General features: G+C 64.9%; 661 protein-coding genes, 13 tRNA genes, 1 other RNA gene and 3 pseudogenes. 384 read left to right on the forward strand and 294 right to left on the reverse strand.

All coding sequences use genetic code 11. The features are described 5' to 3' along the window. Nucleotides 1–55 precede the first annotated feature (55 nt). Entirely contained in the window at nucleotides 56–544 is a 489-nt protein-coding gene (locus tag AC1C2M_RS03360) for a Dps family protein (protein WP_483404373.1), read from the reverse strand. Between the two features lie 228 nt (nucleotides 545–772). Here AC1C2M_RS03360 and AC1C2M_RS03365 point away from each other — a divergent pair, with 228 nt between their 5' ends. From AC1C2M_RS03365 to AC1C2M_RS03375, 3 genes are read left to right on the forward strand one after another with little or no spacing between them, the layout of a single operon-like run. Beyond that, entirely contained in the window at nucleotides 773–2494 is a 1722-nt protein-coding gene (locus AC1C2M_RS03365; RefSeq protein WP_495435245.1) for a multicopper oxidase family protein, read from the forward strand. Continuing rightward, nucleotides 2484–3905 carry a sensor histidine kinase gene (locus AC1C2M_RS03370; protein ID WP_495435247.1) on the forward strand — a complete coding sequence of 474 codons (1422 nt, stop codon included), beginning with the start codon at nucleotides 2484–2486 and terminating at the stop codon, nucleotides 3903–3905. The genes AC1C2M_RS03365 and AC1C2M_RS03370 overlap by 11 nt, the downstream gene beginning before the upstream one ends. 21 nt (nucleotides 3906–3926) lie before the next feature. Then, the gene (locus tag AC1C2M_RS03375) at nucleotides 3927–4595 is read left to right on the forward strand and encodes a response regulator transcription factor (protein ID WP_495435248.1); all 669 of its coding nucleotides are present in this window, start codon (nucleotides 3927–3929) and stop codon (nucleotides 4593–4595) included. Nucleotides 4596–4629: 34 nt separating this feature from the next. Here AC1C2M_RS03375 and AC1C2M_RS03380 read toward each other — a convergent pair whose 3' ends face one another. After that, nucleotides 4630–8676, reverse strand: coding sequence for an SCO7613 C-terminal domain-containing membrane protein (locus AC1C2M_RS03380; RefSeq protein WP_495435249.1), 4047 nt, complete (start codon nucleotides 8674–8676; stop codon nucleotides 4630–4632). 100 nt (nucleotides 8677–8776) lie between these two features. On the opposite strand from AC1C2M_RS03380, the gene AC1C2M_RS03385 reads away from it, so the two are divergent. Further along, nucleotides 8777–9322: a gamma carbonic anhydrase family protein gene (locus tag AC1C2M_RS03385; protein ID WP_495435251.1), complete on the forward strand. Its 546-nt coding sequence runs from the start codon at nucleotides 8777–8779 to the stop codon at nucleotides 9320–9322. Nucleotides 9323–9329: 7 nt separating this feature from the next. Here AC1C2M_RS03385 and AC1C2M_RS03390 read toward each other — a convergent pair whose 3' ends face one another. Together AC1C2M_RS03390 and AC1C2M_RS03395 are read right to left on the reverse strand one after the other, a co-directional pair. Next, the gene (locus AC1C2M_RS03390; RefSeq protein ID WP_495435252.1) at nucleotides 9330–9521 is read right to left on the reverse strand and encodes a hypothetical protein; all 192 of its coding nucleotides are present in this window, start codon (nucleotides 9519–9521) and stop codon (nucleotides 9330–9332) included. Between the two features lie 35 nt (nucleotides 9522–9556). Next, nucleotides 9557–9630: transfer RNA gene (locus AC1C2M_RS03395), tRNA-Gly, on the reverse strand. 207 nt (nucleotides 9631–9837) lie between these two features. Here AC1C2M_RS03395 and AC1C2M_RS03400 point away from each other — a divergent pair. From AC1C2M_RS03400 to clpX, 5 genes are all read left to right on the forward strand, one after another. Next, nucleotides 9838–9911: transfer RNA gene (locus AC1C2M_RS03400), tRNA-Pro, on the forward strand. A gap of 56 nt (nucleotides 9912–9967) precedes the next feature. Further along, a complete protein-coding gene (tig, locus tag AC1C2M_RS03405) occupies nucleotides 9968–11380 on the forward strand; it encodes a trigger factor (protein WP_495435254.1) in 1413 nt (470 codons plus the stop codon). 181 nt (nucleotides 11381–11561) lie between these two features. Next, a complete protein-coding gene (locus AC1C2M_RS03410; RefSeq protein WP_495435255.1) occupies nucleotides 11562–12149 on the forward strand; it encodes an ATP-dependent Clp protease proteolytic subunit in 588 nt (195 codons plus the stop codon). A 24-nt stretch (nucleotides 12150–12173) separates the two neighbouring features. Further along, nucleotides 12174–12857, forward strand: coding sequence for an ATP-dependent Clp protease proteolytic subunit (locus AC1C2M_RS03415; RefSeq protein WP_108391260.1), 684 nt, complete (start codon nucleotides 12174–12176; stop codon nucleotides 12855–12857). A 163-nt stretch (nucleotides 12858–13020) separates the two neighbouring features. Then, on the forward strand, nucleotides 13021–14298 hold the full coding sequence (gene clpX, locus AC1C2M_RS03420) for an ATP-dependent Clp protease ATP-binding subunit ClpX (protein WP_108391259.1): 1278 nt from the start codon (nucleotides 13021–13023) through the stop codon (nucleotides 14296–14298). A gap of 171 nt (nucleotides 14299–14469) precedes the next feature. On the opposite strand, the gene AC1C2M_RS03425 is transcribed toward clpX, so the two are convergent. Continuing rightward, a complete protein-coding gene (locus tag AC1C2M_RS03425) occupies nucleotides 14470–16515 on the reverse strand; it encodes a M3 family metallopeptidase (protein WP_495435257.1) in 2046 nt (681 codons plus the stop codon). Nucleotides 16516–16578: 63 nt separating this feature from the next. On the opposite strand from AC1C2M_RS03425, the gene AC1C2M_RS03430 reads away from it, so the two are divergent. The 4 genes from AC1C2M_RS03430 (at nucleotide 16579) to AC1C2M_RS03445 (ending at nucleotide 22080) form a co-directional block, all read left to right on the forward strand. Beyond that, nucleotides 16579–17385 (forward strand): class I SAM-dependent methyltransferase, encoded by an 807-nt coding sequence (locus AC1C2M_RS03430; protein ID WP_495435259.1) that lies wholly within the window; start codon nucleotides 16579–16581, stop codon nucleotides 17383–17385. Between the two features lie 81 nt (nucleotides 17386–17466). Continuing rightward, nucleotides 17467–19176, forward strand: coding sequence for a DHA2 family efflux MFS transporter permease subunit (locus AC1C2M_RS03435; RefSeq protein WP_495435260.1), 1710 nt, complete (start codon nucleotides 17467–17469; stop codon nucleotides 19174–19176). A 122-nt stretch (nucleotides 19177–19298) separates the two neighbouring features. Further along, on the forward strand, nucleotides 19299–19895 hold the full coding sequence (locus tag AC1C2M_RS03440; protein WP_495435263.1) for an isochorismatase family protein: 597 nt from the start codon (nucleotides 19299–19301) through the stop codon (nucleotides 19893–19895). A 475-nt stretch (nucleotides 19896–20370) separates the two neighbouring features. Next, nucleotides 20371–22080, forward strand: a complete 1710-nt coding sequence (locus AC1C2M_RS03445; protein WP_495435264.1) for a DUF222 domain-containing protein — start codon at nucleotides 20371–20373, stop codon at nucleotides 22078–22080. A gap of 176 nt (nucleotides 22081–22256) precedes the next feature. On the opposite strand, the gene AC1C2M_RS03450 is transcribed toward AC1C2M_RS03445, so the two are convergent. The 8 genes from AC1C2M_RS03450 to AC1C2M_RS03485 all read right to left on the reverse strand — a co-directional run bounded on the left by AC1C2M_RS03450 (nucleotide 22257) and on the right by AC1C2M_RS03485 (nucleotide 31353). Beyond that, nucleotides 22257–22526, reverse strand: coding sequence for a hypothetical protein (locus tag AC1C2M_RS03450; RefSeq protein ID WP_108391254.1), 270 nt, complete (start codon nucleotides 22524–22526; stop codon nucleotides 22257–22259). 4 nt (nucleotides 22527–22530) lie between these two features. Further along, complete coding sequence (locus AC1C2M_RS03455; protein WP_483404359.1) at nucleotides 22531–22983, reverse strand: GNAT family N-acetyltransferase; 453 nt, start codon at nucleotides 22981–22983, stop codon at nucleotides 22531–22533. A gap of 10 nt (nucleotides 22984–22993) precedes the next feature. Next, the gene (valS, locus tag AC1C2M_RS03460) at nucleotides 22994–25591 is read right to left on the reverse strand and encodes a valine--tRNA ligase (RefSeq protein ID WP_495435266.1); all 2598 of its coding nucleotides are present in this window, start codon (nucleotides 25589–25591) and stop codon (nucleotides 22994–22996) included. 189 nt (nucleotides 25592–25780) lie between these two features. Then, on the reverse strand, nucleotides 25781–26131 hold the full coding sequence (locus AC1C2M_RS03465; RefSeq protein ID WP_495435268.1) for a VOC family protein: 351 nt from the start codon (nucleotides 26129–26131) through the stop codon (nucleotides 25781–25783). A 48-nt stretch (nucleotides 26132–26179) separates the two neighbouring features. Beyond that, nucleotides 26180–27859, reverse strand: coding sequence for a dipeptide ABC transporter ATP-binding protein (locus AC1C2M_RS03470; protein WP_495435270.1), 1680 nt, complete (start codon nucleotides 27857–27859; stop codon nucleotides 26180–26182). Between the two features lie 14 nt (nucleotides 27860–27873). Then, complete coding sequence (locus tag AC1C2M_RS03475) at nucleotides 27874–28731, reverse strand: ABC transporter permease (RefSeq protein ID WP_495435272.1); 858 nt, start codon at nucleotides 28729–28731, stop codon at nucleotides 27874–27876. Then, complete coding sequence (locus AC1C2M_RS03480; protein ID WP_495435274.1) at nucleotides 28728–29720, reverse strand: ABC transporter permease; 993 nt, start codon at nucleotides 29718–29720, stop codon at nucleotides 28728–28730. The genes AC1C2M_RS03475 and AC1C2M_RS03480 overlap by 4 nt, the downstream gene beginning before the upstream one ends. Continuing rightward, a complete protein-coding gene (locus AC1C2M_RS03485) occupies nucleotides 29695–31353 on the reverse strand; it encodes an ABC transporter substrate-binding protein (protein ID WP_495435276.1) in 1659 nt (552 codons plus the stop codon). Before AC1C2M_RS03485 ends, AC1C2M_RS03480 begins: the two co-directional genes overlap by 26 nt. A gap of 218 nt (nucleotides 31354–31571) precedes the next feature. Between AC1C2M_RS03485 and AC1C2M_RS03490 the strand changes: the two genes are divergently transcribed. Then, nucleotides 31572–32177: an acyl-CoA-like ligand-binding transcription factor gene (locus AC1C2M_RS03490; RefSeq protein ID WP_483404352.1), complete on the forward strand. Its 606-nt coding sequence runs from the start codon at nucleotides 31572–31574 to the stop codon at nucleotides 32175–32177. A gap of 13 nt (nucleotides 32178–32190) precedes the next feature. Here AC1C2M_RS03490 and AC1C2M_RS03495 read toward each other — a convergent pair whose 3' ends face one another. Then, on the reverse strand, nucleotides 32191–32922 hold the full coding sequence (locus tag AC1C2M_RS03495; protein ID WP_495435278.1) for an AAA family ATPase: 732 nt from the start codon (nucleotides 32920–32922) through the stop codon (nucleotides 32191–32193). Nucleotides 32923–33002: 80 nt separating this feature from the next. Here AC1C2M_RS03495 and AC1C2M_RS03500 point away from each other — a divergent pair, with 80 nt between their 5' ends. From AC1C2M_RS03500 to ndk, 6 genes are all read left to right on the forward strand, one after another. Next, a complete protein-coding gene (locus tag AC1C2M_RS03500) occupies nucleotides 33003–33353 on the forward strand; it encodes a GntR family transcriptional regulator (protein ID WP_495435281.1) in 351 nt (116 codons plus the stop codon). Beyond that, entirely contained in the window at nucleotides 33350–34351 is a 1002-nt protein-coding gene (locus AC1C2M_RS03505; RefSeq protein ID WP_495435283.1) for a DUF1648 domain-containing protein, read from the forward strand. The genes AC1C2M_RS03500 and AC1C2M_RS03505 overlap by 4 nt, the downstream gene beginning before the upstream one ends. A 263-nt stretch (nucleotides 34352–34614) precedes the next feature. Next, nucleotides 34615–38028: an isoleucine--tRNA ligase gene (ileS, locus tag AC1C2M_RS03510; protein ID WP_495435285.1), complete on the forward strand. Its 3414-nt coding sequence runs from the start codon at nucleotides 34615–34617 to the stop codon at nucleotides 38026–38028. After that, nucleotides 38021–39385, forward strand: a complete 1365-nt coding sequence (locus AC1C2M_RS03515; protein WP_495435287.1) for a bifunctional folylpolyglutamate synthase/dihydrofolate synthase — start codon at nucleotides 38021–38023, stop codon at nucleotides 39383–39385. The genes ileS and AC1C2M_RS03515 overlap by 8 nt, the downstream gene beginning before the upstream one ends. A 17-nt stretch (nucleotides 39386–39402) precedes the next feature. Further along, on the forward strand, nucleotides 39403–39756 hold the full coding sequence (locus AC1C2M_RS03520) for a DUF4233 domain-containing protein (RefSeq protein WP_158270246.1): 354 nt from the start codon (nucleotides 39403–39405) through the stop codon (nucleotides 39754–39756). After that, nucleotides 39746–40162, forward strand: coding sequence for a nucleoside-diphosphate kinase (gene ndk, locus AC1C2M_RS03525; protein WP_108391240.1), 417 nt, complete (start codon nucleotides 39746–39748; stop codon nucleotides 40160–40162). Before AC1C2M_RS03520 ends, ndk begins: the two co-directional genes overlap by 11 nt. Before the next feature lie 113 nt (nucleotides 40163–40275). On the opposite strand, the gene AC1C2M_RS03530 is transcribed toward ndk, so the two are convergent. Next, nucleotides 40276–40875 carry a vitamin K epoxide reductase family protein gene (locus AC1C2M_RS03530; protein WP_495435289.1) on the reverse strand — a complete coding sequence of 200 codons (600 nt, stop codon included), beginning with the start codon at nucleotides 40873–40875 and terminating at the stop codon, nucleotides 40276–40278. 538 nt (nucleotides 40876–41413) lie between these two features. Here AC1C2M_RS03530 and AC1C2M_RS03535 point away from each other — a divergent pair. Then, nucleotides 41414–44170: an Rne/Rng family ribonuclease gene (locus AC1C2M_RS03535; protein WP_495435291.1), complete on the forward strand. Its 2757-nt coding sequence runs from the start codon at nucleotides 41414–41416 to the stop codon at nucleotides 44168–44170. Between the two features lie 27 nt (nucleotides 44171–44197). Here the strand turns inward: AC1C2M_RS03535 and AC1C2M_RS03540 are convergent, their stop codons facing one another. Further along, nucleotides 44198–44482 (reverse strand): DUF4031 domain-containing protein, encoded by a 285-nt coding sequence (locus AC1C2M_RS03540; protein ID WP_483404345.1) that lies wholly within the window; start codon nucleotides 44480–44482, stop codon nucleotides 44198–44200. 219 nt (nucleotides 44483–44701) lie between these two features. Here AC1C2M_RS03540 and rplU point away from each other — a divergent pair, with 219 nt between their 5' ends. The 10 genes from rplU (at nucleotide 44702) to AC1C2M_RS03590 (ending at nucleotide 51783) form a co-directional block, all read left to right on the forward strand. Continuing rightward, a complete protein-coding gene (gene rplU / locus AC1C2M_RS03545) occupies nucleotides 44702–45010 on the forward strand; it encodes a 50S ribosomal protein L21 (protein ID WP_108391236.1) in 309 nt (102 codons plus the stop codon). Nucleotides 45011–45028: 18 nt separating this feature from the next. Continuing rightward, entirely contained in the window at nucleotides 45029–45289 is a 261-nt protein-coding gene (gene rpmA / locus AC1C2M_RS03550) for a 50S ribosomal protein L27 (RefSeq protein WP_108391235.1), read from the forward strand. An 86-nt stretch (nucleotides 45290–45375) separates the two neighbouring features. Beyond that, the gene (obgE, locus tag AC1C2M_RS03555; protein ID WP_483404344.1) at nucleotides 45376–46932 is read left to right on the forward strand and encodes a GTPase ObgE; all 1557 of its coding nucleotides are present in this window, start codon (nucleotides 45376–45378) and stop codon (nucleotides 46930–46932) included. Nucleotides 46933–46935: 3 nt separating this feature from the next. After that, entirely contained in the window at nucleotides 46936–47745 is an 810-nt protein-coding gene (gene proB, locus AC1C2M_RS03560) for a glutamate 5-kinase (protein WP_495435293.1), read from the forward strand. 10 nt (nucleotides 47746–47755) lie between these two features. Beyond that, nucleotides 47756–49069: a glutamate-5-semialdehyde dehydrogenase gene (locus tag AC1C2M_RS03565; protein ID WP_495435295.1), complete on the forward strand. Its 1314-nt coding sequence runs from the start codon at nucleotides 47756–47758 to the stop codon at nucleotides 49067–49069. Between the two features lie 53 nt (nucleotides 49070–49122). After that, nucleotides 49123–49320 (forward strand): hypothetical protein, encoded by a 198-nt coding sequence (locus AC1C2M_RS03570; RefSeq protein WP_108391231.1) that lies wholly within the window; start codon nucleotides 49123–49125, stop codon nucleotides 49318–49320. Between the two features lie 7 nt (nucleotides 49321–49327). Then, the gene (gene nadD, locus AC1C2M_RS03575) at nucleotides 49328–49927 is read left to right on the forward strand and encodes a nicotinate-nucleotide adenylyltransferase (protein ID WP_483404341.1); all 600 of its coding nucleotides are present in this window, start codon (nucleotides 49328–49330) and stop codon (nucleotides 49925–49927) included. Continuing rightward, complete coding sequence (locus tag AC1C2M_RS03580) at nucleotides 49924–51222, forward strand: hypothetical protein (protein ID WP_495435296.1); 1299 nt, start codon at nucleotides 49924–49926, stop codon at nucleotides 51220–51222. The genes nadD and AC1C2M_RS03580 overlap by 4 nt, the downstream gene beginning before the upstream one ends. 22 nt (nucleotides 51223–51244) lie before the next feature. Then, complete coding sequence (gene rsfS, locus AC1C2M_RS03585; protein WP_483404339.1) at nucleotides 51245–51622, forward strand: ribosome silencing factor; 378 nt, start codon at nucleotides 51245–51247, stop codon at nucleotides 51620–51622. A gap of 85 nt (nucleotides 51623–51707) precedes the next feature. Then, nucleotides 51708–51783 (forward strand) — tRNA-Ala (locus tag AC1C2M_RS03590). Nucleotides 51784–51850: 67 nt separating this feature from the next. Here AC1C2M_RS03590 and AC1C2M_RS03595 read toward each other — a convergent pair. Then, the gene (locus AC1C2M_RS03595) at nucleotides 51851–55012 is read right to left on the reverse strand and encodes a M14 family metallopeptidase (protein ID WP_495434111.1); all 3162 of its coding nucleotides are present in this window, start codon (nucleotides 55010–55012) and stop codon (nucleotides 51851–51853) included. Between the two features lie 236 nt (nucleotides 55013–55248). On the opposite strand from AC1C2M_RS03595, the gene AC1C2M_RS03600 reads away from it, so the two are divergent. From AC1C2M_RS03600 to AC1C2M_RS03610, 3 genes are all read left to right on the forward strand, one after another. Further along, nucleotides 55249–55407, forward strand: coding sequence for a hypothetical protein (locus AC1C2M_RS03600; protein ID WP_483404337.1), 159 nt, complete (start codon nucleotides 55249–55251; stop codon nucleotides 55405–55407). Between the two features lie 2 nt (nucleotides 55408–55409). Next, complete coding sequence (locus tag AC1C2M_RS03605) at nucleotides 55410–56396, forward strand: aldo/keto reductase (RefSeq protein WP_495434110.1); 987 nt, start codon at nucleotides 55410–55412, stop codon at nucleotides 56394–56396. A 309-nt stretch (nucleotides 56397–56705) separates the two neighbouring features. Then, complete coding sequence (locus AC1C2M_RS03610; protein WP_495435298.1) at nucleotides 56706–57113, forward strand: YchJ family protein; 408 nt, start codon at nucleotides 56706–56708, stop codon at nucleotides 57111–57113. 7 nt (nucleotides 57114–57120) lie between these two features. Here AC1C2M_RS03610 and AC1C2M_RS03615 read toward each other — a convergent pair whose 3' ends face one another. Continuing rightward, nucleotides 57121–57711: an NADPH-dependent FMN reductase gene (locus tag AC1C2M_RS03615; protein WP_495435300.1), complete on the reverse strand. Its 591-nt coding sequence runs from the start codon at nucleotides 57709–57711 to the stop codon at nucleotides 57121–57123. Between the two features lie 65 nt (nucleotides 57712–57776). After that, nucleotides 57777–58547 (reverse strand): trimeric intracellular cation channel family protein, encoded by a 771-nt coding sequence (locus AC1C2M_RS03620; protein WP_483404333.1) that lies wholly within the window; start codon nucleotides 58545–58547, stop codon nucleotides 57777–57779. A gap of 85 nt (nucleotides 58548–58632) precedes the next feature. Between AC1C2M_RS03620 and AC1C2M_RS03625 the strand changes: the two genes are divergently transcribed. Next, nucleotides 58633–59679: a zinc-binding dehydrogenase gene (locus tag AC1C2M_RS03625; protein WP_495435301.1), complete on the forward strand. Its 1047-nt coding sequence runs from the start codon at nucleotides 58633–58635 to the stop codon at nucleotides 59677–59679. Beyond that, complete coding sequence (locus AC1C2M_RS03630) at nucleotides 59676–60731, forward strand: glycoside hydrolase family 3 N-terminal domain-containing protein (RefSeq protein ID WP_495435303.1); 1056 nt, start codon at nucleotides 59676–59678, stop codon at nucleotides 60729–60731. The genes AC1C2M_RS03625 and AC1C2M_RS03630 overlap by 4 nt, the downstream gene beginning before the upstream one ends. Nucleotides 60732–60744: 13 nt before the next feature. Here the strand turns inward: AC1C2M_RS03630 and AC1C2M_RS03635 are convergent, their stop codons facing one another. Then, nucleotides 60745–61803 (reverse strand): FUSC family protein, encoded by a 1059-nt coding sequence (locus AC1C2M_RS03635; RefSeq protein ID WP_495435305.1) that lies wholly within the window; start codon nucleotides 61801–61803, stop codon nucleotides 60745–60747. Continuing rightward, entirely contained in the window at nucleotides 61803–62930 is a 1128-nt protein-coding gene (locus AC1C2M_RS03640; protein WP_495435306.1) for a winged helix DNA-binding domain-containing protein, read from the reverse strand. Before AC1C2M_RS03640 ends, AC1C2M_RS03635 begins: the two co-directional genes overlap by 1 nt. A 90-nt stretch (nucleotides 62931–63020) precedes the next feature. Here AC1C2M_RS03640 and AC1C2M_RS03645 point away from each other — a divergent pair, with 90 nt between their 5' ends. Further along, nucleotides 63021–63734 carry an SOS response-associated peptidase gene (locus AC1C2M_RS03645; protein WP_495434103.1) on the forward strand — a complete coding sequence of 238 codons (714 nt, stop codon included), beginning with the start codon at nucleotides 63021–63023 and terminating at the stop codon, nucleotides 63732–63734. A gap of 36 nt (nucleotides 63735–63770) precedes the next feature. On the opposite strand, the gene AC1C2M_RS03650 is transcribed toward AC1C2M_RS03645, so the two are convergent. The 4 genes from AC1C2M_RS03650 to AC1C2M_RS03665 form a co-directional block, all read right to left on the reverse strand. Further along, nucleotides 63771–64778, reverse strand: coding sequence for an App1 family protein phosphatidate phosphatase (locus AC1C2M_RS03650; protein WP_495435688.1), 1008 nt, complete (start codon nucleotides 64776–64778; stop codon nucleotides 63771–63773). A gap of 84 nt (nucleotides 64779–64862) precedes the next feature. Then, nucleotides 64863–65537 (reverse strand): DedA family protein, encoded by a 675-nt coding sequence (locus AC1C2M_RS03655; protein ID WP_483404327.1) that lies wholly within the window; start codon nucleotides 65535–65537, stop codon nucleotides 64863–64865. A 19-nt stretch (nucleotides 65538–65556) separates the two neighbouring features. Then, on the reverse strand, nucleotides 65557–66495 hold the full coding sequence (locus AC1C2M_RS03660; protein ID WP_495435689.1) for a M56 family metallopeptidase: 939 nt from the start codon (nucleotides 66493–66495) through the stop codon (nucleotides 65557–65559). Nucleotides 66496–66515: 20 nt separating this feature from the next. Beyond that, on the reverse strand, nucleotides 66516–66884 hold the full coding sequence (locus AC1C2M_RS03665; protein WP_495435307.1) for a BlaI/MecI/CopY family transcriptional regulator: 369 nt from the start codon (nucleotides 66882–66884) through the stop codon (nucleotides 66516–66518). Nucleotides 66885–67013: 129 nt separating this feature from the next. Between AC1C2M_RS03665 and AC1C2M_RS03670 the strand changes: the two genes are divergently transcribed. From AC1C2M_RS03670 to AC1C2M_RS03690, 5 genes are read left to right on the forward strand one after another with little or no spacing between them, the layout of a single operon-like run. Further along, complete coding sequence (locus tag AC1C2M_RS03670) at nucleotides 67014–68426, forward strand: cytochrome ubiquinol oxidase subunit I (RefSeq protein WP_483404325.1); 1413 nt, start codon at nucleotides 67014–67016, stop codon at nucleotides 68424–68426. Nucleotides 68427–68434: 8 nt separating this feature from the next. Beyond that, nucleotides 68435–69460, forward strand: a complete 1026-nt coding sequence (cydB, locus tag AC1C2M_RS03675) for a cytochrome d ubiquinol oxidase subunit II (protein ID WP_495435308.1) — start codon at nucleotides 68435–68437, stop codon at nucleotides 69458–69460. Nucleotides 69461–69469: 9 nt separating this feature from the next. Continuing rightward, the gene (gene cydD, locus AC1C2M_RS03680) at nucleotides 69470–71110 is read left to right on the forward strand and encodes a thiol reductant ABC exporter subunit CydD (RefSeq protein WP_495435309.1); all 1641 of its coding nucleotides are present in this window, start codon (nucleotides 69470–69472) and stop codon (nucleotides 71108–71110) included. Further along, a complete protein-coding gene (gene cydC / locus AC1C2M_RS03685) occupies nucleotides 71107–72819 on the forward strand; it encodes a thiol reductant ABC exporter subunit CydC (RefSeq protein ID WP_495434101.1) in 1713 nt (570 codons plus the stop codon). The genes cydD and cydC overlap by 4 nt, the downstream gene beginning before the upstream one ends. A 12-nt stretch (nucleotides 72820–72831) precedes the next feature. Further along, nucleotides 72832–73449 (forward strand): TetR/AcrR family transcriptional regulator, encoded by a 618-nt coding sequence (locus AC1C2M_RS03690; RefSeq protein WP_495434100.1) that lies wholly within the window; start codon nucleotides 72832–72834, stop codon nucleotides 73447–73449. A gap of 10 nt (nucleotides 73450–73459) precedes the next feature. Here the strand turns inward: AC1C2M_RS03690 and AC1C2M_RS03695 are convergent, their stop codons facing one another. Next, a complete protein-coding gene (locus AC1C2M_RS03695) occupies nucleotides 73460–73909 on the reverse strand; it encodes a nitroreductase family deazaflavin-dependent oxidoreductase (protein ID WP_495434099.1) in 450 nt (149 codons plus the stop codon). Nucleotides 73910–74043: 134 nt separating this feature from the next. On the opposite strand from AC1C2M_RS03695, the gene AC1C2M_RS03700 reads away from it, so the two are divergent. The 6 genes from AC1C2M_RS03700 (at nucleotide 74044) to holA (ending at nucleotide 84150) form a co-directional block, all read left to right on the forward strand. Beyond that, a complete protein-coding gene (locus AC1C2M_RS03700; RefSeq protein ID WP_495434098.1) occupies nucleotides 74044–75474 on the forward strand; it encodes an anthranilate synthase component I family protein in 1431 nt (476 codons plus the stop codon). Nucleotides 75475–75543: 69 nt separating this feature from the next. Beyond that, entirely contained in the window at nucleotides 75544–78096 is a 2553-nt protein-coding gene (leuS, locus tag AC1C2M_RS03705; RefSeq protein ID WP_495435310.1) for a leucine--tRNA ligase, read from the forward strand. 113 nt (nucleotides 78097–78209) lie between these two features. After that, nucleotides 78210–78878 carry a helix-hairpin-helix domain-containing protein gene (locus tag AC1C2M_RS03710; protein WP_495435311.1) on the forward strand — a complete coding sequence of 223 codons (669 nt, stop codon included), beginning with the start codon at nucleotides 78210–78212 and terminating at the stop codon, nucleotides 78876–78878. A 172-nt stretch (nucleotides 78879–79050) separates the two neighbouring features. Further along, entirely contained in the window at nucleotides 79051–80061 is a 1011-nt protein-coding gene (gene adhP, locus AC1C2M_RS03715; RefSeq protein WP_495435312.1) for an alcohol dehydrogenase AdhP, read from the forward strand. Nucleotides 80062–80864: 803 nt separating this feature from the next. Beyond that, the gene (locus AC1C2M_RS03720) at nucleotides 80865–83063 is read left to right on the forward strand and encodes a ComEC/Rec2 family competence protein (protein WP_495435313.1); all 2199 of its coding nucleotides are present in this window, start codon (nucleotides 80865–80867) and stop codon (nucleotides 83061–83063) included. A gap of 46 nt (nucleotides 83064–83109) precedes the next feature. After that, nucleotides 83110–84150 carry a DNA polymerase III subunit delta gene (gene holA / locus AC1C2M_RS03725; RefSeq protein ID WP_495434226.1) on the forward strand — a complete coding sequence of 347 codons (1041 nt, stop codon included), beginning with the start codon at nucleotides 83110–83112 and terminating at the stop codon, nucleotides 84148–84150. A gap of 151 nt (nucleotides 84151–84301) precedes the next feature. Here holA and rpsT read toward each other — a convergent pair whose 3' ends face one another. Beyond that, on the reverse strand, nucleotides 84302–84562 hold the full coding sequence (gene rpsT / locus AC1C2M_RS03730; RefSeq protein ID WP_108391200.1) for a 30S ribosomal protein S20: 261 nt from the start codon (nucleotides 84560–84562) through the stop codon (nucleotides 84302–84304). Between the two features lie 117 nt (nucleotides 84563–84679). Then, complete coding sequence (locus tag AC1C2M_RS03735) at nucleotides 84680–85420, reverse strand: alpha/beta fold hydrolase (protein ID WP_495435314.1); 741 nt, start codon at nucleotides 85418–85420, stop codon at nucleotides 84680–84682. A gap of 145 nt (nucleotides 85421–85565) precedes the next feature. Here AC1C2M_RS03735 and lepA point away from each other — a divergent pair, with 145 nt between their 5' ends. From lepA to hemW, 3 genes are read left to right on the forward strand one after another with little or no spacing between them, the layout of a single operon-like run. Beyond that, nucleotides 85566–87419, forward strand: coding sequence for a translation elongation factor 4 (lepA, locus tag AC1C2M_RS03740; protein ID WP_495435315.1), 1854 nt, complete (start codon nucleotides 85566–85568; stop codon nucleotides 87417–87419). Next, entirely contained in the window at nucleotides 87420–88073 is a 654-nt protein-coding gene (locus tag AC1C2M_RS03745) for a DUF1990 domain-containing protein (RefSeq protein ID WP_495435316.1), read from the forward strand. A 29-nt stretch (nucleotides 88074–88102) separates the two neighbouring features. Beyond that, complete coding sequence (hemW, locus tag AC1C2M_RS03750) at nucleotides 88103–89326, forward strand: radical SAM family heme chaperone HemW (protein WP_483404312.1); 1224 nt, start codon at nucleotides 88103–88105, stop codon at nucleotides 89324–89326. Nucleotides 89327–89338: 12 nt separating this feature from the next. Here hemW and AC1C2M_RS03755 read toward each other — a convergent pair whose 3' ends face one another. After that, nucleotides 89339–89950, reverse strand: a complete 612-nt coding sequence (locus tag AC1C2M_RS03755) for a DUF4870 domain-containing protein (protein WP_483404311.1) — start codon at nucleotides 89948–89950, stop codon at nucleotides 89339–89341. Nucleotides 89951–90218: 268 nt separating this feature from the next. Here AC1C2M_RS03755 and hrcA point away from each other — a divergent pair, with 268 nt between their 5' ends. The 15 genes from hrcA to AC1C2M_RS03830 all read left to right on the forward strand — a co-directional run bounded on the left by hrcA (nucleotide 90219) and on the right by AC1C2M_RS03830 (nucleotide 104838). Then, nucleotides 90219–91241: a heat-inducible transcriptional repressor HrcA gene (hrcA, locus tag AC1C2M_RS03760; protein WP_483404310.1), complete on the forward strand. Its 1023-nt coding sequence runs from the start codon at nucleotides 90219–90221 to the stop codon at nucleotides 91239–91241. Nucleotides 91242–91322: 81 nt separating this feature from the next. Beyond that, the gene (dnaJ, locus tag AC1C2M_RS03765) at nucleotides 91323–92420 is read left to right on the forward strand and encodes a molecular chaperone DnaJ (protein WP_483404309.1); all 1098 of its coding nucleotides are present in this window, start codon (nucleotides 91323–91325) and stop codon (nucleotides 92418–92420) included. Between the two features lie 3 nt (nucleotides 92421–92423). Beyond that, nucleotides 92424–93164 (forward strand): 16S rRNA (uracil(1498)-N(3))-methyltransferase, encoded by a 741-nt coding sequence (locus AC1C2M_RS03770; RefSeq protein WP_495435317.1) that lies wholly within the window; start codon nucleotides 92424–92426, stop codon nucleotides 93162–93164. Nucleotides 93165–93211: 47 nt separating this feature from the next. Next, the gene (locus AC1C2M_RS03775; protein WP_483404307.1) at nucleotides 93212–93562 is read left to right on the forward strand and encodes a histidine triad nucleotide-binding protein; all 351 of its coding nucleotides are present in this window, start codon (nucleotides 93212–93214) and stop codon (nucleotides 93560–93562) included. Nucleotides 93563–93686: 124 nt separating this feature from the next. Next, nucleotides 93687–94703, forward strand: coding sequence for a PhoH family protein (locus AC1C2M_RS03780; RefSeq protein WP_483404964.1), 1017 nt, complete (start codon nucleotides 93687–93689; stop codon nucleotides 94701–94703). After that, the gene (ybeY, locus tag AC1C2M_RS03785) at nucleotides 94700–95161 is read left to right on the forward strand and encodes an rRNA maturation RNase YbeY (RefSeq protein ID WP_483404306.1); all 462 of its coding nucleotides are present in this window, start codon (nucleotides 94700–94702) and stop codon (nucleotides 95159–95161) included. Before AC1C2M_RS03780 ends, ybeY begins: the two co-directional genes overlap by 4 nt. Before the next feature lie 3 nt (nucleotides 95162–95164). After that, the gene (locus AC1C2M_RS03790; protein ID WP_483404305.1) at nucleotides 95165–96463 is read left to right on the forward strand and encodes a hemolysin family protein; all 1299 of its coding nucleotides are present in this window, start codon (nucleotides 95165–95167) and stop codon (nucleotides 96461–96463) included. 2 nt (nucleotides 96464–96465) lie between these two features. Further along, a complete protein-coding gene (gene era, locus AC1C2M_RS03795; protein ID WP_495435318.1) occupies nucleotides 96466–97473 on the forward strand; it encodes a GTPase Era in 1008 nt (335 codons plus the stop codon). Nucleotides 97474–97558: 85 nt separating this feature from the next. After that, nucleotides 97559–98761, forward strand: coding sequence for a sensor histidine kinase (locus tag AC1C2M_RS03800; protein ID WP_495435319.1), 1203 nt, complete (start codon nucleotides 97559–97561; stop codon nucleotides 98759–98761). After that, nucleotides 98758–99447, forward strand: coding sequence for a response regulator (locus AC1C2M_RS03805; RefSeq protein ID WP_483404302.1), 690 nt, complete (start codon nucleotides 98758–98760; stop codon nucleotides 99445–99447). Before AC1C2M_RS03800 ends, AC1C2M_RS03805 begins: the two co-directional genes overlap by 4 nt. Before the next feature lie 255 nt (nucleotides 99448–99702). Beyond that, nucleotides 99703–101463, forward strand: coding sequence for a 2-isopropylmalate synthase (leuA, locus tag AC1C2M_RS03810; protein WP_483404301.1), 1761 nt, complete (start codon nucleotides 99703–99705; stop codon nucleotides 101461–101463). Between the two features lie 212 nt (nucleotides 101464–101675). Continuing rightward, complete coding sequence (gene recO, locus AC1C2M_RS03815) at nucleotides 101676–102410, forward strand: DNA repair protein RecO (protein ID WP_483404300.1); 735 nt, start codon at nucleotides 101676–101678, stop codon at nucleotides 102408–102410. Between the two features lie 2 nt (nucleotides 102411–102412). Further along, complete coding sequence (locus AC1C2M_RS03820; RefSeq protein ID WP_495435320.1) at nucleotides 102413–103213, forward strand: isoprenyl transferase; 801 nt, start codon at nucleotides 102413–102415, stop codon at nucleotides 103211–103213. Nucleotides 103214–104011: 798 nt separating this feature from the next. Next, entirely contained in the window at nucleotides 104012–104701 is a 690-nt protein-coding gene (locus AC1C2M_RS03825) for a DsbA family oxidoreductase (protein ID WP_495435321.1), read from the forward strand. Further along, entirely contained in the window at nucleotides 104698–104838 is a 141-nt protein-coding gene (locus AC1C2M_RS03830) for a hypothetical protein (RefSeq protein ID WP_483404297.1), read from the forward strand. Before AC1C2M_RS03825 ends, AC1C2M_RS03830 begins: the two co-directional genes overlap by 4 nt. Nucleotides 104839–104865: 27 nt before the next feature. Here the strand turns inward: AC1C2M_RS03830 and AC1C2M_RS03835 are convergent, their stop codons facing one another. Continuing rightward, nucleotides 104866–105351 carry an aminoacyl-tRNA deacylase gene (locus tag AC1C2M_RS03835; protein ID WP_495435322.1) on the reverse strand — a complete coding sequence of 162 codons (486 nt, stop codon included), beginning with the start codon at nucleotides 105349–105351 and terminating at the stop codon, nucleotides 104866–104868. 33 nt (nucleotides 105352–105384) lie between these two features. On the opposite strand from AC1C2M_RS03835, the gene dusB reads away from it, so the two are divergent. From dusB to AC1C2M_RS03860, 5 genes are all read left to right on the forward strand, one after another. Beyond that, a complete protein-coding gene (gene dusB, locus AC1C2M_RS03840) occupies nucleotides 105385–106545 on the forward strand; it encodes a tRNA dihydrouridine synthase DusB (protein WP_495435323.1) in 1161 nt (386 codons plus the stop codon). Beyond that, nucleotides 106535–107803, forward strand: coding sequence for a deoxyguanosinetriphosphate triphosphohydrolase (locus AC1C2M_RS03845; RefSeq protein ID WP_495435324.1), 1269 nt, complete (start codon nucleotides 106535–106537; stop codon nucleotides 107801–107803). Before dusB ends, AC1C2M_RS03845 begins: the two co-directional genes overlap by 11 nt. 52 nt (nucleotides 107804–107855) lie before the next feature. Beyond that, nucleotides 107856–109715, forward strand: a complete 1860-nt coding sequence (dnaG, locus tag AC1C2M_RS03850) for a DNA primase (RefSeq protein WP_483404293.1) — start codon at nucleotides 107856–107858, stop codon at nucleotides 109713–109715. A gap of 39 nt (nucleotides 109716–109754) precedes the next feature. Then, nucleotides 109755–110603, forward strand: coding sequence for an ATP-binding cassette domain-containing protein (locus tag AC1C2M_RS03855; protein WP_495435325.1), 849 nt, complete (start codon nucleotides 109755–109757; stop codon nucleotides 110601–110603). Between the two features lie 56 nt (nucleotides 110604–110659). Further along, nucleotides 110660–110732: transfer RNA gene (locus tag AC1C2M_RS03860), tRNA-Asn, on the forward strand. Between the two features lie 195 nt (nucleotides 110733–110927). On the opposite strand, the gene def (AC1C2M_RS03865) is transcribed toward AC1C2M_RS03860, so the two are convergent. Beyond that, nucleotides 110928–111494, reverse strand: coding sequence for a peptide deformylase (gene def / locus AC1C2M_RS03865; protein WP_495434077.1), 567 nt, complete (start codon nucleotides 111492–111494; stop codon nucleotides 110928–110930). A gap of 45 nt (nucleotides 111495–111539) precedes the next feature. Between def (AC1C2M_RS03865) and AC1C2M_RS03870 the strand changes: the two genes are divergently transcribed. Continuing rightward, on the forward strand, nucleotides 111540–112463 hold the full coding sequence (locus AC1C2M_RS03870) for a DMT family transporter (protein ID WP_483404963.1): 924 nt from the start codon (nucleotides 111540–111542) through the stop codon (nucleotides 112461–112463). Between the two features lie 3 nt (nucleotides 112464–112466). Here the strand turns inward: AC1C2M_RS03870 and AC1C2M_RS03875 are convergent, their stop codons facing one another. After that, complete coding sequence (locus AC1C2M_RS03875; RefSeq protein ID WP_495435326.1) at nucleotides 112467–113768, reverse strand: RNA polymerase sigma factor; 1302 nt, start codon at nucleotides 113766–113768, stop codon at nucleotides 112467–112469. Continuing rightward, nucleotides 113750–114127, reverse strand: a complete 378-nt coding sequence (locus AC1C2M_RS03880) for a YciI family protein (protein WP_495435327.1) — start codon at nucleotides 114125–114127, stop codon at nucleotides 113750–113752. Before AC1C2M_RS03880 ends, AC1C2M_RS03875 begins: the two co-directional genes overlap by 19 nt. A gap of 252 nt (nucleotides 114128–114379) precedes the next feature. Between AC1C2M_RS03880 and AC1C2M_RS03885 the strand changes: the two genes are divergently transcribed. From AC1C2M_RS03885 to AC1C2M_RS03895, 3 genes are all read left to right on the forward strand, one after another. Further along, a complete protein-coding gene (locus AC1C2M_RS03885) occupies nucleotides 114380–115642 on the forward strand; it encodes a glycosyltransferase (RefSeq protein ID WP_495435328.1) in 1263 nt (420 codons plus the stop codon). A gap of 9 nt (nucleotides 115643–115651) precedes the next feature. Next, nucleotides 115652–115725, forward strand: a tRNA-Ile gene (locus tag AC1C2M_RS03890). 500 nt (nucleotides 115726–116225) lie between these two features. Continuing rightward, nucleotides 116226–117485 (forward strand): low temperature requirement protein A, encoded by a 1260-nt coding sequence (locus AC1C2M_RS03895; protein WP_495435329.1) that lies wholly within the window; start codon nucleotides 116226–116228, stop codon nucleotides 117483–117485. 26 nt (nucleotides 117486–117511) lie between these two features. On the opposite strand, the gene AC1C2M_RS03900 is transcribed toward AC1C2M_RS03895, so the two are convergent. Continuing rightward, the gene (locus AC1C2M_RS03900; protein ID WP_495434071.1) at nucleotides 117512–118384 is read right to left on the reverse strand and encodes a MerR family transcriptional regulator; all 873 of its coding nucleotides are present in this window, start codon (nucleotides 118382–118384) and stop codon (nucleotides 117512–117514) included. A gap of 853 nt (nucleotides 118385–119237) precedes the next feature. Between AC1C2M_RS03900 and AC1C2M_RS03905 the strand changes: the two genes are divergently transcribed. Beyond that, a complete protein-coding gene (locus AC1C2M_RS03905) occupies nucleotides 119238–119831 on the forward strand; it encodes a hypothetical protein (protein WP_495435330.1) in 594 nt (197 codons plus the stop codon). Nucleotides 119832–119894: 63 nt separating this feature from the next. On the opposite strand, the gene AC1C2M_RS03910 is transcribed toward AC1C2M_RS03905, so the two are convergent. The 3 genes from AC1C2M_RS03910 to AC1C2M_RS03920 all read right to left on the reverse strand — a co-directional run bounded on the left by AC1C2M_RS03910 (nucleotide 119895) and on the right by AC1C2M_RS03920 (nucleotide 122979). Further along, entirely contained in the window at nucleotides 119895–120722 is an 828-nt protein-coding gene (locus tag AC1C2M_RS03910; RefSeq protein ID WP_495435331.1) for a hypothetical protein, read from the reverse strand. 217 nt (nucleotides 120723–120939) lie between these two features. Then, entirely contained in the window at nucleotides 120940–122004 is a 1065-nt protein-coding gene (locus AC1C2M_RS03915; protein WP_483404274.1) for a DUF2776 family protein, read from the reverse strand. A 252-nt stretch (nucleotides 122005–122256) separates the two neighbouring features. Then, on the reverse strand, nucleotides 122257–122979 hold the full coding sequence (locus tag AC1C2M_RS03920) for an alpha/beta fold hydrolase (RefSeq protein WP_495435332.1): 723 nt from the start codon (nucleotides 122977–122979) through the stop codon (nucleotides 122257–122259). A gap of 139 nt (nucleotides 122980–123118) precedes the next feature. Here AC1C2M_RS03920 and AC1C2M_RS03925 point away from each other — a divergent pair, with 139 nt between their 5' ends. Then, entirely contained in the window at nucleotides 123119–124039 is a 921-nt protein-coding gene (locus tag AC1C2M_RS03925) for a LysR family transcriptional regulator (RefSeq protein ID WP_495435333.1), read from the forward strand. Between the two features lie 34 nt (nucleotides 124040–124073). On the opposite strand, the gene AC1C2M_RS03930 is transcribed toward AC1C2M_RS03925, so the two are convergent. Beyond that, on the reverse strand, nucleotides 124074–125024 hold the full coding sequence (locus AC1C2M_RS03930) for a DMT family transporter (RefSeq protein WP_495435334.1): 951 nt from the start codon (nucleotides 125022–125024) through the stop codon (nucleotides 124074–124076). 108 nt (nucleotides 125025–125132) lie between these two features. Here AC1C2M_RS03930 and AC1C2M_RS03935 point away from each other — a divergent pair, with 108 nt between their 5' ends. The 7 genes from AC1C2M_RS03935 to AC1C2M_RS03965 all read left to right on the forward strand — a co-directional run bounded on the left by AC1C2M_RS03935 (nucleotide 125133) and on the right by AC1C2M_RS03965 (nucleotide 130519). Then, a complete protein-coding gene (locus AC1C2M_RS03935) occupies nucleotides 125133–125324 on the forward strand; it encodes a hypothetical protein (protein WP_483404270.1) in 192 nt (63 codons plus the stop codon). Between the two features lie 241 nt (nucleotides 125325–125565). Then, nucleotides 125566–126189 carry a hypothetical protein gene (locus tag AC1C2M_RS03940; RefSeq protein WP_495435335.1) on the forward strand — a complete coding sequence of 208 codons (624 nt, stop codon included), beginning with the start codon at nucleotides 125566–125568 and terminating at the stop codon, nucleotides 126187–126189. Beyond that, nucleotides 126186–126965: a PspA/IM30 family protein gene (locus AC1C2M_RS03945; RefSeq protein WP_495435336.1), complete on the forward strand. Its 780-nt coding sequence runs from the start codon at nucleotides 126186–126188 to the stop codon at nucleotides 126963–126965. Before AC1C2M_RS03940 ends, AC1C2M_RS03945 begins: the two co-directional genes overlap by 4 nt. 25 nt (nucleotides 126966–126990) lie before the next feature. Then, complete coding sequence (locus AC1C2M_RS03950) at nucleotides 126991–128070, forward strand: DNA polymerase IV (protein ID WP_495435337.1); 1080 nt, start codon at nucleotides 126991–126993, stop codon at nucleotides 128068–128070. Between the two features lie 74 nt (nucleotides 128071–128144). Continuing rightward, nucleotides 128145–128858, forward strand: a complete 714-nt coding sequence (locus tag AC1C2M_RS03955) for a VOC family protein (RefSeq protein ID WP_495435338.1) — start codon at nucleotides 128145–128147, stop codon at nucleotides 128856–128858. 58 nt (nucleotides 128859–128916) lie between these two features. Then, nucleotides 128917–129522 carry a hypothetical protein gene (locus AC1C2M_RS03960; RefSeq protein ID WP_495435339.1) on the forward strand — a complete coding sequence of 202 codons (606 nt, stop codon included), beginning with the start codon at nucleotides 128917–128919 and terminating at the stop codon, nucleotides 129520–129522. Between the two features lie 94 nt (nucleotides 129523–129616). Then, a complete protein-coding gene (locus tag AC1C2M_RS03965; protein WP_495435340.1) occupies nucleotides 129617–130519 on the forward strand; it encodes an alpha/beta fold hydrolase in 903 nt (300 codons plus the stop codon). Nucleotides 130520–130573: 54 nt separating this feature from the next. Here the strand turns inward: AC1C2M_RS03965 and AC1C2M_RS03970 are convergent, their stop codons facing one another. After that, entirely contained in the window at nucleotides 130574–131119 is a 546-nt protein-coding gene (locus AC1C2M_RS03970; RefSeq protein ID WP_495435690.1) for a TetR/AcrR family transcriptional regulator, read from the reverse strand. 64 nt (nucleotides 131120–131183) lie between these two features. Here AC1C2M_RS03970 and AC1C2M_RS03975 point away from each other — a divergent pair, with 64 nt between their 5' ends. Beyond that, the gene (locus AC1C2M_RS03975) at nucleotides 131184–131606 is read left to right on the forward strand and encodes a hypothetical protein (RefSeq protein ID WP_495435341.1); all 423 of its coding nucleotides are present in this window, start codon (nucleotides 131184–131186) and stop codon (nucleotides 131604–131606) included. A 68-nt stretch (nucleotides 131607–131674) separates the two neighbouring features. Here the strand turns inward: AC1C2M_RS03975 and AC1C2M_RS03980 are convergent, their stop codons facing one another. Next, nucleotides 131675–132712 carry a LacI family DNA-binding transcriptional regulator gene (locus tag AC1C2M_RS03980; protein ID WP_495435342.1) on the reverse strand — a complete coding sequence of 346 codons (1038 nt, stop codon included), beginning with the start codon at nucleotides 132710–132712 and terminating at the stop codon, nucleotides 131675–131677. Nucleotides 132713–132923: 211 nt separating this feature from the next. Here AC1C2M_RS03980 and AC1C2M_RS03985 point away from each other — a divergent pair, with 211 nt between their 5' ends. The 6 genes from AC1C2M_RS03985 (at nucleotide 132924) to AC1C2M_RS04010 (ending at nucleotide 138423) form a co-directional block, all read left to right on the forward strand. Next, nucleotides 132924–134252: an extracellular solute-binding protein gene (locus AC1C2M_RS03985; protein WP_495435343.1), complete on the forward strand. Its 1329-nt coding sequence runs from the start codon at nucleotides 132924–132926 to the stop codon at nucleotides 134250–134252. Then, nucleotides 134249–135178, forward strand: coding sequence for a carbohydrate ABC transporter permease (locus AC1C2M_RS03990; protein WP_495435344.1), 930 nt, complete (start codon nucleotides 134249–134251; stop codon nucleotides 135176–135178). Before AC1C2M_RS03985 ends, AC1C2M_RS03990 begins: the two co-directional genes overlap by 4 nt. Nucleotides 135179–135182: 4 nt before the next feature. Continuing rightward, nucleotides 135183–136070, forward strand: coding sequence for a carbohydrate ABC transporter permease (locus AC1C2M_RS03995; protein WP_495435345.1), 888 nt, complete (start codon nucleotides 135183–135185; stop codon nucleotides 136068–136070). A gap of 22 nt (nucleotides 136071–136092) precedes the next feature. Then, nucleotides 136093–136791 (forward strand): ThuA domain-containing protein, encoded by a 699-nt coding sequence (locus AC1C2M_RS04000; RefSeq protein ID WP_483404261.1) that lies wholly within the window; start codon nucleotides 136093–136095, stop codon nucleotides 136789–136791. After that, nucleotides 136776–137882, forward strand: coding sequence for a Gfo/Idh/MocA family protein (locus tag AC1C2M_RS04005; RefSeq protein ID WP_495435346.1), 1107 nt, complete (start codon nucleotides 136776–136778; stop codon nucleotides 137880–137882). Before AC1C2M_RS04000 ends, AC1C2M_RS04005 begins: the two co-directional genes overlap by 16 nt. A 139-nt stretch (nucleotides 137883–138021) precedes the next feature. Then, on the forward strand, nucleotides 138022–138423 hold the full coding sequence (locus AC1C2M_RS04010) for a four-helix bundle copper-binding protein (RefSeq protein ID WP_483404259.1): 402 nt from the start codon (nucleotides 138022–138024) through the stop codon (nucleotides 138421–138423). A gap of 46 nt (nucleotides 138424–138469) precedes the next feature. Here AC1C2M_RS04010 and AC1C2M_RS04015 read toward each other — a convergent pair whose 3' ends face one another. After that, entirely contained in the window at nucleotides 138470–141010 is a 2541-nt protein-coding gene (locus tag AC1C2M_RS04015; protein ID WP_495435347.1) for an ATP-dependent DNA ligase, read from the reverse strand. Between the two features lie 25 nt (nucleotides 141011–141035). Next, nucleotides 141036–141617: a PadR family transcriptional regulator gene (locus AC1C2M_RS04020; protein WP_483404257.1), complete on the reverse strand. Its 582-nt coding sequence runs from the start codon at nucleotides 141615–141617 to the stop codon at nucleotides 141036–141038. A 224-nt stretch (nucleotides 141618–141841) separates the two neighbouring features. Here AC1C2M_RS04020 and AC1C2M_RS04025 point away from each other — a divergent pair, with 224 nt between their 5' ends. After that, the gene (locus AC1C2M_RS04025; RefSeq protein ID WP_495434053.1) at nucleotides 141842–142345 is read left to right on the forward strand and encodes a DUF3145 domain-containing protein; all 504 of its coding nucleotides are present in this window, start codon (nucleotides 141842–141844) and stop codon (nucleotides 142343–142345) included. Between the two features lie 156 nt (nucleotides 142346–142501). Here AC1C2M_RS04025 and AC1C2M_RS04030 read toward each other — a convergent pair whose 3' ends face one another. The 6 genes from AC1C2M_RS04030 to aceE form a co-directional block, all read right to left on the reverse strand. After that, on the reverse strand, nucleotides 142502–143737 hold the full coding sequence (locus AC1C2M_RS04030) for a beta-ketoacyl-[acyl-carrier-protein] synthase family protein (RefSeq protein WP_495434052.1): 1236 nt from the start codon (nucleotides 143735–143737) through the stop codon (nucleotides 142502–142504). A gap of 120 nt (nucleotides 143738–143857) precedes the next feature. After that, nucleotides 143858–144106, reverse strand: coding sequence for an acyl carrier protein (locus AC1C2M_RS04035; RefSeq protein WP_108391126.1), 249 nt, complete (start codon nucleotides 144104–144106; stop codon nucleotides 143858–143860). Between the two features lie 83 nt (nucleotides 144107–144189). Next, on the reverse strand, nucleotides 144190–145194 hold the full coding sequence (locus tag AC1C2M_RS04040) for a beta-ketoacyl-ACP synthase III (RefSeq protein ID WP_495435348.1): 1005 nt from the start codon (nucleotides 145192–145194) through the stop codon (nucleotides 144190–144192). Nucleotides 145195–145221: 27 nt separating this feature from the next. Continuing rightward, entirely contained in the window at nucleotides 145222–146136 is a 915-nt protein-coding gene (locus AC1C2M_RS04045; RefSeq protein ID WP_495435349.1) for an ACP S-malonyltransferase, read from the reverse strand. A 100-nt stretch (nucleotides 146137–146236) separates the two neighbouring features. Continuing rightward, on the reverse strand, nucleotides 146237–147433 hold the full coding sequence (locus tag AC1C2M_RS04050) for a PucR family transcriptional regulator (RefSeq protein WP_483404252.1): 1197 nt from the start codon (nucleotides 147431–147433) through the stop codon (nucleotides 146237–146239). A gap of 18 nt (nucleotides 147434–147451) precedes the next feature. Further along, a complete protein-coding gene (gene aceE, locus AC1C2M_RS04055; RefSeq protein ID WP_495435350.1) occupies nucleotides 147452–150178 on the reverse strand; it encodes a pyruvate dehydrogenase (acetyl-transferring), homodimeric type in 2727 nt (908 codons plus the stop codon). Between the two features lie 279 nt (nucleotides 150179–150457). On the opposite strand from aceE, the gene AC1C2M_RS04060 reads away from it, so the two are divergent. The 3 genes from AC1C2M_RS04060 (at nucleotide 150458) to AC1C2M_RS04070 (ending at nucleotide 151926) form a co-directional block, all read left to right on the forward strand. Beyond that, nucleotides 150458–150931, forward strand: a complete 474-nt coding sequence (locus tag AC1C2M_RS04060) for a peroxiredoxin (RefSeq protein WP_495435351.1) — start codon at nucleotides 150458–150460, stop codon at nucleotides 150929–150931. Nucleotides 150932–150998: 67 nt separating this feature from the next. Next, nucleotides 150999–151071, forward strand: a tRNA-Val gene (locus AC1C2M_RS04065). 216 nt (nucleotides 151072–151287) lie between these two features. Beyond that, the gene (locus tag AC1C2M_RS04070; RefSeq protein WP_495435352.1) at nucleotides 151288–151926 is read left to right on the forward strand and encodes a dihydrofolate reductase family protein; all 639 of its coding nucleotides are present in this window, start codon (nucleotides 151288–151290) and stop codon (nucleotides 151924–151926) included. Between the two features lie 8 nt (nucleotides 151927–151934). Here the strand turns inward: AC1C2M_RS04070 and AC1C2M_RS04075 are convergent, their stop codons facing one another. After that, the gene (locus AC1C2M_RS04075) at nucleotides 151935–154688 is read right to left on the reverse strand and encodes an ATP-binding protein (RefSeq protein WP_495435691.1); all 2754 of its coding nucleotides are present in this window, start codon (nucleotides 154686–154688) and stop codon (nucleotides 151935–151937) included. A 417-nt stretch (nucleotides 154689–155105) separates the two neighbouring features. On the opposite strand from AC1C2M_RS04075, the gene AC1C2M_RS04080 reads away from it, so the two are divergent. Both AC1C2M_RS04080 and AC1C2M_RS04085 read left to right on the forward strand, forming a co-directional pair. Next, on the forward strand, nucleotides 155106–155930 hold the full coding sequence (locus AC1C2M_RS04080) for a MerR family transcriptional regulator (RefSeq protein WP_495435353.1): 825 nt from the start codon (nucleotides 155106–155108) through the stop codon (nucleotides 155928–155930). A 78-nt stretch (nucleotides 155931–156008) separates the two neighbouring features. Further along, a complete protein-coding gene (locus tag AC1C2M_RS04085; protein WP_495435354.1) occupies nucleotides 156009–156590 on the forward strand; it encodes a small multidrug efflux protein in 582 nt (193 codons plus the stop codon). 128 nt (nucleotides 156591–156718) lie between these two features. Here the strand turns inward: AC1C2M_RS04085 and AC1C2M_RS04090 are convergent, their stop codons facing one another. Further along, a complete protein-coding gene (locus tag AC1C2M_RS04090) occupies nucleotides 156719–157678 on the reverse strand; it encodes a manganese catalase family protein (RefSeq protein WP_483404246.1) in 960 nt (319 codons plus the stop codon). 389 nt (nucleotides 157679–158067) lie between these two features. Between AC1C2M_RS04090 and AC1C2M_RS04095 the strand changes: the two genes are divergently transcribed. From AC1C2M_RS04095 to rnpB, 4 genes are all read left to right on the forward strand, one after another. Further along, nucleotides 158068–158850, forward strand: coding sequence for an aggregation-promoting factor C-terminal-like domain-containing protein (locus AC1C2M_RS04095; protein WP_483404245.1), 783 nt, complete (start codon nucleotides 158068–158070; stop codon nucleotides 158848–158850). Nucleotides 158851–158919: 69 nt separating this feature from the next. Continuing rightward, entirely contained in the window at nucleotides 158920–159738 is an 819-nt protein-coding gene (locus tag AC1C2M_RS04100; protein ID WP_483404244.1) for a Nif3-like dinuclear metal center hexameric protein, read from the forward strand. A gap of 47 nt (nucleotides 159739–159785) precedes the next feature. Further along, on the forward strand, nucleotides 159786–160523 hold the full coding sequence (locus AC1C2M_RS04105) for a zinc ribbon domain-containing protein (RefSeq protein ID WP_495435355.1): 738 nt from the start codon (nucleotides 159786–159788) through the stop codon (nucleotides 160521–160523). Nucleotides 160524–160563: 40 nt separating this feature from the next. After that, an RNA gene (gene rnpB / locus AC1C2M_RS04110) (RNase P RNA component class A) lies at nucleotides 160564–160927 on the forward strand. A 46-nt stretch (nucleotides 160928–160973) separates the two neighbouring features. On the opposite strand, the gene ppgK is transcribed toward rnpB, so the two are convergent. Beyond that, the gene (gene ppgK, locus AC1C2M_RS04115; protein WP_483404242.1) at nucleotides 160974–161744 is read right to left on the reverse strand and encodes a polyphosphate--glucose phosphotransferase; all 771 of its coding nucleotides are present in this window, start codon (nucleotides 161742–161744) and stop codon (nucleotides 160974–160976) included. Continuing rightward, nucleotides 161741–162622, reverse strand: coding sequence for a type I methionyl aminopeptidase (gene map / locus AC1C2M_RS04120; protein ID WP_495435356.1), 882 nt, complete (start codon nucleotides 162620–162622; stop codon nucleotides 161741–161743). The genes ppgK and map overlap by 4 nt, the downstream gene beginning before the upstream one ends. Before the next feature lie 35 nt (nucleotides 162623–162657). On the opposite strand from map, the gene AC1C2M_RS04125 reads away from it, so the two are divergent. Then, nucleotides 162658–162846: an SPOR domain-containing protein gene (locus AC1C2M_RS04125; RefSeq protein ID WP_483404240.1), complete on the forward strand. Its 189-nt coding sequence runs from the start codon at nucleotides 162658–162660 to the stop codon at nucleotides 162844–162846. A gap of 35 nt (nucleotides 162847–162881) precedes the next feature. Here the strand turns inward: AC1C2M_RS04125 and panB are convergent, their stop codons facing one another. Continuing rightward, complete coding sequence (gene panB / locus AC1C2M_RS04130) at nucleotides 162882–163715, reverse strand: 3-methyl-2-oxobutanoate hydroxymethyltransferase (RefSeq protein WP_495435357.1); 834 nt, start codon at nucleotides 163713–163715, stop codon at nucleotides 162882–162884. Between the two features lie 112 nt (nucleotides 163716–163827). Here panB and AC1C2M_RS04135 point away from each other — a divergent pair, with 112 nt between their 5' ends. Continuing rightward, nucleotides 163828–165183, forward strand: coding sequence for a glutamine synthetase family protein (locus tag AC1C2M_RS04135; protein WP_108391109.1), 1356 nt, complete (start codon nucleotides 163828–163830; stop codon nucleotides 165181–165183). 24 nt (nucleotides 165184–165207) lie between these two features. Continuing rightward, a complete protein-coding gene (locus AC1C2M_RS04140) occupies nucleotides 165208–168201 on the forward strand; it encodes a bifunctional [glutamine synthetase] adenylyltransferase/[glutamine synthetase]-adenylyl-L-tyrosine phosphorylase (RefSeq protein ID WP_495435358.1) in 2994 nt (997 codons plus the stop codon). Nucleotides 168202–168414: 213 nt separating this feature from the next. On the opposite strand, the gene glnA is transcribed toward AC1C2M_RS04140, so the two are convergent. Beyond that, nucleotides 168415–169839, reverse strand: coding sequence for a type I glutamate--ammonia ligase (glnA, locus tag AC1C2M_RS04145; RefSeq protein ID WP_108391105.1), 1425 nt, complete (start codon nucleotides 169837–169839; stop codon nucleotides 168415–168417). Between the two features lie 138 nt (nucleotides 169840–169977). On the opposite strand from glnA, the gene AC1C2M_RS04150 reads away from it, so the two are divergent. Next, nucleotides 169978–170406, forward strand: coding sequence for an RDD family protein (locus tag AC1C2M_RS04150; RefSeq protein ID WP_483404236.1), 429 nt, complete (start codon nucleotides 169978–169980; stop codon nucleotides 170404–170406). Nucleotides 170407–170427: 21 nt separating this feature from the next. On the opposite strand, the gene AC1C2M_RS04155 is transcribed toward AC1C2M_RS04150, so the two are convergent. Then, a complete protein-coding gene (locus tag AC1C2M_RS04155) occupies nucleotides 170428–171138 on the reverse strand; it encodes a DUF4191 domain-containing protein (RefSeq protein WP_483404235.1) in 711 nt (236 codons plus the stop codon). A gap of 185 nt (nucleotides 171139–171323) precedes the next feature. Here AC1C2M_RS04155 and AC1C2M_RS04160 point away from each other — a divergent pair, with 185 nt between their 5' ends. Beyond that, nucleotides 171324–172895, forward strand: coding sequence for a protein kinase family protein (locus tag AC1C2M_RS04160; RefSeq protein ID WP_495435359.1), 1572 nt, complete (start codon nucleotides 171324–171326; stop codon nucleotides 172893–172895). Here the strand turns inward: AC1C2M_RS04160 and sucB are convergent, their stop codons facing one another. The 3 genes from sucB to AC1C2M_RS04175 all read right to left on the reverse strand — a co-directional run bounded on the left by sucB (nucleotide 172896) and on the right by AC1C2M_RS04175 (nucleotide 177433). After that, nucleotides 172896–174392, reverse strand: coding sequence for a 2-oxoglutarate dehydrogenase, E2 component, dihydrolipoamide succinyltransferase (gene sucB / locus AC1C2M_RS04165; RefSeq protein ID WP_495435360.1), 1497 nt, complete (start codon nucleotides 174390–174392; stop codon nucleotides 172896–172898). A gap of 71 nt (nucleotides 174393–174463) precedes the next feature. After that, nucleotides 174464–175837 (reverse strand): dihydrolipoyl dehydrogenase, encoded by a 1374-nt coding sequence (gene lpdA, locus AC1C2M_RS04170; protein ID WP_483404232.1) that lies wholly within the window; start codon nucleotides 175835–175837, stop codon nucleotides 174464–174466. A 96-nt stretch (nucleotides 175838–175933) separates the two neighbouring features. Continuing rightward, on the reverse strand, nucleotides 175934–177433 hold the full coding sequence (locus tag AC1C2M_RS04175; RefSeq protein WP_495435361.1) for a leucyl aminopeptidase: 1500 nt from the start codon (nucleotides 177431–177433) through the stop codon (nucleotides 175934–175936). A 115-nt stretch (nucleotides 177434–177548) separates the two neighbouring features. On the opposite strand from AC1C2M_RS04175, the gene AC1C2M_RS04180 reads away from it, so the two are divergent. The 5 genes from AC1C2M_RS04180 to AC1C2M_RS04200 all read left to right on the forward strand — a co-directional run bounded on the left by AC1C2M_RS04180 (nucleotide 177549) and on the right by AC1C2M_RS04200 (nucleotide 183351). Then, entirely contained in the window at nucleotides 177549–178490 is a 942-nt protein-coding gene (locus AC1C2M_RS04180; RefSeq protein WP_483404230.1) for a proteasome assembly chaperone family protein, read from the forward strand. A 25-nt stretch (nucleotides 178491–178515) separates the two neighbouring features. Then, nucleotides 178516–179832 carry an MFS transporter gene (locus AC1C2M_RS04185; protein ID WP_495435362.1) on the forward strand — a complete coding sequence of 439 codons (1317 nt, stop codon included), beginning with the start codon at nucleotides 178516–178518 and terminating at the stop codon, nucleotides 179830–179832. A 225-nt stretch (nucleotides 179833–180057) separates the two neighbouring features. Then, nucleotides 180058–181329 (forward strand): RNA polymerase sigma factor, encoded by a 1272-nt coding sequence (locus AC1C2M_RS04190; RefSeq protein ID WP_495435363.1) that lies wholly within the window; start codon nucleotides 180058–180060, stop codon nucleotides 181327–181329. Then, nucleotides 181322–182617 (forward strand): Mur ligase family protein, encoded by a 1296-nt coding sequence (locus tag AC1C2M_RS04195; protein WP_495435364.1) that lies wholly within the window; start codon nucleotides 181322–181324, stop codon nucleotides 182615–182617. Before AC1C2M_RS04190 ends, AC1C2M_RS04195 begins: the two co-directional genes overlap by 8 nt. Further along, nucleotides 182614–183351 (forward strand): type 1 glutamine amidotransferase, encoded by a 738-nt coding sequence (locus AC1C2M_RS04200; protein ID WP_495435365.1) that lies wholly within the window; start codon nucleotides 182614–182616, stop codon nucleotides 183349–183351. Before AC1C2M_RS04195 ends, AC1C2M_RS04200 begins: the two co-directional genes overlap by 4 nt. 99 nt (nucleotides 183352–183450) lie before the next feature. Here AC1C2M_RS04200 and AC1C2M_RS04205 read toward each other — a convergent pair whose 3' ends face one another. Beyond that, nucleotides 183451–183696, reverse strand: coding sequence for a DUF7455 domain-containing protein (locus tag AC1C2M_RS04205; RefSeq protein ID WP_108961943.1), 246 nt, complete (start codon nucleotides 183694–183696; stop codon nucleotides 183451–183453). Between the two features lie 179 nt (nucleotides 183697–183875). Between AC1C2M_RS04205 and AC1C2M_RS04210 the strand changes: the two genes are divergently transcribed. Then, the gene (locus AC1C2M_RS04210) at nucleotides 183876–185957 is read left to right on the forward strand and encodes a DNA gyrase/topoisomerase IV subunit B (RefSeq protein ID WP_495434030.1); all 2082 of its coding nucleotides are present in this window, start codon (nucleotides 183876–183878) and stop codon (nucleotides 185955–185957) included. 104 nt (nucleotides 185958–186061) lie between these two features. Here AC1C2M_RS04210 and AC1C2M_RS04215 read toward each other — a convergent pair whose 3' ends face one another. Then, a complete protein-coding gene (locus AC1C2M_RS04215; RefSeq protein ID WP_495435366.1) occupies nucleotides 186062–188539 on the reverse strand; it encodes a DNA gyrase/topoisomerase IV subunit A in 2478 nt (825 codons plus the stop codon). 89 nt (nucleotides 188540–188628) lie between these two features. Between AC1C2M_RS04215 and AC1C2M_RS04220 the strand changes: the two genes are divergently transcribed. After that, a complete protein-coding gene (locus tag AC1C2M_RS04220) occupies nucleotides 188629–189768 on the forward strand; it encodes an alkaline phosphatase family protein (RefSeq protein WP_495435367.1) in 1140 nt (379 codons plus the stop codon). Between the two features lie 17 nt (nucleotides 189769–189785). On the opposite strand, the gene sepH is transcribed toward AC1C2M_RS04220, so the two are convergent. Beyond that, nucleotides 189786–190820 (reverse strand): septation protein SepH, encoded by a 1035-nt coding sequence (gene sepH / locus AC1C2M_RS04225; protein WP_495435368.1) that lies wholly within the window; start codon nucleotides 190818–190820, stop codon nucleotides 189786–189788. A 198-nt stretch (nucleotides 190821–191018) separates the two neighbouring features. On the opposite strand from sepH, the gene AC1C2M_RS04230 reads away from it, so the two are divergent. Further along, nucleotides 191019–191312 carry a DUF4193 domain-containing protein gene (locus AC1C2M_RS04230; protein WP_121658897.1) on the forward strand — a complete coding sequence of 98 codons (294 nt, stop codon included), beginning with the start codon at nucleotides 191019–191021 and terminating at the stop codon, nucleotides 191310–191312. Here AC1C2M_RS04230 and AC1C2M_RS04235 read toward each other — a convergent pair. Beyond that, the gene (locus tag AC1C2M_RS04235) at nucleotides 191309–191770 is read right to left on the reverse strand and encodes a DUF3093 domain-containing protein (protein WP_495435369.1); all 462 of its coding nucleotides are present in this window, start codon (nucleotides 191768–191770) and stop codon (nucleotides 191309–191311) included. The two genes, AC1C2M_RS04230 and AC1C2M_RS04235, sit on opposite strands and share 4 nt — an antisense overlap. 38 nt (nucleotides 191771–191808) lie before the next feature. Here AC1C2M_RS04235 and dut point away from each other — a divergent pair, with 38 nt between their 5' ends. The 5 genes from dut to dxs all read left to right on the forward strand — a co-directional run bounded on the left by dut (nucleotide 191809) and on the right by dxs (nucleotide 198826). After that, a complete protein-coding gene (dut, locus tag AC1C2M_RS04240; protein WP_483404220.1) occupies nucleotides 191809–192267 on the forward strand; it encodes a dUTP diphosphatase in 459 nt (152 codons plus the stop codon). After that, the gene (locus tag AC1C2M_RS04245) at nucleotides 192264–193001 is read left to right on the forward strand and encodes a DUF3710 domain-containing protein (RefSeq protein WP_483404219.1); all 738 of its coding nucleotides are present in this window, start codon (nucleotides 192264–192266) and stop codon (nucleotides 192999–193001) included. Before dut ends, AC1C2M_RS04245 begins: the two co-directional genes overlap by 4 nt. Next, a complete protein-coding gene (locus AC1C2M_RS04250) occupies nucleotides 193001–193783 on the forward strand; it encodes a DUF3159 domain-containing protein (protein WP_495435370.1) in 783 nt (260 codons plus the stop codon). Before AC1C2M_RS04245 ends, AC1C2M_RS04250 begins: the two co-directional genes overlap by 1 nt. A 159-nt stretch (nucleotides 193784–193942) precedes the next feature. After that, nucleotides 193943–196753, forward strand: a complete 2811-nt coding sequence (gene acnA, locus AC1C2M_RS04255) for an aconitate hydratase AcnA (RefSeq protein ID WP_495435371.1) — start codon at nucleotides 193943–193945, stop codon at nucleotides 196751–196753. Between the two features lie 126 nt (nucleotides 196754–196879). Further along, on the forward strand, nucleotides 196880–198826 hold the full coding sequence (dxs, locus tag AC1C2M_RS04260) for a 1-deoxy-D-xylulose-5-phosphate synthase (protein ID WP_495435372.1): 1947 nt from the start codon (nucleotides 196880–196882) through the stop codon (nucleotides 198824–198826). 425 nt (nucleotides 198827–199251) lie between these two features. On the opposite strand, the gene AC1C2M_RS04265 is transcribed toward dxs, so the two are convergent. From AC1C2M_RS04265 to AC1C2M_RS04280, 4 genes are all read right to left on the reverse strand, one after another. Continuing rightward, complete coding sequence (locus AC1C2M_RS04265; protein ID WP_495435373.1) at nucleotides 199252–201387, reverse strand: 3-hydroxyacyl-CoA dehydrogenase NAD-binding domain-containing protein; 2136 nt, start codon at nucleotides 201385–201387, stop codon at nucleotides 199252–199254. A 5-nt stretch (nucleotides 201388–201392) separates the two neighbouring features. Then, nucleotides 201393–202589, reverse strand: a complete 1197-nt coding sequence (locus AC1C2M_RS04270; protein ID WP_108391082.1) for a thiolase family protein — start codon at nucleotides 202587–202589, stop codon at nucleotides 201393–201395. A 74-nt stretch (nucleotides 202590–202663) separates the two neighbouring features. After that, nucleotides 202664–203863 carry a ribonuclease D gene (locus AC1C2M_RS04275; protein WP_495435374.1) on the reverse strand — a complete coding sequence of 400 codons (1200 nt, stop codon included), beginning with the start codon at nucleotides 203861–203863 and terminating at the stop codon, nucleotides 202664–202666. Beyond that, nucleotides 203856–204452 (reverse strand): DUF3000 domain-containing protein, encoded by a 597-nt coding sequence (locus AC1C2M_RS04280; RefSeq protein ID WP_483404213.1) that lies wholly within the window; start codon nucleotides 204450–204452, stop codon nucleotides 203856–203858. Before AC1C2M_RS04280 ends, AC1C2M_RS04275 begins: the two co-directional genes overlap by 8 nt. A gap of 25 nt (nucleotides 204453–204477) precedes the next feature. Here AC1C2M_RS04280 and AC1C2M_RS04285 point away from each other — a divergent pair, with 25 nt between their 5' ends. Beyond that, a complete protein-coding gene (locus AC1C2M_RS04285) occupies nucleotides 204478–205671 on the forward strand; it encodes an alpha/beta hydrolase family protein (RefSeq protein ID WP_495435375.1) in 1194 nt (397 codons plus the stop codon). Between the two features lie 28 nt (nucleotides 205672–205699). On the opposite strand, the gene AC1C2M_RS04290 is transcribed toward AC1C2M_RS04285, so the two are convergent. Together AC1C2M_RS04290 and AC1C2M_RS04295 are read right to left on the reverse strand one after the other, a co-directional pair. Beyond that, nucleotides 205700–206137: a SufE family protein gene (locus tag AC1C2M_RS04290; protein ID WP_495435376.1), complete on the reverse strand. Its 438-nt coding sequence runs from the start codon at nucleotides 206135–206137 to the stop codon at nucleotides 205700–205702. 16 nt (nucleotides 206138–206153) lie between these two features. Then, on the reverse strand, nucleotides 206154–207050 hold the full coding sequence (locus tag AC1C2M_RS04295; RefSeq protein WP_495435377.1) for a sulfurtransferase: 897 nt from the start codon (nucleotides 207048–207050) through the stop codon (nucleotides 206154–206156). A 150-nt stretch (nucleotides 207051–207200) separates the two neighbouring features. On the opposite strand from AC1C2M_RS04295, the gene zapE reads away from it, so the two are divergent. The 6 genes from zapE (at nucleotide 207201) to AC1C2M_RS04325 (ending at nucleotide 213003) form a co-directional block, all read left to right on the forward strand. Further along, complete coding sequence (gene zapE / locus AC1C2M_RS04300) at nucleotides 207201–208241, forward strand: cell division protein ZapE (RefSeq protein WP_483404209.1); 1041 nt, start codon at nucleotides 207201–207203, stop codon at nucleotides 208239–208241. A 166-nt stretch (nucleotides 208242–208407) separates the two neighbouring features. After that, nucleotides 208408–209640, forward strand: coding sequence for an ammonium transporter (locus AC1C2M_RS04305; RefSeq protein WP_483404208.1), 1233 nt, complete (start codon nucleotides 208408–208410; stop codon nucleotides 209638–209640). Between the two features lie 222 nt (nucleotides 209641–209862). After that, nucleotides 209863–210405, forward strand: a complete 543-nt coding sequence (locus AC1C2M_RS04310; RefSeq protein WP_495435378.1) for a type II toxin-antitoxin system PemK/MazF family toxin — start codon at nucleotides 209863–209865, stop codon at nucleotides 210403–210405. A gap of 62 nt (nucleotides 210406–210467) precedes the next feature. Further along, nucleotides 210468–211172, forward strand: a complete 705-nt coding sequence (locus AC1C2M_RS04315; RefSeq protein WP_495435692.1) for an endonuclease/exonuclease/phosphatase family protein — start codon at nucleotides 210468–210470, stop codon at nucleotides 211170–211172. Between the two features lie 172 nt (nucleotides 211173–211344). Further along, a complete protein-coding gene (locus tag AC1C2M_RS04320) occupies nucleotides 211345–212487 on the forward strand; it encodes a ScyD/ScyE family protein (RefSeq protein ID WP_495434017.1) in 1143 nt (380 codons plus the stop codon). 84 nt (nucleotides 212488–212571) lie between these two features. Continuing rightward, nucleotides 212572–213003, forward strand: a complete 432-nt coding sequence (locus AC1C2M_RS04325) for a PPOX class F420-dependent oxidoreductase (RefSeq protein WP_495435379.1) — start codon at nucleotides 212572–212574, stop codon at nucleotides 213001–213003. Here the strand turns inward: AC1C2M_RS04325 and AC1C2M_RS04330 are convergent. The 3 genes and pseudogenes from AC1C2M_RS04330 to AC1C2M_RS04340 form a co-directional block, all read right to left on the reverse strand. Further along, nucleotides 213000–213350, reverse strand: a complete 351-nt coding sequence (locus AC1C2M_RS04330; RefSeq protein WP_495435380.1) for a phosphotransferase — start codon at nucleotides 213348–213350, stop codon at nucleotides 213000–213002. The two genes, AC1C2M_RS04325 and AC1C2M_RS04330, sit on opposite strands and share 4 nt — an antisense overlap. A 41-nt stretch (nucleotides 213351–213391) precedes the next feature. Further along, nucleotides 213392–213676: pseudogene (locus tag AC1C2M_RS04335) on the reverse strand (phosphotransferase); the annotation flags it as partial. A 62-nt stretch (nucleotides 213677–213738) separates the two neighbouring features. Continuing rightward, nucleotides 213739–213814 (reverse strand) — tRNA-Val (locus AC1C2M_RS04340). 204 nt (nucleotides 213815–214018) lie between these two features. On the opposite strand from AC1C2M_RS04340, the gene AC1C2M_RS04345 reads away from it, so the two are divergent. The 3 genes from AC1C2M_RS04345 to AC1C2M_RS04355 all read left to right on the forward strand — a co-directional run bounded on the left by AC1C2M_RS04345 (nucleotide 214019) and on the right by AC1C2M_RS04355 (nucleotide 214322). Beyond that, nucleotides 214019–214090 (forward strand) — tRNA-Gly (locus tag AC1C2M_RS04345). 56 nt (nucleotides 214091–214146) lie between these two features. Next, nucleotides 214147–214217 (forward strand) — tRNA-Cys (locus tag AC1C2M_RS04350). Between the two features lie 33 nt (nucleotides 214218–214250). Continuing rightward, a tRNA-Val gene (locus AC1C2M_RS04355) sits at nucleotides 214251–214322 on the forward strand. 167 nt (nucleotides 214323–214489) lie between these two features. On the opposite strand, the gene AC1C2M_RS04360 is transcribed toward AC1C2M_RS04355, so the two are convergent. Next, nucleotides 214490–215554, reverse strand: a complete 1065-nt coding sequence (locus AC1C2M_RS04360) for a helix-turn-helix transcriptional regulator (protein ID WP_495435381.1) — start codon at nucleotides 215552–215554, stop codon at nucleotides 214490–214492. 86 nt (nucleotides 215555–215640) lie between these two features. Between AC1C2M_RS04360 and AC1C2M_RS04365 the strand changes: the two genes are divergently transcribed. Both AC1C2M_RS04365 and AC1C2M_RS04370 read left to right on the forward strand, forming a co-directional pair. Next, nucleotides 215641–216126 carry a cupin domain-containing protein gene (locus AC1C2M_RS04365; RefSeq protein ID WP_495435382.1) on the forward strand — a complete coding sequence of 162 codons (486 nt, stop codon included), beginning with the start codon at nucleotides 215641–215643 and terminating at the stop codon, nucleotides 216124–216126. After that, nucleotides 216123–216524 (forward strand): DUF1304 domain-containing protein, encoded by a 402-nt coding sequence (locus tag AC1C2M_RS04370; RefSeq protein ID WP_495435383.1) that lies wholly within the window; start codon nucleotides 216123–216125, stop codon nucleotides 216522–216524. Before AC1C2M_RS04365 ends, AC1C2M_RS04370 begins: the two co-directional genes overlap by 4 nt. Nucleotides 216525–216707: 183 nt before the next feature. Here the strand turns inward: AC1C2M_RS04370 and AC1C2M_RS04375 are convergent, their stop codons facing one another. Then, entirely contained in the window at nucleotides 216708–217883 is a 1176-nt protein-coding gene (locus tag AC1C2M_RS04375; protein ID WP_495434012.1) for a zinc-dependent alcohol dehydrogenase, read from the reverse strand. Between the two features lie 101 nt (nucleotides 217884–217984). On the opposite strand from AC1C2M_RS04375, the gene AC1C2M_RS04380 reads away from it, so the two are divergent. After that, entirely contained in the window at nucleotides 217985–219124 is a 1140-nt protein-coding gene (locus tag AC1C2M_RS04380; protein WP_495435384.1) for an AI-2E family transporter, read from the forward strand. Here AC1C2M_RS04380 and AC1C2M_RS04385 read toward each other — a convergent pair. Both AC1C2M_RS04385 and AC1C2M_RS04390 read right to left on the reverse strand, forming a co-directional pair. Then, nucleotides 219060–219887, reverse strand: a complete 828-nt coding sequence (locus tag AC1C2M_RS04385; RefSeq protein ID WP_495435385.1) for an alpha/beta fold hydrolase — start codon at nucleotides 219885–219887, stop codon at nucleotides 219060–219062. The two genes, AC1C2M_RS04380 and AC1C2M_RS04385, sit on opposite strands and share 65 nt — an antisense overlap. Then, nucleotides 219884–220588 carry a lysoplasmalogenase gene (locus AC1C2M_RS04390; protein ID WP_495435386.1) on the reverse strand — a complete coding sequence of 235 codons (705 nt, stop codon included), beginning with the start codon at nucleotides 220586–220588 and terminating at the stop codon, nucleotides 219884–219886. Before AC1C2M_RS04390 ends, AC1C2M_RS04385 begins: the two co-directional genes overlap by 4 nt. A 166-nt stretch (nucleotides 220589–220754) precedes the next feature. Here AC1C2M_RS04390 and thrS point away from each other — a divergent pair, with 166 nt between their 5' ends. The 12 genes from thrS to AC1C2M_RS04450 all read left to right on the forward strand — a co-directional run bounded on the left by thrS (nucleotide 220755) and on the right by AC1C2M_RS04450 (nucleotide 233548). Then, entirely contained in the window at nucleotides 220755–222677 is a 1923-nt protein-coding gene (thrS, locus tag AC1C2M_RS04395) for a threonine--tRNA ligase (protein WP_483404960.1), read from the forward strand. Further along, the gene (locus tag AC1C2M_RS04400; protein ID WP_483404197.1) at nucleotides 222665–223279 is read left to right on the forward strand and encodes an HIT family protein; all 615 of its coding nucleotides are present in this window, start codon (nucleotides 222665–222667) and stop codon (nucleotides 223277–223279) included. Before thrS ends, AC1C2M_RS04400 begins: the two co-directional genes overlap by 13 nt. Nucleotides 223280–223337: 58 nt before the next feature. Next, complete coding sequence (gene pdxS / locus AC1C2M_RS04405) at nucleotides 223338–224240, forward strand: pyridoxal 5'-phosphate synthase lyase subunit PdxS (RefSeq protein WP_483404196.1); 903 nt, start codon at nucleotides 223338–223340, stop codon at nucleotides 224238–224240. Next, on the forward strand, nucleotides 224230–224829 hold the full coding sequence (gene pdxT / locus AC1C2M_RS04410; RefSeq protein WP_495435387.1) for a pyridoxal 5'-phosphate synthase glutaminase subunit PdxT: 600 nt from the start codon (nucleotides 224230–224232) through the stop codon (nucleotides 224827–224829). The genes pdxS and pdxT overlap by 11 nt, the downstream gene beginning before the upstream one ends. Before the next feature lie 67 nt (nucleotides 224830–224896). Then, a complete protein-coding gene (locus AC1C2M_RS04415; RefSeq protein WP_483404194.1) occupies nucleotides 224897–225658 on the forward strand; it encodes a YebC/PmpR family DNA-binding transcriptional regulator in 762 nt (253 codons plus the stop codon). Nucleotides 225659–225663: 5 nt separating this feature from the next. Next, entirely contained in the window at nucleotides 225664–226245 is a 582-nt protein-coding gene (gene ruvC, locus AC1C2M_RS04420; protein WP_483404193.1) for a crossover junction endodeoxyribonuclease RuvC, read from the forward strand. A gap of 57 nt (nucleotides 226246–226302) precedes the next feature. Beyond that, entirely contained in the window at nucleotides 226303–226935 is a 633-nt protein-coding gene (gene ruvA / locus AC1C2M_RS04425; RefSeq protein WP_495435388.1) for a Holliday junction branch migration protein RuvA, read from the forward strand. Continuing rightward, nucleotides 226932–227957: a Holliday junction branch migration DNA helicase RuvB gene (ruvB, locus tag AC1C2M_RS04430; protein WP_495435389.1), complete on the forward strand. Its 1026-nt coding sequence runs from the start codon at nucleotides 226932–226934 to the stop codon at nucleotides 227955–227957. Before ruvA ends, ruvB begins: the two co-directional genes overlap by 4 nt. A 69-nt stretch (nucleotides 227958–228026) precedes the next feature. Then, nucleotides 228027–228431: a preprotein translocase subunit YajC gene (gene yajC / locus AC1C2M_RS04435; RefSeq protein WP_483404190.1), complete on the forward strand. Its 405-nt coding sequence runs from the start codon at nucleotides 228027–228029 to the stop codon at nucleotides 228429–228431. A gap of 97 nt (nucleotides 228432–228528) precedes the next feature. Further along, nucleotides 228529–230250 carry a protein translocase subunit SecD gene (gene secD, locus AC1C2M_RS04440; protein WP_495435390.1) on the forward strand — a complete coding sequence of 574 codons (1722 nt, stop codon included), beginning with the start codon at nucleotides 228529–228531 and terminating at the stop codon, nucleotides 230248–230250. After that, complete coding sequence (gene secF / locus AC1C2M_RS04445; protein ID WP_495434005.1) at nucleotides 230250–231260, forward strand: protein translocase subunit SecF; 1011 nt, start codon at nucleotides 230250–230252, stop codon at nucleotides 231258–231260. The genes secD and secF overlap by 1 nt, the downstream gene beginning before the upstream one ends. 41 nt (nucleotides 231261–231301) lie before the next feature. Next, nucleotides 231302–233548, forward strand: coding sequence for a RelA/SpoT family protein (locus tag AC1C2M_RS04450; protein WP_483404187.1), 2247 nt, complete (start codon nucleotides 231302–231304; stop codon nucleotides 233546–233548). Here AC1C2M_RS04450 and AC1C2M_RS04455 read toward each other — a convergent pair. The 3 genes from AC1C2M_RS04455 to AC1C2M_RS04465 form a co-directional block, all read right to left on the reverse strand. After that, entirely contained in the window at nucleotides 233527–234030 is a 504-nt protein-coding gene (locus AC1C2M_RS04455) for a type IV toxin-antitoxin system AbiEi family antitoxin (RefSeq protein WP_495435391.1), read from the reverse strand. The two genes, AC1C2M_RS04450 and AC1C2M_RS04455, sit on opposite strands and share 22 nt — an antisense overlap. 93 nt (nucleotides 234031–234123) lie before the next feature. Continuing rightward, nucleotides 234124–235356, reverse strand: coding sequence for a DUF349 domain-containing protein (locus AC1C2M_RS04460; RefSeq protein WP_483404185.1), 1233 nt, complete (start codon nucleotides 235354–235356; stop codon nucleotides 234124–234126). A 101-nt stretch (nucleotides 235357–235457) separates the two neighbouring features. Further along, a complete protein-coding gene (locus tag AC1C2M_RS04465) occupies nucleotides 235458–236261 on the reverse strand; it encodes a peptidylprolyl isomerase (protein ID WP_483404184.1) in 804 nt (267 codons plus the stop codon). Between the two features lie 202 nt (nucleotides 236262–236463). Between AC1C2M_RS04465 and AC1C2M_RS04470 the strand changes: the two genes are divergently transcribed. The 14 genes from AC1C2M_RS04470 (at nucleotide 236464) to AC1C2M_RS04535 (ending at nucleotide 250915) form a co-directional block, all read left to right on the forward strand. Next, nucleotides 236464–237966, forward strand: a complete 1503-nt coding sequence (locus AC1C2M_RS04470; RefSeq protein WP_495435392.1) for a replication-associated recombination protein A — start codon at nucleotides 236464–236466, stop codon at nucleotides 237964–237966. Between the two features lie 177 nt (nucleotides 237967–238143). Next, nucleotides 238144–238773 (forward strand): 30S ribosomal protein S4, encoded by a 630-nt coding sequence (rpsD, locus tag AC1C2M_RS04475; RefSeq protein ID WP_108391049.1) that lies wholly within the window; start codon nucleotides 238144–238146, stop codon nucleotides 238771–238773. Nucleotides 238774–238915: 142 nt separating this feature from the next. Beyond that, nucleotides 238916–239161, forward strand: coding sequence for a hypothetical protein (locus AC1C2M_RS04480; protein WP_108391048.1), 246 nt, complete (start codon nucleotides 238916–238918; stop codon nucleotides 239159–239161). A 43-nt stretch (nucleotides 239162–239204) separates the two neighbouring features. Next, nucleotides 239205–241862 (forward strand): alanine--tRNA ligase, encoded by a 2658-nt coding sequence (alaS, locus tag AC1C2M_RS04485; RefSeq protein ID WP_495435393.1) that lies wholly within the window; start codon nucleotides 239205–239207, stop codon nucleotides 241860–241862. A gap of 15 nt (nucleotides 241863–241877) precedes the next feature. Then, on the forward strand, nucleotides 241878–242348 hold the full coding sequence (ruvX, locus tag AC1C2M_RS04490) for a Holliday junction resolvase RuvX (RefSeq protein WP_483404181.1): 471 nt from the start codon (nucleotides 241878–241880) through the stop codon (nucleotides 242346–242348). Between the two features lie 3 nt (nucleotides 242349–242351). Beyond that, nucleotides 242352–243617 (forward strand): endolytic transglycosylase MltG, encoded by a 1266-nt coding sequence (gene mltG, locus AC1C2M_RS04495; RefSeq protein WP_495435394.1) that lies wholly within the window; start codon nucleotides 242352–242354, stop codon nucleotides 243615–243617. Next, nucleotides 243617–244483: a shikimate dehydrogenase family protein gene (locus tag AC1C2M_RS04500; protein WP_495435395.1), complete on the forward strand. Its 867-nt coding sequence runs from the start codon at nucleotides 243617–243619 to the stop codon at nucleotides 244481–244483. The genes mltG and AC1C2M_RS04500 overlap by 1 nt, the downstream gene beginning before the upstream one ends. A gap of 107 nt (nucleotides 244484–244590) precedes the next feature. Beyond that, on the forward strand, nucleotides 244591–245805 hold the full coding sequence (gene aroC, locus AC1C2M_RS04505) for a chorismate synthase (RefSeq protein ID WP_483404178.1): 1215 nt from the start codon (nucleotides 244591–244593) through the stop codon (nucleotides 245803–245805). After that, nucleotides 245802–246317, forward strand: a complete 516-nt coding sequence (locus tag AC1C2M_RS04510) for a shikimate kinase (RefSeq protein ID WP_495435396.1) — start codon at nucleotides 245802–245804, stop codon at nucleotides 246315–246317. The genes aroC and AC1C2M_RS04510 overlap by 4 nt, the downstream gene beginning before the upstream one ends. After that, nucleotides 246314–247438, forward strand: a complete 1125-nt coding sequence (aroB, locus tag AC1C2M_RS04515) for a 3-dehydroquinate synthase (protein WP_495435397.1) — start codon at nucleotides 246314–246316, stop codon at nucleotides 247436–247438. Before AC1C2M_RS04510 ends, aroB begins: the two co-directional genes overlap by 4 nt. A gap of 2 nt (nucleotides 247439–247440) precedes the next feature. Next, the gene (locus AC1C2M_RS04520) at nucleotides 247441–247893 is read left to right on the forward strand and encodes a type II 3-dehydroquinate dehydratase (RefSeq protein ID WP_495433993.1); all 453 of its coding nucleotides are present in this window, start codon (nucleotides 247441–247443) and stop codon (nucleotides 247891–247893) included. Nucleotides 247894–247970: 77 nt separating this feature from the next. Next, the gene (efp, locus tag AC1C2M_RS04525) at nucleotides 247971–248534 is read left to right on the forward strand and encodes an elongation factor P (protein WP_108391041.1); all 564 of its coding nucleotides are present in this window, start codon (nucleotides 247971–247973) and stop codon (nucleotides 248532–248534) included. Further along, complete coding sequence (gene nusB, locus AC1C2M_RS04530; RefSeq protein ID WP_108961906.1) at nucleotides 248534–248947, forward strand: transcription antitermination factor NusB; 414 nt, start codon at nucleotides 248534–248536, stop codon at nucleotides 248945–248947. Before efp ends, nusB begins: the two co-directional genes overlap by 1 nt. Before the next feature lie 447 nt (nucleotides 248948–249394). Beyond that, complete coding sequence (locus AC1C2M_RS04535) at nucleotides 249395–250915, forward strand: HNH endonuclease signature motif containing protein (RefSeq protein ID WP_495435398.1); 1521 nt, start codon at nucleotides 249395–249397, stop codon at nucleotides 250913–250915. 319 nt (nucleotides 250916–251234) lie between these two features. Here AC1C2M_RS04535 and AC1C2M_RS04540 read toward each other — a convergent pair whose 3' ends face one another. Further along, nucleotides 251235–252293 (reverse strand): glycosyltransferase, encoded by a 1059-nt coding sequence (locus AC1C2M_RS04540; protein ID WP_495435693.1) that lies wholly within the window; start codon nucleotides 252291–252293, stop codon nucleotides 251235–251237. Continuing rightward, entirely contained in the window at nucleotides 252206–252574 is a 369-nt protein-coding gene (locus AC1C2M_RS04545) for a glycosyltransferase (protein ID WP_495435399.1), read from the reverse strand. Before AC1C2M_RS04545 ends, AC1C2M_RS04540 begins: the two co-directional genes overlap by 88 nt. A gap of 333 nt (nucleotides 252575–252907) precedes the next feature. Here AC1C2M_RS04545 and pyrR point away from each other — a divergent pair, with 333 nt between their 5' ends. From pyrR to pyk, 29 genes are all read left to right on the forward strand, one after another. Next, nucleotides 252908–253447 carry a bifunctional pyr operon transcriptional regulator/uracil phosphoribosyltransferase PyrR gene (gene pyrR / locus AC1C2M_RS04550; protein ID WP_495435400.1) on the forward strand — a complete coding sequence of 180 codons (540 nt, stop codon included), beginning with the start codon at nucleotides 252908–252910 and terminating at the stop codon, nucleotides 253445–253447. Continuing rightward, entirely contained in the window at nucleotides 253447–254397 is a 951-nt protein-coding gene (locus AC1C2M_RS04555; RefSeq protein WP_495435401.1) for an aspartate carbamoyltransferase catalytic subunit, read from the forward strand. Before pyrR ends, AC1C2M_RS04555 begins: the two co-directional genes overlap by 1 nt. Nucleotides 254398–254399: 2 nt before the next feature. Further along, entirely contained in the window at nucleotides 254400–255746 is a 1347-nt protein-coding gene (locus AC1C2M_RS04560) for a dihydroorotase (protein WP_495435402.1), read from the forward strand. Beyond that, nucleotides 255739–256278, forward strand: coding sequence for a PH-like domain-containing protein (locus tag AC1C2M_RS04565; RefSeq protein ID WP_495435403.1), 540 nt, complete (start codon nucleotides 255739–255741; stop codon nucleotides 256276–256278). The genes AC1C2M_RS04560 and AC1C2M_RS04565 overlap by 8 nt, the downstream gene beginning before the upstream one ends. Next, a complete protein-coding gene (carA, locus tag AC1C2M_RS04570; protein ID WP_483404168.1) occupies nucleotides 256275–257444 on the forward strand; it encodes a glutamine-hydrolyzing carbamoyl-phosphate synthase small subunit in 1170 nt (389 codons plus the stop codon). The genes AC1C2M_RS04565 and carA overlap by 4 nt, the downstream gene beginning before the upstream one ends. Beyond that, nucleotides 257444–260737: a carbamoyl-phosphate synthase large subunit gene (gene carB, locus AC1C2M_RS04575; protein WP_495435404.1), complete on the forward strand. Its 3294-nt coding sequence runs from the start codon at nucleotides 257444–257446 to the stop codon at nucleotides 260735–260737. Before carA ends, carB begins: the two co-directional genes overlap by 1 nt. Continuing rightward, nucleotides 260734–261576, forward strand: a complete 843-nt coding sequence (gene pyrF / locus AC1C2M_RS04580) for an orotidine-5'-phosphate decarboxylase (protein WP_495435405.1) — start codon at nucleotides 260734–260736, stop codon at nucleotides 261574–261576. Before carB ends, pyrF begins: the two co-directional genes overlap by 4 nt. Then, nucleotides 261569–262498, forward strand: coding sequence for a guanylate kinase (gmk, locus tag AC1C2M_RS04585; protein ID WP_483404165.1), 930 nt, complete (start codon nucleotides 261569–261571; stop codon nucleotides 262496–262498). Before pyrF ends, gmk begins: the two co-directional genes overlap by 8 nt. A gap of 120 nt (nucleotides 262499–262618) precedes the next feature. Continuing rightward, nucleotides 262619–262876 (forward strand): DNA-directed RNA polymerase subunit omega, encoded by a 258-nt coding sequence (gene rpoZ / locus AC1C2M_RS04590; protein ID WP_108391030.1) that lies wholly within the window; start codon nucleotides 262619–262621, stop codon nucleotides 262874–262876. Nucleotides 262877–262891: 15 nt separating this feature from the next. Next, nucleotides 262892–264085, forward strand: a complete 1194-nt coding sequence (gene coaBC / locus AC1C2M_RS04595; protein WP_495435406.1) for a bifunctional phosphopantothenoylcysteine decarboxylase/phosphopantothenate--cysteine ligase CoaBC — start codon at nucleotides 262892–262894, stop codon at nucleotides 264083–264085. A gap of 33 nt (nucleotides 264086–264118) precedes the next feature. Next, a complete protein-coding gene (metK, locus tag AC1C2M_RS04600; protein ID WP_495435407.1) occupies nucleotides 264119–265312 on the forward strand; it encodes a methionine adenosyltransferase in 1194 nt (397 codons plus the stop codon). A 2-nt stretch (nucleotides 265313–265314) separates the two neighbouring features. Beyond that, nucleotides 265315–267411: a primosomal protein N' family DNA-binding protein gene (locus tag AC1C2M_RS04605; RefSeq protein WP_495435408.1), complete on the forward strand. Its 2097-nt coding sequence runs from the start codon at nucleotides 265315–265317 to the stop codon at nucleotides 267409–267411. Nucleotides 267412–267448: 37 nt separating this feature from the next. After that, on the forward strand, nucleotides 267449–268366 hold the full coding sequence (gene fmt, locus AC1C2M_RS04610) for a methionyl-tRNA formyltransferase (protein ID WP_495435409.1): 918 nt from the start codon (nucleotides 267449–267451) through the stop codon (nucleotides 268364–268366). A 9-nt stretch (nucleotides 268367–268375) separates the two neighbouring features. Next, on the forward strand, nucleotides 268376–269773 hold the full coding sequence (locus tag AC1C2M_RS04615) for an RsmB/NOP family class I SAM-dependent RNA methyltransferase (RefSeq protein ID WP_495435410.1): 1398 nt from the start codon (nucleotides 268376–268378) through the stop codon (nucleotides 269771–269773). A gap of 22 nt (nucleotides 269774–269795) precedes the next feature. Then, nucleotides 269796–270476, forward strand: coding sequence for a ribulose-phosphate 3-epimerase (gene rpe / locus AC1C2M_RS04620; protein WP_483404159.1), 681 nt, complete (start codon nucleotides 269796–269798; stop codon nucleotides 270474–270476). A 13-nt stretch (nucleotides 270477–270489) separates the two neighbouring features. Then, nucleotides 270490–270753: a phosphoribosyl-ATP diphosphatase gene (locus tag AC1C2M_RS04625; protein WP_483404158.1), complete on the forward strand. Its 264-nt coding sequence runs from the start codon at nucleotides 270490–270492 to the stop codon at nucleotides 270751–270753. Nucleotides 270754–270813: 60 nt separating this feature from the next. Next, on the forward strand, nucleotides 270814–271653 hold the full coding sequence (hisG, locus tag AC1C2M_RS04630; RefSeq protein WP_483404157.1) for an ATP phosphoribosyltransferase: 840 nt from the start codon (nucleotides 270814–270816) through the stop codon (nucleotides 271651–271653). Nucleotides 271654–271665: 12 nt separating this feature from the next. Beyond that, nucleotides 271666–272430, forward strand: coding sequence for an imidazole glycerol phosphate synthase subunit HisF (hisF, locus tag AC1C2M_RS04635; RefSeq protein ID WP_483404156.1), 765 nt, complete (start codon nucleotides 271666–271668; stop codon nucleotides 272428–272430). Further along, nucleotides 272427–272816, forward strand: coding sequence for a phosphoribosyl-AMP cyclohydrolase (gene hisI, locus AC1C2M_RS04640; protein WP_483404155.1), 390 nt, complete (start codon nucleotides 272427–272429; stop codon nucleotides 272814–272816). Before hisF ends, hisI begins: the two co-directional genes overlap by 4 nt. Beyond that, nucleotides 272809–274347 (forward strand): anthranilate synthase component I, encoded by a 1539-nt coding sequence (locus tag AC1C2M_RS04645; protein ID WP_495435411.1) that lies wholly within the window; start codon nucleotides 272809–272811, stop codon nucleotides 274345–274347. Before hisI ends, AC1C2M_RS04645 begins: the two co-directional genes overlap by 8 nt. Beyond that, nucleotides 274344–274958, forward strand: a complete 615-nt coding sequence (locus tag AC1C2M_RS04650; RefSeq protein WP_483404153.1) for a Trp biosynthesis-associated membrane protein — start codon at nucleotides 274344–274346, stop codon at nucleotides 274956–274958. The genes AC1C2M_RS04645 and AC1C2M_RS04650 overlap by 4 nt, the downstream gene beginning before the upstream one ends. Before the next feature lie 128 nt (nucleotides 274959–275086). Continuing rightward, nucleotides 275087–275317: a DUF6704 family protein gene (locus tag AC1C2M_RS04655; protein ID WP_483404152.1), complete on the forward strand. Its 231-nt coding sequence runs from the start codon at nucleotides 275087–275089 to the stop codon at nucleotides 275315–275317. Nucleotides 275318–275321: 4 nt separating this feature from the next. Then, complete coding sequence (gene trpC / locus AC1C2M_RS04660) at nucleotides 275322–276092, forward strand: indole-3-glycerol phosphate synthase TrpC (RefSeq protein WP_495435412.1); 771 nt, start codon at nucleotides 275322–275324, stop codon at nucleotides 276090–276092. A gap of 2 nt (nucleotides 276093–276094) precedes the next feature. Further along, on the forward strand, nucleotides 276095–277306 hold the full coding sequence (gene trpB, locus AC1C2M_RS04665) for a tryptophan synthase subunit beta (RefSeq protein WP_108391017.1): 1212 nt from the start codon (nucleotides 276095–276097) through the stop codon (nucleotides 277304–277306). Continuing rightward, nucleotides 277303–278091 carry a tryptophan synthase subunit alpha gene (trpA, locus tag AC1C2M_RS04670; RefSeq protein WP_495433977.1) on the forward strand — a complete coding sequence of 263 codons (789 nt, stop codon included), beginning with the start codon at nucleotides 277303–277305 and terminating at the stop codon, nucleotides 278089–278091. The genes trpB and trpA overlap by 4 nt, the downstream gene beginning before the upstream one ends. Nucleotides 278092–278141: 50 nt before the next feature. Next, complete coding sequence (lgt, locus tag AC1C2M_RS04675; RefSeq protein ID WP_483404148.1) at nucleotides 278142–279113, forward strand: prolipoprotein diacylglyceryl transferase; 972 nt, start codon at nucleotides 278142–278144, stop codon at nucleotides 279111–279113. Nucleotides 279114–279255: 142 nt separating this feature from the next. Then, nucleotides 279256–283833 (forward strand): glutamate synthase large subunit, encoded by a 4578-nt coding sequence (gene gltB, locus AC1C2M_RS04680; protein ID WP_495435413.1) that lies wholly within the window; start codon nucleotides 279256–279258, stop codon nucleotides 283831–283833. Next, the gene (locus AC1C2M_RS04685; protein WP_483404146.1) at nucleotides 283826–285283 is read left to right on the forward strand and encodes a glutamate synthase subunit beta; all 1458 of its coding nucleotides are present in this window, start codon (nucleotides 283826–283828) and stop codon (nucleotides 285281–285283) included. Before gltB ends, AC1C2M_RS04685 begins: the two co-directional genes overlap by 8 nt. Before the next feature lie 90 nt (nucleotides 285284–285373). Then, nucleotides 285374–286813, forward strand: a complete 1440-nt coding sequence (gene pyk / locus AC1C2M_RS04690) for a pyruvate kinase (protein ID WP_483404145.1) — start codon at nucleotides 285374–285376, stop codon at nucleotides 286811–286813. Nucleotides 286814–286892: 79 nt separating this feature from the next. Here pyk and AC1C2M_RS04695 read toward each other — a convergent pair whose 3' ends face one another. After that, nucleotides 286893–287069 carry a hypothetical protein gene (locus AC1C2M_RS04695; protein ID WP_483404144.1) on the reverse strand — a complete coding sequence of 59 codons (177 nt, stop codon included), beginning with the start codon at nucleotides 287067–287069 and terminating at the stop codon, nucleotides 286893–286895. A gap of 103 nt (nucleotides 287070–287172) precedes the next feature. Between AC1C2M_RS04695 and AC1C2M_RS04700 the strand changes: the two genes are divergently transcribed. Further along, nucleotides 287173–287700, forward strand: a complete 528-nt coding sequence (locus AC1C2M_RS04700; RefSeq protein WP_483404143.1) for a DUF6328 family protein — start codon at nucleotides 287173–287175, stop codon at nucleotides 287698–287700. A gap of 70 nt (nucleotides 287701–287770) precedes the next feature. Then, the gene (gene ku / locus AC1C2M_RS04705) at nucleotides 287771–288607 is read left to right on the forward strand and encodes a non-homologous end joining protein Ku (RefSeq protein ID WP_483404142.1); all 837 of its coding nucleotides are present in this window, start codon (nucleotides 287771–287773) and stop codon (nucleotides 288605–288607) included. 34 nt (nucleotides 288608–288641) lie between these two features. Here the strand turns inward: ku and AC1C2M_RS04710 are convergent, their stop codons facing one another. Continuing rightward, complete coding sequence (locus AC1C2M_RS04710; protein WP_495435414.1) at nucleotides 288642–290141, reverse strand: FAD-dependent oxidoreductase; 1500 nt, start codon at nucleotides 290139–290141, stop codon at nucleotides 288642–288644. A 231-nt stretch (nucleotides 290142–290372) separates the two neighbouring features. Here AC1C2M_RS04710 and AC1C2M_RS04715 point away from each other — a divergent pair, with 231 nt between their 5' ends. Next, nucleotides 290373–291260 carry an SDR family oxidoreductase gene (locus AC1C2M_RS04715; RefSeq protein ID WP_483404140.1) on the forward strand — a complete coding sequence of 296 codons (888 nt, stop codon included), beginning with the start codon at nucleotides 290373–290375 and terminating at the stop codon, nucleotides 291258–291260. Then, nucleotides 291257–292234 carry a DNA topoisomerase IB gene (locus AC1C2M_RS04720; RefSeq protein ID WP_495435415.1) on the forward strand — a complete coding sequence of 326 codons (978 nt, stop codon included), beginning with the start codon at nucleotides 291257–291259 and terminating at the stop codon, nucleotides 292232–292234. Before AC1C2M_RS04715 ends, AC1C2M_RS04720 begins: the two co-directional genes overlap by 4 nt. 27 nt (nucleotides 292235–292261) lie before the next feature. On the opposite strand, the gene idi is transcribed toward AC1C2M_RS04720, so the two are convergent. Next, complete coding sequence (gene idi / locus AC1C2M_RS04725; protein ID WP_495435416.1) at nucleotides 292262–292828, reverse strand: isopentenyl-diphosphate Delta-isomerase; 567 nt, start codon at nucleotides 292826–292828, stop codon at nucleotides 292262–292264. A 75-nt stretch (nucleotides 292829–292903) separates the two neighbouring features. Here idi and AC1C2M_RS04730 point away from each other — a divergent pair, with 75 nt between their 5' ends. From AC1C2M_RS04730 to AC1C2M_RS04760, 7 genes are read left to right on the forward strand one after another with little or no spacing between them, the layout of a single operon-like run. Continuing rightward, complete coding sequence (locus AC1C2M_RS04730; protein ID WP_495435417.1) at nucleotides 292904–294010, forward strand: polyprenyl synthetase family protein; 1107 nt, start codon at nucleotides 292904–292906, stop codon at nucleotides 294008–294010. Further along, a complete protein-coding gene (locus AC1C2M_RS04735; RefSeq protein ID WP_495435418.1) occupies nucleotides 294007–294906 on the forward strand; it encodes a phytoene/squalene synthase family protein in 900 nt (299 codons plus the stop codon). Before AC1C2M_RS04730 ends, AC1C2M_RS04735 begins: the two co-directional genes overlap by 4 nt. Next, nucleotides 294903–296510: a phytoene desaturase family protein gene (gene crtI / locus AC1C2M_RS04740; RefSeq protein WP_495435419.1), complete on the forward strand. Its 1608-nt coding sequence runs from the start codon at nucleotides 294903–294905 to the stop codon at nucleotides 296508–296510. The genes AC1C2M_RS04735 and crtI overlap by 4 nt, the downstream gene beginning before the upstream one ends. Continuing rightward, nucleotides 296510–296845, forward strand: a complete 336-nt coding sequence (locus AC1C2M_RS04745; protein ID WP_495435420.1) for a lycopene cyclase domain-containing protein — start codon at nucleotides 296510–296512, stop codon at nucleotides 296843–296845. The genes crtI and AC1C2M_RS04745 overlap by 1 nt, the downstream gene beginning before the upstream one ends. Then, on the forward strand, nucleotides 296842–297168 hold the full coding sequence (locus AC1C2M_RS04750; RefSeq protein ID WP_495435421.1) for a lycopene cyclase domain-containing protein: 327 nt from the start codon (nucleotides 296842–296844) through the stop codon (nucleotides 297166–297168). Before AC1C2M_RS04745 ends, AC1C2M_RS04750 begins: the two co-directional genes overlap by 4 nt. Continuing rightward, nucleotides 297165–298028, forward strand: coding sequence for a prenyltransferase (locus AC1C2M_RS04755; RefSeq protein WP_495435422.1), 864 nt, complete (start codon nucleotides 297165–297167; stop codon nucleotides 298026–298028). Before AC1C2M_RS04750 ends, AC1C2M_RS04755 begins: the two co-directional genes overlap by 4 nt. A 51-nt stretch (nucleotides 298029–298079) precedes the next feature. Continuing rightward, nucleotides 298080–298256 (forward strand): multidrug transporter, encoded by a 177-nt coding sequence (locus AC1C2M_RS04760; RefSeq protein ID WP_483404131.1) that lies wholly within the window; start codon nucleotides 298080–298082, stop codon nucleotides 298254–298256. On the opposite strand, the gene AC1C2M_RS04765 is transcribed toward AC1C2M_RS04760, so the two are convergent. Next, nucleotides 298198–298665: a ribosomal maturation YjgA family protein gene (locus AC1C2M_RS04765; protein ID WP_495435423.1), complete on the reverse strand. Its 468-nt coding sequence runs from the start codon at nucleotides 298663–298665 to the stop codon at nucleotides 298198–298200. The two genes, AC1C2M_RS04760 and AC1C2M_RS04765, sit on opposite strands and share 59 nt — an antisense overlap. A 231-nt stretch (nucleotides 298666–298896) precedes the next feature. Between AC1C2M_RS04765 and AC1C2M_RS04770 the strand changes: the two genes are divergently transcribed. Further along, nucleotides 298897–299787, forward strand: coding sequence for a hypothetical protein (locus AC1C2M_RS04770; protein WP_495435424.1), 891 nt, complete (start codon nucleotides 298897–298899; stop codon nucleotides 299785–299787). Between the two features lie 3 nt (nucleotides 299788–299790). Here the strand turns inward: AC1C2M_RS04770 and AC1C2M_RS04775 are convergent, their stop codons facing one another. The 3 genes from AC1C2M_RS04775 to AC1C2M_RS04785 form a co-directional block, all read right to left on the reverse strand. Then, a complete protein-coding gene (locus AC1C2M_RS04775; protein WP_495435425.1) occupies nucleotides 299791–300135 on the reverse strand; it encodes a hypothetical protein in 345 nt (114 codons plus the stop codon). Between the two features lie 108 nt (nucleotides 300136–300243). Further along, nucleotides 300244–301233, reverse strand: a complete 990-nt coding sequence (locus AC1C2M_RS04780) for an MFS transporter (protein ID WP_495435694.1) — start codon at nucleotides 301231–301233, stop codon at nucleotides 300244–300246. A gap of 322 nt (nucleotides 301234–301555) precedes the next feature. Next, nucleotides 301556–301638, reverse strand: a tRNA-Leu gene (locus tag AC1C2M_RS04785). Between the two features lie 38 nt (nucleotides 301639–301676). Here AC1C2M_RS04785 and AC1C2M_RS04790 point away from each other — a divergent pair. Further along, nucleotides 301677–302282: an ANTAR domain-containing response regulator gene (locus AC1C2M_RS04790; RefSeq protein WP_253375195.1), complete on the forward strand. Its 606-nt coding sequence runs from the start codon at nucleotides 301677–301679 to the stop codon at nucleotides 302280–302282. Between the two features lie 338 nt (nucleotides 302283–302620). On the opposite strand, the gene AC1C2M_RS04795 is transcribed toward AC1C2M_RS04790, so the two are convergent. Continuing rightward, nucleotides 302621–303043, reverse strand: a complete 423-nt coding sequence (locus AC1C2M_RS04795; protein WP_495435426.1) for a hotdog fold thioesterase — start codon at nucleotides 303041–303043, stop codon at nucleotides 302621–302623. Nucleotides 303044–303112: 69 nt separating this feature from the next. Between AC1C2M_RS04795 and polA the strand changes: the two genes are divergently transcribed. The 8 genes from polA (at nucleotide 303113) to uvrB (ending at nucleotide 314387) form a co-directional block, all read left to right on the forward strand. Further along, nucleotides 303113–305776, forward strand: a complete 2664-nt coding sequence (gene polA, locus AC1C2M_RS04800) for a DNA polymerase I (protein ID WP_495435427.1) — start codon at nucleotides 303113–303115, stop codon at nucleotides 305774–305776. A gap of 90 nt (nucleotides 305777–305866) precedes the next feature. Next, nucleotides 305867–307543 (forward strand): DUF885 domain-containing protein, encoded by a 1677-nt coding sequence (locus AC1C2M_RS04805; protein WP_495435428.1) that lies wholly within the window; start codon nucleotides 305867–305869, stop codon nucleotides 307541–307543. Between the two features lie 3 nt (nucleotides 307544–307546). Then, nucleotides 307547–308209 carry a DUF4166 domain-containing protein gene (locus AC1C2M_RS04810; RefSeq protein ID WP_495435429.1) on the forward strand — a complete coding sequence of 221 codons (663 nt, stop codon included), beginning with the start codon at nucleotides 307547–307549 and terminating at the stop codon, nucleotides 308207–308209. Further along, complete coding sequence (locus AC1C2M_RS04815) at nucleotides 308202–309173, forward strand: epimerase (RefSeq protein ID WP_495435430.1); 972 nt, start codon at nucleotides 308202–308204, stop codon at nucleotides 309171–309173. Before AC1C2M_RS04810 ends, AC1C2M_RS04815 begins: the two co-directional genes overlap by 8 nt. A 160-nt stretch (nucleotides 309174–309333) precedes the next feature. Continuing rightward, the gene (gene rpsA, locus AC1C2M_RS04820) at nucleotides 309334–310779 is read left to right on the forward strand and encodes a 30S ribosomal protein S1 (protein WP_483404121.1); all 1446 of its coding nucleotides are present in this window, start codon (nucleotides 309334–309336) and stop codon (nucleotides 310777–310779) included. A gap of 206 nt (nucleotides 310780–310985) precedes the next feature. Then, nucleotides 310986–311645, forward strand: coding sequence for a TetR/AcrR family transcriptional regulator (locus AC1C2M_RS04825; RefSeq protein ID WP_495435431.1), 660 nt, complete (start codon nucleotides 310986–310988; stop codon nucleotides 311643–311645). A gap of 24 nt (nucleotides 311646–311669) precedes the next feature. Continuing rightward, complete coding sequence (coaE, locus tag AC1C2M_RS04830) at nucleotides 311670–312311, forward strand: dephospho-CoA kinase (protein ID WP_495435695.1); 642 nt, start codon at nucleotides 311670–311672, stop codon at nucleotides 312309–312311. 9 nt (nucleotides 312312–312320) lie between these two features. Beyond that, nucleotides 312321–314387: an excinuclease ABC subunit UvrB gene (gene uvrB / locus AC1C2M_RS04835; RefSeq protein ID WP_495435432.1), complete on the forward strand. Its 2067-nt coding sequence runs from the start codon at nucleotides 312321–312323 to the stop codon at nucleotides 314385–314387. A gap of 48 nt (nucleotides 314388–314435) precedes the next feature. Here the strand turns inward: uvrB and AC1C2M_RS04840 are convergent, their stop codons facing one another. Continuing rightward, nucleotides 314436–315104 (reverse strand): protein-L-isoaspartate(D-aspartate) O-methyltransferase, encoded by a 669-nt coding sequence (locus AC1C2M_RS04840; protein ID WP_495435433.1) that lies wholly within the window; start codon nucleotides 315102–315104, stop codon nucleotides 314436–314438. 58 nt (nucleotides 315105–315162) lie between these two features. Between AC1C2M_RS04840 and uvrA the strand changes: the two genes are divergently transcribed. From uvrA to AC1C2M_RS04890, 10 genes are all read left to right on the forward strand, one after another. Continuing rightward, a complete protein-coding gene (gene uvrA / locus AC1C2M_RS04845; protein ID WP_483404117.1) occupies nucleotides 315163–318054 on the forward strand; it encodes an excinuclease ABC subunit UvrA in 2892 nt (963 codons plus the stop codon). After that, nucleotides 318055–319968 carry an excinuclease ABC subunit UvrC gene (uvrC, locus tag AC1C2M_RS04850; RefSeq protein ID WP_483404116.1) on the forward strand — a complete coding sequence of 638 codons (1914 nt, stop codon included), beginning with the start codon at nucleotides 318055–318057 and terminating at the stop codon, nucleotides 319966–319968. A 54-nt stretch (nucleotides 319969–320022) separates the two neighbouring features. Then, nucleotides 320023–320901 carry an RNase adapter RapZ gene (gene rapZ, locus AC1C2M_RS04855; RefSeq protein ID WP_483404115.1) on the forward strand — a complete coding sequence of 293 codons (879 nt, stop codon included), beginning with the start codon at nucleotides 320023–320025 and terminating at the stop codon, nucleotides 320899–320901. 65 nt (nucleotides 320902–320966) lie between these two features. Continuing rightward, on the forward strand, nucleotides 320967–321947 hold the full coding sequence (gene whiA, locus AC1C2M_RS04860; RefSeq protein WP_108390983.1) for a DNA-binding protein WhiA: 981 nt from the start codon (nucleotides 320967–320969) through the stop codon (nucleotides 321945–321947). Between the two features lie 115 nt (nucleotides 321948–322062). After that, nucleotides 322063–322689 carry a superoxide dismutase gene (locus tag AC1C2M_RS04865; RefSeq protein WP_108390982.1) on the forward strand — a complete coding sequence of 209 codons (627 nt, stop codon included), beginning with the start codon at nucleotides 322063–322065 and terminating at the stop codon, nucleotides 322687–322689. Nucleotides 322690–322798: 109 nt separating this feature from the next. Further along, nucleotides 322799–323803 carry a type I glyceraldehyde-3-phosphate dehydrogenase gene (gene gap / locus AC1C2M_RS04870; protein ID WP_108390981.1) on the forward strand — a complete coding sequence of 335 codons (1005 nt, stop codon included), beginning with the start codon at nucleotides 322799–322801 and terminating at the stop codon, nucleotides 323801–323803. Between the two features lie 15 nt (nucleotides 323804–323818). After that, a complete protein-coding gene (locus AC1C2M_RS04875; RefSeq protein ID WP_483404114.1) occupies nucleotides 323819–325033 on the forward strand; it encodes a phosphoglycerate kinase in 1215 nt (404 codons plus the stop codon). Continuing rightward, nucleotides 325024–325812, forward strand: coding sequence for a triose-phosphate isomerase (gene tpiA / locus AC1C2M_RS04880; RefSeq protein WP_483404113.1), 789 nt, complete (start codon nucleotides 325024–325026; stop codon nucleotides 325810–325812). Before AC1C2M_RS04875 ends, tpiA begins: the two co-directional genes overlap by 10 nt. Before the next feature lie 69 nt (nucleotides 325813–325881). Further along, the gene (secG, locus tag AC1C2M_RS04885; protein WP_483404112.1) at nucleotides 325882–326133 is read left to right on the forward strand and encodes a preprotein translocase subunit SecG; all 252 of its coding nucleotides are present in this window, start codon (nucleotides 325882–325884) and stop codon (nucleotides 326131–326133) included. A gap of 8 nt (nucleotides 326134–326141) precedes the next feature. After that, nucleotides 326142–326504, forward strand: a complete 363-nt coding sequence (locus AC1C2M_RS04890; protein ID WP_121658565.1) for an RNA polymerase-binding protein RbpA — start codon at nucleotides 326142–326144, stop codon at nucleotides 326502–326504. 68 nt (nucleotides 326505–326572) lie between these two features. Here the strand turns inward: AC1C2M_RS04890 and pgl are convergent, their stop codons facing one another. The 6 genes from pgl to tkt are packed head-to-tail and all read right to left on the reverse strand — an operon-like array spanning nucleotide 326573 to nucleotide 334738. Continuing rightward, nucleotides 326573–327343, reverse strand: a complete 771-nt coding sequence (gene pgl / locus AC1C2M_RS04895) for a 6-phosphogluconolactonase (RefSeq protein WP_483404111.1) — start codon at nucleotides 327341–327343, stop codon at nucleotides 326573–326575. Further along, a complete protein-coding gene (locus AC1C2M_RS04900; protein ID WP_483404110.1) occupies nucleotides 327344–328312 on the reverse strand; it encodes a glucose-6-phosphate dehydrogenase assembly protein OpcA in 969 nt (322 codons plus the stop codon). It lies immediately after the preceding gene. After that, nucleotides 328309–329853: a glucose-6-phosphate dehydrogenase gene (gene zwf, locus AC1C2M_RS04905; protein ID WP_483404109.1), complete on the reverse strand. Its 1545-nt coding sequence runs from the start codon at nucleotides 329851–329853 to the stop codon at nucleotides 328309–328311. The genes AC1C2M_RS04900 and zwf overlap by 4 nt, the downstream gene beginning before the upstream one ends. Nucleotides 329854–329903: 50 nt before the next feature. Continuing rightward, nucleotides 329904–331514, reverse strand: coding sequence for a phosphoglucose isomerase-related protein (locus tag AC1C2M_RS04910; protein ID WP_483404108.1), 1611 nt, complete (start codon nucleotides 331512–331514; stop codon nucleotides 329904–329906). Continuing rightward, the gene (gene tal / locus AC1C2M_RS04915; RefSeq protein WP_483404107.1) at nucleotides 331511–332623 is read right to left on the reverse strand and encodes a transaldolase; all 1113 of its coding nucleotides are present in this window, start codon (nucleotides 332621–332623) and stop codon (nucleotides 331511–331513) included. Before tal ends, AC1C2M_RS04910 begins: the two co-directional genes overlap by 4 nt. A 24-nt stretch (nucleotides 332624–332647) precedes the next feature. Continuing rightward, nucleotides 332648–334738: a transketolase gene (gene tkt / locus AC1C2M_RS04920; protein ID WP_495435434.1), complete on the reverse strand. Its 2091-nt coding sequence runs from the start codon at nucleotides 334736–334738 to the stop codon at nucleotides 332648–332650. 252 nt (nucleotides 334739–334990) lie between these two features. Here tkt and AC1C2M_RS04925 point away from each other — a divergent pair, with 252 nt between their 5' ends. Further along, a complete protein-coding gene (locus AC1C2M_RS04925; RefSeq protein ID WP_483404105.1) occupies nucleotides 334991–335911 on the forward strand; it encodes a heme o synthase in 921 nt (306 codons plus the stop codon). A 1063-nt stretch (nucleotides 335912–336974) separates the two neighbouring features. Here AC1C2M_RS04925 and AC1C2M_RS04930 read toward each other — a convergent pair. After that, complete coding sequence (locus AC1C2M_RS04930; RefSeq protein WP_495435435.1) at nucleotides 336975–337934, reverse strand: COX15/CtaA family protein; 960 nt, start codon at nucleotides 337932–337934, stop codon at nucleotides 336975–336977. A 354-nt stretch (nucleotides 337935–338288) separates the two neighbouring features. On the opposite strand from AC1C2M_RS04930, the gene sufB reads away from it, so the two are divergent. The 7 genes from sufB to AC1C2M_RS04965 all read left to right on the forward strand — a co-directional run bounded on the left by sufB (nucleotide 338289) and on the right by AC1C2M_RS04965 (nucleotide 345367). Further along, nucleotides 338289–339707 (forward strand): Fe-S cluster assembly protein SufB, encoded by a 1419-nt coding sequence (gene sufB / locus AC1C2M_RS04935; RefSeq protein WP_483404102.1) that lies wholly within the window; start codon nucleotides 338289–338291, stop codon nucleotides 339705–339707. Further along, entirely contained in the window at nucleotides 339708–340925 is a 1218-nt protein-coding gene (sufD, locus tag AC1C2M_RS04940; protein ID WP_495435436.1) for a Fe-S cluster assembly protein SufD, read from the forward strand. A gap of 2 nt (nucleotides 340926–340927) precedes the next feature. Next, entirely contained in the window at nucleotides 340928–341254 is a 327-nt protein-coding gene (locus AC1C2M_RS04945) for a non-heme iron oxygenase ferredoxin subunit (RefSeq protein ID WP_483404100.1), read from the forward strand. Nucleotides 341255–341256: 2 nt separating this feature from the next. Further along, nucleotides 341257–342021 carry a Fe-S cluster assembly ATPase SufC gene (sufC, locus tag AC1C2M_RS04950; RefSeq protein WP_483404099.1) on the forward strand — a complete coding sequence of 255 codons (765 nt, stop codon included), beginning with the start codon at nucleotides 341257–341259 and terminating at the stop codon, nucleotides 342019–342021. Nucleotides 342022–342030: 9 nt separating this feature from the next. Next, nucleotides 342031–342360, forward strand: a complete 330-nt coding sequence (locus tag AC1C2M_RS04955) for a metal-sulfur cluster assembly factor (protein ID WP_108390965.1) — start codon at nucleotides 342031–342033, stop codon at nucleotides 342358–342360. An 85-nt stretch (nucleotides 342361–342445) separates the two neighbouring features. Then, on the forward strand, nucleotides 342446–343621 hold the full coding sequence (locus AC1C2M_RS04960; RefSeq protein WP_495433950.1) for a MalY/PatB family protein: 1176 nt from the start codon (nucleotides 342446–342448) through the stop codon (nucleotides 343619–343621). A gap of 147 nt (nucleotides 343622–343768) precedes the next feature. Further along, complete coding sequence (locus AC1C2M_RS04965; RefSeq protein ID WP_483404096.1) at nucleotides 343769–345367, forward strand: ABC-F family ATP-binding cassette domain-containing protein; 1599 nt, start codon at nucleotides 343769–343771, stop codon at nucleotides 345365–345367. 47 nt (nucleotides 345368–345414) lie between these two features. Here AC1C2M_RS04965 and AC1C2M_RS04970 read toward each other — a convergent pair whose 3' ends face one another. Genes AC1C2M_RS04970 through AC1C2M_RS04980 form a run of 3 tightly spaced genes read right to left on the reverse strand, consistent with a single transcriptional unit; the run spans nucleotide 345415 to nucleotide 346897 of the window. Then, nucleotides 345415–346278: an SURF1 family cytochrome oxidase biogenesis protein gene (locus tag AC1C2M_RS04970; RefSeq protein WP_495435437.1), complete on the reverse strand. Its 864-nt coding sequence runs from the start codon at nucleotides 346276–346278 to the stop codon at nucleotides 345415–345417. Next, nucleotides 346275–346499: a hypothetical protein gene (locus tag AC1C2M_RS04975; RefSeq protein WP_495435438.1), complete on the reverse strand. Its 225-nt coding sequence runs from the start codon at nucleotides 346497–346499 to the stop codon at nucleotides 346275–346277. The genes AC1C2M_RS04970 and AC1C2M_RS04975 overlap by 4 nt, the downstream gene beginning before the upstream one ends. Next, nucleotides 346496–346897: a DUF3099 domain-containing protein gene (locus tag AC1C2M_RS04980; protein ID WP_483404094.1), complete on the reverse strand. Its 402-nt coding sequence runs from the start codon at nucleotides 346895–346897 to the stop codon at nucleotides 346496–346498. The genes AC1C2M_RS04975 and AC1C2M_RS04980 overlap by 4 nt, the downstream gene beginning before the upstream one ends. 122 nt (nucleotides 346898–347019) lie before the next feature. Here AC1C2M_RS04980 and fabG (AC1C2M_RS04985) point away from each other — a divergent pair, with 122 nt between their 5' ends. Further along, nucleotides 347020–347742 carry a 3-oxoacyl-ACP reductase FabG gene (fabG, locus tag AC1C2M_RS04985; protein ID WP_483404093.1) on the forward strand — a complete coding sequence of 241 codons (723 nt, stop codon included), beginning with the start codon at nucleotides 347020–347022 and terminating at the stop codon, nucleotides 347740–347742. A 27-nt stretch (nucleotides 347743–347769) separates the two neighbouring features. Here the strand turns inward: fabG (AC1C2M_RS04985) and serB are convergent, their stop codons facing one another. Next, nucleotides 347770–348441 carry a phosphoserine phosphatase SerB gene (gene serB / locus AC1C2M_RS04990; protein ID WP_483404092.1) on the reverse strand — a complete coding sequence of 224 codons (672 nt, stop codon included), beginning with the start codon at nucleotides 348439–348441 and terminating at the stop codon, nucleotides 347770–347772. Beyond that, nucleotides 348438–349682, reverse strand: coding sequence for a glucose-1-phosphate adenylyltransferase (locus AC1C2M_RS04995; RefSeq protein WP_483404091.1), 1245 nt, complete (start codon nucleotides 349680–349682; stop codon nucleotides 348438–348440). Before AC1C2M_RS04995 ends, serB begins: the two co-directional genes overlap by 4 nt. Before the next feature lie 43 nt (nucleotides 349683–349725). On the opposite strand from AC1C2M_RS04995, the gene glgA reads away from it, so the two are divergent. The 3 genes from glgA to AC1C2M_RS05010 all read left to right on the forward strand — a co-directional run bounded on the left by glgA (nucleotide 349726) and on the right by AC1C2M_RS05010 (nucleotide 352174). After that, nucleotides 349726–350916: a glycogen synthase gene (glgA, locus tag AC1C2M_RS05000; RefSeq protein WP_483404090.1), complete on the forward strand. Its 1191-nt coding sequence runs from the start codon at nucleotides 349726–349728 to the stop codon at nucleotides 350914–350916. A 98-nt stretch (nucleotides 350917–351014) separates the two neighbouring features. Then, the gene (locus tag AC1C2M_RS05005; RefSeq protein ID WP_483404089.1) at nucleotides 351015–351797 is read left to right on the forward strand and encodes an ABC transporter ATP-binding protein; all 783 of its coding nucleotides are present in this window, start codon (nucleotides 351015–351017) and stop codon (nucleotides 351795–351797) included. 125 nt (nucleotides 351798–351922) lie between these two features. Next, entirely contained in the window at nucleotides 351923–352174 is a 252-nt protein-coding gene (locus AC1C2M_RS05010; protein ID WP_108390953.1) for a type B 50S ribosomal protein L31, read from the forward strand. A gap of 103 nt (nucleotides 352175–352277) precedes the next feature. Here the strand turns inward: AC1C2M_RS05010 and AC1C2M_RS05015 are convergent, their stop codons facing one another. Further along, nucleotides 352278–352979 (reverse strand): exonuclease domain-containing protein, encoded by a 702-nt coding sequence (locus tag AC1C2M_RS05015; protein WP_483404088.1) that lies wholly within the window; start codon nucleotides 352977–352979, stop codon nucleotides 352278–352280. A 36-nt stretch (nucleotides 352980–353015) separates the two neighbouring features. Then, nucleotides 353016–354752: a maltose alpha-D-glucosyltransferase gene (gene treS / locus AC1C2M_RS05020; protein ID WP_495435439.1), complete on the reverse strand. Its 1737-nt coding sequence runs from the start codon at nucleotides 354750–354752 to the stop codon at nucleotides 353016–353018. A 104-nt stretch (nucleotides 354753–354856) separates the two neighbouring features. On the opposite strand from treS, the gene AC1C2M_RS05025 reads away from it, so the two are divergent. From AC1C2M_RS05025 to AC1C2M_RS05035, 3 genes are all read left to right on the forward strand, one after another. Next, on the forward strand, nucleotides 354857–355792 hold the full coding sequence (locus tag AC1C2M_RS05025) for an alpha/beta fold hydrolase (protein WP_495435440.1): 936 nt from the start codon (nucleotides 354857–354859) through the stop codon (nucleotides 355790–355792). Beyond that, nucleotides 355789–356379: a hypothetical protein gene (locus AC1C2M_RS05030; protein WP_495435441.1), complete on the forward strand. Its 591-nt coding sequence runs from the start codon at nucleotides 355789–355791 to the stop codon at nucleotides 356377–356379. Before AC1C2M_RS05025 ends, AC1C2M_RS05030 begins: the two co-directional genes overlap by 4 nt. A 68-nt stretch (nucleotides 356380–356447) precedes the next feature. Next, the gene (locus AC1C2M_RS05035) at nucleotides 356448–356666 is read left to right on the forward strand and encodes a hypothetical protein (RefSeq protein ID WP_495435442.1); all 219 of its coding nucleotides are present in this window, start codon (nucleotides 356448–356450) and stop codon (nucleotides 356664–356666) included. A gap of 53 nt (nucleotides 356667–356719) precedes the next feature. Here the strand turns inward: AC1C2M_RS05035 and AC1C2M_RS05040 are convergent, their stop codons facing one another. Further along, nucleotides 356720–357277: a DUF2247 family protein gene (locus AC1C2M_RS05040; protein ID WP_495435443.1), complete on the reverse strand. Its 558-nt coding sequence runs from the start codon at nucleotides 357275–357277 to the stop codon at nucleotides 356720–356722. A 171-nt stretch (nucleotides 357278–357448) separates the two neighbouring features. Here AC1C2M_RS05040 and AC1C2M_RS05045 point away from each other — a divergent pair, with 171 nt between their 5' ends. Further along, a complete protein-coding gene (locus AC1C2M_RS05045; RefSeq protein WP_495435444.1) occupies nucleotides 357449–358465 on the forward strand; it encodes an NAD-dependent epimerase/dehydratase family protein in 1017 nt (338 codons plus the stop codon). A gap of 28 nt (nucleotides 358466–358493) precedes the next feature. On the opposite strand, the gene AC1C2M_RS05050 is transcribed toward AC1C2M_RS05045, so the two are convergent. Next, nucleotides 358494–359342 carry a Sir2 family NAD-dependent protein deacetylase gene (locus tag AC1C2M_RS05050; protein ID WP_495435445.1) on the reverse strand — a complete coding sequence of 283 codons (849 nt, stop codon included), beginning with the start codon at nucleotides 359340–359342 and terminating at the stop codon, nucleotides 358494–358496. Between the two features lie 123 nt (nucleotides 359343–359465). Here AC1C2M_RS05050 and AC1C2M_RS05055 point away from each other — a divergent pair, with 123 nt between their 5' ends. Both AC1C2M_RS05055 and AC1C2M_RS05060 read left to right on the forward strand, forming a co-directional pair. Further along, nucleotides 359466–360305: a TrmH family RNA methyltransferase gene (locus AC1C2M_RS05055; protein ID WP_495435446.1), complete on the forward strand. Its 840-nt coding sequence runs from the start codon at nucleotides 359466–359468 to the stop codon at nucleotides 360303–360305. Between the two features lie 11 nt (nucleotides 360306–360316). Further along, the gene (locus AC1C2M_RS05060) at nucleotides 360317–361552 is read left to right on the forward strand and encodes a D-alanyl-D-alanine carboxypeptidase family protein (protein WP_483404079.1); all 1236 of its coding nucleotides are present in this window, start codon (nucleotides 360317–360319) and stop codon (nucleotides 361550–361552) included. A 26-nt stretch (nucleotides 361553–361578) separates the two neighbouring features. On the opposite strand, the gene AC1C2M_RS05065 is transcribed toward AC1C2M_RS05060, so the two are convergent. Further along, nucleotides 361579–362415: an SGNH/GDSL hydrolase family protein gene (locus AC1C2M_RS05065; protein ID WP_483404078.1), complete on the reverse strand. Its 837-nt coding sequence runs from the start codon at nucleotides 362413–362415 to the stop codon at nucleotides 361579–361581. Nucleotides 362416–362490: 75 nt separating this feature from the next. On the opposite strand from AC1C2M_RS05065, the gene AC1C2M_RS05070 reads away from it, so the two are divergent. Beyond that, entirely contained in the window at nucleotides 362491–364338 is a 1848-nt protein-coding gene (locus tag AC1C2M_RS05070; RefSeq protein ID WP_495435447.1) for a DEAD/DEAH box helicase, read from the forward strand. 89 nt (nucleotides 364339–364427) lie between these two features. Here the strand turns inward: AC1C2M_RS05070 and AC1C2M_RS05075 are convergent, their stop codons facing one another. Continuing rightward, nucleotides 364428–366419, reverse strand: a complete 1992-nt coding sequence (locus tag AC1C2M_RS05075) for a sensor histidine kinase (RefSeq protein WP_495435448.1) — start codon at nucleotides 366417–366419, stop codon at nucleotides 364428–364430. Nucleotides 366420–366447: 28 nt separating this feature from the next. Continuing rightward, the gene (locus tag AC1C2M_RS05080) at nucleotides 366448–367113 is read right to left on the reverse strand and encodes a response regulator transcription factor (RefSeq protein WP_495435449.1); all 666 of its coding nucleotides are present in this window, start codon (nucleotides 367111–367113) and stop codon (nucleotides 366448–366450) included. A gap of 221 nt (nucleotides 367114–367334) precedes the next feature. Between AC1C2M_RS05080 and AC1C2M_RS05085 the strand changes: the two genes are divergently transcribed. After that, the gene (locus tag AC1C2M_RS05085) at nucleotides 367335–368045 is read left to right on the forward strand and encodes a DUF4386 family protein (RefSeq protein WP_495435450.1); all 711 of its coding nucleotides are present in this window, start codon (nucleotides 367335–367337) and stop codon (nucleotides 368043–368045) included. A gap of 86 nt (nucleotides 368046–368131) precedes the next feature. Here the strand turns inward: AC1C2M_RS05085 and AC1C2M_RS05090 are convergent. Further along, a tRNA-Leu gene (locus tag AC1C2M_RS05090) sits at nucleotides 368132–368215 on the reverse strand. Between the two features lie 119 nt (nucleotides 368216–368334). Between AC1C2M_RS05090 and AC1C2M_RS05095 the strand changes: the two genes are divergently transcribed. From AC1C2M_RS05095 to mshC, 3 genes are read left to right on the forward strand one after another with little or no spacing between them, the layout of a single operon-like run. Then, nucleotides 368335–369675: a M20/M25/M40 family metallo-hydrolase gene (locus AC1C2M_RS05095; RefSeq protein WP_495435451.1), complete on the forward strand. Its 1341-nt coding sequence runs from the start codon at nucleotides 368335–368337 to the stop codon at nucleotides 369673–369675. 17 nt (nucleotides 369676–369692) lie between these two features. Continuing rightward, entirely contained in the window at nucleotides 369693–370547 is an 855-nt protein-coding gene (locus tag AC1C2M_RS05100) for an undecaprenyl-diphosphate phosphatase (RefSeq protein ID WP_483404072.1), read from the forward strand. 22 nt (nucleotides 370548–370569) lie between these two features. After that, nucleotides 370570–371838: a cysteine--1-D-myo-inosityl 2-amino-2-deoxy-alpha-D-glucopyranoside ligase gene (gene mshC, locus AC1C2M_RS05105; protein ID WP_495435452.1), complete on the forward strand. Its 1269-nt coding sequence runs from the start codon at nucleotides 370570–370572 to the stop codon at nucleotides 371836–371838. Nucleotides 371839–371884: 46 nt separating this feature from the next. On the opposite strand, the gene AC1C2M_RS05110 is transcribed toward mshC, so the two are convergent. Further along, the gene (locus tag AC1C2M_RS05110) at nucleotides 371885–372802 is read right to left on the reverse strand and encodes a proteasome assembly chaperone family protein (protein ID WP_234031325.1); all 918 of its coding nucleotides are present in this window, start codon (nucleotides 372800–372802) and stop codon (nucleotides 371885–371887) included. Between the two features lie 102 nt (nucleotides 372803–372904). On the opposite strand from AC1C2M_RS05110, the gene AC1C2M_RS05115 reads away from it, so the two are divergent. The 9 genes from AC1C2M_RS05115 (at nucleotide 372905) to lnt (ending at nucleotide 383103) form a co-directional block, all read left to right on the forward strand. Continuing rightward, nucleotides 372905–373588, forward strand: coding sequence for an HAD family hydrolase (locus AC1C2M_RS05115; protein WP_483404070.1), 684 nt, complete (start codon nucleotides 372905–372907; stop codon nucleotides 373586–373588). Next, on the forward strand, nucleotides 373585–374754 hold the full coding sequence (locus AC1C2M_RS05120) for a tRNA (adenine-N1)-methyltransferase (RefSeq protein ID WP_483404069.1): 1170 nt from the start codon (nucleotides 373585–373587) through the stop codon (nucleotides 374752–374754). Before AC1C2M_RS05115 ends, AC1C2M_RS05120 begins: the two co-directional genes overlap by 4 nt. Before the next feature lie 94 nt (nucleotides 374755–374848). Beyond that, a complete protein-coding gene (locus tag AC1C2M_RS05125) occupies nucleotides 374849–375784 on the forward strand; it encodes an FKBP-type peptidyl-prolyl cis-trans isomerase (protein ID WP_483404068.1) in 936 nt (311 codons plus the stop codon). Between the two features lie 80 nt (nucleotides 375785–375864). Then, on the forward strand, nucleotides 375865–376896 hold the full coding sequence (locus tag AC1C2M_RS05130) for a helix-turn-helix transcriptional regulator (RefSeq protein WP_483404067.1): 1032 nt from the start codon (nucleotides 375865–375867) through the stop codon (nucleotides 376894–376896). Continuing rightward, nucleotides 376889–377896: a helix-turn-helix transcriptional regulator gene (locus tag AC1C2M_RS05135; protein ID WP_495435453.1), complete on the forward strand. Its 1008-nt coding sequence runs from the start codon at nucleotides 376889–376891 to the stop codon at nucleotides 377894–377896. Before AC1C2M_RS05130 ends, AC1C2M_RS05135 begins: the two co-directional genes overlap by 8 nt. 51 nt (nucleotides 377897–377947) lie before the next feature. Then, a complete protein-coding gene (gene tatA, locus AC1C2M_RS05140; protein WP_483404065.1) occupies nucleotides 377948–378247 on the forward strand; it encodes a twin-arginine translocase TatA/TatE family subunit in 300 nt (99 codons plus the stop codon). Nucleotides 378248–378318: 71 nt separating this feature from the next. Beyond that, nucleotides 378319–379068, forward strand: a complete 750-nt coding sequence (tatC, locus tag AC1C2M_RS05145) for a twin-arginine translocase subunit TatC (protein ID WP_108961850.1) — start codon at nucleotides 378319–378321, stop codon at nucleotides 379066–379068. Next, nucleotides 379065–381491 carry a DEAD/DEAH box helicase gene (locus AC1C2M_RS05150; protein WP_495435454.1) on the forward strand — a complete coding sequence of 809 codons (2427 nt, stop codon included), beginning with the start codon at nucleotides 379065–379067 and terminating at the stop codon, nucleotides 381489–381491. Before tatC ends, AC1C2M_RS05150 begins: the two co-directional genes overlap by 4 nt. Nucleotides 381492–381525: 34 nt before the next feature. Then, entirely contained in the window at nucleotides 381526–383103 is a 1578-nt protein-coding gene (lnt, locus tag AC1C2M_RS05155) for an apolipoprotein N-acyltransferase (RefSeq protein ID WP_483404063.1), read from the forward strand. Nucleotides 383104–383204: 101 nt separating this feature from the next. Here the strand turns inward: lnt and AC1C2M_RS05160 are convergent, their stop codons facing one another. The 4 genes from AC1C2M_RS05160 to AC1C2M_RS05175 form a co-directional block, all read right to left on the reverse strand. Beyond that, nucleotides 383205–383573: an RNA polymerase-binding protein RbpA gene (locus AC1C2M_RS05160; protein WP_108390926.1), complete on the reverse strand. Its 369-nt coding sequence runs from the start codon at nucleotides 383571–383573 to the stop codon at nucleotides 383205–383207. 81 nt (nucleotides 383574–383654) lie between these two features. After that, nucleotides 383655–384452, reverse strand: a complete 798-nt coding sequence (locus AC1C2M_RS05165; protein WP_495435455.1) for a glycerophosphodiester phosphodiesterase family protein — start codon at nucleotides 384450–384452, stop codon at nucleotides 383655–383657. A gap of 4 nt (nucleotides 384453–384456) precedes the next feature. Then, a complete protein-coding gene (locus AC1C2M_RS05170; RefSeq protein WP_495435456.1) occupies nucleotides 384457–385488 on the reverse strand; it encodes an SPFH domain-containing protein in 1032 nt (343 codons plus the stop codon). After that, nucleotides 385485–385955 carry an NfeD family protein gene (locus AC1C2M_RS05175; protein WP_483404060.1) on the reverse strand — a complete coding sequence of 157 codons (471 nt, stop codon included), beginning with the start codon at nucleotides 385953–385955 and terminating at the stop codon, nucleotides 385485–385487. The genes AC1C2M_RS05170 and AC1C2M_RS05175 overlap by 4 nt, the downstream gene beginning before the upstream one ends. A gap of 162 nt (nucleotides 385956–386117) precedes the next feature. Here AC1C2M_RS05175 and AC1C2M_RS05180 point away from each other — a divergent pair, with 162 nt between their 5' ends. Then, nucleotides 386118–386885 (forward strand): SDR family oxidoreductase, encoded by a 768-nt coding sequence (locus AC1C2M_RS05180; RefSeq protein ID WP_495435457.1) that lies wholly within the window; start codon nucleotides 386118–386120, stop codon nucleotides 386883–386885. Between the two features lie 82 nt (nucleotides 386886–386967). On the opposite strand, the gene AC1C2M_RS05185 is transcribed toward AC1C2M_RS05180, so the two are convergent. The 4 genes from AC1C2M_RS05185 to AC1C2M_RS05200 form a co-directional block, all read right to left on the reverse strand. After that, nucleotides 386968–388116, reverse strand: a complete 1149-nt coding sequence (locus tag AC1C2M_RS05185) for an epoxide hydrolase family protein (RefSeq protein WP_495435458.1) — start codon at nucleotides 388114–388116, stop codon at nucleotides 386968–386970. Nucleotides 388117–388181: 65 nt separating this feature from the next. Further along, nucleotides 388182–388748 carry an HdeD family acid-resistance protein gene (locus tag AC1C2M_RS05190; protein WP_495435459.1) on the reverse strand — a complete coding sequence of 189 codons (567 nt, stop codon included), beginning with the start codon at nucleotides 388746–388748 and terminating at the stop codon, nucleotides 388182–388184. 257 nt (nucleotides 388749–389005) lie between these two features. Beyond that, nucleotides 389006–390667: a GMC oxidoreductase gene (locus tag AC1C2M_RS05195; RefSeq protein WP_495435460.1), complete on the reverse strand. Its 1662-nt coding sequence runs from the start codon at nucleotides 390665–390667 to the stop codon at nucleotides 389006–389008. Nucleotides 390668–390690: 23 nt separating this feature from the next. Beyond that, nucleotides 390691–391557, reverse strand: a complete 867-nt coding sequence (locus AC1C2M_RS05200) for a glycosyltransferase (protein WP_495435461.1) — start codon at nucleotides 391555–391557, stop codon at nucleotides 390691–390693. A gap of 396 nt (nucleotides 391558–391953) precedes the next feature. On the opposite strand from AC1C2M_RS05200, the gene AC1C2M_RS05205 reads away from it, so the two are divergent. Genes AC1C2M_RS05205 through AC1C2M_RS05215 form a run of 3 tightly spaced genes read left to right on the forward strand, consistent with a single transcriptional unit; the run spans nucleotide 391954 to nucleotide 394905 of the window. Continuing rightward, nucleotides 391954–393048 (forward strand): FecCD family ABC transporter permease, encoded by a 1095-nt coding sequence (locus AC1C2M_RS05205; RefSeq protein WP_495435462.1) that lies wholly within the window; start codon nucleotides 391954–391956, stop codon nucleotides 393046–393048. Nucleotides 393049–393064: 16 nt separating this feature from the next. After that, the gene (locus AC1C2M_RS05210; RefSeq protein WP_495435463.1) at nucleotides 393065–394066 is read left to right on the forward strand and encodes an ABC transporter substrate-binding protein; all 1002 of its coding nucleotides are present in this window, start codon (nucleotides 393065–393067) and stop codon (nucleotides 394064–394066) included. Continuing rightward, the gene (locus tag AC1C2M_RS05215) at nucleotides 394063–394905 is read left to right on the forward strand and encodes an ABC transporter ATP-binding protein (RefSeq protein ID WP_495435464.1); all 843 of its coding nucleotides are present in this window, start codon (nucleotides 394063–394065) and stop codon (nucleotides 394903–394905) included. Before AC1C2M_RS05210 ends, AC1C2M_RS05215 begins: the two co-directional genes overlap by 4 nt. A 69-nt stretch (nucleotides 394906–394974) precedes the next feature. Here the strand turns inward: AC1C2M_RS05215 and AC1C2M_RS05220 are convergent, their stop codons facing one another. Then, on the reverse strand, nucleotides 394975–395703 hold the full coding sequence (locus tag AC1C2M_RS05220; RefSeq protein ID WP_495435465.1) for an SDR family oxidoreductase: 729 nt from the start codon (nucleotides 395701–395703) through the stop codon (nucleotides 394975–394977). A gap of 56 nt (nucleotides 395704–395759) precedes the next feature. Here AC1C2M_RS05220 and AC1C2M_RS05225 point away from each other — a divergent pair, with 56 nt between their 5' ends. After that, the gene (locus AC1C2M_RS05225; RefSeq protein WP_483404050.1) at nucleotides 395760–396110 is read left to right on the forward strand and encodes a MerR family transcriptional regulator; all 351 of its coding nucleotides are present in this window, start codon (nucleotides 395760–395762) and stop codon (nucleotides 396108–396110) included. 63 nt (nucleotides 396111–396173) lie between these two features. Further along, complete coding sequence (locus tag AC1C2M_RS05230) at nucleotides 396174–396653, forward strand: Fur family transcriptional regulator (protein ID WP_483404045.1); 480 nt, start codon at nucleotides 396174–396176, stop codon at nucleotides 396651–396653. Nucleotides 396654–396771: 118 nt separating this feature from the next. Here AC1C2M_RS05230 and AC1C2M_RS05235 read toward each other — a convergent pair whose 3' ends face one another. Both AC1C2M_RS05235 and AC1C2M_RS05240 read right to left on the reverse strand, forming a co-directional pair. Continuing rightward, nucleotides 396772–397410 carry a response regulator gene (locus AC1C2M_RS05235; RefSeq protein ID WP_483404044.1) on the reverse strand — a complete coding sequence of 213 codons (639 nt, stop codon included), beginning with the start codon at nucleotides 397408–397410 and terminating at the stop codon, nucleotides 396772–396774. Between the two features lie 11 nt (nucleotides 397411–397421). Then, entirely contained in the window at nucleotides 397422–398984 is a 1563-nt protein-coding gene (locus AC1C2M_RS05240) for a GAF domain-containing sensor histidine kinase (RefSeq protein WP_495435466.1), read from the reverse strand. Between the two features lie 700 nt (nucleotides 398985–399684). Here AC1C2M_RS05240 and AC1C2M_RS05245 point away from each other — a divergent pair. The 4 genes from AC1C2M_RS05245 (at nucleotide 399685) to AC1C2M_RS05260 (ending at nucleotide 402057) form a co-directional block, all read left to right on the forward strand. Continuing rightward, nucleotides 399685–400134 carry an Hsp20/alpha crystallin family protein gene (locus AC1C2M_RS05245; RefSeq protein WP_495435467.1) on the forward strand — a complete coding sequence of 150 codons (450 nt, stop codon included), beginning with the start codon at nucleotides 399685–399687 and terminating at the stop codon, nucleotides 400132–400134. Between the two features lie 173 nt (nucleotides 400135–400307). Continuing rightward, complete coding sequence (locus AC1C2M_RS05250) at nucleotides 400308–400457, forward strand: hypothetical protein (RefSeq protein WP_483404041.1); 150 nt, start codon at nucleotides 400308–400310, stop codon at nucleotides 400455–400457. Between the two features lie 398 nt (nucleotides 400458–400855). Next, a complete protein-coding gene (locus AC1C2M_RS05255; RefSeq protein WP_495435468.1) occupies nucleotides 400856–401344 on the forward strand; it encodes a thioester domain-containing protein in 489 nt (162 codons plus the stop codon). Beyond that, nucleotides 401341–402057: a DUF5979 domain-containing protein gene (locus AC1C2M_RS05260; protein WP_495435469.1), complete on the forward strand. Its 717-nt coding sequence runs from the start codon at nucleotides 401341–401343 to the stop codon at nucleotides 402055–402057. The genes AC1C2M_RS05255 and AC1C2M_RS05260 overlap by 4 nt, the downstream gene beginning before the upstream one ends. Nucleotides 402058–402185: 128 nt before the next feature. On the opposite strand, the gene AC1C2M_RS05265 is transcribed toward AC1C2M_RS05260, so the two are convergent. The 5 genes from AC1C2M_RS05265 to trpD all read right to left on the reverse strand — a co-directional run bounded on the left by AC1C2M_RS05265 (nucleotide 402186) and on the right by trpD (nucleotide 406161). Beyond that, nucleotides 402186–402476 carry a hypothetical protein gene (locus tag AC1C2M_RS05265; RefSeq protein WP_495435470.1) on the reverse strand — a complete coding sequence of 97 codons (291 nt, stop codon included), beginning with the start codon at nucleotides 402474–402476 and terminating at the stop codon, nucleotides 402186–402188. A 65-nt stretch (nucleotides 402477–402541) separates the two neighbouring features. Then, the gene (dhaM, locus tag AC1C2M_RS05270; RefSeq protein ID WP_495435471.1) at nucleotides 402542–403267 is read right to left on the reverse strand and encodes a dihydroxyacetone kinase phosphoryl donor subunit DhaM; all 726 of its coding nucleotides are present in this window, start codon (nucleotides 403265–403267) and stop codon (nucleotides 402542–402544) included. After that, on the reverse strand, nucleotides 403264–403917 hold the full coding sequence (gene dhaL, locus AC1C2M_RS05275) for a dihydroxyacetone kinase subunit DhaL (RefSeq protein ID WP_495435472.1): 654 nt from the start codon (nucleotides 403915–403917) through the stop codon (nucleotides 403264–403266). The genes dhaM and dhaL overlap by 4 nt, the downstream gene beginning before the upstream one ends. Nucleotides 403918–403976: 59 nt before the next feature. Beyond that, nucleotides 403977–404978 (reverse strand): dihydroxyacetone kinase subunit DhaK, encoded by a 1002-nt coding sequence (dhaK, locus tag AC1C2M_RS05280; protein WP_495435473.1) that lies wholly within the window; start codon nucleotides 404976–404978, stop codon nucleotides 403977–403979. Nucleotides 404979–405093: 115 nt separating this feature from the next. Next, nucleotides 405094–406161 carry an anthranilate phosphoribosyltransferase gene (gene trpD / locus AC1C2M_RS05285; protein ID WP_495433916.1) on the reverse strand — a complete coding sequence of 356 codons (1068 nt, stop codon included), beginning with the start codon at nucleotides 406159–406161 and terminating at the stop codon, nucleotides 405094–405096. A 103-nt stretch (nucleotides 406162–406264) separates the two neighbouring features. On the opposite strand from trpD, the gene ctaE reads away from it, so the two are divergent. The 5 genes from ctaE to AC1C2M_RS05310 all read left to right on the forward strand — a co-directional run bounded on the left by ctaE (nucleotide 406265) and on the right by AC1C2M_RS05310 (nucleotide 411527). After that, the gene (gene ctaE / locus AC1C2M_RS05290; RefSeq protein WP_108390899.1) at nucleotides 406265–406933 is read left to right on the forward strand and encodes an aa3-type cytochrome oxidase subunit III; all 669 of its coding nucleotides are present in this window, start codon (nucleotides 406265–406267) and stop codon (nucleotides 406931–406933) included. Between the two features lie 20 nt (nucleotides 406934–406953). Next, nucleotides 406954–407769 carry a cytochrome bc1 complex diheme cytochrome c subunit gene (gene qcrC / locus AC1C2M_RS05295; RefSeq protein ID WP_483404034.1) on the forward strand — a complete coding sequence of 272 codons (816 nt, stop codon included), beginning with the start codon at nucleotides 406954–406956 and terminating at the stop codon, nucleotides 407767–407769. Between the two features lie 42 nt (nucleotides 407770–407811). Further along, entirely contained in the window at nucleotides 407812–408894 is a 1083-nt protein-coding gene (gene qcrA / locus AC1C2M_RS05300) for a cytochrome bc1 complex Rieske iron-sulfur subunit (RefSeq protein ID WP_483404033.1), read from the forward strand. Further along, the gene (gene qcrB / locus AC1C2M_RS05305; protein WP_483404032.1) at nucleotides 408891–410516 is read left to right on the forward strand and encodes a cytochrome bc1 complex cytochrome b subunit; all 1626 of its coding nucleotides are present in this window, start codon (nucleotides 408891–408893) and stop codon (nucleotides 410514–410516) included. The genes qcrA and qcrB overlap by 4 nt, the downstream gene beginning before the upstream one ends. A gap of 117 nt (nucleotides 410517–410633) precedes the next feature. Then, the gene (locus AC1C2M_RS05310) at nucleotides 410634–411527 is read left to right on the forward strand and encodes a class I SAM-dependent methyltransferase (protein WP_495435474.1); all 894 of its coding nucleotides are present in this window, start codon (nucleotides 410634–410636) and stop codon (nucleotides 411525–411527) included. Nucleotides 411528–411602: 75 nt separating this feature from the next. Here AC1C2M_RS05310 and AC1C2M_RS05315 read toward each other — a convergent pair whose 3' ends face one another. The 5 genes from AC1C2M_RS05315 to AC1C2M_RS05335 all read right to left on the reverse strand — a co-directional run bounded on the left by AC1C2M_RS05315 (nucleotide 411603) and on the right by AC1C2M_RS05335 (nucleotide 416754). Beyond that, a complete protein-coding gene (locus AC1C2M_RS05315) occupies nucleotides 411603–412025 on the reverse strand; it encodes a cytochrome c oxidase subunit 4 (protein WP_483404030.1) in 423 nt (140 codons plus the stop codon). Then, on the reverse strand, nucleotides 412025–413755 hold the full coding sequence (gene ctaD, locus AC1C2M_RS05320; RefSeq protein ID WP_108390893.1) for an aa3-type cytochrome oxidase subunit I: 1731 nt from the start codon (nucleotides 413753–413755) through the stop codon (nucleotides 412025–412027). Before ctaD ends, AC1C2M_RS05315 begins: the two co-directional genes overlap by 1 nt. 2 nt (nucleotides 413756–413757) lie before the next feature. After that, on the reverse strand, nucleotides 413758–414660 hold the full coding sequence (ctaC, locus tag AC1C2M_RS05325; RefSeq protein ID WP_108390892.1) for an aa3-type cytochrome oxidase subunit II: 903 nt from the start codon (nucleotides 414658–414660) through the stop codon (nucleotides 413758–413760). Between the two features lie 173 nt (nucleotides 414661–414833). Beyond that, complete coding sequence (locus tag AC1C2M_RS05330) at nucleotides 414834–415202, reverse strand: HesB/IscA family protein (RefSeq protein ID WP_483404029.1); 369 nt, start codon at nucleotides 415200–415202, stop codon at nucleotides 414834–414836. A gap of 121 nt (nucleotides 415203–415323) precedes the next feature. After that, nucleotides 415324–416754 carry a dipeptidase gene (locus AC1C2M_RS05335; RefSeq protein ID WP_495435475.1) on the reverse strand — a complete coding sequence of 477 codons (1431 nt, stop codon included), beginning with the start codon at nucleotides 416752–416754 and terminating at the stop codon, nucleotides 415324–415326. Nucleotides 416755–416793: 39 nt separating this feature from the next. Between AC1C2M_RS05335 and AC1C2M_RS05340 the strand changes: the two genes are divergently transcribed. Then, nucleotides 416794–417387: a DUF3043 domain-containing protein gene (locus tag AC1C2M_RS05340; RefSeq protein ID WP_495433913.1), complete on the forward strand. Its 594-nt coding sequence runs from the start codon at nucleotides 416794–416796 to the stop codon at nucleotides 417385–417387. 43 nt (nucleotides 417388–417430) lie between these two features. Here AC1C2M_RS05340 and AC1C2M_RS05345 read toward each other — a convergent pair whose 3' ends face one another. Genes AC1C2M_RS05345 through hisD form a run of 3 tightly spaced genes read right to left on the reverse strand, consistent with a single transcriptional unit; the run spans nucleotide 417431 to nucleotide 420319 of the window. Further along, a complete protein-coding gene (locus AC1C2M_RS05345) occupies nucleotides 417431–418459 on the reverse strand; it encodes a quinone-dependent dihydroorotate dehydrogenase (protein WP_495435476.1) in 1029 nt (342 codons plus the stop codon). Between the two features lie 11 nt (nucleotides 418460–418470). Continuing rightward, nucleotides 418471–418959, reverse strand: coding sequence for a transcriptional regulator NrdR (nrdR, locus tag AC1C2M_RS05350; RefSeq protein WP_495435477.1), 489 nt, complete (start codon nucleotides 418957–418959; stop codon nucleotides 418471–418473). Nucleotides 418960–419002: 43 nt separating this feature from the next. Continuing rightward, nucleotides 419003–420319: a histidinol dehydrogenase gene (gene hisD / locus AC1C2M_RS05355; protein ID WP_495435478.1), complete on the reverse strand. Its 1317-nt coding sequence runs from the start codon at nucleotides 420317–420319 to the stop codon at nucleotides 419003–419005. A gap of 70 nt (nucleotides 420320–420389) precedes the next feature. On the opposite strand from hisD, the gene AC1C2M_RS05360 reads away from it, so the two are divergent. Continuing rightward, the gene (locus AC1C2M_RS05360) at nucleotides 420390–420884 is read left to right on the forward strand and encodes a flavin reductase family protein (protein ID WP_483404026.1); all 495 of its coding nucleotides are present in this window, start codon (nucleotides 420390–420392) and stop codon (nucleotides 420882–420884) included. Here AC1C2M_RS05360 and AC1C2M_RS05365 read toward each other — a convergent pair. The 21 genes from AC1C2M_RS05365 to AC1C2M_RS05465 form a co-directional block, all read right to left on the reverse strand. Continuing rightward, nucleotides 420881–423145, reverse strand: coding sequence for a hypothetical protein (locus tag AC1C2M_RS05365; RefSeq protein WP_495435479.1), 2265 nt, complete (start codon nucleotides 423143–423145; stop codon nucleotides 420881–420883). The genes AC1C2M_RS05360 and AC1C2M_RS05365 overlap by 4 nt on opposite strands. Before the next feature lie 79 nt (nucleotides 423146–423224). Continuing rightward, nucleotides 423225–426743, reverse strand: a complete 3519-nt coding sequence (dnaE, locus tag AC1C2M_RS05370; protein WP_495433910.1) for a DNA polymerase III subunit alpha — start codon at nucleotides 426741–426743, stop codon at nucleotides 423225–423227. A gap of 36 nt (nucleotides 426744–426779) precedes the next feature. Then, nucleotides 426780–427700 (reverse strand): RluA family pseudouridine synthase, encoded by a 921-nt coding sequence (locus AC1C2M_RS05375; RefSeq protein WP_495435480.1) that lies wholly within the window; start codon nucleotides 427698–427700, stop codon nucleotides 426780–426782. Further along, nucleotides 427700–428326, reverse strand: a complete 627-nt coding sequence (gene lspA, locus AC1C2M_RS05380) for a signal peptidase II (RefSeq protein WP_483404022.1) — start codon at nucleotides 428324–428326, stop codon at nucleotides 427700–427702. Before lspA ends, AC1C2M_RS05375 begins: the two co-directional genes overlap by 1 nt. A 4-nt stretch (nucleotides 428327–428330) precedes the next feature. Continuing rightward, nucleotides 428331–428936, reverse strand: coding sequence for a DivIVA domain-containing protein (locus AC1C2M_RS05385; RefSeq protein WP_483404021.1), 606 nt, complete (start codon nucleotides 428934–428936; stop codon nucleotides 428331–428333). A 261-nt stretch (nucleotides 428937–429197) separates the two neighbouring features. Continuing rightward, complete coding sequence (locus AC1C2M_RS05390; protein ID WP_483404020.1) at nucleotides 429198–429500, reverse strand: YggT family protein; 303 nt, start codon at nucleotides 429498–429500, stop codon at nucleotides 429198–429200. 7 nt (nucleotides 429501–429507) lie between these two features. Beyond that, a complete protein-coding gene (locus AC1C2M_RS05395; protein ID WP_483404019.1) occupies nucleotides 429508–430014 on the reverse strand; it encodes a cell division protein SepF in 507 nt (168 codons plus the stop codon). Between the two features lie 37 nt (nucleotides 430015–430051). Continuing rightward, the gene (locus tag AC1C2M_RS05400) at nucleotides 430052–430762 is read right to left on the reverse strand and encodes a YggS family pyridoxal phosphate-dependent enzyme (protein WP_495435481.1); all 711 of its coding nucleotides are present in this window, start codon (nucleotides 430760–430762) and stop codon (nucleotides 430052–430054) included. A 3-nt stretch (nucleotides 430763–430765) separates the two neighbouring features. Beyond that, nucleotides 430766–431965 (reverse strand): cell division protein FtsZ, encoded by a 1200-nt coding sequence (ftsZ, locus tag AC1C2M_RS05405; RefSeq protein WP_483404017.1) that lies wholly within the window; start codon nucleotides 431963–431965, stop codon nucleotides 430766–430768. A 156-nt stretch (nucleotides 431966–432121) separates the two neighbouring features. Beyond that, nucleotides 432122–433147: a cell division protein FtsQ/DivIB gene (locus tag AC1C2M_RS05410; protein WP_495435482.1), complete on the reverse strand. Its 1026-nt coding sequence runs from the start codon at nucleotides 433145–433147 to the stop codon at nucleotides 432122–432124. 4 nt (nucleotides 433148–433151) lie between these two features. Next, the gene (gene murC, locus AC1C2M_RS05415; protein WP_495433905.1) at nucleotides 433152–434549 is read right to left on the reverse strand and encodes a UDP-N-acetylmuramate--L-alanine ligase; all 1398 of its coding nucleotides are present in this window, start codon (nucleotides 434547–434549) and stop codon (nucleotides 433152–433154) included. Nucleotides 434550–434615: 66 nt separating this feature from the next. Next, nucleotides 434616–435692, reverse strand: a complete 1077-nt coding sequence (locus AC1C2M_RS05420; RefSeq protein WP_495435483.1) for a UDP-N-acetylglucosamine--N-acetylmuramyl-(pentapeptide) pyrophosphoryl-undecaprenol N-acetylglucosamine transferase — start codon at nucleotides 435690–435692, stop codon at nucleotides 434616–434618. Further along, nucleotides 435689–436903, reverse strand: coding sequence for a putative lipid II flippase FtsW (ftsW, locus tag AC1C2M_RS05425; RefSeq protein ID WP_483404013.1), 1215 nt, complete (start codon nucleotides 436901–436903; stop codon nucleotides 435689–435691). Before ftsW ends, AC1C2M_RS05420 begins: the two co-directional genes overlap by 4 nt. Then, nucleotides 436872–438389: a UDP-N-acetylmuramoyl-L-alanine--D-glutamate ligase gene (murD, locus tag AC1C2M_RS05430; RefSeq protein WP_495433903.1), complete on the reverse strand. Its 1518-nt coding sequence runs from the start codon at nucleotides 438387–438389 to the stop codon at nucleotides 436872–436874. Before murD ends, ftsW begins: the two co-directional genes overlap by 32 nt. Before the next feature lie 2 nt (nucleotides 438390–438391). Next, a complete protein-coding gene (mraY, locus tag AC1C2M_RS05435) occupies nucleotides 438392–439486 on the reverse strand; it encodes a phospho-N-acetylmuramoyl-pentapeptide-transferase (RefSeq protein ID WP_483404011.1) in 1095 nt (364 codons plus the stop codon). After that, nucleotides 439480–440895: a UDP-N-acetylmuramoyl-tripeptide--D-alanyl-D-alanine ligase gene (locus tag AC1C2M_RS05440; protein ID WP_495435484.1), complete on the reverse strand. Its 1416-nt coding sequence runs from the start codon at nucleotides 440893–440895 to the stop codon at nucleotides 439480–439482. The genes mraY and AC1C2M_RS05440 overlap by 7 nt, the downstream gene beginning before the upstream one ends. Nucleotides 440896–440974: 79 nt before the next feature. After that, on the reverse strand, nucleotides 440975–442759 hold the full coding sequence (locus tag AC1C2M_RS05445; protein ID WP_495433901.1) for a peptidoglycan D,D-transpeptidase FtsI family protein: 1785 nt from the start codon (nucleotides 442757–442759) through the stop codon (nucleotides 440975–440977). A gap of 31 nt (nucleotides 442760–442790) precedes the next feature. After that, nucleotides 442791–443378 carry a cell division protein FtsL gene (ftsL, locus tag AC1C2M_RS05450; RefSeq protein ID WP_483404008.1) on the reverse strand — a complete coding sequence of 196 codons (588 nt, stop codon included), beginning with the start codon at nucleotides 443376–443378 and terminating at the stop codon, nucleotides 442791–442793. Beyond that, the gene (rsmH, locus tag AC1C2M_RS05455; RefSeq protein WP_495435485.1) at nucleotides 443375–444331 is read right to left on the reverse strand and encodes a 16S rRNA (cytosine(1402)-N(4))-methyltransferase RsmH; all 957 of its coding nucleotides are present in this window, start codon (nucleotides 444329–444331) and stop codon (nucleotides 443375–443377) included. The genes ftsL and rsmH overlap by 4 nt, the downstream gene beginning before the upstream one ends. Nucleotides 444332–444434: 103 nt before the next feature. Beyond that, the gene (gene mraZ, locus AC1C2M_RS05460; protein ID WP_108393140.1) at nucleotides 444435–444866 is read right to left on the reverse strand and encodes a division/cell wall cluster transcriptional repressor MraZ; all 432 of its coding nucleotides are present in this window, start codon (nucleotides 444864–444866) and stop codon (nucleotides 444435–444437) included. A gap of 414 nt (nucleotides 444867–445280) precedes the next feature. Then, on the reverse strand, nucleotides 445281–445664 hold the full coding sequence (locus AC1C2M_RS05465; protein WP_495433899.1) for an SCO2097 family morphological protein: 384 nt from the start codon (nucleotides 445662–445664) through the stop codon (nucleotides 445281–445283). An 80-nt stretch (nucleotides 445665–445744) separates the two neighbouring features. Between AC1C2M_RS05465 and AC1C2M_RS05470 the strand changes: the two genes are divergently transcribed. Continuing rightward, nucleotides 445745–446851, forward strand: a complete 1107-nt coding sequence (locus AC1C2M_RS05470; protein WP_495433898.1) for a polyprenyl synthetase family protein — start codon at nucleotides 445745–445747, stop codon at nucleotides 446849–446851. A gap of 25 nt (nucleotides 446852–446876) precedes the next feature. Here the strand turns inward: AC1C2M_RS05470 and AC1C2M_RS05475 are convergent, their stop codons facing one another. Then, nucleotides 446877–447209, reverse strand: a complete 333-nt coding sequence (locus AC1C2M_RS05475) for an Rv2175c family DNA-binding protein (protein ID WP_483404957.1) — start codon at nucleotides 447207–447209, stop codon at nucleotides 446877–446879. A 158-nt stretch (nucleotides 447210–447367) separates the two neighbouring features. Here AC1C2M_RS05475 and AC1C2M_RS05480 point away from each other — a divergent pair, with 158 nt between their 5' ends. Together AC1C2M_RS05480 and pknB are read left to right on the forward strand one after the other, a co-directional pair. Further along, nucleotides 447368–448483: a LysM peptidoglycan-binding domain-containing protein gene (locus AC1C2M_RS05480; protein WP_483404004.1), complete on the forward strand. Its 1116-nt coding sequence runs from the start codon at nucleotides 447368–447370 to the stop codon at nucleotides 448481–448483. 109 nt (nucleotides 448484–448592) lie between these two features. After that, the gene (gene pknB, locus AC1C2M_RS05485) at nucleotides 448593–450527 is read left to right on the forward strand and encodes a Stk1 family PASTA domain-containing Ser/Thr kinase (RefSeq protein WP_483404003.1); all 1935 of its coding nucleotides are present in this window, start codon (nucleotides 448593–448595) and stop codon (nucleotides 450525–450527) included. A 100-nt stretch (nucleotides 450528–450627) separates the two neighbouring features. Here pknB and AC1C2M_RS05490 read toward each other — a convergent pair whose 3' ends face one another. The 3 genes from AC1C2M_RS05490 to AC1C2M_RS05500 all read right to left on the reverse strand — a co-directional run bounded on the left by AC1C2M_RS05490 (nucleotide 450628) and on the right by AC1C2M_RS05500 (nucleotide 453722). Further along, entirely contained in the window at nucleotides 450628–451953 is a 1326-nt protein-coding gene (locus tag AC1C2M_RS05490; RefSeq protein WP_483404956.1) for a class II 3-deoxy-7-phosphoheptulonate synthase, read from the reverse strand. A gap of 102 nt (nucleotides 451954–452055) precedes the next feature. Next, entirely contained in the window at nucleotides 452056–452745 is a 690-nt protein-coding gene (locus AC1C2M_RS05495; protein ID WP_108390864.1) for a lysophospholipid acyltransferase family protein, read from the reverse strand. A 17-nt stretch (nucleotides 452746–452762) separates the two neighbouring features. Then, nucleotides 452763–453722 carry an ROK family glucokinase gene (locus tag AC1C2M_RS05500; protein ID WP_483404002.1) on the reverse strand — a complete coding sequence of 320 codons (960 nt, stop codon included), beginning with the start codon at nucleotides 453720–453722 and terminating at the stop codon, nucleotides 452763–452765. 173 nt (nucleotides 453723–453895) lie between these two features. Here AC1C2M_RS05500 and AC1C2M_RS05505 point away from each other — a divergent pair, with 173 nt between their 5' ends. Then, a complete protein-coding gene (locus tag AC1C2M_RS05505) occupies nucleotides 453896–455719 on the forward strand; it encodes an AMP-dependent synthetase/ligase (RefSeq protein WP_483404001.1) in 1824 nt (607 codons plus the stop codon). A 125-nt stretch (nucleotides 455720–455844) separates the two neighbouring features. Here the strand turns inward: AC1C2M_RS05505 and def (AC1C2M_RS05510) are convergent, their stop codons facing one another. The 3 genes from def (AC1C2M_RS05510) to AC1C2M_RS05520 form a co-directional block, all read right to left on the reverse strand. After that, a complete protein-coding gene (gene def / locus AC1C2M_RS05510) occupies nucleotides 455845–456336 on the reverse strand; it encodes a peptide deformylase (protein ID WP_483404000.1) in 492 nt (163 codons plus the stop codon). Beyond that, nucleotides 456333–457721, reverse strand: a complete 1389-nt coding sequence (locus AC1C2M_RS05515; RefSeq protein WP_483403999.1) for a MinD/ParA family ATP-binding protein — start codon at nucleotides 457719–457721, stop codon at nucleotides 456333–456335. The genes def (AC1C2M_RS05510) and AC1C2M_RS05515 overlap by 4 nt, the downstream gene beginning before the upstream one ends. Nucleotides 457722–457794: 73 nt before the next feature. Continuing rightward, the gene (locus AC1C2M_RS05520; RefSeq protein WP_483403998.1) at nucleotides 457795–461202 is read right to left on the reverse strand and encodes a pyruvate carboxylase; all 3408 of its coding nucleotides are present in this window, start codon (nucleotides 461200–461202) and stop codon (nucleotides 457795–457797) included. A 75-nt stretch (nucleotides 461203–461277) separates the two neighbouring features. Here AC1C2M_RS05520 and AC1C2M_RS05525 point away from each other — a divergent pair, with 75 nt between their 5' ends. Next, a complete protein-coding gene (locus AC1C2M_RS05525; protein WP_108390858.1) occupies nucleotides 461278–462096 on the forward strand; it encodes a ParA family protein in 819 nt (272 codons plus the stop codon). A gap of 461 nt (nucleotides 462097–462557) precedes the next feature. Here AC1C2M_RS05525 and AC1C2M_RS05530 read toward each other — a convergent pair whose 3' ends face one another. From AC1C2M_RS05530 to AC1C2M_RS05545, 4 genes are all read right to left on the reverse strand, one after another. After that, nucleotides 462558–463103, reverse strand: a complete 546-nt coding sequence (locus tag AC1C2M_RS05530) for a MerR family transcriptional regulator (RefSeq protein ID WP_108390857.1) — start codon at nucleotides 463101–463103, stop codon at nucleotides 462558–462560. Nucleotides 463104–463251: 148 nt separating this feature from the next. Beyond that, on the reverse strand, nucleotides 463252–463992 hold the full coding sequence (gene ftsR / locus AC1C2M_RS05535; RefSeq protein ID WP_483403997.1) for a transcriptional regulator FtsR: 741 nt from the start codon (nucleotides 463990–463992) through the stop codon (nucleotides 463252–463254). A gap of 3 nt (nucleotides 463993–463995) precedes the next feature. Next, entirely contained in the window at nucleotides 463996–464409 is a 414-nt protein-coding gene (locus tag AC1C2M_RS05540) for an FHA domain-containing protein (protein ID WP_483403996.1), read from the reverse strand. Between the two features lie 106 nt (nucleotides 464410–464515). Continuing rightward, entirely contained in the window at nucleotides 464516–465148 is a 633-nt protein-coding gene (locus tag AC1C2M_RS05545) for a CDP-alcohol phosphatidyltransferase family protein (RefSeq protein WP_495435486.1), read from the reverse strand. Between the two features lie 490 nt (nucleotides 465149–465638). Between AC1C2M_RS05545 and AC1C2M_RS05550 the strand changes: the two genes are divergently transcribed. Continuing rightward, nucleotides 465639–466139 (forward strand): SGNH/GDSL hydrolase family protein, encoded by a 501-nt coding sequence (locus tag AC1C2M_RS05550; protein WP_495435487.1) that lies wholly within the window; start codon nucleotides 465639–465641, stop codon nucleotides 466137–466139. A gap of 11 nt (nucleotides 466140–466150) precedes the next feature. Here AC1C2M_RS05550 and AC1C2M_RS05555 read toward each other — a convergent pair whose 3' ends face one another. After that, complete coding sequence (locus tag AC1C2M_RS05555) at nucleotides 466151–466876, reverse strand: methyltransferase domain-containing protein (protein WP_495435488.1); 726 nt, start codon at nucleotides 466874–466876, stop codon at nucleotides 466151–466153. Next, nucleotides 466873–468075: a type III polyketide synthase gene (locus tag AC1C2M_RS05560; RefSeq protein ID WP_495435489.1), complete on the reverse strand. Its 1203-nt coding sequence runs from the start codon at nucleotides 468073–468075 to the stop codon at nucleotides 466873–466875. The genes AC1C2M_RS05555 and AC1C2M_RS05560 overlap by 4 nt, the downstream gene beginning before the upstream one ends. 199 nt (nucleotides 468076–468274) lie before the next feature. On the opposite strand from AC1C2M_RS05560, the gene AC1C2M_RS05565 reads away from it, so the two are divergent. Continuing rightward, nucleotides 468275–468820, forward strand: a complete 546-nt coding sequence (locus AC1C2M_RS05565; protein ID WP_495435490.1) for a Dps family protein — start codon at nucleotides 468275–468277, stop codon at nucleotides 468818–468820. Here AC1C2M_RS05565 and AC1C2M_RS05570 read toward each other — a convergent pair. Together AC1C2M_RS05570 and AC1C2M_RS05575 are read right to left on the reverse strand one after the other, a co-directional pair. Next, nucleotides 468817–469047, reverse strand: coding sequence for a hypothetical protein (locus tag AC1C2M_RS05570; protein ID WP_108390852.1), 231 nt, complete (start codon nucleotides 469045–469047; stop codon nucleotides 468817–468819). The genes AC1C2M_RS05565 and AC1C2M_RS05570 overlap by 4 nt on opposite strands. Continuing rightward, on the reverse strand, nucleotides 469044–469376 hold the full coding sequence (locus AC1C2M_RS05575; RefSeq protein ID WP_483403990.1) for a DUF7882 family protein: 333 nt from the start codon (nucleotides 469374–469376) through the stop codon (nucleotides 469044–469046). The genes AC1C2M_RS05570 and AC1C2M_RS05575 overlap by 4 nt, the downstream gene beginning before the upstream one ends. Nucleotides 469377–469605: 229 nt before the next feature. Between AC1C2M_RS05575 and AC1C2M_RS05580 the strand changes: the two genes are divergently transcribed. The 3 genes from AC1C2M_RS05580 to AC1C2M_RS05590 are packed head-to-tail and all read left to right on the forward strand — an operon-like array spanning nucleotide 469606 to nucleotide 471966. Beyond that, on the forward strand, nucleotides 469606–470442 hold the full coding sequence (locus tag AC1C2M_RS05580; RefSeq protein WP_495435491.1) for an MBL fold metallo-hydrolase: 837 nt from the start codon (nucleotides 469606–469608) through the stop codon (nucleotides 470440–470442). After that, on the forward strand, nucleotides 470439–470819 hold the full coding sequence (locus AC1C2M_RS05585; protein WP_495435492.1) for an RNA-binding S4 domain-containing protein: 381 nt from the start codon (nucleotides 470439–470441) through the stop codon (nucleotides 470817–470819). Before AC1C2M_RS05580 ends, AC1C2M_RS05585 begins: the two co-directional genes overlap by 4 nt. A 28-nt stretch (nucleotides 470820–470847) precedes the next feature. Then, a complete protein-coding gene (locus AC1C2M_RS05590) occupies nucleotides 470848–471966 on the forward strand; it encodes an acyl-CoA dehydrogenase family protein (RefSeq protein WP_495435696.1) in 1119 nt (372 codons plus the stop codon). A 52-nt stretch (nucleotides 471967–472018) separates the two neighbouring features. Here the strand turns inward: AC1C2M_RS05590 and AC1C2M_RS05595 are convergent, their stop codons facing one another. Then, nucleotides 472019–473521, reverse strand: coding sequence for an SDR family oxidoreductase (locus AC1C2M_RS05595; protein WP_495435493.1), 1503 nt, complete (start codon nucleotides 473519–473521; stop codon nucleotides 472019–472021). Nucleotides 473522–473572: 51 nt separating this feature from the next. Beyond that, the gene (locus tag AC1C2M_RS05600; protein WP_495435494.1) at nucleotides 473573–473950 is read right to left on the reverse strand and encodes a VOC family protein; all 378 of its coding nucleotides are present in this window, start codon (nucleotides 473948–473950) and stop codon (nucleotides 473573–473575) included. Between the two features lie 209 nt (nucleotides 473951–474159). Here AC1C2M_RS05600 and AC1C2M_RS05605 point away from each other — a divergent pair, with 209 nt between their 5' ends. The 3 genes from AC1C2M_RS05605 to AC1C2M_RS05615 are packed head-to-tail and all read left to right on the forward strand — an operon-like array spanning nucleotide 474160 to nucleotide 476443. Then, nucleotides 474160–475134 (forward strand): TIGR03557 family F420-dependent LLM class oxidoreductase, encoded by a 975-nt coding sequence (locus AC1C2M_RS05605; protein WP_495435495.1) that lies wholly within the window; start codon nucleotides 474160–474162, stop codon nucleotides 475132–475134. A 26-nt stretch (nucleotides 475135–475160) separates the two neighbouring features. Next, on the forward strand, nucleotides 475161–475937 hold the full coding sequence (locus AC1C2M_RS05610; RefSeq protein WP_495435496.1) for an MBL fold metallo-hydrolase: 777 nt from the start codon (nucleotides 475161–475163) through the stop codon (nucleotides 475935–475937). A gap of 8 nt (nucleotides 475938–475945) precedes the next feature. Next, a complete protein-coding gene (locus tag AC1C2M_RS05615) occupies nucleotides 475946–476443 on the forward strand; it encodes an O-acetyl-ADP-ribose deacetylase (RefSeq protein ID WP_495435497.1) in 498 nt (165 codons plus the stop codon). A gap of 9 nt (nucleotides 476444–476452) precedes the next feature. On the opposite strand, the gene treZ is transcribed toward AC1C2M_RS05615, so the two are convergent. From treZ to glgX, 3 genes are read right to left on the reverse strand one after another with little or no spacing between them, the layout of a single operon-like run. Continuing rightward, the gene (gene treZ, locus AC1C2M_RS05620) at nucleotides 476453–478216 is read right to left on the reverse strand and encodes a malto-oligosyltrehalose trehalohydrolase (RefSeq protein WP_495435498.1); all 1764 of its coding nucleotides are present in this window, start codon (nucleotides 478214–478216) and stop codon (nucleotides 476453–476455) included. Then, nucleotides 478213–480546: a malto-oligosyltrehalose synthase gene (gene treY, locus AC1C2M_RS05625; RefSeq protein WP_495435499.1), complete on the reverse strand. Its 2334-nt coding sequence runs from the start codon at nucleotides 480544–480546 to the stop codon at nucleotides 478213–478215. Before treY ends, treZ begins: the two co-directional genes overlap by 4 nt. Next, nucleotides 480543–482750: a glycogen debranching protein GlgX gene (gene glgX, locus AC1C2M_RS05630; protein ID WP_483403980.1), complete on the reverse strand. Its 2208-nt coding sequence runs from the start codon at nucleotides 482748–482750 to the stop codon at nucleotides 480543–480545. Before glgX ends, treY begins: the two co-directional genes overlap by 4 nt. Nucleotides 482751–483047: 297 nt before the next feature. Between glgX and AC1C2M_RS05635 the strand changes: the two genes are divergently transcribed. The 5 genes from AC1C2M_RS05635 (at nucleotide 483048) to AC1C2M_RS05655 (ending at nucleotide 486243) form a co-directional block, all read left to right on the forward strand. Next, nucleotides 483048–484211: a baeRF2 domain-containing protein gene (locus tag AC1C2M_RS05635; RefSeq protein ID WP_495435500.1), complete on the forward strand. Its 1164-nt coding sequence runs from the start codon at nucleotides 483048–483050 to the stop codon at nucleotides 484209–484211. An 81-nt stretch (nucleotides 484212–484292) separates the two neighbouring features. Continuing rightward, entirely contained in the window at nucleotides 484293–484541 is a 249-nt protein-coding gene (locus tag AC1C2M_RS05640; RefSeq protein ID WP_495435501.1) for a hypothetical protein, read from the forward strand. Between the two features lie 119 nt (nucleotides 484542–484660). Further along, nucleotides 484661–484996 carry a DoxX family protein gene (locus AC1C2M_RS05645; protein ID WP_495435502.1) on the forward strand — a complete coding sequence of 112 codons (336 nt, stop codon included), beginning with the start codon at nucleotides 484661–484663 and terminating at the stop codon, nucleotides 484994–484996. Beyond that, on the forward strand, nucleotides 484993–485688 hold the full coding sequence (locus AC1C2M_RS05650) for a hypothetical protein (RefSeq protein ID WP_495435503.1): 696 nt from the start codon (nucleotides 484993–484995) through the stop codon (nucleotides 485686–485688). Before AC1C2M_RS05645 ends, AC1C2M_RS05650 begins: the two co-directional genes overlap by 4 nt. Nucleotides 485689–485727: 39 nt before the next feature. Then, complete coding sequence (locus AC1C2M_RS05655; protein WP_495435504.1) at nucleotides 485728–486243, forward strand: mycothiol transferase; 516 nt, start codon at nucleotides 485728–485730, stop codon at nucleotides 486241–486243. A 12-nt stretch (nucleotides 486244–486255) separates the two neighbouring features. On the opposite strand, the gene AC1C2M_RS05660 is transcribed toward AC1C2M_RS05655, so the two are convergent. The 3 genes from AC1C2M_RS05660 to AC1C2M_RS05670 all read right to left on the reverse strand — a co-directional run bounded on the left by AC1C2M_RS05660 (nucleotide 486256) and on the right by AC1C2M_RS05670 (nucleotide 491207). Then, nucleotides 486256–487638: a maltokinase N-terminal cap-like domain-containing protein gene (locus tag AC1C2M_RS05660; RefSeq protein ID WP_483403974.1), complete on the reverse strand. Its 1383-nt coding sequence runs from the start codon at nucleotides 487636–487638 to the stop codon at nucleotides 486256–486258. Between the two features lie 66 nt (nucleotides 487639–487704). Beyond that, a complete protein-coding gene (locus AC1C2M_RS05665; RefSeq protein WP_495435505.1) occupies nucleotides 487705–488571 on the reverse strand; it encodes a hypothetical protein in 867 nt (288 codons plus the stop codon). Continuing rightward, nucleotides 488568–491207, reverse strand: a complete 2640-nt coding sequence (locus AC1C2M_RS05670) for an ATP-binding protein (RefSeq protein WP_495435506.1) — start codon at nucleotides 491205–491207, stop codon at nucleotides 488568–488570. Before AC1C2M_RS05670 ends, AC1C2M_RS05665 begins: the two co-directional genes overlap by 4 nt. Before the next feature lie 130 nt (nucleotides 491208–491337). Between AC1C2M_RS05670 and AC1C2M_RS05675 the strand changes: the two genes are divergently transcribed. After that, on the forward strand, nucleotides 491338–493029 hold the full coding sequence (locus tag AC1C2M_RS05675; RefSeq protein ID WP_495435507.1) for an NAD(P)/FAD-dependent oxidoreductase: 1692 nt from the start codon (nucleotides 491338–491340) through the stop codon (nucleotides 493027–493029). 46 nt (nucleotides 493030–493075) lie between these two features. Here AC1C2M_RS05675 and AC1C2M_RS05680 read toward each other — a convergent pair whose 3' ends face one another. Then, nucleotides 493076–493966: a DUF72 domain-containing protein gene (locus AC1C2M_RS05680; protein ID WP_495435508.1), complete on the reverse strand. Its 891-nt coding sequence runs from the start codon at nucleotides 493964–493966 to the stop codon at nucleotides 493076–493078. Next, nucleotides 493956–494405, reverse strand: coding sequence for an MSMEG_6728 family protein (locus AC1C2M_RS05685; protein WP_483403969.1), 450 nt, complete (start codon nucleotides 494403–494405; stop codon nucleotides 493956–493958). The genes AC1C2M_RS05680 and AC1C2M_RS05685 overlap by 11 nt, the downstream gene beginning before the upstream one ends. Before the next feature lie 129 nt (nucleotides 494406–494534). Here AC1C2M_RS05685 and AC1C2M_RS05690 point away from each other — a divergent pair, with 129 nt between their 5' ends. Next, nucleotides 494535–495587, forward strand: coding sequence for an ATP-dependent DNA ligase (locus AC1C2M_RS05690; RefSeq protein ID WP_495435509.1), 1053 nt, complete (start codon nucleotides 494535–494537; stop codon nucleotides 495585–495587). Here the strand turns inward: AC1C2M_RS05690 and ligD are convergent. Continuing rightward, complete coding sequence (ligD, locus tag AC1C2M_RS05695; RefSeq protein WP_495435510.1) at nucleotides 495584–496627, reverse strand: non-homologous end-joining DNA ligase; 1044 nt, start codon at nucleotides 496625–496627, stop codon at nucleotides 495584–495586. The genes AC1C2M_RS05690 and ligD overlap by 4 nt on opposite strands. A 203-nt stretch (nucleotides 496628–496830) precedes the next feature. Between ligD and AC1C2M_RS05700 the strand changes: the two genes are divergently transcribed. Then, a complete protein-coding gene (locus AC1C2M_RS05700; RefSeq protein WP_495435511.1) occupies nucleotides 496831–497646 on the forward strand; it encodes a ribonuclease H family protein in 816 nt (271 codons plus the stop codon). 17 nt (nucleotides 497647–497663) lie between these two features. Further along, nucleotides 497664–498239: a TetR/AcrR family transcriptional regulator gene (locus tag AC1C2M_RS05705; protein ID WP_495435512.1), complete on the forward strand. Its 576-nt coding sequence runs from the start codon at nucleotides 497664–497666 to the stop codon at nucleotides 498237–498239. 167 nt (nucleotides 498240–498406) lie between these two features. Here AC1C2M_RS05705 and AC1C2M_RS05710 read toward each other — a convergent pair whose 3' ends face one another. Beyond that, nucleotides 498407–500050 (reverse strand): DUF222 domain-containing protein, encoded by a 1644-nt coding sequence (locus AC1C2M_RS05710; protein WP_495435513.1) that lies wholly within the window; start codon nucleotides 500048–500050, stop codon nucleotides 498407–498409. Between the two features lie 756 nt (nucleotides 500051–500806). Here AC1C2M_RS05710 and AC1C2M_RS05715 point away from each other — a divergent pair. From AC1C2M_RS05715 to AC1C2M_RS05725, 3 genes are all read left to right on the forward strand, one after another. Beyond that, nucleotides 500807–501157, forward strand: a complete 351-nt coding sequence (locus tag AC1C2M_RS05715) for an ArsR/SmtB family transcription factor (RefSeq protein ID WP_483403963.1) — start codon at nucleotides 500807–500809, stop codon at nucleotides 501155–501157. Further along, on the forward strand, nucleotides 501154–501654 hold the full coding sequence (locus AC1C2M_RS05720) for an SRPBCC family protein (protein ID WP_495435514.1): 501 nt from the start codon (nucleotides 501154–501156) through the stop codon (nucleotides 501652–501654). Before AC1C2M_RS05715 ends, AC1C2M_RS05720 begins: the two co-directional genes overlap by 4 nt. Nucleotides 501655–501788: 134 nt before the next feature. Next, a complete protein-coding gene (locus tag AC1C2M_RS05725; protein ID WP_495435515.1) occupies nucleotides 501789–502514 on the forward strand; it encodes a DUF72 domain-containing protein in 726 nt (241 codons plus the stop codon). An 89-nt stretch (nucleotides 502515–502603) separates the two neighbouring features. Here the strand turns inward: AC1C2M_RS05725 and msrA are convergent, their stop codons facing one another. After that, entirely contained in the window at nucleotides 502604–503125 is a 522-nt protein-coding gene (gene msrA / locus AC1C2M_RS05730) for a peptide-methionine (S)-S-oxide reductase MsrA (RefSeq protein WP_495435516.1), read from the reverse strand. A 228-nt stretch (nucleotides 503126–503353) separates the two neighbouring features. On the opposite strand from msrA, the gene AC1C2M_RS05735 reads away from it, so the two are divergent. Beyond that, nucleotides 503354–503782, forward strand: a complete 429-nt coding sequence (locus tag AC1C2M_RS05735; protein ID WP_495435517.1) for a YybH family protein — start codon at nucleotides 503354–503356, stop codon at nucleotides 503780–503782. On the opposite strand, the gene AC1C2M_RS05740 is transcribed toward AC1C2M_RS05735, so the two are convergent. Next, the gene (locus AC1C2M_RS05740) at nucleotides 503779–504342 is read right to left on the reverse strand and encodes a nitroreductase family deazaflavin-dependent oxidoreductase (protein ID WP_495435518.1); all 564 of its coding nucleotides are present in this window, start codon (nucleotides 504340–504342) and stop codon (nucleotides 503779–503781) included. The two genes, AC1C2M_RS05735 and AC1C2M_RS05740, sit on opposite strands and share 4 nt — an antisense overlap. 201 nt (nucleotides 504343–504543) lie before the next feature. Between AC1C2M_RS05740 and AC1C2M_RS05745 the strand changes: the two genes are divergently transcribed. The 6 genes from AC1C2M_RS05745 to AC1C2M_RS05770 all read left to right on the forward strand — a co-directional run bounded on the left by AC1C2M_RS05745 (nucleotide 504544) and on the right by AC1C2M_RS05770 (nucleotide 510819). Continuing rightward, nucleotides 504544–506343: a DEAD/DEAH box helicase gene (locus tag AC1C2M_RS05745; protein WP_495435519.1), complete on the forward strand. Its 1800-nt coding sequence runs from the start codon at nucleotides 504544–504546 to the stop codon at nucleotides 506341–506343. 144 nt (nucleotides 506344–506487) lie between these two features. Then, a complete protein-coding gene (locus AC1C2M_RS05750; RefSeq protein WP_495435520.1) occupies nucleotides 506488–507318 on the forward strand; it encodes a VOC family protein in 831 nt (276 codons plus the stop codon). A 28-nt stretch (nucleotides 507319–507346) separates the two neighbouring features. Beyond that, nucleotides 507347–508105 (forward strand): GH25 family lysozyme, encoded by a 759-nt coding sequence (locus AC1C2M_RS05755; RefSeq protein WP_495435521.1) that lies wholly within the window; start codon nucleotides 507347–507349, stop codon nucleotides 508103–508105. A gap of 124 nt (nucleotides 508106–508229) precedes the next feature. After that, the gene (locus tag AC1C2M_RS05760) at nucleotides 508230–509300 is read left to right on the forward strand and encodes an NYN domain-containing protein (RefSeq protein WP_495435522.1); all 1071 of its coding nucleotides are present in this window, start codon (nucleotides 508230–508232) and stop codon (nucleotides 509298–509300) included. 74 nt (nucleotides 509301–509374) lie between these two features. Continuing rightward, nucleotides 509375–509929 (forward strand): hypothetical protein, encoded by a 555-nt coding sequence (locus AC1C2M_RS05765; protein WP_495435523.1) that lies wholly within the window; start codon nucleotides 509375–509377, stop codon nucleotides 509927–509929. 56 nt (nucleotides 509930–509985) lie between these two features. After that, the gene (locus tag AC1C2M_RS05770; protein ID WP_495435524.1) at nucleotides 509986–510819 is read left to right on the forward strand and encodes a class II glutamine amidotransferase; all 834 of its coding nucleotides are present in this window, start codon (nucleotides 509986–509988) and stop codon (nucleotides 510817–510819) included. Here AC1C2M_RS05770 and AC1C2M_RS05775 read toward each other — a convergent pair. Continuing rightward, complete coding sequence (locus AC1C2M_RS05775; protein ID WP_495435525.1) at nucleotides 510816–511286, reverse strand: MarR family winged helix-turn-helix transcriptional regulator; 471 nt, start codon at nucleotides 511284–511286, stop codon at nucleotides 510816–510818. The two genes, AC1C2M_RS05770 and AC1C2M_RS05775, sit on opposite strands and share 4 nt — an antisense overlap. A gap of 165 nt (nucleotides 511287–511451) precedes the next feature. On the opposite strand from AC1C2M_RS05775, the gene AC1C2M_RS05780 reads away from it, so the two are divergent. Then, nucleotides 511452–512483 (forward strand): S66 family peptidase, encoded by a 1032-nt coding sequence (locus tag AC1C2M_RS05780; protein ID WP_495435526.1) that lies wholly within the window; start codon nucleotides 511452–511454, stop codon nucleotides 512481–512483. Between the two features lie 10 nt (nucleotides 512484–512493). On the opposite strand, the gene AC1C2M_RS05785 is transcribed toward AC1C2M_RS05780, so the two are convergent. Next, on the reverse strand, nucleotides 512494–513207 hold the full coding sequence (locus AC1C2M_RS05785) for a M23 family metallopeptidase (protein ID WP_495435527.1): 714 nt from the start codon (nucleotides 513205–513207) through the stop codon (nucleotides 512494–512496). 154 nt (nucleotides 513208–513361) lie between these two features. On the opposite strand from AC1C2M_RS05785, the gene AC1C2M_RS05790 reads away from it, so the two are divergent. Next, a complete protein-coding gene (locus AC1C2M_RS05790) occupies nucleotides 513362–514126 on the forward strand; it encodes an SDR family oxidoreductase (RefSeq protein ID WP_495435528.1) in 765 nt (254 codons plus the stop codon). A 2-nt stretch (nucleotides 514127–514128) separates the two neighbouring features. Here the strand turns inward: AC1C2M_RS05790 and AC1C2M_RS05795 are convergent, their stop codons facing one another. Beyond that, the gene (locus AC1C2M_RS05795) at nucleotides 514129–515064 is read right to left on the reverse strand and encodes a pseudouridine synthase (RefSeq protein WP_495435529.1); all 936 of its coding nucleotides are present in this window, start codon (nucleotides 515062–515064) and stop codon (nucleotides 514129–514131) included. A gap of 185 nt (nucleotides 515065–515249) precedes the next feature. Here AC1C2M_RS05795 and AC1C2M_RS05800 point away from each other — a divergent pair, with 185 nt between their 5' ends. From AC1C2M_RS05800 to AC1C2M_RS05810, 3 genes are all read left to right on the forward strand, one after another. Continuing rightward, the gene (locus AC1C2M_RS05800) at nucleotides 515250–516245 is read left to right on the forward strand and encodes a helix-turn-helix transcriptional regulator (protein WP_495435530.1); all 996 of its coding nucleotides are present in this window, start codon (nucleotides 515250–515252) and stop codon (nucleotides 516243–516245) included. 128 nt (nucleotides 516246–516373) lie between these two features. Next, nucleotides 516374–517228 (forward strand): alpha/beta hydrolase, encoded by an 855-nt coding sequence (locus AC1C2M_RS05805; protein WP_495435531.1) that lies wholly within the window; start codon nucleotides 516374–516376, stop codon nucleotides 517226–517228. 48 nt (nucleotides 517229–517276) lie between these two features. Beyond that, a complete protein-coding gene (locus tag AC1C2M_RS05810; protein WP_495435532.1) occupies nucleotides 517277–518710 on the forward strand; it encodes a serine hydrolase domain-containing protein in 1434 nt (477 codons plus the stop codon). 8 nt (nucleotides 518711–518718) lie between these two features. On the opposite strand, the gene AC1C2M_RS05815 is transcribed toward AC1C2M_RS05810, so the two are convergent. Beyond that, nucleotides 518719–519990 (reverse strand): glycosyltransferase, encoded by a 1272-nt coding sequence (locus tag AC1C2M_RS05815; protein WP_495435533.1) that lies wholly within the window; start codon nucleotides 519988–519990, stop codon nucleotides 518719–518721. 214 nt (nucleotides 519991–520204) lie between these two features. Here AC1C2M_RS05815 and AC1C2M_RS05820 point away from each other — a divergent pair, with 214 nt between their 5' ends. The 9 genes from AC1C2M_RS05820 to AC1C2M_RS05860 all read left to right on the forward strand — a co-directional run bounded on the left by AC1C2M_RS05820 (nucleotide 520205) and on the right by AC1C2M_RS05860 (nucleotide 528487). Next, complete coding sequence (locus AC1C2M_RS05820; protein WP_495435534.1) at nucleotides 520205–520942, forward strand: SDR family oxidoreductase; 738 nt, start codon at nucleotides 520205–520207, stop codon at nucleotides 520940–520942. Nucleotides 520943–520974: 32 nt separating this feature from the next. After that, the gene (locus AC1C2M_RS05825; RefSeq protein ID WP_495435535.1) at nucleotides 520975–521565 is read left to right on the forward strand and encodes a TetR/AcrR family transcriptional regulator; all 591 of its coding nucleotides are present in this window, start codon (nucleotides 520975–520977) and stop codon (nucleotides 521563–521565) included. After that, nucleotides 521552–522562 carry an NADPH:quinone oxidoreductase family protein gene (locus tag AC1C2M_RS05830; RefSeq protein WP_495435536.1) on the forward strand — a complete coding sequence of 337 codons (1011 nt, stop codon included), beginning with the start codon at nucleotides 521552–521554 and terminating at the stop codon, nucleotides 522560–522562. Before AC1C2M_RS05825 ends, AC1C2M_RS05830 begins: the two co-directional genes overlap by 14 nt. Nucleotides 522563–522603: 41 nt before the next feature. After that, a complete protein-coding gene (locus tag AC1C2M_RS05835) occupies nucleotides 522604–523338 on the forward strand; it encodes a glucose 1-dehydrogenase (RefSeq protein ID WP_495435537.1) in 735 nt (244 codons plus the stop codon). Between the two features lie 121 nt (nucleotides 523339–523459). After that, the gene (locus AC1C2M_RS05840; protein ID WP_495435538.1) at nucleotides 523460–524251 is read left to right on the forward strand and encodes an ABC transporter ATP-binding protein; all 792 of its coding nucleotides are present in this window, start codon (nucleotides 523460–523462) and stop codon (nucleotides 524249–524251) included. After that, on the forward strand, nucleotides 524248–524964 hold the full coding sequence (locus tag AC1C2M_RS05845) for an ABC transporter ATP-binding protein (RefSeq protein WP_495435539.1): 717 nt from the start codon (nucleotides 524248–524250) through the stop codon (nucleotides 524962–524964). The genes AC1C2M_RS05840 and AC1C2M_RS05845 overlap by 4 nt, the downstream gene beginning before the upstream one ends. Next, nucleotides 524964–525842: a branched-chain amino acid ABC transporter permease gene (locus AC1C2M_RS05850; protein WP_495435540.1), complete on the forward strand. Its 879-nt coding sequence runs from the start codon at nucleotides 524964–524966 to the stop codon at nucleotides 525840–525842. The genes AC1C2M_RS05845 and AC1C2M_RS05850 overlap by 1 nt, the downstream gene beginning before the upstream one ends. Further along, on the forward strand, nucleotides 525839–527173 hold the full coding sequence (locus AC1C2M_RS05855) for a branched-chain amino acid ABC transporter permease (protein ID WP_495435541.1): 1335 nt from the start codon (nucleotides 525839–525841) through the stop codon (nucleotides 527171–527173). Before AC1C2M_RS05850 ends, AC1C2M_RS05855 begins: the two co-directional genes overlap by 4 nt. 3 nt (nucleotides 527174–527176) lie before the next feature. Continuing rightward, nucleotides 527177–528487: an ABC transporter substrate-binding protein gene (locus AC1C2M_RS05860; protein WP_495435542.1), complete on the forward strand. Its 1311-nt coding sequence runs from the start codon at nucleotides 527177–527179 to the stop codon at nucleotides 528485–528487. Nucleotides 528488–529316: 829 nt separating this feature from the next. Here the strand turns inward: AC1C2M_RS05860 and AC1C2M_RS05865 are convergent. The 5 genes from AC1C2M_RS05865 to AC1C2M_RS05885 all read right to left on the reverse strand — a co-directional run bounded on the left by AC1C2M_RS05865 (nucleotide 529317) and on the right by AC1C2M_RS05885 (nucleotide 534401). Beyond that, nucleotides 529317–530903, reverse strand: coding sequence for an AMP-binding protein (locus AC1C2M_RS05865; protein ID WP_495435543.1), 1587 nt, complete (start codon nucleotides 530901–530903; stop codon nucleotides 529317–529319). 44 nt (nucleotides 530904–530947) lie between these two features. Next, on the reverse strand, nucleotides 530948–532150 hold the full coding sequence (locus AC1C2M_RS05870) for an acyl-CoA dehydrogenase family protein (RefSeq protein ID WP_495435544.1): 1203 nt from the start codon (nucleotides 532148–532150) through the stop codon (nucleotides 530948–530950). Nucleotides 532151–532155: 5 nt separating this feature from the next. Beyond that, on the reverse strand, nucleotides 532156–533214 hold the full coding sequence (locus tag AC1C2M_RS05875; protein ID WP_495435545.1) for a phosphotransferase family protein: 1059 nt from the start codon (nucleotides 533212–533214) through the stop codon (nucleotides 532156–532158). A 105-nt stretch (nucleotides 533215–533319) separates the two neighbouring features. Next, nucleotides 533320–533727, reverse strand: a complete 408-nt coding sequence (locus AC1C2M_RS05880; RefSeq protein ID WP_495435546.1) for an acyl-CoA thioesterase — start codon at nucleotides 533725–533727, stop codon at nucleotides 533320–533322. Continuing rightward, the gene (locus AC1C2M_RS05885) at nucleotides 533727–534401 is read right to left on the reverse strand and encodes a QsdR family transcriptional regulator (protein WP_495435547.1); all 675 of its coding nucleotides are present in this window, start codon (nucleotides 534399–534401) and stop codon (nucleotides 533727–533729) included. Before AC1C2M_RS05885 ends, AC1C2M_RS05880 begins: the two co-directional genes overlap by 1 nt. 116 nt (nucleotides 534402–534517) lie before the next feature. Between AC1C2M_RS05885 and AC1C2M_RS05890 the strand changes: the two genes are divergently transcribed. Then, complete coding sequence (locus AC1C2M_RS05890; RefSeq protein ID WP_495435548.1) at nucleotides 534518–535720, forward strand: acyl-CoA dehydrogenase family protein; 1203 nt, start codon at nucleotides 534518–534520, stop codon at nucleotides 535718–535720. A gap of 11 nt (nucleotides 535721–535731) precedes the next feature. After that, the gene (locus tag AC1C2M_RS05895) at nucleotides 535732–536955 is read left to right on the forward strand and encodes an acetyl-CoA C-acetyltransferase (RefSeq protein WP_495435549.1); all 1224 of its coding nucleotides are present in this window, start codon (nucleotides 535732–535734) and stop codon (nucleotides 536953–536955) included. 104 nt (nucleotides 536956–537059) lie between these two features. Here the strand turns inward: AC1C2M_RS05895 and AC1C2M_RS05900 are convergent, their stop codons facing one another. The 5 genes from AC1C2M_RS05900 to AC1C2M_RS05920 form a co-directional block, all read right to left on the reverse strand. Continuing rightward, nucleotides 537060–537518: a MaoC family dehydratase gene (locus AC1C2M_RS05900; protein WP_495435550.1), complete on the reverse strand. Its 459-nt coding sequence runs from the start codon at nucleotides 537516–537518 to the stop codon at nucleotides 537060–537062. Next, entirely contained in the window at nucleotides 537515–538264 is a 750-nt protein-coding gene (gene fabG / locus AC1C2M_RS05905) for a 3-oxoacyl-ACP reductase FabG (RefSeq protein ID WP_495435551.1), read from the reverse strand. Before fabG (AC1C2M_RS05905) ends, AC1C2M_RS05900 begins: the two co-directional genes overlap by 4 nt. Next, complete coding sequence (locus tag AC1C2M_RS05910) at nucleotides 538261–539388, reverse strand: alcohol dehydrogenase catalytic domain-containing protein (RefSeq protein ID WP_495435552.1); 1128 nt, start codon at nucleotides 539386–539388, stop codon at nucleotides 538261–538263. The genes fabG (AC1C2M_RS05905) and AC1C2M_RS05910 overlap by 4 nt, the downstream gene beginning before the upstream one ends. 132 nt (nucleotides 539389–539520) lie before the next feature. Further along, the gene (locus AC1C2M_RS05915) at nucleotides 539521–540213 is read right to left on the reverse strand and encodes a glutamine amidotransferase (RefSeq protein ID WP_495435553.1); all 693 of its coding nucleotides are present in this window, start codon (nucleotides 540211–540213) and stop codon (nucleotides 539521–539523) included. A gap of 22 nt (nucleotides 540214–540235) precedes the next feature. Beyond that, nucleotides 540236–541024: an SDR family NAD(P)-dependent oxidoreductase gene (locus tag AC1C2M_RS05920; protein WP_495435554.1), complete on the reverse strand. Its 789-nt coding sequence runs from the start codon at nucleotides 541022–541024 to the stop codon at nucleotides 540236–540238. Nucleotides 541025–541171: 147 nt separating this feature from the next. Between AC1C2M_RS05920 and AC1C2M_RS05925 the strand changes: the two genes are divergently transcribed. Further along, a complete protein-coding gene (locus AC1C2M_RS05925) occupies nucleotides 541172–541840 on the forward strand; it encodes an ion channel (RefSeq protein WP_495433838.1) in 669 nt (222 codons plus the stop codon). Between the two features lie 83 nt (nucleotides 541841–541923). Beyond that, nucleotides 541924–542660 (forward strand): annotated as a pseudogene (locus AC1C2M_RS05930) (SDR family oxidoreductase). A gap of 42 nt (nucleotides 542661–542702) precedes the next feature. Here the strand turns inward: AC1C2M_RS05930 and AC1C2M_RS05935 are convergent. Next, nucleotides 542703–543602 (reverse strand): LysR family transcriptional regulator ArgP, encoded by a 900-nt coding sequence (locus AC1C2M_RS05935; protein WP_495435555.1) that lies wholly within the window; start codon nucleotides 543600–543602, stop codon nucleotides 542703–542705. A gap of 72 nt (nucleotides 543603–543674) precedes the next feature. On the opposite strand from AC1C2M_RS05935, the gene AC1C2M_RS05940 reads away from it, so the two are divergent. Beyond that, a complete protein-coding gene (locus AC1C2M_RS05940) occupies nucleotides 543675–544292 on the forward strand; it encodes a LysE/ArgO family amino acid transporter (protein ID WP_483403918.1) in 618 nt (205 codons plus the stop codon). Beyond that, nucleotides 544289–545884: an alpha-amylase family glycosyl hydrolase gene (locus AC1C2M_RS05945; protein WP_495435556.1), complete on the forward strand. Its 1596-nt coding sequence runs from the start codon at nucleotides 544289–544291 to the stop codon at nucleotides 545882–545884. The genes AC1C2M_RS05940 and AC1C2M_RS05945 overlap by 4 nt, the downstream gene beginning before the upstream one ends. A 27-nt stretch (nucleotides 545885–545911) precedes the next feature. Here AC1C2M_RS05945 and arfB read toward each other — a convergent pair whose 3' ends face one another. The 3 genes from arfB to AC1C2M_RS05960 all read right to left on the reverse strand — a co-directional run bounded on the left by arfB (nucleotide 545912) and on the right by AC1C2M_RS05960 (nucleotide 547132). Next, a complete protein-coding gene (arfB, locus tag AC1C2M_RS05950) occupies nucleotides 545912–546334 on the reverse strand; it encodes an alternative ribosome rescue aminoacyl-tRNA hydrolase ArfB (RefSeq protein ID WP_483403916.1) in 423 nt (140 codons plus the stop codon). A gap of 23 nt (nucleotides 546335–546357) precedes the next feature. Further along, complete coding sequence (locus tag AC1C2M_RS05955) at nucleotides 546358–546639, reverse strand: hypothetical protein (RefSeq protein ID WP_483403915.1); 282 nt, start codon at nucleotides 546637–546639, stop codon at nucleotides 546358–546360. Between the two features lie 100 nt (nucleotides 546640–546739). After that, nucleotides 546740–547132, reverse strand: a complete 393-nt coding sequence (locus AC1C2M_RS05960) for a hypothetical protein (protein ID WP_483403914.1) — start codon at nucleotides 547130–547132, stop codon at nucleotides 546740–546742. A gap of 171 nt (nucleotides 547133–547303) precedes the next feature. On the opposite strand from AC1C2M_RS05960, the gene AC1C2M_RS05965 reads away from it, so the two are divergent. Further along, nucleotides 547304–548089: an alpha/beta fold hydrolase gene (locus AC1C2M_RS05965; protein WP_495435557.1), complete on the forward strand. Its 786-nt coding sequence runs from the start codon at nucleotides 547304–547306 to the stop codon at nucleotides 548087–548089. A 13-nt stretch (nucleotides 548090–548102) separates the two neighbouring features. Here AC1C2M_RS05965 and AC1C2M_RS05970 read toward each other — a convergent pair whose 3' ends face one another. From AC1C2M_RS05970 to AC1C2M_RS05980, 3 genes are all read right to left on the reverse strand, one after another. Next, on the reverse strand, nucleotides 548103–549353 hold the full coding sequence (locus AC1C2M_RS05970; protein ID WP_495435558.1) for an amidohydrolase: 1251 nt from the start codon (nucleotides 549351–549353) through the stop codon (nucleotides 548103–548105). Nucleotides 549354–549468: 115 nt separating this feature from the next. Beyond that, on the reverse strand, nucleotides 549469–550029 hold the full coding sequence (locus AC1C2M_RS05975; RefSeq protein ID WP_495435559.1) for a hypothetical protein: 561 nt from the start codon (nucleotides 550027–550029) through the stop codon (nucleotides 549469–549471). Continuing rightward, nucleotides 550026–550265 carry a PLD nuclease N-terminal domain-containing protein gene (locus AC1C2M_RS05980; protein ID WP_495433830.1) on the reverse strand — a complete coding sequence of 80 codons (240 nt, stop codon included), beginning with the start codon at nucleotides 550263–550265 and terminating at the stop codon, nucleotides 550026–550028. Before AC1C2M_RS05980 ends, AC1C2M_RS05975 begins: the two co-directional genes overlap by 4 nt. Nucleotides 550266–550494: 229 nt before the next feature. Here AC1C2M_RS05980 and AC1C2M_RS05985 point away from each other — a divergent pair, with 229 nt between their 5' ends. Further along, nucleotides 550495–550977, forward strand: coding sequence for a DUF1269 domain-containing protein (locus tag AC1C2M_RS05985; RefSeq protein WP_483403909.1), 483 nt, complete (start codon nucleotides 550495–550497; stop codon nucleotides 550975–550977). 74 nt (nucleotides 550978–551051) lie between these two features. On the opposite strand, the gene AC1C2M_RS05990 is transcribed toward AC1C2M_RS05985, so the two are convergent. Continuing rightward, a complete protein-coding gene (locus tag AC1C2M_RS05990; protein WP_495435560.1) occupies nucleotides 551052–551795 on the reverse strand; it encodes an SDR family NAD(P)-dependent oxidoreductase in 744 nt (247 codons plus the stop codon). A 286-nt stretch (nucleotides 551796–552081) separates the two neighbouring features. On the opposite strand from AC1C2M_RS05990, the gene AC1C2M_RS05995 reads away from it, so the two are divergent. Continuing rightward, on the forward strand, nucleotides 552082–552591 hold the full coding sequence (locus tag AC1C2M_RS05995; protein WP_483403907.1) for a DUF1269 domain-containing protein: 510 nt from the start codon (nucleotides 552082–552084) through the stop codon (nucleotides 552589–552591). Nucleotides 552592–552706: 115 nt separating this feature from the next. Here the strand turns inward: AC1C2M_RS05995 and AC1C2M_RS06000 are convergent, their stop codons facing one another. From AC1C2M_RS06000 to arsB, 3 genes are read right to left on the reverse strand one after another with little or no spacing between them, the layout of a single operon-like run. Next, nucleotides 552707–554056 carry an FAD-dependent oxidoreductase gene (locus AC1C2M_RS06000; protein ID WP_495435561.1) on the reverse strand — a complete coding sequence of 450 codons (1350 nt, stop codon included), beginning with the start codon at nucleotides 554054–554056 and terminating at the stop codon, nucleotides 552707–552709. Between the two features lie 45 nt (nucleotides 554057–554101). Continuing rightward, the gene (locus tag AC1C2M_RS06005) at nucleotides 554102–554512 is read right to left on the reverse strand and encodes an arsenate reductase ArsC (RefSeq protein WP_483403905.1); all 411 of its coding nucleotides are present in this window, start codon (nucleotides 554510–554512) and stop codon (nucleotides 554102–554104) included. 27 nt (nucleotides 554513–554539) lie between these two features. Next, nucleotides 554540–555646 carry an ACR3 family arsenite efflux transporter gene (arsB, locus tag AC1C2M_RS06010; RefSeq protein ID WP_495435562.1) on the reverse strand — a complete coding sequence of 369 codons (1107 nt, stop codon included), beginning with the start codon at nucleotides 555644–555646 and terminating at the stop codon, nucleotides 554540–554542. A gap of 88 nt (nucleotides 555647–555734) precedes the next feature. Between arsB and AC1C2M_RS06015 the strand changes: the two genes are divergently transcribed. Both AC1C2M_RS06015 and AC1C2M_RS06020 read left to right on the forward strand, forming a co-directional pair. Continuing rightward, complete coding sequence (locus AC1C2M_RS06015; protein ID WP_495435563.1) at nucleotides 555735–556085, forward strand: ArsR/SmtB family transcription factor; 351 nt, start codon at nucleotides 555735–555737, stop codon at nucleotides 556083–556085. A 2-nt stretch (nucleotides 556086–556087) separates the two neighbouring features. Further along, complete coding sequence (locus tag AC1C2M_RS06020) at nucleotides 556088–556756, forward strand: cation efflux transmembrane domain-containing protein (protein ID WP_495435564.1); 669 nt, start codon at nucleotides 556088–556090, stop codon at nucleotides 556754–556756. Between the two features lie 16 nt (nucleotides 556757–556772). On the opposite strand, the gene AC1C2M_RS06025 is transcribed toward AC1C2M_RS06020, so the two are convergent. Then, complete coding sequence (locus AC1C2M_RS06025) at nucleotides 556773–557294, reverse strand: SRPBCC family protein (protein ID WP_495435565.1); 522 nt, start codon at nucleotides 557292–557294, stop codon at nucleotides 556773–556775. A 74-nt stretch (nucleotides 557295–557368) separates the two neighbouring features. Between AC1C2M_RS06025 and AC1C2M_RS06030 the strand changes: the two genes are divergently transcribed. After that, the gene (locus AC1C2M_RS06030) at nucleotides 557369–557839 is read left to right on the forward strand and encodes a winged helix-turn-helix transcriptional regulator (protein ID WP_495435566.1); all 471 of its coding nucleotides are present in this window, start codon (nucleotides 557369–557371) and stop codon (nucleotides 557837–557839) included. Between the two features lie 60 nt (nucleotides 557840–557899). Here the strand turns inward: AC1C2M_RS06030 and AC1C2M_RS06035 are convergent, their stop codons facing one another. Beyond that, nucleotides 557900–558715, reverse strand: a complete 816-nt coding sequence (locus AC1C2M_RS06035) for a hypothetical protein (protein WP_495435567.1) — start codon at nucleotides 558713–558715, stop codon at nucleotides 557900–557902. A 266-nt stretch (nucleotides 558716–558981) separates the two neighbouring features. Here AC1C2M_RS06035 and AC1C2M_RS06040 point away from each other — a divergent pair, with 266 nt between their 5' ends. After that, nucleotides 558982–561669: an outer membrane protein assembly factor BamB family protein gene (locus AC1C2M_RS06040; RefSeq protein ID WP_495435568.1), complete on the forward strand. Its 2688-nt coding sequence runs from the start codon at nucleotides 558982–558984 to the stop codon at nucleotides 561667–561669. 105 nt (nucleotides 561670–561774) lie between these two features. Here the strand turns inward: AC1C2M_RS06040 and AC1C2M_RS06045 are convergent, their stop codons facing one another. The 3 genes from AC1C2M_RS06045 to AC1C2M_RS06055 all read right to left on the reverse strand — a co-directional run bounded on the left by AC1C2M_RS06045 (nucleotide 561775) and on the right by AC1C2M_RS06055 (nucleotide 564330). Beyond that, nucleotides 561775–562440 (reverse strand): IclR family transcriptional regulator, encoded by a 666-nt coding sequence (locus AC1C2M_RS06045; RefSeq protein WP_495433819.1) that lies wholly within the window; start codon nucleotides 562438–562440, stop codon nucleotides 561775–561777. Nucleotides 562441–562444: 4 nt separating this feature from the next. After that, nucleotides 562445–563176 carry an IclR family transcriptional regulator gene (locus tag AC1C2M_RS06050; RefSeq protein WP_483403896.1) on the reverse strand — a complete coding sequence of 244 codons (732 nt, stop codon included), beginning with the start codon at nucleotides 563174–563176 and terminating at the stop codon, nucleotides 562445–562447. Nucleotides 563177–563328: 152 nt separating this feature from the next. After that, nucleotides 563329–564330 (reverse strand): ThuA domain-containing protein, encoded by a 1002-nt coding sequence (locus AC1C2M_RS06055; RefSeq protein ID WP_495433818.1) that lies wholly within the window; start codon nucleotides 564328–564330, stop codon nucleotides 563329–563331. Between the two features lie 359 nt (nucleotides 564331–564689). Here AC1C2M_RS06055 and AC1C2M_RS06060 point away from each other — a divergent pair, with 359 nt between their 5' ends. Then, nucleotides 564690–566090 (forward strand): glucose-6-phosphate dehydrogenase, encoded by a 1401-nt coding sequence (locus AC1C2M_RS06060; RefSeq protein WP_495435569.1) that lies wholly within the window; start codon nucleotides 564690–564692, stop codon nucleotides 566088–566090. 783 nt (nucleotides 566091–566873) lie between these two features. Here AC1C2M_RS06060 and AC1C2M_RS06065 read toward each other — a convergent pair. The 5 genes from AC1C2M_RS06065 to AC1C2M_RS06085 form a co-directional block, all read right to left on the reverse strand. Then, complete coding sequence (locus AC1C2M_RS06065; protein ID WP_495435570.1) at nucleotides 566874–568052, reverse strand: ROK family protein; 1179 nt, start codon at nucleotides 568050–568052, stop codon at nucleotides 566874–566876. A 36-nt stretch (nucleotides 568053–568088) separates the two neighbouring features. After that, entirely contained in the window at nucleotides 568089–569732 is a 1644-nt protein-coding gene (locus AC1C2M_RS06070; protein WP_495435571.1) for a beta-N-acetylhexosaminidase, read from the reverse strand. After that, nucleotides 569732–569866, reverse strand: a complete 135-nt coding sequence (locus AC1C2M_RS06075; protein ID WP_483403891.1) for a hypothetical protein — start codon at nucleotides 569864–569866, stop codon at nucleotides 569732–569734. Before AC1C2M_RS06075 ends, AC1C2M_RS06070 begins: the two co-directional genes overlap by 1 nt. Nucleotides 569867–570033: 167 nt before the next feature. Beyond that, nucleotides 570034–572703 carry a family 78 glycoside hydrolase catalytic domain gene (locus AC1C2M_RS06080; protein ID WP_495435572.1) on the reverse strand — a complete coding sequence of 890 codons (2670 nt, stop codon included), beginning with the start codon at nucleotides 572701–572703 and terminating at the stop codon, nucleotides 570034–570036. Between the two features lie 40 nt (nucleotides 572704–572743). After that, nucleotides 572744–573778 carry a LacI family DNA-binding transcriptional regulator gene (locus AC1C2M_RS06085; protein WP_495435573.1) on the reverse strand — a complete coding sequence of 345 codons (1035 nt, stop codon included), beginning with the start codon at nucleotides 573776–573778 and terminating at the stop codon, nucleotides 572744–572746. A 203-nt stretch (nucleotides 573779–573981) separates the two neighbouring features. Here AC1C2M_RS06085 and AC1C2M_RS06090 point away from each other — a divergent pair, with 203 nt between their 5' ends. The 4 genes from AC1C2M_RS06090 to AC1C2M_RS06105 all read left to right on the forward strand — a co-directional run bounded on the left by AC1C2M_RS06090 (nucleotide 573982) and on the right by AC1C2M_RS06105 (nucleotide 579264). Then, nucleotides 573982–575298, forward strand: coding sequence for an ABC transporter substrate-binding protein (locus AC1C2M_RS06090; RefSeq protein ID WP_495435574.1), 1317 nt, complete (start codon nucleotides 573982–573984; stop codon nucleotides 575296–575298). A 140-nt stretch (nucleotides 575299–575438) separates the two neighbouring features. Further along, the gene (locus AC1C2M_RS06095) at nucleotides 575439–576293 is read left to right on the forward strand and encodes a carbohydrate ABC transporter permease (RefSeq protein WP_495435575.1); all 855 of its coding nucleotides are present in this window, start codon (nucleotides 575439–575441) and stop codon (nucleotides 576291–576293) included. Next, nucleotides 576290–577120, forward strand: coding sequence for a carbohydrate ABC transporter permease (locus AC1C2M_RS06100; protein WP_495435576.1), 831 nt, complete (start codon nucleotides 576290–576292; stop codon nucleotides 577118–577120). Before AC1C2M_RS06095 ends, AC1C2M_RS06100 begins: the two co-directional genes overlap by 4 nt. Then, nucleotides 577117–579264, forward strand: coding sequence for an alpha-L-rhamnosidase-related protein (locus AC1C2M_RS06105; RefSeq protein WP_495435577.1), 2148 nt, complete (start codon nucleotides 577117–577119; stop codon nucleotides 579262–579264). The genes AC1C2M_RS06100 and AC1C2M_RS06105 overlap by 4 nt, the downstream gene beginning before the upstream one ends. On the opposite strand, the gene AC1C2M_RS06110 is transcribed toward AC1C2M_RS06105, so the two are convergent. The 4 genes from AC1C2M_RS06110 to pdxR all read right to left on the reverse strand — a co-directional run bounded on the left by AC1C2M_RS06110 (nucleotide 579261) and on the right by pdxR (nucleotide 584862). Continuing rightward, complete coding sequence (locus tag AC1C2M_RS06110) at nucleotides 579261–580967, reverse strand: ABC1 kinase family protein (protein ID WP_495435578.1); 1707 nt, start codon at nucleotides 580965–580967, stop codon at nucleotides 579261–579263. The genes AC1C2M_RS06105 and AC1C2M_RS06110 overlap by 4 nt on opposite strands. A 5-nt stretch (nucleotides 580968–580972) precedes the next feature. Continuing rightward, nucleotides 580973–581518 carry a PadR family transcriptional regulator gene (locus AC1C2M_RS06115; RefSeq protein ID WP_495435579.1) on the reverse strand — a complete coding sequence of 182 codons (546 nt, stop codon included), beginning with the start codon at nucleotides 581516–581518 and terminating at the stop codon, nucleotides 580973–580975. 109 nt (nucleotides 581519–581627) lie between these two features. Continuing rightward, nucleotides 581628–583256, reverse strand: a complete 1629-nt coding sequence (locus AC1C2M_RS06120; RefSeq protein ID WP_495435580.1) for an FAD-dependent oxidoreductase — start codon at nucleotides 583254–583256, stop codon at nucleotides 581628–581630. Between the two features lie 157 nt (nucleotides 583257–583413). Further along, nucleotides 583414–584862, reverse strand: coding sequence for a MocR-like pyridoxine biosynthesis transcription factor PdxR (pdxR, locus tag AC1C2M_RS06125; RefSeq protein ID WP_495435581.1), 1449 nt, complete (start codon nucleotides 584860–584862; stop codon nucleotides 583414–583416). 77 nt (nucleotides 584863–584939) lie between these two features. Here pdxR and AC1C2M_RS06130 point away from each other — a divergent pair, with 77 nt between their 5' ends. Together AC1C2M_RS06130 and AC1C2M_RS06135 are read left to right on the forward strand one after the other, a co-directional pair. Next, nucleotides 584940–585779 carry a DMT family transporter gene (locus AC1C2M_RS06130; RefSeq protein ID WP_495435582.1) on the forward strand — a complete coding sequence of 280 codons (840 nt, stop codon included), beginning with the start codon at nucleotides 584940–584942 and terminating at the stop codon, nucleotides 585777–585779. A gap of 38 nt (nucleotides 585780–585817) precedes the next feature. Next, complete coding sequence (locus AC1C2M_RS06135) at nucleotides 585818–586642, forward strand: MBL fold metallo-hydrolase (protein WP_495435583.1); 825 nt, start codon at nucleotides 585818–585820, stop codon at nucleotides 586640–586642. Here AC1C2M_RS06135 and AC1C2M_RS06140 read toward each other — a convergent pair. After that, entirely contained in the window at nucleotides 586615–588198 is a 1584-nt protein-coding gene (locus AC1C2M_RS06140; protein ID WP_483403878.1) for an SLC13 family permease, read from the reverse strand. The genes AC1C2M_RS06135 and AC1C2M_RS06140 overlap by 28 nt on opposite strands. Before the next feature lie 179 nt (nucleotides 588199–588377). Here AC1C2M_RS06140 and AC1C2M_RS06145 point away from each other — a divergent pair, with 179 nt between their 5' ends. Next, complete coding sequence (locus tag AC1C2M_RS06145; RefSeq protein ID WP_495435584.1) at nucleotides 588378–589022, forward strand: hypothetical protein; 645 nt, start codon at nucleotides 588378–588380, stop codon at nucleotides 589020–589022. A 266-nt stretch (nucleotides 589023–589288) separates the two neighbouring features. Here the strand turns inward: AC1C2M_RS06145 and AC1C2M_RS06150 are convergent, their stop codons facing one another. Beyond that, a complete protein-coding gene (locus tag AC1C2M_RS06150; protein WP_495435585.1) occupies nucleotides 589289–589516 on the reverse strand; it encodes an RNA-binding S4 domain-containing protein in 228 nt (75 codons plus the stop codon). A 51-nt stretch (nucleotides 589517–589567) separates the two neighbouring features. Between AC1C2M_RS06150 and AC1C2M_RS06155 the strand changes: the two genes are divergently transcribed. After that, on the forward strand, nucleotides 589568–590302 hold the full coding sequence (locus tag AC1C2M_RS06155) for an SDR family NAD(P)-dependent oxidoreductase (RefSeq protein WP_495435586.1): 735 nt from the start codon (nucleotides 589568–589570) through the stop codon (nucleotides 590300–590302). 95 nt (nucleotides 590303–590397) lie between these two features. Further along, nucleotides 590398–591249 (forward strand): pyridoxal kinase PdxY, encoded by an 852-nt coding sequence (pdxY, locus tag AC1C2M_RS06160; protein WP_495433795.1) that lies wholly within the window; start codon nucleotides 590398–590400, stop codon nucleotides 591247–591249. Between the two features lie 137 nt (nucleotides 591250–591386). Here pdxY and AC1C2M_RS06165 read toward each other — a convergent pair whose 3' ends face one another. The 4 genes from AC1C2M_RS06165 to AC1C2M_RS06180 all read right to left on the reverse strand — a co-directional run bounded on the left by AC1C2M_RS06165 (nucleotide 591387) and on the right by AC1C2M_RS06180 (nucleotide 595856). Further along, nucleotides 591387–592979, reverse strand: a complete 1593-nt coding sequence (locus AC1C2M_RS06165; protein WP_495435587.1) for an HD domain-containing phosphohydrolase — start codon at nucleotides 592977–592979, stop codon at nucleotides 591387–591389. A 17-nt stretch (nucleotides 592980–592996) separates the two neighbouring features. Continuing rightward, the gene (locus AC1C2M_RS06170; protein ID WP_495435588.1) at nucleotides 592997–593746 is read right to left on the reverse strand and encodes a hypothetical protein; all 750 of its coding nucleotides are present in this window, start codon (nucleotides 593744–593746) and stop codon (nucleotides 592997–592999) included. Between the two features lie 425 nt (nucleotides 593747–594171). After that, entirely contained in the window at nucleotides 594172–595224 is a 1053-nt protein-coding gene (locus AC1C2M_RS06175; protein WP_495435589.1) for an ABC transporter permease, read from the reverse strand. Nucleotides 595225–595226: 2 nt separating this feature from the next. Continuing rightward, nucleotides 595227–595856 carry an ATP-binding cassette domain-containing protein gene (locus AC1C2M_RS06180; protein ID WP_495435697.1) on the reverse strand — a complete coding sequence of 210 codons (630 nt, stop codon included), beginning with the start codon at nucleotides 595854–595856 and terminating at the stop codon, nucleotides 595227–595229. Here AC1C2M_RS06180 and AC1C2M_RS06185 point away from each other — a divergent pair. After that, nucleotides 595755–596177 (forward strand): hypothetical protein, encoded by a 423-nt coding sequence (locus AC1C2M_RS06185; protein WP_483404990.1) that lies wholly within the window; start codon nucleotides 595755–595757, stop codon nucleotides 596175–596177. The two genes, AC1C2M_RS06180 and AC1C2M_RS06185, sit on opposite strands and share 102 nt — an antisense overlap. A gap of 39 nt (nucleotides 596178–596216) precedes the next feature. Here AC1C2M_RS06185 and AC1C2M_RS06190 read toward each other — a convergent pair. From AC1C2M_RS06190 to AC1C2M_RS06205, 4 genes and pseudogenes are all read right to left on the reverse strand, one after another. Next, a pseudogene (locus AC1C2M_RS06190) lies at nucleotides 596217–596753 on the reverse strand (ATP-binding cassette domain-containing protein); the annotation flags it as partial. Nucleotides 596754–596802: 49 nt separating this feature from the next. Further along, entirely contained in the window at nucleotides 596803–597846 is a 1044-nt protein-coding gene (locus AC1C2M_RS06195; RefSeq protein ID WP_483403868.1) for a substrate-binding domain-containing protein, read from the reverse strand. A gap of 231 nt (nucleotides 597847–598077) precedes the next feature. After that, on the reverse strand, nucleotides 598078–599028 hold the full coding sequence (locus AC1C2M_RS06200) for an aldose 1-epimerase family protein (protein ID WP_495435590.1): 951 nt from the start codon (nucleotides 599026–599028) through the stop codon (nucleotides 598078–598080). After that, nucleotides 599025–601880, reverse strand: coding sequence for a DUF5107 domain-containing protein (locus AC1C2M_RS06205; protein ID WP_495435591.1), 2856 nt, complete (start codon nucleotides 601878–601880; stop codon nucleotides 599025–599027). The genes AC1C2M_RS06200 and AC1C2M_RS06205 overlap by 4 nt, the downstream gene beginning before the upstream one ends. 314 nt (nucleotides 601881–602194) lie before the next feature. On the opposite strand from AC1C2M_RS06205, the gene AC1C2M_RS06210 reads away from it, so the two are divergent. The 3 genes from AC1C2M_RS06210 to AC1C2M_RS06220 all read left to right on the forward strand — a co-directional run bounded on the left by AC1C2M_RS06210 (nucleotide 602195) and on the right by AC1C2M_RS06220 (nucleotide 604597). After that, the gene (locus AC1C2M_RS06210; RefSeq protein WP_495435698.1) at nucleotides 602195–603046 is read left to right on the forward strand and encodes an AraC family transcriptional regulator; all 852 of its coding nucleotides are present in this window, start codon (nucleotides 602195–602197) and stop codon (nucleotides 603044–603046) included. Between the two features lie 353 nt (nucleotides 603047–603399). Then, a complete protein-coding gene (locus tag AC1C2M_RS06215; RefSeq protein WP_495435592.1) occupies nucleotides 603400–603600 on the forward strand; it encodes a hypothetical protein in 201 nt (66 codons plus the stop codon). 364 nt (nucleotides 603601–603964) lie between these two features. Then, complete coding sequence (locus tag AC1C2M_RS06220; protein WP_483403863.1) at nucleotides 603965–604597, forward strand: hypothetical protein; 633 nt, start codon at nucleotides 603965–603967, stop codon at nucleotides 604595–604597. A 1242-nt stretch (nucleotides 604598–605839) separates the two neighbouring features. On the opposite strand, the gene AC1C2M_RS06225 is transcribed toward AC1C2M_RS06220, so the two are convergent. The 3 genes from AC1C2M_RS06225 to AC1C2M_RS06235 form a co-directional block, all read right to left on the reverse strand. Next, entirely contained in the window at nucleotides 605840–606274 is a 435-nt protein-coding gene (locus tag AC1C2M_RS06225; RefSeq protein WP_495435593.1) for a hypothetical protein, read from the reverse strand. 3 nt (nucleotides 606275–606277) lie between these two features. Beyond that, nucleotides 606278–606772, reverse strand: coding sequence for a hypothetical protein (locus AC1C2M_RS06230; protein WP_495435594.1), 495 nt, complete (start codon nucleotides 606770–606772; stop codon nucleotides 606278–606280). A 95-nt stretch (nucleotides 606773–606867) separates the two neighbouring features. Continuing rightward, nucleotides 606868–608220 carry a LuxR C-terminal-related transcriptional regulator gene (locus tag AC1C2M_RS06235; RefSeq protein ID WP_495435595.1) on the reverse strand — a complete coding sequence of 451 codons (1353 nt, stop codon included), beginning with the start codon at nucleotides 608218–608220 and terminating at the stop codon, nucleotides 606868–606870. A gap of 1006 nt (nucleotides 608221–609226) precedes the next feature. Between AC1C2M_RS06235 and AC1C2M_RS06240 the strand changes: the two genes are divergently transcribed. Beyond that, entirely contained in the window at nucleotides 609227–609934 is a 708-nt protein-coding gene (locus tag AC1C2M_RS06240; protein WP_495435596.1) for an alpha/beta hydrolase, read from the forward strand. A 664-nt stretch (nucleotides 609935–610598) separates the two neighbouring features. Here AC1C2M_RS06240 and AC1C2M_RS06245 read toward each other — a convergent pair. The 14 genes from AC1C2M_RS06245 to AC1C2M_RS06310 all read right to left on the reverse strand — a co-directional run bounded on the left by AC1C2M_RS06245 (nucleotide 610599) and on the right by AC1C2M_RS06310 (nucleotide 626848). Continuing rightward, the gene (locus AC1C2M_RS06245; RefSeq protein WP_495435597.1) at nucleotides 610599–611252 is read right to left on the reverse strand and encodes a cupin domain-containing protein; all 654 of its coding nucleotides are present in this window, start codon (nucleotides 611250–611252) and stop codon (nucleotides 610599–610601) included. Nucleotides 611253–611341: 89 nt separating this feature from the next. Continuing rightward, nucleotides 611342–612745 carry an NAD-dependent succinate-semialdehyde dehydrogenase gene (locus AC1C2M_RS06250; RefSeq protein ID WP_495435699.1) on the reverse strand — a complete coding sequence of 468 codons (1404 nt, stop codon included), beginning with the start codon at nucleotides 612743–612745 and terminating at the stop codon, nucleotides 611342–611344. Continuing rightward, nucleotides 612742–613371 (reverse strand): 3-oxo-tetronate 4-phosphate decarboxylase, encoded by a 630-nt coding sequence (gene otnC / locus AC1C2M_RS06255; RefSeq protein ID WP_495435598.1) that lies wholly within the window; start codon nucleotides 613369–613371, stop codon nucleotides 612742–612744. The genes AC1C2M_RS06250 and otnC overlap by 4 nt, the downstream gene beginning before the upstream one ends. Next, nucleotides 613361–614647 carry a 3-oxo-tetronate kinase gene (gene otnK, locus AC1C2M_RS06260; protein WP_495435599.1) on the reverse strand — a complete coding sequence of 429 codons (1287 nt, stop codon included), beginning with the start codon at nucleotides 614645–614647 and terminating at the stop codon, nucleotides 613361–613363. The genes otnC and otnK overlap by 11 nt, the downstream gene beginning before the upstream one ends. Then, complete coding sequence (locus AC1C2M_RS06265) at nucleotides 614644–615318, reverse strand: hypothetical protein (RefSeq protein ID WP_495435600.1); 675 nt, start codon at nucleotides 615316–615318, stop codon at nucleotides 614644–614646. The genes otnK and AC1C2M_RS06265 overlap by 4 nt, the downstream gene beginning before the upstream one ends. Before the next feature lie 63 nt (nucleotides 615319–615381). After that, complete coding sequence (locus AC1C2M_RS06270) at nucleotides 615382–616464, reverse strand: isocitrate/isopropylmalate dehydrogenase family protein (RefSeq protein ID WP_495435601.1); 1083 nt, start codon at nucleotides 616462–616464, stop codon at nucleotides 615382–615384. Between the two features lie 111 nt (nucleotides 616465–616575). Further along, a complete protein-coding gene (locus AC1C2M_RS06275; protein WP_495435602.1) occupies nucleotides 616576–617748 on the reverse strand; it encodes an MFS transporter in 1173 nt (390 codons plus the stop codon). Beyond that, nucleotides 617745–620354, reverse strand: a complete 2610-nt coding sequence (gene acnA / locus AC1C2M_RS06280) for an aconitate hydratase AcnA (protein ID WP_495435603.1) — start codon at nucleotides 620352–620354, stop codon at nucleotides 617745–617747. Before acnA (AC1C2M_RS06280) ends, AC1C2M_RS06275 begins: the two co-directional genes overlap by 4 nt. 17 nt (nucleotides 620355–620371) lie before the next feature. Continuing rightward, nucleotides 620372–620704, reverse strand: a complete 333-nt coding sequence (locus AC1C2M_RS06285; protein WP_495435604.1) for a putative quinol monooxygenase — start codon at nucleotides 620702–620704, stop codon at nucleotides 620372–620374. Further along, on the reverse strand, nucleotides 620704–621765 hold the full coding sequence (locus AC1C2M_RS06290; RefSeq protein WP_495435605.1) for an Ldh family oxidoreductase: 1062 nt from the start codon (nucleotides 621763–621765) through the stop codon (nucleotides 620704–620706). Before AC1C2M_RS06290 ends, AC1C2M_RS06285 begins: the two co-directional genes overlap by 1 nt. 74 nt (nucleotides 621766–621839) lie before the next feature. Then, nucleotides 621840–623012, reverse strand: coding sequence for an ABC transporter substrate-binding protein (locus tag AC1C2M_RS06295; RefSeq protein ID WP_495435606.1), 1173 nt, complete (start codon nucleotides 623010–623012; stop codon nucleotides 621840–621842). Between the two features lie 115 nt (nucleotides 623013–623127). Further along, nucleotides 623128–624255 carry an ABC transporter ATP-binding protein gene (locus AC1C2M_RS06300; protein WP_495435607.1) on the reverse strand — a complete coding sequence of 376 codons (1128 nt, stop codon included), beginning with the start codon at nucleotides 624253–624255 and terminating at the stop codon, nucleotides 623128–623130. A 3-nt stretch (nucleotides 624256–624258) separates the two neighbouring features. Further along, nucleotides 624259–626022, reverse strand: coding sequence for an ABC transporter permease (locus AC1C2M_RS06305; protein ID WP_495435608.1), 1764 nt, complete (start codon nucleotides 626020–626022; stop codon nucleotides 624259–624261). 142 nt (nucleotides 626023–626164) lie between these two features. After that, on the reverse strand, nucleotides 626165–626848 hold the full coding sequence (locus tag AC1C2M_RS06310) for a GntR family transcriptional regulator (RefSeq protein ID WP_495435609.1): 684 nt from the start codon (nucleotides 626846–626848) through the stop codon (nucleotides 626165–626167). A gap of 181 nt (nucleotides 626849–627029) precedes the next feature. Here AC1C2M_RS06310 and rraA point away from each other — a divergent pair, with 181 nt between their 5' ends. After that, nucleotides 627030–627497 (forward strand): ribonuclease E activity regulator RraA, encoded by a 468-nt coding sequence (gene rraA, locus AC1C2M_RS06315; RefSeq protein WP_495435610.1) that lies wholly within the window; start codon nucleotides 627030–627032, stop codon nucleotides 627495–627497. A 450-nt stretch (nucleotides 627498–627947) separates the two neighbouring features. Here rraA and AC1C2M_RS06320 read toward each other — a convergent pair whose 3' ends face one another. After that, nucleotides 627948–628076, reverse strand: coding sequence for a hypothetical protein (locus AC1C2M_RS06320; RefSeq protein WP_495435611.1), 129 nt, complete (start codon nucleotides 628074–628076; stop codon nucleotides 627948–627950). A gap of 198 nt (nucleotides 628077–628274) precedes the next feature. Between AC1C2M_RS06320 and AC1C2M_RS06325 the strand changes: the two genes are divergently transcribed. Both AC1C2M_RS06325 and AC1C2M_RS06330 read left to right on the forward strand, forming a co-directional pair. Continuing rightward, complete coding sequence (locus tag AC1C2M_RS06325) at nucleotides 628275–629324, forward strand: hypothetical protein (protein WP_495435612.1); 1050 nt, start codon at nucleotides 628275–628277, stop codon at nucleotides 629322–629324. Between the two features lie 165 nt (nucleotides 629325–629489). Further along, entirely contained in the window at nucleotides 629490–630533 is a 1044-nt protein-coding gene (locus AC1C2M_RS06330) for a DUF3800 domain-containing protein (protein ID WP_495435613.1), read from the forward strand. Between the two features lie 453 nt (nucleotides 630534–630986). On the opposite strand, the gene AC1C2M_RS06335 is transcribed toward AC1C2M_RS06330, so the two are convergent. From AC1C2M_RS06335 to AC1C2M_RS06350, 4 genes are all read right to left on the reverse strand, one after another. Next, complete coding sequence (locus AC1C2M_RS06335; protein ID WP_495435614.1) at nucleotides 630987–633365, reverse strand: S8 family peptidase; 2379 nt, start codon at nucleotides 633363–633365, stop codon at nucleotides 630987–630989. Further along, complete coding sequence (locus AC1C2M_RS06340) at nucleotides 633334–634476, reverse strand: AAA family ATPase (protein ID WP_495435615.1); 1143 nt, start codon at nucleotides 634474–634476, stop codon at nucleotides 633334–633336. Before AC1C2M_RS06340 ends, AC1C2M_RS06335 begins: the two co-directional genes overlap by 32 nt. A 588-nt stretch (nucleotides 634477–635064) precedes the next feature. Next, the gene (mobF, locus tag AC1C2M_RS06345; protein WP_495435700.1) at nucleotides 635065–638550 is read right to left on the reverse strand and encodes a MobF family relaxase; all 3486 of its coding nucleotides are present in this window, start codon (nucleotides 638548–638550) and stop codon (nucleotides 635065–635067) included. 705 nt (nucleotides 638551–639255) lie between these two features. Continuing rightward, complete coding sequence (locus AC1C2M_RS06350; RefSeq protein WP_495435616.1) at nucleotides 639256–639906, reverse strand: hypothetical protein; 651 nt, start codon at nucleotides 639904–639906, stop codon at nucleotides 639256–639258. 1389 nt (nucleotides 639907–641295) lie between these two features. Between AC1C2M_RS06350 and AC1C2M_RS06355 the strand changes: the two genes are divergently transcribed. Further along, nucleotides 641296–642126: a hypothetical protein gene (locus tag AC1C2M_RS06355; RefSeq protein ID WP_495435617.1), complete on the forward strand. Its 831-nt coding sequence runs from the start codon at nucleotides 641296–641298 to the stop codon at nucleotides 642124–642126. Between the two features lie 581 nt (nucleotides 642127–642707). Here the strand turns inward: AC1C2M_RS06355 and AC1C2M_RS06360 are convergent. Both AC1C2M_RS06360 and AC1C2M_RS06365 read right to left on the reverse strand, forming a co-directional pair. Continuing rightward, complete coding sequence (locus tag AC1C2M_RS06360) at nucleotides 642708–643880, reverse strand: tyrosine-type recombinase/integrase (protein ID WP_495435618.1); 1173 nt, start codon at nucleotides 643878–643880, stop codon at nucleotides 642708–642710. A 21-nt stretch (nucleotides 643881–643901) separates the two neighbouring features. Then, the gene (locus AC1C2M_RS06365) at nucleotides 643902–644156 is read right to left on the reverse strand and encodes a helix-turn-helix domain-containing protein (protein ID WP_495435619.1); all 255 of its coding nucleotides are present in this window, start codon (nucleotides 644154–644156) and stop codon (nucleotides 643902–643904) included. A 422-nt stretch (nucleotides 644157–644578) separates the two neighbouring features. Here AC1C2M_RS06365 and AC1C2M_RS06370 point away from each other — a divergent pair, with 422 nt between their 5' ends. Continuing rightward, the gene (locus tag AC1C2M_RS06370; RefSeq protein ID WP_495435620.1) at nucleotides 644579–645184 is read left to right on the forward strand and encodes a hypothetical protein; all 606 of its coding nucleotides are present in this window, start codon (nucleotides 644579–644581) and stop codon (nucleotides 645182–645184) included. A gap of 181 nt (nucleotides 645185–645365) precedes the next feature. Here the strand turns inward: AC1C2M_RS06370 and AC1C2M_RS06375 are convergent, their stop codons facing one another. From AC1C2M_RS06375 to AC1C2M_RS06415, 9 genes are all read right to left on the reverse strand, one after another. Next, entirely contained in the window at nucleotides 645366–646433 is a 1068-nt protein-coding gene (locus AC1C2M_RS06375; RefSeq protein WP_495435621.1) for a hypothetical protein, read from the reverse strand. Beyond that, nucleotides 646423–647430 (reverse strand): ParB N-terminal domain-containing protein, encoded by a 1008-nt coding sequence (locus AC1C2M_RS06380; RefSeq protein WP_495435622.1) that lies wholly within the window; start codon nucleotides 647428–647430, stop codon nucleotides 646423–646425. The genes AC1C2M_RS06375 and AC1C2M_RS06380 overlap by 11 nt, the downstream gene beginning before the upstream one ends. A gap of 59 nt (nucleotides 647431–647489) precedes the next feature. Then, nucleotides 647490–648410 (reverse strand): DNA adenine methylase, encoded by a 921-nt coding sequence (locus AC1C2M_RS06385; protein ID WP_495435623.1) that lies wholly within the window; start codon nucleotides 648408–648410, stop codon nucleotides 647490–647492. Then, nucleotides 648407–649909, reverse strand: coding sequence for a hypothetical protein (locus AC1C2M_RS06390; protein ID WP_495435701.1), 1503 nt, complete (start codon nucleotides 649907–649909; stop codon nucleotides 648407–648409). The genes AC1C2M_RS06385 and AC1C2M_RS06390 overlap by 4 nt, the downstream gene beginning before the upstream one ends. Before the next feature lie 70 nt (nucleotides 649910–649979). Continuing rightward, a complete protein-coding gene (locus AC1C2M_RS06395) occupies nucleotides 649980–650300 on the reverse strand; it encodes a helix-turn-helix domain-containing protein (protein WP_495435702.1) in 321 nt (106 codons plus the stop codon). 192 nt (nucleotides 650301–650492) lie between these two features. Beyond that, nucleotides 650493–650870, reverse strand: coding sequence for a sulfate permease (locus tag AC1C2M_RS06400; RefSeq protein ID WP_495435624.1), 378 nt, complete (start codon nucleotides 650868–650870; stop codon nucleotides 650493–650495). A gap of 153 nt (nucleotides 650871–651023) precedes the next feature. Further along, the gene (gene mobF, locus AC1C2M_RS06405) at nucleotides 651024–654563 is read right to left on the reverse strand and encodes a MobF family relaxase (protein WP_495435625.1); all 3540 of its coding nucleotides are present in this window, start codon (nucleotides 654561–654563) and stop codon (nucleotides 651024–651026) included. Between the two features lie 55 nt (nucleotides 654564–654618). After that, complete coding sequence (locus AC1C2M_RS06410; RefSeq protein ID WP_495435626.1) at nucleotides 654619–655050, reverse strand: hypothetical protein; 432 nt, start codon at nucleotides 655048–655050, stop codon at nucleotides 654619–654621. 968 nt (nucleotides 655051–656018) lie between these two features. Beyond that, a complete protein-coding gene (locus tag AC1C2M_RS06415) occupies nucleotides 656019–656669 on the reverse strand; it encodes a transcriptional regulator (protein ID WP_495435627.1) in 651 nt (216 codons plus the stop codon). Nucleotides 656670–657107: 438 nt separating this feature from the next. Between AC1C2M_RS06415 and AC1C2M_RS06420 the strand changes: the two genes are divergently transcribed. The 19 genes from AC1C2M_RS06420 to AC1C2M_RS06510 all read left to right on the forward strand — a co-directional run bounded on the left by AC1C2M_RS06420 (nucleotide 657108) and on the right by AC1C2M_RS06510 (nucleotide 676916). Continuing rightward, the gene (locus AC1C2M_RS06420; protein WP_495435628.1) at nucleotides 657108–658292 is read left to right on the forward strand and encodes a PEP/pyruvate-binding domain-containing protein; all 1185 of its coding nucleotides are present in this window, start codon (nucleotides 657108–657110) and stop codon (nucleotides 658290–658292) included. Nucleotides 658293–658367: 75 nt separating this feature from the next. Next, entirely contained in the window at nucleotides 658368–658970 is a 603-nt protein-coding gene (locus AC1C2M_RS06425; protein ID WP_495435629.1) for a histidine phosphatase family protein, read from the forward strand. A 334-nt stretch (nucleotides 658971–659304) separates the two neighbouring features. Continuing rightward, on the forward strand, nucleotides 659305–660960 hold the full coding sequence (locus tag AC1C2M_RS06430) for an ABC-F family ATP-binding cassette domain-containing protein (protein ID WP_495435630.1): 1656 nt from the start codon (nucleotides 659305–659307) through the stop codon (nucleotides 660958–660960). Next, complete coding sequence (locus AC1C2M_RS06435; RefSeq protein WP_495435631.1) at nucleotides 660957–662225, forward strand: MFS transporter; 1269 nt, start codon at nucleotides 660957–660959, stop codon at nucleotides 662223–662225. The genes AC1C2M_RS06430 and AC1C2M_RS06435 overlap by 4 nt, the downstream gene beginning before the upstream one ends. 381 nt (nucleotides 662226–662606) lie before the next feature. Next, nucleotides 662607–663134: a GNAT family N-acetyltransferase gene (locus AC1C2M_RS06440; protein WP_495435632.1), complete on the forward strand. Its 528-nt coding sequence runs from the start codon at nucleotides 662607–662609 to the stop codon at nucleotides 663132–663134. 111 nt (nucleotides 663135–663245) lie between these two features. Continuing rightward, nucleotides 663246–664124 (forward strand): helix-turn-helix transcriptional regulator, encoded by an 879-nt coding sequence (locus tag AC1C2M_RS06445; RefSeq protein ID WP_495435633.1) that lies wholly within the window; start codon nucleotides 663246–663248, stop codon nucleotides 664122–664124. A 227-nt stretch (nucleotides 664125–664351) separates the two neighbouring features. Continuing rightward, a complete protein-coding gene (locus AC1C2M_RS06450) occupies nucleotides 664352–665458 on the forward strand; it encodes an ArdC-like ssDNA-binding domain-containing protein (protein WP_495435634.1) in 1107 nt (368 codons plus the stop codon). Then, the gene (locus tag AC1C2M_RS06455; RefSeq protein WP_495435703.1) at nucleotides 665458–666414 is read left to right on the forward strand and encodes a bifunctional DNA primase/polymerase; all 957 of its coding nucleotides are present in this window, start codon (nucleotides 665458–665460) and stop codon (nucleotides 666412–666414) included. Before AC1C2M_RS06450 ends, AC1C2M_RS06455 begins: the two co-directional genes overlap by 1 nt. Then, nucleotides 666414–667154 (forward strand): DUF2637 domain-containing protein, encoded by a 741-nt coding sequence (locus AC1C2M_RS06460; protein WP_495435635.1) that lies wholly within the window; start codon nucleotides 666414–666416, stop codon nucleotides 667152–667154. The genes AC1C2M_RS06455 and AC1C2M_RS06460 overlap by 1 nt, the downstream gene beginning before the upstream one ends. Before the next feature lie 527 nt (nucleotides 667155–667681). After that, nucleotides 667682–668572 carry a hypothetical protein gene (locus tag AC1C2M_RS06465; RefSeq protein WP_495435636.1) on the forward strand — a complete coding sequence of 297 codons (891 nt, stop codon included), beginning with the start codon at nucleotides 667682–667684 and terminating at the stop codon, nucleotides 668570–668572. Then, nucleotides 668569–669582 carry a ParB N-terminal domain-containing protein gene (locus AC1C2M_RS06470; protein ID WP_495435637.1) on the forward strand — a complete coding sequence of 338 codons (1014 nt, stop codon included), beginning with the start codon at nucleotides 668569–668571 and terminating at the stop codon, nucleotides 669580–669582. The genes AC1C2M_RS06465 and AC1C2M_RS06470 overlap by 4 nt, the downstream gene beginning before the upstream one ends. A 53-nt stretch (nucleotides 669583–669635) precedes the next feature. After that, the gene (locus AC1C2M_RS06475) at nucleotides 669636–670328 is read left to right on the forward strand and encodes a hypothetical protein (protein WP_495435638.1); all 693 of its coding nucleotides are present in this window, start codon (nucleotides 669636–669638) and stop codon (nucleotides 670326–670328) included. Nucleotides 670329–670346: 18 nt separating this feature from the next. After that, the gene (locus tag AC1C2M_RS06480) at nucleotides 670347–671975 is read left to right on the forward strand and encodes a M23 family metallopeptidase (protein ID WP_495435639.1); all 1629 of its coding nucleotides are present in this window, start codon (nucleotides 670347–670349) and stop codon (nucleotides 671973–671975) included. 5 nt (nucleotides 671976–671980) lie between these two features. Further along, a complete protein-coding gene (locus tag AC1C2M_RS06485) occupies nucleotides 671981–672247 on the forward strand; it encodes a DUF6112 family protein (protein WP_077685425.1) in 267 nt (88 codons plus the stop codon). 129 nt (nucleotides 672248–672376) lie between these two features. After that, nucleotides 672377–672688 carry a DUF6112 family protein gene (locus AC1C2M_RS06490; RefSeq protein ID WP_077685426.1) on the forward strand — a complete coding sequence of 104 codons (312 nt, stop codon included), beginning with the start codon at nucleotides 672377–672379 and terminating at the stop codon, nucleotides 672686–672688. 42 nt (nucleotides 672689–672730) lie between these two features. Beyond that, a complete protein-coding gene (locus tag AC1C2M_RS06495; RefSeq protein WP_495435640.1) occupies nucleotides 672731–674083 on the forward strand; it encodes a conjugal transfer protein TrbL in 1353 nt (450 codons plus the stop codon). Nucleotides 674084–674088: 5 nt separating this feature from the next. Beyond that, nucleotides 674089–675555 carry an SCO6880 family protein gene (locus tag AC1C2M_RS06500; RefSeq protein WP_495435641.1) on the forward strand — a complete coding sequence of 489 codons (1467 nt, stop codon included), beginning with the start codon at nucleotides 674089–674091 and terminating at the stop codon, nucleotides 675553–675555. Between the two features lie 93 nt (nucleotides 675556–675648). Further along, nucleotides 675649–676479 carry an alpha/beta fold hydrolase gene (locus AC1C2M_RS06505; protein ID WP_495435642.1) on the forward strand — a complete coding sequence of 277 codons (831 nt, stop codon included), beginning with the start codon at nucleotides 675649–675651 and terminating at the stop codon, nucleotides 676477–676479. After that, nucleotides 676476–676916 carry a GbsR/MarR family transcriptional regulator gene (locus AC1C2M_RS06510; protein WP_495435643.1) on the forward strand — a complete coding sequence of 147 codons (441 nt, stop codon included), beginning with the start codon at nucleotides 676476–676478 and terminating at the stop codon, nucleotides 676914–676916. The genes AC1C2M_RS06505 and AC1C2M_RS06510 overlap by 4 nt, the downstream gene beginning before the upstream one ends. Before the next feature lie 105 nt (nucleotides 676917–677021). On the opposite strand, the gene AC1C2M_RS06515 is transcribed toward AC1C2M_RS06510, so the two are convergent. Next, complete coding sequence (locus tag AC1C2M_RS06515; protein ID WP_495435644.1) at nucleotides 677022–678089, reverse strand: CHAT domain-containing protein; 1068 nt, start codon at nucleotides 678087–678089, stop codon at nucleotides 677022–677024. A gap of 115 nt (nucleotides 678090–678204) precedes the next feature. Between AC1C2M_RS06515 and AC1C2M_RS06520 the strand changes: the two genes are divergently transcribed. Genes AC1C2M_RS06520 through AC1C2M_RS06535 form a run of 4 tightly spaced genes read left to right on the forward strand, consistent with a single transcriptional unit; the run spans nucleotide 678205 to nucleotide 682818 of the window. Beyond that, nucleotides 678205–678996: a hypothetical protein gene (locus tag AC1C2M_RS06520; RefSeq protein ID WP_495435645.1), complete on the forward strand. Its 792-nt coding sequence runs from the start codon at nucleotides 678205–678207 to the stop codon at nucleotides 678994–678996. Next, nucleotides 678993–680474, forward strand: a complete 1482-nt coding sequence (locus AC1C2M_RS06525; protein ID WP_495435646.1) for a putative type IV secretion/conjugal transfer ATPase — start codon at nucleotides 678993–678995, stop codon at nucleotides 680472–680474. The genes AC1C2M_RS06520 and AC1C2M_RS06525 overlap by 4 nt, the downstream gene beginning before the upstream one ends. Then, nucleotides 680474–681034 carry a hypothetical protein gene (locus AC1C2M_RS06530; protein ID WP_495435647.1) on the forward strand — a complete coding sequence of 187 codons (561 nt, stop codon included), beginning with the start codon at nucleotides 680474–680476 and terminating at the stop codon, nucleotides 681032–681034. Before AC1C2M_RS06525 ends, AC1C2M_RS06530 begins: the two co-directional genes overlap by 1 nt. Further along, entirely contained in the window at nucleotides 681031–682818 is a 1788-nt protein-coding gene (locus AC1C2M_RS06535; RefSeq protein ID WP_495435648.1) for a type IV secretory system conjugative DNA transfer family protein, read from the forward strand. The genes AC1C2M_RS06530 and AC1C2M_RS06535 overlap by 4 nt, the downstream gene beginning before the upstream one ends. A gap of 302 nt (nucleotides 682819–683120) precedes the next feature. On the opposite strand, the gene AC1C2M_RS06540 is transcribed toward AC1C2M_RS06535, so the two are convergent. Genes AC1C2M_RS06540 through AC1C2M_RS06550 form a run of 3 tightly spaced genes read right to left on the reverse strand, consistent with a single transcriptional unit; the run spans nucleotide 683121 to nucleotide 686148 of the window. Next, nucleotides 683121–684743 (reverse strand): hypothetical protein, encoded by a 1623-nt coding sequence (locus tag AC1C2M_RS06540; RefSeq protein ID WP_495435649.1) that lies wholly within the window; start codon nucleotides 684741–684743, stop codon nucleotides 683121–683123. 38 nt (nucleotides 684744–684781) lie between these two features. Next, entirely contained in the window at nucleotides 684782–685537 is a 756-nt protein-coding gene (locus AC1C2M_RS06545) for an ABC transporter ATP-binding protein (RefSeq protein WP_495435650.1), read from the reverse strand. After that, on the reverse strand, nucleotides 685534–686148 hold the full coding sequence (locus AC1C2M_RS06550) for a TetR/AcrR family transcriptional regulator (RefSeq protein ID WP_495435651.1): 615 nt from the start codon (nucleotides 686146–686148) through the stop codon (nucleotides 685534–685536). Before AC1C2M_RS06550 ends, AC1C2M_RS06545 begins: the two co-directional genes overlap by 4 nt. A 211-nt stretch (nucleotides 686149–686359) precedes the next feature. Between AC1C2M_RS06550 and AC1C2M_RS06555 the strand changes: the two genes are divergently transcribed. The 4 genes from AC1C2M_RS06555 to AC1C2M_RS06570 are packed head-to-tail and all read left to right on the forward strand — an operon-like array spanning nucleotide 686360 to nucleotide 688820. Continuing rightward, nucleotides 686360–686836, forward strand: coding sequence for a single-stranded DNA-binding protein (locus AC1C2M_RS06555; protein WP_495435652.1), 477 nt, complete (start codon nucleotides 686360–686362; stop codon nucleotides 686834–686836). Nucleotides 686837–686847: 11 nt separating this feature from the next. After that, nucleotides 686848–687441, forward strand: coding sequence for a hypothetical protein (locus tag AC1C2M_RS06560; RefSeq protein ID WP_495435653.1), 594 nt, complete (start codon nucleotides 686848–686850; stop codon nucleotides 687439–687441). After that, nucleotides 687419–687637 carry a helix-turn-helix domain-containing protein gene (locus AC1C2M_RS06565; RefSeq protein WP_019310973.1) on the forward strand — a complete coding sequence of 73 codons (219 nt, stop codon included), beginning with the start codon at nucleotides 687419–687421 and terminating at the stop codon, nucleotides 687635–687637. The genes AC1C2M_RS06560 and AC1C2M_RS06565 overlap by 23 nt, the downstream gene beginning before the upstream one ends. Next, a complete protein-coding gene (locus AC1C2M_RS06570; protein WP_495435654.1) occupies nucleotides 687630–688820 on the forward strand; it encodes a tyrosine-type recombinase/integrase in 1191 nt (396 codons plus the stop codon). The genes AC1C2M_RS06565 and AC1C2M_RS06570 overlap by 8 nt, the downstream gene beginning before the upstream one ends. A 234-nt stretch (nucleotides 688821–689054) precedes the next feature. On the opposite strand, the gene AC1C2M_RS06575 is transcribed toward AC1C2M_RS06570, so the two are convergent. After that, nucleotides 689055–689128: transfer RNA gene (locus AC1C2M_RS06575), tRNA-Pro, on the reverse strand. A 348-nt stretch (nucleotides 689129–689476) separates the two neighbouring features. Between AC1C2M_RS06575 and AC1C2M_RS06580 the strand changes: the two genes are divergently transcribed. Together AC1C2M_RS06580 and AC1C2M_RS06585 are read left to right on the forward strand one after the other, a co-directional pair. Further along, a complete protein-coding gene (locus AC1C2M_RS06580; protein WP_495435655.1) occupies nucleotides 689477–689968 on the forward strand; it encodes a fluoride efflux transporter FluC in 492 nt (163 codons plus the stop codon). Beyond that, nucleotides 689965–690342 carry a fluoride efflux transporter FluC gene (locus AC1C2M_RS06585; protein ID WP_495435656.1) on the forward strand — a complete coding sequence of 126 codons (378 nt, stop codon included), beginning with the start codon at nucleotides 689965–689967 and terminating at the stop codon, nucleotides 690340–690342. Before AC1C2M_RS06580 ends, AC1C2M_RS06585 begins: the two co-directional genes overlap by 4 nt. A 47-nt stretch (nucleotides 690343–690389) precedes the next feature. Here the strand turns inward: AC1C2M_RS06585 and AC1C2M_RS06590 are convergent, their stop codons facing one another. Genes AC1C2M_RS06590 through AC1C2M_RS06600 form a run of 3 tightly spaced genes read right to left on the reverse strand, consistent with a single transcriptional unit; the run spans nucleotide 690390 to nucleotide 696314 of the window. Further along, complete coding sequence (locus AC1C2M_RS06590; protein ID WP_495435657.1) at nucleotides 690390–693884, reverse strand: FUSC family protein; 3495 nt, start codon at nucleotides 693882–693884, stop codon at nucleotides 690390–690392. A gap of 46 nt (nucleotides 693885–693930) precedes the next feature. Then, nucleotides 693931–694629, reverse strand: coding sequence for a response regulator (locus tag AC1C2M_RS06595; RefSeq protein WP_495435658.1), 699 nt, complete (start codon nucleotides 694627–694629; stop codon nucleotides 693931–693933). Next, nucleotides 694626–696314 carry an ATP-binding protein gene (locus AC1C2M_RS06600; RefSeq protein WP_495435659.1) on the reverse strand — a complete coding sequence of 563 codons (1689 nt, stop codon included), beginning with the start codon at nucleotides 696312–696314 and terminating at the stop codon, nucleotides 694626–694628. Before AC1C2M_RS06600 ends, AC1C2M_RS06595 begins: the two co-directional genes overlap by 4 nt. A 185-nt stretch (nucleotides 696315–696499) precedes the next feature. Here AC1C2M_RS06600 and AC1C2M_RS06605 point away from each other — a divergent pair, with 185 nt between their 5' ends. Genes AC1C2M_RS06605 through AC1C2M_RS06615 form a run of 3 tightly spaced genes read left to right on the forward strand, consistent with a single transcriptional unit; the run spans nucleotide 696500 to nucleotide 699778 of the window. Continuing rightward, on the forward strand, nucleotides 696500–697510 hold the full coding sequence (locus tag AC1C2M_RS06605) for a Bug family tripartite tricarboxylate transporter substrate binding protein (protein WP_495435660.1): 1011 nt from the start codon (nucleotides 696500–696502) through the stop codon (nucleotides 697508–697510). Between the two features lie 2 nt (nucleotides 697511–697512). Beyond that, nucleotides 697513–698103 (forward strand): tripartite tricarboxylate transporter TctB family protein, encoded by a 591-nt coding sequence (locus tag AC1C2M_RS06610; protein ID WP_495435661.1) that lies wholly within the window; start codon nucleotides 697513–697515, stop codon nucleotides 698101–698103. A 1-nt stretch (nucleotide 698104) separates the two neighbouring features. Next, nucleotides 698105–699778, forward strand: a complete 1674-nt coding sequence (locus AC1C2M_RS06615) for a tripartite tricarboxylate transporter permease (protein ID WP_495435662.1) — start codon at nucleotides 698105–698107, stop codon at nucleotides 699776–699778. A 47-nt stretch (nucleotides 699779–699825) separates the two neighbouring features. On the opposite strand, the gene AC1C2M_RS06620 is transcribed toward AC1C2M_RS06615, so the two are convergent. Continuing rightward, nucleotides 699826–701085, reverse strand: coding sequence for an ROK family protein (locus tag AC1C2M_RS06620; RefSeq protein WP_495435663.1), 1260 nt, complete (start codon nucleotides 701083–701085; stop codon nucleotides 699826–699828). 186 nt (nucleotides 701086–701271) lie between these two features. On the opposite strand from AC1C2M_RS06620, the gene AC1C2M_RS06625 reads away from it, so the two are divergent. From AC1C2M_RS06625 to glsA, 5 genes are all read left to right on the forward strand, one after another. Continuing rightward, entirely contained in the window at nucleotides 701272–702489 is a 1218-nt protein-coding gene (locus AC1C2M_RS06625; RefSeq protein WP_495435704.1) for an ABC transporter substrate-binding protein, read from the forward strand. 17 nt (nucleotides 702490–702506) lie between these two features. Beyond that, nucleotides 702507–703472, forward strand: coding sequence for a carbohydrate ABC transporter permease (locus AC1C2M_RS06630; protein WP_495435664.1), 966 nt, complete (start codon nucleotides 702507–702509; stop codon nucleotides 703470–703472). Continuing rightward, nucleotides 703469–704377, forward strand: coding sequence for a carbohydrate ABC transporter permease (locus AC1C2M_RS06635; protein ID WP_495435665.1), 909 nt, complete (start codon nucleotides 703469–703471; stop codon nucleotides 704375–704377). Before AC1C2M_RS06630 ends, AC1C2M_RS06635 begins: the two co-directional genes overlap by 4 nt. Beyond that, a complete protein-coding gene (locus tag AC1C2M_RS06640) occupies nucleotides 704361–706016 on the forward strand; it encodes a glycoside hydrolase family 13 protein (RefSeq protein WP_495435666.1) in 1656 nt (551 codons plus the stop codon). The genes AC1C2M_RS06635 and AC1C2M_RS06640 overlap by 17 nt, the downstream gene beginning before the upstream one ends. 87 nt (nucleotides 706017–706103) lie before the next feature. After that, on the forward strand, nucleotides 706104–707117 hold the full coding sequence (gene glsA, locus AC1C2M_RS06645; protein ID WP_495435667.1) for a glutaminase A: 1014 nt from the start codon (nucleotides 706104–706106) through the stop codon (nucleotides 707115–707117). A 54-nt stretch (nucleotides 707118–707171) separates the two neighbouring features. Here the strand turns inward: glsA and AC1C2M_RS06650 are convergent, their stop codons facing one another. Then, nucleotides 707172–707615 carry a sigma-70 family RNA polymerase sigma factor family protein gene (locus AC1C2M_RS06650; protein WP_495435668.1) on the reverse strand — a complete coding sequence of 148 codons (444 nt, stop codon included), beginning with the start codon at nucleotides 707613–707615 and terminating at the stop codon, nucleotides 707172–707174. Nucleotides 707616–707797: 182 nt separating this feature from the next. Between AC1C2M_RS06650 and AC1C2M_RS06655 the strand changes: the two genes are divergently transcribed. Beyond that, on the forward strand, nucleotides 707798–708394 hold the full coding sequence (locus AC1C2M_RS06655) for a GNAT family N-acetyltransferase (RefSeq protein WP_495435669.1): 597 nt from the start codon (nucleotides 707798–707800) through the stop codon (nucleotides 708392–708394). Between the two features lie 5 nt (nucleotides 708395–708399). Here the strand turns inward: AC1C2M_RS06655 and AC1C2M_RS06660 are convergent, their stop codons facing one another. The 18 genes from AC1C2M_RS06660 to AC1C2M_RS06745 all read right to left on the reverse strand — a co-directional run bounded on the left by AC1C2M_RS06660 (nucleotide 708400) and on the right by AC1C2M_RS06745 (nucleotide 726733). After that, entirely contained in the window at nucleotides 708400–709359 is a 960-nt protein-coding gene (locus AC1C2M_RS06660) for a nucleoside hydrolase (RefSeq protein WP_495435670.1), read from the reverse strand. Nucleotides 709360–709970: 611 nt separating this feature from the next. Next, nucleotides 709971–710867, reverse strand: coding sequence for an NUDIX domain-containing protein (locus AC1C2M_RS06665; protein ID WP_495435671.1), 897 nt, complete (start codon nucleotides 710865–710867; stop codon nucleotides 709971–709973). A gap of 37 nt (nucleotides 710868–710904) precedes the next feature. After that, nucleotides 710905–712419, reverse strand: coding sequence for a ribosome biogenesis GTPase Der (gene der, locus AC1C2M_RS06670; RefSeq protein ID WP_483403812.1), 1515 nt, complete (start codon nucleotides 712417–712419; stop codon nucleotides 710905–710907). 45 nt (nucleotides 712420–712464) lie between these two features. Continuing rightward, the gene (gene cmk, locus AC1C2M_RS06675) at nucleotides 712465–713133 is read right to left on the reverse strand and encodes a (d)CMP kinase (protein WP_495433754.1); all 669 of its coding nucleotides are present in this window, start codon (nucleotides 713131–713133) and stop codon (nucleotides 712465–712467) included. Nucleotides 713134–713135: 2 nt separating this feature from the next. Continuing rightward, nucleotides 713136–714221: a prephenate dehydrogenase gene (locus AC1C2M_RS06680; RefSeq protein ID WP_483403810.1), complete on the reverse strand. Its 1086-nt coding sequence runs from the start codon at nucleotides 714219–714221 to the stop codon at nucleotides 713136–713138. A 14-nt stretch (nucleotides 714222–714235) separates the two neighbouring features. Beyond that, a complete protein-coding gene (locus AC1C2M_RS06685; RefSeq protein WP_483404951.1) occupies nucleotides 714236–715030 on the reverse strand; it encodes a pseudouridine synthase in 795 nt (264 codons plus the stop codon). 88 nt (nucleotides 715031–715118) lie between these two features. Next, the gene (scpB, locus tag AC1C2M_RS06690) at nucleotides 715119–715781 is read right to left on the reverse strand and encodes an SMC-Scp complex subunit ScpB (protein WP_483403809.1); all 663 of its coding nucleotides are present in this window, start codon (nucleotides 715779–715781) and stop codon (nucleotides 715119–715121) included. Beyond that, nucleotides 715771–716613 (reverse strand): segregation and condensation protein A, encoded by an 843-nt coding sequence (locus AC1C2M_RS06695; RefSeq protein ID WP_483403808.1) that lies wholly within the window; start codon nucleotides 716611–716613, stop codon nucleotides 715771–715773. The genes scpB and AC1C2M_RS06695 overlap by 11 nt, the downstream gene beginning before the upstream one ends. Further along, nucleotides 716597–717481, reverse strand: a complete 885-nt coding sequence (locus AC1C2M_RS06700) for a ParA family protein (RefSeq protein WP_495433752.1) — start codon at nucleotides 717479–717481, stop codon at nucleotides 716597–716599. Before AC1C2M_RS06700 ends, AC1C2M_RS06695 begins: the two co-directional genes overlap by 17 nt. Before the next feature lie 234 nt (nucleotides 717482–717715). After that, nucleotides 717716–718621: a site-specific tyrosine recombinase XerD gene (xerD, locus tag AC1C2M_RS06705; protein ID WP_483403806.1), complete on the reverse strand. Its 906-nt coding sequence runs from the start codon at nucleotides 718619–718621 to the stop codon at nucleotides 717716–717718. Between the two features lies 1 nt (nucleotide 718622). After that, the gene (locus tag AC1C2M_RS06710) at nucleotides 718623–719192 is read right to left on the reverse strand and encodes an NUDIX domain-containing protein (RefSeq protein WP_495434216.1); all 570 of its coding nucleotides are present in this window, start codon (nucleotides 719190–719192) and stop codon (nucleotides 718623–718625) included. Nucleotides 719193–719325: 133 nt separating this feature from the next. Further along, nucleotides 719326–721011 (reverse strand): CTP synthase, encoded by a 1686-nt coding sequence (pyrG, locus tag AC1C2M_RS06715; RefSeq protein WP_483404949.1) that lies wholly within the window; start codon nucleotides 721009–721011, stop codon nucleotides 719326–719328. A 9-nt stretch (nucleotides 721012–721020) separates the two neighbouring features. Continuing rightward, complete coding sequence (gene recN / locus AC1C2M_RS06720) at nucleotides 721021–722739, reverse strand: DNA repair protein RecN (protein ID WP_495435672.1); 1719 nt, start codon at nucleotides 722737–722739, stop codon at nucleotides 721021–721023. Next, nucleotides 722732–723649, reverse strand: a complete 918-nt coding sequence (locus AC1C2M_RS06725) for an NAD kinase (protein ID WP_483403804.1) — start codon at nucleotides 723647–723649, stop codon at nucleotides 722732–722734. The genes recN and AC1C2M_RS06725 overlap by 8 nt, the downstream gene beginning before the upstream one ends. Before the next feature lie 5 nt (nucleotides 723650–723654). After that, nucleotides 723655–724503 (reverse strand): TlyA family RNA methyltransferase, encoded by an 849-nt coding sequence (locus tag AC1C2M_RS06730; RefSeq protein ID WP_495435673.1) that lies wholly within the window; start codon nucleotides 724501–724503, stop codon nucleotides 723655–723657. Beyond that, nucleotides 724500–724664: a hypothetical protein gene (locus AC1C2M_RS06735; RefSeq protein ID WP_162924917.1), complete on the reverse strand. Its 165-nt coding sequence runs from the start codon at nucleotides 724662–724664 to the stop codon at nucleotides 724500–724502. Before AC1C2M_RS06735 ends, AC1C2M_RS06730 begins: the two co-directional genes overlap by 4 nt. Nucleotides 724665–724686: 22 nt before the next feature. Further along, nucleotides 724687–725715, reverse strand: coding sequence for an HAD-IIA family hydrolase (locus AC1C2M_RS06740; RefSeq protein ID WP_495435674.1), 1029 nt, complete (start codon nucleotides 725713–725715; stop codon nucleotides 724687–724689). Next, entirely contained in the window at nucleotides 725687–726733 is a 1047-nt protein-coding gene (locus tag AC1C2M_RS06745) for a hypothetical protein (protein WP_495435675.1), read from the reverse strand. Before AC1C2M_RS06745 ends, AC1C2M_RS06740 begins: the two co-directional genes overlap by 29 nt. Between the last annotated feature and the right edge of the window lie 934 nt (nucleotides 726734–727667).

Raw genomic sequence — 727667 nt, forward strand, 5'->3', positions numbered from 1 at the left:
AAAAAAGAGGGCCGCCCGAAGGCGACCCTCTTTCGAAGAGAGCGGGGAACCGGTGCTACTTGGCGACGTGGGCGACGAGGAACCAGCGGTCCTTTTCAAGGCCGCGGGACACCTCGACGGCGATGTCCTGGCTGGTGAGGTCGATCGCGTCGAGCTCGTCAACCGCTGTCTTCACCGTGGTGAGCGTTGCGTCGATCTGCGCGACGAATTCGGCGATGGTGGTCTCTGACTGCTGGAAACCAGCGGTCAGTTCACCGGTCGTGGTCTTGGCAGCGACGGTGGACAGGCGTGCGTCGACCGGAAGGCCGAGTGCGACGATGCGCTCTGCTGCGCTGTCTGCCCAGTCCTGCGCGTGCGCGACGATGGTGTCGAGGAGTTCGTGGACTCCGATGAAGTTCGCTCCCCGAACGTGCCAGTGCGCCTGCTTGCCGTTGACGACGAGGGCGGTGAGGTCGATAACGACCGGGGTCAGGAACTGGGCGACGCCTGCGGCGACGTCGGGGCTGACGGAGGTCTGTGAGACGGTTGCGGTGGTTTCTGCCATGGGGTTCCCCTTTGCTTGTGCGCTGAAAGTGGTGCGCTCTGGATGCAACGGTACTCAGGCTCAGGCATTCCGCAAGCAAGACAAGGCTCTGCTTACCTGGGCAAGGGCTGGGTTCTCGAAGGCCCCGACGGTCCTCCAGCGGAGAGCGCCGGTGCGGGGGTTTTCCCCCTGACGGATCCGGGTGGTTCCCTGATATCGGGCGTTCGTTGTGCTCGCGAGGCTTGATTCATGCTTTCACCGTCTTCTGCCTCCACTCAGTCCGCCGCCTTCACAGCGGCCTCGGATCCGGTCGTCCTGGCTGGCGGGCGGGGCCGACGCCGCAGGCGCCCTCTCGTTGTCATTGCGATCCTCGTGCCCGTTCTCCTCGTCGGGGGGTGCGGGGCGCTGGTCGGTGTCGGTGCCCTCATGAACGGCCTGGGTTCGGCGAGTCCGGTCGACACCGTTGGCGCCGTCGAATTCGAGAACCCTCTCGCCATCCCTGCCCCTGCGCCGTCGACGGTCGACCCCGATGGCACGCGCGTGTTCACCCTCAACCCGCAGCGAGGAGCCAGCGAGTTTCGTGCGGGAGTCAATACCGAGACCCTCGGCTACAACGGCGCGTACCTCGGGCCCACCCTGATGGCCGACCGGGGTGAGCGGGTCAGGGTCGACGTCAGCAACTCGCTGCCGGAGGCGACAACCGTGCACTGGCACGGAATGCACGTGCCTCCGGGAGTTGACGGTGGGCCGCACCAGCTGATCGCCCCTGGCGCCCGGACGTCGCCCGGCTGGACGATCGACCAGCCCGCTGCGACGCTCTGGTACCACCCGCACCCCCACGGCGAGACCGAAGGCCAGGTGGCGAGGGGCCTCGCTGGACTGTTCCTGGTTAACGACGATGAACAGCGCCGACTTTCCCTGCCGAGCCGATACGGGGTCGACGACGTTCCCGTGATCGTCCAGGACGCGACGCTTGGCGGCGATGATGCCGCGAGCGGCGGAGGCGACGCGTTCGTCGGTGCGCTGGGACCAGACCTGCTCGTGAACGGAACCCTCGCACCATACCTCGACGTGTCCACGACACAGGTGCGCCTTCGGCTCGTCAACGCGTCGACGGCCCGCACCTATAACTTCGGTCTCAGCGACGAACGCGAGTTCGCGATGATCGCCTCCGATGGCGGCCTCCTCGGCGAACCGTTCGTGACCGACGGCATCCGCCTCTCACCGGGTGAGCGTGCAGAAATTGTCGTGACGATGACCCCTGGCGAGAGAGTGATCCTGCGCTCGAGGGCGCCGGATCTCGGCATGCCTGCGGTAACCGCGTCGGGGAACGGCGGCGTCGACAAGTTCGACGTCCTGGAACTGCGAGCGGGCACATCGCTCGAGCCGTTGCCCGCCGTGCCGGACACTCTCGCGGCAATCGAAGAACTGAGACCGACGGATGCCCGGGCAACGCGCACCTTCGAACTCAACGGTTTCTCGATCAACAACCAGCCGATGGACATGGGTCGCATCGACGAGGTCGTCACGCTCGGCACCACCGAGTCCTGGCTGGTCACGAATGGCATGGGCATGCCGCACAACTTCCACATTCACGACGTGCAGTTCCAGGTGGAGTCGGTTGGCGGTGAGCCACCGGGCCAGGAGCTGGGCGGGTGGAAGGACACGATCTACCTCGAACCGGAGGTGGAATACCGGCTCACCCTCCGGTTCGAGGACTATTCGGATCCTGACCTGCCGTACATGTATCACTGCCACCTGCTCGCGCATGAGGACAGCGGGATGATGGGCCAGTTCGTCGTTGTGAAGCCGGGAGAGCGGGCAGGAACCCCGCCGCGTCATGACGACGGCTCGGGGGCATCCGGAGTTGACAGGACCGACGGGGAGACCTCTCGCGGGGACACTCCCCGCGAGAGAGCACGGGACGGCTTCGGGCCGCGCGAAACGGAAGGGACGCAGCATGTCCATTGAGCAAACCTCGCCAGGGAACATCCGCCAGGGCGATCGGAATTCTGGCACCCTTGATCCCATGGCGGGCGACGCGGGCCAGGCCAAAGTCCCGGCGAAGGGCTACGGGGCGCTCTGGCGGGGCGTTCCCCGGGAGCTCGGCTTCCTTCTGCCAACGCTCCCCGTCGTCGTGGTCGGGTTCGTGGCCGTTACCGTGCTTTTCTCCGCGGGGCTGGGACTGCTCGCGGTGGTGATCGGACTGTTTCTCGTCGTTGGTGCGCTCTACGTTGCGCGTGCGTTCGGCACCCTGGAACTGGTCAGGCTTGAAGCGGCGGGAAGGAAGCCGATCCAGCGTCCGGCGTGGCGAGCACCCGGCGAGCGCCCCGGTTTGTGGCGCAGGGCTCTCGGCCCACTCGCCGACGGGCACTACTGGATGTACCTGCTGCATACCGGGTTCGTCGGCTTCGTGGTCGGGGTGTTCTCCTGGTCGCTGGCTTTCAGCTGGCTCGCGTCAGGGCTCGGCGGGATCTCGTACTGGTTCTGGAACTCGTTCATTCCTGAGGGGGATTCGCAGTTCTGGCTGAGCGGTGTCATCTACCGGTTCGTCACGGGAGGCCGGGAACTTCCCGTCGATGCCGACGTCGCTGACGGCATCCTCGTCTTCATCGCCGGCCTGCTGTTTCTCGCGACGCTGCCCTTCGTCACCAGGGGAATGGTGAGCCTTCACGACGTCATTGCCCGGGGGATGCTGTCTCGGTGGCCGAGCGACGACCTCAGAACCGAGGTAGCGGCGCTCGCCGCCTCACGGGGTGCCGCCGTCTCGGCGGAGGACCAGTCCGTACGGCGTCTCGAACGCGACATCCACGACGGGCCGCAACAACGGCTGGTTCGACTCCAGATGGACCTCGCTGCGGCCGAACGGAGGCTGGAGGACGACCCGGCGGCGGCGCGGGCGCTGATCGCCGAAGCGCGTGAGCAGGCTCAATCCTCGCTCGAAGAACTCCGCGCGCTGTCCAGGGGGTTTGCCCCGCCGATCCTCGCCGATCGTGGGCTCGTGAGCGCCGTCGAGTCGTTCGCCGCGGTGAGCCCCATCCCGGTCAGGGTGAGGAGCACCCTCGAGGCCGGTACCCGCCTGCCCGCAGAGATTGAAAGGAACGCCTACTTCGTGATCGCGGAACTGGTGACCAACGCGTCCAAGCACTCCGGGGCGACGGCGATCAGCGTCGAGATCGGCACGACCGGCACGCCGCACGCCGGTTACCGGCTGCAGCTTGTCGTCGCCGACGACGGGGTGGGAGGTGCCAGGTTCGACGACGGTCACGGGCTGAGCGGACTCCGCGATCGCCTCACCGGGTTGCGGGGGACGCTGTGGATCGACAGCACAGCGGGTAATGGCACGCGCGTGAGCGCATCCGTCCCCATTATCGATGGATGACCGCGGTCGTATGCTTCTCTCGTGACCGAGAACAGCGCCCCGTCGTCATCGATTCGCGTGGCCCTGGCGGATGATTCGGTGTTACTCCGCGAGGGACTCGTTCGGCTCTTCGACGAGGCCGGCTTCGCGACCGTCGGTTCATACAGCGATGCTGGCAGCCTGCTGGCCGACGTCGGGACTCTCGAGGTGGATGTCATTGTCCTTGATGTGCGGATGCCGCCCACCTACCGCGATGAGGGAGTTCGGGCTGCGATCGAGATCCGTGCGTCGCGACCGGGGGTCGGGATCCTCCTGCTGAGCCAGTACGTCGAGGCCACCTACGCGGAAGAACTCCTCGGTGCGTCCGCGGGCGGGGTCGGGTACCTCCTCAAGGACCGGGTGGCGTCGCTCGACGAACTCAAGGACGCGGTCCTGCGCATCGCTTCGGGCGGAACCGTGCTTGATCCGGAGGTGGTGCGTGAGCTCCTCGCTCATCGCAGGGATCCGCTCGCCTCGCTGACGCCGCGGGAGACCGAAGTGCTCCAGCTCATGGCTGAAGGCCTCACCAACCAGGGCATCGCGACCCGGCTGGTCATCGGCCTCGGCGCTGTCGAGAAGAACGTCACCGCGATCTTCTCGAAGCTCGAACTCGATGCGACAGGCTCAGACCATCGCCGGGTTCTCGCCGTACTCCGCTACCTGCGTTCCTGACACCAGCCGGGCGGTTGAACGAGACGGCAGCGCACTACCGCAGGGAGGTGATGCTCCGGGCAACGGCCCGAAGGTCACGAATCCGTTTCTCGTATGTTGCCGCAAGGACGATGAGGATTGTGCCACCGATGCCCGCCCACAGCCACCAGGGGATGGCGCCATAGAGTCCCGAAATCCACGGCCAGAGCTGGGCGAGGCCGTGGACGACCAGTACGGCGGCCCCGATCAATGTCGGTGCACTGAGCTTCAGAGCGAGGCCGATTCCGAACACGACGAGCGCCGCAACCCCGAGGGCAACAACGCGCCACAGTTCGTTGCTCGCGAAATCGGCGAACAGCGACGGAACCAGGAGAAGGATCAAGCCGGCACCGAGGTGCGGCCACGAGCGGGCCGCCGGGTCGGCGGTCAGGCGCACAGCGCCAACGGCAATCAGGGCGATCGCGATCGGCACCGTCGCGGTTTCGAACGGGTCGGCGAGGCCGACGGTGATAGCCGATGCTGCGACGACCACCGCGGCTCCCAGCGCCGTCCACCGCACGATCTCTGAGCGCGCGGTACCGAGAGACGCGGCAACGAAGAGGGCGCTGGCGAGCAGCAGCGTGAGGAGGAACCGCCAGAGCTCGGCCTCTCCGGCCAGGATCGATTCCGCGAGTGGGAGGGCGATGGCGACAGGGGCTGCCGCGACGGCGAGGGTGCCCAGGATGTGGGGAACCTGGCGGCGGTACAGCCAGAGCGCCCCTCCGGCCAGCAGGCCGGCTGCGGCAACCTCGTTCTCCCATCCGGCAACGGTGCGTGTCGAGTCGAAGATCGGGAGAACGAGGGTGAGGAGCAGCATCGTAACCACGCCGGTGAGCCACACCACGATTGCAACGCGGGTCGCGTGCCAGACAGGCGGCAGGAATGGACCGGCGAGAAGCAACACGATGGCTGCGCCAAGGGTGATGGTCATGCGGACGGGCTCATCGCTGCCAGAGGCTGCGGCGCTCGGGAGCAGTGCAACGGCGAGGGCCGCACCGAGAAGGACAGTCCTGGGTGAGCTGACGCGGTCGGTGGGCGGCTCTCGACGGATAACGATGAGGGCCAGGATCGCGAGCAGGAGACCCGAGACCGGCAGGGTGTAGAACTCGACGACGTCCACGTCGTTTCGCGCGAGGCCGAGCCACAGCGATCCGACAGCGAGCGGGAGGCCGGCCCACGCCACGTGGCGGCGGAGCGAACGACCGGCGAAGACGCCACCTTCGCCACTCGCGACGATCACTGCAGCGACCGCGAGCAGAAGGAGCGCGAGCCAGCCGAGCCTCTCGCTGCCGACGGCGAGTGCGACGACAGGTACCGCGGTGAGGATGAGCGTGACATCCCAACACAGCCGGGCGATCTGCGGCGGGTCTGTCAGTACACCGGCGAGATGTGGTCCCCATGAGTTATGCGTCGGGCGGAAGATCGCGAGTGCGCCAGCGGCGAGGATGACGATGGCCGCGGACACGGCCACCGGTATCACCGTGTCATCGATTCGGTCCCACAGGACAGAAACGAACCACAGGCTGACGAGGGGGGCCGCGGCGGCGGTCATATACCGCTCCGGCCAGGTGGCGACGCCACGCGGGAACTGCCAGAGAATGGTGACGGCAGCGGCGATCCCTGAAGCGATGAGGAAGCCGGTCGAGTCGACGGACACGCGCGAGGCGAGGAAGAAGAGTCCGCCAAGCACGCCGAATGCGCTGATGGTCACGGCCACGGCAGACTCTGCGCGGGTGAAGAATCCGCGGGTGAATGGCACCATCAGCAGGATCACAGCGGAGCACACGGCCAGGGCCAGGGCGGGAGCGGCCTGCCCGCTGGTGACTCCCGTTACCGCTTGATACCAGGAGGGAGCGAGCAGGACGCTGCCGAGCAGGACCACCAGCGCGCTGGCGACGATGGTCGGCGTTGTGGCGTTGGCCAGGGTCTGCGGGGCTGTGTGCTGAACGATCCGGTGGAGCACAACGAGGACAGCCAGCGTCACGAGCACAGCGAAGGGGAACGAAACGGTACTCGTGAGGCCGACAGCGAACACCCCGAAGGCGCCGAGAGCCGAGGTGATTGCCGCGACGAGCCGGTATGGCCAGGCGAGTCGCCGTGACGCCGTCGCGACAAGCGCCGCCGCGGTGACGACGAGGAGACCCGGCCCGCTGAGCGCCGGTGTGGCCAGGGTGACGCACACAGACAGCAGGCCGATGGCGCCGAGGGCCGCGGATGCCCAGCCGATACTGGACAGGCGGCCAATGAGGGCGAGAGCGGATGCCGTGAGCAGCGATACCGCGATGAGTGCGACCGGTACCGCCCAGTCGGTCCCGGACAGGAAGCGCGCGATGGGGTCGAGAACGTCGAGGCTGAACGGCCGGACGGCGAGGACAGAGACGAGCTGGATGAGCGCACTGAGAGCGGCGGGTGCAGCCGCGAGAGCTGTCGTGGCCAGGGGGACAGCCGTTGCGAGCCGCATGAGCTGTGCGCCGTCTGATGCGCGACCGAGGCGGGCGGCAATGGCGAGAACGACGGCACCGAGCGCTGTCGCGGTCGCGGGAAGCCAGAACAGGTCGGTGGGGGTGTTCGCGTCGAACAGGAGAGCAGGACCAACTGCCGCGACGCTCACGCCGAGTCCGATCGCTGCGATGACCTGCCACGGGGTGCTGCGGAGCGAGGTGGTGACGCCCGTACGCGGCGGGGAAGACGGCTGCTCTGAACCGGGTGCGTCCCCGGGCGGTTCCTGGCCGACCGGTGCTCCGGTTGCCGAGTTGACGCCGATCGCGTCAGCACCGGCCGGGTCAGCGCCAGGCGGCGGCGCCGTGACGACCCGGAACTCGGACAGTGCGAGATGTCCGAACCAGATGATCGCGATGACAGCGAGGGCGATGACGGCGCCACCCCGAAGGTCGGGGAACGCGATCGACGCAGGGAGGATCGCCAGCCCGGCCGCCAGGAAGCCGAGCGCCCGCACCAGGCCGCGCTCGAGCTGGCCGAGTGGAACCCAGCGCCAGGCGAGGGCGGCAGCGCCCACGGCCGCAAACGCCGCCCAGCTGTGCTCGAGGGCGTCGACCGTGTTGAGAATGCCGATGGTGAGCGCGAAGACGGCGACCGGCCCGAGCAGCGCCGCGGAGATGCTCAGCGATCGGAGCGGCAGCATCCGGAATCCCGCGGTGAGTGCAACAGCCAGCAGGCCGGTTGCGATGCCCGTGTATAACCAACCGTCGAGCGTTGCCGAGCCGAACAGGTCGTTGGCGCGGACGATCCAGATGTCGAGCAGGAGGAGCACGATGGCGAGCACGGCGATGCCCTGCGCTGTACCCGAGAGCCTCCGCCGGTGCAGCAGCCAGGCAATGCCGAAGACGGCAATGCTTGCCGCTCCGGTCAGTACCGACCGGACCTCGAGGCTCGCGACCAGGTAGGCGAGAAGGACGAAGAAGATCGCCATGATCGAGACGAGGATGACGCCAACCGTCAGCATGAGGATCTGGATGCCCGAACGCCGCGGTCGGTCATCGGCCGCTGCCCCTCCCGCTGCCGGTGGGAAACCCTGTGGCGGCAGTTGCGCGTGCAGCGCGCTCAGGGAAGCTGGTTCTGTCGCGGGTGCGGACGGAACCGACGCGGCGGGGGAGGACTGCGCTCCCAGGAAGTGCTCACCGGGGTATCGCCCGACGGTAACTGGCTGCTGCTGTGCCACCTGTGCCACCTGTGCCACCCGCGGCAGGGGCGCGCTCGCCGCGAGCCGAAGCGCCTCGCGCTCAGTCTGGGAGGCACGCATGCGATCGAGAAGGCGCTGCCGCTTCGACTCAGCGGCCCGAACAGCTGTGCCGGCTTCGAGCACGCCAGCGGCGTCAGTGCCCGAGAGATCCAGACCGCACAGGTGGCACACAGGACCGGCGGAACCTGCCGGCACCGGGGTGGATGCCGAGAGAGCGGTGAAGCAGGACGGGCACCGAGAGCTGTCCGTCAGGTATTCCGCGCGCTGCGGCCACACCGGTGGTCGGCCGTTCGGTCCTCCACCCGGGACAGTGGGCTCAGTCGAAGCGTGCGGCTGGGGCACATGGCCCTGAGTCGAAGACATGGCCCGATTGTGGCAGAGGCTGTCGTGATGAGTGGGTACATTTGCGATCGGTGGACAGAACTGCCCATGTGGAGGAAATCCGGAGCGATAGGGTGACCCCATGACGAGTGACAGCAGCGCAACAGTCCTCCGGCTCACCGGTATCGAGGGTCCGACGATCGACGACACGGCCTTCATCGCGCCCGGTGCGCGCATCGTCGGTAACGTCACGCTCGGGAGGGCGTCGAGCGTCTGGTACAACGCGGTTCTCCGCGGGGACTCAGCGTCGATCGAGGTCGGCGAGGGAAGCAACATCCAGGACGGGGTCGCCGTGCACGTGGACTCAGCATCGCCCGTCTCGATCGGAAAGGGTGTTTCGGTCGGTCACAATGCCGTCGTGCACGGCTGCACGATCGGAGACACGGTGCTCATTGGAATGGGTGCCGTCGTGCTCAGTGGAGCGGTGATCGGCGACGAGTGTCTGATCGCCGGGGGAGCGGTCGTGCTGTCAGGGGCGGTTATTCCACCCCGTTCCCTCGTTGCAGGGGTGCCGGGAAAGGTTCGACGCGAGCTGACCGATGACGAGGTCGATGGCATCCGAAAGAATGCGGAGATTTATCTCGAACACTCTCGTCACCACGCGGAATCGCTCGACGCACTGGCGTGAATCTCGCTCAGCGCTGGCGTGCGGGGTTTTTCTTCGTCCAGCGCTTCTGCGAGGCCATTCCCGTGCCGAGGCAGAGCGCCGACGCGGCCATCAAAAGAACTCCGGAGCCGAAGCGGCCGGTGGCGAGTGCAAGACCGGCAATCACGAAGAGCACGACGCCGGCTGCTGTCCACAGCGCGTATGGGCGGAGCATCTTCATGGCTTCGCCTTTGTCTTGCGGGCGGAACTGATAATTGGAGGGGCTGACGAGAATCGAACTCGCATCATCTGTTTGGAAGACAGAGGCTTTACCACTAAGCTACAGCCCCGAATCCGGCGGATTGCTGCCGGAATTACGGTATTCAGTTTGGAGAACCGAGCCGACGAACCGGCACTCGAATATCGTAGTACACGTTTGGGGGTGGTGTGTGCACACCCACGGTGGACAGGATTGCCCGCCGTCCGTGCATTAGACTGTCCGAGGCCTTGCAACCGAGTTTGTTCTCGATTGGCTTGTCCATCACCGGTAGTAATACCGGGGCGTAGCTCAGCTTGGTAGAGCGCCCGGTTTGGGACCGGGAGGTCGCAGGTTCGAATCCTGTCGCCCCGACAATCCGAAACTCCTCAGATCGAGGAAAAATCCACAACACAGGAGAACACACCAACGTGAAATCCACGGTCGAACAGCTCAGCCCCACTCGCGTCAAGGTTGCCATCTCGGTGACACCCGAAGACCTGAAGCCGAGCATCACCCACGCCTACGGCCACATCGCCGAACAGGTCAACATCCCCGGATTCCGCAAGGGCAAGGTTCCCCCGGCAATCATCGACCAGCGCATGGGCAAGGGCGCTGTGCTCGAGCACGCCGTCAACGAAGGCCTCGACGGGTTCTACCGCGCCGCTATCGAAGAGCACGGCATCCGCACTCTTGGTCGCCCAGAGGCAGACATCGTCGAGTGGCCGAGCGACAAGGACTTCTCCGGAGACCTGAAGCTCGCCATCGAGGTTGACGTTCGTCCCGAGATCACCCTCCCGGCATACGACGACATCACCATCGAGGTCGACGAGGCCGAGGTCACCGACAAGGACGTTGAGGAAGAACTCGACAAGCTCCGCACCCGGTTCGGCACGCTCGTCACCGTTGACCGCCCAGCGGCAACCGGCGACTTCGTGCAGATCGACCTCGTTGCAACGATCAACGGCGAAGAGGTCGACACCGCTTCAGGCATCTCATACGAGGTCGGTTCTGGTGACCTCATCGAGGGCATCGACGAGGTTCTCGAGTCACTCACCGCCGGCGAGGTCACCACGTTCAGCGCTCCGCTGCTCGGCGGAGACCACGAGGGCGAGACCGCTGAGATCACCGTCACCGTTGGAGCCGTCAAGGAGCGCGAGCTTCCTGCAGCCGACGACGACTTCGCACAGATCGCGAGCGAGTTCGACACCATCGCAGAGCTGACCGAGAGCCTCAAGGAGCAGGCGGCTCGCCAGAAGGCGTTCGGCCAGGGCACCGAGGCACGCACCAAGCTGCTCGAGAAGCTCGTCGAAATGGTTGAGATCCCCGTTCCGGAGAAGCTCGTCGAAGACGAGGTTCACCGTCACCTCGAGGGCGAAGGCCGACTCGAAGACGACGAGCACCGCGCAGAGGTCAAGACCTCGAGCGAGGCAACGTTCAAGCAGCAGATGCTCCTCGACACCATCGCAGAGGCCGAGAAGGTCCAGGTCAGCCAGGACGAGCTCACCCAGTACCTCATCCAGGGTGCCGCTCAGTACGGCATGGAGCCTGGCGAGTTCATCAAGGTCCTCGACGAGAACAACCAGATCCCGGCCATGGTCGGAGAGGTCGCCCGTAACAAGGCCCTCGCTGTTGTCCTCGGCAAGACCAAGGTCGTCGACACCGCTGGAAAGCCCGTTGACCTCACCGGGTTCATCCCGACCGATGGAGACGACGCTCCCGCTGACGAGACCGACGCCGACGACGCTGTTGAGGCAGACGCTGTCGAAGCTGACGCTGACGCTGACGCAGCCGCTGAGACCGAAGAGGCTCCGGCCAAGAAGGCGAAGAAGGCCAAGAAGTAGTATCGCCGTGCGATAACGACGGATGCCCCGGAACTTTTTCCGGGGCATCCGTCGTTTTGTCGTAAGTGCGCTGTGCGCGGGGCCGGGCCCCGCGGGATATCTGCCCACGGCGAACAGGGCAGAAGTGGCTTTGCACCTCCGATAGATTCGATTACACGCAACAACTGAAATGGAGCGCGACATGGCCGAACTGGCACTGCCGAACAGTGTTTTTGACCGACTGCTGAAGGATCGCATCATCTGGCTCGGCGCAGAAGTACGCGATGAGAACGCCAATGAGATCGCTGCGAAGCTGTTGCTGCTCGCGGCTGAAGACTCCAAGCGTGACATTTACCTCTACATCAACTCACCCGGTGGTTCCATCACCGCAGGCATGGCGATCTACGACACCATGCAGTTCGTCCCCAATGACATCGTCACTGTCGGTATCGGCATGGCGGCATCGATGGGACAGCTTCTCCTGACGGCCGGAACCAAGGGCAAGCGCTACATCACACCGAACGCCCGCGTGCTCCTGCACCAGCCGCACGGTGGCTTCGGTGGAACCGCGAGCGACATCCAGACGCAGGCTCAGCTCATCCTCGACATGAAGAAGCGCCTCGCTGAAATCACCGCGGCGCAGACCGGCAAGACCGTCGACCAGATCAATGCCGACGGTGACCGTGACCGCTGGTTCACGGCACAGGAAGCCCTCGAGTACGGTTTCGTCGATCACATCCGCGAATCAGCAACGGACGTCGCCGGCGGCGGCGGCACCGAGGCGAGCTAAGCGCAGAGAGACAAAGGAAAAACTATGGACACCCCTACATTCCGCGCAGCGGGCAACCTTCCGCAGCAGGCGGCAGCGATGCCGAACTCGCGCTACATCCTCCCCAGCTTCGAGGAGCGCACGGCATACGGCTACAAGCGCCAGGACCCGTACGCGAAGCTCTTCGAGGACCGCATCATCTTCCTCGGCGTCCAGATCGACGACGCATCGGCGGATGACGTCATGGCCCAGCTGCTCGTGCTCGAGAGCATGGACCCTGACCGCGACATCGTCATGTACATCAACTCACCCGGTGGTTCCTTCACCGCGATGACGGCGATCTACGACACCATGCAGTACATCCGCCCGCACGTGCAGACTGTCGTGCTCGGCCAGGCCGCGTCAGCTGCCGCCGTGCTCACCGCTGCCGGTACGCCGGGCAAGCGACTCGCGCTGCCGAACGCCCGCATCCTCATCCACCAGCCGGCTGTCGGCCAGGCGGGCCAGGGGCAGGCATCCGACATCGAGATCCAGGCCGCGGAAATCCTCCGTATGCGGGTCTGGCTCGAGGAGACGCTGTCGCAGCTCTCGAACCGCTCGGTCGAGCAGGTCAACAAGGACATCGACCGCGACAAGATCCTCTCGGCCGCCGAGGCGCTCGAGTACGGTCTCATCGACCAGGTGCTCACGAGCCGCAAGAGCCTGCCGGCTCTCGTCAAGGGCGCGTAACACCGATCAACCACGAAGGTGGGATCCATGGAACACCATTGGATCCCACCTTCTTCGGTCTGCGGGGAGTCACGATTGTGACCCACCGCGCGCCGGATACACCCCGATGTCATATGTTCGGGTTAGGCTCGAGTACCGGATAGCCAGAAGAGGAGAAAAGCTGATGGCACGAATCGGTGAGAGCGCCGACCTGCTCAAGTGCTCCTTCTGTGGCAAGAGCCAGAAGCAGGTACAGCAGCTCATTGCTGGGCCAGGCGTCTACATCTGCGACGAGTGTGTCGAGCTCTGCAACGAGATCATCGAAGAGCGTCTCGCGGAGGCAGGCGAGGTCGCGGCGACGGAGTTCGAACTCCCGAAGCCCCGCGAGATCTTCAACTTCCTCGAGGAGTACGTCATCGGGCAGGAGCCGGCCAAGAAGGCGCTGAGTGTCGCGGTGTACAACCACTACAAGCGCACACGGGCTCGGTCCACGCTCACCAGCGCCGACTCGATCAACGACGACATCGAGATCGCGAAGAGCAACATCCTGCTCATCGGCCCGACCGGCTGCGGCAAGACGTACCTCGCGCAGACCCTGGCAAAGCGGCTCAACGTGCCGTTCGCCGTCGCCGATGCCACAGCGCTGACCGAGGCTGGCTACGTCGGTGAAGATGTCGAGAACATCCTCCTGAAGCTCATCCAGGCCGCCGACTACGACGTCAAGCGCGCCGAGACCGGCATCATCTACATCGATGAGGTCGACAAGATCGCCCGCAAGGCCGAGAACCCGTCGATCACCCGCGACGTATCGGGCGAGGGCGTTCAGCAGGCCCTGCTGAAGATCCTCGAGGGTACCGTCGCTTCGGTTCCGCCGCAGGGCGGCCGCAAGCACCCGCACCAGGAGTTCATCCAGATCGACACCACGAACGTGTTGTTCATCGTCGCTGGAGCGTTCGCCGGACTCGAGGAGATCATCTCGTCACGAGCAGGGAAGAAGGGCATCGGTTTCGGCGCCCCCCTGCACTCCAAGGGCGACGACATGAACCTGTTCAGCGAGGTTCTCCCCGAAGACCTGCACAAGTTCGGGCTCATTCCTGAGTTCATCGGCCGTCTGCCGGTCGTCACGACCGTCACGCCGCTCGATCAGGACGCGCTGATGCAGATCCTGACAGTGCCCAAGAACGCTCTCGTTCGGCAGTACCAGCGCATGTTCGAGATCGATGGCGTCGAGCTCGAGTTCGAGCGAAGCGCCCTCGAGGCAATCGCTGACCTCGCCGTGCTGCGCAAGACCGGTGCCAGAGGGCTCCGAGCGATTCTCGAAGAGGTGCTTGGCCCCGTCATGTTCGAGGTTCCGTCCACCGAGGAGGTGGCGCGGGTGATCATCACTCGCGAGTCCGTTCTCGAGAACGCGGCGCCGACGATTGTGCCTCACAAGCAGCGTCGCCAGGAGAAGTCGGCCTGATCCTCGTCGGCGTTCTCGCGAGCGTCAACCGCAACATCCGTTTGCCACAAGTGGCTCGCTAACCCCGCCGAGACCGGGTTGGGGGAGCCACTTTTGGCAATCCGGGGAGCCCGGTCGGCGGGCGCCGCCCCGCCCCGGTGACCTCAGGACGGCGCCCTGGCGCTAGCGAGCTCAGGCCAGTGCGCGCCGGACAAGCAGCGGCTCTATCGCGGCGTCGCGACCGCGGAATGCGCGGTACGCCGCCAGCGGGTCCATGCGACCGCCGACGCCGAGCAGCGTGCTGCGGAAGTGATCGCCGTTGGCGCGCGTGAGCCCTCCGTTCTCGGTGAACCAGCCGACGGCATCCGCGTCGAGAACTTCGCTCCAGATGTAGGAGTAGTAGCCGGCGTCATACCCGCCCGAGAACGTGTGCGCGAAGTAGGTACTTGAGTATCGGGGTGGTACCGCCGGGTTGTCGAGCCCGGCCGCCTCGAGCGCTGCCTTCTCGAAGACCGCGACATCGGCAATACTGTCGGTCGCGGCGATGCGGTGCCAGGCCTGGTCGAGCATCGCGGCAGCGAGGTATTCGCTCGTGAGGAACCCCTCGTTGAAAGCTGCAGCCTCGGTGAGCTGCGAAACGAGCGCTGATGGCATCCGCTCGCCGGTTTCGGCGTGGACCGCATAGTTCTCCAGCACCTCGGGCCAGAGCATCCACATCTCGTTGACCTGACTCGGGAACTCGACGAAGTCGCGGAAGACGTTGGTGCCTGCGAACCTGGGATAGGTCACCGTCGCGAAAAGGCCGTGGAGTGCGTGACCGAACTCGTGGAAGAACGTGGTCACCTCGTCGAGGCTCAGGAACGTGGGTTCGCCCGCAGCGGGTTTGGGGACGTTGAGGTTGTTGACGACGACCGTCGGTGAGCCGAGGAGGGTGCTCTGCGAGATGAGCGGGTTCATCCAGGCGCCGCCTCGCTTGGAATCCCTGGTGTAGAGGTCGAGGAGGTACAGGCCGACGGCGGTGCCGTCTTCGTCGGTCACCTCGAAGATCCTGACGTCGGGGTGGTAGGCGACGAGATCGTGACGTTCGGTGAACCGCACCCCGTAGAGCTTTTCGGCCGCGAAGAAGATGCCGTGAATGAGCACGCGATCCGCCTCGAAGTAGTGGCGGAGAGCGGCGGTATCGATGGCGAAGCGGTCGGCGCGCACGCGCTCGGTGTAGAACGCCCAGTCCCAGCTCTCGACAGGGTGCGCGTCGCCATCGGAGCGGATGAGCGCCTCCAGGTCGGCCTGTTCAGCCCTTGCGTTCCGCGCGGCGGCGGGAGCGAGTGACTCCAGCAGGGAGGCGACGTTCTCCGGCGTTTTCGCCGTCTCGTCCGCGGTGACGAATGCGGCGTGTGAGTCGAAGCCAAGGAGTGCCGCGCGTTCGGCGCGCAGCCGCGTGATGTCGAGCACCAGTGACCGGTTGTCGTGATCGCCACCCCGGATGCCGCGGGCCCTGGAGGCGCGCATGATGCGCTCTCGAACGTCACGGCGGGTAAGGCTCGCCAGGGCAGGGTGACCCGTTGGCAGCACGAGCGTGAGTAGGTAGCTGTCCGTCAGGCCGCGTTCACGGCCTGCTTCAGCCGCTGCGGAGATCTGCCCGTCGCTGAGGCCGTCGAGTTCGGCAACGTCGGTGATGACAACGGCGAGTTCGTTGGTGTCGGCGAGAAGTTTCTTCTCGAACCTGGTGGTGAGAGTCGACAGAGTGGTGTTGAGCGCTCGGAGACGCTCCTTGTCGGCGTCGCTCAGGGCAGCCCCTGCCAGGGTGAACTCCGTGTGGTATCGCTCGAGGAGGTAGCGGGACTCGTCGTCCAGGCCGAGATCATGGATGCTGGCGTACAGGGCGCTGATCCTGCCGTAGAGCCCGGCGTTCAGGCGAATCGCGTCTGAATGTGCGGCGAGCCGGGGAGCCATGTGCTCTTCGAGCGCGGTTGTCTCAGCGCTGGAATCCGCCGAACTCTTGTTGAAGAAGACGTTGCTGACGCGGGCGAGGGTCTGGCCGGATCGTTCCAGCGGAAGCATGGTGTTCTCGAACGTCGGAGCATCCGTTTCTGTCACAATCGCGTCGATCTCAGCGAGCTGCTCGGCCATGCCGGCTTCGAACGCCGGCAGGAAATGCTCGTCCCTGATATCCGCGAACGGCGGCAATTGGTACGGGAGAGTGCTCGGGGCGAGGAACGGATTGTTCGAGTCAGACATGAACCAACCCTAGGGCCCGTCATGTGGGCGAGGACGCCCGTGAACCGGTCATAGGCTTGGGCTATGGCAATTTCCGAGCGCTACACGCTGGGGCACCACGAAAGCGTGCTCCGCACGCACAGCTGGCGCACCGTTGACAATTCCGCTTCATATCTTGTGCCCTACCTCGTCCCCGGGGTCAGGGTGCTCGACGTTGGCAGCGGACCCGGCACGATCACCCTCGATATCGCCGAGAGGATCACGCCAGGATCCGTTATCGGTATGGATGCATCCGCTGAGGTGTGTATTCAGGCCTCAACGCTCGCTCGGGACAGCGGCGTGATGAACGTCGACTTCGTGGTCGGTGACGCATACTCCCTGGATTTCCCCGACGACAGCTTCGATATTGTTCACGCCCACCAGGTGCTGCAGCACGTCGGGGACCCGGTTGCCGTGCTGCGCGAGATGCGTCGGGTTGTGAAGCCCGGCGGCATCGTCGCCGCCCGCGACGTTGTCTATGGAGCGGCATCCTGGTATCCGCTTCTGCCCGGTCTCGATACCTGGATGCGGGTGTATCAGGCACTGGCCAGGTCGAACGCGGGAGAGCCGAACGCCGGACGTTCACTCAAGGCATGGGCGATGGAGGCCGGTTTCACCGAGGTGGAGAGCACCGCGTCGATCTGGTGCTTCTCGACGGATGCCGACCGCGATTGGTGGGGGAGTGCATGGGCGGATCGTGCGGTCGAGTCGAGCTTCGCCGCGCAGTCGATCGAAACCGGTGCTGCAACCGAAGCCGAGCTCGAGCAGATCTCGGCCGCTTGGAGAGAATGGGTTGCCGACGATCGCGGCTGGTACGCGATGCCTCACGGGGAGATACTCGCGCGGAAGTAGCAGGGGGATGCCCGGGGCGCCAGCCCTCCGCGCTTTGAGCTGGCGGGTCTAGGGTGGCCCCCTGTGCCGAAGGGGTTATCCATGAGTCAGAAATCGACGGGTTCGACTGCCGACCGCTACGTGCGGTACCGCTGGTGGGGCTTGCTTGCCATCAGCCTCGGCGTCGCCATCATCATCATGGACGCGACAATTGTCTCGGTCGCGATCCCGTCGATCGTCGATGACCTCGGTATTTCCAGTACGGAGATCCAGTGGGTGCAGGAGATCTACACGCTGCTGTTCGCCGCGCTGCTCCTGACCTGGGGCCGCATTGCAGACCGGGTCGGGCGACGTCGGATCATGCTGATCGGTGTCGTGATCTTCGTTGCGGCCAGTGTGCTCTGTGCCCTCGCAGACAACGGGGCTGTGCTCATCGCCGGGCGCGCCCTGCAGGGGCTCGGCGGATCGATGATCCTGCCAACGACGCTTGCGCTGCTCAACGCCAACTTCCAGGGCAGGGAGCGCGGTATCGCCTTCGCAGTCTGGGGGTCGACCATCGGTGGAATGGCCGCCATCGGTCCGCTGCTGGGCGGCTGGCTCACCGAGAACGCGAGCTGGCGCTGGGCGTTCGGCATCAACGTGCCCGTTGGTGCGTTGATCATCGCTGGGTTGATCCTCTTCGTGGCCGAGTCATCCGAGGCGGTGACCGGGGCGCTGCAGCGGCTCGATATCGGGGGAGCGCTGCTCTCCATTCTCGGTTTCGGTGCGCTCGTCTTCGGTCTGATCGAGGGGCGCAACTATGGCTGGTGGACGGCCACAGACGATGCGCCATTCGCCGTCGGTGATATCTCGCCGGTGCCATTCGCGTTCCTGCTTGCCGTGGTCGCCCTGACCGCCTTCGTGCTCTGGGAGCGCGCCAGGACCAACGCAGGGAAGGGAGTCATCCTCGATTTGTCGCTGTTCAGCATCCCGTCATTCGCCAACGGCAATGTGACAGCGCTGATCGTCAGTTTCGGTGAATTCGGGCTCATCCTTTCGCTGCCCCTCTGGTTCCAGAACGTGCTGGGGTACACGGCGTTTGAGGCCGGACTTGCTCTCGTGCCCCTCGCGGCGGGGTCTTTCCTCGCGAGCGGTGCGGTGGCGGGGTTGTCGAAGCGTCTCTCGCCGATTGTCGTGGTGCGAATCGGTCTTGGCCTTGAGATCCTCGCGATCGCGGTGCTTGCGCTCCTGATCCGACCGGACAGCACGGCCTGGCTGACCTCCCCGATCCTCCTGGTTTATGGGATGGGCGTCGGCCTTGCGACGGCTCAGCTGACCAGTGTGGTGCTGGCCGATGTTCCCGTAGCGAGGAGCGGCCAGGGATCCGCGACCCAGAGCACCGCGCGGCAGACCGGGTCTGCGCTCGGGATCGCCGTGCTTGGTACAGCGTTCTTTACGACGCTCAAGACGGGTACGGAGAATCGGGTGGCGGATGCCGTTGCGGGTAACCCGATGCTGCAGTCTCTCGTTGACTCGGTGAATGCGAGTTCAGGGGGAAGTATCGCATCACTCGCTGCAAACGAGCAGACGGCGTTCATTGCGGATGCCGCGCGTGCGGCGATGACGGACGGTGCGTCACTCGCTGGCTGGATCGCCGCGGGTGCTCTGGTGGTCGGGCTGATCACGAGCCTGCGGATCAGGCCGGCAGCAGGTGACAGCTCCGCTGGGGCATTCACCGCGGGTTCGTCCTCTGCCGGTCCCACCTCTGCCGGTCCCACCTCTGCACACCGTGCCAGCGGCACGGAGACCGCCCAGGCGGGTGAGTCGAACTGACCGTCTGGCACACCGCGCGGTCTGCGTAGTGAGCGCGTTGACAACTGGACGTGTCCGGAATCCGTCATATGTTGACCGATGAGCGGTTTCGCGTTGGCACTCCGGGCACGCAGGATGGGTCCATGAATCGAGAAACCCCCACCGCACTGCTCGTCATCGACGCTCAGGAGTCTTTTCGCCAACGGCCGGACGACTGGGCAAGGATGGCAAACCCATTCGTGTTCGACAACATCGCCCGGCTTGTGGCGCACGCACGCTCCGCCGGTCAGCTCGTTGTATGGGTAACCCATGCCGAGCCGGGCACAGGGGGCGTGTTTGATCCTGAGCTTGGGTTCGTTCGGGTCGTGGCGGAACTCGATCCGCTCGACAGCGAATTACGCGTGACCAAGACCTCGGTTAACGCGTTCACGACGTCGAACCTGCATCAGCAATTGGTGCAGCACGACGTTCGCAGGGTAGTCATCTGCGGGATCAGGACTGAACAGTGCTGCGAGACCACGGCACGCGTGGCAAGCGACCTGGGCTTCGAGGTGGATTTCGTGACCGACGCCACCACGACCAGCGACATCGAGCCGGGCCCCGGTTATGCGGGGGTCTCCGCTGACGATCTCATCAGCCGGACCGCGAGCATCCTCGGCAGTCGCGGATTCGCCTCGATAGTCACGACGGAACAACTGGTGCACCCCACTGAGCACCTGACCGCATCTGCAGCGCGGTGAGGCTCGGCGTAGCTTCAGATACGCACTCGAAGATATCTACGAAAAACCTAGAGAAGAGCCTTCTCTAATATCGAATGTCTTGGTATCATGAAGTATGGCAAAGGTGTCCGAGCAGATTCGAGAGGTCGCCCTTCGGGTGTGCGACCAGATCGCCCGGTATGAGGACGCCATCGAGGCGGTTGGTCGTGCGGCGGGGGATGCCGCGGGGCCGGAGCCAGCGTCTGGTCCCGAACCTGCGTCAGGATCTCTCAGGGGTTCTGGCAGGGGCAGGTCTTCGTCTGCTGAGGTTTCGACCGGCATCACCGAGTTCGGTGGTGCCGGTTCGTCGTTTAAGCGGCCGCGGTTCGTGCCGGTGGAGCCGGAGCCGGAGCCGTTGAGCACTGGGCGTGGTGTTGGTGACGATGGTGCGGCCGCTGGTACGGGCGTGAGTACGCGTATGAGTACGGGCGCGGGCGCAGCACCTGCAGGTTCTGCCGTGGACGCGGCGCTCCCGTTGTCGATGGTGTTGGAGCGGGCGGCGAACGCCGAGCTGGAGGAATTGCTCCGCAACGCGGCGCGAGCGAAGTCCGAGCTGGACGCGGTGATCGCGGCCGGGGCTGGGGTGGCTGCGAAACGGTCGAGCCGTGATCTCGGTTACTCGGGGTGGGCTCAGTCGACGGGGGATCGCACGGCGGTGAACCTGGTGCAGCGGTTGACCGGGTCGACGAAGTCCGAGGCGTTCCGGCAGGTGCGTTTGGGTGAAGCGATGGGTGAGGCGGATGCCGCCACCCACCCGACAGCGTTCGCACCCGGTGCCGGCGGTCCTGATGGTTCTGCTGGGCCGGGTGGCGATGGTGCTGACGATCCGCTGGTCGATGTGGATGGCAACCTGCTGGTTGATCCCGACGCCGACCCTGACCCTGATGCGCGGGTGTCGGTGTTGCGGCCGGTGCCGGTCGTGCCCTGGCATGAACCGATCTCGCGGGCAGCGCGGGAAGGTGTGATCCGGTCCGAGGCGGTGACGATCATCATGCGCGGACTCGGGCAACCGAACGACCGGGTGGATGTGGAGATGTTGCGGGCCGCGGCGATGGAGATCATCGCCGATGCTGCCGGGGTGAACGCTGACGAGTTGGGTGTTAGGGCGCGGCATTTGCGGGACCGGATTGATCCGGCCGGGGTGCAGTTGCGGTGGGATGAGCGGTACGCGAACCGGAAGTGGCGGTTCGGCCGCAACGAAGACGGCACGAAAACCGCGTATGTGGCCTTCGATGAGGAAGGCGCAGCGTGGGTGGAATCCATCGTCGGGGCGGCGTTGCGACCGCGCCGGGGTGGGCCGCGGATGGTGGACCCGGTTGAGGCGGAACGGGCCGAGAAACTCCGGGTGGATGAGCGCAGTAACGATCAGATCGTGTATGACATTCTGATGGGTTCGATGCGGACCGGGGTGCAGGCCGACCCGACCACAACGTACGGGTCTCGGCAACCCGGGATCCGGGTGGTGATGACCGAAACCAACCTCGACAACCGCGCCACCGACGGTGAGGGTGCGGAACACCTGGTCGGTACCGGGTATCTCGAAGACAGCAAGGACGCGGTTCCCGGCAGTGTGATCGAGAAGCAGATCTGTATCTCCGGGATCTCCCCGATCCTGATGGACACCTCCGGAACGATCCTCGACGTGGGCCGGGAACAACGCTTGCACACCCGGAAACAGCGGGTGGCGATGGCGGTTCGTGACGGTGGCTGTCGGATCGAGGGGTGTGAGTGTCCGCCGTCGATGACCGAGGCTCACCACATCAACGAATGGGCCGCACACGAGGGCTGCACCGACCTCGCGGACGGGATCCTGTTGTGTCCGTATCACCACACTCTGGTGCACACCTTCGGGTATCGGGTGGTCCGGATCGAGGGCGAGTACTACCTGATCCCACCACCGGGGGAGAACGGGGAACGGATCCCGATCCGGATGCCATCGAAGTCACCGTTGGAGAAGGAACGCCTCCGCCTGGCCGGGATCAAGGCCGCGACTGACGCCGCAGACGCCGCAGCACGAGCAGCAGCCGGAAACGATGGTGGTGGCCGCGTGCATGGCCCGGCCGGTGCCGATGGTGGCGGTGGCGGTGACGGGGAGAGCAGACCGGGTGGCCAGGGCTCAGGGGAGAAGTCCGCCCTCCCGCCGACTCAGCAGACCCGCACCGCGTAGTCGGGGCCAGGAGAGAATTCCGCCCACCCGCCGATGCGACACACCCGCACCGCATAGGTGGCGGTACCGTCTACGTCCAGCCTGGCGACGGGGATGCACCTGTCGTACAGGCACCCCACTGGCCGTGCGGCCAGTGCAGGACGCACAGAGTCGAGGAGCGGGAGCCTGGTCGGGCCCTAGGCGTCATCCTCGTCGTCGTCGAGGGTCGGCTCGTCATACTGCCGGATCGTTGCTGAGTCGGTTGTCGAGTTGTACGTGATCACCGTTCCATCATCGAGTTCGACAACCGGCTTTCGCTCAAGCCACGTTAGAGTCCATCTCCACCCGGTGGTGGTGACATCCTCCGCACGGAGCTCGTCCTCAACCGTCCTGACCGCGGCGACAATCACCTCGGGAAGCCCCGCGGGCGGGGTATCACCGATCGACCAGCGTGTCCCGAGCTGCATGACGCTAGCCGTTGACGTTGCGGTCGTACGTGATCCAGTCGGTGCGGTTCGCAACCTTGCCGCCGAGGCTCTGAGCCGCGTCGTTGTCGGGAGCTGTTGTCCACCGCACGATACCGGCGCGCTCAGAACGGGCGATCTCAGTGACCCGGTCGAGCAGCGCCGTCCCAATGCCGTTGCCGCGCGACTCGGGAGCGACGAACAGGTCATCGATAAAGATGCCGGTTCCACCCTCGAGCGGCCTTGGGAACGGCCGGTAGTGGGCAAGGCCAACGAGCTTGCCGTCGTCATCCTGCGCCACGAGGGCAGAAACGCCGTGCACTTTCTCCGAGATCCAGCTCCAGACAAGGAGGGCCTTCTCGTCAGGCACCTGGGTGCCATAAAACTCGCCATAGCTTGCAAACAGTGGCAGCCAGTCAAAGAAGTCGCGGTCGCGGACCGGACGGATTTCGATCGTCATTGTTTCTCCTCTAACTGTGGTTCGACGTCGGGGCGTCGACCGGGGCAAACTCCACCCCGGTCACCGACAACTCGTCGGCCGGGGTGAATGTGAGTCTAACGATACGTCCTACCGCTTTAAGGTCGCCCTCCGCACCAGCCAAAAGGCCTATCTGGTCCGGTGTGCCGGTGATGGTGGCTTCGTTCAACGTCGCCTTCTGCGAGGCCTTGGCGTCCGTTTTAGCACGACGGATGCTCGTGAGCGCCTGTCCCGCAAGCGCCAGCAGTTCAGGCTCACCGGTCGCTGTCAGCTCATCGGCGGTCGGCCAGGAAGCGGAGTGCACCGAGCCCTCATTCCACCAGGACCATGCCTCATCGACGGCAAACGGGATGAACGGGGCGAACAGACGAAGCAAAACGCTCAGTGCTTCACGGAGCGCCGCCACAGCAGAGGCCTGGCCCGGGTGCTCAGCGTCGTACGCACGCTCCTTGACCAGCTCGAGGTAGTCGTCGCAGAACGTCCAGAAGAACGACTCGGCGGTCTCAAGCGCACGGGCGTGGTCGTAGGACTCGAACGCCGTGGTCGCGTCAGCGACAACCGTACGCAGAGTCGCGAGCATGCTCAGGTCCAGAGGCTCGGTCACGGCCGCATCGGCCGCTGATTCGAAGCTCAGGATGAACTTGGACGCATTGAGCACCTTGATCGCGAGACGACGACCGATTTTGATCTGGGTCGGGTTCTGCGGGTCGAAGCCGGCATCCGTACCGAGGCGAGACGATGCTGCCCAGTACCGCACAGCATCCGAACCGTGCTTCTCCAGAATGTCGGCGGGCGTCACGACGTTGCCCTTCGACTTCGACATCTTCTTGCGGTCGGGGTCGAGGATCCAGCCGGACAGGGCAGCGTGCTCCCAGGGCTTTTCGCCGTACTCGAGAACCGAACGGAGCATGGTCGAGAACAACCAGGTCCGGATGATGTCCTGGCCCTGCGGGCGCACCGAATACGGGAAGACGAGGTTCCAGAGCTCCGGGTCACGCTCCCAGCCACCGGCGAGCTGCGGGGTGAGCGAGGAGGTCGCCCAGGTGTCCATCACGTCGAGCTCGCCGATGAAGCCACCGGGAGCATTGCGCTGTGATTCGTCGTAGCCGGGGGCGGTGTCGCTCGACGGGTCGACGGGCAGCGACTCTTCCGATGCAACGATCGGGGAGTCGTAGACCGGGTTGCCGTCGGCGTCCAGCGGGTACCAGATCGGGATGGAGACACCGAAGAAACGCTGGCGCGAGATCAGCCAGTCGCCGGTGAGTCCACCGACCCAGTTCTCGTAGCGCACGCGCATGAAGTCGGGGTGCCACTCGAGCTCGTTGCCGAGTTCGATCAGGCGGGCACGAAGCTCCTCATCGCGGGCACCGTTCTTGATGTACCACTGACGGGTGGAGACGATCTCGAGCGGCTTGTCGCCCTTCTCGAAGAACTTCACCTGGTGCGTGATCGGCTTCGGGTCTCCGATGAGCTCACCGGACTCCTTGAGCAGGGCAACAACGGCCTGCTTGGCGCTGAAGACCGTCTTGCCGGCCAGTTCGCGATACGCGGCCTGTCCTTCTTCGCTCGTGATGACATCCGGTGCTTCGCTGATGATGCGACCGTCGCGACCCATGATGGTGCGGTTCGGCAGGTCGAGTTCACGCCACCAGACCACGTCGGTGACGTCACCGAACGTACAGATCATCGCGATACCCGCACCCTTGTCCGGCTGGGCAAGGTGGTGCGCGAGCACGGGGACGTCGACGCCGAACAACGGCGTCTTCACCGTCGTTCCGAAGTACTGCTGGTAGCGCTCGTCATCGGGGTGCGCGACGAGGGCGACACACGCGGGGAGCAGTTCGGGCCTCGTGGTCTCGATCTCGATTGTTCCGCCGTCGGGCTTGGCGAAGGCGAGGCGGTGGTACGCCGCAGGCTGCTCTTTGTCTTCGAGCTCGGCCTGGGCGACCGCGGTACGGAAGGTGACATCCCACAGTGTGGGCGCCATGGCCTGGTACGCCTCGCCGCGCGCAACGTTGCGCACAAACGCGAGCTGGCTGGAACGGATCGAGTCCGCGCCGATCGTGCGGTACGACTGGGTCCAGTCCACCGAAAGGCCGAGCGTGCGCCAGAGGGCCTCGAACTGCTTCTCGTCCTCGATCGTCAGCGTCTCGCACAGCTCAATGAAGTTACGGCGCGAGATCGGCTTCTGGTCGGCGGCCTTGGAGCTCTTGTTGTCGCCACCCTCGAAGGGCGGCACGAAGTCGGCGTCGTAGGGGAGCGTCGGGTCACAGCGCACACCGTAGTAGTTCTGCACGCGGCGCTCGGTGGGGAGACCGTTGTCGTCCCAGCCCATCGGGTAGAAGACCTGCTTGCCGCGCATGCGCTGGAACCGGGCCACAACGTCGGTGTGGGTGTAGCTGAACACGTGCCCGATGTGCAGTGAACCGGACGCCGTCGGCGGGGGCGTGTCGATCGAGTACACGCACTCGCGGCCACCGTCGAGAGCAGCTGAACGGTTGAAGCTGTAGGTTCCGCGGGACTCCCACTCCGGACCCCATTTCGCTTCGAGGCCCTCGAGTGCGGGCTTGTCTGGAACGTGCGAGGTCATGGGTAACTCCGGTTCAATATGGGCGGCACCGTGTGTACGTGCCTGAGTGTCGGGGACTATCCATGGTAGCGGAGCCGGGGCAGCGCGAACCGCGACGCCACCCCGAGGGTGACCCGATGGCCACCCCGCCAGCGAGGGAAACGGGCGGTCGTCAGAGCGAAGCGGCGGCGCTGCGAGCGGTACGGAACCTCAGGCGAGCTCGGTGACAAACCCAATCTTGTTGCCGTCGAGGTCTGTCAGTTCAAAGAAATCAACGACGCCCTCAATGTGCTGCAGCGGGGTCACCTCAAGCCCCCGGGAGACGAACGATTCTCGCTGTGCCGAGGCGTCAGCGACGCTGATGTTGACCGAGATGCCCTCGTTCCCGGCGAGCTCAGCCGACAGCGCGAGTTGCAGCCAGAAGGCGTCGAGGTCGAACTCGACGAGCCCATCCATTGGTTCGAGGTCGGGCTCACCCAACTCAAACGCCGTCTGGTACCAGGCGGTAGCCGCCCGGAGATCGCGGACGGGGATGCCGATGGTGACTGCCTGAGGTTTCATACCGACACCGTAGCGGCCGGGAGAGCCGGCCGGAATGCAATGCGCGACTCAGTGCGACGGCAGAAGCCGGGGCACATCGGCGACGAGGCGTGCCGTGTACGGATGCTGCGGGTCGGCAAACACGGTCGCCGCGTCGCCGGTCTCGACAATCTGCCCATCCTTCATCACGGCGACCCGGTCGCTCATGTGCCGGACAACGCCAAGGTCGTGGGAGATGAACAGGTAGCTGAGCCCGCGTTCGACCTGCAGCCGGTCGAGAAGGTCAAGCACCTGGGCCTGAACCGTGACATCAAGCGCAGAAACCGGTTCATCACAGACGATGACGTCAGGCCGGGCCGCGAGTGCTCGGGCGATTGACACCCGCTGCCGCTGACCACCCGAGAGCAGCAACGGTCGCACGTCGGCGACGCCCCTCGACAGACCGACGGCGTCGAGCAGTTCATCGACGGTCGACCGGTCGGTGGCAGGCGCCGTGCCGATGGCGTCGTCGAGAATGCGTCTCACCGAGAGTCGGGGATCGAACGAGCTGAGGCTGTCCTGGTAGATAGCACCGATGCGGGGCCGGAGTGGACGCCGATCCCGCTCCCTCAGCGTGGAGAACGGAGCACCGTCGAGCAGCACCTCGCCCTCGTCCGCCGGGGTGAGCGCGAGAACCAACCTGGCCACCGTCGTCTTGCCGGACCCGGATTCGCCGACGAGGCCGAGCGTCTCGCCCCTGCCCAGGCTGAACGACACCCCGTCGACGGCGCGGAACCGGCCCGCCGGCGATCGATAGGTCTTCACGAGCGACCGTGCCTCGAGAACAGCGGGAGCGGCATCCGGTGTCTCAGGTGTTGTGGGTCCAGGGACAGAGACCGTGGCGTCGATGCGATCCCGGAACATGCCGACAACGGTCGCGCCCGGCTCCTGAACCGGGACGAGCGGGGTGTGGCGCGGCTTATCGGTGGGCACCGCGGCGATGAGTCGTCGGGTGTAGTCCTCCCGCGGCCGGGTCAGCAGCTCCCTGGTCGTTCCCGACTCCACAACGCTGCCGTCCTTCAGCACGAGCACGCGATCAGCGATTGCACTCACGACGGCGAGGTCGTGACTGATCAGCAGGATGCCGGTTCCCCGTGACCGCAGTTCGGCGAGCAGATCGAGAATGCGCGCCTGGATGGTGACGTCGAGAGCGGTCGTCGGCTCGTCGGCGATCACGAACGGCGGATCCAAAGCGATAGCCGCGGCGATCAGTGCGCGCTGGCGGAGACCACCGCTCAGTTCACCCGCACGCTGGGAGACCGCCCGCTCGGGATCCGGCATTCCGACCCGGGCGAGGACCTCGATCACGCGACTGCGGGCATCCGTTGCGGACAGGTTCGAGTGCAGCCGGAGCGCATCGCCGATCTCGCGACCGATCGGACGCAACGGGTCGAGGGAGACCAGCGCGTCCTGCAGGACGAGCCCGACCTGTGACCCGCGGATGCCACGCCAGTCCCGTTCGCTCGCCGCGGTGAGGTCACGCCCGGCGAGGGTGAGCGTCGACGCCGTGACTTCGGAGCCGCGACCGGCGAGGCCGAGCAGAGCCCTCGCGGTGACGCTCTTGCCCGACCCGGATTCGCCGACGATGGCAACGCACTCGCCCCGGCCGATGCTGAGGGAGATGTCCCTGACCACCGGGACGCCGCCGAAGGAGACGGAGAGACCCTCTACCTCGAGGAGTTGTGACGCGGAGCCTGTCGAAGCGTTCATCGGTTGCCTGTCGTTCATCGGTTGTCCGCCGTTCGTCGGGTGAGGCTCCGGCCGAGCACCGTTGTCGCGATGGTGGTGAGCACGATCATGAGGCCGGGGAACACGGTCAGCCACCACGCGGTACCGATGTAGGTGCGCCCGGCGGACAGCATGGCGCCCCATTCCGGCTCCGGCGGTTGTGCGCCGAGGCCCAGGTAGCTGAGGGCGGCGGCCCACACCACAGCCTGCCCGACACCGAGGGTGGCGAGCACCGCGAGGGGAGCAAGGGCGTTCGGCAGGATGTGCCTGGTGAGGATTCGCCATGGCCCGTGACCGAGCACCCGTGCCGATTCGACGTACGCAGACGAACGGATGCTGACGAGCTGGCCGCGGATGATCCTCGCGTAGCCGGGCGCGGTGGAGAGGCCGACCGCGATGGTCGCGGTCACCGGGCCGGGCCCGGCGATCACAATGACGAGGAGAGCGAGGAGGAGTCCGGGGAACGCGAAGAGAACCTCGATCGTGCGGTTCACCGTGAAGTCGAGTACGCGACCGCCGAACCCGGCGAGTACACCGAGGACCAGCCCCAGAATGAGACCGATCGCTGTCGCTGATACGCCGATCAACAGGGAGGTCGCCGTTCCGGTCACGACCCGGCTGTAGATGTCGCGACCGGACTCGTCGGTGCCGAACCAGTGAGTCAGTGACGGGCCCTGGAACGCGTCGCGTGCCGAGATGGCGTTGGGGTCGAATGACGAGAGCAGCCCGGGCGCGACGGTGGCCACGATGAGGAAGAGAACGAAGAGACAGGCGAGTACTTCGCCGACACTCGGGCGGGCGCGACGGGCGGGTGCCACGCTCGCCGCAGCGGTCCGCAGGTCGAGCTCGCTCATCGCGTTGCCTCCGTACTGGCCAGGCGTGGATCTGCCAGCCGGGAGGCGGCATCCGTCAGAATCGTCATGAGGATGTAGACCAGGGCGACGAGCAGGACCACACCGGTGACCACCGGCACATCACGGAGCGTCACCGCCTGCAGCAGGGTGCGGCCGAGCCCCGGCCTGGCAAAGATGGTCTCGACCACCACGGCGCCCGAGATGAGGTAGCCGAGCGCCCAGCCGGAGAGGCTGATCGCCGGCAGGCTCGCGTGGCGGAGTGCATGGCGTAGACGGATGCCCCGCTCCGATTCGCCCCTGGCCCTTGCCGAAACGATGAAGGGTGCGTCGAGGGTGTCGAGCAGCGTCTCGCGCATCACCTGGGCGAGGAACCCGGCGAGGGGAATGGCGAGCGTCACGGTCGGGAGGACGAGTCCCGTCGCCCCTCCCGTCGATACCGGTGGGAGCCAGCCGAGGCTCGTGCTGAACACGGCGATGAGGACAGTGGCGAGCCAGAAGTGGGGGAGAGCAGCGCTCGTGAGTTCGATGCCCTGCCCGAGGGATGCCGCAACGCGGCCGCCACCGGTTGACCAGAGCGAGAGGCCGAGTGCGGCGAACCAGGCGAGGGCGAGGGCCGCGAGAGCGAGGAGGAGCGTACCGCCGAGCTGGGCGCCGAGAAGTTCGGTGACGGGGACCTTAAGGGCGTAGGAGGTGCCGAGGTCGCCCCTGAGCAAGCGGCCCAGTGCGTTGAGGTACTGGATGCCGAGGGGGAGATCGAGACCGTAGTCGCGTCGAACCTGGTCGAGGGTCTCCTGTGATGCCTGTGACCCGGGCCCGCCGAGGACCGCCTCCGCCGGGTCTCCCGGAATCAGGCGGATCGCGAAGAAGGTCAGCGTCGCGACCGCCCAGAGCACGAACGCAGCACCGCCGAGTCGGACGAGGAGCCAGCGCACTGAGCGCCGGCTCCTCGATCGCTCAGCCGGGTTACTGTCCGGCAAGCCAGGCGTCATAGAACGTGGGTGTCGACACCGTCGGCATGGCGCGGGCATCCTTCACCTGTGTGCCGAGCAGGAAGTGGTTCTGCTGGTCGTAGAGAGGGAGGATATGGAAGCCACCGAGGATGATCTCCTGCGCCTGGTCGTAGAGCGCGGCGCGCTCGCCGTCATCGGAGGTCTCACTCGCTGTGGTCAGCAGATCGTCCAGCTCAGGGTTGCTGACCTGCGAGAGATTCGCGAAGTATCCGCTCGGCGCCGGGACGATTCCGTCGGAGTGGTACAGGATCCGCAGCACGTCAGGGCCGACCTTCGTGTACGGGGCGCTCACGAGGTCGTAGTTGTTCTCGGCGAGGACGCCGTACCAGCTCGACAGATCGAGGAGCGAGAGCTTGACCTCGAACCCTGCGTCCTTCGCCGTTGCCTGGATCTGCTCGAAGAGCGACTGCTCGGCGGGGATCGACTGGTTCGTTGAGACGGGGAAGTCGAGAGTGAGGCGCTCGCCGCCTTTGACCCGGTAGCCGTCGGCATCCCTTTCAGTCCAGCCAGCGGAGTCGAGCAATTCGTTGGCCTCGTCGAGGTCGGTGTCGAACAGTGACTCGTCGGAGAAGCCTTCGGGCTCAGCGCTCGACAGCGGCGAGTATGAGCGTTCCGCCGAGCCGAAGAACAGTGACTCGATGCCGTCATTGACGTCAACCGCGCGGATGAATGCCTCACGGACAGCGGGTTCGCTGAATGGTGCAGCACCGGCGTTCAGCTCGATGCGGTTGGCGGCACCGGGGCGGGGCGCGTCGATGTGCGCGAGCGTCGTGGTCTTCTCGGCTGCGGAGATCGTGTCCGGCTGCGCATTGTCGAGAACATCGACCTGTCCGGCCTGCAGAGCGGCGTAGCGCGATGCGGAGTCGGGGATGAAGCGCCATTCGATCGCCTCGAGGTATGCCTTGCCCTCGTGCTTCGCGTCGGCCGGCGGTGAGTTGTAGTCGTCGTTGCGAACGAGCGAGATGTGGTCCTGCTTGACCCACTCGTCGACGATGAACGGCCCAGTGCCGATCGGCGCCTGGCAGTTCTCCTCCATGCCGCGGGCGATTCCCGCGGGCGACTCGATGGCGAGCCACGGCATCGAGAGGGACTCGAGCAGTGCGCTGTCCGGCGCGCTCAAGGTGAATCGCGCGACGGTGTCGGAGACCGCTTCGACGCTCTCCACCTTGCCGAGGGCGAGGTAGCCCGTCGACGACTCAGTGGCCGGATCCTTGAGGTGCTCGACGTTGACCTTGACGGCCTCGGCGTTGAACGGGGTGCCGTCGGTGAAGCTGACGTCATCACGAAGAGTGAAGTCCCAGCTGAGGCCGTCGTCTGAGGCCGACCATTCGGTGGCCAGCCAGGGGATGACGGTTCCATCCGAGTCGCGCGAGACGAGCGAGTCGAGGAACTGGCCGGCGATGAGTGCCTGCGGGTAGTTGCCACCGACGTGGGGGTCGAGGCAGGTGGGTTCGGCGTCTCCGCTGGCGTAGGTGAGGGTTCCGCCGGCGACCGGGGTCGATGACTGTTCGGCCGCGGGTGACTGGCAGGCGGTGATGAGAAGGGCGAGAACGGCTGCCGAGCCGACCGCCGCAAGTCCGCGCCGCGCGCGGGTGATGGTGAGTGAGTGCATTGCCTGTTCCTTGACGAGGGCAAAGCCGCGATGCGGGTGGCCCGAGCGTGGCGCCCAGATTTATTGGACGCGGTCTAATAACGACCCTAGTACCAGATTTCTTCCCGATTGCCCTGACGTGGCAGCCGGTGTCGACGCCCGGCTGGATCCATCCCGATCGACGGGCGGTGGAGATGATATGCCATCGGGGTCGATACGCTTTCGGGAGGAGGAACCTATTGGCCGAGAACACTGTGCAGGTCGGGCGCCCGAGGCGATCATCGAAGCGCACGCTTGAGGAGGCCGCCGCCGAGCTGTTCCTCGAGCAGACCTACGCCGGGACGACAGTCGACCAGATCGCACAGCGAGCCGGCGTCAGTCGCAACACCTTCTTCAACTACTTCGGCTCCAAGTCCGACGTGCTCTGGATCGACTTCGACGAGACGCTCGCTCGGCTCGCCGATGAGCTTGCGGCGGCGGATGCAACCGAGCCGGTGATGGATGCCGTGCGCAACGCGGTCGTGCGTGTCGCGCGGTCGCATCCCGGCGACCGCGTGCCGTGGGCCCTGACCCAGGTCGACCTCATGGGCACCCGCGAGGACCTCGAGGCATCCGGGCTCCGTCGCCTGATGAAGCAGAGCGCCGTCATCCGTGACTTCATTCTGCGCCGGACGGAAGGTTCCGCCGGAGTGTTGCTGCCTCAGGCCATCGCCTTCGCGGTGCTCGGTGCGGCAGCGGCTGCAGCCGGCGTCTGGGCGAACGCCGGTGTCGCCAGGCGCCCACTCGCCGATTACGTCGACGAGGCCGTCGGTCCGGTCTGCGCGGGTTTCGCCGACGCGGTCTGACGGAGTCTGGCGGTCAGTCGAGGATGTGCCGCAGGTAACGTCCCGGCGCATCGAGGTAGGACTTCCAGTGGGTGACGAGATCGAGGTCTTCCCAGTTGGCGCGGCGGATGCCGTGATCGCCGAGTTCGTAGATCGTCGCGCCGGGAAGTGACGCGAGCACGGGGGAGTGCGTCGCGCACAGCACCTGGGAGCCGTTAGCAACGAGATCGGCAAGCACCCCGATCATCGCGAGGGTCGAACTGAAACTCAGGGCTGCCTCGGGTTCGTCGAGGCAGTAGAAACCGGGTCGTGTCAGGTAGGTCTCGGCCACGGCGAGGAAGGACTCTCCGTGGCTCATGCTGTGGAAGTCGTGGCCGCCCTCGAGTGAATCCTGGAAGGTGTAGTAGCCGTGCATCGTCTCGGCGCGAAGGAAGAAGCCCCACTTTGCTGCTCCGGGGCGCCTGGCGAGGGTGATCCAGTCGCCGAGTGGCGACTCCGTGCGCCTGGTCTCATGCGCCGAGTTGATGGTGCCGCCCTCCGGTCCGAGGCCGTACGCCGCTGCCGCCGCCTCGATCAGGGTGGACTTGCCACTGCCGTTCTCGCCGACGAGGAACGTGACGCCGTCTCCGAGCGGGAGCCCGGACTCGAGGACCGCAGCGATCGCGGGGATGGTTGCCGGCCACTGGTCGTCGGGGACTGCGACGTCGGTGATGCGGCGAATGTCTCGTACGAGGCGGGTGTCGGCGAACGGATCTGCGCGGGTCATCCGGCCATTGTCGCAGGCAGGTTCTGACACCAGCCAGGTTGCCACTTGTTCTAGTTGAATTAGAACTATAGGATGGACACATGCTCCTTCGAATCGACCAGTCGTCGACCACACCGCTGTTTGACCAGCTCGCCGCGAGCATCCGCGCCGCCGCCATCTCCGGTGATGTGAAAGCGGGGGAGCGGCTCCCGGCCGCTCGAGAGCTCGCTGAGTCGCTCGAGATCAACGTGCACACCGTCCTCAGGGCGTACCAGGTGCTCCGCGACGAAGGTCTCGTCGACCTCCGGAGGGGGCGCGGCGCCGTTGTCACCGACTGTGCCGCCCGCTACTCACAGCTCAGCGCCGCGATCGACGCCGTCGTCGCTGAAGCTCGCATCCTCGAACTCAGTCCAGATACCGTAACCGCACTACTCCGAGAGGCCCTTCGATGACCACCGCACCCCAGACGATGCCAGGCCGACGCCGATACCTGGTTATCGGCGTGATCCTCCCGATCCTCATCGCCCTGGTCGGAGCAATCGTCGCTCTGACCTGGCTGCCGGACCTCCCCGATCCCGTTGCTATCCACTGGGACAGCAACGGTGCCGACGGATTCGGGAGCGTATGGATCATGATCCTGATGCCGCTGGCCATCGTCACCGGGGTCACTGTGGCGAGCGGGTTGTCACTCCGCGGCGCACCCCGGCGCGGCGGCCTGACCAGCACCGAAAAGATCGTTGTTGTCACGCGAGTCTTCCTGAGCGTCCTGCTGACCAGCGGCGTGATCGGTTCGCTCGCCGTCCAGCGCGGACTGAACGATGCGGCTGCCGCCCCGAACATCGCGACGCCGATGATCATCGGCGCCCTCGGCGGCGTCCTTGCCGCTGCCATCGCCTGGTTCATCCTGCCGAGGGCAGTACCGGCGGACTTCGACGAGGAGACAGCGGTCGAGCCGCTCGATCTTGCACCCGCGGAGAGCGTCTACTGGTCGCGAACCGTCCGGATCTCCGGCGGCGTCGTCGTGTTGCTGGGAGCAGTCGTTGTGCTCACCGTCGGTATCGCTCTCGCGACGGCGTTCAGCTCCCCATCCGACGCCACCTACCCTCTCGCTCTCGCCGTGTTCGTACTGCTCCTGTCGGTCGGGATGTCGTTCTGGCGAGTGCGCGCAGACCGACGCGGTTTCACCGTCCGCGGGATCCTGGGCTGGCCTCAGGTCAGCATTCCTGCGAGTGACGTCGCCGAGGTCCGGGTCGTCCAGGTCAACCCGACAGCCGATTTCGGTGGCTGGGGCTGGCGCGTGGCCCCTGGCAGGCGAACGGGAATCATCCTTCGCGCCGGTGAGGCGATCGAGGTCACCAGACGCAACGGCAAACGACTCGTCGTGACCGTTGATGACGCCGAGACGGCCGCCCGTGTGATGCAGACGCTCGTGTCGCGCTCTGCCGTCTGACGGCATCCGCACCACGCCGAAAGGCCCTGACTCCCCGGCGACCGGAATTCCCCGCTATCCTTGAGGAAGCGACTGTGAACCGGCCATCACCGGGGAGTCTTCGGAAGAACAGCACCGTGCACCTGCGGAGCCCAGTAGAACCGAACGGGGCTGGCCCGTCACAGCCAATGAACGAGCGGCCGTCACAAGCGGCAAGCGAGGTGGTACCGCGGATCGGAAACGATCCGCCCTCGCAGGTGAACACTGAACCTGCCGGGAGAAAAATGCCTTACCCCAAGTCGAACGACGATTCGCCGAACGCCGGGTCCGCCTTCGGCGTGACCCCCTCGCCGAAGTTCCCCGACATCGAGAACCAGATCCTCGAGTTCTGGAAGAACGACGGAACCTTCGAGGCATCCGTCGCTCAGCGTGAGGGCGCCGATGAGTGGGTCTTCTACGACGGTCCGCCGTTCGCGAACGGCCTGCCGCACTACGGCCACCTGCTCACCGGATACGCGAAGGACCTCTTCCCGCGCTTCCAGACGATGCGTGGCAAGCAGGTGCACCGCCGCTTCGGCTGGGACACCCACGGACTGCCCGCCGAACTCGAGGCGGAGCGCCAGCTCGGCATCACCGACAAGGCCCAGATCGAAGAGATGGGCATCGCCGCGTTCAACGCCGCCGCGAAGGACGCGGTGCTCAAGTACACCGAGGACTGGGAGCGGTACGTCACCCGCCAGGCTCGCTGGGTCGATTTCGACAACGACTACAAGACGCTCGACATCACCTTCATGGAGAGTGTCATCTGGGCGTTCAAGCAGCTGCACGACAAGGGGCTCGCCTACGAGGGCTACCGCGTGCTGCCGTACTGCTGGCGCGACCAGACTCCGTTGTCGAACCACGAGCTGCGCATGGACGACGACGTCTACAAGATGCGCCAGGACCAGACGGTCACCGTCACCTTCCCGCTCGTCGGCATCAAGGCCGAGTCGCTCGGCCTGACCGGCGTGCGCGCGCTGGCCTGGACGACGACGCCGTGGACCCTGCCGACCAACGCCGCGCTGGCCGTCGGGCCCGACATCGAATATGCGGTTGTGCCCGCCGGTCCGCACGGAACACCGGATGCCACTGTGCTGCGCGAGAAAGCGGGAGACGACGCCGGCCTCACCGAGGTGCTTGGCGGGCAGTACCTGCTCGCAACGGCGCTCGTCGGTAACTACGCGAAGGAACTCGGCTACGACTCCGCCGAGGACGCCCTCGCGGCCGTGTCGCGGACGCTGATCGGGTCCGAGCTCGAAGACGTCACGTACGACCGTCTCTTCGACTACTACTCGGATGTCGAGGAGTACGGCATGCAGAACGCGTGGCGGATCCTCGTGGCCGACTACGTCACCCTCGAAGACGGCACCGGCATCGTGCACCAGTCGCCGGCATACGGTGAAGAAGACCAGAAGATCTGCGAGGCAGCAGGCATCCCCGTCATCATCTCTGTCGATGACGGCGGAAAGTTCCTGCCCGCGGTGACGGATGTCGCGGGGCTGCTGTGGTCGGACGCCAACAAGCCGCTCACCCAGCTGATCAAGTCGGAGGGACGCCTGCTCCGCCAGGCGAGCTACGAGCACTCGTACCCGCACTGCTGGCGCTGCCGCAACCCACTCATCTACAAGGCGGTGTCGAGCTGGTTCATCCGCGTGCCCGAATTCCGCGACCGGATGGTCGACCTCAACGAAGACATCAACTGGGTGCCTGACAACGTCAAGCACGGCCAGTTCGGCAAGTGGATCGGCAACGCCCGTGACTGGTCGATCAGCCGCAACCGCTACTGGGGATCACCGATCCCCGTGTGGAAGAGCGATAACCCCGAGTATCCCCGCATCGACGTGTACGGGTCGCTCGACGAGCTCGAGCAGGACTTCGGCGTTCGCCCGACCGACCTGCACCGGCCGTACATCGACGAGCTGACGCGCCCGAACCCCGACGACCCCACCGGGCAGTCGACCATGCGGCGCATCACCGACGTCCTCGACGTCTGGTTCGACTCCGGCTCGATGCCGTTCGCCCAGGTGCATTACCCGTTCGAGAACCGTGAGTGGTTCGACTCGCACAACCCCGCCGACTTCATCGTCGAGTACATCGGGCAGACCCGCGGCTGGTTCTACACCCTCCACGTGCTCTCGACCGCGCTGTTCGACCGGCCGGCGTACAAGAACGTGCTCAGCCACGGCATCGTGCTCGGCAGCGACGGCCAGAAGATGTCCAAATCGCTCCGCAATTACCCGGACGTCAACGAGGTCTTCGATCGTGACGGCTCGGATGCCATGCGCTGGTTCCTGATGTCGAGTTCCGTCCTGCGCGGCGGCAACCTCATCGTCACCGAGGAGGGCATCCGCGAGGGTGTCAGGCAGATGCTGCTTCCGTTGTGGAGCACGTGGTACTTCTTCAGCCTCTACGCCAACACGGCTCGCGACGGTGGATACGACGCCTCGTGGCGCACCGACTCCACCGACGTCCTCGACCGGTACATTCTCGCGAAGACCCGCCTCGTCGTGGAGGAGGTCGGCACTCACCTCGAGAACCTCGACTCGACCCTGGCAGCGGCGACGCTCCGGGACTTCGCCGACGTGCTCACCAACTGGTACGTGCGCCGGTCACGCGAGCGATTCTGGACCGGAGTCGACGAGAACGGCAACGGAACCGAGGCGTTCGACACGCTGTACACGGTGCTCGAGACGATCACGCGCGCGTCCGCACCTCTCCTCCCGCTGGTTTCCGAGCGGATCTGGAAGGACCTCACCGGTGGCCGCAGCGTGCACCTCGAGGACTGGCCGGACCTGAACGCCTTCGACGAGGACGATGTGCTGGTCGCGTCGATGGACGCCATCCGCGCCATCAGCTCAACCGTGCTCTCCCTCCGGAAGCAGGCGGGTCGACGCGTGCGTCTCCCGCTCGCGACGCTCACCGTTGTCTCACCGGACCCGGACCACCTGGAACGGTTCGGCGACATCCTCCGCGATGAGGTCAACGTCAAGAACGTCGAGTTCGTTACCCTCACCGACTCCAGCGCAGGCGACTACGGCATCACGTCGAAGCTCACCGTCAACGCGCGCGCCGCCGGACCGCGTCTCGGCAAGAACGTGCAGACCGTGATCAAGGCTGCCCGCGCCGGGGACTGGTCCGAGACCGACGGTGTCGTCACCGCCGGCGGTATCGAACTCCAGGACGGCGAATTCGAGCTCGTTCTCGAAACCGCCGCCGTTGAGGGTGGCGCCGAGCAGGCGCTCGCTCTGCTGCCCGGCGGGGGATTCGTGCTGCTCGACACGCACACGACCCCCGAACTCGAGGCCGAGGGTCTCGCTCGGGATGTCGTTCGTGCCGTGCAGGACACCCGCAAGGCCGCCGGATTCGACGTGAGCGACCGCATCCGCCTCGGTCTCGTCTTCGAGAGCCCCGAAGACGCGGATGCCGTGACCTTCGTCACCGAGGTCGACATCGCCGCGGAGACGCTCGCGACGACCACCTCGATCCACGCGTTCGCCGAGGTCGACGAGGCCCGCCGCGCCGGTACGCCGGCGGAGTGGCTCCCCGAGCTGCTCGACGACGAGCCGGAGTTCTACCAGGAGTTCGCCAAGGGACAGTTCGCCAACGCGGGATCGTTCATCGTGGCCGTTCGCCGAGCAACCAGGAGCATCAATGTCTGAGATTGACGACGAATTTGCCGATGAAGGACAGGCCGTCTACGAGGACCTGCTCGCCCGCACGGGCGAACAGGCTCCTCAACCGCGGCTGGAGCCGACCCGCCGGGTGCTCGACCTGCTCGGCGACCCGCAACGCGCGTTCCCGATCATCCAGCTCACTGGAACCAACGGCAAGACGAGCACGAGCCGCCTGATCGAGGGGATTCTCCGTTCCTACGGGCTTCGGACCGGACTCTTCACGAGTCCGCACCTCGTGAGTTTCAACGAGCGCATCGTCATCGACGGTGAGCCGATCTCGAACGAGGCCCTCGCCCGGAACTGGGAAGACATTCGGACGTACGTCGAGATGGTCGACCTCGAGCTCGAAAACGCGGGTGACGTGCCGCTGACCTTCTTCGAGGTACTCACCGTGCTCGCCTACGCGAGCTTCGCTGACGCGCCGATCGACGTCGGTGTGATCGAGGTCGGGATGGGCGGCGAGTGGGATTCCACCAACGTCGCGGATGCGCAGATCGCCGTGTTCACCCCGATCGATCTCGACCACGTTGCCCGACTCGGTTCGACCATTGCCGAGATCGCGCGAACCAAGGCGGGCATCATCAAGCCGGCCGCGACGGTCGTCACCGCCGCGCAGCATCCCGATGCCATGGCAGAAATCCTGAAGGCGGCGGAACGGGACGAGGCCCCCGTCATCGTCCAGGACGTCGACTTCGCGCTGACGGCAGATCATGTCGCCGTCGGCGGCCAGGTGATCAGTGTGCGCGGACGGGCGGGGGAGTACAACGATCTCTTCCTGCCGCTCTACGGCGACCACCAGGGTCAGAACGCGGCAGTCGCCATCGCCGCGGTCGAGACGTTCCTCGGTGACGGCAGCCAGCCGCTCTCGATGGACCCACTCGTGGAGGGACTCTCGGAGATCACTACACCCGGTCGGCTCCAGCTCGTCGGCATCGAGCCGACGGTTCTCATCGATGCGGCGCACAACCCGCACGGCGCACGGTCGCTCGCCGCTGCGCTGGGGAAGTACTTCGACTTCGCCGAGACCGTCTTCGTCGTCGGTGTGCTCGGAGACAAGGACGCCGAGGGAATCCTCTCCGTGCTTGCGCCGATCGCGGCACGCATCCACGTGACCGAACCGTCGTCCGAACGGTCCATCCCGGTCGCTTCGCTCGCCCGGCGTGCGGCGGCTGTCGCGGATCCTGGACTCGTTCACGCTTACGACACCGTGGAAGACGCGGTCTTCGCCGCACGCGAATGGGCGAATGACGGCCCGTCGAGGCTCGTCGTCGTCACCGGCTCCGTCGTTCTCGCCGGAGAGGTCATCGAGCTGGCCGAAGCCGGAGAGTGGAAGAAGTCATGAAAAGACAGCGACAGAGCGTGAGGCAGTCCCTCGCGTCGATCGTCCTCGGCTTTGAACTCATTGTGATGTTCCTCGCCGCGCTGGTGGCCTTCGGGCTCAAGGTCCTTCCGGCGCCGGTCGCCCTCGGGGGCGGCGCCGCGATCTGTGTCGCGATCCTGGTGGCACTTGCCGGCCTCCGCTACCGCTGGGGCATCATTGCGGGCTGGGTGCTGCAAGGCGTTATCGTTGCTACCGGCATCCTGGTGCCGATCATGTTCATTATTGGTGCGCTTTTTGCCGGCATGTGGGTTTACTCCATGGTGGCTGGCGGTCGGATTGACCGCGAAAAAGCCGCCGCAGCGCAATTGGGAGACGAAACACATGGCAGTTGAAGAAACACTCGTTTTGGTCAAGCCGGACGGTGTCGCACGCAACCTGACCGGAGCGATCCTCGCGCGTATTGAGGCGAAGGGCTACTCGCTCGTCGACATCCGTCTCGTTCAGCCCGACCGATCGGTTCTCGCCGCGCACTACGCCGAGCACGAGGGCAAGCCGTTCTACGAGCCGCTCGTGGAGTTCATGCTGTCAGGTCCGATCGTCGCCATTCGCGTCGCCGGTGACCGCGTGATCGAGGGCTTCCGCAGCCTCGCGGGCACGACGGACCCGACGACGGCGGCTCCCGGCACCATCCGTGGCGACTTCGGTCGCGACTGGGGCCTGAAGGTTCAGCAGAACCTGGTTCACGGGTCAGACAGCCCCGAGTCGGCGGCGCGCGAACTCGCGCTCTGGTTCAAGTAACCCGATTACCTCAAACAGCGAGGCGACCCGGAAACGGGCGCCTCGCTGTTTTTGTGTCACGGCGCTGTCACCGGGTTCTGCGACCGGCCGGTAGCCACGGGGGAGAGGGCGGCTTAGAGGTGCTGCAGGACGTCGAGGCGCACCTGGGCGATCACGGCGACGATCAGGTAGCAGGCCAGGGTGAGCGGCACGAGCCAGCCGTACAGAGCCGTGGCTACCCGGCGCACGCCGGTGGGCGCAGGGAGATTCCCGTCTTTGAGGTTGTAGAGGGTGACGGCGAGGAACGCGGGGATGGTCACCGACCAGGTGACCATGCACCACGGGCAGAGGGTGCCGAGCACGAAGATGCTCTGGGAGATCAGCCAGATCACGAAGGCGAGGGCGCCGGCCAGCCCCAGGTTGAACAGCGCCCAGTACCAGCGCGCAAAACGAGCTCCGGCGAGTATGCCGACGCCGACAACGATCGGTGCGGCCCAGCCGACGAGCCCGATCAGCGGGTTGGGGAACCCGAAGACAGAGCCCTGCCATGACTCGAGATTGGCGCCGCACTGCACGAGGACGCTGAAGTCGCACGAGAGCGATTCGCCGGGCGATGACAGGGTGTGGATCTTTTCGACGGTGAGGGCGAAGGCAGCAATCTCACCGATGATGCCCGCGAGGATGAGAAAGACAGCGAGGACAGTCGGTCGGGTGTTGGTCTCGTCGCGGCTCACGGTTCGAGGGTACGACACTGAGGCTGGCCGTGGCGGCATCCGCATGCTCGGCCACAAATTGCTGTTCAGTCGCCGCTCGGACAGGGAGGGCTGCACTTTCGAGAGGAGTGTGACCGTTTGTGTCGGCGCACGCCCGCGGGCGGCGCGAGTGACCGTTTGTGTCGGAGCACGGCTCTTCGCGACACACCTTTCGAGAGAACGACACAGTGCGGTGCGGCGCGAGCCGGAGAATCGCTCTGAACGCGCCTGCCGTGCGATAATGAGAGCACGACCATAGGGCCGCGCTCTAGGGTCGTACAACAGAAGGCTTATTGGGCACGGCGCTCGTAATGAAACAGCGTTCGCCCAGTGTTTGAGACAAAAGTGTTCGTCGGTCACAACTCGAAGGGGTACGGCCGACAAAGAAGGTACGCGACCAGAGCCACAGGGCCGGTCGTGGACGTACAGGATTTGCGGGGAGTACGCGAAAGCGAGAAACCGCTCGAGAGTTCCCGGATGGGCAGCGCGGCTGCCGTGCCGGATGAGGAGTGCACCAGGAATGGTGAATGAAAATTTTGATAACACGGCCGACACATCAACCAACAGCGAGGGCGTAGCGCCGGAAAGCTCCGAGACCCAGGCCTTCGAGGCGCAGGCGTTCGAGGCGCCGACTGCCAACACGCAGGCACCGGATGCCGCAGCGAGCGAACCGGTCGCCGAAGACGCACCGCAACGTCCTGACTCTGAGGACGCGGCGTCATCCGACGCAGCGCCTGTGGCCGCCGAGGATGCTGCAGGCGATACGGAGTCCGCAGCCCCGTCCGCAGCCCCAGACGGTTCCGCTACTGTCGCGGAACCGACTCAGGCCGGTGACGAGTCTGCTGCCGAGGAGCCAGCGGCAGACGCGGCCGAGCCCGCGAAGACCGCGGAGATCACGGCGCCCGGAATCTTCGCCGCATACTCAACAGCGCCGACGACAGCGCTGTTCTTCCAGGCACCCGACGTCAAACCGCTCCCCGCGCGCGACTATCGCGACGACGCGATCGACGATGACGACGACGAGGTTGACGAGCCGTCGACGGTCCGCCGTCGCGCACGCCGCCGCTCGGGCGACGAACGCCGGTCGGGACAGAACGACCCGGCCAACACGGTAGTCAAGGTCAGGCAGCCCAGGGAACAGCCGCGTGAGGTCGAGCAGATCACCGAGCCGCAGCGCATCAAGGGCTCGACGCGCCTCGAAGCGAAGAAGCAGCGACGACGCGACGGCCGCGATGCCGGCCGCCGCCGCCCGGTTGTCACCGAGGCAGAGTTCCTCGCCCGTCGTGAGTCAGTCGACCGCACGATGATCGTCCGCTCGAAGAGCAACAAGATTCAGATCGGTGTACTCGAGGACGGCGTGCTCGTCGAGCACTACGTCGCGCGTAACGAAGAGGCATCCCTCATCGGAAACGTCTACCTCGGGCGCGTGCAGAACGTGCTGCCAAGCATGGAAGCAGCCTTCGTGGACATCGGACGCGGACGCAACGCCGTGCTGTACTCGGGCGAAGTCGACTGGGACGCCGCAGAGACCGGAAACCAGCCGCGCCGCATCGAGCTGGCGCTCAAGCCAGGCGATCGTGTTCTCGTCCAGGTCACCAAGGACCCGGTCGGACACAAGGGTGCTCGACTGACCAGCCAGGTCTCGCTTCCAGGCCGGTACCTCGTCTACGTGCCCAACGGCTCGATGAACGGCATCTCACGCAAGCTGCCCGACACCGAACGTGCTCGCCTCAAGAAGATCCTCAAAGAGGTGCTTCCTGACAACGTCGGCGTCATCGTGCGGACCGCTGCAGAGGGCGCGACCGAGGAACAGCTCACGCTCGACGTCAATCGCCTGATCAACCAGTGGGCAGAGATCTCACGGCAGATGGAGAGCGTTCAGGCGCCAGCTTTGCTGCACTCTGAGCCTGACCTGTTGATCAAGATCGTCCGCGATGTGTTCAACGAGGACTTCCAGAAGATGCTCATCGCCGGCGATGACGCGCAGGAAGTCATCGAAAGCTACCTGCGTGGTGTCGCTCCCGACCTGCTCGAGCGCGTCGAGCGCTACGAGGGCACCCGGGACGTCTTCGACGAGTACCGCATCACCGAGCAGATCGAGAAGGCCCTCGACCGCAAGGTCTGGCTGCCCTCCGGTGGATCGCTCGTCATCGACCGAACCGAGGCAATGACTGTCGTCGACGTCAACACGGGAAAGTTCGTCGGTTCAGGCGGAAACCTCGAGGAGACGGTAACGAAGAACAACCTCGAATCCGCCGAGGAGATTGTCCGCCAGCTTCGGCTGCGCGACATCGGTGGAATCATCGTCGTCGACTTCATCGACATGGTGCTCGAATCCAACCGGGATCTCGTTTTGCGCCGACTGATCGAGTGCCTCAGCCGTGACCGGACCAAGCACCAGGTCGCCGAGGTGACCTCGCTCGGTCTCGTTCAGATGACGCGCAAGAAGCTGGGCCTTGGCCTGCTTGAGTCGTTCAGTGAGCCATGCGAGGTGTGTGCCGGCCGCGGTGTCATCGTGCACCACGACCCGATCGTCAAGCACCGCCAGACCCCTCAGCCGGAGACCAAGCGTCGCGGCAAGGGCGGCACTTCGAACGGCAACAGCAACGGTGGCAACACCAACGGCAACGGTGGAGGGAACAACGTCGGCCAGGCACCGAAGGCCCCGACACACGCCATCACCGATGACGCCAAGAACGCCCTCGCGAAGATCGCCGCATCGACGATCGTTGCTCACGCGGACGACGCGCCGTCGGCCGATCAGGTGACGGAACAGCCCGCCGCGAGCGAGCGACGCAATGAGTCACGCAGCGAGCGACGCAACGAACGCCGGAAGAACCAGAAGGGCCAGAACCGCGGCGCCGGGTCGGCGCAGGGGAACTCGGGTGGCGGCTCAGCCGGCCAGACCGAGGACATTGCGCCTGACGCGCGTGCCGAGAGCTTGGCTCCTGCCAGCCGGCCAGAGACGAGCAGGCCGGAGACGAGCAGGCCGGATTCCGGCAGGCCCGACCCCGAGCCTCAGGGTGCCGCTTCCCGCACGGAAGCCCGGGATGCCCTGTCGATCCTCGACATCCCTCTCGAGCCCGCACGCAAGGCGAAGAGAGTCGACCCGCGCGACGCTGAGGACCTCCTCGGCTCAGTGCTCGACGCGCTTCCGGAGCCCAAGCTGCCCGGTACCGGCCGTGCACGCCGCCGTCGGGTGACGACCGCCGGCCTGACCGGGACTCCCGTCGCTCACGACGCAGACGCCGGAACATCCGCGCCGGCCGCTGAGTAGCCAGTAACGACGAACGGCGGTCGCCCCTCACCCGAGGGCCGACCGCCGTTTGCGTTCTTTCGCCGTCACCCTGAGGTTGCTCTCGATCAGCCGACGGACGAGAACATTCGCGCTTACGGGTACCGCACCACCGGCGACCAGTTCGTCGAAGCGTTCCTGTGGCACGTCGTAATGGTCCAGGTCGAAGCTGCGCCGGGGGAGTGAGTGACGAGCGGCGAACGCGTGCAACTCGTCGAGAGAAACGTCGCTGATGAGGTGGGACCAGAGTGTGTTGTGGGCCGGCCATAACGGAGTGTCGATGAGCACGGTCATGACCTGAAGTCTACGAATTGCGACACGGCTGGGCGTGCATTTGTGAGATCGGGTGTGATCAAGTAAAGTTTCCTGTTGGTGCACGTTGGCTTATCCCGCGTTTTGCCCATGGTTTTCTGTCAGCTTGACCTCCCTTCCCGCTGGGGTCTACCGCACAGTGAATATTCCTTGACAGATTCAACTCGGAGCACAAGCTCCCAAGAGAAGTAGGTACGAGAAGTGGTTTACGCAGTAGTGCGCGCCGGTGGTCGGCAGGAAAAGGTAGAGGTCGGCACCATTGTGACGATGGACCGCGTCAAGAGCATCAAGGACGGCAAGGTCGAACTGGCCGCTGTTCTTCTCGTCGACGGTGACAAGATCACCACTGACGCCGAGTCGCTCGCGAAGGTCACAGTCACGGCTGAGTTCATCGAGAACCTCCGCGGCCCCAAGATTCACATCCAGAAGTTCAAGAACAAGACCGGTTACAAGAAGCGTCAGGGGCACCGCCAGGAGCTCACACGCGTCAAGATCACCGGCATCAAGTAAGCCTGAGGGAGAACAGAGATGGCACACAAAAAGGGCGCGAGTTCCACTCGCAACGGTCGCGACTCCAACGCACAGCGCCTCGGCGTGAAGCGCTTTGGCGGTCAGGTTGTCTCAGCAGGCGAGATCATCGTTCGCCAGCGCGGCACGCACTTCCACCCCGGCGTCAACGTCGGACGCGGCGGTGACGACACGCTCTTCGCCCTCGAGGCAGGAGCTGTCGAATTCGGCGCCAAGGGCGGCCGTAAGGTCATCAACATCGTGACGGCAGCTGCCGAATAGGCATCAGTTCGATGTGTCTCAGGGGCGAGCTTCGGCTCGCCCCTGAGTTTTTTATGTAGAAGAACAAACTAATTTGGAGGGCTCTCGTGGCCACATTCGTCGATCAGGTGACACTGCACCTGCGTGCTGGAAACGGCGGTAACGGATGCGTGTCTGTGCGTCGGGAGAAGTTCAAGCCGTTAGCCGGACCCGATGGTGGAAACGGCGGTAACGGTGGCGACATCGTCCTCGTTTCTGACCCGCAGGTCACGACGCTTCTCAACTACCACCGGTCACCGCACCGGAGCTCACCGAACGGTGGCCCAGGCATGGGCGACCACCGCGCGGGGACGACGGGTGAAGAACTCGAACTGCCCGTCCCGGTCGGAACCGTCGTCAAGGACGCCGATGGCAACGAACTGATCGACTTCGCCGAGCCGGGCATCCGTTACGTCATCGCGCAGGGTGGACAGGGCGGCCTCGGCAACGCGGCTCTCTCGACCACCAAGCGGAAGGCTCCCGGGTTCGCTCTGCTCGGCACGCTCGGCCAGGAGGGGTCGTTCACCCTCGAGCTCAAGGTCGTCGCTGACGTTGCGCTCGTCGGTTACCCCTCAGCCGGAAAGTCGAGCCTCATCGCCGCGATGAGCGCGGCCAAGCCCAAGATCGCGGACTACCCGTTCACGACACTGCACCCGAACCTCGGCGTTGTCCAGGCTGGCGACATCCGGTACACCGTCGCCGACGTCCCGGGACTCATCGAGGGCGCGAGTGAGGGCAGGGGCCTCGGGCTCGAATTCCTCCGCCACGTTGAGCGCTGCTCAGCCCTCGTGCACGTCCTCGACTGCGCGACCCTCGAACCGGGCCGTGACCCGATCAGTGACCTCGACATCATCCTCGGTGAGCTCGGCGCGTACCCGGTACCCGAGGGCCAGACGCCGCTTCTCGAGCGTCCGCAGCTCATCGCGCTCAACAAGGTCGACGTGCCAGAGGGCAAGGAGCTCGCCGAGCTGGTCAAGCCGGAGCTCGAAGCCCGCGGATACCGCGTCTTCGAGATCTCGACGGTCAGCCACGAAGGGCTGCGCCAGCTCTCCTACGCGCTCGGCGACCTCGTCGAGGCCGAACGCAAGGCCAAGGCCGAGCACGAAGCGGCTCACCCCCGCATCGTCATCCGCCCCCGTCCCGTGGACGAGTCGAAGTTCACGGTCACCGTCGAGGGTGGCAGCTTCGGCAACATCTACCGTGTGCGCGGCGCCAAGCCCGAGCGCTGGGTGCAGCAGACCGACTTCACGAACGACGAAGCAGTGGGTTACCTCGCCGACCGCCTCGCGAAGCTCGGCGTCGAAGACGGCCTGTTCAAGGCCGGCGCCGTCGGTGGATCCACGGTCATCATCGGTTCAGACAATGGTGTGGTCTTCGACTGGGAGCCGACGCTGACCTCGTCCGCCGAGATGATCACGACCCCTCGTGGACTCGATGCCAGGCTCGACGCGAACAACCGCCCGACCCGCAACCAGCGCCGCGAGGAGTACTTCGAGCGGATGGACGCGAAAACCGAAGCGCGTGCCGAGATGGTCCGCGAACGGGAAGCCGGGCTGTGGCGTGACCAGTACGAAGAAGAAGAACGTGCGGCCGCAGAAGCAGCCAGTGCCGAGGGAGAAAAATAGGTCATGGCGGTAGCTGATCGGTCCGACCTGGCTTCGGCCAGGCGGGTAGTCGTCAAGGTGGGCTCATCGTCGATCAGCGGTGACAACGCCGACCAGATTGCGCCGCTCGTCGACGCGCTCGCTACTGCCCACGGGCGGGGTGCCGAGATTGTCCTCGTCTCGAGCGGCGCAATAGCGACCGGGATGCCGTACCTGGCGCTCACCAACCGGCCGGTCGACCTCGCCACCCAGCAGGCCGCCGCTGCGGTGGGGCAGAACGTGCTCATCTACCGCTACCAGGACAGCCTCGACCGCTATGACATCGTGGCCGGGCAGGTGCTGCTCACCGCTGGTGACCTCGAGAACGATGCTCACCGGTCGAACGCCCAGCGCGCCATGGAGCGGTTGCTCGCGCTCCGGATCCTTCCCATCGTCAACGAAAACGACACAGTGGCAACCCACGAGATCCGTTTCGGTGACAACGATCGGCTCGCCGCGCTCGTGTCGATCCTCATTCACGCCGACGCGCTGGTGCTGCTCAGCGACGTGGATGCGCTCTACACGAAGCCGCCAGCTGAGGCCGGCGCCGAACCGATCAGCCGGGTGGAGCGCGGAGACGCCCTCACCGGTGTCACGTTCGGGGGCGCCGGCGCTGTCGGCGTCGGGACCGGGGGAGCCTCCACCAAGGTGTCAGCGGCCCGGCTCGCCGCCGATGCGGGAGCCGGTGTTCTCATCACGTCGGCGGGCAATGTTGCTCGCGCTTTGAACGGTGAAGCCGTCGGAACGTGGTTCGTGCCGGCCGAACGGGTCGAACGTACGCCCGCGGCTGGCTAATATCGGTCTTATGACCGACACCGCTGCCGTAGACATTGCTTCGCCCACCGCGAGCTCACTCGCCGATCCCGGCCACGGGGTGTCGTTCGACGAGCGCCTCCTCCGAGCACGCGACGCATCCCGCGTGCTGGCAACGGCATCCGGTGATCTGAAAAACGCCGCCCTCGAAGCGATGGCCGTCGGGCTCTCCCAGGCAAGCGAGAAGATCCTCGCCGCGAACGCGAAGGACCTCGAGAACGGACGCGCAAACGGTCTCGCCGTCGGGCTGCTGGACAGGCTGCGCCTGGACGAGAGCCGACTGGATGCCCTCGCTGTGGCGATCCGCGAAATCATGGCACTGACCGACCCGATCGGACAGAGCGTGCGAGGATCACGCCTGCCCAACGGTGTGCGCATCGATCAGATCCGGGTGCCGTTCGGTGTCGTCGGGGCGATTTACGAGGCGCGGCCCAACGTCACTATCGACATCGCTGCACTCGCGATCAAGAGCGGTAACGCTGTGGTTCTGCGCGGCGGTTCCGCTGCGGAGAACACGAACGGAAGGCTCGTTGAGGTCATTCAGGATGCCCTCGGCTCGGTCGGTCTGCCGTCGGGCGCCGCGCAGACCATCGATGAGTTCGGTCGGGACGGCGCGACGCGGCTGATGCAGGCGCGCGGCCTCGTCGACGTTCTCGTTCCGCGGGGGAGTGCATCACTCATCCAGGCGGTCGTGACCGAGTCGCGGGTTCCTGTGATCGAAACCGGGGCTGGCGTCGTCCACATCTACCTCGACGAGTCGGCTCGGGAGGACTGGGCAACGGACATCGTGCACAACGCCAAGGTGCAGCGGCCGAGCGTGTGCAACGCCGTCGAGACCGTTCTGGTGCACGCTGCAGCCGCTGACCGGCTGCTGCCCGGCGTTCTCGCCAGGTTGACGGAATCCGGGGTCACCATCCACGCCGACGATGCGACGCGTGCCATCTGGCCGGATGCCCTCGTTGCGACGGAGGAGGACTGGGCAACGGAGCACATGAGCCTCGACATCTCTGTCAGGGTCGTGGACGACCTCGACGAGGCAATCGACCACATCAGCCAGTACTCCACAGGGCACACCGAATCGATCATCACCGAGAGTGTGTCGAACGCCGAGCGGTTCCTGGCTGAAGTGGACTCAGCTGTGGTGATGGTGAACGCGTCGACGCGGTTTACCGACGGTGGTGAGTTCGGCTTCGGCGCAGAGGTGGGAATTTCAACGCAGAAGCTCCACGCCAGGGGCCCGATGGGTGTCTCCGAACTGACAAGCACGAAGTGGACGGTCCGGGGTACCGGTCAGGTGCGCGGATAGTCGTTAGACTGAATGGTGGCGTGGCCACCCCGCCGGAACTGAATGGAGCACACATGTCGTATGCGACGACCCTTCTCGCCGAAGCAGTATCACACGTGGAGCTGCCTATGCCCACCTGGATGTACGGCGTCATTGCTCTCATTGTTTTCATCTTCCTCGGCGTCGCGACGTTCAGCTACCGCGATGTCGCAAACCGCCACAGCGCGAAGGCCTCGGGACAAGCCGCGGCAGAACCCGGACACGGTCACTAGCCCCACAATGGCAGTCGCGTCGCGCCGGCCACGAGTAGGCGTCATGGGTGGAACATTCGATCCCATCCACAACGGCCACCTGGTCGCCGCCAGTGAGGTTGCCCAGTCGTTCGACCTCGACGAGGTCATCTTCGTGCCGACGGGCAGGCCGTGGCACAAGAACGTCGTCACCCCGCCCGAGCACCGTTATCTCATGACGGTCATCGCGACTGCGTCGAACCCCAGGTTCACCGTCAGCCGGGTCGATGTCGACCGCGAAGGCACGACCTACACGATCGACACGCTTCGCGACATCCACCGGAACCGCCCCGATGCTGAACTGTTCTTCATCACCGGTGCGGATGCCGTTGCCCAGATTTTTAACTGGAAAGACGTCGAGGAGCTCTGGTCTCTCGCCCACTTCGTGGCTGTGAGTCGACCGGGACATCCGCTCAGCGTTTCGGGATTACCGCCTCAAGACGTAAGCTTGTTGGAAGTTCCGGCCCTGGCGATATCGTCGACCGACTGTCGGAGCCGGGTGAGCCGGGGATTCCCGGTCTGGTATTTGGTTCCCGACGGTGTCGTTCAGTACATCACCAAACACCACCTGTATCGGAGTATTGCATGACCCCGCTGCCCGACGAGCAACCGCTCTCTCGTCGCCAGCTGCGTGAGCAGCAGCGAACGACAGACGTGACCCCCGAAACGAAATCACGTCGCGTCTCCACCACGACTCCCGTGTCAGGTGGGGCGATACCCGACGTGTCCGGCTCGCAGCCCGAGGCCCGCGCCGAACCGTCGTTGACGACGGAGGAAGTTGCAGCGCTTGAGCGCGCCGCAGCCGAAGGGTCGCAGCTGACCCGGCGCCAGGCGCGTGACCTCGAACGCGTGCGGACGGCATCCGTCACCATCATTCCGCCACTCGTCGAACCCGGCGATGCCCGGCCTGGTGGGAAAGCGCCCGCGAGCAACAAGCCTGCCGAGCACGAGCACGTCGAGAATGACGCGGTCGACAACGAGCAGGTAGACGACGAGGCAGTAGGCAGTGCTCCAGTAGAGAGTGCTCCAGTAGAGAGTGCTCCAGTAGACAGCGCTCCAGTCGACGACGATGCGGTCGACGACGATGCGGATGCCAGACCGGACCGGAAACCTCGGGCTCGCAAGGCCGCAGCGTCAGACCAGTCGGGGGGAGCGCCAAAGTCGTCTCGCCTGCCGTCGTTCGTTCCGGCATCCGCTGCCCGGGCCGGTGTCGTCGACCACGAGACTCCGGGCATTGTCGTTGTCAGTGAGAGTGACGACGAGGCCCCGGCAAAGAAGCGCACGTCGTTCGGCCTCCCGATCGTCGATGATGACTCGGAAGACAGCTCGGCGTCGGACACCAACGATGACGACGAGCCGCAGCTCGCGAGTAACTTCGGTGAAGCGGTTAGCGAACGCCCGGCTCCCGTCCTCAGCGAGATCGACACCGAACTCGAGCAGCCCTTTGACCAGATCATCGCCCGCGGGCTCGAGGAAGCCGGCAACGGCGTCGGGACCAGCTCGCTGATTCTGCCATCCATGCCGACGGGGGACCCGTTCACCGGACCGCTCACGGCACAGGGCGGCGTCGTTATCACTGGCTCGATCGACATCTCGACCGGCACAGGCTCCACGGGCAAACACCCGAGTGGCTTCGACAGGTCCGACATCGATTCGATGTTCGACGAAGAAGACGAAGCACGGCCGGCCACTGCGGGGACACCGGTCTCCGCCAGCCGCGCTGTGTCGACACACACCGCTACGCGCGATGTGATTACCCCTCCAGCTCCTGCCCGCAGCAATCGACTCCTCCTCATCCTGGCGATAACCGCCGGTGTGCTGGCTGTCGCCGTGCTGTCGGTCATCATCGTCGGTATCGCGGCCGGCGCTTTCCAGTCGCGATAGCCCCCAGAAAGGCCACTTCCCAGTGACAGCACGTGAATCAACCATCGAACAACTGAACATCGCCGTAGCGGCAGCGCAGGACAAGGGTGCCGAGGACCTCGTCGCCCTTGACGTCTCCGAGCCGTTGCCGTTTGTCGACATCTTCTTCATCGCGACGGGTCGCAATGAGCGCAACGTCATGGCTGTTGCGGGCGAGATCGAAGACCAGCTCAACGCAGCAGGCCACAAGACGCTTCGGCGTGAGGGCCGCTCCGAAGGCCGCTGGATCCTCATCGACTTCGGCGACCTCGTCGTGCACGTCTTCCACGAGGAAGAGCGACTGTACTACTCGCTCGAGCGCCTCTGGAAGGACTGCCCGGTCATTCCTATCGCTGAGCCGGTGCGAGCCTCGGCTGAGTAGCGCCCGGGTTACCGCTCGATTCGGAACATTTCGGATTGTGTAGTAATCTAAACAGGTTGCTTCGAGCGATCGAAGCGGCCGAAATGGGTCTGTGGCGCAGCTGGTAGCGCACCTGCATGGCATGCAGGGGGTCAGGGGTTCGAATCCCCTCAGATCCACCAAAACCCCTGAGAACAATAAGTTCTCAGGGGTTCTTTTCTTTGGCGTGGGCTTTAGAGTGTTTCTTTTTTATTCAGCACGGCCCAGGTGGGTGAGTATCCGCGCGACGACCTCCGATCGGGCGGTGTCCGACTCCAGCTGTTCGAGGCCGAATCCGAACAGCAGCGAGTCGGACGTGGCTGTCGAGCTGATGAACGGACCCTCTCCCGTATACCGTTCGAACTGACCGCTGTTGTCGGGACTCCCCTCCGGGGCGGCGAGGACACTCCAGGGTGAGACGTCCTCCTCTTCGAAGCCTTCCGGTTCCGTCGCCTCGCCGTTCAGCACGAACTTCGTGTCGTCCACCATGAGCCCCGTGTCGCCAGTGAAGCCGTCGGTGACGTAGCTGATCACGACCTCGACGTCCTGCCCCGCGTATGCGCTGAGGTCGAAGGACACCGGAATCCAGCCGCCGGACGAACCCGTGAAGGCGTTCCATTCGCCGGTGGTTCCGGTCGGCTCGCACGGGTCCCCAACAGTGAGGTAGTGCTCCAGCTGCGGGTGTTCTTCGACGTAGAACTCCGCCTCGCACTCCGCCGGAACATCGGTGGTGGTGGCGCCGCCCAGATCGGGAAGCGTCGTCCAGTCCTCAGTGCCTGCCGGTCGAGCCTCGACGATGACGTTGTCGTAGCCGAACTCCGTCGCGTACGAGAACTGCGCGTCGAAGGTCGCTGTTTCACCGACCCCCAGTTCCGGCACTGAGAATGTCCGGCTCAGTCGCTGATAGCCGTCATCGATGTGCGCGGCGAACATGGACCAGAGTCCTTCGATGGGGATGAACGGCCCCGATGGGTTCTGGTACTGCGCGACCGCCCAGCTCTCGAACTGCGGGAACTGCTCAACGGGGAGCACGTCGCTCGTCACGGTGAACGCGCCGGCCTCATCGACCGGATTGTCCTCCGTCGCCGGTCCCCCGAAGAGTGCCTCGATCCCATCGAGCGGTTCAGCCGTCCCCGTCACGCCGTCGGCTCCGACGGGAGTGCGGTTGTACGCTCCCAGCCAATACTGGGTGAAGTCGTCGGCCAGCAGCAGGCAATCCGAGTATGGGTCCGACGTGACGACGCAATCCTGATCCGGCGCACCGTCCAGACCGTAGTAAATCCCACCCAGCGCTCCGCCGAACTGCCCGTAGTAGGCGGCCGTCTCACCCGCCAGAGCGAGCTTGCCCCCTTCGTTGAGGTAGTCCCGCACAGCGAGTGTCAGGTATTGCTGCCGCTCCGCCACGGAGGCGTCCTCGAGGTCTCCGAAGTACGTCTGGGTTATCGCGTCCTCCGGGTCCTGGGTGAGCCGGTTGTCGCCGAGGTACCAGAACACCGCGTCGTAGTGGCTCAGCACACCGAGGTCGTGCGGCACGCCGTTCGCGTCGACGTCCCATACATCCGGCGTGACGCCGTTCGCCTCGAATGCCGCGACATGTGCGTCGAGGTATTTCGGGCCGGCACCGCTTGGAGTGGCTTCGGGGTTCACACCGGTGTAGTCCTCGTTGGCGATGATCAGCACCGAATTGCCAGTGTCGTGCGCCACCTGGTAGGTGAAGTGCTCACTGCTGATCTTCTTCAGCGCGCGGTTCTTGATGATGTCGCGCGCCGACGGCAGCCCCGAGAACCAGACCTCGACGCTGTCGCCCGCCTTCGCGCCCTTCACGGTTCCGCGATACTCGCCGTAGTAGTCGACGTTCTCGTCGCCGTACCGCTCGCCGCCCTTCCACTCCTTCACCGGCGAGATCCGCAGGGGTCCGCCGTTTATGCGGTAGGTCATCACCTTCGCGAGCAAGTCCCGTTTTGCCCAGACGGCCACGGTCTGCGGGTCGCCGTAAGAGACCGAGAAGCTGTCGACGCGGAAGTCCTCAGCATCACGGCCTACAACCGAGACGGGGTCGTTCGGGTCCTTGGCAGATTCCGCCACGGCCAGTGCGAAGGGGATATTCTTCTCGAATTCGGCCTGGATGAGCCCCTCGTCGTCGGGGAAGTTGAAGCCGCTCTCGCAGTCTTCGGAGTTCCACTCGTCATCGTCATACAAGTCGGATACGGACTCACAAGTGCCCATCTCGGGTGTGAAGCCGAGAACTCCGTACGCCTCCTGGGCGTGCGAATCGGTATCGCCGTTGGTCGTGTACAGCTCCGCGGAGATGTCGGGGTCGTAGCCGGCGATCGCGGGCGTCGCGTCGTCGCCCACCATCGCTTCGTAGATCACGTCATCCGGCGACGGCGTCGAGACCTGCCAGCCGATACCGTGCAGCAGCAGCTCCGCGGCCGAGTGGTAATTCACGAGGAACTGCGGTGTGACCTTCGCGAACAGCGCGTCGAGCGCCTGCGTCTCGGGTTCCGATGCGGGCGCGGTCCCACGGTAGGTCTCGCTTGCCGGGTCGGGTGAGGAGCCCTCGTTGTCGTAACCCCAGCGGGTGGGGTAGTTGCGGTTGAGGTCCACCCCATCGCCGACCGTGATCTGGCCGTCTCCGTTGTTATCGCGAAGGTTCTTGCGCCAGAGTCGCTGGCCCTCGGTGAAGGTGAAGTCGTAGCCGTCGGGGTTGGCGACAGGCACGAACCACAGCTCTGTGTCGTCGACGATGCCCTTGATGCGCGGGTCGCTCCCGTAGGAATCGACATAGTAGTTGAGCAATCGCCGGACCATCTCGGGCGTGATCCATTCGCGCGCGTGCTGCGCGCCGACGTACACCGTGGCGGGGCGCTTGCCGTCCTTGGTCTTCGCGACGTTCTTCGTGAGGCGCACCGCGCCGATGTCCTGGCCGTTCACGGTCTGCCCGATCACACGGAACTCGGCAATCTTCGGGTTGGCTGCCGCCAGTGTCATGAGCTCCTCGAGGATGCCGCCCTCGCCGCTGTAGGTGCGGAACACGCCGTCGGCTGCATCCAAGGACCGACGCTTCGCCGACGGCGTCTTCACCTCGAGCGTCGTGCCTCCCTCGGCAAGCTGCGCGGCCTGATCGCCGCTCAGGATGACCTGCACGTCCACTTGGCCGGGTGCCGCGCCGTTGGGCGTCGTCACCAGCTCCTGACGGTCGACACCCAGCTCGACGATGGCGGCCAGATCCTCGACGCTCACCGTGCCGGTGTACACCGCCATGCGGTCCTGGTCTGCCTGCGGAGGCGGAGGGCTCGCCATGCTTGGCGTGGAGACGAGCATCGTGACGATCAATGCGGCGCTGGTGGCGACGGCAAGCTTGCGGAACATGCGCACTCCTTTGTGGCGCGGTGCCGGGGTTCCGGGGTCTTCGAGCGGTCCTTCCCGGGGGGTGGCGTAGCGCGAGTGATCCTCATCTTGTGCCCTCCGACGCGTGCTCGTCAAGGGAGGTGTCAACTCGATCGAGTCGAAGACGGCGTGCGTCTCTTCCATCAGCGCCGGCTCCACCGATCGGCTCCCCAACACGTGATCACCACCGCGGAACACAGATTCGCGGTGAAGGACGTATGGTCGCTGGAGGAGTAACGAAGGACGACTCGTTCACGCGCACTGACGACGACAAGGCTGAGAACGACTTTGCCTTGCGCGCCAAGTATGGGCGCGGGGCGCTGTCAGCGCGACCACCGATCGACGTTCATCTGAATACCGCTGACACGAAGGAGTGATCATGCACAACAGAATTCTCGGACAGGGCCTGGAAGTATCCGCCATCGGTTTCGGAGCGATGGGGATGTCGCAGAGCTACGGCCCCAATCCTGGCGACCGCGACGACATGATCGACGTTCTCCGTTACGCCGTCGAGCACGGAGTCACGTTCATCGACACTGCAGAGGTCTACGGCCCGTACGACAACGAGGAGCTCGTTGGCGAAGCAATCGCGCCGATCCGCGATCGCGTCACCATCGCCACCAAGTTTGGGTTCAACCTGGTCGACGGTCGCTCACAGGGCGTGGACTCAAGACCGGAAAACATTCGTCGTGCCGCCGAAGGGTCTCTGAAGCGGCTCGGCGTCGATTCCCTCGATCTGCTCTACCAGCACCGCGTTGATCCGAACGTGCCCATCGAAGACGTCGCCGGCACGGTCGGCGAACTTATCCGAGAGGGTAAGGTCAAGCACTTTGGGCTTTCGGAAGCCAGCGCTGCAACGATTCGCCGCGCCCACGCCGTGACCCCGGTCACCGCGGTGCAGAGCGAGTACTCCCTGTGGACGCGCGACCCTGAGCCGGAGGTCCTGCCCGTCTGCAGCGAGCTCGGCATCGGATTCGTCCCGTTCAGTCCGCTTGGGAAGGGGTTCCTTACCGGAACGGTTGCAGCGGATGCCACGTTCGCCGCTGACGAGATCCGCGCCCGGGTGCCGCGATTCGAGGCCGAGAACCTGCGTGCAAATCAGTCCATCGTCGATCATGTTCGCGAGCTGGCCGTGAACCGAGACGCGACACCAGCCCAGGTCGCCTTGGCCTGGCTGTTGGCGCAGCATCCGTTCATCGTTCCCATCCCTGGCACGCGGCGACGCGAGCGTCTCGACGAGAATGCCGGAGCGACATCGGTTGCGTTGTCAGCTGACGATCTTGCCGACCTCAACCGGCTTGTGGATCGGATCGGCGTCGCCGGCAACCGGTACGACGACGCCGGCATGGCTGCCGTCGGTCTTTGAGCTGACCCACCCAGCACTGGCCGGTCCCGCTGATGCATGATGAGCTGGCCGCTGCGGGCTTCGAGATAGTCGAGCCACATACACGAGCCGATCCTGGCCAGCGTCCGCATGCCGCGATCATCGCACGCCGCCGCTGTTAGCTTTCCTTAATGCGGGGTGGGGTAACACCGGCCGGCTCGCGTGTGGGTTGCTCCGGAGGTTCACGGACCGTGTCTTTGCGGTCGCCGCGGGGGCTCGCTTCGCGATCTAAACCGGGCCTGGCCCAGCACCCCGCCGGTGTCTTGCAGACTGGGGCCGGATAATTGTGGGGTGACTTCTTCCGGAACCAGCCCGCTTGCCGCCGACCAGCGCTGTCCCTGCCTGAGCGGCGACACCTACGGCGCGTGCTGCGGCCGGTACCACTCCGGCACCGCCGCCGCGCCAACAGCCGAGGCACTGATGCGGTCCCGGTTCTCGGCCTTCGCGGTTGGCGACGCCGACTACTTGCGCGCGACATGGCATCCGTCGACCCGCCCCGCCGAACTCGAACTCGATGCCGGCCTGACCTGGTATCGGCTCGACATTCTGGACCGTCGTCGGGGCGGGCCCCTCGACGCGGAAGGTACCGTCGAATTCCGGGCCTTCTGCAAGGGAGAAGACGGCCGGAGCGAGCAACACGAGGTGAGTCGCTTCGTCAGGGACAACCGGCGCTGGTTCTACGTGGACGCCGTCAACTGATCCGGATTCAGCTCCTCGGCACGACGGTCAGCACCCGGGTGATGAACTCGTAAAAGTCGTGCATCCATTCGGTCAGGAACTGGGTGGTGCCATCGTTGGTGATTGAACCGTCCTCAGCGATGAGCCCCGGCGTGATCTGGAGGTAGGCCTCTGGCGCGTTCATCTGCGGCGAATTGCAGAAGCTGAGCACGCTGCGGAGATGCTGCTGCGCCACGGCGGTTCCGATCGCGCCGATCGAACCGCCGATCACCGCTGAGGGCTTGTGCGTGAACGAGTTGTCACCCCACGGACGGCTCGCCCAGTCGATCGCATTCTTGAGCGCACCGGGAATCGACCGGTTGTACTCGGGAGTGACGAAGAGCACAGCATCGACACTCGCGATGGCGGCTTTGAAGTCGAGCGCCACCTGCGGGTAATCCGCATCGTGGTCATAGCTGTACAGGGGCAGATTTCCGATCGGGATCTCCCGCATCTCAAGCTCGGGGGGAGCGAGGGCGACAAGCGCACCGGCGAGTTTCCTGTTGATGGACGCCGTCGCCAGACTTCCGATCAGATAGCCCACTGAATAGGGCGGTTCGTGCTCGTGGATCGTGGCCATGATTAAACTCTTTCCCGGGGATTCTCTGGCGCGTGTCTCACGGCACCCGCCCGGACCCCCTCAGGCTATGACCGCGCCGGTGGGCTGTCCAGAGTCCCTTCGCCGTCCTGTCCCTGGTCGGGCCCAGCGCCCGTGGTATCGGGATTGTGCCGTTCACGGGCGGCGCGCCGGCGCCGACGGAACTCGGTCACCAGTCGCGGAGTCGGTACGCGGGCCTCGGTGGGGAGCGTCCAGCCAAATCGCCTGGCGAGGAGGGAGAGCACGGCTCCGCTGGTGAGCGCAACCGCGGAACCGAGGGTCGGCATGCCGAGCTTCGAGAGCACGACCATCTCAACGCTCGATACAAGTGCGCTCGTCGCATACAGGGTGTTCCCGCCGAAGATCCGAGGGATGCGGAGCAGCAGGATGTCGCGAACGGCACCGCCGCCGACCGCTGTGATGATGCCCATCACGACGGCGGGCAGCCAGCCGAGACCCGCGTCGAGCGTTTTTTGGGCGCCCGCGGCGGCCCAGAATCCGACAGCAAGTGCATCGACGAGGACAAGCGTGCGATTGGACCATTGTCCGCGGAAGGGGACGAAGAAGGCGATGACGGCACCGGCGATGGCGATCACCAGGTAGGCGGGATCAGTGAGGGCTACCGGCGGTCCCTGCTGCAGCAGCGTGTCGCGAATGATTCCGCCGCCGAGCCCGCTCATCACAGCGAGGATCACGAAGCCGACGATGTCGAGCCTGGCCGATCGTGCGGCAATCCCACCGAGGATCGCGTTGGCGAGCACGCCGCCCAGATCGACGAACCGCATAATCTCGTTGACGGTCTCAGTCGTCGTGTCCATGCCATCCTTCCGGCCAAGCCGCAACCCGCTCTCCTGATCCGGCTCGTTCAAGCGTAGCCGAGCACGGGTGGGGGATACTTGCCTGATGCGCGCCGTGTACTACGACTCCTTTCTTGGCGAACCGACGGTCGAGGAGGTGTCGGACCCGGTGCCGACCCCTGACGGCGCTGTCATTGCCGTTGAGGCGACAGGGCTCTGCCGGAGCGACATCCACGCGTGGGAAGGACACGACGGCGGCGTCTCGCTTCCTCATGTGCCCGGTCACGAGTTCGTCGGCAGGATCGTGAGCGTCGGCAATTCCGTCTCGCGGTTCAGGCCGGGCCAGCGCGTCACTGTTCCGTTCGTCTGCGCGTGCGGCGCCTGCGCGGAATGCCGTGCCGGCCATGCGCAGGTGTGCCGGAATCAGACCCAGCCGGGATTCACGCACTGGGGCTCGTATGCCGAACTCGTCGCCATCACGTCGGCTGACGTCAACCTGATCGAGGTCCCCGAGACACTCGACGCCGGTGCTGCTGCGATTCTGGGCTGCCGTTTCGCGACATCGTATCGCGCCCTCGCGACGCAGGCCTCCGTGCGTGAGGGCGAGTGGGTCGTTGTCGTCGGTTGCGGCGGGGTCGGTCTGAGCGCCGTCATGATCGGCGCCGCCCTGGGAGCTCGGGTGGTGGCCGTCGACGTCTCCGGTGCGGCTCTCGATGTCGCGGAGGCAGCGGGCGCCGAACACACGGTGAACAGTGCCGGACTCAGCGACGCGGAGGTGATTGCGCGAGTGAAGGAGTTGACGGGTGACGGCGCGCAGGTGTCGCTCGAGGCCATCGGCCGCGAACTCACGACGGGCATCGCGATCCGGTCGCTCGCGCGGCGCGGTCGACACGTGCAGGTGGGGCTCTTCGCACAGCCACCCCGAATCCCGATGGCCGACGTGATCGCCGGTGAGCTCACGATCATGGGCAGCCACGGGATGAGCGCGGCGGAGTATCCCGGGATGCTGGACCTGGTCGCGTCAGGTCGGCTCCGACCACAGGACCTCGTCACGCGGACCATCGGCTTCGACGAGGCGCCTGCGGCGATGCTCGCGATGAGTCATGGGCAGAGTCCCGCCGGTGTGACGATCATCCGGCCTGACGCCCGATGAGTGCGGAGTCCGGCGCGGTAAAAGCCGCGGAACAGCGGCTGGCCGGGATGTCGCGTGACCGCAAGATCGCGAGCCTGTTCATGTTGCACCTGCCCGGAACGGACGAGGGCGCACTGCGCTCGTTCGTCGCCGACACCCAGCCGGGCGGCATGATCTTCATGCCGGACAATATTGGAGCGAGCCTGACGGACGTTGCGTCACTCGCCCGGGCGGCGCGAGAGGACGAGGACTTTCCCCCGATCATCGGCATCGACCAGGAGGGTGGACGGGTTCGGCGCATCGCCAACGACCGCTTCGCCTCGGCGGTCACTCTCAGGCACCGCGATGCGGGGGAGTCGAGGGAGGCGTTCGCCGGCCGTTCAGCGCTGCTCGCCGAAGCCGGTATCTCCGTCAACTTCGGCGTCGTGGCTGATGTCACCGGCGAGCCCGGGTCGTTCATGTATGACAGGGTGCTCGGAACCACCGCCACTGAGGCCGCCGAGCGCGTGAGCGCGGCGGTCACGGGGGAGAGCGGGCGAGTGTTCTCCACCCTCAAGCATTTCCCCGGCCACGGCAGAACGCCGGGCGACTCCCACTCCTCGATCCCCGAGACCGCGGTCGATCTCGCGACCTGGGAGGAGACGGATGCCGTTCCGTTCCGGTCCGGCGTCTGCGCGGGTGCGGAATTCGTCATGATGGGTCACCTCAGGTATTCGACGGTGGATGACCAGCCCGCCACGCTGTCCCGCACGTGGCACTCGATACTCCGGGACAGGCTGGGCTTCGAGGGGGTCATCATCACCGACGACATGCTCATGCTGAGGGACAGCGGAGTGCCGGAGTACCGAGACGCCGCCGAGAACGCCGTTCGTGCCCTCGCTGCCGGGGCGACGATGCTGCTCTATGTGCTTCGCGGTGACCATGAACAAGTCGGTATCGACGCCGCGCGCCTGGTGCGGGTGGTCAGCGCCGCCGTGGACGCCGGAAGACTCGAGATGGAGCACATCGATGCTGCGGCGTTGAAACTTCTCACGCTGCGGGCTCGGCTCGCGACGGCTGGCGATATCAGCTAAGCCAGGGCGCGTTTCACTCGGCGCCGACGATCTCCTCACGGATCCGACGCAGGTCCTCCATCAGCGAACCGAACAGCATCCAGTGTTCAGGTTCGGGGCGGCTGATACGAAGCGGCGCTGTCAATGCGGGGACCTCGTCCACCGACGGTTCGGCATCCGGCGCTTCGGCGGTTCGCGTGAGCAGTCGGAGATCGTGTGCTGCCCTGCGGAGTTGGATGGCGATTGACTGCAATGACGGCTCTTCGACGAGAGACGCGTCATAGTGATCGTGGAACGCCCGCGTCATCCCGATCACTCGCGTCACGATCGGCGAGAGCCTGTCAAGAAGGCGATGGATATCTTCGAGGCGGGTGCGGTGAGCAGTTTGCCGCGGGTTGAGCGTGAGCGACTCTTCACCCTGGCGAACGGATGCCTCCGCGGATTCCCGCATCGGACGCAGGAGCCTGGCCTGGATCATGAGCGAGTCGAGTTGCTGCTGCGTCTGCGGCGTGCCGAGCGCTGCGGCGAGGCGCTCGAGACTCGACGCCAGTTCACCGGCGAGTAGTGTCACATCCCGCTCGGCTGGCGCGAGTACAACGGGAGGAACGATGAGGACGTTGATGATGACGCCGAGCGCTGCGCCAATGAGCGTTTCGATGATCCGGTCGATGGCATACCCCGGAGTGGCGGCGCCGATCGCGAGGACAAGCATTGCGCTGATTGGAATCTGGTTCGCCGAGCCCGGGGTGAGGCGGAAGACCCAGCCGAAGAAGATGGAAACCACGATCGCGATGAGGATCACCCAGTTCTGGCCGCTGAAGAGCAGGCCGATGAGCGAGGCGATGATGACGCCGGCGATCACGCCGACGCTCCGCTCAATCGCTTTACCGAATGACTGGTTGACGCTCGGCTGTACGACGAGCAATGCGGCAATCGCCGCGAAGATCGGCAGTTCGGACGGCAGAACCAGGATGGCCACGAACCACGCGGCCACCGTTGCCACCGAAGTCTTCACGACCTGCAGCAGCGGAACCCGGCTCGCGGTGCGCAATCGGCTCGAGGAGAGAGCCGCCGGCAGTCGGAAGAAACGCATCAGTGTGCACCGCTGGTCTCGAGCGAGACCACTTTCAGCTCGATCGGTTTGCCCCGGAAGCGTCCGTATTGCTCGAACGCCGTAGTCATGCCGCGTTCCTGGGTCGGCGACAGCTGTCGGAAGAGCTGCGCGGTGACATCGATTTCCTTCGCTTTGTCGCGACGCAGCCAGGTGCCGACGACGTGACCGTTGACGACAACAGTGGCCTTGAAAACACCGTTGTTGCCGGGGACGATGAGCGCGGAATAGCGCGCATCAAGGACGGCGGAGCGATCGGTATAGCCGAGCAGGAGCTCGTCGAAGCCAGGGAGCACGCGCACCGACCGCTCCGCCGGTGCGCTGTGTTCCATGACCTCGGGCGCCATGAAATAGTCTGTGTCGTCGACATCGAGGACGCTGAGCTGGTCGGTGATGGCTGCCGCGGCTGCGCGCGCGTCCGCCAGCGTCAGCCGGGCCCACCAGGCGAAATCGGCGACCGTCGCCGGTCCGTGCGACCGGAAGTAACGGAGAGCCACGGTGGCGAGTGCCTCATCACGGTCCGGCAGCGCTGCGGTCATCGGTGCCCAATCGTCGAGCAGGACGAACGCCTGTTCCTTACCGAGGAACGGGCCGAGACAGAGCAATCCGGACTGAGCGAGCATGAACGCGAGGTGGCTGCCGCGCTGGCCAGCGGTCGACTGGCCGGCAGCCTCGAAAGCGGCAAAGAGTTCTGTGCGGGAAAGCCGCCCAGACCCGGTGGACAGCGCGGCCTCTGCAGCCCTGGCGGCATCCGTGATGTCGATGGCATCGATGCCGAGTTCGCGGTGGCGGGCACGGAGTGAGGTCACGAGCCGGTCACGGGACAGGGGGAGGAGCATCCGGAGGGTGCCAGGGGTGAGTGCGTGAAGGGTTCCGCGCATGGGCCAGCTCCGGATGATGGCCCCCGTGTCAAAGGCATCCCGCACATCCGCCTCCGTGCTGCCGGCGGTGCGAAGGCCGATCGCCCAGAGGGTGCCAGGCAGATCCTGCCCCTGCATCGCCGTCATGGCCTCGACAGCGGCAGCTGGTTTCCGTTCGGGTGCGGCGAGGATCTCCTGGGCACGCAGCCGCAGCGGCGCGATATCCGACTGCTTCCACGAACGTCCCATACTCCGATTCTCGCCCACCCGGGCGCTACCCAGGCACAGGTCGTGCCCGGACACGGCCACGCTGTCGGTCGACTGGGTGACAATGGGATCATGTGCGGACGATTTGCGATGAACAAAGACACCGATGATCTCATTCGGGAGTTCATGACAACGACGGGCAGGCCCGCGCCCGAGTGGCGCCCCTCCTGGAACGTCGCTCCCACCGACTCGGTTCCCGTCGTCCGTGAGCGGAGTGGGGAGAGAGAACTCGACCTCGTCAGGTGGGGAATCGTCTCGCCGTCGTCTCCCACTTTTGGGGGCGGAAAGCCGATCATCAACGCTCGCATCGAAACGGTCGCCACCAATGGTCTGTTCAAGGGCGCGTTCGCGGCTCACCGATGCATCGTGCCGGCATCCGGTTACTACGAATGGCAGCTTCAGAACGGTGGCAAGCAGCCGTACTTCATCTCGGGCGAGAAATCCGACCTTGCGATGGCCGGCATCATCCGGGCATGGCCCGATCGGTCGAAAGACCAGGGCGACCCCGATTACTGGCGGTTGTCGATGGCGATCATTACCCGGGACGCGCACGTCGCTCCGGGTGAGGTGCACGATCGTATGCCCGCGTGCCTGACGCCCGACCGGTTCGACGCCTGGCTCGGCAGCGAACTCGCGCCGGGCGAGCTGCTCACGCTTCTCGACGAATCATCGTTCGACGTGGCGCACGAGCTGGGGTACCACCCGGTCTCGAAGGCCGTCAACAGTGTCAGGAACGACGGTCCCGAACTGGTCGAACCCATCGAACTGGATTCCGTCGAACTCTAGTCTCGCCGAACGGAGAGTGCCGGAGGGCTGCGCTGGCTAGGCCAGCCCGCGTTCCTCGAGCTGCCCGAGAAGCCCCGCGCCATCCGGTGCGTACACCCAGGGGGCACGCGACTCATGTTCCTCTGGCTTGGAACGACCACCGGCGAGAACAGCCTGGCTTGGTGACAGCTGACGGATGGCGACGGCAGTGACGTTCTCCGGGTGCTCAGTGGAGAACTCGCCGTAGATAACTTCGTCGTGCTGTCCGTCGTCTCCGACGAGGAGCCACCTGATGTCGGGGAATTCATCGGCGAGCCGGCGGAGATTGTCCGCCTTATGGGCCCGCCCGCTCCTGAAGATGCGGTCGGCCGTCGGACCCCAGTCCGTGAGGAGCAATGCTCCGGTCGGGTACAGGTGCCTGGTGAGGAAGCGGGAGAGTGTGGGAGCCACGTTCCACGCGCCGGTCGACAGGTAGATGATGGGGGCGCCCTCGTGGTCGCGCAACAGGCGCTCGAGGAAGACGGCCATTCCGGGAACGGGAGTACGCGCGTGCTCGTCGAGGACGAACGTGTTCCAGGCCGCGACGAAGGGGCGGGGGAGTGCCGTGACCATGACCGTATCGTCGATGTCGGAGATGACCCCGAATCGGATAGTCGGCGCCACCACAAACACGTTTTCGATAACCGGCCGGGAGTCCTCTGTCTGCAACGTGATCTGCTGCCACCCTGGTTCAAGCTCGACGGGGATCCTCGCGTCGACGACGCCGCCCCTGTCTGCCTGCACGACGTGTGTCTGGTCGCCGACGGTAACAGTGACCTGTGCAGCCACCACCGGAATACTCGTGAAGCTCCGCCAGCCACGAACACGCTGTGCGGGTGCTGCGGTCTGGGCAAGCTCAGGCTTGGTCAGCAGAACGCGCGCGAGAACACGGACCCAGGTGGTTGAGCCGTAGCCGGTGTATGGGATCACGGTGGCCTGCAGCCCATTCCGGCGGCCCCTGCGGGCACGCCAGTCCAGGAATGCGTCGTCAATTCGCGCTGCCCGGTGCAGCCTCAGAGCCGACATTGGGGTGGCCCTGCCGGGCTGTTCGAGTGAGTGCACCCGATCAGTCTGGCATGTCCGGTGACGATCGTTGGTGCGCATGTCGGTTCAGTCGCTTTCGCGCGTTGCGGGGTCGCCGTCACCCGGGCGGCTCATGTGGCGTTCCTCCGAGCGTTTCAGGAGGCGCTTGACGATGTATGCGACAACCAGGAACGCGGCGATGATCGCCACGAAGATGTAGCCGGCGTAGTGCAGCTGGTCGGCGAGCTGTCTGTAGGTGCCGGCCGCCGCCGAGCCGACCGACACGTATGCGATCGACCACACCAGGCAGGCGGGAATGGTCCAGCTGATGAATCGGCGATACGACATGGCACTCATCCCGACCGTGAGGGGGATGAGCGAGTGCAGCACGGGAAGAAAGCGTGAAATAAAGACGGCGATGCCCCCTCGCCTGTCGAGGTAATTCTCCGCCCGGACCCACTGGCGATCGCCGATCTTCCTGCCGAGACGGCTCGCCCGGATTCGGGGTCCGAAGAAGCGTCCGAGCGCGAAGCCGATGGACTCCCCGATGATGGAGCCGATCAGTACCGCGGCGATCAGTCCAACGAACTGAGCAGGGCTCGCCACCCCTGTGCTCGCCACAATGACGACGGTGTCGCCGGGAACAATGAGACCGACGAGAACACTGGTTTCGAGCATGATCGCGGTGCCCGCGAGAACCGTCCGAAGGACAGGGTCAACGCTTTGCACGAGGTCGAGCAGCCAGGTGAGGAACTCATTCACGATGCTGAGCCTATGGGACCTAGATGAGTACCAGCAGCACGGTCGGAATTACGAGAAGGGCGATGGCTCCGGTGAGGACGCAGACCCGCGCGCCGAGCCGCAGCGGCGGCTGCGGGTGCACGAGCCTCGCGACCCGCGGGCCGATCAGGCCAGGTTCGATCTCGCCGCGATTCGCCCAGGCGAGTTCGGGAGCGAGGGGATCGCTCACCGCCCCTGACCCAACGAGCGCGATGGCGGTGGCAAGTGTGCGGTCGTCCGTGGCCCTGCGGGCCTGGTCGTCGGCGAGCATTTCAATGAGAAGTGCGACGGCGTTCTCCGCACGATTGGCGATGGGGAACCATGGGAGTGCGCTGTGCCACGACTTGAAGGCGATGAGGACCAGGTGGTGCTGCTGCGCGAGGTGAGCTCGTTCGTGCGCGATGACAGCCCGCAGCTGGTCGTGATCCAGCAGGGCGAGCAGGCCCTCGGACAGTACGGTGACGGAGCTGCTTGTCCCGGCCAGGCAGTACGCAACGGGAGAGGGGTGGTCGATCACCCGGGTGCCGGGGTTTCCCTCCAGAGGTGCGCTCAGCAGGTTCACGAGCGAGAGGTGGCGCTTGCGCTGGCGCTCGCTCCTCACCGTGGTGAGCACGAGGCTCAGGAGCAGGTGCCCGGTGAGGAGAACGGCGAGGCACAGGGCGAACATCTGGGGGAGCGTCGCACCTGTCGGCAGGGTCCCGGCGAACAGATGGTTGATGAGGCGGATGCCGCCATCGATGAGATTGTCGCCGAACGGGATGAGACCGTACGTGACCAGCGACCCGATCATGGACAGGCCTCCGGCGAGGGCGATGGATTGCCAGAGCACGAGGGCGGTGCCGGGGGCGCGGGCAGTCCACCGCGCCCGTGAGAGCGCCAGGGGTACCGGCCACGCGAGAGTGAGGGCCAGTGCGGCGAGCACGACGGAGGCGGTGAGCATCACGTCGACCGAGTTTAGTGTCAGGACGTGCGAGCCCCACCGAGAAGCGCGCGCAGCGTCTCGGCCTCTTCCGGGGTGACCTGGCCGACGAAGCGTGCGAGGGCGGCTTCGCGGTCGTTGGCCGTGCCGAGCACCTCGTGCATGAGGTCGGCGGTGTGCTCAGCCCTCGACGTGACCGATCGATAGAGGTGAGGTCGGGTCGAACGGTCGCGCTCGACGAACCCCTTGTTCTCAAGTCGTGACAGCACGGTCAGTACCGTCGTCACCGCGACTTCCCGTGCGCCTGTCCCGGAGTCGAGGCTGTCGCGGAGGTCGTTCGCGCTGAGTGAGCCGTTTGTGCTCCACAGCACATCCATCACCGATCGTTCGAGTTCACCCAGGGTTGCCATTGCTCAAGAATACCCCAGTTCGCGCGAATTTCTACATTTCGTAGAAAAGAGTTCTACAGGTCGTAGAAATGGGTCTAGGCTCAGACCGAAAGCTTTTCTACGCGGTGTAGAAAACTCTGTGGAGGTGACGTGAACGACCTGCTCGATCCGCTGCTACTGTCGCGCTGGCAGTTCGGACTCACGACGATCTACCATTTCCTCTTCGTGCCGCTCACGATCGGGATGGCACTGACGGTCGCGATCTTCCAGACAGCGTGGGTGCGAACCGGCAAGGTGCACTACCTCCAGCTCACCCAGTTCTTCGGCAAGATCTTCCTCATCAACTTCGCCATGGGCGTCGTGACAGGAATCGTTCAGGAGTTCCAGTTCGGCATGAACTGGTCCGACTACTCACGCTTCGTCGGAGACGTCTTCGGCGCACCACTCGCGTTTGAGGGACTCCTCGCGTTCTTCCTCGAGGCCACGTTCATCGGCCTGTGGATTTTCGGCTGGGACAAACTGCCGGCCAAGCTGCACCTCGCAACCATCTGGCTGGTGTCGATCGCCAGCATCCTCTCGGCGTACTTCATCATCGCCGCCAACGCGTTCATGCAGAACCCTGTCGCGTTCACGATCAACGAGGAAAAGGGCAGGGCGGAGCTCACCAGTATCTGGGAGCTGCTCACCAACCCGGTCGCTCTCGCGGCGTTCCCGCACACGATCTTTGCCTGCTTCATGGTCTCGGCCGGCCTCATCATCACGGTTGCGGCCTGGCACCTCTCCAAGAACCAGCACCTGGAAACCATGCGGCCGGCGCTCAAGTTCGGTCTCTGGGGAATGGTCGTCTCCGGTGCACTCACCACTCTCGCGGGAGACCAGCTCAGCCTCGCCATGGTCGCGACCCAGCCGATGAAAATGGCAGCAGCCGAAGCGATGTACGAGACCTCGACCGGCGCCGACGCGTCGTTCTCCATCTTCACGCTCGGCACACCCGACGGCGTACACGAGCTCTTCTCCATCCGGATCCCATACCTGCTGTCGTTCCTGTCGACCCACACGTTCGACGGCACCGTCGAGGGCATCAACAACCTTCAGGAGCAGTACCAGACCCTGTACGGACCCGGCGACTACGCGCCGATCATCTGGGTCACCTACTGGTCGTTCCGCTGGATGATCGGCATGGGCATCCTGCACGTCATCGTCGCGGTCGTCGGTCTGTGGCTGACCCGCAAGGGGCGGATGCCAACCAACAAGTGGGTCTGGAAGGCCGCGGTCTGGTCGTTCCCGCTGTCACTCGGCGCGATGATTGTCGGCTGGGTCTTTACGGAGATGGGACGGCAGCCCTGGCTCGTGTTCGGGTTGCTGGAGACCGCCGACGGCGTCTCTCCCGGGGTGACCGGTATCGAGGTGCTCATCTCGCTCGTTGCTTTCACTCTCGTCTACGGTTCGCTCGCCGTCGTCGAGTTCCGGCTGATCAAGAAGACCGCCCAGGAGGGCCCCGCGGCCATCGGCGAGTCAGAGGAAGAACCCGGAAAACCACTCATCCACACCACGGTCTACTAGGAAGACAAATGGATCTCACAGTTCTCTGGTTCGGCATCATCGCCTTCCTCTTCGTCGGGTACTTCGTGCTCGAGGGGTTCGACTTCGGCGTGGGGATGAGCCTCCCGTTCGTCTCGAAGGACGACACCGACCGTCGCGTCGTCATCAACACCATCGGCCCCGTGTGGGACCTCAACGAGACCTGGCTCATCGTTGCCGGTGCGTCGCTCTTCGCGGCATTCCCCGAGTGGTACGCGACGCTGTTCAGCGGGTTCTACCTCCCGCTGCTGATCATCCTTATCGCGCTCATCATCCGCGGAGTGTCATTTGAATACCGCCACCAGCGGCCGGAGAAGGAGTGGAAACGTCGCTTCGACCGGATGATCATCACCGGCAGCGCCATTCCCGCCTTCCTCTGGGGTGTTGCCTTCGCCAACATCGTCCGCGGTGTGGCGCTTGACTCCGGCCACAACTACACAGGAACCGTCTTTGACCTGCTGAACCCGTACGCGCTTCTGGGCGGCGTCACCACGCTCCTCCTGTTCTTCACCCACGGAGCCGTGTTCCTCACGCTCAAGACCGAGGGCGACCTCCGGGTCAGGTCCCGTGCCCTCGCAATCCGCGCTGGCGTCCTCACGGTTCTCGTCGCCGCGTCGTTCCTGGTCTGGACCGTGTTGTCTTACGGCACCCTGCCGGCATTCATTCTCGCCGCTGCGGCCGCCGTGACCCTGATCGCCTCGGTGTTCGCGAACATCAAGGGCAGGGAGGGCCAGGCTTTCACGCTCATGGCGCTCACGATCACCTTCGCGGTGCTCACGCTCTTTGCATCGCTGTTCCCCGACGTGATGCCGGCGAGCAACGACCCGGCCAACAGCCTGACCATCGAGAATGCGTCGTCGAGCCCGTACACGCTCCAGGTCATGAGCTGGACCGCGCTTATCGCACTCCCGCTCATCCTCGCGTATCAGGCCTGGACCTACTGGGTGTTCCGCAAGCGGGTCACTCGCGGTCACATCGAGGCCGTCGAAGACTCCCACGTCCCCGCGGCAGACTAGCCTTTGAGTGTGCGTCCCCTCGATCCCCGGCTCCTTCGATACGCGGTCAGTGCACGGTGGTTCCTGCTCGCAGGAGCTCTCGTCGGCATCGCCACCACCGCCTGCATCGTCGCTTTCGCCTGGCTCATCACCGAGTGCGTCACCGGCGCAATCGACGGGCGCGGTCTCGATGAACTGATGCCGTACATCGGCGCACTCGCCGGCGTCGCGGTCATCCGTGCCTCGCTCGTGTACGCGCAGGACCTCATCGCTGCGAGGGGTGCCGCGAGGGTCAAGAGCGAGCTCCGGCTCCGTGTTCTTGACGCTGTCCGGCTGCTCGGGCCAGCGTGGCTCGCCGAACACAACACGGCTCGAGTCGCGACCCTGCTCGGCAGGGGGATGGATGCGCTCGATGACTACTTCTCGAAGTACCTGCCCCAGCTGATCCTGACGGTGATCGTCACACCGGTGATTGTCGTCGTGATTCTGATTCAGGATCCGGTATCCGCGCTTTTCATCCTTGTGACGCTGCCCCTCATTCCGCTCTTCATGGTTCTGATCGGCTGGGCGACCCAGGCGGTGCAGCGACGGCAGTGGTCGGTACTCGGAACCCTGTCGTCCGGTTTCGTCGACACTCTGGGCGGCCTGGCGACGCTCAAGATCTTTGGCCGCGAATCGCGGCAGGTCACACGGATGCGCGCGATCACGACGGATTATCGCGTGCAGACAATGAAGGTCCTCCGCGTCTCCTTCCTGTCGAGCTTTGCGCTGGAACTCGCCGCGAGCCTGTCGGTCGCGCTCGTCGCTGTGTCGATCGGCCTTCGCCTCGTTGACGGGTCGCTCGTGCTCGGTGTCGGCTTGTTCGTCCTTCTCCTCGCACCGGAGGCTTTCCTCCCGCTTCGCCAGGTCGGCGCGAACTTCCACGCCGCAGCCGAGGGCGTCGCGGCCGCCGAAGACGCGTTTGTCGTCCTCGATGAGGCGCGGGAACTGCCTGCGGATGCCGCGGTGCCAGCGGGTGAGGAGCGCGGTTCCGGCGTCCTCCAGTTGCGAAACGTCAGCGTCGACTACGGGTCGGGTCCGGTGTTCGCCCCCGTGTCGACCGAGTTCACTCCAGGTCGGCTGACGGTCATCGCCGGGCCGAGCGGATCGGGCAAGTCCAGCCTCGTCGCCGCGATTCTCGGCTTCGTGCCGCGCTCAGGCGACATCTCGCTTGGTGGAGAGCCCGTGCTCGCCCAGGACCGCCCGTGGCTCGCCTGGACCGGGCAGCGGCCGTCGCTGTTCCTCGGGACCGTTGCCGACAACGTGGCACTCGGGTCCGGGCATCCAGACCCCCAACGCATCAGGACCGCACTCGCCCTCGCCGCGGCCGGTGAACTGTCGCCCGACCTTCCCGTCGGCGTCGCGGGCTCCGGGCTCTCCGGCGGCCAGGCGCAGCGCGTTGGTGTCGCACGGGCGATCTATCGCACGCTGGAGAACTCCTGTTCTGTTCTTCTGCTCGACGAGCCGAGTTCTGCACTCGACCACGAGACCGAAAGTCGGCTGCTCGACGGCCTCGCGAGCATCGCGCGCTCGGGAACCGCTGTGGTCGTCGTGAGCCACCGGGCCGCCGTGATCGAACGCGCTGACGCTCTGCTTCACGTCAGCTCACTCGCGGGGGTGTCGGCATCATGAGTGCGGTACCCCATGGCTCAAACACGGTGAGTGCCGGCCAGGTTCGCGCGGTTCTCACCACCGCGCTGCCCAGGACAAAGGGAGCGATCCTCGGTGTCCTGTTCGGGATCCTCGCCGCCCTGTGCACCGTGGCGCTGCTCGCAACGAGCGCATACCTCATCACCCGCGCTGCGGAGCAGCCGCCCATTCTCTACCTGTCGATGGCTGTCGTCGGTGTGCGCGCATTCGCCCTCGGGCGTGCGTTCTTCCGCTACCTCGAGCGCCTCGCCAGCCACGACGCCGCTTTCCGGCAGCTGGAGACCGTCCGCGTGGATCTTCTGCGGAGACTCATCCCGCTCGCGCCCGATGGGCTCGGCCGGACCCGCCGTGGTTCGCTGCTGTCCTCGCTGGTCTCCGACGTCGACGAACTCCAGAACCTGCCGCTCCGGGTGCTCCAGCCCCTGGTTACGTCCCTCGGCGTTGCCGCCATCGCCGTCTGGGTCGTCGCACTGATCTCGCCGGCGGCCGCCGCGGGACTCGCACTGGCCCTCGTCGCCGCATTTGTCATCGGAACCGTGGTCTCCGGCCGTGTCGCGGCATCCGCTGAACGGTCCCTCGCTCCGCGCCGCGCTGCGCTCGTGGACGCCCTCCTCGACTACCTCGGCAGCCTCGACGTTCTCATCGCGTACGGTGCCGAGGCGGAGGGGCGCCGCAGGGTCGAAGCCGCCGACAGCGCGCTCACCCGAGCCCTCACCGCGCGATCCGCTGGCGTGGGGATCGCTGCGGCAGCGCTGTCGCTGTGCGCCGGGCTGGCCGTCGCGTGGTCGCTGGTAGCGGGGATTCCCGGCCTGTCGGCTGAAAGTGGTCTCACCGGGCCTGCACTCGCGGTCATCGTCCTCGTTCCGCTCGCGGTCTTCGAGATCGTGGCGAGCGTTCCCCTCGCGGCGAGTGCGTGGAGGCAGGTGCGAGCGAGCGCTGAACGGATTGCCCGGGTGGCACCCACCGACGTGCCGAGCGAACTTCCCTCGGATGTCGGCACCGCCGAAGTGGCTCCCAACCCGACGGCACCCGTCATCGCGCTCTCGAACGTGACCGCACGCTGGCCGGGGGCGACGGCACCGGCTCTCAGCATTGCCTCCCTCGCGATCCAGCGCGGTGAGCGAGTGCTCATCGAAGGGCCAAGCGGCGCAGGGAAGACAACGCTGGCCCACGTGCTCGTGAGATTCCTCGACTACGAGGGGAGCTACGAGCTTGCCGGGCAGCAGGTGCGCGACCTCCCCTTCGCCGCCGTGCGCGGTGTGGTCGGGCTGTGCGAGCAGGTTCCCTACCTGTTCGACGAGAGCATCAGACAAAATCTCCTGTTCGCGAGGGACACCGCAACGGATGCTGACCTCATCGACGTGCTCGAGCGGGTCGGCCTCGGCGAATGGCTCGTCGCCCGCGGGGGTCTTGACGCCAGGGTCGGTGAGCGCGGCGCGCTCGTCTCAGGCGGACAGGCGCAGCGGATCGCCCTCGCGCGAGCCCTGCTCCGGGAATTCCCCGTCATCGTTTTCGACGAACCGACGGCGAACGTGGAGGCAGATCTTGCCGAATCGCTTCTCGTCGACCTGCTGCGCGCGGGCCAGGGTGACGACAGGACCATCATCCTGATCTCCCATGCCGACCTGCCGGACGGACTCGTGCACCGGCGGTTCCGGATCGAGTCAGGCATCCTGACCTCCGTGCTGTAGAAATGATGGACCATGAATGACGATGTTGCACCGGCCGTCGGGTTACGGGCTCGCAAGCGAGCGAAAACCAGGTCCGCGATCGAACACGCGGCGATCGCACTCGTCCTTGAGCACGGATACGATCACGTCACCGTCGAGATGATTTGCGCGGCCAGCGAGGTGTCGCAGCGCACGTTCTTCAACTACTTCGGTTCCAAAGAAGGCGTGATTTTGGGCCCGGCGCCGACACTCGACGACCTTGACGGCAAGCGGTTCATCTCAGAGCCGGGTAACGACATCGTGCATGACCTCGTCCGGATCATGGCATCCGCCCTCACCGACGAATCGGTCGATGCCGAACTTCTGCGGTCACGGTTTTTCATCATCACCGCCACACCGGAGCTTCTCGGCAGGCAAATGGACTGGATGGTCGCGCAGGAGAACGAACTCGTGGATCTGGTGCTCGCTCGTTTTGCCGCCTCGGGCCGCTCGGATGGCGACCTCCGCGATGAGGCGGCGATGGTGGTGGCCCTCGCGTTCACCGTGCTGCGTTACACGCTGCAGAAGATGTTCGTCGGTCCAGGCGCCGAGTCTGTCGAGGCAATTCTCACGCAGGCATCCGCCCTGATCAGGCGCATCGCCGCCGAGTGACACCGAGCGGTCACTCCGCCTCGCGGGGCTCACAGATCACCACGGGGATGTCGCGGCTGGTCTTGCGCTGGTAGCGAGCGTACCCGGGGTATGCGGCGACGATTCGTGGCCAGAGTTCGTTCTTCTCTGCCGGGGAGGCTGTGCGAGCGCGCATCTTGCGTGTCTTACCCGACACGGTCACCGTCACCTCAGGATTGCTGCGCAGGTTGAGGTACCAGTCCGGGTGGGTATCGCTTCCGCCCTTCGACGCGACGAGGACGAGTTTTTCGGGGTCAGAGATCGGCGTTGTCAGCATCGTCGCCCGAGGACGTCCGGATGACCTACCGATCGTGTGGAGTTCCACCACATCCATCGTCCCGAGCCGTGAACCGAGCCGGCCACCCGTCACGGCAAGTATGCCCCGGTGGAGGATGTTCATGGCGCGCATTCCCGCGTCGGTGATGGCTGCTTTCAGGCTCATGGTCGCGAGTGTACGTTGCCGCGGTCCGGACTCCCGGTGCGGTTGACCGCAGCGCGGTGGCTGGTACTCCGATGACGGGTGTATTGGACGATTAGGGCCCAACACGTCACGCGCGGGCATCTAGGGTATGAACTGTGCAATCCGGAACGACGACTCGAGCGCTGGACATCTGGGTCGACCCGGAAGAGGCGTTCCTCGCCCTGTTCTCGGAATCCGAGCACGCGTTCTGGCTCGACAGCGGCAGGTCCGCCGCGACCGGGTTCAGCTATCTCGGCGACGGATCCGCAACGCTCACCGCGTCGGTCGCCGACGGCACCGTCACGTACAGCGCTAGTGGGAACGAAACGCCGCGGGTTCGCGCCGCCACCGTTTTCGATGCTCTGGCCGATGTCCTCGCTGAAGACGCGGTCCGGGCTCACCACGACGTGACGGTCGGCGAGTTCACGGCCGGCTGGGTCGGCTGGCTGGGGTACGAGGCTGGCGCGGCCCATGTCGGAAACAGACATCACCAGTCGCGGTACCCGGACGCGGCCCTGGTGCGTGCCGAGCGCGTGCTCGTCTTCGATCACGCGGCGCGCACCGTGACCGCTGTCGTCGCCGCCGCTCAGGTGACTGGTGAGGTGGCGGGGCAGGTGGCGGCGGAGCCTGACTTCTCCTGGCTCGAGCCGCTGACGCGGCGCGGCATCACGGGGGAGAGCACCGAGCCCGCCGAGCCGGTCCCGGCCGGACCGGTCCGCTGGCGCCACGATCCCGGCGAATACGGCACGCTCATCGCCCGCGCGCAGGACCACATCCGCGCGGGTGACGCCTACCTCCTCTGTCTCACCAACGAGCTGCGCATCGACGGCAGCTTCGACGCGACCACCGTCTACCGTCGGCTGAGACGGTCAAGCCCGAGCCACCACGGCGGGCTCATCCGGATCGGTGGCGTTGCGCTCGTCAGTTCATCGCCGGAGCAGTTCCTCCGGATCACTCCCGAACGAACGATTACCACGCGACCGATCAAGGGGACGCGTCCTCGCGGTGATGGACCCGCGACGGATGCCGCCCAGCGCGATGGCCTGCTGGCGAGCGTGAAGGAGCGTGCTGAGAACCTCATGATCGTCGACCTCATGCGCAACGACCTCGGCCGTATCGCGGCACTGGGGAGCGTGCGGGTGAGCGATCTGTTGACCGTCGAGAGTTATGCCCAGGTGCACCAGCTCGTCAGTACGGTGACCGCCCGGCTGGCGGAGGGCGTGACGCCGGTGGCGGCCGTTGCCGCGGCGTTCCCGGCAGGGTCCATGACCGGCGCCCCAAAACTCTCAGCGATGACCCTGCTCGATGACCTCGAACGGGGTCCGAGAGGTGTGTACTCGGGAGCGTTCGGTTACTTCGGGGCCGATGGCGCCGTCGACCTCGCCATGGTGATCCGGAGCATCCTGATCGATCATGACGGAGCAGCCATCGGAACAGGCGGCGGTATCACGGCGCTCTCGGTCGCAGATGATGAGGTCGAGGAGACCAGGCTGAAGGCTGCCGCACTTCTCGATGCGCTCGGCGCAAGCCAACAGGAAGTAGGCTAGTTGGCTGGACTGTGAGTGAGCCCGCCCTGCTCCTGCAACGGTCATTTCCCGCTTATGAATGAGAGCCACGTGTCACACGACGAACTGAATCAGGCCAGCAACAGGTACGACTTTGCCGCGATCCAGAAGAAGTGGCTTCCGGTCTGGGATGAGATGAAGCCGTTTGCGACGGATGACGCCACCGACCGGCGCCCGCGCAAGTACGTGCTCGACATGTTCCCCTACCCCTCCGGTGACCTCCACATGGGGCACGCTGAGGCGTTCGGTTTCGGCGACATCGTTGCACGGTACTGGCGCCAGCAGGGTTTCAACGTGCTGCACCCGATCGGCTGGGACTCGTTCGGGCTGCCGGCGGAGAACGCCGCCATCAAACGGGGCGTCGACCCTCGCGGCTGGACCTACGAGAACATCGCCCAGCAGAAGAAGAGCTTCCGCACCTACGCGCCGTCCTTCGACTGGGACCGCGAACTGCACACGTCTGACCCCGAGTACTACCGCTGGACGCAGTGGCTGTTCCTCCAGCTGTACAAGAAGGGGCTCGCCTACCGCAAGGACAGCGCGGTCAACTGGTGCCCGTTCGACCAGACCGTGCTCGCGAACGAGCAGGTCGTCGACGGCAGGTGTGAGCGCTGCGGCAACCTCGTCACCAAGAAGAAGCTCAACCAGTGGTACTTCCGCATCACCGATTACGCCGACCGGCTCGTTGACGACCTCAAGCAGCTCGAGGGCGCGTGGCCGGCCAAGGTGCTCAGCATGCAGCGCAACTGGGTCGGCAGGTCGACCGGTGCCGACGTCGACTTCACCATCGAGGGCAGGGATGCCGCGGTTCCCGTCTACACCACCCGTCCAGACACCCTGTTCGGCGTCACCTTCATGGTCGTGGCCGTCGATTCCGAACTCGCTGCCGAGCTCGTTGCCGATGCTCCCGCCGAGACGCAGCAGGCGTTCGCCGAGTACCTCGAGCGCGTCAAGGGCGAGAGCGACATCGATCGCCTCAGCACCGAGCGTGAGAAGACCGGTGTCTTCCTCGAGCGTTACGCCGTCAACCCGATCAACGGGGAGCGCATCCCGATCTGGGCATCAGACTACGTCCTCGCGGACTACGGGCACGGCGCGATCATGGCCGTTCCCGCTCACGACCAGCGCGACCTCGACTTCGCCCGCGCCTTCGATCTGCCTGTCCGCGTCGTCGTTGACACCAACCAGCCTGTCACCGGAGCGATCCCGGTGCTCATCGATGGTGAGCTGCCGGACGATCTTCCTCCGACAGACCCCAAGGCCACGGGGGAGGCCCTCACCGGTCCCGGGCGACTGATCAACTCAGGTCCGTTCAACGGGCTGTCAAAGAACGCCGCCATGGCGAAGGTCACCGAGGCGCTCACCTCGTCCGGGCTCGGCCACACCGCCAAGAACTACCGCCTGCGCGACTGGCTGATCTCTCGGCAGCGTTACTGGGGTACCCCGATCCCGATCATCCACTGCGAGAAGTGCGGCGAAGTGCCGGTTCCCGAGGACCAGCTGCCGATCGAGCTTCCCTCGGCCGATGGACTCGACCTTCAGCCCAAGGGCACCAGCCCGCTCGGCGCGGCCGAGGACTGGATCAACGTGGCCTGCCCGACGTGTGGTGGACCCGCCCAGCGCGACTCAGACACGATGGACACGTTCGTCGACAGCTCCTGGTACTACCTGCGTTACCTCAACGCGACATCCGACACCGTGGCATTCGACCCGGCCGAAGCCGAGAAGTGGGCGCCGGTCGACCAGTACGTCGGTGGCGTCGAGCACGCGATCCTGCACCTGCTGTACTCGCGGTTCATGACCAAGGTGCTCTACGACCTCGACTACCTGACCTTCACCGAACCGTTCACCTCGCTGCTCAACCAGGGCATGGTGCTCATGGATGGCGCGAAGATGTCGAAGAGCCGCGGCAATCTGGTCGAGTTCGCCAGTGAACTGTCTCTCTACGGCGCAGACGCGCTTCGCGTCACCCTCGCGTTCGCGAGCCCGCCCGAAGACGACATCGACTGGGCGGATGTTTCTCCAGCCGGTTCCGCAAAGTTCCTCGCCCGCGCCTGGCGTGTCGCGCAGGACGTCACGAGCGCACCCGATGTGGTGTGGAAGAAGGGTGACGCCGCTCTCCGGCGCCAGACGCACAGGTTCCTCGCCGACGCACCAGGACTCGTTGAGTCATTCAAGTTCAACGTCGTGATCGCCCGACTGATGGAGCTCGTCAACGCGACCCGCAAGGTCATCGACACCGGCAAGGGACCAGCGGATCCCGCGGTGCGGGAAGCAGCGGAAGTCACCGCCGTCGCCCTCAACCTGTTCGCTCCGTACACGGCGGAAGACATGTGGGAGAAGCTCGGTTACGAGCCCACCGTCGCGCAGGTGCTCTGGCGCAAGCCCGACGCATCGCTGCTTGTTGAAGAGAGCGTCACGTGTGTCGTCCAGGTGGATGGTAAAGTCCGCGACCGGCTCGAGGTCTCGCCGCAGATCGCCTCGGACGACCTCGAGAAGCAGGCGCGGGCATCCGCTGGTGTCATCCGCGCGATCGGTGATCGTGAGATCGTCAACGTCGTCGTGCGTGCCCCTCGCGTGGTGAGCATCGCCACCCGGAAGTAGGGCTCAAGCGACACACGAGCCCGCCGTCCCTTCACAGGGGCGGCGGGCTCCTTGTTTTCCCCACGGTGCCTGCCGAGAGCATGGTTCCGGACAGGAGCTGGTTGGCTTCAGGCATGGCCATGCAGTCGGAGGGGCATTCTGAGCGTGGGGCCACCGGGGTAAGGCGGGCAGAGCTGCGGTCGAGGAAACCGGCTCACGTTCGGCTCGGTGCTGGAGCCGTGATCGTGCTCCTCATCGCGGGACTCGCGGTCGCCGTGGTCGTCTCGCTCATCGGATCGGCGGGAACGACGTCGACACTCGCGGTGCCCTCGGCCGAACGATCAACCGCGCAACCGGACAGCGCCGGGGCTGTCGCGTACGTCCATATCCTCGGCGCGGTTGCGTCACCGGGCGTCTACCGGCTGCGGGAGGGGGACCGGGTTCTTGATGCCGTCGCGTCAGCGGGAGGGTTCACCCCAACCGCCGACCAGCGCGGCGTAAACCTCGCGCGGTTCGTGGTCGACGGCGAGCAGATCCACGTGCCGGAGATCGGGGCCCAGAGCTCTGCGGATGCCGTCGCGCCGGGCACAGGGGCACCGGGCAGTGAGCGGGGAAAAGTGAACCTCAACACCGCGACGAGCCATGAGCTCGAGGAACTGCCGAGGGTCGGACCGGAAATGGCGTCACGGATCATCGCCTGGCGCGACACGAACGGGCCGTTCACCGCCGTCGACGAGCTGATGAGCATCACCGGAATCGGGGAGAAAACGTTCGAAGCGCTCAGGCAGCTGGTGACGGTCTGAGGCACGAGAGAGTTTCCCGGCGCCGGATCCGATGGTCGAACCGGGGCGCCGTCGGGCCTTTCGCCCCTGATGGGGATGTGCCCCGTGCGCGATGGTCATCACGGAGTCGACAGTGGTCTGAACATCGCGTCGCTCGTACTCCGTCATCCTCGTATCCTCCAAAGGAGTCATCATGAAAGCCGCCGTTGTCACCTCATTCACAGAGCCGTTGGAAATCCAGCAACGGGACGTTCCGGAGCCAGGACCGGGCGAGGTGCTTATCCGCCTGGAAACGTGTGGCCTGTGTCACACCGACATCCATGCCGCCCACGGCGACTGGCCGGTCAAACCGAGTCCGCCCTTCGTTCCAGGGCACGAGGGCGTCGGTATCGTCGAAAAGCTCGGTGACGGAGTGACCAGCAGGGCCGTCGGCGACCGGGTGGCGATCCCGTGGCTGGGTTACGCGTGTGGAGAGTGTCGATACTGCATCGACGGGCGCGAGACCCTGTGTGAGAACCAGCGCAACAGCGGCTACTCCGTCGACGGGGCATTTGCCGAGTACGCCGTCGCTTCGGCACGATTTGTTGTCAGCGTTCCCGAGGGCATCTCTCCGATCGAGGCAGCACCGCTCACCTGCGCCGGTGTGACCACGTACAAAGCGCTCAAGGTCGCCCACATCGTCCCAACCGAGCGGGTAGCGATCTTCGGGATCGGCGGTCTTGGACACCTCGCTGTGCAGTACGGCAGGATCATGGGCGGATCCGTCATCGCCGTAGATGTCGAGGATGCGAAGCTGGACCTGGCGAAGGACCTGGGCGCCGAGCACGTCGTGAACGCCGCGAAAAGCGATCCCGTTGAGGCCATCCGTGAGATCGGCGGCGCGGATGTTGCGCTTGTTCTTGCCGCGTCTCCGCGCGTGTTCGAGCAGGCGTTCGCGTCGCTTAACCGCGGCGGACGTCTGATCTGCGTCGGCCTGCCCGCTGACCAGGAAATGTCGGTGTCAATCTTCGAGACGGTGATCAAGGGCCTCTCGATCATCGGCTCGATTGTCGGCACCAGACAGGACCTCGCCGAGGTCTTCGCGCTGCACGCCGCCGGACACACGCGAATAATTGCGGAGACGCGACCGCTCGAAGGCGTCAACGACGCGATCGCCGAGGTTCTTGCCGGGAAGGTTCCAGCCCGGCTGGTCTTCGAGTACTAGGTTTTGTCCGAGGGCCTCGGTCTCCTCATTGGGCCGGGGTCCGGCGTTGTGTCAACGCCTTCGACTGATCCACACGATGCCCCACACCACGGCGGCGGCGACCGCGGTGAACAACGCCACGATGGCCAAGACAACGAGCAGATGTGTCATGCCGCCACCATACTCACCGTTCGGGGTTGGGCACCATAACCCGCCTCGGTCTCCACCCTCACTCCCGCACCGGTTCGCCGATACTGCGCGGGAACGGGTGGTCAGCCACACATCAGCGGAACAGTAAGGGCGGCCGCCGGAATACGACGACGAACGGGGAGCCGAGCAGTCCTTTCCGGCACACGCCGTCGATGTCTCCATAGAATTCCCAACCTGCCCTCGACATCCGACTGGCGAAGTTCCTTCTGCTGCGGCGGAAGGGCGAAGGGCTGTGGACAGGCGAGGCGGGTTCCTTCACACGGCGGCGTGTTCAACGGTTGTGCACAGTGAGGTCGCGCCCGAGCCACCGGTTCCGAGAGCAGGTTGGCTGGACGGCATGACCCTGTCGTGTAGCCATGATGACAGTGCTGGCCTCTGAGCACCGGCTCGTCCTGCCCGCAGCGGCAACGTGGATTGGGGCCGCCGTGATGGTCGGCGTTCCCGCAGCCGCCGATGGTGTCGCAGCAGCCGGGATGCTGCTCACTCTGCTTTGTATCGGGCTCGTAGCGCGGCAGCAACGATGCGGTCAAAGTCGCGCACCTCGCCGGCGGCCTCCGCGGGCGTGCCGACGGATCGGAGGACGACGGCTGGCCGAGGCAAGGAGCTGGCTGGGGTTGCTCGCGGTCGCTCTCCTCGGTGTTGCGCTCGTGGCATCCGTCATCGCCGTCCGCGACGCATCACGCTCGCCGCCCCTGTTGAGCGACGCCATCGACTCCGGACGGCCAGTCAGCGTCACTCTCACGGTAACCGACAAGACGGAACTGCAGAGTCGAAATTCGGCGACCCCGTGGGACCGGTCGACCCAGACCGGTGCACAGCGTCGAACGGAACAACGGATCCGGGGGACGGTGACCGAACTGACGGCGGGAGGTCGGACGGCGTCGGTGGCGGTTCCCGTCGTCGTGTTCGCGGAGGCGGGGTCGAACGGACTGACCTCGATCGGTGAGCGAGTGTCGCTGGTCGGGCAGGCCAGATGGACGGAGCCGGGAGAGCAGGCGGCAGCGCTGATCTTCGCCCGTGGTGCGGTCGCGCCGGTGACCCCGCCGCCCGCCTGGTTGAGTTGGGCGCCGGGCATGCGCGCAGCATTTGCCGAGCAAGCCGGGCAGTTGCCCGGTCGTGGGGGAGAACTCCTGCCAGGGCTCGCGATCGGCGACACCACGGGGGTGTCAGAGGATCTTGACAGTGACATGATGACCAGTTCGCTGAGTCACCTCACCGCGGTATCGGGCGCGAACTGTGTCGTGATCGTCGCCGTGATCGTCCTTGTCCTGTCCGGCGTTGGCGCGCCACGGTGGCTCAGGATCGGCGGGGGACTCGTGGGGCTTGGCTTGTTCGTGATCCTCGTGACGCCCGAGCCGAGCGTCGTCCGGGCGGCGCTCATGGCCGTCGCGGTGCTGTTGTCGCTCGGCGGCGGTCGGCCGGCAGCGGGTTTGCCCGTGCTCAGCCTCGTCGTGGTCGTGATCGTGATCAGCGACCCATGGATCTCACGGAGCTACGGGTTCGTGCTCTCTGTGCTCGCGACCGCTGGACTCCTGACGCTCACGCGGCCGATTGCCGTGTTCCTCTCGACGTGGCTGCCCCGACCCGTGGCCGCTGGCATCGCCATACCGCTCGCCGCGCAGCTCGCCTGCCAGCCGGTGGTCATCACCCTCGACGCGTCTCTGCCTCTCTACGGCGTACCGGCCAACCTGCTTGCTGCCCCCGCGGCGCCACTGGCGACCCTGCTCGGCTTGCTCGCGTGCCTGTGCGCTGGCATCCTGCCGCCGCTGTCCTGGCTGGCGCTCTGGCTCGGCTGGGTGCCCGCGTCGTGGATCGCCGGGATCGCAACGACGGTGTCGTCGCTTCCCGCGTCACGTGTGCCGTGGCTGACCGGGGTCGGCGGTGCCCTCGCACTCGTGGCGGTCACCGTTGTGCTGATCGGGGCGATGATCGCCGTGGCGCGGAAGAAACGGATCGCCGCCACAGCGCTGGCCGCACTGCTGGTCGTCGTCGGGGGCGCATACGCCGGCGCTCTGCTGGCCGATCGGGTTGGACCACAGCTGGCGCTCCCGCGGGAGTGGAGTTACGCAGCGTGCGACATTGGTCAGGGCGACGCCGTCGTGATCCGCAGCGGGGGAGCCACGGCTCTCGTCGACACCGGACCGGATCCCGCGTCTCTCGGGCGCTGCCTCGACCGGCTCGGCATTGGTCGGATCGACCTGCTGGTTCTGAGCCACTTCGACCTCGACCACGTCGGAGGCCTCGCCGCAGTGATGTCCCGAAGCGACAGGGTTCTCACGCCACCGCCCGAGAACGCGGCAGACGAACGGATGCTCCGCGACCTCACAGAGGGAGGGGCGACGGTCATCGAGGTGGCGGCCGGCGACTCCGGCAGGCTCGGCGCTCTCGACTGGCAGGTGCTCTGGCCTCCGGGCGCAACCAGGCAGCCGCCCTCGGGAAACGACGGAAGTGTGGTCCTGGAATTCGACGGTGACGGCATCCGGTCGCTGTTACTCGGCGACCTGTCGGAGAGCGCGCAGGAGGCATTGCTCGCGACGCGGACTGTTCGCGGCACCGTTGACCTCGTCAAGGTTGCCCACCACGGGTCAGCCGACCAGAGCGGGCGGCTGTACCGGGTGATCGCCGCGAGGGTCGGGCTGGTCTCCGTCGGTGCTGACAACGACTACGGCCATCCGGCCCCGACGCTCCTGGGTATGTTGCGGGCAGCGGGCACCGCGCTTTTGCGCACCGATGAGTGCGGCCTCGTCGTCGTCGCGCCGTCTGGCGACACCCTTACGGTCTGGACCGAGCGCGGGGAGCCCGGCTGCCACTGAGTCTGTCGGTGCGCGCGGGTAAGCTTGGAGTGATTGAGGACGGTGAATTGTGGCAGCTGCACGAGGCGGGTCATCCGCTCGAACGGCGACGAAGGTCGCGATTCCCCAGCTGAGCTGGAGCCAGGTCCGCCCGGCGCCCGTCGTCCTCGTTTCGGGGACCCAGGGTTTCCTGGCGGAGCGTGCGACGAGGATCCTCCGGGACTTCCTCAAGGCCGAAGACCCGAGCCTGGAGATCAACGACATCCAGGCAGATAGCTACGCGCCCGGTGAACTGATCACCCTCGCCAGTCCGTCACTCTTCGGCGAGCCGCGGCTCATTCGCGTTTCGAACGTCGAGAAATGCTCAGACGCGTTTCTTCTCGACGCGCTCTCATACCTGGAATCGCCCGCCGAGGGTGCCTACGTCGTACTCAGGCACGGGGGAGGGGTGCGGGGAAAGAAGCTTCTCGATGCCGTTCGTGCCAACAAGGCGAATGCCATCGAGGTGGTCTGCGCCGAGCTGAAAAAAGACACCGACAAGTTCGACTTCGCCGCGGCCGAGTTCAAGGCAGCGGGCAAGTCCATCCGCCCGGCAGCGCTGCGGGCGATCGTCGCCGCGTTCTCGGATGACCTGGCCGAACTCGCAGGCGCGTGCGCCCAGCTCATTGCCGACAGTGGATCGGAGGTCACCGAGGCGACGGTGACCCGCTATTACGGCGGCCGGGTCGAGACCAACGCGTTCGCGGTGGCAGACGCCGCGATCGCGGGCCGTTACGCCGAGGCGCTCGTCGGGCTGCGGCACGCGCTTGCCTCCGGCGCAGATCCCGTGCCGATCGTCGCTGCTTTCGCGAGCAAACTGCGCACCATGGCGAAGATTCAGGGCGGTCGTGGTTCGTCCGCTGACCTCGCCCGTCAGTTCGGACTCGCACCGTGGCAGGTCGACCGCGCACGCCGCGATCTCTCCGGCTGGACCGACGAGGGCCTCGGCAGGTGCCTTCAGGTGCTCGCAGACACCGACGCCGGCGTCAAAGGCGAGGGCCGCGACCCGGTCTACGCGCTCGAGCGCATGGTGCACACCGTTTCCGGACGCGGCCGGTTGCCGCGCTGACCCCCACCAGCGCTGACCCCACCAGCGCTGACCCCGCCCGCGTCGACCCCGACGATAGAAGCGCGGACCGAAGCCAATAGAAAAGGCCCCGCCGAAGCGGGGCCTTTTCTATTGGACCGGGTCGAAACCCTGGACCGAAGCGGAGGGACGCTTAGAGCGACGCGACCTTCTTGGCGAGAGCCGACTTGCGGTTCGCAGCCTGGTTCTTGTGGATGACGCCCTTGCTCACGGCCTTGTCAAGCTTCTTGGCGGCGGCCTTCACGGTTGCCTCAGCCTTGACTTTGTCACCGGCAACGATGGCTTCGCGGGCCTGGCGCACGACGGTACGGAGCTGGCTCTTGACCGCCTTGTTGCGCTCGGTTGCCTTCTTGTTGGTTCCGATTCGCTTGATCTGCGACTTAATATTTGCCACGTTTATACGCTTTCGTTGTGTTCTGAATGGAAGTGCCGGTCAGCGAGAGAGGGCGCATTCCGACGAAAATCGTGCGGAGTAATCCACACGCAAGTCAACACGTCACTCTACCAGTCGTCAGCTGTTACCGGAAATCTCCGACGGTTGCGCGCCCAGCGTCGCAGCGGCATCCGTGATCGCCCGCGTGAAATCCTCCGGTTTGATGAGGCTCACGAGGTGGGTGGCCCCGCGGATGACGACGACGGATGCCTGCGGCTTGGCGGCAGCGAACGCTCTCTGGTTGAGCCGGAAATGGTCGAGGCTCCCCGTGACGAACCACACAGGACCCGGGTAGCGGGCGAGGCTTCCGATCGGGTCGAGCCGGCCGACCGCCCCGAGGGCGGTATCCATGACGTCGAGCGCCACGCCGCCGGCGGCCATGTCGGCGAACCCCGCTGGCGGGAGGAACAGCCGTGCCATCGTGTCGTTGAGCCACGCGCCGCGGTCGGGCAGGCGGTGGATGAGCCGGGCAAGCGCCCGGTAACCCCAGAGGCCCGGCCCACGGGGGAGGGTGAGGCAGCTCGCCGCGACCAGCCCGGCAACCCGGTCGGGGTGGCTTCCTGCGTAGTCGATGGCGATATAGCCTCCGAGCGACAACCCGACGAGGAGCGCCGGCCGCCCAAACGCGTCAATGGCGTCGTCGATGGCGGCGTGGGCGGCCTCGATGCTGAAAGGCTCTGCCATGCGTGTGCCGTGACCGGGCAGGTCGATCGCGGTCACCTCGAACCCCGAGGCGCGCAACTGTTCGACCTGCGCGCGCCACATGGTTCCGGACGTACGGATGCCATGGACGAGGACGATCGGAGGGGACGCGGCCATTCCCACATCCTGCACCCTCCCGAATGGCGATGCCAGAGGCTGACACCTCGGCCGGGGAGCTTCGTCGCGGTCGCGGCTCGACGCGAGGCCGGGGCATGGGACAATAGGGAGTTAGTCCACTCCACAACGAGACACTGAGGAACGCGTGAGCCCCAAAGCTGCGAAGGCACTCGAGCCTGCCGCTACCGACCCGTCGTTCATCCGCAACTTCTGCATCATCGCGCACATCGACCACGGCAAGTCGACGCTGGCAGACCGGATGCTGTCGGTCACCGGCGCTGTGAGCGACCGTGACATGCGAGCCCAGTACCTGGACCGCATGGACATCGAGCGCGAGCGCGGCATCACCATTAAGAGCCAGGCAGTGCGGATGCCGTGGGAGGTTGACGGCCAGGCCTACGCACTCAACATGATCGACACTCCCGGCCACGTCGACTTCACCTACGAGGTGTCCCGTTCTCTCGCCGCGTGCGAGGGTGCCATTCTGCTCGTCGACGCCGCACAGGGCATCGAAGCACAGACGCTTGCGAACCTGTACCTCGCGATGGAGAACGACCTCGAGATCATTCCGGTCCTCAACAAGATCGACCTTCCGGCCGCTGACCCCGACAAGTACGCCAAGGAAATCGCGAACCTCATCGGCGGCTCGCCCGATGACGTGCTCAAGGTGTCAGGCAAGACCGGTGTCGGCGTCGAAGAGCTGCTCGACCGTGTCGTCGCGCGGATCCCGCACCCCGTCGGTGACCCGAACGCTCCGACCCGCGCCATGATCTTCGACTCCGTCTACGACACCTACCGCGGCGTCATCACCTACGTGCGAATGATCGACGGGCACCTCAGCCCGCGCGAACGCATCCAGATGATGTCGACGCGCGCCGTCCACGAACTGCTGGAGATCGGCGTCAGCTCACCCGAGCCCGTTCCTACCCAGGGACTCGGCGTCGGCGAGGTCGGCTACCTCATCACCGGTGTGAAGGACGTCCGCCAGTCGAAGGTCGGTGACACGGTCACCACCGCGCTGAAGCCGTCCACAAACCCGCTTCCCGGCTACACCGATCCCAAGCCCATGGTCTTCTCGGGTCTGTACCCGATCGACGGCAGTGACTACCCGGTTCTCCGTGACGCTCTCGACAAGCTCAAGCTCTCCGATGCGTCGCTCAACTACGAACCGGAGACATCCGTCGCTCTCGGCTTCGGCTTCCGCTGCGGCTTCCTCGGCCTGCTGCACCTCGAGATCGTCACCGAGCGCCTCGAGCGCGAGTTCAACCTCGACCTCATCGCTACGGCGCCGAGCGTGACCTACGAAGTGACGACCGACGACAAGAAGACCGTGACCGTCACCAACCCGAGTGAGTTCCCCAGCGGGAAGATCGTCTCGGTTGAGGAACCGATGGTGAAGGTCGGCATCCTCGCGCCGAAGGACTATGTCGGCACGATCATGGAGCTGTGCCAGGGCCGACGGGGTTCGCTCCTCGGCATGGAGTACTTCGGAGAAGACCGCGTTGAACTGCGCTACACGATGCCGCTCGGTGAGATCGTGTTCGACTTCTTCGATCACCTCAAGAGCCGCACGCAGGGGTACGCGTCGCTGGACTACGAGCCGTCCGGTTCTCAGACCGCAGACCTCGTGAAGGTCGACATCCTGTTGCAGGGCGAGCAGGTCGACGCGTTCAGCGCCATCGTGCACCGTGACAAGGCGTACGCCTACGGCTTGCTGATGGCCGAACGGCTGAAGAAGCTCATCCCTCGCCAGCAGTTCGAGGTGCCTATCCAGGCCGCCATCGGCGCTCGTATCATTGCGAGGGAGTCGGTCAGGGCCATGCGCAAGGATGTTCTCGCCAAGTGCTACGGCGGAGACATCAGCCGCAAGCGCAAGCTCCTCGAAAAGCAGAAAGAGGGCAAGAAGCGGATGAAAATGGTCGGTCGTGTCGAAGTGCCTCAGGAAGCGTTCATCGCCGCACTGAGCGGTGACACCGAGGTCGCGAAAGAAAAGAAGTAAGTGCGCCGGAGTAACTTTCAAGACCAGCCCGTCGACTACGCCGCGGTCGGCGCCACCCAGGCGCACGACCTCATGCAGTACCCGCCGCAGGGATTCGTGCCCTACGAGGCATCCATTCGTCTGGGCAGCGGAGCTGAACGGTTTGAGGCGGCGTCCACCTCGCTTCTGACCTGGGCTGTGCAGCGCGGCGCCGGCCTTCGCGTCGACGACGTCCAGGCCAGCTCGGGTGAGAGCTACGGCGGAATCCGCTACGCCGAAGACGGCTCGCCGCTCGAAGCGATCCATGTCTCCACCGAGCAGCGATTCGGCGCTGACGGAACGCCGTACATCACGTCGGGCACCACCGCCCGGTTGCACGGCAGGATCGGCTCGTTCACGGTCGATGAGCAGATCAGGGTTGTCTACCTCATCGACGAGCCCAACGTCGTCGCGTTCGCATACGGAACCGTCGGTGGCAAGCGCGTGAGCGGTGAAGATGCGTTCCGCATCGAACGCCGCGAGGACGACTCGGTCTGGTTCCAGGTCCGGTCGTTCAAACGGCCGCTCGCACTGCGTTACCGGATCCTCCGGCCGCTGATGGCCCTGCGCCACAAACGACTGACGACCGCGTACCTCCGCGCACTCTCGCCGTTGTGGACAGGCCCGGCCAGCTAGGTGATTCGTCACACACCCGGGGCACACTGATGGCCGGCCCGCTTCCGCTCGGTGATCCCGCTCCGCCAGACGGATGCCTTCCGGCATCCGTTGCTGACGGCGCTCAGTCGCGGTCGCTCGCGTTCTACCTCCACGTGCCGTTCTGCCGCGTGCGCTGTGGTTACTGCGACTTCAACACCTACACCGCGACGGAGCTGCGCGGCGCCAAACAGTCCGACTACGCCGACGAGGCGGCCGCCGAGGTCGCGTTCGCCGCACGGGTTCTTCGGGACTCCGGCGTTCCACGCCGCGAGGTGAGCACCGTGTTCTTCGGCGGCGGAACGCCGACCCTGCTCCCGGCCGCCGACCTCGTACGCATGCTGAATGCTGTTCGCGCTCACCACGGCATTGCGCCTGGCGCAGAGATCACGACCGAAGCGAACCCTGACTCTGTCGATGCCGAGTACCTCCGCCAGCTCGCCGACGCAGGGTTCACTCGTGTGTCGTTCGGCATGCAGTCAGCGGTTCCGCGGGTGCTCGCCACCCTGGAGCGGACCCACGACCCCGAGCGCGTACCCCTCGTGGTCGACTGGGCCAAAGAGGCCGGCCTCCAGGTGAGCGTCGACCTGATTTACGGCACTCCCGGTGAGACCATCGACGACTGGAGCGTGTCAGTGGATGCCGCGCTCGCGACGCAGCCGGATCACATCTCGGCGTATTCGCTGATCGTCGAGCAGGGAACCAAGCTGGCCAGGCAGATCAGGTCAGGACTCCTCGCGCTGCCGGACGAGGATCTCCAGGCCGACATGTACGAGTTGATCGACTCCCGGCTGGCCGACGCGGGTTTCTCCTGGTACGAGGTCAGCAACTGGTCGACCTCGCCGTCATCGCGCTCACGGCACAACCTCGCCTACTGGCAGAGCCAGGACTGGTGGGGGATCGGGCCTGGCGCACACAGCCACGTCGGCGGGGTGCGCTGGTGGAACGTCAAGCATCCTGCGGCGTACGCCGGCCGGATCGCCGAGGGCGTGTCTCCCGCGGTAGGCAGGGAAACGCTCGATCCGGAGGCCCGCGAGCTCGAGCGTGTTCTCCTCGGGGCCCGGATCCGTGAGGGCATCGCCGTGCGGTCGCTCCCGAGCGAGGCCCGGGTCGCCGTGGCCGGCCTGATCGCCGACGACCTGGTTAACGCCAGAGCCGCCCTCGCCGGGACAATCGAGTTGACCCTGCGGGGGCGGCTCCTGGCCGACGTTGTCGTTCGGCGGCTGACCGCCTGACGAGTGGGTGGGCTACTTCACCATGCGGAACGCGAAGAAGTAGCGGTATGCCTCACCGTTGTTGACCTTCACACCGCCGATGATGCCGAAGATGATGCCGAGCACGCCGACGATCCAGGCGGCGGGGAACAGCAGCAGCCCGATAAGCACGACCGTGAGCAGCGCGCCGAGGATGTACAGGCCGATGACGAAGATCGTCACGGTGAGCTGGAAGTTCAGCGCTTCCTTGGCTTCCTGGCGAGCGAAAGGTCCGCGGTCCTTGAAGACCAGGTAGATCACCAGCGGGGCGATCCACCCGGCGGTTCCCGCGCCGAGGAAGGCTCCGAGCGCGCCGCCGAAGTGAGCGAGCGACGCCCACAGCTTGTCATCGGCCTGCGTCAGCGGGGTGGGGCCGCCGTACTGCTGCTGCCCATACTGCTGCTGGCCGTACTGCTGCTGGCCGTATGGCTGCTGTGGTGCGCCGTATGGCGGCTGCTGCGGTGCGCCGTACGGGGGCTGCTGCGGTGCACCGTATGGCTGCTGCGGTGGAACCGGCCCTCCCTGGTAGCTGGGTGGCACCTGTCCGCCGTCCTGGCCCTGTCCGTGTGACGGATCGGGCTGGGAAGGCGTGTTGGGGTCGGTCATGGCATGGCCTTTCGATGAGGGGGACGCTGGGTATCAGCCGCGTCGACGAACGTCCGCGGGGGTGTGCGCCTTGTGGTACCCAACGGTACTGCCGTTGCCCCCATACAGGCAACGCTGAGCGCAATTACGACGCGGCGTGTCTCCGCGCTAGAATTAGCACTCAGGAGTATGGAGTGCCAACGCCAACTCCGCGTGCGGCATCCGCGAGTCAGTGCCCACAATCAACGCCCAGAATCAACGCCCGAAACCAGCGAAGGAGAAGACGGACATGGTCTCCGAACGAAGCCTCGAAGTGCTTCGCGTGATCGTCGAGGATTACGTCGCAAGCCGTGAGCCCGTCGGTTCGAAGGGGATCGTCGATCGTCACTCTTTCGGTGTGAGTGCCGCCACCATTCGCAACGACATGGCCCAGCTCGAAGAGGAAGACCTCATCAGTGCGCCCCATACGTCGTCAGGGCGGATCCCGACAGACAAGGGTTACCGGCTCTTCGTCGATCAGCTCGTTGAGCGGCGGCCGTTGTCCGCAGCCCAGAAGCAGGCGATTGAGGCGTTCCTCGGCCAGTCAGTCGACCTCGATGATGTGCTCGTCCGCACGGTCAGGCTGCTCTCGCAGATCACCAACCAGGTCGCGATCGTGCAGTACCCGTCGTTTGCCCGTGCGACGGTCAGGCACGTCGAGATCGTGGCTCTGAGCGATCACCGGCTGCTGACCGTGCTGATCACGGACACCGGTCGTGTCGAGCAGAGGGTCGTGGAGATCCGCGATCCTGTGGAACAGGAACTGCTCGAGTCCATCAAGACCCGCGTGAACTCGTCGCTCGTCGGACTCCCGGTCGAGGAGGCGTCGTCGACGCTCGACTCGCTCGTCGAGTCGAGCCCGCAGCTCGACAAGGAACTGATGGCGCGGATCACGTCCGCGCTCGCTGAGCAGTTCGGCGAGTACCGCCACGACAAGCTGATCATGGCTGGCGCCGCAAACCTCGCCAGAACCGAAGACGACTTCTCCGGGAGCATCTACCCGGTCCTCGAGGCACTGGAACAGCAGGTGGTTCTCCTTCGGCTGTTCAGCGAGATGGACACGGATGCCAACGGCGTCTCGGCGAGCATCGGCCGTGAGAACGCGTCCTTCGGACTCGGTGAGACGTCGATCATCACAAGCAACTATCGTTCCTCTGCTGGCGAACTTGCCAGGCTCGGGGTCCTCGGACCGACGAGAATGGACTATTCGAACAACCTTGCCGCCGTTCGCGCGGTAGCCCGCTACCTCTCTCGCCAGATCGGCGACAACTAGTCACACTTGCGCGCGGCTCGGCGCGAAATACCCAGGAAGCTCGTCGAGCACATGTGCTTCCCAGACAACGAAAGGCCATGAGTGGCTGACCACTACGAAGTACTCGGAGTGTCCCGCGAGGCGACAACCGACGAGATCAAAAAGGCTTACCGCAGGCTCGCACGAGAATTGCACCCCGACGTCAATCCCGGGGCGGATGCCTCTGAGCGGTTCAAGCAGGTCACGCACGCCTACGACGTGCTCAGCGACGCCAAGCAGCGCCAGCAGTACGACATGGGCGGCTCCGGCCAGGGAGCGGCCGGTGGCTTCGGCGGCTTCGGCGACATCTTCGACACCTTCTTCGGCGGCCAAACCCAGCAGCGCGGCCCCAAGTCCCGCCGCGAACGCGGCCAGGACGCGCTGCTCCGCGTGGAGATCGACCTCGACGAGGTCATCTTCGGCACGCACCGCGACCTCGAGGTCGACACTGCAGTGCTGTGTGAGACCTGCCAGGGCTCGTGCTGCCAGCCGGGAACCTCTCCCATCACCTGCGACATCTGCCACGGCTCCGGCCAGATCCAGCGCGCCGTTCGCTCGCTCCTCGGCAACGTGATGACGTCGAGCCCCTGCGGAAGCTGCCGCGGCTACGGAACGATCATCGTTTCGCCGTGCGTCACCTGCCAGGGCCAGGGCCGGGTTCGCGCCCGCCGCACGGTGCCCGTCGACATCCCAGCCGGTGTCGACACCGGACTGCGGCTGCAGATGCCGGGCAGCGGAGAAATCGGCCAGGCCGGTGGACCCCACGGTGACCTGTACCTCGAGATCAAGGTCCGCAACCACGAGATCTTCAGCCGCAACGGTGATGACCTGCTCTGCACGCTCGACGTGCAGATGACGGATGCCATCCTCGGCGTGGAGACCACAATCCACGCGCTCGACGGTGATGTCGATCTCGATCTCAAGCCGGGAATCCAGAGCTCCGAGGTCCTCACCATCAAGGGCCGCGGTGTGACGAAACTGCGCGGTAACGGCAGGGGTGACCTGCGCATCGGCATCCAGGTCGTCACGCCGACCAAACTCGACCACCGAGAGAAGGAACTCATCAAGGCCTTCGCGGCCGGGCGCAAGCAGCAGGACACCCAGCTGGGTCACTTCCAGCAGGGCCTGTTCTCGAAGCTTCGCGATAAGTTCCTGGGCTAGCGCGTGGCCAACCTTTACCTGAACGAGGCGCTCTCTGAATCGCGGGCCGGAGAGCTCATCGAGCTCTCCGGTCCCGAGGCGAAGCACGTGACGACGGTGAGTCGGGCGAAGGTCGGCGACGACCTTCTCGTCGGCAACGGCAGGGGGCTGCTCGCCTGGGGTGTCATCGAGACCATCGAGGCCGGCCGGGTGGGCGTTCGTGTCTCCTCCGTTCGGGAGGACGCGCCGGTGGCCCCTGGCCTGGTTCTCGTGCAGGCACTCGCCAAGGGTGACCGCGACGAACTGGCGATCCAGGCGGCAACAGAGCTGGGCGTCTCGCGGATCATCCCGTGGGCCGCGGCACGCAGTGTCTCCCGGTGGGAAGGGCAGAAGAAAGAGAAGGGCAGGGCGCGCTGGGAAACCATCGTCCGCGAAGCGTCGAAGCAGAGCATCCGTTCGTTCGTCCCGTCCGTTGACGAGATCGTCAGCACGGCGGCACTGGCCTCGGTGGCGGCTGAGCACCGCGTCCTCCTGCTCGAGCCGACCGCAACAGACAAGCTCTCCGACTTCGACCCTGCGTCCGACGGATCCGGTGGGGACATTGTTCTCGTCGTCGGGCCCGAGGGCGGAATCAGCAAGGAAGAACTCGCCGCTCTGACCACTGCGGGAGCCCGGGCGGTGCGGCTCGGAGACACAGTTCTGCGAACGTCGTCCGCCGGCCCGGCGGCACTCGCCGTCCTCAACGTTGCTCTCGGCCGCTGGTGACCTGTCAAGCCGGTCCACAACCGGCTCCCGGTTCGTAGGATAGAACCATGTCCGATACTGAGCGAAGCATTTTCAGCCGCATCATCGCGCGCGAGATCCCGGCAACGATCGTCGCGGAGACCGATTCCCTGATCGCCATCGAGGACATCGCACCGCAGGCACCCGTCCACCTGCTCGTCGTTCCGAAGACGGAGAGTTACCGGAACGTGGCAGAGCTCGCCGCGGGCGACCCCGGCCTGATGGCCGAGATGGTGGCTCTCGCCCAGCAACTCGCGAACGAGCGCGCTGGCGGAGAATTCCGCCTCGTCTTCAACACCGGTCCTTCGGCCGGTCAAACAGTTTTTCATGTTCACGCACACGTCCTCGCGGGGACTCTTGGAGAGGGAACACTTGCCTGATTCTGACGACCTTTCCGGCTCGAGCGAGCCGGTGACGCCCAACCGGGCGGCCCAGGACCGCGACGCAGCGGCGCCGTCGGCATCCGAATCGTCCGAAGCAAGCCTCCACGTCGACGGCGTCGCCATGGTCAGGCTCCTCGGTGCACAGGATCGTTTGCTCACCACGATCGAGACCCAGTACCCCGGTGTATCGCTGCACGTCCGCGGCAACGAGATCAACCTGTCCGGCGACCCCCAGCAGGTGCAGGCAGCGCGAACACTGATCCAGGAGCTCATCGAGCTGGTGAAGCAGGGCCAGGACCTCGACCCGCTCGAGGTGCGCTCGTCCGCCCGGATTCTCGACGACGCGTCTGGCCGTCCCTCTGAGCTGCTCGGCCAGGCGATACTGACCTCGCGCGGCAAGACGATCAGGCCCAAGACCCTGGGGCAAAAGGAGTACGTCGACGCCGTCGACGAGAACACCATTGTGTTCGGGATCGGCCCAGCCGGAACCGGAAAGACCTACCTCGCCATGGCGAAGGCCGTGCAGGCCCTTCAGCGCAAGGAAGTCGAACGCATCATCCTCACCCGGCCGGCCGTCGAGGCGGGGGAGCGGCTCGGCTTCCTCCCAGGGACCCTCACCGACAAGATCGATCCGTACCTGCGCCCGCTGTACGACGCGCTCAACGAGATGATGGACCCGGAACTGGTCCCCAAGCTCCTGGCCGCCGGCACCGTCGAGGTGGCGCCGCTGGCCTACATGCGCGGCCGCACGCTGAACAACGCGTTCATCGTCCTCGATGAGGCCCAGAACACCACGCCGGAGCAGATGAAGATGTTCCTTACGCGGTTGGGCTTCGGCTCCAAGATGATCGTCACCGGCGACATCACCCAGGTCGACCTCCCGGTCGGTGCCTCCGGGCTCCGCCTGGTCACCCGGGTGCTCGACGGCATCGACGACATCCACTTCGCGCGCCTCACCAGCGATGACGTCGTCCGGCACACACTGGTCGGCCGGATCGTCGACGCCTACAGCGAGTACGACCAGGTGAAGCAGGCCGAACGCTTCGAGCGTGGCCAGGCTCAGGAATTTGCCAACCGGGCCGACCGCAGGGGATCAACACCCCGCGACCGTGCCAAGAGAAGAGGAACCAGCTCGTGAGTATCGAGATCAACAACGAATCAGCGATTCCCGTCGATGAGTCGGTGATTCTCCGGTTGGCTGACTATGCCCTCGGTGTCATGCACGTCTCGAGCGAGGCCGACCTCAACATCGTGCTCGTCGACGAAGCGGCCATGGAGCAGTTGCACGTGCAGTGGATGGACGAACCGGGTCCAACCGACGTGCTCAGCTTTCCCATGGACGAGCTGCGGCCTGGGACAGAGGATGCGCCTACTCCGCCCGGACTGTTGGGCGACATCGTGTTGTGCCCGCAGGTCGCAGAGGCGCAGGCTGAGACGGCCGGGCACTCGACAATGCAGGAGTTGCTGCTGCTCACGACGCACGGCATCCTGCACCTGCTCGGATTCGATCACGCCGAACCGGACGAGGAGCGGGAGATGTTCGGCATCCAGCGTGACATCCTGCTTGGCTTCAGCATTGAGGAGCGCCGTTCCTAGGCCATGACACTTTTCTGGTTCATAGCCGTCGCGATAGTCCTCGTCGCATTCGGCGGACTGATGGCATCCGTCGATGCCGCGATCGGCGTCAAGTCACGCGCGGACATCGCCGAACTCGCCTCCCACTCACGACACTCGGCGGCACTGCAGGGCATCGCGGATGACCCGAACGCGCACCTCAACGCCGTCAACTTCATCCGTATCCTCGCCGAAACGACCGCGGCGGTACTCGTCACACTGGCCTTCGCGTTCAGCCTCGAGGAGCAGTGGCTCGTCCTGCTCCTGTCCGCGCTCATCATGACTGCCGTCTCGTTCGTGCTCGTCGGGGCCAGCCCGCGGAGCTACGGCCGCACGCACGCCGACGCCATCCTGCGACTCGCCGGCCCGCTCGTGCGCTTCATCCGGGTGCTTCTCGGCCCGCTCGCCGACGCCCTGGTCGCGCTCGGTAACCGCGTCACCCCCGGCGTCGCTCGAAACGCGTCATTCTCGAGCGAAGAGCAGCTCCTGAGCATGGTCGACGAGGCCACCGAACTCGACGTGCTGGAGGAGGACGACCGCGAACTCATCCACAGCATCTTCGAGTTCAACGAGACGGTAGTGCGCGAGGTGATGATCCCCCGCACGGACATGGTCACCGTCGACGCGTCGGTGACCGTGCAGCAGGCGATGAGCCTCTTCCTGCGCACCGGGGTATCGCGGGTGCCCGTCACCGACGGCGAGGTCGACGACGTCGTCGGGGTCCTGTACCTCAAGGATGTCGTCCGGCTGGTTCACGAGGGTGACGCCAAAGCCAACAGCGTCACGGTACGGAGCCTCGCCCGCGAGGCGCTCTTCGTGCCAGAGTCGAAGAAGGCCGACTCGCTGCTCCAGCAGATGCAACTCGAGTCGAACCACCTCGCCATGGTCGTCGACGAGTACGGCGGGATCGCCGGCCTGGTGACCCTCGAGGACCTGCTCGAAGAACTCGTCGGCGACATCTCCGACGAGTACGACGCGGACAGCCGCGATGTCGAGGACCTCGGCGACGGCAGGTATCGCGTCAACGCCAGGCTTCCCGTCGACGAACTCGGTGAACTGTTCGACCTCGAACTCGACGACGACGAGGTGGACTCGGTCGGCGGGTTGCTCGCGAAACTGCTCGGCCGCTTGCCGGTCGCCGGCTCCGCGGTCGAGACCGACGGACTCGTGCTCACCGCCGAGCGCACAGAAGGGCGCCGCAAGGGCGTCAGCACGATCCTCGTGGAGCGAACAGAAGCTCTCAAGGACGTGCAGGAATCTTTCGAACAATCAGAGGAGAAGTAGTCATGACCCATGACGATCAGCAGAATGACCAGCCCGATGCAGAGCAGGAGCAGAAGCAGGAGTTGGAGCAGGAGCAGGAGCAGCCGGAGCACGTCCAGCCGGAACGGGAGATCCTTCCCGACAACGGATACCGCGCGGGCTTCGTCTCGTTCGTCGGCAGGCCCAACGTCGGCAAGTCGACACTGACCAACGCACTCGTCGGGCAGAAAGTCGCGATCACCAGCTCGAAGCCGCAGACAACGAGAAAAGCGATCCGTGGCATCCTGCACGACGAATCCGGCCAGCTCATCATCGTCGATACCCCCGGCATCCACCGCCCGCGAACTCTTCTCGGGCAGCGCCTCAACGACCTCGTGCAGTCGACGCTCAGCGACGTCGATGTGATCGCCCTGTGCGTCCCCGCCAACGAGAAGATCGGCCCAGGCGACAAGTTCATCAATGAGCAGCTCGACCAGTACCCCCGGGCAAAGAAGGTGGCCATCGTCACCAAGATCGACGCCGCGCCGCGACCCACAACCGCGGAGCAGCTTGCCGCGGTACAGGAGCTGCGCGACTGGGACCTGATCATTCCTGTGTCAGCGACAAGCAGCATCCAGCTCGACATTCTGGTCCGGGAGCTGATCGCGCTCATGCCGACATCGGAGGCTCTCTATCCCGAGGATGCCGTCACCGACGAGAGCATCGAAGACCGCATCTCTGAGTACATCCGAGAGGCCTCCCTCGAGGGCGTCCACGATGAGCTGCCGCACTCGATCGCCGTCACCATCGACGACATGATCGACCGTGAGGACAAGGACATCCTCGACATTTACGCCAACATCTTCGTCGAGCGTGACAGCCAGAAGGCCATCATCATCGGCAAGGGCGGCTCCAGGCTGCGCGATGTCGGCCAGCAGGCCCGCATCCCGATCGAGAAGCTCGTCGGCAAGCAGGTGTTCCTGTCGCTGCGCGTCAAGGTCGCGAAGGACTGGCAGCGGGACCCCAAGCTCCTCGGACGCCTCGGGTTCTAGCAATTCGTACATCGGGAGGATGATCTTCACCTCCCGATGTACCGGATAGCCACGTCACGGCTCCGACGGGAACTAGCGTGGAGATATGTTCCGTCGTCTCTCGCCGCCGCAAATCACCGTCGACATCGTTGTCGCGGCACTGTTCGGACTCGTCGTTGCGTCGGTAGAACTGCCGTTCAGCGACGGCATGGCGCCCGTGATCGTCGCACTCGGCATGACTGCATCGCTCGCGCTTCGACGCCTGTCGCCCGGCCTCGCGCTTGCCGTTGCCTGGCTCGCGGTTGTCGTTCAGCTCACCGGCGCCATGCAGCCCGTTCCCTCGAACCTGGCGATCCTCGCCGTGCTGTACGCGACAGGGTGCTACGGAGGCACCTGGGTCCGGTGGGCCGGGCTCGCCTCGGCGATCGTCGGCGGAGTGGTCGCGGCAACATACACGTCGCTTATCTTTTTCTCCACGGGATACGACCTGACGCAGATGGCGGATTTTCCCGGGGTCGTCATCGCCTCGGTCTTCGGCTCCATCGCCGCCATTTTCGTCTTCACGCTGGCGTGGACGATCGGCCTGCTCGTGCGCACGTCGCAGGCGGCGAAGGCGGAGAGTGTGCGCCGTCGACAGGCGCAGGAGGAGCAGCGGCTGGCGGAGCAGAACGTCGTCGTTGAGCAGGAGCGCAACCGGATTGCCCGTGACATGCACGACGTCGTCGCGCATTCCCTCGCGGTCGTCATCGCGCAGGCAGATGGGGCGCGGTACGCGCAGAAGGGTGACCCGGAGGCCATGGACTCGACGCTGGAAACGATCGCCGAGACGGCACGGGGCGCGCTCGGGGACGTGAGGTTGCTGCTGGCAGAGTTGAGGCACCGGCAGGGCGATGGCCCCCAGCCACTGCTCACCGACCTCGACGCTCTGTTTGAACAGATGAGGGGCGCGGGCCTCGACGTGCGTGTGAATATCTCGGGTGCCCAGCCTCCGCTACCGACCGGCCACCAGATCGCGATCTACCGGATCCTTCAGGAAGCGCTCACGAACGCGCTGAGACACGGCAACCGAAGCGAACCGGTGCGTGTCGACCTGCATTGGCAGAGCACGGGAGTTGCCGTCCGCGTGGACAACCTCATCGCCCCGGTTCCCTCGTCGCCGGACGGTGTCGGGCACGGACTACCGGGAATGCACGAGCGCGCCGCCCTCGTCGGCGGCTGGTTTACCGCTGAACGCACCGAGGACTCCCGGTTCGTCGTCTCGGCCTATGTCCCCGTCCCCAACCTCGCTCAGATGGGAGCAATCCGATGACCGGTGAGACCATTCGTGTCGCCCTCGTTGACGACCAGGAGCTCTTCCGTGCCGGCATCCGCATGCTGGTCAGCTCGCAAGCCGACTTCGAGTTCGTCGGCGAGGCCGGCGACGGGAGAGCGGCCCTCGCGCTCGCGCGGGAGACCCAGCCCGATGTCATCCTGATGGACGTCAGGATGCCGGTGATGGATGGCATCCAGTCCACCATCGCGATCCTCGAACAAGCGGATGCCGCCGGCACGGTGCCGCCCCGCATCATCGTTCTCACAACGTTCGATCTCGACGAGGGCGCTGCGCACGCCCTGCGCAACGGCGCCAGCGGATTCCTGCTCAAGGACACCCATCCCGGTTTTCTCCTCGCCGCCATCCGCACCGTGCACGCCGGAAATGCGGTGATCGCGCCCGGTGCGACCCAGGCGCTGTTCAGCCACTTCGGTGGGGGTTCGCCGACCCGTCCCGTACCCGACCAGTTCGAAAGCCTCACGGCTAGGGAGAAGGGCATCTTCGCTCTCGCGGCGCGAGGAATGAGCAACTCCGAGATCGCCGCGGGCGAGTTCCTCAGCGAAGCGACGGTGAAGACCCACATCTCGAGGGTGCTCGGCAAGCTCGCTCTGCGTGACCGGGTCCAGCTCGTCATCTTCGCCTACGAGCACGGACTCATCACCCCGGAATCGCCTGTGCCCTGACCGCGGCAGCCGGGGACTGGCATCTCGCTCGGGTCCGCCCCACGCGCGGAGTGCAGAACCGAGCAGATTTTCGTGTGAGGCACCATTCGGGGATCAAAATGCCCAGAAGCGATGCGGGGGCGACGCCCGTGGTGTTAGCCTGTTTCTGTGTTGTTCGGTGCCTTCCTTCTTAGCTGCCGCGGCGAGGCTTAGCTCATAGCCCTCTCGTCGCGGAGTTCATCGTTGGCTGAACATCACACGCGAGGAGAAGAGATTATGCAAAACAACCAGACCCCGTCGGGTATGCCGATCCACAAGTACAGCCAGTACCAGGACACCTTCGACGTCAGCCTTCCCGACCGCACCTGGCCCGACAAGCGCGTCACTGCAGCACCGCGTTGGTGTGCTGTCGACCTTCGAGACGGAAACCAGGCTCTCATCGATCCGATGAGTCCCGAACGTAAGCGCATCATGTTCGACCTGCTGGTCAAGATGGGCTACAAGGAGATCGAGGTCGGTTTCCCGAGCGCGAGCCAGACGGACTTCGACTTCGTTCGCAGTCTCATCGACGAGAACGCGATCCCGGACGACGTCACCATCCAGGTCCTGACTCAGGCGCGCGACCACCTGATCGAGCGTACCTACGAGTCGATCGCCGGCGCCAAGCAGGCGATCGTGCACCTCTACAACTCGACGAGTGTGTTGCAGCGCGAGGTCGTTTTCCGCACGGACAAGCAGGGCATCATCGATATCGCCCTCGCTGGCGCGCGCAAGTGCCGCGAGATGGAGAAGTCGATCCCGGAGACTACCGTCTACTACGAGTACTCGCCCGAGAGCTACACCGGAACCGAGCTCGAGTACGCCGTCGATGTCTGCAACCAGGTGCTCGAGGTGTTCCAGCCGACGCCCGACCGCAAGGTGATCATCAACCTCCCGTCGACCGTCGAGATGGCGAGTCCGAACGTCTACGCCGACTCGATCGAGTGGATGGGCCGCCACCTCAACCACCGCGAGAACGTCCTGATCTCGCTCCACCCGCACAACGACCGCGGCACAGCCGTTGCCGCCGCGGAGCTCGGCTACCTCGCCGGCGCTGACCGCATCGAGGGCTGCCTCTTCGGCAACGGCGAGCGCACCGGAAACGTCGACCTTGTCGCCCTCGGGATCAACCTGTTCACGCAGGGCATCGATCCCCAGATCGACTTCAGCGACATCGACGAGGTCAAGCGCACCGCCGAGTACTGCAACCAGCTCCCGGTGCACGAGCGCAGCCCGTGGGCGGGCGACCTGGTCTTCACCGCTTTCAGCGGGTCGCACCAGGATGCCATCAAGAAGGGCTTCGAGGCGATGGCTGCCGACGCGGCCGCGCAGGGCAAGGATGTCAACGAGCTCAAGTGGGCTGTGCCGTACCTCCCGGTCGATCCCAAGGATCTCGGTCGCAACTATGAGGCGGTCATCCGGGTGAACTCGCAGTCGGGCAAGGGCGGAGTGGCCTACCTGCTCAAGACGGACCACGCGCTCGACCTGCCGCGCAAGCTGCAGATCGAGTTCTCCGGTGTCGTCCAGGCGAAGACCGACGAAGAGGGTGGCGAGTTCACGAGCGACGCGATCTGGGGAGTCTTCCAGGACGAGTACCTGCCGAGCGACACCGAGGCCGAGAAGTGGGGCCGGTTCGAGCTGCAGTCGACTCGCACGTCGAGCCGCATGGCGGGGTCCGTCGAGCTCACCATCGACCTGCGCGACCGCGACACGGTCTCCGAGGCAACCGCGACGGGCAATGGGCCGATCGCTGCGTTCCTCACCGTGATGCGGGACCGTGGAATCGATGTGACGCTCTACGACTACGTCGAGCACGCACTGAGCGCGTCGGGAGACGCACTCGCCGCGGCTTACGTCGACCTGCAGGTCGGCGACCGCCGGCTCTGGGGCGTCGGTATCGATGCTGACATTTCGACGGCGTCGCTCAAGGCCGTCGTGTCAGCGGTCAACCGCGCCATCCGCACCTCGACTCCCGACCGCGAGCTCGCCGGGGTCTGACCCGGGGGCGGTCTTTAGGCCGACTCTCTGGGTTCGGCCAGCTTCGGCGGGTTCTGCCCGCCACTGCCAGCAAGGCCCCGCACCGCCGTGAGGCGCCTGCGGGGCCTTTCTCTGTCCGCTCTGCCTGCGACGGTTCGCGGGCAGCGTGATAATTGCGGATGCCACGCCCCGCGATCTGACCGAGTGCCCAGCGGGACGCGAGATACTGGACTGTGCCCGTTTACCGTGAAGAAGGAGTCGTGCTTCGCACCCACAAGCTGGGCGAAGCCGATCGGATCGTCACGCTCCTCACCCGCGGTCGCGGCAAGGTTCGCGCGGTAGCGAAGGGTGTTCGACGCACCGGCTCCAAGTTCGGCGCTCGGCTCGAGCCGTTCATGGTCGCGGACCTGCAGCTCTACGAGGGCAGAACGCTCGACGTCATCAACCAGGCCGAGACCCTCGCCTCCTACGGTGCACTGATCGCCGCCGACTACTCGAGCTACACCGCAGCGACGGTGATGGTCGAAACGGCGGACAAGCTCACCGAGTCAGAGGGCTCCCTCCAGCAGTACCTCCTGCTCGTTGGCGCGCTGCGCGCCCTGTCGCGCCACGACCACGATGCCACGCTCATCCTCGACTCGTATCTCCTCCGTTCGTTGTCGCTCGCGGGCTGGGCACCGAGCTTCTTCGACTGCGCCAGGTGCCAGGCGCCTGGACCCCACCGCCACATGGTGGTGCAACTCGGCGGCGTCGTGTGTGACAACTGCAGCCCGCCCGGCAGCCCGAGACTCGACGAAGACACCATCACCCTCCTGGCCGCACTGCTCACCGGCGACTGGGACGCGGCAGACGCCTCGGGCGACCAGCTCCGGTCGCGCGCGAGCGGTGTTGTCGCCGCGTATACGCAGTGGCACCTCGAGCGCGGTCTGAAATCCCTTGTCCACGTGTCACGAGAGCGAGCACAGTAACTTTGCCCAAGCCATTCACGCACAGGGATGCCGTTCCGTTCCGTCCCCTCGACTGGACGGGTATCTACCCGCCACAGGTTCCGGCTGCGGCAGTCCCGAAGCACGTCGCGATCGTCATGGACGGCAATGGGCGCTGGGCCAACCGCAAGGGGCTGCCCCGCGTCGAGGGCCACCGGGCGGGGGAGGCGGCGCTGCTCGACGTCGTCGCCGGCGCCATCCAGATGGGCGTGAAGCACCTCTCCGTGTATGCCTTCTCCACCGAGAACTGGCGCAGGTCACCCGACGAGGTCCGGTTCCTCATGGGCTTCAACCGCGATGTGCTGCACCGCCGCCGTGACCAGCTCAACGAGTGGGGGGTTCGTGTTCGCTGGGCGGGGCGCAAGCCGAGGCTGTGGGCATCCGTGATCAACGAACTTCAATACGCCGAGAAGCTCACGCAGGACAACGACGTGCTGACGTTGACGATGTGCGTCAACTACGGCGGCAGGACTGAGATCACGGATGCCATGCGCCAGCTGGCAGAGCAGGTCGCTGCGGGCACCCTCAAGCCGTCCGGCATCACCGAGAAGTCGATCCAGCGCCAGCTGTACGTGCCGGATCTCCCCGACGTCGACCTGTTCGTGCGCAGCTCGGGGGAGCAGCGCACGAGCAACTTCATGCTGTGGCAGTCGGCGTATGCCGAGATGGTGTTCCTCGACACGCTCTGGCCGGACTTCACCCGCGAGGACCTGTGGGAAGCGGTTGGGCTGTATGTGGACCGCGACCGGCGCTTCGGCGGGGCCGTCGACAAGCCCGGAACCTGACGGGCCTGCGCGCGCCGCTTCGGTGGTCGCAAATGCACGTAACACCCCGCGGAACCGTGCATTCGCGACAGTTGAGTGGCAGAAGGGCGGGGGCCCGCCGCTTCAGCTGTCACAAACGCACGTTATGACCGACGGAAACGTGCATTCGTGACAGTTGAGTGGTGCCGCAGCAGGGGTGACGTGCTTTTGGACGGTTGAGTGGCGCCGCGGCGGATGCCCGCTCTGGGCCGTCCGCGACGGCATCCGCCGGTCGTTCGCGTCGCCCGCCGCATGCACCGCGGCTTCAGCTGTCGCAAATGCACGTAAAGGCGCCGCGTGACGTGCACTCGTGACATTTGAGTGGCAGAGGGTGCGGGGCCCGCGGCTTCAACTGTCGCAATCGCACGTTATGACCGACGGAAGCGAGCATTCGTGACAGTTGAGTGGTGCCGGAGCAGGGGTGACGTGCTTTTGGACGGTTGAGTGGTGCCGTGACGGATGCCCGCGCTGGGCCGTCCGCGACGGCATCCGCCGGTCGGTCGCGTCGCCCGCCGCATGGGCCGCGGCCTCAACTGTCGCAAATGCACGTTACGACCCGCGGAACCGTGCACTCGTGACAGCTGAGTGGCAGAAGGGCGGGCCCCGCGGCTTCAGCTGTCGCAAATGCGGGTTACAGCCCACGAAAACGTGCATTCGCGACAGTTGAGTGGCTGTGGAGGATGGGTAACGTGCATTCGCGACGGATGACGGCGACGGCATCCGTTAATCGAGCCATACGCCGGCGGGAATACAACCGCGAGCACCCCGGTTGGCGTGAGTGTGAGTGAATCAATCAAGATCGACATCTGGTCAGACATCGCGTGCCCCTGGTGCTACATCGGCAAGCGCAAGTTCGAGACGGGAGCCGCCGCGTTCGCCGAACAGGCTGGCGCCAACGCACCCGCGGTGACCGTCGAATATCACAGCTTCGAACTCGCGCCGGATACCCCCGTCGATTTCGACGGCGATGAGGTTGAATTCCTCTCGACCCACAAGGGCATGCCTGCCGAGCAGGTTCGCGGCCTGCTCGACAACGTCAGTGGCATCGCCAAGGCGACGGGCCTCGACTACAACTACGACATCCTCAAGCACACCAACACGGTCAAGGCCCACCAGCTGCTGCACTACGCGAAGGCGCACGGCAAGCAGCTCGAGGCCAAGGAGCGTCTGCTCAAGGCGTACTTCACCGAGGGCAGGCACGTCGGCCGGATCGAAGATCTCGCCGACCTCGCCGCGGAGATCGGGCTGGACCGCGACGATGTGGTTCGATCGCTCTCCGCCGACGAGTACCTCGGCGACGTGCGGGCCGACCAGGCCCAGGGCCACGAGTACGGCATCCAGGGCGTGCCGTTCTTCGTCATCGACGGCAAGTACGGCATCTCGGGAGCCCAGGAGGCTGCGGCCTTCGCCCAGATCCTCGACCAGGTCTGGATGGAACGACAGATGGAAGATGAAGGAGCGACAGCATGAGTGAGAACAGCACACGGCCACGCCTGACCCTGCTTGGTGACACGGATGCCGTCAGCTGCGAGGGCGACGCCTGCGTGATTCCGTCCCTCGCCGAGGTCACCTCGGCTGTGGAGAAGGCGTTTCGCTCGGGTCTCTAACCACCGCGAGCGGTCGCGCCCGTCGGCTCACTCCGGATCGGTGATGTCTGCCACCACGGCGTCGAACGCCCGCGCGAGCGCGTCCGCGTCCACGAACGCGCTCAGCCCCGGCGCTCCGGCGCCGAGAGCGACGCGAGTGCCGGCGACGGACTCGTCGAGATACACGGGCCACGGGGTCGTGCTGCCGAGCGGTGTGATCGTGCCGCGGGCGTATCCCGTCGCGTCGAATGCCGTGTCCGCCGATGGCAGCGACAGCTTGTTCACGCCGACGAGGGCGCGCAGCTTGGGCCACGAGATCTTCCGCCCGCCCGGCACCAGAGCGAACAGGAAATCACCGTCGTGGCGCTTCACGACGAGCGTCTTGACGATGCCACGAGGTTCGATGCCCAGGAGCGCCGCCGCCTCCTCAAGGCTCGATGCGTCGGGGCGCGGGACGATCTCAACCTCGAGGTCACGACCGACGGCATCCGCCCTCACTCGATCCGATCCTGACGGCAACTGCTCGACGGTCATGTATTCGCCAGCTTTCTGGGAGAATTGAAGGACATGTCTGTTTCCCCAACGATAAGCCACACCCCGGCACTGTCGATCGGCTCTCTCGAGCTCGACGTGCCGGTCGTTCTCGCGCCCATGGCCGGGATCACCAACACCGCGTTCCGCCGGCTCTGCCGCGAGTTCGGCGCCGGGTTGTACGTCAGCGAGATGATCACCTCCCGCGCGCTCGTCGAGCGCAATAAGGAGACCATGCGGCTGATCAACCACCACGAGTCGGAGACGACGCGCAGCATCCAGCTTTACGGCGTCGACCCGAAGACCGTCTCGGAGGCCGTCACGATCCTCGTCGCCGAAGACCGCGCCGACCACATCGACCTCAACTTCGGCTGCCCGGTGCCCAAGGTCACCCGCAAGGGCGGCGGAAGCGCGCTGCCGTGGAAGCAGGACCTGTTCCGTGACATCGTCGAGGGCGCCGTGAAGGCGGCCGGCGACATCCCGCTCACGGTGAAGATGCGGAAGGGCATCGACGCCGACCACCTCACCTACCTCGAGGCGGGCAAAGCCGCCGAGGGCGCCGGAGTGGCAAGCATCGCCCTCCACGCCCGCACGGCGAGCGAGTTCTACTCCGGTCACGCTGACTGGTCTGCGATTACCAAGCTCAAGGAGACGGTGACGAGCGTCCCCGTCCTCGGCAACGGCGACATCTGGTCGGGCGAAGACGCCCTGCGGATGATGGCAGAGACCGGCTGCGATGGCGTCGTCGTCGGTCGCGGCTGCCTCGGCAGGCCCTGGCTCTTCGGCGACCTCGCCGCGGCGTTCAGCGGCAGCGACCAGCGGTTCACGCCCAGCCTCGGCCAGGTGGCGTCCACTTTCCGTCGCCACGCCGAGCTGCTCGCCGAATTCTTTGAGAGTGAAGAACGCGGATGCCGCGACATCCGTAAGCACGTCGCCTGGTACTTCAAGGGGTACCCGGTTGGCGGCGACCTCCGTGCCCGCCTCGCCACTGTCGAGTCGCTCGAGCAACTCGACGAACTGCTCGCGACGCTCGACTGGACACTGCCGTACCCGGGTGCCGACGCCGAGGGCCAGCGCGGTCGCGCCGGCTCACCGAAGCGCACGGTGCTGCCCGACGGCTGGCTCAACTCGCGGACGCTGGACAGCGTCGGACGTGGCACGCTGACCGAGACCGAGAGCGACACCAGTGGCGGATAGCGCGCCGACGCCGGGTCAGTACTCGGAACACGACACCGAACGGGCGCTGCCCGAAGAGCACTCCTCGAGGCGCAGCGACTTCGCCCGCGACCGCGCGCGCCTGCTGCACTCGAGCGGACTCCGGCGCCTCGCCGCGAAGACCCAGGTGCTGAGCCCGGCGGCCGGACTCGACTTCGCCCGCAACCGACTCACCCACTCGCTCGAGGTGGCCCAGGTCGGCCGCGAACTCGCCACCAGCCTCGGTCTCGAACCCGACGTCGTGGACACCGCCTGCCTCGCCCACGACCTCGGCCACCCGCCGTTCGGCCACAACGGTGAACGTGCGCTCAACATCTGGGCCGAAGACATCGGCGGCTTCGAGGGCAACGCCCAGACCCTGCGGATACTCACCAGGCTCGAACCGAAGGTCTTCGGACCCGACGGGCACTCCTACGGGCTGAACCTCACCCGGGCGAGCCTCGACGCGAGCTGCAAGTACCCGTGGCCCGCCGCCCAGGCGGTTATCGATCCGGGCGGACGCGCGAAGTACGGTTTCTTCGACGACGACAGCGACGCCTTCGTCTGGCTGCGCCAGGGTGCGCCGCCGCGCCAGCGCTGCATTGAGAGCGAAGTGATGGACCTCTCCGACGACATCGCCTACTCGGTGCACGACTTCGAAGACGCCATTGTGAACGAGTACATCGACCCGGCGTTTCTCAGCGCGAGGGCCGGACACGACTCGCTCATCGCCGCTGTGCAGGAGTGGGCGGGCGCCGACTTCACCCTCGACGACATGGCTCAGGCCTTCGATCGCCTGGCTGCCCACCCGCTCTGGGTGTCGAGCTGGGACGGGTCGCGGCGCGACCTCGGCAAGCTCAAGAACTTCACGAGCCAGATGATCGGCCACTTCGCGCAGTCGGCGACCAAGGCAACCCGCGAGGCGTACCCGCAGGAGAGCGTCATCCGGTTCAGCGCGTCCGTCGTCGTCCCGCACGACGTGCAGGCCGAGATCGCCGTGCTCAAGGGCGTCGTCGCGGCGTTCGTGATGTCGAGCGACTCGCGCCAGCCGATCTACCGCAAGCAGCGCGGCCTGCTCACCGACCTCGCCGACCAGCTCTATGCGGCTGGACCCGAATCGCTCGACCGCGGGTTCGCCGATGACTGGGCCGCGGCATCCGACGATGCTGCCCGCAAGAGGGTCATCGTCGACCAGGTGGCGAGCCTCACCGACCAGTCCGCCCTCGCGTGGCACGAACGACTCACCGTTGGCAGGCACTGAACCGTGCCTGTTGAGGAGCGTTTCGGCCAGGCCCGATCGGTAGGATAGACGGATGGCCGGCCGTATTCGTTCAAGCGACATCGAAGAGGTCAAGTCGCGCACGAACATCGCCGATATCGTCGGTGATCACGTCAGCCTCAAGTCAGCCGGCGTCGGCTCGCTCAAGGGCCTCTGCCCGTTCCACGATGAGCGCAGCCCCAGCTTCCACGTGCGCCCGCAGCTCGGTTTCTACCACTGCTTCGGCTGTGGTGAGTCCGGCGACGCCATCTCGTTCCTGCAGAAGATGGACCACGTCAGCTTCGCGGATGCCGTCGAGCGGCTGGCACAGCGGGTCGGCTTCACCCTCACCTACGAAGATGGCGACGGCGCACCGAGCGACTCCACCAACCGGGCACGGCTGCTCGCCGCAAACGCGGCGGCGGAGGCGTTCTTCCAGGAGCAGCTCACGACGCCAGGAGCAGATCCCGGCCGCCGGTTCCTCGGCGAACGCGGCTTCGACCACATCGCCGCAGCGCGGTTCGGCGTCGGTTTCGCGCCGAAGAGCTGGGACGCCCTGACCAAACACCTTCGTTCCAAGGGTTTCAGCGTCGAGGAGATCACGACGGCCGGGCTCGTCTCCCAGGGCGACCGCGGCGTGTACGACAGGTTCCGTGGTCGGCTGATCTGGCCCATTCGCGATGTCACCGGCCAGACCGTCGGCTTCGGTGCGCGCAAGCTGCTCGACGACGACAAAGGACCCAAGTACCTCAACACGCCTGAGACACCCGTCTACCACAAGGCCCAGGTGCTCTACGGGCTCGATCTCGCCAAGCGTGACGTGTCCCGCAGCCACCGCGTCGTGGTCGTCGAGGGATACACCGACGTCATGGCGTGCCACCTCGCGGGAATCACCACTGCCGTCGCGACCTGTGGCACCTCGTTCGGCGTCGACCACATCAAGACGCTCCGGCGCGTGATGGGCGACGACACAGCGAACGGCGAAGTGATCTTCACCTTCGACCCGGATGCCGCCGGCCAGAAGGCCGCAATGCGCGCGTTCGCCGAAGAGCGCCGCTTCTCTGCCCAGACCTATGTCGCTGTCGCACCCGACGGGCTCGACCCGTGCGACCTGCGGCTCAACCGCGGCGACGACGCGGTGCGGAGGCTCGTCGACAATAAAGAGCCGATGTTCGAGTTCGTGATTCGGCAGACCCTCGCGAGCTTCGACCTCGAAACCGTTGAGGGCAGGGTCGGCGCGCTGCGGGCATCCGCCCCTGTCATCGCCGACATCCGCGACCCGTCACTTCGGCCCGGGTACACCCGTGTGCTGGCCCGGCACCTCGGCGTCGACCTGCCCGAGGTGCAGGCCGCCGTCTCCCGCGCATCGCGCGGCGCCCTCGGCACGTCACAGGACAACGGATCGCGCCAGGCCGGAGCCGACGGAGTCGTCGCCGAACGCCCCGCGTCGATCCGCGATCTGCCCCGCGACCCGGCCACACGACTTGAGCGGGATGCGCTGATGGCGATCCTGCAGCATCCGGCCCTCGCCGGGCGCGAGCTCGTCCAGCGGGCAATGCTCACAACCTTTGTGAACCCGACGCTCGCAATCGTCCGGGATGCGATTGCGGCGAGCATGGATGCCTTCGGCACGGATGCCTGGTTCACCCGCGTCACCGAGATGGCGCCGACCCCGATGACGGGCATCGTGCAGCAGCTTGCCGTCGCACCGATTCCGGAGCGATCGGAGCGCGACCTGACCGCGTACGTTCGTGAAATCACCGTCGCCCTCATCGACCGGGAACTGCTCAGGCAGTCCCACGAACTGCTCGGACGACTGCAGCGCGTCGACCCGAAGGAGCGCGAAGGCTACCGCGCCCTCCAGGCGCAACTGATGGCCATCGAGGGCGAACGACGGAGCCTCCGCGAGGGCTAGCGGGTTCGCGATCCACACGCCTTAAGGCAGGATGTAACCATGAGTTCCCCGGCAAACACAGGCGATGCGGCAGTCATCGTCGACGATCTGACCGTCGACTATCCGGCGCACCGGGCAAGCGTGGCGCACCGCGCGGTCGACGGAGTCAGCCTCACTGTTGCCAATGATGAGGTCATCGGAATCATCGGCGAATCGGGGTCGGGCAAGTCGACACTCGCCCGGGTGCTCGCCGGTGACCTGACCAGTGCGCGCGGAACCGATCCGGCCCCGGTGATCTCCGGGGGAGAGGCACGCGTCCTCGGTCACGCGCTTCGCGGCATCCGTCGCAGGGAGCTGGCTCGGCTGACCTTCAACGTCGCGTACCTGCCCCAGGATGCCGCCGCGCGGCTTGCGCCGGAGCTGACCGTCGCCGAGCTCGTCGGAGCGCCGATCCTGGCTCGCGACCGCCGGTACGACGCCAAGGCGGTGGGCCTCCGGGTCGCCACGATGCTCGACCAGGTGCAGTTGCCCCTCGCTGTGCTCGACAAGTACCCGTTCGAGCTCTCCAGCGGCCAGCGGCAGCGGGTCGCGATAGCGAGGTCGCTCGTGCTCGCCCCACGCGTGTTGATCGCCGACGAGCCGACCGCCGGCATTGATGTGACGGTACGCGGTTCGATCAGCGAACTCATTGAACGGCTCCGGGTTGAGGGAAGCTTTTCCGCGATCCTCGTCAGCCACGATCTCGCCCTGCTCAGGCACACCACACGGCGGGTCGCTGCGTTGCACGCGGGTCGAATCGTTGGTCTCGCGCCCATCGATGAGCTGTTGGGCGAAGGCGCGCACCCGTTCCTGGCGGGCTTCGCCGAGGCAACCGGGCAGCGCGACGGCGACAAGACTCGCCCGAGGTGACCGTCTCGATTTTGTGTTTCGCAAAGCTTTGGTAAAGTAGCTACGCAACGCAATGATCCTCGATAGCTCAATTGGCAGAGCAATCGGCTGTTAACCGGTAGGTTCTTGGTTCGAGTCCAAGTCGAGGAGCGAAAAGGCCACAAGGGCTCCACCCCTGTGGCCTTTTTTCTTGCCCGGATGCCGGATCGCGGATGCCGGATGCCGGATGCGGGATCCCGGATGGCGGTCGACCGGCTGTCGTATCGGTCGCGATCCTCGTCGGGGCACAAAAAAGGCGCCGTCCGCAGAGTTCCTGCGAGCGGCGCCTTTGTCGGAAGTGCTGGTTCAGGCGTCGAGGTCGTCCACGCCCGGCATCCAGCTCACGCCGGGTACGCCCCAGCCCATCTTTTTCGTGATCTTCGCCACGATCTTGCGGTCGTGACGGCCGAGGCGGTCGACATACAGGTATCCGTCGAGATGGTCGTACTCGTGCTGGAGGATCCTCGCGTGCCAGCCGCTGACCCTCAACTCAACCGGGTTCTGCTCGAGGTCGACTCCGGTGAGGATCGCTTCCTCGCCGCGCCGGAGGGGGAATCTCTCGCCGGGGAACGACAGGCATCCCTCTGACTCTTCGTCCTCGTCGGGCTCTCCCGCAGGAGGGGGAGTGATCCACAACTCGGGATTGATCACGACACCACGCCAGGGCCCGACCTCGTCGGTGTCGTAGCCGTACACGAACAGACGCAGGGGAACACCGACCTGCGGCGCCGCGAGTCCGACGCCGGGAGCGGCATCCATCGTCTCGAACATGTCGCTGACGAGCTGCCGAAGTGAGTCATCGAAAACCGTCACGGGTTCGGCGGGGGAGTGCAGGGCGGGGTCACCGGTGATACGGATGGGGAGAATGGCCATTCGTTGAGCCTAACCAAGAGCCGCCCGTTGTAGGCTCACAACGTGATGTTTGCGAACAACGACTTCAGCGACCTGACGAGCGAGTTTGTTCGCAACCCGAGCCAGCTCATCGGCATCCCGCTCGCCATCGTCGGCGCAGTCTTCATGTCGCTCGGCGCGCAGTTCCAGCACCGCGGTGTGACCAAGGTCGAATCGTCGAGCGGTGTCGATGCGACTACCGGACTCAACTTCAGCCAGCTGAAGCTTCTGCTCACCCGACCGTCATGGGTTCTCGGCACACTCATGCTCGGGTTCGCCATTGCGTTCCAGCTCAGCGCTCTTGCCTTTTCGCCGCTGATTCTCGTTCAGCCGCTCGGCGCCATCGCCCTCGTGATCACCGCGATTCTCAACGCGCGCATTTACAAAATGAGCCTCAACCGCCCGAGTGTGATTGCGATCTCCGCCTGTGTGGCCGGCGTCGCTCTGTTTGTGACGATCGCGGCGCTCGTCGGCGGTGAGAAGCCGGTGTCCAACGTCGATCTCATCACGATCCTCATCATGCTCGGTGTGGTGCTCATCCTCCTGACGCTCGGGTTCCTGTTCTTCCGCAAGCGCGCCAAGGCGCTGTTCTACATCCTCGCCGCGGGAATCATCTACGGTTTCGTCGCGACGCTCGCGAAAGTCGTCATCAACCGCATAGTTCACGAGAACTTCGACTGGCTGACCGTCCTGTGTGTCGTCGGCCTTCTCGTTGCCGCTGGCCTCGGCGCGTACTTCGTGCAGACCGCGTACTCTTCTGGGCCGCCTGACCTCGTCATCGCCGGGCTCACCGTCGTCGACCCAATGGTCGCAGTCGCGATCGGCATCGTCGTCCTCGACGAGGCAAGCGGCGCGCCGCTCTGGGCCGTTATCGGGTTTGCCGTCGCCGGTGCAATCGCGGTCTGGGGAGTGTTCCAGCTGGCCAGGCACCACCCGCAGGTGCAGGCGTAGATTTCAGTCACCGGATGCCTCATCGGCGCGGACCGCATCGGCGCGGACCGCATCGGCGCGGACCGCATCGGCGCGGACCGCATCAGCGCGGTCGCGAAGCCACGCACGGGTGGGTGCGTCCGTCGTGAGTGAGATCGCCCTCTCGTAGGCGGCGATCGCTTCCGAACCCCGACCGGCCTGGGCGAGAAGGTGGGCCCGAACGGCCCACGCGGGCTGGAACCGCGAAACGCCAGCCTCCGCGATCGCGTCGAGAGCGTCGAGGCCCGCCGTCGGTCCGTCATCCTGGCCGATGACCGCGGCGAGTGCGACCCGGGCTCCGAGCGTTGGCGCGACGGTCACGAGGGCTTCGGAGAGGGTGCGAAGTGCGCGCAGGTCGGTCGTGCCCGTGCTGGCCCTCGCGCAGTGCACCGACTGGATCGCCACTTCAATCTGGAAGCGCCCGGGTGCGCCGAGCCTGTGCGCCCGCGACAGGTATGCCTCACCACGGGCGATTGCGGCGGCATCCCACACCGCGGTGTCCTGCTCGTCAAGCGGCACCAGGGTCCCGTCCGGGAGGGTCCGCGCTCCCGTGCGCGAGATGCTCAACCAGAGCAGGGCTGCGAGGCCGAGCGCCTCCGGTTCGTCCGGGAGGAGCTCGGCGAGGATCTCCGCGAGGTTCACCGCCTCGGTCGAGAGCGAACCCCTGATGGTGGTTCCCGAGACGACCTGCCAGTCGATCGCGTAGGCACCGTAAATGGCCTCGAGCACCGCGGGAAGCCGCCCGGCCATCTCCGAGCGATCGGGTACACGAAACGGGATCCCGGCATCCCGGATGCGACGTTTGGCACGAACGAGGCGCTGAGCCATTGTGTGGCGCGGGGTGGCGTATGCGCCCGCAACACGCTCGGCGTCGAGGCCGAGAACCGTCTGAAGCATGAGCGGTGTGCGGATGGCGCGGTCGATGGCCGGATGCGCACAGGTAAAGAGGAGCGCCAGTCGTTTGTCCGGGATCGCGTCGAGGTCAACGTCGTCCGAACTGTCCTCGGCAGTGTCGGCGTTCTCAAGCGGGACAGACCTCCGCTGGGCGGCTGAGTGAAAGTGGTCCCGCAGCCTGTTGCGTGCCACCTGGAAGATCCAGCCCTCGGGGTTCCTCGGCACCCCGGTATCCGGCCAGTTGAGTAGCGCCCTCTCCAGTGCGTCGGCGAGCGCGTCTTCCGCGGCGAAGATGTCCCCGCTTCGTGCCGCGAGGAGTGCGAGCAGTCGCCCGTGGGAATCCCGGGCGACCTGCTCGGCCACCTCCGCGACCATCAGGCCGCGTTCTGCCACTGCCCCTCCGCGAAGTACAGGGCGGTGGGTCGGACCTCGATCACACCGTACTGGGCGGCCGGGCACTTTTCGGCCCAGGCGATGGCGGCATCCAGGTCGGCGACATCGATGACGAAAACGCCGTTGAGCTTTTCGCGCGTATCCGCAAACGGTCCGTCCTGCACCTGCAGCGCACCGTTGCGGAGGGTGACAGTCGTGGAGGACGCGACCGGCTGGAGGATGTCGACGCCGATGAGCGCGCCGGCATCCGAGAGGGACTTTGCGTATGCGTCGAATGCGGCCATTGCCGGTTCCATGTCCGCCTCGGTGATGCCGACGTCGGCCGGCTCAGGGTTGTTCAGGAGAAGTGCGTATCGCATGGTCTTACCTTTCTGCTGGGTGGTCAGGCTAACGCCGCAGCTGGCGCGCCGCTACAGAGATGACGATCCAGCGGGGCGCCAATCGACAGGAATACACTCCCGGTGTCGGCGGCATGCCCAGCGGCACGCCAGCCTTGTCCGGCAACACGCGCTGGGTGCCCGATAGTATGAGAGCGATTGATCCCCGGCGGCCCCCGCCAGAGGATGTGGTCGGGGTGATCATCTCCGGCCGATGACGGAGGAATCCCCACAGTGCCAGAATCAGTTCACTCGACAAACGCCGGGTCAACCGACCAGCCCCACGAGGATAGCCGTCCGCTCCGAATCATCATCGGCGCGGACACCTTTGCTCCCGACGTCAACGGCGCTGCCCGGTTCTCTGAGCGCCTCGCCGCCGGCATGGTTGCGCGCGGACACGAGGTCCACGTGGTTGCTCCAGCCGCGTCCAGGAAGCACGGCACGTGGACGGAGACCCACGAGGGTCAGCAGATGGTCGTCCACCGGGTCAAGAGCTGGCGTTGGTATCCGCACGACTGGCTGCGGTTCGCCCTCCCGTGGCGTCTGAACAAAGACGCCGCACAGATCATCGACGCCGTTAAGCCCGATGTCATTCACTCTCAGTCCTACGCCCTCGTCGGGCGCGGGTTGTCGAACCAGGGCGCCAAGCGTGGCATCCGGATCATCGCCACCAACCACCTGATGCCCGAGAACGCTCTCGAGTTCACGTTGTTGCCTCATCGCTTCCGTGAGTCGCTCGTGCGCTGGGCCTGGAAGCTGGCCCGCGGCAACCTCCTCCTGGCTGAAGAGGTCACAACGCCAACGCGCCGGGCGGCGGACTTCCTGGAGAAGTACACCGGCCTGACCGGGGTTCACGCGATCTCCTGTGGAATCGACGCGCAGATGTACACGCCGAGCTTCGAGCCACGGACCGAGAACCGCATTGTGTTCGTCGGCCGGGTCACCGGCGAGAAGCAGATCGACGTCCTGATCAAAGCGTTCGCGACCCTCGACCCCGCACTCGATGCGAAACTCGAGATCGTCGGCGGGGGAGACCAGAAGCGCAACCTCGAGACGCTGACAACATCGCTGGGGCTCGATGACCGGGTCATCTTCACCGGTTATGTGAGTGACGAAGAACTGCGCGAAACCTACACCCGCGCAACGTTGCTCGCGATGCCGTCGATTGCGGAACTGCAGAGCATCGTGACGATGGAGGCCATGGCATCCGCGCTTCCGGTTGTCGCGGCGAATGCGATGGCGCTGCCGCACCTCGTGCACAACGATGTCAACGGCTACCTGTTCGAACCGGGTAACGTTTCGGAGCTCGCTGCGCGGTTGACGGATGTCCTCACCGCGTCACCCGAGAAGATGACATCGATGAAGCGCGAATCGTTGCGCATGATCAAGGCGCACGACATCCAGCGCACGCTCTCGACGTTCGAGAGCATGTATCGTGGACAGTCGGTGACCGACCCGGTCACCGAGGCGATTCCCATCCAGGTGTCAGACAACTAGACACCATCAGGGGCGGTAGCTCAGCTGGTTAGAGCAGCGGACTCATAATCCGTCGGTCACGGGTTCAAGTCCCGTCCGCCCTACTATCACGCGCTGATCGGCGATCTACCTCGCTGATCGTTGTCCTCGGGGCGCACCCGCGACGCAACCTCCGGTCCAGGCTCTCGGCGAGGTCGAAACGATCCCTGCCGGAATCTGTCGTCGCGAACACGACCGGATTCTAACTCCGACCGACGCGACAGAGGGGGTCCTGTTGGTGCCCGGGCTCGGGAGGGTCTGGTTGCCGGAACGGCACGCGAGTAACGTCGGCGGCGGCGATGGCAGCACTGATCGGACAACGCGGCCGGCCGGAGTGATGCATTGGCGGGCCGTCCAGTGAAGGAGAACGTGTTGGCTGTTCCTGACCCAATCGGCCGTTCGCGTGCGGCGATTAGTTCCCATGACGCTCGGACGAGGTTCTACCTGAGCTCGGTGGTGACCGAGGCTGGCACAGCGTGAGAACCCTCTCTTGCCGCCGATGTGTTCGGTCCAGCCGGGTAGATTTTGCTAGGACGGTAACCCCAGCTGTGCCACAGTATCTCGCATGACTACCGCCCGGCCCCAGTCGTCAGGTCCACTGAACCACCGTCTGCGCCGCATGACGGCGCGCGACCCCGACCAGGTGCACCGCGGGGCCACTCCGCTTGAGCTTCTGTTCGACCTCACCTTTGTTGTGGCATTCGGCCAGGCCGCCGACCAGTTGGCACACTACCTCGCAGAGGGCCATGTGTTGTCCGCGCTCACCGGCTTCGTGTTGTCGATGCTCGCCGTGTGCTGGGCGTGGATCGGGTTCAGCTGGATGGCGTCGGGCTACGATACCGACGACTGGTTTTTCAGGATCATGACCATGGTGCAGATGGTCGGCGTGCTCGTACTCGCGCTGGGTATTCCGGCCTTCTTCGTCTCCATCGATGAGGGCGAGCCGCTGGAGAGCGGCATCATGGTGGCCGGTTATGTGGTCATGCGCATTGCCATGGTCGCCCAGTGGGTGCGCGCGGCATGGCAGGACGCCGCTCACCGCGCCGCGAACATCGCGAACGCCGCAGTGGTCCTCGTCTCGTCACTGGCGTGGGTAATGTTCTACCTCCTGCGCACCATGCCTTCGTCCATTGTCGCCCTGGTGCTGGTCGTCGCGGTAGTGACAGACTTCGGCGGCCCCTTTGCCGTCGACAGGAGGTTCGGCGGCAAAGGCTGGCACGCGGCTCATATCGCGGAGCGCCACGGGCTGCTCGTGATCATCGCTCTTGGCGAGGCGATTTTCGGTACGATCGCTTCGGTATCGGCCATCGTGCAGCACGACGAGTGGACGTCGGAGGCCGTGCTCATCGTGGTCGCCGGCACCGGCTTGACCTTCGGCCTCTGGTGGTCATACTTCACCCTTCCCTCAGCCCAGGTGCTCGCCGTACAGCGCTCCCGTGCGGCGCTGTGGGGTTACGCACACATCCTGGTCTTCACGTCAATCGCCGCGGTCGGTGCAGGGCTGCATGTTGCCGCGTATGTCATCGAGGGACACGCGCGGATCAGCGCCGTTGGCGCAGTAGCGTCGGTGGCGGTGCCCGTGCTGGTGTTTCTCCTGGTCATCTTCGCACTCAACGCCTTTTTAGTGCGAGCTCTCGACCCGTTCCACCTTGTGCTTCTCGCGGGAATGGTCATAACTCTCGCGTTATCACTCATCGTTGTTTGGGCCGGGGCAAGCATAGGGACGGGCCTGATGATCGTCATGGTCGCACCGCTTGTCGGCGTCGTCGGATACGAGACCGTGGGGTCAAAGCACGAGGAGCAGGTGTTGGCGCGTCTGGAGTGACTAGAGGGCTCCGCAACGGGAAGGATCTAAGAAGCGGCAGACTCGCGGGCGGCGAGTTCTGCGGCCAGTTCCATGCAACGCAAGCGGGCCGGGGAGAAATCGTATGGCATTTTTCCGATGGCTTCGACTATGCTCATGGACTCTTGCCCCCTGCCCGAGCCCTGGCCGGCCTCGTCCTCAACTTCATCAGCGGTAGCGTGGTGCAAGGCCTCCCAGGAATCGAAGAGTGCGTCATTTTCCTGCGCCAGCCCGGACTCCTCGATGACGCCATCCAGCATCAGTTCGAAGGCGTGCCGCTCGGCAGCCACCTGTGCCACGCGGGGGTCGTCGACAGCGATCGTGTCGTCGAGGGCCTCCTCGGCGGCATCCACGCGGTCGGATTCGTCCCGCAGACCCTGATGGGTGGCCAGTGCAATGTAACGCCCGGCGTTGACGGCCGCACCGAGCGGGCCGAAGATCCGCTCCATGACCAGCAGGTTATCCAGGTCCGCCTCCCGCAGGGAGCCATCGGGCAGGCTCGTGAGGCGGCTGGCGACGAAGTCAGAGAGCAGCCCCATCCTGCCGCCTTGGGTACGCATGCGCTGCACCGCAGTCCGCTGCCGCTTCACTTCCGCTTCCTGGGCAGCGAGGGTTTTCTCCAACCGTTCAAGCACACTGCCGACGTCGAGGTCGCTGCCGGCACCAGCAGGAGCCGAGTGAGCGAAGGCGTCACGGATGTCGGCCAGGGCGATACCGGCGTCGGCCATCTTCCGGATCCACAGGAGCCGGATCATTTCTTCGTAACCGTAGCGGCGGCGGTCGTCATTGCCCCGCTCGGGCTCGGGGAGCAGGCCGATCTCGTGGTAGTGACGGATCGCCCGCGGCGTGGTGCCGACGAACGAAGCCGCGTCACCGATCATGACCTGACGCGGCGGGATAAAGGACGAATGCATGAGCGGGGCTTTCCTCGGTGGGGCGGGATGTGAATACACCAAATCACATAACGCTACGTGAGGTGCAACTCCCGCACTCCGAGGCAATCTGGCGCGTGGGGGGAGGACCCGCCGCCTGTGGGGTGCGCCCGTTAGGCCGTCGACCGCCGACAGCGATCATTGGTTAGCTCGCAACACGGGTGAACTCCGGAAACCGGGCGGGTAAGGGGCGAACGGCGCGGACTCGGTTCCGGTAGCTTGAGTCTCGGCGGAATCGCTTCGTCGAATACCGTCCAGTGTTGATAGTTCTTACGCTGATCTCGGCGTGAGCGGATTGCGACAGCAGGGACGAAGAAGGAGGATGACCGAAACGTGACGGGTCCCAAGGAGCCTCGTGGATTCCGGTGGAGTATTCATGGTGCCGCAGAATTCTTGAATACACATCCGATGGCGAGGGCTGAGGCAAGGGTGGTCGGGACGGCAACGGCAGTCGCGATCGCAGGCGCTCTTGTGCTCGTGCCGTCATCTGTCCAAGCTCTCGACAAGTCCGTGGATGGCACAGTCCGGGTGAACGACTCGAGGGTGTGGTACAGCGAAACTCATTACCACGCCATCGCTGGTCCCATTCAGTTCAGTTATAGCGGGACAGACACCGGAGACACATGCGGAGGGGCACATGAGATCGGCCTCCGACTGCAAGGAGGGAGCACCCAATACACAAATACGCTCACCTTCTTGTCCGGTCCCGCCAAGCGCACGTTCACCCGGACGTTGAACGACATCATTCATATGCCTGCTGGCACCTATCAGTTGGTTGCCGGTAACGCTGGTGGCAGCAAATGTGGCTACCATTCCTACCGTTGGTTCGGCACGCTGCACATCTAGGGATAACGAGATCATCAAAAAGACACGTGCCGCGCTCACAGGAGTTCTCGCCGTGCTGTTCGGCGGGCTCGCGGTCGGTGCGGTGGCTGCGGGTATTCCGGAAAAAGCACCGGGGCCCATCGTTGACCGGGCGGCGGGCTTGTCGGCTGGGTCCACCCCCCGCTTCAGCGACGGAAGCGAGAGCGAGTCTGCCTATCGCAAGGCTATAGCGAGTCTCCCGTATCAGTTAGCCCACGGCCATACATGGCCGGAATCGCTGCCCTCGGAACTGGTCGATCCCACTGCCCTGTTCGAAGCAGGCTATGTGGAAGGCAGGGCGGTCAGTTACTGGGCGTGCACTTGGTCGGTGGCGATTCTCGACGCATATGAAAGTGGGGACGGTGAGGCTGCATCAGAGGGGATCGCGATGCTGGCAGCCTATGGTTCGCTGCCTTGGACCAAGGCTCACTTTCCGGATTACGATGTTTGGTACGCGGACGTCGTCCTGCCATTAGCCCGAAACGACACCACTGCTCTCAAGGCGTTAACGCCTGTGGAGTGCGCACTCTAGAAAACGGGGATCAGTGGCAATTGCGATATTCGTCGGCGTGGACGACTGGAGTGTTGCCAGCGCTCACCTTTCGATGTGCTGCAGGCTCGTGGCGCACTGGCGTGAGGATCCGAACTGCTCGATTCCTGAGCGATCCGCGCGCGAGAACACTTCGGCCGCGTTTTTCCAGTAATCGGCTTGGCCGCGATCTTGAGGGTCATCACCGAACCTCAGATTGGGCCACTCCAGAGAGCCTATAAGAGTTGTGCCCGCGTCTGACCGCCGCTGCGAGTCTTTGTCTGCGTCCAACCATTCCTCAATCCAGAGGCACTGAACGGCTTGTTCCCAGGACCCCTTCTGGGCGGACGCCTCCACGACGATTCCCTCGGTGCCGTAGTCGCGCAGGATCGTGTCGTGCCACCCCTGCGCATGTTGAGTGGCGGCTTCCTCGAGCACAATTCCGTGAGGTTCCGGAAGCGATAAGTCGTATGCGCTCAACGCCCAGGCGACGTAGTCGGTTGCTGCAGGGTTGACCCAGGTTGCTCCCTCCATCTCGTGTCCGGGGGCGAGTGGAGCGTGTTGGGCGTTCTCAGGTGACACCACTGGCGAAGGTGCAACGAGCGGTCTCTCGGTGCTCTCGGGGATGTTTTCAATCAGTGCCCCGATCGTGTTTCTCACCGAGTAGACAGCAACAGTGCCGGCTATCAAGGTGATGCAGAGTATCGCCCCGGCGAACGCCGTGAACAGTCGCCGATGGGGCTCGGGGCCTCCCGGTCCCGGGCTGACGTCGAGCTTTTCGAGATCAAGAGTCTCCTCTGCGCTCGATTTACCTGACACCGCCTCGCGGGTGCCCTCCGGCAGCTTCCCCACGTCGACGCCGTCCGACGGAACCCGTCGCGAACGCATAGTCATGCAGTCCCTCCAGCGCGCATGCGCGCTATTTGACTATTCAGAGCCCAGAAACGGATTCACGCTGAGGCGTCCTCAGCGCGCAGTGCTCCGGCTCAGCAATTCAAGCACAGGCACCCATCTTCTTCAGTGCCGGGACTGCGGTCGCCTGGCCGGGTCCGTTCTGGCGGGGGACCTCGTACCGTGCGTTAGGTGGGGACTCTTGTCCGACTCCTGTGGCTCACTTGCTGGACGATGTGCCGCTCTCCAAAATACTGACGATTGAGTAGAGCGAGAAGCAGATTGCTCCCAAACCGACGAGGACGTGCGCTGCAATGAAGACGTTCGCGTTGACGAGGGCGGCCTGGAACAGGAACGCCGCCAGGAAGAGACACGTCAGCGCCGTGACGACCGGGATCAAGGGCACCCGATTGGCGAGTGCAAACGTCCGCCGCCACACGAGCGCAAGCAGGCCTACCTTGCTGAGGATGCTGAAACAGACGAGGCCAAGGCCGATCATTACGAAGCCGGGTGTCCAGAAGTAGGGCTCGCTGTGGAGCCCGACCAACACAATTCCCCAGATGAGGTTGACGGAGCCCATGATTATGACGATCGAGGGCCAGACGATTCGCTCTCGGCGGGCGTACGAGTTCTCGACCTGGCGAAGGATGCTGAAGACCAAAGTGATCAGGCACGTGCAAACCAAAGCGAGCCCGCCGACCACGTGGCCGACAGTGAACCGACTGGGAGTGGTTGGGAGAATGAGGTTCGTGATCGAGAAGATCCATGCGACTACCGCCAGGACGATCGGAATGGCGCCGAGCGCCACGACCGCGGCTTTCGGGAACGCGGCTGGCGGAACGTCGGTGCTGTCTTCTGCCGCATGTGAGTTCACCGGGATGAGCGAGAACTTAGTGGATGCCGTCGCGACGGTTGCGATACAGCCGCTGATGAGCCCGACTCCGAACACAACATGACCGGCGATGAATCGCTCGTTCACGCCGGTACTCGGTTCACCAAGAAAGAGCGATATGCCGTATACGACCGTTGCCGCGGCGGCAAGATAGCCGATGGTCGGGTACGCGATTCGATCGATCGTCGTGAAGCGGTTGATCAACTGGCGGATGATGGTTGCGGCGGTGCAAAAGAGGCACAGGCAGATTACGCCGAGGGACATGACCACCCGGCCGGCAACAAAATTCGCGGGTGCCGCTCCTGCAGTTGCCACGTACAGGCCAAAACCGAGGCACACTGCCATCATCGCGAGCGGGATCGCGCGAAAAATTACACTCACTGCGTGGTTCATGCCGGGAGAGTAAACCGCGCTGGTCAGCGGCGGAAGGGCCCTGTGTCCTGACTGGGCGACCGCAGTTTGCGCATACGACCGGCATCCTCCTGACGGGTCTGGAGGTTGAAAACATAGGTGGCTCACTCGTTTCCGTCGCCGTCTTGGTTGACCGTCTGCTTCGGCGTTCGCCTCGATCGTGATCTATCGCGGCGAATCCACCGTCTTCAGCTCGTTGACACGACGGTGGCGCTGAACCGCCAGGCCGGAGCCTCACGCAGGGACGCTCACAGCTCCCACCGCCGCCTCGATCACGTTGACGACATCCGTCGGGTGGGTCAGCATCATGAGGTGCGGGGAATCGACCTCGATGATCTGCTTGAAACCCGCTCGCTCGTAGCCAAACCGCTGGACGTCGGGCTGTACGGTTTCGTCAGCGGCGGCGACGAGACCCCAGCTCGGCGTGGTCTTCCATGCCGCCGTTGACGCAGCTTCGGTGTAAGCGGCATCCGCGAAGGAACGTTGGGATACCGCGAGTACTTCCGCTGTGCGCGGGTCGAGACCGGCAGCAAACACCGGCAGGAATGCGCCTGGTGCCACGGACAGTTCGATCCCTTCTTCGCGTCCTGGTGTTGGGTTCGGCAGGGTCACGATGTGGTCGCGGAGCGCAGTAGCGGGGTAACGGGCATCCAGGTCGGCGGGGCTTTCGCCCTCGTCCGGAGCGTATGCGGCGACGTAGACCAGGCCGACAACGTTCTCGGCCGCGCCCGCAACGGTGATGACGGCGCCACCGTAGGAGTGACCGGCAAGCACAACAGGGCCGTCGACGGCCTCAACGACACGGCGAACGCTCGCCGCATCACTCGAGAGCGTGCGGAGGTGGTTCGGAGGGACAATGACCGGGTAACCCTGGTCGAGAAGCGCCCGGGTAACGGGTGCCCAGCTCGCTGCATCGGCGAACGCTCCGTGAACCAGGACGATGGTGGGTTTGTTCATGGCGGTAGCTCCAAATCGTGTTGACAGTCTCGGCAGATCGCCTGAGAAACACTCACTTTAGGAGTATGGTCTCCCGCAGATAAAGAAGTGAATCTGCACAGCCAGTGTGCAAATCTGCACCGACTGACGGGAGTTCATCGTGGGGCACAGAGTCGATATCCGGAACGTTCGCGCCGACGACCTGCGTTACCTCGCCGCGGTGGCGGACACCGGCGGGCCGGTTGCCGCGGCACGGTGTCTCGGTGTCGACCACAGCACGGTTTCACGGCGTCTTCAGGCGCTCGAGGCGACCCTGGGAACCCGGCTTATCGGGCGAGGCAATGACGGCTGGGTATTGACCGGCGAGGGTCGCATGGTTGCGGAGCACGCGCGCACGATCGAAGACGCGGTTGAACGAGCAGCACAATCCGTTGCCCGAGCGGCGGCGGACTCCATCACGGGCACGATCCGGGTCACGGCAGCCGATGGGTTCGGAACTCGGTTCGTCACTCCGGCTCTGACACGGCTTCGCGTCCAGCATCCGAGTCTCAACATCGAGCTGCTGACGGGAGCCCAGCGCCTGAATGTGCGCCAGACGAACTTCGACATCGCCCTCACGATCGGCGAACCACCCAAGAGTCGCCTGTTTGTGGAAAGACTCTGTGAATATGATTCGGCCTTCTACGCGAGCGAAGCGTACCTGGCGGAAAATGGTGACCCGGAGTCGGCCGAAGAGCTGCGGCATCACGCGCTCATTTATCTGGTCGATTCGCTTGAGCACGTGAGAGAGCACCAACTCAGTGCCTACGTTCGGGGCGCGACTGTTGGCTTTGCGTCGACGAATATCTTCGCCTTGCTTGAGGCGACCCGGCAGGGCGGCGGGGTCGGGTTGATTCCTAAGTTCATGGCCGAGACCGTTCCCGAACTTCAGCGAGTTGCCGCTCCGCTGCAACCAGCGAGAGTGCCCGTGTCAGTTATAACGCGCCCCGAGGCCGGGAACCGGGTCGATGTGCAGGCGGTTCGCCTGGCGTTGCACCAGGAAGTTCTCAACCGCCGGGACGAACTCATCTGGCGGACCTGACTTCGGGGCTCGCCCATGGTCGGATGTGCTGCCTTCAGCCCTGCCGGTCCTCGAGCGACGGCTCCGGCTCGTCCTCGGGAGCGACAGTGGTTTCGGTGCTGCCGACGGCGGCCCGTTTGCGCGGGTTGAGTTCGCTCACCACAGCACCGGCGACGATAAAGACAGCGCCGAGAATCGCGATGGCGGGAAGCCGGTCGCCCGCCACCCGGCCGATGATTCCTGCCCACACCGGCTCGGCCGCGTAAATAATCGTCGCGCGGGTTGGCGACACCGACCGCTGTGCCCAGTTCATAGTGAGCTGGATGATGCAACTCGCGGCCCCCAGCGCCACTGCAGCACCGAGCCAGACCCAGGAGAACTCCGGCACCTGTTCACCGACCACCGGCATCGTGGCGAGCGCCAGAAGCCCGGCGACGAGTAACTGGACAACGGTGACCCGGCCAAGGTGTACCTTGCCTGCGAACACGCTGATCAGGATGATCTCCAACGCAATCGGCAAGGTACTGACCAGCGTCACGATCTCACCGGCTCCGAACGTGAATCCGACGCTTCCAGGATCAGCCAGCAGGATCAGGCCGATGAACGCGAGTGCCACGCCGATCCACGTGAGCAGCTGAGGTGCCTTCCGGAACACCACCCACTGCAGGATCGGAACGAGCGGCACATAGAGGGCCGTGATGAAGGCGGAGGTACTGCTGCTGACGGTTTGCAGCCCGACAGTTTGTAGGCCGTAGCCGAGGTAGATCATGACGCCGATCGCGGACCCCGCTCCGATCTCCTTCCAGGTCAAACCGGAGAGGGCCTTCGCGAAGATGACGGCGCTGATGATGCCAGCGGCGAGGAACCGCATCCCGACAAAGAACCACGGCCCGCTGTACCGGACGGCGATGTGCACGATCAGGAACGTCGCTCCCCAGACCACGGTGATCAGAACAAGCGCCAGTTCGGGCTTCGAAAGCAGGCCCCTCCGTGGAATGTGCGGCATGCTTCCACTTTATGGTGCCGAAAGGTGGTGAATGGCCATGCTGGAAGAGGACGAGGCTAGCGTCAGCCCGGCCGGGGACGATGACCGCTCTGTCGTACACTGTGAGCCATGCCGACCGAAGGATTCGCCGTGACCGACACCAGTGACAACACCCCTCACCAGCACGTTCCCGCGCCGGACGAGTCAACAATTCCGGAACTCGAGGCCGATGAGACGATCGCGCCGCGGCCCGAGGAAGAGATTGCTGACGTGCTCCGGGCGACACCCGATGTCGAGGATCACAGCGAAAACCCCGCCTAGCGTTTTTCCGCCGGGCCGCCGGACCCTCACGACCAGCGCTACTCGCCGGTCGCTCTGGAAGCGGCGGGCGGAGGAGGGTAGCCTTGCCGGTGATACGTGGTGTGATCGGGCATCACGACGCTGCTTGGTGAAGGCGATCCGGTGAAGGTCAACACGCGAATCTGGACAGGTCGATGACTCCGCACGGGGTCCTCCGTGGAGGGCGCTGCTGTGGCGTGTCCGTGAGCGTCGGGATGCCGTCGTGAGTGAGCTCGGTTGGATCCTGGTCAGCCTGGCATCCGCCATCGTCGCCGCCAACGTCGCAGTGGTCGTCGCGGTTCGGGCGTTCTACCGCAGGGTCAAACGGAACCTCGCTCTCAACGGTGCCGCACTGCGGGTACGGTCGCGGCTCAGCCGGGGCAGACAGCGCGAAGTCCTGAAACTCCGGGTGCAGCTGAAAGAGACTCTGGACAGCGGACGGGCAGCGATGGATCTGGCCACCCGCAGTGACGGCCCACGCGGTGAACTCCCTCGCCTCTTCCGTCGCCTCGAACTTGAGGGTGCCGGCCTGGAGTCGCAGTTACGCCTCCTCGAAAGTGAGAATGACGGCGTCGTGCTCGCCGAAGCGCTGGAAACCGCGCATGCACGGGTCGACGAGGTGACCGGCCTCGTTCGCCGGCTCCGCTCCGCTGTCGGATCGGGTCTTGGCGGCATCTCCGACGACAGCCTGACGGCACTGCGCTCCGATGTCGACCGCGAGGTCACGGCCGTGCGTGCCGGACTCGACGAACTGCACGAACTCAATGTGCAGGGCAGGCTCTACGACACTCTTCAACACCAGCAAACAATCCGTACCCCCAAGGGTGAGCGAGGGAACCAGCCATGAGCAACACATCGCGGATACGCAACATTCTTCGGAGCAAGGCGTCCAAGGGACTCGACAAGCTGGAGGACCCGCGCGATGTGCTCGATGACAGCTACGACCAGCTGGTCAGGATGCTGCAACAGGTGCGGCAGGGCCTGGCCGAGGTAGCGACCGCGAAGAAGCGCATCGAACTCCAGGGACAGGAGATGGGCACGCGCCACAGGCGGTTGACCCGTCAGGCGCAGGAAGCGATGGCTCACGGCCGGGAAGACCTCGCCCGCATTGCGTTGGAACGGCGGGTGTTCCTCGAGGGCCAGGTCGCGTCGATCCGCACGCAGTTCACCGCGCTGCAACGACAGACGGCGGGCTTGCAGGACAAGGAGCGCCGGCTCGCGGAGCGCGTCGCCGCTTTCCGGATCGAGAAGGAAACGATCAAGGCCACCTACACCGCCTCCGAGGCCCAGGTCAGGGTGAACGAGACGTTGGGCGGCGTCGGTTCGCAAATGAGCGACGTGGGCGAGAGCCTGGATCGGGCACGCGACCGTGTCGCGCAGATGCGGGCGCGGGCAGCGGCAACGGACGAACTGTTGTCGAGTGGCGCGCTCGGTGACCTCACCGCGGCGCCCGACGCTGATCTCGAACGCGCCCTGGCGTCGCTCGCGCTCGACGCGGAAGTGGAGCAGCAATTGCGATCGATGAAGAACGCTGGGGCACCCGATGCCGAACTGGCGGCCACTCCACAGTCTGACGAGCCCGACGCCTGGTTGAGCATCGGCGGCGAGCCAGGCGCGCGCTGAACCGACTCAAGCAAAGGGTGGTCGGATGAGTGCAGCAGACACTCCGTGGGTGTTACACGTCGACCTCGACCAGTTCATCGCGGCCGTTGAAGTGCTTCGTCGTCCGGAGCTGGCCGGTAAGCCGGTGATCGTCGGCGGACGCGGGGATCCCACCGAGCGCGCCGTCGTCTCGACCGCGTCCTACGAGGCACGCGAGTTCGGTGTCGGTTCGGGGATGCCGCTCCGAATCGCTGCCAGGAAGATTCCGGATGCCGTCATCCTGCCCGTCGACGCGGAAACGTACACCGCCGCATCGCACGAGGTCATGGCGACCCTCAAGGAGCAATCGGGTGCAACGGTGCAGGTGCTCGGCTGGGACGAGGCCTTCGTCGGGATCGTCACTGATGATCCCGAGTCCTACGCCAGAACGATCCAGCGGGCCGTTCTCGACCGGACGCAGCTGCACTGCAGTGTTGGTATCGGCGACACACTCGTTCGGGCGAAGGTTGCCACCGGCTTCGGCAAACCGCGCGGCGTCTTCCGGCTGACGGCCGACAACTGGCTGGAGGTCATGGGTGCACGCCCGACCATCGACCTCTGGGGTGTCGGCTCGAAGGTCTCCCGTCGCCTCACCGGGCTGGGTATCACCACCGTTGCAGAGCTGGCCGCCTCCGAACCCGCGGACCTCATCACGGAGTTCGGCCCGAAGATGGGCCCCTGGTACCGGCAGCTCGGTCGCGGCGAGGGTGCCAGGGAGGTCGATGACACGCCCTGGGTGGCGCGTGGGCACAGTCGTGAGACGACCTACCAGCAGGACCTCGTGTCTCGCGCTGATGTAGAAGCGGGGGTGCGAGAACTGGTCGACCGCGTGCTGCAGGACGTCGAAGACGAGGGCCGGCCGGTGGTCGGCGTCACCCTGAAGGTGCGTTACGCGCCGTTTACGACGCGGATCTTCACGAAGAAGATCCCGGAGACCACGGATCGTGAGGTGGTCCTGGCCCGCGCGATGGAGCTCGTGGGCAGGATCGAGGCGGATCGCCCCATTCGGCTCCTCGGGTTCCGTGCGGAGATGCCGATGCCTCTCAAGTCACGAGAAGGCCACACACCGACGCGGAGCGGCTGGTAAGTGCCGGACCCAACCATGCGGGGTACCGCAGGGGAGAGGTGTTTTCTGACGGGGAACAGGTGTTGACTTCTGGTGTGTCTATTACGTTGCAGTCGGTTGCGTTCCAGTCTGAAAATCCCCAGCGGGATGCAAACTTCTGGGGAGCTGTTCTGAACCGTCCCGTTGAGAGCGACGGCGGAGAGAGCCTTCTCAGGGGAGAGGCCGGGCAGGTTGGTATCCGGTTCGCCTCCGGCCCTGCTCATGAGGAAAACAGAAGCAACCGTCTTCACCTTCATCTGGCCGATGGGCCCCTCGACCAGAGCGGAACAATCGCGATGTGCCTGGAACTCGGGGCGCGGCTTCTCGGCAGCGGACGTATACCGGAGAACAGCTACGCGGGTATGGCCGATGTTGCTGGAGACGAGTTCTGTGTTATCGAGGACCATAACGGTTACCTGGCCGGGTGTGGTCCGTTGGCGGAAGTGACGTGCGAGGGCACGCGAACGGTTGGACTGTTTTGGAGCAACGTTCTTGCCTGGCCTCTCGTGTGGGATGAAGGCGGAGAGACTGCCATCCAGTCGCCTGCCGGTGGAACAAAGATCGCGTGGAACGGTGAAAGCGTGATGCCGGATGCCGCGCGAGCTCGCCAGTATTTCGTGCTCACGGTCCCCGGTAATGAGCTCGATCACGAGGTGCGGAGGCTGCTGGACCTCGGCGCATCGGGCCGCCGCGTTGACCAGGCGGGTGAGACGGTTCTCCGCGATCCGGACGGCTACGAATTCGAAGTTCGCACTACTTCGGCGTATTAGCTTCTTCGAGCGGCCCCCCGAGTCAGCCCGGAGGTGGTGCCGCTGCCATCATGAGGTTATGACTCTGTATTCCGACTTCGGTGCCCGCAAGGCACGCCAAATTATTGGCGATGTGCTCGCCCTCTTCCTGATAGGCGTCTCGGTCTGGCTCGGAATCACTGTGTATGCGGTCGTCGCGAACCTCGCTTCCTTCGGGGAGCAGATGGAGGACGCCGGCGCGGGCTTCGAAGAAGCCATGACCGAAGCCGGCGACACTCTGGGAGGAGTTCCGCTGATCGGCCGTGAGATACGAGTGCCCTTCGACGGCGCGAGCGGAGCCGGTGGAGCTCTCGAGGCGGCGGGGCAGAGCCAGCAGATTGCAGTCAGCCAGCTTGCCACGGGCCTCGGCATCGGTGTCGCCGCTCTGCCGATCATCGTGATCGTCGTGCTGTGGCTGATTCCTCGGGCCCGATTTGTATGGAAGGCCAGGCAGGCTAAGGCTGTGTTGAACTCCGGCGCCGGAATCGACCTTCTCGCCCTGCGTGCCCTCGCGACCCACGAAATGTCGAGCCTCGCGAAAATTCATCCGGACGCAATGGGCGCGTGGAGGCGCGGTGACGAGGGCGTCGTGCGCGCACTCGCCCATCTTGAGCTGAAGAGTTCCGGCGTGCGCCTCCGTCAATAGCCAGTGGTGATCGCGTGGCTGCGCGCACTATCAATGTAGTGCTTTAAGTTGTAGGCTTGGCGCACTATCAACGTAGTGCTAATGGAGGTGCGACGTGTCAATCGCAACAGCAGCCAAGCCAGCGATGCCGGTCGTCACTGGGGTTGATCACACGTTCGTCCCGCTACCGGACGGTCACATGCACGTCGCGTCGGCGGGGTCGGGAGACGTCGTCGTGCTGCTTTCGGGGTTCGCACAGACATGGTGGGAATGGCGCGGTTTGATGCCGGCGCTTGCCGCAGTCGGATATCGAGCTATCGCGCCGGATCTGCGGGGAGAAGGGTGGAGCGACCTGCCAGCTCAGTCGGTCACCCGGACGCGCCGCGCCGAGGACGTCATGGCGTTACTCGACACGCTCGGGATCGAGCGGGTGCGACTTGTGAGCCACGACATGGGCGCAATCAGTGCGTTCCAGCTCGCGCTGGATTTCCCTGACAGGATCTCTGCCCAGGTAATGCTGGCGGTGCCGCCGCCTCAGATGCGGTTCTCGTTTGACCTGATGCCAGGCATGCGGCACCTCTGGCACCAGGAAGTCCTGGCGATCCCTGGTCTCGGCCCCGCACTCCTGCGGGCGGGACGCCTGCCGAACCAGCTCTATTCCCATTTTCTTGCGCAACCGTTGGACCCCGAGGTTGTGGCGTTTTACGTCGCGTTGCTGCGGGATCCCGAGCTCGCGCAGGCCGCGGCGCTCTTGTGCCGCCGAATGGTCCTCCCCGAACTCGGGCGAATCGTCCTGGGGGCGTACAGGCACGAGCGATTCGCTATGCCGTCTCTGTTTGTCTTCGGCACCAATGACATCGGGTTTCCTCCGAATGTCAGCCGCAAAGTGTTCAGTGACCCGAGCGCCGTCGGCGTCGACGCGCGGCTCGTTCTCATCGAGGGCGCTGGCCACTATGTCATCGACGAAGCGCCAGACGCGACGCGAGACGTTATTGTGGACTTTTTTGCCTCGGCCTGAGTGTGGGCCAGGCAGGCCGTTTTATGGACAGTTCTTGCCCGGCGCGCACGCGACTTAGCGGAGGCAACCATGAACGCAGCGCGCGACGACGGGTCGAATTTCGCCGGCGGGATCGACGGTCAGGCGGTGGAAAAGGAGCCCATTGGCGCACGCCAGAAGGGTGCGGGCCGCTTCCTCGGAATCTTCAGCACCGAAGTGCGAGAGAAGTGCTGCGGCCCACTCGATCATGACGGCGCGTTGGCGCAGCAGGGGAGCGAGAAGATCGGGGTCGTGGACGGCTTCAAGCGAGAGGGCGAGGCGCACGCGTGTGCGAGCTGCCCGAGGGCCCGACTCGATTTCAATGAGCGAGCAGACAAGTTCGACGAGGTCTTCCTCGGTCGCCATGTCCATAGTCGGCAGGGGCGGCGCATCCGATCGCTCCGCGTCGGCGATATGGTCAATGAGTCCCGCGAGGAGGGCGGCTCGGGTCCGGAACCAATTCGACGTCGATCCTTTAGCGAGCCCGGCGCGCGCGTCAACGCGGGCATGGGTGAGGGCCCGGATGCCGTAGTCGCCCACTTCCTCGACTGCGGCGCGAAGCGCTCGTTCTTTCGTGTTCATCACGGTCAAGAATTTACACTACTTATATAGTGACGATCCGCGACGGGCCGTCTATCATGGCGCCATGGCGATGGAGTATTTCGTCCTCGCCGCGTGGTTGATCCAGGCGGCGGTAGGGGGCGCCCTCTTCGTGAGTTGGCTGAGGGGGAAGCGCCGTGCCGCGCCGACCGTCATTCCCCATGTGGGAGCCGGACTTATCGGGCTCGCTCTGTGGGGTGTCTTCCTAGCGGACGGCGGTGTGTTGGCGGCATGGCTGGCATTTGCTGTCATCACGGTGGGAAACGGCTTTGGCGACGCGATTCTCCTCTCCCGATCGCGGAAACTTCGAGGGCCGTCGACGTTTTGGAAGGGGTACGTGGGTGCCGTTGCCGACACGTTCGCCGGAAAAATGCCTCCACGAGTCACCTTCCATGCTGTCTTCAGCGGCGTTGTCTATTTCAGCTGCCTGGGGGTGTGCGTAGGCGCAACTGTCGAGCGTTTGATGTGACGGGTCGGCTCAACGGACTGGACCGGGTTTTTCACCTGATGGATGAGTTGCGCTTCACGTAAGCCGACCTACGGCGTACTCACCAGGCGGGCCGTCGAATCCCGAACGACGAGCTCGGTGGCCAGTTCCATGTGCTCTGAGTCAAGTCGCTCGCCGCGCGCCAGCCGCAGAACACCGCGAAGCGCGGCACGACCCATTTCCTGCAGCGGCTGGGCCACCGACGTCAGCCGGGGGAGCGTTTGCTCCGCGAGCGGGGTGCTGTCGAAGCCGACGAGGCTGAGGTCCTCCGGTACCCGCACGCCCCGTTCCCGTGCCACCTCGAGCACGCCGAGGGCAATCGTGTCACTCGCGGCGAAGATCGCCGTTGGTGGCTCAGCGAGATCGAGGACAGCGCGGGTTGCCGCAACTCCCGTCTCCCGGTTGAACCCGCCGTCGAAGACGTAATCGGCGCGCGAGGCAATCCCGCGGCTCATCAGAGCAGCCAGATAACCGTGCAGCCGGGCGATGCTGCACTCGGCAGCCGCCGGCCCACCGAGGAACGCCACCCGTTCGTGGCCCAGTGAGAGCAAGTGCTCGGTCGCGGCTTTGCCCCCTGCCCAGTTCGTGGCGCCGACGCTCGCATACCCACCCGGCGGGGGAGGGTTGAGTGGATCGATGACCACAACGGCGATGCCCCGCTGGCTGAAGGCGTGGACCTGATCGCTGGACACCTGCGAGGTGACAAAGATGATGCCGGTGCGGCCCGACTCTTTCATCCGTTGCGCCCACTCCTCGTGGTCGACCCGCGACAGCTTGTTCGGGGTGTGGCTGCTCACGACGACGTCCACGTCGACAGTCACGGCGTAATCGAGGATGCCGCGAAGCACTTCCATGGAATAGGCGCCATCGTGCACACCGATCACCAGGTCGACCATTGCCGGTCCAGTCGAACGGATGCGACGCTGCGAGGGCGAGCGGTACCCGAGTTGGTCGAGAGCGGCCTGAACCCGCACCCGGGTTCCCTCGGCGACGTCGTCCCTGCCATTGATTACCTTGGAGACCGTCGGCGCCGATACTCCGGCGAGCTCTGCGACTGTCGCGAGAACCGGGGTGGATCGTGAAGTCATGTCTGTCACCTTGCGGTCAGGGCACCGAAATGTTTCGGTGCGTTTAGTCTGCACCACACCGCGCCTGCCGGGCAACAGAAGGCTCTGAATACTTGACATTATTTGTTGTGGCTAGCTACATTTGAGGCATCGCCACGAGATTTTTTCGAAACATATCGAAAGAACGTGGCATCGCCGACAGGTACTGCCCCATTTATCAATGGAGATAGAAATGGAAACCAAGGCCACACCGTCACGTCGCACCTTCATCTCGCTCGCGATCGCGGCCCCGCTGCTGACATGGGGTCTCACCTCGTGCGGTACCACCGGACCCGGCGGCGGCTCCGCGGGAGGTGCGTCGCTCTGGGCGCTCTCGGGCGATCCCAACGAAACGATCCGCAAGAACTCAGTGGACGCCTTCAACAAGGCGAATCCCAAAACGCCGCTCGGACTCACCTTCTTTCAGAACGACGCGTACAAAACCAAGATCAAAACGGCCATCGGCGCCGGGCAGGCGCCGACGATGATCTACGGCTGGGGTGGTGGAACGCTGAAGTCCTACGTTGACGGCGGCCAGGTGGACGACCTGACCAGCTGGTTCGAGGAGAACCCCGACGTCAAGGAGCGCCTGTTTGCCGGAGCGTTCGGCGCAGGCACGATCGACGGCAGAATTTACGCCATTCCCATCCAGACGGTCCAGCCCATCGTCTTCTTCTACAACAAGGACCTCTTCGAGCAGGCCGGAGCCGAACCTCCCCAGACCTGGTCGGATGTGATGAGCCTCGTCACCACGTTCAACGAGCGCGGCATCGCCCCATTCTCGCTCGGCGGCCAGTCTCGCTGGACGTCGATGATGTGGCTGCAGTACATGTTCGATCGGGTGGGCGGCCCCCAGGTCTTCACCGACATCTTCAATGGCAAAACGGATGCCTGGTCGCACCCGGCCGCCATCGAAGCGCTCACCAAAATCCAGGAGCTCGTGAAGGCCGATGGATTCATCAAGGGCTTCAACTCGATCACAGCAGACAGCAATGCTGACCAGGCGCTCCTGTACACCGGCAAGGCGGCCATGATGCTGCACGGTTCGTGGACGTACGGCGGGATGAAGAACGACGGCGGCAGCTTCGTCCAGGACGGCAAGCTCGGCTGGGTGCCCTTCCCGACCGTTGATGGCGGACTCGGTGACCCGAAGAACGCCGTCGGGAACCCCTGCAACTTCCTCTCCATCTCGTCGAAAGCATCCGATGAGGAGAAGGAGACGGCGAAGAAATATTTTGCCGAATCACTCTCCAACGACGACGAAGTTGCCGCCTTCATCGAGACCGGTGCGGTTCCCGTGGTGAACGGCATCCAGGACAAGATCAAGGAGACCGAAGAGAGCGACTTCCTGAGCCACGTCTACGAACTCGGCGCAAACGCTCCCGCGTTCCAGCAGTCATGGGACCAGGCGCTGAGCCCGACCGCCGCTGAAGCATTGCTCAACAACATCGACCAGCTGTTCGTGCTCTCGATCACCCCGGAGCAGTTCGCAACGAACATGAACGAGACTCTCGGGAAATGACCGCAACGATCACCCCGCGACGGGCGCAACGCCAGCGCGCGGCGCCCGTCGCCGGGGGCAGTACCGGCAGGATCGCCTGGCTCGCGCTCCCCGCTCTCGTCTTCTTCGTCGCCTTTGCCGTCGTTCCGCTTGTCGGCGTGCTGATCCTCAGCTTCACGAACTGGGACGGTATCGGCGCCATCACGCCGGCCGGCTTCGCGAACTGGGCGTCGGTGCTCGTCGATCCGGACATGCTGCACTCGCTCGGGCTCACCCTGCTGGTCATGGTGCTCTCGTGGCTCGTGCAGACACCCATGAGCCTGTTGCTCGGTGTCTTCACCGCCGGAACCCAGAAGTACCGCACGGTTCTCGCCGTGCTGTACTTCCTGCCGCTCCTCTTGTCGTCAGCGGCCATCGCTGTCGCCTACAAAGCACTGCTCGATCCGAACTTCGGGCTCGGCGCCGGGCTCGGACTGCCGTTCCTCTCCCAGGACTGGCTCGGCAACCCACAACTCGCCTTCGGTGTCGTCATCTTCGTCATCGCCTGGCAGTTCATCCCGTTTCACACCCTGATCTACCAGGGCGGCGTTCGACAGATTCCGCGGTCAATCTACGAGGCCGCGGAGATCGACGGAGCGGGGCGCGTCAAGCAGTTCTTCCTGATCACCATTCCCCAGTTGAAGTACACGATCATCACGTCGTCGACCCTGATGACTGTCGGGGCGCTGACGTATTTCGACCTGATCTTCGTGCTCACCGGCGGCGGCCCGGCAAATGCGACCCGGATCCTGCCGCTCGACATGTACCTGCTCGGGTTCCGGGCCAACCTCATGGGGCCGGCGAGTGTGATCGCGGTCATCCTCGTTGTCCTGGGCCTGGCACTCGCCCTGTTCCTTCAAAGGCTCGGTGGCAAGGACAACTCGGCGTCACAGCTCGAAGGGATGTGATGAAATGACCAGCACCGTGGACGCAGAATCTTCCGTCATCACGCAACCGCAGGCATCCGCTCGCTCAAGACGCCGGTTCCGCCAACTGAATATCCCCGGCGGACTCGCCGGCTGGATCTGGCTCGCGATCATCATCATCCCGATCTACTACGTGGTGATCACGAGCCTCAAGACCCAGGCAGGGTACTTCGGTCAGAACCCACTGCTGCCGCCACTGTCGCCGACCCTCGAGAACTACGTCATGGTGCTCGAAGCGGACTTCGCCCGCTACTTCCTGAACAGCGCCATCATCACCATCGGAGCTGTCGTTCCGACACTCGCCGTGTCGTTCATGGCGGCATTTGCGATAGTGCGGGGTAACGGGAAGTTCCTCAAGGGCGTCAACGGGCTGTTCCTGATGGGGCTCGCCATCCCGCTGCAGGCCACGATCATCCCGGTCTACCTCATTATCATCCGGCTCAGCCTCTATGACAGCCTGCTCGCCATCATCCTGCCGTCGATCGCGTTTGCCATCCCGCTCAGCGTGCTGATCCTGTCGAACTTCATCCGCGATGTCCCGAAAGAGCTCTTCGAATCGATGAGGCTCGACGGCTGCAGCGAGTGGCAGACCCTGTGGCGACTGGCGCTCCCACTCACCAAGCCGGCCATCGTCACCGTCGCCATCTACAACGGCCTCGGTGTGTGGAACGGCTTCCTGCTGCCGCTGGTTCTCACGCAGAGCCCGGACCTGCGGGTCCTGCCGCTCGCGCTCTGGAACTTCCAGGGCGAATTCAGCGTGAACATTCCTGCGGTGCTCGCCTGCGTTGTGCTGACGACGCTCCCTATTCTTGTCCTGTATATCATCGGCCGTCGCCAGCTCCTCGCCGGGCTGACCGCCGGCTTCAGCAAGTAACAACCAAGTAAGGAAGTAACACATGACGAATGCCCGCACCGCTCTCGTAGTCCGTGGAGGTTGGGACGGTCATCAGCCCGTCGAGGCGACCAACCTCTTCATCCCTCACCTCGAAGCCAACGGTTTCACCGTGAGGGTCGACGAGAGCCCGGCGGTCTACGCCGATGCCGACTACATGGCAACGGTCGACCTGATTGTTCAGTGCAACACGATGAACACCATCGAAAAAGAGGAATTCGCCGGCCTGAGGGCCGCGATCGAGTCCGGCACAGGAATGGCAGGCTGGCACGGCGGAATCGCTGACTCGTACCGCAACAACTCCGACTACCTGCACCTTATCGGCGGCCAGTTCGCGTGCCACCCCGGCAAGCACCCCGACGAGCGCATCGGCGACGCATCGGACAACTTCATTGATTACCGGATCGAAATGACGGATGCCGCTGCCACGCACCCGATCACCGAGGGCATTTCGGACTTCGACCTGACCACAGAGCAGTACTGGGTGCTCAACGACGACTACATCGATGTTCTCGCCACGACGACCCTCGCCGCGCGCGAGTGGGACGCGTGGAACCGCCCGGTCACCTCGCCCGCGGTCTGGACCAGGCAGTGGGGTGCAGGCAGGATCTTCGTCGCGACGCCGGGCCACTCGGTTGACGTCCTCCAGAACGATAACGTCAGGACAATCATTGAAAGGGGCATGCTGTGGGCAAGCCGCTAGAACCACTCAAGGTCGGTATCGTCGGCGCGGGAAACATCATCGCCGCGTACCTCGAGACGTTCCCCAAGCTCGATGCGGTTCGACTCGTCGCCGTGGCCGATCTCGACCGCTCCCGTGCGGACGCCATCGCCGACGCTCACCCCGGCGTTCGGTCGCTCAGCGTCGACGAGTTGATGGCCGACGATGAGGTCGAGCTGGTGCTCAACCTGACAATCCCCGCTGCTCACGCGCAGGTCGCGCTTCAGGCAATCGCCGCTGGCAAGCAGGTGTACGGGGAGAAGCCGCTGGCAGCCAACACCGAGCAGGCATCCGCCGTCCTCGAGGCAGCGAAGGAGGCAGGCGTGACGGTCGCGTGCGCCCCGGACACCGTGCTCGGTACCGGAACGCAGACCGCTCGCCGCGCCATCGACGATGGAGTCATCGGCACACCGGTCTCCGCGACTGCGACGATGATGACACCCGGCCACGAGCGGTGGCACCCCAACCCCGACTTCTACTACCTGCCGGGCGGCGGTCCACTGCTCGACATGGGTCCGTACTACATCTCCGCGCTCATCACCCTTCTCGGCCCGGTCGCGTCGGTGATCGGCGCGGCAAGCCACACTCGTGCGTCGCGCACGATCGGTTCGGGAGCGCGGGAGGGAGAGTCGATTCCCGTCTCAACCGACACCCATGTCACCGGCGTTCTCGTCCACGAATCGGGTGCCCTGTCAACGCTCGTCATGAGCTTCGACGCGGTCGCAACGCAAGCGGCCAACATCGAGATCCACGGCGAGACAGGTTCACTCATCGTCCCCGACCCGAACCGGTTCGATGGCGACGTGAAACTGCGCACCCTGGGGTCCACGGAGTGGGAGACGCTGCCGGTGTCGGCCGGTTATGTCGAGGCGAGCCGGGGGATCGGCCTCCAGGACCTGGCCATGTCAGGTACGGATGCCGCGCCGCGGGCGAGCGCGACCCTCGCCTTCCACGCCCTCGAGGTGATGGAGTCGGTGCTCAGCTCTGCGCACACGGGGCAGGCGGTGACGGTCGAGAGCACGTGCGAGCGTCCGCGAGCGGTACCCCTGACCGAACTGACGGTTCAGGTCTGACATCCTGGGGTACTTCGTGCCTCAAGAGACTGGCGCACACGGCATCCTGAACCTACTCTTGTGGTCACGGGGCCACGTGCGACACCCCTGATGTCCGGCGAATTCGGCCCGTCGCACCGCGAGCTAAGGGGTAGGCGACATGAGTTTTGCAGAGTCAATGCTTCTCGCCTACCCCCGGCCGCTGCCGCACGTCGACAGGATCGCGCTTACGGAGTGCATCGAGGCGTGTATGGAGTCAGCCCAGATCGCGACCGCGTGCGCTGAAGCTTGCCTGTCCGAGCCGGATCTACCGGATCTCGCCGGGTGCATCAGGGCATCACTCGACTGCTCCGATGTCGCCGGCACCACGGCGAAAGTACTGGCCAGGCATCCGGGGTACGACGCCAACCTCCGTCGTGCGCTCCTCGCGGCCTGTCGTGCCGCCAGTGCTTTGTGCGCCGAACAATGTGAGCGGTTCGCCGAGGCGCACAGGCACTGCAGGGTGTGCGCTGAGGCGTGTCGACGCACCGAGGCGGCTTGCGAGCGCTTGCTCGACGTCTAGCGCTCGGCGTGGAGCGCGCGACTCTGCAACGCGCAGCGTGCGGGTCTTATTCGATGACGACGTCCTCCGGCGATTTGTCTGGCCGCCAGCCACGCCACGACGAATGCCGCAGCGCACCCGTCGATGTCCACTGGAGGAACGTGACCTCGCCGACGAGATCGGGTCGGATCCACTTCGCATGCCTCAGTTCGTCGTTCGGCGCGTCATGCACCGGTGGAGAGTCGACGCCCATCGATGCGAACGTCTTCAGGAAGGATCGCCGGTCCTTATCGGTGAATCCTGTGCCGACCCTGCCGGCATAGCGGATGCCGTCCTCATCGGGGATCCCGAGCACGAGCGAACCGACGGCGTTTGCCGCGTTTCCCGCGCCGGGCCGCCAGCCGACGACGACCACTTCCTGCGTCTTCGCGTGCTTGACCTTGATCCACGACCTGGACCTCTTGCCGGGGAGGTACTGGCTGTCGCGTTCCTTCGCGACGATGCCCTCAAGCCCGAGTTCGAGGCTCGAGGAGATCGCAGCCTCGAAATCGCCGTCGAACTCGGGCGGAACCCGGACCGGCCCGGTCGGGGTCACCGTCCTGTCGAGGGCCGCGCGTCGCACGTCATACTCTTCGCCGGTGATGTCGTGGCCCTCGAGTTCGAGCAGGTCGAAGAGCATGAGCTCGATGCTCGCGGATCGAGCAGCGGCCTCGTCGTCGCTCAGCCCGGCGCGCGACTGCAGGAGGTGGAAGTTCGGCTTGCCCATCTTGTCCATCGCGACGACCTCACCGTCAAGCACAGCAGACGTCGCTCCCAGTGACTCGCGGAGCGGGGCGGCCAGTTCGGGGAACGTGTCGGTGAGGTCGTTGCCGTTGCGGCTCAGGAGGCGAACGGCGCCGTCGTCGATGTACACGACGGCTCGATAACCGTCCCACTTCATCTCGAATGCCCACTCGTGCTCATCGTCGATGTCTGTCGCGTTCCCGTTGGCCGCGAGCATCGGCCGGATGACCTCGCGTCCCAGCGGCGTCGCTGGTGCGGTGATGGACGAGCGACGCTCCGCCGCGGGCGGCGGTGCCGACGGTGCTTCCGTTTCGCCCTGCGGATGGGGCGCAGCGTCGTGCGCTGGTTCGCGCGTCGGCGAATGCCTGCTGCCGGTCTTCTTTGCCGCGGGGTCCATGAGGTGGATGAGCCAGTTGTTCTCGGCACCCGGGCGTTTGGTGTGAATCAGCGCGTACTTGCGGGGGACCCCGCCGAGCCCACCGTCGTCCTGGCCGGAGAGCGTCACGATGACTTCCTTGTCTTCGCGCCACTTCTCCAGCTCGAATGTGCCCGAGTCCCAGATGGTCACCTCTCCAGCACCGTATTCGCCCTTGGGGATGCGCCCCTCGAACGTTCCGTACTCGAGCGGGTGGTCTTCGGTCTGCACCGCGAGGTGGTTCTCGTCGCTCGTGAGTGGCGGGCCCTTGGGCACCGCCCATGACACGAGGACCCCGTCGTGCTCGAGGCGGAAGTCGTAGTGCAGGCGGCGGGCGTGGTGCTCCTGGATGACGAACGAATTGCCCGAGGTCAGAGCAGCGACCGCTTCGGGTACCGGTTCAGGGGTCTTCGTACCGTCGCGCATGCTGCGGTACTTGGCAAGCCGGTCCGTACTCTCCGCCGTGCTCTCGAACCGCGCCATGTGATCCGGTGTCGGCTCAAGTCCAGCGGTACGCGCGGATGCCAGCGGCGCGAGGAGGTCGCCGTCGCGAGCGACGCGCTCGAGAACCTCCTCAAAATCGAGCTGGGCGAGGGTCGGCGATTCCAGCTCCTCCCACGAACGCGGTGCCGCCACCGTCGGAGTGAAGCGCCCCCTGAGCGAATAGGGCGCGATCGTCGTCTTGGCGCTGTTGTTCTGGCTCCAGTCGATGAGAACTTTCCCGACGCGAAGCGACTTCTTCATGTCACTCACTATGAGATCCGGATGATCCGCTTCGAGCGCCCGCGCCAGTTCATGCGCGACACTCGACACCGTGTCGCTTGGCAGTGAGCCGTCGAGCGCCGCGTACAGGTGGATTCCCTTGCTCCCGCTGGTCACCGGCAGCGGATTCAGGCCCATATCGGAGAGGATGTCCCGCGCGAGGAACGCGACAGCGGCACAGTCCGCCAGCGTGAGTCCCTCGCCCGGGTCGAGATCGAGCACCAGGCGGTCGGGGTTACGTGCGCCACCGGTGCGCTCGAACTGCCACTGCGGTACGTGGATCTCGAGGGCGGCGATTTGCGCGAGCCAGGCCAGCGTCGCCCTGTCGTTGACGAGCGGGTAGTCATTATTCCTGCTGCTGTGCTCGATCGAGCGGCGGGCAACCCACTCCGGCGTCGAGTCGTCGAGGTTCTTCTGGTAGAACACCTCGCCCGGTTTGTCCGGTGTGCCGACGCCGTGGACCCAGCGTTTGCGCGTCGCGGGTCGGCCCGCCGTGTATGGCACCATGACGTTGGCGATCTCGGCGTAGTAGCGCAGGACGTCGGCCTTGGTCGTTCCGGTTTCCGGGTAGAGCACCTTGTCCAGGTTGGTGAGTGTGATCCGCCGGCCGTCGACGTCGACGGTCTGGCGGGAGCCTGACTTCGCCATTACCCGGTCCTTCCCTCCGGCACCCTCAGGCCCGATCGTGCAGCATCGGTCCCGGCCTGCGACCGCGAAGTGGGCGGATGCTGCGGAGCGGGATGCTCGGATCGCCAACCGCGCTGAGGCGGGCCTCGACATCGCCGAGCCAGTCGATGGCGGCGCGAGCGACGCGCTGCTCGGCCGAGCGGGCAAGCTCGACCCGCAGAGAAGGCGGACCGCTGTCGTCGCCAGCCGGCACGGCATCCGCTGCCGTCCACGAAGCGAGCTGCCTGGCGATGACCTTCCGCCATCCGGAACCGGGCAGGCTCGACGCCACGAGAACCTGGTCGGCCATGTCGGCCCAGTTGCGGACGTCGGGTGCTGTCGGTGCGCCGAGCCAGTCGATTGCGGCCGCGTGGCCTGTCGGCGTGAGCGTGTAGAGCGGCAGGTTGTCGTCGGTCGCGGTGTCTGACCTGATCAGGCCGTCGCGAACGAGCCGGTCGAGCGTGGAGTAGACCTGGCCGACGTTCACCCCCGCACGGTGAGGGGCGCGGGCGGCGAGCTCGTCGCGGAGCTGGAGGCCGTAAGCGGAACCGAGAGTGAGGATCGCGAGGATCGCATCCTTCACCGCCATGGGGTTCCTTCCGGTAACGACGATCCGGCGTTTGCGAATCTCTACCCAGTATAGAGATTCGGCGACACGCCGGGTCAGCATAATCACATCGTTGTGATTCCTGTGCTATTTGGGGCATAATGACGAGGACGGCGGTCTGCCGGACAACTGAATACCGGATGCTGCATCTCACTTTTTTCACGGGTCGTTGGGGAAGACGTACCACGGTGAACAAGGAGGAGAAAATGGTGGCATCTGTCGCACGCGGAGTGATTTTGGTTCACTCCTCACCGCGCGCTCTGTGCCCGCATGTCGAGTGGGCTGCAGGTCGCGCTCTTGGTCGTGCTGTGAACTTCGCCTGGGTAGAGCAGCCGGTGCTGAAGGGCGCCCAGCGCGCTGAGTACTACTGGGAAGGTCACCAGGGCATGGGGGCGGCCATCGCTTCCTCGCTTCGCGGCTGGGAGCACCTCCGTTTCGAGGTGACCGAAGACGCGTCGCCCGGCGCGGATGGCGGACGCTGGCTGCATACCCCCGACCTCGGTATTTTCTACGCACAGACCGACTCCGCGGGCAATGTCGTGGTGCCGGAGGATCGCATCCGCTACGCCATGGATACCGCGGGCGCGAACCCGGCCGAACTGCAGCGCGAACTCCGGATCGCCCTCGGCCAGGCCTGGGATGACGAGCTCGAGCCGTTCCGCTACGCGTCAGATGACTCGAGCGTGATCTGGCTGCACAAGGTCGGCTAGGCGCTTGCCTGTGTGATCCCAGGGCCATCCCGGTGGCATGCTGCGCAGGTCGGTGACTCCTCCCGGCTGGCGCGGACCGTGAAACCGACAGGCCCTGCTACGAAGAAAACCCCGCACACCTTTCGGCGTGCGGGGTTTTCGAGTGTTGCGGCGAACTCAGAAGCTCCGGAACGCAGCGACGGCGTTGTGGCCGCCGAACCCGAAGGAGTTGCTGATCGCGAGCAGGTCACCGGTTCCGAGGTCGCGGGGCGTCGTCACGACGTCGAGCGGGATCGCCGGGTCCTGGTTCTCGAGGTTGATCGTCGGGGGAGCGACGCGCTCGTGCAGGGCCTTGACCGTGAACAGCGCCTCGATCGCACCTGCACCGCCGAGCAGATGACCGGTGGACGCCTTTGTCGCGCTGACGGCAATCGACTCGAGGTGGTCGCCGAAGACGCGCCTGAGCGCGTAGTACTCGGCGATGTCACCGACCGGAGTGCTCGTCGCGTGAGCGTTCACGTGCACAACATCGGTGAGTGCCAGGCCGGCGTTCTCGACGGCGGCGATCATCGCACGGGCCGCTGCCGATCCTTCCGGGTCCGGAGCGGTGATGTGGTACGCGTCGCTGGTCACGGCGCCGCCCAGAACCTCGGCGTAGATCCGGGCGCCACGGGCCTCGGCGTGCTCGAGCGTTTCCAGGACCAGTGCGGCGGCTCCCTCACCGAGGACGAATCCATCGCGGCTGACATCGTAGGGGCGTGACGCGGTCGCCGGGTTGTCGCTGCGCTTTGAGAGTGCCTGCATCGCTGCGAACGATGCGATGGGCAGTGGGTGAATTGCCGCCTCGGAGCCGCCGGCGATGATGACATCCGCCAGGCCCGCCTGCAGGTGCGCAAACGCGTTCGCAATTGATTCGGTGCTCGATGCGCAGGCCGACACAACGGTGCGTTCCCCGGCGCGCGCGCCGAGGTCCATGCCGATGGCCGCGGCAGGACCGTTGGGCATCAGCATCGGCACGGTCATGGGCAGTACCCGGCGTGGACCGCGCTCGCGCAGGGTGTCCCATGCGTCGAGCAACGTCCAGACTCCGCCGATTCCGGTCGCCCAGTCGACACCGAGTCGCTCGGGATCGACGCCGGGCGTTCCGGCATCCGCCCACGCCTCGCGTGCAGCGATGAGCGCGAACTGGCTGGACGGGTCGAGACGCTTGGTCTCCATGCGGGGGAGCACGTCGGTGGCAGGCACGGCAGCCTGGCCGGCGATGGTGATGGGGAGCTCGTACTTGGCTACCCAGTCCTGCTCGAGAGTGCGAACGCCCGATGCGCCCGCGAGGAGGTTATCCCAGGATTCCTGGGCTGTGCCACCGATCGGTGACGTTGCACCAATCCCTGTAACGACAATTCTTTTGGTCATTCGATGAAACTCTCTTGGTGCTGGTCACGATTTGAAGCGATCTCAGGGATGGCTCGTGAGGCGTGATGAGGGACCGGGTGTGGGTTTGGGCCGCGACCCGGTCCTCATCGACGCAGGGTGTTAGCCCTGTGCTTTGACGATGAAGTCGACGGCGTCGCCGACTGTCTTGAGGTTCTTGACTTCCTCGTCCGGGATCTTGACGTCGAACTTCTCTTCTGCGTTGACAACGATGGTCATCATCGAGATCGAGTCGATGTCGAGGTCGTCGGTGAAAGACTTGTCGAGCTCGACGGTGTCTGCAGCGATTCCGGTCTCGTCGTTGACGAGCTCGGCCAGGCCGGCGAGGACTTCTTCAGTGGACAGTGCCATGGTGTTATCTCCTTGAGTATCGATTGACCGTGAAACAGTCTATGGGGGTGGTTGCGCCCGGTACTGGCACGCGAGGGGTGTGGCTAGGGAAGTACGACGACCTGGGCGGCAAACACGAGGCCGGCCCCGAAGCCGATCTGCAGTGCGAGCCCGCCGGACACCTCGGGGTGCTCCTGCAGCAGCCGGTGCGTCGCAAGAGGGATCGAAGCGGCACTGGTGTTGCCGGTGGTGGCGATGTCACGGGCGATGACGACGCTCTCGGGGAGCCGCAACTGCTTGGCGAACTCGTCGATGATGCGCATGTTGGCCTGGTGCGGGATGAACGCCGACAGCTGGTCGGCGGTGATGCCTGCCTTTTCCAGCGCTTCCTTGGCCACCTTGGCCATGTCCCACACGGCCCAGCGGAAGACGGTCTGCCCTTCCTGACGGAGGGTGGGCCACGGCGCTTCGCCCCTGCGGTACTCCTGGAGCGTCGCGTTCATGCCAACTGCACCAGCCTTGGAACCGTCGGAGCCCCACACGGTGGGGGAGATGCCGGGGAAGTCGCTCGGCCCGATGAGGGCGGCGCCCGCACCGTCACCGAGCAGGAAGGAGATCGACCTGTCCTCGGGATCGACGACATCCGACAGCTTCTCGGCGCCGATCACGAGCACGTACTTGGCGACACCGGTGCGGATGAGTGAGTCGGCCTGAGCGATGGCGTACGGGTACCCGGCGCACGCGGCGTTGACGTCGTAGGCTGCAGCGGGGTTCGCCCCGACACGGTCGGCCACGACCGCCGCCATGGACGGGGTCTGCTGGATGTTACTGATGGTCGCGATGATGACGGCGTCGACCTCGGCCGGGTCCACCCCCGACGCTTCGATCGCCTCTCGAGCGGCGTCCGTTGCGAGGTCGACGGCGAGCACATCCTGGCTCGCACGTTTGCGTTCGATGATGCCGGTGCGCTGGCGGATCCACTCGTCTGAGGAGTTGATCGGTCCGACGAGGTCATCGTTCGGCACTGACAGGTCGCCGCGAGCGGCACCCATGCCCAGGATGCGCGTGAACGCCGGCCCCTGGGATTGGTTGAGGGTAGGTCTGGTCATTCGTCTCTCTCGGGTAGCGGAGATTGTCTAAGCGTGAAGCAGTTCGAGCGCTGCAGGAATGTCGTCGGGAGTCTTGATCGCCACTGACGGCGTTCCCTTCAGCCCGCGTTTCGCGAGGCCCGTGAGGGCGCCCGCCGGGGCGACCTCGACGATGCCGGTGACCCCATCGGCCGCGAACGCGTCCATGCAGAGGTCCCAGCGTACCGGCGACGCCACCTGTCCGACGAGGAGTTCGACGAATCGCGAACCGGAGTCAACGACGCTGCCGTCGCGGTTCGTCCACAGGCGAAGTTCGGGGTCGGATGCCGTCAGGCCGGCGGCGACGGTCGCGAGCGCGTCGCGGGCTGGTGCCATGTACCTGGTGTGGAATGCGCCTGCGACCTGCAACGGGATCACGCGCGTGCCTGGGACCGGATCGGCCGCCAGCCGGGCGAGCGCGTCGAGAGCACCGGCAACCACGATCTGGCCGCCGCCGTTGAAGTTCGCTGGCTCAAGTCCGAGTTCGTTCAGCCGCGCGAGCAACGCATCGACGTCTCCACCGATCACGGCGCTCATTCCTGTTGGCGTCGCTCTGGCCGCAGCGGCCATCGCTGTCGCACGGGCGGCAACGAAGCGCATGGCGGCATCCTCGGTGAGCACGCCGGCGCCGACGGCCGCGGTGATCTCCCCAACGGAGTGACCGGCGATGCCGGGGACCGTGGCGGGGTGGCCGACGTCGGCGAGTGCGTGCAGGGTGAGCAGCCCGGCGGCAACGATCAGGGGCTGCGCCACGGCGGTGTCGCGGATCGTCTCCTGGTCGGATTCGGTACCGTGCTTCACCAGGTCGAGTCCTGCGGCTTCCGAGTACTGCTCGACCAGTCGCAGGTAGTCGCTGTTTTCAAGCCAGGGGGAGAGGAAGCCGGGGGTCTGGGAGCCCTGTCCGGGGCAAACGAGAACGATCACGGTCCTAGTCTGCCAACAGAGTGTGCGGCGGCTGTGTTGAACACGTCACAAGAATCCGCCAATCGCTTGTGTATGTTCCACATAGCCACGGAGGTTGTCTCTACCGTCGGCGTTTGAATCCGTCGGGTTCTGCGATCGAACCGAGGATCAGCGCGGCCTGGAGGATGAGCGCCTCCCGAGCGCCGGTCGCGTCCCACCCGATCACGTCGGACACCCGCTTGAGGCGGTACCGGACGGTATTGGGGTGCACGAAGAGCTCGCGTGCGGTGGCCTCGAGCGACCTGCCGTTGTCGAGATAGCACCACAGCGTCGTGACCAGCTCGGTCGAGTGCGCGTGAAGCGGCTTGTAGATGCGTTCAATGAGCGTGGTTCGAGCGAGCGAATCGCCGGCCAGCGCGCGTTCCGGCAGCAGATCGTCTGCCTGTACCGGCCTTGGGGCGTGGCGCCAGGCCCGCGCGACGGCGAATCCGGCGAGGGCCGCGCGTGCGCTCCTGGACGCTTCAACGAGGGTGGGCACCGCGTGACCGAGCACGAGATAGCCCGGGCCGAAACCCGGCTCGAGGTGCGTGGCGATCTCGACGAAACTCAGGGATGCGGCTGTGCCGATCTCTTCGTCGTCGACACCGTGGCTGGTCTCGGCGCGTCCGATGACGAGGACAAGCCGGCCGCCCTGCACGCCGATGAGCACATCCGCCGCCATGTGACGCGCCGTTCGTCGCAACTGATCGACGTCGAGCTGCGGGGGCGTTGTGCCGACGAGAACGGCTACTTCACCGTGTCCATGCCAGCCGAGGGCAGCAATCCGACTGGGCAGCTCGTCATCGGCCTCACCGGAGAGGATGGAGTCGACGACGAGCGCTTCGAGCCTGGCGTCCCAGAGCCCGCGTGCCTCCGCTGCCCTGGCGTAGACGTCGGCCGCGGCGAACGCGATCTCCCGCGAGTACAGCAGGATCGCTTCGCGAAGGTCCTCGCCGCCGTCCTTGATCCGTTCTTCAACGACTTCGACCGTGACGCGAATGAGCTGAAGCGTTTGCTGCAGGCTCACCGAACGCAGGAGTTCCCTCGGGGCAGCGCCGAAGACATCCGCCGCGATCCACGGAGTGGACTTCGGGTCGTCGAACCAGGCGATGAACGAGGTGATGCCCGCCTGGGCAACCAACCCGACCGCAGACCGCCGCCCTGGCGGCATTTCTGCATACCAGGGCAGCGTGTCTTCGAGCTGTTTCAGCGTTGTGGTGGCGAGCTCGCCCGACAGTCGTCGAAGCCAGGCGAGCGTTTCACCCTTCGAGCGCGGCACGGCCGGCGGTGTGATGGTCTAGCTTTCACCACCGGCATTGCCGGTGGTTCCAGCGTTGACGTCGAGAAGCTTGTACTTGTCGATGGCGCGGCCGGGCAGCGAGGCGTCGACCTCGCCGCGGGCGGCAAGCAACTCGAGTGCACGAACGACCATCGACGGTCCATCGATCTTGAAGTATCGACGGGCAGCCGCACGGGTATCCGAGAATCCGAAGTTGTCTGCACCGAGTGTGGCGAAGTCGCCCGGCACGAACTGGCGGATCTGATCGGGCACCGCGTGCATGTAGTCGGTAACCGCGATGAACGGTCCCTGCTCATCCTTCAGTCGCTCGGTCACGTACGGGACCTGCGGTTCCGCATCGGGGTTGAGGAAGTTGTGCTCCTCAGCACGGATGCCGTCACGGCGCAATTCAGACCAGGAGGTAACCGACCAGACGTCGGCAGACACGCCCCAGTCCTCAGCCAGCAGGTGCTGGGCTTCGATGGCCCACGGCACCGAAACGCCCGAAGCGAGGAGCTGGGCCCTCGGTCCCTCGGTCTCGGAGCCCTTCACCTTGTAGATGCCGCGGAGCAGTCCGTCGACGTCGAGGTTCTCAGGTTCGGCGGGCTGCACGATCGGCTCGTTGTACACCGTGATGTAGTACATCACGTTGGGGTCTTCGTGCTTTCCGCCGTACATCCGGTCGAGACCGGCGCGCACGATGTGGCCGATTTCATAGCCATATGCCGGGTCGTAGGTGACCGTGGCCGGGTTGGTCGACGCGAGGAGGGGGGAGTGGCCGTCAGCGTGCTGAAGTCCCTCGCCCGTGAGCGTCGTGCGGCCCGCTGTCGCACCGATGATGAAGCCTCGGGCCATCTGGTCGCCCGCGGCCCACAGTGCGTCGCCCGTGCGCTGGTATCCGAACATCGAGTAGAAGACGTAGATCGGGATCAGGGGCTCGCCCTGGGTGGAGTACGTGGTTCCGATGTTGGTGAACGCGGCAGCGCCACCCGCCTCGTTGATGCCGACGTGGAGGATCTGGCCCTGCGGGCTCTCCTTGTATGCGAGGAGGAGTTCGCGGTCGACGGAGGTGTAGTGCTGTCCGTTCGGGTTGTAGATCTTCGCGGTCGGGAAGAACGCGTCGATACCGAAGGTTCGAGCCTCGTCCGGGATGATCGGGACGATCCGGTTGCCGAAGTCCTTCGAGCGGATCAGGTCCTTGAGCAGTCGGACAAACGCCATGGTTGTGGCGATCTCCTGAGTGCCTGAGCCCTTCTTCGAGATCGCGTAGGTGGAGTCCTCAGGCAGCTTGATGTCGGTGTACTTCGACCTGCGTTCGGGGACGTATCCGCCGAGCGCCGTGCGACGTTCGTGCAGGTACTGGATGGCCTCATCCTCGACACCCGGGTGGTAGTACGGCGGCAGGTACGGGTTCTCCTCGAGCTGGGCGTCCGTGATCGGCACGCGCATTTCGTCGCGGAACATCTTGAGGTTGTCGAGCGTCATCTTCTTCATCTGGTGGGTCGCGTTGCGCCCCTCGAATGACGGGCCGAGACCGTAACCCTTGACGGTCTTGGCGAGGATGACGGTCGGCTGGCCCTTGTGCTCTGATGCGGCCTTGAAGGCGGCGTACACCTTGCGGTAGTCGTGGCCACCGCGCTTGAGGTTCCAGATCTGCTCGTCGGAGTAGTCCTCGACGAGCTTGAGCGTGCGCTCGTCGCGACCGAAGAAGTTCTCACGGACGAAGGCTCCGCTCTCGGCCTTGTAGGTCTGGTAGTCGCCGTCGGGGGTGGCGTTCATGAGGTTGAGGAGAGCACCGCTCGAGTCCTTCGCGAGCAGGTCGTCCCACTCGCGACCCCAGACCACCTTGATGACGTTCCAGCCGGCACCGCGGAAGAAGCTCTCGAGCTCCTGGATGATTTTGCCGTTTCCGCGCACGGGGCCATCGAGGCGCTGCAGGTTGCAGTTGATGACGAAGTTGAGGTTGTCGAGGCCCTCGTTGGCGGCAACCTGGAGCTGGCCACGGCTTTCGACCTCGTCCATTTCGCCATCGCCGAGGAACGCCCAGACCTGCTGGTCACTCGCATCCTTGATCCCCCGGTTGGTCAGGTACTTGTTGGCCTGTGCCTGGTAGATGGCGTTGATCGGGCCGAGACCCATCGATACCGTCGGGAACTGCCAGAACTCGGGCATGAGTCGCGGGTGCGGGTACGACGAGATGCCGTGTGGCGCACGGGACTTCTCCTGACGGAACCCGTCGAGCTGGTCCGTTGACAGGCGACCCTCGAGGAATGCGCGAGCGTAAGTTCCGGGGGAGGCGTGACCCTGGATGAAGATCTGGTCGCCACCGCCCGGGTGGTCCTGGCCGCGGAAGAAGTGGTTGAATCCGACCTCGTAGAGCGCGGCGGATGATGCGTACGTCGAAATGTGTCCGCCGACACCGATACCGGGGCGCTGTGCGCGGTGCACGGTGATCGCCGCGTTCCAGCGGATCCAGGCGCGGTAACGACGCTCGATGTCCTCGTTTCCGGGGAACTCCGGTTCGTTCTCCGGCGCGATCGTGTTGATGTAGTCCGTCGTCGGCACCATCGGAACGCCGAGGTGAAGTTCACGGGAGCGCTTCAGCAGGCTCAGCATGATTTCGCGAGCACGGCCGTGACCGTGGGTAGCGACGAGCTGGTCGAGCGACTCTTGCCATTCCGCGGTTTCTTCGGGGTCAGCATCGAAGTTGTCAACCGAGTATGGGTCCTGGTCGTTTACAGTCACCGTCGACCTTTCTGTATGGGCAGATCGTGCCTGGTTTTCCGAGGTGCAAATGTCAGACAGGGTCGGGTTACGACGCGCGCAGGCACCTCAGATCAGCCTAGCGACTTACGCGGGCAACTGGCGACTTCCACAGCAAAGGGCGACTTAAGGCTGGAGGTGTGCGCTATCTCCCGCTCGATCGTTTGGTGTTGGAGAAGCGCGGGTCTAGTGTGTGTCACTGGTTTGGAACCGGATCCTCGCGCAGTCGAGGCAGGACCATTCCGGAAAGGACTCAATCCGATGGCTCTCGAGAACGACACCAGGGCTCCCGACTTCGCGCTCGGCAACCAGTTCGGTGAGACCGTACAGCTCGGCAGCTTCCGTGGAAAGCGGGCCGTCGCACTGGTCTTTTTCCCGCTCGCTTTCTCTGGCAGGTGCACGAGCGAGCTGTGTGAACTCCGCGACAACCTCTCGCTGTTCCAGGATGCCGGGGTCGAACTCATCGGCATCTCCGTTGACTCGAAGTCCGCGCTCCGGGCGTGGGCCGAGCAGGAGGGCTACGAGTTCACCCTGCTCTCAGATTTCTGGCCACACGGTCAGGTCAGCAAAGAATACGGCGTGTTCCTCGACTCGAAGGGATTCGCCAACCGGGCGACGTTCGTGATCGACGTGGACGGAATCATCCGGGCGAGCTTCATCACTGCTCCAGGGGAAGCCCGCTCGCTCGAGGCGTACCGCACAGCTGTCGAGAACCTGCAGCGCCAGCCCGCGTGAGTGGGCATCCGGTTTCAGGTCGTGGCCGGAAAGTGTGTAACATGATCACGCTGCCATCGGCAGTGAGGGGCCTTTAGCTCAGCTGGTAGAGCGCCACGTTTACACCGTGGATGTCATCGGTTCGATCCCGGTAGGGCCCACACTCGTTCAGCCCATTTCGGGTCTGAACCCGCGAACCGCGGTCTGTCTTCGACAGGCCGCGGTTTTTGCGTTCGCGAGGCGCGACAGCCGCTGACAACAACACCCGTGGTGTAGCCGCGACGTTCGGCGTATCGTCAGCACCGGCACCGGGGCAGCTGCGGCACGGCGCGTGTCGCCTCGTTGAGAGCCCCGGACAGTGACGAAAGGAGCTCGCCATGTCCGGCCGCATTCACATTGACCACTTCACCACACTCGATGGCGTCGCCCAGGCGCCGGGGGGTCCCGACGAAGACGTCGGCGGCGGATTCGCGTTCGGGGGCTGGCAGGCGCCCCTCATCGACAGCACAGTGGGAGCTCAGGTCGACGAGGGGATACGGAGCATGGACGCCCTGCTTCTGGGCCGTCGCACCTACGACATTTTCGCCGCGTACTGGCCACTCCACCTCGACGGGCCCGATGCCGACATCGCCCGCAAGTTTGACGCGATCCCCAAGTACGTCGTGTCGCGGGGCACGCCGGAGCTCGACTGGCGCGACTCGCACCTGATCGGTGGCGATCTCAGCACGGAGGTGTCAGTGCTGCGCGAGCGGCACCGGGAGATCCACGTCATCGGCAGCATCGACCTTTCCCGCACCCTCGTCGCCGAGAACCTGTTCGACCAGTTGAACCTGTGGGTATACCCGATCGTCGTCGGTGCCGGCAAACGCCTGTTTCCCGACGACGGCCCGCCATTGGCCCTCGAACTTCTCGCTGCGGAGGGGGCGTCCGAAAAGGGCGCGGTTCTCCTGCGTTACCGATCGACGGGTTCTGTCCCGGCGACGGGCGACATGGGCGAGGAGAATTCCGCGCCCTGACAGCGTCGTCAGGCGAGCTGCAAATCCTTGAGCTGCCTGCGTGACGAGATATCGAGTTTCTGGAAGATGTTGCGCAGGTGGGATTCAACAGTTCGCGGGCTCAGGAAAAGCTGCGAGCCGACCTCCCGTGAGGTCGCGCCGGTGGCTACCAGTCGTGCAATGTGCAGCTCCTGGGCCGTGAGTTCGTCGGTTCGTCGGGCGGTGCGTTTTCTCGGGTGCTCGCCGGTGGCGTGCAACTCGCGCGCAGCTCGGGCGGCGAAGGCTTCCGCGCCCATCTCTGAGAAGAGTTCGTGGGCCGTCCGCAACTGACCACGTGCCTCCTGGCGACGTCCCTCTCGGCGTAACCATTCGCCGTAGAGCAGCTGGGCACGGGCGGCCTCGCCAGCAATGCGTGACTTACTGAGGTGTGCGATCGCTCCGAGATACCATTCCTCCGCCGCAGGGCCGGCGATCGTCAAGGCTCTGGATCGTGCCTCAAGACCGAGCGCCCAATCCGTGCCACTGGCACGCGCACGCACAGATAAGCGCTCGAGTGCGTCCGCTGCACTCTCGGGGTCGCCACCACGGACAGCTGCCTCGATCAACTCGGGCAGACCGATCGTGCTGAGGGAGAGTTCGGTTGCGTCGGAAGCCTTTACGGCGGCTCCCTGGGCCGCCGAGTACTCGCCGAGTCCGTTGTAAAGCACGGCGCTTGCGTAGTGCGCCATCGTTGCTTCCGAACTCCCATCGATGTTGCCGGGTCTCAGGAAGGTGAGGCTGTTCAGCTCTTCTACCGCTGTCCGGTCACCGCCCCATGCGGCGAGGATGGCCTGGGTGTGGCGCAGTTTCACTCCTCCAATCGATTCCGCGATCGCCTCCGCCTCAGAAGTCAGCTCCCGCGCACGGGTAAGTTGCCCGCTTATCGTCAGGATGTTGGCGTGGAGTTTCAGAGCGGCGGGGAGCCCGGCCAGAGCGCCCGTGCTGCGCGACACGGCGACAGCGCATTCGGCGAGGTGATGGGCGCGTTCGTCGTCGAGGATACCGACCGCGAGTCGGCCCGCCAGCCAGAGCCACGACTGGCTGACATCCTCCTCCTGTACGGTGTCTGGGCGCGTCGCCTCGCCCAGCGCGTCGAGCGCGAGCCGCAAAGCCGGGACGCCCGGCGAATAGCCGTGGACCATCGTCACCGCGAGCGCGTCCAGAAGCAGGTCCACAGGCCGAATGGCCTGGGCTGGCGGTGCGGTGAGAGCCGTTTGCGCGATGGCCGTCGCCTGAGAGGCGCCGCTGATGATTGCCGCGTCCAGCGCGTGCAGATAGGTCTCGCGCGACAGGTCGGGGTCGAACGGGGCAAGCGTCGCGGCGGCATCCAGCAGCATGTCCGGAACGTCAGCACCGCGGGTGAGCTGAAACGCGATCCGGGCGCGGAGCAGTGCGACTCGAGCGCTTTGCAGCGAATCGGCCGGCCCACCCTCGGCGATCGCGAGCAGGTCCACCGCGTTCTCAAATGCGCCAGCGTTGGCCAGCGAGCGCGCCGCTTCCAGCGCGCGCCTGGTGCGATCCACGACGTCGGGGCTGAGCTCTGACGCACGTCTCAGGAACGCACCTGCGGCGGCGTGGCCGCCGCGCGAACGCGCCCGCACTGCCGAGCGCTCTAGCTGTGCGGCAACCTCCTCATCAACGCCCAGCACCGCCTGAGCGCAGTGCCAGGCGCGCCGGTCAGGGTCGAGGGTTGCATCGGTGGCCGCGGCCAACGCGCCGTGCACGCGGCGGCGGGCCGCCGGGTCCGCCGCCCGGTACACCGCCGATCGCACCAGAGGATGGCGAAATCGCACTACGGAATCGATCTCAATAAGTCCGGCGGCTTCCGCCGGAGCGGCGGACTCCGACGCCATGCCGAGTTCGGTGGTCGCACGGCACAGCAGTGCCGGGTCTCCGGTGGGCTCAGCCGCCGCGGTGAGCAGCAGCAACTGCGTCGTCTCGGGTAACTCACTCGAGCGTCGTCGGAATCCACTCTCGACTCGGCCTGGAACATCCGACACGTCAGGAAGCTGGAATCCGCCAGCGAGTCGAACTGCTGGCGCACTCGCGGGGAGCTCAAGGAGCGCAAGAGGATTGCCACGTGCCTCCGCGATGATGCGCTCGCGTACGTCGTCGTCCAGCGGAACGCGAACAGCGGCGTCCAACAGCTTTCGCGCAGAGACACCGTCGAGTCCCGTCAACCTCAGCTCCGGCAAGCCGGGGAAGAGGGTTCGCTGCCCGCTGACATCCCGCTCACCGAAGACCATGACGAGCCGGTCAGCATCGACCCGGCGAGAGACGAATGCCAGCACTTCGGCGGAAGCCGGATCGAGCCACTGTGCGTCATCGACCAGACAGAGCAGCGGACCCTGCTCGGCGACCTCTGCAATCAGGTTGAGAGTAGCCAGTCCAATGAGGAACCGGTCCGGTGCTGGACCGCTTCTCAGTCCCAGGGCCACCCCGAGCGCTACCTGCTGCGGCTCGGGTAGCGCGCTGAGATGATCGAGGAACGGGGCGCAGAATTGATGAAGACCCGCGAACGCGAACTGCGTCTCCGTTTCGATACCGGTCGATGATTCCACACGGAATCCAGAGGCGGCGGCGACATCGCCCAGGTGTGCCAGCAGCGCCGTCTTCCCGATTCCCGCGCCGCCGCGCACCACGAGGACCGCGCTGCCGCCGGCTTGTGCCTCGATCAGCAGCTGCTCGACCTCACGGCGCTCCAGGCGCCTACCCAGAAGTTTCGACAGGTTTGCTCCGTTCAGGGGCCGACTGCTTCTGCAACCAACCCTGTAGTTACCACAGCATTATGGCCGACGAGGGCGGTGTAGGACCCGGATCGGTGATATTGCGCACATCTCAGTGCTTTCTACCGACGCGAGGCCACCGCGTACGGACGACGCTGAAGACCTGGGCAGGTTCGGTGACGAGTTGCCCTTCGTGACACATCGTTCGAACAAGGGAGAGAGACCGTGGGAAGCGATATATCTCGAACAGGCGTCTGCGGTGCAGGTGCGCAGACCGCACGTTGCAAATCCGATCAGCGCGAAGCTTCCCGCTGGCCGCCGGACGGCTCGGAGACTTCGCTGGACGACTCCGTGAGCCTGGCTGTGGCGCTTGCCTCGATCATGCTGAGCCTCGGCTCTGCCGGTGCGCGGACTCGCGGATCAGGGGGATAGACCGTGGCATGGAGTACACGCGAGCTCGCGGAGCTCGCCGGGACGACGGTCAACACGATCCGGCACTATCACCGGATCGGCCTGCTGGACGAGCCGGAACGGACGTACAACGGATACAAGCAGTACGGCGTTCGGGAGCTGGTGTGCCTGTTGCGGATCCTCCGGCTGGCTGGGCTTGGTGTGCCGCTGGCGAAGATCGCTCATGTCGGGGCGGGTGGGCAGGCTGCGAAAACTGCCCTGGAAGAAGTGGACGACGAACTTGTCGTGCGTATCAAGCGGCTGAAGCAGGCTCGTGCCGACATCGCCGCAGTCCTTCGTGACGACGCCCCACCGGACGCTCCTTTCGGTTTCGTCTCCGTGGCATCTCGATTGTCTGAGTCTGACCGGTCGATCCTCCACATCTGGAACCGGCTCTACGACGAGGATGCGATGGCTGATCTGCGGCGGATGGTGGAGCTGGATTCGGATGCCAGCGCGCTTGGGAAAGAGATTGATGCGCTCCCGCCCGCCGCGAATGAGGCCACGCGGGCACGGCTCGCAGCAGGTCTGGCGCCGATCCTGGCGCGCAATCTGGTCGATTACCCCTGGCTGAGGAACCCGGCCGAGCACCTCGCGAAAGGGGAGCGGGTCACGCGACTGACGTTTGTCGAAGCGCTTACGGAGCTGTACAACCCAGCCCAGCTCGATGTGTTCGCGCGCGCGGGCGCCCTCGCGCGGCAGCGGCAGGCTGACGTCCCAGCCCGCGACAAAATTGCTGTGTCAAGCCGCCGCCACGCGGAACATCCGCTCTCTCCCCGAGTCCGGCGACCGCTGCCTCTCGGGGCTTGACTGTGTTCTGGGAACACAGCCTCTAATGGTCGGAACGTCGACATATTCGACGCCTGACAACAGAGAGGAACCACAGAAATGAACCCCATAGAGGAACTCGTCCGCAATTTCCAGGAGCTTGTGGCCCAGGTGCCCGAGATCGTTCAACCGTTCGTCGTGATGCTCGCGTCGGCAATCCCATTCGTCGAGGGTGAGGGCGGTGCGCTCGTCGGTATGGTCGGTGGACTTAACCCGATTCTCGTCGGCGTCGCGGCGGCGGCCGGCAATTTCCTCAGCGTCCTTCTGGTCGTCGTTGTCAGCTCTCGGGCGCGTGGCGCCGTGGTGGATCGCCGAGCAGCACGCCGCCAGCTCGTGAGCGTTGGTGCGGGGGGAGCGGCCGCGACGGAAGGAGGGTACGTCGGGACGCTCGAAGAGGTCCCGGCCAAACCTGAGTCGAAGGGCCAGCAGCGCGTCAAGGGGTGGCTGCTCCGATTTGGCGTACCCGGAGCCAGTATCCTCGGCCCGTTGGCCATCCCGACACAGTTCACCTCCGCGATCTTCGTTGCTGGCGGTGCCTCGCGCGGCTGGGTCCTGCTCTGGCAGGCCGTCGCGATCGCGCTGTGGACGACCGTAGCCACGGTCTCCGCCTGGGCCGCACTCACGTTCATAGTCGGCATCTGACGGGCGGAGCGGCGCTTGTGTTACCCGGCGCGACACAACAAAGGGAGGGCTGGCCAAGTGTGGCCAACCCTCCCTTTCTCAGTCGTGACGGTGAGGTTCTCAGAAGATCACCGTCGCGGCATCCGTGACTACTTCGTCGGCGGCACCGGCGCGTACAGCGCCTCGATGTCGGCGAGTTCCATCTCGGCGGTTGCCTGGATGAGCGCCATCAGGTCGGTGTCCAGCCCGGGGGAGAACTCCTCGAAGCGCTCCGCAGCGATGGTCGAGGGAACCCCGGCCGGCGCCTGCTCGTTGGCGATGAGTTCGGTTCCGTCGTTCGAGGGCGACATGCCCTGGAAGATCTTCCCCGCTTCGGACTGCCCGGTGAGGTCGAAGGTGTACTGCTTGCTCTGAAGGCCCAGGTCGACGAGCTTCTTGACCTCGGGGAACTTCTCGGCGTTCGTCTTGGGAATCGGCAGTGCCGACTTCCAGTTCACACCGAGGGTCTCCAACGCCTTTGCATAGGCGTTCTCGTGTGCCTGGTCGCGAACGATCAGGTACGAGATCGTCGAGCGAGCTGTCTTGTTGTCGGTCATCTCATAGATGCGGCACTTCTGCAGCCGCCCCGTCGACTCGAGCATGAGGTTGTACAGCAGGTCGAGCACCAGGTTGCCCGAGTTGTACACCCAGCTTCCGTTCCACGGGTTACCCGCGGCATCTACCGGGAGAGCTCCCTGGGCGCCGACGAGGTAGTGGTGGATGTTGCTTTCGTGCATGGCAATGTTGAGCGGCGTCGCGCCCCCAGAACCCGGCTTGTCGAGCGGATCGGTCGGCTTCCCTGAATACTCGGGAGAACCGTCAAGCAGTCGCGAGATCGTGGTTCCGATGAGTTCGACGTGGCTGATCTCCTCGGTTCCGATTCCCTGCATGAGGTCGCGGTACGGCTTTGCACTCGGTCCGCGGAAGTTCATCGCCTGGAAGAGATACTGCATCATCGTCCGCATCTCGCCGAACTGGCCGCCGAGACCTTCCTGGAGGGCGTTGGCCGCTGCCGGATCCGGCTCGTCGGGGACGATCTCATTAATCAGTCGTTGCACGTGAAAAAACACTGCTACCTCCTGGGGTTATCTCGTGATCTACGTGTCTTCGACTCTGCACCTCGAAACGGGGTCGAAACAGTGGGTGGACGCACGGCCGAATCGCCGCTAGCATCCGCAGGGACTGCCGGTACACACTGTTTGTACAGGGTTCGGAGCGGAGTTTCCCAGTTGGACCGCGCACACTTGACCAATCAGTCGCCTGCGCGCCCGAATCGCCAGGCGTGACGTGAACAGGATTCGCGTCAGCCCGACATCGACCGTCATCCCCGAAGCCTCAGAGCAGCCGTACCCCCGGCCCTCGCTCCACGATTCGGTTGAAGCCCCGTTCAGTGCGGCTTCACCGTGTCGAGGCTCACGCTGGGCGTGAACTGACGCGCGCCGGCCCAATCCCGGAAAATATGCTCTTACTCAAAAAATTTACCCGCGCCCAAATTCTCATCGCATCAGTCGTTCTCGTCGGTGTGCTCATCGCCTCCTTCCTCACCATCCAGTCCACTGTCATCCGCGCGCAGAGCGTTGCAACGGGCGACAAGATTGGGAGCTCGTCGAGCAAGCTCGCCACAGCCCTCACCGGTACATCAGCCCTCGTATCGAAGGCCAAGGCCGACAATCACGCTGAGGCGGTGCTGGCCGAAGCGAACCAGGTCGTCGTTGAGGTGCAGGCGAAAGTCGACACGGCTCCGCTGACCACCTCAATCGCCTCGCTCGCCTCCTACGCCAGCCAGGACGAGGCCACCGTGATGGAACTCGCATCGACAACGCAGGCGACGTCGGCTCAACTGCGCGCGCAAGCGGCAGAGGCCGACCGTCTGGCAGCCGAAGCGCAGGCAGCCGCAGCAGCGGCAGCCGCCTCGGCCCAGGCAGCCGCCAACACCCCCGACGGTGCCCGTGCAACGGCTCGCGCCCTCGCCCAGTCCAGGCACGGCTGGGGCGAAGACCAGTTCTCATGCCTGAACAAGCTGTGGCAGAAGGAGTCCGGCTGGTCCGTGAACGCGTTCAACGCCTCGAGCGGCGCTACCGGCATCCCGCAGGCTCTCCCCGGAAGCAAGATGGCGACCGCCGGCAGTGACTGGGCGACCAACGCGTCCACCCAGGTTGCGTGGGGTCTCGACTACATCGACCGTGCCTATGGCACGCCGTGTTCAGCGTGGTCGCACTCGCAGGCCGTCAACTGGTACTGATCCTCGCGTAACGGCATCCTGCACAGAGACCCGGCCCAGAAAGCGAAACGCTTTCTGTAGGCTGGCTCTGTGCCATATTCACTCCGCGAGGTCCGCGACACTGTCGAGTCGCTGTGGCCGATCGCCGGCGCTGAATCCTGGGATGCATCCGGCCTGATCGCCGGTGACCCCGATGACCAGATTTCCCGGGTCCTCTTCGCCGTCGACGCCGTGTCTGAGACCGCGACGCAAGCCGTCGAGTCGAAGACCGACCTTCTGCTCGTGCACCACCCGCTTCTCCTCCGCGGTGTTACGACCGTTGCGGGCGACACGTACAAGGGCTCAGTCCTCACCCGGCTGATTCGCGGCCACTGTGCGCTTCTCGCTGCGCACACCAACGCGGATGTCGTCGCCGACGGAACCTCGGGAGTCCTCGCGAAGCTGCTCGGACTGACGGATGTCGCCCCACTCGTTCCCTCCGCCGACGGCGTCAGTGGCATCGGGCGGGTGGGCCGATTGCCAGCTCCAACCTCGCTCGGTCACCTCGCACACACGCTCGCGAAAATTCTTCCAGCCACCGCGACGGGCATCCGTGCGTCCGGCGACTACGACTCGGAAATCCGGACCGTGGCCCTCTGCGGTGGAGCAGGTGACTCGCTGCTTCGCGAGGATGCTGTGACGAGCGCAGACGTGTACATCACGAGCGACCTTCGCCACCATCCGGCATCCGAAGCGCGTGAGCAGGCCATCGTCGGCGGAGGACCGGCGCTCATCGATGTCTCACACTGGGCAAGCGAGTGGCTGTGGCTCGACGTCGCTGCCGCACAACTGGCCGAACGCCTGCCTGACCTCTCCATTGCCGTGAGCGACATCCGCACAGACCCATGGGACTTCGTCGTCACGCAGTGACAACCAGGCTCAAGACAACTCCAAACCAGAATCACAAGGGACCCGACGTGAAATCCAGCCTCGCAGAGCAGAAAAAACTGCTCGAATTGCACACCATCGATTCCGGGCTCGCCCGCATCGCCCACCGGGAGAAGAGCCTGCCCGAGATCGCCGAGTACACGGCAGTGTCCAGGGAGCGGACGGAACTCAGCGGCCGGATCGCCGCAGAACTCGGTGAGCTCGAGGACGCGAAGACTGAGCTCGGTCGGCTGGAAAGCGACGCTGGTGTGGTCGACGCTCGGATCGCCAGGGACACCGAGCGCATGAACTCGACATCGAGCACGAAAGACGTGGCCGCGTTCGAGTCTGAACTCGAGTCGCTCTACCGGCGCAAGTCAAACCTCGAGGACATGGAACTCGTCGTGATGGAACGCGTCGAGGTCGCCGAGGCGCAGCTCTCCGCTACTCGCGACCTCGACAGCGACCTCGGGGCGAAGCTTCACGAGATCGGAACGAGGCGCCGTGCCGCGCTCGACGAACTCGCTCAGGAACGCGCGACGCTCACCGCGCAGCGCCACCTCCTCGAGGACTCGGTGGCACCCGACCTTCTCGCTCTCTATGAGAAGCTGCGGTCGAAGACCGGCACCGGCGCCGCCCTGTTCCGTGCCGGGACCTGTGGAGCGTGCACGATGTCGCTCACCGGCAACGAACTCGTCAAGGTGCGCGCCGCCGACATCGACGAGGTTCTCGAGTGCCCGGAGTGCGGCGCCATCATGGTGCGCACCGAGGAGTCGGGCCTCTGGTAGCAGCGATGCTCCCCACCGCCCGGTAAGCTCGAAGTGTGAATGGGTCGGCAAGACGGCCGCGTCACCAGTAATGGTGCCGAGGAACGTCCGGGCTCCACAGAGCAGGGCGGTGGGTAACACCCACCCGGGGTAACCCGCGAGACAGTGCAACAGAAAGTAGACCGCCGGGCGCGCAAGCGCCAGGTAAGGGTGAAACGGTGGTGTAAGAGACCACCAGCGACCGGGGTGACCCGGCCGGCTCGGTAAACCTCGCCCGGAGCAAGGTCAGACAGAGGACTATGGGGCTGCTCGTCCCGTCCTCGGGTAGGCCGCTTGAAGGCTGCGGTAACGCAGTCTCTAGAGAGATGGTCGTCCAGGGCGCAACTGCGCCTGAACAGAACCCGGCGTATCAGCCGGCCCATTCACCTTTGTACGACGGATGCCGCGCAGCGCGCTCAGCCAGGTTCCGGCTCAGCTGAGCGGTGGAATCGTGCGGACCGCGAGCGACGCGGCGCCAAGGATCCCCGCGTTGTTGCGGTGGACGGCCGGGACGATCGGCGCCGTCAGTGTGAGCCGGGGCAGGAACAGCTCGTGGTGTTTTGACACGCCACCGCCCACGATGAAGAGGTCGGGGGAGAAGTACGCCTCCAGCCGGGAGTAGTAGGTCTGGAGCCGCTTCGCCCATTCCTTCCAGGACAGGCCTTCCCGCTCGCGCGCCGAGTTCGAGGCACGCGTCTCAGCGTCGACCCCGTCGATCTCGATATGCCCGAACTCCGCGTTGGGGACGAGAACGCCGTTGTGAAGGACCGCGGTGCCGATCCCGGTTCCGAGCGTTGTCATGAGCGCGACACCCTCAATGCCCTTCGCCGCGCCGAACCGCGCCTCGGCGTAACCGGCGGCATCCGCGTCATTGACGAACGTGATGTCCCTGCCGAGGGCATCCTCGAAATAATCCTCGGCCTTGAGCCCGATCCACAGCTTCGAAATGTTCGCCGCCGACAGAGTGACGCCGTGCTTGACGACGGCGGGGAAACAAACACCGACCGGTGCGTCCGGGTCGTGCACCTGGAGCTGGTCGACCAGCTTCACCGTCTGCGCGATGATGTCTTCCGGTGTGCCGCCCGCGGGTGTCGGAACCTTGATCCGATCGCTCAGCAGGGTGCCTGTCGACAGGTCGACGACGGCCCCCTTGATGCCCGTTCCACCGATGTCGATGCCGACGGCGGTCGTCGGGGCGGTCATGCTGCTGCTCCGGATGGCAGTGTCAGGATGTCCGCACCGGTTTCAGTGACGACCAGGGTGTGCTCGAATTGCGCTGTCATGCTCTTGTCCTTTGTTGTCACTGTCCAGTCATCGGCCCACAGGTCCCACTCGTGGCTGCCGAGGGTGAGCATGGGCTCGATGGTAAAAACCATGCCGACTTCCATCACCGTGTCGTACTGGGGTGCTGAGTCGTAGTGGGGGATGATCAGTCCCGAATGGAATGCGCTCCCCACTCCGTGCCCCGTGAAGTCGCGAATCACGCCGTAGCCGAATCGCTTCGCGTACGACTCGATCGCCCGGCCGATCACGTTGACCTGTCGCCCGGGCGCGATTGCCTTGATGCCCCGCCTGAGGGATTCTTCAGTGCGTTCCACCAGCAGACGGACGTCATCGGCGGCTGTACCGGCGATGAAGGTCCTGTTGCTGTCGCCGTGCATCCCATCGAGGTACGCGGTGATGTCGATGTTGACGATGTCGCCGTCTTCGAGCACCGTATTGTCGGGGATGCCGTGGCAGACGACCTCGTTGACCGAACTGCACACTGACTTCGGAAAGCCCCGGTAGCCGAGCGTCGACGGGTACGCACCGTGCTCGATGAGGTAGCGGTGCCCGATGGCGTCGAGTTCATCGGTGGTGATGCCCGGCCGGACGTTCTCGCCAACGAGGGCGATCGCATCCGCAGCGATTCGTCCGGCTGTGCGGATTCGCTCGATCTCCGCTGGTGAATACACGTTGGAGCCCGTGTATTTCGTGGGAGATTTCCGGCCGACATACTCGGGCCGGCGGATCGGCGGCGGCACCTGGCGCTCGGGGGATCTCACACCGGCGATCAGGTGGCCGTTCGGGTCCTTAGGCATAGGATCAAGCTTAGCGATCCAGAGAGGGGCCTCCCGTGGCACAAGATCCATCCACGCAGTTCTGGTACAACCTCAAGACCGGTCAGGTCGAACGGGGATACCAGTCGCCGTCTGTCGACCGCGCCGGACCGTTCGCAACGGAGGCCGAAGCGGCACGAGCCCCTGAACGGCTCCGCGAGAACAGCCGCAAGTGGGCCGAAGAAGAGGCAGCGGAAGACCGCTGAACCGGGGCAGGTGCCGTCGGGGATACCCGCCGGCGTTAGTGGTAGCTGTACTCGTCGCCGGGGTAGATGCCGTCGGCCACCTCCGTGCGGAAGGCAGAGACCGCATCGGTCAACGCGCCGCGCACGTCGGCGTATTTCTTGACGAACGACGGGATGCGCCCCGTGGTGAGCCCGGCGAAGTCGGTCCAGACCAGCAACTGCCCTGAAACGTGGGGTCCGGCGCCGACACCGATCGTCGGAATATCGAGCTCGGCCGTGACGAGTTCCGCGCTCTCGGCCGGCACCATCTCCAGGACGACCGCAAAAGCTCCGGCATCCTGAACCGACCGCGCGTCGCGCAGCAGCTGCTCAACCGCGTCCCCGCGGCCCTGGATGATGTGGCCGCCAAGCCCGTGCTCGCTCTGCGGTGTGAACCCGATGTGACCCATGACCGGGATGCCAGCGGACACGATGCGACGGATCTGGTCGTGGCTGCGTTCACCGCCTTCAAGCTTGACGGCCTGCGATCCGGTTTCCTTCATGAACCGCAACGCGGTTTTGAGGGCATCCTCCGGACCATTTTCATAGGATCCGAAGGGCATGTCGGCGACGACGAGAGCACGCTTGGCGGCGCCGGCGACGGCTCGGGTGAGGGGAATGAGCTCGTCGACGGTGACGGGAAGCGTCGTGTCGTAGCCGAGCACGTTGTTTCCGGCCGAGTCGCCGACGAGGAGAAAGTCGATGCCCGCCTCGTCGAAGATCCGGGCGGTCAGCATGTCGTAGCTGGTGAGCCCGGTGATCTTGATGCCCTGTTCTTTCGCGCGCTGGAAGTGGCGTGTGCGAACTCGGGCGGGGCTGGACGACGGTGCGCTCTTCATTGGCTCGCTCATGCCCGCCAGTCTATCGATCCGTTGCGTCAATTCAGGTGCCGTACCTGCCAGCACACGGCGCAAGGAACGGATAGCCTATGAGCAGGCAACGCACGACACCTAAGGGGAGTGGATGGATAAGCAGCGCGACTTCGTTCTTCGTACTATCGAGGAGCGGGGAGTCAAGTTCGTCCGGCTGTGGTTCACAGACGTCGTCGGCACGCTGAAGTCGGTGGCCATCGCCCCTGCCGAGGTCGAGGGTGCGTTTGCCGAGGGTCTCGGTTTCGACGGGTCAGCCATTGAGGGCCTGAGCCGTTCGTACGAATCTGACCTGCTCGCTGTCCCTGACCCGACAACGTTCCAGCTTCTGCCCTGGCGCGGCGAGATCGACCCGACCGCCCGGATGTTCTGCGACATCACGACGCCTGACGGTCTTCCGGCGGTGTCTGACCCACGCAACGTCCTCAAGCGGACCCTCGAGAAGGCAGCCGACAGGGGCTTCACCTTCTACACCCACCCCGAGATCGAGTTCTATCTGCTCAAGTCGGCGAAGCTCGGCAAGGAGGGCCCGGTTCCTGTCGACTCGGCGGGCTACTTCGACAACGTCCCCGGTGGCACGGCACACGACTTCCGTCGCCGCAGCGTCCGGATGCTGGAGGACCTCGGCATTTCCGTCGAGTTCAGCCACCACGAGGCCGGACCCGGTCAGAACGAAATCGACCTGCGATACGCGGATGCGCTCACCACAGCGGACAACATCATGACGTTCCGCACGGTGATCAAAGAGGTCGCCATCGAGCAGGGCGTTTACGCGACGTTCATGCCGAAGCCGCTGTCTGACCAGCCGGGCTCAGGCATGCACACGCACATGTCACTGTTCGAGGGCGACAGCAACGCGTTCTACGAGGCGGGTGCCCAGTACCAGCTCTCCAAGGTCGGCCGGCAGTTCATCGCCGGGTTGCTCCGCCACGCGCCGGAGATCACCGCGGTGACCAACCAGTTCGTCAACTCATACAAGCGTCTCTGGGGCACCGTCGGTCGTAACGGGCTTGCCGAAGCTCCGAGCTTCGTCACCTGGGGGCACAACAACCGGTCGGCTCTCGTTCGCGTGCCGCTGTACAAGCCCAACAAGGGCGGGAGTGCGCGGGTCGAGTACCGTGCGATCGACTCGGCCGCGAACCCGTACCTCGCGTACTCGCTGCTCCTCGCCGCCGGACTCAAGGGCATCGAGGAAGGTTACGACCTCCCACCCGAAGCGGAGGACAACGTCTGGAGCCTGAGCGATTCTGAGCGCAGGGCTCTGGGTTACTCCGCGTTGCCCGCGAGCCTCGACCACGCCATCCAGTTGATGGAGGAGTCGGAACTCGTCGCGGAGACGCTCGGTGAGCAGGTCTTCAACTATGTTCTGGCCAACAAGCGACAGGAATGGCACGAGTACCGTGCGCAGGTGACCCCGTACGAGCTCGAGAAGAACCTCGAGATTCTCTAAGCGGTTGGGCGACGGGGACACTCGATGCGACGCGAGCAAACAGCGCTGAGCGAACTCGCTCGGCTCGGCTTCGCCGGGCTGAGCGGGGTCAGGGCGCTTCTCGACGAGCTCGACGGTGTCGTTACCGTCGACGTGGCCGGCCTGCTACCTCAGTTCGGCCTGGCTGCTGACCCTGACCAGGCGCTCAACTGCCTCGTCAGGCTCGGGCGGATGCACCCGACGGAACTGAACGGCGTCTTTGCGAACCCGGGCCGCACGGAGACTCTGATCAGGCTGCTTGGCGCTTCAACGGGCCTCGCTGAATTCTTCCAGCGGCATCCCGCCGAGCTCGAACGGATCCCTGACCGGCCCCGTCGGCTTCCGACGCGCGCGGAGCTGACCGAGAGCATGCTCGACTCCGTCGGCGCGCATGACGGGTTTGCCGAGGTCACCGACGATGAGGCGTGGACCCGTCTCCGGGTGCGTTACCGGCGCTGGCTGGCACGGATCGCCGCACACGACCTGCGCGCGGATGACCCGGTCTCGGTGTTCGACTCCATCGCCAAAGCGCTGTCTGATGCGGCATCCGCAGCGTTTGAAGCATCCATCGCCGTCGCCAGGACGCAGGTCACCCAGCCGGGGAACGGCCCGATGCTGTTTTCCGTCGATGAGGTGCGCGCAACGCGGTTCGCGGTGATCGGGATGGGCAAGGCAGGAGCAGGCGAACTCAACTACGTCAGCGATGTCGACGTGATCTTCGTGGCGGAAGGCGACGAGTCCGCCGGGCTGTCGAACCAGCGCGCCATCGATGTAGCCACGCGACTCGCGATGCTGACGATGCGCGGGCTCGGCCAGGCCGGGATCGAGCCCGAGCTCTGGGAGGTGGATCCCAACCTGCGGCCCGAGGGCAAGCAGGGAGCGCTCGTGCGCACCCTCGAGTCCCACCTGGCGTACTACGAGCGGTGGGCGAAGAGCTGGGAGTTCCAGGCGCTGCTCAAGGCACGGGCGTTCGCTGGTGACGCCGAACTGGGCGAGCAGTATGTCGGCGCGATAGCGCCGTTTGTCTGGTCAAGCGCGGGCAGGGAGGGCTTCGTCGACTCGGTGCAGCGGATGCGCGAGAGGGTGACCGAGCACATTCCCGCCGATGAGGTGCACTATCAACTCAAGCTGGGGCCTGGCGGGCTCCGGGATATCGAGTTCACCGTGCAGCTCCTCCAGCTGGTGCACGGCGCTGTTGACGCCGACGTGCGGGAACGTTCGACCCTGCTCGCGCTCGACGCGCTGAGCGCCAACAGTTACATTGGGCGCGAGGAGGCCGCGGCCTTCGCCGCCGACTACCGTTTCCTGCGGGTGCTCGAACACCGGTTGCAGCTTGGCGGCCTTCGCCGCACCCACCTGATGCCCCGTGACAAGGAAGAGCTTCGCGTGCTCGCACGCGCGTCGACGCTCGCGCCCAACGCCGATGCGCTCGTCACCCGCTGGGAGAGCACCAAGCACGAGGTGAGGAGCCTCCACGAGCGGCTGTTCTACCGTCCGTTGCTCGCCGCCGTTGCCGCCCTTCCCGACGAGGAAGTTGCGCTGAGCCCCGCACAGGCGGAGGCGCGCCTCGCCGCGATCGGTTTCAGGGATCCGAAGGGGGCGCTGTCGCACATCGCGGCGCTCACCGCCGGTGTGTCCAGGCGCGCGACGATCCAACGTCACCTGCTGCCGGTAATGCTTCGCTGGCTCGCCGAGGGCGCAGACCCTGACTACGGGCTCATCGCGTTCCGTCGGCTCAGCGAATCGCTCGGCGGAACACACTGGTTCCTCCGCACCCTCCGGGATTCCTCCGGGGTGGCTGAGCGCCTCACGCGGGTGCTCAGCGGCTCCCGTTACATCGGTGAACTCCTCGACCAGATCCCCGAGGCCGCTGCCTGGCTCGCCGACAACAACGACCTTCACGGCAGGTCGCTCGCGGCTATCGAAGACGAGATGTCGGCGATTCTTGCGAGGCACGACACGGATGCCGCGGCCGCGAAGGCGATTCGCCGCGTTCGTCGCAGGGAGATCCTCCGCCTCGCACTCGGCTCCGTGCTCGGTGTCATCGAACTGCCGGAACTCAGCCGGGGGCTCACCGACATCACCACGGGAACCATCAGGGCGCTGGTGCGCCTGATCCGACGCACCGAGGGACTCGGCGAGGACAGCCTCGAGTTCGCCGTGATCGGGATGGGCAGGTACGGCGGCGCTGAACTCGGGTTCGGATCCGACGCTGACGTCATGTACGTCTACCGGGCGACGGCCATGGACAACGAGCAGTCACACCGGGCAGCAAACCGAATAGTGGCGGAGCTCAACCGGCTGAGCGAGGATCACCGCTTGCCGCTCGACCTCGACGTCGGGCTCCGCCCCGAGGGAAAGAATGGGGCTGTCACCCGCTCCCTCGACTCCTACCGGGCCTATTACGAGCGGTGGTCGCTCACCTGGGAGGCACAGGCCTTGCTCCGCGCGGACGGCGTCGCGGGTGACGAATCACTGATCACCGACTTCGAGTCGCTCGCGGACGCCATCCGTTATCCAGCGGAGATCTCGGATGCCGCGGTGCGCGAGGTCAAGCGCATCAAGGCGAGGGTCGAGAATGAGCGACTGCCGCAGGGTGCTGACCCGTCTCGGCACGTCAAACTGGGGCGCGGGTCGTTGAGCGACGTTGAATGGTTCGTACAGCTGCTCCAGCTCGAGCACGGGGCTGCGATCCCAGGCCTGCGGACGACGAGCACCCTGGGGGCGCTGCAGGTGGCCGTGGAGAACGACCTCGTCACGCCGGAGAGCGCCGAACGCCTTCGGGCAGCGTGGATCTTCGCGTCCCGGCTCAGGTCCGCGATGACGCTGTGGCTGAACCGCACGACCGATGTCCTGCCGAGTGACCGGATGCAGTTGAACGGCATCGCACGGATCCTCGGCTACCCGCCGGCGTCTGCGGCCCGGCTCGAGGAGGATTACCTCGCGGTGACCCGCCGCGCACGCAGCGTCTTCGAGAAGCAGTTCTACGGAACGCCGTAGGGTTCGCTGCTGCGGGATATCCCCCCGGCGCCCATGGGCGCCCGACCGCACTCTCGGGGAGATATCCCGACATCCCGCTATTCCGATATCCAGCGTCCGCTCGGCCAGACAGGGCTGCCGCTGGGGAGCAGCGTCAGGGGCCCGGCGTGAAGGCACAAACGACTGCGGGCCGCCCACCCCGAGAGGTGGACGGCCCGCAGAGGCACACGTGGGTTACACGCCGTAGTAGAGCTCGAACTCGAACGGGTGCGGACGCTGAGCGAGAGGCTTGATCTCGTGCTCGCGCTTGAAGTCGATCCAGGTCTCGATCAGTTCACGCGTGAACACGTTGCCCTGAAGGAGGAACTCGTGGTCTGCCTCGAGCGCCTGAAGGGCACCCTCGAGCGAGGACGGAACCTGTGGGATGCTCTTCGCTTCTTCCGGGGGAAGTTCGTAGAGGTCCTTGTCGACCGGCTCGTGCGGCTCGATGCGGTTCTTGATGCCGTCGAGGCCTGCCATCAGCTGCGCGGCGAACGCGAGGTACGGGTTACCCGATGCGTCTGGCGCGCGGAACTCGATGCGCTTGGCCTTCGGGTTCGTTCCCGTGATGGGGATACGAATCGATGCCGAACGGTTTCCCGCCGAGTAGACGAGGTTGACCGGTGCTTCGAAGCCGGGAACGAGGCGGTGGTAGCTGTTGACCGTCGGGTTCGTGAACGCGAGGACGGCCGGCGCGTGCTTGAGCAGGCCACCGATGTACCAGCGTGCGACATCCGAGAGTCCGCCGTAGCCTGCCTCGTCGTAGAACAACGGGGTGTCGCCGTTCCACAGCGACTGGTGGGTGTGCATTCCCGATCCGTTGTCACCGAAGAGTGGCTTGGGCATGAACGTCGCGGTCTTGCCCCACTGCTGTGCCGTGTTCTTGACGATGTACTTGAACTTGAGGATGTCATCCGCCGAGTGCACCATCGTGTCGAACCGGTAGTTGATCTCACCCTGGCCGGCGGTGCCGACCTCGTGGTGGCTGCGCTCGAGGATCAGGCCAGCGTCGATGAGCTTGAGGCAGATGTCGTCGCGCAGGTCAGCGTGCTGGTCAACGGGGCTGACCGGGAAGTAGCCGCCCTTGTACGGGGTCTTGTTGGCGAGGTTTCCGCCGGGCTCTTCGCGGCCCGAGTTCCAGGCGCCTTCGCTGGAGTCGACGGAGTACGAGCTGGAGTGCTGGTTGATCTCGTAGCGCACGTCGTCGAAGATGTAGAACTCCGCCTCCGGGGCGAAGAACGCGGTGTCGGCGATGCCGGTGGACGCGAGGTACTTCTCGGCCTTCTTCGCGACCTGGCGCGGGTCCTTCGAGTAAATCTCGCCGTTGCGCGGGTTGTAGATGTCGAAGACGATGATGAGCGTGCGCTCAATGCGGAACGGGTCGATGTACGCCGTCGTCACGTCGGGGATGAGCTGCATGTCCGACTCGTGAATGCTGGCGAATCCCCGGATCGATGAGCCGTCAAACAGCTGCCCGACAGTGAAGAATTCCTCGTCTACTGTCGACGCCGGGATGTTGAAGTGCTGCTGCACACCAGGGAGGTCGGTAAACCGAATGTCGACGAACTTGACGTCCGTGTCCTTGATGAACTTGAGCACCTCGGAAGAATCGCTGAACATATGGAAAACTCCAAATAGGGTTGGAACCGAGAAGGATGCAACGTGCAACCTCTTGAAGGGTATGCACCCGGGGTTACCCGACAGTGACACCCATGTTTCTGGCATGTTACACGTCTGAAGCCGACGTAGGATTTAACAATGCCTGCAGACAGCCGCCATCCCGCATCATCCGGCGACATCGCCCCGAGTCGATACCCCGGAGAGCGCCTCGGGCTTCCCGAGAGCGGCCCGCACAGCGTGGCACGGCTCGGCAGGAGACTCGGCGCACTCACCGTGGACTGGATCATCGCCATGCTCGTGTCGGCGATGTTCTTCAACGCGGACGCGTGGGCAAACCTGCTGGTTTTCGCGGTATTGCAGATCGTTTTTCTGCCAACGATCGGTGCGAGCATCGGACACCGGGTCTTTGGACTCCGGCTGATCCGGGTGACAGGCGGCTGGGCCGGTGTCTGGCGGCCTATCGTTCGAACCGCGCTGCTCGTCATCGTCGTTCCCGCCCTCGTCTGGGACTCAGACCAGCGCGGGTTCCACGACAAGGTTGCTGGAACGGTCCTCATCCGAGCCTGAGGACCGTTCGCGGCGAGGCGATTACCGCGCGCGCTGCGGCTTGACCTTGAACGGGTCGACGCCCTTCGGGATCGGCAGTCCGTTCGAACTGAGCGACGACAGCCGGTTGACGATGGCGAGCACCTCCGGCTTGGTCAGCGTCGACTTGACCTTGCGAACGGTCCTGGGCAGCTTGTGCAGCGGGACCGAATCAGCGTCTGGTCCGACATAGAAAACGGTGACAGGAACGTTGGGAAGCACGCGCTTCACCTTGCGCTTCTCGTCTTCGACAAGGCGTGTGACGCGCGAGCGCGGGCCTTCGCCGACGAGGACGACTCCACCCCGCCCGACGGCGCGGTAGACCGCGTCCTGGGTTTTCGCATTCGCGTTGACGGGCATTTCGCTACCCTGCCAGCCGCGGGGGAGTGAACTGCGGAAGACGGCGCCGACGGCACCGGGCTGGCCGGAGATCTGACCGTACGCCGCTTTCTCGGCTTTACGGCCGAGGACGATCATTGCGGCGAGGATGCCGGCGAGCACGCCGGCGATGATCCAGAGGACAAGGCCGAAGACGCTGCCGCCCGAGATGAGGATCGCGAGAACGACGGAAACAGCGATGCTCCCGAAGAACGCGAGGAGGATCCACCAGACGGCGGTCTTGTCGTAGCGGCGGGTCATCTGGAACACCTGCCACATTTGCTTCAAACGGCCTGGTTCCTTCGCAGCCTTAGCTGGCTTTTCTTTGCGTGCCATGGGATCAAGGATACCGGCATCCGGGAGGGTCCGATGTGCCCGGTCGCTCCTGATTTTGCAGGGCCGGGCAACGCCTCGTGCGGGGGTGGTGCACCCGGCCCCCTCACACCCGCAGGCTGCGGAGATCCGCTCCACCGGTCGGGCCGGCCCAGTCCGGACCGGCTCGCGGCGGGGAGAATCGGCGGATGAGACCAGCCCTGTTCCGGCGCGGGCCTTCACCACGCCGCACCGCCGGTGCAGCGCCGCATGCTGTCACCTCCTCCGACAAGGTGGCCGGTGACGCATCGGGTGCGGACGCGGTCGGGTCAGGCCTCGACAGTGTGCTGTGTGGCTATCGCCTCGTTCGCGTCATCGAACACACCCCAGACGCAACGACGTGGCTCGCGGTGCCCGCCCAGGCAGTCGTACCCGCCGCCGAACCGGACGGCGGGTCAGCGTCCAGTGCGATCGAGCTCACGCGACTCGCCGGTCAGGCTCCATCGGCACTCGCAGCAGCGGCCGCCGGACTCTCACCCTACGTTCACGCTGCGCTCGACGTAGCCACCGATGACACAGGTGCCCTCATCCTCATCGCCGAGCGCACGCAGGGCACGCTCGCCGGGCTACTGGCCGAGCGCAGGACACTGCTGCTGGGGGAGGCGGTCACCATCCTCGCGCCGGTGGCTTCCGGCCTCGCCGCCCTGCACACGGCGGGGATTGCTCACGGCGCTCTCACACCAGACGCTGTCGCATTCACCCCGCACGGCCGCCCCCTCATTACCCGGCTCGGCGTCCGGGGTGCCCACGTACCCGACGACGCGACAGCTGCCACCCTGTGGCGTCAGGATCGCCTGTCCCTCGGTGCAATCCTCCGCTGCGTACTCGACAGGTGTGAGGACTCTGTCGGCGATGCCGTGCCATCGCTCCTGCGATGGTTCGACCGGACCGTCGGTGACTCTCCCGACGCCGTGTTCTTCAGCCAGCTGGAGCTGCGGCTCTTCGCCCTCGCTGACCCCCTTCCCGTCGACCTCGACCGGGAAAATACGGCAGCGGATGCACCGGACCTCCCGGCCGGTTCGCTCACAGGGCCGGGCCGCCCCGAGCCACCCGACATCCAGGGGAGCGGGGGCTGGCTGTCGGCGATACTCACCGGCACCGGGCTCGACCTGGTGGCCGACCTCGCCGATCGCTTCTCGCCGACGACAGCGATCGTGGAAGTGATTACGGAGAGAACCGCCGGATTGGGAGGCTGGGTCCGGCGAGCCCTCAGCGGGAGGGCTGCCCTGGTCGTCGTCGCGACGGTGGTCGCGATTGTGACGGTCTGGGGAGGGTTGAGCGTGCTCCCCGGTTCGACAGCGGCCCCGAAGCCGACACACTCCGCATCATCGCCACCGGCTGTTGCGCTCAGCGGCGCCGAGCGCATCGCCATCGGTGCCGAGGATCCGGACGCGGCGGTCCGAGCGCTTCTCGGGTTCCGTGCGCGATGCCTCGCGAGCGGCAGCGCCGAGTGCGTAGCGGTCGTCGATGAGCCCGGATCCGCTGCGGAGGCCACCGACCTGCACGCCCAGGAGACGAAAGGCACCGCCCCGCTGAGCGCCTTGCCCGCAACCGGCGTTGCCGGGCTGCAGATCGAGCTCATCCAGCGCACGGGCAACGCCGTGTTGTTTCGCGTCGGCGGGACGCCCGACACAACAAACCAGCCGGTGCTCGTCCTCGTGATGAAGACGAACACCGGCTGGCTGTTGCGGGACCTTGCGGAGCCCGACGGACTTTCCTGACTAGATGCCGAGGTCGGCCTCGAAAGCGCCTGCTTCGAGACGGTTCTTGACCGCGACGAGGTAGCCGGCAGCATCCGCACCGTCAACGATGCGGTGGTCGTACGACAGGGCGAGGTAGACCATAGAGCGGATCGCGATGGCTTCCTGGCCCGCAGCCTTGACGACGACGGGACGCTTCACGACGATGCCGGTTCCGAGGATCGCGGACTGCGGGAGGAACACAACAGGGGTGTCGAAGAGCGCGCCACGCGAACCGGTGTTGGTCACCGTGAACGTACCACCGGAAAGCTCGTCAGGCTTGAGCTTGTTGGCACGGGTCCGGTCGGCGAGATCAGCGATCTGCGCGGCGGTCTCGGCGATGTTGAGGTCGGTTGCGCTGCGCACCACCGGGGTGAGCAGCCCGCGCTCGGTCTCAACGGCGATCGAGATGTTCTCGTGGTCGGGGTAGACGATCGAGTCACCGTCGATGGTCGCGTTGACGACCGGGTACGCGGTGAGTGCCTCGGCTGCTGCCTTGACGAAGAACGGAAGGAAGGAGAGCTTGTTGCCTGTCTTCGACAGGAACTCGCCCTTCACCTTGTCGCGGAGCGTCGCAATGTTGGTGACGTCGACCTCGATCACCGTGGTGAGCTGGGCTGAGGTCTGCATCGACTGGACGGCGCGCTCGGCGACGACCTTGCGGAGGCGCGACATCGGTTGCGTGGTGCCACGGAGCGGGGAGATGTCGAGCGGCTTGGCCTTCTCGGCGGCCGGAGAGACGGATGCTGCCTGGCTGGCCTGCAGAACGTCTTCCTTGCGGATGCGACCGCCGACACCGGTACCGGTGATTGTCGACAGGTCGACACCCTGCTGGTTGGCGAGGCGCCGGACCAGCGGAGTGACGTATCCGCTACCGAGCGATTCGCCGCCGACGGGAGCCTTCGCCGGAGCAGGAGCTGCCGGAGCCGGGGCTGCTGCCGGAGCGGAAGGCGCTGCGGGAGCAGCAGGAGCTGCAGCCGCCGGAGCGGGCGCAGCTGGAGCGGGTGCTGCCGCGGCGGGCGCGGGTTCCGGTGCGGCAGGCGCCGGGGGAGCAGGTGCGTCTGCGGGGGCCTCGGCCGGTGCGGCCTGGGCCTCCTCGGGGACCTCGGTCGACGGCTGGACCGACGGTGCCTCGGCTTCGTTGGACTCCGCCTCCGCGGATTCCGCCGGCTGCTCGGCAGCGGGTTCAGCGGCAGGCTCTGCCTCGGCGGCGGGCTCTGCGTCACCTGCCGGTGCGGAGGACCCGTCACCGATCTTGACCAGGGCGGTGCCAACCTCAACCGTTTCGTCTTCCTGCACGAGGATCTCTTCGATCACTCCGGCGACGGGCGACGGGATTTCGGTGTCGACCTTATCTGTCGATACCTCGAGCAGCGGTTCGTCGACCTCAACCCGATCCCCGACGTTCTTCAGCCAGCGGGTGACCGTACCCTCGGTGACACTCTCGCCGAGTGCCGGAAGGCTTACGGATTCTGACATGACCTTGTCTCCTTTGAAACCAATTCTTGCTGTATGAGCTTAGTGACGAACGCGCCCGCGGCGGGCGAGAACTAGAGTGCGTGCAGGGGCTTTCCCGCGAGGGCGAGGAAAGCCTCGCCGAGCGCTTCGCTCTGTGTGGGGTGAGCGTGGATCAGAGGAGCGAGGTCCTCCGGGTACGCTTCCCAGTTCACAGCGAGCTGGCCTTCAGTGATGAGTTCGCCAACCCGGGCACCGATCATGTGGACTCCGACAACGGGGCCGTCGATGACACGAACGACCTTGACGTTTCCGGCGGTTCCGATGATCTCGCTCTTGCCGTTGCCGGCGAGGTTGAAGTCGTACGCCTTGATCTTGTCTGCGCCGTACTGCTCAGCAGCCTTCGCTTCGCTGAGACCGACTGATGCGACCTCAGGGTCGCAGTAGGTGACCTTGGGGATGTTGACGTCGGGGATAAGCACCGGCTTGAGTCCGGCGATCTCCTCGACGGCGAAGATGCCCTGCTGGAAACCACGGTGTGCAAGCTGGAGTCCAGGGACGATGTCGCCGACGGCGTAGAGGCCCGGGATGTTGGTTTCGAGGCGCTCGTTCGTGATGACGAACCCACGGTCCATCGTGACGCCGACCTCTTCGTAACCGAGGTTGGCCGTCGACGGGCCACGACCGACCGCGACGAGGAGAAGCTCGGCCTCGATGGTCGTTCCGTTCTCGAGCGTGATGACCACGCCGTTCTCGTCCTGGGTCACACCCTGGAAGCGCACGCCGAGCGAGTAGTTGATGCCGCGCTTGCGGAACGCGCGCTCGAGTCCCTTGCTGATGGACTCGTCTTCATTGGGAACGAGGTGCGGGAGAGCCTCGATGATCGTGACATCTGAACCGAACGACTTCCACACGCTCGCGAATTCGACGCCGATGACGCCTCCGCCGAGTACGGCAACCTTCTTGGGCACGAAGTCGAGTTCGAGTGCGTGTTCGCTCGTGATGACGCGTCCGCCGATGTCGAGACCGGGGAGGGAGCGGCTGTACGAGCCCGTGGCAAGGATCACGTTCTTGCCCGTGACCGTCGTGTCGCCAACCTGTACCGTCGTCGGCGATGTCAACCGGCCTTCACCCTCGATGACCGTAATTCCGCGCGCCTTGATCAGGCCCTGGAGTCCCTTGTACTTCTTCGCGACGATTCCTTCGCGGTACGCGGTGACGCCCGAGATATCGATGCTGTCGAACGTGGCCTTCACGCCGTACTTCTCCGAGTCACGCGAGACGTCGGCAACCTCGGCCGAGTGCAGAAGTGCTTTGGTTGGAATGCAGCCGCGGTGGAGACAGGTGCCACCGAGCTTGTCTTTCTCTACAAGTCCGACGGTAAAGCCGAGCTCGCTAGCGCGCAATGCTGCTGCGTAGCCGCCGCTTCCACCACCGAGAATGACGATGTCAAAATTCTGCTCCGACACTGAGTTGCTCCCTCGTGCATCTGGGTTCATGCGTAAGTCACCGTCCCTGGGTCGGGGTGGTAACGCGATAGGCGTTTTACTGCCCATACGACCTTACTACGGGCGGGAAAAGTCTTCGGCCATCCTGAGCAGCGATCGAACGGCCACTCCGGTCGGCCCTGTCCCGGTGAATCCATACGCGGATTCACCGTTGGTACCTGAACCGGCGATGTCGAGGTGCGCCCACGGAATGGACGGAGCGTCGGGTGCATCGCTCGTCTTTCCGATGAACTCGCGCAGGAACAGGCCAGCGAGGAGCATTCCGCCCGCCCGGTTTCCGACCTTGGCGTTCACGAGGTCAGCGACATCGGAGCGAAGCAGGCCCCTGAGTTCTTCGGCGAACGGCATCGGCCACATGGTTTCACCCGTGGCCTTCGCGGCGTCGAGGACCTGCGCGACAAACGCGTCATCTCCCATGACACCCGAGTACCGGTTGCCCAGTGCCACGACGGCGGCGCCGGTCAGCGTGGCGACGTCGACGATGGCATCCGGCATCTCGGCACTCGCGGCAACGAGACCATCCGCCATGACCAGTCGGCCTTCGGCATCCGTGTTCGTGACCTCGACGGTTGTACCGTTCTTGATCCGCAGAACGTCGCCGGGGCGAATCGCTGTCCCTGACGGCATGTTCTCCGCGATGCAGAGCCACGCAGTGACCCGCACGTTGAGGTTCAGCTCGGCTGCCGCGCGAACGACGGCGAGGACCGTTGCCGCGCCGGTCATGTCGTCTTTCATGCCGAGCATGGACGCCGCAGGCTTGAGGCTCAGTCCGCCGGTGTCGAAGGTGATGCCCTTGCCGACGAGTGCGAGGTGGCGAGGAGCGCCTTCCGGAGCGTACGCCAGTTTGACGAGACGCGGCCCGCGGCTTGAGCCCTGGCCGACACCGAGGATTCCGCCGAACCCGTCACGCTCCAGGGCGTCTTCGTCCCACACGGTGACGTCGATGGGCAGGTCGCGAACGGATGTCTCCGCCGCCTTGGCGAGCGTCTCCGGGTACAGATCGTTCGCGGGCGTCGCTGCGAGGTCCTTGACCTCGGCGACAGCGCTGGCGATGACGAGCGCCCGCGTGGTGAGAGCGGCGACTTCGTCACTGCCGGCCAGTGCGTCGTCAGCGACCACGGTCACGCGCGCGACGGGGGTCTTCTGGCTGTCGATGGATGTTCCCTTGTATGCGGTAAAGGAGTACGCGCCGAGCGCAGACCCCTCAAGCACGGCGGCCAGGGCAGCTGCATCGCCGAGGGGGAGGGCGATGGCGACCGACGTCGCGCCAGCGAGCTGCCTGACCGCGGAGCCCGCGGCGAGGCGAAGGGCGTCCGGGGAGATGGTTGCCCCAAGACCAATGATCGCGATGGTCGGAAACTCAGCGGTCCCTGGCACGCGAACGAGCTGGTCCACCGCGCCTGTGACGCCAACGGCGCCCAGCGAGGCGGAAAGGAATTCGAAACCGTCAGGGGCGTGCAGCCGGGGACTCTTCCCCTCGGCAGTTGCGCCGACGACGAGGACGTCGGCGTTCAGATCGGAGGCGGAGCGGGAGACGGAGAGTTCGGGAACGGCCATTGCTTCATGCTAGCCCGTGGCGCCCGAGCGGCAGTTGCCGGCCTGTTCGCTCTGGGCGCGCGTCCACGGTCGCGTCGGGGGAGGTTCGCTCCTCTGCGCCGCTTAGAGTGGATGCATGAGCGTTTCCGGCGATCTGTTCGAGCTGACCCCAACGGCATCCGCTGTGCCCCAGGGGCTTGACCTCGTGATCGCGCTGACCGGGTTCTCCGATGCCGGTGGTGCGGCTGGCCAGTTCAACGAGTACTCCCGCGAGGCGGTGTCGAGCGAACCGATCGCCGTCTTTGACAACGATCTGCTGCTCGACTACCGCGCACGGCGGCCGATCATCTACTTCAATGAAGACCGCCTCACCGAGTACTCGCCTCCTGCGCTCCAGCTCTCGCTGGCCGAGGACGACATGCACAGGCCCTTCCTCATGCTGACCGGATACGAGCCCGACTTCCTCTGGGAGCGTTTCGTCCGCGAGGTCATCGCGTTGATCGACCGTTTCGGCGTCGCCCGCACGATGTGGGTCCACGCGATCCCGATGCCGGTTCCGCACACCCGCCCGATCGGAGTCACGGTGAGCGGTACGCGGGAAGACCTGATCGACGCGATGAGTGTATGGCGTCCACACACCCAGGTGCCGGCCAACGTTCTTCACCTGCTCGAGTACCGCCTCACCGAACGCGGGTCGGATGTCGCTGGATTCGCGTTGCTGATTCCGCACTACCTCGCAGACACCGAGTTCCCAGCGGCGGCACTCGCGACGATCGACAGCATCAGCGCGGCGACCGGGCTCATCCTCCCGACCGACGAGCTCAGGGAAGAGGGCAGGGACTTCGTCTCTCGCATCGACGAGCAGGTGCAGGGCAACGAGGAGCTTCAGCGCCTCGTCGGTACCCTGGAGCAGCGCTACGACGCCTACATGGAGAACAACTCCCTGAAGTCGCCACTGATGGACTCGGATGGCGAGCTCCCGAGTGCCGACGAGATCGCGGACGAACTGGAGAAATTCCTGGCCGCACGGAAGGGTCACGACGACGGACCGTCCGGTAGCCAGGACTCACGACCCTGATCGCCGGCTGGCATAGGGTTGACGGGTGAATTCCCGCAGATCCTGGTTCGTCTTCTGGGTTGGTGTCATTGCGTACATCGCCGCGGTCATGCAGCGGTCGACGCTCGGCGTAGCGGGAGTGTCCGCAGTCGAGAGGTTCGACGCGACGGCGTCAGCCCTCAGTACGCTCGCGGTCGTCCAGCTCATCGTTTACGCTGCGCTCCAGGTCCCTATCGGTGTTCTCATCGACAGGCTTGGCCCGCGCATTCTCATCATCTGCGGACTGTCGCTCATGGTTGCCGGGCAGGCCGTCCTGGCCTTTGCCCCGTCGATCGGTGTCGCCGTTCTCGGGCGGGTTCTGGTTGGCGCCGGTGACGCGGCAATTTTCGTCTCGGTGATGCGACTGGTGACGTCGTGGTTCTCCGGGCGGACGGTTCCGCAACTGTCACAGTGGATGGGCAACCTCGGTCAGGCCGGGCAGATCCTCTCGGCGATCCCATTCGCATGGGTTCTTCACGAGGCAGGGTGGACGTCCGCGTTTCTCGCCGCCGCGTCCTTCGTCGCGCTTGCCCTCGTCCTCTCCCTCGCGGTGATTCGTGACCGGCCCGCCAGCTCGACGGAGCAGCCGCGGGTGGCGACGCTCGGCGAGGCACTCAGGGAACTGCGGGCGAGCTTCACCCGTCCCGGCACCCAGCTGGGCTTCTGGGCCCACTATTCGACGCAGTCATCCGGAACCGTGTTCTCGCTGCTGTGGGGCTACCCGTTCATGGTCTACGCGATGGGACTCGACGAGCCGCTCGCCGCCTCAATGCTTCTCGTTGTCGTGGCATCCGGTGTCGTCATCGGTCCCGTTCTCGGCCTGCTCTCGGCGAGGTTCCCGTACAGGCGAAGCAATCTCGTTCTCGCGATCGTGTTCGTGATCGGCGGGGCGTGGGCGCTCTTCCTGAGCTGGCCGGGGGTGCCTCCGCTCTGGCTGCTCATCCTTCTCCTCGTCGTTCTCGGCGCTGGCGGTCCCGGATCCCTGATCGGATTCGACTTTGCCAGGACCTTCAATCCCGTGCGCGTGCTCGGCGCAGCCAACGGGGTCGTCAATGTCGGAGGGTTCCTCGCCAGCTTCGTCATGATGTTCCTGATCGGCGTGATCCTCGATTTCCAGGCCTCTCCGGGTGCGGGTACCGCAGAGCTGTACAGCATCTCTTCGTTCAAGCTCGCGTTCCTCGTGCAGTACCTCGTGATCGGTTTCGGAGTGGTCATGCTGATCGGTGCTCGCAGGCGGACGCGTCGCAGAATTGTCATGGATGAGGGAATTGAAGTGGGGCCATTGTGGGTTGCAGCTATAGAGAGATTCCGACGCCGCCGCTGAGGTCGCCGCAGGGCGGGCGCCGGGGAACAGGACCCATGGCGGGGTAGCTGGTGAAAACGTGGCATAATGCTCATAAGGACCCGTTCAGGTTCCCGAGGCATGCACGTCGTGAAGCGAGCAGTGAAGCGCCCGGACTTGACATGGGTCCTCGTAATGTCCGAAAACAATATGGACCCGCGAGCGAGTTCTGGCGACTCCTTCGCTCGGGGACTGAAAGGTGCTCTTATGGCCACCAAGGCCGCACAAACTTCGGCAGAAGAAGAACAGACGACAGCGACAGCCGCAGCCGTGAAGGCTCCGGCAGCGAAGAAGATGACAGCAGCTGCAGCGGCGAAAGCCGCGAAGGCAGCAGCCGCAGACGACGCGCCCGCTAAGGCGCCCGTGAAGCGCGGGGCAAAGAAGAAGACGGCCGACGTCGTCGACGAGGCCGCCGCCGCTCCTGACATCGCCGACGACGATCACGACGACGACGACAGCAAGCCGAGCACGATCGCGACGGAAGCTCTTCCGCAGGGTGCGCTCGTTCTGTCCGCCACCGACGACGAAGACGAACTCCCCGTCTACTCCTCGGCCATCACCGGTGCCACAGCCGACCCGGTCAAGGACTACCTGAAGCAGATCGGAAAGGTCGCGCTTCTCAACGCGGCCGAAGAGGTCGAGCTCGCGATGCGCATCGAGGCGGGCCTGTTCGCCGAGGACAAGCTGTCGCAGATGGATGACGCTGCAAAGCGTACCCAGCTCGGCCGCGAACTGACGTGGGTAGCCAAAGATGGCGCACGGGCGAAGAGTCACCTGCTCGGAGCGAACCTCCGCCTCGTGGTGTCTCTCGCGAAGCGGTACACAGGTCGCGGAATGCAGTTCCTCGACCTCATCCAGGAGGGGAACCTCGGCCTCATCCGTGCGGTCGAGAAGTTCGACTACACCAAGGGCTTCAAGTTCTCGACCTACGCCACCTGGTGGATTCGTCAGGCGATCACCCGCGCGATGGCCGACCAGGCGCGCACCATCCGTATTCCGGTGCACATGGTCGAGGTCATCAATAAGCTCGCCCGCGTCCAGCGGCAGATGCTGCAGGACCTCGGTCGCGAGCCAACGCCTGAAGAGCTCAGCCGTGAACTCGACATGACGCCGGAGAAGGTCATCGAGGTGCAGAAGTACGGTCGCGAACCGATCTCGCTTCACACGCCACTCGGTGAAGACGGAGACAGCGAGTTCGGTGACCTCATCGAGGACACCGAGGCTGTCGTTCCCGCCGACGCGGTCGGCTTCACCATGCTGCAGAAGCAGCTCGAAAGCCTGCTCGACTCACTGAGCGAGCGCGAAGCCGGAGTCATCCGGATGCGCTTCGGCCTCGGTGACGGTATGCCCAAGACCCTCGACCAGATCGGCGACACCTTCGGTGTCACGCGTGAGCGGATCCGCCAGATCGAGTCGAAGACGATGGCCAAACTGCGCCACCCGTCCCGGTCGCAGTCGCTTCGTGACTACCTTGAGTAAACCGACAGGCCTGCACTACGTCCTTCCCATCTTCGCCGGTCGCGTGACGCGCTTTGTCACGCGACTGCGCGGAGGCGGAAGCGCGATGCCCGGCGTCGTGGTGCAGAAGCTTGCCCCGCACATCATGCGGGACGTCGCCTCACAGCTGCCCTACGGGGTCGTGTTCGTCCTCGGCTCCAATGGCAAGTCGACAACGACCAACCTGCTTTCCGCGATCATGCGCGAGCACGGCCTCCGCGTCTTCACGAATCCCTCCGGCGCAAACATGCCGCAGGGCATCGCATCGGCGATCCTCGCTGAGACGAGCCTCACCGGTCGCATGGATGCCGACATCGCCATCCTCGAGATCGACGAGGGCTACGGCGCCGCCATTGCGAGGCAGCTGAAGCCTGAAACTGCAGTGATCCTCAATCTGCTCGTCGACCAGATCTACCGCTTCGGTGAGCCGGATAAAGTCGCTCAGATGTTCCGCGGTATCGCCGCGGAAATCGGATCGTCGATCGTGCTCAACCGCGATGACAACTTCCTGGGCAAGCTCGGCAGCGAGCTTGAGGCCGAGGGCCGACTGGCCGTCGACTACTTCGGCGCAACGCCGGAGGTACAGGCTGCTGCTCCACACGGCCAGGTTTCAGCCCGAGACTTTACCGACGCCGCAGCAACGCTCACGCGTCCCGCTGTTGCTGAGGTCGTTCGCGCCGACGGTTACGACGCGCAGATCTCGTTCGCGGGGACTGTGCACGACATCCGGATGCCGTCACGCGGCCTGCACTACGCGGTGGACATCGCAGCGGCATTCACCCTTGCCGCACGCAACCTCGGCGACAAGTTCGACATTCACCGGGCAATTACCGCCGTCCAGACCACGAAGACCGTCTACGGTCGTGGGGAGATCCTGCAGGTCAACGGCGTTGAGGTCGAAATCCTCATGCTCAAGAACCTTGCGAGCCTCCAGCTGAACCTGGACTACCTGCAGGAGACGCCGGACTCCGTGCTGTTCGCCTACGACGAGTCGAGCAAGGACCCGTCCTGGCTCTACGCGGCAGACCTGAGCCGGCTCGACCATGTCGACGTCATCTCCGGGCCGAAGGGTGCCTTCGTGGCACTTCGACTGGCCTACGAGGGCAAGGACTACGGGATCATCGAACCCGACATCACGAAGGCAGTGCAGCGGATGCTCGACGGCCCACGGCCGAAGAGCGGGCGTCACACGTTCTTCCTCGACTATGACCAGATGATGGCGACCCGTCGTTACCTCGGCTACAAGGACCTGGAAGCGGGTGCAGCATGACGATCTCGGTTCTGGAACTCTACCCGGCCCACCTCTCGCTGAACGGTGACGTCGGCAACCGCACTGCGCTTGTCCGGCGGATGCGCCTCGCCGGCCTGGACGTCGCTGAACACGCGTACAACCCGGGTGACGAACTGCCGGAAACCCCCGACATTGTCACCATCGGGACGGGGACATCGAGCGCCCAGCGTTCACTGGCCTCCGACATCGCTCGACTCGCGCCGCGGCTCGCCGAGTGGTCTGCCAACGGTGTTGTGATCTTCGCCGCCGGGGCGGGTTTCCACCTGCTCAGTGGTTCGGTCCGGTTCGGCGCCGACGAAGTCATTCCGGGCGCTGGCGTTTTCGCCGGCTCGGTGGACTCGTCGCGGCCGCGCACGATCACCGAAGCGTTCGCCGTTGAGAGCGAATTCGGTCTGCTGGTCGGAACGGAGAACCACACGTCGGTTTTCGTCGGCCGTCCTGACCAGAAACCACTCGGGCGTGTGCGGAACGGCGTCGGCAACGGCGATGGTACCGACGGCGCTGTCGTCGGTAACAGCTACGGTACGCACCTGCACGGCCCCGCGCTGGTCCTGAACCCTGCGCTGGCTGATCACCTGATCACGCTCGCGGCGTCACGCGCCGGCGAGGATTACGTGAAGAACGACCAGCACGTCGCGCTCGACAAGACCGTCGAGCTGGCGAGGGCCATTCTCATCAATAAGCTGCCTGCGGCTCTGAAGCCCAGGGACTAACCTGTGAGCCCGCCAGCCGGGTGCACGAAAAAACGCCGCCCGGCTCCGGGCGGCGTTTTTTGTGTGGGGTGTGTGCTGATGTGTACGAGACGGCGGCAGTCAGGCGCGCTGGTCTTCGAGAAGCCTCGAAGACTCGTCGTGCCAGCTGTGTGCGATCGCACTGAGCTTCTCCTGGTACTTCTTGCCGTGGTGTGCGCAGAACAGCAGTTCGCCGCTCTTGACGACAACACGAATGTAGGCCTGGGCACCGCAGCTGTCGCAGCGGTCAGCCGCCGTCAGCTTTGGCTCAAGCGTGTCAACGGCGCCGGTCTCTTTTCCGACCGTACCGTTTTCTCCCTCTGACATGAGCTCCTCCTGACCTCGCGTTTTGACCTAAATGCCTTGTAACCCAATGAAACCACGCGAACCCGGGAATCGGCCCACTCGCGCGGGTATTTCGCTGTGCGCGTAGACCGGGGCAGGCGGAGGCGAATGCCTCTCGTGTCTTGGGGCGTTTCCCGTCTTACCGTCTATAGGCTTGTGAGGTGAGTTCTGACTATTCCGCCCGCCACCTGTCTGTCCTCGAGGGTCTCGAGGCCGTACGCAAGCGTCCCGGAATGTATATCGGGTCCACTGACTCGCGCGGTCTCATGCACTGTCTCTGGGAAATCATCGACAACTCCGTTGATGAGGCGCTCGGCGGCCACGGTGACCACATCGATGTTGTGCTGCACGAAGACGGAAGCGTCGAAGTTCGGGACCGCGCACGCGGCATCCCTGTCGACATCGAACCGAAGACCGGTCTGAGCGGTGTCGAGGTCGTCTTCACGAAGCTTCACGCCGGTGGAAAGTTCGGGTCTGGATCGTACGCCGCGTCTGGTGGACTCCACGGCGTTGGCGCCTCTGTCGTCAACGCGCTGAGCGAGCGACTCGACGTCGAGGTCGATCGTGACGGGAAGACATGGGCCATGTCGTTCCACCGCGGCGAGCCGGGAATCTTCGACGATAAAGGCCGCGAGCCGAGCCCGGATGCCCCGTTCACGCCGTTCGAGTTCGGGAGCGAACTGCGGGTGGTCGGCAAGGTCAAGAAGGGCGTAACCGGCTCGCGGGTCCGCTACTGGGCTGACCGGCAGATCTTCACGAAGGGCGCAGCGTTCCAGATGGACGACCTGGTTGCCCGCGCCAGGCAGACCGCGTTCCTCATCCCTGGACTTGCCCTCACCATCGATGACCGGCGCTCGCCCGACGCGGGTTCACACCTCTTCCAGTACGAGGGAGGAATCTCGGAATTCGTCGAGCACCTCGCTACAGACACCCCGGTCACCGATGTCTGGCGACTCCAGGGATCTGGCACGTTCACCGAGACCGTTCCGGTGCTGAACGACAGCGGTGCCATGGTGCCGACCGAACTCGAACGCACCTGTGAAGTGGACATCGCCCTGCGCTGGGGGACCGGGTACGACACGGTCACGAAGAGCTTCGTCAACATCATCGCGACGCCCAAGGGCGGTTCGCACCAGCTCGGGTTCGACCAGGGACTGCTCAAGTTCCTTCGCCAGCAGGTTGAACTCAATTCCCGCAGGCTCAAGGTCGGCAACGACAAGCTCGAGAAGGACGACGTGCTCGCCGGCCTCACGGCCGTGCTGACCGTGCGCCTGCCCGAGCCACAATTCGAGGGGCAGACCAAAGAGGTCCTCGGTACCCCCGCGGCACGCAATATCGTGTCCGCCGTCGTCACGAAGGCTCTCAAGGAACGATTCTCGTCGCCGAAGCGCGACGACAAGGCACAGACCGCACTCGTGCTCGACAAGGTTGTCTCCGAGATGAAGTCCCGGATTTCCGCGCGAGCGCACAAGGAGACCCAGAGGCGCAAGAACGCCCTCGAAAGTTCGACCCTTCCGGCGAAGCTCGTTGACTGCCGGTCAAACGACGTCGCCAACAGCGAACTCCTGATCGTCGAGGGTGACTCGGCGCTCGGCACGGCAAAGAACGCGCGGGACAGCGAGTACCAGGCACTCCTCCCGATCCGGGGCAAGATTCTCAACGTGCAGAAGGCATCCGTGTCTGACATGTTGTCGAACAGCGAGTGCGCTTCGATCATCCAGGTGATCGGTGCAGGCTCCGGGCGCAGCTTCGATCTCTCCGCCGCGCGCTACGGCAAAGTCATCATCATGAGTGACGCCGACGTCGACGGCGCGCACATCCGCACGCTGCTCCTGACGCTGTTCTTCCGGTACATGCGACCCATGATCGCGGAGGGCAGGGTATTCGCTGCCGTCCCGCCGCTCCACAGGGTCATCGTCGTGAACCCCGGCTCAAAGCCGAACGACACGATCTACACCTACTCCGAGCAGGAGTTGCACGCCGTGCTCGCTAACCTCAAGAAGACGAACAAGCGCTACCTCGAACCGATTCAGCGTTATAAGGGCCTCGGCGAGATGGATGCCGACCAGCTGGCGACCACCACGATGGACCGGCGCCACCGTACGCTTCGCCGGGTGCAGGTGCCTGACGCCGAGCAGGCGGCACAGGTGTTCGAGCTGCTGATGGGGAACGACGTCGCACCGCGCAAGGAGTTCATCATCGACAGCTCCGACCGGCTCAACCGCGACCGCATCGACGTTTAGCGGCGCGGTTCGCCGAGATCACCCGAAGCGGTCGAGATCATCCGTTGTAGCGGGTGGTCTCGACCGGAACGGGTGTTCTCGGCTACGGCGATCGGCGATCGGTCTTAGACTGCGATCTCGCTGCCGATGAAGCCGATCACCGAGTCGATCATCGTGCCGGACGCGTCACGCTTCGCGCCGACCTCCGGCAGAGTCCTTGCGGACCCATCGGGTCCCACTGCCATCGCCGGTGTCGGTCCCACCCAGGCCAGGGCGAGGATGTCCTCACCCCTCAGGAACGTGTGGGTGCGAACTCCACCGGTTGCGCGGCCCTTCGCGGGGTACTCGGAGAAAGCCGACACCTTGGCCCTGCCAGGGTCTGTGCCGGGTATCGTCTCGCTGCTGACCGACACCGTTGCCACAGAGATGTCTGCGCCGGGGTCGACGGCGCCGAAGAAGATGATGTGGCTGTCCGCCGGCAGGGTCATGCCCGCCATGCCTCCGGCCGGCCGGCCCTGCGGTCGAACCGCTGACGCCGGGAAGTGAAGCAGTTGCGCCGCTGAACTGACGAAGACCAGATCGGTCGACTCAGGGGCCTGAACGGCTCCGACGACCTCATCCTTGGGCTTGAGGCCGATGACCTCGAAGTCCGGCTTGTTCGGCCAGTCTCCGGGACTCACGCGCTTGACCACGCCCTGCCGGGTGCCGAGAGCTATCGCATCAGTGCTCTCGAGCGAGACCAGGGCGAGCACGCGCTCGGCCTTGTTCGGCAATGCCAGGTAGTCACCGATCTTCACTCCAGCCCCCAGCTGCAGCGAGTTGACGGGTACGACGGGCAGGTCGACCGGGCTGAACTTCACCAGGCGGCCGAGTGACGTCACAGCGCCGATTTCAGACCGGGATGTCGTCTCGAGCGTCGACAGGATGGCGTCGTGTTTCGTGCGTCTCCGAACGCGGGCGCTTCCGGCGGGTGCCTCACCCTCGGCACGCTCGGTCAGGTCGATGCGGAGCGCGCGCCCTGTCGCTGACAGGTAGACCCTGCAGGGCACGTCGGCCACTTCGAGCTGCGCAGACTGGCGTTTCGCCGCGGCGGTTGCGATGCTGGGCCGCGCCTCCGTGAGGAGGGTGCGGCGCGGGGTGCCGAAGCGCTCCGCGACGTCGGCGAGTTCGACAGACACCTGATTGCGGATGAGCGCTTCGCTCGAGAGCAGCAGTTCGAGTTCGGCGATCTCGGCCTTGAGCTTGTCGCGTTCGGCCTCGAGCTCGATCCGGGAGAACCGGGTGAGCCTGCGCAGGCGCAGTTCGAGGATGTATTCGGCCTGCAGTTGCGACAGATCGAACACCTCGATGAGGCGCGTGCGGGCCTGGTCGGTGTCATTGCTCGCCCGGATCACCTGGATGACCTCGTCGATGTCGACGATGGCGATGAGCATGCCCTCGACGAGGTGCAGCCGCTCACGACGGCGCGCGAGCCGGTAGGAGGAGCGACGTGTGACGACCTCGATCCGGTGATCCACATAGACCTGGAGCAGTTCGCGGAGACCGAGTGTCTGCGGGCCGCCATCGACGAGCGCCACGTTGTTGATGCTGAAGCCGTCTTCGAGCGGTGTGTACCGATAGAGCTGCTCGAGCACTGCCTCGGGGCTGAAGCCGGTCTTGATGCCGACGACGAGGCGGAGGCCGTGTGTGCGGTCGGTGAGGTCGGTGACGTCCGAGATGCCGCTGAGCTTCTTGTTGGTGACGCCGTCCTTGATCTTCTCGATCACGCGCTCGGGGCCGACGAGGTACGGCAGTTCGGTGAAGACGAGCCCGGTCTTCCTCGCCGAGAGGCTCTCGACCGAGACCTTGGCGCGAGTCTTGAAACTTCCACGGCCGGTCGCGTATGCGTCTTTGATTCCGGCGAGTCCGACGATGGTGCCGCCGGTGGGGAGGTCAGGGCCCGGCACGAACTCCATCAGTTCGTCGAGGGTCGCGTCGGGGTGGGCGAGCAGGTGCCTGGCTGCGCCGACGACCTCGACAAGGTTGTGCGGCACCATGTTCGTTGCCATACCGACGGCGATACCGCTCGCACCGTTCACGAGCAGGTTCGGGAACGCGGCGGGGAGAACTTCGGGCTGCGTGAGCTGGTTGTCGTAGTTCGGGATGAAGTTCACGACGTCTTCGTCGAGGCCGTCGGTCATGGCGAGTGCGGCGGCGTCGAGGCGGGCCTCCGTGTACCGTGCAGCGGCCGGGCCGTCGTCGAGTGAACCGAAGTTACCGTGACCGTCGATGAGGGGTACGCGCATGGTGAATGGCTGGGCGAGACGCACGAGGGCGTCGTAGATCGCGCTGTCGCCGTGCGGGTGCAGCTTTCCCATGACTTCACCGGTCACTCGAGCGCTCTTCACGTGCCCGCGCTCCGGGCGGAGCCCCATCTCGGTCATCATGTAAAGAATGCGCCGCTGGACGGGCTTGAGGCCGTCGCGAGCATCAGGAAGCGCGCGCGAGTAGATCACCGAGTATGCGTACTCGAGGAACGAGCCCTGCATTTCTGTGGAGACGTCGACGTCCTGGATGCGCTCGGTGAAGGACTCGGGAGCTGCGGGGGTTTTCTTCGGGGTCATTCGGCGTTTCTCGGGCAGGAAAAGGGAGGATGGCGGATGCCGGTCGGGCAAGCGAGCCGCGTCGGCGACTCTGTGCCAGACTTGGCCCGATGGCCACAATGCTACCCACCGACAAAGCAGGCGCCCGCAGCCTTGCCGATGTTCTGCCGAATTCCCTCGCCGCGCTCAGGGGGATTCCGAACGAACTGTCGCTCCCCGCCGCGGAATCCGTCGTCGTTGTTGTGGTCGACGGGCTCGGGCGGGCACAGCTCCAGGCCCGCGCCGGGCACGCACGCTTCCTGACGTCCACCAAGAGTGACGCCATCGTGAGCGTCTTTCCCTCGACGACAGCGGCCGCACTGGCCACCTTCGCGACGGGTGTGCTCCCCGGTGCACACGGGCTGGTCGGCTACCGCACCCTGGACGCCGCCAACGATCGGCTGGTGAACCAGTTGAACGGCTGGGATGAGCGAATGGTCCCCGAGACCTGGCAGCGCGAACGTACCGTCTTCGAAAAGGCGGGCGATGACGGCATCCGTACCTTCGCGATCGGACAGGCCAAGTACGCAGCGTCAGGATTCACCCGGGCCATCCTGCGTGGCGCGAGTTATGTGTCGGCAAACACCATCGCAGAGCGACGCGCGGCCGCTGTGCGGGTGGCCCGGGATCACCCGGGTTCACTGATCTACCTCTATATCCCCGAGCTCGACAGGGCCTCGCACCAGTACGGGTGGGAATCGGACCAGTGGCTCTCCGTGCTCGAAGCGGTTGACGCTGAGGTCTCAACCCTGAGTTCGGAGCTCCCGGCCCGCACGGGACTGCTCGTGACGGCCGACCACGGGTCAGTTGACGTTCCGCCGTCCTCGCACGTGTTGTTCGACACGGCACCAGAGCTGATCGACGGCGTACGGCACGCCGGGGGAGAACCGCGCTGCCTGCACCTGTACCTGGAGCCGGGCGCAACGGCATCCGACCGCGCAACCCTCGCTCGGATCTGGGAAGAGAGCGAGTCTCAGCGCGCCTGGGTCTCCACCCGCGAGGAGCTCGTGGAATCAGGTCTCATGGGACCGGTCTCTGACGAGGTCCTCCCGCGGATCGGAGACGTGGTCGTTGCAGCTCGCAAACGGATCGTGTATTACGACTCCAGGCCGGCCGACCAGTCAGCGCGCAAGATGATCGGTCAGCACGGGTCACTGACCCACGAGGAGCGGTCGATACCGCTGATCAGGCTCGGCGCTTTTACACGCTGACGACGAGCCCGACCTGATCAGTCTTCGTCGGTGCGGGCCCCGAAGACGATCTCGTCCCACGACGGCATGGCCGTGCGGCCACGCTTGCCGCTGCCGCGCGCCGGAGTAACCGGTGTCTCGGCCGGGGCCGGAACAGCCTGCGGCTTGTCGGGGAGAGGGGCGTCAACCCTCGGAGCCTTCGCTGTGTCCAGCTGCGCTTCGTCGGTGTGCGCTGACTCGCGTTCGCCCCTGCGCTTACGCAGGGCCTCGAGGAGGTCAGCGGTCTGGTTTGACTGTGAGCCCGGGTCTTCCGCCCGGTTGATCGCGGCCGCAGCGGCTGCCTTCGAGGATGCCTGCGGGCGCCCGAGCGCGGAGATGTCAATGGTCGGTGACAGGTCAAGGCTCTCATCGGAGCTGTCGCGGAAGTTGAATGCTCCGCTGTCGAACCGACTGTCATCGGGACGTGAGTCGTCGCGCTCAACGGCGCGAAGGCGGGGGATGAGGCCCTGCTGCGGGAGCTCGCCCTGCTTCGACAGGGTCACAGCTTCGCTGTTCATCGGTGCGAGCGCCTGCTTCTTCGGCTCGAAGCTCCACCGCGCATCGTGGTCGATCTCGCTGGCCGTGAACGACAGCTTCACCACCCAGCCGCCTGACGGCTCCTTCCAGCTGGTCCACCGCTCCTCAGACGCACCCAGTGACTCGAGACGAGCCCTGATGGCGGAGCCAAAGGTGTCGTCGTCGTCCTCGCGCGTCGGGTCGATGGTGGTCAGAACGTGCACGCTCAGCGCGGCGCCGACGATGTGTTCTCGCTCAGCGAGAACCGGACCCTCGAAGCGCTGAACGTACTCGAGGTCGGCGCCGGTGATGTCGGCGACTTCCTCGGCCGACAGTCCTGACCTGATGTGGGCCTGAACCTCACGCGGGCTCGGCTTTGGACCCTGTGTCGGCTCCTTGCGGCTGCGGCGCACATGGGACTGCAAAACCTCGTCGATAACGAGACGAAAACGCTCGCCGCTCTCTGTCGCGGCGATGAGGGCGCCGTCTTCAACGCCAATGACCTTCAAATCGTGCATGATCAACTGCCTCTCAGGCTGTGATTTGTTATCCAAATGGTGTCACGGCATGTGCCATTTACGTGGGAATACAGTGGGCGTGCCGTGGGTTCCACACCGTGTCGCTTCTCAGAGGCCAAAGCCGGTTTGCTATTCGATCCAGATTGATGCAAACTGTGGCCGCCGAAGCGATCGGAAGACAACAAGAAGTGGATGGAAATGGCAACGGATTACGACGCCCCAAGGAAGACCGACGACGATTCAGAGTCGATTGAGGCCCTCAAGGAGCGCGTGCCAGACAAACTGTCAGGATCGGTCGGCGACGAAGATGCCGACAATCCTGGTGGTTTCGATCTGCCGGGCGCCGACCTTTCGGACCTGGACCTGGACGTTGTTGTGTTGCCTCCGCAGGCTGACGAGTTCACCTGCGTTGAGTGCTTCCTCGTGAAGCACCGCTCACAGATCGATCACGAGTCAAAGCTCGGACCGGTCTGCCTGGAGTGTGCAGCCTAAGTCTCGATGGGAACATCTGGCCGTTGTGATCGCAAGATCGCAGCGGCCAGTTTTGTTGGGTGGCGCGACGACAACAACCAGTAGGGGGTCGGGTCAAGCGGGTCGACGATCTGCAGCCGGACAACCCCACGGATGCCGCCACGGATGACGAGGAACGCTCTGACGTCGAGGCGCTGGCCGCGCTCGAGGGTCGCTTCATCACCCTCGAACGCCGTGGCGTCTCCGATCAGCTCAACGGGAATCGACGCGCGCCCCACACTGAGGATGCCGTTTTTCACCTCGATGACCGGTGCACCGTAAATAAAGAGGAGAAGGCAGCCCACGTAAAGGACGACTCCGGTGAGAGCGCCGACAGGGACACTGATCGGGGCAAGCACGAGCAGGCTTGCCGGAATCACAAGTGCCGTCACCCCGACGATCCACACGGCAGGCCATAAACGTTCTCGATATTCGGCCATGTCTCTTCTCATCCAGACTTCTGCACTACCCTCGACACGTGACCGAAAGCGTAGACGTACTCATTGTCGCCCCGGAACTGCCCAACTACGCCCACCCGGGCGATGCGGGCGCTGATCTCAAGTCTACTGAAGACCTGACCCTCGAGCCGGGGGAACGACGGGTCGTCGGTACCGGCGTATCAATCGCCCTTCCCGACGGCTATGCAGCCTTTGTGGTTCCCCGCTCAGGGCTGGCATCCAAGCACGGCATCACCGTCGTCAATTCACCCGGCACCGTCGACGCCGGATACCGTGGCGAAATCCGTGTGACGCTGCTGAACACCGACAGCAGCGAGCCGTACACGATTAAGGCGGGGGACAGGATCGCACAGATGATCGTCATGCCGGTCTCACAGGCCAGATTCGTGCCGGTCGAGACGCTGCCAGGCAGCCTCCGCGGGGACAGGGGTTTCGGTTCCACCGGCTACGACACGATCCAGACAGGAGCCCAGTCATGAGCAAGAAGAAAAAGAACATCGAAGCGACGGCCAATCCTGACGTCAACGCACAGGACGAGTCAGAGTCGACCGAGGTGGATGTCACCGACGTCGACGACTCCACCCAGTCGGCAGAACTCGCGGAGTCCGAAGCCGCCGAGGAGCCGGACGCGCTCGATATCTCGAAGTCTGCACCCGAGAACCGGGCAAGCGACGGCCCGTTCGACGAGTCAGAGGCCAACCCGGTCAGGCCGTACATCGATCTCGGCGGAGTGAAAATCCTTCCCCGCGACGGCCTCAACCTCCGGCTCGAGGTCGAGGAGAGCACGAAGCGCATTGTCGCGGTCGGACTCGACTACGCAGGTTCAACCCTCCAGATCCAGCCGTTCGCCGCTCCCCGCAGCACCGGACTGTGGCACGAGACGCGGGAACAGATTCAGGAACAGATCGCCAGGCAGGGCGGAACGGTCACGGAGCGCGAAGGTGCTCTCGGTCCGGAACTGCTCGCCGAGGTTCCCGTCGTCGCCAGCGCCGGTGGAGCACCGGGGACGCGAATCGCCCGGTTCGTCGGCGTTGACGGTCCTCGCTGGTTCCTCCGCGGTGTCATCGCCGGTGACGCAGCAACCCAGGATGAGGCTGCGGCCCTCGTCGAGGATCTCTTCCGCAGCGTTGTCGTTGTCCGCGGTTCGGCACCGATGCCTCCGCGCGACCTGATCCCGCTCGTGATGCCGCCGACGGCGGCCCGGACGGACTGATGCCAGGCTTCGACGAGGACGGCGCAACGGCCAGGCAGGCCACGCCCTCCGCTGACCCCGACAGCGACAGCGACAGGGCCAGGGCCGACACCGGCGAAACAGCCGCCGTCGTCGGCGCTGCCCTCGCTGACGCCGCGAGGAAAGCAGGGCTTGAGTCGCTGGCGCGTGCCGACCGACCCAACGGGCACGTGCTGCTCGAGGCGATGGGCGGCATCCGGGGGATCATCGAGGCCGTCGTGCCCGGCCTGCTCTTCCTCGTTGTCTACACCGTTTCGAAGAACCTGCCGCTGTCCCTGGGCGTGTCCGTCGGCATAGCGGCCATCCTGACCGTTGCACGTCTGGTCCAGAAGACGCCGGTGGCCAGCGCGGTCGGCGGTCTCATCGGGGCAGTGGCATCCGCTGTCTTCGCGCTCGTCACCAACCGGCCGGAGGACAACTTCGTTCTCGGGTTCGTGACCAATGGCGCGTATGGTGCAGCCCTGCTCATCTCGGTACTCGTCGGGTGGCCGCTCATCGGGCTGGTCGCCGGCTACCTGATGAGCGATTCGACAGCGTGGAAGAAGGATGCCGTCAAGCGACGGACGTTCATCATCCTCACCCTGTGCTGGGCGGGGATGTTCATCGCGAGGCTCGCTGTCCAGCTGCCGCTCTACGCTGCGGGCAACGTTGAATGGCTCGCGGCGACAAAGCTCCTCATGGGATTGCCGCTCTACGCCCCTCTTCTTATTCTGACCTGGCTGGTCGTCCGCGCGTTGTACCGCACCAGTCCCGTTCGCCCCTGATAGAGTTATCTCGACATCAAGATAAATTGATGCAGGTGCTCCCTGAGGCATTGGGCGGTTGTTAGGCAAACCTTGCTAGAAAAACTGGCCAAGGGGAACCCAAGATTGACCCAAGGCAGGCAGCGTGTCAGTGCCTGTGCCAACGAAGGAGAAGGCTACGTGTCTACAGTTAATAGCTTCGGGGCGAAGAACACACTCACAGTCGGCGGTACCGACTACGAGATCTTCCGTCTCGACACCGTCCAGGGCTACGAGAAGCTGCCGTTCAGCCTCAAGGTCCTTCTGGAGAACCTGCTCCGCACCGAAGACGGCAAGAACGTCACGGCTGAGCAGATCCGCACACTCGGTAACTGGGACCCCTCAGCGGAGCCTGACACCGAGATCCAGTTCACGCCCGCCCGCGTCGTCATGCAGGACTTCACCGGTGTTCCCTGCATCGTCGACCTCGCCACCATGCGTGAGGCCGTCGCCGAGCTCGGTGGCGATCCCACCAAAATCAACCCGCTTGCCCCCGCAGAGCTCGTCATCGACCACTCAGTGATCGCTGACCTCTTCGGCACCGAAGACGCCCTCGAGCGCAACGTCGAGATCGAGTACGAGCGAAACGGTGAGCGCTACCAGTTCCTCCGCTGGGGCCAGACCGCGTTCGAAGACTTCAAGGTTGTACCGCCGGGAACCGGCATCGTGCACCAGGTCAACATCGAGTACCTCGCCCGCGTGACGTACACCCGCGAGGTCAACGGCGCGCTCCAGGCGTACCCTGACACGCTCGTCGGCACCGACTCGCACACCACGATGGTCAACGGCCTTGGCGTACTGGGCTGGGGCGTGGGCGGAATCGAAGCCGAGGCAGCGATGCTCGGCCAGCCCGTCTCCATGCTCATCCCCAAGGTGGTCGGATTCAAGCTCTCCGGCTCGATCCCCACCGGTGTCACGGCGACAGACGTCGTCCTCACCATTACCCAGCAGCTCCGGAAGCACGGCGTTGTCGGCAAGTTCGTCGAATTCTACGGAGAGGGCGTCGCCGAGGTCCCCCTCGCCAACCGCGCCACCATCGGAAACATGAGCCCCGAGTTCGGTTCGACGGCAGCGATGTTCCCCATCGACGATGTCACGCTCGACTACCTGCGCCTCACCGGCCGCAGCGAAGAGCAGGTCAAGCTCGTCGAGGAGTACTCGAAAGTCCAGGGCCTGTGGCACGACCCGTCGGTCGAGCCGGCCTTCAGCGAGTACCTCGAACTCGACCTGTCGACAGTGGTTCCATCGATCGCCGGTCCGAAGCGCCCGCAGGACCGGATCGAGCTCAGCGCAGCGAAGAACCAGTTCGAGGTCGACCTGAACAACTACGCGGACGTCGAGCACGATCTCGTCGACCTCGAGGTCAGCGAATCGTTCCCCGCGTCAGACCCGCCAGCGAACACGCCGGAGAGCGAGCACAACAACCACGTTCACTCGCACACGAGTTCAGCGCCATCAACGGCGTCGAAGCCAACCAGCGTGACCCTCGACGACGGTTCCACGTTCACCATTGACCACGGCGCCGTCACCATCGCCGCGATCACGTCGTGCACCAACACGTCGAACCCGTCCGTCATGCTCGCTGCAGGCCTCCTCGCCCGCAACGCGGCAAAGAAGGGGCTCAAGGCCAAGCCGTGGGTCAAGACCACCCTCGCACCGGGTTCCAAGGTCGTCACCGACTACTACGCCAAGGCCGGCCTCACCGACGATCTCGAAGCCCTCGGCTTCTACACCGTCGGCTACGGCTGCACCACGTGCATCGGAAACTCCGGACCGCTCGCAGAGGAAATCTCTGCTGCGATCAACGAGAGCGACCTCGCCGTGACCGCAGTGCTCTCGGGTAACCGCAACTTCGAAGGCCGGATCAACCCGGACGTGAAGATGAACTACCTGGCGAGCCCGCCACTCGTGATCGCGTACGCCCTCGCCGGGTCGATGAACTTCGACTTCGAAACGGATGCCCTCGGCAAGGACACCGAAGGCAACGACGTGTTCCTCAAGGACATCTGGCCCGACTCCGCCGAGGTCCAGAAGACGATCGACAGCTCAATCGACACCGAGATGTTCACGCACGAGTACGCGTCGGTCTTCGAGGGTGATGAGCGCTGGCGTTCACTTCCGACCCCGGCAGGAAGCACGTTCGACTGGAACCCCGAGTCGACCTACGTCCGGAAGCCACCGTACTTCGACGGCATGACGATGGAGACCACCCCGGTCACCGACATCACCGGCGCCCGTGTGCTCGCCAAGCTCGGCGACTCGGTCACGACCGACCACATCAGCCCGGCCGGATCGATCAAGGCGGACAGCCCTGCCGGCCGTTACCTGACCGAGCACGGCATTTCCCGCAAGGACTTCAACTCGTACGGTTCCCGTCGTGGAAACCACGAGGTGATGATTCGCGGAACCTTCGCGAACATCCGCCTGAAGAACCAGCTGCTCGACGGCGTCGAGGGTGGATACACCCGCGACTTCACCCAGGCAGACGCGCCAGAGTCGTTCATCTACGACGCGTCGCAGCACTACCAGGAAGCCGGCATCCCGCTGGTCATCCTCGGTGGCAAGGAATACGGCTCCGGTTCCTCTCGCGACTGGGCGGCGAAGGGTACGAGCCTGCTCGGCGTCAAGGCCGTCATCACCGAGAGCTTCGAGCGCATTCACCGCTCGAACCTCATCGGAATGGGCGTTGTCCCGCTGCAGTTCCCCGCTGGCGAGAGCTGGGAGAGCCTGGGCCTCGACGGTACCGAGTCGATCAGCATCATCGGTCTGGATGCGCTGAACAACGGCACGACCCCGAAGACGGTGCACGTCGTCGCCGAGCCCACCGCGCACTCGCCCGAGGGCAAGCAGCCGGTTGAGTTCGACGCTGTGGTCCGCATCGATACGCCGGGTGAAGCTGACTACTACCGCAACGGTGGAATCCTTCAGTACGTGCTGCGGAGCCTCGTCTAAGCACACAGATTGACCCATTCTCGACGCCGCCCCTGAGTGATTCCAACCGGAAACGCTCAGGGGCGGCGCGTAGAGTGGAACGGCCGGGGCACACCTCCCGGTCAGGATGGTAGTGAGGGAGTTCGAATGGGTCTTCTTGAGTCGATACGGGGTCCGCGTGACCTTGACGCCCTCTCGAAGGATCAGCTGAAACAACTGGCTGCTGAGATCCGCACTTTCCTGGTGAGCGAGGTCTCCCGAACCGGCGGACACCTCGGCCCCAACCTTGGCGTCGTCGAGCTGACGCTCGCAATACACCGCGTCTTCGATTCGCCCTCGGACGCCATCGTCTTTGACACGGGGCACCAGTCCTACGTGCACAAGTTGCTCACCGGGCGTCAGGACTTCGAGAACCTGCGGGAACGCGGCGGACTCGCCGGGTATCCCCAGCGCAGTGAATCTCCGCACGACATCGTCGAGAGTTCCCACGCGTCGAGTTCCCTGAGCTGGGCTGACGGCATCTCCCGTGCGTTCGAAATGACCGGGCAGACCGAGAGAAGCGTCGTCGCCGTTGTCGGCGACGGTGCGCTGACCGGCGGAATGACCTGGGAAGCGCTCAACAACATCAGCGACGACAACACCCGTCGCCTTGTTATCGTCGTCAACGACAACGGCCGGTCGTACGCCCCCACGATCGGCGGAATGGCGCGGTTCCTCAACACGGTGCGCACGCGGAGGACCTACAAGGATCTCTACATCACCAGCCAGCGTATGTTCGACCGGCTCGGCGGCCCGGGTCGCGCCTTCTACCGCGGTGTCCGCGGCGGCACCCACGGCTTCCTGAGCCGCTTCAGCAACAACGAGGCGCTCTACTCGAACCTCGACATCAAGTACATCGGTCCCGTCGACGGTCACGACCTCAACGCCATGCAGGAAGCCCTCGCGCAGGCCAAGAACTACGGCACTCCGGTGATCGTTCACGCCATCACCCAGAAAGGCAAGGGATTCGCGCCCGCCGTCGATGACGAAGCCGACCAGTTCCATGCGGTCGGGAAGATCGATCCCCTCACCGGTGAATCGATGTCGTCGAGCAGCGCCGAAACCTGGACGGGCGTCTTCAGTGACACGCTCGTCGAACTGGCCGAGCAGAACGACAGGATCGTCGGGGTCACGGCAGCGATGCTGCGTCCAACCGGGCTGCACAAACTCGCCGAGCGTTTCCCTGACCGGGTTCACGACGTCGGGATCGCCGAGCAGCACGCCGCCACGAGCGCCGCAGGCCTCGCATTCGGTGGCCTTCACCCCGTCGTTGCGATCTACGCCACCTTCATCAACCGCGCGTTCGACCAGATCCTCATGGACATCGCGCTCCACAAGGCCGGGGTCACGTTCGTGCTTGACCGGGCCGGAGTGACGGGGCCGGACGGCCCCTCGCACCACGGGATCTGGGACCTGGCAATCCTCCAGCTCGTCCCTGGCATCCGGCTGGCGGCGCCGCGCGATGCCGAGCGACTGCGCGAAGAACTGGCCGAGGCCATCGGAGTGGACGATGCGCCAACGGTGATCAGGTTCCCGAAGGGCAGTGTGCAGGAGCCGATACCGGCGGTCCGCCGCACCGAAGACAACGTTGACGTGCTCTACGAGAGCCACAAACCGGATGTGCTCATCGTCACGGTCGGCCCGATGGCCGACATCGGTCTCGATGTCGCACGTCGCCTCGAAGCACAGGGCATCGGTGCGACGGTGATCGACCCCCGCTGGGTGGTTCCGGTTCCGACGAGTGTCATCGAATTTGCGCGGGATCACCGACTCGTCATCACGATCGAGGACGGAATCCGCGTCGGGGGAGTAGGCACCCGAATCCGCCAGGACCTGCGGAGCGCCGGAGTCGATACGGCCGTCGACGAGCTCGGCCTGCCCGACACGTTCATCGACCACGCAACGCGCGAGCAGATCATGGTCGACGCGGGCCTCACCGGCCAGCAGATCGCGCGTGACGTTGTCGCGCAGGTCCTCGGCAGCCGGATTCCGGTGGCGAGGCCAGAGCCTTCCAGTATCAGCGAACCGTCCGAACACACGAGCGAACAGGCGTAGGCGTTCGCTCGTCCTCCCAGCGTGAGCGCTGCAGTTCCTGCGGCGCGCTGCAGAAGTTTATGTAGCGCCGGTCGAGTTTGTGCAGCGCTTGGGGGTAGCGCGGGGTTGAGCGGTTGCCGTTTCTTCCGTGCGCGTGACCGCATCAGTTTGCGGGTGCGAGGCCGGTTCCCGCGCGTGGGCATCGAGCGCTGCAGTTCCTGCGCTGCGCTGCACAAGTTTATGTAGCGCCGGTCGAGTTTGTGCAGCGCTCGGGGTAGCGCGGGAGTGAACGGATGCCGTTTCTTCCGTGCGCGTGACCGCATCCGTAGGCCGGTGGGAGGCCGGCTCCCGCTGGCAGCACATCGGGTGCCGGCACCACGCGGCCCCGTGCCGGCACGAAAAACGCCCGGCCGTATGGCCGGGCGTTTCGCGTTGAACCGGGTGATCTAGCGGATGCCGCGAATCTCGGGATCGTGGAACGTTCCGCCGAAGACGCGCTGGCTGGCACCGGTTCGGTCGAGGTACGGAGTGATCCCGCCCATCTGGAACGGCCAGCCCGCGCCGAGAATCATGCAGAGATCGATGTCTTCCGGTCCTTCGACGACGTGGTCCTCGAGCATCCGGTGGATCTCATCAGCGAGGCCGTCCTCGAGACGACGCAGGATGGCATCCGCCTGAAGGGGCTCTTTGCCCCCAGAGACGATCTTGAGGGCACCCTTGTCGAATCCCTTGACCTTGCCCTTCGAATCCTTCTCGAGCAGCGTGCCGTACTCGGCAAGCTTGTGGAGGTTCTCGCTCCGGTAGAACCGGTCGGGGAACGCCTCGTGGTGGGTGTCGAGCACGTGAGCGCCCACCTTGAGTCCGACGAGGTCGAGCAACTGCGACGGCGGCATCGGCAGCCCCAGGGGAGCGAGCGCCTCGTCAACCGTCGCGAAGCTCGTACCGGAGTCCACGGCATACATGGCCTCACCGAGCACCTTGGCGAGCACGCGGTTGACGACGAACCCCGGGGTGTCGCGGGTGATGACCGCGTTCTTCCGAAGCGCCTTCGCGGTCGCCATGGCCGTCGCGAGCGTCTCGTCCGTCGTTTTTGGCGTCTTGACGACCTCGATCAGCGGCATCACGGCCACCGGGTTGAAGAAGTGGAAGCCGACGAGGCGTTCGGGGTGCGCGAGCTTTGCACCAATCTGCTCGACAGACAGCGACGAGGTGTTGGTGGCGAGGATCGCGGTTTCCGAAATGTACTGCTCGACATCGGCGAAGACATCCTGCTTCACACCGAGCTCTTCGAAGACAGCTTCAATGACCCAGTCACAGTCGGCGAAGTCGCTCTTGTTCGTCGTTCCTGACACGAGGGCATTGAGCCGGTTGGCCTCATCGGGAGAGATGCGGCCCTTGGCGAGAAGGGAAGCTATCTCGCCGCGGATGTAATCGAGCCCCTTGTCCACACGCCCCTGGTCGAGGTCGGTGATAACGACGGGGACCTGAAGGCGACGCACGAAGAGCAGGGCGAACTGGCTGGCCATGAGACCGGCACCGATGACACCGACCTTGGTGACCTTCTGGGCGAGGGCCTTGTCCGGGGCACCGGCGGGCCGCTTGGCACGCTTCTGCACGAGGTTGAAGGCGTAGTTGCTCGCCTGGAACTGGTCGCCAGTGGCGAGATCCGCGAGGGCCTCATCTTCACGCGCGAACCCCTCTGCACGGGTTCCGCTCTTCGCTGCCTTGAGCAGGTCGAGAGCGACGTACGGGGACTTCGGCACCGTGCCGATCTTCGACTCGAGCATCTTCCTGGCGATGCCGACCGCTGCGTCCCACTTGACGAGCCGTTCAACCTTGCCGGGCTGGTTCTTCCTGGTCACCTTGACGGTACCGTCGAGGACGCCGCCAGCCCAGCGCAGCGAGTCCTCGAGGAAAGTCGCGGCGGGGAAGATGGCATCGGCGATACCGAGCTCGAAGGCATCCTGAGCCTTGAGCATGCGGTTCGTCTTCAGCGGGTTCTCGACGACGACCTTGAGCGCGTTCTCGATACCGATGAGGTTCGGCAGCAGGTATGCCCCACCCCAGCCGGGGATCAGACCGAGGAACACCTCGGGGAGTGCGATGGCCGGTGCCGATGCGTCGACGGTGCGGTAGTTCGCGTTGAGCCCGATTTCGAGGCCACCGCCGAGAGCGAGTCCGTTGATGAACACGAACGACGGCACACCGAGCGAGTCGAGCTTGCCGAAGGTGAAGTGCCCGAGCTGGCCGAGGAGCAACGCGGACTCACGAGAGTCGACCTCGCTCACCTTGCTGAGGTCTGCGCCCGCGGCAAGAATGAACGGCTTGCCCGTGATCGCCACGGCGTGAATCTCACCGCGGCCGGCCCGCTCCTTCTGCTCGTCGAGCACCCGGCCGAGCTCCATGAGGGTGATCGGGCCGAGCGTATTCGGGCGGGTGTGGTCGCGGCCGTTGTCCAGGGTGATCAGTGCGATCACCCGACCGCCCGGGAGGGTGACGTCCTGGACGAAGGAGTGGGTGACGACCTCATCGGCGCTCAGCGCGACGAGAGGGGAAAAGTCGATTGTGGAGTAATCGGTCATCGCGGTTACTTCTTTCCCTTCCAGTTCGGGTTCTCCCAGATGACGCTGCCACCCTGGCCAAGCCCGACGCACATCGCCGTCAGGCCGTAACGCACATCGGGACGCTCGGCGAACTGCGCTGCCAGCTGGTTCATGAGCCGGACACCGGATGCCGCGAGCGGGTGGCCGACGGCGATAGCGCCGCCCCACTGGTTGACGCGGGGATCGTCGTCATCGATGCCGAAGTGGTCGAGGAGAGCGAGTACCTGGATGGCAAATGCCTCGTTGAGCTCGAACAGGCCGATGTCGTCGATCGTCAGCCCGGCTTTCCTCAGTGCCTTCTCGGTGGACGGCACAGGACCGAGGCCCATGATCTCCGGCTCAACGCCGGCGAAGGCGAAGCTCACCATGCGCATTTTGGGCTTCAGGCGGAACTCCTTGACAGCGGATCCACCGGCGAGGAGGCTCACCGTCGCGCCGTCGGTGAGCGGTGATGCGGTTCCTGCTGTGACGCGGCCGTGCGGGCGGAACGGCGTCTTGAGGTTAGCCAGCCCCTCCATGGTGGTCTCGGGTCGCGCACCCTCGTCGCGTGTTGCCAGGCCCCAGCCCGACTCGCTGCGGATGGCGACGGGAATGAGGTCCGGCTGGATTTTGCCGGCCTCGTATGCGGCCTGGAGCTTGTGCTGGCTGCGCATGCCGAAGCGGTCAGCCCGCTCCTTGGTCAGGTGCGGGAAGCGGTCATGAATACGCTCGGCCGTCTTTCCCATGTCGAGTGCATCCGCTGAGACCAGCTTCTCGGTCATGAACCGAGGGTTCGGGTCGGCGTCAGCCCCGAGCGGGTGCCGGCCCATGTGTTCGACTCCACCGGCGATGGCGAAATCGTACGCGCCAAACCCGATGGCGCTGCCAACCTGGGTTACTGCCGTCATTGCACCGGCACACATACGGTCGATCGCGTAGCCGGGAACCGACTGCGGCAGCCCCGCGAGAAGTGCCGTCGTGCGGCCGAGGGTCAAGCCCTGGTCACCCTGCTGGGTGGTCGCGGCAATGGCGACCTCGTCGATTCGGTCTTTGGGAACGTCGGGGTTGCGTTCGAGCAACCCGATCATCGCCTTGACGACCAGGTCGTCTGCACGGGTGTTCCAGTACATTCCTTTTTGTCCGGCGCGACCAAAGGGGGTCCGCACTCCATCAACAAAAAAGACGTCAGCTATTTCGGCCACTTTGCCTCCCAATTATCGGATTCGGATTCGATCCTAGAAGCGGCCAAAATCTCCGCCGCATCCTTTGACCCTTCCTACGACTCGCTTTTCTGCGGTTCGGATGCCGTTTGGTTACCTTCTACAAAGGCAAGGGCGATCGTCTGTGCAGTAGCTTCAATTTGCCACTCGCGAGCGCCGAGTTCGCGAAGGGCGTCGCCCACCGCCCCAGCGTCAAGAGGTACCGGGGGAGTCCACGCGAGTCGGCGGAGCATCTCGGGGGTGAGGACGTTCTCGAGCGGGATCGAGAGCGACTCCGCGACGAGGGCGAGAGCTGTTCGCGCGGCTTTGAGCCTCGCGTCAGCTTCGGGGTTCCGCTCGGACCAGCTGCGGGCAGGAGGGAGGACATCACTCGACGCGGGCCTGAGTGGCGGGAGGTCATCAGTGGTGAGGCCGCGCTCGAGAGCGGCCCACCACACCGGAAGTTCGGTACGGCTCGCGCGACCCTTGAAATCACGCATGGCGGCGAGCGCTGCGCTCGAGCGAGGCTGTGCCTTGACCACCGCGACGAGTGAGGCATCCGGGACCAGACGGCCGGGAGCGACGTCGCGCTCGCGCGCGAGGGTGTCCCGCGCCGTCCACAACTCCCGCGCGACGGCGAGGCTCCTGGCGCCGCGGACGCCGTGCAGGCCGGACAACCGGCGCCACGGATCCTGGCGAACGAGCTTCGGCTGGCGAAGCCTCGTCGCCTCGAACTCCTGTGCCGCGATCTCCTGCTTCCCTGACTCGGTCAGCATGGCATCGAGCTTGTCGCGCACGTCGACGAGAAGTTCGACGTCGAGGGCCGCGTACTCGAGCCAGGATTCGGGGAGCGGCCGGGTCGACCAATCGGCGGCGGAGTGCTCCTTCGCAAGGTGAATGCCGAGAAGTTCTTCGACGACGGAGCCGAGGCCGACGCGATCGAGGCCGAGAAGCCGACTGGCGAGCTCGGTGTCGAAGATCCGGCTGGGGTCGAGACCGACCTCGCGGAGGCAGGCCAGATCCTGGCTTGCCGCGTGGATGATCCACTCTTCGTCGCGAATGGCGTCGTTGAGTGCGTCGAAGCGGCCGATGGCGGGTGGGTCGAAGAGGAACACTCCTGCGCCGCGGCGGAAGACCTGGATCAGGTATGCGCGCTGGGAGTAGCGGTATCCGCTCGCTCGCTCAGCGTCGACAGCGATGGGCCCGTGACCCGCTTCGATCTTCGTGATTGCGTCGAGGTACTCGTCCTCGCTATCGATGACGTGACGGTCAGTCACGTGCCGTCCTGCGGCTAGACAACAGGGTTACACCTTCGGTTGTTGGCGGAAGCCCGGCGAGCATGCACAGCAGCTCGCCCCAGCCTTCCACGTGGGAGGACACATCGTCTTCGAGCGGCGTCCAGGACGCCCTCAACTCTATCTGGGCGCCGTCGGGCTGGAGGCTAAGTTCGCCGAACCCGGTCGACAGAATTTTTGTGGCCGTTCCTGACGCCGAAGCGTACCGGGCGCCCCTGGCATTGAGGGCATCCACGAGCCAGGACCACGCCACATCGGCGAGGAAAGGATCAAGCCCGATTTCCGTTTCGAGGGGGGCCTGGGCAAAGCAGACGACCCTGAACGGGCCGCCCCACGCCTCAGGCTCTTCCGGGTCGTAGAGCAGGATGAACCGCCCGGTGCCAAGCTCGGAATCGGCACCGTGCCTGGTGGGGGTGACATCCGCCGCGAGGGCGACAGCGAACGGCGCCAGGTTGCCGGGGGCAGGAATTTCGTGCACGCTGAGTTCTGAGCGCGCCTGGGCGCCGCGCACCGATTCGAGTGCACGGGCGAACGCCGCCGGAACCTCGGCGCCTGTGAGTCTGTCTGCCACGATTGCAGACTAGAGTTACTTGCCAATGAATCGTCACAGCCACGCCGTCGAGCCGGCCACCCGTCCGCGAAGAGCGGCACTGAAAATCTCGCTCACTGTCGGCGGGTTCATCGCGACAGCCGCAACGGCATCCGTTCTCCTGGTATCGGCCGTCGCGAGGCGCGTGGTGACCCCAGCGACGAAGCGAGCGCAGGAGACGGTAGTCACGTCCCTTGATCCCGGTGCGGCGACCATCACCCTCGTCCGCAATCCGGATACCGACCTGCCGGGCAGGTATGGCCTGTGGTTCGGGCCGGCCGGGCGTTATCTGAAGCTCGGCCCGATCCTGACGCAGGACGCATCCACCGTCACCCGCGCGCTGCTCAATGACAGAGAAGAACTCGACGACCTGCCGACGTCGGGACCCGCGACTTTCAGTGGCTGGTATTACTCCCGCCCGGACGAGCTCGGACTTCCGTGGAGCGAGGAGATTATTCAGACCGAGGTCGGACCGGCACCCGCCTGGCTGTTTCCCGCCGATCCGGATTCTGATCGCTGGGTCATCGCCGTGCACGGCAGGGGCACGACTCGCAGCGAGTGCCTTCGCGCTGTGCCGGTGCTGCACGAGTCAGGGTGCACGGCGCTGCTCATCTCCTACCGCAACGACGGGGATGCGCCCAGGAGCAGCGACGGGCTTTACGGGCTCGGCGATACCGAATGGCAGGACGTCGAGGCCGCTCTCGAGTTCGCTGCGACGCACGGCGCGAAAACCGTCGTCCTCATGGGCTGGTCGATGGGCGGGGTCATCTCGCTCCAGGCATCCCTCAGGGCAGACCGAGCCGACCTCATCTCCGGGCTGATCCTCGAGTCGGCCGTTGTCGACTGGGGCAACGTGCTCGACTACCAGGCTGACGCCGGGCGCATCCCGGTCGCGGTTCGGCGAGCAGCGATCGCGGCGATCAGTAACGACTGGGGCAGAGCGCTGACCGGCCAGCACTCCGCCCTCAACTTTCCCGCGCTCAATATGGTCGACAGGGCGGATGAACTCACCACGCCGATGCTCGTGCTGCACAGCGACGACGACGGCTTCGTCCCGGCGGACGGTGCGCGACGGCTCGCTGAGAAGCGCTCGGACCTTGCTACCTTTGTGCCGTTCTCTACCGCTCGGCACACGAAGCTCTGGAACTTCGACGCCGATCGGTGGAACCGGTCCATCAGGGAATGGCTCGCCGAGCACTGATCCGCGCGGCAACTCCAGTCTTGTGCTCCTAAGCGGCGACCCGCTCCGACAACTGGCGTTTGATGCGCCGCAGCATTCCGTTCATCCCGTTGAGGCGAAGCGGTGACACGATCCGGGTGAGGCCGAGCATCTGGGGGAAGTCGTCCGGAATCGCGAGGACCTCTTCCGGGCTCAGTCCCTCGATGGCCTGCGCAAGAATACTGGCGAATCCCCGCGTCGTCGGTGACTCACGTGGTGCGGTCGCGTGCAGGTGGACGGCACCGTCAGTGACGTCCACAAAGATGTAGACGGGAGACTGGCACTCGATGACCCGTTCGAGCAGGTCCTCGTGATCGGCATAGTGCGGAGGCAGCTCCGGGAGTTCCTGCGAGAACTCGAGCAGGAGCTGCAGGCGCGATTTCTCGTCGAGTTCGAGGAAGTCGTCGCGAATCTCGGCGAGCTGGGCGGGGAGCGTAATCTCGGTCATCGGTTCGATTCTGCCATCAGAGCCTGTCACCCGGCTCTGAACCGACGGCGATGGGAACGCGAACGGCGCTGCCCCACTCGGTCCACGAACCGTCGTAGTTGCGAACGTCGGAGAAGCCGAGCAGGTGGTGCAGCACGAACCAGGTGTGGCTCGAGCGCTCACCGATCCGGCAGTACGCGACAACCGAGTCCCCATCGGACAGGCCGGCACCGTCCTTGTAGACGGCGGTCAACTCGGCGAGCGGCTTGAACGTGCCGTCTGGTGCCACGGCCTGGCCCCATGGCACGTTCTTCGCGGTCGGGATGTGACCGGCCCTGAGTGCGCCCTCTTCCGGGTACGCGGGAGCGGTTGTCCGCTGGCCGCTGTACTCCTCAGGCGACCTGACATCGATCAGGGGATTGCCGAGGTGGGCGAGGACGTCGTCTTTATACGCCCGGATCACCGAGTCATCGCGCTCGACGATCGGGTATTCGACGGGCTCTCTTGTGGTGGCATCCGTCGTGAAGTCTCGCCCCTCAGCGATCCACTTGTCGCGCCCGCCATCGAGGAGTCGGACGTCGTTGTGCCCGAACAGGGTGAACACCCACAGCGTGTACGCGGCCCACCAGTTGTTCTTGTCACCGTAGATGACGACCGTGTCATCCCTGGCGATGCCTTTGGCAGACATCAGTTCGGCGAACGCTTCACCGTTGATGTAGTCGCGCTGCACCGGGTCGTTGAGGTCTGTGTGCCAGTCGATCTTGACCGAGCCGGGAATGTGGCCGGTTTCGTACAGAAGCACGTCCTCATCCGATTCGACGACGACGAGTCCTGGCTGGCCGAGGCGTTCCTGAAGCCACCCGGTCGAGACCAGGCGTTCCGGGTGCGCGTATTCGTCGAACTTTTCGGTCGATGAGTCGCGTTCGACAGACATGGGCTACCTCCGGAGGTTGTATCTCGCGAGCGTTCCGTGGGCGGCACGCGGGGGATTAGGCTGGAAACTCCGCTTGATGAGCGGAATTACGCACGATTGCGGCTGAAGTCATACCCCGCCGTAAGACTTCGACACACGAGGTATTCTCCCATGACAAACCTTTCGTCCTCCGTCCGCGTCAGCATCGCGGATCGCAATCCCGAGACCACAGGGGCTGAGATTGCGGCGAGTCTGACGCCGCCACCTCAGTTCGCGGATGCCAGCTTCGAGAGCTACCGCCCGGATGCCGCGTTCGCATCACAGCAGGAGGCTGTCGACCTGCTCGGCGCGTTCGCCGGCAGCTGGGGCGCCGCGAAGTCATCCGGCGGGTTCTTCGGCCGGAAGAAGAAGACGCCGGATGTGAAGCCAGGTGTGTACCTCGACGGTGGTTTCGGCGTCGGTAAGACGCACCTCCTTGCGGCGCTCTGGCACGCGGCTCCCGGCCCGCGCAAGTATTTCGGCACGTTCATCGAGTACACGGCGCTCGTCGGTGCCCTTGGCTACGCCAATGCGGTCGAATCGCTTCGCGGCTCGACGCTCATCTGCATCGACGAGTTCGAACTCGACGACCCGGGCGACACGATGATGATGACGCGACTGCTCACCGAGCTCGTGGCATCCGGAACACGGATCGCCGCCACCTCGAACACCCCGCCGAACGCGCTCGGCGAGGGGCGCTTCGCCGCCGCTGACTTCCTGCGCGAGATCCACGCGATGTCCGATCACTTCACCACGCTCAGGATCGACGGGGAGGACTACCGCCGACGGTCCATCGAGGGTCACGCGGCAGCCGTCGACAGCAACGAGTATGAGTCACGACTCACCGCGGCGATGGAATCCGGAAAGACGGTCTCAGACGACAGCTTCGACACGGTGATCGGTCATCTCGCCGGCGTGCACCCGTCGCGGTACATCAAGCTCATCTCCGGTCTCGACGAGATCGGGTTGCGGGACGTCCACGAACTCCAGTCGCAGACGGAGGCGCTTCGCCTCGTCGCCTTCATCGACCGGGTCTATGACGCACAGATCCCGATCCACGCGACGGGTGTTCCCCTTGATGAGGTGTTCGGGGGAGACATGCTCTCCGGTGGCTACCGCAAGAAGTACCTGCGTTCCATGTCGCGGATGATCGCACTGACGAGAGGTTCGTAGGGGCGCGTAACACGGGTTTTACACAGGCAGGACCTCCGTAACAGTCCCGAAACATCGAATGCACCGCGTCCGAAACCTCCGGAGCGCAAGCTGAACCCACACCGACAAGCGCCCAGCGCGTCAGTCTCGGTCAGCCCGATGCACTCGAGAGAACTAAGGACACGATATGGACACCGGCAGCATTGCCTGGGGGATCACCGCGACAGCACTCGTACTGGTGATGACCCCCGGCGTCGCATTCTTCTACGGCGGCCTCGTCAAAGCGAAGAGCGTCATCAGCATGATGATGATGAGCTTTGGGGCGCTCGGCCTGATCAGCGTGCTGTGGATCCTCTACGGATTCAACATGAGCGCTGTGGCAAACCCCACCGATTTTGCCGGCAACCCCTTCGCCGACTTCGGACTCACCGCCCTCGCGCAGGGCGAGTCGGGCAACACTGACCTGGTTGGCGCCGCATACGGTGCGACCTTCGCCATCATCACTATCGCGCTCATCTCCGGAGCCATCGCAGACCGCGCAAAGTTCGGTGCCTGGATGATCTTCGCCGGCATCTTCGCGACTATCGGGTACTTCCCGATCGCCGCGTGGGTCTGGGGCGGTGGCTGGATCATGAACCTCGGCACAACGCTCTTCGGTGAAGACGCAGGAATCGGGGTCATCGACTACGCGGGTGGAACGGCTGTTCACATCAACGCTGGTGCTGCGGCGCTCGCACTCGCCCTCGTTCTCGGCAAGCGTGTCGGTTTCCAGAAGGGAATCCAGAAGCCGCACAACGTTCCCCTCACTCTCCTCGGTGCATCGATCCTCTGGTTCGGCTGGTTCGGGTTCAACGCCGGTGCCGAGTGGCTGAACGGTCTCGAGAACGTCGGACTGATCGTGATCAACACCCTCGGTGCGACCGCAGCGGCCATCATCGGCTGGCTCATTGTCGAGAAACTCAAGGACGGCAAGGCAACGAGCGTTGGAGCTGCATCGGGAGCCGTCGCCGGCCTCGTCGCCATCACACCGGCCTGTGCGAACCTCACGCCGGGCTGGGCCCTCCTCCTCGGTGTCATCACCGGTGCCGTGTGTGCCCTCGCCATCGAACTGAAGTTCAAGTTCGGATTCGATGACTCGCTCGATGTTGTCGGCATCCACCTCGTCGGTGGTCTCGTGGGAACCCTGTACCTCGGGTTCTTCGCTACCAACACCGGCCTGTTCCTCGGTGGCGGCTTCGAGCAGCTGATCGTCCAGGCGATCGCAGCATTCGCGGTCCTCGCCTACTCGTTCATCGTGGCACTCGCCATCGGCTTCGCGATCCAGAAGACGCTGGGCTTCCGGGTGAAGAACGAAGACGAAATCGCAGGCGTCGACACGAGCGTTCACGGCGAAGAGGGCTACGCCCTCGAAGTGGTCTGACGCTCGAAGTGGTCTGACGCGCAGAGCGTCCATGACAGAACGGGGTGTCGCCTGACGGCGGCATCCCGTTCTGCTGTGCTGAGACGAATCTGCGGATGCCCAGGCGTGCGGATGCCCAGGCGTGCGGATCGTGCGGACGTGCGGCCGTTCAGACGTGCGGGTGATTAGGATGGTCGGTCGGCGGCGCTGGATGGCGCCGGATCACGTCGGGAAGAGAGTGCCATGAGTTCATTCGGGAGCGTTCTTCGCTCGCTGGTCGGCTCGCTGAAACGGCAAACGGCGAAAGTGGCGGGGTCGGATGCCCGATCGACCCCGGTGCAGCGGCAGCAGCGCGGCCTGGACGAGCAGGGCAGGTCCGGCGAGTTCGCCACCGTCGAGGTGGACCCAACGTCGATCGGCAGGGTGCGGATGACCTACGTGCCGTCAACCGACGGGGATCCGGACCCCGGCGAGATCGTGTGGACGTGGGTGCCGTACGAGGAACGCGACGGCAGAGGAAAGGACCGCCCGGTGCTGATCGTCGCCGAAGAGCGGGCGGGCACTCGCCTTGCCGTGCAGCTCACCTCGAAACCCCACGACGGTTCACGCGACTTCGTGTCCATCGGGAGCGGGCCGTGGGACCAGCAAGGCCGGCCCAGCTGGGTCAACGTCGGACGGGTGTTCCGCGTATCCCCGGCCGGAATGCGACGAGAGGCAGCCGCCATCGACAAGAGTTCCTACGTCGGCGTTGCGGCCGCTCTCAGGGACCGCTACAGCTGGCACTAAATCCACATCCTGCCTTACTACAATTTGTGCAATAGCACTTTCGCCATACCGGGGGACAGCTCATCAGAATCGTCAGTTATAACCTTCGCAAGCACGCCGCCAGCGCAGAGCTCGTCGACATCGAACGCCTCTATGACGTCGACGTGCTTTGCCTTCAGGAAGCGGATGCGGTTCTTCTGCCCGAGAAGGTGGGGCACCTGCGCCTCGCCGACGCGACAAAGGCGAATCGGCTCGGCCTCGCCATTTATGCGAACGAAGACCGATTTACCATCGGGGATACTACGGCGTTCGAGCTCAAGAAGTCGATGCACGACAAGTTGTTTTCACCGGCGAACGAGCGACTGATCGCGTCACGCCTCTACGACAGGGAGGCCGAGCGCGAGATCCTGGTTGCGTCGTTCCACGCTGCACCGCTGACCGCCCCCAACTCGTTGCGGCGGAAGCAGATTTCCACGGCTCACCGGGAGCTTGGCTCGCTGGCCGCTGGCATCCCCACCGTGATGGTCGGAGATTTCAACTACCCGATCTTCAAGAACAACCTGCGTCGCCGGATCCAGGAAATGGGGTACGAGCTCTCGCTCAGCAACGCCAGGACGTACTCCAGGTACAAGATCTTCCGCGGGCACTTCGACTTCGTGACCTCCGTCAACATGGGCATCGACGACGTGAAGACACTGCCGCGCGGCGCTTCCGACCACCGCCCGATTCTCGTGACGACCAGTTACGTTTCTGCCGATTCGGAGCCTCGACAACTGTCCGGATCGTGAGTACGCTTCCCAAATGTGAGAGTGCTTCATGATGGACTCGCAATGATGCGTTAGTCTCTCTGCCCCGAACTCCTGCCCCAGACTCCTGCCCAGCGCCGAAACCCAGCGATGACCTCGTGGCTTCTCTGTTTTGTTTCCAAGCAAAGGGAGTATCGAAGTGAGATTATTGAGAGTGACCGCGGCGACCGCTGCCGCGGCCCTTGCCACCGTGGCGATTGCCTCCCCGGCGACCGCCCTCTCAGCGCCACCGGTCAGTGTTTCCCAAACCACACTTGCGACGGGGCTGACAACGCCGCTTTCACTCGAGGTCGACAGCACCGGGGTGGCCTATGTCACGCAGAACTTCGCTGGCGTACTGACGCGAGTGAACCCCGACAAATCGACCTCGACCGTCGCAAGCGCCCCCGGGCTGGAGATCAGCGCGGTGTCGAGCCGGGGCGGCACGATTTATTACGCCCAGCTCGAGCCACAGACCCACTCGAGTGCGTATCTCATGAGCGTGACCGGCCAGGGTGCGCCGGTTCAGGTTGCTGACCTCTTCGCCCACGAGAATGAGACGAATCCAGACCAGTCGAACAGTTACGGCTTCGTCGATCTTCCGCAGTCCTGCCTCGACCAGTTCGACCCGGCGGGGCCAGCTGGTCCGCCCGCGTACACGGGAATCGTCGATACGCACCCGTACGCTTCGGCCGCCACGGCCGACGGCGTGTACGTCGCGGATGCCGGGGCAAACGCCATTCTCAGGGTGGGCTACGACGGTTCGGTCTCGACGGTCGCGGTTCTTCCCGCTACCGCTCCCGTCGTCGTCACCGCCGAGATTGCAGGGCAGTTCGGATTCCCTGCCTGCTCCGTTGGCGGTTCATACAGGTTCGAGGGTGTTCCCACCGACGTTGAGGTCGGGCCTGACGGCTGGTTGTACGTGACGTCGCTCCCCGGCGGACCTGAGGACGCGAGTCTGGGTATGCGCGGTTCCGTCATCAAGGTGAATCCGGCATCCGGGCAGATCGTGACGGTTGCAACCGGATTCGTGGGCACCACCGGCCTCGCGGTGTCGCAGAGCACCGGGGTGATCCTCGTGACTGAGTTGTTCGGTGGGCCGCGTGGAACCGGCCAGGTTTCGCTCGTGTTGCCGTGGGGCGGAAGGCCGGTCGCGGCATTGCCTGTCGCCGCGCCAGCGGCTATCGAAATCGTCGGCACCAGCATCTATGTGACGCGTGATGCACTGGCGATGGATAATTCGAATCCTCCGATGTCCCTTGGCAAGCTCACCAGGGTGACGGTGACCAGTCCGCTGCTGAACAAGTACCTGGGCTGACACTTTTGTGTCGATCGCTCGGGCCGGTGTCGAACCTGTTGGGGTCGGCACCGGCCCGGGTTCATCGGGCTAGGCTCGTCACCCATGACCAACACGCACTCCGCTGGCCCGCCGGTAACCAACGACCTGTCAGTTGAGCCCTATGTACTGCTGACGACCTTCCGGTCAACGGGTGCGCCTGTTTCGACGCCTGTGTGGGTGGTTGAGGGTCTCGGTGGCCTGCTCGTGACCACCTCAGGCGAATCCGGCAAAGTGAAACGAATCCGCAACAACCCGTCGGTACACCTTCTGCCGTGCGACGTACGGGGGAGCGTTCGGCCAGGAGCCACGGCGCTCACCGGGACGGCCAGCGTCCTCGAGGACGCCGAGAGCCGCGCGGTGATCGACGCCGCGCTTGAGCGGAAGTACGGCGCGCGATACAGGGCCATCCGGGCAGCGGGAAAACTTCGACGGTCGGTGGCGGACAAATCGGTGGTCCTGCGCATCATCCCCACCGCGGAGCCGTCTCGCGACTAGGAAAAGTCGGCGATGACCTGCTCGACGGTGCGGACTGCACTCGAGACGAAGGCCGGGTTCGAGGTTCGGTAGTAAGGAATGATCATCGCCGCCTGATGGAGGGCGAATCCGCGCGCGCGGTCCAGTGTTTGTTGGTCGACATCGAGAGCCGCTCTGAACGCCGCGCGGCCGGTCGAGCCGAAGACGGTCCACGCGGCAATCACATCGGCTGCCGGATCTCCGGCGCCACCCCAGTCGATGACCGCCGTAATCCGCCCGTCGCGTACGAGCAGGTTGGGTCGCAACAGGTCGGTGTGAATCCACACGGGAGTGCCGTCCCACACCGTGCCGTGAGCGCATGACTCCACGCCGTCAGTGCCTTTCCTGCGTCGATGAGGTCACCCGATGCGGTGAGGGCCTCCCGAGTCATCGCATCGAGCTCGGCGAGGGGCCTCCGTCCCGCACTGGGCGCATCAGCGACGTCGATGCGACGCAGGTGGGTGACGAAGTCCGCGAGGGCCCCGGCGTCGGCAGCCTCGTCCTCAACGGAATCGTCGGTGTATGGCGAACCGTCGATCCACTCGTAGACCGCCCAGATCGACGGATAGCTCCCGGTGGGCTTTCCCAGGAAGACCGGCACAGGAATGCTCAGGGGGACGCGAGAGGCGAGTGGGGAGCCCCGGGCAGCGGACACACGGTCCGGAGCAGGACAACCTCGTAAAACGAAGAAAGGCCCGCGGAATCCGCGAGCCTTGGTGGTGGGCGATACCGGACTCGAACCGATGACCTCTTCCGTGTGAAGGAAGCGCGCTACCAACTGCGCCAATCGCCCGTAATGAACTCGCAAGAAGTTCACAACGCCGTCTTATGTTAGCCGACCGAGAGGCGTCTCGCAGACCATTTGGCCGTGGCATCCGTTCTCACAACGACACGAAAAAGACCCGAGCGACTCGATTTGGTTTCTCGGGGAAACATCAAGTAGAGTCTTCAACGCACGCAGAAATGCGAGTAGCAAAGCCGGAGAGATACCGGCAATGCGGATGTGGCGCAGTGGTAGCGCATCACCTTGCCAAGGTGAGGGTCGCGAGTTCGAATCTCGTCATCCGCTCGAGTGTTTGGGGTCAGTCTTTCGACTGACCACGGCATGTGGGCAACCCCACACGCGGTGGCGTGGCCGAGAGGCGAGGCAGCGGCCTGCAAAGCCGTCCACACGGGTTCGAATCCCGTCGCCACCTCACCACTCGAATGAAGTAAAATTGAATGACCTTGAGCGATTGGCGCAGCGGTAGCGCGCTTCCCTGACACGGAAGAGGTCGCTGGTTCGATCCCAGTATCGCTCACACAGAAGAAGCCCGGACAGAAATGTCCGGGCTTCTGTCGTTAACCCGAGGATCGAGCCAGCGCCCTCTGAACCGCATGCGACGCGGTTCAGCTGGTTCGATCCCAGTATCGCTCACACAGAAGAAGCCCGGACAGAAATGTCCGGGCTTCTGTCGTTAACCCACGACTATTTCTGCAGCAGTTCCTCGTCCGCCGATTCCTGCCGCGGCCGAAGCCGGGCCACGAGTTCGCCACGACTGCGAACACCGGTCTTGAGAAATATTGACTTGAGGTGATCCTGCACCGTGTTTTGGGAGACAAACAGTCGACGCGCGATGACCGCGGTGGGATGCCCGGACATCACCTCACGACACACCTCGCACTCCCGCGGAGACAGTCCGTAAGCGACGAGAAGCATCGAGGTGAGCTGCTCACCACCTGCTGACGCGATCGAGATGGCCACGTCGTCGGTGTCGTCGCCGACGAGCAGGCTGGATTGCAGGAGCGCCCAGCCGCCGTGGCCGTCACGCACAGTGGCGCGGAACGCACCGGTTGTCGTGCCCCTCGCGCCCAGCGCCATGATCCGCATCATCAGCATGAACCGGCCGGGTTCGCCCTCGTTGACCTGGGCCTCCCAGAGTTTCGCCTCCGGGGTCGCCGAACGAAGCTCACCGCTGGCGTCAAGAAGCACGATTGCCGGCGCCACACCGGGTCCGCTTCCAGCCAGCTCTGAGCGCACCGCTGACCGAGTCGCTCCGGCGATCACCGGCGCGAGGGCGGCGAGGTATTCCAGTTCACGGTTCGTGAAGTCCATGCCGGCACGCACGAGGCCGGCCCCGCCCCAGCAGGCACCACCGCAGTCGAACAGCACCCGGACCTCTTCCTTCACCCCCAGCGGGCGCCAGACGTTGCGGTAGCGCGCGCTCGCGCCGTGTTCACGCAGGGGGAGGTCGGACATCCGCGTGAGCGCCTCCTTGCGCTTCGCCATCGAGGCGAAGGTGTGTGGTTCGCTCCCGGAGTACTCGGCGTCGGCAAGCAACGGTTCGAACCGGGCAGGAACCCGTGTCTCGCCGCTCGTCATCGTGCTGATCACGAGCGTTTCGGGATCGATCGTCGCCCAGCAGGTCAGCTCAGCCTTCACATCACGACCGATAATGCGGATCGCCTCGGCGTGCAGGTCACTCACGCTCAGCCCCGCTGTGGCCAGCGCTGTGATGTCCCGACGGGCGCGGTAGGCACGTTCCTCCCACATGCGCCCAGTATCGCACCTGGGCGCTGGCCCGTCATTCCCCGATTTCTGGGATGGTCGGCGGCTTGAGGGCTGCCTAGCGTTGCGGCATGAACTCCTTACCGCAATTCACCGACGCGGGCGATGGTGCCCGGCTGTACGCGCCAGACGCCACCCTTACCGTCAAGGTGGACAGTCGTCACACCGAAGACGCCTACGAGCTCTTCGAGATCGATGCGCCCAACGGCGCGTCAACGTCCTCAGACCGGAACGCTGCGACCCCGCTGCACCGCACGGGGTGGGGCAAGACGTACTACATGCTCTCGGGCAGAATCCTGGTTCAGATCGAACAGCAGGGTTATGAACTCGGCCCGGGAGCATCCGTCGCCATCCCACCCGGCGCTTTGCACACATTCACCGTGCTGACTCCGACGGCGCGGTTCCTCGTCTTCGCCCTCACCGGCGGGATGGGCCGGTTCCACGCCGACCTCGACGCCTCGGTGCCCCACGACCGGCCGCTCGAGGAATCAATGACTGACGTCCTCGCCGTCCTTGGCCGGCACGACGTCTCCATGGAAACGGAGGCTGTGACATGACAATCGTGGTGTGGGTGTTCGCGCTACTCGCTGCGGGCATCCACATCCTCGTCTTCGCCTGGGAGTCAGTGCTGTTCACCCGGCCCGGCGTTCACCAGAAGGTGTTTGCCGTCGCCACGACGGATGTTCCCGCCGTGCACCTGTGGGCATTCTGTGTCGGCTTCTACAACCTCTTCCTCGCGCTTGGCCTGATCACCGGGGTCGTTCTGTGGGCAACGGGAGGCGTCACGGTCGGCATGACACTCGTCGTCTACATCTGCCTGTTCATGGTGCTGAGCGGTGTCGTGTTGTTCGCCGCCGACCGCATGGCGCTCGGTCGTGAGCGCGGCACGGGCATCGGGGGTGCGATCTCCGAGACCGTGCCACCGCTCGTGGCACTCGTGGCTCTGCTCTTCTAGAGGGTTGCGGTGACCCGCGCGACCGGCATCCGGAGGAAGGCGACGTCGGCATCCGTGTGTCCTGCTGTGCGTTCCGCGAGCGACCATTTGGCCTCGGCCACTCCTAGTGCGAAAGCATCAGTTCCGGTCGAGAACACCAGGCGGAACTGATGTGCTCGACCGGAAGTGATGCGTTCGGCGGGGTTACGGCTTCAGCACCACCTTGATGCAGCCGTTTTCCTTCTTCTGGAACATCTCGTACATCTCCGGTGCCTTGTCGAGGGGAACCCGGTGCGTCACGAGGTCTTCGACACCGAGCGGATCGGAGGGGTCCTCGACGAGCGGGATCAACTCGTCGCGCCAGTGCTGCACATTGCACTGGCCCATCCGGATCCCGACCTGCTTGTCGAAGAGGGTCTTCATCGGGAACGGGTCAGCCTCTCCCGCGTAGACGCCGCTGAGCGACACAGTGCCGCCGCGGCGAACGGAATCGAACGACGCGTAGAGCGCCGCCGTCCGGTCGAGGCCGACGGTGTCCATCAGCTTCTTGGCGATTCCATCGGGCAGGAGGCCGACTGCCCCCTGGGCGAAAGCAGCGCCGGGGCTGCCGTGCGCCTCCATGCCGACGGCTTCAACCACGCTGTCGGCGCCCCGGCCGTCGGTTGCGTCACGCAGGCGCTCGACCACATCATCGGTGAGGTCGAAGGTCTCGACGCCGTAGCGCTCCGCCATCGCGCGCCGCTCGGGAACCGGCTCGACCGCGAGCACGCGGTGGCCGAGGTATTTGCCGATACGTGCAGCGAACTGACCGACGGGCCCGAGGCCCATCACCGTCAGGATGCCGTCATCGGGCAGGTTCGCGTACTTCACTCCCTGCCAGGCCGTTGGCAGAATGTCGCTCAGGAAGAGGTAGCGGTCGTCGGGCAGATCGTGTCCGACCTTCGTGGCATTGAAGTCCGCGAGCGGTACACGCAGACGCTCGGCCTGCCCTCCCGGCACTGAACCGTAGAGCTCGGTGTAACCGTAGAGGGATGCGCCGGTGCCCTGGTCAGTGTTCTGCGTTGTCTCGCACTGCGAGTGGAGCCCCCGGGAGCACATGTAGCAGTGGCCGCAGGCGATGACGAACGGAATGACCACGCGGTCACCGGGGGAGAGGCGGGTGACAGCCGAGCCCACTTCTTCAACGACGCCCATGGTCTCGTGTCCGAGAACGTCGCCCTTGTGCAGGAATGGTCCGAACGTTTCGTAGAGGTGCAGATCCGAGCCGCAGATCGCGGCGGATGTGACGCGGATGACGACATCCGTCGGTTCCTGAATCACGGGATCGGGGACTGTTTCAACAGAAACTGAACGTTTTGCTTGCCAGGTAAGTGCCTTCATCCCTCCTTTGTACGCGCCGCCGAGCAGCCGAGTCCATACCTTGACGACAGGTCCCACCGCAAGTACCGTGCGCGGGTGTGCGCACTAACTAGGCTGGGGCCATGAGCACAGACATCGATGGCGAACGACCCTCCCTCCGCACGCTGTGGACCGACCGGCTGGGGACTGTCGGAGTCAGGAGCATCCAGATCCTCGCGATCATTGCTCTCGCAGCCGTCGTCGTCCTCGGCATGATGCAGCTCAAGCTCGTGGTCATCCCCTTGCTGATCGCAATCGTCATTGCCGCGGCTGCTGCACCCGTGATCAGCTGGCTGCGTCGCTTCATGCCGCCCATTCTCGCCGCGTGGGTCGCGTTGCTCAGCGGCATCCTGATTTTCGGCGGCGTGGTCACGCTCATCGTCTTCGCCGTGAGGAACCAGTGGGGCGAACTCGCCGACTCAGCGGTCGAGGGCATCGAACGCCTTTATGACTACCTGCTCACCGGCCCTCTCCCGATTGATCAGAAACAGATCGAAGAGGCACGGGATGCCGTCATCGATTTCGTCACGAGCGCCCAGTTCGGCTCAGGAGCGCTCGCTGGCGTTTCCGCCGCGGCGAACATCATCACCGGGGCTGTGCTCGTTCTGGTGATCCTGTTCTTCTTCCTCAAGGACGGCGACACGATCTGGGAGTTCTTCCTCCGTCCGTTCAAGGGAGCGGCCCTCGAGCGAGGACACCGCATCGGCCACACCGCGGTTCGCGTGCTCGGCGGTTACGTTCGTGGAACAGCGATCATCGCGTTCGTCGACGCGTTCTTCATTGGGCTCGGCCTCGTCATCCTCGGGGTGCCGCTTGCCCTCCCGCTCGCCGTGATCGTCTTCGTCGCGAGCTTCGTGCCGCTCGTCGGAGCGACTGTCGCGAGCGTTCTTGCCGCTCTCGTCGCTCTCGTCGGAACCGACAATGGCCCGGTGATCGCCCTCATCGTGATCGCCATCGCCGTCGGCGTGAACCAGCTCGAGGGCAACTTCCTGCAGCCCGTCGTGATGGCGCAGTCGCTCAAGCTGCACCCACTCGTCATCCTCGTAGCCCTGACCGCAGGCACCATCGTCGCCGGCATCATCGGAGCGGTTCTCGCTGTCCCGATCGCTGCGGTGACGTGGGCCATCATCAAGGTGTGGCGGGACCCCCGCCCGGTGCCTATCGCTCCGCAGCCTCGTCCTCGAAAGCGCTGGGGTAAGCAGGCTGCACTTCCTGCTGAGTGAGGCGGGAGTCGCCCGAGATCAACAGGCGTATCTCCGCGGCAACCGCAGCCGACTGAGTGTGCTGCACGACGTGGCCGCCTCCGGGCACCGAGACAACGCGCGTAAAGCGCCCCTGGCGTCCGAGTGAATCGACCCAGCCCTGGGGGGCGACCGGATCCTGGTCTCCGCGAATGATCAGCACCGGCGCCTGGACGCGAGGCAGATGCTCCTCGGTGCGATACGCGAGCATGGCAGGCAGTTCAGTGAAGAACCAGCGGATGCCACTCCGCAGGTAGTCGGAGAACACAATCCAGTTGGCTCCCGGGGTCTCGTGGAAGGTGTCGCGAAAAAGACGCATACCCTGCCGCCACGCGCTCCTGGCGCGCTCGTCGACGACCGGCCCGATCAGCGTCACGCCTGAAACCGGGTGACGCAGTGCGGCGTCGACGACGATCTCCGCGCCCATCGAGTGACCGACGAGCACGGGGGAGACCAGGCCGGCATGGCTGAAGTAGTCGGCGAGGAGCGTGCCGAAATCTTCCACAGCGAGTTGGCGGCGCGGCCGTCGATTCGGGCCGAAGCCGGGCAGGTCGACCGAGATGACGGTCGCTGACCCCGAGAGGTCCTCGGCGAGCCGGGTGAAGTATCTCGACGAGGTCCCGATGCCGTGCACGAGGACGACGACGTTCTCGCCGGCCGCGGCGGATTGGGCCTCGCGACGTCGAACGCGCATCGTCAGGTCGTCCCGCGTGAAGTGTTCAACGGCCTCGTCGTTGCGCGTCATGCGGATACCTTTCCGGAGTCACGGTTCACGAACCGGGATGTCCCCGCCCGCCAGGATTCGACGAGTCCCCAGGAGATCAGGGCCTGACCCGCGATGTACGTCAGCATGATCAGGAAGCCGGGCTGCCACAGGTTCGCATCGGGAACGAATCGGTTGATGGCCAGTACGGAGTCGGACAGCAGGAAGAGTGTCGCGCCGACGATGACTTTCGGTGCGCACCGGGTCGCCGTGATGGCCATGCCCGCGATGATCAGGCCGTAACCGACGACCGGAACCAGCAGCGCGCCGAGATGGGGAACCAGAACGATCATCAGTGCCACCAGCCAGGCAACGTAGACCAGGCTCCACACTCGCGGCCTTCCGGTCCCGGTGGAACCGGCAAAGATCACGATGTAGGCGAGGTGCGCCAGGAGGAACGCGGAGAGGCCAATGACGAACGCGGTACTGGAATCCCACAGCAGTGCGACGTCACCGGCGCAGCTCAGGGCGAGCGCCGCGAGCAGCAGCCAGGCCCCGCGGCCGAACCTGAGCACCCCGGCGGACAGAACGGCAACAGCGAGAGCGGGCATCAGGAACGGCTTGGTTCCATCGGCGAGCGGCTGCAGGCCGCCGATCAGTGCGACGAGGTGAACGATGCTCAGGGCGACGAACGCCCCGACCGCTGCAATCGTCCGGCGGGTTGGCGTGGCAGGCACTGGCATTCACTCCGATTCGGGTTGGATGGCTTCACTCTAGAGCGAATCACGACCTTCCGCCGCGCGCGGCAGGCGGTCTCGGCGGCGCTAAAGTTGAAGGGTCTTACTACTCAGAGGAGCAAACCACGTGTCTGACGGATTCGAGAGATTCACCGATCGGTCTGTTGTCGCCATGCGCGTCAACGGCGAGCTGAAGGATCTCGCGACCACGATCACCGACACCGATGAGGTTGAAGCGGTCACCATCGACTCGCCTGACGGCCTCAGCATCCTCCGGCACTCGGCCGCGCACGTTCTAGCGCAGGCCGTGCAGAAGGTGAACCCCGACGCCAGGCTGGGTATCGGCCCGCCCGTGACCGACGGCTTCTACTACGACTTCGATGTGCGCGACTCGTTCACGCCCGAAGACCTGAAGGCGCTCTCGAAGGAGATGGACCGCATCATCCGGCAGGGCCAGCGTTTCGTTCGCCGGGTCGTGACCGACGCCGAGGCACGGGAAGAGCTGGCGAACGAGCCGTACAAGCTCGAACTGATCGGCCTCAAGGGTGGAGCAGGCGATGACCAGAACGACGAGAACGTCGAGGTCGGGGGAGCAGAGCTCACCATCTACGACAACGTCAACCCGAAGACGGGGGAGACCGAGTGGAAAGATCTCTGCCGCGGCCCGCACCTGCCTAACACCCGCATGATCGGCAATGGCTACGCCCTGACCCGGGTTGCCGCCGCATACTGGCGCGGTTCGGAGAAGAACCCGCAGCTGCAGCGCATCTACGGGACGGCATGGCCGACGAAGGACGAGCTGCGTGCCTACCAGTCGCGGCTCGAAGAGGCCGCCAAGCGCGACCACCGCAAGCTCGGCGCCGAACTCGACCTGTTCAGCTTCCCGGATGAGATCGGTTCGGGCCTCGCCGTATTCCACCCCAAAGGCGGGATCATCAGGTCTGAGATCGAGAACTACCTGCGCGAGCAGCTGATCCAGAACGACTACGAGCTGGTCAACACCCCGCACATCACCAAGGCGCACCTGTTCGAGACCAGCCAGCACCTCAACTGGTACCGCGACGGCATGTTCCCGCCCATGCACCTTGACGAAGAGACGGATGCCGACGGCAACGTCACGAGGCAGGGCCAGGACTACTACCTGAAGCCCATGAACTGCCCGATGCACAACCTGATCTTCCGTTCGCGTGGCCGCAGCTACCGTGAGCTCCCGCTCCGTCTCGCCGAGTTCGGGACCGTGTACCGCTACGAGAAGAGCGGAACGCTCTCGGGCCTGACCCGCGTGCGCGGCCTCACCCAGGACGACGCCCACATCTACGTCACGCAGGACCAGATCAAGGATGAGGTGGGTCGCCAGCTTCAGTTCGTTCTCGAGACCCTCCGCGGCTACGGTCTCGACGACTTCTACCTCGAACTCTCCACGAAGGACCCGGAGAAGTTCGTCGGTGAGGACGACGTCTGGGAGACAGCAACACAGACTCTGCGCGAAGTCGCCATCGACTCGGGCCTCGAGCTCGTCGACGATCCAGGCGGAGCCGCGTTCTACGGCCCGAAGATCTCCGTGCAGGCGCGCGACGCCATCGGCCGCACCTGGCAGCTCTCGACGGTGCAGCTCGACTTCAACCAGCCCGAGCTGTTCGAACTCGAGTACACGGCCGCAGACGGAACACGCCAGCGACCTGCGATGATCCACCGCGCGCTCCTCGGCTCGGTCGAGCGGTTCTTCGCCATCCTGCTCGAGCACTACGCCGGTGCGTTCCCGGTGTGGTTGAGCCCGATCCAGGTCATCGGCATCCCTGTGGCAGACGAGTACGCACCGTACCTCGATGAGATCGCCGCCAGGCTCAAGAAGCGCGGCGTCCGCGTACAGGTCGACCACAGCGACGACCGTATGCCGAAGAAGATCCGCACCCACACCAAGGCCAAGATCCCGTTCCAGCTCATCGCTGGAGAGGACGACCGTGCCGCAGGTGCTGTGAGCTTCAGGTTCCGTGACGGAACGCAGCAGAACGGCATCCCCGTCGATGACGCAATCGAGAAAATCGTCTCAGCGATCGCGTCACACGAGCAGGTCTCCACGGCATGGCTCGACTAGGTCTCGACGACTACGCCGATCAGGAACCGACAGCGGGTAACCCGTTGATCGGACCCGGGGCGACAGTGGAGTCGGCCGCACATCTCGCCGGGGTGCCCGACGAGTTCCAGCGCCTGTGGACACCGCACCGTCTTGTCTATATCCAGAACGGGCAGCAGCCCGACGAACACGAGTGCCCGTTTTGCCACGCGCCGACGCTGTCAGACGAAGATGGCCTCATCGTCGCGAGGGGCACACACGCGTTCGTCCTGCTGAACCTGTTCCCGTACAACAGCGGACATCTTCTCGTCTGTCCCTACCGTCACATTTCGACGTACGATTTGGCTACGCCGGAAGAAGTCGCTGAGATTGGAGAACTGACACAGACAGCGATGCGGGTAGTCAGGACTGTTTCCCGCAACGACGGCTTCAACATTGGAATGAATCAGGGTGTTGTTGCCGGGGCCGGCATTGCCGGTCATCTGCACCAGCACGTCGTCCCGCGGTGGGCGCAGGACGCCAACTTCCTGCCGATCATCGCGAAGACGAAGGCCCTTCCGCAGTTGCTCGGCGACGTGCGCAAAGCCATCGCCGACGCCTGGCCGGCAACAACCACAGGCTGACACTGCCGGAACAGGCAACCTGGTTTCCCCGTGCCAGAGCGAACTAGGATTGAGCACTATGACGAACAGCACCAGCACCGGTGAACAGGGCTCAAATCGCGTCAAGCGCGGCCTCGCAGAAATGCTGAAGGGTGGCGTCATCATGGACGTCGTCACACCGGAACAGGCACGCATTGCTGAAGACGCCGGCGCCGTCGCCGTGATGGCGCTCGAGCGGGTTCCCGCTGACATCCGTTCACAGGGCGGCGTTGCGCGCATGAGCGACCCCGACCTCATCGAGGCGATCATCGCTGAGGTGTCCATTCCCGTGATGGCGAAGGCGCGCATCGGCCACTTCGTCGAGGCGCAGGTGCTCCAGGCGCTCAACGTCGACTACATCGATGAGTCCGAGGTGCTGAGCCCGGCTGATTACGTCAATCACATCGACAAGTGGGACTTCAACGTTCCGTTCGTGTGTGGTGCAACCAACCTCGGTGAGGCGCTTCGCCGCATCAACGAGGGTGCGGCGATGATCCGCTCGAAGGGTGAGGCCGGAACCGGCGACGTTTCAGAGGCAACCAAACACATCCGCAAGATCAAGAGCGAGATTGCGCAGCTGACGTCGATGTCCAAGGACGAACTGTACGTCGCAGCCAAGGAACTGCAGGCTCCGTACGAACTCGTTGCCGAGATCGCAGAGACCGGCAAGCTGCCCGTTGTCCTGTTCACAGCGGGCGGTGTGGCGACACCAGCGGACGCTGCGATGATGATGCAACTCGGTGCAGACGGTGTCTTCGTCGGCTCGGGAATCTTCAAGTCGGGCAACCCCGAGAAGCGCGCTGCCGCCGTCGTGAAGGCGACAACCTTCTACGACGACCCGACGGTCATCGCCGAGGTCTCGCGTGGACTCGGTGAGGCCATGGTCGGCATCAACGTTTCCGACCTCGCGGCACCTCACCGCCTCGCTGAGCGTGGCTGGTAGCCCCGCTCCGACGGTAGGCGTCCTCGCCCTCCAGGGCGATTTCCGCGAACACGCGAACGTTCTCCGCGGTCTGGGTGCCGATGTCTCACTCGTCCGGAGGCCAGAGGAACTCAGCGCTGTCGACGGGCTCGTGATCCCCGGCGGAGAGTCCAGCGTCATGGACAAGCTGTCGCGCGCGTTCGGTCTTGCTGAGCCCCTGAAAGAAGCCATTGGCGCCGGGCTGCCGGTCTATGGCACGTGCGCGGGCCTCATCATGCTGGCGGATTCCATCGTCGACGGTATCCGGGGCCAGCAGTCGCTCGGCGGACTCGACGTCGCAGTGCGCAGGAACGCGTTCGGATCGCAGACCGAGTCGTTCGAGACCGATCTTGATATTCCCGCCATCGGTGCACATCCGCTTCACGCCGTGTTCATCCGGGCACCGGTGGTCGAGTCAGTGGGGCCTCTGTCGACCCCTCTTGCCGCCCTCGCCGACGGACGGGTCGTCGCCGTCGAGCAGGGCAACCTGCTCGGCACCTCGTTCCACCCCGAAGTGACGGGTGACACGCGCTTTCACGAATACTTTCTCGCCAAGATCCGCGCCGCATAATCGAAATCCAGCGCCAAACGCCCGGGTGATTTAGAATGGTGCGGTTACAGAACCAGTAAGGGAGCACATGTCCGGTCACTCCAAGTGGGCAACGACGAAGCACAAGAAGGCGATCACCGACTCGCGCCGTGCCAAATCGTTCGCAAAGCTCATCAAGAATATTGAAGTCGCCGCGAAGATGGGCGGCGCGGATCTCTCCGGTAACCCGACCCTGGTTGACGCGATCCAGAAGGCCAAGAAGACTTCGGTCCCCAACGACAACATCGATCGCGCCGTCAAGCGCGGCGCCGGGCTCTCCGGAGACGCCGTCGACTACACCACGATCATGTACGAGGGCTACGCACAGAACGGCGTCGCGTTGCTGATCGAGTGTCTCACCGACAACAAGAACCGCGCGGCGGCTGACGTTCGTACCCTGATGAGCCGCAACGGCGGCACGATGGGTGACCCGGGAAGCGTCGCGTATAACTTTGCCCGCAAGGGCATCATCGTGGTTCCCGCTGCAAACACCACAGAGGATGACATTCTCGCTGCGGTTCTCGACGCGGGTGCCGAAGAGGTCGTCAACGAGGGCGAGACCTTCGAGATCATCACCGACCCGTCAGATCTGGTGGCGACGCGAACTGCCCTGCAGGACGCGGGGATCGACTACGACTCCGCGGATGCCGCGTTCGTCCCGAATCTCAAGGTCGAGGTCGATGCTGAAACAGCCCGAAAGATCTTTAAACTGATCGACGCGCTCGAAGACTCTGACGACGTGCAGAACATCTACAGCAACTACGACCTCACTCCTGAGGTACAGGCCGAACTCCAGTCAGAAGACGACTAAGAGCGATGACCCTTCGGGTGCTCGGCATCGATCCCGGCCTCACCCGCTGCGGAATCGGTGTGGTCGATGTCGAGCCAAACCGTAAGGCTGTGCTCGTGCACTACTCCGTGGTGCGCAGCGATATCCTGGCCGAAATCGACCAGCGACTGCTCGTGATCGGGCGGGGGATCGACGCCGCGCTCGACGAGTTCGCGCCGAACGCAGTCGCTGTCGAGCGGGTCTTCGCGCAGCACAACCTGCGCACCGTGATGGGGACGGCGCAGGTATCCGGCCTGGCGCTGCACGCCGCGGCACGACGCGGGCTTCAGGTTGGGCTGCACACGCCGTCAGAGGTGAAGGCCGCGATCACCGGGTACGGTAGCGCGGACAAGAAGCAGGTACAGACGATGGTTGCCCGTGTTCTGAGCCTCGCTGAGCCGCCCCAGCCCGCTGATGCCGCCGACGCGCTTGCCCTGGCGATTTGCCACGCCTGGCGCGGCGGCCTGCGCGCTCCGTCGACCGCGGCAGGCGCGTCAGGCGCCGCCGCTCTCACGCCAGCCCAGGCGGCGTGGGCACGGGCAGAGAAGACAGCCAGGGGTCGCGCGTAAACCAGCGAGGCGCGTGGCGGTGCCCGCTGTGTCCGACGCCCACCGTAGGCTTGTCGCGTGATCTCAAGTCTGCGCGGAACCGTGCTGTCTGCCGTCGGCAGCAGCGTCATCATCGACGTCGGGGGCATCGGCTATGCCGTGCAGGTTACGCCCGAGCACTCGCTCGCTCTACGCGCCGGCGACCAGACACTGATCCACACGAGCCTCATCGTCCGTGAGGACTCGCTGTCGCTGTTCGGCTTTGAGACCACTGAGCAGCTCCACGTCTTTGAGCTGCTTACCGGCGTCACCGGGGTTGGGCCCAAGTCCGCGCTCGGCGTGCTGTCTGCCCTCGGGCCAGGACAGATCGCCGCGGCCGTTGCCGCCGAAGATGACGCCGCGTTCCGCAAGGTTTCCGGCATCGGCCCCAAGACCGCCAAGCTCATCGTTCTCTCCCTCACCGGCAAGCTCATCGTGACAACGCCGCCGGAGGCACCGGTGGCTGTTCCCGCGGCGGGAGACAGTGTCGTCGTCGCCCTCGTCGGGCTCGGTTGGAACGAACGCACCGCCGCACAGGTGGTCAGTGACGTGCTCAGCGCGAACCCGGATGTCGCATCCGCCCCGGTGCAGACGATCCTCCGACTCGCACTGGCGCAGCTCGGCCCTGCCCAGCACAGCACGTCAGCACGGCCGTCAGGGGCCCGCCCGTGAGCGACCTCGACATCACAACTCCAGAGCCGATCTCCGAGGCGGAGCTCGTCTTCGAGGGCGCGTTGCGTCCGAAGAGCCTCGACGAGTTTGTCGGCCAGACGAAGGTCCGCGGCCAACTGCAGCTCCTGCTCCAGGCGGCAGCGATTCAGGGGCGCACCGCCGACCACATCCTCCTGGCCGGCCCGCCAGGCCTCGGTAAGACAACACTCGCCATGATTGTCGCGCACGAGAGCAACAAGCCGCTCCGGATGTCGAGCGGCCCGGCGATCCAGCATGCCGGCGACCTGGCCGCTGTGCTCTCGAGCCTCGTGCCCGGTGAGGTCTTGTTCATCGATGAGATCCACCGCATGGCGCGGTCGGCCGAGGAGATGCTGTACCTCGCGATGGAAGATTTCCGGATCGACATCATGGTTGGCAAGGGTGCCGGGGCGACCAGCGTGCCGCTCGATCTGGCCCCGTTCACGCTCGTCGGCGCCACCACACGGTCAGGGATGCTGCCGAATCCTCTCCGTGACAGGTTCGGTTTCACGGCCCACCTCGAGTTCTATGACGAGCCGGAGCTCGAGCAGGTCCTGTTCCGTGCCGCGGACATGCTCAACTTCAGCATCGACCGCAGGGGGCTCGCCGAGATCGCCGGGCGGTGCAGGGGCACCCCGCGTATCGCGAACCGACTGCTTCGCCGGGTGCGCGACTACGTCCTGGTGCACGGGGGTGACGCCGACCTCTCTGCGGTGAGGGCCGCCCTCGCCCTCTACGACGTCGACGAACTCGGCCTCGACCGCCTCGACCGCGCTGTCATGGAGATTATGCTCACCCGCTTCGGCGGGGGTCCGGTCGGACTCAACACCCTCGCCGTGTCCGTCGGCGAAGAGGCGGAGACCATCGAAAGCGTCGTTGAGCCGTTCCTCGTGCGGATCGGCCTCATCACGCGCACCCCGCGCGGCCGCGTCGCCACCCAGCAGGCCTTCGAACACTTCGGGATTCAGCATCCTCAGGGTTCTTTACTGCCCGGTGTTCTATAATTCAAGCTGGCCTGTCGGCCATTTTTCCCTCCCATGCGGCCGTGATGCTGCGAAAGGTCTTTACCTCTTATGGATCCATTAACCATCGGAATGCTGGTCATCCTGGCCGTCCTCATCTTCTTCATGTTCCGCAACGGACAGAAGCGCAAGCAGGACCAGGAAGCATTGCTCTCGAAGGTTGTGCCGGGTGCCGAAGTCATGACCACGTTCGGGCTCTTCGGGACCATCCTCGAAATGGATGAAGACACCAACAAGGTGCTCCTCGAATCCACCCCGGGAACCGTCCTCACGGTTCACCGTCAGGCCATCGCGAAGGTTGTCGAAGACGAGCCGGTTGTCGCAGATGACACTCTTGTCGCAGAGACAGAAGACGCAGCGGTCGCGCCGTCCGTCGACACTGAAATCGGCCAGCGCACGGAATTCGATGCGTCCACAGACGTCACCGATTCACGTGATAAGAAGGCTGACCAGTAGTCTCACTGAGCAGGTAGTCACCGCACAGGTAAACCAGAAGCGTCTCGTGCCGCCATCAGTGGCGGTGCGAGACGGCCAGAGAAAGCTGAGTACGTAGTTGGCACAGTCGAAGTCGACGCCCATCCGTAGAGCGAGTCGCTCACTGATCTGGCTTGGCGTTATCACCCTTGCACTCTTCGGCATCCTCGCCGGAAGTGTCGTCTGGGGTAACGCCTCCTGGGGACCCAAGCTCGCGCTTGACCTCGAAGGTGGAACGCAGATCATTCTGCAGCCCAACGTCGAGGAGGGAGAGTCGGTCTCCGCGGAGCAGCTCAACCAGGCCGTCTCGATCATCAGGCAGCGCGTCGACGCGTCTGGTGTCTCCGAGGCTGAGATCAACACCGAGGGAAACAACGTCGTCGTTTCCATCCCCGGTGAAGCAGACGAAGAGACCCGCAACCGGATCGAGGCATCGGCGAAGCTCGAGTTCCGCCCGGTCCTCGTCGCAAGCGGCCCCACAAACACTTTCGTCGGCGAAGACGGCGTTGAGACGCCGTACCCAACGCCCGATCCAGCGCTTCCCGACACTCCGGCGACGGAGCCGACCAACGCGAGCGATCTCGCGCAGATCACCGAAAAGCTGCAGGCCGAGTTCCAGGCCTTCGACTGCGCGCAACCCGTCGAAGCCGGGGTTGTACAGCCGGCTGACAAGCCCATCATCGCGTGTGAGGTCGACGGCAGCGTCAAGTACATCCTCGGCCCCGTCGAGGTCGAGGGATCGACGATCGAAGACGCCACGAACGGCATGCAGACCACCCAGACCGGTGCAACCACCGGCCAGTGGGTCGTCAACCTGGAGTTCGACGGCAAAGGCACCGAGCAGTTCGCGGACGTGACGCAGCGGCTCACCGCCCTGCAGAGCCCCCAGAACCAGTTCGCCATCGTGCTCGACAACCAGGTCATCTCGGCGCCGCAGACCAACAGCGTCATCACCGACGGCAACGCGGAGATCTCGGGTAACTTCACCCAGGAGTCGTCGAAGTCGCTCGCAGACCAGCTGAAGTACGGCGCTCTTCCCATCAGCTTCACCGTGTTGAGTTCAGAGGCCATCTCGGCCACTCTGGGTGCCGCTCAGTTGCAGATCGGCATCATCGCCGGGCTCATCGGCCTCGTCCTGGTCGCCATCTACACGCTCTTCCAGTACCGGCTGCTCGGCTTCGTGACGATCGCCTCTCTCGTCGTCGCCGGTGTCCTCACCTACCTTGTGATCGCGATCCTGTCCTGGCGCAACGGTTACCGGCTCTCACTCGCCGGTGTCGCCGGACTCATCGTGGCCATCGGATTCACCGCGGACTCTTTTATCGTCTACTTCGAGAGAATCCGGGATGAGCTTCGCGACGGACGAGGGCTCGAGTCCGCTGTCGAGGCGGGATGGAAGCGCGCCAAGCGCACCATCTACGCATCGAAGGGTGTCAACCTCCTCGCCGCCGTTGTGTTGTACGCGGTTGCCGTCGGAAACGTGAAGGGATTCGCGTTCACCCTCGGGATCACGACGATCATCGACGTCCTCGTCGTTCTGCTGTTCACACACCCGGCCCTGCAGGTCCTGGCGCAGACGCGGTTCTTCTCGAGCGGTCACCCGCTCTCCGGACTCGATCCGAACGCCCTCGGCGCTGTGTACCGGGGCAGGGCACAGTTCCGTGCGCCGCAGCCCGGCGTCGCAGGCAAGTCAACGAAGTCCAGCCGTGAGGCAGCGAAACGGCAAACAATCGCAGAACGCAAGCAGGCTGAGCTCGTCGCCGCGGGCGCCGGCAAGAAGTCTGAGGAGAAGAATTCCTAATGCCCAGCCTCACCACATTCGGTAACGACCTGTTCACAGGGAAGCGTTCGTTCAACTTCGTCGGTAACCGCAAGGTATGGTTCAGCGTCGCGATTGTGCTCGTCCTCGCGTCGATACTCGTCCCGATCGTCAAGGGCGGCTTCAACCTCAGCATCGAGTTCACCGGTGGATCGCAGTTCACCATCAACTCGGTTGAGAGCACAGATCAGAACAAGGCGACGGATGCCGTCGAGAGCGTCGTTCCTGACGCCGCGTCGAAGGTCACAACGGTCGGTGACTCTGCCATTCGTGTGCAGACGAACCAGCTGACGTCGGCGGACACAAACGACGTCACGACCGCACTCGCGAAGGCGTTCGACGTCCCCGAGTCTGAAGTCACGACATCCTTCATCGGTGCGTCGTGGGGACAGGACGTCACACGACAGGCGATCACGGGACTCGTCATCTTCCTCGCGCTGGCGTTCATCACCATGGCGCTGTACTTCCGCACCTGGAAGATGTCCGCGGCCGCGATGATCGCGCTCCTCGATGTTCTCGTCATCACCCTCGGTGTGTACGCGCTCAGTGGCTTCGAGATCAGCCCGGCCGCCGTGATCGGCTTCCTCACGATCCTCGGGTACTCGCTCTATGACACTGTCGTGGTCTTCGACAAGATTCGGGAGAACACCACGGAGGACGGCGAGAATGCACCACGGACGTTCGCTGAATCGGTGAACCTCGCGGTCAACCAGACGCTCGTTCGGTCGATCAACACCTCGGTCGTCGCGGCGCTTCCGGTTGCGTCAATCCTCCTCATCGGTGACTTCCTCCTCGGTGCTGAAACGCTGCGCGACATCTCCCTGTCGCTCTTCGTCGGCATCCTCGTGGCCACGTACTCCACGATCTTCGTCGCGGCGCCGCTGTATGCGCTGTTCAGGCAGAATGAGCCGGAGATCAAAAAGCGCGACACCCGAGTGCTCGCCGGTCGCTCACGCGCGGTCGCCGAGCCCGCTGTCGCTGCGGCGCGCTAGACCGCCGCGGTACGGGATAATAGAGGTTCGGAGGTGACGCCATGACAGAGACCCAGTCGTCAAGCGCGTCCCTCCGACGGCTCGTCCCTCGGATCTTTTCGAAGGCGCAGCCAGCCGGCGCTGTCGATCGTCTTGTGCGCACGGCACGGCTGCACCACCCCAAGGCCGACATCACGGTCATCGAGCGGGCCTATACCGTCGCGGAGCGCGCCCACCGCGGGCAGAAGCGCCAGAGCGGTGAGCCATACATCACCCATCCTGTCGCGGTCGCCCAGATTCTCGCCGACCTGGGGATCGGACCGAAGACCCTCGCAGCGGCTCTCCTGCACGACACGGTCGAGGATACCGACTACGGCCTCGACGAGCTTCGCGCAGAATTCGGCGACGAAGTCGCCATGCTCGTCGACGGCGTCACCAAGCTGGACAAGGTCAAGTACGGCGAGAGCGCCCAGGCGGAGACCGTCCGCAAGATGATCGTTGCGATGTCCAAGGACATCCGCGTTCTCGTGATCAAGCTCGCCGACCGCCTGCACAATGCGCGTACCTGGGGCTTCGTTCCCGCCGAGAAGGCCGCCAAGAAGGCGACGGAGACGCTCGAGATCTACGCTCCGCTCGCACACAGGCTCGGAATCCAGACCATCAAATGGGAACTGGAAGACCTCTCGTTCGCCGTGCTGTACCCCAAGCTGTACGCCGAGATCGAAAGCCTGGTCAGGCAGCGTACCCCGCAGCGGGAAGAACTCGTCCAGACGGTCATCGACTCGGTCAACGAGGACCTCAAGGCCGCGAAGATCCGTGGCAAGGTCGTCGGCAGGCCCAAGCAGTACTACTCGATCTACCAGAAGATGATCGTGCGCGGTCGTGACTTCGACGAGATCTACGACCTCGTCGGCATCAGGGTTCTCGTCAATTCGGTTCGCGACTGTTATGCGGTGCTCGGCGCGATCCACGCGCGGTGGACTCCGATCCCCGGGCGGTTCAAGGACTACATAGCGACCCCGAAGTACAACCTCTACCAGTCACTGCACACGACAGTGATCGGCCCGCAGGGCAAGAGCGTCGAGATCCAGATCCGAACGCACGAAATGCACCAGCACGCCGAGTACGGTGTCGCAGCGCACTGGAAGTACAAAGAGAACGTCAACGGCGGCAAGGGTGCGTCGAAGACGACAGAGAACGACATGGTGTGGCTCGCGCACATCTCCGACTGGCAGGCGGAGACCAGTGACCCAGGCGAGTTCCTCGACTCGCTCCGGTTCGAGATCGGCGCCAAAGAGGTCTACGTCTTCACACCGAAGGGTCGCGTCATCGGCCTTCCCGCCGGGGCGACACCGGTTGACTTCGCTTACGCCGTGCACACCGAGATCGGCCACCGCACGATGGGTGCGAAGGTCAACGGCAGGCTCGTTCCGCTCGAATCAGAGCTCAACAGCGGCGATGTTGTCGAGGTCTTCACGTCGAAGAACCCGGACTCAGGTCCCAGCCAGGACTGGCTGAGCTTCGTCAAGAGCACGCGGGCGCGCAACAAGATCCGTCAGTGGTTCACCAAGGAACGTCGCGACGAAGCCATTGAGCAGGGTAAGGATGCCATCGCACGCGCGATGCGCAAACAGAACCTGCCGCTGCAGAAACTGATGAGCCAGGACACCTTCGCCGAGGTGTCGGCCCAGATGCGGTACGAGGACGTCTCCGCGCTGTACGCCGCGGTCGGTGAGGGGCACGTCTCGACCCAGTCCGTGCTCGAAAAGGTCGCTGCCCTCCTTCAGGGAGACACCGAGGCTGAGCAGGCCACGATCGACTTCCCGGTTCGCGGTCGCACCCGCACGATGACGCACAGCGACTCCGGAGTTTTGGTTCGGGGTGCGCCCGACATTCTCGTGAAGCTCTCGAAGTGCTGCACGCCCGTTCCCGGCGACGATATCGTCGGTTTCGTGACCCGCGGTTCGGGCGTTTCTGTACACAGGAGCGACTGCCACAACGTTCAGGAGCTGCTCAAGGAGCCTGAGCGCATGATCGACGTCGAGTGGGCACCGAGCTCCAAGAGCCTGTTCCTCGTCCACATTCAGGTCGAGGCTCTTGATCGCGCCGGCCTGCTGAGCGATGTCACGCGAGTACTCAGTGAGCACCACGTCAACATCCTCTCCGCCACCGTATCGACATCGAACAACCGTCTGGCCATCTCTCGCTTTGTCTTTGAAATGGGGGATACCACCCACCTGGAGCGTGTCCTCAACGCGGTGAGGCGCATCGACGCGGTTTACGACGTCTACCGCGTCAACGGCGGCTGATCCGCGCGGACTGCCGCTCCGGTGAGCAACTCGAGCCTGGCGATGGCCGCAACGGATTCCGGGGAGCAGGGGCGTTTCCGTTCCAGATCGCGAGCGGTGCGCGCGGGCGTTGTCACCCTCAGCCCCGCTATCCGCGTCTCGTCGGAGTCCGAGAGGCGCAGCTCCCGTTGATGGAACCGGGGCGGAAGCCGGAGCGTTGCGCGCTCGTCTGCCCGAACGCACACCTCGTGCTGCCACGGCGGGTCGTCGATGGCGCCGTATACCCAGGCCGCGCTCCAGCCCATTGCCACGAGGTGCCTGGCCGCAGGAAGCCGTGGCAGCTCACTCGCGAGCGTGCTCGCACGCAACTCTCGGCGATCGGGCTCGTCGACGCAGATGAAAACGTCGTCGAACTTCATCAGGTCGCCATCGCGCGCTGCAGCGTAAAGCTCGGCAACGGGAAGGAACCCGGTGCTGAGGACCGAGGGCAGAAACCGAGGCATGGTCCAAGGGTGAACCGCTCTGACCGACGAGAAACGGCGGGAGCAAATCTGTGAAGAATTCGCTCCCGCCGTTTGGCTGTGGACGACGCGTGGTCAGGACAGTGCGTTGAGCCACACCTTGCGCGCTTCGAGTGCCTCTGTCGCAGCCTCGATCTTGGCTTTGTCTCCGGTGGCCTTCGCCTCGTCGAGCTCGGCTTCGAGTTTGGCGATCGCTGCGTTGAGCTGACCGGCGAGTCCTTCGGTGCGGGCCTTGGTCTCCGGGTTGTTCTTCGTCCAGTGGTCCTCGTCGAGCTTCTTGAGGTGGTTCTCCACCTTGCGAAGCCGGTCCTCCACCGTGCGAACCTGATCGCGGGGGACCTTTCCGATCTCGTCCCAGCGTCGCTGGATCGAGGCGAGCGCGGACCGAAGCTTGTCCCGGTCGGTCTCGGCGAGCAGCGGCTCAGCCTCCTCAAGGAGGGCGAGCTTGGCCTCAAGGTTCTCCGAGAACTGGGCGTTGTCGATGGCGTCGACCTCGGACTTCGCGGCGTAGATCGCGTCACCGGCAGCCTTGAACCGAGCCCAGAGCGCGTCGTCGTGACGCTTTCCTGCGCGGCCTGACTTCTTCCACTCCTCGAGCAGCGCTCGGTATCCGGGGATGCCGTCTGCACCCTTGGGGATCAGAGCCTCAGCCTGGTCGATGAGTTCCTGCTTGCGGGACTTCGCGTCGCGGTGCACCGAGTCAAGTTCGGCGAAGAACGCCCTGCGGTTCTGCTCGATCGTCGACTTGGCGGTTCGGAATCGCTTCCAGAGTTCGTTCGCCTCGCCCTTCGGCAGCTTCGGGCCCTCCTGCTGGTGTGTCTGCCACTGGCCGAAGAGGGCGGTGATCTGCTCAGTGGTCTGCTTCCACTGCGCCTTGGCCGGGTCCTGCGCTGCGAGCTTTTCTGCCTCGTCGACGATGGCCGTTCGAACGGCGATCGCCTCGGCAACGGCGGCGCGGGCTTCTTCGCTCTGCTGCTCGGTGAGTTCGCCCACCGTCGAGTCGAGTGCAGCGACGCGGGCCTTGAGGCTCGCCAGGTCGCCGACGGCGTTCGCGTTCTCCAGGTTGGAGGCGAGGTGTGAGACGGCCTTGGCCACGTCCGCGGCCGGGGCGCCACGCTTAACGCGCTGCTCAAGGAGCGTCACCTGGCCGGCCAGCTCCGTGAACTTACGGGTGAAGTAGGCAAGTGCCTCTTCCGGGGTGCCATCGGGGAATTGCCCGACCTCACGCCAGTTATCGTCGCCCTCGCGCACGAAAACGGCGCCGGACTCGTCAACGCGACCCCATGGTTGCTGCTCAGAATTAGACACGTGCCTCACCTTGCTTGGTTGTCGCGCAACTGCGCGACCGGAAACTCTGGTCCAGCCTATTACGTTGACCCCTCCCGGCGGGGGAAGGTCACAGACACCGGCTACTGAACCGTAACGTTCTCGATGGTGACGGGGATGGCTGGTGTGCCGTCGGTCAGCCCGTCAGTGATTCCGGCGTCGACGACATCCGCCCTGAGTTCGTCGAGTCCACTGGTCACCTTTCCGAGCACCGTGTACCCGCCAGCCTCGTCTGCTCCGAGCGTGGTGTCTTCGTAAACGATGAAGAACTGGCTACCCATGCTGTAGCCGTTGTTTGACTGTCGGGCCATCGCGAGCGTGCCCGCAGGGTAGACGTTGTCTGCCGGGGCATTCTCGACGGGTCCGTAGCTGTAACCAGGCCCGCCCGATCCCGTGCCCTCAGGGTCGCCGCACTGGAGGACGAAGAGGCCTTCGTTTGTGAGGCGGTGGCAGCTGATGCCGTCGTAGAAGCCGTTCTGCGAGAGCGAGACGAACGACGAGACCGCCTGCGGTGCTGCCGCGCCGTCGACCTCGATGCCGAGCGGAATGCCATTGATGGTCATCGATCCGGTCCAGACCCTGCCCTCGGCGAGGCCGGGGTCTGGCACGTCTCCGGTGTTCGTACCGGCCGGGGCGGTCTCCGACGGTGCCGTTTCAGTCGGTGCCGGTGTCGAGGTCGCGCTCGGCGCGCCTGGGCCGTTGGAGAAGTACACGACCTGGCCGGCCGTCACCGCAGCCGCGACGACCACGAGCGCGATGCCGGCGATCCAGTTGTCGCGCACCCGGCGCTTGACGCGGTACTCGTGCAGCGTCCGACGGGCTTTATAGGCCTTGAGACGTTCACGATTCTCGCGTGCCAGGCGCTCTTCGGTCTTGCTGGGTGCCACGTGGATCCTCCATCGGATGGGCGCTCGTGCGCCGGTTCTCAAGGCCAGCACCCCGGGTGCTGTCTTCGATGACTTTACGGTTACCGGCTTCCACTGACCAAATGCGGGCAACGTCAGCCGTCCACGTGCCCCGAACGGGCACTCTCGACAGGGTGAAGCGACGACAGCGGAAGTTGTCAGCGGGTGCGGCTAGCCTTGCATCATGGCAAACACGACAGCGGCACTGCACTCGGGCAGTGTCCCGCTCGCGGTGCGCATGCGACCCAAGAGTCTCGACGAGGTCGCCGGACAACGGCACCTTCTGAAGCCGGGGTCGCCGCTCGTCAGTCTCGCGCACGGCAAGTCCGGTGACAAAGGCAGCGTTTCGGTGATCCTCTGGGGCCCACCCGGTACCGGCAAGACAACGATCGCCCAGTCCATCGCCCACAGTTCTGGTCGTCGTTTCGTCGAACTCTCCGCCGTCTCGGCCGGAGTTCGTGACGTCCGCCAGGTCATGGACGAAGCGATGACGAGTCGCGATCTCTACGGGCTGTCCACCGTGCTCTTTCTCGACGAGATCCACCGCTTCAGCAAAGCGCAGCAAGACGCCCTCCTCCCCGGGGTCGAAAACGGCTGGGTGATCCTCGTCGCCGCGACCACCGAGAACCCGTCGTTCTCGGTGATCTCGCCCCTGCTCTCCCGTTCACTCCTGCTCACTCTCGAGCAGCTGAGCGACGATGACCTCCGTGTTGTTCTCGACCGGGCGATCGAAGACAAGCGCGGACTCGGTGGCCGGTTCGACGTCACCGCCGACGCCCGCGACACCATCATCAGGCTTGCGTCCGGCGATGCCCGCCGTGCGCTGACGGCGCTCGAAGCGGCATCCGTCAGCGCTGATTCGCTGTCGATCGAAACGGATGCTGCCGGTATCCGCAACGAGGACGGCACCCACAACGAAGACGGCACCGACAACGAGGACGGTACCGACAACGAGGACGGGACCGTCGATCGCGCCTCGAGCGCTGACGATGACGATGACGATGACGAAGGTGCGGGCGGGGCTCCCGTCGCTGAGGCGCAACGCCCGGTAATCACCGCTGACGTCGTTGCCAACGCGGTCGACCGTGCACTGCTGCGCTACGACAGGAACGGCGACGAGCACTACGACGTCATCAGCGCGTTCATCAAGTCGATCCGCGGATCAGACGTCGACGCGGCGCTGCACTACCTGGCCAGGATGATCGAAGCGGGGGAGGACCCCCGGTTCATCTCCCGCCGAATCATCGTGAGTGCCTCAGAAGACATCGGGCTCGCCGATCCCAATGCCCTGGTGATTGCCGTGGCCGCGGCAGACGCTGTGCAGTTCATCGGGATGCCAGAGGGACGCATTCCTCTCGCCGAAGCGGTCGTCTACCTCGCAACGGCCGCGAAGTCGAACGCCTCGTACAACGCCATCAACAGCGCGATCGCTGATGTGCGCGCGGGCAACTTTGGCCGGGTGCCCAAGCCGATGCGCGACGCCCACTATGCCGGCGCCAAACGGCTCGGGCACGGCAAGGGATACAAGTACCCGCACGACGCCGACATCGGGGTGGTCGAACAGCAATACCTTCCCGACGAGCTCCGCGGGGTGCGGTACTACCAGCCGACCCAGCACGGCAACGAACGAGATGTGTCGTCTCGCCTCGCCAAGCTGATGCGCATCGTGCGGGGCGGGCGCGGCTGACCCGGTGCCGTGTTAGGCTTATTGCTGGCCTAGGCCCGATTTATTTGTATGGCTGCACTGAATCGGGTTGACGGACATGTTCTTTAGCCGAACTGTTCCGGCTCACCCCTCTAACTTTCCGGTTCGCATTCGTGCGCGCCGGCATCACATCGTCAGAGATTCCATCGAAAGGAACCCGTGTCTACCAAGTCACGTACCCGTAGCAAGACCCGCCTGTCGCGGTCACTGGGCATCGCCCTGACCCCGAAGGCAGCCAAGTACCTCGAGAAGCGTCCTTACGCTCCGGGCGAGCACGGCCGCACCAAGCGCAAGACCGACTCCGACTACGCTGTGCGTCTTCGCGAGAAGCAGCGTCTGCGTGCCCAGTACGGCATCCGCGAGAAGCAGCTGAAGATTGCCTTCGAAGAGGCTCGTCGCGTCAAGGGCCTGACGGGTGAAAACCTCGTCGAGATCCTCGAGACGCGTCTTGACGCTCTCCTCGTGCGCTCGGCCATCGCCCGCACCACCGCTCAGGCTCGTCAGATGGTTGTGCACCGTCACATCCTCGTCGACGGCCAGATCGTTGACCGTCCCTCCTTCCGCGTGAAGCCGGGACAGCTCATCCACGTCAAGGCACGCAGCGAGGGCACCGAGCCCTTCCAGGTTGCAGCAGCAGGCGGACACGTTGATGTCCTCCCGAAGCTTCCTCCGTACCTCGAGGTCGAGCTCGACAAGCTGCAGGCACGCCTCGTGCGCGCTCCGCAGCGTGCAGAGGTCCCCGTGACCTGTGAAGTCCAGCTCGTCGTTGAGTACTACGCAGCACGCTAAACACAGCATTACCGACGGGGTCGCGGCTTACGCCGCGGCCCCGTTTTTCTTGTCGCCGAGCCATAAAGCGGCCGGTCAGGCATAACCGGTAGGATGAAATTCTGGTTGGAAGCATCCGTCCCACACCCCAGGAGGAGCCCCTGTGAAGAATATTTTCTGGCTACTTACCGGCATTGCCGCCGGTTTTTTCGTCGCGCACGAGATCAACAAGACCCAGAAGGGCAAGGAGTTCTTCTCGGACCTCGATGGAAAGCTCCGCGAGTTCAGCGACACAGTCGCCGACGCGTACAGAGAACGTGAAGCTGAACTGCGGGAGAAGATCGACGAACTAGCGAAGGACGCCGAGGACGCAATCGGCGACCTTGGCGCCGGCTCTTCTCAGAAATAAATCTCCCTCTGCCCCCCGCAGAGACCTCTCTCCGAACGGACCCATGAAGACCGCTGACATCCGCTCGCGCTGGCTCGATTTTTTCGCCGAGCGCGGCCACACCGTAGTTCCATCCGCGTCGCTGGTATCAGACGACCCGTCCCTGCTGTTCACCGTCGCGGGAATGGTGCCGTTCGTGCCGTACCTGAGCGGACTGGTCCCCGCACCATACCCGCGCGCGACCAGCGTGCAGAAGTGCATCAGGACCAACGACATCGAAGAGGTCGGTAAGACGCCTCGCCACGGGACGTTCTTCCAGATGAACGGAAACTTCTCGTTCGGCGACTACTTCAAGGAAGGCGCGATCGGGTACGCCTGGGAGCTGCTGACCTCGCCTGAGAACGCCGGCGGCTACGGATTCGATGAGAAAGATCTCTGGGTCACGGTCTACAAGGACGACGACGAGGCCATCCGTCTCTGGAAGTCCATTGCCGGGATTCCCGACGACCGCATCCAGCGACTCGACATGGACACGAACTACTGGTCGACGGGTCAGCCCGGTCCTGCCGGTCCCTGCTCCGAGATCTTCTTCGACCGGGGACCTTCCTACGGTCGAGACGGTGGTCCGGAGACCGACGACGACCGGTATGTGGAGATCTGGAACCTCGTCTTCATGCAGTACCTCCGTGGCGAGGGCCGCGGCAAGAACGACTTCGAGATTCTCGGCGACCTGCCGAAGAAGAACATCGACACCGGCATGGGCCTCGAGCGCGTCGCCTTCCTCAAGCAGGGTGTCGAGAACATGTACGAGATCGACCAGGTCCGCCCTGTGCTCGACCGCGCTGCCGAACTGTCAGGGCGCCGCTACGGTGCAGACCACACGGACGACGTTCGCATGCGGATCATCGCTGACCACGTTCGCTCGTCGCTCATGCTCCTCAGCGACGGTGTCACGCCGTCCAACGAGGGCAGGGGCTACATCCTGCGTCGACTCATGCGGAGGACCGTCCGTTCGATGCGACTGCTCGGTGTGGATACAGCCACCTTCCCCGAACTGTTCGCCGCGTCCCGCGACGCGATGAAAGCCGCCTACCCCGAGGTGGAGCACGACTACAGCCGCATCTCCCAGTCGGCATACGGCGAGGAAGAGACCTTCCTGCGCACTCTGGCCGGCGGAACGACGATCCTCGACCTTGCCGTCGAGAAGACCAGGAAGGACAACGCCCAGAAGCTCCCGGGCGACACCGCATTCCTCCTGCACGACACCTACGGTTTCCCGATCGACCTCACCCTCGAAATCGCTGAGGAAGCCGGCTTGAGCGTCGACCGCACGGGGTTCGATGCCCTCATGGCCAACCAGCGTGCACTCGCGAAAGCGGATGCCAAGGCCAAGAAGACAGCGTTGGCTGACCTCAGCGTCTACAGCGCGTTCAGGGCTTTCGGCGAGACGACCTTCACCGGGTACACCGATCTCACCACCGAGTCGAAGATCCTCGGCCTCATCGTGAACGGCCAGTCCGTCTCGAAGGCGTCGGCGGGCGACATCGCCGAAGTGATCCTCGTCGAGACCTCGCTGTACGCAGAGTCCGGCGGTCAGGAAGCCGACCAGGGCCTCATCGTCGGCCCCGGCTATGAACTCGAGGTGCTCGACGTTCAGAAGCCGATCAAGGGACTCATCAGCCACAAGGTGCAGGTCGCCAAGGGTGAAGTCGGCGTCGGTGACAGCGCAACGAGCGTTGTCGACCGCGAATACCGCAGGGGCGCCAGGCAGGCACACTCCGGTACCCACATCATCCACGCCGCGCTTCGCCAGGTCCTCGGCCCGAACGCTCACCAGTCCGGCTCGTACAACAAGGCCGGCTATCTGCGTCTCGACTTCTCCTGGAACGCAGGCCTCTCGGCTGAGACACGGAGTGAGATCGAGGAAGTCTCGAACAACGCGATTCGCGACAACCTCGAGGTCGTCACGCGTGAACTGCCGCTCGACGAAGCCAAGGCGCTCGGCGCCATGGCCCTGTTCGGCGAGAAGTACGGCAACGTCGTTCGCGTCGTCGACATCGGCGGCCCATGGTCCCGCGAACTCTGTGCGGGCACCCACGTGTCGACCAGTGCGGAGATCGGCATGATCAACCTCGTCAGTGAATCGAGCGTTGGCTCGACGAACCGCCGTGTTGAGTCCCTCGTCGGCCTCGAGGCGTTCCGTGACCTCGCTGCCGAACGTGCCATCGTGAACGAGCTCACCTCATCGCTCAAGACGCCACGCGAGCAACTCCCGGAGCGCATTGCCGACCTGGTCGCAAACCTCAAACAGGCCGAGAAGAAAATTCAGGCGTTTGAAGCGCGGGCGCTCACCGAGCGCGTCCCAGCACTCGTCGCCACGAAGCACACCGCCGGTACGTACACCCTGGTCGCTGAGAACGTCGGAGTGTTGAACTCCGCGGACGACCTGCGTCTTCTCGTCACGACAGTGCGCGAGCGGCTCGGGTCAGTGCCGAGCATCACCGCTCTCGCCGCGACCGTCAAGGACCGACCGATCGTCATCGTCGCGACCAACGCCGAGGCACGCGCTGCCGGGGCAAAGGCAGGCATGCTCGCCAGGACCGCCGCTGGCGTCCTCGGTGGAGGCGGAGGCGGCAAGGACGACATGGCACAGGGTGGCGGTACTGACGCAGCAATGATCCCCGGCGCACTCGCCGCGATAACAGACGCTGCGACGAGGTAGCCGGTGACGGATGCCATGCGTGCGGGAGTCCGCCTCGGTATCGATGTCGGGAAGGTCCGCATCGGTGTCGCCCGTTCCGATTACCACGGAATGCTGGCGACACCGATCGAGACCGTCCAGCGGTCGACCGACAGCGGTGAAGACGTGAAGAGAATCATCGCGATCGCCGACGAGCTCGACCCGATCGAACTCGTTGTCGGCCTTCCGCTGGCGCTCTCCGGATCGCACACAGCATCAACGGACGATGCTGTCGCCTTCGCGGGCAAGCTCGCAAAGGCATCCGCTGTTCCCGTCCGACTGGTCGATGAGCGGCTGTCCACGGTTTCCGCCCACTCGGCGCTACGCACCTCGGGCAAGAAATCAAGCAGATCACGTAATATTGTCGATCAAGTTGCTGCGGTCATCATTCTGCAGCACGCCCTCGACGCGGAGCGCGGCAGTTCACACCCTCCTGGTTCCCTCGTCAACCCGAGTGAAGGATCCTAGGCCGTGACAACCGAGCGACCCAAAGGCACCAGCGATTTTGACGCCATTCTCGCGTCGAAAGCGCCAGAAGCCCCGGCTTCGAGTACACCGCCGTCGTCTCGACGCGAGGCCCGGGAACAGGCTGAGCGCGCCGCGATAGCGTCCACGCGTTCTGAACGCCGGTCTGCCTCGTCAACCGAGTCCGCGTATCCGCCGCGAGAGAAGCGCAGCCGCAAGGGACTCATCGCGGCAATTGTCACGCTCGTGCTGCTCGCCGGTGTTGCCGGGGGTGGCCTGTACGCCTGGAACACCTTCGAACCGCAGATCCGCTCGGTCATGGGCTGGGAAGAGCCCACCGACTTCGAGGGCGCCGGCAGCGGTGAGGTCATGGTCTCCATCGCGGAGGGCGACACGGGCCAGGACATCGCGAAGACCCTCAAGGCGCGTGGCGTGACCAAGACCGTCGACGCGTTCTACGAAACTCTGATCGAGGAGAAGCCTGAGCCTGTCTTCCACCCCGGTGTTTACCAGCTGAAGAAGCAAATGAGCGCGAAGGCTGCGCTTGACGCTCTCCTCGACCCGGCCAATAAGGTCGAGCGGACCGTTCTCGTGCGCGAGGGCGATACCGGAGCCACGATTCTCGAGGAGCTGTCCGCGAGCACAGAGATTCCTCTCGCTGAGTTCGAGGCTGCCGTCGCCGATCCCACCGTCTTCGGCATCCCGGCAACCGCGCCATCGATCGAGGGCTGGCTCTTTCCTGCCATGTACACCTTCGACCCTGACCTCTCCGCGCAGGAGGTGATCCAGGTACTCGTTGACCGGACGATCACCGCGCTCGACGCTGCGGGCGTCCCGGTCGAGGAACGGGAACGCATCCTGACCATCGCCTCCGTTGTCCAGCGCGAAGCGCGACTGGAGGAAGACTTCTACAAAGTCAGCCGGGTCATTCAGAACCGGCTCGCGGTCGACATGAAGCTCGAGATGGACTCGACCGCGCAGTATGGCGACACGACGAAGACCGACTCGGTCTGGTCGACGCAGGAGGCGCTCGAATCGCAGAACCCGTGGAACACCTACCAAATGACGGGGCTGCCGATCGGACCGATCGCGAGCCCGGGTGATACCGCCATCGCCGCTGCCATGGCGCCGGCCGAGGGGTCCTGGCTCTTCTTCGTCACCGTCAACCTCGACACAGGCGAGACGGTGTTCACGAACACCGTCGATGAGCACGGTGCCGCCGTCAAGCAACTCCGTGCCTGGTGCGCGGAGAACCCGGACAAGGGCTGCTGATGCCGGAACGGCTCGCGGTATTCGGGTCGCCCATCGCGCATTCGAAGTCGCCTTCGCTGCACCGGACGGCCTACGAGCTTCTCGGGCTGGACTGGGAGTACAGCTCACGCGACGTTCCGGTAACGGAGTTCGCCGCGACCGTCGCCGGTCCGGATGCCGGATGGCGCGGACTCTCCCTGACCATGCCGCTCAAACAGGCAGCATTCGAATTTGCCGACACTCGAGACGCGATGGCCACGCTGACCGGCGCTGTCAACACACTCCGGTTCGTGGGTGATGGCGGGGCGAGAACCTCGTTCGGGTACAACACCGATGTTTCGGGCATTACGCGCGCACTGGCATCCGTCGGCATCGCGGAGGCACCCCACGTCCACATTCTGGGTGGCGGCGCCACAGCGGCCAGTGCTGTTGTCGCTGCTGCCGAGCTTGGTGCGCTCTCGGTGACCATCCTGGCCAGGAACCCGGCCAAGTCCCGGCCGCTGATCGACCTCGGTAAGCGGGCCGGCCTCGCCGTGGACATTCGCACGTTCGGCGAGCTCGACGACGTGCCACGTCCCGAGCTCGTCGTGAGCACCCTGCCTGGCCGGACGCCGCTGCCGGTGAACTACCCGACCCAGGTGCTCTCGTCGTCGGCGCTGCTCGACGTCGCGTACGATCCGTGGCCGAGTGAACTCGCGTCCCGCTGGGCGGATGCCGGGGGCGTCGTCGCGAATGGATTGTCCATGCTCGCGCATCAGGCGCTCATCCAGGTGCGGATCTTCGTCTCGAACGACCCGTTCCAGCCCCTCGACAGGGAGGACGCGGTGCTCACCGCAATGCTCGAGTCCGTTGGTCTCGACGCGCACGGCATCCCGATCGCCGCCTGACCAGCACGCCCGACGAGTACGCCTGACGAGTACGCCTCACGACCGCGGGGGAGACGCAGACCGTCACAGGGTCAGGCCGACCTCGGGCGCTGTGGAAGGATAGAGCCATGCTTCGTTGGCTCACAGCCGGAGAGTCTCACGGCCCGGAACTCATTGCAATCGTCGAGGGTCTTCCCGCCGGCGTCCCTGTCTCGCTCGATTCCATTCGCGCTGACCTTGCTCGGCGGAAACTCGGCTATGGCCGTGGTTCACGGATGAAGTTCGAGGAGGACGAGCTCAACATCTCCGGCGGTGTTCGCCACGGATTCAGCCTCGGCAGTCCCGTCGCCCTGCGCATCGGCAACACGGAATGGCCCAAATGGGTCGAGGTGATGAACCCGGAACCCGTACCGGAGACCGAGAAGTCCCGCGGCAGGAGCGCCCCGCTCACGCGTCCCCGCCCGGGGCACGCGGATCTCGTCGGCATGCAGAAGTACAACTTCGACGAAGCGCGTCCGATCCTCGAACGCGCCAGCGCCAGGGAAACCGCGGCACGCGTTGCCCTCGGTGCCGTCGCGCGGGGCTTTCTCGCCGAACTCGGCATCACCCTGGTCAGCCACACGCTGTCGATCGGACCTGTGCGCGTTCCCGAGAACGCCGCACTTCCCACCCCCGCTGACGTGGGCACGCTCGATGCCGACCCATTGCGCTGCTTCGACGCGGCAACATCCGAACTGATGGTCGCCGAGGTCGACGCGGCGAAGAAGGACGGCGACACGCTCGGCGGAGTCGTCGAGGTACTCGCATACGGCCTGCCGCCCGGACTCGGTTCTCACGTGCACTGGGACCGTCGCCTCGATGGCCAGCTCGCCCAGGCGCTCATGGGCATCCAGGCGATCAAAGGTGTCGAGGTTGGCGATGGCTTCCTCACCACCACGCGCCGCGGCTCCGAGGCGCACGATGAGCTCTTCTCGATCGACGACCAGATCGTACGCTCGAGTGACAAGGCCGGCGGCACCGAGGGCGGCATGAGCACCGGAACCGTTCTCCGCGTCCGAGCCGGAATGAAGCCCATCGCCACAGTCCCGCACTCGCTTCGGACGGTCGACGTCGCGACAGGCGAAGCCGCTGGTGCGCACCACCAGCGCTCGGATGTCTGTGCGGTGCCCGCCGCTGGCGTCGTCGCTGAGGCAATGGTCGCCCTCGTTCTGGCCAACAGCGTCCTCGAGAAGTTCGGGGGAGACTCGGTCGAAGAGACCCGTCGCAACCTCCAGTCCTACCTCGCTGCTATTCCAGCGGGGCTTCGCACCGCCACCGCGTCCACCCAGGATCACCTGGCGTGAGCGACGATCGCCGCCCCCTTTACCCGCTCGTCTTCATTGGGCCAATGGGAGCGGGAAAGACGCGCATCGGTCGCCGGGTGGCAAAAGCACTCGAGGTACCCTTTCTTGACACTGACAAGATCATTGTCGCCGAGCACGGACCGATAGCGGCCATCTTCGAATCCAGGGGCGAGGCTGCCTTCCGCGCTCTGGAGAAGGATGCCGTCGCTGCCGCGCTGGCCGAACACGCCGTCGTGTCCCTCGGGGGTGGCGCCGTTCTGGATCCGGAGACGCGGGCAGCGCTTGCCGACAAGACGGTCGTCCTGCTGACCGTGTCAGCGGATGCCGTCGCCGCACGCATCAAGACCGACAAACGGCCGCTGCTGGCAAACGGGACTGCGGACTGGCAGCGTATCTACGACGAACGGCGCGCGATCTACGACGAACTCGCCACGATCACCTTCGACACCTCCACCCAGCCGATCGAGAGAATCGCTGCAGACATCGCCACGTGGGCGAAAGGACGAGCATGACAGACCACATCGGTACGACAGGCAATCGGGGCGCCACCGGAGATGACCACGGGATCACCACGATCGAGGTGACGGGAACAGACGGCTACGCGATTCACGTCGGCCGCGGCATCCTCGATCGCATTGCTGTCGCCCTCGGTGACGGCGTCCAGAAGGTCCTGCTCGTCCACCCGCCGACTCTCGCCGCGAAGGCCGAGCAGCTGCGTGAGTCACTGGCCGACCGGTACCAGGTGCTGCTGGCCGAGATTCCGGATGCCGAAACCGGCAAACGTGTCGAGGTTGCGGCGTTCTGCTGGCAGATCATGGGCCAGGCCGACTTCACGAGAACCGATGGCGTGATTGGTTTCGGCGGGGGAGCGACCACTGACCTCGCCGGGTTTGTGGCCGCAACCTGGCTGCGCGGCGTTCGACTTGTGCAGGTGCCGACGACAGTGGCCGGCATGGTGGATGCCGCCATCGGCGGTAAGACCGGGATCAACACCAACGAGGGCAAGAACCTCGTTGGCGCTTTCTACGCTCCCGCCGGAGTCATCGTCGACTTCGACCTGCTCGACACGCTGCCGAAGAACGAGATCCTCGCCGGGTTCGCGGAGATCGTGAAGTGCGGTTTCATCGCGGAACCGGAGATCCTCGACATCATCGAGGCGGACGTGGATCGGGTGACCGACCCGACCACCGCGGAGTTCCGCCGCGTCGTCGAGCTGTCCATCGCGCTCAAGGCCCGCGTCGTCAGCGAGGACTTCAAGGAGGGCGGGGTCCGCGAGATCCTCAACTACGGACACACTCTCGGCCACGCCATCGAGCACGCCGAGCGGTACCAGTGGCGTCACGGCGCGGCCGTCGCCGTCGGGATGATGTTCGCCGCCGAGCTCTCACGGCTGGCCGGACGGCTGCCGGACGCGGTCGCTGACCGGCACCGCAGCATCCTCGACTCGCTGTCACTGCCCACCGAGTACCCCGTCGGACGCTGGAGCACGCTTCTCGCGACGATGCAGCGTGACAAGAAGGCCCGAGCCGGCATGCTTCGGTTCATCGTCCTCGATGACATCGCCAAACCGACGGTGCTCGCAGGGCCCGAGACAGCGTTGCTCTTCGCGGCGTACCAGGAGATAGGTTCATAGCCATGACTCGTGTGCTCGTGCTCAACGGCCCCAACCTGGGCAGGCTCGGTTCGCGCGAGCCCGATGTCTACGGCAGCGGCAACCTCGACGACCTTTGGACGCTGCTCCAGGCATCCGCCCCGGAAGGCGTCTCGATCGATCTCCGTCAGACCAACGATGAGGGTGAGCTCATCGGCTGGCTCTACGAGGCAACTGACGGTTCCGTTCCCGTGATCCTGAATCCGGCAGCGTTCACCCATTACAGCTACGCGCTTCGGGATGCCGCCGCGCTCGTCACGAAGGCGGGTATTCCGCTGGTCGAGGTCCACATCTCGAACCCGCACGCGCGGGAGACCTTCCGGCACTCGAGCGTGATCTCGGGTGTTGCGACGGGTGTGATCGCTGGTTTCGGCTTCGATTCGTACCGCCTGGCACTCGATGCCGTACTCCGCCTGACAGCGGCTGGGACCGAGTAAACAGGCTCCTGCGGTAAACTCGTCACATCGGTCGCCTCAGACCACATTTTTCTCCCACTGAACGGAACCCCCTCTTCATGGCATCTACCGCCGACATCAAGAACGGAATTGTCCTCAACATCGACGGACAGCTCTGGAACGTCATCGAGTTCCAGCACGTCAAGCCCGGCAAGGGTGGCGCGTTCGTGCGCACCAAGCTGAAGAACGTCGTGTCGGGCAAGACCGTCGACCGCACGTACAACGCCGGCGCGAAGATCGACATCGAGAACGTCGACCGCCGCGACTTCACCTACCTCTACAACGACGGTGAAGCTTTCGTGTTCATGGACACCGCTGACTACGACCAGTTGACTGTGCCGGCATCCGTTGTCGGAGACGCCGCCAACTTCATGCTCGAGAACCAGGCCGTGACCGTTGCACTCAACAACGGCAACCCGCTGTATGTCGAACTGCCGGCATCCGTCGTTCTCGAGATCACCTACACCGAGCCGGGCCTCCAGGGCGACCGCTCGACCGGTGGCACGAAGCCCGCAACCGTTGAGACCGGATACGAGATCCAGGTGCCGTTGTTCCTCGAGCAGGGCACCAAGGTCAAGGTCGACACCCGCACGGGCGACTACATGGGACGCGTCAACGACTAGTGAGCGCCCGTAGCAAGGCCCGTAAGCGGGCCATCGACATCCTGTACGGCGCAGACCTTCGGGACATGGCGTTGAGCGAGGCCCTCACGGTTGAAGCGAAGCGTGCCGCGAGCGAGCCCGACCGTGAAGCGAGCTGGCTCTACGCGCGCGACATTGTCGACGGTATCGCCGACAACGCCGAGGAGATCGACGAGCAGATCGAGACGTACGCCCAGGGCTGGTCCCTCGCGCGGATGCCGGCTGTTGATCGTGCGATCCTGCGCATCGGTGTGTGGGAGATCATGTTCAACTCCGAGGTGCCCGCCGCGGTTGCCATCGACGAGGCTGTCGAATCGGCCAAGACGCTGTCGACTGATGACTCGCCCGGATTTGTCAACGGACTGCTCGGGAAGATCGCCCAGGCCAACGGCTAGTACTTCTTTCGTCGAAACGCCCGTCATCGGATGCCGATGGCGGGCGTTTTTCGTGCGCCCTGGCGTTCGGGGTGGGTTGGACGTGGTCGGTTGCTCGTATCATCACCATTTCCGGTGCGGTCTGCGGATGCCTGTAAAGACCGGAGTGCGGTGCGTCTGGGGCCCGGTTTCAATCTCAGTGGTTGGGTGTGTACTGAAGTCATGAATATCCCGGTCAGTAGCCCGATTCGCACCCGTACTGGTGTGGCGTTCGGACGCCTGCAAAGGCCCGGGAGCGATGCCCTCGGGGCTCGGTTTCAATGTCAGTGGTTGGGTGTGTACTGAAGTCATGAATATCCCGGTCAGTAGCCCGAGCCGCCACCGTTCTGGTGTGGCAGACTCCGGTCTGGCCGTGCATCATGTCCTCGCCTCGACTGGTGGGGGTGTGCGGGTGTCATGAGCCTCGCGGTGAGCGACTTTCTCCCGGCCGGTGTTCCGGAGGGGGAGAGTGCGCTCACCGGGCTCTTGCAACACCTGGGGCAGGTGGTTGATGTTCTCGACCTGGATCACCTCGACCGGTTGACCGGCGAACAGTTGCTGACCCAGTTGGGTCAGGTCGCCGGGGTGGTGCGAGCCGGGGAGGCGGTCCTCGCGGCGTTGAGTGCTGAGGTCGCGGACCGGTCAGATCCCGCCCGCGGCAACGAGGGTTTGGCGGTGAAGCATAACTACCAGCGTCCGTCGCACCTGATCGAGGTGATCACCGGGGTGTCGTCTGCGGCCGCATCCCGGCTCATCCGGGTGGGGCAGCGCACCTGCCGGAGGCTCACCGATGCTGGGTTCCCGTTGCCGCCGTTGTTCCCGGTGGTCGGGGAGGCGTTCCGGCAGGGTTTGATCGGGGTGGAAACCGCTGAAGTAATCACGCGGGAACTCTCGTTGGCCGCACCCCGCGCCGAGGTGGAACACCTCGCGATCGCCGAACGCACCCTGATCAGTGAGGCGGTCGGTGCGGGCTGGCGCGACGGGTTACCCATGTCCGCCGATCTGGTGGGTATTCAGGCTCGGCAGTGGCGGGACCGGTTGGATGAAGACGGGATTGAACCCCTTTCCGACAAAGCGTTCCAGAAACGTGACTTCTGGATCGCACGCACCGCGAAGGACGGGTTGGTGAAGTTCGGTGGCCAGGTCACTGTCGATGTCGGCGCGAAACTCCACGCGTTACTCGATGCGGTGTTGAGTCCAAAAACCGCGGACCGGTACGGCCCCACGGCCACTGATGCTGGCGAGGGAACTGGCGGTGGTGCTGGTGGCACCGGAACCGATGACGCGGGGGCCTTCGGATCCTGTGCGTCGCCGGTGACCGGCGCCAACCCAGCCACCGGTGACGCGGTACAAGGCACCAACGTCAGTCCCGGTGCGGAATTCAGCGAACCGGTCCGGGCCCGGCGGACCGCGGGACAGCAACGCGCTGACGTGTTCGCCGCGATGATCGACGCCCTCGCCCGCTCCACCGACGCACCATCGGTCACCGGTGCGGCACCCACCGTGGTTGTCACCGTGAACGCGGACGTGATCGACTCCAAGACCGGTACCGGCCAGATCGTGGGAGTGAACGCCCCAGTGGCGGCGTCAACGATCACCCAGATTCTGTGTGATGCGAGCATCATCCCGGTATTCATCGACCCCGACGGCACCGTCGTTGCCCTCGGCAACGACCAACGCGGATTCAACCGGACCCAACGAATGGGCATGATCGCCCGCGACGGTCCGACCTGTGCGATGCCGGACTGTCAGATCCCTGGCACCGGGTGCGAAGCCCACCACATCATCCCGCACTCCGAAGGTGGGCCCACACATATTGATAACGGTGCGCTGTTCTGCTGGTTCCACCACCGGATGGTCGATACCGGGGTTTTCACGGTCACGATGGTGAACGGCAAACCCAAGGTCACCATCGCCGAGTGGATCCGCCGCAAGCCATACTTCCGCTGAACTGGGCAACAGTACTTCCGCTGAACTGCCAAACCCTGCTTCTGCCGAGCACGATGGCGGACTCCGTTGGGCAGCCTGGCGCCGCCCAGCATGGCGAGGGAGGACAGCGCGGCGAACATAACTCAGCAGGCGGAGGCCGTACGGAGAAGGCCGCGTTCGGCACCGAATGGCGTGCGCCACCGGGAGACCGCCCGCCAACTGCTCGGAACAAATCGCCCGGGTCAGTGGCCAGGGTCGTGTCGTAGAACCCCCGTCACCGCTCGCGCTGTGGCGGGCGTCTTTCGTGCGGGTTCTCAGCCGAGGGTCGCGTGCACTGGTCTCATCGAATCAACGCTTCACAACGGTCGACGACGTCCGTCTGGCCGCGTGATCGGTTGAGCTCGCGCGCCAGTCGCTGAGCAGCATTCCGGAAGGCGGGGTCGGTGGCGACCCGCCGGTACGCGGCGGCGATCGCCGTCGCCGATGGAGTGCCGGTGCGGAGGTCGATGCCTGCGCCGCTGTATGCCACGCGTGCGGCGATCTCGGGTTTGTCGATGTCTCCGCCTGCCACGATCAGCGGAACTCCGTAGCGCAGTGCGGCAAGGACGCCGCCCCAGCCACCGTTGGTAATAACGACGCTCGTCAGCGGAAGCAGTTTGTCGTAATCGAGGACGCTGGCGACGCGGGCGTTGTGTGGCACCGGGAAGGCGGGAGCCGTTTCGACGGCGGACCCGGTGGCTGCGACGACGAGCACCGGGGCATCCGCAAGTGCAACCATCGCCGGGTGCAGAAGGTCGGCCGGGTCGACATTCAGAGTGCCCTGGGTCACGTGCACAACGGGGACCGTGGCGGAGACGATGTCGGGCCACCAGTCAGGGCTGTCTGGTGCCGCCGGGGGAGTCGTGCGGATGGCGCCGATGTAGTGGGTGGTCGGCGGCAGGTCGGTGCGGGGATAGTCGAGGGACGCTGTTCCGGTGACGCAGGTGAGTGTGGGTGAGACCCATGCGGTGTCGAATCGCGTTGCCGTTGGCGGGAGCCCGACCCGTTGCCGGGTGTCGTTCCACGCCCGGTGCAGGCCTCGTGTCAGGAGCCGGGCCGCATGCCGGAGGATGGCATCCCTGAGCCGTCCGATTCGGCCACGCCCGGGGTGGAGGGCGAACCCGGCAGGGGGAAGGTCCCGGCTCGGGGTGGTGAGCGGGACGAGGGAGAGCGTTGCCCACGGTGCCGGCGTGGTTTCGGCGATGAGTGCGGCACCACAGCTGAGGCTGTCGGCGAGGATGAGGTCCCACGGATCTGTTCGCCAGGCGCGGGTCAGATCGCCGTGCTGGGCGGCGCCGGTGCGGATGAAAAGGTGCTCGAGGTTGGCGATCGTCTGCCGTGGGCCCTCGCGTCCGACCAGCTGGGGAAACGTGCAGCCAGGTTGTGTTCGTCGAAGTCGGGCGCATCCTGCCAGGCCACGACGGTGGCGCCGACGGAGGCGAACCGGTCGGCCCAGGCGGCGCCGGAGTACACCCGCACCGCGTGGCCACGGGCCAGGAACTCGCTGACGACGGCGAGCATCGGCGCGACGTGTCCTGCGAACGGCATTACCGCAACCAGAATCCGTGCCACGATGCCTCCCGGGGTCGACGCGGGCACCACCTGATGCCCATTATGCACGGCGAACGGGAGATTGGGCATGGGGCGGTGTTCGCGAATGGCGGGGCGTGCGCACCCGGGTGTGCAGTCCCACGCGCGAGCGCATCACGTGTGGTCGAGCGCATCAGTTACGCGGGATGTTCTCGACTGCAACTGATGCGTTCGCAGCGGGGGGAGGTGTTCCGGAGGGAGTACCGGGTGTGCGGCGCCCTCCAGGCAGCGCCCCCTCCGATTCGCCTCCCGAGACGCCGCGGTACACGACGGGGAGCCCGCGCCCGCCCGGCGTCACAAACGAGATCAGAGCCCGGCGACTGCTAGAGTGAAAAATAATTGACAACCTTTAACGCCGTCCGAGAGACGGAGAAGGGAGTCGGCATGAGTGCGCGCGTCGTACTTCAGCAGGCTGACATCGCCCGAGCGTTGACCCGGATCTCCCACGAGATCCTTGAGTCCAATCGAGGCGCAGACAACCTCGTCCTCCTCGGCATTCCGACCCGCGGGGTCATTCTCGCCGACCGCATCGCCGCTCTGATCTCGGAAATTGCCGACACACCGATCGACGCGGGGTCCCTCGACGTGACCATGTATCGCGACGACCTCGCAAAACACCCCACCCGCACGCCGGCGCCAACGCACATCCCGGCATCCGGTATCGATGGCAAGACCGTGGTGCTCGTCGATGACGTCCTGTACTCGGGTCGCACCATCCGCGCCGCTCTCGACGCCATCGGCGACATCGGCAGGCCCCGCGCCGTCCGCCTGGCCACCCTCATCGACCGTGGGCACCGTGAGCTGCCCATCCGACCCGACTTCGTCGGCAAGAACCTGCCGAGCGCGCAAACCGAACGCATCAACGTGCGCCTTGCCGAGCTCGATGGCGCCGACCTGGTCTCGATCGATGGGATGGAGTCCTGATGCGCCACCTCCTCTCGACGCGGGACTTCAGCCGCGACACAGCCATCGAACTGCTCGACGTTGCCGAAGACATGGCCGACACCCAGTTGCGCGAGGTCAAGAAGCTCCCGACCCTCCGCGGCAAAACCGTCGTCAACCTCTTCTTCGAAGACTCCACCCGAACGCGCATCTCGTTCGAGGCTGCCGCCAAACGCCTGAGCGCGGACGTCATCAACTTCAGCGCCAAAGGGTCGAGCGTCTCGAAGGGGGAGAGCCTCAAAGACACAGCACAAACGCTTCAGGCCATGGGGGCGGATGCCGTCGTCATCCGTCACCCCGCATCCGGCGCACCGCAAACCCTGGCGACCAGCGGATGGATCGACGCGGGAATCCTGAACGCGGGAGACGGAACACACGAACACCCGACGCAGGCGCTCCTCGACGCGTACACGATCCGGAAGCGCGTCCACGGCGCAGCCTCGCGAGGGAAAGACCTCGACGGGCTCACGGTCACGATCGTCGGCGACGTGCTCCACTCCCGCGTCGCCCGGTCGAATGTCTGGCTGCTCACGACGCTCGGCGCCACCGTCAGCATCGTGTCACCGCCCACCCTCGTGCCGGTGAACACCTCGGGCTGGCCGGTGACCGTTGGCTACGACCTCGACGAGGCCATCGCCTCAGAGCCCGACGTCATCATCATGCTCCGCATCCAGGCCGAGCGGATGCGAAACGCGTTTTTCCCCAACAGCCGGGAGTATTCGAGGCGGTGGGGCCTCGACGATGGACGATTGCACCAGCTTCGGGCGACTACCATTGTCATGCACCCCGGACCGATGAACCGGGGTCTGGAAATCTCCGCTGCAGCAGCTGACTCGCCCCAGTCCACGGTTCGCGAACAGGTGGCCAACGGAGTTTCCGTGCGGATGGCCGCACTTTACCTGCTGCTGTCGGGCGATCGGGAGGACGCATAACCATGACTACAGAAACCTACGTCCTCCGCCAGGCGACCCTCGCAGACGGCAGCACCACAGACATCCGCATCGCCAACGGCATCATCGCCGAACTCGGTGGATCCCTCTCCGCCGACGGCGCCTCCGTTGTTGACGCGGACGGACTGCTCGCGCTCCCTGGTCTCGTCGACCTGCACACCCACCTCCGTGAACCCGGCTACGAGCAGAGCGAAACCGTGCTCACCGGTACGCAGGCCGCAGCCGCCGGGGGATTCACCGCCGTCTTCGCCATGGCGAACACCTCACCCGTCGCAGACACCGCCGGTGTCGTCGAGCAGGAACTGGCCCTCGGGCAGGAAGCCGGCTACGCGACGGTCCAGCCGATCGGCGCCGTCACCGTCGGGCTGGCGGGCGAACAGCTCGCCGAACTCGGCGCGATGGCAGCATCCCGTGCCCAGGTGCGGGTGTTCTCCGACGACGGTTTCTGCGTCTCCGATCCGCTGCTGATGCGCCGCGCCCTCGAGTACGTCAAGTCATTCGACGGTGTCATCGCGCAACACGCCCAGGACCCCAGGCTCACCGTCGGCGCCCAGATGAACGAGGGCGCCGTGTCGGGCGAACTGGGATTGCAGGGCTGGCCTGCGGTCGCCGAAGAATCGATCATCGCCCGTGACGTCCTGCTCGCCGAACACGTCGGGTCCCGGCTTCACATCTGTCACGTGTCGACCGCGGGAAGCGTCGACGTCATCCGCTGGGCCAAAGCGCGTGGCATCCACGTGACGGCTGAAGTCACCCCCCACCACCTCCTGCTCACCGAAGAACTCGTCCGAAGCTACGACGCCAGGTACAAGGTCAACCCGCCGCTTCGCCGGCAGGAAGACGTCCTCGCGCTCCGTGAAGCCCTCGCTGACGGCACCATCGACATCGTCGCAACGGACCACGCACCGCACCCGACCGAGCACAAGGACTGCGAGTGGGATGCCGCCGCGAACGGCATGGTCGGCCTCGAGTCCGCTCTCAGCGTTGTGCAGGCATCCGTTGTCGATACCGGCCTGTTGAACTGGTCAGACGTCGCGCGGGTCCTGTCATCGGCCCCCGCCCGGATCGGACGCATCACGCGGCACGGCCAGGGCATCGCCGTCGGTGCGCCAGCCCAGGTGCTGCTCTACGACCCCCAGGCGTCGCGCACCTTCAGCACCGGCGACCTCCGCGGCAAGGGCATGAACTCGCCCTACCTCGAGCTGGCCCTGCCCGGTCGAGTCGTTGCGACCTTCCACGACGGCTACCCAACGGTCCTCGACGGGGCCCTGCGCCCGGTCGATGAGATCGCGCGCCAGGCGCTCACCGGACGGGCGGGCGCGAATGCCTGACCGGCTCCTTCCCGCAGCCCTCGTTCTCGGACTCCTCGCGATCCTGCTCGCCGGCATGTGGCTCGCGTGGCGCGCCAGGGGTCGACGCGACAGCGGCGTCTCCGCGAGTGCACCTCTTCCCGCCGGCGGTGTCCACCCGCTGCTGACGACAGACGTCCTCTACGTGGCGACGACAAGGGCCGGCCAGCCGCTCGAACGACTGGCGATCAGCGGGCTGGCCTTCAGGGCTCGCGCCGAACTCATCGTGGCTGAGGAGGGAGTCGTGCTGTCCGTCCCGGGACAGGACCCGATCTTCCTGCCGGCCGACAGCATCCGCTCGTCCCAGCCAGCCACCTGGACCATCGACCGGGTCGTCGAATCCGACGGACTCGTCAGCATCACCTGGCGTACAGGCGACACGGATGCCGACAGCTACGTTCGCGTCATCGATCCGACCAGGCACGCCCCAGTACTCGACGCACTGGCGTCACTGAACTCGACGGGTCCGGCATCGTCCGGTCCCGCATCGTCAACCGAGAGTGAGAAACCATGAGCAATTCACGATTTGGCTCAGCAGAACCCGCCGTCCTCGTTCTGGAAGACGGCTCCCGCTACGTCGGTCGCGCATACGGCGCGACGGGCAAGACACTGGGCGAGGTTGTCTTCTCGACGGGTATGACCGGGTACCAGGAGACCCTCACCGACCCGTCGTACGCGGGCCAGATTGTGCTCATGACGGCCCCGCACATCGGCAACACCGGAATGAACGCCGAAGACATGGAGTCGTCCCGCGTCTGGGTCGCCGGCTACGTCGTGCGCGACCCATCCCGCATGGTGTCGAACTTCCGGTCGGAGCACAGCCTCGACAGCGAGCTCTCACGCGACGGCATCGTCGGTATCAGCGACATCGACACCCGCGCCGTCACTCGGCGCATTCGGTCAAGCGGCTCGATGCGCGCCGGGATCTTCTCCGGCGCCGACTTCAACCTCTCGGAGGGCGACCAGCTCGACCAGGTCCGCCAGGGTCCAGAGATGAAGGGCCGCAACCTCTCCGGCGACGTGTCGACGATCGACCCCTACGAGGTTCCCGCCCAGGGCGAGCGCATCGGCCGGGTGGCGGTCCTCGACCTCGGCATCAAGAAGTCGACGGTCAACTACCTGTCCGAGCGCGGCTTCGACGTCATGGTGCTCCCGCAGAACGTCACGGCAGACCACGTTCTGAGCCTCAAGCCGGACGCCCTGTTCTTCTCCAACGGCCCGGGTGACCCGGCCGCGAGTGACGCACACGTCACCCTGCTCCGCGAGGTCCTCCGCGAGAACGTGCCGTACTTCGGGATCTGCTTCGGTAACCAGCTGCTCGGTCGGGCACTCGGCTTCGATACCTACAAGCTCCCGTTCGGCCACCGCGGCATCAACCAGCCGGTGCTCGACAAGTCCACGGGCCGGGTTGAGATCACCTCGCAGAACCACGGCTTCGCCGTCGACCTGCCGATCGAGGGCGACCACCAGTCACCCGAGGGATTCGGTCGCGTCGAAGTGAGCCACTACAGCCTCAACGACCAGGTGGTCGAGGGACTTGCCTGCCTCGACATCCCCGCGTTCAGCGTCCAGTACCACCCGGAATCGGCTGCAGGCCCGCACGACGCCAACCACCTCTTCGATCGCTTCCGCGACCTCGTGATCGCGAACAACCACACCTCAGCAGGAGACGACAACTAATGCCAAAACGCGACGACATCCAGAGCGTCCTCGTCATCGGTTCGGGCCCGATTGTCATCGGCCAGGCCGTCGAGTTCGATTACTCGGGAACCCAGGCCTGCCGCGTGCTCCGGGAAGAAGGCGTCCGCGTCATCCTGGTGAACTCCAACCCGGCGACGATCATGACCGACCCGGACTTCGCCGACGCGACGTACATCGAGCCGATCACCTGGCAGGTCATCGAGACCATCATCGCCAAGGAACGCCCGGATGCCATCCTGCCGACCCTCGGCGGCCAGACGGCGCTCAATGCGGCCATCCAGCTGCACGAGAACGGGATCCTCGAGAAGTACGACGTCGAGCTGATCGGTGCCAACTTCGAGGCGATCAACAAGGGTGAAGACCGCCAGATCTTCAAGCAGCTCGTGCTCGACGCCGGCGCAGACGTTGCACGGTCGCACATCGCGCACACCGTCGAAGAGGCTGTCGGTTTCGCCGAGGACCTGGGCTACCCGCTCGTCGTCCGCCCCTCGTTCACCATGGGTGGACTCGGATCGGGTTTTGCCTACAACGAGACCGAACTCCGCCGCATCGTCGGCGACGGCCTGCACCAGAGCCCCACCACCGAGGTCCTCCTCGAGGAGTCCATCCTCGGCTGGAAGGAATACGAACTCGAACTCATGCGCGACACCGCGGACAACACGGTCGTCGTCTGCTCGATCGAGAACGTCGACCCCGTCGGCGTTCACACCGGCGACTCGATCACCGTCGCACCGGCGCTCACCCTCACCGACCGTGAGTACCAGAAGCTCCGTGACATCGGCATCGACATCATCCGTGCCGTCGGCGTCGACACCGGTGGCTGCAACATCCAGTTCGCGATCGACCCGGCTGACGGCCGCATCATCGTCATCGAGATGAACCCCCGCGTCTCCCGGTCGAGCGCTCTCGCCTCGAAGGCAACGGGATTCCCCATCGCCAAGATCGCCGCGAAGCTCGCCATCGGCTACCGCCTCGACGAGATCCCGAACGACATCACCAAGGTGACGCCGGCGAGCTTCGAGCCCACCCTCGACTATGTCGTCGTCAAGGTTCCCCGGTTCGCGTTCGAGAAATTCCCGGCGGCGGATGCCACGCTCACGACAACCATGAAGTCCGTCGGTGAGGCCATGGCGATTGGCCGGAACTTCTCGACGGCGCTGCAGAAGGCGCTGCGTTCACTCGAGAAGCGCGGATCGAGCTTTCACTGGGGCGAGGAGCTTCGCTCGGTCGAGGAACTCATCGAGATTGCCAAGGTGCCGACAGACGGACGCATCGTCGTCGTGCAGCAGGCCCTCCGCCTCGGCGCGACGCCCGAGCAGCTCTTCGAGGCCACCAAGATCGACCCGTGGTTCCTCGACCAGATCTCCCTGATCAACGAGGTCGCGGATTACATCCGCGACGCTTCGGTGCTCGACACCGAGGTCCTCGTCACGGCGAAGAACCACGGCTTCTCCGACGTTCAGATCGGCCAGCTCCGCGGTTTCGGTGAGGCCCAGGTCCGCGAGGTCCGCCACATCCTCGACGTTCGCCCCGTCTACAAGACGGTCGACACCTGCGCCGGCGAATTCCCCGCGCTGACGCCGTACCACTACTCGAGCTACGACACCGAGACCGAGGTCGCTCCGTCAGACCGCCGGAAGGTCGTCATTCTCGGCTCAGGCCCGAACCGGATCGGCCAGGGTGTCGAGTTCGACTACTCCTGTGTCCACGCGTCGTTCGCGCTCAGTGAAGCGGGCTTCGAGACGATCATGATCAACTGCAACCCGGAGACCGTGTCGACCGACTACGACACCAGCGACCGGTTGTACTTCGAGCCGCTGACCCTCGAAGACGTCCTCGAGGTCATCGACGCCGAGAGCAAGTCGGGCGAACTCGTCGGTGTGGTCGTCCAGCTCGGCGGACAGACCGCGCTTGGCCTCGCCACGGGCCTCAAGGCCGCTGGCGTGCCGATCCTCGGCACCACACCTGAAGCGATCGACCTGGCCGAGGAACGCGGCGCGTTCTCACAGATCCTCGCGGATGCCGGACTGCTCGCTCCGAAGAACGGCACAGCGACCGAGATCACCGGTGCGATCACCATCGCGGAGGAAATCGGCTACCCCGTTCTGGTTCGCCCCAGCTTCGTCCTCGGCGGCCGCGGCATGGAAATCGTCTACGACACGGCATCCCTCGAGGACTACTTCCTGCGGATGGCCGACCAGGGCATCATCGGACCCCAGCACCCGCTGCTCGTCGACCGGTTCCTCGACGACGCCATCGAGATCGATGTCGACGCGATCTACGACGGGACCGAGCTGTACATCGGTGGCGTCATGGAGCACATCGAAGAGGCCGGTATCCACTCGGGTGACTCGAGCTGCACCCTGCCTCCCATCTCGCTCGGACGCGCACAGATCGACAGGGTCCGCGATGCGACCCTGGCCATCGCGCAGGGGATCGGTGTCCAGGGACTGATCAACGTCCAGTTCGCCATCGGCGCCGGCATCCTCTACGTCCTCGAGGCGAACCCTCGTGCATCACGCACGGTTCCGTTCGTGTCGAAGGCGCTCGGCATCCCGCTCGCCAAGGCGGCGTCTCTCGTCATGACCGGCGCGACCATCGCCGACCTCAAGGGATCGGGACTCCTCCCTCCCGTCGACGGCTCGCGCATCCCGATCGACTCACCGGTCTCGGTCAAGGAAGCTGTGCTCCCGTTCAAGCGGTTCCGCACCGCCGACGGCCGCATCGTCGACTCGATCCTCGGCCCCGAGATGCGATCGACGGGTGAGGTCATGGGTATCGATAAGGACTTCCCGCGCGCGTTCGCCAAGAGCCAGACCGCAGCCTATGGCGGCATCCCACTGTCTGGCACAGTCTTCGTCTCGGTGTCCGACCGCGACAAGCGCTCGATCGTGCTCCCGATCCTCCGGTTCCAGGAGCTCGGCTACGAGATCCTCGCGACCGAGGGAACCGCAGAGATCCTCAACCGCAACGGCATCTCGGCTCGCACGGTCCGCAAGTACTCCGAGGGCGACGAATCGACACTCGGCGAACCGTCGATCGTCGAGCTGATCAACCGCCACGAGGTGGACATCGTCATCAACACCCCGTCCGGCCGCAGTGGTCGTGCCGATGGCTACGAGATCCGTGCCGCCGCGGTTGCCGAAGACAAGCCGCTCTTCACGACGATTGCCGAGCTGACCGCCGCTGTCGCCTCCATCGAGGCCGTCCGCAACGGCTTCGACGTCCGCTCACTGCAGGAGTACGCCCAGGACAGGGCGTCTCGCGCATGACGGCATCCTTCGGGGAACGACTCGAGCGCGTCTTCAGCGAACGCGGTCGCCTTTGTGTCGGCATCGACCCGCACGCCTGGCTCCTCAGGGACTGGGGGCTCGCCGACACGGCAGCCGGCGCGCGCGAGTTTGGCCTCCGGGTCCTCGACGCCGTCGAGGGCAATGCCGGAATCGTGAAACCGCAGGTGGCCTTCTTCGAGCGGTTCGGCTCCGCCGGATATGCCGCGCTCGAAGAGGTCCTCGCCGCCGCTCGTTCACGCGGCCTCCTGGTCATCGCCGATGCCAAGCGGGGGGATGTCGGCTCGAGCGTCGAGGCGTACGGGCAGGCCTGGCTTACGCCCGGTTCGCCGCTCGAGGCCGATGCGCTCACGGTGAGCGCATACCAGGGCGTCGGCTCACTCGCCGCGCCAGGTGCTCTCGCCGAATCGACCGGCAAGGGCCTGTTCGTGCTGGCTGCGACGTCCAACCCCGAAGGAATGGCGCTGCAGCAGGCACGGATGCCGGCGGGCGAGACGGTCGCGCGATCGATCGTGAACGAGGTCAACGCCTGGAACGCCGAGCACGCCAGCGGCGCTCTCGGATCCATCGGCGTCGTCATCGGAGCGACACTCCAACTCGCCGACTTCGACCTGGAACTCGCACCGCTGCCGGCACCGCCGGTGCTCGCTCCCGGCTTCGGCCACCAGGGCGCAGAAGCCGAGGCTATGCGGTCAATCTACGGTGCACTCACGAGCGGTGTCATCGTCTCCGAATCACGAAGCGTGCTCGGCGCCGGTCCCGATGGGATCCGTAGCGCCGTCACCACCCGAGCAGAAATAGTGAGGCAGGCCAGTGCCTGAGCAGACAGTCCGAACCCCACCGGAGGTCGACCGCGTCGCGGCATCCCGCGCCGCTGTCGAGGCTCGACGCGCTCGAGCAGAACTCAAAAACCGGGTGTCCTCCGGCGCCATATCGGCGCTGACCGTGCTCGACGACGCCTTTGCCGACCCCGACGGTGTTGCCGGTCGCATGCGCGTGACCGATTTCCTGCTGAGCGTGCCCGCGATCGGCCGCACCAAGCTGACCAGGATCCTCGATGATCTGAAGATTTCACCGGCCAAGCGGCTCGGCGGCCTCGGCCCCAACCAGCGCACCCGGCTCCACGACTTCATCGCAGACCGGGAATCCAAGAACCGCCAGCACAAGCGTTCACGACTGATCGTGCTCGCCGGGCCGACCGCGGTCGGCAAGGGAACCGTCGCCAGTTACATCCGTGAGAATTATCCGGATGTCCTCCTCTCGGTGTCGGCGACGACCAGGAAGCCGCGGCCGGGCGAGATCGAGGGCGTCAACTACTTCTTCGTCGATGACGCCGAGTTCGACCGGCTAATCGAGAACAACGAACTGCTCGAGCACGCCACGGTGCACAACGCCTCGAGGTACGGCACCCCACGCGGGCCGATCGACGAGGCCCTCGCCCGTGGCGACAGTGTCCTGCTGGAGATCGACATCCAGGGCGCACGCCAGGTTAGGGCCGCAATGCCCGAGGCCACCCTCGTGTTTTTGCTTCCGCCCAGCTGGGACGAACTGGTCAGACGGCTGGTCGGACGGGGCACAGAGGATGCCGAGGAACGCGAGCGCAGACTGGAGACCGCGCGGCACGAATTGGCCGCACAGGACGAGTTCGATTACCGCGTCGTGAACGGCACAGTGGCTGACGCAGCCCAGGAGGTCGTAGACTTGATTAAGACTCGCGGCGCACGACCCCGACGCGCTGTGTGAAAACAGCGCCGAATCGGGCGAATGCACAGCACCAGGCTGTGCATTCACTGTAGCGATGCAGCCGCCAAAAGACCTTTCTTCCGCAAAATCCGCGACGCACGAGGAGTGTGAACTTCAGTTATGGCTGAAAAACCCAAGGGAATCATTGACCCGCCGATCGACGACCTGCTCAGCAAGGTCGACTCGAAATACGCTCTCGTCATTTTCGCGTCGAAGCGCGCCCGCCAGATCAACGACTACTACGCTGACCTTCATGAAGGCAGCCTGTTTGACAACGTGGGTCCGCTCGTCGACTCGCAGGTCGAGGACAAGCCGCTCTCCGTTGCACTCCACGAGATCAACGAAGACAAGCTCGTTCTGCGTCCCATCGCCGAATAGTCTCTGCAGTACCCGATGACAGGCTCATTGAACGTTGTTGTCGGCATAACGGGTGGCATCGCCGCGTACAAAGCGGTCGGTGTCATCCGTTTACTCGTTAAGCAGGGCCACAGCGTCCAGGTCGTCGCCACCGCCGGCGCCCTGAAGTTCGTCGGACGCCCGACGCTCGAGGCCATCTCACGCAACCCGGTGCACACCGAACTCTATGAGGGCGTCGCCGAGGTGCGGCACGTCGCCATCGGCCAGGCAGCCGACCTGATCGTGATCGCCCCGGCGACCGCAAACACCATCGCCAAGCTCGCTGCAGGACTTGCGGACGATCTGCTCGGGAACACGGTCCTCGCGAGCACAGCACCCCTCGTCATCGCCCCGGCCATGCACACCGAGATGTGGCAGAACCCGGCGACGGTCGCCAACATCCACACGCTGCGCGCCCGTGGCGTGACGGTCGTCGGCCCCGCCTCCGGCCAGCTCACGGGCACCGACTCCGGCCCCGGCCGGATGGAAGAGCCGGAGATCATCGTCGCTGCCGCGCTCGCGGTGGTCTCGCCTCCCGTGCGTGACCTCGCGGGAAAGCGCGTCGTCATCACCGCCGGCGGCACCCGTGAACCCCTCGACCCCGTTCGCTACATCGGCAACCGGTCGAGCGGCAAGCAGGGCGTTGCCCTCGCAGAGGCAGCGGTGAGTCGCGGAGCGTCAGTGACTCTCATCGCTGCGCACCTCGACGTGCCAGCGCCAGCCGGTGTCGACGTCATCGATGCGCCGACAGCGGCGGATGTCGCGCGTGCGGTCACGGACGCCGCAGAGACAGCGGACATCACGATCATGGCTGCCGCGATCGCCGACTACCGTTCAGCCGAGGTCAGGCACGAGAAGATCAAGAAGGAATCGACGGGAGACGAACTCACGCTCACGCTCGTCAAAAACCCCGATATCCTCGCCGGTCTCTCCGCCTCAAAGCCTCGGGGCATCGTTGTCGGCTTTGCAGCCGAAACCGCGAATTCGGAGGACGAACTGATTGACCTGGGGCGCGCCAAGCTCGCCCGAAAGGGCTGCGATTTTCTCGTCCTCAACCGGGTCAGCTGGTCCGAGGGATTCTCCACCGACCGTAACAGTGTCGTGATGCTGTCACGGGGCGGAGATATAGTGATGAAGGCCTCAGGCGAGAAACTCGACGTTGCTCACAGCATCCTGAACTCGCTCGTTTAGCCCCGCACTCACCCTGTCCCACTTGGAGTTGGTATGACGCAACTGCGCCTGTTTACCTCGGAATCTGTGACCGAAGGGCATCCAGACAAAGTATGCGACCAAATCTCAGACAGCATCCTCGATGCCATGCTCGAACAAGACCCGCAGAGCCGCGTCGCCGTTGAGACCCTCGTCACCACCGGCCTCGTCCACGTAGCGGGCGAGGTCACCACCGAGGCCTACGTCGAGATTCCCGCACTGATCCGCGAGCTCGTCACCAACATCGGCTACGACCACTCCGACGTCGGGTTCGACGGCAAGTCATGCGGAGTGTCCGTGTCAATCGGGCAGCAGTCGCCCGACATCGCCCAGGGCGTCGATGCGGCATTCGAGGCACGCGAGGAGTCCAGCTCCGACGCTCTCGATGCACAGGGTGCCGGCGACCAGGGCATCATGTTCGGCTACGCCACCACCGAGACGCCGCAGCTCATGCCCGTTCCCGGCTGGATCGCGCACCGACTGGCCGAGCGTCTCGCAGAGGTCCGGAAGTCAGGCGAGCTCGACTACCTGCGCCCCGATGGCAAGACCCAGGCGACCATCGGGTACGACGGGATCACGCCCCGCACGGTCGAGACGATCGTGCTCTCGACCCAGCACCAGGACGGCATCGATGTCGAGCAGCTCCGTGCCGATGTCGCCGAGCTCGTCATCAAGCCGGTTCTCGACTCGGTCGATCTGGATTCCGAGAACGTCAAATTTCTCATCAACCCGACCGGGCGCTTCGTCATCGGTGGCCCACAGGGCGACGCCGGCCTGACTGGCCGCAAGATCATCATCGACACCTACGGCGGAGCCGCACGGCACGGCGGGGGAGCGTTCAGCGGAAAGGACCCGTCGAAGGTCGACCGTTCCGCTGCATACGCGATGCGCTGGGTGGCGAAGAACGCCGTCGCTGCCGGTTTCGCCGACAAGCTTGAGGTGCAGGTCGCATACGCGATCGGCAAGGCGGCTCCGGTCGGCCTCTATGTCGAGACGTTCGGAACGGCCAAGGTCTCGGAGGAGACCATTGTCGACGCCATCCGCGAGGTCTTCGACCTCCGTCCAGCCGCCATCGTGTCTTCGCTCGACCTCCTCCGTCCGATCTACGCTGCGACTGCGGCATACGGACACTTCGGCCGTGAGCTCCCCGACTTCACCTGGGAGCGCCTCGACCGGGTCGCCGAGCTGCAGAGCGCGGCCGGGCTGTAACCATGAGCGCACCGGCCGACAGCGCGCCGGTGAGCCCAGCGCCTGGTCACGTCGCCCGAGTCGCCATCGACTCGCCCCTTCCGCAACTGGATCACCTCTTCGACTACAGCATCCCGCCTGAGCTCGCCGAGACGGCGGTGCCCGGTGTCCGGGTCGCTGTGCCGTTCCGCTCGGCTGGCCGACTGTCGCGGGGGTACATCGTCGATGTCGTGGCGAAGGCAGATGGCTTCGACGGGACGCTCAGCCCGCTCGAGTCCGTCGTCTCGCCGGTCCCGGTTCTCACGCCGGAACTGTGGACCCTGGCACGCCGGCTCGCGGACAGGGCGGCGGGTTCAGCGACAGACATCCTGCGGCTCGCCATTCCGCCGCGCCAGGTTCGGGTGGAGAAGACCTGGGTGGCGGAACAGGCCGCAACGGTCGGCGCTAACGATCAGCACGCCGATTCGACGACGGATACTCCGGCCAACGATGCACCGGCCAACACTGCTCCGGCCAACGATGCTCCGGCCAACGGGCCGGACTCGGGGTCCGGGCACCCGCTGCCGATTCACGACTACCCGGAGTCCCTCGGCGACGCCATTGATGCGGGGAGCCGGATCGCGCTTGCCGCGATCCCCACGGTGACCGACCTTGGGACCGCCTGGGTAGGCCGCTGGGCTCTCACCATCGCCGAACTCAGCGCACGGGTCGTCGCCAACGGCTCGTCGGTCATTGTCGCGCTCCCTGACTACCGCGACCAGGACCAGCTCCAGGCCGCGCTCGAACGGATCATTCCGCCGGAACAACTCACGAGGGTCGACGCCAGGCAGTCCAACGCCGAGCGATACCGTTCGTTTCTGGACTGCCTCACCGCCCAGCCCCGCGTGATCATCGGCAACCGGTCGGCCGTGTACGCACCCGCCGCGCGCCTCGGGCTGATCGTGGTGTGGGACGACGGAGATCCACTACACGCGGAGCCACTGTCTCCCTACGTGCACGCCCGGGACGCCGCCCTGGTGCGCCAGGAGGAATCCGGCGCTGCACTCGTCTTTGCCGGGCACACTCGGAGCACAGATGTGCAGCGGCTGGTGGAGATCGGCTTTGTCACCCCGGTCGGGCCAAGCCGCGTGTACACGCCACGGGTGATGCTCACGGCCACCTCGAACGAAGCGGAGCCGGGAGCGGTGACCGCGCGCATTCCCTCAATGGCGTGGCGGCAGGCCAAGGAGGCGATCCAGACCGGACCCGTGCTCGTCCAGGTCGCCAGGCCGGGCTACGCGCCGGTCATCGCCTGCGCCAGATGTTCACAGGCCGCGCGCTGCACAGCGTGCCACGGGCCGCTCGGTATTCCTCGTGCCGGCGCATTGCCCGCGTGCACACTGTGCGGTGCGATCGCGGGCAACTGGGCGTGCGACAACTGTGAAGGCACGAAGCTCAGGCTCGTCACCCGCGGGACGGGACGCACCGCCGAGGAACTCGGTCGCGCGTTTCCCGGCGTTCGCGTTGTGGTGTCAGACGGCGAACGGCAGGTCACCGGGGTTTCCGGGTCACCAGCCCTCGTCGTCGCAACGAGGGGAGCGGAGCCGGTCGCCGACGGCGGTTATGCTGCCGTCCTGCTGCTCGACGGCGATCGGATGCTCGCTGCCGAATCGCTGCGCATCGCCGAGGACTGCCTGCGCTGGTGGTCCAACGCCGCTGCCCTGTCTGCGCCGGGCGCCCCTGTCATCCTCACCGGGGTCGCCGGCACCCTCGCCACGGCCGTCGCAACCTGGAACCAGCCGGCGTTCGCGTCGGCTGAGCTCGCTGACAGGCGAACCCTCCGATTCCCGCCGGCGGTGCGTGTGGCATCCGTGACGGGAGACGAGACGGCGGTTCGGGATGCCGTCGCTGCCGTCACGTCGCTCGTCCCGGCTGATGTGCTCGGTCCCGTGCCGACGTCAGACGGCGTTCGCACCATTCTGCGGCTCGACTACGGCAAGGCGCAGGCCGCCGCTCGCGAGCTCAGGGCGGCGGTGGTGAAGAACGCGACGATGAGGCGCAAGCCGCCGGCGGGCAAGGCCGCGTACCGGCAGATGCCTACACTGAGAGTACGATTCGACGACCCGGAGATCCTGTCATGAGCCTTTCCCGCCCCTCCGCCTCCACGCACTTTTCCGCATGAGGCTGATCTTCGCCGGCACGCCCTCCGTCGCTGTTTCCAGCCTCACCGCCCTGATCGACAGCGAACACGATGTCGTCGCTGTACTGACGCGCGAGGATGCCCCGCTCGGCCGCAAGCGCGTTCTCACCCCGTCGCCCGTTGCCCTGGTGGCGGAGGAACACTCGATTCCCGTTCTCAAGGCCAACCGCCTCACCGACGCCGTGACCGAGCGCATCCGGGCCCTTGACGCCGACCTCGGCGTGATCGTCGCTTACGGGGGACTGCTACGGGAGCCGTTGCTCTCGACGCCCAGGCTCGGCTGGATCAACCTGCACTTCTCCCTGCTGCCGGCGTGGCGCGGAGCAGCACCGGTCCAGCGATCGCTCATCGCCGGTGACACCGTCACCGGCGCGAGCGTCTTCCAGCTCGTGCCTGAGCTCGACGCCGGCGACATCTTCGGCACCGTTGATCACCCGATAGCATCCGACGCCACGGCGGCAGACCTCCTCTCGGAACTCGCCGTCACCGGGAGCGAACTGCTCGTCAGGGTCGTCGACGACATCGCCGGCGGACGCGCCAGCGCGGTTCCGCAGACCGGTCAGGTGACCCTCGCGCCCAAACTGAAAATTGAGGATGGCCGACTCGATTGGACTCAGGACGCCGAAACTCTCTACAACCGATTCCGGGGTGTCACGCCCGAACCCGGCGCGCACACGACGATCGGCGGTGCGAGGTTCAAAATCCTCGGCATGACGCCTCGCCCGGACGTCACACTTCCTCCCGGCGTACTCGCCCGCTCCGAGCGGGAGGTGCTCATCGGCACCGGGTCGACGGCACTGCAGCTCGACACGGTCCAGCCGGCCGGAAAATCGGCAATGCGCGCGGCCGACTGGTGGCGGGGACTCGGGCCCGATCCCCAGATCGTGGCAGAGTAGAACCACACAATGAATGCCGCACCCGAATCCCCAGCCTCAATCCAGCCAGCACGCCGCGTCGCGTTCGACGTCATCAACGCGGTCAGCCGCGACGACGCGTACGCCAACCTCCTGCTGCCGACCCTCATCAAACGACAGGCCCTCGGCACAGCGGATGCCGGACTGGCCACCGAGCTGACGTACGGCACGCTCCGGATGCGCGGATACTACGACCGCGTGATCGAGCTCGCCGCCAACCGTCCGGTCGCGCAGATCGACGAGGACATCCTCGATGTCCTCAGGCTCGGCGCACACCAGCTGCTCGCCACTCGCGTGGCGCCCCACGCGGCGGTGAACGAGTCGGTCGCCCTTGCGAGGAGCGTCGGGTCGCGATCGGCGGTCGGGTTCACGAATGGCGTGCTCCGCACCATCTCCCGGTCATCGGCAGACGAGTGGCGCGAGCGGGTGCTCGCGACCACGAAGACCAACGATGAGAGGCTCGCTGCCGAGTTCGCCCACCCGGCGTGGATCGTGCGCGCGTTCCGGCAGGCACTCGCTGCCGAGGGCAGGAGCGACGAGCTCGAACAGTTGCTCGCCGCTGACAACGTGGCGCCACGGGTGAACCTCATTGCGCTTCCCGGTCTCGCACAGATCCCCGACGGCGCGGAGCCCGACACGTTCTCCCCGTTCGGGTTCGTCCTCGACGGCGGCGACCCGGATACCGCCATCCGCTCCGAAGCCGGTCGGATTCGCGTACAGGACGAAGGCTCGCAAATCGCCGCACTCGCGCTCAGCAGGGCGATGCCGGTCACGGAGGGGGAACTGTGGCTCGACCTCTGTGCTGGACCGGGTGGCAAGACCGCCCTGCTCGGCGCCGAAGCCGCCATCGGCGGAGCGCGACTGACGGCAAACGAGGTCGTGCCGGCTCGTGCGGAGCTGGTTCGCCGCGCTGTAGCGCCGGTACCTGGCGACATCGACGTGACGGAAATTGACGGGACCACGATCGGCGACCTGCACCCCGCCACCTACGACAGGATCCTCGTCGACGCACCGTGCACCGGCCTCGGCGCCCTGCGGCGTCGGCCGGAAGCGCGCTGGCGCAAGACCGCCAGGGACGTCGGCGACCTGACCAGGTTGCAGCAGTCACTGCTGCTCTCGGCGTTCGCCGCCCTCAAGCCGGGTGGAGTCCTCGCGTACGTCACCTGCTCGCCCCACCTCGCGGAGTCGCGTGGCGTCGTCCTCGACGCGCTCAGGCGCCTCGGGGAGAGCGCAACACTCCTCGACACCGCATCCGTCGTGAACTCGTTCGTGCTCGAACCGGTGGAGCTCGGCGAGCAGCAGCCCGACCGCGACGGAACGACAGTCCAGCTCTGGCCACACCGCCACGACACCGACGCCATGTTCATCGCCCTGATCAGCAAAGCCTGACGGGCTCGGTTAGGCTCTCCCCATGTCGATCCGGATCAACCCGAGCATCCTCGCCGCTGACTTTGTCAACGTCGAGAGTGCGCTCAACTCGATCAGTTCAGCCGACCTCGTCCACGTCGACGTGATGGACAACCACTTCGTCCCGAACCTCACCTTCGGTCCACAGATGGTCGAGCGGATCCAGCAGGTCTCACCGGTTCCCCTCGACGTGCACCTCATGATCGACGACCCCGAGCGCTGGGCGCCCGGCTATGCCGAACTCGGCGCATACTCCGTCACCTTCCACGCGGAGGCAACCGACAGCCCCGTTGCCGTAGCCAGGCGGCTTCGTGACATCGGTGCCCGCGCGGGAATCGCCGTGAAACCCGGCACCGCGATCGAGCCATACCTCGACATCCTCGACGAGTTCGACCTCGTCCTCGTGATGACTGTCGAGCCCGGCTTCGGCGGGCAGAAGTTCATGCCGGAGACGATGCCGAAGCTGAGGCTGCTCGCCGAGGCGGCGGGCAAGGTCGGCTCAGATATCTGGCTGCAGGTCGACGGCGGAATCAGTGAGGACACCATAGGGATCGCGGCTGAAGCAGGCGCCAACACCTTCGTTGCCGGCTCGAGCGTGTTCGCTGCCGACAATCCCGGCCTGCAGATCGACCTGCTTCGCAGGGCAGCCTCAGCGCACACGCACGCCCGGGGCCCGAAACGCTAGTACCCTGAATACTGTGAAGACATTCGACGACCTGTTCGCGGAACTCAGCTCGAAGGCCGAAACCAGGCCAGAGGGCAGCGGCACCGTTCGCGAGCTCGACGCGGGCGTGCACGCCATCGGCAAGAAGATCGTCGAGGAAGCCGCCGAGGTCTGGATGGCCGCTGAATACCAGAGCGACACCGAGACCGCCGAAGAGATCTCCCAGCTGATCTACCACCTCCAGGTGCTCATGATCGCCAAGGGCCTCTCCCCGGAGGACGTCTATCGACATCTGTGATGCCGGGATAATCCCCAGTCACACCGTCGATCAGAACCGCTCCGAACGAGAGAAAACCAGATGTTGAGAATCGCAGTGCCCAATAAGGGCTCGCTCGCCGACACCGCAGCCCAGATGCTGTCAGAAGCCGGATACGCCGGCCGCAGGGACCCCAAGGAACTCCACCTCATCGACGCACGCAACGGTGTCGAGTTCTTCTTCCTCCGCCCCCGCGACATCGCCACCTACGTCGGCTCAGGCGCGCTCGACGTCGGCATCACCGGCCGTGACCTGCTGCTCGACTCAGGTTCAGACGCAACCGAGATCGAAAGCCTCGGCTTCGCCGACTCGACGTTCCGCTTTGCGGGACCTATCGGTCGCTTCACCGAACTGTCAGACCTTTCCGGGCTGCGGGTCGCGACGAGCTACCCCGGCCTCGTCGGTGCGTTTCTCGCCGAGCACAACGTCACGGTGAAGCTCGTTCCGCTCGACGGGGCTGTTGAATCGGCTGTCCGGCTTGGCGTCGCGGATGCCGTCGCCGACGTCGTTTCGACCGGCACCACCCTGCGCAAGGCTGAACTCGACATCTTCGGCCCGGTCATCCTCGAATCGACGGCCGTTCTCATCGGTGCACCGGAGGAGAAGCCGGGACTCACGACGCTGCTGCGCCGGCTGCAGGGAGTTCTCGTCGCACGCAAGTACGTGATCATGGATTACGACCTGCCTGAGCGCCTCCTCGACCAGGCCACGGCCATTGCCGGCGGAATCGAATCGCCGACGGTGTCTCCGCTTCGCGACAAGGAGTGGGTGGCCGTTCGGGTGATGGTTCCGCGTGAGCGCACCAACCAGATCATGGACGCACTCTACGAGATCGGCGCGCGCGCCATCCTGGTGAGTGCCATCCACGCGGCTCGGCTCTAGGTCAGGACGACGATGAGCCTGGCGCGACGTGTCATCCCCTGTCTCGACGTCGCTGACGGCCGGGTAGTCAAGGGTGTCAACTTCCAGAACCTGCGTGATGCGGGTGACCCGGTCGCCCTCGCGCGGCGCTACTACGAACAGGGCGCGGACGAACTGACGTTCCTCGACGTCACAGCGACGGTCGACAACCGTGCGACAACCTACGACGTCGTGACGAGGACCGCCGAACAGGTGTTCATCCCCCTCACCGTCGGTGGCGGCATCCGGAGCACCGAAGACGTCGCTCGGCTTCAGGGCAGCGGCGCTGACAAAGTCGGCGTGAACAGCGCCGCCATCGCGAGGCCCGCATTGCTCGGCGAGATCGCCGACAGGTTCGGTGCGCAGGTCCTCGTCCTCTCGCTCGACGTCAAGAGGTCCGGAACCACCGAATCGGGGTTCGTCGTCACGACACACGGCGGACGGACCGAGACGACACTCGACGCCCTCCAGTGGGCGCGGGAAGCCATCGAGCGCGGAGCTGGTGAACTCCTCGTCAACTCCATCGACGCTGACGGCACAAAAGAAGGCTTCGACCTCGAGCTGCTCGCGCTTATGCGTGAAATCAGCACGGTTCCCGTCATCGCATCGGGCGGCGCAGGGCGCGCAGAGGACTTTCCGCCTGCCATCAAAGCCGGCGCCGATGCCGTGCTCGCCGCGAGCGTCTTCCACTCGGGACAGCTCACCATCGACGACGTCAAGCGCGAACTCCGAAGCGAAGGGATCCTGGTGCGCTCATGAGCGTCTCATCCACTGTCGAATCCATCCAGTTCAACGCGGACGGGCTTGTGCCGGCGATCATCCAGCAATGGGACACCGGCGAGGTTCTCATGCTCGGCTACATGAACGACGAAGCGGTCCGTCGCACCCTCACGGAGGGCCGGGTGACGTTCTGGTCACGGTCCCGCTCCGAATATTGGCGCAAGGGCGACACATCGGGTAACGCGCAGTACGTTCGCGGGGCATCGCTCGACTGCGACAACGACACGCTGCTGATCCAGGTTGAGCAGGTGGGGGTTGCCTGCCACACCGGCACTCGAACCTGTTTCGACTCGCGGGACCTCAGCCCGGTGATCGGCGACATCCCCGACGACGGTGACACCGACAGCGGAGACAGCGATGACTAAGCACCAGGCCCAGACGGGAACGACAACGCACGCCGGGTTCCGGGAACTCACCGCCGCGCACAGGGTGATTCCTGTCATCCGGGAACTCTTCGCAGACGGTGAAACGCCGGTCGGTATCTACCGCAAGCTCGCCATCGGCCGCCCGGGCAGCTTCCTGCTCGAATCCGCGGAGCAGGGCGGCATCTGGTCACGGTTTTCCTTCGTCGGGGTGTCAAGCTTCGGCGTTCTGACCCAGAACCACGACGCGACCGCCTGGCTGGACTACGGCATGAATGCCAAACGTGCGCTCGGGACCATCGACGGGCTGACCCCGCTCGAGGCGATCGCGCAACTGCACAGCCGGTGGGAGACCCCACCCGTCGACGGGCACCCGCCCCTGACCGGTGGCCTCGTTGGCTTCATCGGCTGGGAGGCGATTCGTCAAATCGAACGCCTGCCGAACCAGCCGGTCCGCGAGGTGGGTGTGCCGGACCAGGCGCTGTCCTTCGTTGCTGACCTCGTCGTCATCGACCACCGCACCGGTACCGTTCAGTTGATCGCCAACGTGCTCAACGACGGCCTCGATGACGCAGAAACACTGTGGCGGAACGCCCAGGAGCGACTCGACTCGATGCAGGCACGGCTCGCAGAACCCAGCCAGGCCTGGCTCGCCCACGTCGACCTCGCCACTGCGGCGCACCCGAAGCACCGCACCCGGCGTGAGGACTTCCTGGACTCGGTCGTGACCGCCAAGGAACACATCCGCAACGGCGACATCTTCCAGGTTGTCGTCTCCCAGCGCTTCGATCAGGAGTGCGTTGCAGACCCGATCGACGTGTACCGGATTTTGCGGAGCCTTAACCCGAGCCCGTACATGTACCTGATCAACCTCCACACCGTTGATGGCACGCCGTATTCCATCGTGGGCTCGTCGCCGGAGGCGCTCGTCAAGGTGCAGAAGGGCCGGGTATTCACCCACCCGATCGCCGGTTCCAAGCCGAGGGGCGAGACCCCTGAGCGTGACGCCGAACTCGCCGCAGAGCTCGCCTCAGACGAGAAGGAACGCGCTGAACACCTCATGCTCGTCGATCTCGCCCGGAATGACCTGCTGAAGGTCTGCACGCCCGGCACGGTTGAGGTCACCGAGTTCATGCGCATCGAGCGGTTCAGCCACATCATGCACCTCGTCTCGAGCGTCGAGGGAAACCTCACGCCGGGGGCATCGGGCATCGACGTGTTCCGGGCGACTTTTCCGGCCGGCACGCTCTCGGGGGCGCCGAAGCCGCGCGCGCTCGAGATCATCGACGAACTGGAGCCGGCTCAGCGTGGTGTCTACGGGGGAGTGGTCGGCTACTTTGCCTTCTCCGGTGACACCGATCTGGCGATCGCGATTCGCACCGCAACGATCATGAACGGTGTCGCCCACGTTCAGGCCGGAGGCGGCCTGGTCGCGGACTCGGACCCGGACAGCGAGTTCCTGGAATCGCAGAACAAGGCAGCGGCGCCGCTTCGGGCCGTCGCCGTCGCCAACGCGATGACGAGGGTCACATGAGCGAGGCGACCACGGACGCCAGCCGGAGCGGTAAGCGCGTCAAGTACACGCTCATGCTGCTCACGCTGGCCCTCGCCGGCCTCACCCTCATCGCGTGGACGCAGCAGTGGCTCACGGTCACGCTGACGGCACCGGCTCGCGACGTACTGGCCGTTGACGGTGCCGTCGCTGCCCCAGCCCTCGCTGCCCTCGCCCTGGCGTCCCTCGCCCTCGGCGCGGCTCTCGCCATCGCCGGCATCGGTTTCCGCTACCTGCTCGGTGTTCTCGAGGTGGCCCTTGGGGCAAGCGTCGCGCTCTCTGCCGTCCTCGTCTTCACCGACCCGGTCGGTGCGGCGGGAGCCGCTGTGACGGATGCCACGGGCATCGCAGGCACCGAATCGATAGCGGCTCTCGTCGATGCGGCGGCCTTCACCCCGTGGCCGGCCATCACCCTTGTTCTCGGGATCGCCACGGCCATCGCCGGCATCGGCATTGTGGTCACGGCACGCTCGTGGCCGCGCTCGTCGAAGAAATACTCCACGGTACGGCTCGAGCCCGCCGCGACCGCCGAGATGCCGGATGCTGTCGACAGCTGGGACGACCTCACACGGGGCGACGACCCCACGAAGTAACGCTTGCCAGACATGTGCGTGCCGCCGTTGGCGCGCAGCGAGCCGACCGCTCCCGCGACCTGATGTGACGCGACCGGTCGTACCGCCACCCGATAGACTGAAAGCTGCACCAAGACTGAAGGAGACCCATGAGCGAAGAGTCAACCGAACCGGGACACGGCCACTCACCTGCCGCCTGGACGGCCATCACCATCATGCTGATCGGCTTTGCCGTCGGCACCATCGCTTTCTGGTTCGACACGCCCTGGCTCGTGTGGTCATCCGCGGGACTCGTCGTCGTCGGCGCCATCGTCGGCTGGATCATGAAGAAGGCCGGCTACGGCGTCAACGGTCCGAAGTCCGCCCCCAAGGAGCACTAGTACCGTGCTGGCCGATCTGATGGCCGGCGCTCTCTCCGACGCTCGCGAGCGCGAACTTGAGCGCCCGCTATCGCAGGTGGAAGCCGCTGCGCTTGCCGCACCAGCACCTCTCGACGCCCTGTCTGCGCTCGCGCCGGCCGATCGCGTCAAGATCATTGCCGAGGTCAAGCGGGCGAGCCCGTCCCGCGGGCAGCTCGCCGACATCCCTGACCCGGCCCAGCTCGCCGTCTCCTACGAGACCGGGGGAGCGAGTGCCATCAGCGTGCTCACCGAGGGACGCAAGTTCAAGGGCTCACTCGCCGACCTGGAAGAGGTCCGCGGTGCTGTGTCGATTCCCGTCCTGCGCAAGGACTTCATCTCGACCCCGTACCAGGTGTTCGAAGCGCGGGCCGCTGGAGCAGACCTCGCACTGCTGATCGTTGCAGGCCTCGACGGGTCGACACTGAGTGAGCTGTACACGCTCATCCGCGAACTCGGAATGACCGCACTCGTCGAGACCCACAGTGCGGAAGAGCTCGAGCAGGCCCTCGACCTCGGCGCAGAACTCATCGGCGTCAACGCACGCAACCTCTCCACCTTCGAGCTCGATCGCGATCTCTTCGGCACCCTCGCTTCCCAGATCCCGTCCGGGGTCATCAGGGTCGCTGAGTCTGCCGTGCTGGCCCCGGCAGACGTTGCTCACTACCGCGCGGCTGGCGCTGACGTCGTACTCATCGGCGAAGCGCTCGTGACGAGCGATCCCATCCTCACCCTCGGCGAATTCCTGGCGGTATAGACATGGCTTTACGGGACGAAACTGGTCCATACTTCGGCGAGTTCGGTGGGCGTTTCGTCCCCGAGTCACTCATCGCCGCCCTCGACGAGCTGTCGGAGGCGTGGGAGCTCGCCAAACTCGACCCGGCGTTCGCCGCTGAGCTGACCGAGCTTCACCGGAGCTACACCGGGCGCCCATCGATCATCACCGAGGTGCCCAGGTTCGCCGCCCACGGCGGCGGTGCGCGGATGATCCTCAAGCGGGAAGACCTCAACCACACGGGTTCGCACAAGATCAACAATGTGCTCGGCCAGGCTCTTCTGACCAGGCGCATCGGCAAGACCCGCGTGATTGCCGAGACCGGTGCCGGGCAGCACGGTGTCGCAACCGCGACGGCCGCCGCACTGTTCGGTCTCGACTGCGTGATCTACATGGGCGAGGTCGATACCGAACGCCAGGCGCTCAACGTCGCGCGAATGCGCCTGCTGGGCGCCGAAGTTGTCGCTGTCAAGACCGGGTCCCGCACCCTCAAGGACGCCATCAACGACGCCATGCGCGACTGGGTGACCAACGTCGAGTCGACGAACTACATCTTCGGCACCGTCGCTGGCCCTCACCCGTTCCCCGCGATGGTCCGCGACCTGCAGAAGATCATCGGTGAGGAAGCGCGGGCGCAGGTCCTCGAGCTCACCGGCAAGCTCCCGGATGCCGTCGCCGCGTGCGTCGGCGGCGGATCGAACGCGATAGGCATCTTCCACGCGTTCCTCGACGACACCGACGTTGCCCTCTACGGGTTCGAGGCCGCTGGTGAGGGCGCTGAGACGCTCAGGCACGCCGCCACCATCACGAAGGGCCGCCCTGGCGTTCTCCATGGTGCGCGCAGCTACCTGCTCCAGGACGAGGACGGACAGACCATCGAGTCGCACTCGATTTCTGCCGGACTCGACTATCCGGGCGTCGGACCTGAGCACGCGTGGCTGTCCGACCTGGGCCGGGCCACGTACCGACCGGTCACCGACGCAGCGGCCATGAGCGCTCTTCGGCTGCTCAGCCGCACCGAGGGCATCATCCCCGCGATCGAGAGTGCACACGCCCTCGCCGGTGCGCTCGAACTCGGCAAGGAACTCGGGCCGGACGCCACGATCCTGATCAACCTGTCCGGCCGCGGCGACAAAGACATGGAAACTGCCGGGCGCTACTTCGACCTCATCGATTCGGGAGCAGAACAATCGTGACCAGCGTGGCATCCGTTCTTCAGGTTCGCCGCGAGTCAGGGACTGGAGCGCTGATCGGCTACCTGCCCGCCGGGTTTCCCACGCTTGACGAGAGCGTCGACGCCGCGGTCGCCATCGCCGAGAGCGGCGTCGACATCATCGAGCTGGGCCTGCCGTACTCTGACCCCGTCATGGACGGCCCGGTCATCCAGCAGGCGACCCAGCAGGCACTGGCCAATGGGTTCCGGCTGAGGCACGGGTTCGAGGCGGTCAGCCGGATCACGTCACAGGTGGACGTGCCCGTGCTGATCATGACCTACTGGAACCCTGTTGTTCAGTACGGGGTCGACAGGTTCGCCGACGACCTCGCCGCAGCAGGGGGAGCAGGGCTGATCACGCCTGACCTCATCCCCGATGAGGCCGAACCGTGGCTGAGCGCGTCAGAGCGGGCTGGCCTCGACCGGGTCTTCCTCGCTGCACCGTCATCGACGAACGAACGGCTCAGGCAGGTCGTCGAGGCGAGCCGCGGCTTTGTCTACGCGGTATCCACGATGGGCATTACCGGTGCGCGGAGCGACGTCGACTCTGCGGCCAGGGCCCTGATCGGGCGACTCCGTGAGGTCGGTGCCGAGAACGCCTGCGTCGGTGTCGGTATCTCCACGGCAAGCCAGGTACGCGAAGTCCTCGAGTATGCGGACGGTGCCATCGTCGGCTCGGCGCTGGTGAACGCCCTCGCCACCGGCGGGATCTCGAGCGTTGCTGCCGTTGCGCGTGAGCTGTCACAGGGCCGCGCCAGCGAGAACTAGAGTTAGACGCGCACGTCCCAAGAGTCATACCGAGAAAGGCGTGGAGCTCAGTGTCCTTCCACCTCAGCATCCCCAGTCCAGATGTCAGCTACATCCAGCTGGGCAACTTCACCATCCACTTCTACGCCCTGTGCATTCTCGCCGGCATCGTCGCCGCTGCATTCCTCACCAACGCACGCCTCACCCGCCGCGGAGCTGAACCGTGGGTCGTCCTCGACATCATTCTCTGGGCGGTGCCGTTCGGCATCGTGGGAGCGCGGGTCTTCCACGTCCTGACGCACCCCAACGACTACTTCTACCCCGGCGCCGACCTGCTGCGAACCCTGTACATCTGGGAGGGCGGCATCGCCATCTTTGGCGCGCTCATCGGTGGCGCGATCGGTGCGTGGCTCGGCTGCAAGATGACCGGTATCAGGTTCTGGACCTTCGCGGATGCCGTTGCACCCGCCCTGCTTCTGGCCCAGGCCTTCGGGCGGTTCGGCAACTGGTTCAACCAGGAACTGTTCGGCACCCCGACCACGCTCCCGTGGGGACTCGAGATCGATGAATCCAACGCGGCCTGGCCCCAGGGCCTCCCTGCCGGGACGCTCTTCCACCCGACGTTCCTCTACGAGGTCATCTGGAACCTGGCCGGTGTTGCCGTCCTGCTCATCCTCGAGCGCCGGTTCCGGCTGCAGTGGGGCAAGGTGCTCGGCCTCTACCTGATCTGGTACGGCCTCGGCCGCACCGTGTGGGAGTCGATCCGGGTCGACCCGAGCGAGGTCATCCTCGGTCTCCGCGTCAACGTCTGGGCGGCACTGCTCGCCATCGTTATCGGCATCCTCATCGTCGTCGTTCAGTCCAGGCGCCACACGGGTCTCGAGCCGAGCCCGTACGTTCCTGGCCGTGAGTGGGCCGGTACCGACGCCGGTGTACAATCGACACACACGGATTCGGACTACGTGGACGTCAGCGAGCCTGACCTCCCAGCCGTCGGATCCCGAGAGACCGCCGCCACAAGCGAGACCGGTTCTCACTCCTAGGATTGCCGTTACCCGGAAAGCTTCTAAACCCAACGCGGTCGCCCGCGGAGTCGTCGATAGACACTCAGCCCAATGTCGGGCGGCGACGCGCTCAGATATTCAGGGCCACCGGCGTCCCCCGCAATCTTTAGGACGGTAATCGATGGAGCCACGGCCCACCTTTTCACAGTTCAGCCTTGTGCCAGAGGCACAGGGACTCTACAACCCGCGTCGCGAGAAAGACGCCTGTGGCCTCGCCATGGTCGCAACGCTTCGAGGAACCGCTGGCCACGACATCATCGTGTCTGCGCTCGATGCGCTGCGTAACCTCGAGCACCGCGGGGCCATCGGCTCTGACGCAGGAACCGGAGACGGCGCAGGCATCCTGACGCAGATCCCCGACGACTTCCTGCGCGCTGTAGCTGACTTCGAACTTCCCGGAGCCGGCGAATACGCGGTCGGCATGGCGTTCCTGCCGCGCGACGCCGCTGAGCGCGCTGCGCTGAAGGCGAGCATCGAGCAGATCGCGTCGAGCGAGAGCCTCAGGGTCCTCGGCTGGCGGCAGGTGCCCGTCGATTCCACCCACCTCGGCAAGCTCGCCCTTGCGGCGATGCCCGCATTCGAGCAACTGTTCGTGTCGAGCACCGCGACGACGGATGCCGGCGGCGCCGTCAGCGGGATCGCGCTCGATCGTCAGGCGTTCAGGCTTCGCAAGCGCGCCGAGCGAGAGCTCAACGCCTACTTCATCTCCCTGTCCTGCCGCACCATGGTCTACAAGGGCATGGTCACGACGCTCCAGCTCGAGCCGTTCTACCCCGACCTCAGCGACGAGCGTTTCGCGTCGAAGCTGGCGATCGTCCACTCCCGCTACTCCACCAACACGTTCCCGTCCTGGCCGCTCGCGCAGCCGTTGCGGATGATGGCGCACAACGGCGAGATCAACACGGTCGAGGGCAACCGCAACTGGATGCGGGCCCGCCAATCGCAGCTCGAGAGCGAACTGCTCGGCGACATCCGCCCCCTGCTCCCCATCATCACGCCCGGCGCGAGTGACTCAGCATCATTCGACGAGGTCCTCGAGCTGCTCACGCTCACCGGCAGGACACTCCCGCACGCCATGATGATGATGGTCCCTGAGGCCTGGGAGAAGCAGACCGGCCTGCCACAGGAACTCAGGGACTTCTACGAGTTCAACTCGATGCAGATGGAACCGTGGGACGGACCCGCCGCCCTCACCTTCACCGACGGAACCCTCGTCGGCGCAACCCTCGACCGGAACGGGCTCCGCCCGGGGCGCTGGCTTGAGACAACAGACGGCCTCGTCGTGCTTGGCAGCGAGATCGGTGTGCTCGACATCGCACCGGAGCGGGTCAAGCGCAAGGGCAGGCTGCGCCCCGGCAAGATGTTCCTCGTCGACACCGAGGCTCAGCGCCTCATCGAGGACGAGGAGATCAAGGCGACACTTGCGGCGTCACAGCCGTGGGGCACGTGGCTCGACGCGGGGCGCATCAACCTCAGCGACCTGCCGGAGCGCGAGCACATCGTGCACACGCCAGCGTCGGTGACCCGCCGGCAGCGCACCTTCGGTTACACGGAGGAGGAAGTGCGCATCCTGCTGAAGCCGATGGGCCAGAACGGTGCAGAACCGCTCGGCGCCATGGGTTCAGACACACCGATTGCGGCTCTGTCCGCTCGCCCGAGGCTGCTCTTCGACTACTTCACCCAGCAGTTCGCACAGGTGACCAACCCGCCGCTCGACTCCATCCGTGAAGAGGTCGTCACCTCGCTCAAGCTGGGACTCGGTCCCGAACGGAACCTGCTGAGCGCCGGGCCGGAGCACGCCCGACAGGTCGTTCTCGACTTCCCGGTGATCGATAACGATGAACTGGCCAAGATCCAGCACATCGACCCGCGCCACGGCTCGCGCACCACCACCACGATCAGGGGCCTCTACCGCTTCGACGAGGGCCCCAACGCTCTTCGCGACCGCATCGACGCCATTTGCGCTGAGGTCGACGAGGCCATCGCCGCCGGGGCGTACTTCATCGTGCTGAGCGACCGCGACTCAAACAAGGACCTCGCACCGATCCCGTCGCTCCTCCTCGTGGCCGCGGTCCACCACCACCTCATCCGCGCGCAGAACCGACTCAAGGTCGGAATCGTCGTCGAGGCGGGTGACGTCCGCGAGGTGCACCACGTCGCGACGCTCATCGGTTATGGCGCGTCCGCCGTCAACCCGTACCTCGCGATGGAGACCTGCGAGGACCTCGTCCGCAATGGCACGATCACGGGAATCACGGCCGAACAGGCAGTGCGTAACGTCATCTACGCACTCGGCAAGGGCGTGCTCAAGATCATGTCGAAGATGGGCATCTCGACCGTGTCGTCGTACGCCGGCGCCCAGTGCTTCGAAGCGGTCGGCCTCAGCCAGGAATTCGTCGACAGGTACTTCACCGGAACCGAATCGACACTGGGCGGCGTCGGCATCGACGTGATCCAGACCGAGAACCTCAAGCGGCACGAGGCGGCATACCCCCTCAACACCGCCAAGATCTCGCACGAGCGGCTGGAGACCGGCGGCGAGTACGCCTGGCGTCGTGACGGTTCTCCACACCTGTTCAACCCGGACACGATCTTCCGCCTCCAGCACTCAACGCGCACGAGGCGTTACGACATCTTCCGCGACTACACCAAACTCGTCGACGACCAGGCGGAGAGCCTGATGACCCTTCGCGGCCTGTTCCGGCTGAAGACGGAAGCACGTCACCCGATCCCTCTCGACGAGGTGGAATCGGTCGAGTCAATCGTCAAGCGGTTCTCAACGGGAGCGATGAGCTACGGCTCGATCTCCGCTGAGGCGCACGAGACACTCGCAATCGCGATGAACCGTCTCGGCGGCAAGAGCAACACCGGTGAGGGCGGCGAGGACACCGACCGGCTGCTCGATCCCGAGCGCCGCAGCGCGATCAAGCAGGTCGCGTCAGGCAGGTTCGGTGTCACGAGCATGTACCTCACCCACGCCGATGACATCCAGATCAAGCTCGCCCAGGGTGCAAAGCCGGGGGAGGGCGGCCAGCTGCCGCCGACGAAGGTCTACCCGTGGGTCGCCCGTACCCGTCACGCCACGGCGGGAGTCGGACTGATCTCACCGCCTCCGCACCACGACATCTACTCGATCGAAGACCTCAAGCAGCTCATCTTCGACCTCAAGCGGGCCAACCCGTCAGCACGGATTCACACCAAGCTCGTGAGCCAGTCGGGCATCGGTGCCGTGGCCGCCGGTGTCGCCAAGGCGCTCTCGGACGTCATCCTGGTGTCCGGTCACGACGGTGGTACCGGAGCGAGCCCGCTGAACTCGCTCAAGCACGCCGGAACGCCGTGGGAGCTCGGCCTCGCCGAAACCCAGCAGACGCTCATGCTGAACGGCATGCGCGACCGCGTCGTCGTCCAGGTCGACGGCCAGCTGAAGACCGGCCGTGACGTCATCATCGGCGCGCTGCTCGGTGCTGAAGAGTTCGGTTTTGCGACGGCACCCCTCGTCGTCTCGGGTTGCGTCATGATGCGGGTCTGTCACCTCGACACCTGCCCCGTTGGCGTTGCAACCCAGAACCCCGTGCTCCGTGACCGGTTCGCCGGCAAGCCGGAGTTCGTCGTCAACTTCTTCCAGTTCATCGCCGAGGAAGTGCGCGAGTACCTCGCCGCACTGGGTTTCCGGACCCTGCAGGAGGCGATCGGGCACAACGAGCTCATCGACACCAACACGGCGATCCAGCACTGGAAGGCGTCGGGGCTCAACCTCGAGCCGATCCTCGTCGGCCCCGCTTTCGACGCTTCCGAGCCGCGGACACACGCCCGCAACCAGGAGCACGAACTCGACAAGCACTTCGACGTCTCGCTCATCGCGGAGAGCCGCAACGTGCTCGAGCACGGCGGAACTGTCTCGATCGAGCGGACCATCCGCAACACCGAGCGCGCCGTCGGAACAATGCTCGGCCACGAGGTCACCGTGCGACACGGAGAGAACGGACTCCCGTCCGGCTCGATCCAGGTCAGGCTTCGGGGCTCAGCCGGCCAGTCGTTTGGCGCCTTCCTGCCGAGCGGCATCACCCTGCGTCTCGAGGGGGAGTCCAACGACTACGTCGGCAAGGGCCTCTCCGGCGGCGAGATCGTGATCTTCCCGCCGAAGGGAAGCACGTTCCCGTCAGAGGAAAACGTCATCGCCGGGAACGTCATCGGTTACGGGGCGACGCAGGGCACGATGTTCCTGTCCGGCATCGTCGGTGAACGATTCCTCGTCCGGAACTCAGGGGCAACGGCCGTCGTCGAAGGTGCTGGCGATCACGCACTCGAGTACATGACGGGCGGGCTCGCGGTGATTCTCGGCGAGACGGGTCGTAACCTGGGCGCCGGGATGTCCGGCGGTACAGCCTATGTTCACCGTCTCACCCCAGAGAAGGTGAACCGTGAAGCCCTGGCTGCTGGCGAGTTGACCCTGTCTCCGCTCGGCAGCGCAGACATCGAGATCGTCCGCGACCTGCTCGAACGCCACCTCGCCGAAACCGGTTCACCCCGTGCGGCCCAGCTCCTCGCCGACGGCGAATCGGGTCTCTCGGAATTTGTCAAAGTACTGCCCCGCGACTACGCAGCCGTCCTGCGCACGCGCCAGGACGCCGTTGCCGAGGGACTCGATCCCGACGGTGACGTCGTCTGGGGCCGAATCCTGGAGGTTACCGGTGGCTGATCCGAAAGGCTTCCTGAAGGTCACAGAGCGCGAACTGCCCAAGCGCAGGCCCGTCCCGATCCGGTTGATGGATTGGAAAGAGGTCTACGAGGAGGGCGACCCGACCCAGCTTCGCCGGCAAGCCGGTCGCTGCATGGACTGCGGTGTGCCGTTCTGCCACCAGGGCTGCCCGCTCGGCAACCTGATTCCCGAGTGGAACGACCTCGCCTGGCGCGGAGACGGCAGGCAGGCCATCGAACGCCTGCACGCCACCAACAACTTCCCTGAGTTCACGGGCCGGCTCTGCCCGGCTCCGTGCGAGAGCGCCTGCGTGCTCGGGATCAACCAGCCTGCGGTGACGATCAAGCAGGTCGAGGTGTCGATCATCGACCAGGCGTTCGCCAACGGCTGGGTCGACTCGCACCCGCCGGAGAGCCTCACGGGCAAGACCGTCGCCGTCGTCGGATCGGGCCCGGCCGGGCTCGCCGCGGCGCAGCAGCTCACCCGCGCCGGCCACACCGTCGCCGTCTACGAGCGCGACGACAGAATCGGGGGACTGCTGCGTTACGGCATCCCCGATTTCAAAATGGAGAAGAGGCACGTCGACGCTCGCCTCAAGCAGATGGCCGACGAGGGAACCCGGTTCAGGGCCGGAGTGAACATCGGCGTCGACATCAGCTGGGACGCACTGCGTTCGCGGTACGACGCCGTCGTCATCGCGACCGGTGCCATGGTTCCGCGCGATCTTCCCATCCCTGGACGGGACCTCAGCGGCGTCCACTTCGCCATGGACTACCTGGTGCAGCAGAACAAGGCGGGCGCGGGCGACGACGTTCCCGGCCAGATCGTCGCTGAAGACAAGCACGTCGTTGTCCTCGGTGGCGGCGACACAGGTGCTGACTGCATCGGAACGGCGCACAGGCAGGGTGCAGCAAGCGTGACAAACCTCGCGATCGGTACCCAGCCCCCGACCTCGCGCACCGACGCCCAGCCGTGGCCGATGACGCCGACCCTGTTCGAAGTGTCGAGCGCACACGAGGAGGGCGGCGAACGCCAGTACCTCGTATCCACCGTCGAGTTCCTGGGCAACGAGTCCGGCGAGGTGCGGGCCATCCGCGTCGCCGAGACGGAATTCGTCGACGGGCGGCGGGTGCCGAAGAGCGGCACCGAACGGGAGATCCCTGCCGACCTCGTGCTCCTCGCACTGGGTTTCACCGGCCCGGAATCGCACGACCTGACATCCCAGCTCGGCCTTCCGTTTGACGCTCGCGGCAACGTGGAGCGCGGCAACGACTACGCGACGAGCGAGCCAGGCGTCTTCGTTGCCGGCGACGCCGGGCGCGGCCAGTCACTCATTGTCTGGGCAATCGCAGAGGGTCGCGCCGCTGCCGCGGCCGTGGACAGGTACCTCGAAGGGGAGAGCGATCTCCCCGCCCCGGTACGCCCTACCGATCGAGCCATAGCGCTCTAGACTTGGACCGCGTGTCAGGTCCGCATCTTTTTTCCCGCCAAGACAACCCCGCAAGAGCGCGCATGCGCAGAAGCACGGAGAACGACAAGTATGAGACGAGCTAAAATCGTCGCTACCCTCGGGCCGGCAACCGCCAGCTATGAGGATATTCGGGCAATCATCGACGCAGGTGTCAACGTTGCGAGGATGAACCTCAGCCACGGCACCTACGACGTCCACGAGGGTGTTTACGCGAACGTGCGCAGGGCCGCAGCGGACGCGGGCCAGCCCGTGGCCGTGCTTGTTGACCTGCAGGGGCCGAAGATCCGGCTCGGCAAGTTCGAGGGCGGACCGTACAACCTGGCCAAGGGCGACATCTTCAAGATCACCACCGAGGACGTACTCGGAACCAAGGAGCTGTGCGGAACAACGTTCAAGGGCCTGCCCGACGACGTGAAGCCGGGCGACTTCCTTCTCATCGATGACGGCAAGGTCAAGGTGAAGGTCCTCGAAACCGACGGCGTGGTCGTCACGACGGAGGTCATCGTCGCCGGCGCTGTCTCCAACAACAAGGGCATCAACCTCCCGGGAGTGGCCGTCAACGTCCCCGCCCTGAGCGAGAAGGACGAGGCCGACCTCCGCTGGGGTCTCAAGCTCGGCGCCGACTTCATTGCCCTCTCCTTCGTGCGCAATGCTGAAGACATCACACGCGTCCACGAAATCATGGACGAGGAGGGAAAGCGCCTCCCCGTCATCGCCAAGATCGAGAAGCCGCAGGCCGTTGATCACCTCGAGGAGATCATCGAAGCCTTCGACGGCATCATGGTCGCGCGAGGCGACCTCGGTGTCGAGCTTCCCCTCGAAGCGGTTCCGATCGTGCAGAAGCGCGCCGTTGAACTGTGCCGCCGGATGGCCAAGCCGGTCATCGTCGCGACGCAGATGCTCGAGTCGATGATTTCAAGCCCGATTCCGACCCGCGCGGAGACCTCGGACGTCGCGAACGCTGTTCTCGACGGTGCGGATGCCGTCATGCTCAGTGGCGAGACGAGCGTCGGGCAGTACCCGGTGATCACGGTTCAGACAATGGCCCGCATCATCGAGTCCACCGAGGAACACGGACTCGAGCGCATCGCTCCGCTCGGCACCAAGCCGCGCACGCAGGGTGGGGCCATCACCCTCGCCGCGAGCGAGGTTGCTGACTTCGTCGAGGCCAAGTTCCTCTGCGTATTCACGGAGTCGGGTGACTCGGTACGCCGGATGTCACGCCTTCGCACACAGATCCCCGTGCTCGGAATGACGCCGGATGAAGGCATCCGCCGCCGCATGCAGTTGAACTGGGGTGTTGAAGCATTCCTGGTCGACCGCGTGACCCACACGGATGCCATGTTCAGCCAGGTCGACGACATCCTCCTCGGTCTCAACAAGGCCAAGGTCGGTGACAAGGTCGTCGTCATCTCAGGTTCCCCTCCCGGAATCCCCGGATCGACGAACGACCTCCGGGTCCACAAGGTGGGCGACGCCCACCACGGAGTCGTTCCCGCATACCAGTAGCCACGCACCCTGTTACACACGCGAAACGCGGACCCTGTCGGGTCCGCGTTTCGTCGTTGGTCGAGCGCTCGGCCCGGTCCTACAGGTCCTCTGGCCGCACTACACCGTCCAGATCCGGGTCGGTGTCATCGATGGGGCGCTCTTCGTCGAGTCCATCGAACTCCTCGAACGGGTCATCATCCTCGTCAGGGAGCACAGCGAGTTCTTCGTCATCCGGAACGATGATGTCACCGTCGTCGTCTGTCAGGTTCGCCATGGGCCGTTCCTTCCGTGTGGTTGGCGGTCGAACCGCCGCTTGAGTCAAACCCTAGGCTTGGTGCAACGTCGGAACAAGAGCCCGACGAAAGGAATCAACGGCGATGACTGATGCACACAGCGAAGACCGACGGGATGCCATCGGAAACGGGCGCGACGAAAGTGACGAGGAGCGCTCTGACCGCAACTGGATAGACCTGCTCCAGGAGCTCAGGGTCCTCCAGGCGGGCACTCAGATCCTGACCGCGTTCCTGTTGGCGATCGCCTTTCAACCGCGGTTCACCGAACTCGACGTGTTCCAGCGCACCCTCTACCTGGCACTGGTCTCCGCATCGATCCTCACCACCGTGCTGTGCCTCCTTCCGGTGAGCCTGCACCGGGTACTCTTCCGGCAGAGGCTCAAGAGCTTCACGGTCTCGATCGGGCACGCCATGGTCCGCGCCGTGATCTTCGGCGTCTCGGTTGCCACCATCGGCACCGCCATGCTGATCTTCGACTTCGTCGTCGGCCGAACCGCCGGCCTGGTCGCGGCCGGCATCCTCGCCGTGATCCTCATCGTCTTCGGACTCATCCTTCCGCTCGTCGTGAGGCACGTGTCGACGCCAGACGGGGACACCGATCCGGCGAGCTGAACCGCAGCCGTACCCGCCACGGCGGTGTCAAGCGCTGGCGAACGGCCAGGAAACGGTGTTCACTGAAAGCATGAGAGCAATCTGGAAGGGTGCCATCACCTTTGGCCTCGTCAACGTGCCGGTGAAGGTCTACAGCGCCACCGAAGACCACGACATCCCCCTGCACCAGGTCCACGACAAGGACGGCGGTCGAATCCGCTACCAGCGCCGGTGTGAGGTCTGCGGCAAGATCGTCAAGTACGAGAACATCGACAAGGCGTACGACGACGGGGAACGCACCGTCGTCCTCACCGCCGAGGACCTGGCGTCGCTGCCGCAGGAGAAGAGCCGCGAGATCGAGGTCGTCGAGTTCGTGCCCACCGAGCAGGTGGATCCCATGATGTTCGACCGCAGCTACTACCTCGAGCCTGACTCGACGTCGTCGAAGGCGTACGTTCTGCTCAGGAAGACGCTCGAGTCGACCGACCGAACGGCAATCGTCCGGTTCGCCCTGCGGCAGAAGACCCGGCTTGCTGCTCTCCGTGCCCGCGATGGGGTCCTCGTCGTCCAGACGTTGCTCTGGGGAGACGAGATCCGCGCGGCGGATTTCGACAGCCTGAAGGAGCGCGTGCGCATCTCTGCGAAGGAGCTCGAACTCTCGAGCGCGCTCGTCGACAGTTTTTCCGACGACTTCACACCCGATCAGTTCACCGACGAATACCAGGGAGAACTGCGAACGCTCATCGACGCCAAGCTCGAACAGGGCGAGGCGCTCGATACGGATGCCACCTTCGGCGAGAGCGAGAAGGAAGAGGAGTCGGGTGAGGTCATCGACCTGATGGAAGCCCTCCGCCGCAGCGTGGAGAAGTCCCGCGATGCCAAGAAGAAGAAAACGCCGGCGAAGGCTGCGAAGAAGAAGCCCGCCTAGCGGCCGGCTGGCGCTGCCGCGTCAGCCCGCGAAATCAGTTCGTGAGCCCGGTGACCGAAGGGCCCTCGAGCACCTCACCTGTCGCGGTGAACCGCGAGCCGTGCAGCGGGCAATCCCATGATCTCTCGACGTCGTTCCAGGCCACGATTCCGCCCAGGTGAGGACACACCGCCGAGGTTCGCGAGACGACGCCGTCGACCCGGCAGACCGCGACGGGTTTGACGCCGTCGCGCACGACAACGCCTTCGCCTTCGGCCGGCCCGCCTTCGGGAAGGCCCGACAGTTCCGCGCCTACCCAGCCCTTTGCGAGATCCGCGGCAACCGTGGCACCGGCAGCGAGAGTGGTACGGATCGCACTCGAGGTCGGCACCCGGCCGCGAAGCGCGGTGGCCCAGTCGGGGGAGGTGCCAGCGAACTGCGCAGCGAGCGATATTCCCGCAGCGGCACCGTTGGCCATTCCCCACTTGTTGTAACCGGTGGCGACGAAGACCCGGTCCTCGCCTGGACTGATCGGTCCGAAATGCGGCAGCCCGTCCGACACCCGATAGTCCTGGGCGGACCAGGAGTGGGTCTCGGTCAACCCCCCGAAGGTCTCCGTTGTCCACCCGGCGAGGTCGTCGACCCGTGCTGTCGTCGGTTGGCCTGTACCCACCCTGTGGTCGTTACCCCCGACGATGAGGTACCGGCCGTCCGGGCGAGTCCAGTCCCGGATGGATCGGGAGGGCTCGTCGACGGACAGGTACATTCCCCCCAGTTGCGGCTGGTCCCACCGATACGCGAGGGCATATGACCTGTGCGCCTGAATGGTGGCGAACTGAGCTCCACGCTTGAGGAAGGGCATGCCGGTCGCCAGGACAACGCGGTTGCCCCGAACCTCCCCGCGGTCCGTCGCGACGACGCATGGGCCGCCCGAGTCGACATCGAGGGCACGGACTCCCTCGATCACAATCCCGCCATTCCTCCGGACCGCCCCGGCGAGGGCGGCGAGAAGTTCGACGGCGTCGAGCTGGAACTGTCCACCAAGACTCACCGCCGCGGTGATGTCGATCGGTAGTTCGAGTGCCGAGAGCGCCGTCACATCAAGACCGAGTGACGACGCTGTGTCCAACTCGGCTTCGATCGTCGGTGCGCCCTTGTCTGTCGACGCGTAGGTCACGGCATCCCTGAACTCCAGTCGCACGCCCTCCACGTCGGCGAAGCGCCTGATCCAGTCCTGCCCGGCACGGTTCGCGGCGAGATAGGCGTCGAGCAGCTCACGCGGAAGTGACCGGTCGAGGCTCGAGAGGTGGGAGCCCTGGAGCAACGACACCTTTCCCGTGGTGTTTCCCGTCGATACAGCACCGACGTACCGTGCCTCGAGCACGATCACTGATTGCCCCTGCTCCGCGACCGCGAGCGCTGTAGCAAGGCCGGAGAGCCCGGCCCCAACCACGACGACGTCAGCCTCGAGGCCGTCGCGCCAGAGATCGGTGTCGATGCTGTCCTGCCGGTCAAGCCACAGCGACGGTCCCTGGGGCAGCGTGGATCTGGGCATCGTCGTTCTCCTCGTTCGAGCCGCGGGCGTGGTGCGCCGTGGCCCGCAAGTCGTCAGGGGCGGCACGTCCCGACCGTAGCGGGGCAGAGACGGTTTCGCCACCCCTTGAGCCTGTAATTGCGCCGCGCGTATTGTGTGTGCCAGTTCTCGCCCGGTGGCCCATCAACGAAAGGCGCCGGACGGGCTCGCCGAATACCGACAGACCCAACGACATATTCAGGAGAGTCAGCCATGGCCGCAGACGCGACAACACCGGACCCCAGGAACAAGTACCACGTCGGGGGTTTCCCCCGACAGGAACAGGACCAGCCAGGCCTCCTCTCCAAGACCGACCCGACGCCTGACCACGGGGAAGACACCTACATAGGTTCGGGAAAGCTGACCGGTCGCGTCGCCCTCATTACCGGAGGTGACTCCGGTATCGGACGAGCCGTCGCGATAGCTTTCGCTCGCGAGGGCGCCGATGTCGCCATCTCCTACCTCCCGGAAGAACAGGATGACGCTGAGGACACCGCGGAGTGGGTCGAGAAGGCCGGCCGTCGAGCGCTCCTGCTGCCCGGCGATGCCCGTGACGAACAGTACTGCACCGAAATGGTGGAGTTGACTCTCGCGGAGCTCGCGCGCCTCGACATCCTCGTGCTCAACGCTGCGTACCAGGAAAACCGTGAGGGGCTCGAAAACCTGCCGACCGAGGAGTTCGACCGGGTGTTCAAGACGAACCTCTACGCCGTGATGTGGACGGCGCGCGCCGCGATCCCTCACCTGAAGCCGGGGTCTTCGATCATCACCACATCGTCGATCCAGGCATTCGACCCGTCACCGGAACTCATCGATTACGCGATGACCAAGGCCGCGCAGGTCGCGTTTACGAAGGCCCTTGCGCAGCAGCTCGGCGACAAGGGCGTGCGGGTCAACGCTGTTGCCCCTGGTCCGATCTGGACCCCACTTATTCCCGCGACGTCATGGCCGGACAAGGTGGAGAGCTTCGGCGCCGACACCCCGCTCGGTCGCGCGGGCCAGCCCGCCGAACTCGCGGGGGCCTACGTTTACCTCGCCTCCGATGACGCCTCATACGTGTCAGGCGCGGTGCTGCCCGTCACCGGTGGCAAGGGACTTTGAGCGTCAGGGCACCGCGCCTTCGCCGGAGCCAAACCTCGGGCCCCGGTCTCGGACGCCGACGGACGAGGTCGGGCTTCCGGTACATCGATGAAAGCGGTCGGCCGGTTCACGATCCGGAAACCATCGAGCGGATCGCCGCGCTCGTGATCCCGCCGGCGTGGACGGACGTGTGGATTTCGCCGCACGCGCACGGTCATATCCAGGCCGTTGGCATCGATCAGGCCGGCAGGCGCCAGTACTTGTACCACGAGGTGTGGCGGCAGAAACAGGACAAGCAGAAGTTCGACAGGGCGCTCGAGCTGGCGCTCGCCCTCCCGTCCGCCCGGAGGCGCGTGACGAGCGACCTGCGGGGTCCAACCGGGTCCCGTGACCGCGCGCTCGCGACGGGCTTCAGGCTTCTCGATTCCGCCCGGTTGCGGGTGGGCAGCGAGCGATTCGCACTCGAGCACGGCAGCCACGGCCTCACAACGCTGTTGTGTGAACACGCGACAGTCTCCGGCTCAACGGTTTCCCTGGAGTTCCCGGGCAAGAGCGGTCAAGCCTGGTCGAGCGACACAACCGACGACGACCTGGCGAAAGTGATTCGTTCGCTGAAGAGCCGGGGCGGCGAGGCGCGCCTCCTGGCGTGGAAGAACGGACGGGACTGGCGCCCACTGAGCGCCCAGGACATGAACGACTACGTCCGGTTGCGGACGAACGGCGACTTCACCGCCAAGGACTTCCGGACGCTCCACGGCAGCATTACCGCCGCGCGTGCTCTCCGCGATTTCGGCGTGGTCTCATCCGCGCGGCAGCAGGCGAAGATCATCACGGCCGCCGTTGCCGAGACCGCGGATGTCCTCGGTAACACGCCGACCGTCGCTCGGGCGAGTTACATCGATCCACGCGTGATCGACCGCTATCGGAACGGCGAGTTGCTTGACGGCACTGGCCAGCCGGAACCCGCGCTTCGACGTCTGATTCTCGGTTCGTGAACGGCCCGGCTGACGAAGCTCGTGCCCTCAGGAACCGGCGGCGGCGAGGTCCACCCCTCCCGCGGCTGACTCGGCTTCCGCCAGCAGGGGAAGCTGAAGCGTCAGCCACGGGCTGAACGCCCACGGCGTTGCGGTAACGGCTGTGGTCAGGCGTGCCGGGTCGACCCACAGCCATTCAGCAACCTCGTCGGGTCGAGGGTCGACGGAACCGCTGACGGTGGCACGGTAGACGGGGCACACCTCGTTCTCCACGATGCCAGATGCGTCGACCGCACGGTACCGAAAATCGGGCAGGACCAGCTCGAGGGAGTCGAGAACCACGCCGAGTTCGTGGCCCGCGCGGCGGTGCACGGCCTGGTCGATATCCTCACCTGGCGCCGGGTGTCCACAGAACGAGTTCGTCCACACTCCCGGCCAGGCCACCTTCGTCAGCGCTCGCCGCGTGACCAGGATCCGCCCGTCCGGGTCGAAGACATGACAGGAGAACGCGAGGTGGAGCGGTGTCGCCCGGGTGTGCACCGTCGACTTATCGGCGACGCCGGCCACTGAACCGTCGTCAGCAAGCAGGACAACCTGTTCAACCGTTGTACTCATTCCTCCATTCTGTGCCTCCTCACGTGGTCGACCAAGCCGGGACTTGGGGGGCTGGTCGAAATCAACCGAAAGTATGTGACGATCATTCAGACCGTCAAGTACCGTGGACGAATGGACCAGCACCAGCTCATCGACGCGCCCTGGCGAGGGGCGCAGCAGGTCGAGGACGCGCTTCAGCGCTACTTCAGCCTCGCGCGGAGCCAGGCTGGAAAACACGGCCACCGGTTCGAACGACTCTGGGACGTCATCGAACGAAACACGACGGGTGGCAAGCGATTCCGGCCGCGCATGGTCATGGTGGCTTACACGTCGCTCGGCGGTAACGACCTCGAAGCCGTCGCACAGCTCGCTGCTGCCTACGAGATGCTCCACACGGCGCTCATCATCCACGACGACGTCATCGACAGGGACTTTGTCAGGCGGGGCCACGCCAACATCTCGGGCAGTTACCGGGACATCGCGACAACGGCCGGTGTGCCGCTTCCCGCAGCGGAGCACCGCGGCATGTCGGCGGCGGTCATTGCCGGCGACCTCGCGATCTCCGCCGCATACCGGCTCGTCGACCGGACCGGTGCAGCAGACGATGTCAGGTTCAGACTGCGCGACCTCCTCGACGACGCGATTACGGCATCCGCGGCGGGTGAACTCGCCGACGTTGACTTCTCACTGCTGCCCGGACAACCGACCGTCGACGAGATCGTGGAGATGGAACGCCTGAAGACCGCCGTGTATTCGTTCGAGGCGCCACTCCAGTCGGGCGCTGTGCTCGCGGGCGGCTTCGACGAGACCATCGAGCAGCTCGGCGCATTCGGACGTAACATCGGCATCGCCTACCAGATCGTCGACGACATTCTCGGTGTTTTCGGTCGAGAAGAGGTGACGGGCAAAAGCACGCTCGGGGACCTGCGGGAAGGCAAACGGACCGTGATCACGGCACAGGCATCCACCCATAACCTGTGGCAGCCCGTCTCCGGGCTCTTTGGCAAGTCAGATCTCGATGAAGAGGAAGCGGCCCACATTCGCAACGTCCTCGTAGACTCAGGGTCCAAAAGCTTCGCCGAGAGCCTCGCAGCCGATTTCACCAACCGCGCCTGGGAGCACCTCGCGTCTGATGCGATTCCTGTCGCATTGAGAACCGAGCTTCAACCCGTCGTCCGAAGAGTTCTGGAGCGTGTCCGTTGAACCGTCCCTCCCTGCGCTCCCGGCCCGCCGGGTCTCCAACCGGCGGCGCCCTCTACGACGAAGTCGCCGTCGAAACCTCCGCTCGCGTCATCGAACGGTATTCGACGTCGTTCGGCATGGCATCCCGGCTGCTCGGTCCCGATGTCCGCGTGCACGTGAGAAACATCTACGCCCTGGTGCGGGTAGCCGACGAGATCGTCGACGGTGTGGCCAGGGATGCAGGGCTTGCCCCCGATGAAGTGGCGTCGAGGCTCGACGCGTTCGAAACGGAAACGGATCTGGCCACTGCCACCGGCTACAGCACAAACCTCGTTATCCACGCCTTTGCCCTCACCGCCCGTGCCGTCGGGATCCAGCGGGACCTGACCGCACCGTTCTTCGCGTCCATGCGGGCCGACTGCACCGAGATCACCCACACCCCGGAAAGCTTCCAGACATATGTTTACGGTTCTGCTGAGGTCATTGGCCTGATGTGCCTGCGCGCTTTTCTCCATGGCCACACGGTGCCCGAAGATCAGGAAGCGCGACTCGTCAACGGAGCGCGCCACCTCGGCGCGGCATTCCAGAAGGTCAACTTTCTGCGGGACCTCTCCGCAGACTTCGACGGCCTCGGGCGCAGCTACTTTCCCGGTGTCGAACTCACCTCATTCGGGGATGCCGACAAACGCCGGCTTCTCGCGGACATCGACGAGGACCTCGCGATTGCCTCGGCGACACTGCGGGAACTCCCGCCCTCGTCGAGGCGCGCCGTCGCGCTCGCCCAATTGCTCTTCGGTGAGCTCACGGAGCGGATCCGCCAGACCCCGGCGAGCGCGCTCAGCCACACCAGGGTCCGTGTTCCCACCTCGGTCAAGCTGCGCCTCGCGGCTGCCGCCGCGGCTGGAAAGCTCCCGTGACCGGCGTGAAGAACGCCGTCGTCATCGGCGGCGGCATCTCCGGCCTGGCCACGTCAGCACTTCTCGCGCGGGACGGCTATGCGGTGACCCTCCTCGAAAAGCGCGGCGAGGTCGGCGGGAGAGCAGGTCTCCAGGAACGCGACGGCTTCCGCTTCGATACGGGGCCGAGCTGGTACCTCATGCCGGAGGTCTTCGACCACTTCTACCGGCTGCTCGGCACCTCTGCCGCTGAGCAGCTGGACCTCGTGCGACTCGAACCCGGCTACCGTGTCTTCTTCGAGAGCCGGAGCGAACCGGTCACGGTCGCAGCATCCAGGGAAGAGAACATCGCACTGTTCGAGAGCATCGAGAGCGGGGCAGGCGCTGAGCTCGAGCGTTATCTCGATTCCGCGGCGCTCACCTACGAGATGGCGAAGAAGCGTTTCCTCTACTCGACCTTCGAGTCCTTCCTCCCGCTGTTCAGACGTGACGTCCTCCGCCGGACCCGGCTACTCGTCCGTTTGCTCACCGAGTCCCTCGACACATTCACCTCCAGGTACTTCCGCGATGACAGGCTGCGCCAGATCCTCGGCTACCCGGCGGTCTTCCTCGGGTCGAGCCCGTTCTCGACGCCGAGCATGTACCACCTGATGAGCCACCTCGACCTCGACGATGGTGTGTACTACCCGCGCGGCGGCTTCGCCACGGTGATCGACACGATCGCTGCCCTTGCCCGAAGCGAGGGGGTCGACATTCGCACCGACGCGACGGTGACGTCCATCGACACGCGCAGGGCGGCATCCGGCAGGAAACCGGCGGTCAGGGGAGTCACCTGGACCGACAGTGCCGGTGAATCCCACTCCCTCGCCGCGGACCTGGTCGTCTCGACGGCCGACCTGCACCACAGCGAGACCCGCCTGTTGCCCGAGCCGCTGCAGACCTACCCCGAGAGCTACTGGGAGAAGAAGACAGCGGGGCCGAGCGCTGTGCTGGTGTCCCTCGGCGTGAGCGGGTCCCTCCCTGAGCTCGAACACCACAGCCTGTTCTTCACGAGCGACTGGAAACACAACTTCTCGCGGATCTTCACCGAACCGACAAGTGTTCCGTCGCCGGCCTCCCTGTATGTCTGCAAGCCGAGCGCGTCAGACCCGTCGGTCGCGCCGGATGGCACCGAGAACCTCTTCATCCTCGTGCCGGTACCCGCCGATCCGGCGATCGGCGGGCGAGCGGATGCCACTGTGCAACGGATCGCCGACGACGCGATTGCGCAGGTGGCTGGGTGGGCGGGTATACCCGATCTGGCCGACCGTGTTCTCGTCCGCGAGGTCACCGGCCCCGCAGACTTCGCGTCGGATCTCAACGCCTGGAAGGGGACGGCGCTTGGTCCAGCCCACATCCTGACCCAGAGCGCGTTCTTCCGCGCGGGCAACGTCAGCAGGAAAGTCGACGGCCTGCTCTACGCGGGTGGCTCGAGCATCCCTGGCATCGGCCTGCCGATGTGCCTGATCAGCGCCGAGCTCGTGATCAAACGCCTCCGCGGCGATACGAGCACCGAGGCAATGCCGACACCGCTCACGCGATCAGCAGCGGTGCGCCGCGTTCGTGACGCCGGTGCTCGACGCTGATGGCGTTCCTCTACCTCGGCGCGCTTCTCGTCTCACTCGGTTGCATGGCCCTGCTCGACCGGCGGTTCACCCTGTTCTTCTGGGCTGACGCCCGGCGCGCGAGCATCGTGCTCGTCCTCGGCCTCGCCTTTTTCCTCACCTGGGATCTCGCGGGCATCGGGCTGTTGATCTTCTACCGCGGGGAGACGGACTTCATGACCGGCATCCTGCTCGCACCAGAGCTCCCGCTCGAAGAGGTCTTTTTCCTCGCCCTGCTCTGCTATCTCGCCATGAACCTCTTCGGCGGCGCTGCCCTGCTGCTCAATCGCACGGCACGCCGGGAGGGACGTTCGTGACCTACTGGCTGCTCAATCTCGTGTTCCTCGTGCCGGCGCTCGCGATCGGTGCCCTCGCTTCCACGCGCACAGCACGTCGAAAGCCCGGCTCCCGTCCGTTCGCCCGGATGGCTGTCACACTGGTCGTCGTGCTGATCCTGACCGCGGTCTTCGACAACATCATGATCGCCATCGGCCTGTTCGGATATAACCCGGATGTCATCAGCGGCGCCTTCCTTGGACGCGCACCGCTCGAAGACTTCGCTTACGCGATAGCGGCAGCCGTGCTGCTTCCGGGGCTGTGGCTGCTGCTCCCAGGCAGGAAGCCGGAGGCCGGGCAATGAAAACCCTCGGAGCGATTCTGTTGTCATCGCGACCGCTGAGCTGGGTCAACACGGCCTTCCCGTTCGCTGCCGCCTATTTCATGTCGACTCGCGAACTCGACCTCACGTTCTGGATCGGCACCGTGTACTTCCTCGTGCCGTACAACCTCGCCATGTACGGCATCAACGACGTGTTCGACTACGAATCCGACCTGCGGAACCCGCGGAAGGGCGGCGTCGAGGGGGCTGTGCTCGACCGGTCCCTCCACCGGCCGATCCTCATCGCGGTCCTGATCACCAACCTGCCTTTTCTGGTCTACCTTGTCGCCGTCGGATCCGCGGTGTCCACCCTGGTCCTCGCGGTGAGCATCTTCGCCGTGATCGCATACAGTGCGCCGCGACTCCGGTTCAAAGAGGTCCCGTTCCTCGACTCCCTGACATCGTCCACCCACTTCGTCAGCCCTGCGGTCTTCGGGCTCACCCTCGCGGGAGCGTCATTCGCCGACGTCGGGCTCATCGCCCTTCTCGCCGGGTTCTTCCTCTGGGGGATCGGAAGTCACGCATTCGGTGCTGTGCAGGACGTCCTCGCTGACCGTGAGGGCGGCATCCGTTCGATAGCGACCGAGATCGGCGCGCGAGCGACAGTGCGGTTCTCGGTTCTCGCATACCTGCTCGCCGGGCTTCTCCTTCTCGCGACACCGTGGCCGGGACCGCTCGCGGGAGTGCTGGCCCTGCCGTACATCGTCAACGCCCTCCCGTACTGGAACATCACCGACGGTACCGCCGAGTCCGCGAACCGCGGCTGGAGACACTTTCTTGCCCTCAACTTTGTCTCGGGGTTCTGCGTGACGATGCTGTTGATCTGGGTTGCGCTCGGCTGACACCGTTGGTTGTAACGTGGACGTACCGTCACACCGAGCAGGGGAGCAACCATGGACGCTGAAGAGAAACGCCACGACCAGCTGACCACAGCGCCTCAGGCCGACGAGTCCGACGCTGCGCCTCGCATCGATGTGACCGAGAAGCCAGACGGAGTGACCAGGATCGACATCAGGGACGACGCGAAGTATCGCCCGAGCGACCCCGAAGCCGACACAGCAGCCGAGTAACGAGCACGTCGCCGGCGGCGACGAGAGCCGCACCGATCGCATAGAAAATCAGGTCGCTGGCGACGAACGTCGTGCCGAACACCAGCCGTGCCGGGGGAAAGACCTCGGCCAGCGCTGCAGGAAGCCCCGTCAACTGCGAGAACTCGACGAGCGCAGAGACGCTGAACGCCACAATCGCGGTGACGAACGCGTGCAGCCTCGGGAAGACCGCTCCAACGAGCAGGTAGACGAGCACCGCGTAGAGGGCGTCGGCGGTGGCATCCGCACTGAACCCGGAGAACGCTGTCGCTATCGTCAGACCGGCGATGATCGTCACGACGGCGCCGATGGTGAGTGCGAGGCGGCGCGCGCCCGGCCGGGGAGCGGGGGTCATGTCATTGTCCGATGCCCGGACACCGTCGTAGCTCACGAGTCTGCGCCTTGAGCTGTGTGGGCGGTGACTGTGCGGGTGAATGGCGCGGCGGAGTGGCGCGGGGGAGCGGCGTAGGAGGACACCCGTCCATCATGGCCGCCGGTTGCGCCTGTCGTCATCCCGACTGCGCTGCTGCAGTCCGACCCGTTGCGAGACAGCGAACGGGCGGTACCTCCGACCCGCGCCGGGTGGCATCCTTTGCTCTCATCGGACGGATAATCTGGGCCCATGAACCTGGAATCCGTCGCGACTGAGCTGTACACGGTGCCGCTCAGCGAATTCGTCCGAGCCCGGGCCGCTGCGGTGAGCGCGGCGAAGGATGCGGGTGACAAAGACCTCGCGCGTCGGCTCGGAAAGTTGCCGAAGCCGTCGGTCGCTGCGTGGCTCGCCAATCTCCTGGTCGCAACGCACAGGGACGACGTCGACAAACTGATCGCGCTGGGAAAAGACCTGCGCGCTGCCGAGCAGGCGCGCGAGACCGATGACCTCAGGAGGCTCGGACGTGAGCGGCAACAGCTGATCCGGGCGGTGTCCCGGCTCGGCATCGAGACCGGCACGAAAGCCGGCACCAAAGCCAGCCCGAGCGCGGTGCGGGAACTCGAGCAGACGCTTCAGGCGGCGCTCGCCGATTCCGCCGCAGCGGACGCGGTGCTGACGGCGGTGCTCATACGGAGCCTGACATCAAACGGGGTCGAACCCGTGGACCTCTCCGGTGCCCTCGCTGTCGACTCGGTGTCGGCGGCGCCGTCGTCCTCCCGTGATGACCCCCCACGGCTCCGTGCCGTTGATACCACCGCTGCACAGCGTGACCTCGCTGAGGCTCGTCGAAAACTCGAGGATGCCGAGCGCCGCGCCGATGACGCGGACGAGGCGCTCGAGGGCATTCAGTCGCGAATCAGCGCTCTCGCGCCCGAGATTGAGACCCTCACCGACGAACGCCGTCGGCTGCGGGCCCGTCTCACCGAGATTGAGTCGGAACTGGACGATCGCAAGGCCGAGCACGACACGCTGCGAAAAAACGTTGCAGGGGCTCGGCATGAGGCCGGTGTCGCCGGCCGCGCGCTTGCGCGAGCCAGGGAACGCGCGGAACGGCTCTCGCGTAGCGCGTCGAACGACTAGGGGTCAGCCCTGCTCGGGGAACTCCAGAATGTCGTCGCCCGGCACGCTTTCAATGTCGGACGTCTGGGGGTGTGCGTTGCCGAGGCGAGCCGTTGCCTCCTGCAATTCGGCCACCAATTCAGCATCGGTGACCTCAGGGAACGTGCTGTCTTCCGTCTCGGATACCAGCTGGCTGGCGGGGCCGACCAGGAAGTTCGCGCGACCCAGTGTGCCGTCCTCGTGGAGCGAGGGAATATCGACGGATGCAGACGAGCCCACCTTCGCGAGGGCTTCTGCGTAACCGACAAGGGCCCTGGCGATCTCCGACCCGGTGAGGATCGAACCTGTCGCGTAGTGTATGCGTTCCATACCTGCAGCTAACCCCGTCGATACCGGCTCGTTCAACCCCTGAACAAATCGGCCGTTATGGGCTATAGAGGACACTGCCGCATCGAGCGGATGCCACCTGCATACGTCTCAGGAATTCTCAGCCCGCGGGGCGCCATGCCCGCGTATCGTGCGAGACGATCGGGGCGAGCTGAGCGCGAGCACGGCGATCAGTAAGCCGGCTGCGGGCAGCACCCCCCGCACCCAGCCCCCCATCTCCTCGAACTCGAGGGCCTCCGAGGTCGTCGCCGCCGCGGCGAGTATGGTGCCGATCCCGGCGATACCCAGGAGCTGACCGGTCTGCTTCGATGTCGATACGAGGCTCGAGGCCAGTCCCGCCTCCGAGATGGGAAGGGACGACAGCGCTGTCACGCTGACTCCCACGGAGGCAGCCAGGATTATGGCTGGCGAAGTCCAGCCCAGGTGCACACCCTCGATGAGCGCGAACGCGAGTCCGGCGAGGAACACCGTGAGCAGCACCTGACCGATGGCGTCGAACGGTTGCGGCTGATCGGCCCGCGATGCCGTCAGGAGCACGGCAGCAAGAGCAGCGGCGAGCAGTCCGATGGGCACCCCTGCCCAGAAGACGCTCGCCCAGCCGAGGTCGCGCACGAGCAGGCCGCCGAGAATGGGACCGGCCGCGAGCGGGGCTGTACCGATCGTGGTCCACCACATGACAGCCACAGCGCGGCGGGCGGTCTCGGGGAATGCCGCCGCGAGCAATGACAATCCGGCGGGGGCGATCAAGGCGCTGCCGATCCCCTGGACGACCCGCCCCATGATGAGAAGGGGAACCGAGCTACTCATCGCGCAGAGGATGGAACCAGCGATCATCATGACGTTGCCCGCGATCAGGACACGTTTCCGGCCGATGCGGTCGGCGAGCGTGCCGGAGAAGGTGAGCATGCTCGCGAGCGTCAGCACGTACGCGCTCACCACCCACCGCAGTGAGTCGATCCGGGCGTCGAGGTCTGCGCGATGTCGGGCAACGCAATGTTGGCGACACTGCCGTAGACGGTGTGCAGGAACTGGGAGAGGCAGCAGACGACCACCAGTCAGCCGCTCGCGACGCTCGATGATCTGATCATGGCCGCCCCTCGCTCGAGGTCCCGACTATAGCTACCGGACGCGCCTTGCGCAGGGTCCTGTGCCCGGCCGATTCGGCCCCGGCCGTCGGTCGGACTTCGCCGCACGTGCGCCATAGTGACGGGTCCAGCCTGGGTCCGTTTACTTCCGGATCACTCGTGCCCATCGTCGCGGTGGCGTCGCGTCGTCGTCTGTCTCGGCATCCTCGGCGAAACGCACGCATGTGCAACGCGCCTCGGGACAGGCCAGGCGGCACGCACAAAAAGACCCCTTCATCTCCCCGTCAAAACGAGGAGATAAAGGGGTCACACTGCTGTGCCGGTGGTGGGACTCGAACCCACACGTCCTCTCGAACAAAGCATTTTGAGTGCTCCGCGTCTGCCATTCCGCCACACCGGCGCACAACAACGTGGACAAGAGTACCGTAGGATTAAGACGTGACCGAGCAAGAAGCATCAACCCCAGCCCCACGACGCGTCGTCGTAGCAGAAGACGAATCACTGATTCGTCTCGACATTGTCGAAATCCTCCGTGACAACGGCTTCGAGGTTGTCGGTGAAGCTGGTGACGGTGAAACCGCCGTTGCCCTCGCCATGGAACTGCGCCCCGACCTCGTCATCATGGATGTCAAAATGCCGCAGCTCGACGGCATCTCCGCCGCTGAGCGCCTGCACAAGGCCCAGATCGCCCCCGTCGTCCTGCTCACCGCCTTCAGCCAGAAGGAGCTCGTCGAGCGCGCGAGCGAGGCAGGTGCCCTGGCCTACGTCGTCAAGCCGTTCACGCCGAACGACCTGCTGCCCGCGATCGAAATCGCGCTGAGCCGCTACCAGCAGATCATCACACTCGAGGCCGAAGTCGCCGACATGGTCGAGCGTTTCGAGACCCGCAAGCTCGTCGACCGGGCCAAGGGCCTGCTCAACGAGAAGATGGGCCTCACCGAGCCCGAAGCTTTCCGCTGGATCCAGAAGGCGTCGATGGACCGTCGCCTCACCATGCACGACGTCGCCCAGGCCATCGTCGAGCAGCTCACAGCGAAGAAGTAGAACCCCAGCTACGACAGAAGGCGGGCCGGTATACCCGGCCCGCCTTCTGCGTTGTCCCGTGCCGCTGCCGCACACTCATCGGTCCGGAAGGCAGGGTTTCCTCGACAGAACCCGACATTCGCGACCGACGAACCCCATGCCGCCAGACACCGCCGCGCACTCATCGGTCCGGAAGGCAGGGTTTTCTCGACAGAACCCGACATTCGCGACCGACGAACCCCATGCCGCCAGACACCGCCGCGCTCATCGGTCCGGAAGGCAGGGTTTTCTCGGCGGAACCCGACATTCGCGACCGACGAGTGTCGCCCCACGTCGCGAATCCTGGGCGACGGATGCCGTCAGCCGGCCGGCACGTCCTTGATCATGTTCGTGATCCGGATGGTCGAGCACCGACGGCCCTGTTCGTCGGTCACCGCGATCTCGTGCACGGTCATCGAACGCCCGAGGTGGATGGGGGTGCAGACGCCAATGACGATTCCCGACGTCGCCGACCGAGTGTGTGTCGCGTTGATGTCGACGCCGACAGCGAGCTTGCCTGGACCCGCCCACAGGTTGGCCGACATGGAGCCGAGCGACTCTCCGAGCACCACGTACGCACCGCCGTGGAGGAGCATGGCCGGCTGGGTGTTGCCGTCGACGGGCATGGTCGCAACCGCCCGCTCGAGGGTGAATTCGGTGAACTCGATGCCCATCTTTGCGGCCAGCGCCCCGGCGCCGCGCTCAAGGACGTAGTCGAGTGCGTTCTCTGTGGTTTCAGTCATCGTCGCCTTTGCTGGGTGTCGAACCCGCCGCCGCAAGTGGCTGTCAGCAGTCGCTTGTAGGCTGGGAGGGTGTCTGACAACGAAAAGCCTACCCTCCTCGTCATTGACGGTCATTCCCTAGCATTCCGGGCGTTCTACGCACTCCCGGTCGACAGTTTCTCCACTAAAGACGGTCAGCACACGAATGCTATTCACGGCTTCCTCGCCATGCTGATCAACCTCATCCGCGATCACAAGCCGACACACATCGCCGTCGCGTTCGACATCTCACGGTTCAGCTTCCGTACCCGCGAGTACCCGGAGTACAAGGGCACCCGCGGTGAAACGCCATCGGAGTTCATCGGCCAGGTCCCGCTGCTGCAGGATGTCCTCGCCGCGATGAACATCACAACGATCTCGATCGAAGACTACGAGGCGGACGACATCCTCGCGACGCTCAGCGTCAAAGGCCGCGAGCAGGGCTACCGGGTGCTCGTCGTGTCCGGCGACCGCGACACGATCCAGCTCGTCAACGACGACGTCACGCTGCTGTACCCCTCCCGGATGGGCGTCTCCGACCTCACGCGCTACGACGCCGCGAAGGTGATGGAACGCTACGGCATCCAGCCGCACCAGTACCCCGAGGTCGCCGCTCTCGTCGGCGAGACCAGCGATAACCTCCCCGGCGTCCCCAAGGTCGGCGAGAAGACGGCCGTGAAATGGCTCAACCAGTACGGCAGCCTCGACGGCATCCTCGAGAACGCCGACAAGATCACCGGCAAGGTGGGGGAGAGCCTCCGCGAACACAAAGAGAACGCGATCCGGAACCGCAGGCTCAACCACCTGCTCACCGATGTCGAGCTTCCTGTCACTCTCGACTCGCTCGAGAAGAAGCCGATCGACGAAGCTGCCGTGCGCGAGATCTTCGACAAGCTCGAGTTCCGCACGATGCTTGACCGCCTGCTCAAGGCGGAGGGGCTCGATGAGCAGACCACGGGTGTTCCGGCGGTTCGCGCCGACGCCGTGAAGATCCCGGTCCCGCAGCAGCTCCTCGATGAAGAACTCGGTGCGTGGCTCAGCCGGGCCACCGCGGCGAACCCCGACGGGCTCGGTCTCACCATCGAACTGCACGACGGCAAACCCGTCGCCGCAGGAATCGCGACGCTCACCGAGGCCGTCGCCCTCGCCTGGAAGCCGGGTGGTGCCGACTACGCGCCGTTCGAAGCCTGGCTCGCCAGTGATGCTCCCAAGGTCATGACCGACGCGAAGAAGCAGCTCAAGGCGCTCCGTACTGCGGGGGTGGCGTTCGACGGTATTGCCTTCGACACCCACATCGCCGGGTGGCTCCTGCGCCCGAACGGCACCGAAAAGACCCTCGCACACCTCGTCTCGCGGTACCTCGACGAGTCGCTGCCCGTCTCCGACCCGAACCAGCTCGTGCCGCTTGACGACCCTGCAACGGCACCGGTTGAGGCGTGGTTCACCCTTCGTCTGCTCGCACCGCTGACCGAGGCGCTCGACCCGGGTTCACGCAAGGTACTCAGCGACATCGAGATGCCGACGCTCATCACCCTCGTCGACATCGAACTGCGCGGCGTCACCGTCAACCACGATCAGCTCGCCGAACTCTCCGGCCAGCTCGCAGCTCGCGCCGCCGACCTGGCCAGCCAGGCATACGCGATCATCGGCCACGAGGTGAACCTCGGCTCACCGAAGCAGCTCCAGGAGGTGCTGTTCAACGAGCTCGACATGCCGAAGACCCGAGCGAACAAGACAGGCTATTCGACGGATGCCGGTGCGCTGGCCGATCTGCAGGCCTCCAACCCGCATCCGTTCCTCGGCCTGCTCCTCGAACACCGTGACGCGACCAAACTTCGCCAGATCGTTGAAACCGTCGACAAGGCGATCGGTCCTGACGGCAGGGTCCACACGAGCTACGTCCAGACCGGAACGACAACGGGCCGGATCTCGTCAACAGATCCCAACCTGCAGAACATCCCGGTCCGCACCGAAGAGGGTCGCCGCATCCGTGCCGCCTTTGAGGCCGGCGAAGGGTATGAGACCCTGCTGACCGCCGACTACTCGCAGATCGAGATGCGGATCATGGCGCACCTCTCCGGTGACCCTGGCCTCATCGAGGCATTCCGCACCGGAGAAGACCTCCACCGGTTCGTCGGCTCGAAGATCTTCCTGGTGGCCCCCGAGGACGTCACCAACGAAATGCGCACCAAGGTCAAGGCGATGTCATACGGGCTCGCCTACGGTCTCAGCGCGTTCGGGCTGTCGAAGCAGCTGCGGATCGATTCGTCCGAGGCGAAGAAGCTCATGGCCGGGTACTTCGAACGCTTCGGAGCGGTCCGCGACTACCTCCGCAACGTCGTCGAACAGGCCGTCGAAGACGGTTACACCACGACCATCTTCGGCAGGCGCCGCCCGTTCCCCGACCTCAAGAGCTCCAACCGGGTACTGCGAGATAACGCGCAGCGCGCGGCGCTCAACGCCCCGATCCAGGGCACGGCGGCGGACATCATGAAAATCGCGATGAACAACATCGAGAAGGACGTCGCCGAGAAGCAGCTGTCGAGCCGCATGCTCATGCAGGTGCACGATGAGCTCATCTTCGAGGTCGCCCCCGGCGAGTGGGATGCCATCGAGGCCGTCGTGCGGCACCGGATGGCCACAGCAGCCGACCTCGTGGTTCCCCTCGACGTGCACGTCGGGCGCGGGCACAACTGGGACGCCGCAGCGCACTGACCCTCCCGCCACACCCAACCCTGGCCCGCGATCCGCGGCGGGCCAGGGCGGTCTGTGCCTGACGCGCCGCGCTGCCGTAGGCTCACATCCATGACAGCAGAGCAGCGTACGCCGACCCCCATCGACGCCATTGCCGAATCGTGGGTCGACACCCTCGTCGACATCGACCCGCTCGTCGGCACCTACATCGGCCGGGACGAGGTCAACGACCGCTTCGGCGACTTCTCACCGGCCGGGCACGAGCGGTTCATCGATGAAGCGCGCAAGGTCATCGCTGCTCTTGACAGTGCCAAACCCGTCGACGACGTCGACACGGTCACCCGCACCGACCTGCGCGCTGAGCTCGCCCTCGAGGTCGAGAGCGCCGACGCCGGTCTCCACCTGCGCGACCTCAACGTCATCGCCTCGCCGGCCCAGGGCATCCGAGAGATTTTCGACATCATGCCGACCGCCACCGTCGATGACTGGGAGAACGTGTCGTCCCGGCTCAAGGCGCTGCCCGAGGCCATGTCCGGCTACATCGAAACACTCAGGCTCGGCATCCAGCGGGGGATCACTCCTGCGAAACGCCAGGTCGCTGAGGTCTTCGAGCAGGCCAAACGGTACAGCGCCAAGGACGGGTTCTTCGCCCACCTCGCCGCGACCTCCGGCCCGGTCGACGGCCAGCTCCCTGCGTCCCTCGCCTCTCAACTCAACCTCAATGCCGGACAGGCGGCGGTTGCCTACCAGGAGCTGGCGGACTTCCTGGCCCACGAACTCGAGCCAGTCGCCCGAACCGCGGATGCCGTCGGCCGTGACATCTACGAACTACAGTCCCGCAGGTTCCTCGGTGCGACCATCGACCTCGACGAGACCTACGAGTGGGGCATCGAGGAACTGCGCACGATGGTCGAAGAGCAGGAGTCGATCGCCAGGGAGATCAAGCCGGGCGCGACGGTCGAGGAAGCCATCGATTTTCTCGACAACGACCTGAGCCGCAAACTTCACGGAACCGACGCACTGCAGAAGTGGATGCAGGAGACGAGCGACCGCGCGGTCACAGAGCTCGGACGCACCCACTTCGACATTCCCGAAGAGATCCGCACCATCGAGTGCATGATCGCGCCGACCCAGGAGGGCGGGATCTACTACACCGGCCCGACCGACGACTTCTCGCGGCCGGGTCGCATGTGGTGGTCAGTGCCGGAGGGCGTCACCGAGTTCGATACCTGGCGTGAACTCACCACGGTGTACCACGAGGGTGTTCCCGGCCACCACCTTCAGATCGGCCAGGCTGTGTACAACCGCGCGAAACTGAACACCTGGCGCCGCCAGCTCGCTGGTACGTCTGGACACGCGGAGGGCTGGGCACTCTACGCGGAGAGATTGATGGAGCAGCTCGGCTACCTCGATGACCCCGCTGACCGCCTGGGCATGCTCGATGGGCAACGGATGAGGGCGGCCCGCGTTGTACTCGACATCGGCGTGCACCTCGGGAAGAAGGTGCCGGGCGGAGACACCGTCTGGACCGCTGACGACGCGTTTGCCTTCCTCGGCAGGAACGTCAACATGAACGAGGGCTTTGTCCGGTTCGAGGTGAACCGGTACCTCGGCTGGCCGGGCCAGGCACCGTCGTACAAGGTCGGTCAGAGGCTGTGGGAACAGCTCCGCGAGGACGCCGAGCGCCGTGAGGGGAACTCGTTCGACCTCAAGGCGTTCCACCGCCGAGCGCTGGACCTCGGCGGGGTCGGGCTCGACACACTGAAACACACACTGCTCGCTGACTGACCAGTGCCAGCGACGTCGGTCTATCAGGCGGCAATCGGTCCTGAGTTCTCAGCACTGCACCCGCGGCTGCACGCTTACTTCTCGGCGATCCCGGCGGGAAGCGTCGGGACGGGGTCCGGAGTCTTCGACGTGGTCGGTACGCCCAGGCGCTGGCTGTGGCCGGCGCTGTGGGTGCTCGGCCTGGCCGGGGTTCTGTTCCCGGTGTGGCGGCGCACCGTGCCGTTCACCGTGGAGAACCGGTCGCTCAACGAAGGCGCCGGCGCCCTCGCGGTGACCGCAACGCGCCGCTTTCATTTCCCCGGCGGCGACCGCGTCATGACCGACGTGATGCGAGCTCACCATGGCGAGCTGGTCGACAGCATCGGGTCGGGTGGGCTGATTACCGCACGGTTCGGCGCCCGGGTGGTCGACGGCGGGCTCGTCCTGCGTTCGACACACGTTGATATCCGACTCGGTCGCGCGTGCGTTCCGATCCCTGCCCGCGTCTCGCCCGTCGTGGTGTTGACCGAGCGATTCGATGACGACGCCGACGCACAGCGGGTCAGGGTCACGATCGATGTGCCGGGCCTCGGCAGGCTCTACGAATACGGCGGAAGCTTCAACTACACCGTCGCCGCCCCGGTGCCGGTGCATCCATCAGATCCGAAAGAACCTGATCATGAGTGAACGTGTCGTCATCGCCGGGGCATCCGGGTTCATCGGTCACTACCTTGCGTCCCGGTACCGGTCCCGCGGGGCAACGGTCAGCACCATCGGAAGGCGAACAGCGGATGCCGCGTGGGGCGACACCGCCGCTATCGTCCGGTTGCTTGACGGCGCGGACCTCCTCATCAACCTCGCGGGAAAAAGCGTCAACTGTCGGTACACCCCGGAGAACCGACGGGAGATTCTTCGATCACGCGTCGAGACAACACGTGAGCTGAACGAGGCGGTGCGTGCGTGCGACGCACCACCCGCCCTGTGGGTGAACTCATCGACGGCGACCATCTATCGCCACGCAGAAGACCGCCCGATGACCGAGTCAACGGGCGAGCTCGGCACCGGGTTCAGCGTCGGCATCGCTCGCGCCTGGGAGGACGAGTTTTTCGCGGGGGAGCTGCCGGCGACACGCAGGGTCGCCCTCCGGCTCGCCATCGTGCTCGGCCATGGAAGTGCGCTCACCCCGCTGCGCTGGCTGACGAGGTTCGGGCTCGGCGGGACCCAGCACGACGGGCGCTGGCCAGCGACACGCCAGCGAAGAGCAGCGGGCACTTTTCACGAGTTCGGCGCACGGGGAGGGCGGCAGAAGTTCAGCTGGATCCACATCGACGATGTCGACCGGATCATCCTTTTCCTCAGGGAACGGAGCGACCTCGATGGGATCATCAATGCCGCCTCGCCACGTCCCTCCGACAACCGTGGGCTCATGACCGCCTTGCGCCACGTCCTGGGCGTGCCGTTCGGATTGCCGACAACCCGGTGGATGCTCGAGCTCGGAACGGCGATTCTTCGCACCGAAACCGAGCTCGTGCTCAAGAGCCGCTGGGTCGTCCCCGAGCGGCTCACGGAGGCCGGCTACCGGTTCCACCACCCCGATCTCGAGCCGGCGCTCGCGAGCATCGTCCGCGCCGGGGCGACGCTGGCACCCTGACCGTTTGGCATTTGCTCTTCCCGCTTATTTCCGGGTAAACTGGCATGTCACATTTGTGACGATCTATCCGTTCGCTGTGCGCAACAACAGCCTCCCATAATCACCGATTATCGAAGGTCGCGCACGGCCCGAAATATGTCCTTACTGGAGCAACTACTACATGACAACCACAACGACCGCCAAGCAGGTCGCTATCAACGACATCGGATCGGCTGAAGACTTCCTGGCCGCGGTCGAAAAAACACTGAAGTTCTTCAACGACGGAGACCTCATCGAGGGCACCGTCGTCAAGATCGACCGCGACGAGGTTCTCCTCGATGTCGGCTACAAGACCGAGGGTGTCATTCCCTCTCGCGAGCTTTCGATCAAGCACGACGTAGACCCGAGCGAAGTAGTTCAGGTCGGCGACACGGTTGAAGCCCTCGTCCTCCAGAAGGAAGACAAAGAAGGCCGTCTCATCCTGTCCAAGAAGCGCGCTCAGTACGAGCGTGCGTGGGGCGACGTTGAGAAGATCAAGGAAACCGATGGCGTCGTGACCGGTTCGGTCATCGAGGTCGTCAAGGGTGGACTTATCGTCGACATCGGCCTCCGTGGCTTCCTGCCGGCCTCGCTCATCGAGCTCCGCCGCGTCCGCGACCTCACGCCGTACCTCGGCCAGGAGATCGAGGCCAAGATCCTCGAGCTCGACAAGAACCGCAACAACGTTGTGCTTTCGCGTCGCGCACTCCTCGAGCAGACCCAGTCCGAGAGCCGCACCACGTTCCTGAACAACCTCCAAAAGGGCCAGGTTCGCAAGGGTGTCGTTTCGTCGATCGTCAACTTCGGTGCGTTCGTCGACCTCGGCGGCGTCGACGGTCTCGTCCACGTCTCCGAACTCAGCTGGAAGCACATTGAGCACGCCAGCGAGGTCGTCGAAGTCGGCCAGGAAGTCACCGTCGAGATTCTCGAGGTCGACCTCGACCGCGAGCGCGTCTCCCTGTCGCTCAAGGCGACGCAGGAAGACCCGTGGCAGGTCTTTGCCCGCACCCACGCCATTGGCCAGGTTGCACCGGGTAAGGTCACCAAGCTCGTCCCGTTCGGTGCGTTCGTTCGCGTTGCCGATGGCATCGAGGGTCTCGTTCACATCTCCGAGCTCAGCGGCAAGCACGTTGAGCTCGCCGAGCAGGTTGTTTCGGTCGGCGACGAGGTCTTCGTCAAGGTCATCGACATCGACCTCGAGCGTCGCCGCATCTCGCTGAGCCTCAAGCAGGCCAACGAGGGTGTCGACCCCGAGGGAACCGAGTTCGATCCGGCTCTCTACGGAATGCTCACCGAGTACGACGACCAGGGCAACTACAAGTACCCAGAGGGCTTCGACTCCGAGACCAACGAGTGGAAAGAGGGCTTCGAGTCCCAGCGCGAGAAGTGGGAGCAGGACTACGCTGCAGCCCAGGCTCGCTGGGAAGCCCACAAGAAGCAGGTTGTCGCATCTGCAGCTGTCGAAGAGGCAGCAGCAGCAGCTCCCGCCGCCGGATCCTCGTTCTCGAGCGAGACCGCTGGTGCGGGAACGCTTGCTGACGACGAGTCGCTCGCCGCTCTTCGCGAGAAGCTCTCGAGCAACTCCTAAGCAGCAGCGACTGCTCACGCAGTACTGACACAACTGGCCGGCCCTTCTGGGCCGGCCAGTTTTGCGTATCCCGTCCAACACGCCGTTGGCTCGGGGCTCAGCCTTCAGCATCCGTGCGGAATCGGCTGATAGTGTTGCGGCGCAGCCGAGCGCTGCGGCCAGCCTGGGCTGCGCCCCGAGAACCCATCACTATTCGAAGGTGCCACGTGGATATTGATCCTCTGAAGCAGTACCTCGAAACGGATACATCCGCCGAGAAGTCACTGCGCAACAACCCCCAACAGGAACGAAGCAGGCAGAGCCTCCAGTCGATTCTCCGGGTCTGCGGTGAGATTATCGACGAGTCAGGGCACGCTGGTGTGACCACCGCCGAGGTGGCGAAGCGCGCTGAAATGGCAATCGGAACCGTGTACAGGTTTTTCCCCGACCGCATCGCGCTGATGATCGGTGTTTACCAGTACATGCAGGACCAGTTCGTGTCGCTGTGCATCGAGCGTCTCCTGGACGAGCAGCCCGAGACCTGGCAGGACGCACTCGGCATCATGATGGACACTTCCGTCGTCGCGCGGCGCACGATACCCGGTTTCAAGGCAACGCAGTACCGCATCCTCGGGGACGATGAGAGCCAGGAGCAGTACTCCCGCAGCCAGCGTGCCTACGTGAGTGCGGTCGTCAAACTGCTCTCTCAGTTCGATTTCCCCGACGATGACCGCTGGATCGGCCACGTGAGTGTGGCCGTCGAACTTTCCCGCGCGCTCCAGCGTCTGGCGTTCGACCAGTCTCCGGACGGCGACCCCTGGCTGCTTCAGGAAGCACGCGCCGTTCCGATCGCCTATCTCGAGGGTCACCTGGTCCCCGCCGTTTAGGTGACCAGCCCTCGCTCGAACCGCGTGTATCTCATCGGCCTTACCGGCGGCATCGGCTCCGGCAAATCAACGATCGCCCGGCGTCTCGCTGAGCTGGGGGCCGTCCACATCGACGCTGACCAGCTCGCGCGCGAGGCCGTCGAACCGGGCACGCCTGCCCTCGAGGCGATCACGGCATCCTTCGGTGATCGGGTACTGACCGATGATGGCCGGCTCGACCGTGCGGCGCTCGGCGCGATAGTTTTCTCCGATGCTGCCGCGCTCCGAACCCTGAACGGCATCGTCCACCCGGCGGTCCGGCGTCTGACGAAAGACCGCATCTCGCAAGCGGCGAACGAGAACCCCGACGCCGTCGTGGTCTACGACGTTCCACTCCTGGTCGAGGCGAACCTGCCGCGCTCCTACGACCTCATCGTGGTTGCCCAGGCCAGTGCTGACACCAGGATCGAACGGCTCGTCTCGCTCAGGGGGATGTCTCCGGAAGAAGCGGAGCGGCGGATAGCGGCTCAGGCCAGTGACGAGGAGAGGCTTGCTCTCGCCGACGTCGTTATCGACACCGACAAGACGCTCGCCGACACCCTCGAGCAGGTCGACGGCCTGTGGGCTTCGCTCTCGGCAAAATCGGGGGACCGCCGCGGGACCTCCGATGTCAGTGACGGTGCCTAGACTCGAAGTATGGCAAAAACGCGCGCTGTTCACCCGTTCGAAGTCGTCAGTGAGTACACTCCATCGGGCGACCAGCCCAAAGCGATAGCCGAACTGAGCGCACGGATCAACGCGGGCGAGACCGATGTCGTCCTCCTCGGCGCGACAGGAACCGGTAAGTCAGCGACCACGGCGTGGCTCGTCGAGGCAGTGCAGCGGCCAACGCTCGTTCTCGCGCACAACAAGACCCTGGCCGCGCAGCTCGCCAATGAGTTCCGTGAGCTGATGCCGAACAACGCTGTCGAGTACTTCGTCTCGTACTACGACTACTACCAGCCTGAGGCCTACGTTCCCCAGACCGATACGTTCATCGAGAAAGACTCCTCGGTCAACGCGGAGGTGGAGCGGCTGAGGCACTCGACGACGAACTCCCTGCTCAGCAGGCGCGACGTCATCGTCGTGTCCACCGTGTCGTGCATCTACGGCCTCGGAACACCCGAGCAGTATCTCGACGCCATGATGGCGCTGCAGGTCGGCATGCGAGTGGACCGAGACTGGCTCATTCGCAAGTTCATCTCGATGCAGTACAACCGCAATGACGTCGATTTCTCGCGGGGCAACTTCCGCGTCCGTGGCGACACCATCGAGATCATCCCCGTGTACGAGGAGCTGGCGATCCGGATTGAGATGTTCGGAGACGAGGTCGAGGGTCTCTACTCCCTCCACCCGCTCACCGGCGACGTCGTCAGGAAGCTCGACAACGTCTCCATCTTCCCCGGCTCCCACTACGTGGCGAGTACCGACGTGATGCAGCGTGCCATCGTCAGCATTCAGGAAGAACTGGAGCAGCGCCTCGCAGAGCTCGAGCGCCAGGGCAAACTCCTCGAGGCCCAGCGACTGCGTATGCGCACCAACTTCGACCTCGAAATGATGCAGCAGATCGGGTTCTGCTCCGGGATCGAGAACTACTCGAGGCACATGGAGGGGCGTGCGCCCGGTGAAGCCCCGCACTGCCTGATCGATTACTTCCCCGACGACTTCCTCGTCGTGATCGACGAGTCACACGTGACGGTGCCGCAGATCGGTGCGATGTACGAGGGTGACTCGTCCCGCAAGCGCACGCTGGTTGAGCACGGATTCCGGCTGCCAAGCGCCCTCGACAACCGCCCGCTGAAATGGAACGAGTTCAAGGATCGGGTCGGGCAGACCGTTTACCTCTCGGCCACCCCCGGTCGATACGAAATGGGCATCGCTGACGGAATCGTCGAGCAGATCATCCGCCCGACCGGTCTCGTCGATCCCCAGATCATCGTCAAACCGTCACACGGACAGATCGACGACCTGCTCGAAGAGATCAGGATTCGCGCCGCTCGCGACGAACGCGTACTCGTCACAACACTGACGAAAAAGATGGCAGAAGAACTCACCGACTTCCTGACCGAAGCGGGAGTTAGGGTCCGTTACCTGCACTCCGACGTCGACACCCTGCGCCGGGTGGAGCTGTTGAGTGAGTTGCGCGCGGGGATCTACGACGTCCTCGTCGGTATCAACCTGCTCCGAGAAGGACTTGACCTGCCAGAGGTATCACTCGTTGCCATCCTCGACGCAGACAAAGAAGGATTCCTGCGGTCGTCGACCTCCCTCATCCAGACCATTGGCCGTGCGGCGCGAAACGTCTCCGGTGAGGTTCACATGTACGCGGATGTCCTCACCGACTCGATGAAACGCGCGATCGAGGAGACGACGAGGCGCCGGGAGACGCAGGTCGCGTACAACCTCGAACACGGCATCGACCCGACACCGCTTCGCAAACGAATCGCCGACATCACCGAGGTGCTCGCGAGGGAAGGCGCAGACACGGCGCAGATGCTTGCCGGTCGCGACTCGAAGAAGAAAAAGAGCCCGACGCCCAACCTCAGGCGCGAAGGGATCGCGGCCGAGGGAGCCGATCAGCTCGAGGCGATCATCGCGGATCTCAACGACCAGATGCTCACGGCAGCGGCGGAACTCAAGTTCGAGCTTGCCGCGCGGCTCCGTGATGAGCTCTCCGATCTCAAACGCGACCTCCGCCAGATGGAGAAGGCCGGCCACCTCTAGCGCCGCATTCCGCGTCGGCAGCAGCTCTGAGACCACGCGGGGGAGCGGTCACGCCTCTTTCGTGGGATGTTCTGGGACGCCGTATTCGCCGATGAGGGGCACAAAGGTGACCGCGCAGAGGTGCTCCAGCTGCAGCCCGCCGTCCGACCCCCGCGTGGCCCGGGCAAGCACCTGGCCGAATCGCGGCTCGCCGATGGGCATAATGATCCGTCCGCCATCGGCGAGCTGGTCTGCCCACGGTGAGGGAATCGCCGGTGCGGCGGCCGCGGCAACTATCGCGTCGTACGGAGCGCCTGGTGGATACCCGTGCGTGCCATCGCCGACGACGACCGTGACGTTGTCATACCCCAGCCGACGGAGGACTTCGGTTGCAGAATCCGCGAGTTCCGGGTGGCGCTCGATCGACACGACACTGTGCACCAGTTCGGCGGCTACAGCAGCGGCGTACCCCGATCCGGTCCCGACGTCGAGCACCGTGTCGTTCTCACCGAGCTCCGCCGCCTCGAGGGTGAGTGCGACGATATATGGCTGGGAGATCGTCTGCCCGGCATCGATCGGCAGTGGGTGATCGTCGTAGGCACTGGCTTGCGACCACGCCCGCACGAACGCTTCGCGCGGTACCCGGCGCATCGCATCGAGCACCCGTGCATCGCGAATGCCGCGAGCCTGAAGTTGCTCGGCGACCATTCGTTCGCGGCGCCGGCGAAAGTCGTCCATTGTCTCATTGTGCCCCCGTGCCCAGCTTCATGTCAGTGGGTCATCGTAGACTCGAGGGGTGTCGATATCGAAGGTAAATTCAACGTCAAAACTCAGCGTGCGAGGCGCACGCGTCCATAACCTGCGCAACGTGGATCTTGACATCCCGCGCGATTCTCTCGTGGTATTCACCGGCCTCTCCGGGTCGGGCAAGTCGTCGCTCGCATTCGACACGATCTTCGCCGAAGGCCAGCGCAGATACGTCGAGTCGCTCTCGGCGTACGCGCGTCAGTTCCTCGGCCAGGTGGACCGACCCGACGTCGATTTCATCGAGGGCCTCAGCCCCGCCGTGTCGATCGACCAGAAGTCGACGAACCGCAACCCGCGCTCCACAGTCGGCACGATCACCGAGGTGTACGACTACATGCGCCTCCTGTGGGCCCGAGTGGGAGTTCCGCACTGCCCCCAGTGTGGTGAGCCGATCCAGCGGCAGACCGTGCAGCAGATCGCCGACCAGCTCATGGAGCTCGAGACGGGCACGCGCTACATGGTGATGAGCCCGGTTGTTTCGCAGAAGAAGGGCGAGTTCGTCGACCTCTTCAAAGAACTGGCTGCGAGCGGCTACGCCCGCGCCGTCGTCGACGGCGAGCAGGTCCAGCTCTCGGAGCCACCGACACTCAAGAAGTCGTACAAGCACGACATCTCGGTCGTCGTCGACCGTCTCGTCGCCGGCCCCGACGCTCTCAGCAGACTGACCGACTCGCTCGAGACCGCGCTGCGTCTCACCGACGGGCTCGTGGAGATCAAACTGGTCGACGAGGAGGGCCCGGATTCGGTTCGCTCGTACAGCGAGAAGCTGTCGTGCCCGAACAACCACCCGATCCAGCTCACCGAGATCGAGCCGCGCACGTTCAGCTTCAACGCTCCATTCGGAGCGTGCCCGGAGTGCTCAGGCCTCGGCACTCGGATGTCGGTGGACGCCGACCTTCTCATCGGCGACCCGAGCCTCAGCATCGACGAGGGCGTCATCATTCCGTGGACCACACAGGGCAAGGGGCTCTACCAGTACTACGAGAAGCTGCTTGACGGACTTTCCCGCGACCTTGATTTCTCCCTGCGGACCCCGTGGGCTGATCTTCCGAAGAAAGTCCAGGAGGCGGTCCTCCGCGGCGAAAACTTCAAGGTCAAGGTCAAGTGGAAGAACCGCTACGGGCGCGAGGTCAGTTACACCTCGGGCTTCGAAGGGGTGATGCCGTACATCGAGCGCCAGTACGCTCAGGCCGAGACCGATGTCCAACGCGCCAGGTGGGGCGAGTATCTCCGGGAGATTCCCTGCCCCGTGTGCAACGGCCAGCGCCTCAAGCCCGAAGTCCTCTCCGTCCTGATCCACGGCACCAACATCGCTGAGGTCGCCGAGCTCAGCCTCACCGACGCCCGTGCCTTCATGGACCAGATGGAATTGACCGCCCGCGAGTCCACCATCGCGGCCCAGGTGCTGCGCGAGATCAAACTGCGGCTGGACTTCCTGATCCAGGTCGGCCTCAACTACCTCAACCTCTCACGAACCGCCGGGTCACTCTCCGGCGGCGAGGCACAGCGCATCCGGCTCGCCACACAGATCGGATCCGGCCTCACCGGCGTGCTGTACGTGCTCGACGAACCGAGCATCGGTCTCCACCAGCGTGACAACCGCCGGCTGATCGAGACGCTCGTCACCCTCCGCGACCTCGGAAACACGCTCATCGTCGTTGAACACGACGAAGACACGATCCGCACGGCCGACTGGGTCGTTGACATCGGACCAGGTGCCGGCGTCAACGGCGGTCGCGTCGTCCACTCAGGCTCGTACGAAGACCTGCTCGCGAACCCCGAATCGCTGACCGGTGATTACCTCGCCGGACGCCGCGAGATCCCGATTCCCGAGACCAGGCGCCCGGTCGACCCCGAGCGTCTCATCTCGGTCGTCGGTGCCGAGGCCAACAACCTCCGCAAGGTCAACGTCGATTTCCCCCTTGGCACCTTCACGGCGGTCACGGGCGTGAGCGGCTCCGGCAAGTCCTCCCTCGTCAACGACATCCTGTACCGGGTTCTCGCGAACAAACTCAACGGCGCACGCAAGGTACCCGGAAAGCACACTCGCGTGACCGGGCTCGAGCAGCTCGACAAGGTGATCCACGTCGACCAGGCGCCGATTGGCCGCACACCGCGGTCCAACCCGGCGACCTACACCGGTGTGTTCGACCGCATCCGCACGCTGTTCTCCGAAACCACCGAGGCAAAGGCGCGCGGATACCTCCCGGGTCGCTTCAGCTTCAACGTCAAGGGCGGGCGCTGCGAGGCGTGCTCCGGCGACGGAACCATCAAGATCGAGATGAACTTCCTGCCCGATGTTTACGTGGCCTGCGAGGTCTGCGGGGGAGCGCGGTACAACCGCGAAACCCTGTCTGTGCACTACAAGGGCAAGAACATCGCCGAGGTCCTCGACATGCCGATCGCGGAGGCCGCTGAGTTCTTCGAGGCGATCACCTCGATCCACCGGTTCCTCAAGACGCTCGTTGAGGTCGGACTCGGCTATGTCCGGCTCGGCCAGAGTGCAACCACCCTGTCTGGTGGTGAAGCGCAGCGTGTGAAGCTGGCGACCGAGCTGCAGAAGCGCACAAACGGCAGGAGCATCTACGTCCTCGACGAGCCGACGACAGGCTTGCACTTCGAAGACGTGCGGAAGCTCCTCCTCGTCCTCAACAGCCTCGTCGACAAGGGCAACACGGTCATCGTCATCGAGCACAACCTCGACGTGATCAAGTCTGCTGACTGGATCATCGACATTGGCCCCGAGGGTGGCGCGGGTGGCGGACGCGTGCTCGCGACGGGCACCCCCGAGAAGATCGCGAAAGTCAAGAAGAGCCACACGGGGTTCTACCTCAACGAAGTGCTCGAGGCCGAACAGGTTCAGGCGCGTAAGGCGGGATAGGTGGCACCACCACTGAGCTATCGCCCCAAGCCGGGCGAAATTCCGACGAGCCCCGGGGTGTATCGATTTCGAGACGAGACATCCCGGGTGCTCTACGTCGGCAAGGCGAAGAACCTCCGGGCGCGGCTGAGCAACTATTTCGCTCCGCTGCACACGCTGCACGAGCGAACCCGCCGCATGGTCACGACCGCATCGAGCGTGGAGTGGACCGTCGTCGGGAGCGACATCGAGGCGCTCCAGCTCGAGTACACGTGGATCAAGGAGTTCGATCCACCGTTCAACGTCAAGTTCCGCGACGACAAGACCTACCCGTACATGGCGATCACCCTCGCCGACGAAGCTCCGCGTGTGCTCGTCACCCGCAACCCGCGGATCAAGGGCGCCAGGTATTTCGGCCCGTACCCGAAGATCTGGGCGGTTCACGACACGATCGATCTGATGATCAAGGCGTTCCCGATCCGGACCTGCTCCGACTCCAGTTACAAACGGGCCATGCAATCGGGCAAGCCCTGCTTCCCTGGGCAGATCGGACGCTGCGGTGGCCCGTGCTCCGGCAAGGTGACGATCGAAGAGCACCGGGCGATGGTCGATGACTTCGTGAGCTTTATGGCCGGTCACGATCGTCGCTTCGTGACGGATGCCACGCGCAAGATGAAAGACGCCGCTGCCCGGCAGGACTACGAGAGCGCTGCCAGGTATCGGGATCGCCTTCAGGCGCTCGAGGCGGTACTCGAGAAAAGCGCCGTCGTTCTCAAGGACTCAGTCGACGCCGACCTCTTCGGCGTCGTCCACGACGAACTCTCTGCGGCGGTCCAGCAGTTCATCGTCCGTGGCGGCCGGATCCGGGGTGTCCGGTCGTGGACCGTTGACAAGGAACTCGACCTGTCGACCGGAGAGCTCGTCGACAGCATCCTGCAACGCGCATACGACGGATCCGCCACTGACGTGCCCAGGGAGGTTCTGGTCCCCGAGCTCCCCGAAGACGCTGACGAACTCGAAACCTGGCTCGCCGGCATCCGCGGTAAAGGCCGGGTGCGGCTCAAGACCGCCCAGCGCGGAGAGAAGGCCGCGCTCATGCAGACGGCGAATCTCAACGCGAAGAACGCGCTGCAGCTTTACAAGATGCGAAGGACCGCTGATTTCGTCGCCCGCTCCCAGGCGCTGACCGACATCCAGGAAGCGATCGGGATGGAACAGGCACCCCTCCGGATCGAGTGCTTTGACGTCTCGCATCTCTCCGGCACCAACATCGTGGCGTCGATGGTGGTCTTCGAGGACGGCCTGGCGCGAAAAGACCAGTACCGCCGGTTCAGTATCGCGTCGTCCACCGACGATACCGACTCGATCTACCAGGTACTGAGCCGACGGCTGGCGTACCTCACGACCCCTGAGACCGTTGAGCCGGAGCCTGACCCGACGGCACCCGGCATCGTCGCAGACGACGTGAAACGAAAGAAGTTCGCGTACCCGCCGCAACTGCTCATCGTGGACGGTGGCCAGCCCCAGGTGCAGGCCGCACAACGCGCCCTGCAGGAGTCAGGGCGGACAGACATCCAGCTTGTGGGCATGGCGAAACGGCTCGAGGAGATCTGGCTCCCAGATAATGACTATCCCGTGATCCTGCCGCGCAACTCCGAGGCACTCTTCCTCCTGCAGCGGGTGAGGGACGAAGCGCACAGGTTCGCCATCACGTACCAGCGCACCAAACGCAAGCGCGACATCACCAGTGTGCTCACCGAGATCCCCGGTCTGGGACCCGCTCGCGTCAAGGCGCTTCTCGTTCACTTCGGATCGGTTGCGGCGATGCGCGAGGCAACCCCGGAGGCGATAGCCGCGGTGAAGGGGGTTGGACCCGCGCTCGCGCAGACCATCGCCGATACCCTCCAGGACCGCCAGCGCGCCAACAGTCGGTAGGCTTGAAGTCCAGCCAGAGGGCAACGTCCCATCGGGCCAATCGGAGAGTGAACAGTGCCAGACGAAGCGATTCCGAACCAGGAAGTCCTGATTGTGACGGGGATGTCCGGAGCCGGGCGATCAACGGTCGCCAACGCCCTCGAGGATCTCGACTGGTACGTGGTCGACAACCTTCCCCCGCAGATGCTGCGCCCCCTCGTCGACCTTGCCGGCCGTGCGGAGGGCGCGCTCCCACGGATCGCCGCTGTCGTCGACGTCCGCGGGCGTGATTTCTTCACCGACCTGCAGCAGATGATCCAGTCGCTCCGCGACGGAACGAAACTCAGAGTGATCTTCCTCGACGCGACGGATTCAGCACTCGTGCGGCGCTTTGACGCCGTTCGCAGGCCGCATCCGCTCCAGGGCGGCGGTACGATCCTCGACGGCATCGCGACCGAACGGGCACGGCTCGCCACGATCCGCGAGTCGAGCGACATTGTGATCGACACGTCCGATCTCAATGTGCACCAGCTCGCGAACAGCGTTGCCGAGCTCTTCGCCGCCGAGGGGACCCCAGGCGTGAAGCTCACGATCATGAGTTTCGGCTTCAAATACGGCGCACCGTTCGATGCGGACATGATCGCTGACGCGCGGTTCCTGCCCAACCCGTTTTGGGTTCCCGAGTTGCGGGCGCATACTGGACTCGACCCTGAGGTTCGCGAGTACGTTCTCGGCCAGCCGGGCGCATCGGAGTTCACCGACGCGTATGCACAGGCCCTCGCGCCTGTTCTGAACGGCTACCAGCACGAGAGCAAACGATTTGCGACCTTCGCCATCGGCTGCACCGGCGGCAAACATCGCTCGGTCGCGATCGCGAACGCACTCGCTGACAAGTTGAAGGAACTCCCAGGAGTCGCCGTCAACGTCAAGCACCGCGACCTCGGCAAAGAATAAGCCACAGCGTCGCCGGCCACGGCCAGACGCACACACGACGAACACTGATGAGAAAAGGATCCCGCTTGGCACTGACTGCTGAGGTCAAAGAAGAATTGGCCAACATCGTTGAAGAGAAGACAACGGTACGCGCCGCTGAGTTGACATCCACCCTGCGCTTCAGCGGTGGGCTTCACCTGATCTCCAGCCGCATCGCCATTGAGAGCGAGCTCGATACTCCGCACCTCGCCAGGCGGGTGCGCAAGGCTCTTGCCGAGCTCTACGGCGTACGGAGCGAAGTGGTCTCGGTGAGCCCATCGACATCACGGCGTGGAGAGTATTACCTCGTGCGGGTCGTTGACGGCGGCGAGACACTGGCCAGGCAGACCGGCCTCCTCGACGCACGACGCCGCCCCATTCGTGGCCTTCCCAACCGGCTTACGACAGGATCACGAGCCGAACTGGCTGCCGTCTGGCGGGGCGCTTTCCTCGCCGCAGGATCGCTGACTGACCCGGGCCGCTCCGCCGCACTCGAAATCACCTGCCCCGGCAACGAGAGCGCGATGGCTCTCGTCGGTGCCGCCGGCCGCCTCGGCGTCCAGGCGAAAGCGCGCGAGGTCCGCGGTGTTCATCGCGTCGTCATTCGCGACGGTGAGGCGATCAGCGCAATGCTCGTACTCATGGGCGCTCACGGCACCGTCAAGGCGTGGGAAGAGCTCCGCCAGCGGCGCGAGGTTAGGGCAACCGCCAACCGCCTCGTCAACTTCGACGACGCCAACCTTCGCCGCTCAGCCCAGGCGGCTGTCGCGGCGTGCGCGAGGGTCGAACGCGCGATGGAAATCCTTGCCGACGACATCCCGGAGCACCTCAGGTACGCGGGAGAGCTGCGCCTCAGCCACCGTGAGGCAAGCCTCGACGAACTCGGACATTACGCCGACCCGCCGATGACCAAGGATGCGATCGCCGGACGGATCAGACGCCTTCTCGCCATGGCAGACAAACGCGCAACCGACCTGGGGCTCCCAGGCACCGACGCCAACCTGCCGCCTGACTACGACGAGGTGTAACCGCAAGCCCGTAGCGCCGGGAACCGACCTGACTAGACTGAAAGAGGTCGCCAGGACGATGTCCAGGCGCGTTCGCGACACACAAGTTGGCGACACACAAAGAGGAGAAAAATAAATGGCTGAATACACCCTCCCGGAACTCCCATACGACTACTCGGCCCTCGAGCCGAGCATCTCGGGCGCCATCATGGAGCTCCACCACTCGAAGCACCACCAGACCTACGTCACCGGCGCAAACACCGCCATCGCGCAGCTTGCAGAAGCGCGCGACTCCGACAACCTTGCCTACGTCAACAAGCTCGAAAAGGACCTCGCCTTCAACCTCGGCGGGCACGTCAACCACTCGATTTTCTGGACGAACATGTCCCCGAACGGTGGAGACAAGCCCACCGGCGAACTCGCCGCGGCGATCGACGAGTTCTTCGGGTCGTTTGACAAGTTCCGTGCCCACTTCACGGCCACGGCGCTCGGTGTACAGGGCTCCGGCTGGTCTGTTCTCGCGTGGGACTCCATCGGTCAGCGACTCATCATCCAGCAGTTCTTCGACCAGCAGTCGAACTTCGCCGCTGGCACTGTTCCGCTCCTGATGCTCGACGTCTGGGAGCACGCCTACTACCTCGACTACAAGAACGTACGCGCCGACTACGTGAAGGCATTCTGGAACATCACCAACTGGGAGAACGTCCAGAGCCGTTTCGTCGCCGCCCGCGAGCAGACCAAGGGCCTGCTGCTACTCTCATAGTCCTGACTTTTCGCCTGCCGCGGCTCACGCCCAGCATCGGGTCAGTTCACTTTCGTTCCATCAGCACAACCGAAGACGCGCTCCGGCGCTCTAGAAACAGGAGACATTCGTGTCCGTAAAGATCGGTATCAACGGGTTCGGCCGCATCGGCCGCAACTACTTCCGCGCAGCACTTGCCAAGGGCAGCGACCTTGAGATCGTTGCCGTCAACGACCTCACCGACAACAAGACGCTCGCCCACCTGCTGAAGTACGACTCCATCACGGGTCGCCTCGACGCAACGGTCGAGTTTGACGAAGAGAAGATCGTCGTCAACGGCAAGGCCATCAAGGTCTTCTCGGAGCGCGACCCGGCGAACCTCCCGTGGGGCGAACTCGGAGTCGACATCGTCATCGAGTCGACCGGGTTCTTCACGAACGCTGCCGACGCTAAGAAGCACATCGACGCTGGTGCCAAGAAGGTTCTCATCTCCGCTCCGGCCAAGGGTGAAGACGCAACGTTCGTCATGGGTGTCAACGAGGGCCTCTACGAGCCCGAGAACCACCACATCATCTCGAACGCATCGTGCACCACGAACTGCCTCGCGCCGCTCGCCAAGGTGTTCAACGACGAGTTCGGCATCGAGCGCGGTCTCATGACCACGGTCCACGCGTACACCGCTGACCAGAACCTCCAGGACGGCCCGCACAGCGACCTCCGTCGCGCACGCGCAGCAGCGGTCAACATCGTCCCGACCTCGACCGGTGCGGCAAAGGCCATCGGCCTCGTTCTGCCCGAGCTCAAGGGCAAGCTCGACGGCTTCGCACTTCGCGTGCCGGTGCCGACCGGCTCGATCACCGACCTCACTATCGAGTCGTCGCGCCCGGTCACGGTCGATGAGGTGAAGGCAGCCTACAAGGCAGCCGCAGAAGGTCCCCTCAAGGGCATCCTGCTGTACACCGAGGACGAGATCGTCTCGAGCGACATCGTCACCGACCCGCACTCCTGCATCTTCGACGCGGGACTCGTTCGCGTCATGGGCAACCAGGTCAAGATCGTCGGCTGGTACGACAACGAGTGGGGTTACTCCAACCGCCTCGTCGACCTCACCGAGTACGTCGCCGATCGTCTCTAGGACACAGGGCTAGCCGTGCCGCTTCGCACCCTCGAATCGCTGGGCTCGCTCGCAGGCAAGCGCGTCGTCGTTCGGTGTGACCTCAACGTTCCTCTCAAGGACGGGGTCATCACCGACGACGGGCGCGTGCGTGCGTCTGTTCCCACGCTGAAAACGCTCATCGACCAGGGAGCACGCGTCGTCGTTGTGTCTCACCTGGGCCGTCCAGACGGCGCCCCTGAGGCTAAATACAGCCTCGCCCCCGTTGCCAAGCGGCTGTCGGAACTCCTCGGAACCGACGTCGCCTTCGCGACCGACACCGTCGGGCAGTCAGCGACGGATGCCGTCAGCAAGCTTTCCGACGGACAGGTTGTAGTTCTCGAGAACCTCAGGTTCAACCCGGGGGAGACCAGCAAGGTCGAAGCCGAACGAACCGAGTTCGCCGAGAAGATCGCTCAGTTCGGGGACGCGTTCGTCTCAGACGGATTCGGCGTTGTGCACCGCAAGCAGGCGAGTGTGTACGAGCTGGCGAAGCTGCTCCCGAGCGCTGCAGGCGAGCTCATCAGCGCGGAACTCACAGTTCTGGACCGGTTGACTGAGTCACCCGAGCGTCCATACACGGTGGTGCTCGGCGGTTCGAAGGTGTCAGACAAGCTCGGCGTCATCGGGCATCTGCTTCCCCGCGTGAACACGCTCCTCATCGGTGGGGGAATGCTCTTTACGTTCCTCGCCGCACAGGGACACAAGGTGGGCGCGAGCCTCCTTGAAGCCGACCAGATCGACACGGTGAAGAACTACCTGACCGAGGCAGAGAAACTCGGTGTGGAGATCATTCTTCCCACCGACGTCGTCGTTGCCAGCAAGTTCGGCGCCGATGCAGAACACGTGATCCAGCCAGCGGACGCCATCGAAGACACGGCTTTCGGTGCGACAGGCCTCGGCCTGGACATCGGACCGGAGACCGCAGAGCGCTTCGCCGGCGTCATCCGCTCGTCCAAAACTGTGTTCTGGAACGGTCCGATGGGGGTCTTCGAACTCGCGCCATTCGCCGCTGGCACGAAGACCGTCGCGCAGGCACTCACCGAAACCGACGGCCTGAGCGTCGTTGGTGGCGGGGACTCAGCCGCCGCGGTTCGCGCGCTCGGCTTCGAGGACTCGCAGTTCGGACACATATCAACCGGAGGCGGTGCAAGCCTCGAGTTCCTCGAAGGCAAACGCCTTCCAGGACTGGAGGTATTGGGATGGCAGTAAACCGCGTTCCGCTCATTGCGGGCAACTGGAAAATGAACCTGGATCACCTGCAGGCAATCGCGTTTGTACAGAAGCTGGCGTGGAGCCTCGCTGATGCCAAGCACGACCCGGCGAGTGTCGAGGTTGCGGTGTTCCCGCCGTTCACCGACCTGCGCAGCGTCCAGACCCTCGTCTCGGCCGACAAACTGCCCATCGCTTTCGGTGGCCAGGATGTGTCCGAGCACGATTCCGGAGCGTACACGGGCGAAATCTCCGGTGCGTTCCTTAAAGCCCTTGAGTGCAGCTACGTCCTCATCGGGCATTCCGAGCGTCGGACGCTGCACGCTGAGAGCGACGAACAGGTCGCCGCGAAGGTTGCTGCAGCGATCAAGCACAACGTGGTTCCGATCATTTGCGTCGGCGAGACGGCTGACGACCTCGAGAAGCACGGTCCGAGTGCTGTTCCCGTTGCTCAGCTGAAGGCGGCGCTCTCCGGGCTTTCGGCGACGGCTGACATCGTCGTTGCCTATGAGCCCGTCTGGGCCATCGGCTCAGGCAAGGCCGCCACTCCCGAACAGGCCGAGCAGGTTGCCGCTGCGCTGCGCGCTGCACTTCGCGAGACTCTGGGCGACGACGTCGCGGCGAAGACGCGCATTCTGTACGGCGGGAGCGTGAAGGCGGCAAACATCGCCGGCTTCATGCGTGAACCGAACGTCGACGGTGCCCTCGTCGGTGGCGCGAGCCTCGATCTCAACGAGTTCTCGAGCATCGTGCGCTACCAGAAGCACGTGGGCGTTTAGCGCGTCAGGCCTCAGGCTATAATTGGGGGCGGTCCATGGAACATGGGCCGCCCATGTGAAAGGTCCTTTGTGGAGATACTTCAGGTCGTACTGCAGGTGGTGCTCGGTGTTACGAGCCTCCTGCTCACTTTCCTCATCCTCTTGCATAAGGGTCGCGGTGGTGGATTGTCCGACATGTTCGGTGGCGGTATGGGCTCGAACCTCGGATCCTCCGGGGTTGCCGAGCGAAATCTCAACCGGTTCACCGTCGTACTCGGTCTTGTTTGGTTTAGTTCAATAGTTGCGCTTGGTCTCATCACCAAGTTCTCGACTGGTGCGTAGGAGGACATATGGCTGCCGGAGGTAGCGCAATCAGGGGATCACGCGTTGGCGCTGGCCCCATGGGCGAACAGGATCACGGATTCCACGCGGACCGTGTTGCTGTTTCGTACTGGGATGCACTGGGAAACGAGACTGTGCGGTACTTTTCCGCCAGCCTGCCCGACGAAGAGATCCCGGAAACGATCGACAGCCCGTCGTCCGGTCTTCCCGCGGGCCGCGACCAGGCGAACCCGCCCGAGGTCGCCAAGCTTGAGCCGTACAAGACTCACCTCGCGTACGTGAAGGAACGCCGCACGGAGGAAGAAGCCGAGGCTCTTCTCGACGAGGCGCTTCAGGCTCTGCGTGCGCGCCGCGGTACGGCATCCGCTTAGGCTCCAACGTAACGTTACACACAAGAAAGCCCCTGTCCGAGGACAGGGGCTTTTCTTATGGCGCTGGTCTAGTAGGTCGGCGCGATGAGGTTCTCGGGGACCTCGGATGCCGCGGCCTGGTCAACGAAGAACATGGTGCGCTTGCGGCCCTTGATGCCGGCGATGGGGACCTCGGTGTAGGACGCTCCGGCAAGCGCAAGCCCGAGAACCGCAGCTTTGTCAGCGCCGGAGATCTCGACCCAGATCCGCTGTGACGAATTGATCGCGTGCCGGGTGAGGCTCAGCCTCTCCGCTGGCGGCTTGGGGGAGTTCCGCACAGCAACAACTGTCGCTTCGCGCTCGAGCACTTCCTGGCGGTCGGGAAACAGGGACGCCGTGTGGCCGTCGGGCCCGACGCCAAGAAAGGTGATGTCGAAACGGGGGAGAGTGGCGTCACCGTTCGAGTACTCGGCAAGAGTTCCGGCGTATGCCACTGCCGCCTCGTCGAGGGTCATTCCCGAATCGGACGCCGGGTAGCTGTGCACATTTTCGGCGGGGATGTCGATGTGATCGAGCAGGGCGCGCCTGGCCTTGCCGTCGTTTCGTTCGGCGTCATCGGCCGGGACCCACCGCTCGTCGCCCCACCAGAAGTGGACGCGCGACCAGTCGACGCTGTCCCGCGCTGGCGATGAGTTGATGCTCTCGAGAACCTTCATCGCGACGCGTCCACCCTCGAGGACGATGTTCACGAACTCGAGCTCATCGAGGAGGTCAACGGTCTTGGTGAGGAATCGTGCCGCTATCGATGCGGCGAGTGCATCGCTGTCTGCTGAGACAAGCACTCGTCGTTCATTCGTCATTCAGTTCGTACCTTCCGATGCCAGGGCTTCACTCTCAAGCTGAGAGAGACCCTTGGTGATCACTTCACCGTACAACGAATCCGGATCCAGTCTGCGCAGTTCCTCTGCGAGGCAGTCCCGCATGCTGCGCCGGGGCAGCGTGAGATCATGAACCGGCTGGTTCGGCTGGGTGAGTTTCGCGACGTTGTCGAGCGGCCGCTCCAGCACGATGTCACCGCTCGCCCTTGTCATCCGCACACCGTGGATACCGGTGTCGCCGGACCCTCGCGGGGTGAGCTCCTGGAGGACGGGAACCTGCAACTGCATCCCGAGCCAGGCCGCGAGCAGGACTGTGGACGGCGAGTCGGCGGCGCCGGACACCGTCACGGCCGTGACGGGTTCGTACGGCGGCTGGTCGAGCACCGCAGCGAGCTGGGCGCGCCAGAGGGTCAGGCGGGTCCAGGCGAAGTCCGTGTCGCCCGGCGTGTGCGTCCTGGCCAGTTCGACCAGAGCCGCGTGCGGATCTTCGTGCTCGGAGGCATCCGTGATCCTGCGCTGTGCGATCCGCCCGATCGCAGTGTGCGCGACGTCGGCGGGGGCTTCGATGGGCCACCAGGCGACGACAGGGGTGTCGGGGAGGAGCAGCCCGTTGATGAGGCTGTCTTCGTTGCCCGCAGCGTCGCCATAGGCGCGGAGGATGATCACTTCGCTCGCGCCGGCGTCACCGCCGACACGGATTTCGGCGTCGATGCGCGCTGGCTTCGCGCCGCCCTCGTTGTCTGCCGGGATCCGGGAGAGCACGAGCACCCGCATCGGGTGCTCCCGCGACGCGTCGTTTGCGGCCTCGATGGCCTCTTCTTCCTCGCCAAGCTGCGAGACGATCACGAGGGTGAGCACACGTCCGAGCGAGACGACGCCGCCGTCCTCACGCAACTGGACGAGCTTCTTTGACACCTTGCTGGTTGTGGTGTCGGGCAGATCGACGATCATGGGCGTCTCCAAACTCGGCCGTCTCTGGCAAGTAACTCATCGGCGGAAGCCGGGCCCCACGACCCCGGCTGGTATTGCTCGAGCGGACCGCCCTGGCTTGCCCAGTACTCCTCGATCGGGTCGAGGATCTTCCAGGAGAGTTCGACTTCCTGGTGCCGGGGGAACAGGGGAGGGTCGCCCAGGAGGACGTCGAGGATAAGACGTTCGTAGGCCTCAGGGCTCGCTTCGGTGAAGGCGTGGCCGTAGCCGAAGTCCATCGTCACGTCCCGGACCTGCGTGCCCGCCCCAGGAACCTTCGACCCGAACCGGATGGTCACTCCTTCGTCGGGCTGGACCCGGATGACCAGGGCGTTCTGGCCGAGTTCAGAGGTCTGGCTCTCGGCAAACAGGAACTGCGGTGCCCGCTTGAATACGACAGCGATCTCCGTCACTCGACGGCCGAGTCGCTTGCCGGTGCGAAGGTAGAACGGAACGCCGTCCCACCGCCTCGTATTGATATCGAGGCGCATGGCCGCGTAGGTCTCCGTCGTCGACTCGGGGTTCATCCCTTCCTCTTCGAGGAAACCGCTGACCACCTCACCGCCCTGCCAGCCGCCGGCGTACTGCCCGCGGGCGGTCGCCTTGCTGAGGTCGTCAGGCAAGCTCACCGCGGCGAGCACCTTTTCTTTCTCAGCACGGAGGTCAGCAGCATCGAACGACAGCGGCTCCTCCATCGCGGTGAGCGCGAGGAGCTGCAGGATGTGATTCTGGATGACGTCGCGGGCAGCGCCGATTCCGTCGTAGTAACCCGCGCGGCCGCCAACGCCGATGTCCTCGGCCATGCTGATCTGCACATGGTCGACGTAATTCGAGTTCCAGATCGGTTCGAACATCTGGTTCGCGAACCGAAGGGCAAGAATGTTCTGGACCGTTTCCTTACCGAGGTAGTGGTCAATCCTGAACACCGAGTCGGGTGGGAACACCGACTCCACGACAGCGTTGAGCTCACGAGCGGTCTCGAGGTTCGAGCCGAAGGGCTTCTCGATGACCACACGGCGCCACTCGCCGGCTTTCGCCTCCGCCATCCCCGAACGCCTCAACTGCTCGGTCACCTCGGGGAACGCCTTCGGTGGAATCGAGAGATAGAACGCGTGGTTGCCCATGGTCCCTCGCTCGACGTCGAGGAGCGCGATGGTCTCCTTGAGCTTCTCGAACGCGGCGTCGTCCCCGAACTCGCCAGGAACGAACCGGATGCCCTGGGCGAGCTGCTGCCAGACTTCCTCCCGGTACTCCGTACGTGCGTGGGCCTTCACGGCCTCGTGCACCACCTGCATGAAGTCCTGGTCTGCCCAGTCTCGCCTCGCGAAGCCGACGAGAGCGAACCCGGGAGGAAGAAGACCGCGATTCGCCAGGTCGTAGACGGCCGGCATCAACTTCTTGCGTGACAGGTCGCCCGTCACACCAAAAATGATCAGCCCGCTGGGTCCTGCGATGCGGTTCAGGCGTCGATCCGAGTCCAACCGCAGAGGGTTGAACGTCGGGGTGATATCCACGGGGGACATACAGCTCCTAGATGCGGCCGTACTGGCCGGTAAATCCGGTTCGGGGGAACCTAGTTGACAGCTTCGAACAGCGAGACGATGTTCGATTCCGGGTCGGTGAAGTTGAGCACGAGCACAGGGCGACCGTGATCGGCCAGAACCGTCGCGTCACCCTGAGCCTGGGCCTGAATGAGCTGGCCGAAGGTGAATGGACGGTCGGGGATGGCGAGGTCGACAGGCGCATTCTCCGTGATCTGGAGGAACACACCGACAGCCGGGCCGCCCTTGTGGAACTGGCCCGTCGAGTGCAGGAACCGAGGTCCCCAGCCGAAGGTGACCGGTCGGCCCGCGCGGGCCGCGAGCAGCTGACGCACGCCGGCAAGCTGGGGGAGTGCGAGCCTGTCGACGTACGCCTGGACTGCGAGGTAACCATCGGCGCCGAGTGTCGCAAGCAGCGCATCGAGTGCGCCGCGCACGGTCGAGACGCCGGCGAGCAGGTTTGCGTCGCCGCGCACCTCGATGCCGTTCTCCACGAACAGCGGGGGTGCCTGCTCGGGACGGGCATCGAGAAGGCCGCGCGTGGCGATCTTCGCCGACTCGACGTCGGGCTGGTCGAACGGGTTGATCCCAAGGATTCGGCCGGCGACCGCTGTGGCGAACTCCCACACGAGAATCTGAGCGCCAAGCGTGCCGCTCACCAGGATTTCACCCTCGTGACGATCCTTGGCAAACAGGTGCGGGGCATCCGCGTCATCAACGAGTCGAACGACCTGAACATCGGCCGGGGTATCTGTGACCTCGGGCGCGAGAGTGTCGACCACAACAGGAAGGATGCCGGTGCCCTGCTTTCCCGTCGACTCAGCGATGAGCTGTTCAGCCCAGTCTGGGAGGCCGACGATGTGGGTTCCGTCGGAGACGATGGCGAGCTTGTCTTTCAACGGCGAGGTCCCCGCCATTGCAGCCGCGAGGATGAGCCCGGGGTTGCGCGCGTCGTCCACCGCGAGCTCAACGGCGATGGCGTCGGCTTCGTCGAGCAGCTCTCCGACGTTGACACCGGCAAGTCCTGACGGAACAAGCCCGAACGCGGTGAGCGCGGAATACCGGCCGCCGACGTTGGGGTCGGCGTTGAACACCCGGTAACCGGCTTCGCGCGCCGACGCGTCGAGCGGGGAGCCCGGGTCGGTCACGACGATGATGCGGCCACGGGGGTCGATGCCAGCCTCGGTGAACGCTGCCTCGTAGGCGCGGCGCTGACTGTCGGTTTCGACCGTCGATCCTGACTTGGACGACACTACGATGGCGGTGCTGGCGAGGCGGTCGTTCAGTGCCGCGAGCACCTGCCCCGGCGCCGTCGAGTCGAGCACGGTCAGGTCGCCACCGAGTGTCTGCGTGATCACTTCTGGCGCGAGCGAGGAACCGCCCATGCCCGCGAGCACAATGTGGTCGACGCCCTGAGCGTTAAGTTCATCGCGCAGCGCCTCGATCTCGGCAACCAGCGGTCGTGACACGCTGGTCGCCTCGGTCCAGCCGAGCCGTTTCGACGACTCTTCCTCTGCGTCTGGTCCCCACAGCGCAGGGTCCTGCGCTGTGATGCTTGACGCGACCAGGTCGGAGACCAGCGTCGGGACGACGGCGGCGACGGCGTCAGCCGCCGCGCCGCTCACCGCGATCTTGAAGCTCATTTTGCGGCCTCGAGCGCTGCAGTGACCGTGTCGAGGAGTTCGTTCCAGGACACGATGAACTTCTCAACGCCCTCCTTCTCAAGGAGGAGCGTCACGTCGTCGTAGGAGATGCCCTGAGCCGCGATGGCGTCGAGCACCTCGTTTGCAGCGGCGTAGGAACCCGTGATGCTGTCGCCCTCGATGACACCGTGGTCGAACGTGGCCTCGAGCGTCTTCTCCGGCATCGTGTTGACTACCTGGGGCGCGACGAGCTGCGTGACGTACAGGGTGTCCGGCAGGCTCGGGTCCTTCACACCGGTCGACGCCCAGAGCGGACGCTGCATGTTCGCACCGGCATCCAGGAGCATCTCCGCGCGTTCGGTCGCGAACGACTGAACAAAGACTTCGTACGCGAGCTGTGCGTTTGCGACTCCGGCCTTGCTCTTGAGCGCGAGGGCCTCATCGGTTCCGATGGCGCTGAGGCGCTTGTCGATTTCGGTGTCGACGCGCGACACGAAGAAGGATGCCACCGAGTGGATGGTCGACAGGTCGATTCCCGCTGCCTTGGCCTTCTCGAGGCCGGTGAGGTAGGCGTTGATGACAGCACGGTAGCGGTCGAGGCTGAAGATCAGTGTCACGTTGACGCTGATCCCGGCCGCGATCGTCTCGGTGATCGCCTCGAGTCCCTCGACGGTCGCGGGGATCTTGATCATCGCGTTCGGCCTGTCCACCTTGGCCCAGAGTGCTTTCGCCTCCTCGATGGTGCCCTGTGCATCGTGGGCGAGGCCGGGCTCGACCTCGATCGACACTCGGCCGTCGAAGCCCTGCGTCGCGTCGTAGACGGGCCGGAAGATGTCAGCGGCGCGCGCGACATCGTCGGTGGTGATCTCGAAGACAGCCGCCGTCACGTCCTTGCCCTGTGCGGCGAGTTCCTTGACCTGCGCTGCATACACCTCACCGTTGCTGAGCGCACCGGCGAAGATTGTCGGGTTCGTGGTTACTCCGACGACGTTCTTGGTGTCGATGAGTTCCTGCAGGTTGCCGGTTTCGATGCGTCCACGGGAGAGGTCGTCGAGCCAGATGCTGACGCCGGCCTCGGAAAGCTGAGCTGTTGGTGTTGAGTTCGTCATGTTGTTCTCCTTCTGAGCCGGCGGTTACTTGCCGAGTGTCTCTTTAGCGGCAACAACGACGGCATCCGTGGTTATGCCGAACTTGTTGAAAAGTGTCTTGTAGTCGGCCGATGCACCGAAGTGCTCGATCGAGACCGAACGACCCCTGTCGCCGACGATGCCGGCCCAGGTGAGGGCGAGCCCTGCTTCGACGGAGACACGAGCGGTGACAGCCTTCGGGAGAACCGACTCGCGATACGCCTCGTCCTGCTCCTCGAACCACTCGAGGCACGGCACGGAGACAACGCGGGCGTTGACTCCGTCAGCCTTGAGCGCCTCGCGGGCGTCGACGGCGAGCTGAACTTCCGAGCCCGTCGCGATCAGGATGACATCCGGTGTTCCGTTGGGTGCTTCGGCGAGAACGTATGCGCCCTTGGCGACATTCGCGGCCGATGCGAAGGTGTCTCCGCTTGCCTCGCCATCGCCACGCTCGAACACCGGGATGTTCTGGCGTGTGAGGGCGATGCCGGCCGGCCCGCCACGGCGCTTGAGGATTTCGAGCCATGCGTAGCTGACCTCGTTGGCGTCACCGGGGCGAACGACCGCCAGGTTCGGAATTGCGCGGAGTGTTGCGAGCTGCTCGATCGGCTGGTGCGTCGGCCCGTCTTCGCCGAGCGCCACGGAGTCGTGGGTCCACACAAAGATCGACGGCACATTCATGAGTGCGGCAAGCCGAACCGCCGGGCGCATGTAGTCGCTGAAGATCAGGAAGGTTCCGCCGTAGGCGCGAGTGGGACCGTGAAGAACGATGCCGTTGAGGATCGCAGCCATCGCGTGTTCGCGGATTCCGAAGTGCAGGACCCGCCCGTACTTATTGCCGGTCCACTCGTGGGTGGAGTGCTCGCTCGGAACGAATGATTCCGCACTCTCGATCGTGGTGTTGTTGGACTCAGCAAGGTCGGCGGAGCCACCCCAGAGTTCGGGGACAACAGGACCAAGCGCGTTGAGAACCTTGCCGGATGCCGCGCGGGTGGAGACATCCTTTCCTGGCTCGAAGACCGGAAGCGCCGATTCGACACCCTCGGGGAGATCGCCGGCGAGAAGCCGGTCGAGCAGAGCGCTCTTGTCCGGGTTGGCGGCCTTCCACGCGTCAAAGCCCGCCTGCCACTCGGCACGCTGCTCCGCTCCGCGGTCGATCGCCTTACGGGTGTGCTCGATGACCTCGTCTGCGACGACGAAGCTCTCAGCAGGGTCGAAGCCGAGTACTTCCTTGACGGCCGCGAGCTCGTCGGCGCCGAGTGCCGATCCGTGGATCTTTCCCGTGTTCTGCTTCTTCGGGCTTGGCCAGCCGATGATCGTCTTGAGGATGATGAGCGACGGCTTGTCGGTCTCGGCCTTTGCGGCCTCGATCGCGTCGTTGAGGGCCTGGATGTCCTCGACGTACTCGCCGGTCTTCTTCCAGTCAACGGTCTGCACGTGCCAGTGGTACGCCTCGTATCGCGCGGCAACGTCCTCGGTGAAGGCGATGTTCGTGTCGTCCTCGATGGAGATCTGGTTGCTGTCGTAGATCGCGATGAGGTTGCCGAGCTCCTGGTGGCCGGCGAGGGATGAGGCCTCGCTCGTGACACCCTCCTGCAGGTCGCCATCACCGGCGATGACATAAACGAAGTGGTCGAACGGGCTCTTGCCCGCTTCGGTGTCCGGGTCGAACAATCCACGCTCAAAGCGGGCGGCGTATGCAAAGCCGACGGCTGACGCGAGGCCCTGTCCGAGTGGCCCTGTCGTGATCTCGACACCGTCTGTGTGTCCGTACTCGGGGTGGCCCGGCGTGAGTGAACCCCACGTGCGCAGCGCCTTGAGGTCCTCGAGTTCGAGGCCGTATCCGCCCAGGTACAGCTGGACGTACTGGGTCAGTGAGCTGTGACCGACCGAGAGCACAAAACGGTCGCGGCCGAGCCAGTGCTGGTCCTTGGGATCGCGGCGCATGACTTTCTGGAACAGGAGGTATGCGGCCGGCGCGAGGCTCATTGCCGTTCCCGGATGCCCGTTTCCAACCTTCTCCACCGCATCTGCTGCGAGCAGTCTGGCGGTGTCAACCGCCTTATCGTCAATGGAGTTCCACTGCAAAGCTGCCACTATATTGGACCCTTCTCGTTTCGAATCAGGGGCCATCTCTGACCCACCGATGAAGCGTGTTCCCACGCCTTTTGGCTTCATTGGCGCCGATGGACAGATTTCACCCGAGGTGTAACGATCGGGGTTTTCTGAGCCAGCGAACGGTTTGGCGAGCACCTTCATTATAGGTAGTGCGCCCGGCCACCGGCCGGTTCCTTACGCCCGGTGAGCAATGACCTAGAATTGGGTGGTAATCCACCGGTTAGAGGAGCAATGAACATTGCAGTAGAAGACCGCGTCGCGCAGCACAGCGTGACGCGCGCTGACAAGGTGCGGGGCTACATCTCCCTCACCAAGCCGCGGGTGATGGAGCTCCTGCTCGTCACGACGGTGCCTGTGATGATCCTCGCTGAGGGCGGCATCCCGAACCTGTGGCTCGTTCTCGCAACGGTGATCGGCGGTGCCATGAGTGCCGGAGCCGCTGGAGCGTTCAACTGCTACATCGACCGTGACATCGACAAGGTGATGAAGCGGACCAAGAACAGGCCACTCGTCACCGGCGTCCTCTCGCCACGCGAGGCGCTCGTCTTCTCCTGGTCGCTCGCCATCCTGTCCACCGTCTGGCTCTACTTCACAACGAATCCGCTGACGGCCGCACTCTCGGTCGGCGCGATCTTCTTCTACGTTGTGATCTACACACTGTGGCTCAAGCGCTGGACAAGCCAGAACATCATCTGGGGCGGGATCGCCGGATGCTTCCCGGTCTTGATCGGGTGGGCCGCCGTTGCCAACTCCCTCAGCTGGGCACCGTTCATCCTGTTCGCCGTCGTCTTCCTCTGGACGCCGCCACACTACTGGCCGCTCTCGATGAAGTACCGCGACGACTACAAGTCCGCGGGAGTGCCGATGCTCGCCGTCGTCCGCGGCCGCGCGCAGGTCGGCCTCCAGGTGATTCTCTACGCCTGGGCAACCGTCGCGTGCTCGCTCCTTCTCGTCCCCGTCGCATCGATGGGTGTGCTCTACACAGTCGTCGCCGCAGTCTCAGGCGGCTGGTTCATCTTCGAGACGCACCGCCTCTACAACCTGGCCATCCGGCACGAGCACGTGTCACCGATGCGCGTGTTCCACGGTTCGATCAGCTACCTGACCCTGCTGTTCCTCGCGGTCGGCATCGATCCGCTGCTTCCGTTCTAGGTAATCGCTGCTGCCTGCGGGTCGGGCGCGCCACTCATTTCGTGTGACAGTTGCCGCTCCATGCAGGGTCTTCTGTCGAGTGACAGTTCCTGCTGGTGTTGGGCCGCGGCACACGCCACAAGTGTCACTTGAGTGCACTGCGCCAGGCGCCGGCTCATTCGAGTGACTGTTGCCGCGGGTGCGCGATCGCGGCACCCGCGATAAGTGTCACTTGAGTGCACTGCGCGAGGCGCCGGCTCATTCGAGTGGCAGTTGCCACTCCATGCGAGGTCTGCTGTTCAAGTGACAGTTCCTGCGGGTGTTTTGTCGCGGCACCCACCCCAAGTGTCACCTGAGTCCGCGGCGCGGGGCGCCGGACTCATTCGAGTGACAGTTGATGCGGGTGCGCGATCGCGGCACCCACAACAAGTGTCACCTTTAGCGCAGGCGACAGATGCCGCGGACCCTGGCCCGGGCCGTAACGTGAGCGGGGATAGGCCGCGATCTGGGCCGAGAACGAGCGCTGGCCATCACGCAGGGCGAAGCGCTCACATGGAGAGGCACCCGTTTCAAGTGACAGTTCCTGCGGGTGCTCGGCCACGGCACACACCACAAATGTCACCTTCAAGGCAGGTGACGGATGCCGCGGGGCGCGGGGTTCATTCGAGTGACGGTTGCTGCGGGTGTTCGGCCGCGGTACACACCACAAGTGTCACTTGAGTTCGCTGTGCGAGGCGTCGGCTCATTCGAGTGACAGTTGATGCGGGTGTTCGGCCGCGGCACCCGCCACAAGTGTCACTTGAGTGCACGACGCGAGGCGTCGGCTCATTCGAGTGACAGTTGATACGGGTGTTCGGCCGCGGCACCCACCACAAGTGTCACTTGAGTTCACTGCGCGAGGCGCGGGGCTCATTCGAGTGACAGTTGATGCGGGTGTTAGGCGCGGCACCCACCACAAGTGTCACCTTCAGGGCATGGGCACGACCCGTGCCGAGAACGCGAGCACAGGCTGAGACCGTGATCCAGGGCGAGCACGAGTGCAGGCCACGACGCGGGTGGGGCCCGCAGCGGCTCCCACCCGGGGCTAGGACGCGCGCACGGCCTCCACCGGTTCCGCGTCCACGCGCACCGGGGCGGACGACTTGAGGCTGAGGACGGTCACCGTCATCGCCGCCGCGAGCACGCAGGCGAGCACCATGTGGATGCCGACGAGAATCTCGGGCAGCCCCATCCGTGCCTGAGCCAACCCCACAGCGATCTGGACGAGCTCGACGGCGAGCAGCAGCGTGAGGTTGCGCCGCACCTTCTCCAGCCCGAGCGAGACCGCGGCAACGAGAAGCACGATCGTCAGCCCGAATGTCACGTAGGCGGGCCACGCGTGCAGGTGCTGGAGCAACTCCGAGTCGAGTCCATTGCGGGCAGCACCCGAATCACCCGCGTGCGGGCCTGATCCCGTTGTGATGATGCCGATGATCACCGTGACAGCGACGAAGAACGTCGTGACGTGCGTGGTGATCGCGAACCAGCGGGGGACCGCGAGAGTCCGCTCCCCGTTTCCGTTGTACACGCGGTAGACGAGGACCGTAGCGAGTACCACGAGGACGACGCTCAGGACGAAGTGCAGCCCGACGACGTAGGGGTTGAGGCCACTGAGGACCGTGACGCCGCCGACGACGGCCTGGAACAGGACACTGCACGCGGGAATGACGGTGAGGATGAAGAGGTCGCGGCGCTGGCGGCGGTACTTGAGAACGAAGAAGAGTGCGGTGAGCGCAATCAGCTGGAGCACGAAGAACAGGGTCCGGTTGCCGAACTCGATGACGCCGTGAATCCCCATCTCCGGAGTGCTGACGAACGACTCAGCGGTGCACCGCGGCCAGGTCGGGCAGCCGAGGCCTGAACCGGTCAGCCGCACGGCGCCGCCCGTGCCGACCAGGGCCGTCTGCGCCGCGAGGTTGAGCCAGGCGATCACGCGCACGCGGCGGTCGACCCCCGTCGGGAGCCAGTCCCAGAATCGACGTGCTGCCTGTGAGATCGCGTTCACTGTCAAAGTTCCTCTTGCTTGCTGTTTCTCTGGGACGGACCGGCTCGAAAGGCTCTCGCGTCACCAGTCCCAATAGTTGGCTGGGTATTTGTGTTGTTGCTGTGACTGCCAGCACGTTTACTGCAATTTACCCCGCCTCCCTGTAGAATTATGGGGTTCAGGTAATACGTCTCGGCAATTAGCCGATCGTGACGTGAGGCAGCGCAGCTTGGTCCTTGAACAATTGTAGGTATGCATTTCAGCAACCCGCACACTCTCGACAACACGGCGACCGAATATCGCCGCAGGTGCGGCGTGCGTGGGAATGAGTGATGCAGAGAGACTGTTACGCAAGCTGTAAGGAAAGAGGTTGACATGTCAGATGTACTGATAGACCGCCCAGAGCTCGAAAGCCTCGGGCAATACGAATTCGGTTGGTCTGACTCCGACGCTGCGGGCGCTTCAGCTCGCCGTGGAATCTCTCCGGAAGTTGTTGCGGACATCTCCGCCCTCAAGGCTGAGCCCGCATGGATGCTCGAACGCCGCCAGAAGGCACTCGCACTTTTCGAGCGCAAGCCGATGCCGATGTGGGGTGCTGACCTCTCAGAGATCGACTTCGACAACATCAAATACTTTGTCCGTTCGACGGAGAAGCAGGCGCAGACCTGGGACGACCTCCCCGACGACATCAAGAACACCTACGAGAAGCTCGGGATCCCTGAAGCCGAGCGCCAGAGGCTGGTCTCCGGTGTCGCCGCTCAGTACGAGTCCGAGGTTGTCTACCACCAGATCAACGAGGACCTCGAGCGCCAGGGTGTCATCTTCATGGACACGGACACCGCGCTCAAGGAGCACCCCGAGTTCTTCGAGGAGTACTTCGGCACCGTCATCCCCTCGGGAGACAACAAGTTCGCGGCCCTCAACACAGCTGTGTGGTCGGGTGGCTCGTTCGTCTACGTGCCGCCGGGCGTGCACGTCGAGATCCCGCTGCAGGCGTACTTCCGGATCAACACCGAGAACATGGGCCAGTTCGAGCGGACGCTCATCATCGCCGACGAGGGCAGCTACGTTCACTACATCGAGGGCTGCACGGCCCCGATCTACAAGTCGGACTCGCTGCACTCCGCTGTCGTCGAGATCATCGTGAAGAAGAACGCACGCGTTCGTTACACGACGATCCAGAACTGGTCGAACAACGTGTACAACCTCGTGACGAAGCGCGCGACAGCCGCAGAGGGCGCGACCATGGAGTGGATCGATGGAAACATCGGCTCCAAGGTCACCATGAAGTACCCGTCGATCTACCTGATGGGGGAGCACGCCAAGGGCGAGACCCTCTCCGTTGCATTCGCCGGCCCCGGCCAGCACCAGGACGCCGGCGCAAAGATGATCCACATGGCCCCGTACACGCAGTCATCGATCGTCTCCAAGTCGATCGCTCGTGGCGGAGGACGCGCCGGATACCGCGGTGAGGTTCGTGTTGACGCCAACGCGCACCACTCGGCAAACACGGTGCGCTGCGACGCGCTCCTCGTCGACACGATCTCACGAAGCGACACCTACCCGGCCATCGACATCCGTGTTGACGATGTCCAGCTCGGCCACGAGGCGACAGTCTCGAAGGTCAGCGAAGAACAGCTCTTCTACCTGATGAGCCGTGGCATGCCGGAAGACGAGGCCATGGCGATGATCGTCCGCGGCTTCATCGAGCCGATCGCCCGCGAACTCCCGATGGAATACGCTCTCGAACTCAACAAGCTCATTGAAATGGGCATGGAAGGATCAGTCGGCTAAATGACGATCTCTGCGCCAGAAACAATGTCGACAAATCTCGAGAACACCGGGGCACTCGGTTACAAGAAGCACACCGACGGCGGATGGGGAGTTGTCCCGATCCAGACCCGGTCTGAGCGGTTCACCTCCACGCTCGTCACCGACTTCCCCGCCGTCACCGGTCGTGAGGCCGCGTGGAAGCTCACTCCGGTTGACCGCATCGCCGCCCTCATCGATGGCCCGCTCGACGGAAGCGCCTATGACCTCACGACCACCGCCGTCCCCGGGATCGCTGTGGACTGGGTGGAGCGCACCGACACCCGCATCGGAACGGCAGGAACGCCGGAGGACCGCGCATCAGCCAACGCGTGGACCCAGGTCGAGAAGGTTCTCGCGATCACCGTGACCGGTGAGGAAGCCAAGACCCTCCGCCTGTCCCGCGACAACCTCGGTTCCGCGCCGCGTGCCGGGCACATCGTCATCGAGGCGAAGCCGCTCAGCCGCGGGCTGATTATCCTGCAGAACACCGGAGACGCCCGACTGACCGAGAACGTCGAGATCATCGTCGGCGATGCCGCGAACCTCACCGTTGTGACCGTCCAGCAGTGGAACGACGACGCAGTGCACCTGGCTTCGCACTTCACCACCGTCGGGCGTGACGCGAAGATCAAGCACGTCGTTGTCACCCTCGGTGGCAGCATCGTCAGGATCAACCCGTCGACCCACCTGGTCTCAACGGGTGCCGACGTTGACGCACTCGGGCTGTATTTCGCCGACGCCGGCCAGCACTTCGAGCAGCAGGTGTACGTTGACCACGACGCGCCGCAGACCCGCAGCCGTGTCAACTACAAGGGCGCGCTTCAGGGCACGGGGGCACGCACGGTCTGGATCGGCGATGTGCTGATCCGTCAGAGCGCCGCCGGCACCGACAGCTACGAGCAGAACCGCAACCTCGTCCTCACCGACGGCACGCGCGCTGACTCCATCCCGAACCTCGAGATCGAGACCGGCGACATCGCCGGTGCCGGGCACGCAAGCGCCACCGGCCGTTTCGATGACGAGCAGCTCTTCTACCTGCAGGCCCGCGGCATCCGCGAAGAAGAGGCGAGGCGACTCGTCGTTCGCGGCTTCCTCACCGACATCGTTCAGCAGATCGGCGACGCCGACCTGCAGGACCAGCTTCAGGATGCCATCGAGCAGGAGCTCACCCGCACCCGGTTGTCGACAGAGGGCAGCTGAACGTGGCGCGAACCCAGGTATGTGCCCTTGCCGATCTGACGTTGAATGAGGCGAAGCGGGTCGTCGTTGACGGCACCCCGATCGCGCTCGTTCTCGATTCGGCCGGTGACGTCCACGCCATCGGAGACACCTGCACACACGGGGACATCTCGCTGAGCGAAGGATTCGTCGAGGGTGAAACCCTCGAGTGCTGGGCGCACGGCTCCCAGTTTTCCCTGCTCACGGGCAAGCCACTGACGCTGCCCGCGTACGAGCCAGTCCCGGTTTTCTCCGTCGAGCTTGCCGACGGCAACATTTTCATTGACCCGACCGTAACGAAAGAGATTTAGCAATGGCTGTACTTGAAATCCGCGACCTGCACGTCAGTGTCGAGACCGACCAGGGCACCAAGCCGATCCTGCGTGGCGTCGACCTCACCATCAACAAGGGTGAGACCCACGCCATCATGGGGCCAAACGGCTCGGGCAAGTCGACACTCGCGTACACGATCGCCGGTCACCCGAAGTACACGGTGGATTCAGGCTCGATCACGCTCGACGGCCAGGACGTCCTCGCCATGAGCGTTGACGAGCGCGCACGCGCTGGCCTCTTCCTGGCGATGCAGTACCCGGTCGAGATCCCCGGCGTCACCGTCACGAACTTCCTGCGCACCGCGAAGACCGCGATCGACGGAGAAGCCCCGCCCATCCGTTCCTGGATCAAGGACGTCAGGAGCTCCATGAAGGACCTCCGCATGGACGCGACCTTCGCCGAGCGCAACGTCAACGAGGGCTTCTCGGGTGGAGAGAAGAAGCGCCACGAGATCCTCCAGCTCGAACTGCTCAAGCCGACATTCGCGGTTCTCGACGAGACCGACTCAGGTCTCGACGTCGACGCACTCAAGATCGTGTCAGAGGGTGTCAACCGTGCGAAGGAGAACACCAACCTCGGTGTGCTGCTCATCACCCACTACACCCGCATCCTCCGTTACATCCGCCCCGACTTCGTGCACGTCTTCGTAAACGGACGCATCGCAGAGCAGGGTGGGCCCGAGCTTGCAGACCGCCTCGAGAACGAAGGGTACGACCGCTTCCTCATTGACGGGGCCTCGGTTTAGAGTCAGGTCATGGTAACAACGCTCAGTCCACAGAAATTCGACCAGGTCGAAGAGGCGCTCAAAGACGTCATGGACCCGGAACTCGGGATCAATGTCGTCGACCTCGGGCTCATCTACGACCTCGGCTGGGACGATGAGAACGATGCGCTCGTCATCCACATGACGCTCACGAGTGCCGGTTGCCCGCTGACCGACGTGCTCGAGGAGCAGACTGCCCAGGCGCTTGACGGCGTCGTCGAGGCGTTCCGGATCAACTGGGTCTGGATGCCGCCGTGGGGGCCCGACAAGATCACCGATGACGGTCGCGACATGATGCGTGCGCTCGGATTCAGCATCTGACCCTTCGCACCGCACTCACTGATGCCCTCTTCTTCGGAAGGGGGCATTTGTGCGTGGGGGAGCGGGACTGTCGTAGTGTCGGGGCATGGAACGAGTTCAGGCAGACCCACTGGACGTCCTGCGGACCCGGACGAGCGAGAAGTGGACGGAGTATCCCAGCGACGTTCTCCCGATGTTCGTTGCGGAGATGGACTACCCGCTCGCCGCCCCGATCAAACGCGCGTTGCACAGCGCCATCGATCGCGGAGACACGGGCTATGTGTCGTCATCCAATCCCGTCTTCGACCCGTTCCGGCATTTTGCACGGCGCCGCTGGTCGTGGGACATCGAGGATGCTGCGCTGCTGTCGACAGCGGACGTCTCGATGGGTATCGTCGAGGTGCTCCGCGCTGTCTGCCAGCCCGGCGACCGGGTGCTGGTCAACGACCCGGTCTACGCACCGTTCTACGACCTCGTCACTGAAGCGGGAGCATCCGTCGTACGCGTGCCGCTCTCCGCGATCGAGAAGTCACACAGCGCTGCCCACGGATCAGCGCACCGACTCGATCTCGACGCCATCGAGGCTGCGTTCGCAGACGGAGTTCGCGCCTTCTTACTCTGCAACCCGCACAACCCGCTCGGGCTCGTGCACGAGCGAGCGGACCTGGAGGCGGTTGCCCGGCTCGCGGCCCGATACTCGGTGACCGTGGTCAGCGACGAGATCCACGCACCCCTGACCCAGCCGACCGCCACATTCACGCCGTACCTCAGCGTGTCGCCCGAGGCGCGCGCAACCGGGTTTGCCGTCCATTCCGCCAGCAAGGCGTGGAATCTCGCGGGACTCAAGTGCGCCATCGTCGTCGCGCACGCCACCGCGACCGCCGCCGTGCTCCAGGCGCTTCCGATCGAGGTCTCCTGGCGAACCGGCCAGTTCGGCGTGCTCGCGAGCGTTGCCGCGTATACCGACGGGGAGCCGTGGCTTGACGGTGTACTCGAATCCCTCTCGGCAAACTTCGACCTGCTCGACACGCTGCTCGGCGAGCACCTTCCCGAGGTCACCTGGAGCAGACCGCGAGCCAGTTACCTCGCCTGGCTCGACTTCCGCAGCCTCGGCTGGGGTGACGACCCCGCGGAGAGGATTCTGACCCAGGCCAGGGTGGCGCTCAGCTCCGGCGTCGACTTCGGCGACGCCGGTCGGGGTCACGCCCGAATGAATCTCGCCTGCTCGCCTGAGGTACTGACGGATGCCATTGTCAGGATCGCGAGGATCGCGCGCCCCTGAGGAGCTGGGCTCCGCCGAGAGCGAAGCGGCCGTTAGTTCTTCGCTGCTGGGGCTCTGGTGAGTTACACAGGCTCGACACCGTAGACTTGAGGGCTGACCCCCACTTTTCGCGCTTCTTTGGCGCGCCAGCTTGAAACGGACTTTGCTTTGCTCACTGTGCACGACCTCGAAATACGCGTCGGGGCACGAGTCCTCATGGAGGACGTCAACTTTCGAGTAGCGGCCGGAGACAAGATCGGCCTCGTTGGCCGAAACGGTGCTGGGAAGACCACACTGACCAAGGTGCTCGCCGGCGAACTGCTCCCCTCAAAGGGAAAAGTCGAACGATCGGGCGAACTCGGCTACCTGCCGCAGGACCCCCGGAGCGGGGACCCCGACGAACTGGCTCGCACCCGGATCCTCAACGCCCGAGGCCTCGGAAGCATCGTCCTCGAAATGCAGGAAGCAACAGTCGGCATGGCGTCGACCGATGCCGCGGTGAGCGCTGCAGCCATGAAGAAATACGGCAACCTCGAGGAACGGTTCCAGATGCTCGGCGGTTATTCCGCTGAGGCTGAAGCGGCGTCGATCGCGAGCAACCTCAACCTTCCCGATCGGATCCTCGATCAGCCGCTACGCACACTGTCGGGTGGACAGCGCCGACGCATCGAGCTGGCACGCATCCTGTTCTCCGACGCGAAGACGATGATCCTCGACGAGCCGACTAACCACCTCGACGCCGACTCGGTCGTCTGGCTCCGCGAGTTCCTTAAGACCTATTCCGGCGGCTTCATCGTCATCACTCACGATGTCGAGCTCGTCGGCGAGACCGTCAACAAGGTGTTCTACCTCGACGGCAACCGCCAGGTTATCGACGTCTACAACATGAACTGGAAGAACTACCAGCGCCAGCGTGCGTCCGACGAGGAGCGCCGCAAGAAGGAGCGCGTCAACGTCGAGAAGAAGGCATCGACGTTGCAGCTTCAGGCTGCCCGGTTCGGGGCGAAGGCGTCCAAGGCTGCTGCCGCCCACCAGATGGTCGCGCGCGCTGAGAAGATGCTGTCGGGACTCGAGGAAGTCCGGTCGGTCGAGCGCGTCGCGAAGCTGCGCTTCCCCGACCCCGCCCCGTGTGGCCGGACTCCGCTCATGGCGAAGAACCTGTCGCGGAGCTACGGGTCGCTCGAAATCTTCACGGCCGTCGACCTCGCCATCGACCGCGGCTCCAAAGTCGTCGTTCTCGGCCTGAACGGTGCCGGAAAGACGACGCTGCTGCGTATCCTCGCCGGCGTCGACAAGCCCGATACCGGACAGGTGGAGCCTGGCCACGGACTGCGGATCGGTTACTTTGCCCAGGAGCACGAGACACTCGATGTGAAGCGGAGCGTTCTCGAGAACATGGTGTCGAGCTCTCCGAACATCACCGAGACCGAGGCCCGCAAGGTTCTCGGGTCCTTCCTGTTCACCGGTGACGACTCGCATAAGCCGGCCGGGGTCCTCTCCGGTGGCGAGAAGACTCGTTTGGCACTCGCCATGATTGTGGTTTCCGGCGCCAACGTGCTGCTCCTCGACGAACCGACCAACAACCTGGACCCCGCGAGCCGTGCCGAGATTCTTGACGCACTCGCGCACTTCACCGGCGCCGTCGTCCTGGTCAGCCACGATGAGGGAGCCGTCCAGGCCCTCAACCCCGAGCGCGTGCTCATCCTGCCCGATGGTGTCGAAGACCACTGGAACAAGGACTACCTCGAGCTCATCGAGCTCGCGTAGAGCAAGAAACTCATCGAGCGGCGGGCAGAAAGCCCGCCGCTCGTGGTTTAAACGACCTTTTCCGGCTTCGGCAGGGCGTGCTCAAGCAGTTCGTCCTCGACATCCGCGTCGGAACGCTTCGCACGACGCTTGCGCTCCCGGTCCTCGGCGCGCTTCTTTTCTTCGGGGTCGTCCGCGTTGAGGTGACGGTACTCCTGCCGAACGGCATACGCGAGGAAGGCAAACCCCAGTAACCCGAAGATGACCCACTGGAACGCATACGACAGGTGGATTCCCTCATCGAGTACGGGCTTGATCGCCGGCAGCGGTGCGGTATCGGCGGGTGCCGGCGTCTCCTGGTCGAGGAGACCGTACGCGCCGGTGTAGAGCGGAACCCCGAGGCGGTCTTCGAGGTCAGGCAGATGCACCGTGGCAATCTGCCCGTCAGCAGCGCTGCGCCCGGGCAGAGTGGGCTCGCCAGCCTTGAGCCGCGCCACCACTGTCACTTCGCCCGACGGGGGAGCGGGAAGAACATCCGGCAGGTCCTGCGCGTTGCCGGTGGGGAGCCAGCCGCGGTCGACGATGAATACGGAGCCGTCGGCGAGCCGCAGGGGAACCAGCTGCTCAAAGCCGGGCTGCCCGTTCCTCGGACGGTTACGGACGAGGATCTGTTCGTCCTCGAGGTAGGTACCGGTGACAACCACGGGGATCCACTTGTCACGCTCGTCGAAGGACTCCCTCGTCGGGAGTGCATCGGCGATGGCGACAGGAGGGCTGCTGTAGTTGCCCTCAACGAGGGAGATCTCATGCTTCTTCTCGTCGACGCGAGACAACTGCCAGTTCGCGAGCAGGACGCAGACGAGGGCAAACACCATCGCAACGGCGAGGTAGCCGAACCAGCGGCGGCTCATCACAAATCGCCAGTTTTTCACAGTGCGTCCTCCGGGCTCAGTTCGATTACGTTCACCGGAAAGTCCCGCGATGAGAGAAAGTTTTCGAGGTAGTCACGGTGCTCGTCGCACGCCAGCCACACCTTGACCCGGTCGGCCGCGTGAATTTTGGGGTTGCGCCACTCAATCCGCCATCCCGCGGTCGCGGAGCATCCGGCGCGCGAACAGGTGCGTCGTTCGGGCTCCGAAAAGAGACCGATCATGCGCTCCACTTATCTTCGTCAGGGCGGGTGTTTTCCTCTGGCTGTGCGTTTGGCTCTGGCTCGGCGTCGCCGGGCCGGGCGCTCTGGTTAGCACCGGCGCTTTCGGAGGGAGCGGAATACTCACCGGGGCCGGGAGCCGGGCGGCCAACCGGAACAATAGCGCCGGGGCGGATGACTTCAGCGCCGGTGGTGGCGGTTCCAACGTTGGCCAGTACGACAGCGACATAGGGCAGGATGATCGCGCCAGCGACACAGACAGCGAGCCACCAGCCCTGGACAAACAGCATCAGGACAAGACAAACCACACGGATGCTCATGGCAATCGTGTATTTGATCATTCGTGCCCGCTGCTCCTCCTCAGGAGCCGTCGGGAGCGACGTGATTGAGGGCTGTTTCATCAGCCCAAGCCTACGCTTCTTTGACACCCCATAAGCTGGGTGAGGGCGAAGACACAGCCCCCGGCGGTGGCGATAGCGCTCTATCCCACGCACGGCACCCACGGCATCCGGAAGGTCCATTCTTGGTACAGACATCTCCCACCCCACGCACGGTTCTCATCACGGGCGGCAACCGCGGAATCGGATTCGCGATCGCCGAGGAGTTCCTCGCCCAGGGACACAGGGTCGCTGTGACCGCTCGCTCGGGCGCTGGCCCCGCCGGCAGCCTCACCGTGCGCGCTGACGTCACCGATGCAGCATCCATCGACCGGGCATACAGCGAGATCGAGCGCGAACTCGGCCCGGTGGAAGTCGTCGTCGCCAACGCCGGAATCACCAAAGACACTCTGCTCATGCGCATGACCGAGGATGACTTCGACAGCGTTGTGAACACGAACCTGGGTGGGGCATTCCGCGTGGTCAAGCGAGCGTCGAAGGGAATGCTCAAGGCGCGGTTCGGCCGGGTCATTCTGATCTCGAGCGTTGTCGGCCTCTATGGCGGGCCGGGGCAGGTCAACTACTCGGCTTCCAAGGCGGGGCTGGTCGGCATGGCGCGCTCAATCACTCGCGAGCTCGGTGCGCGCGGCATCACGGCGAACGTCGTTGCACCAGGTTTCATCGAAACGGATATGACGGCTGAGCTTCCCGAAGCGACACAGGCCGAATACAAGAAGAGCATTCCTGCCGGCCGCTTTGCGACACCGTCAGAGGTGGCGAAGGCCGTCGCGTGGCTGGCCAGCGACGACGCCGGATACATTTCCGGCGCGGTCATTCCCGTCGACGGCGGCCTCGGCATGGGGCACTAGCCGTACCGGAGCAGTAGGCCACGAGCGTCAGCCCCGAAGGCCGAGGAGCGGGAGCACGTCGCTGAGGTCGACGTCAGCCGCCGTGACATTCGCCCTCTCGCGAACAGCGGGCTTCGCGTTGAATGCAACGCTGAGCCCCGCCGTGTGCATCATCAGCAGGTCGTTCGCTCCGTCGCCGACAGCGACGGTGCGAGAGAGCGGGATGCCGTCAGCCGCCGCCCACTCGGCCAGGGCCTCAGCTTTCGCCTGCGCGTCGATGATCGGGCCGCGAACAACACCGGTCAGGCGTCCGTTCACGACCTCGAGACGATTCGCCCGCAAGTGGTCCAGCCCGAGCCGAGCGCCGAGAGGGTCGAGCAGTTCGTGGAACCCGCCTGACACCACGCCGACGCGTGACCCACCCTTGTGAAGGCCGTCGATCAGCGCCGTTGCTCCGCGAGTGACGGTGATCCGGTCGCGGACGACGTCAAACACGGAATCGCTGAGACCCGCGAGCGTCGCCACCCGCTCACGAAGGCTCGCGGCGAAGTCGAGCTCGCCGCGCATCGCCCGCTCGGTCACCCGTGCAACGTGGTCGAGTGAGCCGGCCTCCTGCGCAAGCAGTTCGATGGCCTCGTTCTCGATGAGGGTCGAGTCAGCGTCGAGCACGACGAGGAAACGCGCCGGAGCGATCCCGCCCGGCATACCGGTGAGACTCATGGAGTGACGCGCACGCCCTTGCCCACAACGGTGAGTCCTGAGTCCGTGACGGTGAAACCGCGGGCGCGATCGCGATCGTGATCGACCCCGATCGACGCACCGGATTCGACAACGACATCCTTATCGAGGATCGCGCGCCTCACGACAGCATCGGGGCGAACCTCGACGCGGTCGAAGAGCACGGAGTCGATCACCCGAGCACCTGAGTCGATCTTCGACCATGCCCCGAGCACGCTTCGCTCGATATGCGCACCCGAGATGAGGGAGCCGAGCGAGACGATGGAGTCGATGGTCGTCCCCAGGTTGCCCTTGCCGTCGCGCACGAACTTCGCCGGGGGAGAGTTCAGCTGCTGGCTGAAGATCGGCCACTTGCTGTTGTACAGGTTGAAGATCGGGAGCGTCGAGATGAGATCCTGGTGCGCCTCGAAGAACGAGTCGATGGTCCCGACATCCCGCCAGTAGTCCCTGTCGCGATCGGTGGAACCCGGAACATCGTTGCGCTTGAGGTCGTAGACGCCAGCGTCACCCGCCGCGACGAAGGCCGGGATGATGTCGCCGCCCATGTCGTGATTCGACGCGGTCAGCTCGCCGTCCTTCGTCACCGCTTCGATGAGGGCCTCTGTCGTGAACACGTAGTTACCCATCGATGCGAGCACTTCGTGCGGCGCATCGGCGAGTCCTTCGGCGTTGATCGGCTTCTCGAGGAACTCGGAGATCTTCGTCGGGTCGTCCTGGTCGAGCTGGATCACGCCGAACTGGTCGCTCAGTTCGATCGGCTGGCGGATCGCAGCGACGGTTGCACCGCGGCCAGAGTCGATGTGCGCCTGGATCATGTCGCGGAAGTCCATCCGGTAGACGTGGTCGGCGCCGACAACGACAACGATGTCCGGCTTTTCGTCGCGGATGAGGTTGAGGCTTTGCAGGATCGCGTCGGCCGAGCCGGAGAACCAGCGTTTGCCGAGGCGCTGCTGCGCCGGGACGGATGCCACGTACGAGTTCAGCAGCCCGGACAGGCGCCAGGTCTGCGAGACGTGCCTGTCGAGGCTGTGCGACTTGTACTGCGTGAGTACGACGATTTGCGTGAGTCCTGAGTTGATCAGGTTCGACAGCGCAAAGTCGATGAGCCTGTACTGACCGGCGAACGGGACTGCGGGCTTCGCCCTGTCGGCGGTGAGGGGCATCAGTCGTTTGCCCTCACCCCCGGCGAGGACGATGCCAAATATCTTCTTCGATGCGACCATGCACCAAGACTATTGCAGCCCAAGCTGTACTAGCGTTCGTGGTATGCGTGTTGATCTTCTGACCCGGGAATATCCCCCGGAGGTATATGGCGGTGCCGGAGTGCACGCCGCTGAACTTGTGACCGCCATGCGGTCTGACATCGACGTCACTGTGCGGTGTTTTGGGGCTCCGCGTGACGAGCCCAACACCTTCGCCTACGGCGTCCCGGTCGAACTCGCGCAGGCGAATCCCGCGTTGACGACGCTCGGCACCGACCTGGCGATCGCGCAGGATGTCGGGGGAGCGGATCTCGTTCACTCCCACACCTGGTACGCGAACGGCGCCGGTCACCTCGCCAAGCTGCTGCACGGCATCCCGCACATCGTGACCGCCCACAGCCTCGAACCGCTGCGGCCGTGGAAGGCCGAGCAACTCGGTGGCGGGTACCGCGTGTCGAGCTGGATCGAGAAAACAGCATTTGAGAACGCGGATGCCGTCGTTGCGGTCAGCGACGGAATGCGGCGGGACATCCTGAAGAGCTATCCGCGGCTGGATGAGTCACGCGTGCACACCATTTACAACGGAATCGACCTGACCGAGTGGAAACCCGTTTCCGATCCTGAACTCGTGCGCTCGCTCGGGATCGACCCCGATCGCCCAAGCGTGGTGTTCGTCGGCAGGATTACCCGCCAGAAGGGGTTGCCGTACCTGTTGCGCGCGGCGGCGCTCCTGCCGGATGACGTGCAGCTCGTGTTGTGCGCCGGCGCGCCTGACACTCCTGAAATTCTTGCCGAGGTCGAGGCCGGGGTCCGCGAACTGCAGAAGCAGCGTTCGGGCGTGGTCTGGATCGACAGGCTCCTGCCCCGCTACGAGCTGTGCGCGATTCTCAGCCAGGCCACGACCTTCGTGTGTCCGTCGGTGTACGAACCGCTCGGAATCGTCAACCTGGAGGCGATGGCGTGTGGAGCAGCCGTCGTCGGGACGGCAACCGGGGGTATTCCCGAGGTCGTCGACGACGGCGTGACCGGGAGACTCGTCCCGATCGACCAAGTTCAGGACGGGACGGGAACTCCGGTCGATCCTGAACGCTTCGTTGCCGATCTCGCGGCAACGCTCACCGAGGTTGTTTCGGACCGGGACCGGGCCAACCGAATGGGTGAGGCGGGTCGGGTCCGCGCTGAAGCCGAATTCGGCTGGGCGCGCATCGGTCGGCAAACCATCGACCTCTATCGCTCGGTGCTCGCCGGCGCCTGAGCCCCGTGATCGGGGTGAGCGAGACGAAGAGAGGCGTTGGCCGACGCACGGTCAGGAATGGGCGTGGCGGAGCTGGTTGGACGGATAGGCTTGGACCCATGTCGAGCGTTTTGCAGTTGAGTGATGTATCGGTCGTGCGCAATGGCCGCGCGATCGTGGATTCCGTGTCGTGGTCGGTTGAACCGGACCAGCGATGGGTCGTTCTCGGCCCCAATGGTGCGGGGAAGACGACGGTGCTGCAGCTCGCATCGACGCTCATCTACCCGACCAGGGGTTCCGTCGAGATTCTCGACTCCACCCTGGGCAAGACCGACGTCTTCGAGCTCCGCCCGCGCATCGGAATCGCGTCGACGGCCATGGCTCGACGGGTACCGGCAGACGAGACCGTCCTCAACGTCGTCATGACCGCCGCGTATTCAGTCACCGGCAGGTGGAATGAAGAGTACGAGGACATCGACATCAAGCGCGCGAAGCGTGTGCTGACGGAGTGGCGCCTGGATCACCTCGCCGAGAGGAGCTTCGGCACCCTCAGCGACGGCGAGCAGAAGCGCGTGCAGATCGCCAGGGCCGTCATGACCGATCCCGAACTTCTGCTGCTCGATGAGCCGGCGGCGAGCCTCGACCTCGGTTCGCGTGAGGAACTGGTCGCGTTGCTCGGCGGTTACGCCCAGTCGGAAGACTCGCCCGCCATCATCATGGTTACTCACCACGTTGAGGAGATCCCGGTCGGCTTCACTCACGCGCTGCTCCTCAAAGACGGCGCGGTTGTGGCCTCAGGGCCCCTGAGGGAAGCCCTGACCAGCGAGAGCCTCACCACGACCTTCGGCCTGCCCATTGAACTGACCGAAAACAACGGTCGTTTCTCGGCTCGTGCCGAGTAGCTCCGACTTTCTGATAAAGTAGGTAGCTGGCCCGAGGGGCCACAAGCTTTCTTGCCATACCTGAGCCTCAGGCACTGGTGCAGGGCGAGACTGAAACAATCCACACGACTCACAAGGAAGTCCTCATGAAGACTGACATCCACCCCAACTACCAGGCTGTAGTTTTCCGCGACCTCGCTTCGGGCGCAACGTTCCTCACCCGTTCGACGGTGACGAGCTCGAAGACCATGGAGTGGGAAGACGGAACCACCTACCCGGTGATCGACGTTGAGATCTCGTCGGAGTCGCACCCGTTCTACACGGGCAAGCAGCGCATCATGGACTCCGCTGGACGTGTCGAGAAGTTCAACCAGCGCTTCAAGGGCTTCGGCGCGTAGCCACCAGCCTTACAAGAAAGACCCGCAACGAAAGTTGCGGGTCTTTTTTGCTGCCTGCCTGGTGCTGCGGGCGATGCGTGCCGGCGCAGCGCAGCGTTTCGCGTCAGCGCACCGGCCACCCGGCGGACGCGACGTAGGTGGCGTCGCGGGTGCGGCGGATGTAGTCCTGGAAGCTGTCTGACTGCTCTTTGCACCAGCCGGCCTGCAGTTCGTGCAGCTCAAACGCGTCGATATCGAGTGCGCGGGAGTGTGCGCGGGCGATGGCCTGCGCGACGCGGCCAGCGGCGATCGCATCGGCGCCGGCGTCGTGGGCGTCGGTGAGTTCGACGCCGTAGAAGGCAGCCGCTGCCTCGAGCGTGCGCTTGCCCTTGCGGTATTTGTCGAGCGCCTTGTCGATGACAAGTGGGTCGATCACCGGAAGGGGGTCGACGATCGGTGGGATGCCGTGACGCAGCGCCTCGTTGAACAGCAGGGACAGGTCGTATGGGGCGTTGTAGATGACGACGGGGGTTCCTTCGTCGAAGAGCTCGCGGAGCGTTTCAACGATTTCGCGAACAACGATCGGCGCGGAGCGCCCGTAGGACTGCGCGAACTCCGTGGTTATGCCGTGCACGGCTGTCGCCTCGCTCGGGATCTCGACCCCGGGGTCAGCGATCCAGTCGCGGCGCCGAATCACTGAGCCATCTTTGTCGAGAACGCCGACGTTCGCGGAGACGATGCGACTGGTCGTCACGTCAATGCCTGTGGTCTCCAAATCGAAGACGGCGAGAGAGTCTGACCAGTGTTTGACCGCTGTTGTTTCCACATTTTTTACTCTAGGTGAGACGACCGACAGCCCGGTTCAGCCGTGCCGGTGTTGCGCAAACGGCGAATCACCCGGGCGTGCGATGTGCAGCCAGTAGAAGCTCTGCGTGGCTATCGTCAGGGTCACCCGGCCCGTGTCATCGAACGGGGGGAACTCGGCGCCACCGAACAGGTCGAACAGCCGGCAGCCTGCGAGGTCGGGTGCGACGAGTGTTGTGGCGACGGGGTGGTGCGAGAAGCTGAAGACGCACAAAATGTCTTCCTGCTCGTCGCCGCTGCTCCTGCCGGTTCCCCTGTAGCTGCGGACGAAGCCCAGCACCGACTCGTGGTCCGCCTGGAGTACCTCGATGCTGCCCATTCCGAGCGCGGGATGACCCCTCCTGACGTGAATGACGTTCCGTACCCAGTGCAGCAGAGACCGTGACTGGGCGAGCTGGGACTCGACGTTGACGAGCGTGTAATTGAAGACGAGCGACTGGACGACCGGCAGGAAGAGTTTGCCGGGATCTGCAGAGGAGAACCCGGCGTTGCGGTCAGGCGTCCACTGCATCGGTGTGCGGGACGAGTCCCGGTCGGCGAGCCAGATATTGTCGCCCATTCCGATCTCGTCGCCGTAGTAAATGAATGGGCTCCCCGGCAGCGAAAAGAGCAGGGCGTGCGCCAGTTCGAGTTCCGCGCGCGAGTTGTCGAGCAGGGGAGCGAGGCGGCGGCGGATTCCGACATTTGCGCGCATCCGTGGGTCATAGGCGTACCAGCCGTACATCGCCTGCCGGTATTCCTCACTGACCATTTCGAGGGTGAGCTCGTCGTGGTTGCGAAGGAAGACACCCCAGCCGGCCCACTCGGGAATGTCCTGGGTCTCCGCGAGAACCCTCGCGAGTTCCTCGGCCTGCTGCGACCGCAGCGAGTAGAAAATACGGGGCATGACCGGAAAGTCGAACGCCATGTGGCACTCGGGCTCCTCATCGGTACCGAAGTACTCGGAGACCTCCCTGGGCCACTGATTGGCCTCGGCGATGAGTACGCGGCCCGGGTACTCGAGGTCCACCATCGCCCGGAGCAGCTTCGCGAAGCCGTGGGTTTTCGGCTCGCCTTCACCGTTGCCATCGTCTGACTCGTAGAGGTACGGGATGGCATCCAGGCGGATGCCATCCACACCCATATCGAGCCAGTAACGTATCGCCTCGAAGATCGCCTCATGCACCGCAGGGTTCTCGAAGTTGAGGTCTGGCTGGTGCGAGAAGAACCTGTGGAAGAAGAACTGCCGGCGCACAGGGTCGAACGCCCAGTTGGAGTCCTCAGTGTCGGTGAAGATGATCCTGATGTCTGGCCACTTCTGGTCGGAATCGCTCCACACGTAGAAGTCACCGTACGGTCCATCGGGGTCGCTGCGGGACTCCTGGAACCAGCGGTGCTGGTCAGAGGTGTGGTTGAGTGGCATGTCGATAATGATGCGCATGTTGCGCTCGTGGGCCTTCGAGACCAGATCGCGGAACTCCTCGAGGCTGCCGAACTCGGGCAGGATGGCCTGGTAGTCAGAGACGTCATAGCCTCCGTCCCTCAGCGGCGAGGAGTAGAACGGCGGAAGCCACAGAGCATCGACGCCCAGCCACTGCAGGTAGTCCAGCCGCGTTACCAGACCCTGCAGGTCACCGGCGCCGTCCCCGTTGCTGTCGACGTACGAGCGGACCATGACCTCGTAAAAGATCGCCCTGCGGTACCAGAGCGGATCGCGCGCGAGCCCCGGCAACTGTATGGGAGCGGTGAAGGTCACGGGTATCCAATCACGTCACTGTGCGAGCCAATGAATCCTTGGCTTGAGTCTAGGGTCGCCGCCTTCGGCTTGGCAGGAGCCACAGTGCCTAAACTGGGAACGCCATGACAACGACCTCGCCATACTCCAGCCTTCTCGATCGCATTCCGGTGACGAAGCAGCAGATCTCGATCGGCGGGAGCAGTGCCGCCTACTGGGAGTACGGCACGCCGTCTGACCGCCCGACAATCGTGATGGTGCACGGGTTCCGCGGTGATCACCACGGGCTCGAACCCGTCGTTGCCCATCTGCCCGGCTTCCACATCATCAGTCCCGACCTTCCGGGCTTTGGCGAATCCGAACCGCTGCGGCTCAGTCGCCACGACCTCGACGGCTATGCCGGCTGGCTGAAGCGATTCGTGGACGCACTCGACCTGGACTCGAAGCCGATCATCCTCGGGCACTCGTTCGGCTCGATCGTCGTGTCCGCGGCACTGGCGCGCACCGGGCTGGCCACCGACCGGCTCATTCTGGTCAATCCGATCGCGGCTCCAGCGCTGTCGGGGCCACGCGGCATCCTGACCCGGCTCGCCGTCATCTACTACCAGCTCGGCGCCGTTCTGCCTGAGCCCATCGGCTTCGGTTTGCTCCGCAACCGGATCATCGTCCGCGTGATGAGCCAGACAATGGCCAAGACGAAGAGCCGGACGCTGCGCAAATGGATTCACAGCGAACACGACAGGTACTTCAGTGCCTTCAGCGATCGTGACGTGGTTCTTGAAGCGTTTCGGGCATCCGTCTCAAACGATGTCAGCGAGTTCGCGGCGTCGATCGATGCGCGCACTCTCCTGATCGCCGCGGACCGGGACGACATCACACCGGTGAGCGCGCAGCACACGCTGACCGCCCTGTTTCCGGATGCAGCGCTCGAGATCATCCCCGACGTTGGACATCTCATCCACTACGAAGTGCCCGAACGGGCAGCGACACTCATCGAGGAGTTCCTCACCCCGGATCCGCGGTCAACATCGCTCGTGGACCGGGACGAGGCGCCACTGTGAAACTCGTCGTTGACTGCCGGTGGGTGACGGGCGATCCCGATGACCACCTGAGTCTCATGAGCCTCGGGCTGATCCGTGCGCTGGCTGAGCGACGACGGTTCGTGATGCTCGTCGGGCCGAAGACGCGGCTGGCGCTGCTGCCGGACCTCCCCTGGGAACTGTTCCCACATCCGCTGAGCCCTCGCGAGTTCCTGACCGGTCGGCGGCTCAACTCGATCGATACCGATGTGCTCTTTTCGCCCGCTCCGACCTGGGGCGGCTGGGGCCGTCGATACGGCCTCGCGATCGCCGGGGGAGTGCCGCACGCCGCGTCCGACGCGCCATTCTCCGAGCGGTTGCGGCTGCTCGTGTGGCGGTTCCCGTTGACCAGGGGAGTGATGACCCGCAGGGCGGATATCGTCGTGGGCGTGTCGCGGGCGCAGCAACGCAGTCTCATCACGGGCAGCGCTCCCGGCCAGCCCGTTGTCACCCTTCACGCGACGGACACGGCGAGCGACGATGTTTCCGCCTGGCGGTCCTCAGCCGAACAGCTTGAGCAGGTGCTGATCGAGCTCGACAACTCGCGGCGGAGCGCTCGAGCCAGGTAAGAGCCTTCGCTGGCTGACTCGGCGCTCGATCTCTGGCGCAGGGAGAGTGCAGCCCATACGCTGGCTCCATGACTGCTTCCCCGGACACCCCGACCCTTCCGCGCTGGCTGTGGGTCGTAGCCCTGGTGTGGACGCTCCTGCTCATCGGCCTCGGTCTCTGGATCGCCCTCACCACCGGCTACTGGATCGCCCTTGTGCTCGCTGTCGCGCTTGCCGCGCCGATCGACGTCATGCTCGTTCGGCACTCACGCCGCGCCACAGCGACGCACGCAGACATCCGTCGCTAGCGAGTACGCCGTTCGGCCGACGCTGATGGTCGTAGAGGGAGCCCGGCGGGGCACTACGGACCCCACTGCCACTGACAGCGCGAGAGAAATGCATCGAGTCGCCGCTTCATCTGAGGGAGTCCGGTTGGCGCGCCTTTCTCAGCCTCGGTATACCGGAGGAAGTGTTTGTAGTTTTCCGGGTAGCCCAATGTACGAAGATGTGTCTCGACGGCATCCCACGGGTCATCGAAGCTCGCCCACACAACGTTGATTCGAGCGAGCCCCACATAAGCCCACACATCCAGGGGCTGACCGAGGGGCGTGCTGGCAGCCACAGCCGCATCCAACAGGGAAGGAACCCGCTCGAGATCGTCTGACAGCAGCAGCGCAATCGTTTCTTCGACGGAACCCTCCTCAAGATCGCCGGCTCGGTATCGCACAACTTCGAGGCTCACGACGTCGGAAGCCGTGAGGAAATCGGCCTCAACCCCGAACCGAACAACGGCCGGCTCGATAAACCTGCTCGCGACGAAACGACGGAGGTCCTGTGCGCCCGGTAGAACAGCTGTCTCGTCCTTCGGGAGAACGGGTGACCGTTTGGAACGCCGTCTGGAACGCTTCGTGAAGAACATGTCATTTTCCTCGGGTCGGAGTGTTGCCTTGAAGTTGCCGGCATTCGGCGTACTTTCCGTCGATGTTATTGGGTGACCTGACCGTTGAACCCTCCGCCCAGCTTCGGGCCGACGTTACGCCTCGAGTGAACCGTCTTGTCTGACGCACGTGAGTCACAGTTCTATGAACGTATGAAGCTTCTCGTACTCGGCGGCACAGAATTCGTGGGTCGCGCCCTCGTCGATGCAGGACTCAACCGGGGCTGGGATGTCACCACGTTCAATCGCGGCACGCATCCGCCACGAGCGGGCGTAACGGCAGTGACCGGTGACCGCACAAGCCCACGAGGCATCCAGAACCTCACCGACCATGACGGCGACTGGGACGTCGTTGCGGATACCTGGTCGTGGGCCCCGTCGACGGTTCGAGACACAACGCGGGCGCTCGCCGCCCGTGCGCGGCGATACGTCTACATTTCGAGCTGCTCGGTCTACGGCTTTCCCACCCAGCCGGGCTCGACCGAGAACTCGCCCGTCGTCGACAGCTCCGCCGACGATGACACGTTCGACGATTACGCCAGGGCCAAGGCTGGGGCAGAGCGTGCTGTGACGGATGCCTTCGGCGAACGTGCAATCCTGGCCCGCGCCGGTCTGATCCTCGGCCCGCATGAGAACATCGGCCGACTGCCGTGGTGGCTGCTGCGCGCGGCCCGTGGCGGACGCATTCTTGCCCCAGGGACCCCGGACGCCGGCATCCAGTACATCGACGCCCGGGACCTCGCCAACTGGGCACTGACCGCAGCCGAGGACGGGGTTTCCGGACCCGTCAATGTCATCAGCAAGCCGTGCCAGACGACCATGGGGGAGGTCCTCGAACTCTGCCTGCGTGCGACCGGCTCGACCGGCTTGCTGGAGTGGGTGACCCCCGAGAGAATCCTCGCCGCAGGAATCGAGCCGTGGACACAGCTTCCGCTGTGGCTGCCACCCGGCGAAGCGCACGACACCATGTACCGCATCGACGTGAGCCGCGCCTATGAAACGGGCCTCAGCATCCGCCCGATTTCCGAGACTGTCGCGGACACCTGGGCCTGGCTGCAGAGCATCGGGGGAGTGCCGCCACAGCGCACGGACCGCCCATCGCCGGGGATCGATCCCCGGCGGGAAGCCGAGGTCCTCGCCGCGCTCAACCGCCCGGCTGACGCCAGGTGACACCGGATCTGGGCAGCAGTCGCCGAACCTAGGTGACCAGTCGCTCCGCGAGCGCGGTCAGGGTTTCGCTCGCCCCGGCATCCAGCTTCACGTCGGCACGCCCATCGCCCTTGGTCTCACCACGGTTGATGATGATGATCGGCAACTTGCTCCGGCGCGCGTGTTCCAGGAGGCGGATGCCGGAGTTGACGACGAGTGACGACCCCGCGATGACGAGCGCGTCGGCTGCGGAAACGATATCCCGTGCCTCCGTGAACTTGTCTGACGGGACAAACTCACCGAAGAAGACGACGTCGGGTTTCAGTGCGCCACCGCACACCGAGCAGACCGGCACCACGAAATTGTCGACGTCAGCGATCTCTGCGTCGCCGTCCGGGTTCAACGTCACGGCATCCGGTCTGGACAGCCACGGGTTTTCCGCTTCGATCCGCGCGGCGATGCTCGCGCGCGCAAAAGTCTGGCCACAGACGAGGCAACTGACCCGGTCCATCGAGCCGTGGAGATCAACCACGCGGCGGGAACCGGCCCGCACGTGCAGACCGTCGACGTTCTGGGTGACGATGCCGGTGACGAGTCCTGCCTCCTCGAGTGCGGCGAGGACCTTGTGCCCGGCATTCGGCCTCGCGGCGTCGAACATGGCCCAGCCCAGGTGGCTGCCGGCCCAGTACCGCTTGCGTGACGAGTCGTTGAGCAGGAACTGCGAGACGGTCATGGGCGTGCGCTTGGGTGCGCCCTCTCCGCGGTAGTCGGGTATTCCGGAGTCGGTGCTCATTCCGGCACCGGTGAGGACGGCAAACCGCCGCCCCTCGAGGAGCGCGTATGCTGCATCAAGCCGATCAGTGTCTATCGCTGGTGTTGCGCTTGCGAGCGTTGTCATGTGAACCTCCGAACCTCGCAGATGTCACGATGGTAAACAACTCACGTGTCGGGATTGTTTCGCGACGCACATCCACCGGCCTGTCTCTCGCAAACCCTACGCCACCCACCCGAAGGACCACCCGTGCGAATCGTCCCCATCGACAGCCTCGACATCGAGGGTCTCGGCGACTACGCCCGCCTCACCGACGTCGCACTCCGCCGTGTGAGCGAACCCGCTGGCGGCCTCTACATCGCCGAGTCGCACAAGGTCATCGCCCGGGCGCTCAACGCGGGCCACACACCTCGTTCGCTGCTTCTTCAGGAGCAGTGGATCCCGGATGTCACTCCGCTGCTTGCCGATTTTCCCGATGTCCCGGTCTACGTCGGTGACGCGGCAACCCTCGAGTCGCTGACGGGTTACCACATGCACCGGGGGGCGCTCGCCGCGATGCACCGGCCCCCTCTGCAACCGATGGAAGACGTCATCCGGGATGCTACCCGGATCGTCATCCTGGAGGACATCGTCGATCACACCAACGTCGGTGCGATCTTCCGGGCCGTTGCCGGCCTCGGCGCGGACGCCGTTCTCATCACGCCGCGGTGCGCCGACCCGCTCTACCGCCGCAGTGTGAGGGTCAGCATGGGAACCGTCCTCCAGGTGCCGTGGACCCGAATGCCTGAATGGCCGGAAGCGCGGCGGATCCTGGACGAGGCCGGCTTCCACGTCGCCGCCCTCGCCCTCGACGATCGCGCGATCACCCTCGATGACTTCGCCGCTCACCTCCCGGACAAGATCGCCCTCACGATGGGCGCGGAGGGGGACGGCCTCAGCGCCCAGGCACTGGAGGCAGCCGACTCGACGGTGATCATCCCGATGATGCACGGTGTCGACTCGCTCAACGTCGCCTCGGCGAGTGCGGTGGCGCTCTGGGCGATTCGCGACCGCCGAGCCTCGCCGGACGATCCAACAGCGCGCAGATAGACTTCATATCCGTGTACCAGTCCCGTCAGCCGCTCTCAGACCGACGGGTGTACCTGCGACGCAGGCTCACCGTCTTCGGTGTCCTCGTTCTCATCCTCGGGATCATCGGTTATCTCGCGTTCGCCGTGCTCCGTCCGCTCCCTGCGACGGCCGCGACCCTCGAACCAGCGGAGACCATTACCCAGACCGTCACCCAGGTGGCGTGGCCGGCGTACGGCAACGGCGCGATCGGCGCCGTTGGCTTTGACGGCATCCTCTCCAGTCACGGCTCACAGGAATCGACGCCGATGGCCAGCATCACGAAGTCGGTGACGGCCCTCGTCGTGCTCGAAGCGATGCCCCTGGGCGAAGGCGAATCGGGACCGCAACTTACCCTCACCGAAGACGACCAGCGCATCTACACCGAAGTGATCGCCGAGGGGGGTTCGGCCGCACCCGTTGCCGTCGGGTCCGTCTTCACGGAGCGCCAGTTGCTCGAAGCGTTGATGTTGCCGTCGGCCAACAACTACAGCATCACCCTGGCCAACTGGGCATATGGATCTGTGGATGCCTTCCTCGTGGCGGCCACAGCCTGGCTTGGCACACACGGCTTCGCCGGCACGCATCTCGCGGACTCCAGCGGCATCAACCCGGACAGCAGATCGACACCGGCCGATCTCGTCAAAATCGGCGAAATGGTCCTCGCTCACCCCGTTCTTTCCGAGATCGTGTCGCAGCAGTCGGCAGACCTGCCGATCATCGGGCCGGTGAGCAACACAAACAAGATCCTCGGCCAGGGGGGAATCATCGGACTGAAGACCGGGACGACCCGCGTCGCCGGCGCCTGTCTGCTGTTCGCGGCCGAACTCACCGTTGGCCGAGAGACGGTCACGGTGGTCGGGGTGATTCTCGGCGCGCCCAACCATAAAGAGCTCTTCTCGTCGGTGCTCGGTCTCCTCACGACCGTCGAGGCTGGCTTCAGGGAGCTTCCCCTCGTCACCGAGGGAGAGTCATTCGGAAGCTACACCACACCGTGGGGCACGACATCCGACATCGTCGCCACCGAATCGGCATCCGTTCTGGTGTGGCAGGACGCGTCCGTCGCTGTTGAGGTCTCTGCGTCACCCCTGATTTCGGGCCCATCAGGACTCGACGTCGGTGAAGCGACCTTCACCGTCGCGGACTCGGTCATCGACGTCCCGCTCGCTCTGTCCGATGACCTCACCGAGGCTGACACCGGCTGGCGAATCACCCATCCGTCCGACTGACGCACGACCCACCGAACGCGTCGCGTTCAGTCCCCGGCTGGAAGGTCGCCGTCACGGAAGAATTTCTCCGCCTGCGGCCGCTTTGCGGTGATGAAGTCCCCGGAGGACTGGTGACGCAGGCGCCGGAGGACCCACGGAACGAAGAACTGTCGCGCCCAGACGAAATCCTCCGTGCGTGCCTCCCGCCAGGTCGCCGGCCGTACCGGCTCAGGCTTGAGCGGCTCCAGGCCGTTGGGAACCGCGAGGGAATCAAGCACCATCCTGGCCACGGTGTGGTGGCCGAGTGCATTGAGGTGCAGCCGGTCGTTCGACCACATCCGCGCGTTCTGGATCTCGGTCAGCGCCCACTGGTCGGCGACGATGCAGTCGTACTTCGCCGCGACGCTCCTGAGGTTCTCGTTGTAGATCGCCACCTTGCCACGGATGGTGCGCAACACCGGTGAGAAACCGACGTCGACGCCGGTAAAGAGCACAATGGTGGCGCCGTCCCGCGAGAGCCGGGCGATCGCATCGTCCACTTTCTGCGCGATGACGTCCGGATCGGTACCCGGACGAAGTACGTCGTTGCCCCCCGCCGAAATGGTGATCAGATCAGGGTGGAGGTCAAGGGCGGGTTCGATCTGATCCGCGGCGATTTGAGCGATCAGTTTTCCGCGTACGGCCAGATTGGCATAGGCGAAATCGTCCACACCCTGCGAGAGCACTTCGGCCACGCGATCCGCCCAGCCCCTGTGGGCTCCCGGCGGCGACGGGTACGGGTCTCCGATGCCCTCGGTGAACGAATCTCCGAGAGCGACAAAACGCGTCCACGGATGCGGCCGCTCCTGAAAAATCGAAACCTCGTCAGAAGATAATGCGTCCATCAACCCGAGTTTACCCGGCGAAGCATCATCGGTCACGGTCCGTGACGTGCCGCTCGTCGGGTAGATTGGTATCCAGTGAGTACAGAGTTCCAGCCGGTCCCCCCAAAGTCCGAAGCACCAGCAATCCGCATCGGAACCAGCGCCGCCGAACACCTCTCACCCACCTTCCCTGAGCGTGCAGCGTGGGGAACGGTCTCCAAGCTTCGCGCCTGGCAGGAAGAGGCGCTCACCGCCTACTTCGTTCACGAACCCCGCGATTTCCTCGCCGCTGCAACGCCCGGCGCCGGGAAGACGACGTTCGCGCTTCGGCTCGCCGCCGAACTGCTCGCCCGCAAAACCGTCGATCGCATCACCGTGGTCGCGCCGACCGAGCACCTCAAGAGGCAGTGGGCGGATGCCGCACACCGCGCAGGCATCCGACTCGACCCGATGTTTTCCAACAGTGACGGCCGCTACGGCAGCCACTATCACGGCGTCGCCGTCACCTACGCGCAGGTCGCGGTCCGCGCCGCGCTGCACAAGGACATCACCGAGTCACACCGCACCCTCGTCATCCTCGACGAGGTGCACCACGGCGGTGACGCGCTCAGCTGGGGTGACGCGATCCGTGAGGCCTTCGAACCGGCAACCCGCCGGCTCTCGCTGACCGGGACCCCGTTCCGGTCGGACACCGCCCCGATCCCGTTCGTCAGCTACCTGCCGGACAAAGACGGCATCCGCACGTCACTCACCGACTACAACTACGGCTACGGTCGCGCACTCGCCGACGGCGTCGTTCGCCCGGTCATGTTCATGGTCTACGCCGGACACATGCGCTGGCGGACCAACGCCGGCGACGAGATGGAAGCCAGGCTCGGCGAGGGCAACACCAAGGACATCACCTCGCAGGCCTGGCGTACGGCGCTTGACCCGGCAGGGGAGTGGATCCCGCAGGTGCTGCAGGCTGCCGACCGGCGCCTCAGCGAGGTGCGCCATGGCATCCCGGATGCCGGTGGCCTGGTCATCGCGACCGACCAGACCGCGGCACGCGCGTACGCGAAGATCCTGCACGGCATCACCGGGGAACCACCGACTGTCGTTCTGAGCGATGAGAAGGAAGCATCCGACCGCATCGACGACTTCTCGGCGGGCACGAGCCGCTGGATGGTCGCGGTCCGCATGGTTTCCGAGGGCGTCGACGTGCCACGGCTCGCGGTTGGCGTCTACGCGACGAGCGCATCGACCCCCCTGTTCTTCGCCCAGGCCATCGGACGGTTCGTGCGGGCCCGGCGTCGCGGTGAAACGGCATCCGTTTTCCTCCCCGATGTTCCCAACCTGATGAACCTCGCGAGTGCCCTCGAACTCGAGCGCGACCACGCGCTCGATCGGAAAAGCGACGGCAGCGGCGAGGGGGACATGTGGAACCCGGAAGACGCGATGGTCGCAGAGGCCAACCGCGAATCCAAGGGGTCCGATTCGCTCGGCGATGAGTTCCGGTACGAGGCCATGTCTTCGTCGGCGAACTTCGACCGCGTCGTTTACGACGGGGACGAATTCGGCCAGTGGGCAGAGCCGGGCACTGAGGAAGAGCTCGACTTCATCGGCCTTCCCGGCCTCCTCGAACCCGAGCAGGTTCACGAGCTCCTGACGCAGCGTCAGGCGCGGCAGGCAAAGCGCCACTCGACCCGCAGCGAGGCACCTCAGGCGACGGCAACAGACAAGTCGACCGATGTCCCGCCGCCGCTCTACCGGACGCTCAAGGAGCAGCGCAGCCTCCTCAACAGCCTCGTTGGGCTGTACGCGAAGTCCACGAATCAGGGCCATGGCCTCGTTCACGCTGAGTTGCGGCGGATGTGCGGCGGACCCGCCGTTCAACAGGCCAGTGTGACGCAACTGCAGTCCCGCATCGAGCTTCTGCGGAAGCGGATGAACGGTAGGCGCTGACCCGACCCGCGGTAACGCTGTGATCCTCGCGAACTTCGCCGCGGTGTCGTGACGCGCGACCAGCACGAGTGTCAAAGCTGGTGATGTCGTCAGCCATCCAGGGGAAGGCGGACGTCGACACGCCATCCGCTCACCGACGGTCCCACGACGGCGGAGCCGCCCAGTTCTTCTGCGCGGTCGACCATGGATTCGACGCCGACTCCGGGCTTCCACTCGGTCACCGGTTCCCCGTCATCGTCCACGACGATTCGAATTTCCGCACCCACCGATACCGCCACTGTGCAGATCGAACCAACCGAGTGCTTGAGCACGTTTTCCAACGATTCAGCCACAATTCGATAGGCCGCCAGTTCTGTGGCGGGTGAGAACTCCGGAAACGCGGGGTCAACGGTGGCCCGGATGGTGACCGTCTGGCGGGGGTCGTCGTTCAGACTGGAAATGCGTCTGCGTAGTGCGCCGTCGAAACCATACTTGTCCAGTTCGACCGGTCTCAAGCCGTACACCACCCGACGTACGTCACTGATGGATGAGCGTACCTCGTGGCGCAACTGGGTCAGCAGCTCGGCTGCACCGTCCGGGTCGCTGTGGACGAGGTTGAACGCCGCATCGGCGTGGAAGGCTGCCCCGGTGAGCGCCGGGCCGAGACCATCGTGCAGCTCGCGGTGGAGCCGCTTTCTCTCTCGTTCACGGGCTTGGGCTGTGGCAGAACGGGCGGATTTGAGTTGTTCGGCCAGTTCGATGGCGTGCTGGGCAACCGAGAGCGGGACCCCAATCAGGCTGAGTGCCCGCCGGTCCGCGTCATGGAGAGTTCGCTCGCCCCGGCGAAGGGCGACGACGAGTGTTGATTCGTGGTGCCCGCGGTAGGCGAGGTCGACGGTCGCGGTCGCAGTGACGCCGGCCAGGTCTCCGGCGGACGCGATCGTGGGCCCGTCCGGCTGTTTTCTGAGCGCCAGGTAGGGCAACCGGAGATCCTGCCGAGCCCGTTCGAGCAACATGGACAGATCGCCGTCCGATCGCTGGAGCTGCTGGGAGAGAGCCAACGCCGTCGTGAGCTGGTCTTCGCGGTTACCGTAGAAGGCGCGCGTGATGAGCCGCTGGAGCATGATGCGGAGCGGATTGAAAACCAGCGCCACCCCGATCGCTGCCGCAATCGGAACCGACTGATCAGCGGAGGCGGGCACGACGAGGTTGAGGCCAGCGACAAGCGCGACGTAGCCGGCAATGGTCGCCCCGATGGCCAGTGTGTAGATAAGCGTCCGGGAGAGGACGATTCGGATGTCAAGGAGCTGATACCGCAGGATGGCGATGGCGATGGCGACGGGAAATAGGGCGACACCAAGAAGCGCGAGAATTGGCCCATCGCCGGTGATCCATCGCTGTGAGTTGAGCAGTCCGGCAGCGAAAAACGCGAGGATCAGCCACAGCAGTTGTCTCTTCTGGCGTTCGCTACCGGTCACGTACCGTTCGAGAAGCGAGAGACCGACCAGCACGTAGAAGGCACCCGTCAGTACCGTCGATGCCTCGGCCAGCACTGTCGGTGGCTGGTACCCCACCGACAGGATGGACGCCGTCCGTTCGTCGCCGAGGAGACTTGCGTCAGACAGGACCCCTGCGACGACGTTGTATGCGGCAGAGACAGCGATGCCAATTGCGAGCGGCAGCCATCGTCTGGAGGGGAGGTGCCCGGTGGGAAAGAGCAGCAGCGCGAGCAGGAACAGTCCAGGCAGCCCGATGAGCCACCCGACGTGGAACGCTGTCGTCAACGACCGTGTCACGACTACCGGCCACCCGTCGCTGACCCCCCACAGGATGAGCGTTGCCCCCGCTGCGGCGGCCAGGTGGCCGGTTCCGCAGACGAGCAGCAACCACCCCACCGCGTTGGACGGCCGAAACCACGCGAGCACTGACCCCGAAGACACCAGGCTCGCCCCGATCACCAGATTCGTCAGGGTGTAGCTGTCAACGAAGAGACGGAACGGCGTACCGAAGGCGAGAGCGATACCGATCGCCAGCACAGCCAGCACGGCGCCGATGCCGCTCACGATGATGACCACCCCGTGAGTTCGGCTCCGGCGGCGCATGGGGCGTTCCTGGACAGGAACCTCGGACTCAGTCACGGCGCCCCAGACCTGCTTCCCTCGCCAGGACGATAGCCCGGCTTCTCGTCGCAGTTCCGAGCTTGAGGAAGATGGACGAGATGTGGTTGCTCACGGTCTTGGGTGACAGGTGGAGTTCGTCCGAGATCGAGGCGTTGTCGATGCCCGTCGCAATGAGGTGGAGAATCTCGCGCTCGCGCGCAGTGAGGCGCGGCAGGACGGGGGCAGGCGCGGGGTGTGCAAGACGGTCGAGCACCCGACCGGCAACCGGGCCGCTGAAAATCGCTTCTCCCGCGGCGACGGCGCGAATTGCACGGTCTATTTCCCCCTGCTCCGCACCTTTGACGAGATAGCCACGCGCGCCCGCACGCAGTGCGTCACTGACCAGGTCATCGTCGTCGTACATCGTCAGGATCAGCACGTTGATGTGTGGTGAACGATGGAGGATCTGTTCCGTTGCCTCGATGCCGCTCATGTCGGGCATGCGAAGGTCCATGACGACAACGTCCGGGGCGCGCAGCGCCGATTCCCGTACGGCCTCTCGGCCAGACCCGACCTGACCGACAACGGTGATCCCCGGAAGGGTACTGAGCAGCGATACCAACCCGTGTCGGACCACGGGGTGGTCATCGGCAATCAGGACGGAAATGCTGTCGCCGCGCTGACTCGGGCGCTCCATTGCTTGATTATGCTCGCTCCCTGGCCAGGGGTGATAGGTGCCTGCCCCCAAATCACCCGGGCAAAATCACCCGTGCCATCAGGGCGAAGCGGGGCCGGGGTCCCATCCGTCAGTCGTGTGGTCGCCTCGATCATGGTGTCAGCGGCAATCGGTGCCGCGCCGGAAGATCACCTGGAGGTTTTCACATGGTCACTGACAACTCAGCCCGCGCTGATCGGAGAGTGTCGCCCAGAACCACGTCAGCGCCGACGACCACTGCGGATGTGGCCGTTCGGGACGTCCGTACGCTTCGGCGTTGCGTAGCGGCGGTCCTTTTGCCCGTCGGCCCTGCGGCGGTGTCGCTGATCCGCTTCACGCTCCCTGGGGCACCAGTCGGTGAGACCGTCGCGGCCAATCAGGGTGTCCAGTCCGCCGTTCTGTGGCTGGACGTGCTTGCCCTGTTCACGTTGCTCCCGGGAGCGTGGGCGGCGCTCCAGCTCGCACGACGGCACAGCCCTATTCTGGCGCTCATCGCTGGTGCGTTCCTCGTACCCGGCTACCTCGCCCTGAGTGTCCTGACCGGCCTCGACGCCGCGGTACTGGCGGCAACTCAGATCGGTCTGAGCCCGGACGAGGTCACGGCGCTGGGTACGCGACTTCTGGCGATGCCGAGCCAGGACTTCCTTCTCAGCGTATTCATCGTCGGACACATCGTCGGAGTGGTTCTGCTTGGAGTCCTGAGCTACCGGCGCAGGTTGATGCCACGGGCGGTGGCGATCCTCCTTGTGATCTCACAACCGCTTCATTTCGTCGCGGTTATGACCGACGTTCGCTGGCTCGATCTGATCGCCTGGAACCTGACAGCGCTCGGAATGGCTTTCCTGGCCTGGCGGATCCTCCACACACCGAATGACGAATGGGAGCTGGGGCCACTCCCGGGACGCGATACCTGACAGATCACATATTGACGGGTTAAAAGCGAAAAGCCGGATCCAATGGACCCGGCTTTTCTACTGTCTCAACACAGTTCTTCACAATGTGCGCGAAGGGGGACTTGAACCCCCACGCCCGTAAGGGCACTAGCACCTCAAGCTAGCGCGTCTGCCATTTCCGCCACCCGCGCATTGTTTTGTTTCTGTTTCTGGCCGGTTACCGAAGCACCCTGCCGAGAGAAAACTTTAGCACGGTTTTCGGGACGCAATGAACACACACCGTCTGTGCCGACACCGATAGCGTTGTGGCATGAATTTCGACGCGCAATCACCAGGCACGGCACAGGCTCCCATCGACGCTGGGCTCGACGAGACCGTGCGGCTCGCCAGGGACCTCATTCGCATGGACACCACCAACTACGGCGGGGGTAAGTCCAAGGGGGAGACGATTGCCGCCGAATACGTCGCGGAGTACCTGCGGGGACTCGGTCTCGAGCCGGAACTGATCGACTCAGATCCCGGACGCACCAGCGTCGTCGCGCGGGTCGCTGGACGCGACAGCTCGAAGGGCGCACTCGTCGTTCACGGCCACCTCGACGTCGTCCCTGCCGACCCGCGCAACTGGAGCGTCGATCCCTTCGGTGGTGTGATCCGGGACGGGATGCTGTGGGGCAGGGGAGCGGTCGACATGAAGAACATGGATGCCATGATCCTCACCGCGGTGGCCGACATCCTGCGGGGTGGCGAACGCCCGGCGCGTGACCTCATCCTGGCGTTCTTCGCCGACGAGGAGAACGGCGGAGTCCTTGGCTCTCATCACCTCGTCTCGACCCGCCCTGACCTGTTCGAAGGTGCGACCGAGGCCATCAGCGAAGTGGGCGGATATTCCATCACGCTCGGCGGCAAGCGCGCGTACCTCGTGCAGACCGGAGAAAAAGCTCTGCTGTGGGTGAAGCTCATCGCGAGGGGTCCGGCGGCTCACGGCTCGCGCGTCGTCCGGGAGAACGCCATCACACGCCTGGCCGAAGCCGTCGCGGCCGTCGGCAGGCAGGAATGGCCGATCAGGCTCACCGATACGACGACGGCACTCCTCGACGAAGTCGCCCGCATCCTCGGCGTCGACCCGCAGGCACTCGGCCCGGACGAACTTGCCCTCGCGACCGGAACGGCATCCGGCTTCATCCAGGCGTCACTCCGCACCACCACGAATCCCACAGTGCTGACGGCCGGATACAAGCACAACGTCGTTCCGGACACCGCAGAGGCGCTCGTCGATATCCGTTCGCTGCCCGGTGAGGAAGACGCTGTCCTCGCCGCGGTGCAGGAACTCGTCGGACCCGACATCGAAATCGAGGTGATGCACCGGGACGTCGGCCTCGAGAACGAGTTTGCCGGCCCGCTGATCGACGCCATGATCGAAACGCTCAGGATCCACGATCCCGGCGCCGAGGTGCTGCCATACCTCCTGCCGGCGGGTACCGACAACAAGGCTCTGTCAATGCTCGGCATCACCGGATACGGCTTCGCTCCGCTCCTCCTGCCACCCGAGCTCGATTTCCCCGCCATGTTCCACGGTGTTGACGAGCGTGTCCCGCTCGACGCATTAGTCTTTGGCAGGCGGGTTTTGACCGACCTGCTTCGCACTTACTGACGAAAAGCAAGGATTCCGTGGACATTCTCAACGCGATAATTCTGGGTCTTGTACAGGGACTCACCGAATTTCTCCCGGTGTCGTCGAGCGCTCACCTGCGCATCGTCGGCGAGTTCCTCGGAACAGGCGGCGACCCAGGGGCGCGCTTCACCGCAATCACCCAGATCGGCACAGAACTCGCTGTCGTCATCCTGTTCTGGAAAGACATCGTGCGCATCATCGGTGCGTGGTGCCGTGCGCTCGTGGGAAAGATTCCGCGCAACGACCCTGACGCCCGCATGGGCTGGCTCATCATCATCGGCTCGGTGCCGATCGTCGTTCTCGGTCTGCTGTTCCAGGATCAGATTGAGACCACACTGCGGTCCCTGTGGTTCACGGCGTCCATGCTCATCGGCTTCGGCATCCTTCTCGGAATCGCCGACTGGATCGGCCGGAAGAACCTCAAACTGGAAAACCTCGGGTACCGCGATGGCATCATCTTCGGACTGGCCCAGGCCCTCGCGCTCATCCCCGGGGTGTCACGTTCGGGTGGAACGATCACCGCGGGGCTCTTCCTCGGCTACGAACGGGCAGCAGCCGCCAGATACGCGTTCCTCCTCGCGATTCCCGCCGTACTCGGCAGTGGCTTCTTCCAGATCTACAAGTCGATAGCCGACCCGTGCGTCGAAGGCGCGACCGATTGCATCCCGGAGATTTACGGCCCGGGGGAGACCCTGATCGCGACGGTCATTGCCTTCATCGTCGCCATCTTCGTCATCAAGTTCTTCATGAGCTACATCTCGAAGCGCAGCTTCATGCCCTTCGTGATCTACCGCATCCTGCTCGGTGTCGTCGTCTTCATCCTGCTCGGCACCGGTGTCCTCACGGCCTAGCCGCGCAGCTTAGGCTGGACAGGTGAAGGCATGGAATAGACCGCTCGTCCCGACCCTCCCCGGCAACTCGCTTCCGCCGTGTCTTTTCGACACAGCAACCGGCGGCATGATTGAGGCACATACCGGGGAGATCGCGCGGTTGTACGTCTGCGGGATCACGCCGTACGACGCGACCCACATGGGACACGCTGCGACCTACCTTGCCTACGACACCCTGCAGCGCGTCTGGCTCGACGGCGGCCTCGAGGTCCACTACGCCCAAAACGTCACCGACATCGACGACCCCCTGCTCGAACGCGCGGCAGCCACGGGAGTCGACTGGCGAGACCTCGCCGAAAGCCAGGTCGAATTATTCCGGGGCGATATGGAAGCCCTCAGCATCCTCCCGCCCGAGAACTACGTCGCGGTCACCGAGGTGCTCGACGAAATAGCCGAGGCAGTCAGACGGCTTGTGGCCGCAGGAGCGGCATACTCTGTGCCGACCCCGGATTCAACCGTCGGTGACGACATTTACTTCGACAGTGCCGCGGCTGCGAAACTCGGCCCGTGGAAACTCGGCGACGTCAGCAATTACGACGCAGAAACCATGGTGAAGTACTTCACAGAGCGCGGGGGAGACCCGGACCGCGCCGGTAAGCGCGATCGCCTCGATCCACTCCTCTGGCGCGCGGCACGCGACTCGGAGCCGAGCTGGCCTTCGAGCGTCGGCCGCGGCCGGCCCGGGTGGCATATCGAGTGCTCGGTGATCGCCCTGATGGAGCTCGGCACCGACTTCACGGTGCAGGGCGGCGGCGGCGACCTCGTCTTTCCGCATCACGAACTCAGTGCCGGCCACGCGTCTGCCCTGAGCGGGCACCCGCTGGCGCGGGTCTACAGCCACGCCGGCCTCGTCGCCTTCGAGGGCGAGAAGATGTCGAAGTCGCTCGGGAACCTCGTGCTCATCTCCCGCCTGCTTCAGTCGGGCGTCGACGCGCGCTCGATTCGGCTGGCGATCCTCGCACACCATTACCGCTCGGACTGGGAGTGGACCGACCGTTTGCTCGTCGACGCGGCGGCGCGGCTCAGCCTGTGGCAGAGCGCCTTCAGGCCGACGGACGAGATCAGCACGAGTGCTGCGACCCCGGACGCTGTCGATTCGCACGCAGTGCTCTCGGCCCTTCGGTCGGCGCTCCAGCTCGACCTCGGCACGCCTGCTGCGCTCCGTGTGATCGACGACGCGGCGACGAGCGGTGTGACCGACCCCGAGCTGATTCGCCGCGCCATTCACGCGCTGCTCGGCGTGGAACTCTGACCGTCGAACGGCACGGCTGAAAGCGAGAAGCTGTGAGGCGGGGGACTCAGCCGCGGGCCGGGGGCTCGTTGCGGCCGTCGCCCTTGCCGTCACCTGAGCGGCGCAAGTAGCGCTCGAACTCCTTGGCGATGGCCTCACCGCTGGCCTCGGGGGATTCGACGGTGTCGCGGGCCTGTTCCAACTGAGCGATGTAGGCGGCCATGTCTTCGTCATCGCCCGCGAGCGCGTTGATGCCGTTCTCCCACTCGCCGGATTCCTCAACCAGGTCGCCGCGCGGGATCACGACATCGACGATCTCCTCGAGCTTGTCGATGAGGGCAAGCACCGCCTTCGGCGATGGCGCGTTGTGCACGTAGTGGGGGACTGATGCCCAAATCGAAAGGGTGGAGATTCCGGCCTGCTCGGCCGCCTCGGCGAGCACACTGAGGATCCCGACGGGGCCCTCATAGCTGCTGCGTTCGAGTTGAAGCTCACCGCGCATCTCGTCATTCTCGCTCGACGCGAAAATGGAGATCGGGCGGGTGTGGGGAACATCGGCGAGCATGGCGCCAAGAAAGACGATCGTCGAGATGTCGTGAGTGAGTGCCGCGTCGATGATCTCCGCGGTGAACGCTTTCCAGCTGCGCGACGGCTCGCTGCCAACCAGCAGGAAAATATTGCCGCCGTTGGAACCGCTGACGCTGAGGTCCGCATCGTCAGCGAGCGGTGCAGGGGCGTCAGTGTCCGCGGCCGGGGCGCTCGGGCCATAGAGAGTTGCCGTTGGCCAGGTGATCCGGCGCTTGCCGTCGTCATCGACGGCGATCACCGGCCGGTTGAACTGGTAGTCGTAGTAGAGCTCGGGGTCGATCTCGAAGATCGCCGAGACGTCGAGCTGCTCCTGCAACACACGGACAGCACCCGTGGCTGCTTCACCAGCGTCGTTCCAGCCCTCGAAGGCGACGACGAGCAACCGACCACTCAGCACTAGTTCCCCATTCCACGGGTTTCCCCGACGCAGTATTGGCTGGCTCTCGCCCGCACTGGTTCCAGAATAGGCGCTCTCCGGCAACAGGTAGCATTGAAACTCGTGACTACACAGCTACCCGCCGCTGTCCTCTGGGACATGGACGGCACCATCGTCGACACTGAGCCGTACTGGATCTCCGCCGAAACCGACCTCGTCGAGTCGTTCGGGCACACCTGGACCTACGAAGACGCGATGACCCTCGTCGGTGCAGGCCTGTGGGAATCCGCGAAGGTGTTCCAGGATCACGGGGTTGAGATGACCGCAGACGACATCGTCAACCACCTCACCAGCCGGGTGCAGGAACGGCTCGAGAAAGACGGTGTCCCGTTCCGTCCAGGAGCCCGCGAACTGCTCGAGGAACTCAGATCCCTCGGCGTCAAAACGGCGCTGGTCACCATGTCCATCCGCAGGATGGCCGAACAGGTTGTCTCTCACATCCCATTCGACGCGTTCGACGTACTCGTCACCGGTGACGAGGTCGAAAACCCGAAACCGCACCCGGAGCCCTACCTCACCGCGGCCCGGCTGCTCGGAGTCGACATTGCTGACTGCGTTGCCATCGAGGACTCACGCGCCGGACTGGCATCCGCTGTCGCCGCCGGCAGCATGGCCGTCGCTGTCCCGCACGCTGTTTCGATAGCCCCATCTGACTCTCACACCACCTGGCCGACACTCGCAGGCAGGACAAGCGTCGATCTCGCCGCCCTCGTTGCCGCTCGCGCAACCGAAGGACTTCCCCGATGACCGACACCTCCGCCACCCAGCCAGCCACCACACCGCCCACCGACGAGCGACCGCAGAACTCCGGGCCGTTCCGTGTCGGTGATCGGGTACAGCTCACCGGCCCGAAGGGCAAACGCAACACGATTACCCTGGAACCGGGCAAGGAATTCCACACCCATCGCGGCATCGTCAGCCACGACACCATCATCGGCCTGCCCGACGGTTCGGTCATCACGACCACCGACGGCATCGAGTACCTCGCCCTTCGCCCACTCCTCGTTGACTTCGTCATGTCGATGCCGCGGGGCGCAGCGATCATTTACCCGAAGGATGCCGCGCAGATCGTCGGACTCGCAGACATCTTCCCCGGTGCAACAGTCGTCGAGGCCGGTGTGGGCTCCGGCGCTCTCTCGCTCTGGATCCTCAGGGCCATCGGGCCGACAGGCAGGCTCGAATCATTCGAGCGACGTGACGAGTTCGCCGATGTTGCGCGCGGCAACGTCGCCACCTTCTTTGGCTATGACCCCGAAAACTGGAGGGTCTCCGTCGGCGACCTCACCGAGACGCTGCCGACCACCATGGAGCCGGACTCGGTCGACCGCGTCGTCCTCGACATGCTCGCACCGTGGGAGTGCATCGACGCGTGCGCAGACGCGATGAAGCCGGGTGGAGTCATCCTCTGCTACGTCGCGACTGTGACCCAGCTTTCGCGAGTCGCAGAGGCCATTCGGGCGACAGGGCGCTTCACCAACCCTGACTCGAGCGAGACCATCGTCCGTGGCTGGCACGTCGAGGGACTCGCCGTGCGACCTGACCACAGGATGATCGGCCACACCGGCTTCCTCATCACCGCGAGAAAGCTCGCAGACGGAACAATTCTTCCCGAGCTCAAGCGCAGGCCGAGCAAGTCGGACTTCAGCGATGACGATGTCGAACAGTGGACGCCGGGCGCTCTCGGCGAGCGGAACGTCAGCGCCAAGATCCTGCGCAAGAGGGTCAGAAGCGTGGCCAATTCCGCCGAGCTCTCCAAGGCCAGGGGCCTTGGACCAGCCGCTGAGGCACCTGTGGGGGACTCAGGAGAATCCGCCGCCAGCGAGGGGTCCGCCGACTCCGTCTCAGCCATCGAACCCGACACTGATGCGACGGACACTGCAAACTCCGAGCCTGGAGAAACGCCGCGTGGCTAAGATGGCCCGGGCGAGAGGTGAGAGTCACGCCACACAGGGGACACCAACCCAATTGGTTCCCGTCGAGAACACCCGAGTACGAAATCGAGGCACCGTGCAGAAGGCACCCGCATTGCTCCTGACCGCAGGCGTCGTCCTGGCCACCCTCACGGGCTGCGCACCCGCAACGGGAAGCGACTGCGACTCACCGGTCTCCTCCGGTGACGCGTCAACGCTCGTCGACGCGACGGGAGCCCTCGGTTCGCTGAAGGAAGTTGATTTCCCCACCCCGCTGAAGACGGACACCACCCAGGTCTCCACACTGATCGAGGGTGACGGAGCACAGATCACCGACGACCAGCTCGTTGAGATGAGCTTCTCCTTCTACAACGGCACAACAGGGGCGCCCATCGAAGAAGGCGCGTACGCCGAGCCCGGCGTTTACCTGCCGTCGCAGCTCCTGCCAGGGATGGCTGACAGCATCGCGTGCTCGACCGTCGGATCGCGCATCGCCGCCGTGATGACCCCCGCCGACGCATTCGGCGACCAGGGCAGCGCCCAACTCGGAGTCGAGTCGAACGACGCCGTCATTATGGTCGCGGACATCACGGACGCATTCCTCGCCAAGGCCGACGGCACACCGACCCCCGTCTTCCAGTCGGGCTTCCCCAGTGTTGTCACGGCAGCGGACGGCACCCCTGGCATCACCGTCCCGAAATCAGAGGCTCCCACCGAGCTCAAGGTTGCGACCCTGAAGACCGGAAGCGGAGACACGGTCTCCGCCGATGACCGCGTAGTCGTTCACTACACCGGCGCGCTCTGGGATGACAACAGTATCTTCGACACGTCATGGGACGACGCGACACCGGCTGTCTTCAGCCTCGACGGCATAGTCCCCGGCCTCGCGACAGCCCTCGAGGGAAAGACGGTCGGTTCGCAGATCATCGCCGTCATCCCGGCTGAGCTCGCGTACGGCGAACAGGGTTCAGCAACGATCCCCGCCGGATCGACGCTCGTTTTCGTCGTCGACATTCTGGGCACCGTCAACTGATCGACCGCTTCGCCGGCGGACCCGCGCCACTCGGCTCGGGTCCGCCGGATTCCCGCTCCCGGCGCAACTATGATGATGCTGTGCAAGAACCCCGCGCTGCAGCGCCAGTCCCCGTCGAGGAACGACTCTTCAGCCTCGTTCTGGCCCTGCTCGCGACCGAACAGGGCCTGACCAAGTCCGAGATCCTGTCGACCGTCCAGGGATATCGGCAGCGGTACTCCGCGTTCGGCGACAACGCGAGCCTCGACCGCCAGTTCGAACGCGACAAAGACGACATCCGTGAACTCGGCATCCCGCTCGAGACGATCGAGACGCCGGGCGATCCCGGCAACAACCAGTCGCTGCGCTACCGGATCCCCAAGGGGGAGTATGACCTGCCCAGCGACATCACGTTCTCGCCCACCGAGATAGCCATGCTGTCGCTCGCCGCGACCGTGTGGCAGCAAGGGTCACTGTCGGCCGAGTCCCAGCGGGCGTTGCTCAAGCTCAACTCCCTCGGCATCGAGTCGGACGAGCCGGTCATCGGATACGCGCCACGGGTGCGGATCCGGGAGAGCTCATTCGATCCGCTGCGCCTCGCGCTCGAGAAGCACGCCGTTGTGACGTTCCCCTATCTCAAACCCGGTGAGGCCAGCCCACGGACACGGACCGTTGCGCCGCTCGCGCTGGTCCAGCACCATGGCCGCTGGCACCTGTCCGCCGAGGACATGGAAGTGAACGAGGGCAGAACCTTCCTGCTGAGTCGCATCGTCGGGCCGGTCACGACGACCAGCAAGACGTGGCTTCCCCCGGAAACCGTTGGGCATGCGGAACGGTCGCTCCGTGCTCTCGACGCCCTCTGGGAGGCTCAGGTTGCCGTTGTCACTGTCGAACCGGGAACGGATGCCGCCACGCGGCTCTCCAAACGCGCCGAGCCGGCATCCGACAACGACTCCACCGAACTCCGGTTGCACTACACCGACGTCGACGTGCTTGCGGACGAGCTCGCCAGTTACGGCCCTGAAGTACTCGTGCTGAGCCCGGAACGCCTGCGCACCGCGGTGCTCGCGAGGCACATCACCACCAGAGACCGGCACCTCGACGCCCCAGCGGACGGACTTGACAATGGCTAGTTCGACACCACACGGGCGGGACAAGCTCGCCTTCCTGCTCGCGTTTGTGCCGTACCTCATGGACAAGGGTCAGGTCTCCGTCCAGGAGGCGGCGCGGCACTTCGGTGTGTCTGAGACCCAGATCCGCGACTCGGTCAACCTGATCGCGGTCTCCGGTGTACCGGGTGAGACCAGCTCGTACCAGCACGAGGACCTCTTCGACATCGACTGGGACCTGTTCGACGAGCGCGACGAAATCGCCATCACTCATCTCGTCGCGATCGACGACTCTCCGCGTTTCTCAGCTCGTGAGGCAGCTGCCCTCATTGCCGGGTTGCAGTACCTGTCATCGCTCCCGGAGCAGGCCGACAGGGGAGTCCTGGTCTCGCTCCTGGCGAAGCTGTCCAGGGGCGCGTCCGGCACGCCGAGTGAAGTCGCGGTTGGGTCATCCGAGGTCGATGAGTATCTCAGAATCATCCGGGATGCCGTCAGCGCAGGATCCCGGATCGAGTTCGATTACCTCAACTCGCGCGGCGAACTGGAACGACGAGCGGTCGACCCGCTGCGGATCGAGTCCCTCGACCAAGACTGGTACTTGAGGGGATGGGACCACGGTCGCGACGCCGCCCGTACCTTCCGGCTTGACCGGATGAGTGCGCTCGTGCCGACGAGCGTCCCGATCAGCCGAAGAGCCGATGACGTTCCCCTCGGCGACAGGCTCTTCGAACCGAGCGACACCGACCTGAGCGTCGTCGTCGAGCTGGACGCAAGCGCGCTTCCGCTGATCTCCGACTACCTCACGGCGGAACCCGCCAAGCCCAGAGGCACAGGGCGCACGAGGGTCACCCTTCACCTCGCCCACACCCACGGGCTCAAGAGGCTGGTTGCCGGACTGGCCGGAGTTCTTACGGTGGTCGAGCCGGCGTCGGCGCGTGCCCGGGTTGCGGACTGGGCACAGGCCGCGATCGACAGGTATGCCGACGGCGATGCTTCCAGTCGCCTGCCAGAAAACCCGCGATAGCTTTGAACCACGCTAAACTTCTGCCTAACGGCACCAATCAAAGGATGGATCATGTTAGGTAACCTCACCGGCTGGCACCTGCTCATCATTGTGTTCCTCGTGCTCCTTCTCTTTGGCGCACCGAAGCTCCCTGGCCTCGCCAAGAGCCTCGGACAGTCCATGAAGATCTTCAAGAACGAGATCAAGAGCGACAAGCCCGAAACGACCACCCCGGTCGACCCGACAGTTCCCGTTCCGCCGACGACGACGTCCGCAACGGCCACCCCGGTCTACCCGACAGAAACGGCGCCTCCGGCTTACCCGACTGAGACCGCTACATCCAGCGCGCCAGAGACACACACGAAACCGTAAGGTCAGTGACTCAGGGAACCACCGGGCGAAAAAGCGCACAGCGCTCCAGGGGAAAGAACGCCGAAGGCCGGATGTCGCTCGGCGAGCACCTGGTCGAACTGCGGAAACGCCTCTTCATCATCGCCGCCGGTGTTGTGATCGCAATGATCGGCGGGTTCGTCCTGTCCGAATGGGCGATCAGGATGATGGCCGCCCCGATCACTGAGATTGCCGTTGAACGCGGCCAGGCGCTCCTCAACTTCGACGCCGTCACTGGTGCGTTCGACCTCAGGATGAAGGTCGCTCTCACCCTGGGCATCGTCATTTCGAGCCCGATCTGGCTATACCAGATCTGGGCGTTCCTGGTCCCGGGTCTCACCCGGAAAGAGATCGGCTACGCGCTCGGGTTCCTGCTGAGCGCAGTGCCGTTGTTCCTTGCAGGGTGCGCGGCCGGCTGGCTCATCATGCCCCACATTGTTGAGCTGATGGTCGGCTTCACTCCGGCGGAAGCCTCCAACTTCTTCAACGCCGGGATCTACTTCGACTTCGTGTTGAAGCTGCTGCTCGCCATCGGTATCGCTTTCGTCGTGCCCGTCTTCCTCGTCCTGCTCAACTTTGTCGGTGTCCTCAGCGCGGCGACCATCATCAAGTCCTGGCGGATTGCGGTGCTCGTGATCGCCGTGTTCTGTGCGATCTCCACACCAGCGGCCGACGTGATCTCGATGTTCCTGCTCGCCATACCCATGATCATCCTGTACTTCGCCGCGTATGGAGTCGCATACGTGCACGACCGCCGCGCCGCGAAGCGGCAGGCCGCCCTCGACGCAGAATTGGCCCTGTGACCACCGCAGACCTCAGCCCAGCGGAGCGCTACGCGGCCTCCCGACGGAAAACCCCTCTTCTCGATGCCTTCCGCGAGAAGCAGCACTTCGACCTTGACCCATTCCAGATCGAGGCCTGCGCGAGTATCGAGGCGGGCAACAGCGTTCTCGTTGCAGCGCCAACCGGAGCCGGCAAAACGATCATCGCCGAGTTCGCCATCTACGCTGCCATGCAGAGCCCGCGGCGGAAAGTGTTCTACACGGCGCCGATGAAGGCGCTGAGCAACCAGAAGTTCGGCGAACTGGTCGCCGAGTACGGTGCCGATTCGGTCGGCCTCCTCACCGGAGACACCAATATCAACGCGCACGCGCGGGTCGTCGTCATGACGACCGAGGTGCTCAGGAACATGCTTTACGCGAATTCCGACCTCCTCACTGACCTTGCTTACGTCGTCATGGACGAGGTGCACTACCTCGCCGACAGGTTCCGCGGGGCAGTGTGGGAAGAGGTCATCATCCACCTTCCCGAAGAGGTCCGGATGGTTTCCCTGAGCGCAACGGTGTCCAACGCCGAGGAATTCGGCGACTGGCTCCAGGCTGTCCGCGGCCACACCGAGGTCATCGTGTCAGAGGAACGACCGGTCCCACTGGACCAGCACGTCCTCATGCGCGGCAAACTCATCGACCTGTTTGCGGCGCCGTCGCTCGCTGACACGTCCCAGGTCAACCCCGAACTCGTCCGAATGGCGCAGTTCGGCGGACGCAACCCCAACACCAGGCAGCACAACGACGTCTCCAGGTACAACGCCAAGGGCGGCCGCCGTCCTCCCCAGCGCATCGACCGGGGCGACGTCATCCGCCTGCTTGACGAGCACCACCTGTTGCCCGCCATCTTCTTCATCTTCAGCCGGGTCGGGTGCGACCAGGCCGTCGCCCAGGTACTGCGCTCGGGCATCCGGCTCACGGAAGTCCACGAGCGAGACGAGATCCGGGCAATCGTCGAGGAGCGCTGCTCCCAACTGCCCGATGAAGACCTCGCGGTTCTCGGTTACTGGGAGTGGCTCGAAGGACTCGAGCGTGGCGTCGCTGCCCACCACGCCGGCATGCTGCCCGCCTTCAAGGAGGTCGTCGAGGAGCTCTTCAGGAAGAAGCTCGTCAAGGCGGTCTTTGCCACGGAGACGCTCGCGCTCGGGATCAATATGCCCGCACGGACGGTTGTGCTCGAGAAGCTCGAGAAGTTCAACGGCGAAGCGCGAGTGCCGATCACTCCGGGGGAGTACACCCAGCTCACCGGTCGGGCCGGTCGCCGCGGCATCGACGTCGAGGGACACGCCGTCGTCACCTGGCAGGACGGTCTTCACCCGCAGTCCGTTGCATCCCTCGCATCCCGCCGGAGCTATCCGCTCAACTCCAGCTTCAAACCGACCTACAACATGGCGGTGAACCTGATCGACCAGTTCGGCCGGGAGCGCACCAGGGAGATCCTCGAGTCGTCGTTCGCACAGTTCCAGGCCGACCGGGCGGTCGTCGGAATCGCACGGAAGGTGCGTGAGCAGGAGGCATCACTCGCCAAGTACGCCGAGTCGATGACCTGTCACCTCGGTGATTTCCGCGAGTATGCCTCGATGAGGCGTGAACTCACTGATCTTGAGCGCGGGTCGGCACAGGCGGAGCACGGGTCGCGCGCGACGCGTGAAAAGCGCCAGCGCAGGGTCAACGGGTTGCGAAAGCGGCTCTCCGCTCACCCGTGCCACAGCTGTCCCGACCGGGAGCAGCACGCCAGGTGGGCAGAACGGTATTTCAAGCTGAAGAAGCAGACCGACCAGCTCACCCGGCAGATCGCGACGCGCACCGGCGCCGTTGCGAAGATCTTCGACCGGGTCACCGATGTGCTGGTCGAGTACGAATACCTCGTTCCAGGAGAGGGCGGTCAGCTCGAACTGAGTGCAGCCGGCCGGACCCTCAAACGGATCTACGGCGAACGGGACCTGCTGGTCGCCGAGGCCCTGCACCGCAATCTCTGGAACGACCTCGACCCGGCGAGCCTCGCCGCAATGGCGAGTTGCATCGTGTTCGAACCGCGCCGCGATGAGGGGCAGGTGCCCGAACGATTCCTCCCGCGTGGTGCGTTCCGCGTCGCGCTCGACAAGACCCAGGACCTCTGGGCCCGCCTCGACGACACCGAACAGGACCACAGACTGCCAGGAAGCGAACCGCTGGCCACCGGTCTCGCCATCGCCATGCATAAGTGGGCCCGCGGTTCGACGCTCAATTCGGTGCTTCTCGACGCCGATATGGCAGCGGGTGACTTCGTCCGCTGGACCAAGCAGACGATCGACCTGCTTGACCAGTTGTCGATGGTTGCCGACGGGGGCGTGGGCCGCAATGCCCGTAAGGCACTGGATGCCATCCGCCGCGGCATCGTCGCATACAGCTCAGTGTGAGGTTTCGGGGGCGGCGACAACCTAGGCTGGGAGAGTGACCCGCCCGACCCGACCGCTCCTGCCCCTCACCGCCGCCATCCTGTTGGCCGCGGCATCCGGCCCGGTCCTCGACGCCGGTTTTCCCGACAAGGGAATCTGGCCGCTCGCGTTTGTCGGGGCTGCAATCTTTCTCGTCTGCCTGATCGGCCGGAGCGTCGGCGGAGCGCTTCTCGTTGGATTCATCGGCAGCGTCTCGTTCTACCTCGTGCACGTGTCGTGGGTCTCCCTGTACCTCGGACCGGTGCCCTGGATCGCGCTCTCCGTTCTCGAGTCCATCTTCTTCGCCGTCGGCGCGGTCCTCATCACACTCGCGTTCCGCTGGATCCCTCGGGTCTGGAACAACAGGTTCGGCAGGCTCGTCCTTCTCCCTGTCGTCGTGGCCGGCCTGTGGACCGCCCGCGAGGCGCTCGTCAGCACCTGGCCGTACGGCGGTTTCGCATGGGGCAGGATGGCGTTGAGCCAATCCGAGAGCCCCTTCGCACCGCTCGTCGCCTGGGTCGGGCTGAGCGGTCTGAGCTTTCTCATGGTCTGGCTGATCGTTCTCACGATCCAGGTCATCCGCGAGCCTGATGCCCTCACCACGTTCACACGGATAGCCGTCCCCGCTGCCGCCATCGCCGCAGTACTCGCCGTACCGGCTGTACCGTTCGTGCAGAGCGGGGAGGCGACGATTGCCGCCGTCCAGGGCAACGCGAAAGCGGGATACTTCGATGACCGCGAGCCGGGAGATATCCTCGCTGCGCAGGCATCCGCGACACTCGATGTCGTCGGCACCGAGGTGGACATGGTTGTCTGGCCGGAGAACGGGTCAGACCTCAACCCCCTCACTGACCCGCAGGCCGCCGGCGTCCTGGACTACCTGGCGTCACAGGTCGGAGCGCCGATCCTGACCGGAACGGTCACCGAGCGTGGCGACGAATACTTCAACACCTCCCTGCTGTGGGTCGCCGGCACCGGCGCTCTTGACTACTACGACAAGCGTCACCCGGTACCCTTCGGCGAGTACGTGCCTGACCGTGAGTTCTGGGAGCCGTTTGCGCCGGACCTGATCGGCCTCGTTGCCCGGGAGTACACACCGGGCACCCGAGATAACATCTTCAACGTGAACGGTGTGATCGCCGGTATCTCGATTTGCTTCGACATCGTCGATGACGCCCTGACCCGTGAAGCAGTGGACCGGGGAGCCCAGGTCATCATCGCGCAAACCAATAATGCGGACTTCGGGCGGACCGATGAGAACCAGCAGCAACTGGCGATCGCGCGGCTCCGTGCCATCGAGTCATCACGAAGCGTCGTCAATATCTCCACGGTAGGGACGAGCCAAATGATCGGCCCCGACGGGAAAACCCTGACCGAGATCCCTGCCTATGAGCCCGGCGCCATGGTCGAGACGGTTCCGACGTCGAACGCGAAGACCCCCGCCATGCTCTACGGTGCACAAATCGAGGCTGCCATCTCGCTGTTCGGTCTCGGTGCACTCATCGTCGCCGGGCTCTGCCGGCCACGCCGGCGTGGGTCGTCAGTCACCCCGACCGGAATACCGAGGCGCACCGCCGACCGACAGCCGGTGTGAGGCACCGGCCAGCGTGATCCGGCGCCGAATCGCCCTGAGCCGCGCGGGGGCAGCAAAAAGGGCGCCCGCACAGCGAGCGCCCCATTCATCCGGTGTGGAGCTTAGGCTCCGACCTTCTTGTTCAGTCCGCGACGTTCCCTGAGGAAGGCGAGCCGGTCTTCGAGAAGCTCCTCGAGCTCCTCACGTGACCGGCGTTCGAGCAGCATGTCCCAGTGGGTTCGTGCCTGCTTCTGATCTGATTTATCGATAGTGATCGGCTCTGAACCAACCATGAGTACGGCCTCGTGCCCGCAGTGACGGCACTCCCAGGTCTCCGGGGGTTCCGCGTCGGCAGCGAACATCAGTGCGCTCTCGTGGTTACATTCAGGGCACAGATACACGGATCGAGTCCGTTCCGAAAATACGACGCCCTCTTCGCTCTGTAAGCTCTGGGCGCCGAGGCGCATTCCGCGCAAACTGCGATCTGCCATTGTGTGGTCCCCTCTCGTTTGCTCCTCCAGTTATAGACCCCCAAACTGGGCAGAAGCTTCCCGCTGAGCGGATATTCGCAGCTAACCTCCAGATTGCCTAGAGGCGCTTTGCCACTCCCTGACCACGGTGAGCGCGATGTCGGCGCGGTCGGTGATGATTCCGTCGACACCGAGATCCAGTAAGCGTCGCATGTCTGCCGGTGCGTTGACCGTCCAGACGTGTACCTCGACACCGGCGCGGTGCAGCGTGCGGAGCGTCCGTGGGGTGACGAGTTGAACGTTTTTGTAGCGCTCAGGGATCTGCACGATGGCCACACCGGTCAGTGATCGCCTGACGAACGCGGGAATGCCCATCTTGGCACCGACAAGTGCCCGCGCGAACAGCCGGGATGACGCCGAACTGGTGACACCATCCAGAATTTCGAGAGCCCGCAGCCGCTTGGACTCGTCAAATGACGTCACGAGTACTCGATCCATCGCCCCGGCAGCGCGGATCGCCCGCGCCGCTGGCCGGGCGGCTCGTTCGTCTTTCACGTCGATGTTGAAGCGGATGTGCGGAAAGGCCGCAAGCGCCTCTGCCAGGGTGGGTGCCCGGTGGCCGCCACCCAGATCGAGCAGGCAGAGCTGGTCAAAGGTCACGTCTCGCACCACGTGCGAGACGACGCCAACCCGAATCTCCGGGTCGTGGACCAGGACGGCGATGCCGTCTGCTGTGGCGTGAACGTCGGTCTCGATGTAATCGGTGCCAGCGTCGACCGCGGCCTGGAACGCGGCGAGCGTGTTCTCCGGTACGCCGATGGCGAGGCCACGGTGCGCGAACACCCGTGGTCCCTGAGGGGTCAGATACCGCGAGCCCGTGGCAATTCCGGCAGTTGGCACAGCGCTATTCTGCCCCAGGCGGTGCCGCCGGGGGAGCGGAGGGTGACGCGGGTGGGAACACCGGGGGAACGCTCGTCGGGAAGACGCTCGACGGCACGTCAGGGGTTGGAGGCGGCGGACTCTGCGGCCCGTCATCCGCAGCGCCGGGGACGAACGCTTTTCCGAGCCCCTTGACCGCTTCGGTCAGTTCGGACGGGATGATCCACAACTTGTTCGCCGTGCCCTCCGCGAGCTTCGGGAGGGTCTGGAGGTACTGGTACGCGAGCAACTTCGGGTCGGCGTCGCCGCGGTGGATGGCATCGAAGACGGTCGTAATGGCCTCGGCCTCACCCTGCGCGCGCAGCACAGCGGCGCGCGCGTCACCTTCAGCGCTGAGGATCGCAGCCTGGCGCGCTCCCTCCGCCGTGAGGATCGCCGACTGTTTGGTTCCCTCGGCGGTGAGGATGAGTGCCCGCCGGTCACGCTCGGCACGCATCTGCTTCTCCATCGAGTCCTGGATGGACACGGGCGGATCGATGGCCTTGAGCTCGACCCGGCCGACGCGGATTCCCCACTTGCCCGTCGCCTCGTCCAGAACGACGCGCAATTGCCCGTTGATGTTGTCGCGGCTGGTCAGCGCCTCTTCGAGGTTGAGCCCACCGACGACGTTTCGGAGGGTGGTGGTGGTGAGCTGCTCGACCGCGCCGAGGTAGTTGGCGATCTCATAGGTCGCTGCGCGGGCATCCGTTACCTGAAAGTAGACGACGGTGTCGATGGAGACGACGAGGTTGTCTTCGGTGATGACCGGCTGCGGCGGGAACGACACCACTTGCTCACGCATGTCGATGAGCGGGCGGACCCTGTCGATGAATGGCACGAGGAGATTCAGCCCCGGTTGCAGTGTCTTGTGGTAGCGGCCGAGACGTTCCACGACGCCGGCCGATGCCTGCGGAATGATCCGGATCGCACGGAACAGCACGACGAGGATGAAGATGAGAATGACAACGCCGACAACCCAGGCGATAACCGTGCCGACGACGTCTGACGCGTTGTTCATGATGCGTTCCTCCCTGTGGGGACCACCACGGCGGTTGCGCCGCGAATGGCCTGGACCTGTACCTGCGTTCCCGGTTCCAGCGTGAGTGCCTCAGACTCGGAAGGGACGTTCGCCGTCCAGAGCTCGCCGTTGGCAAGCTTGACCTGGCCACTGTGCCCGTTGACGGGCTGAACCACGCGCCCCGTCGTACCCACGAGTGCGTCAACGTTGCTCTTCGCGGGATCCGCCCCCTTCCGGAGAGCACGGAGCAGGGAAGGACGAACGAGCAGGAGCAGAAGGACGGATGCCGCAGCGGCGATGAGGAACTGGGCCCACCACGGCACGCCGAGAAAACCTGACGCGAGACCGATGGCCGACCCTATGCCGAGCATCAGGAAGGTGAATTCGAGGCTGAGCATCTCGATGGTCACAAAGAGAAGCATGAGGACCAGCCAGACAATCCAGATGTTCTCGACGATCCAGTCCATGCGTACCTCCCGGTGGCGAAGCGGCTCGTGGTGGGCGCCCCTCCGCGTCTCACACCGAATCTATCAGTCGGCCACCGCGGCGCACCGAAACTTCTTGATAGTGTCGGGTGCCGGGATCAGCTGCCGTCCGGCCGTATCGCGCTGTGTGTTAAGGAGTCAACTGTGTCCAACCCTCTCGCCCCGGGCTCGCTCGCCGGAAAGAACATCCTCGTCACCGGCTCGTCCCGTGGCATCGGTGCAGACACCGTCCGTTACTTCGCTGAAGCCGGCGCGCGCGTGGTCATCAACTACCGCAACAAAGAAGCGAGGGCGGTAAAGCTCGCCGATTTGATCCGCGCAGCGGGCGGAACCGCGATCACCGTCGCCGCCGACCTCACCGATCCCGCCAGCGTCACGGCGATGATGGAAACCGTCAGGACGGAACTCGGCTCCCTTGACGTTCTCGTGCTGAATGCCTCCGGAGGGATGGAGAGCGGGATGGCCGAGGACTACGCCATGCAGCTCAACCGCGACGCCCAGCTCAACGTCCTCGAGGCTGCGCTGCCTCTCCTTTCCGAGGGATCGCGCGTGGTCTTCGTCACGAGCCACCAGGCGCATTTCATTCGGACAACACCGACGATGCCCGAGTACATCCCGGTCGCACTGTCGAAGCGCGCGGGGGAGGACGCTCTCCGCGAGAAGCTCCCGGAACTCACGGCACGCGGCATTGAGTTCGTTGTCGTGTCCGGCGACATGATCGAGGGCACGATCACAGCGACGCTTCTGGAGCGGGCGAACCCCGGCGCGATCAGTTCACGCAAGGACTCAGCCGGGAAACTCTACAACGTGGGGGAGTTCGCCGCCGAAGTCGTCCTCGCCGCCGTCCAGCCGATCCCGGGGGACAACACCAGGTACGTCGGAGACACCAGCGACTTCAACACCGCCGGGTAGCCTGCCCGCACCCGGCGCTCGATAACCCACCGCAGCGCGCCGACAGTGATGAGCTGTCAGCCGGATTATCAGCTGGGCGCCGTCAGCGGAGGCCGCTGAAGAATATCCGAACGTCGCCGACCAGGAGATCCGGGGCCTCCATTGCGGCGAAGTGCCCGCCACGATCGAACTCCGACCAGTGCACGACGTTGTTGTCCCGTTCCGCGATTCGTCGGATTCCGAAGTCACCGGGGAAGACCGCCACGCCGGACGGCACCTCCGAACGCGGCGCGCGCTGGCCCCAACCCGATTGTCCTTCTTTGTACAGCCGCGCCGATGACGCCGCTGTTCCGGTGTGCCAGTACACGCTGACGTTCGCGAGCAGCTGATCACGATCGACCGCCTCTTCAGGGAGTTCGAAGGCGGGATCCGTCCATTCCTTGAATTTCTCGACGATCCAGGCCAGCTGGCCGACGGGGGAGTCGGTCAGGCCAAAACTGACGGTCTGCGGCCGGGTTGACTGCAGGATCGCATAGCCGGCACCGTCCTCGAGTTGGTGCTGCAGCGCCGCCAGCCGTGCCTGATCTGCGTCGCGCAAACCACTCAGCTCTGCGGGGTCGCCCGTCGGGAAGCCCAGGCTCCCGTTGACGTGGACTCCGACAACGCGTTCCGGTACGAGATGCCCCAGGAGCGGTGAGATCACCGATCCGCTGTCTCCGCCCTGGGCACCGTAGCGGTCGTAACCGAGGCGAGCCATCAGTTCCGCCCAGGCGCGTGCCACGCGCGCGATGTTCCAGCCCGTCTCGGTCGTTGGACCCGAAAATCCGAAGCCGGGGATCGATGGGGCGACGACGTGGAAAGCATCCGCCGGATCGCCGCCGTGCGCTCGGGGATCGGAAAGCGGCCCAAGAACGTGAAGAAATTCCACAACAGAACCCGGCCACCCGTGGGTGAGGATGAGCGGAAGCGCGTCCGGCTCGGGGGAGCGGACGTGCAGGAAGTGGACGTTCTGCCCGTCGATGGTCGTTGTGAACTGCGGGAAGCCGTTGAGCGTCGCCTCCCATGCACGCCAGTCGAATGATGTCCGCCAGTACTCAGCGAGTTCGCGCAGGTAGCTGACGGGCACGCCGTACGACCAGCCAACGCCGGGCAGTTCGTCCGGCCAGCGCGTGAGTTCGAGGCGTTGGTTCAAGACGTCTAGCTGGGCCTGGGCAACCTCGACACGAAACGGGTGAATCGTCCTGTCATCCATCGCATCACCATAGTGACCGCGCGCGGCCAGTTTCGACACCAATCTCGTGTCATTATGTCAAGTAGCTACACTCGGGACGCCCGGCCGAGAGTGATGCCCTGGACGACCTGCATGACACCGACGATGACGAGCAGAGCGGCAGATACCCGCAGCCAGAACACGGTCGCGGCGACGGGGGCGAACAACAGCACGAGACCGCCGAGAATGCTCACGACACCGACGAGTACGGCGAGCCAGGCTGCGCCGCCCCTGGGCACATCCATCAGGACGCCGATTCCCTCGACGATCCAGGTCAAGCCGATGACCGCAGCCACAACGGCGACGCCGAACAGCGGATTAGCGAAGACGAAGACACCGCCGACCAGGAGAAGAATGCCAAGCACCGCAAGGAACACCCGGTACGAGGCAGGCTGGCCACTGGCTGCGATCGCCCTGACGATCCGCGCAATGCCGCTGACGACGAAGTAGAGCCCGAAAAGCCACGCAACGATCGACAGCGTCGCTCGAGGCCAGGCGAAGATCGCGATGCCAGTGACGATGGCGACAACGCCAAGGACGATGACGATCGTCCGGGCAGTTCTCAACTGCGGCAATCCCATGCCGACTGACTCGGTGTGAAAAAAATAGGACACAGCCATCTCCGTTTCTCCAGCACGCCTCACGAGCCGTCCTGACGCCGCAGCAACGGCCGCCATCGATCTGCTGTGACGATTGTCACCCTGGTCCCGACCCTCCGCCAGTGGCACCGGGACTATTCTGCATTTCGCCGTTCCGATAATGCACATTATGTCAACAAGGAGAAATTACCGTGAATCAGCCCGGTCTCCAGCCCTGCCCGGCCCGAGCGCAATACGCGCGCGCAATGCTCGCGCGGTGCCCTGACTCTGGCCTAGTGCGCCGTCGGAAAGCTCGGCAGCTCGTCGGCGCCACCGCGGGGCTCGTCGTTCATCTTTTCGGCGATGTGATGAACCAGTCGGACGGCGAGGCAGGTCGCCAGGAATGTCGGGTTCGCCTCCCCCGCCGTACGGAAAACGCTGCTCGAGGCGATGTAGAGATTCTCGGTTCCATGAACCAGGCAATCGGCGTCGACAACCCCGTCGGCCGGATCAACACTCATCCGGGTCGTCCCGATGCTGTGGAAGCCATCGATCGCCTGCTCCCAGACGGATGCCAGCACCCGGTCATCCGTCGGTGCCAGGTACTCGATGCGGCCGATACCCGCCGCTCGCAACCGCTCGTCGAGAAGTTGATGACTGCGCATCACCGAGTCGATGTCCTGGTCGGTATAACGGTAGTCGATCGAGAGCCGAGAGCCCGTGCCATCCGGGACGAGCGTCAGTCGGCTCTCCCCGTTCGGCACCTGCTCACCGTGGTAGTGAATGGCGTACCGGCCGGTGTCGTTCCCGAGGATGAATCCGGGCTTCCGGACCGGCGAGAGATACCGCCGCCTGAGCACATCGACGACATCCGCTGCGGCCCGCCACGGGCGCCGAAGCACGTTCGCTATGTGGGCAGCGATCCGGTGCGGCCGAGGCCCGATGTGCCGGAGCCGAATCCCCTCGGCAAGGAGGGCGCGCCCGATGGGCGGAATCATCAGCCCGAGGTAGACGAGCGAGAGCGTTGCGTTGCGGTGCTCAGCCGCGTAGAACGGCGGGTTGTCGATGTAGAAGCTTGTATTGAGGAGCTTATGGCTCCGCTGGGCCTCCTCCGACAGGGTGAAGCGCCTCCTGATGTACGTGCCGTCGCCGTCCCTCCGGAAGTCCATCTCCCTTGCCCGGTCCGGATCGACGAAGACGATATCCGCGACGCTCCCGGTCACGTGGCCCATGTAGTAACGTCCGAGCGGCCCATCGACGCCGCCGAACATCGCGGGGCGCGCGCGCTGGACCCTCAGGAGCAGCCGGGTGGTCTCCAGTCCGCCCAGGGCGAGCACAAACCGCGCCGCCTCGACGTGCGTTCGCTTGCCCTTGTGCTGCACGACGAGCGAGCGGACGCTTCCGCCAGGAGTGACATCCATATCGATAACCGGGGAGTCGAGCATCAGGGTGATGCCGGGATGCTCGATAACAAGACGCCCGAGACGGCCGGCGAGCCTGGGCTGCCGCGACCACCGTTCGACCTGGGACACCTCAACCGCGCCGAGGTCCGGCCAGCCGGTGACCTCCGAACGGAACCCTGCCGAGCCACAGTCGAGATAATCGGCAGCGGCAGCCGCCCATGGCGTGACGTCGTCGATACTGACCGGCCACCCGGAGGCAGGAACAAACCCGCGGTGCTCGAAATCAAGAGGATCGAACCCCACGCAGCGGCCGCCCCACAACCATGACGTTCCCCCGATGCCGCGGCGGGTCGCTTGCTGGATCGGCACATGCCTCCGCGGATCGACGATGAGGTCGGGTCCGTCGACGCTTCGGGGATTTTTGCGTCGTCCTGACGCGGCCGTACCGGCGTCGACGAGGAGCACCGAAAGGCCGGCATTCGCCGCCTCGAGCGCGAAAGCGAGACCGACGGGCCCCGCTCCAACGACACAGCAGTCAACGTTGCCGCTCACCGCGGGGACCGTGTACCCCGCGCTCACCTGGCTACTCCCCTGTCGAGCGCCGCGTCCGGCCGGGTGGACGAATCTCGCTCCCAGAACCGGACCCGGGACCGGAGTGCCGCGCGCGACCGATGGCGGGCGATGGCCGTCAGCCCGACATACCACGCGGCATCCGCTGCGCTGCGCGGCCCGCGAATGGAGGCGAAAAGCGAAAGGGAACGGCGTGACGTCGCCGATGGCACACCGAGCTCCACCTGTCCCCTGCGCTGGCGTGTGAGCACGGCCAGCAGGCCGTCGAGGTTACGCGGAGTCCTCACACGCATGGGCAGCGTGCCGACAACGCGCTTCTCACCCTCTGCGAACTGGGCATCGATCCAGGAGTCATCAGCCGTCACGTCGGGAAAGGCAGCGAACCGGCTGTGGCCTGCTCTGCTCAGCGCGTATCCCCCGGCGCCCCACAATCGGTTCTCGGGGACCCGGATCCGGCTTCTGGCCCGATAGTAGGCCTTGACGGGTGACGAGGCACCCGAGGTGTCGTAAACAAAGGGAGGGCGAGCGGCGACGCTTCCCGGCGCCTGAAGTTCCTCGAAGACAGCGATGACGGCATCCGGTGCCACCTCGATGTCTGCGTCAAGGTAAAGCCTCGGCCACCGGGTGGCGTGCGCATCGCCCGCGTTCAAGGCGGCGGTCTTCGATGCCTCCGGGATCTCGACGACGGTGACCCCCGGAACGGCACGAGCGATGGATGCCGTTTCGTCAGTGCATCCGTTGCACACGACGATGACTTCGACGTCGGCTCGCTCACACAGGGCGGCCAGCCCGCGAAGCGTCCGGTCGACGACCGCGGCCTCATTATGGGCCGGGATGACGATCGCCCCCGACCCGGCACGATCATCGATCATCGTGCGCTCCCCCAGCCGTGCGGGGGATGGCCGATAGTTCCGTCGACCTGCGCTCGCGGCCGACGGGGTCAGGAGTTGACATCGGCGCGAGCCGCCCGCCTCTGAGCGGGGGTACGACGGAGCCACCGGGGCGTCCGTGCCCGGGTAGCGTCATCGCTGCTCCCTGCGTGTCTTGGTCGATAGTGGCGTCGAACACCGCAGAAGCACTTAACTGAGTGACGCTCGCGTTTCGATGTCCTCCACGGTAGCGCCGTTCTCCGACACCAATCGCGCCCCACCTCGGGGGGCAGCGCCCTCCCGGCCTGATCGGGCAGTTGAACGCCTGCCGCGGGGCCGAAGGCCCCTTTCACCGCCCTCATTCACCTGCGACGATGTCGCACGTAGAGAGGCGGGGCCATGACCTCCATCGACGAACTGCCGACAGGCCGGGCGGCATGCCTCACCGGCTCGATTCGCGCCAACCGTCGCCGCACCGCGCTGTGGACGCTCGCCCTGGCCGTTGGCCTTCTGGTGTCGGCGGTCCTGACCATCGGTATTGGGCCGGTCACCATCGCCCCAGCGACGATCGTGCAGGTCATCGCCCACCACCTTGGTTTCTCCCCGGACACGACGCTGGCACGTGCCGATGAGACGATCATCTGGAACGTCCGAATACCGCGGGTTCTGCTCGGCATCGCCGTCGGTGCCGGCCTCGCGCTCTGTGGCGCCGCCCTGCAGGCAATGGTGCGCAATGTGCTCGCTGACCCTTACATCCTCGGGATTTCCGGCGGAGCGTCGACGGGAGCGGCCGGCGCGATTCTCTTCGGCTTTGGTGCCGGCGCAGGCCAGTATGCCCTCCCGCTCAGCGCATTCCTCGGCGCGCTCGCCGCATCACTCGTCGTGTTCTTCGTGTCGCACACCGGTGGGCGTGTCACGTCGCTCCGACTGTTGCTTTCCGGCGTTGCTGTCGGCTACGCCCTCTCGGCAGCAACCAGTTTCCTCATCTTCGCTTCCGACTCTGCGGAGGGGTCCCGGTCGGTCATGTTCTGGCTCCTCGGCTCGCTGGGTCTCGCGCGGTGGGACATCGTTCTCGTGACCGTCATGGCGGTCGTGCTCGTCGCCCTCGCAGCGTTTCTGATCAACGGGCGGCGACTCGACGCCATCGCGGCCGGCGATGAGACCGCCGTCACTCTCGGCATCTCCCCCGCACGTACTCGCGTTGGCATGCTCGTCATTGTCGCCCTGTGCACGGGAGCCGTGGTCGCCGCCGCCGGCGCGATCGGATTTGTCGGCCTCGTCATCCCCCATCTCGCTCGGCGCCTCGTTGGTTCGGTACACAGCAGGATGCTGCCGGTGACGGCGCTTCTCGGCTCACTGTTCCTGATCTGGGCTGATGCGCTCGCCCGCACAGTCATGCAGCCTCGGGAACTCCCCATCGGCATCCTTACCGCGGTTGTCGGTGCCCCTTTCCTGCTCATTCTCGTACGCCGCATGTACGCCAGTCGCCCGTAACCCCCGAAGGACTCTCATGGCCAGAACCACCCGATTCCTTACCGTAACGATCAGCGCGCTCGCCATCGCCCTGACGGGATGCGCTGCACCGGCGCGCGCACCGGCGGGTTCGGCGAGTGGCGCCGACGGCGACACGGCCTATCCGCTCACGATCGAGAACTGCGGCGAGGAGGTCACATTCGAAGAAGCCCCTGAACGCATCGTCCTGCTCGAAAGCGCCCCGGCAACGATCCTCGACGCGCTCGGCGTGCTCGACCGGGTCGTCTCCCGCGCTGGGCCTTTTCCCAACGGCTACTACGACGACGCTCTCGCCGGACGCATCGACACCATCGACACGCTTTCCGACGAGATCGACGCATCGGGTCACCTGATGATCTCTGCAGAAGTCGTCCTCGCCCAGGTGCCCGACCTCGTCCTCGGGCTCCCCGACGGTCTCACGCGTGCCGGTCTGCTGGACGGCGGGTCAAACACCCTCATCCAGCCGGTCTACTGCCCGACGGGCGTCGAGGACACCTCATTCGAGTCCCTTTACGCCCAGGTCCTGACCTATGGCAGGATCTTCGACCGGAACGACGAAGCCGAGCAGCTCGTCGCTGACCTCACCGCCCGGGTCGCCACTGTCGAGGAATTGACAGCGCCCGCGCCCGATCGGACAGCTGCTGTTCTGTATCCGTCGGCTGGCGGCGGTCCGCTCTACGCCTATGGCCGAGCATCGATGTCACAACCCCAGCTGGAAGCAGCGGGTTTCACGAACGTCTTCGATGACACGTCCGAGCGTGTCTTTGAAGTGAGTGTCGAGGAACTCATCGCGCGCGATCCCGACGTGCTGATCCTCCTCTACCAGGGTGATTCGGCCGGGGTAGAGGGCGAAGTCAGGAGCCTGCCGGGCAGTGACGCGCTCACAGCCCTCACCGACGGCGAGGTGCTTGTCCAGCTGTTCAATTTCACCGAACCGCCCTCCCCGCTCTCGGTCACTGGCCTTGAACGCATCGTCGAGAGATTCGGCACCGGATCATGATCTCAGCAGACGGGGTGACCCATGCCTATTCCGCAGCCACGGTACTCGTGAACGCGTCGCTGATGGCGCGCTCCGGTGAGGTCGTCGGTCTCATCGGCCCTAACGGCAGTGGCAAGACCACCCTCCTGCGAACGCTGTATCGCGCGCTCACTCCCGACGAGGGCACGATCCAGGTCGACCGCACGTCGATTGCCGGCATCCGTCCGCGGGATCTCGCGCGCACCATCGCTGTCGTCGTCCAGGAACCGGCGGGCGAGTTGCCCCTCTCTGTCGCCGATACGGTGATGCTCGGCCGCAGCCCACACCTCGGAACGTGGCAACGGCAGTCAGAGCGCGACGTCGAAATCGCTTCGGGCGCACTGGGCCAGGTGGGTGCCGAACACCTCGTCGACCGCAATTTTGGTGACCTCTCCGGTGGCGAGAAGCAGCGCGTCCTGATCGCGCGCGCACTTGCCCAGCAGGCGACTCATCTCCTGATGGACGAACCGACGAACCACCTTGACGTCCATTTCCAGCACGAGATTCTCGCGCTGGTGCGCGCACTCGGCGTCACCACGGTCATTGTGCTGCACGACCTCAATCTCGCCGCGCGGTACTGCGACAGTCTGGTTCTGCTCGACCGAGGGAACGTCGTCTCGGCGGGCACTATGGACGAGGTGCTCCGACCAGAGATACTCGAGCCAATCTACGGCATCCAAATGCAACGGATTTCAGCGGAGGATGGGTGTCCTCAGCTTCTCTTCCGATCACTCAGCTCCGCACATCCGTCGACACACCGGCACAGGCCCGAGGCCACGACGTCGCTCGATCCAGCGCCGAGTGAGTCCCGCCGCCGCTAACGGCATGCAAGAGCTGAACTGGCCGGTCCACCCTGCCCCCTGGCCAACCCGAACGGCGATGTCCTTCGGTCAGGCGAAGGCCCCGACGCCGTCGTACAGCACCTCGGGTGACGCGCTCAGTTGCTGCTTGACCGCCTTGGTGCCCTGGTCGAGGAACTCGTGGGCGCCTGCTGCCAGCGCGTCGAGGACTTCCGAAATCACCACCCGCGGGTCGTTCTTGGGGATATCCCACTCCTTCATCATGTCGGTGTCAGTGGAGGAAAGATGCACACCGAGGACGTGCGTACCCTGTCCGGCGAGCTCAAGGCGGGTGCTGTTGGTGAGTTGCCACTCGGCGGCTTTCGCCGCGGCGTACGCACCGTTGCCCGGGTACACCCGGAAGGACAGCAGTGACATGACGTTCACTATGGCTCCTCCCCCGTTCGCGCCGAGGATCGGGGCGAAGGCACGACTCATTGCCAATGTTCCCCAAAAGTGGGTGTCCATCTCGGAACGGATCCGGCTGAGGTCCCCCGTGAGCAGATCGGTCGCTGTTGCAATACCGGCGTTGTTGATCAGCAGGTTGACGTCCGTGGCTCGAGCGGCAGCCGCCTCGATGGTTGCGGAATCAGTGATGTCGACCAGGAGAGCTGTGACCTGCCCCGGTGTCCCCATTTGTTCCAGCACATCGAGTTCCTCCGGACGCCGAGTCGTCGCATAAACCTTCCTCGCTCCCCCGGCCACGAGCTGGGTGAGGAACTCGCGACCCAGGCCCCTGTTCGCTCCGGTTACCAGTGCCACTGCGTCAGATATATTCATAAGCTCAGGATAAAACCTGACATTAGTGTCAGATTCAAGTCGTGGAAAGGCTGGGTATGCGTATCGGAGAGCTCGCAGCGAGCAGCGGGGTCAGCGTCAGGTCCCTGCGCTACTACGAAACCCAGGGCCTCCTCCTGTCATCACGGACATCGGGAGGGCACCGCGAATACAGTGACGACGCGGTCGACCGAGTCATCCTGATCCAGGAACTCATTGCAGCCGGCCTGACCAGCAAAGTCATCGTGGAGCTCCTGCCGTGCATCTACTCCGGCACCACAACGCCAGCCATGGTCGAGCGCCTGCACCACCAGCGCGAAGACATCGACCGGCGTGCCCGCGAGCTCCTCGCCACCAGGGATCGACTCGACGACCTCATCACGGACGCCCGCCATCGACTGGCCGTTTGAAAAGAGCGTTCGACCACGGTTCCGGCCCCTTCACAACCCGTGTGCTCCGTGGCACCATGACATATGGACGCCAGCAGCCCGTCACTCCACCGGGATCTGCATCATGCTCCCGAACAAGCCCTGTCTCTCGCCATCGCCCGATTGCAGGAGGCGGGAGAACGGCTGACGGGCCCGCGCCGCGCGGTACTCGATGTCCTTGCCCGCCACCATGAGCACCTGACCGCCGATGAGGTGGCGATGATTCTCGAGACGCGGGGCATCCACCGTGCCACCGTCTACCGCACGTTCGAGGTCCTCGCACGTCGGGCGATCATCGCGCAGCGGCAGCAACCGGGAGGTGCCGTCGCGTATCACCTGGTCACGACTCCGTCGGGTCACGAGCATCTTCACGGCGTCTGCAGATCCTGCGGGCAAGTCACCGTCCTGCCCGTTGACGCTTTCACGGACAGCTCAAGAGCGATCGCCAGTGCGTCCGGCTTCCTGTTGGAACCGGAACAGAGCGCCTTTGTCGGTCTCTGCACCGCCTGTCAAGCGGTCGTCTAAACAGGCGACGGCCGAAGGTCCCTGATATCCGGCTGTCCCCGTCGTGGCGCTCGCGAGCACGTCGGCCCTCGGGCGCAGTAGTCCCGCCCAGGGACGCCCGGCTGTCCCGGTGACAACGTCAACCGACCGGGCGATCCTCGGTGGGGCCGGCGTGCGCCGCTCCGTAGACCGCGGCCTGGGTGCGCCGCTCCATACCAAGCTTGGCCAGAAGACCGGAGACATAGTTCTTCACGGTTTTCTCGGTGAGGCCGAGCTTGCCGCCGATCTGCTTATTGGTCATCCCGCCGGTGATGAGGCCAAGTACCTGGTGCTCGCGCTCGGTGAGGTGGGGCGCAACAGCACCGGTCTCCCGATTGGCCGTACCAGCCACGAGTGTCTCTGGCGTCGCCTGCGGCGGAAGAAGAACGCGTCCGAGCGCCGCCTGTCGGATCGAGTCGAGCAGGCTGCTTCCGTGGATGCTCTTCAGCACGTATCCGGACGCCCCGGCCATGACGGCGGCGTTCGTTGCCTTGTCTTCGCCGTACGCGGTGAGAATGAGGCACCGCGTGTCGACGTGTTCCGAACGGATGCTCCGGCACAGGTCGATCCCGTTGCCGTCGGGAAGGTTGACATCAAGGATCACTACATCCGGGTGGGTCGCTGCCACCCGTGGCAGTGTGCGGCGGACCGAATCGGATTCACCCACGACCGTCATGTCCCGCGCACCGTTGATCAGGTTGGTCACACCGAGCCGGACGATCTCGTGATCGTCAACCACGAACACCCGGATCATTGGTCGCCCTGCTCACCGAACGAGACGTTCCAGCATGCTCGAGTGCCTCTCGGCACGCGCGGTTCGAGAGTGAATGTGCCACCGTACCGCTCGGCGCGGCGCGCCAGGTTGTCCGTGCCGCTTGCGCGCTCCGCACGAGGGTCGATACCGATACCGTCATCGTCGACCGTGATCGACACACCGGAATCGCCCAGCTTCACGTCGATCGCCGTCGTCTCTGCTTGTGCGTGTTTGGCGACGTTTGTGAGTGACTCCCTGATCACCGCAACAACGTCATCGGCGAGGCGCCGCGGGATCACCATGTTGGGACAGCCGGAAAAGGCGACGCGGGGTGGCGAGCCCAGCGCCGGTGTCAGCTGGATGATGACATCCAGGACGCGGTGGCGCACACGGGTTGCGTCGGACGGCGGAGCCGATATCCGGGTGAAAACGGCACTCCTGATATCGGAAATTGCTGCGTCGATCTCCAGGGTGTGTGTGTCGATCGCCGCAGCATGCGTCGGGTCGGCGGCAGCAAGAGCCTGAAGGCCGAGCCCGGTCGCAAAGAGGCGCTGGATGACGTTGTCGTGCAGGTCCCTGGCTATCCGCGCGTGGTCCTCGATGACTTCGAGCCGCTGTCGGTCCAGCCTGGCCCACGCCAGTGCAACGGCGAGTCCCGCCTGAATAGCGAATTCCGAGATCGTGTCTATTTCCCCACGCGTGAAACCAGGGCCGCCTGGCTCACGCGCAACGCACAGCGCACCGATCGCGCGTCCCGAGACAACGAGAGGCACGGCCGTCACCGCGCCAAACGCGATAGCCCCGCCTGCTGAGCGAATTTCGTGTCCGCTCTCCGAACTAATGACAGTGCCGGAAACCACTGCCTGAGCCGCGAGAGACCCGTGCGCCGGGTACACGGTCCCGACGGCCTTCTCGGACAGCACCCCCTCCGCAGCTTCGACTTTCATTTCGTTCTCACCGGGACCCGGCACCACGACGGACACCAGCGTAGCCGGGAGAAGCATCGCAACCTTCGATGCGACCGCCGCGAGCACGTCTTCGGCACAGGCGGTTAACAGCGTCGAGGCTACCTCGGAGAGAGCCGCTGCCAGCAGTTGTTTACGGTGGGTCTCTTCAAACCGCCGTGCATTGTCAATCGCGACCCCGGCTATTTCAGCAAGCTCCGCCACGAGCTCTTCGTCGAACTTTGTGAATCCGCCTTCACGACGGTCCGCGAGGTACAGGTTGCCCAGGATTTCACCCCGAACCCGAACAGGCACACCGAGGAAGCTGCGAATGCTCGGGTCGTCTGGCGCGAAGCCCGCTGATCGCGGATCCTCACGGAGATTGTCGACGCGGACGGGACCACGGGTTTCCGTCACAGCCTGAAGCAGATCGTGGGCCCCGGGCTGAATGTGCATGGTCCCGCCTTCGACGCTCGGCGTCCCGGTCTGAATCAGGCGTTCGATGCATCCGTCGGGTTGAAGCATACCGAGCGCACCGTATCGGGCGTTGACCAGGGTGGCCGCCGACTCGGCGATCCGTTTGAGCACGGAGTCCAGTTCGAGATCTCCGGCCACAGCAACGCTTGCATCCAGCAGGCTGCGCAGTCTCCCCTGCGTAGCCCTGTCCCGTTCGGCTTGGCGCCGCAGACCTCTCACCGTTCGCTCAAGCTGTGCCACGGTTCTCTCGAGATCAGAGAATCTGGCATCCGGCAGTTGAAAAACATCATCGATCATCGTGCCCCTCCCCCTGCTCATGGAGCACCTGCATTTTACATGCACGTCCCCCACAAGACACTGCGTAATTCGGACACCGTTAGCGCGACAGTCACACTCCGTTCACTCTCGTGAACGACTGCTGTTGCGTCGGCAGTTCGATTGCGCGCGTTCCCCCGCGAGCCATCTTTTATTTGCTGACCAGAATGCCCTGACCCGGGTTGTGTCCATAGAGTCCAAGGTCCCGAAATTGTGAAGGACCAGAGGCGATAGACCCCTGCCGCTGGCGCCTGCCTCTGGTACCAGTCGACTCCCGTCTGCCCTCCCCCTGCTCCCTCTCCCCCGACATCGTGCACGTCCCCGCGGTCCGGCATGACCTCTGGCTCTAGCCGGACGTGGTGCGGCAGAGGAGCCTCTTCTGTGCGCACGACCAGCCGGAACCGTGAGCCACCGCGTTCGGCACTTCAGACGCGCTACTGGCGACCCGGGCGGCTTTCTCGCTCGCGAACGTCAACAAATGCACACAACCGGATCGCCCGCGGTGGTCCTGAAAGGCGACATCATGAAAAACAGTCTCGAACGATTTGACCCGTTTGCCGGTCTGGAGGCGCTGACCCGCGACTTCGAGGATGGCATCCTGCGTGCCTACCGCGGAAAGCTGCCAACGACAGATGTGTACACGCGCGGCGACGACGCGCTCGTTGTCGAAGCACACCTGCCCAATTTTGACGAAGACAACATCACGGTGAATGTTGACAGGGGCGCCCTTGTAATTCAGGCGGAGCGCCATGAGAAGGACGAGGACAAGAAAAAGAAGTACGTCCTCCGGGAGAGCAGCAGCAGCTTCTACCGCAGGATCGTGCTTCCCGAGCAGGCGGAGGATCAGAACATCTCGGCCGAGTTCAAGAAGGGGGTCCTCACGGTGAACGTCCCGCTGTCCAAGGGCGCCTCGCCCCGGCAGGTTCCGATCGGTTCCGGAAGCAAAGGTTCCGGAGAGAAAAAAGACGACTGATCGACCCAGCGCAGGAACGAACGGTCCGTAACGACAGCGCCGTCCCGCTCACACGGGGCGGCGCTGTCGCTTTCGTATCAACCGACCAATGACGTTCGACTCTACGGCGCACGGATGGCTGACGAGAGGATCACCCGACGTCCCCGGATTCCGGGGCCCGTCGAAGGAGCAGCATGAACGATTCAGTCATCCACCGTCCGGCTCTCATCGGTCCAGACGATCAGGAACTCCCCGAAACGCAGCCGCTCGATGTGATCGAAGTGGTTCACGCCCAGCGGCCGGCCGAGGCACCCGAAGAACGACGACGACCTTCTTCCGCTTGAGAACCACTCCCACAACGACGCACACATGACTGCGTTGCGCTCAGCCCGTCTCCGTCCGTCGCCCAGGCCCGCGTTCGGCTACTGGCGCTGTGTTCGCTTGCGTTCGCAATGTGCATGGGACTCATGTTCGTCGGTCTCACCCCGTCCGCCCAGGCGCAGCCGACTGACCCGATGCCCATTGTCGAGGCTGTGTTCGGCCCGAATACAGAGATCTATACGGTCAGCATCGGCGCGGGACTCACGATTGACGGATTTCAGCCGCCGAATACGACTACGCAGGACCCGACGGCGCCATACCCCGCAACGGACCCGGCAGGATATGAACCGCGCAACGATACATTGGCGCGGATGATCAACACCGCAAGCGTCGAGGACCCCAGCCTCGTCGGGGCAATGTATTGCATCCACCTCGGGGTCCCCACCGCGCCCAACCTGGCTACGAGAGCGGGACGTGGGAAGAGACAAACGTTCCCAACCTCGGTTACGTCACCTACATTCTCAACACCTATTACCCCACGACGAGGCTGCCGGAAGGCCTCACCGACAACCAGCGAGCGGCGGCCGTCCAGGCCGCGATCTGGTATTTCACCGACGCATTCGTCGTGAGTTCGACCGAGGCCGTCGTTCGGGCGGCAACAGCAGCAATCGTCGCTGCCGCTCAAACGAACGGCCCTACCGTTGAGCCCCCAGCACCGGACGTCACAGTGACTCCTCCGAGCGCAGCGGCTCCGATCGGTAGCCCGCTGGGCCATTCGTTGTCCAGGCTCAGGACGACGCCTCGCTCACCGTATCGGTTCCCGCTGGCTCGGAGATGTTCAGCGACGCCGCCGCAACGGTCCCCCTGGCGAATCAAAGCACCGTGCCATCCGGGACATCGATTTGGGTGACGAATTCGGCCGGAGCCGCGAGCGAGACGGTGCTCACCGCCCGGGCGGCCGTGACGGTTCCCGCCGGCCAGGTCTACTTGTACGACGACAATAACCCTCTCTACGAAGAGGCTCGGATGCTGGACCTCGCGTCCGCTACGGAGCTCGAGGCGACCGCGCAGGCAACAGCCACCTTCGTCGTGATCGGCACGCTCACCGTTCAGAAGTCCTTCGTCGGAACGGCAGCGGGGACGCAGGGCGCGAGCCAGTTGCTCATTGACTGTGGTCCAGGCTCTGTATTCACCGCGGACATTCCGGCTGGCACGACGAGCGATGAGGTGTTCGAGTTCGGGAACATTCCCGCAGGGAGTACGTGCTCCATAACCGAACCCATCCTCGGCACCAACACCGTGGCCGTCGTGACGTCTGACGCTCCGGTCGAGGTGCAGGTGCCGGAGACAGGCGCATCAGCGGTCGTCACCAACACCGTCGAGTTTCAGCCGGGAGGGCTCGAGGTGACCAAGGTGATCACGGGAGCGGCGGCGGGCCACCAGGGCGAGATCGTCCTGCTGATCGACTGCGGGGAGGTTCTGAGCCACTCCTTCGTGATCCCAGCGAACCAGCCCTCTGGAAAGTATGTCCGCGCCTACGCTGAACTGCCGGCCGGAACGGAGTGCACAGTGACCGAGAGCACCTCAGGCCAGTCGAGCGCGATCGAGGTCGAACCGGCCTGAGACGTCACGGTGACAATCGCGCCGGCCGCGATCGCGGATGCGGCGCCGGACGAGGGCAGCCCGCGAGTGAGTTGAGCGGTTGACAGGACTGATCCTGTGGCCGGCACGTGAACCAGCCAGTGACAGGATCAGTCCTTGTGTGCGGGCGGCGGAGCCGGATGCCGTTCCATGCCCAGTTCATCGAGCGGCGATGTCGTCTCCGGAATACGGCTGTGATCGATCGGCGCAGGGCAGATGAGAATGGGGTTCGACGTGCTGTGGTCGATGACATGCTCCCTCATCGGATGGCCGCAGACCGGACAGGGCGCCGCAGCGCGCTCGGCCTCGATATCGGTCACTGCATCGGACCCATGCCCGTCTTCCGAGCGGGACTCGGGGGCGCGCTCAGGGCTCTGTTCAGCGTTCTCTGGCGTTGTCATGGCAGCCATGCTACGCCCGATGCGCCCGGAAGAACGCTGCCATTCGGCACGTCGCGCGTTGCGAATCAGGACTCGCCGAAACCGGATTCCACGAGGTCCGCGAGTGCATCGACGGCATCCCGTCCGGCTGGATCCGCAGTGGCGATCTCGGCGCTCTTTCCCTTCTGAAGACCGAGCGCCATGATCGCGAGGAGGCTTTTCGCGTCCCTGCCGTTGACGGTGACCGGTGTGTCAAAGGTGCTGGCGAGCTTGACGAAGTCGGCCGCCGGGCGTGCGTGCAGCCCGTCACGATTAATGATCGTCACCGAGCGGGAGTAACCCCCGTGAGTCTCGCCGTCATGAGCCGGCCCGGCAGGAGCGGGACTCTCGACGTCAACGTCCTGGTTCCGGGCAGGCGAGGAAGCAACAAAGACGTCGACGGCCGATCGGGCGGCAGCCGCGACGCCGTCGATGTCCGCCCCGGTCTGGGCGGCGACAGCGGCAGCAACCCCTCCCTCAACGAGAGGAGCGTCGATGATGCGAACGGATGCCCGCTGTGCGTCGTCGAGGAAGTCGAGCGCTGTCTCTGCGGTGAGGATAGCCGAGCCGAGATCGCAGAGGATCGCCACTCCGCCACCCGAGTCCGCCCGTGAGATGGCCGCGGTGATTCTGTCGAAACTCGTTCCGATTCCGTCGTCGTCGGTGCCGCCGGCCGGAACGAGGGACACGTCCGGCGCCATCTGACCCGCGAGTTGCACGAGGCCGTTGGCGATCAGTGTGCTGTGTGAGACGAAAACGAGCCCGACGGTCACGACGTAGTCTCCGTCGACGCTGCAGCTGTTGTCGCGGCGGCCCGGAGGAGGAGGGCGGTCGACTGCGCGCCAGGATCGCGGTGGCCGATGGCACGCTCGCCCAGGTAGCTTGCCCGGCCCTTGCGGGCGACGAGCGGCTCCGTCGCTTCTGCACCGCTTTCTGCAGCATCCGCGGCGGCGAGGAGAACGCCAGCTTCGTCCTGTCCCTCGGCCGCCGCGGCCGCTGCGGCGTCAACGGCCGGCGTCCAGGCATCGATCATGGTCTTGTCACCGACATCCGCTTTGCCACGGAGGACAATGCCATCACGCGCAGCCCGCAGCAGCGAGACGATGGCAGCGGAATCAAGCTCGGGGACGGACCCGACAGCGCCGGCCGCCTTGAGGTACGCGGTCCCGAACAGCGGACCTGATGCTCCTCCCACCGTGGAGATGAGCGTCGTCGCCACGAGCTTCAGCACGTCTCCCGGAGTGGCTTCGGCGGGGAGGTCGTCGAGTTTTGAGAGGACAGCGGCGAACCCCCTGTCCATGTTCTCGCCGTGGTCACCGTCGCCGATGTCGCGATCCAGCGTGATCAACTCGGCGCGGTGCTCGGCAATAACTGCCGCGCTTGCTCGAATCCAGTTGATCGCCCACGGGGTTCCCAGAGCCATGTCGTTCCTTTCAGTCGGTTGCCGGCCGGCGCAGCTGCGGCGACCCGGATGATGCGGGGTCAGCGGCCCCAGCGGAGCGCCGCGGTCTGGACAGGGGCGTCCCACAACTCGGTGAGCTCGTCGTCGAGCCTGAGCACGGACAGCGAACAGCCCTGCATCTCCAGCGATGTCGTGTAGTTGCCGACGAGCGATCTCGTAACCTCGATCCCCCTGCCAGCGAGCACCTCAGCCGCGTGCCGGTACACGATGTACAGCTCGACAAGTGGAGTCCCGCCCATTCCGTTCACGAGCAGGAGCACTCTGTCGCCAGTGGCGAAACCGCCGTCGTCGATAATCGGCCCGAGCAGACGGTCCACGATACCGTCAGCCGGTTCGAGTTTGATCCTCTCCCTGCCCGGCTCGCCGTGAATGCCGATCCCGATCTCGATCTCGTCTTCCGCCAGTTCGAAGCTCGGTTCTCCGGCGTGCGGCACGACGCACGGCGTCAATGCGACGCCCATTGACCTCACGTTCGCGTTGACCCGCTCGGCCACCGCAGCGACGTCGTCGAGCGCATCGCCGCGCTGGGCAGCTGCTCCCGCGATCTTCTCGATCAGGACGGTCCCTGCCACACCGCGACGACCGGCGGTATAGAGCGAGTCCTGTACGGCGACGTCATCGTTGACGATCACGCTCCGCACCTCGACGCCGTCTGCCGCGGCCAGATCAGCGGCAGTTTCGAAATTAAGGACGTCGCCCGTGTAGTTCTTCACGATGTGAAGCACTCCGGACCCGCCGTCCACCGCGTGCGTGGCAGCAACAATGGGGTCGGGGGTCGGCGAAGTGAAAACCGGGCCAGGGACGGCGGCGTCGAGCATTCCAAAGCCGACGAACCCGGCGTGGAGCGGCTCGTGACCACTTCCGCCGCCGGAAACGAGGCCGACTTTTCCGGTCACAGGCGCGTCCGCGCGGACGACGAACATGGGGTCTTCCGACGCGCGCACGATATCCGAGTGGGCGGCAGCGAAACCGGCGACCGCTTCGGTAACGACATTCTTCGGGTCGTTGATGAGCTTCTTCATTGAAATCTCTCCAGGTGACAAATAGGACGCAAAAGAGCTGCTTCGATCGCCGGACGGTGGGGCCGACCGGCCTGAAGCTCAACCTAGCCCCGAAGAGCCAGCGAGGTAAGGGGCATCAGGCCCCGGTAGCGCCGGCCGAGGTGGCCGCAACCCACTCGTCGAGCTTTGCCGCAGCGCGCCCCGAGTCGAGCGCATCCCGCGCCACCTCCATCTGTTCCGCAAACCTGTCGAGAATGGAAACCTGCATCTGCGTGGGGTCCTCGGCGAGACGGTAAGCAACGAGGCCGGCAGCGGCGTTGAGCAGCACGATATCGCGAACGGCGCCTTTCTCACCGGAGAGCACGCGGCGGACAACACCGGCGTTGTGCTCAGGGTCGCCACCGACCAGTTCCGACATCTTGACGAGAGGGATGCCGAGATCACGCGGGTCGAGATCGTGTTCCGTCACGAGGCCACGACTGACTTCCCAGATGTGCGAGTGCCCGGTGGTCGTGAGCTCATCGAGCCCATCGTCACCGCGGAAGACGAGCGCCGTCGCTCCCCTGGTCTGGAACACGCCGACAAACAGGGGCACCCGATCCAGCTGGGCGACGCCGACAGCGGATGCTTCGGGGCGGGCAGGATTGCACAGCGGTCCGAGGATATTGAACACCGTCGGGATGCCCAGGGCTGCCCTGACCGGCGCCGCGTGACGGAAACCCGGGTGGAACGCAGAGGCGAACGCGAAGGTGATCCCCGTGTCCTGCAGTGAGGATGCCACCTGGTCGGCCGTGCGGGTGAGGTCGATCCCGAGGGCCGAGAGCACGTCACTGGCGCCGGACACGCTGCTGACGGCGCGGTTGCCGTGCTTGATCACTGGCACTCCCGCTGAGGCCACAACGACACAGGCCATCGTCGAGATGTTCACTGTGCCGAAGCGGTCACCGCCGGTCCCAACGATGTCGAGCGCCATGGAGTTGACCGGAAGCGGAACGGCCTGTTCGAGGATGGCATCCCGGAACCCGACGATCTCGTTGACCGACTCCCCCTTGGCGCGGAGCGCAACCAGGAACCCGGCGATTTGCGCGGGACTCGCCGTCCCTCTGATCACGCCATCCATTGCCCACGTCGCCTCCGCGACACTCAGGTCGTCGCCGTTAAGCAATGTCGAGAGGAGGTGCGGCCAGGTGACGGAATCAGACATGACTCCCAGCCTACCGAGCACCCCGACCGACGCGAATTCACGGCACTTTCCCGGCGAAAAGTAAGGTCCCCCTAACTAACGACTTCCCGCGCAGAGGCTCCGAATGCGAAACAGCCGCCCGGATATCGGCCATAATGGAACGGTGACGAGCACCTCATTGAACTACGCGGCGAAAGCCCAAAAGATCAACAGGCCGAACCCTGTAGCCGTTGGCACCATTGTGTGGCTCGGCAGCGAAGTAATGTTCTTCGCCGGCCTGTTTGCCATTTATTTCACCCTTCGTTCTGTTTCGCCAGAGCTGTGGGAGAGCGAGACAGCGCTCCTGAATATTCCGTTCTCGACGACGAACACGATCATCCTCGTGGCGTCGAGTTTCACCTGCCAGTTCGGGGTGTTCGCCGCTGAACGGATGCGGCCGCGATCGGTCGGACCGAAGCCGTCCCAGTGGGGAATGGTCGAGTGGTTCTTCCTCACCTACGCACTCGGCGCAATCTTCGTCGCCGGCCAGATCTTCGAGTACGCCACGCTCGTCAGTGAGGGCGTCTCGCTCTCGTCGAACGCGTACGGCTCGGCGTTCTACCTCACAACCGGATTCCACGGTCTGCACGTCACAGGCGGACTCATCGCGTTCCTGCTCGTCATCGGTCGCGCATTCGCCGTCAAGACGTTCGGCCACAAGGAAGCCACTAGCGCCATCGTGGTCTCGTACTACTGGCACTTCGTCGACGTGGTCTGGATCGGCCTCTTCTTCGTCATTTACGTACTGCAATAGAACCGGAAGACCTCACGCGAATGTTTAGGACTCACACCAGCTCCCCCCGCAAGGGCCGGAACACAGGGCGCCGCTCTCCACTGGCGACCACAGCGCTCATCGCCGCAGGCCTCCTGTTCACCGGGGGCGCGTACGCCGCGTTCTCGACGACAACGGCAAGCGCGGAACCGTCGCACGCTGCAACCGCAGCGACGGTGGAAGAGGGAAAGAAACTCTTCGACGCCAACTGCGCAAGCTGCCACGGCCTTGCCCTCGAGGGCACCGATGCCGCTCCGAGCCTCATCGGCGTCGGCGCAGCATCGGTCGACTTCCAGGTCGGAACCGGTCGGATGCCCCTGCAGCAGCAGGGCCCGCAGGCCCCTCAGAAGCCACCACAGTTCACCGAAGAGCAGACTCTCGCCCTCGCGAAGTATGTTGCGACGACGGGCCCCGGCCCCGGCATCCCTGACGAGGACCTCCTGCACGCCGATGGCGACGCCGCCAACGGAGCCGAGCTCTTCCGGATCAACTGCGCAATGTGCCACAACGTTGCCGGCGCGGGTGGAGCACTGACCCAGGGCAAGTACGCCCCTCCCCTAACCGGTGTTGACCCCGTTTACATTTACGAAGCCATGGTGACCGGCCCGCAGAACATGCCGGTATTCAATGACGCGAACCTCACCCCGGAGGACAAGCGCGACATCATCACTGCGCTCAAATTCACCGAGGAAAATTCCACCGTCGGCGGAAACGCCCTGGGAAGCCTCGGCCCTGTTGCTGAAGGACTCTTCATCTGGATCTTCGGTCTCGGGACAATCGTCGCGTTGACCGTATGGATCACGGCGCGTTCAAACTAAGCAACACAGCAATGACTTTGCGCAGAACTACGAAGGAGCACAATGGCACAGGACGGTAACAGCGGCACGGAACTCGCCGCTGCCGACTCGTCAGACCACGGCCACGGCACTGAAACTGCCGTCGGTACGGCGGTTGTGGCCACGGACGCGATCGCCAATCCGGGGTTTCCCCCGCACCGGCCGCGAGTAACGGATCTTGACCCCAAGAAGGAAAAGCAGGCGGAACGAACCGTCTACACCCTCTTCTACCTGTCGGTAGCGGGAAGCATCTGGGCGATTGCCGCCTACATGATGTTCCCCATCGAACCCGAAAACCTCGAATCGGTTCGTCTCAACAACCTCTTCATCGGTCTCGGACTCGCGCTGGCACTGCTCGCGCTCGGTATCGGAGCGGTTCACTGGGGCAAGGCGCTCATGGCCGACCACGAGGGTATCGACGTCCGTCACCCCGTGCGCGGTTCAGACGAGACGCGGGCACGTGCCGTTGAGATCTTCCAGGAAGCGAATGAAGAATCCGGTTTCGGCCGGCGCTCGCTCATCCGGAACAGCCTCATCGGAGCGCTCGTCGCGTTCCCGCTCCCGGCCGTCGTCCTGTTCCGCGGGCTTGCTCCCGAGGGTCAGAACCCCGTCACGCTCCTCGAGCACACCATGTGGAAAGAGGGCGACCGCCTCGCCAGCGACCCGTCGGGTCTGCCGATCAAGGCTGCCGACGTCACAGTCGGCTCTGTCTTCCACGTGATTCCCGAGTCGCTCGCCAGCGTCGGGCACAGCGAGGGATACCTCGAGGAGAAGGCGAAAGCCATTGTTCTCCTGATGCGTCTGAAGCCGGAAGACCTCCACGAGGCTGAAGACAAGAAAGACTGGTCGTACGACGGCATCGTCGCGTACTCCAAGGTCTGCACCCACGTTGGCTGCCCCGTCGCACTGTACGAGCAGCAGACGCACAACCTGCTCTGCCCCTGCCACCAGTCGCAGTTCGACGTCACCAACCACTGCGCCGTGATCTTCGGTCCGGCCGCCCGTCCCCTTCCGCAGCTTCCGATCGCTGTTGACGACGAGGGCTACCTCATCGCACAGAGCGACTTCCACGAACCTGTTGGCCCAAGTTTCTGGGAGCGTCATTGAACACCGTCACGGCCCCGGCCGACACTGAAAAGGCACCAGCCAGGAAGTCAGGCGGTTTCACTGCCGCAGCTTCCAACTATCTCGACGAACGCACGAGCATCTCGACAGCCGTCAAGGAGCTCGGTCGCAAGATCTTCCCTGACCACTGGTCGTTCCTGCTCGGTGAAGTCGCGCTTTACAGCTTTGTCATCATCCTGCTGTCCGGCACATTCCTCACCTTCTTTTTCCAGGCATCGATGGCCGAGGTCCACTACGAGGGCTCGTACGTCCCGTTGAAGGGTGTCGAGATGAGCGCCGCAATGGCGTCGACCCTCGACCTCTCCTTCGACATCCGCGGTGGCCTCCTGATGCGTCAGGTACACCACTGGGCCGCTCTGCTGTTCGTGGCGTCCATCGGCCTGCACATGCTGCGCATCTTCTTCACCGGTGCGTTCCGCAAGCCGCGTGAGCTCAACTGGGTCATCGGCTTCGTTCTCTTCATCCTCGCGATGGCCGAAGGATTCACCGGGTACTCGCTGCCGGACGACCTGCTGTCCGGTAACGGTCTCCGGATCATCGACGGCATGGTCAAGGGCATCCCGCTGATCGGAACCTGGACGTCGTACCTGCTGTTCGGTGGAGAGTTCCCCGGCACCGACATCGTCGGCCGCCTGTACTCGCTCCACATCCTGCTGCTTCCCGCGATGGTCCTCGCGTTCATCGCACTGCACCTGCTGTTCGTCGTCGTGCACAAGCACACCCAGTACTCCGGTCCTGGTCGCACCGAGCAGAACGTCGTCGGATTCCCGGTCCTTCCGGTTTACGCCGCCAAGGCCGGTGGGTTCTTCTTCATCGTCTTCGGTGTCGTCATGCTCATCGCGTCGCTCTTCACGATCAACCCGATCTGGAACTACGGCCCGTATGACCCGTCACCCGTCTCCGCTGGAACCCAGCCTGACTGGTACATCGGCTTCGCCGACGGTGGGTTGCGACTCGCTCCGTCGAACATGGACCTGGTGCTGTTCGATCACACCTTCTCGTTCGGAATCCTGCTGCCGCTCGCGGTCATCGGCATCTTTATCGTCGCCGTCATGCTCTACCCGTTCCTCGAAGCGTGGATCACCGGCGACAAGCGCGAGCACCACATCCTCGACCGTCCCCGCAACGCCGCTACCCGCACCGCCATCGGCGCAGCGGGTGTGACGTTCTACGCGGTCCTCTGGGCTGCGGCAAGCTCGGACATCATCGCGACGCACTTCCACGTCACGATGGAGGGCGTCATCCGCACACTCCAGGTGCTGCTCTTCCTGGGTCCGGTTATCGCTTACTTCGTCGCCAAACGGATCTGCCTCGGCCTTCAGAAGAAGGACCGCGAGATCGCGCTGCACGGCTTCGAGTCCGGTCGCATCGTTCGCCTGCCCGGTGGCGAGTACATCGAGGTTCACGAGCCGGTGTCCGATTACGAGCGCTGGAAGCTCGTGAGCTACGACGACTACCAGCCGCTCATGATCCGCCCGAACGCTCGCGGCAAGATCACCGTCGCCCAGAAGGTCCGCGCCGGGTTCTCCCGCTGGTTCTTCGAAGATCGCATCGCACCAGTGTCGAGGACCGAAATCGAGTCATCGCACGGGGACCAGCACTAAATCACTACTCACGAACGGGCAACGTTGACCCTCCGACATCTGGCGGAGGGGCTTCGTTGCCCGTTCTGCTTTTCCCAGCGCGCAGAAGAGTGCCGCCTGTCCCCCGTCGATCACCTCGTGATCGGGTGTGACGACGGTCATCGGTTCGACGTCAACAAACGGGGCTACGTCTCGTTGCTGCCGCCATCCACCCGGGTCACCGGCGACAGCCAATCGATGCTCGACGCCCGCGCCCGGTTCTTTGAGACCGGTGCGTACGATCCCATCGCGGATGCCGTCGCCTCCGCCACCGCCCGGGCGTGGGAGTCGCGCTCCATCGACCCCACCGCCCCGGCCGCGACGGGCACTGGCACCCCCTGGCTGCCCCGTCTCGCCGAGCTGGGGTGTGGCACGGGCTTCTACCTCTCCGCAGCTGCAGCCGGCCTTGTGGCTGCCGGAACGAACAACGTCCTGCCCGTCGCTGCTGACCTCTCGCCCTTCGCCGTCCGGATGGCCGTGCGCGCCGTTCCGTCGGCGGGTGGGGTCGTGCTCGACGTGTGGCAGCCGCTCCCGTTTCTCAGCGATTCACTCGCCGGTATTCTCAGCGTGTTCGCGCCCCGCAACCTCCCTGAGTTCGCGCGCGTCCTCGACGCCGACGGCTTCCTGGTTGCGGTCGTGCCCACCACACGTCACCTGCAGGAGGTTCGGGCAGAGGGCCGCGCCATCGGCATCCCTGACGGCAAGCCAGAGGCCCTGACGGATGCCGCGTCGCCCTGGTTCAGCGAGGAAAGCCGGACGCGGGTCGAGTTCGAGATGCAGCTCACGGCTGACGATCTGGACGCTCTCATCGGGATGGGTCCATCGGCGCACCACACGACGTCGCCGTCCAGCGAAACCGGGCATCCCGGGGTCTCGCCCCGAGCTTCAGAGGTGACCGGCGGGGTCCCGGTCCCAATGCGCCGCGTGACGGCATCCGTCACCGTTCTCACGTATCGCCGGCTACCGGCAGACGCGCCGTCGGTCACGGAGTAACCTGTTCCGGATACGCAAAAAGGGCCACACACATTTCTGTGTGTGGCCCTTCTGCGTAGTGCAGAACGCTCTTATCTACCTGGCGTGGAAGCCGCGGTAGAACTCGTAGGTCCAGCCGACGATCGCGATGAGCAGAAGCGGAGCCGCGATGAACGAGATCCAGAATCCGATCGAGAGACCGAGCATCATCAGCGCGCCACCGGCGGCCATGATGATCGGCCACCAGCTCCAGGGAGCGAAGTGTCCGAGTTCGGGGTCACCGTCATCGATGTTCGCGGTCAGGGTGTCTTCCGGCAGCTCTCCGCCCTGGTGACGGTGCACCCGGCTGAGGTAGAAACCGACGAACGTGGCCAGGATGGCCGACAGCGCAAGCGCCGTGGTTCCCGCCCATTCAATGGTGCCGTAGCCCGGGTCGGTCAGGCTCCAGTACACGTAGACGGCCGTGATGAACGCGAAGAATACCGCGAGGATCCAGAAGAGGTTGACGTTGGCCTTCATTACTTCACTTCACCTTCTGAACGGTCATAGGTCGGAGCATCTGGTGCGTCCTTGGCAGGACCGACACCGACCGGGATACCCGCTTCGGGGTGGTTCAGGTCGAAGGCGGGCCGCTCGGAGCGGATCCGCGGGATCGACGTGAAGTTGTGACGGGGCGGCGGGCAGGAGGTCGCCCACTCGAGCGATCCACCGTATCCCCACGGGTCGTTCACGGTGACCTTCGGCGCCTTGCGGGCCGTGATGTACACGTTGAGGAAGAACGGCAGCATCGAGAGTGCCAGGATCATGGCACCAACGGTCGACAGCTGGTTCATCCAGGTGAAACCGTCTTCCGGTGAGTAGGTCGCGTAGCGTCGCGGCATACCCATCACGCCGAGCCAGTGCTGGATCAGGAACGTGGTGTGGAACCCGATGAAGAGCAACCAGAAGTGCCAGTAACCGAGCTTCTCGTTGAGCATCTTTCCGGTCCACTTGGGCCACCAGAAGTAGAACCCACTGAACATCGCGAACACCACTGTGCCGAAGACGACGTAGTGGAAGTGGGCGACAACGAAGTAGGTGTCAGACACGTGGAAGTCCAGCGGGGGCGACGCAAGGATCACGCCGGTGAGTCCACCGAAGGTGAAGGTCACGAGGAAGCCGATAGCCCAGAGCATGGGCGTCTCGAATGTCACTGAACCTCGCCACATGGTGCCGATCCAGTTGAAGATCTTCACACCTGTGGGAACCGCGATGAGCATCGTCATGAGCGAGAAGAACGGCAACAGGACGGAGCCGGTGACGTACATGTGGTGAGCCCACACCGTGACCGAGAGCGCCGCGATCGAGATCGTCGCGTAGACGAGAGTCTTGTACCCGAAGATCGGCTTGCGGCTGAAGACCGGGAAGACCTCGCTGACGATTCCGAAGAACGGCAGCGCGATGATGTACACCTCTGGGTGGCCGAAGAACCAGAAGAGGTGCTGCCAGAGGATCACTCCCCCGTTTTCCGGGTCGTACACGTGGGCGTCGAAGACGCGGTCAGCACCGAGGCCGAACAACGCAGCGGCGAGCACCGGGAACGCCATCAGCACCAGGAGTGAGGTGACGAGCGTGTTCCAGGTGAAGATCGGCATCCGGAACATCGTCATGCCTGGTGCACGCATCGTGATGATCGTCGTGATGAAGTTCACACCACCGAGGATCGTTCCGAAACCCGAGAGCGCGAGGCCGAGAACCCAGAGGTTCCCGCCGACGCCGGGAGAGAACGTCGTGCTCGAGAGCGGTGCATACGCGAACCAGCCGAAGGATGCCGCACCCTGCGGGGTGAGGAAGCCACCGATTGCGAGGAGGCTGCCGAAGAGGAACAGCCAGAACGCGAAGGCGTTCAGTCGCGGGAACGCAACATCCGGTGCACCGATCTGCAGGGGCATCAACACGTTGGCGAACCCGGCGAAGAGCGGTGTCGCGAACATGAGGAGCATGATCGTTCCGTGCATCGTGAACAGCTGGTTGTACTGTTCCTTCGTCTCGAGCAGGTTGAGGCCCGGTTCGAAGAGCTGTGCGCGGATGATCAGTGCCATCACGCCGCCGATGCAGAAGAACACGAAGGACGCGATCAGGTACATGTACCCGATCGTCTTGTGGTCAGTGGATGTGATCCAGTTGACCAGGACGTTTCCCTTTTTCTCGACGCGGGTGCTGTTGACAACCCGTGCCTGTCCGGCGGGAAGCTCAATAGTAGTAGCCATGATTATTCGCCCTCTCCTTCTCGGACGGGCGCGTCTACGCCTGGCAGATTGCTGTTTCTGTCGTACTCGGAGCCGTAGTCGCCGACGTTGCCTTCTTCAGCGAGCCCGCGAACGTACTCATCGTAGGTTTCCTGGTCAACGACCTCGACGTTGAAGAGCATGAGCGAATGGTATTCACCACAGAGCTCGGCGCACTTGCCCGCGTAGGTTCCCTCACGCTGCGGCGTGATCGACATGTAGTTGGTTGCACCGGGGAACATGTCCTTCTTGTAAAGGAAGTCGATGACCCAGAACGAGTGGATGACGTCGCGCGATTCGAGCGCGATCTTGACGTCAGCGCCAACGGGGAGGTACAGGGTCGGCAGCTGCTCCTGGTCGATGGTGCCCGCTGGGGCACCTTCTTCTTCCTGGGCCTGGATGCCAACGGACCACACATCTTCGCCGTCAACGGCATCCGTGTAGATGAAGTCCCACGCCCACTGCTTGGCGAAGACCTGGATTTCAACGTCCGGGTTTTCGAACTGAGTCTCGATGATCTCCTGGTCACGCGCGGTGAACGCGAAGAAACCGAGGACGAGGATCAGCGGCACGATCGTGTAGAAGATCTCGATCGGCATGTTGTAGCGCATCTGCACCGGCAGGCCGGTCTGGCCCTTGCGCCGGCGGTAGACGATGATTGCCCAGAGCGTGAGTCCCCAGGTGAGAAGGCCAACGCCGAGAAGGACTATCCATGAGGTCACCCACAGACCGGCAACACGCTCTGTGTTGTTTGTTACGGGCGGTTCACCCTCCAGAAATCCTGGAAGATAACCGTGAAGTTCGGCCTGGGTACAGCCGGCCAGAACCACGGCAAGCGTGATGGCAACCGGTATAGCAGCCCATCGGAGTCGACGATTCGAGCGCACCTGGGACCTTTCGATGACAGTGTTATTTCAGCTTTCAGTCTAGCCCGATTGACGCCACCGCTCTCGACCAATTGGGCCGTGGTACCGCGAATTCCGCCGGTCGACCCGGGTTAAAAGAAGCAGGGGACCCGCCACACGTGGCGTGTCCCCTGCACGATTTGCTGAATATTCGCCTAGTGGAAGCTGTCTCCACACGCGCAGCTTCCGCCGGCGTTCGGGTTATCGATGGTGAATCCCTGCTTCTGGATGGTGTCCTCGAAGTCGATCGACGCGCCGTCGAGATACGGAACGCTCATCTTGTCGACGATAACTTCGACGCCACCGAAATCGACTGTCGCGTCGCCCTCGAGCATGCGCTCGTCGAAGTAGAGCTGGTAAATGAGTCCGGAACAGCCGCCGGGCTGGACGGCGACCCTCAACCGAAGGTCGTCCCTGCCCTCCTGCTCGAGGAGGCTCCTCACCTTGGCGGCAGCGGTATCGCTGAGGCCTACACCGTGGGTGGCGGGCTGCGGCATGGTGGATGTCAGCGTTGTGTCGCTCATGACTCTCCTCGGTAGTGGACTGACCTGTAGTTACACATCTGGCCCCAGTGTAATCCCCGCAACCGCGCAATCGCTGTGACGGGGACCATCCGGGTTATCCGACCGGTTTCGCTCGGGCGGCTCAGCGCCCAGCCGCCTGCGGACCCGCGTTCAGGCGGGCAAGCAGGAGGGCCTCCGCGAGCACCGACCGGGAGAAGACGCCGAGGTGGAGAGACTCGTTGGGGCTGTGTGCCCGCGAGTGCGGATCCTCGACTCCGGTGACCAGGATCTCGGCCGCGGGGAACACACGCACGAGGTCCGCGATGAACGGAATCGACCCTCCGACCCCGAGCTCGACCGCTTCCGTGCCCCACGCGTCCCTCATCGCCCGCTTCGCTTCGCCGAAGATGGCCCCGGAGCCGTCGACGAGGAACGGGTCGCCGAGGTCGACGTCGTCGATCTCGACCTCAGCGCCGAACGGGGTGTGTGCCGCAATGTGGGCGCGAATTGCCTGCTCTGCGTCTGTCGCATTCTGGCCCGGAGCGATTCTCGCGCTCACCTTGACCGAGACGACGGGCGAGAGGGTGTTCGACGCGTTGGCGACGCTCGGCGCGTCGATCCCCGTGACGGTCACCGAAGGCTGGTTCCAGATCCGCGAGAGGATGGTACCGGTTCCAAGGGGCGATACGCCGGGCAAGAGGCCGGTCTCTTCGCGCATTTGGGCCTCGGAGTATTCGGGGGTCTCGCCTGAGTAGCTCTCGAGACCGTCGACGGCGACGGATCCTGACTCGTCCCAGAAGGTGGCGAGGAGCTTGATGGTCGCGAGCATCGCGTCGGGCACCGCTCCCCCGAACATGCCGGAGTGGCTGGCGTGCTCGAGAGTGCGCACCGTCAGGCGGAAGGTGACGTTGCCGCGGAGGCCCACCGTGATCGCGGGGGTCACCTCATCCCAGTTGTTGGAGTCGGCGACGACGATGGCGTCGGCGGTGAGGGCGCCACGGTTGTCGGTGAGGAAGTTGGCGAACGAGCGCGAACCGAACTCCTCCTCCCCCTCGATGAACAGCGCGAGACCGAGGTCGAAGTCCGAGCCGAGCACCTCCTTGAGCGCGCGAAGCGACGCGATGTGGGCCATCACTCCCGCCTTGTCGTCGGCGGCACCTCGGCCATAGATCCTGTCACCCTTGACCGTCGGCTCGAACGGCTTAGAGTCCCAGTCGTCATCCTTGCCGGGAGGCTGGACGTCGTGGTGCGCATAGAGCAGGACGGTTGGAGCACCGTTTCGTGCCTTCCGGGTGGCGAGAACCGCTGGCTGCCCGAGTTCTGACGTGTCATCGATCGGCGCCTGCTTGACCTCGACAACGTCGAAAAGTCCCGTCGCCTCGGCCAGTGCTGCGACCGCCTCCGCGCTCGCTCGCACGTGGGCAGGGTCGAATGCTGCCCAGGAAACACTCGGAATGCGCACAAGATCGGAGAGGTCCGCGATCGCAGCCGGCATCCCTCCGGAGACGGCGGTGTGAATATCTGCATCGATTGCTGTGAGCGTGGTAGACGTGTGTTCGGAGTCTGAGGTCATGCAGGTAATCTTAAGAGGTATCCAGCGCTAGGACCCACAGTGACCAAACACACACCACGCTCGACAGCCGAGCCAATCATCGAAACTCCCGACCAGACTGCGGAACGTATTGCCGCTGCTGGCAAGGGCAGGCCGACGCCGACGCGCAAGGAGCGGGAGGCCCTCAACAAGCGCCCCCTCGTGCCAGGCGACCGCAAAGAAGCGAAGCTGGCAGCCCGCGCCAAACTCGCGGAGTCCCGCGAGAAGGCGAGGATCGGCCTGGCTGCAGGAGATGAGCGTTATCTCCCGCAGAGAGACCGGGGGGTACAGAAGCGCTGGGTTCGAGACTACGTCGACGCCCGCTTCAACATCGGTGAGTTCCTCATCCCCGTGATGTTCGTCGTGATCATCCTGACGCTCATCCCCTCCCCGGTCGTTCAGGTGTACGGGATGCTGGCGCTCTGGGCGTTCTTCCTCATCGCCCTCATCGACTGCTTCTGGATGGGCACCGTCATCCGCAAAAAGCTCCGCGCCAAGTTCGGTACGGACAACGTCGAACGGGGCGTGCGCTGGTATGCCGGGATGCGCGCGCTGCAGCTGCGCGTCCTTCGGCTTCCGAAGCCGCAGGTCAAACGCGGGGACTACCCAGCCTGACCCATTGAAAACCGCCTCACCGTCTCGGTGGGGCGGTTTTTCGTTAGGCCCGGAGTGCGGAAAGACCCCGGTTGACCTGGCGCGCCCATAACGGCCCGAGGTACAGGAACGCCGTGTAGCCCTGGACGAGGGTTGCGCCGGCATCGATGCGCTCCTGGACGTCGCGCGCGGTGAAGACCCCTCCCACCGAGATTACGCACATCGAGTCAGGCACGACGCGCCGGATCAGGCGGAGCACCTCGAGTGAACGTTTCGCGAGTGGAGCGCCGGAAAGTCCGCCAGCCTCGGCGGCCTCGACCACCGCACTGTCCGTCGTGAGGCCCTCCCGAGAGATCGTGGTGTTCGTCGCAATGATGCCGTCGAGGCCGGTCGAGACCACGAGTTCCGCGATCCGGGTCACCTCCTCGTCGCTGAGGTCAGGGGCGATCTTGACGAGAAGGGGGGTGGCACCGGCGGCGGTCTTGACAGCGGCAAGCAGCGGCGCGAGCCTGTCGAGCTCCTGAAGTCCGCGAAGACCCGGCGTGTTCGGCGAGCTGACGTTGACGACGAGGTAATCCGCGACCGGAGCCAGAAGCCTGGTGCTCGTCAGGTAATCGGCGACGGCGTTGTCGACGGACACCACGCGGCTCTTTCCGATGTTCACCCCGAGCACCGGGCGGTTCCTGGCCAGACGCACGTGTGCGAGTCGCGCCGCGGCTTCAGCCGCGCCGCCGTTGTTGAACCCCATCCGGTTGATCACCGCACGATCCGGCACGAGCCGGAACAGGCGCGGTTTCGGGTTCCCCGGTTGCGAGTGTGCCGTGAGCGTGCCGACTTCGACGTGCCCGAACCCGAGCGCCCCGAGTCCAAGGACGGCCTCGCCGTCTTTGTCGAACCCCGCAGCAACGCCGAACGGTGTGGGAAACGTCAGTCCGAGCGTCGACACGCTGAGATCGGCGCTCGGCGCCGTCGCGCGCCCGAGCGCAGCAGCCACCCTCCGGTTGCCGAGCAACCGGATTGCGTCGAATGCCAGGTGGTGGGCGACCTCGGGGTCGAGTTTCGAGAGGACAGTACGGAAGAAGAACTGATACATCGTCGGCGCTGTCACCGCTCGACGGCGTCGCGAGCGTCGTCGGCAGTGTCGGATGCGTGCTCAACCCGGAGCAACGCGATCGCGGCATCGAAATCCTCGAGCGAATCGAACCCCTGGTAGACGCTGGCGAAGCGGAGGTAGGCGACCTCGTCGAGTTCCCGGAGCGGCGTGAGAATGGCGAGGCCGATTTCGTTGGCATCGATCTGGCTTGTGCCGGTCTGCCGGATCGACTCCTCCACCTTATGCGCCAGAACGGCGAGGTCGGAATCGGTCACCGGCCGGCCCTGGCACGCCTTGCGCACTCCCGAAACGACCTTGTCGCGCGAGAAGGGCTCAACGACCCCGCTGCGCTTTATGACGTTGAGGCTCGCTGTTTCGGTTGTGCTGAAGCGACGGCCGCATTCCGGGCACTGCCGTCTCCGCCGGATGGAGAGCCCGTCATCACTGGTGCGGGAGTCGATGACGCGGGAATCGGGATGGCGGCAGAAAGGACAGAACATGATGGCTACTCCGGCTGGACGGGTGCTTCGACGCGAGTCGACGCTATGAGAATCGAACGGTGACTGCTTCGCCGTGCGCGGGAAGCTCCTCAGCTCCGCTGAGCGCGACCACATTCTCAGCCACGTCGCCGAGCGCCGCCTGGCCGTACTCGACCACCTGCTGGGGGCGAAGGAAGGTGTAAGCGCCGAGTCCGGACGAGAAACGGGCCTGCCCCCCGGTCGGCAGGACGTGGTTGGACCCGGCGAGATAGTCGCCGAGGCTGACGGGAGAGAACGGTCCGAGGAAGATCGCGCCAGCCGTGGAGATGAGTGAGAGCACCGCCTCGTTGTCCGCGGTCTGGATTTCGAGGTGCTCTGGCCCGTACGCGTTGCTGAACCGTGCTGCGGCGTGCATATCGTCGACGAGGACAATCGCCGACTGCTGGCCGCCGAGCGCCTCGATCACCCGGGCTGAGTTCGCTGTGGCCGCGGCGAGCTCATCCAGTTCGCGCGCAACCAGCTCGGCGAACTCGGCCGAGTCAGTGACGAGGAGCGACGCGGCGGCCTCGTCATGCTCTGCCTGGCTGATCAGGTCTGCGGCGACGTATCGAGGGTTGGCGGCAGCATCCGCGATCACCAGGATCTCGGTTGTCCCCGCTTCGGAGTCAATACCGACCACTCCGCGCACAAGGCGCTTTGCCGCGGCGACGTAAATGTTCCCAGGGCCGGTGACGACGTCGACGGGCAGCAGTCCGAGTGACTCGACGCCGTAGGCAAGCGCACCGATAGCGCTCGCGCCGCCCATTGAGTACACCTCGTCAATGCCGAGAAGACCGGCGGCGGCGAGGATTGTCGGGTGCACACGTCCGCCGAATTCCTTCTGCGCTGGTGACGCAAGTGCGATGGAGGGGACGCCGGCCACCTGGGCGGGAACCACGTTCATGACGACGCTCGAGGCCAATGGCGCTTTACCGCCCGGTACGTACAAACCAACGCGCTCGACCGGCTGCCAGCGCTGGTGAACCTGCGCGCCCGGCCCAAAACTCGTTGTGGCGGGGACAGGGAGCTGTGCGGCGCTTGCGGCTCGCACGCGTTCGATCGATCGATCGAGTGCTGCGCGAACGGCGGGGTCGAGTCCAGCCACGGCCGCGGCGATCTCCGAGGGATCAACGGCGATCGACGCGTCGCGAACACCGTCGAATGTTTCCGCGTGCCGCTTCAGCGCGCTTTCACCCTCGAGGCGAACCTCACTGATCAACCGCTCGGCGGCTTCGCTCGCGACGGCAATCTTGACGATCGGACGCGGGATCCGCTGCAGCAGTTCGGCGCGGGTAGGCTGAATACCGCGCAGGTCGATGGTCTGAATTTTCGTCTTGATCATGGCAGTCCCAGTCTATCGCCCGCTCCCCGGGGCCCGGCCACTCGGCCCAGTGAAAGGAATTCCACACAGGATGAACCCCATGCAGCAGGACCTCGAAGCGTTCAAAGCGGCGTTCCGTCGGCACGCGGCCGGCGTCGCAGCGATCACGGCAAGGGACGCCAATGGGAAACCTGTGGGTTTCACCGCCACCTCGCTCGCATCGCTCAGTGCCGTGCCCCCGCTTGCGACGTTCAACCTGGCACGCAGTGCGAGCAGCTGGCCGGCGATCGCCGACACCGACAGGGTCGTCATTCACATGCTCGGTGCACGCAACAGGTCACTCGCCCAAATCATGGCCGGAGACAATGCGTCGAGGTTCGTCGGTGAGCACTGGCACGAGGGCGAGCACGGGCTGCCCATTCTGGACAACGTCACCACGTGGATGATCGGCCGGGTTATCGAGCGGTTCACCGTTCACAACAGCGCCATCGTCGTTGTGCAGATCGAGAGCGGTGAGGTCGGCGCGGACGACGCTCCCCTGCTCTACCACGAACGCCAGTATTTGCGACCGGGCGAACTCGCCTAGCCGCGCATAATCCCGGTAATCTCCCGCAGAACGCCGACCCTGCCGTCATCGTGACGGATCACGAGTTCGGTGCCGCGGTCGATGATCGCGAGTGCCCAGGCGTCCGGGCCGATCTCGAAGACCGGTGCGCCACTCTCCTCATCGACAACAACGAGCGGAACCGGTGAGAACACCCAGAACGGCTGCGTCGAAATGACCGTCGGCGGCGCCCCCGCGGAGTCCTGCGCCCCATGCTGGGCTGATGCCGAGTGAACCACATCAGGGACGCGCTCGTCGCGCGCGTCGGAAACGGTCGCGGGCACAGTCTCCGGCAGGAGCTCTGCCCCGGTCTCGGAAGCCGTCTCCGGCGCGAGCTCGTCCTCGATCTCGATCTCGATCTCGGGCGCAAGCTCTGGCGCGAGCTCGGGTGCGAGCTCGGGCTGCAACTCAGGGGCGAGTTCAGCGTCGGCCTCCGACGCCCTCTCCGGCTCGGCCTCGAGTGGGGTGTCCAGAACCTCGGTGCGGGACGCGGGCTCCGGGGCTGACGGGTGTTGTGGTGTGGCGGACGGTGCCGCCTCGTGGCTTTCCTGTCCGGACGCGTCGGCGAGGGATTCCTGTTCCGCCACGTGACGGATCGCCGACACGGGTGCGGGCTCTTCGCCCGTCTGAATTTCGTCGATCTCATCGCCGAGGAGAGAGTCGTCCGTCGGCCCGCCCGCGAGGCCGGTGGGGGGCTGCGTGGTGAGAGGGACACTCGAATCCGAACCGTCGGCGCGGGACCCGGGGACACTCGCCCGCGCCTCCTGGAACTCGGCGTATTGAGAGTCGGTGTCTGACGCGGAATCCGGTGACCATCCGCTTCGGCGGTACGCGGCAAAGTCTTCTGGACGTGTATCAGCGGGGGTCAGCTGCACAGACCCCGAGTGCTCGAGGCCGTAGTGATGCACCTCGGGCTGGTGCTCTGCGGTGTGGCGCACGGGGCGGGGCCGAACCGGAACGACGGCGGCCTCCCTCGCGGCAGGGTGCGCCGGGATCTCCGCACGGCGGCTGAAATCCTCCGCGAAGACGGGCACAAACATGGCGCAGGCCGTGGGGACAATGCTCGCCAGCGAGAAGATCAAGCCGAGAATGAGACCAGCTCCCGGCGTGAGTCCGTCGAAGTTGTCGCCGCCAGGATTCCCGCCGAAGGCACCGGGTCGGAACCACGCGGTAAATCCGAGCAACAGGAACAGCGACCCGAGATAGAAACCGGCGGTCGTAACCGCGGCTACCGAGGCGAACTGGTCGACGGAGAGCGAGCCGACCCTGAGCCGCCGTTGCGGTTGCAGCCGACGGATGACGATGAGCGCTCCAGCGGAGGCGAGGAGCAACGCTCCCGGGATGGCGAGCCACGGAGCAGGGGCCCACAGGCTCGAGTATCCGAACAGGTCCGCGTACACGCCTCCGATAAAGGGAAGGAATGAGGGGACGACAACGAGTGCGGCGAGAATCAGAAAGACGATCTCGCGCAGGCTGAACGGGCCGACCCCATATGGGGCGCCGTTCTCGTCGGTACGCGGGCGGCTGGGCTTTTTCGGTCGAGGTGCGGTTCCGGCACCCGGCAGCGATCCTGACCGAGGTCCTGGCCCGGCGCCGCCCGGAAGTCCGGCCGGAATCTGGCCGGGCGCCTGGCCCTGGTCCGACGGAGTCGGGTGCGGCTGGCCCGTGTACTGCTCAGCGGGATACTGCTCAGTGGCGTACTGCTCAGTGGCGTACAGCTCAGCGGAATACTGCTGGTCGGGATAGCCGACGTACTGCTGCGCGGGATACTGATCGGCGGGATACTCGCCACTCGGGTACTGCTCAGCGGGATACTGCTCCACCGGGTACTGCTCAGCGGGGTACTGCCCGGAAGGATACTGCTCAGGCTGGTAGCCACCGGCGGCATACTGCGGTTGCGTCGCCTGGCCAGCCTCATACTGCGGCTGCTCATACTGCGGCTGCTCGTACTGCGGCTGCTCGTACTGCTCAGCCTGATACTGCGCCTCATGTCCCTGCGTGTCCAGACGCTCGCCCTGGAACTCCTCACCCTGGAACCGCTGATCAGCGAACGAGGGTGGCGTGGCATCCGAGCCAGCGTCACCGACAGGCTCAGCCGGTTGCGGTTCCGCAGCCGGGTCGCCGAGCGAACCGTGTGCCGGTTCAGCGGGCCAGGCGGCTGCGGGCTGTGCGACAGGTTCTCCGGCGGCGGTGACAGGCTCGTCTCGCGCAGGGTCGACGGGCCGGTTGTCAGGGTTATTCATAGCGTTTTTCCTTCGATCCCGCGCTGAGCACGGTGGTCACGGCGAAGCACCACTGTGCCCCGAACGGGTTCAGCCGATCCTAGCCGAGGCAATTCGGGCCGAGCAACGACTTCAGTTCTCCGAAGAGGTCCGGCGTCACTTTCACTGGGTACGGGATTTCAAAGAGTCGGGCGATATCGCCACGGACCAGCTTCAGCCGCACTTCCGCGTCACCCGAGTGCCGGGTCAGGATGCCGCCGAGCTGGGTGACCAGTTCGGTCGTCGCCCGCGAATCGGGCATCGTCAGCGTGAGCGGCCCGGAAGAGCCACCCTGCCCGATCTCCGGCGAGAAAATGCTGTATGCGTGCAGGTTCATGCCGTCATCGCGCATGCTGACGCGTCCCCTGACCACGACGACCGAGTCGTTCACGAGGGTCGGGGCGAACTCCTGATACGCCTTCCCCATGAACATCACGGTGATTTCGCCACCGAAGTCCTCCACCTGGATCATGCCGTACTGGTTCCCGGAGGTCTTCGCCACCCGGTGCTGCACGCTCGTGGTGAGGCCCGCGATCGTGACGGTGTCGCCATCCTCCGTGTGATCGGACGTCAGCAGGTCGGTGATCGTGGTGGTCGCGTGCTTGGCCAGTTCGAGCTCAAGACCGGCGAGTGGGTGATCTGATACGTACAGACCGAGCATGTCGCGCTCGAACGCGAGCTTGTCTTTCTTCGACCACTCCGGGCGGTCGGGCATCGCCTCAGCGGTTGCATCCAGTTCGAAGATCCCGCCGAAGAGGTCGACCTGCCCGTTGGCCTCGTTGCGCTTGAGGCTCACCGCGCTCTCGACAGCATCCTCGTGGATTTCGATGAGGCCGCGCCTCGTAGCGCCGAGAGAGTCGAACGCGCCGGCCTTGATCAGCGACTCCATGGTGCGCTTGTTGGCGACCTGGAGTGGAACCTTGCGCAGGAAGTCGTGGAAGGAGGTGAACTCGCCCTCACGCTCCCGGGTCGCCCGGATCGCCTCGACCACGTTGAAACCGACGTTTCGCACGGCGCCAAGGCCGAAGCGGATGTCTTCACCAACGGCGGCGAAGAAGCCGATCGACTGGTTGACGTCTGGCGGAAGCACCTGGATACCCATTCGCCTGCACTCGTTGAGGTAGATGGCGAGTTTGTCGCGGGCATCGCCGACGCTCGTGAGCAGGGCAGCCATGTACTCGGCCGGGTAGTGCGCCTTGAGGTAGGCCGTCCAATAGGACACAACGCCGTATGCGGCAGAGTGCGCCTTGTTGAAGGCGTAGTCGGAGAACGGAAGGAGGATGTCCCACACCGCTTTAATCGCGGCATCCGAGTATCCCCGCTCGTGCATGCCGCCCGAGAATCCCTCGAACTGCTTGTCGAGTTCGGATTTCTTCTTCTTGCCCATGGCGCGCCGAAGAATATCCGCCTGTCCAAGCGAGAAGCCCGCGAGCTTCTGCGCGACGCTCATCACCTGCTCCTGGTAGATGATGAGGCCGTATGTTCCACCGAGGATCTCCTGGAGCGGCTCCTCAAGTTCGGGGTGGATGGGCGTAATCGCCTGCAGGCCGTTTTTACGCAGTGCGTAATTGGTGTGCGAGTCCGCGCCCATCGGGCCCGGTCGGTAGAGCGCGATGACTGCCGAGATGTCTTCGAAGTTGTCGGGCTTCATCGACCGGAGGAGGCTCCGCATCGGACCACCGTCGAGCTGGAAAACGCCGAGGGTGTCGCCGCGGGCGAGCAACTCGTATGCGCCTGGGTCGTCGAGCGTGAGTTCCTCGAGTTCGATCCGGTGGCCGCGGTTCGACTCGATGTTGTCGAGCGCGTCACTCACGATGGTGAGGTTGCGCAGCCCGAGGAAGTCCATCTTGATCAGCCCGAGGGACTCGCAGGCCGGGTAGTCGAACTGCGTGACGATCTGGCCGTCCTGCTCGCGCTTCATGATCGGGATGATGTCGATGAGCGGGTCGCTCGACATGATCACGCCCGCCGCGTGGACGCCCCACTGGCGCTTGAGGTTCTCGATCCCGAGCGCGGTGTCGAAGACGGTCCTCGCCTCGGCATCCGTCTCGACGATCGTGCGGAGGTCGACCGTTTCCTTGTAACGCGGATGGGTCTTGTCGAAGATGCCGGTGAGCGGCACGTCCTTGCCCATAACGGGCGGCGGCATCGCCTTAGTGAGCTTGTCGCCCATGCCGAAGGGGAAGCCGAGGACACGAGAGGAGTCCTTGAGCGCCTGCTTGGCCTTGATGGTTCCGTAGGTGACGATCTGCGCCACTCGCTCGTCGCCGTACTTCTCGGTGACGTAGTGGATGACCTCGCCGCGGCGACGATCGTCGAAGTCGACGTCGAAGTCGGGCATCGAGACGCGGTCAGGGTTGAGGAACCGCTCGAAGATGAGCCCGTGCACGAGCGGGTCGAGGTCGGTGATCTTCATCGCGTACGCGACCATCGACCCTGCCCCCGAACCTCGACCAGGTCCGACGCGGATGCCATTCTCCTTCGACCACTTGATGAAGTCGGAGACGACCAGGAAGTAACCGGGGAACCCCATCTGCACGATGACGCCGGCTTCGTAGTTGGCGCGAGCGCGAACGTCGTCTGGGATGCCGTTCGGGTAGCGAACGTGGAGGCCGCGCTCGACCTCCTTGAGGAACCAGGTCTCCTCGGTCTCGCCGGCAGGCACAGGGAACCGGGGCATGTAGCTCGCGCTGGTGTTGAACTCGACGTTGCAGCGCTCGGCGATGGCGAGTGTGTTGTCGCAGGCCTCGGGGTGGTCCCTGAAGAGCTGGCGCATCTGCTCCGCCGACTTGAGATAGAACTCGTCTGCGTCGAACTTGAATCTGTTGGGGTCGTCGAGGGTGGATCCGGACTGAACGCAGAGCAGCGCCGCGTGTGCCTTGGCGTCGTGCGCGTGGGTGTAGTGCAGGTCGTTGGTGGCGAGAAGCGGCAGGTCGAGCTCCTTGGCGAGCTTGAACAGGTCACTCATCGTGCGTCGCTCGACGTCGATTCCGTGGTCCATCACCTCGCAGAAGAAGTTGTCTTTGCCGAAGATGTCCTGGAACTCGGCTGCGGCTTTCTTCGCCTCGTCGTACTGGCCGAGACGGAGCCGGGTCTGGATCTCGCCACCGGCGCAGCCGGTCGTGCCGATGACGCCCTTTGCGTAGGTGGAGAGCAGTTCGCGGTCCATGCGCGGCTTGAAGTAGTAACCCTCGATCGACGCGAGCGACGACATCCGGAACAGGTTGTGCATGCCCTCAGTGGTCTCGCTGAGGAGGGTCATGTGAGTGTACGCGCCGCTACCGGAGACGTCGTCGCGACCCTGGGTGCTCGAACCCCAGCGAACGCGGGTCTTGTCACTGCGGTGAGTACCGGGCGTGACGTACGCCTCTGTGCCGATGATGGGTTTGATTCCGGCCGCCGTTGCGGTACGCCAGAAGTCGAAGGAACCGAACATGTTGCCGTGGTCGGTGACGGCGACGGCCGGCATCTTCTCGGCGATGGCGGCGTCGATCAGTGGTTTGACGCGCGCGGCGCCGTCGAGCATCGAGTACTCGCTGTGGACATGCAGGTGAACGAACGAGTCGTCTGATGAGGTCAAGACTTCTCCGTGAAGCTGGTGGGCTGGACTACAAGCCTAATCCTCGCGGAGGACATCGAGTGCGTGCTGGAGGTCCGCCGGGTAGTCGGAAGTAAAGGTGACCCACTCCCCCGTGCCCGGGTGCGTGAACGACAGCTGGCGGGCGTGCAGCCACTGTCGGGTGAGCCCGAGTCGAGCGGAAATCGTGGGATCTGCGCCGTAGAGAGGATCCCCGACGCACGGATGCCGCTGAGCGGCCATGTGTACCCGGATCTGGTGGGTGCGGCCGGATTCGAGGTGGATCTCGAGCAGCGAAGCGCTCGGAAACGCTTCAAGAGTTTCGTAGTGCGTCACTGATGGCTTGCCCTCTGCGGTGACCGCGAACTTCCAGTCGTGCCTGGGGTGGCGCCCGATCGGCGCGTCGATGGTGCCGGCGAGCGGGTCAGGGTGCCCCTGTACGACCGCGTGGTAGACCTTCTCGACCTCCCGGTCGTGGAACGCACGCTTGAGCGCCGTGTACGCCCGCTCGCTCTTGGCAACGACCATGAGTCCTGTTGTGCCGACATCCAGTCGGTGGACGATGCCGGCGCGCTCCGTGGCGCCGGACGTCGCCACTGAGTACCCGGCGCCGGCAAGGGCGCCAAGAACGGTTGGCCCGGTCCAGCCCACCGAGGGGTGGGCGGCGACGCCGGTCGGCTTGTCGACCACGATGATGTCGTCATCGTCGTAGACGACCCTCAGGTCGGACACGATCTGAGGAACGACGACGGGCTCCTGCCGGGGCGCCCATGACACCTCGAGCCAGCCCCCGGCGCGGAGGCGATCCGACTTGTCGACGATCCGCCCGTCGATCATCACGCCACCCGCCTCGGCGACTTCGGCGGCGAAGCTCCGGGAGAAGCCGAGGACCTTGGCGAGACCGGCGTCGACGCGGGAACCGTCAAGCCCGTCAGGGATGGGGAGGCTGCGGGTTTCCATCAGGCAGCTGTGTGGTTCGGGCCGGAAACCGGCGTCTCGACAGCGCGCGCGGTTTCGTGCGGGGAACCGTCCTGCTCGCCCGCTGGCGTGGCATCCGCCTCGTCCTTGACGCTGACCGTGCGGGTGCCGTCGAGGTTGACACCGCGGAGGGTCAGGATGATGAAGAGCCCCATGCTCGAGACGATGCAGATGTCGGCGACGTTATAGATCGCAGGCATCATCCACGGCGTCGAGATGAAGTCGATGACGTGGCCGAGGCCGAACGACGGCTCGCGGAAGAACCGGTCGGTGAGGTTGCCGAGAACGCCGCCGAGAAGCAACCCGAAAACAACGGCCCAGCCGAGAGAACGGATCTTCCTCGCGAGAACCAGAATCGCGATTGTGACCGCGGTCGCGAGGATGGAGAAGATCCAGGTGCTGCCAGCGGCGAGCGAGAACGCGGCACCCGGATTCTTCACGAACTGGAAGAACAGCACGTCGCCGACGACACTGACCCGCTCACCGAGCGGCAGGTTCGAAACGACGAGGTATTTGGTGAATTGATCGAGCGCGAGCGCCGTTCCCGCGATGACCGCGAGAACGACGAGCGCTCGAACACTGGGAGAACCAGCTGGTGTCTTGGGCAAAACCTTAGACGTTGGACTTTTCGGCGCTTGACGCGAAACCGGAACCGGTTCCCTGTGCGCTCGGCCCGCCGTCTGCGTCGAGTTCCTTGAGCTGGTTCTCGATGTAACCGCGGAGCTTCTGGCGGTACTCGCGCTCGAACTCGCGGAGTCCGTCGATCTTCTTCTCGAGGGTTGCGCGCTCCTCGTTGAGGATGTTCATCTGGGCGCGCTGCTTGGCCTCGGCCTCGGCGACGACGCGAGCGGCTGTCGCGTGTCCTTCGGCGATGAGAGCGTCGCGCTTCTCGGCACCCTCGCGGACGTGCTCGTCGTGCAGGCGACGGGCGAGCTGGAGCAGGCTCGAGGACGACTCAGAGTCGTCCTGTGCCGGTGCGGCCTGAGCAACAGGTGCGGCTACCGGAGCCGGGGCTGCAGCGGCCTCAGCCGGACGTTCGCCCGAGTCGGAACCGGCGGCTTCGAGCTTGGCCTGAAGTTCCTGGTTCTCCTGGAGCAGACGCCGCAATTCGACGACGACCTCATCGAGGAAGTCGTCGACCTCGTCCTGGTCGTATCCCTCGCGGAACTTGGTCTGCTGGAACTGCTTGTTGACAACATCTTCCGGAGTTAGCGCCATGGCTTCCCACCTCTTACTTGTTTTGGCTCGGTTTGGCTCGAATGGACGTGCCTACGCTAGCAAAGTCCCCGGCGGTTCAGCTGGGATCGAAGCGATGAAGGACACGTGCGTTTCAGGATACCGCTATGACCGCTCCCGGCGCAGGACCGGAGCCGGACCGGCGCGTGCTCGCGGCAACGACTGCGGACGGCGCTGTGAGCACGAGCGCGGCGATCACCGTCGGTGGCACATAACCGGGCGCCTGTACCCGCAGAAAAACTCTCAGCGAAGTATGACGTTGACCAGGGTCATCGCAATGATCACGCAGAGCATCGTGATGCTCCAGCCGAAATCGAGTGCAAGCGCACCCATCCGGATCGGCGGAAGGATTCGCCGGAAGAACCGAATGGGAGGATCGGTCAGCGAATACACCAGCTCGGCGACGACGAGGACGAACTTCTCGGGCCGCCAGCGGGGCTTGAAAGTGCGCACAAGGTCGAGTGCGAATCGCGCCCACATCACGAAGAAGTACAGCAGCAGCGCGAAGTACAGGATGTTTCGAATCAGAGAAAGAACGGAGTCCACCCGTCAATTATTGCTGAGCGAAGAAGGTGGATTCTGCCGCAGCAGCTCCACCGGCATCCCCGAGCACTGCAACGTGCTGGGGCGAGAGCAGGAACACCTTGCTCGTCACGCGCTCGATCTTTCCGTAGAGACCCTGTGAGAGTCCGCTCGCGAAGTCGATGAGGCGCTTGGCGTCGCCCTCGCTCATCTGCGAGAGGTTGATGATGACGGGAACGCCGTCACGGAACGTCTCGGCGATGACCTGCGCGTCGCGGTACTGCTTGGGGTGCACGGTGAGGATCTCGTTGAGCTCAGTGGGCGCAGCCTGCGTTGTTGCCGTCGGGCGGCGCAGCGGGGTGACCGGCGCTCGATTCGCGACGGGGGTCGGCGTCGATGCCGGTGTGCTCGCGGCACTCGTGCCTGAGCTCTGCGCGGCCGGTGCGGCCTGGGGCGCAGCGGTATCCCGGGCTTCGTACTCAAGATCGTCGTCTGCGAGGCCAAGGTAGACCATGGTCTTCTTCAGGGGGTTGGACATCGCTACCTCCGTTTGTGCGGTTCCTTCTCTATGAACATTAACCGTCTGTTGGCCTGATACCCGTGATTGCCGTTCCAATGCGAAGGTGTGTCGCGCCTTCGAGGAGGGCTTCACGATAGTCGTGTGACATTCCCGCTGAGATACGGGACGCAGCGGGCTGAAGGGCGACGACCCGCTCCGAGTACTCCCGGAGGCGAGCGAAAGCCTCGCGAGGCTCGCCGCCGACCGGCGCGACAGCCATCACGCCGAGAAGCTCGAGCCCGGGAGCGTCAAGGACCTGCTCGACGAGTGGCTCAAGACCCGAGGGCGCTACTCCCCCGCGTGCGGCGTCGTCGGTCAGGTTGATCTGGATGAAGCACGGCAACGCCGGAACACTCTCGTCGGTCGCAAGCGCTGTCACGAGCGCGGGGCGGTCGACGGAATGAACCACGCTCGCATACTGCCTCACCTGCCGGGCTTTCTTTGACTGCAGTTGCCCGACGAAGTGCCAGTTGAGGTCTGTGAGCCGCGCGAGTTCGGCGGCCTTCAGCGAGGCCTCCTGGTGCCTGTTCTCACCGAAGTCGCGTACTCCGAGCCGGTAAAGCTCCTCGACAAGCGTCGCCGGGTGGAACTTGGTGACGACAATTGTGGTGATCTCGGCACCGGTCCGGCCTGCTTCGGCAAGCGCATCGCCGATTCCGCTCTTCACCGACGCCAGACGCTCGGCCAGCGAGAGCTGGCCGAGCGTCTGTTCGTTCTCGGAGGTCATTTCCTACTTGAGGAAGTCGGGAATGTCGAGCTCGTCCTCGTCCGCAAAAGCCGGGTCAGCGGCCGCTGGCGGGGTGGACAGTGACTCCTCGGTGACGCGCCAGGTCTGGGGCGCCTCGGTGAGCACAGCTCCGCTGGCAGCCTTCTCGGCGCCGGCGCTCGACGAGGGGGCCGCGGCGACCGCTGGAGCGCTCGTCATGACGCCACCGGTTGTGATGACGGCGTCACGAACCGACTCGCCCGCACGCGACGGTGGTTCGCCACCGTCGAAACCGGCGGCGATAACCGTTACCCGGACTTCATCACCGAGAGTGTCGTCGATGACGGCACCGAAGATGATGTTCGCCTCGGGGTGCACAGCTTCCTGGACCAGGCGGGCGGCGTCGTTGATCTCGAAGATTCCGAGGTTGGAGCCACCCTGGATCGACAGGAGAACACCGTGTGCTCCCTCGATCGATGCCTCGAGCAAGGGAGACGCGACAGCGAGTTCCGCCGCCTTGATGGCACGGTCAGCGCCTCGCGACGAACCGATACCCATGAGAGCGGAACCAGCACCCTGCATGACGCTCTTCACGTCGGCGAAGTCGAGGTTGATCAGGCCTGGTGTCGTGATCAGGTCGGTGATGCCCTGAACACCCGCGAGGAGCACCTGGTCGGCGGTCGAGAACGCCTCGAGCATGCTGATGCCGCGGTCGCTGATCTCAAGGAGACGATCGTTCGGCACGACGATGAGCGTGTCGACTTCTTCCTTGAGCTTCGCGACGCCGAGTTCGGCCTGAGCCTGGCGACGACGGCCTTCGAAGCCGAACGGCTTCGTGACGACACCGATCGTCAGTGCACCGATGGACTTGGCGATCCGGGCGACGACGGGAGCGCCTCCGGTACCGGTTCCGCCGCCCTCACCGGCGGTGACGAAGACCATGTCGGCCCCCGCGAGTGCTTCTTCGATTTCTTCAGCGTGGTCCTCGGCGGCGCGACGGCCGACCTCGGGGTCCGCTCCGGCGCCGAGACCGCGGGTGATCTCGCGTCCGACGTCGAGCTTGACGTCTGCGTCGCTCATGAGCAACGCCTGTGCGTCGGTATTGATGGCGATGAACTCGACGCCGCGAAGGCCGAGCTCAATCATTCGGTTGACAGCATTGACGCCGCCGCCGCCGATGCCGACGACCTTGATTACGGCAAGGTAGTTCTGGTTTGTAGTCACGTCCGGCCTCCGGTGAGAACCCTCAACCTCAGGTTAAGGTTTAAAGTTATGCTCAGTATGCATTTCTTGTGATTGACGTTAGGGCCAGATCAGTCCGGCACAGGGACCTGTCCCGCGTGTCGGGGAACCGGCGCGGAAATTGACCGTGGCGCGGGGTCAGCGCACGACGGCGACAGAGGGGGAGCTGACGTCGTAGACGTCAAAACCCGGCTGGGATGCCATGAGTCTGGTGAGCGTGTATGCCTTGAGTTTCGACTCGTCCCCACTCCCCCAGACAACCGTCGCCTCGCTGTCGCGGAGGGTGAAAGTCACGTCGTCCTTTGTCGTCGCCGTCACCTCATCGACAGTGGCGAGCAACTCTGCCGGAATGCTGCGAAGAGCAGCGGCGGCAGCTGTGAAACCGTCTGCGTCCGAACCCCCATCGACAGCGATCAGCGGGTAGTTCGGCGGCCTCGTCGCCGAATCAGCGATGACGACTCCGGCGGCGTCGACGACCGAGAACCCGTCGGCTGTCGCCAGGGCGCCGACCGGGGTGCGCTCAACGAGCCGAACCACGAGCGTCGACGGCGGCCGGGCCTGGATCGAATATGACTCGATCAGCGGGTACGTCACCAGGGCTGCCTTGATGGCCGTGTCGTCGACGAGCGGGAACGGCGAACCGAGCTGGCTCGACAGGTCGTCGACGACGGCGTCGGAATTGACGAGGAACGCTCCCTCGACCTGGATCTCCCGCACGGACAGCAGAGGAGTGTACGCGGCGACCACAGCGGCGAGAGCGAGAACGACGATGCTGCCGATCCCGATGAGCCAGTTGCGGCGCACCCTGCGGGAGCCAGCAGTGAAGCGCTTGACCTCCGCGCGCTCGAGCCGCTTGCGCAGCTTCTGCGCCTCACGGAGAGTATTACCCGAACCGCCAGCGGACCCGATTCCGGCGCTGCCCGCCGCCGGGTCTTTCTTTTCACCGTCGGCCGTGAACAGCGGGATGGGAGTGGCTGTGGCTCCCCTGGCATCCCGCGCACGACCCGCGTCGCTGGCCGAGCCGGTGTCATCACGCCCGGCGTCGGCGCGCCCGGCGTTCCCGGCACGACCGGCAGCACCGTCAGCACCGGGACCGCGTTCAGCCCCGGTGGCTCGTGGCGGGTTCGCCGGTCGCTGTGGGGTAAAACCCGCTGGGCGCTTCATGAAGCTAGCCCCGTGACGCGGTCAGTGAACCGAGGAGCTGCGGGACGATGCGGTACACGTCACCACAGCCGAGGGTGATGACGAAGTCACCCGGCCGCGCGATCGACGCGACGTAGTCGGCCGCTTCCTGCCAGTCAGAAATGAACCTGACCTTCTCCGGGTCCTGGAACTTCTCCGACACCAGCGCGCCGGTGACGCCCGGCTCCGGATCTTCCCTCGCGCCGTAGACGTCGAGGACGACAGTCTCGTCGGCGTGCGACTCGAGTGTCTCGGCGAATTCGCCGGCCATGAGCCGGGTTCGGCTATACAGGTGCGGCTGGTGCACCGCGATGATCCGCCCCTCACCGACAACCGTCCTCGCCGCTGACAGCGCGGCTGCGACCTCTGTGGGGTGGTGGGCGTAGTCGTCATAGACGCTCACGCCATCGACGGCGCCGTGAAGCTCGAAGCGGCGCTCGGTGCCGCCGAATTCGGCGATCGCAGCGAGGGACTCAGAGGCGCCGAACCCCAGGCCGACAAGAACGGCGAATGCGCCGGCGGCGTTGATGGCGTTGTGCTTGCCGGGGACGCGGAGCGTTGCCCCGTTGTCCTGCCCCTCGTAGCTCACGATGAATGACACAGGACCCTCTGTGCTGATCGAGGAAACGCGGACGTCGGCATCCGGGCTCTCACCGAAGGTGATGATCCGCTTGTCAGTGAGCTTCTTCGTCACACGGACCGCGCCGGGGTCGTCTGACGAGATGACGACGAACTCTGAGGCGTTCTGCGCGAACGTCACAAACGCGTCGTCAAACGCTTCAAACGAGCCGTAGTGGTCGAGGTGATCGGCGTCAACGTTGGTGATGAGGGCCACAGCTGTGTCGTACAGCAGGAAGGAGCCGTCTGATTCGTCAGCCTCGACGACGAAGAGGTCACCGCTGCCCGCTGCGCTCGAAACACCGAGCGATTCGATGACGCCTCCGTTCACAAAGCTCGGGCTCTCGGAGAGTCCGAGGAGACCGGTAACGATCATGCCGGTGGAGGTGGTCTTGCCGTGTGCGCCCGCCACAGCAACGAGCCGCTTGCCGTTGATGATCCAGGCCAGTGCCTGTGACCTGTGCAGTATGGGAATCCCGCGCTCCCTGGCGAGGAGATATTCGGGGTTGGTCGGCCAGAGCGCGCTCGTCACAACGAGGGTGTCGGCGTCGCCGACATTCGCAGCATCGTGCCCGATCGCGATCTTCGCGCCGAGTTCGCGAAGCGCCTCGATGTTCGCCGAGTCACGCACGTCTGACCCGGTGACGGTGTGTCCTGCTGCGAGGAAGAGTCGGGCGATGCCGCTCATTCCGGATCCGCCGATACCAACGAAATGGACGGTTCCGAGTTCTTCGGGAATCTCGATGGTGAAGTCGGGTTTGATCACTGTGTGCTTCCTGGTGTGGTTATGCTGCCGCATCGGCAGGTCGAGTGTAAGCCTGTGGGCTGGGAGTCAGGAGGTCCCGAGGGCCTCACGGATGAGGGCAAGCATCCGGGTCGATCCCTCGAGGGTTCCCATCAGCCGCGACTGGACGGCCATGTCCTGGACGCGCATCCGGTCGGTCATGAGCGGAATCAGCGAGGACGACACCCACTCGGGAGTGAACTTCGAATCGAGCACGATGACCGCGCCACCGGCGTTGACGGCGTCGGCCGCGTTGTAGCGCTGCTCGCCGTTTCCGACCGGGTACGGCACGTACGCCGCCGGGATGCCAAGGGCGCTCAGTTCGGAAACCGTCGCGGCGCCGGCACGCGAGACGGCGAAGTCGGCAACCGCGAGAGCGAGGTCCATCCGGTCGCAGTACTGCGCCATCCGGTAGTGGCGGGTTCCGGGGTCGGTGAGTTCGGACTTGTCACCGATGATGTGCAGGATCTGGAAACCCGCGGCGATGATGGCGTCGCGGGAATCGTAGATCGTCTGGTTGACCTTGCGTGCACCGAGCGAGCCGCCGGTGACCAGGAGTGTCGGGCGGTCATCGGCGAGGTCGAAGACCTCCCTGCCTTCCTTCCTGGCAGCGTCACGGTCGAGCCGTTCGATCTCGCGGCGAAGCGGCATACCGACGAACCGGGAATTACGCAGCCTCGTGCCGTGGAAAGCGACACCGACAAACTTGGTGTATCTGGCGCCGAGGCGGTTGGCGAGGCCAGGCTTCGCGTTCGCCTCGTGGATGACGAGAGGGACCCCGGCCCGCTTGGCAGCGAGATAGGCCGGAGCTGAGGCGTAGCCGCCGAAGCCGACGACGACATCGATCTCGTGCGTCGAAAGCATGTCGACGACGCTCGATACGGCCTGCGAGAAACGCGCGGGGAATCGGGCAGCTGCCTTGTTCACGCGGCGGGGGAACGGGACCTTCTCGATGGTCAGCAACTCGTAACCGCGTTCAGGCACGAGTCTCGCCTCGAGGCCCTCCTTCGTTCCAAGCACGACGATCTTCGCGTCGGGTTCACGCTCGGTAATGGCATCCGCAATCGCCAGGAGCGGGTTGACGTGACCGGCCGTCCCTCCGCCTGCGAGTAGGTAATTAGTCATCGTGTGTAGTGCTCCCCTGCCTGGGTGAATCGAGGTTTCGCCGCCTGCTCACGCGCAAATGACAGCACGATGCCGACGGCGCAGAGGGACGTCAGGAGTGCCGTCCCTCCCGCTGAGATGAAAGGAAGAGGGACGCCGAGGACGGGCAGCAGCCTGAGCACGACCCCGATGTTGACGAAGGCCTGACCGATGATCCAGACCAGGATCGCGCCCGTGGTGATCCGGACGAAGGGGTCGGAGCTCGCCCGGATCACTCGTACGAACGACACGGCAAGAAGGACGAACATGCCCAGGACGACGGTCGCGCCGATGAGACCGAGTTCCTCCCCGATGATGGCGAAAATGTAGTCGTTGGATGCTGCGGGCAGCCAGGAGTACTTCTCTCGCGAGTTTCCGAGCCCCAGTCCGAACACTCCCCCGTTTGCCAGCGCCCAGGTGCCGTGAAGCGGCTGCCAGCACAGGTTCTCGTAGTCAGCGCACTCCTCGTCGAGGAACGTCAGGATGCGCGCCATCCGGTTGGGGCTGATAAGCGCCATTACGGTGAACAGTGCAATGCCCGCGAGCACGGGGACGAGCACATATCGGAGTTTGAGGTTCGCGAAGAACATCGCACCGATGACGATGCCAGCCATGATCACGACGGTTCCGAGGTCCTTACCCCCGAGCACGAGGCCGAGGGCAAGCGCCGACACAGGGACAACAGGGATGAGGGCGTGCTTCCAGTCGGAGAGCAGGTTGATCTTCTTGCCGAGGATGAACCCGAGCCACACCGCCAGCGCGAGCTTGAGCAACTCGGACGGCTGTCCGTTGATCGGGCCGATCGCGATCCAGTTGCGGTTTCCGCCCTCGGAGATGCCGAGGGGCGTGAAAACCAGGAGTTGGAGGATCAGCGCACCGAACAGGGCGAGCCAGGCCCACTTCTTCCAGAACCGCACGGGTATCCGCGAGATAACCAGCATGAGCGGGATGCCGATGAGCGCGTACGTCGCCTGCTTCCAGAAACCGCCGAAGAAGCCCTTGTTGTCGAGGAACGAATCGACAGACGAACTGGAGAGGACCATGACGAGCCCGACACCGACGAGGAAGACAGTGGTGCAGAGGACGAGGAGGTAGGTGCTGGATTCGGGGCGGATCTGCGCGCCCAGTCGAACCCGTGAGCTCCTGGCGCCGGTCTCTTCGCTACGCGGACGGTCGGTTGGTGGGGCGGTCATCAGCCTCACCTTCCCATCGCTGGCGTACAGCATCCGCAAACAGTCGTCCACGTTCCGCGTAATCGGCGAACTGGTCCATCGACGCCGCGGCAGGTGCGAGGAGCACCACATCACCCGCAACGGCGATTTCCGATGCCAGTTCGACGGCACGGGGCATGACATCTTCAGTGTTGTCTGCGTCCACCTCGAGCAGGGGGACGTGGGACGCGTGTCGCTCGAATGCAGCGAGAACCGCACTCCGGTCCTTGCCGATGATCACGGCTCCGCGGAGCCGGTCACTGTGCCGCGCGACGAGGTCGCTGATATCGACGCCCTTGAGCAGTCCACCAAGGATCCAGACGACCGACGGGTATGCGCCGAGAGAGGCGTCAGCCGCGTGCGGGTTGGTCGCCTTCGAGTCATTGACCCAGCTGATTTCGCCCCTGGTCAAAACCGGCTGGATCCGATGAGCGTCCAGGCGGAAGTCGGTGAGGGCCTCGCGAACCTGTGCTGGCGTCACGCCGAACGATCGGGCGAGAGCGCTCGCGGCGAGCACGTTCTGGACGATGTGCGGCGCAGCAAGTCCCGCGGCGGCGAGGTCATCCACGGTGGTGATCTCGAGCGCGGACGAGAACCGCTCCTCAAGGAAGGCCCTGTCAACGACGATGCCGTCGACGATGCCGAAATCACTCGGGCCGGGAACGCCGAGGCCGAAGCCGATGGCGCGCGCGCCCTCGGCTACCTCGGCATCGCGCACGAGCGCTTCGGTGCGGCCATCGGATTTGTTGTAGACACAGGCAACCCTGGTGCGATCGTAGACGTGGCCCTTTGCCGCCACGTATGCCTCGAACGACCCGTGCCAGTCGATGTGGTCCATGGCGATGTTGAGGCACGCGCTCGAATACGGCGTGACGAAGTCCGGGCCGGCCTGGCCACCCAGATAGTGCAACTGGTAGCTGGAGAGCTCAACGACGAAGACGTCGAAGCCCTGCGGATCGCGAACGGCGTCGAGCACAGGCACACCGATATTGCCGCACGGGGCCACCCTGAGGCCCGCTTGCGCCAGCATGGCGGCCGCGAGCTGGACCGTCGTGGTCTTGCCGTTTGTGCCGGTCACGAGCAGCCACTCGGCCGGCGTGCCGACCTTGTCCCTGACCCGCCAGGCGAGTTCGATATCGCCCCACACCGGAACGCCGCTGGCGTTGGCCCACTCGAGGAGCGGGTGGTCGGGGTGGAACCCGGGCGAGACGATGACGACCTCTGGACGGTGGTCCTCGAGTTCCGGCGGCACGACCGTGAGATCGGCCTGAACGAGACGCGCGCCGATCACATCGATGAGTCCCGCGCGTTCGTCCGGACCGGCGGGCGCGAGCACCAGCACGTCGGCACCGAGTTCGGCCAGGGTATCCGCTGCGGCGAACCCGGTCACACCGAGGCCGAGTACCGCGACGCGCAGCCCCGTCCAGTCGGCGTGCCAGCTCGTGAGTGTGTTCAGGCGATCAGTCATTGTCAGCGCAGAATCCATTCGAGGTAGAACGTTCCGACGCCGGCGGCGCAGAGCAGGCCGCCGACAATCCAGAAACGGACCACGACAGTCACCTCAGCCCACCCCTTGAGCTCGAAGTGGTGATGGATCGGACTCATCCGGAAGATCCGCTTGCCGTGGGTGATCTTGAAGTACGCCCGCTGGACGATCACTGACCCGGTTTCGATGACGAAGAGACCACCGATGAGGACGAGGAGCAGTTCGGTGCGGGTGAGGATTGCCAGCGCGGCGATCGCCCCTCCGAGCGCGAGTGATCCCGTGTCACCGAGGAAGATCTGTGCCGGCGATGTGTTCCACCAGAGGAAACCGATGAGCGATCCGCAGATGGCAGCGGCGACGATGGCGAGAGCCAGCGGATCCCGAACCTCGTAGCACTTGTACGCCACCTCGTCGGCGAGCGATGCACCGAAGCAGGACTGGTTGTACTGCCAGAAACCGATGATGACGTACGAACCGATGGCGAGGATCGATGCCCCAGTGGCCAGTCCGTCGAGGCCGTCGGTGACGTTCACGCCGTTCGATGTGGCGGTGACGATGAAGCTCGTCCACAGCAGATAGAGCACGACACCGATGACCGGTCCGAGAATCATCAGGTTGATCGGGAGGTCGCGAGTGGCGGAGATGGCTGTCGATGCCGGGGTTACTCCCTCGGCGCTCGGGAAGTTGATGGCGAGGACGCCGAAGATGACCGCGACGATAACCTGGCCGAACACCTTGGCCCAGCCGCCGAGACCCAGGCTGCGCTGTTTGCGCGTCTTGGTGAAGTCATCGATGAACCCGACGACACCGAGTCCGACCATCATGAACAGCACGAGGAGCGACGAGACGCTGATCGCATCACCGGTGATGATCATGGCGGTGAAGAAACCGAACAGGGTCGCAGCGATGATGACGATGCCACCCATCGTCGCTGTACCGCGCTTGGCGTGGTGCGACTTGGGACCGTCATCCCGGATGAACTGACCCCACTGGAGCTTGTGGAAGAGCTTGACGAACGCCGGAGTAAGAAAGAGCGAGAAGGCCATCGAGAGGGCGCCCGCCGTAAGAAGTGCTACCACGAGTACAGTGCTCCCAACCGGTCGCCGAGGAACCGCAGGCCGGCCGAGTTTGACGATTTCACGAGGACAGTATCTCCGGGGATGATCTCTGCAGCGAGGTAATCGTAAGCAGCATCCATATCGCCAAAGTACACGCTCTCACCGTCCCACGAGCCTTCATTGATGGCACTGATGTGCATCCGGCGCGCGTCAGGACCGACGACGACCAGCCGGGAGATGTTGAGCCTGACCAGTTGCAGCCCGATTCTGTCGTGCTCATCGCCGGCGAACTCGCCGAGTTCGCTCATCGCGCCGAGGACGGCGATCGTGCGCTTTCCCGGTTCTGAGATCTGCGCGAGAGTCTTGATCGCCGCGGACATCGAGTCAGGACTGGCGTTGTACGCGTCGTTGATGATCGTGACGTCATCCTTGCCGCCGAGAACCTCCATGCGCCAGCGTTCAGCTCGCGTCAGAGTCTCGAGTGCCGCGGCGCTCCGAACGAGCGGGACTCCGAGCGTCGACGCGACGGCGATAGCCGCGAGGGCATTCGACACGTGGTGCTCACCGAGAACGCGAAGTGTGATCCTGACCGGTGCCTCGCCGGGAACGTGCGCCGTGAAGCTCGTTCCCGTCCGGGTTCCGGCAACGTCGGTGGCCCGGATGGATGCGGTGTCCTCCTGCCCGAACCACACAACGCGAGCCCTGGTCTTTTCCGCCATTGAGGCGACGCGGGAATCGTCGGCATTGAGGATCGCTACCGCGTTTTCGTCGAGCTCACTGACCATCTCGGTCTTCGCCCGAAGCGTCGACTCGATTCCGCCGAACCCGCCGGCGTGGGCAAGGCCGACCTTGAGAACCACCCCGATGTCGGGCTTTGCCATGGCGACGAGTTTCGCGATGTGCCCGATCCCGCTCGCCCCCATTTCGACGATGAGGTATCTCGTGGACTCACTGATCCTGAGCATCGTGGTCGGTGCTCCAACGGCGTTGTTGAAGGAGCGGATCGGCGCAACCGTCTCGCCCTCGGCCGAGAGGATGCGTTCGAGCATGTTCTTTGAGGTCGTCTTGCCGTTTGACCCCGTGATCCCGATCACCGTGAGTTCGCCAGCCGCGCGAACGCGCTCAACAACGAACCGAGCGAGTTCACCCAGCGCGACAACCGCATCCGAGACAACGATCTGGGCGATCGCGTCGGACACCGGGTGCTCGACAATGGCCAGGGCAGCACCGCGCTCGACGGCCGCACCCACGAAGAGGTGGCCGTCTGTGTCGTCACCGCGCTTGGCGACGAAGATCCCGCCTGGCACGATCTCGCGGGAGTCGGTTTCGACGGGCCCGTCGACTGTTGTGTCCGGGGCGGCGGGCGTCCCATCGAGGTGAAGGACGCCGGACAGCCGATCGGCGATCTCGGACAGGGTCAATCGAATCATAGGGAATTATCTTTCAGGCACACGAGAGCATTTGCTGGTGCCACAGGCGCGAGACTGGCTGTGGCCTCGCGCACGGGGGTTAGTAGTAGCCCGGGTAGTCGGCGCCGGGTGTTGTGGAGGGTGGGAGTCCGTACTTCTTGATCACCTGGAGGACGGCTTCCTTGAAAACGGGTGCTGCTGCCGCGGAAGAACGCTTGAAGAGCGGGTCTTTCAGGGTCACAGTAACGACGTATTCAGGGTCGTCGGCCGGTACGACGCCGGCCATGGATGAGTAGAACGTATCTTGAAGTATACCGCCGATGATTTGCTCGCCCGTTCCGGACTTCGCCGCAACGCGGTACCCGGGAATCTCAAGCTCCTCAGACCAGAACCCCTCGGTGACGACGGTCTCCATCATTCCGAGGGTTTGCAGGGCGGCCTCCTCGGAGATCACCCGTTCCGGCTTGGCTGGTTCCGGCACATCGGTAACGGTGCCGTCGGGGTAGCTGCATCCTTCGACGAGCTGCAGCGGGAGCTTTTCGCCGAGGTTGCCGAGCGCCTGGTACGCACCGGCGAGCTCGATACCCGTGACGTCGACGCCCTGGCCGAACATGGTCGTGTAGTACGTCTGGTTGTCCCACTCCTGCCAGGGGTGAAGTGTTCCCTTCTGCTCCCCCGGGAAATCGATGCCGCTCTTGTGGCCGATGCCGAAAGCGTCGAGGTAGTTGTAACGCTTCTCCGGGCTGAGTTTCTCGCCCAACTGGCTCGTTCCCGTGTTCGACGACGTCTGAAGCACTCCGGCGAGAGTGAGCTGCTGCCGCTCGTGAGGAAGCGCGTCCTTGATGCTTGCCCCGTTGGAGGGCTTGTACCGGTAGTCGGCGACGACCTGTGATGCCGGCGTTGCCAGGCCCGCGTCGATGAGCGAAGCGGCGGTGAGGGGCTTGAACACAGAACCAGGCTCGAACCGGTTCTGGAAGACTCGGGATCGGCGGTCGTCAGGTGCCGTCGCGGTGACATCGTTCGGGTCGAGAGAAGGCGCCTCGGCGATGGCACGGATCTTGCCGGTTTTTGCCTCTGTGACCGTGATGGTGCCCCACGCCGCCTGCTGCGCCTGGACCTGCGATGCCACGAGCTGCTGGAGATACCAGTTGAGGTCAGCGTCGAGCGTGAGCTTCAATTCGCCGCCCGGTTCCGGCTCCTTGGTGGTCGTCGTGGTGCCGGGCAGCGCAACGCCATCCTTGCTTCTCTGGTAGGCCTGCTGGCCGTTCACGCCCGTCAGGCAACTGTTCTTGGCGAGTTCGAGGCCGCCGAGACCGGCATTGTCACTTCCGACGTAGCCGACGACTCCACCGGCGACCGCGCCGTTCGGATAGGTCCTGCCGGCGGTCTGCTTCGGGTAGATCCACCAGATGCCCGACGATTTGAGCGAAAGCAGCTCCTGGTACGTGTCGTACTCGACGCCCTTGATCAGGTAAGCGAAGTTGCTCGAGGCATCGGCGGCCAGCGCGCTGTCGACGATCTCGAGCAGTTCCTCAGCACTCTGGCCCGTGACAGCGCCGATCTCGCCCATCGCCTGTTCGACGGTGACGGTCGACGTCGTGCCGTCTTCCGAGGTTCGCTTGAACTCGTCAACGTCCTTGGGCGAGATGGTGACGTCGAAGAGGGTGACGCTCCCCGCGAGGGTCGTCCCGTTCGTGTCCACGATCGACCCACGAGGGGCGTAAATGGTTCCCTCGCTCGAGGTTTTGGCGAGAGAATCGCCGACGAGCTGGCTGGCGCGAACGACCTGGATGTCGATGAGCCTGACGACGAAGACGCCGACGATGGCGATCACGCAGACTATGGCTGCCGCCACCCTGCGTCGCGTCGAGAGCGAGTGTTTCACTGAGTTCGTCCTTCGCACCTATGCCCGGCGTCTAGTGGGTTTGAGGCGACGGGATCCCGTTATCCAACGATATGGGGGCCGCAGGCGCGTCAGGGTCTGCCACGCCAGCACCCGCTGGATCGACAACCTGGTCGGGAACTGTGACGAGAGGGAGGTCGGTAATGAGCGAGTTGGCGACGAGCGTCGATGCGCCGACCGGGACGCTGCTCTCCGCGGTGCCGGCGGCGGGAACCCCGACGATGCCGCCGTCGGAAAGCCGGAGGTAAGCGGGAGTGCCGCTGATGACCATGCCGAGAGCCTGAGCGTTGGCCGCGATGAACTGCGGGGAAGACACCTCGAGCAGGTCGTCGGTCACGGCCTGCTTCTGCCAGGTCAGCTGGGTCTGCTGCTTGGTGAGGGCGGAGATCTCGTAGGCGCCGTGGCTGAGACCCACGCTCAGGAGCAACTGGGTGACGACGATGGCGAGCACGCCGGTGACGGCACCGACGGCGTACGCGATTTTCGGCCGAGCGCGGCGGGCGTCACTCGCGGGAACCGCGCGGAGAGGCCTGGTCGTCGGGATGCCGTGCGGAACGCCGGGGAGAGTCGCCGGAAACGTCGTCGCCAGGTTCGCACTCATGAGTTTTCCGCTTTCAGTCGTTCAGCTGCGCGCAAGCGGACGGGCGTCGCTCGCGGGTTCGATTCTTTTTCTTCTTCTGTCGCCATCTCGGTGCCGCGCACGAGCAGCCGAAAACGGGCGCTGTGCTCCGGCAGCTCGACCGGCAGGTCTGCGGGAGAGGTGGACGAGCTCGCTGCGGCGAGGTCGCGCTTCACAATCCGGTCTTCGAGGGACTGGTAGGAGAGCACCACGATGCGTCCCCCGACGGCGAGCGTGCCGAGGGCCGCGGGAATCGCGCGCCTCAGGACGCTGAGTTCGGTGTTCACCTCGATGCGAAGTGCCTGGAACACGCGCTTGGCCGGGTGGCCGGCCCGCGAGAGTGCCGCCGGCGTTGCGTCCTGCAGCAACTGGACGAGCTGTCCCGAGCGGGTAATCGGTTCGACCTGCCGTGCTTCAACGATCTTGCGTGCGTACCGCCCCGCGAGCTTCTCTTCGCCGTAGTCTTCGAAAATCCTCCGGAGGTCACCCTCCCGGTATGTGGCAAGGATGGTCTCGGCGGTCAGGTCGCTCGTCGAGTCCATGCGCATGTCGAGCGGCGCGTCCTGGGAGTACGAGAAGCCGCGTTCGGTCCGGTCCAGCTGCAGCGAGGACACCCCGAGGTCGAACAGGATGCCGTTTGCCTCGGCGAAGCCAAGACCGTCGAGGGCTTCGGCGATTCCGTCGTAGACCGTGTGAACCGGGTGGAATCGGTCGCTGAAACGCTTGAGCCGCTCCTCGGCAATCGCGAGGGCTTCGAGGTCCCTGTCAAGCCCGACCAGCTGAAGCTCCGGGAAGCGTTCGAGGAATGCCTCGGCGTGGCCTCCCATACCGAGCGTGGCATCGACGAGAACGGCACCCGGCTGTGACACCGCGGGGCCGAGCAATTCGATGGTCCGCTCCAGCATGACCGGTGTGTGAATGTTGTTGAATTCCATAGCTTCTCCGGACTGCCCCTGAATCCTGATCCCCATCCATTCCGACCTGGCACCGGGGAAGTGTGCCAGGGCGAGCGAACGGCTGGGAGTCAGAGTTCAGGGACTAGAACAATCCAGGAATCACCTCCTCTGCGGTGTCGGCGAATGCAGCTTCCTGCTCTTCGAGGTACTTTTCCCAGGCCTCGGTGTCCCAGATTTCGGCCCGGCTTCCGGCGCCGATGACCGTGAGGTCACGCGAGAGACCCGCGTAGCTCCGGAGGGAGGCGGGAACCGTGATGCGGTTCTGCTTGTCCGGTGTCTCCGCGCTGGCTCCGGAGAGGAACACACGGAGGTAATCGCGGGCCTGCTTGCTCGTTACCGGTGCCTGGCGGATCTTGTCGTGCAGCGCTTCGAACTCACGGGTGCTGAACACGTACACGCAGTGCTCCTGGCCGCGGGTCATTACCACTCCCCCGGCGAGCTCGTCCCGGAACTTCGCGGGAAGGATGATGCGGCCCTTCTCGTCGAGTTTGGGGGCATACGTGCCAAGAAACATCGGCACATCCCCCTTCGTTCCGGCCAAGCATCAGGTTGGCTCCACTTTACTCCACTTTGCACCACATTTGTCGGAAATGGTGCTCTATTCGGGTTTTTTCTCGCAAACCGACCTGAATTTGCAACGAACGCTGAGGTGGAGGGAAATGGAGTCAAATCCGGCGCTACGCCCGCATGATGAGCGCCACTGGCGGATGTCTTCCGCAGGGAACCGCGAATGACAGCACGATGAGCGCGGCCGTCGGTGGAGGGTGGAGCGCAGTGGAGGACGCGGTGGAGGACGCGGTGGAGCAGCGAAAATGGGCACGAAAAAAGGGCCGACCAGATGGTCGGCCCTTAGCGTGGGTGGGACTCTCGTCCGCTCAGGTGCAGGCTCTCAGCGCAGCCTGAGTTTTCGTCTCAGTACTCGTCTCAGTCAGTTTTCGTCCTGGCGCTTGTCCCAGCGATTGTTCATTCGATCCATGAACGATGCGGATGCCGCAGACTGTGAGCGTTTGCCCGATGCGGGGAACGCGGAGTGAGGCTCTGACCCGGCATCGCCCTTGCCTGGGGCGATAGCAAACATCACGCCGGCGAGCATGGCGGCGAATCCGATGATGCCGACGACGGGCTGCTGCAGGATCACGCCGGCGATGAGCGCTCCAGCACCGACGATCGTGATTACACAGCCGATCGCTATGTTGCGATAGCTCGGGCGGCCCTTACGGTTTCCGACGGTCGATACGAAATCAGCGTCGTTCCTGTAGAGGTTGCGCTCCATCTCATCGAGAAGCCGTTGCTCCTGTTCAGACAGTGGCATGATGTTCCCCTCCAACTTCGGGTGCGACGCAGGTTCATCCCTGTCGATTCTAGCCTTGCGCGGATGGCTAGGCTAGCTGTGTGAATGAAACCGCCAACCTGAACGACCTTGTCCAGTCTCGGATCGGTGAGTTCATTTCATCGCGGGAGTCAATTCTCGCCCAGGTCGGGTCAGGACTCGATCCCTTTGCCTCCTTTTCTAGGGAATTTCTCAGCGGTGGGAAGCGGTTCCGGGCCCGCTTTTGCTACTGGGGCTGGCAAAGCGTTGCGGATTCGTCCGACGGCGATGACAACGACGGTCGTGCGTCGGTTGCTGACGTGGTTTCGGCCGCGAGTGCGCTCGAGATTTTCCATGCCGCCGCGCTGATCCACGACGACATCATCGACAACTCCGACACCAGGAGGGGCGCGCCGAGCGCCCACCGTCGCTTCGAGCAACTGCACAGGGACGGTGCGTGGGCCGGGGACGGTGCAGAGTACGGTCGGGCGGCAGCGACGCTCCTCGGCGATTTGCTTCTCGGCTGGAGCGATGAACTCCTCGATGAAGCGCTGGATGGATGCTCGAGGCCCGTTGCCCGGAGTGCCAGGGCGGAGTTCAACAGGATGCGAACCGAGGTCACGGCAGGCCAGTACCTCGACATTCTCGAGGAACGTGCGTGGCGTTCTCACGACGACAGCTCGCAGCTGACCCGCGCACAGCAGGTCCTGATCTATAAGTCCGCGAAGTACAGCATCGAGAGCCCGCTCGCGCTCGGGGGCCTCCTCGCCGGAGCAACGCCAGCGCAGCTTTCATCGCTCAGGGCGTTTGGGTTGCCCCTCGGCGTCGCCTTCCAACTCAGGGATGACCTGCTCGGCGTCTTTGGCGATGCCGCGGTGACGGGCAAGCCAAGCGGTGATGACCTGCGAGAGGGCAAGCGCACAGTACTCATCGCGCGAACCCGCGCGTCGATCCCTGCACCAGCCAGGAACATCCTCGACGAATTGCTCGGCGACCCTGACCTCGACGATTCCCAGATTGCCTCGCTTCAGGCAACCATCCGCGAATCAGGAGCGGTCGAAGAGGTCGAAGCCATGATCGACAGTAATGTGGCTCGTGCCATCGCGGCACTCGACGCTGCGCCACTTTCGGCGACGGCGACCGGCCAGCTCCGTGAACTGGCGGATGCCGTTACCAGGCGCACCTACTGAACGAGCCAGCACGCCGCAGGCAGGCTCAGGCCAGAGCCTGAGCCACTCGACGCACCTCGGCTTTGCGACCGGCGCGCAGCGCATCGATCGGAGCCGCCAGGAGGCTCTCTTCTTCCTCGAGGAGCCACCGCATGGCGTCGTCGTCGCGGAAGCCCGCGTCGGCCAAAACGAAGAGCGTTCCGCGAAGTTCACTCAGCGGCTCGTTGTCGCGAAGGAAATCGGCGGGGACGCTCAGCACTCCGTCGCGCTTGACGGCGAGCAACTGGCGTTCCTCGATCAGCTTACGGATGCGGCTCTGGGTCACCCCGAGCGCTTCGGCGAGGTCGGGAAGGGTCAGCCACTGTCGCTCAGGAAACATGTTCGTCACGGTATGAGTCTGCCACGTCACGTCGATCGATCTCACCCCGGGCCCATGAGTTCACGGTTCACAGCCTTCACATCCGTCACGGTGATTGACTCCCGACACAGATGTATGGGACCGTATGAACCGGATGCCACACGAACGGGGGTCATTCCATGTCGTTGCCACCAGCGCCTCACCTGCTTTCCCAGAATCTGCCCACCATCGATGAGCCCGCTCAACCGGCACCAACCGGGCGCGCTGGTGATTCGCGCGCAGCTGGCCGCCGTCGTGCTCGCAATCTCACCCTGCCGCTCGTCCTGACCGGGTCGCTTGCCGCCAGCATGCAGATCGCCCTTCCCGCTGCCGCTCACTCGCCGATGTCGTCGCCGAAGCCCCGCTCGAGCGTCCCCGCTCCCACTCCCCCGAAAGCCGCACCGGCGCCTCTCGCCGTCCAGGCAGCGCCCGCCACGTACACGGTTGAGTCCGGCGACACCATTTCGGGCATCGCGTCGAAGTTCGGCCTGGCAACGGCATCCGTCCTCGCACTCAACGGCCTCGGCTGGTCGAGCATGATCTTTCCCGGCCAGACACTTCTCCTCACCGGCGCGACAGCGAGCCCGGACGCCGCCCAGCCCGCGCCAGCCCCTCCCACCCAATCCTCATCGACCTACACCGTCGTCTCGGGCGACACGGTGTCCGGTATCGCTTCGGCACACGGCGTGAGCGTTGCCGCGGTGTTCGCCGCCAACGGTCTGAGCTCGGCCAGCATCATCTATCCCGGCCAGGACCTCGCCATTCCCGGCAGCAGCCCAGCGCCGGCGGCACCGACCCCAGCGACCGCCCCGCCCGCACCGGCTGCACCGACCGAAGCCGCCATCACGCCGATGACCGCCGAGATGCGGTCGAACGCCGCGATCATCGTGTCGACCGCCCGCTCGATCGGGGTGAGTGACCACGGAATCGTCATTGCGCTCGTCACTGCGGCGCAGGAATCGAGCCTCCGCAACGTTCAGCACGGCGACCGCGACTCGCTCGGCCTGTTCCAGCAGCGGCCGAGCATGGGCTGGGGCACCGCCGAGCAGGCTCTCGATCCCGTTCGCGCAACCAAGGCGTTCTTCGGGGGGCATGTCAACCCGAACCGCGGGCTCACGACAGGGCTCCTCGACATCGACGGGTGGCAGTCGCTCCCCATCAGCGCCGCCGCCCAGGCCGTGCAGAAGTCTGCCCACCCCGACGCATACGCGAAGTGGGAGACGTCGGCACGCAGCTGGCTCTCCGAGCTCGGTTGATCGCGCCAGCGGGGGCAATACTACGATCGGGTCACGAATTGCCCATGATTAGTGGGCCTTGCGGTGTTTTGTCAGCGCCGCGGGCACGACCCTCCATAGACTTTCGTTCGTGACAACCAGCCAGCAAACCGACCCGATTATCGGCCGTCTCATCGACGACCGGTATGACGTGCGTTCGCGCATCGCCAGGGGCGGCATGGCGACTGTCTACCTCGCCACCGACCTGCGGCTGGAGCGCCGCGTCGCCATCAAGGTCATGCACGGTCACCTGGCCGACGACAGCAACTTCCGCAACCGCTTCGTGCAGGAAGCGCGGAGCGCGGCGAGGCTCGCGGACCCCCACGTGGTGAGTGTGTTCGACCAGGGTCAGGACTCGGACCTCGCGTACCTCGTCATGGAGTACCTGCCGGGGATCACCCTGAGGGAGCTGCTCCGCGACCACGGCAAGCTCACTCCGCGCCAGGTCATCGACATCATGGATGCCGTCACAAGCGGCCTTGCTGCTGCGCACCGCGCCGGCATCATCCACCGGGACGTGAAACCGGAGAATGTCCTCCTCGCCGACGACGGTCGCATCAAGATCAGCGACTTCGGGCTTGCCCGCGCAGCGAGTGCCAACACCGCGACCGGCCAGTCGCTGCTCGGGACAATCGCATACCTCTCCCCCGAACTCGTCACGCGAGGCATCGCCGACGCCAGAAGCGACATCTACGCACTCGGCATCATGATGTACGAAATGCTCACCGGCGAGCAGCCGTACAAGGGCGAACAGCCCATGCAGATCGCCTACCAGCACGCCAACGAGTCGGTGCCGAGGCCGAGCGCCGTGAACCCGGACGTGCCCGATGCTCTCGACGACCTCGTCCTGTGGGCAACGGAGCGTTCCCCCGATCAGCGCCCGAGCGACGCCAGGGAAATGCTCGAACGACTCCGCGAGGTAGAAAAGCAGCTCGGATTCGGTACCGCCGCAAGCACCCAGGCGACGATGGTGATGGCGACACCGCCCGCGAGCGACACCGCAGGCTTTACTCAGGTCCTGACATCACCCTCGATGCGCACGGATCCCGTTGATCCTGCCAACCCTGTGTCAACCCTCAGCGCTGTGACGGCGAAGAGGCGGACAAAGGGTTACTGGATCCTCGGACTCGTCCTCCTCCTCGCCGCGCTCTCCGGCGGCACCGGCTGGTACTTCGCCGCGGGCCCCGGCTCGCACGTCTCGGTGCCATCGGTCGTCAACGAAAGCCCGGAAGACGCAACCCGGATCCTCACCGACCTGGGCCTCACGGTCACGCAGGGCGAGGAATACAGTTTCGACGTGCCCGCCGGTCTCGTGTCGAGCACCGACCCCGGTGACGGCGCCCTCGTCGACAAGGGCTCGAGCGTCACGGTCAACGTATCGCTGGGCCGCGCGCCCGTTACTGTTCCTGCACTCGCCGGAATGCCCCTGGCCGATGCCGAAGCGTTCCTCACCGACAACCGCCTCACCCTGGGAAGCATCGACCAGCAATTCAACGACGACGTGCCCGATGGCGTCGTTCTCGCTGCGACGGATGCCGCGTCAGGAGCCGATGTGTCCGGCGGCGGCGAGATTCTCCAGGGTGAGACGATCAACCTCGCCGTCTCACTCGGCGGGATCCCTTCGGTTGGCGGCATGAGCCCGGACGAAGCGAGGAGCGCCCTCACCGCGCGCGGACTCGTCGTCTCCGACAAGAGCAGGGAAGAATTCAGCGACGACGTCGCCAAGGGCGTCGTCATCAGGGCTGAGCTTCCCGATGGCATCATCCGTGCCACGGACACGGTTACCCTCGTCGTGTCGAAGGGCGAAGACCTCGTCACCGTTCCCGACGTCGTCGGGAAGGTCCTCGCCGAGGCAAAGGCCGAACTCGAGGACCTTGGATTCACGGTCAAGGTCATCAGCGACGTGGCCGAGACGAACTGGGGATTCCCGCTCGTCACCGTCGACCAGTCGGATCCCGCCGGCGGAACGGCGATCAAGCGCGGGGCGACGGTCACGCTGACCTCGTACCTCTTCGAAGCGCCCTAACCGGCGGCGCGGTGAACGCGCCAGTCGGTATGCACGAAACCCGTACGCACGAAACCCCCTGGCCGCTGGCCAGGGGGTTTCGTGTTGGGGCGTGCTGAAGCTACTTCGCGAGCTCTTCGGCGACGAGGAAGGCGAGCTCGAGGGATTGCATGTGGTTGAGCCTCGGGTCGCAGAGCGACTCGTACCGTGTTGCCAGCGCCGCTTCGTCGAGCTGCTCAGAACCGCCGAGGCACTCGGTGACATCGTCGCCCGTGAGTTCGACGTGGATTCCGCCGGGGTGAGTCCCCGCCTGGCGGTGCGCCTCGAAGAATCCCTTCACCTCGTCAACGACGTCGTCGAACCGACGCGTCTTGTACCCGTTCGGCGTGGTGATTCCGTTGCCGTGCATCGGATCGGTGACCCACAGCGGGTTGGCATCCGTCGCCTTGATCGCCTCGAGCAGCGGAGGAAGCGCGTCACGGATCTTGCCAGCGCCCATCCGCGTGATGAACGTCAGGCGACCGGGCTCACGATTCGGGTCGAGCTTGTCGATGAGCTTCTGCATGGTTTCAGGAGTCGTCGTCGGGCCGAGCTTGACGCCGATCGGGTTGCGAACCCGCGAGAGGAAGTCGACGTGCGCCCCGTCGAGGTCACGCGTGCGCTCCCCGATCCAGAGGAAGTGGGATGAGGTGTTGTACGGCATCCCCGTGCGGGAGTCGATCCGGGTCATGGGGCGCTCGTAGTCCATGAGCAGGCCCTCGTGGCCCGTGTAGAACTCGACGCGCTTGAGCTCGTCGAAGTCGGCGCCGGCGGCTTCCATGAACCTGATGGCCTTGTCGATGTCATGAGCGAGCTGTTCGTAGCGGTGGTTCGCCGGGTTGGACGCGAAGCCCTTGTTCCAGCTGTGCACCTCACGAAGGTCGGCGAACCCGCCCTGCGTGAACGCACGAATGAGGTTGAGGGTCGACGCCGCCGTGTGGTATCCCTCGACGAGCCTGGCCGGGTCTGCACGGCGGGATTCGGGCGTGAAGTCGTAGCCATTGACGATATCGCCACGGTAGGCGGGAAGAGTCACGTCGCCGCGGGTCTCGGTGTCGCTCGAACGCGGCTTCGCGAACTGGCCGGCCATGCGGCCCATCTTGATGACGGGCATCGACGCGCCGTACGTGAGAACGACGGCCATTTGCAGGATCGTCTTCACCCGGTTGCGGATCTGGTCGGCCGTTGCTCCGGCGAAGGTCTCGGCGCAGTCACCACCCTGAAGGAGGAAAGCATCACCGGATGCCGCGCGAGCGAGCCGCTCGCGGAGGATGTCCACTTCACCGGCAAATACGAGCGGGGGGAACGAGGCGATCTGCGCTGACGCGCGCGCAACGGCATCCGCGTCAGGCCACGACGGCTGTTGCTTGATCGGCAGTTCACGCCAATAGTCCAGACCGGAAATCACAGAGTCATCTGCCACTACCACCGGATCGATTGGATCTGCCACGGAACGTCCTGTTCTGAATGAGGAATGCCCGTTTCGAATGCGAACGGGCCAAGTTCCAGACTAGCGCGATTCGATTGCGCCCTTGTCCTTCACGCTCGTTGCATACACGTCGACGTACTCCTGCAGGCTGAGGCGCTGCAGCTCGTACATCAGCTCGTCGGTGATGGAACGAAGGATGAACCTGTCGCCCTCCATGCCCTCGAACCGGCTGAAGTCGAGCGGCTTGCCGATGATGATACCGATGCGACGGATGCGCGGAAGCGTGGTTCCGATGGGCATCATCTTCTCGGTGTCGATCATGGCGACGGGGATGATGGGTACCCCGGCTTCAAGGACCATGCGGGCAACGCCTGTGCGGCCGCGATACATCTTTCCGTTGGGGCTGCGGGTTCCCTCCGGGTAGATGCCCAGGAGGTCACCTCCCCCGAGAATCCGGAGCCCTGTGTTGAGGGATGCCTCTGAGGCTTTGCCGCCTGACCTGTCGATCGGCAGCATCCCCGTCGCTGTCATGAACATCCGGGTCGCCCAGCCCTTGGGGCCCTTGCCCGTGAAGTATTCACTCTTCGCGAGAAACGAGATCCGGCGATCGAGATAGAGCGGGAGGAAGACGGAATCGATCACCGAGAGGTGATTGGAAGCGAGGATGGCTCCCCCGGTCTTCGGCACGTTCTCCTGCCCGATCACCCACGGGCGAAAGATGGATTTCAGGATGGGGCCAGCCACCATGTGCTTCATGAACCAGTAGAACATCGTCGTCCCAGTATCCTCTACAGCTCGATCGGTGCGGTGCGCCTTGCGGCGACACGCGCAAGATCGGCTGCTCCGACAACACCGGCGTTGTTCACGAGCTCGGCGATCCTGAACTCGGGCTCAGGGTGGTATCCCCTCGCGGGAAGGTGCTCGAGGTACGACGCACGGATGGGCTCGAGAAGCAGGTCTCCGGCCTGGGCCACCCCGCCGCCGATGACGAACAGCTGCGGGTCGAGAACCGCGCCGAGGCTCGCGCACCCCTGCCCGAGCCAGGTACCGAGCTGTCGGAGCGCTGCGTTGGCACCGCCGTCACCTGCGACGATCAGCTCAGAGATGTCGTGCCCGGTGAGCGTGCCGGCCTCGGCACGCCGGTCGGCGAGGATCTGCCCGATTCCACCGGCGTCGGCGAGTTCGTTGGCGAAGCGGAGAAGCGCCCGACCTGAACCGTATTGCTCCAGGCAACCGTGCTGGCCGCATCCGCACGGATAACCGTCGGGGATGAGCCGCATGTGTCCAAGCTCTGCGCCGGCGCCGAAGCCCCCGCGGAAGAGCCTGTCATCGGTCACGATGGCCCCGCCGACCCCCGTGCCGATAGTCAGCATCACCATGTCGCTGAACAGGCGGCCGGCTCCGTACCGGAATTCGGCCCAGCCCGCGGCGTTCGCATCGTTGTCGATGACGATCGGGAGGTCGAGCCGCGCCGAGAGGCGAGCCTGGAACGGCTCGTTGCGCCAGCTGATGTTTGGCGCGTAGTACACGGTGGACTGAGCAGCGTCGATGAAGCCTGCGGCGGCGACGCCGACTCCGTCGATGTTCCTGCCGGCCGCGAGAACGCTCACCATCGCGACAACGGCATCCTCGATCAGTTCCGTGGTCGCAGGCGTCGGCACACGCGTTTCGCTCACGATCTCACCGTCTTCATCGACGAGCGCACCGGCGATCTTCGTTCCACCGATATCGATACCGATTGCGTGCACGCGGAAGCCTCCAGTAGGGATGGGGTCGAGACCCGACAAAAGCGACAAGGGCAGACCGCGTCGGTACGTCCATGTTAACGATTCGGCCCAACCGCCGCCATCTGACCGGCGCTGGGGGCCCCACACCCCTAGAGTAGACGTACCCTGCCCCTCTAGGTACCGAAGGAGATACCTTGGAACAGTTCGATGTACCAGCAGTTGTCGCCGCCGACCCGAACGCGAACACAACGGATCTGCTGGTCGAGCGCGTGAAGCTTACGCCGACAGCCCCCCTCTTTGCCCTCCCCGTCAATGGCGGGTGGAAAGACGTCAGCGGAGAAGAATTCCTCCGGCAGGTCGTCGCCCTTGCCAAAGGCCTCGTCGCCGCAGGAATCGAGCCTGGCGACAAGATCGGGCTCATGTGCAAGACGAGTTACGAGTGGACGCTCATCGACTTCGCCACCTGGTTCACCGGCGCCATCCTGGTGCCGATTTACGAGACGAGCTCGCCAAGTCAGGTCCAGTGGAACATGGAGGACTCAGGGGCAATCGCCGTCATCGTGGAGACCGCTGACAACTTCGCGCGCTTCGACGAGGTCCACGCAGACCTTCCCCTGGTGCGGAACGTCTGGCAGATCGCGCTCGGCGACCTCGGCAAACTCGCTGCGTCAGGCACCGACGTCACCGACGCTGAAATCGAGCGACGCCGCTCGCTCGCCGTCGGCTCCGACATCGCGACCCTGATCTACACGTCGGGGTCGACAGGCAAGCCCAAGGGCTGTGTCATTACCCATTCCAACTTCGTCGAACTCTCCCGAAACTCCGCGGTCGCACTGCACGAAGTGGTCGATGGAAAGAACGGGTCGTCGACGCTCCTCTTCATCACGCTCGCTCACATCTTCGCTCGCTTCATTTCGGTGCTGAACGTGCACGCCGGTGTGAAGACCGGCCACCAGCCAGACACCAAGCAACTGCTCCCCTCGCTTGGATCCTTCAAGCCGACCTATCTGCTCGCGGTTCCGCGGGTCTTCGAGAAGGTGTACAACTCGGCCGAGCAGAAGGCTGAAGCGGGCGGCAAGGGCAAAATCTTCCGTGCCGCGGCCGACGTCGCCGTCGACTACTCGAAAGCGCAGCAGGCCGGAAAGGTCCCGTTCGCCCTCAAGGCGAAATATCTCGTCTTCGACAAGCTCGTCTACAACAAACTGCGCACCGCTATGGGCGGCAATGTTGAGTATGCGGTGTCAGGCTCAGCACCGCTTGGCTCTCGCCTCGGTCACTTCTTCCACAGCCTCGGAATCGAAATCCTCGAGGGCTACGGGCTGACCGAGACCACCGCGCCCGCGACAGTCGGCAGGCCGGGCAAGACCCCCATCGGTACCGTCGGACCGCCGATGCCCGGCGTGTCCATCCGTACACTCGACGACGGTGAGATCGAGGTAAAGGGCCTCAACGTCTTCAAGGAGTACTGGAAGAACCCCGAGGCGACGGCTGAGGCCTTCAATGACGGCTGGTTCCGCACCGGAGACCTTGGCTCGTTCGACGCGGACGGCAACCTCACCATTACCGGACGCAAGAAAGAGATCATCGTTACCGCCGCGGGCAAGAACGTCGCACCCGCTGCCCTCGAAGACCCGATCAGGTCCAACCCGGTCGTCGGCCAGGTGGTCGTCGTCGGCGACCAGCGGCCGTTCATCTCGGCGCTCATCACTCTTGACTCGGAGATGATCGGGACCTGGCTCGGCAACAACGGTGAGGATGCCGGTCTCTCCCTGGCTCACGCCGCGAAGAACCCCGCGGTGCTGGCTGAGATCCAGCGCGCGATCGACCTCGCGAACACGCGAGTCTCTCGCGCCGAATCGATCAGGAAGTTCGTTGTGCTCGCAAGCGAGTTCACCGAGGCGAGCGGCCACCTGACACCGAAACTGAGCATCAAGCGCCACGTGATCCTCAAGGATTTTGCCGGCGACATCGACGGAATCTACGCGAACGCACCGACGCAGGGCATGTCGCTCAAGTAGCTGCCGGTCGACGGCGCTCCTCGGGAGAACAAGAACACCCGTTCCGGACAATCCGGAACGGGTGTTCTGCGTTCGATGCAACCGGGCTCAGCCGCGAGCAGGCTGAACGACGCTGGGAGAGCGGGTTAGAACCAGCTGCTCTCCCTGACCTCTTTCATGGCGGCCCGCCGGTGTTCCTTGCCGAGCCGGTCAAGGTAGAGCATGCCGTCGAGGTGATCGGTCTCGTGCTGGAGCGCCTGCGCGAGCACCCCTGTCCCTGACACATCTACCTCGTTGCCGTCGAGGTCAATTCCTGTCACCCGTGCGAACGGGTACCTGGGCGTCGGATACCAGAGGCCGGGTACCGAAAGGCATCCCTCGTCGACAAGTTCGACCTCTCCCCGCGTCTCGACGAGCACAGGGTTGATGATGTACCCGATGTCACCGTCGACGTTGTAGCTGAATGCCCTCAGGTTGACGCCGATCTGGCTTGCAGCCACACCCGCTCGCCCCGGAGGCCGCACGCTATCGAGCAGGTCTTCGACGAGGCTCCGTGCCCTGTCATCGATCACGTCGATGGGCTCGGAAGGGGTTTTGAGGACGGGGTCTCCGAAGAGCCGGATCTGTCGTTCTGTCACTGGGGCCTTTCACTCTGGGTTGAACGGGAAATGATGGGTCGCGTTGTCGGCATTCCTTCGACCACGAGTGCTGCGAGCGTGCGTGCAGCATGCCTCGTCACGGGTTTGAGGTCCTTGAAGGAGATCGCCGAGCCCGCCGCGAGCTGGGGGTCATACGGAATCCGGACGATCTCGCGCACTCTCGACTTGAAGTGGCTCTCGATCTCGCCGAGGTTGACCATGTGGGAGCCCTGGGTTGCGGTGTTCAGCGCCACTATGGCGTTCGCCACGAGACTCTCGAAGCCGTTCTGTTCGAGCCAGCTGAGGGTTTCCGACGCGAGCCGCGCCTCATCGACGCTCGATCCGGAAACGATGACGATGGCATCCGCCCGCCGCAGTGTTGCCGACATGACCGAGTGCACGATGCCTGTACCGCAGTCGGTCAGTACGAGCGAGTAGTACCGCGAAGCAAGGTCGGCGACGGTGTCGTAGTCGTCGGCGTTGAATGCGTCGGACAGGTGCGGATCCGTGTCGGATGCGAGGACGTCGAGGCGGGTCTCGTCGCGGGCGACCATCGTCGAGAACTCGGTGTAGCCCCTGATCGCGTCAGCCTCGCGCACCACGTCCCTCACCGTGCGATCGGTGTGCTGGGCGATCCGCTCAGCCAGGGTGCCCCTGTCGGGGTTGGCGTCGATGGCGATGATCCTGTCGTCGCGGGCGTCCGCGAGGGCCATCCCGAGCAGCGCGGTGACCGTCGTTTTACCGACCCCGCCCTTCCTGGTCAGCACGGGGACGAACCTGGCTTCCCCGACAAAGCGTTTGCGGATGCGTTCGTCAAGTTCCTTGCGAGCGGTTGCCTTGGCGGAGTCGCCGAGGTGAACGCGCTTGCCCGTCGCATCGAACAGGAGTTTCTGCCAGAAACCATCCGGTGGGGTCCTCGACCCGCGCGCGCCGTCGAGGAGTCGTTCGCTCGTCAGGAGCGCAGCGGTCTCGGGAGCACCCGGTCCGAAGCGTCTGGCGCGTACCGGCTCCTCGTTGGCGATCGGTGTCGTTACCGGGACCGCGACCGAACTCGTCTCGACGTCACCTGACTCGAGTGAGTCGGGCTGCACCGCAACGTCGTCGATGGCGACGGCCTGTTCGTCTTCCGGGATGTCATGGATCGGCGCAGCGGGCAGTTGCACGGATACCGTCGCTCGCGGTGATGCATCGATGTCGATCGACGCGGTGTTAATCGAGGCGGTGTCAATCGAAGCCGCGTCGATCGAGCTGTTGCCGGGTGAGGCGGAGTCAAACGACTCCGCCTCACCCTCGGCGGGAGACAACGCTGGTCCGGTGGCAGCATCCGAGACGGACCTGCGACCGGAGTGGCGAGCGTTCCCTCCTGTGGCTTGAGTGGGTGCCATGGGAGCTACCCCCTTCGTTCGGGTTCAGCCTCCCAGTGTAGGCGGCACCCCACTGTCGGCGGTCAACAGTCGCCTACGCCCTGGGCGTGATCACGATGATGAGGTCTCCCGCTTCCACCTGCTGGGTCGTCGAAATGGCCACCCGCTCTACTGTGCCGCTGACCGCCGCGGTGATCGCCGCTTCCATCTTCATGGCCTCGATCGACGCAACAGCCTGGCCGGCCTCAACGACATCGCCCTCGGCCGCCTTCACCGTGACGACGCCGGAGAACGGCGCTGCGACCTGTCCCGGCTTCGACGTGTCGGCCTTTTCGATGGGCTTCGACTCAACCTTGATGCTCGTGTCCCGCACGAACACGGGGCGGAGCTGACCATTGAGAGTGGTCATGACCGTACGCATGCCCTTGTCGTCTGGCTCACCGATCGCTTCGAGACCGGCGTACAGGCGCACGCCCTTGTCGATCTCGATGACGTGCTCCTGGCCCTGGTCGAGGCCGTAGAGGTAGTCGATGGTGTCGACAACAGAGAGGTCGCCGAACAACTCACGCGTTTGCAGGAACGTCTGGGTCGGGGCGGGGAACAGCAACCGGTTGAGGGCGGCGCGCCGTTCGTCAGACGTGCCGTCAAGCTGGGCCTGGTCATCGGCGCTGAGCGGGGACACCTCGATGTTGATGTTCTTCCCGGCAAGGACCTTGCTGCGGAACGGCTCGGGCCAGCCACCGGGAAGGTCACCGAGTTCACCTGCCATGAAGCCGACGACCGAGTCAGGGACGTCGTACTTGTCGGGGTTCTGGGCGAAGTCGTCCGGGTCAGCCTTCACCGCGGCGAGGTAGAGCGCGAGGTCACCGACGACCTTCGACGACGGCGTGACCTTGGGCACGCGGCCGAGGATCCGGTCGGCGGCGGCGTACATGTCCTCGATCAGCTCGAAGTGATCGGCGAGGCCGAGCGCGATTGCCTGCTGGCGCAGGTTCGACAGCTGGCCGCCGGGGATCTCGTGGGTGTAGACGCGACCGGTCGGGCCGGCGAGGCCTGATTCGAACGGCTTGTAGATGTGCCGAACCGATTCCCAGTACGGCTCGAGGTCGGTGACGGCCTTGAGCGAAATTCCCGTGTCACGTTCCGTGTGCGCGAGAGCGGCGACGAGTGCGGATGCCGACGGCTGGCTGGTGGTCCCCGCCATCGGAGCGCTCGCAACGTCGACGGCATCCGCACCAGCTTCGCTCGCAGCGAGGAGCGTGGCGAGCTGGCCACCGGCGGTGTCGTGGGTGTGGACGTGCACCGGAAGGTCGAACCGCTCACGGAACGCCGACACCAGCTTCGCGGCAGCGGCCGGGCGCAGGAGCCCCGCCATGTCCTTGATCGCGAGCACGTGCGCTCCCGCTGCGACGATGTCGTCGGCGAGGCGCAGGTAGTAGTCGAGGGTGTACAGGTCCTCGGCCGGGTCGAGCAGGTCGCCGGTGTAGCAGACGGCCACCTCAGCGACGGTCGTCCCCGTGGCGAGCACGGCGTCGATGGCAGGCCGCATCTGGCTGACGTCGTTGAGGGCATCGAAGATGCGGAAGATGTCGACGCCGCTGTCCGCGGCCTCGCGCACGAAGGCATCCGTCACCGCTGTCGGGTACGGGGTGTAGCCGACGGTGTTGCGCCCGCGCAGGAGCATCTGGATGGCCACGTTCGGCAGCGCCTCGCGGAGGCTCGACAGCCGCTCCCACGGGTCCTCGCCGAGGAACCGGAGAGCGACGTCGTAGGTGGCACCGCCCCAGGCCTCGACCGAGAGGAGTTCGGGGGTGAGCCGTGCGACGTACGGGGCGGCGGCGAGCAGATCGCGGGTGCGGACCCGGGTCGCGAGGAGGGACTGGTGGGCGTCGCGGAACGTCGTCTCGGTGACGGCGAGTGCCTTCTGTTCACGAAGGGCGGTGGCGAAGCCCTGCGGGCCGAGCTCGAGCAGGCGCTGGCGCGAACCGGCGGGCGCCGGAACGCTGAGGTCGATGTCGGGAAGCTTCTCGGCCGGGTGCAGGTTGGTGGGGCGCGGACCGTTCGGCTGGTTCACCGTGACGTCGGCGAGCCAGTTCATGATCTTGGTGCCGCGGTCCTTGGAGACCCGGCCACGCACCAGCTCGGGGCGCTCGTCGATGAACGACGTGCTGAGGTCACCGGCGACGAACTGCGGGTCCTCGAGCACGGCCTGCAGGAACGAGATGTTGGTGGACACACCGCGGATGCGGAACTCGGCAAGGCCTCGCTTGGCACGCGCGACGGCGGCGGGGAAATCCCGGCCGCGGCAGGTCATCTTCGCGAGCATCGAGTCGAAGTGCGGGCTGATCTGGGCGCCGGGGTTGATGGTTCCGCCATCGAGGCGGACACCGCCACCGCCGGGCGACCGGTAGGTGGTGATCTTTCCGGTGTCGGGACGGAAGCCCTGGGCCGGGTCCTCGGTGGTGATGCGGCACTGCAGAGCGGCTCCGTGCATCTGGATGGAATCCTGGCTCAGGCCGAGGTCAGCGAGGGACTCCCCCGCCGCGATACGGATCTGTGACTGGACGAGGTCGACGTCGGTGATCTCTTCCGTCACCGTGTGCTCGACCTGGATGCGCGGGTTCATCTCGATGAAGACGTGCTTGCCCTTGCGCTCCCCCGCGGTGTCCAGGAGGAACTCGACGGTGCCCGCGTTGACGTAACCGATCGAACGGGCAAAAGCTATGGCGTCACTGTAGAGCGACTGGCGCAGTTCGTCGCTGATGTTCGGTGCAGGCGCGATCTCCACGACCTTCTGGTTCCGGCGCTGCACAGAGCAGTCGCGCTCGAAGAGATGAACCGTGTCGCCGGTGGCATCCGCGAGGATCTGAACCTCAATGTGACGGGGGCGGATGACGGCCTGCTCGAGGAACATCGTCGGGTCACCGAATGCGCTGTCTGCCTCACGCATGGCCTCGGCGAGGGCAGGGGCAAGTTCTTCCTTGGTTGCGACCTTGCGCATACCGCGCCCACCGCCGCCGGCGACCGCCTTGGCGAAGAGGGGGAATCCGACCTCGTCTGCGCCGGCGAGGAGTACGTCGATGTCGCGTGAGGCGGGAGTCGAGGCGAGGACCGGCACGCCGGCCGCAATCGCGTGCTCCTTCGCGGTGACCTTGTTTCCGGCCATTTCGAGCACGTCTGAGGTAGGCCCGATGAACGTGATGCCGTTGGCGGCAGCCTGCTCGGCGAGGTCAGGGTTCTCCGAGAGGAACCCGTACCCGGGGTAGATGGCGTCGGCGCCGGACTCGAGGGCGACCCGGATGATCTCGGAGACATCGAGGTACGCGCGGACGGGATGACCTGGTTCGCCGATCTGATATGCCTCATCGGCTTTGAGCCTGTGCATGGAGTTCCGGTCCTCGAACGGGAACACGGCAACAGTCTTCGCTCCGAGCTCATAAGCAGCCCGGAAGGCGCGGATCGCGATTTCGCCTCGGTTGGCGACGAGAATTTTTTTGAACATGCAGACCTCTCTGGCAGCACAGCGCACAGGGAACAGTTAGGTTCTGCCAGCTTAGTGAAGGTAACGTATCTACTTGTGCACGTACTCAGCGTCTCGAGCCTCAAGGGAGGCGTCGGGAAAACTACAGTCAGCCTTGGCCTGGCCTCCGCGGCCTTTGCGAAGGGCGTCCGAACGCTCGTTGTGGACCTCGATCCACAATCGGATGTCTCCACCGGCATGGATATCGACCTGACAGGTCGATTGAACGTTGCCGATGTTCTCGCGTCTCCGAAAGAGAAAACAGTCCGCCAGGCCATCTCGCCAAGCGGTTGGACGAAGACCCACCCCGGCACGATCGACGTCCTCATCGGAAGTCCGTCCGCCATCAACTTTGACGGCCCTCACCCGTCGATCCGCGACATCTGGAAGCTCGAAGAGGCGCTCGCGCACGTCGAGGACGACTACGACCTCGTCCTCATCGACTGCGCACCGTCACTGAATGCTCTGACCCGCACGGCCTGGGCGGCGAGCGACCGTGTCGTCGTCGTCACCGAGCCCGGTCTGTTCTCCGTCGCGGCAGCCGACCGTGCACTCCGCGCGATCGAGGAGATCCGTCGCGGCCTGAGCCCGAGGCTCCAGCCGCTCGGCATCGTGGTGAACCGCGTACGTTCGCAGTCACTCGAGCACCAGTTCCGGATCAAGGAACTCCGCGACATGTTCGGACCGCTCGTCCTCAGCCCGCAGCTGCCGGAGCGCACCTCGCTTCAGCAGGCGCAGGGCGCGGCGAAGCCCCTCCACATCTGGCCGGGCGACAGCGCGCAGGAGATGGCGAACAACTTCGACCTCCTCCTGGACCGCGTGCTCCGGACCGGTCGTGTCGGCGAATACGCCGACCCCGCGAAGGCCGCGCGCTAACCACACTCTGGCGAGTTCACCCGACGCGGACGACATCACTCGTTCTGCGGGTGAGCTCACCCGCAGTGAGTGAACCCGGGCCAGTCGCCCACCGTCGGCGTATTCGCACGCCCGGTGTGGCGAAAGCATCAGTTGCGGTCGAGCGCATCCCGCGGAACCGACGTTCTCGACCGGAAGTGATGCTCTCGCCGAGACGGCATGAGCACACCACACCCGCGAGTTCACCCGACGCGGACGACATCACTCGTTCCGCCGGGTGACCTCGACCGCAGCGAGTGAACTCGGCTGGCGCCCACCATCGGCGTGTTCGCACGCCCGGTGTGGCGAAAGCATCAGTTGCGGTCGAGCGCATCCCGCGTACCTGATGCTCTCGACCGGAAGTGATGCTCCCGTGCGGGGACACAGCGCGCGAGACCGGTTCAGGCCGTACGCGCGGGGCGCACAGAGCGCGCGGCGCCGGCTCAGGCCGTACGCGCGGCGCGGCGAAGGGCGAGTTCGTCCATCGGGTCAGCAGCCTGGCTGTCGAACTCGATGAGGGTGCTCTCCACCTCGCGCAGTACCTTGCCGACGGCGATGCCGAAGACGCCCTGGCCACGGCTGACGAGGTCGATTACCTCGTCGTTCGACGTGCACAGGTAGACGCTGGCCCCGTCGCTCATGAGGGTCGTCTGGGCAAGATCGTTGATGCCGGACTCGCGGAGCTGGTTGACCGCTGTGCGGATCTGCTGGAGCGAGATCCCGGTGTCGAGAAGTCGCTTGACCAGTTTGAGAACGAGGATGTCGCGGAAGCCGTAGAGGCGCTGCGAGCCGGATCCGGCTGCCCCGCGGACCGTGGGCTCGACGAGGCCGGTACGTGCCCAGTAGTCGAGCTGGCGGTAGCTGATTCCAGCGGCACGGGCGGCAACGGCGCCGCGGTAGCCGGACTGGTCATCGAGGTCGGGCATTCCATCGGTGAAGAGAAGTCCGAGATCGTACCGAGCATTCTCGTTGGCGGTATTCTCGCTCATCCGTGTGTGCTCCTGTCGAAAAAGGCTGCGGTGTGTACCGCGTTGTCCACGCTACAGAGCCGGGCCGTTCTGATCAACGACATCCGCTCACCAGGTCCGGCGTGTCGAGAGGCCGTGATCATTCTGTGACCCTGGACGCCGGCGAAAGTCACGAGGTAAGCCTGCCGAGCGCCGACCGGACGAGGCTCGCCCTGATCACATCGAGCCTGCCGGCGATCTCGCCTGACAACTCTGCGGCACGAGCCCTGCTCGCCGCATCGTCGCGCCTCGAGATGGGCAGGAGCGCGCTCTCGATGAGGCTGACCTCGCGTTCGGCCGTCGCGCGGTAGCCGCGCAGGTGCCTCGGCTCGATCCCGGACCGCTTGAGGGCGACGAGTGAGCGCACAACCTCGAGCGTGTCGTCCGTGTAGCTCTCGGATGGTGTGATCAGCGACGCCGAGATGGCCTCGTTGAAGAGGGCGGCTGTCGCGCCGGTCTCCTTGATGATCTCGTCACGCCGGTAACGCCGGCCGGGAGGAATGATCGTCGATACGGTCCCGGTCGCGCCCGGCAGGGCTGGTGAGCGCCCTGCATCGAGGTCGGCGAGGTAGCCGCGGATGACTTTCAGCGGTAAGTAGTGATCGCGCTGCATCGACAGGATGACGCGCACACGTTCGACATCCGCCGGAGAGAACTTGCGGTACCCGGACTGGGTACGGCTCGGCGACACGAGCCCCTGCTCCTCGAGAAACCTGAGCTTCGAGTTGCTGAGGTCGGGGAAATCGTTGGCCAGTCGAGCGAGAACCTGACCGATGCTGAGAAGCGCAGTCGAGGATTGTTCCTGGCGCCCGCGCCCGGCCTCGGGGTGTCCCTGCTCAGCTCCCTGCCGCCTGGCTGCCTGAGCCGACATGCGCTAGGCGCCCGCGGTGGAGTTCAGGTCTTCACGCGACGCGTAAAAGGTCAGGCGGAATTTTCCGATCTGAACCTCAGCGCCATCGCTCAACAGGGCGCTGTCGATGCGCACACCGTCGAAATAGGTACCGTTGAGCGAGTTGAGGTCGCGAACCTCGAAGGCGACGCCGTGCCGAAGGAACTCGGCGTGCCGCCTCGACACCGTGACGTCGTCAAGGAAAATATCGGCGTTGGGATGCCGGCCAGCGGTCGTGACGTCGGCGTCAAGCAGAAACCGTGCACCGGTGTTCGGACCGCGACGAGCAATGAGCAATGCAGAACCAGACGGAAGCGCCGCGATGGCTTCCCGCTCGTCTGCGCTGACGTCGGCCTCGAGAGCCTGGAGCGCAGCACCAAGATCGCGACTGAAACTCATGGTCGAGTCATCTGCGGCCTGACCTGAACCGCCCTGGGCGGCAGGCTGGCGCAGAAATGCCCCTGTTGCGGGGTTCTGCTCATCGGGTAGTTGCACCGTGAACCTCCTAGGTTTCCAGCGTATCGGATGCGGAGTCGGTCTGTGCCGACCCGCGTGGCTTTCGGTTCACTCTTCTTACCCTGATGGTGTCGACCAGATAGAGAATCCCGGCCCACCAGTAAAGCACGGCACCGACCACCGCGAAGAACATCCCTAACGGCTGAACCCAGTCGTGCACGTCCGGAATGGCCGCAGCGAGCATGAGCAACGGAAGGCCAAGGAACAGGGATGCTGTCGCGCACTTCCCTACCCAGTTGACCGGGAACGCTCCGTGTCCGATGCGGGCGAGGAAGATGCCGATCGCCAGGAGCATGATGTCCCTGGCGACGATGACCGCGACGAGCCACCAGGGAATCAGCTCACGCCACGCGAGACCGAGCAGAGCGGCAAGGATGTACAGCCGGTCTGCGGCGGGGTCGAGCAACTGGCCGAGACGCGACACCTGATTGAGCCGACGGGCGAGGAACCCGTCAAGAAAATCGGTGAACCCGGACACGGCGAGTACGACGAGTGCCCAGATGTCCTGGCCTTCGACCAGCAGGACGAGGAACACAGGAACAAGTGCGAGCCGGAGGAAGCTCAGCAAATTGGGGAGCGTCAGGATTCGATCGCTCACCCCGAAGTTGCCTTCTGTGCTCACCCCGCCAGCCTAGACGACACGGGGTGCCCTCCGGCACTGGCATGCCGGGCTGCACCGCAGAGTGCGCGACAGGATGCGACCCCGATATGGGGAGCCCACCGGTGGGCACTCTGCCGTAACCTGTACCCATGAAGCGGGCAGCGGAAGCGGGCGGAGATACACACCGCGCATCGGGGCTGCGCACTCGTCTTCTGAAGGTCGCCGTTCCCGCCGCGCTGGCCGCAGTGCTCGCTGCCACGTTCTTCACCGTGACACCCCGCCCCGTCGCTGCCCCCGCGGCCGGAAGCGAAGCGGGTGGCGGCAACATTGCCGGCGCCGCCACGCTGTCCCTTGCGTCGTTCGCCGATGCCTGGGCCAGGATCGACGAACGGGAGCGGACGTTCGTGGCCCAGGTCATCGGTGACTCCACGGGAAACGCGGAGGGCGAATGGGTCGACGTCGCGTTCCGTGAACTCTCGGTCCAGCTCGACCGGCCGCTTGTGCAGCATCCGTGGGACGTATTGTCGAACTCGTATCTCGCGCCGATCACCTCCAACGCCGAGCGTCGAATGCTCCCCTCGTTGTGTGGAACGGCTCTGCCAGCGGAAAGACCGCCGCGTACTCCCTCACTCACATCGACGCCCTCGTGCCAACCGAACCAGACCTCGTCATCCTCAACCACGGGCTCAATAACGTACTCGAGCCTGCCCAGGTCGGAGAACAGTTCACCTCGTTGATCGCCGGGATCGAACAACGGTGGCCCGCACGGATCGGCTACGCCGCCCTGCTCGAGAACCCGCGACTGGATCAGTACGCCGCAGCCCACGACGAGGTCATCGGACACGTCGCAAGCTGGCTTGCCGAGCACCAGGCGGTCCGCCCGATCGACGTGCACTCGGCGTACCTCGAGTCGGGTGATGTTGCATCGTTGCTGCTTCCCGATCTCCTCCACCCTGCGCCCAGCGGGTCAGTGCTGACCGCCGGAACGGTCATCGCAGCTCTCACCCGCTGACGCTGGCAGACTCACGCCGCCGTGATTGACCCGGGGTCGAACACAGCCAGCACACGCCAGAACGGCTGTGACCGTGCCAGCCACCTGGGCGGGAGTACCGAATCGAGCTCGGTCGCGAGGTAGCTGCGGCGGATGGAGATCAGCCCGTCATCGCGGACGAATGACCGGTGAAAGAAGAGTCCGGTGATGACGGAATACAGCACGTAGCCCAGTCGCGTCCTCCGGATGTCGCTGTGGATGGCGATGACCGATGCCAGCCTCTCGGAATCAGCGAGCACCGCCCCGAGCTCGCGCGCAGAGAGGTGGTGGATGACGTGGTTCGAGATGACGAAGTCGAATTTCGCTCCCTCATCGACGAGGTCAGCGCTCGAGGCACGTCGGTAACGGATGCCGTCGGTGGCTGGCAGGCTTTCGACGTACGCCGCCGCGCGCGGGTCCGGGTCGATCGCCGTGATGTCGAGGCTCAGGCCGTCACGCCGCGCCATGCGAGCGAGGGCTCGCACGACGTCGCCTCCCCCTGTGCCGATGTCGAGGAGTGTGTGGCTCGGTCCGGTGAATCGTGGTTTGAGTTCCGTGAGGTAGGTGAGGTGCCAGCCGGCGACGACAGGGTTGACGATGCGGAAGTGCTCATAGGTCCGGAGCAGGGTCGGCAAGTCGCAGTTCGGGTCGTCCATCCACTCGACGGCCTCGGCGTCCCTGAACCGCAACCAGCTGGATAACCCGGTGAGCACGCTCACTGGGTGACCCGGGTGAACAACCCGGTTTCGACGGTGAGCCCCGGCCCGAATGCCATGCCGCACACGCGTTCGCCGTTTCCGCCGCCACCATCGCCAGCGTCGCCAGCATCGCCAGCATCGCCAGCATCGCCAGCATCGCCAGAGTCGCCGCCAGCGCCAGCGCCGTCGAGGATGTCCCTGAGCACGAAGAGCACCGTACCGCTCGACATGTTGCCGTAGTCACGCAGAACCCGCCTCGACGGCGCGAGTTGCGCGACGCTGAGTCCGAGATTGGACTCGACCTTGTCGAGGATGCTGCGGCCGCCCGGGTGGATCGCCCAGTGGGTGATGGTGCCGGCCGGGTCGTCCGCCAGTTGCGGCTCGTTCGCGAACAGCGGTTCGAGCGCTGGCCGGATGTAGGTGTCGATGATCCGGGGTACCGCGGCGCTCAACACCATGTCAAAGCCTGTATCGCCGATCGTCCAGGCCATGTCGTCCTCGCCGATCGGGGTGAGTTCACTCGCCAGCTTGTCGACGGCCAGGCTGATCGAGCCGGCAGGGCCGGGTCGGCCGGTGACAATCGCCGCTGCCGCGCCGTCGGCGAAGACGCTCGATGCGACGATCTGGTCGGGGTCGTTGGACGATCGCACGTGGATCGTGCACACCTCGCAGCAGACCACGAGGACGACGGCGTCGGGATCGGACTCGCAGAATGCCGCGGCTGCCCTGAGCGCGGCGAAGGCGCCGTAGCAGCCCATGAAACCGATGTGCAGGCGCTGGGTCGTCGACGCAAGGCCGAGTGACCTGACGACACGGTAATCAGGTCCTGGTGCGAAGAAGCCCGTGCACGACACAGTGACGACGTGCGTCACGTCGCTCGCGTCGATGTCCGCGCACGCATCGAGTGCGCGCTGCGCCGCCTCGACGAACAACCGGCCCGCGGCATCGATGTAGACCTCGTTGCGTGTTCGGGTCGACGGCGACAGCAGAGTGCCACTCGCCCGGTCATAGAACACCGGGTCGCCGGCCACCGGGGCCTCGCCCAGGTCCTCGATGACTGTTTGCCTCGTCGAAATACCCGAACCGTCGAAGGACGCCCGCACAAGGCGTTCGCCGAGCCTCGTGAGCCCGTCCTGCCCGGAAAAGATATCCCGCGCGACCGTCTGGTCCAGGCTCGTCGGGGGGACGGCGGTCTGGATGGTTCGCACATGGGTAGGCATATTCACACTCTAAACACAGCGCACACCTTTGCCCCGCCGGTTGCATTCGGCCCTCAACAGCACAGAGAATGTGCGACGCTTTCGCGCCGCCTGTCTGATCCGCCGGGAATTCGCAAGGGCTTGAGTCGCCAGGCCGTCCCGCCATAACCTGTTGCAACCAGACCGGCCGAGCCGACGCCGGGCGAAAGGACAGCAGACTATGGCAACCGCAACGCAGGAACGAACCAGGACAACAGCAACGAACTCCGGCGCGAAAACCACGCGGAGGCAGAAGCCGGAGCGAGGCTTCATCGCCTCTCGCGAGCTCGCCGAGAATATGCAGAAAGTACTCGTCGACCTCGTCGAGCTGCACGTCCAGGGCAAGCAGGCGCACTGGAACGTTGTCGGCAAGAACTTCAGGGACCTTCACCTTCAGCTCGATGAGATCATCGACGCCGCGAGGGAATTCTCCGACGAGGTAGCCGAGCGGATGCGTGCACTGCACGCGGTGCCGGACGGCAGGAGCGACACAGTCGCGTCGACCACGACGCTCCCGGCTTTCCCGAACGGCGAGGTGGACACGGCCCAGACCGTCGACCTCATCACGGTTCGCCTCGAGGCGACGGTCGGAACGATGCGAGATGTGCACGACGCCATCGACGAGGAAGACCCGACGACGGCCGACATCCTGCACGCGATCATCGCCAAGCTCGAGCAGTACGCGTGGATGGTCAGTGCCGAAAACCGCACGACGTCGCAGGGCTAACCTGCCTCTGAGCGCGACACTGTACGCATGACGTCCAGGAGCGCGATCGGAACGCCGGGCGAAATCAGGAGGTAAGCGGGTTCGAGGATGCCCTCGCCGCTGTTGACCTCGAGCCAGTGCGTTTTTCCCGCACCAAGCGCATCGCCGATCTCCGAGCGGAGGTCGGCGATGTCGCGGTTGGGGACAGAGTACTTCTGGCCGCCGTACGCGATCTCGACCCGCTTCACGACTCGTCGTCCTGTGCGGCACCTGGCGGTCGCTGCTGCGGTTCCGGCACGATCTGAAGACCACTCGCTGAGTTCGACGAGGCGCTCAACGCGAGAATCCAGTCACGATTGAGCGCCGGCAGGCGCGAACCGAAGTATTTGTAGTGCAACGGGATGTTGGGGGCCAGCCAGATTGTGCTCCGGCCGTCGCCGACCGCTGGGTCATCCTTCCAGCTGAAGTAGAACGATTCACCCCGCCGGAGTTTCGCGCCGATGACGATTTGCAGGTGCGCGAGCACCCTGTCGTCGAAATCGACGGTCAGGGTTGAATCGTAAAACAGCTTTCCCATGCCGCATCCTCCCGAAGTTATGCTGGCGACTCGACGTGCCAGGTGCTGCCAACAATGCACCCCGCGATCACGCTGGCCCATCACTACTCCGAGAACCATAGCGCGAGCGGGCCGGAGAGGTAAGGGGCACGGTGCGGCCTGACAAACTCACGCGGGCCCGGGCCGCAGGCTCCCGGTACTGAGTTGCGCCCGGCGGTCAGCCGGGTCCGGGACACGTAGAATCGGCACCATGCCGCTCTGGACTGAAATTGCCGACCGGGTATTTGTCCGGCGTTACCAACCGCTCGACATCTCGGTCACCCTGGTTCTGGGCGATGAGGGTGCGCTGCTCGTCGACACGCGCTGCAACCCGCGCGAGGGCGACGAGATCCTGAGGGACGCCGCCTCGTTCGACCGGACGATCACCCACGTGGTGAACACCCACGCCCACTACGACCACACCTTCGGGAACCAGGTGTTCGCTGACTCCGCCGCGATCCTCGGGCACCACCTCATTCCACGGCACTTCGCCGAGTTCGAGTCGCCGCGGCTTGCCGAATGGCTGTCAAACCCGGAGGCACAGCCGCAGTACGACTGGCGCGACGTTACCCTCACCCCGCCGACGGAACTCATCGAGACCAGAACCGACCTCGACATCGGCAACCGGCTCGTTCGTCTTCTCCCGCTCGGGCCAGGGCACACCGACACCGACCTGGTGGTCCACATCCCCGATGCCGGCGCCTGGATCGTCGGCGACGTCATCGAGGAGTCCGGCCCGCCGATGTACGGGTCAGGAAGCTTCCCGCTCGACTGGCCGGACCAGGTGAAGACGCTCGCCGGTGTGATGACAGAGGCCGACGTCGTGGTGCCTGGTCACGGCAGCCCGGTCGACCGTACGTTCGTCCGCGCACAGGCGGACCTGCTCGGCACCGTCGCAGACGGCATCCGTGAAGCGTTCGCGCGGAGAGAACCGGCCGAACTGGTCGCCGACCGGATTTCTGGAGCGACGGCACTGCCACTGGACTTTGCCGAGGCGGCCGTTCACCGCGGATACTCCCTCCTTGCCTCCGGGGATGTCAGCGGATGACATCGACGGTTCGGGTGGACAGCTGGCTGTGGGCAGTCCGCGTCTACAAGACCCGGTCGATGGCGACAACGGCGGCGAGAGCCGGGCACGTGCGCGTCGCCGGCGACAGGGTCAAGGCCTCCCATCCGGTGAAGATCGGTGACGAGGTGCGGATCCGGCAGAACGGATTCGACAGGATCGTGGTGGTGAACCGCCTGGTGACCAAGCGCGTCGGAGCGACTGTCGCCGCCGAATGCCTCATCGACAGAACTCCCCCGCCACCGCCACGGGAGGAGATCGCGTTGCAGCCGACGCGCGACCGGGGTGCCGGCCGTCCCACCAAGCGTGAGCGACGCGATCTGGAAAAACTCCGGGGTCGGGAACAGCCCGACCAGTGATCGGGCCGTCTAGGCTGGGCGCGTGGACATGCTGACCTCCGACCTGCTCGAGCGGTTCCGCTCCAGGGCGCCGGGCTACGACCAGCTCAACGCCTTCTTCACCGAGGACCTGGACGATCTCCGCCACGCCGGCTACCTCGCGCCGCAGTCGCTGCTCGATGCCGTCCGGAACCAGCGCATGCTCGCCCGTTTCGCGCCGGCGACGGCGCTCGGCGTCAACATGCACCACGTCGTGGTCGGTGTCGCCCGGGTGGTGTCGGCGGGCGGGGACCCGAGCCTCGACTGGATCCTCGACGATGCGCGCGCCGGGGAGCTTTTCGCGTTCGGCAACAGCGAGGCCGGCAACGACCAGGTCATGTTCGACTCGAGAACCCGGGCGGAGCCCCAGGACGACGGGTCGTACCTGTTCACGGGCACCAAGATCTTCACCTCGCTGTCACCCGCGTGGACGCGACTGGGAATCTTCGGCAGGGATGATTCCGACCCTGACGCGCCGGTCCTCGTGCACGGCTACCTCACCCGCGAGACCCCCGGTCATCGAACAGCCGGCGAGTGGAACACCCTGGGCATGCGAGCGACCCAGAGTTACACCACAGTGCTCGAGAACGCACGGGTGGCGCCCGAGCGGATCGCCAGGACGCTTCCGGTCGGGCCGAGCGGCGATCCGTACATCTTCGGCATCTTCAGCAACTTCCTCCTGCTCATCAGCGCTGTCTACGCCGGGATCGCCGATCGGGCTCTCGAGCTCGGTGTCGAGGCGGCACAGCGCAGGACATCGATGAAGGCGGGCGGGCGCAGTTACGCCGATGACCCCGACATCCGCTGGCAACTGGCCGACGCCGCCATCGCTCTCGATTCGCTCGCACCACAGATTGAGTCGCTCGCGGCCGATGTCGACGCGCGAGTCGATCACGGCACCGCGTGGTTCCGGCTGTTGGCCGGTACCAAGACCAGGTCGGTCGACGTCGCCAGGTCGGTCGTCGAGACGGCGATCCGATGCTCAGGCGGGTCGTCGTACTCCGCAGACAACGAGCTGAGCCGCCTGTACCGGGATGCCCTCGCCGGGCTGTTCCACCCGAGCGATCCCGAGTCAGCACACAGCACAGTCGCATCGCACCTGCTTGGGCCGGTCTCGACGCGCGAGTGACGGGTCCCGCCCGGCAGCACCCCGTTCAGGTCCCGGCTGGGCGGATCCCCGCTCAGGCTGCCGCCACCGGCGCGGGCTCGACGGCGGCGCGCGTGCGCTTTTCGGCCTCGATGGTGATGCGGTTGGCCATCCCGTTGAAGATGATCCCGTGGAACGGCAGGATCGCAAACCAGTAGAGGCGGCCGCCGAGGCCCTGTGGGAAGAAGATCGCGCGCTGGAGATAGTGGGAGCCCGTCGGCGTCGGTGTTGCCTCCAGCTCGAGCCAGGCCCGGCCCGGCACTCGCATTTCCGCGCGCAGCCTGAGCCTCGTTCCCCGGTCGATCAGCTCGACCCGCCAGAAGTCGAGGGCATCACCGGTCTGCAGTCGTGACGGATGCCGCCTGCCGCGCCTCAATCCCACACCACCGACGAGCTTGTCCATCCAGCCGCGTGCCGCCCATGCCAGCGGGAACGAGTACCAGCCGTTGTCTCCCCCGATCCCCTCGATGATCGCCCAGAGGTCAGCGACGCTCGCGGTGGTGTCGCGCTCCTTGACGTCGGTGAAGACCATGTGCCCCGCCCAGAGCGGGTCGCTCGGGAGCGGGTTGCTCGGCGCTCCGAACACCGACGCATCCTGCCAGCTGGTCTCAATGTCGCCCTCGCGCATCCGGGCGAGGGCGAGTCTCACTGCGGCACGATAGCCGGTGAGGCCGCCGGGTGGCGGCGGGATGTACCCGTCGATGTCGTGTTCAAGGGCGACGCAGTCGTACTGCAGGGAGGAGATGATCGCGACGGCGAGGCTCCGAGGGATCGGCGTCACCAGGTTCACCCACTGCGACGCCAGCCAGGGTGTGAGCACGGGCAGAGCCGCGATGGGCCGCTGTTTCAGCCCGGCCTCGAGGGCGTACCCGTTCATCATCTGCCCGTACCGGAGGATGTCAGGGCCGCCGATGTCGAACGTACGGTTGACGTCGCCGGGCAGCTTCGCCGCCTCGACGAGGTAGTACAGCACGTCGCGGATCGCGATCGGCTGGATCCGGTTGCGCACCCACCGGGGCGCAGGCATGTAAGGAAGCACGTCGGTGAGGTGCCTGATCATCTCGAACGACGCCGAACCGGAGCCGATCACGACGCCGGCCTGAAAAGCAACGGTTGGCACCGGCGACGAGAGGAAGATCTCGCCGACGGCCACGCGGGAGCGCAGATGTTCCGAGAGTGGGATCCCCGTCGGATGGAGTCCACCGAGGTAGATGATGCGGGACACCCCTGCCTCGGCTGCGGCCGCGGCGACGTTGCGGGCTGAACTGGCTTCGACCTCCTCAAACGTGCCGCCGGCACCCATGGAGTGCACGAGGTAATAGACGGTGTCGACATCGACGCACGCGTCGGCCACGGCATCCGCGTTCGTCAGGTCGCCCTCGACCACCTCGACGTCGTCCCGCCACGGCACGTCGATGAGCTTGCGGGCGTTGCGGACGAAGACTCGAACGGTGAATCCGGCGTCGATGAGCCGTGGAACGAGCCGCCCGCCGACGTAGCCGGTGGCACCTGTGACAAGGACGCGGGAAGAGGACATACGGCCGAGACTACGACCGATGGTGCCGGTGGCCCCCCTTCCCGCTCGAACTCACTCCTTGATCACAGACAACACGTTCCCCGCCGGGTCACGGAACCAGGCGATGTCCGGTCCGTTGCCGCGACTGATGCCTCTCTCGTCGGTCGGCAGTTCGTCATCGTCGTAGATCTTGGTGGCGACGCCGGCTGCATTGAGTTCGTCGACGGCGCGCCCGACGTCGTCGACAACGAAGTTGAGGATCGTGAACGACGCGGGCGAGTGATTCGGTTTCGGATAGATGATGACTCCAGCGCCGCCCGGCAGCGTGAGCTGAAGAACACCCATCTCGCCGGGAGAAACCTGGAGGCCGAGCGCTTCCCCGTAGAAACGCTCGGCGGCAGCCAGATCGTCAACACTGAATCCCCCGAATGCGTGGCTGGTCGTAAGCATGTGCGCTCCTTTGCCTGGTTGTGTTCCTGTTCTTACTCCACGCCCCCGCGGGCAGCAAGGGATGAAAACGACAGCGCTGCGCACGATCCGGACAGGATGCCCGATGTCCCACCGTTCGCTCACGACCGATCTCAAGCCCAGCCGCGTGAGGCATCCGCGTCACATCGCAAGCCCTTGAATCTCGGGCAGCCGGGTGGCACGGTCGCAGTATGACTCGATTCGGATACACACTCATGACCGAGCAGAGCGGGCCGAGGGAACTCGTCCGCTACGCGATCGCCGCAGAGAACGCGGGCTTCGACTTCGAAGTCTCGAGCGACCACTATTCGCCGTGGCTCATGGAACAGGGCCACGCGTCCTACGCCTGGTCGGTGCTCGGAGCCGTCGCCCAGGCGACCAGCCGGGTGGATCTCGCCACCTTCGTCACCTGCCCGACGATGAGGTATCACCCCGCTGTTGTCGCCCAGAAGTCAGCGACAATGCAGTTGCTCTCCGAGGGCCGGTTCATTCTCGGACTTGGGTCGGGTGAGAACCTCAACGAGCACGTCGTCGGCGAGGGCTGGCCGTCGGTCGACGTGCGACAGGACATGCTCGCAGAGGCCGCGACGATCATCCGCGAACTGCACACCGGTGAGCTCGTCACGTGGCAGGGCGAGTACTTCCGGGTCGACTCGGCCCGCGTGTGGGATGCGCCGGATGGGGGCGTTCCGATCGGTATCGCCGTGTCAGGCGAGAAGTCGATTGATCGGTTCGCTCCCCTCTGCGATCACTTCATCTCGACGGTGCCGGACGCCGCGGCGGTCGAGAAGTGGCGTGAGGTCCGCGGTGATAGTGGCGATTCGTCGCGTGTGATCGGACAGATTCCGATCTGCTGGGGACCGGACAAGAAAGAGGCGGTTGCGAAGGCACACGAGCAGTTCCGGTGGTTCGGCGGCGGCTGGGCCGTCAACGCTGACCTGCCGACGCCCGCGGGGTTCGCCGGTGCTTCGCAGTTCGTTCGTGAGGATGACATCGCCGGGTCGATCGCGTGCGGTCCCGATCTCGATGAGCTCGCCGAGAGCGCACGCGCGTTCATCGACGCCGGCTTTACCGATATCGCCCTCATCCAGATCGGCGACGAGCGCCAGGACGAGTTCCTCGCCACGGTCGCCGAGCCCCTGCTCGACAAGCTGCGCGCGCTGTGAGCGGCCGGACACCGACAGGGAGCACAATGGCACACCGACCGCGGCAGGGACGCCGACCGACACTGACCAGGAACGTCGCACCGGGGGTGCACCGCCTCGAGCACGCCTATGTGAACTGCTATCTGATTGAAGAGGGCGACGCCGTCACCCTCGTCGATGCGGCATTCCCATCGACGTGGGCGCCGCTGCTGCTCGCCCTCGACGAGATCGGGCGTTCGAGGCGGGATATCGAGGCCATTGTGCTCACGCACGCTCACTTCGACCACCTGGGTTTCGCCGCCCGCGCGCAGGCGGAACTTCGAGTGCCGATCTGGGTGAACCGAGCGGACGAACGTCTCGCTGCCCATCCGTACCATTACCAGCGGGAGCGAACACCGTTCGTTTACCCGTTGAGGTACCCGGCGGCCATCCCTGTCCTCGCCGGCATGACAGCCGCTGGCGCACTCGCCGTCAAGGGCGTCGAGAAGGTGGATTACCTTCCAGAGAACGGTGTCCTGGATGTTCCCGGCCGGCCCGAGATCGTCTTCACGCCCGGGCACACCTTCGGGCACACCGCCCTGCACCTCCCCGAACGCGGCGCGCTGCTGTCCGGCGACGCCCTCGTGACCCTCGACCCGTACAAGGGAACGCGCGGAGCGCAGATCATCGCAGGCGCAGCAACGGCGGACTCGGCGATGGCACTCGACACGCTGAGCGCGCTCGCCGACACCGGTGCAGAGCTGGTTCTTCCCGGGCACGGCGAGCCGCTCTCGGGAGGCGTCCGCGCCGCTGTCGACGCCGCGCGCGCCTTCGGACCGTCGTAGGAGGACAGATGATCACCTTCGTGCGGGGCGACATCACCACGATGCGGGTGGACGCCATCGTGAACGCGGCGAACAACTCCCTGCTCGGCGGCGGGGGCGTCGACGGGGCCATTCACCGTGCGGGTGGCCCGGCGATCCTCGCCGAGTGCAGGCACCTGCGTGACACGGTGCTCCCCAGGGGGCTGCCGACGGGAGAGGCGGTGGCGACCACCGCAGGACTGCTGCCAGCGAAACACGTGATCCACACCGTCGGGCCGGTCTGGGACCCGAACGAAGACCGCTCGGAGCTTCTGGCATCCGCCTATCGGAACAGCCTGAGGGTCGCAGACGAACTCGGCGCTGCGACTGTCGCGTTCCCGGCGATTTCCGCCGGCGTGTACGGCTGGCCCCTCGCGGATGCCGCCCGGATCGCTGTCCGGACGGTCCGCGAGGTGGACCCGCCAGCCGACGTCACTTTTGTGCTGTTCTCACAGCAGGCGCTCGATGCCTTCCGCGCTGCGGAGTAAGCACCGTCCCTACGCGAGGGAGTCGGCGATCAGCACTGCGTGCGGCGCGAGGGTGATCGCGCTGTCGTGCCGTCCGCGGAGCGCGTCGCCATCCGAGGCGAACGACAGCAGTTCGCCGCCGACCCGCGCCGGAATCGTATGCTCCTCGTCGTCGAAGTTGATCACGACGGCCACGCTTCCGCGACGGAGCACGAGCCAGCGCTGATCCTCGTCGACCTCGACTCCCGTCTCGCCGAAACGTGGATCGACCAGGTCGGGCCGTGCCCGGCGCAGCGCCGTGAGTTCCTTGTACCAGTCGAGCAGTCTCGCCGAGTCGACACTCTCGAGTTCGCTCCAGTCGAGCTTGGAGTTCTCGAATGTCGAGATTTCCTGCGGGTCAGGGACGACGTTCGGGTCCCAGCCCATGCGTTCGAATTCGGCAATCCGGCCCTCGGCGGTTGCCTTACCGAGCTCGGGTTCAGGGTGCGAGGTGAAGAACTGCCACGGGGTCTTTGCGCCCCACTCCTCCCCCATGAACAGCATGGGAGTGAAGCCGGATGCGAGGGTGAGCGCCGCCGCGATGGCCAGCTGTCCCGTGTCGAGGGTGGCCCCCAACCGGTCACCGGTTGCGCGGTTTCCGATCTGGTCGTGGTTCTGGTTGGCGACAACCAGCCGCCATGACGGCATCCGCTGGGTATCGATCGCTCGACCGTGTGTCCGCCCGCGGAAGCTCGAGAAGGTCCCGTCGTGGAAGAACCCACGGGTGAGGACCTTGGCGAGGGCCGAGAGCGGCTCGAAGTCGGCGTAGTAGCCGGTGGTCTCCCGAGTGAGGGCGACGTGCACCGCGTGGTGGAAGTCGTCGCTCCACTGTCCGTCGAGTCCGTACCCGTTGGCCTCACGCGGGGTGATCAGCGTGGGGTCGTTGAGGTCAGACTCGGCGATGAGGCTGAGCGGGCGACGTACCGCCGCGCTCAGTGCCGCAACGCGTGTCGCCATCTCTTCGAGCAGGTGGGTTGCCCGAGAGTCCACGAGGGCGTGAACCGCATCGAGCCTGAGTCCGTCGACGTGGTAGTCGTCGAGCCACATCAGCACGTTCTCGAGGATGTACTCGCGCACGGTGTCTGAGTGCTCACCGTCGAGGTTGATCGATGATCCCCAGGTGTTGCCGGGGCCGTCGGTGAGATACGGACCGAAGTTCGGCAGGTAGTTCCCGCTCGGGCCGAGGTGGTTGTACACGACGTCCTGGATGACGCCGAGGCCGGCGGCGTGGCAGGCGTCAACGAAGCGCTGGTACCCGGCAGGACCGCCGTAGCTCTCGGAGACGGCGTACCACAGCACTCCGTCGTATCCCCAGTTGTGCGTTCCGTTGAACGCGTTGACCGGGAGAACCTCGACGAAATCGACGCCGAGGTCGACCAGGTGATCGAGTCTGGCGATCGCCGAGTCGAAGGTCCCCTCCGGTGTGAAGGTGCCGATGTGCATCTCGTAGATGACGCCACCGGCGAGCTGGCGCCCGCTCCACGCCGAGTCGTTCCACCGGTACTCGGTGGGATCGAACGTGCGCGACAGCTCGTGCACGCCGTTCGGCTGGCGACGCGAGCGGGGGTCGGGGAACGGGCCGGCCCCGTCGATGCGGTAGCCGTAATCGCTCGCGCTGTCGACGATGTCGGATACCGGAACCCACCAGCCGTCGGTCCCCCGCATCATTTCGGCCGAGCTGTCGCCGAGGACGAGTTCAACGCGCTCGGCGTCTGGCGCCCACACGGTGAACGGTTCGCGGTGTCTTCGGATCATTCGTGCTCTCCAAGAAGTGAGGTGAGGTCGGTGTCATCGGGAACGAGGAGTGCCACCGGGTAGTGCGCGAACAGCTCGGCGGCCTGAAGGGGCCCGCCGGGGTACCGCTCTCCGGTGAAGGCGTCGATGAGAGGCCGGCCGGAAACGACGACCGAGGTGTCGCCCCAGCCTCCGTTCTTCTCGAGACCGAGCGGAAGCCGCGTCGCCAGGGTGATGGCGTCTCCCCTGTCGAAGGCGACGAGGTGTCCGGCTGCCGTGCCGTACGCGGGCAGCGGCAGGTACCGGGAGAACCACTGGGGCCGGTCACGGCGCAGGCGGAGCGCCCGAGCGGTCACGAGGAGCTTTGCCGCTCCCGTCTCGTCGATCGGCGGAAGCCAGCCCCTGTCCACCCTGGCGAGGTAGTCGCGCCTGAGGTCAAAGTCAACGGGTCGCCGGTTGTCCGGGTCGACGAGCGACGTCTCCCAGAGTTCGCTGCCCTGGTACACGTCGGGCACACCGGGCGCTGTGATCTGGATGAGCTTGGCCGACAGCGAGTTCGACCAGCCGGCGGCGGCAACCCGGTCAACGAAACCTGTGACGATCTCGTTGACCTCGGGGTTATCGAAGACGGCGTCGATCAGGCCGTGCATCGCCGTCTCGAATTCCTCGTCCGGGGCGGTCCACGTCGTCGACGTACCCGCTTCCCTCGAGGCCTTCTCGGCGTAGGCGTGCAGGCGCTCCCGCGAGGCTGGCCACGCTCCGATGACGGCCTCCCAGAGCAACTGCTCGAAGGGTCCGTCACCGATCGGCACCAGAGCGCGAAGCCGTCCGAGCGTCGCCTCCCACTCCCGCGGGATTTCAGCGATGACCGAGATGCGGCTGCGCACATCCTCGCCACGTTTGGTGTCGTGTGTCGAGAGTGTGGTGAGCGACGCCGGCAGGGCGGCCTGCCGTGCCTGCTGCCTGCGGTGGAACTCGGCAACGTCGATGGCGAACTCACCGGGATCTGCCCCGACCTCGTTGAGTGAGGTCAGCCGGCTGAACCGGTAGAAGGCTGTGTCTTCCACGCCCTTCGCCATGACCATGCCCGAGGTCTGCTGGAACCGGATCGCAGCGGGATGCTCCGCATCGGCAAGGACCGGATAGAGGGCATCGATTCGTTCCGCGAGGTCCGGGCGGCGGGCGGCAGCGGAGCGGGCCGCCTCGGCGAGGTGGTCCTCGCCGAACGGAAGGTAGGAGCGATAGACCGGGAAGCACGCGAGGAGCTCCGCGATGGCGTCGTCTGCGCCGGGGATCTCCGGAACGAGCCTGGCCAGTCGCAGTACCTCTGAGCGGAGGATGCCGTCGGCGATCCGCCGCTTGTTCTCGTAGATCAGCTCGGGCCAGACGTCGTCCATCGAGGCTGTCGTCTCTTCGAGGTTTCCCTCGAGCGCGTCGAGGCGTGCCCTGCCAGCGGGGTCGACGAGGACCCGGTCGATGTCGCCGAGTGCGTCGTACCCTGTCGTGCCTGCAGCTGCCCAGTTCGGCGGCAGTCCCTCGTCGCCCTCGAGGATCTTCTCCACCAGGACGTACACGCCGCCCGTGGCCTTCTGCAGCGCGTCAAGGTAGTCGCCCGGGTGCGCGAGTCCGTCCGGGTGGTCGACCCTGATGCCGTGCACGAGGTCTTCGTTCACCCAGCGGAGAATTTCCGCGTGGGACTCGGCGAACACCCACGGCACTTCGACACGGATGCCGGCGAGCGAGTTGACCGCGAAGAACCTGCGGTAGTTGAGCTCAGCGTCAGCCCTGCGCCAGTTGACCAGTTCGTAGTTCTGACGCGAGTGAACCGTGCGCGGGTCTGCCCCATCGTCAGCGGTACCCGCGGCGACCGGATACCGGTTGTCATAATAGTGCAGTTCGCCGTCAACGAGGGTGAGGGCGTCGAGTGCATCATCGCCGTCGCCGAGGACGGGAATGCGGATCTTGCCGCCGCCCGCCGCCCAGTCGACGTCGAAGGCCTCCGCGTAGCGGGACGCCTCGCCCTTGGCGAGGAGGTCCCACCACCAGCCGTTCGCCACAGGGGTTTCGACACCCATGTGGTTGGGGACGATGTCGACGAGGATGCCCATTCCCCTGGCCTTCGCGGCCTTCGCAAGCCGGTCGAGCGCTTCGGGGCCACCCCGTGCGGGGTCGACGCGTGAGTGGTCGACGACGTCATAACCGTGGTCGCTTCCCGCCTCCGCTTCAAGCAGAGGCGACAGGTAGAGCCAGTCGGCTCCGAGGTCGTGAACGTAGTCGACGACTCCGCGTGCCGCGTCGAGGTCGAACGACTGCCGGATCTGCAGCCGATAGGTGGATGCGGGGATTCTCAACTCACAGCTCCCGGCTTGACGTCGGTGCTCGACGTGGTCTGCGAACCGCTCAGGACGGCGAGGGATGCCGCAACCGAGTGGTCCGGCTCTGCTTCCGGCGCGGTGTATGCGCGCATGACGAGCAGGCTCCTGCCCTTGACCGTCTGGGTCGATCCTGCGGCGCGGGGAACGCTGTCGGCTCCTTCACCCGCCGTGTCAACCACGATCTCCCATTCGGCGGAGTATTCCTCCGGCGGAAGGGTGAACTCGGCGTCTTCGGCGTCGGCGTTGAAATAGAGCAGGAAGTGAACGTCGCTGACGTTCTGACCTCGTGCGTCGCGTTCACGGATGCCTTCGCCGTTGAAGAAGACACCGACCGTCTTGGCCAGTTCTTCGTCCCAGTCCTCCGGCTGCATTTCCATGCCGGTTTCGTTGAGCCACACGATGTCCGGCAGCGGCTCACCCTCGCCGCGGCGGACGGGCCGCCCGTCGAAGAAGCGGCTCCGTCGGAACACCGGGTGCTCCTTCCTGAGTCGCGCAACGGCGGACGTGAACTCGATCAGCGGCACATCGACGACGTCCCAGTGCAGCCAGGTGAGTTCGTTGTCCTGCGCGTAACCGTTGTTGTTACCGTGCTGCGTTCGTCCGAGTTCGTCACCGTGGAGGATCATCGGGACACCCTGCGAGAGCAGCAGTGTTGCAATCATGTTGCGCTGCTGGCGGGCGCGGAGGCCAAGCACCTCAGGATCGTCTGTGTCACCCTCAACCCCGGAGTTCCACGACCGGTTGTGCGACTCACCGTCGTTGTTGTCCTCGCCGTTGGCCTCGTTGTGCTTCTCGTTGTATGACACGAGGTCGCGCATCGTAAAGCCGTCGTGCGCTGTCACGAAGTTGATGGATGCAACCGGCCGACGTCCCGAGTGCTCGTAGAGGTCGGCAGAACCGGTGATGCGGGCAGCGAACTCGCCGAGCGTCGATGGCTCACCGCGCCAGAAGTCGCGGACCGTGTCGCGGTACTTTCCGTTCCACTCGGTCCACTGCGAGGGGAAGTTACCCACCTGGTAACCGCCGGGACCAACGTCCCACGGCTCGGCGATGAGCTTCACCTGGGAGACGATGGGGTCCTGCTGGACGAGTTCGAAGAATGTCGAGAGCTTGTCGACCTCATAGAGGTCGCGCGCCAGCGCGGAGGCCAGGTCGAAGCGGAAACCGTCGACGTGCATCTCGGTGACCCAGTAGCGCAGCGAGTCCATGATGAGCTGCAGCGAGTGGGGGTGGCGCACGTTGAGCGTGTTGCCCGTGCCGGTGTAGTCGGTGTAGTACCGCTTGTCGTTGTCTTCGAGGCGGTAGTACGCCTCGTTGTCGATCCCGCGGAACGAGAGGGTCGGGCCCATGTGGTTGCCCTCGGCTGTGTGGTTGTACACCACGTCGAGGATGACCTCGATGTCGGCCGCGTGCAGCGACTTGACCATGCCCTTGAATTCCTGGACCTGCTGGCCGGCCTCGCCCGTCGACGAGTATTCGTTGTGCGGCGCGAAGAACCCGATCGTGTTGTATCCCCAGTAGTTCCGGAGTCCCTTGTCGAGGAGCGTTGAGTCCTGGACAAACTGGTGGACCGGCATGAGTTCGATCGCCGTGACGCCGAGCCTCTGGAGGTGCTCGATCGTCGCGGGGTGGGCGATACCCGCGTACGTGCCACGCTGGGCTTCCGGGATCTGGTCGTTGAGCTTCGTCAGGCCCTTGACGTGTGCTTCGTAGATGACGCTGCTGTTGTACGGCGTGCGCGGGTGGCGGTCGCCTGACCAGTCAAAGAACGGGTTCACGACGACGCTGAGCATCGAGTGCGAGGCGCTGTCTTCGTCGTTGCGGGAATCCGGGTCGCCGAAGTTGTATGAGAACAGTGACTGGTCCCAGTCGTACGTGCCACAGGTCGCCTTGGCGTACGGGTCGAGCAGCAGTTTGTTGGGGTTGAGCCGTTTGCCCTGCTCAGGGGCGTACTCGCCGTGGACACGGTAGCCATACCGCTGGCCCGGCTGCGCCTCAGGCAGATAGCAGTGCCAGACGTAGGCTTCTGAGTCCCGCAGCTCGACCCGGGTCTCCGTGCCGTCCTCATCGAAGAGGCAGAGCTCGATCCGCTCAGCGGCTTCGCTGTAAATCGCGAAGTTTGTCCCACTGCCGTCATAGGTAGCACCTAGCGGGTACGCGGTTCCTGGCCAGCTTTCCATCGATCTCCTCGTAAAGCGTTATCGCGCACAAAATTCGCGCGGGTCCCTCAAATCTAGTTCGTCAGCACGATCGGCCAGTTCGACCGAGGTGGGTCTAGCTTTCGCGGCGATCGGGTGCTAAGGAAAATCGCGAGGATCATCCCGCTGAGTGGCGGACCTGGGGCTGCGATGCGCTCAACAGGGCATATCGGCTCTTGCGTTGCCAGAAGCCCGCGAGTTCCATGGGGATCTGCGGCACCGAACCAGCGCGGCGGGCCCGGTGACCGGGTGGTCGCCTGTCGAAGAGAGGACGAGCGAGTGGATTCACAGACGCACGAACTGGCAGAACTCTGGCGCCGCGATGGAACTTTCTCGTCGGTCTTCATCGACGCGAACGGATCATGGGACGGCCCGGGCCACGACGGAGAGGCGCGCAGGCGGCAGGTGCTCGACCGGCTGGCCAGGGCAGGCGCTCCGGATGCCGACCTCACGACTGTCGAGAGGATTCTCGCCGTTCCGAGCGGCACCGGTGGGCCGCATTCACGGTTCCTCGTCGTGCACAACGGAGAGCCACTCCTGGACGAAGTCCTCGCCGGCCCGCTGGTCTGGCCGGAAACCGTTGCCTACCTCGAGATCCCCGACCTTGTCCCGCTCGTGAAGTACAGGCAGAACGACGTCGTCTATCTGGTGGTCGAAGCCGGACGGGGCGGCGGCGAAATCCATGCCTATCGCGCCTCCCATGTCGCCGCTCTTCGGCACGAGAACATCGAGGGCAGGACCGACAGCCTGACCAAGGTCCAGGCGGGCGGCTGGTCCCACAGCAACTACCAGCACCACTCTGAAGAAATCTGGAAGCAGAACCAGACTCAACTCGCAACGGCGGTCAATGAACTCGTTCGGCAACTCCAGCCGGGATTTGTCCTGCTCGCCGGTGATGTGCGCGCTGTCCAGCTGTTGAGCGAGGAGCTGTCAGCAGCGGCCAGGGACATCAGCACCGTGGTACCCGCGAACCTGTTGGCCGCAGGATCGTCCCGGGAATCCCTGCAGGTGCGCATCTCCCGCAAGCTCGAGGAGATTCGGCTTAGGGACCAGTCGCTCCTGCTCGACAAGCTCTCCGCCGGTGACTCCGAAAACGGGGCGCTGGGTTTCGGGGCCGTTGTGCACAGCCTGCAACAGAGCCAGGCAGACACCGTGCTCATTGACTCGGAGGGAACCGACGGCAGGACCCTCCTCGCCCTCGCCGATGCACCCTGGGTGGCGACAGCGCCTGAGGAAGCACTCGGCGCGCGAGTCATCGGGCCGGTACCCGCGATTCTCGCGATCGTCAGGGCAGCCACACTGACCGAATCGCGAGTTGTCTTCGTCGACCATGGCGTCCTCCCGAAGTCGGCTGAGGTGGGGGCAGTTCTTCGATGGCCGACCGGACCCGCTATCCCGGGAACGCCGAGGTGGGAGCAGGCACAGGTCGAGGGCCAGGCCTGAGTCGGTCGCACACGCGATACGCTGGCAGCCGAACCCGATCGGAACCGATCGGAGTGAGATCGCATCGGAAGGATGACGCCCATGACGCCGGCAGACGAGAAGAACCGGGTGACTCCGGCGGGCGACTCAGGCAGCACGCCCGACGAGGCGGGGCACGAGGTGCCACGCCGAGCTCCGAACTACGCGGAGCGCATCATCGGCGAGAACGACCCCGATGACATGGACGGACTGGTCACGCTCGACGACCTGCCGGAGAAAACGGGAGACGCATCCGACCTCGGAGCGCTCAAACGGAAGGCAACCCAGTACGGCGACGGCTCAGCCGGCTGAGTCGCGCAACCCATTGCCACAGGGAAGCATCGGGTCTTACTGTGTTTCGGATGCGCCACTTCACGAGAGCCACACCAGGATCATCTGACCGGAACAGCGCATCTGCCATGGCGCTCGCGATGATGTTTGCCGTTACAGGCGCAATCCACTTTCTCCGCCCCTCGGTGTTCGACCCGATTGTTCCGCGCTCCCTGCCCGGGCCGAGCCGCTTCTGGACCGTCGTGTCTGGCGTCGCGGAATGGGCGTTGGCCCTGCTGGCTTTGAACCGACCCACCAGGAACCTCGCCGGGCTCCTGTCGGCAGCATTCCTGGTTGCCGTGTTCCCCGCCAACGTGCGCACAGTCCGAGTACTCCGCCGAAAGGCGTGGCCTGCCCGGTTCATCGCTCTTGCGCGCCTGCCCTTGCAGCTCCCCCTCGTCGGGCTCGCCCTGCGTGTCGGACGGGGCGAGCGGTGACTCTCACGCCGTCCGGCATCGCCGGCGGCGCACTGGCGGGGGTTTTCGGCCTGGTGCGCTCGCTCCGCCCGCCGCGACCCATCCATCCCCACGGGGTCGCCCTCACCGGTTCGCTCCGCTGGCTCACCGACCGCGGCGCGTCCGGCATCGACTTCATCGACCATCCGCACACCAGCGAACTCCCCCTCACCGCGCGGACGTCGCGGTCGATCGGCGTGCCGGCACCGCTGCCCGACGTCATCGGACTCGCGCTGCGATTCGAGACGACGATGGGAGCGCCAGCGGACCTGCTGCTGGCCTCAACGGGCTTCGGCGTGCCATCGAGATTCTGGCTCGCCGCGCATCGCTCACCGAGCCGCGCCCGGCTCACAACCCTGATGCCGCTTCGAACATCGAACGGCCCGCTCCTGATCGCCGCCCGCACCCTGGAGCCGGACGACCTGCCCGCCGACGTCGATCAACTCGCCTCGCGGTTGGAGTCGACGAGCTGGCGCCTGAAGCTCTACCACGCGACCCCGTTCGGCCACTGGCATCCGTTTGCCGTTGTCGAACTGTGGCGGGAGCCTGGACCCATCGACACCATCGACAGGTACGACCCGGTGCGGCACCCGCTGCCGGGAACATCCACATACCCGTGGGAACGACGCCTCCGGGAGCCGTCCTACCTGAGGGTGCAGCGACACCCGGAGTAACGACAGGTACATCAACGCCACACAGAGAAAGGGCAGGAAATGAAAACGTCAGAGATTCTTGCGGATGCCTTCGGGCGGGTTTCGGAGAGCGTGCACAGCGCGGTCGATGGTCTCGATGCGCAGAGGCTGCTCGCGAGAGCGGATCCGGAGTCGAACACCATAGCCTGGCTGGTCTGGCACCTCACCCGGGTGCAGGACGACCACGTTGCCGACCTGAGGGACACCGACCAGATCTGGATCGCCGCGGGGTGGGTCGACCGCTTCCGGCTCCCGTTCCCGCCGGAGGACACCGGATACGGGCACTCGAGCGACGATGTGGCCCAGGTTGTGGTGAGCTCGCCCGAGCTGCTGCTCGGGTACTTCGATGAGGTCAGCGACCGCACAGCCCACTTCGTCAGTGGTCTCGCCGACGACGACCTGGATCGGATCGTCGACGAAAGCTGGAACCCTCCGGTCACCCTCGGGGTCCGCCTCGTCAGTGTTATCGCAGACGACCTCCAGCATGTCGGCCAGGCGGCGTTTCTCCGCGGCATCCTCGACCGGGAGAACCGCTAGGCTCTGGCGGCGCTACCGCTGACGCTCGGCGAGCCGTCCGAGCGCCGTGAGCGGGATCGACAGCCAGTCGGGGCGGTTTCTGGCCTCGTAGACCGCTTCGTACAGTGCTTTGTCCATCTCGAATGCGTCGAGCAGTTCGCGGTGGTCCCTGAGGTCGACCCCTGAGCCGTCGATGTAGCCGCTGAGGAATGCCTTCCGCGACGCGCTGGTCCAGTTTCGGGCCTCAGCGGTGCTGCCGAGTGAACCGGCGACATAGTCGAAGCTTCGCAGCATTCCGGCGACGTCCCTGAGCGTGAAGTCCGGCTGGGAGCGCTCCTCCATCGGCCTGAGCGGTTCACCCTCGAAGTCGAGAAGGACCCAGTGCCCATCCGCCGCGAGCAGCACCTGGCCGAGGTGGTAGTCACCATGGATGCGCTGGAGCGCCGGCCACGCGATCGACGCCGTCGACTCGTAGAGCGCCTCGATGGTTTCGCGGAATTGCTCGACAGCGGGCACCTCCTCGATGGCGAGCAGCAAACGCGAGCGCCAGCTGGCGAGGGTCGCGTCGATCTCGTCCTGGCTGGGGGCCGCAGCACCGAATGACTCGGCGAGCAATCCGTGAACCTCGGCGGTCACCGTGCCGAGCGAGTACGCCCTGGCCGTGAAGTCCTCGCCGTTCTCGGCGGAGCGAAGGGCGAATCTCCACGCGTCCTCCGAGCCTGACAGGAACTCCTGCGCAAAGGCGAGGTGGCCGCGCGCCCGGCCGGTGGCCTGGCCGATGTCATTCCACTCACCGACGACACAGCCAATGGAGTGCGGAACGTTGAGTGACCCGGATGCGGCGAGCGCTGCCTGCAGGACGACGTCGGGGTTCTCACCATTGTGCAGGGCGCGGAACACCTTGCAGATGACCCGGTCGATGCCGTTCTCGCTGCGGACGTGGTAGATGATCGAGGTGTTTGACTGCTCGCCACGGAGCACACGGGATGAGACGATGTCGGAAATCTCGATCTGACCGAAAGCTTCGCCGCTCGCGGTTGCGCCGAGTGCTGTCGCCTCCTGGTTTGACCCGATGAGCGTGAGCAGGGCCCTGGCGTATGCGGGGTCGTGCGGTCCGTCGTAGAGGTAGCCGGACCGGCCGTCGTCGAGCACGATCTCGGCGATGAGCGCCGACTCTGCGTCTGGCAGTGGTTCGGTTCTCTCGGTGACCGGTACCTGGTAGAGCACGGGGTCACGACCGGAGAAGTCCATGATCAGGTGAGTGAAGACCCTGGCATCATCGGATGCCATCTCCCAGCTTCCGATGAGTTCGAGCTCCGGAACGCGTCCCTTGCTGGCAAACCAGCGCTGGGAGACGAGCCAGGGGGCAATGTGTGTGAGCGGACTGTGTTCGAGGGGACGCGCCGGCGAGGACATATACCGAGACTATTGCCTCGAAGCGCTCGCACTCTCCACGCGGCTCGGGGGTTGACAGGTTCCGCGTCAGTCGCCAACGCGCCGCCCGCGGGACTCACACAGCCGGTAAACCCAGGCATAGACCAAAAGCGAGCCGCAGAGGCCCGGGATCAGGAGCCACGCAGCCGGCCGGGCGAAATCCAGGGTCGGCCAGCCGAGTGCGATCCCGCCGAGGATGAAACCGAGGCTGACCAGCTGGGCCTGGACGAGGGTACGGAACGCGCTCCACCGCGTGTCGACCAGCATCCAGACGTTGACCATTCCCGGGAGCGTCAGTGTCGCCCCGATCACCCTGGCGGTGAGAGGCGTCAGGCTCCACGCCCAGTTCTCGACGAGGAGAGACGGAACCAGAAAGAGAACGACACCGACACACAGCGACAGGAGGCCGACGCCCGCGAGGGTGACGCGCCAGGCCCGGGGAATCGTCGTGTCGTTGGTGTCGGGAGCACCGGCATCCGACCGGGATTGGACGAGGATGGCGACGAGCACCAGGAAGGGCGTTGTCAGGTACAGCGCCGTCCACGCGATGAACGAGATGTGACCGGCGTGGAACCGATCCCAGTGCAGCAGCGTTGCAATGCCGAGCAGCGTGGCGAACGTGAGCACGGCGGGAAAGCCGTGCTTTACCCGGTGCCATCGACCCAGGCGGATCACCGCGACGAAGAACCAGACACCACCGAGGTACGCGGACGCGAGATACCTGGCTGTGATGTCTGGCGTGATCGTCCAGGCGAAGTGCTGTTCGGTGCTCCCGGGGGCCAGGTACAGCAGCGCGCTCGCAACGACGAGGAACGGCAGCACGACGACGCTGAGCCAGAGGGTGAACGGGCGGACCGTGTCGTCCGCCGTTCGCCGACGGCTGCCCACATCCTGATCGCTCGATCGGAAGTTCACGACGACGCGCCATCCACGCCCGCGAGATTCACTCCCGCCCCGGCAAGGCTGGCACCGGGCAGCGCGAACCTGACCGCCTGCGCTTCGCTGAGTGCTCGGCCCCTGCCTCGCGCGGCTTCGAACTGACCGGCCGCCTCCCCCGCGAGGATCCCATCGATCCAGTACTGCGAGAACTTGAAGGTCTGCGCGTTCTTCAATCCGGTCTCTTCGCGGAGCTTCTCGGCGGCGCCATCCAGGATTCCGGCTCTCTCGACGTCGCCCCGCGCTGCAGCGATGGCGGTGAGCCCCTCCAGCCCGTACGCGACACCGTCATCGTGGCCGAGCCGCACCGATTTGGCGAGCGCAGACTCCAGAGCGACGCCCGCCTCCTCGAGCTTCCCCTCGACGGTGAGGGCGATCCCGAGATGGTGCAGCGCTATCGTCTCGCTCAAACCGTCCTGGAACTCTTCGGCGAGCGCGAGGCTCTCTCTAAAGCGGTTGAGCGCTGCGTGCACCCTCTGCGAGACCAGCGCGGTCCTGCCGAGCATGACGAGCACCATCGCCTGTCCCCACAGGTCGTTCTTCTCCCTGAACAACCCGAGGCTTGTCTCCAGCACCTCCTCCGCCCCGGCGACATCGGGGGGCGATGCGGCCAGCCGTGCGAGCGCGACCGATACCAGTGCGAGCGCTTCTCCCGAGGCAGCATTTTCTGCCCTGAACAGTGCGGCACTCTCGATCAGGCCGGGGACCACATCCCGCTCCGGCTCCTTCCAAAACCCGACGGCCCGCGTGTAGTAGAGCGCGACCGCGCGAGTGAAACCGGTGACGGGCGGTTCGGCGTCGAGCACCCGCGCCATCCAGCCGGCCACCTCGCCGAGGAGCCCGCCAACCCACAGGTAAACGTAGAGGGTCCAGGAGAACCGTGCCGCCCCCTCCCAGTCCTCCCTCTCGAGGAGGTACCTGATCACGGCCCTGAGGTTGGAGAGGTCATCCTCGAGGATGTTCATCCACTCCCCCTGTGTCGGGCCCTCCAGAAGGCGCTCGGCGCGTTGGGCGAGGCCCATGAAATACGCCGCGTGCCGTTCGCTGACGTCCGCCAGGTGCCCGTCACGCTCGAGCTGTTCCCTGGCGAAGTCCCTGACCATCATGAGCAGGGAGAAACGGGAACGCGTTCCCCTGTCCTCCTGACGAACGAGACTGTTGTCGACGAGTGTCTCGAGCAGTGTCAGTGTGTCGGTGCCATCGGAGGGCCGGTACACCGCCTCGACGGCGTCGAGCGAGAAACCGCCGTCGAACACCGCCAGTGCGGCGAGAAGTTGCTTCTCGCCGTCGTTCAGCATTCCGGTGCTCCACTCGATGGCGTTCCTCAGGGTCTGCTGTCTCTCGGGGAGATCGCGGGATCCACCCCCGAGGAAGGAGAGCCGGCTGTGGAGGCGTTCAAGCATCGCCGACGGGGTGAGTACCCTGACCTTCGCCGCTGCGAGCTCGAGGGCGAGGGGCACGCCTTCGAGGCGGTTGACGAGTCTGGCGACGTCGCGGGCGTTGGCATCCGTCACCTGGAAATCCGGCTTGACGGCGCGGGCACGCTCGGTGAACAGTGCGACTGCCGCGATGTCGGCGATACCGGCAGCCGTGTGCGGTGCGGAAGCGTCGGGCAGGTCAAGCGGCTCGACGTCGATCGTCCTTTCGACGGAGATCCGCAACCGGGTGCGGCTGGTGACCATCAGCGTGAGGCCGGGCGCCGCAGCGAGGAGCAGCGTCAGCGCGGGTGCCGCATCCACCACCTGCTCGAAGTTGTCGAGAATGAGCAACATGTGCCGGTTCCGCAGCGCGGTGGCGAGCTTCTCCGCGAGCGGGGCCTCCCCCGTGTCACGCACGCCGAGTGTCTTCGCGATGGTTGCGATCACCGCGGTCTCGTCGTGAACAGGAGCAAGGTCCACGAAGTACACGCCGCCGGAGAATTCGGCTGCGACACTGGCCGCGACAGCGATCGCGAGCCTGCTCTTGCCGATGCCGCCGGGGCCGATGAGGGTCACGAGGCGGACCGCGGGATCGCGCACGAGCCGGCCCACCGTCGTGACCTCGGACTCCCTGCCGATGAGTTCCGTCAGCGGTGCGGGCACGTGAGCCCGGGGACCGATCGGGTCATCGGCCGCCGACACAGCGAGATTCTGCCCCTGGCTGAAGCGTTCGGCCAGCAGTACGGCGAGGTCGGCCTCGAGAAACTCCGCGAGTTCCGCCTCGTCGGAGAAATAGGTGAATGACGCCGTGTCATCCGATTTGATCCGGTCGAGCAGCTCCTTCAGCCTGGGCTCTCTGTTCTCAGCCGGTTCCTTGATGTAGATGAGCTTCGGCATCGAGGCGGGTGCAAGGTAGTACTCATCCGCGAGGCCGGACACTTCTTCACCGGGAGCGACCCAGCCGTAGCGTTCCCAGTACAGGCCGACAAAGACCTCGCTCTGCGCCAGGTAGGCGCGATAGAGGTCCCTCGGCGGATGCGGCCTGGCACCGAGCTCGAACATGACGGGGGCAAGCCGCAACCGTTCGATGGCGGCGCGCGCAGCTTTTCGCTCCGGCGCGAGCTCTTTGAGTGTTGAGCTGACGAAGACGCGGAGCCGCTGGTCGGGTGTGCGGATCGTTGCGGGCTGATGATCCATGCTGAGCATTGTCGAACGCGTTGCGGTCCCTCGTCCAGCCCCGAACCCCGTGGAGTCCGCCACGCACGACGAGTACACTCTCGCCTTAGAACCGCGGGTACCGCCCGGTACCCCGAGGTGGAGGTGCCCGATGACTACCGAAAGGTCCAGGCGACCGCGGATTCTGGTGTCGCTGGCCTCAGCGCCAGCGCGCGACCGCGTCGTCGATGAGCTGACCCGCCGATATTCCGCGGATTACGAGGTCGTGTCTCCCGATGATGCCCAGGGGACGTTTGCTCACCTCCGGGAAACCGCGGCGGCCGGATCCCGCGTCGCGCTGGTGCTGTCGGACGACCTTACGGATCACCAGCATGACGGCTCGGTCTTCCGCTTCGCCCGCCGGCTGTTTCCGGAGGTGCGTCGCGGCCTGGTGATCGAATGGGGCTCGTGGGGGAACCAGGACACCGCGCGGGTGGTTCTCGAGGCCTTCGCCTCCACCCAGGCCGACTCCTACATCGTTCTCCCTCGCCGCTCCCCCGATGAGTATTTCCACCGGGCGATCACCGAGCTCCTTCACGCAGCGACGCGGGCGGCCGATGACCAGGCACCGGATGCCGTCATCATCGGCCCGCTGTCATCCCCGCGGGTGCACGAGATAACCAGGTACCTGTCGAGGGCTGGCATCAGTAACCGCATCAGCAGCCCCGGTTCTGCCCACGATTCGACGGTCCTCGCGCGGGGACACGACACTCGCCGTCCCGTCGTGGAGGTGCCGGGCGCCGGCGTCCTCGCCGACCCGAGTAATACCCAGCTCGCGGACGCCTTCGGCCTGACTACGTCGGTGAATTCGGGCACAACCGTGGACGTGGCGATCGTCGGAGCCGGACCGGGAGGCCTCGCCGCTGCCGTGTACGCGGCGTCTGAGGGACTTGACACGCTCGTGCTGGAACGGGAGTCGGTCGGCGGCCAGGCTGGCTCCAGCTCCCTCATCCGCAACTACCTCGGCTTCGCGAGCGGGGTATCGGGGCTGGACCTCTCCGACCGCGCCTACCAGCAGGCCTGGGCCTTTGGCGCCCGGTTCGCGCACACGAGGAGTGTGTCGGGGATGTCGCTCGATGACGGCTTCCGGCTGGCCATCGACGGCGAGGACGAGGTCAGGGCCCGTTCGGTGATCCTCGCGACCGGGGTTTCGTATCGCAGGCTCGCCGTGCCGGGTCTCAACACGTTCGTGGGCACCTCGGTGTTCTACGGCGCGACGGCGGTCGAGGCAAAGGCCCAGACCGGACGCAACGTCCTCGTCGTCGGCGGCGGCAACTCAGCGGGCCAGGCCGCGCTGCACCTCGCGAGGTATGCGGCATCCGTTTCCCTCGTCGTCAGGGGCCCGAACCTCGCCGCGAGCATGTCGAGCTACCTCATCGAACAGCTCGCGGCCGCCGGGGTCGCCATCCTCACCGAACAGAGGGTGGTTGGCGGACACGGCACTGACGACGGGCTCGAGGAAATTGTGTTGCGGCACAGGACCACGGGCGACGAGGTGACGGTCCCGGCGAGCGCCCTGTTCATCACCATCGGTGCTGCGCCACACACCGACTGGGTCGACGACCGGGTGCTGCGCGATCAGTGGGGCTACGTGTTCACCGGCGGCGACATGGTCGCAGAGGGGGGACGCAGGGCGTGGTCGCGTGACCGCCCGCCGGGGCCCCTCGAGTCGAGCGTGCCCGGTTTCTTCGCGATCGGTGATGTTCGCCGCGGGTCCGCGAAACGGGTCGCATCCGCCGTCGGCGAGGGCTCCGTCGTCGTCGGGTCGGTGCACGCCTTCCTCGCCGAACATGCAACCCGTTGAATGCGCGGCGAGGCGTATCCGAGGGCAGCGGCGAGCACGGTGCCGTTCAGCCCGCCAGCTCGGCGACGATTTCGGCCAGACGGATGGCATCGAACGGTGCACGCACCTTCGCGTCGTTGTCGCAGTACACGTAGACGTCTCGCGGCCTGCCATCGGTCGTTGAGCCGGTGCGCCAGCCGTGGACACGCCGAGCCCAGGTCTGCAGCAAATCCTCGGGGTAGCCGCTGACGTACAGCTCCTCAGCGCCGTGCAGTCGCACGTACATGAAGTCACTCGTCACCTCGAACAGCTGGGGGAAACGGCCCGCGCTGTCCGACACCACCACAGCGATGTCCTGGTCCCGCGCAAGATCGACGAAGTCGTCACAGTCGAACGTCGGGTGGCGGATCTCCACGGCGTGGCGGAGAGGACGCTCGGCATCCGTTTTGAGCCAGGACCTGCCCTCCATCCGATCGTCGTGGCCTCGGGCGAACTCGACGGCGGCCGTCGTCGTCCGCGGGAGTGTGGCGAGGAACGCACCAACGGTCTCCCGGTCGTAGGCCAGGTTCGGCGGCAACTGCCACAGCACGGGCCCGAGCTTGGGGCCAAGCGCGAGGACGCCGGATGCGAAAAAGTTCGGCAGCGCTTTTTCCGCATTCCGCAGCCGGAGGATGTGGCTGATGTACCGTCCGCCCTTGACCGAGAAGACGAAGTCCTCCGGCACTTCTTCCGCCCAGCGGGCGTAGCTCTTCGGCGTCTGCAGCGCGTAGAACGAACCGTTGATCTCGACGCTGTTCATTCGGCCGGAGACAAACTCCAGCTCGCGTTTCTGAGTGAGTCCCTTGGGGTAGAAGACAGAACGCCACGGTGCGTAGCGCCAGCCGGAGATGCCGATCCGTGCGTCGCCGATGTCAGCCGAGCCGTTTACCCCGGCGACCCTGGGCTCCTCAACCGTCACGGCGCACCGTCTCTCCCGGCCACACGTACGGCAGGTTGTCCGGCACGCCGGGAAACACCTCACCGTAGAACTCGGGATCCTTGCGGACGAGGTTCGACTGGTGGCTCAGGTGGAAGGCCTCGTCACCGATCCACGGCGGCAGCTCCAGCTCGTCCTGGCTGAGCCCTTCGACGTCGGGTGCGAACGGCAGCACCTGCGGGCGTACCGTGTCGCTGTGACCGCGTGCGATCCAGGCATCCGTCATATCGAGAGCGTATTTGGTGAGCGCTGGCACGTATCCGCGCCACATTTTGGCCGCGGGATGATGCCGCCAGCCGTAGGTGGGGATGGTCACCGCACGCAGCAGCTGGAGCGCCTCAATGCGCTGCTTGCCGAGGCGTGAGCGATCGAGCACAGCGGCGCTCTCGGCGAATGACGGGTATGGGAGAAAGGTCTGCACGGTGACGCCGACGCTACCCAGAAGCCGAGCGGCAGGATACGGGTTGACGAATGCCCTCCCACCGCACTCATGTGCCAGGCGGCGTGGCACCGCCTGTCGGAATCGTTCCGACTCGGGCAGGATCGACCCATGGAACTTTCGTCGCTCGACCCCGTTTCCCCGCAGCTCGCCAAGGCCGTCGGCAGCGTGCCGGAACCCGACAGCGTTCCCGGCGGGTTGAGCTTCGAGCCCAAGTGGGACGGGTTCCGCGCGATCGTATACTTCGACGGCGAGAACGTCGAGATCGGCAGTCGCGGCTCGAAAATGCTCACGCGGTACTTCCCGGAACTGACGGATGCCTTCAGCCGGCTCCTGCCAGGACCCTGCGTGCTCGACGGCGAGATCGTGGTGCCACAGGGTGCGGAGGGCTCACAAAAACTCGACTGGGAGGCGTTAACGGCCCGGATCCATCCCGCGGCGAGCAGGATTGCGCTCCTCGCGGAGTCGACGCCGGCAATGTTCGTGGCGTTCGACCTGCTGTCGAGCGGCGGCGACGTGCTGCTCGACACCCCGTTCTCCGAACGACGCGAGCGGCTCGAAGGGCTCACCGGTTCTCTCCCGCACCCGCTCCACCTCACGAGGACGACGACGGACGTGGAGCTTGCCCGCCAGTGGCTCGTCGAATTCGAGGGGGCTGGACTCGACGGAGTTGTCGCGAAGCCACTCCTCCAGCCGTACGCACCGGGTAAGCGGGTGATGCTCAAGGTCAAGCATCATCGCACCGCCGATGTCGTTCTCACCGGTTACCGGGTGCACAAGAGCGGCAACGGGGTGGGGTCACTGCTCCTCGGCCTCTACAACAGTGATGGCGTCCTCGTGAACGTTGGCGGGGCATCCGCTTTCACTAATGCCCGCCGCCTTGAACTGGTGGACGAACTCGCGCCGCTGGTGAAACGGGATGCCGACGGCGAGATCGTTGCGGCCGAAACGGAGCGCAGCAGATTCTCGGGGTCGAAGGATGTGTCGTTTGTGCCGCTTGAGCCCAGCCGCGTCGTCGAAGTGCAGTACGACCAGATGGAGGGGATGCGATTCCGTCACACCGTGCAGTTCGCGAGGTGGCGCCCTGACCGCGAGGCGACGTCATGCACCTTTGACCAGCTGGACCGGCCCATCGCCTACGATCTCGACGGCGTGCTGGTTTAGTCGGTCTTCTCGTCGTCCCAGTTGGCGGCGTTCTTCCGGCTCGGCTGAACCCGCGGCGGTTCGCCGGGCATTTTCGGGAAGTCCGGGGGGAATGGCAGTTCGCCGAGTCCGTTCTTGACATCCCGCTCCCACCATTCGAGGAGAACGTCGATGGTCCCGGGCTTATTGCCCATGTCTGCCCACGGGTCGCCTACCGTGCGGAGTCGCTCAGGCACCGTATCGATGGTGAAGGCTTTCGGGTCGGCGTTCTCGAGTTCTTCCCACTCGATCGGGCAGGACACCGGGGCATGCGCGAGGGCCCGCGGACTGTAGGCACCAGCCATCGTTCGGTCGCGGTTGGCCTGGTTGAAGTCGACGAAGATACGTTTGCCGCGTTCTTCCTTCCACCAGTTCGTGGTGACCAGCTCCGGCATCCGGCGTTCGAGTTCGCGGGCAGCAGCGATGACCGCGTGCCGCACCTCGAGGAATTCGTGGGTGGGCTCGATGGGCGCGAAGACGTGGATGCCGCGGTTGCCGCTGGTCTTGAGGAACGCCGTCAATCCGGCCTCGGCGAGAAGTGCGCGCAGTTCGATCGCCGCGGGGATCGCATCGTCGAAATCGGTGCCCGGCTGCGGGTCGAGGTCGATGCGCAGCTGGTCGGGGTTGTCTGAGTTTCCGGCGAGAGACGGCCACGGGTGAAAGACGACGGTGTTCATCTGGGCCGCCCACACCGCTGCCGCCGGTTCGTCGAGAACGACCTGGGGGTGTGATCGCCCGCTCGGGTAGGTGACGGTCACGGCTCGCACATAATCCGGTGCACCCTTCGGCGGGTTCTTCGAGAAAAACTGTTCGCCGTCGATTCCGCCTGGGAACCGCTGGAGCGACACCGGGCGGTCGCCGTTGGCGGCGATGAACGCCTGTCCAACCTCGACCAGATACTTCGCGAGGTCGAGTTTGGTGATGCCGGGTTCTGGCCAGAGCACCCGGCCGGGGCTGGAGATGCGAACGTCGCGGGTGCCGTGCGGTCCGTCGACGGGGAGGATGACTGCGTCGGATGCCATGCGACCAACCTACTGGGGGGCCTCTGTCGAGTCACCCCCGACTCCGGGCGCGTCCCCCACGCCTAGCCCCTGTTCGTGCCGGTGACACTGGCGATAACAGCCACCGCCGGCGTCTCGACTCCCCGCTGACCTCCCTGCCGAACGGCTCCTCGTCGGTACGATTGGTCAGTCCCGCGACGACCGGTCGCGGCTGAAAGGGCAGAATGACGATCACCGCCTCCGCTGATGGTTCGGCGCTGGGCAACCCGGGTCCCGCGGGTTGGGCCTGGTATGTCGACGACGACTGCTGGGGGGCTGGTGGCTGGAAACACGCCACGAACAACCAGGCCGAGCTGAAGGCTGTTCTCGAGTTGTTCCGTTCGACCGCACACATCGACGACGATCTGCTCGTCATGTGCGACAGCCAGTACGTCATCAACTCGGTGACGAAATGGATGCGCGGCTGGAAGGCGAAGGGCTGGCGCAAGAGCGACGGCAAGCCTGTTCTGAACATCGAGCTGCTCAAGGAACTCGACGAGGCACTCGCCGGGCGTAGGTACAAGTTCGAATGGGTACGCGGTCACGTCGGTCACGAGCTCAATGAAGCCGCGGATGCCCGCGCCCGCGCCGTCGCCGAGGCCTTCCAGCGGGGCAAGGAGATTCCGTCCGGTCCCGGTTTTCCCGGGGCGGGTTCGGCTGCCGCCATCGGGCAGACCACAGCCTCCGCTGACGGCACAGCCACCACTGAGGGCGACCCTGCACTCCTCTCGACCGCGTCAACATCCTCAGCACCGCGATCTTCCGCCGTCGCGTCCTCCACACCCGCGTCGGCCGCTCCGATCGCACGGAAGTCCCCCGCTGCCGAGCCGTCCACCCCGATTGACCTCGAACCGAGTCTCTTTGACCTCGACGACGAGGCCAGCGGTACCGGATGGCACACGGTCACGTTGTCGCTGAGCGCGGCCGAGAACATCCGTTTGCAGGAACGCGCACGCCAAAAAGGTGTCAGTGTCGAGGACTTTCTTCGCGGCCTGATTTGAGCAGACAGGAGAGCAGGGTGACTGAGCGTCCGTATCACCACGGTGATTTGAGGCAGGCCGTCATCGATGCGGCTGTCGAGGTCATCAGCGAGAACGGCCCTGCTGCCGTCAGCCTGCGCGACCTCGCGCGCCAGATCGGGGTCTCTCATGCGGCGCCGGCTCATCATTTCGGTGACAAGGAAGGCCTCTTCACCGCGGTGGCTACCGAGGGTTACACCCGGTTGACGGATGCCCTCGGGCGGGTTGAGCCCGCGACCGACCTGGTTGAGCTCAGTGTGGCCTATGTGCGGTTTGCCGTTGATCACGAGGCCTACTTCGAGGTCATGTTCCGGCCCGACCTGTTGCGAAACGATGATCCCGATCTGGTCAAGTCTCGGAACCGAAGCAGATCGGCCCTCTTCCGTGGTGTTGCGTCGTTGCCACCGGAACGCCGGGGTGGTGACACCATCCTCACCAACGTGAGTGCGTGGGCCTTTGTCCATGGGTTTGCCACTCTCTGGTTGCAGGGTGCCCTGCCGAAGGAGATGGGGGCCACCGTCGATGACGCTGTCCGCGTCTCGGCGTCGTTCCTCTTTGGCCGCGTCGGTCACTAGACCGTCGTTGAACGGTCCCGGCCACCTGTCCCAAAACCGTATCCAGTGAGTCGGAATCAAGGCTGCGGTCACGCCTCTCCCCGAAAAGGATGCGGTCAGGCTTACCTGGAACGTCTTCCCGGTGGCCTTGAAAGGCTCCGGTCGCGATCCGAGGGGTGTTGTGTCGTCTACCCGGCGCTGGCGAGTCGTGTCGGCGGGCCAGCCGCAGAGCTCTCCCCCGGCCCCTGCCCGGTGGGTCTGCCCTCCCTATCGCCGGCGGCTGCGGCTCGTGCTGCGGCGTCCGCAGCTTCGGTCGCGGCCTTGATCCCGGCCAGGCGGAGTCGTTCCTTCTCCAACGGTGACTTCGATGGCATCCGGATCGGGATCCGCTCCCCGTTCTCACCCGGTGGTGGGATCAGGTAATACTCGCCCTCGATCCGAACCACCCGATAGCCAAACGTATGCACCAGAGTGTGGTGATACGGACACAACAGGATCCCATCGGCGAGGTCGGTGCAGCCCTCGTGGGCGGCCCATTCGTTGATGTGGTGCGCTTCGGTCATCGACGGCGGACACTCGCACCCCTCGATCCGGCACCCACCGTCACGAACCGCCATCGCCACCCTTTGTTTCCGGGTGTGCAAGCGTTGTTCCCGGCCGACGTCGAGGATCGTGCCGGAGGTGTCCATCAGGATCGGGGAGATCCCGGAGATACAGATCTGCTTCTCAATCACACTGCCCGGAACCGCGTCTTTGCTGTCTTCGAGATAGCCGGTGCCGACCAGGTGTTCCGCGCCCTCGCTGTCGGTGGCACGGTTGTCGAGGTTTTCCTCGGTCATCACGACCCGGATTCCGGGTTGGCGTGACCCGTACGTTGTGGTCGGGTCGGCCTGTACCCCGGTGCGCATCGCACCCATCAGAATGTCGTACACAATCTGGTCGTTACTGCGCTCATCGACCCGGAGTTTCTCGGCCCGTTCCGCTTCGACCGGGTCCACCATCCGCGGGCCACCGCGCCGCGGCCGCAACGCCGCCCCGACGATGGACTCCACCCAGGCGGCGCCTTCCTCATCGAAGGCCACATACGCTGTTTTCGTGCCGTCCTCGTTGCGGCCGAACCGCCACTTCCGGTTCGCGTACCGCTCATCCCACCGCAACTGCACCCCGGCCGGATCAATCCGGTCCCGCAAATGCCGCGCCCGCACACCCAACTCGTCAGCGTTCACCCCGGCAGCATCGGCGATGATCTCCACCGCCGCGGCCCGCAGCATCTCCACATCCACCCGGTCGTTCGGCACCCCGAGCCCCCGCATGATGATCGTCACCGCCTCGGAGCGGATCACACCCTCCCGCGCTGCCCGAGAGATCGGTTCGTGCCACGGCACCACCGGCACCGGACGCAACACCGACACCGAAGCGCGGTCTGTGTCCGCGTCCGGGTCCGCGTCGGGATCGACCAGGATCCTCCCGTCAAGATCGATCAACGGCTCATCGGCGCCGTCGACGCCGGGACCACCAGATCCATCAGTCCCCCCGGCACCGGGTCCGAAGCCTGTGGGGTGGGTGGCGGCATCCGCCTCACCCATCGCCTCACCGAGCCGCACCTGCCGGAACGCCTCCGACTTCGTCGACCCGGTCAACCGTTGCACCAGATTCACCGCGGTGCGATCCCCGGCCGACTGAGCCCACCCCGAGTAACCCAGGTCACGCGCCGACCGTTTCGCCGCGACACCAGCGCCGGCCGCGATCACCGCGTCCAGTTCCGACTTCGCCCGCGCCGCGTTGCGGAGCAATTCCTCGAGTTCGGCGTTCGCTGCCCGCTCCAACACCATCGACAACGGCAAGCCAGTGCCAGTGCCAGTGCCAGTGCCAGTGCCAGTGCCAGTCGCAGCATCGCCGGGACCGACACCAGGCCCACTGCTCAACGGCTCCGGCTCCACCGGCACGAACCGCGGGCGTTTAAACGACGAACCGGCACCACCGAACTCGGTGATGCCGGTCGAAACCGCTGCAGACGAAGACACTGCAGACGAAGACCCGCCCCTGCGCGGAACCTGTAGGCCCGGCGCCGGTTCAGATCCTGACGCAGGTTCAGGACCAGACGCTGGCTCCGGCCCCGCGGCATCCGCCACCCGACCAACCGCCTCGATGGCGTCCTTATACCGAGCGATCTGGTCGCACACCCGAAGGGCGACCTCTCGAATCTGCTCGGACACCTTTGCCATACTTCATAATATCGCATCAAGCACAGTTTCGAAAGTAGTTTCTACTATAAGTTCCCAGAATTTTCTTGCTCAATGGCCGAGAATTACTCCCAGCCGAACCCGGTTCCACTACGCGAAATGCAACCCTTGTCACGAACTCCCCCGGAATCACGGGCGAAAAAGCACTAATCTATCCACCGCAAAGATGCCTGTAACTCGGAATCCAGTTGTTGTCTAGATTAGCCATGAGTGTTCCACCGGCGTCAGGTCGCAATCAAGTGATCACCCTGCACGTCGAAGACATTGATCCCCAGCCATCCGCTCCCCAAACTCCCCACACCAACCCCTAGCGCACCCCGAACCGACCTGCTAACCTACAACCAAATGGTTGTACATGAGTTGAGTGACATCGCGGTGGACCGCATCTTCCAAGCACTGGCAGACACGACCCGCCGAGACATCGTTGCGCGCACACTGCGCCGCGAGCAGTCGGTCTCCGACCTCGCGACGCACTACGACATGAGCTTCGCCGCGGTCCAGAAACATGTAGCGGTGCTCGAGCGCGCGATGTTGGTCACCAAGGAGCGTCGAGGTCGGGAGCAGATCGTGCACGGAAACACCGAAGCGCTTCGCCGGGCAGCCCAGCTGCTCGACGCCTACGAAAAGATCTGGCACGACCGTGCCAGTCGCATCGGAGAGATTCTCTCCGAGCCTGAGAAAGGAAGCGACAAGTGACTCTTGTCAATTCACGTACGGATGTCGAAAACCTCACCCTGACCTTCATCACCGAGTTCGCGGCCCCAGTTGACCGTGTCTGGCAGGTCTGGGAAGACCCGCGGCAGCTCGAACGCTGGTGGGGTCCGCCCACCGTCCCCGCGACCTTCGAGAGGTTCGAGTTCACGCCAGGGGGCGAAGCCCGCTACTACATGACCACCCCGGATGGAGCGAAACCCCGCGGCTGGTGGAGATTCATAACGATGGATGCCCCGAATCGCCTTGAATTCGTCGACGGGTTCGCTGACGACAACGGTGACCCCGTTGACGTCGAAGACGTCTCCAGCTGCGTCGTCAGCCTCGAGCCCGTCGACGGCGGCACCAGGATGACCTTGGTCAGCACGTTCAGAAGCACCGAACAGCTCGAAGCGATGATCGAGATGGGGATGCTGGAGGGCCTGACCGAGGCTCTCGGCCAGATCGACGCGATCCTCGCGGAGTCGGCCGTTTCGCATTAGCGCGTGGCGGCTGAGTCGCGGCGAAGGTGGCGGTGGTTCGATACCACCGCCACCTTCGTATGCCCGACCACGACCACGGGCGCCACCCACGCGCGGCAATGGATTAGCGTTGACGCTGACGAGAGCGAGGTCGGATGGGCATCCACATCGGCACCTCCGGCTGGAGCTACGACCACTGGGACGGCGTTCTCTACCCGCCAGGACTACCCCGCTGGCACCGCCTCGCGCACTACGTGAGCACCTTCGACACCGTGGAGCTCAACGCGAGCTTTTACCGCTGGCCGCGCGACGCCTCGTTTGCGAGCTGGCGCAACCGGCTCCCGCCCGGATTCCGGCTCTCGGTCAAAGCCCCGCGGGGCCTCACCCACGGCAAGAAGCTCTACTCCCCCGAACCCTGGATCGACAGGATCACCCACGCCTGGCACGAACTCGGCGACAAGCGAGCCGTGCTCCTCGTCCAGTTGCCTCCGTCGCTCGAGCGCGACGACGCGCGGCTCGACTACTTTCTCGGCCGTCTGCCCGACTGGATCACGGTAGCCGTCGAGTTTCGCCATCCCAGCTGGCACGACGCGGGCATCTACCGACTGCTCGAGTCCCACGGTGCTGCCTACTGCGTGATGAGCGGCGCCGGCCTTCCCTGCGTGCTGCGGGTAACGGCATCCGTCGCCTATGTCCGCATGCACGGCCCCGATCACGATCAACTCTACGGCGGCTCATACTCCGACCAGGACCTCGCCTGGTGGGCCGACCGCCTGCGCGAATGGCGCGACGTCGGAACGGATGTCTACGTCTACTTCAATAACGATGGCGGCGGCAATGCGGTTCGGAACGCGATCACCCTGCGCTCAATGGTCGGCTGAGCCACCCACCGTCAGCCACCGCCCTCGTTAACGACGAAACGCCGCGGCACTGGGCCGCGGCGTTTCGTGACGTGCACATCGAACTGAACCTAGGAGACGCGCTCCGACTCACGGTGCGGGAGCTTCCACCCCGGGCGCACAAAGTGGCAGGTGTATCCGTTCGGGTACTTCTCCAGGTAGTCCTGGTGCTCCTCCTCGGCCTCCCAGAAGTCCCCGGCGGGTGTGACCTCGGTCACGACCGGTCCCGGCCAGAGGCCTGACGCGTCAACGTCGGCGATCGTGTCGAGCGCCACGCGCTTCTGCTCATCGTCGAGGTAGAAGATCGCCGAGCGGTAGCTCAGGCCAACGTCGTTCCCCTGGCGGTTCTTGGTGGAGGGGTCGTGGATCTGGAAGAAGAACTCCAGCAGGTCACGGTACGAGATCTGCTCGGGGTCGAAGACGATCTCCACGGCCTCAGCGTGTGTGCCGTGGTTGCGGTACGTCGCGTTGGGGGTGTCGCCGCCGGAGTATCCGACGCGGGTGGAGATCACTCCGGGACGCTTGCGCAGCAGCTCCTGGGCGCCCCAGAAGCATCCGCCGGCGAGAATCGCGGTCTGTGTTGTGTTCGTCATAGTGGCTCCCTTGTCTCAAAACAGTCTGCCGGAGAAGGAGAACGCATGCGACGCCCTTCGTGTTCCCTCGTTCCTGAATGCCAGCCGTGGGTCTCCGAACGCCGGAGGCGGGCGGATGTCGCGGCGCACGTCACACACGGACCCCTGGCCCGGCGTCGGTTGGCCCCGCTAGCATTCGCAGCAACGCGACGATACGGCGACAACAACGCGACGACAAGGGAGTCAGACATGAGCGAGAACACGAACCCGGTGACCGCAGTCCTCGAGGCGTATCGCGCCGCGGTAGCCGCCCGCGATGTCGCCGCGTTCGCCGCCATCTACGCCGACGATGTGCACGTCTTCGACTCCTGGGCGCAATGGCAGTATCTGGGCATAGAGGCGTGGCGCGCGATGGCGATGGGGTGGTTCAGCTCGCTGGGCGACGAATCGGTTCAGGTCGAGTTCACCGACCTCAGGGCGTTCGTCGGCGACGACCTAGCGTTTGGCCACGCAGACGCAACCTTTTCCGCGACTTCCGCCGATGGCGAGCGGCTGCGCTCGACGACCAATCGCTTCAGTGTCGGGCTCCAGCGGCAGAACGGCGCGTGGCGGATCGTCCACGAGCACTCATCGCTTCCCATCGATCCCGAGTCGAACTCAGCGATCTTCGCGCTCTAATCCGGCTGACGCTCTGACCCCGCAGCATCCGCCGATGTCCCGCCGTCGCGCCCGGCGGCATCCGGAGTCAGCTCGCGCACCGGCTGCAGGACGAACAGCCGGACCCGCCGACCGGAGTCACGTTCGTAGCTGCGGTAACCCGGCCACTGACGCTCGATCCGGTGCCACGCCTGCTCCCGGTCCGCGTCATCCTCAAGAAGCGTCGCGTGCACAGCGAGTCGCCGGCCCTTCACCGTGATGACCGCATCCGGGTGCGCGAGGAGGTTATAGGTCCACGCGGGATGCCGTTCCCGAGCGAAACTCGTCCCGGCGACGATCGCGCGGCCACGACCGTCGGGCGTGTACATGAGGGGCGTCAGTCGCTCCTCGCCGCTCCTGGCGCCGACGGAGTGCAGCACCAGCGACGGCACGAGCAAACCGCTGACCTGGACCCGCCCACCGGTCAGCCGCGCGAGGAGCCGTTCACCGAGCGGCAGCAGCCGCGGTCCGACCGCCCGGAACACGCGAGTACGGGTCAGTGGGGCAAGAACCGAGCGGACGACCTGGGTCACTGAAGGCATTTCCCTATTGTGGCCCTGTGGGGCGGATGCCGCGACGGCGCTGTCACGCAATCGTCACGAAGCCGATGCTCAGCCGTGCAACGCACCCCGGGCAGCAAAATTCGCGCAAACGTGCGAGTTTGACCCATTTGCGACCCCGACGCTGGCGCACACAATAGCCTCTTGACACCACATCCCCAAAGAGGGGCTACCGTTGAACCTATGACGTCTTCCGACACGACGACGCTGAGCGAGGCAGAAACTGCCCGCGAAGCTCTCACATTTTCCGATCTTGGACTGAGCGACTCAGTCCTTAAAGGCCTCAAGGCAGTCGGGTACGAAACCCCCTCCGCTATTCAGGCAGCAACCATCCCCGTCCTCCTCGAGGGCCGCGACGTCGTTGGCCTCGCGCAGACGGGCACGGGAAAGACCGCAGCGTTCGCCCTGCCGATCCTTTCCCGGCTCGACATGACGCAGAAAACCCCGCAGGCGCTCGTCCTCGCACCGACCCGTGAGCTCGCGCTCCAGGTCTGTGAGGCATTCGAGAGCTACGCCGGTGGCATGCGCGGCGTGCACGTTCTCCCGGTCTACGGCGGACAGGGCTACGGCGTACAGCTGTCAGCACTCCGCCGCGGTGTCCACATCGTCGTCGGTACCCCCGGCCGCATCATGGACCACCTGGAAAAGGGCACCCTCGACCTCTCGCAGCTCAAGTACCTCGTGCTCGACGAGGCCGACGAGATGCTCAAGATGGGCTTCGCCGAAGACGTTGAGACGATCCTCGCCGACACCCCCGAAGACAAGCAGGTGGCACTGTTCTCCGCCACCATGCCTGCCCAGATCCGACGGATCTCCAAGAAGTACCTGCACGACCCCGAAGAGATCACCGTCAAGAACAAGACGACGACCTCGGCGAACACCACGCAGCGGTACCTCATGGTGTCGTACCCGCAGAAGGTCGATGCGCTCACCCGCATCCTCGAGGTCGAGAACTTCGAGGGCATGATCGTCTTCACCCGCACCAAGAACGAGACCGAGACTCTCGCCGAGAAGCTCCGTGCCCGCGGGTACGCCGCAGCGGCGATCAACGGTGACGTTCAGCAGGCCCAGCGCGAGCGCACCGTCGAACAGCTCAAGTCGGGCAAGCTCGACATTCTCGTTGCAACGGATGTCGCGGCTCGCGGTCTTGACGTCGAGCGCATCAGCCACGTGGTCAACTTCGACATCCCGATCGACACCGAGTCGTACGTGCACCGCATCGGCCGCACCGGCCGCGCGGGCCGTTCCGGCGCGGCAATCAGCTTCGTCACCCCGCGTGAACGCCGCCTGCTCACCGCGATCGAGAAGGCGACCCGTCAGCCGCTGACGCAGATGCAGCTGCCGAGCGTCGAAGACGTCAACGTCACCCGCCTCGCGCGGTTCGATGACGCCATCACCGAGGCGCTGAGCAACAGCGAGCGGATCGAGACCTTCCGCGACATCATCAACCACTACGTCGAGCACCACGACGTCCCCGAGGCCGATGTCGCCGCAGCTCTCGCTGTTGTCGCACAGGGCGAGACGCCCCTCCTGCTGACAGCAGAGGACGAGCGCAACCAGCGCAGGGACCGCGAGCGGATGGAGCGTGACGACCGCGCCGCACGGGGCGACCGTAATGACCGCCCTGCCCGTGGAAACGACAGGAACGACCGCCCGGCCCGCGGCGAACGTCCCGAGCGCCGTCCGCGATCCAGCGACCAGCAGCTTTCCGCGTACCGGATCGAGGTCGGCAAGCGCCAGAAGGTCGAACCGCGCCAGATCGTCGGTGCCCTCGCGAACGAGGGTGGACTGAGCCGCGAGGACTTCGGCGGGATCAAGATTCTGCCCGACTTCTCGATCGTTGAGTTGCCGGCGAACCTCTCCCCCGAGACGCTGGAGAAGCTCAAGGACACGCGGATCAGCGGCAAGCTGATCGAACTCCGGCCCGACCGCTCGGCATCCGCCCGGCGCGAAGACAAGGACACGCGCAAGCCGCGAAACTGATCGCGAACGATGTGCGTAAACCGCCCTCCACTCGACCCGTCGAGTGGAGGGCGGTTTTTTGTGAACCTGTTCGCGCTCGGGGAAGAGGACTAGCCTGACCCGTGCGACGCGTGCGAAGCGAGTCGCAGCGACGAAGGAGAGCCGATGACGACAGTTCCGCGAACCTATCCGCACGGCGTGCCCTGCTGGGTCGACACAGAACAGCAGGACCCGACGATGGCGAGTGTGTTCTATGGCGAACTTTTCGGGTGGACCTTCACCAACGCGATGCCTCCTGGTGCGCCGGCGCAATACCTGATCGCCCATCTCGACGGCGACGACGTTGCGGCCATCGGCACCGGCTCGGGAACCGCCGTGTGGAACACCTACATCGCGGTAACGGATGCTGACGCCACAGCGGACTCGGTGCTCGCGAACGGTGGGAGCGTGCTGTCGGCCCCAGCCGACGCAGGACCCGGTGGCCGCGCTGCTATCTGCGCCGACCCGCAGGGCGCCGAGTTCCGCCTCTGGCAGCCGTACCGGCGGCTGGGCGCCCAGGTGGTGAATACTCCCGGCGCCTGGAATTTCAGCGACCTCCGCACAACCGACACGGACGCGGCATCCGCCTTTTACACGGGCGTTTTCGGCTGGACATACGCGGACCTCGGCCCCGAGCTCGACGCGATGATCAGTGTGCCGGGTTATGGCAACCACCTTGCCTCGACGGCAGACCCCGACATCTACGTCAGGCAGGCGGATGTCCCCGACGGCTTCGCCGACGTCATCGGCGCGTTGCAGCCGGCATCCGACTCTGAACTCCCGCACTGGCGGGTGACATTCAGGGTGGACAACCGCGACGAAAGCGTTGAGCTTGCCGAGAAACTCGGTGCAACGGTGTTGAGAACCTGGGAGTCCGAATGGGCCGCGCTCACCACTATCCGTGACCCGCAAGGGGGTGAACTGACCCTGAGCGAGTTCCGCCCGCCGGACGCGTGACGCGCTGACCTTCTGTGAGACTGTGGCCGTGCCCACAAAATCAGCGTCACGCACCACCCGCCGACGACGTGTCCTCCTTGCCGCTGCAACCGTCGGCGTCATCGTCGCGGTGGTCGCAGCCCTGATCGCCACCGGCGTGATCTGGCCCAACCGCGTCGCCGCCGCCGGGTACGAGACGCGTGGGGTCGATGTCTCCGTCTACCAGGGTGACATCGACTGGACGGTGCTCGGCAGCGAAGACATCGACTTCGCGATCATCAAATCAACAGAGGGATCAGGGTCGCAGGATTCCCAGTTCGCCGCGAACTGGGCGGGAGCACGAGATACCGATCTCATCGTCGGCGCCTACCACTTCATGAGCTTCGAGAGCGCGGGTGAAACTCAGGCGCAGAACGTGATCAACACGGTGCCTGTAGAACCCGGAACACTCCCCGTCACCGTTGATCTCGAGTACTACGGCGACTTCTACGACAATCCGCCAAGCCGGAGCCACGTCAAGAGCATCCTCGACCCGCTTCTCGCGGCGCTCGAGGCACACTACGGCATGCCACCGATCATCTACGCGACGCAAAAGGCATACGACAGGTACCTCATCGACGCCTACCAGGACAACCCGATCTGGATCAGGTCGATCGCAGAAGAGCCGACCCTCCCCGACAATCGGGACTGGACGTTCTGGCAATACTCCAACCGTGACCGCCTGCCCGGCTACGACGGCGAGGAGGAATTCATCGACATGAATGTCTTCGATGGAACCGTCGACGAGCTGCGTGCTCTGACCCGCTGAGAGCGCATATCCGCCCCCTCCTCGAGGTGGTGACCGGCCGCATCCTGCCCCGTCTTTTGGCGTGCCACCCCCTCAGCGTCCAGACTGGTTACACACCCCGATTTATTGAGAAGAGTTTTTCCCCATGCCTGAACCCGTCGACTCTCGCGTCGCCGTCTATATCGACTTCGACAACATAGTGATCTCGCGGTACGACCAGGTGCACGGCCGCGGCCAGTTCATGCGCGATCGTGCCCGCGGTTTCAGCCCAGCAGACCGGCAGGCCGACCCCGAAGCGGCCGAGAAGCTCGCCCTGGCAACTGTCGACGTCGGCGCCATCATCGACTTCGCCTCATCCTTCGGCACCCTCGTGCTGACGCGCGCGTACGCGGACTGGTCAGCGCCGGTCAACGCCGACTACCGCGGCCAGCTGGTCAACCGTGCTGTCGACCTGGTCCAGCTGTTCCCCGCGGCCGCATACGCGAAAAATGGCGCAGACATCCGCCTCGCCGTGGACACGGTCGAGGACATGTTCCGCCTCCCCGACCTCACGCACGTGATCATCGTCGCCGGTGACTCGGATTACATCCCGCTCGCCCAGCGCTGCAAGCGCCTCGGCCGGTACGTCGTCGGCATCGGCGTCGCCGGGTCGACAAGCCGCTCGCTCGCCGCCGCGTGTGACGAGTTCGCGACCTATGACGCGCTCCCCGGCATCAAGGCTCTCCCCGCGACCCCGGTCGTGGAGAAGAAGGCGCCCGAAACAGCTGCGCCGGAGAAACGACCGTCACGCTCGAAGAAGACGCCAACGGATGCTGTCGCCGAGGAGGCCCCGAAGGACGCCGCTCCCGCGACGGCTCTGGTCTTCTCCGGCCCCGACATTGCTGCGGCACCGCCTCGGCGCCGCGCATCGAGACGCGCCGCCTCCCCTGACCCGATCGTCGAGGACGAGCCCGAGGACGAGCCGGACCCCCAGGAGGTCGCAACGGGTCTTCTCGAGCGGGCCCTGCGGCTCGGTCACGAGAAGGACGACGCCGACTGGCTGCACAGTTCAAACGTGAAGACCCAGATGAAGCGCATGGACCCGTCGTTCAGCGAGAAGGCCCTCGGGTACCGTTCGTTCTCCGATTTCGTGAAGTCACGGGACTCCATCGCCGAGATCGATGAGTCGAACACGGCGAGGCTCGTCCGACTCCTGCCCGCGCTCGCGGACAACTAGGCAGGGGCGGGCGGGCTCCGGCACGGCCCGCAGCCTCTCTGGCGCGGTTCGCCGACGTCCAGTAGCTTCGGGCCATGACATCCGAAACCATGCGCCACCGGCCGCGCCGGGGCATCGCGGACTGGCTCGACCCACGACGGGCGTTCTGGCTGGGCATCGTCCTCATCCTCAGCGGCGTTTATGGCTCGTGGGCTGTCGCGGTGGCCGCCTCGTCTCTGGGCGGTCAGGAGCTCGCCGTGAGCTGGCCCGTGATGTCGCTCATCGCACTGTTGAACCTTTTCATATCGCTCGGCGCCGGGTTCCTTGTCGCCGCGGTCGTCGCCGGCGTCGTCCCGGCGCCTGAACGAGCGTGGACCGGCACAGAAACAGGCACTGGTGACGAACCGGACGAATCGCGCCTCCCACCCAGGCTGAGTCCGCGTGTCGCGGTGCTCCTCGGCCTCGGGTTGATCCTCATCGGGGTCATCGACCGGAACCTCTACTTCGTCCAGTTCGTGCCAGACAACCCGGGCATCGAGAGAGATGTTCTCTCGGTTGTACTGCCGCTGGTGTCGGCGCTCCCCGCGATCGGGTGTGCGCTGGTCCCAGGTGGGTGGCTTCTTGCCCGGTTCACGGCGCTACGCCGGTGAGAGAATGGCCGCTTGCTTGACGGATCCAGTGGTGCCGAAACGAGAGCGAGAACCCCATGTGTCGTTGGCTTGCGTATTCCGGTTCACCGGTGATGCTTGAAGACCTGCTCTACAAGCCGGCCAATTCACTCATCATTCAAAGTAAGCGCTCGACGCTCGGCGTCGAATCCGTCAACGGTGATGGATTCGGCATCGGCTGGTACGGCCGAGGAGCCACACCCGGAATCGTTCACAGCATGGAGCCGGCGTGGAACGACCGCAACCTCCGGGAACTGTCAGCGCAGACATCCACCGGTCGCTTTTTCGCGCACGTTCGCGCATCAACGGGCACACCGATCCAGCAGACGAACTGTCATCCGTTCAGGCATGACAAGTGGTTGTGGATGCACAACGGTTCGATCGCGAACTTCCACTCGGTCAAGCGGGACCTGATTATGACTGTTGACCCGTCGCTGTATCCGGAGATCGAGGGGTCGACGGACTCCGAGGTGTTCTTCTTCCTCGCTCTCACCTTCGGCCTCGAACAGAATCCGCGGCTGGCCGTTGCCCGAGCGGTCAGCCTCATCGAGGAGACCGGTCGGCGCCACGGGATCCCGTTTCCTCTTCAGATGACCGTGGCCACGACCGACGGCGACACCACCTGGGCGTTTCGTTACTCCAGTGAGAGGTTGTCGCGGTCACTGTTTCACAGCACAGAGATTTCCACTCTCCGCCACCAGTACCCCGACAACCCTGTGCTTCACAAACTCTCCGACGATGCGCGGCTCATCGTGTCAGAGCCCTTCGGGGACCTCCGCGGCGCGTGGCAGGAAATCCCTGAGTCGTCCTGTGTCACCGTGCAGGGTGGCGAGGCCGTAGTGCACGATTTCGCGCCGACACCCGAGCGTTAGTTTTCCTTACTGAGGATCTCGGCGAGGCGCCGAAGAGCGGGAAGGCTCGACTGGACCTGCTCGAGTTCCTCGGCGGAGAGTTGTGACGCGGCATTGCCAAGCGCATCAGACCACGCCGTCTCGAGGAGGGTCTTGATCCCGAGCGACTCCTCGGTCGGATACAACGCGACGTAGCGTTTGTCCGCGGGGTTGTGCTTGCGGATGATCAAGCCCCTGACGACGAGTTCCTTCAGCTGGGTGCTCACGTTGCTGAGCTGCCGACCGAGTCGGGAGGCGAGATCGGCGACGGTGATTCCCGGGTTGCTCTCGATGACCCGCACGATGTCGAAAGCGCCATTGGACAGCGCCGGAACGCCGGCGCCCTCGTGCGACTTCCGCCGTACATCGGCGGAGATGTCCATGAGCGCAACGGCGAGCTCACGGGGGTCGAGGGTCGTGGCTTCAGCTGCGGCTGGGGCGTTTTCCATGGCTTCAGCCTAGGGTGCCCGCCGCCACTCTTTGGCGCGCGCCGTCAACGCACCGTGAGGGCGCTCTCTCCGACTCCCCCGCAGCGCCGGACGCAGCACCCGCGAACGGCGAGAGCCGGCCGCCAGCGCAGGCATCCCGCCACCGAACTATGGCATTCTGGCCCGATGCATCCTGTCTTCCCCGCCCCTCTCCAGCCCGGCGACCTCATCGGGGTGACGGCACCGTCGAGCGGTGTCGGTGAGAGAGAACGGGGGCGACTGGAGTTCGCGATCCAGTGGCTTCGCGACAGGGGTTTCCGGGTCGAGGTCGGCGAGTGCATGGACGGGACCGGGCATATCAGCGCACCGGCATCCGCTCGCGCCGGCGAGCTGATGGGGATGCTGCTCGATCCAGCGATTCGCGCGGTCATCCCGCCGTGGGGCGGGGAAACAGCGATAGACCTGCTGCCCCTGCTCGACTTCGACGCGCTGGCCGCCGCGGAGCCGACCTGGTTCGTGGGTTATTCAGACGTGTCGACGCTCCTCACTCCTCTCACCCTTCTCTCGGGCTGGGCGACGATCCACGGCCCCAACCTCATGGACACCCCGTATGAGCTTCCCGAGTCCCTCGCGAGCTGGCTCGACATCGCGATGGCGCCGGTCGGAGCAGTCATTCGTCAGTCCCCCGCGAACTTGCACCGCGCGAACGACCACGACGACTGGTTTGCGCAGCCCGACGTGACCAGGCACCGCTGGACGGGCACCGGGACCTGGCGCCGCCTCGACGCCGGTATCGAACCGGTGGATGCCGCTGGCCGGCTGATCGGCGGATGTATCGAAACGCTCGCGAACGTCGTGGGCACGCCGTTCGGCTCGACAGCGCCTCTCCGAGGCACCTCGGGCCAGGAGCCGACCCTCGTGTACCTCGAGGCAGCCGGGGACAACGCGTTCGATATCTGCAGGAACCTGCACGGAATGCGTCTTGCAGGATTCTTCGACGGAGCATCCGCAATTCTCATCGGTCGCACCGCGGCACCGGACATGGACTCGCTCAGCCAGGATGAGGCAGTCCTTGACGCCCTGGGTTCGCTCGGCGTACCGATTGTCGCCGACATCGAGTGCGGCCACGTCCCGCCCCAGATGAGTCTGGTGAACGGCGCCCTCGCGAGGGTCGTGCACAGCGAGGCCGAGAGCTACCTGGAGCAGCGCATCGGCTGATGCCTGCCTGTCAGTCCTGCCGTGTCGCGGTGGACTCGACGACCGACCCCTCACCCGGCACCCCGAAGGCGCGCGAACGAAACCCCCGGGTTCGAAGCATCTGCTCGCTGAAGTCGCGAAACACGATGGGGATGCCGCGGGCGACCGACAGGTCGGCGCTGTCCATGGCCTGGACGTGCACGTGGGGCTGGGTCGAGTTACCGGAGTTTCCGCACTCGGCGAGCTGCTGCCCCACGGACACCCGATCGCCGACGTCGACCCGGAACGAGCGCCGCTTCAGGTGCACGAGGCCGACATACGCGTCGCGGTCATCGAGACGGAGTATGACGTGGTTGCCGGCGATCGCTGCGATTCCCTGCTGAAGCCTGTCGCGCTGGCCGAGCAGGTACGGCACGAGAGTGAGTGGCGAACGGCGAGCCTCGTGGTCGGGCTCTCCGTCGTGACGGGCAACCACTGTGCCGTCACACGGCGCGAGGATCGGCCGCCCGAAGGAGAAGAACATCTCCGGTGGCTCGGTGCCAATCAGAGCATTCCAGCCGGATCGCCCCGCGGTGCGGCGGCGAGCGTCGACCCCGACAAAGTCGATCGCGTATCTCTCACCGAGCAGGTCGGTCCCGTGACTCGGTACTCGCCTGGCCGGGCTGTTCTGGACCAGCCACGGGCCGGCAAAAGGGAGCGTGAGCGTGATCGGCTCCGCGTCGAGCCCCGGCTGCGCTGCCATCATCGCTGCAGTCTAGTTCGGGAGCCGGGGTCGAGCGCCCCTCGGCATCGAGCGCTCCAGTTCCATGCCCGCGCTACAGAAGCTTGTGCAGCGCGAGCATGGATGTGCAGCGCTCGGCGATCCGGCGCAGCCGCTCACCTTCCGATACGTTGGCAGCATGTCAGACCAGACCAATAAGCCCCGCGTCGCCTGCATCACCGGGGTCGGGCGCAGAAACGGTATCGCACGGGCGGTCGCGCTCCGCCTGGCGCACGACGGATTCGATATCGCGTTCAACTACTGGACACCATACGAACAGCGGATGTCGCTGGGCGGCTCGCCGGCCGATCCGACCGACATCGCGGATGAGCTCCGCGCGACGGGCAGGCGAGTGCTCCCGATCGAGGCGGACCTCGCCCATCCCAGCGGCGCCGGCTCCGTGATCGAACGGGCAGCCGCCGAGCTCGGTCCAGTTTCCACCCTCGTGCTCGCGCACTCTGAGTCGGTGGATTCGGGCATCCTGGATACGACAATCGAGAGCTTCGACCGCCATTTCGCGGTGAACACCCGCGCGGCCTGGCTCCTCATCCGTGCCCTCGCGGAACAGGTCCCGCCAGGTGGCGGGTCGATCATCGCTCTCACCAGCGACCACGTCGTCGACAACATGCCGTACGGTGCCAGCAAGGGCGCACTCGACCGGATCGTCATCGCCGCTGCCCGCGAACTGGGCGGGCTCGGCATCTCGTCGAACGTTCTCAACCCCGGTCCCGTCGACACCGGCTGGATGAACGACGAGATCCGTGCGTCGGCGATCGCGCGCCAACCGACCGGCCGACTCGGCACACCGGATGACATCGCCGGCGTCGTGAGCTTCCTTGCGTCGCCAGAGGGTCGCTGGGTGTCCGGGCAGCTGATCAAGGCCGACGGCGGCTTCTCGGTCTGAGCTCAGTCCGGCGCGCGCTCCCCCAGCAACGGCAGAGCCCGCACGCTCTCGAACGATTGCGGCCGTCCGTCGATCGGATCGGTGAAACTCAGCTCGCTCGCGAGCAACTGCAGCGGGTTCGCAAAATCGTCCACCGACACGTCCCGAACGACCGGGTAGAGCGGATCGCCGCTGATCGGGATCCCGAGGCTCAGCATGTGCATCCGCAGCTGGTGGGTGCGGCCGGTTCGGGGCGTGAGTCGATACACGGCCCGGTCATCGCCGAGGGCCGCCTCGAGCTCGATCAGCGACTCCGAGTTCGCGGGCAGGTCAGCGACCGTCTCCGCCTGCATGTGGCCACGGCGTTTGATCAGGTGGCTGGTCACCACGGCGGGCAGGTGCAGGTCCGACCGCACGGGGGCGAGCGCGCGATAAACCTTGCCGACATCACCGCGCTGGAACATGGTTTGATACGCCGCCCGCCAGCGCTTCTCGGTGGCGAGAATGAGCAGACCGGATGTCACCCGGTCCAGACGGTGCAGCGGTGACAGTTCTGGCAGACCGAGTTCAGCGCGGAGCCGCACGACAACGCTCTGCTGCACGTGCCTGCCGCGCGGGATCGTCGCGAGGAACGGCGGTTTGTCGATGACGACGATCCGATCATCCCGGTGAACGACGTGGATATCTCCCGGTACGGATGCTTCCTCCCGGAGATCCCGGTGAAACCACACGAACGTATGCGGCCGATACCCATCGCTCCCGGAAACCGCGGCTCCAGACTCGTAGACAAAGCGCCCGTCGGCGAGAAACGCATCGACGTCGATGAACTCGGAGAGTCGCGCGTCAAGCCACGCGCCCATCGTCGACCACGGGTCAGGCTGCGTCCGATCGAGGTCGGCCGTGCGCATCCACGCCGGGTCAAGCCCGTGGCGCTGCGGGAGTGGTGAGCGTGGGGGCATCCACCGATGGTAACCGGCATCCGGTCCCGGCCCATGCCACAACCGGAAGAAGACCGCGCACGCCGGTGTGGGTTCCAGGTCGGCTACTCATGGCCAGAATGCGCCACGTGCGTTACTGTCGTCGCAACAACGCCTCACGGGGCAGCGGCGCAACATCCTGACGTGATCGAGGTCGGTGAGACCGGATGGAAAAGTTCAGCGTGCGAGGGCTTGGTCTCTCTGACCGATCGGCGCTGCTCGACGAACTGGCCCGCTCGGCGTCGGTGGCCTTTCACGCTGGCGCGCTCGAGGCGACGAAGCCCGTTCACTTCGATCACCAGACCCGCCGGCTCCGGGGCATCGAACTGACACAGACCCACTTCAATAACTACGTCGGCGAGCGGACCACCGCGCAGGCCCACGATTTTTCGGAGCCGCGGCTGGTTCTCACCGTGTCGACGGGACCGGTAGCCATCGCGCACGGCGATGCGTTTCACCGCAACATGCCCGGTTCCATCATCCCCATCTGGAGCCTGTCACCCTGGACGGTCATGGTCCCATCGGCGAGCCTCTTCCGCGGCTTCTCGTTGCCACTGGATGACCTCGGCCTGCCGCACCTGTTTCTCCGCAACCTCGTATCCCAGGACATCGGGCACAGTCCGATGGCGTCCTTTCTCGCCAGTTACCTCGCTGACCTCTCGGCGCTTCCCCCGCTCGATCCCGACAACGAGTCGGCGCTCGCCGCTCCGTCGATCGAGATCGTCCGCGCGCTTCTGACGACCGCGGCGGGCGATGAGTTCCGGAGCCGCGAACCGCTGGGTCGAACGCTCGGGCTCCGGGTCATGGCGTATCTGAAGACGCACGCCACCGATCCGGACCTCACCGTCGATCGCGTAGCCGCGTATTTCGGGGTGTCCCGGCGCTATCTCTTCGCCGTCATGCGGCAGCGCGGGATCTCGATGAAAGAGTGGGTCCGCGAGGAACGCCTCGCTCGCGCGGCTGATTTGCTCGGCGAACAATCCACAGCCCATCTTTCAGTGTCAGCCATCGGACGGTTCTGCGGATTTACCGACCACTCGTCGTTTTCACGAGCCTTCCGCGGCCGATTCGGGTGTGCGCCATCCGAATGGCACCTGCTCAGCGCCCCGGAACGCGACAGCGCCCGCCTGGGACCCGACATGCGCACTGCTCAGGTGTCCTGAGGCCGACGCCGCTCCCGCCGGTGTGCACAACCTGCACAGAAAAGTGCGCGGGAAGTGAAGGCGCTCACCGAGCAAAAACCGCTAGCTTCTGGGCATCCCACGCATTCGAATCCAAACGAAGGAGCGTCATGTCTGACGAACACGCCGAGCCGGTATCACCCGGCAGAAAGCCCCCGGTCGTCCTCGTCCACGGGCTGTGGATGACGCCATCGAGCTGGAACACGTGGGCCGGACGTTATCGCGCCAGGGGCCACGAGGTGATCGTCCCGGGGTGGCCAGGAATCGACGACCGATCTCCCGCCGATGTCCGGCGGGATCCCCGGGCGCTGGAGGGACTTGGCATCCGTAAGGCTGTAGACCACTACGACCGCATCATCCGTGAGCTCGACCAGTCGCCCATCATCATGGGCCACTCCTTCGGCGGAATCTTCATCCAGATGCTTCTCGATCGAGGCCTCGGCATTGCCGGAGTCGGCGTCGAACCGGGCCAGCCGGCCGGCGTGACGACACTCCCATTCAGCACGCTGCGGACGGGGTTCCCGATCCTCTCGAACCCGTTCCGGATCAACAAGACGAAGCCGATCAGCAAGGGACACTTCCACTACACCTTCGGCAATGACCTGAGCCGTGCGGAATCCGATCGTGAGTGGGAAGCCAGTGCTGTCGACTCGCCGAACCGGATCTTCTTCGAGGGAGTGGCGTCGATCCCACGGCCTCGGTCGGGCATCACCCGCGTGGACTTCAGAAAGCCGGGCAGGGCTCCGCTGTTGCTCATCTCCGGTGCCATCGACCACGTCGCCCCACCGGCGATCCAGAAGGCAATGCTCAAGAAGTACGCTGCGGGGCCCTCGCTCGTCGAGCGCGTCGAATACCCCGGACGGTCCCACCGCATCGTGAGCCAGGCCGGATGGGAGGAAGTAGCGGATCACGCGATCGACTGGGCGATGAGCCACGCAACCACAACACAAGCCCAGGCATCCTGAGGCCGGAGGCGGTCATCAGTTCCCGTGAAGGGTCATACGATTGAGCCCATGCACAGCTCACTGCCGAGAAGCACTCCGTCAGCCCATTCCGTCGACGCACGAGGGATAACATCCTTCATCTCGGCACTCGAGGCGGCCCCCGACATCGAACCGCACAGTCTCATGGTGCTGCGCGACGGCCACGTTCTCGCCGAGGGCTGGTGGGCGCCATACACGGCGGACCGACCGCACCTGCTCTACTCGCTCAGCAAGAGCTTCACGTCGACCGCGGTCGGGTTTGCCGTCGAGGAAGGCCTGCTCAGCCTCGACGACACCGTTCTCAGTCATTTCCCCGAGCTCGACGCAGAGATCACCGATCCCCGCAGCCGTTCGATGCGCATCAGGCACATCCTCTCGATGGCGAGCGGGCACCGCGAAGAAACCCTGGATCGCGCCCTCGCCATCGACCCGGTGAACATCGTGCGCGGATTCCTGCTGCTCCCTCCCGACGAGGAGCCCGGCTCGGTGTTCGCGTACAACCAGCCGTGCACGTACACCGCCGGCCTCATTGTGCAGCGCGCCACAGGCCAGTCGCTCACCGAATACCTCAGGCCCCGGCTGTTCGATCCGCTCGGAATCGACGACACCGGCTGGATCACGGATGCCGCCGGCCACGAACTTGGCTTCAGCGGCTTCCACGCACCGACCGAAGCGATCGCGTCCCTCGGCCAGCTCTACCTGCAGCGCGGAGAGTGGAACGGAGCGCAGCTGCTACCAGGTGAATGGGTGGACGAGGCGACCAGGGCGCACGTGTCCAACGGTTCCAATCCCGCATCCGACTGGGAGCAGGGCTACGGCTTCCAGTTCTGGATGGCACGCCACGGCTACCGGGGAGACGGCGCGTACGGACAGTTCTGCGTGATTCTGCCCGAGCACGGGGTCGTTCTCGCGATGACCGGCCAGAGCACTGACATGCAGGGCGTTCTCGATCTGGCGTGGACTCACCTGCTGCCCGCGATCGGCCAGCCCGGCGAGGAACGCGGGAGCGAGAAAGCGGATGCCGCGCTCGACGCACAGCTGGCGTCCCTCGCCATCACCCCGGTCGAACGAGGTTCGAGCGACCAGCGGATCGACGGCGGCACGTTCACGCCGACGCTCCCCGACACCTCCTACCCCGGCCTCAGACACCTGGTCGTCGAGCCAGGCGCCACCGACACCGAGTTGCGCCTCACGTTCGTCGAGCGTGACGCCCGGCTCGAGGTTCCGGCGGGCTTCGGTGCCTGGATCACGCACGATGCGACCTCCGCAAGCGTTGGCTGGCAGCCGGGTGGCAGCATCCTGGCCGTCGATGTCATGTTCATCGATACGCCGCACAGGCTGCACGTCGTACTTGACCTGGCATCCTCGACGTTCACGACGCGGTGGGAGACGGCCCCGCTACACTTCTCGCCGCTCGCGTCGATGCGCAAACCCCAGGTCGCCGTGACGACCGACGGGGGCTGAGGCGCGGCTCACAGCCGCCGCTCCAGTTCCTCGAGCAGCGCGCTCCCGGATGCCTCACGCGCGACATCGGCGCCGAGCCTCTTCGCGGCCTCGCCGTAGGACGGTGTGCTGAGAACGTCATCGAGAGCCCGGGCTATTCGTGGAGCGGAAGCGCGGCGCGACAGCGAGATCCCGGCACCTCGCGTTGTGACTCGGATGGCGTTGTCGGCCTGGTCCCTGCCGTGGGAGAGAACGATGAGCGGCACTCCCTCAGCGAGGGCTTTGATCACCGTTCCGTGACCACCGTGCGTGATGACGACGTCAGCGTGGCGCAGGACCTCCTGGTGGGGTGCTGACTCGACAACCGTGACGTTGGACGCCGCAACGATGTCGTCGGGGCGCACAGCGGGGCCTGTTGTGACGAGCCCGCGCACGGGCCGCATCCCCATCGCATCGACAATTCGCTGCATACTCCCGACGTGATTCTGGAACGTTGACGACATCGCAACGAGCACGAGCGGGTCGTTACCGGCTGGCGGAACCCACGCGTCTCCCACCGCCCAGCCCGGATCATCCAGAATCGGTCCGACATAGCGCGCATTCGCCGGAAGCCGTCCCGGGAAATCAAATGACTGTGACGTCAGAATCAGGTGGCGCTGTGCCCGGCGCATTTGATCCCATGCTGTCGTTACCGGGCTCAACCCGTATTCGGCACGAAGCGCGTTGGTCCCGGCCAGGGCGTACCTGTCGAAGAGTCGAACCCCGGCGGCCGAGAAAACCCTGTCGCGTGTGCGGCCGAGAGGTCCGCGAGAAGGCGTGAGCCCCGCCCCGAACGGTGGCATCCCCTCGGCAGGAAAGGGATAGACGTTGGGAACGAGGAGGTCGAACGGAACGCCGCGGGCCTCCGCAGCAACCATCGCGCCGACCGCGAAGGCGGATGCAACGACGAGGTCGGGGTGGAGTGAATCGATCGCCGCCCCGGTATCGATGGCCTGGGCGGGTGCCGGCCCGATCATCATGTGGTCGGCCATGGCTTTGGCGAGTCCCAGCGGTGAGAGGTCCCAGTCCCGGAAGACACCGGACGGGGCCGACGCGCGGGGCAGGAAGTCGGCGCCGGTGCTGTGCACCTGATCCGCGATCGACTCGCCCGCGAGCACCGTGACACTGTGCCCCCTGTCGACGAGCCGGCGAACAACCCCGAGCTCCGGTGGAACCGTGCCGCCGGCGTCGATGAGCGCGAACAGATAACGACGGGGCTGCGCACCCCGTACGGACTCCTGCGGTTCCTCACCACCGGTCATGCCGCCATGCTAGGCACCCCGCACCGAACAGGCAACGGGGTACAGGCGATCGGAGTGCCTGAAGACGGGGCACAGCGCTCGAACAATTCACGCCGGTCGTACGCCGCGCCGAACCAGTAGTGTAGTCTCGCGAGTGACATACCGGCTGGTCGGTTGGTATCCGATCCGCACCGGTACCCGCGACGCCACAGGCAGAGAACTCGAAGGAGAGCCAATGCAGAGATTCGAGGGCCGGGTTGCCCTGATCACCGGCGGCAGCCGCGGGATCGGACTGGCCATCGCCCACCGACTTGTTGCGGAGGGCGCCTACGTCGTCATCACCGGTCGGAAGCAGGACGCCCTCGACGCGGCCGTCGCCGAACTGGGCGAACGGGCTTCGGCTGTCCAGGGCAAGGCGGATGACGGTGACCACAGGGCCGCAACGCTTGCGCACGTGCTGGATCGCCACGGTCGGCTCGATCACCTGGTCAACAACGCCGGCATCAACCCCGCGTACGGACCGGTTCTCGAAAGCGACCCGTCCATCATCCGCAAAATCCTCGACGTTAACGTAATCGCCGCCCTCGAGTGGACCCGCGACACTGTCGCCGCCGGACTCAGCCGGTCAGTGGTGAACCTCGCGTCGATCTCGGCGCTGGCAGCGAGTCCGGGTATCGCGTTCTACGGCGTATCGAAGGCAGCACTCATCAACCTGACGACGCAACTCGCCTTCGAACTCGCGCCGGGCATCCGGGTCAACGCGGTGGCCCCGGCCGTCATCAAGACGGACTTTGCACGTGCGCTGTACGAGGGCAGGGAAGCAGCCGTCGCCGAGGAGTATCCACTCGGCCGGCTCGGCGAACCGCAGGATGTCGCGGGTCCTGTAGCGTTCCTCCTCTCGGAGGACGCCGCCTGGATCACCGGACAATGCGTTGTGATCGATGGCGGCGGCAGCATCCGCCCGGTTGGCTGACCATGACGAGAGAACTGACGAAGGAAAGACGGATGAGAGAAACCACAGTCGTAGACGACATCACCCGGGCGGCGGTCGAGCTCTTCGCCGCGAACGGGTACGCCAACACGTCGGTGCAGCAGGTCGTCGACAAGGCGGGTGTGACCAAGGGCGCGATGTACCACTACTTCCAGTCCAAGGACGATCTCCTCTTCGCCATCTATGAGCGCATACTCACCGAACAAAAGGCGCACCTTGACGCGATCGTCGCACGCGGTGGTCCCGTCGCCGACGTGCTGCGCGCCGCCTGCATCGACGTGATCGAGACCTCGATCGACTTCCTGCCTGAAGGCACCGTCTTCTTCCGCAGCATGCACATGCTTTCCCAGCCCCGCCAGCACGAGGTCACCCGGCGTCGACGCGCGTACAACGATGTTTTCAGCACGCTCATCGAGACCGGGCAAGACGAGGGCATTTACCGCACAGACATTCCGCGCCCCGTTCTCATCGCCCATTTCTTCAGCGACGTGCACTACCTGTCGCACTGGTACTCCCCCGAGGGCCCCGAAGACAAAACCCTCCTGGCCCAGCAGCTCACGGATCTCTACCTCGTCAGCATTGCGGCGAACAATGCCTGGCACTGAGCTCATGCGGGCGTGGAGGGTCGTCCGCCACGGAGAACCAGCGGAGGTCCTCGAACTCCACGACGTTCCGATCCCGCAACCGGCTCAAGGCGAGGTCCTGATTCGCACGCGCGCGGTCGCCGTGAACTTTCCGGACGTCCTGCTCGCTCGAGGCGAGTACCAGGTGCGTCCCGAGATTCCGTTCAGCCCTGGCATCGAGCTGTGCGGCGAGATCGTCGGCATCGGTGAAACAACGGATGCCGATGGCGGCGCGTCGTTCGCGATCGGCGACCGGGTGGTTGGCACCGGCATCGGAGTACTCGCTGAATACGCGGTGCTCCCGGTCAGCGCCGTGCACCTCGCCCCCGCCAGCCTCAGCGATGAGCAGGCCGCCGGCCTCATGATCGCCTACCAGACCGCGTGGTTCGCCCTGCATCGACGTGCGGCGATCCAGCCGGGCGAGACCCTTCTGGTCCACGCCGCAGCCGGCGGCGTCGGAAGCGCTGCGGTTCAGCTCGGGGTCGCAGCAGGTGCACGGGTGATTGGCGTTGTGGGCAGCGCAGCCAAAGCGGAGTCGGCGCGTGCTGCCGGTGCCGAGGCCGTCATCGTCCGCGGCGACGAGGACTTTGTTGCCAGGGTGAACGAGATCACCGGCGGCCGCGGCGCCGACGTCGTGTTCGACCCGGTCGGCGGCGAGAGCTTCGAACGCTCAACCAAGTGCATCGGGTTCGAGGGACGAATCGTCGTCGTTGGCTTTGCGAGCGGCGCGGTACCCGAGGTGAAGGCCAACCATGCCCTCGTCAAGAACTATGGGGTGCTCGGCCTGCACTGGGCCCTGTACTCCGAGCGTCGGCCGGAGCTTGTCCGGCAGGCCCATGCCGCGCTGACGGAACTCGCCGAGACGGGCGCCATCTCCCCGCTCATCGGCGGCGTCGTCGACGTCGACGACGCACCGGCCGCGATTCAGGAGCTGGCCGGCGGGCAGACCGTCGGGCGTCTGATCATCCGTTTCAACTGACCACATCCGTTTCGACTGACCACCGACACAGGGAGCTTTCCGTGACGAACCTCGAAGGGCGGGTCGCCGTCGTGACGGGCGGAGCCCGCGGACTGGGTGCCGCGTATGTGCGCGCACTTCACGCGGCGGGCGCACGCGTGGTGATTGCCGACCTGCTCCACGACGAAGGAGTCGCACTGGCGACCGAACTCGGCGACGGCGCGGTCTTCGAACACCTCGATGTGACGAACGAAGAGGACTGGTCCAGGGTGGTCGACTCCGCGATCGCGGCGTTCGGGTCACTCGACGTCCTCGTCAACAACGCCGGCATCGCGAACGCGGCGCCGATCGAGCACTACACGACGGCGAAGTGGGATGCCGTGATCGCGGTCAACCTCACCGGGGTGTTTCTCGGCTGCCGCGCGGTTGTGCCGGCGATGAAGCGTCAGGCATCCGGATCCATCATCAATATCTCCTCAGTTGAAGGGCTGCGTGGCAGCCCCGGCCTGCACGGGTACACCGCGTCGAAGTTCGGCGTGCGCGGACTCACCAAGTCGCTCGCCGTCGAACTCGGGCCGGCTGGCATCCGCGTCAATTCGGTGCACCCTGGCCTCATCCTCACCGACATGACGACACGCATCGATCCCGAGGCGCTGTCCATCCCGCTCGGCCGCCCCGCGCTGCCCGAGGACGTCGCGGGCACCGTCGTCTTTCTCGCGAGTGACGCATCGGGCTACACGACGGGCGCCGAGTTCGTCGTCGACGGCGGCATGACCACCGCCATCGCCCACCGCTAGCCGACAGACAGACCCGGCACCATCGTCCGCAGATGTGGGCCGGATGCTCTCGCCAAAGTTTCCATACCGGCTAGTCGGTATCTGTTGTAGAGTGACCTCATCCCGACACAAAGAGGTGCCGATGTCCACGCAACAACCTGTCCGATCGAGCGACTCACGCGACGCTGCCCCCCGCCTCGAGATCACCGAACTCACGGTGCGGTTCGGCGGCCTGACGGCCCTCGACGCCGTGTCGTTCGACGTGGGCGCCGGTGAAACCGTCGCGCTGATCGGGCCGAACGGCGCCGGCAAGACCACGGTCTTCAACTCGGTCTGCGGGCTGGTCAAACCGTCGGCGGGAAGCGTGACGATCGACGGGGTGCCTGCACCGGCGTCGCCGACCGGCCTCATCCGCCACGGGGTCGCTCGCACCCTCCAGGGACTCGGTCTGTTCGGCGGCATGAGCGTTCTCGAGAACGTACTCGTTCCCCTGACCGCGCCGGGCAGGTCGGGCCGGGCGGCCGGACCCGGGCGAGCCGGCGCCGCCGCCGTGACGATCGCCACCGAGACCCTGCGTGACCTCGGCCTCGACGCCGATGCGCATCGGCCGGTCGACTCGCTGCCATACCCGGAGCGGAAGCGCGTTGCGCTGGCCCGCGCCCTCGTCACCCAGCCGACCCTCCTGCTCCTCGATGAGCCGGCGGGTGGGCTCGGCGCCGGCGATATCGCCGATCTCTCGGCCATCGTGCGCCGGGTCGCGGCGACGGGGTGCTCGGTTTTGCTCGTCGAACACCACATGGACTTCGTGATGGCTCTCGCCGACCGGGTCGCCGTTCTCGACTTCGGTCGTGTCATCGCCTGCGGCACCCCTGGCGAGGTGCAGGCCGACCCGCGCGTCGAGGAGGCCTACCTGGGCGTTGAGGTCGCATCGTGACCGCACTGCTCGAGATCGACGCACTGTGCGCGGGCTACGGCGAAACACCGGTCCTGCGTGAGGTCAGCTTCAGCGTTCAGACCGGGGGCATCGTCGCCCTGCTCGGAGCGAACGGGGCGGGCAAGACCACGCTGCTGCGGTCGATCGCCGGTCTCATTTCCCCCACGTCAGGCAGCATCCGTTTCGCCGGAGTTGACCTCGCAGCGGTTGGCGTCGAGGACCGGGTGCGGCGGGGACTCGCCCAGGTGCCCGAGGGACGGAGCATCGTGGCCGAGCTCACTGTCGACGAGAACCTCCGCCTCGGCGGGCTGTGGCGGTTTTCTCCCCGGGAACTCGGCGGGGCGGTCGACGAGATCTACGCGCTGTTTGAACCGCTCGCCCAGCGCCGCACCAGTTCGGGCCACCAGCTCTCCGGTGGAGAACGCCAGATGCTCGCGCTCGGCAGGGCCATCATCGCGAGGCCCCGGCTGCTCGTCCTCGACGAGCCATCGCTCGGGCTCGCGCCGCGGGTGGTCGCACAGATCATGACCGTGCTGCGGCGGCTTCGTGACACGACGGGGCTCACCGTGCTGCTCGCCGAGCAGAACGTCGTGAGCGCCCTCTCCATCGCCGACCACGGTGTCGTGCTTGGCCTCGGCACACTCGTCGCCGACCGCCCGTCCGCCGAACTCACCTCCGACGACGCCCTCCGACACGCCTACCTGGGGTTCTGATGGATCAACTCATCTTCCTGCTCGCCACGGGCCTCGCGCGCGGCGCGATCTTCGCCCTGTTCGCGCTCTCGCTCGTGCTCATCTGGCGCGCGGCACGCATCGTCAACTTCGCGCAGGGCGCGATGGCCCTCGTCGCCACCTACATCGCCTTTGCCGTGACGGGCCTGACCGGCTCGTACTTCGCGGGGCTGGGTGCGGCGATCCTCGCCGGGCTCCTGGTCGGCTTCGCCATTGAACGCGGCGTCATGCGATTCGCTCCAGCGGGCCAGCCGCTCGCGGGCGTCATTATCGCCATCGGACTCGTGATGGTGCTGCAATCAGCCCTCGGCATCCTGTTCGGCCAGCAATACCGGCCGATGGATGCCCCGTTCGACGAAAGCCCCATTCTGATCGGCGGAATTGCCGTTCTGTCGCCGTACGACCTGTTCGTCCTCATCGTCGCCGTGGTTGTGATGTCGCTGCTTGGCCTGCTGTTCACGCGGACCTCGCTTGGCCTGCAGCTGAGGGCATCCGCGTTCGCACCGGAGGTGTCGCGGCTGCTCGGAGTCCGGGTCTCGCGCATGCTCACTCTCGGCTGGATGCTCTCCTCGGCGGTGAGTGCGCTCGCGGCGCTGCTGCTCGTGCCGACCGAGCTCGGGCTGAACCCGCACTCCACGGACATGCTGTTCGTATATGCGTTCACCGTCGCTGTGGTCGGCGGACTCGATTCGCCGGTGGGTGCGCTTCTCGGCGGCCTTGCGGTCGGCATCCTGATCACGCTCGTCACCGGCTTCCTCGGCTCGACAGTCGCGCCGATCGCGGTACTCGCGCTCCTGGTCTGTGTGCTGCTCGTGCGCCCCGGCGGCGTCTTCTCAACGGGCAAGGTGAGGGTCGCATGAAACGGATAATGGCGTCTCTCACCGACACACCACGCGTGATCGCAGGAGGTGTGGCACTGACGGTGCTCGCCATCGCCTGCACGTTCCTGCTCGACCCGTACCGCAACTACCAGCTGGCACTCGTGGCTGCGTACCTCTGTGCCACCGCCGGGCTCACCCTGCTCATCGGCCTGACCGGACAGTTGTCGCTCGGCCACGCCGCGCTGATGGCGGCCGGAGGGTACGGGTACGCGCTCACCGCGAACGCGCTGACGGATGCCGGTATCGAGGGGCTCCCCCGGTTCGTCCTTGGGCTGCTCGCTGGCGTTGTTGCCGCTGGTGTCATCGGTCTGCTGCTCGGGCTCGCTGCGGCGCGGCTGCACGGACCGTACCTCGCCGGTGTCACGCTCGCGCTCGTCATCGCCCTGCCCGCCTTCACCAGCGTCTTCGTTGGGGTGTTCCGCGGCGACCAGGGAGTGCAGATCGCTTACGACGGGGTTCCCGAAGCGCTGTCGACCCTCATCGCCGTCGAGCAGTGGCAGGCCTGGGTGGCCATTTTCGTCGCTGGCGTCACGCTCACACTTCTCACGCTGGTGAGAAACGGCAAAGCAGGGCTACGGATGCGTGCGGTGCGAGACGACGAAGTGGCGGCTCGCCTCAGCGGCATCCCCGCGGGCCGGGTGAAGGTGCACGCCTTCCTCGTGAGCGCACTCGGCGCCGGCGCCGGCGGAGCCGTGTTGTGCTTCGTCACCCAGTCGGTCAGCCCCGGCGCATACACGCTGGCGTTTTCGCTCCTGCTCGTTGTCGCCGTTGTCGTCGGTGGCCTGGGCAGCATCCTTGGCGCAGCCATCGGTTCCGCCCTCATCGTTCTGCTGCCGTGGCTCGTGCAGACGGGCACCGGGGCGCTGTCCCTGCCCGGGGAACTCCAGCAGCGGCTCTCCGGCAATCTCCCGGTCCTCGTCTTCGGCGCTCTGCTCATCATCGTGACCGCCGTCTGGCCGGGAGGCATCCGTGGGGCTCTCCGTGGGCGGAAGGCATTCCGGGATCGGCGGCAGGCCGAGCCGAGCGCGGCGCAGAAGCTGGCCATCCCCACCCGCGCCAGCATTCCGGTTTCTCGGGCAGCCATCCGGGGCAGCTCCCCCGCGACGGGGTCGACAGCATCCGGCGCAATCGCGTCAGACCAGACGTCATCCGGCGCAATCGCATCAGATCAGACGGCATCCGGCGCAATCGCATCAGGTCAGACGCCATCCGGACCCACAGCATCCGGAACCACCGACCACAGCCCGATCGACCACAGCCCGAATGAATCCATCACCACCGAACCCGTCTCCACCGAATCAGAGAGGTGACCCATGTCACATCGAAGCGCACCACCACGCAGCGCACCACGCAGTGCACCACGCAGCGCCATTACCGTCGCAGCGGCATCCGTCATGATCATCGCGCTGAGCGGATGCAGCACCCCGGCACCGGCGGGCGAGGCCGCCAACACGCCGGGGATCACCGAAGAGACCGTGACCATCGGCACCCACCACCCGCTCACCGGGCCAGCCGCCGCGGGGTACGCCTCGATCTCCGCGGCGACGACCGCCTACTTCGAGTACCTCAACGAGCAGGGTGGAATCCACGGCCGCACCATCGAGTACGTCGTCAAGGACGACGGCTACAACCCATCGAACACCCAGAACGTCGTGCGTGAACTCGTCGAGGAGGACGAGGTCTTCGCCGTGGTGAACGGGCTCGGCACACCGACGCACACCTCGGTGCTCGACTACCTCAACCAGAAGAAGGTGCCCGACCTGTTCGTCGCGTCGGGTTCCACGAGCTGGAACCAGCCCGAGAAGTACCCGTACACCTTCGCGTACAACGTCGACTACGTCGCGGAGGGCGAGGCGCTCGCTCAATACGCCGAGGATGAGTTCCCCGGCAAGAGCGTCTGCGTACTGGGCCAGGACGATGACTTCGGCACGGAGTTCACGACGGGGCTGCAGAACGTCCTCGGCGCTGACGGGCTCGCCAGCGTTCAGACGTACTCGGTGTCCAACCAGGACGTCGTCGCCCAGATCAGCGCCATGAAGGCGGCGGGCTGCGAGATCAACATGCTCGCGACCGTCAACGGTTTCACCGCCCTCGCGGTCGGTACAGCGGCGAAGCTCGGCTATGCACCGCAGTGGTTCTCGTCGTCCTCCGGCGGCGACTACCCGACCCTCCTCACCTTCCTCGGCGCAGGCCTTGCCCCGAAGCTGCTGCAGGGATTTGTCAGCACCAACTACCTGCCCTTCGGCCAGGACGACGAGTGGCGCGCCCTGTTCGAGGAGATCAACGCCGAGTACAACGATGACGCTCCGTTCGACGGCAACACCGTCTACGGCATGAGCGTCGGCTACCTCTTCGCCGAAGCGCTCGCGGCCGCCGGCGAAGACCCCACGAGGGAGAGCCTGATCGAGGCCATCAGCTCGGGCGATCTCGAGGGGAACGGCGTCGTACCACTGTCGTTCGGCGACGACAGCCACGCGGCCTTCATGGGCGTCGGCATCACCACCGTCGACGGCGGTGTCCAGGATTTCGTCGGTTCCACCTATGTGAGTGACGGCGACGGCAAGGTCTCGAAGGAAGAGGTTGAACCCGTGTCGCTCAGCAACGAGGGCGTGCCTGAGGACTAAGCCGCAACAGAGAGCACGGATGCCGCGGACCTGCCAGGCCCGCGGCATCCGCTTGTGTGGGGGCATCCGTCACCGCTCCGGCGCTCATCTGTCACAAAAGGCGGCTAAACCCCCGCCATAACCGCACTTTGTGACAGACGAAGGGCCGCCGACGCACGGCCCTGGCACCCTTCGCGAAGCTCGAAGCCGACATTCGCGACGGACGAAGCCGGCATTCGCGGCGGACGAACCGCGCCATTCGCGACGGACGAACCGCGCCCGGCACTCGGGTCCTGGGGTGTCGCCATGCGCCTGCACCGGTGTTTCGGGAGGTAATTCGCCGGGTGCATCAACGTATCGGCGGCGGACCCGCTGTTTCTCCTCCCGAAGTGAAGGTGACGGGCGGCGCCGACCCGCGTCCGCGACGGACGAACCCCTCCCGTCGCTCCGGCCCTGGGGTGGCGCCCGAGCGCCTGCACCCCTTGCTTCGGGGGGTAATTCTCCGGGTGAGTCGACGTATCGGCGGCGGACCCGCGGTTTCTCCTCCCGAAGTGAAGGTGACGGGCGGTGCCGCCCCGCGCCGCCGTTGGTGACGGACGAACCCTCGACACTCATCTGTCACAAATGGTTGCTAAACCCGCGCCATAAGCGCACTTTATGACAGATGAAGGGCCGCCACCGCCCACATCCGCGACGGATGAGCCCCGCCCAGCATTCATCTGTCACAAATGGTGGTTAACCCGCGCCATAACCGCACGTTGTGACAGACGAACGGCCGCCGACCGCGCGACCCGCGCCGCCGACCGCGACGGACAAACCCCGCCCGGCGCTGACGCCTCCGCGGCCGGGCTCAGCCCTGCAGGACGGTGAACTGGTCGACGAGGTGCCGCTTCAGCACCTTGCCGCTGCCGCCGAGGGGCAGGGCGTCGACGAGGTGCACCACCCGGGGGTACTTGTACGCGGCAATGCGCTCCTTGCAGAACGCGATGAGTTCGTCGGAGTCGAGCTCCCGCCCGTCGAGCGCGACCACAGCGGCGTGCACCTCCTGGCCGTGCGTGTCGTGGGCGAGCCCGAACACGGCGGCCATCGCGACATCCGGATGGCGGGACAGCACAGCCTCGACCTCGGTGGGGTACACGTTGTACCCGTTGCGCACGATCATGTCCTTCTTGCGGTCGACGATCGTGACGATCCCGTCCTCATATGTGCCGAGGTCGCCCGTGCGGAACCAGCCGTCGACAACCGCCTCCGCCGAGGCATCCGCTCGACCGAGGTACCCCTTGAAGAGGTTGTGGCCCCGAACGATGATCTCGCCGAGAGCACCGGGCGGCGCAAACTCGATACGCCCCTCGACCTCGGCCTCGGCGATCGCGATGTCGACGCCCCAGAGTGCACGGCCAACGGTTCCGGGGCGAATGGGCTCGTACACACTGTTGAACGACACGGTCGGCGCCGTCTCGGTGAGGCCGTAACCCTCGTGCACCTCGGCACCGTATGCCTGCTGGAAGGCCTCGAGCACCGCAACCGGCAGCGCCGCACCGCCCGACACCGCGTAGCGGAGCGGCGGGCGCTCACCCGTACGGGACGCGGCCTGGATCATGCCGACGAACATCGTCGGCACCGCGGTGAACACCGTCGCCTGGTGCGCGACGAGCAGCGCGAGTGCCTCGTCCGGGTCGAACCGCGGCAACAGGATGATCGACGCGCCGCGCCGGAAGGCGATGTTCATGACGGCGGTCTGCCCGAAGGTGTGGAAGAGCGGCAGCCCGCCGAAGATCACATCGTCGGTGCGCATATCGAAGGAGTCGATGAGTGAGCAGTGCACCTGCTCGACGACAGCGAGGTGAGATCCCACCGCCCCCTTGGGCGTCCCGGTGGTCCCGCTCGTGTAGAGGATCGTTGCCGCTTCGAGCGGGTTCATCGAGACAATCCGTTGGATCGGTTCGGATGCCGCGGCTTCGGCCTCGAGACGCGGCAGGTCTGGGCCGCCTGCCTCGGGCGGCGGCACGAGCACAGAGACGAGCGGCACCCCGGCGGCCTCAGCAGCCGGGATCGCTTCGGCGAGCAGCGGCGCTGCGGCAACGAGCACGTCGGCCCCGCTGTCCTTCAGCACGAAAGCGATCTCCTCGGCTTTGAAGAGCAGGTGGATCGGAACGACGATGGCACCGAGCGACAGCGCCGCGTAGTACACCCGCGGAAAGTCGGGCACGTTGGGAACGAGCATCGCGACCCGGTCGCCGCGTCCGATGCCGCGGTCCCGGAGGGCGCCGGCATATGCGCGCGTCTCGTCCCACAGCTGCCCGTAGCTGATCGTGTTGCCGTAGAAGTGAATGGCGGGGCTGTCGGGCCTCCGGTTCGCGGTTTCAGAGAGGATGCTCGCGACCGAGAGCGTGCCGAAGCCGTCGCCGTCGATGGCGAGGTCTGGGTGGTGTGCCATGGGGATCTCCTTTGATCACAGGGGTGGTTGGGGGTAACGACTTTTCAGCGCCGCAGCTCGGCTTTTCCGAGCGCGGCGAGGTGGACTTCGTCGGGACCGTCAGCGATGCGCAGTGCTCTCGCGCCCGCGAACATCTCGGCGAGCGGGACGTCCTGAGACAGGCCTGCACCACCGAAGAGCTGCATGGCCCGGTCGAGGATCGTCTGAACAGCGCGCGGAACGGCGATCTTGATGGCCTGGATCTCGGTCATCGCGGCACGGTTGCCGACGGTGTCCATGAGCCAGGCGGTTTTCAGCACGAGCAGCCGCAGCGACTCGATGCTGATGCGCGACTCGGCGGCCCATTCGCGCACGACGCCCTGGCTCGCGAGCGGCGCGCCGAAGGCGACACGGTCGTTGGCGCGCTCGCGCACCAGGGCAACGGCGCGCTCCGCCATGCCGAGCGCCCGCATGCAGTGGTGAATCCTGCCCGGTCCGAGCCGCGCCTGCGCGATAGCGAATCCGTCGCCCTCAGCCCCGATCAGGTTCGACACCGGCACCCGCACATCGTGGAACACGATCTCAGCGTGCCCACCGTGATCCCGGTCGTCGTAGCCGAAAACGGTGAGCGGCCGCACGACCTCGACGCCGGCGGCATCCCTCGGAACCAGAATCATCGACTGCTGCCTGTGCCGCTCGGCCGCAGGGTCGGTCTTGCCCATCACGATCAGGATCTCGGCGTTCGGGTTCATCGCACCGGTCGACCACCACTTCCGCCCGGAGATCACGTAGTGGTCCCCGTCACGACGGATGCTGGTAGCGACGTTGGTTGCATCGGACGACGCCACCTCCGGCTCGGTCATACAGAACGCCGAACGGATGCGGGCGTCGAGGAGCGGTTCGAGCCAGCGTTTCTTCTGCTCTTCGGTGCCGAAGTCGGCGAGCACCTCCATGTTGCCCGTGTCCGGCGCCGCACAGTTGAGGGCGACAGGCGCGAGTCGCGGACTCCACCCGGTGAGCTCCGCGAGCGGCGCGTACTGCAGGTTGGTGAGGTTCGCCCCGTGTTCACCAGGCAGGAACAGGTTCCACAACCCGCGCGCGCGTGCCAGCCCCCGCAGCTCATCGACGACGGGCCGGAATCCCCACTCGTCCGGCGTCGCTCGAAGTTGAGCGTCGAGCATCGGCTCGGCGGGAATCACGTGCTCGTCGAGAAAGGCGCGCAGTGTTGTGGCCAGTTCGATCGTGCGGGGGTCTTCGGCGAAGTCCATGGTCGTCAGTGTCCTCTCAGGGCGGAGCGGGCGAGTCCCTCTTCCGCGAGCGGCTCCACGAGCTGGCCGATGCGGTCGAAGCCGTCACCGACGGTCTCGCCCGCCTGGTAGCGGCAATGGATGCCCTCGAGGATGACGGCGAGCTTGTACGCCGCGAACGCGCGGTACCAGCCGAGATCGGGAGTCGCGATCCCCGCGTGCGCGGCATAGGCATCCACCATCTCGTCGAAGCCGGGATAGCCGGCATCGAGGTCGACGGCGCTCGGCGCGACTCCGCGCCCGCCGGGCAACTCAGCGATGCTCCAGTAGAGGCCGAGCATGCCGAGGTCGACGAGCGGGTCGCCGAGGGTCGCCATCTCCCAGTCGAGGATCGCCGTGATGCGCGGGGCCGCTGACGCGCCACGACCGCCATCCACGAGCGCGTTATCCAGCCGGTAATCGCCGTGCACGAGCGTGGAACGGCCGGCCGACGGCATCCGTTCACCGAGCCCGGCCTGAAGCTCATCGAGCCGTGGCACCTCCCGCGTGCGCGACGCATCGAGCTGCCTGCGCCATGTCCTCAGCTGCCTGTGCAGGTAACCGTCCGCGCGACCAAAGGTGTCGAGCCCGACGGATGCCGGCGGGATGGCGTGCAGTTCGGCCAGAATTCCGGCGAGGCTGAGTCCGAGCGCGCGCAGCTCACCCGACGCGAAATCGGCGTTCTGTGCCGGGTCGGACAGTACCCGACCCGCAACGAGGTCCATCACGAAGAACGGGGTCCCGGTGACCTCGCTCGCCGCCGTGTCGTCGACGAGGTCAATGGTCGGCGGCACCGGCACAGCAGTGCCCTGCAGTGCGGTGATCACCCGGTATTCACGCGCCATGTCGTGGGCACTCGACAACACGTGACCCAGCGGCGGACGACGCAGCACCAGGGGCCGACGCCCGCCGTCGATGCGGTAGGTGAGGTTGCTGCGCCCCCCGGTGATGAGCCGTGCCGACAACGGACCGCTCGAGAGCTCGGGATGTTCGCGGGCAAGCCACTCGGTGAGCCCTCTGACATCCAGCCCGGGAGAGTCGGTCATCGTCGACCACCTTTCACACGCGAGTGCCGCGCAGCGAGCGACCCAGCGGGACCGCGTTCCGCCAGCATACCGCGTGGTCGGTATGTTCGCACTACCCCGGGGGGATCAGGCGAGCAAATCCCGTTCGATCACCGAGCGGATGCCGGTGGGGATCGGCGTCGGGGTACGGTCGGCCGCACCGACGAAGACGTGCACGAAGCGGCCGACGGCGATCGGCTCCTCCTCCCCCGGTCGGAGGACCCCGAGGGCCCAGGTGACGCTCGTCGTCCCCAGCCGCTCGATGCCGATGCCGACCTCGAGTGGTTCGGGAAACGACGCGGAAGCGCGGAACTCGCACGACGATGCCGCGCACAGGGCAATGGCGTCTCCCTGCGGATCGAGGCCCCCATTGCCCATCATCCAGGTATTGATGGCGGTGTCCATCGCCTCGTAATAGACGGTGTTGTTGAGGTGTCCGTACTGGTCGTTGTCGTTCCAGCGTGTGGCGAATGGCAGCCGTACCCCGTAGTGCATCAGACGACCCTCAGCAGCACGCGAAACGCCACGCGCGCGCGATCGGTGCTGGGTTCATCACCGGCAATGAGGTCGGCATAGGTGAAGGATTCAGAGATCCGGACCAGGAGGTAGGCGAGTTCCGCCGGGTCGATGGCACCGCCGAGGGGCGCGTCGCCGAGCTCCCGCCGCACGAGCCAGTCGGCCGTTGCGACGTACCGGCGCTGGATCTCGCTCTCGGTGGTCGTCAGCAGCCGGAGCGCCCGAGCGGGCTCACGCTGCAGGAACTGCCTGAAGTAGGGCGCGCTGATCAGGTCATCGACGAAATGGGTGAGGACGCCCGCTACCCGCTCCTCGGCGCGCAGGTCTCGCGTGGCATCCTCCGCCTGGAGAAGAGTCGGCACAGCGAGAGACCAGAGGACCTCCGAGAGCAGCGCGTCACGATTGCCCACCCAGCGAAACAATGAGGTGCGGTCGACGCCGAGGTCCGCCGCGAGTGCGCTCATGTCGATGCGGCGGCCGGCGATGAACTCCTCGCGGGCTCGGGCGAATGCCCGTGCCGAACCCTCGTGTGCCGCCTCGGCCAGCCGGTTCGACAGCCAGGACGGAGCGAAATCGAGGCCGACGGTTCCGATGGTTGCCGCAGAGCGCGTGCTTGTGGCGCGAGCGGTCACAGCGTCTGTCGTGGTGTGCATGCCGGAACTCTATCGCGTGGCCATTGGATGCGTGCAACATTCTGGAAAATGATGCATACTACGGTACATCGCGGTTCACGAACCGCAAGACGATGTCGTCGACGAACGGAGAAGCAATGACGCTCACCACGCAACAGACCGATCGGCCCGAGGTGCTCGACGCCGATTTCTATGGCTTCCAGGACCAGCTCACCGAGGAGGAGCTGCGCTCGGTCGCTCGCATCCGTGCTTTCCTCGACGCCGAGGTGCGGCCACACGCCGACCGCCTCTGGGAGGAGGCCCGAAGCCCCCGCCACCTCATCCCCGGATTCGCCGAACTCGGCATGTTCGGGGCGGGCTGGCCCGAAACCCGGCACTTCGACAACAGCGCCGTCTACCGCGCCTGGATCGCGCTCGAGATCGCCAGGGTCGACCCGTCGACGGCGACATTCATTGGTGTGCACAGCGGACTCGCCATGAACGCCATCGGGGTCGGCGGCTCCGAGGAACAGCGCGCGGAGTGGATGGGTCCGATGGGCCGTGGTGAGGTCATCGGTGCGTTCGGGCTCACCGAGCCGACGAGCGGATCCGACACCGCGCGCGGGCTGCAGACCACCGCGACCAGACACGGCGATGGGTGGGTCCTCAACGGTAAGAAGCGCTGGATCGGCAACGCTACCTTCGCCGACATCGTGGTGATCTGGGCCCGCGACACCGCGGACGACCAGGTCAAGGGCTTCATCGTGCGACAGCCGTCCGCCGGCTTCACCGCGACCAAGATCGAGCGCAAGCAGTCGCTCCGTGCCGTGGAGAACGCCGACATCGTCCTCGAGGATGTCCGGGTCCCCGAGAGCGACCGCCTGGCCAACATTCATTCGTTCCGCGACGTAGCCATCGTGCTGAGGCTGACCCGTGCCGAGGTGGCCTGGCAGGCCATCGGGGTAGCGGTCGGCGCCTATGAAGCAGCCCTCGCCTACGCCACAGAGCGCCATCAATTCGGCAAGCCGATTGCCTCGTTCCAGTTGGTGCAGGAGAAGCTGGCGAACTCGCTGTCCAACATCACCGCGAGCATCGCCCTGTGCATGCGGGTATCCGCCATGCAGGACGAGGGCGTACAGAAAGACCACCACTCGGCGATGGCCAAGGCGTTTGCCACAGCCAGGATGCGGGAGACGGTCGCGCTCTGCCGCGAAATCGTCGGAGGAAACGGAATCCAGCTCGACCATGGGGTCGCCCGCTTCTTCGCCGACGCCGAGGCGGTCTACACCTTCGAGGGCACGTTCGATATGAACACGCTCATCGTCGGCCGCGCCATCACCGGCATCCAGGCATTCGTTTAGAGAGGAACCACATGGCTGAAGCATTCATCGTCGCCACCGCCCGCTCGCCGATCGGCCGCGCCCGCAAGGGGTCGCTCGCCGGCATCCGTTCTGATGATCTCGCGGCGCGCATGGTGCGCGACGCACTGGCACAAATCCCCGCCCTCGACCCGGGCCGCATCGACGACCTGCTGCTGGGTTGCGGGCTGCCGGGAGGCGAGCAGGGAATGAACATGGCCCGCATCGTGTCGATTCTCCTCGGCCTCGACGAGGTGCCGGGAACCACGGTCAATCGCTACTGCTCGTCGAGCCTGCAGACAACGCGCATGGCCTTCCACGCCATCAAGGCCGGCGAGGGAGATGTATTCATCTCCGCCGGGGTGGAATCGGTCAGCCGGTCGATGCGCGGGTCGAGCGATTACATCCCCGGCGAGACGCTCACCAACCCGCTGTTCGATGACGCGATCTCCCGCACCGAGGCGAGGGCCGGCGGAGGCCAGCCGCCGTGGCACGACCCCCGGCAGGACGGGCAACTGCCCGACGCGTACATCGCCATGGGGCAAACGGCAGAGAACGTTGCCGAGCTGCGAGGCATTACCCGAGACGAGCAGGATGCGTTTGCGGCCCGGAGCCAGCAGCGCGCGGAGAGAGCGGATGCCAGTGGCTTCTGGGCAACGGACATCGCGCCCGTGACACTCGATGACGGCACCGTCGTCTCGAAGGACGATGGGCCACGCAGGGGCGTCACAGTCGAAGCGCTGAGCCAGCTTGAGCCGGTCTTCCGGCCGGACGGCACGGTAACGGCGGGCAACTGCTGCCCGCTCAACGACGGTGCCGCAGCCGTCATCGTGGTGTCCGAGCGCGTGGTTGACGAGCTCGGACTGTCGCCGCTGGCCAGGATCGTCTCGACAGGGGTGAGCGGCCTCTCCCCCGAGATCATGGGCCTCGGGCCGGTCGAGGCGAGCCGACGCGCGCTCGCGCTCGCCGGTCTCAGCATCGACGACATGGACCTGGTCGAGATCAACGAGGCCTTCGCCGCGCAGGTCATTCCGTCGGCACGCGAACTCGGTATCGACTCGGAAAAGCTCAACGTCTTCGGTGGGGCCATCGCGGTCGGCCACCCGTTCGGGATGACCGGGGCGCGGATCACGTCAACGCTGATCAACGGACTGCGACAGACGGGCGGCCGCTACGGTCTCGAGACGATGTGCGTCGGCGGCGGCCAGGGCATGGCGCTCGTGCTCGAGCGCGTCTGACGATCGCTGACAAGACAGAATCGCTGAAAGACAGAGCTGAGGCGCTCGCCGAAAGACGAGCGCCTCAGCTCTGCGTCACCGCAGTGGTCACCAGTGTGATGTCGTCAGTCTGAGCCGACGAAGAGCGCGATCGTGTTGGCGACGAGCGCCGGTCGCGACCCACCCTCGATCTCGACGGTCACGGTCACACCCGCGCGGGTCCCCTGCGGCGTGCTTTCAGCGCTCGTGATGGTCGAACTCGCCCGCACGCGCGATCCCGCCGTGACCGGCTGCAGGAAGCGCACCTTGTCGAGGCCGTAATTGACCACCATCGCGGCGCCTCCCACTTCGACGAGACCCTCGGTCAGCCGGGGAATGAGTGAGAGCGTGAGGTAACCGTGCGCGATTGTGGCTCCGAACGGTCCGGATGCCGCGCGCTCGGCGTCGAGATGGATCCACTGCCGGTCTTCGGTCGCCTCGGCAAACGCATCGATGCGGTCCTGGTCGATCCTGAACCAGTCCCCCGTCGCCGTCCGGCCGATGGCATCCGTCAGCGTTGCGGGTGACGAAACGGTGATCGTCATGACCTCGGCCCTCCCGCCACATAGAGCACCTGGCCCGAGACGAAACTGGACTCCTCACGGCAGAAGAACGAGACGGCCGCGGCGATGTCCTCGGGCTGGCCGACACGTCCGACGGGAATCTCCTTCGCGGCGCCGGCGAGGAAGTCGTCGAAGGCGATGCCCATGCGCTCAGAGGTCGCTCGTGTCATCTCAGTCTCAATGAAGCCCGGTGCGACGGCGTTGGCCGTCACGCCGTAGCGGCCGAGTTCGAAAGCGAGGGTCTTCGTGAACCCCTGGATGCCCGCCTTCGCCGCAGAGTAGTTGGCCTGCCCGCGGTTGCCCAGGGCCGACGTGCTGGAGAGGTTGACGATGCGACCCCAGCGCTCGGCGACCTGGTGGGCCTGAACGGCCCGGCTCATTAGGAACGCGCCACGCAGGTGCACGCCGAGAACGGCGTCCCAGTCGTCTTCGGTCATCTTGAACAGCAGGTTGTCGCGAAGGATGCCCGCGTTGTTGACCAGGATGGTGGGAGCGCCGAGCTCATCGGCCACCCGCGCGACGGCCGCTGTCACGGCATCCGAGTCTGCGACGTTGGCACCGACGGCGATGGCGCGGCCCCCGTCCGCCTCGATCGCGGCAACGGTGTCAGCCGCGTGGTCGGCGTGAAGATCGAGAACGGCAACCTGGTAGCCGTCTGCGGCGAGCCTTCTGGCGGTCGCGGCGCCAATGCCGCGTGCTGCTCCTGTGACGATGGCGGTGCGGGTCATACGGTGTCCATTCGTTGGGGTGGGTCGAAGGTGATGAGTTGGCGTAACGCTGCGCCGGTGGCAAGCCGGTCCATGCCCTCAGCGATGTCGTGAAGGCCGATGCGGGCCGAAACGAGCCGTTCGAGAGGCAGCACCCCTCGTCGCCAGAGGTCGACATAACGCGGGATGTCGCGGCTCGGAACGGCCGAGCCCAGGTAACTGCCGATGATCGTCTTCGCCTGCGCGGTGACGAGGAGCGGGGCGATGCTCGCCATGGCATCCGGGGCGGGGAGGCCGACGGTCACCAGAGTGCCGCCGGGAGCGGTGAGTGAGAACGCCGTTTCGAAGGCGCGGGGCGAACCTGCCGCCTCGATCACGAGCGGGGCAGCGACGTGAGCGTCGATGGCATCCCCCGGAGTGAAACTGCCGGATGCACCGAGCCCTGTCGCCAGGTCGAGCTTGGCATCGAGCGCATCGACGCCGATCACCTCGTGGCCGAGGGCGACGGCAACGAGCAGGGCGGCCATGCCCACGCCGCCGAGTCCGACGACGATCACCCGCGATCCAGTGGCCGGTCGTCCGGCGTTGATCACCGCACCGCCGCCGGTCAGTACCGCGCAGCCGAGAAGGGCAGCAATCTCGGCGGGCACGTCGGGATCGACGGGCACCACCGATGTGCGACTGACTACCGCGTGACTGGCGAAGCCGGACACCCCGAGGTGGTGGCGCACGGGATCTCCCCCACTGTGAAGTCGAAGGCCGCCGCCGACCAGTGTGCCCGCGTTGTTCGCTGCGCTCCCGACGCTGCAGGGCAGCCTGCCATCGGTGAGGCACTCGGCGCAGGTCCCGCAGCGCGGCAGGAATGTCATGACGACGCGGGTTCCGATCGCGACGTCGTCGACGCCGTCACCCAGGGATTCGACGATCCCGGCCGCCTCGTGCCCGAGCAGCATGGGCGTCGGCCGCTGGCGGCTGCCGTCGACGACGCTGAGGTCCGAGTGACAGAGCCCGGCCACCTCGATCCGCACGAGTATCTCTCCGGGGCCAGGCGGGTCAAGCTCGACCGGCCCAACGGTGAACGGGCGGGACTCAGCAAAGGGCGCCTCGGCACCCGAGCGCTCAAGGACTGCTCCAATGATCTCCACGCGACCTCCTCGTCGAGGGCTTTTCGCAGAATCCGTTCGCCCGTTCTCCCGAGCATACCGACTACGCGGTATGTAGTCGATCCTTGAGTGCTGAAAGCACCGAAATGAAGGCTTGGCGAGTGCTTCCCATCGTCAGCCGAGTCCGTCGAGCCACTCCCCGATGACGAGCCTCGCCCCCTCTTCCATTGCGGGTCCGAACTCGCGTGCCTGGGCCCGGAGCGTCCGCGGGTCGATACCGGCGCCGGTCAGCGCATCGGCGTGACCGATGAGCCATTGTTCAATGCTGCGCTGCGGCACCTCGAGGTGGAACTGGAGTGCGAGCACAGCCGCGCCCACGGAGAACGCCTGGTTGTCGCACACCGGCGTCGACGCGAGGCGTACGGCACCGTCGGGGATCTCAAACCGATCGTTGTGCCAGTGCAGCACCGGTCGCGACGCCAGGTGCCGAAGAACGGATGCCGCACCGTCGGTCGTCAGGGCGAGCGGCCCGTACCCGATTTCGGTACCGGCCCCTGCGGCAACGGCGGCGCCGAGGGCACGGGCGATGAGCTGCGCGCCGAGGCATACCCCGAGCGTTGCCCGCCCGGCGTGAATCCGCTCCGCCAGCACCCCGATGACCTGCTCGATCACCGGATAGCGATCCCCGTCATTCGCCCCGATCGGCCCGCCGAGCACCACTACCAGGTCGGCGTCGCGCACCCCGATCAGTTCGTCAACGCCGACGTCGAGGTAACGGATGTCGTAACCGCGCTCCCGCAGGATCGGCTCGAGGGTACCGAGGTCTTCGAAGGCAAGAAAACGGATGGCGATGGCGGTTTGGGTCACGGAAGCTCCAGGATGTCGCGCGTCAGCTGCGGAGATATGAGGCACCGTTGGCGTCGAGGATCGCCCCGGAACACCAGGCCGCGTCCGGTGAGGCGAGCCAGAATGCTGCTGCAGCGACCTCCTCGGGTGTGCCGACACGACCGAAGGGACTTTGCGCGCGAAGAGCGTCGCCCTCAGCGCCGTCGAGTTTGCTGAACTGGCGCTCAGTGGCGACGAAGCCGGGCGCGACGCTCGTCACCGAAATAGCGTGTGGAGCCAGGGCCACCGCGAGTGACTGCCCGAGCGCGTGGAGTCCCGCCTTGCTCGCCGCGTATGCCGGGTATTCCGGTTCGCCCCTGAAGGCGCCGCGCGAGCCGATATTGACGATGGCCCCTGGCGCTCCCCTGTCGATGAGATGGTTGGCGAACACCCACGCCAGGTTGGCCGCCCCGAGCAGATTGACGTCGACCATCGACCGGAAGGCTGCGGTCCAGTCGGCAAACGACACCTCGCCGAGCACGTGGCGGTTCGTCGCCGAGGGTGCCACAGCAGCGTTGCACACCAGCACGTCGAGTTCACCGAGCTCCGAAATGGCCTGTTCGACCACGCGTGCCGCCTCATCCGGTTTCCCGACATCCCCGGCGACGAGCGAGTGCCCGTCCCCATCGAGCGAGCGCAGGGTTTCCTCGGCTCCGGCGCGATCACTTCGATAGTGCACGGCAACCCGATCGCCCGCCCGGGCGAACCTCTGGGCGACAGCCGCGCCGATCCCGCCCGATGCACCGGTAACGAGGACAGACCGCGACGGCTGAGAGACGGCGGGACTGGGCATGGGTCTCCTTCGATGGGCGGATCTCAACAGTAGAACACGAACGAATCGGGCATGAATGGGCGGCGGAGTCGACCATTGGCCTCATACACCGCTGCCCGCCGCCGATACTCTGTCGCTTCTGGTCGTCGATCTCGAGGGGTGATGGTTATGGACGCGCGCGCGCACGCACAACCGCACCACCCGATTCTGGAGTCGGGTTACTGGCTGGTTCTCGGGCTCCTCGGGGTGTCTTACGTGCTGTGCGCAACGCAAACCTCGCTGAACCCGAACCCCATCGCCCTGCTGTATCAACTGTTTACCGTCGCTGCGACGCTCTGGGTTGCCGAGGTGAAAACGTCCGCGCGGCGAGCGGGCTGGCTCGCGCTTGCCGTCACCGGGCTGGCCACCGTGGTTGTTCACCTCGCCGGTCTTGAAGGACGGCTCCTCGACATTATTCTCTCTGCGACCTCGATGGTGGCCTACCTCGTTGCGCCGATGGCCATCGTCGCGCATGAGTTTCGGAAGGTCACCGTCGATGTCCAGACGCTCCTCGGCGCGATCGCCGCGTACGTCATGGTTGGCATGTTCTTCACCTTCGTGTACAACCTGATCAGCCTGACGACTCCGACGCCCCTGTTCGGCGAGGCGAGTCACGACTCACTCACCAGCCAGCTGTTCTTCTCCTTCACCACACTGACCACGACCGGCTACGGAAACCTCGTCCCGAACGCGCCCCTGGTGCAGACGGTGGCGATAAGCGAGGCGATCACCGGGCAACTCTTCCTCGTCATCGCGGTGGCCAAGTTCGTTTCCGGCTGGCAGCCTCAGCCGCGCTGACAGAGGAGCATCCCTCCGGGCGACGGGTTCATCGAGCGGGCGCACAGATGTATTGTTCCTCCAACGCAGAGCGAGGAGTTCCCATGCAGAACACAGCAGACCGCGTCGCCATTGTCACGGGAGGCTCCGGAGGGATCGGCCGAGCCGTTGCCGAACGCCTCGGGAGAGACGGGTTCGCGGTCGTCGTACATTACTCGGGCAACGAGGCACGCGCCGCCCAGACCGCGATTCGGTGCGCCGGGCGGGCGGCAGGGCCAGCGCCGCCGGTGGCGATGTGGGCGATGAATCGGCGATGACCCGGATGTTCGACCTCGCGGAGCGCGAGTTCGGGGGCGTTGATGTCGTCGTCCACACGGCCGGGATCATGCCACTCGCACCGATCGCCGAGATGGGCCTGGAGTCGTTCGATCGGGTCATGCGCACCAACGTTCGCGGAACATTCATCGTCGACCAGCTCGCAGCGCGTCGCGTCCGCAACGGTGGTGCGATCGTCAACTTCTCGACATCGATAACCCGACTGCAGCCACCGACCTACGGCGCATACGCGGCCTCGAAGGGCGCCGTCGAGTCGCTCACTCTCATCCTCGCCCGGGAATTGCGCGGTCGAGACATCACGGTGAACGCGGTGGCCCCGGGTCCGACGGCAACCCCGCTGTTCCTCAGCGGCAAGAGTGACGAGCTGGTCGCGCAAATCGCCTCAGCCAACCCGATGGGCCGCCTCGGCACACCGGAGGACATCACTGAAGCTGTCTCCTTCCTCGCCGGCCCTGCCCGCTGGGTCAACGGCCAGGTCCTTTACGTGAACGGCGGGGCAGCCTGACGGACGGCGCCACCGCCGGCGAACCGGGCATCCCGCAGACTCTCACGCCGAGGGAGAACGGCGCGGCCCGCCCAGCTCACGGCGTGCCGCAGCCGCCATCACCTCGGCGACCCGGCTGAGTGACGACATCTGCAACGCCCACTGCTGCCAGTGAAGCGTGACATCGACCGGTCCCCCGGCGTCCAACTCGACCAGCTCGCCCCGGGACTCAAGTTCACGCGACTGCTGATCCGGCAGCATCCCCCAGCCGAAGCCGAGCCGAACCGCTTCGGCGAAGTTGGCCGAGCCGGGCACAAAGTGTCGCGGCGGTTCCAGCTCAGCACTTGAGAACCTCCGCAGGTAGCGGTGCTGGAGGTCATCCTTCGCGTCGAATATCACGACGGGCGCAACCGCGAGCGAAGCGGCATCCGTCCCGTTCGAGAACCATCGGTCGATGAAGGCCCGGGATGCCATCGGCCGGTAACGCATGACGCCGAGCGGCGTTGAGGTGCAGCCCTGGACCGGCCGCGCCTGGGTCGTGATGGCGGCCATCACCGTGCCGTCACGGAGCAACTGCGCCGAGTGGTCCTCGTCTTCCCGATGGATGTCGAAGAGAAACTCGTGTGCGAGTTCCGCGAGTGCCGGCATCACCCAGGTTGCCAGCGAATCACCGTTGATCGCGAGGGACACCGTCGGCCAGGTCGCCGCGGCCTCGCGGGATGTCTCGGCCGCAGCCTCCTCGCTCAACGCGGCGAACTGCCGGGCGAGCCGAAGGTACGTCGCGCCCATGGCCGTCACGGTGATCGGTTTGGTGCGCCGAACGAGGACTCCGCCGACCGCATTCTCCAGCGCCCGAATGCGCTGGCTGATCGCAGACGGCGTGACCCTGAGCGCGTGGGCAGCAGCGTCGAACGTGCCGCCATCCACGGCGGCCGCCAGCGCCTGCAACTGGAGAGGGTCCATAGTTAGCGATTCTAATGTACCGACAGAATATGTAGCTGGCCTTACTATCGGGTCGCGCTCTACCGTAGAGGGGTGCACCTCCCCCTTCTCGCCGGCCTCGGCCTCGGCCTCTCTCTCATCATCGCCATTGGCGCCCAGAACGCCTTCGTTCTCCGGCAGGGTCTTCGTCGCGAGCACGTTGGCTGGATCGTTGCCATTTGTGCGCTGTCGGATGCCGTTCTGATCGCTCTGGGCATTTGGGGCCTCGGGACCCTCATCCAGACGGCGGATGTTCTCCTGGTCATCGTGCGCATCGGCGGCGCGGCATTTCTCACCTGGTACGGCGTGCGATCGGCGATGCGAGCGGCGCGGCCGAAAGCCCTCGACGCCAACCCCGCAGGTGCGCCAACCTCCCTTCGGACGGCGATTGTCACGGCGCTTGCGCTCACGTGGCTCAACCCGCACGTCTATCTCGACACGGTCGCTCTGCTCGGATCGATCGGTGCTACCTACGGCGACGGCCGGTGGTGGTTCGCCCTGGGGGCGGCGCTCGGCAGCGTCTTGTGGTTTACCGCCCTTGGGTTCGGATCGCGACTTCTTCGACCGCTCTTTGCGAAGCCGGTCGCGTGGCGTGTCCTCGACGCGGTTATCGCGGTCGTCATGCTGGCGATCGCTGCGAGCCTGCTGCTCGGCCTGGGAGGTGCGGAATGAACCCAGCGCCCACTGGACAGCCGACCGAATGGTGGCGCACTGCCGTCATCTACGAGGTTTATCCCCGGTCATTCGCCGACTCCACCGGAAATGGGATCGGCGATCTTCACGGCATCCGAGAACGGTTACCGTACATCGCCTCCCTGGGTGTGCAGGGCATCTGGATCACCCCGTTCCAGCGCTCCCCGCAGGTCGACCAGGGCTATGACGTCAGCGATTACTGCGATGTCGATCCGCTGTTCGGGACCCTCGCCGACTTTGACGATTTGCTCGCCGAGGCGCACACGTTGGGTCTCCGGCTGTTGGTCGACATCGTCCCGAACCATGCCTCGGTGCAGCATCCGCTGTTCAAGAGCGCCGTAGCGGCGGGTCCGGGTTCACCCGAGCGTGCGATGTTCCACTTCGCCGACGGTGTCGGTGATCGAGCGCCCAACAACTGGACGAGTGTCTTCGGCGGCCCGGCCTGGCATCGGGTCGCTCCCGGCTCTGCCACCGACAGGCAGTGGTACCTGCACCTGTTCAGCCCAGCACAGCCCGACTGGAACTGGCGCAACCCGGCCGTGGCTGAGTACTTCGACGGTGTGCTCCGGTTCTGGTTCGATCGCGGCGTCGACGGCATCCGGATCGATGTGGCCCACGGCCTGTTCAAGGCCGAGGGGATGCCTGACGCGCCGGACGTGCCGACCGTTGCGGATGGCCTGCGGTCGAACCCCCTGGTGACCGACCAGGAACCGGTTCACGAGGTCTATCGCCGCTGGCGGCGCATCGCCGACAAGTATGAACCAGCGCGCCTGCTCGTCGGCGAGGTGAATCTGGAGCCCGACCGGGCTGCCCGGTACACCAGGCCGGATGAACTGCACCAGGCCTTCGCCTTCGCCTTTGCGCGGCTCGACTGGAACGGCGACGAGTGGGCGACGGTCGGCGAACGCCTCGAGCGGGCGCGCCAAACCTATGGATCTGCTCCGAGCTGGGCGCTGGAGAACCACGATCTCGTGCGTACGGCCACCCGCTTCGGTGGCGGCGAACGCGGCGCCAGACGGGCAGGTGCTGCTGTCGTGGCTCTGCTCGGATTACCCGGAGCCGTGTACCTGTACCAGGGCCAGGAGCTTGGCTTGCCCGAGGTCGACGTTCCGCCGGCCGCGCGGGTTGACCCGATGTGGCTCTACAGCGGTGCCGGCCGCGACGGAGCGCGGATTCCGATGCCGTGGACCGCTTCGCCGGAGAAGATCAACGGGTTCACGGTGAGCGATGATGTGACGCCGTGGCTGCCGACGCCGACCGGGTGGGGATCCTGGTCGGTCGAGCGGCAGGAGGCGGACCCGCACTCGAACCTCGCCCTGGTGCGGGCAGCTCTGCGGTGCCGGGAGTCTCTCCTGCAGAGCGGCAGGATCCCGGCCGATGAGCGGGTGTCGTGGCGCTCCGAGCCCAATGGGCTGGTCACCTGCGACCGGGACGGCGGCATGACCGTTGCCATCGCTATGGGCGATGAGCCGGTACCGCTCCCCGAAGGCACGGTACTCTTCCGCACCGACGGCGAAACGGATGCCGTGCTGCGGCCGGACAGCGTCGCCTGGCTCTCGAGCCAGCACTGAAATCGGGCACCACCTGAGGCGACCGGGTCAATCCAGAGATGGCCGCTGGCGGTGCTGCTTGGTTGTCGAACGGCGCTCCTTGGCCGCGAGACGGCGCCGGTTCGAACCGCGGGTAGGTTTCGTCGGACGCCGACGCGGACCGTCAGGCGCGAGCCCGGCACCCACGAGGTCGGCAAGCTTACGGAGCGCGATCTCACGGTTACGAAGCTGCGATCGCTGCTCGGACGCTGTGACGGTGACCACGCCAGCGACGAGGCGTCCACGGAGGCGCGTCAGGAGCCTCTCCCGTTGCTCGTCGGTCAGAGTGGTCGAGTCGACCACGCTCCACGAGAGTTCGACCCGGCTGTCCGAGGTGTTGACGTGCTGCCCACCGGGCCCGGACGAACGCGAAAACCGCCAGCCGAGTTCACCGGCCGGAATCGTGAGCGCGGTCGACACCTCTAAATCCATGACAGAAATGTCGCGCGATCTGGCTACTCGTCCTCCGGGTGGACACCGGGCTCGAGAGAGAGCCCCTCGGTTTCCTCAGCCTCTTCGAACGCCTCCTCCGGATCCGGGAGATCGGGTTCGGGATTGTGTCCGTCCCGGAGTGGAAGGTCGTCTGCTGAATAGCCTTTTGTGCCTTCGTGCTCTTTGGGACCACCGAAGTTTGCGCCGCCTGCATTGGGACTCATCGTTGTTCTCCTCAACTGCTCGTCGTGACCGGCCCGACCGCGCACCTGCTTCTGCAACGCGATGAAAACGGGCTGGCGCACTGCTTTCTCCTACGCTAGACGCCATTGTGCCTGTCGTCGAAGAATACGTCTCCTCTGGTCTCCGAGCGGAAAAAGGGGTAGACGCGCTGATCGAGGGACCTTAATCCAGCGGCCTCCCCTCCGGAGTCAGTGGTTCGACAGTGCTCGGCAGCACCGCCATGATGACGGAGAGTATCCCCGCGCCGAAGAAAAGGAAGAAGTCGATCAGCGTGAGCCCCAGTGGCATCAGGCCGAAAACCTGATTGTCGAGAAGGCCGGCACCGCCAATGGCGAGCAACACCACACCGACGAGCAAGAGAGAACCCCTGAGCAGGCCGGGTGAACTGTCCGTCAGAGCGGCAAAGAAGAGGAGGGCCGCGCTCAACAGATAGACCCAGTCAATGAAAATATCGACGTTGAATACAGCGAGCAGGTGCTCCCCCTCGATGAAGAGCCCGATCAATCCGTGACCGCCCAGAACTATCCCGAGCAGTAATGCGTAGGCCTTTCCCATGACGACTGGCTCCTTCTCTGCCTGCGTGGCGTGCGGATCGCACTGCGTCCACGCTAGAGATACCCAGCCCGACAAGACAAGCGTCACTTCCGGCGGAAGGCACGCTTCAGCGGGCTTGCCGCCGGTATCCCCCGGGGCTACCGTGAGGGCATCCCAAGGATCGAGGTAGCCGTGTCGGATTTCGTGACCACCAGCCTGAACGACCGCGTCGCTTTCGATCTGCGCGGTGAAGGCCCCGGCGTCGTCTTCGTCGCCGGTGCCGGACCGTGGCGTGCGATAGATCCAACGACGACCGAGACGGCCGAGCTTCTGGCGACAAAGGGCTGCACCACGATTGTCTACGACCGGCCCGGCCGCGGCGAAAGTGTTGCGGATGGCCCGTTCACCCTCGACCGCGAACTCGCCGCGCTCTCCGCGCTGATCGAACACGTGGGCGAAACCGCGGTGCTCTGCGGCCACTCCTCGGGCTGTTCGATCTCGCTTCTCGCCGCGGTACGCGGCCTTCCTGTCGCGGGCCTGGCCCTCTGGGAAGCGCCGCTCGCTCCCCCAAACAGCGGAGCACGCGAGTGGGCGGACGAGCTTCGCGAACTCATCACCGCTGGAGACAACAAGGCAGCGCTGACCCTCTACATGAAAGACATGCCGCCAGAGATCCTCGAGATGGTGGCGTCGATACCCGCTATGGTTTCGCAGGCGCCGACCCTTCAGCCGGATGCCGACTCGCTGGCCTGGGCCGAGTCGGCCCCCCTGTCGGAGTTGCTCGCGGACATCAGGATTCCGGTTCTCACCATGGTGGGAACAACGAGCTACGACGACGTGATGGTGCCCGCGGCCGACATGATCACCGCGGCAATTCCCGGTGCCACCTGGAAACGGATGCCGGGGGCTGAGCACTCCTGGGAACCAGGCCCCATGGCTGACGAACTCGCCCGGTTCGCGTCGCAATCGACGCGCTGACCGGTATCCGTCGTTACGCCCTTGGCAACCAGGTCCTCGTCGCGGTGACGAGTGCCGTTACCCCGATGGTGAGGGTCGGGTCGATGACCGGCGCATACTTCGGGGAGTGGTTGCTCGGAACGGTGCGCAGGGCTGGATCATCCATCCGTCCCGTCGTGAACAGCGACGGGTCAGAACCGCCGAGAAGCCAGTACGACAGCGGCGCGTTCGAACTTGTCGCGAGGATGCCGACATCCTCACTGCCAGCGCCAGCACCCGGGTCGAGGATGTTGTCGTCGCCGAGCCACTGGGCGAACACGTCGAGCGTCTTCTTCAGTGCCGCCGCGTCGTTGACGACGACCGGGAACCGTTCGATCGACTCGACGGTCGGTTCCGTCGGAGCGCCGGCCGCAGCGGCCTCAGCCTTCACGATGCGGTCGACGCTCGAGAGGATGTGTTCCCGGATCGACTCGTCGTAGCTCCTGATGTTCAACTGCAGCTCGGCTTCGCCCGGAATGACGTTGGCGGCATCCCCCGCGTGCACCGATCCAACGGTGACGACCGCGATGTCCGTCGACGGCACCTCACGCGAAACGATGGTCTGCAGGCGGAGAATCGTGGCCGCAGCCATCACGACCGGGTCAATCGAGTTCTGGGGCATGGAGCCGTGCGCTCCCTGTCCGATGAGACGAACCCGGAGCGAGTCGGATCCGGCGTACGACGTGCCCGCGTGCCCGGCGATCTTTCCCGCCGGCAACGGAGCCACGTGCTGGCCGAGAACCACATCGGGCTTGGGGAACCTGTCGAACAGACCATCATCGACCATCGCCTGCGCCCCTGCGCCCAGTTCCTCGGCGGGCTGGAACACCACCATGAGTGTGCCTGACCAGCTCGACGTGTCGCCCGCGAGAGCCTGCGCCGCACCCAGGAGGCACGTCGTGTGCAGGTCATGCCCGCACGCGTGGTCGACCGAGACCGTCTTTCCGCTCTCGTCGGTCGCCGTCGCGGTGCTGGCGTAGTCGAGGCCCGTGTCTTCCTTGACAGGAAGCGCGTCCATATCCGCACGCAGGAGAGCTGTCGGGCCCTCGCCGTTCTTCAGGATGCCGACCACGCCGGTCTTACCGACACCGGTCGTTACCTCGAAACCGAGCGAGGTCAGGCGCTCCGCAACGATGCCCGACGTCCGGTGCTCCTGGAATCCCAGCTCTGGATTCCGGTGCAGGTCCTTGTACAGCTCGACCAGGCTCTGATCAACCGAGACGTTTTCGAACGGGGCGACAGACATGGTGAGCTCCTTTGATAGGCGAGCAGTGTTCCACGGATGCCGGGTCAGGACAGGGGTCTTTCGGCCCACCATCGCGAGGCGGGTGCGCTCGACTGGAGGGTTCGATTCGCTGCCGTCAGTCGGCGATTGGGTACTGGCCGATGATCAGAATCGAACCGTCGTCATCGGTACCCGCAGCGAAGGCTCCCGACCAGCGCACGTCGGTGTACCCGCGCCCGAGCATCCTCCGCGCGTTCCTGTTCTCATCGTCGCCGGATTCCGACACACCGACCCACGGCTGCGGAAAAGCGGGCAAGGCCGACCCAGGGGGCATCCGCACCTCGAAGTAAACAAACTGTTCGTCGAGCCTGGTGAACCGGTTCGATGCGACCACTGTGGTCCCTGTTGGCAGCGCCGTTGCCGCTGGGATCGCGAGGTCGCCAAGCTGCACCTCGACGCAGTCAGGCCCTCGGCACTCCGTGCCGTTGGCAGCGTCATTGGCTGCTGCCTCAACCCACTGCACGACGACGAGCAGCAGAACGACGACCACCACCGCTGAGATGACCGAGGCGATTGCAGCCTGAACAGAGCTGCGCCGAAGCGGTACCTCTTCGACCTCGCCCTCGGCAGCGGCGGCGAGGTCATCGATGTCGAGCGGAACGACCGGATCTGGCCGGATTGCGGAATCCGTCCTCACGGATCCACGACCGAACCCGGGGGCGGCGGAAGGCGCCTGCCGATGGCGAACCAGGCAACAGGCCCGATGACCGGGGCGATGATCACGACGAGTACCCAGACGGCGCGGGCCACAGCGTCGAGGTCGCGCCTCCGAGCGATCTGAACGAGCGCGACGACGAGCGCCACAACGACCACGGCGACGACGACGGTCCAGACGATATCGAACCAGACGGGAAGGAGCGGATTCGCGGTCACAGCTGTCCTTTCGCTGCCGGGGATGCGTAGCGCAAGTCTCGGTGACGGTACGTGGGTTGTCAACGAATCCACGTGACTGCTTACTGCGGAGATTCCCCTAACGGGACCATTGACCCTGCCCCGAGCAGGGACCAAAGCCCACCATGCCTACGAACGCCCGTCGCGCTGTACGGCGAGGCTCGAAGCAATGCACTCGGCACCTTTGCCCAACCAAGAAAGGCGGCACCCCATGGCCGATCTCATCGTCATCTCGTTCGACACGAAAACCGACGCGGAAGCGGCGTACAACAAAGTTCTGGAATTGCAGGACGACTTGATCGTCGAGCTTGCCGGCCTCGCCCTCGTGACGGTCGACGACGAGGGCAAGACCCACGTCACCCACCCCGGCCCCGTCGGGAAGGTGGGCATCGGAGCTGCTGGCGGCGCTGTCTTCGGTGGCCTGCTCGGCATCCTCTTCTTCATGCCGTTGATCGGACTCGTCATCGGCGGTGCCTTCGGAGCTCTGTTCGCCGGCCTGGACAAGGCGGGAATCAACAGCGAGTTCCGTGAGCGGGTCCAGGACACGGTGAGCGCAGGAAAATCGGCGATCGTCCTCTACGCGACAAAGCTGACGCAGGACAAGTTCACCGAGGCGCTCGCTCCGTACAACGGCACTGTCGTCCAGACGTCTCTGTCGAAGGAACAGGAAGCCCAGCTGGCCGACAACATCTGATCGGCCTGCGGCTTGCGGCGGCTGGAGACGGGGCGATTCGTACCCGGACCCAGCCGCCGCTGTCGCGCCACCGGTTAGTGGAGCTTGATGGTTCCGCCGTCGACCATGAGGGTCTGGCCGGTGATGTAGCTCGCGTCGTCCGAGACGAGGAACGCCACGGCGGGGGCGACATCGTTCCCCGGGTGGCCGAAGCGACCGAGCGGAATCTTGCCCAGCGTCGTGTTGTAGAGGTCAGGGAAGGCCTCAGACCATGCCTGCACCCCCTCCGTCATCGCCATCGGGCAGACGACGTTGACCCGGATGCGGTCAGGAGCCCACTCGTTCGCAACAACCCGGCTCAGCCCGCGAATGGCCTCCTTGGCCGAGGCGTACGCTCCCTGGGTCACCTGTCCGTCCAGTCCGGCACCCGAGCCGAAGTTCACGATCGAGCCCGACGTCTTCTTCAGCTCGGGGTGAGCGGCACGCATGAAGTTGATGGTGGCGCGCAGACCTGTATTGAAGGACAGCTCCCACATCTCAGCGGTGAGTTCGAGGAATGGGGCCTGGCGGGACGCGTGCGCGTTGTTGACGAGGGCGTGGAGGCCACCGAAGTGCTCAACCGCCGCGCCGACCGCCTTCTCGGCGACGGCGGAGTCGGAAACGTCCCCCTGCAGGAAGTACACCGAGTCACCGAGATCCGCGATGAGTGCCGCCCCGGCGTCCTGGTTGATGTCCACCGCGACGACCTTCGCACCGCGTTCAACGAATGTGCGGGTGATGGCTCCGCCGATTCCGGATGCCCCACCGGTCACGATGACTGTCTTGTTCTGCAGTTGCATAGCTGTGTCTTTTCTTTCGTTTTCGCACCCGTCCGGCGCTCGGGTCGTCCCGGCACGAACCATTTACTGTCTTTGGGACAGTATATGTCGCCCGCCTCCACACGAGTTCTGGGGCATGTGGGTGCAAATCTCACCCGACGGACGAAAGGCTCTACTGCGCGCGAACCTGACGCTGTTGTCTGGGCAGGTGCCCGGGAGCTTCCGAGTGCGCGGCTAAATCGCGCGCTTTCACCGCGAGCGGGCGCATGGATGTCTCACACGAGACCAAACACTGAATGGAGACACAATGGCTGAATCCGACGGAACATTCCTGTACATCGGCACTTACCCGAACGAGGCTGACGCGCGCGCTGACTATGGTGTCGTCAAGGACCTGCACAAGGACGGCGCGGTCGGCACATACGACGCCGCGGTCGTCACCAAAGACGACAAGGGCAAGGTGCACGTCAATAAGGACGAGCAGGCATTCCGCCACGGCGGCTGGGGCGGTGCCGTAGCCGGTGCTGTGGTTGGACTGCTGTTTCCCCCGGCGATCATCGGCACCGCAATCGTCGGTGGAGCGATCGGAGCGGTGACCGGCCACCTGTGGCGCGGCGTCTCGCGCTCAGACGTCAAAGAGCTCGGCGAGGCCATCGACTCCGGCGAGGCGGCATTGCTCGTCGTCGGTGAGAGCAAGCTCGAAGACGCGATTGCAAAGGCCGAGCTGAAGGCTGAGAAGAAGGTTGCGAAGCGGCTCGGTGTGAAGAAGTCCGACATCGACGCGGCGGTCAAGGAAGCTGCCTCAGAAATCAGCTGAGCGCAGTCTCACACCGAGAAGGCCGGTCGCCCACAGCGGCCGGCCTTCTCTGCGCTTCGGTTATCGTGCGCGCCGATGATCGTGCGCTCCGGTGGCACCGCCCATCCCGCGGCGTCTAGCTGCAGCAGGATGAAGCGGATGCCTCCGGCGCAGGGCCGCACCCGCCAGCCGGAGCGGATGACACGCACACCCCGGTCTCGGGCAGCACGAGTTGCACCTGACGGGCGGCACCGTGGTTGCCCGCAAGCTCATCAGCGATGGAGCGCACCTGTTCGTAACCGGTCACAAGAAGGAAGGTCGGTGCGCGACCGTAGCTTTTCATCCCGGCGATGTAGAAGTTCGGTTCCGGATGCGCGAGTTCGATAACGCCGTGCGGGTAGACAGTGCCGCAGCTGTGCATGTTCGGGTCGATCAGCGGGGCGAGGGCGCGAGGGGCTTCAACGATCTCGTCCAGTGACAGCCGAATCTCACGCAGCATCTCAAGGTTGGGGCGGAAGCCCGTCGCGTTGACGACCCGGTCGACCTCCACTCTCGTCTTCTCCCCCTGCCGGCGACCGACCACGGCAACACGGTGGTCACCGGCTGGCTCGAGGTCATCGATTTCGAACTGGTCGATCAGCGTGACCCGCCCCTGGCGCACCAGGTCATGTACCGAGCTGCCGAGCTGGCCGCGCGCTTCGAGCTCGTCGTTCTCCGACCCGTACGCACGAACCGGGCTTCGTCCGCGGATCGCCCAGCTGATCGTCGTGCTGCTCTCCTCCTTCGCGAGGGCGGCCAGTTTCAGCAGGGTATTCGCTGCTGAGTGGCCGGCTCCGACGACGAGCGAGTGTCTGCCCGCGAAGCGATCCCGGTCAACCCCGAGGACGTCAGGCAGGGCGTGGCTGAGGTGTTCGCGGATGCCATCGATGCCAGCAGGCGCAAGTCCACTGGCGGTGAGCCCGTTGGGGGTGCTGTAGGTACCGGAGGTGTCGATAACCGCTCGCGCAAGTTGTTCTGTGGTTGTGTCGCCGGTGCGAATCCGGAGCAGGAACGGGGTGGTGCTGCGTCCGGTGGAGCGGGTTCGATCCATCCCCTGCCGACTGACGTCCGTCACGGTGCTGTGGTAGCGGATCCGTGGGGCGAGCTCCGCGGTCGCAGCCAAAGGCAGCAGGTACTCCTCGACCAGTTCCCGGCCAAGAGGCAGCTTTTTCGCGGCGGGCGCGTGCCACTCGGTTCTGTCGAGGAGCCGACCGGCGGCCTCGTCGACGAGGTATTCCCACGGCGAGAACAGCCGGGTGTGACCCCACGCTGTCACAGCGCTGCCGGCGGTCTCCCCCGCTTCGAAGACAACGACGTCGATCCCGCGCTCGAGCAACTGTGCGGCGGCGGCAAGGCCGACCGGTCCCGCACCGATGATGGCTACGGGCAGGCTGTCGAGCGTCCGTGAGGACGGCATGGTCAGGGTGGGGAGTTCTGCGATAGTCATGGTTTTTCGTTTCGTTACTGGCGCACGGAGCCGGTGGGCCCGTACCTAGGCCTTCGCCGGGAGGATTTCAGAGAGCAGCTGCTCGATCCGGGCTTTGATGTCGTCGCGGATCGGACGGACGGCCTCGATGCCCTGTCCTGCCGGGTCGTCGAGCTCCCAGTCTTCGTAGCGCTTGCCGGGGAAGATCGGGCAGGTGTCGCCGCAGCCCATCGTGATCACCACGTCGGAATCTTTGACGGCATCCGTTGTCAGGATCTTGGGGATGTTGTTGGCGATGTCGATGCCCTCTTCGGCCATCGCCTCGACCGCGACCGGGTTGATCTGGTCTTTCGGCTCCGAGCCGGCAGACAGCACATCGACCTGCCCGTTGGACAGCGCGCGCATGTAGCCGGCGGCCATCTGTGACCGGCCCGCGTTGTGGACGCAGACGAACAGTACTGACGGTTTCTCGCTCATCAGGGTCTCCTTGTATCGGGTGTGTGTTCAGACCCGGTCTGCGACCGGAAGTTCAGGATGGATCGGGAGGGTGTCTTTCGCAGGGAACATGCGGGGGCGCAGCCACAGCGCGACATAGACGAGGGCCACAAGCACGGGCACTTCGATCAGCGGGCCGACGATGCCGGCGAGTGCCTGGCCGCTCGTGGCACCGAACGTTCCGATCGCGACAGCGATGGCGAGTTCGAAGTTGTTGCCGGCCGCCGTGAATGCGAGTGTCGTTGTGCGCTCGTACGACAGCCCGATGAGTTTGCCGACGACAAAGCCGACGATGAAGGTGACCGCGAAATACACCAGTAGCGGCAGGGCAATGCGGACAACGTCGAGTGGCCGGTCGATGACCTGCCGCCCCTGCAGCGCAAACAGCATCACGATGGTGAAGAGGAGTCCGTACAGGGCAAACGGTCCCACCTTCGGCAGGAACGTGCTTTCGTACCAGCCGCGACCCCGTGTGGCCTCGCCGAGCCGACGCGACAGGTATCCGGCGACCAGTGGAATACCGAGGAAGACGAGAACGCTCAGTGTGATTGCCCACAGTGAGAACGACGCGCTCGTTGTCGCCAGTCCGAGCCACGACGGCAGGATCTGGAGGTAGAACCAGCCCAGGCCGGAGAAGGCGATGACCTGGAACACCGAGTTCACGGCAACGAGGAACGCGGCGGCCTCCCGATCGCCGCACGCCAGGTCATTCCAAATCAGGACCATGGCGATACACCGCGCAAGCCCGACGATGATCAGGCCCGTGCGGTACTCCGGCAGATCGGGCAGAAAGGCCCAGGCGAGAGCGAACATCAGCGCCGGCCCGACCAGCCAGTTCATCACCAGCGACGAGACCAGCAGCTTTCGATCACCGGCGACCGCACGAGCATCCGAATATCGGACCTTCGCCAAAACCGGGTACATCATCACCAGCAGGCCGATCGCGATCGGCACGCTGACCGAACCAAGGGAGAAGCCGTGCAGGGCTTCGCCGAACGCGGGGACGAAAACCGCGAGCGCCAGTCCCAACGCCATTGCGGCGAGGATCCAGACCGGGAGGAACCGGTCAGTTGTGCCGAGAGACGCGGGCTTCACCGGGGCAACGGGGAGAGACATGAAGCTCCGAAACTGATAGATTGATGTACGTCGATGTATTCATCGTGACCTATGCATCGATGCATGTCAATCTAGGGAGTTTGTTCAGATGACGCTTACCGAGTCGCTGCAGATCACCGATCTCAACGCGTGCTGCACTCCGATCACGCGCGAGCCCATGGATGCAGACAGTGCCGAGAAGCTTGCCCGTTCGCTGAAGGCTCTGGCTGATCCCGCACGGCTGCGGTTGCTGTCGATCGTGGCGTCACACGAGGATGCCGAAGCGTGCGTCTGCGATCTGACGGAACCACTTGGCCTGAGCCAGCCCACCGTCTCCCACCACCTCAAAGTGCTCGTCGACGCCGGCTATCTCCACCGCGAAAAGCGCGGAACCTGGGCCTACTACAGCCTGACACCCAACTCGCTCGCGTCGGTATCCGGCCTCATCAGCGAATTGTGACGATGGCAACTCAGCCCACCGCAGACCGCCGGGCCGTCCTTCACCGGCGGGTGCGGTGGATCGTGGGGTTCACGATCGCGTACAACGTCATCGAGGCAATTGTCGCGATCACCGCCGGCGCCATCGCGTCTTCCGCCGCTCTCATCGGGTTCGGACTCGATTCGGTCATCGAGGTCCTCTCGGCCGCCGCGGTGGCGTGGCAGTTCACCCGCCGCGACCCGGAACGGTGGGAGAAGCCCACGGTCCGGGTGATCGCCATCGCCTTCTTCGCCCTGGCCGCGTACGTGATCACCGACTCGGTCCTCTCGCTCGCGGGAGTACAGGACGTCGACCACAGCCCCCTCGGGATCGCCATTGCGACAACCAGCCTTCTGGTGATGCCCGCTCTCGCGTGGCTCGAACGGCGGACAGGCAGGGAACTCGGATCCGCCAGCGTGGTCGCTGACTCCAAGCAACTCCTGCTCTGCGTCTACCTGTCGGCGAGCGTCCTGCTCGGCCTGTTGCTCAACACTCTTTTCGGCTGGGAATGGGCGGATGCTGTCGCGGCGCTCGTTATCGCCGGCTTCGCTATCCGGGAGGGAATCGAAGCGTGGAAGGGCGAGGTCGAGTCGCCATTTGGTGTGCTCTCGGATGACGACGCCGAGGACGCTGCCGCAGCACCTCGCCGGTGAGCCGCCCCCTCCCGACTCAGCGGCGGGTATTCGCGGCTGGGCCGTCGACGAGAAGCGTCGCGAGCTTGTCCAGGCACTGATCCAGACCGGCCTGCGACCCATCGCGCGCCTCCTCGACCGTGTAGCCGTACTCGGTGACGCTCAACCGGCTGCGGTTCTCGGCCACCGACTCAAACGTCACGACATGCGGGACCGTGTCAGGAACCCCCGCAGGGATGCCGACATCGGCCGGGCTGATCGCCTCGCCGTTCGCGTCAGTAAACCGCATCTCGAACTCGAGTCGATTCGGAGGGTCGACGAGCGTGTAGGTCCAGGTGTTGAACATGTCTCCGCCGCCGAACTGCGCCGGCGCGCGCATTGCAACCAGTGAGACCCCGCCGACCCGGACATCCAGGTTGGCGACCGGACAGGTGAAACCGAGTGGACCCCACCACTGCATCAACAGCTCGGGCGTGGTCCAGGCGGCATAGGCGGAGTCCACCGACACCGGAAACTCCCGCGTCGCCCGCACCTCGAATGTGGATAGAGAGTTGCCCATGATTCGTCCCCTTTAACTATCATGATCGTAGTGAAAGACGGTACCACCACCGTCTCGCAGTGTGAAGGGTTCTGATGAAGCGGACGAAGGGCAAATCTCACTGCCCCATCAATTTCGGCCTTGAGGCGTTCGGGGATCCGTGGTCTCTACTGGTGATCCGCGACATCGTATATTTCGGCAAGCACACCTTCACGGAGTTCTCGGACTCGGACGAGGGCGTTGCCCCGAGCGTGCTGACCGCGCGTCTCGTCGAACTGGAGGCGAACGGCATCCTGAACCGAACCCCGGATCCGGGCGACGCCAGGCGCGTCGTCTACACGCTCACCGAGAACGGACTCGCACTGATTCCGATCCTGCTCGAGATCGCGAACTGGAGCGCCGGGGTCGATGCCGACACCGACGCCCCGCCGGAGTGGATTGAGGCCGTCAATCGCGACAAGGCCGCCATGACGGACCTGATCATCACGACGGTACGCGCCGGCGGCAGCATCCTCGTCGGCAGCAACAGTGTCGTTGCGGCATTATCCGAGTCAGCTCAGACCTAGCGATTCGTCGCCCGCGCCGGGACGGCCTGGTTTACCGGTGGGGTGACGGGACGGCCGTCTTTACCGGTGGGGTGACGGGACGGCCGGCGCGAAGCCCGCCAGCACCTCGAGAACCTCTTCGGTGAGCGCGTCGTGGACAGTGGATGCCCACACGCAGTTCCTGTGTTCGCGAAGCAGCCAGTCCATGGCGTCGTCCTCGCTCATTCCCACGTCGTCCCAGTTGATGCCCGGGTTTGCGAACGTCGCGGGCAGACCGGTCTCGGGCGAGATGATGACGGCGCCGAGGTGAATCGGCTCTTCCACGTTCGGCGGTGTCCACAGAAGCTCGGCATCACCGTTCCGCTCCTCGTCGTGCATGTGCCACGCGTCGCCGGAACCGGTCCAGATCTGCGGCTCTGCATGGCCGGGGACGGTGACCCGGAACACCTTGAAGTCTGCCGGCGTGAATCGCTTCCAGTCTTCGGGTTCGAAGCTGGCCGCGGAGAGCTGTGCGGTGGTGGCACCTGCCTCGAAGAGGTCCACGGCGTCGAAAATGTCCTCGTCGACCATTTCGATACAGGCGTGAACCCTGGCGACGAATTCAGACATCCAGTTGAGGAGTTCCTCGGTGGTCTTCTCGTCCCACGGTGTCCCGTCAAGCGGAGGACCGTCGTGGCCGCCGACGTGAAGGTGCCACTCGACGTCGTCATCGGTCGACTCGACGTGCATGGCAATGTCGCCGATCTCGATGAACGTGAGGGTGACTTCCTCTTCCTCGAGCCACCGCGCGTGGAGTGCGGGCGCCGGGAGCGAGGCCGGGTAGGCGGAGACCAGTTCCGGTACGTCGGGAAGCAACAGCTCCGCCTCGAGAGTCACTGCATCTTGCTCGCTAGCCATTCATCGACCTTTCCACCATTTATCTTCGCAGCAATGACGGATGCCCGTTGACTCGGCGAGATGGCAGGGCATCCTGTCACGCCAGGCGCTGCAGTGCCTGTGCCACTCGGTGGGTCGCGCCATTGCTGCAGGGCAATACCCGCGGATAGTGTGCGAGGGCGCCGGGGGGCCAGCGGTTTCAGGGGATTCAGCGGGACGCCCGACTCACCTCAACGCGGGCGTGCATCGCGCGCTCGTGATCGATCAAAGACGATCAAGGAGTTTTGATGCGTAAACATCTGTCCAGGAGGCTGGGAGCACTCGGCCTCGGAGCGCTGGTGGTGGTGACAGTCGCCGTCTCACCGGCCTACGGGGCCAACCCGGCGGCACCGGTGCCACCGGCGGGGCTCACGGGCCTCGAGCCCACAGGCGCGGATATGCCGACCGTGGGAGGCAACCTCGGAAATCAGCACTACTCCGGCCTCACCAAGATCAACAAGCGGAACATTGACAAGGTGGGGCCCGCCTGGCGCACCCACGTCTCGGGCGTAGCGCCGGCATCCGACGATGTCGGCCAGCAGACCACGCCGATCGTCGTCGGCGGCATCATCTACCTCGACACACCCAGCGGCGGTGTGATCGCCGTCGACGGCAAATCCGGCGCGTCAGTGTGGAAGTGGGAGCCAACCGCATACGGAACCGCCGACACCCGACGCGGGGTCTCCTCCGGCGAGGGCAAGATCTTCACCATGGCGGCCGACGACCGCATCGTCGCCCTCGACCAGGCCACCGGCCAGGAAGCCTGGGTTGTGCAGCCTGCCGGTCCGAACGGCGAATCGCTGGGCAACTTCGACCGGGTTGCCACGGTCTATCACAACGGCATCGTCTACGCCCACGCCGCGAACGGCGACCGCGCTGCGGTCGTCGGACTCGACGCGAGCGACGGCAGCTACCTCTGGCACTTCTTCGGCGGGCCGGACCGCGGCACCGTCTACACCGACGTGAACGGAAATTCGGTCGACGCCGGTGCAACCTGGGGACCCGTCACGCCCGAGGGCGTTGACTGCCCGCTCGTTGGCGGGTCAACACCTTGGATTCATGGTGCCGTCGACCCCGAACTGAACATGTACTACATGACGTTCGGCAACGCGCGGAGCTGTAACTCCTCGCAGGATGGCTCCCAGCGTCCAGGCGACAACCTGTTCTCCAGCACCATGGTCGCTGTCGACGCAACCTCCGGCGCATACAAGTGGCACTACCAGTCCATCCGGCACGACGTGTGGGATATGGACAACGTGCACCCGCCGACACTCGCGAACGTGAAGTACAACGGCGCCGTGCGCAAGGTCCTGTTCTACGGCAGCAAGTCCGGACACCAGTTCGTGCTCGACCGCACGAACGGCAAGCCTGTCCTCCCCGTGACCGAGAAGCCGATGATCACCGACTCCCGACAGAACCACGCCGAGACCCAGCCGTTCCCCGAGAGTCGCCTGCTCCCGGACTGCCTGGTCTGGGAGAAGCTCGATCCGAAGAACATCCCGGGTGACCCCTGGCGGGCTGTCCCGAACTACAACGGTTACCAGCCCGACGAGGACGGCAACCTTGTCTTCAACCCGGACAGCTACGTCGCCGCAGACGAGCCCTTCCTGACCTACCCGGAGGGTTACCCGTCGGATCACCGCGAGGGCTGCATGTACGACCCGCAGTGGGATCTGCCGATCCTCTCCACCACCAGCCAGAACGGCGGAGGTGACTGGTCGAACAACGCGTACAGCCACAAGACCAACCTCGTGTACTTCCCGTACGGTACCAACCCGGTCGCGCACTGGAACGGCGCCGGTGCAAACGGCCAGCGTGCAATGGGCCAGTACCAGACCGGCGGCATCCTCGCCTACGACGCATCGACCGGAAAGGTTCGCTGGCAGAACCACCTCGGCACCGACATGTCGCACGGCCAGGGGCCGCTGGCAACGGCATCCGACCTGCTCTTTGCCGGACAGATCGACGGTCGACTGCTGGCCATGGATTCCTCAAGCGGCGATGTTCTCTGGGACTTCCAGACCGGTTCGGGCATCGCGTCCGCTCCGATCACCTACGAGGTTGGCGGCGAGCAGTACGTCGCTGTCTTCGCAGCGGGATCGACCAACCCGTACGGCGCGTCGGTCACACAGGGTGACTCGCTGTGGGCGTTCAAGATCGGCGGCAAGTACACCACCGAGTCCGGCAGCCAGGAAGGCCCGAACACGGCACCGCTGTCGATCCGTCGTCCGGTAAACGGAAACGCGGTCGAGGGTGCGACGGTGGACAACACCGTTCTCCTCGCTCGCACCAGCCGCACCGATGACACTGCAGCCTCGCAGGACAGCGTGTCGCAGAGCGCCATGCAGCCCACCCGCCTGCGGGTGCCCGTCGGCACAACGGTCACCTTCAAGAACCCGGGGGCAGAGACGTTCCCGAACTTCCCGAACCTGAAGCCGCACTGTGCGACGCAGTTCTTCGAGGGAGAGTTCAACGCGAAGCTGCAGCCTGGCGAAACCTACCAGCACACGTTCGATCGGGCCGGTGAATACTACTTCAACGACTGCACCGACCCGCGGCCGACCGGAATGATCGAGGTGTATCTCACACCCCAGGACACACCGGGCGCCGCCTCCTTCATACCGAGCACGCTCAACCTCGGTGCGAGGAGCGGGATGTTCACGGATGTCGATGGCAAGGTCGGTGCGTACTTCAGGTTGCCTGCAGGCCACAGGTACGAAAGCGGGGCCGTTCTACTCACTCCGCTCTCGACCACACCGGTGACCGCCGCGAAGGTGACCGACTTCAAGAACCACCTGTTCATACAGTTCAATAAGGCGGATCTTGATAACAACGTGCCGGAAGGCAAGGTCCCACTGACCCTTGTGGTCAATGTTCTCCATAAGGGGGTGCAGAAGCAGATCACGTCGACGGTGACGGTGAGGATCGTCAAGTAACACGACTCCCCCGGCACCACTGACCGCCTCCGACGGTTCGGCCTCACCAGCACGGTGAGGCCGAACCCGAGGAGGCGGTTCGGCGTGCAGGCGGTGTCGGAAGCCTTACGGCATCCGGAATGCCCGAAGTTCAAGACGGCGTTCGACGGCCCGCGCGGCCTCCTGGATGTGGACAGCGGCCCCATCGACGTCGAAGTCGTTCGCTGGCCCGCACAGTGAGATTGCCGCGATCGCACCGCTTCCGGGCACCGAGATCGCGCTGGCCACCCAGGTGAGGCCCGGGACGGACTCGCAGACCGCGGTCGCCACCCCAGCGGCAGGGGCGAGGACGGCCGTTCCCAGTGCGCTGGACTGCAACGGCACACTCGCGCCGATCCGGGAAACATCCGCAGGAGCGCCCCTGCCACGCATAATCGCGATGCAGACCATCCGGTCGCCGTCGGGGATTGCCAGGTGGACGGTCTCGCCCGTCGTGGTCCGCAGGTCGGCCATGACCGTCAGGGCCGCGGACCTCAGCTCGCGCGGGACCTCTGCCAGCTGGCCGAGCTCGAACAACCGAAGGCCGAGGTAGATCAGCTTGCCCTCGCGCTCCAGATAGCGCTGCCGGACAAGCCCGGAAACGAGCCGGGACACCGTGGACTTGGGGAGGCCGGCGCGCGCAGCAAGTTCAGACAGGCCGAGGCCCTGATCGTCGTCGAACGCCTCGAAGATGATCGTCATCCGATCGAGAACGCCGAAGAGTTCATCCCGGCGGCCCGTCTCCCCGGCCATGCCGCTACAAGGCGAGACGTTGGGAGAGGAGGCGAGCGGCGTGCCTGACGAGCGGGGCCATCCGCTGTGGATCCATGTCGGCGACAGGTCCGGCCACCGAGATCGCGGCCACCGGTCGGCGTTGCGGTGAGAGAACCGGACTCGCGACGCCGACGACTCCCGGAAAAGTTGCGCAGCGGTCGATCGCGACGGAACTCGTGCGTACACTGGCGAGCTCCCGCTCGAACGCGTCCCGTGCGCTGCGATCGAGTCCCCTGATGATGTGCCCGAGCTCGGATTCATCCTCCGAGAACGCCAGCACAGCCTTGCCCAGAGCCGTCGTCGCCGACGGCACCCGAACACCGGCGCGCGACGGTGCCGGTCGCAGGCGTCCCTGTACCGAGATCACCGACACCATGTCGCGCCCATCCTGGACAGCGACGTTCAGGTGCTCACCCGTCGCGTTGAACAGTTCGGCCAACACCGGAACGGCGGCCAGGCTGAGCCGGCGAGGTCCACTCGCTCGCGCGCCGAGCTCGAAGAGCCTGAGCCCGATGATCACCCCATCGTCGGTCCTGGCCAGGTACCGCTGCCGCACCAGATCCCGGACCAAACGGGAAACCGTTGACTTCGGAGTGCCAGTGGCGACGGCGATTCGGGTAATCGACGTCGACCCGTCTGACTCTCGGACGGCCTCCAGAATGGCGATGATGCGGTCGAGTACCGATACCGGCTCGTCCCATCGACCGCTGCGCATGTGTCCAGTATGTGACGGCGCCCAGAGCGCGGCAAGGATAGAGAGAACAGAGCCGAACGATGGCCCACTGAGTGGATCATCGCCGTTAAAAAGAGCCCGCACCCGGCGATACCGGGTGCGGGCTCCTGTTGTTCGGATGCTTGTGCGAAAGGTCAGACAGCGCAGAAAGGCTTGATGCCCATGGCACTCTCAAGGCCGGAGAGCACGTGCTCCTTGAACATGTCGTCACCGGCAATCGGCGCATCCGTCCACACCGCCACGTCATGGCCGAGCGTCGTCAGGAAGGACTTGCCGCCGTCGTAGTACTGGCACCAGCTGACGGCGTGCTGCTCACCGTGTCCCGGGTGGCCGGTAGCGCGACCGTTGAGGCTCGTCTTCGGGTCGACCTCGAGCAGCACGTTCACGTAGCTCGGGTACGGAACGAGGTTGTACCACTCGTCGGTGAATGCCCACTTGCGCGGCATGAACTTCGTCGACACGTCCTTCTTGTTGATCGTCTCGATCGTGCCCGGGCGGTTCGGGGCGTGGTCGTAGAAGTTGGCTCCACCCAGCAGGCCCTCGTACCACTCCCAGTGGTACTCGGCACCGAAGGCGTTGTGGATGCCGACGAAGCCGCCGCCGCCACGCACATACTGCATCAGGTTCGTCTGGGCGGGGTCATCGAGGGTGTCGCGGTTCGAGCCAAGGAAGACAACGGCCTGGTAGGAGCTCAGGCGTGAGAAGCTCGCGAGGTCTTCGGTGTAATCGGCCTGAATGCCGCGTTCAGCGGCCCAGGCTTTCAGTCCGGCCTGCGCCACATTGTCTGCGTTCAGCGGCGGGTTCAGGCCTGGGCCGAGTGGCGTGCCCAGGTGCGCGTGACGGGGGCCCGCCGTTCGGCTCCAAATCAGGATGCGTTTTTGCTCACCCTCCTTCCAGCCGTTTCCCCATTCGTTGTAGCAGCTGGCGTCGGTCCCACGGCAGACACCGTAGTCCTTGATCTCATCCAAATAGATCGAATCAGCGGTCGTCGGCTTATTGCCGTTTCCGTTTCCGTGTCCGTGTCCATTTCCCCGTGCGTCGGTGGCGACGGTTCCCGCAAGAACGAGGCCCGCGCTGAGCGCTGCTGCTGCAGCGATGGCGGTTCCAGAACTCAGCAACTCCTTGAACGATTTCATGTGATCTCCTTTGATCGGTCGTGCAATGCCCTCCGGGTCCTCAGCGCGATCGCCGCCGAAGAGCGATGCGTGCCGCAGCCAGTGGAGTCCGGGCCCGGTTGCTGCGAATGTAGGCTCACCCGGCCCATGGGGCAACGCTGGTTCCGCCCAGTAAGCCGCCGCGTCGCATCCGCAGTACTTCTGAACACCCGCGTGTCGACACGACGTCGGTTCGACGGGCAGATTCGTACCCTGTTGCGCCGACCGCCGTCAAGACGTGTCTCACGGAGAGGCCGCGGCGTATCCTCGACTGTCACGGGAACCTGACCAGGGTCGACCCGGTGCCGCAACGTGCACGCCTCTCACCGCAAGGAGCAACGATGACCGACCAGCCCGGAATTCCTGACGCCGAGTCGATCTCACCCGACGCCCGCACGATCGCGATCCTCGGCGCCGGCGGTGACCTCACCGAGCGGCTGCTGCTGCCGGGACTTGCTCGCGTCGCCGAATCAGCTCGAGGGCTGGAACTCACGCTGATCGGAGCCGCCAGGACCGCCCAGAGCGACGACGAGTGGCAGTCCCTCGTGCGTCGCAGCCTCGAGGACGCCGGAATCTCGGCCGGGACTGTCGACGAGCTGTCCGCTCGTGCACGATTTGTTCAAACGGATGCGTCTGATCCGGACGAGCTGAAAGCCCTGTTGGAGGCCTGCCCAACGGCACCGGTGCTCTACATCGCACTTCCGCCAGCGATGGGTCGCCGGGTCGCGGAGGCGCTCGCCGCAATAGACCTCCCCGATGACCTCGTCGTGGCGATCGAGAAGCCGTTCGGTGAGGACCTCGACGATGCCCGGGCCTTGAATGAGGCGCTGGCGGCCGTGATTCCCGCCGACCGGTTGTGGCGCATCGACCACTTCCTCGGAAACGCGACCGTGCTCGGGATGCTCGGCCTCCGTTTCGGAAACCGCCTGCTCGAAGCGTCCTGGAGTGCCGAGCACATCGAGAAGGTCGAGATCGTCTACGACGAAGTGCTGGGGCTCGAGGGTCGGGCTGCTTTCTATGACCAGACCGGAGCGCTGCGCGACATGCTGCAGAGCCACCTGCTGATGGTGCTCGCCCTCGTCGCCATGGAACGGCCCGACGAGATCACCGCGAGTGACGTGCACGAACGGATGGCGGAGGTCCTGGGCGTCACCCGCATCTGGCGTGACGACCCGACCTCGGCTCGCCGGGCACGCTACACCGAGGGACGCGTGGACGGGAAACTGTTCCCGTCGTACGTCGACGAAGCCGACGTCGATGGCGACCGCGGCATCGAGACCCTCGCTCAGGTGCTGCTGCAGATCGACACACCCCGGTGGAAGGGCGTGCCGTTCGTGCTGCGCTCGGGCAAGGCCATCGGCAATCCCCGCGCCGAGGCGGCGGTGCACTTCCGCGCTTCGACGCCTCCCGCCGGGTTCCGCGGCGCGAGTACGGATACCGGCACTGTGTTGCGGATGTCGCTCGAGAACGGTGACGTCGACCTGGACCTGTTCGTCAACGGCGCCGACGACGCCGCGGAGCTACGACGCGTGACCCTTGAGGCGCGCCCCGGTGAGCCTGAGCTTGACGCCTACGCCCAGGTGCTCGCCGGCATCCTGCAGAATGACACGCTGCTCTCGGTTCGCGGTGACATCGCCGAGCAGTGCTGGCGCATCGTCACCCCGGTGCTCAACGCCTGGCAGGCGGGCGAGGTTCCCCTGGAGGAATACCCGGCGGGAAGCAGCGGGCCGGACGGCTGGTGACTCTCCACGCGTCGGACCAGCCGAACCCTGGTCGCGCCGGGTAGTTTCGGGCGGAGAATCGCAGGGTCCAGCCGTCCATAGGGCTTGGAGCCCCGGATCCACCGCCCGAAACAACGGGCGAGGGTCGGGTGGCGAGCGGTGGCGCTCGGAGGTGCCGCGGGTGCCGGCCGTCGCAGCCGAGGCCTGGTTCGATAGTTTCAGGCGGAGAATCGCAGGCTCCAGCCACCTATTGGGCGTGGTCCCTCGGGTCTACCGCCCGAAACGACGGGCGAGACGTGGGTGGCGACCGGTGGTGCTCCGAGGTGCCGCGGGTGCCGGCCGTCGCAGCCGAGGCCTGGTTGGGTAGTTTCAGGCGGAGGATGACAGGGTCCAGCCACCTATTGGGCGTGGTCCCTCGGGTCTGCCGCCCGAAACAACGGGCGAGGGTCGGGGGGCTGCTGCGGCGCGCCGGGTCCGGCCGCCGCAGCCGAGGCCTGGGTGGGCACTTTCGGGCGGAGAATCGCAGCGTCCAGCCGCCTATAGTGCGTGGTCCCCGGATCTGCCGCCCGAAACAACGGTGAGTGTCGGGAGCTGCTGCGGCGCGCCGGGTCCGGCCGTCGGCGGTCGCTACCGTGCGGCGGGTGCCGATGGCCGGCATCGAGCCCTCGTAGCCGCACCCGGGCCCTAGTTGGGTAGTTTCGGGCGGAGGATCGCAGGGTCCAGCCACCTATTGGGCGTGGCCCCTCGGGTCTACCGCCCGAAACAACGGGCGAGACTCGGGTCGATGCGCCAGGCCTCGAGCCGTCAGCGCATCCCGAGCTGTGCCTCGAGGACCTGGGCCGCCGCCCCGCGCAACACGAGTTCCGGGTCGTTGCGGCGAACCTCGATCTCCAGGCCCTCGACGATTGCCGGACGCAAGCGGGAGTGCACGCCGGTGACGACGCCCGCGGCGAAGGGCCCTTCGACGAGCTCGGCGGGACCCACCACAACGACGACGTTGATGTTCAGCATCAGCACGATGGGCGCGAGCGCCTCGCCGAGCATCTGGCCGGCGGGTTCAAGTACTGTCGTGCCGGATGCCGCGACCCGCCGCACGAGGTGAGGCGCGCCGACCACCACGTCGAGGCATCCGCGGCGGCCGCACCGGCAGAGGGCGCCGTCTGCATCGACGGTCAGGTGAGCGATCTCACCGGCGGCGAACTGCTCGCCGAGGACCGGTGCACCCCCGATGAGGACAGCGGCACCAACACCGTTGTCGAGCGCGACCACGATGGCGTCTCGCCCCGCCCACTTCTGCGACCGGTTCAGACCCAGCGCCAGCAGGTTGACGTCATTGCCAACCACCGCAGCAACGCCGGTCCGGCTGTAGAGGGTCTCCGCGAGCGGAACATCGCGCCATCGCAACCGGTCCGCAACGTGGACCTGCCCGGTGTCATCGACCAGGCCGGGCGAAGCCACTCCGATGCCGACAACCTGAGCGGTGGTCCGCTCGATGAGCACGTTCGCGAGGTCGACGGCGTGCTCGAGCGCGTTCTCACCAGCAGCGTCGCCGATATCCACCTGCACTCGATCGACGATAACCCCGTCGAGATCGACGGTCGCACCGATAAACAGATCGTCCTGAGTCAGATCCAACACGACCGACACGTTGCCCGCGGCGTTGATGGCCACTCGCGAGGCAGGCTTGCCGACCCGGGCCTCGGCGACGACACCCAGATCCTCGACGGTGCCATCATCCACCAGCTCTGCGACCAGCGCGCCAACCGTCGGCGTCGACAGGCCGCTGAGCCGCGCGAGCTCTGGCCGCGACTGCGGTCCCTTCTCGTACAGCAGGCGGCGGATGACCGAGAGGTTGTGCTGCCGCGTCATCTGGATCGCCGCCCCACCGGATGTCGGAGACGGACGCCGCAGCGCGCGCAACTCCGATGGGGTCAGCGACAGGATGCCGGTGGCCGGGTTCGCTTGCTCACCGGGGTTCTGCACGTCTGAACCTGCGTCCTTCTTTTCCCTCGATTGCGCTCACCTCACGATGACGGAGGTCAGCGCATCGATCTCCCGCTGACGTTCCGCCTGCGCCTGTATGCGCCCACCCACACCGGGCCGCTCCTGCCACGGTAGCGGTCCCCCGCGGCGACGATACTCCACGCCACGCTCGTCGAGCCGGCGCAGGTGCGAATCGAGCCGCACCTCGAAGTCATCGAAGGCCCCACCCGGGCCGCTCCACAGCGCCTCGGCGAGGGCGCATGCCCGGGGCCAGAGCATGTAGTCGCGCGAGCGTGCATCCTCCAGGTGTTCGGCCCACAGGTTCGCCTGCGCTCCCCGCACAAGCATCGCCTGCTCGGGCGTTGCCCATTCCGGGACCGGATCGTAGCCATAGACATCGCGAAGCCCGACGACGACGCCCACCGGGATCGGCTCCCTCGCGTCATCCGACTGGCGGTAATCGAAATAGAGCCGGTTGTCGGGGCACGCGACCACCGGAACACCGCGCCGCAGTGCCTCGCCGATTCCGGCATCCCCACGCCATCCGAGTACGGTGACATCTTCACTCACGTCGTGTTCGAGGACCTCGTCCCAGGCCAGCATCCGCCGGCCCTGCTGCTCAATGTGAGCGCGCAGCTGGTCCAGGAACCAGAACTGGAGTTCGCGCGGGTGTGACAGGCCCCGATCGCGCGCCAGTTCCTGTGACCGGGCGTCGGCCTCCCATGCCCCGGATAGCACCTCGTCGCCGCCGAGCCCGATGTCGATCGACGGGAAGAGCGCGAGCACCTCGTCGAGCACGATGCGGAAGAAGTGGACGGTGCTGGTCTCGGCGTTGAGCGGATAGGGGCTGATCCCCCACCGCGGGTACACCTCGACGGTCGGCGATTGCCCGTCGGCATCCGGCACACCGAGATCGGGATACGCCGCGATCGCCGCCTGCGAGTGGCCGGGGAGATCGATTTCCGGCACGACGACGATGCCGCGGCTCGCGGCGTACGCCACGATCTCGGTGATGTCGTCCTGAGTGTAGAAACCGCCGTGCGGCCGCTCGATCTCGGGCGCCGTCGCGTCGTCTGCACCCACCTGGGTGCGATCCCGCCACGCGCCGACCTCCGTCAGCCGGGGGAACGCCCGGATCTCGATCCGCCAGCCCTGGTCATCGGTGAGGTGGAAGTGCAGTCGGTTGAGCTTGTGCATCGCCATGAGGTCCACGATGCGGAGCACCTCTCGCACCGGCAGGAAGTGCCGCGCGACGTCGAGCATGATTCCCCGCCACGCGAAGGCCGGCTCATCCTCGATCTGGCAGGCAGAAACCGTGACGGTCCGTGCTGTGGCGCTCACCGAACGCCAGATCCCGTCGCCCATCAGTTGCAGAACAGTTGCGGTGCCGTGCAGGAATCCGGCCGAATCGGATGCCGTGATCGAGATCCCCTGTTCGGTCACGTCGACGCGGTGCGCTTCCGGTGCCAGCGTGGCATCCGTCACAAATCGGATGCCGGTGGGCGCCTGATCGACGACGTCGACACGGATCCGCGCACCGGCCCACAACCGCTCGGCCAGCAGCGCGACGGCATCCGTCGCATCCGGAACCGCGGCGACCGAGACGGAACCGTGCAGGACGAACTCGCCATCCGCAGCGGTGAAAACGCGCGGACGGGGAATCAACGTGTGCTCGCCCATCAGCCCTTCACCGCCCCTGCCGACATGCCAAAGACGAGTTCGGCGTTCCCGCCGCCTCCTGTGCTGCATCCGGCCAGGGCCAGTGTGGCCACACCCGCCAGGGCAAACGCCGTCACGCGATTGATCTTTCGCATCAGTACTCTCCTATGAGTCTCGGTAGACCATCGCGAACGGATGCCGATGGCGGGGTTAATAATGGAGCCTTATTAACTAATCCACAAGAGTGACGTTGCCATCGCCGAAAAGAAACCGCCCGGCGGTCCCTCGCGGGCGGCCGGGCGGCATCACTTATTCGATTGCGCTACGGAGTGGACACCACAAGTGCCTCGGGGTCTGCCACGCGCGCGGTCGTTACGACGATGTGGTGCTCCCCCGGTCCTACGCTCGTGCCGGTGAATGCCCGCCCGTTCAACTCGACTGCCGAGCCATCGGAGACCGGCAAATCGAACACGGCTTCCGCGCCGTATGGCACGACCAGGTCAACTCGCAGGTCGCTCCCCGAGAGACGCCAGTCGATCGACGCATCGCCGAGCCGGGTCTCAACCGACGCCCGGGCCCAGGTGATGGTTGTCGATGGTCGCGGCGCCACGACAATACGGCGATATCCGGGTCGGTCGACGCTCGGCGCGATACCGCCGACGTAACGGTAGACCCAGTCGATCACAGCGCCATAGGCGTAGTGATTGAACGAGAGCATTCCGGAGCTGTCATCCGTTGCCATATCGCCGGAGTGGATGCTTCCATCCGGCGCCAGAGCATCCCATCGCTCCCATACCGTCGTCGCACCCATCTCCACCTGGTAGAGCCAGGATGGCGCTTCGCGGCGGAGCAGCATGAGGAAAGCTTCGTCGGTGTGGCCGCTGTTCACGAGCGCGAAGAGGACCAGTGGGGTTCCGAGGAATCCGGTGGCGATGCGCCCGCGCTCCTGACGGACGTTGCGTGCGAGCCCCTCCCCGATCCGCTCGCGCTCGTCGTCGGGTGAGATGCCGTATTCGAGTGCGATCGCCGCCCCTGTCTGGGTCTGGACTGCCTCCTCGCCCCAGCGATCCCAGGTCTCTCGAGCGACGCGGTCCGCGAGCTGGTCGGCAGCGTGCGCGCGGCCGGCGTCGCCAAGGAGCCGTTCGGTCTCGGCGAGCAGCCGGGCACTGTGCGCGAAGAACGCGTTGGCCACGAAGTCCGCTGACACCTTCGCATTCCAGGGCTGATCGCCCGGCGCGTCAGGATCCAGCCAGTCGCCGAACTGGAACTCGGTGGGAAGCAGACCACCGTCGGCCCGCTTCTCCAGGCTCGCGACCCAGCGTCGCATGCTGGTGAGCTGCCGCTCGAGGACCTCATCGCTTCCATAGGATTCGTACACCGCCCACGGCACGATGGTCGCGGCATCCCCCCACCCGGCGCGTCCCATGGTTTTCCATTTGCCGGAATCCGGCTCGTCAGCGTCGTGAAGGATGTTGGGAACGACAGCCGCAACCGCGCCGTCGGCATCCTGGTCCAGCTCAAGATCGCGCAGCCACGACACCCAGAACTGCTCGACATCGAACAGAGTGCTTGCCGTCGGCGCGAAGGCCTGTGCGTCGCCGGTCCAGCCGAGCCGCTCGTCGCGCTGCGGACAATCTGTCGGCAGGGAGACGAAGTTGTCGCGCTGCGACCATGCCACGTTCGAGTGCAGCCGTTCGAGCATCGGTTCCGAGCACGCGAACTCCGACCGTGGTCGATCCGCGCTTGAGATGGCGACCGCTGTAGCCGAGACCACCTCGGCGCCCGTGACTTCGGCGTACTGGAAACCGTGGAACGTGAATGTGGGCTCGAGCGTCGTCTCGCCGTCCTGCGCGAGCACGTACCCGTCGGTCGCCCGCGCCGTGCGCAGCGACTTAGTGTGGATCGATCCGTCGGGTTCGAGCACTTCAGCGTGGCGGACCTCCACCCGGTCGCCCGCCGAACCGCGGACCACGAGCCGCAACCAGCCGGCGATGTTCTGGGTGGCATCCAGGAAGCTGTGCCCATCGCGTTGCTCAACAGCGACGTCCCATTCCCTGACCGTCCTGACCCCACCGGTGATTCGCGGTTCGAGTACCGCCGTGTCGACGTCGACCGCCCGGGCAGCAGCCCATGCGGCATCGTCGAAGTCCGCGGTGTCCCATCCGTCCGGCTCGGCCCGAAGATCGACCTCGACGCCGTCATACAGGCTTGCCGAACGGATGCCGCCGGTGGCTGCTTTCCACTCCGGGGAGGATGCGACCCGTACGACACTGCCGTCCGCGCACTCGACGTCGATCTGCACAAAGGCTGCGGTTTCGGTGCCGTACTGCTCCGTGCCGTCGACCCAGCCCAGTCGCCCTCGGTACCAGCCGTCCCCGAGCAAAACTCCGAGCGCGTTCTGCCCGACCTGGAGCAATTCGGTCACGTCCCAGGTGCTGAGAAGGACACGGTCCTGATATGCCGTCCACCCCGGGGTGAGGTGCTCCTCCGTTGCACGCTGCCCGTTCAGACGCAGCTCGCCGACGCCCCAGAACGTGGCGTACATGCGTGCCCTGACCGCGGTGTCAGGCACGGTGAAGGTCGTGCGCAGGAGAGTCACGGGACCTTCCACCGGTTCGGAACCACCGATGGGCTGGGCAGCGAGAGAGGCCGGATCCACCGCAGCCTCAACGGTGAGGGCATCACTCCACGGTGACCATCCGTCCGCCGTTGCGATGCGAACCTCGCAGTGCCGCACTTCGCTGGGCTGCAGAACCGGCCCGGGAGCGGCGACGCCGATGGACGCGTCTGACAGGGTGGGCTCCCCCATGCCACTGTCGACGCCATCCCAGCGCACCTGGTAACCGATCTGCGGCGACGCTGCCGTAGCGCGCCAGGTGAGGCGCAAACCAGCCGAGGGGATCCCGATGAGATCGTCGGGGTACTGGGTTTCCACCGCCAGGACCCGGGCCCTCTGGTCTGTGATTGTTGAAGCGGGCAAATGCTGGGACATTGGTCGACCTTCCGTAGGTTCCCGGTTACACCGGTTCGTGTCAGGGAGTGTTACGTGTCGGGGCAGGTTGCGAGGATTGTCGGGTCTTCAGCGTGGGCTGTACCACGACGTTGACGGGTTCGGTCCGTCCGCCGATGCGTTCGAGCAACAGGCGCACAGCGTGTTCGCCCATGGCTTCACCGCATTGGTTGACGCTCGTGAGCGAGATCGCGGGGTGGCTGGCGATGTCGATATCGTCATAGCCGACAACGGAAACGTCGGATGCCGAGAGTCCGCACTCGTCGATCGCCCGGAGCGCCCCGAGCGCAAGCTCATCGTTGCCCGCAAAAATCGCGGTCGGAATCTCGCGATCGAACAACGCGAGAGTGTCGAGTCGCGCGGCATCCTCCGAGATGCCCGTGCGAACAATCTGCGTGTGCTCCTCGAAGCCGGCTGTGCGCATGTGCGAGACGTACTCGTCAAGTCGGATGGAGTGGGGGGTGCCTGACCCCGAGTGGGTGACGTCTTCACTGCGTGTCAGGTGTGCGATCCGCCGATGGCCCAGCTGGAACAGGTGTTCCATCACCAGCCGGGTGCCCTCAACGTCGTCACCCGTCACCGTGTCGTAGGAGACGGATTCGTCATGGCGGCCGAGCATCACGACGGGCACCGTCGTCGCCAGTCGTTCGAGCCACTGGGGCGAGACCAGCGGGGAAACTGCCACGATACCGTCGACCTGGCGATCTGACAGGGCGCGGAGCGCGCGGATCCCCTCCTCGCCGTCCACTCCATCCGCTGGCGCGATGATGAGTTGGTACTGCGTGTGCCGTAGTTCTGAGGTGGCCCCCGCAATGATGGTGGAGAAGAAGGGGTTACCGATGTGCGGCAGCTCGAATCCCAGGGTGAAGCTCACCCCCCGCATGGCCCTCGCGGCGATGCTCGGACGATAGTCGAGAACCTCGATCGCGGCGTTCACCCGTTCGCGCATTCCAGCGCTCACCCCATAGGCGTTACGGATAACTTTTGACACGGCTGCGCGCGAGACACCAGCCTCGCGCGCGACATCCTCAATCGTCGCTCCTCGCGATCCCGGCACTCTCGTCCCCTTTCAATTGGCTGCCACAATACACGTTTGTGGCCGAAAACATAGATCGTTCTACGAACAGATAAAATCGTTTCAGAAAAGTTGTGTAGATCGGTTGACAGATTTTCGAAACCGCTTGTAGCGTGGGCCTCGCCATAGCGCCGAGAGGATTCGGGGCATACAACAGCGCAGTTGCTTTACATGGAGGTAAAGAAATGGTCACTCGTACTCGGCGACGCTCTTTTGTCGCTCTCGGCGCAGGCGGTCTTGCCGTGTCGCTCGCTCTCGCTGGTTGCTCCGCCGGGGGTTCCGACTCAGGGTCAGCCGGCACCCTCACCTATCTCGTTGACAATCAGGAGGCATCGGTTGCAACCGCTGAGGCCCTGGCCGAGGCGTTCACGAAAGAGAACCCCGACATCAAGATTGATGTTCAGACGCGACCTCAGGGCACAGACGGCGACAACCTCATCAAGACCCGCCTTGCGACCGGAGAGATGAGCGATGTTTTCGCGTACAACTCCGGTTCACTTCTGGATGCGCTGACTCCCGAGTCGACGCTCGTCGACCTCTCCGACGAGGAGTGGGTCGACAAGCTCGATGAAAACTTCATCGACTCGGTCGGCGGCGATGACGGCGTGTACGGCGTGCCGATGGGGCAGTCAATCGGGGGCGCCGTGCTCTACAACAAGGACATCTACGCTGAGCTCGGGCTCAAGATACCCACCACCTGGGATGAGTTCATCTCCAACAGCGAAGCCGTCAAGGCTGCCGGCACGGCTGCCCCGATCGTGCAGACCTACGGCGATACCTGGACGTCGCAACTCTTCATCCTCGGGGACTTCCACAACGTCCTCTCCGAAGATCCCGACTGGGCTGAGAAGTACACCAACAACAAAGCCAAGTACGTCGACCAGCCCGCATTCGCTGGGTTCGAACACCTCCAACAGGCGTTCGAAGCTGACTTGTTCAACGAAGATTTCTCTTCGGCCACGTACGCGGACGGCGTCACCATGGTCGCCACCGGCGCGGGCGCGCACTACCCGATCCTCACGTTTGCAGCGGGACAGCTCATGAGCACAAATCCGGAGGCCAGCGACGTCGTCGGAGCGTTCGCAATGCCCGGTCCGGACGCGGACACCAACGGTCTCACCGTCTGGATGCCAGGCGGCGTCTATATTCCCCAGTCAACCGAAGGCGAAAAACTCGAGGCAGCCAAGAAGTTTGTCGAGTTCCTGGTCACACCGGAGAGTTGCGACATTCAGTCGGAGACGACTGCCCCGCAGGGTCCGTTCGTCGTCGAAGGTTGCGAACTTCCCGATGACGTACCGGCGATGGTCTCCGACCTCCAGCCGTACTTCGATGAGGAAAAGACCAACCTCGCGCTCGAGTTCCTCTCCCCCATCAAGGGCCCGGCACTCGAACAGATCACGGTGGCGGTCGGCTCAGGCATCACGCCCGCTGCTGACGGCGCAGAACAGTACGACGAAGACGTGAAGAAGCAGGCCGAGCAACTCGGCCTGGATGGCTGGTAAGCCGCCTCATCGATCCGCGGGGGCCGGTCGGCAGTCCGACCCCCGCGGCACATTTGGGAGATACGACAATGACCACAGCCACGGCATCAGCTTCGACATCGCGCGGCGATATCGCCCCGAAGCCAACCACGCGTCGGCGCATGAAAAGTTCATATCCGACCTGGTTCTTTATTCCGGCGGGCGTCTTCTACGTCGTCCTGTTCCTCGTCCCCACCCTTTCATCCTTCTACTTCTCGCTCACACGCTGGACGCTCTTCGATGTCGAGTTCACCGGCATCGATAACTTCGTGAGGTTCTTCCAGGAACCCCAATTGGTGCAAGGCTTCGTCAACACGTTCATCTACGCCTTCCTCACCTCGGGCGCGAAGGTCGTGCTTGGCCTCCTGCTCGGCGTTTTCCTCAGTTCGCAGATCGTCGGACGAGGCTTCCTGCGAGCGACGATCTTCTTCCCCGTCCTGGTCAGCACCGTCGGCGTCGGCATCCTGTTCAAAGTGCTCATGGACCCATTCGGCGGGCCCATCAACGAGACCCTCGCCGTGATCGGCATCGAGGGGCCTGCATGGCTGACCGACCCGTCACTCGCCCTGCTCTCAGTGGCGCTCGTCGACATCTGGAAAGGTGTCGGACTGGCAACCCTGATTTACATCGCCGGGATGGTTGCCATTCCGCAGGAGTACTTCGAGGCAGCAAAGGTCGATGGTGCCGGCGCATGGAACAACTTCAGGCACATCACTCTCCCGCTCCTCCGTCCCGCGACCGTGACCGTTGTGCTGCTCTCCCTCATCGGAGGGCTGCGCTCCTTCGATCTGATCTGGGCGATGACCGGAGGTGGCCCGGGATTCACCAGCGACGTCCTCGCCTCCGTCATCTACAAGCAGTACCAGGCCGGATTCTTCGGCCTCTCCACCGCGGGCAACGTCGTTCTGTTCCTCGTCGTTGCCGCGATCATCTTTCCACTCTCATGGTGGCTGAACCGAAAGGACGATGAGCAATGAGAAGTGTCGCCTGGAGGTGGGGCGCCGGCACCCTGGCCATCGTTCTCGCCCTCTTCGTCTTCATCGTTCCGTTCGTGTTTATCGTCTTCACGGCCGGAAAAACTCAAGCGGAGGCAGCAGCCCTCGAGTTCTCCTGGCCGACCGAATGGGCGCTGTTCGACAACATCGTCACGGTCATCCAGAACCGCGATTTCCTGCTGGTGCGGGCATTCATCAACAGCACGATCCTGACGGTCGCGGCCGTGTCCATCATGGTGGTGCTCGCCGCCATGGTGGGCTACGTCCTGCAGCGTCGGAGGTCACGGTGGAACCCGCTGGTGAACGGTCTCGTCCTCGCTGGCCTCATCATCCCACCGGCGGTCGTCCCCACCATTTGGGTCCTCCAGGGCCTCGAACTCTTCAAGACCTTGCCCGGCCTGATCGCGGTACACGTCGCATTCGGGCTGTCCTTCTGCATCCTGCTGTTCCGGGCGTTCGTCGCGTCGATCCCTCGCGAACTCGACGAGGCGGCGATCATCGATGGTGCCGGTCCGATCAAGCTCTTCTTCCGGGTTATTTTTCCGCTGCTGAGGTCAGTGATCGTCACGGTCATCGTTGTACAGGCCGTGTTCGTCTTCAGCGACTTCACCTACGCGCTCTACTTCCTGCCTGGAGATGAAAACGCCACGGTGCAGCTGACGACCTTCAACTACATTTCCCAGTCGGTGAGTTCGTACAACCTCCTGTTCGCGGATGTTCTCCTCATCACGATTCCGCCATTGATTATGTACATCTTCTTCCAACGCGAGATCGTCGCCGGCATGACGTCGGGCGCCGTGAAGGGGTGACCGAAGGCCAACCGCCGGCCACCGCGGCTGAGCTGCGTGCCTGGGTGCATGAGCGGTCTCCGCAGCCGTTCGATGACGATGCCGTCACCCCGCCCGCGGGCGCATCAGCGTGGGTCTACGGACCGGGCCAGTTCGAGCGTGCCCTGCTGGCTCGCCTGGTCGACGACGGCTTCGCCGCCAACCGCAACGTGCACTACCCCCGCAATTACGGTCGCGTCTGCCCGACAGCGTCATTCGCAGCGATAGCGACGGATGCCGCGGATGTCACGGTGCGCTTTTCCGGGACGCTCACCGCGGTCACCGTAGGAGGAACACCTGTTGTGCTCGACCGATCCGGTCGGTCGAACGCGGTGACGTTCCCCGCTCCGGCGGGCACCGGCATCCGCCTCGACCTGACAGCAGCGGAGGGCGAGGTTCCTGCAGTAGCGGTGAACCGGCTCGCGCCCATCCGTGAGTGGAAAGCCCGCACCGCCGGTGAACCGTGGGAGCACGTAAACCCCCGGGAGAGCGGCGATGTTGCTCCACACCTGGCGCCAACCGGCACGGTCGAACTCGTCGCGCGCAGCATCGGGAACTCACTCTTCGATGTCGGCGCGCCCGTGCTCGGCCGGCCCGTCTTTCCGCCGGGGCCTCCCCCACGGATCTGCAGCGGCGAGAGCATCGAAGAAGCACTCAGCGACCCTGACACCCACGAAACCAGGCACGACCTCATCGCCCTCGATGATGGCGGCTGGACCACACAGCACCTGTTGGGCTTCAGATACCTATTCGTCAGATCGAGCACCGCACTCGAAGTCGTCGCCGTGCGCGCCTCCGTGGCCGCGATCGACCGCCCAGGAGCATTCGCCTGTTCCGATGATGAGCTCACCCGCATCTGGGCCTCCGCCCAGTACACGTTGCGGCTGTGCATGCAGGGGCTGATGATCGACGGGATCAAACGAGACCGGATGCCGTGGGCCGGCGACCAGGCGCTGAGCACCTTGGCCAACGCATTCGCGCTCGGCGCCGCGGGGGTCGTCGCCGATGGGCTCGTCGCGCTGGGCCAGCCGAGCCACGGGTATGTGAACGGAATCGCGGACTACTCGCTCTGGTGGGTGGTCACTGCCGAGCTGAGGCTTCGCTATTTCGGCGATCTCCGGTTTGCGGAGACCGAGTCGCGGAGACTCGACCGGTTCGTGGCCGATCTTGCCCGATTTGCGGGAGACGATGGAGTCTTCCGGCCGGCAGAACAGGCCGGAGGTTTCACCGACTCGGGGCCGGGTTCGGTGTTCATCGACTGGGGTCTCGACATCGAAAGCGGTCGGGACCCGGTCGCGCTTCAGATGCTCTGGTACTGGGCTCTTCGAAGTGCCCACCGGGTGCTCAGCGCGGTTCAACACCCGAACGCCCAGCGCTGGGGCGACCTGTCCCTCACACTCGCCGAGACCCTGCATCGACGCGGGTGGCTTGCCTCCGAGGGGCGCTGGGCGGACTACCTCGATGCCCGAGACTCGCAGCGGCCAGCCACGTACGCCAACTTTCTCGCCGTGCTCTCCGGCATCCATCACGGGGATGATATCCCGACCGGTGTCACCGAAGCGATTCAGGCGGGAACCGCCGGAACCCCCTTCATGACGGCGTTCCGTCTCCGGGCGATGATCGCAGCGGGACAAACACAGGCAGCGCTCGACCAGCTGCGGGAGATCTGGGGTGCGATGCTCGAGCGGGGTCCTGGCACGTTGTGGGAGGAAGCCACTCTCGATGACGACCCACTCGCGATGTACGGGCGACCGTTCGGCCGCAGCCTCAGCCACGCGTGGGCGTCGGGTCCGGCGGCAATCCTCCCAGAGGCCGTCCTCGGGGTCCGGCCGCTGGACGACGGATGGGCACGGTTCGAGGTTCGTCCTGAGCTCGGCGACCTCGACTGGGCCGCTGTCGTCGTTCCGGCTCCCGCCGGTGACATCGTTGCCGTTGCCACGCGGGAGCACACGACAGTGGAGATCCCCGAGGGCACAGCGCTGGTGCGCGATGGCGACGCGGTCTACGGACCTGCCACCGTCGAGTTTGCGTCCGAGCTGCCCCACAGCGTGTCGGCGACGGCGAGTACCGCGCCGAGCAGCCCCGGCAGTCCGGGTTCCCGTTCGGCGGGAATGCCGCGTCGCTAGCGGCGGGACGCAAAGAGCGCGTGGAGCAACGGAACTGCCGACACGGCCATCAGTACCGTGCCGAATACGGCATCCGCGTCCCGGACCACGGCCCCAGCGATGAGGAACCCGGCGAACAGCACCGCTGAGACGACGCGTCGCGCCGTGTGCTCAAGCCGGATCACCCGGCGCTCCAGGGCGGGGCTCTGCACCGAGACGGTGCCATCGTCGAAACGGGCGATGAGGTTATCAATGCGCCGGGGCAGCCGCAGGGCGATGCCCGCGATCTCGAGAGCCTGCTGGGCAGCATCCTTCACCGCGTTCCCACCCTCATCGCGCAGCAGTTGCGTGGCGTAGGGCTCGATGGAATCCCACAGGTTGAACTTGGGGTCGAGCGCACTGCACACACCGGATGTCAGTGACATGGCTCGGATCACGAGCAGGAAATTCTCGGGCAGCTGGAAGGGCAACGAGCGCACGACGTCCCCGAACTCGACGGCGAAATCACGGAACTCGCGCGGGTCGACGTCACGCAGCTCAGCGAAGCCCATCCCGCCGAACCGGGCGAACAATTGCACCATCGCCCGTTCGAGCTCGGTTGTTTCAGCGGTCGGCAGCAGCACACCGACGGAGCCCATCGCGTCGACGAGTCCCTTCCCATCGCGAGATGCCGCAGCGAACAGCAGTTTCCGCAGGCCGGCCCGGGTACTGCTCGACACCTCCCCCATCATTCCGAAGTCGATGAAGGTCAGCTTCCACGACCGTTGACCGGGTGGGGCATCGATCGGAGTGACGAATATGTTGCCCGGGTGCGGGTCGGCGTGGAAGAAGCCGTGGGTGAACAGCTGGTCGAACATGACGGTGGCGAAGACGGATGCCACGTCGCTCGGTTCGATTCCGGCCGCACGGAGGGCATCCGTGTCGTTGATTTTGATCGCCGTCACGTCTTCGAGCGTGAGCACCCGTCGGGTGGTCCGCTCCCACACGACGGCGGGGACGGCCACCCGGTCGTCGCCGGCGAAGTCAGCCGCAAACCGCTCGGCGTTCATTGCTTCGTGAAGGTAGTCGATCTCCTCGAGGCTCGTGACCGCAAATTCCTCGACCAACGCGGGCGCGTCAACGCGGTCAGAAACGAGGCGCACGTGGCTGAGCCATCCGCCCACCTTGCGCAGCGCGGCCAGGTCAACGTCGACGATCTCATCGATGCCGGGGCGCTGCACCTTGATCACGGCGCCGGTCAGCCCCGTGTCGGCGGTGTCGAGCGCACCGAGGGTGGCGCGGTGGGCCTGACCGAGGGATGCCGCTGCAACCGGCGTCTCGTCGATCCACTGGAACGCTCGCTCGAGCCGCACGCCGAGCTCCGATTCTGCGAGGGTCCGGATGGCGGGAAACGGCACAGGGGGTACTTCGTCCTGCAGCCCCTCGAGTTCCGAGGTGATTTCCGGCGGCAGGACGTCGAGCCGGGAGGACATGAACTGGCCGACCTTGATCATCAGCCCGCCGAGGTCGACCGCGAGCACGTGGAAGCGCCGTGCGAAGCGTTGCATCCGCCGTGTTCGCGTTCTGTCGGCGACCCTCCGCAATCCGATGCGCGGCAGCACAAGTTCGTACCACCACGTCACCGCGAGATTCCACCCGGCGAACCGCAGGATGCGGCGATACCGAGCACGCGTATTTCCAGCTCCGGACGGCGAAGAGCCTCGGTCCCGGCGAACCGGCGGCACCGCCGTTAGTCCTGCGCGAGGATCGCGTAGAGCCGGCGACGCGCCTCGTCGAGGACCGTGACCGCTTGCCGAATCTGCTCCGGCGAACCGGTGCGACCCACCTGGGTGGCCGCCTGCGCAAGTTCAACGCCCGCCTTCGGCAGCGCGGTGAAGCCGGACTTGTCGTTTGCGCCCGTGGTCTCCCACGGAGCTGTGCTGCCGGAGTCGACAGTCACCGCACGCCCGGCCTCGGTCAGCGAATAGGTCTTGCGGCCATTCGATTCCTCGGACTCGATCAGCCCTTCGTCAGCGAGCAGCTGCAGCGTCGGGTACACCGATCCGGCGCTCGGCTTCCAGCTTCCGTTGCTGCGCTCTTCGATCTCGCGGATGATCTGGTAGCCGTGCATCGGCTTCTCTGCAAGCAGCGCGAGCACAGCGGCCCGGACGTCACCACGGCCCATGCGGCCGCTTGGACGTTTGTCGAATGTTGATCGCAGCTGCTCCATGATCTGCCACATGCTGTCCGTGGGGATGCCTGCGCCGAATCCTCCTGCGGGGAATGAGTTGCCCATGATGAACCTCCTGTGAACTCCGAGCGATGGTCAACGATATATCGTTCGCTGAGCGAGCGATAGGGTCTCCAACCGGGGATATGTCGGTTTTTTCACCGAGTACTCGGTATCACGCGAGCACCCGATGAACCGATGCGATCGCACTCGACCCCTCACCGACAGCGGCGGCGACGCGCTTCATCGACCCGCGGCGGACGTCGCCGGCCGCGAACACGCGCGGGGTTGAGGTCTCGAACGGCAGGGGTTCCCGTCCCAGGTCTTGCCAGCGTTGCAGCGTCTGCTGCGAGATATCGGTTCCGGTCCGGATGAACCCGGCCTCATCACAATCGAGGCCGCCGATCCAGCCGGTCGCCGGGTCAGCACCGATGAAACAGAACAGCCCGCGCGCCTCAACCGTTCCGGCCGTATCGATGTGCACCGTCTCGAGGGTGTGCTCGCCATCGAGCCCGACGATGTTCGACGAGGGGTGAAGGTGAATTCGGGGGTCGTCCACGATCCGGTCAACCAGGTACGACGACATCCGTGCGCCGAGGTCACCGCCGCGCACCACCAGGTGGACCTCACAGCCGTTGCTCGCGAGATACAGCGCTGCCTGACCGGCCGAGTTGCCACCGCCGGCGACGACGACCGGGGCCCCGTGCACCTGCCTCAGCTCCAGGGCGGTCGCGGCATAGTAAATGCTTGTCCGTTCGAAAAAATCCCACCGATCGAGATGGAGTCGTTTGTAGGCGGCACCGGATGTCACGACGGCCGAGCGTGCGCGGATCACCTTCCCGTCGGCCAGCACGACCTCAAGGCCGTCGTCGGTGGAACGCAAACCGGATGCAGCACACGGTGCGCAGACCCGCACGCCGAACTTGATCGCCTGGAGCGTCGCCTGTCCGATCAGCGACGCCCCGCTGACTCCGAAGGGGAAGCCGAGGAAGTTCTCGATTCTCGAGGTTGCGCCGGCCTGGCCGCCCGGCGCAACGGCTTCGAGGAGAAGTGTGCTGAGCCCCTCGGATGCGCCGTAGATGGCCGCGGCCAGTCCCGCGGGACCGCCGCCGACGACGACGAGGTCGACAGCGCTCTCACTCGTGGGCTCGTAGCTGAGCCCGAGTTGCTCAGCGACGATGGCGGGAGTCGCCCGAACGAACGCTTCGCCCTGAATAAAAGCCACCGGCAGGTCCTCCGGCTCCCACTGAAAGCCGGGGTGCGAGACGGTCGCATCCGGTTCGAGTGCCAGTGCTGTGTGAATGAGGTCCAGGCGCTCCGCAAACCGCTGGAGCGCGAGAAATTCGCGCGAGTCGCCCACCCCTACGAATTTCAGGGTCAGCGCCGCCGAGCCCTTCCGAAGCGACTCCCGGCGAGCCCACAGCGTGTGCAGGATGAGGTCACCCAGTTCGTCGTCCTCGGAGAGCGCTTGCCGGAGCGCGGCGGCTTCCAGGCGCCAGATCCGGCTGGGCGCTTTCGCCCGCACGGACAGGAACGCGCGCTGACCGTTGAGGAGACCGAGTTCACCGGCAAAGTGACCTGGCCCGATGAGTGCAAGTACCTCTTCATCGAGCCACCGCAGAGAATCGCGAACGAGTTCGAGTTCGCCGGACTCGACGAGGATCATCGGATAGTTCTCCCGGCCCGTGGCGATGATCTGCTCGCCCGCTGCGACGTCGAAACGCGTCGCGTGCTGCGTCAGTCGCGCCCACTGTGCGTCGCTCAGCATCGGGATGGTTGCGGGATCTGCGTAGTAGTCGACCATGGCAGCGCCTCAGCTTTCGGTAAACGCGGCGGCCGTAGTGAGCCGCCCCAGTCAGCGAAACAAACAAATCTGAGTCTGCTCGCCGACCGCCATGCTGTCTATGGCGAGTTCCGAGTCCTCGGCTTTCGAGGGGGTATCCCTCCTTCGACGAAGGGGCTCATCCGCCCTGTCGCACGCGAGAAACGGCATCCGCGAGGAGACGGATCCCGCGCGTGATCTGTTCCTCGGTGACGTTGCCGAATCCGAGCACCAGCGCGGGCGGGCGCGGGACCGGATCCGTGGCTCCGTCCGGGAACCGATAGTGGCTGAGCGTATTCACGCGAACCCCTCGAGTCGCTGCGGTCGCCGCCACTGCGTGCTCGGACACCCCGCCCGGGAGATGGAGCAGGGCATGGCAGCCGGCTTCCAGGCCGAACAATCGGTCCGCTCCGAAGCTACGCTCCACCTCGACAGCCAGGACATCCCGGCGTGACCGATAGAGCTCCCTGACGCGTCGCAGATGACGGTCAAAGCGACCGGTTTCCATGAGCAGCGCTAACGCTTCCTGATCCAGCCCGGGGGCACCGCGGCTGCTGAGCCTTTTCTCGCGGATGATTGCGGCCAGGAATTGCGGTGGCGCGAGCACCCAGCCCAGCCGGATCGTCGGGGCGAGGGTCTTGCTGACCGACCCAAGAGCGATCACGCGGGCAGCGTTCAGGCCCTGCATCGAGCCGACCGGTTGACGGTCGTAGCGGAACTCGGCGTCGTAGTCATCCTCGAGAATCACGCCGTCGATGCCCTCCGCCCAGGCGATCAGTTCGCGCCGCCGTGACGGGCTCAGCGCCACGCCCGTTGGGCACTGGTGGGCCGGTGTCAGCAACACGGCGCGAGCGCCGGTGTCACGCAGGCGGCTGACAATAACGCCCTGGTCGTCGACGGGCACCGGCACGGCTTCGAGTCCCGCGCGGCGGGCGATCAGCGCGTGCTCGCGCGGACCGGGATCCTCAAGCGCAATCCGCTGCACTCCGTGCTGGGCGAGGGCCGCGAGGGCAAACGCCAGTCCCTGCCGAAAGCCCGACACAATCACCGCGTCGTCGGCCGCGGCGCACCCGGCGCGAACCCGGCGATGATACGCGGTGACGACTTCTCGCAGGTGCGCTGAACCCGCCTGGTCTTCGTCGCCGAGTTCCCGTGTCGGAAGAGTGCGTGTCGCCTCCGATACGGCCCAGCTCCAGTCGGACAGCGGTACCGTGCCGAGATCGGGGATGCCGTACTCGAAATCGATGGCGACCGGCCTGGGTGGCGCGGTACCCGCCGACACCGTTGCCGCAGCCGGTCGCGAGGCCGGGCCCGGCAACGGGAGTGCCGCCACCCGCGTTCCTGACCCGACCGTTGACTCGACGTACCCTTCAGCCAGGAGCTGCTCGTACGCATCGACCACGGTGCCGCGTGACACGTCGAGCAACTCCGCCAGCCGTCGCGTTGACGGCAGGCGTTCACCCGCCCCGAGTCGGCCTTCGCGGATCGCCGCCCGCAGCTGGCTCTGGATCTGAGACCCGAGCGATCCCGCGTTGGATTCCAGCTCCACCAGCACGTCGGGGCCGCCTCGGCCCCACTTCACCGTCATCTCCCCAGTAAATGGCCTAATTTTCCGGGTGGCAAGCGGACCTTCAGATGGAGCCATATCGGCGACAGACTCGACAAATGAACCTCGGCATCCTGCTGGCACTCGGGTCAGCTCTCGCGTACGGCGCGTCCGACTTTGTCGGCGGCCTCGGCTCGCGCCGCCACACGTCGTGGCAGGTTGTCCTGGTGGGCCAGAGCGCCGGAGCTCTCGTTATGCTGCTGGCCGGGCTGGTCGCCCCCGGTAGCCCCGTGGTGCCGGACTTCATGTGGGCGGCGCTTGCCGGGGTTGGCTCGGCAACCGGCAGTCTCTTCCTGTTTCGCGGGTTCACCCGCGGAACGATGGGGCTCGTTGCCCCCATCTCCGCCGTTGGTGCCGCGATTCTGCCCCTGATGGCCGGCGTCGTTTTCGGTGAGCGGCCGGGCTGGCTGGCCTGGGGCGGCATCCTTGCCGCACTGCCGGGGATCTGGCTCGTGTCCCGGAGCTCGGTCGCAGACCGGGCGACACACCGGCGTGCAGCGCTCATCGACGGCGCGATCGCCGGCATCGGTTTCGGCGTCCTCTTCATCGCCCTCGCACAGATCTCCGACAACGCCGGCCTGCTCCCCCTCGCCGCCAATCAACTGGTCGGAGCAATTCTGACGGTCATGGCCGCCGCCAGCCTGGGGCAGATCTGGCGTCCGTCAACAGGCGTCCTCGGCTGGGGCAGCCCTTCCGGAGTGCTCGGCGCCGCGGGAACCCTCGCCTTCATGCTTGCCACCGGAGCGACCAGCCTCGGCATCGCCGGCGTCCTCGTCTCGCTCTACCCCGCCGTCACGGTGCTGCTCGCCGCTGCGCTTCTCCGAGAGCGGGTCACCATCGGCCAACGCGCCGGAATCACCCTGTGCACGCTCGCGGTCGCGACCATGGCGCTCGGCTAAACCACCACAAGGAACAGACGATCCAGGAAAGGCTCCTCATGCTGAAAACCATTGCCGACGGCATCCTCATTCACGAAAGCGAGTTCATCCAGAGCAACTCTGTCGTTGTCGAGGGCAGGGATGGTGTGCTGCTCATCGACCCGGGCATCACCGCTGCTGAGATGGCGGCCATCGCCGACGATCTCCGCGAGCGTGGCACGCCCGTTGTGGCCGGGTTCTCGACGCACCCCGACTGGGACCACGTGCTGTGGCACGAACGGTTCGGCCACGTGCCCCGCTACGGAACAGCCCGCGGTGCGGCGTATCTCGCGGAGCTGCTGGTGCAACCCGACTGGCAAGCCCAGGTCGCCGAAGGACTCCCGCCGGAGTACGCCGACCAGATCCCGATGGACCTACTCGGCCAGATCACTGGATTGCCCGACAACGCTTCGCGGGTCCCGTGGGAGGGTCCCCGCATCCGGGTGATCGAGCACCGTGCCCACGCCGCGGGTCACGCCGCACTGGTCATCGAGGAGTCCGGCGTTCTCGTGGCCGGTGACATGCTCTCCGACATTCTCATGCCGTTTCTCGACCTCGCTGCCGCGGATCCGATCGGAGACTACCTCGAGGCGCTGCGGTTGTTCGAGGGCATAGCGGATGCCGTGAGTGCCGTTGTTCCCGGTCACGGATCTGTCGGCGGCAATGCGGAGATGCGGACACGCACGGAGCAGGATCGCGCGTATGTGCGGGCGTTGCGAGACGGGAAAGAGCCCGACGATGTGAGGATCGGCCCGTCCGCACCATTGGACTGGTTACCTGACGTGCACCGGTGGCAGCGTCAGCGGTTCGCGGAGATTCAGAACGGCCACACGAGCGGGACGTAGAGCACCGCCACAGCGAGGAAGATCAGCGTGAGCGGGAGTCCGATCCGCCAGTAATCTCCGAAGCGATACCCGGCGGGCTGCATGACCATCATGTTGACCGGTGTCGAGATCGGGGTCAGGAACGCTGCGGCACCGCTGACGGTGAGCGCCATCATGAAGGGAAGGATGCTGACCCCGAGCACACTCGCAACGGAGACGGCAACCGGCGCAATCACGAGGACAGTTGCAACGTTCGACATGAACATCCCGAGGACGACGGTCACAACGCAGATGGCGAGCAGGGCGAGGTGCGGCGAGGCTTGCCCGACGACGTTGAGCAGGGCATCTGCGACCAGGTCGGCCGCGCCCGTCGCGATGAACGCAGAGGACAGCGGGATCATGCAGGCGATGAGAACGACGGGTTCCCAGGCGACCGAGCGGAACGCCTGCGTCGGGGTCAGCACCCGGCTGAGGATGAGTGCGCCGACCGCAAGCACCCCGGCAACCACCGCGGGAACAACCCCGGTCGCAAGGAGAAGAATCATCCCGGCGAGCACGACCAACGCGCGGCGTGCGCCGCGGCCGAGCGGAACCCCCCGCTGCAGTGACCGGGGCGAGGTCACAGCGATGACATCCGGGGAGCTGACGTATCGGTGCAGGGCCTCCCATGGCCCCTGAACGAGCACGGAATCACCGGCTCGGAGCGTGAGTGCTTCTCCGTTTGCCTCGAGTCCGGTTCCTTCACCGGGCCTGTTGAGCGCGAGGATGACCAGATCTTCATCGCGGGTCCGCATGCCCGCGCGTACCGAGCGACCGATCAGCGACGATCGCGGAGCGATGAGAACCTCGAGGACGCCCTCGCGCGGGCCGAAGTGGCGTCGCGCAGTGACGTCGACATCGTAGGTTGCCCGCCACGCTTCAGCGTGCTCCTCGGGGTCGCTCGATTCCTCGGCGAGCCTCTCCGCCTCGCGATGCGGAAGCAGTAGGCCGCCAAGGCCGGCGGTGACAGCGAGCGTCAGCACGACGAGCGGGATACCGACCAGCGCGAATTCGAAGTAGCCGAACTCACGACCCCCTGAGCGAGCGGCGAGGTCGGAGACGATGATGTTCACGGGGGTTCCGGTGAGCGTGAGCAACGATCCAGCGCTGGCAGCGAAGGCAAGCGGCATCAGCATCCGTGAGGGAACAATTCCCGCGCGCACCGAGACGACGACGGCGATCGGAAGCAGGGCAGCAACGGCACCGTTGATGCTGATGAGAGCCGCAAGCGCTGCCGCCATCGCGCCGATGAGAATGGTGAGTCGCGAGCGGCGTTGTCCGGCTCGGCCGATGATCTGCTTGCTGATCCACGCGGTAACGCCGGTGGCCACCAAAGCTTCACCGACGATGAAGAGAGTCGCGATAAAGATGACCAGCTCGTTGCCGAAACCGGCCAGGGAGTCTTCCAGTGTCAGCAGACCCGTGGCCCAGAGGGCCAGGGGAACAGCCGCGGCCACGAGCACCGGTGGCAGGCGGTTCGTAACAAATGCGATCACCACAGCTATGAGGATGACGAAGATTACGGTCACCTGATCCATCGACGGCGCCTCATTTCCTGCATTTGTTTCAAGCGCCCGATGTCGCGCTCGAACGCGCAGCCCTCATTGTCTCATTCGGTTCTGAAAGGGGCTCCCGGCGAGTGCTGATAGCCCGCTCACTGTGGCGCGTTCGAAGAAAAGCTTGACTGTGTTCCGAGGACACGGTTTCTACTGGGCACATGTTGGTGTCGAAACACACGGTGAAGCCGGGGAACGGCCAGGGCCTCCCCCGCTATCACTGGTGGCAGCTGTTCTCGCGTTCCCTCTTCCACCTGCACCTCACGGGTGCGGGCGGCACGCCAGAGACGTGGTCCGTTGACGTCCGGCAAGCCGGCGATGAGGACGGCAACGTGTACGCGGAGCTCTACCGCGATGGCATCCACCACGCGCGTTCTGAGCTCCCCGCGGCTTTCTCGGTACCGGGTGGCACCATCGAGGTTGAGCTCAGCATCTTCGGGCTGAAGCGCAGCCACTATGTGACCGCTGACGGGTGGGAGCAGCAGCTTGTTCCCGATCCGGCTTCCGCCGAAGGACTGCGCGCCCACCTGGACCGGACCTACCCGGCGCTGAGCCGCGCTATCGGCATGGCATCGGCGCTGATCCTCGTTGTCGCACTCGTGCTGGGAGCTCCGCAGATCATCGAGTTGATCACACAGGCTCCACCCGTCGCGGAGCGCCTCGGCACGTTCTCCAGCCCCGTCCAGCTGCCGGGGTGGGTGAACGTTTCGCTCACGGTGGCAACGGTTGCGGCGAGCACCGAGCGCGCACTCCGACTGCGCTACAACCGCATCCTCGACGGCGGCTTCTTCGACGGCGACGACTAGACGACCGCCGACCCAGCCCTGATCACCCTACCCACGCCGACGACCCATCCAGGAGGAACGACATGTACGAGCCACGACCCGCCGACATCGCCCTGCCGCCAACGGCATCCATTGGTCTGAATCATCTCTTCCCGGTTGACGTTCAGGCCGCGATACCCGCGACCGAAGCGTCGACAAGCCGGAGCGAGCCGCATGACCCGCATCTGGCGACAGTCCCGATTACTACTGCCCCGCTTCCGTCATAGGCTCCGTCCGCGCCGCTGCCCTCACGGGCAGACGCGAACGCTGCGTCCGTCGAAACTGACAATGTCGCCCAGCTGCAGCTGCCTGCCACGTCGGCGATCAACTTCGCCGTTCACCGTCACAAGGCCGTCGATGATGGCCTCTTTCACGTCTCCACCGGAGTCGAAAAGTCCGGCAAATTTCAGGAACTGCCCGAGACGAATGCTCTCTCCGCCGATCGAGACGTCGTCGATCGGAAGCGGATGTGTCATATCCGAATGCTAGCTGACCGGGTGTCGGCCTGCCGGGGTGAGAATGGGCTCATGGCACGCATTCTCACCACCGGTTCCACCGATGGACTCGGCCGCGCAACGACCGAAGCGCTCCTCGACGCAGGCCACCAGGTCATCGTGCACGCCCGCAACACAGAGCGGGCCGCCGCAGTCTCTCCGCTGACCGCCCGGGGCGCAGACCTGATCATTGCCGATCTGTCCGACCGGCACGCCGTGCTCGATGCCGCCGACGAACTTAACGCGGGGCCACCGATCGACGCGGTGATCCAAAACGCCGGTGTGATCTCGGGGGCTGCGGTACTGCCCGTGAATGTGGTGGCTCCTTACCTCCTTACCGCCCTGCTGCGCACGCCCACCCGTCACGTCTATCTCAGCAGCGGAATGCACCGAAGCGGGAGGACGAAACTCGATGGACTCGACTGGGATGGACGCCGTTCGACCGCCAGTTACTCCGACAGCAAACTGTTCGTGGCAGCACTCTCCGCGGCGATCGCCGACCGCTGGGCCCCCAACATCCTCGCGAACGCCGTCGACCCGGGGTGGGTGCCGACGAAGATGGGCGGTGCCGGCGCGCCCGACGATTTCGACCTCGGGCACCAGACCCAGGAGCGCCTGGCCACCGACCCGCAACTTCAGATCAGCGGTGGCTACTGGTACCACGGAGCGCAGCAGCAGCCGGCGCGATCCGTGAGCGATCCGAAATTCCATGAGCAGCTCCTCTCCGCCCTGGCCGACGCCACCGGCGTCACCTTGCCCGTCAGATAGAGCCGGCGTCCCGATCAGCCCCGACCCGCAAAAAACAGAGGGACGCCCCGTACATATGGCTGATGTTGACGCGAAGTAGCGGCAGGATGGGTTCCGTGAAGATTCTCTCGATTCAGTCGGCTGTTGCCTACGGGCACGTCGGCAATTCGGCCGCCGTTTTTCCGCTCCAGCGAATCGGAGTGGAGGTGCTGCCTGTTTTTACGGTGAATTTCTCGAACCACACCGGTTACGGAGCGTGGCGCGGCTCCCTCATCGCGCCCGAGGAAGTGAAGGACGTGATCCTCGGCATCGAGGAGCGCGGCATCCTCCCGCAAATCGACCTCGTGCTCTCGGGGTACCAGGGCGGCACCGGCATCGGCGAGGTCATCATCGACGCGGTAGCGCGGGTGAAGGCGGCCAACCCCTCGGCGATCTACGCGTGTGACCCGGTGATGGGCAATGCGAAGTCCGGATGCTTCGTGGCCCCGGAGATTCCCGACCTGCTGCGCGACCGCGTCGTGCCCGTGGCCGACATCATCACGCCGAACCAGTTCGAGCTGGGTTATCTGACGGGAACAGAGCCGCTGACCCTCGCCGACACCCTCGACTCGGTCGACCTCGCTCGCGCGATGGGACCGTCGACCGTCCTCGTCACGAGCGTGGAACAGCCCGACCGCCCGGAGGGCACCATCGAAATGCTCGCCGTCGACGGTGAGGGCGCGTGGATCGTCCGCACTCCGCATCTACCGTTCAAGGCGAACGGATCTGGGGATGTGACGGCGGCGCTGTTCTCAGCGCACTATCGCGAGACCGGTAGCGCCGCCGTTGCTCTCGAACGCACCGCGTCGAGCGTGTTTGACCTGATCGAGCTCACCTACAAGTCGGGGCAACGCGAACTCCAGCTCATCGAGGCCCAGGAGTTCTACGCTCACCCGCGACTGCAGTTCGCCGCCACGCGCGTGCGGTAACTCCCCCGCACCTACCAGCGTCCCACTCCCGGAACCCCAACCGGTTCGGGCGAGGGAGCAGGCCGTCCAGCTCGCTGGTGGGATGTTATCGGCGCACGCAGTTGTTCGCATCCGAACAATGCGCTCGATGAGCACGTTCACGATCCTTTGTTCGTTTCGTTCGGCAGGGTCGCCAGACCGTGCTGGAGCGCGTACAGGCTGGCTCCGACCCGGTTGGTCGCTCCGATCTTCGTGTAGGTCCGCTCGACATGGTTGCGCACGGTCTTCTCGCTCAGGACCAGCTGGTCGGCTATCTTTCGATTGGAAAACCCACGGGAGACCAAGCCGAGGACCTCTCGTTCCCGGAGGGTGAGCAGGTCATCGCGTCGGACGGAAGGTGCTCGGTGCCCCGCAACACCAAGGACGGCATCCACGCTCTCTGGATCAAGTTCGCCGGAGCCGCTCCTGCTGCGCAGACGCGACATCGCCTGGTGGGGATCCATCGCCTCGCGGTAAGGCCGTGGCTCCAGCGCTGACTGATACGCCGCCGCTGCGGCGAGGATGCGTTCGCTGCGCCCGAGCATCGAACCCCCGATTCCGAGCGGGTACCCGGTGCCATCCAGGTGCTCGTGGTGCGCCCGGGCCACCACGCGGACGGCATTCAGCCCTGGGATCCGGTGCAGCACGCGTTCGGTGAGGTAAGGGTGCATACGCACGCGTTCCCACTCTGACGGGTTGAGCTCTCCGGGCTTGGACCACACCTGGTTCGAGATGCCTAGTCGACCAAGGTCATGCAGATGTCCTGCTCGGCGAAGCGTACGGACTTCGTCAGCGCTCAGGCCGAGCCGCTCACCGGCGCCGGCTGAAAGCGACGCCACGGCCCGTGAGTGGCCGAGCGCGAACGGGCACTTGAGGTCGGCGAAGTCGCCGATCACGCAGGCCAGTCGGTCGAACTCATCGTCGGTGAGCCGGAGCTCCTGGTCGGGCGCCTGTTCGAGCGCTTCTTTCCATGCGTCGCCACCTGGAACAGGAGTGAACAGTTCTTCCGGGGCCGCTAACACTGCATCGACGACGGCGGGGTCGAAATGGCCGCCGCGCCTGCTGTTGGCCATCGCGATCACCGCGTCGAGGCCATACATGCGATAGTGCACCTCGGCCACATCAGCGACCTGCGCGATTCTCATCTCGATGGGTATCTGGTCGCCGGAAGCTCCGGTCGGCAGTCCCGCACCGTCATACCGTTCGAAGGTGTAGGCGAGCGAGCTCGCCACGTTCGTCGGCAGACCGATGTGACGGGCAAGCGCCGCCGCTGACGTGCAGTGCGAGTGGATCAACGCGGCGAGCTGGCCGCGGGCGTCCCGGAAGAGAGTGCCCATCACTTTCAGCCGCTGCGGCAGCGGTTCCCCCTTGGCGATGTTGTCGAGAAGGAACCACAGATACGGCATTCCGGACCAGTCGACGAGGTATGCCTCGCGTCGGACCGCGATGTCGTCGCCGAACCACCGGGCGTACTCCTGGGAATCCGCGTGGCACCCGATCCACATCACCAGCGTGGCGTAGTAGACGGTGCCCCGCTGCTCAGGGTTCAGGCCGAGCCGGTCGGCCAGCCTGCAGGCGATCGTCGCGGAGCGGAGCATGTGCTCGGAGGGCTGGCCCAGACCAAGGTCGATCGCGACGGAGGGCCAGCCAGCACCTCGACCCGTCTCGGCAGGACCTCGCCGCTGTGGCTTCCGGGACCGTTCATGATTCATCGTACGTCCGCGCCCCCTCATGCCGTCTGGTCGCTTCTCACCCCATCGGTCTCACGCCGTCGTGCATTCAGGTGGGCAGGTGCGGTGAACCGGGCCCGGCCGACGAAGAACAACCCGCGCTGAGGTAGCCAGAAGTCTCCGAGACGTGCCTGTTCGTCCAGAGGGCCCATGCTGCCGAGTTCGGTTCCGTCGAGCGTGGCGTCGCCGCCGACCACGCGCCACACCTGGAGCGGGGCGGCTTTGAATTCCTGGCCGTTCGGCGTGCGCCCGCGCAGCCTGATCCGACCCGACCGCAGGGCACCGCCGGCTATCGGGCCCATTGAGGCGAGCACCGGATCGCTGTTCCAGGACCGCTGCGGCATCCGTTCGCTCATCGCCGTCATCGCCCGCGTGGCCGGCGTTGCCTCGAGCATCAACCGCCACGAGAGCCGGGCACCCATGGTGATGTCGGCACACCAGTCGTCCCGCCAGGTCACCCCGATCTCGGGAACCCGCTCGACAGCCGTCACCGATCCGAAGTACCGGGGACAGCTGACGTCCGGGTCGGCCGTGGTGAAGATGGTCCAGCGGCCCGCTGGATCTCGATGCCAGATTGCCCGGTATGCCGTGCCGAGTGAGCTGGCGAGCATGTCGCGAAGGACGAGGTAATGCCCACCTGAGTACGGCACACCCATCGCGCCGTACCCGGTGAAACGCTCATCCGTCCCTCGGACCAGTTCGGGGTTTATCTCAGTGCTGGTCACCGCTTGTCGTGGAGTGATAGTCATGACCCCAGTCTCGGTCGAGGACCTCGATCGGGGCATGAGGCATCGGCCTCAAGTTGTGAAGCGCAGACCTTGGCTGCCGCCGGACTTGTTACGCAAGCGGTCTCGCGAACGGCCTGTTGATCCGGCTAACAGGGTCGGGCCGGGTCGAGACGAGGTGGTGTGAGCCAGGATTTGAACCTGCGCTCTTTGAAGGTTCAAAGCCGTTCTGGACCATCACCGGAAGCGACCGGAACTCGCGGATTCCGTTGCGTTTTCAGTTTTGGTGCGGGCCCGGGGCGGCGGGTCGAAGCTACCACCGTCGAACTTTAATAATTCTGTGACCCATGCAGGTCAGTATTCTGCGGCAGTCGTGCACTGCAGGAAGTTAAGTCGTGTGCCTCTGTGGTTCCGTTCGAGGGGCGAGAGTGCCGTTCGCGCAACGGACATCAACCAGGTATTCCGATTCTGCGCTCCCCCGACCTGAGCTGCTGGATAACTACTGCGACAACGAGCAGAGTCCCTTGAGCGACGTTCTGCCAGAACGTGTTCACGCCGAGCAACGTCATTCCGTTGGTGAGCACCCCAAGCAGAATCACGGCGAGGATCGTACCCGCGATCGCGCCCTTGCCACCCTTCAGAGCTGCACCGCCAAGCGCCGCAGCGGTGATTGCCTGAAGCTCCAAGCCTTCCGATCCCGAAATCGGTTGGCCCGAGCCCGTTCGAGCAGTGATGAGGATGCCAGCGATTGCCGCAACCGCGCCCGTGATCATGTAAACGCCGATGATGTACCGATTGATATTGATGCCACCGAGGCGGGATGCGATGTTATTACCGCCGACCGCGTAGATGTTGCGGCCGATGGTGGTGTATCGGAGCACAACGTGGGCGAGTAACGCGATGAGAACAAGGACCCAGATCAGGACGGGAGCACCGAGGAACGTTCCGCGAGCAAGGAAGACGAAAAACGGGTCAGCCCCGGTATATCCCTGCGCCCGACCATCTGAAATGAGCTGCGCGACCCCTTTGAACGCTGCAAGGGTTGCCAGGGTGGCGATGACAGGATTGACGCGCCCGAATACGATGATGCACCCGTTGATAAGACCACACAAAACGCCAATGGCGATGGCTCCAAGCGCGCCAAGCGTGGCCGAACTCGTCGCGGTGAAAATCATGGCGGACGTCACAGATGTCAGGCCCGCAATCGAGCCAACCGAGATGTCCAGGGCGCCGAGGATAATGACGATCGTCTGAACGACGGCGAGCAAGCCGACGATGGCGATCGCGGTTCCAATTACCTTCAGGTTCGGCACTGTGAAGAACAGAGGATTTTGGAGTCCGATGACTGCCACAACGAGTGCGATCGCGAAAATGAGCGAGATGTTTTGCACGCCAAGAGCACTGATGATTCGTTTGAGCGGCGACGCCGTGTCGACCTTTGTCGGTGGAGTGCGGGGCCCAGTCGCGGGTGCTGGGTCTTCCCTTTGTGTAGTGGCGGTCATTCTCAGACTCCTTCGTCCATGGCAAGTGCCAATATTCGTTCTTCTGTTGCCTCAGCCCGCGGGAGTTCGCCCGCAATGCGGCCCTTGGCCATGATGTAGATGCGATCGGAGACCCCGAGAACCTCGGGCAGCTCACTCGAGACGACGATCACAGCGACTCCCTGATGCGCGAGTTCGTCGATGATCCCGTAGATCTCCGACTTCGCCCCAACGTCGATGCCTCGAGTGGGTTCGTCGAGCAGGAGCACTTTCGGTGAGGTGGCGAGCCACCGGGCTAGAACGACTTTCTGCTGGTTGCCACCAGAAAGGTTGCTGACGATCTCATCAGCGGACGGAGTCCGAATCCGAAGTCTCGTGATGAAGTCCTGGGCGAGGATGCGCTCCGCTCGCGTGTTCACGAAGAACCACCGCGATAGCGATCGGAGAACCACGAGAGCCGCATTGTCCCGCACGGATCGCTGAAGGAGCAGCGCCTCGGCTTTTCGCTCCTCCGGTGCGAACCCGATCCCGGCACGAATGCTATCTGAGGGTTGCGAAATTCGCGTCACCCGGCCGGAGATGGCTATCTCGCCCGTATCGGTCCTGTAATCGCCGGCGATGGTTTTCATCAGCTCGCTCCGGCCGGCACCCACGAGCCCAGCGATGCCAACGACCTCGCCGGCCCGGACCTGCAGATCGATCCCCTCCACGAATTCATTGCCGACGTTGTGCAGCTGAAGAACCACATCACCGAGAGGGGCAGGGTCACGGTGAAAAAATTGGGTGATATCCCGACCAACCATCATCCGAACCAGTTCCTCGTGATCGGTCTCAGCAACTGCCTTCGTTCCGACGAACTCCCCGTCACGGAGCACGGTGATTTGGTCGGCCAGTTGAAAAATCTCGCCCATCCGGTGGGAGACGTAAGCTATTGCAACTCCATCCGCTTGGAGTTGCCGGATGAGAGCGAATAGCAAGCTCACCTCGTCATCTCCCAGGGATGAGGTCGGCTCGTCAAAGCAGATAATTCGTGGTCGACTGACTACCGCGCGCATGATTTCTACGAGCTGGCGCTGTGCCGGGGAGAGGTCTGACCCGAGCATGTCGGCACGAACGGCGCGGTCGAATCCCCACTTCGCCAGCTCGTCTCGTGTGCGATGCACGAGTGATCGCCGATTGTAGATCAGCGATCCCAGATTGCCGATATGGATGTTTTCGGCCACGGACACGGATTCCACAATCTCTGGCTCCTGCGCAATGACTCGGAGGCCAGCCGCGCGGGAATCTGTGGGGTCTGAGAATTGAACGGAATGTCCGTCAATTTCGAGCACACCTTCGTCCGGTCGGAGGTCACCGTTGAGGATCTTGAGGAGCGTAGATTTTCCAGCTCCATTCTCGCCCATCAGCGCAGTTACTTGTCCAGCTCGCAACTCCACTTCGACCCCTCGCAGTGCGCGAACTGGCCCAAAGCTCTTCTTGATACCTGTGGCGCGCAGTGCGATTGGTTGGTGTTGCACAGCTTTGTCCCATCTTCGTTGTCGGGTTCGCATGTGGCGGGGGTGGGACCGACCGAAACGTCGATTCCACCCCGCCTCTTGACTAGGTGCAGATCACGCCTTCGGCTTCCCAGTTGCTTGCATCGACGATCTCGGTGTTGGCGATCGAGACCGGCGGAAGCGGAGTGCCGTTGCGCAGCAGATCAATCATCGAGTTCGCCGCAGCCTTGCCGACCTCGATGCCCGAAATGAACAGGGCTGCCTTATTGCCAGTGTCCTGGCCAGCCTTCCAGTCCTTGCAGGTGAGGTAGGCACCGAGGCCGACACCAATGATTTCCGCGGGGGCGACTCCCGAGTTTTGTAGCGCTGTCACGACGCCCGTCTCGCTTTCGTCGTTGCAACCCCAGACAACCCAGTGCTTCACGCCAGCGTTTGCGGTGATGGTGGCTCCAGCCTTGTCCTGGGCATCTGTGGCGGAGTTGTCCGTTCCTATGTTGATGATCTCAGGAGCGTCCGGAACGGCTTCGGCGAATGCGCTCGCTGCGCCTTCGACGCGTTGCTGGCACACGGAAAGATCTTCCTTGTAGGCCGAAAGAATGCGCGTGTCCGCCGCTGCCCACCCTGCTTCCGTGTAGAGGCGGGCGGCTTCGGCGCCGACCTTCTCTCCCATCGAGGTTCCGTCAAATCCGGAGAAAGGTGCGGCTTCGCCAGAGCTGTCTTCGATGGTGTCATCAGCGGCCATAATCGGGATGCCTGCGTCATCGGCCATCTGAATCACCTGCGGTCCGATTTGCTGGTCCGGGACTACGATGATGATGCCATCGACCTTCTGAGCGATAGCCGCTTCTACCTCAGATATTGCTTTGTTCGAGTCGGTGCCGAGATCCACGACGTTGATCTTCACGTCACCCGCCGCTTCGGCCGCTTCCTTGGCGCCGTTCGCCTCGTCGATGAAGTATTGCTGGTCCCCCTGCTTCTGCAAGAAAGCGATCGTCAGCTGTCCCTCCTTTGGTCCGCTAGCGGGCTCGTTTGCCGCCCCGGTCTCCATTCCGGTTGTACAAGCGCTCAACGCTACGACCGTGAAAGAGGCGATCACGACCGCCATCGTTAGTGTGTGCCCGGTCTTGCGTGCTGCATGGATCTTCATCCGCATTCCTTATCTTCGTTGATCTGACGGCCGCAGGCCGGAGGGATGTTCGCTTTCCAGAGCTAAGGACCGAATCCCGACATCTTGAAGGGAGGTTCTGCCCATGTTGTCCTCACCTGTGAACGTGAGCACACTGCCAAATTACGGGCACCGGGGCCCAAATTCGAGGACAATCAACCGGTGCACATGGACGATCCCACGATGATACTCATGTCCGACTGAGGTTGCCGCTCAACGCCCGGTCCCCAAATGGAGGGCACCGAGTGTCCATTCGATGTGGGTGGACGCGCCTGGACGGAGTACTCGGAGGCCGCGGCCACTGTTGAACGCGTCCGGTGGGCAAGACATAGGCTCTATCGCCAAGCTGTTCCGGAACTCTCCTGGTGCGGCAAAGTCCGCGGTGTAAATTTGGATCCAGTCAACACTCCTGTCGCAGACGACATGGACACCACGGTCTGCGCTGGCAACTCGCACATGACAGTTCCCGTCGCTGCCGCGCTGGAGCGACGTGAAGGCGTGGTTAATGACGGTGTCATTGATTTTTCGTGGGGCGCGGAAGTCAAGCGCCCCGTCATTATGCGCCTGAACCTGCGCAGACCTAATCGGGAGCAGTCGATCGTTGGACATAGCGACGACCTCACCCGCCGGCAGTTCCAAGGTCCAGTCCTGGATGGCGTTCACCGCGGACGAGGCAGCAAGAACGTACGGGTGGCCGCCGAGGCCTACGGGCGCATTGGAGGAGCTGTAGTTCGTCGCTGTGATCCGTTGGCGCAAGCCCGCGGGGCCAAGTTCGAAATCCACGCCGACCCGGATTCGCCATGGGTAACCGACCTGAGGTGCGATGGTCGCTTGCAATTCCAACGTATTTTCGGAATGGCGGATCGGAGTGAACGATAACCAAGAAACGAGACCATGTGCTGCGTTTCCCCTTTCAGGTTCATTGATCGGAAGCTGGTGCTCAACTCCGTCGAAGGCGTAGCGGCCGTCCGCGAGCCGGTTCGGCCAAGGAGCGAGAACGGCTCCGCGCATCGCTGGCCGGATTTCCTCGGCCCCGAATGGAGCGATGAGGTCCTGTCCGGATTCGGCCAGCGAGCGTAGGGTCGCCCCCACGCTTGCCACCCACGCCTCGTAGGATCCGAACTTGAGTCGGTACTGTTCGCCCGAGTTCGGGATGGCGGTCACTCCGAATCATTCTCCCGGGAGAACAGAAGCAGTTCAGGAAGGCTCGTGGCGAAGTAGTCGGTTACCCCGTCATCGCGCACGGCACTCGGGGCGTCGTAGCGCGGCCGTTGCTCGCCAAGATTCGCTGGCGGGTCGGTTCGAGGACGGCCAAGTGCGATGATCGCCGCGTCCCAGGCTGCCAAGGCTCGGCCCTCCCCACCTTCCCAAGGATGGAACGGTCGACTGGTTAGTATGTCGAACGCTTCGGCGGCGCGCCCGGCGTGAGTGAGGAGCTCGACGTATTCGATCGTCAGATCGTCTCGGGTGAGGACGATCTCCCGCACTGGATCGAGTCGAGCGAGACGCTCGTCTCGCTTCTGGCCCAGTCGGGTAGCTAGCTGGTCCTGTTCGTAACGCAGTCGCGCGTCATCTGGGGCAATTGCGACGGCGGTCTCGTATCGCCGCCAGGCCGTCTTATCGTCGGCCGCGATGTTGTATGCGCCCAGCGCGGCGTTTCGATACAGGACGGGGTTTCGCAGACCGAGGTCGATTGCTGACTCCCACAGCTGAAGTGCTTCGCGCCGCCGCCCGTGTGCGTATAAAAGCATGCCGAGCAGATGCCTCGCCACTGCATCGTCCGCGTCTGCGGCCATTGCGGCGACGAGGGCGTCGTGTGCATCTAAACCAGACGGGAACGCCCATTTTAGATCGGCCGTTTGAGCGGCCCTACGGTGCTCGGCGGCATGCTCGGCAGAGCCAGCCGCGTCAAGCAGGGCGGCTGCCACATAATGCGCGATGGGGCATACATTGCCTGCGGCTCTGATAGGCGCGGCAACGACAGCGTCGATGACGGAGAGCGCCATCGCTGTTTCACCTGTGTGCGCTAGATCGAGCGCGACGTCGAGCAAGATGCCGGGGTCCGAACTCGTATGATCGTTGGCCAACGCGCGGAGGGTGGCGTCGAGTGGGTCGGCTCTGAGTGCTTCGCGAACGACGATGTCGGCATCATCCAGCCGTCCGGTTCGCCGATGGAGTATTGCACGCAGTGCGATTCGACGGCTGTCATGTCCAACGACCCCGTCGAGAGTGTCTAAGACGCGGAGGGCAGCCCGGTTCAGTCCCCGCTTACTGAGGCTTCGGGCAAGTTCGAAGCCAGCGCCTGGTGCCCAGGTGCCATCCCAGCCTGCCTTACCGAAAGCCTGTTCCGCTTCGATCGCGCGGCCCAGGCGCTGAAGAGTGAGGCCTTTGAGATAGAACGCTTCCGCATCGATAGGGTTGGCGTTACGACGGGTCAGCCGCGCCAGCGCGATGTCGATGTGGGCAAGAGCCTCGGTGTAGCGGCCGGCGCGGTAGTGCCTATCGGCGAGGGCGATGTTCGTGCGGGCGTCTCCGGGATCCCGGGCGATGGCCGCATTCCAATAGCTCAGCGGAGACCGCGTCGGGTGCCGGTACTGCTGCAGATGCATGCCGGTGAGATAGAGCTCTTCGACGGTGTCGATATCAGCGGGCAGCGCCGGTTCTGTTGCGACCGATGGTTCGACGTCACCCGACTGGTCGGCGGGAGACCACCGGACGAGGAGTCGACTCTCTTCGTCACGTAGCTCAGCGGAGAGCTCGCCGTTGCCCGTGGGGGCCGCTTCGCTTTCGATGACTGCGGGCACCCCGGGGAGGAGGTCTCGCACGCTTGTAGCAAACTCCACGCCGTTCCGAAGGAGGCTGAGGCGCGCCCCGGGGGCTGGAGCCGTGACTGCGAACGTAGCGCGCATAGAACCGTGGCTTTCGACGTGCACGGCGGCATCCGGGGTGGCCTGGTGAACCGCGCCAATCGCGGGAATGGGGTACCAGTATTGAGTGAAGATTTTCGTCTCGCCAGGTAGCAGCCAGGTGAAGTCAGGTTGATTATCCGTGTAGACGCCGGCCATCAGTTCCACGTACGCGCCGTCGCCGTCGGTGAGTTGTGCGTCCCAGGCGTGCCCGAAGGGTGCGTCACCCCAGGTCCACAACTTTTTTCCGGGCGACACCCGTCGCTCCGCCCAGTGGACGAATCCCGCTCCGGCGGCGTGGTCGTAACCCCCGAAGAAGTCCTGGTTCGAGTCGATGATCATGTAGGAAGTCGGCACGGGGATGTTGCGGTACAGGTCGATTCGGTTGGCGCCAGGGGTCTGCTTCTCGAGAGCGGGATAGTCCACGCCGTAATAGGGACGGTCAGCTTCAGGGAACGCAGTGATGGCGCGACGCGCGTGGTCGGCCACATAATGCACGTCCTCCGGAAAAAAAGATTGGTAGTCGTCATGCGCAAGGGCAGCTACGTTCGCCCACCAAAGAAACGTTTGTCTTTCACTCGTGCGGTTGTGCAGTCGAACGGCAAGTTCGACGACGGAGCTATCCGGACGAAGCCGGATACCGTGCTGCGCCTGCATACGCACGAAAGGATCGTGGTCCGAACACCAGACCGTCACCGATCCGTCGTCACCGTGTTCGATATGCGTCTCCACTGGAAGGTATGTGGCTGGTCGGTGGTGTTGCGGCCAGTTGAATTCGACACCCCCACTGATCCAGGGTCCGGCTAGCCCGACGAGGGCCGGCTTGATGACGTTGTTCCGATAGAAGAAGTCGTAGCCTGTTGTCTTGTCGTATCCGATATGGATACGGCCACCCAGTTCAGGAAGAATGACGAGGCGCACGTATTGGTTCTCGAGGTGGACCGCTTGCCACTCTCGCTCGGCACCTTGGTCCGCCACTGATTCAGTGAAGGGGATCGGGTAGACCTTTCCGCTGGAGCCCTGGTAGACGCGGTGGTCGAAGTACATGGGGTACTCGCTCGGCTCACCGGCTTCGTAGGTGCGGATCGTCAGCGGCTCGCTCCAAGCCACAGCGCCACCTGCATCGATTTGATCCTGCAGTGGCGCCGGGGCATCCGGCAAACTAATCAGGGCAGGGGCCTCCCCGGCCGGAAACGGGCTGGTTCTAGAAGCCACAGGAGTTAGGCCTTCCGCCCCCTTTTCACGCTGTTCGACAGGCATCGTTGACCTCGTTCTCATTCTGGGGACTCGTGCTGACCGCAGCGGCCGGCACGGACAGCTCGCGTATCCGTTATCGACGCTAGAAGGGCCGGAACGCGTTGTGTATGGTGTGAACGAGGAAGAACATGGACGAAACAGCGATTCCGCAGGAACCCCACTACCGCATGGAAGGGTTCACCAACCAGCGGCTCTGCGTTGTACCGCGCCCGCAAGTTGCCGCCGCCCTCGCGCAAGCGGGGACGCGACGACTTCTTGTTACCGATGCGGGATACTTCCCTTCCGCAGAAGGACACGGTCGCGCGCGGCCAAAAGGTACCCCAGAAACGATCGTCATTCTCTGCACTGCCGGCAGTGGCGTCGTGACACTCCGGGGTCAACCACATGCGCTGACACCGGGGGCATGCATCGTGATTCCAGCAGGCGTGCCCCACCAGTATGTGACATCGGCAGATAACCCATGGACTATCTGGTGGCTGCACGTTCGAGGCAACGATGTAGCCGACCTAATTGAGCTTCCTACCTCGCAGGAACGACCGGTCCTTCGCCTGCGCTCACTCGACCGAGTCGTCTCACTCTTCGACGAACTCGTAAGTCTTCTCGAACGTCGCCTCTCACCTGCCCACCTTCTGGCAGCATCTGGTGTCGCGTGGCATCTGCTTGCCCGCATCATCGCCGACAGCATCCTTCCTGCCGACGGCTCGCCACTGGAACGAGCGATGCGGTACCTCGAAGCTCGCATTGACGGCACTATTCAAGTCAAGGAACTCGCCGCTTTGGTCGGTATGTCACCATCGCACCTAAGCGCGCAGTTCCGCGAAGCGACCGGGAGTGGGCCCAACGCGTTTCACACGTCGCTCAAGATGTCGCGCGCCCGTGGCCTGCTCGACACCACGACACTGCCAGTCGCCGAAGTCGCCCTCGGGGTGGGATACACCGATCCTCTCTACTTCTCGCGTCATTTCCGTCGCATCCATGGAATGAGCCCGACAAAGTACCGGGCGCAGCACAAAGGCTGATTCAGCGTCGAATGCGAAGATGCTCCCAACTGGCCGGTTCAGATGCTATCCAGTCGGTGTTCCTCGACATGATCCGTCGGTGCTGGCGTGGGGGATGCACGCGTCGACCCAGCGCAATGATCAGCAAGGAGGTGACGGAGCCGGTTCGGCGTCAGGCAGGAGAACGGCTCCCCCAGCCATCCGCAAACCCAAGGCAAAATTGAACGCTACCCGAAAGCGGGACCACAACTCCGCTCAAGCCACGAACGCTGGCGCGTTCGTTACGACAACGTCAACTCCGGCGGCACAATCACAGTCCGCTACGCCGGCAAACTCCGCACCTCGGCATCGGTCGGGCCCATAAGAACAGGCCAGTGATTCTGCTCGTGAACGGCCCGCAAACCATAATCACCACCCGCAGCACCGGAGAAATCCTCGCCGAGCACACCATCGACCCCGAAAGGAACTACCAGCACAGAAATGACGAAAACCCCCTCCCGAAGGAGAGAGTTTCTGTCAGGAATGTCTCCATACATCTGTCAAGGATGTCCCGACACATCACAGTGGTCGGCTGACAGGAATTGAACCTGCGACCCTTAGTTTCAACGTAACTCGGGTTTTACGGAGAACCCGAAAACCGGAGCACTTGGTCAATTCGGCCCAGATGGAATTGAATCTGATGACTAAATGACGACCATTCACCCCGATTTGGCGGCACTCAATCTCCGAGCCAGACAGCAGCCACCAATCCTGCGCCTGGACTGATGGCTAGTTTTCGATGAGCCAACTACAAGCGGAGGGTTCCGCCCAGAGGGATTCTCTTGCGCGTTCTACTGTGTCCGGTCGATGATGGTGAAAGATAGGCGGATCGGCGATACCCTTCCGACGGAGACATGCGCAAACTCTGACTGAACCGCACGACGATGAGCGGAGACACCCATGAATGACGACGGCCGATTCTCGCCTGAGATTGCCGAAGCGGTCGAGGATGCGATTTTGCGATTGGAAAGTGCGACCGCCATCCCTTTCAACGAGATGCTCCTGGGTTTGGAAGAGCCTCAGACGTTCGGCGTCGCACTCCACCCCCTCGGCGGACTACAGGTTAGTGTGGCTGCGTCCGGACCGGAGGTGTTCCTCCTCATGGCGACGAACGGCATTCCGACGGTCAACTCAGTCATGTTCGTCAGGGACGAGATCCCCAACGACGCGTCCGGATTCACCCTCGCAGTCGTGGCGGTGGACACCGCATTCCGGATCTGTCTGCAGGGGATGCTCGGCACCGGCGACTGGCCGACCACGGAGGCGTTCCTTGAGGCAGTGAGACCCGAAGGCGGTCCGCCGATCGAGGTTGAAGACGCGTGGAAACGCACAGACGAAGCCGCACTCACCTACCTGGGACAGATCGATATCAACCCCCCTATCCTGCAGAAAGTGATTCTGACAGGCGAGGTTCGGGAGCTCTTCGATCAATATTTCCGCGCTCGTCCAAACCCTGAATGGGAGGAAGCCTACGCAAGTTATCTGCACTCAGCTAACGAGGCGCCCGATTACGTTCGCGGAGAAGAGAGCTAATCGAGGACTCGCGCGTAAGCGGAGCGCCAAACTGGAACGTCGAAAGCCTTGGCCTCAAGCATCCGACCAGTCACGGTCACCGAACATCGCCGTATGCACTGCAGGCCCGAGGTCAAGCTGGCGACCGGTCTGACGGGCTGTGCGGTGCCGCTGCTTCGCCTCGATCAATGGTGACTCCAAATCTGACACGCACGCCGAAGCCCCGACCCGGCAATCAGCCCGCGAGGCGGGCCAACGACCTGTCTTGTATCGGGTTCAGCCGCCCCAAACTAGGGGTGAAAATTTGCTCGCCGTTGGCAGGACTTTCTGCTTTTGTCAACCAACTAAGATCTGAGCACGGATCACGCTCACCTCGGCTCGCCGCAGCCGACAACGGCTCAGGCATCAGCTGGCAGTACTTCTCGGACGGTTCGCGATCCTCCCCGACGGTCATGAGCGCCCGAGCGTCAAGTCGGCGGCGGACGCGGACGGGGAGACGGATGGCGCGGTAGGCGCAGACGGATGGCGCGGCAGACGCAGACGGATGGCGCGGCAGACGCAGGCCGCCGAGGATCGCGCCGATCGCGTTGGTGACCAGGTCGCTTGAGTCACAGGCCCTCCCCAGTGACGAGCACGAGCGCCTGCACACTGTCTCGATCGCCGCGGACGCCGCCACGGTCACGAGCACCGCCACAACGGGCGGGCGCCACTCAATACCGACCAGGAAGGCTATCGGCACAAACAAGCAGAATGTTGGCGGTCGACTCGACCGCGGTGGGTGCGAAATACGGCACCTGCACCGCACACGTCATCCCTGGGCTCGGATCGCCATCCGGGTACAACGTCAGTGCCGCCACGACGAAAGCTGCAGCCACAAGCAGTGCTCGCGTGTGATGCGGCTTCCTCACCAGCCACGCTCCGACGAACTACGCGACCATGAAGACGGCGATCAGCACGGAGAACGCGATCCAAGGCATACGGATGAGCGAACTTTAAAGCACATCGCGTGCCGTAGTGCACCGGTAAGGCGCGCTCTTCACCCGCCGCCATGGGCACAGCGGTGTTAGGGCACCGAATGGTGTGCAGATACCGACCTCTAGCGCATCACGCCTGATTGGAGACGGCGATGAAGTCGACGCTTTACAGCGGGTTGGGTTATCGTCGTGGATGCTCATACCCAAGAGGTTTCCCTGACGATCCCAGAACGTTTGGAAGGGACCGAGGATGCTGCGGGCGAAGGCCGCCACGCTATGAGCGCCACGCTCATTCAGGCTGCTGAATGAGGGCCTCGTCCATCGATCCACCGAATTGTTCCCATTCGACGTTCCCGATAGTGCCGCCGAGCAGACAGAACGACCATGACTTGCCATCGGGATACATGTCGTCATCGGGGATCGGATTGGGATCATGTTCAGGGATGACGATCCACCACTTCCCGTCGGGACGATGCTCCACCTGGTCGAGGTCGAGAGTCCGCGACTTTGGCAAGCCACCGAACGGGCTTTTCTCGATGGTCCGTGCCGCGCAGAGGGCGAGCGCGTCGACGTTCTCGATCGGGTCAGACGGAGAACGGGGCGCAACAGACGGCGTGGCCGTCGCGGTCACCGTGACGCTGGGGCCCGGCACTTCGGCGGCGGTGCAACCCGCCAGAATGAACGCCGCAACAAGCGCGGCAGCAATCGATCGAAGTTGCGCCATGTTTCAATTCCCTGTCGGGCAGACGGGAGGCTGCGGGTTTGAGGCGTCGAACGGCTCGATCGCGCTGAGGGCAGAGAGGTCGTCGACAGGTTTCGAGCCCGAGCAGTATCCGCCCGCGATCCAGGTGACATCCATAATCGTTCCCTCGAGTGCGCAGCGCCCCCACGATTCGGTCCCCAGCCCGGGGTAGTCCGCAGCCACCGGCGACGTGTCGGTTCGTTTGAACAAGACATACCAGCCGGAGGAATCGGTGGGCTCGACGGTCGCCTCGGCGAAAGGAGTGAAGCTGGAGGAGTAGCTCCCATCCATCGGGGGGCTATAGATTCGCGCTGCGCACAGCGCGTAAGCGTCGAGCGCGTCGATGCGTGATTCGGGCCCGCGGACTTCAGGCGATGCGGTCGCCGTAACCGTCACGGTCGGTCCGGGAACCGCTGCCACCGCACAGCCGCTGAGGAACAGCACCAAAGCGCCGAGCGCCACTCCCTCGATGAACCGCACTGATCTCCCCTTGCGTTGTTGTGCACATCGTATACAGGGAGGGACCGGGCGGCAGCCTCCCCAAACGGGTGTACTACACGAGAGCGACGTTCGCCTCACTCCGAGGGCGAGCGCCCGGCGCCGGCATCCGTGCTCTCCGACAGCGCATCGCGCAGCTGCGCGCGGGTCGTAATCCCGAGCTTGGGAAAGATCTTGTAAAGGTGACCTCCGACGGTGCGTGGCGACAAGTACAAGCGCGCGGCGATCTCTTTATTCGATCGGCCTTCCGCGGCCAGCTCCGCGATCCGTGTCTCCTGTTCGGTCAGGTCAGCAACGCGCACGGCGATCTCTCTCTGGCACGCGCGAAGCTCGCGCTGCACCCGATCCAGCCACGCGCCAGCCTGCACACTCTCCAGATCGAACTGAACGCGAAGTAGGTGGCGGCGCGCTTCGGCCGTACGGCGTTTGCGCCGCAACTGCTCGGCGTAAACCAGCCGCAGGCGGGCGGCTTCGTACACGAAGGGAAGGGATTCCGCGCGCAACAACAGCTCTTCCGTGGGCGCCAAGGTCGTTCGCGCCGCGATGATCGCGTCGCATGCAGCCACCACGAAATCCGCGCGTTCCGAACGCAAGCGTTGTAACCCTCGACGAAACTGATCCACTCGCGAGACGGCCTGCATGTCCTCTTTCACTATCAGTGCGTAGTCAACGAAGTCGAACAACTCCATCGGTCCGCACGGTCCGGTCGTGAGATTGAGAAGGTCGGTCTGCCGGGTGGATAGAAGTGCGATCGCTTGGTCGTAATTGCCCTGCGGGCCTTCGATCATGACGACTGCGGAGTCCACTATCGCCCGCAATCGATGCGAGCGATGCAGGACCGGCTCCGCCAGAATACGGTCCACGCGCTGTCGTGCCGCCGTCGCATCCCCCTGGAACGCTTCGGCGAACGCGTACGTCGCCTCGGTGGCAATCCGCAGGACCGGCATGGGGACGATATCGGTCGCCTCGAGCGCGACCGTCACCGTCGCCTCAAGTTCCGTCCAGTGCTGAATGTGGGAAAGCATGAGCGAAAGGTGAGTCGCTTCGGTTGCCCGCACGAGTCGGTTGCCGACACGTCTGGCGAGCCTGTGGCTGGGCGCCACTGAATTCATCAAGCGCATATTCCGCAGTGCATCCAGGATCATCGCCACGCAACCGGCGATCTGCGACCAGCCCCGCCCATCGCTTGCAGCCGTGTAGTCGAGATGGGGCCGGACCGGGGCGTTGAGGGAGCTGATCGAGGCCGCGACGGCGGCGACGTGCGGGTGCAGGACCGGAACAGAGGTGCACGCCTGGAGGAAGTCCTCCCATGCGGCTCCGTTTGCGCCGACCAAGTTGACCAGCGCGAAGACCGCGAGGGCTTCCCCGGCGTCTTCGGAACCAAGGGAATCGTTTCGCAACCGACCGAGAATCGTCGCAACCGCGGCCACCGGGTCGCTCTCGAGGAGCGCTTGCCGGAGAGCCCGAGCGGGGGCGCTCTCGCGGAGGAGCACTCGGGTGTCAGTAGCGGTGAAACGCTCCAAAACCCGCTCTGCGACCCGGAAGTCGCCGTCGCACGCCGCGATATTCGTCGCAGCGGCGGCGAACCCGGCCGCTGCCTCCAGCGTTGAAGCCGAGGAGGCTGCGCTGACGAGACAGTGCACCGCCCACGAGGGCCGGTCTGCCCGCGCGAAAAACTCGCTGGCAGCGACCAGGTCGGGTGCCTCGACGTGCTCCTCGGCGAAAAGCAGGTGGAGGGCCCCACCGTGGGGTGCCGGATGCTCAGAGAAGCACACGCCGCCAGCGATCAGGTGGTCGTCCGAGTCAGCTGCGGCCAGGACCACCAGCCGGTGAAGATCCGAGATCCACGAAATGCGCCCGCGCTCGGCTATCTCAACGAACCGGGTCGCTGCGACAGCATCCGGTTGAATAGCCGAGGCTCCACCGCCCTGAAGGGCGAACGCGAGCAAACGCCCTCGCAGGTCAGGGGCCATCGAGCGAAACTCGGGGACGAGCGCCATACCCTCAAAGGTCAGGTCGCTGATCCGCGGGAGAATCCCGAACCAATGGTCCGAACGGCTAACGCGTTCGACCACTCCCGCTGGCATCGACGCGGCCCCGTACAACTCTTCGAGGTGTCGCAGAACGAGAGCGGACAACCGAGGCGCGTCGCTCTGCGAATACGGCCCGGTAACCATAGTCGATGATATGAGCAACCCTCACCTCAGCGCACGGGGGCGTTCCCCAACGTATGGAGTTTGCGGTCCCCCATCCCGCAGTCCGCCGGACCTCCGACGACCTGCCGATGACTCGAGCGAGTCAATTGACTCTTCGAAACAGGAAACACGGCGTCAGACCATCGATTCGTGGGGCTCGCCAACCTCACCGGGTCAACATCCGCTTACCCAACTCAAGCTCTCGCCGGTCTCATCCGACGAGCAACCGAAAGGAACCGAAATGAACACCAACCAGGAAGTAAAGAACGTCGTTCTGGTTCACGGCGCATTCGCCGACGGATCAGGGTGGCGTGGCGTGTATGACAACCTGACCGGTCGCGGCTATCGCGTCTCAATCGTGCAGAACCCCCTCACCTCTTTGGAAGAAGACGTCGCCGCCACCACCAGAGTTCTGGATCTGCAGGAGGGCCCGACCATCCTTGTCGGGCATTCGTGGGGCGGCACCGTCATAACTGCGGCAGGAGTGCATCGCAACGTGGCCGGGCTGGTGTACGTATCCGCGCTGGCACCAGACTCCGGCGAGAACACGGCGAAGCAGTACCAGGGCTTCGCTGAGACGCCCAAGTTTGTGATCGATGTCGGCGATGACGGATTCGGCTTCCTCAACCACGACACGTTCAAGGTTGGTTTTGCGGCGGATGCCAGCGATGACGACGCCGCATTCCTCCGTGACTCGCAGGTACCCATCAATATGTCGGCTTTCTCGACCCCGGTCGAGCATGCCGCTTGGCATGACAAGCCGTCCTGGGCCGTCATCGCCACCGAGGACAATTCCTTCGATCAGGCGATGTTGCTGCACATGGCTACGCGCGCCGGGGCCGAGGTCACTCGGGTGTCGGCCAGCCATGCTGTGTTCATGACTCAGTCCGGGGTCGTCTCAGACGTGATCGACGCTGCCGCACGGGACTCTCTCGCCCGCGAACGGTGAGCACACCGTCCGCGGACCGCCCGGCCGGCTCGCGTCTCTCGCGCGGGTCGGCCTCTACCATCATTAAGGATGACCACACGTCAGGCATCGGCCCCTTCGCGATGCGTGAGAAGTTGCGTATTCATCTCGACAAGGTGAGTAGCCCGCCCCCGGGCGATCGATGACAACACGTCAGCGTCTCGGACAGCAAGAAGTCCCGGAAACACTCGAGCTTCCCGGACCTCGTGGTCGTGCTGACAGAATTTGAACCTGCGACCCCTTGTAAGGAAATAACCTAAACTCGGGATTTGCCGAAAATCTCTGGAAACTGGCGGATTCCCTTGTGTTTACAGGGAACCGGGCGGTTCGCTGAGTCCAATTGTACTCGACAACTTTGGGTCGAATGGAATCGAATCTGATGACTAAATGATGACCCTCGAACCCCTTTTGGCGGCACTCAGAGCCTCGCAACGGATTCTTCCCACACCCCGCCGCTGGTCATCGAGCACGGCTGTGCTGGATAGCGGCCTGGGTGTGATCTGCATCACGAGGGAACTCAAACAGGGAGGGGCTTGGGGGTCAATCAGAATCGGCACCGGCACTCGCTGGATCCGCGGGTGTGGGAGAAGCCCCTGCCGTGATCGAAAAAAGCCTGATGGGGCTGCCTCTGATAGCGGCACCGGAATCAGAATGCCGTCAGCACGTTCGTGAGGTGCTCCACCTTCGGTGGCCCTGCGAGGTGGTCGCCGATGAGTTCGCGCCACGCGATGAAGGACGGCGATTCCCGGAACGTGATCATGTGATCGTTGATGCTCTCCCATCCAACGGTGAGGCGATACCGCTGCGGGAATTCTTCAGAACGTTCGAGCGTGAGGGTTCGTGAGCCGTGCGCCTGCTGAAAGAGCGGAACTGCCTTGCTGACCGCGGCTTCAAAAGCGGATTCATGCCCAGGTTTCACTTCGATCTCAGCCAGTTCCTTCACCATCCTGATCGGAGCGATGCTGCTGATGCTTGCCTGTTCGTCGTCGATGCGACCGGTCTCTCCGGTTTCGATCATGGTGCGCGTCGAGTCGATGGATCCATAGGTCCAAAAGATTTTCATCTCCTCGGTGTCCGAAGGGTTCTCGAAATGGTGCGGGATGTTCGCCGGAACGAACGTCGTGTCGAAGACGCGGAGCTCGGTGCGTTCGCCGTCGATGTCAACGATCGCGGAGCCTTTGATGATCATCACTGATTCGGCGACGTTGTGGGTGTGATGGCCGATCGCGGCACCTGGCTCGAAGGACGTGATGCCGTTGAGGTACGTGGTTGCACCTCGTGTCGCGGTGACCAACGGCACCGTCCGGGCTCCAGCTCCCCGTTCTTTGAATGGAAGTTCGTCGGGCCGGAAGACGGATGATTTTTGGTTGGCTCTTTCAGCGGGAGACTTCATTTTCCAGGTCCAATCCACACGGTCTTGATATTGACGAATTCTCTGATGCCGTATTCTCCGAGTTCTCGGCCATACCCGGACTTCTTGATCCCACCGAATGGGAGTCGCGGGTCAGAGGCGACCTGACCGTTGACGAAGACGGCACCCGCATCTATCTGCGGGATCATCTCTCTCGCAACAGCCAAATTGGAGGTCCAGATAGTCGCTGCGAGGCCGAACTCGCTACGGTTCGCCAGGTCGATTGCCTCCTCAACGTTCGCGACGCGGGTAATACTCGCTACCGGGCCGAAGGTCTCCTCGTTGAAGGCGGCCGCGTCAGGGCTCACGTGATCGAGGATCGTCGGTGGGTAGAAGAATCCGCGCCCCTCGGTCGGCCGACCACCGAGGAGTACTGTTGCTCCGCCCGCGACGGTCCGCTCCACTTGGTCGTGGAGAGCGTCCCGCAGGTTTGCCCTCGCCATCGGCCCGATCGAGGTGGATTCGTCGAGCGGGTCGCCGAGCGTAAGTGCGGCCGCCTTCTGTACGAAGAGGGCAACGAATTCGTCCGCCACACTCTCCTCGATGAGGAAGCGCTTCGCATTGACGCAGCTCTGGCCGTTCGCCGTGAACCGCGACTTCACAGCCGTTGTCGCTGCGGCGTCGAGGTCGGCGTCAGCCAGCACTATGAACGGGTCTGAGCCGCCGAGTTCGAGGACCTGCTTCTTCAGCGCCGCACCAGCCTGCGCCGCGACGATTGCTCCCACCTGAGTTGAGCCGGTCAGCGTAACTGCGGCGATCCGGTCGTCCTCGATGATCGCTTGGACGTCGCCAGAGTTGATTAGCAGAGATGCGAACAGGCCGTCTGGTCCGCCAGCGTCATGGAAGATTTCCTCCACCAGCCGGGCACACTCGGGCACGTTAGCCGCGTGCTTGAGGATCGCTCCGTTCCCCGCCGCAAGTGCTGGCGCGGCAAACCGGAAGAACTGCCAGAACGGGTAGTTCCACGGCATAATCGCGAGCACCACGCCGAGCGGCTCGAACGTGACACCGCTCTCGGTGGCATCGGACGGGATCTCTCCGAAGGAGAGATACTGCGCGGCATGAGTGGCATAGTGTTCGAGGGTCACCGCCGACTTCTCGATCTCACCCCGCGACTCGGCGATCGGTTTGCCCATTTCACGCGTGATCGCTTGCGCGAAGCGTTCGCTGTCGCCCCGGAGGACCTCGGCCATCCGGGCGAGGAGGGGCATGCGTTCCTGGATGGGTGTCCGACGCCACTGTCGCTGCGTGGAGACGGCACGCTCGAGTGCGGCATCGACCTCTTCATTGGTGTGGAGTGGGAACTGCGCGAGCTGTTCCCCCGTTGCCGGGTTGATTGAGTAGAACATCGACGTCCTTTCGCGGAGCCAAATTGGAGTCAGGGAGCGGCGAGCAGGTCGATCTGGGCCTGGTTCAGCGGTCGGACGTCTCTGCCGTGAAGCAGGAGGAACAGTTTGGCCGTCTCTTCAAGCTCTTCGAGTGCATCCATCGCGGCGCTGAGGGTGGTACCGGCCACGACGGGTCCATGATTCGAGAGCAGCAGCGCGCGGCTGGTATGGGCGATGCTCTCTGCGAGCGGGCCGAGGGTGTCGTCGCCGGGTGCGTGGTAGGGCAGCAGCGGCAGTCGGCCGATTCGCATGGCGAAGTACGCGGTGAGCGGAGGGATGGCATTCTCGGGGTCGAGTCCGGCGAGGCAGGACACGGCAGCGCTGTGGGTGGAGTGCGTGTGCACGACGGCCGTGTCTCCCGGACGGGCGCGGAGCACAGCGGCGTGGAGGAAGGCTTCCTTTGACGGCTGGGCGCCGTCCACATGTGCTCCGGTGGCGTCGATGACGGAGAGTTCGTCGGCCTCGACTGTGCCGAGACTGCTTCCGGTGGGGGTCACGTAAATCCGTTCCCCGTCGCGCACGCTGATGTTGCCCGTGCTGCCGTGGGTGAGGTTTCGGTTGAACAGTGAGCGCGCAGCGCTCACGATGTCTCGTCGCACCTTGGTTTCGTTACTGTTCACGGCTGGCTCCCTGTCGTTTTCCGGCGTGTAATGCTGTCAAAAGAAGTTCGGGAGGGCCAAAGTTTCCCGACTTGAGCAGCAGGGCTCGTTGCGGCTCCCCCACGGTGAATATCCACGGCACACCCGGTGCGGCCTCAACTCCAAGGGTTCCCCCTCCGACTTTGAGCGCTGAGACAACCGCGCCCGATGTCTCACCTCCGGCAACCACGAGCCGGCGAACATCGCGAGCGACGAGCCCTTGCGCGATCATCGCCATGGCACCCTCGAGGATTTCCGACGCCCGGGTCACCCCGAGTGCGTCCTGGGTCGCCCGAAGCTCATCAGCTGGTAGCGAAGAGTAGATGAGCGCGGGTTCGGAGTCGGGCAACTGATCGAACCAGCCGAGCGCCTTCTCGGCGAGCGTCTCGGCGTTCGGCGACGCGACAGCATCCAGCCGGTGCGACGGATGCCTGCCCTGCACCTCCGCTATCTGCTCAAGTGTGCGCGCGGAACAACTGCCAGCGAGCACGACGGCGCGGACGTCGCCCACGAGGTCTGCTTCGGCCGAATCGCCGATGCCAAGGATGCCGCCGCGGCGCGCGATTGCGGCGCCGAGGGCACCGGCCATTCCCGCCCCGCCGGTGACGAGGGGGGCGTCGAGGACGGCTTTGCCGATCGCTGCCAGATCGGCATCCGACACAGCGTCGACGACGGCGTAACGCTCCCCCGCGCGCCCCGCGTCGGCAAGGCCCTCGGCAATTGCACCGGCACCCCGTTGCACCGTCCGATGGTCGAGGAGCGTGACTGGCCGACTGGTCTGGGATTGCAGCACACGCGGGATGAACGAGTCCTTCATCGGGGTGAGGGGGTGATGCCGCATCGGGGACTCGCTCAGCAGTTGTGTCCCGACGAAGAGGTTGCCCATGAACTGGCGGCGATCATGTCCGGGCGAACTCGGAACCACCACGGTGACCAGTGCGTCGGCGAAATCCGCGAGAGCATCCGCGACCGGGCCGATGTTCCCCCGAGGTGTGGAATCGAAGGTGGAGCAGTACTTGAAGAAGAGCTGGGTGGCACCGCGGGCCCGCAGCCACGCGGCAGCCTCCAAGGACTGACGCACCGCGTCCGCCGCGGGGATCGTCCTGGATTTGAGCGAGATGACCACAGCATCAGTGGCGGGCAGGGCGAGATCGGCGCCCGGGAGGCCGAATAACACGACCGTGCGAAGACCCGAACGGCGGAACGCGACGGCGACGTCGGTGCCTCCCGTGAAGTCGTCAGCGATGGCCCCGATCACTGTTCAGCTCCGCCCACCCGAGCGCGGAGCGATTGAGCCGCCATCTGCGGACCCGCGAGGACGGGAAGCTTCGTCAGCTCGGCGAGGCGTGTCGTCGCCGGGGCAAGCGAGTACTGCCCCAGCAGAACCGCGTCGACGGCAGGCGCCTGCCGGACGGCATCCGCGAGAGCATGGGCGAGTGCCTCGACGTCCCCCGTCCGGGCCGCGGCAAACGCAGTAGGTGCCTCGACGCCGTGAACGGTGATGCTGGCACCGTTGCGTTCGCTGTATTCCGTGAAGCGGGCGACCGAGTCGGCGAGGGGCGCGCTCGCTGACGACACGAGCGCAATCGAGGTGTAGCCGGCAGTCGCGGCTGCCTCAAACGCGGCCTCGTCCGCCGTCTGAGCGGGTACGTCTATGTCGGCAGATTGCAGGGCGTTGCCGTACATCGAGCAAGTCAGGAGGACTCCATCAGCCCCCTCCAAAACAGCGTGGCGGATGAGCCGGTGCATCCGTTCGGCAAGCTCAGGCGTGAGACCGCCCGCTGTGTCGGCAGCCTGCAACAAACGGTCGTCGAGGATGTTCCACAGCTCCGCTTCGGGGAACAGCGCGGCAAATGCCTCCTTCACCGGGGGAATGGCGACCGGGGTGGCGCTGATGAGGGCAATCAGGGGTGTTCGTGTGCTGCTCATAATGTTTGTCTCCAGAGTGGGTGACGGTGCGCGGGCGAATGGACCGCCCGCGCACCCGATGGGTCAGACGCGTGCGACTGCCCTCACCACGGCGTCGGTGAATTCGCTCGTGCTGGCGGTTCCGCCCATATCGGGCGTGACTGTTCCCTCACTCACCGTGAGTTCGACGGCAGCTTCGACCTTCGCCGCCGCAGCAGCAATGCCGTCGTCGTCGAATTTCTCACCGAGCCAGCGAAGAACCATGGCTGATGACAAGATCATCGCGATCGGGTTCGCGATGTTTTTGCCCGCGATGTCTGGGGCGCTCCCGTGGGACGCCTGCGCCATGGCGTGGGTGTCGGAAGAGTTGAGCGACGGGGCGATCCCGAGTGATCCCGCCACTTCGCCAGCGAGGTCGGAGAGGATGTCACCGAACATGTTCTCGGTGACGATCACGTCGAACTTGTCGGCGCGTCGGACCAGGTGAACGGTTACTGCGTCGATGTGGAAGTCGTTAACAGTGACCTCGGGGTACTCCTTGGCCACATCGAGGCAGACATCCCGGAACAGTCCGGTCGTCATCTTGAGGACGTTGGCTTTGTGAACGATTGTCACGCGCTTGTCCCGTGTCATCGCGAGGCGGAACGCTGAGTGAGCAATACGTGTCGTCGCGGCCCGGGTGATAATGCCGTGCATGATGGCGACGTCGGGGGTCGGCATCATTTCGCCGGTGCCGGCAAAGGTGTTGCGATCGGCGTAGAAGCCTTCAGTGTTTTCGCGGACGATGACCAGGTCCGTGTTTTCGACGATGGCGTTGCCGCGCGGGAACGCTTTCGCGGGGCGGATGTTCGCGAACAGTTGGAAGTGCTTGCGGATCGTACCTGAAGGATTCAGTTCGGACTTGTGGGGTTCCGGGTAGCTCGCGCTGTCGTGAGGGCCCAACAGCCAGGCGTCGACGTCTGCGAGAGCGTCGAGGGTGGAGTCGGGCACGGCCGTTCCGTGGGTGCTGATAGCGGAACGACCGAGCGGCAGTTCGGTCCAGTCGATCGCCGGCGCGCCGACGGCGTTGACGGCAGCGTCCAGAATCGCGACGGACGCCGGCACAATCTCCGGGCCGATACCGTCTCCGTTGAGAACGGCGAGGCGGTACTTCTTGTCAATGCTCACAGTGTGTCTTCTTTCTTTCTGTGCTCGGCCTCGTTAACGGACTCGAGGTTCTGCCCCAGGAACGGATGCTCCTGGAACGGTGTGTGGGGCTTGAGTGGGCTGCGTGGACGCTCATCGTGACCGCCGTCTTCCCAGCGACACGACAGCAGCTCCGACGAGGGAAACGGCGGTCAGGATCATGACTCCGGCAGCGCCCGCCGCCGGTGCAATGGCACCCACGGTCACCGGGATCGTCGACTGGCCGATCCGGTTGCCAGCAAGCCGTAGAGACATGGCCATCCCCTGCTGTCCGTCCGGTGATTCGTCGGCAAGCCAAGACATTGTGATGGGCTGGCACACGCCGATGGCCAATCCGTAGATGACAGCCAGGGCGATGAGCCCAAACGTCGGAACCGGTAGTGCGATTCCGAGGAGCGCAGCTGCCGACAGCGCAAGGGATGATGCGAGCAGAACTTGCCGCGGAATCCGGCGAACCATGACGGGCAGGAATCCCCGCGAGGCCATGGTGCTCATCGCGCGGACGACGAGCATGGCGCTGATCGCGGCGACGGGCAGGTCGCGCTCTTCGCCGAGCGCGGGCCAGAAGGCCAAGGTGACGTCGACAGACGCGAGAGCGAGGCTGCTGCTGATGAGTGCGCGGACGACGCCGCGCGATCGTAGGAGCCCCGTCGAGGACGCGACCATTCCGGGGACTTCCGCTCGGTAGGCGAGGACGGCGGACTTCATTACCATGCTGCTGAGAGTCAGCAGCATGGCCAGGCTGATGCATACGCCGAAGAGCACCGTCAGCCAGGGGCCTTCGTGGTCGGGATGAGGGATCGCAAGCAGCAGCGGGCCGAGAATCTGGCCGACGGACGTGCAGAGGGTGTACAGCCCGAAGGCGTTCTCCCGTTTGCCGGCGATGGACCGATTTGCCACCGCCGACTGCTCACTGACAACGCTCAGGAGGTGCCCCATTCCGAGGAGGAAGGTGGCAGCAAACATCATGGGGATCGAACCGAGTCCGACGAAAGCGACGATCGCCGCAGCAGTGAGGATCAGTGCACCCGTGACAGCGACGGCGCGTTCTCCTACCCGGTCTACAATTCGGCCCGACGGCAGCGCCAGTGCGAGCGCCGGCACCGCGAAGACGGTGCCGATGACCCCGAGCAGCGCGACTGATCCGCCCGCCTCGAGAACGCCGTAGGACAGCGCGGGACGGAATGAGTAGGTGAAAATCTGGACGAGGATTGCGTGGACGAGAATCGGTGCCCACCCGCCGAGTCCGGCCCCCGCGGCTTTCATGCGGTCAGCTTGCGCAGGACGAAGTGGAGGATTCCGCCGTGCCGATAGTAATCCCGCTCACGTTGAGTGTCGAGGCGTACCCGTGCGCGGAACGTCTTGCCATCCGCGACGATCACCACCTCAGCGGCGGATGCGTCAGCGCCGAGACCACGGATGTCAAACGTCTCGAGACCGGTCAGGCCCAGCGTTTCCGCGTTTTCGCCAGGGAGGTATTCAAGCGGCAGGACTCCCATCCCGATGAGGTTCGATCGGTGAATCCGTTCGAAGTCCTCAGCCAGGACGGCTTTCACTCCAAGCAACGCCGGGCCCTTCGCTGCCCAGTCACGCGAGGAACCCGCGCCGTAGAGCGCCCCTCCGAGGATGAGGAGAGGAACGTCATGTTTGGCGGCGATCATCGCCGCGTCGTAGATGGTCCGCTCCCCCGTGTTCTCCACCAGGTCCTGGGTGATTCCACCCTCTCGCTCAGGAACGAGGTGATTCCGCAAGCGTACGTTTGCGAGCGTCCCCCGCATCATCACCTCGTGGTTTCCGCGGCGGGACGCATAGGTGTTGAGCTCGAACCGTTGGACTCCGCGCTCCAGGAGATATTGCCCGGCTGGGGTGTGTGACGGGATCGCACCCGCCGGCGACAGATGGTCCGTCGTGATCTGGTCGCCGAGTTTCGCGAGAACGCGGGCCCCCTCGATGTCACCAAGGAGGGGCGGGGCAGGGGTCATGCCGTCGAAGTAGGGCGGGCGACGAAGATACGTGGAGTCCTCGTCCCAGTCGTAGAGGGCGGACGTCGGCGCGTCGATAGCCTGCCAGTTGTGGTCACCGCGGAACACCTGCGAGTACGCATCGGCGAACATCTGAGGATCGACTGAGGCTCGCACGAGATCGGTGATCTCTTCGCTGGTTGGCCAGATGTCGCGGAGGTAGACGTCCTCGCCGGTTGAGTCCCGGCCGAGTGGTTCCGCGTCGAAATCGAAGTCCACGGTGCCGGCGATGGCATAGGCAACGACGAGCGGCGGCGATGCGAGGTAGTTAAGGCGCACGTCGGGGTTGATCCGGCCGTCGAAGTTTCGGTTTCCGGACAGCACCGCGGCGACGCTGATTCCGTCGCTTCGGACTGCGTCCTGCACAGCGTCGATGAGCGGCCCGGACGCGCCGATGCAGGTCATGCAGCCGTACCCGGCGAGGTTGAATCCGAGCTGGTCGAGGGGGTCGGTGAGTCCGGCAAGATCGAAGTAGTCCGTCACGACACGGGAACCGGGCGACAGGCTCGTCTTCACCCAGGGTTTGGTTGAGAGCCCCCGGGACACCGCATTCCGGGCGAGGAGGCCTGCGGCGACCATGACCTGCGGGTTGGAGGTGTTCGTGCAGGACGTGATCGCGGCGATGGCGACGCTTCCGTTGCGCAGCTGTACCTGCTCCACGCCCAGGTCGATGGTCGGGGCCGGATCCTCCGGGCTCTGCTGGGTCAGTTCCTGCAGGTCCGTTCGGAATGTCTCGCGGGCGTCGGCCAGGTTTACGCGGTCCTGGGGCCGCCGCGGACCGGCAATCGACGGAACGATCGACGCGAGATCGAGTTCGATCTCTTCCGTGTAGTCGATGGTGGCGGATGCCTCATACCAGAGTCCCTGTTCACGGGCATACGTTTCGACAAGGTCGACATGCGCTTCGGCGCGGCCGGTGAACCGGAGGTAGTCAATGGTTGCCTCGTCGATCGGGAAGTAGGCACAAGTGGCACCGAACTCAGGGCACATGTTGGAGATCGTGGCTCGATCGGCCACAGTCATTGTGCGGAGTGCCGGGCCGAAGAACTCGACGAAACTGTTGACTACGCCGTGCTGGCGGAGTCGCTCTGTGATCCGGAGGACGAGGTCCGTCGTGGTGGCGCCGTCGGGCAACCGACCAGTGAGGTGCACGCCGAGAACAGGCGGAACGACCATCGTGAATGGTTCGCCGAGCATGACGGCTTCGGCTTCGATTCCGCCGATCCCCCATCCGAGGACGCCCAGCGCGTCGACCATGGTCGTGTGTGAGTCAGTGCCCAGGCAGACGTCGGGAAAAGCCCAACCGTCCTTGTGCTCGATGACTCTCGCGAGGTGCTCGATGTTCACCTGGTGCATGATTCCTGTGCCGGGCGGGACGACGGCGAAATCGTCGAATGAGTGCTGGCCCCAGCGGAGGAAGCGGTACCGTTCGGCGTTACGCTCGAACTCGATTTCGACGTTCCGCTGGAAGGCGTTCCCAGTGCCAAAGACGTCAACGATCACGGAATGGTCAATGACCAGCTCGGCAGGGATCTGAGGGTTCACCAGGGCAGGGTCAGCGCCGATGGTTGTGGCGGCGTGGCGCATGGCCGCAAGATCCACCACGGTGGGAACGCCGTTGGTGTCGTGCAGAAACACGCGGGTGGCGTGGAGGTCCACCGCCTCACCCCGTTCTGCGGCTCGCTTCCAGTTGAGGAGCGACGTGACCTGCTCGTGGTCGGCCCCGTAGCGGCGGACGATGGACTCGAGGATCGGCCGAAGACTGTACGGCATGCGCGCGTACTCGAGGGAGCTGAGATCTGCGACGCGGACGGACTCTGTCGCGGTGTCGATCAGTCGCGAGCCGGTCACGGCTCTTTGTTCCCCGTTCACGCGGTCACCTCGTTGCGCTCAGGGATTTCGCCGGGAAAGAGCGGAGATGCGTAGGCGTTGGACTGCGTTCCCGCTACCACGCACCGGGCCACCACCTCTCTCCACACGGCGTAGTGAGGGGCCTGCCGGTGTGCGATTTCGAATGCGTGGCGGGTCACGTAGATCTCGTAGAAGTAGAAGCGGGTAGGGCTGGCGGCTGATCGGTGGACGTCGAATCGGATGCAGCCTGGCTCGTCGCGAAGGGTCGCCTTCGAATTGGCTTCGATGCCGGCGATGAATTCGTTGAGGCGGTCCTCATGGACGTCGAGGGTGACTATGACGGTGAACATCAGACCTCCACGCTGTCCAGGGCGAACTCGACGCCAGCGTCGGCGGCGAGGGCGCGCAGTTCGTTGACCGTCTTGGCTGGCAGGAAGACGCCGTCAGCGGCCGAGCGCACGTGGGCGCGGTCTTCGAGCTCACCGGGGTAGAAAACTTCGTCGACGCCGACGGCACGAGGAACGTTCTTAGTGAGGTCGATGAGTTCGTCGATCCGCTGACCGAACGCCTCCCGGCCGATCATGGCCTCAATGTCGAGTGCAATAGCGAGGTGGCCGCATCCGCTTCGTTGATCGGGTACGTAGGGGCCGACAACACTCGGCCCGAAACCACTCCCCGTGAGAACGCCGGAGAGGACGTCCATCATGAACGAGATTCCGTAGCCTTTGTGGCCTGCCATCGGGAGGATCAGGCCGTCGATCGCGCTCTGCGGATCGATGGTGGGCGCCCCGTTGGAGTCCAGTGCCCAGTGCTCCGGGATGGTCTCGCCTTTCTGAAGCGCGCTGTAGATTTTCCCCCGGGCAACGATAATGTTCGCGATGTCCAGGACCACTGGACCGTGGGATCCTCCCGGGGTGGCGATCGACCAGGGGTTGGCCCCGACGGTCTTCTCGCGGCCTCCCCAGGGTGCCATCGCGGGGCTGCCGTTCGTGGTGAGGATTCCCACCATGCCTTCGGCAGCCATCCGGCGGGTCCAATATGCGGCCGTCCCGAAGTGGTTGCTGTTTCGGACGCCGACTACTCCGACGCCGTGCTGCTTCGCACGGGCGACAGCGCCGGCACAGGCTCGATCGGTGACGATCTGTCCGATGCCGTCGTTACCGTCGATGACGGCAAGCGCCCCCAGGTCGACAACCGTCGTCTCCTCGGTGACGGCCTTCATCGCACCAGACCGGAGGCGCGCGACGTACCAGTCGAGGCGAAGCATCCCGTGCGACGGGTGACCCCACGCGTCGGCGACGACGAGACTGTCCGCGACGAGCCTGGCATCCTGTGCTGGCACTCCGTGCGCCTCGAGGATGCGGACGCCGAGATCGGCGAGGCGGTTCATCGGGACTGTCTGGTCGCTCATGTGGACTCCTGTAGTGCGTTTGTCGAAGGTGAAGCATGGGGTGCTCCGGTGACGTCGCGGAGCACCCCAGCGGGCTAACCGAGTAGGCCGTTCCACTTCTCGATGAAGGCGTCGACCTCGTCCTGTGGGATGAGTTCGTAGCTTCCGAGGATCACCTGGTCCTCACCGACCGTGTCGACGACTTCCTGGTAGGTGTGCAGACCTTCAGCGGCCTCGACGGACTCACGGTAGGAAGTGAGCCCACCTTCGGCCACGGCGTGCTGGCCTTCATCCGAGAGCACGAAGTCCATAAAGAGCTTCGCTGTGTTCGTGTGCGGGGCTTCCGGCGCGATGCTGATTCCACGCGGGAGGACGACGGTGCCGTCGTCGGGGAAGACAACCTCGTACAGTCCGCCACTACTTTCGACGATTGGATACGAAGGTGCGGTGCTGATGAAGAATCCGGTCACGTATTCACCGGCGAGGATCTTCTCACCTTGTGTTCCGGACGAGCTCTCGGGCAGAGCGTTCGGAAGGATGGTCTCCATGTGCTTCCAGGCATCAGGGCGGGCATCCATGTAGGCCTGGCTCACGGTGAAGCCGAACGAGCCGGTGACATCGCGAGTGGTAATCTTGTTCGCGTATGTGTCGGGGTCGTCCTCAATCTTGTTCGCGAGGTCCTCGAATCCCGTCGGGCCTTCGGGGAGCAGCGAGGTGTTGTACGTGATGCCAGCTGGGTCCATCGACAGTGAGTAAACGCCGGGCAGGGGCTGCGCGAAGTCCGGCAGTTCGCCCGTCTCTGGGGAATCGTAAACGGTGATCATCTCGTCACCGGCCTCCATGTAATTCGCCCACGCCTGCGCCGCATTCGAGACGAGGATGTCGGCATCCGTACCGCCGGTCGCCTGCTCGCTCAGAACGCGCTGGAAAACCTCGTCGCTGTCCAGGTTGTTCGCGTTGATGGTTTTCACGAACGGGTACTTCTTCTGGAAGTCACGGAAGATCGGCGCCCAGTTCTCCTGGTCGGTGTTCGAGTAAATCTCGAGAGTGCCGCCTTCTTTCTCGGCTGCGTCGACGAGGTCCTGGTAGTCGTCCGGGTAGTAGTCGGGGTATTCGCCTGTTGCGATCTCGTTGGTCGGGGCTGCAGATTCGCCACCGCTGCCGCCGCAACCAGCGAGCATGGTGACCGCGGCCACGGAGAGCGCGGCGGCGGGTAGCCAGCGCCGTGAGGCTGGACGCGTTGCGGAGAGAGAGCTGTGTTTCTTCATAGGTACACTTCCTTGTGTCGATTGATAGAGGTGGAGCTGAGCAGCGCGCGGGGGCCGAGCAACTGCCGCTCCGCGTCTCGCGGGGAGGCGATTAGCGGAGGGGTTTGAGGGGTGCCTAGACGGTCGCCGCCATCAGCGCCTCGACGTCATCCGAGACGACATGGGTGCGGGGGTAGATGCGTACTCCGTCTGTGGGGACGGCGACTCCGACGGTGCCACTGAAGTTGCCGCGGTAATGATCCACGAGCAATGTGCGCGGTCCGAACCGGATCGAGTACTCGACGCGTGACCCGACGTACGATGCGGCGAGGACATCGCCCCTCAGCGAGACGGATGCTTCCGGCGGCACCGCATTTCCATCGAAGAGGGTTGCCAGTTCCGGACGGAACGCGATCGTGACCAGGTCGCCGGTCGCATAGCCGTCGGCGACGATGTCGAACTGCTGGTCGCTTCCCTCGAGCGAGATCCGCACGCGACCGTTGCCTGACTCGGCGATCACGCCGTCGATGAAGTTGGACTTACCGATGAAGGCCGCTACTTCGGCTGTCGCCGGTCGTTCGTAAATGTCTTCGGGAGTACCGATCTGCAGGACGTTTCCGGTGGACATGACCGCGATGCGGTCACTCATCGCCAGAGCTTCTTCCTGGTCGTGCGTCACGTAGATCGTTGTGATCCCGAGATCGGACTGCAGCCGCTTGAGCCACACGCGAGCCTGCTCACGAAGTTTCGCGTCGAGGTTTGACAGCGGCTCATCCAGTAGGAGGACCCGGGGCGAATACACGAGCGCTCGCGCGAGGGCGATGCGCTGCTGCTGGCCGCCGGACAGCTGGTGGGGGTAACGCTTCATAAGGTGTGCCATGCCGACCTTATCGAGCGCGTCGTAGATGAGCTTCTTCTGTTCCGGCTTGGGTACCTTGCGGATGTTCAACGGCATGGCGAGGTTCTGCTCGAGCGTCATGTGGGGCCAGAGCGCGTAGGACTGGAACACCATGCCGAGGTTACGGGCCTCAGGCGGAACGTACGTTTTCTTATCGCTGTCGAAGAAGACGGCATCGCCGATTGCAATGTGACCGGACGTGGGCTTCTCCAGTCCGGCGAGGCACGCGAGCGTTGTCGACTTGCCGCAACCGGATGGGCCGAGGAGGGTGAAGAATTCACCGTCCTTCACGTGGATATCGATCTCGGTGAGAACGGTGTTCCCGTTGAACTCCTTGTGGAGCTGAGAGATGACGACGTCAGGCATTGGTCAGTCCTTCTTTCCGCGCATGAGCAGGCCGGCGACGCCGACGAACACTGCTGTGATGACGATTTGAATGGTTGCGAGTGCGGCGACCGAGCCCGAGTTACCCTGAACCCAGAGTTCGAGCATCGTGGTGCCGATGATGTTGGTCTGGGCCGAGCCCAGGAAGATCGCCGGGGAGTATTCCTTGAGCATGGCGACGAAGGTGAGAATGAGTGCCGCTCCAAACGCAGGGGTCAGGAGTCTGGCGAGGATCCGGGTGAAGGTCCGGATCCAATCGGCGCCGGACACCCGGGCGGCGTTGTCTATCTCCTCGCCGATCTGCATCACGGCCGGAGCGATCGATCCGAAGGCGCTCGGCAGGGCTCGGAGCCCGAACGCGATGATGATCGCGCCCAGCGTTCCCTGAACCAGTCCCCCGAGGCCGAACGGCGCGTACGCGAAAGCCCAGAAGAAGCCGATACCGATGATCAGCCCGGGCATCGCCTGTGGGGCGAGGGCGAGGTACTCGATGATCCGCCGATACCGGAATGTGGAGCGCCGGGCGACGACTACGGCGATCGTAGCGAGCAGCGAGACGAGGACGGCGCCGACGGATGCGACGATAAGGCTGTTACGGATCGACGCGACGTAGACCGGGAATTCGATGATCCGCATGTAGTTGGTCATGCTCAGCGCGTTGAACGGGTTAGCCAAGGGCGTGAAGAAGGTGGTGAACGAGCGGAACACCAGCCCGCCGATAGGGATGAGCGCGCCGAAGACGAGGTAGATGGTCACGAACACCACGGCCACGTACTTGACCCAACCCAGGTCGAGGAGGCGGGGGCGGGTGGCCTTTCCTCGCACGGAGACGAATCGCTTCGCATCCTTCAGCAGTCTCGCCTGGATCGCGACGAGCAGGATCGTGACCAGCAGGATGATGGTGGATGCGGCACCGAGGATTCCGTAGTCCGGGTTGATCGACTGCAGGCCGTTCTTGTAGAGGAACGTGGCGAAGACTGTGATGTTAACGGGCTGCCCGTAAAGCAGCGGGATGCTGAGGGTCTCGATGGACATCGAGAAGACGAGGATTGAGCTGTACACAACCGGCGGGCGCAGCATCGGGATCACGACGGACCGCAGGATCCGGAACGGGCCGGCGCCGACGGTCTGAGCTGCTCCCTCAAGGCTCGCATCCGCATTGCGGAGGGCATTGGCGCAGAACACGTAGGCGATCGGAGCGAGGGCGACTGCCTCTGTGATCGCCATCCCGGGGATCGTGTACAGGTTCCATGGAACCGTGCCGATGGCCTGTCGCACCCACGTGCTGACGAAGCCCGCAGGGCCGTACATGGTGATCCAGCCGAACCCGAGGATCAGGGAAGAGATGAAGAACGGCCATTGCATACCGGCGCCAAAGAACCGCCGGCCGGGAATGTCGGTCCGCACGACGACGATTGCCATCGGAATGGCAATGAGCAAGGTCAGGATTGTGGTGAGGCCGGCGAAAGCAAGGGTGTTGAGCGCAACCTGACCAAAGCCCGCTTCGGTGAACAGCCTGCTGAAGTTATCGAGGGTGAAGATGCCGCCCTCTTCATAGAGCGGCCGGTCGACCAGCGCTTGGATGAGGGTGGGCACGACCGGCGCGAGCACGAAGAGCGCAAGCAGGATGATGACAACCCAGTAAAGCAAGGTGCTGCGATCGACCCCAAGGATCTTGCGATACCGGGGCGTCGGGTAGTCCTCAATCGGCCGCGCATCCTGGGCTGGACGTTCGGTCACGGCGGTCATGACCCGTATCCGTTCGCCACGTGGTGATGGTGCTGGATGCTCATGCATCTCTCCTTTGAGTGCTTGGGGCGGGCGCTTGCCCGATTAGATCCGGAATTGCGAGATTGGCGACCGATGACTCAGCCGTCCGCGTCGAAAGAGGTTAGGCGACGCCTTCCTGTGTCCCGTCGGATACGAGACGACGGGCTGCCTTGGCTCCGAGGCTCACAGCGATGTGGGTCCGCATGACCTCAGCCGCGCCGTCTGCATCGCCGGCGATGACCATATCGAGGAGCGAATGGTGTTCGCTGGTGCGCTGGTCCCGCTCCTCCTGGTCTCGTTTTACCTCCAGGCCCACGATGCGGTAACGGTCGGCCTTGTCCCACAACCCGTCGAGGGTACGGATGAGCGCCTCATTGTGGGAGGCGGTGTAAAGAGACTGGTGAAATTTTCGGTGAGCCACCAGATTTTCGATTGAAGGCTCGTTAGGAAGCGCGATCATGCCGGCCTGTGCGTCCCGCATCCGCGCGATGTCGGACTTTGTCCGCCGCTCGGCGGCGAGTGCTACCGCCAGGGGGTCAAGAGCGAGCCGAAGCTCCAGCAGATCACGGGCATCCTCAGCGGTGAGTGCAGTCACGCGCGCGTCGCTGTGCGACCGCAACTCGACCAGGTCTTCCGACTCAAGTCGGCGAAGTGCCTCACGCAGAGGGGTCGTGCTGATCCCTAGTTCCTGAGCCAGCGCAGCCTGGTTGATCAGCTGGCCCGGACGGTATTCGTGTCTCAGGATCCGAGCGCGAACAAGGTCATATGCGAACAGGCTCTTCGTGCTTCCAGGTGCGGGCGTCATTATTTCCTCCGGGGCCGAAGATAGCAGGTTATAACCTGTGTTCGCCATACTAGGCAGCAAATCCTATGAAAATTCGCCAATGACGAGAATAAGTAGCGTTGCAAGTGATATCGGTTATAACCTGCAATATGGCCATGGAGATGTGGTCGACCACGACAATTGCTCCATTGGAAGGGACGACATGTCAACGACTACTGCTGATCTGTACGACGAACTCGGCGAGGATATCCAGTCCCTCCCGCTTCAACTCCAGCTCTTCGGTGCCCACGCGAAGTTTGAAGGGCCCATCCGCACGGTGAAGTGTTTCGAGGACAATGCGCTTCTCAAGTCCGTCGTGTCGTCCCCCGGCGACGGAAGTGTTCTGGTCGTCGATGGTGGCGGATCAGTCGAGAGAGCCCTCATGGGCGACATGATCGCGAAGATCGCGTCCGACAATGGCTGGGCCGGCGTCGTGATCTACGGTGCGATCCGCGATCGAGTCGCCATCTCGGAGATCCCAATCGGAATCAAAGCAGTTGGAAGCAACCCGAGGAAGAGCACCAAGACCGGCGAAGGCGAAGCGGATATCGTCCTTCAATTCGGCGGCGTGACCTTCCGGCCTGGCGCCAAGCTCTACAGCGACGAGGACGGAATCCTGGTCGAATTCTAACGACCGACCGTGCCGCGGATCGTTCGCCCCTCCTGATCTGTGTCCGTTGAGGGTTCCTGCTGAGCGTCCGGGTGTCGGCTGACGCCCGGCGACCTACCAGAAGTGAGTTCACCCATAAGCTCCGAATGTGGATAGCGAAACTGAAGCGACTCTCAAGTCGCTTCCGCTGGAAACGCCCGATAAATTAGGCAATTTACCGGGCGTTTGAGTTTGGTCGGGCTGACGTGATTCGAACACGCGACCCCTTGGAGGATCCAGGCCTCTTTCGGTCGCCTCCGAAAATCTCCGAAAACCCACGGATTCCCTTGTGTTTACAGGGAACCAGGCAGTTCGCTGTGTCCGATTCTACCCGGTCGATTGGGGCAATTCACGGGTCAATCTGATGGGTAAATGATGGGAAACCAGAGACCCGAATCGACTCCTCCTGCAGCTTCTCGACCGGATCAGTGCTCACGTGACACGTCGCGGGATGGCATCCGCAAGCGGTACAAGTTTGTCGTCGAGGATCTCGATGGTGAGTCGCGCTGGATCCAGGAGTAGTCGCGCACGACCACTCGCGGAGGCCCGTGACCCAGCCATGGATCAGCGAGGATCTCCAATCGGAGCGTGTCGAACTCAGCACCTCAGCCGGATCCTGAACCCGCTCAGCGATCGGCTACAGGACGGTCATGAGACCGTTGACGTCCGGCACCCGCTCGCGGTGCTTGCGTTAGAGCGCGGATCTCCGGGGGCCGCGTCCCGTAAGCTCGGCTCAACTGACACTTGGGGGGACCCGCCATGGGACTGTTGGACCGCCTGTTCGGGCGCGCGAAGAACGACGAAAACGACGTTCTCGGGAGACCCGCGCTACCTGACTTTGACGCCGAGCGGCGGCGTGCGCAGGTCGCCGGCTCGTTCCGGGGAAAGCATTTCACCGAGTGGGCGCCGGAGGTCGATCGTCTGCGGGCCGAAGGCAAGCTTGTCGAGTCGCTGGCGCTCGCCTACGAGTGCATCGAGGCGACCGAGCGTCAAGACGCCGTCGAGAGTCACGGTGTGGCGCCGGGGCACTACCGCGACGCCGCTGTCGTCCTCCGGAAGCAGAAGCGTTACGTCGAGGAGGTGCAGGTTCTCGAACGGTACTTGGCGCGCTCTGGTCGGCACCCCGAGTTTGAGGATCGGGCGCGGAAAGCGGCCGCGTTCCGGGACGCTGAGTCGGACTCCACGGCGATCGCGTGCCCGTCATGCGGTGAGGTCCTGGAGAACCCGCCGAAGTCGCGCGGGAAGTGCCCGTCGTGCGGGCAGCAGATCGCGATGCGCACCGTCGACGGCCAACGGGCCGCCTTTACTCCGGAGCAAGCGACCGCGTATACGGCGTTGGATAAGGCTGCGAAGCAGCGAGCGACGTTCCTGAAACGCCTCGGGTACTTCGACGTGACGGAGTGGGACTGGGACCGCGTACACGCTGAACAGACAGCCCGGTTCGGACACGCCTCGAGAAACGGGGACGTCTATTGGCAGATCGCGAGCGAGCGAGCTGTCGGCTATGAGCTGAAGCAGGACTGGTTGCTCGCCGGTCGTCTCCGCTCGGACATGACGAAGTTCTCTGTCGAGGAGGGCCGTGACTGGGTTGGGCCCGCGCGGATCGCCCAGGAGAACTGGCGGCGTGCCTTGCAGCATTACGATGGTCCGGAAGCCGAGATGATCCTCATCGCCTGCCCGTGCGAGTTGTGCCAGCGCGACCATCAGCAGGTGCGCTCGCTCGCCCAATTTGCGGCATCGTGGCCTCTGCCGCACATCGACTGCGGTCGACCCCCGTGCCGATGCCGGGTTACTCGGCGAATGTATTGAGGTCCCGCCGTTGATAGACAGTCTCGTGGGCCGATCCGCTAAGACGGACACCTGCTCGGAAGCTAGGCCTGCTCGCTCGGAGAATGTGAGGTTGGGGTCCGCTCCCGACGCATGCAACGATGAGGGCACGACAGATCGGGTCGAGCAGAAGGAGACGGACTAGCCATGACTACGCCCGCGCCCCTCGTCGTTGCCTGCGACGAATCGGGCAACGACGGCGAGAATTTGTTGGGCGGCAGCTCTCCCGTCTTCGCACACGCGAGCGTGACCATGTCTCAGAAGGCGGCCGCAGAGATCATGGCGGAAGTCCGAGCGCGGACCCGGAGTCAGAGTGCGGAGTTGAAGTCGAAGACAATCTTACAGCCAAAACACGAGGCCACAGCGAGATGGTTGCTGCAGCATCCTCTCCTCGCGAATGCCTCCGCAGTGCACCTGACGCACAAGCGCTACTTCGTCGTCGCGAAACTGTTCGACTCCACGGTCGAGGAGATCGCGCGTGACGCGGGTTACGACATGTACGCGGATGGGTCCGCGCTGTCCGCCGCGAACATCCTCTATTTTTTAGCGCCGTCTGCTTACGCTGAAAAATGGGACGGGCTGTTGCTCGCGTTCCAGCACTTCCTACGTGCGAAGACTGCGGGGGATGCGACGTCTGCGCTGGCGACGTTGGACGCCGCTTTCGTGGACGTATCGTCTGTCGAGACACCCCTACGCGACTTCGTCGGCATGGCGTTTGCCGGCATTTCGCACCTCCGGACCTTGTCGGCGCTGCAACTCGGCATGGGTATCGATCACCGACTGCGAACCCTTGACCCCCTGATACCTGCGGTCGGAGCGACTGTTGCGTTCTGGGCGCGTGTGTCGGGCAGACCAGTGGAGCTCATACACGATGCCGCGCCGGAGATGTCGCCTGAGCGCATCGCCGCAATCAAGTACAACCTCGCCCGGCCCGAAATCGTTTCGCCTCAGCAGGCGGGGAAAGGGGTCGAACTCACCAACGTCGTGCTGGTCGACTCTAAACACGACGAGCGCGTCCAGCTCGCGGACCTCGTGGCCGGGCTGGCTCGCGTCGTTGGCGAGCAGTTGGCCGAGCGCGAGGAGCATCCGCTCTTCGCTGAGATCGAACCACTCATCAGCCAGGACAGCATCTGGCCGAGCGAGGCACTGATGAACCCCGAAGAAGCACGCGCAGTCGCCACACGCGCCTGAGCTGTAGATGCGGTCGTTCTCAGCGAGCCATCGCACCCGCCCGTCCTCCTTACCAACTGCTGCTCGTCGCCTTCGTGCTGCTGCAGCGAGCCGCCCGCGAACCGGTGTTGCCGCTCAGCGTCTTCGCAGACCCCAACCGCCCCGGCTCGTACCTCGTCACGCGATTCATCGGTGCCGGCCTGAAGGGGTCCGCCCCGACATAACAGAGCAGCTTACGAAGCTGCTACGTTTCGGGACGCCGGACTTACCAGCGACGACGAGTTCGTTGCAAAGAAGCCCAGACTGCCGGCCCTCCTCTGATTCCCGTGTCACGAAACTGCTCCTGAGGGGAAATTCGCCGCGCCGCCTCTGCACATGAGGATGCTGTCGTTGACGACGCAGCGATGAGTGTGACCGATTCCCTTTCACGGCCCACCGACAGGTGGACACATGATAGAAAGGCAACTCGTACGCCTAGGGGCGAAGCCTCAAATCATCGGAGCGAACCATGGCCCGGTTGCCGAGCCTTAAATCAGCTAACGCCCTGATCCCATCGGCGTAGACGTCCAAGGGTTCACCAACAGACCGGAGGGTAAGGATCGCGTAAACTTTTTGGGCTTCCCCGATCTCATCTTGGATTCGCTGGAGCAGTGCCAGTCGTAGCCCCCATTGGCCTTGTCCTTGGCGGCCTTTAGGGTGACGCGCTCGGAAAGTCTTCAATGATGACCACTTCCCGTCGTCAATCTGGTCTTTCTCCCAGAACGATGTCTGGGTGAGGTCTTCGACCGTTATGGATTTCAGCCCGCTGTCACCTTTGTCACCGGTGGTCGTATAACCGAAACCTCCCTCTACCTCGTATCGAACACATTCAGGGCCGAACTCGGACCGGATTGGAGGATCGTAGGAAATGGTCAGGATGGCCTCCCCGGCGAACTTGTCTCCGTCGACGATCAAACATTCAGGGACAGGGAACGGGGCAAGGATCCATTGGGTTTGAGGGCTGAGCTGGACTTCATGGATGGTGGTGAACGAGCTGCTTGTGTCCGTCAATATTTCAGTCGAAGACCCTGGTGTTCCCCAGCCGGTGTAGTGCCTGTGCTCACTGGTGGGAGCGTCCATGCTCAGGGCGGCGGAGTGCGCGAGTAACCCTTTGACAAGTTCGGGTCGCACTTCATCGACGGCGCTTCCAAGTTCGAGCTGCTGCCACAGATTCGCCGCAATAGTACTCACAAGCGGAGTAGAGAATGAAGTGCCAATACTCTCAATGAGAGTGTCTGCCGTCGAGACTGACTTGATGCCGTGGCCTGCCACAATACCGGCGTTATCTACGTCGCCACCCCAATGAGTAACCTCCGGTTTTACCTGCACGGCGAAGCTCGGTCCTCGACGCGAATAGGACGTTGGGGCCCCGATTGGTACGTGGCCGCCGAGATGGGAGAGCGCGCCAACAGTAAGTGAACGGATAGCCTCCCCAGGGCTACTGATTCCGTCTTCAAGGACGGAGTTCTCTTGCGGCGGCCATGCCCGGTTTGGCCATTCACTGAAGTTTCCTGCCGCCTGAACGAACAGGACTCCGAGTTCGCGTGAGAGCTGGTCCATTTCTTGTGCGATCACGCTGTATTCGGGCGGGGACAGCGGCTGCGTGAGCGCAAACGAACAGTTCCAGACCTTAATCGAACTAGAGTGCGACGTCACGATATCCCTGATCCTCTCTATGAGAAGAAGCGGATTAATGGGAGTGCTCGGAAGTAGCTGTCCATCCAGGACAAGCGAGCGGTCGACGGGGAACCTGTCGTCGCCCCCGTTCAGCGCTTTGGATCCGATCACAAGCCCGGCAACGAAGGTGCCGTGGAACGCGTCGGTGTACATCGCTGGATCAGAGTTCACATGTGCGACAACCCAAGGTTCGAGTGAAGCGCTGGAAACACCGGAATCGAGGACACCTACCGTCGGGAGGTCGTCAGACGGAGCCGGGATGTGGTCAGCGTCAATGGCAACGACATCATCGACGGAGTTGGAGTCGAGCGCGGCATATGTCGGCGCGACTCGAACTCGTCGCACGCCAAGGAGCCCGGCCAGCGAGATCACATCAGTTTCCGCGGTCGACTCGGCGTACACGACACGGCTATTCACACGAACGGGTCTTTCAAACCCTGCGCGGGAGATTGCCGAATTGAAGGAATTGCTCGCGACGGTGGCGGATTCAAGGGCGCTGGGGTCCCGTCGTTCTCGACTGGCGCGGTCGTCTGCTTCGCGCAAGGACGGCACGTCGGCACTCGAACCGCGCGGCAGTGATTCAAGAGCCACGTCAGGTAGCGTGGCCGATGGCGTCATCCACGGAAACAGAGAAATCTCCATGAGGGTTGGATTCTCACGAACCTGCGATTGCAGGGCTGCGGCGTCCGCAGGAGTACCCAGGTGAAGGACATCGGTTGCGGGGTCCCAAAGCCCGAATGAAACGAATGTGGAAATGTCGAACTGACCCCGCGGGTCTTTAAGCGCGAGGACGTGACTTCTCAGCGCTAGCAGTTTTGGACCGGTTGCAGCGACGATCAACTGTCCTGGCCGTTCGACTGCCACGACGGGTAGCCGGACGCGATTGAGAAGGTCGTATGGTCGGTTCGATTTCGCGAGACTTTTCGCGTGAAGCTGTACTTTGACGGCCGCCGGATACTGGTCTGACGCATTCAACTCATCCATGCGTTCCGCGAGAGCGAGAAGTTCTGACGCGATTGCTTCCCTGAACTCCTCCGTGACAGGAACCAGCGGCTCACCCGGTATGTTGAGCCCCTTCTTTCGAGACAGATCCAGTCGATTGAAGTCAACTAGGTGGATTGGGTTCTCGATCGTCATGTACGTCGCTCTCCAAATAGCGACTGATGCGCCGCGTGTTCGTACCGAATTCCTCAGCGAGGACACGGATGGTAAACACCCTCGGTTGCCATTGGCGGAGCAAGCGGATCTCGGCTACTTCGTCAACGAAGGTATTTGACTTTTCATACCATGTGAACCGCGCCAGCCGTCGCAACGCGTGCGGGAGCGTAATCGTGTCGGAACCACTCAGGATCGCCGCTCTCGCCATATCGTGTGCAGCCATCTCTATTGTCGCGGCGGACAGACCGGCTGACGCGTGCGCGAACGTCGCGAGCGATCCTGGGTTGGGCGCAAATCTGCCAAGTCGGTTCTCCCAAATGCGCACTCGTTGCTCGTATTCGGGATTCTCGAGTTTGAGTTGATGGTCGAAGCGGCGCCAGATTGCTTTGTCCAGGAGCTGTGCGTGGTTCGTTGCGGCGATCAAGATGGTTGAAGGCGAAAGTGCGTCAATGTTCTGTAAAAGAGCAATAACGACTCGCTGCAACTCTCCGATCTCGCGGCTGTCCGCACGGTCTTTCGCGAGCGCGTCGAATTCATCGAGGAAGAGTACGCACGGCGACCGGCTTGCGTACTCAAAAATCTCTCGCAAGTTTCGGCTTGTCTGCCCGAGGAGGGATGAGACAAGCGAGTCGCTTCTGCTCACAACAAGGGGCAAGTTGAGTTCGGCCGCGACGACACGTGCAATGCTGGTCTTACCCGATCCGGGAGGCCCGTGAATCAGCAGTCGGTTCCTGATGCTCAAACCTTCCGACTGCAGGGCGTCGAAAGAGCGCACGGTGGCAAGGAACTCTTGAACCTTCGCATCCACGTAGGGGGAGAAGACTAGCTCTGGTCGTTCAAGGGCCGGGTCAAAAACATCTACAGTCGCGAGTTTGCTTTCCACGTCAGACGGCAGCGCGAACGCTGCCGATGCTCCAGATACCGATTTAGCGGGACCTCTGGCGAGTTCTGAGCGCACCAGCTGAGCTTGCCTACCGGCGCCTTGCCGCTCGAGTTTGTCTGCGAGTAACAGCGCATACTCGACCGACTGTCGCGGGTCGTGCCGCACGGCACCTTCCAAGATTTTCATTACGACGGACAGATGGTCCAAGAGCACCCCAATTTCGTGTCGTGTTGCACTCTACCGGTGAACCGCCCGCCGAAAGAGGATATTTGTCTACCAATATTCGCTATCTGATGCGGAAAGCGCAGCATCTGTAACACTGGCGTCAAGTGTAGGTCTCGCAGAAAGTTCTATCGCATGCCGAACACATGCCGGCCGGTACGCATCCAATGGTCTCGAAGTTCCAGACCCGGGACCCTTTGCGAACCGAGGGCCGCCGAACCTCGCCACGAAAACTTCATTTTGGGACATGCGTTCCGGGCGCAGGGTTTGAGACCGCGCCCTTCTTTGGTCGAGGCGAGGAACCGGATCCCTGCTGCTGACGAAGAACCACGAAGCATTTTCGAACCACCTAGAAGTAGGTGTTGCTTCGATCAATAGAATCCCGCGTGCCTCATACGGCCACTGCGATCAACAGACCAATCCTGGAAGAGGAGCAATGACTCCCCGAATTCCAGGTTGGCTACTCCAATGGCCGCAATCGCACGCGTTCGTGCGCCCCGGGAGATCGAACGTCAGACGGTATTGAAATGGGCAGCTACACGACACAGGCAGCATTACTAGCCGCTAACTCGGCTAGAACCTGATGCCCACAGACCGAAGTCCCGACTGAACCGCATTTTGTGATGCCGCGAAGGTATGGTCCTTTTCCGCAAGCTGTTGTGCTTTGCGGAGTGCGGCCCGAGCACAGGCGGCGTCCAGTTTCTGAGCCGTCGATCTAGGTGGCGGACCTAGGGCTCTCGCACCGGCGACGCCATAACGGTCCCGGTACGCCGCGACCGTGCACGCGCATTGCCGCCATTCGGCTGCCGCGGAGCTTCGTGGCATAGACCCCAGCATCCGGGTCCACCCGGCCCTGGCGGACAATGCCGCATCGAGAACGGCACGCGCTCGAGCATCCATCATGTCGCTACGCTCGTCGAGAGCGCGCCGCATGTCAGGTTCCATCGGCCCTACCGCCGGCGGGATGAGCCCGACCACCATGGCTGGCTCGCGCCCGGGACGACCGGCACCGTCGTCTCGCGCTATCGCCGAGGCGATCCGGCTGTGCAGAACGGCGGCGATGTCCTGAGCGCCATCGAACCCGCGGGGCGCAACGATCCCGATGAGGAGGCTTCTGACGTTGAGATGGTGTGCCTCGGCTCGACGGAGCTCGGCCGTCAGCGCGCCGAACGTCTCCGAATGGATGGCGTCATCGGCCTGCGTTTGGGTGAGCCCGGTTTCTCGCAGCATCGAAGCCCACCTCTCACGCTGAGCGGCCGCCGCGATGGTTTCGTACTCTGCCGCGAGTTGCGCGATCGATCCCCATGCATCCTGCTCCACCGCAATCGTCTCGTACGCAGATTGCTCCGCACCGACGTGTTGGAGAACCCCGTAAAGGACACTGCGCGCTGTCGAGTCGGTGTCATTAACGGGACGAGGTCCAACGTGGGCGACATCCGGCTGATCGACGGCCACGTAGGCCGTATTCGCCTCGCGGCCGCGTGTCATTGCGACGTAGAAGTTCTCTCGCGTCGTGCTCGAAGCGAGGACGACGTGCGCGGTATCGGTCGTGATGCCTTGCGCACGGTGTGAAGTGACCGCATAACCGAGTTCGACGTGGCGTTTCATGTACTCGGCAGGGAGCAACACAGCGCTCCCCCACCGCCGGCCGTGCCGTCGAACTTCGGCCGAACCGTTCCGGCGCACTCCGATCACCGTCCACCGGTCACCGTTACGCACCCAGGACCCGGCAGCACGGAGCCGACGATCGTTGCGGCGCGTGATGATCGTGTCACCGACACCCGCACGGGTACCGTCATGAAGCGCGACTTCCCGGAGAGCATCGACCCGACCCTCAAGAATCAATTCTGTTCGCGCGCGCACGTTCTGCGACGCCACCGCCTCGTTCGAGTCGCTGATCAGAACCGATCGTTTACCGACTTCGGTGTCTCTACGCCACGCCCCGTATGCCGCATCCGCCATCGCCTCAGTGCTGCCTTCGCGAATCCGATCGTGCGAGATGTATGAATCGACCGACTCGGGGTCGCCCTGACGCAGCCCGAGGGATGCCGGCTTCTCCCATTCTTCGGTGAAGCGGTACACGACAACAAGCTCGGGCACGTCCGCCCGATTATGAACGAGTAGCGAGAACGCGCCGCCCGCGTCGACTGACTGCAGCTGCGCGTGATCGCCAACCAGGAGGATTTTTGCGCCGGCGCTTGCAGCGAGTGCGGTGACCCTGTCGAGAGACGGTGTACCTGCCAGAGACGCCTCGTCGATGATCACGAGTTGACCGGAGCGGAACGCCGCCCCATGGACCAGGTGGTTCTGCCACCATTTGGCCAGGTTCTCGGTGGTGATGCCGAGATCCTCTGCGAGAACCTGTGCGGCAGCCGCCGAGGGGGCGAGCCCCACGACCGATCCCGCACCATGTGCCGCCTCCCAGGCCAGACGGAGCGCGTGCATTGCCGTTGTCTTGCCAGCGCCGGCCGGGCCCACGAGGACATCGATGACGCGTCCGGAGCCAGCGATCTTCCCGAGCGCTCGCAGTTGGTCTTCGGCGAGTACTCCCCCACCCGGTATCTGCGTGCGGGCAACGCAACGCAAGGTTGCTAGGGCGACTCGTGGTCCCGTCTCGTCGGCCGCGCGTTCGAGCAGTCGGGCCTCTGCGTCGAGCAATTCCGACGAGGTGAAAACGATGGAGTGGCTCGGGTGAAAGACAGACGTCCCATCGTCCCGCTGGAATGCCTCCGGACTCGACGCAATCTCCGGAGGGGTGATCCGCATCGATGCGCTTTCGGCGGCATCGACGACCAAGCCGAGGACGGCTTCCCGGTCGGATGCGGACGCAAATCGGAGGTGCATCGTTTGCCGCACGGCTTCGGCCGTGAGATTCCAATGCCGCCAGGTGGACCGCTTCTCACTGACCGCCGTCATCACCCTCAACCCCAGGGAATGAACGGTTTCGGGCGGCACGTCCTCTGCCCGCATCACCAGCGTCGAGGAGTTGACGGATGCGGCGCTCGCCCACGTCGTCGCATCCTGTCCCAACAGAAGCTCCGCGCGTGCGCGCCATTCTGCAGTGAGTTCCGTGAGTGAGCGCACGTGCTTGGCCGGTCGGGTGGACAGGGTGGCCTGAGCGCGCAGCTTCATGATGGTGGCCGGCCCAGGACGACGACCCTGCCTCCTCACATAAGCCTCGATCAACTCGTCGGTCTCTGCATCAATGTGCCGTGACCGCGTCGAGAACTCCGCGACGAGCGCCTCAGGAACTGAACCGATCGACAAGGCGGGGTGGCGGTCCCTCCCCCGCTCGCGCATCTCCCACCCCACGCCCAAGGATCGCGTCAAGGCGTCAGCAAACAAGGATTCGTGCAGTTCGGACAGCGCAACCACAGCCGCGTGCATTGGGCGGCCGTCAAGGGAGCGCCATTTCCCGTCCAACACGGTTTGCACCTTGTTGCTGATCACCACGTGCGTGTGCAGGTGCGGGTCGCCGGACCTGCTGTCGAAGTGGTCGAACGCCGTCGCAATGATGCCGGTCACGCCGACTTGGGCAACAGCACCGTCGAGCACCGTTGTGCCAGTCCTTGTTGCTGCGACCTCACGCTCCATGTATGCGATCACCTCGGCAACCGCTGCATGATGTGCGTTCACGATGCGAGCCTGCGTAGTTGCGTCTGCCACGCCCCAGAGGATGCTCGCCGACTTCGGAATCGAGAACGTGAAGTCATACCCGGCAACCGCCCGCCGCCGGGTAACGGGCTTCTGAGCGTTGCCGGGCGGGGCTGGATCAGCTGGCTTCTGGTATTCGGGATAGGCGCGACCTAGCGGTGCCCCATTGACCGGGTCTCGCCCCAGCCCGATCAGTCTCTGCAGCTGCGCCTCCATGACCTCGGCGCCCTCAAGGATGCGACCCGAGCCGAGGCCGGGCAGACCGCTTCCGATCCATCGACCCGGCGGTGTGCCCTTTGCACTGTAGTAACGGGTCAGCGGAGTAGACAGCGGACGCTGTCCATCGCCAGCAGCGACAGTGCGCAGCAAGTACTTGTAGCCATCGCCGGCGCTCATCACCCGCATCGACACAGTCACCGGGACACCTCCCATATTGCTTAGGAGGTGTGCCGCCTCGATCTGCAAGAGCGTGGCAATTCGAATTTAGAGTTGGAGGCTGGCTTCGAGGCGGTCAAGGATGACGTTTCGTACGCAGGCTGACGTCGCGCGACGGCGCAAGACCGAGGTTGGGTTCCGCGCACATCCCGAGTATTCCTGCCGTACTCAAACATTCCATACCGCGTCTATGAGGCCGTCGGTTGGCGCGATGCGTACACCCCGTTCAACGGGAAAGTCGAGGCAGCCCACTACGCTGACCATGAATCACCCGAGCCGACAGCCGTCAGCCTCGGAAACCCTAGGAGCCAAACCCAGGGCGATTCAGTGAACACCAGCCGGCACCATGTACGTCACGAAACGCGCTGAAGAGCGCGATGCCGTCACTGAGGGGCGAAACGGCAACGCCCGCCTGTAGCGCAGCGGAAAGCGACCCATGGCCAACGGAAAGTGCGGAGACTCGCAGCCGCTTCATCCAACCGACCCGACCCGGAGCGAGGCGCAACGCCACCGACCTGTTGACAAGCCGCCGGCGCCGGCGCCGGGGACGACCCGGGTGTGGGGGGAGCCCGGTACGTGCGAGAGCTACCGTTCGGGATTCGTAACACACACACACTAACCCGACCGACACCCTCAGAAAGGTGCGCTCGAGATAGTCATCCGGTTGAGACTTCCCTACTCGCCGGTCTGCGTCTCTGTACCGGAAGAATTTGGCGGGAAGGCTGCAAGTATCGCCGCTCGTGCCTCGTCGCGGCGGCTCGGGTCGGTATGCCAGGTTCGGCCGTGCTCGAGCAGGGTGTTCCTGATGTCTCTCGCTTCGGGTGCAGAGATGCTCTTGGCGTCATGCCTAGCAACAAGCTCCCGGTTCTCTTCTAGGCTCCTAGAAGCGGCGCGGATGGCGCTTTCGCAACCGCGTTGCACGGCGGCCGCTAATTCGAGGTCCGTCATGTAGAGCATCCAGCCGTAGGTGGCGCTAATGATGCGATCATGCATGGTTGATCTCTTGTCGTCGTCCACTGGGACCAATTCGAACTCGTGGAGCGCGGCAAGGACTAGCGCGAATGCCTCTCGGCGTCGCTGATCAAAGGACTCCTCGCGCTGCGCATTAATCTGCGATTCGAGCAGCGACCGATCATGCCGACGGGTCAGATGCACGACTAATAGCGCTACCGCGACCGAGGCGAGTGCACCTATTACAGCGCCTACCCAGCCGTCCAAAGCGACGCGCGGATCAAAAATTGCTCCGACAACCGCATCTGCCCAGCCAAGAGTCGTCCACCCGGATTCGGGGGACAAACCGGTCTGTGGGAGGGGGCCGAAGGTCACACTCGGAGCCTAGCCCGACGACTTGGGGGGAGGAAGTGGCCCACTGCCCGAAGGGGTGCCCCCAAAATGGGAGTCAGTTGATGCGTTGAGAAGCGGAGTAGATCAGCCCCGACAAGCATTCGGAGCAGTGTCCCGCCCCGCTCGCTCGGCCCCGAAACCACCACCCACCGGGCCGACCGCTACCGGTGCCACACCTCTCCGCTGCGCTATGGCGGCGGACCGTGGCGTTACGGCGACGCTGCCTGTAGCGCTAACGGAAGGTAGGCTCTGGCAGCTCCAAAACGCGCATCGGCGGCTCGCGGCTTGGGTCTGGACGCCTAGCCACGTCACGGAGGTAGTCGAGAAGTCGTAACTGAAAGTCTTCAAAGATCGGTACGGGGCCTCTCCGTTCGCCAACTGGAGGCTCGAACAACTGGTGGAGGGTTGCGCGTTCGATTTGACCAAATGGTACTTGGGAAGTAATAGCAGGTTGGCCGGGATGACTCCATGCGAGGTCTCGCGTGACCGTCGGGTACTGTCCACTCGCGCCCCGGGGCATGGCGAGTACAGCGAGTCCCGCGAAATGGGACCTGTGGCTTCGAGGCAGCGTCCATACTCTGAAGGCATGAAGCCTTCGTACATTGCCGGTGCGGATCCAGGGCGGTTCGGTGCCGCCAAAAAGGGCGATCACATTGGAGATCACCACGATCACGGGTGCCGGCGGTGCGTCGGGCGCTGCGGATCGGAGGGCGCCTGGGTGTTCGGGACGAGAAAAGCGCGGCTTGTCGTGCTGACATTGCACGGTCTGCTGTGAAGCGCACCGACCCGCTCGAGGCAGAGGCGCAGCTCCGCGCCGCCGGCGCGACTCCCCTCGTCCCCTTTCCCGGACGCAAAGACCGTCCCTGGCCTGCCGTTCATGACGCGTGCGGCCGAGAGATAAGTCCTCGGCTGTCGAACGTTCGGTCGGGCAAATCCGTCTGTGGCCACTGCGGCCGCATGGACGGCGGTGCGCGTCGCCGGGCTGGACTCGCCGACGCTGCGATCGCAGAGATGCGCGCTGCCGAGTGGGAACCGCTCGTGCCTTATCCAGGCTCCGCCGCAAGGTGGCTAGCTCGACATGTTCCGTGCGGAACGGAACGTGAGACAACCCTAAACGCTGTCCGCTCGAAAGGCAGCTGTGTCGTTTGTTGGCGCCGGCGTGAGGGCCATCACGTGTGGGATGAGCAGTCGGCCATCGCATTCTTGCGTTCAGCCGAGCTCACACCGCTGGAGCCGTGGTCGGGGAGCTCAACGCGAGCATGGCGCTCGCGTCACAATGCGTGCGGCCGCGAGGTCTCTCCGCGTCTGAGCAATCTGGCCGCTGGCCAAGGTGCTTGCAACGCCTGCGGACTCGAGAAAGGCCACAGGGCGATGATGCTCGACGAGACGGTAGCGACGGATGTGATGCTCGCTGCTGGTCTCCAGCCGATCAGCGCTTATCCCGGCGCCGATCGCCCTTGGCTCTCAACACATATCGAGTGTGGAAGAGAGTGCTCGCCGACACTCAGCAACATCCGGCGGGGACAAGGTGGCTGTGTCCCGTGCCGCAACGAACTTCTCGCGTCCCTATTCCGAATGCCGGAAGAGAAGGCCCGACAGATCATGCTCGACCATGGCTTGGAGCCGCTGGACCCATACGTCAACGGCGGTAAGCCCTGGCGCAGCAGACACTCCTGCGGGCAAGTCGTTTCTCCAACCCTAGGGAACGTCCAGCAGGGCAAAGGCATCTGCCGATATTGCAACAGCAGTTTCCCTTACGACGGTCCCGCCGTCGTCTACCTCGTCGCCGACGCACATGCAGTAAAAGTAGGGATCGCTGCGCCCGCGAGTGACCGCATCCCGCAGCACGTGCGCCTCGGCTGGAGAGAAGCATGGCGCATACGAACCGACACCGGCGACGCCGCCTATGCGCTCGAGCAAGGGGTCTTGGCGTGGTGGCGGGACGAGCTTGCGGCGCCATCCTTTTATTCTCGCGCAGCGATGCCGCAGGACGGCGCGAGCGAGACTGTCGCTTGGGAAATGGCGCGACCATCACTCGTTCTCGCGAAAGTGCAGGAACTTGCTGAGCTTTGGGCGCTGCCGGTGGAAGTGCAGAACTGGTCTGGCGAGGATATGCGTCCGCGCTACCCGGCGTTCAATCGGCGGGGGCGACGTGGCGGACATCGCGTCAAGATGGGCCCGGGGGACCTGCCCCTGTTCTAGTGAGGGCCAGCCCTGCGGGATGGAGTGTGGTGGCGCCCTTCACACGGCATGGGCGATCGGGCCGGTGACCTCCGTGGGTCCTGTCAGACCTCCGGCAGCCATCCACTGTGCGTCCAGATCTTCGATCTCTTGCCTGAGGGATCAATTCCGGGCATTAACTTGGTTCATCTCCGCGAGGTCCTTCTGAACCTTCCGCTTTCGCCGATGGAGCGATTGCGAACCCTCGATCTTGGGCGCACAATGGAAGGTAGTTTTGAGCAGGCCCTCACGTTTCATCGAGCACCTGATTCTCGGGCTTCGGATACAACTCCAGAAGTGAGGTGGTGCCACCGTGGCACCACCGTAATGCGTGGTCGACGCTCGCCAACTCCTGGTCCATGTGCGTAGTCGCGACCCGAAACAAAGACCTTAAGCTGGCGGCAAAACCCCAGATGGGCGGTGCCGCCACCGTGGCGGCACCGCGATAAGTCGACATCCATCGCGAACACCCGGTGGGGAAAGCAGCTGCAGTCGGGTCGCCGATCCACGGAGATCGACGAAACCCCGGGATGAACGGTGCTGCCACCGTGGCAGCACCGTGTTCACTCGTCATCCTTCGGGAACGCCCGGTCGAGTAGCGCGGCGGTGGCCGGGTTCACTATCTCGCTGCGCTGAATGTAGTGCTGCACCGTGATCTTTGCATCCGTGTGGCCGAGCAACTCTGAGGCGAGTTCGATGCTGGCGTTGGTGTTGACCGCGGTCGCAACCGTGCGGCGGAACATGTGCGGGGTCACTCCCTTGATGCCCGCTCCCTCCAGCACCTGTCGCAATTGTCTGCGCACGTTCGCGGTCGTCAGCGGCGTACCGTCCCGGGACTGGAACAGCAGTTCATCCAGGCCCAGACTCCCGACCTTGGCGAGTCGCCGGCGGACCGCGTCGGCAGTGAAAGCGGGGATGGCGACAACGCGAGTGGACCTGGCGGTTTTGGGGTGGTCCTGCCGGAACGTCTGCTCACCCTTGCGGCTGATGATCGTACCGGCCAGGCGGATGGAGGGCACCGGGCTCGTGACGTCGACGTCCCGGCGGCGAACGGCCAGCACCTCGCCGATCCGTGCCGAGGTGCCGAGCATCACCTCGATGATCGCACCGAGCTGGCCGTCGGGCTTCGGCCCGGAGATATGGTCGGCGGCGCTCTCCCACTGGGCGATTGCCGCGCGGATCATGTTCACCTCGGGGGCCATGAGCGCATCGGGGATGTGCGGCTCGCGGTGAAGCCTGCCAACGTGGTCCATCGGGTTGCGCGGGAGGACCTCATGCCGCACCGCCAGCTCCAGAGCCAGTCGCAGCACGACCCGGGCCTCCTTGGCGCGACTGTAGGAGATCTTTGATAGCTGCTTGATGAACTTGTCGCACCGCGCCACACCGATCTCGCGCAGAGCGAGGCTGTCGAACACCGGTGAGACGAGGGTGCGCATATTGCGCTCGTAGAGGTTCCGGGTGGTCCGGGAAATCCGGCCCTCCCAGTCGATGTCCTCCAGCCAGTAAGTCACCAGATCACTGAACAGGCTGTCCGGCGTGAGGGTCGTGTCAGCGGGTTGAAAGAGATCCCGGTCGGCAAGCTTGCTCTTCAGCGCAAGTTCTGCAGCCTTGGCGGTGGTGCCGCTGGCCTGCACCAGACGTGCGTGACCGTCCCAGTCGCGGTAGCGGGTCCGCGCCAGGTATCGGCCGCTCGGGGACAGGCGGGTGCTGATGTCGCCGAAGGTGCCAATGCTCAACCGTTGCCGGGCCATCTCAGCTCACCGCCGATCGGTGCGCCTGGACTCGCTGGTGGGTTCGCGTTGCTGGGCGATCCAGTCCCGCACGTCGGAGACGGCGAACTTCAGGTGTTTGCCGAACCGGTAGGCGGCGGAGCCTTTGCCGTGCACCCGCCAGTCGTAGACGGTGGAGATCGGGATGCCCAGATAGGCCGCCAGCTCGTGGACGTCCATCAAGGGCTCCAGGCCCCACTCGTCGGTGGCAGGAAAGGTTGGGTTGTCGTCGTGAATGCTCATACCCAGAAGGTATGCACGACGATCCCGGACGATCGGGAGGGTCCGAAATCGACCTCAGCGCCTCGGACGACGGGGCCGGCTCAGCGGCTAAAAAGTGCTCAAAGTGATGACGTAGTGATGACTCAATCAAATCTCATAACCTAAAAAGTCCCGGAAACCCTTGAGTTTCCGGGACATTCGGTCGGGCTGACAGGATTTGAACCTGCGACCCCTTGACCCCCAGGTGCCAGGAGTAGTGCTCCCCGGCCTCGTGACCTGGGGTTTTGTGTTTCAGGAGAGTACTTTGCGGGTCGCGTTTTGCACGGTTTGCAGGCTGTTGGTCACCCGATTGGTCCACCTCGGCTCGGCTGGTTCAGCCGAAAACGTGTTCACCGGTAGAGCGGCTTGGTGGAGTAGAAGGTCCGCCCGACAGAATTGGTGGCATGGCGATTGTTTTCGACCCCTACCCGGCAACCCCGAAGGAGCGCGAGGAGTACCTCGAAGAGCGAATGCGCCTGGCGCATGAACCTCATGAGGACGGCCTTATGGTGCTGGGAGGGATCGAAGTGATGCTTCTGTGGGAATCCGTCGTTCCGTCGTACATCCATCGCAACTGGATTGCAGTGGTTCTCGGGGCTCAGGCGATGTGTGAGCGAGGTCTCGCAGCGATCTACGAGATGCAGGACCTGCCCGGAACGGTCGACCACGGACGTCGCAATGCCGATCGAGCAGCGCTCGGTACACTTTTGCGCTGGGCCAGAGAAGACGCGATCACCTCTGATACGACGCTCGACCTCGTACAGACGCTATGTGATCGAAGAAAGGTGCTCACCCATTGGAAGAGGCCCCTCGATCCGGGGACGATCATGCGTCGCGCAATCGATCGAGAAGGACTCGACCACCTCGGCTCCCTCGAAATGCAGGAATACATCCTTTCGGAGGACGCGAGCCTTGCGATCGACGCAGTGTTCGAGTTCTGCTTCGGCAATCAGATGCGCATGATTCAGGTGATCCGGTATGGGAGGCACGAAGAACCTGAAGACGCCTGATCTTCCGTCCGAGACTGCGGCCCCACGCTCACCTCCATTCGGAAGGTGAAACTCTGGAGGACAGACAGTCGCGGCGGGGCTCTGCTGTCGCTTCGAGCACGCGGAACAGCGCAGGGACAAGGGCGTGCCAACCGTTCCTCAGTACCGTGAGCACGCTCGTTGGCTCTTTCGGAGAATCGCCTTACGCTGCTGCTGTGTCAGCGCCGGAAGCATAGGCCGCCGCAGCCTCAAGCCATGCCAGCGTTGTTGCCTCATGTTGAGCGTACTCAGCCGTTTCATACCGCCCGTTTGTCTTGGACGATGCCATGAGTTCGGTGAGACGCAAGCGATCGATCACGATACCGAAGTCGTTCTCCCGCAAACGTGCTTGCTCGGTGGCAACGAATCGAAAATCTTCCTTCTTACTCTCGCCCAATTCCTGATGTTGAAGTATCGGTACGAACAGCAACTCAATGTGCTTGTGTGAGGGACTCTTCACGAACCACGGGAGAAAGTGCCCGTCGATGAATGATTTGATGGGCTTCGACTTCCAGTTCGATCCCGATGCGACTTGACCGTAAGCGACGATTGACGCAGGTTGTCCGTCGAGGAACGATCTCCAAGCAACTATGTCCACGGTGCCGTCGGCGGCATGAGCTGAAAGACCAGTGGGTCTCGTGTCTGGAGCAACCCCGGTACCCATCGCCTGGACCAGGGCCTGAATAGCCGTCAGCATCCCCGACTTATCAGGGCGGGGGAACCCGAACCAATATGCGCGCCCACCCAGGATCTCGGCCGCCGTGAGATAGGAAACGATCTGCATGGTCGTGGCACTCGACTTGAACACCTCATGATCGTTCTTTGTAGGGAGCAGCTCTGAGTGGATGGCGGTAATGAGAAGGCAGCAGATGTAGCAGCTGTGCGCCGCTTGTTGAGCATCGCTGGTCGCCGCGCGGCGTCGGAGAGACCACTTTCCGTATTCAGCGGAGAGGACGAATGGGTACAACTCCCCCAGTACCTTCTCCCGGTAAGCGAGCTCCTCGTACACACGCTCCGAGAGTATGTCGTTTTCTGGTTCGAGGATCTCTTCATCGATCGGTACCGAATCGATGTCAGTCAGCAGCTCACCATGATCGGGCTCACGCTGGACTGATTGGCTTCGAATCAGCTTCTGCTCGTTGGTTCCCGACTCATCGAGCAACGCCTGAAGCTCGACCCAGTCGGCAGCAACGCTTCTGGTCGACTGCTCAAGCGGCGCGCTAACTCGCATCGGCTGAATCGCCTCGTGTATGCGCTTCCTTCATCGCGTTGACGATGATCGTGACGACCCGAAGTGTCGCCTCGGCGTCCTCTAGAAGGTCGGACTTCGGATCGTATCGAGCAATGATCCTGGACACATCTTCCGCCGAGCTAGAGAGGCGGAAGAACGACTTCTCGAAGGCCTTCGCCTTGTCCTCTACGACGTCAAATGCGCGATCGAGATCACGGGTGTTTTCGAGAACTCCAACTGCTCTGTCGCTGCCGAGGACGTTCACGAGTCTGCCTAGATCGGGATTCTGGCTTCTAATCACAGAAGACTCGTCGTCTTGACCGTAAAGCCACGACAGCAAGCTGCGAAGCTGCGGGCGGTTGGAGGATGGGACCGGTTCCGGCGGCAGCACGGAGTTGTCATTCTCGGAGAGACCGAGGAACTGCCGAACGTTGACTGTGGAAAGCGCAGTGTAGAGGTGTGAGAAGTAGAAGGACTTCTTCGAGCGTTGTTCTCGGTCGAACAGGCGCGCACCTTCCGCCTGCTCCAGTACGATGACGCCGTTCACAAGCCTGCTTACGGTGTTGTGCCCATCGCCGAGACGGCGGCTCACCTCGTCGATGTCGTCTCCGTCTTGGAGCCAGGAATACGCGAACCGCGCCTTTGCGTACGAGTCCCACTTGAAGGCACCGTTGACGTGCTTGAAGCCGATGAAGTCGCGTGCTTCCTTGCGTGATCCGACGTAGTTGACCTGGATCTCGGTGGGGATCGCGTTCTCGTGCAAAGGGTCGGGCAGGTTCACCTTGAACTGCGCCTGAAGTCCCGGGTTAGCCAAGATGCGCAGAGCGGCGAGCCGGCGGTTTCCTTCTACGACTGTCTTGGTCGATTCTTCGACGATAAGCGGCTCGAATTCAAGCCAGCCGGAGTTTCCAATCGACTGTATGAGTTCGCCGAGGTCTGCCTGGGCGTAGAGGTAGGCGATTGCCTCATTCTCGTTGGTGAATGTCGCGTCGGGCATTCGCGGGTTCGAGAGATCGAGCGAGAGCGTGCTTGGTGCAGTCTTGTCGAGTCTTGCCATCAGTTGCTACCTGTCGTCGCGTTCTGAGCCTGGTCGACGATGTCCTGGTGTGCCATCTCGAAGTCGTCCGGAATTATCATGCTGTCGGAGAAGACCATGACTTCGTTCGCCTTGGTGACTCGGTGGGCAGAGTAGTTCAAGGCAAACAACCTTCTTCGTAGTTCGGCATACAGTGTTGCGACCTGCGGAACGTTGTCATAGGTGAGTATCCATCGAGCGCGTTTGGCATCGATGAGGCACTTGGCGAGGTCCTCATGGTCGGCCTTTTGAAACGCGTTTAGGTATAGCGATCCAGCCTTTTCGAAGTACGGCGGGTCGGCGTAGATGAAGGCCTGATCGTTGTTGGCGTATCGTCGGATCACGTCCAGGCCGTCATCGTTGGTGACGGTAATGCGATCAGCGTGCAGGGCGATCAGACGAATTCTCTCAGCCAGGCCATCCCGGTTGAAGCGAGCGTCGATCTTATAGTTGCCCGTCTGGTCTTTGCCCCCAATGGGGCCGCCGTTCAGGACGCCGGATCGATTAGTTCGGTTGAGGTAGAACGTTGCGAAGCCGAGGGTGAGGTAGTCGTCACGTGCTGCTGTCAGGTATGTGGTGCGTTGCTTTTCCCACTCGTCGACTGAGAGTTCGACTGTGTTGAGGAGCTTCGTGAACTCGGTCGGTCGGTTGACGACGGCATTCCAGAACGCAAAGACGGCGGGATCGAGGTCGTTGATTGCAATGTTTCGGACTTGCCCCGAGACCAATAGGGCGAGTGCGGCGCCGGCGCCTCCAGCGTAGGGCTCCACGTATGTGCTCGACGTGAGGTCGTTCTCACGGATGATTGTTCGAAGTCGAGAGTATAAGAGACCTTTTCCTCCCGGGTATCGGAGAGGAGAGATTGTGACTCTTTTTGTTGTCGAGGTGACTGTCTGTGTCATGGTTTGAGTACCGCTTTCATGACTCCTTCGATGGTTGCCCATGCTTCACGAACGTCGTCCGGTGAAGCGAAGATGTGGTGATTGTGGTTGACCGCGTCGAGGTGCCCCTTCGATCCAGCGAACCCAAAACGGGCGCTTCGGATTTTCTGGACAGCTTGGATGTAAGCAGTTTGCCCCGTCGTCTTGAAGTGAGTTTCGAGCCAAACCAGGCAGTTGGAGAGGTAGACGAACCCTTTTTCGTTTGAGTCCTTCTTGATGTCCTCGCCAAGGACCTCTGCGTATGCCTTGATCGTTTTCTCCAAGAATGTTCGAAGCAAGTCGAGCGTTGCGTTGGGGAAACGCTGGATGTTGATGGCGCCCAGTTCTTTGACGATCTCGTGAATCGACGGCGGAAAGCTCGCCGGGACGAGGAGATTGTCAGTGTTGAGATAGTTCCTTTTCGCAGGGAAGGGCTTGGCCTTATCGCTTCCTGAGTCGGGCGTTTTAGAGGAACCACTTTCAGGTCCGCGTTCGTCCCCCTCGGACTGCGAGGAACCTTCCTCGGGGTTTCGCTGTGACCCAGACGTCGATCCGCTTGAGTGGGAGCCTGTGGCAGCAGAATCCGGAGCTGACTCGTCAGAACTCGCGATTGACTCGTCGTACTCGTTGAGCAGGTCGCGGAGTTCATCCATGTACTCGACGTACCGCTCGCTTGAGGTTTTGTTCAAGGTTCGAGTGTTGATGTTGCCGTCTCGGATGTCTCCGATGATTTTCGTCGCTACCCGAGCGAACACCGCGGGCGAGGTGGCCAATGTGACCGTATCTGCCTGGTCTCCTAAGGAGATACCGACAAGTTCCAGAAACTTGTCGTTTTCGTAGAGGCGCGCGAGAGTTGAGACAGGAAATCTTCGTTTGTGCACGTAGTCCCTAAGAGCGGGATCTGCATACTCAACGGTTCGGAAAAGTTCGAGGAGTTTGCTCCTCGTGATGAACTTCCGTACGTCGATGGTCGGGTACTGCGCGATGAGCTGTTCGGCGGTTTTTCCGGCATCGAGTTGAGCCTGGAAGAAGGCAGCCTGACGAGCCGGGCTCCACGCAACCCGTTGGTTTCCCGTGTGCAACGCGGCAATGAGTTGATCTGCGTCATCCTGTGACGGAGCTTTCTTCACGGTGATTCGTCGAAGCGCGTCCCGATCGGAAACTGCCTGCGCGAGCTTGCTGATCCTCGCCTGGTGGTCGGGAGCGAGGTAGGGGTTCTGGATCGCCTTTAGAGCGGCGACGCGACGGTTCCCCTCGACCACCGTAAGCTCGCCATCCCGCTCGACGACGATGGGCACTTCGTGAGTCAGGAGTCCCACTTTGGTGATGCCTTCGACGAGCGCGAGCGCCTTCTCGTTCGTAAAGAGGTCCTGAACGATGTCCGATTCAGGGACACCTTCGGGGAGGTCAAGCCGAACGTTCCTCGGATCGAGTCGCACTCCGTTGACGATGTCGACGGTGATTTCCTCCCACGTCGACATGTCGATCAAGCCAGCCCCCTGACGCCTACAGACGACGCCTGCTTGAGCGACTCAAATCGCGTCTGGTAACTCACGCGGACGTCACCCCCTTTGCCTCATTTGCTCCTCGAACATAGGCGAGAACGTCGCTTCGCAGGAAACGCCAGGCTCGTCCGACTTTCTCCCCTGGAAGCGATCCAGTGCGCGCAAGGGAGAGAACGGTCTTGCTGCTGACGCGGAGCAAAGACGCAGCTTCCTCTGCGGTCAAGACTTCGTGATCTTCTGACATCTTCCCGTAATCTCCTCTGGAGGGTCGTAAGTTCACGCTAGCAGTGGTCAGGATCAGTGTCACTGAGCACACTCCCGTAACTCCACATCCAGAATCATGCGCAGCGGGTCGAACCCCCCACATCAAGACCGGCAGCCGGCCAGCCCGTTCCCTGCGGTGTCCTAGCGGTTGCAATCACCACGATGGGACACGCCGCCGCCACGACGCGGCCGCTTTCGGCCAGGTTGGCCGCCGACAGCAGCGCCCAGCCCCGGCGCTGGTTGCGTGGCCGCTCGAGGCCGGCATCGCATCTCCACGTTGTTGAACCAGCTTTCGTCACCCAGAGAGGGCCTTGTGCAGCCCCGCTGCCTCCGAGCTGGACGCTCTTGATTGCCCTCGGCGGTGATCATTGCGGCGCGTCACGATCCGAACTCTGAGGAGTTCGAAGACCGATATCGGCCCGATCCATGCCATCTTGAGCGCGTTCCAGATGAACAGAAGCACCAAGAGATGTAGCCACCCGGGACCGCCGTTCTCTGCGAGCTGCGCGCAGATGCTCGCGGAGTACATGTACGGGATCGCCAGCGCCATCGCTGGAACTCCCCAGCGCAGGCCGCGTCGGGTGCGGATTGCGTCGAGCAGGATGTTGGTGGGCATGTAGCGGCGCAGGAAGTACCGGGTGCGTACGCTGACAGCCCAAATGAGGCGGAACATGGACAGTCCTCTCCAGGGGTTCGGCGACAAGAACCTGAAAGGACCGCCCGCTGCCGGGAAGGTCGTACTGTCGCGACGGGCGACAGCGCCAATATAGAGGCCACCTCGACATCCACAATACGACTTCGCGGCGACACCGGGAAGGGTCAGCGATCAGAACGAACGGCCCAGTGGCTCGCGTCCATTTGTCCGCCCCGGCGCCTCTTCCGGGTCGGCTGTGAGGCTACGCGCCGCGTCGAGCGCCATCTTCGCGCGGGCGGCATCGATCTTCTGCGCGGTCGCCACCGGGGTGGGGCCGAGAGGAGTGTCGTCGGTGATGCCGTATCGGTCTCGGTAGGCGGCCACCGTGCGGGCACGTCGGAGCCAGGTTTGTCGCTTCGCCTGCTGGCGAGGTGATGGCCCAAGAGCTTTCGTCCACGTGGCTCCTTCGTTGAGTGCAGCGTCGAGCACGGCATCGGCGCGCTTTTCGATCAGGTCGCGTCGTTCGTCGAGTGCTTGGCGCATGTCGTCGGCCATGGGACCGCTCGCAGCCGGGACAAGTCCTGCGATCAGCCGCGGTGCCTCGCGTACGCGGCCGGAGCGTGCCGGCCGTGCGGTTGCCCGCGCCACCCGGTGGTGCAGGACCGAGGCGATGTCGTCGGCGTCACCGAATCCCCGCGCGGCCAAGAGACGCGGGAGCAAGCGGTCGAGGTCGTGATGGTTTGCCTCGGCCCGGCGTAGCTCGGCAGTCAGAGCCCCGAACGCATCGGATTCGACAGCAGCGCTTGCCTGATCTTCGGTGAGACCAGAGTCGCGGATGAGCGTGGCCCAGCGGTCGCGCTGAGCGGCCGCCGCGATGGTCTCGTACTCCGCTGCGAGCTGGGCGACTGAGCCCCACTGTTCGTGTTCGTTGGTGATGGCCTCGTTCGCGGACAGCTCGGCACCGACGTGTTGCAGGATGCCGTAGAGCACGGAACGTGCTGTGGCGTCGGGGTTGTCGCCCGGGTGCGGGGCGGCGTGGTCGTCGTCGGCTCGGTCGAGGACCACGTAGGCGTGGTTGGAACGCTTGCCTCGGGTCATCGAGACGTAGAAGTTCTCCCTGGTCGTGGTTGGCTCGACCAGGACGTGCGCGGTATCGGTGGTGACTCCCTGTGCGCGATGGGCCGTGACTGCGTAGCCGAGGTCAACGTGCTCGGCCACGTACGCAGCCGGAAGCACGATCGCTCCCCCGTAGCGGCGTCCAGTCCGTCGGATGGTGACCGAGCCGTCGTCGCGGACGTCCGTGATGGCCCAGGTGTCGCCGTTGCGGACCCAGTCCTTGCCGTTGCGGAGCCTGCGGTCGTTGCGGCGGGTGATGATCGTGTCCCCCGCGCCGGCCATCGTCCCGTCAGCGAGTTCGACTTCTGGGCCTGGTGTCAAGGTGCCGTCGAGAACGAGGTCTGCGCGGGCGCGGGTATTGAGCGCGGTCGCCTGGTCGCGGGTCTCCGCGACCAGCACCGATTCCAGTCCTGACTCTCTGTCAGCTCGCCATGTCGAGTAGGCGGCATCGGTCATCAGATCGGCCTCACCGCCTCGGATGCGGTCGTGGTCGAGGTAGGTGCCGATCACTGCCGTGCGTCCGTGCCGTAATGCGAGTGATGCTGTCTTCTCCCACGCGTTCGTGAAGCGGTGGACGTCAATCAGCTCCGGCGCATCGGCCCGGTCGGATACCAGGAGATTGAACGCGCCGCCTGCGTCTACGGACTGGAGCTGGGCGAAATCGCCGACCAGCAACACCTTCGCTCCTGCCCGCTCAGCCAGGCGCGTGATCCGATCTAAGGACACGGTGCCGGCCAGCGACGCCTCGTCGATGATGACGAGCTGCCCCGAGTCGAACGAGGTCCCTTGCACAAGATGGTTGTGCCACCATTTCGCCGTGTTCTCGGTCTGGATGCCGAGATCGTCTGCCAGCACTTGCGCGGCCACCGCGGACGGCGCGAGTCCGACGACGGACCCTCTCCCGTGCTCGACTTCCCACGCGTGGCGCAGGGCATTCATGGCCGTCGTCTTGCCCGCGCCGGCGGGGCCGACCAGTACGTCGAGCACCCGGCCAGAGACGGCAATCTTCATGAGCGCGTCGGCCTGGTCCTCACTTAGCATCCGGCCTTCGGCGTCGGGGCGAGAGGTGATCTTCTCGACCGAGCCCACCGAGACAGCGGGTGCCGCCAGCGTGCGAGAGCGGTCGACCAGTCGGTCTTCGGCGGCCAGCAACAGCTCGGAGGAGAACACGGTCGAGTGCTTGGGCCGGAACACGCTGGTTCCGTCGACACGGCGAAACGAGGCCGGGCTGGTGGCAAGGTCCGGTGGGGTCAGCCGCAGCGACGCCTGTTCGGCAGCGTCAGCAATCATCCCGACGATCGCTTCTCGATCCTGCATGGACGCGAAGCGCCAGTGCATCGTCTGCCGCGAGGCCTCAGCCATCAGGTTCCATCGCCGCCAGGTCGACCGCTTCTCGCCGACAATTTCTACCACCGCGGTACCGAGTTCATCGATGCTCTTCAGCGGCACATCGTCGGCGCGCAGCAGGAGCGAGCTGTTGATGTTTGTGAGGTTGCGTGCCCAGGTGGTGGCGTCTTGTCCGAGAACGTCGGTGGCGCGCGATCGCCATTCGGTAGTGAGGTCAGCCAACGATCGGACCTCTTTGTCGGGCCGTGTGGAGAGGGTTGCTTGGGCGCGCAGCTTCAGGATCGTCGCCGGGGGTGGCCGGTGACCGTGTTTGCTCACGTAGTCGGCGATGAGGCGGTCGGTCTCGGTATCGATGTGCCTGGCGCGAGTCGAGAACTCGGCCACCAACTCTTCCGGCACGCCGCTGATCGCCCACGCGGGATTGCGGTCACGACCCCTGTCACGGGCTTCCCACTCGACACCGAACGTGCGGGTCAAATGGTCGGCGAACACTGCCTCGTGTAACTCGGATAGCGCGACGACGGCCGCATGCATCGGCCGTCCATCCAGGCTCCGCCACTTCCCGTCGAGAGCGGTTTGGACTTTGTTGGAAATGACGACGTGGGTGTGCAGATGGGGATCACCAGCGCGGGAGTCGAAGTGGTCGAAGGCCGTCGCGACCAGTCCTGTGACATCGACTTGCGCAACGGCTCCGTCCCCGGCGGTTGCGCCGGTGCGAGTGGCTGCAACCTCGCGTTCCATGAACGCAACTACCTCCGCAACTGCCGCGTGGTGCGCCTCCCCTATCAAGGCCTGCGTCCCTGCATCCGCGACCGCCCACAACACGGATGCAGACTTCGGAACTGAGAAGGTGAAGTCGAATCCCGCCACGGCCCGCCGCGTCCCGCGCTCGGACTCCTCCGCCTCTATCTGCGCGACCGCATCTCCCATCGCACCGGGAGACATCGTTGAATCGAGGTCTGCGATCCGCGCCTCTATCCGCTCTGAGGTGGACTTGTAGGCCGGGAACGCTAGCCCGAGGGGATCGCCGGTGATCGGGTCACGGCCCATCCCCATGAGGAGCTGGAGCTGCGCCTCGGACACTCGATCACCCACCGCGAGCTGGCCGCTCCCGAGGGACGCGACGCCCGACCCGAGCCATTGGCCTGGTGGGGTTCCGGCTTCGGCGTAGTAGCGAGTTAGGGGCCTAGAAAACGATCTGTCGCCGTCTGCGGCGACGACCGTGCGCAGCAGGTATTTGTAGCCGTCACCTGCGGACATCACTCGCATCGAGACCGTCACATGTAGCAGGTGCGCCTCTCCGCGCTTTGCGCTGCGGGTCGCCTCAGGCGGGCAGCCTTTTGCAGGCGAACTCCCCAATCTGGTCCTCGATGAGGAACTCGTCGCCAACCATGTCGGCGTACATGGCCGCAATTTCTTCCGGTTCGCCCGCGGCTCGGAAGCGGATGCGGTCGGAGTCCGTATGGATCAGATAGGCGCTGCACTCGCACGAAGTCATGAATGCGTAGAACCGCCCCTGGTGCGCTTCTTGCAATAGTGCCGCGGGGTAGTAGATGTCGTGCTTGCGGCACAGCGCCGGGACTTTGATTGCACCGTTCTCGAAGGCGCTCTGCGGGAGGTGAGCTGCGTGAGACCAGGGTTGCAGTCGCACCTCCCCGCCCGTTGCGCGCAACGTCCCCCCGTCCGCGAGAGCGAGCAGAGACTTCTCCGTGCACGTCTGTCCGGCTGCCACATCACCGATCTTTCTGATGGCCACAACGGTGGCATCCCCAGCTCCGTCTTCGTGTCCGCCTGAAGACCTGGAGTGGTGAACCGCACGCCGTGCAGGAGGAGCGCTCCAAGGACGATCGTCATCGCGTAGCCCTGAGGCAGCGGCGGCTCGGGAAGGTCGGGGATGCGCACCGTCAGCGGAGTGACGCGTACAGCCGAGAATCCCTTGACTCCCTCGAATCGGCCGACCCAGAACTGGCTGAAATCCAGCGGTTGCACCAGCTCGCGGCGCTCGTAGAGCGCCCTGTACTCCGATGGGGCGAGACCGTAACCGTTTTCCCGCTGCTCCTTGCTGGAGAGGAGCATCGCTGTCAGCGCGGTCTTTTGCACCCACGTTGCGATCGCCGCTTGGTCTTCCGGCGCGATCGTTCCGGGCTCGTCAAGGATCAACGGGGTCAGCACTCGCTGCGCGACCGTTTCGAGGTTGCTCATCCACCCGTTGTTACACGAGCCGCAGAAGCTCTTCACCGTCTGCCGGAATGGGGGCTGCTCCCCCATGTCGCGCGGCAGAGCATTCAACGGGCCCGCGTGATGACGCATCGGAGCGAGATCCAAGCCTGTCCTGCTCACCCACTGACCGAAAACGTGCTCGCGGGTCAGGGGCCCCACCGACCCGCAGAAAGCACAAGATTCAGGCATGTACCCATTCTCCGGCACAGGTGCCGCTCCTCGACCTGCAAGAGGCGTGGCAGCTCGGACGGCAGATGCGGCAGCTCGGACGGCAGATGCGCAGGGAGGCCGAGTGAGGCCGATTCGCGTGCTCCCAGCGCGCGTCAAACCGCTGGTGGTGGCTACCGTGGCGCGTGCGCCTGCCAGGTGAGCAGCCCGATTACGGACGCCGAGAGATCGTCCGTTCGGAATCGTCGGGATGTCTGCGATCGAGGAATTCTGCCGCTCGTCTCCCCCATTAATGCGTGACAGGCGACGGCGTGACACAGGCGTACCGGTTTTGCGCTAGTAAGGGTCGATTGCTCCCTCGGTGCTGCGGTCGATGCCGAGCGTTGCAAGGAGGTCTTCATGGAGTTGGAACCAGACACGGTGGCACGAGTCAATGCTCGTTTTGTCGACCCAGTCATGTTGTCCGCTCCGCGCTAAACGCAGGGCCATTTCAAAACGGGTATCGTAGCCGCCGAATCTGTCCAAGACTGCGGTGAGCCGATCGACCAGCGGCGTGAGCGCAGCGCTGAGAGCAGCGAGTTCGGTCAGGATGCGTTCATCTCGCACCGGATCGGAGTGATCGTTGGGAGCAAAGCGATCTTCCGTTACGGGGGCGAGCTGCCAGTCGGTGCAGGCGCGCAGTAGGCGGGCGTTCAGCGGCAGGAAACTGCGGTGCACGGCCTCGATCACCCTCTCGGGGTCGGCGGTACCGCGTTCGAGTGCGAGCTGGCGTTCATTCTCGACGCGGCCTTCATCGGTGAGCGACCATCCACGAAGGTCTGCGAAGGCCATCTCATTCGTCCAGCCTTTTCCTTCGGCTTCTCGGAGAAACTCCTGCGTTTCGTCCTTGGCCGCGCCGGCACGGTCGGCGATCTCGCCAGCTTCGGAAAAACCAAGCAGCCTAGTGGCATGCAGGATTCGTAGACCGGACGGCGACCGATGAGTCATACCTGCCCGCCTTGCCGCGCACTCAATCGGGTGTAGTACTGCTGACACGCCTGCGGCGAGCGAAATCCCGTTGCCTCAGCGATCTGTGCCCACGTAAGCCCGGCATTGCGCGCAGTGAAGAGCAAGCCGGTCTCGACGCCTTCGACTTCGGACCGCGCCGCGGGAAGAAGCGAGAGCGCGCTCAGTACATCGTCTGAGCTGAGGCTCTCAGAGCGCCAGAGAGCGAACTGCGTGAGGTCAACCGCAGTGGGCGGAGCAGGCTCAGGTCGCCAGGGCCGCGGTGCCAACTCATCGGCGCCAAGCTCCAGGAGACGTTCCTGCGACTCGCGCTCACGTAGCGCCTCCACGTAGTCCGTGTCACCTGTGCGAGACGGATCATGCTTACTTTCCATGTCTTACATCTTGCGCTATCAACAAAATGTTGTCAACATAGCGTTGATGAGCGAAATGGCAGTGGTTGATCTGAAAGACGCGTCTTCCGAAACCTGCGGAGGCAAAGCCGCAGCGCTCGGAGCGCTGCTCCGCGCCGGACTGCCGGTGCCCGACGGGTTCGTTGTGCCGCTTGCGGCCCATCGAGCGTTACACACCGAGTCTGCAATGCGGATGGAGAAGCTCTACCCGCAGGTCGACGTCGCTCTTTCCCGAATGGGGGACCCACCGGTCGCGGTTCGCTCATCGGCCGAGAACGAGGACACCGCAGGCGCGTCGGCGGCAGGCCAGTACGAGAGCATTCTCGCCGTCCGTGGCGTAGACGCCGTTCTGAGCGCTATCGGCGACTGCTGGGACTCTGCCTCATCGGAACGGGTGACCGAGTATTGGGCCAAGACCAATGCCAGCAGAGTCGCGTCGGAATCAACGATGGCAGTGCTGGTGCAACGACTCATCGACGCTGACACATCGGGAGTACTGTTCACGCCCGCTAGCCGCAACGGCTCTGCACGAATCGAGGCGAGCTGGGGGCTCGGACTCGCAGTTGTGGGCGGGACCGTCACACCGGACTCCTACGAAGTCGGCCCGAACGGAACCGTCCGTCACACCGTCGGAACGAAGACGACTCGGATGGATCGGAATGAGGACATCGCTGGCGTGTCCGCTCGCGATGTTGATTCACACCAGCGGACCACGCTCACGCTGGATGACGAGACTGCCGCACACCTCGCAACTCTCGGAGACCGAGTCGCCTCCGTTCTTGGGGGTCCCCAAGACATCGAGTGGGCAATCTCCGATCGACAGACATGGATTCTCCAGGCTCGCCCCGTGACCGCCTCGCTTCCGCCGATACACCGCGGCACCCGGCCCGACAACCGAGTGTTGATCGGTACCCCGGGGGCTCATGGAGTCGCGTCCGGTCAGGCGCGCGTAATCCGCAGCCCGAGCGACTTTGGGCGTATTCAGCCGGGCGAGATCCTGATCTGCCCACACACGGACCCGGCGTGGACGCCGCTGTTCACGATCGCCGGGGGCGTGGTCACCCAAGCCGGCGGGGCACTGTCACACGCCGCGATCGTTGCGCGAGAGTACGGCATCCCCGCTGTACTCGGCATCACCGATGTCACCGAGCTGATCAGAGACGGCACCCGCGTCACGCTCAATGGCACGAACGGCACCCTCACCATCCACTGACCACATGAAGCGCAACACCCGTTCAAGGAAGGAGACCGGGAGACGCATGTTCGCATGCGACCTCTCGAATCACTTATGGCAATCAGGTACCTCTACATCGCTCGGCATGGCGATGCCGACGCATTCGGCGCACTCACCGACACCGGCCGCGAACAGGCCAGGCTTCTCGGGCGACGTCTCTCACGATTGCCGATCACGGCTGTCTGGCACTCACCGCTGCCCCGTGCACGAGATACCGCGGCCGAACTCGACCTGTTTCTGAAGGGAAACCCGCCAGTCGCCGAGGCCCCCGAGCTGATCGACCACGTGCCGTACGTGCCCTCGATTGAGGAAACCCCACCATCCTGGGTGCCATTCTTCGACGGCTACGATGCCGAAGAAGCCAAAGCCGGGAACAAGATCGCCGACAGTCTTATCGAGAGATTCGCCACCACACCCGCAGATGGGGACGACCTCCACGAGGTTCTCATCACCCACGCCTATCCCATCGCTTGGCTCATTCGCCACGCTCTCGACGCCCCGCCAGGGCGGTGGCTTGGCCTTTCCAGCGCCAATACCGCTCTTACTGTCATCGACTACCGCCCAGGTCTTGCACCTGGCATAACGATGTTCAACGAGATGAGCCACCTACCCGCCGAACTGCGATGGACCGGGTTCCCGGCTACCTCCAGACCCTGACGCTGAGCGGAGGAGGACGAGCAACTGGCCCTGATCTCCAACTGCTGCGGGGGCGCAATAGGCGCGAAGCTGGTTCGAGCAGGATCAAGACCCATCGCACTGAACCGCAGAGCGCCTCCCGGGCCCGAGCAAAGCGGCCCTCGCGAGAGAGCGACGATGTGCGGTACATTGGGTTCATGCATTTGTACTTCCTGTGACGGCTGAGTAGGCCCACCGCGCTCGTTGAGTACCTCCGAGCCCGCGGCGGCCGCTCGTTCTGACCCTTCCTAGGGTCGCCGTCATTTGCGTACCCGTTTGCCTCTCGGCTTCTGGTACGTCGTATCGAAGGATTCGAATGCTCACCCCTACCAACCGTCATCCGGCGCGCCATCGCGCGCAACTCAGTGCCACCGACGTCTCTGTGATGAGGGGCACGATGTCTGTACTTAATTACGTCAACCTCGTCGTCACGCCCTCATCCCGAGTCGCGATCGTGGGAGAGAACGGGCGCGGAAAGTCCACCCTGCTGCACGCCCTGGCCGGCACCTTGCCGCCCGATAGCGGAACTGTGCAACGCATTGGCACTCTTGGCCTCGCCGAACAGGAGATGACAGCTGCCGACGAGAGAACCGTTGGCCAGGCTGTGGCGGACTCAATCGCCGAACCGCTCGCGGCGTTGGCAACATTCGATGCAGCCGCTCGCGCGCTTGCCAACGGAATAGATGGAGCCGCAGAGGAGTACGCCGCCTCGTTGGAACTCGCCGAGGCGCTCGATGCCTGGGATGCCGAGCGGCGCGTGCAGATAGCGCTCGAAGCCCTCGATGCGGAGACCGACAAGACTAAGTTGCTCGCTGATCTATCTGTGGGGCAGAGGTATCGGGTCCGCTTGGCTTGCCTCTTAGGCGCGGACCATGACTTCCTCCTACTCGACGAGCCCACCAACCATATTGATCGCAGCGGACTCGATTTCTTGACGGCGCAGCTCCGAAGTCGCAGCGGCGGTGTGGTCGTTGTCAGCCACGATCGAGCCCTGCTGTCCGACATTGCGGACACCGTTGTCGATCTTGACCCGACACTGGATGATCGCCCGCGCATCTACGGCAGCGGTTACTCCGGATACAGGGAGGGGCGCCAAGCCGAACGCGTCCGGTGGGAGCAGGATTACGACCGCCAGCAAGCCGAGCACGCCCGCCTGCAGGAGAGCCTCAGCGCCGCACAGAACAGGCTCGTCTCGGGATGGCGCCCGGAAAAGGGCACCAATAAGCACGGCCGCGCAACCCGCGCCGGCGGGCTCGTGCAGAACGTGCACCGGCGCCAGGAAGTCCTCGAAGCTCACGCCGTCACGGTCCCCGAACCACCGCAGCTCTTCCGGTTCCCCGACCTTCCGACAAGGACTGGGGCCGTCCTCATTGATGTCGACAGCGTCAGTGTCGCAGGGCGGTTGACCGAGCCGGTTTCGTTCTCGCTCTCACACCGGGGCCGCCTCGTGGTGACCGGACCGAACGGTGCCGGTAAGTCGACGCTGATCAGCATCGCCGCTGGCGATCTGAGTCCGGACACCGGAACTGCCCGGTGTCCTCGTGGAACACGGCTGGGCTACCTCCGCCAGGAAACCGCTCTGCCAGAGGACCGGAGGGTCAGCGAGCTATACGCCACGCACGTCGGCGAACTCATCGCCGCAGGCGTCATGGAGTCCTCGGAAGCCATCGGCCTCTCACAACTCGGTCTCCTGCGTCCGCGTGAGGCGGGCAAGCGCGTGGGAGAGCTGTCGATGGGGCAACAGCGCAGACTTGATCTGGCCCTCGTGCTCGCGACACGTCCCCACGTGCTGCTGTTGGATGAACCCACCAATCATCTCTCCATTGCGCTCGTTGATGAACTCACCGAGGCTCTCGGCGCAACTCAGGCGGCCGTCGTTCTCTCGACGCATGATCGGCAGCTTCTCCGTGACGTGGAGGATTGGCCGAGCCTTCAACTGACGGCGTCGGTCGATCGCGAGGCACTCGTATGAGCGAGAAGAAGTTCGACCGGATGCGTGCCTTGCGGCCTCTGGCGACTCGGGACTACCGCCTTCTGTTCGCTGCGGTGGGCATCGAGGTTTTCGGAACGGGTATGTGGACGATCGTCATGGTCTTCCAAGTGCTCGCGCTTGATGACAGTCCCCTTGCGCTCTCCGCGGTCGCAACAGGCATGAGTCTCGGCCTGTTCGCGTTCTCGATTCTCGGCGGCGTGGTCGCGGATAGATTCTCCAAACGCCGAATCATCATCACCGTTCAGGGGTGCACCGCCGTCGTCATGGGTATGGTGGCCGTTCTATCGCTCACCGGAACGATCGAGCTGTGGCACGTCGGCGTCGCCTCGTTCGCGATGGGCGCCGGAAGCGCGTTTTTCTACCCGGCGTACAGCGCGTACTTGCCAGAGGTACTTCCGGCAGAACAACTCCTTGCTGCGAATGGACTCGAGGGCGCACTACGCCCATCGATGGGTCAAGGGCTCGGCCCCGCTCTCGGGGGAATCGTCGTCGGTCTTTTCTTCCCTGCCATCGGGGCGGCAATCGTCGCGGGCTCGTACTTGGTTGCATTCGTCATCACTCTGTTCCTCAGCCACCGCAACGAACCAGTTCGCGGCACATCGCCCGAGGAGCGTGCGAGCATCTGGGGAGACCTCCGCGCGGGAGTAAATTACGTGTCGCGCACGCGCTGGCTGCTCTGGACGCTGATTTTCGGTTCCTCACTCGCGCTCATCATCCAGGGTCCAATCGAGGTGCTCCTGCCCTTCCTTACCCGCGACCGATTCGAGGACGCCGAAGCGACTTTCGGATTCCTCCTCGCTGCATACGGGATCGGCGGGGCGGTCGGCTCGCTCGTTGTCTCGTCGCTGAAGCTCCCGCGTCGCTACCTCACGTTCATGATCGTCTGCTGGGGCGGGGGCACGCTTCCTCTCGTGGTTATCGGCGTCGCCAACAACCTGATCCTGATGCTCGCAGCGCTGTTCATTGTCGGCGCAGCGACGGGAGCCGGGGTCGTTGTCTGGGGGACGCTACTTCAGCGACTCGTGCCGCTCGACATGATCGGCCGAGTCGCGAGCCTCGACTTCTTCGTCTCGATCGCGTTCATGCCGGTCTCGATCGCGATAGCCGGTCCGCTTTCGCTCCTCGTTCCCATCCCCACAATCTTCGTGATCGCAGGAGTCATCCCACCAGTTCTGGCGCTTATCGCGCTGATGGCTGGGCGCATGCGAGAAAGCGAGGTACGGCACCCCCTGGACCCCCACTGAACAGCAACGAGCGTCGTGCGAAGCAACGGAGGTCCCGCCTTCGACACGGTATGTGTCGGCCAGCGGGCGTCCGTGACCTTCGTTGAAACACCTCGCTCGCCATGGATACCCCGTGCAGCGTCCGGCTGGGACCTGCGTCCACCGTCGCATCCCTCTCAGCCGGACGAGAGAATCCGTGCTGGTAAAGTACGAGTCATGACTTGTAGTTACCAGCACAACAAGCCCAAGAACGTCGTCTAGCGGCGACGTGCCTTGTAGGCCGAGTTGAGAGCGGCAGAGAGTGCCGCCCTCCTCGGATGTTCTTGTGTGACCTGACACAAGTCGGCTTGGTGAGTCGCCGGAAGGTATCTAATCCTCCCGAGACGACAAGGAACCATTTAAATGGCACACATAGTTGCCTATCAACCGCAGTACCGTACCGCTCTGCTGGATCTCGCCATTCAGGCATGGGAACCAGTGTTTCCACTGCTCATTGGAGACGTCCCTGCCTTCGTCTACGAGTCCTTCTATCCCTCCGGTTGGCGTGATCGTCAGTACCGAGATCTCGCAGCGACCCTCGACTCGGAACCGGACAGCATTGAACTCGCTCTCGACGGAGACCGCCCTATTGGATGGGTCTGCACCCGCCTGCATCCCGAGGACGACATGGGTGAGGTTTACGTCCTCGTCGTCGCCCCCGAATATCAGCAGCGAGGTGTCGGCAGGCTGCTCATGGAGCGTTCGTTCGCTAGGGTGCGCGCCGCGGGCATGAGAATGGTTATGGTCGAGACTGGGGACGACGGCGGCCACGCACCTGCGAGAGCCGCATACGAATCCATGGGTTTCGAGCGCTGGCCCGTTGCTCGGTACTTCAAGGATCTTCGCGAGAACGAGCATCGCCGCGAGAACGGTAGGCGTCCAGTCAAGTAGCAGGTCGTGGCCATGAGTGGCGAGACGCCGGTGACGCGCCCCCGAGACTTGGCATCGTCAGTCGACGTTGCCTCTCATCGGTGTGGAACAGATCGCGCTTACTCGCCGCTCATGGCACGCACATCGACGCTTGACTCCCCAGTAGCGCCGGTCGCTTATGACTGCGTGAAAGTAATCGTCGTTCGCGACGGCTCCGCGATTCTCCTTTCGAAGTTCTGGCAGAAGCCAGTCAGGCCCGGAGATGTAATTGTGCTGGCGGCCAACACGTTGTGCGGCTCCGAGCCGGAAGGTCGGATTACGGTCACGACGATCTACGCCGACAACGATTACGTACTCGATCAGTTGCGCTGGCAGTACGCCGGGGTTATCCGCGATCGTCTCGACGCGCAGGGCTTCGTCAAGGCGGTCTACACGGACCCGGTGCAAATTCTCCGGCTTGGGGAAGCTCGGGCAAGCGTGTTGCTGCCGTGGTTAGACGAGTTGGTCAGGCTCAGCGCTGATGGACGCTTCTCCCTCCACTTTCTACGGATGCAGGCGCTGTGGTCTCAGATCGCAGATGTGGTTGTGCCGCTGATGACCAAATCGACGGCGCAACTCTCGGGCTCACAGCGTGTGGATAGTCAGTCCTCCATGCCAGAGCGTCGGCGGTTCACCCCATTGCGCATCGAGGTACGCCGCACCGCTGGCTTGCTTCGCAGGTTCCCCGAACGACGCTGGACCCTCGACCAGCTTGCATCCGAGGTACACCTTTCGCCATCGCGACTAAGTACTTTGTTCGTAGAGGCCTACGGCAAGACCCCATTGGCATTCCTGACAATGATCCGTGCCGAGCAACTGGCCAAATATCTCAGGGAGACGGACCTGACCGTCGCCGCCGCGATGCAGCGGGTCGGTTGGCACTCCCGTAGTCACGCGAGCCGACTGTTCCGCCAATACGCCGGAGTGAGCCCGGGTAAATATCGGCAGCTCCGCAAAGTCATCGCGAAGTGATGCGCCGGATCTTGTCATTTGGTGCCGCATCCACCTAAAGGCGACCGGTTTGCCCTTCGGGCAGTTGATGAGGCTGGTAGTCCAGTAGAGACTCGTTGGGTTCACCACTGTTCCTGACGGCCACAATCTTTCCGTTGTCCGTCTCTCGTTGCTGGTGATCCCGGCGTACCTGATGGTCACCGAGCCCGATCGGCCCGGTGCTCAGGGTATCGGGAGGAGACCAGGCCATGGACAAAACGCGGGAGCAATCCCAGGAAGCGCGGGAGACAAAGCTCGACGAGCTGCATGAGCGCCTGACCGGCGCCGTGGAACAACTCGTCTCCGGTGATGACTGGGCTCGGGCGCTCGCGTTCGCGGCACGGTTTCGGGCACGATCGTTTTCCAACACATTGCTGATCTGGGCGCAGCATGAGGCCGCCTACGAGGCAGGTCGCGTGCCCGACCCCATGCCGTCGTATGTCGCGGGTTACAGGCAGTGGCAGGGGTTGGGCCGCCAGGTAGAGAAGGGGCAATCGGGGTACATGATCTTCGCCCCGGTAACGGGACGCTTCGCCTCATCGAATCCCGCCGCCTCCGATTCATGGCGTCGGCTTGGGAAGGACGAGCAGCCCCGGCCGGGCGAGGTCGTGCGGTCGAAGATGATCGCCGCCCGCCCTGCCTACGTGTGGGATGTCGCGCAGACGGCTGGAGACCCGATCCCGGAACCGCCCTCACCACGCCTGCTGGAAGGCGAGGCCCCTGCCGGTCTATGGCGCGGACTGGCAGCCGTGGTCGAGGAGCGCGGGTTTGAGGTGCTGCGGGTCCCGCATGAGGGGCTGATCCACGGTGCCAACGGTATGACGGACTACACCGCGAAGACGGTGGCGGTGCGAGAAAACATGGACCCGGCCGCACAGGTGAAGACTCTCGCTCACGAACTCGGTCATGTGCTCATGCACGGCCTTGATGCCGAGAACGCTCGCCAGCATCGTGGAATCGGGGAGGTCGAGGCAGAGTCGGTCGCGCTGATGATCGGCGCCGCCCACGGCATGGACACTTCTGGTTACACGATTCCGTACGTGTCGACCTGGGCGGCCAGGGTCGACGGCAAGGAGCCGGTCGAGATCGTCAAGACCGCCGGTGAGCGGGTTCGCAAGACCGCGATGGGAATCCTCGACCAGCTCGATACCACCCAGATCGGGGACGGCACCCCGCCGGGCTTGGACCGCGAGACACCGCAACGGACCCAGTCCGGTAGCGAACGGTCAGCGCCCGAACGCGCAGCGTTGCTACATGACGCTGGCCCGCGGGTCACGACCGTAGCGGCTGCAACGGCGCGAGAGAGAGGCCTGTGATGGTCTTCCCGGACGTGTTCGCCAGTGCGTTGAGGCGAGCATCCGGCCCGCAGTCGTTGCCTGCTGCCGCCGAAGAGCTGGCCCGCGTGGGAGTGCCGGTGTTCCCGTGCATACCCGGCGGGAAGCGACCGCTGACCGAGCACGGCTTCCACGACGCCACGACCGACGCCGACCGAGTCGCCGCATGGTGGGGCCGGTCTCCTGGGGCAAACATCGGCGTCCCGACCGGTGCACCCTCGGGCATGGTCGTGGTGGATGTCGATGTCCATGGCCCTGTCGATGGGTTCCGTGGTTTCTCCCGCGCCCATCGAGCGGATCTGCTGGACGGGTGGCAGCTCCTGGTATCGACGCCGTCCGGTGGGATGCACGCTTACTACCGGTCCACGTCTGGTCAGGTGCAACGGTCCTGGCAGGCGGCGCGCGCGGGGATCGACTTCCGTGGCGACGGCGGATACATCGTCGTCCCACCCTCACGGATGTCCATCGCCGGAGACGTTGTCGGTTATCGGGTGCGGCGGGTCGAGGCCGGAACGTCCTCGGTGCTCGACTCGGATCGGTTGCGAGATTTCCTCGACCCGCGCCCCACAGTTCGCGAGCCGATGAATACAGCTCAGCGGCAAGGTGCGGATGTGTCGCGGTTGGCGGCGTGGGTCGCTGGACGCGCGGAGGGTGAGCGGAACCGCAGCCTGTTCTGGGCCGCGTGCCGGCTCGCGGAGAACGGCCTGCCAACCTCCGATGCCCTCGACGTACTGGGCACTGCTGCTTCGGATGCGGGTTTGGGTGAACGGGAGATCATCGCGACCATCCGTTCTGCCTACCGTGCCGCTCATCCCGACAGGGACGCGGCCGCGGCCTCGGCCTCGGCCTCGGTGCGAGCCTTGGCACCTTCAGAGGCAGGCATCTGGTTTGCCGGAGATCCTGCTGCTGTGGGTCCGTCGAATATGCGGAGGCTGTGATGTCCACCTCCATTCTCGCCGAGCAAGTGGGCCGGCGTTGGGCGGTAGTGACGGCTGTGGCCGGGACGATATTCATCGCTGCGGGGGCGTTCTGGCTCAGCTTCACGGCATTGGCAGATCTTGCCGCCCGGTCCGGAATCGGTGAAGAACAAGCATGGGCTTGGCCGCTGATCGTGGACGGGATTATCGTGGTCGCTACCGTCGCCGTCGTCGCCCTGGCCGGACAGCGGTCAGCCTGGTACCCGTGGGCGCTGCTGGTCGGCGGGGCCGCCGTGTCTGTGACCGCGAACGCGATCCACGCCGTCGTCGCCGCCGACGCCGGTGTCCCAGGTGTGCTGGCCGCGAGTGTGGCGGCAGTCCCGCCGGTTGTGCTGCTGGCGATCACCCATCTGACCGTCATCCTCACCCGCCCCCTCCCCACCGCTGGGGAGCCGTCACCCGTTGAGGAGACGCCGGACGTCTCAGGTACCACGACCGTGCAACGAAGCCTCGCACCACCGCCGCGCGTTGGGAGCACGCTCTTGAAACGGCTCCCCGCTGTTGAGGAAGCACCGCTCCCCGCGGCTGCTGCCGCGGATCGGCGCGACCACGCTCGGGAGCTCCATGGCCGGGGGTGGTCGAACAAGAAGATCGCCCGCGAGCTCCAGGTACATCCCTCGACCGTGGGCCGGTGGTTCGCCAGCGCGCACCTCCCCGACGACACAGAAGATGCCGACATCGAGGAGGCAGAGAACTCATGAGCAGCCATCCCGCCCAGCCACACGAGCGCCATCAACACGCGCCCGAGCCGGATACGGCCCCCACCTCATCGGAGCGCGCCGACAGGACAGAGACCCCGGAGGCGGTGCAGGCCGCAAGAATCAGCCGCCCGGGCAGCGACACGTCGCCGACAGGAGCGTCCGTCCGACGGGTGCGGGGTGTGGAGTGGGTGCGACCTAGCGACCTGATGGCTCGTCACGGTGCCACGTTGGCGGGTCGGGGTATCGACTTCGAGGTCGAGCTGGCCCGCCGCACCCGTAGCCTCCCGGGTCAGGCGGTCCGTGCGGGCAGACGCAGGATCAGCGACGTACAAACCGTCGAGGCCGAGCGGGCACGCCGTTTACCGCCGGTGTCGGACTTCGGGCGTTCGGACGGGTCACAGTCCTGGGTGACGCGTTCGGGGATCGGGCTGAGGTGAGCTGACGATGCGCGCCCCCAGCACCGACACGTCGCCGATGACGTCTGCTGGGGGCGCGTGCGCACCTGTGTGTCAGGAGGTGCCCTGACCATGACCGAGAACACGCACACGACCACCGAGCGCCCGACCGAGAGCGTCGAGGACTTCACAACCAGCGAAGGCCTACGAGTCCTGCTGCGCCGGCTCCACGCCTCGGGGCCTGGCGCATGGCGACGCGACCCAATGGCAGCCGAGCTGATGGAGTTCGTAGCCGAGAAGTACGCGCCCTTGGCACGCAAGCACGGGTTGGACCCATGGGAGGCCGCGTCCGCAGCGTTCGACGTGATGCGCACCCGGGCCGCCCGGACCGCGGTCGACCCGTGGGCGGTAATCACTCATGCGGTGCGGATCACCTGCATCTTCGAGGAACGCGCCCAAGGCTTGCTGTGCTCGGTACATCAGGCACGACGCCCGCACGTGTCGGCATTCCACGACCCGGAACGCTTCAGCGACCGCGACAATCCCCTGATCGACTACGACCCCGCGTTCCACGTCACCGATCCAACGCCAACAGGCGACGGCAAGAGCCAAGGTGAGGACGAGCCCTCGGCAGGGGCGTCCACCTCGGCGTCGTCGGCGGTCGAGGATGCCATCGCGTTCTTCACCCTGCTGGACTGGCCGCCGGCGACCGCGCGAGCCGGGATCGAACACGTCTGCGGGGCACTGACCAGGGCTGGCACCCGTCAGGCCACCTACGAGGCGTTGCGACGCGACAAGCATGCCCGAGCTTTGCTCGACATCCCTCGCACCTCTTGGACTGCTCTATTGAAAGCGGTACTGGGCAATCCTCACCCTGCCTACGCCGCGACTGCTGCCGGTCGGGGCGTGCTGCTACGGCTTCTGATCGGCGAGCCCGTCGCGGTGCTGTTGCGTGATGACGACCTCGTCCTCGCCGTCTCTCTCGCCGCCCCTCGCGAACCTGGCGGGGGTGGGTCGCGGTGAGCGCGCCATCGGGGTTCATCGAGCTGGAGCGGACGGTCGCCTCGATTCGGGTCGGACGCCGGCATCGCACCGAGCTGGGCGACATCGATGAACTTGCTGCGTCCATTGATCGCGACGGGCTCCTGCAACCCATCACGATCACTCCCGACGGGGTGCTGGTGTGCGGTGCACGTCGACTGGCGGCGATCACACGTCTCGGGTGGAAGAAGGTCAACGTGTGGGTCCGCTCCGGGATCTCCGACCGCCTCGGATATCTCCTGGCCGAGCAGGACGACAACGCGCTGCACAAGCCACTGACGCAGACCGAGGCGGCCGCCCTCTACCGGGAACTGAAGACCCTGATGGCCGAAGACGCCGAACGGCGACAAGCAGCAACCATGTTCAGCAGCGACCACCAGCCGGGAGCTGACGGTGGTGGAAATTTTCCACGACCGTCACTCGGCTCACGCGGCAAGACCCGCGAGCAGGCCGCGGCGATGATCCCGGGCGGCGCCTCCTACAAGACCCTCGACAAGATCAGTTACCTGGAGCAAATCGCCGCCGACCCCGCCCAACCGACCGAACTCCGCGCGCACGTCACCGCTGAGTTGGCACGCATCGATGCTGGCGCGCCGGTGCATCCCATCTACGAATCCGTCCGCGCTACGGCGACCACCGCTCAAGATCGGCGTGAGACTGACCTGCACCAGCTCGCCTCCGACGCGCTCGCCCGAGCCAAGAACAGCAAGACGAAGAAACGCACGCCCCGCCCCATCCCGCTCTCCGATGCAGGTGGCGAGCCGGTGCGGTATCCGGTGCGGGCGTTCGTGCTCACCTGGGGCGAACTGGTCGACTGGTGGACCCACTACGACGCCGAGCAACTCGCCGCCGAACTCAGCGACGAACAGATCGAGTCCTTCCTGACCACCGTCGCCGGGACTGGCCGGTTCGCGGACGAGCTGCGTGCCGCCCACGACCGACAGACCGGCAGCGACTTCGCGCCCGTCCGCGGTCACCTACGCGCCCTCTGACTTCTCCGCGCCGCTCTTCGGGCCGCTGGGTTCCCGTAGTGCACCTACGGAGCATGAAGACACCCGACCTCACTGACCCCCGCATCCGTCGCCGGTGGATCGCCGTGCTCGCCGCAGTCGCGGCGGTTCTCGTGCTGGCCGGTGTCGGCGTCTACGGCCTCATCACCGGACCACCCACGCCAGCCGGCACCGACAGCGGCTCGACCGGTCCTGGGCCAATTGCCACAACACCTACCGTCCCGGCGCCGACTGCGACACCGCGCCTGCCCGTCGTAGCCGGGTCGGATGATCCGGAGACTTTCGCCCGCAACGTTGCGACCGCCCTGTTTGCCTGGGACACCGCGTCCGGATTCATGCCCCTGGACTACACCTCAGTTCTCCTCGCAGTCGGCGACCCCACTGGAGCCGAGCAAGCCGGACTTGCCTCCGACATCGCCACCTACCTGCCCACCCGGGAAGCGTGGGTCGAGCTGCGCCAGTACGCCACGACCCAGCACCTCACCATCGACACCCTGATCGTCCCCGATGCCTGGGACACCGCCATCGGCCAGGCTCAGCCGGGCCAGCTCGCTGCGGGAACGACCGCCTACACAATCGAGGGCACCCGCCACCGCTCTGGTTTCTGGAACAACGAATCGGTCGCCTCCGAGCATCCGGTTGCGTTCACGGTGTTCATCGTCTGCGGCCCGACCTACGACACCTGCCATCTGCTGCGGCTGTCGCAGCTCGACAACCCCCTTCGATAAGGCCGGGGTGAATCACTCGTGAAGAAGCTTGCCGCTGCCGCGCTCGCCTTGGTTCTGCTCGGCCCGTCGTTTGCGTTGGTCGGGGTCGGGGTGTTGATGAACCCCGCTTCCACGGCTGCGTGCACCGTCGCCGGGAACGGCATCACGATCGGCGATGTCCCCGAGTCGTTGAGCGTGACCACCGCGAACGGCGAGACATTCACCCTCAACAACCGTCAGCTCACCCACGCCGCGACAATCATCGAGACCGGCTTGGGCATCGACGGGGTTACCCGGGACGGGCTCCAGATCGCGCTGATGGCAGCCCTCACCGAATCCACCCTGCGCATGCTCGCCAACACGGGCACCTACCCCGAGTCCGGGAACTACCCCAACGACGGTGACGGCTCCGACCACGACTCGCTGGGTCTGTTTCAGATGCGACCTCAGTCCGGGTGGGGCACGGTCGCCGACCTCATGGACCCCGTCTATCAGGCGCGGGCGTTCTTCGGAGGACCAGACGGCCCGAACTACCCGAGTCCCCGAGGGCTGCTGGACATCCCCGGCTGGGAATCCATGGACAAAGGCGAAGCCGCCCAGGCCGTCGAGGTATCTGCCTACCCCGACCGCTACCGCAACTACGAGCCCGTCGCCGAGACCATCCTGACCAACCTCATCACCACGACCACTGCGGGCACTTCGACCGGCGGCACAGTCGCGCCAATAGTGATGACCGCGGCAGAGTCGTCGCGGGTGGTGTTCCCGCTGCCGGAGGGAACCTGGGTTCCCTCCTCGGACTACGGGCCCCGGGTCCACCCGATCAGCGGGGAGAACTCGTTCCATACCGGTGCTGACTTCGCCGCCCCCGACGGCACCCCCATCCTCGCCGCGGCAGACGGAACCGTGACCGTCGCCGAGTTCTCCGGCGGCTACGGCGGACTTGTCGTCATCGAACATCACATGGACGGAGCAGTCGTGGCGACGGCGTATGCGCACATGTGGGAGACCGGCATCCGCGTCACCGCCGGCGACACCGTGACCGCCGGACAGCACATCGGCGACGTCGGCTCTTCCGGCAACTCCACCGGCCCGCACCTGCACTTCGAGGTCCACAATGGCGGCACCAACGGCCAGCACACGGACCCCGCCTCCTGGCTCAACGCCCACAACGCCGCCGATCTTCCCGAGCCTGCCACCGGCACACCCGGCGGCTGCAACCCCGGGCCGGGGACACCGGGCGGGGAGCCGGAGCCGGTGGATGGCGACCCAGACCGAATGGTCGACGACCCAACCAGCGGCGGGCAGATCACCGCCCGCCTCCTTCACCTCCACACCCAGGCCACCGCAGCATTCCCGGAAACCTCCTGGTCCTGCTACTCGCCACGTCCCGGCACCGTCTCCGAACACCCCCTGGGCCGGGCCTGCGATCTGACGTTCGGTAACGCCATCGGCACCAACCCCACTCCCCCGCAGCTCGAGGCCGGATGGCAGGTCACCAACTGGATGAAGGACCACGCCGAAAACCTCGGCGTCGAGTATCTGATCTGGCAGAACAAGATCTGGTCCTTGGCCCGAGACGCCGAAGGATGGCGCGACTACGCGCACGGCACCGATATCACCACCCGGCACATCGACCACCTCCACGTCACTGTCCGGGCCGGAAGCTGACGGCCATGGACGTGTTCCCCGACTTCGAAGGCCTGAGCGGCATCGGCGACCTGCGCGAAGTAGTCGGCGCGCTCCTGACGTTCGTGCTCATCACCGCCGTGCTGATGCTGATCGTCTCCGCCATCATCTGGGCCATCGCCACTGCCAACGGCAACCACACCGCCGCGTCCAAGGCACGCATCGGCGCGTGGACCGCGCTCGGGACCACAGTCGTGGCCGGCGGCGGGGTCGCGTGGATGAACTGGCTCATCACGCTTGGCCAGCAGCTCTAACGCCGCCCTGCCGCCCACGTACCGGACCTGTCGTGTTTGCGGCGTCACGGGTCGGGCCGCGCACCTGACCGCCGAACCCATCCATGTCCTCCGCACTACGGGCGGAGAACGTTCGTCAGGAGGCCCACCGTGTTCGATCTCATCACCGCCCTGCCCGTGCTCATGCCCATGGACATCAACATCGATCCCAACAGCGATGGCCTGCCTGGTATCGCACAGCTCCGCACCATCGTCGGAGCCGTGATGACCGTCGGTCTGATCCTGTCCGTGCTGGCGCTGATCATCTCGGCGATCGTGTGGGGCTTCGGCGCGAACTCCTCCAACCCGCATCTCGCCGGCCGCGGAAAAGTCGGCGTCCTCGTCTCCTGCGGTGCGGCAGTGATCTGCGGAGCGTCGGTGACGCTGATCAACTTCTTCTGGAACGTCGGCCAGCAGGTCTGACCCACCCACCCGACTCGACCCTATGTGTGAGGAGTGATTGCGGTGGGTGTGTGCGATGTCCCCATCATCTCGTCCGTCTGCGACACAGCCGGCGAAGCCGCCGCGTCCCTGGTGGCGGCACCGTTCGACTGGCTCGCCTCCGCGATGGGCGCCGCCGCGGGCTGGCTGTTCGAGGCCGTCTGGACCGTGTTCGACACCACCACCCTGGTCGACGTAACCCGGCCGGAGTATGTGGCGGTCTACAACATCTTGTTCGGCATCGCCGTGTTCGTGATGCTGATCTTCTTCTGCCTCCAACTCATCACCGGCCTCACCCGCCGTGACCCGACCGCCCTGTCCCGGGCAGCACTCGGCCTAGCAAAATCCGTCCTCGGATCGTTCGTCGTCATCACCCTGACCGCGTTGCTCTTGGAGATCGTCGATCAGCTCTGCATCGGCATCGTCCAAGCCGCCGGCGAGACCACCGAGTCGATGGGCGACAAGATCACGCTGCTGGCCGCGGGACTGGTCGGGATCAACATCGCCGCCCCCGGGGTCGGGGCGATCATCACGATCTTCCTCGCTGGCCTCGCTATCGCTGCCGCCGCCATCGTGTGGTTGAGCTTGCTGGTCCGCAAGGCCCTCCTGCTGGTCGCGATCGTTCTCGCGCCGCTGGCGTTTTCCGGTGCGTCGTGGGATGCCACCAAGGGGTGGATCAGCAAGTGGGCGATGTTCGTCATCGCCCTGATCGTCTCCAAGCTCGTCCTGGTCGTGATGTTCCTCGTCGCCATCACCCAAGTCTCCGCGCCGATCGACGGGGATCTGTCCTCCGTCGCCGATCCGATCGCCGGGATCGTGCTGATGGCGATGGCCGCGTTCGCTCCGTACCTGACGTACAAGTTCCTGTCCTTTATTGGCTTCGACATGTACCACGCGATTGGGTCCGAGCAGGACGCGAAGAACGCCCTCAACCGGCCCATCCCCACACCATCGAAGCCGCAGGGCGGCGAACCGAAGAAGGTTCTCGACGGCGGCAACAACTCCGGAGGCGGTGGGGGTGGGAAGACCCCGCCGCCGACGAACACGGCACCCCAGGGCCCTGGTGGCGTTGCCGGAGCCGGAGGCGGGAAGGCCGCCGCCGCGGGCGGCAGCTCCGCAGGGGCAGGGGCTGCGGCAGCAGGCCCGGCAGCAGCGGCAGTAATCGCAGCGAAGGTCGCCAAAGATGCTGCTACCGCTGGCCCCAAAGCCGGCGCCGCGCTCGGCGGGCACGGCGAGGCCGCCGCTGACTCGGCCTCCCAGGCAGGCAGCACACCCCCGGCGTCACAGACACCGCCGCCGTCCACCCCGGCGCCCAAAGCACCGACTGCACCGAAACAGACCCCACCTCCGGCTCCGAAGCCGACCGGGAAGGAGTGAGAACCATGACGACCAAGAACGAGCGCGCCATGTCTTCGGAACTGGTGCCAGTGAAGTTCTCCCGCCTCACCCGCCGGGGAGTGCTGCTGGGCCTGTCTCTGGCCCAGCTCATCACCTTGGCCACCGGCATCCTGAGCATCGTCGGCGCGCTATACGCCGGCGGCGGCATCCTGCTCGCGTACACCGCGCCCGTCTGGGTACTCGCCGCCGCCCTGACCTGGACACCAATCGCCGGACGCCCCGCCATCGAATGGCTACCCGTCGCGTCCTGGTGGCTCTGGCGTTCCACCGGCGGGCAACTCCTCTACCGCAGGCGGGTCGTCACCCCACGCCCCGTCGGCACCCTCGCGCTGCCCGGCGACGCGGCCCGGCTCCGCGAATACACCGACCCCGACACGAACGCGGGGATGATCCACGACCCCCACCAGCAGACCCTTACTGTTGTGTGCGAGATCAGCCATCCCGCGTTCGTGCTCCTCGACGCCGGTGAGCAGGAGCGTCGCGTCACCTCCTGGGGCCGCGTACTGGCCACCGTGTGCCGATCCGGCCGAATCGCCACTCTCCAAGTGTTAGAGCGCACCCTGCCGGATTCCGGCACCGGGCTGGCCGAATGGTGGGCCTCCCACGGGATATCCGACGACTCCTGGGCCGCGACCACCTACGCCGAACTCATTGACCGCGCCGGGCCCGCCGGAGAACGACACGCCACCACCCTGTCTCTCTCGCTGGACATGAAAGCCGCCGCTCGGCAGATTAGGACCGCCGGCGGCGGCATCCGCGGCGGCGCAGCCGTACTCCGCCAGGAGATGTCCACCCTCGTTGCAGCTCTGCGCTCCGCCGACCTCACACCCTCCGGATGGCTCACCGCTGGACAGATCGCCGTCATCCTCCGCGGTGCCTACGACCCGGCGATCGCCGCCACCCTCGAACGTCACGGCGAGCTGGGACAGAACCTCGCCACCGCCGGCCCGGTCGCAGTCAACGAGTCCTGGACACGGCTGCGCACCGACTCCGCCCACCACACGACACTGTGGATCAGTGAGTGGCCCCGCTCGATGGTCTATCCCGGATTCCTTTCGCCCGTACTGCTCTCCACCGGCATCCAACGCAGCTTCTCGCTGATCTGCACTCCGATGCGCTCGGACCAAGCCGCCCGCGACATCCGCAAGAAGAAGGTCGAGCACATCAGCGACGCCGCCCAAAGAGCGAAGATCGGCCAGATCGAGGACGCCGCCCTCACCGCCGAATACCAAGACGTTCTCCAGCAGGAAGCCGACCTCACCGCAGGCCACGGAGTACTGCGCTACACCGGTCTGATCAGCGTCTCCGCCCCTACCGTCGACGAGCTGGAAGCCGCGGTCGCGGCTATTGAACAGGCAGCGATCCAAGCCTCCTGCGAAACCAGGTCCCTCGTCGGTCAGCAGGCGGCGGCATTCACGGCCGCCGCGTTGCCTCTGTGCCGGACTGTGTGACGTGTAGGTGGTGCTGGTGGGCAAGTTGTTGGTGCAGCGCTATGAACCCATTCGGTGGTTGCCGACGCCGTTTAAACAATCTATATTCAGAGAATGGTGAAACTAACTGGTCGCCTTAGCCGCCCGAATGCCGTGATCGCCTTCGCGGACTCGGGCGGGGATGGCGCTGTCGTGGTTCTCACGCATGGTGCGGGCGTTGACCATTCGATGTTTGATGCGCAGACCATCGCCCTTGCTCAGCGGGGTTTCCGCGTGATCGTATGGGATCTGCGGGGGCACGGACAATCAACGCTCGCAGACGGAACTCGATTTAGGGCCGCCGACGCGTTGGATGACCTCTCTGCGCTGCTTGCCGAGTGCGACCCCGCTAAGCCCGTCCTAGTCGGGCATTCGCTCGGCGGAAATCTCGTGCAGGCCTTCGCATGCGCGGACCCTGAACGCGTCAAGGGAGTGATCGTGGTCGACTCCACGTGGAACGCCGGCCCGCTGTCGTGGTTCGAACGAATCGCACTCCGGCTCGCTGCGCCGGCCCTGTCCCTGGTACCCGCGGGACGGCTACCTCGTCTCATGGCTCGCGCGTCGGCGGTCACTCCAGAGGCGATCGCCCGAACCGAAGCGATATTCGCTCGCATGCCCAAAGCAAGGTTCTTGGATGTGTGGCGGGCTACGGTGTCGTTTGTCGAGCCTGCTCCAGGGCAGTTGTTCCCGGTGCCGCTCGCTCTCATGCGCGGCGCCGAGGACGGTACGGGCAACATCTCGACCGCAATGCCGCGCTGGGCAGACACCGAGGGCGTTCAGGAGCATGTCATCCCGAACGCTGGACACATCGTCACGTGGGACGCTCCTGAACACGCGTCACGCACACTTATCGAAGTCCTAGATGGCTGGAACCACTCGTTCGCGGGTCAGGGAGAACGATCGTGATCTCCACCGAGCAAGAGCAGTTCGTCAACGCCATGGGAGAGACTCTCGCGACGTGGAACCTACCCCGCGCCACAGGACGGGTCTACGGGGATCTTCTGCTACGCGGAGAAGCAACCAGCTCGGAACAACTACGCACCGATCTTTCTCTCAGTTCCGGGGCCGTCAGCACCGCGATCCGAGAACTCGCGTCCTGGGGCTTAGTGCGCACTATCCCACAGCCTGGCAGTCGCCGGCTGCTCGTGGAGGCCGCCGGCGGCTTCGAGCAGCTCCTTGCCGCCAGCCACGAACGCACTCGTGCCTTCGTGCGCACTCTTCGCGCTGCGGAAGAATTGACCGAGAACGAGCACGCCGCCTCTCGACTTCGCGACGTCACGAACCTGTTTACGTCCTACGTGGACGCCGGCGAGCATGTGCTCCGCGATCATGCGCGGTCCTGAGTCAAAGAACACACCGCACCGACACCGACAACGCCGAGCACATGACGGACAATCGCCCGGTTCAGCTGCACCTATGGCCACCTACCGCGTCGTGGCTTTCTACATCTAGGCGGGGTCGGTGGGCCTGACGAGAATGGTTGTTGTCGGGTCGACATCGGGAGCCCACGCCAGCGTGGGCAGATCGGCGCTGTCCAGTCCATCGAGTTCGAGACGGACCTGTCCGGCCAGGTGGGCGGAGTTGACCGACTGCCCGTTGGCAATTGCGGCGTAGAACTGGGCTGCGTAGTTGATCGCGTCGGCATCGTCGATGGTGTCGGCCATGCCGATCGCGAACGGCACGACCTGGTCCACCAGATCATCGATCTGGGCTGCGGACTTGCAGGAGTTCAACAGCACCAGCAGCGGCGGATCATCGGTGGCGCGGATGGCGTTGGCAAACGCGCGGGCCGTGACGATCACGCCCGTGTGCGGTGCGTCCTGCTCATCCTCGAACACGATGAGGTCTTCATTGCTATGGCCTGAGAAGTGCACCACGTGGGGGCGGAACTTGGTGATTCCGTCGAGGAGGTCATGAGTGGTCGCCGCCGGCCGGACGTCGAGTTCGATCTGATCGCGATGCAAAGCGGATTCGACAGCCGCACGGATGCGCTTTTGCTCCCTTCCCACTCGGAGGTCCCCTTCCGAAGATGCCCCGAGAATCAGGACCCGAAGTTTCTCCGGCTTTGGAGTAGGAAACTGCCGTAGAACCTGGTCGACGGCTGATTCGGTTCCACTGATCCGTGACTCCAGTGTTGCCCGATCAGCGGCAGTCCGCCGGTCCGCCTGCTGCTGTTCGCGTTTACGGCGGCGCTCCGCGGCATCTGCCTCAGACTGCTCGGCTCGCGTCAGCTTGGTCAGCAATGCTGACTCCTCTTTCGAGTACCCGGCAGCCTTCGACTGCAACCGGCCGGCTTCTTTACCTGCGGTTTCGGCTTCCTGGTCTTTACGATCAGCTTCGCGGAGCTTGCTCTTCTCAGTCGTCTCGCTCTTGGTCTTTGAAGCGGACTGTCGGGCCTTGGCCGCCTCGGCACGTTTCTTGGACTCCTTCGTTCGATACTCGCCGGCCTTCTTCTCGGCCTCGATCCGTTGCTTGCGTTTCCGTTCAAGCTGACCCCGGTACTGACTCGCGCTCATCTGACTACCCCTCGCTCCATTGCGTCCACTCGTAGCCACGCTACGCCCGACCACGGACACCCTTGGCTCATCGCCGCGCACCTGCTTGACACGCCACGTGCCAAGGAGACTCGCAATGCCGACATTCAACGATCCACTAGCCGATGCCGCCGAGGCATCAGAAGCGCTGCGCGGCCTCGCCCACGCCAGCCGGACCTTCGACAACCCCGCCGACACGTACGCCGTTTTCGGTGATGTGATCTCCGGAGTGCGGTCGCTACGACAGGTCCTCGATCAGCTCGCGAACGCTCATCTGACCCACCGCGAACGCGCCCACGACGACGCCGGCAATCACGCTGCCGGAGCAGGTAGTGCCCTGACCGCTGCGGATGAGCTGCACCAGGCGGGCACTCTGCTGGATCAGGTGCACGACCGGCTCGATACAGCGTTCGGTCACTCGGGAACGATCGCCTGGCACCCCGAACCCGCCGTCGAACAAGCGCCGCTAAGCGAGCCCGCCGCGCGGCGGTGGGTCTCTGTCGTGTTCCTCCAAGGCGAGGACGCCGATGAGGTGCTCGACCTGATCGACCGGGACGGCACGGACGCGGCGATCGAACACTTGAAGAGATTCGACTACGGCGACGAGACCACCTCCGCCGCGATGGAGAACGGGTACGTCTACGACAAGCCCCTGGCGGGGCCGCTAGACCGTGTGGTTGCCGACGGCGACTACACCCTCACGTCAAACGCGGCGATGGGGCACGTGAGCCTGCTGCGCGCACACCCGGTTCCGCTTGATCCGCCCCTGGCTGGATCGGGTGCCAAGCCCAGTCGCGAGGCGATGCGGACGCCGCCTGTGGCGGATAGGGACTGGTTCGCCGGTCCTGCCGGCGGGACCGCCTCTGTTGCGAGGGGGCTGTCGCTGTGAATGAACGCGAGCAGTTGCACACCTCCGTACTCGTAGCGCCTGCCTCCGAGCGCCGCCGGCTCCGTAAGCAGCGACGGCAGGCCGCCGCCCACCTCCAGGCTGAACAGCGCCGCACCGAGAAGGCCGAAGCGAGGGCGAAAGCGGAGGCCGAGCGCGCCGAACGACGAGCCACCACCTACCTGCCTGCCGCGGGTGAGCCCGGACCGGCAGCACTGCGCTCCCCCGGTAAGTTCCGCCTGCCTCGGCATCAGGACACCTCTGCGACCTTGGCGGGGGCATACCCATTCGTCGCAGAAGGTGGGCTCGGCGCCGACGGGGTGTTCGTCGGTCAAGACCTCTACTCGGGAGGGTCGTTCGTGTACGACCCCTGGGTGCTCTACGCCCGAGGCATCATCACCGCACCGAACGTGGTGCTCGCGGGGATCGTCGGCTCTGGCAAATCCAGCCTCGCGAAGTCTCTCTACACGCGGAGCATTCCATTCGGCCGCCGCGTATACGTTCCGGGCGATCCGAAGGGCGAGCACACTGCGGTCGCGAAGGCCGTCGGTGGGCGGGCGATCGTCCTGGGCCACGGACTCAACACCCGCCTGAACCCACTCGACGAGGGCCACCGCCCCTCCGGTCTGTCCAATGAGCAATGGGCGATCACCGTTGCCTCCCGCCGCCGCGACCTGATCGGGTCACTGGCCGAGACGGTCCTGACTCGCGCGTTGACGCCGTTGGAGCACACCGCGATCGACCTGGCACTCACACAGACCGTGCGGGAGAACACCGTGCCGATCCTGCCCATGGTCGTTGACCGCATCCTCCGCCCCACCGCCGATGCCGACGACCGGTTGGCCGACGACGGACGGCTCGTCGGCCACGCCCTGCGCCGCCTGGTCGCCGGTGACCTCGCCGGCTTGTTCGATGGCCCATCCACAGTGACGTTCGACCCGACTCTGCCGATGATCAGCCTGGACCTGTCCCGGGTCACCGAGAACAGCACCCTCATCTCCGTACTGATGACGTGCTCTTCGGCCTGGATGGAATCCGCCTTGCTGGACCCCAACGGCGGGCAACGCTGGGTCATCTACGACGAGGCGTGGCGGCTCATGTCCCATCCAGCACTGCTGCGCAGGATGGACGCGCACTGGCGGCTGGCTAGGCACTACGGCATCGCGAACATGCTGATCTTCCACAAGCTGAGCGACCTCGACAACGTCGGCGATGCCGGCTCCGCGATGCGGTCCTTGGCGAACTCGCTGCTAGCCAACGCCGAGACCAGGATCGTCTACCGGCAGGAATCCGACCAGCTCGGCCCCACGGCGCAGGCCCTCGGGCTCACTGGCACCGAGCAGAAGCTTCTCCCCTCGTTAGGTGTCGGGCAAGGTCTGTGGCGGATCAAGGACAGGGCCTTCGTGGCCCAACACCAACTGCATCCCGCCGAGCTGGAGTTGTTCGACACCAGCTCCAGGCTCACGCAGGGGGTGAAGTGATGCACCGCAAGCCCCTCCGCCGTTCGACCTGGCAGGAACCCGAGCAGACCCCGATCGTGCTTCCGCACGCGGTCATCACCGTCACTGACGACGGCAAACTAGACGTCTCTGTCGACGGAACCGCGTTCCCGCCGCCGACCGAAGGGCAGGCGTGGACGCGGGGCGATTTCGGAGCCCTACTGGATGCCATCGCCGAGGACCGGGCGACCGCAGTACGCATCGAAGTCCGCGAGACCGACGGGAGCGTGTTCACCGACATCATCCGCGCCCGCCGGCGCATCACGCCAGGCCCAGCAGCACCCGAGCTGGGGAAACAGGAAGGCAAGCACGCCACGAGGACGCGAACGCCCGAACTGGTCGAGGTGACAGCGGACGGGTTCGTGCCGGGTGAGGACGTTGCCGCCGCCGTCATCGTTTCCCACACCGATGCCACCGGAACCGGCCGCGCCCGCACCCTCCTCGACAAGACTCACCTCTCCTCCCTGCTGCGAGACCGGACCGGCGAGGTCGTGCTTCTCGGGCGAATCTCCGGCACCGTTCACGTTCGGCGGCTGCCATGAACCCACCCCAGCAACGTCAGGGTGGGTCGGTCGGCGATGAGCTGACCAACGCCGCCCTCATCGGACTGGTCGGGATCTTCGGCGTCGCGCTCATTCTGCGTGCCGCTGGAAGCGTGGCCGCGTTCCTCTCCGGCACACCACAACCCACATCGGGGCCAGCCTCCGGATTGGCGGTGCTCGCCAATCCGGGCGACCCGGCGTCAGCGCTCGGCGCCCACAGCCTCAGCCCGATCATGTACTGGAGCACCACCGCAATCCTGCTCGCGACCCTCGCCACCACAGGTACCTGGGTGTGGGTCCGGTTGCGACGACACACCCGAAAGCTCGACACCGACCCGCGACGTCTGATCGGCACCGCCACCGCCCACGACGTAACCCAGACCGCCTCAGGCAAGGCGCTTCTCCGCAGGGCATCTACGCTCCGCCCCTCCCTCGACAGCCCTGCCCCCGGTGATGTGGGCTACCGGATCGGCACTTCCAAGGGGCGAGATGTCTGGGCCAGCGTCGAGGACTCAATCCTGCTGATCGGACCGCCCCGCTCCGGCAAAGGCCTCCACATCGTCATCAACGCCATCCTCGATGCGCCCGGCGCTGTCGTCACCACCAGCACACGCCCAGACAACCTCACCGCTACTCTCCGCGCGCGGCAACGTGACGGGCGCCCGACGGCCGTGTTCGACCCCCAGCACCTCGCCGAAGGCATCCCCGCAGGCATGCGTTGGTCACCTATCCGCGGCTGCGAAGACCCGCTGACCGCGATGATCCGCGCCACCGGCCTCGCCGCCGCCACCGGACTCTCATCCGGCGGAGTCGAATCTGGCGGATTCTGGGAAGGCAAAACCCGCACCGCACTCCAAGCGCTCCTCCACGCCGCCGCCCTCGACCAGCGGCCACCATCAGAGCTGCTCCGGTGGACCCTCGACCCCACGGCTGCTGCCGAAGCCGTCGCAATCCTCACGAACAGCGCTCAAGCGGCAACAGGCTGGGCGGACTCCCTCGGGGCGATGATCGACTCCGACCCCAAGACCCGCGATTCGATCTGGCAGGGCGTCGCCCTCGCTCTCGGCGCTCTCGCTGACCCCCGCGTCCTCGACGCCGTCTCACCCGGGCCCGGCGAAGGCTTCGACCCCGAGACGTTCATCCGAGAACGCGGCACCCTCTACCTCCTCGCCACCGGCGCCGGAGCCGGCGCATCCGCCGCACTCGTGGCAGCGCTCGTTGAAGACCTCATCGAGACCGCTCGCCGCATCGCGGCGCGGTCACCCGGCGCGCGCCTCGACCCACCCCTGCTGCTCGCACTCGATGAGATCGGCAACCTCGCCCCGTTACCGTCCCTGCCGACACTGATGGCGGAGGGCGGCGGCACCGGCATCACCACTATGCCTGTCCTTCAGTCAATGGCCCAGGCTCGGGACAAGTGGTCGGACAACGCCGCCGGTGCGATCTGGGACGCGTCCATCGTGAAGATCATCCTTGGCGGCGCCTCCAACTCCCGTGACCTCCAAGACCTCTCCACGCTCATCGGCGAACGTGACGAATACACCGACAGCGTGACCCTCGGCGACCACGGCAGCCGCTCGAACCAGCGCTCCATCCGCCGAGTGCCGATCCTTCCACCGGACCGCATACGCACCTTGCCGTTCGGCACCGGCGTCACCCTGCTCCGCTCCGCACCACCAATCATCACCGACCTACGGGCCTGGACCTCGCGCCCCGATAGCACCCAGCTCAAAGAGGAGCGTGCCGGGATCGAGGCGCGACTACGACCCCCAGCCGACTCCTGACGAAGGCGACCGTCAATCGAGGAGTTGAGTCCAGAATTCCGTCACCCTTTCGTCCCAGCCCGGGCGCCTCTTGACCTGCGATGACAGCCTCCGATGGGCACGCCTATCGATCTCGAGGACGCGGTTGAGCTGGGTGACTAGGCGGTCGGCGAGGTGGAAGTTGCCGTTGGCCCCCTGGACTGTGGCGGCAAGGGTGCCTGATGGACGGGGCCAGAGTTGTCTGGGTGCGAATCCGATAGCTGTTGAGTAACGACGACTGTGAGCCCGACGACGACAGCGTCGACTAATTCATGAACGGCCGTCTATGAACGGGCTTTGCGAGGTGCACTCTGCGATCGACGCGCCGACTTCGATGTGGACGGTCGGCTTCGGAGTTGGGAGATGTCGCCGGATTCCATCGCAGCGAGCAGGGCGGGTCCCGATCGTTGTAAGCGCGAGCGCGTCAGAACCGATGAACTGGCTACTAACCCCGCACCGACGATCGCGCCGGCAATGGCGTTCGCCAACCACGGCAGTTCCGCGCCGATGAGGTTGATCAGGAGCGCAGGTACCAGGGCGGCCGCGACGACAGCGGCGAAGGCTGTGTATTGCGCGCCGGCGGGGTTGCCGGTGCGGCTGGTTGAGGAGACGCGGTCGCGCGCGTCCGCCCCGATTGCGGGCATGAACACGCCCAACAAGGGTGCACTTCCACACGCTGCACCGATTGCGGCGACGGTCATTCCGAACGCGATCGCTGACAGGGGCGACTGGCTAATGAGGCAAAGCGCGAGTGTCAGAGCGAGTGTGGGGATGCCGAACAGCAGCAGCCAGGTGTGCTGGCGTCCGCGCACGTCGGCGCGGATCGCGCCTGGCGTGGTGAGGAGTTGCCACAGTGCGGTGCCGTCGAGGGCATAGGTGTTTACCGCGACCATCGCGCCGAGGACGGCGGCCATGATCCCGATGAAGGGAAGCGCCCAAGACCAACTTGTCGGCGCGACGAGTGCGACCATGAACAGTGGCGTGATCCAGGCATGGATCATGCCAAGTCTGCGGTGCGGGTCTCGGAACCAGGTCTTGATCTCGCGGGTCATCACGGCCCGTGTCGGCCCGCCGGTTCGTGGTCTTCGGGGGGACATGGTGAGCCTCGCGATGACGTTGCTCTTCGTTCGGGCCGGGGGTTGGCGTAGCACTCGCGCCGTCAGCCCGATCCAGAGACTGCGGAGCACGAGCGCGCCCACGAGGAGTCCCAGCAAGGGCATGGCCACGGTGACGAGCGGGGCGGAGCCGGCCGCGGCGAGCACCGCGGCGAGACCCCATCCGGTCGGCAAGGAGAGCAGCACGCGCTCGATTCCGGCGGGAATCGCGCCCGCTACTGACGGGGTGATGAGTTCCGTTCCACCCTCGCCGAGGTTGGGCAGCACGAGCGCGGCGATCGGGACCCATCCGGCGAAGGAGACCGCGAGGAGCACCGACATCTGCACCGCTGCCACCCAGGTGCCGGCCGTCGAGCGGAGCAAGCCGGCGACCACAGCAGCAGCGCATCGTCCGAGCCATAGCAAGAAGGCCAACTGCAATGCCACGGCAAGCATCGCGACGATAACGGCCACCGGTCCGCGGGTGGCGGCGACAACGATGAAGCTGCTCAGCGCGACCGCAGTGATGATCGTACCGACACTGATCGCCTCGCTTGGCGCAAGCTCACGCGCGATTCTGCGTGGTCGCCTGGGCAGTGTCCGGAACCACTGCGGGTCCAGGGTCGGTGACGATCCTGGAAGAAGCATCGGGCCGAGCAGCCAGGTGACCCCGAACAGGAAGATACCGACGGTCAACCAGCTCGGATGCAGCGTGCCCGAGAGTGCCAGGGCTGCGAGCACGATGACCGCGGATGCTGCGACGAGGCCGACGACGAGACCGAAGCCGCGCTCGTCGTGGGGGCCGTGCCGCATGATCCTCCATCGCATCGACGCGAACGTTGCACTCATGCTCACGCGAGCCACCTGATCTCGCGTTGCACGGGTGCGCCCACGAGGTCGACGAACGTGTCATTCAGTGTGCGGCCCGCCCTGACCTCGTCGATGGTGCCCTCGGTCAGGATGCGGCCGTCTTTGATCAACGCCACACGTTCGCACGTGCGCTGCACAACGTCCATGAGGTGGCTGGAGAGCAACACCGTGCCGCCACCAGCGACGAACTGATTGAGCAGGCCCTCGATGGCTCGTGCGGACACCGGGTCGATGGCCTCGAAGGGCTCATCGAGCACCAACACGCTGGGCCGGTGCAGCAAAGCTACAGCGAGCCCGATCTTCTTTCGCATCCCGGTGGAGTAGTCCACGATCAACGTCGACGGCGCTCTGTCGAGCTCCAAGACTTCCAGCAGGTCGGACGCGCGCTCCGGCCACCCCTCGCCGATCCGTCGAAGGCGGGCGGTGTACTCGAGAAGTTCCGCACCCGTCAGCCGCTCCGGGAGGGACAGGCCCTCCATCATGATCCCTAACGCACCGAGGACCTGATCGCGATCTTTCGCGGCATCCATTCCCCCGACCGTGACGGAGCCGGCATCTGGAGCGAGCAGCCCGGCGATCATCAGGAGCGTCGTCGACTTGCCGGCACCGTTTGGGCCCACGATTCCGTAGAACGTGCCCGCGGGTACCGTCAGGTCGATCCCGTCGACTGCGACGTGGTCGCCGAAGCGCTTGGTGAGCCCGCGTAGCTGAACAGCCGGGGCGATTTCCGTGGTCATGCCTGGACTCCTTGAAGGAAGAGGGACGTCAGTTCGCGCGCGTAGGCATCGATGTCGAAATCGGGGTCGGCAACAATCTTCAACGCGGCACCGTCGATGCAGCGGCGCAACGTGTAGGCGGTCAGACGAGCATCGACCGTCCGAAATTCGCCCGTACTCAGCCCGTACTCGAACAGCAGCGCAGTGCCGACGATGATCGGCTCCTCCGCATCAGGACTAGCGTGCAGAGTGCCGTCTTTGCCCCGCAAGTTCGGCATCACCTGGCCGAGAGCAGCCATCTCTCGGCGATGCGCGCCGATGAACCGAAGATTGCCCTCGATGTACGCCTGCAGCTTCGCGGCTGCGTTTGGCGCGTCGTCGATTCCCTGCTGCATCTCCGCGGAGCCATCCGCGAAGACCGTAGCCACCACGGTTTCAAGCACAGCCTCATACAAGTCATCGCGCCCGGCGAAGTGATACGAGATCAATCCACGACTGATGCCAGCTTCCGAAGCAATCGTGGCCAGAGTGGTGCCGTGCCATCCATCGCGAGCGAGACAGTCGATCGCGGCCTCAATGATCCGGTGGCGGCGTACCTCTTGCGTAAGAGTCGCTCTGCGCGCGGTGTCCATGCAGCCTCCTGGCATCTAGGCCAATAGTTTGGCATTAATGCCAGCGATGACGCAACCTGTCCGAGGCGGCTTACGTCGGAACACAACGATCAGTGCAGAAGCCGGGCGATTCGCACCGCACGTCTCCACGACGAGTGGACGCCGCTGTGCACCTGTCTCATACGAGCGACCCCGCACCGGAGGTCGCCACGAACGCCAGAAGGAGAGCCCGATGGCTATCCGCACTCAGCAGTCCATCTCAGGCTTCATCGCGTCCGATCCGCAGCTCAACTACACGTCCAAGGGCGAGGCGAGGTTCTACGCGCGGATCGGGCAGGAACACTTCCGCCGGGAAGGCGACGGGACATTCACCCGGCTGGAGCCGACGTTCCACGATCTCGTTGCGTTCCGCGCCACCGCCGAGCGAGCCCATGAACGATTCGCCAAGGGCGACAGCTTCGTCGCCGAGGGATACGTCCATCCCTACACGAGCGAGCGCGACGGGCAGAGCACCGACGTTGAAGAGTTCGTCGCCAAGAAGATCGGTCACGACCTCGCCCGCACCAACTACGAAGTCGACCGCACACGACGGGCTCCGACCACCGTCGAACAAGCCGTTCCTAACCGAGAGCCCGTCGACCGGTCCGCACCTGAACATGCAGGCGCGCGACGGACATCCCCGGACAACGGGTCCGCGATCGGGCTGTGAGGAACCCAGCCATGGAGGACATCGACCAGGCTCCAGAGTTCGACGAACCAGAGCCGCGCCAACTCAATGAGGACGACTACGACGAGCACCGCCTGGTAGACACCGGTCTGATCGCCGAGCCGCCGCATCCGGTGAACTGGAACCTGCTCACCGCCGACGAAGCCGGTGCCGAATGGATCGAACTCGACCAATGGGTGCACTGGCTCCGTCGCACGTACGGCCTTCCAGCGTCGGTGATCCCGCCGTTCTGGTACCGACACCCTGAACTGCTGTGGGAACTATCTGCACTGCACCTGCATTGGCTCTGCGCCTACGACCCCGATCAGAACGGCTCCGCACCTCTCGGGTGGCATCGCGACTTTGCCGACACGCGGCAACGGCTCCGCGACTGGGTTGCCGCTTCTGGGACCCGCCTGGATCGTGATCGCCCCACTCGGCAGACCGCCTGGCCTGGAGAGGAACCTGGACCCGCGATCGATGATGTCGTGCTCTCAGACCGCTCGGCAGACTTCGAAGCGTTCGTGGCCACCGATATCGCCAGAAGGCAGGCGGCTGAGGATGAGTTCTACGCGAGTCTCGACGATGAACATCCAACCGAGGATTGACGATGGCAGCGGCAACGTCGAAACGCTGTGGTGTGCCAGGGACGTCGCCGAGTTCTTGAACGTCTCCCAAGCCACGCTCTCGCGTTGGCGCAGGGAGAAGGTCGGGCCGCCGTTCCTCCAGATCGGCGGCATCTCCCGCTACAACCCGTCATCGGTGCGCGCCTGGGTCAAAGCGAACGAGCAGGCCCATGGCTGATCCACGCAACCGCCGCATGCCGCCGGTCGGAGTGAAACTCACCACCGACGTCGAGCGGCGCATCGACGGATATCGGGCTCGCGTGCGCTGGACCGACCCCTCAAGTCATAAGCGAGTCGGCCGTGTCAGCCATGTGAGAACTGCGGAGGAGGTTGAAGAGTTTTTCGACCAAATGCGCGCCGCGACCGAAACCGGGAACGACACCACCGTGACGCTGGCCGACTACGCGGCCTCGATCGGCGAGAGGTGGCAGCGTGGCCTCGACCCCACTTCCACCGCCGAGCTGTACGACACCGGGCTCCGGCTTCGCGTGCTGCCAGCGCTCGGGCACATCCGGGTCGCGAAGATCACCGCCGGAATGATCGACCGCACCATCGACACCTGGGAGACCGAGCACTCGGCCTCGACGATCAAGAACTCCATCGCCCCACTCGTTCGGGTCCTGGACGAAGCCGTCCGTGACGACATCATCTCCATCAACCCTGCCAAGCACCGTGCCCGCCGGAACCTCGGCAAACACGTCACCCAGACCACCGGAGCGCTCCGACAGTACGCGCTCCCAGATCTCCCGACGTTGCAGAAGCTCGCTGCCGCCTGTGGGGAAGTGCACCAGTCCTACTCCGATCACGTCATGCTGGCCGCCCTGCTGGCAGCCCGCGGCTCCGAAGTCGCAGGACTGCGGGCAGGTGACGTGGACTGGGACAACCACATCGTCTGGATCAGACGCCAGCACTACCCCGGCAGAGGCGGTCTCGTCATCAAACAGACCAAGGGTCGCCGAGACCGCCCGGTCCCGATGCTCGACGCTCTCGAACCCGTTCTCGAGCGTCTCACCGCTGAGAAAGAGCCCGACGACCCGCTCCTGCGGGGGCCGCGCGGTGGCGTCCTTACGACAGCGACGGTCCGCGACGCCACCCACTGGGACGACCTCGTGGCAAAGCTCGGCTTCGACAACCTCACCCGCCACGGGCTCCGCCACACCGGCGCAACCTGGATGGCGGACGCCGGCATCGCCCTCCACGTGCTCCAAGAGATCCTCGGACACCAGTCGATCGAGACCACCAAGGGCTACCTACACCCCGACCACCGGCACCTCGCCGAAGCCGCCAGGCAGGCCAACCAGTTCCTCTCCGCAGCACGTACCAGAAGGGACCCAGCCCGCCGCGACGGACCCCACCTATGACCACCGCTGAACAGCCGCTCCGACCCTTCCAGGAGGGGCCGGAGCATCGGCCCGCCCGGATTCTGGTCCACCTCATGGGCACCTATTGGTGCACCCCACGGGCGACGAGCCCGAACTGGATTGGTCCACTTAGTCAGCAGAAGGCACGAGAAGATCGAGTGAGTGGACCAGCCAGTGACCACATCCAGAAACGACGAAGCCCTGGTGAAAGTTGCCTCTCACCAGGGCTTTTTGTCGGGATGACAGGATTTGAACCTGCGACCCCTTGACCCCCAGTCAAGTGCGCTACCAAGCTGCGCCACATCCCGTTGTTTAGTTTTCGAGCCATCTTGCCGCTTCAACTCACCTGACCCCCAGTCAAGTGCGCTACCAAGCTGCGCCACAGCCCGCGACCAGCCATCCTCGCGGACGACCTCGTCAATGCTACAGGACATTTGAGGCTCCCTATGTCACCCTCTCAACCCCGCGCACGGACGCGCGAGCCATTGACACAGAGCCCCCGGGCCGTGACGAGCCACTATCGTCGAAACTATGGGCACTCACACTGAACCCGACACATCACATCTAATCGGTCTCGCGCGCTCTCCCCGCGTGCTCGGTGTCATTCGCCCGCATCCACACGGCTGCCAGCGTTCGGCGACCGGCCCGTACCGCACATGATGGCGTCGCGGCACGGGCACTCGTTCGTGTTGTCGATCGGCCTCGTCTTCGTCGGCGGCTCTTTTGGTGCTGCAACCCGGGAGTCGCTCAGAATGGCCATTCCCGCGTTCGAAACAATCCCTGTCTCGATCGCCATCATCAACGTGATCGGCGCATTCCTGCTCGGCTATCTGTATGAGGCTTTGACCCGGCTCGACAGCACAAGACAATCGGGCAAAAACCTCAGACTGTTGCTCGGCACCGGATACTGCGGCGGCTTCACAACCTACAGTTCCCTGGCCACCGACACTGCCGTGCTTCTTCAACACGGGTTCACAGCGGGAGCAATCGTGTTCGCCCTCGGCACGGTGGTCGTCGGCGCCGCCGCGACCTGGCTCGGCATCGTGATCGCCAGCATTGGCAACAACGCTCGCGCTGAAAAGATTGGCAACAACGCTCGCGCTGAAAAGACACCTGACGCCGCGACGCAAACGGGTGACGCACCATGACTCCGCTGGTCTTCGTGCTTGTCGTCGTTTGCGGGGGCGTTGGTGCTGCCATCCGGTTTACGGTCGATCAACTCCTCCGGTCTCGCCAGAAAAGCGGATTTCAGTGGGCCACCACGATCATCAACGCCGCGGGCTCGCTCGCACTCGGCTTCCTCACCGGTCTGACGATGGTTCACCTGCTTCCGACCAACCTCGCGGTGATCATTGGCGCCGCACACCTCGCCGGATTCACCACCTTCAGCACCGCCAGCTACGAAACGGTACAGCTCGTCAGGAAGAAGAAGTACGGTTTCGCGCTTCTCAGCAGTGTCGGCATGCTCGTGATCTGTGTCGGTCTCGCCTGCTTAGGCCTGTGGATCGGTGCATCGATTTAAGCGCGTCAGTCTCTAACCTCGGTCGCTGCATGAGGCTGGTGCGCGAATTAGACGGGAGACGCAGGGAGCCGACGCGGGATCTCCGCAACCTGCGGAGCGAGGTCCACGGCCATAATCGCGACCGTCTGATTTGCCCTCGCGAGGGCGCGAAGCGCAATCTCTGCGGCCAAGGGCTCCTCCTCGTCGCCCAGATCGTCGACACCGATATCGGGGGCCACCGGCCCTGAGGCACGACCCTCATAGACCGCAATGAGCGCCTCGAAGTTCTGGGTGGTCGTTTCTTCCAGCTGCTCCCACTGTTCGTCGGTAAGCCGCGCCTTGCCACGGTGCACGCGTTCCGCCGACGCGATGAAATGCCTCGTGTAATACAAAAGTTCCCAAAACCCGGTGAGACGGTTCTCGATCCCACCGGGCTCAAACGCACCGGCTCCGTAGCTCATCGGGCCGGCCGTTGCCTGCAGATCGCGCAACTGGGAGGTCATGGCGACCTCCTGCTTGGAGAGGGCAGCAATCTCCTCGGCGGTCAATTGCCGGTCACGCCGCCACAGTTCGAGGGCAGTCGCTGTGATGGCTTGCACCGTTCGCGTCAGCTTGACGGCTTGCCCGGCAAACTTGTCGCGTGTTCGCGTCGGCAAGATCAACGCGGCAATGATCAGAGCAACACCGGCCCCGATAATCGTCTCGACGATGCGCACACCAATGGTTTCTGAGTTCAGTCGGCCGAGCAGTTCGTACAGCTGGGCGAACATCATGGTCTTCCAGAAGGATGAGAGCGGTGACGAAGCGCCGCGGAAGTACATCATCGCGAAAACGCAGACGGCGAGTACCGGCAGGAGCACGGCGGGGTCCGATGCTGCAGCGATCGCAATACTGAAACCGACGATGGCACCGAACACTGTGCCGATGATCCGCTGCGAACCCTTCACGAAAGTCTCACCGTCGCTGCCACCGATCGCCTGATATGCGGGCATCGCCGCCCAATACTGGTGAGTTGTCGATACGAAGGTCCCAAGGAAAAGCGCTACCCCTGTCGACAGGCTGGCCTGGACAGCCCTGCGCCAGATGGGTGCGGTGTCTGCGGCAGCCGGTGGCCGATCCCCACCGGAGGCGTCGATGATTGCTGTTTCGTCGACGGATTCCCGTTGATCGACGGATGCCTGCGCGGCGTCGTTGGCACCGGTCTCGGGTGAGGGTGGGGATGGCTCGTCACCAGAATGAGTCGGCGCGAGCTCCACCGCTCGCGCCGACTGGAGCACATCGACCGCTTCCTGCAGCTCGTATGCGGAACGGAGTACACGGTGTGCCACGCGTGGCCAACGCGCGGCTTCTGAGCTGAGAGACCGGAGGTCGAGCGAGCCCGCTGGAGAAGAGGCTGATCCCGTGCCGTCACCGATCGTCCTTGCGTCGTCACCCTCCGGCGCTACCCACGCCGGAGCATCCGGAATCTCCGCAATGTGGTCACGCACCGACGCCAGGACACCGGCAAGACGCGCACGGACATCGAGCGGCATACCCGCCCCCGTCGCCAGTCTGGCCTCGGAAGACAGGTTAACCAGGGCGAGTTCCGCTTCGTGAACCCGGATGCGCAAGACGCTTGCCTGCTGGGCGTCGAGCCCGAGATCAGGATCATTCTCAGTGAGTTGCCCGGTCAGGAATGAGGCCATCTGGTGCGTCTGTCGCAGTTCCGCGCGGGTGCGACGCATCAGGTCCGGATCCCAGCGCGCAGCGGAAACGGCGTCAACCAGCGGGTCAAGGGAGCGGGCCAGCCGGTGCTCAAACGCGACCACACCGCCCTTCACCACCCGGACGTGTGCGCTCTTGTTGGGGATCATCTGCACGATGACCGAACTGATGGCACCGACAACCGCTGCACCGAATACGGGGAACTGGTTTCCCTGCAAGCCGAGGAGCAACGTGAAGTAGTACGTCATGAACGCGAGCTGGCCGAACCCGCCAAACTTTGGGCCGAACCGGGTAGCGGCGACGGCAACGAACGCCAGGCAGGCGAGTGTCACACTCGACGGCATGGGATCGTGCGGGACGATCGCACTGATTCCCAGCGAAATCAGGACGGGAATGACCGAGAGCGCAGATGCCAGGCGACGGATACCGTGAGCGGAGCCCGACGCTGAGCCGGTGAACATCGCAATCATTCCACCGAAGATCGCTGCGGGGAATGCGGGAATGCCGAGCATCGGCAGACCAGCCGCGAGGACTATGACGGCGAGCGCCGCAGCCATGAGCCCCCGGAGAGCACCGAGAAGGCGGGAGAAGCCGGGGTCGATCAGCGTGACCCGGCGGGACAGGAACCCCCTGAGCCCGCCGCCGCTCTGCTTCCCGGCGGTCTCGCTGGGTGCCGGTGCCAGCGCAACCTGAGGCCATTCGTCTTTCCGCCTGGAGTAAACCGGTTGATAGTCGAGGTCGCGGCTGACCGCCGAGCCGAACTGCTGGGCACGGTAGGCGAACGGCAACCAGGCAACGTACCGGGAATACGCATCGTTGATGTCGCCCAACGGCTCACTGTCCACAAGCGGCGCCATGTCGCGGTTGACGCCGATGAAGCGGTGCACCCAGCGGTCACCGTCGTGTCGCTGGCTCACCCGTCGCCGCGACCGCGGCCGAGCGGCCAGCTCTGCCGTCACCTGCCCAGCAAATGCCTCGGCGGTCACCAGCTCAGGAACATCGATGCTCATCCACTTGAGCAGCGGATGCATATACGTTTCGAATTCGTCGAACTGCTCGGTCAACAGCAGCAGAGTCGGTTGCCGGGTGGCCGGGTGCGATGCGGGAAGCCCCCAGCGCAACCCTCCGATCGTCCCAGCGAGCATCTCAATCGAGTACGGCAACGAGAACGTGTCACGTCCACTCTGAAAGAAGTACGCGGCGTGGTGCCTCCGCACACCATCGGTATACGAGTTGAACACATCCGAGAGGCTCCTGAGATGCGCGTCAAGATCGACGGCGGTTCCGCGAGGAAAGTACGGCGCGAGGCTCGCAACCGGTTCGCCCACTCCGTCGCCCGGGCTGCCGAATTGAGAGGAGAGGGAGCGCAGGCTGGAGACGGCGTCGAAGAGCGAGACCAGAAACACGAGGATGAGGACGACGAGAACGATACCGGTGAGGGACTCAGTAACGGAGAGGATACGCAGAAAGTCGGTGTCTGGCACCAGTTGTGACGTTCCGACCGTGGACAGTTGAGCCGCGCTGAAATACAACGCGCCGAACAGGTCGCCGTGAACACCGTCGTAGACGAAGTTTTTGCCCTGCATGAACCCCAGATAGACCAGGCCGTACCCCAGGATCGTTCCGCTGAGCCACCACACGACAGTGACCAGAACTTGCAGTCCGGTGACCTGCCGCAGGACGGCGGGTCGCCAACGCCGTGAAACTTGCCGGGTTAATCGTTTCGTCAATTCCCATTGCCACCGCGCCAGTCGCCCGGCGATGAAGCCTGCTTCGTCATAGTTGAGGGCGCTCAGAAACACGTCGAGCCACGTCACTGCGAGGACGACGAATCCGAGTCCTATCCACAGGGCATCCACGCGGTCAGCATAGAACCCGCCCGGCCAAGCACAAGATGCGAAGGACTCAGCCGGCCGTTGCCCTCGAGAAGCGCGTCGACGGGCGCCCCGCGGTGGCGTAGTCGAGCGTCTTCTCGGCCCGGTTCACAGCGACAAGGTGCTCGAGGTACCGGCGCGCACTCACGCGAGAGATGCCGGACAACTCAGCGATCTGCACCGCAGAGCTGTTCGGGGCGGACCCGAGCGCCGCCTCCACCGTGTCGAGCGTCTCACTGCTGAGCCCTTTGGGCAGGACCATGCGAGAACGGATTCCGGTGCTCATGAGAGCGTCGATCTCGCGTTGGGCGAGTTCCGCCCGCACCCCGGACTCGACAAGCGCGAGCCGGTCACGGGCCACATCGTCGAGTCGCTCATTGAGGCCTCGTGCGGTGAACGGCTTCACGAGGTAGTGCTGGATCCCGGCACTCCGCGCCTGCCGCACGCTCTCGACATCGCGCGCGGCGGTGACGGCGATCACCTCCGGCTGCACACCGCCCAGTGCCCGCACCCCGCGAAGCACCTCGAGCCCGGTGAGTCCGGGCAGGTCGAAGTCGAGCAGCACCAGATCGGGACGGTGTTCGGCGATGAGCCGGAGCGCGTCCGGCCCGGTGTGCGCCGTCGCAGCCACCGCGAACGCGGGATGCGCGCCGACGAACCTGCCGTGCAACGACGCCACTTCGATGTCGTCGTCCACGATGATGGTCCGGAGACAAGCGGCGACGGTCACGACGCACCAGCACTGATGACACCAGCACCCGCGGCACCGGCACCGGCCGCACGAGCACCCGCGGCGGATTCCTGCGATGGCCGGCTTTGCCCGGGCAGGTCACCCACCGGCAACTCGACGGTGAACACCGCGCCACCGTGCTCGGAGCACCCGACCGTGACGGTGCCCCGCGCCCGGAGGACCGTGCGACGCACCAGGGCAAGGCCGATCCCCCTCCGCCGCAACGTCGGGCTCGCATCGGCCGCGATCGCCTTCGAACTGACGCCCTCCTCGAACACCCGCTCGTACTGGTCCGGTGGAATACCGTGCCCGTCGTCCTGGACCGTCACCCGGATCCGGGCGCCGTCGATCCCGAAGCCCAGCTCGATGTGGTTACCCGCCGAGCACGCCTCGAGTGCGTTGTCGATCAGGTTGCCCACCACCGTCACGAGGTCACCTCGCAACGTGGACGCGGCATCCGACCTCAGCCACGCCGGCAGCGGATCCGTTGGGAGGATCAAGACCGACATCCCCAGTTCGCGCGCGTGGCTGGCCTTGACGAGCAGCAGTGCGGCGAGCTCGGGGATCTCGAGAATCACCTCTTCGCCGGGAACCCGCAGTGCTCCCCCGGTGCCGGTGCGTTCGACGAAGGCCCTCGCGTCGTCGATGAGGCCGAGCTCGAGCAGCCCCGAGATCACGTGCAGCTTGTTCGCGAACTCGTGGGCCTGCGCCCGCAACCCGTTGGTGAGCGACTGCGCGCCGTCCATCTCGCGCAGCAGCTGGTGGAGCTCGGTGTGGTCGCGCACGAGGAGGGTCGCACCCACGGCACGACCGTGCAGCTCGGTGCCCGTGCTTCGCGCCACGAGGATCCGCTCACCGGCGAGCACGAGCTGACCGCCGGGTTCGCCGCGCTGCAGCACGCCGACGAGGGACGGATCGAGGACCTCGGCGGCCACCCGCCCGGTCAGGGAATCCTCTTCCAGCCCGAGAAGTTCGAGCGCCGCATCGTTGACGAGCACGATCACGCCGGCCTCGTCGACGCTGATCATCCCCTCACTCATGCCGTGCAGCATGGTCTCCCGCGACCCAACGAGCGACGCGATCTCCTTCGGCTCGAGGCGGTAGATCCGGCGGCGAATGATCGCGGTCACCCCGGCGGCACCGAAGATCCCGACCACAGCTGATGCCGCGAGCGGAAACACGAGCGCGCCGAGCCCGCCGACGAAGTCCTCGCGGAGCGCCGACTCCAGAATCCCGACCGATACCGTGCCGATGACCTCGCCGTCCGCACTGTGCACGGGCACTTTGGCCCGCCAGGATTCGCCGAGGGTGCCGGTCTCGGTACCGACGAACATCTTGCCTGACAGCGGCACAGACGGATCGGTCGAGACCGGTTCGCCGATGCGATCGGTGTCTGGATGCGAATAACGGATGCCGTCGGCATCCGTCACGACAACATAGGTGACGTTCGATGCCTCCCGGATGACCTCGGCGATCGGCTGAATCACCGCGGCCGGGTCCTGGTCGTCGTACGCATCGCGGATCGCGGGAAGCGTGGCGACCGATTGTGCGACGCCGATCATGCGGTCGAGGTAGGCGTCGCGCACCTGGCGTTCAAACAGGCTGGCTGCCACAACGCCGGTGACCAGCACGACGGAACACACGATCAGCGCCTGGAGAAGAAGCAACTGCAGGCGAAGCGACATTGCTTTCACTCCCCCATTGTCGCGCGATCTGCCGTCAGCGGCGAGCGGATGCCGGGTCGAACCGGTGAAGAGCCGCGGCCAATACTTACGAAAGCCCCGGCGGGGCACCCGACCGAACTATCGTGCTGATCAGCACGGGGCGCACCGACGCGACCCCACTCGCAATCACTCAATGAGGAGACATCATGCGACGACACAGCCTGGTCATCGTTGCTGCAGCAACAGCTCTCACGCTCGCGGCCTGCAGCTCACCGGCCGCCGATCCCGCCACGGACTCGGACTCGGAAGCGAGCACCGAGGTCACCGACCTCTCGATCATCGTCCCCGCAGAGCCGGGTGGCGGCTGGGACCAGACCGGACGTGCGATGTCCGAGACCCTCACGGCAGAGGGCATCGTCGACAGCGCACCGGTCACCAACATCGGCGGAGCCGGCGGCACCGTCGGCCTTGCGTCACTGGCGAACGAGAAAGACCCGCACACGCTCATGGTCACCGGGCTTGTGATGGTCGGCGCCGTTGAGACCAACGCGGCCCAGAACCGGATGGAAGACACCACGCCCATCGCCCGCCTCACCGAGGAAGCACTCGTCGTCGTTGTGCCGGCCGACTCGAAGTACAAGAACCTCGAGGATCTCGTCGAGGACATCGTCGAAAACGGCCAGGACGTATCGGTGACCGGCGGCTCTGCCGGCGGCGCCGACCACATCCTCGCCGGCCTGCTGCTCGAAGAGGCCGGACTCTCCGGCACCGAGATCGCCGAGAGCCTCAACTACATCCCGAACTCGGGCGGTGGCGAAGCGGTGAACCTCATCCTGGGCAACAACGCGGCGGCGGGCATCTCGGGCATCGGCGAGTTCGTCGAGCACATCGAATCGGGCACGATGAGGGCACTCGCGGTGTCGAGTGCCGAACCGGCCGAGAACCTGCCTGACGTCCCGACAATCACCGACGAGGGTTACGACGTCACGCTCACCAACTGGCGCGGTGTCCTCGCGCCGACGGACATCTCCGACGCTGACCGCGACGCACTCATCGCGACGGTCACCGAACTGCACGACAGCGGCGCGTGGGCCGAACAGCTCGAAACCCGCGGCTGGGCGGATGCGTTCCTCACCGGTGACGAGTTCGAGACGTACCTCGACGAGAACATCACCGAGGTCACCACCACGCTCACGAACATCGGTCTGGTCGGCTGATCATGTCGAGCCCATCGACGGGTGTGCCCGGCAACGGTCAGGCACACCCGGCGACCGGGAACGACCCGGTTGCCGCTCCCCCGGCGCGGTCGAAACTCGGCGAGTACATCTTCGCCGCTCTCGCCCTCGCGCTCGGTATCTTCGTTTTCGCCGGTGCCTTCGCCATTCGGGTGCCGGGGGCTGGCACCCAGGTTGGTCCCCGGGTCTTCCCGTTCCTCGTCGGAACCATCCTCATCGTCTCCGCCGCAATGGTCGTCGTTGACGTCTTCCGCGGCAAGCTCGCCGACCTCGAAGAAGGTGAGGACATCGACAACGCCGCGAAGACGGACTGGATCACCCTGGCGAAAATCACGGCGTTCGTGGTCGCGCACATCGCACTCATCGAGGTGATCGGCTGGCCGTTCGCCGCCGCCGTCCTCTTCGGTGGCGTCGCCTGGTCGCTCGGTGCGAAGCGCTGGTGGATGGCGCTGATCATCGGGCTGGTGCTCGGCCTCATCATCTTCATCCTCTTCGGCGGCCTCCTCGGCCTCTCCCTGCCATCCGGGCCACTGCTGACCTGGCTGAACCCGCTGCTCGCGACCCTGAGAGGCTGACATGGACAACATCCTGAGCCTGATGGAGGGTTTCGCAACGGCCCTCCAGCCGCAGTACCTCATCTTCGGCTTCATCGGCGTGCTCGTCGGCACCGCCGTCGGCGTGCTCCCGGGCATCGGCCCGGCCATGACCGTCGCCCTGCTGTTGCCGCTGACCTATTCGCTCGACCCGACCGCGGCGCTGATCACCTTCGCCGGTATCTACTACGGCGGCATGTACGGCGGCTCGACAACGAGCATCCTGCTGAACACGCCCGGCGAATCGGCGTCGATCGTCACCGCGCTCGAGGGCAACAAGATGGCGAAGCTCGGCCGAGGGGCCGCTGCACTAGCAACGGCGGCCATCGGCTCGTTTGTGGCTGGCACGATCGCGACCGTCGGCCTGACGTTGTTCGCGCCGATCATCGCGTCGTGGGCGGTGACCCTCGCTCCGGCCGACTACGTCGCGCTCATGGTCGTGGCCTTCATCACCGTCGGTGCGCTCCTCGGCTCGTCGGTCTGGCGGGGTCTCACTTCCCTCGGCATCGGCCTGTTCCTCGGGCTCGTCGGCACCGAGATCCTCTCCGGCCAGCAGCGTTACACCTTCGGCCTGCTCCCGCTCGCCGATGGAATCGACGTCGTTCTCGTCGCGGTCGGGCTCTTTGCCGTTGGCGAGACGCTCTACGTCGCGAGCAGGATGCGACACGGCGCGATCGCCCTCATCCCTGTGACCCGCGGCTGGCGCAGCTGGATGTCGAAGGACGACTGGCGCAGGTCGTGGAAACCGTGGCTCCGCGGAACGGCGATCGGCTTCCCGATCGGGACGATTCCGGCGGGTGGAGCGGATGTCGCTACCTTCCTGTCCTACGCCAGCGAGAAGAAGCTCTCGAAGCACAAGGAGCAGTTCGGCCGTGGGGCGATCGAGGGCGTCGCCGGGCCGGAGGCGGCAAACAACGCTGCGGCCGCCGGTGTGCTCGTTCCGCTGCTCACCCTCGGACTACCGACAACGGCGACCGCCGCGATCATCCTCTCGGCATTCCAGTCATACGGCATCCAGCCGGGCCCGCAGTTGTTCACCAACCAGCCCGCGCTCGTCTGGGCGCTCATCGCGAGCCTGTACATCGGCAACGTCCTGCTGCTCGTGCTCAACCTGCCGCTCGTCGGCATCTGGGTGAAGCTTCTGCAGATCCCGCGACCGTACCTTTACGCGGGGATCCTGACCTTCGCGGCCCTGGGTGCGTACGCGGTGAACTTCTCGATCGCCGACATCGTGATCCTCCTGATCATCGGTATCGTCGGGTACTTCCTGCGCAGGTACGGTTACCCGATCGCTCCCCTCGTCATCGGGCTCATCCTCGGCCCGATGGCTGAAGCGCAGCTTCGGCGAGCGCTTCAGCTCAGCCAGGGTGATCTCGGCGCCCTGTTCACGCGCCCGTTCGCGGCGATCTGTTACATCGCCCTGATCCTCATCATCGCTCTCGGGCTCTGGCTGCGCCAGCGTCAAAGCCGGCTGGAGCGCACCCTGGCCGCGGCCGCAGCTGCCGACACCTCGGTCAAGGCTGCGGTGAACCAGATGTGGGATGCCGGCGATCGCCCCACGGATGTGAGAACGTCGGACATCCGAGTGGTGCCATGGAAGGACGACGAGCCGACGCGGTCGGGCAAGGATTCAGACGGGCCGGACGACAAGCCGTAGGCGCACCGGTGAACACGCCGTAGCGCCCCGCCGCGGGGCCGGACCGCTCAGACGGGTTCCGGCTCCGCGACGGTGCGGGCACCGGGTTCGAGCACCAGCGCCCGTTCCCTCACCAGGGACAACGCGTGCTCAACGGCTCCGACACTCACGGCGTCACCGCCCAGCCGCGACGCCACGAGTTCAGGAGCCATCGGGTCACCGCTGCCCGCGACCCTGAGGGCTGCCCCGGCGATCACGGCAGGCAGCGACTCAGCCAGGTGGCCGCCAACGATGACCCTGTCGACGTCAAGCAGATCACCGAGCACGATGCAGATCCGTGCGAGACGCTCGGCGAGACGATCGAGGATTCCGCGCGCAACGGCATCCCCCAGCTCGGCCGCCTTCGCCACATCGCTCTCGGTCAGCGCTTTGGGGTTCACGTTGCCAAGGGGGCTGCGGGCGTCAACCTCGCCCGCCGCCATTGCCTCGAACGCCCACTGCCGGGCCAGCAAAGCCAGCCCGTTGGCCGAACCCACGCTGTCGACGTAATCGAGAAAACGCATTTCGCCGGCGCCGCCCCTCCTGCCGCGCACGAGTCTGCCCTCGATCATCAGCCCGGAGCCGATTCCCTCACCGACGAGCATCGAGATGTACGAGCCCACATCGCGGCCCTGCCCCGTCCCTGTCGCGCGTTCGGCGATCGCCGCGAGGTTCGCATCGTTCTCGACGGTGACGATCGGGGCGACATCCTCAAAGGCCCCGCTGAGGTCGGGGTTCATCACGGCCCAGAATCCGTTCTCGCCCTCGGGAGACGTCCCCTGATCGTCAACGGGTGCCGGTACTCCGAGGGTGAGCCCCAGCACCCGCGAGCGGTCGACCCCTGACGCCGCCATCGCCCGATCGAACATCTCGAGGGCAAGACGGCGCCGTTCGCTGGCATCGGCTAGTCGATCAACACTGTTCGGCGAGCGGGCGGGTATCCGGACCTCTGCAGTCCCGAGGCTCGCACCGCGCAGGTCAGCGACCCTGGCAGACATCCGGTCATACCCCGCGTCAATACCGACAACCACGCCTGCTCGCTCCCGAAGCGCGTAGCGGCGGGCCGGTCGGCCCTTTCGCCCCGTCCCCTGCACGTCTTCCAGCTGATCGAGCCAGCCCTTAACGACGAGCTCATCGCAAACCCCGATCACCGTCGCCCGGGTCAGGCCAACGGATGCCATCACATCCGACGCCGTGAACACGCGCGTTTGCCAGGCATGCTCGAGCACCGTGCGTGCATTGAGCGTGCGCAACAGTTGCGGTGACGACGCGATAACGCTCTGAACCAAAGCCTTGACCTTTCATTTTGGTAAGCGCAGTATGTACGTCATCAATAGATTTACAGCCTAAATATAATGCTTCCGGGTGTGAATCCGGAGGGATATCCCCACAAAGCACCGCACACATTCGTCAAGGGAGACAATGTCGTGAATTTGAGAACCGGTCCTCGAGCTCGATTCGGCCTCGCTGTCGCCATGATCACCGCCGCGGCACTGCCGCTCACCGGGTGCGCCGCAGCCGGGAGCGGCCCCACCGAGATCACCTTCCATATGAGCAAGCCGGAGGCGATCCCCTTCTTCCGGGATCTCGTGAAGCAGTTCAACAGCGAGCAGTCAGAGGTGAAGGTCACCCTCGACACGGCATCCAACCTCTCCGCGGGATTCCTCCGAGGCAACCCACCCGACGTCGGGCTGCTCAACTACAACATGGAGATGTCGCGGTTCATGGAGCGCGGTGCACTCTCCGACCTGTCGGACATGCCCGAAACCGACCGCATTCGTCCTGACGTCCAGGAACTGGCGGACCAGTACGCGACCTATCCGGGACGCACCAGTGTGCTCCCCTACTCGGTGGCCGCGGCATCCGTCATCTACAACGTCAAGATCTTCGAAGACAACGGTCTCGACGTTCCTGAGACCTGGGACGAGCTGGTCACGGTCTGCCAGACCCTGCAGGACGCGGGCATCACACCGATCTACAGCACGTTCTCGGAGCCCTGGACGATTGCGCAGGGGCTGTTCGATTACTCCGTCGGCGGATCTGTCGATGTCGCCGACTTCTTTGAGCAGATGAACGAACTCGGCACCGAGGTCGGCCCGGATTCATCAGTCTCGTTCCAGAAGGATTTCACCGAGCCAGTCGAGAAGATGCTGGAGCTTGCCGCCTACTCCAACGACGACTCGGCAAGCCGGACCTACGGCGACGGGAACGTCGCATTCGCCAAGGGCGAAGCCGCCATGCTCATGCAGGGCCCGTGGGCCCTCGGCGAGATCGCCAAGACCGATGACAGCCTCGAACTCGGTACCTTTCCGCTGCCGGTAACCGACGACCCGGATGACCTCAAAGTTCGAGTGAACCTCGACCTCGCGCTCTGGGTTCCCGAGGTCGGCGATGCCCAGGAGGCCTCGCGTGAATTCGTGTCGTTTCTCATGCAGAAGGAGATCATGGACGAGTACAACGCCCAGTTCCTCGGCTTCGGCACCACCACCGACGCAGCGCCGGCCACGGATGAGCGCATCCTCGGCATGCAGGAGTACTACGAAGACGGTCGCTTCTACCTCGGCGCGTCACAGCGCATCCACCTGAGCATCCCCGCCGCCAACTACGTACAGGCCATCGCGACCGGTGCCGACGTCGATTCGACGCTGAGCCGGCTCGACGATGACTGGGCGCGCCTCGCCCTGCGCGACTGATTACCGGAGGACACGACATGTCTATTCCCCTCACCCCCGCCGCCGCCTCGGCCGGTTCACTCGTCACAGAGGCCGAGCACGGGAAATCGGCCCACCTGGCCGGCTCGCACAGCCGAAAGGGCAAGCCGAAGACCGATCCGATCTACTATCTGTTCCTGCTGCCGACGCTCATCCTCTTCACCCTCGCCATCACGGTTCCGGCGATCGTCGGAATCTTCTACAGCTTCACGAACTTCATCGGGTTCGGCGACTGGCAGCTGGTCGGGTTCACCAATTACATCGCGGTGTTCTCCGATCCCGCGATTCTCGCCAGCTACCTCTTCACCTTCGGCTTCGCTCTCGTCACTGTGCTTGCCGTCAACGTCATCGCGTTCCTCCTGGCGGTGGCGCTGACGTCGCGGATCCGGCTGAAGACTCCGCTTCGGGCGATCTTCGTCATCCCCATGGTCATCTCCGGCATCGTCATCGCGTTCGTGTTCAAGTACCTCTTCGCCAACTCACTGCCCGCGCTGGGCGCCGCGACCGGGATCGGCTGGCTGCAAGAGTCGATCCTGGCCAACGAGAACCTCGCCTGGCTCGCGATCGTCATTGTCACCGCGTGGCAATCGATCCCCAGCGCGCTGCTGATCTACATCGCCGGGCTGCTGTCGATTCCTGGTGAGGTCTACGAAGCAGCCGACATCGACGGAGCGAGTGCGTGGGTCCGGCTCCGCTCGGTGACCCTCCCGCTCGTCGCCGGCTACGTCGTCATCAACATCATCCTCGGTTTCAAGGGCTATCTGAACGTGTACGACGTCATCGTCGGCCTCACCGCCGGCGGTCCGGGCACATCGACCCGAAGCATCGCCATGACCATCTTCACCGGCTTCACCGGTGGTGACTACGCCTACCAGATGGCGAACGCAACGATGTTCTTCATCATCGCGGTGCTGATCTCCATCCTTCAGCTTCGGATCACCCGTGGAAAGGCGGCACTCTCATGACGCAGCAAATTTCGAGTCCTGCCCCAGCGTTGGCGGACACCCGCACCACGGCTTCACCGGCTCGCCGCCGGGGCAGGGTGGGGCAGGAACGCACCAACTGGCCGCTCATGATCGTCCTGTTCTTGTGCGCCCTGACGGTCCTGCTGCCGCTGTATGTCACCATCTCGATGTCGATGAAGACGTCAGCGCAGTCCGTCGACGGCAATGCGCTCTCGCTCCCGTCTCCCGTCGACTTCTCCGGCTTCGCCCAGGCGTGGGAGCTCACCAACTTTCCCGTCACCTTCACCATCACCACCCTGGTCACGATCGCCACGGTAGTCGGCACTGTGCTCCTCGCTGCCCTCGCCTCCTACGCAATCGTGCGCAACTGGGAACGCCGCCTGTTCCGGTATTCGTTCTTCTACCTGCTCGCGGCCATGTTCGTGCCATTCACGGTCATCGCGCTCCCCCAGATCCAGCTCACCGGTCTGGTCGGACTGGCAAACCCCGTCGGGGTGACGATCCTGCACATCATGTTCCAGTTGTCCTTCAGCATCCTGCTGTTTACCGCGTTCCTGCGCTCGATACCTCTCGAGCTGGAGGAGAGCGCCCGAATCGACGGCGCCACGACCTGGCAGACCTTCTGGCAGCTGATTTTCCCGCTGCTCGCGCCGATGAGTGCGACGGTTGCAATCTTCGCCTTCCTGGCATCCTGGAATGACTTCATGCTGCCCTCGCTGATCATCGCCGACTCCAGCCAGCAGACCATTCCCGTCGTGCAGAACATCTTCCAGACCCAGTTCAGCAGCAACTACAACGTGTCGTTCGCCTCCTACCTGATGGCCATGGCGCCCGCGATCATCGTCTACCTGTTCACCCAGAGGTGGGTGATGGAAGGGGTGACCCAGGGTGCTGTCAAGGGGTGACGTCGCGTCGGAGACCGACGCCGCATGGTGGCGCCAGGCCGCCGTCTACCAGATTTACCCGCGCAGCTTTGCCGACTCCGATGGCGATGGAATCGGTGACCTCACCGGCATCCGTTCTCGTATCGGCTACCTCAGCGCACTCCACATCGATGCTGTGTGGTTGAGCCCGTTCTACCCGTCGGCGCTTGCTGATGGCGGGTACGACGTCGATGATTACCGGGAGGTCGATCCGCGGCTCGGTACCCTCGCGGATTTCGATGCCCTCGTCGCCGACCTGCATGCCGCCGGCATCCGGATGATCGTCGACATCGTGCCCAATCACACCTCGAACCGGCACGAGTGGTTCCGTGAGGCTCTCACATCCCCCCGCGGATCTGCGGCGCGCGCACGGTATATCTTCCGCGACGGCCGCGGCCCCAATGGCGCCGAGCCGCCAGCCGACTGGACGAGCGCGTTCGGCGGCCCGGCGTGGGAGCCGGTGGGAGACGGCCAGTGGTACCTGCACTACTTTGCCGTCGAACAGCCCGACCTTAACTGGGACAACAGGGAGGTCCGTGACGACTTCCTGAGAACGCTGCGATTCTGGTCCGACCGTGGTGTCGATGGTTTCCGCATCGATGTTGCCCACGGACTCGCCAAAAAGCTCGACGAGCACCTGCCGACCCAGGCTGAGTTGGACGCCCTGCCGAAGGGCACCGGCGGCCACCCACTCTGGGACCGTGACGAAGTCCACGATATCTATGCCGAGTGGCGCACCGTTTTCGACAGCTATTCACCGCCCCGCACCGCCGTTGCGGAGGCGTGGGTTCAGTCGCACCGGGTGCCCCGGTACGCGAGCCCCGAGGGTCTCGGGCAGGCGTTCAACTTCGACCTTCTTGAGGCCAATTTCGATGCGGATGCCTTCCGTCGCGTCGTCGAAGACAACCTTGCGCTCGCGGCGCAGTCCGGGTCATCGACGACGTGGGTGTTGTCGAACCACGACGTCGTGCGGCACGCCACCCGGTATGGACTGCCCGAACCGGCCAACCCCGGCGAGAAGCACGGCTACGCCTGGCTGATGTCCGCTGGCGTCTCGCCCGTTCTCGACCGCGCTCGGGGACTGCGGCGGGCACGGGCTGCCACGCTGTTCGAGCTGGCGCTGCCGGGGTCCGCCTACATCTACCAGGGCGAAGAACTCGGACTGCACGAGGTCGCGGACATTCCCGCCGAGAGCCGCCAGGACCCCGCCTTCTTCCGCAACCCCGGGGTGGAGGTCGGCAGGGACGGTTGTCGTGTCCCACTGCCGTGGACCACGGACCGGCCGTCGTTCGGGTTCGGTACAGTGCCCGCACATCTCCCCCAGCCCGACTGGTTCGCCTCGGTCGCGGTCTCGGTTCAGGAACACGACCCGGATTCGACGCTCGCGCTGTACCGGAAGGCACTCGAATTAAGGCACCGCCTGCAGACGGCCGAGCGCCTCGAGTGGCTTGATTCGGCACCGGATGTCGTGAGGTTCCGCCGCCCGAACGGCTGGGAGGTCGCGATGAACTTCGGCGCCGACCCGGAGGAGCTTCCGCCGGGAACCGTGCTGCTCTCGAGCAGCCCGCTCTCCGGTCGGCAGCTTCCCGCGGAGACGACAGTATGGATGCAACCGTCATAGTGCCCGCTCGTCCGGCATCCGGGTGACCTTGCCAGCTCCTGCTCGCGCCCGTACGGAATAATGCGACGGGACGCAGGGAGCGAACAGATGGATCTGGATGTCAGCGCAGTACCGTACACGGTTGCCACGGGCGCACCGCCGAGCAGTGACGACGTCGCCGAGGCGATTAACGTCGCCTATGACCGAAGCCTGGACCGTACCGACGGCACGGTCGCCGACTACATCCCGGAGCTCGCCGACACCTCCCCCGATCTCTTCGGTATCTGTGTGGCAGAGGTAGACGGCACGGTGCAGGGCGTCGGCGACGTCGATCACCCGTTCACCATCCAGTCGATCTCCAAAGCCTTCGTGTGGGCTCTGGTGTGTGAGGAGATCGGTGACGAGAAGCTGATCGACCTCATCGGTGTCAATAACACCGGCCTGGCATTCGATTCGGTGATGTCACTTGAACTCAACGACGGCCACCCCATGAATCCGATGGGCAACGCCGGTGCGCTGGCGACCACCGCGCTCGTTCCCGGCGACAGCCCGGACGAGCAGTGGGAGTTCATCCGGAAAGGGCTCAGCGCGTTCGCCGGGAAGGACCTCGAACTCGACGAGGCCGTGTACCGCTCGGAGTCAGCGTCAAACCAGCGCAACCAGGGCATTGCCCGGCTGCTGGAGAGTTACGGGCGCATCGGGTCGAACCCGCTCGACGTCGTCGATGTCTACACGAAGCAGTGTTCGCTCCTCGTCACCGCAACCGATATCGCCGTGATGGGTGCGACCCTCGCCGATGGCGGCATCAACCCGGTTACCGGCGCGCGTGTGGTGTCTGAAATCGTCTGCCACGACACCCTCGCGGTGCTCGCCGCGAGCGGGCTCTATCAGAACTCGGGTGAGTGGCTGTTCCGAATTGGGCTGCCAGGCAAATCCGGAGTCACCGGTGGAATCGTCACCATCGCACCAGGGAAGGCAGGAATCGCGACCTTCTCGCCTCGACTCGACGATGCCGGCAACAGCGTTCGTGGGCAACGTGCCACCGGCTATCTCAGCCGAAGGCTCGGGTTCGATCTCTTCGCCTCCCGTCCCCACAACACCTCCGGCGACAGTCCCCGCTGAGTCAGGGTCCTGTCGCCGGAGCGGGCGTGACGGGCACCAGCAACGTGCGTTCGATCAGACGGTGTTCCAGTGCCGAAGCATCAGAGGGTGCAACCGAATCCACATGACGCTGACGAGCCGCCCATTGAAGTCGATCGAGATCGTGGCAGCCGTCCCATCGTCTCGGGTCAGGAAGAGTCCGGCCTGGCCGTTCACCGAGCGCTCGAGAAGGCGTCGCCCCGGTTGTGCCCGCATTCCGAGGAGAAGCAGCGCGATCGCGTCGTAGCGTCCACCGATCACTCTCATGGAGCGGCCCTCAACCCGACCATCATCGACAACGACAGCGACGGTCGGTTCGAGAAGGGATTCGAGACGACCGGCGTCCCCGTCCTCGAGCGCGTGGCGCAGATTCCGCACCGCGCGATAGTGCACCGGTCGCGCAAGCCATTCCCACACGGTCGCCAACGGCGCCGGTGCCGGGTGGTCGGGCGATGCTCTTCTCGTTGCGATAACTGACATGGCGTTGCCCAGCTCGGCGTGTATGACGCTGCCGGTCTCCTTTCGGCCTTTCGCGAATCCGCGCGAGCGGAATTGCAAGCTAAGACCCGACAGGAAGCAGTTTTGTGACTCCTGCCGGTTCATTGCCGTGCCGGTCCGCCGAACCATGGACCGGTGTCCTTTATACGCTTTAGCATGCTGGCATGGAAGACAATCCGGACATCAGGGTGATTTCGGGAACGGATGCCCCGTGGCACGACGTGCAGGCGGTCTTCGGAACACGCGGAGATCCGTCGAGCTGCTGGTGCCAGTACTTCAAGATGGACAACGCCGAGTGGAAGACCGCGAGCCGGGAGACTTGCGAGCCACTGCTCAAACGGCAGGTGCGGGAACTGGATCCGCCGCCGGGACTCATCGCGTACCAGGGCGACGCCCCGGTCGGTTGGTGCGCCGTTGAGCCGCGTCAGAACTACCCGAGGCTCAGCCGGGGAAAGGTCGTCCAGGCGAGCACGGAGCCTCCCGACGACCCGACCGTCTGGGCCGTGACCTGTTTCGTCGTGCGGGTCGGTTTCCGGAAAAGAGGCATCGCCACCGCTCTTCTTGCCGCAGCGGCCGAGCACGCTCAGGCACGCGGCGCGCGGGTGCTCGAGGGCTACCCGGTCGACCCGGCCACACGCGACAAGGTGTCGTCAGCCGAGCTCTACTACGGTGTCGTGTCGCAGTTCGCTGCGAACGGTTTCACCGAGGTCGCGAGGCCAACGCCGTCCCGTGCGCTCATGCGGCTCGAGCTGGCGACCTGACGGGGTCAGCCGACGAGACCGAGCGTCTCGAGGAACAGCGCCGCGTATCGCGGTGCGTCGACGTCGAGGGCCACCTCGATGACCGACCAGTCCCCGGCTCCCCCGTAGATCACGTCTTCACCCGAGTACCGCCGCCGGTCGACCACGGTCTGTCCGCGGCCGTAGCCGGCGAGCTCGACGCGCACCGGCCGACGCTCCACCCGCAGCGACTCGGGTTCGACGAGGGCGCAGAGCGCCCCGGCGTCACCGATCAGCCCGGTGTAGACGAGGCTGCTGTCTTCGCTGAGGGCCACCCGGTTACCGAGCAGGGCACCAACGACCGCCCCGAGCGGCGAGCCGCCCTTCGCAAGTCTTGCCGCGGCATCCTCGGCCACAGTCACCTGGTTGAACACGTCGAGGCCGTACATGAAGATCGGGATGCCGGAGCCGAGCACGATCGCGGCGGCTTCGGGATCGTGCCACACATTGAACTCAGCGAGGGCGGTCGCATTGCCGACGCTCGCCGAGCCACCCATGAACACGATCCGGCTGATCTTGTCGATGACCTCGGGATGCGTGCGCAGGAGCAGTGCCAGGTTGGTCTGGGGCGCGAGTGCGACGAGTGTCAGTGGCTCGTCGCTGTCGGCCAGCGTGCGGCGCATGAGCTCGACGGCGCTCACCGATTCGGGCACACGTGACGTCTCGGGAAGCACGAGGCCACCGAGCCCGTCCTCGCCGTGGACGTGGGTTGCCGCACGGCTGGGCGCCAGCAACGGGCGAACCGCACCGGCCGCGACCGGGATCGGCGGGGCGCCAGCGGCGTCGAGAATACGCAGCGTGTTCTCCACGACCTGAGCGAGCGGCGCGTTGCCTGCGACACACGTGATCGCACGGACATCGAGCGACGGATGCTTCACGGCGAAGATCAGGGCGAGGGCGTCATCAACACCGGTGTCGACGTCGAGAAGAATCGGGAGTGTGCGCATCCGACCAGCTTAGAAGCTGCGCGGGATGCCGCGGATGCCGCCAGCGCCGCTGAGCGAGCCCAACCGCCCACCGCCGTGCAGGCAATCGAACGGTTATCAGGACCAATGTCAAGAAACCGTCCTGATAGACGCCCTCTTTCCTGATAACCGTGCGACCGCTCTCGTGCCTCAGCTGGTGCCGCCAGCGCCGCTGAGCGAGCGCAACCGCCCACCGCCGTGGAGGCAATCGAACGGTTATCAGGACCAATGTCAAGAAAACGTCCTGATAAACGCCCTCTTTCCTGTTAACCGTGCGACCGCTCTCCTGCCTCAGCCGGTGAGGCCTCGAGCACCCGTCTGCCTGGAAGCCCCGAGATAAGGAAAAAGCGCCCAGACAAGGACAGAAACGGCTCGCGCGTCCTTATCTGGCGCCGATGTCCTTATCTGGCGGCGAAGGCTTAGCCGGCGCGGGCCTCAAGCAGGTCGCGCAGCGAGACATTGACGGACGACTCGAGCAGGTCTTGCACCCCGACCCCCGGACACCCCGAGATAAGGAAAAAGCGACCAGACAAGGACAGAATCGGCCCGAACGTCCTTATCTCGCGCCAATGTCCTTCTCTGGCGCCGAAGGCTTAGCGGGGCGCATCGAGCAGGTCGCGCAACCAGCCGGCGCCGCGGGTGGTCGCGCCGAGCGCCTCAACCCGTTCACGCAGTCCGCGATCGCTCGTGACGACGGTGACGGATGCCCCCGGCCCGGCGGTCAGCCGCGCCACCTCGTCGACGATCCGCGAGTCGCCGTCGGCCGATGCGCGCACCACCTCGAGTCTGTCCGTCGCGTCCAGAACAGCATCGTTCGCCCGGCCTTCCAGCACAGCGACGATCTCCGGCCACCAGTGGGACTGGGGCAGTCCGAGCTCGGCGGCCGGCACACCGGACGAAGCGAGCCCGACGAGCTGCCGTCCCAGCCGTTCCGCGGCGCCGGCGCGGTCGTTCCACCAGCCATCCGGGCGCGAGCCAACCACGTTCGCCATATCGACGACGATCACAGGGCGGAAGCCAATGTCGTCGCGCAGTCGTGGCCACGCCGCCGCGAACCCCGGGTGGAGCGGGAGCTCATCGACGGCATCGAGCGCGACCCATCGCAACTCGATACTCTCCGGGTCGGAGATCTGCGGGTCGAACCGGGCAACGGCGTCGGCGACCACCGTGACGTACGACCACACGCCGAGGTCGAGGGTCATCGAGAACCGCGGCCGAACGGCATCCGTCGGCACAGCAGCCTCTTCGCTCGCCTCACGGATCGCACCGTCGACGGCGTTCTCTCCCTCGTGGCGCGCACCGCCTGGCAGACCCCAGGTGCCGCCGAAGTGACTCCACAGCGCCCGGTGCTGCAGCAATATTCCGCGTTCGGCATCCACAACAAGAAGCCCGGATGCGCCAAAACGGCCCCAGTATTTGGAGCCGTCTTCGGCGTGCACCCAGGCGTCGCCCGGGTTACGCGGGTGCGGCGGCGGGAACTCGTCAGTCACAGTTCAGCTTCTCACGAGTTCCGCCGCGGCAATCGGATTATGTCCTTTTGCGCTTCTCACGAACACGCATGTTGACGTTGATCGGGCTGCCTTCGAATCCATAGATCTCGCGGAGACGACGCTGGATGTAGCGACGGTAACCCGGGTCGAGGAAGCCCGTGGTGAAGAGCACGAATGTCGGCGGGCGGCTCGAAGCCTGCGTACCGAACAGGATGCGCGGCTGCTTGCCACCGCGAACGGGGTGCGGGTGCTCGGCGGTGAGCTCGGCGAGGAACGCGTTGAACTTGCCGGTGGGCAGGCGGGTGTCCCACGACTGCAGTGCCAGTTCGAGCGCCGGAACGAGCTTCTCCATGTGGCGGCCGGTGCGGGCGGAGATGTTGACGCGAGGAGCCCAGGCCACGTGGGCCAGGTCCTGCTCGATCTCACGCTCGAGGTAGCGGCGACGTTCGTCGTCGAGGAGGTCCCACTTGTTGAACGCGAGCACGAGCGCACGGCCCGACTCGAGAACGAGGTCGATGATGCGAACGTCCTGCTCGCTGATCGGCTCGGAGACGTCGAGCATGACGACGGCAACTTCGGCCTTCTCCAGCGCGGCGCTCGTGCGGAGCGTGGCGTAGAAGTCGGCGCCCTGCTGCAGGTGAACACGACGACGGATGCCTGCGGTGTCGACGAAACGCCACACCTTGCCACCGATTTCGACCTGCTCATCGACCGGGTCGCGGGTGGTTCCGGCGAGTTCGTTGACGACGACGCGCTCTTCGCCGGCGGCCTTGTTGAGCAGGCTCGACTTGCCGACGTTCGGGCGACCGAGGATAGCGACGCGACGGGGTCCGCCGACCTCTTCCTTGGCGACTGCCGAAACCTCGGGCAGCTTGGTCATGATGAGGTCGAGCAGGTCGGCAACACCACGGCCGTGGAGCGCGGAGACCGGGTACGGCTCGCCGAGGCCGAGCGACCACAGCGATGCAGCGTTCGGCTCCTGGCGCACATCGTCGACCTTGTTGGCGACGAGGAACACGGGCTTGTTGATCTTCCGCAGCATGCGAACGACCTGCTCGTCGGTGGCTGTTGCCCCGACGTTGGCGTCGACGACGAAGAGAACGGCGTCGGACAGGTCGATAGCAACCTCTGCCTGGGCGGCGACGGACGCGTCGATGCCCTTCGCGTCTGGCTCCCAGCCGCCGGTGTCGACGAGGGTGAACTGGCGTTCGTTCCACTCGGCCTTGTACTTGACGCGGTCGCGCGTGACACCGGGGGTGTCTTCGACGACGGCTTCACGACGGCCGAGGATGCGGTTCACGAGCGCGGACTTGCCGACGTTCGGGCGACCGACGATCGCGAGCACCGGCAACGCCGGGAGGTACCGAATGGCATCCGGGTCATCGGTGGCGGCACCGAGGATGTCGAGGTCGTCGTCGGCGAGGTCGTAGTCGTCGAGACCGGTGCGGAGCGCCTCAGCCCGGCGGGTGGCGAGCTCCTCGTCGATGTCGCTCATTCGTTCGGCGAGTCGGTCGTCTGTCTCTGTGGTGTCTTCGTCAAAGGCGTCAGCCATGGTTGTCTCTCTCTGCGATCGTGCCACGCGGTTGGGCGGATCGATCTACTTTTCTTGCGAGGTGCGAATCACGTCGAGTACAGCATCGACGGTTTCGTCAAAGTTCAGGTTGGTGGAATCGACGGTGACAACGCCATCCGCTGCTGTCATGAAGTCGACGACGCGCGAATCCGCGCGATCACGTTTCTGCAACGCAATTGCAACGTCGGAAGCCGACTCAGTCGCAAGTTCTGCAGTGCGTCTTGACATTCTAGCCTCTTCACTGGCTGTGAGCAGAATGCGCGCGGTGGCATCCGGGGCAACGACCGTCGTAATGTCCCGCCCCTCGACGATAATTCCTGGCTTATCGGTGTCGCGAATGATGCTGCGGAACAGCTCGGTGAGGTGCGACCTCACCTCAGGAACGCGCGCGATCGCGCTGACGGCCGCCGACACGCGCGGTTCACGGATGCTGTCGGTCACGTCGGTGTCGCCGACGCGCACGACGTAACCGTCAGGGTCGGTGCCGATCGAGTAGTCGAAGCTCGCGAGCGAGGCGATCACCGCGGCTCCCTGCTCCGGGTCCGCGTTCGAATCGAGAACGTGCCAGGCCAGGGCACGGTACGCCGCACCGGTATCGAGGAAGGCGAAGCCGAGGCGCTTTGCGGCTGCCTTCGACACACTCGACTTTCCGCTTCCGGCTGGACCGTCGACGGCTACTACTGTTTTCGTCACTCTTACGTGCTCGCAATCCGCCAGCCGCGCGCCTCGAGGTCATCGATGGCGCGCTGCTGAACCTCGGGAAGAACCGCAATCTCGGCGAGGCCGATCTGAGCACCTGGTGAGTGCTCGAGTCGCAGGTCTTCCATGTTCACTCCGATGTCACCGAGTTCGGTGAGGAGCTTTCCCAATTGGCCTGGGGTGTCGTCGACCATGACGACGATGGTTTCGAAGCGCCGGTCCTGGCCGTGCTTTCCGGGGAGCCGCGCAACGCCTGAGTTGCCCTGGGCAATGGCGTCCGCGACGGTTCGCCGCGCGCCCGCCGCATCGGGGTCACGAAGCGCGTCGGTCACCCGGGCAAGATCGGCGGCGAACGCGTCAAGCACCTCGACGACAGGCGCGGCGTTCGAGGCGAGGATCTGCACCCAGAGTTCGGGAGCACTCGACGCGATCCGCACGGTGTCGCGGAGGCCCTGCCCGGTGAGGCGAACGGCGGAGTCCGGTGCGTGCACGAGCTGCTTGGCCAGCACGCTCGCGACGAGCTGCGGCACGTGCGAGACGAGGCCGACCGAGCTGTCGTGCTCCTCCGGCGTCATCTCGATCGGGCTCGCCCCGAGATCCAGCGCGAGGTCTTCAACGAGCGCGAGCGCCTCCGGCGGGGTCTCCTCATCGCGGCAGATCACCCACGGCCTGCCGAGGAAGAGGTCGGCGCGGGCTGAGATCGCTCCCCCGCGCTCACGTCCGGCGAGCGGGTGTGACCCGATGTACCGCGTGAGATCCACGCCGCGGTTCACCAGCGCGAGGTACGGCTCGAGCTTGACGCTCGCCACATCCGTCACCACTGCGGTTGGGAACCGAGCGAGCTCAGCCTCGATCACGTCGGCCGTGACATCCGGCGGCACGCTCACGACGATGAGCCGAGGCTCGTCATCGGGGCGCTCGGCCCGGCCTGCACCGTAGTCGACGGCGAGCCTCAGCTGCGCTGGCGACGCGTCGGCGAGGATCACGTCGACGCCCGTCGCGCGAAGGGCGAGGCCGATGCTCGCGCCGAGCAGGCCAGCGCCGACAATGCGGACCTGGCCGGTCAGCCGGGGCGGGGACATGCTCACAGTGTGCTCTATTCGGACGATTCGGATGCCGCAGCGGCGCGAGCAGCATCACGCTCGGCGTCTCGCTCGGCCTTGTCGAGCTTGGTCACCTCTCGCGAGATGGTCAGGAGCTCACCGAGTTCAACTTTAGTCAGTTCGCGGGTCTCACCGGGGCGGAGGGTGCCGAGCGAAACGGGACCGAACTGGCGGCGCACAAGCTCAAGAACCGGGTGACCGATCGCAGCGAGCATCCGTCGCACAATGCGGTTCTTGCCCGAGTGCAGCGTGAGCTCGACGAGGCTGCTGTCGCCCGTGCTCTGGCCGGCGAGAAGTCGCGCCTTGTCCGCGGCGATGACGCCGTCCTCGAGTTCGACACCGCGCATGAGCGTTGCGATGTCCTGGGCGGTAACCCGGCCGGACACCTTGGCGATGTAGGTCTTGAGCACGCCGAAGGACGGGTGGGCGAGCATGTGCGCCAGGTCGCCGTCGTTGGTGAGGATCAGCAGGCCACTGGTCTCGGCGTCGAGGCGACCGACGTTGAACAGTCGCTCCTCGTAGCCGGTCGTGTACTGGGTGAGGTCAGCGCGGCCACGCTCGTCGGCCATGGTGCTGACGACGCCGACCGGCTTGTTCAGCACGATGTAGCGCTTCGTGGTGTCGAGCTGGACCGGAACGTTGTTGACCTCGACGAGGTCGTTCTCGGGGTCGATCCGTCGCCCGAGTTCGCGCACGACGGTGCCGTTGACGCGGACGCGGCCCTCGACGATGTACTGCTCGGAGACGCGGCGGGATGCCACGCCGGCAGCGGCGAGGACCTTCTGCAGGCGAACGCCCTCCGGCTCGAACGGGTCGAAGCGTGGTTTCTCGCCCTGTTCGGCGTCGTCGGACTGGAAGTCCTCGTCTGGGGTGTTGTTATCGGAAGTCACTGTCGAATCCTTCGGTGCCATCGGCGAGCAGGGGTGAAATGGGGGGCAGTTCGTCGATCGAGTTGATGCCGAGCTGTTGCAGCAGAACGTCGGTGGTGCCGTAATTGATGGCGCCGGTCTCACTGTCGGTGAACAGTTCGGTGATGAGTCCACGGCCAGCGAGGGTCCGAACGACCGAGTCAACGTTGACGGCACGGATCGACGCGATCGCGCCGCGGGTGATCGGTTGCTTGTACGCGATCACCGCGAGCGTCTCGAGAGCCGCCTGAGATAGTTTGCTTGGGTTTTCGCTCGCGACGAAATCGGTGACAGCGGTATCGAACTCGCTGCGCACGTAGATGCGCCAGCCGCCGCCGACCTCGCGCAGTTCAAAACCCCGCCGCACTGAACCGTCGACGCCATCGTAGTCAGCGACGAGTCGCTCGATCGCGGCGTGCACGACCTTCACCGGCCTGCGGAGAGCCGTCGCGAGGCTCACGAGGCTCTGCGGCTCGTCCGCGATCATCAGGATGGCTTCGAGCGCCCGTTCAACGTCGGCGATGGGCGGAGCCGCAGCGGTGACGTCAGCGGCATCCGGTGCCTGGCTGTCGTCAGCGGGAGCGTCGGCTTCACGAATGCCCGCGTCCATGGCGCCTGTCTCAATTGTCATAGTCTGCTCCCAGGTTGGCCAGGGTCTCCTCGGTGAAGTTCTCGGCGGTCCACTTGAGCGTCAGCTCGCCGAGCGGCTCCAGCTGCTCGAAGCTCAGCGCAGCACGCCGATACAGCTCGAGGACGGCGAGGAACCGGGCGATGATGACGCCCTTCGCATCCGCACCGGCGATGATCTGCCGGAACGTCATCGGTTCGCCGTGCTTGAGCATCGCGACGACGTGGGCCGCCTGCTCCCTGATGCTCACGAGCGGCGCGTGCAGGTGGTCGAGGCCGACGACGGGAATCTCCCGCGGGGTGAGCGCGAGGGTTGCCAGCGCCGCAAAGTCGTCGAGGGTGACGGTCCACACCAGCTCGGGTTTGCGCTGCCGGAACTTCTCCTCGAGCCGCACCGAGCGGGCGTGGCGAAGCGTCTCCTTCTCGAATTTTCCCGAGAACCAGGCGGATGCTTCCTTGAAGGCGCGGTACTGCAGAAGCCTGGCGAAGAGGAGGTCGCGGGCCTCGAGCAGCGCGACGTCTTCGGCGTCGACCAGTTCGCCCTGCGGGAGAAGGCCGGCGATCTTGAGGTCGAGCAGGGTCGCTGCGACCACGAGGAACTCGCTGGCCTGGTCCATCTCCTCGGCGGAGTCGAGGCCGCGCAGGTAGCTGATGAACTCGTCGGTCACGCGAGACAGCGAGATCTCGGTGATGTCGAGCTCGTGCTTCGTAATCAGCGACAGCAGGAGGTCGAACGGTCCCTCGAAGTTGCCGAGGGCGACCTGGAAGCCGACGGGCCCATCCACCCTTTCGGGCACACCGGTTGCCGCTCGAGCGGTGTCAGGCGACAGCGCCACGCGCAACCAGCTCCCTGGCGAGCTGGCGGTAGGCCTTGGCCGACGCATGCTCAGGAGCGAACTCGGTGATGGGGCTGCCTGCAACGCTGGCGTCGGGGAACTTGACCGTGCGACCGATGACGGTTTCGAGCACGTCGTCACCGAACGCGTCGACGACGCGCTCGAGCACCTCACGTGAGTGCAGGGTCCGCGAGTCGAACATCGTGGCGAGGATGCCGTCAAGCTCGATGGCGGGGTTCAGCCGGTCCTTGACCTTCTCGATCGTTTCGATGAGCAGCGCCACCCCACGGAGCGCGAAGAACTCGCACTCGAGCGGGATCAGCACGCCGTGGCTCGCCGTGAGGGCGTTGACGGTGAGCAGACCGAGCGAGGGCTGGCAGTCGATGAGGATGACGTCGTAGTGCGGCGTCAGCTTGCGCAGCACCCGAGCGAGGATCTGCTCGCGAGCCACCTCGTTGACGAGGTGGACTTCCGCCGCAGACAGGTCGATGTTCGCGGGGATGAGGTCAAGGCCGTCGACCGACGTGTGCTGGATGGCATCCAGTGGATCGTGCTTGTTGCTCAGCAGGAGGTCGTAGATCGTGACGGCGTCGTGCGTGTTGACGCCGAGGCCGGCGGACAGCGCACCCTGCGGGTCGAAGTCGATGCAGAGCACGCGGCGACCGTAGTCGGCGAGGGCGGCACCCAGGCTGATGGTCGTCGTCGTTTTGCCGACGCCGCCCTTCTGGTTGCAGAGCGAGATGATGCGGGCGGGGCCGTGACTCTTGAGCGGTGCTGGTACGGCGAACTCGGAAAGGGTCCGACCCGTCGGGCCCTTCTTTGCGATCGGTGTCTCCACCGAGAAGAGCTCTTCGTTTGTTTTGGCCACCTGGCTTGCCCCGCTCCTCGCGTTTTCGTGTCGTGCTGCGGTATTGATTGTATCCGCCAGCTCCGGATCGGCGGTGCGCCCACGCAGAGAGCCGCGGTTCTCGCCCTGTTGCGGGCCAGCGCCGCACGCACCCGGCGCACGGACGCAGCCCGAGAACATCACTTGCGGTCGAGCCCATCAGTTGCGCCTGATGCTCTCGACCGGAAGTGATGCTCTCGCCGGGCCAGCGACCGCTCAGCGCGCCCGCGGATGCGCCGTCGTGTACATGTCGCGGAGCGTGTCCGCCGTCACGAGCGTGTAGATCTGGGTCGTCGCCACCGACGAGTGCCCGAGCAGTTCCTGCACGACCCGCACGTCAGCTCCGCCCTGCAGCAGGTGGGTCGCGAACGAGTGCCTGAGCGTGTGCGGCGACACGTGCGCCGCGAGCCCCGCCCGTTCGGCGGCGGCCCGGATGATCAGCCACGCGTTCTGCCGGGACACCCGCTGCCCGCGCAACCCCAGGAACAGCGCCGGTGTTGCGACACCGCGCACCGAAAAGACCGGTCGCGCCCGAACGAGGTACGTGTCGAGCGCTGCCCTGGCATATGACCCGACCGGAACGATCCGCTCCTTGTTGCCCTTGCCCGTCAACCGCACGATGTCCTCGTCGAACACGTCGTCGACGTTGAGCGAGACCACCTCAGACACTCGCGCGCCCGTCGCATAGAGGAACTCGAGCAGGGCGCGGTCCCTGAGCGACTGCGGGTCGTCGCCGGATGCCGCGTCAAGCAGCGCGGTGACCTGGTCGACCGTGAGTGCCTTCGGCAACCGGCTCGGGAGCTTCGGCGGCTTGACCTCCCGGGCGACGTCGACCTCCACGGCGCCCTCGTCGAGGAGGAACCGGTGCAGGCCCCTCACCGACGACAGCACGCGTGCCAGCGACGATGCGGTCAGCGGCGAGTCCTCCCGCGTGGCCAGGTCACGGAGGAACTCCGTGACGTGTTCGCGCTTCACGTCGGCGATACCGGGAACGGTTCGCGACGCCAGCCACTCGACGTACATCGTCAGGTCGCGGCGGTAGGCGGCTACGGTGTTCGCCGACAGCCCTCGCTCAATTGAAACGTGACGCAGGTACTGGTCGAGGTCGCGCGTGAGTGACACGTCAGCTCGCCGACGAAGATCCGAGCTTCGGATGCCGCGTCCACGGCTCATCAGCGTCGCCGAGCGTCTCCCAGTTGCGTTGCTCAGCCGCAGCGGCGGCGAGCACGGCGATCGAGAGCGACGGGTTCTGAATGCGGCGCTCGAGCACCGCTGTGACGAGTTCGTCGAGCGGGGCCCAGCGCAGTTCGATGTCTGCCTCTTCGTCGGTGCGCTCAAACGCCTCCGGCGTCGCCGTGAGACCCCGGGCAAGGTACACCCGGATCACTTCGTCGCTGCCACCCGGTGAGGTCGCGAACTCGGCGAGCACACTCCAGTCACGCGCCTCGATGTCGACTTCCTCAGCGAGCTCGCGCTTCGCGGCGACGAGTGGGTCCTCCCCCTCGACGTCGAGAAGACCGGCAGGGATCTCCCACTCGCGCAGGCGGACCGGATGCCGGTACTGCTTGATCAGCAGCACCCGATCGTTCTCGTCCATGGCGAAGACGGCAACAGCGCCGGTGTGATCCAGGTACTCCCTGGCGATGTCCTGACCGTTGTAGTCGAAGACGTCGCGGCGAACGCCCCACACCATGCCGTCGAAAACGAGCTCGCTCGAGCGAACCTCGACCTCGGTGGGCTCGTCTTCGAGCGGGCCCAGCTCAGCGCTCGACGCAGACCCGATTCCGAGCCCGGGGCTGGACGCGGACTCCGCGCCCTGGCCGGACTCAGGCACCGGCGACCTCGAACAGCAGGCTGGCCTGCTGACGCTCGAGAGCGGCGCCGATCAGGCCACGGAACAGCGGGTGGGCGTGGGTCGGGCGTGACCGAAGCTCGGGGTGAGCCTGGGTGCCAACGTAGAACGGGTGCTCCTCGCGATCGAGTTCAACGAACTCGACCAGCTGGCCGTCGGGGCTCGTCCCCGAGAACACGAGGCCGGCATCCGCGATCTGCTGGCGGTAACGGTTGTTGACCTCGTAACGGTGACGGTGACGCTCGGAGATCTCGGTCGAGCCGTACAGCTCGGCGGTGATCGAACCTTCGTCGAGTGTTGCCGGGTACGAACCGAGGCGCATGGTTCCACCGAGGTCTCCCCCGGCGATGATCTCGACCTGCTCCGCCATCGTCGCGATAACCGGGAACTCGGTGTCGGGGTCGAACTCGCTCGAGCTCGCACCGGCGAGACCGGCTTCGTTGCGCGCGTACTCGATCACCATGCACTGGAGGCCGAGGCACAGTCCGAGCGTCGGGATCTTATTGTCGCGGGCGAACTTGAGTGCCCCGAGCTTTCCTTCGATGCCACGGATGCCGAATCCACCGGGAATGCAGATTCCGTCGAGGTCACTGAGCGCCTTGGCAGCACCTTCGGGGGTTTCGCATTCGTCAGACGGGATCCACTGCAGCTTGACCTTGGACTCGTGGGCGAACCCGCCGGCCCGAAGCGCTTCGGTGACCGAGAGGTAGGCGTCCGGCAGGTCGATGTACTTGCCGACGAGCCCGATGGTGACCTCGTGCTTGGGTTCGTGGACGGCCTTGAGCACCGGTGACCACGCTGACCAGTCCACCTCGCCCGCCTCGAGTCCGAGGAGGTCGATGATGTAGGCGTCGAGCCCCTGGTCGTTGAGAACCTTCGGGATGTCGTAGATGCTGGGCACGTCGACACAGTTGACGACCGCTGCCTCATCGACGTCGCACATCAGCGCGATCTTGCGCTTGTTCGACTCGGAGACGGGGCGGTCGCTGCGGAGAACGAGCGCGTCGGGCTGGATACCGATGGACCGGAGCGCCGCGACTGAGTGCTGCGTCGGCTTGGTCTTCTGCTCACCAGAGGCGTTCATGTACGGCACGAGCGAGACGTGCACGAAGAAGACGTTCTTGCGGCCGAGCTCGTGGCGCACCTGACGCGCGGCTTCGATAAAGGGCTGTGACTCGATGTCGCCGACGGTTCCACCGACCTCCGTGATGATCACGTCTGGCTTGGGATCGTTGGACGCCTGCAGGCGCATCCGGCGCTTAATCTCGTCGGTGATGTGCGGGATGACCTGCACCGTGTCACCGAGGTACTCGCCGCGGCGCTCGCGCGCGATGACCGTCGAGTAGATCTGGCCGGTGGTGACGTTCGCCGCCTGGCTCAGGTTGATGTCGAGGAAGCGCTCGTAGTGACCGATGTCGAGGTCGGTCTCTGTGCCGTCGTCAGTGACGAAGACTTCGCCGTGCTGGAACGGGTTCATCGTTCCAGGATCGACGTTCAGGTATGGGTCGAGTTTCTGCATGACGACACGCAGTCCCCGAGCTGTGAGCAGGTTGCCCAGGCTTGCCGCCGTGAGTCCCTTGCCCAACGAAGAAACGACACCACCGGTCACAAAAATGTGTTTGGTCGTGTCGTTCGAAAGGTCCGCGTCTGTAATGTTCACCACGGGCTTCTATCCTACCATGTGAGTTGCTGACCGAGCGAGCGTCAGGAGCTCCTCGGCGTGGGCGAGTCCGGATTCGCTGTCGGCGAGTCCGGAGAGCAGTCGTGCCATCTCCGCGGTCCGTTCATCTCCCGTGAGCTGTCGAACACTGGATGCCGTGACCGTACCGTCGGAATCCTTCACGACGGCGAGGTGGTTGTTGGCAAAGGCGGCAACCTGGGCGAGGTGGGTTACCGCGATGACCTGCGCGGTCTCGGCCAGCCGGGCGAGTCGCCGGCCGATCTCGATCGCCGCCGCTCCCCCGACGCCAGCGTCAACCTCGTCGAAGACGAACGTCGGCACCGGATCGGTGCCGGCGATGACGACCTCGATCGCGAGCATGACGCGCGAGAGCTCGCCGCCCGATGCCCCCTTTGCCAGGGCGCGCGGTTCGGCGCCGGCGTGGGGCCTCAGCAGGAACTGCACGTTGTCACGGCCGGAGAACGTCAGTTCGTCGTTCGTGGAGACCTCGATGACGAGCGTCGCGTCGGGCATGGCGAGAGCCGAGAGTTCGTCCGAGACCGCGGATGCCAGTCGTTCGGCGGCATCACCGCGCACCTCGCTCAGGCGCGTCGCCAGGGTGTCGACGAGTGCGGCATCCGCTTCGACGACGGCGTCGAGCTCTTCGATCCTGTCGGTGTCACTGTCGAGTTCGAGCAGCCTGGCGTTGCCGTTCTCGAGAACCGCAAGCACGTCGTCGAAGCCGGGACCGTACTTGCGCATGAGGATGCTCAGTTCGTTCCGCCGGTCCTGCACGATCTCCAGTTCCCTGGCACCGTCGGCGTCGAGGCCGGCGAGGTAGCGCGACAGCTCGAGTGCCACCTCCGACAGCTGGTAGCTCGCACTCGCGACCTGCTCGGCCAGCGTGCCGAGCTCAGCGTCGTAGGACGCCACCCGTTCGAGTTGCCTGCGGGCCGAGTCGAGCAGCACGACAACATCGGGGCCATCGGATTCTTCGGCGGAGATGGCTTCGCGCGCACTCGCCGCAGCGATGCGGAGATCCTCGAGGTTGGTGAGCTTTTCGGCACGAACGGCAAGCTCGTCGTCTTCGCCCGGTTGCGGTGCGACCGCCTCGATCTCCGCGATGATCTCGCGAAGCTCAGCGGCTTCGGCACTCCGCGCGTCGCGCTCCCGGACCAGCCTGTCGCGTTCGGTCGCGTTCTCGAGGTATCGCGAGTAGACGGTCCGGTAGTCGTTCAGGGTGGTGGTCAGCTCGGCGCCGGCAAATCGATCGAGGGCATCGCGCTGCGCCGACTGCGATCGCAGCCTCACCTGGTCCGACTGACCGTGCACGACGACGAGTTGCTCGCCCAGCTCGGCGAGGACGCCGACCGGTGCACTTCGCCCGCCGACCTGCGCGCGGCTGCGGCCCTCGGCGGAGATCGATCGCCCAAGCGTGAGTTCCGCCTGCGACTCGCCGAACGGGTCGACGCCGCCGCCCGCCTCGGCCACTCGATCGGCGACGGCACCGTCGGCCGGAATCACCCACCGTCCATCGACACTGGCCTGGCCGCTGCCCTGACGGATGACGCCGGAATCTGCACGCCCGCCCAGAAGAAGGCCGAGAGCGGTGACGACCATGGTCTTGCCTGCGCCGGTTTCACCGGTGATGGCGGTAAAGCCGCGGCCGAGCGGGAGCGACGCCTCAGCGATGACCCCGAGGTCGCGGATGCCGATTTCCTCAATCATTGCCGTCTGGTCCCCTCCAGCCCGTGACGGGCAGGTGGAATTTCTTCACCAGCCGGTCGGTGAACGGGCTCTGGTGCAGGCGCGCGAGACGCACCGGGACCGGTGAGCGACGAACGATAACGCGGGCGCCCGGTTCAAGATCGTGAGTTCGGCGTCCGTCGCACCACAGGACGCCCGTCGCGCTCGTGCGCTGGAGCACCTCGACGGCGAGCGACGAATCTGGTCCGACGACGAGAGGGCGCGCAAAGAGGGCGTGAGCACTCAACGGAACGAGCATCATCGCTTCCACTGTCGGCCAGACGACGGGACCACCGGCGGAGAAACCGTACGCTGTCGACCCTGTGGGCGTCGACACCACGACGCCATCACAACCGAAGGAGGAGAGCGGCCGGCCATCCACTTCGATGACGACCTCGAGCATCCGCTCTCTGCTGCCCTTCTCGACCGTCGCTTCGTTGAGCGCCCAGCTCTCCCAGACGACGTCGTCGCCCACCTTGACCCGGACGCTCAGCGCCAGTCGCTCTTCGACGAGGTAATCGCCCGCGATAACGCGGTGGACAGCATCCGCGAGGTCGTCTCTCTCGCTCTCGGCGAGGAATCCGACGTGTCCGAGGTTGACACCGAGCAGCGGTGCCGCGAACCCGCGAACCAGTTCGGCCGCGCGCAGGATGGTGCCGTCGCCGCCGAGCACGATCACGAGTTCGAGTTCTTCTCCCGAGACGTCCTCACCGAGGATCGCGACGTTCTCGAACACCGCGCCCGCTGCCCGGAGCTCGTCGCGTTCGACGCGCGCGAGCACGGGGTGCGCTCCAGACTCCTGCAGTTGCCGAATGACCTGGGTCGCGGCGTCGACCGAGTCTTTTCTGCCCGTGTGGGAGACCACAAGGATGAATCTGTGTTCAGAATTCATCCGGGTCACGCTCCAGCTATCTCGGTTATCGTCGTCAACCATTCTGTCGGATTGCGTGCGGTATCGCTTGGGCCCTTGACATCGGTTCCGACCGGGCGGAACCAGGCCAGGTATTCGCGGTTGCCGTGACCGCCGACGATGGGCGACTCGATGAGGCCGGCTGTTCCGAGTCCCAGATCCCAGGCATGCCAGAGCACTGTCGCTATGGCGTCCTGTCTGAGCCCGTCGTTACGGACGATGCCCTCGCGGATGCCGCCGCGCCCCACTTCGAATTGCGGCTTGATCAAGAGGATGAAATCGCTGGCAGGCGCCACCGATCCCTGGAGAGGCCCAAGGACGTGGGTGAGGGAAATGAAGGACAGGTCGCCGACGACGAGGTCGGGGCGCTCTGACTGGCCGGATGCCCATGCGAGGTTTTCCGGCGTGAGCTCGCGGACGTTGAACCCCTCGATCACGCTCACCCGCTCGTCGCGGGCGATCTCCGGTGCGAGTTGCCCGTGTCCGACATCGAGCGCGATCACGTGGCGTGCTCCGCGTTCGAGCAGCACCTGGGTGAATCCGCCCGTTGAGGCGCCGGCATCGAGCGCGAGCCGCCCGGTGGGGTCGACTCCGAAGGCGTCGAGCGCTCCGAGAAGCTTGTGCGCTCCTCGGCTGACGTAGTGGTCGGCCCCGGCGACGCTGAGTTCAGAACTCGCGCGTACCTTGGCTGCGGGCTTGACCACAGCGCGGCCATCGACGGTGACGAGGCCGTCGGCGATGAGCCGAGCGGCGAGGGTGCGCGACCGCGCGAAACCCCGGGCAACCAGGGCTGCATCGAGGCGCTGGGGGCCGTCGGTTGGATCCGGGTCGGTCAACCCGCGGCCCTCGACGGCATCCTGTCGCCGCCCTCGAGCTGCGCGCGCAGCTCCTCGTGCAGCTGGGCATACGCCTCTGCACGGGCCTCGAGCGGTTGATCTTCGATCAGCTTGAGCCGCGGGACGAGTGCATCGTCACTGGACTGGGTGTCATCGCTCACGGGACCTACGTTACCCGCGACCTCAGGAATAGAGGTGCTCCGGCACGTTGAAGCCGTAGATCGCCCGGCCAGATGCCCAGATGGCGGCACATGCGGCGCGAAGGAGATCGATGCGACTCGCGCCCTCACGGACCACGACGACATCGTTTCCGACGATCCGCACCACGGCGTCACCGACGGTCGCCTCGGAGTTGTCGCGCGACATCCGAGTAACCGGGTATGCCTCGTGCAGCTGGCGAAGGTCGTCGACGATGTAGGTCGGCCGCGAGTGCTTATCGGCGGCGAGAACGTGCTTCGCCTTGTCGACCCCGGTCAGCACGAGCACGGATGGAATCCCCGCTCGGTTTGCGCCGAGAATGTCGGTGTCCAGGCGATCACCGATGAACAGCGGGCTGGTCGATCCGAACCGGATCTTTGCCTCATCGAAGATGGGCGTCTCCGGCTTGCCCGCGACCGTGGCCAGCCGGCCAACCGCCGTGTGAACGGCCGAGACCAGTGTGCCGTTTCCTGGCGCGATGCCGCGCGCCTGAGGGATCGTCCAGTCGGTGTTCGTCGCGATCCACGGGATCTCGACACCATCTTCACGCGGGTGAAGCGCGAAGGCGGCCTCGGCGAGGTCGGTCCAGCTGACGTGCGGCGCGAATCCCTGCAGAACCGCAGCGGGCGCGTCATCCGCCGACCGCGTGACGGTGTATCCGCCCTTTTCGAGTTCGGAAACGAGACCCTCTCCCCCGACGACGAGGACCGTCGAGCCGGCCGGTACGTGCTCACCAAGTAGACGAACCGCGGCCTGTGGACTCGTGACGACGTCACTCGGTGCAACGTGCAACCCGAGTTCTGTCAGGTGTTCGGCAACCGAGGCGTCGGTGCGCGATGCATTGTTGGTGATGTAGCCAACGCGGATGCTCTCGGCCACCTTGTTGAGGCTTTCGACAGCATGCGGAATCGCGTTCGGCCCCGCGTACACAACACCGTCAAGGTCAGCGAGCACAACATCGACGCCGTCGAGCGGCGTCGACGCCTTACTTTTCCGGCTGAGCAGCGGACTCATCCGGCTCAACTCCCGTGTCGTCGTTCGTGTCAGTTGCGGTGTCGGTGTCGGTTGCTCCCGAATCTGCTGCGTCGACGTCGATCTCGTCAGCACTGGACTCGTCGTCGGTGGCATCCGCGTCGACCAGGGTCGTGGACGCATCATCCAACTCGTCAGCGTCAGCGTCAGCGTCTTCCGCGACATCGTCGAACGCCCCAGCGGCAACAGCGCTGGCCAGGTCCGTCGAGTCGTCGACCGCGATCGGGATACCCTCGGGCTCGGACACTTCGGTGTCGTCGTCTGACTCCTCGAGAATCTCAAAGATCTCGATGGTCTCGAGTTCGTTGTCACCCCGCTGTTCGGCGATCGCCGCTCCGGCGACTTCGGCGCGCTTTCGCCACAGGGCGGCCTCCTCGCCGCGACCGAGTTCTTCGAGCACTTCGGCCTCAGCTGCGAACAGCTCGGGGCTCCACTCGAATGCCCTGTCTGGGTTGAGCTCGGGGATCTGCAGTTCAGCAAGCGCGAGTTCCGGCTGGCCGAGGTCAAGCCGGGCGCCGGACATCGCGATGGCGAGAGCCACACGAACCGGTGAGGCAAGGCTCGCCCTGTCGACGCTCCGGCCGAGTTCGAGCGCACGCTCGGGACGGCCGACGCCGCGTTCGCTGTCGACCATCAGCGGGACCTGGTCGTTCGACCCTGTGATCCGGCGGTGCGTACGGAGCTCGCGAAGCGCCAGAGCGTAGTCGCCCGTCTCGTACGCCGTGATCGCGAGGGTCTCGCGGACGACGCCGATGCGTCCGGCACGACGTGCAGCGGAAAGAGCGTGCTGGTGCGCGAGTTCCGGGTCTTCCTCGATGAGCATCGCAGCCATCGCCAGGTGCCGGGCAACGCGCTCAGCGTTGTCTGCGGTCAGTGTCTTGAGCTCGTTGCGGGCAATCCGATCGAGGTCGTTTGCCGTCACTGAGTCGGGCAGGTCGGGGTCGTAGTGTTCCGAGCGCACCATGCGGTGCTCGCGCTGCATGCGCTGCTCATCGGTCATCTCGTCTTCGACCTGGCTTGCCTCCCTGTCACCGCGTGCGGGGGCTCCGCCACGGGTCCAGAGCTTCTCGTCGCGGTCGCGACCGCCACGGGGGCGATCCTCGCGCGGACGATCGGGCCGTGCACCGCGTGGCTTGTCACCGTACGACGGACGGTCCCCACGAGGCTTATCTCCGTACGACGGACGGTCCCCACGAGGCTTATCGCCGTAGGCCGGACGATCACCGCGTGGCTTATCGCCGTAGGACGGACGATCTCCACGTGGCTTATCGCCGTACGACGGACGATCCCCACGAGGCTTGTCTCCGTACGAGGGACGGTCGGAACGAGCCCGATCCCCCGATGCGGGACGGTCACCGCGCGGCTTGTCACCGTAGGACGGACGCTCTCCGCGAGGACGCTCGTCACGGCCAGCGCTCGAGCGCGGACGCTCCGTGCGGTCAGAACCCGCACCATATCGTGGACGCTCGCTGCCTCCGGTGCGCGGACGTTCGGTTCGATCCGACCCGGCTCCGTAACGCGGACGCTCGCTGCCCTCTGAACGCGGACGATCCGTCCGGTCAGAGCCGGCACCGTAACGCGGACGCTCGCTTCCGCCGGTGCGGGGGCGATCTGAGCCACCGCCGTACGACGGACGGTCACCGCTGGGGCGACCGGAGCCCGCACGGTCTGTGCGGGGGCGGGAGTCGCCTCGGCCGGAGTCGTTCGACCGACGATTCTCGCCAGATTGGCGGTCGTTCGGTCCGCGATCGGGGCGCCTGGCGCCCGAATTGTCCGCAGAATCCGGCATGAAGTACTCCCTATTATGTTGAAAAAACTGTGTTAAAACGCAAAATGGCCACCCGCACTTGGGTGGCCATTTTACTAAGTTAAGTCCGGCGGTGTCCTACTCTCCCACAGGGTCCCCCCTGCAGTACCATCGGCGCAAAGAGTCT

The organism is Mycetocola sp. Y444 (assembly GCF_059445295.1).

What these genes read in the sequence shown, in the direction of transcription:
- AC1C2M_RS03360 (WP_483404373.1), bottom strand. Translation starts at nt 544, where the DNA reads ATGGCAGAAACCACCGCAACCGTCTCACAGACCTCCGTCAGCCCCGAC.
- AC1C2M_RS03365 (WP_495435245.1), top strand. Translation starts at nt 773, where the DNA reads ATGCTTTCACCGTCTTCTGCCTCCACTCAGTCCGCCGCCTTCACAGCG.
- AC1C2M_RS03370 (WP_495435247.1), top strand. Translation starts at nt 2,484, where the DNA reads ATGTCCATTGAGCAAACCTCGCCAGGGAACATCCGCCAGGGCGATCGG.
- AC1C2M_RS03380 (WP_495435249.1), bottom strand. Translation starts at nt 8,676, where the DNA reads ATGTCTTCGACTCAGGGCCATGTGCCCCAGCCGCACGCTTCGACTGAG.
- AC1C2M_RS03385 (WP_495435251.1), top strand. Translation starts at nt 8,777, where the DNA reads ATGACGAGTGACAGCAGCGCAACAGTCCTCCGGCTCACCGGTATCGAG.
- AC1C2M_RS03390 (WP_495435252.1), bottom strand. Translation starts at nt 9,521, where the DNA reads ATGAAGATGCTCCGCCCATACGCGCTGTGGACAGCAGCCGGCGTCGTG.
- AC1C2M_RS03410 (WP_495435255.1), top strand. Translation starts at nt 11,562, where the DNA reads ATGGCCGAACTGGCACTGCCGAACAGTGTTTTTGACCGACTGCTGAAG.
- AC1C2M_RS03415 (WP_108391260.1), top strand. Translation starts at nt 12,174, where the DNA reads ATGGACACCCCTACATTCCGCGCAGCGGGCAACCTTCCGCAGCAGGCG.
- clpX (WP_108391259.1), top strand. Translation starts at nt 13,021, where the DNA reads ATGGCACGAATCGGTGAGAGCGCCGACCTGCTCAAGTGCTCCTTCTGT.
- AC1C2M_RS03425 (WP_495435257.1), bottom strand. Translation starts at nt 16,515, where the DNA reads ATGTCTGACTCGAACAATCCGTTCCTCGCCCCGAGCACTCTCCCGTAC.
- AC1C2M_RS03430 (WP_495435259.1), top strand. Translation starts at nt 16,579, where the DNA reads ATGGCAATTTCCGAGCGCTACACGCTGGGGCACCACGAAAGCGTGCTC.
- AC1C2M_RS03435 (WP_495435260.1), top strand. Translation starts at nt 17,467, where the DNA reads ATGAGTCAGAAATCGACGGGTTCGACTGCCGACCGCTACGTGCGGTAC.
- AC1C2M_RS03440 (WP_495435263.1), top strand. Translation starts at nt 19,299, where the DNA reads ATGAATCGAGAAACCCCCACCGCACTGCTCGTCATCGACGCTCAGGAG.
- AC1C2M_RS03450 (WP_108391254.1), bottom strand. Translation starts at nt 22,526, where the DNA reads ATGCAGCTCGGGACACGCTGGTCGATCGGTGATACCCCGCCCGCGGGG.
- AC1C2M_RS03455 (WP_483404359.1), bottom strand. Translation starts at nt 22,983, where the DNA reads ATGACGATCGAAATCCGTCCGGTCCGCGACCGCGACTTCTTTGACTGG.
- valS (WP_495435266.1), bottom strand. Translation starts at nt 25,591, where the DNA reads ATGACCTCGCACGTTCCAGACAAGCCCGCACTCGAGGGCCTCGAAGCG.
- AC1C2M_RS03465 (WP_495435268.1), bottom strand. Translation starts at nt 26,131, where the DNA reads ATGAAACCTCAGGCAGTCACCATCGGCATCCCCGTCCGCGATCTCCGG.
- AC1C2M_RS03470 (WP_495435270.1), bottom strand. Translation starts at nt 27,859, where the DNA reads ATGAACGCTTCGACAGGCTCCGCGTCACAACTCCTCGAGGTAGAGGGT.
- AC1C2M_RS03475 (WP_495435272.1), bottom strand. Translation starts at nt 28,731, where the DNA reads ATGAGCGAGCTCGACCTGCGGACCGCTGCGGCGAGCGTGGCACCCGCC.
- AC1C2M_RS03480 (WP_495435274.1), bottom strand. Translation starts at nt 29,720, where the DNA reads ATGACGCCTGGCTTGCCGGACAGTAACCCGGCTGAGCGATCGAGGAGC.
- AC1C2M_RS03485 (WP_495435276.1), bottom strand. Translation starts at nt 31,353, where the DNA reads ATGCACTCACTCACCATCACCCGCGCGCGGCGCGGACTTGCGGCGGTC.
- AC1C2M_RS03495 (WP_495435278.1), bottom strand. Translation starts at nt 32,922, where the DNA reads ATGACCCGCGCAGATCCGTTCGCCGACACCCGCCTCGTACGAGACATT.
- AC1C2M_RS03500 (WP_495435281.1), top strand. Translation starts at nt 33,003, where the DNA reads ATGCTCCTTCGAATCGACCAGTCGTCGACCACACCGCTGTTTGACCAG.
- AC1C2M_RS03505 (WP_495435283.1), top strand. Translation starts at nt 33,350, where the DNA reads ATGACCACCGCACCCCAGACGATGCCAGGCCGACGCCGATACCTGGTT.
- ileS (WP_495435285.1), top strand. Translation starts at nt 34,615, where the DNA reads ATGCCTTACCCCAAGTCGAACGACGATTCGCCGAACGCCGGGTCCGCC.
- AC1C2M_RS03515 (WP_495435287.1), top strand. Translation starts at nt 38,021, where the DNA reads ATGTCTGAGATTGACGACGAATTTGCCGATGAAGGACAGGCCGTCTAC.
- ndk (WP_108391240.1), top strand. Translation starts at nt 39,746, where the DNA reads ATGGCAGTTGAAGAAACACTCGTTTTGGTCAAGCCGGACGGTGTCGCA.
- AC1C2M_RS03535 (WP_495435291.1), top strand. Translation starts at nt 41,414, where the DNA reads ATGGTGAATGAAAATTTTGATAACACGGCCGACACATCAACCAACAGC.
- AC1C2M_RS03540 (WP_483404345.1), bottom strand. Translation starts at nt 44,482, where the DNA reads ATGACCGTGCTCATCGACACTCCGTTATGGCCGGCCCACAACACACTC.
- rpmA (WP_108391235.1), top strand. Translation starts at nt 45,029, where the DNA reads ATGGCACACAAAAAGGGCGCGAGTTCCACTCGCAACGGTCGCGACTCC.
- proB (WP_495435293.1), top strand. Translation starts at nt 46,936, where the DNA reads ATGGCGGTAGCTGATCGGTCCGACCTGGCTTCGGCCAGGCGGGTAGTC.
- AC1C2M_RS03565 (WP_495435295.1), top strand. Translation starts at nt 47,756, where the DNA reads ATGACCGACACCGCTGCCGTAGACATTGCTTCGCCCACCGCGAGCTCA.
- AC1C2M_RS03570 (WP_108391231.1), top strand. Translation starts at nt 49,123, where the DNA reads ATGTCGTATGCGACGACCCTTCTCGCCGAAGCAGTATCACACGTGGAG.
- nadD (WP_483404341.1), top strand. Translation starts at nt 49,328, where the DNA reads ATGGCAGTCGCGTCGCGCCGGCCACGAGTAGGCGTCATGGGTGGAACA.
- AC1C2M_RS03580 (WP_495435296.1), top strand. Translation starts at nt 49,924, where the DNA reads ATGACCCCGCTGCCCGACGAGCAACCGCTCTCTCGTCGCCAGCTGCGT.
- AC1C2M_RS03595 (WP_495434111.1), bottom strand. Translation starts at nt 55,012, where the DNA reads ATGTTCCGCAAGCTTGCCGTCGCCACCAGCGCCGCATTGATCGTCACG.
- AC1C2M_RS03600 (WP_483404337.1), top strand. Translation starts at nt 55,249, where the DNA reads ATGGTCGCTGGAGGAGTAACGAAGGACGACTCGTTCACGCGCACTGAC.
- AC1C2M_RS03605 (WP_495434110.1), top strand. Translation starts at nt 55,410, where the DNA reads ATGCACAACAGAATTCTCGGACAGGGCCTGGAAGTATCCGCCATCGGT.
- AC1C2M_RS03615 (WP_495435300.1), bottom strand. Translation starts at nt 57,711, where the DNA reads ATGGCCACGATCCACGAGCACGAACCGCCCTATTCAGTGGGCTATCTG.
- AC1C2M_RS03620 (WP_483404333.1), bottom strand. Translation starts at nt 58,547, where the DNA reads ATGGACACGACGACTGAGACCGTCAACGAGATTATGCGGTTCGTCGAT.
- AC1C2M_RS03625 (WP_495435301.1), top strand. Translation starts at nt 58,633, where the DNA reads ATGCGCGCCGTGTACTACGACTCCTTTCTTGGCGAACCGACGGTCGAG.
- AC1C2M_RS03630 (WP_495435303.1), top strand. Translation starts at nt 59,676, where the DNA reads ATGAGTGCGGAGTCCGGCGCGGTAAAAGCCGCGGAACAGCGGCTGGCC.
- AC1C2M_RS03635 (WP_495435305.1), bottom strand. Translation starts at nt 61,803, where the DNA reads ATGCGTTTCTTCCGACTGCCGGCGGCTCTCTCCTCGAGCCGATTGCGC.
- AC1C2M_RS03640 (WP_495435306.1), bottom strand. Translation starts at nt 62,930, where the DNA reads ATGGGACGTTCGTGGAAGCAGTCGGATATCGCGCCGCTGCGGCTGCGT.
- AC1C2M_RS03645 (WP_495434103.1), top strand. Translation starts at nt 63,021, where the DNA reads ATGTGCGGACGATTTGCGATGAACAAAGACACCGATGATCTCATTCGG.
- AC1C2M_RS03650 (WP_495435688.1), bottom strand. Translation starts at nt 64,778, where the DNA reads ATGTCGGCTCTGAGGCTGCACCGGGCAGCGCGAATTGACGACGCATTC.
- AC1C2M_RS03660 (WP_495435689.1), bottom strand. Translation starts at nt 66,495, where the DNA reads ATGCTCACCGCCTCCGTCGTGCTCGCCGCACTGGCCCTCACTCTCGCG.
- AC1C2M_RS03665 (WP_495435307.1), bottom strand. Translation starts at nt 66,884, where the DNA reads ATGGCAACCCTGGGTGAACTCGAACGATCGGTGATGGATGTGCTGTGG.
- cydB (WP_495435308.1), top strand. Translation starts at nt 68,435, where the DNA reads ATGGATCTCACAGTTCTCTGGTTCGGCATCATCGCCTTCCTCTTCGTC.
- cydC (WP_495434101.1), top strand. Translation starts at nt 71,107, where the DNA reads ATGAGTGCGGTACCCCATGGCTCAAACACGGTGAGTGCCGGCCAGGTT.
- AC1C2M_RS03690 (WP_495434100.1), top strand. Translation starts at nt 72,832, where the DNA reads ATGAATGACGATGTTGCACCGGCCGTCGGGTTACGGGCTCGCAAGCGA.
- AC1C2M_RS03695 (WP_495434099.1), bottom strand. Translation starts at nt 73,909, where the DNA reads ATGAGCCTGAAAGCAGCCATCACCGACGCGGGAATGCGCGCCATGAAC.
- AC1C2M_RS03710 (WP_495435311.1), top strand. Translation starts at nt 78,210, where the DNA reads ATGGCCATGCAGTCGGAGGGGCATTCTGAGCGTGGGGCCACCGGGGTA.
- adhP (WP_495435312.1), top strand. Translation starts at nt 79,051, where the DNA reads ATGAAAGCCGCCGTTGTCACCTCATTCACAGAGCCGTTGGAAATCCAG.
- AC1C2M_RS03735 (WP_495435314.1), bottom strand. Translation starts at nt 85,420, where the DNA reads ATGGCCGCGTCCCCTCCGATCGTCCTCGTCCATGGCATCCGTACGTCC.
- hemW (WP_483404312.1), top strand. Translation starts at nt 88,103, where the DNA reads ATGGCCGGCCCGCTTCCGCTCGGTGATCCCGCTCCGCCAGACGGATGC.
- AC1C2M_RS03755 (WP_483404311.1), bottom strand. Translation starts at nt 89,950, where the DNA reads ATGACCGACCCCAACACGCCTTCCCAGCCCGATCCGTCACACGGACAG.
- hrcA (WP_483404310.1), top strand. Translation starts at nt 90,219, where the DNA reads ATGGTCTCCGAACGAAGCCTCGAAGTGCTTCGCGTGATCGTCGAGGAT.
- AC1C2M_RS03775 (WP_483404307.1), top strand. Translation starts at nt 93,212, where the DNA reads ATGTCCGATACTGAGCGAAGCATTTTCAGCCGCATCATCGCGCGCGAG.
- AC1C2M_RS03780 (WP_483404964.1), top strand. Translation starts at nt 93,687, where the DNA reads ATGGTCAGGCTCCTCGGTGCACAGGATCGTTTGCTCACCACGATCGAG.
- AC1C2M_RS03790 (WP_483404305.1), top strand. Translation starts at nt 95,165, where the DNA reads ATGACACTTTTCTGGTTCATAGCCGTCGCGATAGTCCTCGTCGCATTC.
- era (WP_495435318.1), top strand. Translation starts at nt 96,466, where the DNA reads ATGACCCATGACGATCAGCAGAATGACCAGCCCGATGCAGAGCAGGAG.
- AC1C2M_RS03800 (WP_495435319.1), top strand. Translation starts at nt 97,559, where the DNA reads ATGTTCCGTCGTCTCTCGCCGCCGCAAATCACCGTCGACATCGTTGTC.
- AC1C2M_RS03805 (WP_483404302.1), top strand. Translation starts at nt 98,758, where the DNA reads ATGACCGGTGAGACCATTCGTGTCGCCCTCGTTGACGACCAGGAGCTC.
- leuA (WP_483404301.1), top strand. Translation starts at nt 99,703, where the DNA reads ATGCAAAACAACCAGACCCCGTCGGGTATGCCGATCCACAAGTACAGC.
- AC1C2M_RS03830 (WP_483404297.1), top strand. Translation starts at nt 104,698, where the DNA reads ATGAGTGAGAACAGCACACGGCCACGCCTGACCCTGCTTGGTGACACG.
- AC1C2M_RS03835 (WP_495435322.1), bottom strand. Translation starts at nt 105,351, where the DNA reads ATGACCGTCGAGCAGTTGCCGTCAGGATCGGATCGAGTGAGGGCGGAT.
- dusB (WP_495435323.1), top strand. Translation starts at nt 105,385, where the DNA reads ATGTCTGTTTCCCCAACGATAAGCCACACCCCGGCACTGTCGATCGGC.
- dnaG (WP_483404293.1), top strand. Translation starts at nt 107,856, where the DNA reads ATGGCCGGCCGTATTCGTTCAAGCGACATCGAAGAGGTCAAGTCGCGC.
- AC1C2M_RS03855 (WP_495435325.1), top strand. Translation starts at nt 109,755, where the DNA reads ATGAGTTCCCCGGCAAACACAGGCGATGCGGCAGTCATCGTCGACGAT.
- def (WP_495434077.1), bottom strand. Translation starts at nt 111,494, where the DNA reads ATGGCCATTCTCCCCATCCGTATCACCGGTGACCCCGCCCTGCACTCC.
- AC1C2M_RS03870 (WP_483404963.1), top strand. Translation starts at nt 111,540, where the DNA reads ATGTTTGCGAACAACGACTTCAGCGACCTGACGAGCGAGTTTGTTCGC.
- AC1C2M_RS03880 (WP_495435327.1), bottom strand. Translation starts at nt 114,127, where the DNA reads ATGCGATACGCACTTCTCCTGAACAACCCTGAGCCGGCCGACGTCGGC.
- AC1C2M_RS03895 (WP_495435329.1), top strand. Translation starts at nt 116,226, where the DNA reads ATGACTACCGCCCGGCCCCAGTCGTCAGGTCCACTGAACCACCGTCTG.
- AC1C2M_RS03900 (WP_495434071.1), bottom strand. Translation starts at nt 118,384, where the DNA reads ATGATCGGTGACGCGGCTTCGTTCGTCGGCACCACGCCGCGGGCGATC.
- AC1C2M_RS03910 (WP_495435331.1), bottom strand. Translation starts at nt 120,722, where the DNA reads ATGACTATGCGTTCGCGACGGGTTCCGTCGGACGGCGTCGACGTGGGG.
- AC1C2M_RS03915 (WP_483404274.1), bottom strand. Translation starts at nt 122,004, where the DNA reads ATGAACCACGCAGTGAGTGTAATTTTTCGCGCGATCCCGCTCGCGATG.
- AC1C2M_RS03920 (WP_495435332.1), bottom strand. Translation starts at nt 122,979, where the DNA reads ATGAACAAACCCACCATCGTCCTGGTTCACGGAGCGTTCGCCGATGCA.
- AC1C2M_RS03930 (WP_495435334.1), bottom strand. Translation starts at nt 125,024, where the DNA reads ATGCCGCACATTCCACGGAGGGGCCTGCTTTCGAAGCCCGAACTGGCG.
- AC1C2M_RS03935 (WP_483404270.1), top strand. Translation starts at nt 125,133, where the DNA reads ATGCCGACCGAAGGATTCGCCGTGACCGACACCAGTGACAACACCCCT.
- AC1C2M_RS03945 (WP_495435336.1), top strand. Translation starts at nt 126,186, where the DNA reads ATGAGCAACACATCGCGGATACGCAACATTCTTCGGAGCAAGGCGTCC.
- AC1C2M_RS03950 (WP_495435337.1), top strand. Translation starts at nt 126,991, where the DNA reads ATGAGTGCAGCAGACACTCCGTGGGTGTTACACGTCGACCTCGACCAG.
- AC1C2M_RS03960 (WP_495435339.1), top strand. Translation starts at nt 128,917, where the DNA reads ATGACTCTGTATTCCGACTTCGGTGCCCGCAAGGCACGCCAAATTATT.
- AC1C2M_RS03970 (WP_495435690.1), bottom strand. Translation starts at nt 131,119, where the DNA reads ATGAACACGAAAGAACGAGCGCTTCGCGCCGCAGTCGAGGAAGTGGGC.
- AC1C2M_RS03975 (WP_495435341.1), top strand. Translation starts at nt 131,184, where the DNA reads ATGGCGATGGAGTATTTCGTCCTCGCCGCGTGGTTGATCCAGGCGGCG.
- AC1C2M_RS03980 (WP_495435342.1), bottom strand. Translation starts at nt 132,712, where the DNA reads ATGACTTCACGATCCACCCCGGTTCTCGCGACAGTCGCAGAGCTCGCC.
- AC1C2M_RS03985 (WP_495435343.1), top strand. Translation starts at nt 132,924, where the DNA reads ATGGAAACCAAGGCCACACCGTCACGTCGCACCTTCATCTCGCTCGCG.
- AC1C2M_RS03990 (WP_495435344.1), top strand. Translation starts at nt 134,249, where the DNA reads ATGACCGCAACGATCACCCCGCGACGGGCGCAACGCCAGCGCGCGGCG.
- AC1C2M_RS03995 (WP_495435345.1), top strand. Translation starts at nt 135,183, where the DNA reads ATGACCAGCACCGTGGACGCAGAATCTTCCGTCATCACGCAACCGCAG.
- AC1C2M_RS04000 (WP_483404261.1), top strand. Translation starts at nt 136,093, where the DNA reads ATGACGAATGCCCGCACCGCTCTCGTAGTCCGTGGAGGTTGGGACGGT.
- AC1C2M_RS04010 (WP_483404259.1), top strand. Translation starts at nt 138,022, where the DNA reads ATGAGTTTTGCAGAGTCAATGCTTCTCGCCTACCCCCGGCCGCTGCCG.
- AC1C2M_RS04015 (WP_495435347.1), bottom strand. Translation starts at nt 141,010, where the DNA reads ATGGCGAAGTCAGGCTCCCGCCAGACCGTCGACGTCGACGGCCGGCGG.
- AC1C2M_RS04020 (WP_483404257.1), bottom strand. Translation starts at nt 141,617, where the DNA reads ATGGCGGTGAAGGATGCGATCCTCGCGATCCTCACTCTCGGTTCCGCT.
- AC1C2M_RS04025 (WP_495434053.1), top strand. Translation starts at nt 141,842, where the DNA reads ATGGTGGCATCTGTCGCACGCGGAGTGATTTTGGTTCACTCCTCACCG.
- AC1C2M_RS04030 (WP_495434052.1), bottom strand. Translation starts at nt 143,737, where the DNA reads ATGACCAAAAGAATTGTCGTTACAGGGATTGGTGCAACGTCACCGATC.
- AC1C2M_RS04035 (WP_108391126.1), bottom strand. Translation starts at nt 144,106, where the DNA reads ATGGCACTGTCCACTGAAGAAGTCCTCGCCGGCCTGGCCGAGCTCGTC.
- AC1C2M_RS04040 (WP_495435348.1), bottom strand. Translation starts at nt 145,194, where the DNA reads ATGACCAGACCTACCCTCAACCAATCCCAGGGGCCGGCGTTCACGCGC.
- AC1C2M_RS04060 (WP_495435351.1), top strand. Translation starts at nt 150,458, where the DNA reads ATGGCTCTCGAGAACGACACCAGGGCTCCCGACTTCGCGCTCGGCAAC.
- AC1C2M_RS04070 (WP_495435352.1), top strand. Translation starts at nt 151,288, where the DNA reads ATGTCCGGCCGCATTCACATTGACCACTTCACCACACTCGATGGCGTC.
- AC1C2M_RS04085 (WP_495435354.1), top strand. Translation starts at nt 156,009, where the DNA reads ATGAACCCCATAGAGGAACTCGTCCGCAATTTCCAGGAGCTTGTGGCC.
- AC1C2M_RS04095 (WP_483404245.1), top strand. Translation starts at nt 158,068, where the DNA reads ATGCTCTTACTCAAAAAATTTACCCGCGCCCAAATTCTCATCGCATCA.
- ppgK (WP_483404242.1), bottom strand. Translation starts at nt 161,744, where the DNA reads ATGACCGCCCCGACGACCGCCGTCGGCATCGACATCGGTGGAACGGGC.
- map (WP_495435356.1), bottom strand. Translation starts at nt 162,622, where the DNA reads ATGCCTAAGGACCCGAACGGCCACCTGATCGCCGGTGTGAGATCCCCC.
- panB (WP_495435357.1), bottom strand. Translation starts at nt 163,715, where the DNA reads ATGAGCGAGCCAATGAAGAGCGCACCGTCGTCCAGCCCCGCCCGAGTT.
- AC1C2M_RS04135 (WP_108391109.1), top strand. Translation starts at nt 163,828, where the DNA reads ATGGATAAGCAGCGCGACTTCGTTCTTCGTACTATCGAGGAGCGGGGA.
- AC1C2M_RS04140 (WP_495435358.1), top strand. Translation starts at nt 165,208, where the DNA reads ATGCGACGCGAGCAAACAGCGCTGAGCGAACTCGCTCGGCTCGGCTTC.
- glnA (WP_108391105.1), bottom strand. Translation starts at nt 169,839, where the DNA reads ATGTTCAGCGATTCTTCCGAGGTGCTCAAGTTCATCAAGGACACGGAC.
- AC1C2M_RS04150 (WP_483404236.1), top strand. Translation starts at nt 169,978, where the DNA reads ATGCCTGCAGACAGCCGCCATCCCGCATCATCCGGCGACATCGCCCCG.
- AC1C2M_RS04155 (WP_483404235.1), bottom strand. Translation starts at nt 171,138, where the DNA reads ATGGCACGCAAAGAAAAGCCAGCTAAGGCTGCGAAGGAACCAGGCCGT.
- AC1C2M_RS04160 (WP_495435359.1), top strand. Translation starts at nt 171,324, where the DNA reads ATGAGACCAGCCCTGTTCCGGCGCGGGCCTTCACCACGCCGCACCGCC.
- sucB (WP_495435360.1), bottom strand. Translation starts at nt 174,392, where the DNA reads ATGTCAGAATCCGTAAGCCTTCCGGCACTCGGCGAGAGTGTCACCGAG.
- AC1C2M_RS04175 (WP_495435361.1), bottom strand. Translation starts at nt 177,433, where the DNA reads ATGGCCGTTCCCGAACTCTCCGTCTCCCGCTCCGCCTCCGATCTGAAC.
- AC1C2M_RS04180 (WP_483404230.1), top strand. Translation starts at nt 177,549, where the DNA reads ATGAGCGTTTCCGGCGATCTGTTCGAGCTGACCCCAACGGCATCCGCT.
- AC1C2M_RS04190 (WP_495435363.1), top strand. Translation starts at nt 180,058, where the DNA reads ATGGCCACCAAGGCCGCACAAACTTCGGCAGAAGAAGAACAGACGACA.
- AC1C2M_RS04200 (WP_495435365.1), top strand. Translation starts at nt 182,614, where the DNA reads ATGACGATCTCGGTTCTGGAACTCTACCCGGCCCACCTCTCGCTGAAC.
- AC1C2M_RS04205 (WP_108961943.1), bottom strand. Translation starts at nt 183,696, where the DNA reads ATGTCAGAGGGAGAAAACGGTACGGTCGGAAAAGAGACCGGCGCCGTT.
- AC1C2M_RS04215 (WP_495435366.1), bottom strand. Translation starts at nt 188,539, where the DNA reads ATGACCCCGAAGAAAACCCCCGCAGCTCCCGAGTCCTTCACCGAGCGC.
- AC1C2M_RS04220 (WP_495435367.1), top strand. Translation starts at nt 188,629, where the DNA reads ATGGCCACAATGCTACCCACCGACAAAGCAGGCGCCCGCAGCCTTGCC.
- sepH (WP_495435368.1), bottom strand. Translation starts at nt 190,820, where the DNA reads ATGCACGATTTGAAGGTCATTGGCGTTGAAGACGGCGCCCTCATCGCC.
- AC1C2M_RS04230 (WP_121658897.1), top strand. Translation starts at nt 191,019, where the DNA reads ATGGCAACGGATTACGACGCCCCAAGGAAGACCGACGACGATTCAGAG.
- AC1C2M_RS04235 (WP_495435369.1), bottom strand. Translation starts at nt 191,770, where the DNA reads ATGGCCGAATATCGAGAACGTTTATGGCCTGCCGTGTGGATCGTCGGG.
- AC1C2M_RS04245 (WP_483404219.1), top strand. Translation starts at nt 192,264, where the DNA reads ATGAGCAAGAAGAAAAAGAACATCGAAGCGACGGCCAATCCTGACGTC.
- AC1C2M_RS04250 (WP_495435370.1), top strand. Translation starts at nt 193,001, where the DNA reads ATGCCAGGCTTCGACGAGGACGGCGCAACGGCCAGGCAGGCCACGCCC.
- dxs (WP_495435372.1), top strand. Translation starts at nt 196,880, where the DNA reads ATGGGTCTTCTTGAGTCGATACGGGGTCCGCGTGACCTTGACGCCCTC.
- AC1C2M_RS04265 (WP_495435373.1), bottom strand. Translation starts at nt 201,387, where the DNA reads ATGACCGATTACTCCACAATCGACTTTTCCCCTCTCGTCGCGCTGAGC.
- AC1C2M_RS04285 (WP_495435375.1), top strand. Translation starts at nt 204,478, where the DNA reads ATGAATCGTCACAGCCACGCCGTCGAGCCGGCCACCCGTCCGCGAAGA.
- AC1C2M_RS04290 (WP_495435376.1), bottom strand. Translation starts at nt 206,137, where the DNA reads ATGACCGAGATTACGCTCCCCGCCCAGCTCGCCGAGATTCGCGACGAC.
- AC1C2M_RS04295 (WP_495435377.1), bottom strand. Translation starts at nt 207,050, where the DNA reads ATGTCTGTCGAACGCGACTCATCGACCGAAAAGTTCGACGAATACGCG.
- zapE (WP_483404209.1), top strand. Translation starts at nt 207,201, where the DNA reads ATGACAAACCTTTCGTCCTCCGTCCGCGTCAGCATCGCGGATCGCAAT.
- AC1C2M_RS04305 (WP_483404208.1), top strand. Translation starts at nt 208,408, where the DNA reads ATGGACACCGGCAGCATTGCCTGGGGGATCACCGCGACAGCACTCGTA.
- AC1C2M_RS04310 (WP_495435378.1), top strand. Translation starts at nt 209,863, where the DNA reads ATGAGTTCATTCGGGAGCGTTCTTCGCTCGCTGGTCGGCTCGCTGAAA.
- AC1C2M_RS04325 (WP_495435379.1), top strand. Translation starts at nt 212,572, where the DNA reads ATGACCAACACGCACTCCGCTGGCCCGCCGGTAACCAACGACCTGTCA.
- AC1C2M_RS04360 (WP_495435381.1), bottom strand. Translation starts at nt 215,554, where the DNA reads ATGTGGGAGGAACGTGCCTACCGCGCCCGTCGGGACATCACAGCGCTG.
- AC1C2M_RS04365 (WP_495435382.1), top strand. Translation starts at nt 215,641, where the DNA reads ATGAACTCCTTACCGCAATTCACCGACGCGGGCGATGGTGCCCGGCTG.
- AC1C2M_RS04370 (WP_495435383.1), top strand. Translation starts at nt 216,123, where the DNA reads ATGACAATCGTGGTGTGGGTGTTCGCGCTACTCGCTGCGGGCATCCAC.
- AC1C2M_RS04375 (WP_495434012.1), bottom strand. Translation starts at nt 217,883, where the DNA reads ATGAAGGCACTTACCTGGCAAGCAAAACGTTCAGTTTCTGTTGAAACA.
- AC1C2M_RS04380 (WP_495435384.1), top strand. Translation starts at nt 217,985, where the DNA reads ATGAGCACAGACATCGATGGCGAACGACCCTCCCTCCGCACGCTGTGG.
- AC1C2M_RS04385 (WP_495435385.1), bottom strand. Translation starts at nt 219,887, where the DNA reads ATGACGCGCAACGACGAGGCCGTTGAACACTTCACGCGGGACGACCTG.
- AC1C2M_RS04390 (WP_495435386.1), bottom strand. Translation starts at nt 220,588, where the DNA reads ATGCCAGTGCCTGCCACGCCAACCCGCCGGACGATTGCAGCGGTCGGG.
- thrS (WP_483404960.1), top strand. Translation starts at nt 220,755, where the DNA reads ATGCGCGTCAACGGCGAGCTGAAGGATCTCGCGACCACGATCACCGAC.
- AC1C2M_RS04400 (WP_483404197.1), top strand. Translation starts at nt 222,665, where the DNA reads ATGGCTCGACTAGGTCTCGACGACTACGCCGATCAGGAACCGACAGCG.
- pdxS (WP_483404196.1), top strand. Translation starts at nt 223,338, where the DNA reads ATGACGAACAGCACCAGCACCGGTGAACAGGGCTCAAATCGCGTCAAG.
- AC1C2M_RS04415 (WP_483404194.1), top strand. Translation starts at nt 224,897, where the DNA reads ATGTCCGGTCACTCCAAGTGGGCAACGACGAAGCACAAGAAGGCGATC.
- ruvC (WP_483404193.1), top strand. Translation starts at nt 225,664, where the DNA reads ATGACCCTTCGGGTGCTCGGCATCGATCCCGGCCTCACCCGCTGCGGA.
- yajC (WP_483404190.1), top strand. Translation starts at nt 228,027, where the DNA reads ATGGATCCATTAACCATCGGAATGCTGGTCATCCTGGCCGTCCTCATC.
- secF (WP_495434005.1), top strand. Translation starts at nt 230,250, where the DNA reads ATGCCCAGCCTCACCACATTCGGTAACGACCTGTTCACAGGGAAGCGT.
- AC1C2M_RS04450 (WP_483404187.1), top strand. Translation starts at nt 231,302, where the DNA reads ATGACAGAGACCCAGTCGTCAAGCGCGTCCCTCCGACGGCTCGTCCCT.
- AC1C2M_RS04455 (WP_495435391.1), bottom strand. Translation starts at nt 234,030, where the DNA reads ATGCCTCGGTTTCTGCCCTCGGTCCTCAGCACCGGGTTCCTTCCCGTT.
- AC1C2M_RS04470 (WP_495435392.1), top strand. Translation starts at nt 236,464, where the DNA reads ATGGCAAACACGACAGCGGCACTGCACTCGGGCAGTGTCCCGCTCGCG.
- alaS (WP_495435393.1), top strand. Translation starts at nt 239,205, where the DNA reads ATGAAGACCGCTGACATCCGCTCGCGCTGGCTCGATTTTTTCGCCGAG.
- ruvX (WP_483404181.1), top strand. Translation starts at nt 241,878, where the DNA reads ATGCGTGCGGGAGTCCGCCTCGGTATCGATGTCGGGAAGGTCCGCATC.
- AC1C2M_RS04500 (WP_495435395.1), top strand. Translation starts at nt 243,617, where the DNA reads ATGCCGGAACGGCTCGCGGTATTCGGGTCGCCCATCGCGCATTCGAAG.
- aroC (WP_483404178.1), top strand. Translation starts at nt 244,591, where the DNA reads ATGCTTCGTTGGCTCACAGCCGGAGAGTCTCACGGCCCGGAACTCATT.
- aroB (WP_495435397.1), top strand. Translation starts at nt 246,314, where the DNA reads ATGACAGACCACATCGGTACGACAGGCAATCGGGGCGCCACCGGAGAT.
- AC1C2M_RS04520 (WP_495433993.1), top strand. Translation starts at nt 247,441, where the DNA reads ATGACTCGTGTGCTCGTGCTCAACGGCCCCAACCTGGGCAGGCTCGGT.
- efp (WP_108391041.1), top strand. Translation starts at nt 247,971, where the DNA reads ATGGCATCTACCGCCGACATCAAGAACGGAATTGTCCTCAACATCGAC.
- AC1C2M_RS04545 (WP_495435399.1), bottom strand. Translation starts at nt 252,574, where the DNA reads ATGCCCAATCTCCCGTTCGCCGTGCATAATGGGCATCAGGTGGTGCCC.
- pyrR (WP_495435400.1), top strand. Translation starts at nt 252,908, where the DNA reads ATGAGTGCGCGCGTCGTACTTCAGCAGGCTGACATCGCCCGAGCGTTG.
- AC1C2M_RS04555 (WP_495435401.1), top strand. Translation starts at nt 253,447, where the DNA reads ATGCGCCACCTCCTCTCGACGCGGGACTTCAGCCGCGACACAGCCATC.
- AC1C2M_RS04560 (WP_495435402.1), top strand. Translation starts at nt 254,400, where the DNA reads ATGACTACAGAAACCTACGTCCTCCGCCAGGCGACCCTCGCAGACGGC.
- AC1C2M_RS04565 (WP_495435403.1), top strand. Translation starts at nt 255,739, where the DNA reads ATGCCTGACCGGCTCCTTCCCGCAGCCCTCGTTCTCGGACTCCTCGCG.
- carA (WP_483404168.1), top strand. Translation starts at nt 256,275, where the DNA reads ATGAGCAATTCACGATTTGGCTCAGCAGAACCCGCCGTCCTCGTTCTG.
- carB (WP_495435404.1), top strand. Translation starts at nt 257,444, where the DNA reads ATGCCAAAACGCGACGACATCCAGAGCGTCCTCGTCATCGGTTCGGGC.
- pyrF (WP_495435405.1), top strand. Translation starts at nt 260,734, where the DNA reads ATGACGGCATCCTTCGGGGAACGACTCGAGCGCGTCTTCAGCGAACGC.
- rpoZ (WP_108391030.1), top strand. Translation starts at nt 262,619, where the DNA reads ATGGCTGAAAAACCCAAGGGAATCATTGACCCGCCGATCGACGACCTG.
- coaBC (WP_495435406.1), top strand. Translation starts at nt 262,892, where the DNA reads ATGACAGGCTCATTGAACGTTGTTGTCGGCATAACGGGTGGCATCGCC.
- metK (WP_495435407.1), top strand. Translation starts at nt 264,119, where the DNA reads ATGACGCAACTGCGCCTGTTTACCTCGGAATCTGTGACCGAAGGGCAT.
- AC1C2M_RS04605 (WP_495435408.1), top strand. Translation starts at nt 265,315, where the DNA reads ATGAGCGCACCGGCCGACAGCGCGCCGGTGAGCCCAGCGCCTGGTCAC.
- fmt (WP_495435409.1), top strand. Translation starts at nt 267,449, where the DNA reads ATGAGGCTGATCTTCGCCGGCACGCCCTCCGTCGCTGTTTCCAGCCTC.
- AC1C2M_RS04615 (WP_495435410.1), top strand. Translation starts at nt 268,376, where the DNA reads ATGAATGCCGCACCCGAATCCCCAGCCTCAATCCAGCCAGCACGCCGC.
- rpe (WP_483404159.1), top strand. Translation starts at nt 269,796, where the DNA reads ATGTCGATCCGGATCAACCCGAGCATCCTCGCCGCTGACTTTGTCAAC.
- hisG (WP_483404157.1), top strand. Translation starts at nt 270,814, where the DNA reads ATGTTGAGAATCGCAGTGCCCAATAAGGGCTCGCTCGCCGACACCGCA.
- hisF (WP_483404156.1), top strand. Translation starts at nt 271,666, where the DNA reads ATGAGCCTGGCGCGACGTGTCATCCCCTGTCTCGACGTCGCTGACGGC.
- hisI (WP_483404155.1), top strand. Translation starts at nt 272,427, where the DNA reads ATGAGCGTCTCATCCACTGTCGAATCCATCCAGTTCAACGCGGACGGG.
- AC1C2M_RS04645 (WP_495435411.1), top strand. Translation starts at nt 272,809, where the DNA reads ATGACTAAGCACCAGGCCCAGACGGGAACGACAACGCACGCCGGGTTC.
- AC1C2M_RS04650 (WP_483404153.1), top strand. Translation starts at nt 274,344, where the DNA reads ATGAGCGAGGCGACCACGGACGCCAGCCGGAGCGGTAAGCGCGTCAAG.
- AC1C2M_RS04655 (WP_483404152.1), top strand. Translation starts at nt 275,087, where the DNA reads ATGAGCGAAGAGTCAACCGAACCGGGACACGGCCACTCACCTGCCGCC.
- trpB (WP_108391017.1), top strand. Translation starts at nt 276,095, where the DNA reads ATGGCTTTACGGGACGAAACTGGTCCATACTTCGGCGAGTTCGGTGGG.
- gltB (WP_495435413.1), top strand. Translation starts at nt 279,256, where the DNA reads ATGGAGCCACGGCCCACCTTTTCACAGTTCAGCCTTGTGCCAGAGGCA.
- pyk (WP_483404145.1), top strand. Translation starts at nt 285,374, where the DNA reads ATGAGACGAGCTAAAATCGTCGCTACCCTCGGGCCGGCAACCGCCAGC.
- AC1C2M_RS04695 (WP_483404144.1), bottom strand. Translation starts at nt 287,069, where the DNA reads ATGGCGAACCTGACAGACGACGACGGTGACATCATCGTTCCGGATGAC.
- AC1C2M_RS04700 (WP_483404143.1), top strand. Translation starts at nt 287,173, where the DNA reads ATGACTGATGCACACAGCGAAGACCGACGGGATGCCATCGGAAACGGG.
- ku (WP_483404142.1), top strand. Translation starts at nt 287,771, where the DNA reads ATGAGAGCAATCTGGAAGGGTGCCATCACCTTTGGCCTCGTCAACGTG.
- AC1C2M_RS04710 (WP_495435414.1), bottom strand. Translation starts at nt 290,141, where the DNA reads ATGCCCAGATCCACGCTGCCCCAGGGACCGTCGCTGTGGCTTGACCGG.
- AC1C2M_RS04715 (WP_483404140.1), top strand. Translation starts at nt 290,373, where the DNA reads ATGGCCGCAGACGCGACAACACCGGACCCCAGGAACAAGTACCACGTC.
- idi (WP_495435416.1), bottom strand. Translation starts at nt 292,828, where the DNA reads ATGAGTACAACGGTTGAACAGGTTGTCCTGCTTGCTGACGACGGTTCA.
- AC1C2M_RS04745 (WP_495435420.1), top strand. Translation starts at nt 296,510, where the DNA reads ATGGCGTTCCTCTACCTCGGCGCGCTTCTCGTCTCACTCGGTTGCATG.
- AC1C2M_RS04755 (WP_495435422.1), top strand. Translation starts at nt 297,165, where the DNA reads ATGAAAACCCTCGGAGCGATTCTGTTGTCATCGCGACCGCTGAGCTGG.
- AC1C2M_RS04760 (WP_483404131.1), top strand. Translation starts at nt 298,080, where the DNA reads ATGGACGCTGAAGAGAAACGCCACGACCAGCTGACCACAGCGCCTCAG.
- AC1C2M_RS04770 (WP_495435424.1), top strand. Translation starts at nt 298,897, where the DNA reads ATGAACCTGGAATCCGTCGCGACTGAGCTGTACACGGTGCCGCTCAGC.
- AC1C2M_RS04775 (WP_495435425.1), bottom strand. Translation starts at nt 300,135, where the DNA reads ATGGAACGCATACACTACGCGACAGGTTCGATCCTCACCGGGTCGGAG.
- AC1C2M_RS04795 (WP_495435426.1), bottom strand. Translation starts at nt 303,043, where the DNA reads ATGACTGAAACCACAGAGAACGCACTCGACTACGTCCTTGAGCGCGGC.
- AC1C2M_RS04805 (WP_495435428.1), top strand. Translation starts at nt 305,867, where the DNA reads ATGACAGCAGAGCAGCGTACGCCGACCCCCATCGACGCCATTGCCGAA.
- AC1C2M_RS04815 (WP_495435430.1), top strand. Translation starts at nt 308,202, where the DNA reads ATGAGTGAACGTGTCGTCATCGCCGGGGCATCCGGGTTCATCGGTCAC.
- rpsA (WP_483404121.1), top strand. Translation starts at nt 309,334, where the DNA reads ATGACAACCACAACGACCGCCAAGCAGGTCGCTATCAACGACATCGGA.
- uvrB (WP_495435432.1), top strand. Translation starts at nt 312,321, where the DNA reads ATGGCAAAAACGCGCGCTGTTCACCCGTTCGAAGTCGTCAGTGAGTAC.
- AC1C2M_RS04840 (WP_495435433.1), bottom strand. Translation starts at nt 315,104, where the DNA reads ATGGACGACTTTCGCCGGCGCCGCGAACGAATGGTCGCCGAGCAACTT.
- AC1C2M_RS04865 (WP_108390982.1), top strand. Translation starts at nt 322,063, where the DNA reads ATGGCTGAATACACCCTCCCGGAACTCCCATACGACTACTCGGCCCTC.
- tpiA (WP_483404113.1), top strand. Translation starts at nt 325,024, where the DNA reads ATGGCAGTAAACCGCGTTCCGCTCATTGCGGGCAACTGGAAAATGAAC.
- AC1C2M_RS04890 (WP_121658565.1), top strand. Translation starts at nt 326,142, where the DNA reads ATGGCTGCCGGAGGTAGCGCAATCAGGGGATCACGCGTTGGCGCTGGC.
- pgl (WP_483404111.1), bottom strand. Translation starts at nt 327,343, where the DNA reads ATGACGAATGAACGACGAGTGCTTGTCTCAGCAGACAGCGATGCACTC.
- AC1C2M_RS04900 (WP_483404110.1), bottom strand. Translation starts at nt 328,312, where the DNA reads ATGATCGTCGATCTGCCCGACACCACAACCAGCAAGGTGTCAAAGAAG.
- zwf (WP_483404109.1), bottom strand. Translation starts at nt 329,853, where the DNA reads ATGTCCCCCGTGGATATCACCCCGACGTTCAACCCTCTGCGGTTGGAC.
- AC1C2M_RS04910 (WP_483404108.1), bottom strand. Translation starts at nt 331,514, where the DNA reads ATGAGCTTCAAGATCGCGGTGAGCGGCGCGGCGGCTGACGCCGTCGCC.
- tal (WP_483404107.1), bottom strand. Translation starts at nt 332,623, where the DNA reads ATGACGAACTCAACACCAACAGCTCAGCTTTCCGAGGCCGGCGTCAGC.
- AC1C2M_RS04925 (WP_483404105.1), top strand. Translation starts at nt 334,991, where the DNA reads ATGAACATTGCAGTAGAAGACCGCGTCGCGCAGCACAGCGTGACGCGC.
- sufB (WP_483404102.1), top strand. Translation starts at nt 338,289, where the DNA reads ATGTCAGATGTACTGATAGACCGCCCAGAGCTCGAAAGCCTCGGGCAA.
- sufD (WP_495435436.1), top strand. Translation starts at nt 339,708, where the DNA reads ATGACGATCTCTGCGCCAGAAACAATGTCGACAAATCTCGAGAACACC.
- sufC (WP_483404099.1), top strand. Translation starts at nt 341,257, where the DNA reads ATGGCTGTACTTGAAATCCGCGACCTGCACGTCAGTGTCGAGACCGAC.
- AC1C2M_RS04955 (WP_108390965.1), top strand. Translation starts at nt 342,031, where the DNA reads ATGGTAACAACGCTCAGTCCACAGAAATTCGACCAGGTCGAAGAGGCG.
- AC1C2M_RS04960 (WP_495433950.1), top strand. Translation starts at nt 342,446, where the DNA reads ATGGAACGAGTTCAGGCAGACCCACTGGACGTCCTGCGGACCCGGACG.
- AC1C2M_RS04975 (WP_495435438.1), bottom strand. Translation starts at nt 346,499, where the DNA reads ATGATCGGTCTCTTTTCGGAGCCCGAACGACGCACCTGTTCGCGCGCC.
- AC1C2M_RS04980 (WP_483404094.1), bottom strand. Translation starts at nt 346,897, where the DNA reads ATGAAACAGCCCTCAATCACGTCGCTCCCGACGGCTCCTGAGGAGGAG.
- serB (WP_483404092.1), bottom strand. Translation starts at nt 348,441, where the DNA reads ATGAGTCTCACCGGTATGCCGGGCGGGATCGCTCCGGCGCGTTTCCTC.
- AC1C2M_RS04995 (WP_483404091.1), bottom strand. Translation starts at nt 349,682, where the DNA reads ATGGTCGCATCGAAGAAGATATTTGGCATCGTCCTCGCCGGGGGTGAG.
- glgA (WP_483404090.1), top strand. Translation starts at nt 349,726, where the DNA reads ATGCGTGTTGATCTTCTGACCCGGGAATATCCCCCGGAGGTATATGGC.
- AC1C2M_RS05005 (WP_483404089.1), top strand. Translation starts at nt 351,015, where the DNA reads ATGTCGAGCGTTTTGCAGTTGAGTGATGTATCGGTCGTGCGCAATGGC.
- AC1C2M_RS05010 (WP_108390953.1), top strand. Translation starts at nt 351,923, where the DNA reads ATGAAGACTGACATCCACCCCAACTACCAGGCTGTAGTTTTCCGCGAC.
- AC1C2M_RS05025 (WP_495435440.1), top strand. Translation starts at nt 354,857, where the DNA reads ATGACAACGACCTCGCCATACTCCAGCCTTCTCGATCGCATTCCGGTG.
- AC1C2M_RS05035 (WP_495435442.1), top strand. Translation starts at nt 356,448, where the DNA reads ATGACTGCTTCCCCGGACACCCCGACCCTTCCGCGCTGGCTGTGGGTC.
- AC1C2M_RS05040 (WP_495435443.1), bottom strand. Translation starts at nt 357,277, where the DNA reads ATGTTCTTCACGAAGCGTTCCAGACGGCGTTCCAAACGGTCACCCGTT.
- AC1C2M_RS05045 (WP_495435444.1), top strand. Translation starts at nt 357,449, where the DNA reads ATGAAGCTTCTCGTACTCGGCGGCACAGAATTCGTGGGTCGCGCCCTC.
- AC1C2M_RS05050 (WP_495435445.1), bottom strand. Translation starts at nt 359,342, where the DNA reads ATGACAACGCTCGCAAGCGCAACACCAGCGATAGACACTGATCGGCTT.
- AC1C2M_RS05065 (WP_483404078.1), bottom strand. Translation starts at nt 362,415, where the DNA reads ATGGACGCATTATCTTCTGACGAGGTTTCGATTTTTCAGGAGCGGCCG.
- AC1C2M_RS05075 (WP_495435448.1), bottom strand. Translation starts at nt 366,419, where the DNA reads ATGCGCCGCCGGAGCCGAACTCACGGGGTGGTCATCATCGTGAGCGGC.
- AC1C2M_RS05080 (WP_495435449.1), bottom strand. Translation starts at nt 367,113, where the DNA reads ATGGAGCGCCCGAGTCAGCGCGGCGACAGCATTTCCGTCCTGATTGCC.
- AC1C2M_RS05095 (WP_495435451.1), top strand. Translation starts at nt 368,335, where the DNA reads ATGAATTTCGACGCGCAATCACCAGGCACGGCACAGGCTCCCATCGAC.
- AC1C2M_RS05120 (WP_483404069.1), top strand. Translation starts at nt 373,585, where the DNA reads ATGACCGACACCTCCGCCACCCAGCCAGCCACCACACCGCCCACCGAC.
- AC1C2M_RS05135 (WP_495435453.1), top strand. Translation starts at nt 376,889, where the DNA reads ATGGCTAGTTCGACACCACACGGGCGGGACAAGCTCGCCTTCCTGCTC.
- tatA (WP_483404065.1), top strand. Translation starts at nt 377,948, where the DNA reads ATGTTAGGTAACCTCACCGGCTGGCACCTGCTCATCATTGTGTTCCTC.
- tatC (WP_108961850.1), top strand. Translation starts at nt 378,319, where the DNA reads ATGTCGCTCGGCGAGCACCTGGTCGAACTGCGGAAACGCCTCTTCATC.
- AC1C2M_RS05160 (WP_108390926.1), bottom strand. Translation starts at nt 383,573, where the DNA reads ATGGCAGATCGCAGTTTGCGCGGAATGCGCCTCGGCGCCCAGAGCTTA.
- AC1C2M_RS05170 (WP_495435456.1), bottom strand. Translation starts at nt 385,488, where the DNA reads ATGAACAACGCGTCAGACGTCGTCGGCACGGTTATCGCCTGGGTTGTC.
- AC1C2M_RS05175 (WP_483404060.1), bottom strand. Translation starts at nt 385,955, where the DNA reads ATGGACTGGATCGTCGAGAACATCTGGATTGTCTGGCTGGTCCTCATG.
- AC1C2M_RS05185 (WP_495435458.1), bottom strand. Translation starts at nt 388,116, where the DNA reads ATGGATGACAGGACGATTCACCCGTTTCGTGTCGAGGTTGCCCAGGCC.
- AC1C2M_RS05200 (WP_495435461.1), bottom strand. Translation starts at nt 391,557, where the DNA reads ATGATCGATGATCGTGCCGGGTCGGGGGCGATCGTCATCCCGGCCCAT.
- AC1C2M_RS05205 (WP_495435462.1), top strand. Translation starts at nt 391,954, where the DNA reads ATGACCTCCATCGACGAACTGCCGACAGGCCGGGCGGCATGCCTCACC.
- AC1C2M_RS05210 (WP_495435463.1), top strand. Translation starts at nt 393,065, where the DNA reads ATGGCCAGAACCACCCGATTCCTTACCGTAACGATCAGCGCGCTCGCC.
- AC1C2M_RS05215 (WP_495435464.1), top strand. Translation starts at nt 394,063, where the DNA reads ATGATCTCAGCAGACGGGGTGACCCATGCCTATTCCGCAGCCACGGTA.
- AC1C2M_RS05220 (WP_495435465.1), bottom strand. Translation starts at nt 395,703, where the DNA reads ATGAATATATCTGACGCAGTGGCACTGGTAACCGGAGCGAACAGGGGC.
- AC1C2M_RS05225 (WP_483404050.1), top strand. Translation starts at nt 395,760, where the DNA reads ATGCGTATCGGAGAGCTCGCAGCGAGCAGCGGGGTCAGCGTCAGGTCC.
- AC1C2M_RS05230 (WP_483404045.1), top strand. Translation starts at nt 396,174, where the DNA reads ATGGACGCCAGCAGCCCGTCACTCCACCGGGATCTGCATCATGCTCCC.
- AC1C2M_RS05245 (WP_495435467.1), top strand. Translation starts at nt 399,685, where the DNA reads ATGAAAAACAGTCTCGAACGATTTGACCCGTTTGCCGGTCTGGAGGCG.
- AC1C2M_RS05250 (WP_483404041.1), top strand. Translation starts at nt 400,308, where the DNA reads ATGAACGATTCAGTCATCCACCGTCCGGCTCTCATCGGTCCAGACGAT.
- AC1C2M_RS05265 (WP_495435470.1), bottom strand. Translation starts at nt 402,476, where the DNA reads ATGACAACGCCAGAGAACGCTGAACAGAGCCCTGAGCGCGCCCCCGAG.
- dhaL (WP_495435472.1), bottom strand. Translation starts at nt 403,917, where the DNA reads ATGGCTCTGGGAACCCCGTGGGCGATCAACTGGATTCGAGCAAGCGCG.
- dhaK (WP_495435473.1), bottom strand. Translation starts at nt 404,978, where the DNA reads ATGAAGAAGCTCATCAACGACCCGAAGAATGTCGTTACCGAAGCGGTC.
- trpD (WP_495433916.1), bottom strand. Translation starts at nt 406,161, where the DNA reads ATGTCTGATTCCGTCACCTGGCCGCACCTCCTCTCGACATTGCTTAAC.
- ctaE (WP_108390899.1), top strand. Translation starts at nt 406,265, where the DNA reads ATGCGAAACAGCCGCCCGGATATCGGCCATAATGGAACGGTGACGAGC.
- qcrC (WP_483404034.1), top strand. Translation starts at nt 406,954, where the DNA reads ATGTTTAGGACTCACACCAGCTCCCCCCGCAAGGGCCGGAACACAGGG.
- qcrA (WP_483404033.1), top strand. Translation starts at nt 407,812, where the DNA reads ATGGCACAGGACGGTAACAGCGGCACGGAACTCGCCGCTGCCGACTCG.
- AC1C2M_RS05315 (WP_483404030.1), bottom strand. Translation starts at nt 412,025, where the DNA reads ATGAAGGCCAACGTCAACCTCTTCTGGATCCTCGCGGTATTCTTCGCG.
- ctaD (WP_108390893.1), bottom strand. Translation starts at nt 413,755, where the DNA reads ATGGCTACTACTATTGAGCTTCCCGCCGGACAGGCACGGGTTGTCAAC.
- AC1C2M_RS05330 (WP_483404029.1), bottom strand. Translation starts at nt 415,202, where the DNA reads ATGAGCGACACAACGCTGACATCCACCATGCCGCAGCCCGCCACCCAC.
- AC1C2M_RS05335 (WP_495435475.1), bottom strand. Translation starts at nt 416,754, where the DNA reads ATGACCTCAGACTCCGAACACACGTCTACCACGCTCACAGCAATCGAT.
- AC1C2M_RS05345 (WP_495435476.1), bottom strand. Translation starts at nt 418,459, where the DNA reads ATGTATCAGTTCTTCTTCCGTACTGTCCTCTCGAAACTCGACCCCGAG.
- nrdR (WP_495435477.1), bottom strand. Translation starts at nt 418,959, where the DNA reads ATGTTCTGTCCTTTCTGCCGCCATCCCGATTCCCGCGTCATCGACTCC.
- hisD (WP_495435478.1), bottom strand. Translation starts at nt 420,319, where the DNA reads ATGATCAAGACGAAAATTCAGACCATCGACCTGCGCGGTATTCAGCCT.
- AC1C2M_RS05360 (WP_483404026.1), top strand. Translation starts at nt 420,390, where the DNA reads ATGAACCCCATGCAGCAGGACCTCGAAGCGTTCAAAGCGGCGTTCCGT.
- AC1C2M_RS05365 (WP_495435479.1), bottom strand. Translation starts at nt 423,145, where the DNA reads ATGAATAACCCTGACAACCGGCCCGTCGACCCTGCGCGAGACGAGCCT.
- AC1C2M_RS05375 (WP_495435480.1), bottom strand. Translation starts at nt 427,700, where the DNA reads ATGGAAACCCGCAGCCTCCCCATCCCTGACGGGCTTGACGGTTCCCGC.
- AC1C2M_RS05385 (WP_483404021.1), bottom strand. Translation starts at nt 428,936, where the DNA reads ATGGCGCTAACTCCGGAAGATGTTGTCAACAAGCAGTTCCAGCAGACC.
- AC1C2M_RS05395 (WP_483404019.1), bottom strand. Translation starts at nt 430,014, where the DNA reads ATGTCCAACCCCCTGAAGAAGACCATGGTCTACCTTGGCCTCGCAGAC.
- AC1C2M_RS05400 (WP_495435481.1), bottom strand. Translation starts at nt 430,762, where the DNA reads ATGACCTCCGAGAACGAACAGACGCTCGGCCAGCTCTCGCTGGCCGAG.
- AC1C2M_RS05410 (WP_495435482.1), bottom strand. Translation starts at nt 433,147, where the DNA reads ATGAAGCGCCCAGCGGGTTTTACCCCACAGCGACCGGCGAACCCGCCA.
- AC1C2M_RS05420 (WP_495435483.1), bottom strand. Translation starts at nt 435,692, where the DNA reads ATGACTAATTACCTACTCGCAGGCGGAGGGACGGCCGGTCACGTCAAC.
- ftsW (WP_483404013.1), bottom strand. Translation starts at nt 436,903, where the DNA reads ATGACCGCCCCACCAACCGACCGTCCGCGTAGCGAAGAGACCGGCGCC.
- murD (WP_495433903.1), bottom strand. Translation starts at nt 438,389, where the DNA reads ATGACTGATCGCCTGAACACACTCACGAGCTGGCACGCCGACTGGACG.
- AC1C2M_RS05440 (WP_495435484.1), bottom strand. Translation starts at nt 440,895, where the DNA reads ATGATTCGATTGACCCTGTCCGAGATCGCCGATCGGCTGTCCGGCGTC.
- ftsL (WP_483404008.1), bottom strand. Translation starts at nt 443,378, where the DNA reads ATGAGTGCGAACCTGGCGACGACGTTTCCGGCGACTCTCCCCGGCGTT.
- rsmH (WP_495435485.1), bottom strand. Translation starts at nt 444,331, where the DNA reads ATGGAATTCAACAACATTCACACACCGGTCATGCTGGAGCGGACCATC.
- mraZ (WP_108393140.1), bottom strand. Translation starts at nt 444,866, where the DNA reads ATGTTTCTTGGCACGTATGCCCCCAAACTCGACGAGAAGGGCCGCATC.
- AC1C2M_RS05465 (WP_495433899.1), bottom strand. Translation starts at nt 445,664, where the DNA reads ATGCCACTGTCTGAACAGGAGCAACGGCTTCTCGATGAGATGGAGCGC.
- AC1C2M_RS05475 (WP_483404957.1), bottom strand. Translation starts at nt 447,209, where the DNA reads ATGTTTCCTGAGCGACAGTGGCTGACCCTTCCCGACCTCGCCGAAGCG.
- AC1C2M_RS05480 (WP_483404004.1), top strand. Translation starts at nt 447,368, where the DNA reads ATGTCGTTGCCACCAGCGCCTCACCTGCTTTCCCAGAATCTGCCCACC.
- AC1C2M_RS05495 (WP_108390864.1), bottom strand. Translation starts at nt 452,745, where the DNA reads ATGTTCTACTGGTTCATGAAGCACATGGTGGCTGGCCCCATCCTGAAA.
- AC1C2M_RS05515 (WP_483403999.1), bottom strand. Translation starts at nt 457,721, where the DNA reads ATGGCACCCACTCAAGCCACAGGAGGGAACGCTCGCCACTCCGGTCGC.
- AC1C2M_RS05520 (WP_483403998.1), bottom strand. Translation starts at nt 461,202, where the DNA reads ATGTTCAAAAAAATTCTCGTCGCCAACCGAGGCGAAATCGCGATCCGC.
- AC1C2M_RS05530 (WP_108390857.1), bottom strand. Translation starts at nt 463,103, where the DNA reads ATGAGCGAGAATACCGCCAACGAGAATGCTCGGTACGATCTCGGACTT.
- ftsR (WP_483403997.1), bottom strand. Translation starts at nt 463,992, where the DNA reads ATGTCGGCTCAGGCAGCCAGGCGGCAGGGAGCTGAGCAGGGACACCCC.
- AC1C2M_RS05540 (WP_483403996.1), bottom strand. Translation starts at nt 464,409, where the DNA reads ATGAGTTTCAGTCGCGATCTTGGTGCTGCGCTCCAGGCTCTCGAGGCC.
- AC1C2M_RS05560 (WP_495435489.1), bottom strand. Translation starts at nt 468,075, where the DNA reads ATGCCTACCCATGTGCGAACCATCCAGACCGCCGTCCCCCCGACGAGC.
- AC1C2M_RS05565 (WP_495435490.1), top strand. Translation starts at nt 468,275, where the DNA reads ATGGCAACCGCAACGCAGGAACGAACCAGGACAACAGCAACGAACTCC.
- AC1C2M_RS05575 (WP_483403990.1), bottom strand. Translation starts at nt 469,376, where the DNA reads ATGGGAAAGCTGTTTTACGATTCAACCCTGACCGTCGATTTCGACGAC.
- AC1C2M_RS05580 (WP_495435491.1), top strand. Translation starts at nt 469,606, where the DNA reads ATGCCGCTCTGGACTGAAATTGCCGACCGGGTATTTGTCCGGCGTTAC.
- AC1C2M_RS05585 (WP_495435492.1), top strand. Translation starts at nt 470,439, where the DNA reads ATGACATCGACGGTTCGGGTGGACAGCTGGCTGTGGGCAGTCCGCGTC.
- AC1C2M_RS05590 (WP_495435696.1), top strand. Translation starts at nt 470,848, where the DNA reads ATGCTGACCTCCGACCTGCTCGAGCGGTTCCGCTCCAGGGCGCCGGGC.
- AC1C2M_RS05595 (WP_495435493.1), bottom strand. Translation starts at nt 473,521, where the DNA reads ATGTCCTCTTCCCGCGTCCTTGTCACAGGTGCCACCGGCTACGTCGGC.
- AC1C2M_RS05600 (WP_495435494.1), bottom strand. Translation starts at nt 473,950, where the DNA reads ATGCTTACGACCAGCCACGCATTCGGGGGATTCAGTGTTGACGATCTG.
- AC1C2M_RS05605 (WP_495435495.1), top strand. Translation starts at nt 474,160, where the DNA reads ATGACTCGATTCGGATACACACTCATGACCGAGCAGAGCGGGCCGAGG.
- AC1C2M_RS05610 (WP_495435496.1), top strand. Translation starts at nt 475,161, where the DNA reads ATGGCACACCGACCGCGGCAGGGACGCCGACCGACACTGACCAGGAAC.
- AC1C2M_RS05615 (WP_495435497.1), top strand. Translation starts at nt 475,946, where the DNA reads ATGATCACCTTCGTGCGGGGCGACATCACCACGATGCGGGTGGACGCC.
- treZ (WP_495435498.1), bottom strand. Translation starts at nt 478,216, where the DNA reads ATGATCCGAAGACACCGCGAACCGTTCACCGTGTGGGCGCCAGACGCC.
- glgX (WP_483403980.1), bottom strand. Translation starts at nt 482,750, where the DNA reads ATGGAAAGCTGGCCAGGAACCGCGTACCCGCTAGGTGCTACCTATGAC.
- AC1C2M_RS05640 (WP_495435501.1), top strand. Translation starts at nt 484,293, where the DNA reads ATGACGCCGGCAGACGAGAAGAACCGGGTGACTCCGGCGGGCGACTCA.
- AC1C2M_RS05645 (WP_495435502.1), top strand. Translation starts at nt 484,661, where the DNA reads ATGATGTTTGCCGTTACAGGCGCAATCCACTTTCTCCGCCCCTCGGTG.
- AC1C2M_RS05655 (WP_495435504.1), top strand. Translation starts at nt 485,728, where the DNA reads ATGAAAACGTCAGAGATTCTTGCGGATGCCTTCGGGCGGGTTTCGGAG.
- AC1C2M_RS05660 (WP_483403974.1), bottom strand. Translation starts at nt 487,638, where the DNA reads ATGTCCTCGCCGGCGCGTCCCCTCGAACACAGTCCGCTCACACACATT.
- AC1C2M_RS05670 (WP_495435506.1), bottom strand. Translation starts at nt 491,207, where the DNA reads ATGGATCATCAGCCCGCAACGATCCGCACACCCGACCAGCGGCTCCGC.
- AC1C2M_RS05675 (WP_495435507.1), top strand. Translation starts at nt 491,338, where the DNA reads ATGACTACCGAAAGGTCCAGGCGACCGCGGATTCTGGTGTCGCTGGCC.
- AC1C2M_RS05690 (WP_495435509.1), top strand. Translation starts at nt 494,535, where the DNA reads ATGGAACTTTCGTCGCTCGACCCCGTTTCCCCGCAGCTCGCCAAGGCC.
- ligD (WP_495435510.1), bottom strand. Translation starts at nt 496,627, where the DNA reads ATGGCATCCGACGCAGTCATCCTCCCCGTCGACGGACCGCACGGCACC.
- AC1C2M_RS05700 (WP_495435511.1), top strand. Translation starts at nt 496,831, where the DNA reads ATGACGATCACCGCCTCCGCTGATGGTTCGGCGCTGGGCAACCCGGGT.
- AC1C2M_RS05710 (WP_495435513.1), bottom strand. Translation starts at nt 500,050, where the DNA reads ATGGTGTTGGAGCGGGCAGCGAACGCCGAACTCGAGGAATTGCTCCGC.
- AC1C2M_RS05715 (WP_483403963.1), top strand. Translation starts at nt 500,807, where the DNA reads ATGGTTGTACATGAGTTGAGTGACATCGCGGTGGACCGCATCTTCCAA.
- AC1C2M_RS05725 (WP_495435515.1), top strand. Translation starts at nt 501,789, where the DNA reads ATGGGCATCCACATCGGCACCTCCGGCTGGAGCTACGACCACTGGGAC.
- msrA (WP_495435516.1), bottom strand. Translation starts at nt 503,125, where the DNA reads ATGACGAACACAACACAGACCGCGATTCTCGCCGGCGGATGCTTCTGG.
- AC1C2M_RS05735 (WP_495435517.1), top strand. Translation starts at nt 503,354, where the DNA reads ATGAGCGAGAACACGAACCCGGTGACCGCAGTCCTCGAGGCGTATCGC.
- AC1C2M_RS05740 (WP_495435518.1), bottom strand. Translation starts at nt 504,342, where the DNA reads ATGCCTTCAGTGACCCAGGTCGTCCGCTCGGTTCTTGCCCCACTGACC.
- AC1C2M_RS05745 (WP_495435519.1), top strand. Translation starts at nt 504,544, where the DNA reads ATGACGTCTTCCGACACGACGACGCTGAGCGAGGCAGAAACTGCCCGC.
- AC1C2M_RS05750 (WP_495435520.1), top strand. Translation starts at nt 506,488, where the DNA reads ATGACGACAGTTCCGCGAACCTATCCGCACGGCGTGCCCTGCTGGGTC.
- AC1C2M_RS05760 (WP_495435522.1), top strand. Translation starts at nt 508,230, where the DNA reads ATGCCTGAACCCGTCGACTCTCGCGTCGCCGTCTATATCGACTTCGAC.
- AC1C2M_RS05765 (WP_495435523.1), top strand. Translation starts at nt 509,375, where the DNA reads ATGACATCCGAAACCATGCGCCACCGGCCGCGCCGGGGCATCGCGGAC.
- AC1C2M_RS05770 (WP_495435524.1), top strand. Translation starts at nt 509,986, where the DNA reads ATGTGTCGTTGGCTTGCGTATTCCGGTTCACCGGTGATGCTTGAAGAC.
- AC1C2M_RS05775 (WP_495435525.1), bottom strand. Translation starts at nt 511,286, where the DNA reads ATGGAAAACGCCCCAGCCGCAGCTGAAGCCACGACCCTCGACCCCCGT.
- AC1C2M_RS05780 (WP_495435526.1), top strand. Translation starts at nt 511,452, where the DNA reads ATGCATCCTGTCTTCCCCGCCCCTCTCCAGCCCGGCGACCTCATCGGG.
- AC1C2M_RS05785 (WP_495435527.1), bottom strand. Translation starts at nt 513,207, where the DNA reads ATGATGGCAGCGCAGCCGGGGCTCGACGCGGAGCCGATCACGCTCACG.
- AC1C2M_RS05790 (WP_495435528.1), top strand. Translation starts at nt 513,362, where the DNA reads ATGTCAGACCAGACCAATAAGCCCCGCGTCGCCTGCATCACCGGGGTC.
- AC1C2M_RS05795 (WP_495435529.1), bottom strand. Translation starts at nt 515,064, where the DNA reads ATGCCCCCACGCTCACCACTCCCGCAGCGCCACGGGCTTGACCCGGCG.
- AC1C2M_RS05800 (WP_495435530.1), top strand. Translation starts at nt 515,250, where the DNA reads ATGGAAAAGTTCAGCGTGCGAGGGCTTGGTCTCTCTGACCGATCGGCG.
- AC1C2M_RS05805 (WP_495435531.1), top strand. Translation starts at nt 516,374, where the DNA reads ATGTCTGACGAACACGCCGAGCCGGTATCACCCGGCAGAAAGCCCCCG.
- AC1C2M_RS05810 (WP_495435532.1), top strand. Translation starts at nt 517,277, where the DNA reads ATGCACAGCTCACTGCCGAGAAGCACTCCGTCAGCCCATTCCGTCGAC.
- AC1C2M_RS05815 (WP_495435533.1), bottom strand. Translation starts at nt 519,990, where the DNA reads ATGACCGGTGGTGAGGAACCGCAGGAGTCCGTACGGGGTGCGCAGCCC.
- AC1C2M_RS05820 (WP_495435534.1), top strand. Translation starts at nt 520,205, where the DNA reads ATGCAGAGATTCGAGGGCCGGGTTGCCCTGATCACCGGCGGCAGCCGC.
- AC1C2M_RS05825 (WP_495435535.1), top strand. Translation starts at nt 520,975, where the DNA reads ATGAGAGAAACCACAGTCGTAGACGACATCACCCGGGCGGCGGTCGAG.
- AC1C2M_RS05830 (WP_495435536.1), top strand. Translation starts at nt 521,552, where the DNA reads ATGCCTGGCACTGAGCTCATGCGGGCGTGGAGGGTCGTCCGCCACGGA.
- AC1C2M_RS05840 (WP_495435538.1), top strand. Translation starts at nt 523,460, where the DNA reads ATGTCCACGCAACAACCTGTCCGATCGAGCGACTCACGCGACGCTGCC.
- AC1C2M_RS05850 (WP_495435540.1), top strand. Translation starts at nt 524,964, where the DNA reads ATGGATCAACTCATCTTCCTGCTCGCCACGGGCCTCGCGCGCGGCGCG.
- AC1C2M_RS05855 (WP_495435541.1), top strand. Translation starts at nt 525,839, where the DNA reads ATGAAACGGATAATGGCGTCTCTCACCGACACACCACGCGTGATCGCA.
- AC1C2M_RS05860 (WP_495435542.1), top strand. Translation starts at nt 527,177, where the DNA reads ATGTCACATCGAAGCGCACCACCACGCAGCGCACCACGCAGTGCACCA.
- AC1C2M_RS05865 (WP_495435543.1), bottom strand. Translation starts at nt 530,903, where the DNA reads ATGGCACACCACCCAGACCTCGCCATCGACGGCGACGGCTTCGGCACG.
- AC1C2M_RS05870 (WP_495435544.1), bottom strand. Translation starts at nt 532,150, where the DNA reads ATGGACTTCGCCGAAGACCCCCGCACGATCGAACTGGCCACAACACTG.
- AC1C2M_RS05875 (WP_495435545.1), bottom strand. Translation starts at nt 533,214, where the DNA reads ATGACCGACTCTCCCGGGCTGGATGTCAGAGGGCTCACCGAGTGGCTT.
- AC1C2M_RS05880 (WP_495435546.1), bottom strand. Translation starts at nt 533,727, where the DNA reads ATGCACTACGGGGTACGGCTGCCATTCGCCACACGCTGGAACGACAAC.
- AC1C2M_RS05885 (WP_495435547.1), bottom strand. Translation starts at nt 534,401, where the DNA reads ATGCACACCACGACAGACGCTGTGACCGCTCGCGCCACAAGCACGCGC.
- AC1C2M_RS05890 (WP_495435548.1), top strand. Translation starts at nt 534,518, where the DNA reads ATGACGCTCACCACGCAACAGACCGATCGGCCCGAGGTGCTCGACGCC.
- AC1C2M_RS05895 (WP_495435549.1), top strand. Translation starts at nt 535,732, where the DNA reads ATGGCTGAAGCATTCATCGTCGCCACCGCCCGCTCGCCGATCGGCCGC.
- AC1C2M_RS05900 (WP_495435550.1), bottom strand. Translation starts at nt 537,518, where the DNA reads ATGACGATCACCGTTTCGTCACCCGCAACGCTGACGGATGCCATCGGC.
- fabG (WP_495435551.1), bottom strand. Translation starts at nt 538,264, where the DNA reads ATGACCCGCACCGCCATCGTCACAGGAGCAGCACGCGGCATTGGCGCC.
- AC1C2M_RS05920 (WP_495435554.1), bottom strand. Translation starts at nt 541,024, where the DNA reads ATGCCCAGTCCCGCCGTCTCTCAGCCGTCGCGGTCTGTCCTCGTTACC.
- AC1C2M_RS05925 (WP_495433838.1), top strand. Translation starts at nt 541,172, where the DNA reads ATGGACGCGCGCGCGCACGCACAACCGCACCACCCGATTCTGGAGTCG.
- AC1C2M_RS05935 (WP_495435555.1), bottom strand. Translation starts at nt 543,602, where the DNA reads ATGGACCCTCTCCAGTTGCAGGCGCTGGCGGCCGCCGTGGATGGCGGC.
- AC1C2M_RS05945 (WP_495435556.1), top strand. Translation starts at nt 544,289, where the DNA reads ATGAACCCAGCGCCCACTGGACAGCCGACCGAATGGTGGCGCACTGCC.
- arfB (WP_483403916.1), bottom strand. Translation starts at nt 546,334, where the DNA reads ATGGATTTAGAGGTGTCGACCGCGCTCACGATTCCGGCCGGTGAACTC.
- AC1C2M_RS05960 (WP_483403914.1), bottom strand. Translation starts at nt 547,132, where the DNA reads ATGGGAAAGGCCTACGCATTACTGCTCGGGATAGTTCTGGGCGGTCAC.
- AC1C2M_RS05970 (WP_495435558.1), bottom strand. Translation starts at nt 549,353, where the DNA reads ATGTCTGTCGCCCCGTTCGAAAACGTCTCGGTTGATCAGAGCCTGGTC.
- AC1C2M_RS05985 (WP_483403909.1), top strand. Translation starts at nt 550,495, where the DNA reads ATGGCCGATCTCATCGTCATCTCGTTCGACACGAAAACCGACGCGGAA.
- AC1C2M_RS05990 (WP_495435560.1), bottom strand. Translation starts at nt 551,795, where the DNA reads ATGCAACTGCAGAACAAGACAGTCATCGTGACCGGTGGGGCATCCGGA.
- AC1C2M_RS05995 (WP_483403907.1), top strand. Translation starts at nt 552,082, where the DNA reads ATGGCTGAATCCGACGGAACATTCCTGTACATCGGCACTTACCCGAAC.
- AC1C2M_RS06000 (WP_495435561.1), bottom strand. Translation starts at nt 554,056, where the DNA reads ATGACTATCGCAGAACTCCCCACCCTGACCATGCCGTCCTCACGGACG.
- AC1C2M_RS06005 (WP_483403905.1), bottom strand. Translation starts at nt 554,512, where the DNA reads ATGAGCGAGAAACCGTCAGTACTGTTCGTCTGCGTCCACAACGCGGGC.
- arsB (WP_495435562.1), bottom strand. Translation starts at nt 555,646, where the DNA reads ATGTCTCTCCCCGTTGCCCCGGTGAAGCCCGCGTCTCTCGGCACAACT.
- AC1C2M_RS06015 (WP_495435563.1), top strand. Translation starts at nt 555,735, where the DNA reads ATGACGCTTACCGAGTCGCTGCAGATCACCGATCTCAACGCGTGCTGC.
- AC1C2M_RS06020 (WP_495435564.1), top strand. Translation starts at nt 556,088, where the DNA reads ATGGCAACTCAGCCCACCGCAGACCGCCGGGCCGTCCTTCACCGGCGG.
- AC1C2M_RS06025 (WP_495435565.1), bottom strand. Translation starts at nt 557,294, where the DNA reads ATGGGCAACTCTCTATCCACATTCGAGGTGCGGGCGACGCGGGAGTTT.
- AC1C2M_RS06030 (WP_495435566.1), top strand. Translation starts at nt 557,369, where the DNA reads ATGAAGCGGACGAAGGGCAAATCTCACTGCCCCATCAATTTCGGCCTT.
- AC1C2M_RS06035 (WP_495435567.1), bottom strand. Translation starts at nt 558,715, where the DNA reads ATGGCTAGCGAGCAAGATGCAGTGACTCTCGAGGCGGAGCTGTTGCTT.
- AC1C2M_RS06040 (WP_495435568.1), top strand. Translation starts at nt 558,982, where the DNA reads ATGCGTAAACATCTGTCCAGGAGGCTGGGAGCACTCGGCCTCGGAGCG.
- AC1C2M_RS06045 (WP_495433819.1), bottom strand. Translation starts at nt 562,440, where the DNA reads ATGGCCGGGGAGACGGGCCGCCGGGATGAACTCTTCGGCGTTCTCGAT.
- AC1C2M_RS06050 (WP_483403896.1), bottom strand. Translation starts at nt 563,176, where the DNA reads ATGCGCAGCGGTCGATGGGACGAGCCGGTATCGGTACTCGACCGCATC.
- AC1C2M_RS06055 (WP_495433818.1), bottom strand. Translation starts at nt 564,330, where the DNA reads ATGAAATCGTTCAAGGAGTTGCTGAGTTCTGGAACCGCCATCGCTGCA.
- AC1C2M_RS06060 (WP_495435569.1), top strand. Translation starts at nt 564,690, where the DNA reads ATGACCGACCAGCCCGGAATTCCTGACGCCGAGTCGATCTCACCCGAC.
- AC1C2M_RS06070 (WP_495435571.1), bottom strand. Translation starts at nt 569,732, where the DNA reads ATGGGCGAGCACACGTTGATTCCCCGTCCGCGCGTTTTCACCGCTGCG.
- AC1C2M_RS06075 (WP_483403891.1), bottom strand. Translation starts at nt 569,866, where the DNA reads ATGCGAAAGATCAATCGCGTGACGGCGTTTGCCCTGGCGGGTGTGGCC.
- AC1C2M_RS06080 (WP_495435572.1), bottom strand. Translation starts at nt 572,703, where the DNA reads ATGTCCCAGCATTTGCCCGCTTCAACAATCACAGACCAGAGGGCCCGG.
- AC1C2M_RS06090 (WP_495435574.1), top strand. Translation starts at nt 573,982, where the DNA reads ATGGTCACTCGTACTCGGCGACGCTCTTTTGTCGCTCTCGGCGCAGGC.
- AC1C2M_RS06095 (WP_495435575.1), top strand. Translation starts at nt 575,439, where the DNA reads ATGAAAAGTTCATATCCGACCTGGTTCTTTATTCCGGCGGGCGTCTTC.
- AC1C2M_RS06100 (WP_495435576.1), top strand. Translation starts at nt 576,290, where the DNA reads ATGAGAAGTGTCGCCTGGAGGTGGGGCGCCGGCACCCTGGCCATCGTT.
- AC1C2M_RS06115 (WP_495435579.1), bottom strand. Translation starts at nt 581,518, where the DNA reads ATGGGCAACTCATTCCCCGCAGGAGGATTCGGCGCAGGCATCCCCACG.
- AC1C2M_RS06120 (WP_495435580.1), bottom strand. Translation starts at nt 583,256, where the DNA reads ATGGTCGACTACTACGCAGATCCCGCAACCATCCCGATGCTGAGCGAC.
- pdxR (WP_495435581.1), bottom strand. Translation starts at nt 584,862, where the DNA reads ATGACGGTGAAGTGGGGCCGAGGCGGCCCCGACGTGCTGGTGGAGCTG.
- AC1C2M_RS06130 (WP_495435582.1), top strand. Translation starts at nt 584,940, where the DNA reads ATGAACCTCGGCATCCTGCTGGCACTCGGGTCAGCTCTCGCGTACGGC.
- AC1C2M_RS06135 (WP_495435583.1), top strand. Translation starts at nt 585,818, where the DNA reads ATGCTGAAAACCATTGCCGACGGCATCCTCATTCACGAAAGCGAGTTC.
- AC1C2M_RS06140 (WP_483403878.1), bottom strand. Translation starts at nt 588,198, where the DNA reads ATGGATCAGGTGACCGTAATCTTCGTCATCCTCATAGCTGTGGTGATC.
- AC1C2M_RS06145 (WP_495435584.1), top strand. Translation starts at nt 588,378, where the DNA reads ATGTTGGTGTCGAAACACACGGTGAAGCCGGGGAACGGCCAGGGCCTC.
- AC1C2M_RS06150 (WP_495435585.1), bottom strand. Translation starts at nt 589,516, where the DNA reads ATGACACATCCGCTTCCGATCGACGACGTCTCGATCGGCGGAGAGAGC.
- AC1C2M_RS06155 (WP_495435586.1), top strand. Translation starts at nt 589,568, where the DNA reads ATGGCACGCATTCTCACCACCGGTTCCACCGATGGACTCGGCCGCGCA.
- AC1C2M_RS06165 (WP_495435587.1), bottom strand. Translation starts at nt 592,979, where the DNA reads ATGAATCATGAACGGTCCCGGAAGCCACAGCGGCGAGGTCCTGCCGAG.
- AC1C2M_RS06170 (WP_495435588.1), bottom strand. Translation starts at nt 593,746, where the DNA reads ATGACTATCACTCCACGACAAGCGGTGACCAGCACTGAGATAAACCCC.
- AC1C2M_RS06175 (WP_495435589.1), bottom strand. Translation starts at nt 595,224, where the DNA reads ATGACCGCCACTACACAAAGGGAAGACCCAGCACCCGCGACTGGGCCC.
- AC1C2M_RS06195 (WP_483403868.1), bottom strand. Translation starts at nt 597,846, where the DNA reads ATGAAGATCCATGCAGCACGCAAGACCGGGCACACACTAACGATGGCG.
- AC1C2M_RS06210 (WP_495435698.1), top strand. Translation starts at nt 602,195, where the DNA reads ATGGAAGGGTTCACCAACCAGCGGCTCTGCGTTGTACCGCGCCCGCAA.
- AC1C2M_RS06220 (WP_483403863.1), top strand. Translation starts at nt 603,965, where the DNA reads ATGAATGACGACGGCCGATTCTCGCCTGAGATTGCCGAAGCGGTCGAG.
- AC1C2M_RS06225 (WP_495435593.1), bottom strand. Translation starts at nt 606,274, where the DNA reads ATGGCGCAACTTCGATCGATTGCTGCCGCGCTTGTTGCGGCGTTCATT.
- AC1C2M_RS06240 (WP_495435596.1), top strand. Translation starts at nt 609,227, where the DNA reads ATGAACACCAACCAGGAAGTAAAGAACGTCGTTCTGGTTCACGGCGCA.
- AC1C2M_RS06265 (WP_495435600.1), bottom strand. Translation starts at nt 615,318, where the DNA reads ATGAGCAGCACACGAACACCCCTGATTGCCCTCATCAGCGCCACCCCG.
- AC1C2M_RS06275 (WP_495435602.1), bottom strand. Translation starts at nt 617,748, where the DNA reads ATGAAAGCCGCGGGGGCCGGACTCGGCGGGTGGGCACCGATTCTCGTC.
- AC1C2M_RS06285 (WP_495435604.1), bottom strand. Translation starts at nt 620,704, where the DNA reads ATGTTCACCGTCATAGTCACCCTCGACGTCCATGAGGACCGCCTCAAC.
- AC1C2M_RS06290 (WP_495435605.1), bottom strand. Translation starts at nt 621,765, where the DNA reads ATGAGCGACCAGACAGTCCCGATGAACCGCCTCGCCGATCTCGGCGTC.
- AC1C2M_RS06295 (WP_495435606.1), bottom strand. Translation starts at nt 623,012, where the DNA reads ATGAAGAAACACAGCTCTCTCTCCGCAACGCGTCCAGCCTCACGGCGC.
- AC1C2M_RS06300 (WP_495435607.1), bottom strand. Translation starts at nt 624,255, where the DNA reads ATGCCTGACGTCGTCATCTCTCAGCTCCACAAGGAGTTCAACGGGAAC.
- AC1C2M_RS06305 (WP_495435608.1), bottom strand. Translation starts at nt 626,022, where the DNA reads ATGACCGCCGTGACCGAACGTCCAGCCCAGGATGCGCGGCCGATTGAG.
- AC1C2M_RS06310 (WP_495435609.1), bottom strand. Translation starts at nt 626,848, where the DNA reads ATGACGCCCGCACCTGGAAGCACGAAGAGCCTGTTCGCATATGACCTT.
- rraA (WP_495435610.1), top strand. Translation starts at nt 627,030, where the DNA reads ATGTCAACGACTACTGCTGATCTGTACGACGAACTCGGCGAGGATATC.
- AC1C2M_RS06320 (WP_495435611.1), bottom strand. Translation starts at nt 628,076, where the DNA reads ATGGCTGGGTCACGGGCCTCCGCGAGTGGTCGTGCGCGACTACTCCTG.
- AC1C2M_RS06325 (WP_495435612.1), top strand. Translation starts at nt 628,275, where the DNA reads ATGGGACTGTTGGACCGCCTGTTCGGGCGCGCGAAGAACGACGAAAAC.
- AC1C2M_RS06330 (WP_495435613.1), top strand. Translation starts at nt 629,490, where the DNA reads ATGACTACGCCCGCGCCCCTCGTCGTTGCCTGCGACGAATCGGGCAAC.
- AC1C2M_RS06335 (WP_495435614.1), bottom strand. Translation starts at nt 633,365, where the DNA reads ATGACGATCGAGAACCCAATCCACCTAGTTGACTTCAATCGACTGGAT.
- mobF (WP_495435700.1), bottom strand. Translation starts at nt 638,550, where the DNA reads ATGCGGGTGATGAGCGCCGGCGATGGCTACAAGTACTTGCTGCGCACT.
- AC1C2M_RS06355 (WP_495435617.1), top strand. Translation starts at nt 641,296, where the DNA reads ATGATGCTCGACGAGACGGTAGCGACGGATGTGATGCTCGCTGCTGGT.
- AC1C2M_RS06365 (WP_495435619.1), bottom strand. Translation starts at nt 644,156, where the DNA reads ATGAGCATTCACGACGACAACCCAACCTTTCCTGCCACCGACGAGTGG.
- AC1C2M_RS06370 (WP_495435620.1), top strand. Translation starts at nt 644,579, where the DNA reads ATGGCGATTGTTTTCGACCCCTACCCGGCAACCCCGAAGGAGCGCGAG.
- AC1C2M_RS06375 (WP_495435621.1), bottom strand. Translation starts at nt 646,433, where the DNA reads ATGCGAGTTAGCGCGCCGCTTGAGCAGTCGACCAGAAGCGTTGCTGCC.
- AC1C2M_RS06380 (WP_495435622.1), bottom strand. Translation starts at nt 647,430, where the DNA reads ATGCCCGACGCGACATTCACCAACGAGAATGAGGCAATCGCCTACCTC.
- AC1C2M_RS06385 (WP_495435623.1), bottom strand. Translation starts at nt 648,410, where the DNA reads ATGACACAGACAGTCACCTCGACAACAAAAAGAGTCACAATCTCTCCT.
- AC1C2M_RS06390 (WP_495435701.1), bottom strand. Translation starts at nt 649,909, where the DNA reads ATGTCGACGTGGGAGGAAATCACCGTCGACATCGTCAACGGAGTGCGA.
- AC1C2M_RS06395 (WP_495435702.1), bottom strand. Translation starts at nt 650,300, where the DNA reads ATGTGGGGGGTTCGACCCGCTGCGCATGATTCTGGATGTGGAGTTACG.
- AC1C2M_RS06400 (WP_495435624.1), bottom strand. Translation starts at nt 650,870, where the DNA reads ATGTTCCGCCTCATTTGGGCTGTCAGCGTACGCACCCGGTACTTCCTG.
- mobF (WP_495435625.1), bottom strand. Translation starts at nt 654,563, where the DNA reads ATGCGAGTGATGTCCGCAGGTGACGGCTACAAATACCTGCTGCGCACG.
- AC1C2M_RS06415 (WP_495435627.1), bottom strand. Translation starts at nt 656,669, where the DNA reads ATGACTCATCGGTCGCCGTCCGGTCTACGAATCCTGCATGCCACTAGG.
- AC1C2M_RS06420 (WP_495435628.1), top strand. Translation starts at nt 657,108, where the DNA reads ATGAGCGAAATGGCAGTGGTTGATCTGAAAGACGCGTCTTCCGAAACC.
- AC1C2M_RS06425 (WP_495435629.1), top strand. Translation starts at nt 658,368, where the DNA reads ATGGCAATCAGGTACCTCTACATCGCTCGGCATGGCGATGCCGACGCA.
- AC1C2M_RS06430 (WP_495435630.1), top strand. Translation starts at nt 659,305, where the DNA reads ATGCTCACCCCTACCAACCGTCATCCGGCGCGCCATCGCGCGCAACTC.
- AC1C2M_RS06435 (WP_495435631.1), top strand. Translation starts at nt 660,957, where the DNA reads ATGAGCGAGAAGAAGTTCGACCGGATGCGTGCCTTGCGGCCTCTGGCG.
- AC1C2M_RS06440 (WP_495435632.1), top strand. Translation starts at nt 662,607, where the DNA reads ATGGCACACATAGTTGCCTATCAACCGCAGTACCGTACCGCTCTGCTG.
- AC1C2M_RS06445 (WP_495435633.1), top strand. Translation starts at nt 663,246, where the DNA reads ATGGCACGCACATCGACGCTTGACTCCCCAGTAGCGCCGGTCGCTTAT.
- AC1C2M_RS06450 (WP_495435634.1), top strand. Translation starts at nt 664,352, where the DNA reads ATGGACAAAACGCGGGAGCAATCCCAGGAAGCGCGGGAGACAAAGCTC.
- AC1C2M_RS06455 (WP_495435703.1), top strand. Translation starts at nt 665,458, where the DNA reads ATGGTCTTCCCGGACGTGTTCGCCAGTGCGTTGAGGCGAGCATCCGGC.
- AC1C2M_RS06460 (WP_495435635.1), top strand. Translation starts at nt 666,414, where the DNA reads ATGTCCACCTCCATTCTCGCCGAGCAAGTGGGCCGGCGTTGGGCGGTA.
- AC1C2M_RS06465 (WP_495435636.1), top strand. Translation starts at nt 667,682, where the DNA reads ATGACCGAGAACACGCACACGACCACCGAGCGCCCGACCGAGAGCGTC.
- AC1C2M_RS06475 (WP_495435638.1), top strand. Translation starts at nt 669,636, where the DNA reads ATGAAGACACCCGACCTCACTGACCCCCGCATCCGTCGCCGGTGGATC.
- AC1C2M_RS06485 (WP_077685425.1), top strand. Translation starts at nt 671,981, where the DNA reads ATGGACGTGTTCCCCGACTTCGAAGGCCTGAGCGGCATCGGCGACCTG.
- AC1C2M_RS06500 (WP_495435641.1), top strand. Translation starts at nt 674,089, where the DNA reads ATGACGACCAAGAACGAGCGCGCCATGTCTTCGGAACTGGTGCCAGTG.
- AC1C2M_RS06505 (WP_495435642.1), top strand. Translation starts at nt 675,649, where the DNA reads ATGGTGAAACTAACTGGTCGCCTTAGCCGCCCGAATGCCGTGATCGCC.
- AC1C2M_RS06515 (WP_495435644.1), bottom strand. Translation starts at nt 678,089, where the DNA reads ATGAGCGCGAGTCAGTACCGGGGTCAGCTTGAACGGAAACGCAAGCAA.
- AC1C2M_RS06520 (WP_495435645.1), top strand. Translation starts at nt 678,205, where the DNA reads ATGCCGACATTCAACGATCCACTAGCCGATGCCGCCGAGGCATCAGAA.
- AC1C2M_RS06530 (WP_495435647.1), top strand. Translation starts at nt 680,474, where the DNA reads ATGCACCGCAAGCCCCTCCGCCGTTCGACCTGGCAGGAACCCGAGCAG.
- AC1C2M_RS06535 (WP_495435648.1), top strand. Translation starts at nt 681,031, where the DNA reads ATGAACCCACCCCAGCAACGTCAGGGTGGGTCGGTCGGCGATGAGCTG.
- AC1C2M_RS06540 (WP_495435649.1), bottom strand. Translation starts at nt 684,743, where the DNA reads ATGCGGCACGGCCCCCACGACGAGCGCGGCTTCGGTCTCGTCGTCGGC.
- AC1C2M_RS06545 (WP_495435650.1), bottom strand. Translation starts at nt 685,537, where the DNA reads ATGACCACGGAAATCGCCCCGGCTGTTCAGCTACGCGGGCTCACCAAG.
- AC1C2M_RS06550 (WP_495435651.1), bottom strand. Translation starts at nt 686,148, where the DNA reads ATGGACACCGCGCGCAGAGCGACTCTTACGCAAGAGGTACGCCGCCAC.
- AC1C2M_RS06555 (WP_495435652.1), top strand. Translation starts at nt 686,360, where the DNA reads ATGGCTATCCGCACTCAGCAGTCCATCTCAGGCTTCATCGCGTCCGAT.
- AC1C2M_RS06560 (WP_495435653.1), top strand. Translation starts at nt 686,848, where the DNA reads ATGGAGGACATCGACCAGGCTCCAGAGTTCGACGAACCAGAGCCGCGC.
- AC1C2M_RS06565 (WP_019310973.1), top strand. Translation starts at nt 687,419, where the DNA reads ATGAACATCCAACCGAGGATTGACGATGGCAGCGGCAACGTCGAAACG.
- AC1C2M_RS06570 (WP_495435654.1), top strand. Translation starts at nt 687,630, where the DNA reads ATGGCTGATCCACGCAACCGCCGCATGCCGCCGGTCGGAGTGAAACTC.
- AC1C2M_RS06580 (WP_495435655.1), top strand. Translation starts at nt 689,477, where the DNA reads ATGATGGCGTCGCGGCACGGGCACTCGTTCGTGTTGTCGATCGGCCTC.
- AC1C2M_RS06585 (WP_495435656.1), top strand. Translation starts at nt 689,965, where the DNA reads ATGACTCCGCTGGTCTTCGTGCTTGTCGTCGTTTGCGGGGGCGTTGGT.
- AC1C2M_RS06600 (WP_495435659.1), bottom strand. Translation starts at nt 696,314, where the DNA reads ATGTCGCTTCGCCTGCAGTTGCTTCTTCTCCAGGCGCTGATCGTGTGT.
- AC1C2M_RS06605 (WP_495435660.1), top strand. Translation starts at nt 696,500, where the DNA reads ATGCGACGACACAGCCTGGTCATCGTTGCTGCAGCAACAGCTCTCACG.
- AC1C2M_RS06610 (WP_495435661.1), top strand. Translation starts at nt 697,513, where the DNA reads ATGTCGAGCCCATCGACGGGTGTGCCCGGCAACGGTCAGGCACACCCG.
- AC1C2M_RS06615 (WP_495435662.1), top strand. Translation starts at nt 698,105, where the DNA reads ATGGACAACATCCTGAGCCTGATGGAGGGTTTCGCAACGGCCCTCCAG.
- AC1C2M_RS06625 (WP_495435704.1), top strand. Translation starts at nt 701,272, where the DNA reads ATGATCACCGCCGCGGCACTGCCGCTCACCGGGTGCGCCGCAGCCGGG.
- AC1C2M_RS06630 (WP_495435664.1), top strand. Translation starts at nt 702,507, where the DNA reads ATGTCTATTCCCCTCACCCCCGCCGCCGCCTCGGCCGGTTCACTCGTC.
- AC1C2M_RS06635 (WP_495435665.1), top strand. Translation starts at nt 703,469, where the DNA reads ATGACGCAGCAAATTTCGAGTCCTGCCCCAGCGTTGGCGGACACCCGC.
- glsA (WP_495435667.1), top strand. Translation starts at nt 706,104, where the DNA reads ATGGATCTGGATGTCAGCGCAGTACCGTACACGGTTGCCACGGGCGCA.
- AC1C2M_RS06650 (WP_495435668.1), bottom strand. Translation starts at nt 707,615, where the DNA reads ATGTCAGTTATCGCAACGAGAAGAGCATCGCCCGACCACCCGGCACCG.
- AC1C2M_RS06655 (WP_495435669.1), top strand. Translation starts at nt 707,798, where the DNA reads ATGGAAGACAATCCGGACATCAGGGTGATTTCGGGAACGGATGCCCCG.
- AC1C2M_RS06660 (WP_495435670.1), bottom strand. Translation starts at nt 709,359, where the DNA reads ATGCGCACACTCCCGATTCTTCTCGACGTCGACACCGGTGTTGATGAC.
- der (WP_483403812.1), bottom strand. Translation starts at nt 712,419, where the DNA reads ATGGCTGACGCCTTTGACGAAGACACCACAGAGACAGACGACCGACTC.
- AC1C2M_RS06680 (WP_483403810.1), bottom strand. Translation starts at nt 714,221, where the DNA reads ATGTCCCCGCCCCGGCTGACCGGCCAGGTCCGCATTGTCGGCGCTGGC.
- scpB (WP_483403809.1), bottom strand. Translation starts at nt 715,781, where the DNA reads ATGACAATTGAGACAGGCGCCATGGACGCGGGCATTCGTGAAGCCGAC.
- AC1C2M_RS06710 (WP_495434216.1), bottom strand. Translation starts at nt 719,192, where the DNA reads ATGGTGTGGGGCGTTCGCCGCGACGTCTTCGACTACAACGGTCAGGAC.
- recN (WP_495435672.1), bottom strand. Translation starts at nt 722,739, where the DNA reads ATGATTGAGGAAATCGGCATCCGCGACCTCGGGGTCATCGCTGAGGCG.
- AC1C2M_RS06725 (WP_483403804.1), bottom strand. Translation starts at nt 723,649, where the DNA reads ATGAATTCTGAACACAGATTCATCCTTGTGGTCTCCCACACGGGCAGA.
- AC1C2M_RS06740 (WP_495435674.1), bottom strand. Translation starts at nt 725,715, where the DNA reads ATGAGTCCGCTGCTCAGCCGGAAAAGTAAGGCGTCGACGCCGCTCGAC.
- AC1C2M_RS06745 (WP_495435675.1), bottom strand. Translation starts at nt 726,733, where the DNA reads ATGACCGATGAGCAGCGCATGCAGCGCGAGCACCGCATGGTGCGCTCG.